At 65.6% G+C, this 922,746-nt stretch carries 832 protein-coding genes, 11 tRNA genes, 1 other RNA gene, 4 pseudogenes and 3 riboswitches (2 of these 851 running past the window's edge); of the genes and pseudogenes, 384 read left to right on the top strand and 464 right to left on the bottom strand.

Annotation, left to right across the window (positions count from 1 at the left end):
- The 6 genes from CA833_RS12685 to CA833_RS12660 all read left to right on the top strand — a co-directional run.
- Positions 1-1,277 carry the 3' portion of a type II and III secretion system protein family protein gene (locus CA833_RS12685; protein WP_207080082.1) on the top strand. Its footprint begins 262 nt before the window's first position, so only the last 1,277 of its 1,539 coding nucleotides appear in the window; the start codon falls outside the window, past its left edge; it ends in the stop codon at positions 1,275-1,277.
- Between the two features lie 14 nt (positions 1,278-1,291).
- Positions 1,292-1,933, top strand: coding sequence for a CpaD family pilus assembly protein (locus CA833_RS12680; RefSeq protein ID WP_142634801.1), 642 nt, complete (start codon positions 1,292-1,294; stop codon positions 1,931-1,933).
- A 4-nt stretch (positions 1,934-1,937) separates the two neighbouring features.
- Positions 1,938-3,227, top strand: a complete 1,290-nt coding sequence (locus tag CA833_RS12675) for a pilus assembly protein CpaE (protein ID WP_207078222.1) — start codon at positions 1,938-1,940, stop codon at positions 3,225-3,227.
- 76 nt (positions 3,228-3,303) lie between these two features.
- Positions 3,304-4,275: a type II secretion system F family protein gene (locus tag CA833_RS12670; protein WP_207078221.1), complete on the top strand. Its 972-nt coding sequence runs from the start codon at positions 3,304-3,306 to the stop codon at positions 4,273-4,275.
- Positions 4,276-4,294: 19 nt separating this feature from the next.
- Positions 4,295-5,311, top strand: coding sequence for a type II secretion system F family protein (locus CA833_RS12665; RefSeq protein WP_142634807.1), 1,017 nt, complete (start codon positions 4,295-4,297; stop codon positions 5,309-5,311).
- 299 nt (positions 5,312-5,610) lie between these two features.
- Positions 5,611-5,686 (top strand) — tRNA-Ala (locus tag CA833_RS12660).
- A gap of 43 nt (positions 5,687-5,729) precedes the next feature.
- On the opposite strand, the gene CA833_RS12655 is transcribed toward CA833_RS12660, so the two are convergent.
- The 4 genes from CA833_RS12655 to CA833_RS12640 are packed head-to-tail and all read right to left on the bottom strand — an operon-like array spanning position 5,730 to position 8,313.
- Complete coding sequence (locus CA833_RS12655; protein WP_207078220.1) at positions 5,730-5,993, bottom strand: hypothetical protein; 264 nt, start codon at positions 5,991-5,993, stop codon at positions 5,730-5,732.
- Between the two features lie 6 nt (positions 5,994-5,999).
- The gene (mtnP, locus tag CA833_RS12650) at positions 6,000-6,887 is read right to left on the bottom strand and encodes an S-methyl-5'-thioadenosine phosphorylase (RefSeq protein WP_207078219.1); all 888 of its coding nucleotides are present in this window, start codon (positions 6,885-6,887) and stop codon (positions 6,000-6,002) included.
- Positions 6,877-7,518: a TetR family transcriptional regulator gene (locus tag CA833_RS12645; protein WP_142634814.1), complete on the bottom strand. Its 642-nt coding sequence runs from the start codon at positions 7,516-7,518 to the stop codon at positions 6,877-6,879. Before CA833_RS12645 ends, mtnP begins: the two co-directional genes overlap by 11 nt.
- Before the next feature lie 9 nt (positions 7,519-7,527).
- The gene (locus CA833_RS12640; RefSeq protein ID WP_207078218.1) at positions 7,528-8,313 is read right to left on the bottom strand and encodes an SDR family oxidoreductase; all 786 of its coding nucleotides are present in this window, start codon (positions 8,311-8,313) and stop codon (positions 7,528-7,530) included.
- A 474-nt stretch (positions 8,314-8,787) separates the two neighbouring features.
- On the opposite strand from CA833_RS12640, the gene CA833_RS12635 reads away from it, so the two are divergent.
- Entirely contained in the window at positions 8,788-11,829 is a 3,042-nt protein-coding gene (locus CA833_RS12635; RefSeq protein ID WP_207078217.1) for a TonB-dependent receptor domain-containing protein, read from the top strand.
- Between the two features lie 105 nt (positions 11,830-11,934).
- On the opposite strand, the gene CA833_RS12630 is transcribed toward CA833_RS12635, so the two are convergent.
- Entirely contained in the window at positions 11,935-12,966 is a 1,032-nt protein-coding gene (locus CA833_RS12630; protein WP_207078216.1) for a hypothetical protein, read from the bottom strand.
- A 122-nt stretch (positions 12,967-13,088) separates the two neighbouring features.
- Between CA833_RS12630 and CA833_RS12625 the strand changes: the two genes are divergently transcribed.
- The 3 genes from CA833_RS12625 to CA833_RS12615 all read left to right on the top strand — a co-directional run bounded on the left by CA833_RS12625 (position 13,089) and on the right by CA833_RS12615 (position 15,578).
- The gene (locus tag CA833_RS12625; protein ID WP_207078215.1) at positions 13,089-14,378 is read left to right on the top strand and encodes an aspartyl/asparaginyl beta-hydroxylase domain-containing protein; all 1,290 of its coding nucleotides are present in this window, start codon (positions 13,089-13,091) and stop codon (positions 14,376-14,378) included.
- A 67-nt stretch (positions 14,379-14,445) separates the two neighbouring features.
- Complete coding sequence (locus CA833_RS12620; protein WP_142634821.1) at positions 14,446-14,703, top strand: hypothetical protein; 258 nt, start codon at positions 14,446-14,448, stop codon at positions 14,701-14,703.
- 203 nt (positions 14,704-14,906) lie between these two features.
- Positions 14,907-15,578, top strand: a complete 672-nt coding sequence (locus CA833_RS12615) for a hypothetical protein (RefSeq protein WP_207078214.1) — start codon at positions 14,907-14,909, stop codon at positions 15,576-15,578.
- Positions 15,579-15,673: 95 nt separating this feature from the next.
- Here the strand turns inward: CA833_RS12615 and clpB are convergent, their stop codons facing one another.
- Entirely contained in the window at positions 15,674-18,253 is a 2,580-nt protein-coding gene (gene clpB, locus CA833_RS12610; RefSeq protein WP_142634823.1) for an ATP-dependent chaperone ClpB, read from the bottom strand.
- A 329-nt stretch (positions 18,254-18,582) separates the two neighbouring features.
- On the opposite strand from clpB, the gene CA833_RS12605 reads away from it, so the two are divergent.
- From CA833_RS12605 to CA833_RS12595, 3 genes are all read left to right on the top strand, one after another.
- Positions 18,583-19,038 (top strand): nuclear transport factor 2 family protein, encoded by a 456-nt coding sequence (locus tag CA833_RS12605; protein ID WP_207078213.1) that lies wholly within the window; start codon positions 18,583-18,585, stop codon positions 19,036-19,038.
- A gap of 98 nt (positions 19,039-19,136) precedes the next feature.
- Positions 19,137-22,070, top strand: coding sequence for a pitrilysin family protein (locus CA833_RS12600; protein WP_207078212.1), 2,934 nt, complete (start codon positions 19,137-19,139; stop codon positions 22,068-22,070).
- Between the two features lie 28 nt (positions 22,071-22,098).
- Positions 22,099-22,398 (top strand): hypothetical protein, encoded by a 300-nt coding sequence (locus CA833_RS12595; RefSeq protein ID WP_207080081.1) that lies wholly within the window; start codon positions 22,099-22,101, stop codon positions 22,396-22,398.
- Positions 22,399-22,478: 80 nt separating this feature from the next.
- Here the strand turns inward: CA833_RS12595 and CA833_RS12590 are convergent, their stop codons facing one another.
- The 9 genes from CA833_RS12590 to CA833_RS12550 form a co-directional block, all read right to left on the bottom strand.
- A complete protein-coding gene (locus tag CA833_RS12590) occupies positions 22,479-23,417 on the bottom strand; it encodes a hypothetical protein (protein ID WP_142634827.1) in 939 nt (312 codons plus the stop codon).
- Entirely contained in the window at positions 23,417-23,923 is a 507-nt protein-coding gene (locus CA833_RS12585; protein WP_207078211.1) for a hypothetical protein, read from the bottom strand. Before CA833_RS12585 ends, CA833_RS12590 begins: the two co-directional genes overlap by 1 nt.
- Before the next feature lie 249 nt (positions 23,924-24,172).
- Entirely contained in the window at positions 24,173-25,675 is a 1,503-nt protein-coding gene (gatB, locus tag CA833_RS12580; RefSeq protein WP_142634829.1) for an Asp-tRNA(Asn)/Glu-tRNA(Gln) amidotransferase subunit GatB, read from the bottom strand.
- 177 nt (positions 25,676-25,852) lie between these two features.
- Entirely contained in the window at positions 25,853-27,340 is a 1,488-nt protein-coding gene (gene gatA / locus CA833_RS12575) for an Asp-tRNA(Asn)/Glu-tRNA(Gln) amidotransferase subunit GatA (protein WP_142634831.1), read from the bottom strand.
- A complete protein-coding gene (gatC, locus tag CA833_RS12570; protein WP_021234714.1) occupies positions 27,341-27,643 on the bottom strand; it encodes an Asp-tRNA(Asn)/Glu-tRNA(Gln) amidotransferase subunit GatC in 303 nt (100 codons plus the stop codon).
- A 122-nt stretch (positions 27,644-27,765) separates the two neighbouring features.
- A complete protein-coding gene (locus CA833_RS12565) occupies positions 27,766-28,284 on the bottom strand; it encodes an FKBP-type peptidyl-prolyl cis-trans isomerase (protein WP_242526077.1) in 519 nt (172 codons plus the stop codon).
- An 11-nt stretch (positions 28,285-28,295) separates the two neighbouring features.
- Positions 28,296-28,847, bottom strand: a complete 552-nt coding sequence (locus CA833_RS12560) for an FKBP-type peptidyl-prolyl cis-trans isomerase (protein ID WP_207078210.1) — start codon at positions 28,845-28,847, stop codon at positions 28,296-28,298.
- A gap of 326 nt (positions 28,848-29,173) precedes the next feature.
- A complete protein-coding gene (gene rpsU, locus CA833_RS12555; protein ID WP_132386556.1) occupies positions 29,174-29,380 on the bottom strand; it encodes a 30S ribosomal protein S21 in 207 nt (68 codons plus the stop codon).
- Between the two features lie 230 nt (positions 29,381-29,610).
- A complete protein-coding gene (locus CA833_RS12550; RefSeq protein WP_207078209.1) occupies positions 29,611-30,306 on the bottom strand; it encodes a hypothetical protein in 696 nt (231 codons plus the stop codon).
- A 153-nt stretch (positions 30,307-30,459) separates the two neighbouring features.
- Here CA833_RS12550 and crcB point away from each other — a divergent pair, with 153 nt between their 5' ends.
- From crcB to CA833_RS12520, 6 genes are read left to right on the top strand one after another with little or no spacing between them, the layout of a single operon-like run.
- A complete protein-coding gene (gene crcB / locus CA833_RS12545; protein WP_142634837.1) occupies positions 30,460-30,867 on the top strand; it encodes a fluoride efflux transporter CrcB in 408 nt (135 codons plus the stop codon).
- Positions 30,864-32,183, top strand: coding sequence for an RluA family pseudouridine synthase (locus CA833_RS12540; RefSeq protein WP_207078208.1), 1,320 nt, complete (start codon positions 30,864-30,866; stop codon positions 32,181-32,183). The genes crcB and CA833_RS12540 overlap by 4 nt, the downstream gene beginning before the upstream one ends.
- Positions 32,183-32,785: an FMN-binding negative transcriptional regulator gene (locus CA833_RS12535; protein WP_207078207.1), complete on the top strand. Its 603-nt coding sequence runs from the start codon at positions 32,183-32,185 to the stop codon at positions 32,783-32,785. The genes CA833_RS12540 and CA833_RS12535 overlap by 1 nt, the downstream gene beginning before the upstream one ends.
- Positions 32,782-33,432 (top strand): HAD-IA family hydrolase, encoded by a 651-nt coding sequence (locus tag CA833_RS12530; RefSeq protein ID WP_207078206.1) that lies wholly within the window; start codon positions 32,782-32,784, stop codon positions 33,430-33,432. Before CA833_RS12535 ends, CA833_RS12530 begins: the two co-directional genes overlap by 4 nt.
- Positions 33,429-33,644, top strand: a complete 216-nt coding sequence (locus tag CA833_RS12525; RefSeq protein WP_207078205.1) for a hypothetical protein — start codon at positions 33,429-33,431, stop codon at positions 33,642-33,644. Before CA833_RS12530 ends, CA833_RS12525 begins: the two co-directional genes overlap by 4 nt.
- Positions 33,645-33,657: 13 nt before the next feature.
- The gene (locus CA833_RS12520; protein ID WP_207078204.1) at positions 33,658-34,350 is read left to right on the top strand and encodes an ATP12 family chaperone protein; all 693 of its coding nucleotides are present in this window, start codon (positions 33,658-33,660) and stop codon (positions 34,348-34,350) included.
- 123 nt (positions 34,351-34,473) lie between these two features.
- Here the strand turns inward: CA833_RS12520 and CA833_RS12515 are convergent, their stop codons facing one another.
- From CA833_RS12515 to CA833_RS12495, 5 genes are all read right to left on the bottom strand, one after another.
- A complete protein-coding gene (locus CA833_RS12515) occupies positions 34,474-35,028 on the bottom strand; it encodes an outer membrane protein (RefSeq protein ID WP_207078203.1) in 555 nt (184 codons plus the stop codon).
- 323 nt (positions 35,029-35,351) lie between these two features.
- On the bottom strand, positions 35,352-35,996 hold the full coding sequence (locus CA833_RS12510; protein ID WP_370584509.1) for an ABC-type transport auxiliary lipoprotein family protein: 645 nt from the start codon (positions 35,994-35,996) through the stop codon (positions 35,352-35,354).
- An 11-nt stretch (positions 35,997-36,007) separates the two neighbouring features.
- Positions 36,008-36,946 (bottom strand): MlaD family protein, encoded by a 939-nt coding sequence (locus tag CA833_RS12505; RefSeq protein ID WP_142634853.1) that lies wholly within the window; start codon positions 36,944-36,946, stop codon positions 36,008-36,010.
- Between the two features lie 9 nt (positions 36,947-36,955).
- Positions 36,956-37,834 carry an ABC transporter ATP-binding protein gene (locus CA833_RS12500; RefSeq protein WP_142634855.1) on the bottom strand — a complete coding sequence of 293 codons (879 nt, stop codon included), beginning with the start codon at positions 37,832-37,834 and terminating at the stop codon, positions 36,956-36,958.
- Positions 37,831-38,946 carry an ABC transporter permease gene (locus CA833_RS12495; RefSeq protein WP_207078202.1) on the bottom strand — a complete coding sequence of 372 codons (1,116 nt, stop codon included), beginning with the start codon at positions 38,944-38,946 and terminating at the stop codon, positions 37,831-37,833. Before CA833_RS12495 ends, CA833_RS12500 begins: the two co-directional genes overlap by 4 nt.
- 175 nt (positions 38,947-39,121) lie before the next feature.
- Here CA833_RS12495 and CA833_RS12490 point away from each other — a divergent pair, with 175 nt between their 5' ends.
- The 3 genes from CA833_RS12490 to CA833_RS12480 all read left to right on the top strand — a co-directional run bounded on the left by CA833_RS12490 (position 39,122) and on the right by CA833_RS12480 (position 44,401).
- Entirely contained in the window at positions 39,122-41,791 is a 2,670-nt protein-coding gene (locus CA833_RS12490) for a valine--tRNA ligase (protein ID WP_207078201.1), read from the top strand.
- A 424-nt stretch (positions 41,792-42,215) separates the two neighbouring features.
- Positions 42,216-42,962 (top strand): 7-carboxy-7-deazaguanine synthase QueE, encoded by a 747-nt coding sequence (locus CA833_RS12485; RefSeq protein ID WP_142634861.1) that lies wholly within the window; start codon positions 42,216-42,218, stop codon positions 42,960-42,962.
- An 8-nt stretch (positions 42,963-42,970) separates the two neighbouring features.
- Complete coding sequence (locus CA833_RS12480; protein WP_142634863.1) at positions 42,971-44,401, top strand: MATE family efflux transporter; 1,431 nt, start codon at positions 42,971-42,973, stop codon at positions 44,399-44,401.
- A 15-nt stretch (positions 44,402-44,416) separates the two neighbouring features.
- Here CA833_RS12480 and CA833_RS12475 read toward each other — a convergent pair whose 3' ends face one another.
- From CA833_RS12475 to CA833_RS12455, 5 genes are all read right to left on the bottom strand, one after another.
- Positions 44,417-46,060, bottom strand: a complete 1,644-nt coding sequence (locus tag CA833_RS12475; RefSeq protein WP_142637786.1) for an ATP-binding protein — start codon at positions 46,058-46,060, stop codon at positions 44,417-44,419.
- Between the two features lie 219 nt (positions 46,061-46,279).
- Positions 46,280-47,044: a TIGR02186 family protein gene (locus CA833_RS12470; RefSeq protein ID WP_142634865.1), complete on the bottom strand. Its 765-nt coding sequence runs from the start codon at positions 47,042-47,044 to the stop codon at positions 46,280-46,282.
- A complete protein-coding gene (locus CA833_RS12465) occupies positions 47,041-47,955 on the bottom strand; it encodes a sulfite exporter TauE/SafE family protein (protein ID WP_142634867.1) in 915 nt (304 codons plus the stop codon). Before CA833_RS12465 ends, CA833_RS12470 begins: the two co-directional genes overlap by 4 nt.
- A gap of 47 nt (positions 47,956-48,002) precedes the next feature.
- Complete coding sequence (locus tag CA833_RS12460; protein ID WP_207078200.1) at positions 48,003-49,259, bottom strand: hypothetical protein; 1,257 nt, start codon at positions 49,257-49,259, stop codon at positions 48,003-48,005.
- Positions 49,259-50,722 carry a glycosyl transferase family protein gene (locus CA833_RS12455; RefSeq protein WP_207078199.1) on the bottom strand — a complete coding sequence of 488 codons (1,464 nt, stop codon included), beginning with the start codon at positions 50,720-50,722 and terminating at the stop codon, positions 49,259-49,261. The genes CA833_RS12460 and CA833_RS12455 overlap by 1 nt, the downstream gene beginning before the upstream one ends.
- 144 nt (positions 50,723-50,866) lie before the next feature.
- Between CA833_RS12455 and nhaA the strand changes: the two genes are divergently transcribed.
- Positions 50,867-52,078, top strand: coding sequence for a Na+/H+ antiporter NhaA (gene nhaA, locus CA833_RS12450; protein ID WP_207080078.1), 1,212 nt, complete (start codon positions 50,867-50,869; stop codon positions 52,076-52,078).
- Positions 52,079-52,103: 25 nt separating this feature from the next.
- On the opposite strand, the gene CA833_RS12445 is transcribed toward nhaA, so the two are convergent.
- Both CA833_RS12445 and CA833_RS12440 read right to left on the bottom strand, forming a co-directional pair.
- Complete coding sequence (locus CA833_RS12445) at positions 52,104-52,532, bottom strand: VOC family protein (protein WP_207078198.1); 429 nt, start codon at positions 52,530-52,532, stop codon at positions 52,104-52,106.
- Positions 52,533-52,731: 199 nt separating this feature from the next.
- Entirely contained in the window at positions 52,732-53,496 is a 765-nt protein-coding gene (locus tag CA833_RS12440; protein WP_142634873.1) for a TorF family putative porin, read from the bottom strand.
- Positions 53,497-53,731: 235 nt separating this feature from the next.
- Between CA833_RS12440 and CA833_RS12435 the strand changes: the two genes are divergently transcribed.
- Positions 53,732-54,532, top strand: coding sequence for a metallophosphoesterase (locus CA833_RS12435; protein WP_207078197.1), 801 nt, complete (start codon positions 53,732-53,734; stop codon positions 54,530-54,532).
- Positions 54,533-54,565: 33 nt separating this feature from the next.
- On the opposite strand, the gene rnpB is transcribed toward CA833_RS12435, so the two are convergent.
- From rnpB to CA833_RS12415, 4 genes are all read right to left on the bottom strand, one after another.
- An RNA gene (gene rnpB / locus CA833_RS12430) (RNase P RNA component class A) lies at positions 54,566-55,007 on the bottom strand.
- 9 nt (positions 55,008-55,016) lie between these two features.
- A complete protein-coding gene (locus tag CA833_RS12425; protein ID WP_142634877.1) occupies positions 55,017-55,721 on the bottom strand; it encodes an N-acetylmuramoyl-L-alanine amidase in 705 nt (234 codons plus the stop codon).
- A 15-nt stretch (positions 55,722-55,736) separates the two neighbouring features.
- Positions 55,737-56,393 carry a histidine phosphotransferase family protein gene (locus CA833_RS12420; RefSeq protein WP_142634880.1) on the bottom strand — a complete coding sequence of 219 codons (657 nt, stop codon included), beginning with the start codon at positions 56,391-56,393 and terminating at the stop codon, positions 55,737-55,739.
- 49 nt (positions 56,394-56,442) lie between these two features.
- Entirely contained in the window at positions 56,443-56,904 is a 462-nt protein-coding gene (locus tag CA833_RS12415; RefSeq protein ID WP_207078196.1) for a M67 family metallopeptidase, read from the bottom strand.
- Between the two features lie 18 nt (positions 56,905-56,922).
- On the opposite strand from CA833_RS12415, the gene CA833_RS12410 reads away from it, so the two are divergent.
- Positions 56,923-57,867: an RluA family pseudouridine synthase gene (locus CA833_RS12410; protein WP_142634884.1), complete on the top strand. Its 945-nt coding sequence runs from the start codon at positions 56,923-56,925 to the stop codon at positions 57,865-57,867.
- 89 nt (positions 57,868-57,956) lie between these two features.
- A complete protein-coding gene (gene rpoH, locus CA833_RS12405; protein WP_142634886.1) occupies positions 57,957-58,868 on the top strand; it encodes an RNA polymerase sigma factor RpoH in 912 nt (303 codons plus the stop codon).
- A gap of 65 nt (positions 58,869-58,933) precedes the next feature.
- Here rpoH and CA833_RS12400 read toward each other — a convergent pair whose 3' ends face one another.
- Together CA833_RS12400 and CA833_RS12395 are read right to left on the bottom strand one after the other, a co-directional pair.
- Positions 58,934-59,968: a patatin-like phospholipase family protein gene (locus CA833_RS12400; protein WP_207078195.1), complete on the bottom strand. Its 1,035-nt coding sequence runs from the start codon at positions 59,966-59,968 to the stop codon at positions 58,934-58,936.
- A gap of 97 nt (positions 59,969-60,065) precedes the next feature.
- On the bottom strand, positions 60,066-60,815 hold the full coding sequence (locus CA833_RS12395; RefSeq protein WP_207078194.1) for an SDR family oxidoreductase: 750 nt from the start codon (positions 60,813-60,815) through the stop codon (positions 60,066-60,068).
- 100 nt (positions 60,816-60,915) lie between these two features.
- Between CA833_RS12395 and CA833_RS12390 the strand changes: the two genes are divergently transcribed.
- Together CA833_RS12390 and mtgA are read left to right on the top strand one after the other, a co-directional pair.
- Positions 60,916-61,296 carry a helix-turn-helix domain-containing protein gene (locus CA833_RS12390; RefSeq protein ID WP_207078193.1) on the top strand — a complete coding sequence of 127 codons (381 nt, stop codon included), beginning with the start codon at positions 60,916-60,918 and terminating at the stop codon, positions 61,294-61,296.
- Positions 61,297-61,376: 80 nt separating this feature from the next.
- The gene (mtgA, locus tag CA833_RS12385) at positions 61,377-62,042 is read left to right on the top strand and encodes a monofunctional biosynthetic peptidoglycan transglycosylase (RefSeq protein WP_142637792.1); all 666 of its coding nucleotides are present in this window, start codon (positions 61,377-61,379) and stop codon (positions 62,040-62,042) included.
- A 7-nt stretch (positions 62,043-62,049) separates the two neighbouring features.
- Here the strand turns inward: mtgA and CA833_RS12380 are convergent, their stop codons facing one another.
- On the bottom strand, positions 62,050-62,697 hold the full coding sequence (locus CA833_RS12380) for a YitT family protein (RefSeq protein WP_142634894.1): 648 nt from the start codon (positions 62,695-62,697) through the stop codon (positions 62,050-62,052).
- Positions 62,698-62,799: 102 nt separating this feature from the next.
- A complete protein-coding gene (locus tag CA833_RS12375) occupies positions 62,800-65,373 on the bottom strand; it encodes a TonB-dependent receptor (RefSeq protein WP_207078192.1) in 2,574 nt (857 codons plus the stop codon).
- Positions 65,374-65,747: 374 nt separating this feature from the next.
- Between CA833_RS12375 and CA833_RS12370 the strand changes: the two genes are divergently transcribed.
- Both CA833_RS12370 and CA833_RS12365 read left to right on the top strand, forming a co-directional pair.
- Positions 65,748-66,764 (top strand): cation diffusion facilitator family transporter, encoded by a 1,017-nt coding sequence (locus CA833_RS12370; RefSeq protein ID WP_207078191.1) that lies wholly within the window; start codon positions 65,748-65,750, stop codon positions 66,762-66,764.
- Between the two features lie 99 nt (positions 66,765-66,863).
- Entirely contained in the window at positions 66,864-67,448 is a 585-nt protein-coding gene (locus tag CA833_RS12365; protein ID WP_207078190.1) for a nuclear transport factor 2 family protein, read from the top strand.
- A gap of 137 nt (positions 67,449-67,585) precedes the next feature.
- On the opposite strand, the gene clpX is transcribed toward CA833_RS12365, so the two are convergent.
- Positions 67,586-68,848, bottom strand: coding sequence for an ATP-dependent Clp protease ATP-binding subunit ClpX (gene clpX / locus CA833_RS12360; RefSeq protein WP_142634902.1), 1,263 nt, complete (start codon positions 68,846-68,848; stop codon positions 67,586-67,588).
- A 160-nt stretch (positions 68,849-69,008) separates the two neighbouring features.
- Complete coding sequence (clpP, locus tag CA833_RS12355; protein WP_142634904.1) at positions 69,009-69,677, bottom strand: ATP-dependent Clp endopeptidase proteolytic subunit ClpP; 669 nt, start codon at positions 69,675-69,677, stop codon at positions 69,009-69,011.
- A 267-nt stretch (positions 69,678-69,944) separates the two neighbouring features.
- Between clpP and CA833_RS12350 the strand changes: the two genes are divergently transcribed.
- On the top strand, positions 69,945-71,444 hold the full coding sequence (locus tag CA833_RS12350; protein WP_207078189.1) for a hypothetical protein: 1,500 nt from the start codon (positions 69,945-69,947) through the stop codon (positions 71,442-71,444).
- Between the two features lie 63 nt (positions 71,445-71,507).
- Here CA833_RS12350 and tig read toward each other — a convergent pair whose 3' ends face one another.
- Together tig and CA833_RS12340 are read right to left on the bottom strand one after the other, a co-directional pair.
- A complete protein-coding gene (tig, locus tag CA833_RS12345) occupies positions 71,508-73,061 on the bottom strand; it encodes a trigger factor (RefSeq protein WP_142634908.1) in 1,554 nt (517 codons plus the stop codon).
- Between the two features lie 78 nt (positions 73,062-73,139).
- Positions 73,140-73,224, bottom strand: a tRNA-Leu gene (locus CA833_RS12340).
- Between the two features lie 210 nt (positions 73,225-73,434).
- Here CA833_RS12340 and CA833_RS12335 point away from each other — a divergent pair.
- Positions 73,435-73,596 carry a hypothetical protein gene (locus tag CA833_RS12335; RefSeq protein WP_185928593.1) on the top strand — a complete coding sequence of 54 codons (162 nt, stop codon included), beginning with the start codon at positions 73,435-73,437 and terminating at the stop codon, positions 73,594-73,596.
- Positions 73,597-73,742: 146 nt separating this feature from the next.
- Here the strand turns inward: CA833_RS12335 and sppA are convergent, their stop codons facing one another.
- Positions 73,743-75,638: a signal peptide peptidase SppA gene (gene sppA, locus CA833_RS12330; RefSeq protein WP_207078188.1), complete on the bottom strand. Its 1,896-nt coding sequence runs from the start codon at positions 75,636-75,638 to the stop codon at positions 73,743-73,745.
- A gap of 154 nt (positions 75,639-75,792) precedes the next feature.
- Between sppA and CA833_RS12325 the strand changes: the two genes are divergently transcribed.
- Complete coding sequence (locus tag CA833_RS12325; RefSeq protein WP_142634911.1) at positions 75,793-76,773, top strand: aspartate carbamoyltransferase catalytic subunit; 981 nt, start codon at positions 75,793-75,795, stop codon at positions 76,771-76,773.
- Positions 76,770-78,011, top strand: coding sequence for a dihydroorotase family protein (locus tag CA833_RS12320; protein WP_142634913.1), 1,242 nt, complete (start codon positions 76,770-76,772; stop codon positions 78,009-78,011). Before CA833_RS12325 ends, CA833_RS12320 begins: the two co-directional genes overlap by 4 nt.
- A gap of 169 nt (positions 78,012-78,180) precedes the next feature.
- Here the strand turns inward: CA833_RS12320 and CA833_RS12315 are convergent, their stop codons facing one another.
- Genes CA833_RS12315 through CA833_RS12305 form a run of 3 tightly spaced genes read right to left on the bottom strand, consistent with a single transcriptional unit; the run spans position 78,181 to position 80,973 of the window.
- Positions 78,181-79,440, bottom strand: coding sequence for an SPOR domain-containing protein (locus CA833_RS12315; RefSeq protein WP_207078187.1), 1,260 nt, complete (start codon positions 79,438-79,440; stop codon positions 78,181-78,183).
- Positions 79,441-79,465: 25 nt separating this feature from the next.
- A complete protein-coding gene (locus CA833_RS26940) occupies positions 79,466-80,251 on the bottom strand; it encodes a hypothetical protein (RefSeq protein ID WP_242526074.1) in 786 nt (261 codons plus the stop codon).
- Positions 80,248-80,973, bottom strand: a complete 726-nt coding sequence (locus CA833_RS12305; protein WP_142634918.1) for a ParA family protein — start codon at positions 80,971-80,973, stop codon at positions 80,248-80,250. The genes CA833_RS26940 and CA833_RS12305 overlap by 4 nt, the downstream gene beginning before the upstream one ends.
- 339 nt (positions 80,974-81,312) lie before the next feature.
- On the opposite strand from CA833_RS12305, the gene CA833_RS12300 reads away from it, so the two are divergent.
- The 5 genes from CA833_RS12300 (at position 81,313) to CA833_RS12280 (ending at position 85,784) form a co-directional block, all read left to right on the top strand.
- Entirely contained in the window at positions 81,313-82,392 is a 1,080-nt protein-coding gene (locus CA833_RS12300; RefSeq protein WP_242526073.1) for an SPOR domain-containing protein, read from the top strand.
- A gap of 122 nt (positions 82,393-82,514) precedes the next feature.
- Positions 82,515-83,843 (top strand): DUF418 domain-containing protein, encoded by a 1,329-nt coding sequence (locus tag CA833_RS12295; RefSeq protein WP_242526072.1) that lies wholly within the window; start codon positions 82,515-82,517, stop codon positions 83,841-83,843.
- Positions 83,844-83,928: 85 nt separating this feature from the next.
- Complete coding sequence (locus CA833_RS12290; protein WP_142634923.1) at positions 83,929-84,123, top strand: bacterioferritin-associated ferredoxin; 195 nt, start codon at positions 83,929-83,931, stop codon at positions 84,121-84,123.
- 103 nt (positions 84,124-84,226) lie between these two features.
- The gene (gene bfr / locus CA833_RS12285; protein ID WP_142634925.1) at positions 84,227-84,706 is read left to right on the top strand and encodes a bacterioferritin; all 480 of its coding nucleotides are present in this window, start codon (positions 84,227-84,229) and stop codon (positions 84,704-84,706) included.
- Between the two features lie 25 nt (positions 84,707-84,731).
- Complete coding sequence (locus tag CA833_RS12280; RefSeq protein WP_207078185.1) at positions 84,732-85,784, top strand: nitronate monooxygenase family protein; 1,053 nt, start codon at positions 84,732-84,734, stop codon at positions 85,782-85,784.
- Here the strand turns inward: CA833_RS12280 and CA833_RS12275 are convergent.
- Positions 85,777-87,879 carry a S9 family peptidase gene (locus CA833_RS12275; protein WP_242526071.1) on the bottom strand — a complete coding sequence of 701 codons (2,103 nt, stop codon included), beginning with the start codon at positions 87,877-87,879 and terminating at the stop codon, positions 85,777-85,779. The genes CA833_RS12280 and CA833_RS12275 overlap by 8 nt on opposite strands.
- A gap of 148 nt (positions 87,880-88,027) precedes the next feature.
- Here CA833_RS12275 and CA833_RS12270 point away from each other — a divergent pair, with 148 nt between their 5' ends.
- Positions 88,028-89,185 (top strand): AI-2E family transporter, encoded by a 1,158-nt coding sequence (locus tag CA833_RS12270; RefSeq protein ID WP_207078184.1) that lies wholly within the window; start codon positions 88,028-88,030, stop codon positions 89,183-89,185.
- A 99-nt stretch (positions 89,186-89,284) separates the two neighbouring features.
- On the opposite strand, the gene der is transcribed toward CA833_RS12270, so the two are convergent.
- Positions 89,285-90,664, bottom strand: coding sequence for a ribosome biogenesis GTPase Der (der, locus tag CA833_RS12265; RefSeq protein ID WP_142634931.1), 1,380 nt, complete (start codon positions 90,662-90,664; stop codon positions 89,285-89,287).
- 189 nt (positions 90,665-90,853) lie between these two features.
- Between der and CA833_RS12260 the strand changes: the two genes are divergently transcribed.
- Positions 90,854-91,510 carry a CHAP domain-containing protein gene (locus CA833_RS12260; protein ID WP_242526070.1) on the top strand — a complete coding sequence of 219 codons (657 nt, stop codon included), beginning with the start codon at positions 90,854-90,856 and terminating at the stop codon, positions 91,508-91,510.
- A 46-nt stretch (positions 91,511-91,556) separates the two neighbouring features.
- On the opposite strand, the gene CA833_RS12255 is transcribed toward CA833_RS12260, so the two are convergent.
- Positions 91,557-91,844 (bottom strand): DUF3297 family protein, encoded by a 288-nt coding sequence (locus CA833_RS12255; RefSeq protein ID WP_207078182.1) that lies wholly within the window; start codon positions 91,842-91,844, stop codon positions 91,557-91,559.
- Between the two features lie 89 nt (positions 91,845-91,933).
- On the opposite strand from CA833_RS12255, the gene CA833_RS12250 reads away from it, so the two are divergent.
- The 5 genes from CA833_RS12250 to CA833_RS12230 all read left to right on the top strand — a co-directional run bounded on the left by CA833_RS12250 (position 91,934) and on the right by CA833_RS12230 (position 96,468).
- Positions 91,934-92,008: transfer RNA gene (locus CA833_RS12250), tRNA-Val, on the top strand.
- Positions 92,009-92,127: 119 nt separating this feature from the next.
- Positions 92,128-93,408 (top strand): serine--tRNA ligase, encoded by a 1,281-nt coding sequence (gene serS, locus CA833_RS12245; protein WP_142634936.1) that lies wholly within the window; start codon positions 92,128-92,130, stop codon positions 93,406-93,408.
- Positions 93,409-93,505: 97 nt separating this feature from the next.
- Entirely contained in the window at positions 93,506-94,270 is a 765-nt protein-coding gene (surE, locus tag CA833_RS12240; RefSeq protein ID WP_142634938.1) for a 5'/3'-nucleotidase SurE, read from the top strand.
- Positions 94,267-95,358 (top strand): LysM peptidoglycan-binding domain-containing M23 family metallopeptidase, encoded by a 1,092-nt coding sequence (locus CA833_RS12235; protein WP_242526069.1) that lies wholly within the window; start codon positions 94,267-94,269, stop codon positions 95,356-95,358. Before surE ends, CA833_RS12235 begins: the two co-directional genes overlap by 4 nt.
- Positions 95,359-95,370: 12 nt before the next feature.
- Positions 95,371-96,468, top strand: a complete 1,098-nt coding sequence (locus CA833_RS12230; RefSeq protein ID WP_142634940.1) for a TrkA family potassium uptake protein — start codon at positions 95,371-95,373, stop codon at positions 96,466-96,468.
- Here CA833_RS12230 and CA833_RS12225 read toward each other — a convergent pair.
- Together CA833_RS12225 and CA833_RS12220 are read right to left on the bottom strand one after the other, a co-directional pair.
- Positions 96,429-96,821 (bottom strand): DUF1761 domain-containing protein, encoded by a 393-nt coding sequence (locus tag CA833_RS12225; protein ID WP_142634942.1) that lies wholly within the window; start codon positions 96,819-96,821, stop codon positions 96,429-96,431. The genes CA833_RS12230 and CA833_RS12225 overlap by 40 nt on opposite strands.
- Positions 96,822-96,840: 19 nt before the next feature.
- Positions 96,841-97,365 (bottom strand): hypothetical protein, encoded by a 525-nt coding sequence (locus tag CA833_RS12220; protein ID WP_207078181.1) that lies wholly within the window; start codon positions 97,363-97,365, stop codon positions 96,841-96,843.
- A gap of 126 nt (positions 97,366-97,491) precedes the next feature.
- On the opposite strand from CA833_RS12220, the gene rimO reads away from it, so the two are divergent.
- The 4 genes from rimO (at position 97,492) to CA833_RS12200 (ending at position 102,658) form a co-directional block, all read left to right on the top strand.
- On the top strand, positions 97,492-98,871 hold the full coding sequence (rimO, locus tag CA833_RS12215; protein ID WP_207078180.1) for a 30S ribosomal protein S12 methylthiotransferase RimO: 1,380 nt from the start codon (positions 97,492-97,494) through the stop codon (positions 98,869-98,871).
- Between the two features lie 992 nt (positions 98,872-99,863).
- A complete protein-coding gene (locus CA833_RS12210; protein ID WP_207078179.1) occupies positions 99,864-101,318 on the top strand; it encodes a serine hydrolase in 1,455 nt (484 codons plus the stop codon).
- A gap of 49 nt (positions 101,319-101,367) precedes the next feature.
- Positions 101,368-102,129 (top strand): molybdopterin-binding protein, encoded by a 762-nt coding sequence (locus tag CA833_RS12205; RefSeq protein ID WP_207078178.1) that lies wholly within the window; start codon positions 101,368-101,370, stop codon positions 102,127-102,129.
- Positions 102,119-102,658, top strand: a complete 540-nt coding sequence (locus CA833_RS12200) for a hypothetical protein (protein WP_142634952.1) — start codon at positions 102,119-102,121, stop codon at positions 102,656-102,658. Before CA833_RS12205 ends, CA833_RS12200 begins: the two co-directional genes overlap by 11 nt.
- Position 102,659: 1 nt before the next feature.
- Here the strand turns inward: CA833_RS12200 and CA833_RS12195 are convergent, their stop codons facing one another.
- Positions 102,660-103,508, bottom strand: coding sequence for a TauD/TfdA family dioxygenase (locus CA833_RS12195; RefSeq protein WP_207078177.1), 849 nt, complete (start codon positions 103,506-103,508; stop codon positions 102,660-102,662).
- A 191-nt stretch (positions 103,509-103,699) separates the two neighbouring features.
- Here CA833_RS12195 and CA833_RS12190 point away from each other — a divergent pair, with 191 nt between their 5' ends.
- Positions 103,700-105,511, top strand: a complete 1,812-nt coding sequence (locus CA833_RS12190; protein WP_207078176.1) for a DUF885 domain-containing protein — start codon at positions 103,700-103,702, stop codon at positions 105,509-105,511.
- Positions 105,512-105,623: 112 nt separating this feature from the next.
- On the opposite strand, the gene CA833_RS12185 is transcribed toward CA833_RS12190, so the two are convergent.
- The 4 genes from CA833_RS12185 to CA833_RS12170 all read right to left on the bottom strand — a co-directional run bounded on the left by CA833_RS12185 (position 105,624) and on the right by CA833_RS12170 (position 108,951).
- Entirely contained in the window at positions 105,624-106,331 is a 708-nt protein-coding gene (locus CA833_RS12185) for a CDP-alcohol phosphatidyltransferase family protein (RefSeq protein WP_242526068.1), read from the bottom strand.
- A 196-nt stretch (positions 106,332-106,527) separates the two neighbouring features.
- Positions 106,528-107,229, bottom strand: a complete 702-nt coding sequence (rplA, locus tag CA833_RS12180; RefSeq protein WP_142634954.1) for a 50S ribosomal protein L1 — start codon at positions 107,227-107,229, stop codon at positions 106,528-106,530.
- 4 nt (positions 107,230-107,233) lie between these two features.
- The gene (gene rplK / locus CA833_RS12175) at positions 107,234-107,665 is read right to left on the bottom strand and encodes a 50S ribosomal protein L11 (protein ID WP_132386687.1); all 432 of its coding nucleotides are present in this window, start codon (positions 107,663-107,665) and stop codon (positions 107,234-107,236) included.
- Positions 107,666-107,859: 194 nt separating this feature from the next.
- Positions 107,860-108,951 (bottom strand): acyltransferase, encoded by a 1,092-nt coding sequence (locus CA833_RS12170; protein ID WP_142634956.1) that lies wholly within the window; start codon positions 108,949-108,951, stop codon positions 107,860-107,862.
- Positions 108,952-109,054: 103 nt separating this feature from the next.
- Between CA833_RS12170 and CA833_RS12165 the strand changes: the two genes are divergently transcribed.
- On the top strand, positions 109,055-109,771 hold the full coding sequence (locus CA833_RS12165; protein ID WP_207078175.1) for a GNAT family N-acetyltransferase: 717 nt from the start codon (positions 109,055-109,057) through the stop codon (positions 109,769-109,771).
- Positions 109,772-109,859: 88 nt separating this feature from the next.
- Here CA833_RS12165 and nusG read toward each other — a convergent pair whose 3' ends face one another.
- The 4 genes from nusG to CA833_RS12145 form a co-directional block, all read right to left on the bottom strand.
- Entirely contained in the window at positions 109,860-110,396 is a 537-nt protein-coding gene (gene nusG / locus CA833_RS12160; RefSeq protein WP_142634961.1) for a transcription termination/antitermination protein NusG, read from the bottom strand.
- A gap of 23 nt (positions 110,397-110,419) precedes the next feature.
- Positions 110,420-110,617 carry a preprotein translocase subunit SecE gene (gene secE, locus CA833_RS12155; protein ID WP_142634963.1) on the bottom strand — a complete coding sequence of 66 codons (198 nt, stop codon included), beginning with the start codon at positions 110,615-110,617 and terminating at the stop codon, positions 110,420-110,422.
- Between the two features lie 159 nt (positions 110,618-110,776).
- Positions 110,777-112,237, bottom strand: coding sequence for a hypothetical protein (locus CA833_RS12150; RefSeq protein WP_242526067.1), 1,461 nt, complete (start codon positions 112,235-112,237; stop codon positions 110,777-110,779).
- A 321-nt stretch (positions 112,238-112,558) separates the two neighbouring features.
- Positions 112,559-112,634 (bottom strand) — tRNA-Trp (locus tag CA833_RS12145).
- 223 nt (positions 112,635-112,857) lie between these two features.
- Here CA833_RS12145 and aat point away from each other — a divergent pair.
- Positions 112,858-113,700, top strand: a complete 843-nt coding sequence (gene aat / locus CA833_RS12140) for a leucyl/phenylalanyl-tRNA--protein transferase (protein ID WP_207078174.1) — start codon at positions 112,858-112,860, stop codon at positions 113,698-113,700.
- A 35-nt stretch (positions 113,701-113,735) separates the two neighbouring features.
- Here the strand turns inward: aat and CA833_RS26935 are convergent.
- Positions 113,736-113,918, bottom strand: a pseudogene (locus CA833_RS26935) (DUF2155 domain-containing protein); the annotation flags it as partial.
- A gap of 248 nt (positions 113,919-114,166) precedes the next feature.
- Positions 114,167-114,601, bottom strand: coding sequence for an NADH:ubiquinone oxidoreductase subunit NDUFA12 (locus CA833_RS12130; protein ID WP_142634965.1), 435 nt, complete (start codon positions 114,599-114,601; stop codon positions 114,167-114,169).
- Positions 114,602-115,016: 415 nt separating this feature from the next.
- Here CA833_RS12130 and CA833_RS12125 point away from each other — a divergent pair, with 415 nt between their 5' ends.
- Complete coding sequence (locus CA833_RS12125) at positions 115,017-115,904, top strand: hypothetical protein (RefSeq protein ID WP_242526066.1); 888 nt, start codon at positions 115,017-115,019, stop codon at positions 115,902-115,904.
- A 66-nt stretch (positions 115,905-115,970) separates the two neighbouring features.
- On the opposite strand, the gene CA833_RS12120 is transcribed toward CA833_RS12125, so the two are convergent.
- Positions 115,971-116,525 (bottom strand): regulatory protein RecX, encoded by a 555-nt coding sequence (locus tag CA833_RS12120; protein ID WP_207078172.1) that lies wholly within the window; start codon positions 116,523-116,525, stop codon positions 115,971-115,973.
- 151 nt (positions 116,526-116,676) lie between these two features.
- Between CA833_RS12120 and CA833_RS12115 the strand changes: the two genes are divergently transcribed.
- Positions 116,677-118,437: a fatty acyl-AMP ligase gene (locus CA833_RS12115; protein WP_207078171.1), complete on the top strand. Its 1,761-nt coding sequence runs from the start codon at positions 116,677-116,679 to the stop codon at positions 118,435-118,437.
- 131 nt (positions 118,438-118,568) lie between these two features.
- On the opposite strand, the gene CA833_RS12110 is transcribed toward CA833_RS12115, so the two are convergent.
- The 5 genes from CA833_RS12110 to CA833_RS12090 form a co-directional block, all read right to left on the bottom strand.
- Complete coding sequence (locus CA833_RS12110) at positions 118,569-119,864, bottom strand: MFS transporter (RefSeq protein ID WP_207078170.1); 1,296 nt, start codon at positions 119,862-119,864, stop codon at positions 118,569-118,571.
- A 68-nt stretch (positions 119,865-119,932) separates the two neighbouring features.
- A complete protein-coding gene (locus CA833_RS12105) occupies positions 119,933-120,394 on the bottom strand; it encodes a DUF2721 domain-containing protein (protein ID WP_242526065.1) in 462 nt (153 codons plus the stop codon).
- A gap of 3 nt (positions 120,395-120,397) precedes the next feature.
- Positions 120,398-121,213, bottom strand: a complete 816-nt coding sequence (locus CA833_RS12100) for a class I mannose-6-phosphate isomerase (RefSeq protein WP_142634974.1) — start codon at positions 121,211-121,213, stop codon at positions 120,398-120,400.
- A gap of 23 nt (positions 121,214-121,236) precedes the next feature.
- Positions 121,237-122,283 (bottom strand): mannose-1-phosphate guanylyltransferase, encoded by a 1,047-nt coding sequence (locus CA833_RS12095; protein ID WP_207078169.1) that lies wholly within the window; start codon positions 122,281-122,283, stop codon positions 121,237-121,239.
- 76 nt (positions 122,284-122,359) lie between these two features.
- Positions 122,360-123,124, bottom strand: a complete 765-nt coding sequence (locus tag CA833_RS12090) for a TonB family protein (RefSeq protein WP_207078168.1) — start codon at positions 123,122-123,124, stop codon at positions 122,360-122,362.
- Positions 123,125-123,233: 109 nt separating this feature from the next.
- On the opposite strand from CA833_RS12090, the gene CA833_RS12085 reads away from it, so the two are divergent.
- Positions 123,234-123,392 (top strand): hypothetical protein, encoded by a 159-nt coding sequence (locus CA833_RS12085; RefSeq protein ID WP_207078167.1) that lies wholly within the window; start codon positions 123,234-123,236, stop codon positions 123,390-123,392.
- Positions 123,393-123,786: 394 nt separating this feature from the next.
- On the top strand, positions 123,787-126,480 hold the full coding sequence (locus tag CA833_RS12080) for a TonB-dependent siderophore receptor (RefSeq protein WP_207078166.1): 2,694 nt from the start codon (positions 123,787-123,789) through the stop codon (positions 126,478-126,480).
- Between the two features lie 239 nt (positions 126,481-126,719).
- On the opposite strand, the gene CA833_RS12075 is transcribed toward CA833_RS12080, so the two are convergent.
- Both CA833_RS12075 and CA833_RS12070 read right to left on the bottom strand, forming a co-directional pair.
- Entirely contained in the window at positions 126,720-128,309 is a 1,590-nt protein-coding gene (locus CA833_RS12075) for a class I adenylate-forming enzyme family protein (protein ID WP_207078165.1), read from the bottom strand.
- 129 nt (positions 128,310-128,438) lie between these two features.
- Positions 128,439-129,827: a short-chain fatty acyl-CoA regulator family protein gene (locus tag CA833_RS12070; protein WP_207078164.1), complete on the bottom strand. Its 1,389-nt coding sequence runs from the start codon at positions 129,825-129,827 to the stop codon at positions 128,439-128,441.
- 150 nt (positions 129,828-129,977) lie between these two features.
- On the opposite strand from CA833_RS12070, the gene CA833_RS12065 reads away from it, so the two are divergent.
- The 5 genes from CA833_RS12065 (at position 129,978) to CA833_RS12045 (ending at position 138,175) form a co-directional block, all read left to right on the top strand.
- Entirely contained in the window at positions 129,978-131,570 is a 1,593-nt protein-coding gene (locus CA833_RS12065) for an isocitrate lyase (RefSeq protein ID WP_207078163.1), read from the top strand.
- Between the two features lie 120 nt (positions 131,571-131,690).
- Positions 131,691-131,861 (top strand): hypothetical protein, encoded by a 171-nt coding sequence (locus tag CA833_RS12060; protein WP_185928596.1) that lies wholly within the window; start codon positions 131,691-131,693, stop codon positions 131,859-131,861.
- A 224-nt stretch (positions 131,862-132,085) separates the two neighbouring features.
- Positions 132,086-134,917, top strand: coding sequence for an EAL domain-containing protein (locus CA833_RS12055; RefSeq protein WP_242526064.1), 2,832 nt, complete (start codon positions 132,086-132,088; stop codon positions 134,915-134,917).
- A gap of 101 nt (positions 134,918-135,018) precedes the next feature.
- On the top strand, positions 135,019-137,139 hold the full coding sequence (locus CA833_RS12050; protein WP_242526063.1) for a bifunctional diguanylate cyclase/phosphodiesterase: 2,121 nt from the start codon (positions 135,019-135,021) through the stop codon (positions 137,137-137,139).
- A 106-nt stretch (positions 137,140-137,245) separates the two neighbouring features.
- The gene (locus CA833_RS12045; RefSeq protein WP_207078162.1) at positions 137,246-138,175 is read left to right on the top strand and encodes a 1-phosphofructokinase family hexose kinase; all 930 of its coding nucleotides are present in this window, start codon (positions 137,246-137,248) and stop codon (positions 138,173-138,175) included.
- A gap of 7 nt (positions 138,176-138,182) precedes the next feature.
- Here CA833_RS12045 and CA833_RS12040 read toward each other — a convergent pair whose 3' ends face one another.
- The gene (locus tag CA833_RS12040) at positions 138,183-138,878 is read right to left on the bottom strand and encodes a TetR/AcrR family transcriptional regulator (RefSeq protein WP_207078161.1); all 696 of its coding nucleotides are present in this window, start codon (positions 138,876-138,878) and stop codon (positions 138,183-138,185) included.
- Positions 138,879-139,041: 163 nt separating this feature from the next.
- Between CA833_RS12040 and CA833_RS12035 the strand changes: the two genes are divergently transcribed.
- From CA833_RS12035 to CA833_RS12020, 4 genes are all read left to right on the top strand, one after another.
- On the top strand, positions 139,042-139,368 hold the full coding sequence (locus tag CA833_RS12035; RefSeq protein WP_207078160.1) for a 2Fe-2S iron-sulfur cluster-binding protein: 327 nt from the start codon (positions 139,042-139,044) through the stop codon (positions 139,366-139,368).
- A 14-nt stretch (positions 139,369-139,382) separates the two neighbouring features.
- Entirely contained in the window at positions 139,383-140,642 is a 1,260-nt protein-coding gene (locus tag CA833_RS12030) for a cytochrome P450 (protein WP_207078159.1), read from the top strand.
- A gap of 730 nt (positions 140,643-141,372) precedes the next feature.
- Positions 141,373-142,968, top strand: a complete 1,596-nt coding sequence (locus CA833_RS12025; protein WP_207078158.1) for an FAD-dependent oxidoreductase — start codon at positions 141,373-141,375, stop codon at positions 142,966-142,968.
- A gap of 108 nt (positions 142,969-143,076) precedes the next feature.
- The gene (locus tag CA833_RS12020; protein WP_207078157.1) at positions 143,077-144,348 is read left to right on the top strand and encodes an MATE family efflux transporter; all 1,272 of its coding nucleotides are present in this window, start codon (positions 143,077-143,079) and stop codon (positions 144,346-144,348) included.
- Here the strand turns inward: CA833_RS12020 and CA833_RS12015 are convergent.
- The 9 genes from CA833_RS12015 to CA833_RS11975 form a co-directional block, all read right to left on the bottom strand.
- A complete protein-coding gene (locus tag CA833_RS12015) occupies positions 144,335-144,904 on the bottom strand; it encodes a DUF938 domain-containing protein (protein WP_242526062.1) in 570 nt (189 codons plus the stop codon). The genes CA833_RS12020 and CA833_RS12015 overlap by 14 nt on opposite strands.
- 69 nt (positions 144,905-144,973) lie before the next feature.
- Positions 144,974-145,345, bottom strand: coding sequence for a hypothetical protein (locus CA833_RS12010; protein WP_242526061.1), 372 nt, complete (start codon positions 145,343-145,345; stop codon positions 144,974-144,976).
- A gap of 3 nt (positions 145,346-145,348) precedes the next feature.
- Complete coding sequence (locus CA833_RS12005) at positions 145,349-145,789, bottom strand: chemotaxis protein CheW (RefSeq protein WP_142635001.1); 441 nt, start codon at positions 145,787-145,789, stop codon at positions 145,349-145,351.
- A gap of 14 nt (positions 145,790-145,803) precedes the next feature.
- Positions 145,804-146,175: a response regulator gene (locus CA833_RS12000; protein WP_142635003.1), complete on the bottom strand. Its 372-nt coding sequence runs from the start codon at positions 146,173-146,175 to the stop codon at positions 145,804-145,806.
- A gap of 34 nt (positions 146,176-146,209) precedes the next feature.
- Positions 146,210-146,752, bottom strand: a complete 543-nt coding sequence (locus tag CA833_RS11995) for a chemotaxis protein CheD (RefSeq protein WP_142635005.1) — start codon at positions 146,750-146,752, stop codon at positions 146,210-146,212.
- A 4-nt stretch (positions 146,753-146,756) separates the two neighbouring features.
- Complete coding sequence (gene cheB / locus CA833_RS11990) at positions 146,757-147,830, bottom strand: chemotaxis-specific protein-glutamate methyltransferase CheB (RefSeq protein ID WP_142635007.1); 1,074 nt, start codon at positions 147,828-147,830, stop codon at positions 146,757-146,759.
- The gene (locus tag CA833_RS11985) at positions 147,827-148,696 is read right to left on the bottom strand and encodes a protein-glutamate O-methyltransferase CheR (protein WP_142635009.1); all 870 of its coding nucleotides are present in this window, start codon (positions 148,694-148,696) and stop codon (positions 147,827-147,829) included. Before CA833_RS11985 ends, cheB begins: the two co-directional genes overlap by 4 nt.
- Positions 148,693-150,990 (bottom strand): chemotaxis protein CheA, encoded by a 2,298-nt coding sequence (locus tag CA833_RS11980; protein ID WP_207078155.1) that lies wholly within the window; start codon positions 150,988-150,990, stop codon positions 148,693-148,695. The genes CA833_RS11985 and CA833_RS11980 overlap by 4 nt, the downstream gene beginning before the upstream one ends.
- Positions 150,987-151,271 carry an STAS domain-containing protein gene (locus tag CA833_RS11975; RefSeq protein WP_142635013.1) on the bottom strand — a complete coding sequence of 95 codons (285 nt, stop codon included), beginning with the start codon at positions 151,269-151,271 and terminating at the stop codon, positions 150,987-150,989. The genes CA833_RS11980 and CA833_RS11975 overlap by 4 nt, the downstream gene beginning before the upstream one ends.
- 199 nt (positions 151,272-151,470) lie before the next feature.
- Here CA833_RS11975 and CA833_RS11970 point away from each other — a divergent pair, with 199 nt between their 5' ends.
- Positions 151,471-152,508: a chemotaxis protein CheB gene (locus CA833_RS11970; RefSeq protein ID WP_142635015.1), complete on the top strand. Its 1,038-nt coding sequence runs from the start codon at positions 151,471-151,473 to the stop codon at positions 152,506-152,508.
- Between the two features lie 177 nt (positions 152,509-152,685).
- Here CA833_RS11970 and CA833_RS11965 read toward each other — a convergent pair whose 3' ends face one another.
- The 3 genes from CA833_RS11965 to CA833_RS11955 are packed head-to-tail and all read right to left on the bottom strand — an operon-like array spanning position 152,686 to position 156,852.
- A complete protein-coding gene (locus CA833_RS11965) occupies positions 152,686-154,239 on the bottom strand; it encodes a DHA2 family efflux MFS transporter permease subunit (protein WP_207078154.1) in 1,554 nt (517 codons plus the stop codon).
- Entirely contained in the window at positions 154,239-155,390 is a 1,152-nt protein-coding gene (locus tag CA833_RS11960; RefSeq protein ID WP_207078153.1) for an HlyD family efflux transporter periplasmic adaptor subunit, read from the bottom strand. Before CA833_RS11960 ends, CA833_RS11965 begins: the two co-directional genes overlap by 1 nt.
- Positions 155,383-156,852, bottom strand: coding sequence for an efflux transporter outer membrane subunit (locus CA833_RS11955; RefSeq protein WP_207078152.1), 1,470 nt, complete (start codon positions 156,850-156,852; stop codon positions 155,383-155,385). Before CA833_RS11955 ends, CA833_RS11960 begins: the two co-directional genes overlap by 8 nt.
- Positions 156,853-156,915: 63 nt before the next feature.
- On the opposite strand from CA833_RS11955, the gene CA833_RS11950 reads away from it, so the two are divergent.
- Positions 156,916-157,539: a TetR/AcrR family transcriptional regulator gene (locus tag CA833_RS11950; RefSeq protein ID WP_207078151.1), complete on the top strand. Its 624-nt coding sequence runs from the start codon at positions 156,916-156,918 to the stop codon at positions 157,537-157,539.
- Here CA833_RS11950 and CA833_RS11945 read toward each other — a convergent pair.
- Entirely contained in the window at positions 157,528-158,133 is a 606-nt protein-coding gene (locus tag CA833_RS11945; RefSeq protein WP_207078150.1) for a TetR/AcrR family transcriptional regulator, read from the bottom strand. The genes CA833_RS11950 and CA833_RS11945 overlap by 12 nt on opposite strands.
- 213 nt (positions 158,134-158,346) lie before the next feature.
- On the opposite strand from CA833_RS11945, the gene CA833_RS11940 reads away from it, so the two are divergent.
- The 5 genes from CA833_RS11940 to CA833_RS11920 all read left to right on the top strand — a co-directional run bounded on the left by CA833_RS11940 (position 158,347) and on the right by CA833_RS11920 (position 166,401).
- Complete coding sequence (locus CA833_RS11940) at positions 158,347-161,742, top strand: acyl-[ACP]--phospholipid O-acyltransferase (RefSeq protein ID WP_242526058.1); 3,396 nt, start codon at positions 158,347-158,349, stop codon at positions 161,740-161,742.
- A 188-nt stretch (positions 161,743-161,930) separates the two neighbouring features.
- The gene (locus CA833_RS11935) at positions 161,931-162,422 is read left to right on the top strand and encodes an asparaginase domain-containing protein (RefSeq protein WP_207078149.1); all 492 of its coding nucleotides are present in this window, start codon (positions 161,931-161,933) and stop codon (positions 162,420-162,422) included.
- A 220-nt stretch (positions 162,423-162,642) separates the two neighbouring features.
- Positions 162,643-164,100 (top strand): PAS domain S-box protein, encoded by a 1,458-nt coding sequence (locus tag CA833_RS11930; RefSeq protein ID WP_242526057.1) that lies wholly within the window; start codon positions 162,643-162,645, stop codon positions 164,098-164,100.
- Positions 164,093-164,551 (top strand): response regulator, encoded by a 459-nt coding sequence (locus CA833_RS11925; RefSeq protein WP_142635034.1) that lies wholly within the window; start codon positions 164,093-164,095, stop codon positions 164,549-164,551. The genes CA833_RS11930 and CA833_RS11925 overlap by 8 nt, the downstream gene beginning before the upstream one ends.
- Before the next feature lie 2 nt (positions 164,552-164,553).
- Positions 164,554-166,401, top strand: a complete 1,848-nt coding sequence (locus CA833_RS11920) for a bifunctional diguanylate cyclase/phosphodiesterase (protein ID WP_242526056.1) — start codon at positions 164,554-164,556, stop codon at positions 166,399-166,401.
- Positions 166,402-166,472: 71 nt separating this feature from the next.
- Here the strand turns inward: CA833_RS11920 and CA833_RS11915 are convergent, their stop codons facing one another.
- Entirely contained in the window at positions 166,473-167,075 is a 603-nt protein-coding gene (locus tag CA833_RS11915) for a 2'-5' RNA ligase family protein (protein ID WP_242526055.1), read from the bottom strand.
- Positions 167,076-167,319: 244 nt separating this feature from the next.
- Here CA833_RS11915 and CA833_RS11910 point away from each other — a divergent pair, with 244 nt between their 5' ends.
- Positions 167,320-167,835, top strand: a complete 516-nt coding sequence (locus CA833_RS11910; RefSeq protein WP_207078146.1) for a nitroreductase/quinone reductase family protein — start codon at positions 167,320-167,322, stop codon at positions 167,833-167,835.
- Between the two features lie 58 nt (positions 167,836-167,893).
- Positions 167,894-169,069, top strand: a complete 1,176-nt coding sequence (locus CA833_RS11905) for a MaoC family dehydratase N-terminal domain-containing protein (RefSeq protein ID WP_207078145.1) — start codon at positions 167,894-167,896, stop codon at positions 169,067-169,069.
- Here the strand turns inward: CA833_RS11905 and CA833_RS11900 are convergent.
- A complete protein-coding gene (locus CA833_RS11900; protein WP_207078144.1) occupies positions 169,066-169,905 on the bottom strand; it encodes a PhzF family phenazine biosynthesis protein in 840 nt (279 codons plus the stop codon). The two genes, CA833_RS11905 and CA833_RS11900, sit on opposite strands and share 4 nt — an antisense overlap.
- A 179-nt stretch (positions 169,906-170,084) precedes the next feature.
- Between CA833_RS11900 and CA833_RS11895 the strand changes: the two genes are divergently transcribed.
- Positions 170,085-170,456 carry a glycine zipper 2TM domain-containing protein gene (locus CA833_RS11895; protein ID WP_142635048.1) on the top strand — a complete coding sequence of 124 codons (372 nt, stop codon included), beginning with the start codon at positions 170,085-170,087 and terminating at the stop codon, positions 170,454-170,456.
- 271 nt (positions 170,457-170,727) lie between these two features.
- Positions 170,728-172,206 (top strand): globin-coupled sensor protein, encoded by a 1,479-nt coding sequence (locus CA833_RS11890; RefSeq protein WP_142635050.1) that lies wholly within the window; start codon positions 170,728-170,730, stop codon positions 172,204-172,206.
- Positions 172,207-172,246: 40 nt separating this feature from the next.
- On the opposite strand, the gene CA833_RS11885 is transcribed toward CA833_RS11890, so the two are convergent.
- From CA833_RS11885 to CA833_RS11870, 4 genes are read right to left on the bottom strand one after another with little or no spacing between them, the layout of a single operon-like run.
- Complete coding sequence (locus tag CA833_RS11885; RefSeq protein ID WP_142635052.1) at positions 172,247-173,029, bottom strand: ABC transporter ATP-binding protein; 783 nt, start codon at positions 173,027-173,029, stop codon at positions 172,247-172,249.
- Positions 173,026-173,991, bottom strand: a complete 966-nt coding sequence (locus tag CA833_RS11880) for an iron ABC transporter permease (protein WP_207078143.1) — start codon at positions 173,989-173,991, stop codon at positions 173,026-173,028. The genes CA833_RS11885 and CA833_RS11880 overlap by 4 nt, the downstream gene beginning before the upstream one ends.
- A gap of 13 nt (positions 173,992-174,004) precedes the next feature.
- Entirely contained in the window at positions 174,005-174,895 is an 891-nt protein-coding gene (locus tag CA833_RS11875; RefSeq protein WP_142635056.1) for an ABC transporter substrate-binding protein, read from the bottom strand.
- Positions 174,896-174,954: 59 nt separating this feature from the next.
- Positions 174,955-176,778 (bottom strand): TonB-dependent receptor domain-containing protein, encoded by a 1,824-nt coding sequence (locus CA833_RS11870; RefSeq protein WP_242526054.1) that lies wholly within the window; start codon positions 176,776-176,778, stop codon positions 174,955-174,957.
- Between the two features lie 102 nt (positions 176,779-176,880).
- Positions 176,881-177,079, bottom strand: a riboswitch (cobalamin riboswitch).
- 194 nt (positions 177,080-177,273) lie between these two features.
- Between CA833_RS11870 and CA833_RS11865 the strand changes: the two genes are divergently transcribed.
- The 11 genes and pseudogenes from CA833_RS11865 (at position 177,274) to CA833_RS11815 (ending at position 189,411) form a co-directional block, all read left to right on the top strand.
- Positions 177,274-178,413, top strand: coding sequence for a cell wall hydrolase (locus CA833_RS11865; RefSeq protein ID WP_242526053.1), 1,140 nt, complete (start codon positions 177,274-177,276; stop codon positions 178,411-178,413).
- A 123-nt stretch (positions 178,414-178,536) separates the two neighbouring features.
- Complete coding sequence (locus CA833_RS11860; RefSeq protein WP_142635060.1) at positions 178,537-178,932, top strand: hypothetical protein; 396 nt, start codon at positions 178,537-178,539, stop codon at positions 178,930-178,932.
- 464 nt (positions 178,933-179,396) lie between these two features.
- A complete protein-coding gene (gene mdh, locus CA833_RS11855) occupies positions 179,397-180,359 on the top strand; it encodes a malate dehydrogenase (RefSeq protein WP_142635062.1) in 963 nt (320 codons plus the stop codon).
- A gap of 176 nt (positions 180,360-180,535) precedes the next feature.
- The gene (gene sucD, locus CA833_RS11850) at positions 180,536-181,426 is read left to right on the top strand and encodes a succinate--CoA ligase subunit alpha (RefSeq protein WP_142635064.1); all 891 of its coding nucleotides are present in this window, start codon (positions 180,536-180,538) and stop codon (positions 181,424-181,426) included.
- A gap of 178 nt (positions 181,427-181,604) precedes the next feature.
- Complete coding sequence (locus tag CA833_RS11845) at positions 181,605-184,457, top strand: 2-oxoglutarate dehydrogenase E1 component (protein ID WP_142637821.1); 2,853 nt, start codon at positions 181,605-181,607, stop codon at positions 184,455-184,457.
- An 8-nt stretch (positions 184,458-184,465) separates the two neighbouring features.
- Positions 184,466-185,695 (top strand): 2-oxoglutarate dehydrogenase complex dihydrolipoyllysine-residue succinyltransferase, encoded by a 1,230-nt coding sequence (odhB, locus tag CA833_RS11840; RefSeq protein ID WP_142635066.1) that lies wholly within the window; start codon positions 184,466-184,468, stop codon positions 185,693-185,695.
- Between the two features lie 115 nt (positions 185,696-185,810).
- A complete protein-coding gene (lpdA, locus tag CA833_RS11835; RefSeq protein ID WP_142635068.1) occupies positions 185,811-187,208 on the top strand; it encodes a dihydrolipoyl dehydrogenase in 1,398 nt (465 codons plus the stop codon).
- Positions 187,209-187,317: 109 nt separating this feature from the next.
- A pseudogene (locus tag CA833_RS11830) lies at positions 187,318-187,578 on the top strand (transposase); the annotation flags it as partial.
- Positions 187,579-187,831: 253 nt separating this feature from the next.
- Complete coding sequence (locus CA833_RS11825) at positions 187,832-188,023, top strand: hypothetical protein (RefSeq protein ID WP_207078141.1); 192 nt, start codon at positions 187,832-187,834, stop codon at positions 188,021-188,023.
- Between the two features lie 63 nt (positions 188,024-188,086).
- A pseudogene (locus CA833_RS11820) lies at positions 188,087-188,205 on the top strand (IS481 family transposase); the annotation flags it as partial.
- 567 nt (positions 188,206-188,772) lie between these two features.
- On the top strand, positions 188,773-189,411 hold the full coding sequence (locus tag CA833_RS11815; RefSeq protein ID WP_207078140.1) for a trimeric intracellular cation channel family protein: 639 nt from the start codon (positions 188,773-188,775) through the stop codon (positions 189,409-189,411).
- Between the two features lie 379 nt (positions 189,412-189,790).
- On the opposite strand, the gene rplQ is transcribed toward CA833_RS11815, so the two are convergent.
- The 31 genes from rplQ to rpsJ all read right to left on the bottom strand — a co-directional run bounded on the left by rplQ (position 189,791) and on the right by rpsJ (position 209,646).
- Positions 189,791-190,213 (bottom strand): 50S ribosomal protein L17, encoded by a 423-nt coding sequence (gene rplQ / locus CA833_RS11810; protein WP_142637825.1) that lies wholly within the window; start codon positions 190,211-190,213, stop codon positions 189,791-189,793.
- A gap of 141 nt (positions 190,214-190,354) precedes the next feature.
- Positions 190,355-190,750, bottom strand: a complete 396-nt coding sequence (locus tag CA833_RS11805) for a diacylglycerol kinase family protein (protein WP_207078139.1) — start codon at positions 190,748-190,750, stop codon at positions 190,355-190,357.
- Between the two features lie 144 nt (positions 190,751-190,894).
- Positions 190,895-191,962 carry a DNA-directed RNA polymerase subunit alpha gene (locus tag CA833_RS11800; RefSeq protein ID WP_142635074.1) on the bottom strand — a complete coding sequence of 356 codons (1,068 nt, stop codon included), beginning with the start codon at positions 191,960-191,962 and terminating at the stop codon, positions 190,895-190,897.
- 105 nt (positions 191,963-192,067) lie between these two features.
- On the bottom strand, positions 192,068-192,457 hold the full coding sequence (gene rpsK / locus CA833_RS11795; protein ID WP_007011846.1) for a 30S ribosomal protein S11: 390 nt from the start codon (positions 192,455-192,457) through the stop codon (positions 192,068-192,070).
- 51 nt (positions 192,458-192,508) lie between these two features.
- On the bottom strand, positions 192,509-192,877 hold the full coding sequence (gene rpsM, locus CA833_RS11790; protein WP_142635077.1) for a 30S ribosomal protein S13: 369 nt from the start codon (positions 192,875-192,877) through the stop codon (positions 192,509-192,511).
- Between the two features lie 398 nt (positions 192,878-193,275).
- Positions 193,276-193,959, bottom strand: a complete 684-nt coding sequence (locus CA833_RS11785) for an SRPBCC family protein (RefSeq protein ID WP_242526052.1) — start codon at positions 193,957-193,959, stop codon at positions 193,276-193,278.
- Between the two features lie 117 nt (positions 193,960-194,076).
- Positions 194,077-194,724, bottom strand: a complete 648-nt coding sequence (locus CA833_RS11780) for an adenylate kinase (protein ID WP_207078138.1) — start codon at positions 194,722-194,724, stop codon at positions 194,077-194,079.
- A gap of 37 nt (positions 194,725-194,761) precedes the next feature.
- Positions 194,762-196,129: a preprotein translocase subunit SecY gene (gene secY, locus CA833_RS11775; RefSeq protein ID WP_142635081.1), complete on the bottom strand. Its 1,368-nt coding sequence runs from the start codon at positions 196,127-196,129 to the stop codon at positions 194,762-194,764.
- Between the two features lie 234 nt (positions 196,130-196,363).
- On the bottom strand, positions 196,364-196,843 hold the full coding sequence (gene rplO / locus CA833_RS11770; RefSeq protein WP_207078137.1) for a 50S ribosomal protein L15: 480 nt from the start codon (positions 196,841-196,843) through the stop codon (positions 196,364-196,366).
- A gap of 130 nt (positions 196,844-196,973) precedes the next feature.
- Positions 196,974-198,410: a hypothetical protein gene (locus CA833_RS11765; RefSeq protein ID WP_207078136.1), complete on the bottom strand. Its 1,437-nt coding sequence runs from the start codon at positions 198,408-198,410 to the stop codon at positions 196,974-196,976.
- A 38-nt stretch (positions 198,411-198,448) separates the two neighbouring features.
- A complete protein-coding gene (locus tag CA833_RS11760) occupies positions 198,449-199,876 on the bottom strand; it encodes a hypothetical protein (RefSeq protein WP_207078135.1) in 1,428 nt (475 codons plus the stop codon).
- Between the two features lie 262 nt (positions 199,877-200,138).
- The gene (rpmD, locus tag CA833_RS11755; protein ID WP_142635089.1) at positions 200,139-200,315 is read right to left on the bottom strand and encodes a 50S ribosomal protein L30; all 177 of its coding nucleotides are present in this window, start codon (positions 200,313-200,315) and stop codon (positions 200,139-200,141) included.
- Between the two features lie 6 nt (positions 200,316-200,321).
- Positions 200,322-201,026 carry a 30S ribosomal protein S5 gene (gene rpsE / locus CA833_RS11750; protein WP_142635091.1) on the bottom strand — a complete coding sequence of 235 codons (705 nt, stop codon included), beginning with the start codon at positions 201,024-201,026 and terminating at the stop codon, positions 200,322-200,324.
- A gap of 2 nt (positions 201,027-201,028) precedes the next feature.
- The gene (rplR, locus tag CA833_RS11745) at positions 201,029-201,367 is read right to left on the bottom strand and encodes a 50S ribosomal protein L18 (RefSeq protein ID WP_207078134.1); all 339 of its coding nucleotides are present in this window, start codon (positions 201,365-201,367) and stop codon (positions 201,029-201,031) included.
- Positions 201,367-201,900 (bottom strand): 50S ribosomal protein L6, encoded by a 534-nt coding sequence (gene rplF, locus CA833_RS11740; protein ID WP_142635093.1) that lies wholly within the window; start codon positions 201,898-201,900, stop codon positions 201,367-201,369. Before rplF ends, rplR begins: the two co-directional genes overlap by 1 nt.
- Positions 201,900-202,295: a 30S ribosomal protein S8 gene (gene rpsH / locus CA833_RS11735; protein WP_142635095.1), complete on the bottom strand. Its 396-nt coding sequence runs from the start codon at positions 202,293-202,295 to the stop codon at positions 201,900-201,902. The genes rplF and rpsH overlap by 1 nt, the downstream gene beginning before the upstream one ends.
- 12 nt (positions 202,296-202,307) lie before the next feature.
- Complete coding sequence (gene rpsN, locus CA833_RS11730; RefSeq protein WP_086490047.1) at positions 202,308-202,613, bottom strand: 30S ribosomal protein S14; 306 nt, start codon at positions 202,611-202,613, stop codon at positions 202,308-202,310.
- A 26-nt stretch (positions 202,614-202,639) separates the two neighbouring features.
- Positions 202,640-203,221 (bottom strand): 50S ribosomal protein L5, encoded by a 582-nt coding sequence (gene rplE, locus CA833_RS11725; RefSeq protein WP_142635097.1) that lies wholly within the window; start codon positions 203,219-203,221, stop codon positions 202,640-202,642.
- On the bottom strand, positions 203,214-203,531 hold the full coding sequence (gene rplX, locus CA833_RS11720; protein WP_142635101.1) for a 50S ribosomal protein L24: 318 nt from the start codon (positions 203,529-203,531) through the stop codon (positions 203,214-203,216). Before rplX ends, rplE begins: the two co-directional genes overlap by 8 nt.
- The gene (gene rplN, locus CA833_RS11715) at positions 203,531-203,899 is read right to left on the bottom strand and encodes a 50S ribosomal protein L14 (protein ID WP_142635103.1); all 369 of its coding nucleotides are present in this window, start codon (positions 203,897-203,899) and stop codon (positions 203,531-203,533) included. Before rplN ends, rplX begins: the two co-directional genes overlap by 1 nt.
- A 246-nt stretch (positions 203,900-204,145) precedes the next feature.
- Entirely contained in the window at positions 204,146-204,415 is a 270-nt protein-coding gene (gene rpsQ, locus CA833_RS11710; RefSeq protein ID WP_054440320.1) for a 30S ribosomal protein S17, read from the bottom strand.
- An 11-nt stretch (positions 204,416-204,426) separates the two neighbouring features.
- Positions 204,427-204,627: a 50S ribosomal protein L29 gene (rpmC, locus tag CA833_RS11705; RefSeq protein ID WP_142635105.1), complete on the bottom strand. Its 201-nt coding sequence runs from the start codon at positions 204,625-204,627 to the stop codon at positions 204,427-204,429.
- Between the two features lie 12 nt (positions 204,628-204,639).
- Positions 204,640-205,074, bottom strand: a complete 435-nt coding sequence (gene rplP / locus CA833_RS11700) for a 50S ribosomal protein L16 (RefSeq protein ID WP_021233439.1) — start codon at positions 205,072-205,074, stop codon at positions 204,640-204,642.
- A 22-nt stretch (positions 205,075-205,096) separates the two neighbouring features.
- Positions 205,097-205,792 (bottom strand): 30S ribosomal protein S3, encoded by a 696-nt coding sequence (rpsC, locus tag CA833_RS11695; RefSeq protein WP_142635107.1) that lies wholly within the window; start codon positions 205,790-205,792, stop codon positions 205,097-205,099.
- Positions 205,793-205,795: 3 nt separating this feature from the next.
- Positions 205,796-206,173 carry a 50S ribosomal protein L22 gene (gene rplV / locus CA833_RS11690; protein WP_132386855.1) on the bottom strand — a complete coding sequence of 126 codons (378 nt, stop codon included), beginning with the start codon at positions 206,171-206,173 and terminating at the stop codon, positions 205,796-205,798.
- Positions 206,170-206,451: a 30S ribosomal protein S19 gene (gene rpsS / locus CA833_RS11685; RefSeq protein WP_142635109.1), complete on the bottom strand. Its 282-nt coding sequence runs from the start codon at positions 206,449-206,451 to the stop codon at positions 206,170-206,172. The genes rplV and rpsS overlap by 4 nt, the downstream gene beginning before the upstream one ends.
- A 6-nt stretch (positions 206,452-206,457) precedes the next feature.
- Positions 206,458-207,294, bottom strand: a complete 837-nt coding sequence (gene rplB / locus CA833_RS11680; RefSeq protein ID WP_142635111.1) for a 50S ribosomal protein L2 — start codon at positions 207,292-207,294, stop codon at positions 206,458-206,460.
- Between the two features lie 5 nt (positions 207,295-207,299).
- Positions 207,300-207,608: a 50S ribosomal protein L23 gene (locus tag CA833_RS11675; protein ID WP_142635113.1), complete on the bottom strand. Its 309-nt coding sequence runs from the start codon at positions 207,606-207,608 to the stop codon at positions 207,300-207,302.
- Positions 207,601-208,227, bottom strand: a complete 627-nt coding sequence (gene rplD / locus CA833_RS11670; RefSeq protein WP_142635115.1) for a 50S ribosomal protein L4 — start codon at positions 208,225-208,227, stop codon at positions 207,601-207,603. Before rplD ends, CA833_RS11675 begins: the two co-directional genes overlap by 8 nt.
- A 2-nt stretch (positions 208,228-208,229) precedes the next feature.
- Positions 208,230-208,985, bottom strand: a complete 756-nt coding sequence (gene rplC, locus CA833_RS11665) for a 50S ribosomal protein L3 (RefSeq protein ID WP_207078133.1) — start codon at positions 208,983-208,985, stop codon at positions 208,230-208,232.
- Positions 208,986-209,334: 349 nt separating this feature from the next.
- On the bottom strand, positions 209,335-209,646 hold the full coding sequence (rpsJ, locus tag CA833_RS11660) for a 30S ribosomal protein S10 (protein ID WP_007011873.1): 312 nt from the start codon (positions 209,644-209,646) through the stop codon (positions 209,335-209,337).
- Between the two features lie 213 nt (positions 209,647-209,859).
- Between rpsJ and CA833_RS11655 the strand changes: the two genes are divergently transcribed.
- Positions 209,860-210,360, top strand: coding sequence for a hypothetical protein (locus tag CA833_RS11655; RefSeq protein ID WP_207078132.1), 501 nt, complete (start codon positions 209,860-209,862; stop codon positions 210,358-210,360).
- Positions 210,361-210,460: 100 nt separating this feature from the next.
- On the opposite strand, the gene tuf is transcribed toward CA833_RS11655, so the two are convergent.
- The 4 genes from tuf to rpsL form a co-directional block, all read right to left on the bottom strand.
- The gene (gene tuf / locus CA833_RS11650) at positions 210,461-211,651 is read right to left on the bottom strand and encodes an elongation factor Tu (protein WP_142635121.1); all 1,191 of its coding nucleotides are present in this window, start codon (positions 211,649-211,651) and stop codon (positions 210,461-210,463) included.
- Between the two features lie 90 nt (positions 211,652-211,741).
- Entirely contained in the window at positions 211,742-213,826 is a 2,085-nt protein-coding gene (gene fusA / locus CA833_RS11645) for an elongation factor G (RefSeq protein ID WP_142635123.1), read from the bottom strand.
- Between the two features lie 129 nt (positions 213,827-213,955).
- Positions 213,956-214,426: a 30S ribosomal protein S7 gene (gene rpsG, locus CA833_RS11640; RefSeq protein WP_142635125.1), complete on the bottom strand. Its 471-nt coding sequence runs from the start codon at positions 214,424-214,426 to the stop codon at positions 213,956-213,958.
- A gap of 92 nt (positions 214,427-214,518) precedes the next feature.
- Complete coding sequence (gene rpsL / locus CA833_RS11635; RefSeq protein ID WP_007011879.1) at positions 214,519-214,890, bottom strand: 30S ribosomal protein S12; 372 nt, start codon at positions 214,888-214,890, stop codon at positions 214,519-214,521.
- Between the two features lie 921 nt (positions 214,891-215,811).
- On the opposite strand from rpsL, the gene CA833_RS11630 reads away from it, so the two are divergent.
- The gene (locus CA833_RS11630) at positions 215,812-216,912 is read left to right on the top strand and encodes an OmpA family protein (protein WP_207078131.1); all 1,101 of its coding nucleotides are present in this window, start codon (positions 215,812-215,814) and stop codon (positions 216,910-216,912) included.
- A 185-nt stretch (positions 216,913-217,097) separates the two neighbouring features.
- Complete coding sequence (locus CA833_RS11625) at positions 217,098-217,772, top strand: hypothetical protein (protein WP_242526051.1); 675 nt, start codon at positions 217,098-217,100, stop codon at positions 217,770-217,772.
- A 107-nt stretch (positions 217,773-217,879) separates the two neighbouring features.
- Here CA833_RS11625 and CA833_RS11620 read toward each other — a convergent pair whose 3' ends face one another.
- Entirely contained in the window at positions 217,880-219,250 is a 1,371-nt protein-coding gene (locus CA833_RS11620; protein WP_370584579.1) for an SRPBCC family protein, read from the bottom strand.
- A 192-nt stretch (positions 219,251-219,442) separates the two neighbouring features.
- Positions 219,443-221,911, bottom strand: coding sequence for a PhoX family phosphatase (locus CA833_RS11615; protein ID WP_207078129.1), 2,469 nt, complete (start codon positions 221,909-221,911; stop codon positions 219,443-219,445).
- Between the two features lie 703 nt (positions 221,912-222,614).
- Here CA833_RS11615 and CA833_RS11610 point away from each other — a divergent pair.
- The 5 genes from CA833_RS11610 to fumC all read left to right on the top strand — a co-directional run bounded on the left by CA833_RS11610 (position 222,615) and on the right by fumC (position 227,236).
- Positions 222,615-223,700, top strand: a complete 1,086-nt coding sequence (locus tag CA833_RS11610; RefSeq protein WP_185928598.1) for a 4-oxalomesaconate tautomerase — start codon at positions 222,615-222,617, stop codon at positions 223,698-223,700.
- 260 nt (positions 223,701-223,960) lie between these two features.
- Entirely contained in the window at positions 223,961-224,509 is a 549-nt protein-coding gene (locus CA833_RS11605) for a cytochrome c (RefSeq protein WP_207078128.1), read from the top strand.
- Positions 224,506-225,174, top strand: a complete 669-nt coding sequence (locus CA833_RS11600; RefSeq protein ID WP_207078127.1) for a cytochrome b/b6 domain-containing protein — start codon at positions 224,506-224,508, stop codon at positions 225,172-225,174. The genes CA833_RS11605 and CA833_RS11600 overlap by 4 nt, the downstream gene beginning before the upstream one ends.
- 11 nt (positions 225,175-225,185) lie before the next feature.
- Positions 225,186-225,725, top strand: coding sequence for a CPBP family glutamic-type intramembrane protease (locus CA833_RS11595; protein ID WP_142635137.1), 540 nt, complete (start codon positions 225,186-225,188; stop codon positions 225,723-225,725).
- Between the two features lie 131 nt (positions 225,726-225,856).
- The gene (fumC, locus tag CA833_RS11590) at positions 225,857-227,236 is read left to right on the top strand and encodes a class II fumarate hydratase (RefSeq protein ID WP_207078126.1); all 1,380 of its coding nucleotides are present in this window, start codon (positions 225,857-225,859) and stop codon (positions 227,234-227,236) included.
- Positions 227,237-227,445: 209 nt separating this feature from the next.
- Here the strand turns inward: fumC and CA833_RS11585 are convergent, their stop codons facing one another.
- The 3 genes from CA833_RS11585 to CA833_RS11575 are packed head-to-tail and all read right to left on the bottom strand — an operon-like array spanning position 227,446 to position 233,276.
- On the bottom strand, positions 227,446-228,861 hold the full coding sequence (locus CA833_RS11585) for an efflux transporter outer membrane subunit (RefSeq protein WP_207078125.1): 1,416 nt from the start codon (positions 228,859-228,861) through the stop codon (positions 227,446-227,448).
- On the bottom strand, positions 228,854-230,038 hold the full coding sequence (locus CA833_RS11580) for an efflux RND transporter periplasmic adaptor subunit (RefSeq protein ID WP_242526049.1): 1,185 nt from the start codon (positions 230,036-230,038) through the stop codon (positions 228,854-228,856). Before CA833_RS11580 ends, CA833_RS11585 begins: the two co-directional genes overlap by 8 nt.
- Before the next feature lie 31 nt (positions 230,039-230,069).
- Entirely contained in the window at positions 230,070-233,276 is a 3,207-nt protein-coding gene (locus CA833_RS11575; protein WP_207078123.1) for an efflux RND transporter permease subunit, read from the bottom strand.
- A gap of 347 nt (positions 233,277-233,623) precedes the next feature.
- Between CA833_RS11575 and CA833_RS11570 the strand changes: the two genes are divergently transcribed.
- Both CA833_RS11570 and CA833_RS11565 read left to right on the top strand, forming a co-directional pair.
- A complete protein-coding gene (locus CA833_RS11570) occupies positions 233,624-234,865 on the top strand; it encodes an NAD(P)/FAD-dependent oxidoreductase (protein ID WP_142635147.1) in 1,242 nt (413 codons plus the stop codon).
- Between the two features lie 385 nt (positions 234,866-235,250).
- On the top strand, positions 235,251-235,919 hold the full coding sequence (locus CA833_RS11565; protein WP_242526048.1) for a Crp/Fnr family transcriptional regulator: 669 nt from the start codon (positions 235,251-235,253) through the stop codon (positions 235,917-235,919).
- A 33-nt stretch (positions 235,920-235,952) separates the two neighbouring features.
- Here the strand turns inward: CA833_RS11565 and CA833_RS11560 are convergent, their stop codons facing one another.
- The 4 genes from CA833_RS11560 to CA833_RS11545 form a co-directional block, all read right to left on the bottom strand.
- Positions 235,953-237,428, bottom strand: coding sequence for a tetratricopeptide repeat-containing protein (locus tag CA833_RS11560; protein ID WP_207078122.1), 1,476 nt, complete (start codon positions 237,426-237,428; stop codon positions 235,953-235,955).
- 71 nt (positions 237,429-237,499) lie between these two features.
- The gene (locus tag CA833_RS11555) at positions 237,500-237,991 is read right to left on the bottom strand and encodes a nucleotide synthetase (protein ID WP_142635151.1); all 492 of its coding nucleotides are present in this window, start codon (positions 237,989-237,991) and stop codon (positions 237,500-237,502) included.
- Positions 237,992-238,011: 20 nt separating this feature from the next.
- On the bottom strand, positions 238,012-239,622 hold the full coding sequence (locus tag CA833_RS11550; RefSeq protein ID WP_207078121.1) for a toll/interleukin-1 receptor domain-containing protein: 1,611 nt from the start codon (positions 239,620-239,622) through the stop codon (positions 238,012-238,014).
- Between the two features lie 175 nt (positions 239,623-239,797).
- Entirely contained in the window at positions 239,798-242,062 is a 2,265-nt protein-coding gene (locus tag CA833_RS11545) for a S9 family peptidase (RefSeq protein ID WP_242526047.1), read from the bottom strand.
- A gap of 479 nt (positions 242,063-242,541) precedes the next feature.
- On the opposite strand from CA833_RS11545, the gene CA833_RS11540 reads away from it, so the two are divergent.
- On the top strand, positions 242,542-245,922 hold the full coding sequence (locus CA833_RS11540; RefSeq protein ID WP_207078120.1) for a glycosyltransferase: 3,381 nt from the start codon (positions 242,542-242,544) through the stop codon (positions 245,920-245,922).
- A 108-nt stretch (positions 245,923-246,030) separates the two neighbouring features.
- Here the strand turns inward: CA833_RS11540 and CA833_RS11535 are convergent, their stop codons facing one another.
- On the bottom strand, positions 246,031-246,333 hold the full coding sequence (locus CA833_RS11535; protein ID WP_207078119.1) for a hypothetical protein: 303 nt from the start codon (positions 246,331-246,333) through the stop codon (positions 246,031-246,033).
- Between the two features lie 197 nt (positions 246,334-246,530).
- Between CA833_RS11535 and CA833_RS11530 the strand changes: the two genes are divergently transcribed.
- From CA833_RS11530 to CA833_RS11520, 3 genes are all read left to right on the top strand, one after another.
- A complete protein-coding gene (locus tag CA833_RS11530; protein ID WP_207078118.1) occupies positions 246,531-247,496 on the top strand; it encodes a magnesium and cobalt transport protein CorA in 966 nt (321 codons plus the stop codon).
- 421 nt (positions 247,497-247,917) lie between these two features.
- On the top strand, positions 247,918-248,055 hold the full coding sequence (locus CA833_RS11525; protein WP_207078117.1) for a hypothetical protein: 138 nt from the start codon (positions 247,918-247,920) through the stop codon (positions 248,053-248,055).
- 72 nt (positions 248,056-248,127) lie between these two features.
- Positions 248,128-248,946, top strand: coding sequence for a ferredoxin--NADP reductase (locus tag CA833_RS11520; protein WP_142635159.1), 819 nt, complete (start codon positions 248,128-248,130; stop codon positions 248,944-248,946).
- A gap of 224 nt (positions 248,947-249,170) precedes the next feature.
- On the opposite strand, the gene CA833_RS11515 is transcribed toward CA833_RS11520, so the two are convergent.
- From CA833_RS11515 to CA833_RS11500, 4 genes are read right to left on the bottom strand one after another with little or no spacing between them, the layout of a single operon-like run.
- On the bottom strand, positions 249,171-251,879 hold the full coding sequence (locus CA833_RS11515) for a xanthine dehydrogenase family protein molybdopterin-binding subunit (protein ID WP_207078116.1): 2,709 nt from the start codon (positions 251,877-251,879) through the stop codon (positions 249,171-249,173).
- Positions 251,876-252,382: a (2Fe-2S)-binding protein gene (locus tag CA833_RS11510; RefSeq protein ID WP_207078115.1), complete on the bottom strand. Its 507-nt coding sequence runs from the start codon at positions 252,380-252,382 to the stop codon at positions 251,876-251,878. The genes CA833_RS11515 and CA833_RS11510 overlap by 4 nt, the downstream gene beginning before the upstream one ends.
- Positions 252,379-253,248: a xanthine dehydrogenase family protein subunit M gene (locus tag CA833_RS11505; RefSeq protein WP_207078114.1), complete on the bottom strand. Its 870-nt coding sequence runs from the start codon at positions 253,246-253,248 to the stop codon at positions 252,379-252,381. Before CA833_RS11505 ends, CA833_RS11510 begins: the two co-directional genes overlap by 4 nt.
- Positions 253,245-253,952, bottom strand: coding sequence for a CoxG family protein (locus CA833_RS11500; RefSeq protein WP_207078113.1), 708 nt, complete (start codon positions 253,950-253,952; stop codon positions 253,245-253,247). The genes CA833_RS11505 and CA833_RS11500 overlap by 4 nt, the downstream gene beginning before the upstream one ends.
- Before the next feature lie 225 nt (positions 253,953-254,177).
- Here CA833_RS11500 and CA833_RS11495 point away from each other — a divergent pair, with 225 nt between their 5' ends.
- A complete protein-coding gene (locus tag CA833_RS11495) occupies positions 254,178-254,969 on the top strand; it encodes an SDR family NAD(P)-dependent oxidoreductase (protein ID WP_185928601.1) in 792 nt (263 codons plus the stop codon).
- 397 nt (positions 254,970-255,366) lie between these two features.
- Here CA833_RS11495 and CA833_RS11490 read toward each other — a convergent pair whose 3' ends face one another.
- The 13 genes from CA833_RS11490 to CA833_RS11430 form a co-directional block, all read right to left on the bottom strand.
- Positions 255,367-257,040, bottom strand: a complete 1,674-nt coding sequence (locus CA833_RS11490) for a flotillin family protein (protein ID WP_207078112.1) — start codon at positions 257,038-257,040, stop codon at positions 255,367-255,369.
- A gap of 482 nt (positions 257,041-257,522) precedes the next feature.
- Positions 257,523-258,197, bottom strand: coding sequence for an OB-fold-containig protein (locus tag CA833_RS11485; protein ID WP_207078111.1), 675 nt, complete (start codon positions 258,195-258,197; stop codon positions 257,523-257,525).
- The gene (locus CA833_RS11480) at positions 258,190-258,918 is read right to left on the bottom strand and encodes a hypothetical protein (RefSeq protein ID WP_207078110.1); all 729 of its coding nucleotides are present in this window, start codon (positions 258,916-258,918) and stop codon (positions 258,190-258,192) included. Before CA833_RS11480 ends, CA833_RS11485 begins: the two co-directional genes overlap by 8 nt.
- Positions 258,919-258,936: 18 nt before the next feature.
- A complete protein-coding gene (locus tag CA833_RS11475) occupies positions 258,937-260,154 on the bottom strand; it encodes a toxic anion resistance protein (protein ID WP_207078109.1) in 1,218 nt (405 codons plus the stop codon).
- Between the two features lie 94 nt (positions 260,155-260,248).
- Positions 260,249-261,097, bottom strand: coding sequence for a formate dehydrogenase accessory sulfurtransferase FdhD (gene fdhD / locus CA833_RS11470; protein ID WP_207078108.1), 849 nt, complete (start codon positions 261,095-261,097; stop codon positions 260,249-260,251).
- A gap of 35 nt (positions 261,098-261,132) precedes the next feature.
- Positions 261,133-262,029: a formate/nitrite transporter family protein gene (locus tag CA833_RS11465; protein WP_207078107.1), complete on the bottom strand. Its 897-nt coding sequence runs from the start codon at positions 262,027-262,029 to the stop codon at positions 261,133-261,135.
- Between the two features lie 42 nt (positions 262,030-262,071).
- Complete coding sequence (locus CA833_RS11460) at positions 262,072-263,061, bottom strand: aldo/keto reductase (RefSeq protein ID WP_207078106.1); 990 nt, start codon at positions 263,059-263,061, stop codon at positions 262,072-262,074.
- Positions 263,061-264,017, bottom strand: a complete 957-nt coding sequence (locus tag CA833_RS11455; RefSeq protein ID WP_207078105.1) for a Gfo/Idh/MocA family oxidoreductase — start codon at positions 264,015-264,017, stop codon at positions 263,061-263,063. The genes CA833_RS11460 and CA833_RS11455 overlap by 1 nt, the downstream gene beginning before the upstream one ends.
- A 70-nt stretch (positions 264,018-264,087) precedes the next feature.
- Positions 264,088-264,987, bottom strand: coding sequence for a class III extradiol dioxygenase subunit beta (locus tag CA833_RS11450; RefSeq protein ID WP_142635186.1), 900 nt, complete (start codon positions 264,985-264,987; stop codon positions 264,088-264,090).
- Between the two features lies 1 nt (position 264,988).
- On the bottom strand, positions 264,989-265,426 hold the full coding sequence (ligA, locus tag CA833_RS11445) for a protocatechuate 4,5-dioxygenase subunit alpha (protein WP_242526046.1): 438 nt from the start codon (positions 265,424-265,426) through the stop codon (positions 264,989-264,991).
- Positions 265,423-266,448 carry an amidohydrolase family protein gene (locus tag CA833_RS11440; protein ID WP_207078104.1) on the bottom strand — a complete coding sequence of 342 codons (1,026 nt, stop codon included), beginning with the start codon at positions 266,446-266,448 and terminating at the stop codon, positions 265,423-265,425. Before CA833_RS11440 ends, ligA begins: the two co-directional genes overlap by 4 nt.
- Positions 266,449-266,450: 2 nt before the next feature.
- The gene (locus CA833_RS11435) at positions 266,451-267,326 is read right to left on the bottom strand and encodes an NAD(P)-dependent oxidoreductase (RefSeq protein WP_207078103.1); all 876 of its coding nucleotides are present in this window, start codon (positions 267,324-267,326) and stop codon (positions 266,451-266,453) included.
- An 87-nt stretch (positions 267,327-267,413) separates the two neighbouring features.
- Positions 267,414-268,568, bottom strand: a complete 1,155-nt coding sequence (locus CA833_RS11430) for a LysR family transcriptional regulator (RefSeq protein ID WP_207078102.1) — start codon at positions 268,566-268,568, stop codon at positions 267,414-267,416.
- A gap of 148 nt (positions 268,569-268,716) precedes the next feature.
- On the opposite strand from CA833_RS11430, the gene ligK reads away from it, so the two are divergent.
- From ligK to CA833_RS11415, 3 genes are all read left to right on the top strand, one after another.
- Positions 268,717-269,391, top strand: coding sequence for a 4-carboxy-4-hydroxy-2-oxoadipate aldolase/oxaloacetate decarboxylase (gene ligK / locus CA833_RS11425; protein ID WP_142635193.1), 675 nt, complete (start codon positions 268,717-268,719; stop codon positions 269,389-269,391).
- Complete coding sequence (locus CA833_RS11420) at positions 269,384-270,259, top strand: amidohydrolase family protein (RefSeq protein WP_207078101.1); 876 nt, start codon at positions 269,384-269,386, stop codon at positions 270,257-270,259. Before ligK ends, CA833_RS11420 begins: the two co-directional genes overlap by 8 nt.
- Positions 270,260-270,355: 96 nt before the next feature.
- Positions 270,356-270,844 (top strand): GNAT family N-acetyltransferase, encoded by a 489-nt coding sequence (locus tag CA833_RS11415; RefSeq protein WP_207078100.1) that lies wholly within the window; start codon positions 270,356-270,358, stop codon positions 270,842-270,844.
- A gap of 46 nt (positions 270,845-270,890) precedes the next feature.
- On the opposite strand, the gene CA833_RS11410 is transcribed toward CA833_RS11415, so the two are convergent.
- The 3 genes from CA833_RS11410 to CA833_RS11400 are packed head-to-tail and all read right to left on the bottom strand — an operon-like array spanning position 270,891 to position 273,246.
- Complete coding sequence (locus tag CA833_RS11410) at positions 270,891-271,304, bottom strand: ketosteroid isomerase-related protein (RefSeq protein ID WP_207078099.1); 414 nt, start codon at positions 271,302-271,304, stop codon at positions 270,891-270,893.
- A complete protein-coding gene (fghA, locus tag CA833_RS11405) occupies positions 271,301-272,134 on the bottom strand; it encodes an S-formylglutathione hydrolase (protein WP_207078098.1) in 834 nt (277 codons plus the stop codon). The genes CA833_RS11410 and fghA overlap by 4 nt, the downstream gene beginning before the upstream one ends.
- Entirely contained in the window at positions 272,134-273,246 is a 1,113-nt protein-coding gene (locus CA833_RS11400) for an S-(hydroxymethyl)glutathione dehydrogenase/class III alcohol dehydrogenase (protein WP_207078097.1), read from the bottom strand. The genes fghA and CA833_RS11400 overlap by 1 nt, the downstream gene beginning before the upstream one ends.
- A 96-nt stretch (positions 273,247-273,342) precedes the next feature.
- On the opposite strand from CA833_RS11400, the gene CA833_RS11395 reads away from it, so the two are divergent.
- Positions 273,343-274,230 (top strand): LysR substrate-binding domain-containing protein, encoded by an 888-nt coding sequence (locus tag CA833_RS11395; RefSeq protein ID WP_142637841.1) that lies wholly within the window; start codon positions 273,343-273,345, stop codon positions 274,228-274,230.
- Between the two features lie 149 nt (positions 274,231-274,379).
- Here CA833_RS11395 and mdoH read toward each other — a convergent pair whose 3' ends face one another.
- From mdoH to CA833_RS11375, 4 genes are all read right to left on the bottom strand, one after another.
- Positions 274,380-276,224: a glucans biosynthesis glucosyltransferase MdoH gene (mdoH, locus tag CA833_RS11390; RefSeq protein WP_207078096.1), complete on the bottom strand. Its 1,845-nt coding sequence runs from the start codon at positions 276,222-276,224 to the stop codon at positions 274,380-274,382.
- The gene (locus tag CA833_RS11385; protein WP_207078095.1) at positions 276,221-277,798 is read right to left on the bottom strand and encodes a glucan biosynthesis protein; all 1,578 of its coding nucleotides are present in this window, start codon (positions 277,796-277,798) and stop codon (positions 276,221-276,223) included. The genes mdoH and CA833_RS11385 overlap by 4 nt, the downstream gene beginning before the upstream one ends.
- A 122-nt stretch (positions 277,799-277,920) precedes the next feature.
- The gene (locus CA833_RS11380) at positions 277,921-279,111 is read right to left on the bottom strand and encodes an efflux RND transporter periplasmic adaptor subunit (protein ID WP_207078094.1); all 1,191 of its coding nucleotides are present in this window, start codon (positions 279,109-279,111) and stop codon (positions 277,921-277,923) included.
- Positions 279,104-280,375 carry a TolC family protein gene (locus CA833_RS11375; RefSeq protein WP_207078093.1) on the bottom strand — a complete coding sequence of 424 codons (1,272 nt, stop codon included), beginning with the start codon at positions 280,373-280,375 and terminating at the stop codon, positions 279,104-279,106. The genes CA833_RS11380 and CA833_RS11375 overlap by 8 nt, the downstream gene beginning before the upstream one ends.
- Before the next feature lie 212 nt (positions 280,376-280,587).
- Between CA833_RS11375 and CA833_RS11370 the strand changes: the two genes are divergently transcribed.
- Both CA833_RS11370 and CA833_RS11365 read left to right on the top strand, forming a co-directional pair.
- Positions 280,588-281,757 carry a cytochrome P450 gene (locus CA833_RS11370; RefSeq protein ID WP_242526045.1) on the top strand — a complete coding sequence of 390 codons (1,170 nt, stop codon included), beginning with the start codon at positions 280,588-280,590 and terminating at the stop codon, positions 281,755-281,757.
- 5 nt (positions 281,758-281,762) lie between these two features.
- Positions 281,763-282,083, top strand: coding sequence for a 2Fe-2S iron-sulfur cluster-binding protein (locus CA833_RS11365; RefSeq protein ID WP_207078092.1), 321 nt, complete (start codon positions 281,763-281,765; stop codon positions 282,081-282,083).
- Between the two features lie 195 nt (positions 282,084-282,278).
- Here CA833_RS11365 and pobA read toward each other — a convergent pair whose 3' ends face one another.
- Complete coding sequence (gene pobA / locus CA833_RS11360) at positions 282,279-283,448, bottom strand: 4-hydroxybenzoate 3-monooxygenase (RefSeq protein WP_207078091.1); 1,170 nt, start codon at positions 283,446-283,448, stop codon at positions 282,279-282,281.
- Between the two features lie 136 nt (positions 283,449-283,584).
- On the opposite strand from pobA, the gene CA833_RS11355 reads away from it, so the two are divergent.
- Together CA833_RS11355 and CA833_RS11350 are read left to right on the top strand one after the other, a co-directional pair.
- Positions 283,585-284,454, top strand: coding sequence for a helix-turn-helix domain-containing protein (locus CA833_RS11355; protein WP_142635216.1), 870 nt, complete (start codon positions 283,585-283,587; stop codon positions 284,452-284,454).
- A gap of 29 nt (positions 284,455-284,483) precedes the next feature.
- Positions 284,484-286,100, top strand: a complete 1,617-nt coding sequence (locus CA833_RS11350; protein ID WP_207078090.1) for a SulP family inorganic anion transporter — start codon at positions 284,484-284,486, stop codon at positions 286,098-286,100.
- A 109-nt stretch (positions 286,101-286,209) separates the two neighbouring features.
- On the opposite strand, the gene CA833_RS11345 is transcribed toward CA833_RS11350, so the two are convergent.
- The 3 genes from CA833_RS11345 to CA833_RS11335 all read right to left on the bottom strand — a co-directional run bounded on the left by CA833_RS11345 (position 286,210) and on the right by CA833_RS11335 (position 293,193).
- The gene (locus tag CA833_RS11345; protein ID WP_207078089.1) at positions 286,210-289,614 is read right to left on the bottom strand and encodes a glycosyl hydrolase; all 3,405 of its coding nucleotides are present in this window, start codon (positions 289,612-289,614) and stop codon (positions 286,210-286,212) included.
- Positions 289,615-289,712: 98 nt separating this feature from the next.
- Complete coding sequence (locus CA833_RS11340) at positions 289,713-291,005, bottom strand: TIM barrel protein (protein ID WP_207078088.1); 1,293 nt, start codon at positions 291,003-291,005, stop codon at positions 289,713-289,715.
- A gap of 64 nt (positions 291,006-291,069) precedes the next feature.
- Entirely contained in the window at positions 291,070-293,193 is a 2,124-nt protein-coding gene (locus tag CA833_RS11335; RefSeq protein WP_207078087.1) for a bifunctional rhamnulose-1-phosphate aldolase/short-chain dehydrogenase, read from the bottom strand.
- Between the two features lie 110 nt (positions 293,194-293,303).
- Here CA833_RS11335 and CA833_RS11330 point away from each other — a divergent pair, with 110 nt between their 5' ends.
- The 3 genes from CA833_RS11330 (at position 293,304) to CA833_RS11320 (ending at position 296,888) form a co-directional block, all read left to right on the top strand.
- A complete protein-coding gene (locus CA833_RS11330) occupies positions 293,304-294,719 on the top strand; it encodes an FGGY-family carbohydrate kinase (protein WP_207078086.1) in 1,416 nt (471 codons plus the stop codon).
- Between the two features lie 60 nt (positions 294,720-294,779).
- Positions 294,780-295,856, top strand: a complete 1,077-nt coding sequence (gene rhaT / locus CA833_RS11325; protein WP_207078085.1) for an L-rhamnose/proton symporter RhaT — start codon at positions 294,780-294,782, stop codon at positions 295,854-295,856.
- A gap of 258 nt (positions 295,857-296,114) precedes the next feature.
- The gene (locus CA833_RS11320) at positions 296,115-296,888 is read left to right on the top strand and encodes a DeoR/GlpR family DNA-binding transcription regulator (protein ID WP_142637845.1); all 774 of its coding nucleotides are present in this window, start codon (positions 296,115-296,117) and stop codon (positions 296,886-296,888) included.
- 225 nt (positions 296,889-297,113) lie between these two features.
- Here the strand turns inward: CA833_RS11320 and CA833_RS11315 are convergent, their stop codons facing one another.
- The 17 genes from CA833_RS11315 to cyoA form a co-directional block, all read right to left on the bottom strand.
- The gene (locus CA833_RS11315) at positions 297,114-298,439 is read right to left on the bottom strand and encodes a glycoside hydrolase family 1 protein (protein ID WP_242526044.1); all 1,326 of its coding nucleotides are present in this window, start codon (positions 298,437-298,439) and stop codon (positions 297,114-297,116) included.
- 10 nt (positions 298,440-298,449) lie between these two features.
- The gene (locus CA833_RS11310) at positions 298,450-299,307 is read right to left on the bottom strand and encodes an alpha/beta hydrolase (RefSeq protein ID WP_242526043.1); all 858 of its coding nucleotides are present in this window, start codon (positions 299,305-299,307) and stop codon (positions 298,450-298,452) included.
- Positions 299,304-299,783 carry a hypothetical protein gene (locus CA833_RS11305; protein WP_142635233.1) on the bottom strand — a complete coding sequence of 160 codons (480 nt, stop codon included), beginning with the start codon at positions 299,781-299,783 and terminating at the stop codon, positions 299,304-299,306. Before CA833_RS11305 ends, CA833_RS11310 begins: the two co-directional genes overlap by 4 nt.
- On the bottom strand, positions 299,783-302,068 hold the full coding sequence (locus CA833_RS11300; protein ID WP_207078084.1) for a TonB-dependent receptor: 2,286 nt from the start codon (positions 302,066-302,068) through the stop codon (positions 299,783-299,785). Before CA833_RS11300 ends, CA833_RS11305 begins: the two co-directional genes overlap by 1 nt.
- A 37-nt stretch (positions 302,069-302,105) precedes the next feature.
- Positions 302,106-302,939, bottom strand: a complete 834-nt coding sequence (locus CA833_RS11295) for a fumarylacetoacetate hydrolase family protein (RefSeq protein ID WP_207078083.1) — start codon at positions 302,937-302,939, stop codon at positions 302,106-302,108.
- Positions 302,940-302,986: 47 nt separating this feature from the next.
- Complete coding sequence (locus CA833_RS11290; RefSeq protein WP_207078082.1) at positions 302,987-303,871, bottom strand: VOC family protein; 885 nt, start codon at positions 303,869-303,871, stop codon at positions 302,987-302,989.
- The gene (locus CA833_RS11285) at positions 303,868-304,299 is read right to left on the bottom strand and encodes a heme-binding protein (RefSeq protein ID WP_207078081.1); all 432 of its coding nucleotides are present in this window, start codon (positions 304,297-304,299) and stop codon (positions 303,868-303,870) included. Before CA833_RS11285 ends, CA833_RS11290 begins: the two co-directional genes overlap by 4 nt.
- Complete coding sequence (locus CA833_RS11280) at positions 304,296-305,819, bottom strand: bifunctional 3-(3-hydroxy-phenyl)propionate/3-hydroxycinnamic acid hydroxylase (protein ID WP_207078080.1); 1,524 nt, start codon at positions 305,817-305,819, stop codon at positions 304,296-304,298. The genes CA833_RS11285 and CA833_RS11280 overlap by 4 nt, the downstream gene beginning before the upstream one ends.
- Before the next feature lie 15 nt (positions 305,820-305,834).
- Complete coding sequence (locus CA833_RS11275) at positions 305,835-307,070, bottom strand: amidohydrolase family protein (protein ID WP_207078079.1); 1,236 nt, start codon at positions 307,068-307,070, stop codon at positions 305,835-305,837.
- 110 nt (positions 307,071-307,180) lie between these two features.
- Complete coding sequence (locus CA833_RS11270) at positions 307,181-308,110, bottom strand: LysR family transcriptional regulator (RefSeq protein WP_207078078.1); 930 nt, start codon at positions 308,108-308,110, stop codon at positions 307,181-307,183.
- A gap of 24 nt (positions 308,111-308,134) precedes the next feature.
- Positions 308,135-308,704, bottom strand: coding sequence for a response regulator transcription factor (locus CA833_RS11265; protein ID WP_370584504.1), 570 nt, complete (start codon positions 308,702-308,704; stop codon positions 308,135-308,137).
- A 20-nt stretch (positions 308,705-308,724) separates the two neighbouring features.
- Positions 308,725-310,035 carry an ATP-binding protein gene (locus tag CA833_RS11260; RefSeq protein ID WP_142635248.1) on the bottom strand — a complete coding sequence of 437 codons (1,311 nt, stop codon included), beginning with the start codon at positions 310,033-310,035 and terminating at the stop codon, positions 308,725-308,727.
- Positions 310,023-310,763 carry an SURF1 family protein gene (locus tag CA833_RS11255; RefSeq protein WP_207078077.1) on the bottom strand — a complete coding sequence of 247 codons (741 nt, stop codon included), beginning with the start codon at positions 310,761-310,763 and terminating at the stop codon, positions 310,023-310,025. The genes CA833_RS11260 and CA833_RS11255 overlap by 13 nt, the downstream gene beginning before the upstream one ends.
- A gap of 22 nt (positions 310,764-310,785) precedes the next feature.
- Positions 310,786-311,103: a cytochrome o ubiquinol oxidase subunit IV gene (gene cyoD / locus CA833_RS11250; RefSeq protein ID WP_142637849.1), complete on the bottom strand. Its 318-nt coding sequence runs from the start codon at positions 311,101-311,103 to the stop codon at positions 310,786-310,788.
- A 62-nt stretch (positions 311,104-311,165) separates the two neighbouring features.
- The gene (gene cyoC / locus CA833_RS11245) at positions 311,166-311,810 is read right to left on the bottom strand and encodes a cytochrome o ubiquinol oxidase subunit III (protein ID WP_370584503.1); all 645 of its coding nucleotides are present in this window, start codon (positions 311,808-311,810) and stop codon (positions 311,166-311,168) included.
- Positions 311,811-311,813: 3 nt separating this feature from the next.
- Positions 311,814-313,820: a cytochrome o ubiquinol oxidase subunit I gene (gene cyoB / locus CA833_RS11240; RefSeq protein WP_142635254.1), complete on the bottom strand. Its 2,007-nt coding sequence runs from the start codon at positions 313,818-313,820 to the stop codon at positions 311,814-311,816.
- A 6-nt stretch (positions 313,821-313,826) separates the two neighbouring features.
- Positions 313,827-315,080 (bottom strand): ubiquinol oxidase subunit II, encoded by a 1,254-nt coding sequence (gene cyoA, locus CA833_RS11235; RefSeq protein ID WP_142635256.1) that lies wholly within the window; start codon positions 315,078-315,080, stop codon positions 313,827-313,829.
- Positions 315,081-315,277: 197 nt separating this feature from the next.
- On the opposite strand from cyoA, the gene CA833_RS11230 reads away from it, so the two are divergent.
- The gene (locus CA833_RS11230; RefSeq protein WP_142635258.1) at positions 315,278-316,591 is read left to right on the top strand and encodes an MFS transporter; all 1,314 of its coding nucleotides are present in this window, start codon (positions 315,278-315,280) and stop codon (positions 316,589-316,591) included.
- Positions 316,592-316,836: 245 nt separating this feature from the next.
- Entirely contained in the window at positions 316,837-319,290 is a 2,454-nt protein-coding gene (locus CA833_RS11225; RefSeq protein ID WP_207078076.1) for a TonB-dependent receptor, read from the top strand.
- Between the two features lie 78 nt (positions 319,291-319,368).
- On the opposite strand, the gene CA833_RS11220 is transcribed toward CA833_RS11225, so the two are convergent.
- The 6 genes from CA833_RS11220 to CA833_RS11195 form a co-directional block, all read right to left on the bottom strand.
- Positions 319,369-320,778: an efflux transporter outer membrane subunit gene (locus CA833_RS11220; RefSeq protein WP_207078075.1), complete on the bottom strand. Its 1,410-nt coding sequence runs from the start codon at positions 320,776-320,778 to the stop codon at positions 319,369-319,371.
- 17 nt (positions 320,779-320,795) lie between these two features.
- A complete protein-coding gene (locus CA833_RS11215) occupies positions 320,796-323,981 on the bottom strand; it encodes an efflux RND transporter permease subunit (protein ID WP_207078074.1) in 3,186 nt (1,061 codons plus the stop codon).
- Positions 323,982-324,041: 60 nt separating this feature from the next.
- Positions 324,042-325,352 (bottom strand): efflux RND transporter periplasmic adaptor subunit, encoded by a 1,311-nt coding sequence (locus CA833_RS11210; protein ID WP_370584502.1) that lies wholly within the window; start codon positions 325,350-325,352, stop codon positions 324,042-324,044.
- Complete coding sequence (locus tag CA833_RS11205; RefSeq protein ID WP_142635266.1) at positions 325,349-325,747, bottom strand: hypothetical protein; 399 nt, start codon at positions 325,745-325,747, stop codon at positions 325,349-325,351. The genes CA833_RS11210 and CA833_RS11205 overlap by 4 nt, the downstream gene beginning before the upstream one ends.
- A 473-nt stretch (positions 325,748-326,220) precedes the next feature.
- Positions 326,221-326,841 carry a TetR/AcrR family transcriptional regulator gene (locus tag CA833_RS11200; protein WP_142635268.1) on the bottom strand — a complete coding sequence of 207 codons (621 nt, stop codon included), beginning with the start codon at positions 326,839-326,841 and terminating at the stop codon, positions 326,221-326,223.
- A 188-nt stretch (positions 326,842-327,029) separates the two neighbouring features.
- Positions 327,030-327,503, bottom strand: a complete 474-nt coding sequence (locus CA833_RS11195) for an Lrp/AsnC family transcriptional regulator (protein WP_142635270.1) — start codon at positions 327,501-327,503, stop codon at positions 327,030-327,032.
- Between the two features lie 133 nt (positions 327,504-327,636).
- Here CA833_RS11195 and CA833_RS11190 point away from each other — a divergent pair, with 133 nt between their 5' ends.
- Positions 327,637-328,686, top strand: a complete 1,050-nt coding sequence (locus CA833_RS11190) for a Glu/Leu/Phe/Val dehydrogenase (protein ID WP_142635272.1) — start codon at positions 327,637-327,639, stop codon at positions 328,684-328,686.
- Between the two features lie 189 nt (positions 328,687-328,875).
- Here the strand turns inward: CA833_RS11190 and CA833_RS11185 are convergent, their stop codons facing one another.
- The 4 genes from CA833_RS11185 to CA833_RS11170 all read right to left on the bottom strand — a co-directional run bounded on the left by CA833_RS11185 (position 328,876) and on the right by CA833_RS11170 (position 335,372).
- Positions 328,876-329,772 carry a siderophore-interacting protein gene (locus CA833_RS11185; protein WP_242526042.1) on the bottom strand — a complete coding sequence of 299 codons (897 nt, stop codon included), beginning with the start codon at positions 329,770-329,772 and terminating at the stop codon, positions 328,876-328,878.
- 176 nt (positions 329,773-329,948) lie between these two features.
- Positions 329,949-331,739 carry an acyl-CoA dehydrogenase C-terminal domain-containing protein gene (locus CA833_RS11180; RefSeq protein WP_207078073.1) on the bottom strand — a complete coding sequence of 597 codons (1,791 nt, stop codon included), beginning with the start codon at positions 331,737-331,739 and terminating at the stop codon, positions 329,949-329,951.
- A gap of 169 nt (positions 331,740-331,908) precedes the next feature.
- The gene (locus tag CA833_RS11175) at positions 331,909-334,239 is read right to left on the bottom strand and encodes a 3-hydroxyacyl-CoA dehydrogenase/enoyl-CoA hydratase family protein (RefSeq protein ID WP_207078072.1); all 2,331 of its coding nucleotides are present in this window, start codon (positions 334,237-334,239) and stop codon (positions 331,909-331,911) included.
- Positions 334,236-335,372, bottom strand: a complete 1,137-nt coding sequence (locus tag CA833_RS11170; RefSeq protein ID WP_207078071.1) for a thiolase family protein — start codon at positions 335,370-335,372, stop codon at positions 334,236-334,238. Before CA833_RS11170 ends, CA833_RS11175 begins: the two co-directional genes overlap by 4 nt.
- A 188-nt stretch (positions 335,373-335,560) precedes the next feature.
- Here CA833_RS11170 and CA833_RS11165 point away from each other — a divergent pair, with 188 nt between their 5' ends.
- The 5 genes from CA833_RS11165 (at position 335,561) to CA833_RS11145 (ending at position 340,456) form a co-directional block, all read left to right on the top strand.
- On the top strand, positions 335,561-335,995 hold the full coding sequence (locus CA833_RS11165; RefSeq protein WP_142635280.1) for a DUF2147 domain-containing protein: 435 nt from the start codon (positions 335,561-335,563) through the stop codon (positions 335,993-335,995).
- A gap of 115 nt (positions 335,996-336,110) precedes the next feature.
- Positions 336,111-337,409, top strand: a complete 1,299-nt coding sequence (locus CA833_RS11160) for an OmpP1/FadL family transporter (RefSeq protein WP_207078070.1) — start codon at positions 336,111-336,113, stop codon at positions 337,407-337,409.
- Between the two features lie 86 nt (positions 337,410-337,495).
- Positions 337,496-339,136 carry a long-chain fatty acid--CoA ligase gene (locus CA833_RS11155; protein ID WP_142637855.1) on the top strand — a complete coding sequence of 547 codons (1,641 nt, stop codon included), beginning with the start codon at positions 337,496-337,498 and terminating at the stop codon, positions 339,134-339,136.
- A gap of 71 nt (positions 339,137-339,207) precedes the next feature.
- Positions 339,208-339,606 (top strand): MerR family DNA-binding transcriptional regulator, encoded by a 399-nt coding sequence (locus CA833_RS11150; protein WP_207080061.1) that lies wholly within the window; start codon positions 339,208-339,210, stop codon positions 339,604-339,606.
- The gene (locus CA833_RS11145; protein WP_242526041.1) at positions 339,599-340,456 is read left to right on the top strand and encodes an acyl-CoA thioesterase II; all 858 of its coding nucleotides are present in this window, start codon (positions 339,599-339,601) and stop codon (positions 340,454-340,456) included. Before CA833_RS11150 ends, CA833_RS11145 begins: the two co-directional genes overlap by 8 nt.
- A 195-nt stretch (positions 340,457-340,651) precedes the next feature.
- Here the strand turns inward: CA833_RS11145 and CA833_RS11140 are convergent, their stop codons facing one another.
- Positions 340,652-341,812, bottom strand: coding sequence for an isovaleryl-CoA dehydrogenase (locus CA833_RS11140; protein ID WP_207078069.1), 1,161 nt, complete (start codon positions 341,810-341,812; stop codon positions 340,652-340,654).
- 113 nt (positions 341,813-341,925) lie between these two features.
- Between CA833_RS11140 and CA833_RS11135 the strand changes: the two genes are divergently transcribed.
- Positions 341,926-342,822, top strand: a complete 897-nt coding sequence (locus CA833_RS11135) for a LysR family transcriptional regulator (protein WP_207078068.1) — start codon at positions 341,926-341,928, stop codon at positions 342,820-342,822.
- On the opposite strand, the gene CA833_RS11130 is transcribed toward CA833_RS11135, so the two are convergent.
- The 4 genes from CA833_RS11130 to CA833_RS11115 all read right to left on the bottom strand — a co-directional run bounded on the left by CA833_RS11130 (position 342,823) and on the right by CA833_RS11115 (position 349,309).
- Complete coding sequence (locus CA833_RS11130) at positions 342,823-343,932, bottom strand: purine nucleoside permease (protein WP_207078067.1); 1,110 nt, start codon at positions 343,930-343,932, stop codon at positions 342,823-342,825.
- Between the two features lie 65 nt (positions 343,933-343,997).
- Positions 343,998-346,487, bottom strand: coding sequence for a TonB-dependent siderophore receptor (locus CA833_RS11125; RefSeq protein ID WP_207078066.1), 2,490 nt, complete (start codon positions 346,485-346,487; stop codon positions 343,998-344,000).
- A gap of 141 nt (positions 346,488-346,628) precedes the next feature.
- Complete coding sequence (locus tag CA833_RS11120) at positions 346,629-348,191, bottom strand: adenosine deaminase (RefSeq protein ID WP_242526040.1); 1,563 nt, start codon at positions 348,189-348,191, stop codon at positions 346,629-346,631.
- A complete protein-coding gene (locus tag CA833_RS11115; RefSeq protein ID WP_207078065.1) occupies positions 348,188-349,309 on the bottom strand; it encodes a purine nucleoside permease in 1,122 nt (373 codons plus the stop codon). The genes CA833_RS11120 and CA833_RS11115 overlap by 4 nt, the downstream gene beginning before the upstream one ends.
- A gap of 277 nt (positions 349,310-349,586) precedes the next feature.
- Here CA833_RS11115 and CA833_RS11110 point away from each other — a divergent pair, with 277 nt between their 5' ends.
- A complete protein-coding gene (locus CA833_RS11110) occupies positions 349,587-350,582 on the top strand; it encodes a LysR family transcriptional regulator (protein ID WP_207078064.1) in 996 nt (331 codons plus the stop codon).
- 58 nt (positions 350,583-350,640) lie between these two features.
- Positions 350,641-351,174: a phosphoribosyltransferase gene (locus tag CA833_RS11105; protein WP_142635303.1), complete on the top strand. Its 534-nt coding sequence runs from the start codon at positions 350,641-350,643 to the stop codon at positions 351,172-351,174.
- An 88-nt stretch (positions 351,175-351,262) separates the two neighbouring features.
- Here the strand turns inward: CA833_RS11105 and CA833_RS11100 are convergent, their stop codons facing one another.
- From CA833_RS11100 to CA833_RS10970, 27 genes are all read right to left on the bottom strand, one after another.
- Positions 351,263-352,369 (bottom strand): nucleoside hydrolase, encoded by a 1,107-nt coding sequence (locus tag CA833_RS11100; RefSeq protein WP_207078063.1) that lies wholly within the window; start codon positions 352,367-352,369, stop codon positions 351,263-351,265.
- Positions 352,369-353,385 carry an adenosine deaminase gene (locus tag CA833_RS11095; protein ID WP_207078062.1) on the bottom strand — a complete coding sequence of 339 codons (1,017 nt, stop codon included), beginning with the start codon at positions 353,383-353,385 and terminating at the stop codon, positions 352,369-352,371. Before CA833_RS11095 ends, CA833_RS11100 begins: the two co-directional genes overlap by 1 nt.
- Positions 353,382-354,668, bottom strand: coding sequence for a guanine deaminase (guaD, locus tag CA833_RS11090; RefSeq protein ID WP_207078061.1), 1,287 nt, complete (start codon positions 354,666-354,668; stop codon positions 353,382-353,384). Before guaD ends, CA833_RS11095 begins: the two co-directional genes overlap by 4 nt.
- On the bottom strand, positions 354,665-355,585 hold the full coding sequence (xdhC, locus tag CA833_RS11085; RefSeq protein ID WP_207078060.1) for a xanthine dehydrogenase accessory protein XdhC: 921 nt from the start codon (positions 355,583-355,585) through the stop codon (positions 354,665-354,667). Before xdhC ends, guaD begins: the two co-directional genes overlap by 4 nt.
- Entirely contained in the window at positions 355,582-357,891 is a 2,310-nt protein-coding gene (xdhB, locus tag CA833_RS11080) for a xanthine dehydrogenase molybdopterin binding subunit (protein WP_207078059.1), read from the bottom strand. The genes xdhC and xdhB overlap by 4 nt, the downstream gene beginning before the upstream one ends.
- On the bottom strand, positions 357,884-359,317 hold the full coding sequence (gene xdhA, locus CA833_RS11075; protein ID WP_207078058.1) for a xanthine dehydrogenase small subunit: 1,434 nt from the start codon (positions 359,315-359,317) through the stop codon (positions 357,884-357,886). Before xdhA ends, xdhB begins: the two co-directional genes overlap by 8 nt.
- A 1-nt stretch (position 359,318) precedes the next feature.
- Positions 359,319-359,660, bottom strand: a complete 342-nt coding sequence (uraH, locus tag CA833_RS11070; RefSeq protein WP_207078057.1) for a hydroxyisourate hydrolase — start codon at positions 359,658-359,660, stop codon at positions 359,319-359,321.
- Entirely contained in the window at positions 359,657-361,087 is a 1,431-nt protein-coding gene (locus tag CA833_RS11065; protein WP_207078056.1) for an FAD-dependent oxidoreductase, read from the bottom strand. Before CA833_RS11065 ends, uraH begins: the two co-directional genes overlap by 4 nt.
- Positions 361,084-361,524, bottom strand: coding sequence for a 2-oxo-4-hydroxy-4-carboxy-5-ureidoimidazoline decarboxylase (gene uraD, locus CA833_RS11060; protein WP_207078055.1), 441 nt, complete (start codon positions 361,522-361,524; stop codon positions 361,084-361,086). The genes CA833_RS11065 and uraD overlap by 4 nt, the downstream gene beginning before the upstream one ends.
- Positions 361,524-361,904 (bottom strand): oxalurate catabolism protein HpxZ, encoded by a 381-nt coding sequence (gene hpxZ / locus CA833_RS11055; RefSeq protein ID WP_142635321.1) that lies wholly within the window; start codon positions 361,902-361,904, stop codon positions 361,524-361,526. Before hpxZ ends, uraD begins: the two co-directional genes overlap by 1 nt.
- Positions 361,901-362,782 (bottom strand): allantoinase PuuE, encoded by an 882-nt coding sequence (gene puuE / locus CA833_RS11050; RefSeq protein ID WP_207078054.1) that lies wholly within the window; start codon positions 362,780-362,782, stop codon positions 361,901-361,903. Before puuE ends, hpxZ begins: the two co-directional genes overlap by 4 nt.
- On the bottom strand, positions 362,779-363,960 hold the full coding sequence (locus CA833_RS11045) for an alanine--glyoxylate aminotransferase family protein (protein ID WP_185928774.1): 1,182 nt from the start codon (positions 363,958-363,960) through the stop codon (positions 362,779-362,781). The genes puuE and CA833_RS11045 overlap by 4 nt, the downstream gene beginning before the upstream one ends.
- A 43-nt stretch (positions 363,961-364,003) precedes the next feature.
- Positions 364,004-365,299: an allantoate amidohydrolase gene (locus tag CA833_RS11040; protein ID WP_207078053.1), complete on the bottom strand. Its 1,296-nt coding sequence runs from the start codon at positions 365,297-365,299 to the stop codon at positions 364,004-364,006.
- On the bottom strand, positions 365,293-366,888 hold the full coding sequence (locus CA833_RS11035; protein WP_207078052.1) for a gamma-glutamyltransferase family protein: 1,596 nt from the start codon (positions 366,886-366,888) through the stop codon (positions 365,293-365,295). Before CA833_RS11035 ends, CA833_RS11040 begins: the two co-directional genes overlap by 7 nt.
- Before the next feature lie 4 nt (positions 366,889-366,892).
- Positions 366,893-367,834 carry a 5'-methylthioadenosine/S-adenosylhomocysteine nucleosidase gene (locus tag CA833_RS11030; protein WP_207078051.1) on the bottom strand — a complete coding sequence of 314 codons (942 nt, stop codon included), beginning with the start codon at positions 367,832-367,834 and terminating at the stop codon, positions 366,893-366,895.
- Positions 367,834-369,192 (bottom strand): NCS2 family permease, encoded by a 1,359-nt coding sequence (locus tag CA833_RS11025; RefSeq protein ID WP_207080058.1) that lies wholly within the window; start codon positions 369,190-369,192, stop codon positions 367,834-367,836. The genes CA833_RS11030 and CA833_RS11025 overlap by 1 nt, the downstream gene beginning before the upstream one ends.
- Positions 369,193-369,215: 23 nt before the next feature.
- On the bottom strand, positions 369,216-370,568 hold the full coding sequence (locus tag CA833_RS11020) for an AtzE family amidohydrolase (protein ID WP_207078050.1): 1,353 nt from the start codon (positions 370,566-370,568) through the stop codon (positions 369,216-369,218).
- On the bottom strand, positions 370,565-370,732 hold the full coding sequence (locus CA833_RS11015) for an AtzG-like protein (protein ID WP_142637865.1): 168 nt from the start codon (positions 370,730-370,732) through the stop codon (positions 370,565-370,567). Before CA833_RS11015 ends, CA833_RS11020 begins: the two co-directional genes overlap by 4 nt.
- 207 nt (positions 370,733-370,939) lie before the next feature.
- Positions 370,940-373,639 (bottom strand): hypothetical protein, encoded by a 2,700-nt coding sequence (locus CA833_RS11010; RefSeq protein ID WP_207078049.1) that lies wholly within the window; start codon positions 373,637-373,639, stop codon positions 370,940-370,942.
- A gap of 568 nt (positions 373,640-374,207) precedes the next feature.
- Positions 374,208-375,143: a hypothetical protein gene (locus CA833_RS11005; RefSeq protein ID WP_242526039.1), complete on the bottom strand. Its 936-nt coding sequence runs from the start codon at positions 375,141-375,143 to the stop codon at positions 374,208-374,210.
- A 149-nt stretch (positions 375,144-375,292) separates the two neighbouring features.
- Entirely contained in the window at positions 375,293-375,832 is a 540-nt protein-coding gene (locus tag CA833_RS11000) for a DUF4402 domain-containing protein (protein WP_207078048.1), read from the bottom strand.
- Between the two features lie 131 nt (positions 375,833-375,963).
- Positions 375,964-376,461: a DUF4402 domain-containing protein gene (locus CA833_RS10995; RefSeq protein ID WP_142635341.1), complete on the bottom strand. Its 498-nt coding sequence runs from the start codon at positions 376,459-376,461 to the stop codon at positions 375,964-375,966.
- Positions 376,462-376,687: 226 nt separating this feature from the next.
- Positions 376,688-377,299, bottom strand: coding sequence for a DUF4402 domain-containing protein (locus CA833_RS10990; protein ID WP_207078047.1), 612 nt, complete (start codon positions 377,297-377,299; stop codon positions 376,688-376,690).
- 295 nt (positions 377,300-377,594) lie between these two features.
- A complete protein-coding gene (locus CA833_RS10985) occupies positions 377,595-378,203 on the bottom strand; it encodes a DUF4402 domain-containing protein (RefSeq protein WP_207078046.1) in 609 nt (202 codons plus the stop codon).
- 66 nt (positions 378,204-378,269) lie between these two features.
- Entirely contained in the window at positions 378,270-379,532 is a 1,263-nt protein-coding gene (locus CA833_RS10980; protein ID WP_207078045.1) for an MFS transporter, read from the bottom strand.
- A gap of 1 nt (position 379,533) precedes the next feature.
- Positions 379,534-380,403 carry an alpha/beta fold hydrolase gene (locus tag CA833_RS10975; RefSeq protein WP_207078044.1) on the bottom strand — a complete coding sequence of 290 codons (870 nt, stop codon included), beginning with the start codon at positions 380,401-380,403 and terminating at the stop codon, positions 379,534-379,536.
- A 164-nt stretch (positions 380,404-380,567) separates the two neighbouring features.
- Positions 380,568-382,970 (bottom strand): TonB-dependent receptor, encoded by a 2,403-nt coding sequence (locus CA833_RS10970; protein WP_207078043.1) that lies wholly within the window; start codon positions 382,968-382,970, stop codon positions 380,568-380,570.
- Positions 382,971-383,169: 199 nt separating this feature from the next.
- Between CA833_RS10970 and CA833_RS10965 the strand changes: the two genes are divergently transcribed.
- Both CA833_RS10965 and CA833_RS10960 read left to right on the top strand, forming a co-directional pair.
- A complete protein-coding gene (locus CA833_RS10965; RefSeq protein ID WP_142637868.1) occupies positions 383,170-383,757 on the top strand; it encodes a TetR/AcrR family transcriptional regulator in 588 nt (195 codons plus the stop codon).
- A 318-nt stretch (positions 383,758-384,075) separates the two neighbouring features.
- On the top strand, positions 384,076-384,747 hold the full coding sequence (locus CA833_RS10960; protein WP_207080057.1) for a L,D-transpeptidase family protein: 672 nt from the start codon (positions 384,076-384,078) through the stop codon (positions 384,745-384,747).
- 63 nt (positions 384,748-384,810) lie between these two features.
- Here CA833_RS10960 and tilS read toward each other — a convergent pair whose 3' ends face one another.
- From tilS to CA833_RS10935, 5 genes are all read right to left on the bottom strand, one after another.
- Positions 384,811-385,806, bottom strand: coding sequence for a tRNA lysidine(34) synthetase TilS (gene tilS / locus CA833_RS10955; protein ID WP_207078042.1), 996 nt, complete (start codon positions 385,804-385,806; stop codon positions 384,811-384,813).
- Positions 385,787-386,800, bottom strand: coding sequence for a tol-pal system YbgF family protein (locus CA833_RS10950; protein WP_370584500.1), 1,014 nt, complete (start codon positions 386,798-386,800; stop codon positions 385,787-385,789). Before CA833_RS10950 ends, tilS begins: the two co-directional genes overlap by 20 nt.
- Positions 386,801-387,009: 209 nt before the next feature.
- A complete protein-coding gene (locus CA833_RS10945) occupies positions 387,010-388,017 on the bottom strand; it encodes a helix-turn-helix domain-containing protein (protein ID WP_207078041.1) in 1,008 nt (335 codons plus the stop codon).
- Between the two features lie 193 nt (positions 388,018-388,210).
- Complete coding sequence (gene ptsP, locus CA833_RS10940; RefSeq protein WP_142635359.1) at positions 388,211-390,487, bottom strand: phosphoenolpyruvate--protein phosphotransferase; 2,277 nt, start codon at positions 390,485-390,487, stop codon at positions 388,211-388,213.
- A 213-nt stretch (positions 390,488-390,700) separates the two neighbouring features.
- The gene (locus tag CA833_RS10935) at positions 390,701-390,856 is read right to left on the bottom strand and encodes a DUF465 domain-containing protein (protein WP_142635361.1); all 156 of its coding nucleotides are present in this window, start codon (positions 390,854-390,856) and stop codon (positions 390,701-390,703) included.
- A 311-nt stretch (positions 390,857-391,167) separates the two neighbouring features.
- Here CA833_RS10935 and CA833_RS10930 point away from each other — a divergent pair, with 311 nt between their 5' ends.
- Positions 391,168-391,365: a YdcH family protein gene (locus CA833_RS10930; protein WP_142635363.1), complete on the top strand. Its 198-nt coding sequence runs from the start codon at positions 391,168-391,170 to the stop codon at positions 391,363-391,365.
- Positions 391,366-391,540: 175 nt separating this feature from the next.
- Positions 391,541-392,026, top strand: a complete 486-nt coding sequence (locus CA833_RS10925) for a DUF1465 family protein (protein ID WP_207078040.1) — start codon at positions 391,541-391,543, stop codon at positions 392,024-392,026.
- A 20-nt stretch (positions 392,027-392,046) separates the two neighbouring features.
- Here the strand turns inward: CA833_RS10925 and glpK are convergent, their stop codons facing one another.
- Positions 392,047-393,531, bottom strand: coding sequence for a glycerol kinase GlpK (gene glpK, locus CA833_RS10920; RefSeq protein WP_207078039.1), 1,485 nt, complete (start codon positions 393,529-393,531; stop codon positions 392,047-392,049).
- Between the two features lie 61 nt (positions 393,532-393,592).
- Between glpK and CA833_RS10915 the strand changes: the two genes are divergently transcribed.
- The 4 genes from CA833_RS10915 to CA833_RS10900 all read left to right on the top strand — a co-directional run bounded on the left by CA833_RS10915 (position 393,593) and on the right by CA833_RS10900 (position 396,847).
- A complete protein-coding gene (locus CA833_RS10915) occupies positions 393,593-394,480 on the top strand; it encodes an MBL fold metallo-hydrolase (RefSeq protein WP_207078038.1) in 888 nt (295 codons plus the stop codon).
- A 95-nt stretch (positions 394,481-394,575) separates the two neighbouring features.
- Positions 394,576-395,295 (top strand): hypothetical protein, encoded by a 720-nt coding sequence (locus tag CA833_RS10910; RefSeq protein WP_142635373.1) that lies wholly within the window; start codon positions 394,576-394,578, stop codon positions 395,293-395,295.
- A gap of 125 nt (positions 395,296-395,420) precedes the next feature.
- Complete coding sequence (nadA, locus tag CA833_RS10905) at positions 395,421-396,407, top strand: quinolinate synthase NadA (RefSeq protein ID WP_207078037.1); 987 nt, start codon at positions 395,421-395,423, stop codon at positions 396,405-396,407.
- A 353-nt stretch (positions 396,408-396,760) separates the two neighbouring features.
- Positions 396,761-396,847 (top strand) — tRNA-Leu (locus CA833_RS10900).
- Positions 396,848-397,086: 239 nt separating this feature from the next.
- Here the strand turns inward: CA833_RS10900 and CA833_RS10895 are convergent.
- Positions 397,087-398,001 (bottom strand): NTP transferase domain-containing protein, encoded by a 915-nt coding sequence (locus CA833_RS10895; RefSeq protein WP_207078036.1) that lies wholly within the window; start codon positions 397,999-398,001, stop codon positions 397,087-397,089.
- Positions 398,002-398,178: 177 nt separating this feature from the next.
- Between CA833_RS10895 and CA833_RS10890 the strand changes: the two genes are divergently transcribed.
- A complete protein-coding gene (locus CA833_RS10890) occupies positions 398,179-398,895 on the top strand; it encodes a response regulator transcription factor (protein WP_207078035.1) in 717 nt (238 codons plus the stop codon).
- On the opposite strand, the gene CA833_RS10885 is transcribed toward CA833_RS10890, so the two are convergent.
- Entirely contained in the window at positions 398,885-399,451 is a 567-nt protein-coding gene (locus tag CA833_RS10885) for a GNAT family N-acetyltransferase (RefSeq protein ID WP_207078034.1), read from the bottom strand. The genes CA833_RS10890 and CA833_RS10885 overlap by 11 nt on opposite strands.
- Positions 399,452-399,775: 324 nt before the next feature.
- Between CA833_RS10885 and CA833_RS10880 the strand changes: the two genes are divergently transcribed.
- From CA833_RS10880 to CA833_RS10850, 7 genes are all read left to right on the top strand, one after another.
- Positions 399,776-401,116 (top strand): family 1 glycosylhydrolase, encoded by a 1,341-nt coding sequence (locus CA833_RS10880; protein WP_207078033.1) that lies wholly within the window; start codon positions 399,776-399,778, stop codon positions 401,114-401,116.
- A gap of 70 nt (positions 401,117-401,186) precedes the next feature.
- On the top strand, positions 401,187-402,413 hold the full coding sequence (gene crtY, locus CA833_RS10875) for a lycopene beta-cyclase CrtY (RefSeq protein ID WP_207078032.1): 1,227 nt from the start codon (positions 401,187-401,189) through the stop codon (positions 402,411-402,413).
- Positions 402,410-403,888 (top strand): phytoene desaturase, encoded by a 1,479-nt coding sequence (locus tag CA833_RS10870; RefSeq protein ID WP_142635387.1) that lies wholly within the window; start codon positions 402,410-402,412, stop codon positions 403,886-403,888. The genes crtY and CA833_RS10870 overlap by 4 nt, the downstream gene beginning before the upstream one ends.
- Positions 403,885-404,322 (top strand): T6SS immunity protein Tdi1 domain-containing protein, encoded by a 438-nt coding sequence (locus tag CA833_RS10865; protein WP_207078031.1) that lies wholly within the window; start codon positions 403,885-403,887, stop codon positions 404,320-404,322. Before CA833_RS10870 ends, CA833_RS10865 begins: the two co-directional genes overlap by 4 nt.
- Before the next feature lies 1 nt (position 404,323).
- Complete coding sequence (locus CA833_RS10860; RefSeq protein WP_142635391.1) at positions 404,324-404,920, top strand: TIGR00730 family Rossman fold protein; 597 nt, start codon at positions 404,324-404,326, stop codon at positions 404,918-404,920.
- Between the two features lie 22 nt (positions 404,921-404,942).
- Positions 404,943-405,932, top strand: coding sequence for a phytoene/squalene synthase family protein (locus CA833_RS10855; RefSeq protein ID WP_207078030.1), 990 nt, complete (start codon positions 404,943-404,945; stop codon positions 405,930-405,932).
- A gap of 362 nt (positions 405,933-406,294) precedes the next feature.
- Entirely contained in the window at positions 406,295-406,441 is a 147-nt protein-coding gene (locus tag CA833_RS10850; protein WP_142635395.1) for a lmo0937 family membrane protein, read from the top strand.
- A 49-nt stretch (positions 406,442-406,490) separates the two neighbouring features.
- On the opposite strand, the gene CA833_RS10845 is transcribed toward CA833_RS10850, so the two are convergent.
- A complete protein-coding gene (locus CA833_RS10845; RefSeq protein WP_207078029.1) occupies positions 406,491-407,762 on the bottom strand; it encodes a multidrug effflux MFS transporter in 1,272 nt (423 codons plus the stop codon).
- A 41-nt stretch (positions 407,763-407,803) separates the two neighbouring features.
- Positions 407,804-407,992 carry a hypothetical protein gene (locus CA833_RS10840; protein WP_207078028.1) on the bottom strand — a complete coding sequence of 63 codons (189 nt, stop codon included), beginning with the start codon at positions 407,990-407,992 and terminating at the stop codon, positions 407,804-407,806.
- Positions 407,993-408,138: 146 nt separating this feature from the next.
- Here CA833_RS10840 and CA833_RS10835 point away from each other — a divergent pair, with 146 nt between their 5' ends.
- Positions 408,139-408,447 carry an alkylphosphonate utilization protein gene (locus CA833_RS10835; protein ID WP_142635403.1) on the top strand — a complete coding sequence of 103 codons (309 nt, stop codon included), beginning with the start codon at positions 408,139-408,141 and terminating at the stop codon, positions 408,445-408,447.
- Positions 408,448-408,450: 3 nt separating this feature from the next.
- On the opposite strand, the gene CA833_RS10830 is transcribed toward CA833_RS10835, so the two are convergent.
- Both CA833_RS10830 and thiC read right to left on the bottom strand, forming a co-directional pair.
- Positions 408,451-408,735, bottom strand: coding sequence for a hypothetical protein (locus tag CA833_RS10830; protein WP_142635405.1), 285 nt, complete (start codon positions 408,733-408,735; stop codon positions 408,451-408,453).
- A 142-nt stretch (positions 408,736-408,877) separates the two neighbouring features.
- Positions 408,878-410,764 (bottom strand): phosphomethylpyrimidine synthase ThiC, encoded by a 1,887-nt coding sequence (gene thiC / locus CA833_RS10825; protein ID WP_207078027.1) that lies wholly within the window; start codon positions 410,762-410,764, stop codon positions 408,878-408,880.
- Positions 410,765-410,812: 48 nt separating this feature from the next.
- Positions 410,813-410,959, bottom strand: a riboswitch (TPP riboswitch).
- 46 nt (positions 410,960-411,005) lie between these two features.
- Between thiC and CA833_RS10820 the strand changes: the two genes are divergently transcribed.
- Positions 411,006-411,638, top strand: coding sequence for an SOS response-associated peptidase family protein (locus CA833_RS10820; protein ID WP_207078026.1), 633 nt, complete (start codon positions 411,006-411,008; stop codon positions 411,636-411,638).
- A 10-nt stretch (positions 411,639-411,648) separates the two neighbouring features.
- Here CA833_RS10820 and CA833_RS10815 read toward each other — a convergent pair whose 3' ends face one another.
- The gene (locus CA833_RS10815) at positions 411,649-413,793 is read right to left on the bottom strand and encodes a PAS domain-containing sensor histidine kinase (RefSeq protein WP_207078025.1); all 2,145 of its coding nucleotides are present in this window, start codon (positions 413,791-413,793) and stop codon (positions 411,649-411,651) included.
- Between the two features lie 109 nt (positions 413,794-413,902).
- On the opposite strand from CA833_RS10815, the gene CA833_RS10810 reads away from it, so the two are divergent.
- The 3 genes from CA833_RS10810 to CA833_RS10800 are packed head-to-tail and all read left to right on the top strand — an operon-like array spanning position 413,903 to position 415,797.
- Complete coding sequence (locus tag CA833_RS10810; protein WP_207078024.1) at positions 413,903-415,375, top strand: ATP-binding protein; 1,473 nt, start codon at positions 413,903-413,905, stop codon at positions 415,373-415,375.
- A gap of 9 nt (positions 415,376-415,384) precedes the next feature.
- Positions 415,385-415,594, top strand: a complete 210-nt coding sequence (locus CA833_RS10805; RefSeq protein ID WP_207078023.1) for a DUF4169 family protein — start codon at positions 415,385-415,387, stop codon at positions 415,592-415,594.
- Positions 415,594-415,797, top strand: coding sequence for a hypothetical protein (locus CA833_RS10800; protein ID WP_142635417.1), 204 nt, complete (start codon positions 415,594-415,596; stop codon positions 415,795-415,797). The genes CA833_RS10805 and CA833_RS10800 overlap by 1 nt, the downstream gene beginning before the upstream one ends.
- A 90-nt stretch (positions 415,798-415,887) precedes the next feature.
- Here the strand turns inward: CA833_RS10800 and CA833_RS10795 are convergent, their stop codons facing one another.
- From CA833_RS10795 to CA833_RS10785, 3 genes are all read right to left on the bottom strand, one after another.
- Positions 415,888-416,373, bottom strand: coding sequence for a hypothetical protein (locus tag CA833_RS10795; protein WP_207078022.1), 486 nt, complete (start codon positions 416,371-416,373; stop codon positions 415,888-415,890).
- Between the two features lie 860 nt (positions 416,374-417,233).
- Entirely contained in the window at positions 417,234-418,301 is a 1,068-nt protein-coding gene (locus CA833_RS10790; protein ID WP_207080055.1) for a L,D-transpeptidase, read from the bottom strand.
- 385 nt (positions 418,302-418,686) lie between these two features.
- Positions 418,687-419,577: a helix-turn-helix domain-containing protein gene (locus tag CA833_RS10785; RefSeq protein ID WP_242526038.1), complete on the bottom strand. Its 891-nt coding sequence runs from the start codon at positions 419,575-419,577 to the stop codon at positions 418,687-418,689.
- Between the two features lie 256 nt (positions 419,578-419,833).
- On the opposite strand from CA833_RS10785, the gene CA833_RS10780 reads away from it, so the two are divergent.
- Genes CA833_RS10780 through CA833_RS10760 form a run of 5 tightly spaced genes read left to right on the top strand, consistent with a single transcriptional unit; the run spans position 419,834 to position 424,328 of the window.
- Positions 419,834-420,997 carry an 8-amino-7-oxononanoate synthase gene (locus CA833_RS10780; RefSeq protein ID WP_207078020.1) on the top strand — a complete coding sequence of 388 codons (1,164 nt, stop codon included), beginning with the start codon at positions 419,834-419,836 and terminating at the stop codon, positions 420,995-420,997.
- Positions 420,994-421,641 carry an alpha/beta fold hydrolase gene (locus CA833_RS10775; protein WP_207078019.1) on the top strand — a complete coding sequence of 216 codons (648 nt, stop codon included), beginning with the start codon at positions 420,994-420,996 and terminating at the stop codon, positions 421,639-421,641. The genes CA833_RS10780 and CA833_RS10775 overlap by 4 nt, the downstream gene beginning before the upstream one ends.
- Positions 421,638-422,396: a methyltransferase domain-containing protein gene (locus CA833_RS10770; protein WP_207078018.1), complete on the top strand. Its 759-nt coding sequence runs from the start codon at positions 421,638-421,640 to the stop codon at positions 422,394-422,396. The genes CA833_RS10775 and CA833_RS10770 overlap by 4 nt, the downstream gene beginning before the upstream one ends.
- 7 nt (positions 422,397-422,403) lie before the next feature.
- Positions 422,404-423,063: a dethiobiotin synthase gene (gene bioD, locus CA833_RS10765; protein ID WP_207078017.1), complete on the top strand. Its 660-nt coding sequence runs from the start codon at positions 422,404-422,406 to the stop codon at positions 423,061-423,063.
- On the top strand, positions 423,060-424,328 hold the full coding sequence (locus CA833_RS10760) for an adenosylmethionine--8-amino-7-oxononanoate transaminase (protein WP_207078016.1): 1,269 nt from the start codon (positions 423,060-423,062) through the stop codon (positions 424,326-424,328). The genes bioD and CA833_RS10760 overlap by 4 nt, the downstream gene beginning before the upstream one ends.
- 67 nt (positions 424,329-424,395) lie before the next feature.
- On the opposite strand, the gene CA833_RS10755 is transcribed toward CA833_RS10760, so the two are convergent.
- Positions 424,396-425,172 (bottom strand): class I SAM-dependent methyltransferase, encoded by a 777-nt coding sequence (locus CA833_RS10755; RefSeq protein ID WP_242526037.1) that lies wholly within the window; start codon positions 425,170-425,172, stop codon positions 424,396-424,398.
- An 81-nt stretch (positions 425,173-425,253) separates the two neighbouring features.
- On the opposite strand from CA833_RS10755, the gene CA833_RS10750 reads away from it, so the two are divergent.
- The gene (locus tag CA833_RS10750) at positions 425,254-426,051 is read left to right on the top strand and encodes a helix-turn-helix domain-containing protein (protein WP_142635435.1); all 798 of its coding nucleotides are present in this window, start codon (positions 425,254-425,256) and stop codon (positions 426,049-426,051) included.
- A gap of 150 nt (positions 426,052-426,201) precedes the next feature.
- On the opposite strand, the gene CA833_RS10745 is transcribed toward CA833_RS10750, so the two are convergent.
- From CA833_RS10745 to CA833_RS10730, 4 genes are all read right to left on the bottom strand, one after another.
- Positions 426,202-427,251 carry a hypothetical protein gene (locus CA833_RS10745; RefSeq protein ID WP_207078015.1) on the bottom strand — a complete coding sequence of 350 codons (1,050 nt, stop codon included), beginning with the start codon at positions 427,249-427,251 and terminating at the stop codon, positions 426,202-426,204.
- A gap of 106 nt (positions 427,252-427,357) precedes the next feature.
- Complete coding sequence (locus tag CA833_RS10740; protein WP_242526036.1) at positions 427,358-428,725, bottom strand: IS110 family transposase; 1,368 nt, start codon at positions 428,723-428,725, stop codon at positions 427,358-427,360.
- Positions 428,726-429,114: 389 nt separating this feature from the next.
- Positions 429,115-429,945 carry a type I methionyl aminopeptidase gene (gene map / locus CA833_RS10735; RefSeq protein ID WP_142637874.1) on the bottom strand — a complete coding sequence of 277 codons (831 nt, stop codon included), beginning with the start codon at positions 429,943-429,945 and terminating at the stop codon, positions 429,115-429,117.
- A 75-nt stretch (positions 429,946-430,020) separates the two neighbouring features.
- Positions 430,021-430,830, bottom strand: coding sequence for a DUF4163 domain-containing protein (locus tag CA833_RS10730; RefSeq protein ID WP_207078014.1), 810 nt, complete (start codon positions 430,828-430,830; stop codon positions 430,021-430,023).
- 83 nt (positions 430,831-430,913) lie between these two features.
- On the opposite strand from CA833_RS10730, the gene CA833_RS10725 reads away from it, so the two are divergent.
- The 7 genes from CA833_RS10725 (at position 430,914) to CA833_RS10695 (ending at position 437,513) form a co-directional block, all read left to right on the top strand.
- Complete coding sequence (locus tag CA833_RS10725; RefSeq protein WP_207078013.1) at positions 430,914-432,308, top strand: M17 family metallopeptidase; 1,395 nt, start codon at positions 430,914-430,916, stop codon at positions 432,306-432,308.
- A gap of 129 nt (positions 432,309-432,437) precedes the next feature.
- A complete protein-coding gene (locus CA833_RS10720; RefSeq protein WP_207080052.1) occupies positions 432,438-432,737 on the top strand; it encodes an SH3 domain-containing protein in 300 nt (99 codons plus the stop codon).
- 11 nt (positions 432,738-432,748) lie between these two features.
- The gene (argC, locus tag CA833_RS10715; RefSeq protein WP_207078012.1) at positions 432,749-433,672 is read left to right on the top strand and encodes an N-acetyl-gamma-glutamyl-phosphate reductase; all 924 of its coding nucleotides are present in this window, start codon (positions 432,749-432,751) and stop codon (positions 433,670-433,672) included.
- A 394-nt stretch (positions 433,673-434,066) separates the two neighbouring features.
- The gene (locus CA833_RS10710) at positions 434,067-434,405 is read left to right on the top strand and encodes a P-II family nitrogen regulator (protein WP_142635445.1); all 339 of its coding nucleotides are present in this window, start codon (positions 434,067-434,069) and stop codon (positions 434,403-434,405) included.
- Between the two features lie 210 nt (positions 434,406-434,615).
- Positions 434,616-436,025, top strand: coding sequence for a type I glutamate--ammonia ligase (gene glnA, locus CA833_RS10705; protein WP_142635447.1), 1,410 nt, complete (start codon positions 434,616-434,618; stop codon positions 436,023-436,025).
- Positions 436,026-436,253: 228 nt separating this feature from the next.
- On the top strand, positions 436,254-436,829 hold the full coding sequence (locus CA833_RS10700; protein WP_142635449.1) for a fasciclin domain-containing protein: 576 nt from the start codon (positions 436,254-436,256) through the stop codon (positions 436,827-436,829).
- A gap of 78 nt (positions 436,830-436,907) precedes the next feature.
- Entirely contained in the window at positions 436,908-437,513 is a 606-nt protein-coding gene (locus tag CA833_RS10695) for a lysozyme (protein WP_207078011.1), read from the top strand.
- Here CA833_RS10695 and CA833_RS10690 read toward each other — a convergent pair whose 3' ends face one another.
- Both CA833_RS10690 and CA833_RS10685 read right to left on the bottom strand, forming a co-directional pair.
- On the bottom strand, positions 437,514-438,611 hold the full coding sequence (locus CA833_RS10690; protein WP_207078010.1) for an acyltransferase: 1,098 nt from the start codon (positions 438,609-438,611) through the stop codon (positions 437,514-437,516).
- 91 nt (positions 438,612-438,702) lie between these two features.
- Positions 438,703-439,200: an Lrp/AsnC family transcriptional regulator gene (locus CA833_RS10685; RefSeq protein ID WP_207078009.1), complete on the bottom strand. Its 498-nt coding sequence runs from the start codon at positions 439,198-439,200 to the stop codon at positions 438,703-438,705.
- A 99-nt stretch (positions 439,201-439,299) separates the two neighbouring features.
- Here CA833_RS10685 and CA833_RS10680 point away from each other — a divergent pair, with 99 nt between their 5' ends.
- On the top strand, positions 439,300-440,301 hold the full coding sequence (locus CA833_RS10680; RefSeq protein WP_207078008.1) for a DMT family transporter: 1,002 nt from the start codon (positions 439,300-439,302) through the stop codon (positions 440,299-440,301).
- 39 nt (positions 440,302-440,340) lie between these two features.
- Here the strand turns inward: CA833_RS10680 and CA833_RS10675 are convergent, their stop codons facing one another.
- The 3 genes from CA833_RS10675 to CA833_RS10665 form a co-directional block, all read right to left on the bottom strand.
- Positions 440,341-440,697: a VOC family protein gene (locus CA833_RS10675; protein ID WP_142635459.1), complete on the bottom strand. Its 357-nt coding sequence runs from the start codon at positions 440,695-440,697 to the stop codon at positions 440,341-440,343.
- Positions 440,698-440,739: 42 nt separating this feature from the next.
- Positions 440,740-441,576, bottom strand: coding sequence for an arginyltransferase (locus tag CA833_RS10670; RefSeq protein WP_142635461.1), 837 nt, complete (start codon positions 441,574-441,576; stop codon positions 440,740-440,742).
- A gap of 278 nt (positions 441,577-441,854) precedes the next feature.
- A complete protein-coding gene (locus tag CA833_RS10665; RefSeq protein WP_142635463.1) occupies positions 441,855-443,108 on the bottom strand; it encodes a threonine ammonia-lyase in 1,254 nt (417 codons plus the stop codon).
- Between the two features lie 212 nt (positions 443,109-443,320).
- Between CA833_RS10665 and CA833_RS10660 the strand changes: the two genes are divergently transcribed.
- The 3 genes from CA833_RS10660 to CA833_RS10650 all read left to right on the top strand — a co-directional run bounded on the left by CA833_RS10660 (position 443,321) and on the right by CA833_RS10650 (position 447,062).
- Complete coding sequence (locus tag CA833_RS10660) at positions 443,321-444,217, top strand: NAD(P)-dependent oxidoreductase (protein ID WP_142635465.1); 897 nt, start codon at positions 443,321-443,323, stop codon at positions 444,215-444,217.
- Complete coding sequence (locus tag CA833_RS10655) at positions 444,214-445,929, top strand: amidohydrolase (RefSeq protein WP_370584498.1); 1,716 nt, start codon at positions 444,214-444,216, stop codon at positions 445,927-445,929. The genes CA833_RS10660 and CA833_RS10655 overlap by 4 nt, the downstream gene beginning before the upstream one ends.
- 185 nt (positions 445,930-446,114) lie before the next feature.
- Entirely contained in the window at positions 446,115-447,062 is a 948-nt protein-coding gene (locus tag CA833_RS10650) for an IS481 family transposase (protein WP_207078007.1), read from the top strand.
- Positions 447,063-447,121: 59 nt separating this feature from the next.
- Here the strand turns inward: CA833_RS10650 and tatC are convergent, their stop codons facing one another.
- From tatC to CA833_RS10600, 10 genes are all read right to left on the bottom strand, one after another.
- Positions 447,122-447,934, bottom strand: coding sequence for a twin-arginine translocase subunit TatC (tatC, locus tag CA833_RS10645; RefSeq protein WP_142635467.1), 813 nt, complete (start codon positions 447,932-447,934; stop codon positions 447,122-447,124).
- A 19-nt stretch (positions 447,935-447,953) separates the two neighbouring features.
- Entirely contained in the window at positions 447,954-448,373 is a 420-nt protein-coding gene (tatB, locus tag CA833_RS10640) for a Sec-independent protein translocase protein TatB (protein WP_207078006.1), read from the bottom strand.
- 23 nt (positions 448,374-448,396) lie between these two features.
- A complete protein-coding gene (locus tag CA833_RS10635; protein WP_142635471.1) occupies positions 448,397-448,642 on the bottom strand; it encodes a twin-arginine translocase TatA/TatE family subunit in 246 nt (81 codons plus the stop codon).
- 148 nt (positions 448,643-448,790) lie between these two features.
- Positions 448,791-449,402 (bottom strand): SMC-Scp complex subunit ScpB, encoded by a 612-nt coding sequence (scpB, locus tag CA833_RS10630; RefSeq protein ID WP_207080050.1) that lies wholly within the window; start codon positions 449,400-449,402, stop codon positions 448,791-448,793.
- An 8-nt stretch (positions 449,403-449,410) separates the two neighbouring features.
- Positions 449,411-450,271: a ScpA family protein gene (locus CA833_RS10625; RefSeq protein ID WP_207078005.1), complete on the bottom strand. Its 861-nt coding sequence runs from the start codon at positions 450,269-450,271 to the stop codon at positions 449,411-449,413.
- A gap of 6 nt (positions 450,272-450,277) precedes the next feature.
- Positions 450,278-451,288 carry a beta-N-acetylhexosaminidase gene (gene nagZ, locus CA833_RS10620; RefSeq protein WP_142635477.1) on the bottom strand — a complete coding sequence of 337 codons (1,011 nt, stop codon included), beginning with the start codon at positions 451,286-451,288 and terminating at the stop codon, positions 450,278-450,280.
- Positions 451,289-451,382: 94 nt separating this feature from the next.
- On the bottom strand, positions 451,383-452,216 hold the full coding sequence (locus CA833_RS10615; RefSeq protein WP_142635479.1) for an SPOR domain-containing protein: 834 nt from the start codon (positions 452,214-452,216) through the stop codon (positions 451,383-451,385).
- Between the two features lie 3 nt (positions 452,217-452,219).
- Positions 452,220-453,980, bottom strand: coding sequence for an arginine--tRNA ligase (argS, locus tag CA833_RS10610; protein WP_207078004.1), 1,761 nt, complete (start codon positions 453,978-453,980; stop codon positions 452,220-452,222).
- A 105-nt stretch (positions 453,981-454,085) separates the two neighbouring features.
- Entirely contained in the window at positions 454,086-454,349 is a 264-nt protein-coding gene (locus tag CA833_RS10605; protein ID WP_207078003.1) for a helix-turn-helix domain-containing protein, read from the bottom strand.
- 283 nt (positions 454,350-454,632) lie between these two features.
- Entirely contained in the window at positions 454,633-455,487 is an 855-nt protein-coding gene (locus tag CA833_RS10600) for a hypothetical protein (RefSeq protein WP_207078002.1), read from the bottom strand.
- A 486-nt stretch (positions 455,488-455,973) separates the two neighbouring features.
- Between CA833_RS10600 and miaB the strand changes: the two genes are divergently transcribed.
- Complete coding sequence (gene miaB, locus CA833_RS10595; protein ID WP_207078001.1) at positions 455,974-457,308, top strand: tRNA (N6-isopentenyl adenosine(37)-C2)-methylthiotransferase MiaB; 1,335 nt, start codon at positions 455,974-455,976, stop codon at positions 457,306-457,308.
- Positions 457,305-457,994: an alpha/beta fold hydrolase gene (locus tag CA833_RS10590; RefSeq protein WP_207078000.1), complete on the top strand. Its 690-nt coding sequence runs from the start codon at positions 457,305-457,307 to the stop codon at positions 457,992-457,994. Before miaB ends, CA833_RS10590 begins: the two co-directional genes overlap by 4 nt.
- A 284-nt stretch (positions 457,995-458,278) precedes the next feature.
- Here the strand turns inward: CA833_RS10590 and CA833_RS10585 are convergent, their stop codons facing one another.
- Together CA833_RS10585 and CA833_RS10580 are read right to left on the bottom strand one after the other, a co-directional pair.
- Entirely contained in the window at positions 458,279-458,854 is a 576-nt protein-coding gene (locus CA833_RS10585) for a hypothetical protein (RefSeq protein ID WP_207077999.1), read from the bottom strand.
- A 295-nt stretch (positions 458,855-459,149) separates the two neighbouring features.
- Positions 459,150-459,641 carry an RcnB family protein gene (locus CA833_RS10580; RefSeq protein ID WP_142635499.1) on the bottom strand — a complete coding sequence of 164 codons (492 nt, stop codon included), beginning with the start codon at positions 459,639-459,641 and terminating at the stop codon, positions 459,150-459,152.
- Positions 459,642-459,930: 289 nt separating this feature from the next.
- Between CA833_RS10580 and CA833_RS10575 the strand changes: the two genes are divergently transcribed.
- Positions 459,931-460,965 (top strand): PhoH family protein, encoded by a 1,035-nt coding sequence (locus CA833_RS10575; protein ID WP_207077998.1) that lies wholly within the window; start codon positions 459,931-459,933, stop codon positions 460,963-460,965.
- A gap of 151 nt (positions 460,966-461,116) precedes the next feature.
- On the opposite strand, the gene CA833_RS10570 is transcribed toward CA833_RS10575, so the two are convergent.
- Positions 461,117-461,416, bottom strand: coding sequence for a GIY-YIG nuclease family protein (locus CA833_RS10570; protein WP_207080049.1), 300 nt, complete (start codon positions 461,414-461,416; stop codon positions 461,117-461,119).
- 231 nt (positions 461,417-461,647) lie between these two features.
- On the opposite strand from CA833_RS10570, the gene ybeY reads away from it, so the two are divergent.
- The 4 genes from ybeY to CA833_RS10550 are packed head-to-tail and all read left to right on the top strand — an operon-like array spanning position 461,648 to position 464,559.
- Positions 461,648-462,139, top strand: a complete 492-nt coding sequence (ybeY, locus tag CA833_RS10565; RefSeq protein ID WP_142635503.1) for an rRNA maturation RNase YbeY — start codon at positions 461,648-461,650, stop codon at positions 462,137-462,139.
- Positions 462,140-462,161: 22 nt separating this feature from the next.
- The gene (locus CA833_RS10560; protein WP_207077997.1) at positions 462,162-463,085 is read left to right on the top strand and encodes a hemolysin family protein; all 924 of its coding nucleotides are present in this window, start codon (positions 462,162-462,164) and stop codon (positions 463,083-463,085) included.
- Between the two features lie 56 nt (positions 463,086-463,141).
- Positions 463,142-464,026, top strand: coding sequence for a LysR substrate-binding domain-containing protein (locus CA833_RS10555; protein WP_142635507.1), 885 nt, complete (start codon positions 463,142-463,144; stop codon positions 464,024-464,026).
- A gap of 17 nt (positions 464,027-464,043) precedes the next feature.
- A complete protein-coding gene (locus CA833_RS10550) occupies positions 464,044-464,559 on the top strand; it encodes a hypothetical protein (RefSeq protein WP_207077996.1) in 516 nt (171 codons plus the stop codon).
- Positions 464,560-464,628: 69 nt separating this feature from the next.
- Here the strand turns inward: CA833_RS10550 and CA833_RS10545 are convergent, their stop codons facing one another.
- Positions 464,629-465,084 carry a peptidylprolyl isomerase gene (locus CA833_RS10545; RefSeq protein WP_142635512.1) on the bottom strand — a complete coding sequence of 152 codons (456 nt, stop codon included), beginning with the start codon at positions 465,082-465,084 and terminating at the stop codon, positions 464,629-464,631.
- A gap of 190 nt (positions 465,085-465,274) precedes the next feature.
- Here CA833_RS10545 and mgtE point away from each other — a divergent pair, with 190 nt between their 5' ends.
- The 3 genes from mgtE (at position 465,275) to CA833_RS10530 (ending at position 468,213) form a co-directional block, all read left to right on the top strand.
- Positions 465,275-466,741: a magnesium transporter gene (gene mgtE / locus CA833_RS10540; RefSeq protein ID WP_207077995.1), complete on the top strand. Its 1,467-nt coding sequence runs from the start codon at positions 465,275-465,277 to the stop codon at positions 466,739-466,741.
- Positions 466,742-467,026: 285 nt separating this feature from the next.
- Complete coding sequence (locus tag CA833_RS10535; RefSeq protein ID WP_207077994.1) at positions 467,027-467,647, top strand: DUF3885 domain-containing protein; 621 nt, start codon at positions 467,027-467,029, stop codon at positions 467,645-467,647.
- Positions 467,648-467,811: 164 nt separating this feature from the next.
- The gene (locus CA833_RS10530) at positions 467,812-468,213 is read left to right on the top strand and encodes a DUF1489 family protein (RefSeq protein ID WP_142635516.1); all 402 of its coding nucleotides are present in this window, start codon (positions 467,812-467,814) and stop codon (positions 468,211-468,213) included.
- Positions 468,214-468,282: 69 nt separating this feature from the next.
- On the opposite strand, the gene CA833_RS10525 is transcribed toward CA833_RS10530, so the two are convergent.
- Entirely contained in the window at positions 468,283-469,551 is a 1,269-nt protein-coding gene (locus tag CA833_RS10525) for an amidohydrolase family protein (RefSeq protein WP_207077993.1), read from the bottom strand.
- Between the two features lie 181 nt (positions 469,552-469,732).
- Here CA833_RS10525 and CA833_RS10520 point away from each other — a divergent pair, with 181 nt between their 5' ends.
- Positions 469,733-471,010, top strand: coding sequence for a cytochrome P450 (locus CA833_RS10520; RefSeq protein WP_207077992.1), 1,278 nt, complete (start codon positions 469,733-469,735; stop codon positions 471,008-471,010).
- Between the two features lie 465 nt (positions 471,011-471,475).
- Here CA833_RS10520 and CA833_RS10515 read toward each other — a convergent pair whose 3' ends face one another.
- The 3 genes from CA833_RS10515 to CA833_RS10505 all read right to left on the bottom strand — a co-directional run bounded on the left by CA833_RS10515 (position 471,476) and on the right by CA833_RS10505 (position 475,238).
- On the bottom strand, positions 471,476-472,792 hold the full coding sequence (locus CA833_RS10515) for an MFS transporter (RefSeq protein WP_207077991.1): 1,317 nt from the start codon (positions 472,790-472,792) through the stop codon (positions 471,476-471,478).
- A 55-nt stretch (positions 472,793-472,847) separates the two neighbouring features.
- Positions 472,848-473,651 (bottom strand): 2-keto-4-pentenoate hydratase, encoded by an 804-nt coding sequence (locus CA833_RS10510; RefSeq protein WP_370584497.1) that lies wholly within the window; start codon positions 473,649-473,651, stop codon positions 472,848-472,850.
- A gap of 84 nt (positions 473,652-473,735) precedes the next feature.
- Entirely contained in the window at positions 473,736-475,238 is a 1,503-nt protein-coding gene (locus CA833_RS10505) for a UxaA family hydrolase (protein WP_207077990.1), read from the bottom strand.
- A gap of 130 nt (positions 475,239-475,368) precedes the next feature.
- On the opposite strand from CA833_RS10505, the gene CA833_RS10500 reads away from it, so the two are divergent.
- From CA833_RS10500 to CA833_RS10475, 6 genes are all read left to right on the top strand, one after another.
- Complete coding sequence (locus CA833_RS10500; protein WP_207077989.1) at positions 475,369-476,424, top strand: LacI family DNA-binding transcriptional regulator; 1,056 nt, start codon at positions 475,369-475,371, stop codon at positions 476,422-476,424.
- 133 nt (positions 476,425-476,557) lie between these two features.
- Positions 476,558-477,394 (top strand): 5-dehydro-4-deoxy-D-glucuronate isomerase, encoded by an 837-nt coding sequence (gene kduI / locus CA833_RS10495; RefSeq protein WP_142635528.1) that lies wholly within the window; start codon positions 476,558-476,560, stop codon positions 477,392-477,394.
- Positions 477,395-477,408: 14 nt separating this feature from the next.
- Positions 477,409-478,164 carry a 2-dehydro-3-deoxy-D-gluconate 5-dehydrogenase KduD gene (kduD, locus tag CA833_RS10490; RefSeq protein WP_207077988.1) on the top strand — a complete coding sequence of 252 codons (756 nt, stop codon included), beginning with the start codon at positions 477,409-477,411 and terminating at the stop codon, positions 478,162-478,164.
- An 11-nt stretch (positions 478,165-478,175) separates the two neighbouring features.
- Complete coding sequence (locus tag CA833_RS10485) at positions 478,176-479,186, top strand: sugar kinase (RefSeq protein WP_207077987.1); 1,011 nt, start codon at positions 478,176-478,178, stop codon at positions 479,184-479,186.
- Positions 479,149-480,729 carry a carboxylesterase/lipase family protein gene (locus CA833_RS10480; RefSeq protein ID WP_207077986.1) on the top strand — a complete coding sequence of 527 codons (1,581 nt, stop codon included), beginning with the start codon at positions 479,149-479,151 and terminating at the stop codon, positions 480,727-480,729. The genes CA833_RS10485 and CA833_RS10480 overlap by 38 nt, the downstream gene beginning before the upstream one ends.
- A gap of 308 nt (positions 480,730-481,037) precedes the next feature.
- Complete coding sequence (locus CA833_RS10475; protein WP_142632503.1) at positions 481,038-481,985, top strand: IS481 family transposase; 948 nt, start codon at positions 481,038-481,040, stop codon at positions 481,983-481,985.
- Positions 481,986-482,295: 310 nt separating this feature from the next.
- Here the strand turns inward: CA833_RS10475 and CA833_RS10470 are convergent, their stop codons facing one another.
- Both CA833_RS10470 and CA833_RS10465 read right to left on the bottom strand, forming a co-directional pair.
- Entirely contained in the window at positions 482,296-482,700 is a 405-nt protein-coding gene (locus tag CA833_RS10470; RefSeq protein ID WP_207077985.1) for a cupin domain-containing protein, read from the bottom strand.
- Positions 482,697-484,004: a polysaccharide lyase family 1 protein gene (locus tag CA833_RS10465; RefSeq protein ID WP_207080048.1), complete on the bottom strand. Its 1,308-nt coding sequence runs from the start codon at positions 484,002-484,004 to the stop codon at positions 482,697-482,699. The genes CA833_RS10470 and CA833_RS10465 overlap by 4 nt, the downstream gene beginning before the upstream one ends.
- Positions 484,005-484,325: 321 nt before the next feature.
- Between CA833_RS10465 and CA833_RS10460 the strand changes: the two genes are divergently transcribed.
- The 6 genes from CA833_RS10460 to CA833_RS10435 are packed head-to-tail and all read left to right on the top strand — an operon-like array spanning position 484,326 to position 493,177.
- Positions 484,326-487,226: a TonB-dependent receptor gene (locus CA833_RS10460; protein ID WP_207077984.1), complete on the top strand. Its 2,901-nt coding sequence runs from the start codon at positions 484,326-484,328 to the stop codon at positions 487,224-487,226.
- Between the two features lie 57 nt (positions 487,227-487,283).
- Positions 487,284-488,285: an alpha/beta hydrolase gene (locus CA833_RS10455; protein ID WP_207077983.1), complete on the top strand. Its 1,002-nt coding sequence runs from the start codon at positions 487,284-487,286 to the stop codon at positions 488,283-488,285.
- Positions 488,286-488,297: 12 nt separating this feature from the next.
- On the top strand, positions 488,298-489,950 hold the full coding sequence (locus CA833_RS10450) for a family 43 glycosylhydrolase (RefSeq protein ID WP_207077982.1): 1,653 nt from the start codon (positions 488,298-488,300) through the stop codon (positions 489,948-489,950).
- Positions 489,950-491,368 (top strand): glucuronate isomerase, encoded by a 1,419-nt coding sequence (gene uxaC / locus CA833_RS10445; RefSeq protein ID WP_207077981.1) that lies wholly within the window; start codon positions 489,950-489,952, stop codon positions 491,366-491,368. Before CA833_RS10450 ends, uxaC begins: the two co-directional genes overlap by 1 nt.
- Complete coding sequence (locus tag CA833_RS10440) at positions 491,365-492,759, top strand: mannitol dehydrogenase family protein (protein ID WP_207077980.1); 1,395 nt, start codon at positions 491,365-491,367, stop codon at positions 492,757-492,759. Before uxaC ends, CA833_RS10440 begins: the two co-directional genes overlap by 4 nt.
- 13 nt (positions 492,760-492,772) lie before the next feature.
- A complete protein-coding gene (locus CA833_RS10435) occupies positions 492,773-493,177 on the top strand; it encodes a reverse transcriptase-like protein (protein WP_185928608.1) in 405 nt (134 codons plus the stop codon).
- Positions 493,178-493,301: 124 nt separating this feature from the next.
- Here CA833_RS10435 and CA833_RS10430 read toward each other — a convergent pair whose 3' ends face one another.
- From CA833_RS10430 to ykgO, 6 genes are all read right to left on the bottom strand, one after another.
- Positions 493,302-494,075, bottom strand: coding sequence for a proteasome-type protease (locus CA833_RS10430; protein WP_207077979.1), 774 nt, complete (start codon positions 494,073-494,075; stop codon positions 493,302-493,304).
- A gap of 58 nt (positions 494,076-494,133) precedes the next feature.
- On the bottom strand, positions 494,134-494,997 hold the full coding sequence (locus CA833_RS10425; protein WP_142635549.1) for a transglutaminase family protein: 864 nt from the start codon (positions 494,995-494,997) through the stop codon (positions 494,134-494,136).
- Positions 494,998-495,011: 14 nt separating this feature from the next.
- Positions 495,012-495,959 carry an alpha-E domain-containing protein gene (locus CA833_RS10420; protein ID WP_142635551.1) on the bottom strand — a complete coding sequence of 316 codons (948 nt, stop codon included), beginning with the start codon at positions 495,957-495,959 and terminating at the stop codon, positions 495,012-495,014.
- A complete protein-coding gene (locus CA833_RS10415; protein WP_142635553.1) occupies positions 495,959-497,395 on the bottom strand; it encodes a circularly permuted type 2 ATP-grasp protein in 1,437 nt (478 codons plus the stop codon). Before CA833_RS10415 ends, CA833_RS10420 begins: the two co-directional genes overlap by 1 nt.
- A 140-nt stretch (positions 497,396-497,535) precedes the next feature.
- Complete coding sequence (locus tag CA833_RS10410; RefSeq protein WP_207077978.1) at positions 497,536-498,156, bottom strand: HAD family phosphatase; 621 nt, start codon at positions 498,154-498,156, stop codon at positions 497,536-497,538.
- A gap of 109 nt (positions 498,157-498,265) precedes the next feature.
- Positions 498,266-498,391 (bottom strand): type B 50S ribosomal protein L36, encoded by a 126-nt coding sequence (gene ykgO, locus CA833_RS10405; protein ID WP_029724010.1) that lies wholly within the window; start codon positions 498,389-498,391, stop codon positions 498,266-498,268.
- Positions 498,392-498,653: 262 nt separating this feature from the next.
- On the opposite strand from ykgO, the gene CA833_RS10400 reads away from it, so the two are divergent.
- From CA833_RS10400 to CA833_RS10390, 3 genes are all read left to right on the top strand, one after another.
- Entirely contained in the window at positions 498,654-499,394 is a 741-nt protein-coding gene (locus tag CA833_RS10400) for a DUF4136 domain-containing protein (protein WP_207077977.1), read from the top strand.
- A gap of 92 nt (positions 499,395-499,486) precedes the next feature.
- On the top strand, positions 499,487-500,134 hold the full coding sequence (locus tag CA833_RS10395; protein WP_207077976.1) for a DUF4136 domain-containing protein: 648 nt from the start codon (positions 499,487-499,489) through the stop codon (positions 500,132-500,134).
- Entirely contained in the window at positions 500,131-501,279 is a 1,149-nt protein-coding gene (locus CA833_RS10390) for a M14-type cytosolic carboxypeptidase (RefSeq protein ID WP_207077975.1), read from the top strand. Before CA833_RS10395 ends, CA833_RS10390 begins: the two co-directional genes overlap by 4 nt.
- Before the next feature lie 58 nt (positions 501,280-501,337).
- On the opposite strand, the gene CA833_RS10385 is transcribed toward CA833_RS10390, so the two are convergent.
- From CA833_RS10385 to CA833_RS10360, 6 genes are all read right to left on the bottom strand, one after another.
- On the bottom strand, positions 501,338-501,970 hold the full coding sequence (locus tag CA833_RS10385) for an alpha/beta hydrolase (protein WP_207077974.1): 633 nt from the start codon (positions 501,968-501,970) through the stop codon (positions 501,338-501,340).
- A 154-nt stretch (positions 501,971-502,124) separates the two neighbouring features.
- Positions 502,125-503,264, bottom strand: coding sequence for a carbohydrate porin (locus CA833_RS10380; protein WP_207077973.1), 1,140 nt, complete (start codon positions 503,262-503,264; stop codon positions 502,125-502,127).
- A gap of 53 nt (positions 503,265-503,317) precedes the next feature.
- Positions 503,318-505,126 (bottom strand): methyl-accepting chemotaxis protein, encoded by a 1,809-nt coding sequence (locus CA833_RS10375; RefSeq protein WP_142635567.1) that lies wholly within the window; start codon positions 505,124-505,126, stop codon positions 503,318-503,320.
- Between the two features lie 155 nt (positions 505,127-505,281).
- Positions 505,282-505,737, bottom strand: a complete 456-nt coding sequence (locus tag CA833_RS10370) for a cytidine deaminase (protein WP_242526033.1) — start codon at positions 505,735-505,737, stop codon at positions 505,282-505,284.
- Complete coding sequence (locus tag CA833_RS10365; RefSeq protein ID WP_142635569.1) at positions 505,734-506,447, bottom strand: glycoside hydrolase family 25 protein; 714 nt, start codon at positions 506,445-506,447, stop codon at positions 505,734-505,736. The genes CA833_RS10370 and CA833_RS10365 overlap by 4 nt, the downstream gene beginning before the upstream one ends.
- A 13-nt stretch (positions 506,448-506,460) precedes the next feature.
- Complete coding sequence (locus CA833_RS10360) at positions 506,461-506,943, bottom strand: UPF0262 family protein (RefSeq protein WP_142635571.1); 483 nt, start codon at positions 506,941-506,943, stop codon at positions 506,461-506,463.
- Positions 506,944-507,197: 254 nt separating this feature from the next.
- Between CA833_RS10360 and CA833_RS10355 the strand changes: the two genes are divergently transcribed.
- Complete coding sequence (locus CA833_RS10355; RefSeq protein WP_142635573.1) at positions 507,198-508,709, top strand: replicative DNA helicase; 1,512 nt, start codon at positions 507,198-507,200, stop codon at positions 508,707-508,709.
- A gap of 209 nt (positions 508,710-508,918) precedes the next feature.
- On the opposite strand, the gene CA833_RS10350 is transcribed toward CA833_RS10355, so the two are convergent.
- Complete coding sequence (locus CA833_RS10350) at positions 508,919-510,388, bottom strand: NCS1 family nucleobase:cation symporter-1 (RefSeq protein ID WP_207077972.1); 1,470 nt, start codon at positions 510,386-510,388, stop codon at positions 508,919-508,921.
- Between the two features lie 79 nt (positions 510,389-510,467).
- Positions 510,468-511,646: an aminotransferase gene (locus tag CA833_RS10345; protein WP_207077971.1), complete on the bottom strand. Its 1,179-nt coding sequence runs from the start codon at positions 511,644-511,646 to the stop codon at positions 510,468-510,470.
- A 139-nt stretch (positions 511,647-511,785) separates the two neighbouring features.
- On the opposite strand from CA833_RS10345, the gene CA833_RS10340 reads away from it, so the two are divergent.
- The 3 genes from CA833_RS10340 to ftsH all read left to right on the top strand — a co-directional run bounded on the left by CA833_RS10340 (position 511,786) and on the right by ftsH (position 517,799).
- Entirely contained in the window at positions 511,786-513,606 is a 1,821-nt protein-coding gene (locus CA833_RS10340) for a hydantoinase B/oxoprolinase family protein (RefSeq protein ID WP_207077970.1), read from the top strand.
- Between the two features lie 58 nt (positions 513,607-513,664).
- Complete coding sequence (locus CA833_RS10335) at positions 513,665-515,743, top strand: hydantoinase/oxoprolinase family protein (protein WP_207077969.1); 2,079 nt, start codon at positions 513,665-513,667, stop codon at positions 515,741-515,743.
- Positions 515,744-515,867: 124 nt separating this feature from the next.
- Positions 515,868-517,799 (top strand): ATP-dependent zinc metalloprotease FtsH, encoded by a 1,932-nt coding sequence (gene ftsH, locus CA833_RS10330; RefSeq protein ID WP_142635583.1) that lies wholly within the window; start codon positions 515,868-515,870, stop codon positions 517,797-517,799.
- 72 nt (positions 517,800-517,871) lie between these two features.
- Here the strand turns inward: ftsH and CA833_RS10325 are convergent, their stop codons facing one another.
- Both CA833_RS10325 and CA833_RS10320 read right to left on the bottom strand, forming a co-directional pair.
- Positions 517,872-518,126: a hypothetical protein gene (locus tag CA833_RS10325; RefSeq protein ID WP_207077968.1), complete on the bottom strand. Its 255-nt coding sequence runs from the start codon at positions 518,124-518,126 to the stop codon at positions 517,872-517,874.
- A gap of 241 nt (positions 518,127-518,367) precedes the next feature.
- Positions 518,368-518,454 (bottom strand) — tRNA-Leu (locus CA833_RS10320).
- A 258-nt stretch (positions 518,455-518,712) separates the two neighbouring features.
- On the opposite strand from CA833_RS10320, the gene CA833_RS10315 reads away from it, so the two are divergent.
- Positions 518,713-519,720, top strand: coding sequence for a complex I NDUFA9 subunit family protein (locus tag CA833_RS10315; RefSeq protein WP_207077967.1), 1,008 nt, complete (start codon positions 518,713-518,715; stop codon positions 519,718-519,720).
- Positions 519,721-519,796: 76 nt separating this feature from the next.
- On the opposite strand, the gene CA833_RS10310 is transcribed toward CA833_RS10315, so the two are convergent.
- Together CA833_RS10310 and CA833_RS10305 are read right to left on the bottom strand one after the other, a co-directional pair.
- Complete coding sequence (locus tag CA833_RS10310) at positions 519,797-520,468, bottom strand: glutathione S-transferase family protein (protein ID WP_142635589.1); 672 nt, start codon at positions 520,466-520,468, stop codon at positions 519,797-519,799.
- Between the two features lie 141 nt (positions 520,469-520,609).
- On the bottom strand, positions 520,610-521,395 hold the full coding sequence (locus CA833_RS10305) for a ParA family protein (RefSeq protein ID WP_142635591.1): 786 nt from the start codon (positions 521,393-521,395) through the stop codon (positions 520,610-520,612).
- Positions 521,396-521,687: 292 nt separating this feature from the next.
- On the opposite strand from CA833_RS10305, the gene CA833_RS10300 reads away from it, so the two are divergent.
- Positions 521,688-522,071, top strand: a complete 384-nt coding sequence (locus CA833_RS10300) for a VOC family protein (RefSeq protein WP_142635592.1) — start codon at positions 521,688-521,690, stop codon at positions 522,069-522,071.
- A gap of 55 nt (positions 522,072-522,126) precedes the next feature.
- Positions 522,127-522,516, top strand: a complete 390-nt coding sequence (locus CA833_RS10295) for a VOC family protein (RefSeq protein ID WP_242526032.1) — start codon at positions 522,127-522,129, stop codon at positions 522,514-522,516.
- A gap of 264 nt (positions 522,517-522,780) precedes the next feature.
- On the opposite strand, the gene CA833_RS10290 is transcribed toward CA833_RS10295, so the two are convergent.
- The 5 genes from CA833_RS10290 to CA833_RS10270 form a co-directional block, all read right to left on the bottom strand.
- Positions 522,781-523,407, bottom strand: coding sequence for a hypothetical protein (locus CA833_RS10290; RefSeq protein WP_207077966.1), 627 nt, complete (start codon positions 523,405-523,407; stop codon positions 522,781-522,783).
- Between the two features lie 120 nt (positions 523,408-523,527).
- A complete protein-coding gene (locus CA833_RS10285; protein ID WP_142635596.1) occupies positions 523,528-524,514 on the bottom strand; it encodes a sterol desaturase family protein in 987 nt (328 codons plus the stop codon).
- Positions 524,515-524,931: 417 nt separating this feature from the next.
- Positions 524,932-525,522: a methionine biosynthesis protein MetW gene (metW, locus tag CA833_RS10280; RefSeq protein WP_142635598.1), complete on the bottom strand. Its 591-nt coding sequence runs from the start codon at positions 525,520-525,522 to the stop codon at positions 524,932-524,934.
- Positions 525,519-525,974, bottom strand: a complete 456-nt coding sequence (locus tag CA833_RS10275) for a GNAT family N-acetyltransferase (RefSeq protein ID WP_242526031.1) — start codon at positions 525,972-525,974, stop codon at positions 525,519-525,521. Before CA833_RS10275 ends, metW begins: the two co-directional genes overlap by 4 nt.
- Positions 525,967-527,091 carry a homoserine O-acetyltransferase gene (locus CA833_RS10270; RefSeq protein WP_142637894.1) on the bottom strand — a complete coding sequence of 375 codons (1,125 nt, stop codon included), beginning with the start codon at positions 527,089-527,091 and terminating at the stop codon, positions 525,967-525,969. Before CA833_RS10270 ends, CA833_RS10275 begins: the two co-directional genes overlap by 8 nt.
- Positions 527,092-527,498: 407 nt before the next feature.
- On the opposite strand from CA833_RS10270, the gene CA833_RS10265 reads away from it, so the two are divergent.
- Together CA833_RS10265 and CA833_RS10260 are read left to right on the top strand one after the other, a co-directional pair.
- The gene (locus tag CA833_RS10265) at positions 527,499-528,626 is read left to right on the top strand and encodes a histidinol-phosphate transaminase (protein WP_207077965.1); all 1,128 of its coding nucleotides are present in this window, start codon (positions 527,499-527,501) and stop codon (positions 528,624-528,626) included.
- Positions 528,623-529,540 carry a prephenate/arogenate dehydrogenase family protein gene (locus tag CA833_RS10260; protein ID WP_207077964.1) on the top strand — a complete coding sequence of 306 codons (918 nt, stop codon included), beginning with the start codon at positions 528,623-528,625 and terminating at the stop codon, positions 529,538-529,540. The genes CA833_RS10265 and CA833_RS10260 overlap by 4 nt, the downstream gene beginning before the upstream one ends.
- 79 nt (positions 529,541-529,619) lie before the next feature.
- Here CA833_RS10260 and CA833_RS10255 read toward each other — a convergent pair whose 3' ends face one another.
- The 4 genes from CA833_RS10255 to ftsE form a co-directional block, all read right to left on the bottom strand.
- Positions 529,620-530,282 carry a 1-acyl-sn-glycerol-3-phosphate acyltransferase gene (locus CA833_RS10255; protein ID WP_207080045.1) on the bottom strand — a complete coding sequence of 221 codons (663 nt, stop codon included), beginning with the start codon at positions 530,280-530,282 and terminating at the stop codon, positions 529,620-529,622.
- 95 nt (positions 530,283-530,377) lie between these two features.
- The gene (locus CA833_RS10250) at positions 530,378-530,929 is read right to left on the bottom strand and encodes a YdcF family protein (protein WP_207077963.1); all 552 of its coding nucleotides are present in this window, start codon (positions 530,927-530,929) and stop codon (positions 530,378-530,380) included.
- Between the two features lie 29 nt (positions 530,930-530,958).
- The gene (locus CA833_RS10245; RefSeq protein WP_370584496.1) at positions 530,959-531,906 is read right to left on the bottom strand and encodes a cell division protein; all 948 of its coding nucleotides are present in this window, start codon (positions 531,904-531,906) and stop codon (positions 530,959-530,961) included.
- Positions 531,903-532,616, bottom strand: a complete 714-nt coding sequence (gene ftsE, locus CA833_RS10240) for a cell division ATP-binding protein FtsE (RefSeq protein WP_142635606.1) — start codon at positions 532,614-532,616, stop codon at positions 531,903-531,905. The genes CA833_RS10245 and ftsE overlap by 4 nt, the downstream gene beginning before the upstream one ends.
- Before the next feature lie 161 nt (positions 532,617-532,777).
- Here ftsE and CA833_RS10235 point away from each other — a divergent pair, with 161 nt between their 5' ends.
- The 3 genes from CA833_RS10235 to CA833_RS10225 all read left to right on the top strand — a co-directional run bounded on the left by CA833_RS10235 (position 532,778) and on the right by CA833_RS10225 (position 537,007).
- A complete protein-coding gene (locus tag CA833_RS10235; protein WP_207077962.1) occupies positions 532,778-533,728 on the top strand; it encodes an MJ0042-type zinc finger domain-containing protein in 951 nt (316 codons plus the stop codon).
- Between the two features lie 365 nt (positions 533,729-534,093).
- Positions 534,094-534,930, top strand: coding sequence for a flagellin (locus CA833_RS10230; protein ID WP_142635609.1), 837 nt, complete (start codon positions 534,094-534,096; stop codon positions 534,928-534,930).
- 193 nt (positions 534,931-535,123) lie between these two features.
- Positions 535,124-537,007, top strand: coding sequence for a methyl-accepting chemotaxis protein (locus CA833_RS10225; RefSeq protein ID WP_207077961.1), 1,884 nt, complete (start codon positions 535,124-535,126; stop codon positions 537,005-537,007).
- Between the two features lie 133 nt (positions 537,008-537,140).
- On the opposite strand, the gene cobU is transcribed toward CA833_RS10225, so the two are convergent.
- The 8 genes from cobU to CA833_RS10185 are packed head-to-tail and all read right to left on the bottom strand — an operon-like array spanning position 537,141 to position 543,840.
- Entirely contained in the window at positions 537,141-537,647 is a 507-nt protein-coding gene (cobU, locus tag CA833_RS10220) for a bifunctional adenosylcobinamide kinase/adenosylcobinamide-phosphate guanylyltransferase (protein WP_142635613.1), read from the bottom strand.
- Positions 537,644-539,098 carry a cobyric acid synthase gene (locus CA833_RS10215; RefSeq protein WP_207077960.1) on the bottom strand — a complete coding sequence of 485 codons (1,455 nt, stop codon included), beginning with the start codon at positions 539,096-539,098 and terminating at the stop codon, positions 537,644-537,646. Before CA833_RS10215 ends, cobU begins: the two co-directional genes overlap by 4 nt.
- A complete protein-coding gene (cbiB, locus tag CA833_RS10210; RefSeq protein WP_207077959.1) occupies positions 539,086-540,039 on the bottom strand; it encodes an adenosylcobinamide-phosphate synthase CbiB in 954 nt (317 codons plus the stop codon). Before cbiB ends, CA833_RS10215 begins: the two co-directional genes overlap by 13 nt.
- On the bottom strand, positions 540,032-541,012 hold the full coding sequence (locus CA833_RS10205) for a threonine-phosphate decarboxylase (RefSeq protein ID WP_370584578.1): 981 nt from the start codon (positions 541,010-541,012) through the stop codon (positions 540,032-540,034). The genes cbiB and CA833_RS10205 overlap by 8 nt, the downstream gene beginning before the upstream one ends.
- Before the next feature lie 14 nt (positions 541,013-541,026).
- Positions 541,027-541,752: an adenosylcobinamide-GDP ribazoletransferase gene (locus CA833_RS10200; protein WP_207080043.1), complete on the bottom strand. Its 726-nt coding sequence runs from the start codon at positions 541,750-541,752 to the stop codon at positions 541,027-541,029.
- A gap of 13 nt (positions 541,753-541,765) precedes the next feature.
- A complete protein-coding gene (locus CA833_RS10195; protein ID WP_142635619.1) occupies positions 541,766-542,350 on the bottom strand; it encodes a histidine phosphatase family protein in 585 nt (194 codons plus the stop codon).
- A 36-nt stretch (positions 542,351-542,386) separates the two neighbouring features.
- Complete coding sequence (gene cobT, locus CA833_RS10190; RefSeq protein WP_370584495.1) at positions 542,387-543,436, bottom strand: nicotinate-nucleotide--dimethylbenzimidazole phosphoribosyltransferase; 1,050 nt, start codon at positions 543,434-543,436, stop codon at positions 542,387-542,389.
- Entirely contained in the window at positions 543,433-543,840 is a 408-nt protein-coding gene (locus CA833_RS10185; protein ID WP_207077957.1) for a DUF1636 domain-containing protein, read from the bottom strand. Before CA833_RS10185 ends, cobT begins: the two co-directional genes overlap by 4 nt.
- Positions 543,841-544,113: 273 nt before the next feature.
- A riboswitch (cobalamin riboswitch) is annotated at positions 544,114-544,324 on the bottom strand.
- 72 nt (positions 544,325-544,396) lie between these two features.
- On the opposite strand from CA833_RS10185, the gene CA833_RS10180 reads away from it, so the two are divergent.
- Together CA833_RS10180 and CA833_RS10175 are read left to right on the top strand one after the other, a co-directional pair.
- Positions 544,397-545,707 carry a cobyrinate a,c-diamide synthase gene (locus CA833_RS10180; RefSeq protein WP_207077956.1) on the top strand — a complete coding sequence of 437 codons (1,311 nt, stop codon included), beginning with the start codon at positions 544,397-544,399 and terminating at the stop codon, positions 545,705-545,707.
- Positions 545,708-545,751: 44 nt separating this feature from the next.
- Positions 545,752-547,497 carry a sulfotransferase gene (locus CA833_RS10175; protein WP_207077955.1) on the top strand — a complete coding sequence of 582 codons (1,746 nt, stop codon included), beginning with the start codon at positions 545,752-545,754 and terminating at the stop codon, positions 547,495-547,497.
- On the opposite strand, the gene nagE is transcribed toward CA833_RS10175, so the two are convergent.
- The 4 genes from nagE to CA833_RS10155 form a co-directional block, all read right to left on the bottom strand.
- Positions 547,437-549,176, bottom strand: coding sequence for an N-acetylglucosamine-specific PTS transporter subunit IIBC (gene nagE / locus CA833_RS10170; RefSeq protein WP_207077954.1), 1,740 nt, complete (start codon positions 549,174-549,176; stop codon positions 547,437-547,439). The genes CA833_RS10175 and nagE overlap by 61 nt on opposite strands.
- Entirely contained in the window at positions 549,173-551,686 is a 2,514-nt protein-coding gene (locus CA833_RS10165; protein ID WP_207077953.1) for a glucose PTS transporter subunit IIA, read from the bottom strand. Before CA833_RS10165 ends, nagE begins: the two co-directional genes overlap by 4 nt.
- Entirely contained in the window at positions 551,683-553,947 is a 2,265-nt protein-coding gene (locus tag CA833_RS10160) for a family 20 glycosylhydrolase (RefSeq protein WP_207077952.1), read from the bottom strand. Before CA833_RS10160 ends, CA833_RS10165 begins: the two co-directional genes overlap by 4 nt.
- Before the next feature lie 127 nt (positions 553,948-554,074).
- Entirely contained in the window at positions 554,075-555,649 is a 1,575-nt protein-coding gene (locus CA833_RS10155; protein ID WP_207077951.1) for a S10 family peptidase, read from the bottom strand.
- Between the two features lie 315 nt (positions 555,650-555,964).
- Here CA833_RS10155 and CA833_RS10150 point away from each other — a divergent pair, with 315 nt between their 5' ends.
- Entirely contained in the window at positions 555,965-557,725 is a 1,761-nt protein-coding gene (locus tag CA833_RS10150; protein ID WP_207077950.1) for a DUF885 family protein, read from the top strand.
- Between the two features lie 392 nt (positions 557,726-558,117).
- Here CA833_RS10150 and CA833_RS10145 read toward each other — a convergent pair whose 3' ends face one another.
- Positions 558,118-559,341, bottom strand: coding sequence for a M24 family metallopeptidase (locus CA833_RS10145; protein ID WP_370584494.1), 1,224 nt, complete (start codon positions 559,339-559,341; stop codon positions 558,118-558,120).
- A gap of 117 nt (positions 559,342-559,458) precedes the next feature.
- On the opposite strand from CA833_RS10145, the gene CA833_RS10140 reads away from it, so the two are divergent.
- On the top strand, positions 559,459-560,367 hold the full coding sequence (locus CA833_RS10140) for a dihydrodipicolinate synthase family protein (RefSeq protein ID WP_142635635.1): 909 nt from the start codon (positions 559,459-559,461) through the stop codon (positions 560,365-560,367).
- 247 nt (positions 560,368-560,614) lie between these two features.
- On the opposite strand, the gene CA833_RS10135 is transcribed toward CA833_RS10140, so the two are convergent.
- Positions 560,615-561,556, bottom strand: coding sequence for an IS110 family transposase (locus CA833_RS10135; RefSeq protein WP_207077948.1), 942 nt, complete (start codon positions 561,554-561,556; stop codon positions 560,615-560,617).
- 257 nt (positions 561,557-561,813) lie between these two features.
- Positions 561,814-564,204, bottom strand: a complete 2,391-nt coding sequence (locus CA833_RS10130) for an HAD family hydrolase (protein ID WP_207077947.1) — start codon at positions 564,202-564,204, stop codon at positions 561,814-561,816.
- A 254-nt stretch (positions 564,205-564,458) separates the two neighbouring features.
- Here CA833_RS10130 and CA833_RS10125 point away from each other — a divergent pair, with 254 nt between their 5' ends.
- From CA833_RS10125 to CA833_RS10095, 7 genes are all read left to right on the top strand, one after another.
- The gene (locus CA833_RS10125; RefSeq protein ID WP_207077946.1) at positions 564,459-566,228 is read left to right on the top strand and encodes a hypothetical protein; all 1,770 of its coding nucleotides are present in this window, start codon (positions 564,459-564,461) and stop codon (positions 566,226-566,228) included.
- Positions 566,222-567,235, top strand: a complete 1,014-nt coding sequence (locus CA833_RS10120) for an SIS domain-containing protein (RefSeq protein WP_207077945.1) — start codon at positions 566,222-566,224, stop codon at positions 567,233-567,235. Before CA833_RS10125 ends, CA833_RS10120 begins: the two co-directional genes overlap by 7 nt.
- A gap of 39 nt (positions 567,236-567,274) precedes the next feature.
- Positions 567,275-567,856, top strand: a complete 582-nt coding sequence (locus CA833_RS10115; protein WP_207077944.1) for a class I SAM-dependent methyltransferase — start codon at positions 567,275-567,277, stop codon at positions 567,854-567,856.
- A gap of 19 nt (positions 567,857-567,875) precedes the next feature.
- Positions 567,876-568,679, top strand: coding sequence for a 3-deoxy-manno-octulosonate cytidylyltransferase (locus CA833_RS10110; RefSeq protein WP_207077943.1), 804 nt, complete (start codon positions 567,876-567,878; stop codon positions 568,677-568,679).
- A 1-nt stretch (position 568,680) separates the two neighbouring features.
- On the top strand, positions 568,681-569,304 hold the full coding sequence (locus tag CA833_RS10105; RefSeq protein WP_207077942.1) for a histidine phosphatase family protein: 624 nt from the start codon (positions 568,681-568,683) through the stop codon (positions 569,302-569,304).
- A gap of 18 nt (positions 569,305-569,322) precedes the next feature.
- Complete coding sequence (gene kdsA, locus CA833_RS10100; RefSeq protein ID WP_207080041.1) at positions 569,323-570,165, top strand: 3-deoxy-8-phosphooctulonate synthase; 843 nt, start codon at positions 569,323-569,325, stop codon at positions 570,163-570,165.
- A gap of 130 nt (positions 570,166-570,295) precedes the next feature.
- The gene (locus CA833_RS10095; protein WP_207077941.1) at positions 570,296-572,194 is read left to right on the top strand and encodes a bifunctional sugar phosphate isomerase/epimerase/4-hydroxyphenylpyruvate dioxygenase family protein; all 1,899 of its coding nucleotides are present in this window, start codon (positions 570,296-570,298) and stop codon (positions 572,192-572,194) included.
- 46 nt (positions 572,195-572,240) lie between these two features.
- Here the strand turns inward: CA833_RS10095 and CA833_RS10090 are convergent, their stop codons facing one another.
- From CA833_RS10090 to CA833_RS10060, 7 genes are all read right to left on the bottom strand, one after another.
- Positions 572,241-573,116, bottom strand: a complete 876-nt coding sequence (locus tag CA833_RS10090; RefSeq protein WP_207077940.1) for a shikimate dehydrogenase — start codon at positions 573,114-573,116, stop codon at positions 572,241-572,243.
- Positions 573,117-573,187: 71 nt separating this feature from the next.
- Complete coding sequence (locus CA833_RS10085; RefSeq protein ID WP_207077939.1) at positions 573,188-574,540, bottom strand: MFS transporter; 1,353 nt, start codon at positions 574,538-574,540, stop codon at positions 573,188-573,190.
- 172 nt (positions 574,541-574,712) lie between these two features.
- Positions 574,713-575,627: a LysR family transcriptional regulator gene (locus tag CA833_RS10080; protein ID WP_207077938.1), complete on the bottom strand. Its 915-nt coding sequence runs from the start codon at positions 575,625-575,627 to the stop codon at positions 574,713-574,715.
- Positions 575,628-575,863: 236 nt separating this feature from the next.
- A complete protein-coding gene (locus tag CA833_RS10075) occupies positions 575,864-576,712 on the bottom strand; it encodes a DUF3037 domain-containing protein (protein WP_207077937.1) in 849 nt (282 codons plus the stop codon).
- Positions 576,709-577,449 (bottom strand): HipA family kinase, encoded by a 741-nt coding sequence (locus CA833_RS10070; protein ID WP_207077936.1) that lies wholly within the window; start codon positions 577,447-577,449, stop codon positions 576,709-576,711. The genes CA833_RS10075 and CA833_RS10070 overlap by 4 nt, the downstream gene beginning before the upstream one ends.
- Before the next feature lie 806 nt (positions 577,450-578,255).
- Positions 578,256-579,311 carry a phage portal protein gene (locus CA833_RS10065; protein WP_207077935.1) on the bottom strand — a complete coding sequence of 352 codons (1,056 nt, stop codon included), beginning with the start codon at positions 579,309-579,311 and terminating at the stop codon, positions 578,256-578,258.
- A complete protein-coding gene (locus CA833_RS10060) occupies positions 579,308-581,161 on the bottom strand; it encodes a terminase large subunit domain-containing protein (RefSeq protein WP_207080040.1) in 1,854 nt (617 codons plus the stop codon). Before CA833_RS10060 ends, CA833_RS10065 begins: the two co-directional genes overlap by 4 nt.
- 162 nt (positions 581,162-581,323) lie before the next feature.
- Here CA833_RS10060 and CA833_RS10055 point away from each other — a divergent pair, with 162 nt between their 5' ends.
- From CA833_RS10055 to CA833_RS10005, 11 genes are all read left to right on the top strand, one after another.
- On the top strand, positions 581,324-582,145 hold the full coding sequence (locus CA833_RS10055) for a GPO family capsid scaffolding protein (protein WP_207077934.1): 822 nt from the start codon (positions 581,324-581,326) through the stop codon (positions 582,143-582,145).
- Positions 582,146-582,189: 44 nt separating this feature from the next.
- Positions 582,190-583,308, top strand: coding sequence for a phage major capsid protein, P2 family (locus CA833_RS10050; protein ID WP_207077933.1), 1,119 nt, complete (start codon positions 582,190-582,192; stop codon positions 583,306-583,308).
- A 42-nt stretch (positions 583,309-583,350) separates the two neighbouring features.
- Positions 583,351-584,157 (top strand): phage terminase small subunit, encoded by an 807-nt coding sequence (gene gpM / locus CA833_RS10045; protein WP_207077932.1) that lies wholly within the window; start codon positions 583,351-583,353, stop codon positions 584,155-584,157.
- 118 nt (positions 584,158-584,275) lie between these two features.
- Positions 584,276-584,758 carry a head completion/stabilization protein gene (locus tag CA833_RS10040; RefSeq protein WP_207077931.1) on the top strand — a complete coding sequence of 161 codons (483 nt, stop codon included), beginning with the start codon at positions 584,276-584,278 and terminating at the stop codon, positions 584,756-584,758.
- Positions 584,758-584,985, top strand: a complete 228-nt coding sequence (locus CA833_RS10035) for a tail protein X (protein ID WP_142633710.1) — start codon at positions 584,758-584,760, stop codon at positions 584,983-584,985. Before CA833_RS10040 ends, CA833_RS10035 begins: the two co-directional genes overlap by 1 nt.
- Positions 584,986-585,321 carry a hypothetical protein gene (locus CA833_RS10030; RefSeq protein ID WP_207077930.1) on the top strand — a complete coding sequence of 112 codons (336 nt, stop codon included), beginning with the start codon at positions 584,986-584,988 and terminating at the stop codon, positions 585,319-585,321. It begins immediately after the preceding gene.
- A 5-nt stretch (positions 585,322-585,326) separates the two neighbouring features.
- On the top strand, positions 585,327-585,926 hold the full coding sequence (locus CA833_RS10025; RefSeq protein ID WP_207077929.1) for a hypothetical protein: 600 nt from the start codon (positions 585,327-585,329) through the stop codon (positions 585,924-585,926).
- Positions 585,923-586,321 (top strand): hypothetical protein, encoded by a 399-nt coding sequence (locus CA833_RS10020; protein WP_207077928.1) that lies wholly within the window; start codon positions 585,923-585,925, stop codon positions 586,319-586,321. Before CA833_RS10025 ends, CA833_RS10020 begins: the two co-directional genes overlap by 4 nt.
- Positions 586,308-586,463, top strand: coding sequence for a hypothetical protein (locus tag CA833_RS10015; protein WP_242526028.1), 156 nt, complete (start codon positions 586,308-586,310; stop codon positions 586,461-586,463). Before CA833_RS10020 ends, CA833_RS10015 begins: the two co-directional genes overlap by 14 nt.
- Entirely contained in the window at positions 586,447-586,929 is a 483-nt protein-coding gene (locus CA833_RS10010; protein WP_207077926.1) for a phage tail protein, read from the top strand. The genes CA833_RS10015 and CA833_RS10010 overlap by 17 nt, the downstream gene beginning before the upstream one ends.
- Entirely contained in the window at positions 586,929-587,597 is a 669-nt protein-coding gene (locus tag CA833_RS10005; protein WP_207077925.1) for a phage virion morphogenesis protein, read from the top strand. The genes CA833_RS10010 and CA833_RS10005 overlap by 1 nt, the downstream gene beginning before the upstream one ends.
- Positions 587,598-587,782: 185 nt before the next feature.
- On the opposite strand, the gene CA833_RS10000 is transcribed toward CA833_RS10005, so the two are convergent.
- On the bottom strand, positions 587,783-588,244 hold the full coding sequence (locus CA833_RS10000; RefSeq protein ID WP_207077924.1) for a hypothetical protein: 462 nt from the start codon (positions 588,242-588,244) through the stop codon (positions 587,783-587,785).
- A gap of 401 nt (positions 588,245-588,645) precedes the next feature.
- A complete protein-coding gene (locus CA833_RS09995) occupies positions 588,646-589,470 on the bottom strand; it encodes an IS5 family transposase (RefSeq protein ID WP_207077923.1) in 825 nt (274 codons plus the stop codon).
- Between the two features lie 372 nt (positions 589,471-589,842).
- Here CA833_RS09995 and CA833_RS09990 point away from each other — a divergent pair, with 372 nt between their 5' ends.
- Positions 589,843-590,163, top strand: a complete 321-nt coding sequence (locus tag CA833_RS09990; RefSeq protein ID WP_207077922.1) for a hypothetical protein — start codon at positions 589,843-589,845, stop codon at positions 590,161-590,163.
- A 120-nt stretch (positions 590,164-590,283) separates the two neighbouring features.
- On the opposite strand, the gene CA833_RS09985 is transcribed toward CA833_RS09990, so the two are convergent.
- Positions 590,284-590,673, bottom strand: a complete 390-nt coding sequence (locus CA833_RS09985) for a hypothetical protein (protein ID WP_207077921.1) — start codon at positions 590,671-590,673, stop codon at positions 590,284-590,286.
- 240 nt (positions 590,674-590,913) lie between these two features.
- Here CA833_RS09985 and CA833_RS09980 point away from each other — a divergent pair, with 240 nt between their 5' ends.
- From CA833_RS09980 to CA833_RS09955, 6 genes are all read left to right on the top strand, one after another.
- Positions 590,914-591,819, top strand: coding sequence for a baseplate J/gp47 family protein (locus CA833_RS09980; RefSeq protein WP_207077920.1), 906 nt, complete (start codon positions 590,914-590,916; stop codon positions 591,817-591,819).
- A complete protein-coding gene (locus tag CA833_RS09975; RefSeq protein WP_207077919.1) occupies positions 591,816-592,454 on the top strand; it encodes a phage tail protein I in 639 nt (212 codons plus the stop codon). The genes CA833_RS09980 and CA833_RS09975 overlap by 4 nt, the downstream gene beginning before the upstream one ends.
- A complete protein-coding gene (locus CA833_RS09970; protein ID WP_207077918.1) occupies positions 592,454-593,530 on the top strand; it encodes a hypothetical protein in 1,077 nt (358 codons plus the stop codon). The genes CA833_RS09975 and CA833_RS09970 overlap by 1 nt, the downstream gene beginning before the upstream one ends.
- Before the next feature lie 3 nt (positions 593,531-593,533).
- A complete protein-coding gene (locus CA833_RS09965; RefSeq protein ID WP_207077917.1) occupies positions 593,534-595,573 on the top strand; it encodes a hypothetical protein in 2,040 nt (679 codons plus the stop codon).
- Between the two features lie 12 nt (positions 595,574-595,585).
- Entirely contained in the window at positions 595,586-596,626 is a 1,041-nt protein-coding gene (locus CA833_RS09960; protein WP_207077916.1) for a hypothetical protein, read from the top strand.
- 174 nt (positions 596,627-596,800) lie between these two features.
- Entirely contained in the window at positions 596,801-597,619 is an 819-nt protein-coding gene (locus tag CA833_RS09955) for a DNA adenine methylase (protein ID WP_207077915.1), read from the top strand.
- Positions 597,620-597,810: 191 nt separating this feature from the next.
- Here CA833_RS09955 and CA833_RS09950 read toward each other — a convergent pair whose 3' ends face one another.
- Entirely contained in the window at positions 597,811-598,584 is a 774-nt protein-coding gene (locus tag CA833_RS09950; protein WP_207077914.1) for a toll/interleukin-1 receptor domain-containing protein, read from the bottom strand.
- Positions 598,585-598,749: 165 nt separating this feature from the next.
- On the opposite strand from CA833_RS09950, the gene CA833_RS09945 reads away from it, so the two are divergent.
- The 9 genes from CA833_RS09945 to CA833_RS09905 all read left to right on the top strand — a co-directional run bounded on the left by CA833_RS09945 (position 598,750) and on the right by CA833_RS09905 (position 605,805).
- A complete protein-coding gene (locus CA833_RS09945) occupies positions 598,750-599,307 on the top strand; it encodes a phage baseplate assembly protein V (protein WP_207077913.1) in 558 nt (185 codons plus the stop codon).
- On the top strand, positions 599,304-599,642 hold the full coding sequence (locus tag CA833_RS09940) for a GPW/gp25 family protein (protein WP_207077912.1): 339 nt from the start codon (positions 599,304-599,306) through the stop codon (positions 599,640-599,642). Before CA833_RS09945 ends, CA833_RS09940 begins: the two co-directional genes overlap by 4 nt.
- A gap of 23 nt (positions 599,643-599,665) precedes the next feature.
- On the top strand, positions 599,666-600,838 hold the full coding sequence (locus CA833_RS09935) for a phage tail sheath subtilisin-like domain-containing protein (protein ID WP_207077911.1): 1,173 nt from the start codon (positions 599,666-599,668) through the stop codon (positions 600,836-600,838).
- Between the two features lie 49 nt (positions 600,839-600,887).
- Positions 600,888-601,394, top strand: coding sequence for a phage major tail tube protein (locus CA833_RS09930; RefSeq protein WP_207077910.1), 507 nt, complete (start codon positions 600,888-600,890; stop codon positions 601,392-601,394).
- Positions 601,395-601,456: 62 nt separating this feature from the next.
- Positions 601,457-601,783 (top strand): phage tail assembly protein, encoded by a 327-nt coding sequence (locus CA833_RS09925; protein WP_207077909.1) that lies wholly within the window; start codon positions 601,457-601,459, stop codon positions 601,781-601,783.
- Positions 601,784-601,791: 8 nt separating this feature from the next.
- Entirely contained in the window at positions 601,792-601,923 is a 132-nt protein-coding gene (locus CA833_RS09920) for a GpE family phage tail protein (RefSeq protein WP_207077908.1), read from the top strand.
- On the top strand, positions 601,923-604,373 hold the full coding sequence (locus CA833_RS09915) for a phage tail tape measure protein (RefSeq protein WP_207077907.1): 2,451 nt from the start codon (positions 601,923-601,925) through the stop codon (positions 604,371-604,373). The genes CA833_RS09920 and CA833_RS09915 overlap by 1 nt, the downstream gene beginning before the upstream one ends.
- 11 nt (positions 604,374-604,384) lie before the next feature.
- Positions 604,385-604,798, top strand: a complete 414-nt coding sequence (locus tag CA833_RS09910) for a phage tail protein (protein WP_207077906.1) — start codon at positions 604,385-604,387, stop codon at positions 604,796-604,798.
- Positions 604,795-605,805, top strand: a complete 1,011-nt coding sequence (locus CA833_RS09905) for a contractile injection system protein, VgrG/Pvc8 family (protein ID WP_207077905.1) — start codon at positions 604,795-604,797, stop codon at positions 605,803-605,805. Before CA833_RS09910 ends, CA833_RS09905 begins: the two co-directional genes overlap by 4 nt.
- Here the strand turns inward: CA833_RS09905 and CA833_RS09900 are convergent.
- Positions 605,802-606,260 (bottom strand): DUF4429 domain-containing protein, encoded by a 459-nt coding sequence (locus CA833_RS09900; protein WP_207077904.1) that lies wholly within the window; start codon positions 606,258-606,260, stop codon positions 605,802-605,804. The two genes, CA833_RS09905 and CA833_RS09900, sit on opposite strands and share 4 nt — an antisense overlap.
- 237 nt (positions 606,261-606,497) lie before the next feature.
- Positions 606,498-607,073, bottom strand: coding sequence for a helix-turn-helix domain-containing protein (locus CA833_RS09895; protein WP_207077903.1), 576 nt, complete (start codon positions 607,071-607,073; stop codon positions 606,498-606,500).
- A 55-nt stretch (positions 607,074-607,128) separates the two neighbouring features.
- Between CA833_RS09895 and CA833_RS09890 the strand changes: the two genes are divergently transcribed.
- The 10 genes from CA833_RS09890 to CA833_RS09850 all read left to right on the top strand — a co-directional run bounded on the left by CA833_RS09890 (position 607,129) and on the right by CA833_RS09850 (position 612,651).
- Positions 607,129-607,410 carry a carph-isopro domain-containing protein gene (locus CA833_RS09890; RefSeq protein WP_207077902.1) on the top strand — a complete coding sequence of 94 codons (282 nt, stop codon included), beginning with the start codon at positions 607,129-607,131 and terminating at the stop codon, positions 607,408-607,410.
- The gene (locus CA833_RS09885; RefSeq protein WP_207077901.1) at positions 607,407-607,892 is read left to right on the top strand and encodes a hypothetical protein; all 486 of its coding nucleotides are present in this window, start codon (positions 607,407-607,409) and stop codon (positions 607,890-607,892) included. The genes CA833_RS09890 and CA833_RS09885 overlap by 4 nt, the downstream gene beginning before the upstream one ends.
- Positions 607,892-608,197, top strand: coding sequence for an ogr/Delta-like zinc finger family protein (locus CA833_RS09880; RefSeq protein WP_207077900.1), 306 nt, complete (start codon positions 607,892-607,894; stop codon positions 608,195-608,197). The genes CA833_RS09885 and CA833_RS09880 overlap by 1 nt, the downstream gene beginning before the upstream one ends.
- A gap of 106 nt (positions 608,198-608,303) precedes the next feature.
- Positions 608,304-608,510: a hypothetical protein gene (locus CA833_RS09875; RefSeq protein WP_207077899.1), complete on the top strand. Its 207-nt coding sequence runs from the start codon at positions 608,304-608,306 to the stop codon at positions 608,508-608,510.
- Positions 608,507-608,725: a hypothetical protein gene (locus CA833_RS09870; protein ID WP_207077898.1), complete on the top strand. Its 219-nt coding sequence runs from the start codon at positions 608,507-608,509 to the stop codon at positions 608,723-608,725. Before CA833_RS09875 ends, CA833_RS09870 begins: the two co-directional genes overlap by 4 nt.
- A gap of 31 nt (positions 608,726-608,756) precedes the next feature.
- A complete protein-coding gene (locus CA833_RS09865; RefSeq protein ID WP_207077897.1) occupies positions 608,757-611,480 on the top strand; it encodes a toprim domain-containing protein in 2,724 nt (907 codons plus the stop codon).
- A 16-nt stretch (positions 611,481-611,496) separates the two neighbouring features.
- Positions 611,497-612,006, top strand: a complete 510-nt coding sequence (locus CA833_RS26930; RefSeq protein ID WP_242526027.1) for a hypothetical protein — start codon at positions 611,497-611,499, stop codon at positions 612,004-612,006.
- Between the two features lie 14 nt (positions 612,007-612,020).
- On the top strand, positions 612,021-612,266 hold the full coding sequence (locus CA833_RS26925; protein WP_242526026.1) for a DUF2312 domain-containing protein: 246 nt from the start codon (positions 612,021-612,023) through the stop codon (positions 612,264-612,266).
- Positions 612,267-612,268: 2 nt separating this feature from the next.
- Positions 612,269-612,466 carry a hypothetical protein gene (locus CA833_RS09855; protein WP_207077895.1) on the top strand — a complete coding sequence of 66 codons (198 nt, stop codon included), beginning with the start codon at positions 612,269-612,271 and terminating at the stop codon, positions 612,464-612,466.
- On the top strand, positions 612,463-612,651 hold the full coding sequence (locus tag CA833_RS09850; protein ID WP_207077894.1) for an AlpA family transcriptional regulator: 189 nt from the start codon (positions 612,463-612,465) through the stop codon (positions 612,649-612,651). The genes CA833_RS09855 and CA833_RS09850 overlap by 4 nt, the downstream gene beginning before the upstream one ends.
- 4 nt (positions 612,652-612,655) lie before the next feature.
- Here the strand turns inward: CA833_RS09850 and CA833_RS09845 are convergent, their stop codons facing one another.
- The 10 genes from CA833_RS09845 to CA833_RS09800 all read right to left on the bottom strand — a co-directional run bounded on the left by CA833_RS09845 (position 612,656) and on the right by CA833_RS09800 (position 628,513).
- Positions 612,656-613,996, bottom strand: coding sequence for an integrase arm-type DNA-binding domain-containing protein (locus tag CA833_RS09845; RefSeq protein WP_207077893.1), 1,341 nt, complete (start codon positions 613,994-613,996; stop codon positions 612,656-612,658).
- A gap of 443 nt (positions 613,997-614,439) precedes the next feature.
- Positions 614,440-614,913: a hypothetical protein gene (locus CA833_RS09840; RefSeq protein WP_207077892.1), complete on the bottom strand. Its 474-nt coding sequence runs from the start codon at positions 614,911-614,913 to the stop codon at positions 614,440-614,442.
- A 12-nt stretch (positions 614,914-614,925) separates the two neighbouring features.
- Positions 614,926-616,956 (bottom strand): hypothetical protein, encoded by a 2,031-nt coding sequence (locus tag CA833_RS09835; RefSeq protein ID WP_207077891.1) that lies wholly within the window; start codon positions 616,954-616,956, stop codon positions 614,926-614,928.
- On the bottom strand, positions 616,949-619,177 hold the full coding sequence (locus tag CA833_RS09830; RefSeq protein ID WP_207077890.1) for a hypothetical protein: 2,229 nt from the start codon (positions 619,175-619,177) through the stop codon (positions 616,949-616,951). Before CA833_RS09830 ends, CA833_RS09835 begins: the two co-directional genes overlap by 8 nt.
- 113 nt (positions 619,178-619,290) lie before the next feature.
- The gene (locus CA833_RS09825) at positions 619,291-619,680 is read right to left on the bottom strand and encodes a hypothetical protein (RefSeq protein ID WP_207077889.1); all 390 of its coding nucleotides are present in this window, start codon (positions 619,678-619,680) and stop codon (positions 619,291-619,293) included.
- Positions 619,681-619,733: 53 nt separating this feature from the next.
- On the bottom strand, positions 619,734-620,804 hold the full coding sequence (locus CA833_RS09820) for a phospholipase D family protein (protein WP_207077888.1): 1,071 nt from the start codon (positions 620,802-620,804) through the stop codon (positions 619,734-619,736).
- Positions 620,805-620,858: 54 nt separating this feature from the next.
- Positions 620,859-624,056, bottom strand: coding sequence for an exodeoxyribonuclease V subunit beta (locus CA833_RS09815; RefSeq protein ID WP_207077887.1), 3,198 nt, complete (start codon positions 624,054-624,056; stop codon positions 620,859-620,861).
- Positions 624,053-626,758 carry a PD-(D/E)XK nuclease family protein gene (locus CA833_RS09810; protein WP_207077886.1) on the bottom strand — a complete coding sequence of 902 codons (2,706 nt, stop codon included), beginning with the start codon at positions 626,756-626,758 and terminating at the stop codon, positions 624,053-624,055. Before CA833_RS09810 ends, CA833_RS09815 begins: the two co-directional genes overlap by 4 nt.
- 64 nt (positions 626,759-626,822) lie before the next feature.
- Positions 626,823-627,812, bottom strand: a complete 990-nt coding sequence (locus tag CA833_RS09805) for a YafY family protein (protein ID WP_207077885.1) — start codon at positions 627,810-627,812, stop codon at positions 626,823-626,825.
- Positions 627,813-627,895: 83 nt separating this feature from the next.
- Positions 627,896-628,513, bottom strand: coding sequence for a hypothetical protein (locus CA833_RS09800; RefSeq protein ID WP_207077884.1), 618 nt, complete (start codon positions 628,511-628,513; stop codon positions 627,896-627,898).
- Here CA833_RS09800 and CA833_RS09795 point away from each other — a divergent pair.
- From CA833_RS09795 to CA833_RS09770, 6 genes are all read left to right on the top strand, one after another.
- Complete coding sequence (locus tag CA833_RS09795) at positions 628,487-629,965, top strand: ATP-binding protein (RefSeq protein WP_207077883.1); 1,479 nt, start codon at positions 628,487-628,489, stop codon at positions 629,963-629,965. The two genes, CA833_RS09800 and CA833_RS09795, sit on opposite strands and share 27 nt — an antisense overlap.
- Positions 629,966-630,130: 165 nt before the next feature.
- The gene (locus tag CA833_RS09790) at positions 630,131-630,805 is read left to right on the top strand and encodes a HEPN domain-containing protein (RefSeq protein WP_207077882.1); all 675 of its coding nucleotides are present in this window, start codon (positions 630,131-630,133) and stop codon (positions 630,803-630,805) included.
- Positions 630,806-630,964: 159 nt separating this feature from the next.
- On the top strand, positions 630,965-631,753 hold the full coding sequence (locus tag CA833_RS09785; protein WP_207077881.1) for a hypothetical protein: 789 nt from the start codon (positions 630,965-630,967) through the stop codon (positions 631,751-631,753).
- A gap of 98 nt (positions 631,754-631,851) precedes the next feature.
- A complete protein-coding gene (locus tag CA833_RS09780) occupies positions 631,852-632,304 on the top strand; it encodes a hypothetical protein (protein ID WP_207077880.1) in 453 nt (150 codons plus the stop codon).
- Positions 632,305-632,333: 29 nt separating this feature from the next.
- Positions 632,334-634,919 (top strand): AAA family ATPase, encoded by a 2,586-nt coding sequence (locus CA833_RS09775; RefSeq protein ID WP_207077879.1) that lies wholly within the window; start codon positions 632,334-632,336, stop codon positions 634,917-634,919.
- Positions 634,919-636,232 carry an McrC family protein gene (locus CA833_RS09770; protein WP_207077878.1) on the top strand — a complete coding sequence of 438 codons (1,314 nt, stop codon included), beginning with the start codon at positions 634,919-634,921 and terminating at the stop codon, positions 636,230-636,232. Before CA833_RS09775 ends, CA833_RS09770 begins: the two co-directional genes overlap by 1 nt.
- A gap of 158 nt (positions 636,233-636,390) precedes the next feature.
- On the opposite strand, the gene CA833_RS09765 is transcribed toward CA833_RS09770, so the two are convergent.
- The 6 genes from CA833_RS09765 to CA833_RS09740 all read right to left on the bottom strand — a co-directional run bounded on the left by CA833_RS09765 (position 636,391) and on the right by CA833_RS09740 (position 641,394).
- Positions 636,391-637,167, bottom strand: coding sequence for a ribonuclease H-like domain-containing protein (locus CA833_RS09765; protein ID WP_207077877.1), 777 nt, complete (start codon positions 637,165-637,167; stop codon positions 636,391-636,393).
- Between the two features lie 75 nt (positions 637,168-637,242).
- Positions 637,243-637,740 (bottom strand): hypothetical protein, encoded by a 498-nt coding sequence (locus tag CA833_RS09760; protein WP_207077876.1) that lies wholly within the window; start codon positions 637,738-637,740, stop codon positions 637,243-637,245.
- Positions 637,737-638,288: a hypothetical protein gene (locus tag CA833_RS09755; RefSeq protein ID WP_207077875.1), complete on the bottom strand. Its 552-nt coding sequence runs from the start codon at positions 638,286-638,288 to the stop codon at positions 637,737-637,739. Before CA833_RS09755 ends, CA833_RS09760 begins: the two co-directional genes overlap by 4 nt.
- Before the next feature lie 3 nt (positions 638,289-638,291).
- Complete coding sequence (locus CA833_RS09750) at positions 638,292-638,795, bottom strand: hypothetical protein (RefSeq protein WP_207077874.1); 504 nt, start codon at positions 638,793-638,795, stop codon at positions 638,292-638,294.
- A gap of 131 nt (positions 638,796-638,926) precedes the next feature.
- Positions 638,927-641,098 carry an LPD7 domain-containing protein gene (locus tag CA833_RS09745; RefSeq protein WP_207077873.1) on the bottom strand — a complete coding sequence of 724 codons (2,172 nt, stop codon included), beginning with the start codon at positions 641,096-641,098 and terminating at the stop codon, positions 638,927-638,929.
- Positions 641,095-641,394 carry a hypothetical protein gene (locus tag CA833_RS09740; RefSeq protein WP_207077872.1) on the bottom strand — a complete coding sequence of 100 codons (300 nt, stop codon included), beginning with the start codon at positions 641,392-641,394 and terminating at the stop codon, positions 641,095-641,097. The genes CA833_RS09745 and CA833_RS09740 overlap by 4 nt, the downstream gene beginning before the upstream one ends.
- A 1,197-nt stretch (positions 641,395-642,591) precedes the next feature.
- Between CA833_RS09740 and CA833_RS09735 the strand changes: the two genes are divergently transcribed.
- From CA833_RS09735 to CA833_RS09700, 8 genes are all read left to right on the top strand, one after another.
- Entirely contained in the window at positions 642,592-642,978 is a 387-nt protein-coding gene (locus CA833_RS09735) for a hypothetical protein (RefSeq protein WP_207077871.1), read from the top strand.
- On the top strand, positions 642,971-643,915 hold the full coding sequence (locus CA833_RS09730) for a hypothetical protein (RefSeq protein WP_207077870.1): 945 nt from the start codon (positions 642,971-642,973) through the stop codon (positions 643,913-643,915). Before CA833_RS09735 ends, CA833_RS09730 begins: the two co-directional genes overlap by 8 nt.
- A gap of 49 nt (positions 643,916-643,964) precedes the next feature.
- Positions 643,965-644,837, top strand: coding sequence for a hypothetical protein (locus CA833_RS09725; RefSeq protein ID WP_207077869.1), 873 nt, complete (start codon positions 643,965-643,967; stop codon positions 644,835-644,837).
- Between the two features lie 81 nt (positions 644,838-644,918).
- The gene (locus tag CA833_RS09720) at positions 644,919-645,104 is read left to right on the top strand and encodes an AlpA family transcriptional regulator (protein WP_207077868.1); all 186 of its coding nucleotides are present in this window, start codon (positions 644,919-644,921) and stop codon (positions 645,102-645,104) included.
- Between the two features lie 218 nt (positions 645,105-645,322).
- Positions 645,323-646,891, top strand: coding sequence for an ATP-binding protein (locus CA833_RS09715; protein WP_242526025.1), 1,569 nt, complete (start codon positions 645,323-645,325; stop codon positions 646,889-646,891).
- Positions 646,884-649,643 carry a Z1 domain-containing protein gene (locus tag CA833_RS09710; RefSeq protein ID WP_207077867.1) on the top strand — a complete coding sequence of 920 codons (2,760 nt, stop codon included), beginning with the start codon at positions 646,884-646,886 and terminating at the stop codon, positions 649,641-649,643. Before CA833_RS09715 ends, CA833_RS09710 begins: the two co-directional genes overlap by 8 nt.
- On the top strand, positions 649,594-650,613 hold the full coding sequence (locus tag CA833_RS09705) for a PD-(D/E)XK motif protein (RefSeq protein WP_242526024.1): 1,020 nt from the start codon (positions 649,594-649,596) through the stop codon (positions 650,611-650,613). The genes CA833_RS09710 and CA833_RS09705 overlap by 50 nt, the downstream gene beginning before the upstream one ends.
- Positions 650,610-652,667, top strand: a complete 2,058-nt coding sequence (locus CA833_RS09700) for an AIPR family protein (RefSeq protein ID WP_242526378.1) — start codon at positions 650,610-650,612, stop codon at positions 652,665-652,667. Before CA833_RS09705 ends, CA833_RS09700 begins: the two co-directional genes overlap by 4 nt.
- A 17-nt stretch (positions 652,668-652,684) precedes the next feature.
- Here CA833_RS09700 and CA833_RS09695 read toward each other — a convergent pair whose 3' ends face one another.
- Positions 652,685-654,214: a DNA cytosine methyltransferase gene (locus CA833_RS09695; protein WP_207077865.1), complete on the bottom strand. Its 1,530-nt coding sequence runs from the start codon at positions 654,212-654,214 to the stop codon at positions 652,685-652,687.
- Positions 654,215-654,279: 65 nt separating this feature from the next.
- Between CA833_RS09695 and CA833_RS09690 the strand changes: the two genes are divergently transcribed.
- Positions 654,280-654,723 (top strand): very short patch repair endonuclease, encoded by a 444-nt coding sequence (locus CA833_RS09690; RefSeq protein ID WP_207077864.1) that lies wholly within the window; start codon positions 654,280-654,282, stop codon positions 654,721-654,723.
- A gap of 41 nt (positions 654,724-654,764) precedes the next feature.
- Here CA833_RS09690 and CA833_RS09685 read toward each other — a convergent pair whose 3' ends face one another.
- On the bottom strand, positions 654,765-656,057 hold the full coding sequence (locus CA833_RS09685) for an integrase arm-type DNA-binding domain-containing protein (protein ID WP_207077863.1): 1,293 nt from the start codon (positions 656,055-656,057) through the stop codon (positions 654,765-654,767).
- Between the two features lie 448 nt (positions 656,058-656,505).
- Positions 656,506-656,596 (bottom strand) — tRNA-Ser (locus tag CA833_RS09680).
- Between the two features lie 75 nt (positions 656,597-656,671).
- Here CA833_RS09680 and CA833_RS09675 point away from each other — a divergent pair.
- Positions 656,672-657,601: a peptidylprolyl isomerase gene (locus tag CA833_RS09675; RefSeq protein ID WP_142635657.1), complete on the top strand. Its 930-nt coding sequence runs from the start codon at positions 656,672-656,674 to the stop codon at positions 657,599-657,601.
- Positions 657,598-657,930 carry a DUF1905 domain-containing protein gene (locus tag CA833_RS09670; protein ID WP_242526023.1) on the top strand — a complete coding sequence of 111 codons (333 nt, stop codon included), beginning with the start codon at positions 657,598-657,600 and terminating at the stop codon, positions 657,928-657,930. Before CA833_RS09675 ends, CA833_RS09670 begins: the two co-directional genes overlap by 4 nt.
- 10 nt (positions 657,931-657,940) lie before the next feature.
- On the opposite strand, the gene CA833_RS09665 is transcribed toward CA833_RS09670, so the two are convergent.
- The gene (locus CA833_RS09665; protein ID WP_142635659.1) at positions 657,941-660,034 is read right to left on the bottom strand and encodes a bifunctional (p)ppGpp synthetase/guanosine-3',5'-bis(diphosphate) 3'-pyrophosphohydrolase; all 2,094 of its coding nucleotides are present in this window, start codon (positions 660,032-660,034) and stop codon (positions 657,941-657,943) included.
- A 255-nt stretch (positions 660,035-660,289) separates the two neighbouring features.
- Between CA833_RS09665 and CA833_RS09660 the strand changes: the two genes are divergently transcribed.
- Positions 660,290-660,880, top strand: coding sequence for a hypothetical protein (locus CA833_RS09660; RefSeq protein WP_207077862.1), 591 nt, complete (start codon positions 660,290-660,292; stop codon positions 660,878-660,880).
- A gap of 31 nt (positions 660,881-660,911) precedes the next feature.
- Here the strand turns inward: CA833_RS09660 and ubiA are convergent, their stop codons facing one another.
- A complete protein-coding gene (gene ubiA / locus CA833_RS09655) occupies positions 660,912-661,862 on the bottom strand; it encodes a 4-hydroxybenzoate octaprenyltransferase (protein ID WP_370584491.1) in 951 nt (316 codons plus the stop codon).
- A 95-nt stretch (positions 661,863-661,957) separates the two neighbouring features.
- On the opposite strand from ubiA, the gene CA833_RS09650 reads away from it, so the two are divergent.
- The 3 genes from CA833_RS09650 to CA833_RS09640 all read left to right on the top strand — a co-directional run bounded on the left by CA833_RS09650 (position 661,958) and on the right by CA833_RS09640 (position 665,624).
- Positions 661,958-663,364 carry a M20/M25/M40 family metallo-hydrolase gene (locus CA833_RS09650; RefSeq protein ID WP_207077860.1) on the top strand — a complete coding sequence of 469 codons (1,407 nt, stop codon included), beginning with the start codon at positions 661,958-661,960 and terminating at the stop codon, positions 663,362-663,364.
- Positions 663,365-663,398: 34 nt separating this feature from the next.
- Positions 663,399-664,142 carry a 16S rRNA (uracil(1498)-N(3))-methyltransferase gene (locus CA833_RS09645; protein WP_207077859.1) on the top strand — a complete coding sequence of 248 codons (744 nt, stop codon included), beginning with the start codon at positions 663,399-663,401 and terminating at the stop codon, positions 664,140-664,142.
- A gap of 108 nt (positions 664,143-664,250) precedes the next feature.
- Positions 664,251-665,624 (top strand): glutamate--cysteine ligase, encoded by a 1,374-nt coding sequence (locus CA833_RS09640; protein ID WP_207077858.1) that lies wholly within the window; start codon positions 664,251-664,253, stop codon positions 665,622-665,624.
- A gap of 149 nt (positions 665,625-665,773) precedes the next feature.
- Here the strand turns inward: CA833_RS09640 and CA833_RS09635 are convergent, their stop codons facing one another.
- The 5 genes from CA833_RS09635 to CA833_RS09615 form a co-directional block, all read right to left on the bottom strand.
- Positions 665,774-667,114 (bottom strand): isoprenylcysteine carboxylmethyltransferase family protein, encoded by a 1,341-nt coding sequence (locus CA833_RS09635; RefSeq protein WP_207077857.1) that lies wholly within the window; start codon positions 667,112-667,114, stop codon positions 665,774-665,776.
- 112 nt (positions 667,115-667,226) lie between these two features.
- The gene (locus CA833_RS09630) at positions 667,227-668,564 is read right to left on the bottom strand and encodes a PQQ-binding-like beta-propeller repeat protein (RefSeq protein WP_242526022.1); all 1,338 of its coding nucleotides are present in this window, start codon (positions 668,562-668,564) and stop codon (positions 667,227-667,229) included.
- A gap of 23 nt (positions 668,565-668,587) precedes the next feature.
- Positions 668,588-669,397, bottom strand: coding sequence for a tetratricopeptide repeat protein (locus CA833_RS09625; protein WP_207077855.1), 810 nt, complete (start codon positions 669,395-669,397; stop codon positions 668,588-668,590).
- A gap of 139 nt (positions 669,398-669,536) precedes the next feature.
- Positions 669,537-670,664 carry a glycosyltransferase family 4 protein gene (locus CA833_RS09620; RefSeq protein WP_242526021.1) on the bottom strand — a complete coding sequence of 376 codons (1,128 nt, stop codon included), beginning with the start codon at positions 670,662-670,664 and terminating at the stop codon, positions 669,537-669,539.
- 28 nt (positions 670,665-670,692) lie between these two features.
- Positions 670,693-671,562 (bottom strand): alpha/beta fold hydrolase, encoded by an 870-nt coding sequence (locus CA833_RS09615; RefSeq protein ID WP_207077854.1) that lies wholly within the window; start codon positions 671,560-671,562, stop codon positions 670,693-670,695.
- 65 nt (positions 671,563-671,627) lie between these two features.
- Here CA833_RS09615 and CA833_RS09610 point away from each other — a divergent pair, with 65 nt between their 5' ends.
- On the top strand, positions 671,628-673,046 hold the full coding sequence (locus CA833_RS09610; RefSeq protein ID WP_207077853.1) for a protein adenylyltransferase SelO family protein: 1,419 nt from the start codon (positions 671,628-671,630) through the stop codon (positions 673,044-673,046).
- Positions 673,047-673,108: 62 nt separating this feature from the next.
- Positions 673,109-674,602 carry a succinylglutamate-semialdehyde dehydrogenase gene (locus tag CA833_RS09605; RefSeq protein WP_142635682.1) on the top strand — a complete coding sequence of 498 codons (1,494 nt, stop codon included), beginning with the start codon at positions 673,109-673,111 and terminating at the stop codon, positions 674,600-674,602.
- Between the two features lie 56 nt (positions 674,603-674,658).
- On the opposite strand, the gene CA833_RS09600 is transcribed toward CA833_RS09605, so the two are convergent.
- Positions 674,659-675,342 (bottom strand): hypothetical protein, encoded by a 684-nt coding sequence (locus CA833_RS09600; protein ID WP_207077852.1) that lies wholly within the window; start codon positions 675,340-675,342, stop codon positions 674,659-674,661.
- 325 nt (positions 675,343-675,667) lie between these two features.
- Positions 675,668-676,105: a glycine zipper 2TM domain-containing protein gene (locus tag CA833_RS09595; protein ID WP_207077851.1), complete on the bottom strand. Its 438-nt coding sequence runs from the start codon at positions 676,103-676,105 to the stop codon at positions 675,668-675,670.
- 212 nt (positions 676,106-676,317) lie between these two features.
- Between CA833_RS09595 and rarD the strand changes: the two genes are divergently transcribed.
- Positions 676,318-677,217, top strand: coding sequence for an EamA family transporter RarD (rarD, locus tag CA833_RS09590; RefSeq protein WP_142635688.1), 900 nt, complete (start codon positions 676,318-676,320; stop codon positions 677,215-677,217).
- Positions 677,218-677,221: 4 nt separating this feature from the next.
- On the opposite strand, the gene CA833_RS09585 is transcribed toward rarD, so the two are convergent.
- Positions 677,222-677,890 carry an HPP family protein gene (locus CA833_RS09585; RefSeq protein WP_142635690.1) on the bottom strand — a complete coding sequence of 223 codons (669 nt, stop codon included), beginning with the start codon at positions 677,888-677,890 and terminating at the stop codon, positions 677,222-677,224.
- Positions 677,891-678,083: 193 nt separating this feature from the next.
- Between CA833_RS09585 and CA833_RS09580 the strand changes: the two genes are divergently transcribed.
- The gene (locus tag CA833_RS09580) at positions 678,084-678,428 is read left to right on the top strand and encodes a hypothetical protein (RefSeq protein ID WP_142635691.1); all 345 of its coding nucleotides are present in this window, start codon (positions 678,084-678,086) and stop codon (positions 678,426-678,428) included.
- Between the two features lie 133 nt (positions 678,429-678,561).
- Here the strand turns inward: CA833_RS09580 and CA833_RS09575 are convergent, their stop codons facing one another.
- Positions 678,562-679,140, bottom strand: a complete 579-nt coding sequence (locus CA833_RS09575; protein ID WP_142635693.1) for a nitroreductase family protein — start codon at positions 679,138-679,140, stop codon at positions 678,562-678,564.
- Positions 679,141-679,386: 246 nt separating this feature from the next.
- Between CA833_RS09575 and CA833_RS09570 the strand changes: the two genes are divergently transcribed.
- Positions 679,387-680,145, top strand: coding sequence for a folate-binding protein YgfZ (locus CA833_RS09570; protein ID WP_207077850.1), 759 nt, complete (start codon positions 679,387-679,389; stop codon positions 680,143-680,145).
- A 9-nt stretch (positions 680,146-680,154) separates the two neighbouring features.
- Here CA833_RS09570 and CA833_RS09565 read toward each other — a convergent pair whose 3' ends face one another.
- The 4 genes from CA833_RS09565 to rplU all read right to left on the bottom strand — a co-directional run bounded on the left by CA833_RS09565 (position 680,155) and on the right by rplU (position 682,495).
- Positions 680,155-680,784, bottom strand: a complete 630-nt coding sequence (locus tag CA833_RS09565; protein ID WP_207077849.1) for a GNAT family N-acetyltransferase — start codon at positions 680,782-680,784, stop codon at positions 680,155-680,157.
- A 247-nt stretch (positions 680,785-681,031) separates the two neighbouring features.
- A complete protein-coding gene (locus CA833_RS09560; RefSeq protein ID WP_207077848.1) occupies positions 681,032-681,649 on the bottom strand; it encodes a GNAT family N-acetyltransferase in 618 nt (205 codons plus the stop codon).
- A gap of 255 nt (positions 681,650-681,904) precedes the next feature.
- The gene (gene rpmA / locus CA833_RS09555) at positions 681,905-682,174 is read right to left on the bottom strand and encodes a 50S ribosomal protein L27 (protein WP_086493003.1); all 270 of its coding nucleotides are present in this window, start codon (positions 682,172-682,174) and stop codon (positions 681,905-681,907) included.
- Positions 682,175-682,198: 24 nt separating this feature from the next.
- Positions 682,199-682,495 (bottom strand): 50S ribosomal protein L21, encoded by a 297-nt coding sequence (gene rplU, locus CA833_RS09550; protein WP_142635701.1) that lies wholly within the window; start codon positions 682,493-682,495, stop codon positions 682,199-682,201.
- Between the two features lie 318 nt (positions 682,496-682,813).
- Here rplU and CA833_RS09545 point away from each other — a divergent pair, with 318 nt between their 5' ends.
- The gene (locus tag CA833_RS09545; protein WP_207077847.1) at positions 682,814-683,332 is read left to right on the top strand and encodes a hypothetical protein; all 519 of its coding nucleotides are present in this window, start codon (positions 682,814-682,816) and stop codon (positions 683,330-683,332) included.
- A gap of 213 nt (positions 683,333-683,545) precedes the next feature.
- On the opposite strand, the gene CA833_RS09540 is transcribed toward CA833_RS09545, so the two are convergent.
- The 15 genes from CA833_RS09540 to coxB all read right to left on the bottom strand — a co-directional run bounded on the left by CA833_RS09540 (position 683,546) and on the right by coxB (position 695,111).
- Entirely contained in the window at positions 683,546-683,851 is a 306-nt protein-coding gene (locus CA833_RS09540) for a hypothetical protein (protein WP_207077846.1), read from the bottom strand.
- An 89-nt stretch (positions 683,852-683,940) separates the two neighbouring features.
- The gene (locus CA833_RS09535; RefSeq protein WP_207077845.1) at positions 683,941-684,432 is read right to left on the bottom strand and encodes a molybdenum cofactor biosynthesis protein MoaE; all 492 of its coding nucleotides are present in this window, start codon (positions 684,430-684,432) and stop codon (positions 683,941-683,943) included.
- Positions 684,389-684,649 carry a MoaD/ThiS family protein gene (locus CA833_RS09530; protein WP_142635709.1) on the bottom strand — a complete coding sequence of 87 codons (261 nt, stop codon included), beginning with the start codon at positions 684,647-684,649 and terminating at the stop codon, positions 684,389-684,391. Before CA833_RS09530 ends, CA833_RS09535 begins: the two co-directional genes overlap by 44 nt.
- A gap of 2 nt (positions 684,650-684,651) precedes the next feature.
- Positions 684,652-685,656, bottom strand: coding sequence for a GTP 3',8-cyclase MoaA (moaA, locus tag CA833_RS09525; protein WP_142635711.1), 1,005 nt, complete (start codon positions 685,654-685,656; stop codon positions 684,652-684,654).
- Positions 685,657-685,664: 8 nt separating this feature from the next.
- Entirely contained in the window at positions 685,665-685,991 is a 327-nt protein-coding gene (locus tag CA833_RS09520) for a Rossmann fold domain-containing protein (RefSeq protein ID WP_142635713.1), read from the bottom strand.
- A 3-nt stretch (positions 685,992-685,994) separates the two neighbouring features.
- Complete coding sequence (locus CA833_RS09515) at positions 685,995-686,366, bottom strand: dihydroneopterin aldolase (protein WP_142637914.1); 372 nt, start codon at positions 686,364-686,366, stop codon at positions 685,995-685,997.
- A gap of 20 nt (positions 686,367-686,386) precedes the next feature.
- Complete coding sequence (locus CA833_RS09510) at positions 686,387-687,286, bottom strand: class I SAM-dependent methyltransferase (protein WP_207077844.1); 900 nt, start codon at positions 687,284-687,286, stop codon at positions 686,387-686,389.
- Entirely contained in the window at positions 687,286-688,686 is a 1,401-nt protein-coding gene (thrC, locus tag CA833_RS09505) for a threonine synthase (protein WP_207077843.1), read from the bottom strand. Before thrC ends, CA833_RS09510 begins: the two co-directional genes overlap by 1 nt.
- A gap of 236 nt (positions 688,687-688,922) precedes the next feature.
- Positions 688,923-689,510 (bottom strand): SURF1 family cytochrome oxidase biogenesis protein, encoded by a 588-nt coding sequence (locus tag CA833_RS09500; RefSeq protein WP_207077842.1) that lies wholly within the window; start codon positions 689,508-689,510, stop codon positions 688,923-688,925.
- 97 nt (positions 689,511-689,607) lie between these two features.
- The gene (locus CA833_RS09495) at positions 689,608-690,429 is read right to left on the bottom strand and encodes a cytochrome c oxidase subunit 3 (RefSeq protein WP_142635721.1); all 822 of its coding nucleotides are present in this window, start codon (positions 690,427-690,429) and stop codon (positions 689,608-689,610) included.
- Between the two features lie 91 nt (positions 690,430-690,520).
- A complete protein-coding gene (locus tag CA833_RS09490; RefSeq protein ID WP_142635723.1) occupies positions 690,521-691,135 on the bottom strand; it encodes a cytochrome c oxidase assembly protein in 615 nt (204 codons plus the stop codon).
- The gene (locus CA833_RS09485) at positions 691,135-691,296 is read right to left on the bottom strand and encodes a hypothetical protein (protein WP_207077841.1); all 162 of its coding nucleotides are present in this window, start codon (positions 691,294-691,296) and stop codon (positions 691,135-691,137) included. Before CA833_RS09485 ends, CA833_RS09490 begins: the two co-directional genes overlap by 1 nt.
- 9 nt (positions 691,297-691,305) lie before the next feature.
- The gene (locus CA833_RS09480; RefSeq protein WP_207077840.1) at positions 691,306-692,226 is read right to left on the bottom strand and encodes a heme o synthase; all 921 of its coding nucleotides are present in this window, start codon (positions 692,224-692,226) and stop codon (positions 691,306-691,308) included.
- Positions 692,227-692,344: 118 nt separating this feature from the next.
- Positions 692,345-694,042, bottom strand: coding sequence for a cytochrome c oxidase subunit I (ctaD, locus tag CA833_RS09475; RefSeq protein WP_207077839.1), 1,698 nt, complete (start codon positions 694,040-694,042; stop codon positions 692,345-692,347).
- 28 nt (positions 694,043-694,070) lie between these two features.
- On the bottom strand, positions 694,071-695,111 hold the full coding sequence (gene coxB / locus CA833_RS09470; protein ID WP_207077838.1) for a cytochrome c oxidase subunit II: 1,041 nt from the start codon (positions 695,109-695,111) through the stop codon (positions 694,071-694,073).
- Between the two features lie 218 nt (positions 695,112-695,329).
- Here coxB and pyrE point away from each other — a divergent pair, with 218 nt between their 5' ends.
- From pyrE to ruvX, 5 genes are read left to right on the top strand one after another with little or no spacing between them, the layout of a single operon-like run.
- Positions 695,330-695,914 carry an orotate phosphoribosyltransferase gene (gene pyrE, locus CA833_RS09465; protein WP_142635732.1) on the top strand — a complete coding sequence of 195 codons (585 nt, stop codon included), beginning with the start codon at positions 695,330-695,332 and terminating at the stop codon, positions 695,912-695,914.
- Between the two features lie 54 nt (positions 695,915-695,968).
- Positions 695,969-696,709: a pyridoxine 5'-phosphate synthase gene (locus CA833_RS09460; protein ID WP_207077837.1), complete on the top strand. Its 741-nt coding sequence runs from the start codon at positions 695,969-695,971 to the stop codon at positions 696,707-696,709.
- Positions 696,706-697,116: a holo-ACP synthase gene (gene acpS / locus CA833_RS09455; protein ID WP_142635736.1), complete on the top strand. Its 411-nt coding sequence runs from the start codon at positions 696,706-696,708 to the stop codon at positions 697,114-697,116. Before CA833_RS09460 ends, acpS begins: the two co-directional genes overlap by 4 nt.
- Positions 697,117-697,137: 21 nt before the next feature.
- The gene (lepB, locus tag CA833_RS09450) at positions 697,138-698,076 is read left to right on the top strand and encodes a signal peptidase I (protein ID WP_142635738.1); all 939 of its coding nucleotides are present in this window, start codon (positions 697,138-697,140) and stop codon (positions 698,074-698,076) included.
- A 19-nt stretch (positions 698,077-698,095) separates the two neighbouring features.
- Positions 698,096-698,581, top strand: a complete 486-nt coding sequence (gene ruvX, locus CA833_RS09445; RefSeq protein ID WP_207077836.1) for a Holliday junction resolvase RuvX — start codon at positions 698,096-698,098, stop codon at positions 698,579-698,581.
- 109 nt (positions 698,582-698,690) lie between these two features.
- On the opposite strand, the gene CA833_RS09440 is transcribed toward ruvX, so the two are convergent.
- The 7 genes from CA833_RS09440 to argH form a co-directional block, all read right to left on the bottom strand.
- A complete protein-coding gene (locus CA833_RS09440; RefSeq protein ID WP_242526019.1) occupies positions 698,691-699,620 on the bottom strand; it encodes a transposase in 930 nt (309 codons plus the stop codon).
- Complete coding sequence (locus CA833_RS09435) at positions 699,620-700,666, bottom strand: hypothetical protein (protein WP_207077835.1); 1,047 nt, start codon at positions 700,664-700,666, stop codon at positions 699,620-699,622. The genes CA833_RS09440 and CA833_RS09435 overlap by 1 nt, the downstream gene beginning before the upstream one ends.
- Before the next feature lie 3 nt (positions 700,667-700,669).
- Positions 700,670-700,891: a hypothetical protein gene (locus CA833_RS09430; RefSeq protein ID WP_207077834.1), complete on the bottom strand. Its 222-nt coding sequence runs from the start codon at positions 700,889-700,891 to the stop codon at positions 700,670-700,672.
- Positions 700,892-701,025: 134 nt separating this feature from the next.
- Positions 701,026-701,838, bottom strand: coding sequence for a bifunctional precorrin-2 dehydrogenase/sirohydrochlorin ferrochelatase (locus CA833_RS09425; protein ID WP_207077833.1), 813 nt, complete (start codon positions 701,836-701,838; stop codon positions 701,026-701,028).
- Positions 701,839-701,882: 44 nt separating this feature from the next.
- Positions 701,883-703,142: a diaminopimelate decarboxylase gene (gene lysA, locus CA833_RS09420; RefSeq protein WP_207077832.1), complete on the bottom strand. Its 1,260-nt coding sequence runs from the start codon at positions 703,140-703,142 to the stop codon at positions 701,883-701,885.
- A 21-nt stretch (positions 703,143-703,163) separates the two neighbouring features.
- Complete coding sequence (locus CA833_RS09415) at positions 703,164-703,415, bottom strand: hypothetical protein (protein WP_207077831.1); 252 nt, start codon at positions 703,413-703,415, stop codon at positions 703,164-703,166.
- A gap of 5 nt (positions 703,416-703,420) precedes the next feature.
- Complete coding sequence (gene argH / locus CA833_RS09410; protein ID WP_207080036.1) at positions 703,421-704,794, bottom strand: argininosuccinate lyase; 1,374 nt, start codon at positions 704,792-704,794, stop codon at positions 703,421-703,423.
- Positions 704,795-704,813: 19 nt separating this feature from the next.
- Here argH and CA833_RS09405 point away from each other — a divergent pair, with 19 nt between their 5' ends.
- Entirely contained in the window at positions 704,814-705,413 is a 600-nt protein-coding gene (locus CA833_RS09405) for a TlpA disulfide reductase family protein (RefSeq protein ID WP_142635753.1), read from the top strand.
- 57 nt (positions 705,414-705,470) lie between these two features.
- Here CA833_RS09405 and CA833_RS09400 read toward each other — a convergent pair whose 3' ends face one another.
- The 5 genes from CA833_RS09400 to CA833_RS09380 all read right to left on the bottom strand — a co-directional run bounded on the left by CA833_RS09400 (position 705,471) and on the right by CA833_RS09380 (position 710,732).
- Entirely contained in the window at positions 705,471-705,797 is a 327-nt protein-coding gene (locus CA833_RS09400; protein WP_207077830.1) for a YnfA family protein, read from the bottom strand.
- Between the two features lie 118 nt (positions 705,798-705,915).
- Positions 705,916-707,274, bottom strand: a complete 1,359-nt coding sequence (locus CA833_RS09395; RefSeq protein WP_207077829.1) for an SRPBCC family protein — start codon at positions 707,272-707,274, stop codon at positions 705,916-705,918.
- A 48-nt stretch (positions 707,275-707,322) separates the two neighbouring features.
- Entirely contained in the window at positions 707,323-708,585 is a 1,263-nt protein-coding gene (locus CA833_RS09390) for an MFS transporter (RefSeq protein WP_142635757.1), read from the bottom strand.
- Positions 708,575-708,988, bottom strand: a complete 414-nt coding sequence (locus CA833_RS09385; RefSeq protein ID WP_207077828.1) for an EthD domain-containing protein — start codon at positions 708,986-708,988, stop codon at positions 708,575-708,577. Before CA833_RS09385 ends, CA833_RS09390 begins: the two co-directional genes overlap by 11 nt.
- 127 nt (positions 708,989-709,115) lie before the next feature.
- Complete coding sequence (locus tag CA833_RS09380; RefSeq protein WP_207077827.1) at positions 709,116-710,732, bottom strand: SMP-30/gluconolactonase/LRE family protein; 1,617 nt, start codon at positions 710,730-710,732, stop codon at positions 709,116-709,118.
- Positions 710,733-710,970: 238 nt separating this feature from the next.
- Between CA833_RS09380 and CA833_RS09375 the strand changes: the two genes are divergently transcribed.
- Positions 710,971-711,912 (top strand): SDR family NAD(P)-dependent oxidoreductase, encoded by a 942-nt coding sequence (locus tag CA833_RS09375; RefSeq protein WP_242526018.1) that lies wholly within the window; start codon positions 710,971-710,973, stop codon positions 711,910-711,912.
- A gap of 116 nt (positions 711,913-712,028) precedes the next feature.
- A complete protein-coding gene (locus tag CA833_RS09370) occupies positions 712,029-713,864 on the top strand; it encodes an NAD(P)/FAD-dependent oxidoreductase (protein ID WP_242526017.1) in 1,836 nt (611 codons plus the stop codon).
- Between the two features lie 125 nt (positions 713,865-713,989).
- On the opposite strand, the gene CA833_RS09365 is transcribed toward CA833_RS09370, so the two are convergent.
- Together CA833_RS09365 and CA833_RS09360 are read right to left on the bottom strand one after the other, a co-directional pair.
- The gene (locus tag CA833_RS09365; RefSeq protein ID WP_207077826.1) at positions 713,990-715,936 is read right to left on the bottom strand and encodes a methyl-accepting chemotaxis protein; all 1,947 of its coding nucleotides are present in this window, start codon (positions 715,934-715,936) and stop codon (positions 713,990-713,992) included.
- A gap of 312 nt (positions 715,937-716,248) precedes the next feature.
- A complete protein-coding gene (locus tag CA833_RS09360) occupies positions 716,249-718,357 on the bottom strand; it encodes a transglycosylase domain-containing protein (RefSeq protein ID WP_207077825.1) in 2,109 nt (702 codons plus the stop codon).
- Between the two features lie 259 nt (positions 718,358-718,616).
- Here CA833_RS09360 and CA833_RS09355 point away from each other — a divergent pair.
- Positions 718,617-718,692 (top strand) — tRNA-Val (locus tag CA833_RS09355).
- 19 nt (positions 718,693-718,711) lie between these two features.
- On the opposite strand, the gene CA833_RS09350 is transcribed toward CA833_RS09355, so the two are convergent.
- Positions 718,712-719,932, bottom strand: coding sequence for an integrase (locus CA833_RS09350; protein ID WP_207077824.1), 1,221 nt, complete (start codon positions 719,930-719,932; stop codon positions 718,712-718,714).
- Between the two features lie 234 nt (positions 719,933-720,166).
- On the opposite strand from CA833_RS09350, the gene istA reads away from it, so the two are divergent.
- Positions 720,167-721,708 (top strand): IS21 family transposase, encoded by a 1,542-nt coding sequence (gene istA, locus CA833_RS09345; RefSeq protein ID WP_370584490.1) that lies wholly within the window; start codon positions 720,167-720,169, stop codon positions 721,706-721,708.
- Positions 721,705-722,562, top strand: a complete 858-nt coding sequence (gene istB / locus CA833_RS09340; RefSeq protein ID WP_207077822.1) for an IS21-like element helper ATPase IstB — start codon at positions 721,705-721,707, stop codon at positions 722,560-722,562. Before istA ends, istB begins: the two co-directional genes overlap by 4 nt.
- Positions 722,563-722,728: 166 nt before the next feature.
- Here istB and CA833_RS09335 read toward each other — a convergent pair whose 3' ends face one another.
- Positions 722,729-722,920: an excisionase family DNA-binding protein gene (locus CA833_RS09335; RefSeq protein WP_242526015.1), complete on the bottom strand. Its 192-nt coding sequence runs from the start codon at positions 722,918-722,920 to the stop codon at positions 722,729-722,731.
- A 123-nt stretch (positions 722,921-723,043) separates the two neighbouring features.
- On the opposite strand from CA833_RS09335, the gene CA833_RS09330 reads away from it, so the two are divergent.
- Positions 723,044-723,421 carry a helix-turn-helix domain-containing protein gene (locus CA833_RS09330; protein ID WP_207077821.1) on the top strand — a complete coding sequence of 126 codons (378 nt, stop codon included), beginning with the start codon at positions 723,044-723,046 and terminating at the stop codon, positions 723,419-723,421.
- A gap of 417 nt (positions 723,422-723,838) precedes the next feature.
- Here the strand turns inward: CA833_RS09330 and CA833_RS09325 are convergent.
- The 6 genes and pseudogenes from CA833_RS09325 to CA833_RS09300 form a co-directional block, all read right to left on the bottom strand.
- Positions 723,839-723,985, bottom strand: a pseudogene (locus CA833_RS09325) (IS630 family transposase); the annotation flags it as partial.
- A gap of 17 nt (positions 723,986-724,002) precedes the next feature.
- On the bottom strand, positions 724,003-727,140 hold the full coding sequence (locus CA833_RS09320; protein ID WP_242526014.1) for a type I restriction endonuclease subunit R: 3,138 nt from the start codon (positions 727,138-727,140) through the stop codon (positions 724,003-724,005).
- Positions 727,137-728,753, bottom strand: a complete 1,617-nt coding sequence (locus tag CA833_RS09315; RefSeq protein WP_207077820.1) for a restriction endonuclease subunit S — start codon at positions 728,751-728,753, stop codon at positions 727,137-727,139. Before CA833_RS09315 ends, CA833_RS09320 begins: the two co-directional genes overlap by 4 nt.
- Positions 728,750-729,160 carry a nucleotidyltransferase substrate binding protein gene (locus CA833_RS09310; RefSeq protein WP_207077819.1) on the bottom strand — a complete coding sequence of 137 codons (411 nt, stop codon included), beginning with the start codon at positions 729,158-729,160 and terminating at the stop codon, positions 728,750-728,752. The genes CA833_RS09315 and CA833_RS09310 overlap by 4 nt, the downstream gene beginning before the upstream one ends.
- Complete coding sequence (locus CA833_RS09305) at positions 729,150-730,748, bottom strand: class I SAM-dependent DNA methyltransferase (RefSeq protein ID WP_207077818.1); 1,599 nt, start codon at positions 730,746-730,748, stop codon at positions 729,150-729,152. The genes CA833_RS09310 and CA833_RS09305 overlap by 11 nt, the downstream gene beginning before the upstream one ends.
- 202 nt (positions 730,749-730,950) lie before the next feature.
- Positions 730,951-731,547 (bottom strand): recombinase family protein, encoded by a 597-nt coding sequence (locus tag CA833_RS09300; protein ID WP_207077817.1) that lies wholly within the window; start codon positions 731,545-731,547, stop codon positions 730,951-730,953.
- A gap of 195 nt (positions 731,548-731,742) precedes the next feature.
- On the opposite strand from CA833_RS09300, the gene CA833_RS09295 reads away from it, so the two are divergent.
- The gene (locus CA833_RS09295) at positions 731,743-734,367 is read left to right on the top strand and encodes an AAA family ATPase (protein ID WP_207077816.1); all 2,625 of its coding nucleotides are present in this window, start codon (positions 731,743-731,745) and stop codon (positions 734,365-734,367) included.
- A gap of 143 nt (positions 734,368-734,510) precedes the next feature.
- The gene (locus CA833_RS09290) at positions 734,511-734,720 is read left to right on the top strand and encodes an addiction module antidote protein (RefSeq protein WP_242526013.1); all 210 of its coding nucleotides are present in this window, start codon (positions 734,511-734,513) and stop codon (positions 734,718-734,720) included.
- A gap of 111 nt (positions 734,721-734,831) precedes the next feature.
- Here CA833_RS09290 and CA833_RS09285 read toward each other — a convergent pair whose 3' ends face one another.
- Complete coding sequence (locus CA833_RS09285; RefSeq protein ID WP_207077815.1) at positions 734,832-735,611, bottom strand: hypothetical protein; 780 nt, start codon at positions 735,609-735,611, stop codon at positions 734,832-734,834.
- A 242-nt stretch (positions 735,612-735,853) separates the two neighbouring features.
- Positions 735,854-736,936 (bottom strand): IS5 family transposase, encoded by a 1,083-nt coding sequence (locus tag CA833_RS09280; RefSeq protein WP_207080031.1) that lies wholly within the window; start codon positions 736,934-736,936, stop codon positions 735,854-735,856.
- 276 nt (positions 736,937-737,212) lie between these two features.
- Between CA833_RS09280 and CA833_RS09275 the strand changes: the two genes are divergently transcribed.
- On the top strand, positions 737,213-737,443 hold the full coding sequence (locus CA833_RS09275; protein ID WP_207077814.1) for a hypothetical protein: 231 nt from the start codon (positions 737,213-737,215) through the stop codon (positions 737,441-737,443).
- A gap of 720 nt (positions 737,444-738,163) precedes the next feature.
- Here CA833_RS09275 and CA833_RS09270 read toward each other — a convergent pair.
- The 10 genes from CA833_RS09270 to CA833_RS09225 all read right to left on the bottom strand — a co-directional run bounded on the left by CA833_RS09270 (position 738,164) and on the right by CA833_RS09225 (position 750,042).
- Positions 738,164-738,460 carry a hypothetical protein gene (locus tag CA833_RS09270; RefSeq protein ID WP_207077813.1) on the bottom strand — a complete coding sequence of 99 codons (297 nt, stop codon included), beginning with the start codon at positions 738,458-738,460 and terminating at the stop codon, positions 738,164-738,166.
- Positions 738,457-738,687 carry a hypothetical protein gene (locus CA833_RS09265; RefSeq protein ID WP_207077812.1) on the bottom strand — a complete coding sequence of 77 codons (231 nt, stop codon included), beginning with the start codon at positions 738,685-738,687 and terminating at the stop codon, positions 738,457-738,459. The genes CA833_RS09270 and CA833_RS09265 overlap by 4 nt, the downstream gene beginning before the upstream one ends.
- 20 nt (positions 738,688-738,707) lie before the next feature.
- Positions 738,708-738,980: a ribbon-helix-helix domain-containing protein gene (locus CA833_RS09260; RefSeq protein WP_207077811.1), complete on the bottom strand. Its 273-nt coding sequence runs from the start codon at positions 738,978-738,980 to the stop codon at positions 738,708-738,710.
- Positions 738,977-739,633 carry a ParA family partition ATPase gene (gene parA / locus CA833_RS09255; protein ID WP_207077810.1) on the bottom strand — a complete coding sequence of 219 codons (657 nt, stop codon included), beginning with the start codon at positions 739,631-739,633 and terminating at the stop codon, positions 738,977-738,979. Before parA (CA833_RS09255) ends, CA833_RS09260 begins: the two co-directional genes overlap by 4 nt.
- 40 nt (positions 739,634-739,673) lie before the next feature.
- Positions 739,674-742,514, bottom strand: a complete 2,841-nt coding sequence (gene mobF, locus CA833_RS09250) for a MobF family relaxase (RefSeq protein WP_207077809.1) — start codon at positions 742,512-742,514, stop codon at positions 739,674-739,676.
- The gene (locus CA833_RS09245; RefSeq protein ID WP_207077808.1) at positions 742,511-743,296 is read right to left on the bottom strand and encodes a ribbon-helix-helix domain-containing protein; all 786 of its coding nucleotides are present in this window, start codon (positions 743,294-743,296) and stop codon (positions 742,511-742,513) included. Before CA833_RS09245 ends, mobF begins: the two co-directional genes overlap by 4 nt.
- 322 nt (positions 743,297-743,618) lie before the next feature.
- Positions 743,619-744,830: a helix-turn-helix domain-containing protein gene (locus tag CA833_RS09240; protein ID WP_207077806.1), complete on the bottom strand. Its 1,212-nt coding sequence runs from the start codon at positions 744,828-744,830 to the stop codon at positions 743,619-743,621.
- A gap of 535 nt (positions 744,831-745,365) precedes the next feature.
- Complete coding sequence (locus CA833_RS09235) at positions 745,366-746,787, bottom strand: aldehyde dehydrogenase family protein (protein WP_207077805.1); 1,422 nt, start codon at positions 746,785-746,787, stop codon at positions 745,366-745,368.
- Positions 746,788-746,881: 94 nt separating this feature from the next.
- Complete coding sequence (locus tag CA833_RS09230) at positions 746,882-748,666, bottom strand: thiamine pyrophosphate-binding protein (protein WP_207077803.1); 1,785 nt, start codon at positions 748,664-748,666, stop codon at positions 746,882-746,884.
- A gap of 137 nt (positions 748,667-748,803) precedes the next feature.
- Positions 748,804-750,042 carry a CaiB/BaiF CoA-transferase family protein gene (locus CA833_RS09225; protein WP_242526012.1) on the bottom strand — a complete coding sequence of 413 codons (1,239 nt, stop codon included), beginning with the start codon at positions 750,040-750,042 and terminating at the stop codon, positions 748,804-748,806.
- 151 nt (positions 750,043-750,193) lie between these two features.
- Here CA833_RS09225 and CA833_RS09220 point away from each other — a divergent pair, with 151 nt between their 5' ends.
- The 4 genes from CA833_RS09220 (at position 750,194) to CA833_RS09205 (ending at position 754,386) form a co-directional block, all read left to right on the top strand.
- Complete coding sequence (locus CA833_RS09220; RefSeq protein ID WP_142635771.1) at positions 750,194-751,360, top strand: acyl-CoA dehydrogenase family protein; 1,167 nt, start codon at positions 750,194-750,196, stop codon at positions 751,358-751,360.
- Positions 751,361-751,453: 93 nt separating this feature from the next.
- Positions 751,454-752,344, top strand: coding sequence for a CoA ester lyase (locus CA833_RS09215; RefSeq protein ID WP_207077797.1), 891 nt, complete (start codon positions 751,454-751,456; stop codon positions 752,342-752,344).
- A gap of 1 nt (position 752,345) precedes the next feature.
- On the top strand, positions 752,346-753,617 hold the full coding sequence (locus CA833_RS09210) for an acetyl-CoA hydrolase/transferase family protein (RefSeq protein ID WP_207077795.1): 1,272 nt from the start codon (positions 752,346-752,348) through the stop codon (positions 753,615-753,617).
- A 1-nt stretch (position 753,618) separates the two neighbouring features.
- Entirely contained in the window at positions 753,619-754,386 is a 768-nt protein-coding gene (locus CA833_RS09205) for an enoyl-CoA hydratase/isomerase family protein (RefSeq protein ID WP_207077794.1), read from the top strand.
- Positions 754,387-754,567: 181 nt separating this feature from the next.
- Here CA833_RS09205 and dcd read toward each other — a convergent pair whose 3' ends face one another.
- Positions 754,568-755,122 carry a dCTP deaminase gene (gene dcd / locus CA833_RS09200; protein WP_142635779.1) on the bottom strand — a complete coding sequence of 185 codons (555 nt, stop codon included), beginning with the start codon at positions 755,120-755,122 and terminating at the stop codon, positions 754,568-754,570.
- A gap of 119 nt (positions 755,123-755,241) precedes the next feature.
- Between dcd and wecB the strand changes: the two genes are divergently transcribed.
- Both wecB and wecC read left to right on the top strand, forming a co-directional pair.
- Positions 755,242-756,387, top strand: coding sequence for a non-hydrolyzing UDP-N-acetylglucosamine 2-epimerase (wecB, locus tag CA833_RS09195; RefSeq protein ID WP_207077793.1), 1,146 nt, complete (start codon positions 755,242-755,244; stop codon positions 756,385-756,387).
- A complete protein-coding gene (wecC, locus tag CA833_RS09190) occupies positions 756,365-757,666 on the top strand; it encodes a UDP-N-acetyl-D-mannosamine dehydrogenase (protein ID WP_207077792.1) in 1,302 nt (433 codons plus the stop codon). Before wecB ends, wecC begins: the two co-directional genes overlap by 23 nt.
- A gap of 209 nt (positions 757,667-757,875) precedes the next feature.
- Here wecC and CA833_RS09185 read toward each other — a convergent pair whose 3' ends face one another.
- From CA833_RS09185 to CA833_RS09155, 7 genes are all read right to left on the bottom strand, one after another.
- Positions 757,876-758,508: a MarC family protein gene (locus tag CA833_RS09185; RefSeq protein ID WP_142635787.1), complete on the bottom strand. Its 633-nt coding sequence runs from the start codon at positions 758,506-758,508 to the stop codon at positions 757,876-757,878.
- Positions 758,509-758,512: 4 nt separating this feature from the next.
- On the bottom strand, positions 758,513-759,214 hold the full coding sequence (locus CA833_RS09180) for a hypothetical protein (protein WP_242526011.1): 702 nt from the start codon (positions 759,212-759,214) through the stop codon (positions 758,513-758,515).
- Positions 759,211-760,107 (bottom strand): bifunctional methylenetetrahydrofolate dehydrogenase/methenyltetrahydrofolate cyclohydrolase FolD, encoded by an 897-nt coding sequence (gene folD / locus CA833_RS09175; RefSeq protein WP_142635789.1) that lies wholly within the window; start codon positions 760,105-760,107, stop codon positions 759,211-759,213. The genes CA833_RS09180 and folD overlap by 4 nt, the downstream gene beginning before the upstream one ends.
- Complete coding sequence (locus CA833_RS09170; RefSeq protein ID WP_142637926.1) at positions 760,107-760,400, bottom strand: YggT family protein; 294 nt, start codon at positions 760,398-760,400, stop codon at positions 760,107-760,109. Before CA833_RS09170 ends, folD begins: the two co-directional genes overlap by 1 nt.
- Positions 760,401-760,591: 191 nt before the next feature.
- Positions 760,592-761,158 (bottom strand): hypothetical protein, encoded by a 567-nt coding sequence (locus CA833_RS09165; RefSeq protein ID WP_207077791.1) that lies wholly within the window; start codon positions 761,156-761,158, stop codon positions 760,592-760,594.
- Between the two features lie 204 nt (positions 761,159-761,362).
- A complete protein-coding gene (gene argB / locus CA833_RS09160) occupies positions 761,363-762,262 on the bottom strand; it encodes an acetylglutamate kinase (RefSeq protein WP_142635793.1) in 900 nt (299 codons plus the stop codon).
- 77 nt (positions 762,263-762,339) lie between these two features.
- Positions 762,340-763,017 (bottom strand): queuosine precursor transporter, encoded by a 678-nt coding sequence (locus tag CA833_RS09155; RefSeq protein WP_142635795.1) that lies wholly within the window; start codon positions 763,015-763,017, stop codon positions 762,340-762,342.
- Positions 763,018-763,119: 102 nt separating this feature from the next.
- Here CA833_RS09155 and CA833_RS09150 point away from each other — a divergent pair, with 102 nt between their 5' ends.
- Complete coding sequence (locus CA833_RS09150; protein ID WP_207080029.1) at positions 763,120-764,457, top strand: NupC/NupG family nucleoside CNT transporter; 1,338 nt, start codon at positions 763,120-763,122, stop codon at positions 764,455-764,457.
- A 200-nt stretch (positions 764,458-764,657) separates the two neighbouring features.
- On the opposite strand, the gene CA833_RS09145 is transcribed toward CA833_RS09150, so the two are convergent.
- Positions 764,658-766,136, bottom strand: a complete 1,479-nt coding sequence (locus CA833_RS09145; protein WP_207077790.1) for a carboxylesterase/lipase family protein — start codon at positions 766,134-766,136, stop codon at positions 764,658-764,660.
- 218 nt (positions 766,137-766,354) lie between these two features.
- Between CA833_RS09145 and CA833_RS09140 the strand changes: the two genes are divergently transcribed.
- The 3 genes from CA833_RS09140 (at position 766,355) to CA833_RS09130 (ending at position 767,767) form a co-directional block, all read left to right on the top strand.
- Positions 766,355-766,711, top strand: coding sequence for a hypothetical protein (locus CA833_RS09140; RefSeq protein ID WP_142635801.1), 357 nt, complete (start codon positions 766,355-766,357; stop codon positions 766,709-766,711).
- A 103-nt stretch (positions 766,712-766,814) separates the two neighbouring features.
- The gene (locus tag CA833_RS09135) at positions 766,815-767,171 is read left to right on the top strand and encodes a hypothetical protein (RefSeq protein WP_207077789.1); all 357 of its coding nucleotides are present in this window, start codon (positions 766,815-766,817) and stop codon (positions 767,169-767,171) included.
- On the top strand, positions 767,171-767,767 hold the full coding sequence (locus tag CA833_RS09130) for a thermonuclease family protein (RefSeq protein WP_242526010.1): 597 nt from the start codon (positions 767,171-767,173) through the stop codon (positions 767,765-767,767). The genes CA833_RS09135 and CA833_RS09130 overlap by 1 nt, the downstream gene beginning before the upstream one ends.
- A gap of 116 nt (positions 767,768-767,883) precedes the next feature.
- On the opposite strand, the gene CA833_RS09125 is transcribed toward CA833_RS09130, so the two are convergent.
- Complete coding sequence (locus tag CA833_RS09125) at positions 767,884-768,936, bottom strand: ribonucleotide-diphosphate reductase subunit beta (protein ID WP_142635805.1); 1,053 nt, start codon at positions 768,934-768,936, stop codon at positions 767,884-767,886.
- 313 nt (positions 768,937-769,249) lie between these two features.
- Here CA833_RS09125 and CA833_RS09120 point away from each other — a divergent pair, with 313 nt between their 5' ends.
- Complete coding sequence (locus CA833_RS09120; RefSeq protein ID WP_207077788.1) at positions 769,250-769,492, top strand: DUF2171 domain-containing protein; 243 nt, start codon at positions 769,250-769,252, stop codon at positions 769,490-769,492.
- A 76-nt stretch (positions 769,493-769,568) separates the two neighbouring features.
- Here the strand turns inward: CA833_RS09120 and CA833_RS09115 are convergent, their stop codons facing one another.
- The gene (locus CA833_RS09115) at positions 769,569-769,952 is read right to left on the bottom strand and encodes a PepSY domain-containing protein (protein WP_207077787.1); all 384 of its coding nucleotides are present in this window, start codon (positions 769,950-769,952) and stop codon (positions 769,569-769,571) included.
- A gap of 252 nt (positions 769,953-770,204) precedes the next feature.
- On the opposite strand from CA833_RS09115, the gene CA833_RS09110 reads away from it, so the two are divergent.
- On the top strand, positions 770,205-770,432 hold the full coding sequence (locus CA833_RS09110) for a DUF2171 domain-containing protein (protein WP_142635811.1): 228 nt from the start codon (positions 770,205-770,207) through the stop codon (positions 770,430-770,432).
- A 242-nt stretch (positions 770,433-770,674) separates the two neighbouring features.
- Entirely contained in the window at positions 770,675-773,116 is a 2,442-nt protein-coding gene (locus CA833_RS09105; protein WP_242526009.1) for a PQQ-dependent dehydrogenase, methanol/ethanol family, read from the top strand.
- A gap of 120 nt (positions 773,117-773,236) precedes the next feature.
- Here CA833_RS09105 and CA833_RS09100 read toward each other — a convergent pair whose 3' ends face one another.
- Positions 773,237-774,178 (bottom strand): helix-turn-helix domain-containing protein, encoded by a 942-nt coding sequence (locus tag CA833_RS09100; protein WP_207077786.1) that lies wholly within the window; start codon positions 774,176-774,178, stop codon positions 773,237-773,239.
- A 139-nt stretch (positions 774,179-774,317) separates the two neighbouring features.
- Between CA833_RS09100 and CA833_RS09095 the strand changes: the two genes are divergently transcribed.
- The 3 genes from CA833_RS09095 to CA833_RS09085 all read left to right on the top strand — a co-directional run bounded on the left by CA833_RS09095 (position 774,318) and on the right by CA833_RS09085 (position 778,726).
- On the top strand, positions 774,318-775,580 hold the full coding sequence (locus tag CA833_RS09095; protein ID WP_207077785.1) for a gallate dioxygenase: 1,263 nt from the start codon (positions 774,318-774,320) through the stop codon (positions 775,578-775,580).
- Positions 775,581-775,814: 234 nt separating this feature from the next.
- Positions 775,815-777,122 carry an MFS transporter gene (locus CA833_RS09090; RefSeq protein WP_142635816.1) on the top strand — a complete coding sequence of 436 codons (1,308 nt, stop codon included), beginning with the start codon at positions 775,815-775,817 and terminating at the stop codon, positions 777,120-777,122.
- 89 nt (positions 777,123-777,211) lie between these two features.
- On the top strand, positions 777,212-778,726 hold the full coding sequence (locus CA833_RS09085; RefSeq protein WP_242526352.1) for an alginate export family protein: 1,515 nt from the start codon (positions 777,212-777,214) through the stop codon (positions 778,724-778,726).
- Between the two features lie 141 nt (positions 778,727-778,867).
- Here CA833_RS09085 and CA833_RS09080 read toward each other — a convergent pair whose 3' ends face one another.
- The 3 genes from CA833_RS09080 to CA833_RS09070 all read right to left on the bottom strand — a co-directional run bounded on the left by CA833_RS09080 (position 778,868) and on the right by CA833_RS09070 (position 782,624).
- Positions 778,868-779,071, bottom strand: a complete 204-nt coding sequence (locus CA833_RS09080; protein ID WP_207079879.1) for a hypothetical protein — start codon at positions 779,069-779,071, stop codon at positions 778,868-778,870.
- Between the two features lie 129 nt (positions 779,072-779,200).
- Positions 779,201-780,328: a glycerophosphodiester phosphodiesterase family protein gene (locus CA833_RS09075; protein ID WP_207079878.1), complete on the bottom strand. Its 1,128-nt coding sequence runs from the start codon at positions 780,326-780,328 to the stop codon at positions 779,201-779,203.
- 373 nt (positions 780,329-780,701) lie between these two features.
- Positions 780,702-782,624: a ribonucleoside-diphosphate reductase subunit alpha gene (locus tag CA833_RS09070; RefSeq protein WP_242526376.1), complete on the bottom strand. Its 1,923-nt coding sequence runs from the start codon at positions 782,622-782,624 to the stop codon at positions 780,702-780,704.
- Positions 782,625-783,545: 921 nt separating this feature from the next.
- Here CA833_RS09070 and CA833_RS09065 point away from each other — a divergent pair.
- A complete protein-coding gene (locus tag CA833_RS09065) occupies positions 783,546-783,791 on the top strand; it encodes a GlsB/YeaQ/YmgE family stress response membrane protein (RefSeq protein WP_142635822.1) in 246 nt (81 codons plus the stop codon).
- A gap of 52 nt (positions 783,792-783,843) precedes the next feature.
- Here CA833_RS09065 and nadB read toward each other — a convergent pair whose 3' ends face one another.
- Positions 783,844-785,442, bottom strand: a complete 1,599-nt coding sequence (nadB, locus tag CA833_RS09060; RefSeq protein ID WP_142635824.1) for an L-aspartate oxidase — start codon at positions 785,440-785,442, stop codon at positions 783,844-783,846.
- Between the two features lie 206 nt (positions 785,443-785,648).
- Between nadB and CA833_RS09055 the strand changes: the two genes are divergently transcribed.
- Positions 785,649-785,843, top strand: coding sequence for a hypothetical protein (locus CA833_RS09055; protein WP_142635825.1), 195 nt, complete (start codon positions 785,649-785,651; stop codon positions 785,841-785,843).
- Between the two features lie 79 nt (positions 785,844-785,922).
- Here CA833_RS09055 and CA833_RS09050 read toward each other — a convergent pair whose 3' ends face one another.
- Positions 785,923-786,873, bottom strand: coding sequence for an ABC transporter ATP-binding protein (locus CA833_RS09050; protein ID WP_142635827.1), 951 nt, complete (start codon positions 786,871-786,873; stop codon positions 785,923-785,925).
- A gap of 169 nt (positions 786,874-787,042) precedes the next feature.
- Here CA833_RS09050 and CA833_RS09045 point away from each other — a divergent pair, with 169 nt between their 5' ends.
- Positions 787,043-788,308 carry a cytochrome P450 gene (locus tag CA833_RS09045; RefSeq protein ID WP_142635829.1) on the top strand — a complete coding sequence of 422 codons (1,266 nt, stop codon included), beginning with the start codon at positions 787,043-787,045 and terminating at the stop codon, positions 788,306-788,308.
- A gap of 138 nt (positions 788,309-788,446) precedes the next feature.
- Here CA833_RS09045 and CA833_RS09040 read toward each other — a convergent pair whose 3' ends face one another.
- A complete protein-coding gene (locus CA833_RS09040) occupies positions 788,447-788,860 on the bottom strand; it encodes a helix-turn-helix domain-containing protein (protein ID WP_142637934.1) in 414 nt (137 codons plus the stop codon).
- A 128-nt stretch (positions 788,861-788,988) separates the two neighbouring features.
- On the opposite strand from CA833_RS09040, the gene CA833_RS09035 reads away from it, so the two are divergent.
- The 4 genes from CA833_RS09035 (at position 788,989) to CA833_RS09020 (ending at position 791,919) form a co-directional block, all read left to right on the top strand.
- Positions 788,989-789,558, top strand: a complete 570-nt coding sequence (locus CA833_RS09035; protein WP_207079877.1) for an FMN-dependent NADH-azoreductase — start codon at positions 788,989-788,991, stop codon at positions 789,556-789,558.
- Positions 789,559-789,655: 97 nt separating this feature from the next.
- On the top strand, positions 789,656-789,868 hold the full coding sequence (locus tag CA833_RS09030) for a zinc-finger domain-containing protein (protein ID WP_142635833.1): 213 nt from the start codon (positions 789,656-789,658) through the stop codon (positions 789,866-789,868).
- An 82-nt stretch (positions 789,869-789,950) separates the two neighbouring features.
- Positions 789,951-791,369: a metalloprotease TldD gene (gene tldD / locus CA833_RS09025; RefSeq protein WP_207079876.1), complete on the top strand. Its 1,419-nt coding sequence runs from the start codon at positions 789,951-789,953 to the stop codon at positions 791,367-791,369.
- Positions 791,370-791,499: 130 nt separating this feature from the next.
- Positions 791,500-791,919: a hypothetical protein gene (locus CA833_RS09020; RefSeq protein ID WP_207079875.1), complete on the top strand. Its 420-nt coding sequence runs from the start codon at positions 791,500-791,502 to the stop codon at positions 791,917-791,919.
- A 305-nt stretch (positions 791,920-792,224) separates the two neighbouring features.
- On the opposite strand, the gene CA833_RS09015 is transcribed toward CA833_RS09020, so the two are convergent.
- Positions 792,225-792,659 (bottom strand): GNAT family acetyltransferase, encoded by a 435-nt coding sequence (locus tag CA833_RS09015; RefSeq protein WP_207079874.1) that lies wholly within the window; start codon positions 792,657-792,659, stop codon positions 792,225-792,227.
- 125 nt (positions 792,660-792,784) lie between these two features.
- Between CA833_RS09015 and CA833_RS09010 the strand changes: the two genes are divergently transcribed.
- Positions 792,785-793,324 (top strand): methylated-DNA--[protein]-cysteine S-methyltransferase, encoded by a 540-nt coding sequence (locus tag CA833_RS09010; RefSeq protein WP_207079873.1) that lies wholly within the window; start codon positions 792,785-792,787, stop codon positions 793,322-793,324.
- On the opposite strand, the gene CA833_RS09005 is transcribed toward CA833_RS09010, so the two are convergent.
- Entirely contained in the window at positions 793,293-794,243 is a 951-nt protein-coding gene (locus CA833_RS09005) for a LysR family transcriptional regulator (protein WP_207079872.1), read from the bottom strand. The genes CA833_RS09010 and CA833_RS09005 overlap by 32 nt on opposite strands.
- Before the next feature lie 96 nt (positions 794,244-794,339).
- Here CA833_RS09005 and CA833_RS09000 point away from each other — a divergent pair, with 96 nt between their 5' ends.
- Positions 794,340-796,730 carry an arylsulfatase gene (locus CA833_RS09000; protein WP_242526351.1) on the top strand — a complete coding sequence of 797 codons (2,391 nt, stop codon included), beginning with the start codon at positions 794,340-794,342 and terminating at the stop codon, positions 796,728-796,730.
- Positions 796,731-797,214: 484 nt separating this feature from the next.
- Here the strand turns inward: CA833_RS09000 and CA833_RS08995 are convergent, their stop codons facing one another.
- From CA833_RS08995 to CA833_RS08970, 6 genes are all read right to left on the bottom strand, one after another.
- The gene (locus CA833_RS08995; protein ID WP_207079871.1) at positions 797,215-797,988 is read right to left on the bottom strand and encodes an HNH endonuclease; all 774 of its coding nucleotides are present in this window, start codon (positions 797,986-797,988) and stop codon (positions 797,215-797,217) included.
- Between the two features lie 7 nt (positions 797,989-797,995).
- Positions 797,996-799,978: a chromosome segregation protein SMC gene (locus CA833_RS08990; protein ID WP_242526350.1), complete on the bottom strand. Its 1,983-nt coding sequence runs from the start codon at positions 799,976-799,978 to the stop codon at positions 797,996-797,998.
- On the bottom strand, positions 799,962-804,314 hold the full coding sequence (locus CA833_RS08985; protein WP_207079870.1) for an N-6 DNA methylase: 4,353 nt from the start codon (positions 804,312-804,314) through the stop codon (positions 799,962-799,964). Before CA833_RS08985 ends, CA833_RS08990 begins: the two co-directional genes overlap by 17 nt.
- Positions 804,315-804,316: 2 nt before the next feature.
- Positions 804,317-807,082: a DEAD/DEAH box helicase gene (locus CA833_RS08980; protein WP_207079869.1), complete on the bottom strand. Its 2,766-nt coding sequence runs from the start codon at positions 807,080-807,082 to the stop codon at positions 804,317-804,319.
- Between the two features lie 4 nt (positions 807,083-807,086).
- Positions 807,087-812,252, bottom strand: coding sequence for a DEAD/DEAH box helicase (locus CA833_RS08975; protein WP_207079868.1), 5,166 nt, complete (start codon positions 812,250-812,252; stop codon positions 807,087-807,089).
- Between the two features lie 121 nt (positions 812,253-812,373).
- On the bottom strand, positions 812,374-813,603 hold the full coding sequence (locus CA833_RS08970) for an ATP-binding protein (RefSeq protein WP_207079867.1): 1,230 nt from the start codon (positions 813,601-813,603) through the stop codon (positions 812,374-812,376).
- 482 nt (positions 813,604-814,085) lie between these two features.
- Here CA833_RS08970 and CA833_RS08965 point away from each other — a divergent pair, with 482 nt between their 5' ends.
- From CA833_RS08965 to CA833_RS08895, 16 genes are all read left to right on the top strand, one after another.
- On the top strand, positions 814,086-816,128 hold the full coding sequence (locus tag CA833_RS08965) for a ParB/RepB/Spo0J family partition protein (RefSeq protein ID WP_207079866.1): 2,043 nt from the start codon (positions 814,086-814,088) through the stop codon (positions 816,126-816,128).
- 135 nt (positions 816,129-816,263) lie between these two features.
- Positions 816,264-816,683 (top strand): hypothetical protein, encoded by a 420-nt coding sequence (locus tag CA833_RS08960; protein ID WP_207079865.1) that lies wholly within the window; start codon positions 816,264-816,266, stop codon positions 816,681-816,683.
- A gap of 62 nt (positions 816,684-816,745) precedes the next feature.
- Positions 816,746-817,243, top strand: a complete 498-nt coding sequence (locus tag CA833_RS08955) for a hypothetical protein (protein WP_207079864.1) — start codon at positions 816,746-816,748, stop codon at positions 817,241-817,243.
- Positions 817,244-817,976: 733 nt separating this feature from the next.
- Positions 817,977-818,291: a DUF736 domain-containing protein gene (locus CA833_RS08950; RefSeq protein WP_207079863.1), complete on the top strand. Its 315-nt coding sequence runs from the start codon at positions 817,977-817,979 to the stop codon at positions 818,289-818,291.
- A gap of 389 nt (positions 818,292-818,680) precedes the next feature.
- Positions 818,681-819,523, top strand: coding sequence for a DUF932 domain-containing protein (locus tag CA833_RS08945; RefSeq protein WP_207079862.1), 843 nt, complete (start codon positions 818,681-818,683; stop codon positions 819,521-819,523).
- A 296-nt stretch (positions 819,524-819,819) separates the two neighbouring features.
- A complete protein-coding gene (locus tag CA833_RS27290; protein WP_370584567.1) occupies positions 819,820-820,074 on the top strand; it encodes a transcriptional regulator domain-containing protein in 255 nt (84 codons plus the stop codon).
- On the top strand, positions 819,968-820,612 hold the full coding sequence (locus CA833_RS08940) for a DUF2285 domain-containing protein (RefSeq protein WP_207080023.1): 645 nt from the start codon (positions 819,968-819,970) through the stop codon (positions 820,610-820,612). The genes CA833_RS27290 and CA833_RS08940 overlap by 107 nt, the downstream gene beginning before the upstream one ends.
- A 150-nt stretch (positions 820,613-820,762) precedes the next feature.
- A complete protein-coding gene (locus CA833_RS08935; protein WP_207079861.1) occupies positions 820,763-821,032 on the top strand; it encodes an AlpA family transcriptional regulator in 270 nt (89 codons plus the stop codon).
- Positions 821,033-822,112 carry a replication initiator protein A gene (locus CA833_RS08930; RefSeq protein WP_207079860.1) on the top strand — a complete coding sequence of 360 codons (1,080 nt, stop codon included), beginning with the start codon at positions 821,033-821,035 and terminating at the stop codon, positions 822,110-822,112.
- Complete coding sequence (gene parA / locus CA833_RS08925; RefSeq protein WP_207079859.1) at positions 822,109-822,762, top strand: ParA family partition ATPase; 654 nt, start codon at positions 822,109-822,111, stop codon at positions 822,760-822,762. The genes CA833_RS08930 and parA (CA833_RS08925) overlap by 4 nt, the downstream gene beginning before the upstream one ends.
- On the top strand, positions 822,759-823,013 hold the full coding sequence (locus CA833_RS08920) for a hypothetical protein (protein ID WP_207079858.1): 255 nt from the start codon (positions 822,759-822,761) through the stop codon (positions 823,011-823,013). The genes parA (CA833_RS08925) and CA833_RS08920 overlap by 4 nt, the downstream gene beginning before the upstream one ends.
- On the top strand, positions 823,010-823,531 hold the full coding sequence (locus CA833_RS08915) for a DUF2840 domain-containing protein (protein ID WP_207079857.1): 522 nt from the start codon (positions 823,010-823,012) through the stop codon (positions 823,529-823,531). The genes CA833_RS08920 and CA833_RS08915 overlap by 4 nt, the downstream gene beginning before the upstream one ends.
- Positions 823,528-824,073: a S26 family signal peptidase gene (locus CA833_RS08910; RefSeq protein ID WP_207079856.1), complete on the top strand. Its 546-nt coding sequence runs from the start codon at positions 823,528-823,530 to the stop codon at positions 824,071-824,073. The genes CA833_RS08915 and CA833_RS08910 overlap by 4 nt, the downstream gene beginning before the upstream one ends.
- Before the next feature lie 45 nt (positions 824,074-824,118).
- Entirely contained in the window at positions 824,119-824,454 is a 336-nt protein-coding gene (locus CA833_RS08905; RefSeq protein ID WP_207079855.1) for a DUF736 domain-containing protein, read from the top strand.
- A 166-nt stretch (positions 824,455-824,620) separates the two neighbouring features.
- Positions 824,621-825,388, top strand: coding sequence for a lytic transglycosylase domain-containing protein (locus tag CA833_RS08900; protein WP_242526348.1), 768 nt, complete (start codon positions 824,621-824,623; stop codon positions 825,386-825,388).
- 289 nt (positions 825,389-825,677) lie between these two features.
- Positions 825,678-827,729 carry a relaxase/mobilization nuclease domain-containing protein gene (locus tag CA833_RS08895; RefSeq protein ID WP_207079853.1) on the top strand — a complete coding sequence of 684 codons (2,052 nt, stop codon included), beginning with the start codon at positions 825,678-825,680 and terminating at the stop codon, positions 827,727-827,729.
- Positions 827,730-827,773: 44 nt separating this feature from the next.
- Here CA833_RS08895 and CA833_RS08890 read toward each other — a convergent pair whose 3' ends face one another.
- The 3 genes from CA833_RS08890 to CA833_RS08880 form a co-directional block, all read right to left on the bottom strand.
- Positions 827,774-828,976: an MFS transporter gene (locus tag CA833_RS08890; RefSeq protein ID WP_207079852.1), complete on the bottom strand. Its 1,203-nt coding sequence runs from the start codon at positions 828,974-828,976 to the stop codon at positions 827,774-827,776.
- 71 nt (positions 828,977-829,047) lie between these two features.
- Positions 829,048-829,647 carry an NADPH-dependent F420 reductase gene (locus tag CA833_RS08885; RefSeq protein WP_207079851.1) on the bottom strand — a complete coding sequence of 200 codons (600 nt, stop codon included), beginning with the start codon at positions 829,645-829,647 and terminating at the stop codon, positions 829,048-829,050.
- Positions 829,648-829,710: 63 nt separating this feature from the next.
- A complete protein-coding gene (locus tag CA833_RS08880) occupies positions 829,711-830,463 on the bottom strand; it encodes a 3-oxoacyl-ACP reductase family protein (protein ID WP_207079850.1) in 753 nt (250 codons plus the stop codon).
- A gap of 317 nt (positions 830,464-830,780) precedes the next feature.
- Here CA833_RS08880 and CA833_RS08875 point away from each other — a divergent pair, with 317 nt between their 5' ends.
- Both CA833_RS08875 and CA833_RS08870 read left to right on the top strand, forming a co-directional pair.
- Complete coding sequence (locus CA833_RS08875) at positions 830,781-832,022, top strand: epoxide hydrolase family protein (protein WP_207079849.1); 1,242 nt, start codon at positions 830,781-830,783, stop codon at positions 832,020-832,022.
- A 95-nt stretch (positions 832,023-832,117) separates the two neighbouring features.
- Entirely contained in the window at positions 832,118-833,080 is a 963-nt protein-coding gene (locus CA833_RS08870) for an alpha/beta fold hydrolase (protein WP_207079848.1), read from the top strand.
- 6 nt (positions 833,081-833,086) lie between these two features.
- Here the strand turns inward: CA833_RS08870 and CA833_RS08865 are convergent, their stop codons facing one another.
- On the bottom strand, positions 833,087-834,016 hold the full coding sequence (locus tag CA833_RS08865; protein WP_207079847.1) for a LysR family transcriptional regulator: 930 nt from the start codon (positions 834,014-834,016) through the stop codon (positions 833,087-833,089).
- A 107-nt stretch (positions 834,017-834,123) separates the two neighbouring features.
- Between CA833_RS08865 and CA833_RS08860 the strand changes: the two genes are divergently transcribed.
- The 5 genes from CA833_RS08860 to CA833_RS08840 all read left to right on the top strand — a co-directional run bounded on the left by CA833_RS08860 (position 834,124) and on the right by CA833_RS08840 (position 837,985).
- On the top strand, positions 834,124-834,636 hold the full coding sequence (locus CA833_RS08860) for an ester cyclase (protein ID WP_242526375.1): 513 nt from the start codon (positions 834,124-834,126) through the stop codon (positions 834,634-834,636).
- A 41-nt stretch (positions 834,637-834,677) separates the two neighbouring features.
- Positions 834,678-835,430, top strand: coding sequence for a 3-oxoacyl-ACP reductase family protein (locus CA833_RS08855; RefSeq protein ID WP_207079845.1), 753 nt, complete (start codon positions 834,678-834,680; stop codon positions 835,428-835,430).
- A gap of 42 nt (positions 835,431-835,472) precedes the next feature.
- Entirely contained in the window at positions 835,473-836,075 is a 603-nt protein-coding gene (locus tag CA833_RS08850; RefSeq protein ID WP_207079844.1) for an NADPH-dependent F420 reductase, read from the top strand.
- A gap of 92 nt (positions 836,076-836,167) precedes the next feature.
- Positions 836,168-836,941: an alpha/beta hydrolase gene (locus tag CA833_RS08845; protein ID WP_207079843.1), complete on the top strand. Its 774-nt coding sequence runs from the start codon at positions 836,168-836,170 to the stop codon at positions 836,939-836,941.
- A 75-nt stretch (positions 836,942-837,016) separates the two neighbouring features.
- On the top strand, positions 837,017-837,985 hold the full coding sequence (locus tag CA833_RS08840) for a LysR family transcriptional regulator (protein ID WP_207079842.1): 969 nt from the start codon (positions 837,017-837,019) through the stop codon (positions 837,983-837,985).
- Here CA833_RS08840 and CA833_RS08835 read toward each other — a convergent pair.
- Both CA833_RS08835 and CA833_RS08830 read right to left on the bottom strand, forming a co-directional pair.
- Complete coding sequence (locus CA833_RS08835; RefSeq protein ID WP_207079841.1) at positions 837,965-838,186, bottom strand: helix-turn-helix domain-containing protein; 222 nt, start codon at positions 838,184-838,186, stop codon at positions 837,965-837,967. The genes CA833_RS08840 and CA833_RS08835 overlap by 21 nt on opposite strands.
- A gap of 72 nt (positions 838,187-838,258) precedes the next feature.
- On the bottom strand, positions 838,259-838,522 hold the full coding sequence (locus CA833_RS08830) for a helix-turn-helix domain-containing protein (protein WP_207079840.1): 264 nt from the start codon (positions 838,520-838,522) through the stop codon (positions 838,259-838,261).
- Between the two features lie 107 nt (positions 838,523-838,629).
- On the opposite strand from CA833_RS08830, the gene CA833_RS08825 reads away from it, so the two are divergent.
- The 16 genes from CA833_RS08825 to CA833_RS08750 all read left to right on the top strand — a co-directional run bounded on the left by CA833_RS08825 (position 838,630) and on the right by CA833_RS08750 (position 852,319).
- On the top strand, positions 838,630-838,938 hold the full coding sequence (locus tag CA833_RS08825) for a DUF2285 domain-containing protein (protein WP_207079839.1): 309 nt from the start codon (positions 838,630-838,632) through the stop codon (positions 838,936-838,938).
- A gap of 164 nt (positions 838,939-839,102) precedes the next feature.
- A complete protein-coding gene (locus tag CA833_RS08820; RefSeq protein WP_207079838.1) occupies positions 839,103-839,387 on the top strand; it encodes a hypothetical protein in 285 nt (94 codons plus the stop codon).
- A gap of 152 nt (positions 839,388-839,539) precedes the next feature.
- Positions 839,540-841,531, top strand: a complete 1,992-nt coding sequence (locus tag CA833_RS08815; RefSeq protein WP_207079837.1) for a conjugal transfer protein TraG — start codon at positions 839,540-839,542, stop codon at positions 841,529-841,531.
- Between the two features lie 11 nt (positions 841,532-841,542).
- Entirely contained in the window at positions 841,543-841,980 is a 438-nt protein-coding gene (locus CA833_RS08810) for a CopG family transcriptional regulator (RefSeq protein WP_207079836.1), read from the top strand.
- Positions 841,981-842,149: 169 nt separating this feature from the next.
- Entirely contained in the window at positions 842,150-843,172 is a 1,023-nt protein-coding gene (trbB, locus tag CA833_RS08805) for a P-type conjugative transfer ATPase TrbB (protein WP_242526347.1), read from the top strand.
- Positions 843,169-843,531 carry a TrbC/VirB2 family protein gene (locus CA833_RS08800; RefSeq protein ID WP_370584565.1) on the top strand — a complete coding sequence of 121 codons (363 nt, stop codon included), beginning with the start codon at positions 843,169-843,171 and terminating at the stop codon, positions 843,529-843,531. The genes trbB and CA833_RS08800 overlap by 4 nt, the downstream gene beginning before the upstream one ends.
- Positions 843,531-843,812: a VirB3 family type IV secretion system protein gene (locus tag CA833_RS08795; protein WP_207079835.1), complete on the top strand. Its 282-nt coding sequence runs from the start codon at positions 843,531-843,533 to the stop codon at positions 843,810-843,812. Before CA833_RS08800 ends, CA833_RS08795 begins: the two co-directional genes overlap by 1 nt.
- Before the next feature lie 13 nt (positions 843,813-843,825).
- Complete coding sequence (trbE, locus tag CA833_RS08790) at positions 843,826-846,300, top strand: conjugal transfer protein TrbE (protein WP_207079834.1); 2,475 nt, start codon at positions 843,826-843,828, stop codon at positions 846,298-846,300.
- Entirely contained in the window at positions 846,297-847,064 is a 768-nt protein-coding gene (gene trbJ, locus CA833_RS08785; protein WP_207079833.1) for a P-type conjugative transfer protein TrbJ, read from the top strand. Before trbE ends, trbJ begins: the two co-directional genes overlap by 4 nt.
- Positions 847,065-847,078: 14 nt before the next feature.
- Positions 847,079-847,453, top strand: coding sequence for a putative entry exclusion protein TrbK-alt (trbK-alt, locus tag CA833_RS08780; protein WP_207079832.1), 375 nt, complete (start codon positions 847,079-847,081; stop codon positions 847,451-847,453).
- Position 847,454: 1 nt separating this feature from the next.
- Positions 847,455-848,822: a P-type conjugative transfer protein TrbL gene (trbL, locus tag CA833_RS08775; protein WP_207079831.1), complete on the top strand. Its 1,368-nt coding sequence runs from the start codon at positions 847,455-847,457 to the stop codon at positions 848,820-848,822.
- A complete protein-coding gene (gene trbF / locus CA833_RS08770) occupies positions 848,822-849,505 on the top strand; it encodes a conjugal transfer protein TrbF (RefSeq protein ID WP_207079830.1) in 684 nt (227 codons plus the stop codon). Before trbL ends, trbF begins: the two co-directional genes overlap by 1 nt.
- The gene (gene trbG / locus CA833_RS08765) at positions 849,502-850,554 is read left to right on the top strand and encodes a P-type conjugative transfer protein TrbG (RefSeq protein ID WP_207079829.1); all 1,053 of its coding nucleotides are present in this window, start codon (positions 849,502-849,504) and stop codon (positions 850,552-850,554) included. The genes trbF and trbG overlap by 4 nt, the downstream gene beginning before the upstream one ends.
- A complete protein-coding gene (locus CA833_RS08760) occupies positions 850,551-851,807 on the top strand; it encodes a TrbI/VirB10 family protein (protein WP_370584564.1) in 1,257 nt (418 codons plus the stop codon). The genes trbG and CA833_RS08760 overlap by 4 nt, the downstream gene beginning before the upstream one ends.
- Entirely contained in the window at positions 851,804-852,034 is a 231-nt protein-coding gene (locus CA833_RS08755) for a DUF2274 domain-containing protein (RefSeq protein ID WP_207079828.1), read from the top strand. The genes CA833_RS08760 and CA833_RS08755 overlap by 4 nt, the downstream gene beginning before the upstream one ends.
- A 15-nt stretch (positions 852,035-852,049) precedes the next feature.
- Positions 852,050-852,319 (top strand): AlpA family transcriptional regulator, encoded by a 270-nt coding sequence (locus CA833_RS08750; protein ID WP_207079827.1) that lies wholly within the window; start codon positions 852,050-852,052, stop codon positions 852,317-852,319.
- Here CA833_RS08750 and CA833_RS08745 read toward each other — a convergent pair.
- The 3 genes from CA833_RS08745 to CA833_RS08735 all read right to left on the bottom strand — a co-directional run bounded on the left by CA833_RS08745 (position 852,309) and on the right by CA833_RS08735 (position 855,767).
- A complete protein-coding gene (locus CA833_RS08745; protein WP_207079826.1) occupies positions 852,309-853,565 on the bottom strand; it encodes a tyrosine-type recombinase/integrase in 1,257 nt (418 codons plus the stop codon). The genes CA833_RS08750 and CA833_RS08745 overlap by 11 nt on opposite strands.
- A gap of 319 nt (positions 853,566-853,884) precedes the next feature.
- A complete protein-coding gene (gene guaA / locus CA833_RS08740; RefSeq protein WP_142635853.1) occupies positions 853,885-855,468 on the bottom strand; it encodes a glutamine-hydrolyzing GMP synthase in 1,584 nt (527 codons plus the stop codon).
- 161 nt (positions 855,469-855,629) lie between these two features.
- Complete coding sequence (locus CA833_RS08735; RefSeq protein ID WP_185928616.1) at positions 855,630-855,767, bottom strand: hypothetical protein; 138 nt, start codon at positions 855,765-855,767, stop codon at positions 855,630-855,632.
- Positions 855,768-855,963: 196 nt separating this feature from the next.
- On the opposite strand from CA833_RS08735, the gene gyrB reads away from it, so the two are divergent.
- From gyrB to CA833_RS08715, 4 genes are all read left to right on the top strand, one after another.
- Entirely contained in the window at positions 855,964-858,519 is a 2,556-nt protein-coding gene (gene gyrB / locus CA833_RS08730) for a DNA topoisomerase (ATP-hydrolyzing) subunit B (protein ID WP_142635855.1), read from the top strand.
- Positions 858,520-858,812: 293 nt separating this feature from the next.
- Complete coding sequence (locus tag CA833_RS08725; RefSeq protein WP_207079825.1) at positions 858,813-860,324, top strand: tetratricopeptide repeat protein; 1,512 nt, start codon at positions 858,813-858,815, stop codon at positions 860,322-860,324.
- A gap of 237 nt (positions 860,325-860,561) precedes the next feature.
- Positions 860,562-862,451 carry a M1 family metallopeptidase gene (locus CA833_RS08720; protein ID WP_207079824.1) on the top strand — a complete coding sequence of 630 codons (1,890 nt, stop codon included), beginning with the start codon at positions 860,562-860,564 and terminating at the stop codon, positions 862,449-862,451.
- Between the two features lie 4 nt (positions 862,452-862,455).
- On the top strand, positions 862,456-862,857 hold the full coding sequence (locus tag CA833_RS08715) for a metallopeptidase family protein (RefSeq protein WP_142635861.1): 402 nt from the start codon (positions 862,456-862,458) through the stop codon (positions 862,855-862,857).
- A gap of 47 nt (positions 862,858-862,904) precedes the next feature.
- On the opposite strand, the gene CA833_RS08710 is transcribed toward CA833_RS08715, so the two are convergent.
- From CA833_RS08710 to CA833_RS08685, 6 genes are all read right to left on the bottom strand, one after another.
- Positions 862,905-865,247 carry an acetamidase/formamidase family protein gene (locus CA833_RS08710; protein WP_142635863.1) on the bottom strand — a complete coding sequence of 781 codons (2,343 nt, stop codon included), beginning with the start codon at positions 865,245-865,247 and terminating at the stop codon, positions 862,905-862,907.
- Positions 865,248-865,636: 389 nt separating this feature from the next.
- Positions 865,637-867,022 (bottom strand): peptidase M20, encoded by a 1,386-nt coding sequence (locus CA833_RS08705; RefSeq protein WP_207080021.1) that lies wholly within the window; start codon positions 867,020-867,022, stop codon positions 865,637-865,639.
- A gap of 31 nt (positions 867,023-867,053) precedes the next feature.
- On the bottom strand, positions 867,054-868,304 hold the full coding sequence (locus CA833_RS08700; protein ID WP_207079823.1) for an MFS transporter: 1,251 nt from the start codon (positions 868,302-868,304) through the stop codon (positions 867,054-867,056).
- A 33-nt stretch (positions 868,305-868,337) separates the two neighbouring features.
- Entirely contained in the window at positions 868,338-869,006 is a 669-nt protein-coding gene (locus CA833_RS08695) for a cysteine hydrolase family protein (RefSeq protein WP_207079822.1), read from the bottom strand.
- 4 nt (positions 869,007-869,010) lie between these two features.
- The gene (locus CA833_RS08690) at positions 869,011-870,135 is read right to left on the bottom strand and encodes an LLM class flavin-dependent oxidoreductase (protein WP_207079821.1); all 1,125 of its coding nucleotides are present in this window, start codon (positions 870,133-870,135) and stop codon (positions 869,011-869,013) included.
- Positions 870,136-870,175: 40 nt separating this feature from the next.
- Positions 870,176-871,114, bottom strand: a complete 939-nt coding sequence (locus CA833_RS08685) for a ribokinase (RefSeq protein ID WP_185928617.1) — start codon at positions 871,112-871,114, stop codon at positions 870,176-870,178.
- Between the two features lie 251 nt (positions 871,115-871,365).
- On the opposite strand from CA833_RS08685, the gene CA833_RS08680 reads away from it, so the two are divergent.
- Both CA833_RS08680 and CA833_RS08675 read left to right on the top strand, forming a co-directional pair.
- A complete protein-coding gene (locus CA833_RS08680; RefSeq protein ID WP_207079819.1) occupies positions 871,366-872,196 on the top strand; it encodes an oxidoreductase in 831 nt (276 codons plus the stop codon).
- Positions 872,196-872,879 (top strand): cysteine hydrolase family protein, encoded by a 684-nt coding sequence (locus CA833_RS08675; RefSeq protein WP_207079818.1) that lies wholly within the window; start codon positions 872,196-872,198, stop codon positions 872,877-872,879. The genes CA833_RS08680 and CA833_RS08675 overlap by 1 nt, the downstream gene beginning before the upstream one ends.
- Before the next feature lie 33 nt (positions 872,880-872,912).
- On the opposite strand, the gene CA833_RS08670 is transcribed toward CA833_RS08675, so the two are convergent.
- The gene (locus CA833_RS08670; protein WP_207079817.1) at positions 872,913-874,019 is read right to left on the bottom strand and encodes a TauD/TfdA family dioxygenase; all 1,107 of its coding nucleotides are present in this window, start codon (positions 874,017-874,019) and stop codon (positions 872,913-872,915) included.
- Positions 874,020-874,240: 221 nt separating this feature from the next.
- On the opposite strand from CA833_RS08670, the gene CA833_RS08665 reads away from it, so the two are divergent.
- Both CA833_RS08665 and CA833_RS08660 read left to right on the top strand, forming a co-directional pair.
- A complete protein-coding gene (locus CA833_RS08665; protein WP_207079816.1) occupies positions 874,241-874,717 on the top strand; it encodes an META domain-containing protein in 477 nt (158 codons plus the stop codon).
- A gap of 132 nt (positions 874,718-874,849) precedes the next feature.
- Entirely contained in the window at positions 874,850-877,387 is a 2,538-nt protein-coding gene (locus CA833_RS08660; protein WP_207079815.1) for a mechanosensitive ion channel family protein, read from the top strand.
- Positions 877,388-877,417: 30 nt separating this feature from the next.
- Here the strand turns inward: CA833_RS08660 and CA833_RS08655 are convergent, their stop codons facing one another.
- Positions 877,418-878,764 carry a TldD/PmbA family protein gene (locus tag CA833_RS08655; RefSeq protein WP_207079814.1) on the bottom strand — a complete coding sequence of 449 codons (1,347 nt, stop codon included), beginning with the start codon at positions 878,762-878,764 and terminating at the stop codon, positions 877,418-877,420.
- A gap of 157 nt (positions 878,765-878,921) precedes the next feature.
- Positions 878,922-879,401 (bottom strand): hypothetical protein, encoded by a 480-nt coding sequence (locus CA833_RS26920; RefSeq protein ID WP_242526346.1) that lies wholly within the window; start codon positions 879,399-879,401, stop codon positions 878,922-878,924.
- 291 nt (positions 879,402-879,692) lie between these two features.
- Between CA833_RS26920 and lptB the strand changes: the two genes are divergently transcribed.
- The 6 genes from lptB to CA833_RS08620 all read left to right on the top strand — a co-directional run bounded on the left by lptB (position 879,693) and on the right by CA833_RS08620 (position 885,601).
- A complete protein-coding gene (lptB, locus tag CA833_RS08645) occupies positions 879,693-880,466 on the top strand; it encodes an LPS export ABC transporter ATP-binding protein (RefSeq protein WP_242526374.1) in 774 nt (257 codons plus the stop codon).
- Between the two features lie 98 nt (positions 880,467-880,564).
- Positions 880,565-882,160 carry an RNA polymerase factor sigma-54 gene (rpoN, locus tag CA833_RS08640; RefSeq protein ID WP_207079813.1) on the top strand — a complete coding sequence of 532 codons (1,596 nt, stop codon included), beginning with the start codon at positions 880,565-880,567 and terminating at the stop codon, positions 882,158-882,160.
- A gap of 370 nt (positions 882,161-882,530) precedes the next feature.
- The gene (locus CA833_RS08635) at positions 882,531-883,235 is read left to right on the top strand and encodes an energy transducer TonB (RefSeq protein ID WP_242526345.1); all 705 of its coding nucleotides are present in this window, start codon (positions 882,531-882,533) and stop codon (positions 883,233-883,235) included.
- Between the two features lie 247 nt (positions 883,236-883,482).
- Positions 883,483-884,820 (top strand): methyltransferase domain-containing protein, encoded by a 1,338-nt coding sequence (locus CA833_RS08630; protein ID WP_207079812.1) that lies wholly within the window; start codon positions 883,483-883,485, stop codon positions 884,818-884,820.
- Between the two features lie 251 nt (positions 884,821-885,071).
- Positions 885,072-885,317, top strand: a complete 246-nt coding sequence (locus tag CA833_RS08625) for a BrnT family toxin (RefSeq protein WP_142635895.1) — start codon at positions 885,072-885,074, stop codon at positions 885,315-885,317.
- On the top strand, positions 885,314-885,601 hold the full coding sequence (locus tag CA833_RS08620) for a BrnA antitoxin family protein (RefSeq protein WP_142635897.1): 288 nt from the start codon (positions 885,314-885,316) through the stop codon (positions 885,599-885,601). The genes CA833_RS08625 and CA833_RS08620 overlap by 4 nt, the downstream gene beginning before the upstream one ends.
- A 167-nt stretch (positions 885,602-885,768) precedes the next feature.
- Here CA833_RS08620 and CA833_RS08615 read toward each other — a convergent pair whose 3' ends face one another.
- Positions 885,769-886,038: a hypothetical protein gene (locus tag CA833_RS08615; RefSeq protein WP_207079811.1), complete on the bottom strand. Its 270-nt coding sequence runs from the start codon at positions 886,036-886,038 to the stop codon at positions 885,769-885,771.
- A 68-nt stretch (positions 886,039-886,106) separates the two neighbouring features.
- Here CA833_RS08615 and CA833_RS08610 point away from each other — a divergent pair.
- A protein-coding gene (locus tag CA833_RS08610; RefSeq protein WP_207079810.1) for an IS5 family transposase occupies positions 886,107-886,864 on the top strand; the annotation gives its coding sequence in 2 pieces (ribosomal slippage) (positions 886,107-886,440 and positions 886,440-886,864; 759 coding nt in all).
- 473 nt (positions 886,865-887,337) lie between these two features.
- Here CA833_RS08610 and CA833_RS08605 read toward each other — a convergent pair.
- Entirely contained in the window at positions 887,338-887,733 is a 396-nt protein-coding gene (locus CA833_RS08605; RefSeq protein ID WP_142635908.1) for a hypothetical protein, read from the bottom strand.
- Positions 887,734-887,774: 41 nt separating this feature from the next.
- Positions 887,775-890,000: a tetratricopeptide repeat protein gene (locus CA833_RS08600; protein ID WP_207079809.1), complete on the bottom strand. Its 2,226-nt coding sequence runs from the start codon at positions 889,998-890,000 to the stop codon at positions 887,775-887,777.
- Between the two features lie 168 nt (positions 890,001-890,168).
- Here CA833_RS08600 and CA833_RS08595 point away from each other — a divergent pair, with 168 nt between their 5' ends.
- The 5 genes from CA833_RS08595 to CA833_RS08575 all read left to right on the top strand — a co-directional run bounded on the left by CA833_RS08595 (position 890,169) and on the right by CA833_RS08575 (position 893,998).
- Complete coding sequence (locus tag CA833_RS08595; protein WP_142635912.1) at positions 890,169-890,708, top strand: sigma-70 family RNA polymerase sigma factor; 540 nt, start codon at positions 890,169-890,171, stop codon at positions 890,706-890,708.
- Positions 890,705-891,373, top strand: coding sequence for a DUF1109 domain-containing protein (locus CA833_RS08590; protein ID WP_142635914.1), 669 nt, complete (start codon positions 890,705-890,707; stop codon positions 891,371-891,373). The genes CA833_RS08595 and CA833_RS08590 overlap by 4 nt, the downstream gene beginning before the upstream one ends.
- Positions 891,374-891,618: 245 nt before the next feature.
- Positions 891,619-892,812, top strand: a complete 1,194-nt coding sequence (locus CA833_RS08585; RefSeq protein ID WP_242526344.1) for an aromatic ring-hydroxylating dioxygenase subunit alpha — start codon at positions 891,619-891,621, stop codon at positions 892,810-892,812.
- Positions 892,809-893,174 (top strand): hypothetical protein, encoded by a 366-nt coding sequence (locus CA833_RS08580; protein ID WP_207079807.1) that lies wholly within the window; start codon positions 892,809-892,811, stop codon positions 893,172-893,174. Before CA833_RS08585 ends, CA833_RS08580 begins: the two co-directional genes overlap by 4 nt.
- Positions 893,162-893,998: an SDR family oxidoreductase gene (locus CA833_RS08575; RefSeq protein WP_207079806.1), complete on the top strand. Its 837-nt coding sequence runs from the start codon at positions 893,162-893,164 to the stop codon at positions 893,996-893,998. The genes CA833_RS08580 and CA833_RS08575 overlap by 13 nt, the downstream gene beginning before the upstream one ends.
- 1,161 nt (positions 893,999-895,159) lie before the next feature.
- Here CA833_RS08575 and CA833_RS08570 read toward each other — a convergent pair.
- From CA833_RS08570 to CA833_RS08555, 4 genes are all read right to left on the bottom strand, one after another.
- Entirely contained in the window at positions 895,160-896,386 is a 1,227-nt protein-coding gene (locus CA833_RS08570) for a glycoside hydrolase family 27 protein (protein WP_207079805.1), read from the bottom strand.
- A gap of 23 nt (positions 896,387-896,409) precedes the next feature.
- Positions 896,410-898,848, bottom strand: a complete 2,439-nt coding sequence (locus CA833_RS08565) for a glycoside hydrolase family 3 protein (RefSeq protein ID WP_207079804.1) — start codon at positions 898,846-898,848, stop codon at positions 896,410-896,412.
- Positions 898,849-898,856: 8 nt separating this feature from the next.
- Positions 898,857-900,404: a tryptophan halogenase family protein gene (locus CA833_RS08560; protein ID WP_207079803.1), complete on the bottom strand. Its 1,548-nt coding sequence runs from the start codon at positions 900,402-900,404 to the stop codon at positions 898,857-898,859.
- 97 nt (positions 900,405-900,501) lie between these two features.
- Positions 900,502-903,552 carry a TonB-dependent receptor gene (locus tag CA833_RS08555; RefSeq protein ID WP_207079802.1) on the bottom strand — a complete coding sequence of 1,017 codons (3,051 nt, stop codon included), beginning with the start codon at positions 903,550-903,552 and terminating at the stop codon, positions 900,502-900,504.
- A gap of 215 nt (positions 903,553-903,767) precedes the next feature.
- Between CA833_RS08555 and CA833_RS08550 the strand changes: the two genes are divergently transcribed.
- Positions 903,768-905,108, top strand: coding sequence for an ROK family protein (locus CA833_RS08550; protein ID WP_370584562.1), 1,341 nt, complete (start codon positions 903,768-903,770; stop codon positions 905,106-905,108).
- Between the two features lie 162 nt (positions 905,109-905,270).
- On the top strand, positions 905,271-906,179 hold the full coding sequence (locus CA833_RS08545; RefSeq protein ID WP_207079801.1) for an ROK family protein: 909 nt from the start codon (positions 905,271-905,273) through the stop codon (positions 906,177-906,179).
- Between the two features lie 32 nt (positions 906,180-906,211).
- On the opposite strand, the gene CA833_RS08540 is transcribed toward CA833_RS08545, so the two are convergent.
- The 7 genes from CA833_RS08540 to accD form a co-directional block, all read right to left on the bottom strand.
- Positions 906,212-907,666 (bottom strand): carboxylesterase/lipase family protein, encoded by a 1,455-nt coding sequence (locus CA833_RS08540; protein ID WP_207079800.1) that lies wholly within the window; start codon positions 907,664-907,666, stop codon positions 906,212-906,214.
- Positions 907,663-908,457: a GDSL-type esterase/lipase family protein gene (locus CA833_RS08535; RefSeq protein WP_242526343.1), complete on the bottom strand. Its 795-nt coding sequence runs from the start codon at positions 908,455-908,457 to the stop codon at positions 907,663-907,665. The genes CA833_RS08540 and CA833_RS08535 overlap by 4 nt, the downstream gene beginning before the upstream one ends.
- 2 nt (positions 908,458-908,459) lie before the next feature.
- Positions 908,460-911,846, bottom strand: coding sequence for a sugar-binding domain-containing protein (locus tag CA833_RS08530; protein ID WP_242526342.1), 3,387 nt, complete (start codon positions 911,844-911,846; stop codon positions 908,460-908,462).
- A 196-nt stretch (positions 911,847-912,042) separates the two neighbouring features.
- A complete protein-coding gene (locus tag CA833_RS08525) occupies positions 912,043-912,990 on the bottom strand; it encodes an acetyl-CoA carboxylase carboxyltransferase subunit alpha (protein ID WP_207079799.1) in 948 nt (315 codons plus the stop codon).
- Positions 912,991-913,022: 32 nt separating this feature from the next.
- A complete protein-coding gene (gene accC, locus CA833_RS08520; RefSeq protein ID WP_207079798.1) occupies positions 913,023-914,372 on the bottom strand; it encodes an acetyl-CoA carboxylase biotin carboxylase subunit in 1,350 nt (449 codons plus the stop codon).
- 13 nt (positions 914,373-914,385) lie between these two features.
- Positions 914,386-914,841: an acetyl-CoA carboxylase biotin carboxyl carrier protein gene (gene accB, locus CA833_RS08515; protein ID WP_142635936.1), complete on the bottom strand. Its 456-nt coding sequence runs from the start codon at positions 914,839-914,841 to the stop codon at positions 914,386-914,388.
- Positions 914,838-915,686, bottom strand: coding sequence for an acetyl-CoA carboxylase, carboxyltransferase subunit beta (accD, locus tag CA833_RS08510; protein WP_142635938.1), 849 nt, complete (start codon positions 915,684-915,686; stop codon positions 914,838-914,840). The genes accB and accD overlap by 4 nt, the downstream gene beginning before the upstream one ends.
- Positions 915,687-916,164: 478 nt before the next feature.
- On the opposite strand from accD, the gene CA833_RS08505 reads away from it, so the two are divergent.
- The 4 genes from CA833_RS08505 to CA833_RS08490 all read left to right on the top strand — a co-directional run bounded on the left by CA833_RS08505 (position 916,165) and on the right by CA833_RS08490 (position 919,748).
- A complete protein-coding gene (locus CA833_RS08505) occupies positions 916,165-916,581 on the top strand; it encodes a secondary thiamine-phosphate synthase enzyme YjbQ (protein ID WP_207079797.1) in 417 nt (138 codons plus the stop codon).
- Positions 916,582-916,624: 43 nt separating this feature from the next.
- On the top strand, positions 916,625-917,497 hold the full coding sequence (locus tag CA833_RS08500) for a cytochrome b/b6 domain-containing protein (protein WP_207079796.1): 873 nt from the start codon (positions 916,625-916,627) through the stop codon (positions 917,495-917,497).
- Positions 917,494-918,258 (top strand): molybdopterin-dependent oxidoreductase, encoded by a 765-nt coding sequence (locus tag CA833_RS08495; RefSeq protein WP_370584561.1) that lies wholly within the window; start codon positions 917,494-917,496, stop codon positions 918,256-918,258. Before CA833_RS08500 ends, CA833_RS08495 begins: the two co-directional genes overlap by 4 nt.
- Positions 918,259-918,368: 110 nt before the next feature.
- Positions 918,369-919,748: an L-serine ammonia-lyase gene (locus CA833_RS08490; RefSeq protein ID WP_207079795.1), complete on the top strand. Its 1,380-nt coding sequence runs from the start codon at positions 918,369-918,371 to the stop codon at positions 919,746-919,748.
- A gap of 210 nt (positions 919,749-919,958) precedes the next feature.
- Here CA833_RS08490 and CA833_RS08485 read toward each other — a convergent pair whose 3' ends face one another.
- Entirely contained in the window at positions 919,959-920,570 is a 612-nt protein-coding gene (locus CA833_RS08485) for an LON peptidase substrate-binding domain-containing protein (protein ID WP_242526341.1), read from the bottom strand.
- Positions 920,571-920,584: 14 nt separating this feature from the next.
- Entirely contained in the window at positions 920,585-921,484 is a 900-nt protein-coding gene (locus CA833_RS08480) for a tetratricopeptide repeat protein (RefSeq protein ID WP_207080015.1), read from the bottom strand.
- A 212-nt stretch (positions 921,485-921,696) separates the two neighbouring features.
- Between CA833_RS08480 and CA833_RS08475 the strand changes: the two genes are divergently transcribed.
- The 3 genes from CA833_RS08475 to CA833_RS08465 all read left to right on the top strand — a co-directional run bounded on the left by CA833_RS08475 (position 921,697) and on the right by CA833_RS08465 (position 922,016).
- A tRNA-Gly gene (locus CA833_RS08475) sits at positions 921,697-921,771 on the top strand.
- Positions 921,772-921,818: 47 nt separating this feature from the next.
- A tRNA-Gly gene (locus CA833_RS08470) sits at positions 921,819-921,893 on the top strand.
- A gap of 48 nt (positions 921,894-921,941) precedes the next feature.
- Positions 921,942-922,016, top strand: a tRNA-Gly gene (locus CA833_RS08465).
- 67 nt (positions 922,017-922,083) lie between these two features.
- Here CA833_RS08465 and CA833_RS08460 read toward each other — a convergent pair.
- On the bottom strand, positions 922,084-922,746 hold the 3' portion of the coding sequence (locus tag CA833_RS08460; RefSeq protein WP_242526340.1) for an aminotransferase class I/II-fold pyridoxal phosphate-dependent enzyme. The gene runs 492 nt beyond the window's last position; the window shows 663 of its 1,155 coding nt (coding positions 493-1,155); its start codon lies beyond the right edge, outside the window; the stop codon is at positions 922,084-922,086.

The following is a 922,746-nucleotide window of genomic DNA, read 5'->3' as shown; positions in this document are numbered from 1 at the left end:
TCTATGCCAGCAACGCCTCGGGCGCGGTGGTCTGGTCCGCCACGATCCGGGTCGGCTCGAACATCGACAGCGTCGGATCGATGCTGCACCTGGCGATGCCGGATGCCAGGATCGCCGTCTCGACGGTGGGGTCCAGCACCTTCCTGCTGACCGGCACCGTCAAGACCCCGGAAGATGCCGCCGAGGCCGAGCGCCTGGTCCAGGCCTATGTCGGCAAGGACGGCAACGTCATCAGCCGCCTGCGCATGGCAACCCCGCTTCAGGTGAACCTGCAGGTCCGCATTGCCGAAGTCAGCCGCACGCTGGTCAAGTCGATGCAGTCGAACATCACCACCGTCGACAGCACCGGCGGCTTCAAGTTCGGTCTCGGGCAAGGGCGCTCGGGCTGGTACACCCAGTATACGCCCGGCGGCTCCTCGCTCGGCATGGGCACGACCACCTCGACCACGGCCAGCGCCGTTTCGCCGATCACCAGCGGCAGCACCCTTGCGGCCACCGGCAAGCTGTTCGGCCTCAACATCCTCGGCGCGCTCGATGCCGGCGAGACGGTGGGCCTGGTGACCACCCTCGCCCAGCCCAACCTCACCACGCTCTCCGGCGAAAGCGCCGAGTTCCTGGCCGGCGGCGAATACCCGATCCCGATCGTGCAGGGCACCAACAGCTCGAACGTGACGATCGAGTACAAGAAGTACGGTGTCTCGCTCAGCTACGCGCCGACGGTCCTGGCCAACGGCCATATCTCGATGCGGGTGCGCCCCGAAGTCTCGGAACTCTCGAGCGAAGGCGCCGTCACTCTCAACGGCTTCCAGGTGCCCTCCCTCACCGTGCGCCGCACCGAGACCACCGTGGAACTGGGTTCCGGCCAGAGCTTCATGATCGCCGGCCTGCTCAGCAACAACTCGCAGAACACCATCCAGAAGCTGCCCGGTGCCGGCGACCTGCCGATCCTCGGCTCGCTGTTCCGCTCGACCAGCTACAAGCGCGGCGAAACCGAACTGGTCATCGTCGTGACGCCCTACCTCGTCAATCCGGTCGACGCCGCCGACATCAAGCTGCCGACCGACGGGTTCAATGCGCCCAACGACCTGCAGCGCCTGCTCGGCAACATGGCCAGCGACGGCAGCTCGGGCGACAAGCGCCCCGCGGCGACCTCGGCGCCCTCCTCGGGCGGCACACCGGCCGCACCCGCGGTCGGCAACGATGCCCGCACCAGCGACAGCCGCAGCTCGAAGGCCTCCGCGACGGGCGATGCCAAGCCCGGCTTCAGCCTGAAGTGAGAAAGGTGATACCGATGAACACGTCCAAGATCGCCTTGTGCACCGCCGCGCTTTCCCTGGGCCTCGCGCTCGCCGGTTGCGGCGGCGTTCCCACCAACCGTTCGATGAATTCGGTCAACCAGCCGGTGGTCGAGAAGGTCAACTACGCACTCGACGTCGGCACCGACGGCGGCGGCCTCGCCTATGGCGAACAGTCGCGCCTCGCCGGCTGGTTCGAGGCGATGACCGTGAAGTACGGCGATCGCATCTATGTCGAGGATCCCGGCGGCAATCCCGCGACCCGCAGTGCGGTCGAATCCGTTGCCGCGCGCTTCGGCATCCTGCTGAGCGAAGGTGCCCCGGCGACCGACGGCTATGTCGCCCAGGGCAAGGCCCGCATCGTCCTGGTCCGCAGCAAGGCCTATGTGCCGGGCTGCCCCAACTGGGCCTCGAACAGCGACTTCAACCCCGCCAACGGCCTCTCCACCAACTATGGCTGCGCGACCAATTCGAACCTTGCCGCCATGGTCGCCAACCCGGAAGACCTGCTGCACGGCGCCACCAACGACACCGGCGTAAGCGTTCGCAGCGCCAAGGCCATCGAGGCCTACCGCGCGGCCGACCCGTCCGGCAAGGGCGGCGGCCAGCTTCCCGCCACTTCGAGCAAGGGAGACTGATCTCGTGAACGCACCCTGGAAATCCGGCGGCCCGAACGGGCGTGACCAGTTCGCCGCCTACCTGTGCGACGAAGCCTCGCTCGACGTGCTGCGCCCGATCGCCATCGAAATGGGCTGGCAGCCCGAGAAGTGCAACAAGGGCGGCCTGCGCAATGCGGTGCAGTCGCTGGCCATCACCGCATCGCCCAACATCCTGCTGGTCGACCTGTCGGAAAGCGGCGATCCGCTCAACGACATCAATGCCCTCGCCGAAGTCTGCGAGCCGGGCACGGTCGTGGTGGCGGTGGGCCAGGTCAACGACGTGCGCCTCTACCGCGACCTCATCGCCAGCGGCATCCACGACTACCTGCTCAAGCCCCTCCAGCCCGCACAAGTGCGCGACACGCTGGCACAGGCCCAGGCCGTGTTCACCGCGCCGCGCCACCATGACGGCGGCATCGCCAAGTCGCACATTTCGACCGCGGTGATCGGCACGCGCGGCGGCGTGGGTGCCTCGACGCTGGCGACCTCGCTGGCCTGGCTGTTCAGCGCCGACAACAAGCTGCCGACCGCCCTGCTCGATCTCGACATCCATTTCGGCACCGGCGCGCTGACGCTCGATCTCGAACCCGGCCGGGGCCTCACCGACGCGATCGAGAACCCCAGCCGCATCGACGGGCTGTTCATCGAACGCGCGATGATCCGCGCCAACGACAATCTCGCGATCCTCTCCGCCGAAGCGCCGATCAGCACCCCGCTGATGACCGACGGCTCCGCCTTCCTCCAGCTGGAAGAGGAGTTTCGCCAGGCCTTCGAGATGACCGTGGTCGACCTGCCGCGCAACATGCTGATCAACTTCCCGCAACTGGTCGCGGAAGTGAACGTGGTGGTTCTGGTCACCGAACTGACGCTGGCCTCGGCCCGCGACACGATCCGCATGCTCTCCTGGTTCAAGGCCAATGCACCGCACACGCGCGTCATCATCGTCGCCAACAAGATGCAGTCGGGCGTGGCCGAGATCAGCAAGACCGATTTCGAGGCCTCGATCGAGACCCGCATCCACGTCAGCATTCCCTATGACATCAAGGCGGCATCGCTGGCGGCCAAGCTCGGCCAGACGTTTGTCGACGCCAATCGCTCGACCCGCGCCGGCAGCGCCATCCGCGAACTCTCGCGCATGATCATCGAGGAAGGCGGCGAAGGCGCAGGCCCGTCCGGTTCCGCCAAGGACCAGGGCGGCAAGACCTCGCTGCTCGGCAAGTTCGATCTCAAGGGCATCATGGGCAAGGCCTCCAAGAAGGAAACCGCGGCCTGATCGCAGTGCCTGCCGGGCCCGTCGCAGGACCGGCCCGGCAGGCACCGCAAGGCCCCGATGAAGGCGAGCGACGGGCATGAATCTGATCCCAATCCTGATGTTGGCAGTCGGCCTCACGGCCGTGATCGGGCTGCTCTGGGCGGCTTTTGCCGGTCCCTCGCCCGACAAGGAAAAGACGCGCCGGCTCAAGGGCGTGCGTTTCCGCCATTCGCAGAGCGCGACCGACCGCGTCGAGGCGCAGATGCGCAAGGCCGTCGCCGCCCGCAAGCCGCGCGCCCACAAGGTCGCCGGCTCGGGCTCGCGCATCGATGCGCTGGCGCTGCGGCTCTATCGCTCGGGCCAGAGCTGGACGATCCCGCAATATCTCTACACCTCGCTGGGTATCGGCCTTGGCGTGACCGCACTGGTCTTCATGAAATCCGGTGTACTGCCCTTCGCGCTTGCCTTCGGCCTGTTCACCGGCGCGGCGCTGCCGCACTTCGTGCTGAACAAGCTGATCAGCCGCCGCACCAACGCCTTCAACGTCAAGTTCGCCGACGCCATCGACCTGCTCGTGCGCGGGTTGCGCTCGGGCCTTCCGGTCACCGAGACGCTGGGCATCGTCGCCCAGGAGATCCCCGGACCGGTCGGCGAGGAATTCAAGCTGGTGACCGAGCGCATGAAGATCGGCAAGACCATGGAGGAAGCCCTCCAGAACACCGCCGATCGTCTTGAAATTCCCGAATTCAACTTCTTTTGCATCACCCTCGCGATCCAGCGCGAGACCGGTGGCAACCTGGCCGAAACGCTCGCCAACCTGGGCGACGTGCTGCGCAAGCGTTCGCAGATGAAACTCAAGATCCGCGCCATGAGCTCGGAATCGAAGGCCTCTGCCTACATCGTCGGCTCGCTGCCCTTCATCGTCTTCGGCATGATCTACTGGATCAATCCCGGCTACATCGGAAAGTTCTTCATCGACGAACGCCTGATGGTCGCGGGCATCGGCGGCGGCATCTGGATGGGCATCGGCGCCTTCATCATGGCCAAGATGGTCAGCTTCGAGATCTGAGCGGAAGGAACCAGGCACCATGCTCAACCAACCCGCCGGTCCGACGCTGCTGGGCTTCGACGTCTATTTTGTCGGTACCCTGCTCTCGCTGGTCGCCGCCGCCTCCGTGATCCTCGCGATCTACGCGGCTGTCACCGTGCGCGATCCGATGGCCAAGCGCGTGAAGGCGCTGAACCAGCGCCGCGAGGCCCTGAAGACCGGCATCATCACCACCAATGCCAAGAAGCGCGCCTCGGTCGTGCGCCGCAACGAGACCACCGACAAGCTCGGCAGCGTGCTTGGCGCGATGCGCGTGCTGCAGGACAGCCAGCTCAAGGTCATCCAGCAGAAGCTGGCGCAGGCCGGCATTCGTGACAAGGAATGGGCCGTTGCGGTGGTCTTTGCCCGCATGGTCGCCCCGATCGTGCTGGGCGGCACGGCCGCGCTGGTGATCTACGGGATCGACTACTTCCCCGAATGGAGCGCGTTCAAGAAGTTCATGGGCTTCGCGGCGATGCTGCTGGCGGGCTACAAGGGCCCGGACATCTTCCTGCAGAACCTCATCACCAAGCGCACCGACCTGATCCGCAAGGGCCTGCCCGACGCGCTCGACCTGCTGGTGATCTGCGCCGAAGCCGGCCTCACCGTCGACGCCGCCTTCGACCGCGTCGCCCGCGAACTGGGGCGTGCCTATCCGGAACTGGGCGACGAGTTCTCGCTGACCTCGATCGAGCTTTCGTTCCTCACCGAACGCCGCCAGGCGTTCGAGAACCTCGCCTACCGCGTCAATCTCGATGCCATGAAGGGCGTAGTCACGACGATGATCCAGACCGAGCGCTACGGCACCCCGCTGGCCTCGGCGCTGCGCGTGCTCTCGGCCGAATTCCGCAACGAGCGCATGATGCGCGCCGAGGAAAAGGCCGCACGCCTGCCCGCGATCATGACCGTGCCGCTGATCCTGTTCATCCTGCCCACGCTCTTCGTGGTCATTCTGGGGCCGGCAGCCTGTTCGATCGCCGACGCCTTCTCCGGCGGCGATCCGCACCCTCCGAAATAACCGAAACAGACAACCCGAATCGAAATCCCCTCCGCGCCACCCGTCGCGGAGGGGATTTTCGCATCAGCGCGCCGACAATGCCGCCGCCCTTAAGCCGAAAGCCATGACCGCCACGGGCCCGATCCCTTGCGCAAGCACGCATCCGGTTCCGCCCGGCTGCCGCAGGGGTTTCGCCAGTCTCCTGTTGATAACTCAATTTTCCACTTGCCAGCGAGCCGAACTCCCGCCAAAGGGCGCTCCTCCCCGGCGCAGGCAGGGGACGCGGTCAAGCCACCCAGGGTTGAACCGGAGAAATGATTGGGGCCTTAGCTCAGCTGGGAGAGCGCCTGCATGGCATGCAGGAGGTCAGCGGTTCGATCCCGCTAGGCTCCACCATTTCCTTACCGCCAACGCGGATTTCTCAAAAATATCAATCGATTCAGACTGGAACTTCAACCAGCTCCACGATCTCGAACTGGTAGCTTTTCCAACCGCGCATGCGCTTGGCATCTTCGGTTGCGGCACGCTTGCGCTTCGCCTCGGCCAGCGAGCGCTCGTGCCCCCAGAACACCTCGGTCTTGCCGTTTTCCAGCTCGGCGACGATACGCCAGTAGTGGGTGAAGGAATCGGACGTCGGCCCGATGGTCTTCACATAACCATCGGGCATCGTGGCCGTCAGATAGCGCTTCTTTCGCCTTGCCATGGCCGCTCAGCCGCGATCCAGCACCCTGCCCGCCACCGCATCGAGCCTTGCCACCAGACCGCCGTCCCGAGCCTCGGCCGCGGTGATCAGGGCATGGTCCAGCGCATGGTCGATCGGGCTATGGGTCCGCTCCGCCGGCAGCGTGGCCGCCAGCAGGCGCAGCGTCTGGCGCGCGATCCGGGCATTGGCGTGCATCACTTCGAGGACATGGCTCACCTCCACGCCCGCCTCGTCCTCGCGCCAGGCATCATAGTCGGTGACCATGCCGAGCATCGCGTAAGGCAGTTCCGCCTCGCGGGCGAGCCGCGCCTCGGGCATGCCGGTCATGCCGATCACGTCCGCCCCCCAGGCCCGGTACATCCGGCTTTCCGCCCGCGTGGAGAACTGCGGGCCTTCCATGGCCAGATAACAGCCGGCCGGATGGACCGCGGCCCCGGCCAGTCTCGCCGCCTCGCCCGTCAGGCGGGACAGGCGTGGGCAGACCGGATCGGCCATCGAGACATGGGCCACCATGCCGGTGCCGAAAAAGCTGTCGCTACGGCCGTGGGTGCGGTCGATGAACTGGTCGACCATGACCATGTGCCCCGGCGCCATCTCCTCGCGCAGCGAACCGATGGCCGACAGCGCCAGCACGTCGGTGACCCCGCAGCGAGCCAGCACGTCGATGTTGGCGCGGTAGTTGACCGCCGAAGGCGGGATCCTGTGCCCTGCCCCGTGCCGGGCGATGAAAGTGAAGCGGGTGCCTTCCAGGCGCCCGGTCACCACCGGCCCCGACGGCTCTCCGAAAGGCGAGGAGACCGCGATCTCCTGCGCCTCTTCCAGTTCGATTCCGGCCGTCAGCCCCGATCCGCCAATGACCCCGATGTGCCAGAAGCTGCCCTTTTCAGCGCGCAAGAATACCTGCCATGATGATGTCGATGGTATGCTCGCGATAGCGGTCGCGCAGTTCCTCGGTCAACGTGTCCTGACCGAAACAGTGCTTGAGAACCAGCCGCGCCGAGAAGAACCGGTCGACCGCCCCGGTCACCGTGAAATAGAACAACTGCGGGTCGATCTCGCGAAACACCCCCGCGTCGACGCCGTTCCCGATCAGTTCCTCGTACGCCCGGTAGATCGGCGACAGATAACAATCGGCGATCCGGCGCGCCTCGGCATCGTCGCTCTCGCGCACCATGCGCATGGTCAGGCGGTTGAGGTAGGGCACCTCGTAGAAGGTATCGACAACCTTCCACAAGTGCCGCCGGAGCTTGGCCTCGGGCGACCAGCCGTCCTTCGCCAGCAGCGCATCGACACTGGTGACGATGGACTGCCAGTCGCGATCGAGCAGCGCCTTGAGCAATCCCGCCTTGTTGCCGAAGTAATACTTCACCAGCGCCGAATTGAGCCCGGAACGCAGCGACAGTTCGGACAGCGATATGTCGACCACATCGCCCTCGCGCATGATCGCACTCGCCGTGTCGAGGAGCTGCGCCCGCGCGCCCGGCGGAGGCGCGCCCTCCTCATGATTGCCGCTAGCCTGCACCATCCCGGTCGCTTACTTCGGCCCCATGCGGATCGCGCCGTCGAGACGGACACTCTCGCCATTGAGATAATCGTGTTCCAGCATGAACAGCGCCAGCTTCGCGTACTCCTCCGCCTTGCCGAGACGCTTGGGGAACGGCACCATCGCCGCCAGCGCATCCTGCACCTGCTGCGGCATCGCCGCCATCATCGGCGTCTCGAAGATGCCCGGCAGGATGGTGTTGACGCGAATGCCCTCGCTCATGAGATCGCGCGCCACCGGCAGGGTCATCGCCAGTACGCCGCCCTTCGAGGCACCATAGGCCGCCTGCCCGATCTGGCCGTCCTGCGCCGCCACCGAAGCGGTGTTGACGATCGCCCCGCGCGCGCCGAACGCATCCACCGGATCAAGGCCGGCCATGCCGGCGGCCGACTTGCTGATGCAGCGGAAAGTGCCGACGAGATTGATCGCGATGACCTTCTCGAACACCGCCATGTCGTGGGCACGCGGCTCCCCGGTCTCGCGGTTCTTGCTCACGGTCTTGGCAGCCGGCGCGATGCCGGCGCAATTGACGAGCACACGCTCCTGGCCGTGCGCCGCCCTGGCCTTGGCAAAACCGGCGTCGACGCTGGCATCGCTGGTCACGTCGACAGCACAGAACACCCCGCCGATCTCGGCGGCGATCGCCTCGCCGGCCGCCTCGTTCAGGTCGAAGATGGCGACCTTCACGCCCCGGTCGGCCAGCGCCCGGGCGGTGGCGGCCCCCAGTCCCGATGCCCCGCCGGTCACGACCGCGGCCATGCTGCTGTCCAGAATCATTGCCTTTTTCCCTTTCCTGCCCCGGCGATGAAGCGTCGTTTTTCAACGCCCGCTTTTTCAGCGTGCCCTAAATTTAAGCACCCGGTTAAAAGCAGCCGCAGGCAGGGTCAATGCGCAACCTGCGAACGCCGCGACTGCGATACAGGATTTCCCCATTACCGCCGTTGCTGCAATTTTATTGCACTTCACGACAGCCAAACAACAGCTGCGTTACCATCTCCATGCCGCAGAAACAGGCACGATTCCCGCCCCCCTGTCCGTTTTGGCATCACCCCGTGTTGCAGGAATAGCACAACATTGCAGCCAAATTGCGCCGCATGGCAAATTGCATTGAAACATACCCCTCCCGGCGCAACAAAACCTTCATGGCAGTAATACGCTTTCCGGCGTCAGGCTGCCTGCATCCGGGTCGCCCACCAGAGATTGGTCACGCTTCATTGGTGGGCGGACGAAAGCAACAAGGGACACACCAACGTGAACACCACTCTGAAAAAGGCTGCTCTTCGCAGCGCGACCTGCGTCGCCGCGTTCGCCATCGGCACGACCGGCGCCTACGCGCAGGACGCCGAGGCTGATGCAGCCGCCGCCAACCCCGCACAGGAAATCGTCGTTACCGGCTCGCTGATCCGTAACCCGAACCTCCAGTCGAACCCGGTTCTGACCACCACGGCAGACCAGATCGAACTGAAGCAGAGCAACACTGCAGAAGACATTCTGCGTGAAATCCCCGGCATCGTTCCCAGCGTCGGCTCGGCCGTCAACAACGGCAACGGCGGCGCTTCGTTCGTCAACCTGCGCGGCCTGGGTTCCAACCGCAACCTCGTGCTGCTCAACGGCGACCGTCTGGTCCCGGCAGAACTGAACGGCCGTTTCGACCTTAACAACATCCCCGTCGCCCTGGTGGAACGCGTTGACGTTCTGACCGGCGGCGCGTCCACCACTTACGGTGCGGACGCCATCTCGGGTGTCGTCAACTTCATCGTCAAGTCCGACTTCACGGGCCTGGAAGCCAACGTCTCGAACCAGATCACCGAACGCGGTGACGGTGCCTACGTGCGCGCCGACCTGACCATGGGTGCGGACTTCGACGACGGCAAGGGCAACGTGGTCTTCGCGGTCGGCTACCAGCAGTCGGACCCGGTCTACCAGGGTGACCGCGGCTTCGCCGCTTCGAGCATCGACTCGTACTCGGGCGACATCAGCGGCTCGGGCACCTCGAGCCCGTCGCGCTTCAGCAACGTCAACGTAACCGGCACCGACAACGGCAACGGTACCCGCCAGGTCACCGCTGACGGCACCGGGTTCCGTTCCACCAGCGCCTTCGACGCGTTCAACTTCAACCCGTACAACATCTTCCAGACGCCGTTCGAACGTTTCAACATGTTCGGCCAGGCCAAGTACGAAGTGAGCGACGCGGTCGAAGTCTACACGCGCGGCATCTTCTCGAAGAACACCGTCAAGACCATCATCGCGCCCTCGGGCTCGTTCAGCGGCCTCTCGGTCGTGATCCCGCTCAGCAACCCGTACATGACCGCTGCGCAGCGCAATGCCTTCTGCGCCCGCGACATGGACATGGATCCGGACAACGGCATCTACACGCCGCTCTATACGCAGGCACAGTGCGACGCCGCTGCCGTGGCGACCGACCCGAACGATCCGAACTACCGCACGGTGACGACCGGTCTCTACCGTCGTGCCACCGAATTCGGTCCGCGCGTCTCGGAATTCACCACCACCTTCTTCGACTACAAGGCCGGTGCTCGCGGCGGCATCACCGACTCGATCAACTGGGACGTTTCGGGCGCCTACGGCGAATCCGAAAACATCCAGACCCAGAAGGGCTACTGGCTGAACAGCCGCGTCCGCAACGCGCTGCTCGCCACCAACACCGACACCTGCCTCGACGGTTCGGATGACTGCGTCCCGCTCAACGTGTTCGGCCCCGACGGCTCGATCACCGACGCGATGAACCAGTACCTCACCGCCAACAGCCAGGTCGTCACCAAGACCTCGCTCGCGCAGGTCCGCGGCCTGATCAACGGTGACATCGGCTGGAACGTTCCCTGGGCCAGCGACAGCGTCGCTTTCGCTATCGGTGCCGAATACCGCAAGTACACCGCTTCGCAGGAATCCGATCTCCTGTCGCAGTCGGGTGACCTTGGCGGCTCCGGCGGCGCGTCGCCGAACATCTCGGGCGGCTACGACGTCTACGAAGCGTACGGCGAACTCGTCGTGCCGATCGTCCAGGACAAGCCCTTCTTCGAAGAACTGACGGCTCAGGGCGGCGCTCGTTACTCGAGCTACACCGTCGATGCCCCGGGCAAGCCGGGTTACAAGACCTGGACCTGGAACGTTGGCGGCACCTGGGCACCTGTCCGCGCCTTCAAGATCCGTGGTAACTATGCGCACGCCGTGCGCGCACCCAACATCGCGGAACTGTTCGCGCCGAACAACACCGGCCTGACCAACCTTGCCGTCGATCCTTGCGCCGGCAGCGCTCCGCTGACCAACGCCAACCTGGCCGCAGTCTGCACCGCACAGGGCGGCGGCGCCTACCTCGGCCTGATCGAGAACGATCCGGCCGGCCAGGTCAACTACACTTCGGGCGGCAACCTTGCGCTGAAGCCCGAAAAGTCGAACAGCTGGAAGCTCGGCGCCGTGTTCCAGCCGGACTTCCTGCCCGGCTTCTCGGCAACGGTTGACTACTACAACATCAAGGTCACCGACGCGATCACCCAGCCCACCCCGGGCGACGCGATCAGCGCCTGCTTCGACAACCTGACCGCCGCCAGCGCCACCAGCGCCGCCTGCACCATGATCCAGCGTGACCCCTCGTCGGGTAACCTGTTCGGTGAAGCCGCGACCACGCCGGGCCTGTTCCTGGGTCTTACCAACCAGGGTACGCTCAAGACCGACGGCATCGACTTCACGGTCAACTACGGTCATGACCTCGGCTTCGCCCAGCTCTCGCTCGCTCTGAACGGCAACTGGACCGGCAGCTCGAAGTTCAAGGCTTCGCCTACCTCGATCAACCGTGACTGCGTCGGCTACTACTCGGTCAACTGCGCTTCCATTCAGCCCGAATGGCAGTTCTCCGAACGTACCACGCTGTCGTTCAAGGACTTCGACGTGTCGCTCCTGTGGCGCTACATCGACAAGGTCACCTATGAACCGGCCGCCTATGCCGACGATCTGGCCGCTGCCAACGCCGCGAACGAAGGCCTGGCTCTCGCGTTGCAGCCTTGCCCCGATCCGGAAGGCGCCGATGCCGGTGGCTGCATGGTCAATTCGGAATACCGCAAGATTCCGGCCAAGAGCTACTTCGACCTGTCGGGCCGTGTTCACCTGAACGAAAACCTGACGCTGACGCTGACGGTGCAGAACCTGCTCGACACCAAGCCCAAGGTTGTCGGTTCGACGATCGGCGCCACCGCCTACAACAGCGGTAACGTCTACCCGTCGACCTACGACACCCTGGGTCGTCGTTACGCCGCGGCTCTGAAGTTCAACTTCTGATCTGTGCGCTAAGCCAAAAGGAAAGGGCCGGTGGAAACACCGGCCCTTTTTTTGTCCTCACGTCGTGGCACCGCGCGCTCCCCGAGGCGGGCGGGCGCGCACTGCCTAAGCCAGAAGCGGCCGCGACAGGGTCATCGGCACACCGGCATTCGCCGCGAGCACGGAAGCCCAATGGGCGACCTTCTCGATTTCCTCGCCGTGCACCCGCAGCCCTTCCCTCGCCTGCCGTTCCCGCTGCCCCGCCTCGAAGGACGCACCGTTCTTGGCATCGCGCGTGAAGATCGGGCCGCCGACAATCTCCGAGATCGTCTCGCGCGACATCGGCACCGAAAACAGTCCGGCCAGCGCGACAAGCGCATCGATCGGCCGGGCCACCAGGACTTCGCTATCGAGCGTCGCCACCCGGTCGCCGTATTGCGCGGTCAGTGCTTCGAACTGGCGCTGCTGCGCCAGCCAGCCCACCGCCGCCACCTGAATATCGGTCAACCCGAGGTACTGCTCGCGCGCCAGGCCGAGCGGCGCCAGCATGCCTTCAAGCTCCAGCTTCTGGAACAGGTCGCGCACCCACAGGCGCCCCCACATGCCCTTGCGCGCGATCGAGGCGAGATAGGTCTCCAGCGGCGCGTGAAGCAGCAAGGCCCGCGCCTGCGGCCGTAGCGCCAGGATCCCCGGGATCAGCGCATTGACCACGTTGGACGGCTTGACGACAACCGCCTCTGCGGGGCCGAACGGCCGCGCCAGCATGTGCAGGCTCTGGTCCAGCACCCGCGCCACATCCGGCCCCTTGGCACCGCGATGGCGCCAGCCGACAATGTCGTTGAGCAGCGTCGGCTCCTTGAGGCCGATCGACAGCCCGGGACTATCAAAAGCCGCAGCCAGCAGGGTCGAGCAACAATAGGCCGAATGGAACACGAAATGGAGCGGCGCGGCTGCCGGTGCATGGGCCATGACGTCGGCACGGCGCAGCACCAGGCGCCCCTGATCGCCCAGATGTTCATCGGTCAGGAACGGAATCTGGCCGTGGCCCGCGCGCGGCAGCCGGTGAAAATGAAAGGCGTCGTGTCCTGGATCGTAGCGGTGCGCCAACCATTGGGCATCCTTCACGACATCGCGGATCTGCAGCTGGGTATCGGTCATCCCGATCAGCCTTCGCACGCGTCTTCCCGCCTTACAAGAGCGCTCCGATTCTGCCCGTTGCCCGCGCGGAAACTTGTGCTAGCGATCATGTCATCAGCCCCTGACGGGGCGGGGGGACTTACATGAACACGATCGTCACACGTCTGTTTCAACAAGCCGTGCAGGCACGCCAGACCGGGCAGGTGCAAGAAGCCCGCAGCAAGCTGGAAGAAGCGCTGCAACATCAACCCGGCATGCCGCAGGCGCTCAACCTGCTCGGCCTGATCGCGCTCGACGGCAAGGACTTTGCCGCAGCCCGCGAGCATTTCCGGGGTGCGGCGCAGAGCGATCCCGGCGAAGCCGCGCTCTGGATGAACCTTGCCTCGGCCGAGCGCGGACGGGACGATAGCGAAGGCGAACGCGCGGCGCTGCGCCAGGCGATCGCCATCGACCAGCGCAACCTCATGGCGCAGATCCGCATGGGCCAGTTGCAGCAAAGGCTGGATGAACGGCAGGATGCGGCCGACACCTGGGGCAAGGTGCTCGCACTCACGGCCGGGCTCGCCGACATTCCGCCCGGGCTTGCCGAAATGCTCGAACAGGGCAAGCGCTTCCTCCAGGCGCACAAGGCCGATTTCGCCGCCTATGTCGAAGCGGGTCTGGCCGACCAACTGAGCGGGGCCGACGAAACGACCCGCCGCCGTTTCCAGGCCTGCCTCGACCGCGAATTCAACCGCCGCACCTTGTTCCAGAACCACTGCTCGGGACTGCGCTATCCGTTCCTGCCGGCCGACGAATTCTTCGACCGCAAGCACTTTGCCTGGATGAGCGACCTGGAGGCAAAAACCGAGGCCATCCGCAGCGAATTCCTGGCACTGATGGCCGGGAGCGGCAAGGATGTGCGCCCTTACGTGCAGCAGGAGGCGGGAACACCGCAGAACAAGTGGACCGCGCTCGACCAGTCGCTCGACTGGGGCGCGGTGTTCCTCTGGGAATATGGCAAGCGCAACGACGCGGTATGCGATGCCTGCCCGCAGACGGCCGCCGCGCTGGAAGCGATCCCCCGCCCGGACATCCCCGGCCGCACGCCCTCGGCGTTTTTCTCGCTGCTGAAACCCGGCAGCCGGATCCCGCCCCATACCGGGGTGACCAACACCCGCGCCATCATCCACCTGCCCCTGATCGTTCCGCCCGGTTGCGGTTTCCGGGTCGGCGGAGAGACCCGGAGCTGGCGCGAAGGCGCGGCCTTCGCCTTCGACGACACGATAGAACACGAAGCCTGGAACGACAGCGATCATTTGCGGGTCGTTTTGATATTTGACGTCTGGAATCCGCATTTGTCCCTTGCGGAGCAGATGTTATTACAGCAATTCTACGCTACGGCTGACGACAGCAAGACAAAGTCCGACAGACAGGCGCTGCCCGCGATCTGATCCGGGAAGACAGCACGCGAATTGGCGGAAGCCTCGAACGGTCTCTTGATCTCCAAGGAGTTGTTTCATGAAAGTACTCAAAGCCATCCTCTTGACCGGCCTGGCTGTCGTGGCCATGCCGGCACTTGCGGACAATCCGCCCAAGCCCGACCGCAATGCCCCCAACGCCGTCCGCTGCAAGCAGCTGACGGAAACCGGCTCGCTCGTGGTCAAGAAGCGCATCTGCAAGACCAATGCGGAATGGCGTGCCATCCGCGAACAGCAGAGCCAGGACGCGGACGACCTGATCACCCGCAACCGCGCCGGGATGAATCCGAACGGCTAAGGCGTTTTCTCATCAGGGGGAATCACCTGATGACCCGGAAAACGCGTGAAACCGAAATCTTGGGGCAGCTCATCCGATGCAATCGGATCAACAGCCCCAAGACCTTGGTCAGGACGACCGGAAGCAAAAGGCCCTCCGCTTCATGCGGCGGGCCTTTTTCCTTGAAACTCAAAGTCCGTGCCCGGTCCGGCCCTGTCACCGCAATGCACACCGCAGCGCAAACAAGGCGCCAGGATTCCCCAAGCGCGGTTTTGCAAATGCGGCGCCCTGCTGTAGGCACATCGCCAGTCTCAACGATACAGGGAGCACACCAGGTCATGCGCATCGGGGGCAACAGCCTTTTGTCCGTTCTTTCGCTCGGAGCCCTGTGCCTGGGCCTCCTGCTCCCGGAGGCGGGAGCGGCGAAGGATGCTCCCACGGCCGCGCCGCCCGATCTTCAGAGGCTGGAAACCTGCCGGTCGATCGCGTCGGACGCCGAGCGGCTCGCCTGTTTCGACCGCGAAAGCGCGGTGTTTGCCCAGTCCGTCGATTCCGGAAAGCTGCGCGTCATCGACAATGAAGGCGTAAAGGAAATCCGTCGTTCGCTCTTCGGGTTCTCGCTTCCCCGCATCGGGCTGTTCGGCGGCAATGAAGAGGAAGCCGCCGGCGAACAGGTCAACAAGATCCAGAGCACGCTGGTGGCGGTCAAACAGATCGCCAACGGCAAGATCTGGTTCCGTCTTTCCGACGGCGCCGAATGGCAGACCAACGATCCCCTCGGCACCGCGCGCATGCCCGCTTCCGGCCAGACGATCGAACTCGAGAAAGCCGCGCTCGGCTCCTACTGGGCACGCTTCGAGACGATCCGCGCCATGAAGGCACACCGCGTGAACTGATCGCCTGAACGGAGAGAGGGGCCAAACAAAACGGGGCCGGACGCTGATGCGCCCGGCCCCCGCCTGTTCGTTTCTTGGCTATCCTTGCCGGTCGATCAGTCGACGCTGATCGCCAGCGCCCCGTCGCCATCGTCGATCCGGACGTGGGAACCGTCGGGGATCTCGCCGCCCAGCAGCTTCTCGGCCAGCGGGTCCTGCAAGTAGCGCTGCACCGCCCGCTTCAGCGGACGCGCGCCGTAGACCGGATCGTAACCCACCCGGCCCAGCCAGCGCTTGGCCGCATCGGTGAGGTCGAGCACGATCTTGCGGTCCTTGAGCAGCTTCTGCACGCGCGCCACCTGGATGTCGACGATCGGGCCCATGTGCTCCTGCCCCAGCCGGTGGAACAGCACGATCTCGTCGAGACGGTTGAGGAACTCGGGCCGGAAATGCCCGCGCACCACTTCCATCACCTGCGGCTCGACCGTCTCCACGTCCTGCCCTTCGTCCAGCCCGGCAAGGTACTGGCTGCCGAGGTTGCTGGTCAGGATGATCAGCGTGTTGGTGAAGTCCACCAGCCTGCCCTGCCCGTCGGTCAGGCGGCCATCGTCGAGCACTTGCAGCAGCACGTTGAACACGTCCGGATGCGCCTTCTCGACTTCGTCGAACAGCACGACCTGATAGGGCCGGCGCCGCACGGCTTCGGTCAGCACGCCGCCCTCGTCGTAACCGACATAGCCCGGAGGCGCGCCGATCAGGCGGGACACCGCGTGCTTCTCCATGAACTCCGACATGTCGATGCGGACCATCGCGCTGTCGTCGTCGAACAGGAAGCCGGCCAGCGCCTTGGTCAGCTCGGTCTTGCCGACACCCGTCGGGCCGAGGAACAGGAACGAGCCGAGCGGCCGGTTCGGGTCCTGCAGCCCCGCACGGGCGCGGCGCACCGCCTTGGACACGGCCGAGACCGCATCCTTCTGGCCGATCACGCGCGCACCGATCACTTCCTCCATCTTGAGGAGCTTCTCGCGCTCGCCTTCCAGCATCTTGTCGACCGGCACGCCGGTCCAGCGGCTGACGACGCCGGCAATGTCGTCCTCGGTCACTTCCTCGCGCAGCAGCGCGTTTCCGGCCTGGGCCTGCGCCTCGGCCAGCTGCTTTTCAAGCGCGGGGATCGTGCCGTAGGACAGTTCGCCCGCCTTGGCGAGATCACCCGAACGCTGGGCCTGCTCCAGCTCCACGCGGGCCGCTTCGAGCTGCTCCTTGATCTTGCCCTCGGCTGCGATCTTATCACGCTCGTTCTGCCAGCGGGTGGTCAGCTCGCTCGACTGCTGTTCGAGATTGGCCAGTTCCTCGCGCAGAGTGGCGAGGCGGTCCTTCGATGCCTCGTCGGTCTCCTTGCCGAGCGCCATTTCCTCGATCTTCAGCTGGATGATCCGGCGGTCGAGCTTCTCGATCTCCTCAGGCTTGCTTTCCACTTCCATGCGGATGCGGCTGGCCGCCTCGTCCATGAGGTCGATCGCCTTGTCGGGCAGGAAGCGGTTGGTGATGTAGCGGTTGGAGAGCGTCGCCGCCGCCACGATGGCACCGTCGGTGATCCGCACGCCGTGGTGCAGCTCATACTTCTCCTTGAGGCCGCGCAGGATCGAGATGGTGTCCTCGACCGTCGGCTCACCCACGAAGACCGGCTGGAAACGGCGCTGCAGGGCAGCGTCCTTCTCGACGTACTTCTGGTACTCGTCGAGCGTGGTGGCGCCGATGCAGTGCAGTTCGCCGCGCGCGAGCGCGGGCTTGAGCAGGTTGCCCGCGTCCATCGAGCCTTCGGAGGCGCCCGCGCCGATCAGCGTGTGCATCTCGTCGATGAACAGGATGATCTGCCCTTCCGCGCCCTTCACTTCGTCGAGCACGGCCTTGAGGCGTTCCTCGAACTCGCCGCGATACTTGGCGCCCGCGATCAGCGCGCCCATGTCGAGCGCCATCAGGCTGCGGCCCTTGAGGCTGTCGGGCACGTCGCCATTGGCGATGCGCAAGGCAAGGCCCTCGGCGATGGCGGTCTTGCCGACGCCGGGATCGCCGATGAGGACGGGGTTGTTCTTGGTGCGACGGGCAAGGATCTGCACGGTGCGGCGGATTTCCTCGTCACGGCCGATGACCGGATCGAGCTTGCCGTCGCGTGCCGCCTGCGTGAGATCGCGCGCGTACTTCTTCATCGCGTCATAGGCGTTTTCCGCGCCGGCGCTGTCCGCCGTGCGGCCGCCGCGCAGTTCGGTGATCGCTGCTTCCAGCGCCTGCGGGGTGAGATTGGCCGCCTTGAGCGCCTGCCCGGCCGAAGTCGTGGTGGCGAGCGCCAGCGCCAGCAGCATGCGCTCCACGGTGACAAAGCTGTCGCCCGACTTGGTGGCCAGTTGCTCGGCCTGGTCCAGCACGCGCACGGCGTCGTTGTCCAGCCCGGGCGTGCTTTGCGCACCGCTGCCGGACACCGCCGGAACCTTGGCCAGCGCCTTGTCGACTTCCTGCTGCGCGAACGCGGCATTGCCGCCCGCACGCTGGATCAGGCCCGAGGCCATGCCCTCGCCGTCTTCCAGCAGGGCCTTGAGGATGTGATCGGGGCCGATGCGCTGATGGTTCATGCGGATCGCAACGGTCTGCGCCGCCTGAAGGAACCCCTTGGCCCGGTCGGTAAACTTTTCGAGATTCATGGTCGTGAATGCCTCCTGACCTCGATTATATAGTGTTGCATATATGCAACACAAGTGCCTCTCTGAAGATTTTCAGAATGTCGGGAAACCGCGGGTTTCGCATTGATTTCGCACAATTGCCTCGATCGAATCGCCCCGGGACGGCCCTTAGATGGGAGCGCCCCACGCGATTGCCAGTGCCAATCGACCGCAGGCGTTCGCACCCGGTCGAACACCGCCGCGTCGCCGGGGCGTTGAACGCGCCGCTCGTGCAAGGAAGGCTTGGCGCGGGAGCAACCCTTGCATAGCCTCTGCGCCCACAACCAGACCAACCGGAAGAGGCATCGACAGTGGCGAAATTCACCCCCCAACAGGCTGCGGACGTGCTGGCGATCAAGCAGGTCGTCTATGAATGGGGCGACGAACTCGACATCCACAACGGCCTCGAAATGCGACAGGCGGACGTCCTGGCCGAAGACGTCGCCTACAATGTCGGCGGCGAATGGCGCGAAGGACTGCAGGCGGTCGAAGCCTTCTACCAGGGCCGCGCGGAAGCCCTGCGTGCCGGCGCCGGACTGATGACGATGCGCCACATCATCACCTCGCTGCGGGTCTCGTTCGACGATGCGGACAAGGCCAGCGTCGGCTACCTGCTGGTGTTCTTCGCCGCCGCCGGCGAGGGACCGTTCGACACCTATTGCGACCCGCTGGCCGTGGCCGACGTGAAGATGGAATGCCGCCGCGATGCCGATGGCGAATGGCGCATCACCCGCTTCGATTCGGGGCAGATCTTCCGGCGCGGCTGATCCGATTTTGCGCAAGGCGACGACGCCGGTCGAGCGCCGTTGCCTTCCAAGCGATTGAAACTCTGGTCAGCCGCGATCAACGTGATAGACCTTGGGTCATGCGACTTGCCTCTCGTTCCAGCGCCACTGCGCTTGCCACCGCCCTTCTTGTCTCCGCCTGCGCGACCACGAATGCTTCCAGCCCGCCGGCGTCGGCCGCGGATACCCGCGCGGCGGCACGCGATGTCGTATCCGCTGCCGACGCGGCGATGGCCGAGGAGGCCGCCTCCCCGGCCGCCCTCGTCTCCAGGGTGGACATCCCCTACGAGAAGTTCGTGCTGGCCAACGGCCTCACCACGATCGTCCACACCGACCGCAAGGCGCCGATCGTAGGCGTCACGCTCTACTTCCACGTCGGCTCCAAGAACGAACCGCGCGGCAAGACCGGCTTTGCCCACCTTTACGAACACCTGTTCTTCGGCGGCTCCGCCAATGTGCCCGACTTCGACGTACCGCTCGACGCCGCCGGCTCCACCTCGAGCAACGGATCGACCTCCTACGATCGCACCAACTACGTCGAGACCGTGCCCACCGGCGCGCTGCCGCTGGCGATGTTCCTCGAGAGCGACCGCATGGGCCACCTGCTGCCCGCCGTCACCCAGGACAAGCTCGACAAGCAGCGGGGCGTTGTCCAGAACGAGAAACGCCAGGGCGACAACCAGCCCTACGGGCTGTTCGAGTACGCGCTGAACGACGGCCTGCTGCCGGTCGGCCACCCCTATCGCCACACCACCATCGGCTCGATGGCCGACCTCGATGCCGCCAGCCTCGGCGACGTGCGCGCCTGGTTCACCGACCATTACGGCCCCAACAACGCCGTGCTCGTGCTGACCGGCGACATCGACGCGGCGACCGCCAGGCCGCTGGTCGAGAAGTGGTTCGGCCAGATCCCGCGCGGCCCTGACGTCGCGCCGGTCACCGCAGGGCCGGTCACCCTGCCCGCCCCGCTCCACCGCGAGATCGCCGATCAGGTTCCGCTCACCTACCTCACCCGCAACTGGACCGGCCCCGGCCTCAACGATGCCGATGCCCCGGCCCTCGAAGTGGGCATGGACATCCTCGGCGGCCTCGCCAGCTCGCGCCTCGCCAACGAACTGGTGCGCGGCCAGCAGCTCGCAGTAGGCGCTTCCGCTTCCGCCCAGGTCGAGGAGGACATGAGCTTCCTCAGCATGGGCATGCAAGTGAAGCCCGGCGTCGACCGCGCCCGCGCCAATGCCGCCTTCGACAAGGTGCTGGCCGACTTCCTGCGCGACGGACCGACCGAGGACGAAGTGCGCCGCTCGGTGATGAGCACGCTGTCCGAGGAGATCGGCGGCCTCGAACGCGTCGGCAGCTTCGACGGCAAGGGCGCCACGCTGGCGGAAGGTCAGGCCTATTCCAACGATCCCGCCAAGTACAAGCATGACCTGGCGGCGATGGCCGCCCTCACGCCTGCCAAGATCAAGGCGGCGATGAACACGTGGCTCTCGCGTCCCGTCTATGCGCTCGACATCGTGCCGGGCGAACGCACGATGGACGGCGCCAAGCTCGGCGGCTGGGGCGACGAGGACAAGACCCCGGCGCCCAGGCCCGATGCCAAGCGGCCCGCCCCCGCGCTGCCGCCCGCGCCGAAGATCTCGGCCCCGCCGGTCGCCCCGGTCGGCGCGCTGGCCTTCCCCGCGATCGAGCGCGCAACCCTGTCCAACGGCATTCCCATCGTGCTCGCCCGCCGCACCGCCGTGCCCAAGCTGGTGCTGACCGTCGACTTCGACGCCGGTTACGCAGCCGACGCGCTCGACACGCCCGGCACGCAAGGGCTCATGCTCGCGATGCTCGACCAGGGCACCGAGCACCTCGATGCGACCCAGATCGCCGAGGCGCAGGAACGGCTCGGCGCCAGCATCTCCATCGACGGATCGCTCGACACCTCCAGCGCGACGCTGTCCGCGCTGACCGCCAATCTCAGCCCCTCGGTCGACCTGCTCGCCGATGTCGTGCGCCATCCCGCCTTTGCCCCCGCCGAAGTGGAGCGGGTGAAAGTGCAGGCCGAAGCCGCGCTGGCGCAGGCCCAGTCCACGCCCGCCGGGCTCGCGCGGCGCGCTCTCGGCAGCGCGCTCTACGGCAGCCACCCTTACGCCCAGCCGAGCGACGGCCTGGGCCAGACCGCCAGCCTGGCCGCGCTGACCCCCGCCGCGCTCAAGGCCGCGCACGACAAGTGGCTGCGCCCTGACCTCGCCCGCATCACCGTGGTGGGCGACGTCACCATGGACGAGCTCAAACCGCTGCTCGAGCGTGCTTTCGGCACCTGGCAGGCTCCGGCCACCCCGGCGCCGGCCAAGCCGATCACCGCCCCGATCGCCGCCCAGCAGCCGCGCATCGTGCTGATCGACCGCCCGCATTCGCCCCAGTCGGTGATCGTCGCCGGCCGGGTGCTGCCGCTGACCGGCCGCACGCCCGACACCGAAGCGCTGCAACTCGCCAACGAAGTGCTCGGCGGCGGCTTCCTCTCGCGCCTCAACAAGGACCTGCGCGAAGAAAAGGGCTGGTCCTACGGCGTCTACAGCCGCGTCAGCCAGCCGGTCGGCCCCAGCGCCTTCACCCTCTCGGCCCCGGTCCAGTCCGACAAGACCGGTGCCGCGATCAAGGCGATCATTGCCGACATGGGCGCCTATCCGGCCACCAGCGCCATCACCGCCGAGGAATTCCAGCGCGTGACCGACGGCGCCATCCGCCAGCTTCCCAACCTGTTCGAAACCAACGCACAGATGGCCGGCGCGATCCGCCAGAACGATCGCCTCGGCCGCCCGGAGGACTACTACGTCTCGCTCGCCGCCAAGTATCGCGGCATCGGCGAACCGGCGGTGGCGGCGGCCGCCAGCCAGTACTTGCGCCCCAAGGGGCTGGTCTTTGTGGTGGTGGGCGACCGCAAGGTCGTGGAACCCCAGCTCAAGGGGCTTGGCCTGCCGATCGAAATCCAGCAGGCACCGGCAGCAACGGGCGACGAATCGGAATGAACCGCCCGGCAACGAACAGGAGAACATGATGTCGCTCGGCGGAACCTACCAATGCTCGACCAAGACGCCGATGGGCCACCAGAAGGGCACGCTCACCATCGTGCCCGAGGGTGACACCTTCACCGGCCAGATCACCGGCGATCTCGGCACGATGGAACTGCGCGACGGCAGGATCAGCGGCAACCAGCTGAGCTGGAAGATGAAGATGACCTCGCCGATGCCGATCGACCTCGACTGCAAGGCCAGCGTCGAGGGCACCGAGCTCACCGGCACGATCAAGGCCGGCTTCTTCGGCACGATGAAGCTGGAAGGCACCAAGGTCGGCTGAGCGACCCTGCACGCGGCAAGCAAACAGGCCCGGAAGCAGATCTTTGCTTCCGGGCCTGTTTTTTGTCGGTTACGGCAGGATCAGGGCTGCCCACCGCCGCTGTTCGGCGCTGCAGCCGCTCCGGGCATTGGCCGCGGGAAGCCGAGCACGACACGTTCGCCGCTGACCACATCGATCGCAACGTCACGCTGATAGGCGAGCACGCCGGGCACCGGCTGCATGCGCGACACCGTCAACCCGTAGAAGTTGTTGAGCTTGCCGCTCGCATGGAACTCGGCCTTGGCCGACGGGTAGGCCGCCAGCGAGGCAGGCAATCCGTAACGCGGCGTTCCCGGTCCATGGAGCCGGGAAACAAGCTTGGGATCCATGTCCGAGGGCACCTGCGCCGTCTGGTCGGGGGCGACTGTGAGGAAGTCGCCAAGATCCGTGATCTGCCCGGCCTTCACCTCGAAACGCACCGATCCCATGCAGAAGCAGACGCCGCTGCCCACCCCATTGGCCGCGACAAAGACAGGGCCGTAATAGATGTAGGTGCCCGGCTTCACCAGCTGCAGATAGCTATATTCATCCGTGGCCGCATTCTTCGAGAACGCGTACATTGGACCCACGTTCACCAGGGTGCGCTGCCCGATGTCCCCCACCGAGAACGTCTCACGCTCGGGTTTGACCGGCTTGAGCGGCACGATCAGGTTGCGCTGCTGGGCAAAGGTGACCGCCTTCTCGTAACCCGCCGCCTGGCTCTCGTATGTCTTGACGGCTTTCGCAAAGGACCTTTCGAATACAGCCGTATAATCGGCAAGGTCCTGCTCGTCGGGAATGCGCACGAAGGCGCCGTTGCTCCGCCCGTCCGTACGCAGGAAGATGTACCCCTGGGCGGGATCGATCTTGTACTTGCCGGAAACGAGATTCTTCTCCTCGATGGCCAGGGTCGGCGCGGGAGGCGGATCCTTGTCGGCGAGTGCGGGCGAAGCCAGACCGGCCAGCGACAGCGCGGCCGCGAATGCAAGACGCGCGCGCATCACAGGCCCAGCGCCTTCTGCTGCGGTGCCGGTCCCGACGCCACGCGCGCCTGCTTGAGCAGTGCCTCGGCCCGGTTCTTGGCGTTCTCGCGGTCCAGTCCTTCCTCGAAATTGAAGTCCTGCCACAAGTCCTTCTCCAATCCGTAGCGGTCGTAACCCTTGAAGCCCATGCAATTGCGCAAGTTGGTGCGGCGCATCTGGCGGCGCACCGCCGAGCCAAACACGGCATCGGCAATCACCGAACCGATGGCGCCGCCGATCGCGCTCGGCAACACGCCGTACTGCGCGAAGGCCGCCGTCGAGCCAAAATCGCCGCCGCCATAGTAGCTGGCGCCGCTGCTCAGCGCGTCACACTCGATGATGTCGGCATAGGCCTCGTCGAAGCTGGTATCGGGGCGCTGGAAATAGAAATACTTGTCATAGTCCGCCTCGATGAGCGGCGTTTCGACAAAGGCGGTTTTTGGCATCGCCACGGCCGCGACTTCCGCCTCGCTGAAGCGGCGCATGGGCAATCCGGTCACGCTATCGATCGTGACGGAAGTATTTGCGGCTACCGATGCGGCCGCCGCCGCTTCGGTTGAAGTAGATTGGGCCAAAGCGCCCTCAAGCGGCTGGACGCATGCAAGCATGGCCAGCGCCAGTAAAGTCCTGTGTCGCATAAATTCCCCCTGACGTTCGAATGAACGCCAGGGGGAGATCAATCACGGAATTCTACCGACTTCAAGCAGTCTTGGGCCTGACTCTGGTGATATATTTCAGCCCAGCTTGGCCTTCAGGATCTCGTTCACCACCTGCGGATTGCCCTTGCCGGCCATGGCCTTCATCGTCTGGCCGACAAAGAAGCCAAACAGCGCGACCTTGCCGTCCTTGTACTGGGCAACCTTGTCGGCATTGGCGGCGAGGATCTCGTCGACCTTGGCCTCGATGGCGCCGGTATCCGATTCCTGCTTGAGGCCCTCGCGCTCGACGATCACGCCCGCGTTGTCGCCGGTCTCGAACATGGTCTCGAGCACCTGCTTGGCGATCGAGCCGGAGATCGTGCCCTTGCCCACCAGCGCCAGCAGTTCCGCCGCTTGGCTCTGGCTGATCGGCGAATCCTCAAGGCTCTTGCCCAGCTTGTTGAGCGCGCCGAAGAATTCCGAGATCAGCCAGTTGGCGGCCTGCTTGGCGACGTCGGCCGGGGCCTTGTCCTGTGCCGACGCGGTCTCGGCCAGCAGCGCCTCGAACCACGCGAACGTCTCGACATCGGCGGTCAGCACGGCGGCGTTGTAGGCAGACAGGCCCAGTTCGCCGACATAGCGGGCGCGCTTGGCATCCGGCAATTCGGGCAGGCTCGCGCGGCATTCCTCGAGGAAGGCATCGTCGAGTTCGAGCGGCAGCAGGTCGGGATCGGGGAAGTAGCGATAGTCGTGCGCGTCTTCCTTCGACCGCATCGAGCGCGTCGAGCCGGTGGTCGGATCGAACAGGCGGGTTTCCTGCACGATCTTACCGCCGCTCTCCAGCACGTCGACCTGACGGCTCGCCTCGTGCTCGATCGTCTGCATGACAAAGCGCACGGAGTTGACGTTCTTGGTCTCGGTACGGGTGCCGAACGGCTCGCCGGGCTTCCGAACCGAGACGTTGACGTCGCAGCGCATCGAGCCCTGGTCCATGTTGCCGTCGCACGAGCCGACATAACGCAGGATCTGGCGCAGCTTCGCCACGTAGGCACCGGCCTCGGCGGGCGAGGTCATGTCCGGGCGGCTGACGATTTCCATCAGCGCCACGCCGGAGCGGTTGAGATCGACATAGGACATCGTCGGATGCTGATCGTGCATCAGCTTGCCCGCGTCCTGCTCGACGTGGATGCGCTCGATGCCGATCACCTTGTCGGCCGGAATGCCCGCCTTCTCGTCCGCCTCGATGGTCAGCGATCCCTCGCCGACCAGCGGGTGGTAGAGCTGGCTGATCTGGTAGCCCTGCGGAAGATCGGCATAGAAGTAGTTCTTGCGGTCGAAGCGCGACCACTTGTTGATCTGCGCCTCGATCGCCATGCCGGTGCGCACGGCCTGACGGATGCATTCGCGGTTCGGAACCGGCAGCATGCCCGGCATCGCCGCGTCGATCAGCGACACCTGCGAGTTCGGCTCGGCACCGAACGCGGTGGCCGAGCTGGAGAACAGCTTGGAGTTCGAGGTGACCTGCGCGTGGACTTCGAGGCCGATCACGACCTCCCAGTCACCGGTGGCGCCCTGGATGCGATAGGTTGATTCAGTCATCGTGTTTCGGTCCACTTCTGGGGCGACGCAGCAGCCGATGCCGCTGCCTCGCCCCGTCATTTGTTTCCCGCTCCGGCACTTTGCGCCGAGCTGCGGGTCGGTCGTCTTCCCTTTTCGGCTCCCGGATCGGCCACACCTCTGCGATGCCACTGACCAGTTCGAAAAGGAACGACCAGCTTACCACCACTTCTCCGGCTTGGCCGCGAACAGCGCGCGCTGTTCCAGCGCGAGACCGGCGTTCAGCACGCCCTGTTCGTCAAAAGCCTTGCCGATGACCTGAAGACCCAGCGGCAGACCTTCGCGGTTGAGGCCTGCGGGCACCGACATCGCCGGGAGACCCGCGAGCGAGGCGGGCACCGCGAAGACGTCGTTGAGGTACATCTTCAGCGGATCGTCGACGTTCTCGCCAAGGCCGAAGGCGGCGCTGGGCGCGGTCGGCGCGAGGATCACGTCGCACTCTTCGAAGGCATGCGCGAAGTCCTGCGCGATCAGCGCGCGGACCTTCTGGGCCTGCGTGTAGTAGGCGTCGTAGAAACCGGCCGAGAGCACATAGGTGCCGATCAGGATGCGGCGCTTGACCTCGGGGCCGAAACCGGCGGCGCGGGTCGCGGCGTACATGTCCTGGAGGTTCGCACCGTCCGGCAGGTCGCGCAGGCCGTAGCGCACGCCGTCATAGCGGGCGAGGTTCGACGAGGCTTCGGCAGGGGCGATGATGTAGTAGGTCGGCAGCGCGTACTTGGTGTGCGGCAGCGAGATCTCGACGATCTCGGCGCCCGCATCCTTCAGCCAGGCAATGCCGTCATCCCACGACTTGGCGACATCCGCGTCCAGGCCATCGACGCGGTATTCCTTCGGAATGCCGACCTTCTTGCCCTTCATGTCGCCCGAGAGAGCGGCTTCCCAGTTCGGCACCGGGAGGTCGAGGCTGGTCGAATCCTTGGCGTCGAAACCGGCCATGGCTTCGAGCATGATCGCGCAGTCCTGCACCGAGCGGGCCATCGGGCCTGCCTGGTCGAGCGAGCTGGCGAAAGCAACCACACCCCAGCGCGAGCAGCGGCCGTAGGTCGGCTTGATGCCGGTCGTGCCGGTGAACGCGGCAGGCTGGCGGATCGAACCGCCGGTGTCGGTGCCGGTCGCCGCCGGGCAGAGGCGCGCGGCCAGCGCGGCCGAGGAACCGCCCGAGGAACCGCCGGGCGCGAGCGCGGCATTGCCACCGTCGTTGCGCTTCCACGGCGAGATCACGTTGCCGAAATAGCTGGTCTCGTTCGACGAGCCCATGGCGAACTGGTCGAGGTTGAGCTTGCCCAGCATGCCTGCCCCTGCATCCCACAGCTTCTGCGAAACGGTCGATTCGTACTGAGGCTTGAAGCCTTCCAGCATGTGGCTGGCGGCGGTGGTCTGCACGTCGAAGGTGGCGAACAGGTCCTTCATGCCGATCGGCACGCCGCCCATCTTGCCCAGCGCTTCACCGCGCGCACGCTTGGCGTCGGTGGCGGCAGCGGCTTCGACGGCCTTTTCCGGCGTGGCGATGATGAAGGCGTTCAGCGCTTCCTGCGCAGCAGCGACGTTGGCGTTGAACGCCTCGGCCACTTCGACGGCGGTGAAGTCGCCGCCGGCAACACCGTCGCGGATCTGCGCGACGCCAAGTTCCGTAAGATCAGTCATTTATTCGATCACCTTGGGCACGCCGAAGAAACCGTGTTCAGCGGCGGGAGCATTGGCCAGGACGGCATCGCGCTTGTCGCCGCCGGTCAGCGGATCGGCATCGATCACGTCGTCGCGCAGGCGCAGCGTATTGGGGATGACGGCGGTCATCGGCTCGACTTGCGAAGTATCGACCTCGCCAAGCTGCTCGACCCAGGCGAGAATGCCGTTGAGTTCGGGGACCATCGCCTCGATTTCAGCCTCGCTCACCTTGATGCGGGCAAGGCTGGCGATCTTCGCAACGGTTGCGGTATCGACCGACATGGCTTTCCTTCACGATTAATCCGGCACGCGGCAGGCGCGCACCGGAAAGTTCAGGCCGGGGCGCTAGCACCCGGCCGGAATTGCTTCAAGCATCGAGCGACCCGCAAAGGGCCGCCGATGTCTTATTGCTTGGGTTGCTGGGCCTGCGGATCGGCGGGAGCGGCCGCTTCCTGCTGGGCCTGAACCGCCGCCATCATCTGCTCGAATTCGGCGCGGGTCTTCCAGTCGATCAGCTGGACTTCGAACACGAGGTCCGAATTGGCCGGGATCGGGCCGGACGCTTCCGCACCGTAGCCAAGCGCCGAAGGGATCGTCAGCCGGTAAGACCCGCCGCGCTGCATCTGCACGAGGCCATCGGCAAAGCCGGGCACGACTTCGCCCACCGGCATCGGCGTCGCGTCCGACTGGTCGAACACGGTGCCGTCCTTGAGCATGCCCTTGTAGGCGATCAGCACGAAGTCATCGCGGCCGGGGCTGGCGCCCTCACCCTTGGTCAGCGTTTCCAGCGTGACCTTGGGTGCGGCAGGCGCCGCTGCCGGAGCCGAAGCCGGAGCCGGAGCGGCGGGCTTCGCGGCGGCCTGAGCCGCCACCGGCAGCGCAAGCGCCACCAGAGAAGCGAGCGCGAGAGAAGCGATCTTCACCGGGCGCGCGATCAGGGCTGGACCGGAGCGGCTTCGGGGGCCGCGCCACCCGGCATGCCGCCGGCCGCCGCGCCGCCCTGCTGCATCTGCATCTGCTGAAGCTGCTGGAGGATACGCTGCTGCTGCTCGATCTCGGCGCGGCTCTTGAAATCGATCAGTTCGATCTCGAACTTCAGGTCGGTGTTCGGCGGAATCGGGCCGGCACCCTTGGCGCCGTAACCGAGCGCGGCGGGAATCTCGACGTCGTATTTGCCGCCGCGCTGCATCTTCACCAGCGCCTTGCCGAAGCCGGGAACGACTTCCGCCAGCGCCATCGGCACGCCCTTCTGCTGGTCGAAGACCTTACCGCCGGGCAGCGTGCCCTTGTAGTTGATCAGCACCACGTCATCGAGCGTCGGCGAATCGCCCGAACCGGCCTTGATCGTCGAAACATGGACCGAAGGCGGCAGCGCGGCATAAGCGATGCCGGCGCCAGCCAGCGCGAGCGCGGCAACACCGATCCAGATCTTGGCTACGGCGCCCTTGGCAACCGGCTGCAGCGGGACGCGGGTGATCTCTGTCATGGAGCCTTCCTGGTTATCTTGTGGCGCCCAGCGGCTGCGATACGCGCGCAAGGCACGGATGCGCAAAAGGGCGCGGGATTCGTCCGCGCCCTCATGGATCAGGAAAACGCAACCAGCAAGCGATTAAGCCGCGTTACCACTTGCACGAATCGTTTCCTGAACGCGCAGCAAAAACACCAGCGCCGGACACGACATCGGCCCGCTCCCTCACCCGACCTTTCGAGGCTTGCCCGTTATCGACAAGCACGAACGAGGTCGCGTGGGGGAGCGGGCCGGCACCGCACAAGGCGTGGGGGACAAACCCCACGCCCTATCCGACGGGTATCTTACTTGACGCCGTCGCGCTCGAGACGCTTGCGCTCCAGCTTGCGAGCGCGGCGAACGGCAGCAGCCTTTTCGCGCGCACGCTTTTCGGAGGGCTTCTCGAAGTGGCGACGCAGCTTCATTTCGCGGTAAACGCCTTCACGCTGCAGCTTCTTCTTGAGAGCCCGGAGAGCCTGATCGACGTTGTTGTCGCGAACGAGAATCTGCATAAACCGACACACCTCACAAATCGAAAGCACGACTTCCGCATTCCGACGCGGAACGTACCTTGAGAAAACACGAATTTCGCCGAATCCCTTGCGAGGTCGGCTCGAAGTTGGGGGCCGCTAGCACCAACCGGCCCGCAAGGCAAGCAATCTTGGCCGCATTTAGGCCAGATGCAGCTCCCTCCGCCGGGAGCGAGGGCCCGCCGGAGGGAGTTTTACACGATTTGAGCCAATCAGGCCAGTTGATCGACGATCAGGCCCGACAGCGTGGATTCGGCAAGGCCCGCAGCCGAATAGGTACCGGAAGCGGCCTGCGCGTCCTTCAGGTTCTGGAGGAAGGCCAGAATCGCATCACGCGCCTCGCTCGAGGAATCGGCCTCGTCGGTGTCGTCCGTCGAATCGGTATCATCCGTCTCGTCGGTCTCATCGGTTTCGTCGGTTTCCTCGGTTTCCTCGGTTTCGTCCGTTTCCTCGGCACCGCCGACCGCACCCGAAGGCGGCGGACCGGGAGGCGGGCCACCGGCGCCCTGCGGGCCGCCCATACCGCCGCTGCCGCCCTGCACGCCGCCGAGCGCCGCATCGTCGCCGGCCGCCGCCGAGCCATCGGCCGTCACGGCGCCCGAAGGCCCCTGCGCAAAGAGGGACTGCAACTCGCTCGCCTGGTCCTGCGTCAGCGTGCCCGAAGACACCTGATCCGCGATCAGCGAATTGATTCGATCCTTCATCTGCGAGGGATCGAGCCGGCTGCCCGAATCCGCCGAGCTGCCCGAAGACAGCGAACTGCCGATCGAATCGAGTGCCGATTCCAGCGCGCTGGCATCGGTGTCGGAGATCGTCCCGCTGCTGAGCGCGGTGGAGATCTTGTCGTCCATATCCTGCCGGGGATTGAACATGGCGCCCATCGCGCCGGTCGTGGATGAAACTTGCATCGTTTTTTCTCCTTGCGGAGTGGGGTCGCACCCAAGGACAATTATAGAGAGGCCGTTCCGCGAACCGTTCAAAAGACACGCAACTATCGCTGCCGCACAGGCCAGGTGCGCACCACGATTGGAAAACCGCGCATTCGCGGCTAAGGCGGCGTGATGCCCCAACCTTCCTTCCTCCTCGCCTCCGGCCTGGTGGCGCTGGGCGGCGCGGTCGGATCATGGCTGCGCTTCAGCGTCGGCTATGCCTGGACCGTCCTGCTCGGCCCCGCCCGCGCCCTGGCGTTCCCTTACGGAACCCTGACGGTGAACATCGTCGGCAGCCTTGTCATGGGCCTGCTCGCCGGCTGGCTCGGCCGCATGGCGCCCGGCGGGGAAAACCTGCGCCTGCTTGTCGGCGTGGGCGTGCTAGGGGGCTTCACCACGTTTTCGTCCTTCAGCCTCGATACGGTCGCGCTTGCCCAGCGCGGACAACCGGGGCTTGCCGTGTTTTACGTCGCGATTTCGCTGGCCGCCGGCCTTAGCGCGCTGTTCCTCGGCCTTACCATCATGAGGAGCGCCGCATGAGTCGCCCAGAGAATACCGATATCGTCCGCCAGTTCACCGTCGGCCACGACGACGAAGGCGTCCGCCTTGACCGCTGGTTCAAGCGCCACCTGCCGCAAGTCGGCTTCGCGATGGTCTCGCGCTGGGCGCGCACCGGCCAGATCCGCGTCGACGGCAAGCGCGCCGATGTCGACACCCGCCTCACCGCCGGGCAGACGCTGCGCGTGCCTCCCGGCGGCGAACAGCAGCCCGGCGTGCGCGCCGCCCGCCCGCGCCGCGAACTGACCGAGGAAGAGATCGAGCGCGCCGACGCCATGGTGCTCACGCAGGACCGCGCCGCCATCGTGCTCAACAAGCCCCCCGGCCTCGCCACCCAGGGCGGCTCGGGCATGAAGGAGCATGTCGACGGCCTGCTCGACGCTTACGCGGACAAGGGCCCGCGCCCGCGGCTTGTCCACCGCCTCGACAAGGACACCTCGGGCGTCCTGCTCGTCGCCCGCACGCCGGGCAGCGCCGCGTTCTTCTCCAAGCGCTTTTCCGGGCGCAGCGCCAAGAAGATCTACTGGGCGCTGGTGGTCGGCGTGCCCAGCATCAACGACGGCATGATCGAACTGCCGATCGGCAAGCAGCCGGGCACCGGCGGCGAGAAGATGTACGTGGACGAGGAAGGCGGCCAGTCGGCCCGCACCCGCTACCGCGTGCTCGACCGTGCGGGCAACCGCGCCGCATGGGTGGAACTGCACCCGCTGACCGGCCGCACCCACCAGCTGCGTGTCCACATGGCGGCGATCGGCCACCCGATCGTCGGTGACGGCAAGTACGGCGGCCAGGAAGCGTTCCTTTCCGGCACGATCAGCCGCAAGATGCACCTCCACGCCCGCCGCCTGATCATCGAGCATCCCGACGGCGCCCCGCTGGACGTGACCGCGCCGCTGCCCGAGCACTTCGCCAACTCGATGGAATCGCTCGGCTTCGACGAAGCCGACGGCGCCGAACTGCCCGAAAGCGCGCCGGAGTTCACCAAGGACGACGAAAAGCGCGCCGCCAAGGCCCACGCCAAGCAGTACCGCAAGGAACGCCGCGGCGAGCGTCGCTCGCGCCGCGACGGCGCCTCGGAACGCCCCGGCTCGCGCGGGAAGCCCAGCGGCAAGTCGGCGGCCAAGCCGGGCGGCAAACCCGCTGGTCCGCGCAAGGCGACCGGCAAGCCCGGCCTTGGTAAAACTGGCCCCGGTAAAGCTGGCCCCGGCAAGCCTGCCGGTGCCCGCAAGCCGTCCGGCCCGCGCAAGCCGTCCGGTCCAGGCGGTTCACGCCCCTCGGCGCCGCGAGGCAAGCGCTGATGCACCCCAACGCGCAGTTCCGTCCGGCCGATCGTGCAATGGCCGAAGCGCTGGTGGAGGAGGTCGGCTTCGGCATGATCTTCGCCGCCACGCCGGACGGGCCGCGCGTTGCCCATACCCCGCTGCTGTGGACCGGTGACGGCGCCGTGCAGTTCCATCTCGCGCGCGGCAATGCGCTCACCCGCCATATCGCCGGCGCCACCGTGCTGGCGGTGGTGAACGGGCCGGATGCCTATGTCTCGCCGCGCTGGTATGAAAGCAGCGAGCAGGTGCCGACATGGAACTATGTCAGCGTCGAAATGGAAGGCCGCGTGCGCACGATGGACGACGAGGGGCTGACCGGCCTGCTCGAAGGCCTTTCCGCCCGCAACGAGGCGCGCATGACGCAGGGCCAGCCCTGGACCATGGACAAGGTCTCACCCGGCCATCTTGCCGGACTCAAGGCCGCGATCGTCGGTTTCGAACTGGAAGTTCAGGCCTGGCGCCCGACCTTCAAGCTTTCCCAGAACAAACCCGCCGACGAACGCGAACGCGTCGCGCTGGGGCTCGAATCCGAAGGTTCGCGCGCGATGGCGCAACTCATGAGGGATCTGGTCGGATGAAATTCGCCGTCTTCGATTGCGACGGCACGCTCGTCGATGGACAGGCCCCGATCTGCGAGGCGATGGAGGCGGTGTTTGCCGCATTCAGCCTTCCCGCCCCCTCGCGCGGGCTGATCCGCCGCGCCGTCGGGCTGTCGCTGCCGCAGGCCATGCGCCAGCTGCTGCCGGACAGCGACGAGGCGCAGCAGCATGCCATGGCCGACGCCTACAAGCTTGCTTTCCGGCAGGCCCGCAGCGAGGGCCGCGTCTCGCAGCCGCTGTTCCCGGGCATCGCCGATGTGCTGCGCGGCCTGCAAGCCGCCGGATGGACGCTGGGCGTCGCCACCGGCATGTCCGACCGCGGCCTGTCGTTCTGCCTCGAGGCGAACGGCATCAAGGACCTGTTCGTCACCCTCCAGACCGCCGACCGCCACCCCTCCAAGCCGCACCCGGCGATGCTGGAGGAAGCGATGGACGATGCCGGCGCACGGCCGGGCGAGACGGTGATGATCGGCGACACCGTCTACGACATCAGGATGGCCGCCAATGCCGGCTCCCGCGCGATCGGCGTCGACTGGGGCTACCACCATCCCGAGGAACTGATCGCCGCCGGGGCCGAAAAGGTCTTCGAAACCCCGCAGCAACTGCTGGAGCACCTCCTCGCATGACCTCGGCCGCCAAGGATCCCGCCCGGTCCCGCTGGATCATCATGCAACTGGTGCGCCTGTTCGGTGTCGCCTGCGTCGTCGGCGGGCTCGCCATCGGCGCGAACACGCTGCACGCGCCGCTCTGGCTCGGCTACGTGCTCATCCTCAATGGCATGATCGACGTCTTTGTCATCCCCCGCCTCTTGGCGCGCAAGTGGCGCAGCCCCAGGTAACCGGAACTCCCCCGTGAAGCGTTTCTACAAGGAAGTCACCCAGGCCCCGCAGGACGGCGGCTGGCGCGTTCTGCTCGACGGACGCGGCATCAAGACCGCCGGCGGCCGCCCACAAGTCCTGCCCACCATGGCCATGGCGGAGGCGCTCGGCGCCGAATGGGCGGCCCAGGGCGAGGAGATCGACACCGCGACCTTCCCGCTGCGCGACCTTGCCGACTTCGCGCTCGACGCGATGGCCGGCGACCCCGCGCTCGCCCTGCGCGAGATCCTGCCTTACGCCGAAACCGACACGCTGTGCTACCGCGCCGGTCCCGAGGATGCGCTCTACCAGCGCCAGCTGGCCGTCTGGGAACCGCTGCTGGCCGGGATCGAGGCACGCCATGGCCTCGCGTTTCCGCGCGTCTCGGGCATTCTCCACAAGCCGGTCCCGCCCGAGACCCTCGCCCGTCTCGAAGCCATTCTTGCCAGGCAGGATGCCTTCGCGCTGGCGGCGCTGCGCATGCTTTCGAGCCTGGCCGCCTCGCTGACGATCGCCCTCGCCGCGGTCGAGCCCGGCGCCGATGCCGAGGCGCTGTGGAAGGCCGCGAACCTGGAGGAAGACTGGCAGGTCGAGCTCTGGGGCGAGGACTGGGAGGCCGCCGAACGCCGCGCGGCGCGGTTCGAGGCCTTCAAGCTGGCCATCCGCTTCGCCAACCTGGCGCGCTGACGGAAACGCGGGAGCAGGGGAAAAGTCCCTGCCGCAACGGAAAAAGCCCGCCCCGGCAAATGCCGGGACGGGCCTCCCTGCAACGCACGCGGCCGGGTCGCGAGGCCGCCTGCGCGCGAAAGATCAGAACTTCACGCCGAACCCGGCCAGAGCGTAGTGGCGGCTGAAGCCATGCTCGTAGTTCGAGTAGTTGTACTCGACCTTGCCGAACAGGTTGCCGCCGAAGTCGTGCTCGAAGCCGGCGCCGATGCGGTAACCGTCGAGGTTGGTGCCGGCGCTGTCCTTGTTGGTGCCGTCGTTGTAGGTCACGCGGATCCGCGCATTGGTGTAGCCGCCCAGCAGATAGAGCTTGGTGGTCTCGCCAACGTTGGTGCCGATGCGGGCAACCGCTGCAAGGTCACGGCCCGAACGCACGCAGAGCTTGTCGTCCGTGACGGCGACATCGCGCAGGCAGTCCTTGGTGGTGCTGTCCGAAACGCTGGCCTGGATACCGAAGAACAGGGCGTCACGGGCCTGGATGTCGTAGCCTGCGGCCACGCCATAAGTGAGGCCTTCCGACGAACCGCCATCGACCGACACGCTGTCGAGGCCGGTCTGGGCCTGCACGTATGCCTGTGCGTTGGCGGCAGCCGGAACGGCGAACAGCACGGCGGTGGCCGCGATGGCGATCTTCTTCATGGAAACTCCTGCAATCTTGTTCTTGCCCCCGCACCCCTGTGCGAAGAGGTGCGGCGGATACAGGCGCAGAAATTTCAGGCAATGTCAGATAGTTGACTTATGAGGCCGCAAGGCGCCGGCGTTGCAGAACCGCCACAGGCGCCATTGGCGGGGCCTGAAAAAAAGCCTGCAAACGTGGGCAATCCCGCTCGCCGTCACAAACCGGGCAATTGCCTGTCAAGAATATTCGAATTGAATAAATAGAATATCGAAGAGGCTTTCGGAAAATCAAAGCATCATAACAAACACTGTCATTAATTACTTAATTTCCCGCAGGCGCACATTCATTGCGCCTTGACCCAGTCGGCAACCTGCCTCGCCACGTCGTTGGCCGCCTGATTCAGCGCCGGCCCGACCTTGGACGCCTGGGGCTTCACATCCGCCACCCGCGCCTCGAAACGGCGCGTGGTGATCGGTCCGCCGCGCTCCGTGCGGATCGCATCGAACCGCACGACGACCGAACGGGTCGGCGCATCATACCCCATGTCGAGCAGGCGGCCGCCGACCAGCGTCTTGCCGGAGACCTCGTAGCCGATGCCTTCCACCACCAGCTTGCCGGTGCGCGCCCGCAGCGTCTCGGCCAGCAGGGTCCGCATCTGCCGCGTCGGCTTTTCGGTCCAGACCGCGTCCTTGAGATAGGCCAGGCCCGAGGCATCGACCTTGACCGGCACCCGCAGGACATCGAGGCTGCGATCGGCCTCGGGATCGGCGACGACGATGGCATCGGCCAGCTGGCCGCTCACCTGCGCCCCTGCCGGTGCGGTTTCCTCGCTCGTGAGGCGGATCAGCTGCTCGGGCGGCTTGGCCGCCAGGCTGATGCAGCCGGGCAGCGCCAGGCAGGCCGTCAGCAGCAGCGCCCCCGTGGCCGCTTTCATCCCCGGCACCGTGTTTCCGATCATCTTGGCGGTTCGCATCTCGAGCCTCTTCATGGCTTGCCCGTTCAAGGCTTGTAGGTGGGCAGCTTCTGCCCCTTGAGCAGCGCGCCGGCGCCCTGTTCGTCGATCTTCTCGGTGACGGCCCGCAGCGCCCGGCTGGTGGCCTGGAGATCGCGGATCGCCGCTTCGGCAGCCGGCAGCGTCTCACCCGAGACCTTGTCGAAGGCGGGCTGCGCGTGCTGCAGGGTCTGGTCGAGCGTGTCCATCGACTTCTGCGCCGAGGCGAGCGTCTTGCGCAGCTGGTCGGCCAGGGAATTGCCCTGATCGCCCAGCAGGTTGTCCGCCTTGCCGGCAACGCCCTCGAATGCGGCCAGCGTCTTGGTCGCCTGGTCGAGCGTTCCCTGAAGCTGGACCAGGGTCTTGCGCACTTCCGGCGAAGCGGCGGAGAGATCCCGGGTCATCTTGTCGGTGTTCTTGAGGATCCCGGTGAGAGACTTGCGGTTCTCGTCCGAGAGCAGCAGGTTGAGGTTCTCGGTCAGCGTGGCCAGACGCTCCAGCAGCAGCGGCGCGTTGGAGAGGATTTCGCCCAGACCGCCCCGCTTGGTCGGAATCACCGGCACGCCTTCCGGCCCCGGCTCGGTCAGCAGCGGCGCGCCCTTGACCGCGCCCTCGAGCTGGATGTCGGACACGCCCGTGAAGCTGCCCTGGATCGTCGCGGTGGTGCCCACCGTCACCGGCACTTTCTGGTCGACCCGGATGCGCACGCGCACGAAGCTCGGGTCCTGCGGCCAGAGTTCGATTTCCTTGATCTGACCCACGGGAACACCCGCGTAATCGACACCCGACCCCCTCGCCAGACCGTCGACGGACTGCTTGAAGAAGATGTCGTATTCGTTGCGCGCGGTCTCGTTGATGCGGGCAATCCAGATGATGAACGCCGCCAGCGCCGCCAGCAGTATCAGCGTGACCGCCCCGACCCAGACGTGATTGGCCCGTGTTTCCATGCTGCTGCCCTATGCCTCCGGCTCACCCGACGAGGCGCCGGAATTATCGTGTAGCGCGGGGACTCTCGCCTCCGCGGTGCTGTCGTTCGAAATCTGGTCCTTGGCGCCCAGCGCCGCACGGCCGCGCGGGCCGTTGAAATATTCCTGGATCCACGGATGGTCGAGCGCGAGAAGCTCGGGGATGGTGCCCACCGCGATCACCTGCTTGTCCGCCAGCACCGCCACCCGGTCGCAGATGGCGTGCAGGGTATCGAGGTCGTGGGTGATGAGGAACACCGTGAGGCCCAGCGTATCCGCGAGCCCGCGCGTCAGCCGGTCGAAAGCATCGGCACCGATCGGGTCCAGCCCGGCGGTTGGCTCGTCGAGGAACAGCAGTTCGGGATCGAGCGCCAGCGCCCGGGCGAGCCCGGCGCGTTTTTTCATGCCGCCCGAAAGCTCGCTGGGATACTTCGCCGCCGCCTCTTCGGGCAGGCCGGCGAGGCGCACCTTGAAGCGCGCGATGTCCGCGCGCAGCGCATCGGCGATCTCGGGGAAGAACTGCTTGAGCGGCACTTCCACGTTCTCGCCCACGGTCAGCGTCGAGAACAGGGCGCCGCCCTGGAACAGCACCCCCCAGCGCGAGCGCAGGTCGATGCCTTCCTCGTCGGTGGATTCGCCCATGCGGTGGCCCAGCACGGTGATCTCGCCCGCTTCCGGCTGCTGCAGCCCGATGATCGAGCGCATGAGCACCGACTTGCCCGTGCCCGAGCCGCCGACGACGCCGAGAATCTCGCCCTTGCGGACCTTCAGCGACAAGTCCTGATGCACCACGAAGCCGTCGAAGGCATTGACCAGCCCTTCGACGACGATCGGATATTCGCCTTCATAATCGCTTGAAAGGTCGGTCATTTCCAGCCGATCTTGGTGAAGAAGATAGCGAAGAAGGCATCGAGCACGATGACGGTGAAGATCGCCGTCACCACCGCCTGGGTGGTGCGCCCGCCCACTTCCTCGGCGTTGGAGGTCACCTGCATGCCCTGATAGCACCCCGCCAGCGCCACGATCAGCGCAAAGACCGGCGCCTTGAGCAGACCGACCCAGATGTCGGTCGTCGGCACCACTTCCTGCGTGCGCTGAAGGAAGGTGAGGAAGGGAATGTCGAGCGCGAAATTGGCGATGAAGGCGCCGCCGATGATCGCCAGGACCGTGGCGTAGAAGCCGAGCAGCGGCATCATCAGCATCGCCGCCAGCACCCGCGGCACCACCAGCGCCTGCATCGGCGAGACGCCGATCGTGCGCATGGCATCCACTTCCTCGGTCAGCTTCATCGTGCCGATCTGCGCCGCGAAGGCCGATCCCGACCGGCCCGCGACCATGATCGCGGTCATCAGGATGCCCAGTTCGCGCATGGCGAGGCGGCCGGTGAGGTTGATCGTGTAGATCTCCGCCCCGAACTGCGCGAGCTGCACCGCGCCCTGCTGGGCGATGACGATGCCGATCAGGAAGCTCATCAGGCCGATGATCCACAGCGAGTTGATGCCCACGTGCTGCATGTGGAACACCAGCGCGGTGCCGCGCAGCCGCGAGGGGTGGCGGATTACGCCGCCGATGGCGAGGATCAGTTCACCGAGGAATCCGATCGACTTGGTGAAGCCCTTGCCCCAATTGACCACAACGTCGCCGAATTCGGCCACCGTGCGCAGCAGCAGCCCCGGCCCCTTGGGCACCTCGGCCGCTTCCTCCGGCACGCGGCCGACGGCGGCGAACAGCCGGTCCGCCGCCTCGCTCTGGCCGACGATTTCAAGGTGATGCTCGTCCGCGAAGCGCTTGACCAGCCAGGCGCCGGTCGTGTCGATGTCGGTGACGCCGGACATGTCGATCCGCTCGACCGGACCGCCGCAGGCCGCCAGCTTGCCGTCGAGGTTGCCCAGCGAATGGACGCACAGCGGCCCCTTCAGCGCCACCGTGTGGACACCGCCTTGGTCGCTTCCCGACAGAGTGAATTCAGCCCATTCCCGCATGTGCGCTCGTATTGGGGGAAAATGCCTGTACCGGCAAGGGGTTCCCCGGGCGCGGCGGATTGTTGATTTTGCAAGGGACTGCCTGGCAATACTCCGTGGCAATTTGATGGCGGCGGCGCCGGCAATCCCTACGCGCACTTGCGCGCGAGACGCCGCGCTGGCAAAGCCCCGCGCCATGACCGAAACGCCAGCAGCCGGGCCAGAAGCCGCCCTCGACAAGACCTTCGACCCCGCCCAGATCGAGGCGAAGTGGTACCAGCATTGGGAAAGCGAAGGGCTGTTCCGCCCCGAGCGTGCCGACGCGCAGCCGTTCACCATCGTCAACCCGCCGCCGAACGTCACCGGATCGCTGCACATCGGCCACGCGCTGGACAACACGCTGCAGGACATCGTGATCCGTCACGAGCGCCTGAAGGGCAAGGACGCGCTCTGGGTGGTCGGCACCGACCATGCCGGCATCGCCACCCAGATGGTGGTCGAACGCCAGATGGAAGCCAAGGGCGACAAGCGCGCCAACTACACGCGCGAGGCGTTCATCGACAAGGTCTGGGAATGGAAGGCCGAATCCGGCGGCACCATCACCGGCCAGCTGCGCCGCCTCGGCTGCTCGATGGACTGGAGCCGCGAGCAGTTCACGATGGATCCGCACTTCACCAAGGCCGTGGTCAAGGTCTTCGTGGACCTGCACAAGCAAGGCCTGATCTACCGTGACAAGCGCCTGGTGAACTGGGACCCCAAGTTCCGCACCGCCATTTCCGACCTCGAGGTCGAGACGCGCGAGACCAACGGCCACTTCTGGCACATCAAGTATCCGCTTTCGGACGGTTCCGGCCACATCCACGTCGCCACCACCCGCCCGGAAACGATGCTGGCCGACATGGCCGTCGCGGTTAATCCCGAGGACGAGCGCTACAAGGGCCTGCTGGCCCGCGGCGCCACCGTCACCCTGCCGCTGACCGGCCGCGAGATTCCCATCGTCGCGGACGAGCACGCCGATCCCGAACTGGGCTCCGGCGCGGTGAAGATCACCCCGGGCCATGACTTCAACGACTTCGAGGTCGGCAAGCGTGCGGGCTTCAAGCCCGCCGACATGCTCAACATGCTCGATGCCGATGCCCATGTCTGCCAGACCCAGGATGGCCTCGTGCCCGCTCAGTTCATCGGCATGGACCGGTTCGAGGCGCGCAAGGCGATCGTCCAGTTCCTCGAAGAGGACGGGCTCCTCGAAAAGGTCGAGGACCGCGTGATCCAGACCCCGTTCGGCGACCGCAGCGGCGTGGTGATCGAACCCTGGCTGACCGACCAGTGGTACGTCGATGCGCAGACGCTGGCCGGCCCGCCGCTGGAAGCCGTCCGTTCGGGCGCGATCGAGATCGTCCCGAAGAGCTGGGAAAAGACCTTTTTCAACTGGATGGAAAACATCCAGCCCTGGTGCGTCTCGCGCCAGCTCTGGTGGGGCCACCGCATCCCGGCGTGGTTCAGCGAGGACGGCGAGATCTTCGTCTCCGAGACCGAGGAAGAAGCACAGGCGCAGGCCGGCAACAAGCAGCTGACCCGCGACGAGGACGTGCTGGACACCTGGTTCTCCTCCGCGCTCTGGCCTTTCGCCACGCTCGGCTGGCCCGATGAAGATGCCCCGCTGCTGAAGAAGCACTATCCGAACGACCTGCTGGTTTCCGGCTTCGACATCCTGTTCTTCTGGGATGCGCGCATGGCGATGCAGGGCATTCACTTCATGAAAGAAGTGCCGTGGAAGCGGCTCTACCTCCATGGTCTGGTGCGTGCTGCCGACGGCCAGAAGATGTCGAAGTCCAAGGGCAACGTGGTCGATCCGCTGGGCCTGATCGACAAGTACGGCGCCGACGCGCTGCGCTTCTTCATGGCCGCCATGGAAAGCCAGGGCCGCGACGTGAAGATGGATGAAAAGCGCGTCGAGGGTTACCGCAACTTCGCCACGAAGCTGTGGAACGCCGCGCGTTTCTGCCAGTCCAACGGCATCGTCGCCAGCACCTCCGTCGCCGCCCCCAAGGCGACCACGGCGGTCAACAAGTGGATCATCGGCGAAGTCGTCGAAACCGTCGCCGCGCTGGACAAGGCCATGGCCGACCTGCGCTTCGACGCGGCTGCCAACGCGATCTACCACTTCGTGTGGAACCAGTTCTGCGACTGGTACATCGAACTCATCAAGCCTGTCCCTGGGGGCAACTTCGACGAGGAATCCAAGGTCGTCGCCGGCTGGGTGCTCGACCAGATCCTCGTCATGCTCCACCCCTTCATGCCCTTCGTCACCGAAGAGCTGTGGAGCAAGATGGGCACGCGCGATCAGGACCTGATCGTTGCCGCATGGCCCGCGCCGGAAGCCTCGGTGGACGCCGAAGCCAAGGCCGAAGTCGAATGGCTGATCGCGCTCATCGGCAACCTGCGCGGCGCCAAGTCCGAACTCGGCATCGCGCCGGGCGCGCGCCTCACCGCCTATGTCGCCGATCCCTCGGACGCGACCCGCGCGGTGATCGGCCGTAGCGCCACCGTGATCGACCGTCTGGCGCGCCTTGACGCAATCCGCTTCGAGGCCGCTCCGGCCGGTGCCGCCATGCAGGTGGGCGCGGGCGACGCGACGCTGGCGATCCCGCTGGAAGGCGTGATCGACATCGCCGCCGAAAAGGCCCGTCTGGAAAAGGCCATGGCCGCCTCGGTCAAGGAACGGGACTCGCTCGACAAGCGTCTGGGCAACCCGGCCTTTGTCGAGAAGGCCAAGCCCGAGGCCATCGACAAGGCCCGCGCCGACCACGCCCACCACTCGGCCGAAGCCGAGCGTCTGGCGGCGGCGCTGGCGCGGCTGGGTTAAGATAGAGCCGAGGGGAGTGGGGCCGAGCCGGAACTTAGCCGAACCGACACCCCCCCACTCCCCTCGTCACCCCCGCGAAGGCGGGGGCCCCGCTTTTTGGAGTTCACGCAGAGACGCAGAGGAACTGCGCAGCAATCCACCAGCTCTCCGCGCCCCTGCATGCCAAAGAAGAAAGCGGGATCCCCGCCTTCGCGGGGATGACGGTTTTTGGGTGATACGGATTTGGTCCGCCCCCTGCTCGTCGTTTTCGTTTTCCTACTCACCGCGCATCTGACACGTTCGCGCGCGTGACCGCCCTGCTCTCTCCTCACGAAACCAGCCACAAGGTGACACCTCCGACGCAAGGTGACACTTTTTCCTCTGGACCGTGTAAACTGTGTCAACCTCGCCCTTCAAAACCGTAACCTTGCATTCGAGACCATCCGTGACGCTTGCCCTTGCCACCACCACTCCCGGCGAACCCGAAGTCTTCGCCTCGCTTCAGGGCGAAGGTGCCAGCATGGGGCGGCCCAGCACTTTCGTGCGCCTGTCGCGCTGCAACCTCGCCTGCCAGTGGTGCGACACGGCCTATACCTGGCGCTTCACCGGCGATAACCGCTTCCACCGCGACGATCTGGCCTTCGAGCGCAAGGCCAATCAGGTCATGGCCGAGGAAGCCGACGTGGCGCGCATGGTGGCGGACCTCCCGCCCGACCGCCTGGTCGTGACCGGCGGCGAGCCGCTGCTGCAAGGCCCGCAACTGGCCCGGATGCTGGCGGCGCTCGACGAGGCAAGGCCGGGGATGCACGTGGAGATCGAGACCAACGGCTCGGTGGCGCCGCACGCCAGCCTCGATGCACGGGTGCAGCAATACAATGTCAGCCCCAAGCTGTCGCACAGCGGCAATCCGGCGGAACTGGCACTGGTGCCCGAGCGGCTCGAGGCATGGTCCGCCGATCCGCGGGCCTTCTTCAAGTTCGTGATTGCGGAACCCGCCGACGTCGACGAAGTCCGCGCCCTCAAGGCGCGCTACAATATCCCCGCCGAGCGGATATTCCTGATGCCGGAAGGCCGCTCCAGCGATGTCATCCGGCAGAGGTCACCTTGGCTCTCGGACATCTGCACGCAGGAAGGCTATCGCTTCACCGACCGCCTGCACATCCACATCTGGGGCGATACGCGGGGCACGTAAGGGGACATATGAACGAAGCATCGCCGATTCCCGCCGGAGAGACCGAACCCGGCGAACCCGCAGCACCGGCGCGCAAGCAGCACATGACGGGGGACCTCACCCAGGGGCCGATCCTCAAGACGCTGCTGGTGTTCTCGATCCCGATGCTGATCTCGAACGTGCTGCAGACGCTGAACGGCTCGGTGAACGCGATCTGGGTCGGGCGGCTGCTCGGCGAAAGCGCACTGGCGGCAACCGCCAATGCCAATATCATCATGTTCCTGCTGATCTCGCTCGTCTTCGGCTTCGGCATGGCGACCACCGTGCGCGTCGGCCAGCACTTCGGCGCCCGCGACATCGATGCAGCCAGGCTGACCTTCGGCTCGGGCGTGGGCTTCTGCCTGATACTGTCGGTGGTCTGCGGCCTTGCCGGCTGGCTGGGCGCCGACGCCCTGCTGCGGCTGCTCAGTACGCCCGAGCAGAGCCGGATCGAAGCGCTGGCCTATCTGCGCGTGATCTTCGTGACGCTGCCGCTCGGCTCGCTCTCGCTGATGGTCTCGATGGGCATGCGCGGCGCGGGCGATTCCAAGACCCCGCTCCACGCGATGATCCTGACGGTGGCGCTCGACGTGATCCTGAACCCGCTGCTGATCATCGGCCCCGGGCCGGTGCCGTCGCTGGGCATTGCCGGGTCCGCCGCGGCAACCGCCTTCGCGAACTTCGCCGGCCTCGTGTTCCAGCTCTGGACGATCTACCGCAAGGATCTGCCGATGCGGCTGCGCGGCGCCGAACTCGGCTACCTGATCCCGCGCGGCAGCGAATTGAAGTACGTGACCCTGAAGGGCCTGCCGATGGGCGCGCAGATGCTGCTGGTCTCGTCGGCGGGCCTGGCCATGGTCCACCTCGTCAACCTCGAAGGGCTGGATGCCGCCGCCGCCTACGGCGCTTCGCTGCAATTGTGGAACTACCTGCAGATGCCGGCGATGGCGATCGGCTCGGCGGTCAGCGCCATGGTTGCCCAGTCGCTGGGCGCGCACGATCACGGCCGCGTGGGCAAGGTGACCGAGATCGGGCTTGTCACCAACCTCGCCATCTCGCTGCTGATGGCGGCGCTGATCGTGGTGTTCGACCATCCGCTGCTGGCCCTGTTCCTGGGCGGCGACAGCCCGGCAATGCCGATCGCGCGGCACATCCAGTTTGTCTGCACCGCCAGTTTCGTGATCATGTCGGTGACCATGATCCTCACCGGCACCCTGCGCGCCTACGGCGCGGTCGTGGTTCCGCTGGTCATCATGGCCATCGGCCTCATTCCGGGCCGCCTCGGCTTCTACGCCCTCACCTACCCCGCGATCGGCAGCGAAGCGCTGTGGTGGGCCTATCCGGTCGGCTCGACGCTGACGGTGGTCCTGACGCTGGCCTATTATCGCTGGGGCAAGTGGCGCGCGGCCTTCGATCTGTAAGGCCGCGCGGCCCCATCACCTGCCCTGCGCGCGCCACCGCTGGACGATGCGCAGGACCGACTCTTCCTCGCCGCCGGAGCTGTTCCACAGTTCGGTGAACGAAGGGTCGGCCGACGCGGGGCGCTTGTACTCTTCGAGGTCGTCAAACGAGACCCGGATCGGGATCGCCACGCCTTCGCCGCAGATGATGCACTCACGGTTGCGCAGGGCCGGGATCGAATCGAGGAACCCGCGTGCACCTTCCGGCATGGCCGCGCGCACGAAGGCCTGGTCACGATCGTTGTTGAGGCGCATCGAGATGATCGTGCCGCACTGCGAAAGGACACCTTCGGCAAGATCGGACGGTCTCTGGGTGATAAGGCCCAACGAGATCCCGTACTTGCGGCCCTCCTTGGCGATACGCGACAGGATACGGCCCACCGAAGAGCCATCGGCGTTCTTCTCGCTCGGAACATAGCGGTGTGCCTCCTCGCAGACGAGCAGGATGGGCCGGGTCTTTTCCTCCCGCCCCCAGATCGCGTAGTCGAACACCATGCGGCTCAGCACGGCGACGACGGTGCTGGTGATGTCCGATGGCACGCCCGAGACGTCGATGATCGAGATCGGCCGCCCGTTCGAGGGCAGACGGAAGATCTTGGAGATGAACTCCGCCATCGTGTCGCCTACCAGCATGCCGGAGAACATGAACTGGTAGCGCGGATCGCCCTTCATCTCGTCGAGCTTGTTCTTGATCCGCATGTAGGGCGCACTGGAATGGCCCTTGTCGAGCTTGCCCATGTGGTTGTTGAGAATATTGGACAAGTCGGAGAGCAGATAAGGGATCGGCGAATCCACCGTGATCTTGCCAAGCTGCTCGGCCAGCCGGTTCTTGGAGCGCGCCTCCAACAAACACTTGCCCAGGATCTCGCTGTCGAGCTGGCGGTCGTCCCCGCGCGAGGTCAGGAGGATCTCGCAGTGCTCCTCGAAATTCATCAGCCAGTAGGGCATCTGCAGGTTCGAGACGTCGAGGATCACGCCGGTGTTGCGGAACGCGGCTGAATACTCGCCGTGCGGATCGATCATGATGATGTGGCCCTGCGGCGCATGCTCGCAGATGCGGTGCAGGATCAGCGCAGCGCTGGTCGACTTGCCGGTTCCGGTCGATCCCAGCAGCGCGAAGTGCTTGCCAAGCAGGGCATCGACATAAAGACCCGCACGGATGTCCTTGGTGGGATAGACGTTGCCGATCTGGATCGCGCTGCGCCCGTCGCTGGCATAGATCTGGCGCAGGTCTTCGGTGGTCGCCGGATAGACCAGCGCCCCCGGCGAGGGATAGAAGGTCACACCGCGGCGGAAGCCATGGATACGGCCAGTCAGGCGTTCCTCACTGCCCTCGCCAAGGAAGTCCGCCTCGGCAACAATGCCGCCGGGAATCTTGCTGTCGCTTTTCTGATTGCGGATGCTGGCGAGCAGCCAACCATTGCCGACACGGATCTTGACCTGACTGCCGACCTGCCCTGACTGCGCAACCGAAGGGTCGCCATCCTTCATCACTTCGCCCAGCCGGTTAATGTCGAGCGCGATGCGTGTTCCGGCACCGGAGATCTCGAGGATTACCCCGATCGGCTCGCGTCCGGTATCCAGTCGCGGTGCAGGCTGGCGTGGCTGGCCCTGCGTCATATGGGCCTGCGTCGTATGGGCGTGAGCCGGATGCGCCGCGGGCTGCTCGGCCTGCGGCGCACGCGAGGGCGCGAAGCCCTCTGGATGCATCTGGTTCATTATGCCCCCGAAGTAAAACTGACCCCGGCAGAGCTATGACCACGCGGTTAATTTCCGCCTAAAGACAGGCTCATACCAAAGGCCCAGCATTCGATTGAAGCAACTTCGGCAATCGTATCTTCAGCGCATTGCGAAAAGCCGGCCCGCCAGCCACCCCATGCCGACCGATACAAAAACCGCCAGCAAGCCATAGGCAAAGCCATAATCTTCGGCGAAAGTGGCGACGGCGCGTTCCAGGCCGAGCTTGCGCACTTCGACCTGACTGCTGGCCGAGGCGACCACGCGCCCTTTCGATATGGCGAAAGTTTCCGCCGTGTAAGTACCGATGGGAACCCGGGACGGCAGGCCAATCCGGGCCTGGTAGAGCACTTGCTCGCTGACTTTCACCCCGCCCTCTTCCTCGCGGTAAAGGCCGATCCGGCGATTGAGATCGACGAGCCCGTTGGCGAAGCGTGTCTGTTCCTTGGGATCGATCGCGCCGATCGGCGAGAGTTGCAGCCACTTCAGGCCCAATTCGTAGATCGCCGCCGTCTTGTCGTCGACAATGTCCTTGATCGGCCGGGTCGACGCGATGGCATAATAGGAAGGTGCCGAGCGCAGCTCCGTACTGTCGGCGTTGATCCAGATTCCCGCCACTTTCTGCTTTTCACGCAACACGATCGACTGGGTCGGCCCCTTAAGCACCACGACGATGTCGTAGTCCTGCGCCGCGCGGGAGCCCTCCGGTGTCAGGATTGCGCCAAAAAGCAGCAGTTCGGTTCCGGTAAAGCCCTGTTGCAGCGCCACCTCGTGCTGAGAGACTTCGGGGACGAGGATGGGATCGCGGGCAGCACAGAGCACAACCCAGACAAGAACCGCCAGAACCGAGGTGACGGACGCCCTCACAGCGGCGCCACCGTGTAGATTTCGTCCGGTCGATAACCGAGCCCCAGTGCCATCCGCGCCGCCACCAGCAGGACGATCAGCGCGAGGATCAGGCGCAGCTTCACAGGGCTAGCCTTCTGCGCAAACTGCGCGCCCAGTTGCGCGCCCGTAACTGACCCGAGCAGGAGCAGCGAAGCCAGCACGATGTCGACCGCATGGGTCGTCATCGAATGCATCATTGTCGTTGCGATCGTGGTGAACAGGATCTGCCAGAGTGACGTGCCCACCACGACATTGGCACTCATGCCGAGAATGTAAAGCATCGCCGGGACGAGGATGAAGCCACCGCCGATGCCCATCAGCATCGTCAAGATGCCGGTAAAGATGCCAAGAAGCAGCGGTGCCAGCGGCGAAATGTAGAGGCCTGAGCGATAGAAGCGCCAACGCATCGGCAAGCTCGCCACCATGGGATGGTGTCGGCGCTTTTTCGCGGCGATGGGAACGCCGCTACGTTCGGCACGGATCGCCTGGATACTCTCCTTGGCCATCAGTCCGCCAATCGATCCCAGCATCACGACGTACAGAATGTTGATGACCGTGTCGATCTGACCGAGCCGGGCCAGCAGGTTGAACAGCAAGGCCCCGAGCCCGGTGCCGACGATGCCGCCGAACACCATGACCGACCCCATAAGATAGTCCACATTGCCGCGCTTGGCATGTGCGAACACGCCGGAAACGCTGGCTCCGGTCACCTGGCTGGCAGCCGATGCAGCGGCCACCGTCGGCGGAATCCCGTAGAATATCATCAACGGGGTCGTCAAAAAACCGCCACCCACACCAAACATGCCCGACAGGATCCCGGTCAGGGCACCAAGGCCAACGATGATGATGCCGTTGACCGAAAGATTGGCGATGGGAAGATAGACGTCCATGCGAGCACTCTCGCTACCGCAGCGTGAAGGGCGAGAAAAGCGCCGATTCAGAAACCTGCGGAAAGTGTGAGTGCAGGCCCTGACCCAGGCTCTGCATCGCCCGCCAGGCGAAAGCGCCAATCGACACCGACACGGGCGTTGACGCCGCGCCGCAAGGGCAGCGTCACCGTTGCCGACGGGCCTGCATCCAACCGGCTTGCACCCTTCTGGACACCGCCCCAGACTCCGCCGCCGATCCGGCTTTCGACCTGGCCCACCCGCAATATCCCGTGATCAACACGCAGTTGCCCTTCGGCAAAGGGCGTCGCGTACCTGCCGGCGACATAACCGGCCTGGACATATGTCTCGCCCCGCAGCCGCGCAGGCAAGGCGAACGGCGGGATCGTGGTGATCGCCATCGCCGCGGGCTGCACCCTTCGTTGCCCTGCCTGCTCCGTCAATCGTGCCTCCAGCGCCGCAACGACAGGGATGGCAGCCAGCGGCCTTGCCGAAAAGCCGATCGCAGCAGCGGTCTCGCGCTGCACCTGCTCCAGCGTCGCCGTCGTGCGCATGTAGATCTCCGGGCGATGCTGCGCGAGAAGTCCCAGCCGGTAGCGAAGGACGGCACCGGCCTGGCTTGCTCCATATGTCGCCGGCAAGGTCCCGTTCGTCAGTGGCCCCGCCCCCCTGCCGCGCATCAGTGCCCAGGTATCCACCGACCAGCGGCGCGGCTTGCTGACGATTGGAAGTACGCTGCCGCCGGAGCCGATCGACTGCCCTTCCGACGCTGCGAAAGCGGACGCCTCGGACGATGGCATCCCGAATGCCGGAAATCCGGATGGGAAACGCTCATTGTGGAACGCGCCCATCGGGTACTGCGGAAAATCGCGGCCAGGATCTGCGTTGGAATTGCCGTCACGACCGGTCCATGCGGCGACCGGCATTGCCGCGTATTGCGAACCCTGCGCCATTGCCGCCAATCGGCGCCATAATGCCGCATCCGACGGACTGCCCGGCGTGCTGACATAAACGATACGCACCGTGTCCTGTCCGTAGCCCGAGCGCGCCGGCCAACCCTGTGGATAGGCACCCGCCCACTCGCCGCCACGCCACAGACCTTCCTCGCCCAAGCCGCCGACCAGCGTCTGCGGCCCTGCCATCACCACATCGCCAAAACGGTCCGTGCCCGTGACCGCTGCGCGCTCCTGCGCAGGCGCAGCAAGCAAAGGCGCGTCCCATGCAGAAAGCCGACCTCCGATCCATCCGCACAGAATCGCCAGCAAGGCCACCAGAGGTTGGCCGCGAAGCCGTTGCCCGCCCGTCATCACGCAGCCGCCGGAACGCGTGTGCCACGATCTGACAATGCCGTGCCTCCTTGGCCGGAATAGCCATGCACGGGATAGCCTGCCGCCTTTGTTGCCGGATGCAAGTGATGCGCGGTCTTCTCCCAATGAACTGCCGCACCGCGCAGGGTGCGCAGGTAGTTTGCCAAGGCGCGGTAGCCTGCGACAATGGCCACGAGATTGGCCACCGGAATGCGCATGATCGCTCGCGCCCCCTCGACGACCCCATATTCGCGCGCAGTGAAGAGGAACCGCATGACGCAGCGCCAGACCAGGCTGACGAGGCAAACTCCCAGTATCGCTTGCAATACCGGCGATGCCGTCGGAGGCGTGCCCAGACCTCCCACTCTCATCGTCGCCAACAGCAGTTCAACCAGGACGAGCAGGTAGCTTGATGCAAGAACCATCGCCGCCAACGGTCCACGCCGGTCGCGCAGCGCCATCCAGGTATCCGCGACCCCGGCGCTTCGAGTGATGCGGCTCCAGCCGAGCCGGTCCCAGGACTGCAAGGCGATCCCGTGAATCCATCGCGTCTTCTGGCGCACGGAATCCTCCAGACGGCCCGGGAAGTAGGCACGTGTCGCCACCAGTTGCCCTGTAGCATCGCGCGCGCGCACGAAGCGGCCTTTCCCTCCCTCGCGCCAGATCAGCACGCCCAGTTCATAGTCCTCGGTAAGACATTCGGCCGCGAAGGGCCCGCCCTCTCCTTCAGCTCGACGCAAGCGCGCGATTCGGGCCAGCATTTCACGCGAAAAGCCGCATCCCACACCGGCAGAGGGTACCGCAGCGCCCAGCGCATCACGAACCGGCAAGGCCTTGCCATGCGCTTCGGCAAATTCGTCGATGTAATGCCCGCCCACCCAGCGAGAGCTCGCCTGCGGTTCCGGCCGCACGGGCAGCTGGATGAAATCGGCTTCGTCCAGCGCACGGTCGATGACCGCCAGTTCCGCGCTGTGCACCATGTCTTCCGAATCGTGAAGGACAACACTGCGAAAACGAATGCCCGAACGCCGTTCATCCTCGCAAACAGCCTTGTAGAGGCGGTTGAGGCAGTCCGCCTTGGTCGTTGGCCCAAACTCGGAATGGATGATCACCCGCACGCGGGTGTCCTGACCCGCGCCTGCCATCGCGGCAGCCAAAGTGGCCACATCGTTGGCATAGCACCCTACGTACAGGCAGAGTTCCTTGTGCTTCCACGCGGACAGCGCATGGCTCAGTGTGTGTCCGATCACCTGCTCTTCCTGCCAGGCCGCGACGAGCACCGCCGACCGACCGCTCAGCGATACGTTCGAAAGATCGGCAGGCAACCGGGTGCTCCGCGCCTTTCCCCTCAACAGCAAAGTCAGCCAGCACATGTCCATGACCGCTTCGTCGGCCGCGCTGACCAGGAGCCAGAAAGCCGTAAACAGCAGTAATTCGCGCTCGACATGCTGCAGACAGATCATCGCTTGCTGAAACACTCCCACCGCTTCCACCCAAGTCCCCCGATACTTCGTCTGGCTTCGTTCCGAATTCCCATTACCGATTTTCAGCGCCCCGGGATGGCGGCCCCTCTTGCATCCCGGCCGCACCTCCCTGAAAGAAGGCTTATGAGTACGCATCGAAATTTGGCCAATGAATTGGCGCGCCGTTTCACAAAGTTAATGGGCGGCGAAGCGACTTCGGGGATCCTGCTGATAGTGGTCGCCGTCCTGGCGATGGCGGCTGCGAACTCTCCGTTGGCCGATCTTTACCACGACGTCTTTCATCATCGCCTCGCCGGATCTCCCATAGCCCGGCTCGATTCGCTGCACGCGTGGATCAACGATGCGCTGATGGCGATCTTCTTTTTTGTCGTCGGCCTGGAAATCAAGCGGGAGGTTCTCGACGGCGAGCTTTCCAATCCGGCAAGGCGCCGTCTGCCCGTGCTTGCCGCGGCGGCCGGCATGGCAACGCCGGCCATCGTCTATCTGGCGACGGCGGGACTAGCGGAGCCTGCCCAGCGAGGCTGGGCCATACCCGCCGCCACGGACATCGCTTTTGCCGTCGGCGTTCTCGGCCTGCTCGGGCGCCGCGTACCGGCGTCGCTGCGACTGTTCCTGCTGACCGTTGCCATCGTCGACGACCTCGGCGCAGTGGTCGTGATCGCCCTGTTCTATACGGCCCATATCGAACTGGGCTGGGCCATGGCCGCCGTCGCCATCCTGGGCGCGCTTGTCACCTGTGGGCGCATGAGGGTGTCCCGCACGTCCGTGTACATCCTGCTGGGATTGGCACTGTGGTTCTGCGTGCTCAATTCCGGCATTCACGCCACCATTGCCGGAGTCCTTCTGGCCTTCACCATCCCCTTGCGCCCGTTGCGGGGGGATTCGATGCTGCTGAGGCTCGAGCATGCGCTGGTGCCGTGGAACAGTTATGTGATCGTCCCCATCTTCGGCTTCGCCAATGCAGGCGTGGCGCTGGCAGGCATCGGTCTTTCCGGACTGTTCCAGCCCGTCCCGCTCGGCATCGCGCTGGGTTTGTTCCTGGGCAAGCAGGCAGGCATCTTTGCCGCCATCGTGGCATCGGACAAGCTTGGTTTCGCACCGCGTCCGGCGGGAGCGAGCTGGATCCAGCTCTGGGGCATGGCAGTGCTATGCGGGATCGGCTTCACGATGAGCTTGTTCATCGGCGCGCTCGCATTCCCGCAGTATCCGCAGTTGGTAGAGGAGGCAAAGCTGGGCGTGCTCGCCGGTTCGCTGCTCTCCTCCCTGCTGGGCTACGCCATCCTGCGCCTGGCCCCCAGCCCCCGCACTGCAGGAAGACCAGCCGCCGCCGTCTGACGGCGGCCAGCCTTCCCAGCCCTGATTACCAGGTGCCGACGTTCGGCATCGAGACCCAGGGTTCTGCGGGTTCGAGATGCCCGTTCTGGAGAAGTTCGATCGAGATACCGTCCGGGGTGCGCACAAACGCCATATGGCCATCGCGCGGCGGACGGTTGATCGTCACGCCTGCATCGGCGAGCGTCTGGCAGGTCGCATAGATATCTTCCACCTGGAACGCGATGTGGCCGAAATTGCGTCCGCCGGTGTATTCCTCGAACGAACCGTCTTCGGCCGGCCAGTTGTACGTCAGCTCGACCTCGACCTCTTCCCCCGGTGCCGCCAGATAGATCAGCGTGAAACGGCCCTGTTCGCTCGAGAAACGACGGGTCTCCTTGACGCCGAGCAGTTCGAAGAAGGCGATCGTTGCGTCAGGGTCGGTGACGCGGATCATGGTATGGAGAAACTTGGTCACGGGAAGTCCTTTGAAGGGAGATTGGCGCGCCGTTACGGCGTCTGCCCGAAGGTACGATAGACCAGACCCGGCATGACACTCCACCGCGATCTTGCCCGAGGCGCAAGATCCATCACCCGCAAAGGAAAACCCGCCCGGAATAGTCCGAGCGGGTCCTCCTGCGATTGTCTCGCTCGTGTCCCGATTATCGGGATCGCGATCAGAACGATGCGGTCAGCGTGGCGACCACGGTATCATCGGTGTAGCCATCCTGGCTCGGGCCGCTGACGCCGACATAGCTGACCGATGCCGAGAGCGGTCCGAACAGCGTCATCGACGCACCGATCGAATAATCGATGCCGGTCTTGTCGGCATTGCAGTAGTAGCAAGGCGCCAGCGAACCGTCGGCGTAGCCGAGATGGCCGGAAACGGTCAGCGGGGTGTTAGGAATTGCCACATCGACGTTGCCGTAGAGGTAGAGGTTATCGTCCTTCTTGCCCGTGTAGAAGTTGGGCAACGCCTTCTGATCCCAGGCGTAGGTAACGCCGAGCTTAAGCTTGGCCGGGCCGACCTGGCCGCTGACCGAAGCATAGGGCTCGAAGAATTCGGCATGGCCGACATGGCCGTTCGGATAGGCGTAGTAGAGCAGGCCGGCATCAAGCGTGATGCCCGAGCTGACTTCGCCGGTCCAGCCGCCGAAAAGGTCGACCTCGGTGCTGCCATAAGTCGAGCCAAGGTCGATCGAGGAGCCCCAGGTGCTGACATAGAAGCCGCTGGAATGCGAAATGGTAATGCCGCCCTGAATTGCCGGGTCACCGCCCGACTGCGAAACACCGCGGAAACGGTAGTCGGTGGTCAGGGCTGCGCTACCGGTGACGGTGAATTCCTTGGGGGCGTCGGCTTCGTCGGCAAAGGCAGGGGCGGCAGCGAGCGCGGAGCCCGCAAGCAGGGTCGCGGCGATGACGCCGCGGACAGACATGTGCATGTTCATTCCCTCACAAATTCTTTTTGGTGCTTGTTCCCACCTGCGCTTTTGCCGCGTCCTCGTTTCGGGCCAGCGTGCGTCAGCACAATAATGCTGCACCGCACCCAGTATTCAAACAAGGAAAATTTCATAAAGGCAACAATCGAGAAACGAAGTGTGGGTTTTTTGTCACTCGCGATGCACTATGGACCTGCTTGCCGGACGGTAGCCGGCCGGGTATAGGTTCCGCCGGATAATGCTTGCGAAGATCAGAAACCTCGTCGCCCGTCCCGCCAAAAAGCAGAGGACGCCGAAGCTTCCCCCGGGTCAGCGTGTTTACGCGGTCGGCGACATTCATGGTCGCCTCGACTTGTTCGAAAGCCTCATCGAAGCCATCGAACGTGACGATGCCGGCCGAGGGCGTGCGAACAGCGACGTCGTCCTGCTCGGTGACCTCGTCGATCGCGGCCCGGACAGTGCCGGCGTGCTGGGTCGTGCCCGTTCCTGGGCGCAGGAACGCCGCGTCGAGTTCATCAAGGGCAATCACGAGGAAATGATGGTGGCGGGCGCCAGCAAGCTCGACACCTTCCGCAGCTTCCTGAAATTCGGAGGCCGCGAAACGCTGATTTCCTACGGCATCGACCCACAATTCGTGCTGGAAGCGGATGCCGAACAACTGCAGCAGGCTATGCTGGAAGCGGTGCCGCAAGGTGATTTCGATTTTCTGGACGGTTTCGAGAAAATGATTCGCATGGGCGACTATCTGTTTGTCCATGCCGGCATACGCCCGGATACGCCGCTCGACCATCAGTCTGGCCAGGATTGCCGCTGGATCCGCGACCCGTTCCTTTCCCACCCCGGAGATTTCGGCGCGGTGGTGGTGCATGGCCACACGATCACCGAAGAACCGGAAGTGCGCCTCAACCGCATCGGCATCGATACCGGCGCCTATGTCCATGGCACCCTGACTGCGATCGGCCTGGAAGGCGAGGAACGCTGGTTCATCCAGGCGCGCGATGAAGGCCAGGGCGCGATCAACATCCAGATCGCGGCCTGAACGCGGGCTTCCTTTAAGCCTATCTGATCGAATTGCACCGGGGAGCCTGTAAGCCGGGTTCTGTACCTGGCGTGGTCTCCCAATCCGAGGGACCTTACGCCGCGGTGGCAGCCATTCCTCTAGGCAGCGCATTGCTGCGCCGCTCAAGCGACCAACCCGGGCTGCCTGGGTCCGAAACGAACCCGCCGTTCGAGACGGCGCGCAGCCCCTATTCGGTCTTGCTCCGGGTGGGGTTTGCCTTGCCGCTTGCCGTTACCGGAAGCGCGGTGCGCTCTTACCGCACCCTTTCACCCTTACCTGCCTTTCAGGGCGAACCCTGCACGGCGAGGCGGTTTGCTCTCTGTGGCACTTTCCCTAAGCTTCGCCGGGCCTGAAAACCCGACTCGCCCGGCGGGCGTTACCCGCCACCCTTGTTTCGTGGAGCCCGGACTTTCCTCGCGCATCCGAAGATGCCCGCGGCTGCCCGGCTCCCCGGTGCGGGCGGTCACCTAGCACGACCGGTGTCGCGCTCCAACAGCAGTTCGAAGAGAATTCCGCCGATTTCGCCGTCAATCTCGCCGTCGATGAATTCAGGGCGCCAACGCCGCTGAAATGCACGCACCGCCGCTCGGCCATCGGAGATGTCGTAGCCGAAACGCTCAAGCGCAAGATAAAAGGCACCGGGATTGTCGTAGAACAGGTTCATCTTCGCCGCCGGGATTTCGAGCGCCAGCCCCAGTTCGCCCAGGCGCACCCAGTCGAAATACTCGCCAGGATCCTGCTTTCTGGCCGGCGCGACATCCGAATGACCAACGACATTGGCACGCGGAATGTCGTGCCGGTCCATGATATCGGCCAGCAGCGGCAAGAGCGCATCCATCTGCGGCTCGGGAAACGGCCGGTAACCCCATTCATGCCCGGGATTGACCAGTTCGATACCGATCGATGCCGAGTTCACGTCGGTCACGCCGCGCCAGTAGGAACGCCCCGCGTGCCAGGCGCGCTTGTCCTCGGGCACCAGTGAGGTGACGATGCCTTCCTCGTCGATCATGTAATGCGCGGAAACCTCGGCCGCCGGATCGCACATGCGCTCCAGTGCCTCATCGGCGGACTTCATGCCGGTGTAGTGGAGCACCACCATCGACACCGGCAGCTTGCGCTCGTTGCAGTTGGGCGATTCGACGATCCGGTTGACCAGCCAGCGGTTCATCGCCCGAACCCTCCCTCAAACGCCCGGTAGAACCGCGCCGAGCACCAGCGCATCGTCCCCCAGCGCATACTGTAGCCGTCCGCCAAGACTATGCGCCAGTTGCTGGATCATCGCGGCAGGGGCGGTGCGGCTCGACAGGTCCCCTTCGGGCAGCGCCCCCTCAAGCGCGCGGCCGATGTCGCGATCAAAGGCGATACGCGGACCGGCGGCGCGCACGACGATCTCGCTGGTACCGCTGGTAAGCTGATCCGCGCGCAGTTCCGCCGCGATGTCGAGCGTGCCGCCGCGGGGCAGCGCCTCTATCCCGATCAGGGCGAAGTTGAGCAGAGTCTTGATCGCCGGCTTGGGCAGCATGTCGCTGCCGAGCGACCAGTTGACGACAATCCGGGCATTGTTGGCCAGCAGCGCATCGACCAGCGCCCGCGCCTCGCTCACCGGAACCATGTCGCCGAAACCGCCGGCAGCGCCAAAGGCGAGACGGAAGAACTTGAGCTTGTCGGCCGAGATCCGCGCACTCTGGTCGAGAAGTTCGAAGCAGCGCTGGCGCATCTCCGGATCCTTCTCGTCGGACAGCAATTCGAGGCCGTTCGACAGCGCGCCTACCGGGCTCAGCATGTCATGGCACAGGCGCGAACAGAGAAGACTGGCAAGTTCGATCGCACTGGTGCTCATATTCGCGGAAACTTCCATGGTTCAAAGGTGGCCATCAGATAGGTGGCGATCAGATTTCGGCAACCCGCCTGGTCCCGGTGGAAGCCCTGCGCGAGTCAGATACCGACTCCGCGCACTCCTCTCCGACGATTTTGCAGGTCATTGGGGAAAAACCATTCCCGCTATCACGCCAGAAAGCAACACGCCCCTCGCCGATGATCGCCCAAATCCGCAAATCGCCGGTGGAATGTTCGCAGTCCGCGGCGGAAGGCACCGGCTGGCTCGCAGGATGCGAATGAAAATAGCCCAGAACCTGCGGACCACCGACCCGCGCCGAGCGGTGCGCAGCCAGCAGCGCGGCCGGGTCGATCTCGAAATGGCGCGTACGCTGCGCAGCGACGTTGGCTGCCGGAACCGCACGGTCGACGCGCCCCCCCTCCCCCAGCAGCAACCCGCAGCACTCTTCCGGATGGCAGCGCGCGGCTTCCTCCATCAAAGCGGTCACAACTGCCCTTGTCACTTCGACATTCATCCCCAAATCGTACAGACAATGGGGGTCATGGAAAACATCATTGAAGGTACGATCGGGGAGGCCGGAGGCCGCCTCGACAAGGCGCTTGCAGAGGCCAGCGGCCTCTCGCGCGAACGAATCAAGGCATTGATGGGCGAAGGCCGCGTCACGCTGGCGGGCAAACCCGCCGCGCAGGCCTCGCTGAAGGTCGAGCCCGGCACGCCTTTCGCCATCGCCGTGCCGGAGGCCATTCCTGCCGAAGCGGCGCCCCAGGACATTCCCCTGAACGTGGTGTTCGAGGACGCATACCTGATCGTCGTCGACAAGCCGGCCGGTCTTGTTGTCCACCCGGCCGCGGGCAATCTGGACGGTACGCTGGTCAACGCCCTGCTTCACCACTGCCGCGGGCAACTGTCGGGAATCGGCGGCGTTGCGCGCCCTGGCATCGTCCACCGCATCGACAAGGACACCTCGGGCCTGCTGGTCGTCGCCAAGACCGACCGCGCCCACGAAGGCCTCGCCGTCCAGTTCGCCGACCACTCGATCGAGCGGGCCTATCGGGCCGTGGTGGCCGGAAAACCGATTCCTGTTGCCGGGACTGTAACCGGATCGATCGGTCGCTCGAATAGCAACCGCAAGAAGATGGCACTGGTCGAAGAAGGCAGGGGCAAACACGCGGTGACTCATTATCGTACGGTCGAGACGCTCAAGGGCGCCACGCTCGTGGAGTGTCGCCTCGAAACGGGAAGAACGCACCAGGTACGCGTTCACATGTCGTCAATCGGGCACTCGCTATTGGGGGATCCAGTATATGGACGTACACCATCAGCGATTCGCCCGGTCGTTCAACGACTCGGATTTCATCGCCAAGCTCTCCACGCAGCGGAACTTGGCTTCGTCCACCCCGTTACTGGGGAGACAGTCCGATTTTCCAGCCCCTTACCCGACGATATGCGGGCCCTGATCGACGAACTGCGTCAGTGAAATCGGATTAACATGCTATCTTACGTAGGTGGCCCCAAGCTAAGATGCCTGCATAGGGTCTTCGACCGCGGGCCGACCGGAAAGGACGGATGACAGTGAGCACCAAGCAACGCAATCTCCCGGCGGTTCCCACGCTGGGCAGCGAGCAGAGCCTCAACCGCTATCTCTCCGAGATTCGCAAGTTCCCTCTGCTTAAGCCCGAGCAGGAATACATGCTCGCCAAGCGTTTCAAGGAACACGAGGATCCCGAAGCAGCCGCACAGCTGGTAACCAGCCATCTTCGCCTCGTCGCGAAGATCGCGATGGGCTACCGTGGCTATGGCCTGCCCGTTTCCGAACTGATCTCCGAAGGCAACATCGGCCTCATGCAGGGGGTCAAGAAGTTCGAGCCCGATCGGGGCTTCCGCCTCGCCACTTATGCTATGTGGTGGATCAAGGCGTCGATTCAAGAGTTCATCCTGCGCTCGTGGTCGCTCGTGAAGATGGGTACCACCGCGGGCCAGAAGAAGCTGTTCTTCAACTTGCGCCGCATGAAGAAGAACCTCGACGCCTACGAGGACACCGACCTGCATCCGGACGATGTCGCCACCATCGCGACCACGCTTGGCGTGTCGCAGCAGGAAGTGGTGAACATGAACCGGCGCATGATGATGGGCGGCGATGCCTCGCTGAACGTCTCGCTGCGTGACGAAGGCGAAGGCCAGTGGATGGACATCCTTGCGGATGACCGCCCGCTGCAGGACGAAACCGTTGCCGACGCGGAAGAAGCCACCGTTCGCCACGACATGCTGGTGGAAGCGATGGACTCGCTGAATGACCGCGAACGCGACATTCTGACCGAACGCCGCCTGACCGACGACCCGAAGACGCTCGAGGAACTGAGCCAGGTCTATAACGTCAGCCGCGAGCGCGTGCGCCAGATCGAGGTTCGTGCTTTCGAAAAGCTCCAGAAGGCGATGGGGCGCATCGCCCTGGACAAGAAGATGGTTCCGGCACTGTAACTTTCGCCGGAGCGCTGAAAGATCAGCCGGGTCGCTCGCAAGGGCGGCCCGGTTTTCTTTTGTGTTCAGGCCGGCCCGAAGCGCTTCGCGAAATCGACCGTGCTGCGCTTGCCGAGATGCTCGACATTGGCCGCACACCATTGCCTTGCCGCAGCCTCGCCCGCCTCATGCAGCTTGAGCAGCAGATGGCGCACCGGCAGGAGCTTGCTCTGTGCCGGCATGGCCGCCAGCGTGGCTTCATCGTGGATCTCATGGAAACGCAGGCGCTCGACTTGCGCGATCAATCCGTCTTTCGCGCCCGGCTTTGCACGGGCATCCCCGATCGCGGACTGAAGCAGTACAAGCCCCTGCAATTCCTTGCGCATCGACTGGTTGAAGCCGATCTCGGTCAACCGGTCGATGATCGCAGCGGCACTACGCGGGGTACCCGTACGGACCTGCGTATTGACCGTGATCAGCAGCAGGTCGTCGTTCGAACTCTCCTGCACCAGCGGAACCAGCGGCGGATTGGCACTATATCCGCCGTCCCAGTAGTCCTTTGCGTCGATCGTGACGGGCGGAAAATAGAGCGGCAGGCAGGCTGAGGCCAACAGGGCATCGCTCGTCAGATCGCCATTGCGGAACAGGCGCAGAGCGCCGGACCGCGCATTGGTGGCGGAAATGAACAGAGGCGGCGCATTTTCGCTGCGGATCGCGCCGAAATCGACATGGTCATCGATCACCCCGCGCAGGATCTCCTGCATCTCCCGCCCGAGTTCCGGCGAGGCATGGGCCATGCTGACATCGCCGAAGACCGCCGACCACCACGAAGAAATCGCCCGCGAGGTTTGCGGAAAAGCCTCGATCATCGGGATCAAGGGGCCCGCCTCGCGGCCCGAGCGGTTGAGTTCCTTCCAGAAGCTGCGCAGTCGCTCCCGCGCACCCTCCCGCCCTTCGGAAACGAACCCGGAAACCAGCACCGCCGCGTTCATGGCCCCCGCGCTGGCACCGCTGAGGGCACCCGGCATCAACCGTTCATCCTGCAGCAGGCCATCGAGCACGCCCCAGGTGAAAGCCCCATGAGCACCGCCGCCCTGCAAGGCAAGATCGAGACGATGCACGTGCTTATCCCTGGAAAACATCACCATACCGCCAGCGCTATCCGATATTGCAGTGCAGCATGCAGGAATAGCACTGGCGGCCTGCCGGTTCCAGCGATCAGGTGTGGGGCGTGTTGAGCATCGCGAATGTTTCCGCGTAGCGCCCCTCCGCCTCGGCATTGCGCAGGAAACCGAGGCGCTGGACGCCGATCAGCTCCGGTGTCGGCTGCTGCGCGAACAGGTCCATGACTTCGTTGATGAATTCATCGAGCGGCATGTAGCCTTCCCGCGTCGACTGCCCCGGCGTTAGCTCGGTCTGGACGGCGGGCGGCGCCAGTTCGATCACCTCGACCTTGCCGGCCAGCGCAAGCCGCAACGAATCGGACCACGAATGGATCGCCGCCTTGGTCGCCGAATAGACCGCCGCGCTCGCCAGCGGCACGAAGGCAAGCCCCGAACTAACGTTGACGATCGCCGCATCGGCCTGTGCCGACAAGTGCGCCACCAACGCGTCCGTCAGCCGGATCGGACCGAGGAAATTGGTCGTCACGCAGGCCTCCGCCCGCGACAGGTCGCGCGGATTCGCGATATCCTCAAGCGGCATGATCCCGGCATTGTTGACCAGCACGTTAAGCGCCGGGAATCTCGCCAGCACCTCTCCCGCAAAAGCCTGGATTGCCGCGGGATCGCCGACATCAAGCGCCATCGGGTGGATGTTCGCTCGCCCTTTCGCCGTTTCCTCGAGGCTGGCCAGCGTGCGACCAGTGACGATCACGACATTGCCGGCATCATGCCAGCGCTGCGCCAGTTCGCGGCCGATGCCCGAACCGCCGCCGGAAAGAAGGATGGTGTTGCCGCTGGTCTTCATGGGGAACTCCTCTGGGGAAGATTGCGAAGACGCTGTGATCCTTATACTCTCTCCTGGAAAGTAGGCACCTGAAAGTGCTGTACTCACCAGCAGGTAAGAAATGAAAAATACGGCCTCTACAAGCCACTCCGACATTCCCGGCGTGGACGCTCTGGTCAACGAGCTGATCGGCCGGGTGGCCGACAAGTGGACCCTGCTGGTACTCGAAGCGCTGGAGGAGCATGGCGAATCGCGCTTCAGCAAGCTGGCCCGCGCCGTGCCCGGAATCAGCCAGAAGATGCTCACCCAGACCCTGCGCCAGATGGAGCGCGACGGTTTTGTCCACCGCACCGTCCATCCCGTCATCCCGCCACATGTAGACTATCGGCTCACCCCGCTCGGCCATAGCCTGGGCGAGGCATTTTGCGGCGTCTGGCACTGGGCAGAACAGCACCTAGACGACGTAGAGACGGCCAGAACCGCCTTTGACACTCGCGATTGATCGCGTCCCGCCTTTCGCAGTCCGCCCAACCTCGCTAGTCAGGCGCTATCCACTCGGGAACTCGGGGCTCTCTTCCTTTGCTGCGCATTCTTGCCAAGGCCATCATCTGGTTCGTCGCCATCAGCGTGGGGCTGACGGTGCTCTATCGTTTTGTCCCCCCGCCGGTGACGGTGACGATGCTGGTGGACGGCAACGGCATCACCAAGGACTGGCAGCCGCTCAGCCGGATCGACCGCAATATGGTCGCCGCCGCGATCGCCGCCGAGGATGGCAAGTTCTGCACCCATAACGGCTTCGACACCAACGCCATCGAAAAGGCATTCGAACGCAATGCCGCCGGTGGGCGCATTCGCGGCGGGTCGACGATCAGCCAGCAGACCGCCAAGAACGTGTTCCTCTGGCAGGGGGACGGCTGGACGCGTTACGTGCGCAAGGGCTTCGAGGTCTGGTTCACCTTCCTGATCGAGAACCTGTGGGACAAGCGCCGGATCATGGAAGTCTACCTCAACGTCGCGGAGACCGGCATCGGCACGTACGGCGTGGAGGCGGGGGCGCAGCGCTATTACGGCAAGTCGGCCACCAGGCTGACACCGATCGAGGCGGCCCGCATCGCCGCCGCCCTGCCCAGCCCCAAGACCCGCAGCGTCAAGAACCCCACGGGCTTCACGCGCCGCTACGGCAACACCGTCGCCGCGCGGATCGGCACGGTGAAGACGCAGGGTTTCGACGCCTGCGTCTACGACTGACACTCAATCAGTACCCGTTGTAGCGACCCGGCCGATGCCAGACAAAAAGGATGCCGCCGGTCGCCATGACGCCCAGCAGCGACCACAGCACCTGCACCGCGTCCAGCGCGAGCAGCGAAAACAGCAGCACACCGGAATCCAGGATCATCTGCGTGCGCCCGGCATTCCATCCGCGCGTGCGGTAGAGCGACAGCACGATCGCCCCTGACCCGCCGGAGCCCGCCGCGTGGCGGGCCAGCGCCAGTGCGCCCATGCCGATGAAGGTCCCGCCGACGACCGCCGCCACCGGGCGCGCGACATAGCCCAGCACCAGCACCTGCGGCGCCAGCGCGGTCAGCGCAAAGAGGCCCAGCGTCACGATCACTGTCTTGACGAGGAAGGCGCGCCCCATCGGACGCACGGTCATCGCCAGCATCGGCAGCGACAGAACCGCATAGTAGAGCCCGACCGGCACCCCGGTCAGGTAATTGAGCGTCAGCGCGAGACCGGCGACGCCGCCGGTGGCAAGCTGCGCCTTCTGCAGCAGAACGACCCCCATCGACAGCAGGATGGTGCCGACGACCAGCGCATAGCCATCCTCGAACAGGCTATGCGGCGTGCCCTGAGGGACCGCGCCCTCCTCGGGAAATTCAACGGTATCTTCGTGAATGCTCATGGTCCTCGCGGGAAACTAGCTAAAAGTCGGATGCTTACGAAAAAGGGGAGAGAACCGAAGTTCTCTCCCCTTCCCCTGTTCGCGTGACGCGAATTTCTTCGATCAGAAGCCCATCACGAGGGTGCCGCTGAAGGTGCGCGGCGCACCGACATAGGCATAAGGGATCGAGGTCGACGACGTGTTGGAGGTGAAACCGGCAACGTAGAGCTTGTCGAACACGTTGGTCAGGTTCAGCTGCAGGTAGGTGCGGTCGTTCAGACCGAGGAACCCGAGCTTCACCTTCGCATCGAGGTCGACAACGGTGTAGGCCGGGGTCTTGGCACCGTAGACCTGATAAGAGGTCGAAACGCCGTTCAGCGTGTAGCTGGCGGTGATCGGAACGTTCTGGTCATTCACATAACGCGGTCCCGTGCGCTTAGCCTGTGCGCCCAGCTGGACCGGGCCGAGATCGCCTTCGACGCGGCCACCGAACATGAAGGTCGGCGCACCGCCTTCACGCTTGCCGGCGGTCAGGGCGTAGACGGGGTTGCCGCCCGAAGTGCCGGTCTGAACGTTGTCGAGGATCTTCGACTTGAGCAGCGAACCGAATGCGTAGAGCTTCAGTTCGGGGATCGGCGAGTAGCCGACGCTGCCGTCGAGGCCGTACTTGTGAACCTTGCCAAGGTTACGATAGAGCGTGATGTCCAGTTCCGGATCATACGACGATGCAAGGCGGTTGTTGAACCAGGTGTACCAGCCCGAGAGCTGTGCCTGGAACGTACCCGACAGATAACGCACGCCGACGTCGACGTTGTCGGTCGTTTCCGGCTTCGGCAGGGCCTGGTCCGCGCTGTAGCCAAGCGACTGGTAGAGGTTGTCGGTACCCGGTGCCTGCATGCCCTTCGAATAGTTGGCATAGAGGCTGACCTTGTCCACCACCTGGAAGTTCACGCCCGCGGTCGGCAGGATCTTGTGGAACTTGTAGGTACGCTTGATCGGCGCGGTGTAGTTCGGGTTCAGCTCCAGGAACTTCTCCTGCTCGGCCGGATCGGTGAAGCAGTCGATGTAGGAACCGCCCGTTTCGGTAACGCACAGGTTGTTGAGCTTGCGCGTCATCCAGGGCGAACGCAGGCCCATGTTCACCGTCAGGCGGTTATCGAAGAACTCACCGCGATATTCGGCGGAAAGCTGGTTCAGGATCGCGATCGAGCGACGGTTGCGCTTCTGGATCGTGCCACCGTTCGCATCGAGAATTGCGTTGTTCTCGGGGAAGTAGGTGTTGGTGTAACCATCGGTGCCGAGGTAGGTCACTTCGCCGGTCTGGCGGTGGCGACCATAGTCGAGCGAGTAGTTCAGGCGGAACGTGTGGTCCTCGGTCGCATTCCAGATCAGGTTTGCGATGAGCCCGTAGCGCTTGGTGTTGGTTTCGCTCGGCGCATAGAGTTCGACGGTGTCCATCGTGTCACCGTCGCCATTGAGGTCGACGCCGCCGAAGTAGGGGCTGCCACCGATGTAGCCGTACATCGACTGGCCGCTCTTGGTGTAGAAGCCTTCATAGCCCTTGATGGCGCCATTGCCGCCGTTCGCACGCGTCCACTGGTAGCTCGGGTCAAGCGTCAGCACGAGATCATCGGTCAGCGTGAAGCGCGAGTTGACGCGGATCGAGCCCGTGTTCGACGGATTGAAGCTGTAGTCGTAAGCCGTGCCGCACGAATTCGGCGTATCGGCGACATTGGCCACCGGCGTGTCGGTCTGGCAGGGTGCGAATTCATATTCGCGCTCGCCGCGGGTGGTCGGGAAACGGTTGCTCGAGGTCGAACCGACCACGCGGTCGGGCGAGTTCAGCGTCTGGTTCGGCGAAGTGCCGCTGACCGAATAGATGTAAGGGTCGGTACGCAGCGGGACCGAGGAGAAGTTTCCGTTGCGGTTCCAGTTGGCATTGGCTGCAACCGACACGAAGTCACCATTGTCGCCGATGGGCTGGTAGACCTTGGCGTTGATCTGGGTCTTGTCGGTTTCGCTCGAGCGGTGATACGGATTTTCCGCAACGGCCTTGCTCGCCGCGAACATGGCGCGGGTGCCGAACGAGGTGAAGGTGCCGGTGTCCACGACGCCGAACATGCGGAAGAAGCCGTAGTCACCCGCCGAGCCCGAAGCGCTCACGTGGAAATCTTCGGTGGGGTTGCGCATCTTGTAATTGACGGTCGAACCCGAAGCAGCGGCGGTCGGGCTGTCGACGTCGGTGGTGCCGAGGTTGACGTTAACCTGCTCGATCAACTCGGAGTCGATCTGCTGGTTCGAGTACTGAGCGTAGTTGCCGGTGTCGTTAAGCGGAATACCGTCGACCGTCAGCGAGATACGGCTCGAGTCGAAGCCGCGGATGTTCAGCGTACCGCCCGACGAGCCGTAGCCGTCGTTGTTCTGGAAGCTGACACCCGGGACGAGGTTGATGATGTCGGCGATGGCCTGGCCGCCACGCTGGGTGCCGATGATGTCCTGGGTCAGGACCTGCTTCGACTTGGTCGAATCAGGCAGCTGGACACCGGCGACATCGCGCTGGACCTTGCCGGACACGATGATGCTGCCTCCGTCGAATTCCGACGAACCGGTCGACTGCGCGAATGCCGGCATGGCGAGGAACGCTGCACCGACGGCCAGCGTGCTGGTTGCGGTGGAGAGAACGGTTTGAAATTTCATCTTAGCCCCCTGGAGCCTTCAGAGTGAGTTTTACGCAATGATTGCGGAAGGATTTGCCCCGCCACAGGTTTGCTGCGGCTGCTAAGAGCAGTGCAATATGACAAGTCTCTGACAGGCGGGATTCATTTTTGCCGCAGCCGATGCAATTTTTCCGCTTTACGACACCCGAATGGCGCCGCATTTCCAATTTTCCTTGAAAATCAGCCGATTTTTGCAATGTTTTCAAGACAGCGGTGCGGCATAAATGTCACGGGCAGGCACTCGCCCGATGCACCCTGACCTATGTGCGGCGCAGCACACAGCGCCATCGCGGCGCGTGACATGTTACGACATAGCTTGCCGCTCGCGGCCCGCTCATGCCAGACACGCCGACCATGAGCGCCGCACATGCACACCATGGCCACGACCACGGCCATCACCACGATCACCACGGCCATGACCATGGCCACGATCACCACGGCCATGACCATGGCCATGGCCATGGCCACCATCATGGACACCACCACCACTCCCTCCCGGCCAACGTGGGCAGGGCCTTTGCCGTCGCCGTGGCCCTCAACCTCGCATTTGTCATTGCCGAGGCGGCCGCCGGGTATCTGAGCGATTCGATGGCCCTGCTGGCGGACGCCGGGCACAATCTGTCGGACGTGCTCTCGCTGCTGCTGGCCTGGGCCGCCAGCGTCCTGGCCTCGCGCCCGCCAACCGAGCGCTTCACCTACGGCCTCAAGAGCTCCTCGATTCTCGCCGCCATCGCCAATGCCGCCCTGCTGTGGGTGGCGATCGGCGCCATTCTCGTCGAGACGATCCGCCGTTTCGCCGAACCGGCCCCGGTCACCGGCATGACGATGATCGTTGTTGCCGCCATCGGCATCGCGGTGAACGCCCTCTCCGCCCTGCTCTTCGCGAAAGGCAGCAAGGACGACCTCAACTTGCGCGCCGCCTTTGTGCACCTGATGGCGGACGCCGCGGTTTCGGCGGGCGTGGTGATCGCGGGCGTGGTGATCCTGTTCACCGGCTGGACGGTCGTCGATCCAATCGCCTCGCTGGTCATCACCGCGGTGATCGCCTGGTCGAGCTGGAGCCTGCTGCGCGAATCGCTGCGCATGGGCATGATGGCCGTGCCGGAGAGCATCGATATCGCCGCCGTGCGCGCTTTTCTGGAAAGCCGCGCCGGGGTGACGCAAGTGCACGATCTCCACGTCTGGCCGATGAGCACGACGGAGACCGCCCTCACCGCGCATCTCGTCATGCCCGGCGGACAGCCCGGGGACGGCTTCCTGCACACACTCGCCCACGACCTCGAACACCGGTTCAAGATCGGCCACCCCACCATCCAGATCGAGACCGAAAGCAACGCGGCATGCGCACTGGAAAGCGCGGCCGTCGTTTGACGCCACTTCCGCGACAATAAGGTACAATAATCCCGATTGCAGCGCGCCGGGCGGAGGTTAGGAATCGCGTCCATCACTGACTGGATGGACATATCCGCGATGACCCGTCGATACCCCGCCCGCCTGCTGCTTTGCGCCGCGCTCGGCAGCGCCCTGCTGCCCGGCCTCGCCCATGCCGATACCAAGAGCGACCTCGAGGCGCGTTACGCCGCACTCAAGAGCGCCATGGACACGCGCGAGCCGGACGACATCAAGCCGTTCCTCACCCCCGACTTCAAGCGCACCGACCTCGGCGGCAATTCGATGAGCGCCGACCAGATGATCGACCGGCTGGCCAACATCCCGGTCGATCCCAACCGCAAGTCGACCAACACCATCATCTCCGTCACGCTCGAGGGCCAGACCGCCCAGGTCGAGCAGCGCCAGGACGCTTCCGACAGCCGCGAAGGCCGGGACGGCGAGACGCATCTGTTCGCCATGAGCGAGCTGTCGCACGACACCTGGGTCCAGACGGGCACAGGCTGGCTGCTCAAGTCCACCGAGGCCGAGCAGATGACGATCTCGCGCGACGGCCAGGTCGTGCGCACGATGAAGAAGGGCGATCCGATGCCGCCGCGCGGCGCAGGTGGCCCCGGGGGCGGGCCGGGTGGCCGCATGGGTCCGCGCCCCGACGGCAATAATTGAGCCCCGACTTACCGCTCGGGGCGGCGCCGAACGCGCCTGCGCTCAAACGAAAAGGGCCCGCCCGGATGCACCGGACGGGCCCTTTTGATGTCGGCCTTGGCGGCAGCGCTCAGGCTGCGGCTTCAGCCACGCAGCGTTTACGCGGCAGCTTCAGCCTTGTCGCCCTTCAGCACGCGGACCGGTTCCTTGCGGCCGTCCACCACGTCCTTGTCGACGACCACTTCGGCGATGTCGCTTTCGGTCGGCAGGTCGAACATGGTGTCGAGCAGCAGCCCTTCCACGATCGAGCGCAACCCGCGCGCGCCGGTCTTGCGGTCGATGGCCTTCTGGGCGATCGCTTCGAGCGCCTCTTCGGTGAAGGTCAGTTCGACGTCTTCCAGCTCGAACAGCCTGGCGTACTGCTTGACCAGCGCGTTCTTCGGCTCGCGCAGGATCTTGACCAGGGCCTCGATGTCGAGGTCGTTGAGGGTCGCGATCACCGGCAGACGGCCGACGAATTCGGGGATCAGGCCGAACTTGAGCAGATCTTCCGGCTCCGCCTTCTGGAGCAGTTCGCCCACGCGGCGCTTGTCCGGATCGGCAACATGCGCGCCGAAGCCGATCGAACGCTTCTGGAGGCGGTCGGCGATGATCTTCTCAAGACCCGCGAAGGCGCCGCCGCAGATGAACAGGATGTTGGTCGTGTCCACCTGCAGGAATTCCTGCTGCGGGTGCTTGCGGCCGCCCTGCGGCGGAACCGAGGCGGTCGTGCCCTCCATCAGCTTCAGCAGCGCCTGCTGCACGCCCTCGCCCGAAACGTCGCGCGTGATCGACGGGTTCTCGGCCTTGCGGCTGATCTTGTCGATCTCGTCGATGTAGACGATGCCGTGCTGCGCCTTCTCGACGTTGTAGTCGGAAGCCTGGAGCAGCTTGAGGATGATGTTCTCCACGTCCTCGCCCACGTAACCGGCTTCGGTCAGCGTGGTGGCGTCGGCCATGGTGAAGGGCACGTCGAACGTCTTGGCGAGCGTCTGCGCGAGCAGCGTCTTGCCCGAACCGGTGGGACCCACCAGCAGGATGTTCGACTTCGACAGCTCCACATCGCCCTGCTTGCCGCTGTGCTTGAGGCGCTTGTAGTGGTTGTGCACCGCCACCGACAGCACGCGCTTGGCGCGTTCCTGCCCGATCACGTAGTCGTTCAGCGTCTCGCAAATGTCGCGGGGCGACGGCACGCCGCCGTCCTTCTTGCCCGCAATGCCGGCCTTCGTCTCTTCGCGAATGATGTCGTTGCAAAGCTCGACACACTCGTCGCAGATGAAGACCGTGGGGCCCGCGATCAGCTTGCGCACTTCGTGCTGCGACTTGCCGCAGAAGCTGCAGTAGAGGGTGCTTTTCGCGTCAGATCCGCTCAATTTCGTCATTTTCCGTCTTTAGGCCATTTCCAGGCGACTCGTCGAGTCTACCTTGGAGGAGGCCGGTTTTGCAATCCTCGGCCGATATGGGTACCCCGATAACCGTTGCAAAGAACTGAAGGCCGATCCCTGCAGGCACCGGCCTTCGTTCATGCTCAGGCCGCCGTACTCAGGCTTCTGCCGGCTTGTCGGCGTCGGGCCGCGTCTCGAAGACCTTGTCGACGAGGCCGAACGCCAGCGCTTCCTCGGCTTCGAGGAAGGTGTCGCGGTCCATCGCCTTCTCGATCTCGTCGAGCGACTTGCCGGTGTACTTCACGTAGAGCGCATTGAGACGCGTGCGCATGCGCAGGATCTCGCGCGCCTGGATCTCGATGTCCGATGCCATGCCGCGGGCGCCGCCCGAGGGCTGGTGCACCATGATGCGGGCGTTCGGCAGGGCGATGCGCATGCCCGGCTCGCCGGCGGCGAGCAGGAAGCTGCCCATCGAGGCGGCCTGACCGATGCAGACCGTCGACACGCGCGGCTTGATGTACTGCATGGTGTCGTGGATGGCCATGCCGGCCGTCACCACGCCACCCGGCGAGTTGATGTACATCGAGATGTCCTTCGAGGGATTTTCCGACTCGAGGAACAGGAGCTGCGCGACGATCAGCGAGGCCATGTGGTCCTCGACTTCGCCGGTCACGAAAACGATGCGCTCGCGCAGCAGGCGCGAGTAGATGTCGAAGCTGCGCTCACCGCGGCTGGTCTGCTCGACGACCATCGGCACGAGTGCGCCGGTCACGGGGTCGGTTGTGAACTTTCCTTGGGCGCCCGAGGCGCCAAACAGGTCGAGCATGGGAGTCCTCTTCTGGTTTGGACCGCCTATGTCGCGTGCCCCTGCCCGATGTTCAAGGGCTTTAACCCTTCATTCGGTGCAGGACACACAACTATCGGGGGGCAATTGACCGGAACAGCGCAACTTGTGCCGGCTGCGGGCAATGCGGTGCGTGATTCGTTGCCCTTTGACCACAATTCAGTCATCCACCGGCAGGATAAGGAAATTAGCGTAGAATTCGGGCCGTTCATCATTTTGGCCATCACCGGCTTCGGGGGGAGCCTGGACATGTCAAGGAAGCTCCATTTCGGCACAATCCTGCTCGCCGCAGCCGCACTGGCCGTGGCCATCGCCTGGGCCTGCCTCCATCGCGGGCCCTGGTACGACGAGTTCTACACCCAGTACGTGACCCGCCCCGGCCCGGGCTGGACCGAGGCGCTGCGCACAAGCTGGCTCGCGGACAATCACCCGCCGCTCTATTACGCCCTGGCGCGGGCGAGCGACGGACTCGGCCGGATCGAGACGCACCGGCTGCTCAACCTTGCCATCGGCGCATGCGGCCTGCTGGCGGGCGCCGCGATCGTGCGCGACGTGCCCCGCCTGCTGCCTGCCGGCGCCGCGCTGCTGCTGCTGCTGGCCGGCAACGAATGGACGGTGCTGAGCGGCAGCGAACTGCGCTCCTACTTCCTGTCCCTGTGCGCCGGCGCCCTGCTGGCGTTTTCACTGGCCGCCCTGGCGCTGACCCGCGAGGGCGGCTCGATCCCCCGCCGGCTGGCCTACGGCGCGGCCGTGCTGATCGGGTTCAACACCCATATCGTCACCACGCTCATCGCGGGCTCACTGATCCTGCTGTTCCTGCTGATCGCCGCCCTGCAGCGGGACTGGAGCTATTTTCGGGCCCTGCTGCTGCCGCCACTGGCCTCCGGCCTGCTGTTTGTCGCCGTCAGCCTGGTGCAATTGCCGCATTGGCAGGCCAACACGCAGAATTTCTGGATCGAGGGCGGGCTCGCCTCGGCGCGCTGGTCGATCGAATATGCGCTGCTGCGATGCCTGGAGGCCAATCCGCTGGTGCTGGCCGGTGCAATCGCCGGCGTGGCGATCATGGGGCGCGACCTCATGCGCGACCGTGCCGCCTGCGAAGGCATCGCGATCCTGGCGCAGCTGGCCGCGGGCGTCGTTCTTGGCCTGGCGCTGCTGACCGCCATCCACCTCGTCCACCCGCTGCTGATCGAGAAGTATCTGACCGCGATGGTCGGCGCCGTCAGCCTGGGCATGGCGCTGGCCTGCGGGCGGCTGCTGCGGGCACTGGGCCCGGCGGCCGGCGCGATGTTCCTCGGTGCGGCACTGCTGCTGTCGCTATGGAGCCTGTGCGACCACGTCGCGCGGACCACCGCGCGCAACTCCTGGTACGGCACCGGTCGCTACGTGGCGGACATCCGGGCCACCTGCCCCGACACCCTTGTCCATGTCGACCGGTTCTGGAATGCCGACGTCATGGCGATGTCGCCGGCGGACAATCTGGCGGTCGCGCCTGCGGCCTACCGCACCGTCGCGGCCCATTTCGGCTTCGCGCTGGAACCGGAAACCTCGCGGCGCATGGCAAAGGCGTGCCCCACGCTGTTCTGGGCCGAGCATGACACCCGCCACCGCTTCACCGACGCCGCCATCCTTGCCCATTTGCGCGCCAGCGGCTTTGCGGTGAACGCCATCACCGTGCGGCGCATCGGCGACGGCTGGGTCGCCATGGCCGCAGCCAGGCCGGAGCAGGGGCTCCTGACATCCCCATAACAAAAAGAGCCCGGCGCATCGCTGCACCGGGCTCTTTTGTAGCATCAAGCCAGCTGGAAGAGATCAGTCTTCCTTGGCAGCAGCCTTCTTCTTGGCCGGAGCCTTCTTGGCGGGCTTTTCAGCCTCGCCTTCGGCCTCGTCCTTCTTGGCAGCGGCCTTCTTGGCGGGAGCCTTCTTCGGCTTTTCCGCAGCAGCAGCTTCTTCAGCCGGAGCTTCCGCTTCGTCCTTCTTGGCGGCGGCCTTCTTCGCCGGAGCCTTCTTGGCCGGCTTCTTGGCTTCCACCTTGTCGCCGTCGGTGTCGGCTTCGATGGCGGCCTGCAGTTCGTCGCGGGTCACTTCACGCTCGGTGACTTCGGCCTTCTCGATGAGGAAGTCGACGACCTTGTCCTCATAGAGAGGCGCGCGCAGCTGAGCGGCCATCATCGGGTCCTGGCGGACGTATTCCATGAAGCGCTGGCGGTCTTCTGGACGATACTGCTGCGCGGCCTGCGCAACCAGCATCTGCATTTCCTGCGCGGTCACTTCGACGCCGTTCGACTGGCCGATTTCCGACAGGAGCAGGCCAAGACGCACGCGGCGCTCGGCGATCTTGCGGTAGTCGTCCTTCTCGGCCTCGATCTCGGCGAGAGCGGCGGCCGGGTCTTCCTCGTGGCTGGCTTCGTGGGTCAGCTGCTGCCAGATCTGCGAGAATTCGGCTTCCACCATGGTCGGCGGAACGTCGAAGTCGTGCCCTGCGGCAAGCTGGTCGAGCAGCTGGCGCTTCATGGCGGTGCGGGTCAGGCCGGCAGTTTCCTGCTCCAGCTGGCCCTTCAGGAGGCCCTGAAGCTGCTCGAGGCTCTCGAGGCCGAGTTCCTTGGCGAAATCGTCGTCAAGCTTGGCTTCGGCGGGAGCCTTCACTTCGTGGACGACGATGTCGAAGGTGGTTTCCTTGCCGGCGAGGTTCGCGGCAGGATAGTCTTCGGGGAAGGTCACGGTGATGGTGCGCTCGTCGCCGGCCTTGGCGCCTTCCAGCTGCTCTTCGAAGCCGGGGATGAAGCGGCCCGCGCCGATCACGAGCGGAGCCTTCTCGGCCTTGCCGCCGTCGAATTCGACGCCGTCGAGCTTGCCGGTGAAGTCGATGATCAGCTGGTCGCCGTCAGCGGCCGCGCCGTCCTTGGTTTCGAAACGCTGCTGCTGCGAGGCGATACGCTCGACCGCTTCGGTCACGGCGTCTTCCGCAACCGGAACCACCAGCTTTTCGAGCTTCAGACCATCGATGGCGGGGGCCGCGATCACCGGGAGAACTTCGAGGCTGACGGTCAGCTCGGCGTCCTTGCCCTGCTCGTAGCCTTCACCAAGGGCAACGTCGGGGTTCATCGCGGGGCGCAGGGCGTGGTCGGCGACCAGCTTGTCCATGGCTTCGCGAATCGTCGCGTTCAGCGCGTCCTGGTGGATGGCTTCGCCGTGCATCTTCTTGACGAGATTGGCGGGCACCTTGCCGGCGCGGAAGCCGGGCATCTTCACCTGCGGAGCGATCTTCTTGATTTCGCCTTCGACGCGCGCGGTGATGGTCGTGGCGGGAATGGTCACCGTGTAGGCGCGCTTGAGGCCCTCGTTGGTGGTTTCGACGATCTGCATTTCAAATGCCTTCCTGTGCAATGCAACGGGCCTTACGGCCGATTCCAAGCGGCTCACCCTCCCCCGGGGCGACGAGACTGGTGCGGGCGAAGGGACTCGAACCCCCACATCTTGCGATGGCAGGACCTAAACCTGCTGCGTCTACCAGTTCCGCCACGCCCGCATGGATGAAGCCTGAAACTCAAGGGACGTGCCCTTATAAGGACACGCGGAAAAGGGCAAGTGCGGCGATTCGCCTTGCCCGCAGGACAATCGCGGCGTTCCCGTGCCGACACGTGCCGCCACCGCCGGCCGCACAGCCCCCTCGGGAAGCGACTTGCACTGCGCCCCTGGACCACCCACTTAGAGAGAAGTCAACGAAAAGAGAGGCATCATGGCCACCCAACCCGGAGACGAACCCGGCAATACCCCGCCCGAAACCCCGGTTCCGCCGATGGAACCGGGCGTGCCCGACGGCCCCGAGGAACTGCCCCCCGAAGGGCCGGATTTCGATGAGCCCGACACCGGGCCGCTGGAAATTCCCCCAGCGGATTAAAGTTTCGCCGCAGGAATGCCCGAGCGAGCATTCCTGCGGCGGCACCGGCCCACGCCCCCACCCGACCACCCACTAGGGTACAGTCGTCGGGTGGGGGCGTGGGCCGGTGCCGCCAAAATCCGCCCGCGGCGGGTTTTCGAACAAACTCAATCGAAACCGACCAGTTTGGCCAGCATGCGCAGGGCAGAGGTATTCTCAACCTTGCGCTCCGCCCCCGGCACCACCGGGCATTCGAGGCAATAGGCCTGCGCGCCGCGGCTCGACAGCATGGCGGTGAGCTGCCCTGCCACGCGGGCCGCCTGCTCCTCGCGCCGCCGCGACACCAGGCTGGCAAAATCGTAGGCACCGCCGTCGATGCGCGCGCCCTCTTCCGGTGCGGAGGAACTGAAGCTGCCGAGGAACTTCGTGAGCGCGTCCTCCTCGCTTTCCAGATAGACCGCGTGCCACGTGCCATTGCCGACACCGCCAAGCCGCGCGGCCTCGGTCAGAGCAGCGTTCAGATCACCCATCTTGTCGACCAGCCCGATCTTCTGCGCTTCCGCGCCCGGCCAGACGCGGCCCTGGGCGATGGTATCCATCTTCTCGGGCGCGGACTTGCGCGCCTTGGCGGCGAGCCCCACGAACTTGCGATACGTGCTCTCGACCGAGGCCTGCAGCATGCCCTCCACTTCGGGGGTGAAGCCGCCGAGAATGTCGGGCTGGCCCGACAGCGGCGTGGTCTTCACCCCGTCGCTGGTGACGCCGTATTCACCCAGCGTCTTCTCGAAGCTGGTGACGACGGCAAAGACGCCGATCGATCCGGTGATCGTCGCAGGCTCGGCATAGACCGTCTGCCCCGGGGTCGAGACCCAGTAACCGCCGCTCGCGGCCAGATTGCCCATCGAGACCACGACCGGGATCTTCCTCGCCTTGTAGCGTTCGATCGCGCGGCGCATGCGCTCCGCCGCCATGGCGGAGCCGCCCGGCGAATCGACCCGCACGACCAGCGCCTTGAAGCCCTCGTCGATATTGTCGTCGAGCAATTGGGCGATACGGTCGCCGCCCGCCTTGCCGGGACCGGCATCGCCGTCGACGATCTCGCCCGCGATGGTGACGACGCCGATCCTGGCGCCTTCCTTCTTCTCCGGATGGGCCGCCAGCCAGGCCGCGAGGCCAGTGTGCCGGTAGGGAAGATCGTCCGCGCCCGAATCGTCCTTGCCGGCGAGTTCGGCGATACGGGCATCGAACTCGCTCTTGTCGCCGATCCGGTCGACGATCCCGGCAGCTTTCGCGCCTTCGGCAAAATCGCCGCCGCTCGCCTGTGCCCAGGCCAGCGGATCGCCGGTCATCCGGTCAAGCTGCGCCCGGGGCCGCGCCTTGGCGACGTCGGCGCGGTAGCTGCCCCAAAGCGCGCCATAGATGTCCTGATAGGCCTCGCGTGCGGCGGGCGACATGTCATTGCGGATATAGGGCTCGACATAGCTCTTGTAGGTGCCCGCGCGGTAGACGTGGGCATTGACCTTGAAGCGGTCCAGCAGCGCCTTGAAATAGACCTGGTTGCCGCCCGGCCCCGCCACGAAGGCGCCGCCCATCGGGTCCACCCAGACTTCGCTGGCATGGGCGGCAAGTTGCACCCCGTCATCGGCATAGGCATTGGCGAATGCCAGCACCGGCTTGCCGGCCTTGCGCACGCCGTCCAGTTCCTTGCCGATCTCCTCGATATGCACCATGCCGCCCCCCAGGAAGCGCGACATGTCGAGCACGACGACCTTGATCCGCGCGTCGGTCGCGGCCAGCCGGAGCGCACGCTCGATGTCGCGGGCCTGGTACTGGCCTGCGGGCGCCTCGCTGCTCATCAGCATAGCGAGCGGGTCCACCCTGCTCTTTTCCTCGACGATCGAACCGTCGAGCTTGAGCAGCAGCGCCCCGTCCTCGATCTTGCCCGCCGCCGGGCGCGCCATCAGCACGGCATAGAGGGCACCGAAAAACAGCAGGAGAAACACCAGCGCCAGCGCGTCCTTCACGCCGACCAGCAATTTCCAGACCCTCTGCGCGAACTTCATGGATTCACCCGCCTTTCCAGTCTGCTGCATAGCCCCGCCCCGCCCCTGCGGCCAGAGCCGGAAAGAACCTTTCCCAGCTCCGCATAACTCTTGGCTCTAATTACCCGCAAAACGCTTGAGCCGGGGCATCACCATGCCTATGGCCTTTTCTTCGATGACAGCTCCAGAATATACCTATCCGGAAGGCGCACTCGCCTTCCCGCATCGCAGCCTCGTGGGCATCGCGGGCCTTGCCCCGCACGAGATCTGGTTCCTGCTCGATGAGGCGGAACAGTGGGTCGAGCTCAACCGCGGCACCCAGAAGCGCCGGGACCTGCTCTCGGGCCTCACCATCATCAACGCCTTCTTCGAGAACTCGACACGCACGCTGCTGAGCTTCGAGATCGCCGGCAAGCGCCTCGGCGCCGACGTGGTGAACATGGCGGTGGCGACCTCGAGCGTGAAGAAGGGCGAGACGCTGATCGACACGGCGATGACGCTCAACGCCATGCGCGCCGACGCCATCGTCATCCGCCACGCCAGTTCCGGCGCGGTGCACCTCATCTCCGATCTCGTCGACTGTCCCGTGCTCAATGCCGGTGACGGCCAGCACGAGCACCCGACCCAGGCCCTGCTCGACGCGCTCACCATTCGCCAGGCCAAGCGCGCCTTCAACGGCCTGCGCGTGGTCATCTGCGGCGACATCCTGCACAGCCGCGTGGCCCGCTCCAACATCCTCTCGCTCGCCTCGCTGGGCGCCGAAGTGCGCGTCTGCGCGCCGCCCGCGCTGCTGCCCGCCGATATCGAGCGCATGAACGTCAAGGTCTTCCACGACTTCGACGCCGCGCTGAAGGGCGCCGACGTGGTCATGATGCTGCGCCTCCAGCTGGAACGCATGGAAGGCCAGTTCATCCCCTCGCCGCGCGAGTATCGCCACCTCTACGGCCTCACGCTCGACCGCCTCGCCAAGGCCGAGCCTGACGCCCTTGTCATGCATCCGGGACCCATGAACCGCGGTATCGAGATCGATTCCAACGTCGCCGACCTCGTCGGCCGCTCGCAGATCACCACCCAGGTGGAAATGGGCGTCGCCATGCGCATGGCCTGCCTCGAAGTGCTGACCCGAAAAGGCCGCGGCGTGGAGGGCTGGGCATGAGCGTGCACGCCCCCCTCACCGTCACCAACGGCCAGCTGCTGCTGGCAGACGGCACCATCACGAACGGCGCGCTGCGCTGCGAAGGCGGCTTCATCACCGCCATCGGCACCGATGTTAGCCCGGCCGAGGGCGATCATGTCCATGACGCCCGGGGCCAGCTGATCGCCCCCGGCCTCGTCGACCTCGGCGTCTTTGCCATCGACAAGCCCGCCTTCCACTTCGGCGGCATCACCCGCGCCGGGCTGATGCCCGACCAGAACCCGCCGCTCGACGTGCCCGCCCGCGTCCGCTTCGCGGCGCAATCGGGCAAGCCGGACCTCTGGGTCCACCCGCTGGCCGCCGCCACGCAGGGGCTCGAAGGCACCGCGCTGGCCGAAATCGCGCTGATGCGCGATGCCGGAGCCCGCGCGGTCGCCACCGGCCGCCGCTGGATCGGCGATTCGGGCACGATGCTGCGCTTGCTGCAATATACCGGCATGCTCGGTATGGTGGTCATCACCCACCCCGAGGACGCAGGGATCGTCGGCAAGGCCGTGGCCACCGCCGGCGAGATGGCCACCCGCCTCGGCCTGCCCTCCGCCCCGGCCGGCGCCGAAGCCCTCGCCATTGCCCGCGACATCGCGCTGGCGGAAATGACCGGCGCGGCCATCCACTTCCGCAAGGTCACCACCGCCAAGGGGCTGGACCTCGTGCGCGGCGCCAAGGATCGCGGCCTGAAAGTGACAGCGGGCGTGACCCCGGCCTACTTCATGCTCTCCGACCTCGCGCTGGCGGGCTTCCGTACCTTTGCGCACCTCTCGCCGCCGCTGCGCAGCGAGGATGACCGCAAGGCGGTGATCGCGGCCATCGGCGACGGCACCATCGACGTGATCGGCTCGGGCCACGACCCGCGCGGCCCCGAGGACAAGCGCCTGCCCTTCGCCGATTCGGCCCCCGGCATGGCCGGTGCCGAGACGCTGCTGCCGCACACCATGAACCTCGTGCGCGACGGTGTGATCTCGCTCGCCCGGGCCTTCGAACTGCTCGCGGCCAACCCCGCGAGGCTGCTCGGCGTCAATGCCGGACGCCTCGAAGTGGGCGCCGAGGCGGACATCGCGGTGATTGCCCCGGATCGTCCGTGGATCGTCGATTCGGGCAAGATGGCAGCGCTCGCGGGCAACACCCCGTTCGACCGCCAGCCCGTCCAGGGCCGCGTGGCAGCGCTGTTCAAGGGCGGCGTGACCCTGCTCGACAAGTAATACCGACCTGCGTTGAGCTTGACCCATCGCAGGTTGGTCAAGCCCGCGCGGCGCCGAACCTTACACCGGCGCCTCGCCCCCGGCAGCTGGCCATGCTCCAAAAAAGACGGCTCCTGTCCGAGGACAGGAGCCGTTCAGGTTCACATGGAACTGGTAAAAGGCGAGCGCGTCAGCGGCTCGCGAGCATGGCGCCCGGCAGCGGGCGATGCTCGGCATAGGCAAGGCAGGCCGAACCGCCCTTGCGCACGGTCGAGCACAGCGACTGCGCACTCCCGCGATCGAACCCTTCGGCGGCAACGCGGTAATAGCGCTGGCCGTTCACTTGCGCCTCGGTGATGCGCAGGCTGTGATCCTTGAGCCTGGGATTGCGCGCCTGGAAGATGGACCAGGCACGCTTGGCGCCTTCCATCGTGCGGAACGAACCGAGCTGGACAAGATGCGTGGTCGGCTGCGTCAGCGCGGTCCGGGCGCGCGGCGCGGCCATTTTGGGTGCCGGGGCGAACTGCCGGGCAGGCGCCACGACGGCGGCTGCGGCGACCATGCGCGGCGCCGGCGCGGCGGCCGCAGCAGCCTCGGGTTCATCGGCCTGGTTGGCACCCCAGAAGGTTTCGCCGGTCTGCACCGCCGGGAGTTCGGCGCCCCCGGAAGCCGGCTGGACCGGCGCGGGCGCAGGAACAGGAGCGGGCACATCGGCCACCGCCAGTCTTGCGCCTTCGGCCGGCTGGTTCAGCGCCAGCATGGCCGGCTGGCCCTGATCGGCGCGCAGCGGCGCACCGATGAGACCGGCAATGCGTTCACGGCCCTTGCCCGGATTGGCACTGGCGGCCCATTCGGCAAGACGCGCATCGAGCGCATCGCCCGAAAGGTCCTGCGAGGCGATCAGCCGCGCCTCGCCCCAACGCCCATCGAGCGCATAGGCATATGCAAGGTTCTGGCGCGCCTTGGGCGTCGCTTCGCCGCCGCGCACCGCCTCGGTCAGCACCGAGACACCCACCGAGGGTTCACCAGCAAGCGCAACCGCAAGGCCGAAGTCACTGGCGGGCAGCTGCCCCTGGACACGGTCAAGCACGGCCAGCGCCTCGGCATTGCGACCGGCGCCGATATAGGCAAGTGCGGCGCCGAGCGCGGTGTGCGCATCCTCGTCACCCAGCGAGATGGCGTCCTCGAACGTGGTCGCAGCGGAATCGAAGCGCCCGATCGCGAGGTAGGCCTGCGCCAGCGCCGTGCGCGCCGCGGCATCGCGCGGAGACTTGGCCACGCGCTGTTCGGCGCGGGCAAGATCCTTGTCCACCTGCGCACCGGCGGAAACCGGGGCCCCGGTGCTGGCAAGCGGCGTCTGCGCCGCGCAGCTGACGAGCAGCGCGGCCGCCATGGCGGCGCCCAGCGCGAGACCGGCCGTGCGGGCATGGGATGACTTGAGGCGTTCCATCAGAATATTCCCCCCTGGGACGACTTCAGCTTCGCGTTCCGACGGTGAACGCCGGGGACGAGAGGTCAGCGAATTCGGCAAGGTACTTGTCGAGTGCCTCGGTCACGATCACTTGCGCGCTGCGGTTGAGCAGCAGGCCGGCCATCTTGAGGCGGAAATGCCGTTCGGCATCGAGGCGAAGGGTGAAGGCGGCGCGGCGGCCTTCGGTCACGAGATTGCGGGCCGGGGCCACCGGACGGTTGATGCGCTCGGCCAGATCGTCGATCTGGCGCAGCACGTCGGGCTTGCGCGCCGCAAATGCGGGTACCTCGGGGGCGAGCGAAGCCATCGGCGCGCTGGTCGAGCCATCCTCGCCGGTATCCTCGTCAAAATGATCGTCCGGCGCGACGTCCACATGAGCGGGCTGGGACCAGACCGAAAGCTCTGCCTCGGGCGCGGGCTCGGCATGGAGCGCAGCCGTACTCACGGCATCCCGCCCCGCGACGTCCGCGTGAACGGCCTCATCCTGAACGCCCTCACCTTGAACGAACGCTTCCGGGACCACGGCCACATGCGGAACCTCGAACGGAGCGTGGTGCGCGACCTGGGTTTCGGTCTGGAGCTCCGTACGGACTTGCGGCGTCTCGCTCAGGCCCCAGTCGTTCCAGCCGAGATCTTCCATCTTGGCGGCATCCATGCGCATGCCGGAAAGACCGAAGGAGGCCGTATCCTGACGGCGCATCGCCGGCCGCGCCGCACCCTTGCGGGCAAGCAGGCTCGGCGAAAGCGAAGCAAACGGCCGGGGTTCGCCAAGCGCGCCCGACACGGTCACGACCCCACGACGCGGCGGCCGAAGCCACCGACGGGACGCGGCGCGCCCTGCATGACCGGCTGGCCGGAAATCGGCGGCGCCGAGAACACGGTGCGGCGGAAGTTCTTTTCGAGACGGTCCGAAATGTAGTTCCACAGCGCGGCGACTTCCTGCGCGGAGCGGCCGTTGGGATCCACTTCCATGACCGTGCGGCCATCGATCATCGAGGCGGCAAAGTCGGTACGCTGGTGCAGCGTCACCGGTGCCACGGTGCCGTGCTGCGACAGCGCGACAGCGGCCTCGGCGGTGATTCGCGCCTTGGGCGTGGCGGCGTTGACGACAAACAGCAGAGGCTTGCCCGAACGCTCGCACAAGTCGACGGTCGCGCCCACCGCCCGCAGGTCATGCGGGCTCGGGCGGGTCGGCACGACGATCAGCTCGGAAACCGAGATCACGCTCTGGATCGCCAGGGTGATGGCCGGCGGCGTGTCGATCACGGCCAGCTTGAAGCCCTGCTGGCGCAGGATCTGCAGGTCTGCCGCGAGGCGGGCGACGGTGGTCTGCGCAAAGGCGGGCAGTTCCGCTTCGCGCTCGTTCCACCAGTCGGCCAGCGAACCCTGCGGATCGATGTCGATCAGCACGACCGGGCCTGCGCCCGCGCGCTGGGCCTGGACGGCAAGATGTCCCGAGAGCGTCGTCTTGCCCGAGCCGCCCTTCTGCGATGCCAATGCCAGTACTCGCAAAGCCCTGTCCCCTGAGAATTCCGCTAGGAAAGTGAACCTGTCACGGCGATGGGATCGCAGATCGTTCCTAATTTAGAGTTAATTAGACCCCACCTCGGCGAAACGGGCGGGCAGCGTGGCCCGATGCTGTCCTGCCATGCGGCAGTGAGGGAATTGTTTACCATGGCGGTTAACGTCACTTTTCGGCACAGCAGCGCATATTCCCGCTTCCGACTGGTGCTATCCGTCAATCATCGCCTACTATCGCGCGGGATCAGCGACGGGAATCGGGGCGAGTTCTGCATGAATGGATTACTGCGATTCCTCCTTCTGGGTGGCGGCTGCTGCGCCGTCGCGGCGATGGCGACGCCTTCGCTCGGCGCCGCCGCCGATGCATCCGGCGGCGCGAATACCGTAAAGGCGGGGGTCGAGGCCTGGTCTGCCGGGCAGTATGAAACGGCCGTGCAACTGTGGAAGCCGCTTGCCGACAAGGGCGACGCCGATGCCCAGTTCAATCTCGCACAGGCCTACAAGATGGGACGCGGGGTGCCGCTCGATCTTGCAAGGGCCGAATCACTCTACGGCAAGGCCGCCGCGCATGGCCACGTCCAGGCGGCCGACAACTACGGACTGCTGATGTTCCAGCGCGGCGAGCGCGACGCCGCAATGCCCTATATCGCCGCCGCCTCGGCGCGGGGGGATGCGCGGGCGCAGTACATCCTGGGCGTCGCGCACTTCAACGGCGACCTGGCCGAAAAGGACTGGGTGCGCGCCTATGCCCTCGTCAGTCTGGCCCAGCAGGCCGGGTTGCCGCAGGCGACTCGCGCGCTGACGCAAATGGACGAACACATTCCGATCGAGCAGCGCCAGCAAGGCGTCGCGCTCGCGGTAAAGCTCGCCGCCGACGCCGAGGCCGCCCGCGCAAGGCTCGACACCAGCGCCTCGCTCGGCGCCCCCGCGACTGCGCGCGCAGCGCCCCCGCCCCCGCCTTCGCCTACAGCCTCGCCGACCGGCCCGGCCGCGGCCGGCGCCGACTATGCCCGGCCGCAAGCGACCGCCGCTCCGCAACCGGTTCGCCCCATCTCCAACCCTGCCGTCACCAGACCTTCCGTCACCAGACCTGCGGTCCCGTCGGCCGTCACGAAGCCGGCAGCGACAACAGCACCCAAACCGTTCCCGGCAAAACCCGCCACGCCCTCCCCAGCGCAGGGCCAGTGGCGCCTCCAACTCGGCGCTTTCGGGGTTCCGGGCAATGCGGAGCGGCTCTGGTCCTCGCTCGCCAAGCGCCCGGAACTGGCGGGCAAGCGCCGCGAACTGGTCCCCGGCGGCAGCCTGACCCGCCTCTACGCCGCCGGTTTCGCCACCCGATCCGAAGCCGAAAAGGCCTGCGCCGCCCTCAAGGGCCCAAGCCAGCCCTGCCTGGTCGTTCCCGCTCACTGACACCGCGTTAGCGCCCGGGCGTTCCGGCGCTTTCGTAATTCCCGTGGACGAGCGCGAATCGGCGATATACCTTCCATCCCCGGGAGGCTTCCGCAGCGAGGCCCCCGAAGGGGATAGGGGCCATGCCGAAGGCGATGACGGGCGAACACGCCCGCGCAGTCCATCATGCCGTCGTGGGGGATCCGACGGCGGCGACAGCAAACAGCGGCGTCCCGCCCGGCGCGGAAGACCGGCTGGTAACGATCGACCTCATTCGCGGGCTGGCGGTACTCGGCATCCTGGCCATCAACATCTCCGGTTTTGCCGGACCGGCCGTCGGCGCCGCCTCCCCGCGGTTCGCCGGCTTCGCGACCCCTGCCGACGAGGCCGCCTACGCGGTCTCCTTCCTGTTCTTCGAAGGCAAGATGCGCGCGCTGTTCGCCATGCTGTTCGGTGCGGGGATCGCGCTTTACTGCGAACGCATGGATGCCGCCGGACGGGACGGCGACAGCCTGCAACTGCGCCGACTGGGCTGGCTCATGCTGCTCGGGCAATTGCATTACCTGCTGCTGTGGTGGGGCGACATCCTGTTCGTCTACGCCGCCTGCGGCATCGCCGTGCTGTTCGTGCGGCGCCTGCCCTGCCCGCTGCTGCTGGGCCTCGCCGCCGGCATCGCGCTCACCGCCCTGCTTGTCGACCTCTCCTGGTCGCTGCCGCTCGCCCGCGCCGAGGAAGCGGTGCGCCTCGGTACGGCAACCGTGGCGCAGCGCCAGGAGATCGCCGCCCATTACGCGCTCTATGCCGAGGGTGCGCAGGCACAGAGGGCGCTCTATGGATCGGGCTTCTGGGCCATCGCGCTTGCGAAACTGCAACACGACCCGTTCTGGCTCGTCACCATGACCCTGCATGCCTGGAGCGAAGTGCTGCCGCTGATGCTGGTCGGCGTGGTGATCCTGCGCCGCGGCATGGCCGGCGGCACCATGCCGCCACGGCGGATCGCGCGTTTCGGCGCGCTCTCCGTCGCCCTCGGCCTTGCTCTCACCGCCCTGGCACTCGGCTGGGTCTGGCCGCGCCACTTCCCGCCAATCGCCATGTACATGCTGCTCGGCAAGGGCCTGCTCATCCCGCACCTGCTGACCGCGCTCGGCTACGGAGCGCTGCTCATCGCCGCCGCCCCGGCCCTGCTCCCGACCGGCCCGGGGCAGCGACTGGTCGCCTGCGGCCGGGTTGCCTTCAGCAACTACATCGCCACCAGCCTGCTGATGGGCGCGCTGTTCTTCGGCTGGGGCTGCGGTCTTTACGGCAAGGTCGGCGCCGCGGAGCAGTGGCTGTTCGTGGGAATCGGCTGGGCGGCGATGCTCGGCTGGAGCCTGCCGTTCCTGCGCCATTTTCGCCGCGGACCGCTGGAACTCGTGTGGCGATCGCTGGTCGAAAAGCGCCTCCTGCCCAATCGGCGCCTTCTATCTAGCTGACATTTCTCGCGGATTTTCGGCGATTCAGAATGCTATTGCGATCCATTTGCAGTTGCATATGATGGGGCTCCAAGAGGATTCGCACATGTACGTTTGCATTTGTAACGCCATCAAGGAAACCGACCTGCGCACCGCCGCCCGTTGCTGCCGCGGCGATGCACATGCCCTCTACGCCGCCCTCGGTCGCAAGCCGCAGTGCGGGCAGTGCATCGAGGAAGCGGAAGACATCATCGCCGACGAAGTCTCCGCGCTCGACGCGCCGCTCAGCGCCGCCGCCTGACGGCACCGGCGCACCAAGTGGTTCCACTCGCGGGATTTCCGCGGGTTGCCTCGGCACTTGCGCGGGCCCATAATGCCGCCTGAAATTTTCAGGAGCATCCCCCATGAAGGGCGACCCGCAGGTCATCGACTTCCTCAACAAGGCTCTTTTCAATGAGCTGACCGCCATCAACCAGTACTGGCTGCATTACCGCATGCTCGACAACTGGGGCATCAAGAAGCTCGCCGAATACGAACGGCACGAATCGATCGACGAGATGAAGCACGCCGACGTGCTGGCCGACCGTATCCTCTATCTCGACGGTCTTCCCAACTTCCAGGCGCTGGGCAAGCTGCGCATCGGCGAAAGCGTCGAGGAAATCCTGAAGGCCGATCTCGCGCTCGAACATGACGCGATCCCGCTGCTGCGCGAAGCCATCGCCCACTGCGAAGCCGTGCGCGACTACGTCAGCCGCGAGATCTTTGCCCGCATCCTCGAAAGCGAGGAAGAGCACGTGGACTACCTCGAGAAGCAGTTCGACATGATCGAGCGCATGGGCATCCAGAACTACTGCCAGCTCCAGAGCAAGCCGGCGGAAGCCTGAACCTGACAAAGGCGCGCGGGCAGGCATGAACTTTCTCGCGCGCCTTGGCCTTGCCGTTCCGCTGATCCAGGCGCCGATGGCGGGCACTTCGACGCCGGCCCTTGCCGCGCAAGTCTGCAACGCCGGTGCGCTCGGTTCACTCGCGCTCGGCGCCATCGGCCCGGATGAGGCCCGCCGCCAGATCGCGGACCTCAAAAGCCGCACCGACCGGCCTTTCAACCTCAACCTTTTCGTGCACGAGACGCCGCAGGCCGATCCAGCAGGCGAACGGGCCTGGCTCGATGCCCTCGCCCCGCTGTTCCGCGAACACGGCGCCGAGCCGCCCGCCGCACTCGAGACGATCTACGACAGCTTTGCGGGCAATGCCGCCATGCTGGACGTCGTGCTACAGGCAAACCCCGCCGTCGTCAGCTTCCACTTCGGCCTGCCCGGACCCGAGGCCATCACCGCACTCAAGGCAGCGGGCTGCCTGCTGCTGGGCAGCGTCACCAGTCTGGCCGAGGCGGAAGTGTCGCTGGCGGCAGGGATCGACGTGCTGGTCGCGCAAGGGTGGGAAGCCGGCGGCCATCGCGGCATGTTCGATCCGGACGCGCGGGATGACCGGCTCGGCACCCTCGCGCTGACCCGGCTGCTGGCCGATTGGGGCAAGGTGCCGGTGATCGCGGCGGGCGGGATCATGGACGGCGCCGGTATCCGCGCCGCGCTGGACCTTGGCGCCGTGGCCGCGCAGCTTGGCACCGCCTTCATCGCCTGCAGCGAATCCAGCGCCGACGCCGCTTATCGCGCCCTGCTCGCCAGTGACGCGGCACGGCATACGACAATGACACGCGCCATATCGGGCCGCCCTGCCCGCTGCCTTGCCAACCGCTTTACCGCGTTCGGCGAAAGCCCCGGCATCCCGCCGGTCCCCGCCTATCCGCGCACTTATCTGGCCGGCAAGGCGCTCAATACCGCGGCCAAGGCCAGGGGGGAGCCGCTTTACGGCGCGCAATGGGCGGGACAGGGGGCGCCGCTGTCCCGGCCGATGCCGGCGGCGGAACTGGTCGCCCAGCTCGCCGCCGAACTTTCACTTACTTAGGGTCCGCAGCCGGAGCCACCTTGTCGGTCCGGTACTTGTCGAACCACGCCAGGATCGCCGAAGCCTTGGCAGCCGACTGCGAAGGCCGTGCGGCAATGCCGCCATGGCTTGCCCCCGGAACCTTCACCAGCGCCGTCGGCACACCGCGGATCTGCAGCGCGGCGTAATACTGCTCCGCCTCGCTGACCGGGGTGCGGTAGTCTTCCGATCCCACCACGACCATGGTCGGCGTCTTGACGTTGCCGACCAGGCTCAGCGGCGAGCGGCGCCAGTATTCCATCGGATCTTCCCAGGGCTTCTTGTCGAACCAGTAGCGCGAGGTGAAGACGGTCGCGTCCATCGTCAGTGCCTCGCTGATCCAGTTGATCACCGGCTTCTGGGTGACCGCCGCCTTGAAACGATCGGTCTTGCCGACGATCCACGCGGTCAGCACCCCGCCGCCCGAACCGCCAGTGACGAAGAGGTTGTCGGGATCGGCCACGCCATCGGCAATCGCCGCGTCGACGGCGGCCATGAGGTCATCATAGTCGGTGCCGGGATAGGCGCGGTCGATCAGGTTGGCGAACTCCTCGCCATAGGACGTGCTGCCGCGCGGATTGGTATAGAGCACCGCATAACCGTGCGCCGCGTAGAGCTGGTAATCGGTGGCGAAGCCCGGCGCATAAGCCGTGTTCGGCCCGCCATGGATCTCGAGGATCAGCGGCGCGCGCTGGCCCGGCGCAAGGCCCGGCGGCGTCACCAGCCATGCATCGATCGCGCGGCCATCGGGCGCGGTGACGGCCAGCTTGCGCACCGGCGCCATCGCCTTGTCCTGCATCCAGGTGCCGTTGAGGTCGGTCAGCTTGCGGCCCGCGCCGCCGGTATTGACCCAGAGGTCCGCCGGACGGCTGGTGGTGCCCGAGGTATAGGCGATGCGCCCATTGGCGGAGACCGAGAACTCGCCGCCGGTGTAGGGGCGGTCATAGCCCCGGCCCGGGCTCAGGCCCTCCACCGCATTGCGGATCGCACCGTCGAGGCCGATGCGCGCGACGTAGGTCTTCGCGTGATCGTCATACTGGGCGAGAATGGTCGCATTGCCCGACCAGGCGATCGAATCGATCGAATGGTCGAAGCTGCCGGTCAGGGCCTGCACGCCCGAACCGTCGATGTTCATCACGTAAAGCTCGGTGTTCTCGTAGGAACGGTTCACGTCGTCGAAGCCGAGATAGGCCACGTGCTTGCCGTCGGGCGAGACTTGCGGCGCGCTGTCCGGCCCCTTGCGCGTGGTGAGCGCCTTGACCGCACCACTCGCGAGATCGAGCGCATAGACCTCGGAATTGTTGATGTCGCGCTGCCAGTCGGCATTGCGATTACCCGAGAACAGGATGCGCTTGCCGTCGGGCGTCCACGAGAGCGGGCCCTGATCGTCGAAACTGCCGAACGTCAGCTGGCGCGGGGCGCCGCCATCGGCGGAGACGAGGAAAATGTGGTCGTAGCCGGGCTGCGCGTAGCCGCCGCCATCGGCGCGGTAGGTCACCCGGTCGATCACTTCGAGCGGCTCGGCCCATTTGGCGCCTTCAGGGCGGTTGGCGGGCGGCGAACCCAGCTTCAGCCCCTCGCCCGGCACCCGCATGGTATAGGCGATCTGGCGCCCGTCGGGCGACCACGAGACACTGCCTGGGCTGTCCGGCAGGTCGGTCACCCGCACTTTGGCGCCGCTATCCAGCCACAGCACGTAGAGCTGCGGCGCCCCGGTGCCGTCGCTCGACACAAAGGCCAGCCGCTTGCCGTCGGGAGACCAGACCGGCGAGAAATGGGCGCCCGCCCCCGTCACCAATGGGCGCTGGACGCCGCTCGCCACCTCGACCAGCCAGATCGAGGGAACCGCCTTGTCGACCATCACGTCGGCGCTGGAGCGCACATAGGCGATGCGGCTGCCATCGGGCGAGATCTGCGGGTCGGTGACGCCGGAAAGCTTGAACAGGTCGTCAGGCGTGAAGGCGCGCTCGGGCCCCGGCGCCTCGGCCTCGACGGGTGCAAGCGGAATGACGCTGCAGCCAAGGGCCAGCGTTGCCAGGCGAAGAGCAAAAGGGATGCGGGCAAATGGGATGCGCACGGCGGACAGACTCCGGATTATCTTTTGGGAACAGGCGAAAGCCCATTTGCCCCGCCCGCTGACGGCCTGTGTCGCCCAGCAATCCGAAAAAATCCACCCTGCATCCGATGACCACTGGCGCAATCTGAAATCGTGCTAAGACAGCAGCATGGAAAGTCCTCGCCCGCAGCCCCCCTACCGCCTCGAAGACTACGGCTTCGCTTTTCTCGTCGTCATCGTCTCGGCCGCCTTCGCCTGGTTACTGACGCCTTACTTCGGCGCCGTGCTCTGGGGAGTTGTCGCCGCGATCCTGTTCGAGCCGCTGACCTTCAGGCTCTCCCGGAAGATGGGCGGCAAGCCCAGTACAGCCGCGGGACTGGTGCTGCTGGGACTGCTGGCGGTGTTCATCATCCCGGCCATCCTGCTTGGCGTCAGCCTCGTCCAGGAAGTGACGATGATCTACGACAAGGTGTCGACCGGACAGCTCGATATCGGCCACATGGTCGCCAAGCTGCGCGGCTCGATCCCCGATTCGGTCGAGGGCCTGGTCGAACGTTACGGCCTCGCCGATTTCGAATCGCTGCGCCGCCAGTTCGGCTCGGGCATCGCCAGCGGCCTGCAGGGCCTCGCCACCCGCCTCGTCTCTGCCGGACAGGGTGCGCTGAGTTTCCTCGCGGCGCTGGGCGTGATGCTGTACCTCACCTTCTTCCTGCTGCGCGACGGGCGCCATTACGGCGAGATGATCCGCGACGCCCTGCCGCTGCGTCCGCACTTGCGCGACCGGCTGATCCTGAACTTCCTCGTGGTCGTGCGCGCAACGATGAAGGGCACGGTGGTGGTCGCCGTGCTGCAGGGACTGGTCGGCGGGATCATCTTCTCGCTGCTCGGCATCCCCGGCTCGCTGCTCTGGGGCGTGATGATGGGCTTCTTCTCGCTGCTGCCGGCCGTGGGCACCGGGCTCGTGTGGGTTCCGATGGCGATCTATCTGCTGGCGACCGGGCAGGTCTGGCAGGGCTCGATCCTCGCGTTCTGCGGCATGTTCGTGATCGGCATGATCGACAACCTGCTGCGCCCGGTACTGGTCGGCCGCGACACCCGCCTGCCCGACTTCGTGGTCCTGATCGCCACCCTTGCCGGCCTGCAACTGTTCGGCCTCAACGGCTTCATCATCGGCCCGGTGATCGCGGCCCTGTTCATCTCGGTGTGGAACCTGATGCGCGAGATGCGCAGCAGCGACGGCCTGATCGAACCCGACGCCATCGATCTGGCCGACGAGGCGACCGAGCAGGACGACGCCCGGACAGAAGCCCTAGCACACCCCTCCTGATCACAAGCCACGACAAAAAAGGCCCGCTTCCGCGATCTTTGCGGAAGCGGGCCTTTTTTCATGCCGGAAGCCCGGTCAGGGACGTCGCGGCAGGACGCGCTACTTCTTGTCGAAGGGGTTCTTCGGCATGCGCAAGTTGAGGCGGATCGGCACGGCTTCGAAACCGAGTTCGCGGCGCATTCCGTTGATCAGATAGCGGCGATAGCTCTCGGGCAGCAAGTCGAGACGGGTGCCGAACAGCACGAAGCCCGGCGGACGGGTCTTGGCCTGGGTGATGTAGCGCAGCTTGATGCGCTTGCCGCCCGGCGCCGGCGGCGGATTGGCCGAAAGCGCATCGTCGAACCAGCGGTTGAGCGCGGCGGTCGGCACGCGCTTGCTCCAGGCTTCGCGGATCGAGAAGCCGGTGGCGATCAACTCGTCGATACCCTTGCCGGTACGGGCCGACACGGCGAGCAGCGGCACCCCGCGCACTTGCGCCAGACCATCGTCAAGCGCCCCGCGAATGCCGTTGAACAGGGCCGATGCCCCTTCGGCCACGTCCCACTTGTTGATCGCGATGATCAGCGCACGGCCTTCTTCCAGCACCTTGGAGGCGATCGTGAGATCCTGATGCTCCAGCCCGCGCGTGGCGTCGAGCAGCAGCACGACCACTTCGGCAAAGTCGATGGCATGACGCGCATCGGCCACGGCCAGGCGCTCCAGCTTCTCGGTCACGTTGGCGCGCTTGCGCATGCCGGCAGTGTCGATCAGGCTGACCTGCCGCACTTCCTGCGTCTTGGGATCGGTCCATTCCCAGTCGACCGTGATGGAATCGCGCGTAATGCCCGCTTCCGGCCCCGTCAGCAGGCGGTCTTCACCGAGGATGCGGTTGATGAGCGTAGACTTGCCCGCGTTCGGACGGCCGACGATGGCCAGCTTGAGCGGACGGCGCAGCAGGGCTTCGTCGTCCTCTTCCTCGGGGAACTCCGGCTCTTCGGGCTGGAGGGGCTCGAGATGCGGCAGCAGCGATTCGAACAGGTCGGCAATGCCCACGCCGTGCTCGGCCGAGAAGGTGATCGGCTCGCCAAGACCCAGCGAGTAGGCTTCCAGCACGCCGCTTTCGCCCGCACGGCCCTCGGCCTTGTTGGCAAGCACCACGACCGGCACCTGCGAGGCGCGCAGCCACTGGCCGATCTCTTCGTCGAGCGGGGTCAATCCCGCGCGCGCATCGACCACGAAGAGCGCGACGTCGGCTGTTTCCAGCGCCGCTTCGGTCTGCTTGCGCATGCGGCCGGGCAGCGTTTCGTCTTCGTCATCCTCCCAGCCGGCAGTGTCGACGATCTGGAACTTGAGCCCCAGCAGTTCGGCATCGCCGAAGCGACGGTCGCGCGTGACGCCCGGCTGATCGTCGACAAGCGCAAGCTTTTTGCCGACGAGCCGGTTGAACAACGTGGACTTGCCGACGTTGGGTCGGCCGATGATGATCACCTGGGGAAGCATAATAGAACTCGATAAAGGATTCGCGCCGATAGGGGAATTTGCCGCAAATGGAAATGACCCTGCAAAAAAGCACGGATTTCTGGGATTTCGGCCCGCAAATAGTTACCGCGCCGTTAACCACATAACTCAGGAAGCTCCTAACCCTGCTCCCCGAACATGGCAAACATGAAGGGTTACCGCAGATTCATCATGCTGGGCCTCGCTCTCGCAGCGGCCGCGCCAGCCATCGATCCGGCCGCGGCGAGCGGCGTCATCGACGATTCCATGGCCGGCGTCGATGGCGGCACCGATGCCGCCAAGGGCCCCGGCTATCTCGAATGCGTGCCTTATGCGCGCCAGACTTCGGGCATCCGCATCTTCGGCGATGCCCATACCTGGTGGCAGCAGGCGCGCGGACGCTACGCGACCGGCCACACGCCGCGCGTCGGTGCGGTCATGGCCATGCAGCCTTACGCCAATTCCGAACTCGGCCATGTCGCGACGGTCAGCCGGGTGGTCGATTCGCGCACCATCCTCGTCAGCCACGCCAACTGGTCACCGATCAACGGGCGGCGCGGACAAGTCGAACGCAACGTCACCGTGCTCGACGTCTCGCCGGAAAACGACTGGAGCGAAGTGCGCGTCTGGTATGCGCCGATCCACAACCTGGGCACGACCCACTGGCCGGTTTCGGGCTTCATCTACAATGCCAAGCCGGGCACCGTGAAGGATCTCGGCGCGGCCCGGCTCGCGGCGACCTCGGCCTCGGCCTCGGCCTACCCCGAATCGCAGACCCCGCCGCTGCCCGCAAAGAAAAAGGGCCGCCATGGCGACCCCATCGGCGCCATCATCGCCGGTACGTATTGATCGGAAAGACGGGCCGCCTCGCAGCGGCCCGTCTTGCATTAAAGCTTCAGAGCTTGGCGACCGGCGCGTCCTCGCCAAGGTCCTCATACCAGGCCTCGACCGGCCCCATGAGCTTCACCGTCAGCGGATTGCCCTTGCGGTCCAGCGTCTTGCCGGCCTGCACGCGGACCCAGCCTTCGGAAATGCAATATTCCTCGACATTGGTGCGCACGGTGCCCTTGAAGCGGATGCCAACGCCGCGCTTCAGCTTGTCCTCGTCGAAGAACGGGCTCTTCGGGTTGATGGCGAGGTGATCGGGGGGCACGTCAGCGCCGGTTTTGCTCTCTTCGGTCATGCCACGCGATTTAATTGCAGATGACCGCTTGTCAATTCGATCCGACTCATCTAGAGGCGCGCTTCCCCGACGGACACGGTCCTTTCGGCGGGCGCGTAGCTCAGTGGTAGAGCACACCCTTCACACGGGTGGGGTCGCAGGTTCAATCCCTGCCGCGCCCACCATTCCTCCTCAGGAATGGCCGAAGCAGGCGGACATTTTCCCCAAGAACACTGATCGACAACGGCTGAAACCGGCTGCCGCAATCTTGCGCGCCTTGGCCTGAGGCGGCATAGCCCGCGCCATGCATGACATCCGCCTGATCCGCGAGAATCCCGAAGGGTTCGACGCCGGCCTCGCCCGCCGTGGGGTTGCCCCCGTGGCCGCTGACATCCTCGCCCTCGACGAGCAGCGCCGCTCGGTCGCGACGCGCATGCAGGAAGGGCAAAATCGCCGCAACGAAGCCTCCAAGGCGATCGGCAAGGCCATGGGCCAGGGCGACACCGCCACGGCCGACGCGCTGAAGGCCGAAGTGGCACAACTCAAGGACGTCCTCCCCACCCTCGAAGCCGAGGAAAAGGACCTCACCGCCCAGCTTCAGAGCGTGCTGGCCAGCCTGCCCAACATCCCCGTCGCCGAAGTGCCGGAAGGCGCGGACGAGACCGAGAACCTCGAAGTCGCCAAGTGGGGCACGCCCGGCACGTTCGCGTTCCAGCCCAGGGAACATGCCGACCTCGGCCCCGCGCTCGGCCTCGATTTCGAGACCGGCGCCAAGCTTTCCGGCGCGCGCTTCACGTTCCTCAAGGGCCAGATGGCCCGCCTGCACCGCGCCCTCGCGCAGTTCATGCTGGACACCCAGACCGCCACCAACGGCTACATGGAATGCAACGTCCCGCTGCTGGTGAAGGACGAGGCGGTGTTCGGCACCGGCCAGCTTCCCAAGTTCGCGGAAGACCTTTTCAAAACCACGGACGGCCGCTGGCTGATCCCGACCGCCGAAGTCTCGCTGACCAACGCCGTGCAGGACGAGATCGTCGACGCTCAAACCCTGCCGCTGCGCATGACCGCCCTCACCCCCTGCTTCCGCTCCGAAGCGGGCTCGGCGGGTCGCGATACGCGCGGGTTCATCCGCCAGCACCAGTTCGAGAAGGTCGAACTCGTCACCGTCTGCCAGCCCGACCAGTCGCAGGCCGAGCACGAGAAGATGGTCGCTGCCGCCGAGGGCATCCTGCAGGCGCTCGAACTGCCCTACCGCAAGGTGCTGCTGTGCTCGGGCGACATGGGCTTCACCGCCAACAAGACCTTCGACCTCGAAGTCTGGCTGCCGGGTCAGGGCGCCTACCGCGAGATCAGTTCGGTTTCGAACTGCGGCGACTTCCAGGCCCGCCGCATGAACGCGCGCTTCAAGCCCGAAGGCTCGAAAAAGACCGAGTTCCTGCACACCCTCAACGGCTCGGGCCTCGCGGTCGGCCGCACCCTCGTCGCCGTGCTGGAGAACTACCAGCAGGAAGACGGCTCGGTGCTGGTGCCCGAGGCGCTGAAGCCCTGGATGGGCGGGATCGAGAAGCTGGAACCCCGGTTCTGATCGCCTGCCGATTGCGTTCCGAGGGGGCTTGGACAGGCTCAGCCTGAGCTTGTCGACGGATAAGCGGGTCAACGCCCGGCCAAGTTAGAGAGACATCATGCGCATCCTGCTTACCAACGACGACGGCATCAACGCCCCCGGCCTCTACGTCCTCGAAAAGATCGCCGCGCAGCTTTCGGACGATATCTGGATCTGCGCGCCGAGCGAGGAACAGTCGGGCGCGGGCCACTCGCTGACGCTGACCCGCCCGGTGCGGATGCGCGAACATGCGCCCAAGCGCTTCTCGGTGACCGGCACGCCCACCGATTCGGTGACCATGGGCCTCAGGAAGGCCCTGCCCGGACCGCCGGACCTGATCCTCTCGGGCGTCAATCGCGGCGCCAATCTTGGCGATGACGTGACCTATTCGGGCACCGTGTCCGCCGCGATGGAGGGCGCACTGGCGGGCATCCGCTCGATCGCGCTGAGCCAGGTCTATGCCGGGGAAGGCCTTGGCAACAACGTCAGCTTCTCGGCTGCCGAGGAATGGGGCGCCAAAGTGCTCAGGCCCCTGCTCGACGCGCCCTTCGCGCCGCGCACGCTGATCAACGTGAACTTCCCGCCGCTCGCGGCTGCCGACGTGAAGGGCATTCGCGTGGTCCGCCAAGGCTTTCACGACTATGCGCGCGGCTCGGTGGTCGAAGGCATGGACCCGCGCGGTTTCCCCTACTTCTGGTTCGGCCTTCACGGCATCGAGCATACCCTCGGCCACAACACCGACCTCGAAGCGATTGCCGAAGGTTACATCGCGGTGACCCCGCTCCAGCTCGACCTCACCCACGACGCCTCGCTGGCGCAGATCGCGAGCCGTTACCAGGCATGATGCGCCGCGCGCTCCCCTCCTCGTTCCTGGTCCTTGCGGCACTGGTCCTGCCCGGCGCGCCCGTGCTGGCGTCGACGAAGGACGAAAGCGTCCATGTCGTCGAACAGGGGGAGACGCTGAACGGTATCGCCAACCGCGCGGGCGTGGCCGCCTCGGCCATCGTCAAGGCCAACGGGCTCAAGGCCCCCTACGTGGTGAAAGTCGGCCAGAAGCTGACCATTCCCCGCGCAGCGGCCCCTGCCCCCGCACCCACGGCAAAGCCGCGCCCGGCGCCAACAGCAACGAGCCGGACTGCCGCCAGCGCGCAGGCGGTTGCCAGCAAGGCCGCCGCCGTCAGCGCCGAAACCGAGGAAGTCCACGCGGTCGCCCCCGGCGAAACCCTCGGCGGCATCGCCCAGCGCGCCGGTGTCGCCCGCGTGCTCATCATCGAGGCGAACGGCCTGCAACCACCCTACGCCGTACGCGCCGGCCAGAAGCTCAAGATCCCGCGCACGCGCCGCCACACCGTGAAGGCCGGTGACACCGGCTTTTCGATCTCGCTGAAATATGCCGTGCCGTGGGAACAGATCGCGCTTGCCAACGGGCTCGACGCCGCAGCGCCGGTCAAGACGGGACAGTCGCTGCTGATCCCGACGCTGGTCGATGCCAGGGCTGGCCCCGCTAGCACGCCTGCGGCAGCGGCCCAGCCCGTGAAAACGGCCCAACCCGCCGCCGTGCGTTTCCTCTGGCCGGTGACCGGCGAAGTGCGCCGCAAGTTCGCCGCGAGCGGCAATCCCCATGACGGCATCGACATCAAGGCCCCACAGGGCACCATGGTGCGCGCAGCCGCCGCCGGCACCGTGAAGTTTGCGGGCGCCGAGAAGGAGCAGTTCGGCAACCTCGTCGTATTGGATCACGGCAACGGCTGGTTCACCGCCTATGGTTTCCTCAGCCGCGTCACCGTGAAGGAAGGCGCCAAGGTCGCCGCCGGCGAGCGAGTCGGCCTCGTCGGCAGCACCGGTCTTGCCAAGGGTGACGAACTGCACTTCGAAGTGCGCCAGGACGGCAAACCCGTCGATCCGCTGGACGCCTTGCCCAAGGCCCCGTAAGTTCCTCGCCGCATGTCGAAACGGCGCCCTGCCTCCCCTTCGTTCAAGCCGCTGCGCCGGGCGCTCGCGGTGCCGGTCTGGGCCGACCTCGCGCTGCGGCTGGGCGGCGCGTTTTTCCTGATCTTCATCGTCATCATGGTCCACTGGACCGACCGCGCGGGCCTCAAGGACACGCATGACGGGGTGATCAGCTTCCTCGACGTCGTCTATTTCACGATGATCTCGATCACCACGACCGGCTTTGGCGACATCGCCCCGGTGAGCGACCGCGCCCGCCTGATCGAGGCGGTGCTGGTCACGCCGATCCGCCTTGCGGTGATCACCATTTTCGTGGGCACCGCCTACAATTTCATCATCAAGCGAAGCTGGGAGACCTGGCGGATGAAGCGCATCCAGGAACGGCTCGAAGGCCATATTGTCGTCCTCGGCTTCGGGGTCAGCGGCTCGGAAGCGGTCAAGGAACTCATCGAGCGGGGCACCGAGGCATCGCGGATCGTTGTCGTCGACCCCGATCAGGCACGGCTTGCACGGGCCGAAGAACTCGGTTGCAATGTCCTGCAAGGCGACGCCTCGCGCGACGAGATCCAGAACGCGGTGCGTGTCGGCACGGCCCAGTCGGTGCTGGTTTCGGCCGGGCGCGACGATACGTCCGTGCTGATCGTGCTGACCGCGCGCCATCTGGCACCGCGCGTGCCGATCACCGTCGTCATCCGCGCCGACGACAACGAGCTGCTGGCCCGCCAGGCAGGCGCCAACAACGTCATCAACCCGGTGCGCTTCACCGGACTGCTGCTGGCAGGCTCGGCGGAAGGGCAGCACGTGGCCGAATACATGTCCGACCTCGCCTCGGTGGCCGGGCGCGTGCAACTGGTGGAGCGTGCGGTCGAACCGTCCGAAGTCGGCGGCACGCTGGACCAGCTCGTCACCGGCGGGCGCGGCCTGCGCATCTATCGCGGCGCGCGCACGATCGGCTTCTGGGAGGACGAGGCTAAGGTCCTACAGACCGGCGACGTGGTGGTGGAAATCGCCCCCACCCGGCCGTCGCAGGCAGACTCGTCCGGAACGGATCGTCAGGACAGCGCCCAGAACACCAGTCCCATGGCAAGGTAGGCCGTCAGCCAGAACAGGCAATCCATCACCCGCCGCAGCGGCTCCATGCGATTACGCACATGGGTCAGCCAGACCGCAGGGATGACAAAGGCGATGGCGACGCCGCCGGTCTGCATGAAATAGAGCCAGGGCTTCACCGCCAGCGTCTCCGCGCCGATCCGCGCGAAGTTGTGGCCGAGCATGATCGAGCTGATCAGGAACACGAAGCACACGAGCCCGTAATTGCCCGCCAGTGTCGACTTGCCGGGCGAGAGGCGGCGTCCATCCTGGAACGGCGGGCCGTTCCAGACAAATCCCACCACGACAGCCAGCGCCGCCGCGAGGACCACAGCCAGCCAATTTACCGGACCCATTGCAATTCCCTTTCGTCCATCAGGCCGCTTCCGGCCAATCGAGCCGCGCGACAAAACCTTCGCCGCCATCGATCCAGTCGCAGGCGAACGCGGCAATGGCATCGCGCACCCGGCCCAGCGCATCCCGTTGCGCCGTGGTCTGCAATGACGGCGGTAACGGCACGAAGGAACTCTCGCAAGCGGTCCGCGCCATGGCCATCAGCGCCTCGTCGTCGCAGCCGCCCGACCACAGGTCCGCCTCGAAACACTCGACCAGACGTTCGGCCTGAAGCAGCTCCACGATCTGCGCATCAGGCTCGCGCGCCCGCGCGGCGCTGGCGTGGCCGCCTGCCTTGGCGAGTTCGGCCAGTTCTTCGGGATGGCGCCCCTCGGCCACCAGTCCCCAGAAGCCGCGTGCGAATCCCAGTCCCTGCTCGACGAAGAAATGAACGGCATCATGCGGCACCGGCCCCTTCTTCGGGAACGTGGTTTCGATGACCTCGCCCGAGGCACGGCGGATCGCGATATGGTCGCCCGCAAGGCCCTTGGTGATCGTGATTTCCATGACTTGCGGGATAGGCGCATGGTCCGCGCGGAACAATCGCGGCGAGACCTGCAGGAACCGACTCGCCCGGATTCCATTCAATTCGTGACTCCGGCGCGCAATCGGAGTATCGGGCGCGCCATTCCTATGGCTATTGAAATCCCCTCCCCGCCCAAGGTCGGCATGGTCAGCCTCGGCTGCCCCAAGGCGCTTGTCGACTCCGAACGCATCCTCACCCGCCTGCGCGCCGATGGCTACACGATGAGCCCGGACTATGCCGGGGCCGACGTCGTGCTCGTCAACACCTGTGGTTTCCTCGATTCCGCAAAGGAAGAGAGCCTGGCCGCAATCGGTGAAGCCATTGCCGAAAACGGCCGCGTGATCGTCACCGGCTGCATGGGCAACGAGGCCGACGTGATCCGCGCCCGCTTCCCGGACGTGCTCGCCGTCACCGGCGCGCATCAGTACGAAGCGGTAGTCGAGGCCGTGCACGACGCCGCCCCGCCCGAGCTTTCGCCCTATGTCGACCTGATCCCGCAGGCCTATGACGAAGCCGGTGTAAAACTGACCCCGCGCCACTACAGCTATCTGAAGATCTCGGAAGGCTGCAACCACGCGTGCTCGTTCTGCATCATCCCGTCGCTGCGCGGGAAGCTGGTGAGCCGCCGTATCGACGCGGTGCTGCGCGAGGCGGAAAAGCTGGTCCAGGCCGGAACCCGCGAACTGCTGGTGATCAGCCAGGACACCTCGGCCTATGGCGTCGATGTCCGCCACGAGGCCCGCACGTGGAAGGACCGCGAAGTCCGCACCCACATGACCGATCTCGCCCGTGAGCTCGGCCAGCTGAAGGATGCGCAGGGCCGCGCGCCTTGGGTGCGCCTGCACTACGTCTACCCCTATCCGCATGTCGACGCGGTGATCCCGCTGATGGCCGAAGGGCTGATCACGCCCTACCTCGACATTCCGTTCCAGCACGCCGCGCCTTCGGTGCTCAAGTCGATGAAGCGCCCGGCCAACGAGGCCAAGGTGCTCGACCGCCTGCACAAGTGGCGCGAGATCTGCCCGGATATCGCCATCCGCTCCAGCTTCGTGGTCGGCTTCCCCGGCGAGACCGAGGAAGACTTCCAGTACCTGCTGGACTGGCTGGACGAAGCCCAGCTCGACCGCGTCGGCGCCTTCCGTTTCGAACCCGTCGAGGGTGCGTCCGCCAACACCCTGCCCAATCCGGTCCCGGAAGAGGTGAAGGAAGAGCGTTACGCGCGGATCATGGAAAAGACCGCCGCGATCAGCGCCGCGAAGCTTCAGGCCAAGGTCGGCCGCGTGATCCCGGTGATCATCGACGAAGTGGGCGAACCGGACGAAGACGGCGAAATCGGTGCAACCGCCCGCTCGCAGGCCGATGCACCCGAGATCGACGGCAACGTCTTCCTGCGCAACGTGGGTGATGTGCAAGTCGGTGATATCATTGACGTTCTTGTCGAGGATGCTGACGAACACGACCTTTATGGAGCATTGACCCAGGGCTGACCCCTGTCGGCTCCGCGCCTCATAATTGCGCATTTTGCAATTAATCGCGATTTTTTCGCGTTTGCGAAGAATCGCTCCGACACGCATATGGAGCGGGCCTTTCAGGCATCCTCTCCCAAAAACTTTCCAAAGGGGCTGGTCTTCGGACCGGCCCTTCTTTTTTTGCCTGTGGCGCGCGGCAACGAGCCTTTGCGCTACCCCTGTTGACGCGTCCGGTACTTTTCCGATCGGTTCGCCACCCCTGCCCTTAGCCTTGAGACAGCGTCGCGCCGGTGACTGGCCAAGCCACTCCGGCGCCCCGACGAGCAAAAACCGCGATGGCAAAACCACGGTTCGACAAGGCATTACTCCGTCAAAAGACTTCGGAAATGCATTTCGGTCAAACACGCTTCACGCATTTCCGCGACTTCCTTCCGATCTTAATTGCACGAAACGCAATAACGCTCCCATTTTTCGCGTTTGCGGAGAATCGGGTGCACGAGCATATGGAGCGGGCCTTTCAGGCATCCTCTCCCAAAAACTTTCCAAGGGGCTGGTCTTCGGACCGGCCCTTCTTTTTTGTCCGCTGCGCAACGCGCCGGTGACTGGACAGGATTTAGCTCTCCCGCCCCTTCTGAAAGACCTCGGCGCGAACCGCGCCTGCCTACCCGACAGCAAGACGCCCTGCCTCTGCATGGCAGCGAAGCGACAAGCCAGTTCCGCGCGCCCGAAACCGCAGAAATCCGCCGGGAATGCAATTCCATCAAACCACAAGCACGCAATTTGGCCATTTCGCCCACGCGATCAGTTGCGCCATGCGCAATCATACTCCATTTTTTCGCATTTGCAGCAAAGCCTGTCTGACCGCATAAGGATCAGGCCTTTCAGGCATCCTCTCCCAAACTTCTACGGGCTGGTCTTCGGATCGGCCCTTTCTTTTTACCCGGCGTCCGCGCGGTAATCGCCGTGGAAATCGCAATTGAGTTTGGCCGCGCGGGCTGTAGCGTCACGCCATGAACCGCACTGCCCTTGCCCGCCTGCTCACTGCCGGCGCACTCATCCTCGCCCCGACCACTCTTGCCGCCGCCCCTGCGCCGCAGCCCGTTGCCGCCGTGCCCTCGACCAGTGCCGCGCTCACGCCCGTGCAGGAAACGGCCATCGACGCAGCCGTGACCAAGGCTCTCGCCCACAGCGGCGTGCCCTCCGCGCAGGTCGCCATCGCGCGCGGCGGTCAGATCGTATTTGCCAGGGCCTGGGGCAAGGCAGGCGACAACATGCCCGCGCGGATCGACCAGCCCTACCAGATCGCCTCCAACTCCAAGCAGTTCCTCGGCGCGCTGATCCTCAAGCTGCGCGATCAGGGCAAGCTCTCGCTGGACGACACGGTTTCCAAGTACCTTACCGGCGTATCCGGCGGCGATGAGATCACGATCCGCCAGTTGCTCTCGCACACCTCGGGCCTGCGCGACTTCTGGCCGCAGGACTACGATTTTGTCGACATGCGCACCCCGGTGAAGCCGGAGGAGATCGTCAAGCGCTGGGGCACCGCGCCGCTGGACTACAAGCCCGGCACGCGCTGGCAATATTCGAACACCGGCTATGTCGTCGCCGGCCTGATCGCGGAGAAGGCAGGCGGCGCCCCGCTGTGGGAGCAGTTCGAGCGTGAGCTGTTCCAGCCCCTCGGCCTGCATCCGCTGAAGCTGGACGATACCAACAAGCCCGGTTTCCCGCAGGGCTATCACCGCTATGCGCTCGGCCCGGTGGTTGCGGCCACGCCGCCCGCCTCGGGCTGGCTCTGGGCTGCCGGCGAGATCTCGATGACCGCCTCCGATCTGGCGCGCTGGGACATCGCCCGCCTCCACCGCACCCTGCTTCCCGCCGCCGATTGGGAAGAGCAGGAGGACCCGGTGATCCTCGCCGACGGCACCAACAGTTCCTACGGCCTCGGCGTCTTCACCCGCACGGCCGATGGGCGCCGGATCATCAACCACGGCGGCGAATCGACCGGCTTCCTCTCGCAGGCGACGATGTATCCCGACAGCGATGTCGCCATCGTCGTGCTCACCAATGCCGATTTCGGCGCGGTGACGGGCACCGTCACGTCCGCGATCGCCGACATCGTGATGCCGCGCGACTTGCCGCTCGACAGCGGCGAAACCGCCCGCACCGCCGACGCCCGCGCCGAACTGGAAGCGCTGGTGGCGGGCAAGTTCGAAGCCGCGCACTTCACTGCCCACGCGCAGGACTACTTCTCCGCCGCCGTGCGCAAGGACTATCGCGAGAGCCTGACGCCGCTCGGCCCGCTCACCGCCTTCGAACCGGCAGGCAAGCCGAAACTGCGCGGCGGTTTCGTCAACCGCACGTTCGTCGCCACGTTCGGCAAGCGCAAGCTGGCCGTCTCGACGTATGCCGATCCCGGCGCGCATGGTGCCTGGGAGCAGTTTATCGTCATGCCGTCCGACGATTGACGACGCCGACGGGTGGCGGTGTTCGTTCGGGTCGGCTAGCCAATGCGGCATGGTCGATTCGCCGCGTATCTACACCGCCGCCCTCGTCGTCATCGGTGACGAGATTCTCTCGGGCCGAACCCACGACAAGAACATCGCCCAGGTCGCCGCCTGGTTGCAGGTGCAAGGCATCCGCCTCAAGGAAGTGCGCGTGGTGGCGGACGATACCCCCGCCATCGTCGAAGCGGTGAACCTGCTGCGCGCGCGCAACGACTATCTCTTCACCACCGGCGGCATCGGCCCGACACACGACGACATCACCGTGGACGCCATTGCCGAAGCACTGGGCGTCCCCGTGATCGTCCACCCCGAAGCGCGGGCGATCCTGGAAACCTATTACGAGACGCGCGGCGGGCTGACCGAAGCGCGTCTGCGCATGGCGCGCACGCCCGAAGGCGCCAGCCTGATCCCCAACCGCTACACCGGCGCGCCGGGCATCCGCTACGACAACGTGTTCATCATGGCCGGCGTGCCCAGCATTACCGCGGGTATGCTCGACGCGCTGACCGGCACGCTGGACGGCGGCGCCCCGCTGCTTTCCGAAACGGTCGGCTGCTGGGTGGGCGAAAGCGAAGTGGCGGACCTGCTGCGCGAGACGGAGAAAGCCTTCGAAGGCTGCCAGATCGGCTCCTACCCGTTCTGGGGCGAAGGCCGCACCGGCGCCAACTTCGTGATCCGCTCGGTCGATGCCGAAGAACTTGCCGCCTGCACCCGCACGCTGGTCGAAGGGCTGGCCGCGCTGGGCAAGGCGGCCGTGCCCGGTGGGATCTAGCCTCATCGCCCTCGCCCCGATCTTCCTTGCCGGTGCCGCGCCGCAAGAGGCCGAATTCGAACGTCTGCTCGCCCGCAATGACAGCGCTACGGCGGCGCTGGGCGAGTGGTGCATCGCGCATCGCAGCGCCGACGCACCGGTGGTCACCGCCATGCCGGTGAAAGGCGAGGACGCCGCCCTGCCCTCCGACGCCCGCGCACTGCTGGAAGTTCCCGGCGATCAGCCGCTGGGTTATCGCCATGTCCGGCTGACCTGCGACGGCGTGACATTGTCCGAAGCGCACAACTGGTTCGTGCCCGCCCGGCTGACCGATGCGATGAACAAGGCGCTGGCCGATACGGACACCCCGTTCGGCAAAGTCGTCGCCCCGCTGCACTTCACGCGAGAGCGGTTAGAATCGCGGCATGGCCGCCTTGAAGGCTGCCCGCCCGGTACGTTCCTCACGCACCGGGCGCTGCTGCGCCTGCCGGATGGCACGCCGATCAGCCTCGTCGTCGAATGCTACCAGCGCGAGGCGTTGGAGAAGTAGCTTACGCCGCCACAGCCTCGGTCCCGGCGATCGAGGTGCGGTGCATCATGCGTCCGGTCGACTTGTCGTAAGGGATCGCGCGGTGCATCGCGCCGGTGTTGTCCCAGATCACGAAGTCGCCCTTGGTCCACTTGTGCCGTAGCGAGAACGCCGGCTGGGCCGCCCATTCCTGCAAGCGGATCAGCATCGCGCGGCCCGCCGGCACATCCATCCCGACAATGTGATCGGCGGTCGTACCGATCACCAGCGACTTGCGCCCGGACTCGTGCGTCCAGACCAGCGGATGCTCCTTGACCAGACCGATCCCCAGCACCCGCTCCCGGTGCTTTTCGGGAATGGCGTCGGCAATCGGCGAGAGGCTGGCGCGTACCGAGTGAACGGCCTTCATCCCATCAAGCTCGCCCTTTTCCTCATCCGACAGCCCTTCATAGGCCGCGTAGGTGCTGGCGAACTCGGTCTCGCCGCCCTTGTCCGGGGCGATGCGACAGGACAGCAGCGTCGCGAAGGGCGGCGGCATGTCCACGGTGATGCCGTCCATGTGCCAGAAGAACGTGCCCAGCACATATTCAGGCTGCGGATTGATCTTCTCGTCCAGCGTGACCTGATAGACGTCCTCATCGTTCGACTGGACATTGTTGCGCGCGGTCAGGCGCACTTTCTCACCCATCAGGTTGGTGATTTCGAGTTGCTCGGCATCGGTCAGGTTCAGTTCGGGGAACACCACCACGGTGCGTTCCTCAACCTTGGCGCGGATCGCCCTGGCCGCCTCGGGGGTGAATACGTCGGCGCGGTCGTCCCAGACCACGCGTGAGCCGATGTGGTCCTTGATGTCTTCAAAGCGGATAGCCATCTGGCCGCCTCTCCCATTTCCTTATGCTGAACACATGTACAGCGCAAAAACGGCCTTGGCAATCGCCGCCCGGACAAACCGCCGCTGCGCCATGCCCTTCGTCGAAACCGGTATGTCGCTCGTCGGGTGAATGTGCCGCCGGGTCGCATGCTTCCTAAGAGTGGCGCCCATAACAGGGAGCCTCTCACATCATGCCCAGAACTGCGCTTATTCGCGTGGCGCCTGCCCTTGCGGCCATGGCTATCGCGCTGACCAGCCCCGTCCACGCATCGGCCCAGTCGGTAACCGCCGCCACGACCCGCGCGCCTTCCAAGCCCGCCTGGGTGGTGAAGAGCGACGCCGAGACGCAAAAGCTGCTGCAGCTCGAAGCCGCCTTCATGCCCGAGAACGCATCCTCGATGGGCCTGACCGAGTTCGACGGCAAAATCGCCGATCTCTCGCTCGATGCCGACAGCCGCCTGCTTGCCGCCTATCAGGGCCGCCTGACCGACATCAGGGGCCGCATCTCTGCCGAGCAGCAGGCCGAGGTGCGACAGGACCTCGAAATCCTCGCTGCCTATCTCCAGCGTCAGATCGATTCGATCCAGACCCGCAAGCGCCTGCTGATGGACTGGATCGACCTGCCGCAGATGATCGCTTCCGGCTTCAACGACCTGCTGTCCGAGCAGACCCCACCCGAACGCCGCGCCAAGGCAGTAGAACGCCTGCGCCGCTATGTCGGCAGCGAGCCCGGAACAAAGCCAGCGGCCGAACTGGCCAAGGCCCAGTTCCTCGCCAGTCGCGAAGGCCACCTCGGCCCTTATCGCCGGGACGTCGAGCAAGCGATCGGCAATACCGCCACTTACATCCAGGGCGTCCGCGCGCTCTTCACCAAGTTCGGCATCAAGGGCGCCGATGGCGACCTAGCCAAGCTTGACAAGCAGCTGACCGAGTACGCCAGGTGGGAACAGAGCACCGTCCTGCCGGCCGCCCGCGCCGACTACCGCCTGCCCGAGCAGGTCTACGCGCTCAATCTCCAGCAGGTCGGGATCGATATCGACCCGCGCCAGCTGATCGACCGCGCCGCGCGTGGTTACTACGTCACCCGCGCACAGATGCAGGCGCTGGCCCCGGTGGTCGCGGCCAAGTTCGGCTTCAAGGCCACCGACTATCCCTCGGTGATCCGCGAGCTGAAGAAGAACGTTATTCCCGCCGATCAGGTCGAGGCGCGCTACCGCAAGGTCAACAGCCAGCTGGAGGACATCGTCCGCCACGAAGGCATCCTCACGCTGCCGGCGACGCAGCTGCGCATGCGGATTGCCACCCCGGCCGAAGCCGCCGCCGTCCCTGCCCCGCACATGAGCCCGCCGCGCCTCATCGGCAATACCGGCGAACAGGGCGAATTCATCCTCACCACCGGCAATTCGCAGAAGGCCGAGGATGCTTATGACGACTTCGGCTACGACGCCGCCACCTGGACGCTGAGCGCGCACGAGGCGCGACCCGGTCACGAACTCCAGTTTGCCGCCATGGTCGATCGCGGCGTCTCGCTGGCCCGCGCGCTCTATGCCTTCAACAGCGTGAATGCCGAAGGCTGGGCACTCTATGCCGAAGGCGAGATGCTGCCCTACGAGCCGGTCGAAGGCCAACTCATCGCCTTGCAGGGCCGCCTCCAGCGACAGGCGCGCGCGATGCTCGACCCGATGCTGAACCTGGGCCTGATCGACGTCGACAGCGCCCGCCGCGTGCTGCGCGATGAGGTGGTGCTGTCCAAGGGCATGGCCGATCAGGAAATCGACCGTTACACCTTCCGCATGCCGGGTCAGGCCGGTTCCTATTACTACGGCTTTGAACAGCTCGCGCAGCTGCGCGTGAAGACCGAGAAGGCACTGGGCCCGGCGTTCGACCGCAAGGCCTATCACGACTTCCTGCTGTCGCAGGGCCTGCTGCCGCTCTCGATCCTGGCCACTACGGTCGAGCGCGATTTTATCCCTGCTCAGAAAGCCGCCGCGGCCACCAGATAAGGCTGCGCGGCTTCCCTCGTCCTTGCGCGGGCCTGACGGCCTGCGGCCTCTCCGGGGCAAATGCGAACCGCCCCGGAAAAGCCGCCCCTTCGGGGGCGCAAGGACGCTGGTTTCAACGTCCTTCGCGGGCGCGCCAGTCCACCGCAGGCTCCTCGATCGCCAGCCTGCGCGCGGTCCGCGCGGTCTGAAGCACAAAGAAGACGATCAGCAGCAAGCCGATCGTGCCGACGAACAGATCGAAATAGGTCAGCACACCGAAGAGCACCGGCTGCGCCCCCGCCCAGATCATCGCCAGCGTCAGGCCGATCAGCAGGAACCGCAGTTCCGTCGGCCCTGCATAGACATAAGACAGCTTCAGCTCCCCCAGCACGCGCACCGAAAGGAAGGCGTGGATGGACAGCAGCAGATAGCCCGCCAGCGCGATCAGCGCGACTTCCAGCAGGACATAGCCGCTCAGTCCGATGCCGACGACCACCAGCGTGGTTGCCAGACCGTCGCAGCTGTGATCGAGGAAATAGCCGTAGCGCGGGCGTTCGATCTTGCGGAAACGGGCAAGGCTGCCGTCGAGCGAGTCCCCGAACCACTGAACGACATATCCGGTGATGGAGACCCACAGCCAGCCATCCCCCAGATTGCTGGCGACGTAGCCGCCGAAAACCATGAGCGCGCCCAGCATGCCGATGGTCGTCAGGATATCGGGAGTGACCCATGCCGGCATCCGCGCACAAAGCCAGTTGAGGACTTTCCTCTCCGAACTGGCCAGCAGGTTCTGCTGAATCCGGTCAATGCGCTTCGGCTGCGCGCCGTCGCTTGTTGTCACGTCTATCCTTCCTTGATGTCCGCATCGCTGCTGCAGGCCGATGCCCGTCCGCGACCGGAGCGGCGCTTATCCGGGCTCTATGCGCGAATGTCCACGCCGCTGCGTGACGCCCTGCGCCTGCGCCGCCGACATTGCAAAGAAAAAGGGCCGGAGGTCTCCCCCCGGCCCTTCTATCCGTTTCGCGCGGTCTGAAAGATCAGACGCCGGCGATCTCGGTGGTGTCGATCTTGAGGCCCGGCCCCATCGACGACGACAGCGAGATCTTGCGAACGTACTTGCCCTTCGAGCCCGAGGGCTTGGCCTTGACAATCGCATCGACGAACGCGCTGAAGTTGGTCAGCAGGTCGGCGTCCGAGAACGACATCTTGCCGATGCCGGCGTGGATGATGCCCTGCTTTTCGACGCGGAACTCGATCTGGCCGCCCTTGGCGTCCTTCACGGCCTGCGTGACGTTCGGGGTCACGGTGCCGAGCTTCGGGTTCGGCATCAGGCCCTTGGGACCCAGCAGCTTACCGAGACGGCCAACGACGCCCATCATGTCCGGGGTGGCGATGACGCGGTCGTAGTTGAGGTTGCCGGCCTGCATGTCTTCCATGAGGTCTTCCGCACCAACCTTGTCGGCGCCAGCGGCGAGAGCTTCGGCAGCCTTGTCGCCCTTGGCGAACACGGCGACGCGAACGGTCTTGCCGGTGCCGGCCGGAAGCGAAACCATGCCGCGAACCATCTGGTCGGCGTGACGCGGGTCAACGCCCAGGTTCATCGCGACTTCGACGGTTTCGTCGAACTTGGTGGTCTTCAGGTCGCGCAGGGTCTGCAGCGCGTCAGCGACGGGGTAGAGCTTCATGTTATCGCCGAGCTTTTCGGTCAGCGACTTCTGCTTCTTGGTCACCTTGGCCATGAAATCAGCCCTCCACCACTTCGAGGCCCATCGCGCGGGCCGAACCTTCGATGATCTTGGTGGCGGCTTCAATGTCGTTGGCATTGAGGTCGGCCATCTTGACCTGGGCGATCTCGGCAAGCTGCGAACGCTTGACGGTACCGGCGCTGATCTTGCCCGGCTCCTTCGAGCCCGACTTCAGGTTCACGGCCTTCTTGATGAGGAAGGTCGCCGGGGGAGTCTTGGTGACGAACGTGAAGCTGCGATCCGCGTAGACCGTGATGATGGTCGGGATCGGCATGCCCTTTTCGAGCTCCTGCGTGGCGGCATTGAACGCCTTGCAGAATTCCATGATGTTCACGCCGCGCTGACCCAGCGCAGGGCCGATCGGCGGGGACGGCGTGGCGCTGCCGGCCTTGACCTGCAGCTTGATGTAACCTTCGATCTTCTTGGCCATGTGGCCACTCCTTTCACACTTTCGCACCTGCCGGGCAGATGCTCATGTTTAGCGGTCTTACGGACGCCGGGGCATCCTCCCGCAGGGAATCGGGGGGCACGAGGCCGCTCCGAAGGGCGCGCCCCTAAACGATATCGGGATAAAAGGAAAGAGCCCAAACGCGGACGATCGCCGGCCCTGCCATGATAACGCAATCAGACGGCGATTCGCGCGCCCTGCCCTGCTTTCGCCCGCCGCTGCCAGGCCGCGCGAATGGCCTTGCGCGCAGGGGTTTCGAGCCAGCGATAGGACAAGTCGGCGATGACCAGCACCGCCAGCGCATAGACCGCCGTGACCACCAGCCAGGTCGTGAAGTCGCCTGATACATGCCCGAGCCGCTGCTCGCCCAGCTTCAGCACCGGCCAGTGGACAAGGTAGATCGCATAAGAACGATCGCCCAGCCAGCGCATCGGTGCCGAGCCCATGAACTTCAGCCGCAGCGCCAGCAGCAGCGCCGAAGGCCAGGCCAGCAGGCTCATCGGCGGCACCGAACTCGCGTGCCCCATGTCAAGCGAAAGGCCGATCGCCATCAGGCAGACCAGCAACATGCTGGGCGCATGACGCAGCCTTGCGCGTGCCTGCCACAGCATCTGGCCGAGGAAGAAGCCAAGGAGCCCGCGCGGCAGACCGTCGCCCACCCATGGCCCGCCCGCCCTGCCCTGCAGCGCGAAATGCAGCAGCGCGCCCAGGATCGCCAGCACGCTCACCCGCTGGAGCGTACGCCGCCCGCCCACCGCGCCGAGCGCAAAGAGAATGTAGCAGGCGCATTCCACCGAGATCGACCAGCTCGGCCCGTCGAAGCTCAGCCCCACCATGCCGACAAAACCCTGCAACATGAGCAGGTGCGCGATGAACGCGATCGGGGTATTGCCCTGCGCCCCCAGGAACAGCACCGCGCAGACCAGCAGCATGACCAGGTGCAGCGGATAGAGCCGCGCCACCCGTGCCACAGCGAAACCGCCCAGCGTCTCGCGCCGCAAGGCGAAGCCCTGCCCCGGCGTGCGCTCGACCAGGTAGACGTGCGCAAAGATGTAGCCGGAAATCAGGAAAAACAGGTCCACGAGCGTCCAGCCGCTGTGCTGGAACCAGTGCAGCACACCGGGCAGCGTCGCATTGGTCTGCGGCGCGAACAGCGACTGCGGATGATAGAGCAGCGCCACGCCGCAGGCCGCCAGACCGCGCAGGCCGTCAAGCCGCGTCAGCCGCCCGCCGGGCCCGGTTGCCTCCCCCTGGAGGCCGCGCTTCATGCTTGCGAATATCCCCATGGCCAAGGGCGTTACCATGAACAGGGTTAAGAGGCGGATAATTACGCCTTCACGCCGCGACGAGGGCTCGCCATAGAACCGGGCCATGGACAATGCAGAACTCGACCGCCTTCTCTGGACCGCGCTGACCGGCGAGCAAGCCCGCTTCGCGCTCGGCGCCGACATCGGCACCGGCAGTGCCCGCCGCTTCCATCCCGGGATCGGCCCGCTCGCCGCCGTTCGCGACCTTTCGCCTGCAAGCCTCGCCGATTTCGCCGCCCTCACCCGCGCCCACGGCCCACTGGCCCTGATGCAACCGGGTGAGCCGGTCGAGATCCCGGGGATCGAATGCGTGAAGTCTGCGCTGGGCGTGCAAATGATCTTTTCGGGCGACGCCCCCGCGCTGGACGCCATGGCCCAGGCCGCACAAGACCCACGCGTCATCCCGCTGGGCCCACAGGACCACCCCGAGATGCTCGGCCTGGCAACGCTGACGCAGCCGGGGCCGTTCGGCACGCGAACCGGCGAACTCGGCGATTTCTGGGGCGTGAAGGAGGATGGACGCCTCCTTGCGATGGCCGGCCAGCGCACCCGCACCGGCAATTTCATCGAGATCAGTGCCGTCTGCGCACATCCCGACGCGAGGGGACGCGGACTTGCAGCACTGCTTTCACGCCGCGTCGCAGCCGCCGTTCTGGGCCAAGGCCGCACGCCGATCCTGCATTCCTACGCCGACAATGCAGCGGCACTCTCGCTCTACCACAAGCTGGGTTTTGTCGAGCGGGCCAAGGTCAGCCTGACCATCTACGCACCCCGCTCCTGACCCACGAGCGCACCCGGCATGCAAAAAGGGCGCCTTCCGCACGGGAAGACGCCCTTTTTCATAGCCACCGGCCGAAACGGCCGGGCGGTTACTTGCTGAGTTCGACGTGCTCGAAATCGAGTTCGACCGGCGTGGCGCGGCCGAAGATCGAGACCGCGACCTTGACGCGGTTCTTGTCGAAATCGAGTTCCTCGACGAGGCCGTTGAAGCTCGCGAACGGACCGTCGAGCACCTTGACCGAATCGCCGATCTCGTAATCGATGCTGACGTGCTTGCGCGGAGCGGCAGCGGCGGCTTCGGCAGCGCCGAAGTAACGTGCGGCCTCGCTCTCGCTGATCGCCTGCGGCTTGCCGTTGTTGCCCAGGAAGCCGGTGACCTTCGGGGTGTTCTTGACGAGGTGGTAGACGTCGTCGTTCAGGGTCAGCTTGGCCAGCACGTAACCGGGCATGGTCTTGCGCTCGACCTGGACCTTCTTGCCGCGCTTGACCTCGGTGATGGTCTCATGCGGGACCTGCACGTCCTCGACAAGCTGCGAGAGGCCGATACGCTCGGCTTCGGCGAGGATCGATTCCTTCACCTTGTTCTCGAAGCCGGAATAGGCGTGGATGATATACCAGCGGGCCATGGTTCTCTCTTCGTTGTCTGGTTTTAGCCGATCAGCGACAGGAGCGAGCTGACGATCCAGCCGAACAGTGCGTCGATGCCGAGGAAGAACACTGCGAGAAGCAGCGTCATCAGGCCGACGAAGATCGCGGTCGTCACCGTTTCCTGGCGCGAGGGCCAGTAAATCTTGGAGGCTTCGCTGCGCACCTGGCGGAAGAATTCGCCCGGAGTGGTCTTGGCCATGTCAGTCTTACTCGCGTCTCTGCCTGGTGCCCGAAAGGCGCTCCGGCGGGAAAAAGTCTCTTGTCTTCCGGCTAGGGCTCATCGCCGCCCCGGCCTAGGCCGGGAGGGGCAGATAAGATCCGTATGTCGGAAGGAAAGCGCGACTTAGCCCTCGTCGCTCTAATTTGCAAGGTCTGCCGGATCGGCAAGGCGCGCAAGGAACGAGTTCGAGCTGGAATAGAGAATGCGTGCACCGTCCGGCAGCGCGACCGGCTTTACCGTGCCGATGTACCACAGGTAATCGGCATGACGCGCGGGCGGGAACGTACGCAGGTCGATATGCTGCTGCGGTGAATAGAGAATGCGCTGGGTGGGATCGGCGAAACGATACGAAAGGTCACGCATCGACAGCATGTGCACGTCGGGCAGCGCGAAGTTGGAGTTTTCCATCGCGCTGCGGCGCACCACGGCATAGGAGCCGAAATGCTCGAACGGACCGAAGCGCCACTGGCTGCGCGGAATCGCCACGGCGGTGGCCACGCGCGCGCCCTCGGGCACCTGGTCGAGCGCGACGATCAGTTCGCGCGCCACTTGCGCATCCTGGTACCAGACCACCGTCGTCACCAGCGTGCGCAATGCGAAGAGACCCGCCGCCGCCATGGTTGCCCAACGCGGCAGGGTCCAGTCGATCGCGAGACAGGCGATCATCAGCGCCATCGTGCTGAGGCGATAGTCGGCATAATCGCCGCCGAAGATCTGCCGCGGCACGATCAGCGTGAGCACCAGCAGGATCAGCGCCGCCCAGCCGAGCCGCCCGTCGATTCGCCGCACCAGCATCGCGCCCGCCAGCACGCCGAGCACCAGCCAGAGGCTGGCGATGTCAAAGGTGTAGTCGAAGCTGCGCATCGACTTGTAAAGGATGCCCCACTTGTAATCGAGCACGTAGCGCCCGTAGGAGACCTTGGAATTGGCGCCCACCCCGATCAGCATCGGGAACAGCGGGAAGATCAGCGGCCAGGGCTTCAGGAACGGCCGCCAGTCAAGCCACGACCGGCGATGCGCCCATTCGTAGCCGAAAATCAGCACGCCCATCACGCCCCATCCGGAAACGTGGCAGAGCCAGACCACGAAACTGGCCGGGATCATCGCGATCCAGCGCCAGGGCTTGCCCTCCAGCCCTACCCAGGCGGCAAAGACAAACAGCGCCATCGCCACCGACAGCGACCAGTTGACAAAGCCCATCAGCAGCGAAGGCGACCAGATCATCGACAGCGACAGCAGCGGCCCCACGCCCATCGGGCGCTTCAGCGCGCGGCACAGCGCATAGACCGAAAGCACCGAGAGGAAGGGAATCATCGCAACGATGATCCGCCCGGCCTGCTCCAGACCGAAGACCGGCGCCATCGGCACCATCAGCAGCTCGACGCCGAGATTGCCCGTCCACTCCCAGTTGAAGCGGAAATAACGCGTGAGATAAGGATCCTGCCCGTGATCGAGCGCCACCTTGTAGCCCGCCAGATGCGAGGGGTAGTCGGTCATCTGCGGCGCCCAGGCCAGAAGTACGGGCAACGCCGCGAGCACCGCCAGCGCCAGCGCGAACAGCAGCCCGCGATCGAGTGCGGGCCAGCGAGCCCGGATCATGTCCTGAGTTTGCAGTTGCGCAGTGCCGTGCATGTACGAGCTATTCTTTCCCGACCTGAAACAGCCTGGGACCCTGCGGCGACGAAGCGGTTGACCCTTGGCCGAAAGCTTCGCGAATGCCCGAATCACCAGACGACGCCCCTCCGGAGCGCGCCTAACCGCAATTGCGGGATTGGCAAGCGCCTGACCCTATCGTGGCTTGCACCTCATCGCAAATGCGAAGCCGATGCCGCAAGCGCGAATCGCCTTGCCCCTTGCCGGAAACGCCACAGGCCCCGGAAATTTCCGGGGCCTGGCGTTCCAACGGTACGAAGGAAATGCTGGCAGGAGTGGAGGGACTCGAACCCACGGCCCTCGGTTTTGGAGACCGATGCTCTACCAACTGAGCTACACTCCTGCGGGCGAGGTGGCCTCTAGAGCGGGTTCGATCGGATGACAAGAGGATTACGGCAAATAGACGTCAACTTAATCCACAGGCACGTGATGCCGCCTGCAATCCCGCCTGCAAGCTGCTAGGCTGCCCCGGCCATGCACACCGCATTCGCATCACTCTTTCGCCGCCCATCCCCAGCCTCCCATGCGATCAGGCAATTCACGTGCACGCCCCTACCCCCTCTCGGATGATCGAGCCCGAACTCCTGATGCTCGCCTATCGCAGCGGGATCTTCCCGATGTCGGACGCGCGCGACGATCCCGAGATCTTCTGGATCGAACCGCGCCTGCGCGCGATTCTCCCGCTGGACGGCTTTCATCTGTCGCACTCCCTGGCACGCACGCTGCGCCGAGGGCGCTTCGCGGTGACCTGCAACACCGCGTTTTCGGAAGTCATGGATGCCTGCGCCGCCCCCCGCCAGGTCCGCCCGGAAAGTGATGACGAATCGGGCAGCTGGATCAGCCACCGTATCCAGGCCAGCTACGAGAACCTGCATTACCTGGGGCAGGCCCACTCGATCGAGGTCTGGCAAATGGACGACAGCGGCGAACGTACACTGGTCGGCGGACTCTACGGGGTGGGGTTCGACCGCGTGTTCTGCGGCGAGAGCATGTTCTCGCGCGTCGCCGATGCTTCGAAAGTGGCGCTGGCCTGGCTGATCGCAGCGATGCGCCTTGGCGGAGCGGCACTGCTCGATTGCCAGTTCATGACGCCGCACCTCGCCTCGATGGGCGCAGTGGAGATGCCGCAGAAGCGCTACCTGTCACTCCTGCGGCAGGCCCAGTCTTCAAGCCAACAATCTTCGAGCGAGCAGTCTTCCGGTCACTCGTCCGCGGCAGGCTGCGAGGGCGTGGAAACGGCCGCAGGCGCAGCGCTCGGCACCGAAACGGGTTCAGCGGGAGCCGCTTCGGCCGCCGCCGTGCTGGCGCTGCCCGAAGCCTTCGCCGGACTGCTGGAACGCGCGGTCGATTCGGGAATGGCTTCCTCGCCGGGGAAGTTCATCGCACAGTTCTTGACCCAGACGTCATAGACGGGGTGCTGAACGACGTTGAGCGCAGGCGAATTCTTGAACAGCCAGCCGGAGAAGACCTTGTGCCAGGCCAGCTTCTCGTTGGCGGTGGCGCGCTCCTCGACAAAGACCTGAACGAAAGCGCCTTCTTCCTGCGGCCGCTCCCAGGGGAGCGACTTTTCGCAAGTGGCGACCTTGACGACGAGGTTGCCGATGCGCTTCGCCTCGCCCGGCTTCATGACCAGGTCCTGCGAGAGGTTATTGCGCTTGTTGAGAACGCCCAGCGTGACCACGCGGTCCTTGTTGGGGGTTCCGATCTGCTGGCCCTTGGCCGCCTGCGCGGGCCCGGCCTGCATTCCCGCAATCGCATCGGGAATCGAGGTATCCTGCGCCTCGGGCGCAGGCTCGCCCTTGCCGCAGGCGGCGAGCGCCAGCGGCAAGGCGAAAATCGATGCGTGAGCGAAGACCCGCTTCACAGGCCCGAAACTCAGGCTTCCGGCGACAATTTCAGATTGTCGCCATCCGGCGACCAGGCTTCGTAATCGCCCGTTGCAGGTGCCCGCACCCCGCCACGCTCAAGCGCGCCCTGCGGGCGATAAGCCGAAGCGGTACCGGTGGCATTCGGGGTGAAGTCCGCTTCCCAGATTCGGGGCGCGGGAAGATGGCTTTCCGGGACGCCGTCATAGCTGTGATGCAGCCAGCCGTGCCATTCGGCGGGGACGTTGCTGGCGTCGTTGGCGCCTGCGTAGATCACCCAGCGGCGATCCCATCCCTCGGTCGTCCGCACTTTGGCGGACTTCGAGCGATAGTACTTGTTGCCCTGCGCGTCGGTGCCGACGTGCTCGCCATTGCGCGAGCTCCAGAGCGAGGTGCCGATGGTGGCGCCGTCCCACCAGGTGAAGATCTTGGACAGGATTCCCATGGGCTGCGCGTTAGCGCTGTTCGCGGCCGATGCCAAGCGTGTTCCAGACCGAAAGCGACAGGCCCCCGGCGTTTCCACAACGCTCCCCTCCGTTTCGGAGGCTTTCGCGAAGGCACCGTCCACACGGATAACGATTGCACAGTGGACAAGGCGGATCGCCTCGATCACGCTGCAATGCGGGAGAGACGCCCGAAGGCGCTTGGTTTGGCTTCGGCCCTGGGGAGGGTTTCGTATGCGTAAACTGGCTTTTGTGCGACTTGCATTTGCCGCCTTGATCCCGCTGGCTTTTTCAATCGCCTCTCCGCTTTATGGAGCCAAGGCGGCAGGCAAAAGTGCACCAAGACTCGCAAAGCTGCCCGCACTCGGCGTGGATGCGAATCACGTGACAGTCTCCGGACTGTCATCCGGCGGCTTCATGGCTGCCCAATTCGCGGTGATCCATTCCTCCACCGTCACCGGCGTCGGTGTCGTCGCCGGCGGCCCTTACGGGTGCGGGCTCGGCGGCGCGATGGTCACCCCCGCCTGCATGACCGGCGCCCCGTCGGGCCAAAGGGCAAGGCTGGTGGCCGAAATGAACGAGATGACCGGCCTCATCGACCCGCTCGCCCACGTCAAGGGCCAGCGGGTATACTTGTTTCGCGGTGCGGCCGACACCGTGGTCGGCCAAGGCGCGCTCGATGCCCTGCGCGATTTCTACCAAGGCGTCGGGGTGCCCGAGGCCAACCTCCAGGTGCTGGGGGCATTCTCCGCGCAGCACGCTTTCCTTTCGCTCACCGCCGCGTCAGACTGCGGCTATCTCGGCGCGCCCTTCGTCAATCACTGCGGCGCCGACGGCACGACCGGCGGCCTGCCCCGCTACGACCAGCCCGGCGCGATTCTCTCCAAGGTCCTGGGCACTCCGCTTTCCGCGCCGGTCGATAGCCTGTCGAGCGCCCCGCAGGGCTTCGCCCAGGCCCCCTATCTCTCACCGCTCAGTGGAATGGCGAGCACCGGCTATCTCTACGTGCCCGAACCCTGCCGCACCGCAGGGGCGAATTGCCGCATCCACGTGGTCTTCCATGGATGCGGCCAAGCCAGCGCCTATGTCCGCGACGCGGTTTACGGGAAACTGGGCTACAACGGCTGGGCAGACAGCAACCGGATCGTCGTGCTCTATCCGCAGGTCGAGAAGAACGCGCTTGCCGGCAACCCCTTGGGCTGCTGGGACTGGTGGGGCTATACCGGGCCATTCGCCACGCGTTACGGCCCGCAGACCCGTTCGGTGCAGGCGATGATCGACCGGCTGGCCCAGTCCGGCAGTTGAGACGCAACGGCACGCCCTGCCGGTATAAGCCCGCCTCTTCACGCGGCGACGGTTCAACCGCGTCGCTCAGTCATCTCCCGCTTCCTCCACCCAGGCCTCGGCGTCCTCCGCACTTGCCGCATCGATGATCGCACGCGCCACATCGAGCCGGTGCCCGGCCCGCAGCATCGCGGCGATATGCTTTTCCCGCAGCACCCTGTCCGTTTCGCGAACACTGAACGGCCCGAGTCGCCGCCGCCGCGCCAGCACCAGCGCCGCCTGCCGTTCCGCCGCTTCGCCCGGCCGCACATCGGCGCGCAGGTCCTCGTCGAGCCCGGCGTGGCCCAGCGCCTCGCCCACTCGTCTCGCGCCATAACCGCGCCGCAGCAGGCTGCCTGCCTTCATCCGCGCCCAACTCGCGTCGTTGACGTAGCCAAGCTCGCAATACCTGGCGATGAGTGCGTCCAGATCCGGCACGTCCCCGTCGCCGCCCCCATCATCCCATCCCCTCTCGCGCAGCTTGCGCTGCAAATAATCGCGCAGCTTCCCTTGCGTCGTCGCGAAACGCGCGACATAGGCGAGCGCCAATTCCTCCAGGCGGGTCTGGTTGAGCGGTTGCGGATTGTGACGCTTGACGGACATCTTGCCCTATTCGTGCCACAGTCGGCTCAGAATGGGGAGTGCGCACGGAACCATGCAGGTGGGACAGCTATCTCCGGTTCAGCTTGAGCCGGCTATCGCAGTCGGGTTCCGACGAGAATTAAACGGTATAACAACAACGGGTTATAACGAAATGACCGACACCATCAGCATGGTGCCGCAAGCGAGTGAAGCACTTGTCGCAACCCCCAACGGGGATGCGCTTGCCCGCCGTTTTGCCGACTTTGACACTTTCTGCGATGCCCTCGACTATGCAGCGACGGGCCAGCGCGGCTTCAATTTCCACGATCCGCGCGGCGTTCTGAAACGCGTCTATCCGTTCTCGGAACTGCGCGGGGACTCGATCAAGGTCGCCCATGCGCTGATCGCGCGCGGCGTGAAGCCGAATGACCGCATCGCCCTCATCGCCGAAACCGGCACCGATTTCGCAGCACTGTTCTGCGGCGTCGTCTATGCCGGCGCCTGGCCGGTCCCGCTGCCCCTGCCCACCAGCTTCGGCGGCAAGGACAACTACATCGAACAACTCGCGGTCCAGCTTTCCAGTTCGGACCCGGTACTGCTGGTCGGGCCGGATGAAATCGCCGAGATGACCGCGCAGGCCGCCGAGCGTCAGGGCTGCGACCACGCGACCTGGGCCGATTTCGCGGCCAAGGATGCGCCCGAAGTCGCCCTGCCCAAGGCGAGCCCGGACGACATCTGCTATCTGCAGTATTCCAGCGGCTCCACCCGCTTCCCCCACGGCGTCGCCGTCACCCACCGTTCGCTGATGTCGAACCTGGCTGCGCACAGCCACGGCATGGAACTGATCGACAGTGACCGCTGCATCTCGTGGCTGCCCTGGTACCACGACATGGGCCTGGTCGGCTGCTTCCTCTCGCTGATCGCCAACCAGGTCTCGGGTGATTACCTCAAGACCGAGGACTTCGCCCGCCGCCCGCTGGCGTGGCTGGACCTGATCACGCGTAACGAGGGCACCTCGATCTCGTATTCGCCGACCTTCGGCTATGACATCTGCGCGCGCCGCATCTCCAGCCAGAGCCATGTCGACGATCGCTTCGACCTGTCGCGCTGGCGCCTTGCCGGCAACGGCGCCGACATGATCCGCCCCGACGTGATGCAGAGCTTCGTCAACGCCTTCGCGCAGGCCGGCTTCAAGGCGACCGCTTTCCTGCCCAGCTACGGCCTGGCCGAAGCGACGCTGGCCGTCACCATCATGCCGCCCGGCGAAGGCATCCGCGTCGAACTGGTCGAGGAAGAACGCCTCTCCGGTACCCCGCGCGACCTCAGCCGTCCGGCCCGCTACCGCGCCATCGTCAACTGCGGCAAGCCCGTGCTCGACATGGAAGTGGTGATCCGCGGTGAAAACGGCGACAGCCTTTCCGACCACAAGATCGGCAAGGTCTGGTGCCGCGGCACCAGTGTCATGCACTCCTACTTCCGCGACCCCGAGGCGACCGAGGCCTGCATGGTCGATGGCTGGCTCGACACCGGCGACATGGGCTACATGGCCGATGGCTACCTGTTCATCGTCGGCCGCGCGAAGGACATGATCATCATCAACGGCAAGAACCACTGGCCCCAGGACATCGAATGGGCCGTGGAACAGCTGCCCGGCTTCAACCACGGCGACATCGCCGCCTTCTCGGTGGAAACCGACAATGGCGAGGAAGCCCCCGCCGTTCTGGTGCACTGCCGCGTCTCCGATCCGGCCAAGCGCATCGAACTGCGCGACCTGATCCGCGACAAGGTGCGCTCGATCACCGGCATGAACTGCGTGGTCGAACTGGTGCCGCCCAAGAGCCTGCCGCGCACCAGCTCGGGCAAGCTCAGCCGCGCCAAGGCGAAGAAGCTGTACCTTTCGGGCGAAATCGAGCCGTTCAAGCTCGCCGCCTGATTCTGTCAGGTTCCGACATTGCAAACGAGCCGGAAAGCTTTGCGCTTTCCGGCTCGTTTTCTTTTGACGAACAGAAGACCGGCAATGCAGCCCCTGCGGGCGAGCGCACACATTGGAGCGGGAGAACACACTTATGCGGGGTAGAGCGACGCCCCTCCGCTTTCTGCCCATTTCGGATAGGCAGGCAACCTCACCAGCAACACTCCGCTGATGATACAACCGGCAACCCCCGCCCACAGGAATGGCCCATATCCGCCGAACTTGTCGTAGACCACGCCGGCCAGCCACGGCCCCAACCCCGAGGCGAAGGCAACTATCGCCGCCATCACCCCATAGATGGCACCGAAATGCCGCATCCCGGCGTAACCGGCCGTGAGGAAGGCGCAGATCTGCATCTTGGTACCGGCCGCATAGCCGTTCACCAGCAGGCCGAAGATCACCGCCGCCGTCGAATCGATCCACCAGATCAGCACGATGAACGTCACCGCCGTAACGCCCATGGTCACGCCGCCAATCCAGTTCGGCTTGTAGCGATCCATCAGTGCGCCGGTGACCAGCTTGCCGACGATACCCGCAACGCCGGTCAAGGCTGTCAGCCATGCTGCGTTGGCGCGGGTGACGCCCGCTTCGGTGAGGATCGGGAAGAGGTGGATGCCAAGGCCGACAGTCAGCGCCATGACGAGGAAAGTCGACGCCGCCAGTTGCCAGATCGCCCGGCTGCGCAGCGCCGCGCGCGGGGTCAGACCTGGAAGGTGCAGAGCAACGTGCGCGGGCGCCGCTTCACCAGCCGCTTGTGCCGCGCTGCGGGCCCGGTCGCGAACGTCATAAAGGAACAATGCGCAGAGCAGCAGCGTCAGCCCGCCCCAGCCCAGGCCGAACCAGACAAAAGCCCCCCGCCATCCCGCATGCTCGATCAGGAAGTTGCCGAGCGGCGGCACAATGGCCTGCGCCACCGCCGTTCCGGCCACGGTCACACCAAGGGCGAGCCCCCTGCCCTCGTCGAACATCCCGGCGACGGCGGTGGTCCAGACGGTGGACTTGATCGTCGTGAGCAAGACCCCGAAGATCACCCAGAGCGCGATCCATTGCACCGGCGAACCGTTCGCCAGGGCGAATGAACTCATCGAGGCCATGACCAGCACGATCCCCGGCAGCGCCAGACGGCGCGATCCCACGCGGTCGATCAGCGCACCGTAGAACGGCGAAAGCAGCGCGGTGACGAGCGTCGCGATACCCGGCCCTGCGGAGAGCAGCGAGCGGTTCCAGCCAAATTCCTTGCCCAGTGGCTCGAAAAACAGCCCGGTGCCTGCCAGCAAGACCGAGAAGAACGAGAAGCCGACGGCCGAGGCCAGCACCAGTTTCCAGCCCCGTCGCCATTCCTCTCGCTGGCCGGTACGATCCGGCACGGCTCTACCCGGTGCATGCATCTGTTCTCTCCCTTGGGAGAGAGCCTAGGCGATGTGCGAAAAACGCCAATCGCCCTCACGATACCGGGCTAAATAGTCCGATGCAGTTCCAGATAATCGCGCGGTATGCTGAGGGCCTCCTTGGCCACTTGCGTCTCGCGCAGGAACAGCACCAGCGCCGCCAGCAGCAACACGATCGAGGCCAGGAAGATCAGCGCGGCAATGCCGTGCATGTCGAACCCGGCCAGCCCCTGCAGGAACAGCACCGCCACCGTCGTGCCGATGCACAGCGCCGAGAGCACCATGAGGCGGATGGCGTTGGTGATGATCTGGATGCGCTTGTCGACCAGCCGGATTTCCAGAACCACCATGTCGTGGGCGGGGCCTTCGGTCTCGTTATGACGTTCCTGGAGAGTACGGGCGCGGTCCACCACCCGGCCCAGGCGGGTCGAAAGGATGTTCAGGATATTGCCGATGGCGACCAGTACGAAGACCGGCGTCAAGGCCAATTGGATGGTCTGGACGATCGTCGAATCGCTGATGGTGAACACGGATCAGCCTTCGCAGGCCCGTGCCAGCAGGCAGACTCCGTTTTCGGCGAAAGTGACCTCGGCCAGCGATTGCGCAAGGGCGCAGCCACCCGGCGCGATGAGGTCGCCGCCGACCTTCACCGCTTGCTCGCGCGGGATAACCAGCAGTGCGCCGGGATAACGCGCGGCAATTTCCGCCGTGGGCGCACCCGCCACCTGATCGAGCAGGAACAGCGGACCATCGACCAGCACCTGCGTCGCGCCCGAAGGGATGCGCTTGTGCCAGCGCGCCAGATCGTAGACCTCGCCCTTCGACACCGCCATGCCCTCGTCCAGATGCAACTCGCGCGGGCGGCCGTAGTCGTAGAGACGATAGGTGATGTCGCTGTTCTGCTGCACTTCGATCAGACTGACACCCGCACCGATGGCGTGGACGGTATTGGCCGGGATGTAGAAGAAATCGCCCGGCTGGACTTCGTGCCATGTCATCAGCGCTTCGATACTGCCGTCCAGCGAGGCGGCGCGCATGGCCTCCTGCGCGATCGGCGCGTCGAAACCGATGCCGAGCGTGGCACCCGGCTCGGCGGCAACGATCAGCCAGCACTCCTCCTTGCCCTGCCTGCCGATGCCCTTGGCCAGTGTCTGCGCATCGCTGGGATGGACCTGCACGGACAGCTTTTCGCTGGTGAAGATGTATTTCACCAGCAGGTCGGGCAACGCAGCCGGCGGCTCGAACCACACCTCGCCAATACGCTCACCGGCGGGTGCGACGAAAGGCGCGGGCAGGACATCCTTGCCCCAGGGCTTCTCGACTTCGCGGATCGCGAGTGCGGCAGTCATTGCAAGATCCTCTATTGATGCCCTTATTGGTTAAGGGCCCCGTTCAGCTTTCCGACCTTCTGCACGCCTTCGGCCGTGGTGACCAGCACCTCGTTGCCGTCCACCACGACAATGACGTTGTCGAGCCCGATCACCGAGACGCGCGGCCCGTCGCTGTCGACCAGCACGTTACGGCAATCGACCAGTTCCGCCTCGCCGCTGCCGCGCACCGAATTGCCGCTCTCGTCGCGTTCGAGCGCATCGTGCAGCGCCTGCCAGTTGCCGATGTCGGACCAGTCCATGTCGGCCGGCACCATCGCCGCGCGGCTGGTGTTTTCCATCACCGCATAGTCCACCGAATCGCTCGGCACTGCGGCAAAAGTCGCCGCATCGGGGTGGAAGCGATGGCCATCGGCCACCCCCTTCTCGACCGCCTCGCGCACCTTGGCAGCAATTTCGGGGCGATGGGCAGAAAGCTCGGCCATGAAGTCGCCCACACGGAAGGCAAAGATGCCGCCGTTCCAGGCATAACCGCCATCGGCGAGAAAGGCCTTCGCCCGCTCAAGGTCCGGCTTCTCGACGAACTGGGCGGTGCGATAGCCGGGCGTGCCGGCGATGGCCTCGCCGCGCTTGAGATAGCCGAAGCCGGTCTCGGGCGCAGTCGCCTCAATGCCGAAGGACACCAGCCAGCCCTCGCTCGCCAGCGCCGCGGCAGCGCCGGCGGCCTCGGCAAAAACGTCGGGGCGGCCGATGTGGTGGTCGCTCGGGCAGACCAGCATCACCGCATCGTCCGGCAGGCGGCAGGCAGCCAGCGCAATGGCGGCGGCCGTGTTGCGCGCGGCCGGCTCGACGATCACCGTGGCGCCGGGGGCACCCGAAAGCTGCGCCTCGACGTGATCGAGATGCCTGGTCCCCGTCACCACCACCGGCGCCGAAAAACCAAGGTCCGCCGGGCAGCGTGCAAGGCTCGCCTCGAACAGCGTGGTATCACCAACCAGCGGCAGGAACGGCTTGGGCATGGCCGCACGGCTGCGCGGCCAGAGCCGCGTGCCACTGCCGCCACAGAGAATGACCGGGACTATCTGAGGCATGGAAGGCGAACGATCGCTGGAATGGGATTGCATGCGAATCGCCATAACCGCCCTTCAAGGCAATGCAACGGCGAGGTCATTCCTGTCCTGTGAGGAACCATCGCTGACGCCAGCCATAGTCGCCCTCGACGGGGTTGCCCGCCCCATCCCGCGCCGGGCGGAAACGGAAGCGTTCGACCGCGAGACGGCACGTGATGCGATCCGCCTCCGCATCGGGGCTCGGCTTCGCAACCCGGCAGGACTTCACCCTGCCATCGATGCCGACCCGGACGATAACAACCACCTCGTGCCCGAGCCGCAAGTCACGACTGGCGCGCGGATAATCTCGGGCGGAATTGATGTCCCCGGCAGTCTTGACCGGCTTGCTCGCACCGCCGCCTCCTCCGGTTCCCGCTCCGCTCGCTCCTGCCCCCAAACCCATGCCTTGGCCGGACGCTCCAGTTCCCGGGCCCATGTCGGCCGCTCCGGCGGCATTTTCCAGTCCGGTTCCGGCAACCGGCGGTGCCTCGGTGGGCTTCACCGCGAACGGCGCCTTGGGCACGGCGACGTCGCGCGGGGCGGCCTTGCGCCCGGGCGCACCGGCTGCGCCTTTCTCGCGCGGCATGGCAGGCTTGCGCCGCTGTTCAGGCGCTGGTTGTTCAGGCGTGGGCGGTACGGGCCTCGGCGGATCGAGCGGAACGTCGAAGGCAGTCGTGATCGAACCGACGATGGTCGCGGCGATCCTGGGCGTGAAAGCCTGCACCAGCGCCATAATCGCCAAGAGATGCAGCACGGCGACCAGCGCGACGACGCCCCACCTGGACCGGCGGGGAAGGCCAGGTTCAGCTCTCCCGATCACCATGCCCTGGTCAATCCGTCACCTGTGCCATTCGTTCCCGATGCCATGATCGGTGCGGCACTGACAAGTGCATCGGCCAGGGCCGGCAACCGGCTCTCTGCCTGCCGAGCTGATGTTCCGGCGCGACATGGCAAAGCGCTGCGCCGCGAACTCGACGAACCCGATCCCGACCACTCAGGCAACGCCCCCGGGAATTACCTATGACCGGACGGCACATCGTATTGCCTGGAAAGGAACAATGATGCCGCTCGAACAGACAATCGGCAAGTGACACCGCCAGACATGCGTCCCGGCCGCCACAGTCACCAAAAAGACGATCAAGGGCTTTCCTTCGAATAATTGCACAGCTTCGAGGCCGGATATATCCTGCAAGCCACGCGCAGGACTCATGGAACACAACAAGCAGCTTAGAAAAAGACACAAGATTGCGCGGATAAGGGAGTGGGCCAGAAGATGCCGGTCATCGGCACGCGGCTCTATTTGGGAGATCGGTAGCAAGGGAACGCGTGAACCGCAGCCCGGCCCGGTAAACGGCCGCCATGCGGCCGCCGTTCCCGGAATTTGTCGACAGTCGGACCGTCCTTGCCCGCGATCCCGGCATCAACCGGCCCGCGCGCCTTCTCGGATCCGACGTGAGAACAAGGTTTCCGGAGGAGAGGACAGACATGTTTGCAAGGATTTTCAAGACTTCGCTCATGCTCGGCGTCGGGTGCGCAGCCGTTTACGCGGCGCCCGCAATGGCCCAGGATGCCGCACCGTCGGCCCCGGAAAAGCCGCAGACCGGCAGGCGCGAAAGCCCGGTGGCCAATCCCGGCGACATCATCGTCACCGCCCGGCGCACTGAGGAACGCCTTCAGGATGTGCCGATCTCCATCACCGTGTTCAATCAAGAACAGCTGACCAACCGCAACGTGGTGAGCGCGGCAGACCTTGCCACCAGCACGCCGTCGCTTTCGGCCAACACCAATTTCGGCTCGCAGAACTCGTCCTTCGCGATCCGCGGCTTCGTGCAGGATCTGGGAACGGCGCCTTCGGTCGGCGTCTACTTCGCCGACGTGGTGGCCCCGCGCGGCGCCTCCAACGGCCTGCCTTCGGGTGACGGTGCCGGCCCCGGCGCCTATTTCGACCTTCAGAACGTGCAGGTGCTGAAAGGCCCGCAAGGCACGCTGTTCGGCCGCAACACCACCGGCGGCGCCGTGCTGCTGGTGCCGCAAAGGCCCACCGACCTGTTCGAGGGTTATGTGCTGGGATCGATCGGCAACTACGACATGCGCCGCGTTCAGGCCGTGCTCAACGTACCGCTGGCCGATACCTTCAAGGTCCGCCTCGGCGTCGATCGCATGAAGCGCGACGGCTACCTCCACAACACCAGCGGCGTCGGCCCCAAGGACTTCAACGACGTCGACTATCTCTCGGCGCGCCTCAGCGTGGTTGCCGAACTGACGCCCGATCTTGAGAACTACACGATCGCCACGTACTCGCGCTCGGACACGCACGGCGATGCGCAGAAGATGATTGCTGCCGACCCGGTCTACAACCTCGGCCGCTTCGCGGCTGAACAGCTCGATCCCGACAGTGCCAATTACCAGGGCTCGGGCTTCTACGACTTTGCGCAGGACCTGCCCAATGCGCGCTCGCTGCTCAATGTCTGGCAGATCATCAACACCACGACCTGGCGCGCCAGCGACACGCTGACGTTCAAGAATATCGTCAGCTACGGCGAGCTGAAAAACACCTTCAACAACCCGATCTTCGGCACCGCCTTCATGAGCCCGGCGATCGCCGCGATCGGCCTGCCCAGCTACCGCTTCGGCTTTGCCAGCAGCCAGCCATTGCCCGGCCACCGCACGGCCGACGAATCCACCTTCACCGAAGAGTTCCAGGTCCAGGGCCGGACCAGCGACGACAGGCTGAACTGGCAGATCGGCGGCTATCTGGAATCGGTCCGCCCGCTCGACGTGGTCGGATCGAAATCGCCGGTGATCCAGTCCTGCGCTGGCCCCGAAGCGGTGGCGGCCAGCCAGTGCTACGACATTCTGGGCTATCTGGCGGCGGTCACGCCGGTCTTCTTCGGCGGCGCCTTCGACCCGACCGAACATGCCGGCGCCATCAACACCACGGCCGGGCGCACCTCGTTCCATGACGTCGGCCTCTATGCGCAGGCGACCTACAAGATCTCCGACCAGTTCAAGGTCACGGGGGGCTTCCGCTACACCTGGGACCGCGAGCGCAACACCAGCGTCCAGACGACGACGATCACCGGCTATCCGCTGAGCTATCCGACCTTCCAGCCGATCCCGGCCGGGCCGCTCTTCACGTTCTGCACCTATCCCGACGCTGCCGTGCAGAACCCGAACGCAGTCAACGGCTGCCGCCGCGACCTGAAGCAGAAGTCCTCCGCCCCCACCTGGCTGATCGATTTCGATTATACGCCGACGGACGATATCCTCGTCTACGCCAAATACGCGCGCGGCTACCGTGCCGGCGGCATCGCCCCGAACGTGACTTCGGCTTTCGCAATCTTCGATCCGGAAAAAGTCGATGCCTTCGAGCTCGGCGCCAAGACAAGCTGGCACGGATCGATGCCGGGCAACTTCAACATTGCCAGCTTCTACAACAAGTTCAGCAACCAGCAGTTGCAACTGGGCTTCAACGCCAACCCTTGCCAGTCCACCGATCAGGACGGCAACTGCGTCGCCGCGACGGTCTCCCCCACGGCGGCGCCGGTCAACGCGGGCAAGTCGCGGATCTGGGGCATCGAGGTGGAAGGCTCGATCAGTCCGTTCGAGGGGCTGATGCTCCAGGTGGGCTACACCTACCTCAACACCAGGCTGACTTCGGTGAAGACTTTCGCACTCGAACCCGGCTCGCCCTACGTGCTTTCAGGCACCTACCTGGTCGGCGATCCACTGGCGCTGACGCCGAAGAACAAGGTGACGGTCTCGGGCAACTACACGCTGCCGCTCTCCGACAGTATCGGCAAGATCACCTTCGGGGCCACGTTCACGCATACCGACAGGATGCTCGCGAACACCGGCAACCGCTTTTACTACGGCTGCAACGGTACGGCAGGAGCCAACCTGCCCAGTTGCCAGGCAGGAGCGATCACCGATCCTGACACGGCGGCCTATATCCAGAGCCTGTCCTACCTGCAGCCGACGGACCTGCTGAATCTCAACGTCAGCTGGGAGAATATCGCCGGATTGCCCATCGACGCCGCGTTCTTTGCCACCAACGTGACCAAGGAAAAGTACTATTCCTACATCTCCGGCCTCGCCACCGGCACCGGCTTCCAGACCGCTGCCGTAGGCGCGCCGCGCATGTATGGGCTCAGCCTGAAGTACCGCTTCGGAAGCTGATCCGCCCAGCGGTTCCGCAGGGAGGACCGTCCGCCTTGCGGGCGGTCCTTTTTACGTTCAGGCGGCCGGCAAAAGCCTCGATGCTCGGCGGATCGACACGGCGAGTGATCGCCCAGCCGCCACGCTGGAACCGTCGCCGGCCGAATTGCGAATTTATTCTCGACTATTCGGTAAATCGACCAGCAAGGGCGATTGAGCGAACGTCGCCGCGGGTGATGACAGAGTTTGATGTTCGAAATTCAGTTTCGGCTGCCCGAGCCGCTAATGGACAAGGACTGTCCCCCCGCCAGGCGCTCCGCGACGATCCGCGCGATTTCGCGGCGGGCGACCTTGTTGGAATGCAGGAGCGGCACTTCGTCGCGGGTAAGCTCGACCCACGCGCGCGGCACTTTGTAAGACGAAAGACTGGCCTTCATCCGCGCCTCGATGGCAGGCAGGTCGAGCATCGCCCCGTCGCGCGGAACAAGTGCCGCCACCAGCAGCGCCCCCCGCTCACGATCCGGCAGGCCGACGACATAGGCGCTGTGCACGCCATCCAACGCTTGCAGTTCCATCTCCACCTCGGCGGGCGAGACGTTCGATCCGGACACCTTGATCATATCCCCGCTCCGGCCGACAAAATGGACGCGGCGCCCATCGGCACCGTCCTCGTCGCGCTCTTCGACAAGGCAAAGGTCGCCGGTGCGCAAATAGCCATCCGGCGTGTAATGCTCGGCCGGATCGATCTTGTGGAGAGCCGGGGCAACGGCAGCGCCACGCACCTGCATTTCCCCCACTTCGCCGTTGGCCACCGGCCGGCCGCGCTCATCCACGATGCGGATCTCGTACCCCGGAGCAAAGTGGTCCATCGGCGCGCAGACCGGACGGCCCGGCGCGCGGAAAACGTCCCCCCAACCGTAAGGCCCCAGGGTCTCGCTCATGCCGAGCCCCCACCAGGGCTGCGCGCCCCGGATCCTTTCGAGGTCTTCCTCGGCCAGTACCGATCCCATCGCGAAGCGGCTGTTGCTGAGTGTCCGCTCGCTGCAAACCGTGGTCGCGCCGCGCACCCAGCCGGGCAGCAGCGCCAGCATCAACCCGCCCACCCAGAACATCGGCAATGGCGCCGGGCGCTGCTGCCCCGCTTGCACACCCAGCATCCCTGCAAGCCAGTGACTGCGCGCCATCACCGCACCGTGAACATGACGCACGCCCTTGGGCAACGCCGTCGAGCCGGATGTGTAGATCTCGATCATCTGGTCCGTCGGATGCACTTCGGCTTCGACCTCGCGCAGGACTTGCGCGCCCGCATCGACTTGGGTGAGCCAGGCAATCGGCGCCACGGCAAGGGGCAAGTCTGCGCCGCTGGAGACGATCCAGCGCAAGTACGGCACACGCGGCAGACGCAATGCGCCCCAAAATTGACCATCCAGTTCCGGCAGCGCATCGACAAGCCGCGCCACAAGATCGTTGCCGAGAACAGCCCGTTGGACAATCAGTCCCTGCACATCGCTCTGGCGAAGTACGCGCACCAGCTCGCCGGCACGCAGCATCGTGCTGATCGGCACCGCAACCGCGCCGATGCGAGCGATGGCGGCCATCACCACGGCAAAACCGGGACCATTGCCGAAGATGAACCCGACACGCGTGCCCTTCCCGGCGCCCCGCGCCAGCAAACCGCGCGCGAGTTCTGCAGACCGGCGATCCAGTTCCCCGAACGTGGCGCTTTCGCTGCCCGTTTCCGTCTCCAGCGTGATCGCCAGCGCATCGCCATACACGGCAGCGGCGGAGCGGATCAGTTCGGGGAATGTCCGGGCTGAACCCGGCGCGCCGTCGCTGCCCAATGCCTTCACCCTTTTGCCCGAGCACGATCCTGAAGCCCCGATGCTGCGCCGAGCGCAGCATCCTCGCAAGCATGCGCAGCGTGCCATCGCCCGGACGAACTTGCCGCATGCGCGTTTGGAAATTCGAAACTGAGAATTTCAGCTTTCAGCAAACGTGTAAGGCTGAGCGGCGCGGCGATAGTCGTCAGCGAGCACGTCGCGCCCGATCGGCGGCACCGAACGGGCGGCGCAGTCGGCGCGCTGGCACAGGCGGCAGGTAACGCCGATCGGCGTGACGCTCGCTTCACCGCCCGCCGCATAGACAAGCTTGCCCGCCTCCTCCGCCGCGCAGGCCAGCGCCACGGCCCGCGTGACCTTCATCCGCCCATGCCGCCCCTCCCCCGAAACGACGGTGCGGGCGACCGAGAAAAAGCGCTGACCGTCCGGCAGTTCCAGCCACTGCGTATGCACCTCGCCCGGCCAGCGGAACACCTGATGCACCGACCACAAGGGGCAACCACCACCATGCGCGGCGAAAGGAAAACCCGCGCCGTCCAGCCGCTTCGAGACGTTGCCGGCCTCGTCCACGCGCAGGAAAAAGAACGGCACCCGCTCCTCCCCCGGACGGTGCAGGGTGGTGAGGCGATGGGCGACCTGCTCGAAGCTGGTGCCGAACAGTCCGCAGAGAGCCTCGACATCGTAGCGCCGTGCCTCCGCTGCGCGGGCGAACCTTGCATAAGGCATGAGGATCGCCGCTGCCGCATAGCCCGCCAGTGCCCGACGCACCAAGGTCGCCGTGGTGGTTTGTGCGAAGGCGGCCGCGCGCACCACCGCCACGATATCGCTGCGCATCGCCGTATGCGCGATGTGCGTGGCGATCTGGAATGCCCTGCTCGAAGCGCCAAGCGTATCGTCGATCAGAAGTTGCTGGTTATGCCGGTCGAACCGCCTCAGCGAATCGACCATGACGTCGGGCGGCAGGAAACGCACGCGCACGCCCTTGGCGGCAAGCCATGCCGTGGCGCCGCCGACCTGCTCGATTTCACCGGCCAGTTCTTCCGCCCGCACGTCGATGCCGTGGAAATAGTTGCGCGAAGCCCCAAGGAACCGCTGTGCCTCGCGCACCGGCTCGTTTTCCTCTGCGACCGGGCCAGACGCGCGCTGTTCGGCCAGGGCCTGGCTTTCGCGGGTATAGGCCCCATGAAGCCGCAGGAGCGCCTCGGAGATGCCCGGGAAGCTCATCGCCAGATCGGCCACTTCCAGCGAAGGCAAGTCGATGTCCGCAAACAAGGGATCACGCAGGATATCTGCAACGCGGCGGGCATAGTCTTCACCATCGTCCCCGGCGATGTCGGCGATATCCAGCCGATAGGTCCGCGCCAGCCGCAGCAGCATGTCCGCCGTGACCGGTCGCTGGTTGCGTTCCAGCAAGGCAACGTAGCTGGGCGAGATCTCCAGATCGTCCGCCATCGCCTGCTGTGTGAGCCCCAGTTCGCGGCGCAGGCGCCGCAAGCGTGGGCCCAGATAAAGAGGTCGTGTTTCCGCCATCGTCGGCACACTTTGTCACGACCACACATCTTTACAAGGAATATCTGTAAAGTTTTACAACCGGACTTCGGAGCACATTCCGGCACGAAAAACTTTCGACTACCTGCAGGTCATAGCCCAGCAACATTCTTCCAACGGGGAATTGGCAAAGTGACCTATCAGAGCAAGATCATCGAAGCCGGAAAGACCATCGGAACCGAGCCGAACTGGAACGGGATCGAGGCCGAATCGGTCGCCCGCATGCGCCACCAGAACCGCTTCAGGACCGGCCTCGACATCGCCCGCTACACCGCGCGCATCATGCGCCAGGACATGGCTGCCTACGATCTCGACCCGGCCAACTACACGCAGTCGCTGGGCTGCTGGCACGGCTTCATCGGCCAGCAGAAGATGATTTCCATCAAGAAGCACTTCGGCACCACCAAGGGCCGCTACCTCTACCTCTCGGGCTGGATGGTCGCGGCGCTGCGCAGCGAGTTCGGGCCGCTTCCCGACCAGTCGATGCACGAGAAAACCTCGGTGCCCGCGCTGATCGAGGAGCTCTACACCTTCCTGCGCCAGGCCGACGCGCGCGAGCTGGGCATGATGTTCCGCGATCTCGACAAGGCCCGCGAGGCCGGCGACGAGGTCGAGGCCAAGCGCCTCGAACATGCCATCGACAACCACGAAACGCACGTCGTGCCGATCGTCGCCGACATCGACGCAGGCTTCGGGAACGCGGAGGCAACGTACCTCCTCGCCAAGAAGTTCATCGAGGCAGGTGCCTGCTGCATCCAGATCGAGAACCAGGTCTCGGACGAGAAGCAGTGCGGCCACCAGGACGGCAAGGTCACCGTCCCGCACGAGGACTTCATCGCGAAGATCCGCGCGGTCCGCTACGCCTTCATGGAACTGGGGGTCGACGAAGGGCTGATCGTGGCGCGCACCGATTCGCTCGGCGCCGGGCTCACCAAGCAGATCGCCTATACCCGCGAGGCCGGCGACATCGGCGACCAGTACAATGCCTTCCTCGACTGCGACGAAGTCGAAGCGGGGAACCTCGGCCATGGCGACGTGCTGATCAGCCGCGACGGCAAGCTGATGCGCCCCAAGCGCCTGCCCAGCAACCTCTTCCAGTTCCGTTCGGGAACCGGCGAGGACCGCTGCGTGCTCGACTGCATCCATGCGCTCCAGAACGGGGCGGACCTGCTCTGGATCGAGACCGAGAAGCCGCACATCGGCCAGATCGGCGGCATGGTCAGCCGCATCCGCGAGGTGATCCCGAACGCCAAGCTGGTCTACAACAACTCGCCCAGCTTCAACTGGACGCTCAATTTCCGCCAGCAGGTCTTCGACAAGTGGGCCGAGGAAGGACGCGACATGAGCCAGTACGACCGGGCAAGGCTGATGAGCGTGGACTACGACGCCACCGAACTGGCGGCAGAGGCCGACGAGCGCATCCGCACCTTCCAGAAGGACGCGGCGCGCGAGGCGGGCATCTTCCACCACCTTATCACGCTGCCGACGTACCACACCGCCGCGCTCTCGACCGACAATCTGGCGAGGGAATACTTCGGCGAAGCGGGTATGCTCGGCTACGTCAAGGGCGTCCAGCGCCAGGAGATCCGCCAGGGCATCGCCTGCGTGAAGCACCAGAACATGGCCGGCTCCGACATCGGCGACGACCACAAGGAATACTTCGCCAAGGAAGCCGCACTCAAGGCGGGCGGCGCCCACAACACGATGAACCAGTTTGCTGCCTGAGGCAGCGAAGGCAGCCGATTTGCCGCCGGACAGGGCGGGGGAACGAACTTCGAAGAACGCCCGGGGACAGTCCCCGGGCGGCGGGGGAAAGCCCCAGTGAAGCAAGGAAAGGAAGGTACAATGACCACCATGACCACCGAACCGGCCCGCGCCCGCGCGGTGCTTTCGAACCAGGATTTCAAGCTGCTGCAGGAAGCCGTGCTTTTCTACATGCGCGCCCACGAGGATGACCCGATCTCCTCGCAATACTCGAACCTCTACCACAGGCTCGGCAGCGCCACACGGCGCTGATCACAAGAAGCCTGATCAAGAAGACTGCCGGCAAGCGGGAGTGACGCCCGATTGCCGAAACCCCGCTCGCCCCCAAGGCTGGACGGGGCCACTCAAGACCTTTCCTGGGGAGGAAAGTCCGCCCGCCGCACCCTGTGTGCGGCGGGCTTTTTCATGGCGCCCCGGAGAAGCCCTCATGGCCGGTTTAGCCGCCCTGCAAGTAGCCATCGCTCAGGACTTCCAGGATGGAACCCCTGCCTTTTGCCGGGATCGGCGACATCTTCCTGTGCCTGCGCGATCAGCACCGTCCCGGCGCACTGCTGCTGGCCGCGCTGGTCTGCACGATGGCGGCGGCGACCGGCGTCATGCTCATGCGCCAGGCCCGCTGCGAGAGCGGCGCAACGCGGCACAACTGGGCAACATTGGCCGGCGTCGCTTTCGGCTTTGGCACCTGGGCGACCCATTTCGTGGCCCTGCTCGCCTATACCGGCATGCAAGCACTCGCGTTCCGGCTCGACCTGACCCTGCTGTCCCTGGTCGTCGCACTCGCAACCACATCGCTGGCCATGCGGCTGACTCTAGCCAGCCACCGGACGTTGCACGGGTTCGCCGCCGCCTTGGTGCTGGGCGGCGGCATCGCGGCCATGCATTACATCGGTACGGCCGCGCTCGAAATCCCCGCCCGAACCGTCTGGCGCCCCGACATGGTGGCACTATCCATCCTCCTGCCCACATTGCTGTGGTTTCCCGGCCTGCGACTTGCCGTTCACGGGAAAGGGATCTGGGCTCCGGTTGGCGCCGCCCTCTGCCTCGTCGCTGGCGTGCTGCTGCTTCATTTAACGGCTATGGCCGCCATCACCCTGATCCCGGCGCGTCCACGCGCCTCAGGCATCGCCATCAGCCCCACCGTTCTGACCGCATGGATCAGCATGGTGACCCTGGGCATCTTCGCGCTCGGCATGACCGCCCAAATCGTCAATCGTATCGCCCGTAACGCCTTGGATGAAAGCGAGCGTCGCTTCTCGCAGTTGGTGAAGACGATTTCCGACTATGCGATCTGCATGCTCGACCACGACGGTCGCATCTCGCAATGGAATCTCGGGGCCAAGCGACTGACCGGCTACAACGCGCAGGAAATGATCGGCCTGCCGATCGCGCGCCTGTTCACCGAAGAGGATCGGACTGCGGGCCTGCCCAATTTCCTGCTTGCCCAGGCCCGCGAAAACGGCCTTCATTCTGGCACGGGTGAATGCCTGAGACAGGACGGCTCGCGCTTCTGGGCCCATGGCACGGTGGAAAAGCTGCTTGCACCATCGGGCGAGGAACTGGGCTTCTCCTTCGTGATGCACAACATCACCCCGTTCCGCGAAGCCCAGGCACTGATCGCGGAAACCTCGCGCCATCTCGACACTGCGCTCGAAAACATGCTCCAGGGACTGTGCCTGTTCGACGCCGACCAGCGCGTCGTCCTGTGCAACCGTCGTTTCCGGGAGATCTGGTCACTCGAAGAAGACGATTGCCGCAACGGCACCGATTTAGCCGCGCTGATCGCCAGCGGCTTCATGAACCTGGGAGGCGAGCAAGCCGGCTCACAGGTCCTCCAGAACATGAAGGACATCCTCGAGGAAACCCTGGCCGATACCGGAAGCCACCCCATCATCGCGGACTTCGGAGAGAACCATGTGATCTCGGTGGCCAACCGCGCCTTGCCCGAAGGCGGCTGGGTCACGACCTGCGACGACATCACCGAACAGCGCAAATCGGAGGCCAAGATCGCGCACATGGCCTTGCACGATCCGCTGACCGGCCTGCCGAACCGTACGCGCTTTGCCATGCTGTTGGATGAACTTCTGGCGGTAGCGGCACCGCAGAAAAAGCAGCTCGCCGTCATTGGCGTGGACCTGGACCGCTTCAAGGAAATCAACGATTCGCAAGGCCACGCGGCGGGCGATCTCGTGCTCCAGTCGATAGCCCAGCGGCTTGGCGAAATGCTTGGCGAAGGAGAAGCGGTCGCTCGCCTCGGTGGTGACGAGTTCGCTGCTTGCAAGATGTTCGCCAACCGCAGCGAACTGAACGACTTCCTCGCGCGTCTGCGCAATGCCATCATCGCGCCGATAGGTGACAGCGAGCACCATTTTGTGGTGGACGGCAGCATCGGCATCGCGCTCTACCCGAACGACGGGACCGATCGCGAGACCCTTCTCAACAACGCCGATCTTGCCATGTACCGGGCCAAGGCAACACTCGGCGAAAGCGTCTGTTTCTTCCAGCACGGCATGGACGAAACCGCCCGCCAGCGTCGGCAATTGGCCGCCGACTTGCGCCATGCGGTGGACCGCGGCGAGCTCTCGCTACTGTACCAACCGCAACGCTCGCTCCACACCGGCCAATTGAGCGCCTATGAAGCGCTACTGCGTTGGCATCACCCCGCCCATGGCCTGGTGCCCCCCGATGATTTCATTCCGATCGCCGAGGAGAACGGCGAGATCATCCGCATCGGCGAATGGGTGCTTCGCGAGGCCTGCCGCGAAGCCCGCAAATGGCCGAGTGCAATCAAGATCGCGGTCAACCTGTCCCCGGTGCAATTCCTCCAGCCCGGGCTGGTCGAGACACTGCGCGAGATTCTGGTCGAAACGGGTCTTTCCCCCAGCCGGCTGGAACTGGAGATCACCGAAACCGCGATCATCTCCGACAAGCTGCGCGCCCTGCACTGCCTGCGCCAGATCAAGAGCATGGGCGTCAGCGTCGCCATTGACGACTTCGGCACCGGCTATTCCTCGCTCGACACCCTGCACTCCTTCCCCTTCGACAAAATCAAGATCGACAAATCCTTCATGTCGCGCGCCGAACACAGCAATCAGGCCCGCGCCATCATCCGCGCCGTACTGGCGCTCGGCCGCAGCCTGCAGATCCCGGTTCTGGCCGAAGGGGTCGAAACCGAAAAGCAACTGGCCGTGCTGCGCGATGAAGGCTGCGACGAGGCTCAGGGCTACCTGTTCGGACGGCCGGCCGCTCCGCCGCGCGAATGCGAAGACGCCTCGGAACCAGCACGAACGGCAAGCGCAACCAGCAACTGAGTGCCCGCGGCACGAGGGCCTCAGCCTGTCGCATGTAACATTGACAAGAAAATTAACGCCTTGCCTAGTATCCCCCGGTTGCCAGCTTTGGGGGCACCATCTTGATTCTTGGGGACGATTTCGAACGGGAAGCAAGGAAACCGGCGGATGATCCGTCGGTAGCGCTCACGCACGAATCGCTCGCAGCGGCTCTTTCCGCCGCTTCACGCGCCGAAAGACTGCTGCGCGACGCGATCGAAGCCATGCCCCAGGGTATCGTCATCCTCGATGAGGAAGACCGCTACATTCTCTGGAATCGCCGCTATGCGGAAATCTACTGCCGCTCGGCCGATCTGCTGCAACCCGGCGCAAAGCTGGGCGACACCCTGCGGATCGGCGTGGCCCGCGGCGATTATCCCGAAGCGATCGGGCAGGAAGAGGAATGGCTGGCCCGCCGCATCGAGATGTTGCGCCAGTCCGACTGCCGCCACGAACAGCGCCTTTCCAATGGCCGTTGCATCCTGATCGAAGAGCGCAAGACCGAAAGCGGCGGCACGATCGGCATCCGCGTCGACATCACCGACATCCGCCGGCGCGAGGAAGCCTTCCGCCTGCTGTTCGAGCAGAACCCGTTGGCGATGCTGGTCTACGACGCCGCGACCGGGCTTATCCGTTCCGCCAATGAGGCGGCGTGCCGCTTGTTCCGCTACGGCGCCGACGAGATGGCCGGCCTGGACGCCGAATGCCTGTTCTCCCGCGCCGACCGCGACAGCGCCATGGCCCTCTTGGCCAGCGATTGCCCCGAAGGGGATTCATGCTGGCCACTGAGACGCCGTGACGGCACGAACGTCGAAGCCATGGTATCGACGCGCCTTTCGCACATGGAAGACGAACCGGTCACCATCGTCTCGATCGTCGACGTCACCGAACGCCGCCGCATCGAACAGCGCATGGCGCACATGGCGCGTCACGACGAACTGACCGGCCTCGCCAACCGCCCGCACTGCCGCGAATACCTGAGCGCCGTGCTCGAAGAAGCGTCACCGGCCAACACGGTCACCCTTGCGCTGGTAGACCTCGATCACTTCAAGGCGGTGAACGACACATACGGCCATCACTTCGGCGACATGCTGCTGACCGACGCGGCCCGCCGCATGCGCGAACTGATCCCGCCAGGCGCCCTGCTGTGCCGCATCGGCGGTGATGAATTCGCGATCATCTTCCGCCGCGCCAGCCAGACCCAGGCCGAACTCGTCGCCAAGTCCATTATCACCGCCCTCAGCGAACCGTTCTTCATCCACGGCAACATGCTGCACATCGGCGCGACCATCGGCTTCTCGGTAGCGCCTTACGACAGTTCCGATTCACAAACCCTGATGCGCTACGCAGACCTTGCGCTCTATGCGGCCAAGGCCGAACGACGCGGCACCTGCCGCAGTTTCGAACTGCGCATGGACGAGGCGGCTCAGGCCAAGAGCCGGCTCGAGAAGGACTTGCGCAAGGCCGTGCAGGACGGCGACCTGGAAGTCCACTACCAGCCACTCGTGAATCTCGAGACCGGGCAGATCGAATGCTGCGAGGCCCTGCTGCGCTGGCACCACGCCGAACGCGGGCATGTATCGCCCGAAGTTTTCATCCCGCTTGCGGAAGAACTGGGGCTGATCGATCAGGTCGGCCGCTTCGTACTCAATTCCGCCTGCCGCGAGGCGATGTCCTGGCCGCAGCATGTCCGGCTTTCGGTCAATGTCTCGCCCCTGCAGTTCCGCAACGGCAATCTGCTCAGCACCGTGATCAATGCGCTCTCCTCCTCGGGCCTTGTCGCCGAGCGGCTCGAACTGGAAATCACCGAGGCCGTGCTGATGGAGCGCGGCCCCCGCCCGGCTGCGATCATCCGCAACTTGCGGGCCTTCGGCATCGGCATCTCGCTCGACGATTTCGGTACCGGCTATTCGTCGCTCAGCTATCTGCTCAACTACCCCTTCACCAAGATCAAGATCGACAAGTCGTTCATCCTGAACCTCCAGCGCGAGGCCAATTCGCGCGCGGTGATCCGCGCGGTCATCGGACTTGGCCGCAGTCTGGGCGTGACCGTGGTGGCCGAAGGTATCGAGCGCGAGATGGAGCGCGAATACTTGCGCAGCGAAGGCTGCACCCAGGGCCAGGGCTTCCTGTTCGGCAAGCCGGGCCCGGCAGCGATGGTTGATTTCCAGAGCCTGCTTCCCCGCGCCTGCAACGCCGCTTGACCCGACAAGCCTCCGACCGCACAGCTTGACGGCTGTCGCCAATGACGGGCATGTTTTCCGTCACTTAGGTCGTAAACTCATAAACGCCCCCTCTTGGAGCCGCCCGATGAAAAGCATCGCCACGCTAACCATGAACCCGACGATCGACGTCTCCTACAACGTCGGCAAAGTCCGCCACACGCACAAGATGCGCACCGACAACGAACACTACGCACCTGGGGGCGGCGGCATCAATGTCGCGCGGGTCTTCGTACGACTCGGTGGCAACGCGCGATGCTATTACCTGTCCGGTGGTGCCACCGGCCCCGCGCTCGACGGCCTGATCGACCTGCATCAACTGGTCCGCACACGCATCCCGATCGAGGGCCCGACGCGTATCGCCGCCGACATTCTCGAACACGACACCGGCAAGGAATTCCGCTTCACTCCCGCCGGCCCCCATGTCAGCGAGGCCGAGTGGGGCCGCTGCCTGGACCTGCTCGCCGAAGCAGATTGCGACGTCATGGTCATGAGCGGTTCCCTCCCCCCCGGCGTACCGACAGACTTCTACGCCCGGGTCACCCGCCTGCTCGCGCCGCGGGGCATCGAGATGGTGCTCGACACCTCGGGCGAGGCGCTGGCAGCAGGCATCGCGCAAGGTGACTTGGCGCTGGTCAAGCCCAGCATCGGTGAACTGGCGCAGTACACAGGTCGTACGCTCGACAACCTCGAAGAAATCGGAACCGCGGCGATGGATATCGTGTCCACCGGCAAGGTCCGGCTCGTTGCCGTCACCATGGGCCATGAAGGCGCACTGCTCGCCAATGCCGGGGGCACCACCTATCTTCCCGCGCTCAAGATCGACGCTGCCAGTGCCGTCGGCGCCGGTGACAGCTTTGTTGCCGCGATGGTCCACGCCCTGTGCCGGGGCGACGATGACCTCACTGCCTTTCGGATCGGCCTTGCCGCCGGGTCGGCGGCGGTCCTGCGCGCAGGCACGGACCTGGCCCGTCCCGCGGACATCGAGCGCCTGCTCCGGATGGTCGAGCCGGCCTGAAGTCGTCTTACGCCGCAATCGCCCGCAAACAGAACGACCAGATCGCTTGCGCAAGCGCCTCGCGCTCGGCTCGATCGGGCGCCCGTCCTTCCTCTTCGAGCAAGAGCGTGTGCACCGTCGTCGAAACGAGGTTGTAGATAAGCCGCGCCTGCAACTGCGGATCGGCCTGCCGGAAGACCCCAGCGGCCATCCCCTTGCCGATATGCCCCGCCATTAAATCCAGCAAGGGCTGAAGCGCGGCCTTCAATTCAGCGGGACGCTGCTGCGCCAACCGCAAATGCTCCCGGCTGAGCGCCGCACTGCGCAAGTGAGCTCCGCCAACCGGCATGCCTTGCGCCGCAACTGAAGACCGGTCCTGAGACTTGCCCTGAAACTGCGCCTGGCCGACGACAATGCCACGGACGATCCCCTCAAGCGCCTGCGCCGACCCCACTTCCGGCTTCGTCATCGCTTCGAATGCCCGCGCGGCCGAACGCAACGTGGTATCGAAGACCGCGAGAACAAGATCGTCCTTGCTTTGGAAACGCTCATAGAAGGCTCTGCGCGCAAGCCCCGTGCGTGCCAGCACCGCGCGGATCGTCAGGCCTTCCAGTCCTGCTTCGTCAAGCAATTCGTGTGCCGCCGCGATGAGCTTCTGGGAGCGATCTTCATCGCCTTCATCAGATGCAGCGGACAAGGCGAGATGGGATTTCGTCGTAGCCATCGATCAATCGCGTATCGCGTCTCCCATCACGGGTCCAGCCCGTCCTGCGATGCCTTGGCTCGTCCGCTCCCGTATCAATTGACTCGATCACCGCCCTCACGCTAAAAATGTCGAGAACAGCGTTCTCATAAAGGCGCGAAGACAGGAAATCAGGAGAGTTCCGATGCCCAAGGTCACTTATGTCGACCATACCGGCCACGCGACGACCGTAGAGGTCGATGCCGGCGAAAACGTCATGCGCGGCGCAATTTACAACGGGGTCGAAGGGATCACCGGCGAATGCGGCGGCGGCCTGTCTTGCGCCACCTGCCACTGCTATGTCGACGCGGACTGGACCGCGGCGGTTGGCGGCCCCTCCTCGCAGGCCGAGGAGGAACTGCTCGAATCCGCAGCCAGCGAAGTAAAACCCTCCAGCCGCCTGTCCTGCCAGATGGTCGTCACCGAGGCGCTCGACGGGCTTGTCGTCCACCTTCCCGAACACCAGTTCTAAGCGGGAGAGAGCCGATGCCTATCGACGCCGCCAATCCGGTTCCGCCCAGCTTTCCGCGCCACGTCGGCATGGATCAGGTGCCCGATCATGTCCCCGCCGACCTGGTTCGCCAGGTAGGCCTTACCTTCGGGCCGGAATTTCTCGCCGCTCCGCACGATTTCATGGCCGCGCTGCATGATAAGCAGCCGCCGATCTATTACGACGTCAGCCCGATGGGCAACATGTGGCATTTCACCCGCCACGAGGATGCCCTGTTCGGCCTGCGCCATCCGGAGATATTCTCGAACGAGGGGGCCACGCCGTTTCCGCGTGATCCAAACGACTATTTCTACTTCATCCCGATCGAGATCGATCCGCCGCACCACCGCAAGTATCGCAACATCGTCGACCCGGTGTTCAGTCCCCAGGGCGTGCTCAAGCTGGAGGCGCAAATCCGCCAGCGCGCCAACGACCTGATCGACGAGATCGAGGCCAAGGTCGCAGCCGGAGGAACATGCGAGTTCACCGAAGATTTCGGCCGACCGCTACCGGTTTCGGTATTCCTCGACATCATGGGGCTGCCGCAGGACATGCGCGACACGTTCGTGTCCTGGGCGATGGATCTGCTCCACTCGAACGACCGCGCGATCATGGGCCAGGCAATGCAGAACATCACTGCCTATCTCAAGGACGCCATCGCCGAGAAGAAGGCGCACCCCGATCAAGGCGTGGTAAGCCTGATTGCCCATGCAGAACCGGGCGGCGTGCCGCTATCCGAAAAGGAGATCTTCGGCTTCGTCTGCTTCCTGTTCATCGGCGGGCTGGACACCGTGTTCGCAACGCTCAACAACGTCTGGGCATGGCTCGCGCAGAACCCGGAAAAGCGCCAGGAAATCATCGATCGTCCGCAGGACATCGACAAGGTGGTAGAAGAACTGCTGCGGCGATGGTCCGTCACATTCTCGGGCCGCGTCCTTGATCAGGACTATGAAATGCGCGGCGTGCAGCTCAAGAAGGGCGACCGCGTGACCTTCATCCTACCCGCTTGCAACTTCGACCCCGATGTCTTCCCCGATCCTCTGACGGTAGACTTCGACCGCCCGCGCAAGACAACCCTCGCCTTCACGGTTGGCGTGCACAGCTGCATGGGCGGACACCTGGCCCGCCTGGAAGTGAAGATCGCGCTTCAGGAATGGCTGAGGCGCATTCCCGACTTCGGCCTCAAGCCCGGCACCCACATAGAGTACCGACCAGGCGGCGTAATCGGGCCGGAAGAAGTGCCGTTGGTCTGGTAATTCGACACGACGCTCGGGGATTGGATCGCATAAGGTCCAGTCCCTGCCCCGTAGAGCGCTCAGAGGGATAGAGATCGATCCATCTCCGACCAACGGAAACTGAATAGCCCTGAGCAGCCTCTAGGAATAGGGTCGTTGGCCAGCTGACAGGCGAGTCGGCTGATCCCGCGAAATTGGTTTTTACAAGTTTCCAGCAGTCCCTTGACGCGACCCGTCATGGCCACTTTCCACGGGAATGAAGATAATTACGCGATTTCCGGGGCACCAGCCACGCAACGATGCCTAAGGGACACACCACAGACAAACATCACAAGAAGTTGCACCTCCAGAACAAATTCGCGCTTTTCGAATGGCAAAAGATGTTGCAAGGTAGTCAGCGAAAGGCCTTTTCGGCCTTGCCGGTGTTGGGAGAGAGCGCGCCGGGGGGATTAAAATCCTTTCCGGCGCGCCGAATCTTCGCAAGTGCAACATCTGCTCCGATAGACGCAATGTAAAGTTCGATTTGCGCCTCCAGTCCGTTAAGTTCGTGGTTTACGCGAATTTTCCGACTGGAGGCGCAAGTGTTTTTTGCGTCTAAGGCCTAAGTAACCCTACGCAGCCGCAGCATAGAACGTATAAATCTTGTGCATTAGCGAACCCCGCCGGTGATTCGCGGCCACATGGCCACGATTGACCATCCGTGATTCGCCCCGCGGCCTTGTGCCGTGGCGGCCCGACTGGACCGAAGCACATGCCCGACATCGAGTGCGACGTTCTAATCGTGGGAAGCGGGATCGGTGGCCTAACCTCCGCCATTGCGGCCCGCATGGCTGGCCTGGAAGCTCTCGTGGTCGAACAGGACTTGCTGATCGGCGGGCCTTCCTCCGCCTCCAACGGCATGCTCTGGCTGCCAAACAGCCCGCTTATGTTGCGCGAAAAAGTGCCCGATTCGCGCCGGGCCGCACTCGATTATCTTGCCAACTTCGTGGATGATGGCGATCCCTCGTCCTGCCCCGAACGGCGCGCGGCCTTTGTCGACGGCGTCGCACCGCTCGTAGCGCTCTATGAATCCCGCAACATTCCGCTGCACCTGTGCGAAGGCTACCCCGACCATTACGATACGCTCCCAGGCGGCCATGCCACCGGACGAGCCGTTGAAACCGAAGTGATCGACGCCGAAAAGCTCGGAACCTGGAAACGTCGCATTCGACCGCAAAGTTACCCGATCCCCGCCCGTGCATCGGAATGGGCGCGGCTCGGTCGCACCGAATCCACATGGGACGGACGCATCGGGGCTGCCAGACTGCGTTGGCGCAGTCTGGCAGCCCGAGTTCGAGCGCAGAAACTGCTGTCTGCCGGAGCCGCCTTGCAGGCACGGCTTTTGCTTGCGGCACTCCAACTTGGCGCCAGAATCAGTACGCGCACCGCGCTGCTGTCACTGGAATATAGCAACGGCCGTGTCTGCGGCGCGATGATCGATTGCGACAGTTGGCATCGCCGGGTCCATGTACGTCATGGTGTAGTGATCGCCACTGGACGCATTCCCCAGCCCTCGCCGTTACCGACCGCCGACGGCGATGCCGTTACAGGGATGCTCGGCCTCGGCGCGGGCACGGGCTGGATGAACGAGGACTGGCGCTTCCTCAGGCTTGCTTCCGAACAGGCGCGCCCCGCAACCACCGTGCTGACTGCTCTGGGCAAGCCTCATTTGATCGTTGTCGGACGTGACGGACGTCGTTTCGTCGACGAGGCCGCCCCTCCGATGGAAGTAGGCAGCGCGAGCCTCGCTCTGGAAAAAGCCTCGGGTGCCGCTCCCGCGGCATGGGCGATCTTCGATGCTCGCCACCGCTCTCGCTATCGCTTCGGACCGATCGCACCGGGGCGCATTCCCCGGCAACGCCTGCAAGACGGCAGCCTCGTCCGCGCAGCAACGCTCGATGCGCTCGCCCGCGAATGCGGGATCGATCCTACCGGACTGGAGGCCACGATCAACCGCTGGAACGTCATGGCGGGCCGCGGCATTGACGACGATTTCAGGAAAGGCGCATCATCCTACGACCGCTATCACGGTGACCCCGCTCACGCCCCCAACCCCTGCATGGGACCGATTTCACGGGGACCGTTCTATGCTGTGCCGCTCAGGGCGGAAAGTCTAGGGACGTGCGGTGGCGTCACCGTTGATCCTTTCGCACGTGTGACGAGGATCGATGGAACACCGATTTCAGGTCTATATGCCATCGGTGGCTGCACCGCGCCGCTCTCTGGTCCCCACGACGTCGCCCCTGGCTTCGCGGCTGGCGTAGCCGCCGTGTTCGGGATGATTGCGATACGCAACATGGTCAGTTAGGCGGACTGACGAAAGCCAATCACCAGACACCGGGTTCCCCGCTTGCGTAGTCCTTCCTTCAATTCGGCATCGCAGACCCGCCTCTTATGGTCGATAGCCTTGCCCGCGATGCTCACCAACGTGGCAACGGCGCTGTTCGGGCTAGCAGACATGTGGGCGATCGGACGCCTTGGCGACGCTCCCGCGCAAGGTGCTGTAGAACTGGGCGCCAAGTTCATGATGGCACTGCTCAACGTGTTCAACTTCCTGCGCACGAGCACCGTTGCGCTAACCGCGCAAGGTGCTGGCCGGGGTAGCACGCATGCACAAGCAGAAACCCTTGCCCGCGCTCTTGCAGTCGCACTCGGCATCGGCACCGTCCTGCTGCTCGCGATGCCGCTCGCGATCCCTTTTGGCCTTGACCTGCTAGGCGCCAAAGAGTCCCTTCGCGAAAGCGCGCGGCACTACATCGCCATCCGCTACTGGGCCGCCCCCTTATGGCTGGGCAATTGCGCGTTGGTTGGATGGCTGATCGGCCAACGCCTGGTGCGTCACGTGCTGGTCGTCGAAGTGGCCGCCAACCTGGTGCATATCGCACTCGACATGCTGCTGGTTCTGCTTGCCCACTGGGGAGTAGCCGGGGTTGCTATTGCCACGCTCACTTCCGAATGCTTCAAGTTTATAGTGCTCGGCATTCTGGTGCTGCGCCGTTCGGACGGGCGAGGCGTACTCACATCGTTCGCGGCGCGAACGACATGGCGCCGCCGCGAACTGGCAGCCCTGTTTGCCCTCAATCGCGACCTGTTCCTGCGGACGCTGCTCCTGACCGCCGCAATGCTGCTGTTTGCACGGAGTGGCGCTCAGGATGGGCCAGTGACATTGGCGGCCAACGGCATCCTGTTCCAACTCTTCATGCTGGCCGCACTGATCCTTGATGGCTTCGAGAGCGCAGCACAAGTCCTCTGCGGCGAAGCACTCGGAGCCCGCGAGCGCACACGCTTCGACAAAGCCGTCCGCTCATCGATGCTGTGGGCCGGCGCTGCCGCATTGGCCATGACTCTTGCTTACGCGGCAGGAGGTGAAGTTCTTGCCGCGCGCTTCACCACCGACCCTGCAGTCGCGGCTCGAAGTGCGACTTACGTACCGTGGCTCGCCGTCTTGCCGCTGGCCAGCTTTACGTCGTTTGTCCTCGACGGCGTATTTGTCGGAACCGGCTGGACACGGGCTATGCTGGGCACGATGGCCTTGGCGCTGGCGGGCTATACCTTGCTGCTCTGGTTGCTCCACCCGCTTGGCAATGCCGGGCTGTGGAGTGCCTTCACGGTCTTTTTCCTGCTGCGCGGGGCAGGACAGCTCGTCCTGACACCCCGTAAGACGCGTAGCAGCTTCAGCACCTCCTGAAGACCACCGTCAGGTTATTGGCGGGCATCTCGACCACCCGCTCAAGAGCAAGCCCATGCCCAACCGCCACTTTGGCGACATCTTCCAGACAGCGCAGCCCCCATCCCGGATTGCGGCGCTTCAGGTCCTCATCAAACGCGGCATTTCCCGGTTCGATTGCATGACCTTCCCGGCGATAGGGGCCGTAGAGTACCAGCGGAGCGCCCTGAGACAAGAGGCGCCCCGCGCCTGCCATCAATCCAAGCGTTGCCGACCATGGGCTGATGTGGATCATGTTGATGCAGACCAACGCATCAGCGCTCTCCAGCGGCCACTGCGCAGCCGCTGCATCAAGAGCAATCGGGACCATCAGGTTATGCAGCCCCTCCGCCTCGCGCCATGCGGCGATAGAAGCACGGGCATTGGCGTCAGGATCGCTCGGTTTCCAGAAGATTCCCGGCAAAAATCGAGAAAAATAGACCGCATGTTCGCCAGTCCCTGCAGCGATCTCGAGTACAGTGCCCGACGTGGGTAGCACCTCGCGCAGCACGGCCAGAATGGGATCGCGATTACGCATCGCAGCCGGAGCATAGCGACGGTCGGAATGTGACGAGCCGGACATGCCAGACGAGTTATCGCCGCCCGGTCAATCCCACAAGTCGAGCGGTCCACCATCGCCGTTTCCGTTGGCCGGCGGAGAATCAAGCGGTACCTCGCAGAGTGTTTCGCTGTCGTCGAGAAAATGACGGAAGCGCAGGTTGATCGCCTCCAGGTTGATGCGGCGCATCTCTGTCGCACTGAACCCTGCACTGAGAATGGCCGACAACGCACGCTGCTTCTGGGAAATCAGATCGATCGCCTGAAGCTCGCGAATGTGCCCTGCAGCGAAACCCTCGTCCCGACACAATACTTCGCCCAGGGCCTCGATCTCGCCGGCAAGCTCGGTCAAGACTTCGGCCATAGCCAGAAATCGGGGTTCAAGCAGCCTCGGGGCCAGAAAGCGCGATTCGTGGATCATGGCTCAGGCCGCCGCCAACGCATCCCCGGATGTCCCCAGCGTCTGGAGATCAAGCACCATGACCATGTGCTCGTCTATCGCCACCAGCCCCTCGAGAAATGGGATCACCCCGTCCTGTCCGGCACTGGGCGGCGCCTGCAAGGTTTCGGAATGAAGCGCGACGATGTCCGACACCGAATCCACGATCAGACCCTGCGACTGCCCATTGACCTGACAGACAATGATGGCGTGGCGCGGCGTGGCCTCGGTCGGCGTCCAGCCCAGCCGGGCAGCAAGATCGATCACCGGCAATACCGTACCGCGCAAGTTGACCACGCCTGCCACGTAATGCGGGACACGCGGCATCGGCGTTACCGGGGTCCAGGCGCGGATCTCGCGGATCGCCATGATGTCGAGCGCGAAGATCTGGCCGGCGACTTCGAAGGTGATGAGTTCGCGGTGCATAACCGAGGCCTCCTTCAGTGGGCGACGCGGCGGACCGCCGCGACGAGCTTGTCGGTGTCGAAAGGCTTGACGATCCAACCGGTCGCGCCGGCTGCTCGCGCACGCGCCTTCTTCTCGTCCGAACTCTCGGTTGTCAGTACCAGGATGGGGCGATCGCGATGTCGGGTGCCTCCACGGACCTGCTCGATCAGGCCAAAGCCATCGAGGCGCGGCATATTGATGTCAGTTATGACGACATCGACTTCGTTCAGCGCCAGCCATTCCAGCGCAGAAACGCCATCGTCGGCCTGCGACACGTCGAAGCCGTTGTTCGACAACGCATGATTGAGCAGCGCCCGCATGGATGCGCTATCGTCAACGGTCAGGACTCGGGTGGTCTTGGACATCGGATCCTCATTTTTCCTTGAAACAGATCGACCCTTAAAACAGTTCGACTTCGCCGCGCGGTTCCCGCCGGACCACCGGCTGGACAGCCACTTCCGGAGCCTCGGCAACGGTACGGCAGCGCACGAGACCGGATGCCGGTCGAAAATCGACACGGCGCGCACAAGTACCGCCGAGATCCTCACGCATTAGCTCGATGCGCTCTCGGACCAGGAAACCCCGCGCGAATTCAGCATTGGCCGTGCCAATCCGTTGCATACCCGCTCGGATGTTCGCGCCGCCGTACAGATGGGCTCTGAGCCGCTCCTTGCGGGCACCATAGGCGAGCATCTCGTTGATCAGCATCTCCATGAGGTAAACCCCATAGTGGACATCGACCTCCCCCCGCGCGTGCGTAGCGGGCGGCTCGGAAAGCAGAAAATGGTTCATGCCGCCCAGTTCGATCACCGGATCATAGAGGCACGTCGCAACGCACGAGCCCAAGACCGTACTGAGTTCCACCTTGGGGCCCGCACTGACCCTGAACTGCCCCTGCAGCACCGTAAGGTGCGTACTCGCGGGTGAATTTGCAGATGCCATCTTGTCATGCCGCCTTGTTGAGGGCGTGGCCGGCAATCCGGTCGACCGGGGCCACTACATTTGCCGCACCGAGCGAAATTGCCACGCGCGGCATCCCGAACACCGTGCAAGTGCGTTCATCCTGCGCAATCGTATGCGCGCCGGCCTGACGCATGGCCAGCAACCCCCGCGCACCGTCCTGTCCCATACCGGTAAGAAGAATGCCGACCGCCTCAGCCCCTACGACCTGTGCCACCGAGGCGAACAGGGCATCGACGCTCGGGACATGACCGCTGATCGGTTCGCCGCGCCGCATTTTCCCCAGCAGCGTGCTTCCGTCCCGATCGAGCTTCACAGTCAAATGGCAACTGGCGGCGGCTGCAAGATAGACATTTCCAGGCAACAAGGGCGTATCCATGTCGGCAGCCTGGACGTGCGCCGGACAGGCCAGATCGAGCGTCCGGGCAATAGCCGGAGCAAAGCGCGGGTTGACGTGCTGGACGATCACGGTCGGCGGACAATCGATCGGGAAGCCTCCCAGCACGACCTGCAACGCCTCCACACCGCCTGTCGAGGAGCCGATCGCGATCAACCGGGTTTCGCGCCGGATCGAGAGCCGACTTTCAGCGGCTACCATGGTAGCAGCGCCAACTCGGACATCCCGCGGCCGCTGCTCCGGCCTCGATTCGATTCGAGCATCGAAACGCACTTGCGCCGCATCGCGGATTAGATCCGCCAGTTCCCCGCCGTCCTGCAACGCCAGCTTGCCGCCGGGATCATACTTCGCATAACAATTGACTGCCCCGAGCGCGAGTGCACGGGCAGTCACCTCGTTACCGTCCTGGGTGGCGCCCGACACCACGATCACCGGGGTCGGACGCAAGGCCATGATCTTTTCGAGAAAGTCGAGCCCGTTCATGCCTGGCATCTCGATGTCGAGCGTCACCACGTCGGGATCGAGCTGCTTGATAAGAGCCCTCCCCTCGGCCGCATCAGAAGCGGTGCCGACAACCTCGATGTCGCCCTGCTCGCGCAGCCTCGACATCAGGATCGCCCGCATGGTCGGCGAATCGTCGACGATGAGAACCCTGATGCTCACGCCGCGCTCCTCTGGTAGATGGTTGGACCGACCAGCCTAAGCACCTGCGTTGCCGGACCGGTGACGCGCTCGGAATGGCCAATATAGAGAAAGCCTCCCGGCTGCAGGGCCTGGGCATAGCGGGCAACAAGCCGCTCCTTGGTTTCATTGTCGAAGTAGATCATCACGTTGCGGCAGAAGATCGCATCAAAGCGCCCCTTCATCGGCCACTCGCCTTGCAGGTTGAGTGTCCGGAACCGCACCAATGCACGCGCGGCATCGGCGATGCGGACCTGCCCTCCGCTCGATGCACTCCATGCCGACCGCAGCGCGGCCGGCACCGGGTCGAGATCCCCCGCCGCATACGTCGCCGCCTCGGCCTTTGCCAGCGCGTGAGGAGCGATGTCGCTCGCCAGCAGCACGAAATCACGCCGGGCCATGTCAAGGCCAGCACTCCGGTCGCTGCCCAGCATGGTCATCACGATTGACCACACTTCCTCGCCGCTCGAACATCCCGCCGACCATAGACGCACCGGCTGCCCTGCGCGCAAGCATTCGATCGCATGGGGCCGGACATGCTCGGCAAGATGCTCGAAGTGGTGCGCTTCACGATAGAAGAAGGTGTGATTGGTGGTCAGCGCGGCCACCGCACGCCCCATCTCGGTGCTGTCTGCGCGCATCATTTCGACATAACGCGCAAAGCTGATCGCGCCCGTCTCGCGCACCAGGGGAGCAAGACGCGAATAGACCAACATCGACTTGCGCTGCGAGAGCACGATGCCCACCGCATCATAGACAATCTTGGCGATCGCCGCGAAATCGGCGTCCCCATAGATGTCCGGGCTGACCCCGGGGACCTGTTCGGTCGCCGTTGCCATAGCGTTCATGCGACCTGCCTCTCATGACCGGCGCGATCCTGGGCCGGCAGAGCGCAGGCGACCAGACCGTCGACATCGACAATCAGCGCCACCCGGCCATCGCCGAGGATGGTCGCCCCCGCCACGCCTTCCACGGGACGAAAATTAGTGGCGAGACTTTTGATAACGAACTGGCGCTGGTCCTGGATATCATCGACCAGCAAGGCTGCCTGGCCCGCGCTTTCGGTATCGACAACGATGAGCACCCCCTGCTCTGGATGCCCGGCAAGCCTATCCTCCGAACCCATCTGGGCACCAAGTGCCTCACGCAGGGAAATGACCGGAATGAAACGGCCACGCACGTTGAGCATCGCCTGGCTCGATCCCAAGCCCTGCACATCATCCGGCGAGGGCCGCAAGCTCTCCACCACATGTGCAAGCGGGACCACCAGCGTCTGGTCGCAGACATTGACTATCATGCCATCGGAAATTGCCAGCGTAAGCGGCAGCGTCAGGATAAAAGCCGTCCCCTTGCCGGGATTGCTTTCGATAGTGATACGCCCGCCCAGATCCTTCACGTTCTGACGCACGACATCCATGCCGACCCCGCGCCCGGAGATATTCGAGACAACCTGCGCAGTGGAGAACCCTGGCGCGAAGATCAGGTTGTCAATCTCTTCGGCGGAAAGCTGTGCATCGGCACTGACGATGCCCTTCTCGATCGCCTTGGCCAGAACCCGCTCGCGGTTGATCCCGGCGCCATCGTCGGCAATCGAAATGAGGATGCGGCCGGCACGGTGTTCGGCCGAAAGGGTCAGCGTACCCTCCGGTGACTTGCCCGCGGCGATGCGCGCTTCGGCAGTCTCGATGCCGTGATCGACCGCGTTGCGGATGAGGTGGGTCAACGGCTCACCGAGCCGCTCGATCACCGTCTTGTCGAGTTCCGTGGTTTCGCCGAAAACATCCAGCTTTACATGCTTGCCCGTCGAAGCCGCGAGATCCCGTAAAATGCGAGGCACACGGCTGAATACGCTCCCAATCGGCTGGGCTCGGATCGACATCGCGCTTTCCTGGATGTCGCGCGTCAAGCTCTCGAGCAGTGAAAGTTCCTCGCTGGCATTGATCGTCACCCCTTCAAGGCGCTGAACCAGCATGGCTTGGGCGATTACCAGTTCGCCAACCAGATCGATCAGCCGATCAAGTTTGAACAGGTCGATGCGGATCGATTGACCTGCCCCGGATACCGGAGCAGTTCCCCCAGCAGGAGCCGCGGAAGCGGTCGCTGCAGCAGTTGCCGCCGGTTCAGCGGCTGGCGGCGAAACTGCCGCCGCGACCGGCGTTGGCATAGGCGGCGGAACAGGAACAGGTCGGCTGGAAACCGGCTCAGCTTCTGATGCCCTTCCTGTCCCGTCCGGCAAGCCATCCGCAGCCTCGGTCACGGCCGGGCCGACTTGCGCTGAAATGGTGGTCGGATCCAGTTCGGTCGAAGCTACAGCGTCTTCGGCCGAGTCATCGCCGAACACCACCGCGCAGTCATCACCGATGAAGTCGAAGATGTCGCGCACTGCATCTTCGCTCACTTCGGTGGGCATCGCAAAAGTCCAGGCCAGATATCCCTCGGCAATGTCGAGACTATCGAGCGGCGGCACTTGCGAAACGTCGCAGGCAGCCACACGCCCGCCGAGTGATGCGACTTCACGCAGCATGAGCAGCGGTTCGCTTCCGTTGCGCATGGCTCCGGCTCGCGGGCGCACCTGGACATGCCAACTGGCAGGTTCGACCGCGCCGTCTGCAGTTGTCGCACTGGCGGGAGCATCGAATCCACCGGTCAGATCGTCGAGCAGCGAATCGAGATCTATACCGAAATCATCATCACCGCCGGAAGAACTCGTCACAGCGGGGTCAGGCTCGCGATCGGATTCAGCAGCATGCGCCGCGCCCGCAACATTGGCCGCCATCGCCCCTTCCATCTCGGCGATCAGCGCCGCATCGGCAGGTGCATCCCCGCCCTCGCGTGCGGCCTCGACGTGATCAGCCAGGGTGTCGAGCGCACGCAGCAGGAGATCGACGAGTTTCGGGTCGATCGGCACCAGGCCCTCACGCACGTCGGACAGCAGCGTCTCGAATGTATGAGTATAAGCCTGAAGCGCGCCAAAACCGAAAGCGCCGGCACCACCCTTGATCGAATGAACCCCGCGAAACACCGCGTTCACGGTATCCGAATCGTGAGTACCCGCCTTGCACGCCGCGAGCCCCGCTTCGGCGGCAGCCAGCGACTCTTCGCACTCAGCGAAGAATATCTGCTGGATTTCTTCGGGACTCACAGCGCGGCCTCCTCAAAGAGTTCGGACTCCAGGCCCGTCAGTTGCACGGCATCGAGCAGAGCCGGGGACGCAGTGATCACCGCTCCGCCGCCGCTTCGCCGCGCCGAGACGAGCAATTGCAGCACGGCCTGACCGACATGTTCGACCCCGCTGCCGTCGATGCTGATGGGCTGAAGACCCACAGCTGCCACGAACTCCGGCAACAGCACTTCGGCCGCGGCCCGGTCGCAACGGGCGGGAAGGACTATCCCAGCCCCACTTGCCTCGCTGATCGCTGTCATCGAAATTTCCTCGTCGCATTGCCCCACATCGTCTTCTTCCGAGCAGGAAGAGAACGGGCTCGACGCCGTTCTATGCCCAGCCATGCCAACGGTGCGTTGTGCGCATTCTCAGTCGAAGCCCTTATCTCCGTTAAGGAAATTGGTCGGCTAATCGGCGGTATCGGCATGGTGAGAAATCTTAGGAAGAAGGCGAAACCCGATGCATGACGCCCGCGTACTCGTGGTCGACGATTCAGCAGCGATGCGCGCGTTGTTCTGCGACGTCCTTGAGCAATCCAAGAACGTCGTCGTCGTTGGAACCGCCGCAAGCGCCGCCGAGGCCCGCAGCCAGATCGCCCAACTGCAGCCCAATGTCGTGACGCTTGACGTCGAGATGCCGGGGATGAGCGGAATCGAATTCCTCGAGGAGATCATGAGCACCAACCCGATGCCGGTGGTCATGCTTTCCGCCCTTACTCAAAGCGGCACGGAAACCTCACTCAAGGCCTTCGAACTGGGGGCGGTGGAGTGCTTTCCAAAGCCGCTCAAGGCCACACCCGAACAATTCGCCAAGACGGTCGGCAAACTGGGCAAGGTGGTCGTCGCCGCAGCCAACTCGAACGTGCGCGACCGTCCCCGCCATCGCGGCCCCAAGGCCGAGAGCACCGAGGGCTATACGCCCAATGGCAAGATCGCCGCTTTCAGTACCTCCATGGGCGGCGTCGACGCCTTGACCGAAGTGCTGGGCCACTATCCAAAGAATTGTCCACCCACAGTCATCATTCTTCAGACCGAACCAGCCCTCGCCGAAATGTTCATCACCCGTGCCAACAAGGACTGTGCATGCACTATCAAGGCGGTCGCCGATGGAGCGGAACTGGTGGCGGGAACGGTCCATATCGCGTTCGATCCCGGGAAACACGTGATCGTGGAGCCGGGTAGCCCGCCGAAACTGCGGACGGTCGAACGCGAACCGGTCGAAGGCTTCCGCCCTTCCGCAACGCTGCTGTTCGGCACTATCGCGCGCGGCGGACTTCCCGCCATCGGCGCGGTGTTGACCGGTATGGGCGAGGATGGCGCAAAAGGTCTAAAACTCCTGCAGGCGGCGGGCTGTCGTACCCTCGCTCAGGACCGCGGAACGGCAACGGTACCGCAGGCGCCCGCGGCTGCGGTCGAGGCGGGCGCAGTCGATGCCGAATTGAAGCTGGAAGAACTTGCTGCCGATGTGCTGACCCAGTGCGGTGCGGCGGAGGGTTAAAGCACCCACCTTTCCTACGGCACCGGCCCGCTCCCCCTCCCTGCCTCCCCTACGGGATAGAATCTGGGAGGTCGCCGCAAGCTCGTCACAAGTGTGACGAACGCTCCCAACAAAAAAGCCGCCGACGCCGAGGGATAGGGGAGGCGTCGGCGGCTCGCCGGTCGGTGGGTGGACGGGTTAATGTCCGCCCGAGGCCGGCTTCGCACCGCGAGGCGGACGCGGGGCAATCCAGATCGTGAAGGCTGCGATGAACAGCAGCACGGCACAGAGCGCGAAAACATGGACAGTGCCCAGCGCCGTGCCCTGCCCGTCGACGAGGTTGGCCAAAGTCTGCCGTGCCTGCGCCAGCGAGAACCCGGCGGCCTGAAGCTGGTCCATCGTCTGCTGCGCGCCGTTCATCGAGGCGGCCATGTCGGCGCTGTTGGCACGCGACATGTCTTCCCAGGTGGTCGTCACCAGAGCCGTGGCGATGGCGCTGGCAAGGGTGCGGCCGAAGTTGGCGATGCCCGCCGCGCCCGCCGTCTCGTCCGGATCGACCGAGGCGAGGCTGATCGTGGTCAGCGGCACCATGAACAGCGACACACCCACGCCCTGCACCAGCTGCGGCCAGGCAATGGTCCAGAACGCCACGTCGGTGGACCAGCTGGTGCGGAAGATTGCGACGATACCGATCCACGAAATGCCGAGGAACACCAGCAGACGCGGATCGAAGCGCTGCATCAGCTTGGGCACGAAGGGCGATGCGAAGACCGCCAGCACGCCGGAAAAGGCCATCGCCTCACCCGCCTGCGTCGCGGTGTAGCCCATCGAGGCCTGCAACCACTGCGGGATCACCACCACCGACGCGAAGTAAGTGCCGAAAGCGATGGTGAGCGAGAACGTCGCCGCCGAGAAACCGCGATGGCGGAAGACTTTCAGGTCCACCACCGGGTGATCCTCGGTCAGTTCCCAGACCACGAAGGCGATGAAGAAGATCACCGCGATCACCGCCAGCGCGACGATGAAGGGCGAGCCGAACCAGTCATGCTCGCGCCCGAGGTCGAGCATCATCTGGAACGCGGCCACCCATGCGATCAGCAGGCCAAGACCGACAACGTCGATCGGCAGCTTGCGCGTGGGCGTCACGATCCCGCGCAAGATCGTGAACAGGCCGAAGAAGACCAGCGCCACGATCGGCACGTTGATGAAGAAGATCCACTCCCACGACCAGTTGTCGGAGATGTAGCCACCCACGATCGGACCGGCGATAGGCGCCGTCACCACCGTCATCGCCCACATCGCCATGGCGCGGGGATGCATGTGCCTGGGGAAGATCCGCAGCAGCAGCGTCTGCGTCAGCGGCATCAGCGGGCCGCCGCAGAAGCCCTGTCCAAGGCGGAACAGCACCAGCAGCGGGAACGTATGGGCGATACCGCAGAGCGCGGAAAACAGGCCAAAGCCGATCAGCGAGAGCAGGAAGACCCGCAGGCTGCCGAAGCGCCCTGCGAGCCAGCCCGTAAGCGGCACGCAGATTGCCTCGGCCACGGCGTAGGACGTGATCGCCCAGGTGCCGTTCGACACCGACACCCCGAGCCCGCCCGAAATGTGCGGGATCGAGACGTTGGCGATCGTCATGTCGAGCACGACGACGAAGTTGGCCATCGCCAGCAGGAAGCCGGCCACCAGCAACTTCGCGCCGGTGAACGTTGGCCCGTCAACCGCCCCGGCAGCAGCGGGGGGAGCGCCGGCCATCAGTCAGCGTCCGTCAGTTCGACTTCCGCGTCCATCGACAGGCCGATGCGCAGCGGATGCTCCTGCAGTTCCTTGGGATCGAGTTCGATGCGCACCGGCAGGCGCTGCACCACCTTGATCCAGTTGCCGGTTGCGTTCTGCGCCGGGATCAGCGCGAAAGCGGCGCCGGTGCCGCCGGCAAAGCCGATCACCTTGCCGTGGTACCGGACCTTGGAACCGTAGAAGTCCGAGGTCAGCGTGGCCTTCTGGCCGGGGCGCACGTTGCCGAGCTGCGTTTCCTTGAAGTTCGCATCGACATAGAGCTGGCCGACCGGAACCACGGTCATCGCCACATTGCCGGCCTGAACCTTCTGTCCCACCTGAATGGCGCGCTTGGCGATCACACCGTCGATCGGCGCGCGCACGATGGTGCGTTCGAGATCGAGCTTGGCCTGATCGACCTTGGCCTGGGCCTGGCGGATCTGCGGCGCGGTGCTGAGCGTGGTGCCCTGGGTGATGGCGACCGAGGCGTCTTCCTGACGGCGGGCGCTGACGGCAGCGGCTTCCATCTGCGCCAGCATCGCGCGGGCTTCGCCTTCCGACGCCTTAGCCGAGGCCAGAGCCTCACGCGCGGTGGTCAGGTCTTCGGCCGAAACCGCGCCCGAACCGACCAGAGCGGCGCGGCGTCCGTAATCGGCCTGCGCCTTGGTCAGCGTGGCCTGCGCGGAAGCGAGCTTCGCCTTGGCCGAGTTGATCTGCGCATCGCTGGCGTCTGCCGAAGCGCCCAGCGCCCGGTTGTTGGCAAGCGACTGGCCGTAAGTGCGCTGCGCCGAAGCCAGTTCGGCCTCGGCCTGTTCAAGCGCGATCCGCTGGTCGGCATCTTCGATGCGGAACAGCAGCTGGCCCTTGCGCACCGGCTGCGTGTCGGTGACCAGCACTTCGACCACGCGGCCCGACGTGAGCGGCGTCACCTGCGCATTGTCACCGCCGACATAGGCATTGTCGGTCGAAACCGAGCGGCTGCCGATGAAGAGATCGTAGGCGCCATAGAGCACCGCGACGCCGACAACCGCGGCGCCAAGGCCCAGCAGCAAAGGCTTGCGGCGGCTCTTGCCCAGCACGCTGGTGTCTCCAGCGTTTCCTGCGGGCGAACCCTGCGCTTCGTCAGTCATTGTCAGCGGCCTTCTTGCTGGAATTGTCTTCGTAACCGCCACCGAGCGCGCGCTTGAGCGCGACGTCTTCGGAAAGCGTCCGGAAATGAGCGTCGACCGCCTGCTGGCGTGCGTCGAGAGCGGTGGTCTGGGCGGTCAGGGCATCGAGATAGTTGCCGATGCCGCCGTGGTAGCGCTGGAAAGCAAGGTCCTGCGCGCGGGCGGACTTGGCCGCCGCATCGGCGGCAGCGCTTTCCTGATCCTGCGCGGCATTGCGGCTTGCCAGCGCGTCGGCGACGTCCTGAAACGCGCCGATCACGGTGGAGTTGTAGTTCGCCACCGCCTCGTCGTAGCTGCCGCGCGCCTGGGTGTAGTCACCCTTGAGGCGGCCGCCCTCGAAGATCGGCAGGCTGATCGCGCCGGTGGCATTGCCATAAGTCGAGCCGGTCTTGATCAGGTTCGACAGGCCAAGCGACTGGAGACCGATCAGACCCGAGAGCGAGATGTCCGGCATGAACGCCGCCTTGGCGACGCCGATGCGCTTGTCCGCCGCTTCCGCGCGCAGGCGGGCCGCGACGATATCGGGGCGGCGGCCGACAAGGCCGATCCCGGCATCGGCGGGCAGCGCCGCGACCGGGATCGCGGAGATGGCGGTGGGATTGATCGACAGGCCGCGATCGGGGCCGGCGCCCAGCAGCGCGGCCAGGGCATGGCGGCGCAGCAGGATCTGCTCATCGTTCTGCGACAGCGCGACCCGGGCCGAGGCGGCAAGCGCTTCGGACTGGCGCAGCGGCGCTTCCTGATCGAGGCCCTGACGCACGCGCTGGCCGGTAAGATCGACCAGTGCCTCGCGCGCCTTGAGCGCATCCTTCAGCGCCTCGCCCCGCGCGATCAGGCGGGCAAGGTCGAAGTAGGAGGAGACCACGTTGGACGAGATCATCAGCTCGGCCTGACGGGCATCGGCTTCGGCAGCCATGCGTTCCGACGTGGCGGCGGCAAGCTGCTTGCGGTTCTTGCCCCAGAGATCGAGGTCGAAGTCGCCCGAAAGCGCTAGATCGCCGGTACTGTTCCAGCCCTTGGGAACATAGGCCTTGGGGAAGCCGTTGTTGTAGCTCTGTTTGGTGAAGCCACCTGAGCCTTGCCCATTGAGGCTCGGCAGGGTCGCGGCGCCCGCCACCTGGGCTGCGCCGCGCGCCTGCAGGATGCGCGCCTGCGCGGAGGCGACATCCGGCGAGCCTGCGAGGGCTTCGGCCACCAGCGCATCAAGCTGCGGGTCGCCATAGGCACTCCACCACTGCTGCTGCGGCCACTGGGCAGCCTCAGCCGCCGAAAGTGCCCCAGATAGTGACTTCGTGCTTTCCAGCGTTGAAGAAGCCCGCAACTGCGGCTTCGGCCCAAGGTCGGGCACCGCGCAGGCGGACAGCGAAAGGCCGACGGCCAGCATCGAGGCTGCCGCGACTCGGGGGAGTGTGATCGTACTCATCAGTACAGTTTTCATCGACCTCGGCCTTGCCCCTGTCAATCGAAAAGTGTACTATGCAGTACTATGACAGGATGTACGGGTAAGAGAGAGCTCAACAAGGCAAAGAAGCGCGCCGAGATCGTCGAGGTTGCAACGCGATCGTTTTTCGGCCGCGGGTATGCCGCCACCAGCATGTCGGCCATCGCCGACGAACTGGGCGGATCGAAGGCCACGCTTTGGGCGCACTTCTCCTCGAAGGAAGAACTGTTCGCGGCAGTGGTCGATAACAAGGTCGAGACTTTTTCCCAGGACGTGGACGAAGTGCTTACCGGGCAGGTATTCTCCTTCCCGGCGCTGCGCCGCGCGTGCCTGCGCTTCCTCGACTGCCTGCTGCGCGAGAATTCGGTGCAACTGTTCCGTCTCGTCGTCAGCGAGGGCGAGCGCTTCCCCGAAATCAACGAGATGTTCTACGAGCGCGGCCCCTTCAAGTTCCGCGCCTGCGTGACCAGATTCTTCGAAACCCGCTTCTCGCACGAGGAGGCGGAGCGACTGACGCTGATGACCGTCTCGGCCATGATCGGCTATCGCTCGGACGTGCTTATGCGTCCGGAGCGGCCCACCTTGCGCGACCGTGAAGCTTTCATCGACATGATGATCGGCCTGATCGACTGGCCTCGCACCCTGCCGGCAGAGCCCTTACCGGCCTGAGATCGCGCAGGCGACGCTATCCGCCACGCGCGCTTTGGCGGCTGCAAGCGGATCGTCCTCGCCCAGCATCGCGAAAGTGCCGTTGAGCGCGAAGAAGCAGTGCCCATGGACACTCGCCAGCAGCGAGCGCGCCAGCGGGACGGCCTCCTCACGCACGCCTTCTGGCAGGACTGCAGCAATCTCGCGCACGATCACGCCAGTGATGGTCGCCACTTTCTGGCGGTAGAACGCAGGCGATTCGCTGCCTTCCGGCAGGCGGAAGTCGTAAAGCGCAGTCCAGGCGTGGCGATGGCTGAGCGCAAAATCGAAATAAGCGCCGATCGCTGCGTCAAGACGCACGGCACCGTCCTCGCAAGCCGCCAGCCGCCCCTCCAGAAAGGCGATCCACATATCGAGCGTGCGGCCGTTGATCTCAACCATCAGCGCGTCCAGCGAGCCGAACACGTTGTAGATCGTACCCACCGAATAGCCGACCTGCTTGGCCACTTCGCGCGCGGAAAACCGGGCGAAACCGACTTCGGACAGCAGGGCATGGCCCTGCGCCACGAAGAGTTCGCGCAGTTCCTCGCGGCTGTGATCCGATCGCCGTCCCATTCATGCCCTCATTCGATTGCAGCACCAGATAACCGAATAAATTGAACGATGTCTAATTTTTTAATTGAACAACGATCAATTAAATGCCACCCCTACCATCGCGACGATGATGTGACATGATTCGTTGCGGAGGATGGGCGAGTGGCTGGCACCGTTACCCGCCCGCAAAGTCCTTGAAGTCCAAGCAGTCCCATCAAAAGGGGGAATACAGGCGTGGCGGCACCAGACTTTTCATTGCTGACCAAGCGGCGGTTCGCGCCGATGTTCTGCGTCCAGTTCCTGGGCGCCTTCAACGACAACCTGCTGAAGTACGCGATGCTGCTGCTGGCCAACTACGGCCTGCTGCGCGATGCGCCGGACAAGGCGGGGATGCTGTCGGTGGTCGCAACGGGGCTGTTCACCCTGCCCTATTTCCTGTTCTCTGCCCTTGCCGGCCAGATCGCGGACCGGATCGACAAGGCGAAACTCGTCCGCTGGATCAAGCTGGCCGAAGTCGGCATCATGGGCCTTGCCCTCATTGGTTTCGCGTGGGAATCGATCACGGTCCTGCTCGCCAGCCTGTTCCTGATGGGCCTGCATTCCACCGTGTTCGGCCCGGTGAAGTACTCGATCCTGCCGCAGCACCTTGGCGAGCGCGAAGTCATGGGCGGCACCGGCCTGATCGAAGCGGGCACGTTCCTTGCCATTCTGGGCGGCCAGTTGCTAGCCGGGCAGGTCGTGCCATGGGAAGCGGGTCTGGTCGCCATGGGTCTTGCCGTGGTGGGCTGGCTGGCCGCGCAGGCGATCCCGCCCGCACCGCCCAGCCGGGGCGGCCATCCGATCGACTGGAACATCGCACGCGGCACATGGCATATCATCGCCGCCGCCCATCGCGGCCGCGGCGTGTGGCTGGCGGTGCTGGGCATCAGCTGGTTCTTCACGGCGGGCGCGATCCTGCTGACCGAATTCGTCCCCCTCGTTTCCGACACGCTGCAGGCGCAAAAGGACGTGGCGACGCTGTTCCTTGTCGTGTTCTCGGTCGTCATCGCGCTGGGTTCGATGACGGTGAACCGCATGCTGAAGGGCGAAGTCTCGGCCCGCTATGTGCCGGTCAGCGCGCTGATGCTGGCCATCGGCCTGATCGACCTGTGGCTCTCCACCCGCGCCTTCGTGCCAACGGTGATCGACGCCGATGTGCGCCAGTTCGTGGCCAACCCGCAGTCGTGGAAGATCTTCGCGGACCTCGTCATCATCGCCTTCTCCGGCGGGATGTTCATCGTGCCGCTCTACGCGATCCTCCAGATCCATTCAGCGCCCGAGGAACGCTCTCAGGTGATCGCCGCCAACAACATCCTCAACGCCGGCATGACCGTGGCAGCCGTGGGCATTGTCGCGGTGCTGCTGGGCAACGGGATGAGCGTGCCGGGCGTGATCGGCGTACTGGGCTTCGCGACGCTGCTGGTTGCCGTCACCTCGATCTGGCTGCTGCCCGAAACGCTGTTCAAGGCGGTGATCCGCACGGTGCTGCGCATGCTCTACCGCGTGGAAGTGACCGGCATCGAGAACATGCCCAAGCCCGGCGAACCGGCCGTGGTCGTCGTCAACCACCTCTCCTACCTCGACGGCGTGCTGCTGGGCGCCTTCCTGCCCGGCAAGCCGACATTCGCGGTCCACACCGCCATTGCCAAGAGCTGGTGGATCCAGCCCTTCCTCAAGCTGTTCCGCGCCTTCCCGGTCGATCCCACCAATCCGATGGCGGCCAAGGCCATGGTCCGCGCCGTGAAGGAAGGCCGCACCTTGGTGATCTTCCCCGAAGGCCGCATCACCGTGACCGGCGCGCTGATGAAGGTGTTCGACGGCCCCGGCATGGTGGCCGACAAGGCCGACGCGCCGATCATCCCCGTCCGCCTTGACGGGCCGCAGTACACGCCCTTCTCCCACCTCAAGGGCAAAGTCCGCCAGCGCTGGTTCCCCAAAGTCTCGATCGAAGTGCTGCCCGCACGCCGCTTCAGCATTGAAGGCGAGATGCCTGCCCGCCAGCGCCGCGCCATCGCCGGTCGCCGTCTCTATGACGAGATGAGCCGGATGATCTTCGACACCAGCCACACCGACCGCACGCTGTTCGCCGCGCTCTGCGAAGCGCGCGCGGTCCACGGCGGCAAGACCAAGGTGGTGGAAGACATCAAGCGCACGCCGCTGGCCTACAACCGCCTGATCCTGGGCGCCGAACTGCTGGGCGAGCGGCTTGCCTATCGCACCCGCCCCGGCGAAGCCGTCGGTCTGCTGCTGCCCAATGTCAGCGGCGTCGCCCTCGCCTTTTTCGCGCTTCAGGCCGAAGGGCGCGTGCCTGCCATGCTGAACTTCACGGTGGGCCAGGCCAGCCTCGTGTCCGCCTGCGCCACCGCGAAGATCGAAACCGTCGTCACCGCGCGCGCCTTCGTCGAACAGGGCAAGCTGGACGCCGTGATCGCCGCGCTGGAAGCGGACGGTCGCAACGTACTCTACCTCGAAGACCTGGCCGCAGAGATCGGCACCACCGCCAAGCTTTGGCACATGGTGACCGGCCGCCTTGCCGCCAGCCGCCATGCCCGCCGCAAGGTCTCGCCCGATGCACCGGCGGTGATCCTGTTCACCTCAGGCTCCGAAGGCGCGCCCAAGGGCGTGGTGCTCAGCCACCGCAACCTGCTGTCCAACTGCGCACAACTGGCCGCGCGGATCGACTTCAACCCTGCCGACGTGGTGCTGAACGCGCTGCCGGTGTTCCACTCGTTCGGGCTGACCGGCGGCACTCTGCTACCGCTGCTGAACGGCATTCGCACGGTGTTCTACCCCAGCCCGCTGCACTACCGTATCGTGCCCGCGCTCGCCTACGACGCCAATGCCACGATCCTGTTCGGCACCGACACCTTCCTCTCCGGCTATGCCCGCATGGCGCACAGCTACGACTTCTACTCGCTGCGCTACATCTTCGCGGGCGCGGAGAAAGTGCGTGAGGAAACCCGCCGCACCTATGCCGACAAGTTCGGCCTGCGCATCCTCGAAGGCTATGGTGCTACCGAGTGCGCGCCGGTGATCGCGGTGAACACGCCGATGCACTTCAAGGCGGGCACGGTCGGCCGGATGCTGCCCGCGATGGAAGCGCGGCTTGAGGAGGTGCCCGGCATCGCCGAGGGCGGCCGTCTCTATGTCCGCGGGCCCAACGTCATGGCCGGATACCTGTTGGCGAGTGAACCCGGCGTCCTCCAGCCGCCTGTCGAGGGCTGGCACGACACCGGCGATATCGTCACCATCGACGAGATCGGCTTCGTCACCATCCGTGGCCGCGCCAAGCGCTTTGCCAAGATCGCCGGCGAAATGGTCTCTCTCCCCGCCGTCGAGGGTTATGCCGCCAAAGTCTGGCCCGATGCGGAAAGCGCCGTGGTCACCCGGCCCGACGCGAAGAAGGGCGAGCAACTGGTGCTCTACACCACCGCCAAGGGTGCCGACCACAAGGCGCTGCAGGAATGGGGCCGCGCCAACGGCGTGGCCGAACTCTCGATCCCGCGCGAGATCCGCGTGCTGGACGCCCTGCCCGTGCTGGGCACCGGCAAGCTTGACTATGTGACGCTGAACGAGATGGCGAAAGCGTAGTTGGGCGAGCAAGAGCCAACCGTTCAACCCCAACCTCGTCGCCCCTGCGAAGGCGGGGGCCCCGCTTGGCGAGGTTGCAGAAGGAAGCGGGATACCCGCATTAGCGGGGACGACAGCGTTTGTGCGGAAGTGTCAGGCACTATCGCCAACGGTTGCCCCGCCCCCGCCGCCGGTTTAAAGGCGCCGGCATGACTCTCGCCCCCATCCTCGTCGTCACCACCGGCGGCACGTTCGACAAGCAGTACTTCGACGCGCTCAGCGAATACCAGATCGCCGAAAGCGTCATCGAAAAGCTGCTCAAGACCTCGCGCGTGGCCCATCCGTTTCGCGTGGTGGAACTGCTCCGCAAGGACAGCCTCGAACTCACCGACGAGGATCGCGCCCTCATCCGCGCTACCATCGCCGCGGCGCCCGAAAGCCACGTGGTCGTCACTCATGGCACCGACACCATGACCGACACCGCCAAGGCGCTGGAAGGTCTGGAAGGCAAGACCGTGGTGCTGACCGGTGCCCTCGCCCCCGCGCGCTTTGCCGAAAGCGATGCAACCTTCAACCTTGGCATGGCCTTTGCTTGCTGTCAGTCTGCACAGCCCGGCGTGTGGATCACCATGAGCGGGTCGGTGTTCGACGGGCTCATGGTGCGCAAGGACCGCGACGCAGGCAAGTTCGTCGCGATCTGAGCGCTCACCCTGTAAAATCCGCCCAGCAATCGTTGCGAGTCCCTCGCATTACGGGAATAGACGGAAGTGCTCCTTCGTGAGCCGCAAACGGCCTAGGTCCAAAGTATGACGCTGGAGGTTCATTCCTCGCGTCGCTGAAGAACGCGAAACGACCTCCCGGTCGCACCGCCTGATCCTTCCCGCTCCCGGGAAAGGACTGGCGATCTGCATGGGAGGTCGTGTGACGATTACTGTCGATAGCCTGGCCGAAACCCACGCCGCGCTCCAACATGCGCCGATCGGCGCCGCCATCCTCGATAGGGCCGGAGTCATTTCGTGGGCCAATCCTGCCCTGGGCTCAATCGTTGGCGAAACGGATGCCACCGCCCTGCGCCTTTCATTGATCACCGTCTGGTTCGAGACGGAAGAAGGCGACGCGCTGTTGCAGATGATCGAGTCCCATTTCGACGCCTTGCCGGAAACGCGCGTCCCCTGGTCCCGAGCAATCAACTTCAACCGCCGAGATGGTGCCGAACAGCCCTGCGAAATCACCCTTGTGCCCTGCACCGCAGCATTCGACCAATGGGCGATCCTTTACGTGAAGAGCCTTGCCCAACTGACCTTGGCGGAAAAGCGCTTCACCCAGATCTTCGAGAACCTACCCCTCGGTCTTCTCGTAATAGATGGTCGCCAGCGGATCGTTCAGGTCAACTCCGCGCTGGCCGACGAGTTCGGCTACGCCCGTGAAGAGCTTGTCGGCAGATCACTCGAAATGTTGCTGCCCGAGCGCTATCGCGCAAGTCACGCAGGCCATGTCGAAGGCTATACTCGAGCGCCCGAATCCCGGGCGATGGGCTCTGGCCGCGACCTTACCGGACGCCATCGTTCCGGTCGCGAGATCCCTGTAGAGATCGCCCTCACCCGTCTCGAGACGGTCGCCCAACCGCTTTTCATGGCGATCATCACCGACATCTCGAAACGCAAGCGCGCACAGATGGCGCTCGAGCAGACCAATACACAACTCGAAGAATTCACCTATGTCGCCAGCCATGACTTGCGGTCACCACTGCGTGGGATCGGCGACCTTGTCTCGTGGATACGCGAAGACATCGGCGACGAACACCTTTCCGACGGAGTAAAACACAACTTCGACCGCATCTCGCTGCGCATAACTCGCGCAGAGCAAATGATCGATGATCTCCTGACGTATGCCCGGGTTGGCGTGCGCGATCCGCACATGGAATCCATCGACCCTGCCAAGCTCATCGAAGAGGCCGTAACTCTTGCCAACGTGCCGGACGGTTTCACCGTCACCATCGAAGTCAACGGCTCGCGCTTCAGCGCCCCGCTGGCGCCTCTTGCGACCAGCCTCCGCAATCTGATCGGCAATGCGGTCAAACACCATGGCAGCGAAACCGGTGTAATTCGCATTACCATGCATGACGAAGGCCGCTTCGCGGTCTTCACCGTCGATGACGATGGGCGAGGGGTCACCCCCGGTACCGAAGAGCGCATCTTCAAGCTGTTCCACCGCGCCTCTCCCGGCACCAGCGGCGACGGCCTCGGCCTCGCCTTCACGCGGCGGATGATCAACGCCCACGGAGGCATGATCACGGTACAATCGCCAGGGGCGCTTGGCGGCGCCAGCTTCGAGATCCACTGGCCGCGCATCCTGCTCAAGGAGTTCGAAGATGACTGATACTCTTGAAAAGGTGACAAACGACACTCGCCAATCCGTATGCACGGTTCTGGTGGTGGACGACGACGACGTTGCGCTCGAAGGCGTGTTGCGCAGCTTCGTCCGACACGATGTCCCCTGCAATCTGGTCACCGCGACCGACGGCGCCGAAGCACTTGCGATCCTGCAGAATCGTCACCCAAAAAGTCACGCCGCTACCCCGGTCATCGTTCTGCTCGACCTCAACATGCCGATCATGGACGGCTTCCAGTTTCTTCGCGCCCTGCGAGCCGACCCTGAACTGTGCCGCACGGTCGTCTTCGTACTGACCACAAGCTGCCGCGATCAGGACCGCTCCCGTGCCTACGACGAACATGTCGCAGGCTACATGGTAAAGTCCTCGGTTGGCCCGCAATTCGCACAACTGGCTCAATTCATCGGCAAATATGCCCGGACCCAGGAGCTACCCTGATCATGACCTTTCAAGCCCGGCCCGAAGCCTATCACCCCGAACCCTACCTCATCGCCTCCAGCCCATCCGGCGAAGGGATACCTCGCATGGAATCCCTTCAAAACGGCACTTCCGACATCCAGGCCCTGGTAATCGATGACGACGATGTCGACCGCGAACGCCTGATCCGCATGCTGGAGCGCTGCCCGCGCCGGATCAACGTGATGGAAGCAGCATCGCAGGCGGAGGCGCTGCAACTGATCCGCCTTGCGGAACCGCAATTTGACATCGTCTTCCTCGACTTCGGCCTGGGCGACGGCGACGGCCGCGACCTGGTGCCGACTATCCGCGCCGAAGTTGATCCAGACTGCCCAATTGTTGCAGTCACCGGCAACGCCGACGAGCAGATCGCCGCAGATTCGATCAAGTCCGGCATGACAGAGTTCCTCACCAAGCGTGGCCTTTCGCCCGAACGCGTCGCCGCTTCAGTCGAGGAAGGCATCGCCTGGCGCAAGTACCGACAGGACTTGCGCCGCGCCGAGGAGGAACTGACCCACCGCAGCCTTCACGATCCCCTGACTGACCTACCGAACCGCACCTTGCTGTTTGACCGGCTTGGCCAGTCTTGCGCCCGTGCGCGTCGCACCGGCGACGGTTTTGCAGTCATGATGATCGACCTCGATCGCTTCAAGGAAATCAATGACAGCTTCGGCCACGCGGTGGGTGATATCGTCCTTACCACGGTCGCCCGGCGCCTGCGCGGCCATTTGCGCGAAGTTGACACCGTAGCCCGCCTCGGCGGCGACGAGTTCGCCCTGCTGCTGCAGGACATCGACAGCGACGAAACAGCCGCAGCCATGGGCGCCAAGCTGGTCCGCCTGATCGAACAACCAATCGTCCATGAAAGCCGCGTCCTTCACGTCGGCGCCTCGCTCGGCATTGCGCTCTGCCCGCAACGCGGTTTCTCGCCGGCGGGACTGCTCTCAGCCGCTGATGACGCCATGTACGAGGCCAAGCGCGGACTTGCCAAACTGGCGACCTGGCAAGAGGACATGCCCTCGCAACCTCCGCTCGATCCCAGGCTCATGCTGGAGGAACTGGAAACCGCAATCGCACACGATGCCCTGCAATGGCATTGGCAACCCAAGGTGGACATGCGCGACGGCCGAGTACTCGGCTTTGAGGCGCTCGTCCGCTGGGAGCACCCACGCATCGGCAACATCCCCGCCGACCAGCTGGTTCGCGCGGTAGAACACAGCCCCATGCTGGAGACTTTTACCCACCAGTGCATCGACAAGGTGCTAGAACAATTCGCACGGATTCAGGACAAGGTCGACGGCGCCTCGATCTCGATAAACCTCTCGGCGCGTATGCTGGAACGCACCAGTTTCGTGGATGACCTTGTCGATATGGTGAACTGCCATCGTATCGACGCCAGGCGAGTGACGCTCGAACTGACGGAGACCGCGCTCATCACCAACCCCTCGCAAGCACGCCAAGTTGTCGAACGGCTGCGCGAGAACGGCATTGCCCTATCCATCGACGACTTCGGCGCCGGCTTCACTTCATTCGGCTATTTGCGCGACTTCGCGATCAGCGAGATCAAGATCGACCGCTCATTCATCCAGCGCTTCACCGAAAACCGTTTCGATCAGTCGCTGGTCAACAGCCTCGTGGTGCTGTGCGAAAGCCTTGGCATTCCTCTCGTCGCCGAGGGCGTGGAAAATGAGGAAATCCGCGACTTGCTCGTATCGCTCGGCTGCTTCAACGGCCAAGGCTACGGCATCTGCCGCCCGATGCCCTATGAGGACGTCCTGGGCTGGATGGCCGACTGGCAAGAAAGCGCCCCGACGCGGCAGCTCAATGCCTGAGCGTCCAAGAGGCAGATTTGGCCCGGCCCATTGAAGACGTCGATGGACCGGGCTTGTGGGGCCATGCGCCCTCAGGGCGCGCAGCGATATTCGGCCAAGGTCTTCACCACCTGACCATTGGCATCGACGATCCCGATACCTACGCCTTCCACAGTTCCATTGGCCCTGGGCGGGTTCTTTTCCAGCTCGGCCACGAACGCCGCGAAGCCGTTGTGCGTCTCGTTTGCCAGCAAAGTCAGATGCGGGTCAAACTGCATGAAGACGTTGGGCGATCCATAGCGTTCGAATGCGGGCAGCTTTGCGGGGTATTCGCCCATCCACGCAGGAGGGGTAACGTCACGCGACCGAAACGGCTCGGCCGTGAGGGTAATTTCGTCCGCCAATCGCTGCAGGGCTACGCTCCGTCCGACGCGCAGAAACAGCCAGTTGGATGCCGTCCGTTCCGATCCTTCGACGACGAGGGGAAAGGACCGGCAATCCTTCACTGCCCTGGCCACAGCAGCCTTTAGCTGGGGCTCCGCGCTCATAGGGTATCGGGTCATGTAGAGCGTGACGTGAACCGCATGGCCCTGCGCGAAGAATGTCCTCATGCCATGCCGGGCAAGGTCGCTGCTGGTTTTCGCGACGAGATCAACGATGGATCGGGACGGAATGGCGTAGACATCGATACTCACCGTGTCCTCCGCTCGTGCTGGCTGAGCGAACATCATGAAGGCAAGGCAAAGCGGAATTAAACGACCACGCGACAAACCAGACATCCAACTATCGAATCGAGACATCCTCATACCGGAAAGGAGGAGTTCGCCCGCCCAAAAAAACCCGCCCCGATGATACTTCTCCGCGTTCAGCCATAGCCTCTGGACCCACCGGCCAACCTTCGCGATCCTTCGCCGCAACAAGCGTGGAGAGGAGCACGGCATGAGCGACGAAACCGCAGCGGCCATCAGTGCCGTCCGGCGCGACTGGGTGACCGAGCATCGTGAGATGTACTTGGGCTCCGGCGGCGTGCAGGGCCATATCGTGGACATCACCCCCGTCGGCGGTCGCAAGTTCGCGACGCACTGTCTGGTCAAATACACCGGCCGCAAGAGCGGCAAGGTGTTCATCACCCCGCTCTGCTATGCCGATATCGGTGGCGAAGTGGTGATCTGCGGCTCCAAGGGCGGGGCCGACCATCATCCGCAATGGTATCTGAACCTCGTCGCCACTTCCGAGGTCGAGTTCCAGATCGCCACGCAGGCCTTTCGCGGCACCTGGCGCGAGCCGGAAGGGGCAGAGCGCCAGAAGGTGTGGGACTTCTTCATCGATTGCCACCCCTTCTATGCCGACTACCAGAAGTCGACCGACCGCGTGCTGCCGCTGGTTCTGCTCAAAGCAGACGAAGAAATCTCGGTTTTCAAGCCCGAGGACGCCACCGGCCTGCGCAACGCCTGACCTTAACTTCCGAAAACGACACCGGCGGCTGCCTTGCCGCCCAAGGACACCTTTTCCGATGAACGCTACTGCAACCGCCACACTCGACTGCTCCGACATCGACCAGTACCTCGGCAAAGTCATGGACTTCTCGCCCCTGCGCGAGCCGATTGCGGCCAACGATATCCGGCGCTGGGTCCATGCGATGCACTACCCCAACCTCGTGCATTTCGATCCGGACTTCGCGGCCGCCAGCCGCTGGGGCGGCCTTGTCGCGCCGCAGAGCTTCCCGATTGCCACCGACGACGGTCACGGCGCCGCCCCGGCCTGCGTAGGCTGCATTCCCAATTCGCACCTGCTCTTCGCAGGCGACGAATGGTGGTTCCATGACACCCGCATCAAGGCGGGCGACGTCATCACCAACACCCGTATTCCCTTCGACTACGCGGTCAAGGAAACCGGCTTCGGCCCCACCTGTTTCCAGCGCGGTGACAACAACTACACCAACCAGCATGGCGAGAAGATCGCCACGCAGCGCTCCACCGCCTTGCGCTACAACGCCCACGCCGGCGGCGCCACCGTCAACCCGGCCGATTTCGACGATCCCGAGTGGACCGACGAAGCCCTGACGGACATCGAGGCGCGCGTCTTCACCTGGGTGAAGATGCTGCACGATCTTGGCCACAAGGAACGCTGGTGGGACGACGTGGCCGTGGGCGACCAGCTTCCCGAGCGCGTGTTCGGCCCGCACTCACTGGCCAGCTTCGCCACCGAATGGCGCGCCTATATCGTCAACACCTGGGGGACGATGAGCTTGCGCAAGAACGATCTGGAAGCGCTCGGCTTCACGCGCGAAATGGCCGGGTACGAGAACGATCCGGACATGATGAAGGAGAACCCCTTCCTCACCGACGGCGCCTATTACGGTCCCTCACGCGGACACCTGTTCCCCAAGTACGCCCGCCGCATCGGCATGCCGCGCGGCTATGGCTACGGCGCCTCGATGGGATCCTGGGTAACCGACTACCTCTCCGGATGGGCTGGCGAGCATGGCATGCTCGCCCACTCGATATCAAACTACCGCGGCCCAGCACTAACCGGTGACGTGACGATCCAGACGGCCGAAGTGACCGAAAAATCAATCGATTCCGAAGGGCGTCACCTTGTCCATGTTACTCACCTGATGACGAACCAGCGCGGCGTGAAGATGTGCGTAGGCACCGCCGAGATCGCGCTGCCGAAGAAGCCGGTTTAGAACGCCAACGTGCCGCCGGACGACACAGTATCCACCCGTCCGGCGATCCACACCGAGCCGTCGGCCTCCTGGACACAATGCACCAGGCCGTCGGCCCCGGTCTTCCGTCCCTGCGCCGCAACGTAGCTTCCTTCGGCCAGTCCGGCACCGAACAGGTATTGCGCCACCGCCGCGTTGAGGCTGCCCGTCACCGGATCCTCGCAAAGTCGCCCGGTCGCATCGGCGAAGAAGGCGCGCAGTTCGAACTGGGCGGGACCGCCCGGCGCATGCGCTCCGAGCAACGCCACATCGGTTCCCGGCGCAGCGCGGGCAGCGGGCTCAGCAGCTAGCACTGCCTCTACGCTAGACAAGTGGAGCAACTTCCAGCCCGGTCCATTGGCGGCATGAACAGCCGCGAGGATCCGCGCCGGATCCGCTCCCGTCAGATTGATCGTATCCGCCAAGTCCGCTCCATCCAGTGGTCCATCACGCATCAACGGCGGCGCACGAAATGCCAGGCGCCCATCATGCTGCCGCACCTCTACAAGCCCTATGCCGCATTCCTGAACGATCCGCCCTGCCACCTTTGGCACCCCGCCCGCCATCAACCAGGCATGGGCGCTGCCGAGCGTCGGATGCCCAGCAAAAGGCAGTTCTCCCGCCGGGTAGAAGATCCGGACCCGATAGTCCGCATCGGCATCATTCGGCGGCAACAGAAAGGTGGTTTCAGAAAAACCTAGCCAGCGCGTTATTGCCAGCATCTGTGCAGAATCGAGATCGTGCCCCCCGCGCACAACCCCAAGCGGATTCCCGCTAAGAGGACCTGAAGCAAAGACATCGACCAGATCGATCTGCATCTGCGTCACCTTATTCGTCCCTTTCATTCCGCCGAGCCCGAAATTCCATCGCAATCAGAACGCTCTTCCTCGGCCATTTGCGTCAGTAATCCAAGTGGCGCATCGAACATGATGGAGCCTATAGCCAGATCACGCGTTAAACCGGCAAACTGACCACCTTCAAAAAGGGAAGCCGTAAAATGAAGAAAACGCTTCTAGCGCTCACCATGGCCGCCGTCGCGATTCCGCTCGCAACGCCAGTGGCTGCCGATCCGCCCCGCCATGCTCCCGCCCACGGCTATCGCGACAAGCACAAGTACGATTCGCGCGGTCGCTATGCCGAACCGCGCCGAATGTCCCGCAACGACCATGTCTGGCGCGGACATGACGGGCGCTATTATTGCAAGCGCGACAATGGCACCACAGGCCTTATCATCGGTGCCGGTGCCGGCGCTTTGGCCGGCCACGAGATCGCCGGCAATGGCGACCAGACCCTCGGCGCGATCATCGGCGGCGTTGCTGGCGGCCTGCTCGGCCGCGAGATCGATCGCGGCGAAGTGAAGTGTCGTTGATCGTGGCCTGACGACCTGCCGGGGGGGGGGGGGGCAATGCCGCGCGCCGCCAAGGCGAGCGGCATTGCCCTTCAAAGTATCGTGCAAGCATGAATGCGGACCTAGGAACGCTCCCTAGCCCTTCCAACTCATGATCTTAGTCTCTGTCCTCTAGACCAGTTAGCGCGCAAGCGTGCGGTCAGTCCGGGAGCTTCCCAGGTCGCTCGCTTGACATCCTGTCAGGGGGCTTCCGGCAGGCAGAACGTGATTGCGAAGGGGATGGGCTGATCACATGAACGCGATTTCGACCGACATCGGCGCTGCCGCAAAAGCCAATATCGCACCGCTTACAGAGAGCAACTATCGGCTCTTTCCCAAGCTGCGGGCGATGATGGTCAAACATGCCCCAAAGGCGCTCGCGCGGCTTTACGAACGTATCGAGGCCACTCCTGACCTTGCCCGCATGCTTCCCAGTGCAGAGATCCGAGAACGCGCATCCAACGCGCAGTATGAGCACTGGCTCAAGATGTTCTCCGGTCGCTTCGATAGTGCTGCTCGCGCCCGAAGCCAAAAGATCGGCGAGATCCATGCCCGTGTTGGACTAACGCCGGACTATTACGTCACAGCCTATGCCACCGTGCTAGAGGACGTGATCGTCGCGATGCTGTCAGGCAAATTCATCACGCCGCTCAACAGCCGCACCACCGGTCAAGTCATCGGGACACTGGTTCGGGCTTCCCTTGAAGACATGCAGATCGCACTGGGCACCTACTTCCTGCACGAGGCCCAAACCCGCGACCGCGCACTGACCGCCATGAGCGACGCCATGGCGGAAGTCGCCAACGGCAACCTCCAGGCCCAACTCGCGGATTTGCCATCCTCGTTCGAAAAACTTGCCGTCGATTTCCATGAAATGCGACGCCGGATGAGCGCAATGGTGATGGACATCACCGAATCCGCGGAAAGCGTGAAAGTCAGCGCTCAGGAAATCAATGCAGCGGCCAGCGACCTTGCCTATCGAACCGAAAGTCAGGCGGCCACGATCGCTCGTGTCGCCGAAGGCATCCGTGACGTGACTGGGGCAATCACTACCACAGCCAGCAGCGCCACTCAGGTCAACGCCAGCGTCGCCGAAGTGGCCCGACACGCCCACCACGGCGGAACAGTGATGGAATCGGCCGTCGAGGCCATGGACAAGATCAAGAACAGCTCCGCCCAGATTGCCAGCATCATCGACGTCATTGAGGCCATTGCCTTCCAGACCAACTTGCTTGCGCTCAACGCCGGTGTCGAGGCTGCCCGTGCTGGCGAGGCAGGCAAAGGCTTTGCCGTTGTCGCCACCGAGGTGCGCGCGCTAGCCCATCGCACCACGGAATCGGCAAACAACATCAAGGACCTCATTACGACCTCGACGCAAGATGTGCACGAAGGCGTAGACCTTGTCGCGCAAACGCGCGCCGCATTGGAGGAGATCATCGGCAAGCTCGCCGACACGACCGAGCGCGCCGACGAGATCTCCCGCCTCTCCGGCTCGCAAGCAGAAACGATGCGAGGTCTTTCGGGCGAAATCCAGCAACTCGACTCAAACACACAGCAGAACGCCGCCATGGTCGAGGAATCGAACGCCGCCGCACGCGCGCTTACCGAGCAGGCGGACGGGATGACCCAGACAGTAGGCAAGTTCAAGTTCGAGCGCCGCACTCGCCTGCGTGGCGACGACGAAGGTGCTCGTTCTGTACACAGCGTGATCAAGAAAGCGGTCGGATTCTAATCCGACTGCGATCCATCGCTCGACGTCCGCAAGATCACAATCAGCTCAACCGCCCACGCAGACCTGATGCCGCAGGGGACGGCGCGCCCAGCGACAATGCGCGTTCACCAGGGTCCCCAAGCCAGCGCGCCGGGCAATTCCATACACGCGTGACGACTTCGCGTGACAAGGCGATCTCGGGCGGTCCTTCGGCAACTACCCTGCCCTTTTCCAGCACCACCACCTGGTCTGCATGGTTCATCGCCGTTGCCAGATCGTGCAACACAAGCACCACCCCACGACCGACATTCGCCTGCTGACGGAAATGGCGCATGAGCGAAGCCGCATGGGCAAGATCAAGAGCGGCGAAAGGCTCGTCAGCCAGCAGCCAGCCGGGCTGGGTCGCCAAAACCCGTGCCATCAGTGCCCGTGCCCGCTCACCGCCCGACAGGCGGGAAACCGGACGATGTCGCAGTTCCTGCAAATCCATCGCCGCTATGGCGTCCTCGATCGCCTCTCGTGATTCGATCGCGGGTGCGTCCTTCCACGGCAGCCGGCCAAGAGAGATCAACACTTCGACCGATACGTCCCAGGCCACCTCCGGTGACTGCGGAAGATAGCCGATCCATCGCGCGCGGCGCGAAAGAGTCTGGCGGTGCAATGGCAATCCGCCAAGCAGCGTCTCGCCGCTATCAGGGAGCATCAACCCGGCGAGGCACGACAATGCGGTCGACTTCCCAGCACCGTTAGGCCCGCAGATCGCGGTGACCATTCCGCGCCGGCATTGCAGCGACACTCTGTCAAGCCGTCCTGCGACGCCAGCCAGATTAAGAGCGAGCGTCATGCCAGTTCCTTGCGCATGCGCAGCAAGAGCCGCAGGAAGAACGGCGTACCGAGCAGGCTGAGCGCAATGCCCAGCCGCAACTCGCCCCCCGCCAGCGGCAAAATGCGGCATAGGCAGTCCGCCAGCAGCATCAGCAATGCACCAGCCAATGCAGAAGGCAACAACAACGACGAGGGGCGACGGTCGGTAAGTGGGCGCACCAGATGGGGCACCATCAGCCCGACGAATCCGATAATCCCGGCCACTGCCACACCAGCTCCAACGGTGAGCCCAACCCCTGCAATCATCAAAGCTCGCAAACGCAACAGGTCGACGCCAAGTGAATGGGCAGCGACTTCACCCAGCGTCATCGCGTCGAGGTCACGTCCGGCAATCCCCAGCACCATGGCTCCCAGCACTGTAAGCGGCGCCGCGATCCACACCTCGTGCCAACTTCTATCGGCTAGTGAACCCATCATCCAGGTCACTATCTCACTCATCGCAAAGGGGGACGGGCTAAGACTGATAGCAAGGCTCATCAGCGCGCCGGCCAGACTGGATACCATCAATCCCGCAAGCGTGAACAAAGCCACTCCGCCGCCACGTCCGGCGATCAGCGCCAGCAGAGCCATCGCCCCGCCCGCCCCCGCCAGCGCGAAGAGCGGCAACATATAGGGAGCGGCGGCATAGCCGGTCCAGAAACTCAGCACTGCGCCCAGTGCGGCCCCGGGGGCGATCCCGAACAGGCCGGGGTCGGCAAGCGGATTGCGCAAATAACCCTGCATCGCGGCTCCGGCAGTGCCGAGCCCTCCGCCCAGAACCAACGCCAGCACTGCACGCGGCAGTCGTAGTTCGACGAGGATCACCGACGCAGTCTGCAATTGCGGCGCAAGCGGGTCGATCCACACCCGCCCCGCCAGCAACGACAGCGGCACGGCAAGCAGCAGTGCAGCAAGCAGCGCGAGAATCAGACGGATGTTCATGAGTGGGGGGAATTCATGGCCGGCGCAGTTCATGCCTTGCTGCCGCGAGTTCGCCAAGCACTCTCGGAACAGTTGGGCCCCCACACCAAAGTGCGGCATGGTCAAGTTTGAAATAGGTCGTGCGCGCCAGCTTTTTGAGCGATGGGTGACGCAACATCCGATACTCGTCGTCCTGACCGTGCGGCTTTGGATTTCCGATTGAGAAGATGATCCGCGGTGGGTCTGCCAGTACTGATTCCAACGGTAGATAATCAGCCTGGCCAAGACCACGCGTGGAAACAGCATTCTCGAATCCAGCCCGACGCATCATGTCGGCAATCAACGTCGCATTACCGGCAACCAACCCGCCGGACTGCCAGACCAGCGCCGGTACAGGCTTCCAGCCCGAGGGCGGCGCAGCACGCGCCAGCGCTTCGTCGATTCGCGCGACCAGTGCCTCTCCCCGCTCGGGATGGCCAGCAAGGCTCGCCAATTCACGCACCTGTTTTCGTGTAGACGCGATATCCGAAGCGATAGGAACACGTACCACCCGGTATCCCAGGCCATTCAATGCACCGAAGGAGGCAGGATCGAGGAACGTACTCGCCACCACCACTTGCGGACCGATTGCGGCGACTTCCTCGACCGAGCCGGACACCGCACGAAATCGGCGGGCGACAGCAATGTCCATCGAACTCGCAACCGGGTCATGGCTATAGCTCGAAATCGCCAGCAATTGCCCCGGATCGGCCACTTCCGCAAGAATTGCGTCAGTACAGGGATTGAGCGAGACGATAGTGGGTGTCTTAGGCATCGTTGCGGGATCCGACGGCGGGTTGGATGAGGCAATATCGGTGTCATCCAACCCGGCCATCACCACCCACGCGCCGCTGACAGCCAGCGCGCACGCGAGCAGGAATACCATGCGCTTTCCCTCCTGGTCCGGGGGAGCAGGGCTCGGTAAACCAGGGGAAAGCGCGTCGGTCACATCTTCACCCGGACCCCCGCATAGGCAGCGCGCCCTGCGGTACCGTACGTCCGCACCACTTCGTAGTGCTCGTCAAACAGGTTCTCGACGCGGCCGTAGACCTCAAGGTGATCGTTCACCGCGACCGTCCCCCGCAGGCCCACCAGCACGTGGCCAGCCAGCCAGTATTGGTTCGCGACATCATCATAGCGCCCGCCGCCCACACGCAGGTCCGCGCCTAAACGGAACCGCTCGGCAATCAAGCGGTCGAGGCTGGCGTAGAAGTTGTTCTTCGGGCGGCGCGCCAGTTGCGCCCCGGTGTCTCGGTTCTCGGCATCGAGGTATGTGTAGGACAGGTTGACGTCGAAGCCCTGCCAATCGCTCACCTGCATACCGAGCTCAACGCCCTGCGCCCGCGCGCGGCCGACGTTATAGTAGTTCCACTCGGCATAATCGTAGTCGATCAGGTTCTTCGTCTTGCGGTCGAAGTACGTAACCGTGAAGCGCCCCTGCCCTTCGGCGAACGGCAGTTCAACGCCAGCATCCCAAGCCTTCGAGGTTTCAGGCGAAAGCTCGCGATATCCGCCATTGGTGTAGAGCTGATAGAGCGATGGCGCCTTGAAGCCCTCCCCGTAGCTGGCGCGCAGGATCGGGGCATCGTTGCCCGAACCGATCGCCCAGGCGCCATTGGCCGAGAACGTGGTCTTGTGGCCGAAGTCCGAATTGTCGTCGTAACGCAAGCCGCCGTTCAGCGTCAGCCCGGTCAACGGGTGAACCGTCAGCATGCCGTAGACACTGTCGATCGAGGTCGAATCCTTCGAACCGTAGTTGTCAGAGAACTTCTGCTTCTCGGTCTCGGCGCCGATCTGGATGCTGGCGAGATCGATCGGAGCGAAAGCGACCTGACCTTCGAAGCGATCGGCGCGGCCATTGGTGGTGTAGGGACCGTAGACTGCATCGTCCGAGATACGCCGCGTGTCGGTGAGACCGTAACCAAGCCGGGCAGTCAGGCGCCCGTCGAGGCCCTTGTAGCGCAGGTTTGCGTAGCCGACCGTATCGCGCTTCATGCCCAGGTTCAGCGCATCGGCCCCGGTGTTGTCGTAGTCGTAATTGGCCTTGGTCCAGTACGTCCCGGCATCGGCGGTGAGGCCGCCCACCAGTTCCACTTCGGCGCGGGCATTTGCGCTCTTGCTTTCGAAGCCGTCCTTTTCCTTGCCGCCAAGACGCTCGTCGAAGGCCGAATAGCCATCACCCTTGAGCCAGTTGCCGCCCAGCGTCAGGCCGACCGGACCGAGCTTGCCCGCTGCCGATGCGCCGAGCTGCTTCTGGTCGCGCCAGCCGTACTCGGCGTTCCCGCGCACTTGCCACTGGTCGCTCGGACGCGCGGTGATGAGGTTGATAACGCCGCCGATGGCGCGGCTGCCCCACAGCACGCCCGACGAGCCGCGCACCACTTCGATGCGGTCGAACTGGCCAACGGTCAGCGAGCCGAAGTCGAAACCGCCGCCGACATCGCCCGGATCGTTGATGCGCACGCCATCGATCAGCACAAGGCTCTGCGCGTTTTCGGCGCCGCGGATAAACAGGCTCGCGGGCTGGCCGAAACCGCCAGACTGCGAGACCGAAACGCCCGGAAGGCGTGCCAGCACATCGGTGGCGGCCACGGCCTGGGTGCGCTCGATATCCTCGCGGGTAATGACCGAGACCGACTGGCCAATCTCGCTGACCGGGGTTTCGGTGCGGGTGGCGGTGACGACTATGGTATCGTTTGCAATGTCGTCGGCATAAGCGGGGGCGGCAGCGACGAACGGCGCCGCGCCGAGCAGAAACAGGTACTTCACTTGTGGTTCCTCCAACCTGAACGCGATGCCGCTCATGGCGGAGGCCCGCGCGGCACCTCATGCCCGCGCGCGTCTCGCTGCAAGGGGGACACCCCGCCCCGTTGCGGAACGACCGTCATGGGCAGGTCTCCTGGCTCCCGGATCGTCACGCGCCGCCCGCCTTCCCGGCTTTCCGGTTTCCCGGATCTCCAGTGGCACTCTGGGCAGAACACTCCCCGGTCACAGTTGCGGGGACAGCATCGGCTCGGCCGAATTTCCCTCTGGGCCCGCGCTCGCGGACGCCCGTGACGTCTCCTGCGCCGATAAAGGGCTGCCCGCAGCTTGGCAAGCGAACGGGCGAGTCCACCTGCATGTCATCGCTCCCGAGTGACTTGTTCGCCACTCCTTCATCATTTGCGAGGATAGCGTACCGCTTCGGGACAGCCTTGAGCGCGTGGATGCGCGGCCTGCTCCTTTGCGCTAGGCGCTGTGCGCCTCACTGCCCGGGATCTTTTGTTGACCGATTTCGCCGCCTTTACCGCACCTGCCGAACCGGAACTGCGCCCGCGCGATTTCGGCGGACGGTTCGTGCGCGGCGGCCAGCGCCATGTGCGGCGACGGATGCGGCGACGCTGGGCCCTTGGCGCCAGCGCACTCGCCGCCGTGGCCCTGCCCGCCTTTGCCGAGCCCGGCAGTTGGGAGCGCTTCACCATCGGCAATGCCCAGACGGCAGAGCAGGCCGTCCTCCCGATGCCGTTCGAACAGCGCGGCGAGAGTTTTCCCGGCTCAGCCTTCTATTATCTCCAGCCCGATCCGGCCCTACTGACAACCAACGGTAACGGCGTTGACCAGAACCTGCTCGATCCCGCCGCCCCCGTCGCCCGCCCGTTCCGCATGGCTGGCTCAACCCTCGACCGGGCACGGGCGCAGCAGTGCCTGACCATGGCGATCTATTACGAGGCCGCCACCGAGCCCGATGCCGGCCAGCGTGCGGTGGCGCAAGTCGTGCTCAATCGCCTTGCGCACCCGGCCTATCCCAAGACCGTCTGCGGCGTCGTTTTCGAAGGTTCGGAACGGCCGACCGGCTGCCAGTTCACTTTCGCCTGCGATGGCGCGCTGGCCCGTGCGCCGCAGCGCTTCTTCTGGGACCGCGCCGCTGCGGTCGCCCGCGCAGCGCTCGCAGGCGAAGTCTACGCCCCCGTCGGTCTCGCGACACATTACCACACGATCCAGGTCAACCCTTACTGGGCGCCAAGCCTGCACTTCGTGACGACCATCGGCGCGCACCGGTTCTACCGGTTCGAAGGCGGCGCCGGTACGCCCACATCCTTCCGCCTCGCCTATCTCGGCGGTGAACCGATCGCCGCCCCGCACCCACGCGACCTTTCGGCGGCGTCTGCAATGGCCGACGCTGCGCTCGATCCAGTCGCCCTGCAACGCGCCTTCGCCGCGCCCGAGGTCGCCGCTCCGGCAGTTCGCACCGCCACCAGCGACAGTGTTCAGGCCCATGCCACCACTCCCTCCCCGCGTTATGCAGATGCCGTGCGCACACGTGGCGGCGATACACTCTATCAAGCGCAGGGGCTGCCCGAGGCCCAAGGCATTCGCCCGGAGTATGCCAATTCGGGCAAATGGATAGCGACACCGGGCACCTGAACCCCGCAGCGGAGCGCGTTTTCGAGCGTCATGAACGCTTTGGAAACCATAGCCTCTCACGAAGACTTAGCCCCCGTCGTGGCAGGAAGAACTCCCCCGGCAACGACAAAAGGGCCTGCAACGATGACCATCCGCTTTTCCGCTGCACGAGGCGGAACGACGCCGGTGATCATGCGCGCGCTCTGCCCCTCCGCCCCGCTCGATGCGGTGAACGACAATCGGGAACCGCCGCAGCCACGCAGTCGCCGGGACTCCACGCGCAGGTCTAGCAGCTTCATCTCAGGTCCGGTCCTGCCCTCAGCCGCCAACCAGAACGGCCATGACGAGCGCATGTTGACCGAGGCCCTGCGCCACTTCGCGGCTTACGGCCTCGCTGCCGCGAGCCACGCCCGCGCCAATGCCGAAGCCGCCAGGCTCTCCGGCGACATGCAGGGCTGCGACTGGTGGATCGCGATCTGCCGTCAACTCGATCGCCGCATGGCCGACGCGCTGGTGCGCCGTATCGCCCGCAACGGCTGATCCTCCCCATCACCTCCGCGCGTAATAGCTTTCCGCAAGGCGCGACCTTCAGGGATCGCCCCTTGTGCCGTTTCTGATCCCGTTCGCGACCACGCGCCTTGCCTGCGCGGCGACTCGCCGGAAGGCTTCTTGCCCCTGTCATGCGACTGCGGGAAACTTTCTCCGCGCAAGACCAGCCCAAGGCCCTCACGAGCTTGCGAAAAGCGCGGTCGCGATTGCGCCGGATAGCGCCCCGGAGGCGATTCCGGACGCGGAATCGCACAGTTCTAAGCTTATTATTGCTATTGCGAACTATTATCGATAATTTCCACTCCCCCACGGCTTTCCGCGGTTGTTTCACGGTTGCAATGTCGGATCGAGGGGCGTAACGCGCCCTTCGTCAACACCGGCGCCTGCCTTTAGCGGGACACAGCAGCCGCCTTTTAGTCCGAAGCGCCCGCCTTGTGGGAAGGACAAGCAGCATCATGGCTCGTAAGAAGATTGCCCTTATCGGCGCCGGCAACATCGGCGGCACTCTCGCGCACCTCGCCGCGCAGAAGGAACTGGGCGACATCGTCCTGTTCGACGTCGCTGAAGGCCTGCCCCAGGGCAAGGCTCTCGACCTGTCGCAGTGCGGCCCGGTCGAAGGTTTTGACGCCAAGATCACTGGCACCAACGACTATGCCGACATTGCCGGCGCCGACGTCATCATCGTCACCGCCGGCGTCGCCCGCAAGCCCGGCATGAGCCGCGACGACCTGCTCGGCATCAACCTCAAGGTGATGAAGTCGGTCGGCGAAGGCATCGCCGCCAACGCTCCCGACGCTTTTGTGATCTGCATCACCAACCCCCTCGACGCGATGGTCTGGGCGCTGCGCGAATTCTCGGGCCTGCCCCACAACAAGGTCGTCGGCATGGCCGGCGTGCTGGACTCGGCGCGCTTCTCGACCTTCCTCGCCTGGGAGTTCGGCGTTTCGGTCCGCGACGTGACCTCGTTCGTGCTCGGCGGCCACGGCGACACCATGGTGCCGGTGGTCGAATACTCGACCGTCAAGGGCATTCCGGTTCCCGACCTCATCAAGATGGGCAAGTCCACGCAGGAGCGTATCGACGCCATCGTCAAGCGCACCGCCAATGGCGGCGGCGAAGTGGTCTCGCTGCTCAAGACCGGTTCAGCCTTCTACGCACCGGCCGCTTCGGCGATCGCCATGGCTGAATCGTACCTGGGCGACCAGAAGCGCGTCCTGCCTTGCGCCGCGTACCTCGAAGGCCAGTATGGCGTCGACAACCTTTACGTCGGCGTGCCGGTCGTGATCGGCGCCGGCGGCGTCGAGCAGGTGATCGAGATCGAACTGAACGAGCAGGCCAAGGCCGGCCTTCAGGTTTCGATCGATGCGGTCAAGGAACTGCTGGTCGCCTGCAAGGGCATCGACAGCTCGCTGGCCTGATCCGAAAATCCAGCCCCGCCAGCCCCCGACGACACGTTTCGAGGGGGCTGGCGGGGCTCTGGCCTATCTGGGCCGTTGATTTTACCACTTGGGCGGTTGCACTTCGCGGAATTTACGCCATGGCGCATACCAAGCCGGAATCGGCCCACCCCAGGAACAGGAATTAGGATCACCCTATGTCCATTCTCGTCGACAAGAATACCAAGGTCATTACCCAGGGTATGACCGGCAAGACCGGCAGCTTCCACACCGAAGCGGCGCTGGCCTATGGCACCCAGATGGTTGCCGGCGTCACCCCCGGCAAGGGCGGCACCAGCCACCTCAACCTGCCCCAGTACGACACCGTTGCCGAAGCCAAGGCGGCTACCGGTGCGACGGCTTCGTGCATCTACGTTCCGCCCGCAGGCTGCGCCGACGCCATCCTCGAAGCGATCGACGCCGAGATGGAACTGATCGTCGCGATCACCGAAGGCGTTCCGGTTCTCGACATGGTCCGCGTGAAGCGCGCCCTTTCGGGCTCGAAGTCGCGCCTGATCGGTCCGAACTGCCCCGGCGTCCTGACCCCTGGCGAATGCAAGATCGGCATCATGCCCGGCAGCATCTTCTCCAAGGGTTCGGTCGGCGTTGTCTCGCGCTCGGGTACGCTTACCTATGAAGCCGTGTTCCAGACCACCAACGCGGGCCTGGGCCAGACCACGGCCGTCGGCATCGGCGGTGACCCGGTCAACGGCACCAACTTCATCGACGTCCTGGAACTGTTCCTGGCCGACGAAGCGACCAAGTCGATCATCATGATCGGCGAAATCGGCGGCAGCGCCGAAGAAGAAGCGGCTCAGTTCCTCAAGGACGAAGCCAAGCGCGGCCGCAAGAAGCCGATGGTCGGCTTCATCGCCGGTCGTACGGCTCCTCCGGGCCGTCGCATGGGCCACGCCGGCGCGATCGTGTCGGGCGGCCAGGGCGGCGCCGAGGACAAGATCGCGGCGATGGAAGAAGCGGGCATCCGCGTCTCCCCCTCGCCCTCGCTGCTTGGCGAGACGCTGGTCGAGGTTCTCAAGGAACTGGCGTAAGTCAGTTTTGCCCGTGGCGGCGGTTTTCCGTCGCCACGGGTCTATAAAGTACCGGCGTGATCAAGACGCCGGATGATTTGCGAAGACACGGGACTTTCCTCCCCGAAAGCCGGCTTCGCGCAGATTATGCTCGGTAGCGCCGGGAATCCCCTCCCGACGCCACATGAAGGTGATTCCCATGGGCGACGAGAGTTTCGACTTCACCCCGGACCAGTCCCTCGACGGACCGCAGGCCGGACCTAGCTGGCAGCGCAAGAACTGGCCCCTCGTTGGCGCCGAGTTCGAGGACGACCTCACGCAGGGGCTCGACCCCAGCGCGCTGAAGGTCAAGATCGAGAAGGCTGCCGCCAAGGGCGGACAGAAGATCGACCAGTCCCGCATAGACGAAGCGGCGGCTGACGCCATCCGCGCCATGATGCTGATCCGCACATATCGCGTGCGCGGTCACCTCGCCGCCAACCTCGACCCGCTCGGCCTGAACCAGCGCCAGCTCCCGGCCGACCTCACCCCCGAGTACCACGGCTTCGTGGGCGCTGCGCAGGACCGTCCGGTCTACGTCGGCGGCGCACTGGGCCTTGAGTGGACGACCGTTCGCGAGATCGTCCAGATCCTGCGCGCAAATTACTGCGGCAAGGTCGGCCTCGAATACATGCACATCGCCGATGTCGAGGAACGCCGCTTCCTCCAGGAGCGCATGGAAGGCGCCGACAAGGAAATCGAGTTCACCGTCGAAGGCAAGAAGGCGATCCTTCAGGCCGTCGTGCGCGGTGAGCAGTACGAGAAGTTCCTCGGCAAGAAGTACGTCGGCACGAAGCGCTTCGGCCTTGATGGCGGCGAAGCCATGATCCCGGCGCTCGAAGCCGTGATCAAGTACGGCGGCACGCTGGGCGTGAAGGAAATCGTGTACGGCATGGCCCACCGCGGCCGCCTGAACGTCCTCGCCAACGTCCTTGCCAAGCCCTACAAGGTCATCTTCCACGAATTCTCGGGCGGCACCGCCAACCCGGAAGACGTCGGCGGCTCGGGCGACGTGAAGTACCACCTCGGCACCTCTGCCGACCGTGAGTTCGACGGCATCAAGGTCCACATGAGCCTGATGCCCAACCCGTCGCACCTCGAAACCGTCGATCCGGTCGTGCTCGGCAAGGTCCGCGCCTACCAGACCATCGCCGACGATATCGGCGACGACGTCGGCCCCGGCTCCAAGCACAAGCAGGTCCTGCCGGTCCTCATCCACGGTGACGCGGCCTTCGCCGGCCAGGGCATCATCTGGGAGTGCTTCGGCCTCTCGGGCGTGAAGGGCTACAACACCGGCGGTTGCATCCACTTCATCATCAACAACCAGATCGGCTTCACGACGAGCCCGCAGTTCGCGCGCAACTCGCCGTATCCGTCTGACGTGGCGAAGGGCGTTCAGGCCCCGATCCTGCACGTCAACGGCGACGATCCGGCTGCCGTTACCTTCGCGTGCAAGCTGGCGATCGACTATCGCCAGACCTTCGGCCGCGACATCGTGATCGACATGTGGTGCTACCGCCGCTTCGGCCACAACGAAGGCGACGAACCCGGCTTCACGCAGCCGCTGATGTACGCGCAGATCCGCCAGCACCCGCCGGTCAGCCAGATCTATGCCGAGCGCCTGAAGAAGGAAGGCGTCATCGACGACGCGTTCCTGCCGCAGACCGAAGCCGCGTTCACGCAGCATCTGGAAGAGCAGTTCGAGGCCGCCAAGACCTACAAGTCCAACCAGGCCGACTGGTTCTCGGGCCAGTGGAGCGGCTTCCACAAGCCGGCTGACCCCGAAACCGCGCGCCGCAATGTCGAAACCGGCATCGAGAGCAAGCTGTTCGACAGCCTCGGCCGCGTGCTGACCACCGTTCCCGAGGACCTCACCGTCCACAAGACGCTGGCCCGCGTGATCGCCGCCAAGGAAGAGATGTTCAAGTCGGGCGACGGTTTCGACTGGGCGACCGCCGAAGCACTCGCATTCGGCAGCCTCGTCACCGAAGGCTACGGCGTGCGCCTGTCCGGTCAGGACTGCGAACGCGGCACCTTCTCGCAGCGTCACGCCGTCTGGGTCGACCAGAAGGACGAGCACAAGTACACCCCGATCAAGACTCTGCCCCACGGCAGCTTCGAGGTGCTGAATTCGACGCTTTCGGAATATGGCGTACTCGGCTTCGAGTACGGCTATGCCAGCGCCGATCCGAAGACCCTGGTGCTCTGGGAAGCGCAGTTCGGCGACTTCGCCAACGGCGCGCAGATCATCATCGACCAGTACGTCGCCTCGGCCGAGTCCAAGTGGCTGCGCGCCAACGGCCTCGTCATGCTGCTGCCCCATGGCTACGAAGGCCAGGGTCCGGAGCACTCGTCGGCCCGTCTGGAGCGTTACCTGCAGCTTTGCGCACAGGACAACATCCAAGTCTGCAACATCACGACGCCCGCAAACTACTTCCACGTTCTGCGCCGTCAGATGCACCGTCCGTTCCGCAAGCCGCTGGTTATCATGACGCCGAAGTCGCTTCTGCGTCATCCGCTGGCCAAGTCGCCCGCTTCGGAATTCCTCGGTGACGGCCACTTCCGCCGCCTGCTCTCGGACCCGAACGGTTCGAGCGACGAGGCGACGAAGAAGGTCATCCTGTGCTCGGGCAAGGTCTTCTATGACATCCTCGAAGCACGCGACGCTGCCGAGATCGACGACACCCAGATCATCCGCCTCGAACAGCTCTACCCCTTCCCGGGCGAGCCGCTGGCCAAGCGCCTTTCGCGCATGCCCAACCTCGAAGAGATCGTCTGGTGCCAGGAAGAACCGCAGAACAACGGTTCCTGGTTCTTCGTCGAATCGCAGATCGAAGCTGCCGCCATCGAAGCCGGTGTCGCCCAGCCGCGTCCGCGCTATGCCGGCCGCAACGCCTCGGCCTCGCCGGCCACCGGTCTCGCCAAGCGCCACGTCGCCGAACAGGCCGCGCTGGTTGCCGATGCGCTGCACCTCTCCGTCCGTTCCGAACTCCGCCGCAAGCAGAAGGCTTGAGATAAATCATGACCACCGAAGTCAAGGTCCCCGTCCTCGGGGAATCCGTCGCCGAGGCCACCATCGGCCAGTGGCTGAAGCAGCCCGGCGAGCCGGTTGCCGCTGACGAGCCCATCGCCAGCCTCGAGACCGACAAGGTCGCCATCGACGTCATGGCGCCGCACGCCGGCGTCATGGGACAGCAGCTTGCCAAGGAAGGCGACACCGTCGTCGTCGGCGCGCTGATCGCCACGATCGAAGCAGGCTCGGGCGCCGCTGCTGCCCCCGCAGCCGCTCCGGCTGCTGCCGCCCCTGCTCCGGCCCCGGCTGCCGCTGCCGTCGCGCCCGCCCCGGCTCCTGCCGCGGACGACGCTTCGGCCGGTTCCTCGGTTCTGTCGCCGGCGGTGCGCCGCGCGATCCTTGAGCATGGCATCGACCCCGCCACCATCAAGGGCACCGGCAAGGACGGCCGCATCACCAAGGACGACGTCCTTGAAGCGGCCAAGAACAAGCCGGCTTCGGCCCCTGTCGCTGCTTCGGCTGCCGCTGCTCCGGCTGCGCGCAACGAAGAGCGCGTCAAGATGACGCGTCTGCGCCAGACCATCGCCAAGCGCCTGAAGTCCGCACAGGACAACGCCGCGCTTCTCACCACCTTCAACGACGTCGACATGTCGGCCGTCATCGAAGCGCGCGAGAAGTACAAGGACGTGTTCCAGAAGAAGCACGGCATCAAGCTCGGCTTCATGTCGTTCTTCGCCAAGGCTTCGGTCCTCGCCCTCAAGGACATCCCGGCCGTCAACGCACAGATCGACGGTGACGAGATCGTCTACCACGACTACGTCGACATCTCGATCGCCGTCTCGGCCCCCAACGGCCTCGTCGTTCCGGTCGTGAAGGACTGCGACAAGCTGGGCTTCGCCGGCATCGAGAAGGCCATTGCCGAATTCGGCAAGAAGGCCAAGGAAGGCACCATGACCATGGCCGACATGGCCGGTGGTACCTTCACCATCTCGAACGGCGGCGTGTTCGGCGGCCTGATGTCGACCCCCATCATCAACCCCCCGCAGTCGGCCGTGCTCGGTCTGCACCGCATCGAGGACCGCCCGGTCGTGCGTAACGGCGAGATCGTGATCCGCCCGATGATGTACATCGCGCTGTCCTACGACCACCGCATCATCGACGGTCGCGAAGCCGTTACCGCGCTGAAGACCATCAAGGAAGCGATCGAGGATCCCACCCGTCTCCTCATCGACCTCTGATCCGAATGCCCCGTCCGCACCGATCTTGGTCGGGCGGGGTTTTCACGTGAGATCCAATGACTATTTTCCGCTCGTTGCGATTAGTGCGAAGCACGAGCGTACGGAGGCCTGAACAATGGCTGATTACGATTACGACGTCCTTGTCATCGGTGCCGGCCCTGGCGGCTATGTCGCAGCGATCCGCGCCGCGCAGCTTGGTCTGAAGACCGCTTGCGCCGAAGGCCGCGAGACGCTGGGCGGAACCTGCCTCAACGTCGGCTGCATCCCCTCGAAGGCGCTGCTCCACGCTTCGGAATACTTCGACGCGGCCAAGGGCGGCGCGATGGCGGCGATGGGCATCAAGGTGACCCCCGAGCTTGACCTCGACACCATGCAGGGCCAGCGCAAGGACGCCGTGAAGGGCCTGACCGGCGGCATCGAGTTCCTGTTCAAGAAGAACAAGATCGACTGGCTAAAGGGCTTCGCCCAGTTCAAGGACGCGCATAGCGTTGAGGTTGCCGGCAAGACCGTCACCGCCAAGAACATCGTGATCGCCACCGGTTCCTCGGTCACCCCGCTTCCGGGCGTCGAGATCGACAACGCCGGCGGCGTGGTCGTGGACTCGACCGGCGCGCTGGAACTGGCCTCCGTCCCGAAGAAGATGGTCGTCATCGGCGGCGGCGTGATCGGCCTCGAACTCGGTTCGGTCTGGCGCCGTCTCGGCGCGGAAGTCACCGTTGTCGAATTCCTCGACCAGTTGCTCCCCGGCATGGACCTCGACGTCCGCAAGGAAGCCGCCAAGATCTTCAAGAAGCAGGGTATGACGCTCAAGCTTTCGACCAAGGTCACCGGCGTTGCGGTTGAAGGCAAGGCTGCCAAGGTCACTGTCGAGCCCGCCGCCGGCGGCGCTGCCGAAGTGATCGACGCGGACGTCGTGCTCGTCGCCATCGGCCGCAAGCCGAACACCGACGGCCTCGGCCTCGCGAACATCGGCCTCGAACTCAACCAGCGCGGCCAGATCGAGACCGACCACGACTTCGGCACCAAGGTGTCCGGCGTATGGGCTATCGGCGACGTGATCCCCGGCCCGATGCTCGCGCACAAGGCCGAAGACGAAGGCATCGCCGTGGCCGAGAACATCGCGGGCCTGACCGGCATCGTAAACCACGACGTGATCCCGGGCGTGGTCTACACGCAGCCCGAAATCGCCGGCGTGGGCCTGACCGAAGAAGCCGCCAAGGCTCGCGGCGGCGTGAAGGTCGGCAAGTTCCCGATGCTCGCCAACTCGCGCGCCAAGACCAACCACGAGCCCGATGGCTTCGTGAAGGTGATCGCCGACGCTGAAACCGACCGCGTGCTCGGCGTGTGGTGTATCGCCTCGGTGGCGGGCACGATGATCGCCCAGGCTGCGCAGGCCATGGAATTCGGCGCGACCTCGGAAGACATCGCCTACACCTGCCACGCGCACCCGACCCACTCGGAAGCGATCAAGGAAGCGGCCATGGCCGTCACCGGCAAGCCGATCCACATCTGATCGGCGGCCCTTCCCAGAAGGCAAGCAAAGGCCGGTGGCGCAGAAGCGCCACCGGCCTTTTTCGGTTCAAAATGAGTAGCCCCTAGATTTCTGGACGCCTTCTATCCTAATTTTAAGGGCTGGAGACGACGAAGGGGAGCCTAATTTCAGCGATGAGTTCAAGCGTGATGCGGTGGCCCAGATCACCGAACGTCGGTATCCGGTAGCGGAGGTATCCGCGCGGCGCGGCGTCAGTCAGCATTCACTGTGCGCTTGGAAGCGGCAACTGGCGAAGGTGGTGTCTGGCGATGCCTGCAAGGATGCCGAGATCCATCAGTTGAAGCGCGAGCTTGCCCGGACGACCGAGGAGCGCGACATTCTAAAAAACGGTCGCGGGTTTAGCCCGCCTGCGCGCGCGAGAAACGGGCCGTGCTATGCGGCTCACCAGGAGGGCTGCGGCCGTTCGCATATTGGTGGCATGATACCCCGTTAAAAAACGTAGTCTGTGAGCAGTTACGCACTTGAGAGTGGTGGCGCCGCACAGCGGTGATCCCGATTAGGAAAATGACGGTTTGCATCGCCCATGCCCCCCATTCTGGAGGAGATGAGGAATGAGTAGATAAAAAGCGGCGAAAGTCGGCGATATGCCGATGATTGTGCCGGGCGCGGCGACGATCGATATCGGATCCCCCCTGGACATGGCAGCGGTCAATCCCGGCGCCGATGATCGGCCCGTACGCGCATTCAACACATTCACCGGTGACCTGCATGATATGGCGCGCTGGTTCAAAGCGTGCTGCGTCACAAGCCTGGCGATGGAATCTACCGCCGCCTAATGGATCCCAGCGTTCGAAGTGTTGGAGGAGCATGGTTTCCACGTCATCCGCGTGAATGCGCGGTATGCCAAGAATGTCGCTCTGAAGTTCAGGACGCCTTACGAGGCCATCGAACAACTCTGGAAATCAAAGCCCGAGGGCTTTATCGTTCAGCCGATCACATGCTGGGACCAAACACCTAGCCAGAAGATGCAGTTGCGGTGGCGGAACCCGGAACGAAACCCCTACATCTTCAGGGACGAACTCCGAAACACCGTCACTTCTCGCTATCATGATGTCGCCATGGCCTTGGGCCAAGGTTGAATGGAGAGCCGTATGCGCTGAAAGGTGCACGTACGGTTCGGGGAGGGGAAGCGCTTATGCACTTCCTACTCCACTCCCCAGCGTGGTAGGCCGGTCGTTTCAGAGCAGACAGACCACCGATGCGGAGCTGCAGGCATGCACATGGCAGTATGGTCTACGGCACAGCAAAACGGCACTTAAATGGCACTGCAACGCGCGGCGCCTGCAACGAACAATTACGAGATATAACAATCGTACTGTTCCGGAACGTTCAGCCGTCAGGCAATGGGAATTCGCATTCTGTTCGTCGCCCCCCAGAACACCCAAGACTTCGGGCATCAGCTTACGCTGGATCATCAGATAGCGGATATCCTCTTGATTGCCGCTGGAGTGCGATCCACACTGTCGCGCAGCGGGCCCTCTTTCCGAAGCCTGCCCAACGGACCTATGCTACAGACATGTTGACCATGGATCCGCCCCTTAACCCTGTACTCCCACCGGTAATCGACTTATTCGGCATTGCTGTCTTCGCACTGTCCGGCGCACTTTCAGCCGTACAAATGCGTCAAACATTTATCACCGCCGCCTTTTTCGCGCTGATGACTGGAGTCGGCGGAGGCACCTTGCGCGACCTGCTCATTGGCGCGCCGGTGTTCTGGATCCGCGACCAATACGTTGCACCGGTGTGCCTCGCCGTTGCGCTGCTCGCGTGGTTGACGCCAGTCAGGTGGTGGCAGGGCCGCCTACTGGAATGGGCCGACGCATTGGGCCTCTCCGTGTACGCGGTATTCGGCACGATCAAGGCCCTCGCTTGGGGCGTCCCGGTTGCCCCCGCTATTCTCATGGGTGTTGTGACCGGCTGTGTAGGTGGGATTATTCGCGACGTTTTGGCCGGTCGTCCCTCCATCCTAATGCGGCCAGAACTTTATGTGACTGCTGCCGCACTGGCCGCTGCGCTAGCTGCGGCGGGCATCACTGTGGGGCTATCGGCGAGCCTTAGCTGGGCGCTGGCTGCCGCAGCAGGCTTTACTCTGCGCGGCGCCGCTATCCACTGGTCACTAGGTCTGCCTGTCCACAATGGCCCGGAGGGGGCCGATAGAGCATGATCCGTCTAGACTGAATCGATTCTTGTTTTCGCGCCCCTATTTTCGTCCATTTCGAGCCATCGGATGATCCCACCTGATCAAGCCGGGCCACCTTCCCAGCCCCTTAAATCATCACCACACAGACGTTCGAACCGACGCACATGAATCCGTTTCATTGCCATTGGAGGGGACGCTATCATGCCCTGCCTTGAATGTCGTAACGAATCGAGCGTAGCTTCTAGCCTCAGCGTTCAGAGCGACCTCCATCTCGTCATGCTCCGATTAACCGCCTCGTCGCCAAACAGAAAAAGGCGGTTACGAGTTCGTCACCCGTAACCGCCCTTTACAATTTTTGCCCCGACCCTGCCCCTAAAAAGGTCACGGAGGGCACCCCACCCGATCAGGCCTCAGCGTATTCGTTTTCGTCGGTCAGGACCGGACCAGAGTCCTTGCCCTTTTCCGAAATATCACGGTCGACGAGCTCGATGATCGCAATCGGAGCGGCATCCGATGCGCGAATGCCAGCCTTGATGATACGGGTATAGCCGCCAGCACGGCCGGCATAACGCTCTGCCAGCACTTCGAAGAGCTTCTTTTCCTGTACCTCGTCCATCAGGCGAGCATGCGCCAAACGACGGTTCGAAAGGCCACCATGCTTCGCGAGCGTAATCAGCTTTTCGAGATAGGGGCGAAGTTCCTTCGCCTTGGGCGTAGTGGTCTGGATCTGCTCATGCTTGATGAGCGCGGCAGCCATGTTGCGCAGCAGCGCGGCGCGGTGACCCGAGGTACGCTGCAGCTTACGCTGACCATACTTATGACGCATGTCTTTTTCTCCGTTCGTCAGACAGCCGTTCAAGGTACTGCCTGCCTGGCGATGTGGTACGGCCATCGCCCAAAGCCGGTATGTGTGAAGGCGCGCTCAATACGAAAACCGCGTGAGAGTCAAGTGTTGCAATTCATTCCCTCATGTCAGTAAGACAAGAAGCGGTGGCCCGAGCGTCAAAAATCCGACAGCCGCCGCCGCGACCGCAGCGATCAAAACTCCTCCTGCCGCGATGTCCTTGATGTTCCTGATCGCCTCATCAAACCCTGGCTCGTCCCGATCGCACAGGGTCTCGATCGCGGTGTTGAATGCCTCTGCGAGCCACACCAGCGCCATGGCGAGCAGCAGCGCGCACCAATCTCGTGCCGAAACATTCAAGCCCAGTCCGCCGCCCACGACACCTATCGACGCGGCTAAATGCACCCACGCATTATGCTCCCGTACGCCCATCAGGCAAAGCCCACGCCACGCGAAACCTAAACTCGTTAGCCGGGCGCGCAGGCTAAACGTGGCGTTGCATTTGGAATGATCGTGCATCACCACTTGGTAGACGCGGCACCTCCCACCCCAAAATGATCTTTTAATGCAGATGAAGCGCACATCTCATGCAGCCAATGGCCAAAGAAAAAGGCCCCACAGTTTCCCGCGAGGCCCTCTTCAATTCGGTATCGACAATGCCAATCAGCCGAGCAGTTCCTGCTCCAGCTTCTTAGCCATCTCTTCGATGTTTTCGGGCGGCCAGCCCGGGATATCCATGCCGAGGCGCAAGCCCATCGACGAAAGGACTTCCTTGATCTCATTGAGCGACTTGCGGCCGAAGTTCGGCGTGCGCAGCATCTCGGCTTCGGTCTTCTGGACCAGATCACCGATGTAGATGATGTTGTCGTTCTTGAGACAGTTGGCCGAACGGACCGACAGTTCCAACTCGTCCACCTTCTTGAGGAGGTAGCGGTTGAGTTGGTTGGTGTCGCTCTCCTCCGAAGCAGTAGCGCCGCCAGCAGCCATACCGATCATCGGCGAAGCGCCAACCGGGGCAATGTCCTCGAAGTGGACGAACAGCGCGAGCTGGTCCTGAAGAATGCGCGCTGCATAGGCAACGGCGTCTTCCGGGGTGACAGTGCCGTCGGTTTCGACCGTGAGGCTCAGCTTGTCGTAGTCGAGTTCCTGACCGATACGGGCATTGTCGACCTTGTAGCTGACCTGACGGACCGGCGAGTAGAGCGAGTCGACCGGGATAAGACCAATCGGCGCATCAACGGGACGGTTCGACACGGCGGGGACGTAGCCCTTGCCGGTGTCGGCGGTGAGTTCCATGTTCAGGACCGCACCATCGTCGAGGTGGCAGATCACGAGGTCCTTGTTCATGACCTCAATATCGCCCGACACGGCGATGTCGCCGGCCTTCACTTCGCCTGGGCCAGTGGCCGAGAGCTGGAGACGCTTCGGGCCTTCGCCCTGCATCTTGAGCGCGATCTGCTTGACGTTGAGGACGATGTCCGTGACGTCTTCGCGAACGCCGGCCAGCGACGAGAACTCGTGAAGGACGTTCTCGATCTTGATCGAGGTGATCGCGGCTCCCTGAAGCGAGGAGAGCAGCACGCGGCGCAGCGCGTTGCCGAGCGTCAGGCCGAAGCCACGCTCCAGCGGTTCGGCGATGAAGGTCGCCTTCAGCTTGGGGTCGGGTCCCGGCTTGATCTCAAGGCTGTTCGGCTTCTTGAGTTCCTGCCAGTTCTTGATGTTGACAGTCATGGACTTCCCCTGGGAGTGATGGCGGTTACGCCCCGAAGCCTGGTGGAAAGGCCCGGGACGTTCCGAAGTCGGACGGCGACCGGTTCGCCGTCCGTATTAGCTCGATCAGACGCGACGGCGCTTCGACGGACGAACACCGTTGTGCGGGATCGGCGTCACGTCGCGGATCGAGGTAATGGTGAAGCCGACAGCCTGGAGGGCGCGCAGCGCGCTCTCACGGCCCGAACCTGGGCCCTTGACTTCGACTTCAAGGGTGCGCACGCCGTGTTCGGCGGCCTTCTTGCCGGCGTCGTCAGCGGCGACCTGCGCGGCGTAGGGAGTCGACTTGCGGCTGCCCTTGAAGCCCATCATGCCGGCCGAGGACCACGAGATCGCGTTGCCCTGGGCGTCGGTGATGGTCACCATGGTGTTGTTGAAGCTAGCATTCACGTGGGCGATGCCGCTGGTGATGTTCTTGCGTTCGCGGCGCTTAATGCGCTGGGGTTCGCGTGCCATGTCCGTATATCCTGTAGATTAGTCGCTGCGGGAAAGAAGCCGAAAGGCGACTTACTTCTTCTTGCCGGCGATCGGCTTGGCCTTGCCCTTGCGGGTGCGCGCATTGGTATGCGTGCGCTGGCCACGAACCGGCAAACCCTTGCGGTGACGCAGGCCACGGTAGCAGGCGAGGTCCATCAGACGCTTGATGTTCATCGCGGTTTCGCGACGAAGGTCGCCTTCGACGGTGTGCTCAGCGTCGATGGTTTCGCGAATCTGCAGGACTTCCGCGTCCGACAGGTCCTGAATGCGCCGGCTGTGATCAATGCCCAGCTTATCAGCGATTTCCAGGGCCTTGGTACGACCGATGCCATGGATATAGGTCAGCGCGATGATAACGCGCTTGTTGGTGGGGAGATTTACCCCTGCAATACGAGCCACTTAATTCTCCATGCTCCACAGGAATGCCCTTTCGGGCTTTCCCATCTCAACGCTCAAACACCTGAAACTGCCGAAATGGCAAAAGGTCCGGAGCACAGCAACATGGTTGCCTGCGCCATCCGGACTTGCCGCAAGTGTCAAGTGAACGGCGCGCTTAGACCGATTCGCAAGGCATGTCAACGCCTGCAAACCTCGACTCCAGCGCTCGGGCTGCATGGCCCGATGTGCGACCTCATCGGCGCGACGAAGCGCGCGCACTGGCCGACGGATGCACTGCCGCTCTTCGGCGGGTCGCGCGGCACCCATGATAGATGGATTATACCGCATTCCGCCGGCGCAGTCAAAGAAAGCGCCGCGCGCGCAATCACCTGCGTACAATGGCGCGGCATTTCTCCCCGTCAACGACCGATGATCCGCGCCTTGCCGTCCGCCTTGGGCACTGGCGGCCCGGCCAGCTCGGCAGGCACGGCGGCCGCTTCAGGAATACCCTCGTCCATCGTTTCCGGCCGGAACGCCGCCGCGAATGAGCCCCCCAGTTTCTCCACCAGACGGCCCACCTGCTCGCCCAGCACGCCGTCGAACATCGGCGCCAGCTTTGCCGGGTCACCGCGGAAATAACCGCCGACCACGTATTCGACGAGAACCTGCGTCCCGGTCTCATCCGGCTTGAACTGGAAGGTCAGCGTTGCCACCGCCGCGTCGGCCTGCAGCGGCCCGAGCGCGCCCGAGAGCCGAAGCGCCCTGCCCTTGTCAACGTAGATGGCCCGCATGTGCTCCACGCCGCCACGCGCACCTCCCTCGGCCCCAGCGGCGGCCGGCAGCACTTCGCAGAAACAGCCGCCAGGCCGGGCATCAAGCGTGAGATTGGCCGCATCACCCGAATAGGTATGCTCCGAATCCCACCACTGCGACGGCTTCACCAACACCGCCCAGCTCTCTTCCGGCCCGACCGACACATGGGCAACGTAGCGCAGGACGATCCCGCGCTCGCTTACTTCCTGCACTTTGGCCTCAGCCGCGCCGGTAAAAGCCACACCCCATGCAGCCAGCGCCAACGCCGCGTACCTTGCAGAATTCATCATCGTTTGCCCCGTCGAAACATCCGGGACATGACACGACAAGCCCGGCGACACCGCAAGCCTAGCGCCCCATTCCGGATGCGAAAAGGGCCCGCGGTATTCCGCGAGCCCCTTGATGCATCAGGATTTGAGCGCCGCCTCGATGGCGGCTGCCACATCATCCATCTCAGCCATTCCGTCGACCTTGGAGACGATCCCACGCTCCTCGTAGATCGGCAGGATCGGCGCGGTCTTGGCTCGGTACTCGGCCATGCGCGTGCGCACGGTCTCGGCATTGTCGTCCGGACGACGCTTGAACTCGGTACCGCCGCACTTGTCACACACACCCGGGAACTTGGGCTGCTCGAACTTGTCGTGGTAGCCCTTGCCGCACGTGGAGCAAGTGAAGCGACCGGTAATGCGCTCAACCAACGCGTCTTCGTTCACTTCGAGTTCCACCACATGGTCGAGCTTGCGACCGCGTGCCGACAAGATCTCGTCGAGCGATTCGGCCTGCGCCGCCGTGCGCGGATAGCCGTCGAAGATCGCGCCAACGCCGACGCCCATCGCATCGAGTTCCTCACCGATCAACGCCGAAACGATCGCGTCCGAAACCAGTTCGCCGCGATCCATGACCGCCTTCGCTTCCAGGCCGGTGGGCGTCCCCGCCTTGACGGCGGCGCGCAGCATGTCGCCAGTCGAAAGCTGGCGCATGCCGTGCTTTTCAACCAGACGCTGCGCCTGGGTGCCCTTGCCCGCCCCCGGCGGGCCCAACAGGATGATATTCACGCCTTAACCCCTCAATTATCCCTGGTCTGCACCGCATTCAGCGCAGACGTCCCTTCAGCTTGGCCTTCTTGATCAGGTCGCCATACTGGTGCGCCAGCAAATGCGACTGGATCTGGGTGATGGTGTCGACCGTTACGTTGACGACGATCAGCAGGCTGGTGCCGCCCATGAACAGCAGCGGCAGACCGGTCATCGAGAGGAAGTACTCGGGAACGGTGCAAACCACGGTCAGGTACAGCGCGCCAATCACGGTCACGCGCGTCAACACGTAGTCCAGATAGTTGGCAGTGTTCTTGCCCGGACGGATGCCGGGGATGAAGCCGCCATTCTTCTTCAAGTTCTCGGCAGTCTCTTCGGGATTGAAGACGACGGCGGTGTAGAAGAACGAAAAGAAGATGATGCCGCCTGCATAAAGCGCCATGTAGAGCGGCTTGCCGTGACCAAGGTACTGGTTGAGCGTGATGACAAGCTTGCCACCGAACGAATCGGGATTGAGCGACTTGCCGGCGAACTGCGTGATCGTCAGCGGCAACAACAGCAACGAGCTGGCGAAGATGGGTGGAATGACGCCAGCTGTGTTCAGCTTGAGCGGCAGGTGGCTGCGGTCGGCCTGCATCATGCCGCGCTGGGTTGCGCGCTTGGGATACTGGATCAGCAGGCGGCGCTGGGCGCGCTCGAAGAAGCAGATACCCAGGATCATGCCGACCAGCAGCACGATGAGCGCGATAATCAGGATCGAACCCGTATCGCCGGCGCTGTATGCCTGGCCAAGGTTGCTGGCGAACGTCGGCATCTGCGCGACGATACCAGCCATGATGATCAGCGAAACGCCGTTGCCGATGCCGCGCGCGGTGATCTGCTCACCCAGCCACAGCAGGAACATGGTTCCGCCAACCAGCGAGATAACCGCCCCGACGCGGAACACGAGGCCCGGATCGACGACGGCAGGCAGACCACTCGACGCGCCGTAGGCTTCAAGGCTCACGGCCAGGAACCAGCCCTGGATCGCGCAAAGCAGCACCGCACCGTAGCGCGTGTACTGGTTGAGCTTCTTGCGGCCGGCTTCGCCCTCCTTCTTCAGCGCCATCAGCGCCGGGTGCAGGGCCGCGGCCAGCTGAACCACGATCGAGGCGGTGATGTAAGGCATCACGCCGAGCGCAATCAGGCTCATGCGCGAAAGCGAACCACCCGAGAAAGTGTTGAACAGGTCGAGAATGCCGCCCTGGGTCTTGTCGTAGAGCTTGGCGAGAATCACCGGGTTGACGCCCGGGAGCGGCACGAAGCTCAGGAAGCGGAAGACGATAAGCGCACCGATCGTGAACCAGATACGGTTCTTGAGTTCGGTGGCCTTCGAGAAATTGGCCAGGTTCAGCGAGCTGGCAACGTTGTCGGCGCGAGAAGCCATGACGATTGGTAATGCCTCGAATAGTCGGTTCGCACTTGCCTTAGCGACTGCGCGCAGGCTTGTCGAACCCCGGTTCTGGTCCGCTCATATAGACATTCGTCCAAGGTCTGAAAGACCCCTACCTGTCATTGCCCCTTGGAATCGGATATCCGATTGCCCGGAACGAAGAGAGGGCGAAGCGCCCGGCGCCCGCCCTCTCCCTATGAGCTATCGCGGATGCGATACCGCTCGGCCTCAGGCCTCGGCGGTTTCCTTGACAGGAACGATCACCGAACCACCAGCCTTCTCGACGGCGGCAACAGCGCCCTTCGAGGCACCGGCGACGTTGAAGGTGACCTTGGCGGTCAGTTCACCCTTGGCGAGGAGGCGCACGCCATCCTTGCCGCCGCGAGCGAGACCTGCACCCTTAAGGGCGGCGTGGTCAACGGTGTTCGCGATATCGAGCTTGCCAGCATCGATCGCCTTCTGGATCATGCCCAGGTTCACTTCGGCGTAGTCGCTGGCGAACTTCTTGTTGCTGAAGCCGCGCTTCGGAAGACGCATGTGGAGCGGCATCTGGCCGCCCTCGAAGCCGTTGATCGAAACGCCCGAGCGCGCCTTCGCACCCTTCTGACCGCGGCCGGCAGTCTTGCCCTTGCCCGAACCGATGCCACGGCCCACGCGGATGCGGCGGTGACGGGCGCCGGCGTTGTCACGGATGTCATTCAGTTTCATAATCTGCACTCGCTTTCGCTTTAAATCGCGCTTTAAGGAGGGCGCCGCTTAGGGGAAAGATTAAGGCTTGTCACCCCTTAATGGGCGCGACAAGGCCCGAAAATCGGCTTTGCGCAGGCCAAAAGGCACTTCACGCCCCCCGCAAGCGGATCATCACCTTGCCTTCTCCACCTTCCGGACGCCCTTCCGAATCGCGTCCAGGCAACCATTCGAGCACCGCGCGGCCCAGCTTGCAGATCTCGGCATCGAATTCCGGCGACACGCTCTTCGGCGTGAACTCGCAGGACGCCATCTTGCCCATCGCATCCACCTTGAAGGTGAGCGAGTGGCGCGTCATTTCGTCCTTGTTAAAAATGGTGCCATAGCGATCACCGAGCTTCGCCAGTTCGCTGTTGAAGGTGCCCTTGCTTCCATCGGCAAGCTTCGGTCCTTCGGCCAATGCAGCATAGTCCTCAGACGAAACCATCGGCTTCATCCGCCGCACCATGCCCAGCCATCCCATCGAACGCGCGATTTGCATCGGAGAATCGCGATCAACGAGAGCCTGGCACTGGGCGCCCGACGGGCTGGCATGACGAGCCAGCAGGAAACGCACAGCATCCCCCCGACGGTAAGCCATTGCCCATGCAAGCGGCGTCATTCCGAACAGGTCCGGCGCATCAAGAATAATAGAACTTTGGGCCACCTCGGCACCCGGCTTCGTAGACGCGATCCCCTTCTTCTGGCTGCGGGCTTCACCGTCGAGCATGCGTCGCATCGCGGCAACGTTACCGCGCCGGGCAGCGTCGGCGAGTGTCGCTCCGATTGAGAGCGGGCCAAGATCAGGAAAGCCGTAATCACGTTTAGGCGCCTCACTGACGGCACGGACCATCGCGCCATGCGCCGAACCGACGTCCTTGCCCGCGGCATCGGCGTCCTGCGGTTCAAGCACGCGGCATACGTCTCGATAGGGATAGGCCGGATCACTAATCAGGGCTTCATTGAACGCGCGCGCGAAGGCTACGAGCCCGTCGCCATGGGCACTATCCGGCGTGCCGCTGGCGATATCCGAAGGCTGGTCGCCAGGTTCAAGGCTGGGAACCGGCGAGGGCTCGCCGTCCTCACCATAATATGTCACCACCCGCGCCATACGCGGATTGAGACCGCCACGCAGGGCGCAGAGCGCACCGAACTCGCGCGTGTCGATCCCCTCGACCGTGACCGCCGCAACCAGTCGGAAATCTCCGGCGGCGATTGCCTTCTGCGCTTCTTCTATAGGATCAGCGCGACCGGCAGCAAGCGTCGCCTTCAAGGTGCGATCGGCACTGCGATAGCGCTCCAGCGTAACCGGATCCGCCAACGGATCGGCGCAAGGCGGCTCCGCTGCGGGGCTTTCCTCGACATAAGTCTCGTCCTCGCTCGATCCGCCTCCGCTACAAGCCGATACGGCGAGTGTGGCAATAATCAGCAAAGAGGCCGCTATGGTCCTGCGAAGCAAGGTGTCCCCCAGGGAATGCATTGGTGTCGACGGGTTTCCGTTGCCGGAGACCGGCGCGCTTAGCACAACTCTCCAACGATAGTGGAGCATGACTTACGCCAAACCACAGCTTTTCGCCCGGTCTACACTCAATTCCGCCGATTGCAGTCGCCCCAGACGTCGATCGTTTCTTCATGAAGCCAGGAGGGGGTCATCACCCGCGCGACCAGACGGCAATTGCGCAAGGCATAAGCGCGCACCGGAACCAACGTCTCCCAGTTCACCGGGCCTTGCCAAGGCTTACTGGCCAGCACCACCGTCCCCGGCCGCTCCGCCAAAACCCGGCGCACTTCTCCCAGCGTCGACAGATGACTGACGTCTCGCTCGATCGCCTGGGCAAGATGCGGCGTGAACACGAGCGGCGTCACAAAACGATGGCCCGTAAGTGCGTAAAGCTGCACAGGCCCGTCATAGACGAACAACGGCGATCCATCGTCGTGCCTCTTGACGGCAGTCGCCAGCGCATCAATAGCCGCACGGGAACGCTGGGCATGCTCGAAATCCAACGCCTGCGTGTCGCGCATTGCCAGGAACACCAGCACCCCCAATGCCAGCGCCCCCGTCCATCGCCCGGCGAGGAACCCTCCTGCAGCTACCGACAACGGCACGAGAATCGGGAGCGCGTAATGGAGATAGAAGTTCGGAACCGAAACTAGCCCCATGAGCGCCGCCAGCAACCAACCTGCCAGAAACCTGCGCTCCTCCCGAGCCATCGTCGGCAAGCTCAGCACAAACAACATAATGAATGGCGCCAGCATCACGAACATGATCAACGCTCGGATCATCGAGGACGCTGTGTCGATAGGCTTGTGCAAGTTCGCACCGATCATCGCTTGTAGCCAAATCGTTCCATAGCCCGCCAAGCCGTACCCAGCAGCAATGGCGAGTGTAGGCAACGCACCAACCAACAACCACCCCGCAATGATGGCCGTCTTGCACAGGCTCCCGTGCGGCCCACGCCACAGCACGTGCGTTGCATAAAGACCAAGCCAGACACATTCGAACAGGCTGGTCTGCTTAATCGTGATCGCACAACCGCCCATCACCATCGCCGCGAAGCTCCGCCAGTCAACCCTGCCTTCGCTCAGGCTAGCCGCGCACTCCAAAATCAGCAGAGCAGCGCTGGCCACGAACAAGTTATACCAGATCGGCGCCTGGCCAAAGAAACCCTGTGCCTGTTCCAGCCAGAGTAGATAGCCAAGACCGCAAAAGATCCCGGCCTTCTCCCCATGCCAGCGGGCCGCGATGCGCGAAATAATAAGAGCCGTCCCTGCCGCGAAAACCGTTGCCACCGCCTGGTAGGCAAGAGGCGCATCTGACAGGCCCGTTATCAGATAATAGACAAAGAACAGCCCCCATGGCTTCCGATCCCACACGTCCACATACGGAATGGCACCATGGTGCATGGCAATGCCTACCGTCTGGTAGAAGACCTCGTCGATGTGGACATTCGGATCACCGAAAGTGCTTGCCCGAAGCAACCCGGCGACAACCAAGAACAGGCTTGCCGGTGCCAACTTAGCCCAGCCCCAACACTTTCGACCAAAAGAAGACGCACGATCGCGATCCTGCGAGGCATCACAAGTCGCGGCTGAACTCACCGCCCTAACGCAGTTCGATAACAAAGCCCCGTCCAAAGCAGCCTCTTTCAGGCCCACGAATATCCGATCTTGGTTAACGGACCCAACCCTTTTCCCTAAGTAACGCCTCAACCTGGCAAATAAAAAGGCCCCGGCGTTTCCACCGGAGCCCTTTCATAACAGCCATAAGGCCGGTCGATCAGTCGACCACCGCAACCATGTGCGGAAGCTTGGCGATCGCACCGCGGACTTCCGCAGTGTCTTCCAGTTCGACGATCTTGTGCATCTTACCGAGGCCCAGACCGATCAGGATCTTCTTCTGGTTCTCGGGACGACGGATCGGCGAACCGATCTGCTTGATCTTGATCTTCGCCATGACTGATTACTCCGCGATGGCTTCGGCAGCGGCTTCCGCCTCTGCCTCGCTGGCGCCGCCACGACCCAGAAGGTCAGCGACCTTCTTGCCACGACGCTGGGCAACCGACTTCGGCGAAGTCTGGTTGGTCAGCGCGTCGAAGGTGGCGCGGATCATGTTGTACGGATTCGAGGTGCCGACCGACTTGGTCACGACGTCATGGACACCCAAGCTCTCGAACACGGCGCGCATCGGGCCACCGGCGATGATGCCGGTACCAGCGGGAGCCGTACGCACGTTCACCTTGCCGGCGCCGAAGTGGCCCTTGCCGTCATGGTGCAGGGTGCGACCGTCCTTGAGCGGCACGCGAACCATCTTCTTCTTTGCAGAAGCAGTGGCCTTCGTGATCGCTTCAGGCACTTCGCGAGCCTTGGCGTGGCCGAAGCCGACGCGGCCCTTGCCGTCGCCAACGACGACGAGAGCTGCGAAACCGAAGCGCTTACCGCCCTTCACGGTCTTCGAAACGCGGTTGATGTGGACGAGCTTCTCGATGAGCTCCTCGCCCTGTTCTTCCTCGTTGTTGCCACGGCCGCCACGGCGGTCGTCGCGACGGCCACGGCCGCCACGCTCGCCGCGTTCGCCACGGCCGCGACCGCGACCGCGACCTTCACGGACTTCCTGGCCGCCTTCGGCCGGGACGTCGGTCTGGATTTCGGTGTTTGCGTCAGCCATGATCAGAACTCCAGCCCGCCTTCACGGGCGGCTTCGGCCAGCGCCTTGACGCGGCCATGGAAGAGGAAACCGCCACGGTCGAACACTACCGAGGTAACACCCGCCTTCTTGGCGGCCTCGGCGAGTTCCTTGCCAACGCGGGTAGCGGCATCCTTGTCGGTGCCCTTGCCGCCAAGGGTATTGGCGGCGGCCAGCGTACGGCCCTGCGCATCGTCGATGATCTGCGCATAGATGTGACGGCCGGTGCGGTGCACCGACAGGCGAGGACGGCCACCCGAACGGGCCTTCAGGGCCGTGCGGACGCGACGAGCGCGGCGCGCAAAAAGGGAAAGCTTGGCCATTACTTCTTCTTCCCTTCCTTGCGGAAGATGAACTCGCCACGGTACTTGATACCCTTGCCCTTGTAGGGTTCGGGCTTGCGCCAGCGGCGAATTTCGGCCGCAAGCTGGCCGACCTTCTGCTTGTCAATACCAGAGATCTCGACCGTGGTGTTATCCGGGGTCTTGACCTCGATGCCTTCCGGCACAGCGATGTCGACGTCGTGCGAGTAGCCGAGCTGCAGCTTCAGGTTCTTGCCCTGAGCCGCGGCACGGTAGCCGACGCCCTTGATCTCGAGGACCTTGGAGAAGCCGTTGGTAACGCCTTCAACCAGATTCGAGACGAGGGTGCGCTGCATGCCCCAGTGGCTGCGGGCAGCCTTGGACTGGTTGGCAGGCTGAACGGCAATCGAACCTTCTTCGACCGCGTAGGTCACGAGGTCCGACAGACCCAGGGTCAGGGTGCCCTTGGGGCCCTTGACGCTGAGGACGCCATTGTCGATGGCGGCAGTAACCCCGCCAGGGATCACAACCGGCTTTTTGCCGATGCGGCTCATCAGAACACCTCCGCCAGCACTTCGCCGCCGACGTTCTGCGAACGTGCTTCGGCATCCGAGAGCACGCCGCGCGGCGTCGAAACGATGGTGATGCCGAGACCGTTGCGCACAACCGGGAGTTCCTTCGAACCCGAGTAGACGCGGCGGCCAGGCTTGGAGACGCGGGCGATGTGCTTGATAGCGGCTTCGCCCTCGAAATACTTCAGCTCGATGCGCAGCTGCGGGTGGGCACCAGTGGCGTCATCGCTGAAACCACGGATGTAACCTTCACGCTGCAGAACTTCGAGCACGCGCGCACGCAGCTTGCTGGCGGGAGAAAGAACCGAGTCCTTCTTCGCCTGCTGGCCGTTGCGGATGCGGGTGAGCATATCACCCAGGGGATCGGTCAATGCCATTGCTTCTAACCCTTACCAGCTCGACTTGGTCACGCCGGGGATCATGCCCTTGTTGGCAAGATCACGCAGCTCGACGCGGCAGAGGCCGAACTTGCGGTAATAACCGCGCGGACGGCCGGTCGTAGCGCAGCGATTGCGGACCCGGGTCGGGTTGCCGTTGCGCGGGATCTCGGCCAGCTTCAGGCGAGCAATGAGACGCTCGGTTTCATCGAGCGATTCATCAGCAGCGACCGCCTTGAGGCGCTCGTACTTGCCTGCATACTTCTTGACGAGCTTCTTGCGACGCTCGTTCTTGTTCACGGAACTCAGTTTCGCCATGGACTTAAGCTCTCTCTATCAGCGGCTCACGCCGCTTCCTTCTGTTCCGAAGCCGCTTCGGCCGGGAACGGGAAACCGAAAAGACGCAGCAGTTCGCGTGCTTCTTCGTCGGTCTTAGCGGTGGTGGTGACGATGATGTCCATACCACGCACCTTCTCGATCTTGTCGTAGCTGATCTCCGGGAAGATGATCTGCTCCTTGAGACCCATCGCGTAGTTGCCGCGGCCGTCGAACGACTTGGGGTTCAGGCCACGGAAGTCGCGGATGCGGGGCATCGCGATCGTGATGAGACGGTCGAGAAATTCGTACATACGCTCGCGACGCAGGGTCACCTTGCAGCCAATCGGCATGCCTTCGCGCAGCTTGAACTGTGCGATCGACTTGCGGGCCTTGGTGATCACCGGCTTCTGACCAGCGATGGCTTCCATTTCGACAGCGGCGGTCTGGACCTTCTTCTTGTCCTGGCTCGCCTCGCCCACACCCATGTTGAGCGTGATCTTTTCGATCTTGGGCACTTCCATCGCGTTCTTGTAACCGAACTTCTCGGTCATCGCCTTGACGATCGCGTCGTCATAGCGAGTGCGCATGCGCGGAGTGTAATCAGCCATCGATGGTCTCCCCGGACTTCACGGCCACGCGGACCTTCTTGCCGTCCTTGACTTCGAAGCGAACGCGGGTCGGCTTGCCGTCCTTGTCCGCGACTGCAACCTTGCTGATCGCCATCGGAGCCGGAGTGCGCTCGATACCGCCCTGCGGGTTCTGCTGGGTCGGCTTGCGGTGCTTGGTAGCGACGTTCACGCCCTCGACGACGACCTTGGCGTCCTTCGGGAGAACCTGAAGCACGGTGCCGGTGCGGCCCTTGTCCTTGCCGGACAGGACGACGACGGAGTCACCCTTCTTGATCTTCGCGGCAGCCATTACAGCACCTCCGGAGCAAGCGAGATGATCTTCATGAAGCCACGGCCGCGAAGCTCGCGCACGACTGGGCCAAAGATACGGGTGCCGATCGGCTCCTCGTTCTTGTTGATCAGCACGGCGGCGTTGCCGTCGAAGCGGATCACGCTGCCGTCAGCGCGACGCACGTCCTTCTTGGTACGAACGATCACCGCACGGTGAACGTCGCCCTTCTTGACGCGAGCGCGGGGCTGCGCCTCCTTAATCGACACCACGATGATGTCGCCGACGCCTGCGAAACGACGCTTCGAGCCACCCAGCACCTTGATGCACTGGACGCGCTTTGCGCCGCTGTTGTCCGCGACGTCGAGATTGGATTGCATCTGGATCATCGATCCGAGTCCTTCTCAACTGGCTTGCCGGAACAAGTCCGGCAGTTCCTAAAAAGACAGGCCCACACGGGGCCCGAGTCGCCCTTACCGGCGAAGTGCGGCCCTTTGCCGCATTCCTCCGTCGAGGTCAACACTTGTGTACGACCCTGAGGCCGAGGCTTTCGAGGCCCTCCGGAATACGCCGCGTGTCCCGCAGCTTGCTCCGGAAAGCGAGACGGGGGCGCCGCGAAGGCACCCCCGAAACTCTTAGACCTCGGCTTCCAGCGCCGTGCCCTTGCTCGCCTGAAGACGGTCAAGAACCTTCCAGGTCTTGGTCTTCGAGTAGGGCTTCGTCTCCTCGATCCGGACGCGTTCGCCGGTCTTGAAGGCGTTGTCTTCGTCGTGAGCGTGGTACTTCTTCGAGCGACGGATGATCTTCCCGTAGAGGGGGTGCTTCACCTTGCGCTCGACCAGCACGGTCACGGTCTTGTCGGTCTTGTCGGAAACGACGGTCCCGATCAGAATACGCTTGGGCATCGTGTTTCTCCTCAGGCCTTCGCTGCGCGCTCAGCCTGGAGCGTCTTGATGCGGGCGATGTCGCGACGCACCTGCTTGATGCGCGCAGGCGCCTCAAGCTGGCTGGTCGCGGCCTGGAACCGCAGGTTGAACTGTTCGCGCTTCAGGTCGACGAGATCAGCGGTGAGCTGGTCGTCGGTCTTGGCGCGAAGGTCTTCGATCTTGTTAGCCATGATTCGACTTCCTTACTCGCCGCCAAGGTGCGAGGTGTCGCCGAGGCGAGCAACGACCTTGGTCTTGATCGGCAGCTTCATCGCAGCACGGCTGAACGCCTCGGCTGCGAGCGGGCCAGCGACGCCATCCAGTTCGAACAGGATGCGGCCCGGCTTGACACGGGCAGCCCAGTATTCGACCGAACCCTTGCCCTTACCCTGACGGACTTCAGCAGGCTTCTTCGAAACCGGCACGTCGGGGAAAACGCGGATCCAGAGACGGCCCTGGCGCTTGATGTGACGCGTGATCGCGCGGCGGGCCGCTTCGATCTGGCGAGCGGTGATCCGCTCCGGCTCGAGGGCCTTGAGGCCGTACGAGCCGAAGTTCAGGTCGGTGCCACCCTTGGCATCACCCTTGATCCGGCCTTTGAAGGCTTTGCGGAACTTGGTCTTCTTCGGTTGCAGCATGGTGCTTACTCTATCCTAAGCCTCAACGCGCGGGACGAACGCCGGAGGTCTGAGCCTCCAGCATCAGGCGGTCCTGCGCCGTCGGGTCGTGGCCCAGGATCTCACCCTTGAAGATCCAGACCTTGATGCCGATGATACCGTACGCGGTAAGCGCTTCGGCTTCAGCATAGTCGATGTTCGCACGCAGCGTGTGAAGCGGCACGCGACCTTCGCGGTACTGCTCGACGCGGGCGATTTCAGCGCCGCCGAGACGGCCACCGCACATGATCTTGACGCCTTCGGCGCCCAGACGCATCGCGGACTGCATCGCACGCTTCATCGCACGGCGGAAGGCCACACGACGGATCAGCTGATCGGCAATGCCCTGAGCGACGAGCTTGGCGTCGATTTCCGGCTTGCGGATTTCGACGATGTTCAGCTTCACTTCGCTGCCGGTCATCGTGGCCAGCTCCTTGCGGAGCTTCTCGATGTCAGCACCCTTCTTGCCGATGATCACACCGGGACGGGCTGCGTAGATCGAGATGCGGCACAGCTTGGCCGGACGCTCGATGACCACCTTCGAGATAGCGGCCTGGGGCAGCTTCGCGACGATGAACTTGCGGATCTTGAGGTCTTCCTCAAGCAGCTTGCCGTAGTCCCGGCCTTCCGCGAACCAGCGGCTGTCCCAGGTACGGTTGATCTGCAGACGCAGACCGATCGGATTGCTCTTATGACCCATGGATCAGGCCTCCTCGACTTCGCGAACGACGATCCGCAGGCGCGAAAACGGCTTGAGGATACGGGTGGACTTGCCGCGACCACGAGCGTGGAAACGCTTCATGGTGATCGACTTGCCGACCGACGCCTCGGCGACGACGAGAGCGTCGACGTCGAGGTTGTGGTTGTTTTCCGCATTCGCGATCGCCGAAGCGAGGATCTTACGAGCGTCCTGGGCCATCGCCTTCTTGGAGAAGGCCAGGATGTTCATCGCGTCCTCGACCTTGCGGCCACGGATAAGCGCGGCGACCAGGTTGAGCTTCTGGGCCGAACCACGGATGGTGGTGCCGACAGCCAGAGCTTCCTTTTCGCCTACGCGGCGGGGTGCTGCCTGCTTGCTCACTTGCGCTTACCCTTCTTGTCGGCAGCGTGACCCGGGAACGTGCGCGTGGGCGCGAATTCGCCGAGCTTGTGGCCGACCATGTCCTCGTTGACGGCAACGGGGATGAACTTGTGCCCGTTATAGACCTGGAAGGTCAGACCAACGAACTGCGGAAGGATGGTGGAGCGACGCGACCAGGTCTTGATCGGACCAGCGCGGGTGCCGGCATCCTGCGCGACCTCGGCCTTCTTGAGAAGGTACAGGTCGACGAAGGGGCCTTTCCAGACGGAACGTGCCATCGTGTCTTACCTCTTCTTCTTGGCGTGGCGCGAACGGATGATCATCTTGTCCGTCTGCTTGTTGTTGCGAGTGCGAGCGCCCTTGGTCGGCTTGCCCCACGGAGTGACCGGGTGACGGCCGCCCGAGGTACGGCCTTCACCACCACCGTGCGGGTGGTCGACCGGGTTCTTGGCAACACCGCGGGTAAGCGGACGGCGACCCAACCAACGGCCGCGACCGGCCTTGGCGAGGGTCTGGTTGGCGTTGTCGGGGTTCGACACGGCGCCAACGGTGCCCATGCAGTCGCCACGCAGGTAGCGCTGCTCACCCGAGTTAAGGCGAACGATGACCATGCCGCGGTCACGGCCGACGACCTGCACATACGTACCGGCCGAACGGGCAATCTGGCCGCCCTTGCCGGGCTTCATCTCGACGTTGTGGCAGATCGTGCCAACCGGCATCTGCGACAGAAGCATGGCGTTACCCGGCTTCACGTCGGTCTTTTCACCGGCGATCACGACGTCGCCGACGGCGAGACGCTGCGGCGCAATGATGTAAGCCAGTTCACCGTCGGTGTACTTCACGAGCGCGATGAACGCGGTGCGGTTGGGATCGTATTCGATACGCTCCACGGTCGCTTCCATGTCCCACTTACGACGCTTGAAATCGATGAAGCGGTACTTTTGCTTGTGACCACCGGCGATGCCACGCGAAGTGACATGACCCTTGTTGTTGCGGCCACCGGTCTTGTTCTTACCTTCGGTAAGCGCCTTGACCGGCTTGCCCTTCCACAGCGACGACTTGTCGACAAGGACCAGACCGCGGCGAGCGGGGCTGGTCGGGTTGTAGCTCTTAAGTGCCATCGGAATTAACCCCGCACGCCTTCGGTGATATCAATCGACTGACCTTCGGCCAGCGTGACGATCGCCTTCTTCACGTCGCTGCGGCGGTAAGCCTTACCGCGCCAGCGCTTGGTCTTACCCTTGACGTTCAGCGTGTTCACGCCGGTGACCTTGACGTCGAACAGAGCTTCGACGGCGGCCTTGATCTCGGGCTTGGTCGCCTTGTCAGCAACCTTGAAGACGACGGCGTTCTGTTCGGAAAGCAGAGTCGACTTCTCGGTGATGTGCGGCGAGAGGATCACGTCGTAGTGACGGATGTCCACGGTCTTAGCCATTGAAACGCGCCTCCAGCTTTTCGACAGCGGCGCGCGTCAGCACCAGCGTGTCGTGCTTCAGGATGTCGTAGACGTTCGCGCCGACAGCCGGGAGCACGTTCACGCCGACGATGTTGCGGGCAGCCAGGGCGAAGCCCTCGTTGACCTGCTCACCGTCCATGACGAGAACCTTCTTGCCGAAGTTCGCCTTGGCGAGCTGACCGGCGAGCGCCTTGGTCTTGGCGTCGGAAACGTCGAGCGAATCGACGATCACGAGACCGTTCTGAGCCTTGGCCGAAAGGGCCATCTTCAGACCGAGTGCACGGATCTTCTTGTTCAGCGAAATGTTGAACTCGCGGCGACGGGCACCGTGAGCCTTACCACCGCCGATAAACACCGGCGCTGCGCGGTCGCCGTGACGAGCGGAACCGCCGCCCTTCTGGTTACCGAACTTCTTACCGGTGCGGGCAACGTCCGAGCGCTCGCGGGTCGCGCGGGCAATGCCGCGACGGTTCTCGAGCTGCCAGGTGACGACGCGATGCAGGATGTCGGCGCGGGGCTCGAGACCGAACACGTCGTCCGACAGTTCGATGTCACCCTTGCCGGCGGTGCCGTCGAGGTTGAGGACCTGAACCTTCATGATTAGCCCTCCTGGCCTTCGGTCGCTTCGGGAGCCACGGCTTCAGCCGGGGTCACGGCAGCGGCCGTATCATTGGTGTTGGCAACCGATTTGATGCCGGCGGGGTACGGAGCCTCTGCGTGACGGTCGACCTTGACGGCGTCCGAAACGGTGAGCCAGGCGTTCTTCGAACCCGGGACCGAGCCCTTGACGAAGATCAGGCCACGCTCGTCGTCCACGCGGACGACTTCGAGGTTCTGCTGGGTGCGCTGACGGTCGCCCATGTGGCCGGCCATCTTCTTGTTCTTGAACACCTTGCCCGGATCCTGACGGTTACCCGTCGAACCGTGCGCACGGTGCGAGATCGAAACACCGTGGGTGGCGCGCATACCGCCGAAGCCCCAGCGCTTCATGGCGCCCTGGAAGCCCTTACCCTGAGTGTGGCCACCCACGTCGACCAGCTGGCCGGGCACGAAGTGCGAGGCAGCGATCGTGGCGCCAACTTCGAGGAGGGCGTCGTCGGCGACGCGGAATTCCGCAACGCGCATCTTGAGGGGAACCTGAGCCTTTGCGAAGTGCTCACGCTGCGGCTTGGCAACGTTCTTCTGCTTTGCTTCGCCCGCACCGAGCTGAACCGCGACGTAGCCGTCACGATCAGCAGTACGAACCGAAACCACCTGACAGTCTTCAAGTGCCAGGACAGTGACGGGCACGTGGCGACCGTCCTCCTGGAACAGGCGGGTCATCCCGACTTTCTTGGCGATCACGCCTGTACGCATGACCTTTCTCCTTACAGAGGCGTACGCAGGACCATCCCTCGTACGCGTGTCCAACCCTGTTATGATACGAACCCCGTCCGGGTCAGGTGTTCCCTGCAAGCCCAACACGGGCCGCGGAAACGAGACGGGGGACGCATTCCCGCCACTTCCCGAAGGAGACGGCGGAGGTATCCCTTGTGTCCCCCTTGCGGCATTCCGCCTGGGGCGCTGTCTCTGCAAACTTTCGTTCGCAAAGCCGGCCACATGGCCGACAAGGTAATCAGGATCCGAGGATCCGAATTTCACCGATCGTTTTAAGTCCGATCAAAAGACTGCAGGGGCGACCTCAAAGGCCACCCCATAAACCGGCTTAGGCCAGCTTGATCTCGACGTTCACGCCGGCAGCCAGGTCAAGCTTCATCAGAGCGTCGACGGTTGCTGCGTTCGGCTGCACGATGTCAAGCAGACGCTTGTAGGTGCGGACTTCGAACTGCTCACGCGACTTCTTGTCGATGTGCGGACCACGGTTAACCGTGAACTTCTCGATCTTGGTCGGGAGCGGAATGGGCCCACGAATCAGAGCGCCGGTGCGGCGGGCCGTGTCGGCGATCTCGCCAGTGGCCTGGTCGAGCACGCGATGGTCAAACGCCTTGAGGCGGATACGGATGTTCTGAGCTTCCATTACCTACTACCGATGAGAAAGAGCCAAAGGACCAAAGTCCAGTCAAATTCGAACCGCGCCCCTACACGGCGAAAGCGAGTCGGGCAACCCCTGATTTCACGCAGTCCCGCAGGTTTTTTGGAGGCCACGGACGCCATTCGTCGCACCGGCCCTTCCCTGCCACTTACCCGTATCCTACGTTGATGGAGCGACGCCAAACAGAAGCCGCTTTCAATGCCCTCCATCATCACGACAATTCCCAGCGTGTTTGTCGCGCTGACTCTTGGATGCCTGTCACCGGGCGCCGTTGCAGCCGACGGCTCCACCTACGCCCCCGGCGAAACCAATGCTCCCGCCAACCTCGAAGACACCGACGTACTCACCACCCACGCCGCCATGCCCGATACCACGGCAGGCGCCGTGGACGACGCCTGCCGTGCAGCCGCCCGCGCCAGTAATGACGGCAATGACGGCACGATCGTCGTCTGCTCCCACGGCGGCGACGGCACCAGCCAGCGCGTCCCAACATCGAAATCCCTGGACGAAAGCACGCGCACGGGCGCGGCTTACCCACCTGATGTCGGACACCTGCCCGGCTGCCTAGGCCCCTGCATAACCATACCGTTCGGCCGCGTGCCGGAACCCGTCTACTACATCGACCTCAAGTCCATACCCGAAGCCCCCAAGGGCTCGGATGCATGGAAGATCGGACAGGGTGAGCTGCGAGCGCGGTAACGACGCCCGCAAAGACTCCGAACCCCATCAACGCGAAAAGCCCGGGCCTCCTTTCGGAAGCCCGGGCCAATCACTTTAGCCGTAGCTGCAGATCGACGAATTACTTCGTGATCGTGGCAACAACGCCCGAACCGACGGTGCGGCCGCCTTCGCGGATTGCGAAGCGGAGACCTTCGTCCATGGCGATCGGAGCGATCAGCTTCACCGACAGCGATACGTTGTCGCCAGGCATGACCATCTCGGTGCCCTCGGGGAGGATCACTTCGCCGGTCACGTCGGTGGTACGGAAGTAGAACTGCGGACGATAGTTCGCGAAGAACGGGGTGTGACGGCCGCCTTCGTCCTTCGACAGGACGTAGACTTCAGCCGAGAACTCGGTGTGCGGGGTCACGGTGCCCGGCTTGGCGAGAACCTGGCCACGCTCAACGTCGTCGCGCTTCAGGCCACGAACCAGCGCGCCGATGTTGTCGCCGGCTTCACCCTGGTCGAGCAGCTTGCGGAACATTTCGACGCCAGTGACGGTGGTCTTCTGCGTGTCGCGGATACCGACGACTTCGACTTCTTCACCAACCTTGATGATGCCGGTTTCGACGCGGCCGGTCACAACCGTACCACGGCCCGAGATCGAGAACACGTCTTCGACGGGCATCAGGAACGACTTGTCGGTCGGGCGCGGCGGCTGCGGGATGAAGTCGTCAACGGCCTTCATGAGCTCGAGGATCGAGTTCTTGCCGATTTCGTCGTCACGGCCTTCAAGAGCGGCGAGAGCCGAACCCTTGATGACGGGGATGTTGTCGCCGTCGAAGTCGTACGACGAGAGCAGTTCGCGAACTTCGAGTTCGACGAGCTCGAGCAGTTCCGGATCGTCGACCTGGTCGACCTTGTTCATGTACACGACGAGCTGCGGCACGCCGACCTGGCGAGCAAGCAGGATGTGCTCGCGGGTCTGCGGCATCGGGCCGTCAGCAGCGTTCACGACCAGGATAGCGCCGTCCATCTGGGCAGCACCGGTGATCATGTTCTTCACGTAGTCAGCGTGACCCGGGCAGTCGACGTGCGCGTAGTGACGGGCTTCGGTCTCGTACTCGACGTGAGCGGTCGAGATGGTGATGCCACGCTCGCGCTCTTCCGGAGCCTTGTCGATGTTCGCGAAGTCAACAGCTTCACCGCCGAACGTTTCCGACATCACCTTGGTGATGGCGGCCGTCAGCGTGGTCTTGCCGTGGTCAACGTGACCGATGGTGCCGATGTTGCAGTGCGGCTTGTTCCGCTCGAATTTTGCCTTCGCCATTTTCAAACCTTCTTTGCTTGAATTGTAATCTGCGGGAATGTGAGGCAGCGCCCGCCGAAACAGGCGCCGCCCCTAGAATGATCTTGCCGATTAGGCAAGCTTCTCCTTGACCTCGGCCGCGACGTTCGCCGGAACCTCGTCGTAGTGGGAGAAGATCATCGAGTAGTTTGCACGACCCTGGGTGAACGAGCGGAGCTGGTTCACGTAGCCGAACATGTTCGCGAGCGGAACCATCGACTCGACAACCTGTGCGTTACCACGGCTGTCGGTACCCTGGATCTGGCCACGACGGCTGTTCATGTCGCCGATGACGTCGCCGAGGTATTCCTCGGGGGTGACGACTTCGACCTTCATGATCGGTTCGAGCAGCTTGATGCCGGCCTTCTGGGCGACTTCACGCATGGCACCGCGACCGGCGATTTCGAAGGCAAGAGCCGACGAGTCGACGTCGTGGTAGGCACCGTCATAGAGGACGATGTCGAAGTCGATGATCGGGAAGCCGACCAGCGAGCCCGAGGCAGCGGTTTCGCGCATGCCCTTTTCGATCGCGGGGATATATTCCTTCGGAATGTTACCGCCCTTGATCTCGTCCTTGAAGGTGATGCCTGCACCGCGCTCGCCCGGCGTGACCTTGATCTTCACGCGACCGAACTGACCGGTACCACCCGACTGCTTCTTGTGGGTGTAGTCCACGTCGACAGCCTTGGCGAGGTATTCGCGGTAGGCGACCTGCGGAGCGCCGACGTTGGCTTCGACCTTGAACTCGCGACGCATACGGTCGACGATGATGTCCAGGTGAAGTTCGCCCATGCCCTTGATGATCGTCTGGCCCGACTCGTGGTCGGTCGTGACGCGGAACGAGGGATCCTCAGCCGAGAGACGGTTGAGCGCAACGCCCATCTTCTCCTGGTCGGCCTTGGTCTTCGGTTCGACCGACAGTTCGATAACCGGCTCGGGGAACTCCATGCGCTCGAGAACGATCGGCGCCTTTTCCGCGCAGAGCGTGTCGCCCGTGGTGGTTTCCTTCATGCCGGCCAGCGCAACGATGTCGCCCGCGTAGGCCTCGTCGATGTCCTTACGGTCATTGGCGTGCATCTCGAGGATACGGCCAACCTTTTCCTTCTTGCCCTTCACCGAATTCAGGTACGAACCCTTCGAGAGCGTGCCCGAGTAGATGCGGCAGAAGGTGAGCGAACCGACGAACGGGTCGTTCATGACCTTGAAGGCGAGCGCCGAGAACGGAGCGTCGTCCTTGGGCGGACGGCTGTCAGCTTCGTCGCTGTCGACCTTGACGCCCTGGACATCTTCGATGTCGAGCGGCGAAGGAAGGTAGTCGACGACGGCGTCGAGCAGGGGCTGAACGCCCTTGTTCTTGAACGCCGAACCGCAGACGACCGGTACGAACGCATGGCCCAGCGTACCCTTGCGGATCAGCTTCTTGAGCGTTGCAACGTCGGGCTCGTTGCCTTCGAGATAGGCTTCCATCGCCTCGTCGTCCTGTTCGACGGCGAGTTCGATCAGCTTGGTGCGGTACTCGGCAGCTTCGTCAGCCAGGTCAGCCGGGATTTCTTCGTAGAAGAATTCGGCGCCGAGCGATTCGTCCTTCCAGACGATCGCACGGTTGTGAACCAGATCGACCAGGCCCTTCAGATCCGATTCGAGACCGATCGGAATGTAGAGCACGGCCGGCGTCGCACCGAGGCGGTCGATGATCGACTGCACGCAGTACTTGAAGTTCGCGCCGGTGCGGTCGAGCTTGTTGATGAAGCACATGCGCGGAACGCCGTACTTGTCGGCCTGGCGCCACACGGTTTCCGACTGCGGCTCAACGCCGGCGACGCCGTCGAAGCAGGCGACCGCACCGTCGAGCACGCGCAGCGAACGTTCGACTTCGATGGTGAAGTCGACGTGCCCGGGGGTGTCGATGATGTTGATGCGGTATTCCTGGCCCTCGGACGTCCAGAAGCAGGTGGTCGCAGCCGAGGTGATGGTGATGCCGCGTTCCTGCTCCTGCTCCATCCAGTCCATGGTAGCAGCGCCGTCGTGGACTTCGCCGATCTTGTAGGACTTGCCGGTGTAGTAGAGGATACGCTCGGTCGTGGTGGTCTTACCGGCGTCGATATGCGCCATAATACCGATGTTACGGTACATATTGAGCGGATGGCTGCGTGCCATGGTGAGTGTCCTTAGCAGGAGTGTTTCGGGAGCGAGGCGGCCTTCAGATAAGACCTCGCCCCCTGAAATAAAAGTGTGACGCCCGGATGACCGCCCAAGGGCAATCGAATCCGGGGCCACACGCTCACATTACCAGCGGTAGTGCGAGAAGGCGCGGTTCGCGTCCGCCATGCGGTGCGTGTCTTCGCGCTTCTTCACGGCGTTGCCGCGGTTGTTGGCGGCGTCGAGCAGTTCGCCCGAGAGACGCGCAGCCATGGTGGTTTCGGGGCGGTTGCGGGCCGCGGTGATCAGCCAGCGGATGGCCAGGGCCTGGGCGCGCTCGGGGCGCACTTCGACCGGGACCTGGTAGGTCGCACCACCGACGCGGCGGCTGCGGACTTCGATCTGCGGCTTCACGTTGTTCAGGGCATCGTGGAACAGCTGGACCGGATCGGCCTTGGCGCGCGTTTCCATGGTGTCGAGAGCACCGTAGACGATCGATTCAGCGACCGACTTCTTGCCGTCGAGCATGAGGTTGTTCATGAACTTCGACAGGGTCTGATCACCGAACTTCGGATCAGGCAGGATTTCCCGCTTCTCGGGACGACGACGACGTGACATCGTTGGTATTCCTTGTTCTTTCGGGCGGGAGCGTGAGCATCACCGGCCGGTAAATCGTGTACCGTGCGAGGCGCGAGGCCCCGCGCACCGGCTTACTTCGGACGCTTGGCGCCGTACTTCGAGCGCGACTGCTTGCGATCCTTGACGCCCTGCGTGTCGAGCACGCCGCGCAGGATGTGGTAGCGCACGCCGGGAAGGTCGCGAACGCGGCCGCCGCGGATGAGCACGACCGAGTGCTCCTGAAGGTTGTGGCCTTCACCGGGGATGTACGAGATGACTTCGCGGCTGTTGGTCAGACGGACCTTGGCGACCTTGCGGAGAGCCGAGTTCGGCTTCTTCGGGGTCGTGGTGTAGACGCGGGTGCAGACGCCGCGCTTCTGAGGGTTCTGCTCCATGGCAGGAACCTTCGACTTGGCCTTCTGCGGCTCGCGGCCCTTGCGGACCAGCTGGTTGATAGTGGGCATCTATACTCTTCTTTCGAATTTTGGAGTGCGATGGATCCGGACCGAAATGCCCGGACAGACCGGATCGGCACGGACCCGTCGCACCCCGGGGTCTCCGGGCCGACGCCATTCGAAAGGGAAGAGTGAGATCATGTACGGCGGACACTTCGAAAACCGCATCGCCATCCCCGCAAGCGCCGGGACTGCTGCCGATTTACGCCCGCCTTTTGGCGGGAACCGCTGCACATGAGCCGAAAAACACTCCACCCGGCCGATCAGGCGCCGGATTACTTTGCCACCGCTTCCGCAAGACCCCACCCCGATTCGGGCATGCAGCTCCCGCAGGGGCCGACTGCCAGCAAACGGCAGGAAAACCCCGGAAAAGCAGACGTGACAACGTTCAGCTCTATGTCGTTCCCCGGGGACATGCCCACAGGAGATGGGCGCCCTTAGGAGATTTGGGCACGGCGGTCAAGGATTTCAGGGCCCGCCCCGGCAGCGCCCGCAGGGGCATTTTCCCGGCGCCGCCAGCCCGCCACCCCCGGTCAGGCGCCTCCCGGCCAGACACCACCCGGTCAGCCACCGCCGCGCCCTGTTGCACTTCAGCAACAACAAGCCCGCCGAACACCCCGATTCCCGCCCGCGACGCCCGCGCGGCAGCCCAACGGACCATACAAAAGTAGCAATCCCCCACCGAACCGCAAAATCCGCCCCTCCCGGCACAAATTATCGCGCCACTTCATGACCTTGCCCTTCCGCCTCAGGGAAACCACCCGGACCGCCCGCGGGATTTCCCGGCGCCGCCCCCCGAACATAAATCACTTGAAGCAAGGGTTATCTAAACAGGCAGTCATGACTGTTCTGATTTTGAGAATCTTATTGTTGATTATCGGTTTTTTGCATGGGATTTATATGCAACCGACGAATAGACAGGGATGCGATGTGAAGAAAATCACGCTTTTGCTCGCCATGTCGTCCTCTTTCCTGGCAACCTCTGCCTGGGCACGGGATGACAGCTTCTACATCGAGCTGGACGGGGGCGTCGTCTTTGCCGACACATTCAAGTTGCGCGAAGTCGATACCACCGATCCGCTGCGTTTCCGGCTGAAGCCCGATACCGGATATGATTTCGGCGGTATCGTCGGCTACGACTTCGGCGGATTCCGCATCGAGACCGAAGCCAGCTACCGCAGCGTCGGCAACAAGGACTTCCGGATCAGCGATTCCGAAGTCGGCGTGTTCGACGGGGATTCGCTGCACGGCCACAGTTCCGCGCTCAGCTTCATGGGCAACGCGCTGATCGACTTCGGCAAGGACGACGGCCTCCAGTTCTATGCCGGCGGCGGCGCCGGTATCGCCAAGATCGACCAGAAGATCAGCGTCGAGGATATTTCCGGCTCGGCCGTGCTGGTCAACGGCGACGACTGGGACTTCGCCTGGCAGGCGCTGGCGGGCTTCCGCGTGCCGATCGGCCAGACCGTGGATATCGGCGTGAAGTACCGCTACTTCAACATGCCGAGCTACCGGATCTACACCGACGACTTCGGCTACAAGGGTGAGTGGGCCTCGCATTCGGTGCTGGCGACGCTGACCTTCAACCTCGGCGCCAAGTCCGAGCCGGTCCCGCCGCCGCCGCCTCCCCCGCCGCCTCCGCCGCCGCCGCCCCCGCCGCCCCCGCCGCCCGAGGTGGTCTGCAACAAGGGGCCGTACATCGTGTTCTTCGACTGGGACAAGTCGGACATCACGCCCGAGGCGTCGAGCATCCTCGACAGCGCGATCACCGCATACGGCAACTGCGCCAATGTGCCGATCATGCTGGCGGGCCACACCGACCGTTCGGGTTCGGCCAGCTACAACGAAGGCCTCTCGGGGCGCCGCAACGACTCGGTCCGGGCCTACCTGACCAGCCACGGGGTGCCCGACGGCGCGATCTCCAGCCAGGCCTTCGGCGAAAGCCAGAACCGCGTTCCGACCGCCGACGGCGTGCGCGAACTGCAGAACCGCCGCGTGGAAATCACCTACGGTCCCGGTTCCGGCATGTAGTGTTCCTCCCACCGAGGAAGTCACGGAAAGGGGTCGGATCCGTCCGGCCCCTTTCTTTTTGCGCCCCCGGTGCCGGGCCGTGCGGCCCGCGGCGGCTGGTCAAACCGTTTTCCTACAGGGGGCAGCGCGCGATATACCGTCCCGCCAAGGGGAATTCGGGTTCACCACCAGAGCGAGGTTGCCGCATGTCCTCCACCAAGGCTTCGGATGTCGATACCAGCGTGCCTGCCAGTATGGGGGCCGGTAAGGGGGCGGGCTGCGCGTCCCGGCGGCCGGGACGGCGCACTGCCCGCACCGCCTTTTTCGAGGACGAGCCCGCGCCGGACGATCCCCTGCTGGGCTTTGCCCCCTATCTCCACAAGCAGCCGCGCCGCAACGCGATCACCCCCGAGCGCCAGCGCGCCTTCATCGCCGCGCTGGCGGCCAGCGGCATCGTCACCCAGGCGGCGCGCTCGATCGGTGCCTCGCTGGAAGCGCTCTACAAGCTGCGCGCGCTGCCCGGCGCGGAGGGGTTTGCCGCCGCCTGGGAAATGGCGATCGACCGGGGCATGGCGCGGCTGGAGGACTGCGCGCTGGAACGCGCGATCCGGGGCGAGGAGCGCCCGGTGGTGAGCCGGGGCTCGGTGGTGGCCACCTATACCCGGCACGATACCGCCCTGATGCTGTTCCTGCTGCGCCAGCGCCGCGCCCACCGCTACGGCGCGGATGCCGACCTGCGGCCCGGCTCGCCCGCCTACGAGCGCATCCGGGCGGAGATCGAGGCCGAGGTTCCCCCGCTCGAAGAAGTCCGCGCCTCGCTCAGGGCCAAAGTGGAACGCCTGCGCGAACAGGTCGAGGCGCGCCGGCGGCGGGACGGCTGATCCCCGGCACGGGCGCGCAGCGGATCGCGCCCACACCAGGCGGGCGGTAACGGGAGGCAGGGACGATCGCCCCTGCCCTTCCCCTTCTGCCCTATTTCACGTCTATCCTAGTCCACGTCCAGCAGCGTCGGCGCGCCCATGCCGTCCATGAAATTGGCCAGGTTGCGGTGGAGGTTGATGACCTTCTGCTCCTGGTGCGGATTGGGCAGCGGGCCGCGGAAGCCGCGCGACTTCATGCCCTTCTGCACGAATTCCATGTTGGCGAAGTCCTGCGCCAGCACCGCGCCCCAGTTCTCGCCGATGGGGTCGGCGTAGACCCATTCGGTCTTCGGCGCCTCGCCTTCGGGGAAGCGTTCGAGGGCGTAGCTTTCGAAGATGCACTTGTCCGGGTCGTCGCCATAGGGGCGCACCCGGTAGCACAGCGCAAAAGTCTCGCCGTGGAGGATGTTCTGGTTGGGGAACAAGCCCCAGGCAAGGCCGCCCTCCTTCTTGATCTCGGGCGGCACCTCGGGCCAGATCACCCCGCGCGCGGCATCGTCGGCCTTGGCGCTTTTCAGCCAGTGGGCAATGATCTCGCCGGGCGTCGCGGTCTCGGGCAGCTCGTCCACCAGGCGGCTGGCGGCGTTGACCAGCGTTTCGGTGGAGGCGGAGTAGTTCACCGTCTCGTAGTTCTCGCGAATCAGCTCGTACGTGGAGACGCGGGCGTCGTCTCCCTTGCCGGCGCGGGTGGTGCCGGCGCTCTCGCTCATCTGGAACTTCTCCTCGCGGGTGTCGTAGCTCGACACCGAATGGAGGCCGTACTGCTTCGAGAGCGCGTAGTAGTCACCATAGGCAAGCAGCTGCGTGTGGGTGCCGGCGACGTGGTAGGGTTCGAGGAAGGCCTCGATCGCGGTCTTCCAGTTGCAGTCGTAGATCGCCCACTGGCGCCACTTGTAGTCCATCCCGGCCAGGTCGAAATGATCGAGGATCTCGCCCGCGCGGCCCATCCACTCCTTCAGCGGCACCGCATCGGGGTCCATGGAGATGTAGATATAGCCGCCCCAGGTATCGACCTGCAGGTCCGACAGGCAGGTCATCTCGCGCGTCAGCTTGTTGTGCCAGTCCTGCGGGTCGAGGATGTAGGTGTTCTGGCCGTCCTGGTCGAATGTCCAGCCGTGGAAGCCGCAGACGAAGCTCCGGCGGTTGCTGCCACGCACATCGTGCACTTTGCCGGGCAGCATGCCGGGCACCGAAACGAGCTGGCGGCCGCGATGCGGGCAGACGTTGTGGAAGGCTTTCAGCGAGCCGTCGTCCTTGCGCAGGATGATGATCGATTCGTCGGCGACGTCGTAAGTCATCCAGTCGCCCGGGTTCGGCAGGTCGCTCTCGCGCTCCACCATCTGCCAGACCCTGGGCCATAGCAGCGTCTTTTCCGCCGCAAGGTAGTCCTTCGAGAGGAACGCAGTGGTGGGATAAGTGGCGAGGCGTTCCTCGTCCATGTCCTTGGCGGTCAGCGCGGCCGGCTTGTCGGTGCCCGTCTGTTTCACGTGGCCTCTCCTGTTATCAACAGGACTGTTCATTAAGCCATCACAAGAGCCGTTTCCAGACGGCGCCGCGTGCAACGCCCCGGCGATACAAACGGCAAAGGGCGCGCCGCAAGGCACGCCCTTCCCTTCATTCCGACCAACCGATCAGAGCGCGATAATGCCCCCGTCATCCTTGGTGATCGCCACGATCGCCGAGCGCGGGCGGACCGTTGCGGCGGCGGTGCCGGTCTGGCTGTCGGGCCAGTGGCTCGACGGCGCGGCGGCGGTGCCGTCCTCGCCCGGATGCTGGATGCCGACGAACAGCGTGCGCCCGTCCGGGGTCATGTCGATGCCGGTGATCTCGCACTGGACCGGGCCGACGAGGAAGCGCCGCAGCGTCGCCGCCGTTGCCGCTGCGCCCTGGTAGGTCGCCTGGGTGGCGGTGGCGCCGCCCGAGCCGGTGTTGGTGATGGTCTTCGCGCCGCCGTCGCCGACATGGCCGGGAAGCGCAGCCAGCAGCATGCAGTTGGTGCGGTCGGTCATCGCGCCGTCGTCGGTCTCGATCCACAGCACCGGGTTGATCTGCCCCGCCGGGTTGGTGGCGCGCGAGAAGTAGCAACCGTCCGGGCTGGAGAAGTCGTTGTCGGCGGTCAGGCCCGAGAGGTTCACTTGCGCCCCGGCATCGGCGGCATCGGCGCCGAACAGGTAGATGTCCCAGCGGAACGTGGTGGCCGCCGTGGTGTCTCCGGTTTCGCGCAGGCGGATGATGTGACCGTTGGGGTTGCCGTACTGCGCGCTGGCCGAGGCGCCCTTGGGGTCGTTGTAGTGGCGCGGGTTGGCCGCATCGGTGCCGGTGAGCGGACGCCCGGCGGCATTGTTGTTGGTGAGCGTGAGGTAGATCTCGCCGGTCACCGGGTTGCCGGCGGTCCATTCCGGACGGTCCATCGGCGTCGCCCCCACCGCGTCGGCGGCCAGGCGGGTGTTGACGAGGATGTCGGCCTGATCGGCAAACACGTATTCGGGATAAGCGCCGGTCGCCGGGCGGCTGGGCACCGAACCGAAGACCAGCGGCAGCCACTGCCCGGTCCCGTCGGCATTGAACTTCGCGACATAGAGCGTGCCCGCGTCGAGGTACTTGTCGCCCATCGCAAGGCGGCTGGTGCTGGCGGCATCGGCGGCGGCATAAGCGGCCGAGGACACGAACTTGTAGAGGTACTCACGGCGCGAATCGTCGCCCATGTAGACACCGAGCGGCTGCCCGGCCACGGCGCGCACGAAAGCCCCCTCATGCCCCATGCGGCCAAGCGCGGTGCGCTTGCGCGGGGTCGAGGCCGGGTCGTAGGGATCGATCTCGACCACCCAGCCATACTGGTTGAACTCGTTGCGATAGTCGTCGGTGGCCGCCGCGCCGGTGATCGTCGCGTTCCACTTGGTGTAGATCGAATCGGTCGCGCTGGCGGTGGACCAGGCGAAGTTGCCGGTGCGGCTGGTGACACCGTAGCGGCTGATCGCGGTCATCTCGCGCACGCTGCGCCTGGCATCGTCCGCCGCATCGCGGCGGAAGTAACCGGCCCAGTTCTCCTCGCAGGTCAGGTTGGAGGCCCAGGGCGTGATGCCGTTGGCGCAGTTGTTGATGGTGCCGCGCCCGGCGACGCCGGTGGCCGAATAGGCGGTGAACAGCAGCGAGGAACCGGCGGCGGGGCCGTGGAAGCTCATCGGCGTGTTCGGGGTGATGCGGCGGTTGAAGCTGCTGCCCTTGACGTAGGACCACTTGCGGCTGCCCGCGTCCTGGTATTCCGACACCGAAACGCCGTGCGCCTCGATCTCCTTGAGCGCCTCTGCCGCCGGACGCGGGCCGCTCGACACATTGGTCGGGCCATTGGGGTGCAGGTACTGGACGTTGAGGTTCTCGTGGTTCTGCACCATCAGGCCGCGCGCCGAGCTGCTGTCGTCACGCCCGCCCGCCGAGGACAGGCCGAAGAAGTGCAGCGCATCGCCGTGATCGCCGATGCGGTGGGCAAAATCGCTGTCGCTGCCGTCGTTGGCATAAGCCGCCGTGCCGGCCGACAGCGGATCGCCCAGACGGGTCATGACCGTCACCGAATAGCCCGAGGGCACCTTCACCACGTCCTCGAGGCTGTGCGGCACCGCCGCGAAGCCCAGCGCCGAAGGCGAGACGCGCACGGTGGTCTGGGCGGTGCGCGCCTGGCCGACCGGGGTCTTGGCGGTGAACGTGAAGACCAGATCGGTCGCCGCGCTGACGGCGGGCGCGATGAAGCTGACAACCGAACCCGTGCCGGTCAGCGTGACCGCGGTGCCCGAAGTCTGCGCCCACGAGGTGGCATAGGCCGCCTCGCCATCGGCCGGGCTGCCGGTAAGCGTCACCACCCGGCCCGAACTTGTCGCCGCATTGCTTCCCGCCGAGATTTCCAGCTTCTTGTCATCGTCGCCGTCGCCGCAGGCCGCCAGCACGGCGGTGCCCATGAACGCCATGGTCGTGGCGCCCGCACCGCGGAACAGCGCCTGTCGGCGCGAGTACCGCTGCGCGGCGAGGTCTTCGAGCGAGGTGACGCAAGTGGAATTGGTATCGACGTCGCCATCGCTATAGCCGCTGGCGGGAAGTTCCTGTGTCATGGATGTGCCCCTATTTTTGCAGGTCAAACAGTCGCGGGGCGATTGCTAGGGGCCTAACATGGCAATCCGACGCCATTTCGGTGTCAGAGAGAAGACCGATTCATGACGGTATTGCCGGTTTATTGCCTGTGGTCTTGCGGTGAGCCCGGGCGCCCGACCGCGCCCCGCCCGCTCCGCTCATCCTGAGCGGGCGGAGAGGTCTGATTTGGGTGGAAGCGGGCATTCATCTCCCACCACCACTTCGTCATTCCCGCGAAGGCGGGAATCCAGTCAACGCAGCGCTTCGAAGCCAAAGTCGGTGGCGAGATCGCGCCACTGCGGATTGCCTTCGAGTGTCCCTCATTGCGAGGTCGCCACTGGATTCCCGCCTTCGCGGGAATGACGAATGGAGTGAACAATCGGCAAGCCATCCGGGTTCAACGAACGTCTGCAACGGGGCGTACCCTGCCGTTCCGCGTTTAACCCACCCCCGCTCATCCTGAGCCTGTCGAAGCCCGCACGCAGCGCGTGACCATGCGCTGGTCAGGCGTCGACAGGCCCAGCCCAAGCAGGGATCCAAGGTCCGCTTCGGCCTTCCCGCCAGCCCCTGCCCGCGCGCCATGTTTAGCCAGAACCAATCGCGAATTGCCGCATCCGCCTTCCCTCGCCCGGCCCCGGAAAGGCAAGTACGCTCACGTCGATTCGATATTGCCGGGAGAGCGCCATGAGTGAAGCACGCGAAACCGAGGGCCTCCCCTGCATGTGGATGCGCGGCGGCACTTCGAAGGGCGGCTACTTCCTCAAGTCCGACCTCCCCGCCGATCCCGCGCAGCGCGATGCCTTCCTGCTTGCCGTGATGGGCTCGCCCGATCCGCGCCAGATCGACGGCATGGGCGGCGCCGATCCGCTGACCAGCAAGGTCGCGGTCGTTTCCAAATCCTCGCGCGAAGGCATCGACGTCGATTACCTGTTCCTGCAGGTCTTTGTTGACCAGGCGCTCGTCAGCGACCAGCAGAACTGCGGCAATATCCTCGCCGGCGTCGGCCCCTTTGCCATCGAGCGCGGGCTGATCGAAGCCAGGGGCGAGGAAACCGATGTCGCCATCTTCATGGAGAATACCGGGCAGGTCGCCGTCGCCACGGTGCAGACGCCGGGCGGCCCGGACGGTCATAGGGTGACCTACAAGGGCGATGCCAAGATCGACGGCGTGCCCGGCAGCCATGCGCCGGTGCCGCTGGAATTCCGCGACACCGCCGGCTCGTCGTGCGGCGCGCTGCTGCCCACCGGCAATGCGGCGGACGAAGTGAACGGCGTGCGCGTGACGCTCATCGACAACGGCATGCCCTGCGTCGTGATGAAGGCCGAGGACCTGGGCATCACCGGCTACGAGGACCGCGAGAGCCTCGATGCCAATACCGAGCTGAAGGCCAGGATCGAGGCCATCCGCCTTGCCGTGGGCGAGCGGATGAACCTCGGCGACGTCAAGGACAAGTCGGTCCCCAAGATGATGCTGGTCGCCCCGCCCCGGCATGGCGGCGCGGTGACCGTGCGCAGTTTCATTCCCCACCGCGCCCACGCCACCATCGGCGTGCTGGGTGCGGTCTCGGTGGCGACGGCCTGCCTGATCGAAGGCTCGCCCGCCGCCGAACTCGCCATATGCCCCGAGGGTCGCCGCAAGACGCTGTCGGTCGAACATCCGACCGGCGAGATGTCCTGTGTCCTCGAAGTGGACGAGGGCGGCGCCGTCACCAGCGCCGCCCTCCTTCGCACCGCACGCAAGCTGATGGATGGGACTGTCTTCGCGGGGTAAAGCCCGTTTGAAAAATGCCCGAAAGGGCATTTTTGAGGCGGCACCGGCCCACTCCCCCACCCGACCGCCCAACGATTGTACCCTAGTGGGTGGTCGGGTGGGGAGTGGGCCGGTGCCGCGAAATTCGCTCTTTCGCGAATTTCCAAACGAACCCGAATTTCGCCGGGGATTCCCAAATCCCCTCTTCGCAGCGCAACAATCCACGTTATCAAGGCTTCAAGGGATGCATAAGTGTCCCGCCTGACAGGAGTTGCCGCGCCATGACCCGAATCCCTGGGCCCCGTACCCTTACGGCCTCTGAACTCGCCCCCTCGAAACTCGTGCTTGCCGCCGCGATCGGCGCGCTCCTTGCCGTTTCCGCCTGCAAGGGCCCGCAGACCGCGCCCGACGGGTCCGCCGGGGCCTCCGATGCCGCCGTGGACGCCTCGGCCATCGTCAAGCAGCGCAAGGCGAACTTCAAGGACATCGGCAAGTCGAACAAGGTCGCCAAGGCCGCGCTCGAAAGCACCCCGCCGGACTTCGCCACCGCCTCGGCCGCCGCCGCCTCGATGAAGGACGACGCCGGCAAGATCCTCGGCCTGTTCCCCGAAGGCACCGGCCCCGACGCGGCCCCCAAGACCGAGGCCCTGCCCGCCGTCTGGCAGAAGCCCGGCGAATTCAAGGCCGCCGCCGACAAGCTCGCCAGCGCCGCCGACGCCCTGAAGACCGCCGCCGACGCCAAGGACCTGGTCGCCACCACCAAGGCGATGGGCGACATCGGCGGTGCCTGCAAGGGCTGCCACGAGCAGTTCCGAAAGAAGGACAAGTGAGCAACCCGGGCGGGGTCTCCACCCCGCTCTGGGATCTTCCCGTCCGCTTCATCCACTGGGCTTTCGTGGTGCTGATCCCGGCCCTGTGGTGGACCGCCGAGAACGGCCACATGACGTGGCACATGCAGATCGGCACGGTCATGCTGCAGCTGCTGGTAATCCGCGTGCTCTGGGGCTTCGTGGGCGGATCGACCGCGCGCTTCGCCGCCTTCGTGCGCGGCCCGCGCGCGGTGCTGGACCATTTGCGCGGCCGGACCGGCGCGGCCCCCACGGCCGGCCACAATGCCGCCGGCGGGTGGAGCGTGATCGCCCTGCTCGGCCTGCTGGGCCTGCAGGTCACCTTCGGCCTCCTTGCGGGCGACGAGGATGACGGGGTGACCGGCCCGCTCAACCATCTCGTCTCGTTCACCACCGCCGACCGCGCGACACAGCTGCATGAGCTGGGCTTCAACCTCATTCTCGCGCTTATCGTGCTCCATGTCGGCGCGGTGCTGTTCTACCGCTTCGTCAAGCGCGACAACCTGATCGCCCCGATGGTGACCGGCAAGCGCGACCTTCCCGCCGGAACCCGGGGCCTCGTCCGCGCGCCCGCCTGGCGGTTCTTCGCCTGCGTGGTGGCGGCCTGGCTGGTCGGCTGGGCGATCTGGAGCGGGGCCAAACCCTGAGCCCCTTTCCCTTGCGATCCGCGCTCCGCCTGATCCTCGCGCGCACCGGGCTGCACCTCCTTGCGCGCGAGCGCAAGGCCGCGCTCGCGGCAACGCTCGGCGCGGTGCTGGGGGTAAGCGCCTTCGTGCTCCTGCTCGACGGCGTGCTGTTCCGCCGCGCGCTGCCCGAGGGTTATGCCGCGCTGTTCACCGCGCCGCTGCTGCCGCGCATGCTGTTTTCCGCCGCCGGATCGATGCTGGAGGAAGTGCAGTACCGCCTGCTCCTGACCACCGCGCTGGCCGTGCTCGCCGCCGCCGCCAGCGCGCCGTTCACCCGCAGGCCGCTGCCGCCCTGGGCGCTGCTGCTGATCATCGCGGCGGTGCAACTGCTCAATGCCTGGACGGCGGTGTCCCATTACCCGCTCTACGGCGCCTTGCGCTTCTGGCTGGTCGGCTGCGTCTGGGGCCTGCTCTACTGGCGCCACGGCTTCCTTTCGGCCCTCGCCGGGCACGGACTGGTCCACCTGCTGCTCGACCCCGCCCTGCGCGCGCTGCTGCTCCTGACCGCGTGAGCGCCCCGGAGCGCCCCCCCGCAACCCATCTTGCCAATAGGGACATTGCACCCGCCTGATCCGATACTTAGGTTAGCCTCGCGCCCTTTCCCGCAAGCCAGCGCGGGCGCGGTGACAGAGGAGCCCGTGCCATGGAATTCCGCCGCGAAACCGACTCGATCGGCGAGATCGACGTCCCCGCCGCCGCCTACTGGGGCGCCCAGACCGAGCGCAGCCTGCACAACTTCCCCTTCGGCCCCACCGAGCGCATGCCCGTGGCCATCGTCCATGCCCTTGCCCGCGTGAAGCTGGCCGCCGCGCGGGTCAACGCACGGCACGGGCTCGACGAAAGCCTTGCCCGCGCGATCGAGGCCGCCGCCGCCGAAGTGGTCTCGGGCACGCTCGACGACCAGTTCCCGCTGGTGATCTGGCAGACCGGCTCCGGCACCCAGAGCAACATGAACGTCAACGAGGTGATCGCCGGACGCGCCAACGAACTGCTCTCCGGCCAGCGCGGCGGCAAGAGCCCGGTCCACCCCAACGACCACGTCAATCGCGGCCAGTCCTCCAACGACAGCTTCCCGACCGCGCTCCACGTCGCCGCCGCCGTGGAACTGCACAAGGCCCTGCTCCCCGCGCTCGACCACCTTGCCCGCGCGCTCGAAGCCAAATCCGAGGCCTGGAGCCAGATCGTCAAGATCGGCCGCACCCACCTGCAGGACGCCACCCCGCTGACGCTGGGGCAGGAATTTTCCGGCTACGTCCAGCAGCTTCGCGATGCCCGCGAGCGGCTGCTCCATGCCGAACAGGGCGTCCTGCGGCTGGCGCAGGGCGGCACCGCCGTCGGCACCGGCCTCAACGCCCCCGAAGGCTTCGCGGCGGACGTCGCGGCGGACCTCGCCGTCCAGACCGGCCTCGCCTTCGTGCCCGCGCCCAACACCTTCGAGGCGCTCGCCAGCAACGACGCGCTGGTGCAGCTTTCCGGCACCCTCTCCACCCTCGCCGTCGCCCTCACCAAGATCGCCAACGACATCCGCCTGCTCGGCTCCGGCCCGCGCTCCGGGCTTGGCGAACTGGACCTGCCCGCCAACGAACCGGGCAGCTCGATCATGCCCGGCAAGGTCAACCCCACCCAGTGCGAGATGCTGACGATGGTAGCCGCACAAGTGATCGGCAACCATCAGGCGGTGACCGTCGGCGGCATGCAGGGCGCCTTCGAACTCAACGTGTTCAAGCCGATGATCGGCGCCGCGGTGATCCGCTCGATCGCCCTGCTCGCCACCGGCATGACCAGCTTTGCCGACCGCTGCGTGGCAGGCATCGAACCCAACCGCCGCCGGATCACCGAATTGCTGGAACGCTCGCTGATGCTGGTGACGGCCCTTGCACCCGAGATCGGCTACGACAACGCCGCAAAAATCGCCAAGCACGCGCACACGGACGGGCTGACTTTGAAGGAAGCCGCGCTCGATCTGGGGCTGGTGGACGAGGCGACGTTCGACCGCGTGGTGCGGCCGGAGACGATGGTTTAGGGTTTTGAAGAACAAGAGATAAAGCAGGGGGTTAATACCCCCTGCACCCCCAATACCGTCTAGGTCACGCGGACCGACAGCCTTGCGCGCCCATGGCGGCGTCGGGAGACTTATTGGCTGCGCCGCAAGGGGCGCACACCGAATCTGCGCGCGCGACGCAGACGGTAATGGGGGTGCAGGGGGGCTATGCTCCCCTGCTCTATCCCTTCTTACCCCTTGGCCTCCGAAGGCCCGCCAATCGCCTTCACATAGTCCACCGCCGCGCGCATGCGTTCGGTCTCCACGGCGATGGCGGAGCGCTGGGCGTCGAGGGCGTCGGTCTGGGCGGTCACCACGTCGAGGTAGTCCGAGGCGCCGTCGCGGTAGCGGGACATGGCGATCTCGCTGGTGCGCTGGGCGGCGGCGGCGGCTTCCTGCTGCGCTTTGCCCTGCGTTTCGAGCTGGCGCATGGCCGCGATCGAATCTTCCACTTCGCGGAAGGCGCCGAGCACGGTGGTGCGGTAGTCGGCGGCGGCCTCGTCGTATTCGCCGCGCGAGATCTTCACTTGCGAGCGGCGGGCGCCGCCGTCGAACACGGTGAGCAGCGCCGAGAGGGGGCCGAGCGACCACATCGAATTGGGAGCGCTCAGGAGGTTGCCGTGGGTGGTCTGCCATCCGCCCGATCCGCCGAGGCCGATGGTCGGGAACCAGGCCGCGCGGGCCACGCCGATGCGGGCGTTGGCGGCATAGACGCGGCGTTCGGCGGCGGCGATGTCGGGCCGGCGCTGGAGCAGCGTCGAGGGGGTATCCACTGCAAGGCTGGGCACGTCGAAGGCGGGCGCCGCCGCGGCGACGTGGAAGTCCGAGGCGACGGCGCCGGTCAGCGCGGCCAGTTCGTGCTCGGTCTGCGCGCGCTGGTTGGCGATGGAGGCCACTTGGGCGCGGGCATTGGCAAGGACGGTGCGGGCGCGGTTGACGTCGATGCCGGAGGAGATTCCGCCTTCGTGGCGCGTCTCGGTCAGCTGGTAGGCACGCTGGAAGGCGTCCACCGAGCGGTCGAGCAGCTGGGCCTGGGCGTCGAGCCCGCGCAGGCGCAAGTAGGCGTCGGCAACGGCGGCCTGCAGGCTGAGGCGCGCCGAGGCGAGATCGCCGGCGGAGGCATCGGCCTCGGCCCTGCCCGCCTTCACGCTGTTGCGCACCCGGCCCCAGAGGTCGAGTTCGTAGGACAGGCTGCCGCCGACGATGTAGTTGTCGTAGGTCGCCGAGGAGCCCGAGGAGAGCGGGCGCCCGGCCGACACGCGCGAGCGGGCGGCGGAACCGTTGACGCCGATCTCGGGGAAGAGTTCGGAGGTCGCCACCCCGGCGGCGCCGCGCGCCTGATCGTAGCGGGCGAGCGCGGCGGCCAGGGTCGGGCTGGCGGCCTCGGCCCTGGTTTCGAGGTCGTCCAGCACGGGATCGCCGAACATCGTCCACCACGCGCCGCGCAGGGCAGCGTCCTGCGGGGCGGCGGGGGCCCAGCCCTGCATTTCGGCGAACTGCTCGGGCGCGGCGGGGAGGCTGGCCGCCGGCGGCGTGTACCTGGGGGCCATCGAACAGCCGCCCAGCAGCGCTGCCGCAAGCGCAGTGAGGGCGACCCGCTTAACCATGCGTGGCGCCCTTTGCCGGGGCGGCATCGGCGGCGCTCTGCACCTGCACGCGGTCGCCGGTGCGGATCGAGTCCGGCGGCGAATCCACCACGCGGTCGCCAAGGTTGACGCCCACCGAGACGATCACCGACTTGCCCTGATCGCGCGCGATGGTGATCGGGCGGACGGTGACCGTGTTGCCTGCGCCCAGCACGGCCACGCTCGGGCCCTTGTCGGTGTAGAGCACGGCGCTGCCCGGCAGGGTCACGCCCTTGAGCGTGGCGTCGACGTCGAAGTGGGCCTGCACGAAGGCGCCCGGCTTCAGCGCGCCGTCGTTGTTGTCCGCCTGCACTTCGACCAGCACCGCGCCCGACTGCGCATCGACCGCGCCGGCGCTGCGGGTCACCGTTCCCGGGAACGAGCGGCCCGGATATTCCGGCAGGCTGAGCGCAACGGTGACGCCGGGGTTGACCAGCGCCGAATAGATCTGCGGCACGCGGACATAGACGCGCATCTTGTGCACGTCGGACACGGTGAACAGCGGCTGCGCGGCGGCATTGCCGGCCGTGACCAGCGCGCCGATCTGCGCCGAGCGGCTGGTGACGACGCCCGCGAAGGGCGCGGAAAGCTGGGTGAAGCCGTGCTGGGCCTGAAGCTCGCGCACCTGGGCCAGCGCCGCATTGGCGAGCGCGGTCTTGGCGGCAAGGTCGCCCGCCTTCTCGTCCACTTCCTGCTGCGAGACGGCATCCTTGGCCAGCATCGCGCTCCAGCGCCTGGCGGTGGTGGCGGCAAGGCGCTGGTTGGCGAGCGCGGTCTGGTAGTCGGCCTTGGCCTGCGCCAGCTGCTGCTCGATTTCCGGCGCGTCGAGAATGGCGAGCGGCTGGCCGGCCCGCACATGGTCGCCGATGTCGGCCAGCCACTTGCTGACATAGCCGTTGGTACGCGCGTTGATCGCCGCGCTGTTCCACGCCTGCGCGGTGCCGGGCAGGGTCAGACCGCCCTCGCCCGCCGCCGTCTTGGGCACGGCCAGCGCCACGGTGGGCAGCGCCGAATCCTCGGCCGCGCTCTTCAGTTCGCTCGTCGCGTGCATGCGGCTGGCGGTGCCCACGGCGACCACGGCCAGGGCGACGATGGCCGCGCCGATGCCCACCCGCTTCAGGGTGCGGCTGCTGGGACCGGTGGGAGTGTCGTTGTCCATGGGGGCCTCGGGAGTCTGGTGCATCTGGGGATCAAGCATGGGCGGCCTCTGCTTCGGGAAGAGCTTCGGAGGGCGCTTCATGGTGCTTGCGACGGCTATGGAAGAAAGCGAAGACGGTGGGAACGAAGAACAGCGTGGCGATGGTGGCGCAGACAAGGCCGCCGATCACGGCGCGGCCGAGCGGCGCGTTCTGCTCGCCGCCTTCGCCGAGGCCGAGCGCCATCGGGCCCATGCCGATGATCATGGCCAGCGCGGTCATCAGCACCGGGCGGAAGCGGACGAGACCGGCTTCCATCGCCGCCTTCACCGGATCGCCCAGCTCGGCCAGCTTTTCGCGGGCGAAGCTGACGACCAGGATCGAGTTGGCGGTGGCCACGCCCATGCACATGATCGCGCCGGTCAGGGCCGGGACCGAAAGCGTGGTCCCCGTCGCGAACAGCATCCAGACGATGCCGGCAAGCGCGGCGGGCAGCGCGGTGATGATGATGAACGGGTCCAGCCACGACTGGAAGTTCACCACGATCAGCAGGTAGATCAGCACGACCGCGCCCAGCAGGCCCCAGCCAAGGCCGGAGAAGGCGGTGTTCATCGTCTGGTACTGGCCGCGAATGGTGACGCTGGCGCCCTTGGGCACTTCGGCCTTGAGCGAGTCGATCGCCTTCTGCACGTCCCCCGCCACGGCGCCGAGATCGCGGCCCTGCGGGGTGCCGTAGATGTCGAGCACCGGGGCGATGTTGTAGTGCGAGACGATCGGCGCGGTGCTCGACCGGGTGAGCGTGGCCAGTGCGCCGAGCGGCTGCGGACGCCCTGCTGCTGCGCCGGAAACCGGCAGGTTGGCCAGCTTGCTCATCGAATCGATGGCATAGTCGGGCGCCTGCGCGACCACCGGGTACTGCACGCCGTTGTCGGGGTTCACGAAGAACACCGGCGCGGTCTGCGAAGTGCCCGCCAGCGAGTTGCCGAGGCTGGTGGTCACGTCGCGCTCGGTGAGGCCGTACTGGCCCACGCGCGAACGGTCCACGTCGACGTCGATCTGCGGCGAGTTCTGCGGCTGCTGGATGCGCAGGTCCGCAAGGCCGGGCACCTTGGCCAGCTTGACCATCAGCTTGTGCGCGAATTCGCGCGAGGCGGCGGCGTTCTTGCCGGAGATCTGCACGTCGATCGGCGACGGCGAACCGAAGTTCAGGATCTGGCTGGTGATGTCGGCGGGGAGGAACGCGAACTGGGTGCCGGGGAAGCGGCGCGGCAGTTCGCGGCGCAGCTGGTTCACGTAGCCTTCGGTCGGCTCGTGGCCTTCCTCCAGCGTGATCAGCATGTCGCCGTCCTGCGGGCCGATGGTGCCCGAGTTGTTGTAGACGGTGTTGATCGAGCTGACCGGCAGGCCGATGTTGTCGGTGATCGACTTCACTTCGGCGGCCGGGATGATCTTGCGGACCTCGGCGGTGATCTGCTCGAAATTGCGGGCGGATTCGTCGATGCGGGTACCCACCGGCACGCGGACGTGCATGGCGATCTGGCCCGAGTCCACCGCCGGGAAGAAGTTGCTGCCAAGCAGCGGCAGCAGGCCGAACGAGAGCACGACGACTGCCAGGAAGCCCAGCATGAACGGCTTACGCGACCGCAGCGCGCGGGCCAGCATGCCGAGGTAGCCGCTGCGGATCTTCTCGAACTGCGTCTCGAACCCGCGCTGGAAGCGCACGAAGGGATTGCGCGATTCCGGGGTGCCGGCGTTGTGGTGGTTCTCGCCGTGCGGGGTGTGGGGCTTCAGCAGGTACATCGCCATGGTCGGCACCAGGGTGCGCGACAGGATGAACGAGGCGATCATCGCGAAGACCACCGAAAGCGCCATCGGCACGAACAGATAGCCCGCGACGCCCGGCAGGAAAAACATCGGCACAAAGACGATGCAGATGCACAGCAGCGAGACGAAGGCCGGGGTGACGATCTGGGCGGCGCCGTCGAGGATCGCCTCCATCACGCCCTTGCCCTGCTCCAGATGCCAGTTGATGTTCTCGATCGTCACCGTCGCGTCGTCGACCAGGATGCCGACCGCGAGGGCGAGGCCGCCCAGCGTCATCACGTTCATCGTCTGCCCGAACACGGCGAGCGCGGCCACGGCGGCCAGCACGGCGAGCGGGATCGAGACGGCGATGATGACGGTGGAGCGCCAGGAGCCGAGGAACAGCAGGATCATCATCGAGGTCAGCGCGGCGGCCATCGCGCCTTCGTGGATCACGCCCGAAACGGCGGCCTTCACGAACAGCGACTGGTCGCCCACCGGCAGCACCTTGAGGCTGTCCGGCAGGGTCGAGGTGATCCGGGGCAGCGCGTTTTTCACGCCGTCCACCACCGCAAGGGTAGAGGTGGCGCCGTTCTTGAGCACGGTCAGCAGCACCGAGCGGCTGCCCTGCACGTGCACCACGTTCTGCTGCTGGGCGCTGCCGTCGCGCACGAAGGCAACGTCGCGCATGTAGATCGTCGCGCCGTTGACCACCTTCACCGGCAGGTCGTTCAGCGCCTCGATCGAGCCGGGGGTGTTGTTCAGGCGCACGGTGTACTGCGCCGGGCCGATCTTGACGAAACCGGCCGGGTTGATCTGGTTTTGCGCGGCGATGGCGGTGCCGACGTCCTGCGCGGAAAGGCCGCGGGCCTGCAGGGCGTCGGGGTTGAGGTCGACCTGCACCTGGCGCTGCTTGCCGCCCGAGGGATAGGGCATGGCAAGGCCGGGAATGGTGACGAGGCCGGTGCGGACCTGGTTCTGGCCGATGTCGAACAGCTGCTGTTCCGACAGACCCTTGCCGGACAGGGCCAGCTGGAGGATCGGCACGGTGGAGGCGGAATAGTTCAGGATCAGCGGCGGGTTCACGCCCGGCGGCATCTGCCTGAGCACCGTCTGCGACACCGAGGTGACCTGCGCGGTGGCGGTGCGGATGTCGACGCCGGGCTGGAAGTAGATCTTCACCACGCCCATGCCCTGGAAGGACTGGCTTTCGATATGTTCGATGTCGTTGACCGTGGTGGTCAGGATACGCTCGTAAGGCGTCACCATGCGGTCGGACATGTCCTGCGGGGACAGGCCGGAATAGGTCCAGGCGACGGCGATGACCGGGATCTTGATATCCGGGAAGATGTCGACCGGAGTGCGGAAGGCGGCGATCAGGCCGCCCAGCGCGATCAGGATGGCCATGACGATGAACGTCAGCGGGCGATGCAGCGCGGTCTTGACAATTCCCAGCATCGAATACTCCAAACGCCGGGCGGCCCTGCGCTTTCGCACAAGGCTCGCCGGCCAGATCGCCTGTCCCCGGTGATGTTTTCGTTGAGAGCCCGCAGCCAGGAATGCGCGATGCGCGGAAAGTGGACCGGCCGACCCTATGTGGTTTCGAGAATCAGGGGACTAACAGCTTGATCCCGGCACGGATAGATACCTGCGGGTGATTGCTGTCATGAAACTGCATCATCAATGGGCGGAAGCCGCATTCGCTCTTGCCCTTTTCGCCGAATGCCATGAGACACGCTCTCCAAGCAAGATTGTTCCATTCCAGAAATTCACGGAGAGATGAAGTTGCCCGAACGGAACCCCTCATGAGCCAGTCGGACGTCGTTATCGTGGGAGCCGGCCACGGCGGTGCGCAGTGCGCCATTGCCCTGCGCCAGAACGGTTTTACCGGAACCGTCACGGTGATCGGCCGCGAGCCGGAATATCCTTATGAGCGCCCGCCGCTCTCCAAGGAATATTTCGCGCGGGAGAAGACCTTCGACCGCCTCTACATCCGCCCGCCGACGTTCTGGGCCGAGAAGGAGATCGCCTTCAAGCTGGGCACCGAAGTCACCGCGGTCGATCCCGCGGCGCACGCGCTCACGCTCTCGAACGGCGAGACCTTCGGCTACGGCACGCTGGTCTGGGCGACCGGCGGCGATCCGCGCCGGCTCTCCTGCGCGGGCGCCGACCTCGCGGGCATCCACGCGGTGCGTACCCGCGAGGATTGTGACACGCTCATGGCGGAAGTCGACGCGGGCACGAAAAACGTGGTCGTCATCGGCGGCGGCTACATCGGCCTGGAAGCGGCGGCGGTGCTCTCGAAGCTCGGGCTCAAGGTGACGCTGCTCGAAGCGCTGCCGCGCGTGCTGGCCCGCGTGGCGGGCGAGGAACTTTCCGCCTTCTACCAGGCCGAACACCGCGCCCACGGTGTCGATCTGCGCACCGGGGTGGCCGTGGAAGCGCTCGAGGGCGACCATCACCGCGTCACCGGCGTGCGCCTCGCGGGCGGCGAAGTCGTGCCCGCCGAGGCGGTGATCGTGGGCATCGGCATCGTTCCGGCGGTGGCGCCGCTGATCCTGGCGGGCGCTGCGGGCGCGAACGGCGTCGATGTGGACGAATACTGCCGCACCTCGCTGCCGGACATCTACGCGATCGGCGACTGCGCGGCCTTTGCCTGCGACTTTGCCGGCGGCACCGTGATGCGGGTCGAATCGGTGCAGAACGCCAACGACATGGCGACCTGCGTCGCCAAGGCGATCTGCGGCGCCGGGACCGGCGAGGACGCAAAGCCCTACAAGGCCTTCCCGTGGTTCTGGTCGAACCAGTACGACTTGCGGCTACAGACGGCGGGCATCAACCTGGGCTTCGACCAGACGGTGGTGCGCGGCGACGTGGCCGCCCGCGCGTTCTCGGTGGTCTACCTCAAGCAAGGCAAGGTCGTCGCGCTCGACTGCGTGAACATGGTCAAGGACTACGTGCAGGGCCGCAAGCTGGTGGAAGCCGGCGCGTCGCCCGCCGCCGAGGTGCTGGCCGATGCGGGAACACCGCTCAAGGACCTGCTCTGAGGCAGGCGCGGGGCGGGTAGCCGTCCGGCGCGGCGCGAAAAGAAGCCCGGAAACACGAGGTTTCCGGGCTTAGTGATGTGGCTGCTCCTTTCAGAGCCGCCTTCGGGTCGCGAGGCCTTGCTACTCCTCCCGAAAGCGTTCCCGCGTGACCAAGATCACGCAGGCAAGAGAATCGGGGAGCCGCCAGCGGCGCCATTTCCGGCGCCAGTCCGGCGCCGCTGGCAGCGCCCGCCCCGCCCCCGCCCCGCCATCGCAGGACCGATCCGGCCGGGCTGAACATTGCGAAACAGCCGCTTAGATCGCCTTGGCTCTTCCGCAGCACGGTAAAAATCGGTTAAGCGCCTCCTTGCGTTTCGAGGCATCGACAGTGCATCGGCGCGCGGTCATGGGGCGTCAGTTTTTGGATTCCGACGAGAAGATCGAAATCATCGCGACCATCTTCCGGTGCGACCGCGCTCCCGCGGAAGCGCTGGGCAAGGTCCTGGCGGTGCAGCGGCTGGCGGCGCGGGAAGTCCTCGCGCGCCAGGGCGAGGAATCGCACGACTGCTGGCTGGTGATCGAGGGCGGCGTGCGCATCGAGGCTTACGGCGTCGAGGGCCAGCGCCAGCAGCTGGCCCAATATGGCCCCGGCGAATTCTTCGGCGCCTACCCCAGCCCGACGGTCCACCGTGCCGAGATCGCCACGCTGCTGGAGACCGTGCTGCTGCGCGCCGAAGCCCGCCGGATCGCCGCGCTGGTCGCCGTCGACGCGCAGATTGGCGCGGGCATGGCCCGCCTGCTCGCACGCCAGCTCGACCGCGCGCTCGACCGGATGATGGCCCGCACCACTTATACCGCCGCGGGGCGGGTCTATGCCGAACTGCTGGCGCTGGCCGGCGAGGCCGACCGCATCGCCCCGCCCCCCAAGGTCACGATGCTGGCGCTCTGCGCCAATACCACGCGCGAAACCGCCTCGCGCGCGATCGCCGCGCTGATCCGCCGCGGCGTCATCAGCCGCGACGAGCGCGAACTGGTGATCCTGGCTCCCCGCATGCTGCGCGAGATGATCAGCTGAGCGGCGGAGAGAGCCTCTCCGGCAAAATTCGCCTCAGCCCTGCGAATCGAGGCAGAACAGCCCGATCGGGAAATCGCCGCGCACGGTCACGATCTCGCCCGCCGTCTCGAAGCGGTAGCGCGGCGCCAGCAGTTCCAGCACCGCGATCTGCGGCCAGTGCGCGCAGATGCTGCCCTCGGTGGTGGCACGGGCCAGCATGATGGCGGCGCTGCCGATCTCGACCAGGTCCTGACCGGGCGCGAAGGGCGCATAGTCCAGCCCCAGCCGGCTGTCCGGCGCCAGCCGCAGGATGGCCGCGCCCTGGTCCATCGCCGCGACCGGATCGTCGAACTGCAACAGCGAAAAGCCCTCGTGCACCGCCGTGCGGGTCACGAAAGTCAGGTCGCAATAGTCCGGCACCGGCCCCAGCACGGCCAGCACCGCGCGGTTGACGCCGGGATCGAGTTCCTCGCCCCGGGTCGGCGGGATCTGGTCGAGCACCAGTTCGTGGAACTGCCGCCCCTGCCGCCGCCATTCGACTTCGGCCGCCGACTGCTCGTTGAACGCCCGGCCGACGTGATAGGCCACCGCGCTGGTCGCCAGCACGCGGGCGCGGCGGATCGCCAGCCCCATCGCCACTTGCGCCCCGAGATGGATCGCCGCGGCCGAGAGCCGCCCCGGCCCGGACAACACTTCCACCGATTCGGCCGCCTCGATCAGCCGGTCGAACCGCTCCGGCCAGTCGCCGCCGAACTGTTCGACCGAGACCGCGCGAAACGCCTCGACCGAGGTCGGCAGCACCGCATGGAGCTGCGCCCCTGCCGCCAGTGCCAGTTCGGCAATGACGATGTCGGACCCCGCCGCCAGCGCGCCGAACACCGCGCCCGGACGCACCCGGTCGAGCAGGGTGGAGATCTCCTTGCGCAACCGGGCGATGTCCGTCGGCAGGCCGATGATGCCGCTGAAATAGAGGCTGGCGGGCGGGCGCAGATGGTCGAACAGGCCGAACGGGGCGCCGGTCCATTCGAGGACCTGCTGGAACTGCCGCAAGGTGGCGGCCTGGTCCTCCCAGGCGTCGGGCGCGGCCTTGACCGCCTGTTCGAGCGCGATCCGGGCGCCGCGGGCATCGCCCAGCAGCAGCCGCGCTTCCGCCGCCGTCGCACCCAGCCAGTAACGGGTTTCCGGCTCATGCTCGCCGCTGTCCAGCACTTCGAGCACCTGCCTGGCGAGGCCCTGGGCTTGTGCCGGCTTGCCGTTGAGCAGGGCGATGGTGGCCGCATTGATCAGCGGATAGGTCGCGCGGCGGCCGCCCGCCGCCTGCAGGTAGGCCTCCTGGGCCTGCTCCAGCAATTCGCCGCGCTCGGGCCCCGCGGCCCCGAGGCCGCGATCCTTGAGCAATCGTCCCTTGAGACTGAGCGCACCGGCATCGCGCGATTCGAGCAGCCCGGCCCCTTCGAACAGCCGCCACGCCCGCAGCACGTCGCCGGAGCGCGCAATCTGCCGGATGCGGGCAAGAAGAGGAAGGGTCACGGGTTCTACTCGTTCTATCTGCGTACCAGAGGGGTCGGCGGGATCCGGGACAGCGGCCCCGGATCGCCGTTTCAGTCCTGCGGGGGCGGGTTCTTGATGTCGGGATCGATGGCAAGGCCGATCCAGGTCGGCTCGCCCGCCGAGGTATATTGCAGCAGGTCGACGTTGACGTTGAAGCGGTGGCAGGTGCCCAGCTTGCCGCCCTTGTTGAAGCGCGCCTTGAACAGCACCGTCTTGTAGCGGCCGAACTCCTTGTCGTAGTTGCAGTACTCGACACCGCCGTAGAACGAGGAGAGCGGCTCCTTGGTGGTGATGCCCTCGAATTCCTTCGAGAAGAACAGCTGGTCGCTGACCAGGTTGATCTGGATGGTCGAGTTGCAGGTCACCGAGATATAGTCCTGATCCGGATAGTCCGGCAGCTGGTATTCCAGCACCACCGACTGGCCGTTGGTGCCCAGCACCACGTTGAAGACGATCGGCGCGGTCGCGTTCCAGTCCTCGGTCTTGTCCTCGGTGACGAGCCAGGGTGCGAGGCCGTATTGGGTGTAATCCAGAGTCGACATGAGGTTCCCCTTCGTGGAATTCAGTTCGGCCGACCGCCGAACTTGCGCCGCCAGACGCGCCAGTCATTGTTTTCCGGGTCGGACGCGATCAGCCGATCGACGTCGGAAAGAGCCTCCCGCCGCATCGCCTCGGCGCGCGTGCCCTCGCCCAGCGCGCGCAGCAGTTCCGAGGTCGAGTACCGCACCAGCATCCAGTCCACCAGGTAGCTGACGTTCTTCGGATCCTCGCGCAGCAGTTCCTGCACGATTGCCGCCTGCGCGCCGCGCTGCTCCAGCGCCTCGCGGTCGCGGCCCTCGGCGCGCAGGGCATCGGCCAGCCAGCCGTGGCGGTTGGCGATGTCCTCGCGCACGCCGGCATCGCCGGGCTTCATGCTGTCAACCTTCTGCATCGTCTCGAGCGCGCGGCGGCATTCGCCGAGCCCGGCCTGCGGGCCCTGATGCGCAACGTTGTGCGCAACGTCGGCGCCATGGGCGACGGCCAGCGAACAGATGTTGCCCTGGGCATAGCCCAGCTCGCGCCAGTATTCGCGGTTGCCGGGGCGCAGCTGCACGAGGCGCCGGGCCAGATCGCGATAGGCCTCGAAACGCGGCAGCGCCGCCGCGTAGCGATAGCGGATGAAGTCGACGTAGCCGAGCCAGTACTCGCTCTGGGCATGGGCAAAGACCCGCTCCGGATCCTCGGGGTCGGCATCGAGCAGCGCCCCGGTGACACGGTGGGCCTCGTTGAACTTGGCCAGCGCCCCCGCCACGTCGCCGCGCTTGTGATCGTCCTCGCCCATGGCGTGGAGAATGCGCGCGCGCCGGTCGAGCGAGGCCGCCGGCAGGTCCTTGAGATCGGGCTGGTCGGCATAATAGCCCAGCGCGCGCTGGTTGACCGTCTGCAGCACGTCGAGGCGGCCCACGCCTTCCAGTTTCTGCCGCAGGTCCGTCAGCATGAATTCGATCAGTCCTTCTGCCTGCTGGCGCTGGCGCTGGGCTTCCATCTGCGCGCGCAGCGCAAAGACCAGCATCAGCGCCATCGATAGCGTAAGCAGCACGGTCAGGAGCGTGATGGCGATCACGCGGCGCAATTGCCTTTGCGCATCGCGTTGAATTATCTGGTCTAGTGCGACACCCGACAAGCCCGCGACGATTTTCAGCCGCGCGAGCCTGGGCCCGTCGGCATCGCCGCGGAAGTCGGCGGCGATGGGTTCGTGCACCACGCCCTCGGCATCGGCTTCGAGCAGGGCATCGGGAAAACTGTGCTCGGGCTCGCCTTCCACCAGCGCGGCGATGATCGGGCGGTTCGGGTGGAGGCTGCGGAACAGCGCGATCTCGGCGCCGACCCAGCGCGAGGCCCGGGCGGCAGGCGAACACAGCACCAGCAGCGCCTCGGACTGCGAGAGCGCCAGGCGCACCTCGCGGTCGAGGCTGGTGGCGGCGGGCAGCTCGGCGCGGTCACGGAAGATCGGGGTGAGGCGCGGCGGCACCGTGCCCAGCGCGGTCTCCGTGCCGACCAGTCTTGCCGGAATGCGGTAGGATTCGAGCCAGCGGTGCAGCTTGCGGGCAAAATGCTCGTCGGCATGGCTATAGCTCAGGAAGGCGCGATAGGTGCGCGCCTCCGCCGCCAGACCGATGTCTTCTTCCACCATTGCCCCGTGCCTGCGTCCTTGCAGCCTTTGCCCCGGTCCCGTCCGGGGTCGCGAATCCCCTATCAGAAGCGTGGTTCCGCGCAATAACCCTTAGGTGTCCGCAATGTAGCGCTGCGATCGGACACGAGCATGAAGTCCGCACGCACCGCCCAGGAGGCGTGCGGACTTCATGGGTTTACTCCGGCTTCACACCGTGGCGGCCGAGGAAGGCAAAGATCGTCTCCCAGACGTGCCGCGCGGTGCTGCCGCGCACCGCCGAATGGGTCTGGCCCGGATAGAGCATCATCTCGAACTGGGTGGACGAGGCCTGCATCTTCGCGATCAGGGCAGTGCTGTTCTCGAACACCACGTTGTCATCGGCCATGCCGTGCATCAGCAGCAGCGGATCGGCGATCTTCGGGGCGTTCTCGATGGCATCCGCCGCGCGGTAGACCTCCGGCTGCTGGCGCGGATCGCCGAGGTAACGCTCGGTATAGCTGGTGTCGTAGAGTTCCCACTTGGTCACCGGCGCGCCCGAGATGCCCGCCGCATAGAGGCCGGGATCGCTCTCCAGCATCTTCAGCGTCATGTAGCCGCCATAGGACCAGCCGTAAGTCGCGATCTTGGCCGGATCGACGAAAGGCAGCGACTTCAGGTACTTCGCGCCCGCGCGCTGGTCGGCCACTTCCACCGTGCCCATGGCGTTGCGGATCTGGCTTTCGAAGGCGACGCCGCGATTGGCGCTGCCGCGGTTGTCGAGGCGGAAGTAGATGTAGCCCTTCGCCACGATCGCCTGCGGCAGCGCGCCCAGCCAGCCTTTCGAGACCGTCTGCGCGTGGGGGCCGCCGTAGTGTTCGAAGAACACCGGGTAGTGCTTGCCCGGCTCCATCTTCGGCGTGATCATCAGCCAGTGCAGGTCGGAGCCGTCATCGGCCTTGATCGTGCCGAACGTGGTTTCGCGGTGCGCGGCCAGATAGGGCGCGTAAGGGTGTGCGCCCTCGACGCGGTTCTCTTCCACCCAGGCGAGGCGCTTGCCGCTGCCGTCAGCGACATAGCTCTGCGCGGGCTGCGTGGAGGAAGAGCGGGTGACGTAGAACAGGGTCGCATCCGCGCTGGCGACGGCGGCATTGACGAAGCCGGGGTCGGTCAGGCGCTCCGGCGTGCCCGGCCTGGCGAGATCGAGCGCGTAGAGCTGCGGGGCCAGCACGCTGTCCCTGGTGCCGGTGAAGTAGATGCGCCCTTTCGCCTCATCCACGCCGACCAGGCCGGTGACGACCCAGCGACCCGAAGTCAGCTGGCTGAACTTGCCGTCCCTGAACCGGTAAAGGTGGCCGAAACCGTCCCGCTCGGACCACCAGACGAGGCTGCCGTCCTTGAGGAAACGGTAATTGCTGGAGAGGTTTACCCAGCTTCCCTTGGGGGCGTTCTCGGTGAACAGCACCCGGCTCCTGCCGGTGGCGGGATCGACCGCGAGCATGTCGATCCGGCTCTGCGCGCGGTCCTCGCGCTGGACGTAGAGCGTGCGGCCGTCGGGCGCCCAGTCCACGCGGGCAAGGTAGATGTCGGGATCGCTGCCGAGGTCGACCTTCACCAGCCCCGAACCATCGGGGTTCATCAGGTGCAGCGAGACCAGCGCGTTGGGGGTGCCGGCGGCGGGATAGCGCTGCTCGAAGACCTTGGTGCCTTCCGCGCCGATCGCGGCGCGGGTGACGACGCCGACCGGCGCCTCGTCGAAGCGCTCCACCGCGATGCGGCTTTCCTCCGGGCTCCACCAGTAGCCCGCGAAGCGGTCCATTTCTTCCTGGGCGACGAATTCCGCCTCGCCCCAATGGACGGTTTTCGCGGATTCCTCAGGCGTCACCGGCTTGGGCGCCTCGCCCGACAGCGGGCCGACATAGAGCCGCTGGTCGCGCACGAACGAGACGTAGCGGCCCTTGGGGCTGAGCGCGGCGTTGAGCTCGTCCTCGGGCGAATCGGTCAGGCGGCGCACCGAACCGTCGAGGGTGGCGAGCCAGAGATCGCCGTCGAGGGGCACCAGGATCGCCTTGCCGTCCTTGCTCCAGCTGTAGCTGACAATCCCTTTAAGGCTGCCGACGCGCTTGCGCTCGCGCTGCATCTTCTCCGCCTCGGACAGCTCGCGGCCCGAGCCGAGCTTGAGCGAATCGACCAGCATCCGCCATTCGCCGGTCTCGCGCTCGTAGCCCCACAGGTCGTAGCGCTCGCGGTCGTCGCTGCGGTTGCGCAGCAAGGTCAGCCAGCGGCCGTCGGGCGAGATCTTCACCTCGCGCGGGGCCGGGCCGTCGAGCGAGGGGCTGGCGAAAACGCGTTCGAATGTCAGGCTGTTCTGCATGGCGGGCGCACTCTTCTGGGGCTCGGCCGCATAAACGGCGGAAGGGGCAAAAGCGGTCGTCGCCAGCAGCAGGCCGGCCAGCCCCGCCCGGAACGTCAAACGCGTGGTCACTGGGTATCTCTCCGTGGTTTCGTCCAGACCGACCGGGAACCGTTTCTGGAGTCCGGCGGCGGGGCGCAAGACCCCCCGGGCGCTGAAGGCCCGAGGGGGTAATGCGGCAGCGATAGCGGGGCAGAGGGGGAATTGCACCCTTGGATACGCACAGCGGGGTCCCTTTGCGGCACCGGCCCGCTCCCCCACCCGACCTCCCCTACGGGGTAGAATCTGGGAGGTCGGGTGGGGGAGCGGGCCGGTGCCGCAAAATCCGCCCTCGGCGGATTTTTCAGAACACATGAATCTTTTGTAACCTCGCCTCCACCGCCGCTCCATCCCCGCTCGGGCAAAAGGACCCTGCGATCCGGGAACCTCAGTCTGACAGTCGCACCCTCGTCATTGCCCCTGGTTCCCGGATCGCACCTCCATAAAACCTGAAACCGGGCGGCTTCCCCCAGCCGCCCGGCCCCTTTCGAGGGAAACTTGCGAGACTGGCCGTGTCTGCACCGATCTTCTTCGACCCCACCGGAAACCGCCGCGTCCGTGTCCGCAGGTTCGGGTTTTTCATGCTGGTGCTGGCGCTGGCCGCATCCGCCGTCTTCGCGACCACCGTGGCCACCGTGCCCGCGCCGCCGCCGCTGCCGATCGCCTACGAGCATGCCCAGCCGCTGCCCTTCCGCGCGCAGATCGGCCACCTGACCCGCAGCGCCCGCAAGTTCCTGTTCGGCCGCGCCGCCGCGCCTGCCCCTACCCCGAACGCCAAGCCGATCACCGTGGGCTTCTACACCCCGTGGAACGACGATAGCGCCACCTCGCTCCAGCGCCATATCGACCGGCTGGACTGGGTCGCCCCGGCCAATCTTTCCGTCGATGCCAGCGGCGCGCTGAAGGTGGAAACCGATGCGCGCTTCGAGCGCATCGTCGCCACCGCCCTGCACCGCCCGCTGGTGATGCCGGTGCTGCAGAACACTCTCGACGGCGACTGGCAGGGCCCGCAGACCGCCGCCCTGCTCGCCAATCCCGCGCGCCGCCATGCGCTGGAAGCGCAGACCCTCGCCTATCTCGACAAGACCAAGGCCGCCGGCGTCATGGTCGACTTCGAGACGATGCCCGCCGCCAGCCTGCCGAGCCTGCGCCTGTTCCTTTCCGAACTGCGCGCGCAGCTCACGCCCACCCACCGCCTCGTCTCGGTCACCATGCCGATGGACAACCCCGACTGGTCGACCCGCGCCTTCGCGCAGGCCGCCGACCGGCTGGTGCTGATGGCCTATGACGAGCACTGGCAGGGCGGCACCCCCGGCCCGATCGCCTCGAACCCGTGGTTCGTGCAGAAGCTCCAGCACGCGCTGGCGGGCCTGCCGCGCGGCAAGGCGATCGTGGCGCTGGGCGAATACGCCTACGACTGGCACGACGGCAAGGCCGATGCCCTCACCGTCGAGGAGGCCTGGCTCTCCGCGCATGACAGCGGCACGACCCCGCAATACGATCCGATGAGCGGCAACACCGGCTTCTCCTATGTCGACGGCAGCCGCCACGACGTGTGGATACTGGACGCGGCCGCCACCTGGAACCAGATGAAGATCCTCTCGCGCCTCGGCGTCGGCGATATCGCCCTGTGGCGCCTCGGTTCGGAAGACCCCGGCTTCTGGAGCGCGGTCAAGGCCTGGCATAACGGCGGCCAGCTGCCCAACCTCAAGCCGCTGGTGCAGGCCGCCAACGTCGACGTCGAGGGCCAGGGCGAGATCCTGCGCGTCACTGCCACCCCGCAAGACGGCAGCCGCGCCGTCGCCTTCGACAAGGCCAGCGGCATGGTGACTTCGGAAACCTATCAGGTCCTGCCCACGCCTTACGTGGTCAAGCGCACCGGCGCGCTTCCCAAGCAGGTCTCGCTGACCTTCGACGACGGCCCGGACCCGACCTGGACGCCCAGGATCCTCGCGATCCTCGAACAGTACCACGTCCCCGGCACCTTCTTCATGGTCGGCGAGAACGCGCTGACCAACCGCGACCTCGTCAAGCGCATCGCCGACGACGGCGACGAGATCGGCAACCACAGCTACACCCACCCCAACATGGCCGAGGAAGCCGCCACCGGGATCGGGCTGGAACTGAACGCCACCCAGCGCCTGATCGAGGCCACCACCGGCCATTCGATCCGCCTGTTCCGCGCGCCCTACTTCGGCGACGCCGAGCCGACCACCGCCGACGAACTGGTCCCCGCCGTTGTCGCGCAGGAGCACGGCTACACCGTGGTCGGCCTTCACGTCGATCCCGACGACTGGCAGCGCCCCGGCGTCCAGCACATCATCGACAGCACCATCGCGCAGGTGGAATCGGCCAGCCCCGACCGCAGCGAGAACGTGATCCTGCTGCACGACGGCGGCGGCGACCGTTCGCAGACGGTGGAGGCGCTGCCGGTCATCATCCAGCGCCTGCGCGCCGACGGCTATACTTTCGTGCCGACCTCGAAGCTGGCGGGGCTGACCCACGACCAGGTCATGCCCAAGGTGGACGGCGTCAACCTCGCCGCCGTGCGCGCCGACATCGCCCTTTTCGCGGTGCTGGCGGCGATCCTCGCCGGGCTCAACTGGACCTTCTTCTTTGCCATCTCGCTCGGCGTGCTGCGCTCGGTGGGCCTCGCCTCGCTCGCCGCCATGCTGCGCCGCCCGCGGCCGGTCGAGGCACCCGAGGACACCTGCCAGCCGCTCGTCACCGTCATCATCCCCGCCTACAACGAGGAGCGCGTGATCGAGGCCTCGGTGCGCCGGGTGCTGGAGAGCGACTATCGCCACTTGCAGGTGATCGTGGCCGACGACGGTTCGAAGGACCGCACCAGCGCCATCGTGTCCGGCGCCTTTGCCAGCAATCCGCGCGTCGAGCTGCTGACGCTGGTCAACGGGGGCAAGGCCGCCGCGCTCAACCGCGCGCTCCTGCAGGCACGGGGCGAGATCGTCGTCGCGCTCGACGCCGATACCCAGTTCGAGGTGGAGACGATCTCCCGCCTCGTGCGCTGGTTCGCCGATCCCGCCATCGGCGCGGTGGCGGGCAATGCCAAGGTCGGCAACCGCGTCAACCTCGTCACCCGCTGGCAGGGCGTGGAATATGTGACCGCGCAGAACCTCGAACGCCGCGCGCTGACCAAGCTCGACGCGATCATGGTGGTGCCCGGCGCGGTCGGGGCCTGGCGCCGCGAAGCGCTGGACGATGTCGGCGGCTATCCCGAAGACACCCTGGCCGAGGATCAGGACCTCACCATCGCCATCCAGCGCAAGGGCTGGAAGGTCGCCTACGACGAGGACGCGGTGGCCTGGACCGAGGCGCCGGAGAGCTTCCACGCGCTGTCGAAGCAGCGCTTCCGCTGGTCGTTCGGCACCCTCCAGTGCCTGTGGAAGCACCGCGGCACGCTGAGGAAGGGCCGCCCCTCGGGCCTCGCCTTCATCGGCATGCCGCAGGCCTGGCTGTTCCAGATCGTCTTTGCGGTGATCTCGCCCGCCATCGACCTTGCCCTGCTGATCTCGATCGGCGGCACGGCGCTGCGCATCTCGCAGCACGGCTGGGCCCAGACCCAGACCGACGTGCTGCGCATGGGCGCCTACTGGCTGGGCTTCACGCTGGTGGACCTTGCCTGCGGCTGGGTCGCCTACCGCCTCGACCCGCGCAAGGAGCGGTTCCGTCCCTTCCTGCTGCTGGCCCAGCGCTTCATCTACCGCCAGCTGATGTACAGCGTGGTGATCCGCGCGGTGGGCGCCGCCTTTGCCGGCAAGGGCATCGGCTGGGGCAAACTGGAACGCACCGGCCGCGTCAATGCGGGACCGGCGGGCACAGCGGCTGCGCCTGCGGCGGCGGACAGGCAGGCGGAACTGGAAACGGCGCCGTAAACGGCGGCGACAGGAGAACAAGGATGGCGGGCAAGGCCATGCCCCCACCCCGCTCATGCTGAGCGGGCGGAAAGGTCTGCTTTGGGTGGGAAGGGGGCATGCGCAGTTCTATTCGAACACTCCGGTTCCATGCATCTGATCAGGTTCGTGCTTACTGATCAGCCATGACACAGGCAGCGCAATCGCCAAGCTAATCACAAGCTGGAAGGCGAATGGAAACAGGAACTCATCTGGCGACATCGACAAGATCAAAGATAGAGGATCTCCGGACGAAAGAAGGACTACAGCCGTCACCACCGGGGTTGGCAGCAAGGCCGAAGCCGTTGCGATCACAGTACGCAGCGAGCGGCTTCGCCCCGCCGCGTGCCTGTTGAGTATGATTGCGACGATCGCTCCACCCAGCGTGCTCACGACAGTCCACACTATAGTCGAGATCCAGTTTTCATCCATGCGCCGCTGAACGTGTCAGCCCGTGCAAAAGTCCGCAAGGGGCCGTCAGCAGCCCTTCCCGGCCGGGCACTTCTCCACTCCGCCCACCGCACCGCAGTTGTCCCCCGCCCCGACGTGCCGCTAATGTCGCCCGCCAAGCCCCTCTGCCGGGACCAGAAATGACCGTCATCGCCGCCCAGCTCTACCACAATGGCCGCTCGGCCGAGCCCGTCTCGCTCGAAAGCTGCCCGCCCATGCCCCAGGACAACGACTTCGTGTGGATCGGCCTGCACGAACCCAGCGAGGCCGAACTGCGCGCCGTGCAGAAGACGTACGGCCTGCACCCGCTGGCGGTGGAAGACGCGCTGAAGGCGCATCAGCTGCCCAAGGTGGACGTCTACGGCGACCAGCTGTTTGTTGTCGCGCGCACCGCGCATCTCGAAAACGACACCATCGTCTACGGCGAGACCGCGATGTTCGTGGGCCAGCATCACGTGATCTCGGTGCGCCACGGCTCGGCCCGCGCGCACACCGAACTGCGCGCCCAGCTGGAGGCGGCGCCGACGCTGCTGCAGCACGGGGTGGACTATGTGCTCCACGCGATCCTCGACTTCATCGTCGACGGCTACCTGCCGATCGTCGAGACCATCGAGGAGGACGTGCTGGAGATCGAACGGCGCGCGCTCGACGCTTTTCTGGGCCGCGAGCAGGTCATGCACCTGTTCGCGCTGCGCCGCGAACTGATCCGTTTCCAGCGCGTGCTGGGGCCGATGGGCGAAGTGTGCAGCAAGCTGGTCCACCTCGAGATGCCGTTCCTCGATGCGGCGGTGCGCCCCTACTTCGGCGACGTGCTGGACCATGTGAAGCGCGTGGAATCGATGGTGGCGAACCTGCGCGAAGTGCTCACATCGGTCTTCGAAGTCAGCCACCTGCTGGAATCGCAGCGCCAGGGCACGATCACCCGCCAGCTCGCCTCCTGGGCGGCGATCCTCGCGGTGCCGACCGCCATCGCCGGGATCTACGGCATGAATTTCGAGAACATGCCCGAACTGCACACGCGCTACGGCTACTTCGTGGTGCTGGGGGTGATCGCGGTGCTGTGCAGCGGCCTCTACGGCTGGTTCCGCCATACCCGCTGGCTGTGAACCGCTGGGCCTCAACGAAACAGCCCCGGGCAGTTCGCGCTACCCGGGGCCTTCAGGGGACACGGCGATAAACCCGCCGGGGCCCGACTGGTTCCATGGCCGGGCGGCGGTCTCGGCAGGACGGCCCCGACAGGCGACCGGCCGCGGCCAAACCCCACCTTGCTGGACTGTTAGAAATCCTCGCCCGGTTATTGCAACTCGTTATCATTAGCTATAACGAGGCCTGCGAAGGAGCGAGCAATGCCAGAACGGACCGGATCGGAAGCCGGGAAACCGCGCAATTCCGGTCACTTGGCCCACCCCGCGCGGTGCACGGTGGGCGCCTGCGGGCAGCCCGGTGCGGGGCTTTACGGCCTGTTCCGCAGCCAAAGGCGGGCCGCACGCTCCGGCAAGCGGCCATTTTCGCCTTGCCTTGGCGACTGTGACAGGTCATTCGCGCGAACGGTTTCGACTCACGCCGGTGGATGGGCGCATCATCGGCGAGGACGAGGCGATCCTGTTCGGCCTGCGGACCCCATGGTCCGCGCGGCGACTTCATGCCCTGCACCTCGCAGGGTAAACCGCCCCAAGAAGACACCGCCGCCGACAGTATTTCCCGGACACAGCATTTTTTCCGAAGGATTCGATAGTAATGAGCGATAGCGCCGCCGATACGGCGACCCTGACCCCCACCGGCGCCCTGTCGGTCGAGGAAGTGCTGTCGGTCCATCACTGGAACGACCACCTCTTCAGCTTCAAGATCACCCGCCCCTCGACCTTCCGGTTCCGCTCGGGCGAGTTCATCATGATCGGCCTGCCCGGCGACAACGGCAAGCCGCTGCTGCGCGCCTATTCGATCGCCAGCCCCGCCTATGCCGAGGAACTGGAATTCCTCTCGATCAAGGTGCCGGACGGCCCGCTGACCTCGCGCCTGCAGCAGATCAAGCCGGGCGACCAGATCTACCTCGGCCGCAAGCCGGTGGGCACGCTGGTCGCCGACGCGCTGCGCCCGGGCAAGCGCCTGTTCCTGTTCTCGACCGGCACCGGCCTCGCGCCGTTCCTCAGCCTCGCCCGCGACCCGGACATCTACGAGCGGTTCGAGCAGATCCTGCTGGTCCACTCGGTCCGCCGCGTCAGCGACCTCGCCTTCCGCACCGAGCTGGAAAGCCAGCTGGCCGACGATCCGCTGATCGCCGACGAGGCGCTGGTGCAGTTCCACTACCTGCCCACCGTCACCCGTGAGGAGTTCCCGACGCAGGGCCGCATCGGCACGCTGATCGAGGACGGCAGCCTGTTCATCCCGCAGCTGCGCGGCCCCGCCAAGCTCGACCCCGAGCACGACCGCATCATGCTCTGCGGCTCGATGGCGATGATCCGCGAGTTCGAGCACAGCCTGGAAGCCCAGGGCTTCGAGGAAGGCTCGAACAACAAGCCGGGCGATTTCGTGATCGAACGCGCGTTCGTCGACTAATTGGTTCGACCGACCGAACAGGAAAAAGGGGTGCAGCGATGCGCCCCTTTTTTTGTCGATGCTGCGGCGCGCTTTGGCCCCGACAAAACTCCCGTCGTCCCCGCGAAGGCGGGGGCGACGCTTTTCTTAGCAACGTGAGCGTAAGGAAACAGGAAGCGGGATCCCCGCCTTCGCGGGGATGACGGGGTGGTTTGGGTTAGCGCCGTCGGTGGAATGCCCGAGCGCTAAGCCCGCTCGCCGGTCACCTTGGCCGAGCCGAACATGCCCATCTTGCACTTGCCGGTGATGGCATCGCCGCTGACTTCGAGATCGTACTTCAGCGTGATCTTCATCGGCTTCTCGACCTTGAGATCAAAGCGCAGCCGGTTGCCCTCGGCCGTGCCCCCGGCAAAGTCCTGACGCCCCTCCGGCGCCGAGAGATAGCCGCTGAGCGCGGTGCCCTCGACATCGAAGTGCGCCAGCATCGCCTGCGGCCCCATCGGGGTCCTGAGCACCATGTTCCAGTCGCCCTCCGGCCCGGCCGAAGACGCGACCGGCACTGCCACCACCGGCTCCGGTGCCGCAACCACGGCCTCAACCGTCACCGGCTCCGGCGCATGGACACCCGAGATGTCCCGCTGTTCGATCACGTCGAGAATACGCGCGGGCGTCAGCGGCAGCACCACGTCACCCAGTTCGCCGAACGGCGTGAGCGCATCGGCAATGGCGTTCACCAGGGTCGGCGGGCCGATGATCGCCCCGCCCTCGCCCACGCCGCGCATGCCGCCGATGGTCTGGGACGGCGTGTCGGCATGGACAAATTCGAAGGTCGGCACGTCGCTGATCGACGGCAACATGTAGTCCTTGAACGTCGCCGCCTGCGGATTGCCGCGCGCGTCGTAGGGCATCTCTTCCAGCAGCACCATGCCGATCGCCTGCGCCAGACCGCCGGAAATCTGCCCTTCCACCACCGCCGGGTTGATCACCGTCCCGCAATCCTCCGAGGAGATCCAGCGCAGAATCGTCACGAAGCCGGTCTCCGCATCCACCTCGACCACGGCCAGATGCGTGGCGCTGGTGAAAGTCATCGGCGGCGGCTGGTAGCGGAACTGCATTTCCAGCCCGCTCTCGAACCCGGGCGGCAGACGGTCCGGCTCGCCATAGGCAATCGCGGCGATTTCCGCGAGCGGGCGGGCCATTTCCGGCGCGCCGTCCACGCGCACCATGCCATGGTCGATCACCACGCTCTCTACGCTGGCGTTGAGCAAGTGCGCGGCCAGCGTGCGCACCTTGTCGGCCAGCATCTCCGAGCAGCGGATCGCCGCCCCGCCCGCGATCACCCCCTGCCGGCTGCCCGCCGCGCCCGGACTGAAGCCGCCGCGCGTGGAATCGCCCTCGAACACGGTGACGTCCTCGTAACGCACGCCCAGCCGGTCGGCGATGCACTGGGCCATCGTTGTCGCGGTGCCGTGGCCCTGCGAATGGGTGGAGAGCGTGGCGGTGACCTTGCCGGTCGGCTCGATCCGCACTTGCGCCAGTTCGCCCGTCATCGGCGCCATCGACCCGGCCGAGCCGGTCGGCTCGACGTAGGACGCGATGCCGACGCCCAGATAACGCCCCTCCGCCCGTGCGGCCGCCTGTTCGCGCCGGAAGGCGGCCATGTCGAAATGGTCCAGCAGCTTTTCGAGGCATTCGCCGGGGGTGATGTCCTCCAGCGGAATGCCCATCGAGGTCATGGCGGGCTGATCCGTCCGATAGACCAGATTGCGCCGCCGGATCTCCACCGGATCGATGCCGAGCCGCCGCGCCGCCCGGTCCAGCAGGGTCTCGCGCGCCAGCGATTCCATCGCCCAGGGCCCGCGATAGGCGGCCAGCCCGTTGGTATTGGTGTACCATCCGCGCGAAACGAAGGCGTAGGCGGGCTGCTTGTAGGCCGCCCAGACAAACATGTGCACGGCGATATTGCTGTCCGCCCCTTGCGGGAAGGCGCCGTTGTTGCAGTCGTAGATGCCGTGCGATCCGGTCAGCCGCCCGTCGCCGTCGAACCCGGCCTGCAAGGTCATTTCCGCCTCGCGCGCCTGATTGGAGGCGGTCAGCGCCTCGTAGCGGTCCTCGATCCACTTGAGCGGCTTGCCCAGGAGCAGCGCGGCGACGATCACCGCGCACTCTTCCTTCCACGGGTGGTTCTTGAGCCCGAACGCCCCGCCCACGTCCTTGGCGATCACCCGGATCGCGCTGTCCGGCAGGCCCAGCGCCAGACTGACCCAGCGCGCCACCAGATGCGGGCTCTGGCAGGTGATCCAGAGCGTCAGTTCCTCCGGCCCGTCGCGCGAGGCGAGCACGCCGCGCGTTTCCATCGGCGATTGCGAGATGCGCTGGTGGACGATCCGGTGGCTGAGGCGCAGCGCCGATCCGGCCAGCCTGTCCTCCAGTTCGTCCTCGATCTCCTCGTCCCCGATTTCGGCGGCGACGTTGCTGTCCATGCCGGGATGGATCGGGCCCGCCGCCCTGGCCTGCGCAATGGTGACGACCGGGTCGAGTTCCTCGTACGCGATCTCGATCAACGAGGCCGCGTCCTCGGCCTGCGCGCGGGTTTCGGCGATCACCATGACCACCGGCTCGCCCACATAGGACACATGGCCATCGGCGAGCGGCGTGATCGGGATCTCCGCCTCGGTAAAGAAGAACGAGAGCATCGTGATCGGCCGCGCGGCGAGGTCCGCCATCGTCAGCACGGCGTGGACGCCGGGCATCTCGCGCGCGGCGGCGGTGTCTATCGAGACGATCCGCCCACGCGCGATCGGGCTGCGCGCGAAGGCGACATGCAGCGTGCCCGGCAGCGTCACATCGTCGACGAACTGGCCGCGCCCGGTCAAGAGGCGCGGGTCTTCCTTGCGCGGGACACGCTTGCCGATCCAGCGGGTGGCGCCGAGGCTGGAACCCGGCGCGTTCATTCGGCGGCTCCCGGTCCGGCCGCCAGGGCGCCGACCGTGCCTTCGGCCAGCGCCCTGGCGGCGCGGCGAGTGCCCTGATAGCCGGTGCAGCGGCAGATGTGCCCGCTCATCGCGGACACCAGCTCTTCCTCGCTCGCCTTGGCCTCCCCGCCGGTGAGCGCGGCGAACGTCATCAGCACGCCGGGGGTGCAGAACCCGCATTGCAGTCCGTGCGCCTCGCGCATGGCCTGCTGCACCGGGTGGAACGTGCCGTCCGGCGCGGCGAGGCCTTCCACCGTGGTCACCGCGCAGCCGTCGGCCTGAACCGCCAGCATCAGGCAGGACCGGACCGCGCGCCCGTCCACCATCACCGTGCAGGCCCCGCAGACGCCGTGTTCGCAGCCGAGATGGACGCCGGTGCACCCCGCACCGAGCCGCAGGTAATCGGCCAGGCTGGTGCGCGCCTCCACCCCGGCGCTGCGGCGCTGGCCGTTGAGCGTCAGTTCGATCGCATGCTCGCTCATGCTGTTTCCTTCAGGGCAAAAGCCTCGCGCAAGGCCCGCGCGAGGATGCGGCGGCCGACGGTGCGGCGATATTCGGCGCTGGCGTGGTGGTCGTCGAACGGGGCGCTGTCGGCGACGCCAAGCGCCGCCAGCGCATGCGCATCGAGACCGGAAAGCGCGGCGCCGACCAGCGCCGCTTCCAGCTGCCGCATGCGGATCGGCGTCGGCCCCATGCCGAACCAGGCGAGGCCCGCGCGCGTGACGATGCCGTTCTCGACCACTGCCGCGCCGACCATGCCGACCAGCGCAAAGTCGCCCGGACGCCGCGCCACCTCGCGGAACAGGACAAGGTGCCCCTCCGGCCAGTCCGGGTAGGTCACGGCGGTCAGCAGTTCGTCCGGCTCCAGCGCGGTCATGTAGGGGCCGATGTAGAACGCGTCGGCGGGCACCTTGCGTGTGCCCCGGACCGAGGTCAGGTCCAGAACCGCCCCAAGCGCCACCGCCGTTGCGGGCATTTCCGCCGCCGGCTCGCCGAGCGCCACCGAGCCGCCCACGGTGCCCCGGTTGCGCGTCTGGTGATGGCCGACATGGCCGAGCGCGGTGACCAGCGCCGGCAGGTGCGCGGCCAGCAGCGGATCGTCCAGCGCATCGGCCTGCCGCGTCATCGGGCCGACGCGCGTGCCGTCCCCGACGCGGGAAACCCCCTGCAAGGCGGCGATCCGGCCGATGTCGACCAGGATGAAAGGCTGGCTCATGCGCAAGTTCAGCAGCGGCATCAGCGTCTGCCCGCCCGCGATCACGGTGGCGCCGCCGTCCGCCTCGGACAGGATGCGGCAGGCCTGCGCCACGCTGGCGGGGCGCTCGTAGTCGAACGGCGCGGGCTTCATCGCCGCGCGCCCCGGCGTCCTGCCGAAAAGGCGGCGGCGGCGGTCACCACCAGCAGCACCAGCGTCAGCACCAGTTCGGCGCGCATCTGCCCGGCGCCGAGCAGGAACCCCGCCAGCAGCGCCGTGACCAGCGCCGCCACCCAGCCCCACAGGATGCCCGCCGAAGTCGCCGGGGCCTCCGAAGCCGTTGGAACGGCACCAGCCGCAGGTCCCCCGACCGCCGCGACCGGTGCCGCCACCCCTTGCCCGGGCGAGGCAGCGCCCCCCGCAACCACCGCGCCGAACGTCGCGAAGAACTTGCCCGCCAGGTTCTTCGCGGTGGCATCGATGATCGCTCCGCCCAGCTGCGCCATGCGCCCGCCGACTTCGGCATCGACCGCATAGGCGACCAGCGTCCCCCCGTCCGCCGTATCGCTGAGCCGTACTTTGGCGCCGCCTTTCGCCGTGCCCGCAACGCCGCCGCTGCCCGATCCGGTGATCGTGTAGCCGTTCGGCGCGTCGAGATCGGACAGTTCCACCCTGCCCTTGAAGCGCGCGCCGATCGGGCCGATCTTCACCTGCGCACTCGCCACGAAGCGGTTGTCACCGTCCGGTTCGAGCGCCTCGCAGCCGGGAATGCACTGCGCCAGCACGGCCGGATCGTTGAGCGCCTGCCACACCTGCCGGCGCGGCGCCGCGATCCTCTGCTCGCCCGTCATCTGCATTGCGCGCTCTCCCCGCCTCGCCCGGTTTGTCGTTCCCTGCAGGGTGAACGCGATCTCGCGGCCCGGCGCAACCGCTATGAGCGATGCTGTATCTTATTCCCCCGGGCGATGACTTGGCCAGGGCCTTGCACGGCGGCTGGTGGAGCGGCCCCGCCCCCCTTATCCCACCCGCACAAGCCCCGAACCGCCGGAAGGCAGGCCAAGAGGCAAACGAGGAGCAGAGGCGTGAGCGCAACCGTCATCATCACCGGCGCCGCCGGCGGCATGGGCATCCCCACCGCGCGGCGCTTTGCCGCCCAGCGCCGCCCGCTGCTGCTCTGCGACGTCAGTGCCGGGAAGCTGGAGCACGTCGCGGCCGAACTGCGCGGCGAAGGCGCGGCGGTGACAACGCTGGCGGGCGACATCTCCGCCCCCGACTTCCCGCAGGCGCTCCTCGCCGCACTGGGCGACGCGCCGCTGCATGCGCTTGTCCACACCGCCGGTCTCTCGCCGACGATGGCCGATCCGCTGCGCATCCTCGAGGTCAACTACGTCGCCACCGAAAGGCTGGTCGCCGCGCTGCTGCCCCGTTTCGAGACGGGCGGCTGCGCGGTGCTGATCTCGTCGATGTCGGGCTACCTGCTGCGCGATCCGGCGATGGTTGCCGCGGTGGAGGACATGGTGGCCGGCAAGGGCAGCGCGGCGGTGGAAGGCTTCGCGGTCAATCCCGGCATGGGCTACACCCTGTCCAAGCGCGCGGTCATCGCCCTCGTCGGGCGCGAGGCGGCGGCCTTCGGCGCGCGCGGCCTGCGCATCTGCTCGATCGCGCCGGGTTTCATCGACACGCCGATGAGCCGCGCCGAACAGCAGGAAAGCGAACAGATGCGCCAGATGATCACGATGGTCCCGCTGGCACGGCTGGGCCACGGCGACGAGATCGCCTCGGTGGCGCAATTCCTCTGCTCGCCCGCCGCCTCCTACGTCAGCGGCTGCGACATTCCGGTCGACGGCGGGATTCTGGGCCGCCTCGGGTTCTGAGCGCCCGTTTGGAAATTCGCGAAAAGCGAATTTCGCGGCACCAGCCCACTCCCCCACCCGACCGCCCATCGGCAGTATCCTGAGGGCGGTCGGGTGGGGGAGTGGGCTGGTGCCGCCCTCAAAATGCCCTTTCGGGCATTTTTCAAACAGACTCTGACCCAGTTCACGGCACGAGGTCGCTCTCGCATTCCGTCACGGCGGCGATGCGCAGCGAGGTCCGGTCGAACAGATTGGCCTCGTAGGTCTTGGGCTCCATCACGCGCTCTCCTTGCGGCAGGCGCCAGGGTAGCACCGGCGGCGCGGCAGACCACGGCGGCACTCAGCGCCGGTGCGATGATGCAGCAGGGGGCGGCGAACCGAAGTCCGCCGCCCCCTGCCTTTGCCCCGGCAAATGGCCTTATTCGGGCTCGCCCGCCTCGACCTCCGGTTCCCGGGCCGCCGGGATGGCGCCCTGCACGAGGCTGGCGAGCGAGGACCCGTCGAGCCCCAGCTCCTTCATCAGCCCGTCGATCACCGGCGCCTGCGCGCGGTAGGCCAGCGCCGCCGAGACCGCGTCGTTGGCAAGGTTGCCCGAGCCGCCGGACACGCCGCCGGCCGAAGCGCCCCCGGCAGCATGGCCGCCCTTCTGGGTGAGCCCGTCGAGCTGCACGATCTTGATCGAATCGATCGCTTCCATCGGCTTCACGCTCTCGCGCACCACTTCGGGCAGGACCTTCAGGAGCGCCATCTTCATCTGCAGCGAGATCTGGTCCGAGGACAGCAGGTTCGCCGCCTCGTTGATCGCGCGCTGGCCGGCCGCCTCGACCTCGAAGCGCACGCGCGCCGCTTCGGCACGCAGCTTCTCGGCCTCGGCCTCGCCTTCCGCCTCGAGGCGCAGCGCCTCGGCGCGGTTGGACGCCGCTTCCTTTTCCGCCTCGGCCTGGACCCGCACGCCGATCGCCTGGCGTTCGGCCTCCTTGGCGGCCTCGATCAGCTCGATGCGCTTCTGGCGCTCGGCGACCTCGGTGTCGCGGCTGGTCGTCACCTGTTCCTCGGCGGCCACCGCCTTGGCCCGGGCCTCGTCGGCCTGGGCCTTGGCCTGGCTTTCCTCGCGGCTCTTGTTCTGCACCGCGATCTGCTGTTCCTGACGGGCCAGTTCGACCGCCTGCGCCTGGGCGATGCGGGCTTCCTGGATCGTCCGGTCGGCCTCGATCTGCCTGGCGTCGACCTGCTGCTTGGCGAGAATGCGCGCCTCGTCGGCCTCGCGGCCGCGCAGGGCCTGCTCACGGGCGACTTCGGCGGCCTGCTCGGCGCGGCGCATCTCCACCTCGCGTTCCTGCTCCAGCCTTGCGAACTCGTTCTCGCGCTGGATCTGGAAGGTCTGCCGCGCGGCTTCGAGGTTCTTGGTCTCGATCTGGACGCGGGTTTCCTGCTCGATGTCGTTCCTTGCCTTCTTGCGCAGTTCGATCTGCTCGGTCAGCTTGGTGAGGCCCTCGGCGTCGAAGGCGTTGTTGGCGTTGAAGTGCTCGATCGAGGTCTGGTCGAGCCCGGTCAGCGAGACCGATTCCAGCTCGAGGCCGTTCATCGCGAGGTCCGAGGACGAGACCTGCTGCACCTTCTGCACGAAGTCGGCGCGCTGTTCGTGGAGCTGGTTCATCGTCATGCCCGCCGCGACCGAGCGCAGCGCGTCGACGAACTTGCCCTCGACCAGTTCCTTCAGGGCCTCGGGATGCATGGTGCGCGCGCCCAGGGTCTGCGCGGCCATGGCAATGGCCTGCGCATCGGGGCGCACACGCACGTAGAACTCTGCCTTGACGTCGATGCGCAGGCGATCGAGCGTGATCAGCGCGTCCTGGTTCTTGCGCTCCACCGCGAGGCGCACGGTGTTCATGTTCACCGGCATCGTCTCGTGGAAGATGGGCAGCACCAGCGCGCCGCCGTTCATCACGACCTTCTCGCCGCCGATGCCGGTTCGCACGAAGCCGATTTCCTTGCTCGCACGCCGATAGAGCCGGGCCAGCATGACGCCGAATGCAATCAGCAGGACGACAACACCGCCGGCAATCAGGCCGATCTGGTAGAGGCCGTTCATTTCCGTTCTCCTTCAAGGGGATGCCGCGGATGGCCCAATGCCCCCGCGAAACCTCATCCCGACACAACTTCATCTCAACACAACCGCGCACGCGAAGACGCGGTTGAGTTGCCGATGACATCATGCCCCGCCCGATCCTGCCCGAAACCGCAGCCACGATTCCACGTCCGCACAGTTCAACCATGCGCCGCTTGCAGGATTTTAACGGGCCCTTCTTGAGACCGCGCCGGTCAGGACGACCGGCGATGAAACCGATACTGCAGGATCAGTATCGGCCGCGAGGATCAACGCGGACGCCGCAAGGACGGACACGCGCGCATCTTCGACTTCTCCCGATCAAGACGCTGCGGACGGCACCGCGCCCCGCTCTCTACTTCGCCTTGTCTGTGAAAGACTTATAATCGAATCGCGATCCGCCTCCTAGCGAAACCGGATTTTTGCGAGTCGATTGCAACAAGCCCCGCACCGGCGGAGGCCGGTGCTCAGTCCAGCCGCGGCAGGTAATGGTCACCGCGGGCGATGGCCTTGAACAACTCCCCCTCGCGGCGCACGATCAGCACTTTCTCGCCCTCGGCAAAGCGCTGGCCCTCGTTGTCGGGCTCCAGCATGACGTGGTGCTGCTGGCCGAACCGGTCCGAAACCCGGGCCCGCGCCGGCGAGCCCCGGCTGGCGGTGCCGATGACGATCTCGGCCTCGCGGCCGACCAGCTCGATGCGGTCGATCGCGGTGGTCTCGTCCCGGGGCAGCAGGCGGCCGATCGGGCGCGCGACAAGGCCCGTCACCGGCAGCGCCGCCAGCCCCGCCACCGGGCCGACCAGCCAGGCGCTCCACGGCGCCCCGGTCAGCGCGGCGAGGAACTGCTGCCCGGCCAGGCCGATCACCGCGAACAGGCTGAGCAGCAGCATCAGCCACATCATGAACGGCATCCGCCCGAGCCCGACGATCGAGATCAGCCCGCCGTCAAGCGCGACGTTGCCCCCTCCATGCCCACCCGCATGGCCCCCGAGATGGCCGCCTGCAGGCCCATCGACATCGAGGTCCAGGTCCGCTCCCATGAGGTCCGCCAGTCCGACGAACTGGAGCACCGCCAGCAGCGCGACGACCGCCAGCGCCACCGAGAACGGCAGGTTTCCGGGCGCTGTCAGCAGTTCAAGCATCGCCGCGCGAATCGACGTACTTGGCTTCGAGGAAACGCCCGCGGGTGGCCAGCGCATCGAGGTCCCCGCGCGAGAGGTCGAGGCTCATCGCCTCGATCTGCCCGGCGATCACGTCGAGCCCGTCGACCAGCTGTTCGGATGGGGTGGTGCCGCCGGCATGGGGCTTGTTGCGCAGTTCGGCGGGAATACGCGTGTAGCTGTCGACCAGCGAGGGCAGATGCTCGGACAGCAGCTTGCGCACCTCGTGCGCGGCAGGGCCGTTTTCCTGCAGCGCGGCAAGCTGCGGGGCGATCTGCTCCAGCCGCACGCCGATCATGTCCACCGCGTCGACGGCCGCGCTCGGCAAGGCGCGGCGGCGGCTTTCCAGCCAGATCTCGGTCGATCCCGCCAGTTCCGGCAGGGTCGCGCTGCCAAGATCGGCGGTATTGAGCCGCGGGCTCGACGGGTAGATCGACAGGAAAAAGAACACCGCAAAAGCCAGCAGCGTGGTCAGCACCGTGGTCGCGAAGGACAGGCCGCCAAGGATCAGCCCGGCGGTCAGCGCGGCGATGAAGATGCCCGCCACCGCCAGGAACGCCCGGCGGATGCGCCGCCAGCGGAACGCCCAGCGTTCACGGCGCGCGGTATAGAGCCGCGCGGCCCGCTGGCGGCGGGCGGCACGGATGATGTCCTGGTTCACGGCACTGCGCGTGGAGACCGCGCGCGAAGAGGGTTCCGACATGGTGCTAGTCTATCAGGCTCAGTCCAGCGCCTCCAGCAGCGCCTTGGCCGCCTTGGTGTCCGCCGGTGAGGTGGCGCCTTCGGCCTGCCCCTGGGCGCGGGCGATATAGGCCCTGGACCGGGTGACTTCGCCTTCCAGCGACTGCACCGTCTGCTTCATCGAATCGAGCGCCTGCATCTTGAAGCTGTCGATCGAATCCATCGTGTCGTAGATGTTCTGGAACGCGCGGCTGAGCGTTTCCAGCGGGATCGTGGCGTTCGCCGCCTGCTCGTGGATACGCGCGGTGTTGTCCTTGAGCATCTGGCCGGTGCCGTCGATGATCCGCGCGGTGGTGGTGTTGAGCGCGGTGATCTGGTCCAGCACCAGCTTCTGGTTGGCCATCGCCTGCGCCACCGTCACCGCCGTGCGCAGCGCGCCGACCGTGGTGGTGGAGGCCCGGTCGACGCCCTTGATCAGTTCGACGTTGTTCTTCTTGACCAGATCGAGCGCGAGGTAGCCCTGCACCGAAACCGCCATCTGCGTCAGCAGGTCCTGCGTGCGCTGGCGCACGTAGAACAACGCCGATTCGCGCACCGCCTTGGCCTTGGCGGGATCGGTGTGGTCGAGGTCGTTCGCCTTCTGCTCCAGCGTCTCGTCCAGCGCCTTCGACATGAAGATCATCTGTTCGAGCTTGCCCATCGCCGCCCAGAGGTTCTGGCGCTCGACGTCGATGGCGGCATTGTCCATCAGGAGTTCGTCCTTGCCGCCCTGCAGGCGGGCGAGGATCGCGCTGATGTGGCCCTGTGCGCTGGAATAGCTGTCGAAGTAGTTGCGCAGCTTGTTGCCCATCGGGATGATCCCGAAGATCTTGCGGCGCGAGAGCAGGTCGCCCTTGGTCGAAGGGTCGAGGTCCTCCACCGTGCGGCGCAGCTCGGCAAGGTCGGCGCCGACCCCGGCGTCCTTGTCCATCGCCCGCACCGGACGGTCGAGGAAGCGGTTGGACTGGCCCGAAGCCTCGGCGATTTCCTTGCGGCCCATGTTGGTGATCTGGTCGACGCGGCGGCCGAATTCGGGCGAGCTCGAATCCTGCGAGACGAGGTCGTTGACGAATTCGTCGACGCGGACCTGCAGCTTCGACTTCTGCTCCTCGCCCACCGGCACGAGCCCGGCGGCCTTTTCGGGCTGCACCACCGGCACCGGATCGGGAGGCGTCAGCTTCAGTTCGCCGGCCGTCACCTGATCAGTTGTCGTCGCCATCTCGGAAAAATCCCCGTCCTGCAAGAAATGTAGTCGTCCGCAACGAATCTAGGTCGGCCCCACAAAACTACAAGCAAAACAGGAGCCGCCCGCTTTACGGTTCGACGAGCGGCGTGGCCCCTTCGTCGGAACTCCGGGTATCGGTGACGACCAGCATGGCATCGTCGCGCGCCACGACGCAGAGCGAGAGGCCCGCCGCCTGCGCGCGGCGCACCGCGAGATCGGTGGGGGCGGAAATCGTCACCAGCAGCGGGATGCCCGCGCGCACGGTCTTCTCGACCAGTTCGTAGGAGCAGCGCGACGTCATGACAACAAAGCCCTGCGCGGGGTTGGTATCGCCCCGAGCCCCACTACGAGCAAGCGCGCCGATCAGCTTGTCGAGCGCGTTGTGGCGGCCGACGTCCTCGCGGATCGCCAGCAAGGTGCCGTCTTCATTGCAGAACGCGGCGGCGTGGGTGGCACGGGTTTCGCGGCCCAGCGCCTGCGCCCCGCCCATGGCATCGAGGCCGCGCCGGATCGCCTCGGGGCTGGCCGCGCTCCGGCGCGAGAGCGATGGCAGGGGGCGCAAGGCCGCCTCCACCCCCTCGATCCCGCAGATGCCGCAGGAACTGTCGCCGGTGCGGCGGCGGGCGCGTTCGATTATGAGCGAGAGACGTTCGGGCGGAAGGTTGACGCGGGCGACATAACCCCTGCCCCAGGCGCCGTTCTCGACCGGATGGACCGCCACCTCGCCGATCTCGTCCGCCGCCGCCAGCCCTTCGGCCATGAGGAAGCCGGTGACGAAGTCCTCGATCCCGGTGGGGGTGGCCATCATCACCGCATAGGCGATGCCGTTGGTCTCGATGGCGATGGGGGCCTCGACCGGGACGGCCAGCCTCTCGCCCGCGTCCTGCCCTGCGCCGTAGCGGCTGCGAATTACGGTGATGGGTGCGGCGCCGTCCATGCCACCGATCTAACCCAGCCGGTCGCTGCGGTCATTCAGATTTCGCCCTTGATCTGTGCATAGGCGAGCAGCGCGAAGAGGCCGGTCCCGCCCAGCACATTGCCCAGCAGCGTGGGCAGCAGGTGCAGCGCGAAGACGTCGGCCACCGGCATCTCGCCATGGGCCATCAGCAGGAACATCTCGGTGGACCCGGCAACCACATGGGTAAAGCCACCCGCCCCGATCAGCCAGGCGAACAGCGCCACGACAAAGATCTCGAACCCCTTGGAACTCGGCAACATCCAGACGAACGCGGCGATGAAGAAACCGGCGGGAATCCCGTCGAGCAAGGCCGCCGTGCCGCTCGCCTCCGCCGCCTTGCGGGCCACGGCCAGCATGCCCGCCAGCGTCGGATGCGACGGGTCGACCACCATGTCGAGGATCAGCGCGGTCAGAAAAGTGCCGCAGAGGTTCGCGGCCAGCACCACGCCCCAGAGCCGGGCCGTTCGCCACAGCCGCTGCGTGTTGGGCCCGGCCAGCAGCGGCAGGACCGCGGTCAGGGTGTTCTCGGTGAAGAGTTGCAGCCGGGCGAGGACGACCAGCACGAACCCCATGGCATACCCCAGCGCAGCGATCAGTTCGCGCTGGGGATGGCCCTCGAAGGACTGATGCAGCAGCCCTTGCGCAAAGACCGAGGTGGAAATGCCGATGCCCGCGGCAAGGCCGGACCACCACAGCGACATCGCCGGGCGGTAGAGTTCCTCCTCGCCCTCGCGCCGGATCACCGAGAACACGGTGCGCGCCGAAAGCCTCAGGTTGTCCTTGATCTGGCCGCGCTCGTGGCCGGTCAGCCCGGCCTCGTCGCGGGCGATCTCGCGGTCGCTCGCCCGGCGCTCGGGATCGTCGTGGGCAAGCGCGCCGGCAGGCTCGGAAGGGGTGGAGGCATGATCCATGCCCTTTCAACCACCCCCGCGGCCGCTGGTTCCGTCAGCCGGTCAGACGTAGTCCTCGGTATCGATGGTCGGCCTGATCGTGTCCGGGTAGCGATGGCCGGCGATGGTCTGCTGGTTCATCAGTTCGCCCGCCTGCTCCAGCACGCCCGCGTCGATTGCCAGCGCGGCGGCCGCATGGTTGTCGTCGAAGTGGGGGATCGAACGGGTGCCGGGGATCGCATGGAGATGCTCGCCGCGCGACAGCACCCAGGCCAGCGCCAGCTGTGCCGGGGTGACACGGATCGAGGCGGCAAGCGTGTTGAACGCCTCGATCAGCGCGAGGTTGTGCGCCCAGTTCGCGCCGATGAAGCGCGGGAAATTGCGGCGCAGGTCCTTTTCGGTGAGCGTGCTCACATCGGTGAGTTCCCCGCCCAGCGCCCCGCGCGCGACCGGCGAGAAGGCGACCAGCGCGATCCCGAGGTCCCGCGTCGCGTCCAGTACGCCCAGCTCCACGTTGCGGGTCCAGAGCGAATATTCGGTCTGCACCGCCGCCACCGGATGCACGCCGTGGGCCTCGCGGATATGCGCGGTGGACCATTCGGAGACGCCATAGGCACCGATCTTGCCCGCCTCGATCGCGCGCACCATGGCGCCCACCGAATCGGCTATCGGCACCTTCGGATCGAAGCGGTGCATGTAGAACAGGTCGATGTGATCGGTGCCGAGCCGCTTGAGGCTGGCGTCGAGCGAGGCGGTGATGCTGTCCGGCGCGCAGTCGATGCCGCGGCGGGCGCCGTCGATCAGGATGCCGGTCTTGGAAGCCAGCAGGAACTCATCCCGCCGGTCCATGATCGCTTCGCCGAGGATCTCTTCGCTCACGCCCATGCCGTAGATATTGGCAGTGTCGAAGTGATCGCAGCCTGCATCCAGCGCATGGCGGAACAGGCGGACCGCCTCCTCGCGGGACGGCGGATTGCCGTAGGCCCAGGCCACGTTCATGCAGCCGAGCCCGACGGAGTGGACCTCACGGCCCGCGAGGAGGCGTTTTGTCATCAGGACCAGCCGTCCTGCGCTTCGAGGCTCTCAGCCAGTTCACCGATCACGCGGTAGCAATCGAGCACCTTGCCGACCGACGAGTTGGGCTCACGCCCTTCGCGGATGGCGGCGACGAATTCGCGGTCCTGCAGCTCGATGCCGTTGTTCGACACGGTGACGCCGGTGAGGTCGATGGCCTCTTCACGGCCGTTCACCAGATCGTCGTAACGCGCGATGTAGGTCTCGCTGTCGCCGATGTAGCGGAAGAAGGTGCCGAGCGGGCCGTTGTTGTTGAACGAAAGCGAGAGCGTGCAGATCGCGCCGGTCTCGGCCTTCAATTGGATCGACATGTCCATGGCGATGCCGAGTTCGGGGTGCTTGGGCCCCTGCAGCACGTTCGCGGCGACGATCTTGCCCGACTGGTAGGCGAACAGGTCGATCGTGTGCGCGGCGTGGTGCCACAAGAGGTGGTCCGTCCACGAGCGCGGCTGGCCCTTGGCGTTCATGTTCTTGCGGCGGAAGAAGTAGGTCTGCACGTCCATCTGCTGGACGTTGAACTCACCCGCGGTGATCTTGTTATGCACGTACTGGTGCGAAGGATTGAAGCGGCGGGTGTGGCCGACCATGCAGACCAGGCCGGTTTCCTGCTGCTTGGCTACCACGGCTTCGGCATCGGCCCAGCTGTCCGACAGCGGAATCTCGACCTGAACGTGCTTGCCCGCGTTCATGCAGGCGATCGCCTGTTCGGCATGCATCTGGGTGGGGGTGCAGAGGATCACGGCATCGACATCGGGCATGGCCAGCACTTCGGCGAGGTCGGTGCCGGAGTGCGGCGCGCCGTACTTGGCGGCGACTTCGGCGGCCTGATCGGCGCTGCGCGAAATGACCGAGGCAATCTCTACGCCGTCGATGTTCTTGAGGCCGTCGAGGTGCTTTTCACCGAAAGCGCCGGCGCCTACGAGGGCAATACGCATGGAAATCTCCTTGGGGTGTCTGTCAAAGACAAAGGGCGTGCCGGCGTCAACCACCGGCACGCGGAATCGATCAGTCGACGAGGTGTTGCGAAGCCGCGCCTTCGACGGTGGCCGAGGGCGGCACCTCGCCGTTCACCGGCTCCAGCACGATGTGGCCGACCGCGGTATTGCTGGCAGGCACGTGGTAGAAGCGCCGCAGCTCGCGGGTTTCCTTGCCCAGCGCGCCGCGCATGATCAGCCACATGACCATCTCGATGCCTTCGCTGCCGGTTTCGCGCAGGTATTCGATATGCGGAATGCACCGCAGTTCCTGCGTATCGCCCGACAGCTTGTCGAGGAACATCTGGTCCCACTCGGCATTGATGAGGCCGGCGCGCGGGCCCTGCAGCTGGTGGCTCATGCCGCCGGTGCCCCAGACCTGCACGTTCAGGTCTTCCGGGAAGCTTTCCACGGCGCGCGCGATCGCCTCGCCCAGCGCCCAGCAGCGGTTGCCGGACGGCGGCGGATAAGTGACGACGTTGACCGCCAGCGGGATCACCTTCACCGGCCACCGGGCCGGCTTGCCGAACACCATCGAGAGCGGAACGGTAAGGCCGTGATCGACATCCATCTCGTTGATGATCGTCATGTCGAACTCGTCGAGGATCAGGCTCTGGGCGATGTGCCAGGCAAGGTCCGGGTGGCCTTCCACGTCGGGCACCGGGCGCGGGCCCCAGCCCTCGTCCGCCGGCTTGTAGCTTTCGCCGCAGCCGATCGCGAAAGTCGGGATGATCTTCATGTCGAAGGCCGAGGCGTGGTCGTTGTAGACCAGGATGACGACGTCCGGCAGGTTCTCCGCTTCCCACTTCCGGGTGGGCGCGAAGCCTTCCTGGATCGGCTTCCAGTAGGGATCTTCCCACTTGTCGAAGTCGGAGGCAACGCCCAGCGCCGGGATGTGGCTGCAGGCGATGCCGTGCGTAATGCGGGCCATCTTAGCGAGACTCCTTGATCGACCGCACGCCCTCTGGCGAGCGGCCGCCGGCGATCATCATCGCCTGATAATCCTCGACCGACATGCCGGTCATCGTCGAGACGGCCTGAAGGAAGCTCAGGCCATCGGTCGAGAAGACCTTGGCGAGGAAGTAGATGTTGCCGCCGAGGTCCAGCAGGCGGTTGTAGTCGCGGGCGAGAACGGCCAGCTTCTGGTCCTCGGTCATCGGCCATGCGTCGAGATAGGCACGCTCGTCCGCCTTCCAGCGCTCGCGGTTTTCGGCCTTCATCAGGCTCATCGCGAACTGGTTCAGGTGATAGCCCTGCCGCGCGCGCTTGGCGGTGTAGACGCGCGTGCCCGGAATATCGTCGAACTCACCGAGATAGGCGTGGATGTCGATCGGACCACCCGCATTGTCGCAAGGGTTTTTATCGGTCACAGGCCGCGTTCCTTGAGCCTGGCGTCAAGGCGCGGGAAGACCTTGCGCACGTTGCCTTCGAAGATCGCGTGGCGCTCCTCGTCGGAGATCTGGAGCGCGTCGACATAACGCTTGGTGTCGTCGAAGTAGAAGCCGGTCGTGGGGTCGATCCCGCGCACCGCGCCGACCATTTCGGAGCCGAACAGGATGTTCTTGTTGTCGATCACGTCGGCCAGCAGGTTGATGCCCGGCTGATGGTAGACGCAGGTGTCGAAGAACACGTTGTTCATGATGTAGTCGTCAAGCGCAGGCTTCTTCAGCATGTCCGCGAGGCCCCGGTAGCGGCCCCAGTGGTACGGCACCGCGCCGCCGCCGTGCGGGATGATGAAGCGCAGCTTTGGGAACTTCGCGAAGAGGTCGCCCTGCATCAGCTGCATGAAGGCCACGGTGTCCGCCGCGATGTAGAAGCCGCCGGTGGCATGCATCGCCGGGTTGCACGAACCCGAAACGTGGATCATCGCCGGAACGTCCAGCTCGCACATCGCCTCGTAGATCGGGAACCAGTATTCGTCGGTCAGCGGCGGATGCTCGAAGTGGCCGCCGCCCGGATCGGGGTTGAGGTTGCAGCCGATGAAGCCCAGTTCCTCGACGCAGCGGCGCAGTTCCTTCACCGAGGCGGAAAGGTCCGCCTTGGGGCTCTGCGGCAGCATGCACACGCCCACGAACGTCTCGGGGAACATGTTCACCACGCGGGCGATAAGATTGTTGCAGTGCACCGCCCAGGCCTCGGACATGGCCTGATCACCGACATGGTGCGCCATCGCGCTGGCGCGCGGGCTGAACACGGTAAGGTCGGCGCCGCGCTCCTTGATGAGGCGAAGCTGGTTGTCCTCGATGGTCTGGCGGATCTCGGCGTCCGAGATCTCCGGGTAGGGCGGCGCCTCTTCACCGGCCTTGAACGCGGCGATCTGGGCCTCGCGCCAGGCGTCGTGCGCCTTGGGCAGGACGGTATAATGTCCGTGACAGTCGATGATGAGCGACATGCTCAATTCTCTCCCTTGAGTACGCCGGCCGCGACGCCCGCCTTGATGGCCGCCGCTAGCTTGGCTTCGAATCCTTCGGGCGGCGGCGCGATGCCCAGCGCGCCCAGCGCCTGCTGCCAGACGGCGGTGTTGTCGGTCATGCGCGGCGCAATGCCCAGCGAACGCAGCATCTGCGCAGCCTCGTCCATCTCGGCGGCGCGGCGGCGGCCGTGGACCAGCATGCGGTCGAGATTGTAGTCGGCGCGCTGCGCCCACGGAATGGTCTTCTCGCTGGCATCGAGCGAGGCCAGCACCTCGCCTGCCACGCCTTCGGCATGGGCGGCCATCATCATCTCGGCGGTCAGCGCCTCAAGCCCCTTGACCATGACCGAGCGCACCAGCTTGATCGCCGAGGCGCGGCCGACATCGGTGCCGACGACACGCACATTGGTGAAGCCCACCGCCGTCAGCGCGCTTTCCGCCGCTGCGGCATCGGGGCCGGAAACCAGCAGCGGCACCTTCATCCGCGCGGGGTTCACCGGCGCCAGCACGGCGACATCGACGTAACGCCCCTTTCCGGCAGCGATGGCCTTGGCGGCGGCCCGCTTGGTGCCCGGCGCGACCGAGTTCATGTCGCAGAACAACGCGCCTTCGCCGAGCAGCGGGGCGACCTCTTCGGCCACCCGCGGCGCGGCGTCCGCGGTGACCAGCGAAAGCACCAGCGAGGCACCCGCAAGCGCCTCGGCCGCGCTGTCGCAGGCGGTGATGCCAAGCTCGGCCATGACCTCGCGGCGCGCGGGAAGAATGTCGAAGGCGCGCCCCTGCGCCGACCAGTCTCCAGCTCCCGCAAACGTCGATCCGGCTTCTCCGAACCCGATAAGGGCGATCGATCTATCCATTGCGCCACCCTGCCCTCACCGCAGGCAATGGGCCAATCGGAAGCGGCTTTCGGCTATAAGCTGGGCGTAATTTATGCTCCCGAACGCCTAATCCCCCACCCGTTTCGCCGCCCACTCAAGGTCGGCGATAAACTCCGCCTGCACTTCGGTCGGGCGCAGCGAGGAACGGGTGGTCATGCCGATCAGGCGAGTGAAGTTCTCCGGCAGGCGCGCCAGTTCGCAGAGCCAGCCGGCTTCCAGTTCCACCGTCACCTGATCGGGCGAGAGCACGGTGAGGAAATCGCCGCCCATCATCACTTGCCGGATCATCATCACCGAGCCCGACTCCACCGGCACCTCGGGATGCTGCAGGCCGTTGGCCTCGAAGTAGCGCTCGAACGTGTCGCGCAGGGGCGTGCCTTTCGGCGGCAGGGTAAAAGGATAGCGCGCCAGGTCCGCAGGCGAGGGACCAGCGCCTTCCAGCGGGTGCCCCTTGCGGGCGTAGACGGCGGGACGATCCTCGAAGAGCGGGCACTGCACGAGGTCCGGCTCCACCAGCGGATCGCGCAGGGCGCCGACCATCAGGTCGAGCACGCCGCCGCGCAGCGGCTCCACCAGTTCGGCGCGCGAGCCTTCCACGATGGTCAGCTTCACGTTCGGTCGGCGGGCAAGGAACCGCGCCACGGCGGCCGGCAGGATGCGCGCGCGGGAGAGCGGCATCGCGCCCACCGCGATATGCCGCGTCTCCACCCCGCGCAGCGCGGCGACTTCGGAGAGGCCTGCCTCCAGCTCCACTTTGGCGAGCCGGAACTCGCGGGCGAGCTGGGTGCCCGCCTCGGTGGTGATCACGAACTTGCCCCGGCGCACCACCAGCGGGCGGCGCAGCGCCAGCGACAGGTCGTTGACCGCGCGGTGGATCGAGGGGAGCGACAGCCCGGTCTCCTGCCCCGCCCCGGCGTAAGAGCCCGTTTCCACCAGCGCCAGCAGCGCCCGCAGGCGCGACATGGTGACGTGGGGGCTGTTCACATGGCCCAGCGCGGCATCGATGCGGGGGGCGAGAATTTCCCCGGCCCTGGTCGGCGCCATGCCGTCATGGCGGCGTTCGAACAGCGGCAGACCGATCTGCGACTCGAGCCGGGCCAACGCCTGTGTTATCGCCGGCTGGCTGAGGTTGACGGCCAGGGCAGCGGCGTTGACCGTGCCCAATTCCGCGATTTTCGCGACAGCCCGCAAGTGCCGAAGGTTGAGACTCCAGATATCCATGGCGGGGTTATTAGCCAAATCCTATCACCTGTCCAAAGTTTCTCTTTCCCCTTGAACACGGGGAAGCCCAAGACAGCGCTGCACCATTATAGCCCCGCGCGGCCCTTCCGGGCGGCGCCGGAACCCGAAGATCGAAGGAGAGCAGATCATGAGTGGCATCGTCGTCCAGAACATCGAACGCGCCGATCCAGCCGTGATCGACGGCCTCGCCAAGTGCGGCGTCGCCACCGTCCACGAAGCCCAGGGCCGCACCGGCCTGCTCGCCAGCTACATGCGCCCGATCTACGCCGGTGCCCGCATCGCCGGCTCCGCCGTCACCATCAGCGCTGCTCCCGGCGACAACTGGATGGTCCACGTCGCCATCGAACAGCTGAAGGACGGCGACGTGCTGCTGCTCGCCCCCACCAGCCCGTGCGAGGACGGCTACTTCGGCGATCTTCTGGCCACCAGCGCCATCGCCCGCGGCTGCCGCGGGCTCATCATCGACGCCGGCGTGCGCGATGTGCGCGACCTCACCGAGATGGAATTCCCGGTCTGGTCCAAGGCCGTCTGCGCGCAGGGCACCGTCAAGAACACGCTCGGCTCGGTCAACGTGCCGGTGGTCTGCGCCAATGCCGCCGTGCGCCCGGGCGACGTGATCGTCGCCGACGATGACGGCGTGGTCGTGGTGCCGCGCGAAAAGGCCGCCGAAGTGCTCGCCGCAGCACAGGCCCGCGAGGCCAACGAAGGCGAAAAGCGCGAGAAGCTGGCCGCCGGCGTGCTCGGCCTCGACATGTACAAGATGCGCGAGCGGCTGGAGAAGGAAGGCCTCAAGTATGTCTGAGCGCATCACCTCCTGGCACGCGGCGCCGAGCAAGCCGCGCTACACCCCGCCCGCCGGCGCCGTGGACGCGCATTGCCACGTCTTCGGCCCGATGGCGCAGTTCCCGTTCAGCGCCAAGGCGAAGTACCTGCCCGAGGATGCCGGGCCGGACATGCTGTTCGCGCTGCGCGATCACCTCGGTTTCGCCCGCAATGTGATCGTGCAGGCGAGCTGCCACGGCACCGACAATGCGGCGACACTGGACGCCATCGCCAAGTCCGGCGGAAAAGCACGCGGCGTGGCGGTGGTCGATCCGGCGATCTCGGACGCCGAGCTTGCCCGCTTGCATGAAGGCGGCATTCGCGGCATCCGCTTCAACTTCCTCAAGCGCCTTGTCGACGATGCGCCGAAGGACAAGTTCCTCGAAGTCGCCAGCCGCCTGCCCGAAGGCTGGCACGTGGTGATCTACTTCGAGGCGGACATCCTCGAGGAAATGCGGGCCTTCATCGCCGCGATCCCGGTGCCGGTCGTGATCGACCACATGGGCCGCCCGGACGTGACGCAGGGGCCCGACGGCGCGGACATGCAGGCGTTCCGCAGCCTGCTCGACAGCCGGGACGACATCTGGTTCAAGGCCACCTGCCCCGACCGCCTCGACCCCACGAATGACCCGTGGGACAAGTTCGCCGAAGCGGTGGCGCCGCTGGTGGCGGACTATCAGGACCGCGTGATCTGGGGCACCGACTGGCCGCACCCGAACATGCAGGACAACGTGCCCGACGACGGCCACCTCGTCGACATGATCCCCCGCATCGCGCCCACGGCAGAGCTTCAGCACAAGCTGCTGGTGACCAACCCGATGCGGCTTTACTGGCCCGAAGAACTCTGACTTGATTCCCGCGCGGGAGCCTCGGTAAACGAAGCGCCCGCGCGGAAGGCCTGCCAGCCCGCCGCGACCATCAGCCAGCGAAGGAGCGGGACCGGCATGCACTGGCGCCCCATGCGCGAAGAGGACGTGGCCGCCGTCGCCCACGTCGCGCAGATCGTCCACCTCGACTATCCCGAAAACCCCGCGGTCTTTGCCGCCTGCCAGCGCCTCTATCCCGCCGGTTGCCACGTGCTGGAAGGCGGCGGCGGAGACCTGTCCGGCTACCTCATCTCGCACCCCGGCAGGCAGAACCGCCCCCCGGTACTGGACATGCCGATGACCGCGCTGGCCCAGCCTTTCGACTGCTATTTCCTGCACGACCTGGCGCTGGACGCGGCAACGCGCGGACGCGGCCACGCGGGCGAGGCGGTGGGGATCGTGATGGACGAGGCCAGGGCGCGCGGGCTGGAGCGCGTGGTGCTGATCGCGGTGGGCAATGCCCACGGGTTCTGGGAAAAGCAGGGCTTTGCGCTGCTGGGCGGCGGCCTGCTCGATCCGGCCAAGGGCTACGGCCCCGAGGCGCGGATGATGGTCCGGGCCGTCTGAATAGAGACAGCAGGGGGAGCATAGCCCCCCCTGCCCATCCCCTTATTCAGCCCCGCTCGACCTGCGCGATCCAGTCGGCAAGGTTGTAGTGGTTCGATACCCGCGCGATCAGCCCCTGATCGACATCAAAGAACGCCCCCACCCGCAAGGCATAGGCCTGCCCCGAAGCCGCCGGCAGTCCATCGTCGCTTTCGATGTATTCGCCGGTCAGCCGGAACTCGGCCGAGGCATGCGAACCATCGGGCGTGGCCAGCACGACCGGCTCGTGCACATGCTCGCGGTAGCAGCGGTTCATGTGCGCAAGGAATTCGGCAAAGGCCGCCTTGCCGCGGCGCGGCTGGCCCTGGCTGGGCTCATGCACCACCTCTTGCGCCAGCAGCGCCAGCATGGCGTCCACGTCGCGGCGGTTGAACGCGTCGTAGTAGTTCGCGATCAGGGCGATGGTCTCGTGTGCGCTCACGCTTTCAGCCTCTCCGCATGCCAGCCCACATGGTCGGCCATGAAGCTGGAGATGAAGTAGTAGGAGTGGTCGTACCCCTCCTGCATGCGGATCGTCGCCGGCTGCCCGGCCCTGGCGCAAGCCTCTTCCAGCAGATGCGTCTTGAGCTGGCCTTCAAGGAAGCCATCGGCGGTGCCCTGATCCACCAAGAGGTCCGGCAGGCGGGCACCGTCCTCGATCAGCGCGCAGGCGTCGTATTGACGCCATGCCGCCTTGTCCGCGCCGATGTAGCCGGTCAGCGCCTTCTCGCCCCAGGGGCAATTGAGCGGCGAGACGATCGGCGCAAAGGCACTGACCGAGCGGAAGCGGCTGGGATCACGCAGCGCGATCGTCAGCGCGCCGTGGCCGCCCATCGAGTGGCCGGTAATGCCCTGCCGCGCCATGTCGGCGGGGAAGTGCTCGGCGATCACGGCGGGCAGCTCGGTCTCGATGTAGGCGCGCATGCGGAAGTTCGCGCTCCACGGGGCCTCGGTGGCATCGACGTAGAAACCCGCGCCCTTGCCGAAGTCGTAGCCTTCGTCGTCCGGCACATCATCGCCGCGCGGGCTCGTGTCCGGCGCCACGAAGATCACCCCGTGCTCGGCGCAGGCGCGGCGGAACTCGCCCTTTTCGGTGACGTTGGCGTGGGTGCAGGTCAGGCCCGAGAGATACCATAGCACCGGCAGCTTCGTGCCCGGGGAATGCTCGGGCACAAAGACCGAAAAGGTCATCGGAGTGCCGGTCTCGGCGGAGGCGTGGGTGTAGACACCCTGCACCCCGCCGAAAGCCTTGTTGACCGAGACCGTCTCCATCAGAACACGACGACCGAACGGATCGACTTACCCGCGTGCATCAGGTCGAAGGCGGTGTTGATCTCTTCCAGGCCCATGACGTGGGTGATCATCGGGTCGATCTCGATCTTGCCGGTCATGTACATGTCGACGATCTTGGGCACGTCGGTACGGCCCTTGGCGCCGCCGAACGCGGTGCCGCGCCAGTTGCGCCCCGTGACGAGCTGGAACGGGCGCGTCTCGATGGTCTTGCCCGCCTCGGCCACGCCGATGATGATCGAGGTGCCCCAGCCGCGGTGGCAGGCTTCCAGCGCGGTGCGCATCACGTCGGTATTGCCGGTGGCATCGAAGGTGTAGTCGGCGCCGCCGTCGGTCATCGCCACGATCTTCGCGACGATGTCCTCGCGGCTCATGCCCTTGGTGTTGAGGAAGTCGGTCATGCCGAAGCGGCGGCCCCATTCCTCGCGGGTCTCGTTGATGTCGACGCCGATGATCTTGTTCGCCCCGGCCAGACGCGCGCCCTGGATCACGTTGAGGCCGATGCCGCCGAGGCCGAAGATGACGACGTTGTCGCCCACCTGCACCTTGGCGGTGTTGATGACCGCGCCGACGCCGGTGGTCACGCCGCAACCGATGTAGCACGAGGACTGGAACGGCGCGTCTTCACGGATCTTGGCGACGGCGATCTCGGGCAGCACGGTGAAGTTCGAGAAGGTCGAGCAGCCCATGTAGTGGTAGATCGGCTGGCCCTTGTAGGAGAAGCGCGTGGTGCCGTCCGGCATCAGGCCCTTGCCCTGCGTGGCGCGGATCGCGGTGCACAGGTTGGTCTTGCCCGAGAGGCACGACTTACACTGGCGGCATTCCGGGGTGTAGAGCGGGATCACATGGTCGCCCGGCACCACCGAGGTGACGCCCGCGCCCACTTCGCGCACCACGCCGGCGCCTTCGTGGCCGAGCACGCTGGGGAAGATCCCCTCGCTGTCGAGCCCGTCGAGCGTATAGGCATCGGTATGGCAGATGCCGGTGGCCATGATCTCGACCAGGACTTCGCCGGCCTTGGGGCCTTCAAGATCGAGTTCGACGATTTCGAGCGGCTTCTTCGCCTCGAAGGCAACGGCGGCGCGGGTCTTCATGGGGTATGCTCCTTGAACTGCTTGCGCGCTTTGTAGGACCGGCCCTTGCTGTGATAAAGCGACGTTTCTGAAAAGTATTATCACCATATGGGGAAAATGATGCTCGGCCAGTGGGACGGGATCGAGGAATTCGTGATGATCGCCCGCCACGGCAGCTTCACCCTGGCGGCAGAGGCCTATGGCGCCAGCGTCACGCATATGAGCCGGGCGCTGGCGCGGCTGGAAACGCGGCTTCAGGCCCAGCTGATGCTGCGCACGACGCGCACCCTCAGGCTCACCGAAACCGGGCAGATCTTCCTCGAGACCTGCCGCCGCCTGATCGAGGAGCGGGACGAGGCAATTGCCGCCATCACCTCTCAGGGCGAGCCGCGCGGGCATCTGCGCGTCACCTGCTCCTATGCGCTGGGCGAGAAGTTCGTGGCGCCGCTGGTGCGCGAACTGTCGCAGGCCTATCCGGCGATCTCGGTGACGCTGGACCTCGACAATGCGCTCGTGGACCTCATCGCCGAGGGCTACGACCTCGCCATCCGCACCGGGCATCTCGAGGATTCGCGCCTCGTCGCCAGCCGCATCGCCAGCCGCGCGCTGGTGACGCTGGGTTCGCGCGGTTATCTCCACGACCGCGGCCGCCCGGCGACGATCGCCGACCTCAAGCACCACGATTGCCTTGTCGGCTCGGCCAGCCAGTGGCACTTCCGCGATGGCCAGACCTTCCGCCCGCAAGGCCGCTGGCGCTGCAACAGCGGCGCCGCGCTGGTCGAGGCGGCGCTGGCGGATATGGGATTGTGCCAGGTACCCGCCTTCTACCTTGGCGACCATGTCGCGGCGGGGCGGCTGGAGCCGGTGCTGACCGACCTTGCACCCGAGGAAGAGCCGATCTGGGCGGTCTATCCCCAGCGCCGCCATCTCTCGCCCAAAGTCGGCGCGCTGGTGGCGCACTTGCGCGCCAATCTGCCTGCCCGGCTGGCGGAGGCGAGTGCCTGACCAAGGCCCGCCAACTGGCTGCTAATCCAAACCACCCCGTCATCCCCGCGAAGGCGGGGATCCCGCTTGTTCTTCGCGGCGAGGCAAAAGGAAGCGGGGCCCCCGCCTTCGCGGGGGCGACGGGATTTTGTTGACGGAAGTGAGTGAACTCACCCGATCGCCAGCGGCGCGTCGTGCGGCTCGTCGTCGTTGACCAGCGGCGCTTCGTCCGCCGCGATGATCGTCGGCGCGGGCACAGCAAAGAAGCCCTCCTGCTCCGCCTGCGCGCCGGTGGTCGCCCGCGAGGTCAGGCTGATCAGCCAGGGCGAGGCGAGCAGGCCCAGCGTCAGCGGCGAGAGCCACAGCGCCGTCACCGGATCGATGAACACGGTCGCCGCGAAGAGGAGGCCGAGCGCGATGTGTTCCTTGAGGTCCGGCAGCACCTCGCGCACGCCGATGCGGCGGGCGTCGCGGTCCTGCGTACTCCAGTGCACCGGAATGCCGAGCGCGAGGCCGAACAGCGCCTTGACCTGCATGACCATGGTGACGGGCGCCAGCAGGATCGCCAGCGGCACTTCCAGCGCGACCGAGCGCAGCACGCCGCCCCAGCCGCCGAAGGCACGGCGGCGGGTCCTGTCGGCCATGACCCAGATCGTGCCCATCGCCTTGGGGCCGAACAGCAGCAGCACGGTCAGCCACAGCACGCTCGGCGGCGCCGCGCCCGCAAAGCCCTGGCCGCCCTGCGCCATGGCCGCCTGGACGATGGCGGTGACCAGCAGCAGGAGCCAGCCGGGCGAGGTCAGATAGGCCGAGGCGCCGATCAGCAGGTGCAGGCGGCTGGTCCAGTGCAGGCCCGATGCGTCGATCAGGCGCAAGTGCTGGAGATTGCCCTGCATCCAGCGCCGGTCGCGGATCGCGTGATCGACGATGGTGGGCGGGAATTCCTCGTAGCTGCCGTCGATCATCACCATGTGGACGGCCCAGCCCCGGCGCCGCAGCAGGGCGGATTCGAACATGTCGTGGCTGAGGATATGCCCGCCGAACGGCGGCTTGCCGGGAAGCTCGGGAAGACCGCAGGACTCGGCGAAGGCGCGCGTGCGCACGATCGCGTTGTGGCCCCAGAAGTTCGCCTCCGCGCCCGACCACCAGAGCAGCCCGGCCGACGCGATCGGCCCGTAAGCCTCGCTGGCGAAGCGCATCCAGCGCTGGAACAGCGTCTGCGCATTGATGATCATCGGCACCGTCTGGAGCAGGCCGATGGAGGGACGCTCCTCCATGATCGCCGCCATGCCGATGATGGCATCGCCGCTCATCAGCGAGTCCGCGTCGAGGATCAGCATGTTCTCGTAGGCCGCGCCGAAGCGCTGCACCCATTCGGCAATGTTGCCTGGCTTGCGCGCGATGTTCTGCTCGCGGCGGCGGTAATAGACGTTGATCGGCGCTTCGGCGGCCACTTCGCGCCAGGCGGCTTCCTCGCGCTTGCCGTGGAAGGCGCTGGAATCGCTGAGCACGAAGAAGTCGATCCACCCCGCGCCGCCCGAAGCGGCAATGGAGGCGGCCATGGCGCGCACGCGCCCGAAGGTGGCCTCCACGCTCTCGTTGTAGACCGGCATCAGCACCGCGGTGCGATGGCGCAGCGACGAGGCGGGGCTCGGCACCGCGGTAAAGCCGGGGTGCTTGCCGGTGATGAGCTGGAGGAAGCCGATCGAGGAGGTGACAAAACCGAAGGCGATCCACGCGAACAGCGGCACGAAGAACAGCAGCAGCACGATGTCGAGCACGCTCAGCCCGTCGCGCGACAAGGCGAAACGCACCTCGCTCGAGGCCGCCAGCGCGATCACCGCGGTGACGGCCAGCAGCAGCAGGCGCTTGACCTGCATGCCGTGCGGGCTGGTGCGCACCGCGATCGAGCCGGGGGCGATGCCGTGGAGGTCCTGGACCGGCATCGCCAGCGGCGCCTCGGGCGGCAGCGGGCTCATCGCCGCATTGGCGGGCGCATGGGGCGGGGCGTTCATGGCTCGAGGCTCTGTATCACGGTTTCACTGAGTGCGGCGCCGCCGCGCGCGAGGAACAGGCGAATGTCCGGCGACGGCATGGCGGCGGGACGCAGGTCCAGCACCACCCGCCAGCGGTTCGGCGTGCCGACTACGGGATAGACCGCAAGGTCCACCACCGCCTGCGCGGGAAGGCCCGTCTCGGCGGTGACGCCGCTCTGGCGGGTAAGGCCCTGCAGCGCCTCGCCCTCGAAATCGAACACGAACTTGCGCGCATCCTTTTCGGCCGCCTTGACCCCCGGCCGCCCCGACTGGCCCTGCCAGCTGTCCACGCAGCGCGCCGCCGCCGTCCCTCCGGGCTCCTTGCTGGTCCAGCTCAGCCGGTAGGCAAGATCGCGGCGCTGCCCGGCGCGGGCCGGCTCGTCCGAGAGCCAGAAGGCGGCGATGTTGTCGATCGTCTCGGTATCGGTGCTCATCTGGTAGAGCATGACCGCGCCCTTGCCCCAGTCGCCCTGCGGCTCGACCCAGAGCGAGGGGCGCTTGTCGTAGAAGGCGCCGTCATCCTGATAGTGGTCGAAACTCTGGTCGCGCTGGAGCAGGCCGAACCCCTTCACCCCGTCGGCGCGCAGGGCATTGGTGCGGGTGCGCTGCGGATTGGCGAGCGGCACCCAGATCCGCTCGCCCGAGCCCGCATGGATCGCCAGACCGTCGGAATCGTGGATTTCCGGGCGCCAGTCGTTCCGCTTGGCGGGATCGGACTGGTCGTACCAGAACATGCTGGTGATCGGCGCGAGCCCCAGCCGCGCGACATCGCGGCGCAGGAACAGGCTGGCGCGCACGTCCTGGGTGATCGCCGCCTCTCCGCGCAGGCAGTCGAAGGCATAGGCCCCGGTCACGCTCGGTCCGTCGAGCAGGGCATGGATGCGCACATGGTCGGTGCCGACATGCTCGATCCAGAATTCGGTGAAGGCGGGAAATTCCTCCGGGTGCGGCATCGCGGTGTCGACGGCGATGCCGCGCGCCGAAAGGCCGTACTGGTCGCGCGCGCCCGACGTGCGGAAATAGGAGGCGCCCTGGAAGGCCAGCCAGTCCGAGCGATGGTCGGCGGTCATGACCCGGAAACCCGCCGGATCGGCGCGGCTGCCGCCCACGAAGAAGCCGCGCGTGTCGGTCAGTTCGCGCGCGCTGCCGTTCTCCACGAGGTGGATCTTCACGGCCTGCGGCGAGGTGCCCCGGGTCGCCGGGAACAGCCGCACGTCACCCGCCACGCTTTTGGCATCGCCGTAGGTCAGCTTGACCGCCGCCTCGAAATCGGCCGCCGCATGGGCGGAGACCGGCGGCTGGACATAAGGCCGCGCCGCCAGCGCCTGGGCCGCGCGCACCAGCGTGTCCCACGAAAACGGCGCAGCGGGGCCGAACCCGGCCCCGACCCCAGTGGCGCCGCTCCCCCGCGCTGCCGCCTGCGCAAGCTGCGGAAACGCCGCTAGTCCGGCAAACGAGGCCAGCAGGGCTGAAAATTGGCGTCGGCCAAGCGACGCCGGGGCGACCGGGCGGCTCGTCTTCGAGCCTGCCTGCCTCACTGTACTTCGGGTCATGAGCGTCAAACGCACCGGCGAGCGCAAAGTTTCGCTGCAGTGCGTCAAAAGGATCCTTCTGCAAGGGCCTGCCGGGCGGACATCACGCCTGCAGGCTTATGGCGCCGACTTAGGGCCCCGACTTAAGGTTGGGCCGGCTGGTTGCGCCAGCCGACAATGACCTCAACCCCCGGCTTGAGGTCGCTGGCGAAGACTTCGGTGCGTTTGCCGTCACCCGCGCCGACAGTCACATAGACCCGGCGCGGCTCGCCGTCGCCCGAGACGAGATAGATGCGCGGCTGGCTGCGCCCGGTGGAGGGCGAGGCCCTGTTGCCGGGCTCGAAAGTCAGCGCGGCGTCGGGCACGAGGAGCACGTTGCTGCGCTGCGGCAAGGGCAGTTCGACCGTGGCGGCCATGCCGGGGCGGATCGCCTCGGCCGGCTTCTCCAGCGTGAACACGGCGCGGCGCGAGCCCGGGGCATCGGCGCGGTCGGTGAGGATGCGGGCGAGCGTCGCCGGCTGCACCGCGTCGGGCAAGGCATCGAGCCGCACTTGCGCCGCCGTGCCCGCTTCCAGCACCGCATTGCCCGTGCGGGCCAGCGGGATCTCGATTTCCAGCGTCTCGTCGCTGGCGGCCAGCGTGAACAGCTTCATGCCCATGCGCACGCGCTGGCCGGTGCGGATACTGCGTTCCACCACGTAGCCCGCAAAAGGCGCGCGCACGACGGCGGCGGCCAGCTTCTCGCTATCGGCCTGAAGGCTGCTGCGGGCGGCGGCGAGCCGGGCCTCGGCGGCGGACACCGCGCGCCCGGCGCGGTCGGCTTCGGCGCGCGCGCCTTCCAGTTCGTTGATCGCCGGAACCCGGTGGCCGGAGCGGCGCCAGACGTCCTCGAACCGCGCCAGCTTGCCGGTGGCCTCGTCGCGCGCCGTGCGGGCGGCGGCAAGGTCGGCCTCGGCGGCGGTGACCAGCGCGCGGTCGGCCGCAAGGGTGCTGCGCAGCGGCTCGGCATCGATGGCGGCAAGGACCTGACCCTTCGCGACCTTGCCGCCCGCAGCCACGCCCTCGGCCGTGACGGTGCCGTCGAGCGCGGCGGCCAGAGCCACTTCGCCGCTGCCGTGCACGGTGCCGCGCTCGGAGACCAGCGGCGTGATCGTGCCCTGTTCGACCAGCGCGGTGTAATACGGCAGGTCGCTGCCGCCGAGGAACCGGACCAGCAGCATCAGCAGCGCCACCACCGCCGCCGCCAGCAGCGCCAGCCGCAGCAGGTGCGTGCGCCCGCGGCGGGCACCGAACCCCAGGAAACTGTCGAGATTGGCGTGGTCGGCCTCAGTCACAGGCAGCGACTCCCACTTGCGGCGAGAGGTCCGCCGCCGACCAGCCGTCGCCGCGCTGGAGGTGCAGGCGGATCATGCCCGCCGCCCGCTCGGCCCGCAGGCCCAGCCGCGCTTCCTCGACCGACAGCGCCGAGGCTTCGGCGACGTAAAGCGTCGCGAAATCGCCCATGCCCGCGCGGTAGGCGGCGCGGGCATCCTGCACCGCACGGCGCGACCGCTCGCCGCTCTGGCCAAGCGCCTGTTCGCGCGCATCGAGCAGGACCAGCGCCTGCCGCGTGGCGGCGATCTCGGCGCGGGCCTCGGCCTCGGCCTTGCCGAGTTCGTCCAGCCCGTCGCGCAGCAGCGGCGGGGTCGCGGGATCGCCCTCTCCCAGCCGGCTCTCGGCCTCGGCCTTGTCGATGTCGGCCTGGGTCATCTTCTCATGCTCGATCCGGGAGAGCAGCCGGTAACGCAGCGCCAGCAGGTCGGCGCGGTGCAGCGGTCCCTCGTCCGCAGGCCCCGGCGGATCGCGGCCGAGATCGGACACATCGCCGCTCTCGCCCAGCGCCGTCAGCAGCGCGGCATCATCCATGTCCGCCATCCGCGCCAGTTCCATGCGTGCACGCTCGAAGCGCGCGCGGGTCGCGGCCAGGTCGGCATCGGCGACGCCGGCCATGCTGCTGCCGATGCCGCCGTCGATCGCGGTGACCAGCCCGGCCTGGCGGCGGAATTCGGCGATGGCGGCATTGTCGCGGAACTGGTCGAGCCGCTCGGTGCGCAGGACCAGCACGTTCTGCAGCCGCCGCACCTCGACATAAGCCAGCGCCACCGCCGCCGCGCGCGCCGCGCGGGCCTGGGCATAGGCATATTGATCGGCGCGCAGGGCAGCGGCGCGCGACAGGCCCTGGTCGGTGCCGACCAGCTTGCGCATCCGGCCCGACAGGCGCCGCTCGGCCGAAGCGTCCGCCTCGGCCTGCACGGCAAGCCGGGCCGCCCGGCAGGCAAGTTCGTGGTCGGCGGCAATGCCGCGCGCCACCAGGTCCGCCAGCAGCGGATCGCCGGCCTGCTTCCACCAGTCGCCATCCACCGGCGCCTCCACCGTGGGCGCAGGCGGCTGCGGCAACGGCGCAGCGGGGCGCTCCTGCCCGGTGCAGGCCGCCAGCGAAAAGGCCGCGGAGCAGGCCAGTACCGCCGCCAGCGGCAGTCGCTTCCAATTAAAGGCATCGTCGTATCGCACGCGGGCAGCGATAGCAGCAAAGTCCGCAGAGGCAATCATGGTGCGCATGCGAAGAGCCCAAGTTGTTGAACGAAGTCCTTGCCGCCGGGGACAAAAACGTAGCGCCGGTGGGGTCAAGCCCGAAGCCCCCACCGCCCCGCCGCGCCGCCAGATGCCGCTGGCCAAGATACGATCCATTGAATATCATAACCTCGATGACGTTCGGTCCTCAGGAACCGGAACGCACGGGAAGAGGCTGGGTTGTCGAAAGGAGCATGGCCATGACCGCCGCACGCATGCAGGAACCGGACGACCGCAAGAGCGCGCGCATCGCCGAGGCCCATCTTGCCCCGCAGGCCGGTTCGCGCGTGATCGGCCGCTTCGCCATGGGCCGCGAGGTGCTGCGCTCGCCCAAGGTCCGCCAGGCCGGCGCCCATGCCGAGGCCACCGATCTCTCCAACCCGGACGAGGTCTCGTTCTTTTTCCTCGACGGCGAGGCCCACCGCAGGCGCCGCGCCGCGGTGGCCGGGCTGTTCGCGCCCCGCACCATCGTCACCCGCCATCACGCGGTTATGCAGCGCACGATGGACGAACTGGTCGCGCGCCTGCGCGAAGGCAAGCCGCTGCCGCTCGACGAACTGAGCTTCCAGATGGCGGTGGACGTCACCGCCGAGATCGTCGGCCTGACGAACAGCGACAGCAACCGCGCCCTCGCCCGCCGGGTGAAGGCGGTGCTGGACAGTTCGCTGGTCCGCAGGCCGGGCTGGCTGGGCAACCTGATCTTCAACGCCCGGATGCTGCTGCGCGTCGGCCGGTTCTACCGCAAGGACCTCGCCCCGGCGATCGCCGCGCGCCGCAGACAGCCGCGCGAGGACGTGATCTCGTTCATGGTCGGCGAGAATTACTCGCGCAAGGGCATGATCATGGAGTGTCTGAGCTACGGCGGCGCGGGCATGATGACGACGCGCGAATTCATCGTCATGGCCGCCTGGCACCTGTTCACCAGCGCCCCCTTGCGCGCACGTTTCCTCGCCGGCGACAAAGCGGGCCAGTCCGCCATCCTCGAGGAAATCCTGCGGCTGGAGCCGGTCGCCTCGATGCTCCACCGCCGCGCCGTGGAGGACCAGCCGGGGCTGATGGCGCAAGGCGAAGTGGTCTGCGTCTCGATCCGCGAGGCCAATGTCGACGAGGCGATCACCGGCCCCTGCCCCTTCCGGCTCGATCCCGACCGGGCAAAGCGCATGAAAGTCGCCGGGCCCTACATGAGCTTCGGCGACGGCCCGCACCGCTGCCCCGGCGCCCAGGTGGCGCTGCACGAGACCCGCATCTTCCTCGACCGCATGCTGCGCCTGCCCGGCATCCGCCTGGTGGCGGAGCCGACGATCCTCTGGAACGGCTTCATCCAGGGCTACGAACTGCGCGGCGCGCTGGTCGCCTGCGATCCGGCCTGACGCCGATGGTGCGCATCACCTTCATCGACGCCGGCGGAACCCGGCGCGACATCACCGCGCGCGAGGGCATGTCCTTGATGGAAAACGCCGTCGCGCAGGGGATCGAGGCGATAGAGGCGGTCTGCGGCGGCAACTGCTATTGCGGTACCTGCCGCGTCCATCTGACGCCCGCATGGTTCGAACGGCTTGGGCCGCCGGGGGACTACGAAGGGCCGGTGATCGAGGCATCCGGCGACGAGCATCCGCGCGTCCGGCTTTCCTGCCAGCTTCCGGTGACGGAGGCGCTGGAGGGGCTGGTCGTGGAGACGCCAGCCTCGCAGAGTTGATGCGTCGCGGGTGTGGACCCGGCTTCCTGGCCGGCCAAAGTCTCCCCCATCTCCTTTCCGTCATCCCCGCGAAGGCGGGGATCGCGCTTTCTTCGCACAACCTCGCAGAAGAAAAGCGGGGCCCCCGCGTTCGCGGGGGCGACGACGGTTATGGGGAAGGCTCAGAGCTTGGCGGCTACGAGGCCAATCCCCGCCTTAAACCGGCAGCCCCACGTAGTTCTCGGCGATCACCCGCCGCGCGTGTTCGCTCGAGGCGATGTAGTCGAGTTCGGCCAGTTGCATCCGGCGCTCGAACGGGCCGTCGTCGGGGAAACGGTGCATCAGCTTGGTCAGCGACCAGCTGAACCGCTCCGAGGCCCAGACCCGGCGCAGCGCCTTGGCCGAATAGGCCGCAATCGCGTCGTTATCGGCCTTCCCGAAGAAGGCGGTCAGCGCTTCGTGGGCGTAGTGCACGTCGCTCGCCGCCAGGTTCAGGCCCTTGGCGCCGGTCGGCGGCACGATATGCGCGGCATCGCCGCAGAGCAGCAGGCTGCCGTGGCGCATCGGCTCGAACACGAAGGAGCGCAGCGGGGCGATCGACTTCTCGATCGAGGGCCCGCGCGTGATATGGGCGGCGGCATCGGGGCCGAGGCGGATCGCCAGTTCGTCCCAGATGCGCGCGTCGCTCCAGTCCTCCAGCTTCTCGGTCAGCGGCACGTCGATGTAGTAGCGGCTGCGCGTGTGGCTGCGCTGCGAGGCGAGCGCGAAACCGCGTTCGTGGTGCGCGTAGATCAGTTCGTGGTTGCACGGCGGCACATCGGCCAGAATGCCCAGCCAGCCGAAGGGATAGACGCGCTCGAAGGTCTGGCCGACACTGGCCGGAATCGCCGCGCGCGAGGGGCCGTGGAAACCGTCGCAGCCGGCGATGAAGCGGGCGTCGATGCGGTGCTCGGCGCCGTCCTTGGTGTAGGTGACATAGGGCGCGTCGCTCTCGATGTCGTGCAGGGCGACATCCGCCGCCTGATAGATCACTTCGAGGCCGCGTTCCGCGCTCGCTTCCATCAGGTCGCGGGTCAGTTCGGTCTGGCCATAGACCATCACCTGCTTGCCGGTCAGCGCCTTGATGTCGATGCGGATCAGACGCTCGCCATCGGCAAGGTTGAAGCCATCGTGCGGCAGGCCCTCGGCCTTCATGCGGGCATCGAGGCCGAGCCGCTCCATCAGCGCGACGGTGCCCTGCTCCAGCACCCCGGCGCGGATGCGCGAGAGCACGTAGTCCCCGGTCTGGCGTTCGAGCACGACGCAGTCGATGCCCTCCTGACGCAGCAGGTGGCCGAGCAGCAGGCCGGCGGGGCCTGCGCCGATGATGGCGACTTGGGTACGCATAATCCTTCTCCCGGTCGGGCGCGCCGCATGAGGGGACGCCGCAATTCTTGCCTCTGGATTGACACTGCGGCGGTTCTGGCGGAATGCACCGGACGGCCATTGTTCAGGTACTTTCAGGACACCCCGCGAGTCTGCCATGCCCCCGTCCCGCCCGATTCCCAGCTACGTCCTCTACGGCGAGGACATGCCCGAAAACCTCGCGGAACTGGGGCATATCGAGACGATTGCGGCGCGAAGTTCCTTGCATGACTGGGAAATCGCCCCGCACCGCCATGTCCGCGGGGTTCAGGTCATGCTGGTATCGAAGGGACAGGTCACGCTCACCATCGACGACAGGACCGAGACGCTGGAGGCGCCCTGCCACATCGTCGTGCCCGCGGGCAGCATCCACGGCTTCCGCTTCCGCCCGGAAACCGTGGGTTACGTGCTGATGCTCAGCAGCGGTTTTGCGGAGCGGCGCAGCGATGCGGGCGATCCCTTGCTCCACGCCGCAACCCATGGCCGCTTCGCCGCCACGCCGGTGGAAATCCTCGCACGGGTCGAATTCCTCTGCGCCGAAATGCTGGCCATGGCGCAGGACTGGCGGCGGCCCAATGCCCTGTTCCTGTCGATGGCGGAAGCGCTGATGCGCTCGCTGCTGCCCGAGGAAGAAGCAGCCGACAATGCCAGCGGCGACCAGCGCATCTCGCACTTGCGCCATCTGGTCGAACTGCACTTTCGCGACCAGTTGCCGCTGGGCTGGTATGCCGAGCGGCTGGGCATGACCACGCGTACCCTCACCCGCCTCACCCGCGCGCGGCTGGACTGCACGCCGCAGGACATGCTCCACGCCCGGCTGGCGCTGGAGGCGCAGCGGCTGCTGTGCTTTGCCAATGCCAGCGTCGTGCAGGTGTCCAACGAACTGGGTTTCTCGGACCCCTCGTACTTCTCCCGCTTCTACCTCCGGATGACCGGGCACCGCCCGCATCTGGACAAATCCACCCACGGCCATACGGCAGAGGCATGATCGCTCGCGACGAAAGGCCCGACATCAGGATGAGCAAACCCGTCTGGCGCGATGGCCCGCGCGATGGGCTGACCGGGCTGGCCATGGCCGGGCTGATCCTGCCGGAAAGCGTCGCCTATGCCGAGATCGCGGGCCTTGCCCCCGGCCGCGCGCTGGCGGCGGCGATTGCCGGGGGGCTGGCTTATGGGCTGGTGGGGCGCAGCCGCTTCGCGGTGGTCTCGCCCACCTCGTCCGCCGCTGCCATCCTGGCCGCGACGCTCGCCAGCCTGTCCGCCACCGGCCCCGCGCGCGAGGGGCTGGCGACGGTGCTGGTGGGGATGACCGGGCTGATCTTCCTGCTACTGTCGCTGCTGCGGCTGGGCAGCCTCGCCAGCTTTGTCTCGCGCCCGGTGCTGCGCGGGTTCGCGTTTGGTCTGGCGATCACCATTATCGTGCGGCAATTGCCCGCCGTGGCGGGGATTTCGGTGCCCTCGGGCACGATCTTCACGGTTCTCGCGGGGCTCGCCGAGCGGGTCATGCAGTGGCACCTGCCCAGTTGCCTGCTCGGCCTCACGACCCTGGCGGTGCTGCTGGCGCTGCGCCGGATGCCGCAGATTCCCGGCGCGCTGATCGTGCTCGCAGTTGCCGTGGCACTGGGGGCGGCGGTGGACCTGCCCGCGCATGGCATCGCCATTGCAGGGCCGGTCGATCTCGGCTGGCCGGACAGCGCCTGGCCGTTCTCGACCACGCGGCTCTCGCGCCTTGCCCAACTGGCGGCGCCGATCGCGTTGATCCTGTTTGCCGAAAGCTGGGGCACCATGCGCACGCTCGCCCTGCGCCACGGCGACACGCTATCGGCCAACCGCGAACTCGCCGCCATCGGCACCGCCAACCTCGCCTCCGCGCTGGTGCAGGGCATGCCGGTGGGGGCGGGTTTCTCGGCCGGCTCCGCCAACGAGGCGGCGGGCGCATCGAGCCGCTGGGCGGCGACGACGGCCAGCCTTGCGCTGCTGGCGATGGCCCTGTTCGCTTCCGGCTGGATCGCGCGCATTCCCCAGCCGATGCTGGCGGCCATCGTCATCGCCGCACTGACCCACGCACTGTCGCCGGGGCCGCTGCTGCATCTCGTTCGCATCCGCCGCGATCACGGGATCGCGCTGGCGGCTGTCCTCGGCGTGCTGACCCTGGGCGTGCTCAACGGCATGTTGCTGGCGGTGGCGCTGTCGGTGCTGCACATGCTCTACGAACTGGCGAACCCGTCGATCAGCGAACTGGGGCAACTGGGGGACGGGCATGAATTCGTCGACCTGAAACGCCATCCGCAGGCGCACCGGCTGCCGGGCGTCGCGATTTTCCGCCCCAACGGCCAGCTGGTCTTCGCCAATGCCGAGACGGCGCTGGGCGCGATCGCCCGCCGCGCGCGGGCCAGCGATGCGCGGGTGGTTGTGCTCAGCCTCGAGGAGAGCAACGACCTCGACAGCACCGCCATCGAGGTCGTCGCCGAGTTCACCCAAGGGCTGGAGAAGGCGGGCAAACAGGTGATCCTCGCCCGCGCGCATGACCGGGTGCGCGATGTGCTGGCGGCGGCGGGATGTACCGTGCTGGCGGAGGGCTCCACCTTCAGCGTGGCGCAGGCGGCGCAGCGCGCGGCGCAGGTTTCGGGTTGAGGCTCAGGTTGAGTGATACCTCAAAGATCAACCAATAGCTTAAAACAAAAACACGTCGTCCCCGCCTGCGCGGGGGCGACGTGGTGTTTTCAGGAGCCGTCTGCCGGGTCTACTTCCCGCCTTCCAGCACCACCGGCCCGATCAGCCCGGCGGGCCTTAGCGGCGCGTCGGCGCGGTAGGTCGGCATCGCGGTCCAGGTGATCGGCTTGGCGCCCGGCTGGGCGTCACCGACGAGGCGGTTCACCCAGAGATCCGCCACCTTCACCTCGATGGTGTTGGCCCCCTTCTTCACCGCCTTGCCGATATCGAGGCGGTAGGGCGCATGCCAGACCGCGCCGACCAGCTGGCCGTTCACCCGCACTTCGGCGAGATCACCCACCTGCCCGAGATCGAGCCACAGCGGCTGCCCCGCCCTGGCGCCCCTGGGCAGCGTGAAGCTGCGCGCATAGGTCGCCTCGCCGGAGAAATACTTCACGCCCGCATCGCCGCTTTCGTTCAGCGGCGCCAGCTTCGCCATCTGCACCGATTCCGGCGCGCCGCGATTCGCCTGGAAGCGTACCGACCAGCCGTCGTCGAGCGAGGCGAGCACCTGCACCGGCTTTGCGGGCAGCGTCAGGGCCTGCGACCTGGCGGCCTTGCGGAACACCACAAAGACGGCATCGTCCGCCACCAGCGAGAGCGGCACCACCGTCTCGCCGTTCTCGATGCGGTAGCTGACCGGCTCGCTGGTTCCGGTTTCCGGGTGCCAGAGTTCGGGCACCTTGCCGGTCACGCGGAAGTGCGCCGCGATGGTCTGCGGGCCTTGCGGGTTGGAGAGATAGTAGATCTCGCCCTGCCCGTCGCGGCGGTGGACGAAGGGGATCTTCGCCCCCGCCTGCGCGCCCGTGAAACGGAAGTCCGGGGCGACGCCGATGCTCGCCAGCGCGCTTTCGACGTCCTTGCCCGCGACCACCCGGCCCTTGCCGACAGCGGCGTCCCCACTGCCCGGCCAGAGCTTGGCCACCAGCGCCGACCACTCGGCGTCCTGCGCGCCCATCATGCTGGGTGTGGAAACCGGCGCATTACCGATCACCGTCGCGCCGCCTTCGACCAGCGCCGCCAGCTTCCTGAGCGCCCCCAGCGTCATGCGCTGCGAGGAACCGCCTAAGTAGATCGCCCGGTAACGCGCGCCGCTCGGCGCCACGACTTCGCTGCCGTCGTTCGACAGCAAGCCGGTCAGCGCGTCGTAGCTCAGGAAATCATAGGCGTGCGACACCGGCGCATCGGCCACCGGCTTGTCCCCGTAGAGCCCGGTCAGCGGCGCTTCCTCGCCGTAGAAATAGGCCACATCGGCCAGGTTCCGCCCCGCCTGCAGCAGCAGCGAGGAGCGCGCAATATAGTCCACCCAGGGCCTGGCCATCTCGCCCCAGCTTTCCATCCGGTTGAAATACTGGCCGAAGATGAACAGCGAGAGGCCCGGCTTCTTGTCGTCCACCGGCACATGGACCGAGGTGTGGACCACCGGGCGGTTGACGCCGTTGACGAACTCCATGTCGATGAAGCGCTTGAGGTCCTTGGGCGCGAAGGCCCAGGGCGACATCGAGGCGGTCATCGATTCCGCCGCGACGAGGTTCTGGCCGTAGAGGTGCGCCACCGAGGCCGCGCCCTTCATGTCGGCGATCAGGGTCTGGCGCGGGCCTTCCTCGCGGAAGGTCCACATGGCGGCCATCGGAATGTCCGTATGGCTGCGCATGGTCATGTCGTCGCCCAGCATCGGCCGCTTGTCTTCCAGCGCCTCGCCGTAAAGCTTCAGCCCGTTTTCGTGCGCGACCTTGGCGACGGTGCCATAGTGCTCGCTCGCCAGCAGGTCGGCCAGCGTGCGGCGGTAGTCGTAGAGGAACTTGTCCGATTGCGCACGGGTGCCGACCAGCACGCCGGTCAGCGTCGGCAACCACGGCCGCGCGTCATAGCCGCGCAGGCGCTGGAACTGCTCCAGCATCTTCGGCGTCCAGTTCGCCTCGCCCACCTCGATCGAGTCGGTCAGCAGCGCGCGCACGCCGCGCTTGCCGATCATGTCCGGCCCGGCGGCGTCCTTGTACATGCCGATATAGTGATCGAGATAGCGGCGCACGGCGTCGCCGTCGAACTTGTCCACCTCAAGCCCGGTCGCCTCGGGCGGCGCCGGGTGGTTGGTGGTGCCGAGCAGCGAATAGCCCATGCGCAGCACCCGCCAGCACTGGCCCTTGGGCAGCGCCGGGGCCTGCCAGTCGAGCGTGCCGTCCGCCTTCAGCTTGCCGGTGAGATCGACGACGCTGGCAGGCGCAACACCCTCGGCGCCGTCCCTGGGTTCTTCCAGCGCGTAGTAGTCGCGGCTCATCACGAAGCCGGCCTTGGTCTCGAAACGGTCGACTTTTGCCTCGCTACCCAGCGCGAACGTGCCGACGATCAGCGGCTTCTTCGCCAGCATCGCGCCGACGCCGTCGAACAGCCCGCCCATGGCAATGCCCGGCGCGGGCGAGCCGAGGCCGCCGTCGGGCTTGCGGGCCTCCAGCACCAGCCGAAAATGCGCGGCGGTGACGGCGGGGAAGCTGACGGTAGTCGGCACCGCGCCCAGCGTGAGCGTGGTGATCCGCGTCCATGCCTTGCCGTCCGCGCTCGATTCCAGCGCGCCGGTGAAAGCGGCTCCGGCGAAGGGGATCACCACGTCGGGAACAAAGACGGTGGCGGAGCCGACCTTGGCGGGCCTTGCATAGTCGAGCCGCAGGCTGGGTGCCTCGCCCTCCTTGCGGGCCAGCGTGACGCCCTTGGCCAGATCCGCGTCGAACAGCGCCGCTGCCGAAAGCGCATTGCCAAGACCGTCCACCGCGCGCGGCAGGGCGGCGGCGGGCGCGATCGCCTCGGGGAACGCGAACACGCCGACCTCGCCATAATACGAAGGGCCGGGAGGCGCGGGGTGGCCGGAGATCATCTCCTCGATAGAGAGCGCGGGCGCGAGGGTCTGGTACGGCCCGGTCTGCACCGGCGGCGCGGTCAGCTTGCCCAAGAAGCGCTGCCCGGCAGGCACCGCGGTCTCGGACCAGACCAGCTTCTTGAGGCCGTCCTGCGGCTGCACCCAGGGACCGCCGGTTTCCGACCAGCCGGGCGAGGAGGCGATGGCGAGTTCCAGCCCCTGCCGGTCCGCCTCATGCGCGGCAAAGCGGAAGGCGTCCTTCCACTCGGGCGTCATGTAGACGAGGCGGTGATCGACCACTTGCGGGGTCTGGAGATTGGCGTCGAAGTTCTGGAGGCCGCCGATGCCGACGCGCTTCATCCACGCCATGTCCTTGGCGATGCCGTCCTTGGACACGTTGCCGTTCATCCAGTGCCACCAGACGCGCGGACGGGCGGAATTGGGCGGATCGCGGAACTGCTCTTCCAGCGGGGCGGCAGACGTGTCCGAGGCAGCGGGAGCGGCCGCCTGCTCCTGCGCGACGGCGGGAACGGCAACGAGTGCGGTGGCGACGCAAAGCAACGTGCGCAGCGAATGGATCGGCATAATCCCTCCCGGATCCAATGGGTTGTAGCTTTTTCGCGCAGCGGCGATGCCGGGAGGGCTGTTGCCCTTCCCGGCGGCAGTTCAGGTATCGCGGCGGATCAGACGATCCCGGCGCCGAGGCCCACAGCCTTGCGCTCCTGCGCCTTGCGGTCGCGCCAGCGGCTTTCGCGGTAGACGCCCAGCACGTCCGCCGCGCCGCCCGCTTCCACGCGCGCCATGGCAAGGATCGGGCTGACATCGACGTTGTAGGCGCGGCGCAGCGCCTGAAAGGCCATCATCGTGTCGTTGGCTTCCTGCGCCAGATGCAGCGCCTCGCGGTCGACCAGCAGCGCCTTGGCATAGCACGAGCCGATGGCCTCGGCGGAGGAGAGCATGGACTCGATCGGGTCGGTGACGTTGTGCGACTGGTCGATCATGTAGCTCGGCTTGAAACCGTCACGCGGGGCGAGTTCCGCCTCGACCAGTTCGTTGAACACGAGGAACAGCTGGTGCGGGTTGATCGAGCCCGAATCGAGGTCGTCGTCGCCGTACTTGCTGTCGTTGAAGTGGAAGCCGCCCAGCTTGCCGAAGCGGTGGAGGCGGGCCACGATCTGCTCGATGTTCACGTTCGGCGCATGGTGGCCAAGATCGACCAGGCACTTGGCCTTGTGGCCCAGTTCCTGCGCGGCGAGGATCGAGGAACCCCAGTCGCTGATGACGGTGGAGTAGAACGCCGGTTCGAACATCTTGTGTTCCAGCAGCATCCGCCAGTCGTCCGGCAGCTCGGCGTAGACTTGCGCGGCGGCATCCAGATAACGGTCGAGGCTGCGGCCAAGGTCCTGCTGGCCGGGGAAGTTGGTGCCGTCACCCACCCACACCGTCAGGTCGGTCGAACCGAGCTGCTTGCCGATCTCGATGCATTCGATGTTGTGCTCCACCGCCTGTTGGCGGGTGGCTTCGATGGTCGAGGACAGCGAACCGGTGGAATAGCTGTGCGCCTGGTCCTTCTGGTCCTGGAAGGTGTTGGAATTCACCGCATCGAAGCCGAGGCCAAGGCTGGCGGCTTCCTCGCGCAGCGCCTTGTAGTCGCTCACCTTGTCCCACGGGAAGTGCGGCGAGACGCGCGGGGTCAGGCGCGAAAGCTGGTTGATGACGGCGCAGTCTTCCAGCTTTTCGTGAATGGTGGTCGGCTCACCCGCGATCGGGAACTTGGCGAAACGGGTGCCGCCCCGGCCCGCGCCCCACGAAGGCACCGCGACCGAGAAACCGGCGACCTTGTCCTTGATCGCATCGATGGCGATGCCCGAACGCTCCAGCTTGCGGCCGAGCGAGGCATATTCGTCCTCCAGCGCATCCGCCGCGCGGGCGTTGGCTTCGGCGATCAGCTCTTCGGAAATCGGCAGTCTGCTCATTTTCGTATCCTCTTGCCCGTTCGGGGACCGCGCCGGTTCGCGCGTTCCCCGAAATCATCTCTTATCAGCGCGTGAAGGCCTGTGCGTTACCCGCATCGACATTGATCATGTTGCCGGTGGATTTCGCCGACTGGTCGCCCGCGAGGAAATACACGGCCTCGGCAATGTCGGACGGCAGCACGTCGCGCTTCAACATGGAGCGGTTGCGGTAGTGCTCTTCCAGTTCCTTGCCGGTATCGATCCCGTGGGCGCCCGCGCGTTCCTTGCGCCAGTCGCCGTCCCAGATCTTGCTGCCCTTGATGACCGCATCGGGATTGACGACGTTGACGCGGATGCCGTGGGGCGCGCCTTCCAGCGCCAGGCAGCGCGCAAGGTGGTTCGCCGCCGCCTTGGCGGAAGCATAGGCCGAGGCGTTGGTGGCCGCCGCCACGCCGTTCTTCGAACCGATGAACACCACCGAAGTGCCGCCCTGCTCCTTCATCCCCTTCAGCAGCGGCCATGCGGCGCGGCTGGTGAGGAAGTAGCCCTGCGCCAGCACGTCGTAATTGCGGTTCCACAGTTCGATCGTGGTTTCCTCGATCGGGGCCGAGGAAGCAATACCGGCATTGGCGACAAGGATGTCGAGCCCGCCGAATTCCCGCGCCGCGACGGCAAAGGCTTCGGAGACTTGCGCCTCGTCGGTCACGTCGCAAACGGCGGCGCGGACCACGTCCTTGCCGAACTGTTTCGCGAACCCGGCGCGGACTTCCTCGACGGCATTCGCATCGCGATCGGCCAGCAGCACGCAGGCGCCGTCCGCCATCAGGCGCGCGGCGGTGGCGGCGCCGATGCCGCCTGCACCGCCGGTGACAAGCGCCACGCGGCCAACCAGAGGCTTGGGCGCGGGCATGCGCTGGAGCTTGGCTTCCTCAAGCAGCCAGTATTCGATGTCGAACGCTTCCTGCTCGTCGAGCGCGATATAGTCGCCGATCGCCTCGGCGCCGCGCATCACATTGATGGCGTTGCCGTAGAATTCCCCGGCAAGACGCGCGGTGGTCTTGTCGGTGGCGAACGTGATGCGGCCGACGCCGGGGACCAGCACGACCACCGGGTTGGCATCGCGCATCGCGGGCGAGTTGGGACGCTTGCAGCGCTCGTAATAGGCTGCGTACATGGCGCGATAATCGGCGATTTTCTGCGCGAGGTAGGCATCGTCCCGAAGGCGCGCGGGATCGAGCGTCAGGGGAGCGATCTTGGTGCGCAGGAAGTGATCGGGGCACGAGGTGCCCAGCGCGGCAAGGCGCTCGAACTCGGCCGAGTTCACGAATTCCAGCGCTTCGGCATCGTCCGAAAAATGGCCGACCTTACGCCGCGCCCCGGTCATCTGACCACGCAGGCGGGGCATAAGGTCGGCAGCAAGGGCTGCGCGGTCCGAGGAGGAGGAATGGACCGCACCACCGAAAGCAGGTTTTTCGGAAAGCTTCGCGTTGAGGTAGTTCGCCGCATCGGCGATCAGCTCTACGGTATGTTCGTAACAGGACTTGGCGCTGTCCGCCCAGCAGATGATGCCATGGCCGGCGAGCATGACGCCCTCCACGCCGGGGTTGGCCGCCACATAGTCGCGCAGCATCACGCCCAGCGTGTAGCCGGGGCGCTTCCAGCCGAGCCAGCCGATCTTGCCGCCCCAGATTTCCTTCGTCGCCGCCTCGCCGCCCGAGCTGGCAGCCAGCGCGATGATCGCATCGGGGTGGACGTGATCGACATGCGCGAAGGGCAGCAGCGAGTGCAGCGGCGTGTCGATCGAGGCGGCACGGCCGTTCAGGTTGAACGTGCAGTGCGGCAGGAAGCCGACCATCTTGTCGTCGTCTTCAGGGCCGTTGTAGTGGTTCTCAAGGCCGAGCAGCTTGTGCTGGTAGAGCGTGGCGAAACCGTCCAGCTTCATCGAACCGATGTCGCCGCCCGAACCCTTCACCCACAGCACTTCCACCGCCTCGCCGGTCAGCGGGTCGATCTCTTCCAGCTTGGCGGACGTATTGCCGCCGCCGAAATTGGTGACGGTGAGGTCCGAACCCAGCAGGTTCGAACGGTACAGCAGCAATTCGGGGGGAGAAAGCGTGGCGGCAACCGAGTCGTCCCAGCGGCTGGCGGGGACCGAGAAGGGAAGCGCGGCGCTCTGGGCCGCCGGTTTGGCAGGGGCAATCGTGTCCATGGGCATCCTCTAACGAAACCTCTTTTCAGGTTCAATCTGATTCGATACTAAACGATCAAATCCAATCAAACAACACCATGTTCACGCATGGTGAAAAATGGGCAGAGCGAATGGCAGGAAGCGGCACCTATATTGTCGTCGATATCGGCAAGACCCTCAGCAAACTGACGCTGTGGACCAAGGGCGGGCGCATGATCGACCGCCAGGTCCGCCCCAACGTGCCGTGCGAAGTGGACGGCGTGCGCTGCCTCGATGCCGCGGGAATCGGCCAATGGCTGCGCGCGACGCTGCGCGGCTGGGCGGGTCATCCGGTGGAAGCGCTGATCCCGGTCGCCCACGGCGCGGGCTTTGCCGCGCTTGGCGAAGAGGGCCTGCTGTTCCCCCCGCTCGACTACGAACAGCCGCTGCCCGCAGAGGTCATGGCCGCCTACCGCAAGGAGCGCGACCGATTCGTGCTGACCGGATCGCCCGCCCTGCCCGACGGCCTCAACCTCGGCGCGCAGGTCTACTGGATGGCCCGGCGCCATCCCGAGGCGATGGAACGCGCGGCGCTGGTCCCCTGGGCGCAATACTGGGCCTGGTTCCTCTCCGGCGCGCTTGCCAGCGAAGTGACCAGCCTGGGCTGCCACACCGACCTGTGGTGCCCGGCGGATGCCCGCTTCTCGCCGATGGCCGAGCGGCTCGGCTGGGCGGAGCGCTTTGCCCCGCTCGCCAAGGCCAGCGACGTGGTCGGCACCCTGCGCCCCGAGCTCGCCGCCGAGACCGGGCTTCCCGCCAATGCCAAAGTGCTGGCGGGCCTGCACGATTCGAACGCGGCCCTGCTCGCCGCGCGCGGTTTTGCCGAGATCGCCCGGCAGGAAGCGACGATCCTTTCCACCGGCACCTGGTTCATCGCCATGCGGCTGGCCGCCGAGACGGTGTCGCTGTCCGCCTTGCCCGAGGCGCGCGACACCCTCGTCAATGTCGACGCCTATGGCTGGCCGGTGCCCTCCGCGCGCTTCATGGGCGGGCGCGAGATCGAGAGCGTGATCCAGATCGACACCCGCCGGGTCGACATCCGCCCCGACCAGCCCAAACTGCTCGAAGCGGTGCCTGCGCTGCTGGAACGCGGCACGATGATGCTGCCCACGCTCGCCCCCGGTTTCGGGCCCTTCCCGCACGGCAAGGCCGAATGGGTGAACCGCCCCGAGGAATGGGCCGGCACCTGGTATGCGCGGCGCGCGGGCGTCTGTCTTTATGCGGCGATGGTCGCCGATACCGCGCTCGACCTCATCGGCTCGAAGCAGCGCCTGCTGATCGAGGGGCGTTTTGCCGATGCCGAAGTCTTCGTGCGCGCGCTCGCCGCGCTGCGCCCGGAGACCGAAGTCTTTGTCGCCAATGCCCATAACGACGTCTCGTTCGGGGCGCTGCGGCTGATCAACCCGATGCTGCAGGCCCAGGGCGGCCTGCGCCGCGTCGAGCCGCTGGAAGGTGACCTTGCGGGCTACCGTGCGACATGGCGCGAACAGGTGCGGCAACCGGCCTGACCCTCCCGCCATCCACATAATGACACGATAACAACAAGATAACGAGAGGATCAGACTGAAATGGGAGGCAATCCGGCGCTGGGCGTCATCTTCCACTGGCTGGGCGGCTTTGCCTCGGCCAGCTTCTACGTGCCCTACAAACGCATCAGGCTGTGGTCCTGGGAAGTGTTCTGGCTGGCGGGCGGGATCTTTTCCTGGCTGATCGCGCCCTGGGTCTTCGCCTCGCTGCGGACCGAGAACCTCATCGGCGTGCTCACCGCCGCGCCCGCCTCCACCTTGCTGTGGTGCTGGTTCTGGGGCGCGATGTGGGGCTTCGGCGGGCTGACATTCGGCCTCACCATGCGCTATCTCGGGCTCTCGCTCGGCATGGCGGTGGCGCTGGGGCTGACCACGGTGATCGGCACGATGGGACCGCCGATCTTCCATGGCACCATCGGCGCAATCGCCGGTCGCACCAGCGGGCAGCTGACCCTGCTGGGCATTGTCATCACGCTCGTCGGCATCGTTGTCGTCGCACGGGCGGGCCACGGCAAGGACAAGGATCTGGGCGGGCAAGCGTCGGAAGGCGTGGCCGAGTTCAATCTCAGGAAGGGCCTGCTGATCGCGGTGTTTTCCGGCGTGATGTCGGGCTGCTTCGCCTGGGGGCTCGACGCCGGCCAGCCGATCCGCGACCTGACGCTGGCGGCGGGCACCGATCCCCTCAGCCAGGGCCTGCCGGTGCTCTGCGTTGTCCTTTCGGGCGGGCTGACCACCAACCTCATCTGGTGCGCGCTGCTGATCCGCCGCAACCGCAGCTTCGGCCAATTCCTCGGCGCCAGCAACGGCGATGAGGGCAGCACCCGCGCGCCGCTGCTCGCCAACTACCTGCTGGCGGCGCTCGGCGGCACCTTGTGGTATTTCCAGTTCTTCTTCTACACCATGGGCGAGAGCCAGATGGGGCGCTACGGCTTCTCCTCGTGGACGCTGCACATGGCCTCGATCATCCTGTTCTCCACGCTCTGGGGCTTCGCGCTCAAGGAATGGCGCGGGGCGAGCCGCCGCACGCGGGCGCTGGTGCTGACCGGCATCGGCCTGCTGGTGGGCGCCACCGTGGTGATCGGCGCGGGCAACATGCTGGACGCCGGCGGGGCTATTTGAAAATCCGGCGGTGCCGGATTTTGGCGGCACCGGCCCGCTCCCGTCCCGAAGAACACGAAAGGGTCCGGGGGACCTTTTCGCTGAGGGGGCCGACCACGCATCAGGATACACTCGTGGGTGGCCGGGTGGGGGCGTGGGCCGGTGCCGCCTCGAAAATACCCCGCAGGGCATTTTCAGAAGCGAGAATGATGGATTTTGAGCGAAATTGGCGGCATGGGGGTGGCCAGCGGCCTCCCCCGCATGGGCGACAGGAAGACGATGCATTCGACCGAGCGTGAAAGACTGATCCTCGAAGCCCTGCGGCCCAGCGGCTTTGTCACCTATCGCGACCTGGAAGCGCAGCTGGACGCCTCGCCCGCAACGATCCGGCGCGACCTCTCGCGGCTGGAGGAGGAGGGCCAGCTCCTGCGCGTCCACGGCGGTGCCAAGCTGCCCGAGGAGCGCGCCGACCGCCAGCCGGGCCTTGCCGGCACCCCGTTCGAGCAGTCGATCACCCAGCACCTGCCCGCCAAGCAGGCGATCGGCAAGGCCGCCGCCGCGCTCTGCCAGCCGGGCGAGGCGATCATGCTCGACGGCGGCACCACCACCTTGCAGATGTGCGCCCACCTCGACGGGCTGGACTGCCAGGTGCTGACCAATTCACTGCACATCGTTCAGGCCCTGCTGCCGCAATCCGGCACGCGGGTGCTGCTGCCCTCGGGCACGGTGTTCCGGGAACAGAACATCGTGCTGGCCCCGGCGGGCGAGGATTCGATGCCGCGCTTCCACGCGCCGAAGCTGTTCATGGGCGCCGCCGCCGTCGGCCCGCAGGGGGTGATGCAGCAGGACGTGATCCTCGTCGCCGCCGAACGCCGCTTCATGGACCGGGCCGAGGAAGTGATCCTGCTGGTGGACAGCTCCAAGTTCCGTTCCTCCTCCGGCGCGATCGTCTGCGGGCTGGACGAGGTGGACGTGGTGGTCACCGATGCCGGTATCCCCGCCGAGATGGCCGAACGGTTGCGTGAGGCGGGGGTTCGGGTGGTGGTGGCCTGAAGCAAACAACAAGAGGAAGTCCTGGGGCCCTTCGACAAGCTCAGGAGATCCCCCAGACCCTCAAAATGTCTTCGTTGCACCTCGCCTATCCGTAATACACTCCCTGCGGCGCAGCCCTTATGTCTCCCGACGCAGCCATGGGCGCGCATCGGCTAGATAGCACCTGACCTAGACGGTAATGGGGGTGCAGGGGGGCTATGCTCCCCTGCTTTAATCCCTTCCCCCTTAAAGCGAATTCCGCCTGGCAATCCCGCCCAAGACCGAAGCGCTCGGCTTGGGCGTGCGGGCGAAGGTCGTGCGGTCCACGCTGCACAGGCCGAAGCGCGGCTTGTAGCCGAAGATCCATTCGAAGTTGTCGAGCAGCGACCAGTGCACGTAGCCGAGCACCGGCACGCCCTCGTCGATCGCCTGCTTGAGGCCTTCCAATGCCGCCGGGATGAAGCGCGCGCGCAGCGTGTCGTCGTCGGTGCCGACGCCGTGTTCGGAGACCAGCACGGGAACCTTGGTCGCCGCGTGGACATAGCGCACCGCGCCCGCCAGCGAGGGCGCCCAGACTTCGGTGCCGGACCAGTTGCGGTCGCCGCCATCGGGCGGCGGCAGGTGGCCCTTGTCGTTCCAGACCGCGCGTTCGTAGTTCTGGACGCCGATGAAGTCGTCCTGCCTGGCCAGTTCCAGCCAGGCGCCGTAGTTCTCGGCGCGGACCTTGTCGCGCAGCGAGTTCTTGCCGGCCGCCTGATCGTCGATCACCGAAAGCGTGAAGCCCACCGGCAGGTCGCCGCGCACCGCCTTGATCGCGGCGCGGGCCGCCTTGTGCCCGGCCATGAGCCCGTGCTGGAGCGCCTCGATGTCCTCGCGCCCGGCCACGTTGGCGCAGACGAACCTGGCGACGCCCAGCTTCTTGGCCGCGGCCTCCATCGAGGCGCGCTGCATGTCCCAGACCGGCGGCGGCAGGATGTTGCGCAGGATGAGCAGGATGTTGGGTTCGTTGAGGGTCATGGCCATGGCGATGCCGTCGCCGAAGGCGCGCATGACACGCTCGCAATAGCGGGCGAAGAGCTGTGCGGCATCGGGGTTGGTCCAGCCCCCTTGCGCGCTGAACCAGCGCGGCGCGGTGAAGTGGTTGAACGACACCAGCGGCTGGAGGCCGCGCGCGTGGCACCCGTCGACGATGCGCTTGTAGTGATCGAGCATGGCCTGCGAGAACAGGCCCTTTTCCGGCTCGATCCGTGCCCATTCGACGCTGAAGCGGTAGGAGGTGAGGCCAAGCCCCTTCACGATGTCGAGGTCGCTGGCCCAGAGTTCGAGGCTGTTGCAGGCATCGCCCGAAGGCTCGGAAAAGATCGTCGGCGTCAGGTGTTCGACAAACCAGGTATCGGAGGCGGTGTTGTTGCCTTCCACCTGGTGCCCTGCGGTGGCGGCGCCCCACAGGAAACCCTTGGGAAACGCCGGGTTCGGGCGCCTGGCGGCGGCACGCGCCATCATCGGCGCGGCGGCGGCCATGGCGCCGGCCGCAAGCAGGCCGCGGCGGTCGAGATCGGGAATACGGGTCATCGGGGGCCTCTCAGTTATGGTCTGCGAAGAAGGCGAGCAATTCGTCCGACAGGCGGCGGTCCGCCGTGCCGAGGTGCATCGCCATCGAGTAGTGGTTGTGCCCGGAGGCATAATGCGCGCGCGGCAGCCGTCCGTGGCGGCCGAGGCGGCCCTGCAGCATGCTGGCCCATTCGGCCTGGAAGCGCGGCGGATCGAACTCGGCGCAGGCCAGCAGCAGCGGCAGGCGGGTTTCCATCACCGCGGTCAGCGGCATGCGCAAGGCATAGCAGTCCTGCGGGCCGTAATAGCGCATGTCGCGCTCGTCGAGCGGGGTGACGCCGTAGAGCCCGGAAAGCAGCGCGGCGCCGCGCACGAGCCGCTCATGATCCTCGCGCGCCTTGAGGAAGGCCGAGACATGGACCGCCCCCGCCGAAGTGCCGAGCAGGAAGATACGCTCCGGATCGCCGCCATGACCGGCGGCATGGCCGCGCAGCCAGTCGACCGCGAGGCCGACGTCCTCTGCCCCCGAAGGCCACAGGTGCTGCGGCGCGAGGCGGTAGTTCATCACCGCGCCGAGCATTCCGTTTGCCGCCGCCCAGCGGCCGACATGGGCATTGGCCCAGCTGTCAGCCCCGCCCTTGTCGCCGACCAGGAAGCCGCCGCCGTGGACAAAGAGGACGACCGGACGCAGGTCCTCCCCCTCGCCCTGCCGGTAAAGGTCGAGCCGGTTGCGCGCATCCGGACCATAGGCACAGTCGAGGGCGAGGGGCGGCAGCGCGGCGGCGAGCGGGGCCTGTTCGGCTTCGTAGAGATCGCGCATCGCCGCGACCACGTCCGGGCCGAGGCGGGTGCCGATCCCGCGAATCACGGCATTCATGCCCCCGTTCATACACCGCTCCCTGCGATCCTGCGGGCGTAGAGCCGGGTGAGCGCAAAGCGCGTGCAGACCAGCCCCAGCCCTGCCCCGTAGACGATCTTGAACACCAGCGCCGGAAGGCTCGGCACCGCGTCCAGCGGACCGAACAGCGCCAGCGCGGCCAGTGCCGCCGCGCTGGCGAGCCCCGCCAGCACGCCGAGACACACGGTGCGCGCGATCTCGCCCGTTTCCGGCCCCTCACCCGCGCCGATCAGCCCCGCCTTGCGCAGCTTCGCCCGCATCACAAGCGCGGGAACCAGCGATGCCATCAGCGAGACCATCAGCCCTTGTGGCAGGAAATCGAGCGCCAGGCGATCCGGCGCGCCGGTCGCCAGCGCCCGCTCCCCCAGTCCGAAGACCAGGACGAAGAACGCGGCGCTCAAGACCGCGTTGATCGCCGCGCTCACCGCCTGCTCCCCTCGCAGCAGGCGGTCCAGCGTCTGGGGCATCAGAACTTGGCGTCCAGGCTGATGCCGACGTTGCGGTACGACATCGGCCCGTAGATCGCGCCGATGTTCGGCTCGTAGGCGCCCGAGTAGCTCTGGCTGGTGTAGGGGAAGTCGCTCTGCATCAGCGCCGGCTCGTGGACGTTGAAGGCGTTGCGCACAAAGACGGCCACCGTGTAGCGGTCATCCGCGGTTTTCACGCCGATGCGTCCGCCCACCATCCAGTGCGCCTTGAAGGTGGTGTCGGAGACCGAGTTGGCCTCATAGCGCACGCGCGACTTCCACTGGGTGTCGAGCGCGATGAAACCGCCGAAGTTCTCGCCCAGGTCCACGTCGTACTGGCCCGAGAGCGTGAACTTGTAGCGCGGCGAATAGGCCAGCTGGCTGCCGCCGATGTTGGTGCCGTCGGTACCGATGAAGTTCTTGGGATAGGTCGCCTTAGCGTAGATGAAACCGGTGTTGAGCGAGAGGTTCCGGGTCACGTTGCCGAAGAAGTTGATCTCCGCGCCGCGCGTCTTGACGCCGTTGATGTTGGTCTGGTCGCACGAGATGACGCCGGTGCTGTCCACCGTGCAGTTCTGCGCCTGGAAGTTGTCGATCTTCATGTAGAACACGCTGGCATCGGCCACCCAGCCGCCGAACAGCGTGGCCTTGACACCCGCTTCGTAGGATGTGGGGACCTCGGGCAGCACGACATAGGGATCTTCATTGGTCGGCACCGCGATCTGGCCGCCCTTGAACCCGCGCGAGACGGTGGCGTAGGCCATCGCGTCCGACGCCAGGTCGTACTGGGTGCCCAGGCGCCAGGACCACTTCTTGGCATTGAGGTGGGTGCCCCCGTCGCGCGCGCCGAGCGTGTCGTACGTGTCGAGCGAGAGGCGATCGGTGGTGTAGCGCACGCCGCCGATCAGGCGCCAGGCGTCGGTCACGTGGCCGGTGAGCTGGCCGAAGACGGCGAGCGATTCGTCGCGGATCGTCAGCTGCGGCGTGGTGTTGGTGACGATCGGGATCGTCAGGCCCGGGAACGGCACCAGCGTCACGTCGACGACTTCGGCGGCGCGGGTCTGCTTCTGGTTCGAATAGAACATGCCCGCGGTATATTCGATGGGATTGCCCGCCGCCGAGCTGATGCGGAATTCCTGGGTGAACTGGCTGAGGTCACGGTTGACCGGCGAGTTGTGGACCTGGAGTTCGAGCACATCGGCGCGGAACACGTTGGATGCCGCGCCGTAGCCCGATTCGCCCGACTTGCGCACCGAGGTGATCGAGGTCAGCGTGAAGGGATCGGCCTCGTAGTCGACCTGGAGCGAGCCGCCGTACGTCTCGGTGTGGCCGACGTACGTTTCGTCCGAGCAGTAGTTGCGATTGCCGGCCTTGGCCGTGACACCGCAGGACTCGAGACGGTCGGTGATGCCGGTCGTATCCTCGCCGGCGCCGCCGAAGAAGTAGCCCGGGCCGCTGGTCTTCACGAACGTGAAGAAGTCGCCGCCGTTCTCGTAGCGGCTCTTGGAATAGTCGCCGATCAGGTTGACCGTCAGGCGGTCGGTCGGTTCCCACAAGAGGCGGCCGCGCAGGCCGTAGCGGTCGGTATCGTTGAGCTCGCCGGTGGTGGCATTGCGGTTGACGCCCTGGCGCAAGTTGGCGACGCCCGAGACGCGCAGCGCCGCGTTGGCTGCCAGCGGCACGTTGACGAGGCCCTGCACCACCTGGTTGCCGTACTTCGAACCCGCGGTGCCGGCATCCGAAAGCTCGGTGCGCAGGCGGGCGGAGAAGCGCGTGAAATCGGGCTTGTTGGTGGTGATGTTGATGACGCCCGCCGAGGTGGTCAGGCCGAACAGGGTGCCCTGCGGGCCCTTCAGCACTTCGATGCGGGCAACGTCGAAGAGGTCGGAGATATTGGCATTGCCCTGGCTGACCTGGTCAACAACAACACCCACCGAGGCCACGGCACCGGGCGAGAAGGTCTGCGTGCCGATGCCGCGGATCGAACCGCCGCCGCCGGTGTTCTGGCCGGGCGCCTGCTGGATCTCGAGGCTCGGCGCGATGCGGGCGAGGTCGTTGACGGTATTGACCTGCTGGCGCTCGAGCTGGGCGGCGCTGGCGACGGTGATCGAGATCGGCACCTCGGTCACCTTCTCGGCGCGGCGCTGGGCGGTGACGATGATGTCGCTGGTGGAAGTCGTCTCCGGGGCCTGCGGAGCGGCCGCCGCGTCCTGCGCCATGGCAGGCGCGGACAGCGCGCCGAAGGCAATGCCGGTGAGCAGTGCGACCTTGCGAATGGTGTTCATGATGTCTCTCCCTCGTATTATACTTGTCGTTGGTCTGTCAGGCTTCGTCGATGACGGGGTTGGTGAGCGTGCCGATCACGCCGATGGAAACTTCCACGCTGTCGCCCGCCTTGAGGTAGAGCGGGGGCCTACGCTTGTCGCCGACGCCGCCGGGGGTGCCGCTGGCGATCACGTCGCCGGGCTTGAGGTCGGTGAAGGTCGAGCAATAGGCGATGACCGTGGGGATATCCCAGATCATGTCCGAGATCGGCTGGTCCTGCACCAGCTCGCCGTTCACGCGGGTCTGCACGCGCTGCGAGGCGAGGTCCTCGACGTCCGAGGCCGCGACCATCGCGGGGCCGAAGCCGCCGGTGCCGGGCCAGGTCTTGCCGGGGGTGAACTGGATGTTGTGGCGCTGCCAGTCGCGGATCGAACCGTCGTTGAACGGCGCGAAACCGGCGACGTGTTCCCAGGCGTTCTCGGGCGCGATGCGGCGGCCGCCCTTGCCGATGATGACCGCCAGTTCGCCCTCGTAGTCGAAGCGCTCGCTTTCGGGCGGGCGGACCATCGCCTCGCCGTCGGCGATCAGGCTGTCGGCCCAGCGGGTGAAGATCGCCGGGTGTTCCTTCTGCTCGCGGCCGGTCTCGGCCACGTGGGTGGCGTAGTTGAGGCCGACGCAGAGAATCTTTTCCGGGTTCGGAACGACCGGCAGCAACTTCACCGCGGCAAAGGCGAACTCACCGGTCGCGGCCAGCGCGGCGAGATCGCCGGCCAGTACGTCCTTCAGCCAGGCATCCGCGCCGGGTGCGCCGAGATCGATCACCTTGTCCCCTTCGAGGCGGCCGAAGCTCCCGGTGCCATCGGGACGTTCAAAGCTGATGTAACGGTTCATGCGTAGTCTCCCCTGCCCCCGCGTCTCCGGCGGCGGCGGTCAAATGGTCAGAGCGGCGCGGCTTGCCAGTCGCGGCGGAAGCGGAAGCGTTCCTCGGCCCGGCGCAGGCCTTCGAAGTCCTTGTCGGACACGCCCCACTGGTCGATGCGGTTCGGCGGCCAGGTCCAGTCTTCCGGGGCCCCGGCCCGATAGTCTTCCGGCACCTTCTCCACGGCGGTCGAGAACTCGATCACCGGGCCGAACGGGGCGATGAAGTAGGCGTAGACATTGGCGCCGGGGCCGTGACGGCCGGGGCCCCAAGCCGGAACCATCGCATGATCGCGCAGACGGCCGATGCCGCGCATCACCGCGTCGATGTCCTCCATCTCGAAGGCGACATGGTTGAGCGAGGCGAACCCGGCGCGGGCAAAGGCGGTGGAATGGTGGCTGTCGTTGCAGCGCACGAAGACCATGCCTTTGGTGCGGTCGGACACGAGGAAGCCGAGAATGTCCTCCACCGCATGGCCGCAGGCTTCGGCATCGGCGGCGTTGAACACCACGTGGGTGAGCTTCACCGGCAGGTCGCGCCCGGTGATCGGCTCGACTTCGGTAGCGTCCACCAGAAAGCGCAGGATCGTGCCTTCGGGCAGTTCGACCAGCAGGCCGTGGCCGCCGCCGAGATCGTGGCTGGTGGTCGCTCTGGCGGTCCAGCCCGCGGCGGCGATGCGCGCCTTCAGCGCGTCCAGTTCTTCGCCCGTGCAGACAAACGTGGTCGAGCGGACGAACTCGTCCTCGCTCTTCTCGAACGCGACGAGGTAGGGGAACGGGCCGGAGCCGCGCAGGTAATGGGTGTCACCCTTCGTCTCCGCCGCGGCCATGCCCCAGACCTGGGTCATGAAGGTGGCGGCGGCCGCCGGATCGGGCAGCGCCAGTTCGATGCTGCGCAGTTTCATGGCTTTTGCTCCTGAAGAAGACCCGCCGCCCGGATGCCGGCGCGGGCGCAGTCGGCATCGCATTCGCCGGTGTCACCGCTGACGCCGACGGCGCCGATCAGCGTGCCGGCGCCGTCGCGGATCACCCCCCCCCCGGGCGAGAACGCGATGCGGCCGCCGACGGCAGCGGTGACGCTTTGAAAGAAGGTCGGGTTGCCCTTGGCCCGCTCGGCAAGGACGGCGGTATCCGCGTCCATGCCCACGGCGCCCTCGGCCTTGGCCCTGGCAATGTCGAAGCGGTAGAGGCTCGCCCCGTCCTCGCGGGCGAAGGCGACCGGGTGGGCGCCCGCGTCGAGCACGATCACCGCGAGCGGCTTTGCCCCCCTCGCCCGCGCTTCGGCAAGGGTGCCGGTGACGATGGCCTGTGCAGCGGCAAGCGTGAGGGTCATGCGGCAAGCTCCTGATGGCTGGAAAGCTGCGCCGCGCGGGCGGCGAGAAGGTCTTCGGCGCTGTGGCCGGCAGTGCCGAAAACGTAGTGGTCGGGGCGGACCAGCACGGCATCGACGCCGTGATCGTCCAGCCATGCGGTGACCGCACCATTGTCCGGCAGGGTCGAGGCCGAAACCCGCGTGACGCCCTCGGCCTGACCCGGCACGGCATCGTCGCGCACGAAGAGGCGCCAGTCGCCGCCGGTCAGCTCGTCGAGCTTGCGGCCGTCGGTGAGCACCGGCTGCACGAAGCGCACGCCCGCACCTGGCGTCTGCGCCAGCACCACGCCCTCGGCAATCGCCGGGATCAGGTCATGCGCGGTCTCGCCCGACTTCTGCGCCGCTTCCGCGCGGATGCGGGCATCGCGCTGCGCGGCCTTGGCGGGATCGAGTTCGCAGATGTAGCGACCGGCCGCGACCGCCGCGCCGATCACCGCACGGACATGCGGATCGCGCTCGCGCTGGTAGGTCGCCAGCACCGCAGGCGCGGCGCCGTGGTTGGCCACCGCGTCCATCTTCCACGCCAGATTGGCAACATCGCGCAGGCCGTGGCACATGCCCTGCCCGAAGAACGGCGGGGTCTGGTGCGCGGCGTCCCCGGCGAGGAAGACATTGCCGACCTGCCACCGGTGCGCGACGAGGCCGTGAAAACGATAGGTCGCGGCGCGCACGATCCGGTGCGGCACATCGGCCATCCACGCGCCGACCAGTTCGGCGACCTTCCCGGGCGCCATCATCGCGGTGTCGTCCTCGCCGGGGAGCAGCATGAACTCCCAGCGGCGATGGTCGCGGCGGCCGGGCACCACCGTGGCGGGGCGCGCGGGATCGCACATCATCACCGAAAGACGCTGGAGATCGGCCCCCTCGGGCACGCCGGAAAGCGGCGGAAACGCGACCGGGCCTTCCACTTCGGCATCGACGACAAGCCAGGGTTCCTCGAACTGGAGATCGTCCAGCACGACGCCCAGCGCCTTGCGCACCGCGCTGCGGGCGCCGTCGGCGGCAATCACCCAGCGGGCACGGGCGCTGCGGGCGTCGGCACCGTCGCGATAATCGACCGTCACCCCGTCCGCGTCCTGCGTCAGCCCGGTGAAGCTGGCGCCGAGCTTCAGCTCGACGTTCGGCATCGCCGCAAAACCCTCGCGCAAGTGCGCCTCGAGTTCGGGCTGGTAGAAGAAGTAGTCGTTGGCCCAGCCGAACGGGCGCGGCTTGCCCACGGTGCCCATGTAGCGGATCACGCCATGGTCGGCGCCGACGTGGAGGTGGCCGTCGGTGGCGATCATGTCGCCCTCGACCCGGCCGATCACCCCGGCGGACTGGAACAGGCGCATCATCTCGTGATCGAGATGGACCGCGCGCGGCAGCGGGTAGTGTTCCAGTTCCCGTTCGAGAACCAGCACCTTGAGCCCTTTCAGGCCGAGAAGGTTCGCGGCCAGCGCGCCCACCGGGCCGCAGCCTACGACAACCGCGTCGTAAGTCATCGATTTAGCCCCTGGTTACTCTGTTGCCGCGATCTCGGCGGGCGCCTTGTGGAGCGCGCCGCCCTTCATGATCATCGTCAGCCGGTCCTTGTCCTGCAGGATGGCGACGTCCGCGGTGGGATCGCCGTCGACCAGCAGGAGGTCGGCCAGCCAGCCTTCCTTCACCAGCCCGACCTCGAGCCCCATCAGCTCGCCGCCGTATTGGGTGGCGGAGCGCAGGGCCTCGGCGGGGGTGAAGCCGAAGTACTGGACAAAATGTTCCAGATCGCGGGCATTGCGGCCATGCGGATTGAACGGGAAGCCATAGTCGCCGCCGGTCAGGATACGTACGCCGCGCGCCTTGAGTTCGGGCACCAGCTTGCCTTCGAGGCCCATGCGCTCGTTCGCGCTGGCCTTCATGTGCGTCATGTCGACATGCGGCGGTGGGCTGGCCTCGATCGCGGCGACCGAAACGCCGGGACCGGGCGCGTAGAAGAACTTGTCCTTCTCCGCCGCCATGCGCTCGACCGTCGCCGCGTCGGCGAAGGAGCAGTGGTAGAGGATGCGCACGCCGGCATCGAGGGCGAGGCCGATGGCCTCGGGCGAATAGGCGTGGGCGGCGATCCACATGCCGGCCTCGCGCGTCGCTTCTCCGGCCGCCAGCATTTCCTCGGCCGTATAGAGCACCTGCATCGCCGAACCGGGCTTGAGCGCATCTTCGCCCGAGACTACCAGCTTGATCGACTGGACACCCTCGTCCTTGCAGTAGGAGACGAACCCGCGCATCGCCTCGGGCCCGCGGCCGTTAAACACGTCGCCGGTCTCGACGCCTTCGTCGCCTTCGGGGCTGCGTTCGAGGGTGGAGGGCACCATGCGCGGCCCCGGCGTCTCGCCCGCCGCGATGGCGCGGGCCAGTTCCGGCTCGATCATGTCGCCCAGCGCGCCGGCCGAGTAGATCGAGGTGAAGCCATGGTCGAGCAGTACCCGCGCATTGCGCCAGGCCGCGACCTTCAGCTCGTCAGGCGGGAGGATGAACTGGTGGTAGATCTTCTCGACCGAAGACCCCCAGGTGAGGTGGGTATGCGCGTCGACCAGACCCGGCATCAGCGTCTTGCCGCGCCCGTCGATCGCCACCTCGGCGGTTTCTCCCGCCAGCGCGTCCGCGCCATAGGCCACACGGGCGATCCGCTCGCCGTCCACCAGCACCGAGCCGGTCTGGAGAGCGCTGCCGCTGCCGTCGAAGATGGATACATCGCGGATCAGGGTCCGCATCGCTCTCTCCCGTTTTTATCTTTCGGCCCATGTTCCCGGCCTGAGAGCGGTTTAGCGGGTCAGCGCATCCAAAGTAAAATAATGATATTTCAGATCACCATAGTCAAAAACTATGGAACGGGCGGAAGCGCCGCCAGCATCGCCTCGGCTAGCGGGGAAAGTGCGCCGCCTTCCATGCGCAGCACGCCGACGCTGCGTTCGAACACCGCCTCGGTTATGGCGATGGCGCGGATCGAACCGTCGGACATGCCGTCGAGCGCCACCGTGCGCGGCAGCACGGTCACCCGGTCGGTATCGCGCACGATGGCGCGGGTGGTCAGCAGCGAGTCGCAGCGGATCGTGGTGCGCGGCACCGAGACGCCCGCGGCAATGAACAGGGCATCGACCTGGCGGCGGAACGCGCCGCGCGCCTCGGGCAGCACCCAGGGCAGCGCCTCCACCTCGCGCAGCGAAACCCGCTCGCCCAGCGCCGCGTGGTGGGGCCCGACGATCAGCGCGAAGGGATCGCGCGCCGCGGTCACCTCGGTCATGCCCTCGGGGATGGTTTCGATGCGGGTGGTGACCATGGCCAGTTCGATCTCGCCCTGGCGCAGCATCTCGTGGAGTTCGGCGTCCGGCCGCTCGACGACGCTCAGCGCAAAATCGCCGACCGCCGCTTCCATGCGCATGATCGCGCCGGGCAGCAGCGTCAGCAGCGCGCCGGGGGTGCCGCCGATGCGCAAGGGGCCGGAGATGCGGTGGCGGGCATGCTCGACGTCGCTCACCGCATCGGCCAGCAGCGTGGCCAGCGCCTCGGAGCGGCGCTGCAGCACCAGCCCCTCGCGGGTCAGCGCGATGCCGCCGCGTCCGCGCTCGAACAACACGGTGCCGAGGCGGCTTTCGAGCAAGGCGATGGTGTTGGATACCGAAGGCTGCGAGAGGTTGAGCGCGCGCGCCGCCGCGCTGATCGAGCCGGTTTCGCAGACCGCACGGAAGGTCAGCAGCGCCCGCGGATCGACGGCGGGCAGGCGCGCCTTGCGCGGCGCGGTATGATCGGCCATCTGTCTACCCCTCCCCGCTGCGGCCTAGACCTGGCGCTTTTCGAGCTTGCGCGCGAGCGTCCGGCGATGGAGGCCGAGGCGGCGCGCCGCTTCGGAAATGTTGAAGTCGCACTCGACCAGGGTGCCGTGGATATATTCCCACTCCAGCGTCTTGATCGAACTCTTGCGCCCGTCGACCGGGACGCTGGCATCGCCCTCGCCGTCGCTGGCGAAGGCCGCCTCGATATCGTCGGTGTTGGAGGGCTTGGCCAGATAGTGCGAGGCGCCGAGCTTGATCGCCTCCACGGCGGTGGCGATCGAGGCGTAGCCGGTCAGCACGACGATGCGGGTCTGCGGCGCGCGGCCATGCAGCATCTGCACCACCGAGAGCCCGGACGAGGCGCCGAGCTTGAGGTCGACCACCGCGTAGTCGAAATCGGCGGCGGCGCAGAGCCGTTCGGCCTCTTCCGGGCTGGCGGCCGAGCTCACGAGATACCCCCGGCGCTCGAACGAACGGCGCAAGGTCCGCGCGAAAGTCGGGTCATCCTCGACGATCAGCAGGGTCGCACTGTCCCCGCACGGGGCGGCGCTATCGGTGATGGCAGGCTCGGTCAAAAGGTGGCCCCGATCTTATGTTATTCGTCACCCTTCCTGGGCTCGTAGGCCAGTGTAGCAAGGGGAATCGCAAGTTGCACCCTTGCCCCGCGACCGGGCAGGTTGTCGACCGCTACTTTGCCGCCGAGCTTGCGGATCACGTTGACCACCAGGAACAGCCCCAGCCCGCCGCCGTCGCGCCCCTTGGTCGAGGCATAGGGCTGGCCGACGCGCGGCAGGATTTCCGCCGCAAAGCCCGGCCCGCGGTCGCTGACGGTCAGCACGAGGCGGCCCGATTCGACCCAGGCCTCGATCACCACGAGGTCGGGCGAGACTTCCACGGCATTGTCGATGACGTTGCCGATGACCTGCCGGAGCCCGGGATCGGAGACGATCGAGCGGTCGACGTCGATCGAATCGAGGAAACGCAGTTCGCCCGGCATGCGCGGGCGCCATTCCTCGAGGATCTCGCCGATGAAACCGCGCAAGGTGGTGACCGCCGGCGCCACCCCGCGCATCTCGCCCGCCGACATCAGGATGCCGCTGACGATGGTCTTGCAGCGCTCCAGCTCGCGGCGCACGTCGATGAGGTCGGCGGCAAGGTCGGGGTCTTCGGCGATCGCGGGTTCGTGGGTCCAGTCGCCCAGGATCACCGAGATCGAGGAAAGCGGCGTGCCCAGTTCGTGCGCCGCGCCGGAGGCCAGCAGGCCCATGCGGATGATGTGGTCTTCCTCCGCCGCCTGCTGGCGCAGCGCGGCGAGCTTGGCATCGCTCTCGCGCCGGGTGAGGTCGAGGCGGGCGACAAAAACGATCAGCAGCACCGCGGCCAGCACGAAGCACAGCAGGCTGCCGTAGAGATAGAGCTGGAACGGATCGCGCCCCTGCACCGGCAGCTGGAGCGGTTCGTGATAGAACGTCAGCAGCAGCACGCAGAGGCAGGCGTTGATCGCCACCAGCGAACTCCACCTGAGGTCGAGGATGACCGCGGCGATGACGATCTGCAGCAGGAACAGGAAGGTGAAGGGATTGGTCGCCCCGCCCGAATGGTAGAGCTGCCAGCACAGCGCGATAACGTCGATCATCAGCGCCGAGAACAGCTCGCCCTGCGAGAACGACTGGCGGCGCAGGACGACGCTGGCCGAGACGAGGTTGACGACGATCAGCAGCAGCGGCGCCATCAGCAGCGGCGCCAGCGAGAGCTTCACGCCGAGGCCCTGCTGGACAACAACGATCGTGGCCAGCTGGCCGACCACCGCCGTCCAGCGCAGCTGCGTGAGCAGCACGATGTTCGCGCGGCTGGCCGAGCTTCCGGGAAGCCCGCGCGGCGCGAACAGGTCGATCAGCCGTTCCATCGGCGGCGGCGCCAGACAAACACCAGCGCCATCGCCGACATCGCCGCCAGCGCGAACCAGGTCAGCGCATAGCTGAGGTGGTTGTCGGGGAAGTGGATCTGGGTGAGGCCGGGCACCGGAGCCAGCCCCTTGGGGCGGTTTGCCTGCTCCACTTGCGCATCGACGAAGGCGGGCACCACGCGGCCGATCCCGCGCGCCTTGGCCATCACGGCGGTGTCGCGCGAGTACCAGCGGTCGGCCTGCGGCTGGTTGGACTGCAGCAGGCTGCCCCCCGGCTCGTCCGAGCGCAGCAGGCCGACAACCCGGACCGCGCCTGGCGGCGTGCTCGCGGCGGCGGTCCTGGCGCTGGTGCCCGCCGGCACGAAGCCGCGGTTCACCCAGACCTGCCGTCCATCCTCGAGCTTCAGCGGCGTCATCGTCCAGTACCCGGTGCCAAGGTCGGTGGCGGCGCGCACCAGGACGGTCGCGCTGCCCGCGTAGCTACCCTGGAGCGAAACGCGCAGATAGTCGAGGTCGGAACCCTTCACCCGCGCGAGGCGGTCGTCGGCGGGAAGCGGGATCGGCTCGGCATGGACCCGCGCGTCGACACGGGCGATCAGCGCGTGTTTCCACTGCAGGCGCTCCACCTGCCAGATGCCGAGGGCCACGAAGGCGGCGAGGGCCAACACGAGAAACGCGGCGAGCCCCCAGGGCCGCCGCGCTTCGTTGGTTTCGATCACTGTGTGCATGATGCGTCTGAAACCGTGGCGATCAGGGCAGCTGCCCCATCTCGTGCGCGCTCATCGGCATCATGTTGTGGTTGAGGTGGTACATGACCCAGAGCGAACCCGACAGCGTGATCACCAGCAGGATGATCGTGAAGATCAGCGCCATGACCGTCCAGCCGTTCTCGGCCTTCGTGTTCATGTGCAGGAAGTAGATCATGTGCACGACGATCTGCACCATCGCGAAGGCCATGATGACCAGCGCGGTGGTCGACTTGTCGGTGATCGCACCGGTCATCACCAGCCAGAACGGAATGGCGGTGAGCACGACCGAGAGCAGGAAGCCGATCACATAATCGCGCATCGTGCCATGGCCGCTGGCGTGCACGTCGTCGACGTGCTCGTTGGGGTGGACGTGGTCGCTCATCACAGCATTCCCATGAGATAGACGAAGGTGAAGACGCCGATCCAGATGACGTCGAGGAAGTGCCAGAACAGCGAAAGGCACATGAGACGGCGCTTGTTGGCCGGGACCAGGCCCTTCTTGCCGACCTGCACGACCAGCGTGAACAGCCAGATCAGGCCGAAGGTGACGTGAAGCCCGTGGGTGCCCACCAGCGAGAAGAACGCGGTGAGGAAGCCCGAGCGCCAGGGGCCGCCGCCCTCGCCGATCATGTGATGGAACTCGTAGAGTTCGATCGACAGGAACGCCGCGCCGAACACGGCGGTGACGAGCAGCCAGGCCTGGGTCGCGCCCTTCTGGTTCTTCTCCATGGCGAGCATGGCGAAGCCGTAGGTGATCGACGAGAACAGCAGCATCGCCGTGTTCACGCCGACAAGCTTGAGGTCGAAGAGATCCTTCGGCCCCGGGCCCGCGGCCAGGTTGCCGCCCAGCACGCCGTAGGCGGCAAACAGCATGGCGAAGATGAGGCAGTCGCTCATCAGGTACATCCAGAAGCCCAGCATGGTGCTGCCGCCTTCGGGATGGTCATGCTCGTCCAGGTCGTAGAAGGCGGCCTGGAGCTGGGGCTGGGACAGCGGGGTCTTCATTTCGGTTACAGTCGCAGTCATCGATCAGGCTCCCGCGGCTGCAAGCTGGCGCGAACGCTCGGCCTCGGCCTGTTCGACCGTCTCGACCGGGATGTGGTAGTCGCGCTTGTAGTTGAAGGTGTGGAAGATCGAGTAGCCGATCACGCCGAGGAACGACACGGCCGCGAGCCACCAGATGTACCAGATCATCGCGAAGCCGAGCGCGGTCGACAGGCCGGCCAGGATGATGCCGGTGCCGGTGCCCTTGGGCATGTGGATCGGACGGAAGCCGGCGGTCGGACGTTCCACGCCGCAGCGCTTCATGTCGTCCCAGGCGTCGATGTCGTGCACGATCGGCGTGAAGGCGAAGTTGTACTCGGGCGGCGGCGACGAGGTCGACCACTCGAGCGTACGGCCCTGCCACGGATCGCCGCTGACGTCCTTGAGTTCCTCGCGCTTCCAGATCGACACCGCGAACTGGACCAGCATGGCACCGATGCCGCCGGCGATCATCGCGGCGCCCAGCGCGGCAATGACGAACCAGATCTGCAGCGAGGGATCGTCGAACACGCGCATGCGGCGGGTGACGCCCATCAGGCCGAGGATGTAGAGCGGGGTGAAGGCGAGCCAGAAGCCCGGGACCCACAGCCAGAAGCTGACCTTGCCCCAGAACTGGTTGAGCTTGAAGCCGAAGGCCTTGGGCCACCAGAAGTTGATCGCCGCGAACAGGCCGAACAGGACGCCGCCGATGATCACGTTATGGAAGTGCGCGATCAGGAACAGCGAGTTGTGCAGCACGAAGTCCGCCGGCGGCACCGCGAGCAGGACGCCGGTCATGCCGCCGATGGTGAAGGTCATCATGAAGGCGACCGTCCACATCATCGGCAGTTCGAACCGGATGCGGCCACGGTACATCGTGAACAGCCAGTTGAACAGCTTGGCGCCGGTCGGGATCGAGATCACCATCGTGGTGATGCCGAAGAACGAGTTGACGCTCGCGCCCGAACCCATGGTGAAGAAGTGGTGGAGCCAGACGAGGTACGACAGGATGGTGATGCAAAGCGTTGCATAGACCATCGACGAGTAGCCGAACAGGCGCTTGCCGCAGAACGTCGAGGTGACTTCCGAGAACACGCCGAACATCGGCAGGATGAGGATGTAGACCTCGGGGTGGCCCCAGATCCAGATCAGGTTGACGTACATCATCGGCGAGCCGCCGAAGTCGTTCGAGAAGAAGTTGAAGCCGAGGTAACGGTCGAGCGAGAGCATCGCCATGACCGCGGTCAGCACCGGGAAGGCGGCGACGATCAGGATGTTGGTGCAAAGCGCGGTCCAGGTGAAGACCGGCATGCGCATCATCGTCATGCCCGGCGCGCGCATCTTGACGATGGTCGCGATCAGGTTGACGCCCGAGAGCAGCGTGCCGACACCGGCGATCTGCAGGGCCCAGATGTAGTAGTCGACGCCGACCCAGGGGCTGTACGCGAGGTTCGACAGCGGCGGATAGGCCAGCCAGCCGGTCTGCGCGAACTCACCGATGAACAGCGAGGCCATGACCAGCACCGCGCCCGCCGTCGTCATCCAGAAGCTGAAGTTGTTCAGGAACGGGAACGAGACGTCGCGCGCGCCGATCTGCAGCGGCACCACGTAGTTCATGAGGCCGGTGACGAAGGGCATCGCCACGAAGAAGATCATGATCACGCCGTGGGCGGTGAAGACCTGGTCGTAGTGGTGGGCGGTGAGGTAACCCTCGCTGCCGTTGAAGGCGATCGACTGCTGGATACGCATCATGACCGCGTCGGCAAAGCCGCGCAGGAACATGACCAGGCCCAGCACGCAGTACATGATGCCGATCTTCTTGTGGTCCACGCTGGTGAACCATTCCTTCCAGAGATAACCCCAGAGCTTGAAGTAGGTGAGGCCGGCCACCATCGCCACGCCGCCAAGGGCGACGACGACGAAAGTGGCGAGCACGATCGGTTCCTGTGGCAGGGCGTCCCACCACAGGCGGCCCAGTAACGGGCTCCAGTGCGAATGGTCTACGGCTTCCATGTTCTGTCAGTTCCGGGAAATCTGGGAGGAATGCGCGGGGGTCGACACGGGAGCGGCCAGCGCTTCCTTGTCACGCGCGAAGAACGACACCGCGGCCTGCGGCTCCGAGATGCCGGCGCCCGAAAGCGTCTTCATCGAGGCCGGGGCCTTCACGCTCTTGTCGGCGACCGAACCGGGGTTCTGGGCGCAGAGCGCACGGACCCAGGCCAGCTCGCGCTGGACGGCGGCGGTCGGGTTGGCGGCGGCGACGGCATCGCGGCCGCCACGGTCGTAGGACAGCATCTCGACGTTGCGGATGCCCGCCTTGCCGAGACCACCGCGCGCGTCGATGGCCATCATCTCGCTGGCGCACATCTTGCCGGGCTGCACGCACATGTTGACGATGGCGTTGTAGAGGTCCGGCGAAACGGCGGAGTAGCGGGTTACCGGCACCTTCTCGCTCGGCTTTTCGAGCTGGAGGTAGACGCTGCGGTCAAGCGTGCCGGCATTGGCGCCGGTCTGCACCGACTTCACCCAGCCGGCGAACTGGTCGTCCGCAACCGCGTGGGTGGCAAAGCGCATGTGCGAGAAGCCCGCGCCCGAATAGTTGGCCGAGAAGCCGACCGAATCACCGGCCTTGTTCATGACCGCGTGGAGGCGGGTTTCCATGCCCGGCATCGCGTAGATCTGGCCGGCCATGGCGGGAACGTAGAACGAGTTCATCACGTTCGCCGAGGTGATCTTGAACTGCAGCGGACGGTTGGTCGGCACGACCAGTTCGTTCACCGTGGCGATACCCTGTTCGGGGTAGATGAAGAGCCACTTCCAGTCGAGCGCGACGACTTCGACTTCCAGCGGCTTGGCGTTCGCCGCGACCGGGGTCTTGGCGTCGAGGCGGCCGATGGTGCGGTAGGGATCGAGAAGGTGGGTGCTCACCCAGGTCAGGGCACCGAGGCAGATGATGATGAGCAGCGGGGCCGCCCAGATCAGCAGTTCGAGCTGAGTCGAGTGATCCCAGTGAGGATCGTACTTCGCGCTCTTGTTCGTGGCACGGTAGTGCCAGGCGAACCACGCGGTAGCCGCCATCACGGGAACGATGATCAGCAGCATCAGCAGGGTCGAGGCGACAACGAGGTCCCCCTGCTGCTGCGCGACATCCCCGGACGGGTGCAGCACAATGGCGTTACAGGCAGTCAGCGCACCCGTCAGCGACAGGGCGGTGGCGATCTTGGCGAGCGCGGACAGGTGCCGCAGCTTCGGTCTGGACTCGGGTGGGCGCATGGTTGGTGCGCCTAAGCGCATGCCGCGAGTGCGAACATAGGACATTTTGTCCAATCCCCTTGACGCCAATCAATGACGATAGGGCCTCACCATGAACTCGGGCGTTTTCGCGCGCCCGCTTTGATTCGTCCGCGACCGGCTTCGCGCGTTCCGCGTGGAATCGGGAACGGACCCGAGACGAAGGCCGCAGAACCGAAATGACCAGCACACCCCAGTCCAGAGACGCTCTGGGCCTGCCGACGTTCAAGGAGCATCACCAGCCCTCCCCCGGTGAGATCGCCATCGGCGTGATCATCGGCCGAACCTCGGAGTTCTTCGACTTCTTCGTCTATGCCATCGCCTCGGTGCTGGTCTTCCCGAAGCTGTTCTTCCCCTTCGTCGACGCGCTGACCGGCACGATCTACTCCTTCGCGATCTTCGCGCTGGCCTTTGTCGCCCGTCCGATCGGCAGCCTCGTGTTCATGGCGCTCGACCGTGCCTATGGCCGCGGCACCAAGCTGACGATCGCGCTGTTCATGCTCGGCGGCTCGACCGCGGCGATCGCCTTCCTGCCCTCCTACGCCTCGGCCGGTTCGACCGCGATCTGGCTGCTGGCGCTGCTGCGCCTGGGCCAGGGCTTCGCGCTCGGCGGCACCTGGGACGGCCTGGCCTCGCTGCTCGCGCTCAACGCGCCCGAGAACAAGCGCGGCTGGTATGCGATGATCCCGCAGCTCGGCGCCCCGTTCGGCCTGATCGTGGCGAGCAGCCTGTTCGCCTACATGATCACCGAGCTTCCGGCGGCCGACTTCCTCGACTGGGGCTGGCGCTATCCCTTCTTCGTGGCTTTCGCGATCAACGTCGTCGCGCTCTTCGCGCGCCTTCGCATCGTCGTCACCGAGGAATTCCAGCACCTCTTCGCCAGCCGCGACCTTCAGGCCGTGAGCGTGGGCGCCACCCTGCGCAGCGAATGGAAGACCATCGTGCTGGGCGCCTTTGCCCCGCTCGCCAGCTTCGCGCTGTTCCACATGGTCACCGTGTTCCCGCTCTCGTGGGTGTTCCTGTTCACCCAGAACTCGCCCACCGGCTTCCTGCTGATCGAGGCCATGGCCGCCTGCTTCGGCGTCGTCGCGGTGATCGCCTCGGGCCGTCTCGCCGACAAGTTCGGGCGTCGTAACCTGCTGGGCACCTGCGCGGTCGCCATCGCCGTGTTCTCGGGCTTTGCCCCGCAGCTGCTGGACGCCGGTGCCGCCGGCGAGGTGATCTACATGATCGCCGGCTTCATCCTGCTCGGCCTTGCCTTTGGCCAGTCCTCGGGCGTGGTCGCCTCGGGCTTCGCCAGCGAGCACCGCTACACCGGCTCGGCGCTCACCAGCGACTTGTCCTGGCTGGTCGGCGCCGCCTTCGCGCCGCTCGCCGCGCTGCTGCTCTCGACCAACTGGGGCCTGATCGCCTCGGGCGGCTACCTGCTCTCGGGCGCCATCGCGACGCTCGCGGCGCTGTGGCTGAACAAGGGCCTCGCCTCGCGCAACTGAGCAGCGGGCGACAACCACGAATCGAGGGGCGCTTCGGCGCCCCTCTTTTTTTGCGCCTTCGATACAGCATGGATCACATATCGCCGGAATCGCGGCGGCCGGCCACGCCATGAAAGTTTGACCACCTGTTCAAATAACGCCGTGCCGTTGCCTGCGGGAAATGAAACCATTTCATTTGACAATTCCCGGCCCTCCCTCGCACCCATACGCGCAAGAAAAAGGTACAAAAACCGGAGGGAGAGTTCATGCGCGCGTTCAAGCAGCTTCTGTTGTGTTCGGTCGGCATCCTGGGGGTGAGTGCCCCGGCCATGGTCCAGGCCCAGACCCAGCCCCAGAGCCAGCCCCAGCAGGCCGCCGAAGCCAACGAGGCCACCAACGTCATCATCGTCACCGCGCGCCGCCGCGACGAGGACGTGCAGGACGTGCCCGCGGTGATCGACACCGTCACCGCCGACGACATCTCGAAGCTCAACTTGCGTGACTTCAAGGAAGTCTCGACGCTCGCGCCGGGCCTCCAACTCGAAACCAACGCCAACGGCATCGGCGGCAACGCCAAGATGCGCGGCGTCAACTTCGACGTCAACGCCAGCGGCAACAACCCGACCGTCGAGTTCTACATGAACGACGCGCCGATCACCGCGGGCGTCGTGCTCCAGCAGATGTACGACGTCGGCCAGATCGAAGTGCAGCGCGGCCCCCAGGGCACGCTGCGCGGCCGCGCCTCGCCCTCGGGCTCGATCACCGTCACCGCCAGGAAGCCCGACCTCTATTCCTACGGCGGCTTCGTCGACATGACCGCCAACGACATCGGCACGATCAACTTCAAGGGCGCCGCCAACGTGCCCGTGATCGAGGGCATCGCCGCGATCCGCGCCGCCGGCGTCTGGGATGAGAACGAGGGCGACCGCGTCCGCCCGGTCAACGGCAACAAGGACCCGTTCGCGCGCACCAAGAGCGGCCGCCTGTCCGCGCTGCTCACGCCCACCGACTGGCTGCGCCTCGAGGGCATGTACCAGCGCATCGACGTCACCGCCCATACGTACGATCAGGTCGCCTCGTTCTCCGAGGCCAATCCCGACGCCGCGGCCAGCCCGCTCTACATCTCGAGCAAGGATCGTCTCTCGATCCAGGAAGACCCGCGCGACATCCGCCAGATCTTCGACGTCTATAACTGGCGCGCCGAAGTGAGCCAGTGGGGCCAGCGCCTGATCTACCAGGGCCAGCACTATACCCAGAAGATCCACTCGACCGACAACATCGACGACGGCAACTTCTTCGCGGGCGACATCAACCAGGTCACCGACACCCGCTCGGCCTCGGAATCGCACGAAATCCGGCTGCAGAACGACGAGCGCCTGTTCGGCACGCTGGACTACGTCGTCGGCTTCTTCGACAGCCGCAACCATCCCGACACCAGCCTCACCAACCCGACGCCGGTGGTGCTGCCCGCAGTCTTCGGCGGCGGCATCGCGACGATCGTCCAGACCCCCATCCGCAGCGAAGGCAAGTCGCACGAGCAGTCGTTCTTCGGCAATCTCACCGCCCACTTCGGCGGTTTCGAAATCGCCGGGGGCCTGCGCCATATCGACTACCGCAACCGCGGCGTGCTGACGGTCAACGGCACTGTCCTGTCGGACCGCCTGCAGCAGGAAAAGAAGTGGATCTACAGCGGCTCGGTGAAGTACAACTTCTCGCCGGACCTCATGGTCTATGCCTCGACCGGCAGTTCCTGGCGCCCGGGCATCGACGCGGTGGGCGACTTCAACATCGCCCCCTCGGCGCTGGAAAACTCGTTCCTGCACCTGCCGGCGGAAACCTCGAAGTCGTATGAAGTCGGCCTGAAGTCGAAGATGCTCGACGGCCAGCTGCGCTTCAACCTCACCGGCTACCACCAGAAGTTCAACAACTACCCGTACCGCGCGCCGGGTTCGGGCGTCTACTACGTCAACACCGTGGCGGTGCGCGATTCGACGGGCGCGGTGACCGGCACCTCGCAGCAGGTCGCCAACTTCAACTTCGTCGGCGCGGTTCCGGTCGAAGTGAACGGCATCGAGGGCGATGTCTCGTACACCGTGCTCACTGGCTGGGATCTCAGCGCCTCGGCCAGCTACTCGATCGGCAAGATCAAGAACGGCACGGTGCCCTGCAACGACCTCAACGGCGACGGCACCCCCGACGCCGTCACCAGCGCGCCGACGCTGGCCCAGCTCCAGGCCGCCGTCGGCTCCGACAACATCGCCTCGTGCCAGGTCAACCAGCGCTCGGGCTTCATGGCGCCGTTCAGCGCCACCCTGCAGAGCGAATACAGCTTCCCGGTCTTCACCGGCGGCAACGCCTATGTCCGGGGGCTGATGACCTACTACGGCAAGTCGAAGGTCGATCCGACCAATGCCTACGACGACGTCGGCGACTATGCGCTGGTCAACCTCTTCGCCGGCCTGCGCGCCGAAGACGGGGCCTGGGAAATCGGCCTCTATGCGAAGAACCTCTTCGACACCACCAAGACGCTGACCCGCACCACCCCGCTGTCCACCAGCTACCAGCAGCTCGGTTTTGCCGGGCAGTTCGATCCGGTGACCCTCCGCCCGGTCTTCACCGGCCCGACCGGTGCCAACTACACCAGCACTTATACCGGGGTGACCACCACTGCCCCGCGCGAGTTCGGCATCAACATCCGCTACGCCTTCGGCTCGCGCTGATCGCGGCGGGAAACACGAAAAAGGGCGGCAAGGCACCAGCCTTGCCGCCCTTTCTTTGTGGGCAGATGACGCGAACCGTCAGGTTGTCTGCCAGCTTCCGCCCAGCGCGCGGAACAGGTCCACTTGCGCAAAGGCCACCGCGCGCCGCGCCGCCGCATAGTCGGCATCGGCGCTGGCCAGCGTGCGCTGCGCGTCAAGCACATCGAGCGAATCGATCTGCCCCCTGCTCTGCCGCGCCATGCTGACATCCGCCGCGCGCCTGGCCGCATCGCGGGCCGAGGCAAGGCGGTCCTTGCGCAGCAGCGCGTTGCGATAGGCGGAGAGCGCCGTCTCGGTTTCCTGCAAGGCGGTCAGCACGGTGCCGTCGAACCTCGCGAGGTCGGCCTTGGCGTCCGCCCGCGCCCCGCCGATCCGTGCGCGGATGGCTTCCTGGTTGGGGAAGGCCCAGGAGATCATCGGCCCCAGCAGCCAGCGCAGCGGACCGCCGCCGAACACATCGGTCGCCCCCACCGCCGTGGTGCCGACCGAGCCGCCCAGCGTGATCTTGGGATAGAGATCCGCCGTCGCCACGCCGATCCGCGCGGTATCGGCAGCGAGACGGCGCTCCGCCGCCTTCACGTCGGGTCGGCGCGCCAGCAGGGTAGCGCCGTCGCCCACCGGGATCGGCTGGCCGACATCGGGCGTCGTCGTCCGCGCGCGTACCGAGGCTGGAAGATCCTGCGGGGTGCGGCCGGTCAGCGTGGCGAGGCGGAACAGCGCCGCATCGCGCGCCGCCTGCAGGCTGGGGATCGCCGCCGCCTGCTGCTCGCGCAGCTGGGTCACGCGGATCACGTCGAGCTTCTGGCTGAGACCACGCTCGAAACGGGCATTGGTGATCCGCTCCGACGTGCCGAGCAACGCCACGGTGTCCTGCGCCACAGCGATCTGCTCGGCCGAGCTGGCGGCATCGACATAGGCGCGCACGGTATCGGCCACCACCGTCACCCGCACCGCATCGGCGTCTTCCATCGAGGCGGCAAGATCGGCGCGCGAGGCCTCGACCCCGCGCTTGACGCGGCCGAACAGGTCCAGCTCGTAATTGACCGAAAGCTCGCCGTCGACGCGGCGCCCTTCGCGGTCGTAGCCGGGCAGCACCTGGCTTTCCGAGACGCGGCCATAAGTACCGCTGGCATCGATGCCGGTCTGCGGCAGCGCGTCGGACTTGGAACCGCGCAGGTTCGCCCGCGCCTTCTCGATCCGGGCGACCGCCACGCGCACATCGGTGTTGGCGGCCAGGGCATCGCTGACCAGACCGTCCAGCACCAGATCCTTGTAAAGCCGCCACCAATTGTCGTCCGGCCATGCCGTGGTCACTTCGGCGGACTGGACGCCCGTGAAGGGCGCCCCCGCCGTAGCTGGCGGCGTCGGCGCGACATAGTCGGGTCCGACGGCGCAGGCCGAGAGGCTGGTCGCGGCAAGAAGTACCGCGACCATGGTCTTGATATTCATGGACATCATCCGTCCTTTCATTCCGCCGGGATCACCGCGTGGCTCTCGTGGTGCGGTTCCCTGGGCTTGCGCCGCAGGGCCGCCGCGAGCCTGCGGCAGACGACGTAGAAGGTGGGCGTGAACAGCAGGCCGAAGGCGGTCACGCCGGCCATGCCGAAGAACACCGCCGTACCCAGCGCCTGGCGAAGCTCGGCGCCGGCCCCGCTCGCGATCACCAGCGGCACCGCGCCGAGGATGAAGGCGAACGAGGTCATCAGGATCGGGCGCAGGCGGGTGCGGGCCGCATAGACGGCTGCCTCCACCGGCGAGTAGCCCCGCTCGTCCTCGGCCTGCTTGGCGAACTCGACCACGAGGATCGCGTTCTTGGCCGCCAGCGCGATCAGCACGACGAGACCGATTTGCGTCAGGATATTGTTGTCCATCCCGCGCAGGTTCACGCCCAGCATCGCCGCGAACAGGCACATCGGCACGATCAGGATGATCGATAGCGGCAGGGTCAGGCTCTCGTACTGGGCGGCCAGGACCAGGAAGACGAACAGCACCGCCATGCCGAAGACGATCCCGGCGGTGTTGCCGGCCGTCGCCTGCTGGTAGGCGATACCCGTCCACTCACGGCCGTAGCCCGAGGGGAGCGTTTCGTCTGCCACCTTTTCCATCGTCGCCAGCGACTGGCCCGAGGAGTAGCCCTTGCCGTAGCTGCCGTCGATTTCCACCGCCGGGTGCAGGTTGTAGCGCACCACGCGGTAGGGTCCGGTCTCGTCCTTGAAGGTCGCTACCGAGCCGACCGGCACCATCGCCCCCGAGTCCGAACGGGCCTTGAGGTTGGCGATATCCGCCGTCGATCCGCGATAGGGCGCATCGGCCTGGGCGGTGACGCGGTAGGTACGGCCGAGCAGGTTGAAGTCGTTGATGTAGGACGAACCGAGGTAGACCTGCATCGCTTCGAAGATCCTGGACGGCGAGACGCCCAGCATGTCGGCCTTGCGGCGGTCCACGTCGGCATAGACACGCGGGGTGTTCATGCTGAACAGGGTGTAGACCTGCTGGAGCTGCGGCTGCTGGTTGGCCTGCGCGATCAGCGCGCCGGCGGCCTTCTGGAGTTCACCCAGACCGCGGCCTTCGTTGTCCTCCACGATCATGCGGTAACCGCCCGGGGGGACGATGCCGTTGATGGTCGGCGGCGGAATGACGAGGACCTGTGCCTTGTCGTAGCCTTTGATGGCTTCCTGCGCCTGCGCCATGATGCCTTCGTAAGTGACGCCGAGCTGCTTGCGCTCCTCGAAGCTCTTGAAGGGGAAGTAGATGGCGGCGGCATCGGGTGCTGCGGTCTGCGAGGGCCCATGGAAGCCCGCGAACATCACCGCGCCGCGCAGGCCCTTGATCGGCAGGATGCGCTTGGCGACTTCCTGCGTCACTTCGTCCGTGCGGCTGAGCGAGGAGCCCGGCGGCAGGAAGATCGCGGCGAGGAAGTAACCCTGGTCCTGCTGCGGGATGAAGCCGGTCGGCGTCGCCCAGAACATGCCCACGGTGGCGGCGATGAGGGCGGCATAAGTCGCCATCATCTTCACCGGCGCCTTCACCAGCCTGAGCGTCAGCGCGGCATAGCGATCGCTCATCCGGTCGAAGCCGTGGTTGAACTTGTCCGCGGCGCCTTGCAGCACCCGCTTCCAGCGCGGGGCATTGGCCGCAAGGCCGTGCTTGTCCTTCAGCAGCAGCGCGGCCAGCGCGGGCGAAAGCGTGAGCGAGAGCAGCAGCGAGATCGCGGTCGCCGTGGTGATGGTGACGGCGAACTGCTTGTAGAACTGCCCCGACATGCCGGTGATGAACAGCGTCGGCACAAACACCGCGCAGAGCACCAGGACGATGGCGATCAGCGCGCCGGTCACTTCGTCCATCGAGCGCCGGGCGGCCTCGATCGGCTTCATGCCTTCCTCGATATAGCGCTCGACGTTCTCGACCACGACGATGGCGTCGTCGACGACGATACCGATCGCGAGGACAAGGCCGAACAGCGAGAGGTTGTTGAGCGAATAGCCGACCGCCGCGAGCATGATCGCGGTGCCGACCAGCGACACCGGGATCGCGATGATCGGAATCACCGCCGCGCGCCAGTTCTGGAGGAAGACAAGGATGACGAGCACGACGAGGATCACCGCCTCGAACAGCGTGTGATAGACCGCATCGATCGACTGGCCGATGAATTCGGTGGGGTTGTAGATCACCGAGTATTCCAGGCCCTTGGGGAAGGACTTGGCGACATTGTCCATCTCGGCGCGCACCGCCTTGGCGGCGTCGAGCGCGTTCGAGCCCGGGCGCTGCAGCACCGCGATCACGACGGTGGGCTTGCCCGAAAGGTAGGTGTTGGTGGTGTAGTCCTGCGCGCCCAGTTCGACCCGCGCGACGTCGCGCACGCGGACCTGACGGCCATCGGCATCGGTCCGCACGACGATGTCGCCGAACTGTTCGGGGGTGTTGAGGCGGCCCTGCATCTCGACGCCGACCTGGTAGGCATTGCCGCGATCGAACGGCGGCGCGCCGATCGAGCCGGACGAGACCTGCACGTTCTGCGCCTTCAGCGCGTCGACGATCTCGCCCGCCGTCAGGTTCATGGCGGCGGCCTTGTTCGGGTCGATCCAGATGCGCATGCCATAATCGCGCGAGCCGAACAGCTGCACGTCGCCCACGCCGTCAAGCCGCGCAAGGCGGTCCTTCACCTGCGTCAGCGCATAGTTCGACAGGTAGTCGCGGTTGAACGTGCCGTCCGGGGACTGCAGGTTCACCACCATCAGGAAGTCGGGCGAGGTCTTGCGGGTGACGACACCCATCGCGCGCACCGCTTCGGGCAGGCGCGGCTCGGCCACGGCAACGCGGTTCTGCACGAGAACCTGCGCGGCATCGAGGTCGGTGCCGATCTTGAAGGTGACGGTGATCGTCACCTTGCCGTCGCCGGTGGACTGCGAGGACATGTAGAGCATGTTGTCGACGCCGTTGATCTCCTGCTCGATGGGAGCAGCCACGGTGTCGGCAACGGTTTCGGCGGAAGCGCCGGGATATTGGGCGGTCACCGTCACCGTCGGGGGGACGATGTCGGGATACTGGCTGACCGGCAGGCCGAAGAACGCAAGCGCCCCCACCACGGTGACAAGCACCGCGATGACGCCTGCGAAGATCGGCCGGTCGATGAAGAACCGGGAAAATCGCATGGGAATATGCCCCTCTCACGGGGGACGGTCACGGAATGGACCGCCCCCCTGATGGGTGGATCAATGGGCGATAGTGGCCTGCGCCCGGACGGGCGCGATGGTGGCCTGCGCCGCGGCGGGCGAGCTGGGGCCGGAAGCGGCAGCGGCGGCCGCTGCCTTCATGTCGGGCGCGATCTGGCCGCGACGGGTATTGACCTTGGCGCCGGCGACGGCGGCCTGATAGTTGGAGATGACCACGCGGTCGCTGGGGACCAGCCCCGCACGGATCACCCGCAGACCGTCGACCAGCGGGCCGAGTTCGACCGGCTTGGCGGCAACGGTGCCGTCCTTGCCAACCGTCAGCACCACCTTGCGGGCCTGGTCGGACTGGATCGCATCGTCGGGCACCAGCATGGCCGTGACGGTGCCGCCTTCGGCCAGACGCATGTTGCCGAACATGCCCGGCGTCAGGAAGCCGTCCTTGTTGTCGAGCACGGCACGCACGCGGATCGTGCCCGAACGCGGGTCGAGCCCGTTGTCGGTGAAGTCCAGCTTGCCGTTCCAGCGGTAGGCCGTCTCGTCCTGCAGGCGGACCTGCACGTTCGCGGCGTCCTTGTGCTCGGCCTTTTCGCGCTGGGTCTTGAGGAACAGCGCTTCGGAGGCGTCGAAGGTGAAGTAGATCGGGCTGACCGCATTGATCGTGGTCAGCAGGCTGGCGCCGGTGCCGTTCTCGCCCGAGACGAGGTTGCCCACGTCCACCCGGCGGTCCGAGATGCGGCCCGAAATCGGGGCACGCACGGTCGAGAACTCGACATCGAGCGCGCGCTGGCGCACCCGCGCCTGCGCGGCGGCCAGCTGGGCATCGGCCGCCCTCACCCGCGAGCGCAACTGGTCGACCTCGCTGGCGGCCATCGCCTCGTCACCCTTGAGCCCGGCAACGCGCGCATAGTCCGAACGGGCGAGCGTCAGCGCCGCCTGCGCCGAGGCGACTTCGGCCTGGGCTTCGGCAAGCGCGGCACGGTAGGGACGCGGATCGACCACGAACAGCGCCTGTCCGGCCTGCACGAAGTCGCCGTCGCGGAACAGGATCCGGGTGACCGCGCCCGAAACGCGCGGGCGCACTTCGACGGTCTTGCTGGGGGCGAAGCGGCCGACATAGTCGTCCCACTCGGTCACCTGCCGGACCAGCGGATTGGCGGCCTGCACCACGGCAGGCGGCATGGGAGCGGCATCGGCGGGGGCTTCGTGGAACAGCTTCCACCCCAGCCCCGCCACCGCGACCAGAGCGATGGCGCCGATCGCCATGTGGCGACCGCTCCCTCGCTTGCGGCCGGTGTCGCCGGGGGGCGTCGACACCGTGGCCGTTTCTTCCAGTTTTACAGGAGCATTCACGCAGCAAGTCTCCGGACCGGGGCGCGGCTGCGCCCGATGAAATCGATGACGGCGCCGACCTTGGCTTCGCTGTGACCCGCAGCTTCAGCCTCACGGATCGCCGAGACCGGCAGGGTGTAACCATGGTGCCAGGCCCGGACGGCCAGTTGCCGCAGCGCTTCCAGCTGCTCGTTGGCGAGCATCCGGGAGGGCGGCGTCGGGCCCAGGATCAGGCGGGCGAGCCAGCGGCGCGGGCGCTGCGGGATCAGGCTGTTCAGCCCGTCCTCGCGCGCCAGTTCAACGACGCGGCGTTCGAGCCGGCTCAGCAGGCTTTCGGCGGGCATGCTGGGGGCCGGATTGGAATTTGCGACGGGCAGCGCGGTGTGCGCTGCATCGGAAAAATCGATGAAGGCCATGTTTGTGCTCCCTGAAAAGGAACCGACGCGCGCCCTCGGGACAGGAGGGGGAGGTTAAGGGCGCGCGCCGGCGTGCTCCGATGCAAGGGGCATCGGAAAGTCTTTGGACGCAGACCGGCACCGCGCGGAGACAGGGCTCCGCAGCGCCGGCTGCTTTCGGTTATTCTATGGAGCCGCCCGCGGGGGGGCGGGCGGCGCCGGGGAGGAACTCCGGCCCCGATCTCCCGTCTGTGCGGCGAGTCGGCTGTGCCCTCGTTCTGTACCGATTGGTATATATAGCGGTACAGAAATCGTCAAGCGGTTTTCTGTACCGCTCGGTAAAATTAGGTGCAACGCAGCAATTTCAAGGGCGTGAACGGTGGGTGAATGAAATTTTTTCGCGGCCCTGGTTTGGAAATGCGCTTTCAGCGCATTTCGTGGGGGAGTGGGCCGGCGCCGCCGAAATCCGCCTTCGGCGGATTTTCAGACGAATCTTACTTGCCCGGCCACATGGCGAGGAAGGTATCGACCACGCCCTTCGCTTCCTGCGTGCAGGCACCGCCCTGCGCCTTCACCGACATGCCCTGCAGCACGGTCATCAGGCAATGGGCCAGCGAACGGGGATCGACGGCATCGGGCAGGTCACCCTCATCCTTGGCACGCTCGAAACGCGCGATCAGCGAGTCTTCGGTCGCCAGCCGGCGCGCCACCACGAAGTCGCGGATGGAGGCATCCTCCATCGTGCAGGCCACGGTGGAGATCACGCTGAGGCATCCGTTCGGATCGTTGCCGCCGCCGCCGCAGTGAGTCGTGATCGCGCCGTTGAGCAGGCGCTCGGCCACGCCGCGCGCGGTCGGCGCTTCCAGCGCCTTGCCGACATAGGCCAGCTTGTCGCGCTCGTAGAGGTCCAGCGCCTTCTTGAAAAGCGCCTCCTTGTTCCCGAAACAGGCATAGAGGCTGGGCTTGGTGATGCCCATCGCCTCGGTCAGCTCGGCCATCGACGCGCCTTCGTAACCACGCTGCCAGAACACGCGCAGAGCCGAGGTAAGCGCCTGTTCGGGATCGAATTCACGCGGGCGACCACGCGGGGCGGCAATGGAGTCGGAGCATTTCATACCGGTCGGTATATAGTTATCCACACCCGCCCCGTCCAGTGGCGTGCGAGATATGATAGGTCATAACCGGGTGCAAAGGGCGCAAACACCCTCCCCCGCAACGCTTCGTCAGTCTGATCCGAAACGGCGTTTCGGATGGTTCGGCACCGAACCGAAATTCGCTCTTCCGCGAATTTCCAAAGAGCCTCCTACAGATGGTCCAGCGGCAATGCGGTAGTGAACTTGATCTCCGAGAGCGCGACCATCGAATTGATTTCCTGCACCCCGGGCACTTGCGAGAGTTTCTCGAAAAAGAACCGCTCGTAAGCCTCGATGTCCTCGGTGACGATGCGCAGCATGAAGTCCACCGACCCCATCAGCACGTAGCAATCGAGCACTTCGGGAAAGGCGTTCATGGCATCGGCGAACTGCGACAGGTTGGCGCGGCCATGCGCGGTCAGCTTCACTTGCGCAAAGACTTGCGCGCGCAGGCCGATCTTGCGCCGGTCGAGCACGCAGACCTCGCTGCGGATATAGCCTTCGTCCTTGAGCCGCTGGATGCGCCGCCAGCACGGCGCCTGCGACAGGCCGATCTCCTGCGCGATGTCGGCCGAGGAGCGCGAGGCATCGACCTGGAGAATCGCCAGGATCTTCTTTTCGTACTCATCGAGCCCGCTTGACATATTCAATTCCAAAATTTCACATTCACCGAATAGATGACGCCATACGTAGCGCATTTACCGGCAAATTCGCAATTTTTATCAGGCCAAACACTGCTATTTCCAACGCTCCCCCAAAGTGAGGACGACAACGGAAATGGTGAACACGCTGGATTGCGAACTGGGTGAACAGTTCGTGGTGATCGACGACCCCGAAAGCGGCGCGAAGGGCGTGATTGCCATTCATTCGACCTCGCTTGGCCCGGCGGCGGGCGGCTGCCGCTTCTGGAACTATGCCGATCAGGACGCACTGGCGACCGACGCCCTGCGCCTTGCCCGCGGCATGACCTACAAGAACGCGATTGCCGGACTGCCCTTCGGCGGCGGCAAGGCCGTGCTCCAGCGCCCCGAAGGCAGCTTCGACCGCGCCGCCATGTTCCGCGCCTTCGGCCGTGCGGTCGAGAAGCTGGGCGGCCAGTACGTGACCGCGGAAGACGTCGGCACCACCATCGCCGACATGCGCGCGATTGCCGAGGAAACCCGCCACGTGGCCGGTCTCGACAAGAAGCCGGGTTTTGCCGGCGGCGACCCCTCGCCCTGGACCGCGCTCGGCATCTTCAAGTCGATGCAGGCCGCCGCGCGCGTGAGCCTGGGCTCGGACGTGCGCGGGTTGACCGTGGCGCTGCAGGGCACCGGCAATGTCGGTTCGCACCTGGCCGAGCTGCTGCATGAAGCCGGCGCCAGGCTGGTCCTCGCCGACGCCGATCCGGCCCGCGCCGAGGCGCTTGCCGCCAGGTTCGGTGGCCGCGTGGTCGCGCCCGACGAGATCCTCGCCGCCGAAGCGGAGATCTTCGCCCCCTGTGCGCTGGGCGCGGTGCTGAACGAACAGACCATCCCGGTGCTGCGCGCCCGCCTCGTCTGCGGCGGCGCCAACAACCAGCTCGCCACCGAACTGGACGGCGCGCGTCTGGCCGAACGCGGCATCGCCTATGCGCCGGACTACGTGGTCAACGCGGGCGGCATCATCAACGTGGTGGCCGAATACCTCGGTGAGACCGAGGACCAGGTCGGCGGCCGTATCGACCTGATCGCCGAGCGCCTGGGCGAAATCCTCGCCACGGCCGAGAGCGAAGGCCGTCCGAGCCATGTCGTCGCCGACGAGATGGCCCAGCAACTGGTCGCGCGCGGCCGTCTGGTCGCAGCGTAAGATTGAGTCTGGGGCGGGGCCAAGCGCCCTGCCCCAACATCTTTCGGCCTTTTAGGCCAACCTCCCCGAATACGCTTCGTCGCCCCCGCGAAGGCGGGGGCCCCGCTTTCTTTCGCCCCGCCGCAAGAACAAGCGGGAACCCCGCCTTCGCGGGGATGACGGAATAGAGAGCGGGATGTTGGGCTCCGTTTAGCCCTGCGCTTCGCCGACGGTCCAGTAACCGGACGAACGCAGCCAGCCCAGCGGATGGCCCATGTCGTCGGTCAGCCTGGCGCGAATGGCCTGCGCCACCGCCGCTTCCGCCGCGATCCATGCATAGCCCTCGCCTTCCGGCAGTCCGGCATCGCCCAGCGCGGCCAGCAGCGGCGCGGGGTCTTCGCCGTGGCCTGCGTGTTCCACCCAGATCCACGTCAGCCCTTCCCGCGCCGGGACCGGCGCCCGCTGGATCCCCGGCGCGACCGAAACCAGCGCGGTGACGGGAACGCCCGGTCGCAGCTCCTCGATCCGGCGCGAGAACTGCGGGATCGCGGTCTCGTCGCCGACCAGCAGATACCAGTCGAAATCGTCGGTCACCACCGCCGAGCCGCGCGGACCGCCGATATTGAGCACGTCGCCGGGCCTGGCCGCCCTCGCCCATGCCGTGGCAGGGCCTGCGGGATCATGCAGAGCAAAATCGATCGCCAGCGTGCGGGCGGCACGATCGAACAGGCGCGGCGTATAGTCGCGCATCGCCGGTTTCTCGTCCGGCCCGGCGCCCGCGACGGGGAAAAACAGCTTGATGTGATCGTCGGGCGATCCGCTCTCGAAATCGGCGAGATCCTCGCCCTCCAGCCAGACCCGCAGCATCGCCGAGCCCAGCGGCTCGACCCGGCTGACGACAAGGCTGCGGCGCCTGATCTCGCGGCGGATGCGCTGGACCGAATGGCGCGGGAGGGAATCCTGGGGGACAGCCGGATCCCGGCCATGATCGAGGGGGGCGGAAACGGGTTCCTGATTCGGTTCGCTCAGCGTCAGGCTCCATATCTGGCAATCGCACCGGCCGGTGAGGCCGGTGCTGGGGGGGCCTTTGTTCTGCGCGCACCGCACGGCGATGGCAAGCTGGCGGCCGAGGCTGGCGGCGCCCCCAACCGGACGGCAAGAGGGCCACACGGCACGGGACGGCCAGGGAATCCGGGCCCCGAACAAGGAAAGGGGCGGGACACCGAAGCGTCCCGCCCCTCCGCTGGGAGCACATAGATCGAATAAGCGCTGCGCGCTTTCGATCAGAACATGTCGGCGTCCAGCGCCATCATCGAGGCCTTGCCCGACTTGATGGCGAGGAACGCGGCGGTCGCCTGCGGCAGCAGACGGTCGAAGAAGAACCGCGCGGTGGCGATCTTGGCGGTGTAGAACGCCGCTTCCCCGGTGCCTTCGTCCAGCCTGGCCTTGGCGATCAGGGCCGCCTTGGCAAAAGTGTAGCCCATCGCGACAAGGCCCAGCAGGCGCAGGTAGTCGGTGGCGGCAGCGCCGGCTTCCTCGGGGTCCTTCATGCCCTTCTGGGCAATCGTGCCGGTCGAGAGCTGCAGCGCGCCGAAGGCCTTTTCCAGCCCCTCGATCATCTTGCCGAACGTCTCGTCCGCCTTGTTGACCTCGATGAAGTCCGACACCGGGTGGAAGAACGAGCGGAGATAACGACCGGCATGCGCGGGCATCTTGCGGCCGACGAGGTCGAGCGCCTGAATGCCGTTGGTGCCTTCGTAGATCATGGCGATACGGGCATCGCGCACGAACTGTTCCACACCGCTTTCGGCGATGTAGCCGTGGCCGCCGTAGACCTGCACGGCAAGGTTCGCGCTTTCATAACCGCAGTCGGTGAAGAGCGCCTTCACCACCGGCGTCATCAGCGCGATGAAGTCTTCCGCGCGGGCCTTCACCGCCGGGTCGGTCGCATGCTTTTCGGCATCGAGCGCGCGGCTGACCCAGGCGCCGACGGCGCGGCTGCCTTCGTTGTAGGCGCGCGCGGTCATCAGCATGCGGCGCACGTCAGGGTGGACGATGATCGGATCGGCCGGGCCCTTGGGGTTCTTCACGCCCGAGAGCGAGCGGCCCTGCACGCGCTCCCTGGCGTACCACACGGCCGACTGATAGGCGGCTTCACCCACGCCAAGCCCCTGGATGCCCACCGAAACGCGTTCGGTGTTCATCATCCTGAACATGGCTTCCATGCCCTTGCCGGGCTTGCCGACCAGCCAGCCGATCGACTCGTCGAAGTTGAGCTGGCAGGTGGCCGAGGCCTTGAGGCCCATCTTGTGCTCGATCGCGGCGACCGAAACACCGTTGGACGGGCCGGGCGTGCCGTCTTCCCTGGGCAGGAACTTGGGCACCAGGAACAGGCTGATCCCCTTCACGCCTTCCGGCGCATCGGGAAGCCGTGCGAGCACGAGGTGGATGATGTTCTCGGTCAGGTCGTGCTCGCCCGCCGAGATGAAGATCTTCGCGCCGGAGATCTTGTAGCTGTCATCACCCTGAGGAACCGCCTTGGTGCGCAGCATGCCGAGATCGGTGCCGCAGTGCGGTTCGGTAAGGCACATCGTGCCCGACCAGATGCCTTCGACCATCTTGGGCAGGTAGGCCTGCTTCAGTGCGTCGCTGGCGTAACCCTCGATCGCGGTGGTCGCGCCGTGGGTGAGGCCGGGATAGAGGCTGAACGACAGGTTAGCCGAGCAGATCATCTCCTCGGTCAGCTTGTTCAGCGCTTCGGGCAGGCCCTGACCGCCCCACTCGGGGTCGGACGCCAGCGCGCACCAGCCGCCTTCGCGGAACATGTCGTAAGCTTCCTTGAAACCCTTGGGGGTGCGCACGACGCCGTTTTCGAGGGTGCAGCCCTCGATGTCGCCGCTGCGGTTGAGCGGCAGCAGGACTTCCTGCGCCACCTTGGCCGCCTCTTCCAGCACCGCGTCCACCAGATCAGGCGTGAATTCGGCGAGGGCTTCGAGATTGCCGAAGCCGTCGTCATTATGCAGTTCGTGGAGCACGAACTTCATGTCGCGCAAGGGCGCTTCGTAGACTTGCATGTCACTCTCCTCGCGGGTCGCAACGTCGATCCATTTCACCCGTCATCCCCGCGAAGGCGGGGATCCCGCTTCTTGCGGCAGGCACGCCGCCGGAAGAAAGAGCGGGGTCCCCGCCTGCGCGGGGACGACGAATAGGCTTAGGCGACGTTGCGATCCTTTCTCAGTTCAATCAGTTCCGCAGCGGCTTGCCGGTTTCGAGCATGTGCTCGACGCGGGCGACCGAGCGGGCGTCACGCAGGCGGCCCATGAAGGCATCGCGTTCCAGCTTGAGCAGTTCGCCCTCGCTCACCGTGTCGACGAGGTCGAACTCGCCGCCGCCGGTCAGCACATCGGCCAGCACGCCGGAAACGACCACGTCATAGTCGGTCGCCATGCCGCGCTTGTGGAAGCCTTCCACCGCAAGGCCAAGCGCCGTGCGGCCACCGGCGCCGGGCAGCTTGAACTCGGGCGCTTCGGGCGGGGTATAGCCTTCCACCAGCGACAGCGCCTTCTGCTTGGCGTCGTAGAGCAGGCGATCGCGGTTCATCGAGATGCCGTCCCCGCTGCGCAGGATCATCATCTCGCGCGCCTGCTGGGCAGACTTGGAGACCTGTGCGGTCGAGACCATCTCGAACACCTTGGCCACGGCGGGCATCGGGCCCTTGGGCATGCCCGGAGCCCCCCGCCAGCGCTCGATCATCTCGCCATTGCCGCCCCAGCCCGGAACGAGGCCGACGCCGCATTCCACAAGGCCGCAGTAGAGTTCGGCATGGGCCTGGATCGCGTCGCAGTGGAGCAGGATCTCGCAGCCGCCGCCCAGCGCCATGCCGGCAGGCGCGCCGACGACGGGGAACGGGGCGTACTTGAGGCCCTTGTAGGCGAGCTGGCCACCTGCAACGAGCTTCTCGATCTCGCTCCACGCCGCGATGTTCACCGCGAAGAGCGCGAGGCCGAGGTTGGCACCGGCCGAGAAGGTATCGGCATCGTTGTAGACGACCAGCGCCTTGTACTGCGCCGCCACCAGCGGGATGGCCTGCCCGATCAGCTTCATGACTTCGCCGTCGAGCGCGTTCATCTTGCCGGTGAATTCAAGGCAGACAACGCCGTCGCCAATGTCCCAGAGCGCCGCCGAGGCGTTCCTGAGGATGGGCTTCGACGACAGCTTCACGTCGGCAAGGCGCATCACGCCTTCGGGGCGGACCACGTCGCGGTATTCGCCGTCGAGGCCGAGGAACTGGCGCTTGCCGTTCTCGATCCGGTAGAACGTGCGGTCGCCCGCCACGGTCAGGATCTCCGGCACGGCCTTGCCTTCGGCGGCGAGGCGTTCGGCAAGGTACCTGGCGCCGAGCGTGTCGATCATCTCGAACGGGCCGGCCTTCCAGTTGTAGCCGAGCTTCATCGCGTCATCGACGGCCACCACGTCATCGGCGGCCGAGGGCACAAGGCTGGCGGCATAGGCCAGCGTGTCGCCGAGCACGGCCCATGCATAGGCGCCGATGTCGCCCTTGCTTTCGACCAGCGCCTTGAGGTCGCCCTTGGCAGCAGCGCCGCGCGGGCCCTGTGCAGTGATCGTCGGACGGTATTCGCCGGTCTGGAGGTCGATGGTTTCCTTACGGCGACCGGCCTCCTTGTTGAGACGGTAGAAACCGCCCTTGCCCTTGCGGCCGGTATAGCCTTCGCCGATCATCTTGTTGATCAGCGGGATGTCGCGGGCGATACCGTGATAGAGGTCACCAGCAGGCAGCGTCGAGGTGAGGCTGGCCTGCAGATGCGGCATCAGGTCGATGCCGACGAGGTCGACAAGACCGAAGATACCGGTCTTGGGCACGCCCATCGGCCTTCCGGCAACGGCGTCGGCCAGTTCGACGGTGATCCCCATGTCGAACGCGGCATTGAGGCCAAGCTGGATCCAGTAAGTGCCGATACGGTTGGCGATGAAGCCCGGGGTATCCTTGGCCTTGACCACGGTCTTGCCCAGCGAGACGTCGGCGAACCGTTCGACCTTGGCGGCAACGGCCGCGTCGGTATCGGCGCCGGTGACGATCTCCATCAGGCGCATGTAGCGCGGCGGATTGAAGAAGTGGGTAATCAGGAAGTCGCGCTTGAACGCGTCCGAACGCCCTTCGACCAGATTGGCGAGCGGGATCGTCGAGGTGTTCGACGAAACCGCGGTGCCCTCGCGCTTCACCGCTTCGAGCCTGGCGTAGAGGCCCTGCTTGATGTCGAGACGCTCGATCACCGCCTCGATCACCCAGTCGCACTCGGCGATCTTGTCCAGGTGGTCTTCGATGTTGCCGGTCTCGACCAGCCTGGCGGCCGACTTGCTCATGAACGGCGCCGGCTCGGTCTTGAGCATCTTCGCCACCGCGCCTTCGGCCACCACGTTACGATTGGTGGCATCCTTGGGAACGATGTCGAGCAGCAGCACCGGCACGCCGGCATTGGCGACCTGAGCGGCAATCCCGGCACCCATGGTGCCGGCGCCGATCACGCAAACTTTCTTGATCGTATTGTCGCTCATTCCACCGACTCCAGGATCGTGGCAATGCCCTGACCGCCGCCGATGCACTGGCTGGCGAGCGCATACTTGCCGCCTTCGCGCTTCAGCAGCGAGGCCGCCTTGCCGACGATGCGCGCGCCGGTGGCGCCGAGCGGATGGCCGATGGCGATGGCGCCGCCGTCGATGTTCACCTTGGCCACGTCGAGGCCGAGGTCCTTGATGCAGGCCAGCGCTTGGCTGGCGAAGGCTTCGTTCAGTTCCACCACGTCGAGATCGCCGGCAGCGATGCCCGCACGCTCGAGCGCCTTCTGGCTGGAAAGGATCGGGCCAAGGCCCATAGTTTCCGGCGCGCAGCCCGAGATCGCCACCGACTTGATGCGGGCGAGGATCGGCAGACCGTGGGCGCGGGCATAGTCCTCGGTGGTGACCAGCACGGCGCTGGCGCCATCGGTCAGCGGCGAGGAGGTACCGGCGGTCACCGACCCTGCGGCATCGAACGCGGGCTTGAGGCCGGCAAGGCCCTCGGCGGTGGTTTCGCCGCGGATGGTGCCGTCTTCGCTGACGATCCCGCCCCTGGTCTCGATCGGCACGATCTCGTCGGCCAGCTTGCCCGCATCACGTGCGGCGGCGGCCTTCTGCTGGCTGGAGACGGCCAGCGCTTCCTGGTCGGCGCGCGAGATCTGGTACTTGGCGGCGACGTTCTCGGCGGTCTCGCCCATCGACATGTAGGCGGCGCTCTTCGCGGCCAGCGCCGGGTTGGGCAGCGGGTTGAAGCCCATCATCGGCACCCGGCTCATCGATTCGACACCCGCGCAGACGAAGACTTCACCCGCCCCGATGGCGATCTGGCCCATGGCATAGTGGATCGAGCTCATCGAGGAGCCGCAGAAACGGTTCACGGTCATGCCGCCGACCGAGATCGGCAGGTCCGCCAGCAGGCCGACGAGGCGGGCGATGTTGAAGCCCTGCTCGCCTTCGGGGAAGGCGCAGCCGACGACGACGTCCTCGATGTCCGACGGTTCCACGCCGGTCCTGGTGATGAGTCCGCGAATCACTTGCGCGGCCAGATCGTCGGGACGGACGCGGGCCAGGGCGCCCTTGTTCGCCAGATGGAAGGGCGAGCGGGCATAACCCGCGATCACGACACTCTTCATGCATTCTCTCCGTCGGAGCCTTACGCCCCACCACCCATCGGGGGGCGTCACCGTTCTTCCCTAAGGGTGCAATTCTTTCCCTATACGTCAAGCAAATTTTCGGTTACGACTTCGGGACACCTCACCCTAAGGGCGCTGCCCTCGGGGTACAGAAGGTACGAATTGGAGAGATGATGGAAAGGTCGCTCATGAGACTTTGGAAACCCGTGGGGACGGCGCTGGTTGCCGCTGTCGTGCTCATGAATCCGGCGTTTGCCGCCAATCCCGACCAGGTCGTCGGCAAGTGGCGCACGCCTTCGAAGCACGGCGTCATCGAGCTTGCGCGCTGCGGCGAATCGGTCTGTGGCCGCATCGTCGAATCGGACGGCATCAAGGCCAATCCGGACCTGCGCGACGTGAACAACAAGGACGCCAGCCAGCGCACCCGCAAGGTCAAGGGCCTGCAGATGGTCGGCGGCTTCAAGCGCCAGGGCAACGAGTGGGTCAACGGCCAGATCTACAATCCCGAGGACGGCGGCACCTACAAGGCGACGATCACGCCGGTGGACGCCAACACCCTCAAGCTGAAGGGCTGCATCGTCTGGCCTCTGTGCAAGACCCAGACCTGGACACGCATTCCCTGATCGCGGCGATCGCCGGGACCGCGGAACCACGATGAAAAACTGTACCGTCACGCGCCCCTGACGCGTGACAGGAATTCTAAAAAGCTTCAGGGAACAAAGATTTAGGGAGACGATAATGCACAAGTTCACGGGCCGCATCGTGCTCGCAGGCACGGCATCGGTACTGGCGCTCGGCATGGCCGGCGCCGCGCATGCCCAGGCCTTCTACCTTCAGGAACAGTCGGTGCGTGCCCAGGGCCGCGCCTTCTCGGGCGAAGCGGCCGATACCGGCGTGGATTCGCTGTGGTGGAACCCCGCCGCGATCGGCGGCCTCGACGGCGGCCAGGCCGCGATCCACGCCAGCGCCATCCTGCCGCGCGGCAAGGTCGTCGATGACGGCACCCTGATCGTGCGCCCGGGCCAGACCCCGGCCTCGGTCGGCGGCAATGCCGTGTCCAAGAACCCGATCGACAACGGCGTGCTGCCCTCGGGCGCGGTGGCCTACGGCTTCGGCAAGGTCGCCTTCGGCCTCACCGTCACCTCGCCCTACTCGTTCACCACCAACTACGATTCCGACAGCTGGGCCCGCTATTCGGCCGACAAGACCAAGCTGCGCACCATCGACATCCAGCCGAGCGTCGCCTTCCAGCCGGTCGAGGGCCTCTACCTCGGCGCCGCGCTCAACGTCGAGCATGTCAGCGCCACCCTCGGCAACTACCTGCCCAACCTCTCGCCGCTGCTGGCCGACGGCCATCAGCAGCTCAAGGGCAGCGGCTGGGATCTCGGCTGGTCGGTCGGCGCCCAGTACCACAACGGCCCGGCCTCGATCGGCGTCGCCTACAAGTCGGCGGTCAAGCACAAGCTGAAAGGTTCGCTGACCATCGACGGCCTGCTCGGCCCGCTGGCCGGCAACAACATGTCGCTCGACACCACGGCCGAGTTCAGCACGCCCTGGCAGGCGATCATGTCGGCCCGCGTCAAGGCCACCAAGCAGCTGACCCTCAACGCCCAGGTCGTGGCCTATGGCTGGAGCAAGTTCGACACCATCGACCTCGGTTCGCCGCTCAACAGCTCGATCCCCGAGAACTACAAGGACGGCTTCTCCTACGCCTTCGGCCTCGACTATGACCTGAGCCCGAAGTGGACCCTGCGCGGCGGCATCCAGTACGGCGAGACCCCGACCCAGGATGGAAACCGTGACGCCCGCGTGCCCGACAGCAACCGCTGGAACTTCTCGGCCGGCACCACCTATAACCTCAGCAGCAAGATCGCGATCGACGCGGCCGCCTCGTACATCACCTTCAAGGATGCCCCGATCGACCGCGTGACCGCCGCCTATGTCGGCACCGCCGCGCAGACACCGGTCCTCACCAACGGCTCGCTGCAGGACGCCTATGCCATGGTCTTCTCGCTTGGTGCCCGGGTGAGCTTCTGATGACATCCGTGGCGACGATCGACAGCAACACTCCCGCGACAGGAGGCACCTTGGAAACGCAACTCCCCTCTTACACGCCGGACGAAATGCCGCCGATCGCGCCGCGCTTGCTTACCGATCTGCTGGACCATGCCGTGGACGTCCACGGCGCCTGGCCGGCGATCGACTTCATGGGCCGCAAGTGGTCCTATGCCGAAGTCGGAGACCTCGCGCGGCGCGCCGCGCGGGGCCTTCAGGACCTCGGCGTGGTCAAGGGCACGCGCGTCGGCCTGTGCCTGCCGAACACGCCCTATTACGTGATCTGCTACTTCGCGATCCTGCGCATCGGCGGCATCGTGGTGAACTTCAACCCGCTCTACACCGAGCGCGAGATGGCGCATCTGGTGAAGGATTCGGGCGCCGAGATCATCATCGCCTCCGACCTGGCGCTCTCGCTGCCCAAGATCGAGCCGCTGGTCGGCGCCGCCTGCGGCAGCCTCAAGCGCGTGGTGGTCTGCCCGATCGCCGATGCCCTGCCCAAGCTCAAGGGCCGCGCCTATCGCCTGCTCAAGCGCAAGGACATCGCGCATGAGCCGCACGACCTGCGCTTCGTGCGTTATGCCGACCTCATCGCCCGCAATGCCGATCCCGACCCGGTCGCGCGCGATCCGCAGGACCTTGCGGTGCTGCAGTACACCGGCGGCACCACCGGCGTGCCCAAGGGGGCGATGCTCACCCACGCCAACCTTGCCGCCAATTCCGCGCAGATGTGCGCCCATGTCGGCCACATGCCCGACCACCAGGAGCGCACGCTCGGCGTCCTGCCGCTGTTCCACGTCTTTGCGCTGACCACGGTGCTCAACTACTCGGTGGATACCGCCGCCGAGATGATCCTGCTGCCGCGCTTCGAGATGAAGTCGTTCCTCGCCACCGCGCGGCGCACCAGGCCCACGCAGTTCTTCGGCGTGCCCACGCTCTACACCGCGCTCAACAACCAGGACCTCCACGGCGAGTTCGACAATGTGCGCGTGTGCATCTCGGGCGGCGCGCCGCTGCCGCTGGAAGTGCGCCAGAAATTCGAGCAGCGCACCGGCGTGCGCGTGGTGGAAGGCTACGGCCTGTCCGAAGCCTCGCCGATCATCGCCTGCAACCCGCTCGAGGGTCTGGTCAAGAACAACTCCTGCGGCCCCGCCTTCCCCGGCACCGTGCTGGAGATCCGCGATCCCGACAATACCCACCGGATTCTCGGCCCGGGCGAGCGCGGCGAAGTCTGCGCGCGCGGACCGCAGGTCATGGCGGGCTACTGGAACCGCCCCGAGGAATCGGACAAGACCTTCATCTTCGGCGCCCTGCGCACGGGCGACATTGGCTATCTCGACGAAGACGGCTATCTGTTCCTGGTCGACCGGATCAAGGACATGATCCTGTGCGGGGGGTACAACGTCTATCCACGGATCATCGAGGATGCGCTCTACGAGCATCCGATGGTCCACGAGGCGATCGTGATCGGCGTTCCCGACGCCTATCGCGGGCAGAGCCCCAAGGCCTTCGTGGCGCTGCACCCGGGCGATGTTCTGGATCAGGACACGCTCATGGCGTTCCTGCGCGAAAGGCTGAACAAGATCGAAATGCCCAGCTCCATCGAATTCCGCGACAGCCTGCCCAAGACGCTGGTCGGCAAGCTTTCCAAGAAGGAACTGGTCGAGGAAGAGGCCGCCCGGCGCGCCGCTTCGGGTGAGGCTGCATGAACGGCGCGGGGGCAGCGCTGGACGGCAGTGCCGAAGGGGCACCGGTGCCCGAAACCGGTCCCGGCACCGACATGCTCGGCATCCAGGAAGCCGCCACGCAGCTCGGCGTGACCATGCGCACCTTGCGTTTCTACGAGGACAAGGGCCTGATCGCGCCGCACCGCGCGGGCACCACCCGCATCTATTCGAAGCGCGAGATGGGCCGCATGCAGCTGATCCTGCGCGGCAAGCGGCTGGGTTTCTCGATCCGCGAGATCAAGGAATTCCTCGACCTCTACGACGTCGACCCGGAGCATCAGGAGCAGGTCCGCGCCCTGCTCTCCCGCATCCGCGACCGGATCGAGGAACTGCGCCAGCAGCGCACCGCGATCGACCAGACGCTGGAGGAAATGCTCTCGATCGAACGCCAGTCGCTCGCCTGGCTGGAAGGCTCGCCGGTGAAGCCGGTGAAAGGCCCTGCCGGTGCGTGAAGCGGCCGTCGCCGACCTGATCGGCCTGCTCACGGTCGAGGAAATCGATACCGGCATCTTCCGCGGCGGCGCCGTCTCGCCGCAGCCGGGCCGCGTCTATGGCGGTCAGGTGGTGGCGCAGGCGCTGGCCGCCGCCGCGCGGGACATCGCCCCCGACCGGCAAGCCCACTCGCTCCACGCCTACTTCCTGCGCGCGGGCGATGCCGGACGGCCGATCGTCTACCGCGTATTGCCCGATTTCGACGGCAACAGCTTCTCCAATCGCCGTGTCGTCGCCATGCAGGGCGGCAAACCGATCCTGAACCTCGCCGCCTCGTTCCACCGGCCCGAAGAGGGGCTCGCCCACGCGGTGCCGATGCCGCTAGTACCCGCGCCCGAACAGTGCCCGGACTTCAAGACCGCGCTCGCCGCCGCCGGGCAGAAGCTGCCCGGCTTCCTGCTCGAACGCCTCGCTGCCTTCGAGATCCGGCCCTGCCCGCCCGCGCCCCCCGGAACCGGCGAGCGCGATCTGCCGCAGCGCAACCAGTGGTTCCGCATGGCCGCGCCGATGGGCGAGGATGCGGTGATGCAGCGCGTCGTCCTTGCCTACGCCAGCGACTTCGCGCTGATCTCCACCGCGCTGATGCCGCACGGCATGGGCTTCTTCTCGCCCGGCGTCTCCGGCGCCAGCCTCGATCACACGATCTGGTTCCACCAGACCCCGCCCATCGACGACTGGCTGCTCTATGCGATGGACAGCCCCTGGTCCGGCCACGCCCGCGGCTTCGCACGCGGGGCGATCTATTCGCGCGACGGGACTCTGGTGGCGAGTGTGGCGCAAGAGGGGTTGCTTCGGGTGAAGCAAGGATAAGAGAAAGCAGGGGAGCAGAGCCCCCCTGCACCCCCGATACCGTCTGGGTCAGGCCGACCAACTGCGCAGCGCACCCATGGCGGCGTCGGGAGACTTATTGGCTGCGCCGCAAGGAGCGCACGACAGTTTGGCGAGGCGCAACGAAGACATTATGCGGGTCTGGGGGATCATCCCCCAGGACTTCTCTCTTTTACCTTAAGCCCCGATCAGTTCCCGCCCGATCAGCATCCGCCGGATCTCGTTGGTGCCCGCGCCGATATCCAGCAACTTGGCATCGCGCAGATAACGTTCGACCGGCCAGTCCCTGGTATAGCCCGCCCCGCCCAGCGCCTGCACCGCCTCGCCCGCGACGCGGAAGGCGTTCTCGCTGGCGAGCAGGATCGCCCCGGCCGCATCGAAGCGGGTGGTCTGCCCGGCGTCGCAGGCGCGCGCCACCGCATAGACATAGGCCCGCGCCGATTGCAGCGCGACGTACATGTCCGCCACTTTCGCCTGCATCAGCTGGAACGTGCCGATGGCGCTGCCGAACTGGCGGCGTTCCCGCACATAGGGGATCACAGTGTCGAGGCAGGCCTGCATGATGCCGATCTGGAGGCCGGCCAGCACCACGCGCTCGTAGTCGAGGCCGCTCATCAGCACTTTCACGCCGCCGTTGAGCGGGCCCATCACGTTCCCGGCAGGCACGAAGCAATCGTCGAACACCAGTTCGCAGGTGGGCGAGCCGCGCATGCCCAGCTTGTCGATCTTCTGGCCGATCGAGAAACCGGGCATGTCCTTCTCGATCAGGAAGGCGGTGATGCCCTTCGATCCGGCCTCGGCATCGGTCTTGGCATAGACCACCAGCACATCGGCACAGGTGCCGTTGGTGATCCAGAACTTGGTGCCGTTGAGGCGGAACCCACCCTCTACGGCGTCGGCGCGCAACTTCATGCTGACGACGTCCGACCCGGCGCCGACTTCGGACATGGCGAGGCTGCCCACATGCTCGCCCGAGATCAGCTTCGGCAGGTACGCCGCCTTCTGCGCGTCATTGCCCCAGCGGCGGATCTGGTTGACGCAGAGGTTCGAATGGGCGCCGTAGGACAGGCCCACCGAGGCCGAGGCACGGCTGACTTCCTCCACCGCGATCACATGCTCCAGATAGCCGAGCCCGGTGCCGCCCCACTCTTCCTCCACCGTCAGCCCGTGCAGGCCGAGTTCGCCCATCGCGGGCCAGAGTTCGCGCGGGAACCGGTCCTCGGCATCGATCTTCGCAGCCAGCGGCGCGATCTGCTCGTCGGCGAAGCGGGCGACGCTTTCGCGGATCATCCCGGCGCTTTCGCCCAGTGCGAAGTCGAAGTCGGGGGTGGCTTTCATGTCGTCTTCCCAAAATTCCACGGCGCGTCCTTGCGGCCTTTGCGGACGAAACTATCGAAAGCCTCAGGTTCAAACAAATTGAAACTTACAGGATCCTTGAATAGATTTTACCAATGATAAAGCGCGCCCACATCCGGCATTTCCTGGCCGTGGCCGATTCCGGCAGCTTCAAGCAGGCAGCGGCGCGGCTGCATGTGACCCAGCCCACCGTCTCCACCGCCATCGCCGAACTGGAGCGTCTGGTGGGCTCTGCGCTGTTCGTGCGCGACCGGCGCCATGTCCGCCTGACCGAGCCGGGCGGCGCCTTCCTGCCCATCGCCCGCGACCTGGAAGCCGGCTTCCGCCGCGCCGACCAGTTCGCCAAGGCCTCGGCCTATCCCGAGCAGCCCTGGCCGGACCTCAAGCTGGGGGTGATCCCGACGATCTGCGGCTCGATGCTGCAAGCCATCGCCGCGCAGTTGGCCGAGCACTACGGCGTGGAACTGGTGGAGGGCAACGACCACGACCTGCGCGGCCAGTTGGCCAGCGGCAAGATCCAGCTTGCCCTCACCCTGCTGGGCAAATCCGAAAACGGGGCCGAAAACCGGCCGGAAGTCACGCCGCTGCTGGAGGAACCCTATGTCGTGGTCATGGCGGCGCGCCACCCGCTGGCCGGAACCGCCGAACTGGCAGCCGGGGACCTCGCCAGCGAGATCATGATCGCCCGCCGCTCCTGCGAGGCGCTGCAACGCACCAGCCGCTTCTTCACCGATGCCGGGGTGCGCCCGCGCTTTGCCCTGCGCAGCGAGAACGAGGACCGCTGCCTGCGCATGGTCGCGGCGGGCCTTGGCATAACGGTGGCGCCGCGCTCGCTGGCCCCGGAAGGGACGGCGACGGCCGAAGTGAGGGATTTCGGCCTGACGCGGCGCCTGGGTTTCATCCGCGCGCCGGTCCATCCCGGCAGCGCGGACGAAGCGGAAAAGCTGGCGGCGATACTGGAGACGATCGCCGCCAGCCTTCCCCCTAACTGATCATTCCGGCGGGGTATCCTTGTAGGTATCCCAGTTCTTCAGCCAGGCATCGACGACCTTGGAGCCGACCACGTAGAGGCTCTCCACCGAGGCTTCGAGCCCGGCATACCCCTCGTTCTCGCGCAGCAGGTAGGAGGCGGCATCCACGCCCGGCGGCGGCATCGTGTAGTTGGAACCGGCCCGCAGGACGAGCACGCGGTCCTTCTGCGCGCGGCCGATCCGGTCGAGGTAGGTCATCGCCTGAAGCACGCCGGTGTCTTCCATGGCCGAGGTCACGAATTCGCCCTTGCCTTGCGTCCAGTAATGCACCCAGTCGTTGGCCCAGTCGGTCAGCAGCTTGCCGTGCCAGAAGGTCATCGCCGAAAGCGTCTCGCCCTCCAGCACGAACGGCGGCTTCTGCGCGTTGGGATAGCCGGTGAAGCGCATGCGTTCGGTGCGGATCGCGTCGCTGTCGGGCAGCTTGACGTCCCTGGTCAGCTTGAACGCCCAGCCGACCAGTTTGGGGTTGATCTGGTAGACTTCGCCGCCCGAAGTATCGATCGGCGTGGTGGTGTCGTTCGGGCCCTTGAGGTGGCGCGGGAAATAGCCGCTTTTCCAGTCCTTGGGGATCTCGCGCGCGTCGATCTCGTGGGCCAGGTCGCCATCGACCACATAGCGCGCCCAGGCCGCCGAGCCGATCGAGGCATCCTGTGGGTCGATCCCGGCGATGCCCGCCACCAGCCAGTAGGCCTTCGACAGATCGAAGCGCGGATCGAGGCCGAGCGCCATCGTCGCCGCCGTCGAGCGCGCGGTGCCGACGCCGGTCACCATGCCCAGAACCTGCGTTTCCGGGTTGTAATAGAGGTCATGGAACGACTGCGGGAAAGGAATGCGCTGGGTGAGGTGCGCGCGTTCCTTCCAGAGCTGGAATTCGCCCGCCGTATCGCCTTCGTCCTTGCCGATCTCGAACAGCGAGACGACCACCACTTTGACCGGCAGCGGCGCCGCGCAGGGCTTGCCCGGCTGGCAGGCGGAAATGTCGGGAACGGCAGGAGCCGCAAGCGTCGGGGCGGCGCCCAGCGCCAACGCGGCGGCCGCCAGGAACACCGGAAATGTCTTCGAAAGGATCATCAAGAGCACGCGCCTAAAAGGGAACCGGGGGCGCCAGTAGGGAAGCGCCCCCGGAAGAGGAAAAATCAGAACTTGTAGACGATCGAGCCCTGCCAGCTGCGCGGGGTTTCCGGCAGCACGATGGTCGAGCCGAACAGTTCGGTGAAGTTGGCGCGGAAGTAGCGCTCGTTGGTGGCGTTCTTCACCACCACGCGGAAGAGCCACGGCCCGGTCTCGTACGAGGCCGAGAGATCGACCTTGGTATAGGCCGGCAGCTTCACCGCCTGCGACTGGCCGGAATAGACCGAATCCACCTTCACCGCGCTGGCGCTGAGCGCAAGGCCCATGTCGAAAGCATAAGTCGCCGTCAGCGAGTAGAGGTTGGTCGGGATACCGGCGCGGCGCGACTTCGCCTTGCTGTCGACCAGCACGAGGCCGATCGGCTGGCCGCCGAGGTAGAGCGTGGGATCGGAGACGTTGACCAGATCCTCGATGCCGAAGAAGCTGAACAGCGAACCGTCCTCGATCGCGGTCAGGTTGTAGACCTTGGTGCGGGTGTAGCCGCCGGTCACCAGCAGGTGCTTGTTGACCGACCAGCGCGCCTCGGCCTCGAGCCCCTTGGTCTCCACCGACTGGTTCACGGTGATCGACTGGATGTTGTAGTCGGTACGCTTCTGCTTGTAGACCGACAGCGCCGCATAGAGCCGGTCGTCGAGGAAGCTGCCCTTGATGCCGCCTTCGTAGAGCTTGGATGCCGAAACGAAGGTGCCGGCAGCGACGTCGCCCGCGTAGAGTTCGGCGCCCTGCCCGGCGATCACCGTCGACTGGCGGGCGATGGTGGCATAGGGGATCACGCCGAAGGGCAGCTTGTAGTTGGCGGAGGCCGACCACGACCAGGCGCCCTTGCTGTTGCTGGCCGAGACCAGCGTGGGGGCGACCAGCATCTTGGTGGGGTCGTAGGTCGACTTGGCCTTGATGTAGTCGTAGCGGCCGCCCAGCGTGATGCCGAGGCCGAAGTTGAAGTCGAGATCGGCAAGGCCCGCCAGCGCGTAGTCGGTATAGTGGCCGGTCACGTAGTTCGAATAGCCGCAGTCCGCCGCCGTGTAGCCGGCCTCGGTGCTGAACGGGCATTCGGTGGCGAGCAGGCGGTCCGACAGGGCGTTGTAGCCCACCGTCAGGTCGACGCGGTGGAAGTATTCGTAATCGAAATCGTCACCGTGCTTGAACTTGGTGTAGCGGATCGAGGGCGAGACCTGGAACGCGAACTTGCCGATATCGCTGGTGAACTTCTTCGAGAGCACAATCTTGTCCTCGAACACCCAGGAATCGTGGAATTGCGCGAAGCCGTAGGCGTTCTCGTTGATGTTCTCGTAGCTGTCGTAGAAGGCCTGGTTCTTGATCTGGAGGTCGTCCTCACCATCCCAGATGAGGTCCGCGTAGAGGGTGGTGCCACGGTTATCGAGCCGGTCGTCCTTGCCCGCCAGCACGTCCTTGCGGCTGAGCTTGGTGGTGCCGGTGTTGGTCAGCGCCATCCAGGGATAGGTGTCCGTGAAGGTCGCGTCGGTGAACGAGGCGGCCGGCACCCCGAACGGGCCGAAGCTGCCGATCGCCTGGAACTCGCTGGCGGAAATCTGGCCATCGCCATTGGCATCGACCGATTGCGCGGCGCCGGTGATGTAGGTGCCGTGATCGACCAGATCCTGCGTCAGGCGGTTCCAGCCGCCGTTCTGCACGCCCTTGAAGTTCTGGTACATGCCGCCGAATTCCAGCCGCAGGTTGGGCGTGAAGTCGGTATCGAAAGCGGCCTGCAGCACCGTGTTCTTGGTGGAAATGTTGCGGTAGTAGCTGCCGGAATCTTCCACTTCGGCGAACAGGCTGTAGCCGAATTCCTGGCTGCCGATCTTGCCGGGACCGCGGATTTCGGCCTTGAGATCGGCCTTCTCCCACGAGCCGCCGGTAAAGGTCACTTCGCCTTCGGGATCGGAGAGGTAGGAACCGCCCGCCACGCGCGCGGTCTTGGGCACGAAGTTCATGTAGCCGCCGGTCTTCGACGGGCCGTAGATCGGCGAGGCAGGACCGCGCACGATGTCGATGCGGTCCGAAGCGCCGATCGGGGTCGGGTAGTTGCCCGGATTGTCGAGGCGGCGCATGCCGCGGAAGTAGACTTCACCCGGCGTGCCGCGAATGTCGAGCGCGCCGCCAACCCCGAAGAACGAGTTGGTGAACGTGCCCGGCGCCTGCGCGACGAGATCGTAGATATCCGTGATGCCGAAGCGTTCGATCTGCTCGTTGCTGATCGTCGAGGCCGAGCGCGGCGTTTCGGTGATGGTCTTGTCGAACCCGAACACCGAGCCGACATCGGCGACCGGAAGCGCGCCGAGCGAGCCGGTGACGACGATGTCCTTGGCCGGTTCCTCGGTCGGTGCCGGATCTGCCGGAGCGTCTTCGGCAAAGGCGGGCGAAGCGATCGCCGATCCGCACAGCAGCGCGGCCGTGAGACCCATCAGGGCCCCTCGTCGCTTGCCGTACTTCATGGCCGAGCGGAAAATCACCTCATTGTTGTTCGTTGCGGTCATCGTGCCAAACCCCCTGAATTCCGCGCCGCTCACCCCTGATGCGGACCGGATTCGCTTTGTGTGTGTCCCACCTCTCCCATGGGGCTTATTCTTGTTGCGGCACGTCCTGTGGCGGCGCGCCGGGCACCCATTCCTTGTTTTTTATTCGTTCGTACCGGGCGCAGCCTCCGATGGGGGGCTGGGCGCCGGATTCCAGTCGTCCATGCCTGCCTCGAAGCGGTCGAAACGCGCTTCGAGTTCGGCTTCGAGGCCGGCCTTCTCGCTGCCTGCCTGCAACGCGCGGCAGGCAGGCGCGGCAAAACCGGCCGCGCAGGCCGCCACCGGCTCGCCCGCGCGGCGATCGCGCCAGAGGCCGGTGCCGGGCATGAAACCGAACTCCAGGCTGTCGCGTGCGACTTTCTTGAGATCGGCGTACGTCAGCCCCTGCTCGCGCACGGCCCGCTCGTATTCGTTGGTGAGGTCGGTGCGCAGGATGCCCTGATCGTCGGTCGAGAGCGTCACCGGCACCCCGAAGCGGCGGTAGAGATTGATCGGATGCGCTCCGCCCTTCAGGCCCAGGATCACGTCGTTGCTGGTGAGGTTGACCTCCACCGCGATGTGATCGGCAGCCATCTTGCGCAGGGTGGCGGGCGCGTTGTCCTCATAGGCGATGCCGCTGCCGTGGCCGATACGCTCGGCCCCGGCCTCGATGGCCTTTCGCATATGGTTCTTCATCGCCGCGGGCGGCACTTGCCCGAAGGCCAGTTCGCCGGCGTGGAGGGTGCGATGGACGCGCGGATATTTGACGGCAAGGAAACGCACCATCGCCATGTGCAAGTCGTAATCGCGAAGGGCGACCGGCCAGTCCTCGGGCTGGACCAGGTTGATGCCGACATAACGCGGATCGGCATCGGCCAGCGCGAAGGAGAGGATCAGCGAGCGGAACACTTGCGCGGGCGGCAGCGCGCGGAACCCGCTGGCGAGATAGTGCAGCGCCACCCCGCAGGCCGGGTCGGCCGCGGCGGTTCCGCAGGCGAGCCCCTTGCGCACGGTCGCCTCGTCGCGGTCCAGTTCGGCGCGGGCCTGGGCGATGACGGGCGCCAGCGCCTTCACTTCCTGCGCATAGCGCGCGGCCAGCCCCGCCTCGCCGAGCGGCACGTCAGGCGCGGCGAGGATCGCGGCCATCATGACCTCGGGATTGTGCATGAGTTCGAGATAGAGGCCGTGATCGCCCGCGGTCGTGCGCAGCGCCACCATCATCGCCTGCGCCATCTGCCCGCGCGCGGCAGGGCCGAACCGGTCGAAGCTGATGAAGAACTGGGTATGACCGGACACATCGTCCGCGCCGATCCCGTGCTGCCAGCCGCGCGTGCCGAGGTGATCGACCAGCTTCGCGTAGTCGAACGGCCGGTCGCTGGCCAAGCGGGTGATCTTGTCGGCCTCGGCGCAGGGCGGCGGCACCAGCGCGAGATCGGCACCGGCGCAGAACCCCGCCTTGCCCGCCCAGCCCAGCCAGTCCTCCGCCGAAGGCGTGCCGCCGAGGTGGTTGTGCAGATCGCCGCCCTTGGGCATCGCCTGAAGGAACGTGCGCAGCATCGCGGCATTGCCCGACAGCGCATCCATCACGCGGGCCGCGCGGGCCTCTCCGGCGGCGTCGGCCCGCGCCGCCGGGGCAGACGCCAGTACCGAACCGGCCAGAAGTATCGAGGCGAGCAGCCGCTTCACTTCGCAGCGCCTCCGGGAATCTCGTTCCTGTACTGCTCCCAGTGCGCCAGCAGCTCATGCACCACCGGCGCGCCGACGCGGTAGTTCGCCTCGTAGGCCGCCACTTGCCCCGGCCCCTCGTCGCCGACGCTGGCGAGGGCATCGACGCCGGGCGGCGGCATCGAGGGATTGCTGGCCGTGCGCAGCACCAGCACCCGGTTGAGGTCCACCAGCCCCTGCGCCGCGGCATTGAGCATGGCGCCCTGCATCGACTGGCTTTCCATGTTGGTCATCACGAACCGGCCCTTGCCGCCGGTCCACAGCTTCACCCAGTCCCGCGCCCACTGCGTGCGCTCCGGCCCGTGCCAGTAACGCACCGAGCCCAGCGTCTCGCCCTCCAGCACGAACGGCGGCTTCTGGGCGTTGGGATAGCCCTTCCAGGCCGCCCGCGCCTTGGCGAGTTCGGGATTGTCCGGGATGACCACGTTCCTGGTCATCCCGAAAGCCCAGCCCTCCAGCCCCCGGTTGAGCGGCGCGGCCATCGACAAGGCGCCCGCATCGGTCATGCCGGCAAAGCTGTCGGGATTGTCGGGAAGCTGGTTGGGGGCCTTGGCGCCGATCGCGAAGAGGCCGTAAGGCCAGCCCTTGGGCGCCGCGCGGTCGTCGAACTCGCGCAGGGTATCGCCCGAGACCACCCAGCGCGACCATGCCGCGCTGCCGACCGAGGCCACTTCGGGATCGACCCCGGAAATTCCGGTGAACAGCCAGTAGGTCTTCGAGAAATCGAAACGCGGGTCGAGCGTCAGCGCGGTCAGCTGCTCGCCGACGCCGCTCATCAGCGATCCGGCGCTGCCCCAGACGATGCCGTAGAGCCCGTCCTTGTTGCGTAGCAGCGGATGCAGGACGCCGCGCACCGCGATCTTCTCGTCGAGATGCTCCCGCTCGGCCCAGAGCTGGAATTCGCCGGGCGCATCGCCGCTATCGGCGCCGGGTTCGAAATTGGCGACCACCACGACCTTGACGGGAATCGGGGCCACCACGGGGAGGGCAGGCACCGCCGGCTCCGACGCCTGCGCCATGGACGCTCCCGCGGACAGCACCGCCAGCACCGCGAGCGCGCAGGCCAGCCTCCACCTCATGCGGGACGCAATCGATTGAATCGTGCTCATGAACCCCTGAACCCCGTGAGGGGGCGCGAACTCTTTGAGAGTGTTGGGAAACCCCTTGGAATTTGCGCCCCCGAGCCGATCGTGCGCTCGCAGGCCGCCGCCCGAAACGCGGAGATTCCGCAGGTTCCGGATGGCTGCCCCAGTCGCACCTTTCGACGTTTCCCTTTGCGTAAGGGCTTGACTCGGTGCGAGCAAACGCAATGATTTCGACGCAGCGTTGCAAAAATTAGAGCAGGTTCACGGTCGCATGCCGGCGTTTTCGCGTTTTCTCCGTTATTTCATGGCCGTGGGCAGGCTCGGCTCGATCCGCAAGGCGGCCGACGAGCTCAACGTCTCCGCCTCGGCGATCGACCGGCAGATCCTCAACGTCGAGGCCGAACTCGGCCTGCCGCTGTTCGAGCGCCTGCCCACCGGCCTGCGGCTGACCGCGGCGGGCGAGATGATGATGGCCTCCGGCAGCCAGTGGCAGCACGGCATGGCCAGCCTGCGCGCCCGGATCGAGGACTTGCGCGGGCTGAAACGCGGCCATGTCGACATCGCCGTGATCGACGCGCTCGCCAAGGGTTACGTGCCCGACATGATCCACGCGATCCAGCAGGCCTATCCCGGCATTTCGGTGGGCGTGAAAGTCCAGGGCAACGAACAGGTGCGCCGCGCCATCGCCGAGGGCGAGGTCGACTTCGGCATCCTGTTCGAGCCGCATTCCTACCGCGACCTGACCGTGCGCGCCTTTGTCGAGGTGGTGCTCGGCTTCCTCACCCCGCCCGGCCATCCGCTGGGCGCGCGGCGCGAGGCGCGGTTTTCCGCCTGCGCGGGCGAACCGATGATCGCCCCGGCCGAACCCCTGGCGGTGTGCCAGCAGATCGCCGTGCTCGAAGGCGCCACCGGGGTCGTGCCCGAACGCAAGGTGATGAGCGACAACATCCAGATGATCACCTCGCTGGTCATGCGCGGGGTCGGCGTCGGCGTATTGACCTCGCTCGACGTCGCCACCGAGGTGCAGCGCGGACTGCTCAACTTCACCCGCATTTCCGATCCGCTGCTGCGGCCGATGACCCTGGCGCTGTGCACCGCGTCTGCCCGCACCCCGTCCTACGCGGCGGCGCTGGTGCTGGGCGAGATCGAGAACGGCTTCGGCCAGCTCAGCTATGCCGCCTCGACACGTCCCCAGGCAGGCCACGCGCCCGCCGACCGGCCGGCCGGCAACCGGCCAGCCGCCGAGATGCCCGCGCACGTCGATTGATCGGCGCCCGCGAACCCGATATTTTCCTTTCCAACCTCTCCCTTCAGGAACTCCGACAATGTCCGAATCCGCCGAGCCCCAGCTCCATTTCCTCGAATACTACGAAGACTTCCTCGCCAAGGTCCGCCAGCTTTCGCGCAAGGTCTCCGAGAGCGCGTGGCAGCCCGATTTCGTGATCGGCATCGGCCGCGGCGGGCTGGTTCCCGCCGTCTACATGTCGCAGCAGCTCGACCTGCCGATGCTCTCGATCGACCATTCGTCGAAAGTCCCCGGCTTTGCCGACGAACTGCTGGCCAAGATCGCGGGCATGAGCGCGAACGGCACCCGGGTGCTGTTCATCGACGACATCAACGATTCGGGCGGCACCATCGAGTATATCCGCGGCCTGCTGGCCAGCAACGGTGGCGTGCAGGAGAACCTGCACTTCGGCGTGCTGATCAACAACAAGAGCTCGAAAGTCGAAGTGGACCTGTGGGTCGACATGATCGACCGCGCCGAGGACAAGCGCTGGTTCGTGTTCCCGTGGGAATCGGTGGGCACCCGCGATGCCATCATCGAGGAAGCGATGTCGGTTCCCGAACGGCTGTCCTGAAATTACAGGCCTGACCGGCGGGCTTTGCCGCGCCCCCGGTCAGGACCTTGTCCGGCCCGCCTATTTTCGGATGCCTATTTCCGGCTGCCTATTTCCGGCTATTCGCCATCAGCCGCACCATCAGCGCATCGAGCCGGGCGGCATCGATCTTGCGCACGACCCGCGCCTTGCGCTCGCCCAGACCCGGCTGATAGCCCTCGCGCCAGCTCAGCATGTCGCCGTAGCCCGCGCCGAACTGCGAGTTGAAGTCGACGTAGAGGTCTTCCGCCTCGCTCACCATGCCGGGATCGAGCAGCACGCCCGCGGCGATCTCGTCCCACATCGGGAAGCCCGGCTCCATGCGGGCAATGAACGTGCCGAGTTCGGGCGCGGCGGCGGCGCTCATCGCCTTGACCAGTTCGGGGGTCAGCTGCGTCCCCGTCGAGGGGTCGGCGGGGATCACGGTGATCTTGCGCCAGGGACTGCGCGAGACGATGCTGGCCGCCTCGGGATCGAAGCGGGCGTTGAATTCGCGGCGCGGCGAATTGGCATATTCGCGCGCGAACTGCGCGGCCGAGACGTTGTCGAGCTGCTGCTGCGGATTGAGGCTGCCGCCCATGTAGACCAGTTCCCCCGCCAGCGAGGCAAACGCGGGGTCCAGCCGCTGTGCCAGCGCAAGGTTGGTGAGCGGCCCGCAGGCGACGATGGTGATCTGCCCGGGATACTTGTGGACCATGCGGATCAGGAAGTTCGCCGCGATCTCGCTCGAGGCCTTCAGCTTCGCATTGCCCCAGGGCAGGTCCACCGGGTCGTCGGGGCCATGATAGGCAGGCGTCGACTGCCTGGTCGGCTCGACCCACTGCTTCATCCACGCGCCCTTCCACGTCAGCTTGCCGTAGAGCGCCTCCCAGCGCTCGGTCAGCACTTCGGAATTGAGCAAGGGATAGGTCGCGCCCTCGGCCACCGGCACGTCGGGGCGGCGGGCGATCTCCAGCCCGCGCAGGGCCATGGCGGTGGCGCGCTTGGCCCAGGTATTGCCGGAGACGGTGGTGATGCCCACGACATCGACCTTGTCGCTCTCCAGCAGCATCAGGTGCATCAGCGCGAAGCCCTCGTCATCGATGATGACTTTCTTCTTCGGCTCCTGCGCATGGGCCGCGATGGGCACCGCCAGCGCCAGCAGTGCCGTCAGGACCGCGCGAAACAGCGTCGCCATCAGCCGTGCTCCGCCATGAAGGCGTCGATGCGGGCAAGCTGCGCCGCCACCGCCGCCTGCGGCAGGAACGAGCCGGTGAAACTGTTGCGCGCCAGCCTCGCCAGCGCCGCGCGGTCCAGCCCGCGCGCCTTGGCAACGGCGCGGTAATTGTCCGCCACGTAGCCGCCGAAATAGGCCGGATCGTCGGAATTGATCGTGGCCTTGAGGCCGTGGGCCAGCATCGCGTCGATCGGGTGATCGGCCAGATCGTCGACCACGCAGAGCTTGTGATTGGACAGCGGGCAGACCGTCAGCGTCATGCCCTCGCGCGCCAGCCGTTCGACCAGCGCGGGGTCTTCGAGCGCGCGGTTGCCGTGATCGATGCGGTCGACCCCCAGCACGTCGAGCGCCTGGTGGACATAGTCGGGCGGGCCTTCCTCGCCGGCATGGGCGGTGATTTTCAGCCCCTTTTCGCGCGCGGCGGCAAAGACGCGGGCGAACTTCTCGGGCGGATGACCAAGCTCGGAGGAATCGAGCCCGACCGCCGCGATCCGGTCCAGCCAGGGCTCCGCCTCGGCCAGCGTGGCGAAAGCCGCCTCCTCGGAAAGATGGCGCAGGAACGAGAGGATCAGGCTGCTGGTGATCCCGTATTCCGCCTCGGCCGCCGCCATCGCCGCAAGCAGGCCCTCGATCACTTCGGCAAAGGCGACGCCGCGGTCGGTATGGGTCTGCGGATCGAACATGATCTCGGCATGGACCACCCCGTCCGCCGCCGCGCGCGCGAAGTAGGCCGCCGCAAGGTCCTGGAAATCCTGCCGCGTGAGCAGCACTTGCGCGCCCGCATAGTAGATGTCGAGGAAGTCCTGCAGGTTCGAGAAATCGTAGGCCGCGCGCACCTCTTCGACGCTGGTGAAGGGGATCGACACGCCGTTGCGCGCCGCCAGCGCAAACATCAGCTCGGGCTCGAGGCTGCCTTCGATGTGGAGGTGAAGCTCGGCCTTGGGCAGGCCGGCGATAAAGGTGTCGAGGTCGGTCATGTCTTGTCCCTGTTCCAGGCGCAGTCGCCCAGCAGATAAGTGCGCTGCACGGCGCGGTCGTCGCCCAGCACCTGCAACGCGAAGAGCCGCTGCGCAAGGTCCGCGCCCTGCGTGCGGCGCGCCAGCAGCGGCGTAGCCTGTGGATCGAGCACCACAAAATCGGCCTCCTGCCCCACCGCGAGGCTGCCGACGCGGTCTCCTATGTGCAGCAGCGCGGCGCTGCCCGCCGTCGCCAGCCAGAGCGCGCGGAAGGGATCGAGCCGCTCGCCCTTCATCAGCGCCGCCTGATAGGCGATGCCCTGGGTGTGCAGCAGCGAGAACGTCGTCCCCGCGCCGACGTCGGTGCCGAGGCCGAGGCGCAGGCCGTGCCGGTCGGCCTGCCCGAAATCGAAGAAACCCGAGCCGAGGAACAAGTTGGAACTGGGGCATACGGCGATCCCCGCCCCGCTCTCGTGCAGGCGGTGGCAGGCGCGGTCCGAGAGGTGAATGCCATGCGCAAAGACCGAGCGCGCGGTGACGAGGCCGAACCGGTCGTAAGCGTCCAGATAGTCCGCCGCCGCGGTGAAGCGCGCCTCCACTTCGGCGCATTCACGCCGGTTTTCGGCCAGGTGGGTGTGCATCAGCACATCCGGATGCTCGGCCAGCAGGGCCCCGGCGTCGGCCAGCTGGGCATCGGACGAGGTGAGCGCGAAACGCGGCGTCACCGCATAACCCAGCCGCCCGCGCCCCCGCCAGCGGCGGATCAGCGCCTCGCTCTCCGCCCGGCCCGAGGCGGCGGTGTCGCGCAGCCCCTCCGGCCCGATGTCCATCAGGACCTTGCCGGAAATGATACGCATCCGCCGCTCCAGCGCGGCTTCGAACAGGGCATCGACGGACTGTTCGTGCACGGTCGGGAACACCAGCGCGCTGGTGGTGCCGTTCCGCAGCAGTTCGTCGAGGAAAAAGGCCGCCACGCCCTCGGCATGGGCCCTGCCCGCAAAGGCCTGTTCGGCCGGGAAGATGTGCCGCTCCAGCCAGTCGAGCAGCTGCTCGCCGTGCGCGGCGATGCGGTCGGTCTGCGGGTAGTGGATGTGCGCATCGATGAAGCCCGGCACGATCAGGCCTGGCAATGCCTCGACCGGGACATCGCCGTAACGCGGCGCCAGATCGGCATGGGGCCCGCGCGCGATGACGATGCCGTCCTCGACCACGAGCAGGGCATCGGTATCGTGGCGCACGGCTTGCGGGTCGGTGCGCGGATCGCCGGACACGGACAGCACTTCGCCGCGAAAGGCGCGGATCATCGGGTACTCCTCAATTGCAGCAGCTGCGCGATCACGGCGATGGCGATCACGTCGGGTTCCTTGCCCGTCACCCCCGGCAAGCCGATCGGCGCGGTAAGGCGGGCGATCGCCGCCTCGTCCAGGCCATCGGCCCTCAGCCGCGACTCGAAGCGGGCGATCTTGGTGGACGAACCGATCAGCCCGACAAACGCCAGCGGCGGACGCGAGAGCGCGGCCAGCGTCAGGTGATAGTCGAGCGGATGGTCGTGGGTGAGAATGGCGACGGCGGCATCCTCGGGCGCTTCGGCGATGCAGTGGGCGATCGTGTCCTCGGCCATGACGGTAACGCCGTCGATCCGCGCCTGCTCGGGCCGGGTGTCGAACCAGGCGAGCTGCAGCGGCAGGCCCGTCAGGTGCCGCGCGATCGCCTGCCCGACATGGCCCGCGCCGAACAGGTAGAACGGGCGCGGCCGCTCGCCCACCGGCTCGGCGATGCGGGCGCCGATGCCCGGACGCTCGCCGCGCGCGGACTGATGGGTCGCGGTCTCGCGCACGAACACCGCGCGCTGCACCGCGCCTTGCGCCAGCGTCGTCACCAGCATGCGCCCCGGCTCGGCATCGTGCAGCCAGTCCAGCGCGGCGGGATCGAGATGCTCGATCAGCAGCCGCACCCGGCCGCCGCAGCACTGGCCGAGCAAGGGGCCGAGCGGATAGTCCTGCACCCGCCAGCTCCCCGGCGGCAGCGCCAGGATCGCGCGCGCCTGCTCGGCGGCGCGGAATTCGAGCTGCCCGCCGCCGATCGTGCCCTGCTGCCCGCCCTGCGTCACCAGCATGCGCGTGCCGCCGCCGCGCGGCGCCGACCCCTCGGTGGCAAGCACCGAGATGAGGGCGCAAGGCTCCTGCGGCAGCCTGCGCAGCCAACCGGTCCACTGCGTCATCGCGCGGCCAGCTCCCGGATCGCGGCCAGCACCCGCTCGGGCGTTGCCGGGGCGCCAAGCTCGGGCATCGTCCGCTTGCCCGGCGCGGTGGCGGCAACCGCGCGGTTGAGGGCCGAGAACACCGAGATCGCCAGCATGAACGGCGGCTCGCCCACCGCCTTGGAGCGGTTGATCGTCGGCTCCACGTTCTCGCCGTCCCACAGGCTGACGGTGAAATGGCGCGCGCGGTCGGACGCGGTCGGGATCTTGTAGGTCGCCGGGCTATGGGTGAGCAGGCGGCCCTTGCCGTCGAACACCAGGTCCTCGGTGGTCAGCCAGCCCTGCCCCTGCAGGAAACCGCCCTCGATCTGCCCCTTGTCGACCGCCGCGTTGAGCGAGCGGCCGACGTCGTGCAGGATGTCCACCGCCAGCACCTTGTGCTCGCCGGTCAGGCTGTCGATGGCGACTTCGGACACCGCCGCGCCGTAGGCGAAGTAGTAGAACGGCCGCCCCCGGTGCGCGGCGCGGTCGTATGCGATGCCGGGCGTGGCGTAGAAGCCGGTGGAGGAAAGCGAGACGCGGCCCATGTGCGCCTTGCGGGCGACTTCGGCGAACGTCAGCCGTTCCTCGCCCACCAGCACGCCTTCGCTGGAAAACACCACCTCGTGCGCGGCGCAGCCGTGGATGCGGGCAAGGAATGCGGTCAGCCGGTCGCGGATGGTCCTGGCCGCGTTGTAGGCCGCCATGCCGTTGAGATCGGAGCCGGAACTGGCCGCCGTGGCCGACGTATTGGGCACCTTGTCGGTCCGCGTCGAGGTGATGCGCACCTGCGCAAGCGGCACCGCGAACACGTCCGCCACCACTTGCGCGACCTTGACGTAGAGCCCCTGCCCCATCTCGGTGCCGCCGTGGTTCACCTGGATCGAGCCGTCGGCATAGACGTGCACCAGCGCGCCGGCCTGGTTGAGATGGGTGGTGGTGAAGCTGATGCCGAACTTCACCGGGGTCAGGGCAATGCCCTTCTTGATGACCGGGCTGGCGGCGTTGAAGGCGTCGACGGCGCGCGCGCGGGCGTCGTAATCCGCATCGCGGCGCAACTGCGCGATCAGCTCCGGCGCGATGTTGTCGGCCACGGTCATGCCGTAAGGCGTCACCGCGCGCCCCGGGCCGTAGAGGTTGGCGCAGCGCACATCGAGCGGGTCCAGCCCCAGCGCCAGCGCGACGTGATCGATGATCCGCTCGATCGCCAGCATGCCCTGCGGCCCGCCGAAGCCGCGAAACGCGGTGGCCGAGACGGTGTTGGTCTTCAGCCGCTCCGAGACGATCTCGACATCGGGCAGGAAATAGCAATTGTCGGCATGGAACATCGCGCGGTCGTTGATCGCGGGCGAGAGGTCCTCGCTCGCCCCGCAGCGCGAGGCGAGGTGGAGCGAGAGCGCGAGGATCTGCCCGGCATCGTCGAAACCGGCCTCATAGGCGACCTCGAACTCGTGGCGCTTGCCGGTCAGCACCATGTCGTCGTCACGGTCGGCGCGGAACTTGGCGGCGCGGCCGGTCTTCACCGCCACCAGCGCGGCGGCGGCGGCAAAGCTGGTGGCCTGGGTTTCCTTGCCGCCGAAGCCGCCGCCCATGCGCCGCACCTCCACCGTGACATCGGCGGACGAGACCCCCAGCAGATGCGCGACAAGGTGCTGCACCTCGCTCGGATGCTGGGTGGAGCACAGCACATGGACCTGCCCGTCCTCGCCCGGCGTCGCCACCGAGACATGGCCTTCGAGATAGAAATGGTCCTGCCCGCCCATCGCGAACCGGCCCGCGATGCGGTGCGGCGCGGCCTCGAGCGCGGCGCCGGCATCGCCGCGCGCCATGCGCTGGGTCGCCTCGATCCGGCTACCCGCCGCGCGCGCCTCGGCGATGGTGACGACGGCGGGCTGGGTCTCGTAGACCACCTTGCCGAGCCGCGCGGCCTTGCGGGCCGCGCGCTGGCTGGTCGCCGCGACGAGGAACAGCGGCTGGCCCGGGAACAGGACTTCGCCGTCCGCCAGCAGGCCCTCGTCATGGCGGACCGGGCCGACGTTGTTGTCGCCGGGAATGTCGGCGGCGGTATAGACGGCAACAACGCCCTCCGCCGCGCGCACGGCGGAAAGGTCCATCGCGGCGATCCGCGCGCGCGTCTCGCCCGCCTGCCCGAAGGCAAGGTGGAGCATGTCCGCAGGCTCGGGCGCATCGTCGGCATAGCGGGCCTGGCCGGTGACGTGGAGGTGCGCGGAATCGTGGGGGTTTTCGGGCCGTGCCCGGGCCTGCCAGGCAGGATCGCGCTCAGCCATGGCCGGCCTCCAGATCGAGCACCGACACGCAAGCGCCCTGCTCGCGCAGCCACAGCCGCCGGAACAGGTTGGCAGCGGCATCCAGCCGGTAGGCGGCGGAACCGCGCACGTCGCTGAGCGGGGTGAAATCGCCGCGCAGCGCCTCGGCGGCGGCGTCCAGCGTGGCCTCGCTGAACGGCTGCCCGACCAGCGCCGCCTCGCAGGCCCCGGCGCGGCGAGGTGTTGCCGCCATGCCGCCGAAGGCCACGCGCGCCGCGGTTATCCGGTCGCCGGTCACCGTCAAATGGATCGCCCCGCAGACCGCCGAAATGTCGCTGTCGAACCGGCGCGACAGCTTGGCGATATGGATCACCGCGTCCGGGCCGGGGCGCGCAATACGCACGGATTCGACAAACTCGCCCGCGCGGCGGTCCTGCTTGCCGTACTCCAGGAAATAGGCCTCGAGCGGGATCGTCCGCCGCCCCGCCAGCGAGCGCAGGGTCAGCTCGGCGCCCAGCGCGATCAGCGCCGGCGGACCGTCGCCGATGGGCGAGCCGTTGGCGATATTGCCGCCCACGGTCCCGGCGCTGCGCACCTGAAGCCCGCCGATCCGGCGCACCAGTTCGCCCAGATCGGGATGCAGCCGGGCCATCGCCGCATGCGCCTCGGCATAACGCACGGTAGCGCCGAGCGTCAGCGCCTCGGCGCTCTCCGCGATCGTGCCGAGGTCCGCCACGTCGGCGAGGAAAATCACCTCGCCAAGATCGCGCAGCCCCTTGGTGACCCAGAGGCCGACATCGGTTGCCCCGGCCACCAGCCGCGCTTCTGGATGATCGGCCAGCAAGCGCGCGAGTTCGTCGCTGCTGCGCGGCGCGAACCATTTGCGCCCGCGCCATTCGCCGCTGGCGCCCTCCCCCGCGATATCATGCAGACGCGCAGCCAATTCGCGTTCGTCCGCAGCCGCTGTTTCAATCGTCTCGATCATCTCACCTGCCGCGAGGATCGGGCCATAGCCGGTGCAGCGGCACAGATTGCCCGCCAGCACGTCGGCCACGGGCAGCTCGCAGCCCAGCGCGCCGCGCGCCTTGCCGTGCAGCGACATGACAAAACCCGGCGTGCAGAACCCGCATTGCGACGACCCGTTGGCCGCCATGCAGGCCTGTACCGGGTCCAGCGTGCCGCAGCGCGACAGGCTCTCCACGGTCTTCAATGCCTTGCCGTGGAGCATCGGCAGGAACTGGATGCAGGCGTTGACCGCGCGCCAGAGCACGGTGTCCGCCCGCGCCTCGCCCACCAGCACGGTGCAGGCCCCGCAGTCGCCCTCGGCGCAGCCTTCCTTGGTGCCGGTGCGGCGCAGGCGGTAGCGCAAGTGGTCGAGCAGGGTGGCGGCGGGGTCGACCTCGCCGAGTTCCACCACCTCCCCGTCGAGAAGGAAGCGCACGGCCATGTCAGCTGCCCCGGTAGGTCGAATAGCCGAAGGGCGAGACCAGCAGCGGCACGTGGTAATGGCCGTCCGCATCAGCAATGCCGAAATGGATCGGCACCCGGTCGATGAACGGCGGCTGCGGCAGTTCGGTGCCCTTTGCCCGGAAGTAGTCGGCCACGGCAAAGGTCAGGGCATAAGTCCCCGGCGCGAGCGCGGGAAGGCCGGGGCAGCGACCATCGGCATTGGTGGTGCCGGTGAACAGCACCGTGCCGGCAGCGTCGGCCAGTTCGAGCGCCACGCCCGCGGCCGGGCAGCCGTGGGCGGTGTCGAGGACGTGGGTGGACAGGGTGGAAAGGCTGCTCATGCGGCACCCGCCCTGGGCCAGGCGCCGAGGAACTCATGCTCGTCGTAAGCCATGAAATCGCGCACCAGTTCGTCACGGTCGTCGAGGAAAAGCTGGTCGGCCACGCCCCGCAGCAGGCGCGGCAGGGCATTGTGCAGCCCCGACAGCGCCGAGGCCGAAAGCCCCAGGCTCACCAAGGCCGAATAGTTGAACGCAAACAGCCCGTGCAGCGGTGCGCCGTCGGCGCCGGGCCGCGGCAGGAACTCGAACGCCTCGCCGAGATAGGGATGCGCATCGATCAGCATGTTGCGCGGACCGGCGGGCGTCACCCGCTCGCCCCAGCGCAGGATCGAGTCCGCGACCGCGCCCAGTTCGGGACGCAGGCCGGGATCGCTGACGAGGCCGGTGGAGATCACCACGAAGTCGAACTCGTGGAACCCCTGCGGCGAGGTCACCCTGACCCGCCCTTCGTGCTCGGCCACGTCGAGCCAGGGCGCGCCGAGGTGCAGATGGAAACCCGGCCATGCCGCCGCACGCTCGAACGTGTCGTTGGTCGGCGGCTGGTTGTGGCCGAGGAAACAGTCCATCGCCGCATATTTGGTGACGTCGTCGAGCGCGGGGTAACGCGCGGTAAAGCCCACCCGCTCCATGAAACGGATCGGGTTGACGCGCGGCAGCTGCTTGCGGCGGATGAAGACTTCGGCCGCCGCGACGCCCTGCGACAGCGCGTGCTGGGCATTGTCGAAGGCCGAGGCACCGCCGCCGAGGATGCCGATGCGCCTGCCGTGGAGCGCACCGAAGTCGATCGGCTCGCTGGTATGGGCCCAGAGCGCCTTGGGCAGGTTGTCGCGCACCATCGCGGGCGTGTGCCACTCGCCGCCGCCCTGGATGCCGGTGGCGAGCACCACCTTGCGGGCATGTTCCACCAAGCCGCCGGCGAAGTGCAGACGGTGCAGGCCCTGCTGCGGCAGCGGTTCGATCCGCGTGAGCTTCGCGCCGTTCTCGACCGGCAGGTCCAGCACCGCGCGATACCAGCGCAGATAGTCCATCCAGTCGCCGCGCGCGATCTTGTCCACCGCCTCCCAACCGGCAGCGCCGTGCTGCGCCTCCCACCAGGCGCGGTAGGTGAGCGAGGGAATGCCGAAATCGATGGGATTGAGATGCTTGGGCGTGCGCAGCGTCACCATGCGCGCATAAGTCTCCCAGGGGCCTTCGAACCCGGCCGCGTTCTCGTCGAAGACCATGACGTTCGCCACGCCCTCGCGGCGCAGGCCGAAGGCGGTGGAAAGCCCGCACTGGCCGCCGCCGATCACGGCCACGTCGAGCACGCGCTCGCCTTCATACTCACGCGGGCGCACCCATTCCGGGCGGACAAAACCGATCAGATCGAGCTCGCGCGCAAGCTGCGCCTCGAGCGCGGGCAGGCCAATGGCGCCGGTGGAAGTCATGCCATGTCCTCAAGCCGCAGGCGAACGATCTCGCCGATCTGCTCCAGCGCCGTGGCCACTTCCGCATCGCGCCCGTTTTCGAGCCGACGTTCCATGGCCGCCAGAATACCCGCCTTGTCGGTCAGGCGCACGCAGATGATGAAGGGGAAGCCAAAACGGTCGCGATAGGCGGCGTTCAGCGCGTGGAAGCGTTCGTATTCGTGAGGCGTCAGCCGGTCGAGCCCGGCGCTGGCCTGCTCGGCGGCGCTGGCCTCGGTCAGCGTCCGGTCGATCGCCGCCTTGCCGGCGAGTTCCGGGTGCGCGCGGATCAGCGCCAGCTGCTCCTCGCCGCTTGCCTCGTGCAGCACCGCCAGCAGGTCGGCGAGCCGGTCCCCCGAGGAGGGCCGCGCATCGGCGCGTTCCTCAACCCAGGGGCTATGCTCGAAGAGCGCCGTCATTAATGGGTGTTCCCTTCAAGGCTGACGTGGGCGGAGACCACTTTCCAGCCATCGGCGAACTTGACCCAGCTCTGCGTCTGGCGGCCGCGCCGCTCGCTGTTCTCGCGGAAGAACTCGGCATCGGCGGTGGCGAAGCGGTCGCCATAGACCGTGATCGCGACGCGGCCGAGCTTGCGCTGCGGGGAACCGCCGCGGCCCTTGCGGAATTCGCGGATCTCCTCGATGCCGTAAAGCACTTCGCCCACGCCGTAGCGGTTGGTGGTCGGCGCATCGTGGAACAGCGCGTCCATCGCCGGAATATCGTCCTCCATCAACGCGCGCTCGTATTCCTGGAAAGCTGCGGTCACTTCGGCGAGAAGGTCGGGATCGTCGATAGTCATGCGGGGTGGACCTCCATCCAGTGGCGGGCGATGTCGATGCGGCGGGCGATCCAGGCGTCACCACGGGCGGTGACGTGGTCGAGGAAACGGGCAAGCGCGCGGGCGCGGCCGGGCTTGCCGGCGATGCGGCCATGGAGGCCCACACTCATCATCCGTCCGCCTTCCTCGCAGAGCTGGTCGAACGTATCGCGCATGTGGCGAAAGAACTGCTCGCCCTCGGTAAAACCGTTGAGCGCGACGATCTTCATGTCGTTGACGTCGAGCGTATAGGGCACGATCAGCTGCGGTCTTCCGTGGCGGCGGTCCCAGTAGGGCAGGTCGTCGGCATAGCTGTCGGCATCGTAGAGGAAGCCCCCCTCCTCGGCGACCAGCCGCGCCGTATTGGGCGAGGTGCGCCCCTGATACCAGCCGAGCGGGCGGCTGCCGGTGAGGCTTTCGTGGAGCGCGATGGCCTCGGCGATATGGGCGCGTTCGACCTCCTCGGAAACGTACTGGTAGTCGATCCAGCGCAGCCCGTGGCTGGCGATCTCCCAGTCGGCCTCCCGCATGGCGGCGACCGCTTCGGGGTTCATTGCCATGGCCTTGGCCACGCCGAACACCGTCACCGGCAGGCCCCGCTCGGTAAAGATCCGGTGGAGCCGCCAGAACCCGGCGCGGCTGCCGTATTCGTAGAGGCTTTCCATCGCCATCGCCCGGCCCGCATGGCTGGCGGCGCCGACCATCTCGCTGAGGAAGGCCTCGGAGCGCTCGTCGCCGTTGAGGACGGAGTTTTCGGCGCCTTCCTCATAGTTGATGACAAACTGCACTGCCACGCGCGCCCCGTTCGGCCACTGCGGATCGGGCGGGGTGCGGCCATAACCGACAAGATCGCGGGTCATTCGCCCCAGGCCTCCAGCGCCGCCGGGACCGCATCGCCGAGCGGCAGCGCGAAGCCCTCCATCCGCAGGCACGCTTCCAGCGCCGCCAGCGTCAGCAGCACCTTGTGCTTCATGGCGTTGTAGCCCATCGCGCCGATCCGCCAGATCCGCCCCTGGAGCGGGCCGAAGGCGGTGCCGATCTCGATCTCGAACTGCTCGCGCATGGCCTTGCGCACCGCCTCGCCGTCGACGCCCCCCGGGATGAAGACGCCGGTGACATTGGTCATGCGGTGGGCATCGTCGCCAAAGACCGTGAGGCCCATGGCGCGCAGGCCCGCCGCCATCGCCCGGCCCGCGGCGGCATGGCGGGCGTAACGCGCCTCCAGCCCTTCGCCCAGCGCGATCCGCGCGCATTCGCGCGCGGCATAGAGCATCGAGGTCGCCTCGGTATGGTGGTTGAGGCGCTTGTCCGACCAGTAGTCCATGACCATCGCGAGGTCGAAATAGTTGGAGCGGATGCGCGGCCCCTGCCCGTCGACGATGTCGTCGCGGCGGATGCCCTGCTCGACATGGCGGCGGCGGCCGATGTGCTCGGCCGCCTGGTCCGAGATGGTGATCGGCGCCGAGCCGGACGGCCCGCCGAGGCACTTCTGCAAGCCGCCGGTGACGACGTCGACGCCCCAGCGGTCCGCCGCCAGTTCCATGCCGCCGATCGTCGCGGTGGCATCGACATAGCTGAGCGCGCCGGCCTCACGGCAAAGCTCTCCGAAGCCGTCGAGCGGCTGCGCCATGGTGGTGGAGGTATCGCCATGGATGGTGGCGACGATCTTGGGGTGGCAGCGGGCAATCGCCTCGGCCACGCGTTCCAGCGGCACGACCTCGCCCCAGGGCGCGTCGACCGTCTCGATCACCGCGCCGATGCGGGTGAGGATCTCGGTCAGCAGCAGGCCGAAGCGGCCGAAGTTGACCACCAGCACGACGTCGCCCGGCGCCACCATCGAGACCAGCGCCGCCTCGATGCCCGCGCGCGCGGTGCCGTCGACCAGCATGGTCCACTGGTTCCGCGTGCCGAAGATCGGGCGGTAGAGCGCCATGACCTGGTTCATGTAGCCGGTCATTTCCGGGTCGAACTGGCCCAGCAGGTCCGCGCTCATCGCCCGCAGCACGCGGGGGTGCGCATTGATCGGGCCGGGGCCCATGAGCAGGCGCTGGGGCGGGTCGATCTCGCCGAACAGCAGCGGATCAAGGTCGGTCGGCACGGCGGTCTCCCAGTTTGTCGATAAAGCCCAGCATGACCCGCAGCGCCGCCTCGGCATCGGCGGGTTCGACATGCTCGGCGGGGTTGTGACTGACGCCGTCCCGGCAGCGGATGAACAGCATCGCGGTGGGGCAGAGCGCGGCCATCACCATGGCATCGTGCCCGGCGCCCGAGACGAGACGGCGCAGCGGCTGACCGGCCCCGGCCATGGCAGCGTCCATCAGGTCCATCAGCGCGGCGTCGCAAGGGCTGGCGGGCAAGTCGTGGACCAGCGCCAGATCGAGCACGAGGCCGCGCCTCGAGGCGACCTGCTCCAGCCGCGCGAGGATGGCCTGCGCCGCACGGTCGCGCCGCCCCGCATCGCCCGAGCGCACGTCGATGGTGAAGCGCACCTCGCCGGGGATCACGTTGGCGGCGCCCGGCAGGACCTCCAGCTTGCCGACGGTGGCGACGAGGTCCGATGCGGCCTCACGCGCGATCTCCTCGATGGCGAGCACCATTTCCGCGCTCCCCGCCAGCGCATCGCGGCGCAGCGGCATCGAGCTTGTGCCCGCGTGCCCGGCCATGCCGCGCACCGTGGCGGCATAGCGCAATTGCGCGGCGATGCCGGTGACGGTGCCGAGCGCGAGGCCTTCCGCCTCCAGCACCGGGCCCTGCTCGATATGGGCCTCGAGATAGGCGACGATGTCTTCCGGCGCGCGGCGGGCGCTGCGGTAGGCCTGCACCGAGAGGCGGTCGGTCGGCGTATTGGCCGTCACCACGTCGTAGTCGGTCCTGAACGAGGCGAGCGCCACGTCCAGCGAGACCCCTTGCGCATCGGCGATCCGGTCAAGATCGGCATCGAGCGTTCCGGCCACCGCGCGGCTGGTCAGCATGGCGGCGGGAAACCGCGAGCCTTCCTCGTCCCCGAACCCGTAGACCTCGATGGCAAACGGCAGGCGGCGGCCCTGCTCGTGCAGCGCGGCAACGCATTCGATGCCAAGCATGACGCCGAGCGGGCCATCGTAGCAGCCGCCGTCGCGCACCGAATCGAGGTGGCTGCCGATCACCAGCGCCGGTGCGCCGGGCACGGTGCCTTCGTAGCGGCCCCGCAGATTGGCGGCAGGATCAAGGTCGACCCGCATGCCCGCCTCGACCATCCAGGCCCCGACCAGATCGACGGCGGCGTGGTAGGCGGGGCTGAGATAACCGCGATAGAGCCCCTGTTCGGTCTCACTGTAAGGCCCGGCGCCCAGCACCTGGCAGCGGGTGACGGCGCGCAGGCCGCTGGCCTCTACCATGCCGCGACGCCGCCATCGCTGCGCGGGTCGGTGGCACCCTCGAACGAACCGTCGGGCAGACGCACCAAGGCGCCGGCATGGCCCATCATCGCCGTCAGCGCTCCCACCCGCTCGACATCGTGCCCGGCGTCTGCCAGCGCCGCGTAGAGGGCCTCGTCGAACCCGTCCTCCAGCTTGAGCGAGGTGGTAACCTCGCCCCAGGTCCGCCCGAGCAGCCAGCGCGGCGCCGAGATCGCCGCCTGCAGGTCCACGCCGAAGCGCGCATAGCGGCTGAACAGCGCCGCCTGCGTCTGCGGCTGCCCCTCGCCGCCCATGGTGCCATAGGCCATGACCCGGCCGTCCTGGAACACCGCCAGCGCCGGATTGAGCGTGTGGAACGGCTTTCGCCCCGGTTTCAGCGCGTTCCAGCCCGTCTCGGCGAGGCGGAACGAGCTGCCCCGGTTCTGCCAGACGATCCCGGTCTGCGGCAGCACGAGGCCCGAGCCGAACTCGAAATAGGTCGACTGGATCGAGGAGACCACGCGCCCCTCCCCGTCCGCCGCGCCGAACCAGCAGGTATCGCCCCACTGCGGCGGCTGCGGCCAGGCCAGCGCCTTGGCCGGATCGATCCGCGCCGCCAGTTCATCGAGCGCTGCCGCATCGTCGAGCAGGCCCTGAAAATCGTAGTCCGTATAAGCCGGATCGCCGACATGCCCATCGCGCAGCAGGAAGGCCTGCTTGGTCGCCTCCACCAGCGCGTGGACATGCGCAAAGCTGTCCGGCGTATCGGCAGAGAGCCGGTCGAACAGCGCCAGGATCACCAGCGAGGCAAAGCCCTGCGTCGGCGGCGCGCTGTTGTAGAGCCTTGCGCCCCGGATCGGCACCGAAAGCGGCTCTGGCCGCGTGGCCCGGTGCGCGGCAAGGTCCGCCGCGGAAACCGGGCTGCCGAGCGCGGCAAGGTCGTCGGCGATCAGGGCCGCAAGCTCGCCGCGATAGAAACTGTCCAGCCCGTCGCTTGCCAGCTTGCGCAAGGTCCCGGCGAGCGCCGGATTGCGCAGCACATCGCCCTCGGCGAGCGGGCGCCCTTCCGGTTCGAACACCGCAGCATAAGCCCCCGGTGCCGCGCGCAGTTCGTCGCCCTTGGCCAAAGCGATGGCCGCGCCGCCTGCGGTAACGGGAACGCCGTCCTCCGCAAACCGGATCGCATCGCGCAGCAGCCGTGCGAGCGGCAACGTGCCGCCTGCGCTCTCCAGCGCCGCCGCCCAGCCCGAGATCGTGCCCGCCACGGTATTGGCCGCCAGCGGCCCGCGCGTCGGCACCGCGTCCAGCCCGGCGTAGAGCGACAGGTCCGCGCTGGCCGCCGCGCCGCCGCAGCCGTGGACCGAATGGACCCGTTCGCCACCCTCTTTGGCCGGCTCCCGGATCACCCAGAACCCGTCGCCGCCGATCGCGGTCATGTGCGGATAGACCACCGCCAGCGTCGCGGCGACGGCAACGGTCGCCTCCACGGCATTGCCGCCGTCCATCAGCACCGAGCGCCCGGCCTCGGCGGCAAGGTGGTGCGGGGCGGTGACGATGCCGTTACGGCCGGTGACGGTGGTGAGGGTCATCGTCTCAGTCCGGCAGCGCGGTCAGGAACGCACGCACGACATGCGCGGAATTGACCGAGGCGAGGTGTTCGAAGGTATCCTCCATGTTCTTTTCGCGGTCACCGCCGGCAAGGTCCGACAGGCTGCGGAAAACGATGGTCGGCACCTGGTTGGCATAGGCGACTTGCGCCACCGCCGCGCTTTCCATGTCGAGCACGCGGGCCTTCCAGGCGGCATGGAGGTATTCGCGGAACTTCGCATTGTCGGCAAAGACCCCGGCGCTGACCCCGGTGCCGCCGACAACGACCTTGGGATCGTGCGGCAGGCACAGCTCGGACCCGGCCCGCTGGGTGGCCGCGGCGGCCACGCAGCGCTCCATCTTCACGGTCGGCGCCACCTTGCGGGCGAGGTCCAGCAGCTGCGGGTCCATCGCGAAGGTGAACATGTGCTGCGTCCCTTGCGCGGCATTGCTGACGCGGACCGGGCGCGGATACATGAATTCCCAGTTGCCCGGCGCGCCCGTGGTCACTTTCTCGGGCGGCAGCCAGCCGCCGTCGGTCTGGCGCGCAAAGGAGACTTCGAGGTACTGGCCCCAGTTCTCCGCCACGATCACGTCGCCGATCGACAGCCCCGGATCAACGCCCCCGGCGATGCCCGAAAAGACGATGCGCTTCACCGCGAACCGGTCGATCACCAGCTGCGTGTTCATCGCCGCGTTGACCATCGACACGCCGCTCTGCATCAGCAGCACGGGTTTGCCCTCCAGCACGCCGGTCATGTAGGTCATGCCGTTGAGCTGGTAGGCGGTGGGCTGCTGCACCGCGTGGACAAGCGCGTTCCATTCGGGCTCGTACGCCGTCATCACCAGCGTGCGCGGGACGGTATCGAGCTTGTCGGCGGCGCGCGCCGAGGCGGACAGGGTGGCCGAAAGCGCAAGGGCCCCGGCAAGTACAGTCATGGCGCGCATCAGGCGGCTCCCATCCAGACGAAGCGGGCGACAAACAGCAGGGCCAGCACCAGCAGGAACCAGTCCTTCTTGACGACCGTGCCGCGCACGATCTTGAGAATGGCGTGGGCGGTGATGCCGAAGGCGAGGCCATTGGCGATCGAGAAGGTCAGCGGGATCATCGCCACCGTCAGGAACGCGGGGATCGCCGCCAGCGGGTCTTCCCACTTCACTTCGGTCAGCGGCAGCAGCATCAAGCCGCCGACGATGATGAGTGCAGGCGCGGTCGCCGCCAGCGGGATCAGCTGGGCATAGGGCGCCACGAACATGGTGGCGAGGAACAGCACGCCGGTGACCACGGCGGTAAGCCCGGTACGCCCGCCCGCCTGCACGCCCGCCGCGCTCTCGACATAGCTGGTGACGGTGCTGGTGCCCGCCATCGAGCCGACGATGGTGGCGGTGGCATCGGTGATGAGGATGCGGTTGAGGCGCGGAATGCGGCCTTCGCCGTCCATCAGCCCGGCGCGCTTGGTGACGGCGACGAGCGTGCCGATATTGTCGAACAGGTCGACAAACAGGAACACGAAGAGGATTTCCAGCAGGCCGAGGCCATGGCTGCCCGACAGGCCGAACACGCCGGCAAGGTCGAGCTTGAAGGCGGTGCCGGTCAGCGCGTCGAGCGAATAGGGCTCGGGGCTCATCGACACCATGCCGCAGAGCCAGCCGACCACGGTGGTCGCCAGAATGCCGATCAGCATCGCCCCGCGCACGTTCCACACGCTGAGCGCGCCGATCAGGACGAGGCCGAACAGCGCCAGCGCGGCGCCGGGGGCCTTGAGGTCACCCAGCGCCACGAAAGTCGCCGGATTGGCGACAACGATGCCCGCGTCCTTGAAACCGATAAAACCGATGAACAGGCCGATGCCGCCCGCCACTGCCGCAAACAGGTACTGCGGGATCGAGGCGACGATCAGCTGGCGCACACCGGTGAGCGTCAGGAACAGGAACGCCACGCCCGAGACGAACACGCAACCCAGCGCCACCGGCCAGGGCACGCCCATCTGCTGCACCACGGTGAAGCTGAAATAGGCGTTGAGCCCCATGCCCGGCGCCAGCGCCAGCGGGGTATTGGCAACAAGGCCCATCAGGATCGAGGCAAAGGCGGCGGCAAAGCAGGTGGCGGCGGCGACCGAGGCCACCGGCATTCCGGCGGTGCCCAGGATCGCCGGATTGACCAGCACGATATAGGCCATGGTCAGGAAGGTGGTGACCCCCGCCAGCACTTCGGTGCGGGCATTGGTGCCGCGTTCGCTGAGAGTGAACCAGCGCTCGAGGCGCCCGGTCGGCGTGCCCGGCGGTCCTGCCGGCGGTGCCTCCATGGTGGTTGTCGTATCCGTCACGCTTATGCCCCTGATTGCGACCCGGTTGTCGTTCCGGGTGGTAGTGTCACGCCCGCCACGCCCGCGGCTTCCAGCCGCGCCGCCAGTTTCAGCAGCGCCGGCTCCCCCTTGGGCGCACCGATGAGCTGGAGTCCCAGCGGCAGGCGCCCGGGACGGTACAACGGAACCGCCAGCGAGGGCAGTCCGGTGAAGCTGATTGGCTGGGTATGAATGCCAAGGTCGGCCCGCGCCGGGCTCAGCGCGCCATCGACCTCGATACGCGGATCGGCGATGAGCGGCGCCGCGCAGGGCGTCGCCGGAGCCAGCAGCACGTCGAACTGGGCCATCAATGCGTAGACCTCGGCCCGGAAGGAATCCCGGAAACGCACCGCCTCCTCATAGAGTGCCCGGGGCAGCAGAGCACCTGCGAGGAGACGGTCCCGCGTTGCGGGATCGAAAGCCATAGCCGAAACGGACAGGGCCTTGCGATGGAGGTTGCCGCCCTCGAAGGCGGTGATCACGAAAGCGGCCGAACGGGCGCGGGCAATATCGGGCAGTTCGACCAGCGGCGCATCGGCGGCAAGCGCATCGATGGCGGCCAGCTGGTCGGGATCGGCATTCTCGCGGAACCGCCCGCCAAGGCGGCCGATCCGCAGCGGAGCCTCGCCCGCCGTAGCATCGCGGCCGGAGAGCACCTGCCACACCAGCGCCATGTCGGCGGCGGTGCGGGTGAACGGCCCGGTATCGTCGAAACTCTCGGCAAACGGGAACACGCCGTCCAGCGGCAGGTCGCCGTGGCTGGGCTTGAGGCCGTAGATGCCGGTCAGGCTCGCCGGCACGCGAACCGAGCCGTTGGTGTCCGATCCCAGCGAGAAAGGGAGCAGCCCGGCAGCGACAACCGCCGCCGAGCCGCCCGAGGAGCCGCCTGCAAGACGGGAGGGATCGTGAGGATTCCGGGTCGTGCCATGGCGCGCGTTGATGGTCGCGAAACCGTAGGCGAATTCGTCCATGTTGAGGGTGGCGACCAGCACCGCGCCTGCCGCCTTGAGGCGGGCGATGGCTCCGGCATCGGCGGCGGCGGGCGGCGCGTCGGCGTAGAGGGTGGAACCGGCGGTGGTCGGCAATCCGGCGACGTCGAACAGGTCCTTGACGCCGTAGGGCACGCCGGCCAGCGGCCCCGGGTCCTTGCCCGCCGCCACCAAGGCATCGACCGCCGCCGCTTCGGCGCGCGCGCGTTCGGGCAGCAGGCGCGTGATCGCCACCAGCGGATCGTCCAAGGGCTGCGGCAGCGCGGCCAGCGTTTGTTCGACCACCTCACCCGCAGTGATCCGCCCGCTGCGCACGGCAGCGGCGATTTCGAGAGCGGTTACCGTCACTTGACGCTGCCGGACTCAGGGCCGCTCAGGGTTTCGGCATGGCGCGCCAGCAGCGCGAGATTGGCGGCCACCCCCTCCAGGCATTCGGGCGGGATCGTCAGCCCGCGCGCCGCGGCGGCGGCCACGATTTCGGCGGTGGAACGGGGAATCCGGTCAGATGGCATGGCAGTCACGTCGCGCGAACCTCCTCAGCAGCCGCAATCGGCAGGGCGGGTGCAACGCCGATCCTGCCGACGGGCAGGATGGCAGGCAAGCCGGGCGCGGATCGGTGCGGGGATGGAAACGTCGCGGAACATGCGCCCTGCTGTGCCCGCGCCCGCGTGATCGATCAAACGCAATGATCCGGACGGATCGTTGCAAAAATCAGCGCACTACTGCGTACCCACGTAGAGATCACGCGACAGGGTGCTGCCTTGCGGGCCGACTTCGATCAGGGCGTCATCGCCTTGGGCCGAAGCGACAAGCGCAATCTTCAGGCGCGCGGCCTGATCGGGATCGATGGCCAGGCGGTAGCGACCGGGGCGGACCTGTTCGAAAAGATAGAACCCGTCCGCCTCGGTCCGCGCGCTGCCCGCCGCCTTGCCCGCCCCGTCGAGCAGGATCAGGCGCAGCCCCGAGACCCCGCGCGCGCGCGCCTTGCCATCGCCGCCAGGAGCGCTGCGGAAATAGGCGGTGCCGGCGATCTCGCTCATCGCCACGACCGCGAAGTCGGTGCGGTGGACCCGGCCCGGACGCGGCACCAGTTCGATGCCCCGCGTCACCGGGACCAGCGCAATATCGGGCAGCGAGGTCGGATCGACCTGCACGCTGGCCCGCGTGCCGGCCGGCAGACCGGTCAGCAGCACGGTGCCGTCCCGGTCGGTCGCGCCCGTGCCGGTGCCCGAGCCGAAGGCGACTTGCGGCAGCACCTTGTCGCCCGGACCGTAGGCGCCGTTGCCGTCGAGGTCCTCGTAGGCGCGCAGGGCCACCGCGCCCGCCAGCGCCTGCCCCGGCGGGGCGAGGTAGATCCGCTCCGTCAGCGGGTTGCGCCCGAACCCGAAGCCAAGCCGCAGGGCCAGCGAGTGGACCTTGCCGCGCAGGCCGTACGTCCCGTCGAACGCCAGCGTGAAGCGCCGGAAGCGCCGCTCCGCCGACAGGCCGAGCTGGGTATCGCGCTGGTGGAAGGCATGGCTCGCCAGCGCGCGCACCAGCGTGCGGTCATCGAGCGAACGGTCCAGTTCCAGCGACACCGCCTCCAGCCGGGCCACGGGCATCAGGCTGTAGCTGGCCGAGGCCCGCACCTGGGTGCGCGATCCGCTGAGCGTGGCGAGGTCGAACGTGCCGATCAGCTGGTCAAGCCGCCCGCCCCCTGCCCTCGTGGCGGGCTGGTAGCGCGAAAATTCCAGCGCGTTCGACGCCAGCACCCCGGCCACCCGCGCCGATCCGCGCAGCGAGGCGCTGCTCTGCACTTCGCCCGAGCCATATTCGATCCGCCGCGCCCGCGCATGGAGCGGGATCGCCAGCCCGCCCTCGCCCCACGGCCGCAGCGTGGCATTGGCATCGAGTTCGCTCACCCGGCGCAGCGGCTGCCCGTCGAACACCCGCACTTCGTCGAGGAAGTCGCCGCGATATTCGGCGTGGGTGAGGGTGAACGAGGCGCCCGCCACCCGCCCCCCCAGTCCAGCCTCGATGGCACGCCCCGCCTTGCCGCTGCCGCCCGGTACCATGGCCCCGTCCTGCATCGCCAGATCGAGCTTGGCAGCGAGCCCGCCGAGCCCGGTGCGCAGCCCCGCGCTGGCCAGCCAGCGATCGCCCGAATCGCGGTCGAACCAGCCGCCGCCGACCACGCCCGTCACCTGCGAGGTCAGGCCGTAGGCCAGCTGCGCGCTCGCCCGCCAGCGGCCATGGTCTAGCCCCGGAATGAAGCGCGGCGCGGTGATGCCCAGCAGGTTCTCGTCCTTCTGCACCGCGCCGAGGGTATAGACCAGCTGCCCTTTCGACAGCCGCCCGTCGCCCACCGAGATGCGCCGCACTTCCTCGCTGCGCTGGCCCTGCGGGCCGTAGAACACGAGCCGGAACAGGTTCAGCCCGTAATCGACCGGCACTTGCAGGAACTGGTACTGCCCGTTGATCGCCTGGCGTGTCGAACCGGCCAGCACGCCGTTGCGGTAGAGCTCCACCTCGTAGCCATCCGGAAGCGCACCGCGCAGGTCGATCCGGTCAAACACCGATGCCGCCTCGACCGGGGCATTGGTCAGCGTGGCCCCGCGCCCGGCGACCCCGCGCAGCCCGACCGGCAGCGAACTCGTCGCCACATCGCCGAGCGCAAACGCACTGGCATGAAGCGGCCCCAGCAGTTCGCGGTCGGGATCGGTACGGCCCAGCTCGACATGGGCCGCCGTCAGCCCGTCGCGCGTCGAATGGGTGAGGAAGACCTCGGCGCTCATCCAGGCCAGGTCGCCCGCCAGCCTGAGGTCGCTCTCCACCCGCTCGCCCAGCGCGGTATCGGACACCGCCCGCGTCTCGATATCCGCCATCGGCAGCGAGATCGGCAACCACGGCGTCTCCTCGCGCGGGAAACGGTGCTCGGCGGCGATGGCCGAGGCCTGCTCGTTGTCCAGCCGCTCGCGCTCGGCCTCGCGGGTGAGGCGCTGTTCGAAGGGAAACGGCTCCTTGGTGCGGATCGTCACCGACTGGTCGCGCAGGTTCGGCGTCACCGACAGCGGCAGCAGGTCGCCGATGCGCTCGGCGCGCAGGTAGAGTTCACCGTCGAAGGCCTGGGCATCGCCTTTGGCCAGCGCCACGCTCCGGCCGTCCGCCTGCGCCGTGCCTTCGCGCAAGTTGATCGTCAGCTGGCGATCTTCGGAAAGGAACCAGCCATTGGCATAGTGCCCCTCGTCCCCGACCGCGATCGGCAGGTCGAGCGTACGCGCCAGTGCGCCGAGCGGCAGGTAGAGCCCCTCGCGCGTGCCATAGGCGATCACCGTATCCTCGCCGCCGCTGGTGCCCGTGGCGGTGGCGATCCTGACCGCGAGGATCACCTCGTCATCGTACGTGATGACCGGCGCCGCGCCTGCGGGGAACGTCTGCACGGCGCTGGCGGGGGTAAGCTGGGCGGGGGCAAGCTGGGCCGAAACTGCGGGGCCGGACTCTGCGCCGGCGTGGCCAGGCCAAAGCCGGGCACCGGCAGGCGGCGCGCGGCATCCGGCGGGGCGGGCAGTTCCAACCCGGCCAGCGATGCCGGGAGAACCGCAGGCCCCGGCGCCGGCATTTCCTCCGGCACGGGCAGCGCCAGCCGATGCGGCGCCTCTCCTGCCGCTTGCGGATCGCCCGGCGAGGGCCGCAAGCGCGCCGCAAGCGCGACCGGCGCCGCTGAAGCGCGCAAGGCCGCGCGCAGCGGTTGTGGGGGCAGTGGGGGCAGTGGCGGCCTCAGGGCCAGTGGCGCGGCCGTCCGCTCCACCGGTAATCCCGGTAGGGCCAGCATCGCAAAGCCGGGGCGCGGCAAGGCCTGCCGCGCCCGCGCATGGTGCAGGGCAGGATGCCCCTCTTCGCCCGCGGCGGCCGCGGGCAGCAGGGCGTGGTCCCCCCGCGCCAGCAGCGAGGCACCGGCAAGGAACGGTACGAGCCTGGCCGCCCCTGGCAACCCGCTCCGCTCCTGTGTCACGGCACGATGAGATCCCGGCTGGCCAGCACTTTGCCGGGCTCGGCGTCGTCATCGGTGTAGGTAACGGTGAGCTTCGCGCCGCTTGCGAGGAAACGCGGATCGGCGCCGGCATCGAAGGGCACGGTCACCTGCCGCGCGTCGATCTCGGTATAGACGCCCAGCCCCTTGAGCAGGGCCAGCGGCGCCTTGGCCCCCGGCGCGGTCACCGCGATGTCGCCAAAGGCCGAGCGCGTGCCCGCCCGGGTGATCGTCAGTTGCAGCGCCTTGCGCCCGCCCGGCAGCGCCACGATCCGGGGGCTTTCGATCCCCGCCGTCAGCGTGGTCTGGCCGATGCGGACGATCACCGGGATCGAGATGCCGAAACGCGGGACGATGCGCACGCCGATCGCCCCCTGCCTGGCGGCGCCCGCCGCCTGCTCGATCGAGTAGGAGGCATCGGCGGGCGGCACCGCCACGGCGGAAAAGTGCGCGCGGTATTCGCCCGGCGGCGTATCGGGGGCGACCCGCGCCATGATGCGGATGGTCTGCGCCTCGCTGCCGCCCAGCACCACCCGGCGCGGCGACCAGCGCAGCATCGCGGCAGCGCCATGAAGCCGGGCCCGCTCGGCAGGAGCCACCGCCTCGGCATCGAGCAGCCGGCCGTCGCCGGTCATCACCTTGTCGGCAATGGCGATATCGTACTCGCCGCGCTCGATGCTGCGGTTGTAGAGCCCGACCGAGGCGATGCGCGTACGCTCGTCGATCACCACGCGCTTGGGGTAGAGGTTGATGTCTCCCATGCCGCCCACGGCGCCCTCGGGCACCGAAGCGGCGGCCTGGGGCGGCGGCGCCTGCAACGGCTCGTCCTGCGCCACGGCGGCCCCGGCCAGACACAGGCTCGCCAAACCACCGGCGCGCAGCAGCCGCGCACCGCCCCCCACTACCGATACCACGCGCAAGACTGCGACCCCCGAATGTCCTTGATCGGGATTAACCATGCAACTGTCTGGAATCCCAAGCAATGATACTTAGGTATTTAGAGCCCGTCCGGACATTCCCGAAAAGCGAATTTCGCGGGCCGGGGCCGCCCTCAAATAGCCCCTTACAGGTAGTAGACGGTCAGCGGGAAAGTACCGGAATAGTCCCCGGCGGCCTGATTGGCCGACACGTTGAGGGTGCCGCCGACGCTGAGTATGTCGCGGCCCGAAGCGTCGAGCTGGCCGATGCCGATGCCCACCGTGTCGGACGTGAAATTGCTGACCGTCATCGTCGCGCTGCCGGAAGCGATCGTCGCCTGGGCAGGCAGGTCGACGATATAGATGCGGCGAGGCTGGCCGTTGAGCTGGAAGCTGGCCGCCCCGCGCCCGCCGGTTCCCTGCGGCATCGACAGGTTCGCCGCCATGCCGCCGGTGCCGCTGACGGCGCTGGCGGCGCTCACCGTTTCCGTACCCGCACTCGTGGGCCGCGCGAAGCTGCCGAAGCGCAGATAGGCAAGCGGCACGATCTGGGTCGGCGCCACGACTTCCGCCGTGGCCGCGCCTTTTGCCCCGGCCGCCAGTACCTGCCCCAGTCCCTGCCCCGGCAGCGCCGCAAGCAGCATGGCCGCAAGCCCGGCCCCCGCCAGACGCGCGCGGTCAGCCAAGATCGGCCGGTATCGTCTCCTCCCGGTCATCCCTGGTCCTCGTTGCGGGTGCTGGTCATGCGGTGCCTGCCGCCCCCACGGCAGGCACCGGCCGAAGCGGCCCTCGCTGCGAAGGCCCGCTTGCTTCGCGATCAGTTATAGGTGACGGTCGCGTCGTAGCTGCCGGTGTAGCTGCCGGCCGCCGCCGTCGATGCGACGGTCAGCGTGCCGCCCACGGTGAAGCTCGCCGCGCCCGAGGCGCTCAGCGTGCCGCTGGTCGACGAAGGCGTGGTGGTGAAGGCCATCGTGTTGGCACCGCTGGAAACATTGCCGCCGGTGGTCGAGATGGTGAAGGCCCGGCTGGCATCGCCGCCGACGGTGAAGGCGTCCGCGGTATTGGCCGAACCCGCCACGAAGACGACGCCGCCGGTCTTCGAACCGGCGCCAGCCGAGGTCACCACGACCGTACCGCCGGTGCCCGCGGTGAACGAACCGAAGGCCAGGGCCGCACCCGAAGTGTGGGTCAGGGTGATCGGTGCCACCACGGTGGCGGTGGCAGTGCCCTGCGTGGTCGCGGCGAACGCGGAAACCGCAAAGAGCGACGAAGCGGCGGCGACCGCCACGGCGGAAACAAGAGCAAGCTTCTTCATGATTAGTACCCCTCAGAGATGCCCGGCGTCTGCGACCCTCCGGGCGGCACGAAGCTCCCCGTTTCCGCATGTAGTCTCGTCATGCGGCCCCGAATTGGGCACCCCGTGTTAACTAAGGAGTTAGCCTCAGGAATATTACTGAAAACTCACCAAGACTCCGGGTTCATACCAAAGCACGACGGGTCTCATCCTCTTGTCTGATCGAAACCGTCAACTAACCCGCAAGTCACCCATAGACCACGATGACGGGAACTTGCGCCCGGTAGTGGGAAGCCCTGGTGCCGGGCGGGATGTCCAGTTCGCCGCCGATCTCGAATCCGTCGCCGCCGTCCTCGCCCAGCACGCCCTGCCCATCCGATTGCGGCCTGCTGTCGGTGCGTACGGTGAGACTGGATACCGGCAGGCGGGACAACGGCGCGCCGTCCGCCGCGACCGATTGCGCCTCGACGGCATCGGGCAGCAGCACCCGGTAGGCCCGTCCGGGCTCCCCCTCCACCCGCAGCCGCGCCGCATGGGGCATGGCACAAGTCTCCTCCCCGACCGGGCAGGCGAGGCGTGCCGCACCGCCATACCGCGCCTGGGTGCTGCCCGGCACGATCACGAGACTCCCGCCCTCACGGCCGACATCGCCCACCGCGCCAAAATCGAGATCGCTGAGCGAACGAACCGCAAGCGGCGCGACCACGGTCGCGCTGGCGATCCCGCTGGAATAAGCGCCCGCAGGCGCCTCGGCAGCGAGCGCGCAAGCGGGCGCCATCAGCGCCATCCCCACCGCCAACCCCACCGCCTCTGCAGCAAGCAGGCCTCCGGTAACGGGCAAGGCAGGGGAACGGGGCATTGGACACACTCGCGTTCACGATCCGAAGACCGCGGTTTTCCGGAACTCCCCCTTGCCAGCGCATCGTCGCCGGACACCGGGTCAGACGCAGGGCCAGACACCGGGCCAGACGCCGGCCAGACACCGGGATGCACTTCGCTGCGTGCAAACGAGCGAACCGCGCAACGGTTCCGCGCCCGAGCCGTTTCGGAGGCGTCCGGCTTCATTTTAGGAAAAGAATCGCAAGACCGGCCGTCGCCCCAGCTAAGGAAATGTACTGGGTGAATGCACGGGGCGATTGCCCTAGTCGAATATCCTAGTCGACATTCACGAGCGTGGCATCGATCGGCAGCGGCAGGTTCAAGGTGCCGCCGCCATAGCTGCGCGTCAGGTCGATGCGTGCGCCGACCCGGAAGCTGCGCGAACAGACGCGCTGGGTGCAATTCGGGAGAGTGATCTGCAGGACCTGCCCCGGCGCGATCGCGGCATAGCCGGGCAAGTCGGTCTCGAAGGCGGAAAGCCGTCCGGACACCCCGCCGGCGTCGACCGCACCCGGCGCCGAAAGCACCACTTCCAGCGTGACGTCGAGCGGACGGCGGCTTTCGTTGCCGCGGTCGTAGGAGACGGTGAACTGGGCGGGACGGGTAGTGCCGCCGGGCGCGGGCATGACGCCGCTGTCGACCACCGCGCCCGCCGCGGTCACCCTGCGGCTGCCGCTGCCGACCACCACCATGCGCCCGAAATCGAGCCGGGCATCAGCCGTGACGACCGCCCGCGCGGGATCGGCACGGGCGGGCAGCGGGGCCAGCACCAGCACTAGCACCAGCACCAGCACCAGCACCAGCACCAGCACCAGCACCAGCACCAGCACGGGGGCAAGGCCCGCCGCGACGCCTAGCGGCCGCTTTCCGGTAAACTCGGTCAATTGCCAGAACATCCCGGCCCCGACCCTATACCGCCGATCCCGCCTTATCCAGCCCCGGCTTGCCGGTCAGCCCTCCCGCACCCATTCGCGCCGCAGTGCCGGGCCTGCCAGCGCCATCAGCAGCGCCGCCAGAAGATAGAGCGCAAGGCCGATCAGCATCGAATAGCGCAGCGCCTCGCCGCCCCAGACCGGCGCCAGCGCCTTCGACAGCGCGCCCAGCGCATAGATGCCGCCGCCAAGGCCGATGAGGTTGTTGATCAGCAGGAACAGCGCCGAGGCAGTGGCGCGCGCGGCCGGCTCGACCAGGTGCTGGACCGCGCTCGTCACCGGCCCAAGCCAGACATAGGCGAGCGCCTGCGGCAACAGGAACAGCAGGAAGGCGGTCGGCACGCTGTGGGTCCAGATACCGCCTGCGTAGAGCGGCACCGCGATCACGTAGGCGACCGCGGGAACCCAGCCGTAGAAAGCGCGGTCGGCCGAGCCCAGCCGGTCGGCGAGGCGCCCGCCCGCCAGCACGCCCACGGTGCCGCCCATCAGCAGGATCGCGCCGAGGAACCACGAGGTCTCGACTAGATCGAGCCCGAAGCTGCGCTGCAGCAGGCTCGGCATCCAGAACATGATGCCATAGCCGAGCATCGAACTGGAGGCGGCGCCAAACGAAAGCAGCCAGAACGCCTTCTTGCGCGCCAGCGTGGCGGCCACTTCACCGAACCGGACCGTGGGCGCGGCCGTTGCGGGACGGGGCTTGTCGCGCACCACCATGCGGAACGGCACCGCCGCCAGCAGCCCGGCCAGCCCGACGACCACAAAGGCCGCGCGCCAGTCCACCCGCGCGGCGACGTAGCCGCCCGCCAGCACCCCGGTCGCCGCGCCGATGGGAATGCCCAGCGAATAGATCGAGAGCGCAAAGGCGCGCTTCTCGCTGGGGAAATGATCGCCGATCACCGCATAGGAGGGCGCGACCCCGCCCGCCTCGCCCACGCCGACGCCGAGCCGGGCGACAAACAGGTGCCAGAACCCCTGCGCCGCGCCGCATAGCGCGGTGAACAGGCTCCAGACCAGCAGCGAACCGGTGATCACCCAGGAGCGGCTGGTGCGGTCCGCCAGCCAGGCCAGCGGCACCCCGAGCGTCGAATAGAGGATCGCGAAGGCCAGCCCGCCGAGCATGCCCATCTGGGCGTCGTCGAGCCCGAGGTCCTGCTGGATCGGGGCGGCCAGGATCGCCAGGATCTGCCGGTCGACGAAGTTGAAGATATAGACCAGGAGCAGCATCGCCAGAACGAGACCGGGCGATGAGGGCTTGTGCGAATTGACAGCGTTCTGGCTCATGTCAGCCGATATGGTCCTTGAGGAAGGCGAGGATCGCCGCCAGCGCGGGCGTCTCGTCGAGGATCGGGGCGTGGCCGACGCGCGGCACGTCGGCATGGCTGTAGGGCCCGGCGTGGCGCTGCGCCATCTCCCGTTCGGTTTCCCGGCTCAAAAGATCGGAAAGTTCGCCGCGCACCACCAGCACCGGGCGGCCGGCGAGCCCCTCCCACAAGGGCCAGAGATCGGGCGGCACCGTCTGCGGCTCGTCGCCCGCCATGCTCTGGGCGATCGCCGGGTCGTAATCGAGCACCACCCGGCCATCGGCCTGCTCGCGGCAGGTACGCCGGGCAAAGGCCTGCCACTCGCGGCTGCCGTAATCGGGAAAGGCCGGGGCATTCGACGCCCGGCAGCGCGCCGCCGCCTCGGTCCACGAAGCCATCGGCCCGGCCGGTCCGACATAGCCCTGGATCCGCGCGATCCCGGCAGGATCGAGCACCGGGCCGATGTCGTTGAACACGAAACCGCTGGCAAGATCCGGCCGCAGCGCGTTCATCACCATGGCCATGAGCCCGCCCATCGACGTGCCGATCAGGCAGGCCCGGGCGATGCCCAGCCCGTCCAGCAGCGCCAGCATGTCCTGCGCGTAGACATCGGGGCGGTAGCGCGCCGGCTCCGGGTCCCACTGCGACAGGCCGCGCCCGCGCTGGTCGGGCACGACCAGCCGGTAGTCGCCCGCAAGGTGCGCGGCGAGCGGCTCGAAATCGGCGCTGTTGCGGGTGAGGCCATGCATCATCAGCAGCACCGGCGCAGCCGCATCGCGCGCCGGATAGTCCCGCGCGGCCAGATCCAGCCGCCCGCAGGCGCTGCGATAGCGGTGGAGGCGATAGTCCATCTACGAAAGTCCTTCAGGATAGGCCCGACTGCAGTCCCGGCGTGGCGGAATGGCAAGGGTCACCAAGGGGCAAGGGTCACCATGGGCCCCGCTGTCGCCAGCGGGGCCCATGCCCCCTGCCTTGCCCGGGCGCGGGACCGAAGCCGCGGCACCCGGGCGCGCAATCAGAACTTCACCGTGCCCGTCACGAAGACCTGGCGCGGGTTGCCATAGAAGCCGGTCAGCGTGCCCTGCGTGCCCAGCGTCGGGATCGGCTGGCCGGAGGCATTGGTGACGATCGCCCCGGTCGTCGCATCCTGACGGATGTAGCTGTAGCCCGAGGTGATGTACTCCTTGTCGAGGATGTTCTTGCCGTGGACACCCAGGCTCCAGCGGCCATCGGGCGCGGTGTAGACGATGCTGGCGTCCCACAGCGCATAGCCCTTCTGGTCGAGGTAGGGGTTCGGGAACTCGAACTGGTGGACCTTCGAACGGTAGGACACCGTGGTCGAAAGCAGCAGGTCGCCGCCGCCCACCGGGGTATCGTAACCCAGCGTGCCGCTGGCGGTCCACTTCGGGGTGTTCTGGATGTTGCGGTACTTGGCCACGTCCACCGTCTTGCCGGCGATCAGCGTCTCGTACTTGCGGAACTTGGCATCGATGTAGCCGAGCGAACCCGAGAGGGTCAGCTTGTCGCCCGCAGCGGCGATGTCGCGGCCCAGCGTCGCATTGGTTTCCAGTTCAAGACCCTGCAGGCGCGCCTTGCCCGCGTTGGAGACAACGCCGCAGAAGGTCGGCACGCCGCTCACCGTGCAGGCCACCGAGCCGGGGATCTGGATGTCCTTGTAGTCCATCCGGAACGCCGCCGCCGCGACATAGAGCGCGCCGTCCAGCAGGTTGCCCTTGTAGCCCAGTTCGTAGCTGTCCACCGTTTCCGGCTTGAAGCTCAGGTACTGGGCGATCTCGGCATCGCTGGGCACGCCGCTCGCATTGCTGGTCGGCGCATTCTTGCCGGCGCCGCGCGGGTCGAAGCCGCCGCCCTTGAAGCCCTGGCTGTAGCTTGCGTAGATGTTGTGGTCACGGCTGGGCTTGAACGAGATCGAGGCACGGGGCGTGAACTTCTTGTAGACCGCGCTGCCCGAGAAGTTGGTGTCGGTGGCAATCAGCGTGCCGGGGTTCTGGAAACCGGCCGAACCGCCGAAGATGTAGCTCTGCTTGAGGATGTCCGCCTCACGCTTGTCCCAGGTGTAGCGCCCGCCGAGCGAGAGGCTGAACTGGTCGGTGAGGTTGTAGGTGAAGTCGCCAAAGATCGCCCAGGTCTTGGTGTTGACATCGGCCTCGGTATGGCCGGTCAGCATGGGAAGGGCGGTGGCCAGCGTCGTGTAGGTGCGCGAATCGAAGTAGGTGTCGGCGCTGGCGTCGAGCCAGTAGAAACCGACCAGCGCCTGCAGCGGCCCCTTGTCGTAGGCCAGCTGGAATTCCTGGCTGAGCTGCTCGTTGTCGTAGAACGCGGGCACGTCGAGATCGACCGTCGGGCTGGCGTCGAAGTCGATCGGGGTGGCCGAATGGTCCTTGCGCCAGGCGCTGATCGACTTGAAGCTCAGCGCATCGGACAGGTCGACCTTGACGTTCATGGCCAGGCCCCAGGCCTCGACGTCCTGCTTGGGATCGTCGATGCCGCCAGCACTGTCGAACACGTCGGGCAGGATCTCGCTGCCCGCCGCCGAGCCGGCGATCAGGCGGTGGCCGCCGCGCGGGTTGCTGCGATCGCGGGTATAGTCGCCCGAGATGCGGATCGAGACCGGGGCGCCCCGGCCGCCCATCTCCAGGGTGCCGCGCGCGCCCCAGACGTCCTTGTCGTAGTTGTCCTTGCCGGTGGTGATGTTGGTGCCGAAGCCATCGCGCGTGAGCCGCGCCACCGCGGCGCCGAGGCGCACGATGTCCCCGACCGGCGCCGAGGCGGAGACCACGCCGTCAAGCTGGTTGTAGGTGCCATACGTGCCGCGCGCCTTGAGCGCGAAGGTGTCCGGAAGGTCGGCGGTCACGTACTTCACCGCGCCGCCGATGGTGTTGCGGCCATAAAGCGTGCCCTGCGGGCCGCGCAGCACTTCGACGCGCTGGACCTCGTAGATGTCGAGCACCGCCGCCTGCGGGCGGTTGAGGTAGACGTCGTCGAGATAGATGCCGACGCCCTGCTCGAAGCCCGAGACCGGATCCTGCTGGCCGACGCCGCGAATGAAGGCGGAGAGCGTGGAATTGGTCCCGCGCGAAGGCTCCAGCGTGACGTTGGGCGCCATCTGGGCGATGTCGGTGATGTCGAGGGCGCCGCTGCGCGCGAGCTGGTCGCCGCTGAAGCTCGACACCGCGATCGGCACGTCGACCAGGCGTTCCTCGCGGCGGCGGGCGGTGACGATGATCTCGCCCTCGCCCATGGTCGTTACCGGCGCCGCCGCAGGGGCTGCAGGTGCCGCCGCATCATCCTGCGCCAACGCCGGGGCGGTAACCCCGCCCCCCGCCAGAACCGTCGCCAAAGCCAGAATACTCGCACACTTACGGCCGCGCACGCCACCAAATCGCGCCTTTCGCATCGTCCATCACTCCCAAGGATCTTTATCGTTGGAGGCGACATTATCGATACATGAATCAACTTTCAACATTGAACATTTGCCAAGGCGCGACAGGAGGGTTAGCTGTGGCTTCGTGACCACAGATGCCCCCCCTCCCCCGGTCGCCCTTCGCGACGAACAGGCCGCCGATCCGGCCGCGGAACGGATCTCGACAGCCAAGATGCCGCGCACCGAGCGCGGCCGCCGCACCTTGCGCAAGCTGCTGGATGCCGCCGCCATCGAATTCGGCGAGCGCGGCTTTCACGAGGCCTCGATCACCGGGATCACCCAGCGCGCGGGCACGGCGCTCGGCAGTTTCTACACCTACTTCGATTCGAAGGACGAGATCTTCCGGGCGCTGGTCGACGATCTCAGCGGCAAGGTGCGCGGTGCCGCGCGCGAGGCCCTGCGCGAACCGCTGCCGGCGCTGGAGACCGAACGCGCGGCGCTGACCGGGTTCCTCGAATTCGCGCGGGCGCACAAGGAAATCTACCGCATCATCGACGAGTGCGAATTCGTCGACCCCGCCAGCTTCCGGGTCCATTACGAATCGACCGCCCGCCGCATCACCGAGCGCCTCGGCGAAGGCATGCGCAAGGGCGAACTGCGCGAGGGGCTGGGCGAGGCCCATGCCTGGGCGATCATGGGCATGAACGTCTTCCTCGGCCTGCGCTACGCCGTCTGGGCCGAGGACATGACCCCCGAGGCCATTGCCGAACTGGCCAACTCGATCCTGCGCGTCGGCATCGCGGCGCCGGACAAGAGTTGAGCGGGACTGAGCGGGGCTGGGAGACCGTTTGAAAAATGCCCGAGGGGCATTTTTGGGGCGGCACCGGCCCGCTTCCCCATCCTACCACCCGCAGGATACTACCGTTGGGTGGGTAGGGTGGGGGAGCGGGCCGGTGCCGCAAAATTCGCGTTTCGCGAATTTTCAAACGGTCTCTGGGCGATCGCCCACGCCGTTAACGTTTGACCGGAAGAACCGTCCCCGAACGGGACGCCATTCGTTAACGCGCTGGCAAGTATTTCGCGTTCGCGCGATAAGCGGCGGGTGGAAAACATCGTCTCCCCCCGCAAGCGCTCCCCGATGGGGGCCCGGCTCCTGCTCGCATCGGCAGCCCCGGCCCTGGCCGTGATCGCGGGTGTGCTGATGATCGCCGGCCAGCCGGAACTTTCCGCCAATGCCGCCTCGGCCGCCGCCCGGCCCGCCGTGCCGGCCGGGATGGCATCAAAGCCCCGGATTGCGCCTGCCGCGCCCATCGCGCAGGCGCAACCGGCCAAGCCCGCCGACACGGCCTTCACGGTCAAGCGCATCCTGCCGATCGACGGCCCGATCCGGTACGGCGAATGGCACTGGGACGAGACCGGCGTACCCGCAGGTCCGATCGTCATCACCGTCGACCTCGATGCCCGCGTGCTCTCGGTGTTCCGCGGCGGCTACGAGATCGGCGCCACCGCCGTCCTGCTCGGCACCGAGGACACGCCCACCCCGCTCGGCGTCTTCCCGATCACCGAGAAGGACAAGGACCACGTCTCCAACATCTATACCGGGGCACCGATGCCCTACATGCAGCGGCTGACCAACGACGGCATCACCCTGCACGGATCGGAAGTGGCCAAGGGCTACGCCAGCCACGGCTGCGTCGGCATGCCGGACGATTTTGCCGCAAAGCTCTTCGCGGCCACCCGACTGGGCGACAAGGTCTACATCACCCGCGGCAAGCAGGCCGGAATCGGCAGCAACCTCGTCGAGAGCTGAGCCTGGAGGCCGTGAAGGGCCCAACGGCCTGAAATTCCGGTTTCCGAAATTCGGCCCCTCAAATCAGCGCCGGGCCGCGCGCACCGGGGCCCTGGCGAAACTCCACCCCCCGGCATTGGGACGCACCACCAGTTCGCCGATCGAGGCGGGACGCCCTTCCTGGAGCGAATCCAGCAGCCTTGCCACGGCGCTGCCGCGCGGTTCCACGCCGCCGAGTTCGGTGACGCAGCGCGCCAGGACCCGCAGCACCACCGCACGCGGTGCCTGCGGGCGGTAGCGCAGCCCCATCGGTTCCTTCTTCACGCAGGAACGCCATTCGAGCGCAGCCATCCACTCGAGCGCGGCATCCGCATCGGCGAGATGTTCGGCACTGCGCGCCACGGCGACAACGTCCAGCCACTCGGCCCCGGCCAGCGCCTTGCGGATCCGCACGCGGTCGTAACGATCGTCGCGGTTGCTGGGGTCCTGCGCGGCTTCGACACCGGCAGCCTCGACCACTTCGGCCAGTTCCGCGCGGCGCCAGTCCAGCAGCGGGCGCAGCAAGGGAAACGCGGTTTCCGGCACCCTGCCACGGCTCCGCGTGCCCGCCAGCCCGGCGACCCCGCTGCCCCGGTTGAGCCGCATGAGCAGCGTCTCGGCCTGGTCGTCGGCATGGTGCGCGCTCGCCAGCGCGGCGATGCCGCGCTCCGCCATCCATGCCGCCATCGCCGCATACCGCGCCGCCCGCGCCTCGGCCTGGACGTTGCCCGGCGCCACGGTGACGGCGAGCACCGCATGGGGCACGCCGAGGCGCGCGCACAGGCCCGCGACGTCGGCCGCCTCGCGCGCGCTTTCCGCACGCAGGCGGTGGTCGACGGTCGCCGCCTCGACCCGTCCGGGCAAGGCGGCGCTCGCCAGCAGCAGCAGCGCCAGACTGTCCGGCCCGCCCGACACCGCGACGCCAAGCCGCAGCGCGGGATCATGCGTGCCTTCCGGCCAGATCGCCGCCAGCCCCGCGCGGAAGCGGCCGAGCGCTTCCGCCTGCGGGATCAATGCGGGCTCAGGAGCAGGTGAGTCCATTGCGCGTGGAATCGTAGAGGCCCTTGAGGCGGCCCGCCGCCTCGCTCGCGTAAGTCTCGCTGAACTCGGCCAGCACGATGCAGGCACGCTTGGTGTCCTTGATCTGCTTCATCGACACCGCGAGGTAGAGCAGGCTGTCGGGCGCACGATCGCCGCGCTTGTCGGCCTGGTAGTTCTGGACGAACCACTTGGCGGCTTCCAGCGGCTTGCCGTCGTCGAGATAGGCGCGGCCGAGCAGGTTGCGGCCCCAGCTGACGCGGGCGTGCCGGGGATACTTCTCGAGGTAGAGCTTCAGCTGCTGCTGCGCCTCGGGATAGAACTTGGCTTCCCACAGGCGAAACCCATAGGAATATTCGTCATCCGCCGCATCCGCGGTCTGCGGCTTGACCACCGCCTTGACCGCATCGATCCGCGAATCGGAGGGCGCGGCCGGACGCACTTGCGCCGCGGGCTTCAGCGTGGGCTGGCCAGATGCGGGCCCGGAGGCCGGAGTGGCGGCCGGAGTGGTGGCGGGCGCATTCATCGCCGAGAGGTTCGACGAGGAAGCGCTCGGCGCGGCCATGGCGCTGTCCATCGGCGGCGGCACGCTGGCCGCCAGCTTGGCTTCGAGCTGGTTGATGCGGTTGGTGTTCTGCTCCACTTGCGCGGTCAGGCTGCGCATCTGCGTCTCGAGCGCATCCATGCGCACCAGCACGTCGCTCACCGGCGAGGTCGCGGGCTGGCCGAGCGCAGGCGTCGGCACGGCGGCGGGGCCGGTGATTTCCGGCGCAAAATACTTGCCGTCACCGCCCGGGAAAACCTTGCGCTGGAGCGCGCGCACTTCGGATTCGACTTTCTTGAGGCGCGCGTCGGTGCCGGCATCCTGCGCCTGTGCGGGCAGGCTCAGGCCGACCAGCGCCAGCGCGACAGTGCCGGTGGCGGCAAGGCGCATCCGGCGAACGGTAATCAGGGAAAGCGCCTTTGCGGCGCGCTGCGACCCCAGTGAAGAAAACATTGCCTAATCATCTCCGTCTCGGGCCGCGCCCGCTGACACGTCATCAAGCCCGGCCCTTGAAGCCCCGCCTCTCAAGCGCATTCCCGCCTGCGAGTGCGCCATCGGGCGGCGCCGGCCGCAGCCGTCCTGGACCTTCGGGGCCGAACCGCACATTAACCAAGCCTCTCCGGCTAGGGGTGCCGGAAGATCCCCGCCCTGTCGAGGCGGGCTCAGTCGGAAGTCGTGGAAAGCGGCGAAGGCGCCGCCACCGGGGCGCTCACGCCCCCGGCCGCAGGCGCGGCAACCTCGCCCGCGGTCAGCGGCACCGAGGCGCCGCTGGCCGGACGCCGCGCGGGCACGCGGGGGGCCGCGGCCTGCGGAGCAGGGGAAGCCGCGCCGGAAGCCGCATTCGGGGCGCCGCTGGCGGCAGCCTGCGGATGAGAACGCGCGTCGAGGTCCGCCGGGGTCAGCGACACGCCCGACATCGTCATCGGCTTGTCGGCCAGTGCCGGGATCGCCCGGCCGCCCACCGTCAGCGCCAGCGCATCGGGTCGGCCGGTGCGCAGCTGCGGCGCCTGGGCGTCCTGCGGCACGGTCCAGCTTTCACCCTTCTTGAGTTCGGTCTCGACCAGGCGCTTGCCGCTGCCGTCGGTGACACGCAGCCAGACGCCGTCCTGGGTCGCGGTCAGCACCACTGGCCCCGTCGCAGGCGCGGGCGCCTGGGGTGCGGCGGGCACCGGCACGGCCACCCTGGTCGGCGCCGGGGCGGGCTTGGGCGAAAGCAGGTCGGGCAGCTTGCCCTCGGGCGAGAGATAGCTGCCCCAGAACACCACCAGCAGCACGATCACCACCAGCGCGCCGGCACCGGCAAGCCAGGCCAGCCGCGCCGAAGGCACGCGCGCCGGGTCGCCCGGTTCGAAATGCGGCACCACCACCTGCTCGCGGCCGCCTTCGGCTTCGAGCTGGCGGCGCACGATCTCGGCGATTTCCTTCTCGTCGAGGCCCAGCGTGCGGGCATAGGCACGCGAGAAGCCGACCGCATAAGTACGCGCGGCAAGGTCACCGAGCCGGTCTTCCTCGATCGCGGCGAGATGACGCTCGGCGATCTTGGTCTGGGCGGCGATATCGGCGCGCGTCAGCCCGGCGGCCTCGCGCGCACGGACGAGCACCGTACCTATCGTCGTCGTCGCCTGCTTGCCAGCCTGCTCGATCGCTTCTTGATTCTCGACGTGTTCCATTCCGCTCCCGAGGGGAATTCGCTAAAAATGACAATTCCGGGTCCGGATCGTTTCCAAACCGGGCACGCCCCCAAAGTCAATCGGGGACGAGACCGTTGTCCCGGAATTCTGCGGCGGATGCGACCCCGTTCACGCCGAGTAACATTCCTTCAAGACGAAGCGGTGTCAATCGGCACCGCGGCCTAGCCCCCGATCAATCGACAGCGATGTCGCGCGCGGCGGCCCAGGCCGTGAGTTCCGCGCGCAGATCGACCGGCGGCTGGGCCAGCCACTGCGCCACCGCCGCCTCGATCTCGGCAAGGTCGACCTTGCCGATCAGGTCCTTGATCGGGCCGACCGAGGCCGGGGTGATCGACAGGCGGTGGATGCCGATGCCGAGCAAGGCCAGCGCCTCCAGACGGCGCCCGCCCATCTCGCCGCAGACGGCGATGTCGACATTGTGACCCTCGCAGCTTTTCACCACGCGGCGCAGGAAGCGCAGGATCGCCGGGCTCATCCAGTCGTAACGCTCGGCCAGCTTCGGGTTCGAACGATCCGCCGCGAAGAGGAACTGGGTAAGGTCGTTGGTGCCGATCGAGAGGAACGAGATCTTCGGCGCCAGCACGTCGAGCTGCTCGGCAAGGGCCGGCACTTCCAGCATGACGCCGTAATGGATCGCCTCGGGCAGCACTTTCTTCTGCTTGCGCAGATAGGCCAGCTGGCCCTCGAACACCGCCTTGGCGGCATCGAACTCCCAGGGCTCGGCCACCAGCGGGAACATCACGTGCAGCACGCGCCCCGCCGCCGCTTCCAGCAGCGCCCGCGCCTGGACCTTGAGCAGCCCCTCGCGCTCGAGCGCGACCCGCAGCGCGCGCCAGCCCATCGCCGGGTTTTCCTCCCCCTCGCCGTCGTCGTGGCGCAAGTAGGGCAAGGTCTTGTCGCCGCCGATGTCGACCGTGCGGAACTTCACCGGCCGGTCGCCCGCCGCATCCATGACATCGCGGTAGAGCCGGGTCTGGCGCTCGCGCGAAGGCAAGGTGGCGGAGACGAGGAACTGGAACTCGGTGCGGAACAGGCCGATGCCGTCGGCGCCGGTCATCGTCAGGTTGGCCAGATCGTCGCGCAGGCCGGCATTGATCATGACCTGCACGCGGGTGCCGTCACGCGTGGTGGGATGCACGTCGCGCAGCGCCGCATAGGCGGCCTGACGCTCGCGGCTCTTGGCAAAACGCGCCTCGAAGGCCTCGGTCACCCCGGCGGGCGGGCGCACCATCGCGCTGGCCTGATCGGCATCGAGCAGCAGCTGGTCCCCCTCGCGCACCACCCCGCGCAGCCCGCGCACGCGGCCGAGCACCGGAATGCCCATGGCCCGCGCAACGATGACGACGTGGCTGGTCAGCGAGCCTTCCTCGAGGATCACGCCCTTGAGGCGGCGCTTGTCGTATTCGAGCAGTTCGGCCGGGCCAAGGTTGCGCGCGATCAGGATCGCGTCGTTCCTGAGGCCCATCGAGGCGGCGGTACCGAGCTGGCCGGAAACGATGCGCAGCAGCCGGTTCGCCAGATCCTCCAGATCGTGCATGCGGTCCGCCAGCAACGGATCGTCGATCTGGCGCATGCGCATGCGGGTGCGCTGCTGCACCCGCTCGATCGCGGCTTCGGCGGTCAGGCCGGAATCGATCGCCTCGTTGATCCGCCGCGTCCAGCCCTCGTCGTAGGCGAACATGCGGTAGGTCTCGAGCACTTCCTCATGCTCGCCGCCGACACCGAACTCGGCCTGGCTGGCCATGCGGTCGATCTGCTCGCGCATCTTGTCGAAGGCAAGGATCACCCGCTGGCGCTCGGCCTCGGTATCCTCGGCGACGATATGCTCGATGTTGACGCGCGGCTGGTGGTAGACCGCCACGCCCGAGGCGAGCCCCTTGACCAGCGCCAGCCCGCGCAGCTGCTGCGACCCCGACGTCAGCGAGCCGGGCGCGTTGACGTCCTCCTCGTCGACCAGATCGGCATTGGTGATCATCTCGGCCAGCACCATCGCGACCGTCTGCAGGGCCTCGATCTCGACTTCCTCGTAGCGGCGCGGCTCGACGTGCTGGACGCAGAGCACGCCCACCGCCCGCTCGCGCCGCACGATCGGCACGCCGGCGAACGAGTGGAACTTGTCCTCCCCGGTTTCGGGCCGATAGGAAAAGTCAGGATGCGCCGCCGCTTCGGCGAGGTTCAGCGTCTCGATCCGGTCGGCGATCGAGCCCACCAGGCCTTCACCCACCGCCATGCGGGTGACGTGCACGGCTTCCTGCGCGAGACCGCGCGTGGCGAAGAGTTCGAGCATGCCCTCGCGCAGCAGGTAGACCGAGCAGACCTCGCTATGGAGGCTCTCGCCGATCACTTCCACCACGTTGTTGAGCTTGGATTGCGCGTGATTACGCGACGCCATGACCTCGTGGAGGCTGGTGAGGATGTTCCGGGCTGCTTCGACGGCTCCGCTGGTCATGGGACCCGCGTAACCCAAAGCGCGCGCTTTGCAAACGCGCCGAACCGATGAAATGGGCTGTTATCGGAGAATTTCCGCCTGCTGGGCCGATTAAAGGATGGCAAGCGGCGGCAGCGCGCCTCGCTGGCGCGGAGAGGCGGCCCCGGCGGCCCCGTCACAAGCGTACGGCGGCACCTCAGGGAAGGTGCCGCCGCCGACACTTGGGGACTGCGCTCAGTGGCGCGACATTTCCTCCTTGAGCTTAAGCTTTCGCTTCTTGAGGGCCTGGATCATCACGGCGTCAGGCATCGGGCGGCTCAATTCGTCATGAAGCTGTCTTTCAAGACCGGCATGTTTGAGCTGCAGCGCGCTGACGTGTGGAGTATCCATGGACATTTCTCCTCTTCTCCGGGGGGTGGGCCGCACCCAATCCAGCCATCAAATGGGCTGAAGGCCGGAAATACCCGACGACCGAATGTTCTTTTTGCTGCCTTTGGGGCCGGCCTTGGAGCACGCCCCCGCGGACAACGTCTGGCGACTCGGCATCGTGTCGATGCGGCGCAAAACGGATCGAACCACATTCGCGGCATCTTGCGAAGATGGCGAATGCTTCATATCGGTGAACTGCGAGCTGCCTGCGCCGAGCGGGACGTTCCCAGACACCCATTCAGAACGGCCATTCGAGACTAGGGAATTCCGGCGTGACCGAAGAGGAAATGCGCAAGCGCCTGGAAATACTCAGGATCGAGCACCGCGATCTCGATGCCGCGATCGATGCCCTGAATACCGCCGGGGCCGGCGACCAGTTGCAGATCGCCCGCCTGAAAAAACGCAAGCTGCGCCTGAAGGACCAGATTTCGGTGATCGAGGACTACCTGATCCCCGACATCATCGCGTGATCGGGCGTGATCGGGGCCGCTGCGGCGCGGCCATAGACGCAAGGTCCGCCCGGCGGTTGCGGACCGCGCGCAAAAAAACCGATCGTTCCGTTCCTGAACATCGGGGGAAATAGCCTAGAATAGGCCCAGCCGGCCCGTTGCAGTGGCGCCGGCATTCGGAAATATCGGGCAGAGTATGTCGACCCCTTCCCCCATCAATCCGCGCATCGTCGAGGCCCTGTACCGCGAGGCCCTGCTGCTTTCCGACGACGTTCGCCAGACCTTTGCCCTGCCCTACCAGGCCCCGCAGCAGGCCCCGCAACAGGCCCCGCACCCGATCGAGGGCGACCTTGCCCGCGTCGCCCTGTCGAGCGAGGGCCTGCGCACGACCACCCGGATGATGCACGCGATTGCCTGGCTGCTGCACCACCGGTCCTATTTCATGGGCGAAATCAGCGAATTGCAGCTCAGGCGCAATGGCCGCCTGTCGGCCGTCATGCGCCAGTCGGACGCCCGCCACCTGGCCCTGCTGGAGCCTTCCGTCGTCGCCCTGGTGGAGACCACCCGCCGCTTCTACGACCGCCTGCTAAGGCTTGAAGGCAGCTGGAAACTCACCGGCGACAGCCCCGCAAGCGCCATCCAGCAGCTGCGCGAGCGGATCGAGCGCCGCCTCGCCGGCTGACCGCGAGAAACGCCCCGAACCTACCCTGAAGCGGCACAGAGCGCCTTTTCCCATGCCGCGATCCGCCGATCGCGCGCGTCTGGCGCCATGGCGGGCATGAAACCGCGCCGCTGCCCCGCCATCGCCGCTGCCGCCGCCTCCAGATTCGCGAAAAGGCCCGCCCCGCTCGCCGCCAGCATCGCCGCCCCCAGCGCAGTGGTCTCGACAAGGCTGGGGCGCTCCACCGGGATGCCGAGCACGTCGGCGATGTCCTGTGCCATCCAGTCATTGGCGCTCATGCCGCCGTCGATCCTGAGGTGGGTCCAGCGCGCGCCGTCCGCCGCGAAGGCTTCGGCAAGATCGCGCGTCTGCATCGCCATCGCCTCCAGCGCCGCGCGGGCCAGGTGGGCGCGGCTGGTCGCGAACGTCAGCCCGGTGATCGCACCGCGCGCCCCCGCCCGCCAGTGCGGCGCCCCCAGCCCCGACAGCGCCGGAACGATGACCACCCCGCCATTGTCCGGCACCGAGCGGGCCAGCACTTCGGTCTCGCCCGCCGCATCGATCAGGCCGAGGCTGTCGCGCAGCCACTGCACCAGGCTGCCGGCCACAAAGACCGAGCCCTCCAGCGCATAAGTCCGCCTGCCGCCAACCTGGCACAGCACCGTCGCCAGCAGCCGGTGCCGCGAGGCGGGCACCGCCTCTCCCATGTTGGCGAGCACAAAGGCCCCGGTGCCATAGGTCGCCTTGGTCGCGCCGGGGACAAGGCAGCCCTGCCCGATCGTCGCGGCCTGCTGGTCGCCGGCGACGCCGGTGATCGGGATCGCCGCGCCCAGCAGTTCGGGCAGCACCGTGCCGAACCGGCCCGCGCTGTCGCACACTTGCGGCAAGGCCTGCTGCGGCACCGCAAACAGATCGCAGAGCCCCGCATCCCAGCTTGCCCCGTCGAGGGCCATGAGCGCGGTCCGGCTGGCATTGCCCGCATCGGTCCGGTGCGCGCCGCCGGTGAGTTTGAACAGCAACCACGAATCGACCGTGCCCAGCGCCAGCGTCCCCGCCTCTGCCGCCGCGCCCACTTCGGGCACATGATCCATCAGCCAGCGCATCTTGCTGGCCGAGAAGTAGGGATCGAGCACCAGCCCGGTTTTTGCCTGCACGCCCGCCTCGTGCCCGGCATCGCGCAAGGCCGCGCAGATCGTCTCGGTCCGCCGGTCCTGCCAGACCAGCGCGCGGGCAAGCGGTTCGCCGCTCACCTTGTCCCAGGCCACCACCGTCTCGCGCTGGTTGGCGATGCCCAGCGCCGCGATCCGCGCCGCCCCGCCCACTTGCGAGACCGCATGGCGCGCGCAGGCAAGCACGCCCTGCCAGATCTCCGAGGCATCGTGCTCCACCCAGCCGGGCTGCGGATAGTGCTGCGTCAGCGCCCGCTGCGCGGTGGCGCGCAAGGCGCCGTCCGCCGCAAAGACCATCGCCCGGTTGGAGGTTGTCCCGGCATCGATCACCAGGATCAGGTCCGCTTCGGCCGCCATCCGTTTACCTCTTCCATCGCCCGACCTCGACAGGACCAGCGCAAATCACCATATCGGCGCCATGAACGCCCCGGACCTCGCCGACAAGCCTTATGCCGTGACCGAGCGGATCGCCCCGCTGGTCCGCCGCGTGCTCGCGCGCAATCCCTCGCCGTTCACCTATACCGGCACGCAGACGTATGTGGTGGGCGACGGCCACGAAGTCGCCGTGATCGATCCCGGCCCGGCGGACGAGGAACATATCGAGGCGATCCTGGCCGCCGTGGGCGAGGCGCGCGTCGTCGCCATTGCCTGCACCCATACCCACCGCGACCATTCGCCCGCCGCCGCGCCGCTGAAGGCGCGCACCGGCGCCGCGATCATCGGCTGCGCACCGCTGACGCTGAGCGATGACGGCCCGCGCGCCGATGCCGCGTTCGACCCCGACTACACGCCCGACCGCGTGCTTGCCGACGGCGAGACGATCTCCGGCCACGGCTGGACGCTGGAAGCGGTCGCCACCCCCGGCCACACCTCCAACCACTTGTGCTTCGCGCTTGTCGAAACCGGCGCGCTGTTCACCGGCGATCATGTCATGGGCTGGTCCACCAGCGTCGTCTCCCCGCCCGACGGCGACATGACCGCCTATCTGGAGAGCCTGGCCAAACTCTACGAGCGGACGCAGGACACGGTCTATTTCCCCGCCCACGGCCCGGCGGTGGAGAAGCCGCGCCAGCTGGTGCGCGGCATGATCGGCCACCGCCGCCAGCGCGAGCGCCAGATCCTCAGGCAGATCGAGGCCGGAAATCACACGATCGGCGAAATGGTGCCGCTGATGTACAAGGGCGTCGACGAAAGACTATGGCCCGCCGCCGGACGCTCTGTACTGGCCCATCTTCTTGATCTGGAAAGAAGATGCCTTGTAAAGCGCGAGAACGACGGCTGGACCGCGATCGTATCGCATGGGTAATTCGTCGAATTGACGTATGACCTGAACCGGATTTCAAGTATTTCCCGCCCATCGTGAGAGATGGGACCCGCAGCGGCGGGATGAGGGGAGATACCATGGCAACGTTGCCTCGGGCGCGTTCCGGCGCCTTTTCGTTCTGGCAGAAGCTGGCGATTGGCCTTTCGCTCTTTATCGTCTTCTGCTTCGGCCAGTTCGCCTTGCGCGGCTTTGTCGATTACGCCCGCGCGCCGCTGGTCATGCACTTGCATGGGCTGGCGATGCTGACCTGGCTCGGCCTGCTGGTCACGCAGGCGCTGCTGGCCGGGAAAGGCGGCCCCGGCGGCCTCGCCATCCATCGGCGGCTCGGCTGGGCCAGCGCGGTCATGGTGCCGACGATCGTGGTGCTGGCCAGCGCGCTGTGCCTGACGGCGCTGCGGCTCGGCCTGTTCCCGCCCTTCTTCACGCCGGCCTATTTCCTCGCGCTGGTCCATGTCGACGCGCTGCTCTTCGCGCTGCTGGTGGGCATGGCGGTATCCCGGCGGCGGCAGGGCGACTGGCACCGGCGGCTGATGGCCGGTTCCACCATCCTGCTGATGGAGCCGGCGCTGGGCCGCCTGCTGCCGATGCCGCTGATCATGCCCTGGGGCGAATGGGTTTCGATGGTGATCCAGCTCGGCGTGGTCTGGCTGATCGTGCGCCACGACCGCCGGACCCTGGGCCACACCCATCCGGCGACGACCGCGGCGGCGATCACGGTCATTCTCGCCCACGTCATCGTCGAGCTGCTGGCGATCACGCCCCCGTGGATCGCCCTGGCGGCGCGCTTCACGGCGTAAGCGGCGCTTTTCGAGGCGCCTTGCACGTTTTGGCTTGGGCATTGCGGCAAGCATCCCTAGATAGCGCGGCGAATTCCGGCACCTGACCGGACTGGCCAGACCCCAGACGCAGAACGAGGGACACCATGACCGCAATTCCCGCCAACCTCTCCGGGCTCGACTTGCGCGCCGAGATCGAACGGCTGCGCAAGGAGCGCAACGCGGTGATCCTCGCGCACTATTACCAGCGCCCCGAATTGCAGGATCTGGCCGATTTCGTGGGCGACAGCCTCGAACTCAGCCGCAAGGCGGCCGAGACCGATGCCGACGTGATCGCCTTCTGCGGCGTGAAGTTCATGGCCGAAACCGCCAAGATCCTCAGCCCCGAAAAGATCGTGGTGCTGCCCGACATGGAAGCGGGCTGCAGCCTTGAGGATTCGTGCCCGCCGGAAAAGTTCGCCGCGTTCCGCGCCGCGCACCCCGATCACATCGCACTCACCTACATCAACTGCTCGACCGAGGTGAAGGCACTGTCCGACATCATCGTCACCAGCTCCAGCGCCGAGACGATCCTCCAGCAGATCCCCGCCGACCAGAAGATCATCTTCGGCCCGGACCGGCACCTTGGCGGTTATCTCAGCCGCAAGTTCGGCCGCGAGATGCTGCTCTGGCCGGGCGTGTGCATCGTGCATGAGGCTTTCAGCGAGACCGAGCTGCTCAAGCTCAAGGCCCAGCATCCCGATGCGCCGATCGCCGCGCACCCGGAATGCCCGCCGCACATCGTCGACCATGCGGACTATGTCGGCTCGACCAGCGGCATCCTCAACTATGCCAAGGCGATGGAAGGCCAGACGCTGATCGTCGCCACCGAGCCGCACATCATCCACCAGATGCAGCTGGCCCTGCCGGACAAGACCTTCATCGGCGCGCCCGGCGCGGACGGCAACTGCAACTGCAACATCTGCCCCTACATGGCGCTCAACACCATGGAGAAGCTCTACGTGGCGCTGCGCGACCTCGAACCGCGCATCGAGATCGACGAGCAGCTGCGCCTCGATGCCAAGAAGAGCCTCAACAAGATGCTCGACATGGCCAGCGGCACCGTGGGCAAGGGCGATCTCGGCAACCGCTGAGGCCTGAGCCTGGCTCCTGCCGACCATCCAGAGAACGGAACGCGTCATCCCGAAGCCGGGGTGACGCGTTTTTTCTGTCCGGCGCTGCGCATTCGGCAAAAATCTGCGTCGCCGGATGCGGGTTTTTCGCGGCGTGCGGAGACGATTCTCCCTCCCGCCACCACTTCGCTACAGCGACCGGCAATTTTCTTTCGCGGACAAAACCGCGGAATTCCGCCATTTCTCGCCGAAAAATCGAAAAAAGTGTGCCTGTTGATAAATAATCAGACCCGAATCGCTTGCAGGGTCCGGGGCTCCTTGATAGAGGCGCCCTCCTACCACGGAGCGGTTGCAAAACGGCTCCGGTTGATTGAGCGGTCGTGGCGGAATTGGTAGACGCGCAACGTTGAGGTCGTTGTGGGCGAAAGCCCGTGGAAGTTCGAGTCTTCTCGACCGCACCATCAGCTTTTTCAAAGCTGATCAGGAAGTGCAGGAACGGCTGAGTTCAGCCGTTCCTAGCTTCACAAACCCCCATCAGACATACTCCAGCCTTACCCCGAACGGGGTACTGCACGGCTAACCGGAAAACGGCTCTTCCGTCAGTCCGCAAGGATCGGCGACGCTGACTGCCCTTCGGAGCAGCCCTTAGGTTTCTGCCCGAGGAATCTGGACGCCTTGCGCCTGCAAAATCCGCTGCCGGTCAGGCGACGGCAGTCCGGGGGGCGCTCGCTTCCAGCCGGGCGGCCTCCTCGCGCCGTTCCAGCAGGTCGCGGACGATGGCGTAAGTCCGGTCGTCATCGACGTCGATGGCCTGGGTGCCGTCCTCGAGGATCACCGCGCGCACCCGCATGCCGAGGCGGCGCGAGGCGCGGGCCAGCGCACCGGCCAGCGTCTCCATGCCCAGCCGCACCAGCACCATGCCCATCATCCCCACCGCGCGGCGGATCCGGGCGCCTTCCTGTCCGGCCGCGCGGGTGCCGCCGAAGATGCGAACGGCGCCGACAAAGCGCGGCGAGGCCATGCCGTAGAGGTCGCAGGCCGCATAGTCACCGTCGTGGAGCGCGATGAAGCCGCGCCCGGCGCGCGGGTGCGCGGCCTCCACCGCCGCGCGCGGGGCGAGCGAGAAGGCGACGTCGGCGCTTTCCAGCGCGGCGATCATGGCGTCGATGGCCCCGGGCGAGAGCAGGGCATGGTCGGCGGTGGTGACCAGCACCGCGCCGTCCCATCCTTGCGTCGCGGCGCGCACGCTGGCGGCGATATCGGCCTGCGCCTCGACCAGCGCCACGCTGCCGCGCCCCGGCAGGCGGGTCAGCACGTCCCATATCGGATCGAATGCCTCACGCTCGACGCAGATCGCCAGGCTGGTCACGCGCGGGTGCTGCGCGGCGGTCTGGAGGACATGGGCGATCAGCGGCCGCCCGGCCAGCGGGATCAGGCAGCGGTGGCTTTCGGCAAAGCGGGCGGCCAGCGGGTCCCCGCCTGCGAAGCCCGAAGCGCCTGCGAAGGCCGAAGCGCCTGCGGAGCCCGAAGCGCCTCCCGAACCGGCACCCCGCCCGGCCAGCACGACCAGCCGCAGCGGCGGCAGGCCCTCGTCAGGATCGCGTGTCGTGTTCATCAGGGGAAACCGCAGGATACATCACCCGCCCAGCCTATGCCGACCGCATGTGACACCATGGTGACCGCGCGATTCGCGCCGGTAGCCAGGGAGATTGCTCCAGACCCGATCCAGCCGCGATGGCCGCGCCGCCACGATCGGCATAGACCCGGCACTTCCTGCATCCGGGAGAGGACCATGGAAAACCCGGCGACCCCCGATCCAGCTCGCGATCCCGTCCCCGACACTGCCCCACTCCCTGCCCTCTACGCGCCGGAGCGAGTCATCATCGTCGACGACCACGCGCTCGTGCGCGACGGTTTGCGCACCGTGCTGGAACAGGCCTTTCCCGCCTGCGAGATCCTCGATGCCGACGGTCTGGAACCCGCGCTCCACCTGCTCGCCACCGCGGGCGAGGCCGATCTGGTGCTGCTGGACCTGCTGATCCCGGGGATCGAGGGGCTCTCGGGGCTGGAGACCCTGCGCGAACGCTATCCGGCCACCCCGGTGGTGATCGTTTCCGGGGTGACCGACCGGCAGGTGGTCCTCGCCGCGCTGGCGGCCGGTGCGGCGGGATTCCTGCCCAAGTCGCTGCCGCGCGGCGCCCTCCTCGATGCCTTTGCCCATGTCCTGGCGGGCGGCATCTACGAACCGGAAATGGCCGCCGCCGACACCCCGTTTGCCGCCGGGGACGAGGAACGCGCGATCCACGCCCGCATCGCCGCACTGACGCCGCAGCAGCGGGTGGTGCTGGGCAAGCTGGTGGGCGGGCGGCTCAACAAGCAGATCGCCTATGAACTGGATGTCTCGATGACGACGGTGAAGGCCCATGTCTCGGCGATCCTGCACAAGCTGCAGGTGTTCAGCCGCACCCAGGCGGTGATCCTCGCCAACCGGGTGGGGTTCAGGGAATGACCGCCTCGGGCAGGCTCTGGTTCCCCTCGCCCAGCGCGCGCTGCATGACAAAGACGTCGAGCCACTTGCCGTGCTTCCAGCCCGCCGCCGTCAGCGTGCCGACCGGCAGGAAACCGGCGCGGGCGTGGAGCACCACCGAGGCCGGTTCGCTTTCGGCAATCACCGCAAAGGCCTGCCGGAAACCGCGCGCCTCGCACTGGTCGAGCAGCGCCCCCAGCAGCCGCCCGCCGATGCCGCGCCCCAAACTGTCCGGGGCGACATAGATCGTCGTCTCCACGCTGAAGCGATAGCCCGCGCGCGGGCCGTACCTATGGGCATAGCCGAAGCCGAGCACGCGCCCGCCTCCTGCCCCGGCCCGGCCCTCGTCCCCCTCGCGCACGACCAGGAAGGGATAGCCCGCCTCCAGCGTCGCGGTGATGCGGCGGCGGCTTTCCTCGAGGCAGGGCGGCTCGGTTTCGAATGTGGCCGTGCTTTCGAGCACGTAGTGCGCGAAGATGCTGGCAATGGCCGCCGCATCCTGCTCCACGGCGTCGCAAACTGTGAGTTCCCCGTTCATCCTCACAAACATGCCGTAAAGTACCTAGGCTCGCAAACTCTTAAACGGCGCCCGGACAATTTAGGACGATAGCGCCCGCTACCCCTTGCCAGCACTTCCCGAAACCGGACGATATTTCAAATCATTGCCCGATGACTTCGCCGACACGTCGGCACGCACGACCGACCGCGCCATCCGGCCCGCGCCCCCGCCGCCGCGACGACCGCCGTCCATTTGCGGGAGGGAACGCCCTGCACGGCTTGAACCGTGAATATAATTAGATTATCAATTCTAATAAATCGTGATCGGCCGAACACGGGCCGGCCAACCAAGCGGAGAGAATGCGTGATCGACCGTCGTACCATGCTGGCCGCAGCGGCCGTCGCCGCTGCCGGTTCACCGGCGTTTGCAATTGCCGGTGAACCGGCCCGGCCCCCGCGCCCGGCCGATCCCCGTTTCCCGCAAGGGTTCCTGTGGGGCGCGGCCACCGCCGCCCACCAGGTCGAGGGCAACAACGTGAACAGCGACGTCTGGGCGATGGAGCAGACCCGGCCCACGGTCTACGCGCAGCCCTCCGGCGATGCCGCCAACAGTTTCGCGCTGTGGCCGGTCGACCTCGACCTCGTGAAGGGAATGGGGCTCAACACCTACCGTTTCAGCCTGGAATGGGCGCGGATCGAACCGGCCAGCGGGCAGTTTTCGGTGGCCATGCTCGATCACTACAAGGCCATGATCGAAGGCTGCCGTGAACGCGGCCTCCATGCGATGGTGACGTTCAACCACTTCACCACGCCGGCCTGGTTCGCCGCGCTCGGCGGCTGGTCGAACCCGGACGCCCCTGCCCTTTTTGCACGCTACTGCGACCGCGCCGCGCGCCATCTGGCCTCCGGGATCTCCCATGCCACCACTCTCAACGAACCCAATCTCAGCGGCCTGCTCGACGTCGTCCTGCCCGGTGACATCGGTCCGCGCCTGCTGCAGGCCGACAAGGCCATGCAGGAAGCCGCCGCGCGCGACCATGCGGTTGCCCGCTTCCTGCCGGGCAATCCGCTCTATGTCGCCGACCCCGAGGTGGTGCAGGCCCATCTCCTCGCCGGGCACGGGCTCGGCCGCGCGGCGATCAAGGCCGCGCGCACGGACCTGCCGGTCGGCGTCAGCCTTGCCGTGATCGACGACCAGTCGGCAGGGCCCGGGAGCCTGCGCGACGAGATGCGCGCGCGGCTTTACCAGCCCTGGCTGGAGGCAGCGCGCGGCAACGACTTCGTCGGCGTGCAGAATTACGAGCGCACCGTCTGGAACAGCAAGGGCCGCCTGCCCGCACCGGCCGGCGCGGTGACCAACGACGCCGGATCGGAAGTCTACCCCGGCTCTCTTGCCGGTGCGGTGCGCTACGCCCATGCGGTGAGCGGGGTGCCGGTGATGGTGACCGAACATGGCATCAATTCCGCCGACGACACCAAGCGCGCCTGGCTGATCCCGGCGGCTCTTGCCGAGCTCAAGCGCGCGATCGAGGACGGCGTGCCGGTCCTTGGCTACATGCACTGGTCGCTGGTCGACAATTTCGAATGGGTGTTCGGCTACAAGCCGCAATTCGGCCTGCACACGCTGGATCGCACGACCTTCAGGCGCAGCCCCAAGCCCAGCGCGGCGGTGCTGGCCGGGATCGCGCGGAGAAACGCGATCTGACGATGGCGAACGCGCCGGCTGGCGACTTGCGACGTTGCGATGCAGCGCGCAGCCCCCTAGACCTCGCGCGATGGATGATCCCAGTTGCCATATCGCGATCCTCGGCGGCGGCCTTGCCGGTTCGCTGATCGCGCTTGCCATGGCCCGGCACCGCCCCGAACTGCGCGTGCGGCTGATCGAGCGCGGGGCGAGGCTGGGCGGCAACCACGTCTGGTCGTTTTTTGCCAGTGACCTTGCCGATCACCCTGCGGGCGATCTTGCGGAGAGAAGCCGCGCGCTGGTGGAGCCGCTGATCGCCGCCCGCTGGGATGGCTACGACGTCCATTTCCCCGGCTTTTCCCGCCGCCTCGCCGCGCCCTATGCCAGCGTCACCAGCGCCCGGCTCGACACCGCCCTGCGCGCCGCGCTGCCGCAGGCGGCCATCCTGACCGGCGCCGAGGTGCGCGGGATCGACGGATCGCAGGTCCTGCTCGCCGATGGCCGCACGATCCGCGCCGGGGCGATCATCGACGCACGGGGCGCCGGCGCCCTGCCGCACATGGCCGGTGGCTGGCAGAAATTCGCGGGCCAGCTGCTGCGCACCAGGGCGCCCCACGGCCTCGAACGCCCGGTGGTGATGGACGCGCGGGTCGAACAGGTCGGCGGCTACCGCTTTGTCTATGCCCTGCCCTTCTCGCCCGACACCGTCTTTGTCGAGGACACCTATTATGCCGACGACCCCGCGCTCGACCTGCCGGTGCTGCGCGAGCGGATCGCCGCCTATGCGCAAGGCGCGGGCTGGCAGGTGGAAGCGGTGGAATACGAGGAAACCGGGGTGCTGCCGGTGATCGCAGCCGGGGATTTCGAGGCGTTCTGGGCCGCCGGAGACTGCGGCGCAGACCTTCGCGCCGGAGCACGCGCGGCACTGATCCATCCGCTCACCTCCTATTCGTTTCCCGATGCCGTGCGATTCGCCATGTACCTCACCACTCTCGACAAGTTCTCCGGCATCGGCCTAGGAAGGGCGGGTCATGCATGGGCCGCAAACCACTGGCGCGGGGGGCGCTACTACCGGATGTTGACTCGCATGCTGTTCGCCGCCGCGCCGCCCGAGGCGCGCTGGCGCGTGCTCGAACGTTTCTACCGCCTGCCGGAACCGCTGGTGGAGCGTTTCTATGCCGGCCGGTCGACCCTGGCCGACCGCGCGCGCCTGCTTGCCGGCAAGCCGCCGGTGCCGCTGGGCGCCGCACTCGCCAGCCTGCTGGGCGGGGGCCGCCCGCTGGCGGACCTCGGCCCCAAAATGAGAACATCGCTGTGAAAAAAGCCTGCATCATCGGCGCCGGGTTCGGCGGCCTTGCCCTTGCCATCCGGCTCCAGGCGGCGGGGATCGAGACCACGCTGGTCGAGGCGCGCGAGATGGTGGGCGGGCGCGCCGGGGTCTGGCAGCGCGAGGGCTTCACCTTCGATGCCGGTCCCACCGTCATCACCGACCCCAATTCGCTGCGCGACTTGTGGACCCTGACCGGGCACGACATCGCCGACGACATCGAGCTGATGCCGGTCATGCCGTTCTACCGGCTCAACTGGACCGACGGCGTAACCTTCGACTATTCGAACGACGATGCCGCGCTGCGCCGGGAGATCACCCGCGTCGCCCCGCAGGACATCGGCGGCTACGAGGAATTCCTGCGCTACGCCGAGGGTGTCTACCAGGAAGGCTACGTGCGGCTCGGCGACGAGGCCTTCCTCGATTTTTCCAGCATGGTGAAGGCCGCCCCGGCGCTGGCCCGCTACCAGGCCTGGCGCTCGGTCTATTCGATGGTCTCGCACTTCGTGAAGGACGAGCACTTGCGCCAGGCGCTCTCGTTCCACACCCTGCTGGTGGGCGGCAACCCGATGACCACCAGCGCGATCTACGCGCTGATCCACAAGCTGGAGAAGGACGGCGGCGTCTGGTGGGCGCGCGGCGGCACCAACAAGCTGGCGCAGGCCATGGCCCGCCAGTTCGAGCGTATCGGCGGCACCGTGCGGCTCGGCGACAAGGTGGCCGCGATCCACACCATCGGCGACCATGTCAGCGAAGTGGAATGCGAAAGCGGCTGGCGCGGCCGGTTCGACGCGGTCGCCAGCAACGGCGACATCATGCACAGCTACCGCGACCTGCTGGCGGGAACCGCGCGCGGGCAGGACATGGCCAGGAAGCTCGCCCGCAAGCGCTTCACCCCCAGCGTCTTTGTTGTCCACTTCGGGCTCGAGGGCACCTGGCCGGGCATCCCGCACCACTCGGTGCTGTTCGGGCCGCGCTACAAGGGCCTGCTCGAGGACATCTTCGAGCACGGCGTGCTGCCGCGCGACTTCTCGATCTACCTGCACCATCCCAGCGTCACCGACCCCGCCATGGCGCCCCCCGGCAAGAGCACGTTCTACGCGCTGGTCCCGGTCGCCAACCTCGGCAAGCTGCCGGTGGACTGGAAGGACGTCGGCCCGCTGCTGGAACGCCGGGTGCTGGCCGAAGTCAGCCGCCGCCTGATCCCCGACCTGCAGGACCGGCTGGTCACCAGCTTCCACTATGCGCCGAGCGATTTCGAGACCGATTTCAGCGCCTGGAAGGGCAATGCCTTCAGCCTCGAGCCGCTGCTCACGCAGAGCGCCTGGCTGCGCGGCCACAACCGCGACGACAAGCTGAAGAACTTCTACCTGGTCGGCGCCGGCACCCATCCCGGCGCGGGCATTCCCGGCGTCGTCGCCAGCGCGCGGGCAACCGCGCGGCTGATGGTGGCAGACCTCAAGTGAGCCGCGAGGTCCACGCACTCAATGCCGCCTGGGGCTGGACCGGGGTGACCTTTGCCGAAGTCGTCGCCCACAGCCTGATGGGCCATGCGCTGGTGACCGATGCGGACGGCGCCTACCACTATCTCGACCCCGACCTCGGCGCGCTTACCCGGCTGGGCGACGAGGCGGCGGCGCAGGCGCACATGGCGCTGGAGGAAACCGGGGCGATCTGGCGCGCCGATGCGCTGGTCGATGCGGCGGCGGCGCGGCTCGGCCCGCCCGCGCCTGGGGAAGTCTACAGTCTCACGCTTCCGGCGATGCTCGCCGGGGACTATGCGCACGAAAACCTGATCCGAATCGATTTCGTGAAACTGATCTATCTTACCGGCGACCTTGCCCGGCAGACCCAGGATCTGCCGGAGGGTGCGCAGGTGCAACTGAAGGTTATCGACTGACATGAAGCGTCTTGCCGTCTACTGCGGTTCGGCCACCCCCGCCGATCCCCGCTACATCGAACTCGCCCGCGAAGTCGGCGCGACGCTGGCCAAGAAGGGCATCGGCGTCGTCTACGGCGGCGGCCGCCTTGGCCTGATGGGCGCGGTGGCGGCCGGCGCGCTGGCCGAAGGCGGCGAAGTGATCGGCATCATTCCCGAGGCGCTGGTCGGCGGTAACGGACGCGGCGGCGAAGTGGCCAACCACGACTGCACCGAACTCCACGTCGTTGCGACCATGCACGAGCGCAAGGCCGAGTTCACCCGCCTGTCGGACGGCTTCGTGGTCATCCCCGGGGGCGTGGGCACCATGGACGAGCTGTGGGAAGCGGTCAGCTGGTCGCAGCTGGGCTATCACGACAAGCCGGTCGGCGTGCTCAATGCCTTCGGGTTCTACGACATGCTGCTGGCCTTCAACCGCCACATGGGCGAAGTCGGCTTCGTGCGCCCCGCCCACCAGGGCATCATCATCGACGACACCGACCTCGAATCGCTGCTCGGCCGCATGGCCGCGCACGAGCCGATCGTGCCGATCGTGAAGATGGACCCCAAGACGCTCTGAGGCGTCCCGGGCGACAGACGACATGCCAGCCACCCGCTCCGCACTGGTCCGCTCCGCGCACCGCTCGATCCGCAAGGGCTCGAAGAGCTTTGCCGCGGCCAGCCGGCTGTTCGACCGTGCCACGCGCGAGCGGGTCTGGCTGCTCTATGCCTGGTGCCGCGCCTGCGACGACATCGCCGACGAGCAGGACCATGGCCGCGCCGCCGCCCCGGTCCGCCTCGGCAACCGGCTCGCCCCGCAGGACCGGCTGGCGACGATCCGCACCCTCACCGAACTCGCCATGGCGGGCGAAAGCACCGGCACCCCGGCCTTCGACGCGCTCGCCCAGTTGCGCCGCGAAGTGCCGATCACCGATGCCCTGGTCGAGGACGTGCTGGCCGGCTTCGCGCTCGACGCCGACGACTGGCGCCCGCGCAGCGAGGCGGACATGCTGCGCTACTGCTACCATGTCGCCGGCGCCGTGGGGGTGATGATGGCGCTGGTCATGGGGGTCTCGCCCGAGGACCAGGACACGCTCGACCGCGCCTGCGACCTCGGCATTGCCTTCCAGCTCGCCAATATCGTGCGTGACGTCTGGGAAGACGATGCCAACGGGCGCTGCTACCTGCCGGTCGAATGGCTGGCCGAGGCCGACATTCCGCCCGGCGAAGTGACCAAGCCGCACTACCGCGGCGCGCTGGTGCCGATGGTCGCGCAGGCCTGCGCGCTGGCCCGCGAATACGAGGATTCCGCCCGCGTCGGCGCCGCGCGCCTGCAGTTCCGCCAGCGCTGGGCAGTGCTCTCCGCCGCCGGCATCTACGGCGAGATCGCCCGCGAGGTGGAGAGGCTGGGCGCCCATGCCTGGGACCACCGCGTGCAGATTTCCGGCTGGCACAAGCTTGGCCATGTCTGGACGGCGCTGGCCGAGGCGCGCTCGCCCCGCGTGCCCGATCCGGAAACCTCACGCCCGGTGCTCTCCCGCCGCGAACTGGCGGCGCTGGCGCAGGCCCATCCGGCCAGGTTGCACGACTGAAATCCGCGCAAGGCAGCGCTTCGCCGGCATGGCAGGCACGAGACTGGCCCGCCTCGGCCGGATTGGCCAGACGGGATGGGCCCGATTGAACTGGCCCGGTTACGGTTCATTCTGGAATTTATCGAAACCGGTGGACCCGAAGAGCAGCAGCGAGACACGCCCAAGGGCGATTCGCGGTCGCAGGCGGGACCATGCCGTGCCTCCCGCGCGGCGGCAACCGGCCCCGCCGCGGCAATCTGCCGTCCGCCCTCGGCCTGAGACGAGTCGTGTGCGCAGGGCACATAGCGCGCGCCGCAAAGTCTTCATGCAGCCATAACGACGCCTGCGCGTTTCTCCCGTGATCGCTCAAAGGAGAAGATGCCATGCTTTTCACCATCGCTGCCATTCTCATCGTGCTGTGGCTGCTCGGCTTTGTCGTGTTCCATGTGTCGAGCGCGCTGATCCACGTCCTGCTCGTGGTCGCCATCGTGGTCGGCCTGGTCCAGCTGTTCCGCGGACGAAGGGTCTGACCAGCGCCGAAAGGAAAATCGGGGGCCACGCGCCCCCGAAAATCCCCTGTCAGAACTCATGCCCCGCCGACGGCGGATGCGCCTTGTAGAAGCCCGGCGGATTGACCCGGCGGAACAGGCGACCACGCTCGGAATAGAGCACCAGCACCAGTCCGGTCAGCCCGCAGACCACCATCGCCCCCAGGATCGGCCGCGCGGTGCCGTCGTAGGCCTGCCCGATCAGCGACCCCAGCGCCGCGCCCAGCACCGTGCGCACGAACGACATGACCGAGGCCGCCGCCCCCGCGATCCGCGCGAAGGGCTGGAGCGAGATCGCCTGGAAGTTCGCGCCGATGAAACTCATCATGCACATCGTCACCGTCATCAGCGGGATGAAGGCCCAGATGCTCTCGCCGCGCATCGCGAAGACAAGGTGCACGGCGGCAAACAGGATGTAGCACAGCAGCGCCGTGTGCGAGACGCGGCGGGCGCCGAACTTCTCGACGATGCGCGAATTGAGGAAGTTCGAGCAGGCCATGACCAGCGCCATGCCGCCGAAGATCACCGGGAAGAAAGTGCCGGCGCCGAAGTGCTCGCCCACCAGCTGCTGCGCCGAATTGATGTAGCCGAACAGCGCCCCCTGCACGAAGGCGGCGCCGAGGAAGTAGCCGAAGGCGGAGCGCTCCCTGAGCGCCAGCAGCATGTTGCCGCCGATCACCCGCGGCTGGATCGGCTGGCGGTAGTCGGGGTGGAGCGTCTCGGGCAGGCGCATGAAGCTCCAGGCGAAGACCAGCACCCCCATCGTGCACATGATCCCGAAGATCCAGCGCCAGCCGACAAACAGCAGCACGGTCTGGCCGATCATCGGCGCCACCATCGGCACGACCATGAACGTCATCGCCACCAGCGACTGGGTGCGGGCCATGCGGTCGCCGTCGAAACGGTCGCGCAGGATGGTCATCGGCATGACCATCATCGCCGAACAGAACGCCCCCATGAACCCGCGCGCGATCAGCAACAGCAGGAAGCTGCCCGAGATCGCGCAGAGGAAGGCGGTCGCGATGTAGGCGCCGATCGCGGTCAGCACCACCGGGCGGCGCCCGAAGCGGTCGGCCAGGGCGCCGGGAAACAGCGAGCCGAGCCCCGAGCAGATCAGGAAGACGCCGACGATCAGCTGGCGGCTGTTCGGATCGGCCAGATGCAGGTCGCGCGAAATCGCGCCGAGCGCGGGCAACATGACATCGATCGAGAGCGCCATCAGCGCCTGGAGCGAGGCCATCAGGGCAACGAACTCCACTTCCCCCATCGGGAAGCGGTCGGACTGGGCATCGGGGGAACGCATGCCACCGCCCATGCCGCATGTGCGAAGCCAGCGCCAGCCTTTTAGGCGTTCGTCCCGCCTGCGATCAGGGCGCGCAGCAAGGCGCCGACCTGCACGAACCAGCCGCCCGCGAACCAGACGATGGGAATGGGCCGGTAATAACCCACCGGCATGAAACTGCCGATGTCCGAATGCTGCACCACCTGCTCGGCCGGGCCGAAATACTCGTTACTCTCGCTGGACTGCTTCATGTGTCCCCCGGTTTGCCTGCAAGCAGCATAGCAAATCCTTGCCCTGCAGGAACATAAATCCGGATGCGGACCTGTCCCCGCGCTGTCATGACACTCGCCAAACCGGGCTGGTCCTGCCATGGGCCTTGCCAACAGGAGAATACGACATGTCGGCTGACGACGAAGACTACATCTACGACGAAGAGAGCGGCGAATGGCTGCCCGCCTCGGAACTGGCCGCCAAGCGCGCGGCGGCGGACACCGTCGAAGTGCGCGACGCGGTGGGCAACCTGCTGGCGGACGGCGATGCGGTGACGCTGATCAAGGATCTCGACGTCAAGGGCGCGGGCCAGACGCTCAAGCGCGGCACCCTGATCCCCTCGATCCGCCTGACCGGCGACGCCCAGGAGATCGACTGCAAGTATCCCGGCATCAAGGGCCTGGTCCTGCGCGCGGAATTCGTGCGCAAGCGCTGATACTTACCCCCTGGAAAGCCGCCTGCGATTGGCCCTGACGCGCTTGCGATAGTGGCCCACGGCCTTGCGGGCGGCCTTCTCCGGCGTGGTCGGGCCGCCCCAGAACAGCTTGGCGGCCAGTTCGGCATTGGCCTCGACTTTCTCGGTCACCATGCGCAGGTTCTCGTGGCTGCTGCCGCGGCCGGTCATCATGTCGGCGGTGCGCATGCCGATCACCATCATCGAATCGGCCCAGAGGCTGTAACTCTCGCTTGCCAGTTTCAGCCATTCGGCTGCGGGATCACGCATGGAATCGGGGCTCCGTTGGGGGGCCCTTCATTTTAGCACCGCATTTCGCACTCGCGAAGACGGACGACCCCGTATTTGTTGCATTGCAGCGTAAAAATACGGGGCAACGTAAAATACGGGGTCGGGGATCGGCACAGCGCCGTCAGTCGTGCTCGCGTCCGCCTGCGCCCATGTAGAGTTCGCTGCCGGTCTCGCGGAACACCTTGCTCATTTCGGCCATGCCCGCCTCGGCCTCCTCGGCCGCGACAAAGGCCTGCACCGGCTGGTTCTGCTTCGCCGCGAAGTCCCGCACTTCCTGGCTGATCTTCATCGAACAGAACTTCGGCCCGCACATCGAGCAGAAATGCGCGGACTTCGCGCCTTCGGCGGGAAGCGTCTGGTCGTGGTACTGCTCGGCGGTGTCGGGATCGAGGCTGAGGTTGAACTGGTCGCGCCAGCGGAACTCGAAACGGGCGCGGGACAGCGCATCGTCGCGGACCTTGGCGGCCGGGTGCCCCTTGGCGAGATCGGCGGCATGGGCGGCCAGCTTGTAGGTGACGACGCCGACCTTCACGTCGTCGCGGTCCGGCAGGCCAAGGTGCTCCTTGGGCGTGACGTAGCAGAGCATCGCCGTGCCGTACCAGCCGATCATGGCCGCGCCGATGCCGCTGGTGATATGGTCGTAGCCCGGCGCAATGTCGGTCACCAGCGGCCCGAGGGTGTAGAACGGCGCTTCGCCGCAAGCCTCGAGCTGCTTGTCCATGTTCTCCTTCACCTTGTGCATCGGCACATGGCCCGGCCCCTCGATCATCACCTGCACGTCCTGCGCCCAGGCCCGCTTCGTCAGCTCGCCGAGGGTATAGAGTTCGGCGAACTGCGCCTCGTCATTGGCGTCGGCGATCGAGCCGGGGCGCAGGCCGTCGCCCAGCGAATAGGCGACGTCGTAGGCCTTCATGATCTCGGTGATCTCGTCGAAGCGTTCATAGAGGAACGATTCCTTGTGGTGGGCAAGGCACCACTTGGCCATGATCGAGCCGCCGCGGCTGACGATGCCGGTCACGCGCCTGGCCGCAAGCGGCACGAAGGGCAGGCGCACGCCGGCGTGGATGGTGAAGTAGTCCACGCCCTGCTCGGCCTGTTCGATCAGGGTGTCGCGGAACACCTCCCAGGTCAGGTCCTCGGCAATGCCGCCGACCTTTTCCAGCGCCTGATAGATCGGCACGGTGCCGATCGGCACGGGCGAGTTGCGGATGATCCATTCGCGGGTGTCGTGGATGTTGCGCCCGGTGGAGAGGTCCATCACCGTGTCCGCGCCCCAGCGGATCGACCAGACCATCTTGTCCACCTCGCTCGCCACGTCCGAGGCGACGGCGGAATTGCCGATGTTGGCGTTGATCTTGACGAGGAAATTACGGCCGATCGCCATCGGCTCGCTTTCGGGGTGGTTGATGTTGGCGGGGATGATCGCCCGGCCGCGCGCCACTTCCTCACGCACGAATTCGGGGGTGACGTAGTCGGGAATGGCCGCGCCCCAACTTTCACCATCTCTGGCCTGACCGTCGCGCGCGTATGCCTTCAGCATCGCGCGGCCGAGGTTCTCACGCTCGGCGACGTATTCCATCTCCGGCGTGATGATGCCCCGGCGGGCGTAGTGCATCTGGCTGACGTTCATGCCCGCTTTGGCGCGCAGCGGGCGCTTCACCACGTTGGGAAACGCTGGGACGCCGCCCGAACGGTCAGGTCCCAATGCGCCAAGATGCTGGCCGTTGTCCTCCGGCTTTACGGCGCGGGCCTCGTAATCCTCCACGTCTCCGCGTGCGAGAATCCATGTCCGGCGTTTGGCGGCAAGACCGGCGGCGATGTCGATGGTGACATTCGGATCGGTGTAGGGGCCGGACGTATCGTAGACACGCACCGGAGCCTCGCCCGAACCGGGCTCAAGGTGAATCTCCCGCATGGCCACGCCAAGCCGCCCGACGTGAATCTTCTTCGACCCGCGAATGGGTCCGGTGGTGACGCCGATTTCCAATTTGGAATTGATGTCGGCCATAAGCGATTTTCCTTCGGCTTATGGACGAAAGAAAGGTCGCGACAGATAGTCCTGTGGCCCGCCCTTCCCTCCGCCCGTGTTAACGGGTTCAGGTTCAACGGGTCGGGCAGCGTGACCTGCCCCTCTCAGCCATTTGTTTCCTGCAGGCTCTCGCAAAAGCGAAAACCCTAGGCACAAGCTCCCCGGGGATGGCGCCGACGATAGACGCGGCTTTTGCCTCCGTCTAGGGCCCGAAGCAGACATGCCGATGATCTATCGCCTCGACGCCCCTGCCCGCGAAGTGGCTCGCACCTTCGGCCTCGACGCCGGCAACGACCCCTGGCCCGGCGGCGCGGTTTCGGCGGGCGGCTTTGCGCCCGTCATCACCATGGGCCGCGAGTTCGTGGCGGGGCCGCGCCCGGAAAAGCGCCTGCCGCGCCGGATGATCCCGCGCCTCTGGGGCGTCCCCCCGCCGCCGCGGGGCTGGGATGAACGGCGTCATGGCATCCTCACCGTGCGCAATCTCGAAAGCCCGTTCTGGATCGGCAACTTGCGCAACAGCGAGTTCCGCTGCCTGGTCCCGGCCACGGCCTTCATGGAATGGGGCAAGGCGGACCCGCGTGACGGCAAGCGCCGGGCATGCTGGTTCGGCGCCGCCGACCAGCCGGTCTTCGCCATGGCCGGGGTCTGGAAGGACAGCGAGGTGCCCAGCTTCGCGCTGCTCACCGCCCCCGCCAATGCCGCGCTGCGCTCCGAGGGACGCGAGACGATGCCGGTGATCCTGCCCGCCGATCCCGCCGCGCACGACCTCTGGCTGCGCGGCGACTGGAAACGCGCGGCAGAGCTGCTCGCGCCTTATTCCTCCTCGCTGATGTCGCTGCACGTGGCGGGATGAATAGAACGACCTAAAGCACCTCCAATTGCCGCAGCAGCGCCCGCAGGCGCGCCGGTTTCACCGGCTTGGTGAACAAGGGCAGGCCCAGCGCGGCGGCCCGGGCCTTGAGCGGCTCGCCGCGATCGGCGGTGACGAGGCAGGCGGGCAGGTCCCGGCCCAGCCGTGCGCGCAGGGCCAGGACCGCATCGTCGCCGGTCAGCCCGTTGTCGAGATGATAGTCGGCGATCAGCATGGCCGGGCCGCGCGCCAGCGCGGCGGCGACTTGCGGATCGTCCGGGTCGCCGGCGGCAACGACCTCCAGCCCCCAGCTCCCCAGCAAGGCCGCCATGCCCGCCAGGATCGCCGGTTCGTTGTCGATCACCAGCACCAGCGCGCCGCCGCCGCACCGCGTGCCGGGGCCGGCCGGATCGCCCAGCTCCTCCGGCGCCGTGCAGGCCGGCCGGGGCACGGCGCGCGGCAGGCGCACCGAGAAGGCCGAGCCCTTCCCCGGCGTGCTCTCCAGCCCCAGTTCGTGGCCGAGCATCGTTGTCACCCGCCGCACGATGGCAAGGCCCAGCCCCTTGCCGGGGATCTTGCGGGTGGCATCGAGGCGGCGGAATTCCTCGTAGATCGCGGCGCGCTCGGCCTCGGCGATGCCCGGGCCGGTGTCGCGCACGGTGACCACCAGTTCGTCTCCCGCCCCCTCCCCGGCCCCCTCCGCGGCCCCGGCCCCGGCCGCCGCCAGCTCCACCCGCACCTCCCCCTGCGCGGTGTAGCGGATCGCGTTGGAGACGAAGTTCTGCAGGACCCGCCGCAGGAGCCGGGCATCGGATCGCACCCAGTCCGCGCTGTCCGGCACCACCAGCGCGAGCCCCGCCGCTTCCGCCAGCGGCGCGAACTCGCGGCGCAGCGCGGCCAGCAGCGGCGCCAGGGGCAGGTCGCCGAGTTCGGGCTGGATCGCGCCGGCATCGAGGCGCGAGATCTCGAACAGGGCTTCGAGCAGGTCCTCCACCGAATCGAGCGCGGAGGCGGCCTGCCGCACCAGCGCCTGCGGCTTTTCCGGCAAGGCCTCGCTACCCAGTGCCGACACGAACAGCCGCGCGGCGTTGAGCGGCTGCAGCAGGTCATGGCTGGCGGCGGCGAGGAAGCTGGTCTTGGAGCGATTAGCCTCCAGCGCCGCCTCGGTGGCGGCGACCAGCCGCAGGTTCACTTCCACCAGTTCGGCGGTACGCTCGGCCACCCGGCGCTCCAGCGTTTCGGCGGTCTCGGTCAGCGAGCGACGGAAGCGGACCTGGTCGGTCACGTCGTCGAAAGTGAAGACCATGCCGCCGCTGGTCAGCGGCACCGACCGGATCGTGAAATGGCGCGCGCCCTCGCCATCGGCGAACATGCGGCAGTCGCTCACCACCCGGGCGCCGCCGCCTTCGCGCCATTCCAGCGCCTCGGCGCGTTCCAGCCCGCCCTGCTCGGCGCACCAGCGCACCAGCGCCTCGTGGCTTGCCAGCAGTGCCCCCTCGCTGCCGACATCGAGGCCCAGCAGCGCCGCCACGCCTTCGTTCCACGCCTGCAAGCGGCGCTGGACGTCGAACAGGCAGACCCCTTCGGACAGCGTGTCGAGCGTGGTCTGCAGCGCCAGGTTGCGCTCGCCCAGTTCGCGGGCGCGCTGGCGGGCATCCTCGGCCTTGACCATGGTGACGTCGGTATAGATGCCGACGATGCCGCCGCCGCTGGTGCGCAGTTCGTTGATCTGGATCCACCGCCCGTCGGCCAGCGCCTGGACATGGGCGCCGCGCGCCTCGCGGTGCTGGGCCATGCGGTCGCGCAGCCAGCGGTCGGGAGCGATGCGCGAACCGATGGTGGCCCCGGCCTCGGCCATCCGGCGGGCCATTTCGGCAAAGGCCGGCGCCGAATCGCGCATCGCCTCGAACCACGGGAACATCTTCAGGAACGCCCGGTTGCAGAGCACCATGCGGTCCTCGGCATCGAACAGGGCAAAACCGTCCGCCAGCGAATCGATGGCATCGCGCAGCAGGGCGCGCGCGGCATCGGCGGTGGCATGGGCATCGGCCAGCGCACGGTGGGCGTCGGCGAGCCGGTCCAGCGCCTGGGCAAGCGCATCGGCGCGGGACCTTGCCCCGCCCTTCAAGCCACCGGAATCGGGCGACAAACCATCCACCCGGCGATCATACCCCGGCCCGGCGGCGGCGCGCCATCCGGGCGGCTACCTATGGAAAACGCGCCCTGCCCCCTTGCGCGGCGGCGCCCGCCTTTGCCAATAGGCACCCGTGAGCGCCAACATCGTGATCGGCCAGACCCCGCAGGGCGAGGCGATCGAAATCGACATCAAGGAACTTCTCGCGACCCGCCTGCTGGTGCAGGGCAATTCCGGGTCCGGCAAGTCGCACCTGCTGCGCCGCCTGCTTGAAGAGAGCGCGCCGATCGTCCAGCAGGTGGTGATCGATCCCGAGGGCGACTTCGTCAGCCTGGCCGAGGAATTCGGCCACGTCGTGATCGACGGCGCCGCTTATGCCGAGGCCGAGATCGTCCGCCTCGGCGCGCGTATCCGCGAACACCGCGCCTCGGTGGTCCTCGCGCTCGACGAGCTGGAAATCGACCAGCAGATGAAGTGCGCCGCGCAGTTCCTCAACGCCATGTTCGATGCCCCGCGCGAGCAGTGGTATCCGGTGCTGGTCGTTGTCGACGAGGCGCAGATGTTTGCCCCCGCCGCCGCCGGCGAAGTCACCGAGGAAGCCCGCCGCGTCAGCCTGGCGGCGATGACCAACCTCATGTGCCGCGGCCGCAAGCGCGGTCTGGCGGGCGTCATCGCCACCCAGCGCCTCGCCAAGCTCGCCAAGAACGTGGCGGCGGAAGCCAGCAACTTCCTGATGGGCCGCACCTTCCTCGACATCGACATGATCCGCGCGGCGGACCTGCTGGGCATGGAGCGCCGTCAGGCCGAATCGATCCGCGACCTTGCGCGCGGCCAGTTCCTCGGCCTCGGCCCGGCGATCAGCCGCCGCCCGGTGGCGGTCAACATCGGCAGCGTGCGCACCGGCGCCAAGTCGATCACCCCCGGCCTGATGCCGCTGCCCACCGCCTCCACCGACGAGCTGCGCGAACTGCTGCACGACAACCTGCACGTCGAGCCCGAGCGGCAGGAATTCCACCGCCCGCCGCCGCGCCCGGCGATCGACGTCGACGACCTCTCCGCCTCGATCGCGCAGTCGCCCACCCTCGCCGCCGCCCCGCCGCCGCGCCCCGAGCGCCCGGAACCGGAGCCCGAGGAAAACCGCGCGGCGATGATCGAGATCCTCAATGCCATGGCCAAGGACGAGGACTGCTCGTTCCAGCCCTCGACCACGCTGTTCCAGGACTTCACGATCCGCTGCCGGATGAAGGGCATCTCCGTGCGCGGGCTGGATGCCACGACCTTCCGCCGGGGCTTTGCCGCCGCGCTGGCCGGGATCGAGGACCCGGACGACGAGAAGTGGTTCGACCTCTTCAATCTCGCCAAGCACGTGCCCGACGATGCGCTGGCGCCGTTCTACCTGATCGCGCTGGCGGCGATGAACGACCAGCCCTGCCCCGACGACATGGTGCTGGCCCGGACCTACGGCACCAGCAGCCCGCGCCGCGTGCAGCGCCTGCTGGACTTCCTGGAGAAGGACGGGCTCATCGTCGTGCGCACCGACTTTTCGGGCAAGCGTTCGGTCGGACTGCCCGATCTGGGGGTTACCACCGCGCCCGTCGAGGCGTAGAAGGGCCTCATGGCCGAGATCATCAACCTGCGCATGGCCCGCAAGGCCAGGGCGCGTTCCGACAATCAGGCACAGGCAGAGGCCAGCCGCGCCCGCTATGGCCGCAGCAAGCACGAGCGCCAGGCCGCCGAGGCCGAGATCGCCCGGATCGCGCGCACGGTCGAGGGCGCAAGGCGCGAACGTGAGCCTGAGCCTGAGCAAGGAGAGGACGAGGGCTGATGCGCACGACCTACAGCGACGCCAATGTGCGGCTCTACCACCTCGACGGCGGCCCCGAGGGCGGCGGCGTCACCACCCTGTTCTACGGCCCGCTGGCCGAGGCCATGGAAATCGCCTCCCAGCAGATCGAGGACGTGCAGGACGGCCTGTTCATCGCCACCGACAATGACGTCGTGGCCTATCTGGACCTGCTGGAGGGCTGACGGCCGCCGCCGCGCAGCCGGCCTGCCGCATGCGGCAGCCCCTTTGCCCCCCGGCAGAATTCGGGGAGGCAAAGAGGCTGCACCGCGCAATCAGAAGCGCGCCTGAAGGCCTGCCGCGACGTAGTGGTCGCCGAGGTTGCCCTTGACGTCGATGCGCGGCAGCAGCGGCATCGACACCGTGCCATAAGGCCGCACGTTGTCGCCGATCAGGCGCGCGCCGACCCCCACGGCCAGCGCCATCGGCAGCCGGTAGGTCGCCTCGACCTTGGCGAAGAGCTTGGTGCCCGAATCGTCGCACTTGCCGCCGGAAACCTCGTTGCCGCTCGACCTGGCAAAGCACGAGCCGTCGTCGTGGTAATAGGCGGGATGGTCGCGGTCATGGAAGAACAGGCCGACCGCAGGGGTGATCGAGAATCCCCCGTCCTGCACCACCGGCACGCCGACCGCGAGTTCCCCGCCCCAGTCACCCTCGGCGCGGGCGATATTGGCCTCGGCGGTCACGGTATTGGCCATGGCCGGCGCGGCGGCGGCCAGCGTGGCAGCAAGAGCCGCGATGGCGGCGAGCGTGAATTTCATGTTATGTCCTTGGTATAAACGAGATGACCCGGACGCCGAGGGTTAGGATTTGCGCGCCCCTCAAGGCAAGGCGCGGGGATTCGATCCACCCCGGCCAGGGCTCGCCCCACCCCGAAGCGTTCGGCAGGTTCAGGCCGGGCGGGGATTGGGGGGCTGAGTGGGGCTGCGAAGCGAACTGTCTGGTTCGGATTTTAAAACACCCGTTGCCAATGCCAAATCTGCACCCGGATCTTCGCCATTCCCGCCCCCTCTTCGTCATTCCCGCGGAGGCGGGAATCCAGTCAACGCAGCGCTTCGAAGCCAACGTCGGTGGCGAGATCGCGCCACTGTGGATTGCCTTCGAGTGTCCTTCATTGCCAGGTTGCTACTGGATTCCCGCCTTCGCGGGAATGACGAATGGAGTGAACAATCGGCAAGCCATCCGGGTTCAACGAACGCCTGCAAAGGGCCGCCACCCTAGGCGGCGTGGACAAATTCCTCGAGGTCACGACCGGAGGCAAAACCCGTCAATTCAAGGAGGTGAGGCGCAGGACTATGTCGATAGTTCAAGCCGAACCGACGCCGAAGTGGCGGGTTTTGGTCCGGCCCCTTCGGGGTAGCCCCCATGTGCCCCCCGGCAGCGTTGCACGGCCTTGAAAGAGAACCACTCTTCCCGCGTCCGCGCGCCTCGCCGGGGGGCACATGGGGGCTATCGTGACCTCGAGGAATTTGTCCACGCCGCCTAGCATTCCGCGTTTTGACCCAGCCCCGCTCAGGCTGAGCTTGTCGAAGCCCGCTCCCGGCGCATGACCATTCGCTCGCTGGCCTTCGTGCAGCGCTCTGCTGCCGGGGCTTCGACAGGCCCGCCGAGGGCCCGCCGCTCAGGCCTGGAACACCACGGTGATCCCGGGCGAGACCATCTGCGCCAGCCGTGCCGCATCCCAGTTGGTCAGGCGCACGCAGCCGTGGCTTTCGGTCTTGCCGATGTTCTGCGGCTCGGGCGTGCCGTGGATGCCGTAGTGCTCCTTGGACAAGTCCAGCCAGACCACGCCGACCGGCCCGTTGGGCCCCGGCGGCAGCAGCTTGTCCTTCGCGTTCTTCTTTGCATCCCAGAACAAGTCGGGATTGAAGTGATAGTCGGGATTGCGCGCCGCACCGACGATCTTCCAGGTGCCCAGCGGCAAGGGATCGTGGCCGCTGCCGGTCGTCACCGGGAACTGCGCGATCAGGCGGTCCTGCTTGTCGTAGGCCCGCAGGGCGCCGTCGGACTTGTCGACCACGAGATGATCGGCGCGCGGCTGGTCGGCGGCGACGCCCAATCGCACCAGCGTGTCGGACCAGCCGGTCGTGTCGCCATCCTCGGGCTTCGGGGCCGCATCGGCGATGTCCGGCACCCGCACCACCCGCCCCGCGCCGAGCACCGTGCCCGGCCCGTTGAGCGCCAGCAGGGTTTCGGGTGTCGTGTGGAAACGCTCCGCCAGGGCCTCGCTCATGTTGCGGTAGCCGAGCCGGTCGAACCTGGCCTGCCCGGCCATGTCGCGGGGAAGATCGGGATGAAACGGCCCGCGCGCAAAAGCCAGCGGGATCGTCACGCGGCGGGTGCCATCGCCGCGCACGCCCGCCAGCAGCGCCCGCTGCGTCGGCGTATCGAGCCTGCCGCTCGCGGCGAGCCCATGCGCCTGCTGGAACCCCCGCAGCGCCAGCGCATAAGCGGCGCTGTCCTTGCCGTCGATCACGCCCGGCGAAAAGCCCTGGCGGTCCAGCGCGACTTGTGCGCGCAGCAGGGGATTGCCCGATGCTGGAGATGCCTGCCCCTGAGGGGCGGCGGCGGGCGCCGGCATAAAGGCGAGCGGATCGGCCGACGGCCTCGCGGCGACCTCCGCCTTGGGCGCGTCGGCCTCGGAATGGCAGGCGGAAAGCGGGATCACGGCCAGCGGACCAAACGCCATGCCGATCAGCGCGGCGGGCGCCAGCGATACGGAATGCAAGAACTTCAAAGGACACCGTGAGCAATTGGGACAGGTGTCTCTACAACGCCCCGCACCGGCAGAGGCTGCACGCCCCGCCGCAAATCCGCGCAACCGGTGAAACGGAGGGAAAGCGCCCGGCGAAGCCCCTCGGGGGGGATGGGAGAGAGGACAAGGCCTCGCCAGGCGCGAAAGCTTTCCGAGGCGGAGGGAGGGGGGTGCCTTTACCGGAAAGCTGCGGTTATCAAAATACGCCGCAGCCCCGCCCTCGCCAAGACCACCACCCAAGTATTACTACCTAACTGTCTCGGCAGCGATACATTTTAAAAACAATTTGAAGTATTGCCCACAACAGTACTGTTGGAATTCACCCACCCAACCCGGCCCGCTCCATCCGGCGATAGAATGTCGCCCGGCCGATTCCCAGCAGGCGGGCCGCGGCCGAGACGTTTCCACCCGCCCGCGCCAGGGCCTGGCGCAGCACCGCGCGCTCGCCATCCTCGAACCCCTGGACTTGCGGTTCCCCCAGCAGGTCGCCGATCGGCCGCGGCGGCAGCGGCGTGCCCGCCTCGAACCCCAGCTGCCGCCGCGCCGCGCGCGTCGCGCCGATCACCAGGTCATCGCGGTCGACCGCCAGCAAGGCCGGGCCGCCGCCCTGCCGCTCCGCCGGGGCGAGCATGATCCGCGCCGCGCCGAAGCGCTGGCAGAACATGTCACGCTCGATCGCGCGGGCCGCATCCTGCACCAGCGCGGCCACCAGCAGCGCGGTATCGCCAAGGTCGGCGCGGGCGCTGGAGACGTTGAGCGCGGCGATCACATGGCCGTCGGGATCGAAGATCGGCGCCGCCATGCAGGAGACCCCGGTGTTGCGGCAGGCAAAGTGCTCGTCGCGCAGGATCGTGACCGGCCGCTGCTCGATCAGGCTGGTACCGATGCCATTGGTACCCTCGCGCATTTCCGACCAGTTCGCCCCCGGCGCCAACCCGTGCACGGCAAACGTCTCGCGCTCGGCCTCGGTGGTCCGCATGTCGAGCACGATCCCGTCGCCATTGGCGAGCAGCAGGCAGGCGCCGCTGCGCCCGACACTGGCGAACAGGGCATCGAGCGTCGCTTGCGCGAGCTCCGGCAGGCCGCCCGCCGCCTCGCGCACCGCGCGCAAGGCGCTCTCGTCCAGCCGTTCCACGAACGGACGGTCATCGGGCAGCAGTCCGTAGCGCAGCGCCGAGCGGCACCACGAAGCCGCGACCGGCGACTGCACGGCCGCAGCCCCCGACTCCACGGTCCTCAGGACCAACGCGCAATGACGGGAATTGTCTTCCGCCATCGAATCCCCTCATGGTTTTACAGTAATTTACCTTAACTCATCAGGCAGGTCGATCTTTCTGAGCAGGCGGCCTGGAGAAATTCGCAAGAAGCGGATTTCGCCGCAAGCGGAGGCCAACCGCCCCGGGGCGGCGTGGACAGGCCCGAACAGGCATTGTCTCGGCGGGCCGCATGCCATACCGGCGAGCGCGATGAAGAGGCTCGATTCCTTCCTCGAGGCCGCGCTGGCGCGGATCGACAGTGCCGGACAGCGCCGCAGCCTGCGCCCCGCCGCCATGCTCCCCGCCGGGCGCATCCGGCGCGAAGGCCGCGACCTCGTCGATTTTTCCAGCAACGACTATCTCGGCCTCGCCCGCCATCCGCTGCTCGCCGAGCGCGCCGCCGCCTGGACGCGCGAGCATGGCACCGGCTCGGGCGCGTCGCGGCTGGTGACCGGCACCAGCGCGGCACATCTCGCGCTCGAGGCCCGGATCGCCAGATTCAAGCATGCCGAAGCCTCGCTGGTCTTTGCCAGCGGCTGGCAGGCCAATGCCGCGGTGATCCCGGCGCTGATCGCGGCGATGCCGGGCGTCGCCGTGTTTGCCGACCGGTTGATCCATGCCTCGATGCATGCCGGGATCGCGATGTCCGGCGCGCGCCAGCACCGGTTCCGCCACAATGACCTGGACCATCTCGAACAGCTTCTCGCCAGCAAGGGCGCCGAGGCCCCCGCGCGGCTGATCCTGACCGAAAGCGTGTTCTCGATGGACGGCGACCGCGCCGACGTGCTGCGCCTGGCCGAGATCGCCGAGCGCCACGACGCCGTGCTCTACATCGACGAGGCCCATGCCACCGGCGTGCTCGGCCCCGGCGGCGCCGGGCTCTCGGCGCTGGCTCCGGGGCGGGTGGACGTGATCATGGGCACTTTCAGCAAGGCGCTGGGCGGGTTCGGCGCCTATATCGCCGGCTCGCAAGTGCTGGTCGACTATCTCGTCAACGCGGCGAGCGGGATGATCTTCACCACCGCGCCGCCGCCCGCCGTGCTCGGCGCGGTCGATGCCGCGCTGGACCTGGTGCCGGCGATGGCGGCCGAGCGCGCGCACCTTGCGGCCCTGGGCGAGCAGCTGCGCGCGGGACTGGCGCGGCTGGGACTGGACCACGCCCGCTCCTCCACCCAGATCGTGCCCGCGGTGATCGGCGCCGAGGCCGATGCCATCGCGCTTTCACGCAAGCTGGAGGCGGCGGGCTTCCTCGCCGCCGCGATCCGCCCGCCGACCGTGCCCCCCGGCACCAGCCGACTGCGCCTGGCCCTGCGCGCGACCCATGCGCCGGACGACGTCGCCGCCCTGCTCGCCGCCATCGAGGCCCTCCGGTGAAACTGCTGTTTGCCCATGGCTGGGGTTTCGACCGGCATTTCTGGACACCGCTCGCCGCGCGGCTTGCCGATTTTGACCATGCGATCGATGACGCCGGCTACTTCGGCGCGCGCCATGTGCCCCTGGTGGAAGGCCCCTGCATCGCGGTGACGCACAGCTTCGGCACCGTCCGCGTGCTGGCCGATCCGCCGCCGGGGCTGCTCGGCGTGGTCGCGATCAACGGCTTTGCCCGCTTCACCGCACCGCTTGACCAGCCGGGCGTGCCGGTGCGGGTGGTCGAGCACATGATCCGCCGCTTCGGGCAGAGCCCGGCCGGCGTGCTGGCCAGTTTCCACCAGCAGATCGGCGGCACCGTGCCCGAAGGCAAGCCCGACGCCGACCTTCTGCGCCGCGACCTGCTGCGCCTGCGCGATGCCCGGGCGCCGCTGCCCGAGGCCCCGGTGATCTCGCTGCAAGGCGGGCAGGACCCGCTGATGCCAGGCGCCATGCGCGCAGGCACCTTCGAGGGCGGCGACGTGCGCCGGATCGAGAGCGAGGCGGGCGGCCACCTGCTGCCGGTCGAGGACCCCGAACTCTGCGCCGAAGCCGTGCGCGGACTGGCAGCGATGCTGGCTGCGGCGCCGGGCACGGCGCGGCCGGCATGAACGTCCCGCGCGAGACCGTGCGCCGCGCCTTCGCCGCCGCCCCCGACTATGACGGCCATGCCCGCGTCCAGCGCGAGGTGGCCGCGGCGCTGGCGGCGCGGATTGCCGCGCTCGACCTGTCCGGCGCCCCCCATCCAGGCCCACGCGTGCTGGAGATCGGCTGCGGTACCGGGTTCCTTACCGAGGCACTCGGCAGCACCGGCATCGGCGGCGACTGGCTGATCACCGATCTCGCGCCCGAAATGCTGGCGCGCTGCCGCGCCCGGCTTGGCGCGCGCGCGCATCACCGCTTCGCCGTGCTCGACGGCGAATATGGCGCGCCCGAAGGCGGCCCGTTCGACCTCATCTGCTCCAGCCTCGCGGTGCAGTGGTTCGACGATGCCCCCGCCGCGCTCGCCCGCATGGCAGGCTGGCTGGCGCCGGGGGGCCACCTGATGGTCACCACGCTGGGCCCCGGCAGCTTTGCCGAATGGCGCGCCGCCCATGCCGCCGAGGGCCTCAGCGCCGGAACCCCCGCTTTCGCGCCGGTCGAGGCCTTCCGAGATTGCACCGTCACGGTCTGCAACCACGTGGAACGCCACGAGCACCCGCTGGCCTTCCTGCGCGGCCTGAAAGCCATCGGCGCACAGGCGGCTCAGGCCGGACACCGCCCGCTCACCCCGCCACAGTTGCGCCGCACGCTGGGCCGATTTGCCCAAAGCGGATGCGAAGTGACTTACGAAGTCGTGACCTGTCACCTACACCGCGCTAGGTGAGCCGCCCATGAGCACATTCATCGCAACGCCCCTGATCGTCACCGGCACCGATACCGAAATCGGCAAGACCGTGTTCGCCGCGGCCCTCGCGGGCGCGCTTGGCGCGCATTACTGGAAGCCGGTGCAGGCCGGGCTGGAAGCGGACGGCGGCGATGCCGACCGTGTCGCCCGCCTCTCGGGCCTCCCGCGCGACAAGGTGCTGGCCGAAGCCTACCGGCTCACCACCCCCTGCTCCCCCCACCGCGCCGCCGAGATCGACGGGGTCGAGATCGATCCCGCCCGGCTCGCCCTGCCCCGCATCGATGGTCCGCTGGTGGTCGAAGGCGCCGGCGGCGCGCTGGTGCCGCTCTCGCGCAGCATGACCTATGCCGACCAGTTCGCGCGCTGGCAGGCGCCGGTGATCGTTGTCGCCCGCACCGTGCTGGGCACGATCAACCACACGCTGCTGACCATCGAGGCGCTGCGCGCGCGCGGTGTTGCAGTGCTGGGCGTTGCCTTTGTCGGCGAAGCGCAGGAAGACAGCGAGGCCACGATCTGCGCAATGGGCAAGGTCCGCCGCCTCGGCCGCCTGCCGCATGTCACGCCGCTGACGCCCGAGGCGCTGCGCGAGGCCTTTGCCGCACACTTCACCCTTGCCGATTTCACGGCAGAGACGGGGGCAGCATGACGTCTTCGATCTGGCATCCCTTCACCCAGCACGGCCTGCAGGAGCCGGTGCCGCTGGTGACGCGCGCCGAAGGGGCAAGGCTGCACACGGCGGACGGCCGCGCGGTGATCGACGCGATCTCGTCCTGGTGGGTGACGACGCACGGCCACTGCCACCCGCGCATCATGGCCGCCATCGCCGAGCAGGCGGGCAAGCTCGACCAGCTGATCTTCGCCGGCTGGACGCACGAGCCGGCCGAGCAGGTCGCCGAAGCCTTGCGCGCGCTGATGCCGCAAAGCCTGACGCGGGTATTCTTCTCGGATTCGGGCTCCACCAGTGTCGAGGTGGCGCTGAAGATGGCGCTCGGCTACTGGCACTGGCGCGCCGAGGACGGCAAAGGCGCAAGGCGCCACCGCATCGTGGTGATGGACCATTCCTACCACGGCGACACCATCGGCGCGATGTCGGTGGGCGCGCGCGGGGTGTTCAACCGGCCCTACGACCCGCTGCTGTTTGACGTGGGCCGGATTCCCTTCCCCGCCGCCGGGGCCGAGCAGGCAACGCTCGATGCCCTCGAGGCGCTCTGCCGCCTGCCGGATACCGCCGCGCTGATCGTCGAGCCGCTGGTGCTCGGTTCAGGCGGCATGCTGTTCTACGGGGCGGGCACACTGAAGGCGATGCACGCGATCTGCGCCAGGCACGGCGTCCTGTTCATCGCCGACGAAGTGATGACCGCCTGGGGGCGCACCGGCACGCTGACCGCCTGCGAGCAGGCCGGCGTGGTGCCCGACATCCTCTGCCTGTCGAAGGGGCTCACCGGCGGCGCCGTGCCGCTTGCCGTGACCATGGCCAGCGAGGCGATCTTCGAGGCCCATTACGCGGCCGACCGGGCGCGGATGTTCTTCCACTCCTCCAGCTACACCGCCAACCCGATCGCCTGCGCGGCGGCGGCGGCCAACCTCGCCATCTGGCGCGAGGAACCGGTGCTGGAACGGGTGGGCGCGCTGGCCGAAAAGCAGGCGGCCTGGCTCGATAAACTCGGCCGGTTCTGCCACTTCGACAATCCGCGCAGCCTGGGTACGATCGCCGCGCTGGACTTCAAGACCAGCGGCGAGACCGGCTACATGAGCGACCTCGCCCCGCGCCTGATGGCTTTTTTCCGCGAACGCGACGTGCTGCTGCGTCCGCTCGGCAATACCGTCTACGTCATGCCGCCCTACTGCATCGGCGACGACGAACTGGCGCAAGTCTGGGATGCCATCGGCGAGGCGGTGATCTCGTTCTGAGAGGCCCGCCGCGAAATTCGCGAAACGCGCATTTCGCGGCGCCGCCCCGGTCGTCGCCGCTTCCGTTTCAGACCGCCTCGATCAGCACGGTATCGATGGTGAACGAGCCGTCCGCCTCGATCCCGAACCACGCCGCCACTTCCGCCGGGGCCACGGCCTGAAGCGCGCGGATCGCCGCCACCCGTTCGGGCGGCGTGCGCATCCGGGCCGTCCAGGTGGCAAAGTCCATGCGCAGCCGCGCGGTGCGGACCTCGCGCACGGTGAACCCGGCCCGGCCGAGCATCGCGGTCCACTGCGCCGCCGTGTAATCGCGCACATGGCTGACATCGCGCAGCAGTTCCACGGCCTGCAGATGGGTGTCCGCCGCCGCATCGGCAGGGGCCACCACGTCGACAAAGATCGCCGGCGAGCCCGCCTTGAGCACGCGCCGCGCCTCGCGCAGACCGGCCTCGGCATCGCGCCAGTGGTGGGTGGTAAAACGGCAGGCGAGGAAATCGAACGCACCCTCCGCGAACGGCAGCGCTTCGGCAGGGGCGGCCTGCACGGCGATATTGGCAAGGCCGCGCCGCGCCGCCTCGGCCGCCACCGCCTCCAGCATCTCGGGCGACACATCGCAGGCCATGACCTGCGCGGCATGGGGCGCCATCGCATAGCCGACATGCCCGCCGCCGGCGCCGAGATCGAGCGCATGGCGCGGCGCCGCGACAAGCGCGCGGGCGGCAATGGTCTGAAGGTCGGCGCCCGCGGCATGGACGGTGCTTTCCACATAAGCGGCGGACATTTCGCCGAACTGGCTTTGCGCCAGCCCATGCTGCGTAGGGGCATGTTGGCTTTGATCGGTCATGGTCGATCTCCTTTCGGCGCTCCTCATGAACCCGATTTAGCCTGTTACAATGGATATAATTATCCTGTTATAAGTGCTGCCATGTCCACCGAAGCACAACGCCGTCTGCTGGGTGCCTTTGTCCGCGCCCGCCGGGAGGGGCTGGCCCCCGAAGGCCATGGCCGCCGCCGCCGCACACCCGGCCTGCGGCGCGAGGAACTGGCGGCGCGCGCCGCCATCGGCACCACCTGGGTCGCCTGGATCGAACAGGGGCGCGAGGTTCGCCCTTCGGCCGAAACGCTCGGCCGCCTTGCCGGCGCGCTCAGCCTGTCGCCGGCCGAGCGCGACTACCTGTTTTCCCTCGCCGAGCGCCGCGACCCCGCCGATCCCTTCGCCGCCCCGCGCGAAGCGGCGCCGCCCGCGATCACCGCGGCCGTGGCCGCCCTGCCCTTCCCGGCCTATGCGCTCGATCCCGCATGGTCGGTCTGCGCCGCCAACGCCGCCGCGCGCCGCCTGTTTGCCGGGCTGTTCGACAGCGAGAGCGCGCCGAACCTGCTGCGATATGTGTTCACCCACCCCGCCGCGCGCACGCTGCTGCCCGACTGGCAAACCCGCGCCATGCGCCTGCTCGCCGAGTTCCGCCGCGACTATGGCCGGGTGATGGCCGATCCGCGCGTCGCTGCCGTGGTGGAATGGCTGCAGAACCACTGCCCGGAGTTCCGCGCAGGATGGGAGAGCCAGTCGGTGCTCGCGCGCGAAGGCGGGGCGCGCGATTTCCTGCACCCGGAGGATGGGCTGCTGCACTTCACCCAGCACACGCTGGCGGATGTGGAGCGGGAGGATTTTCGCCTGGTGTTTCTGGAACCGGCCGAGGGCGGCAGCAGCACCGGCGAGCCGTAAGGCCACCGACACCACCCGTCGCCCCCGCGAAGGCGGGGGCCCCGCTGCCTTCGCGCTACGTCTCAAGAAAAGCGGGGTCCCCGCCTTCGCGGGGACGACGGAGTGTATTAGGGTTTGGTTGGAGCGGGCATCCAAACCTGGTGCCGCGCCCTAAAGCTCCATCACACTCGGCTTGCTCGATCGCTCGATCATGCCGGTCGTCCGCTCGCCGTCCCAGGTGTAGAAAGCGTGGCTCTGCTGCACGAGCGGGAAGTCCCTCGGCCAGTCCGGCGGCAGCACGTGCCCGCCGCGTGAGCGGGTATTGGCGAAGGTCTCGCCCGCGATCTCCACCCGGCGGCCGTCCACGGTCTCCAACACAAAGGACACGTCCTCTCCCCCGGTCAGGAAGCGCCGCAGCCACGGCACCGCTACCGGACGCGCGGCAGTGCGGGTGCCGTCGGCATCGATGATCCAGCCTTCGGCGTAGTTAAGCCCCCCATCCTCACGCGGCGGGTAGATGTTGAACCCGAAGGCGCGGCCGCCGGGGAAGACAGCGCTTTGCCAGCAATGCCCCCAGAACCCGGCAAAGGCCCGGAAACCGGTGCGACGGATGCGCAGGCCGTTGGCCTTGAACGGGCGGCTCTCGCCATTGACGGTGAGCGTCCCGGTGCAGCGGAAGAGCTGTTCGTAGCGCGGGCTCATGAAACTGCCCTGCTCGCCGCCCAGCGCTTCGGCCGCTTCGGGCAGGAGCGAGCCCGGCACCCAGGGCGGTGCGGCCATTTCCATGTCTACCGAGATTTCGAGGTCGGCCCATGCCACCTCCTCGAAATCGGGGTTGTCGATGATTTCCTGCGCCGTGGTTTCGGCGACTTGCCCCTTGTAGGTCGCGGTCCAGCGGCGGAACGGCTCCACGCATTCGAAGCGGACCGGACCGGTGCCGCGCACGGTGGGGCGGCCATCCGCGCCGTAGGGCGAATGCGTCTCGCCATCACCGCGCCTGGAAAGCAGGCGGCCGTCCGCAAAGGCGACGTCCAGCCAGAATTCGTGGCGATCCCAGTGCGAGCCCACCGCCTCGACGCCGATACGCATGGCGAAGAGGCCACCTTCCTCCTCGATCCAGACGTTCACGGCATCGCGCAGGCCATCGTCGGGCTTTTCAGCCACGACGAATTCACGGTCCTCGGGAACCCCGCCGGTCAGGTCCGTCGCCACGGGGGCCATGTCACTCTCTCCCTCGTTTTGCCGGGGAGGCTGTCATGGCCCGCGCGTCAGGTCACGCCCCGGCCCGTGCGCCGGGGCGATATCGCGCCTGTCTCAAGCGGCATTCCTAAGAAACAGCTGTCTCAGGCTCTGACGGCAGTTCCTGGAGCGAGAAGCCGAAGGCTTTCGCGCGGCGCTGGAGATTGCCGATTACCCGGCTGCGATACCGTTCTTCATATTGGGCTGCACCGGGGTCACTATACGCCATCCCGTGACGCAACGCGTTGTAGAACAACACGGCGAGCTTGCGCGCGGTGGCGGTCACAGCCTTGGCCTTTCCTGCCCTTGCAGACAGACGGCGGTAAAATGCACCGAGCGCGGTATCAGTCCGGCCTATCGTAGTTGCCGCAAGGCGCAGCAGCGCCGCCGCCCGGCTCGATGATCGGCGCGTTTTCGATGATAGCAGCTTGCCGCCCGATATCTTGTTGCCCGGCGCCAGGCACAGCCATGATGTAAAGTGCTTTGAGCTTGGCCACGCCGCAAGGTCAGTGCCGCACTCTCCGACCAGCTTGAGGGCCAGCGATGGTCCAATGCCGTGGATCTGGGTCAAGTCTACTCCCAGCACGCGATAGAGCGCAGAACGAACTTCAAAGTCCGGCGCGTTCACTTGTTTGGTCCTGGTCCGAACCTTCGGCAAACGGGCAATGTCGTACCCGTCGCCGCCTTCTAGGTCCCGGAGCGCAATCTCCAGCTTTCGGTCGCACTCCACGATCTTGAGCTGGTAAAAGTCGAATAGCGCAAGCGATTGGCACAGCGCGAAGACGTGTTCATCGCGCCAGTTGCCGGTCAAGGCGGAACAGATTGTCTCGGTGCTGGCATGACATCGAACGTCACGCATCTGGGCAAGGGTGGCGGGGTTGCGCTCGCCGTCGGCGATGGCCCGGATAACACGCATGCCCGTGGCGCCGGTGATGTCGGAGACGACGTGGTGCAATTGCACATTCATCTCCATCAGCGCCTTCTGCATGTGCTGGATATGCGATGCCGCGTACTCGATCAGTCGCTCACGCTGCCGCATGTAGGCCCGCAACGTGGCGACCCCGGCTTTGGGGCGAAAACTGCCACGCAAGAGGCCGTAGCTGTGCAGCCGCTGAAGCCATGACGCATCATTCACATCGGTTTTGCGGCCGGGGACATTCTTTGCATACCGCGCATTGACGAGGATGACGTGGAACCCGTGCTCCTCCAGCACCTCGAAAGCCGGGATCCAGTAGACGCCGGTAGACTCCATCGCCACGCTTGTGACGCCGCACGCTTTGAACCAGCGCGCCATGTCATGCAGGTCCCCGGTGAATGTGTTGAACGCGCGTACGGGCCGATCATCGGCGTCGGGATTGACCGCTGCCATGTGCATGGTCGATCCGATATCGATCGCCGCCGCGCCCGGCACAATCATCGGCATATCACCGACCTTCGCCGCTTTTGATCTACTCATTCCACAACTCCTCCAGAACGGGAGGGCATGGGCGATGCAAACCGTCATTTTCCTAACCGGGGTCACCGCTGTGCGATGCCACCACTCTCAAGTGCGCAACTGCCCACGGGCCACGTTTTTTAACGGGGTATCATGCCACCAATAAGCGAACGGCCGCGACCCTCCTGGCGAGCAGCATAGCACGACCCGTTTCTACCGCGCACAGGCGGGCTAAACCCGCGACCGTTTTTTAAAATGTGCAGAAAGCGCATTTTGCGCGGCACCAGCCCACGCCCCCACCCGACCTTCCATCAGGATACACTCGTGGGAGGTCGGGTGGGGGCGTGGGGTGGGGGCCTAGGGTGGGGCCTGGGCTGGTGCCGCAAATCCGGCCTGCGGCCGGATTTCAATCAAGCGTAAGGCGGCTTGTGCAGGCCCTTGGGGCTGGTCGTGAAGATCTCGCAGCCGGTCTCGGTGATGCCGATCGAATGCTCGAACTGGGCCGAGAGCGACTTGTCGCGCGTCACCGCCGTCCAGCCGTCCGACAGCAGCTTCACCGGCGGCTTGCCGAGGTTGATCATCGGCTCGATGGTCATGAACATGCCCGGCTTGAGCAGCGGGCCGGTGCCGGGGCGACCGGCGTGGACCACTTCGGGCGCATCGTGGAACAAGCGGCCGAGGCCGTGGCCGCAGAATTCGCGCACGACGCCGTAGCGGAACGATTCGGCATAGGCCTGGATCGCCGCGCCGATGTCACCCACGCGGTTGCCGGGCTTGGCCTGCTCGATGCCGATCATCAGGCATTCGTAAGTCACGTCGACGAGGCGGCGGGCCTTCAGCGAAACGTCGCCGGCCAGATACATGCGGCTGGTGTCGCCGTGCCAGCCATCCAGCAGCGGAGTCACGTCGATATTGACGATATCGCCGTCCTTGATGGTCTTTTCCGACGGAATGCCGTGGCAGACCACGTGGTTGATCGAGATGCAGCACGAATGCGCATAACCGCGATAGCCAAGCGTGGCGGGCACCGCGCCGCCGTCCAGCGTCAGTTCGCGGACCTTGTCGTCGATGGCGGCGGTGGTGACGCCGGGCTGCACCATCGGCGCGATCTCGTCGAGAATCATGGCGGCAAGGCGGCCCGCCTTGCGCATGCCCTCGAACCCTTCGGGTCCGTGCAACTTGATGGTGCCGTCGCGCAGGACGGTTTCGCTTCCGGGCTCTACGATCTGGTATTCGGTCATGCCCGCCAAGATAGCGGGCATGAACCGAAATTGCGAATCAGGACTGCGCAGGCCCGGTTGCGTTTGGGGGAGAGTTCACTTTCCCAGCGAGAAACTGGTCCGGTACTGCGGTTTCAGCGCCGCCATCACCGCGCCCGTTACCGGCAGGGTGATCTCGTAGCTGCCCTCGGCATAAGGCCCCGCGTTGTAAGGCGGCACCCGCACGCCGATGCGATCGAAAGTCTGCCCGTTGCTGGAGCCCAGGATCACCACCTGGTCGAGCGGATCGATGCAGTCGCTGAACATCTCGTCATCGCCGCGCACCACCGGCGCGCCGCGGCGCCTGGCGCGCTCCTTGTCGAGCGCATCGCAGAACGGCCCCTGCAGCGCCTTGGTCAACGCCGCCTTGCTGGTGAAAAGATCGACGGGCGCACGCGCCGTCTCGGCATGGCGATCCCACAAGAGCGTATCCGAACCGCTCATCCCGTGCGCACCGCCGGAGAAGGTATAGAACTCGGAGGAGATCGACAGCCAGCCGGGCAGGCTCGTCACCACCTTCCAGTCCTCGCCATAACTGTGCGCGTGATAGGGGAACCCGTCCTTCCTGGCCTCGGCGCGGTCTTCCCTGGCCGAGGCGATCAGTTCGGCGCGCTGCGCCTCGAGCTGCTTGTCGAGCGCGGCCTTGAGGCCGGGGATCGCGCCCACCGCATCGGGATAGGAGTAGGTGAACTCGTAAAGATCGTTCTCGTCCTTTTCGGAGCGGGCGCCGCCCGCGGGCACGGTGCTGGCATCATCGGTGGGGGTACCGGCATCCTCGCTTGCCGCCTCGACCGGCGCCTCGGAGGCCGTCGCGGTGGTGGCCGGCACCGGATCACCCTTGCAACCCGCCAGCAAAATCAGGCCCATTGCAGCAGACGCTGCCAACCAACTACGAATTCGCATCATTTTCCTCTCGGCTACCGCCCCCGGGAAGGCTAGAGAATCTCGCCATGAGCGACAAGAACGCATTGATTCAGCCCGATCGCGGCCAGAAGGCCGTGACCATCCACCTCCTGAACAAGGATGGCCTGGAGCCGTTCCTCAAGGGCCTCTCGGCGCCCCAGCGTGCCGCGCTCGACGCGCAGAAATTCACTGGCGAGGCGGGCAGCCACGCGATCTTCGCGGACGGCGACGGCTGGGCGGTCGCCGCCGGCGTCGCCGACCCCGCCGCGCTCACTTCGTGGTGCCTTGGCAAGCTGGCCGACGTGCTGCCCGAAGGCACCTATCGCTGCTCCGGGGGTGAGGCCGGCAAGGCGCTGCTCGGCTGGATCACCGGGCAGTACCGGTTCGACCGCTACCGTTCCGACGCCTCGGACGAAGGCCCGCGCATTCTCCTCACCACCGAGGTCAAGGCGATCGACGCGGTGATCGCCGCAGCGGACGCGACCGAACTGGTCCGCGATCTCGTCAATACCCCCGCCGAGGACATGGGCCCCGGCCAGCTCGAAGCCGAAGCCGAAGGGCTGGCCAAGGCGTTCCGCGCGGAAATCCATGTCACGCGCGGTGAAATGCTCGAACGCGAATATCCGATGGTCCATGCCGTCGGCCGTGCGGCGGGCCGCTCCCACGCGCCGCGCCTGATCGAGCTGGAATGGGGCGATCCCGGGCATCCGAAGATCGCCGTCGTCGGCAAGGGCGTCTGCTTCGATTCGGGCGGGCTCGACATCAAGCCGGGCGCGGGCATGCTGCTGATGAAAAAGGACATGGGCGGCGCCGCCCACGCCCTCGCCCTTGCCCGCCTGATCATGGGTGCCAAGCTGCCGGTGCGCCTGCACCTGCTGATCCCGGCGGTGGAGAACGCCATCGCCGGCAATGCCTTCCGCCCCGGCGACGTGCTGAAAAGCCGCGCCGGGATCTCGGTCGAGATCGGCAACACCGATGCCGAAGGCCGCCTGATCCTGGGCGATGCGCTGGCCCGCGCGGGCGAGAAGGAGCCCGAACTGGTGATCGACTTCGCCACCCTGACCGGCGCCGCCCGCGTGGCCGTGGGGCCCGACCTTCCCGCGCTGTTCACCCGCGAGGACCGCACCGCACAGGAAATCCTCGACGCCGGACTTGCCGTCGACGATCCCTGCTGGCGCCTGCCGCTCTACGAGGGTTACCGCGAATACCTGAAGTCCGACATCGCCGACATCAACAATGCCGGATCGAGCGGGTTTGCCGGTTCCAGCACCGCCGCGCTGTTCCTCGACCGCTTCGTGCCCGCCGGAACCGACTGGATTCACTTCGATACCTTCGCGTGGCGCCCCGTCGCCAAGCCGGGCCGCCCCAAGGGCGGCGAGGCGCTGGGCCTGCGCGCGGCATGGCACCTGTTGCAGCAGCGCTACACCCCGACCGGCAGCTGATGTTGCGAAATCGGCGAAGCATCGCTAAGCGCGCGCATCTTTGCTTTTGGAGATTCCCCCGCGTTGGCCACTGAGGATTCCTATACCCGCCCCCTGATCGACGGCTCGCTTGCCGAAAAGCAGCTTGCCATGACGGGGCCGAGCGTGACCGCGGATCCCGGCTGCCTGCCCGTGCGCGGCGACCTTGCGCATATCAAGCTCGCAGGCCGCTACTTCGTGCCGCACTATGCAGTGCCGATGCCGCACACGATCCTGGACGGCGCCGTGCTGCGCAGCTTCGGGCGTGACGAGGCCGAGGCGATTCGCGATCTTCCCGCGGGCGAGACCTTCAACGTGCTCGACATCGCCGGCCAGTGGGCCTGGGGGCAGCTGGGCGAGGACGGCCAGGTCGGCTATGTTTCGCTCGCGCAGATCGAGGCCGTGAAGTAATGGCCCAGATCATGGCAAAGAGCGTCTTCATCGACGGGGCCGCAGGCACCACCGGGCTCGAAATCGCCGAACGGCTTGCCGGTCGCAGCGAATTCGAACTGATCGTGCTGGACGAGGCGCGCCGCAAGGACGACGGCGCCCGCGCCGAAGCGCTCAATGCCGCCGATTTCGTGATCCTCTGCCTGCCCGACGATGCCGCCAGGGCCGCCGTCGGCATGATCCGCAACGACACCACCCGCGTGATCGACGCCTCCTCGGCGCACCGGGTTTCGCCGGAGTGGACTTACGGCTTCCCCGAAGTGGTCGGCCGCGAGACCGTCGCCGCCGCGCGTTTCGTCAGCAATCCGGGCTGCTATCCCACCGGCTTCATCGCGCTGGTCGCGCCGCTGGTGCGCGCCGGGCTGCTGCCCGCCGACTGGCCTTACGTGTGCCACGCCGTCTCGGGCTATTCGGGCGGCGGCAAGGCCCTGATCGCGCACTTCGAGGAAGACCGCGACATCGCCTTCCGGGCCTATGGCCTGGCGCTTGGCCACAAGCATGTGCCGGAAATGACCACCCATGCCGGCCTGACCCACGCGCCGATCTTCGCCCCCGCCGTCGTGCCCGCGCATCGCGGCATGCTGGTCGAGGTACCGCTGCATCTCTCGATGATGCCCAAGGCGGGAAGCCCGGCCGAACTGCGTGCCGCCCTCGCCGCGTTCTATGCGGGCAGCGAGATCGTCACCGTGGTCGACGACCAGCCGGGCGAACTGCTGCTGCGCGCCTCGATGGATCCGGTCGACACGCTGACGCTGCGTGTACTGGGTTCGCAGGACGGGTCGCAGGCGCGCATGGTCGCCATGCTCGACAATCTGGGCAAGGGCGCGAGCGGTGCTGCGGTGCAGAACCTCAACCTGATGGCCGGTCTTCCCGAGACGGCGGGCCTCCGCCTCTAGACAAACGCCTTCTCGTATACGAACATGAGCGCCGCAGGTCCGATCCGGTCCTGCGGCGTTTTTCGTTAACGCGCCAGGGCGGCGTTAACCACGCGACCGGTCGGCGCGCCTCGACGCCTTGCCAGCAGGCAGCGGGTGCACAATTTTCAGGCAAGCCCTGCCCATTTCTTGAACAGATATTGTGCCTGAATGGGGATTCACCCACACAAGACTGCTTAACGGCTATCGAAAAGGTGCAAATCCGGGCTTTTCGCGCCTGCACAGTTCGCCTAGGACTTTCCCATCCGCATTGGCACGATTCTTGAGTTGGGAATCGCGCGCGAGGCAGCTGGTTCCCGGGACCGGACTCCTCATCGGAAGAAGCCGGGAAACAACCGCAGGGGTCTAGGCAGGCGTGAAGAAAATCGAAGCGATCATCAAGCCGTTCAAACTCGATGAAGTGAAGGAAGCGCTGCACGAAGTCGGCGTCTCGGGCATCACCGTCACCGAGGCGAAGGGTTTCGGCCGCCAGAAGGGCCATACCGAACTCTATCGCGGCGCCGAATACGTCGTCGACTTCCTGCCCAAGGTGAAGCTTGAAGTGGTCGTTCCCGACGCTCTGGCCGACCGCGTGGTCGAGGCGATTGCCGACGCCGCGCAGACCGGCCGCATCGGCGACGGCAAGATTTTCGTGGTGCCGATCGAAACCGCCGTGCGCATTCGCACCGGCGAGCGGGACGACGACGCGCTCTAAGCGCGCGCCGCCTCGAATGCCCGGGAAGGGGATCGTCCGCGGCCTGGTGGACGCGGCTTCCCGCCAAGAGCTTTTTCCGGCCCCTGACTGAACAAGGACGGGCCGGACCGGGAATGGGTGGTCGGGGGGCCGCCCATTCCCGCCATACCGAATGCCAAAACCCAAAAGTCTCTTTCGGGATCGGAAGAGCATCACTGGAGAACCACGATAATGGCTAGTGCAAAGGACGTCCTCAAGAAGATCAAGGACGAGGAAATCGAGTGGGTTGACCTGCGTTTCACCGACCCCAAGGGCAAGTGGCAGCACCTCACCATGGTTTCGTCGGTCCTGGGCGAGGACGAGCTGGAAGACGGCCTGATGTTCGACGGTTCGTCGATCGAAGGCTGGAAGGCCATCAACGAGTCGGACATGATCCTCAAGCCCGACCTCGACGCCGCCTACGTCGATCCGTTCTCGGCCACCCCGATGCTGATCCTGTTCTGCGACATCGTCGAACCCTCGACCGGCGAACTCTATGCCCGCGACCCGCGTTCGACCGCGAAGCGCGCGGAATCGTTCGTCAAGTCGGCCGGTTTCGGCGACACCGTCTACGTCGGCCCCGAAGCCGAATTCTTCATGTTCGACGACGTGAAGTTCTACGACGGCTATGAAGGCAACGGCTTCAAGATCGACGACATCGAACTGCCCGGCAACTCGGACAAGTCGTACGAGCAGGGCAACCTTGCCCACCGTCCGCGCGCCAAGGGCGGCTACTTCCCGGTCGCCCCGGTCGACTCAGCTGTCGACATTCGCGCCGAAATGGTTTCGACCATGCTCGAAATGGGCCTGCCCTGCGACAAGCACCACCACGAAGTGGCCGCTGCCCAGCACGAACTCGGCCTGACCTTCGGCACGCTGGTCCAGACCGCCGACCGCATGCAGATCTACAAGTACGTCGTGCACATGGTTGCGCAGGCTTACGGCAAGACCGCCACGTTCATGCCGAAGCCGATCATGAAGGACAACGGCTCGGGTATGCACACGCATATCTCGATCTGGGACAAGGGCAGCCCGCTGTTCGCCGGTAACGGCTATGCCGGTCTGTCGGACATGTGCCTGTACTTCATCGGCGGCGTCATCAAGCACGCCAAGGCCCTCAACGCCTTCACCAACCCGACCACCAACAGCTACAAGCGCCTGGTGCCGGGCTACGAAGCCCCCGTCCTGCTCGCCTACTCGGCGCGCAACCGTTCGGCCTCGTGCCGCATCCCCTACGGTGCGGGCGACAAGGCAAAGCGCGTGGAATTCCGCTTCCCCGACGCGATGGCCAACCCGTACCTGTGCTACGCCTCGCTGCTGATGGCCGGCCTCGACGGCATCAAGAACAAGATCCACCCTGGCGACGCCATGGACAAGAACCTCTACGATCTGCCGCCGGCCGAACTCGCCGAAGTGCCGACCGTCTGCGGTTCGCTCCGTGAAGCGCTCGACTCGCTGGCCGCCGACCACGACTTCCTTCTCGAAGGCGGCGTGTTCACCAAGGACCAGATCGAAGCCTACCTCGAACTCAAGTGGCCCGAAGTGCTGCGCTGGGAAACCACGCCGTCGGCGGTCGAGTTCGACATGTACTACAGCGCCTGATCCGCGCTGCCTCTCCGCTCTCCCAAGGGCGGCGAGGGGGAAATCGGTTCACCGAGCGGGGCGTCCGGACTTTGTCCGGGCGCCCTATTCCTTTGCGCATAGCGCCGCTGCGCCGCCGCGTTCGGCCGCTATTCAGGCAGGACAACCTACCGAACGGGCTCGCCACAAGCCCGGTTCCGGGCGCCATGGCGCCGCTCGCCCGACCTGTTCCTCTCGAGGTTTCGCCCCATGCGCAAAGCCCTCCTTGCCGCTCCGTTCCTCGCCGCTGCCCTGATGCTTGCCGCCTGTTCGGGGGAAACGCCTGCGACCAGCTCTTCCAGCGATACCACCGAAGCGACCACCGCAAACGAGACCCTGCCGGAAATGCTCGACGATGCCGACGGCCTGCAGACAATGGCCGAAGCGCTCAAGACCACCGGGCTGGAACGCCTGTTTGCCGGCAAAGGCAGTTATACCCTGCTTGCCCCCGAGGACGACGCCTTCGACGCGCTGGGCGACAAGGCCAAGGCCGTGACGCAAGCGCAGGACCATGCCGCCCTCACCGCCCTGGTGCGCAGCCACATGCTTGCCGGATACCGGACGCCCGAGGACATCGCCGCAGCCATTGCCGCTGCCGGGACCGGCACGGTCTCGCTGCCGACGCTGGGCGGCGGCACGCTCACCTTCCGCAAAACCGGCACGCCATCGGCCGATACCATCACCGTGACCGCCGACGACGGCGCGCAGGCCACCCTGCTCGACCAGCCCGTGGCGGCGGGCAGCAGTATCGCGATTCCGGTCAGCGGCGTGCTGCGCAAGTTGTGACCCTTCGAAAAACCATTTTCCTACAGCCCCGGTTCCGGCTTACTTGATCGGCCTTTCTCACAGTGACGGAGAGGCGCCATGCTCGATCGCAAGCCCATTTTCGATGAAGTGCGCCAGTTGCTCGGACGCGGCTTCAGCCGGGAGGAAGTGACCCGTCTCGATGCCGCGATCGACAGGGCCTCGATCGCCAAAGCGGCGGACCACGACACCGCGCCTCCCGCATACAGGCTGGGACAGGCCGGCAGCGCGCTCATCCGCAAATGGGAGGGCTGCGCCCGCAAGCGCGCCGATGGCCGTATCGAGGCCTATCCCGACCCCGGCAGCACGGACGGCACCCCCTGGACGATCGGCTGGGGCTCGACCGGCGCGGACATCGGCCCCGGCACCGTCTGGACACAGGAGCAGTGCGACGCGCGTTTTACGGCCGACGTGCAGCGGTTCGTCGATGCGGTCGCGCAGTTCCTGGGGTCCGCGCCGACCACGCCGAACCAGTTCGATGCCCTGGTCTCGTTCCACTACAACACCGGCGCGCTGACCTCCTCCACCCTCGGCAAGCTGCACAAGCAGGGCCGCTTTGCCGCAGCGCAGGCCGAGTTCGCGAGGTGGATCTACAACGACCGCAAACCGATGAACGGCCTCAGGTCGCGCCGTGCGGACGAGGCCGCGCTTTACGCCGCCCCCTGATCAGCGGCCCAGCAACACCGGAACCTCCGGGGCCGGAACGGCTCCGCCGGGCGCCGCGGCCCGCGCTTTGCGCCAGCGCCGCAGGGCGCGGCGGACCGGCTCGTCCCAGCACACGGCCGCAAGCCAGCCCCCGACAAGCGCGGCCAGAAGATAGCCTGCAAACCACAGGCCGCGCTCCACCGCGCTCATGTCGGGCCGCACAAACGGCTCGATCGCAAACAGGATCGGGAAGTGCACAAGATAGAGCGGGTAGGAGATCCGCCCCGCCCAGTTCCACACCCCCGAGGCCGCCCCGCACAGCACGCCCGCAAGCAGCAGCCCGGGCAGGATCACGAGGATCAGCAGCATGTCGACATAACCCGAGCGCCCCGGGATCAGGAACACCGCCATGAGCAGGGCCGCGACCAGCCAGAGAGCCGGCGCGGGCCGATTGCGGAGCCGGTCCAGCAGTCCGGCCTTGCACCCGCGCCAGATCAGCATGCCCAGCGTGAAGGACACCGCCGTGCGCGGCAGGCCCTCGAGCGCATTGGCCGCGACATATCCGACCTCCACCGTCGACCAGCGCAGCGCGGCGGCCCCCAGCCACAAAGCAAAGCCCAGAAAGATGCCCGCCAGCACCCGGTTGCCCAGACGGAACAGACCCAGGCCAAACGCCAGGCTCGCCAGCACTTCCCAGAACAGCGACCATGCCGGCGGGTTGAGCGGCCAGATGAAATCGTCATAGGCGTGAAGGAATGGCGCGGGCAGCAACAGCACCTGCAGGACCGCGGCAGGCAGCACGGCGCTCCATTCGAACCCGAGACCAAGCACCAGGGCCAGCGCTCCGGCGCCGACGCCGAGAATCACCATCGGATAGAGCCGGTCCACTCTCGCCTGCACGAAACGGCCCAGCGTCATGCCCCCGCGAAGCCGCTCCTGATAGGCATGGGAGATCACGAAACCGCTGAGGATAAAAAAGAAATCCACGGCCATGTAGCCATGGACCAGCAGCTGGAAGCCCAGCACGCGATAGGCATGATTGGCCGCGACCGCCATGGCCGCCACGCCGCGCAGGCCGTCCAGTCCGCCAAAATGCCCCGTGCTGTCCCGCTCTGCCATGCCGCATCCGTCCATGGGCGCCCGCCCCGATCCGCCGGCAATGTGGCAGAACCTGGTTAACACGAGGTTCTGCCTGCGCTTCCGGCGCTGCTCAGACCGCTGCGGGAATGACGATACCGGTGTCCACTTTCACCCGGTCCAGCGCGATCAGCGAGGCATAGGCGGCCACGCAGTCGTTCTCGGCAAAGAGTTCGCGCGTCAGCGCCTCGTAGGCGCGCATGTCGCTGGCCACGATCACCAGCACGAAGCTGATCCCGCCGGTCACGTAATAGCATTGCTGCACTTCGCCGCGCGCCTGGAACAGGGCCTTGGCCGCATCGACGGTGGCGGCGCGCTCGTCGCGCAAGGTCACCTGGACGATCGAGGTGATGTCCTGCCCCAGCGCCTGCGGATCGACCAGCGCGACATTGCGGGCGATGACGCCGGCCTCCTCCATCGCCGCGATCCGGCGCTGCACGGCGGCGGCGGACAGGTTCACCGCCTCGGCAATCCGGCGCTGCGGCGTGCGGTTGTCCTGCTGGAGAATGCGCAGGATCGCCCGGTCGAACGAATCGAGGCGCGGGCGAAGCGATGTTGCGTTTTTGGCCACAGGGTGAGCTTTTGTTGCGTTTGAAGCCTAAATCAAGAGCGCATTCCTCACGCCTGTGATGATATGTCTCGCCGCATCAATTCAGGCGGAGGCTGGTAGATGGCATTGGCGGGAAGCATTGCGGCTGGCACGGGCGGTTCGCGCTCGACATGGCTGGGCGTGCTCTGCGGTGCCGGCGCGGGCGCATTCTGGGGGCTGGTGTTCCTGGCTCCGGAACTCGTGCGCGCGTTCAGCCCGCTCGAACTGACCATCGGCCGCTATGCCTGCTATGGCGCGATGTCCGCCTTGCTGCTGGCACCGCGGTGGAAAGCGGTGACCGCGCACATGTCGCGCGCGGCGTGGATCGCGCTCGTCTGGCTCGCGCTGGCCGGCAATACCGCCTATTTCATCCTGCTGGCCAACGCCGTGCATATCGGCGGCATCGCCATGACCTCGATCATCGTCGGCTTCCTGCCGGTGACGGTAACCGTTGTCGGCAGCCGCGACCACGGCGCGGTTCCGCTCGCGAAGCTGGCCCCGTCGCTGCTGCTCTGCGCGGCAGGCGTGCTGTGCATCGGCTGGCAGGCCATCGCCGCGCCCGGCGAGACGTCGCTCGCCAACCGCGTGATCGGCCTTGCCTGCGCGTTCGGCGCGCTCGCCTCGTGGAGCGCCTTCGCGATCGGCAACAGCCGCTGGCTCGCGCGGCTGGAGGCGGTGTCGGCGCATGACTGGAACCTGCTGCTTGGCGTCGTCACCGGATTGCAGAGCGTGCTGCTGATCCCGATTGCGCTGTGGCAGGCCGATGCCGCGCGCACGAGCAGCCAGTGGAGCAGTTTTCTCATCGTCTCGCTGGGAGTTGCCGTGCTCGCCTCGATCGCCGGCAATGCTTTGTGGAACCGAATGAGCCGGCTGCTGCCACTTACGCTGGTGGGCCAGATGATCCTGTTCGAAACGCTGTTCGCGCTGATCTACGCGCTGATCTGGGAACACCGCCTGCCCACGCTGTTCGAAGTGGCCGCCTTCGTGCTGCTGATCACCGCGGTGCTGAGCTGCCTGGCCGCCCACCGCAAGCCGGCGGCAATCGACGAGTTGGCTCCGCTTGGCGAAGGCGGCGCGCACTGAGGACGCGGGGAAGCAGGATCCCGCAAATCAGGCCGGCCATCAGCCCAAGGGCGGCTCCCACAACTCCACCGGATTGCCCTCGGGGTCATGGATGCGGGCAAAACGCCCGGTCTCCGGCCCGTCCCACGCGGGATCGGTCAGGACCTCGATGCCGGCCTCCCGCAGGGCCGCAAGCAGCGCGTCCAGCCCGGTCACGCGGAAATTGATCATCCACTGGCGATCGGCGGGGAAATAGGCCGTGTCGCGCCCGAACGGCATGAACACCGTCGGGCCCGCCTGCTGCATCCACCGATAGGGATCCTCAGAGGCGATGCCGAGATGGGTGCGATACCACGCCATCAGCGCCTGTGGATCGCTGGAGCGGAAGAACAATCCGCCAATACCCGTAACCGGCATGCACCTCTCCCGACTGGCAAAGCCGCAGATCGCCCCCGAAGCTCAGCCGGCGATCGAGGGAACCCCGTCCTTGCGCGCATTCTCGCCAAGGTCGGCCCGGCTGCGCGGATTGGCAACGGCGGCCGCGATCAGGCGATCCTGCTCCTCGGCGCCAAAACGCTCCCAGCCGGAACGGCCGAGCTTTTCCATCGGCCGGAAGCGCACCTTGTACTGCATGCGCGGCGAACCTTCGACCCAGTAGCCGAGATAGACGTAGGGCAGTTCCATCTCGGTGGCGCGCTGGATGTGATCGAGGATGATGTAAGTGCCCAGCCCCTGCCGGTCATGGTGCGGATCGTAGAAGCTGTAGATCATCGACAGCCCGTCGCACTGCCGGTCGGTCAGGCAGGCGCCGACGAGGCGGCCCGGCGTAACCCCGTCCGGCGACGGCTCACGATATTCGACCACGTAGCTGGTGACCGGCGTATGCTCCACCATGTCGGCAAAATCGACTTCGTCCATCGTGGTCATCCCGCCTTCGGGATGGCGCACCGAGAGATAGCGCTGGAGCAGTTCGAACTGCTCGCTGGTCGACCACGGGCGGCAGACGGTGGCGACAAGATCGCCGTTGCGCTTCATCAGGCGCTTCTGCGTGCCCGAGGGTTCGAACGCACCGGCGACGACGCGCACCGAAATGCAGGCGCTGCAATCGAGACAGGAGGGGCGATAGGCCACCGTCTGGCTGCGGCGGAACCCGATCCGGCCCAGCGCATCGTTGAGCGAATCCGCGTGGGCGCCCTTCAGCTCGGTAAAGACCTTGCGTTCGCTGCGCCCCGGCAGATAGGGGCACGGCGCCGGGCTGGTCACGAAAAACCGGGGAAAGCGAACGGGAGCCGTCACGGGCGAAATCTATCCTCTGGCTGGCGGAAGCCGGGCTGTTGCTTAACCCTTCTATCCGTGTCTGCCCTGAATATGCATAGCCGTTCGCCGCGTTGAAAGTCTTTTAACCACAAAAGTGGAGGTGTCGGCGACGAAATCGGATCGAACCACTCCATCCGCCTGCTGCCTGTCCCGGAACGGGGCGTTTCGCGGGCACATGACAAAGGCCCCGGAATTGCTCCGAGGCCTCTGAAAGAACCGGATTAATTGATCCGCTGCGACTGCCGGGACCAAAACCTTCAGTCGGTCTCGACCTGGCGCACTTCGTAGCCTTCGCGGCGCAGGGCCGAGACCAGCGCATCGAGCTGCGCCCTGTCGCGCGCCTCGCACTCGATCTCGGTGACAAGGCCCTTGGCCGGCAGGTGGGTGAAGATACGCTGGTGGAACACCTCGATGATGTTCACATTGTGCTCCTGGAACACCTTGGCGACCTTGAACAAGGCTCCCGCCCGGTCCTGCAGGCCGATCTTGAGACGGGCGAGGCGGCCCGAACGGGCGAGGTCGCGCAGCAGCACGTTCGCCAGCAGGCGCGTATCGATATTGCCGCCCGACAACACGATGCCGACCTTGCGGCCCGCGAACAGTTCGCGGTTGGCCATGACCGCGGCAAGGCCGGTCGCCCCGGCGCCTTCCACCAGTGTCTTCTCGATCTGGAGCAGCAGTGCCAGCGCGCTCTCGATACCCGATTCGCTGACCAGCAGGAACTCGTCGAGCAGGCCGCGCAGTACGGTCGAGGTCATCGCTCCCGGCGAGAACACGGCGATGCCCTCCGCCAGCGTGTCCCCGCCGATCGGCAGGCTGGAGCCCTTCAGCAGGTTGTACATCGAGGGATAGAGCTGCGCCTCGACGCCGACGAGCCGGATTTCGGGATTGATCGCGCGCGCGGCCGTACCCATGCCGGTCGCCAGGCCGCCGCCGCCGATCGGCAACACCAGCGTGTCGAGATCCGGCACGTCTTCCAGCATTTCGAGCGCGACAGTGCCCTGCCCCGCTGCGACGTGCGGATCGTCGAACGGGTGGATGAAGGTCAGGCCGAGTTCGGCTTCCAGCTTGCGCGCATGGGCATAGGCCTCGTCGAAGCTTTCGCCTTCGAGCACGACCTTGCCGCCCACGCTCTCGGTCTGCATGACCTTCACGGTCGGCGTCGTGCGCGGCATGACGATGGTCACGGGCACGCCAAGACGGGTGCCGTGGTAGGACAGGCCCTGGGCATGGTTGCCCGCCGAGGCGGCGATGACGCCGCGCGACTTGCGTTCCTCATCCAGCAGCAGAAGGGCATTGAGGGCGCCGCGTTCCTTGTAGGCGGCGGTGAATTGAAGGTTTTCGAACTTGAGCCAGATGTCGGCCCCGGTGATCGCGCTCAAGGTGGTCGAGTGGAGCGTGGGGGTGCGGACGACCTTGCCGATAATTCGCCCAGCCGCCGCGCGCACGTCTTCGGCGGTGAGGGGGGCCACGACGGGCTCCTCGGCGATCTTGAGCATTGGCTGTTCCATAGAGGGCCGCGCCTAACGGAAAGCACCGGAGATGGAAAGGCTCGCGTCATGAAAAAGCGCAATTCATGCCGTCATGGCAATTTTATTGCACAAACGCGCTTGCGCACCGTGCATTCCCATGTGCACGAGGAGGCACGATTTCCGGTCGCAAGGTACGGGATAAGCGCCAGGCCGTAGTTTGCTTTCGTGCAAAACGCGCTAGAAAGAATGTCATGAGCGAGCGACGCAAGGTTTCCTTCATCGGCCTCGGGGTTATGGGCGGCGCCATCGCGCGGCACATCGCCCTGGCGGGCCACGAACTCACCATCTACAACCGCTCGCCCGAGCGGGCGCGGAAGTGGTCGGACGACAATCCCGGCCTTGTCCACCGCATTGCCGCCAATCCGGCGCATGCGGCGCAGGACGCCGAAGTGGTGATCACCTGCGTGGGCAACGACGATGACCTGTCCGAAGTCGTGCTCGGCCCCAACGGCGTGTTCCGCATGCTCAAGAAGGGCGCGACCTTCATCGACCACACCACCGTCTCCGCGCGCATCGCGCGGCAGATCTCGGTCGAGGCGCGGGACCTGCGCATCCACTGCGTCGACGCGCCGATGACCGGCTCGCAGATCGGCGCCGAACAGGGCACCCTCACCCTGATGTGCGGCGGCCGCGACGAGGCGATCGAGGCCGCGCGCCCGGTGATGGAGGCCTATTCGGCCCGCATCGTCCATGTCGGCAAGGCCGGCTCCGGCCAGATCGCCAAGATGGCCAACCAGATCTGCATCGCCGGCAATGTCGCCGCCCTTGCCGAGGCGGTCCGTTTCGCGCAGGCCTCGCACCTCGACATGGACAAGGTCTACGAGGCGATCTCGGGCGGTGCGGCGCAATCGTGGCAGATGGACAACCGCTGGCAGACGATGAACGCCGACCAGTTCGACTTCGGCTTCGCGATCGACTGGATGCGCAAGGATCTCGGCCTCAGCCTCGACGAAGGGCGCGGGCTCGGCGTCTCGCTTCCCGTCGCGGCGCTGATCGACCAGTTCTTTGCCGACATCCAGGCCCAGGGCGGAGGCCGCCTCGATACGAGCGCGATCATCAAGCGCCTGCCGAAGAAGGGTATTTCGTGAATTTCAGGAAAGGCGCAGGGCTTGCCCTGCTGCTCGCATCGACGGCCGTGACCGGCTCCGCTTTCGGCACGGCGCATGCAGACGTGCTGGTCGATAACGTCAACGGCGTCACCGGCGACGGCAAGGGCGGCGTCGAACGCTTCGAAGGCTTCCTGATCGACGATCAGGGCCGCGTCGCGCAAGTGTTCCACAAGGGTGACAAGCGGCCGAAAAAGGTCGCCTATCAGGTCGATGGCAAGGGCCGCAATGTCGTGCCGGGCATGATCGATGCCCATGGCCACGTCATGGCGACGGGTTTTGCGAAGATGACGCTCGACCTGTCGATGGCCAGGACGCTGGACGAGGCGCTCTCGCGCGTGACCGCATGGTCCGCCGCGCATCCCGACCTGCCATGGATCCTGGGCACCGGCTGGAACCAGGTGCAGTGGGGGCTGGACCGCATGCCCACCGCCGCCGAGCTGGACCGCGCCACCGGCGGCAAGCCCGCGTGGCTCGGCCGTGTCGACGGCCATGCCGGCTGGGCCAACTCCGCCGCCATCGCCGCCGCCGGCGTGACCGCCGCCACCGCCGATCCCCGGGGCGGCGAAATCCTGCGCACGGCCGGCTCCAAGGCCCCGGCGGGCGTCTTTGTCGACGGCGCCATGGCGCTCATCGAGGCGAAAGTGCCCAGGCCCCGGCCCGAAGACCGCGACACCGCCTTCGGCGAGGCGCAACTTGCCCTGCTGGCCGAGGGCGTCACCGCGATTGCCGACATGGGCACCTCGATCGAGGACTGGCAGGCCTTCCGCCGCGCCGCCGACCTCGGCAACTTGCGCATCCGCGTGGTGTCCTACGCCGACAGCATCGACAACATGGTGCTGATCGGCGGCCCGCACCCCACCCCGTGGCTCTATGGCGACAAGCTCAAGATGAACGGTGTGAAGCTGTTCCTCGACGGCGCGCTTGGCTCGCGCGGGGCCTGGCTCAAGGCACCTTATGCCGATGCACCCGGCACCACCGGCCTGCCGCGCATGAACCAGACCCAGCTCGGCAACCTGATGAGCCGCGCGGCGATCGACAACTTCCAGATCGCCGTCCATGCCATCGGCGATGAGGCCAACGCCACCGTGCTCGATTCCATCGCCGAGCTGTCCGCCACCTACAAGGGTGACCGGCGCTGGCGCATCGAGCACGCCCAGATCGTCGATCCCACGGACATCCCGCGTTTCGGCCAGTTCGGCGTGATCGCCTCTATGCAGCCGCAGCACGAAGCCTCGGACCGCACGATGGCCGAAGCCCGCCTCGGAGCGCAGCGCCTGACCGGGGCCTATGCGTGGAAATCCATCGCCGCGACCGGCGCGAAGCTGGCCTTCGGGTCCGATACTCCGGTGGAACCTTCCGAACCCTTCGTGGGCATGGCCGTCGCCATCTCGCGCGAAGGCGCCGATGGACAGCCGACCGGCGGATGGCAGCCGCAGGAAATCCTCTCGCGCGAAGCCGCGCTCAATGCCTATACCACGGGCGCGGCCTACGCGATGTTCGCCGAGGACCGCCTCGGCCGTATCGCCAAGGGCTACCGCGCGGACTTCCTGTTTGTGGATGTCGATCCGATGACCGCCACACCCGTGCAGCTGCGCGCGACCAAGGTGATGGAAACGTGGATCGGCGGGCAGATGGCGTGGTCTTCGGCCAAGGATCGGGTGATCCCGGAGAAGAAGGTCGAAGAGAAGTAAAGTTCTGGGGGATGATCCCCCAGACCCTCATAATGTCCTCGTACCACCCAGCCTATCGGCGGTGCGCCCCTTGCGGCGCAGCCTATTAGGCTCCCGACGCAGCCGTGCGCGCGCGACGGATAGGCTAGGTGTTTGGTCCCAACATGTGATGGTGTAAAAGTATCCCCATCACAGCGGAGGGATTTATGGGCCAGGTTCTCCATGGCAGCGCCAAGACCACGCACGCCATTCGAGCAGAGCTACAGCGATCGCAAGCTTCGGTCGCGCACCTCGCCAAGAAGTACGGGATCAACGAGAAAACGGTCCTGAAGTGGCGCAAGCGGCAATCGGTGGAAGACTTGCCGATGGGACCGAGGGAGCGGCGCAGCACTGTGCTCTCCCCAATGGAGGAAGCCGCGATCGTGGCGCTGCGGGTGCAGGCCCGGCTGCCACTCGACGATGTTTACATCGCGCTCAAGGACGTGATCCCGCATCTGAGCCGCTCGTCGTTGCATCGCTGCCTGCAACGGCATGGGATCAGCCAGTTGCCCAAAGCCGATCGCGAGAAGCCGCAGAAGTTCAAGAACTACGAGATCGGCTACTTCCACATCGATATCGCCGAACTGCGTTATGAGGATGGCAAGGCCTACCTCTATGTCGCCGTGGACCGCACATCCAAGCTGGTCTTCGCACGCATCTATCGCAGAGCGACGAAGCTGGTCGCAGCCGGCTTCCTGAAAGCATTGATCAGGACGGTGCCCTACAAGATTCACACCATCCTCACCGACAACGGCGTGCAGTTCGCCCAGTTCGAGCGTGGCACCGGCCTGTCCTTCCCGCACATCTTCGGCCGCGTCTGTCAGGAAAACGGTATCGAGCACCGGCTAACCAAGCCCTATCATCCCTGGACCAACGGGCAGGCCGAACGCATGGTGCGAACCATCAAGGAGGCGACCGTCAAATCCTTCCATTACGCCTCGATCAACGAACTGCGACGGCACGTCCGTGACTGGCTGACCGCCTACAACTTCGCCAAGCAGCTCAAGGCGCTCAAGTTCCGAACGCCTTACGAAGCTGTCGAGGAACTCTGGAAATCAAAGCCTCACATCTTTATCGTCAAACCTAACCATCACATGTTGGGACTAAACAGCTAGGCACCACGGAGACGGTAATGGGGGTGCAGGGGGGCTATGCTCCCCTGCTTTTCACCTTCTCACTCTACGACGGCTTCAACCGGTGCTTCCGCCTCGGCCTTTGCCTTCTCGCGCGCCGAGGAACGCTCGGTGAACCACATCACGATCAGCGTGCCTTCGTAGAGCAGCAAAAGCGGCACCGCGAGCAGCAGCTGCGAGACCACGTCCGGCGGCGTCGCCACCGCGGCGATGATGAACACCCCGACGATCGCATAGCGTCGGGCCCCCACGCACTGGGCGCGGGTGATGATCCCCGCGCGGTTGAGCAGCATCAGCAGCACCGGCAGCAGGAACGAGATGCCGAAGGCGAGGATGAACTGCATGACCAGCGCAAGATAGTCGCCGGTGCCGGGCAGGGCTTCCAGCTTGAGGCCGCCCTTCTGCCCCTCGAAGCCGAGGAAGAAGTGGAACGCCGTCGGCATCACCACATAGTAGGCCAGCGCCGCGCCCATCGTGAAGAGGATCGGCGTCGCCACCAGGAACGGCAGGAACGCCTTCTTTTCCTTGGCGTAGAGGCCGGGGGCGACAAAGGCCCAGATCTGGTTGGCGATCACCGGGAACGAGACGAAGAACGCCGCGAACAGCGCGATCTTCACTTCCACGAAAAAGGCTTCGTAGAGCTTGGTGTAGATCAGCTTGCCCTGCCCCGGCGGGAACGCTTCGGTGAGCGGGCGCACGAGGAAGGAGAAGATGTCGCCGGAGAAATAGAAGCACACGGCAAAGGCCGCCGCGAAAGCCAGGAAGGCGCGCAGCAGACGGGCGCGCAGCTCGATCAGGTGATCGAGCAGCGGCGCCTGGGTGTCGTCGATGTCGGAGATGCGGAAAGGCTGCATGCGGGCGCTTTACAGAAGGTCAGGGAGGTGGAGGCGGCAGATGGAACTCCGCCTGTTCCGCCTTGGTCGTAGCGACCGGCGCGGGTGCCGCTTCCGGCGCTGGCGCAGAAGCGGCTGCATCGGCCAGCGGCTTGTCCCCGGCAGGGATCTCGGCCGGTGTCATGGGGGACGGCGGAGGCAGCATTTCCTCGGCGGTGGGCAGAACGGGGTTGGCCTTCATGATGGCCTCGTTCTGCTCACGCCACTTGCGCTCCATCTCCTCCAGTTCGGCCTCGCGCACCATGGCGTCTATGCCGGCGCGGAAGTGTCCGGAAATCTTGCGCATCTTGCCGATCCAGCGACCCGCCGTGCGCATCGCCAGAGGCATGTCCTTGGGACCGATGACAACGACCGCCACGATGACGATCAACAGGAGTTCGGATGCACCGACGTCGAACATGGCGGCGCCCTACCTTCGCGCGCTCAGGCCTGTTCGGACTTGTTCTCGGTGGTCGTCGTGGCCGCCGGAGCGTCCTGACCAGCGGTGATCTGCGGGGCGGGAGCAGGCGGAGTCGCAGCCTTCTTGGCCTCGTCCTCGTTCATGCCTTCCTTGAAGCTCTTGATGCCCTTGCCGAAGTCACCCATGATTTCGGACACGCGACCGCGACCGAACAGCACGAGCACGATGACCAGCACGATCATCCAGTGCCAGATCGAGAAGCTACCCATAACCTCAACTCCAAAAACTGTTGGCCGTTTTCGGCGCAGGTCCCGAGAGGGGACTCTTACCGCTGGCCGATTCCGACCCTACAGGTCTCATCTAGGGACTTTCACCCGTGTTTGAAAGCCTGTCATCGTCCTGACCCGCGGCGGTCGTCTATTCGTCGTACTCGGCGTCCGGCGGCTCGTCGGACGTTTCGACGGGCTGCGGCCGCAGGGCTTCGCCGATCATCTCGTCATCGACGGGATCGAGCAAGCCAGCCGCACGCAGTTCATCCACCCCGGGCAGCTCCTTCAAGGAGGCAAGGCCGAAGTGCGCGAGGAATTCGCTCGTCGTCGCATAGATCACCGGGCGCCCCGGCACCTCGCGGCGGCCGACCACACGTACCCAGCCTGCTTCCATCAGCACGTCGAGCGTGCCCTTGGCGGTCTGCACGCCGCGGATCGCCTCAATCTCGGCACGGCTGACGGGTTCGTGATAGGCAACGATCGCCAGGACCTCGGTCGCCGCACGCGACAAGCGGCGGGCTTCCTCCTTTTCCCGCCGCAGCAGGTGGGCAAGGTCGGGCGCGGTCTCGAAATGCCAGCGCTTGCCGCGCTCGACGAGGCGGATGCCGCGTCCCTCGTAGTGGCCCTGGAGTTCCTCCAGCGCGGCGCGCACATCGGCCTTGCCGAGGTGGGTGGAGATCTGCTCCGCCGTGAGCGGCTGCTCGGCCGCGAACAGCGTGGCCTCCACCGCACGGACCAGATCGTCGATTGCCGGCCTCATGTCCTGGCTCATGCTCTCAGCGCCTTGAGCCGCAAGGGGCCGAAGGTGTACTCCTGCACCAGTTCCACCTTGCCCGTGCGCGCCAGTTCCAGCGCGGCGACAAAGCTGGAGGCAAGCGCCGAGCGCCGCAATTGCTCGTTGGTCCAGGCGTCATGCGCAGGCGGCAGGAAATCGCGCAGTTCCATCCATTCGAGCGTGATGCCCAGCATCGAGGATACGCGGGCGATCGCACTGTCGAGCGTCATCACCATGCGTTCGCGGACCATGTGCACGACCGGCTGGCCCCGCACCTTCACGTCGCCATAGGAACGCACCAGATCGTACCACGAGCATTGCCACAAGGCCTTGCGCTCAACCCTGAGGCCTTCGGGCGCACCGCGCAGGAACACGTCGCGGCCCAGCCGGTCGCGCGCCATCAGCCGCGCCGCCGCCTCGCGCATCGCCCCCAGGCGCTGGAGGCGCAGCTGCAGGCGCATCGCCAGTTCCTCGGGGCTCGGATCGGGCTGCTCTTCCCTGGGCAGCAGCAGCGCCGACTTGAGGTAGGCGAGCCAGGCCGCCATCACCAGATAGTCCGCCGCCAGTTCCAGCCGCAGCGCCTCGGCTTCCTCGACATAGGTCAGGTAGGCATCGACCAGTTCCAGGATCGAGATGCGGCGCAAGTCCACCTTCTGCCGCCGCGCCAGGTCGAGCAGCAGGTCGAGCGGGCCTTCCCAGCCGTCGATTTCGAGATGGAGCGTGTCCCTGCCCGCCTCGGTGCGCGCCTCGGTGCTAGCCTCGGTGCGCGCCTCGGTGCGCGCCTCGGTGCGTTCCCCGCCGTCCCAGCCGGCATCGCCGCCGGGCGGTGCGGGAAGATCGGGTGGACCTTCCACCGCGAATCAGGCCGCCAGCGCCAGCAACGCGTCGCGCCGGGCGATCAGGTCGCCGTGGCTGCCGGTACCCTCGACGCCCTCTACCGAGGCCAGCGCCCGCGCAAGCCGTGCCGCGCCCTCTTCGCTGAGCGCCGGGGCAAGCCTGGCGATGCCGATCATGTCGTCCATCTTCGCCCAGCAGTTGAGCACGATGTCGCAGCCCGCCGCGATGGCGCGGGCGGCAAGCTCGGGCACCGAGCCGGACAGCGCCTGCATGTCGAGATCGTCACTCATCAGGAGGCCCGTGAAGCCGATCTTCCGGCGGATCACTTCACCGATCACGAAAGGCGAAAGCGTGCCGGGATTTTCGGCATCCCAAGCGGTGTAGCGGACATGCGCGGTCATGCCGACGGGCGTCTGGTTCAGCGTGCGGAACGGCTCGATGTCGAGCTCCAGCTCCTCGGCGCTGGCCGTCACGGTGGGCAGTTCCTTGTGGCTGTCGGCCATCGCGCGGCCATGGCCGGGAATGTGCTTGATGCAGCCGACCACCCCGGCGCGGGCGAGCCCCTGCAGGGTCGCGCGGCCGAGAGCGGCGACACGCATCGGCTCGAACCCGAAGGAGCGGTCCCCCACCACATCGTGGGCGCCCTTCTGGCGCACGTCGAGCGAGGGGTGGCAATCGACGCTGATGCCGACTTCGGCAAGGTCCAGCCCGAGCGCCTCGGCATTGTCGCGCGCGGCCTCGATGGCGCTGGCGGGGGCGAGGTCGTAAAGCCGGTCGAACGCTTCGCCGGGCGGATAGGCCGGCCATACCGGCGGCTTCATGCGGGCGACACGGCCGCCTTCCTGGTCGATGCTGATCAGCAGCCGGTCACGCCCGTGGATCGTGCGCAAGTCATCGGTGAGCGCACGGACCTGGTCGCGGCTCTCGATATTGCGGCCGAACAGGATGTAGCCGGCAGGGTCCGCATCGCGGAAGAAGGCGCGCTCGTCGTCGCTGAGGGTCAGTCCGGAGAGGCCGAAGATCGCAGGTGTCATGCCGGATTGCTTGCAAAGTTCCGGCCCGACCGCAAGGAAAGGCCGATCGCAGATGTGGAAAGGGCGACCTTGCGGCCGCCCTTTCGCACTTCCCTCACTGCTTGACCTGGCACCCGAGCCCGGCCGATTTCATGCCCGAGCACAGCGCCCTTGCCGCCGCCAGATCGCCCGGCACGGCCTGCAGGCGGAAGACCTTGCCGATGTCGGCCTGCCCTTCGACCACCCGGTGATTGACGCCCGAAAGCCCGGGATACTGGACCTTGAGCGTCGCCCATCCGGCTTCCGCCGCCGCCTTGTTGGCATAGGCGCCGACCTGCACGCCGACGCCGGTGACCACCGGTTCCGGCTTGGCGGCCGGAGCGGCACCGGCCGCCGCGCCCGGCCTGACCGCAGGCTTGTCCGACGGCTTGTCCGCAGGTGCAGGCGCCTTGGCGGCCGAATCGAAGCCCGGCGCCGGGGCGACCGGCCTGTCCTGACCCACAGGGCCCTGGCCGATCTGCGGCGTGCGGCTCTGCCCTTCGGCCACCGCGAAGCTGGTATCGCCGGTGCCGGAGACCACTTCGCCGCCGGGATTGTCCGGACGGGTCTTGTAGGGCTCCTTCGGCGCCTGGATCAGGCCGCCGTCGGCAACCAGCGGCTGGTCCTCCTTGTGACGGGTAAACCAGAACACGCCGCCGACCAGCACGCCGATCGCCACCAGCGCCAGCAGCACCAGCAGCGCGGTCTGCCCGCTGGCACCGCCGCGCTGCGGTTCGAAGTCCTCGTCCTCGCCTTCGAGCCAGGGCAGGCGCACGTCATCGTCGCCCAGCGCAAGCTGCGCGGACTTGTCGAAACCCGACGAGGCTTCGCCCGCATCCTCGCCGCCAAACGCGTTCATGTGCGACGATTCGCCCCGCTCGTCGCCGTCAATCGGCCCCCAGCTCGCCATCGATTACATTTCCTCCACCGCTTCGACCCCGAGCAGTGCCAGCCCGTTGCGGATAATCTGCCCGATCTGCGTGGCCAGGAAAAGCCGCGCGGAAGTGAGGTTACCATCTTCGGCGTTAATAAACCGCTTTTCCACGCGGTCGTTGCCGAGGTTCCAGTAACCATGGAAGGCAGCCGCCATGTCGCCGAGGAAGAAGGCGATGCGGTGCGGTTCGCGCGCGGCCGCAGCCGCCTCGACGATGCGGGGGAACTGCGCGGCGAGCTTGACCAGTTCCAGCTCTTCCTCGCCCAGCGTTTCCAGGTGATCGCCGCCCGGCGCGAAACCTTCGCCGGCGGCCTTGCGCAGCGTCGAGTGGACGCGGGCATTGGCGTACTGCACGTAGAACACCGGGTTGTCCTTCGAGGCTTCGACCACCTTGGCGAAGTCGAAGTCCATCTGCGCTTCCGGCTTGCGGGTCAGCATGGTGAAGCGCACCACGTCCTTGCCCACTTCGGTGACGACTTCGGCGAGCGTCACGAAGTTGCCCGAACGCTTGGACATCTTCACCGGCTCGCCGTCGCGCAGCAGCTGGACCATCTGGACCAGCTTGATCTCGAACGGCGTCGGCTCACCATCGGCACCGGCCCCATCTTTACCGGTCATGGCGGCCACGGCGGCCTTGATGCGCTTGACGGTGCCCGCGTGGTCCGCGCCCCAGATGTCCACCAGCGCGTCGGCGCTCTGGGCCTTCTGGAAGTGGTAGGCGAGGTCGGCGCCGAAATAGGTCCAGGTGCCGTCCGACTTCTTGATCGGGCGGTCCTGATCGTCGCCGAACGCGGTCGACTTGAACAGCGGCAGCTCCACCGGCTCCCAGTCCTCGGGCGTCTTGCCCTTGGGCGCCTCGAGCACGCCGTCATAGACGAGGCCCTTCGCGCGCAGCCAGGCTTCGGCCTCGTCGGGCTTGCCCGAAGCCTGAAGCTCGGCTTCCGAGGAGAACAGGTCGTGATGGATGCCGAGCAGGCCGAGGTCCTGCTTGATCATCACCAGCATCGCGGCGACGGCCTTTTCGCGGAACAGCGTCAGCCATTCCGATTCGGGAGCCTTGGCGTACTTGTCGCCGAATTCGGCAGCGAGCTGCTGGCCCACCGGCACCAGATAATCGCCCGGGTACAGACCCTCGGGGATCGCGCCGACGTCTTCGCCGAGCGCCTCGCGGTACCGCACGTGGGCCGAGCGGGCGAGCACCTGCACCTGCGCACCGGCGTCGTTGACGTAGTATTCCTTGATGACCTTGTGGCCCGCATATTCGAGCAGCGTCGCCAGCGCATCGCCGACGACCGCGCCGCGGCAGTGGCCCATGTGCATCGGGCCGGTCGGGTTGGCCGAGACATATTCGATGTTCACGGTCGTGCCGCCGCCCACGGCCGAGCGGCCATAGTCCGCGCCCAGCGCCGCGATGGCGCGCAGTTCGGCCAGCCAGGCGGCGGGCGAGAGGCGCAAGTTGATGAAGCCCGGCCCGGCGATCTCCGCCGAGGTCACCGCGTCGAGCTTGGACAATTCCGCCACCAGCGCCTCGGCGAGGTCGCGCGGCTTCATGCCGGCGGGCTTGGAGAGCACCATCGCCGCATTGGTCGAGAGGTCGCCGTGCGAGGCATCGCGCGGCGGCTCGACCGTGATCGCGCTTCGCTTCAAGCCGCCGGGCAGCGTGCCGGCTGCTTCGAGCGCATCGAGCGCGGCGTTGAGGTGGCCTGCGAAGGCGGCGTAAAGGGTCTGGTTATTGCTCATGACGCGCGCGGATAGCCGATGTGCAGCAAAAGGGAAACAGCCTGCAAGGTGACACTTGCCGCAAGGGCCGGTTGACACGGTTGACACGGTCCAGGGAAAAAACCGTCACCTTGTACCCCTGCCGTCACCTTGCGGGCCGCCGGGTGTCACCTTGCAGCGCCGGGCAAGCTGCAGCGCCTCGTCCCAGACCTCGGCAAAACCCTCACCCAGCCGCGCGCGCAGGCGATAGGCCGACTGCCGGCTCATCCCCACCTCCCGCGCCGCCGCCGCGACCGAGCGGCCTCGTGCGAGCGCATGCAGGAAGGCGAGCGCCTTGGCCCGGGTCCAGCGATAGTCGGAATTGGCGCGGCGGGTGCGAGGCTGGGTCATGCCGCGCAAGGTAACGCGGCCGGCCCGGTGTAGGAAAACGGTTTGGCCACCGGGCGCAGCGGCCCCTCGCCCCGGTCACGGCTGGCAGCCGGGCGTGGGCTAAGTGCCCGCTTTGCGCCCACCTTTGCCGTTCGGCTCCGGCTTTCCAGCGCCAGGCAGCGGACCTATAGCTATGGCGTGGCCTGGAACTTTTCTGCACTTCTATAAAGTCGTGCCGGACGTCAGCACTTGCGAAAAGTCGGCATTCAGTGGACGCGAACGCTAATACTAACGTTGCGTAGCTTCAAAATCGCGACGTTGCCCAGTCGGGTATTTTGAACCTGTGAAAATATGGTTGTGTTCGGGACTGGTTCATAACCTCCCAATACATCGCGACCGCCAAAGGCTCTGTGATGGCTTCGGGAACGTGATAGCCATATATAGGAAATGTCGGCGTTGCCCGTTCGTCAATATAATACGAGCGAGCGAACTCCGGTTGCAGATATTCGTAAATGGCCCAACGAATATTATTCAGAAACTCAGCAATGCGACCGGAGTGCTGGATAAAAATGTCATCGAAGAACCATTCAAAAAACGCGCCCAAAGCGAGATAGCTTTCCGCCTCACTGACCTCATGCCTCGCCTTTGCCAGTAGCCTGCGCAGTTTTTTCGCATTCGCCTCTAACCGGCCCAGGCTATGCTTCGCGATGTCACCGCACATTTTCAGATATTGTATACGTTCAATGCGAATGTCGGCGATAATATCGATGGTGTTGAGATTGACGCCTTCCGTTATGAACTCCCCTTCGAGCCAATCCGCAAATGCCTCGACAGCTTCGGCGAGCGGCTTCGTATCGCTGCCGAGCATTGGCTTGTGACACACCTTACGGAGATGAAATAGGAAGGTCTTATCCGATGGGACAACACCGCTAGGAACTGGCGATAAGCCCAATGGGATAGGCTCGCGATTATATGAGCCGACTTGGGAAAGGAAATCCCCAAGCAAAATGACAAAGAGACGGGCATGGTAGCTCGTTTCGAACATGAGGTTGGCTGGTTTGGTGTTCTCGGTTTTGCAGAACATCGCCCAATTAACCATGTCATCGATCATGGTCCATGCCGATGCGAGAACAATTGCTTCGCGCTCAATATCATTCATTGGGGAAACTATGGACACTCATGGGTTACGTGCCAAGGCCTGGTTGAAACGAAGCGTATGCCTGAGATACGGACTTATAGTTATCATGCTGCCGAACTTGCAGAGATGGCAGCATTTGGACCACAGCGCGAGTATCGCAAATCGCCGACGTTGGGCGCATTTCTGCATGACGACTTCGCGCCAAGCGAATGGTGGGTTTCGGCAAAAGCAGTCGCTTTGGCGCAACTCGAGCAACGACTAGAGTTGGTCGGCTATCCCCGCACCCCGGCTCCGATCCGGACGGTCTCCTCCCGGCCCTTACCCTCTCCACCCGCTCAGGCAGAGCCTGTCGAAGCCCTTGAGGCCGGGCACCTCGCCTCTCCATGCTTTGACAGCCTCCGCCTGAACGCGGTCACGGCGTGTCACCGGCCGAACCGCTCCCCGCCCCGCGCACCCAGGGTGGGCGCCCCCTTCAAAACCGCCCGGAACGCGTGTATCGGGCCGCTCATGCGCCCTACCCAGATTCCCCAGACCTACCGGGTCAAGAGCTTCGGCTGCCAGATGAACGTCTACGACGGCGAGCGCATGGCCGAACTGCTGGCCGAGCAGGGCATCACCGCCGCGCCGGACGGCGAAGAGGCCGATCTGGTCGTGCTCAACACCTGCCACATCCGCGAAAAGGCCGCCGAAAAGGTCTATTCGGACATCGGCCGCCTGCGCCGCGTGGATGGCTCATCGCCGCTGATCGCGGTGGCCGGCTGCGTGGCGCAGGCCGAAGGCGACGAGATCATGAAGCGCGCGCCCGCCGTGCAGATGGTGGTCGGCCCGCAGGCCTATCACCGCCTGCCCGAGATGATCCGCGAGGCGACCGGCGGCAAGCGCGTCACCGATACCGACATGCCCGCGCAAACCAAGTTCGGCGCCCTGCCGAAACGCAAGCGCTCAGGCCCGGCCGCCTTCCTCACCGTGCAGGAAGGCTGCGACAAGTTCTGCACCTATTGCGTGGTGCCCTATACGCGCGGCGCCGAGGTTTCGCGCCCCCATGCCGACCTCGTCGACGAGGCGAAGCGGCTGGTCGATGCCGGCGCGCGCGAGATCTCGCTGCTGGGCCAGAACGTCAACGCCTGGACCGGCGAGGATGCCAAGGGCCGCACGATCGGCCTCGACGGGCTGATCCGCGAACTCGCCGAGATCCCCGACCTTGCCCGCATCCGCTATACCACCAGCCACCCCAACGACTTCACCGAAGGGCTGATCGCGGCCCACGGCGAAGTGGACAAGCTGATGCCCTTCCTCCACCTGCCGGTGCAGGCGGGCAATGACCGCGTGCTGAAGGCGATGAACCGCAGCCACACCGCGGAAAGCTATCTGAAGGTGCTGGAAAAGGTGCGCGCGGCGCGCCCCGACATCGCGCTTTCGGGCGACTTTATCGTCGGCTTCCCCGGCGAGAGCGATGCCGAGTTCGAGGATACCCTCGCGCTTGTCGACACGGTTCGCTACGCGCAGTGCTTCAGCTTCAAGTACAGCCCGCGCCCCGGCACCCCCGCCGCGACGATGGACGGCCAGGTTCCCGCCGAAGTGATGACCGAGCGCATCATGCGCCTCCAGGCCGCGCTGGGCCGCGACCAGACCGCCTTCAACAAGGCCTCGGTCGGCAAGACCTGCCAGGTTCTGGTGGAGCGCCGGGGCAAGCTGCCGGGGCAATGGCTCGGCAAGTCGCCGTGGTTGCAGTCGGTCTATTTCGACGGCGATGTCGCGATCGGCGACATGGTCACGGTGGAACTGACCGAAGGCGGGTACAACGCCGTCTCCGCAAGGCTGCTGGGCCCCGTGCCCGCATGAAACAGGCGCTGGTGCTCGTCCCCGGCCTGTCGTGCGACCGCCATGTCTGGCAGGCGCAGATCGCCGCCCTGGCGGACATCGCGGATGTCTCCATCGGCGATACGCTGAAGGACGATTCGATCGCGCTGATGGCCAGCCGCGTGCTCGATGCGGCGCCGGACCGCTTCGGAATCGCCGGGTTCTCGATGGGCGGCTATGTCGCGATGGAGATCTGGCGCCGCGCGCCGGAGCGGGTCACCCGCCTCGCGCTGGTCGACACCAATGCCCGTGCCGACAGCGAGGATCAGGCCGCGCTGCGCCGTGCCGCCATCGCCACCGCCCGCGCGCGCGGGTTCGAGGCGGTCCTGCGCGGATCGCTGCGCCAGCTGGTCGCGCCCGACTGCCCCGAGCCGCTGTTCGAGGAGGTCGTCGAGATGGCCCTGCGGGTCGGCTTCGGCACCTACATGGACCAGCAGGCGGCGATCATCGAGCGCGCGGATTCGCTGGAGACGCTGGCCACGGTCACGGTGCCGGCCATGGTCATGGTGGGCGACATGGACGCCCTCACCCCGCCCTACCTGGCCGAGGAAATGGCGCAGGCGCTGCCCGCCGCGACTTACGAGATCATCCCGCAGGCCGGCCACATGGCGCCGATGGAACAGCCCGACGCGGTCAATGCCGCCTTCCGGCGCTGGCTGGCGCTTTAGGCCGTAAACGCATAAACGGCACCATCAAGGCGCCCAAATGGCGAACAGCTCGGGCCGAAGTTGCCGCCGGGCGGGCTGGTTGCCCGTCCAAGGCCGCTTCGGTTCGAGATGGAAGCCATTTGGGCGCCCCCTTCGGGGTTTACCTTACGGTGAGTTTCGCTTGCCAAAAATGGCCCAGCGCTGCGTCGGGAAGTCTTGAAATATCGACATATTCCAGCGCCTTCCCTCCTGCCGCTGAGCCATTTTGCCGCAAACCTCGATGGTGTCGTTTATGCGTTTACGGCCTAATCAAGCGGCTTCAGGGCTTCGTCCGTAATCAGTGTCTTGCCGACCGAGGCCGTCTCGGCGCTGACTTCGTCGCTGGCGTTTTGCGGGTAGGCCTTGCCGTTGAAGCGAAGGCGCGCGATGCCTTCGGCCATGCCGCCGCCGGAAACCGCCACGCCGATGTCGCGCCAGCCGCGGGTCCGGGTCGCCAGCACGCCCACCGGCAATTGCACCACGCTGGTCTCGCCCATCTTGCGGAAACCGTCGCCGTCTCGCTTCAGGACCACGAGGTTGCAGCCGCCGGTGCCGCAAAACATCGGGCCGCCAAGATAGGCGAGCACTTCGGGCGTGCCATCGCCGTCGAGATCGGCCTCGGCGGTCGCATATTGCAGCTTGCCGAGGTCGCTGGTGACGGCGTCCTGGTAATTGGCCTTGATCCACTCCTCCGCCGTCTGCGGCGCGGGTGCCTCGGTGGCCGCTTCGGTCTCGGCCGAGGTGGCGACCGCGTCCGGCGGCGGAGCGGCGTCCTTCTTGCAGGCGGCAAGCGAAAGCGTGAGGGCGAGCGTCGCCGTAGCGGCTAGAGCGATCCGGTTCATGGGCAGCAGGCTAGCCGCATGCCCGCCCCTCCCGCAAGCTCGGCCCGCCGCATGTTCTGCACGTCCGTTTGAAAAATTCGCGGCACGCGAATTTTGCGGCACCAGCCCTCTCCCCCCACCCGACCTCCCACGAGTGTATCCTGTTGGGAGGTCGGGTGGGGGAGAGGGCTGGTGCCGTACCGAAAATGCCCCACGGGCATTTTCGCAAACAAGCTCCTCAACGGAAAAGGGCCCCGGTGCATGAAGCACCGGAGCCCCTGCGACCCGCCGGGCGTCGATCGCGTCCCCGGTCGGCTTACCAGAAAAATCCATTATAGACGGTGACGGCACGGCCGCTGCGCATGTTCACCATGACCACGTCGTTGCCGTAGCGGACCCAGCGGTGGCCGGCGCGCGGCGCGGGCAGGCGGTAGCGGGCATAGTCGTTCACCCAGTAGCGGTTGCCGTAGTAGGCGGGCTGGAAACGATAGCCCACGGCGACCGGGCGATAGTGATAACCGCGCGGGCCCTGATAGGCCGGGCGGCGATAGTCGTTGCGGTGCGCACGGCGATAGTCACGCCAGTCCTCGTGCAGTTCACGGCGCGAATCGTTGAGGTCGCGGCGCGCCTGGCGAACGTCGCGGCGGTCGCCATAGCGCTGCGCATCGCGCAAGTTGCGCTCGTCGTGGCGAACGTCGCGGGCGCTTTCGCGCACTTCGCGGGCGCTCTGGGCCGATGCCATCGTCGGCACGACCAGAGTCGGAACGGCAACGCTTGCAGCCAGTGCGGCCATGATGATCTTGCGCATTATGTTTCTCCTTATTCAGGCTCACCGCTTGGGCGACCCCCGGCAATCTTGTCCGGTGTGTTCCGGTGAGTTCATGTTTGAACCCGCCTGGCTGAACGCGGTTGCAATAAACCCTTCAGGAACTTGAAATGTCTGTCGCGCCCCTGCGACAAAGTGCTGAATCCGCGCCGAAACACCGGATTATCCACCGCGTTCACGGCAATTTTCGCATAGCCCCGCCTTGCGCGACGCGGTGCGGCGAGCCATCTTCGAGACAGAACGAAAAAGCATCCTCACCCGAAAGGAGCGCATGGCCCGCAAAGCAGCCCGCGCCGGTGATCCGGCGCAGTTCCGCCCCGAAACCCATCGCAGGGCGCGTACCGAAGTCGAGTTCGACGAACAGACGCTGCTGGGAGCCGTGTTCGGCCAGTTCGATGCCAATCTCGTACAGGTCGAAAACCGGCTCGGCGTCTACATTTCCGCGCGCGGCAACAGGATCCAGATCGAGGGTCCGGAAGACGCCGTCGCCCGCGCGCGCGACACTCTCAAAGGCATGTATCACCGGTTGGAAATGGGACAGGACCTCGACTCGGGCGCTATCGAATCGCTGATCGCGATGTCTTCGGAACCCACGCTGGAAGGCATCATCAGCGGCGATGCCGGCGCCCCGCCGATCATGATCCGCACCCGCCGCAAGACAATCGTGCCGCGTTCGGCCACGCAGATCGAATATATGCGTGCGCTCGCCCGCTCGGACGTGATCTTCGCGCTCGGCCCGGCGGGTACCGGCAAGACCTACCTCGCGGTGGCCCAGGCGGTCTCGCAGCTGATGACCGGCTCGGTCCAGCGCCTGATCCTCTCGCGCCCCGCCGTGGAAGCGGGCGAGAAACTGGGCTTCCTGCCCGGCGACATGAAGGACAAGGTCGATCCCTACCTGCGTCCGCTCTACGACGCGCTTTATGACTGCATGCCGCCCGAACAGGTGGAACGCCGCCTGGCCTCGGGCGAGATCGAGATCGCGCCGATCGCCTTCATGCGCGGCCGCACGCTGGCCGACGCGTTCGTCATCCTCGACGAGGCGCAGAACACCACGCGCGAGCAGATGAAGATGTTCCTCACCCGCTTCGGCCAGAACAGCCGCATGGTCGTCTGCGGCGACCCCCGGCAGGTCGACATCCCGGGCGGCGACCGCCATTCGGGCCTCGCCGACGCGGTGAACCGGCTCGAGGGCGTGGAAGGCATCGACGTGACGCGCTTCACCGTGGCCGACGTGGTCCGCCACCCGATCGTCGGACGGATCGTCGAGGCTTACGAGGGGCCGCTCAGCCAGTACGAGGCTGGGTAAAGAAAGAAGCGGGGCCCCCGCCTGCGCGGGGGCGACGGGGGATTGTGAGGCGGATCTTATCCTGAACGCCCCTCACTCCTGTTTCCAAGCGGGAGAATTCACAAAAAGACGTCGTCGCCCTCGCGAAAGCGGGGGCCCCGCTTTTCTTGCGTCACAGCACCCCGCCCAGCCGGTCGAACATGCCCTCCCAGTCCGGGTTCAGCGTTTCGACAAGCCGTATTTTCCATTCCCGCCGCCATTTCTTGACCGCCTTTTCACGGCGGATGGCATTCTCGATCACATCGTGGCGTTCAGCGTAGACCAGCCGCGTGAAGCCGTATTCGCGCACGAAGGCGGAGCCGGTGCCTGCACGGTGTTGCCAGATGCGGCGCTGGAGATGCGCGGTCACGCCGGTGTAGATGCCGCCGCGATAGCGGTCGCTGGTCACGTAGAGCCAGCCGCCTTTCTCCATGTCGATGGCTCCGAAGAACAAGTCGCCCCCGCCCTTCGTCCTGTCGGCCGGACGCAAGGCGGGGGCGACGGGGTTTTGTGTTGCTGGGTTGCGGCTGAAGACGTTCGATTGCCAATTAAATCCCGGCCATCCCCTCCCCGTCATCCCCGCGCAGGCGGGGATCCCGCCTCCTTTCTCAATTCCGCCCAAACCCCGCTCGACCCCGCGCGCAACCGGGCGTAAAGCGCCCCCATGGACCTCGAAATCGACATCGAAGCACCCTGGCCCGCCGAAACCGACTGGGCCGACCTTGCCGAACGCGCGCTGGAAGCGCTGACCCGGGTGGCGCCCGAGCTTGGCAACCCCCGGCTCATCACCAGCCTGCTGTTCACCTCGGACGCGGAAGTCCACGTGCTCAACCGCGAATGGCGGGCCAAGGACAAGCCCACCAACGTGCTTTCCTTCCCGATGATCGAGCGCGCCGAGCTGCTGGCGCTGGCCGAGGACGGACCGCCGGAAATGCTCGGCGATCTGGCGCTCGCGGCCGAGACCTGCGCGCGCGAGGCGGCGGAAAAGGGCATTGCGGTGGAGGACCACGCCAGCCACCTGATCGTCCACGGCCTGCTCCACCTCGCCGGGCTCGATCACGAGATTTCCGACGCCGATGCCGAGGCAATGGAAGCGCTGGAAACAAAGGCTCTTGCTCTCATCGGCATTCCCGACCCATATGGGGATCGCACGTAAACCTCAGGGATAACCAAGCACGATGGCCGACAATGGCCGCCACACCGAGACCGGCTCGGGAGATGGGGATAGTACCGGCACGCTCTGGCGTGTCATCCGGCGACTTTTCCAGAACGACGTCGATCAGTCGCTGCGCGCGCAGATCGAAGGCGTCATCAACGAACACGAAGGCGATACCGAGCAGGCCAGCGCCGCCAGTGGCGATCTCTCGCCGCTGGAACGGCAGATGCTGCGCAACCTGCTCCATTTCAGCGAGCACGATGCCGACGACGTGGCCGTGCCGCGCAGCGAGATCGTGGCGATTCCCGCCGCCGCCAGCTGGGCCGACGTGGTCGAGGCCTTTGCCGAGCATGGCCACAGCCGCATGCCGGTCTATGGCGACTCGCTCGATGCCATCAAGGGCATGATCCACATCAAGGACGTGTTCCCCATCCTCGCCCGCGGCCAGGAGCCGCCCGAGGACTGGAGCACCCTGCTGCGCCAGCCGCTCTACGTGCCGCAATCGCGCGGCGCGCTGGACGTCCTGGTCGACATGCGGGCCCAGCGCACCCACCTCGCGGTGGTCATCGACGAGTATTCCGGCACCGACGGGATCATCACCATCGAGGACCTCGTCGAGGAAATCGTCGGCAACATCGAGGACGAGCATGACGACGCCCCCGAGGAGTTGCTAATTTCGCAAGAGGGGGGTATCTGGGACGCCGACGCCCGTGTCGAACTCGAGGATGTGGCGGAACGGATCGACCCTCGCCTCGCCGAAGTCGAGGAAGCGGTGGATACGCTGGGCGGCCTGGCCTTTGTGCTGGCCGGCGGCGTACCCGAAGTCGGCACCGTTCTCGAGCATGACAGCGGCTGGCGGATCGAAGTCACCGACGGCGACGAACGCCGCGTGACGAGGCTTCGGCTCCTCCCGCCGTCACAGCAGGCGGAAGACCAACCCGAGTAGCATCCGGCGTAGCCCCCCGGCCACGTCTTACTCCATAAAAAGAAAAGGCCAGGACATTGGCAGTTCGCCGTCTCCCCCCGCTGCGCGCACTCGAAGCCTTCGTCCGCGTCGTCCGTCTTGGCTCTGCCAAGGCGGCGGCCAACGAACTTGCGCTTTCCCCTTCCGCCCTCTCGCGCCGCGTCGCCGCGCTGGAGGACTTCACCGGCAAGCGCCTGTTCACGCGCCAGCACCAGTCGATGAAGCTGACCGACGAGGGCATGGCCTTCTACAACGTCGTCGGCCCCAAGCTCGAGGAACTCGCCGAAGCGGTGGAATCGCAGGTCGACCGCGGCCAGGTGCTGCGTCTGCACCTCGGCGTGCCCTCGCTGTTCGGCGGCCAGCGCCTGTTCCCGCGCCTGCCGGAACTGCGCAAGCTGCACCCGCGCCTGCACATCGACATCGACACCGGCACCCATCTGGAAGCGCGCGTGGGCGATACCCTGGACGCGGCGATCATCCTCGCCAAGGAGCCGGACCCGGCCTACTACCGCATCCAGCTTGACCACAACAAGGTCTACGCCATCACCTCCAAGGAAATGGCCGCCGACATCGGCACCGTGCCGGACGAGGCGATCCTCTCCAAGCAGACCTTCCTGATCCACCAGGACCTGCCCGACAGCCTCGACGCCTGGAAGCAGGCGATGGGCATGAGCAAGCTGGAACCGGCCTCGGTCGACCGGTTCGACTCCGGCCAGCTGGTGCTCGAAGCCGCCGCGCAGGGTCTCGGCATCGCCATCATGCACGACGATCACTTCCGCCGCAGCCACGACAACCGCCTGGCCCGACTGTTCGACGTCGACGTCGAAAGCCCCTACCGCTACTGGTTCGTCTGCAAGCCCAAGGCGCTGGAAAGCCGCCCGGTGCGCATCTTCCACGAGTGGCTGCTGCAGGCCGGTCTCTAAGGCTTTCCTTGCAAGCCATGCGCCTGCCCCTGCTTCTCGCCGCCTGCGCCGGAGTCTTCATGGCTTCGGCCGCTCCGGCGGCGGAACCGGGCGCAGCGCCCGTTCCCGCCGGTCTCGGCGCTCTTGCAGGGTGCTGGACCGGCAAGGGCGAGGTCATGGGCAAGGCCGTGTCGATCACCCTCGCGGCCAGACCGGTAGCGCTGGGCGCGCTGTTCACGGTGGATGCCGACAGCACCGCCCTCGCCGATCCTGCCGACCGTTATGCCGCGCACCTGACCTTCGGCGGGGCCAAAGCCGATACCATCACCGGCTACTGGGCCGACAGCTTCGGCGGCGACTATACCGCGACCGGCCACGGCACGCCCCGCCCCGATGGTTTCGACATGACCTACGACTACGGCGCCGATGCCTTCGTCAACCGCTGGCGGATCGAGGGCGCTGAGCTCAGCTGGCAGATCGTCGCGCAATCGAAAGACGGCGCGGAAAAGCCCTTCGCCCGCTACACATTGCAGCGAACGGTCTGCACGCGATAGACTGGCGCCAAACAGAAAGGGCGGCCCCTCGCGGAACCGCCCTTTGCTGTTTCAAGCGTCCGGAAAGGCTCAGCCTTCCGAAACGGTCGCCTTCACGATCTTGCCCGGCTCACGCGGCGGCTCGCCCTTGGGCAGCGCGTCGACGTTTTCCATGCCTTCGACCACCTGGCCCCAGACGGTGTACTGCTTGTCGAGGAAGCGGGCATCGTCGAAGCAGATGAAGAACTGGCTGTTGGCCGAGTGCGGGTAGCTGGTGCGGGCCATCGAGCAGACGCCGCGCACGTGCGGTTCGGCGTTGAATTCGGCCTGCAGGTCCGGCTTGTCCGAACCGCCCATGCCGGTGCCGTTGGGGCAGCCGCCCTGCGCCATGAAGCCCGGGATCACGCGGTGGAACTTGATGCCGTCGTAGAAGCCTTCGCCGACCAGTTCCTTGATGCGCGCGACGTGGCCGGGGGCGAGGTCGGGGCGCAGCTTGATCTTCACGTCACCGGTGTCGAGGGAAAGGGTCAGGTATTCGTCGGCCATCGATAATCTCCATCTTGCCCGCTTTCGGCGGGACTGGCTTGCCCCCGATATAAGGCCGATCCCCGCAAAGTCACGCCCGGCTCGTCGGGGCGGCGTCGGGGCAGCGTCGCGCCGAGCGTTTTGAACGTCATTTTTCGCCGTATCGCTTGCCCCTGTTGCAATTGCGAAATTGGCGCGTAGACCGGCGAGGATGACGCAAACGGACCTCGACGAAGAGCTGCACGATCGCGCCCCCGATGCGCAGGACACGCCGCCCGAGCCCGAACCGGAAGCCCATAAGGATTCGGCCAAGGATTCCGAAAGCCTCGACGAGGACAACCACCTGAAGTCCGACTTCGTGCGCAGCGTCAAGGACGCGCTGCACGAGGACGATTTCGAGCGCGTCTACGACCTTGTCGAGCCGCTCCACCCCGCCGACATCGCCGACCTTTTCGAGCTGTTCGACGAACGCGAACGCCTTGGCCTCGCCCGCGCCATCCGCGACCTGATGAGCGTCGAGGTGATCGCCGAACTCAACGACTGGGTGCGCGAGGCGCTGGTCGAGGCGCTGCCCGCCGACGTCGTTGCCGAGATCGCCGAGCAGCTCGACACCGACGACGCCGTCGCGATGCTGGAAGACCTCGACGAGGAGGACCAGCAGGCCGTCCTCGCCGAGATGGAGCCGGAAGACCGCGCCGCCATCGAATCGGCGCTGTCCTACCCCGAGGAATCCGCCGGCCGTCTGATGAGCCGCGATTTCGTCGCGGTGCCCGAGACGATGACGGTGGGCGATCTCATCGATTTCCTGCGCGAACACCGCGAATTGCCGACCGAGTTCTGGGAAGTGTTCATCGTCGATCCGATGCACCGCCCGATCGGCACCTGTGCGCTCTCGTGGATCCTGCGCACCCCGCGCAACATCCCGCTCTATGACGTGATGGCGCGCGACCAGACGCTGATCCCGGCTGACATGGACCAGGAAGAAGTCGCGCTGCGCTTCCAGAAATACGCGCTGATCTCCGCCGCGGTGGTGGACGAGGCGGGGAGGCTGATCGGGCAGATCACCGTCGACGACATCGTCCACATCATCCAGGAAGAGGCGAGCGAGGACATCCTGCGCCTGTCGGGTGCCGGCGACGGCGACATCAACGAGCCGATCCTCGTCACCGTGCGCACGCGCCTTGCCTGGCTGGTGGTGAACCTCGGCACGGCGATGATCGCCTCCTCGGTGGTCGGGCTGTTCCAGGGGGCGATCGCCCGGTTCGCGATCCTGGCCGTGCTGATGCCGATCGTCTCGGGCATGGGCGGCAATGCGGGGACGCAGACGCTGGCCGTGGTGGTGCGCGCCATCGCCACCAACCAGCTGACCGATTCCAACACCGTGCGCATGATCCTGCGCGAGATCCGCATCGCGCTGACCAACGGCTTCGCGCTCGGCGCGCTGATCGGCACCGGCACCTGGCTGCTGTTCCAGAACCCGCTGCTGGGCGCGGTGATCGCCACCGCCATGGTGGTGAACAACCTGACCGCGGGCCTTGCCGGCATCCTCGTGCCCGTCACGCTCGACCGCTTCCGCATCGACCCGGCGGTCTCCTCCGCCGTGTTCGTGACGACCGCGACCGACACGATGGGCTTCTTCTCGTTCCTTGGCCTGGCGGTGCTGACTGGCCTCGCGTGAGGCGGAAAGGAATTCCGCGCAGCCTCGCGCGGTATTCCTTTCCATCTGCGCACAAACGGCTGTGTCGCGCCACGCCCCGTTGCAGACCTCCCAACCCCGCTCAGGCCGAGCTTGTTGACGCCCCGCCAGCAGAGCGCTGCACGAAGGCCGACCTGTGGATGGTCACGCGCCGCGGGCGGGCTTCGACAAGCTCAGCATGAGCGGGGTTGGGTTAAAATACGGAACGGCAGGAAACGCCCCATTGCTGACGTTGCAATCTGTCGCTCCATCTGCCTACCTAACTCTATGAATATCGCCTCAATTGAGCATCTATGGTCGAGCCTGTGGGCGACGCGCTTTGTCGCCGGGGAGGCTCGCCTGCGGTTCGAGTTGGGCGGCGAAGAGCTCGATAATACCGTCCAGCAAGTTCCTCGTTTTCTTCAAGCCCATCGTCGAGCATCTATTATAACTGACGCGCTGTTCACCGAGACTTGCGTGGCAGTGGTTGCTTGGAATGGGCAAGCGCCATTTCCAGCAGGACTCCCTGACGAAGTGACGGACGGATTTGCTGCCTTGCACACTACGGGGTTTGACAGACCGCTGGTAAGTGAATGGCAAGCAACGCTTTATCCTGATCCAGATGACGAAGCGTATGTATGGACACTGCGCAGCTATGATATCAGTCGGGACAAGTTGGCTCGCGACACTATTCTTTGGCACGCCATTGCCTGCGAGATGGCCATCTATCCGAGTGCTCCGGTCGTAACCTTCCTGCTTGATCCTTTTGAATCTGTGATGCTGCATGTCTACGACGACCGAGGAATGGACGTGATTGCATTTGAGCCAGCCAAGCTTCATGGAATTCACACCGACTTCGCCGATTGGCTTCTCGACCATGACCGTGAACGGATGGAGAAGCTGTTCTAGAACTTATGGCAGCAATCCACCCAAATCAGACCTCCCAGTCCCGCTCAGGCTGAGCCTGTCGAAGCCTCCTGGACTGCGCACTGCCGCTCCATGCTGCGACAAGCTCCGGCAATCCCGCCAGAACCCCACTGGCCAGCGGGCCCCGGCGCTCCTATCTAGCGTCCATGCCGCTGCACATGACCAAGATCGCCTTCTCCGCCGAAAGCCCGGCGGACCTGCGGGCATGGCTGGAAAGCCACGCCGATCTCGGCGAGGCGCGGCTGACCACGCGCTATCTGCCCAAGCGGCAGGAGGAGATGGCCGGGGGATCGCTTTTCTGGATCTACGAGCATGCGCTGATCGGCCGCTCGCCCATTCTCGGCTTCGAGCAGCGCGAGGACGGGCGCTGGTGGATCCGCCTGGCGCCCGTGCTGATCCCGGTCGTCACCCAGCCCAAGCGCGCCCATCAGGGCTGGCGTTATCTGGCCGACAAGGACGCCCCGCGCGATCTGGGCGAAGGCGAAAGCGCCGGGGAGGCGATGCCCCCTGCCCTCGCCCGCGAACTGGCGAAACTGGGGCTGGTATAGCGCACAAGGAAAAGGCCGGAAGCGGTTGCCCGCCCCCGGCCCGGTTCCTCGAAAAGCCCTGCCCGAAGGTCAGAACGGCAGCTTGTAGAAACGCGCTGCGTTGTCCTGCAGGACCTTCTTCTTGATGGCGTAGTCGTAGCCGCCCAGCACGTCCTTGATGTGCGCCTGCACGCCCGGATAGAGCGAGGTGGGGTGCGGGAAGTCGGTCTCGAACATCACATTGTCGACGCCGATGGTTTCCAGCAACTGCTTGGGCGCGATCTTCTCGAACCAGAAGGTGCACATGAAGTGATCGCGGAAGTAGTCCCAGGGCTGCTTCTTGAGCACGTTGCGCTTGCTGGGCAGCATTTCCTGGAACTGGTGCTCCAGCGCCTCGACGGCGAAGGGAATCCAGCCCATGCCGCTCTCGATCAGGCCGATCTTGAGGTTCGGGTGGCGGTCCAGACGGCCCGAGACCATCCAGTTGCCCAGCGTCGCCGCGTTGCCGATCGAGAACATCGTCGCCACCACCGAGAGCGTCTGCTCGAACTGGAAACCTTCCCAGGTCAGCGTGTTCGGATCGATCGCGGCATTGAGGTGGAAGTTGAGCGAGATGCCCTCGGCATCGATCATCTCGAGGAACGGCGTCCAGTAGTCATGGTTGAAGCTGGGCACGCCGACACGCTCGGGCGTATCGGGCAGCACGAAACCGCGCAGGCCCATGTCGATGCAGCGGCGGGCTTCCTTTTCCATCTCCGCCTTGTCCCAGAACGGCAGGTGCGCCATCGGGAACAGCCGCTCGCCCGATTCACGCTGCCAGTCGGCATTGAAATCGTTGTAGATCTTCATGATCTGCACGGCGAGATCGTTGTTGCCCAGCGTCATCAGCATGCCCGCCTGGGTGATGCCCGAGTTCTGGAAGCAGATCTGCGCATAGACGCCCATGTCGTCCATCGCCTGAAGGCGCGGGGCGATCTCGTGGCCGCCGGCGTGGGCTTCTTCCAGCGTCGGGAAGGCAAGGCGGCCGAGCAGCTTGTTGTTGTCCTTGCGGATGACGTTGCCGCCCAGCGTGCCGCAGTTGCGATCGCCGATATACCAGCGATCCACCCCGTCGGCATCGCGCTTCACGTAAGGCATCTTGTCCTTCATGCCGGCCGGCGCGCGGTCGGTGAAGAGCGTCGGCGGTTCGACGATGTGGGTGTCGGTATCGACGATCTTGATGCCTTCCAGCGACGGATCAAGCCCGCCGGACTGGGTGGCGTAGTCCACCTCGCGGATCACGCCGCCCTTGGTGTAGCCCTCGGCCGACCAGTACTTGCGCGCCGATTCCTTCATTTCCTTGGTGTCGCCATCTGCCATGGCCCTGTCTCCCAAAATGCAATTGGGACTCGTGTCGCAACCTTGGGGGCTGCAATCAATCGATGAGCCCAACGCCGAAGCGATGAATGGGCCCGCGCGCCCTGCGCCGCGATAGGGCGGCCTCGCCGCGCCTTGCCGCGACGGTGCGCTCCGGGCATCCATGGCCCCGGGAGACAACATCATGCCACAAACGCACACGCTCGACGACATCCGCGTGGAATTCGACGCGCCCGGCAATGTACCCAAGGACCGGATCGTCGATCTGTCCTTCGCCATGGGCACCGCACCCAACGATCTGGTGGACCCTTACGAACCGGTGGGCTGGCTGGCGGGCGAGGACATTCCGCGCCTGCTGTTCAACCCGCCCTCGATGCACGGGCTCGGCGCCATCAGCGGCAACCGGCGCGGTTCCTGGGTGGTGACGCACTACGAGGACATCGAGCGCGTCTATTCGGACAACGAGCACTTCTCGAACGCCGGGACCGCCGAATTCCAGCGCCTGATCGGGGAGACGTTCAAGTCCATCCCGCTCGCCATCGATCCGCCGGACCACCAGAAGTACCGGCTCTACCTGATGCCCTACTTCAGCCCGGCGCGCATCACCCGCGACCTCGAACCGCGCATCCGCAAGGTGGTGGACGAGATGATCGGCGCCATCGAGGACAAGGGCGAGGTCGACATGGCCTGGGACTTCGCACGGGTCTATCCGGTGCGGATCTTCATGGGCCTGATGGGCTTCCCGGACGACAAGTTCGACCAGTTCCTCGATTGGGAGTGGGACATCCTCCACTCCGGCAGCCTCGACAAGATGCAGGCGGCGCTGCGCGGCGTGCTCGATTTCCTGCGCGCCTTCATCGCCGAGAAGGAGCAAAACCCCGACGAGCATCTCGTCTCCTCCATCGTCCACGGCCAGATCGAGGGCCGTGCCCTTACCGAGGACGAGAAGATCGGCATGGTCTGGTTCCTGTGGCTGGGCGGGCTCGATACCGTGGCGGCCACCATCGCCCAGATGTTCCGCCGCCTCGCGCTCCAGCCGGACCTGCAGAAACGGCTGCGCGACCATCCCGAACTCATCAACTCGGCGGTCGAGGAGTTCCTGCGCACCCAGCCGATCCTCTCCTCCTCGCGCACGGCGAAGAAGGACTTCGAGTGGCACGGGATCGCGGTGAAGCAGGGCGATTCGTTCTCCTGCCTCAACCCTGCCGGCAACTTCGACCCCGCCCGCTTCGAAAACCCGCGCGAGTTCGATCCGGAGCGCAAGGCGAACCGCCACTTCACCTTCGTCGGCGGCGTGCACATCTGCCTCGGCGCGCATCTGGCGCGGCGCGAACTGCGGGTGCTGCTGGAGCAGTGGTTCGAACGGATCCCACCGTTCCGGGTCAAGCCGGAAGCGGATACCACCGTATTTCCGGGGCTGCTTTCGATCCGCAATCTGCCGATCGTCTGGGATGTGAAGTAAGTAAGAGGAAAGCAGGGGAGCATAGCCCCCCTGCCCCCCCATTACCGTCTAGGTCGTAAACTCATAAACGGCACCATCGAGGTTTGAGGCAAAATGGCTCAGCGGCAGGAGGGAAGGCGCTGGAATATGTCGATATTTCAAGACTTCCCGACGCAGCGCTGGGCCATTTTGGTCAAATCCCGCAGGGACACCCAAATGGCTTCCATCTCGAACCGAAGCTGCCTTGGACGGGCAACCAGCCCGCCCGGCGGCAACTTCGGCCCGAGCTGTTCGCCATTTGGGCGCCTCGATGGTGCCGTTTATGAGTTTACGACCTAGGTCACGCGGGCCAACGCCGTTGCGCGCCCATGGCTGCGTCGGGAAACTTATTGGCTGCGCCGCAAGGGGCGCGCTACGGATAGGCAGGGCGCGACGAAGACGTTCCGAGGGTCTGGGGGATCATCCCCCCAGAACTTCCTCTTTCCCTCAAATCCTGGCCTGAGCCAGCTTCGGGCTCAGCAGGTGCACCACCGCCAGCGCCAGCAGATAGGCACTCGCGCAAATCGCGAAGAGCAGTTGATAGCTGTGCGTCGCATCGAGGATGTAGCCCGCGAACAGCGCCATCCCCATGCCACCGAACGCGCCCACGGTGCCGCCGATGCCCACTACCGAGCCCACCGCCCCGCGCGGGAACGTGTCCGAAGGCAGCGTGTAGAGATTGGCCGAGAACGCCTGATGCGCCGCCGTCGCCAGGCCGATGATCAGCACTGCCCCCCAGACGCTGTCGATCGACTGCGCGAACCAGATCGGCAGCACGCAGAGCGCGCTGATCAGCATCGTCACCTTGCGGGCGAAGTTGGGCGTGCGGCCCGCCTTGAGCAGCCTGGAGGAGAGCCAGCCGCCGCCGACGCTGCCAAGGTCGGAGATCAGGTAGATCGCGGCGAGCGGCAGGCCGAAAGTCTTGAGGTCGAGATCGTAGCGCTCGAACAGATAGCCGGGCAGCCAGAACAGGAAGAACCACCAGATCGGGTCGATCAGGAACTTGCCCAGCGCATAGGCCCAGGTTTCCCTGACCGTCAGCAGCCGCATCCAGCCGATCTTCTCGACCGGATCGGCCGGGTCCTGCTGGATCCAGGCCAGTTCCGCCGCCGAGACGCGCCCGTGCTTGATCGGGTGGCGGTACATCACCCACCAGGCGGCCAGCCAGGCGATGCCGAACAGGCCGGTGACAAAGAAGGCGGCCCGCCAGTCGAACCACAGCACCAGCAGCGGCACCAGCAGCGGGGTGATGATCGCGCCGACGTTGGCCCCGGCGTTGAACAGGCCGATGGCGAAAGCGCGTTCCTTCTGGGGGAACCAGTCGGTGACGGCACGGATGCCGGCCGGGAAGTTGCCCGATTCGCCGATGCCGAGGCCGAAGCGCGCCGCCGCGAAGCTGGCGACACCGGTGGCAAAGCCGTGCGCCATGTGGCTGACGGTCCAGATGACGATGGCGACGGTATAGCCCAGCCTTGCCCCCAGCACGTCGACGATCTTGCCGAACGAGAGATAGCCGATCGCGTAGGCGAGCTGGAACCAGAAGACGATGCCGGCAAAATCGCTTTCGGTCCAGCCGAACTCACCCGCCAGCGTGGGCTTCAGCACGCCGATCATCTGGCGGTCGATGTAGTTGACCGCGGTTGCCGCGAAAAGCAGCGAGACCACGACCCAGCGGTAACGCCCGACCTTTACCGGCGCGGCGGGCACGCTGGACCCGGCCTCGTTCCCGATCCCGTCCGCCACGCTTGTGGTGCCTGCATCCATTTCCCTGCTCCCTTGTCCGGCGGCCCTTTTAGGCCTGCCGGATCGTCATGTCTGTTCAGGCGGGCACCGCCGCCGCGATGGTGCAGCACACCGTGCCGTGCTGCGCGAAGGAGGCCGCCACCGACTGTCCCGGAGAGACCGGATGCACACCCGTCACCGCCCCGGTGGACACCCATGTGCCCGCACTGCAATCGATGCCGCGCGCCGAGAGGTTGGCGAGCAGGAACCGCACCGCGCCCAGCGGACCGTCGAGCATCGTCGCGGTCGTCGCCTCGCCCGCGGTCTCGCCGTCGATCTCGAGGCGCACGGTGATCGTGTTGAAATCGGCGCTCTGCCAGCCCTCGAGGACCGGGCCGATCACCATGCCGGCGTTGTTGCCGAAGTCGGACACGGTAACGGGCGGACCGTCGGCGTTGATGCCGGGATAAGGCGAGCTGGCGATTTCGAGGCCGATATGGACGGCATCCAGCACCGCCAGCGTGCCCGCGTCATCGCCCGGCACTTCACCGTTCCAGCCCGCCGCGACATGGAGCAGGAACTCCGCCTCGGCCGCGGCAAAACCCTCGGCAAAGACCGGCATCGCCGGCACTTCGCCCGAAGGCGCATCGACCACGCTGTCCGCGAAGATCGGCCCGGACAGGCGATTGGCGCCAAGCCGCGCATCGTCGGGACCGTTGATCCGGCCGACCTTCCAGCCAGCCACTTCGCGCCCGTCCAGTTCCAGCGCCAGGTTCTGGATCGCATAAGCGGCGTCGAGATCGGAAGGCGCCTCGCCGGGATAGCTGGCCAGAGCGCGCTTTTCGCGCCGCGCCGCCACGAATGCCCCTGCGATCGATTTCGCCTGTTCGGTCAAACTCATCCCCTTGTACCCCGTGTCTTGTTGTTCGTATCGCTATAGGAAACCGGTGTCATAAGCAAATCCAATTAGACGCCGTCAGCCCGATCAAAGGGTTACGCCCCTTTTCCAGACGGCAATGGCGCGCTGGCCGCCGCGCTCGGAAGCAGTGCGTTCACCGCTGGCAAAGGCCAGGATTCGGGCCAGAAATGCCGCGTCGGCAGCCTCCTGCCCCTCATCCAGCGCGATCGAGGCGTCAAAGTCGATCCAGTGCGGCTTCGATTCGGCGAGCGTGCGGTTGGAGGCCACCTTGATCGTCGGCACCGGGAAACCCAGCGGCGTGCCTCGCCCGGTGGTGAACAGCACCAGAGTGGCGCCCGAGGCCGCCAGCGCGGTGGAGGACACCGCATCGTTGCCCGGCGCTTCCATCAGGGTGAGGCCGGGCACGCTCGCCTGCCCGCCATAATCGATCACGTCCGAGAGCGGCGCATGGCCCGCCTTCTGCACCGCGCCGAGCGACTTTTCCTCCAGCGTGGTGATGCCGCCCGCAAGGTTACCCGGCGAGGGATTTTCCGAAACCGGCAGCCCCTGATCGAGGTAATAGCGCTTGAACCGGTTCACCAGCCCCGCCGCCGCCTCGAACACCTCGCGCGAGCTGGAGCGGTCCAGCAGGGCCTGTTCGGCCCCGAAAATCTCCGGGATTTCCGTAAGGATCGCCTTGCCGCCAGCGCGCGCCATCGTCTCCGACAGGCGCCCCAGCAAAGGGTTGGCGGTAAGGCCGGAGAACCCGTCCGACCCGCCGCACTTGAGGCCGATGGTCAGCGCCGACAGCGGCTGCTGCGTCCGCTCGGCCCTGGCCGCTTCGGCCACCAGTTCGTCAACCAGCTTGCCCGCTTCCACGATCTCGTTGCCCGCGCTCTGGCTGGAAAGCAGGCGCAGTTTCGCACGCGCCCAGACCGGCACCGCCTCCACCAGGGCATCGAGCTGGTTCGATTCGCAGCCGAGCCCCAGCAGCAGCACACCCGCCGCATTGGGGCTGGCCGCCAGTCCCGCCAGCACCGCGCGGGTGCCGTCGAGGTCGTCCCCCAGTTGCGAGCAGCCGTGCGGGTGCGCAAAGGCGTGGATACCGTCGATCCGGCCCGCCGCGATCAGATCGGCATGGCGCGCCTGCGCCTCGCGTGCGACCTGTTCGGCGGTCATGCCGACGCAGCCTACGGTGGGCAGGATCCAGATCTCGTTACGCGTCGCCGCGCGCCCGTCGGCGCGCCGATAACCCCGCCATGTGGGCATCTCCGCCCCCTCTTCCGCCTGCACTTGCGCCGCGCCGAGGTGCGGCGAATAGGCCAGTTCGCCAGCGAGAGCGGTCGCGAGATTGTGCGTGTGGACATGGTCGCCCGCGGCGATGGCACGGGTCGCCCGGCCGATCGGCTGGCCGTACTTCACCACCGGCGCGCCCTCGGCAATATCGTGCAGCGCGAACTTGTGCCCGCGCGCCACGTCGCCGGTCAGGACCACGCCTTCCGCCTGCTCTCCGGCGGCGAGCGGACGCAGCGCCACGGCCACATCGTCGGCGGCGTGAATACGAATGGAGGGAGGAATTGCCTGTGTCATCGCTGGCCCGTTTATCCGGGCTTCCCTGTTTTGGAAACCGGTGTCATCTTGCCTTTGCAACGATCAGAAGGCAAGTCGGTCCCGACAGCGCCTCTTGAGAACAGACGGGCGAGAGGCCAGAGGGGCGAGAATGCCGAAAGAATCCAAGTCAGACGCCCCTGCCGCCGGGATTCCCACGGCCAAGCCCACGATCAACGATGTCGCGCGCATTTCCGGCGTCTCGAAAAAGACCGTCAGCCGCGTCATCAACAAGTCGCCGCTGCTGGGCCAGGCCACGCGCGAGAAGGTGGAGGCGGTGATCGCGGAACTGGGCTTCGTGCCCAATCTCCAGGCCCGCGCGCTCGCACTGCGGCGCAATTTCCTGATCGGCCTGATCCACGACAACCCGAACGCGCAGATGGTGCTGGGGGTGCAGGAAGGCATCCTGCAGACGATCCGCGACACCGAATTCGCGCTGGTGGTGCGCCCGGTGGACCGCCATTCGCCCAGGCTGCTGGACGATATCCGCCACTTCATCGAACAGCAGCGGCTCTACGGCGTACTGCTGCTGCCACCGATTTCCGAGAACGACGAACTGGCCGCGCTCTGCCGCGAACTGGGCTGCACGCTGGTGCGCATGGGCTCGGCCGAACTCGACAACGAGGCGCATCTGGTGGCCTCGAACGACCGGCAAGCGGTACGTGACGCCGTGGCCTGGCTCGCCAGTCTCGGCCACAAGCGTATCGGCTTCATCGCCGGCCCCGCCGGCTTCCGCTCCGCCTACGAGCGCGAACAGGGCTTTGCCGAAGGCCTCGCCGAAGCCGGGCTCGCCCCCGACCCGGCACTGGCGACACGGGGGGACTACAAGTTCGAATCGGGCTACGAGGCCGGACAGCGCCTGCTCGACGCCTCGCCGCGCCCTACCGCGGTGTTCTCCAGCAACGACGAGATGGCCGCCGGCCTGCTCCACGCCGCGCGCGAACGCGGGATCGACGTGCCCGCCCAGCTTTCGATCATCGGCTTCGACGATACCGCCATCGCCGCGCATATCTGGCCGCCGCTGACCACCGTGCGCTGGCCGATCGTGCCGATGGCCGCCGCCGCCGCGCATAAATTGATCGAACCCGGCGATGCCCTGTCGCGGCAGGCGCTGTTCCTGTCCGATCTGGTGCGCCGCGCCTCGGTGGCCCCTCCCGAAGCGAACTGAGGGAAACAGCGCCGACCGTCGGTCCTTGCACTTTACCCACCATTGACACCGGTTACCAAAGCCGGATATGACTTGACCATAAATGTAATAATGTCCCACTATACGGGACCGAATTCCAATGGGAGAGAGCCCCGTGTTCTGCAAGACCTACCACGCCACCCATCCCGACATGATGGAGTGCGTCTCCAACGAGGAACTGCGCGATCGCTACCTCGTCACCGGCATGTTCGAGGACGGCAAGGTCCAGCTCAACTATTCGCACAACGAGCGCTTCGTGATCGGCGGCGCGGTGCCCTCGCAAGGCCCGCTCAAGCTGCCCGCGCAGACCGTTCCCAAGAGCGCGGAAGGCAAGCCCTTCCTCGAACGCCGCGAAGCCGGCATCACCAACATCGGCGGCCCCGGCGCGATCACGGTCGACGGCCAGCGATTTGAAGTCGGCAACAAGGAATGCCTCTACGTGCCGATGGGTTCGGACGAGGTGATCTTCGAGGGCGAAACCGCGCGGTTCTACATCGCCTCTGTGCCCGCGCATAAGGCCTGCCCGATCAAGCTGATCACGCTGGCCGAAGCCAACCCGCTGGCGCGCGGCGATCTGGCCAATTCGAACCAGCGCACGATCTACCAGCTGGTCATCCCCGGCGTCTGCGAAAGCGCGCAGCTGCTGCTGGGCCTGACCGTGCTGGAAGAAGGTTCGGTGTGGAACACCATGCCCCCGCACCTCCACGACCGCCGCAGCGAGATCTACCTCTACTTCGAACTGCCCGAAGAGAACGACCGCATCTTCCACTACATGGGCGAGCCCGACCAGATGCGCCACATCGTGATCGCCAACGAAGAGGCGGTGATCAGCCCGCCGTGGTCGATCCACATGGGTTCGGGCACCAAGAAGTACGCGTTCATCTGGGCCATGGGCGGGGAAAACCTCGACTATACCGACATGAACGTCCTCGACATCTGCCAGCTCCAGTAAGGGAGCGACAGCAGATGGCGATTTCCTTCAGCCTCGAAGGCAAGGCCGCGCTCGTGACCGGTGCGAACACCGGGATCGGGCAGGCCATTGCCGTGGCGCTTGCTCAGGCGGGCGCCGACGTGGCCCTCGCGGGCCGCAGCGAACCGACCGAAACCCTCGCCCTGATCGCGGCGACCGGGCGCAGGTGCGTGAACATCAAGGCCGACCTCTCCTCGATCGAGCCCGTGCAGCGGGTAATCGACGAGGCGGTGGCCGGGCTCGGCAAAGTCGATATTCTCGTCAACAATGCCGGGATCATCCGCCGCGACGACCTGCTCCAGTTCTCCGAAGAGGACTGGGACGCGGTGATGGACACCAACCTCAAGACCCTGTTCTTCCTCAGCCAGGCGGCAGCGAAGGGCATGGTGGAGCGCGGAACCGGAAAGATCGTCAACATCGCCTCGCTGCTCACCTTCCAGGGCGGCATCCGCGTACCCAGCTATGCGGCGGCGAAGTCGGGCGTGGGCGGCGTGACCAAGGCCATGGCCAACGAGCTTGCCGCCAAGGGCGTGCAGGTAAACGCCATCGCCCCGGGCTACATTGCCACCAACAACACCGCGGCCCTGCAAGGCGACGAGACGCGCAACCGCCAGATCCTGGAGCGCATCCCGACCGGCCGCTGGGGCGACCCCAAGGACATCGCCGGGGCCGCCGTGTTCCTCGCCTCGCCCGCTTCCGACTACGTCACCGGCCATGTGCTGGCGGTTGACGGCGGCTGGCTGGCACGCTGAAAACGAGCCCCATGACCGGACATGTAACCTGCTTCGGCGAAGTGCTGCTGCGCTTCGCCACCCCTTCCCACCGCCTGATGGTTCAGTGCGATGCGCTGGACATGGTGGTGGGCGGGGCCGAGGCCAATGTCGCCTCCGGCCTTGCCTCGCTGGGCCATGGCGTGCGCATGGTCACGCGGCTGCCCGCCAGTCCGCTGGGCGACAAGGCCCGCTCGGCCCTGGCGGCGGCAGGCGTGGACACGCGCCATGTCGCCACCGGCACGGGCCGCATGGGGCTCTATTTCCTCGAAAGCGGCGCGGGCCTGCGCCCTTCCGCAATCACCTACGACCGCGCCGGCAGCACCTTTGCGACCAGCGCGCCGCAGGACTTCGACTTTGGCGCCGCGCTTGACGGCGCCCGGCTGCTGCACTTGTCCGGCATTACCCCGGCGCTTGGCCCCGGCGGCGTCACGCTGGCCAAGGCGGCGGTGCGCGCGGCGCAGGAGGCCGGCGTGCCGATCTGCTTCGACGGCAATTACCGCGCGCTGCTCTGGGAAAGCTGGGACAGCAATCCGCGCGAAGTGCTGACCGAACTGGTCTCCGCCGCGACGGTAATGATCGGCAACCACCGCGACATCTCGCTGCTGCTCGGCCAGACGTTCTCCGGCGATGGCGAGGACCGTCGGCGCGAGGCGGCCGAGGCGGCCTTTGCCGCTTTCCCCAATCTCCAGATCATCGGCTCGACCGCACGGCAGGTCGTCAACGCCGCCCACCACCGCATCGCCGCGCGGATCGACGGACGCGAGGGCGGATTCCAGACCGACGAGGTCGAAGTGACGCAGATCGTCGACCGCATCGGCACCGGAGACGCCTTTGCGGCGGGCGTGCTGCACGGCTGGCTGAACGGCGCGGATATTCAAAGAATGGCGCAGGCCGGGCTGGCCTATACGGTGCTGAAGCACTCGCTGCCCGGAGACATGTGCCTGATCGGACAGGGAGAACTCGATGCCTTTTCCGCTTCAGGAGGCGACGTCCGGCGCTGAAACCACCCGGCGCGCGGTACTGGCGGGCGGGGCTGTCGCGCTCGCCGCCGGGGCCGCGCCGGTGCTTGCCACGCCGCCGCAAATGGCCGTCGCGGGCCGGTGCCGCGGCGTGGTCGAAAACGGCATCTGCCAGTTCCTCGGTATCCGCTATGGCCGCGCGGCACGCTTCGCACGCGCCGTGGCCGAACCATTCGGCGGAGCGCCGCTGGAAGCCCTGCGCTTCGGCCCGATCTGCCCGCAGCGCGGGCTGGACGACCAGCCGCAGTCCGAAGACTGCCTGTTCCTCAACGTCTGGACACCCGAGGCAAACCCCGCCGCCCGGCGCGCGGTCATGGTCTATTTCCACGGCGGCGCCTACACCACCGGCTCGGTCACCGATCCGCTCACCCACGGCGCGAAGCTGGCGGCGGGCGGCGACGTGGTGGTCGTCACCGTCAATCACCGGCTCAATGCGCTGGGGTACGCGTGGCTCAAACCCTTCGGCGCCAAGTACGCGGACAGCGGCAATCTCGGCCAGCTCGACCTGATCCTCGCGCTGCAATGGGTGCGTGCGCATATCGCCGCGTTCGGCGGCGATCCGGCGCGGGTCATGGTGTTCGGCCAGTCCGGCGGCGGCGCCAAGATCGCCACGCTCATGGCCATGCCCGCCGCCAGGGGCCTGTTCCACGCCGCCGCGACAATGAGCGGGCAGCAGGTGCAGGCCAGCGGACCGATGCACGCCTGGGCGCGCACGCAGGCGCTGATGGCGGCGCTCGGGCTCTCCCCCGGCGATGTAGAGGCCTTGCGCACGATGCCCGTGGAGCGCCTGACCGCCGCGCTCGACACCACCGATCCGGTGATGGGCAGCGGCCCGGTCTACTTCGGCCCGGTGCTGGACATGACCAACCTGCCGCGCCACCCGTTCTGGCCCGACGCCGCGCCGCAGTCGCTCTCGGTGCCGATGATTCTCGGCAATGTGCACGATGAGACCCGCGCCTTCCTCGATCCGCGTGGGCCCAAGCTGAAAGGCCTCGACTGGAGCAATGTCGCCGCGCGCATGGGCCGCGAGGTGAAGATCGATCTCGACCCGCAATGGGTGATCGACCAGTACCGTGCCCGCGAACCGGGCTGGAGCGTTGAGCAGGTCTATTATGCGGCGACCACGGCGGGCCGCTCCTGGCCCGGACAGGTGATCGAGGCGGACGAACGCGCCAAGGCGGGCGCGGCGGCGACCTGGGTCTATCAGCTTGATCGCCCCTCACCCCTCGATCCGCTGCGCGGTGCGGCGCATACGGACGACATTCCCTACGTGTTCGGCACGCTCGATGCGAAAGGCAGCTTTTCCGGCACCGATGCGGCGGCGCAGGCGCTGAGCACGGCGATGATGGGGGCGTTCACCGGCCTTGCGAAAACCGGGCGACCGGGGATCGCGGACTGGGCCGCCTATACGCTGCCCCAGCGCGCGACGATGGTGTTCGGGGACACGGTGCGCGTGGAGGCCGATCCGCGCGGGTGGCAGCGGGAGCTTTGGGCCACGGCGCCTTACGTCCAGCCGGGAACTTGAAGGCAACGGTTGTTACATTACCCTCCGTCGCCCCCGCGAAGGCGGGGGTCCCGCTTTTCTTTGCGACGTGGCGGCCGCGCGCACCGTTCAAGAAGCGGGATCCCCGCCTTCGCGGGGATGACGGGGTTTTGAGATTAAACTGATGAGCCAAACCGGCGCGGGCCGCAGCCGCATCCACGACCAAGCGGCGCAGCCATCACAAATTCCGACGCCACCATGCGCGCACTACGCAGTTGGCCCGAGTGACCTAGGTGTTTGGTCCCAACATGTGATGGTGTAAAAGTATCCCCATCACAGCGGAGGGATTTATGGGCCAGGTTCTCCATGGCAGCGCCAAGACCACGCACGCCATTCGAGCAGAGCTACAGCGATCGCAAGCTTCGGTCGCGCACCTCGCCAAGAAGTACGGGATCAACGAGAAAACGGTCCTGAAGTGGCGCAAGCGGCAATCGGTGGAAGACTTGCCGATGGGACCGAGGGAGCGGCGCAGCACTGTGCTCTCCCCAATGGAGGAAGCCGCGATCGTGGCGCTGCGGGTGCAGGCCCGGCTGCCACTCGACGATGTTTACATCGCGCTCAAGGACGTGATCCCGCATCTGAGCCGCTCGTCGTTGCATCGCTGCCTGCAACGGCATGGGATCAGCCAGTTGCCCAAAGCCGATCGCGAGAAGCCGCAGAAGTTCAAGAACTACGAGATCGGCTACTTCCACATCGATATCGCCGAACTGCGTTATGAGGATGGCAAGGCCTACCTCTATGTCGCCGTGGACCGCACATCCAAGCTGGTCTTCGCACGCATCTATCGCAGAGCGACGAAGCTGGTCGCAGCCGGCTTCCTGAAAGCATTGATCAGGACGGTGCCCTACAAGATTCACACCATCCTCACCGACAACGGCGTGCAGTTCGCCCAGTTCGAGCGTGGCACCGGCCTGTCCTTCCCGCACATCTTCGGCCGCGTCTGTCAGGAAAACGGTATCGAGCACCGGCTAACCAAGCCCTATCATCCCTGGACCAACGGGCAGGCCGAACGCATGGTGCGAACCATCAAGGAGGCGACCGTCAAATCCTTCCATTACGCCTCGATCAACGAACTGCGACGGCACGTCCGTGACTGGCTGACCGCCTACAACTTCGCCAAGCAGCTCAAGGCGCTCAAGTTCCGAACGCCTTACGAAGCTGTCGAGGAACTCTGGAAATCAAAGCCTCACATCTTTATCGTCAAACCTAACCATCACATGTTGGGACTAAACACCTAGGTCGTAAACTCATAAACGGCACCATCGAGGTTTGAGGCAAAATGGCTCAGCGGCAGGAGGGAAGGCGCTGGAATATGTCGATATTTCAAGACTTCCCGACGCAGCGCTGGGCCATTTTGGTCAAACCCCGAAGGGGCGCCCAAATGGCTTCCATCTCGAACCGAAGCTGCCTTGGACGGGCAACCAGCCCGCCCGGCGGCAACTTCGGCCCGATCTGTTCGCCATTTGGGCGCCTCGATGGTGCTGTTTATGAGTTTACGACCTAGACGGTAATGGGGGTGCAGGGGGGCTATGCTCCCCTGCCTTACCCTTACTTCTTCTCTTCAGACTTAGGCGGATTGGGATAAGCCACGATCAGCGACAGCGGCGCATCCCCCTTCTGCCAGATACCGACGACCGCGCCGTTGTAGAGGTAGGCCGTCATCCCCGGCTTCAGCATGGCCCGCTTGCCGTCCGACACCACCTCCCCCTCGCCCGAGAGCACGTAGTAGACCTCGTCGTGCGCGATGGGATGCTCACCGATCGCCGCGCCCTTGTGGAGGACGCGGCGGCGGAATTCCATCGCGCGCGGGGCCGGCGCAGAGTCGGAGATGCGGTAGGCCGTGCTCATGCCGATCTCGCCGTGCGGAGGAGCCTCCTCGCGCACGGTATCCTTCTCGTCGATCACGGCCATGGGCGGCGCGGACGCGGCCATGAGCAGCAGCGCCGCGATCACTGCGTACCGCCCTGGCGCATCGCCTTGTCGCGTTCGGAGAGCTTCTCCTGCGCCCCGGCATGCTGGCCCGGATAGACCCCCGACTTCGGCGTCATCGTCACGAGGTTCCAGTCCTTGTCGACAAAGGCCGCGCGGGTTTCCGCCGGGTGGGGGTAGCCGCCGACCAGCTTCTCGTCGTCGATGATCTCGCCGCGTCCTTCGGCCACGAAGAACAGCACGCGGATATCGTCGGGCGCACGGTCCCACGGACGGGCGCCGACGGTGGAGAGCAGGTCGGTTTCCAGCGTGGCAGCAGGCGTGATCCGGTAGCCCTCAAGGCTGGCGAGCGGCTGCGGCGCCTCGATCACCTTGGCCCTGGTCACCCCGTAGCGGCCCAGCATCGGCACCGGATTGCCCCAGCGGTCGACGTTGATGTTGTCCTTCGAGAACCAGGCCAGGTCGCCGTCGCCGCCCAGCGTCAGGAACGGCAGGCCCGGCGCGGTGGAATTGCCCGCGCGCATGACATTGCCGACGGCGGTGATCTCGCCGGTGACGTAAGGGTGCCCCGCCCATTCGAGGTTCATCAGGTTGTAGTGCACCGCGCGGTGGCCGGGATCGTAGATCATGTTGTTGATCATCAGCACCTGGGCCCCGCCCTTCACCAGCGGCGAGCGCTCCATGTTGTGCGCCCAGACATTGCGGTAGAAGACGATGCCGGTGGTGTTGTCGTGGACCAGCGAGCCCTTGGAATGCTCGCCCTTGGGGTGGCTGGCATTGGCCAGCCCTTCGGCGGCGAGGTTCTCGCGGAACAGCACGTCATGGCTGGTATTGGCGCGCCATTCCTTGACGTCCTTGCCGGCAAAGCGCGGGCCGGAGGCCGACATGTTCTCGTCGATCGCCCAGAGGAACGAGCAATGCTCGATCACCACGTTGTGCGCGGCGACGGTGGAGAAGGCATCGGCCTCCCAGTTGGAGAGATGCGGCTGGCCGTCGGCGCCGGTCATCACCCGCAAGTGGCTGATCTTGACGTCGTGCCCCTTGAGATCGATGCCGCCGCGCACGATGGTGATGCCCGGCGAGGGCGCGGTCTGCCCGGCGATGGTGAGGTAGGGCTCGTCGATCTCGAGGACCGAACGGCCAAGGTCGATCACCCCGCCCACCTCGAACACGACCGTCCGCTTGCCCTTGGCATCGATCGCCGCCTTGAGCGATCCGGGGCCGTCCTTGGCAAGCGTGGTGACGCGGATGATTCGCCCGCCGTCGCCGCCGGTGGTCGGATCCTTGGCCTGCGCGAAAGCCGAGTGGGGGGCGGCCAAAGCCAGCATGGAGGCGAGGAACAAGCGGCTGAACGCCGTCGATTTCTTCACTGTGCATCTCCCGTTTGCACTGGTTCTTGACAGGGTGGGGTCCCTGCGCTCATAACTCATGACACCGGTTACCAAGACCGGCAAGAAAGAACTGGGTGAAGCCCGCAGATTGTCCATAAGGACAAATGCCGGCTCGCCGAAAGGCACCGAACGGTGCATGAGAGTGCGCCGCAAGGCGCAGGGAGCAGAATGCCGGACGAAAGGGTGCGCGGTCTTGCCGCACTTCCCTATGACACCGGTATCATAGACAGGCCACAAAGGCCGCGAGGGGGAGTGACCATGCCGTCGCATGTTTCGAGGATTTCGCTGTTCAAGATCGCACTGGTGGCCGGCAGCGCACTGGCCCTGCCGCAGGCCGCATTCGCGCAGGATGGCGCGCAGGCTGGCACGCAAGCTGGCGCTGAGCCGCAGGCAGCCATAGGCGCCGAATCGGGCACCACCACCGAGGACATCATCGTCACCGGCTTCCGCAAGTCGCTGGAAGCCGCACTCAGCGTGAAGCGCGATTCGGTTTCCGCCGTCGATGCCGTCGTGGCCGAGGACATGGCCAAGTTCCCCGACCAGAACCTGGCCGAATCGCTCCAGCGCATCCCCGGCATCTCGATCCAGCGTGACGGCGGCGAAGGCCGCGCGATCACCGTGCGCGGCCTCGGCGCCCAGTTCACCCGCGTGCGTGTGAACGGCCTCGAAACCATCGCCACCAGCTCGGACGGCGCCTCGGCCAACCGCGACCGCGCCTTCGACTTCAACGTCTTCGCCTCCGAACTGTTCTCCAGCCTGGTCGTCCACAAGACCGCCGAAGCCAGCCTCGACGAAGGCTCGCTGGGCGCGGTGGTCGATCTCAACACCGGCAACCCGCTTTCGGGCAAGACGGGCATTTCCGCCGTGCTCAACGTGCAGGGTTCGTACAACGACCTGTCGAAGAACGTCGGCCCGCGCATTGCCGGCCTGCTGGCGTGGAAGAACGATGCGGGCACGCTCGGCATCGCGCTGTCGGGCGCCTATTCGCACACCGATACGCTGGAGACCGGCAACAACACGGTGCGCTGGTCGCAGGCCTACTTCAACTCGGTGGACGGCACGCCCTGCTTCTACTCCAACGTCGGCGCGACCGGCGGCAGCCCGGTCAATTCCGGCGGCGGCTACCGTCCCTCCGCGGCCTGCGATGCAGCCTCGCTCTCGTTCCACCCGCGCATCCCGCGCTATGGCAAGGTCGAGCATGACCGCGAGCGCCTCGGCCTGACCGGCTCGATCCAGTTCGAACCGACCGACCGCACCAAGATCTCGGTCGACGGCCTCTTTTCCTCGTTCAAGGAAAAGCGCGCGGAACAATGGCTGGAAGTGCTGGCCCGCTCCAACGAGCGCCGCTTCAACGTGGTGGACCCGGTCTACGACGACAACGGCAACATGGTCAGCGCCACGTTCAACAACGCCTACGTCCGCACCGAAAGCTACCTGCGCAAGTCGAAGACCGAGTTCTACCAGATCGGCGCGACCTGGGACCAGGACGTTTCGGACAGCTTCCGCTTCACCGTGCTGGGCGGCATGTCGCAGTCCAACGCGGACATCCCGGTCGAGACCACGATCGCCTACGACAACAAGACCGCCAACGGCTTCAGCTACGACTATTCGGACATGAAGTCGCCGGTGCTGAGCTACGGCCTCGACGTGACCGATCCGGCCAACTTCCAGCTGGCCGAAATCCGCGACCGTCCCTCCTACGTGAAGAACCGCTTCAAGACCGCGCAGCTGCGTACCGAGTGGGACATCGCCGAGGGCGCCACCTTCAAGGTCGGCGCGGTCTGGCGGCGCTACAACTTCCGCACCCAGCTGTTCCAGCGTGACACCGCCGCCTGCGGCGCCAACGGCACCCTGGACCTGATCCTCGGCCAGGTCACCTGCTCGACCTCGGTCTACGGGTTGCCGGTCAGTTCCGGGATCTCGCAGATCGTCAACCTCGGCGACGCCGGTCAATCGAGCGGCACCACCGACCAGTGGCTGGTGGCCGACATCGCCAAGGCGGCCGCCTATACCAACCTCTACGACCGCACCGCGAAGGAGGACCTTGGCAACAACCGCCGCGTTCAGGAAACCACCTCGGGCGGCTACTTCCAGTTCGACTTCAAGGGCGACCTGTTCGGCCTCGAATATGCAGGCAACGCGGGCGTTCGTTATGCCCATACCGCGCAGAAGTCGACCGGCTACACCGCCGGGCTCGCCGGCACCGTCTCGCGCACGTATGACGACTGGCTGCCGGCGATGAACCTCGCGTTCTACCCCGCCCACGACGTGATCGTGCGCGGCGCGATCGCCAAGGTCATCACCCGTCCCTCGCTCGGCAACCTCAATCCGGGCGGTTCGGTCGACGGCTTCAACTACCGCGTGACCTTCGGCAACCCGTTCCTCGATCCCTACCGCGCGACCAACTTCGACGCCTCGGTCGAATGGTACTTCGCCCCCGGCGCGCTGTTCTCGGTCGCCGGCTTCATCAAGAAGATCGAGAGCTTCCCGGTTGCCGGCACCTATGTCGCCACCCTGCCGCAGCTCGGCCTCGGCCGCGATGTGCTGGGCCAGAGCACGCCGGCCTACATCAACTACGACCCCAATCAGGAATACATCGTCTCCTCGCAGGTCAACGGCACCGGGGCGACACTGAAGGGCGTGGAAGTGGCGCTGCAACTGCCCTTCACCTTCCTGCCGGGCATTCTCAGCCACACCGGCTTCCAGGGCAACGCCACCTTCATCAAGAGCAACGCCGACTACACGATCACCGGGCCCGCCACTTCGGCCTGTACCCGCAATGCGACGACCGGCGCCTGCGCCCTCACCGGCGTCTCGGCGGTCTATACCCAGACCCTGCTCGGCGTGTCGAAGAAAGCCGCCAACGCCACGCTCTACTATGACGACGGCACGTTCAGCATCCGTGGCTCGGTCAGCTATCGCGGTCCCTTCGTGGACGGCACCAGCGCCACCGGCAACGTCTTTGAAGGGTACGGCTCCTACACCAGCGTCGACGCGGCGATCCGCTACAAGGCGACCGAGTGGCTGGAACTGTCGATCGACGGCAACAACCTGACCGACACCTACCGCTACCGCTTCACCGACGTGACGGCCGAGCGCAACTACGAGAACAACCACTTCGGGCGCACCATCCTGTTCGGCGCGCGGGTCAAGTACTGATCCCTGCCACCGGCCCGATGGCTCTGAATACCTGACTTAAAATTGGAGAGTGCCGTCATGACCTTCGACCGTCGATCGTTCATGGCGGCCTCTCTCGTTTCCGGCCTGGTCGCCGGAGACGCTATGGCGCAGACCGCGCCGCCGGTGGCCACGGGCAAGCCCCGCGCCCCCGGCCTGCCCCAACCTGCCGAGACCATCGACCTCTGGCCCAGGGGCGCGCCGGGCCTGCCCACAAAAGCGCTCACCGAAACGGTCGACGAACGCTCTTCCGACGAACTCGTCACCGACCGCGCCGTCTACGGCATCACCCGCCCGCGCATGGCGGTGTTCCGGCCCGACCGGCCCAATGGCGCGGCGGTGCTGCTGACGCCCGGCGGCGGCTACAAGTGGGTGGTGGTCGACAAGGAAGGCTACGAAATGGCGCGCTGGCTGACCGCGCGCGGCTTCACCGCCTTCGTGCTGTTCTACCGCCTGCCCGGCGAAGGCTGGGCCAGCGGACCCGACACCCCGCTGATCGATGCCCAGCGCGCCATGCGGCTGATCCGCCACCGCGCGCGCGACTTCGCGATCGATCCCGAGCGTGTTGCCGCCATGGGCTTTTCCGCCGGCGGCCATGTCTGCGCCAGCCTCGCCGCCCGCTTCGCCGCTGCGGTCTATGCGCCGGTGGACGCGGCGGACCGGCTTTCCGCCAAGCCCTTCTGCGCCGCGCCGATCTATCCGGTGGTCTCGATGGATCCCGCCATCGCCCATGCCGGATCGCGCGACCTGCTGCTTGGCCCCGCCCCCACGCCTGCGCTGGAAGCGACTTATTCGCCCGACCGCACCGTGCCCGCCGACGCCCCGCCGCACTGGCTGCTCCATGCCGAGGATGACGACGCCGTGCCGGCGGAAAACACCGTGCGCCTGCGCGCCGCATTGAAGGCGCGCGGCATTCCGGTGGAGGCGCATTTCTTCGAACACGGCGGCCACGGTTTTGGCCTGCGCAAGGCCATCGGCAAGCCGGTGGAGGCATGGCCCGAACTCTGGCGCGCCTGGGCGCGGACCAAGGGCCTGGGATAGAGAACCGACAGAATGAGCATGGACAGACGTGAAGCACTAAGGGCCGCCCTGATCGGCGGCGCCGGTCTTGCAGCAGGCGGGCTTCGGGGGGAAGCCGCTGCCGCAAGGGAGCCCGGGGCGGGCAACTCTCCTCCTCCGCCCGCCCCGGCTCCCGTCCATTGGCGGCGCGGGTTCGACAACCAGCGCATTGCCGATCTCGGCGCTACGGCCACTGGGGGCATCATGCTCAACCCGGTGCTTTCCGGGGACCGGCCCGACCCGGCGATCCTCAAGGACGGCGAGGACTATTACCTCACCTTTTCCAGCTTCGATTCCTATCCCGGCCTCACCATCTGGCACAGCCGCGACCTAGTGAACTGGCAGCCGCGGAAGCCCGCGCTCACCCGCAATATCGGCTCGGTCTGGGCGGTGAGCCTCGAAAAACACAAGGGCCGCTATTTCCTCTACATCCCGGTCAAGGCGGAGCCCAACGAGATCTACGTGATCTGGGCCGATCACATCGACGGCCCGTGGAGCGACCCGAAACCGCTGGGCCTGCACGAGCATATCGACCCCTGCCACGCGGTGGGCGAGGACGGTTCGCGCTGGCTGTTCCTTTCCGGCGGAGACCGCGTAAGGCTCACCGAGGACGGGCTCTCGCTGGCGGGCAAGGTCGAGCATGTCTACGATCCCTGGCACTATCCCGAGGATTGGGATGTCGAGGGTTTCTCGCCCGAGGGCCCCAAGATCCACCGCCACGGCAACTGGTTCTACATGCTTACCGCCGTGGGCGGCACCGCCGGCCCGCCGACCGGCCACATGGTGATCGCCGCCCGCGCGCGGTCGATCCACGGGCCGTGGGAACAGCATCCCGGCAATCCGCTGGTCCGCACCGAAAACCAGTCCGAAGCCTGGTGGTCGCGCGGCCATGCCTCGCTGGTCGAAGGGCCGGACAAGCGCTGGTACACGCTCTACCACGGGTTCGAGAACGGCTTCTGGACACTTGGCCGCCAGTGCCTGCTCGATACCATCGAATGGACCGGTGACGGCTGGTTCCGCATGACCGGCGGCGATCTTTCGCAGCCGCTGCCGGTGCCGAAAGTGGCCAGGCCCCTGCCGCATGGCATGGCGCTGTCGGACGATTTTTCGAAACCGCTGGCGATGGGCGCCAAGTGGTCGTTCTTCCGCCCCGCGCCCGACGAGGCCAGCCGCGTGCGGGTTGAGAACGGCGCGCTGCATCTCAAGGGCAAGGGCCTCGCCCCGTCGAGCGGATCGCCGCTGCTGCTGGTCGCGGGCGACACCAGCTACCGGTTCGAATGCGACATCGAGATTCCGCCCGGCGGCACCGCCGGCCTCGTGCTGTTCTATGACGACAAGCTCTACGCCGGGCTGGGCTTCGACCAGACCCGCTTCGTCACCCACCAGTACGGCATGGAACGCGGCCGCCCCGCCAACCCGCTCGGCCGCCGCATGAAGATGCGCGTGACCAACCGCCGCCACATCGTTTCCTACCATACCTCCGGCGATGGCGGGAAAACGTGGAAGCGATTTGATCGCGGCATGGAGGTCTCCGGCTACCACCACAATGTCCGTGGGGGGTTCCTCATGCTGCGTCCCGGCCTATATGCTGCCGGTGAAGGCGAAGCCATTTTCCGCGATTTCCGTTTCACCGCTCTGGAAGACTGATGCCCATTCGCCCCCTTGAACTTCACCCCGACCGCCTGCTCCCGGCCGATCCCGCCACCCGCAAGCTGGCGCGCGAGCTCTACCGCCACATGGCAGGCCTGCCGATCGTCAGCCCGCACGGCCACACCGATCCGCGCTGGTTCGCCGGCAACGAGACCTTCGGCAACGCCACCGAGCTGCTGCTGGTGCCGGACCACTACGTGTTCCGCATGCTCTATTCGCAAGGGATCGCGATGGAGGACCTCGGCGTGCGCAACCGCGACGCCGATCCCCGCGCGGCGTGGCGACTGCTTGCGGAAAACTACTTCCTGTTCCGCGGCACCCCGTCGCGTATGTGGCTGGACTGGGTCTTTGCCGAGGCCTTCGGCATCAGCGTGCAATTGAACGCCGAAACCAGCGACCTCTATTTCGACACCATCACCGAAAAGCTGGCGACGGACGATTTCCGCCCGCGCGCGCTGTTCGACCGCTATGGCATCGAGGCGATCGCGACGACCGAAAGCCCGCTCGACACGCTGGAACACCACGCCGCGATCCGCGCCGAAAACGCCCGCCCCGGCGGCTGGCAGGGCAAGGTCATCACCGCCTATCGCCCCGATCCGGTCATCGACCCGGAATTCGAGGGCTTCCGCGACAACCTTGCGAAGTTCTCCGGGATCACCGGAGAGGATTGCCTCACCTGGCAAGGCTACCTTGCCGCGCACCGCCAGCGCCGCCGCTTCTTCGCGCAAATGGGCGCAACCTCCACCGACCACGGTCACCCGACGCCGAGGACGGCCGACCTCTCGCCCGCCGAGGCGGAAGCGCTGTTCGACAAGGTCAGCAAGGGCAGCTTCACACCCGAGGACGCCGAACTGTTCCGCGCGCAGATGCTCACCGAAATGGCCGGCATGAGCCTGGAGGACGGGCTGGTCATGCAGATCCACCCCGGCGCCTTCCGCAACCACAATGCCCGCGTGTTCGAGCGCTTCGGCCGCGACAAGGGCGCGGACATTCCCTCGCGCACCGAATATGTCGCCAATCTCAAGCCCTTGCTGGACAAGTACGGCAACGAGCCCGGCCTCTCGGTGATCCTCTTCACCCTGGATGAGAGCACGTATGCCCGCGAACTGGCGCCGCTGGCCGGGCACTACCCCTGCCTGAAGCTGGGCCCGGCATGGTGGTTCCATGACAGCCCCGAAGGCATGCGCCGTTTCCGCCGTGCGGCCACGGAAACCGCCGGTTTCTACAATACCGTGGGCTTCAACGACGATACCCGCGCGTTCCTGTCGATCCCCGCCCGCCACGATGTCGCGCGCAGGATCGATTGCGGGTTCCTTGCCGAACTCGTAATGGAGCATCGTATCGAGGATTGGGAAGCCGCCGAACTGGCGCGTGACCTGACCTACAATCTCGTCAAGAAGGCCTATCGTCTGTGAGACTCTCCAGCGAAACGCTGTCCCGTCTGCCCGAATCCGTCGCCCGCCCGGGCTATGACCGCAGCGCGCAGGCGGCGGGCATCGTCCACTTCGGCATCGGCGCGTTCCACCGCGCGCATCAGGCCTGGTATACCGACCGGGCGATGGCCAGGGGCGACCGGGACTGGGGCATCATCGGCGTTTCGCTGCGTTCGGCCAATGTCGCGCGCCAGCTCAATCCGCAGGACGGGCTCTACACGCTCACCGAATGCTCGGCCGAGCGCAACCGCATGCGCGTGATCGGATCGGTCCAGCGGGTGATCGTCGCCAGCGAGGATCCGGAAGCGGTGATCGCGGCCATCGCCGCGCCGGAAACCCGGATCGTGACCTTCACCGTCACCGAAAAGGGCTATTGCCGCGCGGCCGACGGATCGCTCGACCCGTTCCTGGCGCATCACGGCAGCATCTACGCCTTCCTCGAACAGGGTCTGCGCCGCCGCCGCGAACAGGGCCTGCCCGGCCTGACGCTGCTTTCCTGCGACAATCTTGCCCTCAACGGCCGCCAGCTTGAGCGGCTGATGGGCGAATACCTCGCGCTCAAGGATGCCGATCTCGGCGCCTGGGTGGCGGCGGAATGCACGTTCCCCTGCGCGATGATCGACCGCATCGTGCCCGCCACCACCGCCGCCGACCGCAAGATGGTGGCGACGCTCGCCCGGCTGGACGACGACGGCGCGGTGATGACCGAACCGTTCAGCCAGTGGGTGATCGAGGACAAGTTCGCCGGCCCTCGCCCGCAGTGGGAGAATGTCGGCGCCGAACTGGTCGGCGATGTCGCGCCTTACGAGGCGGCGAAGCTGCGCATGCTCAACGGCGCGCATTCGGCGCTGGCCTATCTCGGCCTCGAACACGGGCATGCCTTTGTCCATCAGGCAGTCGGCGATCCGGCGATCCGCCCGCTGATCGAGCGGCTGATGCACGAGGAAGCCCAGCCGACCATCCAGGCCGCGCCGGGGCAGGACCTTCAGGCCTATGCCGACGCGCTGCTGGCCCGCTTCGCCAATCCCGCGCTGCAGCACCGGCTGATCCAGATCGCAATGGACGGCAGCCAGAAGATCCCCCAACGCTGGCTGGAAACGCTCGCCGCCAATCAGGAAAAGGGCCTGCAGTGCCCGGCAATCCTCACCGCGCTGGCGGCATGGCTGCGCCACGTGCGCGGCGACAATGCCGCCAAGTGGGGGCCGGTCGACGATCCGATGGCCGCGCGCCTTGCCGACATCTGGCGCGATGAGGGCGTGGACGGCACCCCGCGGGCGCTGTTCGGCGCGCAAGGGCTGTTCGCCAAGACCTGGCAGGCGAGCGAGGCCGACTTTGCCGCGCTGGCCCAGCGACTGGCCCGCGCGACCGCCTGACCCGAGGCTCCGGATGGTCGTGCGCCGCCGCGTCAAACTGTTCTTCGACGGCGGTTGCCGCCCCAATCCCGGCCGCATCGAGGTGGCCGTGGTGGTGCGCGGCACCGTCCATTTCGAGGACGATCTTGGCCATGGCACCAACCGCGATGCCGAATGGCTGGCGCTGATCCGCGCCCTGGAACTGGCACAGGCGCAGGGCCTGACCGGGGCCGAATTCATCGGCGATGCCCGGGAGATCACCGGGCAGGCCAGTCAGGCCCTTGCCCGTCCGGATGAAGCCGCGGATCGTCTCGAGGACGGCGGCCATCTCTCCCGCGTCATCGCGCTTGCCCGCGACGTGCGCCCCGCGCGGATCCGCTGGATCAAGCGCGAACAGAACCTCGCCGGAATCGCGCTGGCAGCGCGACATCCCCGCTAAACCTGCTGGCGGCGCGACATCCGCGCTAAACCTGCTGGCGGCGCGACATCCGCGCTAAACCCGCTGGCAGAGCGGTATCGCCGTTAAACCGCGCTGGCGGCGCGGTTTCCCAAACCCGCTTGCTTCACGCCGTGCCCGTGAGCCTGCCGCCCGCGGCTTCGTCCAGCGTATAGTCCGGCAACCCTTCCAGCGCCTGGCGCAGCGCCTCGCCCCAACTGGTCGAGATCGACTGGAAATAAGGATCGCTGGCCTCGATCCGGCGTTCGTGCAGCGGGGTGAAGCCATCGGTTTCCAGCACCAGCAGGTCGAGCGGCATGCCGACCGAGAGATTGGCCTTGAGTGTCGAATCGAACGAGACGCACATCAGCTTCACCGCCGCCTCGAAACTCATGTCGCGCTCATAGCCGCGAATCAGGATCGGGCGCCCGTACTTGGTCTCGCCGATCTGGAAGAACGGCGTATCGAAGCTGGCCTCGATAAAGTTGCCTTCGGGGTAGATCAGGAACAGGCGCGGCTCCATGCCCTTGATCTGGCCCGCCACGATCATCGTCGCACTGAAGGTGCCCGCCGCCGCGGTCTGGCCATTGTCGGCCGCGCGTTCCTCGATCACGTCCTGGAGCAGGTTGCCGACGATCGTGGCGACCTGGAACATGGTCGGCGCTTCAAGCAGCGAATTGTGCCGCTCCGCCGGGGCCTTGTTGCGTTCCTCAAGCTGGCTGATCACCGCCTGGGTGGTGGCGAGATTGCCCGCCGTCATCACCGCGATCACCCGCTCTCCGGGAACCTGCCAATGGTACATCTTCCGGAAGGTCGAGATATTGTCGACCCCGGAATTGGTGCGGGTGTCGCTCATCAGCACGAGCCCGCGGTCCAGCATCATGCCCACGCAATAGGTCATGGAATTCTAAGCCCCGATCATTTCGCTTCCCCGCCTGTCCTGCGCGGGGATCCCGGCTTCAGCCGCTTTGCTGCTGCTGTCCGCCATGGGAGGACTGCTGCTGTTGCTGCTGGCCTAGCATCTTCTCGCCCACCGACAAACGCACTTCGAGACGGCTATCCCCGCCTCCCGTCGCAATCCCGGTTACCGGAGCCGCCTCACTATAATCGCAACCGGTGGCCACGCGAATATACCGTTCATCGGGGCACATGGCATTGGACACGTCGAATCCGACCCAGCCCAGCCCCGCAATATGCGCCTCGGCCCAGCCGTGCCCGGCGTCCTGCTCCACCCGGTCGTTCATCTTGAGATAGCCGCCGACGTACCGCATCGGAATCTCGAGCAGCCGCCCCGCCGCGATGAGGACATGGGCATGGTCCTGGCATACCCCCCGGCCTGCCGCCAGCGCCTCTTCCGCCGTGGTCTTGGTATCGGTGGAACCGCGCACGTATTCGACCCGCTCGGCCACCTTGGCGGAGAGCGCGTGGAGGAATTCCAGCGGATCGCGCGGGTCCGCGTCCACCGCCTCGACCAGCGCCCGCACCCGCGCCCCGGCCCGGGTCAGCGGGGTCGGCCGCAGGAACATCCAGAGCGGCATCAGCCCGCTGTGCTGGCCGGTAATGCCGTTGTTGTCGACCGTGCGCACGGTGCCCCGGCAGGTCACGACAACCTCCTGCGCCCCCGGTTCGATCGCGATCAGCGTGGTGTGACTGTCATGATGGTCGTCGTAGTCGCTCTCGGCCGTGGCGCCGGTCAGCTCCATCGCCCAGTCGACCACTTCCTGCCCATGCGTGGTCTTGGGCCGCAGTTTCAGCCGCTGAAGACCGTGCATGACCGGACTGTCGAAGGTGTAGCGGGTGGTGTGGGTCACGGTCAGCAGCATGGGATCTGTCCCTTCTACTCGATGAAGCGGTAATCGGCGGCGATGGCGTTGCCGAGCTGGCTGGTGCGGCCGATGAAGTCCTGGAGGAATTCATGGAGGCCGGTCTCGAAGATGCCCTCGATCGTGGTGCGCTGGAGCATCTCGCCGGTGTCGCGCATGATCGCGTGCGCGGACGTCTCCTCGCCGTACTCCTTGGCCAGCCCGCCGAGATTGCTGCGCAGCTTCTCGTAGCAGAACACAAGGCTGCGCGGGAACTGGCCGTCGAGGATGAGGAAACGGGCGATCCCGCGCGGGTCCATCGCCCCGGCGTTGAGCCAGGAATAGGCACGGTTGCCCGCCACCGAGCGCAGCAGCGTATCCCACTGCACGTTGTCGAGGCTGGACCCCACCCAGGCCACCGAGGGGAGCAGCACGTAATACTTCACGTCGAGGATACGCGCGGTACTGTCGGCCCGCTCGATGAAGGTGCCGATGCGCGCGAAGTTGAACACCTCGTTGCGCAGCATCGTGCCTTCGAGCGCGCCGCGCACCAGCGTGCCCTGCCGGCGGATCGCGGTGAGCACTTCGCCAAGGTTGGCCTCGCGCACCGGCCGCGCGAGCAGCTCGGAAAGGTTCATCCAGCCTTCGTTGGTGGCCTCCCACACCGAATTGGTGAGGCTGGTGCGGACCATGCGGGCATTGGTGCGCGCATTCTCCATCATGCGCAGCACCGAGGCCGGGTTGTCCTTCTCGCGCAGCAGGTAATTGAACACCTGCGGCCCGCCGAAGTCCGAATGGCGCGCGGCATAGTCGTCCACCTGCCCGGTGGTGGTGAGGACCGATTTCCACTCCTCGTCCTGCGCATGCTTGTCGCTGCGGGTCAGCGCGAGGTGGAACCCCACGTCGATCAGCCGCGCGGTATTCTCCGCCCGTTCAAGGTAGCGGCTCATCCAGTAAACGCCGTTGGCAGCACGTCCGAGCATTATTCGTCCAGTACCCAGGTATCCTTGGTGCCGCCGCCCTGCGACGAATTGACCACCAGCGAGCCCTTCTTGAGCGCCACGCGGGTGAGCCCGCCCGGCGTGATGTCGATCCCGTCGGGCGAGACCAGGACATAGGGCCGCAGGTCCACATGGCGCGGCGAGAGCCCCGCCTTGGTGAAGATCGGCACGGTGGAAAGCGACAGCGTGGGCTGCGCGATGTAGTTGTGCGGCTTGGCCCGCAGCTTGGCCTCGAAGGCGGCCAGTTCCTTCTTCGAGGAGGTCGGCCCGATCAGCATGCCGTAGCCGCCCGAACCGTGGACTTCCTTGACGACAAGGTCCGACAGGTTGTCGAGCACATAGGCCAGGGCATCGGGTTCCGAACAGCGCCAGGTCGGCACATTGGGCAGGATCGGCTTCTCGCCGGTATAGAACTCGACGATCTCGGGCATGTAGCTGTAGATCGCCTTGTCGTCAGCGATGCCGGTGCCCGGGGCATTGGCGATGGTGATGCCGCCCGACCGGTAGACATCCATGATCCCGGCAACGCCCAGCACCGAATCGGGCTGGAAGCTCAGCGGATCGAGATAATCGTCGTCCACCCGGCGGTAGATCACGTCGATCGCCTTGTAGCCGGTGGTCGTGCGCATGGCGACGCGCCCGTCCACCACCCGCAGGTCGCTGCCCTCCACCAGTTCGGCGCCCATCTGGTCGGCCAGGAAGGCGTGTTCGAAATAGGCCGAATTGTAGATGCCCGGCGTCAGCACCGCCACCGTCGGCCGCCCCGATCCCTTGAAGGCCGGCGGCGCGCAGGCGCGCAAGCTGCGGGCAAGGCGGCGCGGATAGTCGGAAACGGGGCGTACCGGAACCTTGGTGAACAGTTCCGGGAACATCGCCATCATCGTCTCGCGGTTCTCCAGCATGTAGGAGACCCCCGAAGGCGTGCGGGCATTGTCCTCCAGCACCATGAATTCATCGGGACCGGTGCGCACGAGGTCGATGCCGACGATGTGGGTATAGACGCCGCCGGGCGGGGTCATGCCGATCATCTGCGGCAGGTAGGCGACATTGTCGCGCAGGGCGCTGATCGGCAACCGGCCCGAACGGACGATTTCCTGGCGGTGATAGAGATCCTGCAGGAAGGCATTGAGCGCCCGCACCCGCTGCTCGATCCCGCGCGTCAGCTTGCGCCATTCGCGGGCGGTGATGATGCGGGGGATGAGGTCGAAGGGGATCAGCCGTTCTTCGGCCGCTTCGTCGCCATAGACATTGAAGGTGATACCGATGCGGCGAAAGAACCGCTCCGCCTCGGCCTGCTGGCGATTGAACCAGGTCTTGTCCTGCGATTCATACCACTGGCTGAGATCGGCATAGGCGGGTCTGACAGACCCGTCCGTTTCAAGCATTTCGTCGAAGTTGGTTTTGCCCGCAGCCGACATTGTGACTCCCTGTTGACCATGTGATGCAACAAGGATTCGCACTTGCCAAGCGGTTACGCTGCAACTGCGAAAGAAAAATATTTACCCTGCCGGGCACTACGGAGAACTATTCAAACGATATCATTCCACCGCAAGCAACTTCACCCAAGCAAGCCGCGCCCGGTCAGGTCGGCCCGCAGGGCTTCGGCGTCGCGGAAATGGTGGACCTGCCAGCCGAGCGTCGCGGCACCGGCGATATTGTCGGGATTGTCGTCGATGAACAGCATCGATTCGGGCGCATGGCCAAAACGGCGGGCGGCGAGCTCGTAGATCTCGCGGTGCGGCTTCACGAGCTTCTCGTCGCCCGAGACGACAACATCGCCGAACAGGTCGAACAGCGGCTCGCTGGCCCGGAATTCGCGCCAGAAAGTGCTGGCGAAATTGGTGATGGCATAGAGCGGCACGGCGCGCGCGGCGAGTTCGCGCACGATCTCGTGGCTGCCGGGAACATGGCCCGGGATCGTCTCGAGGAAACGCGTGGCATAAGCGTCGATCAGGTCGTCGTGACCGGGAAACTCGGCCTTGCGCGCGGCGACCATCTCTTCGAGATCGCGCCCGGCATCATGCTCGAAATGCCACTCCTCGGTGACCACGTGCGTGCAGAACCAGTCGAGCTTCCCGGGATCGTCGATCAGCCGCGCGAACAGGCCGCGCATGTCCCACTGGACCAGCACGCGCCCGACATCAAAAACGACGGCCTGGACGGGATCGGCATTCTGCATTTCACGCGTGCTCCGGACATGACAAGACCCCCGCCTGGGGCGGGGGTCCAATGTCGTCGCGATGACGGCTTGCCCGACGCCCCGCCAAGGCGGGGACGGGCAAGACGAATCAGCCCTGGCGAGCCTTGAAGCGACGGTTGGTCTTGTTGATCACGTAAGTGCGGCCGCGACGACGGATCACGCGGTTGTCCCGGTGGCGACCCTTGAGCGACTTCAGGCTGTTCACAATCTTCATGGTTCGTCTCGTCTTGGTGGTTCGGCGGTTGTTCCAACAGCAACTGGGCCGCCGCCAGAAATTTGAAGTGGCGCCGTTAGTGGCAGTGGCTTGCAAAGTCAAGCGCGAGAGCCCATGCCTTGTGCTCGAACGCGCCCTGATCTTGCCCGGTTTTTCGTACTCTGTCTGTAGAATCGCCCCGTTCATCATGGGGCAATCGCCAGGCTCCGATAAACCATCGCAGGGTGCGACCCAACCGATTCTTTCGGACACAAGAACACCGATGAACACGCTCAAAGCCGCGATTCTCGCCACTGGCCTCGCCTCCGGCCTTGCCCTCACGCTTGTCGCTTCCGCCGTTCAGGCCCAGCCCGGCTGGGGCTCGCGCTGGGGCGGTGGCTACGGTTCGGGCTGGGGCGGCGGCTGGAACGACCCGCTGATGGGCGGCCCGGCCTCCTCGCCCTATCGCAGCAGCAAGGACCCGCGCGAGGGCCGAGTCGAAGTGAGCCGATTCGCGGCCCAGGGGCCCGAAGTCGCCGAACTGGGCCACGGCACCGTGACCGTCACGTCCGAATCGGGCGACGGCGCGTGGATCTCCGGCCCTGAACGCGCCCGCTACGAGGCCGCGATCATCGACGCGCTCGTCGGCGCCGGCTACGACACCCAGAGCAAGCCCGACAAGGGCGGGCAGGACGTCGAGCTCAAAGTCTCCCGCCAGGTCCTCTCCCCGGCCGAGGAAAAGCGCAGCCCCGTCAGCGGCTCCGCCGCCATGGGCGTGAGCAACCACGGCTCGGCCTATGGCCTGGCCGTGAACGTCGACCTCACCAAGCCGCGCAGCGCCCTCGTCAGCACCCGGCTCGACACCCGCATCGTCGACAAGGCGAGCGGCAAGGTGCTGTGGGAAGGCTATGCCACCATCGCCACCCGCGAAGGCGACAACGACTGGCCGGACGACCGCATCGCCGGCAAGCTGGCCACCGCGCTCTTCGACGGCTTCCCCAAGGCCGACCCGATCGGCGCATGATCGGCGCATGATCGGCGCATGATTCGGTGGACCATGGCTCCGCAGTATAAATAGGGTTATCGTCCAGGCACTTGCCCAGCGGAGAGCGTTTCATGACCACGGCCACCCATCCTTCGGCCTCCCTTTCCCGTCGGCGCCGTCTCGCCGCCCCGTTGCTGACGCCGCTGCTGGCGCTTGCCATGCTGGGCGGCTGCGTCGCGCCGGTGGGGCCGGTGGAAGTCACCCGCTTCAGCCTGCCCGACGGCCCCGCGCTCGGCCAGGGCGTGATCCGCATCGAAGCCGGGCCCGGTCAGGACGAGAGCAGTCTCGAATTCCGCGCCTATGCGGCGGCGGTGGGGCAGGAACTGGCGAGGATCGGCTACCGCCAGCCCCTGCCCGGCGAACAGGTTGCCAACGCGCAAGTCGCCGTGGTCACGATCGAGCGGCGCACCCTCAAGCCGGCATCGCAGCGCGGGCCGGTCTCGGTCGGGGTCGGCGGCAATGCCGGCAACTACGGCTCGGGCGTCGGGCTGGGGATCGGCATCGACCTTTCCGGCAAGCCCGCCGACCAGGTCGACACCCGCATGCAGGTGATGATTCGCGACCGAACCGGCGGGCGCACCTTGTGGGAAGGCCGCGCCAGCTTCACCGTCAGCGCCAAGTCGCCGATGGCGCAGACCTCGCTTGGTTCGGCAAAAATGGCCGAAGCGCTGTTCAAGGGCTTTCCGGGCAAGTCGGGCGAAACTATCCTGGTCAAATGACCACCCTCCACATCTCCTCCGCTTTCGATTCCGGCAACATCGAAGTCCTCTCCACCGACGGCGCCACCGCCCGCCTCGCGATCCGGCACGACAAGGATTCCGAGTTCTTCCAGTGGTTCCACTTCCGCGTCAGCGGCACGGACATCGCCGGAGAGGAACTTGTCCTCAAGATCACCGGGCTCAACGGCTCGGCCTATCCGGGCGGCTGGCCGAACTACAACGCCCGCGTCTCGGAAGACCGCCAGTACTGGGCGCTCGCCGCCAGCACCTTCGACGCGGGTGAGGACAACGGCACCCTGACCATCCGCTACGTGCCGGAAACGGACCTTGCCTGGTTCGCCTATTTCGCGCCCTACTCGATGGAGCGCCACCATGACCTGATCGCCGACCTCGCCACCACCGAGGGCGTGACCTACCGCTGCCTCGGCCACACGCTCGACGGCCAGCCGCTTGACTGCGTCGAGATGGGCGAGGGCGAGAAGCAGGTCTGGCTCTACGCCCGCCAGCATCCGGGTGAATCGATGGCCGAATGGTGGATGGAAGGCGCGCTGGACGTACTGGCCGATCCCGCCGATTCGGTAGGCCGCGAACTGCGCAAGCGCTGCCGCTTCCACGTCGTGCCCAACATGAACCCGGACGGTTCGGCGCGCGGCCACTTGCGCACCAATGCGGTGGGCGTGAACCTCAACCGCGAATGGGACACGCCGACGGCGGACAAGTCACCCGAAGTGCTGGCCGTGCGCAATGCCATGGACGGCACCGGCGTCGACTTCGCCATGGACGTCCACGGCGACGAGGCGATCCCGGCCGTGTTCATGGCCGGCTTCCAGGGCATCCCCTCGATCAAGGCCGAGCAGCAGGCGGGTTACGACCGTTTCAGCGAGATCCTCGACCGCCGCACCCCCGATTTCCAGCGCAAGCTCGGCTATGCCGTCTCCGCGCCGGGCCGCGCCAACCTGACGATGTCGACCAACCATGTCGCCGAACGCTTCGGCGCGGTGTCGATGACGCTGGAAATGCCGTTCAAGGACCACGACGATGCCGCCGATCCGGCGCAGGCATGGAGCCCGGAACGCTCCGCCCAGCTCGGCCGTGACTGCATGGGCGCCCTGCTCGAATGGCTGGTCGAGCGCGAAGCCAGGTAAGTTCAAGCGTTCTGGCGGGGATGCACGGTCATCCCCGCCTTCAACCCGGCGGCAACCTTCAAATCCCCGCCCACTGGCGCAGGGCCTCGCGCACCGCGACATTCTCGTCGTGCGACCACTGCGGCGTCACCGCACCGGCGGGTTCCAGTTCCAGCACCGTCTGCAGCAGCATCCAGCCGGAAGCCCAGTCGCCGCGGATCTGGTCGCAGACCGGCGAGGCACCCCAGTCCCGCGCCAGGCGGATCACCGCGCGCTGCTGCGCCGCCGAGGCATCGAGATCGCTGACCACAAACGTCGGGAACGGCAGCGTCTGGCGCGGACAGGCACCGAAGCGCGAAAGCCGCGGATCGGCGCCCGGCAGGTCCATGTTCGGCGGATTGACGGCGATCGCGCCCAGCACCGGGTTCTCCGGCCCGACACTTTCGAACTGCACCCACCAGGCCAGTGCCAGCGCGGCAATATCGTCGGTGACGACCACCACCGGCCGGTCCGCGCGGCGGATCGCGAGGTTGAGCTTGTTCACCCAGGTATTGCGATGAGGCTCGTCCCACATGCCCAGTTCGAGCACGCGGCAATGTTCGCTCCACTGCACCCAGCGCTGCATCCAGTGCCCCTCCCGCAAGGGCGCGGCGGGGACGAGCAGGATCAGCGGAACATGGTCTCGGGCATGGGGATAACGATAGTGGGTCATGGGGCTGCTCCAACGAGGGTTGGGAAAAGCGCCGGTCGACTCTGTCTACGTCCCGACAGCCCCACCATAACTCAACCATATTGATTGACAATAACGCCGCGACCAGATGCGCCGCACGCCTGCCGAACCGAGATGCCGGTTCCCGCTCTCCCGCTCAGGGCAAGGTCAGGGTCAGGCGAACGGTTCCGATCAGCGCTGCGGGCGCACCGCGCAGTCCGCCAGGGTGGCACACCAGCTGCAGATCCGGCTGGACCGTGAGCCAATCGGCCAGACGATCGGAGTACGTCGCCTCCAGGGTATATTCGGACGATGCGGGAAATTGTCCCAGCGCACGCGCCTCCTGCCGGAAGGACCGGCCGGTACCCGCGTAATGCACGCCGAGCGAGGCCGAACTGCCCGGGCGCGCGGCGAGCACCGGCGCCCGGAACAGGCCCGCACTGGCGCTCCAGGCAAACGGCGTTGTCCCCCCTCGCGAAAATCCGGCCCGCACGAAGGCCTGGAACGCGCTTTCCCCGGCGCCCGGCAACTGGAATTCGCCCTGCACATAAGCGCCGCGGGCATGACGGCGCTGCGGGTCCGGGTCGGCGGGATCGCTGTAATAGGCCTCGCGCGCCCTGGTATAGGCCCAAAGGCCGAGGGAAAGGCGCGCATGCTGCCGCCCCAGCCCGCCCTCGCCGATCAGCAGCAGTCCGTCGTGGAAGCCGAAATCGACGCCGCCCGGATCGCCGAGGGTCGCGGCATGGGCGTTGAAGGCCGCCACCCGGACGTAGCTCTCCCCCTCCCCCAGCCGCAGGTTCGCCCGCACGGCCAGCGCGCTGGAGGGAAAGATCGACGGCCCGTTGCGACCGGTTGCCGCCAGTTCGGTGCCGATGCCGAACGGCGGCCCCAGCAGCAGCCCTGCCGATTCGAGCGCGTAGAACTCGCTGTTGAGATCATAGAGCCCCACCAGCAGAGCCCCTCGCGAACCGATGTCCTGCTCGGCCCAGGCTTCGAACAAGCGCACGCCCGCCTTGCCGACCTCGATGTTGTTCACCCCTTCCAGCGACCCGGCCGCCGTGTTGGGATGGGCACCATTGTTGACCAGCACGTAGCCATGCGCGCGGGCGCCATGCCAGCCGACCAGTGCATCGAGGTCGGCTTCGGCGACAAGGTCGAGATTGTCGAGATAGCGCAGCTTGCGGTCCGCCCCGCCGCGTATCGGCTGGGCAAGATCGGCGGTGTAGACCACCTCCGCCTGGACCGGCGCCTCGGCGCTCGCCGCCGGCGGCAGCACCAGTTCCAATGCCGATGCCAATGCCCATACCGATGCCATCCCGCAGGCTGACCTGCGCCGCCCCCGCGGCATGATCACGCCGCGCGCCAGGCGACGACTTCCTGGCCCGCTTGCCCGCCCCTCCCCTGCCCGATCGCCCGGACGCCGCCTTCCCGTGCCTGACCGCCGCCCCGCGCAAAAGTCAGCGCGGCCAGCTTGCGCGCGACATCCTCGGTGGCGACCACCACCTGCCGGGTGGCCGCGGTCACCTGCTCGGCCAGCGCGGCGTTGGAATGGGTGATCTGCTCGAGCGAGGTCGTCGACCCGTCGATCTGCTGGAGCATCGCGGACTGCTCGCCCGCACCGGCGCTCAGCTTGTCCATGAGTTCGGAGATCCCCCCCATACGGCCGATGATCGCCTCCAGCACCTGCCCTGCCTCGCGCACCAGCAATACCCCGTTTTCGACTTCGCCGGTGGATGCCGAAATCAGGTTCTTGATGTCGTTGGCGGCATCGGCCGAACGCTGCGCCAGCGCGCGCACTTCGGTGGCGACCACCGCAAAGCCCTTGCCCGCTTCCCCGGCCCTGGCGGCCTCGACGCCCGCATTGAGCGCCAGCAGGTTGGTCTGGAAGGAAATGCCGTCGATGACGGCGATGATCTGGCCGATCTCGCGCGAGGAGGATTCGATGCGGTCCATCGCCTCGATGGCGTCGCGGATCACCTGCCCCCCGCGCGAGACCTCGCCGCCGATCTCGTTCACCTCGCTTTGCGCCGAGGCGGCGGTGTGCGCGGCCTCGATGACCCGCCCGGTGACGCTGGAAATGGCCCCCGAGATCGACTGCACCGACATCGATTGCTGCTCGTTGCGGTTCGACAGATCGCCGACCGAAGCGGCGATCTCGCGGCTGGTGTTGAGCGTTTCGCCGTTGGCTTCGGTGACCTGGCTGAACACGCGGGAGAGGTCCTCCGCCGCCCGGTTGAAGTCGCTGCGCAGGCTGCCGAAGGCGCCGCCGAGATCCTGTTCGAGACGCTTGGTGAGATCGCCTTCCGCCAGCCGTGCCAGCGCATCGCCCAGGGTGGAGACGATCGCCTGTTCCTGCTCGGCGCGCTCGGCTTCGGCGCGCAGCAGACGGTCGCGCAAGTCTTCGGCCGAACGGGCAAGGATACCGATCTCGCTGCGGGCTTCGGTATAAGGCACCAGGACCGCGTAGTCGCCGCGGCTGAGCTGGGCGACGGCCTCGCCCACCGCGATCACCGGGACGATCGCGTCACCGCGGATCCGGCGCCAGACCGCATAGAGCACCGCCATGATGGAAACGAGGCAGACCAGCCCGACGATCTGGTTGAACAGGATCGCCGCCGCCGCCTGCTCGCGCGTGGCCTCGACATGGGCCTCGACCTGGTCGGACACTTTGGCAAGGCTGCCCTCGAGCGTCTCGAAAGTGCGGTGGAAGCGCTCGACATCGCCGTCGTTGACGGGTTCTCCGGCCTGGAGGCGCCGGGTTATCTCGGTGGCGGTCTCAAGGTAGACACGCACATCCTCGGTCACCGCCATGGCCGCCTCGTGCACGTCCGGCGCCCCTTCGAAGGCCTGGTCCCTGGCGATCAGCTTGCGGAACTCGGCCACGGTATCCAGCGTGTCCTGTCCGGCCCCCCGCCCATCCACGGCGCCGACACTGCGCGCGGCGAGCTGGGCCATGACGCCGCTGTTGATGGCATCATGGTCCATGTCCGCTTCCATGTGGTTGCGCAGCAGCCCGGTGGCTTTCTGGACTTCGTCCAGCGAAGCGTCGACGCGCGAGGCGCTGAACCAGCCGACCCCCGCCCAGATCACCGCCGCCGCGACCAATACGCCGAAACCGATGGCGCACCTGTGGAGAATGCTTGCGCTGCGATCGTCCACGGATTGGATACTCCCCTTGGCCCGCCGCGCCACGGCGCGCGGCAACGACCCCGTGCTCGCGGTAATGCACTTACGGGAGTAACCATCTCGATGAGAGCGAACTCGGGGAAATCAGCTAGGTCGTAAACTCATGAATGCCGCCGCCGACACCGGAATTACAGCAGGTTGGCAGGGCCGAATGCGTGCGGCAGCAACTGCGACAGCCGCATTTCCACCGGACCGTCCCGGCCATCGCACCAGACCAGCGGGTCGCTGCCGCCGATCTGCGCGATCTCGTTGAGCACCTGGCGGCACCGGCCGCAGGGGCTGACCACGTCGCCCTCGCCCGGCGCGCCGGGAGCGCCGCCGGTCACCGCAACGGCTTCCAGCCTGCCCTTGTCCCCCGCCCGGTCGCCCGAGGAGAGGATCCCCGCCACCGCCACCGTTTCCGCGCAGAGAGAGAGGCCGTAGCTGGCATTCTCGACATTGGCGCCGGTCACCACCGAGCCGTCGGCCATCAGCAGCGCGGCGCCGACGTGGAACTTCGAATAAGGCGCATAGGCGCGGGCAGCGGCCTCGCGCGCGGCGGCAAGCAGCGCATCGCGCTGGTCGGTCGTGAACGTCATGGTCATGGCTGCACCACTACCCAGCGCAGGCCCCCTTGCGCAATCTCGTTGGCGGCCGACTGGTTGGCCGTCCACATCGTCCAGGGCCGCCCGGCATAATCGGGCTCCATCCGGTCCCCCACCAGCCACAGCTTGCGGTCGAACTTGGCCGCCACCCGGTAGCGCGACTGGAAGGCCGGGCTGATCTTGAGGATCACCGCCTTGCCGGTATGGGTCTCGATCTGGTTGATGAAGGTCATCAGCTCGCTCTCGACCCTGGCCTCGGACACCGGCGAGGCACAGTTGTCGGCCAGCATGTCGAGATCGATGGCCGGCGGCAGCAGGCGCGAATCGCGCGGCACCGTGGTGACGAAATTGGCCGACTGCGCCTGCGCCGGCTGGCAGGGATCATAGCGATGGACCGCGCCCACCTGCACGCCCGCGCTGCGCGCTTCGGCAAAATTGCTGACGAAGCGGGGATCGCGCGCAAAGGCGCTGGCGCTGGCATCGACATAGGCAAAATCGACGCCGATGGCCTTGAGCGACTTCCAGTCGAACTGGCCGTCCGCCGCCCCCACTTCCACGCCCTGCACCGGAAACGCCTGGCGCGAGGGCTGCCAGTGGCGCACCGTCCACCAGCCCCAGCAGCCGGCAACGATGCCGATCAGCAGCAAGGCCGCCAGCCCTTGCCACAGCAAACGTTTGCGCAAAATCGCGCCCGGTCCAGTCCTTGCCATCGTGAAGCCCCCTTCAGCCCCGGATATGCAGGACGCAGATCAGCGTGAAAAGCCTGCGCGCGGTCGGGAAGTCGGTTTCGACCTTGCCGTCGAGGCGTTCGAGCAGCAGTTCGGCCGCATTGTTGTGGATAGCGCGGCGGGCCATGTCGATCGTCTCGATCTCCTGCGCGGAGGCCTTGCGAATCGCCTGGTAGTAGCTTTCGCAAATCGCGAAGTACTCGCGCACCGGACGGCGGAAGCGGGCAAGCCCCAGCACCATCGTCTCGATCGGATCGCCGCCTTCACTACCGATGTCGAGCGACAGCCGCCCGTCGCGCACCGACAGGCGCAGGCGATAAGGCCCCTCGTGCCCGGCCTCGAAGGCGCGCACGGGCCTGAAGACATTGTCCTCGATGAGGTCGAATATCGCGATGCGCCGTTCCTGCTCGATGTCGGCGTTGCGCCACAGGATGGTCGCCTCGTCGAGTTCGATATGCGAGATTCGCGGATCGGCCATGGTCTGAGCGCCTTTACGCGGTTGCGGCATGAGCGAGCAAGTGCAGCCGGCACGTAGTCCCGCATAAAGACACGGTTGCGATACAGTGTTGCCGGCAGGCCTCATGTCGCCGCCGATGCCCAGGCGCGGCAGGGAGCTGTGACAGCGGGAGCAAGCCGCAGGATTATCCACCGGCCATCAACAGGCTGTGCATACAAATGCTCCACAGGCGCGCTTGCCGCTCACCCCGCTCTTGGGGCATTGTCCGGTCCCTCATGTCAGACGAAGCCCTCATCACCCGCGAGCCTGCGGCCGAAGCCCGCAGCCTGCCCTCGAACGTCGAGGCGGAAGCCGCGTTCCTGGGCGCCGTGCTCATCGACAACCGCGTGATCGAGGAGCTTCCGACGCAGCTCTCGCCCACGCACTTCTTCGAACCTGTCCACGCCCGCATCTACGAGCGCATCCTCCAGCTGCTCGACCGCAAGGCCGTGGTTACCCCGGTTACCCTGCGCCCCTATTTCGAGGCGGACGAACAGCTCAAGGCGCTGGGCGGCGTCTCCTACCTCGCCCGCCTGACCGCCGACGGCCAGGGCCTGCTCGCCCCGCGCGAACTCGCCGCCCAGATCTACGACCTCGCCCTGCTGCGCGAACTGATCTCGGTGGGCCGCAATCTCGTGGCCGAAGCCATGGACACCTCCGAATCGGTGGAGCCGATGGAGCAGGTGGAACGCGCCGAAGCCGCGCTTTACAAGGTGGCCGAAGGCGCCTCCACCGCGAACGAGGCCAAGAGCTTCGCCGCCGCCACCCGCACCGCCATCGGCGCCATCGAGAAGGCGTTCAATTCGGGCGGCCACATCTCGGGCAAGACCACCGGCCTCAATTCGGTGAACAACAAGATCGGCGGCCTTCACGATTCCGACTTGATCATCCTTGCCGGCCGTCCGGGCATGGGCAAGACCTCGCTCGTCACCAACATCGCCTTCAACGCCTCCGACCGGCTGCAGCGCGATCTGGCGGACGGCATCCCGGTCGAAAAGTCGGTCGGCGCGGCGACTGCCTTCTTCAGCCTCGAAATGAGCGCCGACCAGCTGGCCACGCGTATCCTGGCCGAACAGTCGGGCATCAGTTCCGAAGCGCTGCGCATGGGCAAGATCAGCCGCGAGGACTTCCAGCAGCTGTCCTTCGCCAGCCAGCGCCTCGCCGAACTGCCGCTGTTCATCGACGATACCCCCGGCCTCACCATCGCCGGCCTGCGCACCCGCGCCCGCCGCCTGAAGCGCCGACACAACATCGGCCTCGTCATCATCGACTACCTGCAGCTGCTGCAGGGCTCGGGCCGCGCCACCGACAACCGCGTGAACGAAATCTCCGAGATTTCGCGTGGTCTGAAGACGCTCGCCAAGGAACTGCACGTTCCGGTGATCGCGCTCTCGCAGCTCTCCCGTGCGGTGGAATCGCGCGAGGACAAGCGCCCGATGCTCTCCGACCTTCGCGAATCGGGCTCGATCGAGCAGGACGCGGACATGGTCTGGTTCGTGTTCCGCGAAGACTACTACGTGAAGGCCACAGAGCCGAAGTTCCCCAGCGACACCGACACCCCCGACGTGCGCGACAAGTGGGAAACATGGCGCGCGAAGATGGAAGAAGTGACCGGCCTTTCGGAACTCATCATCGCCAAGCAGCGCCACGGCGCCACCGGCAAGGTCCGCATGCGCTTCGAAGCGCGGATCACGAAGTTCTCGGATCTGGCGGACGACGATATGCGTGGGGCTTTCGAGAGCGATTGAGCGGATTAGGAAAGAGGAAGTCCTGGGGGATGATCCCCCAGACCCTTGGAATGTCTGCGTCGTGCCCTGCCTATCCGCAGTGCGCTCCTTGCGGCGCAGCCTATAAGTCTCCCGGCGCAGCCATGGGCGCGCAACGCGGTTGGTCCGCGTGACCTAGACGGTATTGGGGGTGCAGGGGGGCTATGCTCCCCTGCTTTTACTTTCCTACTTCAAGCCACGGCAACAACCGCCACCGCCGCCCTGCCCCGCATCATCAGTGTATAGCTGCCCAGCGCCGCCGCCACGCCGACGAACCACGCATACGTATAGATCCCCGAGAACAGCGCCCCCGCCTCCCCGAACACGCCCGGCGCGGCGACCGAGAGGAAGCCCGGCACATTGGGCGCGATACCCAGCACCAGCGCGATCAGCGCGCGCGGGTTCCAGCCCTTGCGGTAGGTGTAGGGGCCCTGTTCAAGGTAGAGCCCGTCCACGTCCAGCCGCGCATCGCGCAGCAGCCAGTAGTCGGCGATCAGGATGCCGGTGATCGGGCCCAGCAGCGCGCCGTAGCCGGTCAGCCAGGTGAAGATGTAGCCCTGCGTGCTCGCCATGATCTTCCACGGCATCATGACAAGGCCGATGGTCGCGGTGATCAGCGCCCCGGTGCGGTAGCTGATCTTCGAGGGTTTCAGCGAAGCGAAGTCGAAGGCCGAGCAGACCAGATTGGCGGCGATGTTGCACGATACCGTGTCCACCGCGATCACGATCAGCCCCAGCAGCACGAAGGGCCCCGACAGCGTTCCGGCCAGTTCCACCGGGTCCCAGATCGCGCGGCCGTGGATGACCACCGTGGCCGAAGTGGTGATCACGCTCAGCAGTGCGATCAGCCCCATCGTCGGCGGCAGGCCCAGCGCCTGGCCGAGCATCTGGTCGCGCTGGCTATGCGCGAAGCGGGTGAAGTCCGCGATATTGAGCGCCAGCGTACCCCAGAAACCGACCATGGCGGTAATCGCAGGCAGCCAGACCGCCCAGAACTGCCCTTCCCTTGCCCCGCCGGGACCAAAGGCCGAAGGCGCCGAGAAGATCGGCCCGACACCGCCCGCCGCGTCCACCGCCCACCAGACAAGGCCGAGGCAGGCGATGAGCTTGGCGGGCGCGGTCCAGGTCTCCAGCTTGCGGATCGTGGTCAGGCCCTTGCGCACGAAAAACAGCTGCACGCCCCAGAATACCAGGAAAGCCAGCAACTGGCCGATGCCGATCCCGAAGAACGGCAGCGCCGCGCCGCGCAGGTCCGCGCCGAGGAAGATGCCGAGCAGTGTCAGCAGCGCCTCGCCGCCGATCCAGGTCTGGATGCCGTACCAGCCGCAGGCGACCAGCGCGCGGGCCATGGCGGGCAGGCGCGCACCCACCGTGCCGAACGAGGCGCGTGCGAGCACCGCGAAAGGCACGCCGTAGCGCGCGCCCGAATGGCCGATCAGCAGCATCGGCACGAGAATGATCAGGTTGCCCAGCAGCACCGTGCCGATCGCCTGCAAGGCCGACATGCCCTGGTCGATCAGCCCGGCGCAGAGCATCCAGCTCGGCACGGCAACGACCATGCCCACCCACAGCGCCGCGAAGTGCCACCAGCGCCAGTTGCGCTGCGCCTCGCTCGTCGGCGCGAGATCCGCATTCCAGAGCGCGCCTTCACCATCCACCATCTGCCGCGTCCCCCGATGCCTGAGCGGCCCACGATGCCGCAGTGCAGCAAAGTGTCAAGCGGCGGTTGCGTGATGGTCGTCAGCCGATCAGCGCCTCGCGGAAACGGGCGAGACGCGAAACCGCCTCGTCCAGCACATCCAGGGGCTTGGTGAAGCAGAAGCGCACCAGATGCCCGGGCGCGGCATCCCCTTGGTAGAGCGCCGAGACAGGCACGCTCGCCACCCCGGCTTCGGTCACCGCGCGCGCGCTGAATTCGCGGTCGCACAGGGAAATGCCCGAGGCGGTGAGATCGACATTGAGGAACCACGTCGCCGCATTGGGCAGCACGACAAAGCCCGCCTCGGTCAGCCCCGCCTTCAACCGCTCACGCGCGGCGGCCCATGCGGCGCGCTGGCCGTCCAGCACCGCATCGGGCAGCGCCAGCCCCTCCGCCACTGCCCATTGCAGCGGCACCGCGGTGGCATAAGTCAGGAACTGGTGCGCGCGCGCAATCGCCGTCGCCAGATCGCCCGCCGCGATCATCCAGCCGATCTTCCAGCCGGTGAGACCAAAGATCTTGCCCGCCGAACCGATCTTCACCGTTCGCTCGGCCATGCCGGGGAAGGCCATCAGCGAGCGGTGGGCTAGGCCGTCGAAACGCACATCCTCCCATACCTCGTCGCAGATCGCGATCAGGTCATGCGCCGTGCTGGCCTGCGCAATGGCCGCCAGTTCCGCGTGACTGGCGACCGTGCCCGCCGGATTGAGCGGGTCGTTGAGCATCACCACGCGCGTACGCGGCGTTATCGCTGCCTCCAGCGCCTCGGCCGGATAACGGAAATGCGGCGGCGAAAGCGGGATCGAGACCGGAACGCCGCCCGCCCGGACCACCAGCGGCGCATAGGCGTCGTAAGCGGGCTGGAACAGGATCACTTCGTCGCCCGGCTTTACGAAAGCGAAGACGGCGGCGGCCAGTGCCTCGGTCGCCCCGGAAGTCACCGTCACCTGCCCGGGTGCCAGCGCGACCCCCTGTCGCCGCGCGTAATAACCGCAGATCGCCTCGCGCAGTTCGATCAGGCCCGCGCCGGGCGGATACTGGTTCGATCTTTCGTGCAAGGCCCGGCTCGCAGCCTCGATCAGCGCGGGCACCGGCGGCCCGTCGGGAAAGCCCTGCCCCAGATTGATCGCGCCATGCTCGCGCGCCAGTGCCGACATGCGGTCGAACACGGTGCGCTCCATTTGCGCATAGACCGGGTGGATACGGCCAGCTGTCTTCATGCCCGGTACGGCTCCTTGTGCGCCCGTGGTCAAGCCCGGCGCGGCTGTTTCGTGATCTGCATGGGCCGATGCGCTCGCTGTCGAGAAGCGGGCCCGCTCGCCGCCTACCTCGGACAAACCACAAGGGAGAGCAAGAGACGTGTCCTACGAGCTGAACCGCAAGCTCGCCGCGCCGCGCGGCCCCCTGCCGACAAGCGCCAGTATCGATGCGGTCACCGCCGACATCATTCGCGGCGCCTTCGAGACGGTCTGTTTCGAGGCTGCGACTTATCTGGGCCGCGCCGCCTCCAGCCCGATCATCAACCAGTCGAACGAGCGCAATGCCGCCATCGTCGATGCCCACGGCCGCCTGGCCATGGGCGCGGTGGGCACGCCGCACCTGACATTCGTGAACCAGATGGAGACGCGCTGGGGGCTGATGAACCAGGAGCGCTACGACTGGGGACCGGGCGACGTCTTCCTTGGCAACGATCCCGATCACGGCGGCGGCCATCTGCCCGATTACTGCATCTACGGCCCGGTCTATGACGACAAGGGCGAGCTGATCTGCATCCAGACGCTGCAGGCGCATCAGGGCGATACCGGCGGCAAGGACCCGGGCGGCTTCTCGCTCGATGCCACCGACGTCTTTACCGAGGGGGTGATCTACCCCTGCCTCAAGCTGGTCCACCGGGGAACCTTGCGCCGCGACGTCTTCGACATGGTGGTGCGCAACAACCGCTTCGCCACGTTCGCGGGCGACATCGCCGCGATGATCGGCGGCGTCCAGCACGCGGTGCGCATGCTGGAGCAGCTGCTCGGCAAGCGGGGCGGGGAGACGATCAAGGCGGCGATCAACCACTCGATCGCGCACACCACCCGGCGCGTGCGCGAGGAAGTGGCGAAGTGGCCCGATGGGTGCCACGAGGCGACCGTGTGGATCGACCACGACACGGCAGGGACCAAGGACATCAAGGTCCACGTCGCCTGCACCATCGCCGGCGACCAGCTGACCGTCGATCTTGCCGGCACCGACGAGCGGCAGGACCTCGTCGGCGTGTGGAACACCTTCGCCAATTCGCGCAGCTACGTGATGTGCCAGGTGGTTGCGGCGATGGACCCGACGATCGTCAAGAACGAGGGCTTCTTCGACGCAGTCGAGATCCGGATCCCCGAAGGCTGCATCGCCCAGCCGCCGCCCAACAAGCCCGCGGCGCTGGGCTCGTTCCACCCGGCCTGCGAGATCACCGAGGCGGTCTGCATCGCCCTCTCCAACGTGGCGCCCGAACGATCGCAGCCGCAGCTCTACAAGATCGGCATGCCCAACATGGTCATGGGCTTCGACGAGAACGGCATGATGTGGATGGACCAGGGTGTCGACTGCCGCTCGATGGACGTCTCGGCGGTGCAGGGCCTCGATGGCTGGGGCTCCTGCCCGTCGGCGCTCGGCAGCCTGATCCTCTCCGAGGCGGAAGATGCGGAAAGCCGCTTCCCGATCCTCAACCTGAGCCGCGAGATGACCACCGATGGCGGCGGCGCCGGCCAGTGGCGCGGCTCTCCGGGCTCGCTCAACGTCAAGCAGGTGCTGCGGCCGACGTCGGCGATGGCCTGGATGGTCTCGGCCGAGCACCCCTTGCGCGGCCTGTGCGGCGGGGACGATGCGATCCCCTATGCCAACCGCTTCGAGGTCGGCTCGCCCGGTGAGCGCGCCATCCTCCACACCACGCAGGACCTGCTGCCGCAAGGCGCGGTGATCGCCTACCAGCACGGCGGCGGCGCCGGCTTCGGCCCGCCGCTGCGGCGCGATCCCGAAGCGGTGAAGGAGGACGTGCTCGACGAATATGTCAGCCTTGCCGCGGCGCGCGCCAAGTACGGCGTGGTGCTGACCGGCAGCCTTGAAGACTATTCGCTGGCGGTGGACCACGCCGCCACCGAGGCGCTGAGGGCCGAGATGGCCAGCATGGCCGAGGCCGCGGAATAACCAGAACATCGAGGCCGCCCCCTTCCCCGGAAGGGGAGCGGCCCGGAGAGGACGTTTCATGCAATACAGGGTCGGCATCGACATCGGCGGCACTTTCACCGACTTCGCGCTCCTCAAGGGCACGCAAGTGGTGCTGCACAAGAACCTCTCCACCCCGCAGGACCGCTCGCTGGGGGTGATGGAGGGCCTTGGCCTGCTGGCCGCGAAGGAGGGCCTGCCGCTCGGTGAGTTCCTCGGCCGCTGCGAGGCGATCGTCCACGGCACCACCGTTGCCGACAACACCCTGATCGAGATGAACGGCGCCCTCACCGGCCTGATCACCACCGAGGGGTTCCGCGACGAGATCGAATACCGCCGCGGCTACAAGGAGGACATCTGGGACGTCCGCCTGGAAGCGCCGCAGCAGATCACCCCGCGCCGCCGCCGCCTGACCGTGCCCGAACGGGTGCTCCACGACGGCGCGGTCCACAAGCCGCTGGACGAGGCGGCGCTGCGCGAGGCCTGCCGCAAGCTCAGGCTGCAGAACGTGGAATCGGTGGCGATCTCGTTCCTGTTCTCCTTCGCCAATCCCGAGCACGAACGCCGCGCCAAGGAGATCGTCCAGCAGGAAATCCGGAACGCCCACGTCTCGGCCAGCCACGAAGTCCTGCCCCGCGCGCCGGAGTACGACCGCACCTCGACCACGGTGGTCAACGCCTATGTCGCCCCGCGCGTCAACGGCTACCTCGAAAAGCTGGTGCAGCGCCTCGGCGAGGGCGGTTATCCGGGCCAGCTCATGGTCATGCAGGCCTCCGGCGGCGTCATGACCCGGGACTACATCGAAGGCGCCCCGATCCGCGTGCTGGCCTCCGGCCCGGCCGGCGGGGTCGTCGGTTCCGCCCATGCGGGCCGCGCCAAGGGCTGCCCGGACCTGCTCTGCGTCGACATGGGCGGCACCAGCTACGACATGGCGCTGGTGCTGAACGGAGAGGCCCCGGCCGAGGCGGGCTGGAACATGCACCACCGCTACCTCGTCGGCGTGCCGATGGTGAAAGTGGAGACACTGGGCGCGGGCGGCGGCTCGATCTGCCACGTCAACCAGGGCGCGCTGGAAGTCGGCCCGCGCTCGGCGGGGTCCGAGCCCGGCCCGATCTGCTACGGACGCGGCGGCACCCAGCCCACGGTGACCGATGCGCTGGTCATGCTGGGCATTCTCTCCACCGAGGAGGGGTTTGCCGGCGGCAGCTTCCGCCTGACGCGCGACGGCGTGGAGGAAGCCTTCGGCCGGATCGCGCAGGACCTTGGCCACGAGGATGCGGAACGCGCCGCCTTCGACTGCTGGCGCGTGGTCAATGCCCACATGAGCCAGGGCGTGCGCCGCACCACGGCGGGCAAGGGTATCGACCCCAAGGACCTCGTCATGCTGGCCTATGGCGGCAATGGCCCCGCCTTCGCCGCGATCCAGGCCGAGGACCTCGGCATCACCCGCGTGCTGGTGCCCAAGGCCTCGCCGACCTTTTCGGCGCTCGGCACTCTGGTGGCGAACCCGACCATCGACGAGGAACGCTCCTACATCGCTTCGGCCGCCGCGCTCGACCTGGCGCGCATCCGCAAGCTGTGGACCGAACTGTCGGCTCGTGCCGCCCGCTTCTTCACCGCCGCCCGCTTCCGCGCTGAGGACATCCGCGCCGATTACCGGCTCAACATGCGCTATCCGGGGCAGAACTTCTCGCTCTCGTTCGATTTTGCAGCGGGTGCCCCGCTGGGCGACCTCGGCTTCATCGACGAGACCTTTGCGGCGCGCGCCTGCGAACTGTTTAACGCCCGCCACATGGCCGAATATGGCCATGTCCGCGAGCATGAAGTGCCGGAAATCTCGGGCCTGCGCCTCGCCGCCCATGTCGAGACCCCCTCACCGGCTGCCGGCGGCACCTTCGTGCCCGGCGGCCCGGCTCCCCGGCCCATCCGCCACCGCCGCGCCAATCTCGGCGAGGGCTTTGCGCCGGTGCCGGTCTATCGCGGCACCGACCTCGCCCCAGGCATGGAAATACCCTCCCCCGCGATCGTCGAGGAGAGCTTCACCACGATCGTCGTCTACCCCGGCTGGACCGCGCAAGTGGACAGCGCGGGCGATTACCAGCTGGTTCGATCCGCCTGAAAGGGGCGGCGGCGCATGCGCTGTCGCTTCTTGGCCGCTTTGCGACTACAGTGAATGCCTCTGCTAACTTGCGATTCAGCCGCCCGCACCTACATTGGCGGGCGAAAGGACGGTTTCACCAACGATGAACGACGACCAGCCTAGCGGCAATCCCTGGGTCAAGAGCCTGCTCGTGTGGGGCGGTATTTTCCTCGCACTCCTTGTGGTTGTGCAGATGTTCAATACCCGCACCGAAAGCGGGCCGAGCATCGCCTATTCCGATTTTCGCGCCAAAGTGGCCGAAAACAGCGTCGCCTCGGTGGAAATCGGCGAGCAGCGCATCGACGGCAAGCTGAAGAACGGCGATTCGTTCACCACCGTCCCGGTGCCGAACGACACCACGCTGCCCCAGCTCCTGCAGGACCATGACGTGCGCTACGCCGGCAAGAACGCCGAGGAAGGCTCGATGCTGGTCTACATCCTCGCCCAGACCCTGCCGTTCCTGCTGATCGTCGGCATCGCCTTCTTTGCGCTGCGCCAGGTCCAGAAGGGCGGCGGCTCGGGCGCGATGGGCTTCGGCAAGTCCAAGGCCAAGCTGCTGACCGAACGCGCGGGCCGCGTCACGTTCGACGACGTTGCCGGCATCGACGAAGCGCGCGAGGAACTGGAGGAAATCGTCGAGTTCCTGCGTGATCCCACCCGCTTCTCCAAGCTCGGCGGCCAGATCCCCAAGGGCGCGCTGCTGGTCGGCTCGCCGGGTACCGGCAAGACCCTGCTCGCCCGCGCCATCGCCGGTGAGGCGGGCGTGCCGTTCTTCACGATCTCGGGCTCGGACTTCGTCGAGATGTTTGTCGGCGTCGGCGCCAGCCGCGTGCGCGACATGTTCGAACAGGCCAAGAAGAACGCCCCCTGCATCGTCTTCATCGACGAAATCGACGCGGTCGGCCGCCATCGCGGCCACGGCCTCGGCAATTCGAACGACGAGCGCGAGCAGACGCTGAACCAGTTGCTGGTCGAGATGGACGGTTTCGAGGCCAACGAGGGCATCATCATCATCGCGGCGACCAACCGCCCCGACGTGCTGGACCCCGCACTGCTGCGCCCCGGCCGCTTCGACCGTCAGGTCGTGGTGCCGGTGCCGGACATCGAGGGCCGCGAGAAGATCCTCAGCGTGCACATGAAGAAGGTGCCGCTGGCGCCCGACGTGAACCCGCGCGTCATCGCCCGCGGCACCCCGGGCTTCTCCGGCGCCGATCTTGCCAACCTCGTCAACGAGGCCGCCCTGCTGGCCGCGCGCCGCAACAAGCGCCTCGTCGCCATGCAGGAGTTCGAGGACGCCAAGGACAAGGTCATGATGGGCGCCGAACGCCGCTCGATGGTCATGACCGACGACGAGAAAAAGATGACCGCCTATCATGAGGCCGGTCATGCCATCGTCTCGTTGCACGAAACCGCATCGGACCCCATCCACAAGGCCACCATCATCCCGCGCGGGCGGGCGCTCGGCATGGTGATGCGCCTGCCGGAACGGGACAGCTATTCCTACCACCGCGACAAGATGCTCGCGAACCTCTCGGTCGCGATGGGTGGCCGCGTCGCCGAGGAACTGATCTTCGGCTACGACAAGGTTTCCTCGGGCGCCTCGTCGGACATCCAGTACGCCACCAGCCTGGCCCGCAACATGGTCACCAAATGGGGTATGTCGGACAAGCTTGGTCCGCTCCAGTACGAGGAAAGCCAGGAAGGCTACCTCGGCATGGGCGGTTCGCACCGCACCATGGCCTCGGACGAGACCAACAAGGTGATCGACAGCGAAATCCGCGGCCTGGTCGACACCGCCCATGCCCGCGCGACCACACTGCTCAAGGACAATGCGGAGCAGCTTGAAGCCCTCGCGCAGGCGCTGCTCGAGTACGAGACGCTCTCTGGCGACGAGATCAACCAGCTCCTCAAGGACGGCAAGATCGACCGGCCGAGCGAACCGCGCGGCACGGGTACGCCCCGCCCGCTCACCGGCTCGTCGATCCCCAAGGCCGGGCGCCGCTTCTCGGGCAACGTGACGCCGCAGGGCGTCTGACGGGGCCATCGGACTTCCCCTCGCGGGAAGAATGCAGGAAGGGGCGAGGACGGCGGAGTCCTCGCCCTTTTTTCATGCCCGCGCGCCGACGTGCTCACCGGCAGGCCTTTCAGAATCCGTTCGGAAATTCGGGAAGTACGAATAGTGCGGGAGCAGGCCGGCGCCGCCTCGAGAATACCCCTCATGAGCATTTTCAAAACGGGCTTTCAGCTGCCCGACTGCGCCATCAATGACACGAAGAACAGCCCGCCGATCGGCTGAAAGAAGCGCCGCATCCACCGAGAGACTGTCGGTCCGCAACGAGCGCCAGACTTCGAGCCGGTTCAACAGCCGCTGGGCATCGACCGAACCATGTGCCGATAGCAGAAATTGTGCCCTCGACGACGGACGCCTTTGGGCAAATCTCGTAGCAATGTCCCGTAGCAATCACGGGCATCAGGATTGATGATTTTCCGGGGTGCTACGGGCGACGCTGGGTCATTATCCCGTAGCGCCTTCTCGTCGCAGAACGAGTTTGGGGGACCATCTTGCGATGATCCCCCAACATTCTCAATCACTTGAGAAGTGATGGTGCCCAGAAGAGGACTCGAACCTCCACGCCCTTACGAGCGCCGCCACCTGAAGACGGTGCGTCTACCAATTCCGCCATCTGGGCACGGAAGCGAGGGGGCCGTTGTTGCCGTCCTCGCCGGGTAGGAGGGCGCCTCTAAGGGGCTTCCCGATTCCTGTCAACGCCCCAGCACCAAGTTTTTTCAAATCTTTTCAAAAACGCCGGAATTCCGCGTCTTGACGAGCGTTCGGTTGCCCCCACCCCTGCCTTGTGCCAATCCTTTTCAACGTGCGCATAGTCGGCTCAGGCGGATTTTTTCGCTCTTCGCCCCGCATGCGCCTCGCTGAAGGAGCCGTTCAGACCATGAGCCAAGGCAACCCCGAATCCGTTTCCGGCGCAAAACCCCTTTCCGGCCGAGAACGCCTTTCCGGCCGAGAACGCCTTTCCGGTAAAGTCGTCACCGTGCTGGGCGGCACTGGATTTCTTGGCAGGCATCTGGCGCAGGAACTGTTCGAACGCGAAGCCCGCGTCCGCATCGCCAGCCGTAACCCGGACAAGGCCTGGGCCATCAAGCCGCTCGGCAACCTTGGCCAGATCCAGTTCGCCCGCGTGGACGTGACCAAGCTGGATTCGCTCGCGCGGGTGCTGGCCGGGTCGGATGCCGTCGTGAACCTCGTGGGTGCCTTCACGGGCGATCTCGATGCGGTCCAGGGCAGCGGTGCCGGCCGGATCGCGGCAGCCGCCAAGGCAGCCGGAGCGCAGGCCTTCGTGCATGTCTCGGCAATTGGCGCCGATGCCGGGTCGGACGTGGCCTATGCCCGCACCAAGGCCGAAGGCGAACAGGCCGTCCTTTCCGAATTTCCCGGCGCCACGGTAATCCGCCCGTCGATCCTGTTCGGGCCGGACGACAATTTCGTTATGATGTTCGGCAGCCTCATCGCCCGCGCCCGGGTGCTGCCGGTATTCGCCCCCGAGGCGAAACTTCAGCCGGTCTTTGTCGACGATGTCGCTGCTGCGATTGCCGTTGCCCTGACCGCTCCCGAGGTGCATGGCGGCAAGACTTTCGAACTGGCCGGGCCCGAAGTGATCTCGATGCTCGATCTCAACACGCGAATCATGGTGGCCGAGAACCGCGAACGCACGCTGATGCCCATGCCGGACGCCCTGGCAAGCCTGATCGCCGCCCTGCCCGGCACGCCGATCAGCACCGACCAGTTGAAACTGCTCAAGGCTGGCAGCGTCGCCAGCGGCTTGCTGCCGGGACTTGCCGAGCTGGGCGTGGCCGCGCGGCCCCTGGGCCTGTTCCTCGATCGCTGGATGACGCAGTTCCGCCAACACGGCCGTTTCGGGGCCAAGCCCGCCCGCACCTGATCCCCTCCTCGGGTCACAAACAAGAAAGGGCCGCCCGAACGGACGGCCCTTTTCTCACGAACCGGAAGCGAGCCCCTCAGGCGTCGACTTCGGCGTAGTGGCTCGGCGGCTGGATCACTTCCATGCGTTCGCTGAGCAGCGGACGGAACGAGGGGCGCGACTTCATCACCAGGTACCAGCCGCGCGCCTGCTCGTGGCTCGACCAGTCGAGGCCGCCGAGATAATCCGCCACGGAAATCTGCGCCGCGGCGGTGAGATCCGCCAGGGTCATCGTCGACCCCGCCAGCCAGGGGCGATTATCGATCAGATAGTCGATGTAATCGAGATAATCGTGCGCGAGCTTCATGGATTCGCGCAGGATCTTGGCATCGGGCGACTGGCGCAGGACCAGCCGCTTCTTCATGCGCTCGTGCAGCAGCGGGCCCGAGACGTCGTTGAAGAAGTTCTCGTCGAACATGGCAACCAGACGGCGGATTTCCGCGCGCTGCTGGGCGGTTCCGCTGATCTGCGGGTTCCGGTCCACCGTCTCCTCGAAATATTCGCAGATCGCCCGGCTGTCCGACAGGACGATATTGCGCTCCGCCTCGCGCACGACCGGCGTGCGGCCCGCCGGGTTCATCGCGAAGAGCCTGTCCTCACCCTCCCACGGACGCGCGGTCTGAAGTTCATAGGCGATGCCCTTCTCGGCCATCAGCAGCCGGACCTTGCGGCTAAAGGGGCAGAGCGGGAACTGGAAGATGTGCCACATGGCGATTTTGAATGCCAAACCCGCCCGCCAGCGTCCACCCCGCCGCCCGAACGAAGCCTCCGGCAGAGTGCCTGCGAGCGCGGAATCGCGTGGATAACTGCCCGCCTTGCCGCTGCGGCGGGATGAGGGCCGGCAGCGCGATCATCCCGCGCGCGACAGTGGCTGCCCGCCAAGCAAGGGCGCCATCGCCGCCAGCTTGGCCTCGATCCCGCGCCAGAGCCGCCCCAGGGCAAGATCGGCCGGGGTGCCCCCGGCAAACTCGGCAATCGGGCGGCGGTGAACGGAGCATCGCTCGATCGCGCTCGCCATCGGCACTTGCGGCCAGCCCAGCGCCTCTCCGCAGGCAAGGTCGCGGTGCAGGCGGCGGCGCATGTCGGTCATCGAGAGGACCGGCAGGATCGGCGCATGGCGTGTGTGGTGCCGCAGCAATTCGCGCCGCACCATGTCGAGCGCGCGGCGGGCCAGCGGCGATGGCGGCAGCGGCACGATGACAAGATCGGCGGCGGCGATCACCTGTTCGGTCACCTCGTTCATGCCGGCGGGGCAATCGAGCACGATGCGTTCGTATTCGCAACGCAGCCGCGTGGTCATGGCGGCGAGGCGCCGCCGCTGGCCGAGCCGGGCCAGTTGCAGCGGCAGGCTGCGCAAGCTGTCATCCGCGCAGATCAGCGAAAGGCGGTCGACATGGGTGGGGCGCACAAGGTGCTGCGGCTTGCCATCCCGCTGGAACACCGCGGCCGCGCCCGCCGGCAGGTGCGCAACCTTGGCCGGTTCATGGCCGAGCACCCAGCCCGCGCCCCCCTGCATGTCGAGATCCCAGAGCAGCGTCTCGCGCGCGCCATGCACGGCAAAGCGCCAGGCAAGATCGACCGCGAGCGTGGTTTTGCCGACGCCGCCCTTGATGCTGTAGACCGCAATGACCGCCATGCGCGTCTCCGTGGTAACGATGCCGTGAGGGACACCCCCGGGAATCCACGCGGGCCCGCCGCATGGACTGGGAAAGGATCATGCGCCGTTCCCGCCGGGATGCAATTGCCCTTGGCGGGGTGCAATCCATTCCGGATCAATCTCTTGCCCGGCGCCCGCGCCGAGGCCCAGCACCGGTGCGATATTCACCGCTGAATGTCATACCCGCGATTGACCCTGCCGCGCGCCGCGCCGACATCTCTGCGCGCGAATCCAGCCCCCCGTTCACCGGACAACCGCAAGGGAAGCTTACATGTTCAGCCACATCTGCGTCGGCAGCAACGACCTCGCCGCCGCCAAGACCTTCTACGACGCCGTGTTCGCCACCATGGGCGCGACGCCGCTGATGACCGACCCGGCCGCGGGGCGGCTTGCTTACGGCCATAACGGGTCCAATTTCATGGTCGTCAGCCCGCTCGACGGCAAGGCCGCGACGTTCGCCAATGGCGGCACCGTGGGCTTTTCGATGGACAGCGCCGAAGCGGTCGACGCCTGGCACGCTGCGGGCTGCGCGGCGGGCGGACTGAGCTGCGAGGATGCGCCGGGACCACGCGAATTCCCGTTCGGCACGCTCTACCTCGCCTACTTGCGCGATCCCGACAACAACAAGCTCTGCGCGATGTACCGCATGGGCTGACCGCCTTGTGCACCGGCCCGCGCAAACGACGCGGGCCGGGCCTCATGGGAGAGACATGATGATCCTGAAGAGCCTGCGCCTCGGCACCAATGACCTTGATAAGGCACGTGAATTCTACGACGCGACGTTCGCCGCGCTCGGCGTGGGGCCATGCCAGTCGACGCCCGAATGGCCGATCGTGCTGTGGGATGTCGAAGGCTTCAAGTTCATGCTCGGCCCGGCCCGCGACGGCAATCCGGCGACCCATGCCAACGGCGGCACCGTGCTGTTCGAAGCCCCTGACGAAGCCACCGTGCGCGCCTGGCATGCGGCGGGCCTTGCCCATGGCGGCACCTGCGAGGGCGCGCCCGAAGCCAAACCGCAGGCTCGCGGCGCTTTCGGGGCCTACATGCGCGATCCCGACGGCAACAAGCTGGGAATCTATTGCGGGCTCAAGGTCGGCTGACAGGGGGCGCTAGAAGGCGCTTGGCCGCCGATCCCGCCCTCTTCATAGGCGAACATGGGCTGCACCAAGGCGGATCACCTGCTGCTGCCCATTCAGTGCATGGACAGCGGCACGCTTGGGTGAATGGAGCTGCCGTTCCCCGCTACCGCAATCCAACGGCGAAGTTGTTGCGGCGAGCGACGCGCTTGCATGGCCGCGGTCAAGCAAGGCAAGTATCTACAACGTCTTGTTCGCGAGTAGATTGGTGACGCGGCACCGCCCGCGCTAAACCCCCAGCAACTTCCTGCGGAACAGCTTCCTGACCAGCCGGTCCTCGAGAATGCGGCCAATGACGTAAAGCGCCGCGAAGAATGCCGCAAAGACGTAGGCCGAGGTCGGCGAATGCTTCTTGTCGGCGCCCTTTTCCTTGTCCTTCTTGGCGTCGGGCTTTTCGGGCTCCGGAGCGCCGAGGAACTTGTCGATCGGGTTCATCGCCGCTGCCGGCTTCTTGTCATCCTTCTTGTCGTCCTTCTTGTCGCCCGCTTCCTTGCCCGCTTCTGCCGCGGGGCTTTCCAGCTTGCCCAGCGCCACCGTCAACTGCCCGAAGGCGAGGAACAGCAGCGGGGCGAGGAAGCAGAACAGCAGCGCCCGGCTCGTGAGATTGTAGCGCAGTACCGATCCCGTCCCGCCCTGCTCGATCTGGAGCACGCCGCCGTCAAAGACCGACATCTTGTCCTGTGCGGCCTGGTCCTTCTTGCTGAAGGTCAGGGTATCGCCGCTGCGCTGGTGGCTGGTGCCGCTTTCGCCGAACAGGGGCTCCAGCCGGTCAAAGGCCTCCTCGCCCGATTGCTGCGGGGCAAGGGCAAGAGTGCCCCGGACATGCCAGATCCAGTCGATGAAACGCGCGCGCATGCGATCTCCGTTGGCGCCCTTGCGGCGCGCCGGTTCGAGGTCCGCCGGCCCGGTGGGGGCCGGCGGATGCAGGGGATGGACAAAAGGGAAGCGGGCGCGGCGGGAGCGCGCCCGCGCAGATCATTCGGCAGGAACGGCGGCTGGTTCCTGGTGGCGGAACTTTTCCTTCAGCGTCTTCCAGCCTTCCGTGAATGTGTAGGTCATCTGCTCGCGGATCGACATACGACGACCGCCTTCCATGCCGAGCAGCTCGGCCTCACCATCGACGCAGGTCCCGAAGATGCGGTCGATGAAGACGAAAGTATTGGAATAGTTGCTGCGGCTCGCCTCGTAATCACGCGAGTGGTGGACGCTGTGATGCTCGGTCGTGTTGAACAGGAAGCGCCACCAGCGCGGCGTGTTGAAACGCACGTTGATATGCTGGTAGGTGCTGATCGCCATGCCGAAGGTCCCGGCCAGCATCGCGGCGCGCGGCAGGAAATCGAAGAAGCCGCCGATGCCCAGGCCAATCAGGAACAGCTCGGTGGGGTTGCCCACCGCGCCCTTGTTGATGTTGAGCTGGGTGATGTAGTGGTGCACCGAATGGGTCAGCCAGAGCGGGTACCAGTTGTGCATGCCCCGGTGCATCCAGTACTGGCCGAAATCGAAGATGAAGGCGATCAGGAACGCCTGGAGCAGCAGCGGCAGGCCGGTGAACCAGCTGAACTTCTCCCAGTTGAAGGCATGCTGGATCGCCTCGATCATCACGCCGTCGCCGATGTAGTTGTCGACCAGCCGCAGCGCGGTATAGCCAAGTCCGACATAGAACAGGTCGGTGGTGAATTCCTTCCAGGTCAGCCGCCAGCTTTCGTAGCGGGGAAAGAAGTACTCCATCGTCAGCAGCAGCACCTTGAAGCCGATGCCGATGCCGATCGCGGTCGATGCCTTGGCGATGGAATTGGGCGCGTAGTACCAGAAGGCAAGCAGTCCGAAGAGCACGGTGGGCTGGAACCAGGTGAAAAACACCTGCTTGAAGGGCCCGCCTTCGACGCGCGGGATGTTCTCCCATCCCACCGTCACCGGTGATTGCGTGCCGATCAGCCTCTTGCCAACGAGAACTCCGTCCATACGCCTGCCCTTCGCATCAATTTCGTATTAATCGGCTACCCACTTCAGTAATACTAATTGAGAGTATGGTAATACGGACTCGCCGCAAGGTCTACAGGATTATGACGATGTTGCCGCGCAACATCCAGATGCGACATGTCACCGCTCGGGACTGGCGGATTTCCGCAAGATTCTGAGCGCCCTTCGGCAAGTCGGACCATATGCCTCGGGCGTTTTGCAAGGTCATGGCGCTGGCGCGGGGGCGTTGCCGGCTCGCGAAATCGCTCATGTGCGAATGCGAAACGAATCGCTCCGCATGGGCCGAATGCGGCCCGCGGCACCCCCGGCTTTCACCGGGACAACCCACCACAACGAGCTTGGGAATGCAGGGGAATTTCGCGGCATTTGGCCGCGAAGGGGCGCTCAGCCCCTACGCGTCTAACGCGAGAGCAGGAACACCGCGTGTTCGGCGCGGAAGTTGGCCGCCGCCGCGCTGCATTGCTTGTCGCCCGAGAGGAACCAGGCGCCTTCCACCTTGATCCCGCGCTCCCTCACCAGTTCGCGGAAGTCTTCCACGGTCAGGTGGTGGATGTTCGGCGTCGCATACCAGGGGATCGGCAACAGGCGCGTCACCGGCATGCGGCCACCCCACAGCAGCGAGAGCCGCACGCGCCAGTGCGCGAAGTTGGGGAAGCTGACGAAGGCGCGGCGGCCGATGCGCAGCAGTTCTTCCAGCACCACGTCGGGACGCATGGTCGTCTGCAAGGTCTGCGAGAGGATCGCGTAATCGACCGACTGGTCGGGATAGAAGGCCAGGTCCTTGTCGGCATCGCCCTGGATCACCGAGAGGCCCTTGCCGACACAGAGGCCGACGTCGGCGGAATCAAGTTCCATGCCGCGCGCATCGCAGCGCGTGTCGTCACGCAAAGCCTGCATCAGCGTGCCGTCGCCGCAGCCGACGTCGAGCACACGCGATCCCGGCGCGACATTGGCGGCGATCACCGCAAGATCGGGGCGGAGCAGGCTCATCCATCCTGCTCCAGAATCGCCGCGAAGGGACCGGAAAGCTTTTCCATCAGCCGGTCGGGCCGTGCCAGCGGAGTGAAGCCCAGCTTGGCATAGACGCCGTGGGCATCCTTGGTGGCAAGGCCGAAACGGCGCACACCGGCATATTCGGGATGCTCGACGAACCAGCGGGCGAGTTTGGTGCCGAGGCCCTGCCCGCGCACGCTCTCATCCACCCAGACGTCCGCCAGCCAGGCGAAGCTGGCGCGGTCGGAAATGACGCGGGCGAAAGCGACAATCGTGGCATCGGGGAGGTAGGCGCCGAGGCAGTGCGAACCGGCGATCTGGCGCTCGACCTGTTCGCGCGCGATGCCCGGCGTCCAGTAGCTCGACGCCAGCCAGGCGTGGATGCGCGCGATATCCAGCCGCGAGGTGTCGTCGCTGAGTTCGATATCGGGCATGTCGGTATCAGGCATTTGGCCGGCTTTCTCCAAGGAAACCTTCGACCACGCGGTCGAGCGCCGGCACGTCCAGCAGGAACGAGTCGTGCCCGTAAGGGGCGGACAGTTCGACAAAGCTCACCGGCAACCCGGCGGCATTGAGCGCGTGCACCACGTTACGCGAATCCGCCGTGGGGTAGAGCCAGTCGGTATCGAAGCTGACGAGGCAGAAGCGCGCCTTCGACTGGGCGAACGCATTGGCGAGCAGGCCCCCATGCTCCTCGGCAAGGTCGAAGTAGTCCATCGCGCGGGTGATATAGAGGTACGAGTTCGCATCGAAGCGGTCGGTAAAGGCCAGACCCTGATAGCGCAGGTAGGACTCGATCTGGAAATCGGCGTCGAAGCCGAAAGTCTTTTCCTCGCGGTCCTGCAACCGGCGGCCGAACTTCTCGGTCAGGCCCGCTTCCGACAGATAGGTGATGTGCGCGGCCATGCGTGCGACGGAGAGGCCCTTCTCCGGACCTTTACCGTGATCGTAATAGGCGCCCTCGCGCCATTCGGGATCGGCCATGATCGACTGGCGGCCCACTTCGTGGAAAGCGATGTTCTGCGCCGAGTGCCGCGCGGTGGAGGCAATCACCAGCGCCGCGCGGGTGCGGTCGGCGAAGTTGGAGGCCAGGCTCAGTGCCTGCATGCCGCCCATCGATCCACCGACAACGGCATAGAGGCTCTCGATCCCGAGCGCGTCCAGCAGGGCGACGTGGCCGCGCACCATGTCGCGCACGGTGATGACCGGGAAACGCATGCCCCAAGGCTTGCCGTCTTCGGCAAGGCTGGCCGGGCCGGTGGAGCCCATGCACGAACCGATGACATTGGCGCAGATCACGAAGAAGCGGTTCGTGTCGATCGGTTTGCCCGGGCCGACCATGCGCACCCACCAGCCGGGCTTGCCGGTCTTGGGGTGGTTGGAGACGACGTGATGGTCGCCCGTCAGCGCGTGGCAGATCAGGATCGCGTTGTCCTTCGCGGCACTCAGCGTGCCGTGCGTCTCGTACGCGATGCGCGCGCCGGGAAGGCTCTGCCCGCCATCGAGCGGGAGCGGCTGGGTCAGTTCGAGAACCTGACTGGAGTCGGTGATCTGCGTGCTTGCCATGATGAACTGAGCCAAGTGGGGGACGCCCTGCCCGCTGTCAATTGTTCTGGCCGGTTTGAAAAGTGCGTGGACGCGCATTTTCGTTTCGCATGGCAGGCCGCTACCTCCCAGCCCCGCTCAGGCTGAGCGGCGTTGATCCAAAGGAATTCTTACAAAGCACGCGACCAACCAAAGCTCGTCATCCCCGCGAAGGCGGGGATCCCGCTTCCTTTTTGCCACGCCGCAAACAAGAACAAGAATTAGCGGGGCCCCGCCTTCGCGGGGGCGACGGGGTAATATGTCGGAAGCTTGGCTCAGGAACGGCGCAGCATTGTGATGAGCCCGCCGCCGCGCCCGATCGATCCGTTCCCGCCGGCCAAATCGCCCTCTGTCCTTCGCACGCCTGCTGGGCTAATAGGCCGCCCATCATGACCGACAGCCAGACCATCGCCCCCCACCAATCGCGCCAAGCCCCGCAGCCCAAGCCGTGGATCGACGCGATCCATGCCTATGTGCCCGGCAAGTCGAAGGGGAAAGACGGCAAGCCGCTGATCAAGCTGTCCGCCAACGAGAACCCGCTCGGCACCAGCGCCCGCGCGCTTGAGGCACGGGCACAGGCCCCGGCGCTCTATCCCGACCCGGACAGCACCGCGCTGCGCGCTGCGATCGCGGCGAAGCACGGACTCGATGCCGCCCGCGTGGTGATGGGCACCGGCTCGGACGAACTGCTCAACCTTGCCGCGCAGGGTTACGCGGGGCTCGGCGACGAAGTGATCTACGTGCGCTACGGCTTCTCGGTCTACGACATCGCCGCGCGGCGCTGCGGGGCGACCCCGGTGGTCGCGCCCGATGCCGACTACGGCACCGATGTCGACGCGCTGCTGGCTCTGGTCACCGAAAAGACCCGCGTGGTCTTTGTCGCCAACCCCAACAACCCGACCGGCTCCTTCCTGCCGGGGGGCGAGATCGCGCGCCTCCACGCCGGGCTTCCGGCCGACGTGCTGCTGGTGCTCGACCAGGCTTACGGCGAATATGTCGCACCCGAGGATGATGACGGTTCGCTGGCGCTGGCCGCCGCGCACGACAATGTGCTGGTGACGCGCACTTTCTCGAAGATCTTCGGCCTTGCGGGGGAACGCATCGGCTGGGCCACCGGCGCGCCGGGACTGGTCGCCACGCTCAACCGCATTCGCGGGCCGTTCAACGTCTCGGCCACCGGGCAGGCGATGGCGCTGGCGGCGCTTGCCGACGATGCTTTCGTCGAAGCCAGCCGCGTGCACAACCGCGACGAGCGCGCCCGCTTCGTCAGCAAGCTGATCGCGCTCGGCAACCACGGGCTGCGTCCGCTGCCGACACAGGCGAACTTCGTGCTGGTGCTGTTCGAAGGCGCGCTGAGCGCCGAGGCCGCGTTCGATGGCCTCGCCGATCGCGGCTACATCGTGCGCTGGCTGCCGGGTCAGGGCCTGCCGCAGGCGCTGCGCATCACCATCGGCAAGCCGGAAGACATGGACGCCATCGCCGAGGGTCTTCGCGAGATGGCGGAAGCGACCAAGTGACCTTCCGCAATATCGCGATCATCGGGCTCGGCCTGCAGGGCGGCTCCATCGGCCTTGCGGTCAAGGCCTACCTGCCCCGCGCCCGCACCACCGGCTACGATCTCAGCCCCGCCCACCGCGCCCGCGCCGCCGAGCGCGGACTGGTGGACGAAGTCTGCGAAACGCCTGCGGACACCGTGCGCAATGCCGATCTGGTGATCTTCTGCGTGCCGCCGGGCGCCATGGGCATGGCCGCCGAGCAAGTGCGCGAGGCGCTGCCCGCGCATTGCCTGGTCAGCGATGTCGGCTCCAGCAAGCAGGCCATCGCCCGCGACCTTGGCGCGGCGCTGCCCGATCACATGGTGATCCCCGCGCACCCGGTGGCCGGCACCGAGAACTCCGGCCCCGACGCCGGCTTCGCGCACCTGTTCCGCAACCGCTGGTGCATCGTCACCCCGCCTGCCACCACCGACATGCTCAAGCTGAGCGATCTCGTCGGCTTCTGGGAGGCCCTCGGCGCCAATGTCGAGATCATGACGCCCGAGCACCACGACCTCGTGCTTGCCGTGACCAGCCACCTGCCGCACCTCATCGCCTATACCATCGTCGGCACCGCCTCTGATCTCGAGGACGTGACGCAGAGCGAGGTCATCAAGTATTCGGCGGGCGGCTTCCGCGACTTCACGCGCATCGCCGCCTCCGATCCGACGATGTGGCGCGACGTGTTCCTGTCCAACAAGGACGCGGTGCTGACGATGCTCCAGCGCTTCACCGAGGACCTGACCGCGCTGCAACGCGCGATCCGCGTGGGCGACGGCGACATGCTGTTCGACCAGTTCAAGCGCACCCGCGCGATCCGCCGCTCGATCATCGAGGAAGGGCAGGACGATTCCCGCCCCGACTTCGGCCGCAACGATCACGAAAACGAGAAGTAACCGGCAAATGGCAGGCCTGCGCGGCACACGTCCGGGTGCCGCTGCCTGAATAGGCCCCCGGTTCTCGGCCGGAGGCCCCTCAGCCTTCCGCCGCCCCCTTTGCCGCCGAATAGTGCGCGTTCAAGGCATTGATCGCCGCTTGCACGCGCGTCTCGATCTCCTCGCGCGGGAGGCCGGTCTCGATGCGCGTGCCGAAGCGCATCACCACGGTGCCGGGTTTTTTCCAGCGCCGATGGTAGAACCGCCCGGAATCCACCGCCACCGGCACCACCGGCAGGTTCACCAGCTTGTAGATCCCGGCAAAGCCCGATTGCAGCGGCACCGCGACACCGCTGGCCACGCGGGTGCCTTCGGGGAAGATTGCGAGCGGGCGGCCCTGCGCCGCAAAACCGCGTGCCGAGGAAACCATCGCCCTGAGCGCCTTGGCCCCTTCCTCGCGCGAGACGGTGACGGCGCCGTAGTGGCTTGCCGCCCAGCCCCAGCCGGGAATGTCCATCAGTTCCGCCTTGGGGAACGGCACCGGCAGGCGCAGCAGCATGGGCAGGTCGATCGCCTCGAAGAAGCTTTCGTGGCGCAGCGCCACCAGCACGCCGCCTTCCGGGACCTCGCCCTCGATCCGCAGCCCGATGCCCAGTATCCAGCGGCAGCACAGGCGGTGGAAATGTGCCCAGCCGCGCACCCGCGCGCGCATCGGCCCGTCGCCGATCAGCGAGGCCAGCCAGACCAGCATCACGCAGACCATCGTGCCGGGATAGAACACCAGGTAGAACACCAGGCTGCGGATCACGTCGAGCGGGGTGGCAGGCGTGTCCGGCGTGATTTCAGGCGAATTGCGGGTCAAGATTTCTTCCAGGGAGGGCTGTTCCAGGTATCGAGCGCCATGCGCCCGATATACTTGTGGAATTCGAGAAAGAGGATGCCGAGGCTGGGGTGCGAGGGCACCGCGTCCGCGCGGATGACCACGCCCTTGGGCAGTTCGCGCGCCAGTTCGTAGGCGGCGCGCCGCATGTGCCAGTCGGCAGTGACCAGCCGGACCGAGCGGACCTTGTGGCGGATGATCCAGTCTTCCGCTTCCAGCGCGTTGGAGCGGGTGTCGTAGGCCTCGTACCCCAGCGTGATGCAGCACTTCATCAGCGCATCGGGAATGCGGTACTCGGCCGCCAGTTCGCCGGGGCGCACCTCGCGGTCGACACCCGAGATCAGCAGGCGCGGCGCGCCCTTGTGGGCCAGCACCGCCAGCGAGCGCTCGATCCGCCCGCGGCTGCCGGTGAGCACGATCACGGCATCGGTGCGTTCGGACAGCGGCAGGGGATCCGGCAGCGCAACGGCAAACCAGATGAAGCCGAACAGCCAGAACAGCAGCAGGAAGGCAGCGGTACGACGGAACATGAGCGAGCTACGTTACAAATCCGTGGGCACTATAGCATCTTGCGCAAGGCATGCAGCACTGTGAAACGCGCCGTCAGCATCGCCAGCAGAGTGGAGAGCAGCGGCACCAGCGCCAGCAGCAGCCAGTCGGTCCACACCAGCGCGCCGCTGTCCACCATGCCGGCGCCGAGGCCGCCGAAGCGCCGCCCGATCGAGAGGATCACCACCATCGCCAGCGCCAGCCCGACCGCGCCGCCGCCCGCCGCGTCGAGCCCGATCGAGCGCTGGAACACCCGCGCGACCTGGGCATCGGTGCCGCCGAGCAAGTGGACGATCTCGATCACCTCGCGGTTGGCCCCGAGCGCCGAGCGCGCCGCCAGCAGGACCGCCGCCGCCAGTGCAAAGGCCAGGAGCGCCACCAGCGCGATCGCCAGGACCTGCAGCGAGACCATCGCGTCGAACACCGGCTTCAGCCAGCTGGCCTGGGCATCGATGCGGGCCGAGGGGGCAACCGGGGCCAGCGCCGTTTCCAGCGCCTTCAGCCGCGCGGGCGTTGCGGCTGCGTTCAGCCGCACGTCGATCAGCGCGGGCACCGGGATGGCCGAGCTGGTGCTGCCGGGCGCCGCGATCTCGGTACCCAGCCAGGGTTCGATCAGCGCATCGAGCTCGGCCTGGGGAACCTGCCTGAGCCCGGCGATGCGCGGCTGGCGCTTCAGGGCATCGATCGCCGCGCGGGTCTCGCGCGCCCGCACGTCCGCGCGCGGTTCGAGCAGCTGGACGGTCACCCCGCCCTCGATCTCGGCGCGGGCGGACGTTACCGCATTGCCGATGGCAAGACCGGCGGCAAGCGCGATGGCGGTCAGCGCTACCATGATCGCGATCACCCAGGGCATCGGCCCTGCCATGCGCGCCTGCGGCACCAGTTCGGCACTGCGCACGCCCAGCCGCCGCCAGCCGAGGCGGGGGGCGCCGTCCGTCGGGGTCTTGGCGAAGATCATGCCGGTTTCCTCGGCGGATAGCGCAGCGCTCCGGTGGGATCGGACAGCCGCCCGCGATCGAGCCGCATGATCAGGCTGTCCGACACCTTGCGCAGCAGGTCGAGATCGTGGGTGGCGACCACCACCGTCGTCCCCTGCCGGTTGAGCATCTCGAACAGACGCATGAGTTTTTGCGCCATCTCGGGATCGACGTTGCCGGTCGGCTCGTCGGCCACCAGCATCGCGGGCCGGGCGATCACCGCGCGGGCGATGGCGACGCGCTGCTGTTCGCCGCCCGAAAGCGTGGCGGGCCGCGCATCCAGCCGGTCGGCCAACCCCACCCATTCGAGGATGTCGCGCACCGGCCCGAAGATGTCGCGCTCCTGATGCCCGGCGACGCGCAAGGGCAGCGCCACGTTGTCGAAGGCGGACAAGTGCGGGATCAGGCGGAAGTCCTGGAACACCACGCCGATCCGCCGCCGCAACACCGGCAGGCGCGCACGCGGCAAGGTAATGGCATCGGTGCCGAACATGCGGATCGCCCCGCGCGAGGGGCGCTGGGCGAGATAGAGCAGCCGCAGCAACGAGGTCTTGCCGGCCCCGCTCGCCCCGGTGAGGAAATAGAAACGTCCGGCGAACAGCGTGAAGGTCAGGTCGCTCAGCACCTCGCGATCGGTGCCATAGCGCAGGCCGACATTGTCAAAATGGATGATTTCGCCGTCCGCGGTCATGCTCGTCTGGTCTAAAAGCCTAATCAGGGGACAAGTCGATCCGAACGGGCGACTATCCACACCTAACCCGCATTCAGTGTGGAAAAAAGAGCGCTCCGGCCTGTGCCCACAGGTCTGGCGCTTGTCGGGGGCGAGTCAGTCGTGCTTATAGTTTCGAGACCATGATTATCGCCTGCCCCGCTTGCTCTACGCGTTATGCCGTGCCGGACAGCGCGGTCGGTATCGATGGCCGCACCGTGCGCTGCGCCAAGTGTCGCCACAGCTGGTTCCAGGAAGGCCCCGCCATCGACGGCGCGATGGAGACGGCCGGCGCCGCGGCAGCAGTCCCGGCAACACCGCAGCAACCGGCCGCCGCGCGACCCGAACCCGTGGCCGCGCAGGCCGCTCCTGCCGCAGTTCAGGCCGCCCCCCCACAGCCTGCCCCCGCGCAGCCTGCCTATAGCCATGCCGCCGAGCCCGCGCCGGGCTTCTCGATCCCGCCGCGCATGCCGGCCGTGCGGGTGCCCGCCCCGGCAGCGCCCGCACCGCAAGCCGCGCCGGAACCGGAAAGCGATCCGGTCGCCGCGCCGGTCGGCACCGCATCCGCCGCGCGCAAGGCTGCCGGTTACTACGACGACACCACCGCGCCGCACTATGCCGACGAGGGGCCGTCGAGCTTCGATTTCGCGCCGCCGTTCCGCCCGCGCCGCAACTGGGCCAAGCTGGCGACGATCGCCTCGGTGGTATTTGCCGGGGCGACGCTGGCACTGACCGGCGCGGTCGCTTTCGGCGGCCTGCCCGACTGGCTGCCGATCCCGACGCAGACCTTCTCGAAGGCCCCCGCCGACCTCCAGCTGGACTTCCCGCGCAAGCGCCAGGACCGCAAGCCCCTGCCCGATGGCAGCGAGTTCTTCTCGGTTTCCGGCACGATCAGCAATACCGGCAGCGAGACCCGCTACGTGCCCTCGCTGCTCGTGGCGCTGCGCGACAAGCGCGACCGCATCGTCTACGAAAAGGAACTCGTCCCCTCCAAGCGCAAGCTGAAGCCGGGCGAGGCGATCACCGTCAACGAAGCGCTGACCGACATTCCCAAGTCCGCCGCCGCCGCCGAGATCGGCTGGAAGCCCGACTGACCCCGAACCGGCCGGAGGCGACCTCGAGGTAGCCCCGCGGACAAAACCTCCCCCCGAGCGCCCCCGCCGACCTGCCGTCCACGGCACTCTGCCGCCTGATAGCGGCAGGTTTTTCCCCGCGTGCTGCGAACCTTGCCGCGCGCCCGCGCAATGCTGCCCATTTCGGCACAGCCCGTCCCCAGACCGGCAAATCTTGCCGCGTGTTGCACGCGCCCCTGTCAAATAATTCGCGCCCGCGGCACCGACCACTGCGCCCCCTTCCTAGAAGAGTCATGCGAACCTGAAGAAACGGGATCGCACGCGGACCGGCGTACTCCGGTCCAGGCCGCAGAACTCGGCCTCACCATTCAAGAAGGAATGAACCAATGGCGTTTTCCGTCAACACCAATGCCGGCGCAATGGCTGCTCTGCAGTCGCTGAATGCTACCAACCGCTCCATGGAAACCACCCAGAGCCGCATCAACACTGGTCTGAACGTTGCTTCGACCAAGGACGATTCGGCCAAGTACACCGTCGCCCAGACCCTGCGTGGCGACCAGGGTGGTCTCACCGCGGTGACCTCGTCGCTCAACAACGCCAAGTCGGTTGTTGACGTCGCGGTTTCGGGCGCTGAGCAGATCTCGGACCTCATCAACGACATGAAGTCCAAGGCCTACGAAGCAGCTTCGGCCACCGACTCGGGTACGCTCGAAGCCCTCCAGAAGGACTACGACGGCCTCAAGTCGCAGATCGACTCGATCATCTCGTCGTCGGACTTCAACGGCGTGAACCTGCTCGACAGCAGCGGCGGCTCGGTGAGCTCGCTGCAGACGCTCGACACCGGCAACCTGCTGACTGTCTCCAGCGTCAACATCGGCGGTCTGAGCGGCGGTTCGGCCACCCTCAGCGGCCTGTCGGGCAGCTCGGACCTCGCTTCGGCCACCGCCGCTGCGAGCACCGTCGACAACCTCGACGCGCTGTCGGACGCCCTCAACACGCAGCTCTCGACGCTGGGCGCCAAGTCGCGCCAGATCGACGGTCAGCTGGAATTCACCAGCAACCTGAGCGACGTGATCGAAACCGGCATCGGTAACCTCGTCGACGCGGATCTCGCCAAGGAATCGGCGAAGCTTCAGGCCCTGCAGGTCCAGCAGCAGCTGGGCGTCCAGGCTCTGTCGATCGCCAACCAGGCACCGCAGACGATCCTGTCGCTCTTCCGTTAAGGAAGGCCGACGGCCTTTTCAGCCCCCAGGCGAAAGGCCGGAACGTCATGGAGGCCGGGGTGGTTCGCCACCTCGGCCTCTTTTTTTGGGCGTTTCCCGGCCCCCGCGCCGAGGCTGCCCTGCCGCGCCCTTCTATAATAATCATGGCCCACCAATGGGGGAGCGGCCGTTTTCAAGCCGGAAATGGACCAAGATGCTTGATTTCCTAGACAACTGGAGCTTGCCCAAGAAGTTGTGGGCTGCCTTCTCCATCATCAATCTCATGATCGCCGCTGTCGGCATCAACGGCTACCTGGCCACCCGGGAGCTCAACGACATCGCGCAGACCCACGTCGAGAAGGGCATCGGCGGGATGTCCGCGCTGGTCGACGTCATCAGCGACGTCAAGGAGCTGCGGATCGTCGTCTACAGCTACTACAACGCCGCCAGCACCGAGGACGCCGCCAAGCTGCGCGACCGCCTTGCCAAGGGTGAAGACGCGCTGGCCAAGTCGATCGACGCTTTCGACGCCGTCGCCGATCCGGCCTTCGAATCCGACATCGCCCTGCTGCGCCGCAACGCACAGACGCTGAAGGACGTCAACAAGCGCACGTTCGACTTGCGCACCAGCGGCGATTTCCCCGGCGCGATGGCGATGATCAAGAAGGAGGGCAAGGCCGCCTCGCACGACACCATCGAACAGACCGAAAAGCTGATAGACACCCTGCGTGAGCGCACTGCCGCCAAGGCCGCGGACGGCGATGCCACCGCCGCACAGGCGACCTTCCTCGCCATCGCGCTGGCCGGCATCAGCATGGCCGGCATCGTCCTGATCTGGCTGCTGATCAACCGCTCGGTCGCCGCGCCGATGACGCGCATCGCCCATGTCACCACCTCGCTGGCCGAAGGCGGCCATGTCGAGGTGCCCTACCGCGAACGCGGCGACGAGATCGGCGAGATCGCCGAGGCGGTAGAGCAGTTCCGGGTCGCCGCCGAAGGGCGCGCCGAGATCGACGCCCGCAATGCGCAGGAGCAGGAAGTCGTCACCACCACGCTGCGCGCCAGCCTCCAGGCGATCAGCGAGGGGGACCTCACCCAGTCGATCAAGGCCGAGTTCCCGCCTGCCTATGCCGAACTGAAGACCAACTTCAACTCGGCCGTCGGCGCATTGCGCGACCTCATCGGCGCGGTGACCGAAAGCACCCACGCCATCCGCACCGGCTCCAGCGAGATCGCCCAGGCCTCCGAAGACCTGGCCCGCCGCACCGAAAGCAATGCGGCGAGCCTCGAGGAAACCTCGGCGGCGATCACCCAGATGGACGGCCGCCTGCGCGCCACCGCCTCGGCGGCGGGGCGCACCGTGGAGCGGGCCGACGGCGCCATGGGCGTGGTCGAATCCGGCCGCTCGATCGCCGACGAGGCGGTCCAGGCGATGGGCCGCGTCAGCGAGAGCGCCAAGGGCATCGACTCGGTGATCGAGGGCCTCGACAAGATCGCCTTCCAGACCCGCGTGCTCGCCATGAACGCCGCCGTCGAGGCGGGCCGGGCCGGTGATGCGGGCCGCGGTTTCGCGGTCGTGGCCGACCTCGTCTCGGCGCTGGCGATGCGCTCGGAAGAGGAAGCCAAGCGCGCCCGCGAACAGCTCACCGCAACCCAGACCGACATCGGCACCGCCGTGGAAGCGGTGCAGCGGGTCGACGGCGCGCTGCAGAACATCTCGGGCGACGTTTCCGAGGTGCATTCGCTGCTCAGCAACATCGCCACCGACAACCAGGCGCAGTCCTCGACGATCACCCAGATCAGCGCCGCGATCGGCACGATGGACCAGGCGACCCAGCAGAACGCGGCGATGGTCGAGGAGACCTCGGCCGCGGCGCGCAACCTGAACAGCGAGGTGACCGCGCTGGCCGACCGTGCGGCGATGTTCCGGGTGAGCGGCGAAGTGGCCGGCTACAAGCCGCGCGCCGTGGCGCCCGCTCCGGCTCCCGCGCCGCGCGCGGTGCCGGCCGCGATCACCACCAGCCAGGTCGCCCCGGTCCGCAAGGCGGCCCCCGTCGCGCTCGCCACCGGCCAGGACGACGACTGGATGGACTTCTAGAGCGCTTTCCGATCCGGCCGCATCGGATCGACCGCTCCACGATTGTGATGCCACGCACGTCATGGCCGGTCTTGGTGCAAGACCGGCCATGATCTTCCAAGGGCCGCCCCGATCCCCGGGGCGGCCCTTTTTGCTACTTCAACTTCAGCGGCAGTCCGGCGGCGACAAACACCACATTGTCGGCAACCGCGGCGACCTGCTGGTTGAGGCGCCCCGCCTCGTCGCGAAAAGCGCGGCCCAACGGGGTTTCCGGCACCAGCCCGAGCCCCACCTCGTTCGCCACCAGCGCAAGCGGCACCGGGCAATCGGCAATCGCCCGGCACAACGCATCGAACTGCGGGGCCAACGTCATTTCGGCCATCATCAGGTTCGACAGCCACAGCGTCAGGCAATCGACAAGGATCGCGTCCGCCTCCCGCGAGGCGCGGGCGATGGCGCCGGTGAGGTCGAGCGGCGCCTCGATGGTGGTCCAGCGCTCGCCCCGGTCTGCCTGGTGGAGCGCGATGCGCGCCGCCATCTCGTCGTCGAAGGCCTGCCCGGTCGCCACATAGGCGAGACGGCCCGCCACCACCTCGATCCAGCCTTGCGCATGGCGGCTCTTGCCCGAACGCGCGCCGCCCAGAACAAACGTGCTGATCATCGGGCCATCTCCGTCAGCGCAAGGAGGCCGTCGATGTCGAGATGCGCCTCCATGGCCCCTGCCAGTTCGTCGAGCGCGGCATCGACTTCGGCATGATGATCGCGCCGGTCGCTTGCCGCGCCGAGCCGGGCCAGCAATTGCGCGCGCAGATCGGTCGAGGCGAGCAGGCCGTGGCAATAGGTTCCCAGCACGCGGCCAGCGGCATCGCGCGCACCGTCCGCACGCTCATCCGCCAGCATCGCCAGCGGCGCACCGGAATGCCGGGTGGTCACGCCCATGTGCATCTCGTAACCCTCGAAGCGGGCGCCCAGCGCCTCGCCCGATACGGTCCGCAGCGCCTTGGCCGGACCCAGCACCGTGGTCACGTCGAGCAGGCCGAGCCCGGCCATCTCGCCGGGCTGGCCCTCGATCCCCAGCGGGTCGGCGATAGTCCTGCCGAGCATCTGGAATCCGCCGCAGATACCCAGGATCATGCCGCCGCGCCGATAGTGCGCCAGGATGTCGATGTCCCAGCCCTCGGCCCTCAGGAACGCGAGATCGGCCATTGTCGCCTTGGAACCCGGCAGCACGATCAGCGCCGCTTCGGCCGGGATCGGCGTGCCCGGCGGGATCATCGCCACCTCCACGCCGCTTTCCTGCCGGAGCGGATCAAGATCGTCGAAATTGGCGATGCGCGGCAGGATCGGGCAGGCCACGAGACACTTTCCCGAGGCCCCGCCCAGCCCGCGTTCGAGCACCACGGCATCCTCGCTCGGCAAGCGGCCGACCGCGCTTTGCCATGGCAGCACGCCGTAGCCGCGCCAGCCCGAACGCTGCGCGATGGCGGCATAGCCGTCCGCGAAAAGGGCCGGATCGCCGCGAAACTTGTTGATGAGGAAACCGCGGATCTGGGCGGCATCGTCAGGCGCGATCACCGCCCGGGTGCCGACCAGCGAGGCGATCACCCCGCCGCGGTCGATATCGCCGATCAGCACGACCGGCACGTCGGCCTCGCGCGCAAAACCCATGTTGGCAATGTCGCCCGCGCGCAAGTTGATCTCGGCAGGTGAGCCCGCGCCTTCGACCACCACGAGGTCGCAGCGCGCCTCCAGCCGCCGGTAGCTGGCCATGACTTCGGGCAGCAGAGTGCGCCGCGCCTCGCGGAAATTGGTGCTTCCCAGCGTGCCGCGCACCTGCCCGTGAACAACCAGCTGCGAGGTGCGGTCGGCCTGGGGCTTGAGCAGCACCGGGTTCATGTCGACATGCAGCGGCGCCCGCGCCGCCAGCGCCTGGAGCGCCTGGGCGCGGCCGATCTCGCCGCCCTCGGGGGTGACGGCGGCGTTGTTGGACATGTTCTGCGGCTTGAACGGCAGCACTTTGAACCCGCGATTGGACAAGGCCCGGCACAGCCCCGCCACGAGCACCGACTTGCCGACGTCCGAGCCGGTCCCCTGCAACATCAAACCTGCCATGCGCTCCCCGCGATTCCCAAGATCAATGCCCCTGATGCCAGCACCGCGCAGGCGCGCCGATAGACGCCCAGCGCCCGCCGCAAGTCAGCGGCCCCCGCCTCGCCGCCCTCCCGGCCGATCCACGGCTTTTCGGCCGTTACACCGTCGTACCGCACCGGCCCCGCCAGCCTCACGCCGAGCACGCCTGCCATCGCCGCCTCGGGCCATCCGGCATTGGGCGAGGCATGCAGCGCATGGTCGCGCAGCATGGTGCCCCAGCCGCCCCCGCCAACCAGGCAGAGCAGCAGCCCCGCCAGCCGCGCCGGGATCAGGTTGACCAGATCGTCAATCCGCGCCGCCGCCCAGCCATAAGCGCGCAGCGGCTCCTCGGGATGGCCGATCAGGCTGTCCGCCGTGTTGATCGCCTTGTAGGCCCAGACGCCGGGCAGGCCGCCCAGCACAAGCCAGAACAGCGGCGCTGCGACACCGTCGCAAAAACTCTCGGCAAGGCTCTCGATCGCGGCGCGGGCCACCCCGGCCTCGTCGAGTTCCCGCGTCTCGCGCCCGACGATCATGCCGACGCGGCGGCGCGCGGCGACCAGGTCGCCCGCCTCCAGCGCCGCCAGCACCGGGGACACGTGATCGTCGAGGCTGCGTGCGGCCAGCGCCGGCCAGGCCAGCAGCGCCAGCACCGCCCAGGCCCAATGGCCCGCCAGCGCGCGGACACCGAGGACCGCCAGCGCGCTCATGCAGGCCGCCATACCGATCAGCGCCAGCATCGCCGCAAGGCCCGCCAGCCGCCGCTGCCAATCCGGCCGGGCAGGGCGGTTGAGCGCCCGCTCGCAGCCGGTGATGATCCTCGCAAAAAGCCCGACCGGATGGCCGATACGGGCATGGAGGCTGGACGGCCAGCCCAGCGCGCCCTCGAGCGCCATGGCGGCGAGGATCGTCGGCTCAGCCATTGTGCAGGGCCCGATCCAACCGCGCCAGGGCGGCAGGGTCGGCAGGCACGCCGAAGCGCAGCCAACCGGGGAACTCGGCGAAAGGCCGCACCAGGATGCGGGCGCGGGCAAGGCGTTCGAACAGCTCGGCCGCGCGGCAGCCGGTGACGAGCCGGAACAGCGGACAGGCGCCCTCTGCCACCAGCCCATGGCGCGCCAGCACGGCATCGAGCGCGGCGGCGCGCCCCGGCAACTCGGCGCGCGTTGCCGCGATCCAGGCCGCATCGCCATAAGCCGCCGTGCCGATCGCCAGCGCGCCTGCGTGGAGCGGCCAGCTGCCCATTGCCGCGCGCAGCTTCGCCAGGATCGGCGGCGGTGCCAGCACAAAACCCAGCCGCACCCCGGCCAGGCCGAAAAACTTGCCGAAGGAACGCAGCACGATCAACCTGCCCTCGGGCCGCACTGCCGCAACAAGGCTGGCTTGCGGCGCGCAGTCGCCAAAGGCCTCGTCGACGATCAGCCAGCCGCCACGCCCGGCGATCCGGTCCGCCCAGCCGCACAGCGCCTCGGGCGAGTGCAATACGCCATCGGGATTGCCCGGATTGGCGATGACACAGGTTTCCGCCGCCGCCGCGACCTCGCCAAACCGGACGGGACAAGACACTGCGAAGGCCTCGACATGGCTGCGGTAGCTCGGCACCGGCGCCCGCCCCGGCAGATCGAGGATTCGCGCCAGCAGCCGCAGCGCCGCCTCGCTGCCCGGCACCGCACAGCACAGCGCCGGATCGGCCCCGAAATGCCGCGCCGCCACCGCTTCGAGCGCGGCGAGCGCAGCAGGATCGGGCAAGGCGTGCCAGTCCGGAGCGAACGCCTGCGGCACCGGCCACGGCGCGGGATTGAGCCCGGTCGAGAGGTCCAGCCAGTCCTCGGCAGCGCCGCCGAACAGCCGCGCGGCCTCGGCCAGGCGGCCGCCGTGGTGGAGGAAATGGTCGATCACCGGCTCGCCGCTCACCGGATCAGCACCAGCGCGGCGAGCAGCGCGGTCTCGGTCACTTCGATACCGGCGCCGTGGCCGTCGCCCGAAATGCCGCCGATCCGGCTGCGCAGCCACCATGCCCAGAGCGGCACCGCGGCAAACAGCGCCAGGAGCGGCGGCGCTACGGCCAGCGCCAGCACCAGCGCCGCCCCGCCCCAGAGGATGACGTGCCGCCATTGCACGGCCTTGCGGAACAGGCTGCCGAGCCCCTCGTGCAGCGGCACCAGCAGCAGCGTCCAGGCAAGCGGCGCCATGCGCGCCAGCACCGGCACCAGCAACAGGGCCCAGACCTGCCCCGGCCGCAGCGCATGAAGCAGCACCAGCTTCGCGGCGAGCTGCAGGACGATGGCCACCACCGCAAAGCTGCCCACATGCGGATCCGCCATGACCGCCGAGATCCGCTCCCGGTCTGCCCCGGCGCTCTTGTGGGCGGCCCCGGCGCCGTCGGCGACATCGCCGAGCCCGTCGAGATGGAGCGCGCCGGTCACCGCCGTCCACGCCGCCAGTCCGGCCAGCGCGGCAATCCAGCCATCGCCCGAGAGCAGGCCCAGCCACCAGCCGAGCGCCACCGCCCCGCCGACCGCCGCGCCTGCCAGCGGAAACCACAGGATGGCTCCGGCAAAGTCCGCCTCGCCCGCGCGAACCGCGGGCAGCGGCAGCCGGGTGAGGAACTGCAGCGCCAGGACGATACGGCGGATCATGAGCGCCGGATCATGAGCGGCCGCCATCCAGCGCAACGATCTGCGCAGCGGAGATCCGCCCTTCGCCATCGGGCCAGAGGCGCAGGCTCAGCACCGCGCAATAGGCAAATTCGAACGCCCATATCTGGCGGTGATCAAAACCGAACAGCACCGCCAGCGCCGCCCGCATGGCCCCGCCGTGGGTGACCACGAGGGTGTCGCGGGAGATCCCGCACAGGGCCTCGTTGACCCGCAGGCACAGCTGCGACCAGCGTTCCCCGCGCGGCGGCGCGCAGAGATCGGGATCGTCCCAGAAGGCGGCCTGCAACGAAGGGTCGAGGTCGTGCGGCGAAAGCCCGTCCCAGTCGCCGAAATCGAGTTCGCGCCAGCGCCGGTCGGCCCGGTGCGTCGCCCCGCGGGCATGCGCGATCTGCCGCGCGGGGACTTTCGCCCGCGCCAGATCGGACGAGAGGACTTGCGCGAATGCCAGGTGTTCGGCGCGCAGCATGCAGCGCGCCACGCCCGCCGGGGTCGGCGGATCGTCGCGGTGCCCCAGCATGAGCCCCGGTTCGCGCGGGGCGCCGTGGCGCATCAGGTGGACAAGGATGCCGTTCATGCAGCCCCGCTCATGCCGCCACCTCACGCTGTCGCCTCATGCTGTCGCCTTTCCGGCGACCAGAGCTTCGGCAAAGGTCGCCATGCCGGCATGGGCGGCCAGCGCCGAACGCACGATCTGCGCCGCCACCGCCGCGCCCGATCCCTCGCCCAGCCGCATGCCGAGATGCAGCAGCGGATCCAGCCCGAGCCTGTCCAGCAGCCGCACGTGCCCCGCCTCGGCCGAGCAATGGGCGGCCAGGCAGTGGTCGAGCGCCGCGCCATTGTCGGCCATGAGCGGCGCCACGGCGGCGCAGCAGATGAACCCGTCGAGCAGCACCGGCACGCGGTAATGGCGCGCGGCCAGCACGGCCCCTGCCATCGCCGCGATCTCGCGTCCGCCGAGGCGGCGCAGCGTCTCGAAGGCATCGCGCGGCGCACCGTCATGGCACGCCAGCGCCGCCGCCACCGCCGCCGCCTTGCGGGCAAGGCCGTCATCGTCGAGTCCGGTGCCCCGCCCGGTCCAGTCCTGCGCCGCACCGCCGAAGACCTTGGCGCAAAGCGCGGCGGCCGGCGTGGTATTGCCGATGCCCATCTCGCCCACGAACAACAGGTCGCTGCCGGGACGCACGGCCGCCGCGCCGATGTTGAGCGCGGCCAGGCACTCGCCCTCGCTCAAGGCCGGCTCCACGGTGATGTCGCCGGTCGGCCGGTCGAGATCGATGGGAACAACCGCAAGCTCGGCACCGCAGGCGGCGGTCAGCGCATTGATCGCGGCGCCGCCGTTCTCGAAATTGGCGACCATCTGGCGGGTGACTTCGGGCGGATAGGCGCTCACCCCGCGCGCGGCAACGCCGTGGTTGCCGGCAAAGATCACCGCCTGGATACGCTCGGCTTGCGGAAGTTCCCGGCCCTGCCAGCCGGCCATGAACACCGCGATCTCCTCCAGCCGCCCGAGCGAACCGGCGGGCTTGGTGAGGCTGGCCTGGCGCCCGCGCGCCGCCTCCAGCGCGGCATCATCGGGGACGGGAAGACCGGCCAGCGCGGCGGCAAAGGCGGCGCGGCCGGCAAACATCGGGGGGGCAGCCGAGGCAGTGGGCATGCTCATGCGGGCAGGAACCCTTCAGGGGGAGTGCGGGTGATGAAATGGCCTTTCACGCCTTCCGGCCACTGGCGATAGGGTACCTGCCCTTCGGCGCTTTCACCATGACGCAAGGCATAGTCGAGAATCGCGCGGGCAGCCTCCTCGCCGGGCTCGAAATCGCCCAGCACGTAGCCCAGCTTGCCCGGCGCGCGGATGTGCACGGTGCAATGGCGCTGGCAGGCGAACAGGCAGGCCATCTCCTGCACCGCGACCGCCTGCAGGGCGGGATCATCGGCCTGGAGCGCCCGCATCACCTCGGCCAGCAGCGCGCCGCCGCGCCGCCCTTGCCCGTCCTCGCGCGCATCGGCCGAAAGGCGGCAGGTGTTGCAGACGACCACCGAAGGGCCGGGCTCGACCGGGGTCAGCATCGGCAGACACTCCCCGCGCCAAAACAGCAATCGATTTCGGCACATGCACCGATGGGGCTGACCAGAACACGACAGTTCACGGAGTTTCCTTCCCGCTCGCGACATCGAATGCCCCTTCGGGTCGGCGATCGGGCAAAGGACGGATCGGCAGGGTCCCGGTGCATGGGCACCGCACGACAGGCCGCGTCCCCCGCCCGGGCGCTTGGCCGGCGGAGCAATGGCTGTCGCTCCGCGAGGGAAACTCCCCCGTCCGTCCGGCACACCCTGTCCCGACGAAGAACGACCGCGACGGGCAGGTCTCCTGGCTCACGGGTCAGGGCCGGTCCGGCCGCCTTCTCAGGAAACCTTGCCAATTGCGCGGCTTGCTTCCCAATGGCGTGTCTGGCCGAACGGCTCGCCGCTTACAGTTGCAGGGGCAGCCCGGGCATCTGACCCGCGTTCCCTTTTCATCCCCTTGCGGGGAACCTTTCGCGAGGCCGGCAACTATCGTGCGGACGGACGGCTGGCAAGTGGGCGAAGCTTGCGCCCTGCGGTGAAGTCCCATAGTCGCCCAACGATGCCGGCCAACACCGCCTCCTGCCCCGCCCTGCTGATCGCCGCCCCTGCCTCGGGACAGGGCAAGACGCTGGTCACCGCCGCGCTCGCCCGCCGCCATGCCCGCGCGGGCAGGCGGGTGCGGGTGTTCAAGTGCGGGCCCGATTTCCTCGACCCGATGATCCACGAAGTCGCCAGCGGCGCGCCGGTGCACCAGCTCGACCTGTTCATGGTCGGCGAGGAGGAATGCCGCCGCCTGCTGCACGCCGCCGCGCAGGAAGCCGACCTCATCCTCGTCGAAGGAGTCATGGGCCTCTACGACGGCGATCCCTCGGCCGCCGACCTCGCCCGGCGCTTCGGCCTGCCGGTCATGGCGGTGATCGACGGCTCGTCGATGGCGCAGACCTTCGGCGCACTGGTCCACGGCCTGGCGACCTACCAGCCCGGCCTCGACCTGACGGCCGTGCTCGCCAATCGGGTCGGCAGCGCCCGCCACGCGCAGCTGCTGGAGCAGGGCATGCCGCGGGGCGTGCGCTGGCTCGGCAGCCTGGGCCGCGACCCTGCGATCGGCCTGCCCTCGCGCCACCTCGGACTGGTGCAGGCGGGCGAAATCGCCGATCTTGCCGAACGGCTGGACCGCGCGGCGGATCTCCTGCCCGAAACCGCGCTCTGGCTGCCGGAGCCGGTCGCCTTTGCCGCGCCCGCCCCGGCGCAGCCGCTGCCCTCGCTGGCGGGGACCACCGTGGCCATCGCCCGGGACGCGGCCTTTGCCTTCCTCTACCCCGCCAACCTCGCCTTCCTCGAACGCGCGGGGGCGCGGCTGGCGTTTTTCTCGCCGCTGGCCGACCGCGCTCTGCCCGAATGCGACGCCGTCTGGCTGCCGGGCGGCTATCCCGAACTCCACCTCGCCCGCCTTGCCGCAAACACCCCGATGCTGGCGGCGATCCGCGCCCATCACGCGGCAGGCAAGCCGATCCTGGCCGAGTGCGGAGGCATGCTCTACGCTTGCGAGACGCTGGAAGACGCCGAGCAAAACCGCGCCGAACTGCTCGGCCTGCTGCCCGGCCGCGCACGCATGCAGTCGCGCCTTGCCGCGCTCGGCATGCAGGAGGCGATTCTGGACGGACACCGCCTGCGCGGGCACACCTTCCACTATTCCACGCTCGAAACCGCGCTCGCGCCGCTGGCCCAGGCCCGCACCCCTGACGGCCGAGCCGGCGAGCGGCTGTTCCGCTGCGGTTCACTTACCGCCAGCTACATGCATCTCTACTTTGTCTCGGCTCCGGTACTGATTGCTGCATTGTTCGGCAGGAGTGCGCGGACCGGAGGGTAAAGTCCGGTTGACATTTTCGCACACAAGCCTCTCTAAGCACTTGCATGGCCGCCGATTTGCAGACCATTTCCGCCGCGCGTGAGGCGCTTTCCTCGGGCGATGTCGCGCGCGCCGAAGCCCTGGCGCTCGCCGCGCGCGCCGAACCCGCGCTCGCGCTGGATGCGATCGAGGTGCTGGCTCTCGCCGCCAAGGCCCGCGGCGCGGGCGAGCGCTATGAAAACCTGCTGCGCGAGGCGGCGGTTCTCGCGCCCGAGCGCACGTGGCCGCGCAACGACCTCGCCGAATGGCTGCACGATACCGGCCGCCTTCACGACGCGGAAGCGGTCTTGCGCCGGACCATCGCCGACCAGCCCGGCAATCCCGACGCCCAGATGCGCCTCGGCACCATGCTGAGCGAGCGCGAGGAACTGGTCGAAGGTGCCGAGCATCTGCAGGCCGCGATCCGTATCGTCGGCCCCCATCCGCAACTGCTTGCCAATCTCGGCCGCAATCTCCAGCGGCAGGGACGCCTGGAGGAAGCCGCCCCGCTGCTGGCCGAAGCGGTTCGTGCCATGCCCGACGCCCTGCCCCCGCTGGCCTGGCTGGCCGAGCTGGAGGAACAGGCCGGCCGGTTCGAGCGGGCCTGTGCCGTGCTGTCCCGCGCCGAGGCGCTCGCGCTGCGCCAGGGCAGCGATGTCACCCTGCAGCGCGTCACCCTGCTGTCGCGGACCGAGGAATGGCCCATGGGGCTCGCCATGCTGGAGGCGGAAACCCCGCCTTCGGGCGCCGCCCTGCTGCTGCGCGGCCGCCTGCGCGACCGGGCCGGCCGCAAGACTGAGGCCTGGGATGACTTCACCGCCGGCAAGGCCGCGCTCGCACGGGCCGCCAGCCGCAGCTATCCGGCCCGCGCGGTGGGCGAACTGGTGCGGCAGTGGCAGGACGTCTTCACCGCCGACCGCTTTGCCCAATTCCTGCCTGCCGAGCGCCGCAAGGGCGTGCCGCAACCGGTGTTTATCCTCGGCTTCCCGCGCTCGGGCACGAGCCTCATCGAACAGGTACTGGCGAGCCATTCGCGCGTGCGCGCGGGCGGCGAGCTGCCGTTCGGGCGCGAACTGGCGGAACAGGCCCATGCACGCACCCAGGGCGCCTTCCCGCGCGATCCCGATGGCGTGAGCGAGGCCCTGCGCGACACGCTGGGCACGCTCCTGCGCGATCATTACCTCGCCCGCGCCGAACGCTACGGCCTTCTCGAAGAGGGCGCGGACTTCTTCACCGACAAGCTGCCGCTCAACGCGCTCTACCTGCCGCTGCTGCAACTGGCCTTCCCGCAGTCACCGGTGATCGCCGTGCGCCGCGATCCGCGCGACGTGATGGTCTCGGCGATGAGCCACGATTTCACCCACGGCTTCGCCTGCGGCTACCGGCTCGAGGACCTCGCGCTCCACTATGCCCGCATGGACGCACTGACCGAGCACTGGCTGGAGGAACTGCCGGTGCCCGCGCACGAACTGCGTTACGAGCGGTTTGTCGCCGACCAGGAAGAGGAAACCGCGGACCTGATGGCCTGGCTCGGGCTGGATGCCGAACCACGGCAACTGGCCTTCCACACCCTGCCCCGCCATGCGCCGACGCCCAGCCATGCGCCCGTGCGCGAGCCGCTCAACCGCCGCTCGATCGGACGCTGGAAAGGGTATGCCAAGGAACTCGCCCCGGTGCTCGCCGTGCTTACCGAGGCTATCGAACGCGGCGGTTATGCCGCCTCCGACAGCCCCGTAGCCAGTTCCGGCGCCAAGGGACCGACGATCAACTGAACACCGCTGGCCCCGTGCAGCACCATGCGCGCGCCAAGCCTCTTCAACGCGGCCTCGTCGATCGCTGCCGCGTCGGCGAGGTCGATCCAGACCCGGCTTGAAGCCGCGCCTGCCGCCGTGACATTGCCCTTGCCGCCCAGCGCCGCCAGCCAGGGCGCGGCATCGATTGCGGCCGTCGGCGCCGCTGCCGCTGCCGCCGCCGCTGCCCCCGCCGACTTGCCCTCCGCCGCAGCCGCCTCGGTAGCTCCCCGCAGCGGCCCTGCCGCCTCGCGCATCTCGCTTGCCACGTCGTCGGCGATCGGGCCGACCACGACCTGCAGCGCGCCCGGCGCCGGGCGGATCAGCCCGCGCGCGCCAAGTGCCCTGAGGCGCGGCTCGTCCACGGCATCGCTGTCATGCAGGCGCAGGCGCAGGCGGGTGGTGCAGGCGCCGATCTCGGCGAGGTTGCCCTTGCCGCCCAGCGCCGCCACGAAGGCCGCCCCGCGCGCGCCCTCGGCAGGGGCGATCGCCCCCGGATCCTCGCCCACCGGCTCGTCCTCGCGCCCCGGTGTCCTGATGTCGAAGCGCACGATCGCCCAGCGGAACGAAGCGTAATAGAGCAGCGCATAGGCCGCCCCCACCGGCAGCAGCAACAGCGGATGGGTGGCCTTGGAGTAGTTCAGCACATAGTCGAGCAGCCCCGCCGAGAAGCCGAAGCCGAGCTTGACGCCGAGCAGGTCCATCAGCGCCATGGCCACGCCGGTCATCACCGTGTGCATCGCATAGAGCAGCGGGGCGAGGAACATGAAGGTGAACTCGATCGGCTCGGTCACGCCGGTCAGGAAGGCGGTCAGCGCCATCGACAGGAACATGCCGCCCACCGCCTTGCGCCGCTCGGGCCGCGCCGCGTGGTACATCGCAAGGCAGGCGGCGGGCAGGCCGAACATCATCACCGGGAAAAAGCCCGACATGAAGCTGCCGGCCGCGGGATCGCCCGCGAAAAAGCGGTTGAGATCACCGGTGGTGCCGTGGAAATCGCCGATGATGAACCAGGCCACGTTGTTGATCACGTGGTGCAGGCCGGTGACGATCAGCATGCGGTTGAGCACGCCATAGGCAAACAGCCCCAGCACGCCTGCATGGACAACGCCGCCACTGACCATGTCCATGCCGCCGGTGATCGGCGCAAAACCGTATCCGACCACGGCCGCCAGCAACAGCCCGGCCAGCCCCGAGAGGATCGGCACGAAGCGGCGGCCGCCGAAAAAGGCGAGGTATTCGGGCAGGCGGATCGCGGCATAGCGGTTGTAGAAGGCGCCTGCGGTAAGCCCGGAGACGATGCCGATCGGGACCGCCAGCTTGGCGATGGCCTTGGCCCGCCAGGCATCCGCGGCGAGCCCGGCGGCCACGTCATGCGGCACCACCAGCAAGGTTTCGGCGCCCTTGCTGGCGACCAGGAAGCAGACCAGCCCCGCCAGCCCCGCCGCGCCATTGGCATCGCGGGCGATGCCGACCGCAATGCCGAGCGCGAAGAGCAGTCCAAGATTGTCGAAGATCGCCGCCCCTGCCGCGGCCACGAACGGCAGGTCGAGCAGGTCCGGCTGGCCGAGCCGCAGCAGCAGACCGGCGATCGGCAGCACCGCGATCGGCAGCATCAGCGCACGGCCCAGCGGCTGGAGCGATTGCAGCGAGAGCGTCATGCCACTTCCTCCACGATCTTGCCGAGTTCCGCGCGTACCAGGGCGCGCACGGCGGCGGCGTCAGGCAAAGCCAGCGCGGCCTCCGCCATGAGGCCGCATTGCTCCAGTGTGAGGCTCCGAACGCACGCCTTGGTCTCCGCAACCGAGCCCGCCGAAACCGAAAGTTCACGCACGCCGAGGCCGATCAGCAGCGGAATCGCCTCCGGATCCGCACCAAGCCCGCCGCACAGGCCGACAAGGCGACCATGGCGGCTGGCGCCGATCTGCGCGATCTCGATCAGTTGCAGGATCGCCGGGTGCAGCGCGTCGAGCCCCGCCGCGACATGCGGATTGGTGCGGTCGCGTGCCAGCGTGTACTGGGCCAGATCGTTGCTGCCGACCGAGAAGAAGTCGGCCTCCGCCGCCAGCACCCCGGCGTGCAGGGCGGCGGCGGGGGTTTCGACCATGATCCCGAGCGGCGGGCACGGACGCTCCTCTTCCGCAGCGATCCGCTCCAGCGCGGCCCGCGCCGCGCGCAATTCGGCGATCTCGCTCACCATCGGCAGCATGATCTGCACCGAGCCTTGCGCCTCCATGGTGACAAGCGCGCGCAGTTGCACGTCGAGCAGGTCGGGCGCTGCCAGTTGCAGGCGGATACCGCGCAGGCCCAGCGCCGGGTTTTCCTCGCCGCCCATCGGCAGGTAGGGCGCGGGCTTGTCGGCGCCGATGTCGAGCGTGCGCACGATCAGCGGGCGCCCTTCCAGCGCGGCGGAGATCGCGGAATAGACCTCACGCTGCTCGGCAAGCGAAGGGGCCTCGGCGCGATCGAGGAACAGGAATTCGCTGCGCAGCAGCCCGCAGCCCTCGGCACCGGCAGCGACCGCCGCACCGGCATCGGCGGCGGAAGCGAGATTGGCGAAGACCTCGATCCGGACACCGTCGCGGGTCATCGCAGGCTCGTGCGCATGGGCCGCGGCGGCGCGGCGGCGGGACTGCGCGCCTTCGATGCGGGCCCGTGCCGCGGCCAGGACACCCGCTGCGGGCGCATGGGTCAGCGCGCCCTTTTCGAGCAGCAGCGCCGCGCCTTGCGGGATCGACTTCAGCCGCTCGCCCGCCGCCACCAGCATCGGCAGGCCCAATCCCGCAGCGATGATCGCGACATGCGAGGTGGCGCCGCCCTCGACGGTGACCACGCCGCCAAGGCCGCCATCGGCCAAGGCCATCAGCTGCGAGGGATAGAGATCGTCCGCCAGCAGGATCGCGCCGGGCGGCAACGGCGGCGGGGTCTCGTCGATCCCGCCGCTTGCCAGGGCGACGCGGCGGGCGAGGTCGGCCAGATCGTCCACCCGCTCGCGCAGGCGCGGATCGGGGGAGAGGCGCAACTGGGCGATGAAACCCTCTACCCCGGCGATCCACGCCCTGCCCGCCGGCTGGCCCGCGGCGATGCCGCCGCGCGCGGCTGCCAGAAGTTCGGGATCATCGAGCAGGACCAGATGCGCAGCGGCAATCTGCGCGGCCTGCCCGTCACCCTCGGCCGCGCTTTCAAGGCTGGCACGGATTTGGGCGATAGCACCGTCCAGCGCAGCCGTTTCCGCCTCGCGCGTGCCCGCCGTTTCCGGAAGCGATGCAAGCGGATCGAGCAGCCAGACCGCCGGGCCGATCGCCGCTCCGGGGACAGCCGTGACCGCCGCCAGCGCCTCGCCTTCGCCCAGCGGGAGCGGCGGGGCCAGCGCGGACGGTCCCCCGCGCACTGCCGGTTCGCCAACCACGACCGGGCGATGTTCGCCCATGCCGCTCTCGATCAGTTCGGCGAGGGCATCGATGGCCGTGATGTCGCTTCCCCGCAAGGTCAATGTCTCGCCGTGGCCGAGCCCCAGCGCCAGCATGGCAACCGCGCTGCGCGCCGAAGCCACGCGGCCATCGGCGGCGACGATTTCGAGGATGCCGGGGAACGTGCCCGCCAGGCTGGCCAGCCGCGCGGCCGGCCGGGCATGGAGGCCGTGCGCCAGCGGCAGCAGCAGCGAACGGCTGGTCAGCGGCGCCGCCTCCTTCGCGCCTGCCGCCGCGGCCATCCCGCAGGGTTCCAGCGTCATCAGCGCCGCGCCCGCCGCGATCTCCCGGTCCGTCTGCCCGCCGACAACGGCAAAGGCCTCGCCATTGGTGACGATCACCGGCGTCAAGAGGCTGCGTGCGGTGCGGGCAAGCCGGTCAAGATCGAATAGGATCAGCACCTGCCCTGCCTCGACCCGCTCGCCTTCCATGACTTCCGGTGCGAAACCCGCGCCGCCAAGGCCGACGGTATCGAGCCCGACGTGCATCAGCAGCACCGGCCCGGCGTCAAGTTCCAGCGTCACGGCGTGCCCCGCGGGATGGACCGAAACCACCCGTCCCGCCCCCGGCGAGACAAGCCGCCCATCGGCAGGATCGACGGCGATGCCCGGGCCCATCATGCCTTGCGCAAAAACGGGATCGGGCACTTCGCAAAGCGGGGTGGCCCAGCCGCTCAGCGGGCTGGCAATCGTCAAGGTCATCGTGCGGGGTCCAGCGTCAGGCGGTCCAGCATCCACAGCGGATCAGGGCCGGGCTGCGCAAAGCTGAAATAGAGATCGTGCGGGCCCGCCTGCACCGGAAGGGCAGCCGTGAGCGTGCGGACACCCGGATTGCCGGCCGCCTCGCCCAGCGGCACGCGGGCCACGATCGGGCCATCGGCCTTGTCCAGCCGGACCAGCAGTTCGCCAGCCCGGGTCCCGGGCTTGTCGAACACCAGTTTCGCCAGGTCCGCGCCGATCTGGTAGTTGAACGGCACTTGCCCGACTTCCGCGGTCAACCCCGCGATCCCGGCGAGCGGAGCGCCGCGCCAGATCCAGCAAGGATGGAAAATATCGCCCCAGAACACCGCCCGCTTGCCCTGCGCCGGCGCATCGTCTTCCGGGCGCAGCGGCACCGCGCGCGAACAGAGTTCCAGCTGCGAGGCTCGGCGCGTGCGGGTCATGGCGGCGGAAAGCGTCCAGCCTTTCTCCTCGCCGAACGGCTCGGTGCCGAGGAAGCTGCGGGTGCGCAGCACGGTCCCGGGTGCGAGCGTCAGCGGCGCCGCATAAGCGGGTGAACTGGCCAGCGGCGCGCTGCCGTCGGTGGTGTAGTGCAGCGTGCCCGCCTTCACCGGCTGTTCCAGGCTGGCCGCGATCCTGTCGCCGGCCGCCGTGAACGTGCCCAGCGCCTCAAGCGGCGTACGGTCATAGCCGATGCCCATGGCCTTCTCGCGCGCCAGTTCGGCCGGCAGGCGCGCGGCGAACTCATCCCACTGCCGGCGCTCCGGCGCGGTCCAGGCGATTTCGGCGAGCATGGCGGCGCGCGGCCACATCTGCCGCTCCATGATCTCGCCCGTGCGCATGTGTTCGGTCCAGAGGTTCGCCTGGACGCCGAGGATATGCGCGCGCTCGCCGTCGCTCAGCCCCTGCGGCAGAACCGGCGTCTCGTAGAAGCGCTTCCAGTCGATCACCTCGCCCCGGCCTGACGGCTCGTCGGCGGACATCGACTGCATGTGATCGAGATAGAAGTCCGGCGAGGGCGAAAGCACCGCGTCGTGCCCGGCCTTGGCAGCGACGATGCCGCCCTCGATGCCGTGCCACGACATGACCGTGGCCGAAGGCGGCACGTGGCCTTCGAGGATCTCGTCCCAGCCGACGATCTTGCGGCCCCTGGCGGCAAGGTAATCGCCGATGCGGGCGATGAACCAGCCTTGCAGCTCGCCCTCGTTCCTGAGGCCAAGCGCCTTGATCCGGGCCTGCGCGCGCGGATCGGCGATCCACTGCGCCTTCACCGCCTCGTCGCCGCCGACATGGATATAGGTGGAAGGGAACAGGTCGATCACCTCGTCCAGCACGTCTTCCAGGAAAGCGAAGGTCGCCTCCTCGGTGTTGAACAGGTTCTCGTAGACGCCCCAGTCGGCGCCCGGCACTTTCGCCGGATCGGCTGCGGCGGCGAGCATGGGATAGGCCGCAATGGCCGCCGTTGCGTGGCCCGGCATCTCGATCTCGGGCACGATGGTCACGTGGCGCTCGGCCGCATAGGCCACGATCTCGCGGATCTCGGCCTTGGTGTAGAAACCTCCGTAACGCACGGGATGACCCTGCGCGTCGGTTCCGGCAGCCCCGGCCGGACGGCGCCAGGCACCGACCGCGATCAGGCGCGGATACCTGTCGATCGGGATGCGCCAACCCTGATCATCGGTCAGGTGCCAATGCAGCACGTTGAGCTTGTCCGCCGCCATGCGGTCGATCAAGGCCTTCACGAAGGCTGCCGACTGGAAGTGGCGCGCGGAATCGAGCATCAGCCCGCGCCAGGCAAAGGCCGGGGCATCGTTGATGACCATGGCCGCGATCGTGCCGTCCTTGGAGGCGGCAATCAGCTGCCAGAGCGTTTCCGCACCGTAGAACAGGCCGGCATCGGTGCCGGCCTCGATGGTGACGGCACCGGGCGTCACCGTCAGCCGATAGGCTTCCGCGCCCGCGACCGCAGCATCGCGGCGAAAGCGGATGCGCCCCCCGGACGAGGCGGCCAGCTGCGGCGCGCCGGTCTGGCGGAGGAGGTCTGCCAGCCGGCTCGCGGCCGCCCGTTCGCCGCTGTCTGTCGCCGCAATGCGGGCATGGCGGAAATCGAACCGCCCCTGCTGCGGCTCGACTTTCGCCGGAAGCGGAAGCAAGGGCGGAGAGGCCGCCTCGGCCTCCCCGGAAACGGGCCCGCAAGCGAGCCCGAAAACGACAGCGGCGGCGAGGACGAATGAGCGCATCATGTCAGTCTATCCGCTGAATGCTGGATACGAAACTTTCGTTTCGGATTGTGCGCCCCCGACACGACCGCTGTGAGCAGGGGCCGGTAGTCCGCACTTCCGGCCCCTTCGCGCTCACCCGATCCGTCGATCAGTCGCCGCTCTGTGCTGCGGCGTAGAAGGCATCGAGATCGTCCTTCATCTTTTTCATCGACGGCGGGTCGATGTAGATCATGTGGCCAGACTCGTAATAGGTGTAGGTGATGTTGCGCTTCAGTCCCTCGGGGATCGACATGTGGGCGAGGTCCCACTCGGCCCCGAAGAACGGCGTCGCCAGGTCGTAGTAACCGTTCATCGCCAGCACCTTGAGATGCGGATTCTGCCGCATCGCCGCCGCCAGATCGAGGCTGGTCGCCGCCAGTGCCTGCTTGCGCCCGTCATCGGCCACGTGGCTCTGGTCCCAGCCGCGCAGCATGCCCGAATAGTAGTTCGGGCGGTAATAGAGCTGGGTCTTGTAGCCCAGCGTGCCGAACAGGTAGCTGTTGAGCGCGGCAACGTAAGGCCCGGTCATCGAGGTATCGGTGGCGTCGTACTCGGGCCGGTCGCCCAGCACTTCCGATTCAGGCCCCATGAAGCGGGAGTCGAGACGGCCGATGGTCTCGGCGGAATCGCGCAGCAGTTCCTTGCGGTAACGGTTGAGATCGATACGCAAGTTGCCCGCCAGCAGCACCTGCGGCGCAATGCCGGTATAGGCGGAAAGCTGCCCGGCAATCGCCTGACGCTGGTCGGCCGGCAGGTTGAAGCCCTGCACCAGCGCATTGAGATAAGGCCCGGTGGCAAAGCGGCGCACTTCGGTGAGGAAGGGTTCGAGCGCGGCGGGCCTGTTTGCAAGGCGATGGTGATACCACGCGGTCGCCGCGTAGCTCGGCAGCATGCGCACTTCGTCGATGTCGAAGCCGACCTGGCGGGCGCCGTAATTGAGGATCGAGGACTGGAGGATGATGCCGTTGGGCTGCACCCCCGCCTTCTGCAACGACAGCGCCAGCCCCGCCGCACGCAGCGTGCCATAGCTTTCGCCGTAGACGAACTTGGGCGAGTTCCAGCGGTCGTTGATCGACAGGTAGCGCACGATGCCCTGGGTGAAGGTCTTGAGGTCGTTGTCGACGCCCCAGAACTCGCTCGCCTGGTGCTTGCCGAGCGGACGCGACAAGCCGGTGCCCAGCGCATCGATGAAGACAAGGTCCGAGATGTCGAGCATCGTCAGCGGGTTCTTGCCGATGGCGAAAGGTGCAGGCGCATAGGCGGTCGGCGCCGGCGTATCGACACGCACCGGCCCCCAGCTGCCCATGTGCAGCCACATCGTCGACGAGCCGGGCCCTCCGTTGAACAGGAAGGTCACCGGACGCCTGGCCTTCGACCCGAGGTTGTCGGCGGTATAGGCGACGTAGAACAGGCTGGCGATCGCCTCGCCGTCGTCGTCGCGCAGGGTCAGGTGGCCGGGGGTGGCGGTATAGGCGATCTTCTGGCCGCGCGCGGTGGTCACGCTGTCCTTGCGCGGCTGGGCATCCTCGACCGCGCTGGCCTCGACCTTGTCGACCTTGTCGGGCTTGCCGGCATCGGCCTTGGCAGCATCCTGCGCATCAGCCTTGCCGGCGTGATCCTGCGCCATGGCCGGCGTGAAGACGAGTGCCGACGATACGGCTAGAACGGTCAGAAAGCGGCGCATGCGGCAGTGTCCCCTGTAGTGCCGCACGCCCTTCGAACGCCCGCAAGCCGCCGGGAACGCTTTTCCCTGCTCCGGCGGCGATGACGATCTGGCTGCGGCCCGTTGTCGTGATCAAAGTGGTGCAGATCGTATATCTAATACTCATCAGGCATAGCACTGCCGCCCATCCGGTCAACAGGGCTGCTGCAAGAACGACAAGCCTGACACTTCCGTTACAAATTAGCCCCTCCCACGCCGGACCGCTTTCTGCTACAGGGCCGCCGCAAGAAATACCGTATATCCGCATACGATAGACGAAGTTCGAAGGGACCGCTCTTGTCCACTGTCGTTTTCCGCTGTTTCTCGGCCCTCCTGCTTGCCGGCGCGGCAACGCCCGCGTTCGCTCAGGCACAGGCGGGCAGCGCGGACGCCCAGTTCAAGGCGATCACCGACAAGGAATGGGCCTGGCGCAAGCAGCAGCAGGGCGACGACGACGGCCCGGGCAAGCTGCGCGCCCACCTGCCCGACGTCACCCCCAAGGCCCAGGCCGCGCGCCGCGCCACCTGGCAGGATGTACGGCGGCAGGTCGCCGCGATCCCGGCCGACACGCTTTCGCCAGCCGTGCGCGTGGACCAGCAGGTCTATCTGAACCAGATCGACGTGCTGATCGCCCAGCAGCAGTTCCACGAGTGGGAAAAGCCGGTCAATTCGGACACCAGCTTCTGGAGCGGTCTTGCCGGCATGGGCCGCCGGACGTTCTCCACCGAGGAGGAATACCGCCGCTACATCGCGCTGATGACCGAGTTCCCGCGCTACTTCCGCGATCAGACCGCCAACATGAAGGCGGGTCTCGCACGCGGGTTCACGGCGCCGCAAGTGACGCTGAAGGGCCGTGACGAATCCATCGCCTCGGTCGCGAACAAGGCGGCTGAGGACACGGTATTCTTCGAACCTTTCAAGGCGATGCCCGCCGCGATCCCCGCCGCCACGCAGGCCGAACTGCGCGCGGCAGGCCTCAAGGCAATCAACGAGGCGGTGCTGCCTGCCTACAGGGACCTGCTGCGCTTCGTTCGCACCACCTACATCCCCGGCGCGCGCAAGGAACTGGCCGCCGAGACCCTGCCCGACGGCAAGGCCTACTACCGCTCGGTCATCAAGGAATACGCGACGACCGACATGACGCCGGAGCAGATCCACGCGATCGGCCTCTCGGAAATCGCCAAGATCCGCGCGGAAATGCAGGAAACCATGAAGGAGGCGAAGTTCGACGGCGACCTGCCCGCCTTCCTCCAGTTCCTGCGCACCGACCCGCAGTTCTATGTGAAGACCCCGCAGGCCCTGCTCGACCGCGCCGCCTGGACCGCCAAGGAAGTGGACCGCAAGATCGGCCGCTTCATCGGCCACCTGCCGCGCCAGCGCTTCGGCATCGTGCCCGTGCCCGACGACATCGCCCCGTTCTACACCGCCGGTCGCGGCGGGCCGGGCGTCTACCTCGTCAACACCTATGACCTGCCGAGCCGCCCGCTCTATTCGCTGCCCGCGCTGACACTGCACGAAAGCGCCCCCGGCCACGCCTTCCAGATGCCGATCGCGGCCGAGAACAAGGACCAGCCGGACTTCCGCCGCGAGACCTACATCTCGGCCTTTGGCGAAGGCTGGGCGCTCTATACCGAACGCCTCGGCACCGACATGGGCATCTACCAGACGCCTTACGAGAAGTTCGGCATGCTCAGCTACCAGGCCTGGCGTGCGGCGCGCCTTGTCGTCGATACCGGTGTCCACCACTATGGCTGGAGCCGCGCGCAGGCGCAGCAGTACCTGCACGACAACACCGCGCTGTCCAACCACGAGATCGAGACCGAGGTAGACCGCTACATCGCCTGGCCGGGGCAGGCGCTGGCCTACTACCTCGGCGAAATGACGATCATGCAGGGCCGCCGCAAGGCCGAGGCCGCGCTTGGCCCCAAGTTCAACATCCGCGCCTTCCACGATACCGTGCTGGCCCTGGGATCGGTGCCGCTGCCGATCCTCTCTGCCCGCATCGACCAGTTCATCGCCGAAGGCGGCAAGGGTCCCTATCCCGACGAGGAGTCCTGACGATCGCGAGACGGGCGGCAAAGATCGCCCGCCGGATCCGACGAGCCCACGGGTCGCGAGGAGGGGGTGGCAACAGCCGCCCCCTCCGTTTATTCTTGATATTTTAAGAGATTAAAGCAGGGGAGCATAGCCCCCCTGCACCCCCAAGACCGTCTAGGTCACGCGGGCCAGCAGCGTTGTGCGCCCACTTGCCGCAGCGAGAAGAGAATGGCCTTCGGCCGAAACCCGATTGCTAAATCCAACGCCGGGCCGCCCCATACCAACTCACTCCGTCGCCCCCGCGCAGGCGGGGGCCCCGCTTTCTTGCCCTGAGGCAGAAAGGCCGGAAGAACAGCGGGATCCCCGCCTGCGCGGAGATGACAAGATTGCCTGGTTGATTGGCCGCGTTCCGTTCAGCCGAACGGCTTATCGATCGACGGCTGCGGCTCGGTAAACCACTTCGCGCCGCTGTCGGTCACATAGAAGTGATCCTCCAGACGCACCCCGAAACGATCGGGAATGACGATCATCGGCTCGTTCGAGAAGCACATGCCCGGTGCCAGCGGCGTCTTGTCGCCCCGCACCAGATAGGCCGGTTCGTGGATCGACAGCCCGATGCCGTGGCCGGTGCGATGCGGCAGGCCGGGCAGCTTGTAGTCCGGCCCCAGCCCGGCCTTCTCCAGCACCGCACGCGCGGCGTAGTCGACCAGTTCGCAGGGCTTGCCCGGCTCGACGGCGTCGAAGGCGGCCTGCTGCGCGGTGCGTTCGAGTTCCCAGATCGCCCGCTGCTCGTCGTTGGCCTCACCAAAGACGTAAGTACGGGTGATGTCCGAGTGATAACCGGCAACACGGCAGCCGGTATCGATCAGCACGATCTCGCCTTCCTGCAGTTCGCGGTCGCCGGGCAGGCCATGCGGATAGGCGCTGGCGAGGCCGAACTGGACGATCACGAAGGCATTGCCGCCGGGGGCACCGATCGCGCGGTGGGCTTCGTCGATGAACCGGGCGACTTCGCTGGCGCGGATGCCGGGCCGCAGGATGCTGGCGGCGCGGCGGTGCACTTCCAGCGTCATCGACTTGGCCTGCTGCATCAGCGCCAGTTCGGCGGCCGACTTGACCATGCGGCACCCATCGATCACCGGCGCGCCGGAGACGAGCGTGGCCGACGGCGCGTCCCGGGCGATGCGGTCGACAAACAGGTAGCTTATCGCCGGATCGATCGCGAGGCGCGAGACGCCCTTTTCGCGCAGCGCCGCGGCGAGCAGCGCGGTGGGGCTTTCATCCTCCTCCCAGAGGCGGAAGTCGGCCTCGATCAGCAACCCTGCTTCCAGCGTGCCCAGTTCGAAGCGCGGCGCGATCAGGATCGGCGCGCCGTCCACCGGCAGCAGCAACGCCACCAGACGCTCGGATTCGCTCCAGGCGAGCCCGGCAAAATAGTTGAGGCTGGCGCCCGCCGTCACGAGCAGCGCCTCGGCGCCGATGTCGCGCGTGAGGCGACGAGCCTTGTCGATGCGGGCCATGCGCTCGTCCAGCGTGATCGCCGGCGCGGGATCGGCCCAGGGGCGGATCTGCGCCAGTTGCTCGGCCGCATTCGACCCGCCGATACCTCCGGCTGCATTACCCTGTGTCACCGTCAACTCCTGTCCAGATAGATGGGGAGCGCTAGCATTTCCGGGGGCTCCCAGAAAGCCATTGCTTAGGCCTATCATATATCGTATACGAATGTTCCAGTCAATTTTCAGGAACACCCGACGATGCCTTCGACCAAGACGCTCTGGACCGGGGTCTACCCCGCAGCAACCACCCAGTTTGCGCCGGACTACTCGGTCGATGCCGATGCCACCCAGGCCGTGCAGACCGCGCTGGTCGACGACGGCGTCGACGGCCTGATCCTGCTCGGCACCTGCGGCGAGAACAACTCGCTGGAAGCCGACGAGAAGCGCAAGATCCTCGCCGGTGCGGTGGAAGCCGTCGGCGCCCGCGTGCCGCTGGTGGCAGGCGTTTCCGAGTTCACCACCGAACGCGCAGTCGCCTATGCCAAGGATGCCGAGAAGATCGGTGTCGACGCGCTGATGCTGCTGCCGGCGATGGTCTACGTGCCCACCACCGAGGAACTGGTCACCCACTTCCGCACCGTCGCCGAGGCGACCTCGCTGCCGATCATGCTCTACAACAACCCGCCGGCCTATCGCGTCAACGTCAGCGCCGAGGCACTGGAAGCGCTGGCCGACGTGCCGAACATCGTCGCGGTCAAGGAAAGCGCGCCCGATACCCGCCGCTTCACCGACCTCATCAACCGCTTCGGTGATCGCTACTCGGTCATGGCCGGTCTCGACGACGTCGCCCTCGAAGGCATGATGCTGGGCGCCAGCGGCTGGGTTTCGGGCCTCACCAGCGCCTTCCCGCGTGAATCGGTGCGCCTGATCGCCGCCTTCAACGAAGGCAACATCGAGGAAGCCCGCGCGATCTACCGCTGGTTCATGCCGCTGCTCCACCTCGATGCCGAGCATGACCTCGTGCAGTCGATCAAGCTGGCCGAAACGATCATGGGCCGCGGCACCGAGCGCGTGCGCATGCCGCGCATGCCGCTCTCGGGCAAGCGCCGCGAAGACGTGATCCAGTGGGTCGAGACCTGCAAGGCGACCCGCCCCTGCGGCGAGTGATGCCACGAGGCGGCAGTACCCCGGAATAACGAAAGGCCCGCGATGCTCTGCGCATCGCGGGCCTTTTTCCTGGTTTGTCTGAAAATCCGCCGAGGGCGGATTTAGGCGGCACCAGCCCACTCCCCCACCCGACCACCCACTAGGGTACATTCGTTGGGTGGTCGGGTGGGGGAGTGGGCTGGTGCCGCGCTAAAAATGCCCATTCGGGCATTTTTCAAACAAACTCTCCTTAGAGTATCCGTGATGATCAAGCCTGAGATTGCGCCCAGCATCTATCGGCTTTGAGCAAAGCGTTTGCGGTCACGACGAGTTTTCGCATGACGGCGGTGATGGCGATTTTGGCGGGCTTTCCTGCGGTGACGAGTTGTTGGTATTTTGCCTTGAGATCAGGGTTGTATCGGGCGGCGACGAGGGCCGGCATATAGAGGGCCTGCCTCACGTTGGCACGTCCGCCGCGGATGAAGCTTTTGCCTTTCCATTGTCCGGATTGCCGCGCGATCGGTGCAAGGCCGGCAAGGGACGCGGCCTGCTTGTTCTCAAGGCTGCCGAGTTCGGGCATGGTGGCGATGAGCTGGTTGGCGGTCAGCGTTCCCACACCCGCGATGCTGGTCAGTATCTGGTGTCGACGAGCGAGTACGGCATCGGCGGCGATCAGGTTGGAGATCTCGGCGTCGAGGGCCGCGATATGTCGATCGATCTGTTCGAGCCGCTGGCGACACTGGCGCTTGAGAAACGCGATGGTGAGATTTTTCTCACGATTTTTGAGCGCGGTGCGATCACGAACCAAGCCGTCTCGGGCATTGATGAGTTCCGCCATTTGGGTCTGCTGTGCGCTTCGAGCGGGTCTGACCGCTGGCTGCAAGGTTGCGGCCATACGAGCCAGCAGGATGGCGTCAATGCGATCAGTCTTGGCCAATGTGCCAGTCGCCTGGGCGAAGCGCCGGGCCCGTTCAGGGTTGAGCTTCACACAAGGCCAGTTGGTCAGCGCCGCCTCCAGTGCGCGATGATAGGTTCCGGTTGCCTCGTAGGCGATCCGTTCGATCGGCCATTGTCGCAGCCAGGCGATCAGCGCCTTGTGCCCCTTGGCGGTATTGGCAAACTGGCGCTCGGCGCCGACGGGGTAGGCATGGCAATCGAGGCTCGCTTTGGAGATGTCGATGCCGATTGTCTGTGGTAGATTGTCGCTCATCTTTTCCGCTGTCCCATGCTTGTCATCCGGGTCCAAAACCCCGGTATCCGTTCGGGCCTGATGGAAAAGAAAGGGGCGATCCTACTCTAACCCGGTCCCTTAACGACCGGCGGTTTCGCGATCCGTCCCCTTCCGCCCGGACCGGGGTGGCCACCCCGGTCCGGGCAATCCAGCATGGCCCAAACGGACGGTAATGTCATAAGACAAGCAGTTTCCGATTCATCAAGTGATTCCAACTGATTGGAAAACGCACCAGGTCACGCGACCTGGCGGGTCTCCACCGCCTGCGCCTCGGCGCGGGTGACGATCGGGCGGAACACGAGGTTGAGCAGCATCTGCTCCTGGCTCGGCACGGCAGGCACGATCATGAAACCTTCCGGCGCCGCGATCCGGTAGAGCCCCGGGGCCACTTCCTCCATGCCGTCGGTAACCGTGGCCACCGGCGTGGCCTCTTCCGCCGTAAGGCTGTTGGCAGGCTGCAAGCTGATCTCCTCGAACTGCACGAACTGGAACAGGCGGCCCAGGAACAGGCCGATCGAGAACTGGCCCATGCCCACCGGCACGATGGCGCGGAAGAACCCGTCGGCGGTGCGGTGGGCGCCGACCGTCTTGGCCGCGCTTTCACCGCCGCCGTAGACCTGGATCGGCAGTTGCAGCGCATCGATGTCGACATCGCCCTTGGCGAGTTCGAGGTTGAAACGGCGGATGCCGAAGACCGAGAGATTGAGCGGCAGGCCGAACTGCTGGAGTTCGCCCGGCAGGTACATGCGCTGGGCATTGCGCATGTAGAAGAAGCCGCGGCGCCGGATGCTCTTCTGCGCCGCCTCGAGGTTCGACATCTCCAGCATGTCGTCGACGCCGAAGTTCGCGTCGTGACTGAAGGTCTTGAGCATCTCGACTTCCGCCTCGACCGGCATCAGCAACAGGCGGCTCATCACCCCCATGGCGGCACGGCGGCGGCTGTCGCTATCGTCGGAGCGCGGCGGCCGGACAAAGCCGGTGCCGACACCGCGAATGAAGTCGACGCAGGCCGCCTGCCCGCGCTCGCGGCAGTCGCTCTGGGCGGCGGGGACCGAAGCGGCCTCGCGCACCGGGGTGCCGTCCGCCGCGTAGTCGAGCGCCGAACCGACCGACATGGTGCTGAACTGCTCGATCACCGAGATCGAGTTGAACACCGTCGAAAGCACGTTGTAGTCGTAGTTGCGGGTGTCGAAGTAGCCCTTCTTGTCGAGCCCCGACGGCGTCGTCTCGCGCAGCAGCATGTAGCGGCCGGCGACATCGAGCTTCATGCCCTTGCGCAGCCGCGCCTCGGCCGCGTTCTGCACCGAACCGTTGTAGCCAAGGTCGATCAGCATCACCGTGTCGCCCTGCTCGACGCCGATGCTGCGCAAGTGGCGGAACATGCGCTCGCCGAACTCGGCCGATCGCTTGAGCACTTTCTTGAGGTTGTGCGCCTGCATCACCCGCTTGCCGAAGCCCGCAAGGTCGCCCTCCAGCAACGCTTCGGTTTCCGCCTCGTCGAACAGCAACTGGCGCGCGCAGATGCGCGCCTTGTCGAGCGTCTTCTGGATATGCGGCACCAGCCAGGGCGTCATGTGCCGGCGCACCGCGGCCTCGTCGACAAAGCTTGCGGCAACCGCGATGACGCGGCTGATGGTGGCCTCGGTCGCGCGGTCCGCCCAGTCGGGATAGAGCGCGGCAAAGGCCTTGGCGGGAAGATGGCCATCGCGCTGGAGGAACAGCAGCTTCACCGGCCGCCCGCTCGCCGCTTCCATCGCCTCGGCCTCCTCGCGGATCCACGAGGCAAAACCATGCATGATCGGGCCAAGCACGTCGTGGCCGAAGGCATAGACCGGGTCGGCATCCCCCCGCAGCGCGATCTGCGCCCGGTGGGGCTGATAGACCGGCACGGTCACGCGGGTGGCGGGATCGATCATGCTCGACGCCGCCGCTTCCATGCGCAGACGCTGCTGGGCCTGGGTGTCGAACTGCACGAGATGGACGCTGGGAATGCCGAGCTTGCGCGGCGAGGTGAGGTCGGCGACGAAATTGTCGCCGACATGCAGCATCTGCTCGGGCTTGATCCCCAGTTCCTTCAGCACGAAGCGGAACAGGCCGCCATGCTTGCCCACGCCATATTCGCACGAGCAGAAGATGCGGTCGATCATCGCCGCAAGGTCCGCCCCGCCGACTTGTGCGATCAGGGCGCGCAGGCGCTTTTCCGAAAGGTAGGTGTCCGAGACGATGATGACCTTGAGCCCGCGCCGCTTGGCCTCGACGATCAGCTGGCGGGTGGGCTCGAAGGCGAAGCAGTGGCGTGCCTCGGCATCGAGTTCGGCCTGCACCATCGCGGCCTGCGCGGCCTTGCCCGCACGCGGCGAGAGCTCGGCATGGATCTCGTCGAGCGTGACCTCGAAGCGGCGATGGCGATCGGGCGCGGCGACCCGCGCGGCGCTTTCGGCCTGGCGGCGCGGGCCCATCGCCCCGCCCGCCACCGGCAGGTCGGCAAACAGGTCCTGCGGGGACTGGGTATTGCGCCAGATCAGCGTGTCGAAGCAGTCGAGCGAGAGATAGCGAAGGTTCAGGTCACCGGGCACGACGTCAAAAAGCTTGGGCAGGGTCGCGGCGCGGATGGAAGTCTTGGACATGGCATCCCTCGGATAAGGACTGGCGGAGCGGGAACGGGTCCCGGTTCACGGGCTTGGCTCAATATAGAGGGATTGCCGGGGCTCCGGCCCCGCCGGAACGACACAGGCAAAATTTGCCGCACCGGACCACCGTCCGCCCGATCGTTATCCTATAATTGAGCCAGTCGAGTAACGCGCGCCTTTCCCCGGAGCGGCGCTTCACGCGGATCGCCGCCTGCTGCGCGGCGATCCGCAACGGGAGAATTCGAGCCGCCATGAGCATCCATGACGCCAGCGCCATCGTATCGCGCCTCGGCCCCTGCCGCATCGCGCTGGACCTGGCCGCCCATGGCCGGCTGGCGCAGGAACTGGCGCTGCTGGGCTGCGAGATCCACGCCCTGGGTGCCGACACTCCCGCCGCCGGCAGCGCCTACCTCGAATGGCCGCCGGCCGGCGGCGAGGCGGCCTTTGCCGAGCGCCTGCGCAGCCTCGGCAGCGCCGAGCGGCTGGTCCTGCGCGCCGCCGCCGGGAACCGTTCGCGTATCGAAGGCATCGTGCTGGGCGAGGGCTGGAGCCGCCATCCCGGCGACATGACCCTGCCCGACTATGCCCAGCGCACGGGCCACGCCCTGCCGGCCCTGAGCTTCTACGAGCGCCGTGCAAGCGGCGATGGCGGCGGCCTGCTCTCCCGTCCCGGCATCGACGCCGACGACATGATCGCCCGCTTCGTGCTGGCCGCCGATCAGGTACGCGGCGGCGACACCGTGCTGGTCGACGGCGCCGATGCCGCCGATGGCGCCCGCATCGTCGCCGCGCTGAGCCAGGCCGCACGCGTGCTGACCGGCAGCGAATACGCGGCGATCACGCCGCATTCGCTCGACAGCGTGGTCGCCGTCCAGCCGGACACCGCGGCGGGCTGGGAAGCCCTGCTCGATCGCTACCTGAACCTGCTCAAGTTCGATGGCCGGCTGATCCTCGCGATCCGCCGCGCCGCCGCGCCGCATGAACCGCTGCCCGAGGGTTGGCCGGAATTGAGCGCGGCGCTCTCCAGCCGCTTCCTCATCGAGATGCGCCACGAACAAGGCCTGCTCACGCAGGACCCGATCGGCCCGCGCGCCTTCATGCCGGTCCCGCTCGGCGGCAACAGCACCGGCCCCTGGCTGCTGGTGCTGGCCTCGGCCAACCCCCTGGCGGGCGCCGGGCACCGCGATGCCTACCGCCCTGCCGCGCTTGACGGAGGTGCCAGCGACGCCGCGATCCCGGTCCTGGCCGATTTCGGCAATGCCTATGACAATCCCTGGCTCTACCGCCCGATGGTGCAGATGGGCGAACGGCTGCGCAACGACGAGACCCTCGCCCGCCTCGCCGAACATGTCGTGAGCAACACCCGCCCCGGTTCGGCGGATCAGGGCGCGGCGCTCACCGTCTATGGCTACCGCGTGCTGGAAACCCGCGCCGGCAGCCAGGCAGGACCGCTGATCGACGCCATCACCAGCTATGTCGAGGCGCCGGAGACCAACGGGCCGGAGGTACCGCCCCATGTCGCGCGCTGGAAGATCTCGCTGGCGTTCCTGGCCGGACGCCTCTGCGAACTCGTCGGCGACCGGGCCTCGGCCCGGCGCTGGTACCGCGCCGCGGCGGACGCCGACTGGGCCCGCTTCTCGCCGATCCTCGCCACCAAGGCGGTCGGCGCGGCTTTCTACGAGGCCCGCCTGGACATTGCCGAGGGCGAGGTCGAGGCGGCCCGCGAAGCGCTGCAACGCGGCCTCGCGGTAGCCCTCGCGGCAGCTGCCAGCCCCCACGCCGAGCACATGGGCGATCCCGCCCGGCCGTTGCCGTTCTACCTTACCGAACTGGCCGAAGTGATCGACATGGGCTCGCAGTGTGCCAATGCGCTCGCCAAGCTCCCGCTGCTGGAGCGCGACCCCGGCCTGTTCTGGCGCCAGGTCGACGTGCGCCGTTTCGGGCTCGCTACCTGGAACACCGACCTGCAGCGCGAAAACCTGCAGCTTCAGGCCGCGCTGGCTGGAGCGCAGCCATGCTGAACGCCGCCATCTCCGCCTTCGACCGCGCGGACACCGCCGCTGTCCACGAGGATCCCCGCACCCAGTGGTTCCGCGAGGTGCTGGCCGCCGAGCGCGATGCACTAAGCCACTTCCTGCGTGCCGATCATGCCGCCATGGCTGCCGTCGTCGCCCTGCTCGCCGCGCAGCAGCGGCCGGTGGTCTGCCTCGGCATCGGCAAGTCGGGCCTGGTCGCGGCAAAAGTGGCGGCAACCTTCTCCAGCCTCGGCACCGCCGCGTTCTTTCTCAATGCCGCCGAGGCCGCGCATGGCGATCTTGGCGCGGTGCAGACCGAAAACGTCGTGCTGCTGTTCTCCAACAGCGGTTCGACCGAGGAGATCATGCGCATCCTGCCGATCCTCAAGGCGCGCCAGTGCCCGCTGATCGGCGTGATCGGCCGCGCCCGCTCGCCGCTGGCGCAAGTGGTCGACCATCTCGTGCTGATGGACCTTGAGGGCGAGGCCGACCACATCGGCATGGCCCCCACCTCCAGCACGACCCTGCAGATGGCGATCGGCGATGCCCTTGCCGTCGCCGCCAGCCGTGCGCGGGGCTTCACCCGCGAGGATTTCCTGCGCCACCACCCCGCCGGGCTGCTCGGCCGCCACATGATCCCGGTGCGCCACCTGATGCGCAAGGGCGCTGACCTGCCGACCGTATCCCCCGATGCCAGCGTGGCCGAGATGATCGCGGTGATCTCCGCCGGGTGCATGGGCGCGGTCTGCGTGGTCGACCAGGACAACCGCCTGCTCGGCCTTGTCGTCGACGGCGACGTGCGCCGCCTGATCGAGGCCCGCCGCGACCTCTACGCCGCCCGCACCGCCGACGTCATGAAGACCGGCCCCGTGGTGATCGGCGAGGACGGCGTCGTCGCCGATGTCCTGCTGCTGCTGCAGGAGGCCGGTCGCCCGCTTTCGGTAGTGCCCGTCGTGGACGGCGAAGGGCGCCTTTCCGGCATGATCCAGAGCTACGAATTGCTGCGTCCCTGACCGGCGCGAACCGACACCACTTCAACCGGGGGAATTGAAATGATCGCTACCATCCTAGACACCGGCTTCCGCATCGACGAAACCCTGCGGGCGAGGATCGCCGGCTTCAACCGCCGCGACGACGTCGCCACGCTGATCCGCCCCGGCGGCATCGGCATCGAACTGGGCGTCGCCGCGGGCGATTTCTCGCAGCGCATCTTCGAGCGTTCGCAGATCGGCTACCTGTTCAGCGTCGATGCCTGGGCGGGCGACCGCGGCCACGGCACCGCGCAGTACATGGAGGCGATCGTGCGCCTCAACGCCTACCGCGACCGCAACTCGATCCTGCGCATGCGCTTCGACGAGGCCTCGCACCTGTTCGGCGAGGACTCGCTCGATTTCATCTATGTCGACGGCTACGCCCACAACGGCGAGGAAGGCGGCAAGACCTTCTGGGAATGGTACCCCAAGCTCAAGCAGGGCGGCATCATCGCCGGCGACGACTACCATGCCGACTGGCCGCTGGTGGTCTCCGCGGTCGACGACTTCGTCGCCCGCAACGGCCTCGAACTTTTCGTGATCGAATGCAGCGAGGACAGCTGGAACTCGCGCTACCCGACCTGGTTCGCGTTCAAGCCCTGAGCCCCCGGAGTCGCCGTCGATGAGCGCCGCCATCGTCATCCCCGCCCGCTTCGGCTCCTCCCGCCTGCCGGGAAAGCCCATGCTGGCGATTGCCGGCATGACCATGCTGGAGCGGGTCTGGCGCATCGCCAGCGCCGTTCCCGGCGTCTCGCGCGTGGTGATCTGCACCGAGGACCGCCGCATCGCCGAGCACGCCGCCGTGTTCGGCGGCGAGGCGGTGCTGACGTCGCCGACCTGCCGCAACGGTACCGAGCGCATGGCCGAGGCGGCGGCAAGCGCGGGCATCACCGAGACCGCGCTCATCAACCTCCAGGGCGATGCGGTGCTGACGCCGCCGTGGGTCCTGGCGGCAATGGTCGCGGAATTCGCAGGCGCCAGCGATACCGCGGCCGACAGCGAGCCGGACTTCGACATCGTCACCCCGGCGGTCGCGCTCGGCAAGGACGAACTGGCCGCGTTCAAGGCCCACAAGGCAGTCGCCCCCGCCAGCGGCACTACCGTGACGTTCGACCGGCACCGCAATGCGCTCTACTTTTCCAAGCAGATCATCCCCTTCGTGCGCACGGCGGGAATGGCGCCGGTCTATCGCCACATCGGCCTCTACGGCTTCACCGCCGGGAGCCTTGCCCGCTATGTCGCGCTGCCGCCCTCGCCGCTCGAACTGACCGAGGGGCTGGAGCAATTGCGCGCGCTCGAAAACGGCATGACCATCCGTGTCGTCCCGGTCGACTACCGGGGCCGCACCCATGCCTCGGTCGATGCGCCCGAAGATGTGCCGCTGGTCGAGGCGATCATCGCCCGCGAAGGCGAACTGGCGCGCTGACATGCGGCTGATCCTCGCCCGCCACGGCAATACCTTCGGCCCCGAAGACCGCGTCATCTGGGTCGGCGCCCGCAGCGACCTGCCGCTGGTCGGCAAGGGCCGCGCACAGGCCGCCGCCATCGGCAAGGCCCTCCTGTCGCGCGGCATGGTGCCCACACGCATCCATGCCGGGCCGCTGCAACGCACGGTGCAGACCGCCGCCATCGCCGCCGAGGCCATGGGGCTCTGCGCCGCTGCGCTGACCATCGCCCCCGAACTGCGCGAGATCGACTATGGCTGCTGGGAAGGCCGCTCCAACGCCGAGATCCGCGCAGCGCACGGCGACAGGGCCATCGACGGCTGGCAGCAGGACAGCCGGTTTCCGCAAGGCTTCGGCTGGAGCCCGCCAGAGGGCGAGATCCGCGCCCAGTGGCAGGCCTTCCTCGCCCGCCTGCAGCTGGACCGCGAGGAGACCGTGCTGGTGGTTTCCAGCAACGGCATCTACCGGGTCATCGCGCAAGGCTTCGGCATACCCGCAGCCGCTGCCAAGATGGATACCGGAGCGCTTTCCGTCCTGCATTTCTCCCAAGACCGGATCGCGGTCGCGTGCTGGAACACGGCGCCCGGCGATCTCCCCCATTCCTGACAGCAAAGCAGCATGACCATGGCCCCTGTCCCGCCCCGCAGCTTCACCATCCGCGACGACATCGAGATCGGCGGCGACGCGCCCTTCGTGCTGATCGCCGGCCCTTGCCAGATCGAGGGCCGCGACCACGCGCTGTTCATGGCCGAACGGATCGCCGAGGCCTGCGCCCCGACCGGCACCCGCTTCGTCTACAAGTCGAGCTTCGACAAGGCCAACCGCTCCTCGCTGTCCACCGCGCGCGGCGTCGGACTGGAGGAAGGGCTCGCGGTGCTCGACGCGGTCAGGCAGGGTTTCGGCTGCCCGGTGCTCACCGACGTCCACGAAGCCGCGCAGTGCGAGGCGGTGAAGGACGTGGTGGACGTGATCCAGATCCCCGCCTTCCTCTGCCGCCAGACCGACCTGCTGCTTGCCGCCGGCGCCACCGGGCGCGTCGTTAACGTCAAGAAAGGCCAGTTCCTCGCCCCCTGGGACATGCAGAACGTCGCCGACAAGATCGCCAGCACCGGCAACGAGCGGATCATCCTGTGCGACCGGGGTACCAGCTTCGGCTACAACACCCTGGTATCGGACTTTCGCGGCCTGCCGATCATGGCGCGCACCGGCTACCCGGTGATGTTCGACGCCACCCACAGCGTCCAGCAACCCGGCGGCCTTGGCGCGACTTCGGGCGGACAGCGCGAATTCGCGCCAGTGCTGGCCCGCGCCGCCTGTGCGGTGGGGGTTTCGGCAGTGTTCATCGAGACTCACGAAGACCCGGACAATGCCCCCTCGGACGGGCCCAACATGATCCCGATCGGCGAGATGAAGAACCTCATCGGCACCTTGCGGGCGCTCGATGCCATCGCCAAGGGCCTCGGCTGAATTTCATGCCTCGCCCTGCAGCCTGAACGCCAAACCATAACAAAGAGGCATGGACAATGTCGACGGCGGGGCTTCAAGGGCGTAGCCTGGGGCTCGATACCGGGGGCTGGAACTGCACCGGAGGCCCAGCATGCCCAACGCCCACAACGCCATCGCCACGGTATCCCTGCGCGGGACGCTGGAGGAAAAGCTCAAGGCCGCCGCCGATGCCGGGCTCGCATCCGTCGAGATCTTCGAAAACGACCTGATCGGCTCGGCCCTGCGCCCCGCGCAAGTGCGCGCGATGATGGCGGACCTCGGCATCCGCTGCTCGCTCTACCAGCCGTTCCGCGATTTCGAAGGCATGCCCGGCGCGCTGCGCCAGCGCGCCATGGACCGCGCCGAGCGCAAGTTCGACCTCATGGCCGAACTCGATACCGACCGCATCCTCGTCTGCTCCAACTGCTCGCCCCACGCGCTGGGCGAGCGCGAGCGTATCGTCGACGACTTCCGGGACCTTGGCGAACGGGCCGCCGCGCGCGACATCCTGGTCGGTTACGAAGCGCTTGCCTGGGGCCGCCACGTCAACGACCACCGCGAGGCCTGGTCGATCGTCAAGGAGGTCGATCACCCCGCCATCGGCATCATCCTCGACAGCTTCCATTCGCTCTCGCGCCGCATCCCGAGCGAAAGCATCCGCGAGATCCCCGGCGACAAGATCGTCTACGTCCAGCTCGCCGACGCCCCGCTGCTCGACATGGACCTGCTCTACTGGAGCCGCCACTTCCGCAACCTGCCGGGGCAAGGCGGACTGGACCTGCCCGGCTACGTCGCCGAGATCCTGCGCACCGGCTATCGGGGTCCGCTCTCGCTGGAAATCTTCAACGACCGCTTCCGCTCGACCTCCTCGCGCCTGGTGGCGCAGGACGGCCACCGCTCGCTCGAATACGTACGCGATGCCGCCCGGCGCCTGCTTGCCCAGCCGGCCGACATCCCCCCGCCACAGCCGCCGCTGGGCGCCGAGTTCGTGGAATTCACCGCCGCCGGAGAAGACGCCGCCCGCCTTGGCGCGACTTTCGCATCGCTAGGGTTCAGCGAGATCGGCCGCCACCGCACCAAGAAAGTCACCCGCTGGCGGCAGGGCAACGTCAACCTTGTCATCAATGCCGAGGCCAAGGGCTTCGCCAAGTCCTATCGCATCGTCCACGGCCCCTCGATCTGCGCGATCGGCGTGCGGGTGAAGGACGCCGAGGCGGTGATGCGTCGCGCCGCCGCGCTGGGCATCCGCGCCTATAGCCCGGAAGGCCGCCCCGGCCGCATGGCAATGCCGGCGCTGCGCGGCGTGGGCGGCAGCCTTGTCTACCTTGTCGAGGATGACGGCGCCGAAGCGCTCTGGGCCCGCGAGTTCGAAGCCCGCCCGCAGCCGGAATCCGGCAGCGAGGCCGAAACCGCAGCGCGCGTGCGCGACATCGACCACCTCGCCGCCGTCGTCCACAACGACGAGTTCCTCTCGTGGCAGCTCTACTGGCGCGCGCTGTTCGGCCTTGAAGGCCGCGATGCCAACGACGTGATCGATCCCTCCGGCCTTGTCCATAGCCAGGCGCTGCAATCACCCGACGGCACTTTCCGCCTCACCCTCAACGCTTCCGACGCGCGCGAGACGCTGTCCTCGCGCTTCCTGGCACAAGGCATGGGCGGCGGCTTCCAGCACGTGGCGATCACCTGCGACGACATCATGGCCACCGCCGCCGAGACCCGCGCCCGCGGCGCCGCGATGCTCGAGATCCCCGCCAACTACTACGACGACCTCGTCGCCCGTTTCGGCTTCGACGACGCGGCCGCGAGGCACATGCAGCAGGGCGGCGTGCTCTATGACGAGGACGGCTCCGGCAATACCTACCGGCAGCTCTACAGCCGCGCCTTCGACAAGCTGTTCTTCTTCGAGTTCGTAGAACGCGGGGGAACTTACGCCGGTTACGGAGCGCCCAATGCCGGGATCAGGCTGGCCGCGCAAAACCGGTTCCGGACACCGGAAGCCGTGGCGGAATAGGCGGGCGGCCGTTTCAGACCGAGGCAGGGGGCCATGCTCCCTGCCCTTACGCCGCCGCGAAGTCCGCCAGCATGCGCCGACTGTCCGGCTCGCGCGCCGTGAACAGCGCAAAGGCGTGCGCCGCCTGCATCACCGCCATGCCGCCGCCGTTGAGCGTCGCGCAGCCGATCGCCTTTGCCGCCAGCAGCAATTGGGTTTCGAGCGGGAAATAGATCACGTCCGAGACCCACATGCGCGGCTCCAGCAAGGCCGGATCGAATGGCAGGCCGGGATGGCTGAGCATGCCGACGGGCGATGCCTGTACGGCGCCATCGACCCCGGCCAGCGCCGCGGCGGGCGACGCCGCCGCCACGACCTCGGCCTCGGGGAACAACGCGCCCAGCCGGGCGGCCAGCGCTTGCGCGCGGTCGCTCGCCGGATCGAAGATGGCCAGCCGCCGCGCGCCGAGGTCGAGATGGGCATAGCCCACCGCCGCCGCGGCGCCGCCCGCACCGATCATCGCCACCTTGCCGCGCGGCAGCACGCCCAGTCCGGCCAGGAAATGCGCGCGGTAGCCCGACCAGTCGGTATTGTCGCCATAAGTCCGGCCGTCCCGGAACAGCACGGTATTGACCGCGCCGAGCCGCACGGCGGCATCGGACAGTTCATCGAGCAGGGGCACCACCGCCTGCTTGAAGGGATGGGTGACGTTGAGCCCGTCGAACCCGAGCGAGGCCAGCATGGCGAGGAACTGGCCGAGATCCCCGGCTCCGAAACCCACGGCCTCGCTATCGAGAATGCGATAGACCATCGGCAGACCCAGTGCGCGGGCTTCGCGCTCATGCATCTCGGGGCTGCGCGATCCGCCGATACCCGAGCCGACAAGGCCGCAGAGGATGGACGCGCGGGCGGGCGCCGAAACGGCGACAGGGGGCTGCAACATGATTTCGGTCCTTGGGACGTGTTCTGAAACGGCGGCGCGGCAAATGCCTGGGATATGTCCCAGGCATTGCGTCAGCCCTTGGCGGGCAACCTGATGAAGGTGACGCAGATCCCCGCCACGACCGCGGGAACCGCGAAGATCGCGAAGATCACCGGCAACGGCACCTTCTCGGCGAGCAGCACACCGCCCAGCATCGGGCCGATCACGGCACCGATGCGCCCCACGCCCATCGCCCAGCCGAGCCCGGTGCTGCGCACGGAAGGCGGGTAGAAGCTGGTGGCGAGCGGATAGCAGCCATTGAAGCCGCCCTGGATGAAGGCGCCGATCAGGAAGGCGACCAGCAGCGTCGCCGCGATCGGCATGGCGATGGCGCCAAAGACGACCAGCGCCGCCGCCGCGCAGACCATAAAGACGAGGATCAGGCGGCGCAGGTCGACATGGGTGGCGATCAGGCCCAGCGCGGTGATGCCGACAAAGGCACCGATGTTGTAGACCGCGCCCGCATAGATCGCCTGCGTGGCGGGCAGGCCGGCCTCCACCGCCAGCTTGGGGATCCAGCTGATCACGAAATAGAGCGTCATGAAACCGAAGATGGTCGCCATCCACAGCAGGATCGTACCGGCACGGCGCCCTTCGCCCAGCACCCCGCGCAGGCCGACGTCCCCGCGCTCGGCCACGCGGCGCTCGGGCAGCGCCTCCAGCGGATCGCGACCGAGCGAGACCAGCAGCCGGTTGACCTGCGGCAGGGCGCCGCGCGGCTGGCGGGAGAGGAGGAAGTCGATGGATTCGGGCAGCAGCACCCAGACCAGCGGCAGCGAGACCGTGCACAGGATCGCCGCGCCCAGCAGCATGGCCTGCCAGCCGTGAACGTCGATCTGGCGCGCAACGATGAAGCCGGTCAGCGTCGCACCCACGGGATAGCCCGCCTGCAGGAATCCGACCGCGAACGTGCGGTACCTGGCCGGCGCATATTCGGCGGTCAACGCCGCCATCGTCGCCAGCACGGTGCCGATCCCGATGCCCACGAGGAAACGCGAGGCGACGAGCTCGGCAATGCTGGTGGCCAGTGCCGAGCCGAACATCGCGGTCGCCATCATCACCAACGAGGCGATGATCAGCTTGCGGCGGCCAAAGCGGTCGGCCATCGGCGCGACCAGCAAGCCGCCCGCAGCCATGCCGGCAAGGCTGGAGCTGAACACCACGCCCAGGCTCTCCGGGCTGATCTTCCAGTCGGCCGACAGCGCCGGCGCGATGTAGGAGAGGATCAGCACGTCCATGCCGTCGAGCATGTTGAGCACGAAGCAGACCGCCACGACAAGGATCTGCCGCGCAGTCCAGCCATCGGCATCCGACGCCACGGGCTTGCCACTGACAGTCACGTAAGGGCGCACGGACACCGATCCGGCTGCGGAATATGTCGCCATGGTCTTGCCTCTTCCCATGCTCGGCCGTGCTTGACCGCACGACGTGTTTTCTCCGGCGAACCGATGCCGGACTCGCGCCCCGCGATCATTCTTCCCGTCGCGGACACAAGCAGGGTGTTGTAAGGGCCGCGGCTTTGCCAGTGCGCATGGCGTGGTCGATCATACCGTTATGTTATGTACCAGAGGGACGCCGCGCCCTGGGCAGATTGAGCAGGATATTGCGCGCGATTTCCTCGAAAGTCTCGCCGATGATGGGCCGCGCCGCCTCGATGTTGCGGCTGATGTAGACCGGCAGCACACCCGGCGCGTCGAACTCCAGAAAGCGCACGCCATCGGCATGGGCCTGCATCGCGGTGAAGCTGTCGACCAGCGCCAGCCCCATCCCATTGGCGACAAATGCCACCGCCGTTTCGGCAAAACGCACGTAAGTGGCGACTTCCAACTCCTCCCCCGCCGCGGCGTACATCTCCGCAATGATGCGCCCATGCGGGGTATCATGACGGAACGACTGGATGCCCTCGCCGCGAATATCGGCCACCGAGATGCGCGCGCGCCCGACCAGCGGGTGATCGGCTGGCACCGCGCAGACCATCCGCCCGCTGCCGATGCGACTCGAGAGTACGTTGGGGTGGTCGATGGGGAATACCGTCAGGGCATAGTCCCCGCGCTGAAGCGCCAGATAGTCGTCCGCCTGCTCGACCGAGAGAATGTCGAACTGGATGGTGAGACCGGGATAGTTCGCGGTCAGCCGCGAGAGCATCTGCGGCACCACCGAATGCCCGAGCGAGGGCGAGGCGCCAACCCGGAAGGTCCGGTCGCTGCCCTTGGCGAGGCGCTGCACGACATGTTCGAGATCGGCGAAGCCCTTGTAGACATGCTCGATTTCCTCGAACAGCGCGCGCGCCTCCTGCGTGGGCACCAACCGGCCGCGCGTGCGGTCGAACAGGCGGAAGCGCAGCCGGTCCTCGATATGCGCGAGCATGCGGCTGAGCCCGGGCTGGGACGTCCCCAACATGCGCGCCGCCCCGCTCACCGTCTTGGTGATCATGACGGCGCGAAAAATCTCGATCTGCCTGATCGTCAGCATGGCTCCGGCTAGCACGCGGCGGGAGCCGGGCCAATCCGGCTGATGATGTGTCTGAAAATCCGGACGGACCGGAAAGACTGGCGGAGCGGGAGGCCCCTACATTTTTCCCATAAACATTTGTAAATTAAGAATTTTACGAACAAACAAGCGGGCCTGAACCATAGACCATACCATATACCGGGTCCGCAGGGGTCGGCGATCCATCTACGATCATCGACACCTACGGCCGTAACTACCTATTGGAAGATCGGATCATTCGAGACAGACTGTTTGGCGAATTTGATCACTTCATCGTTCAAAAACTGTCCTGAACAAGCACTTACAACCTCAAACGGCAGAAGCTCCAACTCACTCCGCGCAAACTCGAATGCGTCCATCATGGAGTGATCAGAGTTAGGCGGCGGAGGCTCAACTGCGATTAGCACGTTCCCCGGCATGATACGCTGACGGTCGATCAGGATGCCAAGCCTCTTCCTCCAATGAGCGCCATGGTCGAGGACGGCCAAAGGCGATTTTTGAGAGAATGCGAGCGGCTTGATAGCGCGCAGCTCCTTCCCTTTGTCAAAGGCCAAGGGAAAGTTCACGGGAACAACATCATCATTCAACCTTATCGAATGAAAATAATTTATTCCAGCACGCCTAAGCTCACGACGGATATCCTTTACAAGAAGTTCCTCACGCGAGGACACAACAACGTCTCGCTTTACAAATCGTCCGTATAGCTTTTCGACGACGTCATCTAATTCGAGGTGATACTCAACGATTCTAGGTTGGCTGAATACTACACTGGACTCACGCCGCCTCACTAGATCGTCGAAAATCGCTCCACCCGCCATTTTCGTGAAAGTCGGCAGAAATTCAGTTGCGCGCGACAACTCGACGTCGAGGTACGCTATTACCTCATCGTAAGCCTCATATGCGATTTGATCAAAGAAGTGCTTCACCCTCGGAAATCTACGCGGCGCCAGCTTATAGGCCAACAAACCATCGTTGAGTCGTGTCACCACGACTCCGATGTTGGCGAACTCTTCCGTTTCGGCAAACGGCCGAAAACGAATTACAGAATATTTGAAAACTGCATTCACGAGAGCTCATCCCAAAATTCTGAGCCATCCACGCGCTCTAATGCCTCTAACGCATGATCGACGAAATCAGGTTCCTCCTCAAGCCATTCATCCGGCAGGCTATCGGATATGTTTTGCACCTTGTCTCGCGCACGAAGCATCGACGCTTTCAGATTTTCCGAGAATTGTAGCCTTCCATCCAAATTGCGCCACGACGGATAGCCGACGTGGGTCGACAAATCGTCGACCGAGTATGACGGTGAAAATGCTAAATTGTGGTCAATCACCACAAGCTCTTTTTCCTTCGCACCGAGGTTCACGAGGAGGTTCACATTCCCACCGTGCTCGGTGAGAGTTCTGTCACCGTTCCGCACCCAATGGTCGAACACATACACGCTAGCGAGCAACCTCGCAGGGAAATCCGTACGCATTACGATCAAGAAATTGTCTACCGGCTCTTTCCAGAGAGAAGCAAAGGCAGGCTGCGCACCGATCCTCCTGATGTTTGGTTCATCTCCCGACTGGAAAATCATCGCGGCGGACAGGTTAGCTATTGAAAAATCAGGAATTGGCAGCCCAATTTCTCTTCCTACCACGCCGGAAATGACTTCAGCGATTTTTCCCTTCGCGAGGGCGCCCCTACCTTTGACGCAATAGGTGAGGTCGTCGTCCAGGACACAAAGGACTGGCTCCGTCATTCCGCTATCGATTGGTCGAATAATCTCAACAATGCGGTGATGATCGAGATCGATGGTCATTTTGGGGTGCTAGCACTGATTGATACGCACAGGGAGTCGCAAGTTTCCAATCGCTTGACGATCCCACACCAGCGATTTGATACATCGAGCCAAGAGCGGGACCGGCTATTGCGTGGCTTCGTTTGACGATGTGGGCGGTATCGGAAAAAATGCAACATGTGCAACATTGGCGGAAATCCGCCACTTTTGACGCAACCTTTTGTGCAACCTCTACGCAACCAGATTGCACTTTAGAAATGCAACCTTTTGATAGAAAAAAACCTAGGGTTTCTGCGGGTGTTGCACTTTTCGTTCAAACAGGTGGCGCGAGATTGCACCTTAGATGCAACCATTTTTATTACGTATTTTCAGCATCTTAATCCGACAAGACGCGCCCAGATTGCACATGTTGCGTTTTCCCGCCCCCCTCCCTCAGTGGCGGACCGGCTGCGCGCGAATTTTTTCGTCCCTCGGATCTTTGGGGAAAGCCCCCCTCCAGCTGCATCAGAATGCATCAACGCATCGACCCTCGTTTACCCACTGGGGCCTTAGAGCTGGGCCGGGTTGGCCCGGTCAGCGCAACTGCATCAAAACCGACACGAAAAGTGCGCGGGCGAGGTGGGGGGAAAAGCGCGTTGCGAGGGGGTGCCGCCCCGCCCCTGCCGTCGGGGGTGGCCGCCCCACGCGGTTCCGCCATTTTTCGGCCCCGGCGAGGGGGTCAGGCACACCGAATCGCCGCGGTGCCCCGCGCAACAATCTTTCGCCGTCGCCGGATACAAAAAAGGCGGCCCTCCCGAGCCGCCCTTTCCGATTTCGCCTGTGGCCGTTTAGGCCGCCGCCTTCACCCGTTCCCGGAACCGGACAACTTCGGCGCCCACTGCATCGTTCAGTTCGAGGAAGACGGACTGGAGCGGCTCGATCTCCAATTCGAAGAACGCGTCGGTCGCCTTGGTCACGTCACCAAAGCCGCCGGCGTTGGCAGGCACGATCCCCAGCAGCTGGGGCGGCACGCGGTGGGCGGCAAGCACGTCGTCGCGCGTCGTGTTCTTGATCCCAAGGAATTCGTCCTTGGCCCCGGCCTCCGCGATCGGCAGGATCTTGATGCCCCCGTCCTTGCCGTTGGGCGAGTGGATGAACAGGTTGCGGAAGTTGCCCGGCCCCTTCGCTCGCTTCAACGCCTCGCGCATCTTGTCGACGTCACCATCGGCAAACTCGCCGTTCACATGCATGATGTAGCCGGCGTGGCTCCCGTTCTCGAAGTAGCGCCGGCGGAATAGCGTGGCGTTCTCGTTAAGCAGGGCGGACTGCAGAGCCGACAGGTACTCGGGCACGCCATAGATTTCCTGATTGACGTCCGGCGCGATCAGCTGGTGGACAGTGCCAGGCGCAAATTCTGCCTCGGGCTGATGCCCCGGAACCCACCAGAAGCGACCCGGCTCCACACCGCGCCGCACGTACTTCGCAAGCGCATGGTCGAGGCGCAGCAGCCCACCCAGACGATTGCGAACCTCCTGCCCATAGGCGTTGCCCATCACCAGATAGTCCTGCGCCATGCCCTTGAACGCGGCGCGGCTCAGCCACTTGGTGGGCTCCAGACTTGCCGCCAGCATGTTGCGCTTGAGGATGATCGCGCTGGAATGATGGGGCGAGGCCCGGAATGCACGGGCAAGACCATGCAGCGCGATCGGCGGCTCATACCAGCGCTGATTGTGGTAGCACTCCAGCATATCGAGCATGGTCGCCCGGCTCAGCACCGGCTCGGGATCCCCGAACGTGAAGGCATGCACCTCACTGCGATTATCGTTGCTGGCGACGATCGCACCCTGCGATGCCTCCGCCGTTTCCTGACGGCTCATGCGGCGGGCACGGTTACGCTTGCTCATTCGATAATCTCCATCGTGCTCTTGGGTTTTGCCTTGCCGTCCAGCGGCTCGTTCATGAGGATGTGCATGGTCGCCCACGCGATGTCGGCGTGGCCGTCGTCACCGCCGCGCCCTGCCTTGAAGGTCACGTTGCGCCCGCTGGTGGTCAGCGTTTTCTTGATCGATACGAAGGCCGATACGATGTCGAGGTAGCTGCTCTCGAAAGCCAGGCGCCCGCGCCGGATTACGTTCTGCGCCTTCATGATCATGCCCGCCTTCACTTCCAGCGAGTATTCGATCTTGGCGACGGAACAGCCCGGCATGACGCCGGGCTTCGCCAGCAGCTGATACACGCCAGCACCCACGCCTGTCGCGTCAATGCCCAGATAGGTGCAGTTGTACCGGCCCAGCATCGCTTGGATGAAAGCCGCCTGTTCTTCGAAGTCTTGTCCGCGAAGCGGATAGCGCTCGAGGATGCGAAACGTCCCGCCCTCCGACAGCGGCGGCGCCGCGATCACCAGCGCCGCATTGTCGCCGGTCTCGCTCGACTGCGGATCATACCCCGCCCAGACCGGCCGCTCGCCGTAAGGGCGCGCGGCTTCTGGGTTGAAGTCTTCCCATTCGACCAAGCTGTCACAACCGCAGGCGATCAGGTCGTTGAACTTGAAGGCCGACAGGCTGTCGTCAACGAATTCGCACATGTAGAGATTCGCGAACTCGTCGGCCGCATATTCGTCTTCAAGTTCTTCGATATCGAACAGGTCGCAGCCTGCGAGGTCGGCATCGCGGATGTTGACGATATGGCGCCAGACACGATCCGGCCCGACACTGCCGGCGGCAAGCGCTTCATGGCTTACATCGATCTCGATCCTGTCGGCCTTTTTTCTGCGCTTGTTGCGACGCTCGCCGGTCCAGTACGGATAGGCAGGGTGCGCGATGGTCGATGGCGTCGAGAAGTAGGTTTTTCGCCACTTCTTGTGCGTCGCCATGCCGGAGGCGACCTTGTTCAATTCCTCGAACGAATGGACCCAGAAGAACTCGTCGAAGTAGAAATTGCCGCTGCGGCCCTGCGCGGTGCGGAAATTCGTGCCAAGGAAGTGCAGTTCGGCCCCGGCCTCCTCCGGCGGGCGCAGATCGGACGTGATGACCATCGGGTCACCTGCCAGCGATACGCCCACCAGCTTGGCAAAGCTGACGATGTAGGACCGGAACTGGTGCGCCTGCGCTTTCGAGGCTGACAGGAAGATCTGGTTACGTCCGGTCTCGATCGCATCCATGAGCGCTTCGAAGGCGAAGAAGTAGGTCGCGCCGATCTGGCGCGATTTCAGGATCATGCGGGTGCGCTGATCCTTCTCCTCCCACCAGCGCACCTGATAATCGAAGCACCCGTCAAGGAAGATGCGCTTGAGTTCCTCGGCCTGCTCTTCGGTGAAATGGTTCTTCTTCGGCGCCTTGCGCGGCCCGGCGTTGCGATTGGCGACCTTTTCGTTGAGGTCGCCGCTATGGCCGCCTGGAGCCTCGTAGCGCCGCACCCGCGCGGCGCTCTCCACGCCCTTGCGTAGAGAGTCGATCTCCACGAGGTCGCCGCTGGTCTTCTTCTCCTTTGCGATCAGCGTCAGCAGGCGAATTTCAAGGCCGTCCTCGATCTTCTTGATCGACGGCGCATCGTCCCACTTGTCGCGCTGGCGCCACGATTCAATCGTGGGACGCGGGATGGGTTTGCCCTGGTCGTTCGTCACGCCATGCAGCGCGAATTCGTCGGCAATCTGCGTCACGCCCCACCCGCGCCAGTACAGGCTACGGGCATGGCGACGCGGGTCGAACTTCCATGTGGAAGCCAGCGGGTCTGGAAGGGGCGCGTTCGTGGTCATGCAGGCGACCATGCCGCGCGTTTTTGCGTCCAAGCACCGCCATCCATTTGGACGGGCACCCGGCCAAATGCTGCCCCTTGAGAGAACGCGCCAGACCCGCCCTTTTGGCTCCTGACACCGCTGCGCCCCGGCGCCGAGCATCACAGGAAACCGGAACCGATCATGGCCAAGAGCAAGTTTTTCCGCGTCGCCGTCGAAGGCGCCACCGTCGATGGCCGCACCATCGAGCGCGAATGGATAGAGCAGATGGCGGCCGGCTATGATCCGGCCACTTACACCGCGACCATCAACTGCGAACATATCGCCGGCTACAGCCCCGACCGGCCGTTCAACTCCTACGGCAAGGTTCTCTCGCTCAAGGCGCAGGAAGTCGAACTCACCATCAACGGTGAAAAGAAGACGCTCCTCGCGCTCTATGCCGAGATCGAAGCCAATGATCAGCTGCTGGAAATCAACAAGGCCGGCCAGAAGCTGTTCACCAGCTGCGAAATCCACCCGAACTTCGCCGGTGAAGGCAAGGCCTACCTCGTTGGTCTTGCCATCACCGACACCCCGGCATCGCTGGGCACCGAGCCGCTGAAGTTCGCGGCCATGTCACGCCCGAACGTCTTCACCAGCGCCTGCGAAACCGTGATCGAACTCCACGCTGAACCGCTCGACAGCGCCGCGATCGGCGAAAGCATCGGCCGTTCGCTGCTGTCGTTCTTCCGCAAGGAAAAGAAGGACGAGCCGGTCACGCCGCCCGCACAGCCCGCCAATGACAACACCTTTGATGTCCAGGCATTCACCAAGGCGATGGGCGAAAGCATCGGCACGCAGATCGCCGCCGCAACCAAGGTGGCCAACGATGCCGTCACCGAACTGACGGCCCGCTTCGACACCCTCGAAACCAAACTCGCCAGCACCGAACAGCCGAAAGGCTTCACCCGCACGCTGGCTACCGGCGGCGACGGTAGCACCGGCGCAATCGTCACCGACTGCTGACCTCCCGATCCGCCTGCCCCTGCCCTCACTGGAGCCCCTCGCTCATGCGTAAAGAGACCCGCGCCAAGTTCAAAGCCTACGTCAGCCAGATTGCGCTGCTGAACGGCATCGACGCCGAAGACATCGTCGCCAAGTTCAGTGTTGCCCCGGCGGTCGAACAGACGCTCGAAGAAAAAATTCAGGAGTCGAGCGACTTCCTGCAGCAGATCTCCATCAACATGGTTCTGGCGCAGGCCGGCGATAGGGTCGGCGTGGGCGTCACCCGTCCGCTCGCAGGCCGAACCAACACCAAGGCCGGCGAACGCCGCACGCCTACCGATCCCACCGACACCTCGGACGACGGCGGTTACTTCTGCCGCCAGACCAACTTCGACCACGCGATCCCCTACGCCAAGCTGGATCAGTGGCGGCACAAGCCCAATTTCCAGACCCTCCTGCGCGACGTCATCCTGAAGCAGCAGGGCCGCGACCGGATCATGATCGGCTTCAACGGCACTTCGGCAGCTGCAACCACCGATCGCACCGCCAATCCGCTGCTGCAGGACGTAAACGAAGGCTGGCTGCACAAGATCCGTACCTCCGCGCCTGACCGCGTGATCGATGACGGCGAACTGAGCACCTATGCGCCCGCCGAAGGCGAAAACCCGGCTACCGGCACCAAGGCGATTTATGTCGCTGCCGGCGTCGAAGTCGTCGATCCGGACGCGACCAACGTCGCCACTGCCAAGGCGGACTTCGCCAACCTCGACGCTCTGGCCTTCGACATGCTCGATCTGCTCGACCCGTGGAACCGTGGCGATACCGACCTTGTCGTGATCGTTGGCTGGAAGCTGGTGAAGGACAAGTATCTGAACCTGCTGCAGGCGGCCGGCGATACCGCGACCGAGCGTGAAGCCGCGCACCGCATCCTGACGCTACCGATGCAGCTGGGCGGCAAGCGCGCCGTCATCGTGCCGTTCTTCCCCGAGACGTCGATGCTGGTCACCAGCCTCGATAACCTCGCAATCTACGTGCAGGAAGAAACTCGCCGCCGTCAGATCAAGGACGAGCCCGCGCTCGACCAGATCGAGAACTACGAGTCGGTGAATGAGGATTACGTGGTCGAAGACTACGGCCGCTGCGCGCTCGCTGAGAACGTGGTGATGGGCAAGAAGCCCGGCTGATCCTCCCCTCCCTGAAACCCACCCCACGAACAGGAAACGACCATGAGCCTCGCTCGTCGTAAGCGTGATCGCATCCTCGCTGCCCAGACTGTCACCGCAGCGGCTGCGCCTGTTCGCGGGGTGGCCGTCGCCCTCGCTGCTGCTCCTCCCTCGGCAGCGGGGGCGAATTCGGCATCGCCTGCCGAACGCGCCGCCAAAGAAATGGCGCTACGCCTCACACATGACATCCGCCGCCTGAAGGCTATTTCTTCGATTGACCGCAAGATAGCGGCCAAGCGCGAAATGCTGCCGGAATATGCCGCGTGGATTGAAGGGCTGGTCGCAGCCGATGCCGGCGTCGGCACCGGGGTTGCTGCCACCGTCCTGCCAACCTGCATGGTCTGGCTGATCGACATTGGCCAATTCAGCCAGGCGCTCGATCTGGTCCCCTTCATCCTGCGCCACAAGGTCGCGATGCCCGCGCGCTATCACCGCGATGCAGCCGCCGTCGTTACCGAAAATATCGCCAACGCTGCGGACAAGGCGCACAAACTCGACACGCCGTTCCCCCTCGAAATTCTTGAGCGCGTCGCCGAACTGACGGCCGATTGCGACATGCACGACGAGATCCGCGCCAAGCTGCTCAAGGCTCTGGGGATCGAGGAACTGCGCGAGGCCGAAGGCATGGAGGCAGGTCCGAACGCCCGCCTGCACCTCACGATTGCCCGCAATACGCTGCGGGAGGCTCTGCGGTTGAATGACCGCGCCGGCGTAAAGGACCGCATCAAGCGAGCCGATAAGCTGATCGCTGCGAACCTCGCCGCCTTCCCGCCCACAACGAACAATGAACCCGGCGGTCCTGCCGCCTGACAAGCTCGCCCCCGGCGCTCAGGGGCGGATCGCGCGATGCGGGAGGCCTTCGGGCCGCAGGGCCGCCATCTGCCCCGATCCCCACCCCTGTTAGCCGGCGGGGTGCGCGGAGACCCTCATGTCTTTCGTATCGCTACCGCCCTCTACCGAGATCGAACAGTCGCCGTCGACGGAACAGGCCGTCATCAACGACGGCTTTTTCCCCGACGTCGATCCCGCTGCCGTGCGCGAAGACGCCCGGATCCCGACCAGCATCACGCCGGCGCGGCTGCGCGCGGCGATCCTCGGCGCGATCATGACCGTGGGCAACGACCTTGCCGCCTATGCCGCCGCCTGCAAGGCAGGCGGCTATGCCACGCTGGCCAGTGTCCCGGCCGAACAGCTGGATGGCCAGAGCGTGCAGTTGATCCGCTATCAGCGCGCGGTCGCCCTCTACGCCAAGGCCGAGCTGGTCGAACGCCACCGCGACTTTGACACGACGGCCGCCGGCAATGCGCAGGGCGAGGATCTCACCGCCTCGATCGGCGATCTGCGCCGCGATGCCATCCACGCCGTGCGTGACATCCTCGGCAAGCCCCGCACCACGGTCGACCTGATCTGATGGCCGCGCAGCAGCGCCTTACCGCGAAGGCCGGCGACAAGCTGGACCTCTTGCTCTGGCGCGATGCCGGGCTTGGCATTGCCGATCTGGCGCGCGTTCTCGACGCGAACCCCGGCCTGGCTGATCTCGGCCCCATCCTCCCCCTCGGCACCGTCGTGATCGTCCCGGCCTCGGCCGATGCCGGCACCGCGCAAGTGCTGCCCCTCGTCCAACTCTGGAGCCTTTGAATGTCGGACTTTCGCAGCATCCTTGAAACCACGGCTGAATTCGTCGGCTCGCTCAGCCCCTCGCTGATCGGCTCGGCCGTCGCGCAGGCCTGGAAGCCCGGTCTGCCCTGGCGCCAGCGCTTCCTGCAGTGGGCAGTGGGCTCCACGGTCAGCTATTACGCCACGCTCGCGATCGTCGCCGTGACGGACTGGAACGGCTTTGTCGCCCAGTCGATCGCCTTTGCCATCGCCCTGCTCGCCTTCGACGCCACCCCGCGCGTCTCCAGGGCGGTGATCGATGCGCTCACCAGTCTCCCCGGTCGCCTCGCAGACCGCTTCCTCCCGAAAAAGGACTGATCGCCATGGCCACCAAAGCCAGCCCCCGGACCGTAAGCGCGCCGCGCCGCCGCGCGCTTGTCTCGCCCGATGCCTTCTTCGCCGCGCTGCGCAGCGTCACCGGCTCGTTGACGCAGGCCCAGGTCAACATCGTCAACGCCATCCTTGTCGCCGGTGCCCTCTGGCCGGCCAGCTGGATGGCCTATGCCCTTGCCACCGCCTGGCACGAAGCCCGCTTCAAGCCGCAGCGCGAATGGGGGCTCGGCAGAGGCAAACCCTATGCCGTCCCCGGCAAGTACGGCCAGTCGCAGTACGGGCGCGGGCTCGTCCAGCTGACGTGGGATCGCAACTACGAATGGGCGGACAAGGCCCTTGGCCTCGGCGGCACCCTGCTCAGGAACTTCGATCGCGCGCTCGAACCCGATATCTCGGTGCGGATCCTGATCATGGGCATGGAGGCCGGGGCGTTCACCGGGCGCAAGCTGGCAGACTACGTCAGCCCCACCGGCACCCATTCCGAATTCATCATGGCCCGCCGCATCATCAACGGCACCGACCGGGCCGATGATATCGCCACTTATGCCGATCGCATCCAGTCGGCGCTGATCAAGGCAGGCTGGGCGTGACGCTCGGTCTTGGCCACCTCGCTCTTGCCGGCGCGCTCGCTTCGTGCGCCGCCGGCATCGGCGGTTTCTTCTACGGCACGCACGTCGGCGCCGCACAGGAACAGGCCGCCCGGAAGCGCGCGGACGATGCCGCCGAAGCGGTGCGCGCCAGACTGCAGGGCCAGATCGACGCCTCCACCGAACGCAGCCAGGCCGCCGAATACACCCGGCAGGCCAGTGTCAGGGAAATCTACCATGAAAGCCAGAAGGTCGTTGAACGCCCGGTCTATCGCAATGTCTGCATTGATGCTGATGGCGTCGGCCTGCTCGACCGCGCAGCCGACGTCGCGAACGGCACGGGTGTCGCCAGCCCTGCTGGCGCCGCCGGCGCCGCTGCCCAGGGTGCAGCGCAATAGCGCCGGAACCATGGACGGCGCCGACGCCCATAATAGCCTAACCGCGCTCTATGACGTCGCCGGCCAGATCCGCGCGGCGCTGATCGAACTCCAGGCACAAGTCCGCACCGCGATGGGAGGCCCCGATGCAGAAGGCCGATAGGCTGCGCCGCTGGCTCACCGCCTATATCCCCTACCTGAAGGTCCACCCGGACAAGCTGCAGATCTACATCGAGAGCGGCACCGTGAACGCGCGCCGCTCTGCCACGCTGTCGTTCGCCTATGGCTATACCGTGAAGGCGCTCTTCATGGACTACGCGGGCGATGCCAACGACATCATCGTGCCCCTGCTGGCGTGGATCCAGCGCGAACAGCCGGCCCTGCTGCGCAAGCCGGACAGCCAGCCATTCGGATTCGAAGCGCAGCTGCTCGATGCGGACACGGCCGACGTGGAATTCTCGATCGACCTCACCGAAAGCGTGCTGGTGAACCTGCGCGCGGACGGCAGCGGCTACGATATCACCACGCTGCCCGAACCCGATTTTACCGATGCCTTTGCCGGCGTCACCGCGACCTTCAGCGATGCATTTGCCGGCGATGAACCCCTGATGCTGGGCGGCGCCGACTGATGGACGATCTGGGGGAACTGGAGCGCATCGCCGGCGCCATCCTGCGCAGCCTTGAACCCGGCCCGCGCCGCGCACTGATGCACCGCATGGCGCGCGAGCTGGCCGCCAGTCAGCGTAAGCGCATTGCCGCCCAGCGCGATCCCGCCGGAGCCGCGTTCGAAGCGCGCAAGCAGAAGGCACCGCCGGTCTCAAGCCGGGGCGCCGCGTGCTTCCTCTACCCCGCCCACGGCAGCGGCGAACCGCGCCGGGTGATCATGAAAAGCTTCACATGGGGCACCGGCCGCATGCTCACCGGCTTCGATATCGAGGCCGGCGATATCCGCACGTTCGAATTCGACAAGATCGTGAAGTGGCTCCCGGTCCCCGAGGAACACCGCAACACCACCGGCAGCAGCCTGCGCCGGCAGGGAAGCCTGCGCCGCAAGGCCATGTTCCGCCGCCTCGCCAGCGCGCGATTCCTGCGCTCTGGCGTTGATGATCAGGGCATCTGGGTTGGCTTCACCGGCAAAGTCTCGCAGATCGCGGAGGTTCACCAGTTCGGCTTGCGGGACAAGCCATCGCTGCGCGCAAAGGCAGTTGCTTATCCGCAGCGCCAATTGCTTGGGGCGACGGCCGCAGATCGTGAGCGACTGCTAGACACCCTCCTCGCTCAGATTTCACTGGTCTGAGGGTAGGCTCGTACGGCCACTTAGCGCCCTTGCCGGTCGTTCGACAGGCCAATCATCAATCTCGATTCCGGAACGGCAGCTTTTCAGTGGAGTTCAACAAAAAGCGGCATCAGGTGAACGATGAGCGGCATGCGGCGTTGTCGATCAATACGACCAGCATCGGCTTTTTCGAGGTGAGCGAACGTCTACTTGAAGATGCGAAGCACTTCTCCATCAACTAGAATTTCATCTGGTGGGCCGTTCCGCCTAAACGCGATTGTCACAGGCGCTTCTCCGGTGGCTTTCATCACCAAGTTACCATGCTCGATTGAAGGTGTTACGAAATCCGCTTTGTATTGCCCGATGTATCGACCGCCATCCATGATGATGATTCGTTGGCCGCCGTGGATCGCGCAATCTGCGCAAGCAGGCGCCAGCCTATAACGGTAGGAATAGACGGTGAAAGTGCTCCGTTGCGCAGGCACTTTACCGACTTCCTGAATGGAGAGTTGGTCATGACGGCAATCGACCGAACCGGTAAAGCCACCTGAGGTCAAAGCATCGCCAAGGTCACTTAGACATTCATCCGCAGGGCCAGCACTCGCAATACTGCCAAATGCCAAAAATCCGAAAGCTAATGCCTTAAGGGGCAGCCGATTTGTGCTCATATCCGAAGCATATCACACCAATGATCGCACTTCGCAAAACAAACCGGCGGCTTCTTTATCGGCGTATGCTGCTGGGCCGGTCTCGGGCCAATTTCTTCGACGGTTTTTTTTGGGGGGGCGGCTTCGCGTCCGGGCCCCAAGGGTTGCAGGTCGGGCAGGCGCCCAAGTTGGTCGCTCAAGGGCCGATTTGACGCTCCAGAAACCTGCCGGTCCGGTCTCCCGCGCCGACCTGAGCGGTCGGCGGTGAAGATGGGTGGGAAGCGGTCGCGTCGGATTCTCTTGCGATGGTCAGCTACCGTCCATGCGATCAGCCCAACCGGCGTGATGGCAATTGCAATGGCCAACGTCAGTGACGCGACATTTAGTCCTCCGAACCCGAGGCTAAGAGTCTGTTTGGAAAATCAGGGGTGAGCGTTTCGGCGTAGGAGATTCCCGCCCATGGCGACGAGGATCATGGCCTGCGAGACGTCGATGCGCTTCTCGTAATCACGGACCAATCGGCGCCATCGGATCATCCAGCCAAAGGTCCGCTCGACGACCCATCGCCGGGGCAGGACCTTGAAGCCCTGCTGCTGATCGCTGCGCCGGATTACCTCGACGACGAAATCCAGATAGCTGGCCTTGTCCATGAGTTTCAGGCGGTCATAGGCGCCATCGGCGAAGAGATGTTTGATCCAGGGCCAGCGTTTGCGGATTCCATCCAGGATAGTCTGGGCGCCCGCGCTGTCCGAGATGTCTGCAGTGGTCAGGTTGACCATTAGCAACCGTCCATCGGTATCGACGGCTATGTGTCGTTTGCGTCCGACAACCTTCTTGCCTGCGTCGAACCCACGCTTTTCTGCCGATGGTGCTTTGACCGACTGGCTGTCGATCACTGCTGCGCTCGGACTGGCCTCCCGCCCCTGGCGCTCGCGATCGAGCATCAGTTCGATGTCGTGGATTGTCTGGAACAGGAACCTGCGAGCCAATTCCCGGAACCAGCCATAGACAGTCTGCCATGCCCCGAAGTGGATCGGCAGCATTCGCCAGCCACAGCCCGAACGAACAAGGTAGCGCACGGCGTTGATCACCTCGCGAAAATCCACTTCGCGTGGACGTCCCCGGCGGCCCGGCCTGGGCATCAGGGGTGCTAGGCGATCCCATTCCTCATCGGTCAGATCACTGGGATAACGCTTCGTCTTCTTGGCAATCTGGGCCATTCGCCCTCGGCTATGCTGGGTCCACATGCACAGCCTGAATCAGACACAGATCCACTCGGCAACCCCTGTCACCGATTTTCCAAACAGTCTCTAAGAACTGCGAGGAGCAGGCAAATGGCCGCTGTCGGAATGAGAACTAGCAGCCGTATCGCGGTATTCATAAGATCCTCCCGACACTTTTACCACGCCAGAGATGGCAAAGTGCGCCTGTCGGAGAATGTCCGCAACGGGGCGTCTGCCGAAATTCTGCTACGCGCCCATCGTCGTCGTCCAGCGGCTCGTACCAGACGCTCGTAAGCGGTCATGCGTTCGGGTTGGACCTGCTGATCCGACGAGAAAAGAGTTGCCTGTCGGCATGCGCCCCCTTGCGGACATACCCGCGTGCAGTAGGTTCCCGGGATGATCTTCATCGCGGATAATAGCTGGCTCACCGGCATCGTCTGTTTCGGAGTGATGATCGTTGTCGGGGTGATAGCGTTCGCGGCGACAAGGCGTTGGGGGTGGAAAGCGTGGCCCTTGCTGCTGTGTAGCGCATTGCTTGTCCCGGTGCTGGCATACGCCGCTGCGGTCGCTGTTCTATATTGTGCTGACCGGATGTTCGGACTGGCTGGCGGTTTCGTAGTCCACACAAACTGGCTTGTGCTGATCATCTTGGTGCCAACCGCCATCGGCGGGGGTGTCGGATCAACGTTGCATCGGCGACCGGCGGACGACCGCTAACCACCCATCGAAGCTACTCGTTTAGCGAAAGCTCGAATGAGGCGCCCGATTGCGGTCTGTCTGGTTCGGGCCTGCGCCAAATCTGATGCTGTTTGGGCATTCAGGGTGGTTAGCGGACGCTCAAAATTCCAGCGATGGGACGTTCCACTCAGCGGGCAGATCGGGGAAATGGCCCCAATGCTTCCATAGGAGGTCATGTCTGTCTGAAGGACGTGACGCCAATCCCCATCGCGGTGGGTCTGGCCAGCCAAACCACGTGTTATCAATGAGAAGTAACTCTTCTCCGTCCAGAACAGCAAAGTAAGCTGCATCGATTTCTGTTAACGGATCTTTGGAAAGGCCGAATATTCCTTCGATCGGAAAGTTCTTGAAGGGAATGGCCGTCCACGCGATCGGCTTCATCGCCCGCTCATGAAATCCTTGCTCCAGTTCATCGGCGGCGTTGCCACTCGTTCCCCAAGGCACCGGCTCCCATTCCCCGTCAACTTCATCGCGTCGATAAATGCTCATCGAAGCAAACTACTCCTAGAACGAACGTCCGCAATGGGGCGTGTGCTGAACGGCAGAGAATTCCCTCTCAGGCGCTCCCCATCGCGAAAAGCGACAGGCAGCTATCTCGGTCGCTCAGCCGGTAAGCTGAAATTCCGCAAACGGCCCCTTGAAGCCACTGCATATCGAAGCATTTGGCCTGCCGCCCATCCCAATGCCGGGGGATAGCGCAAGCCCCTAGCCTGCCGCGACATGCGCGGCATGGCCGATACTTCCTTCACCGCTGTCGATCTCTCGCGCATGTCCGTGCCGGATATCGTCGAGGATCTCGATTTCGCGACGATCCTTGCTGACTGCATCGCGCAGATGAAAGCCGCCATGGCGGAAAGCGGCCTGACCTTCACCGGCCGCAACAGCGATCCGGCCACCAAGCTCCTTCAGGTCTTCACCTATTTCGCCCAGTTGCTGCGCCAGCGGATCAACGATGCCGTGCGCGCGGTGATGCCCGCCTATGCGGTGGGCGCGGATCTGGACAACATCGCCGCCCTGTTCGGCATCGCCCGCAAGACGATCACGCCCGCCGATACGGCAACCGGCACCGCAGCGGTCATGGAAAGCGATACGGAATTCCGCCGCCGCATGGTCCTGGCGCCCGAGGGCTACTCGGTTGCCGGTCCTGAAGGCGCCTATGTCTTCCATGCGCTGTCGGCCGATTCCAACGTGCTGGACGCCACGGCGATCAGCTTCGATCCCGGCCACGTGATCGTCACGATCATGGCGCGCACGGCCGATGGCGCGGCCTCGCAGGCGCTGGTCGACGCGGTGAGCGCCTATGTCTCGGCCGATACCCGCCGCCCGCTGACGGACCTCGTCACCGTCCAGTCAGCAGACATCGTTCGCTATGGCGTGGATTACGATCTCGCCACCTACAGCGGCCCGGATGCCGCCGTAGTCCTTGCTGCCTCGCTTGCCTCGGTCGAAGCCTACGTCGCAGAAAGCCATCGCCTTGGCCGCGACGTTACCCGATCGGCCCTGTTCCGCGCCGCGCATGTCGAAGGCGTGCAGAATGTCGTCCTGCGCACGCCCGCCGCCGATATTCCGATTACGCGCCTGCAGGCGCCCTACTGCACCGGCATCAGCGCCCAGCTGGCGGGCACGGGCGAATGACTTACGCCTCCGTCCTCCCGCCTGCGTCCACTCCGCTGGAGAAAGGGCTCGAACAGGTCGCCGCGCGCCTGACCGACCTTCCCACGCCCATCCGCTCGGTCTGGTCTGCCGCCGATTGCCCCACCACGCATCTGCCATGGCTCGCATGGGCGCTGGCGATCAGCCACTGGAAAACGGAATGGACGATCGCGCAAAAGCGTGCCGAAATTGCCGATGCCATCCCCTACCATCGCCGCAAGGGCAGCCGCCGCGCGGTGGAAGAGGTGCTTGCGCGCTATCACGCATCGCTTCGTATCGTTGAATGGCATGAGGCGAGCCCGCGCCAAGCACCTTACACCTTCGAGGTGCGCGCACCTGCGGCCGAGATCCCGGCCAGCTTCCTGACCGCCGACACGGCCAACGCGATCATACGCGATGTCGCAGTGGCCAAGCCGGCCCGTGCCCACTTCAATTTTGTGCAGACGCTGGAATCGCAGGCGACCCTTTTCATGGCCGCCGGCGGAATGATCGGAGCCATGCACCGGGCCGATTACGCTGCCGTGCACGACACTAGCCGGGACTGGTCGATGGTCCTGCAGACCGATGATGGCGAGCCGATCCGCGATGAAGACGGCAACTTTCTGGAGGACGAGTAATGGCCGCGCTTTCCCTCAAGCTGACGGACGCGGGGCTTGCTGCCGTGCAAGGTGCATCGGGTTCTGACCCGGTCTCCATCACGCACCTCGGGCTGACCGCGACCGCGTTCGACTACGCGCCCACGCTCGTGGCCCTGCCCGGTGAATTCAAGCGCCTGGAGGTGGCATCGGGCACGGCATCCGCCCCCAACATCACCCACCTGACCGCCTACGACACGTCTGGCGACAACTGGTCCATCACCGGGTTCGGCCTGTTCATGGGCGACGGTCAGCTGTTTGCGGTGCACACCAGCGCCGCTGTCATCATGACCAAGGCCGAACTGGCATTCGGCCTCATGGCTTTCGACATTGCCTTCGATTCCGATCTCGCTGCCAACATCGATTACGGGAATGCCGTCTTCGCATACCCGCCTGCCACACAGCAGGCCCGGGGCGTTGCCCGTCTTGCAACGCAGGAACGCGTCGACGCGGAGGAAGATGGCGAGGACGACGCAGAAACGATCGTCACGCCCAAAACCCTACGTCAGCGCCTGCAGGCGCTCAGCACGGCGGTGAGCGCAAGTATCGATGCGCTCAACACTGCTTTGAACAATGGGCTCAACAGCCTCAGCACGGCACTTGATGCCGGACTGGAAACGCTAAGGCAGCGCCGCATCGTTGGAGGTGGCCTCGTTACGGGCGGCGGCGATCTCTACGCGGATCGCACGCTGACTGTCACGGAGGCCGACGCCGAGGACATAACGGCGGGCACTTCTGGCACCAAGGTTGTAACCCCGCGCCGCCTCGGCCCGATCTCGATGTCACTGGCCCAGAACGGTTTCATCCGGTTCTTCGGTTTCCAGATCGTCTGGGGCCGCTTCACCGCCGCAGCCAACAGCACCACCCCAGTCTGGTTCATCGAGCCGTTCCCGTCCGCTTGCTTTGCCGCCGTTGTCAGCGGCGTGACCAATCTCGGCGCGGATTCGAAAGACAATACCCCGGCCGTCATTGCCTCTTCCATCACCAAGGATGGCTTCAACGTTTTCAGCGCTGATGACGAAGGCGATGTCACCTGTTTCATCGCAGTAGGATTTTGACACGTGGCGAAACTCAGCTCCATTTTGCGCGCGGCGCGGCTGATCGACTACGACGGCCGGACGGTATCGGCGATGCTCGACCTCCTGAAGTTTCGTCCGAACCTCTTGGGCAAACAGTCGCTGAACACGCTCGATGACGTCAGGTCGGGCATCGACATCGGCAACACCCTGCCGGACGGTTCCCGCATCAAGTTCTCGTTCAGCGGGTCCACCAATCGCCTTACGGCGGGCCTTGACGATGCCCTGCGCTGGTTTGCGGCCAAGGGCTTCTATGCGCCCAAGGGCAGCAAGCTGACGCTCGGCTCCACCAATCTGCACAACCGCGAAACAACCTATGCATGGGGTGTCGCGGGCGGTCAGGGCAAGCCCGTGATCGCGCTGGATTATGCCGGCAAGTTCATCACGCATAAGATGCAGGTGCGCGGCACCGGCGAATTCCTGTCCAGCGTTACGGTGGCGGGCGATTTCAGCGTTGCCGGCAGCTTCAACATCGGCAGCATCAGCCCAACTCTCCGCGGCTTCGCGGGCGGGGGCATTGAACGCAGCGTGGAAGCCGACTGGGCGTGGGCAATCCATGGCGCCACCAAGCGCCCCGTGATCGGCGTGCGCGATGGCGACGTGCACCTTTCCCGCGCAGGCAGTTCTGCCAAGATTTCGATGCTCTATGCCGATGCCGCCAACATGGCGCGCGGCCGCTCGGCCACCGGCACCCCGCACAACATCCAGATCCTGCGGCTGAGCACCGCGCTTTACAATCTGATCATCGGCTACGGTCAGTCGCTTATGTCGGCGCAGGAAGGCTGGCCGGCGCTTCCCCGCACGGCAGAGCCCAATACCTTCATGATGGGGCAATCGATCCGACCAGCGACAGCCACAGCCGCAGGATACGATACGCAGGGAACCGCAGCGTTCAACCCGCTCATTTCGACGGTGGAGGCGCAGGTCAACTCGGGCCGCGCGCCTCTGGATGATGCCACCGTCGCGGCACTTCCGGCCGGAAGCAGCGCCGAGGGTGAGGCTATCATCACCGGCGCCGTCCGGCACCTTGCCCGCGCCTGGAGCGATCAGGCAGGCGCGCCGACGCGGAATTTCGTGGCGGTCAACACCGCCGTAAACGGCCGAACGATCGAGGCGCTCAGCAAGGGCGCTTCGCCCGATCTCTATTCGCGCAGCACGGGCGCGGTAACGAAGTTCAAGGCGCTGGCCGATCCGCTTGGCAGCAGTGCCGTTGCTGCCGTGCTTTGGGCCCAGGGCGAGTGGAACTACGTCACCACCTATGGCGGCACCACGGACGGTCCTGGCTATCTCGCGCTACTCAACCAATTGCGCGCTGACCTCAACGCCGACATTGCCGCCATAACCGGCCAGACCAAGCCGCCCGCGTGGCTCACTTACATTACGTCGGGTTCCTACGTGCGCGACAACGTCGATCTCTCGATCAGCAACGCGCAGGTTGACTGGGCACTGTCCACGCCGGGCGTGTGGTGCTTCGGCCCCGCCTACCCCGTCACGGACAAGGGCGGACACCTGAACCCCAACGGCTATCGCTGGATGGCCGCGCAGGCAGGCAAGGTGCTGCGCAAGGTCATGGTCGAACGGACCGGCTTCGAACCGCTGGCTCCCATCAAGATCGAGGCTATCGGCAAGACGATCTACGTCCACTTCGCGCCGTCATCCCCGCTCCAGTTCCGATCTGCCTACGTCCAGAACGTGGCCACGGACTATGCCGCCAAGGGCTTCCGGGTTTCGGACGATGCAGGCACGCCCAATGTGGCCTCGGTCGAGATCATCGGCGGCAGCATCGTGGCAATCACGCTGGACCGGAAGCCCGGCGCCAACGCGTTCGTCTGGTACGCAAGCCAAGCGACCGCCGGCAGCGGCAACCTGTGTGACAGCGATCCCACGCGTTCCGACGATGTGTTCGAATACCTCGCCGGAACCGGGATGTACGCGGCCGAGAACATCGCTGCGCTGGTCGGCAAACCCTACCCCCTCTGGAACTGGTGCGTGCCCTTCAAGCGCGCCGTTGGTTACTCTCGCTAGGAGCAAGGACGCATGTCCCTCATCATCAATATCCCTGACCTTGACGACAGCGCGAGCCAGCTGGGCGTTCTTATCGAAACCGTGGCCGGCTTCCCTTCCGATGGCCTGCAGGGCCTGTACCTGTTCGAGGACGGCGCCGTGGTCACGGGTTCGATCGCGGGCAACACGCTGACGGTCACCGCTGTCGCCGCCGGCAAGCTGGCTGTCGGCCAAGTGATCACCGGCACCGGCATTACCGCAGGCACCACGATCACGGCGCTGGGCACCGGCACCGGCGGCACCGGTTCCTATCAGGTCAGCGCGGCGCAGACTGTTGCCGCGACCACGATCAACACGGCGCCGACGCAGGCCATCGACAGTTCGGGCAACGGGCGCACTGCATCGCTGGTCACCGGCTCCACCGTCACGCGCATTGCAGAGGGCGTGAAGACCGGGGATGCGCTGGGCAACGGCTTCTTCTTCGACGCGCCGATTGATTACACGGGTAGCTGCTCGGTCGTCGGCGTCATCCGCAACCGCGTACCGCTGTCCACCGCTTCGTCGTACCCGGTGATCCATTCAAAGACCAATTACTATGGGTCTGCCGGTGTGGGCGCTGGTTTCGTGCAGGCCGTCGTCACGGCGAACGGCGCGCTCTTCGTGAACAACGATTCGACCGGCGCCACTGACCTTTCCAACATCTCGCTGCTGAACACCAAGGCCGCAGGCGGCGCGTGGACTGGCGCCAGCTCGAGCCGCCCCGGCGGCGCCAACGTGGCGCCGCGTGCAACGTGGGAAGCGTTCGCGCTTTCGGTGAATGCCGATACGGGCGAACTGATCCTGCGGGCCAATGGCGCGACCATGACGTTCACCTCGCCCGCCGATCTTACTGCCTTCCTCGGCCCGGCGGGTCATCATCTCTTCGGGTACGGACGCTATTCCGTGCCCAACACCACGCTCGGCGATATGGGGCTCTTCGGAATCTACGCCGGCGCGAAGGACGTGGCAGCCCTCGATACCCTGATCGCCTCTGCGAAGGCACGAATGCTGCTGCGCGGTGTGGTGGCAGCGTAACCGCGCCGAGGCACTTCACGGCGCTCAATTTGCCCTCTACGGAAGGGGGCTTCGGATGTTCCCGCATCTCGAAACCAGCGAGCCTGCACTCGCACTCTCAGGGCAGCACGCCTGTCCCTTCGAATACCCTTCCGCGTCTCAGGCGCGGAAGGGACATCGTGCAGGAAAACCATCATGTCTACCCCTTTTGTTCTCACCCGCCCCGTTTCTCCCCCGGCCGGTTACATCGGCGGAAAACGCAACCTTTCCAAGCGCATCTGCGCCATCATCGATCGCACGCCGCACAGCAGCTATGCGGAACCTTTCGTGGGCATGGGCGGCATCTTCCTGCGCCGCACGCGGCGGCCCAAGGCAGAGGCGATCAACGATATCTCGGGCGATGTGGTGGGCCTGTTCCGCTGCCTTGCCGAGCACTACCCCTACCTTGTCGACATGCTCCGCTTCCGCGTCTCAAGCCGGGCTGAGTTCGAGCGGCTGCTGGGGCAGGATCCCGATCGCCTGACCGACCTGCAACGCGCCGTGCGCTTCCTCTACGTCCAGCGCCTGGCATTCGGGGGCAAGGTCTCCGGCCGCGCCTTTGGCGTGGACGCATCCAACCCGGCGCGCTTCGACGTCGGCAAGATCGAACCCATGCTGGCCGATATCCATGACCGCCTGCAGTCGGTCACGATCGAGCGCCTGCCTTATGCGGACTTCATCCGCCGCTATGACCGGGACGGCGCCCTGTTCTACCTCGATCCGCCCTATTGGGCCTGCGAGAAGGACTACGGCCCCGACGTCTTCACCCGCGCCGACTTCGCCGCGCTCGCCGACCAGCTGGCCAGCATCAAAGGCAAGTTCCTCATGTCCCTCAACGACAACGAGGGCGTGCGCGAGACGTTCGGCCGGTTCATGATCATGCCGATCGATACGACCTATCAGATCGGGGCGAAGTCCCGGCCGGCGCGGGAGGTGCTGATCAGCAACTTCCCGCTGGCGACGAACGACGGTTAAGGCAACGTCATCACGTTTGGAGCGGCAACCATCGGCAATTGCTTCACGATGTTTACCGCTCCGAACCACCATGTATCCGGCATGGATAATGCTCGAACGCGTCGAGCACTGCATTTTCTATTTTCACCCATCATGGGGGTAGATCAGGCAATTTAAGAGATGAATAAATTACCCGGATAATTGATAATCATTCAGTTAAATTCTGAACTCTGAAGCAAAGGCACCAACGCCGGAGACAAAGTCAGCAGAAAATTACCAAAATGGCCGCCACCGCCACTACCGCCAAGATGCAATGCAGTAATATTGTAGTTCCACTGCAGCACCCCACGATCTCTAAGCTGGTTTAGAGCCGGCTCTATCCTTCGAATGGTACTCTCGCGAATATCACGCAATTGAACCGGACTACCAACAGATAACCCTCGCATCTTAGGAATAATTTCGCGATCTGCAGAATGAATTTGCCGAAGCGCGGACAAAATATCTCTCTCTTCGGTATATGACCTTTCAAAATTCTGTATTTCCGCACGAAAATTTGTCAGGTCGGGCTCAGGTGTCGCACTGCCAAGCACTTTTGCGATCACCTCATACATCGAACCTAATCGTGACAAATCCGTCGCTAAGAATGCTTGAAGTTGTCCCAAAGGGAGAGGCAACCCTCCCGGAGCCATACCGCTATGGCAAAGAATCATTGTTGGAACGCGCTTTGCCCACCCAGCACCGGCCTCGAAAGTAATCCAAGGCCTTGCAACGGAAGTCGGGCTAGCGAGGACAATGAGTGCCGTCGCCCGATCTAGATTGTCGTCGACCGCCTTAAGCCAAGCGTCACCCGGCGGAATACTACGAGCGTCTGACGACACAAAAACGTCGATGAGTGAAAGGAAGTCCTTCTCAAGCCGATTCTTGAAGATCGTGCCCAGTTCGCCCTCTTCACTGATGTGGGAGAGAAAAATCGTCTTTTTTTCCAAGTGCCTTCCTCGTGATTGCGTTCAGTCGAATTGGAGTCAGAGGCGTTGATGAACCACCACAGAATAAAGGACAATACCCGTACCGCTGGGCTCTCTCCATTTGGACAGCGCCCCCACCAAATGCAGCCCCGCGAAACCCGCTGAACCTCTTGCCATGGTCGCGCCATGGCGAATTCCGCAGACCTTGAACGCAGATCGGGCGAACTCCTTCAGGACGGTGTCGTGGCCTCCGTGGACTACGCGGCCGCGACCTGCACCGTTGAACTGGGCGACCTTGTCACCTGCGATCTGCCGTGGTTCGCCGCGCGCGCCGGCGGCGTTACCGTCTGGTCGCCGCCTGTCCCCGGCGAGCAATGCACGGTCCTGTGCCCCGAAGGCGATATCGACAATGGCCGCGTGCTGCTCGGCCTCTGGTCAGATGCGAACCCGCCGCCCTCTTCCGATCCTGACCTTGTCCTGATCGCGTTCCCTGATGGCGCGAGCGTGGGCTATCATCACGGCGCCCATGTGCTCGCCGCCAGCCTGCCCGCCGGCGGCTCTGCCACCGTGGATGCGCCTGCGGGGCTCACCATCAACGCCGATGTCACGATCAACGGCAACGTCTCGATCGCGGGCAAGGCCGAAGCGTCTGAGGACGTGGTGGGCGGCGGCATCAGCCTCAAGAGCCACAAGCATTCCGCCGTTGCCGCCGGCACCGCGCAGAGCGGAGCGCCGGTGCCATGACCGGCATGTCCCGCACCAGTGGCGAAGCGCTGGACGATGATCTGCCGCAGTCGGTTGGCGACATTCTCGGAACGCCGATCGGCTCCCGCGTGGGTCTGCGCGACTATGGCTCGCTGATCCCCGATCTCATCGACCTGCCCATGACGCGGTCCAACATCCTGCGGATCTACGCGGCCTCGGCCGTTGCCCTGTCCCGCTGGGAAGATCGCCTGCAGCTGCGGAAGGTCAGCCTTGCTGCCGGCGCCGAGGCCGGTTCGGCCACCCTGACGCTCGACGGCGTGCGTACCGACACCGGCGCCGCCAACTCCCGCACCCGCCTCGTCCTGCCCCTCTAGCCTCAACCTCTCAGGAGCCCGCAATGGCCTTCAAGCACGGCATCACCATTACCGAAATCAGCGACGGCGCCCGCACGCTGACCGCCGTTTCCACTTCCATCATCGGCCTTGTCGCCACCGCAGAAGATGCGGACGCGGCCACGTTCCCCCTCGATCGCCCGGCGCTGATCACCGATATCGAAACCGCGATCGGCAAGGCCGGCACGGACGGCACTCTGGCCAGGGCCCTGCGCGCCATTGCCGACCAGACCCGTCCAGTGCTGGTCGTTGTCCGCGTGGCCGAGGGTGACGACGCGGCAGAGACCGCCAGCAACGTGATCGGCACCACCACCGCCGATGGCCAGAAGACCGGCATGCAGGCCCTGCTGGCCGCGCAGGCGCAGCTGGGCGTGAAGCCGAAGATTCTCGGCACCCCTGGCCTCGAAACGCAGGCTGTCACCACCGCGCTTGCCGTGGTGGCCAAGAAGCTCCGCGGCTTCGGCTATGCCCGCGCGCTGGGCGAAACCGTGGTGGAGGCCACCGCCTACCGCGCAAACTTCAGCGCCCGCGAACTCATGCTGCTGATGCCGGACTTCCTCGCCTGGGACACGGACACCAGCGCCAACGTTACCAGCTACGCCGCCGCCCGCGCCATGGGCCTGCGCGCCCTGATCGACACCCAGACCGGCCCGCACAAGACGCTGTCCAACGTCGCCGTTGAAGGCGTGGTCGGGCTCACCAAGGACATCCACTGGGATATCGAAGACCAGTCGAGCGAGGCGGGCATGCTGAACGCCTCGCAAGTCACCGCCCTGATCCGCACCGACAGCGGCTATCGCTTCTGGGGCAACCGCACCGCCGCCGAGGCGGAAAGCCAGTTCGTGTTCGAAAGCACCACGCGCGTGGCGCAGCTGATCGCCGAAACGATCGTCGCCGGCATGCTCTGGGCCATCGACAAGCCGCTGACGCCGGCGCTGGCCAAGGACATCATCGAGACGGTGAACGGCTTCGGCCGCCAGCTGAAAACGCAGGGCATCCTGTTGGGCTTCAACGCCTGGTACGACGAGGCGAACAACAGCACCGACAGCCTCAAGGCCGGCAAGCTGCGGATCGACTACGATTACACCGTGCCGCCGCCGCTCGAAGACCTCGGCTTCAACCAGCGCATCACGGACAGCTACTTCGCCGATTTCTCGGCCCAGCTGACCGAGGCCTGATCCCCGGCCGCAACCTCCCTTCCCCGCCTCTCGATCACAGGAGCCCGCCATGGGTATGCCCCGCGTCCTCAAGGACAAGATGCTGTTTAACGAAGGCCTCGCCTACCTTGGCGAGTGCAAGTCGCTCACCCTGCCCGTTCTCACCCGCAAGATGGAGGACTGGAAGGTCGGCGGCGGCACGCTGAAAATGGACATGGGCCAGGAAGCCATGTCGATGACCCACACTTACGGCGGCCCGATGCGCGATATCCTGCGCCAGTACGGCGTCACCACGGTGGACGGCACCTATCTGCGCTTCGCCGGCAACTACCAGCAGGAAGACACCGCCAGCCTGGACACGATCGAGGTGATCGTGCGCGGCCGCCATTCGGAAATCGACATGGGCGATGCCGAAGATGGCGAGGCCGGTGAATTCAAGGTCGTGACCGAGGTCGCTTACTACAAGCTGGTCTGGAACGGCCGCACCGAAATCGAGATCGACCCGCTCAACATGATCTTCGTGGTCGACGGCGTGGACCTCATGGCCGCGCGCCGCGCCGCCATCGGGCTGTTCTGATCCCTCTGGCCCGGCTGCGTGCCGGGCCGCCCTTTCCCTTACCCTGACCACCGGAGATTCCAATGACCAAGACCAATCCCGCTCCCGCGCCTGCCACGCCCGTGTTCCGCACCGTCACCCTCGACACGCCGATTGTGCGCCCCACGGGTGACATCGCCACCATCCAGCTGCGCAAGCCCCGCTCGGGCGAACTGCGCAGCCTCTCGCTGGTCGATCTCGGGCAGCTGAAGGTGGACGCGCTGATCAAGCTGATCCCGCGCATTTCCGTGCCCACCCTGTCCGAGCCCGAAGTGGCGAACATGGAAACGGCGGACCTGCTCGCCTGCGGCGCGGAGATCGGCGGTTTTTTGCTGCAGAAGTCGCAGCGCACGGATGCCCTCGATCGGTAGACGACGCGATGGCGGACATAGCGGTCATCTTCCACTGGCCGCCCGCCTCCATGGACGAAATGGACCTGTCCGAACTCATGGGCTGGCGCGCCAGGGCCGCCCGCCGATCCCAACCTGCTGAGAAACCCGGAAAGCGATAATGGCGGACAAGAACCTTCGGCTGCAGGTCATCCTTGAGGGGCTGGACCGGATCACCACGCCCCTCAAGTCCATCACCGGCGCGTCGTCCGCCGCGCGCCGGGATCTTGCCAGGACGGGCGAGGAACTGCAGCGTCTCGACGCCCTGCAAAAGCAGGTCGGCAGCTACAAGGCCAAGGAATCGCGCTTCGGCGACGATACCCGCGCCTATCAGCAGGCCACGCAGCGCATGGCCGAACTGCGCACCCAGCTGCAGGCGACCGAAAGCCCTACGAAGAAGCTGAGCAAGGAATTTGCGCAGGCCGAACGGCAGGCCGCAGCGCTGGCCGCCAAGCTGGATGCCGGCGGCGCCGAACTGCAGCAGCTGGCCTCGAAACTGTCGGCGGCCGGAATCGACGTGGCCCAACTGGCCAGCCATGAAAGCCGCCTGGCCGACAAGACGGCCGAGGCGAACCGCACCCTGCGCCAGCAGACCGCGCAGCTGGACAAGGTCAATCAGGCCAAGCGCAATTCGGACAAGCTGAACGAGGTCAGTTCGAAGGCCTCGGGCGCGGGCCTCGGCATGGTCGCCGCCGGCGCCGCGATGGGCGCGCCCGTGGTCAACGCCGCCAAGCAGGCGATGAACCTCGAAAGCGCCATGGCGGACGTCTCCAAGGTCACCAACATGACCGGGCCGCAGATCGACCAGATGTCTGACGACTTCCTCGACATGAGCGAGAAGATCCCGATGGCCGCCAGCGAACTGGCGACCATTGCCGCTGCCGCCGGCGCTGCCGGTGTCGGCATGGACAAGTTCGGCAACGCCCTGCCGGACCAGCGCAAGCAGCTGGAAGAGTTCACCAACGACGCGGCCGAAATGGGCGTGGCCTTCGACATGACGGCCGACGTCGCCGGCGAGACAATGGCGAAGTGGCGCACCGCCTTCGAACTGCCGCAGGAAGGCGTCCGCTCGCTGGGCGACAAGGTCAACGCGCTCACCAACACCTTTGGCGGCAAGGCGGCCAACGTCACCGATATCATCACCCGCATCGGCCCGCTGGGCAAAGTGGCCGGCCTTGCCGCGCCGCAGATCGCCGCGCTGGGCTCGACGCTCGATTCCATCGGCGTGCCCAGCGAGGTTGCCGCCACCGGCATCAAGAACACGATGCTGGCGCTGACCAAGGGGGAAGCGGCAACCAAGAGCCAGCAGAAGGCCTTCGAAGCACTGGGGCTTCAGGCGACCGACGTTGGCAAGCGCATGCAGAAGGATGCCGCCGGTGCGATCGTCGATGTGATGGAACGGATCGGCAAGCTGAGCCCCGATCAGCAGTCCGGGATCCTCACCCAGCTGTTCGGCTCGGAAAGTGTCGCGGCCATCGCCCCGATGCTCACCAACCTCGACGGCCTACGCCAGCGCCTCGCGCTGGTCGGCGATGCCGGCAAGACTGCCGGATCGATGCACGGCGAGTTTCTCAACCGCATTGCCACCACCGAGGGTGCGACCGGGCTCGCCATGAACGCGGTGAACAACCTCAATATCAAGTGGGGGCAGGGACTGCTCCCAACCATCAAGGTCGTGGCCGAGAAGGTCGGCGTCGCCGCGAAAGCAGTGCGTGGCTGGGCGCAGACGCACCCTGGTCTCGCGAAGGGCATCATGATGTTTCTGGGCGTCGGTTCGGCGCTGCTGATCCTGCTCGGCGGCGTCGCCCTCGCATTCGCCGCGCTGACCGCTGCCGCCGCGCCGCTCGGCATCGCGCTCACGCCGCTGCTGCTGATCGTCGCGGCCATCGCGGCAGTCGCCGCTGCCGTCTATCTGGTCTACGATAATTGGGGGGCGATTGTCGGTTGGCTCACCGGCGTGTGGAACTCGATTGTCAGCGCGGTCGGCGATGCAATCTCGTCCTTGGTGCAAGCCTTCCTGAACTTCACGCCGCTGGGCCTGTTGATGCAAGCATTCGCCCCGGCCCTCGGTTATCTGCGTTCGCTGAACTTCACCGAGATCGGCCGGAACCTGATTCAAGGTTTGATCAATGGCGTCACCGGGATGCTTGGGGCGCTCAAGAACACGATCGTCAGCACAGCCGGCGCAGTGTCGGATTGGTTCAAGTCGAAGCTGGGCATTCACTCGCCCTCGCGTGTGTTCGCGGATCTGGGCGGCTTCGTCATGGCCGGGCTCGATCAGGGCCTTGCGAATAACACCGGCGGGCCGCTGCGGCGCATCACCGACCTGTCGGGCCAGATGACGCAGGCGCTTGCTGTCGGCGCCGGCGGTGTCGCGCTGGCAGCAGCCAGCCCCGTCGCTGCCCAAGGCGCCAGCGCCGGGGCGGTCGCGCCCGTGCAGGTCAACCACTACACCATCAAGATCGAAGTCACCGGCGGCACGCCTGCGCAGGATATTACCGATCAAATCCGCAGGGTGATCGAGGATATCGAGCGCGAGAAGCGCGGGCGCAGCCTCGACGACGACGAATAAGGATCCCAGCCATGCACCTGATCGCCCTCGGCATGTTCCTGTTCGAGATCGGCACGCTCGCCCACGACGAACTCCAGCGCAAGACGGACTGGCGCCACGCCCGCGCCGGCCGCATCGGCGCGCGTGATGCCACGCAGTTCATCGGCCCCGGAGACGAAACCGTCAGTATGTCCGGATCGGTCTACGCCGAGATCGCGGACGGCCGGGTTTCTCTCGATGACCTGCGCACCATGGGCAACGCCGGCGACGCGCTGCCACTGGTCAGCGGCAACGGCACCGTCTTCGGCAACTACGTGATCACCGCGCTGGACGAGCGCCACGCGGCCTTCCTGCCCGATGGCACGCCGCTGCGCATCGACTTCGCGATCGACCTCCTGCGCGTGGACGATCCGGCCGATGCCAGGGACACGGATGCCCCGGCATGAGCGCGGCGGCCAACAACATCGCCGACTGGCGCGTGACGCTGGACGGCGTGGACTTGTCCGACCGGATGCGCCCGCGCCTCGTCTCGCTCTCCCTCTCCGAAAAGCGCGGCGACGAGGCCGACCAGCTGGACATCGTTCTGACCGACACGGACGGCCTGCTCGCCATCCCGCCCGAGGGCGCCGTGCTGAAACTCCAGCTGGGCTGGAAACAGGGCAAGGACGTCACCGTTGGCCTGATCGACAAGGGCAGCTTCAAGGTGGACGATGTCGGCCACAGCGGCCCGCCGGACCAGATCACGATCAAGGCCCGCGCGGCCGACTTCACCAGCGAGATCCGCAACCGCCGCGCGCATAGCTGGAAGGATACCACGCTCGGCGCCGTGCTGCGTGATGTTGCCGGGCGCAACGGCCTCACCGCGCGGATTGCGCCGGCGCTCGCCGCGATCGCGCTGCCCTCGATCAGCCAGAGCCGGGAAAGCGACGTCGCCTTCCTGCGCCGCCTCGGCCGTGAGAATGACGCGGTGGCCACGATCAAGGACAAGCACCTGATCTTCGCCCCCAAGGGCGCCGGCCAGACCAGCGGCGGGCAGGCCCTGCCCACGCTCACCATCACCCGCCGCAGCGGCGACGGCCACCGTTGGCAGCGCCAGAAGCGAGACGGTCAGCAAGGCGTCACCGCCCAGTGGCACGATCGCAAGGGGGCGAAGCGCAAGACGGTCACCGCCGGCACCGCAGACGGCGCGAAGAAGCTGCGCAAGGTCTACCCCGACGAAGCCTCAGCCCGCCGTGCCGCCACGGCCGAGAACGCCCGCCTGAAACGCGCCCCGGCCACCTTTGATATACGCCTGGCGCTCGGCCGCCCCGACGCCTCCCCCGAAGCCCGCGTCACCGTCACCGGATACAAGCGGGAGATCGACGGGACAGCATGGCTGATTTCTGAGGTGACGCACCGGGTGGACACCTCGGGCGGCTTCACGACGGATTTGCGGATGGAGATGGCGCCTTAACTCAGTAACGCGGCCTTCTGACTGTCAAACTCCTCGCGCGTTAACAAGCCGCGATCCAGCAGCCCCGCTAGTTTTTCGAGTTCCTCTGCCTTCGTGATCGTGGCCGCAGCAGTCGCAGGTTTGCGTGCGAGGCGGAGGCCTGCTTCGACATTGTCACGGAGTTGCTCGAAAATCCTGTTCTGCCGGCCTCCCTTGAACAGAACGCTATTCTCGTCCTTGGTCGCCGCCAGCAAACCACCCTTGCTCTCTACCCCGCCAGCAATCGAAAACTGGATGTAGCCCGATGTCAGCAGATTCGCCGGCTTAAACTGGACGGCCGAAATACTCGCGAACGGGATACGCTTTTCGCCCTTCAATCCGTGCAGGGTGAACGAGGCCAACCCCTTCCGACGAATGATGATCCCATCGTCTACGATCTCAACGCTCGCCCCGTAACCTTCGTAAATGTGGCCCATTGGTTCCCCTTTCATGGGCAGGGCCTAACACATTTATCTTGCAGCCTAAATCGTATCCGAGTGCACAGAACCGTTCATTCCCACACACAATTTTCTGAGTGTGACGAAAGTCACTTCCCTACAGGTTTCGAATCGGCCAATGAGAACGAACAAAGAACAAACAGGGCCGAACGAGAGTGCGCAGTGAGACCATCCGATTGACTCCAGGCTGCGAATTCGCGTGCCCGGAGTGCCGCGTCAGATGTGCGGCGATGGTCTGGACGCGGGACGATCTGTGGCGGGATCTTGAGGAATTGTACCGCCTGCAGGCAACGCGGCCGACATTGCATCAAGCAAGACAGGTCCGATCGCTGCGAGCCCAGTTGGAAGCCGCCGAGCAAGAATTTCAGCGGCTTCGTCCAGCGACGCCCCCTCAGGAATCAGAACGAGCAGGCTGCGGAACATATCGCGCAGCGCAGCTTCACTAGGCAGTGCCAATTGCAGCGAAACATACTGCACCTGCGGGCGCGCCGCTTCGATTGCGGCAACTTCCGGCTCGGCCTCATCCTCAGTAAGACCAGCCAGCTTCATGACCTCGCCGGGATCAACCCCATAGGCAGAAAGCACGCCAGCCACTTTGCGAGCGAATTCGATCGGTAGGTGAGGTTTTTTGTAATCGTATGCGCTTTCATACCGGGCGTAAGACCCATGCGGCATACCTAGCGCGTCAGCGAGAGCGCGAACTGTCAGACGAGGAACGGCGGATTTCCGCAGTTCCTTGAGCCTTGTTGCAACCTTTTCCATGTCGCACGAGATCACCGGAAAGCTGTACAAAGTCTCAACCTAAAAGCAGTTGACATTTTGTTCGGGAAAGCCGAACACAATCACCATGAAACAGGGTGAAACATTGTTCAGCTTATGGGGTGTTCGCCAAATGGCGCGCGACATCGAGCGCCCCGCCGGGACCGTCCACGGTTGGAAGAAAAAAGGGCGCATCCCGTCTGAGGAGCAACCCCATGTTCTCGCAGTGGCAGCCCGGCTCGGCCTGCCGATTACTGCTGAACATGTAGTCTTTCCCCTTGGTCGCCATGCCGCCGATGTAGCAGCGCCCGCAGATGCCGTCGTTTGCGATCCAACTGCCAAAGCGCAACGCACGGACGGTGCGGAATGACCAAGGTCCGCGCCCCTCTTTCCTTTTCTCTCGCCGTCATGACCGTGGTCGATCTGATCGGTTGGCAGGACGCCGCCGCAATTGCGCGTCGCGCCGTCCGCACCATTCGCCATTGGAGTGAAAGCGACAAGAAAGGCTCCCCCACGCTCGATCAGGCCATTGCGCTGGATCGCGCCTTCATTCTTGCCGGTGGCGGCTATGCCCCGATCCTCGAAAGCTATGCTCGCCAGATCGAGGTCATCACCGGCGAACCCTGCCGCGATTCTCTGGCCCAAGATCTTGCCTTGGCCACGCGCGAAGCGGGCGACGCATTCAGCCACTGTGTTCAGGCGCTGCTGCCGGGCGCCACGCCCGCGCAAATCCACCGCGCCATTGCCGAGACCGAGGAAGCAGACGCGATTTTCCCGCGCCTTATCGGCCGTTTGAAAGCACTTCTGCCCGGCAATGGGGCCGGGCGCGAAGCCACGGGGGTTAATCAGTAATGTCGGGTCGTCCTGCCCAATTGCCACACGTCACCTGTCCGGCATGCGGAGGCCGCGCCTTCGCCCGCTCCACAGGCAAGAGCAGCCCGCTCTACCGCGAGGTCTACTACCACTGCCGCAACCCGGATGCCTGCGGGCACCAGTTCGTGGTCAGCATGGAAGCGATCCGGTCCACCAAGCCAAGCCGGTTCCCGGCTCCGCTCCACGTCCTGCCCCAAACCAAGTGGCACGCTGCCGCCAACGACCGCGCGGACAACGACAACAGCCCGCCGCCCGAACCGGGGGCCAGCGCCGCTGGCTCCTGATCTGACCGCCTGACGGCCTGATCCAACCCACCACTGCCCGATTGCCCGGCTCGATTCCGGGAACGCCCCCGCTTTGCCTTTTTCCGCCCTCTTCGGAGCCCACCCCATGCCTTTCGCCCATTCGATCAGCGTCGGCGCGACAGCGCGCCGCACGCCTCGCCAGACCTACACTTTGCCGGCGTCAATCATCGCCTACCGTGATCTGTGGCGCGCGGCCCCGGCAGACGTCCGGGAAGAGTTCATGGCCGCCTTCATCGCGATTCCCACGATCGTCGCCACCTTCGCGGCCCTCTGGTCGATGGGGCCAGCATGAGCGCGCCGGCATCCGCATTCTACATCGGCCAACCCGTAGTCATCTCGGTCGAACGCTGGACGCCCAATGGCTGGCGCGCCGGCACCGAAACGGGCGTCGTCCTCACCCCCAGCGTCATGCGCGCCCACTGCCGTGGCTTCGTCGAAGTCTGGCGGGACAGCGGCGCGCTCCCTGAAATCGAAGCCTTCCCCCGCGCGTCCGTCACGCCGGCCTGATCCTCACGAAAGTCACGATTCCACCATGCAAATGCGCGACGACATTCGCAAAGCCCTGCTGCCCAAGCTGCGGGACGACTTCGGCTTCAAACCAAAGGCCGGCGCCACCTATCTGCAGAAGGGCAAGTGTCCCGACTGCGGCAACAAGGAAGTCTACACCCACGCCGAAAGCCCTTGGGTTCTGAAATGCAGCCGCGCCAACAACTGCCGCTGGGAAGCGTCGGTGCGCGACCTCTATCCCGAGATTTTCGATACGTGGTCGAACCGCTTCAAGGCCACGCCGCAGAACCCGAACGCAGCGGCCGATGCCTATCTGAGCGATGCCCGCGGCCTCAACCTCATGGGCATGCGCGGTGCCTATTCGCAGGAGTATTTCCGCGACGAAGGCCGCAAGATCGGCTCTGCCACCGTGCGCTTCCCGCTGCCGGGCGGCAGCTGGTGGGAACGCATTATCGACCAGCCCGGCCGCTTCGATCGCAAGGCCCGCTTCGCCTACGGCAAGTCCTACAAGGGGCAGGCATGGCACCGGCCCGATGTGTCGATGGAAGACTTCGCGAACGCCCGCAGCATCTGGTTTGCCGAAGGCATCTTCAATGCCTGGGCTCTTGAACAGGCGGGCCAGCGCGCGGCTTCGACCATGTCGAGCAACAACTATCCGTCCGAGTTCCTCAAGCAGCTGCGCACCCATATCGCCGCCTCGGACTCCCCGTTCCGGCGCCCGCAGATTGTCTTCGCCTTCGACGTCGGCCCCGCCGGCACCAAGGCCTCCCGCGACTATGTCGAGAAGGCCAAGGACGAAGGCTGGGACGCTACCGCCGCGCAGCCGATGGGCGAGGAAGAATCCGGCAAAGAACTGGACTGGAACGACCTGCTCGGTTTCGACCGTCTCGGTGAATCGCTCCGCGCCGAATACCTGTGGAACGGCCAAGTCCTGCTCGCCAAGACGGCGCAGGAAAAAGCCTATCTCATTTGGGAAAAGCACCGCTGGAACAGTTTCCACTTCACCTTCGGAAGCCGGACCTACTGGTGTTCGATCGACATTTCCGTCGTTCAGGAAAAGATCGACGAATATCGCCGGGGCCGCACCCGCGAACTCAAGGAAATCGACCAAGAGGAAGAGGCCAAGATCCGGCAGGAAGCCTCGCGCGAGGCGCTGGCCGTCGAGGAAATCGCCAACTGCGCGTTCCGCGTCCTGTATCGCCAGCGCGACGAGGCGACAGACGAAACCAAGTTCTATCTCAACATCAGCTACCCCAGCAGCAAGCGTCCTTCCGTCAAGGGGGACTTCACCGCCGCCCAGCTGCGCAAGGCATCGAATTTCGAGGATCGCCTGTTCGCCTTCGGCGGTGTGTGGACCGGCAACGCGCACCAGCTGACCCGCATCCTGCAGCAACAGACGCCCGATCTGCCCGACGTCCGCCCGCTCGGCTTCACCGGCTATTGCCGCGATGCGCAGGCCTATGTCTTCGGCCCGATCGCGGTGTCGAACGGTCGCGTCTACAAGCCGAACGAGAACGAGTTTTTCCAGATCGGCAAGCAGGCGCTCAAGCTGGGCACCTCGGAAAAGCTGCTGGATATCGACTATGACGCCGACCAGCTGGACGTCAGCTGGCTCCCCGACCTGTGGACCGCCTATGGCGCCAAGGGCATCGTCTGCCTGACCTTCTACTTCGCCTCCCTATTCGCCGAACAGGTGCGTGCGGAGATGAAGAGCTTTCCGTTCCTCGAAATGCACGGTCTGCCCGGCACCGGCAAAACCACGCTGGTCGAATTCCTCTGGAAGCTGCTGGGCCGCGAAAACTACGAAGGCTTTGACCCTGCCAAGGCCACCCCGGCCGCCATGGCACGCAACCTCGGCAAGGTGGGCAACCTGCCCGTCGTTCTGATCGAGGGCGACCGCCGCGAAGAAGCCAGCCACTCCAAGAAGTTCGAGTGGGAGGAACTCAAGACCGCCTACAACGGCCGGACCGTGCGCGCGCGCGGCGTCAAGAACGGCGGCATGGAGACGTTCGAGCCTCCGTTTCGCGGTGCGATCATCATCGAGCAGAACGAGCCCGTCAACGCGAGCCGCGCGGTGCTGGAACGTATCATGTCGCTCGGCTTCGATATGTCAGGCTGGTCGCCGGCGACAAAGGTCGCGGCCGAGAAGCTGGAGCAATGGCCGATCGAGGACATCTCAGGCTTCATCGTTCACGCGGCCCGGCGCGAAGCGGAAGTCATGAACCGCTACCGGCAGGCATTCGCTCAGTACGAAGATGAACTGCTGGCGCTGCCGGCGATCCGCACCAACCGTCTTGCAAAGACGCACGGCCAGTTGCTCGCTTTCCTTGACGCAATCCGTGCGATCGTCCCCCTGTCGGACGAGCAGCAGGCCGAAACCGCCCGCTTCATCGTGCAGATGGCCACCGATCGCCAGCTTGCCGTCAACAGCGAAGACCCTGTCGTCAGCCTGTTCTGGGAGCGGTTCGACTACCTCGAAGAGAACGAGGATCCCGCCACCACATCCGGCCACATCAACCATCACCGCAAGCACGAAGAAGGCATGATCGCCATCCGCTTGAACGAGATGGAGAGCCGGTGCGCGGACAAGCGCCTGGAACTGCCCACCCACGCGGAACTGATCCGCGCGCTCAAGACCTCCAAGGCCCGCCGTTTCATCGAACAGGGCATGGTCAACTCCCGAAACGAGGGCGTCTCCGGCGTCCGCTGCTGGATCTTCCACGATCCGTCCCGCGCCCTCTCCCGCAAAGCCTGAAATCGAAAGGAAGAACATGCGTAGCGTGCCCTCTCTCACGTCGATGCTGGACGATCCCATGGCCCAGCGCTCGATCCTCACCGCCTCCGTTCTGCCGTGGGACTATGTCCGCATGCGCCGGAAAGCCGCCGGCCTTTCGATTGCGGACGCGGCCCGGCCCTACTGGCACCATGCGGAACACCGCGCAGACGTCGAACGGAATTTCCGCACCTTGGAAACCGTGGGCTTCCGCGTGAAGCAGCACTTCTTCGTGCTCGACATGTCGCGGTCCTACCGCCTGAACATCACGGTCTATCGCCAGCTTTGCGATGATCGCCCGGACCAGCACCCCCGGCTCTGCCTTGCCTGCGGTTGGGACGAATGGACCGACCAGCTGGACTGGCACGACAACGCCGTGACGTGGTCCGCCCACGATCCGGAAATCTGCACCCTCTGCGAACACGGCCGCCGGACGAAATTCACGCCCCGGCCCGCAGCCCATCACCCCGACACCATGCCCCACGGCGCCCACCAGATCGCCGCTTGAGAAAGGAAACCACTGTGCCCGAAGCGAACACCACCACCGAAGACCGCCTGCGCCAATTGATCGAGCGCGTTGAACGCCTTGAGGAAGAAAAGAAGGGCATCAGCGACGATATCCGCGACGTCTACAGCGAGGCGAAAGCGGTTGGTTTCGACGTCCCGGCCATGAAGCTCATCGTCAAGATGCGCAAAATGCAGCCCGATCACCGCCGCGAAATGGAGATGATCACCGACACCTACAAAACCGCGCTGGGGCTGGACTGACCATGGCCCGCCGCACCGCCAACGCCGTCCATCCCATCGGCTGCACTTGCCGGGCCTGCACGCCTCGCCAATGCCGCACCGGCCGGACCGACCTCGCCATCCGGGGCGCCACCCGCGCCCTGCTCCTGATCGCAGCCGTTATTGCGATCCCGTTCATCATCGCGCATGCTCTCGCAGCCGCCAAAGGAGACAACAGATGACTATTCATGCGCCCGAGCGCCTGCTGAAAATCAGCGAGGTCATGGCGCGTACGTCCCTGTCTCGCTCGCACATTTACGCCCTTATCAAGACCGGCGATTTCCCGGCCCAGCGCAAGCTGGGCCACAAATGCTCTCGCTGGGTAGAGACTGAAATCGACGCTTGGACGCGCGGCATCGCCGCATAAACCATCAGCGACCGGGTCGCCCCGGCCCGGTCGCAGCAAACCGCATTGGCTGGCCGATATGGATTGCCGGCGGCCACATGTCCGCGAGCAAAATGTTCGCCCAATCCTCCGCGATTTCCCGCCGGCGCGGCATGTAAGCGGCGCGGTTATAAGCGCCCTCAACGTCATTTTCCGGCACATGGGCAAGCATCAGGTCGATGATGGCCCGATCGGGCGACGCCGTCTTGTGCCCGGCCGAGCGCCAGACGCGTTCACAGCGCTCATTCATGATCGTCGAAAACGCGGATCGGAAGCCGTGTGGCACGTGCCGCTGATAGTACCCGGCGCGAATCAGCAAGGCTCGAAGCGTGTTCTCGCTCATTTGCCGATGGGCATGTCTGTCGGACGGGAACACAAGTTCCAGATCGCCAGTCAGCGGCTTCATCGCCCGCAGCACATCGACCGCCTGTGGAGCGAGAGGCACCAGGTGGTCACCCTCTTCGTCTTCCTTCCGTTCCAGATCCCCTTTCATCCGGTGCGCCGGAATCCGCCACAGCGGCTCCGTACCATCGAGATCTTCGAACTCGTACCAGCGCGCGCCATTAATCTCATTTGATCGCACGGCCGTCAGCGCAAGGAAGCGCATCGCCAGTTTCGTCTGCGCGCGGCACCGTTCCGCGTCACAGTCGACAAGCATTTGCCGCAGCGCATGTAGATCTGTGATCGCTGGCTGACGCTTCGCCTTCTTTTTCTTGGGCAGAGCCACCGCAAGGCTCGCGGCCGGATCCTTCGTCGCGAGGTTCTTCGCGATACCATAGACGAAGATGCCACTGATCCGCTGGCGCACGCGGTGCGCCGTTTCCACGGCGCCGCGATCGACGATCTTTTCCAGCAGCGCGAGGACGGCCGGTGCCTCAATATCCGCGATCGGCGTCTTCCCCAAAGCCGGGAACACGTCATTCTCCAGGCTTTCGAGAACGTCCTTGGTATGGACCTTTGACCACTGCTTGGCCTGCAGCGCATGCCATGCCTTGCCAACGTCCTCGAACGTCGGCCGTGTATCGACCGGCGCGGTGCCGCGTTCGAACAGGTCTGTAGGCCTCGGCTCGATCCCTTTCGCCAGCATCGTCTTGGCAACGTCGCGGGCCGCGCGGGCATCCTTGAGCGATATCGCCGGATAGATGCCGATCGTCAGGGTCTTTTGCGCCGGCTTGCCTTGAGCGTTGCGGCCGAACTGATAGTTCATTCGCCAGACCCGGCCGCCGACAGCGGAAACATGCATGTACAGCTGCTCGCCATCGGACAGCTTGTAAGCCTTCCCGGTCGCTTTCGCTCCGCGAACCTTGGTCTCGCTCAGCGTGCCCATACCATATTCCCCGAATCGCATACCATAGATCGAACCATATGGCAGAGCCGATGCATGAGAACAAACAGGGACAATTGCGGACGCATGAGCCACGCAGACGCGACGAAAGTCCCGGAAATCAGGCACTTACGAAGTAATGAGGAAAGGTAAATGGCGGAGCGGGAGGAGTTCAAAAATAAAAATTAATGTACTGATAATTAATGTAATTTATCAGAAATTTCAAGGCAGATACCCCCACTAATACCCCGAACCGCATTGGCTATTTGGGCCACACCTAGTGCCGCCCCTAAACCGTAACAGCAGCCTACATTATGACCAATGGCGAGACCGGGGCCTTTTGCTGCACGTTAGCGAAGGATTTTCCAGAGATCTGCAGGCGATGGTCTACCCACATTGCGTGTTGAGCGCCTGCCTTATGAATCGGATGACCTCCACCTTCCACCTCAATTCATGTGCACCAGAAATCTGGCGATCAAATCCGCACTGGAAACAACGAGCGTCGCGATAAGGGTCGCAAACACCCAACGCCAGCACCGCGCCGCATTAAGCCTAGCTTGGCGCGCCTCATCCCGGACCTCGCCCAAGGTATCAAGGAGGCATTGGTCCCGGCGGCTGGAAGCCTCTGCCAGACTGGCTAGGCCCGCTTCAAGATCGTCCAGCCGTTCTACAAAGCCTTGGATTACTTTGACCCGCTTTTTGATGGTCTCCAGATCATCGCCGTTGGCATGCAGGAAATTCATGGTTTCACGGAGTTTTTCTTGTACGGTATCTGCCTTCCGCCCGACATCGGACAGGCCTTGGCTCAAAGGAGCCAGCGGGGCCTGCAAGACGTGATCGAGCATCTCGGAAAGTTCCTGCTCCCTTTGCAAGATAGGTCGCGGACGATTCAGGAGATCAAATGAAGCTTCGGTGTTCACGAAAAATCACTCCTATGCATGAAGGTGCTTCCCAACGATTCGGGCGCCGACACGTTCACGAGCCGCACGCAAGGTCGAGCCAAGGGCCAGTTGTTCAAAAGCCGTAACCGCATCTGGCGCCTCCAGAACATCGCGATGCACCTCCTCGATCTCGCGATTGTAAGCCTCCGACAGCAGTTGCCCGAATTTCTGACTGCGCTCCTTTTCCTGATGAATCGACAGCTTCATATCCGCGAGCTGGACGCTGAGGCTCTTTCGCTCCTGCGCGATATGCTCGCATATCGATTGCTGTTCAGCCATCAGATCGGCGGTACCTTCCAACAAGGCGCCGAAGCGATCCTCCTCCTCTTGAACCTTCCTCCTCGTGGCCAGCGCATGCCGCATGACAGCGGCTCGAAGCACCTCGGCGGCTTTAAGGGCAAGGCGATCGTGGGCATGTTCGAACGCTTTACGGTCGAGGGCCAACTGGCTGCCCCCTCCCTTTCTCCAGTAAGCGTTGAGCCAATACCCTTGAAGCCTTTCCCGCAACACCGCGAAAGGAGCGTGATCCAGGCCTTCAAGGCCCTCGATCACAGAATCTGCAAGAAGCTTGCTGACCGATTTCCAGAACGCTTTGGTCCCGCGCTTTTCCTCGTCGGATTTATCCGTGTCGCCGTTGCTCTTGCCACTCTCATCGTATTCTGCGTGACCGGAGATGGATAAAAGTGATGCCTTGAGATCACGGGGCGCAGCATCGATAAGCTCCAAGATCATATCACGGGTCACTTCAGGACCGTCGAGATGATCAAGCGCGCGGGCTTGCAATTCTGCCGCCGCACCGCGCAAGCCCTTAGCCAGATGCCTCGCTTTCTGTGACATATCCTTGTCCGATGGAATCGATTGGCTCAGACGCGCCATCCGGGTTTGGTAATCTTTTTTCTTGCCTTCCAATTGCCGAATCGCATCGTGAGAGCGCGCCAGAGCCTCCTCAAGGCCCTGCATTTTCGCTTTTACCGCCTCCAGCTTTGCCTCATGGATACGCATAACGCTGCCGTGAATCGCGATCGCACCTTCTAGGCGGCTCAAGGGGGAGTTTGCCGCCGCGATATCGTGATGCAGGCGCTGCATCAGGCGATCAATCATCGATGTCAGTCTGTCGTCATGCAAGTCTCTAGCTTCATCCCAGGTTTCGCCAAACTCCAGTGGGAAATAGAGTTGTGGATCGCGCGTCTCGGGATTGAGCGCAACCAGCCCCTCGATCTCCCCGATGAGCCGCTGACGATAGGCCTCCTCATCTCCCCAGCATCCTGTCCTCCGAGAAAAATCGCGAATACTCGGCGGCGTGAAGGAAAAAGTCGTCACCACGCGAAAACGGTGAGGTGTGATTTGCCAGTCAGATAAGCCCGGTAAGGCTAAATGCTCCGCGTTCAGAAAGGTGAGATCGTCAGCCCGACCGACCAGCAGAATCAGATCCGCATTGGGCACCAAGCTTTCAGCCACACGCGAGACAAAGCGGCGCTCCACTAGGTCTTGCGCATCCGCACCGGGCAGATCGAGAATGCGGGTCCCGGGTAGAAGCCCGCGCGCGCCCCTGAAGCGGCAGTCGGGTATCTCGACCACGCACAGATGCAAATCGGATGATGCTTTACCCTTCTCCATGTCGATGCGCATCTTGCTCAGGGCGATACAGGCCTCATCGTCATCGGGGTATTCCCCATCCTGCCCGCCCCCTATGATGCGCCAACAATCATCACGGCTGCGCCGGTATTCGGTAGGGATTGCCGTCGATGAATTGCCGGCCTTTCTACCGCCGCGCAGCACCCATGAAACCGACCGCACCGCCTGCGGCATCAATCCTAGCAAGTTTAGGATCAGCGTGGTCTTGCCGACCTGCGTGCGGCCGAAAACCACCGTATAGCTGTCCTCACGGTGTTCCCCCAGATGCTGGCACACCTCGGGTGAAAGGGTTTCGACAAAACTTTCATATGCCTGGAAGGCCCAAGCATAGGACAGTTTCGGTAGCCCCCCCATCGTTGTCGTCTGGTCGGCCGAGCGGTCAGGCATGGGTCAGGCGCAAGCCTCGCGGCGAAGAATCTGAGCCCTCACTGTCGAGCGCATCCGAAAACTCCTCACGCAGGTTCTGAACGATAGCGAGTGCATGTACGGCCCGATCCTTTTTTACCCAAGCCTCAGCCAAGCCATAGCGACGGCTCAGAACGCGATCGAGTTCGTCGCGCATTGCCCCCATGGCATCATCGAAGGCTTCCATGTAGCATTGGTGCCGGGCATCACTTAAAGCCCGCAAGCGGTTCAGGGCCGCGACACGGTTGGCGCGATCATGCATCCGCGCATCGTTGATCGTCTCAACCGCGAGGAATCCGGCTGCAACAACGGCAACGGCTCCTGCAATGACTGGATCGGGCATCATGGCAGCAGCCTTTGCGGCTGTGGCCGCCGTGGATGGCGATGCGCCGCCCCCGCCATCGGGTTCGCCACCGCCTTCCACCACCGCTTCGCCCACCTCGGCCACGCCAACCGAGAAGATGGCCGCCGCCACCGTCCGGACCAGCCCACGGGCATTGTCAGCAGCCGGCGCGGCATTGTTGAGCACGCTGCGCAAGACGTCCGGATTGGAGACGGCATCATGGTTCGTTGAACCGGCTCCGTCCTTCAATTCACGCATCAGATCCAAGGAAAAATCCAGCGTCAAGGCTGGAAGCATCCTAATGGCATCGTCAAGGAGCTTCAGCCTGCCTTCTGCTCCTGCCTCTCGTTCCAAGGAAAACAGCGTCGCCAAGGCATGGCTGAGCGTGCCCGATTGTGTGGGGTCGCCCGCCTCCGACCAAGTCGTCACTGCTGGCAGTTGCTCACCTGCCGGCGCATCCGTGAACGATGGCTCTGACGCTTGCTTCTGCCCCAAACGGGATGAAGGCAACCTCAGCGCCTTGCGGATCGGCTCCTCAAGCGCTGCCACCACCAACGGCCCTACTTTGTCCTTTTCCTCGTCGGCAGCTTTTTCGGCGTCGGCAATCGCTTTCTCCAGCTTGTCCAAGCGCTCTGTGTCCGTATCAAAGAAGCTCTTGGCATGATTGGCAAGGCCCTCAAAGTCAGTTTTCAATCGCTCTTTAAGGGTTTCTTCCGCCGATCCCCGATGCGCGTCGACCGCACCACGGACACTTTTTCCATAGGCCCTGCGCAATTTGTCACGGGCCTCATCGAATATCTCCAATCCGCTTTTCACCATATCCGTTGCCGCACCGGCATCGTCACGGACCACAAACATGAGGCGCAAATGCCTGTTCAAATCCGACAGGACAAGTTTCAGATCATGGCGCAGCAAGCTGCTCATGTCGGCATGCCATCGACCTTGCCAGTCTTCGGCATTTCCGGCGACGAATTGATTGATTTTGTCTTTCAGGGCTTCGCGCCAGCCATCAAGATAAGCTTGATCGTCAGCTATCCCGATGCACTGCACCCGCTGCGCAGACACATTGAAGGCCTCAGCTCCGCGCGCTTGCAGATCGGCAAGATCCTCGGGCCTGTCGCGCAACGCCTCCGTTTTTGAAATCACGACAAGGGGTTCGACATGCTCCAGCCCATGCCCAAAGGCATCACGGGCCAAGTCGCCCTGATCGCGGGCAAGCCGGGTCGCGTCTGTGACGACGATCGCCCCTGTTGCCCCGCTCAGCGCGGCCCGCATGGTCGACTGCCAAACCAAATTCCCTGCGGTCTGCGTCTCATACCCCGGTAGAAGCAGCCAGCCCTTGTGCTTGCCCAAGCCAAGCCGGGCAGGGAAGCTCAATTCGACCAGCAGTGCAGATGTAGCGCTGTTGCAGGCAGCATCCTGAAAGGCTGCCTGGGCCCTTTCGAGCGATCCCTCTTCTTCGAGAAGCGAGACGCGCTCGACGATACGCCGGCCATTATCCTCTTTAAGTCTCCAGACGAAACCTCTCACTGGCCCATCGTCATCGCTCTCCGTGATGAGGATGGGATGAGTTTCACCGCGCCCCTCATTTGGGTTAAGCCATGCCGCATCCTCGCCCTTCAGGTCATAGAGCGTCTTGATAAGCGTGGTCTTGCCCGCCCCTTGCGTGCCGGCGATCGCCAGCAGAGAATAGCCCCCCAAGGTTTCGCTCAACAACAGCCGGCGCATGACCGTGCGCAAGGCCTGTTCCGCCGTTTGGCCGGCTTCATTGATCGGCCCATCGCTCACCGCATCGCATGCCGCGACAAGGTTGGCGAGAGCGCGTCTCAGGCGGGGCAGCAGAATTTCCGGAGCAGACAAGCGTTATCTCCTGGTGACGTTTTTTTACGCCTGAGGGAAAATATTGTTTGGTTAAGAAGAATTTATCGAAGAAATTTCTCCGGTAAATCCCCATTCTTTCACCCATCACTTCTTTATGGATAGGAAAATCCTGACGCCCTCATCGACCCGCTTGAACAGCACATCTCCAACCGAGGATGCCGCCTCAACCCGAATGCCAACAGGAGAGGCGTCAGCAGGGGCGCGAGAAAGGCCCCCACAATCGGAACCGACCCAATCAGAAAGGAGACTGTCAACGCCAAGCAAAGTGCAAAAGCCGTTCCGGGAAAACGCCGGGCCAGATCAAGCACAAAGGTCAGAAGATGCCGGCCGATCTCGAAAATCTTGCTGCCAGCATCCATGGTTACCCCCATAACCTTGTCGAGCATGATCTTGGCATCCGCCGACATCTCGATGCGGCCAAGGCTCTCAATCAGAGCACGGCGCGCCAAGGGAGGCGGCAAGATCACTGAAGGCTTTTCCATGGTCTGTTCTCCTCTTTTCTCGCGGTTGCAAAGCCATCAGCTGGGGATACTGCTCAGGCATCGCCATCGATCGCCGCCAACAGCATGGCGAGATGGGCGGGGCTTTCGCAGAGCATATGACCACTGCCGACAACCGGGCCCGCGCTATCGTCGAGATGATCGAAAATCTTGTTCAGCAGATCCTGCTCTGCTTTGCCGGCTTTTGTGGGATTTTCTCCCATTCCCAGCTTTTCGCGGAATTCTTCAGACTGTTCCCCGAACACCGCGCTATCATTGTCCAGGCGCACACGCTCGAAACGCTCATAGCACCAATAGGAAAACGCGCCGGGTTTGTCACGATGAACGCCGAGGAACACTCCGGGCCAAGCATCGATCTCTTTCTGCGCCCAGCCGAAATAAAGATCCTCCGAGGACCATGATTTCAATCTCTTACGGTTCTCGTCAGACAGCTTTCTTTCTACCCGTTGGTCATCCGCCGCAATCGCTGCCTCATAAGCCGCGTCACGGTCCTCCTCTTTCGCCGCATCGGAGGTAAAAACCACGCCAACCCCCCGGTAAATATCGTCAGGATTAGCGGCGATCCGCCGCAACAAAGTATTAGGCGCCTGACCATCTGCTTGCTCAACCATCCCATGCCGAGGGCGCCGGGCCCAAGCACGCTGGGCCTTATTCAGAGCCTCCTGATCGACAGCCATGGCCCTTTTCGGATCATTCCATAACTGCCCGAACCAATCGTCGGCATCATTAAATGCCTGCGTCCCCGGTTCGTGAAATGTGCCACATTCGGTAAGAGCGGCGACCTCCACAAAGCCGATCCCCCGGTTTGAGGCATTGGCCGACGCCACCACCAACCCGACATCGGACAGATAGACTTTGGCATGCAGGCCCTTCACATGCTTCAACCGGGCGTTTTCCGGCGCGCCCAGGCGCGTCAGTTCGTGCGGGTTGGTGCCTCCCATGGTCAGGTCGCATAGAATGCTCGCCGATCGGGCCGCCTCGGCCGAGGGAAAGAGAGAATCAAGGGCGCCATCGCCCCAGAACGCAACGGCGCATCTCACGTCCTTGCCTGCCATGACCTTGCGGATAACGCGACCAACCTCTTTGTCATTGAGAAACTTTGTCATGAGCACTCCTCATCTTTGCGCGATGCCCAAACGGGCCAGAGCGATGTTCAGGCTTCAGGCGCCATGCAACACGCGCTGGCTCGCCAGCTTCGATAGGCCAGACACGGTCAGTTCCCCCATATCTGTCCAGAAAATGGCCATTCCGCTCACGGGCTTACCCCCCGTTGCATCCACAGCATCGGCATAAGCCGCCAATTGCGGCCAATAGGTCGCGAAACGTGCAGCGTAATCGGCCACCACGCCGCTCTTGTGATCGACGATTAGAAAGCCATCGGGGCCTTCCGCGATCAGGTCGATGATGGCGGTCTGCATACCGCCGTCGGCCAGAGCGATCTCCAGCGGCTGCTCCACATGCAACTCGGCATAGCCCAGTTCCGCCAATGCCAGGCGCAGGCCTTCCGCCTGCAGGGCAAGGGCATCAACATCCCCGGCTTCCATCCGGCAATGCGCCGCGACCCGGTCCTTCAGATCAGGACGTTGCAGCAAGATGCGGAAGGCATCGTGGATCGCCGTGCCCCGGTCGGCGGCCAAGGCAAGGTTTTCTCCGGTGACACGTACACCCGGCGCGACAGCGCGTGTTTCCAGATGTTCGGGCATGGGCCGCCCCGTCACAACCGCCTGCGATGGGCTCAGCACCGCGATGCTTTCCATCGGCGCCTGCGACACCAAGGCAAAACGCAAATCGCGATCAGACACCACCGCGCCATCAGAAGAATCGGCTTCAAAACTGGCCGGGATGTCCTTGCCACACACAATCTGCCGGGCCGGGAAGCGATCCTTGCCGACCAGCAGATCCCCTCCTTCGATCACAACACCACACAGATCGCTCATCAGGCGGCGGGCGGTGATCGGCAGGGGCGGCTCATCCGCGCCATCGTCCTGCGGCCATTCCAGAATTAGCCGGTTGCGCGCACGCGTCAGCGCCACATACAGCAGACGCCGCGCATTCTGGTCCGCCTCGGGGCGCAGGCCTGCAAGGAAGCGCTCGCTCGCCTCCGGCGCGGCAAAGGCCGGGGCATAGGCAAGCTGCGCTCCCTCGACCACATGGTCGAGATCCTCAAAGCCGGGGAAGATCGTGCTGAACACCCCGCTGCGCGGATCCAGCTTCTGGTCCAGCCCACAGACCACCACCACCGGCCATTCACGCCCCTTCGAGGCATGCCAAGTGATGATCTCCACCCCATCGGCCTCCAGCCCGGCGGGATTGGGGCGCTTGTCCTCCCCCTTCAGATTCATCCGGCTTTCCAGCCAGCCCAGGAAGACATTGGCACCCTGACCATAGAAGCCCGAAGCCTCGCGCATATCGCGATGGGCCTCAAGGAAGGCGCTGGCCTCGGCCTCGAAGCGCAGCAGATCGGCGCGCATCTGCGCCGGGTCCTCCTGCCGGTCGCACCAAGCCCGCAAGCCGCCCGCCGCGATGACCCGTGCCACCAGATGATCGACGGGCATCGCCGTCGCCTCCGGCCACAGGGCATCGAGCGCGGCCAGTTCCGGCGTGACAATCCGCCCCTCGCGCGCCAGCATGCCCAGCGCCTCTTCCAGAGGCGTGCCACCCGGCCCCAGCGTCGCCACGCAGAGGGCCGCATGGCGGTCCTGCGGGTTGACGGCATAGCGCAGGGCAAAGCAGGCCGCCTGCACGATCCGGCTCTGCCACCAACCGTCCTCGGCCACGCGGACCGGCAGGCCCAGCGCGCGCAGGGCGGCGGCATAATCGGAACAGCGGCTATGCGTCGGGCAAAGGATGGCAATGTCCCTGGCCTCCAGCGGGCGCGGTTGCTTGCTGTGACGGTCGATGATCGTCACCGCCTCATCCTCCAGCAGCGAGAGCAGACGGTCGGCCACAAAATGCTGCGGTTTTCCCGGGGTTCTCGCATTGCGCTTGGCGCCCAGAGCGATCACCTCCAGCGCGGTCTCGCTGCCCGCCTCGTTCTGGGGTGTCAGCGCGGTATAGCCCTCACCGAACAGCTTGGGCCCCAGCGCATTGACCAGCGCCATGATGCGCGGGTCCGAGCGCCAGTTGCGGTCCAGCGGGCTGGTTTCGAACTGGCCGATCAGCGCTTCGGTCAGGCGCGGATCGGCACCCTGAAAGCCCATGATCGCCTGCTTGGTGTCGCCCACGATCAGCGCGTGTTTCGCCTGTCGCGCCAGCGTCCAGAGGAAGGTGAACTGGATCGGGTTGGTGTCCTGAAACTCATCGACGATCACACAATCAACCTCGGCCAGCACCGAGGAGAGGATCGCCGGGTTCTCGCGCAGCAGCCGTGCGGCATTGGTCACCATATCGCCAAAATCGATGACGGCGAGCGCCTTCTTGCGCGCCTCGTAATCGGCCATGGCGGATTGCGCCCCCTCGACCAGCGCGCGGGCGTGAAGCACCGCATCCTCCAGCGGGCCGGGATGGGTCGGCAAAGCGTCGGCGGCATCCATCACCGCCTGCGCCAGATCGTCATACCCTTCGGGCGTTGCACTGCCGCGCTTGCTCAGGCGCAGATCACGCAGCTTTTGCCACAGCCCCCAGTCATGCTCGCCCAGTGCCAGCATGTTGCGGGCCCGCTGCAAGGCACCGAAATTGTCGCGGAAAGCGGTGCGGGCGGTCTCATTGCCCATGCTGTCGGCCAGCGAGCGGGGGAAAGCCGCCAGCAACGCCTCGACTGCCGCCAGCAAGTGGCTATCCAGCACAGCGCCCTTGCCCTGCGGCTTGCCATAGCCTTCCCGGATCGAGGCCTCGACGAAACCGGCCATCGCCGGATCGGCCCCGCGCGGCCCCAGCGCGCGCAGCAGGGCAATCACATCCAGCAGCTTCTTGCGAAACCCGTCCTCCACGCTCTCGTCCGAGGTGAAGCTGGCGCGATAGCCATGCGCCGCCAGATTGCGCGCCAGCGCATTGAGCGCCTCATTCTCCTCGATGGCGCGGCGGATCAGCAGATCCTGCTCATCCTCGGCGATCAGGCGCTGCTGCGGCGAGGAGCCGCTGGCCAACGCATGCTCGACCAGCAGGCGGCGGCCCAGCCCGTGAATGGTCGAGACATAGGCCCGCTCCACCGCCAGAGCCGCGCGCAGATTGCCATCGGCGATCAGCGCCGCGCGGATGCGCTGACGCAACTCGCCCGCCGCCGCCTCGGTGAAGGTTACTGCCAGAATGCGCTCGGGCCGCACCAGACCATCGCGCACCCAGCGCACCAGCGTTTCCTGAATGTGGTGGGTCTTGCCCGCGCCGGCACCGGCGGGGACGATCGAAAGGTCTGTCATCATGCCTCTTCCGCCAGGATTACCGAAGGCGCATCATCCTCGCGAAGGAAGGCCGCGATCAGCGGGCTGTCCTGCAAGGCATAGGTGCCCAGCGACGCCTTTTTGGTGAAGAAATCCGCGTCCGCCGTGGTGTTGATCGTCAGGCGCCCGGCACGCAGTGCGGCAAAGCGTGCCTCGATCTGGGCCACCGCCTGCTCGGCAATATCGCCCTCGATCACTTCGAGATGGTCGCTCTCGATCTCGGCGAGGCCATTGACCAGTACCCCGCCGTCGTTGAGCATATGATAAGCCACACCGGGCAGACGGTTGGTGGCCAGCGCGGCGGCGATCCGGCGGACCGGCTCGCCGCTGTCCTCGTCCAGCCGCACATTCATGCGGCGATAGAGATCGACCTGCAAATCCCACCCGGCCCTGAGCCGCTTGCGCCGCCCGCCCGAACTGCTCTTCTTATAGTCGATCACCACGGCCTGCCCATCGGCGAGGCGCAGCAGGCAATCGGCCTTGCCATGCACGGGGTGACCGAAAATCTCGCCCGAGAGCCAGAACTCATTGCCGACAATCTCGGCCCCGAGCGCGGTGAGCACCTGCGACCAATGGCGGGCCGCCTTGACGATCTCGCTTTCCAGCGTGCGACGCTCGACCAGCCAGGCCGGGCTTTGCAGGAAGGGGGCGATGGCGCGGATACGGTCCATCAGCAGATCGGGGACCAGCGCCGCAATGGCATCATGGTCGGGATGGTCACTGCCGGGCGGGAACAGCAGTTCGAACACCTCATGCGCCAGCGAACCGCGCAGCATCACATCCAGCGTCTCGGGCGCCCAGGACACCTGCCTGGCCCCCAACTCGCCCAGCAGCCAGGCGAGCGGACTGACCAGCAGCGTTTCAAGCCGGCTCGGGCTTTGGGGCCGCAGGCTGCCATCCTCCTTTCGGCGCAGGCCGAGCAGGTCGATCCCGAACTCCAGATGCGGCGGCAGATTGGGCGCCTCGATGGCCTTGAACTCGGGCCGCGCGCGCCAGGCGACAAGCCGGTCCCAGATCGTGCCTGCCCCGCGCACCATCGGCACGACCAGATCATCGGGCGCGGCGATACCCTCAACCAGCCGCGCCATCAGCGGCAGGCTGGAGGACGGCGCCAGCGCGCCGCCACTGCGATCCCGCTCGGAGAGCAGCAGCACGATCTGCTCGCTGGCACAGCGCAACTGGCGAATGAACAGCGCCAGCGCGCGATCCAGCTGACTGGCCATCGAGGGCAGCGCGAGGCCCGTCTGCTCACGGATCAGCGCCACTTCGCTGTCGAGGAAGAAGGGATTGCCCGAGGGCGCGCAAGGATAGGCGCCATCGTTGAAGCCCAGCACCAGCAGCTTTCGATAGGAACGATCCGGTGCCTCATGCGCCAGCATCACCCGCACCCCGCCCAGCAGATAGGGGCCGCGTCGGGCCGCGATCGGTTGATAGGCGGCGGCGAAACGGATCGCCTTGTCGAAATCGGGCTCGGCGGCGTCGGCAGCACCTCCCAACGCGGCGGCCAGCCGGGCGAGTTGCGCCTTGGCCTCCAGCACATCGTCTTTCAGCGCCTCATCCTCGCTGAGCACATGGCGGAAGCGGCGAAGCTGGTCCTTCAGTTCGGCGGTTGTAGCAGGCGACGGCGAACGGATCAGATGGAAGAGCGACTTGCCCTTGTCGCTCAGTCCCTCGATCAGGCGCGGGGCATAATCGCCGCCCATCACGGCGGCGGCCAGCGCCGCCCCCATCTCGGGCGGCCAGCAGAGCACCGGCGAACTGTAAAGCGAGGCCAGCGCCATCGCCGGGGCGGGCCGCCTGCGGCATTCCACGAAATGCAAGACTGCCTCCGCGCCCACGTTGCGCCGGGTGGCGGTGCCGGGCAGCGTGGAGGCGGCAAGGCCCACCACCGCAAAAGCATCGGCAAGGCTGGCGGCATAGGCGCCATCTGCGGGCAGGATCACGCCGATGTCGGCGGGCTTGAGCGTCGGGTCTTGGGCCAGCCAGTTCTGGATAATCGCGGCGGCGGCTTCGCCTTCGCTCAGACTGTCCCGCACCGAGAGGACGGCAAAGCTGTCGTCGGCAGGACGCCGGGGCGCCTGCGGATCGAGCATAAAGCGCTGAACATGCCCGGCCACCGTGGCCTCCGAAGCCGCCGGGGCCTGGCGCTTGCCGATCAGGCGCGCAGCGTCGGCGTCCCGGCCCTCGATTGCGCCGTGATGCGCCTCCAGCCGCTCCAAAACGGCGCGTTCAAGGGGCGTGAGGTCCGGCCTGTTGCGATCCCAGATCAGCTTGAGAGGCTGCACGGCATCCTTCGCCTCGCTGGCCAGAAAGTGCTTCAGCCGGGCAAGATCGGCGGGAAGAATGGAATCATGCGTTGCCCACAGATCGCGCAGCGCCTCCAGATGATAACGGGCGCGGCTGCCTGCCTCCAGAACTTCGGCTCGAATGGAGGCCGGGTTCAGATCCACGGTCGCCAGCATCACCTGCCGCAGCATCGCGCTGACCGCCTGCAAGGTCTGCTCGGGGGCGACAGCAAGGCTGGCGCTCCACGGCCTGTCTTCGCCGCCCTTATCCAGCGCGCCGCGCAGATCTGGTTCGTCCCGCGCCGGCAGGGCATAGAGTCCGCCCAGCAATTGTACCGTCAGCGGCGTGCAACTTGCGAAGGGGCCGCGCCCGAGCCGCAGATAGCAATCGTCAAACATCTCTGATCTTTCGCAGCAGAATCACAACATCTGTTGGATTAGACATCCAACACGACAAAAACGGTCATGGCAGACTGGCGAGCGCCGATTGCGCCAGTGCCAGCCTCTCGCGCATCACCTCGCGCAGGGCGGGCGGCCCCTCGATCACGATGTTCCCGCCCCAGGTGAAGAGATGATCGGCGATTTCCCGCAGCCCCCCGGCACGGAAGCGGACCAGCAGGGTCTCTCCATCCTCTTCAACCTGTTGCGCGGGGTGGAACCGCCAGGATCGCGCCTTGGGCACAGAGGGCGCCAGCACCCGCAGCACAATGTCATGGTCATTCTCGCGCCAGATGCCGAAGCTATCGGCCAGCCAGGCATCGAGATCCCAATCATCCGGCGGGCAGCCCAGCACCTCGCTGGCGCGGACATTGGTCATCCGGTCGAGGCGGAAGGTATAGGGCGGGTCATCGCGATCCGGCATCTTGCCCAGCAGATAAGTCACGGGCCCATGCACCAACCCATAAGGCACCACGCGGCGCCACGAGGGTGTTTCAGCGCCATCGGGCCGATAATCGAATTCCACGCAATGCCCGGATAGGATCGCGGCCTGAATTTCGGTCAGATCCTCGGGCGACACATCCACAATCGGCCCCGCTGGCACGCGGGAACGCTGCAGGCGGGTTAGAAGGTCCAGATCATTGTCGAGACGGCGGCGGCCATCACTGTCGAAGGCGATCTTGATCTTGGAGAGCAGCGTGGCCAGCACCCGCGCATTGGCGGTGCCGTCACGCCGCCCGGCATCGACAACCGCCTCCAGCGCAGCGACCTCATGGGTGCTGGGCCGTGAGTAGGCCCGCCCGGGGCTGTCCTTGATGCGGAAACGCTTCTGGCGGCCGTCGAGCACCTCATCCAGATCGAAATGCACCAGAATAAGGTTGCGCATCCGCTCGACCGTGCGGCGGGTGACGCCCAACAGATCAGCCATCTCGTCGAGCGTCAGCCCCTCGATGCTTCCAGTCAGGGCGTGAACCAGGGTCAGGGTGTGATCGAGCTTGGTCAGGCGCTGGGTCATGGCAGACAGGGCTAAGCGCTAAATGGTTAAGAGCAAGGTTAATTTCATGACCCTGTACTTTGGCACGACCATTTTTGTCGTAATCATGTGGTCATCACCCGGTCATGGATCCCGCCATCAGGAAGATTGTCGTCACCATGTCCTCTCGCTCCCGTCTGGGCAAAACCCGCTATACCGCCGACCCCCGCGAAGCCGGGCATTTCGCGCATGCCGCAGCTCATGTGTTGCGCGCGCTGACGGTCCGGCAGGCAGCCGATTTTGGTGCCGATCTGCTTGATCTCATCACCCATGAAACATCGTTGGAAACGCCGCACGGCGAATCGCGCCGGAAGCCAACGCAGGCGCAATTGCGCGCGGTCGCCACGCAGTTGAAACGCAAGCGGATGGCGCCAACCGAGATTGATCGCACCTTTGGATGGATCTCCGAACTTCTGGGCTTTGACGCCGAGGAACAGCGCATTCTCGTCACCTTTGCCCGGTTGACCCAGTTCGATCCATGGCGCCAACTGTTGCGTAAGTCGCCGTATGGCTACAGCAATCCGAATGTCGACGTCATTGCCCAACTCACAGGCCTGCCGCTTCATGTGGTCGATGAGCGCATCGCTCCCGGGCGCAGCCTTTTTACCGGACGTATGCTGGAAGACGATGGTGATGGGGCATGTTCGGTCACCGGCATGTTCAAGCGCATCCTGCGCATCCACGCCGAAACGCGTGAGGGCTTGATCGAACGGCTGATGCCGCCGGTGGAAGAAGCCACGCTGGACTGGGCTGATTTCGAGCATCTCGGCCATCTGCGCGAGGTGGCGCAGCAGATCATAGCCTCGCGCGAGCCGGTCAGTATCCTGCTCTGCGGCGAGCCGGGCACCGGCAAGACCGAATTCGCCCGGGCGCTGGCGCGGGAGGCCGGATGCGGCGCCATCTTCGCGGGCCTGGCCGACGATGACGGCAATGAGCCCGACCGCGCCGAGCGCCTCGACCATCTGATGGTGCTGCGCGCCCTGTGCCGCCACCAGAAGCAGCGGGTGATCGTGGTCGACGAGGCCGACGATGTGCTGGCGATGGTCGACCGCAAGCGCTGCTCGAAGCAGTGGCTCAACCGGCTGGTCGAGGCGCCGCAGGTGCCCACCATCTGGATCGCCAACCGGCGCGATGATCTGGATGACGCGATCCTGCGCCGCATGACGCTGGTGATCGGCTTCGACCGCCCGGTCCGGGCCGTGCGCGAAAGGATCGTGCGACGCGCGGCGCAAAGCCAAGCCATCGCGCTGGAGGCACAAGATGTGCGCGACATAGCCGATCTCAAGACCTGCCCCGCCGTGGTGGCATCCGGGCTGCGCGCGGCGAAGCTGACCGGTGGCGGGAGCGAGGTCGCCACCACGGCGATTCACAGTGTGATGTGGGCGCTGGGGCAATCCACCGCGCCCGAAAGGTCCGGGCATGCCGCTTATGATCCGGCCCTGTCGCGGGCGGATACCGATCTGGTTCGTCTGGGCCAGCGGCTGGCGGCAGCGCCCGACAAGGGCTGGAGCCTGCTGCTCTCCGGCCCCTCGGGCACCGGCAAATCGGCTTTCGCGCGGCATCTGGCGGAGGGCATGGAGCTGGAGATCGAGGAGCGCCGCTGCTCGGACCTGATCAGCCCCTATGTCGGCCAGACCGAGCAGAACATCGCGGCTGCCTTCGCCAAGGCGGCGGAACGCAAGGCCCTGCTGCTGATCGATGAGGCCGACAGCTTTCTCTACAAGCGCGAGGCGGGGCAGCGCACATGGGAGGTCAGCCAGGTCAACGAAATGCTGGTGCAGATGGAGCATCTGCGCGCGCCATTCGTCGCCACCACCAATCTGGCCGGGACGCTCGATCCGGCGGCCCAGCGCCGCTTTACCCTGCGCGTGGGCTTTCAGGCGATGACACCGGATCAGGCCCGGAGTCTGTTCGAGGCCCATTTCGGGAAGGTCTGGCCGGTCGGTTGGCCAGCACATGAGGGGCAGACGCCGGGCGATTTCGCGGTGGTCGCGCAGCGGGCCCGGCTGCTGGAAGAACGTGACCCCGACGTGCTGCTGCGCTGGCTGCGCGAGGAGATCACGACACGCGGCGAGCACCCGCGCGGGCCGATGGGCTTTGGCGTTCCACCGCGTGATCCTGTGCTGCCCTCATGATGAGGAAAGCGGCAGAACCCCTTCGACGCGAAAATTTAACATATTGAAGCAATTGAACAATGCTTCGATCCATGGAAGACATGCGGCACATCGACGCGGTTTCTTCCTGTTTTCCACCTTTTCCTTGTGGCTTGTTGATGCGGGCTGCTGCGGGAGCTTGCAATCATGGCCACATCACCCGGCATACTTGGGGCCGCTGTCCTCAAGGAAAAGCAGCGGGCACTGCGCGAGGGCTTCCCCGAAGCGCTCACGCTGCGGGTCCATCGCGGCATCAGCTGGCTGATGCGGGCCGAGCGGGAGGAGTATCCCGATGTTCGCTTCATCCTACTGTGGATTGGCTTCAACGCGGCCTATGCCGGCAACATTGGCCATGCGGTCGACGGTGTGGGCAGCGAGCGTGATGCCTTTATGGGCTTCTTCACCACGCTGAACGGGTTTGACGGGCAGCAACGCATCTACAAGGCGGTGTGGCAGCGCTTCAGCCAGGAAATCCGGGTTCTTCTGGCCAATCAGTACATCTTCGGCGCCTTCTGGAAGCATCACAATGGCGAGCCGGGCTATGCCGACTGGGGCGCCAGGCTGGACCGGGCGAATGTGGCCGTCTCGGCCGCCTTGCGGCGGCAGGACACCACGACGATCCTCTCGATCCTGTTCGACCGGCTCTATGTGCTGCGCAACCAGCTGGTGCATGGCGGGGCGACCTTCGACGGTTCGGTCAACCGCGATCAGGTACGCGATGGCGGCGCCGTGCTGGGCTTTCTGCTGCCGATCTTCATCGACCTGATGATGGACCAGCCCGATCACCCCTGGCGCATGCCGCATTATCCGGTGGTCCCGTGATCGAACGACCAGTTTTGTCGCATCAATATGGTGTTGATGGTCCATGAGGTTTTCAGGGCTGGAATGATCGATGATCAGGTTGAGAGTGCATGAGGCGGCAGAACGCCAAGGCGCAAGGCATGATGCCAAAGGCCGGGATTACGACCGGAGGCCGCGTTCATGAAATATGTTCTGGAGGCCGTGTTCTCGCTCGGTTTTCTGGTGCTGGGCGGCATGGCCATATTCCTGCTTATGCGCTTTATCATCATGGTATGGGTGGTTCGGGTCGCGGAGCGCGTCATTCTGGGCACGCTGAACCTGATCAAAAGCATCCTTTTCGCCCTGATCTTTGTTTTTGCACCGGCCATTCTGGGCGCCTTCATCATCGCCCTTGGCCTGCAGATCGCGCTCAATGCCAGCAGCCCAACCGGTTCTGGCGATCCGACCATGCCCGTCCTGATCGGCCTGCTTTCCTTCTTTGCCATTCTGGCGATGAGGATCTGGCAATGGCAGGCCCGACGTCAGCGAGAAACTACCCTTGCGCAAGCCATGCCGGACATGGTGGCAACGTCCCACGAAGGCGAGGCTTCGAACGCGCAGGATCCCATGGCACTGGCCTGGTATCGCGCAATGAAGATCGCGCCCAAGCGGCAGGATGAGTTGATGAGCGCCCGTGCAGCCTGCGTAGCCTTACTCACTGCGGTCGATCAGTCCGACGGCCTCCCGGATACCGACATGATCGAAACGGCAACACTCATCCGCAACCATCTTATCCCATTTGTCGACAGCATGGAGCGGCGACTTCAGGGTGCCACCCGCGCCGAAAGGAAGGGCATTGTCGATGAGATGGCGAGGTATCTGCTGGGCTTTGGCGATCGCGCCCGACGTGCCCTTGCTGCAGCCGGACCTGATCAGAAAGAACAGGATGCCGCATTGCATGCCCATCTGTCAGCACAATTGTTCCGATAGCTCAACGCCCCGGCGACAATCCCGACCATCGAACATATTTTTTCAATGTCTTCAATGTTGTAACGAGGCCAGTCATGAAGCGAATGACAATGCTTGCCATGGCGATTTGCGCAGCCATTCCAATGGCGCATACCCAAGCTCAGCACAATTGGCAGACCTACGGCAATGCGCGCTTTGGCTATTCGGTTTGCTACCCCGCCGATCTTTTGCGGCCCCAGCGCGAAGCCGACAACGGGGATGGCCGAGTGTTTGTTGGTCCCCATGGCGCAACCTTGCGCGTCTGGGGCGGCTACAACGCGGTTGGCGACACTGTCGCCCAAGCCAAGTCAGACGCGGCCAAGCGCTTCGTTTCCCAGGGGTATACCGTCACTTATCAGGTGAGCCGTCCCGAATGGTTCGTGCTGTCCGGAGCCGGCAAAGGCAAGACCTTCTACCAGCGCACGATGCTGAACAAGGACCGCGAGGTCTCCTTTGTGCTCGAATATCCTGCTTCGGATGCCGCGATATGGAACCCGGTCAGCGCCAAGCTTTCCCACTGCCTGGCAGGCTGAGCCCCGCATAAAACCAACGGAATCAAATCATGAGAGATGAAGAGTTCAAAGCCTGGCTGGCGTCCGGGGGCGTGACTGAAAAAGCGCAGAACACGCGCGCCTATGCTGTCCGCAAGATCGAGCAGCAACTGAACGCCCTGCGCTTTTCTTGGCCCGACCTTGAGGCGGCCTTTGCTGAAGACGGATTTGCGGCCATTCGCGCCAAGCTCGGCGCGATGCGACAAGATGCCAAAGAGGGTGGCGAGGATTTTCGCATTCTCCTGCCGGATTCGCAGAAGCCTCTGAACCGGCTTTCTAGTTGGGCCCTGTGGCTGAGACAATATGGTCGCTTTCTTGCCGGCGAGCCAAACAAGGGCAGCGATGCCGATGTCATCAGGGCGGCTGTCCTCGAAATGTACATCGAGCCAGCCCGGAAAGAAGGCCTTACCCATATCGAGCTTCGGGTTCGTGAGCTGAACGATACATTGGAGCTCAATGAGGCTTGGGCAAACATCTGCCAGGCCTTGCAAGGGGAAAAGTTCCGGGAGATGGCAAATGTGCCCTGTCCCGACCGCTTCGGTGCCAACATGAGTTCTACAACAATATTCAGATTCTGGCTCGATGAAGATGCCCGGGCGAAAGCGGCTCTCGAACATTTCACCCATGGCCATCAGAAATTTGAAGCGATCTTTTCCGCTTGGAGCACAGAACAACAATCACTGTTCCTGCGGCTCATCCTTTTGATTCATGACGCTGGTTTTGACTGGTATCATGCCAAGATCCCTCCCTATGAGCTGCGCTTCGGGCGCAAGGAAAAGGAGAAGGTACTCGCCTATCCTTCATTGGGCTGTCTCCGTAAGACACCCCCGGTACTGACCGTGTACGACAAGAAAGCCGACGGCAAAGGGCTGGGCGAGCAAGCCGACTACCCGCTCGACGAGATCGGTTTTGCGGCCTTTGCGCAGCGGTTTGCCAAGGAAGCCCCGGAGGAAATGCGTCGGTCGCCACTGCCCGATAAGCGCCTCCCTTATTGGCCAGACGACCTTCAGGATAGCCCGGCCACGTCTGATGAAGCCATACAGGATGAAACGAGCATGATCGCACCGACCAATGAGATCCTTTATGGCCCGCCCGGCACCGGGAAAACCTATGCCACGGCACGCCGGGCTGTTGAGCTCTGCGGTGAAGAAGCCCCTGAGGACAGGGGCGAACTGATGGAGGTTTACAATCGCCTTCGCGCGGACAAACGCATCGAATTCGTGACCTTCCACCAGAGCTTTTCCTATGAGGACTTTGTCGAAGGGCTCCGCCCCCCCATGGACGATGAAGGCGAGGACGAGGAGGCACTTGTTCAGAAGGAGGCGTCCGGCCTCCGTCTCAAAGTCCACAAGGGCATTTTTCGGGACATGGCGGAGCGGGCCTCGCTCGATGCAGGCGCCTCCTCACCATTAACGCTCGACGCCACACGCCCCATCTTCAAAGTTGCGTTGGGCGAACGCGGCACGGAAGAAGCCCAGATCCTTGCAGCGCTGGATCAAGATGAAATCACACTCGGTTGGGGCGGCCACACCGACTGGAGCGACCCGCGTTTCGACAAATTGTCCGAGATCCTCAGCCAATGGCGCGCCGACGGCCATCCCGACGCGACCGGCAAGGATGCCAATGTCGAGCAAATCTTCGGCTTTCGGTCCTGGATGCAGGCAGGAGACTATGTCGTCGTTTCCGATGGTCGCGATCGCTTTCGCGCTCTCGGGCAGGTCACCGGCCCCTACGTCTTCGATCCGCATCTAGATCGCCATCCGCATCGACGTCGCGTGCAATGGTTGTGGCGGGACGATCAGGGACAGGATCGAGACCGGTTCTACCCCCGATGGTTTCGCCGGCACTCCTTCTACCGCCTAGCGCCCGATGCCATCGATTGGGCAGGCCTCTCGGCCATTGTCCTTGGCAAGGACACCAAACCCCTCAACCAGCGCCCCTATGTCCTGGTCATCGACGAGATCAACCGCGCCAATGTTTCGCGCGTGTTTGGCGAGCTCATCACCCTGATCGAGCCCGACAAGCGCCTCGGCCAGACCAATGCGCTGGAAGTACGCCTGCCCTATTCCCAGAAGCTGTTCGGTGTTCCCGGCAACCTGCATATCCTGGGCACGATGAACACGGCCGATCGGTCGGTTGCCCTGCTTGATACAGCCCTGCGCCGCCGTTTCGAGTTCACCGAACTGGAACCCGACGCCACAAAGCTCAAGGATAGGGTGCCGGGGCTTGAGCTGGACCTTGTGCTCCACACCATCAACCAGCGGCTGGAATATCTGATCGACCGCGATCACCGCGTCGGCCATGCCTTCTTCATGCATTGCACCACGCAGGGCGATGTGGACCAGGTCATGCGCCGGAAGGTCCTGCCACTCCTTCAGGAGTATTTCTTCGAGGACTGGAGCATGATCGCCGCTGTTATGGGCAACGGCTTTATCCGGCGCGATGATCTCCCGGTGCCTCCCGGCCTCGAAGGCCGCGCGGTGCGCCGCGAGGCGATCAGCTGGAGCGTCAGGGAAACGTTCGATGAGGACGCCTATGGCATTCTCATCGGCAGGATCGCGTCGCCTTCCACGCAGGATACGGACGAAGAAGGCTGATGAAGGCAAGGCATCTCAGCTGCCGGGAATGGGGCAGCATTCCGATTGGCACCGAGGGCTTTTCGCGCGAGCAGGCCGATGCCCTGCTCGCGGCGGCGGCTGACCACCCTTCCGGCGGCACGGATGGCGGCAAGATTCTCGTCGAGATCAACCGGCGACTGCATGTGCGGCAGGTGGTGGGTGTGCTGGCCGTTCCGGGAGCCAGTCTCGAGATCCTGCCAAAGGTCGATGAGGAACAAGCCGAACAGGGCGACGACAAGGGGCAGGTCAGGCACCGGCTTGTCCACATGCTCGATGTCGCGCTGGGCCTCGACCTCGCCGGGGGCGCGGAGGCCGCCATGGCGCGGCAGGACGAAACCCTGCTCGACGTGCTTATCCGCCTGTTCGCGCAGAAATTGTTGGCGCAGGTGCGCCGGGGATTGCCGCGCCATTATGTCGAGCGGGAGGACGATCTGCGCGCCTTGCGCGGGCGGCTCGACATCACGCGGCAGTTCACTGTGCATGCGGCGCGCCCCGACCGGCTCGCCTGCCGGTTTGACAGTCTGGAAAATGATACGCCGCTGATGCGGGTGATGAAGGCCTGTGTCATCATGCTGTCCCGCCATGCGCGCGGACTGGAAACGCAGCGCCTGCTGGCCGAGTTGCGCCATGCCCTCGACGGCATTCCCGATACACCGGCCAGCGCCCTGCCATGGAAACGCATCCGTATCGACCGTAGCAACCAGCGCTGGCGCAGCCTGCTCGATCTGGCGAAGCTGTTCCTGCTGCGCGAATGGCAGGCCACCCATCACGAGGCCGCCGCCGCGCAAGGGCTGACCCTGCTGTTTCCCATGAACGACCTGTTCGAGGCCTATATCGCGGCCCGGTTGCGCCAGAGCCTGACCGGCAGCGGTATCGATGTCGTCGAACAGGGCGGCCTGCGGCATTGCCTTGGCCCCTGGTCGGCAGGGGAAGATACGCAAGGCATCCATTTCCTGACCCGCCCGGATCTGATCCTGCGGCAACGCGAGGATCGCAAGATCCTGGCGATCATCGACACGAAATGGAAAAGGCTGGACCTTCCCCGCGACGAGCGCCCGGGGGTGGCCCAGGCCGATATTTACCAGATGATGGCCTACGCCCGGCTCTATCGCTGTGACAGGCTTATGCTGCTCTATCCTTCATGCCGCGATCAAGGCAGCCAGACGCATCGCGACTATGGGTTCGCCGCCGGCCGCGAGCGGCTGTTCCTGGCAACAATCGATCTCAACGTCGTGGATGGCGTGGCGTCTGCGCTAAAGCGAGCCATCGTGCCGCAGCTAGTAGCCTCATAAGTCACTCTCGCTGCAATGGCAGCCATGTACCCGCGTTTGGTACACGCGGGTACAGAGAGATATTCATACAAGCACACGCCAAGCCCTTGAGCGGCGAAGGTGCCGACCTTGCCTTGCCCCAATCGGATCCAGTGATGTCCAACCTCATGCTTTGATCATTAAAGCCTGATATCCATATCATCCCACGGGCCAAGCCGGCGAGCTGACGGAAGCGAGACATAAGGCAGCAAATGGGCAAGGCGAGGCTGTTCTTCCAGCACCCAGTCCGCCAGCATTGACCACCGCGTGCGCCCGAACTCGGCATCCTTGGCGGACAGCCACATCTGCGACGCGATCCAGGTCGAGACAACGTCGGTTTGACAATAGTGCCGGATACCTTGCCAATCGTTGACCGCCGCCAGATCGGCAACGCCATCGCCGCCGGCCTGAAGCTTCACCGGAATGCGGAATGGTGCGCAAAGCTCAGCCAGCTTGATCCTGGGAGCCGATCCACTCGATGTAACCACGTCGAGCAGATCAAGATGGAAGTTGAGGCGGGACCGAAGCCCCATCTGCAGGATCGTGGGCGCCTCGATCTCGTTCACGGCTGCCCGGGCGCGGAGCACCGGGGCGTCGAAGCCGTGCCCGTTGAAGGTAATGATCTGATCCGCATCGCTCAGATATTGCTCGACCTCATCGATCATGCCGCGTTCGGAGGCATCGCCCCGCGTCACGGAATGGATCGAGAATGCCACGCGATCCCAATCGGTGCGTTCAACGGTCAGCATAGACACGCAGACCGGCTTATGGAGTATCCATGGCGCGAACTCGTCGGGATTTTTGCGGTAATGGCAACGCTCTGCCGCTTCCTCGTCGAGCACGGTTTCGACATCGAGGGTAATCGTCTTCACATTATGTCCTTTCTTGGCGGGCGGGCCGACCGCCGATTTTTTCATGCCTGCGGTTAGCCTGCTGCCTTCCCCCTCATTGCCTTGCCGCCTTCCACCCGGCAGCCGGCCGTCATCGCGAGATCAACTGGCATTGAAGTGGAGGTGGGCGTCGTAACGCAGCACAGTCGGGCGCCGATCGGGATCGGCACCACATTCCAGGAACTCGCGCAGGGCCAGCGACATGAACAGGTCCGCATGCCGGATGTCAGCATCATGGCCGCAACCGATGATCGCCGCATTGGCAAGGTGCGGCCCCACGGCGGTGGCGAAGTGACGGCGACATTCTTCCACGCTGCGGGCGAAGCTGGCATGATAATAGAGGTCATGTCCTTGGCCGGTGGCATGATCCTCTGCGACGGCCTGATAGACATTGACCTCGCGCTCGATGGGAAAGAGCTGCGGCTTTTCCCAAGCATAGGGGGCCGGGCGTCTCAGCGCCGTGATCTGCGCTGCAGACAGGTCTCCCGCATCCAGAAGATGCTGGGCCCGCTCCAGGATCGCACGAATGCGGCGGATCTCGACCTCACCCTGTGCCGCCAGATAGCGTGCGGCGACCTCGATTCGATCTCCGCCGCTCATGGATGCACCTTCAACCAGGCCGCCCATTCCTTGCCGACCAGCGCTTTCGCACCAGGCTTCACGAGTGGCGAGAAGGACCCAAAGGTCGATCCGCGCAGAATTCTGGCGAAAGCCAGAAAATGGATATGCGGCTTGCTGTCTCTTGAAGCGAGGCCTGGAACATGCTGGATCGCGATCCCTGCCACATGAAAGTGATCGACACACTTCTCGCCGATAAAGGCCAGCGTGCGGCGCCACGCCAGATGGTGGGGCACCTCGTGCGGGTGCCGAAAGGTGGTGACGGACATCAGGTCGACTTGGGCCGGGATCATCTGGGCTTCGAATCGAGCGCAAAGCGCATGATGGTCGTCGAGGGCATCCGGCGCGTTCGGCGGCAGAAGAACCTTGTACGCATAGCACGTCGGTTCCCCGCGCGCGTGCGGATCAATCCGCCGGTTGATTGCGGCCGCAACGTTATTCGCCCGGTTGAGATATTCGGCCTGGATCACGCCATGCCCGATATCGATGGTGGAGGGGAGCTTCGTGCGGTCCGGTGCATAGTCCAGCATTGATCAGTTCCCCATCAGGCCGGCCAGCACAGCATCTGCGCGGCTAAAGCCGGCGGCGCGCTCTGCGGGCGTGGTATAAGCTGACCAGTCAGCGATCATCAGATGGCCGTCCTCGATCGTGACATGCCGCCTGACCTGGGGATCGAGCGGGATTAGGATGAGCGCACCGTCGTGCCGGGCCCAAAACCGATAAGAGCATTCCCACGTGGTCATCCATGCCAGGCTGAAACCGCAATCGAGGACAAGTTGGGGCAAAGCCTCGAAGTCGATCCAGACGTGGATCTTGTCATGCCCGGTCTGGCCAGTCAGCCGATCGAATAGCCAGCGGCTGTCGATTTCGAAGCGGGTTCCAGATTCGACCAGGATGTTGTCAGCTGTTGGACCACCAGCCATGCGGTCGAGAAGCGGGCGGATGACATGATTGATGATGTGACCGGGCGAGCAAGCGCTGGCGGCAACACCATCGACGCAGGGCGCGGCATATGGCGCAGGAACTGTGGTATGCATGACTTCGTTTCCTAGGGAGGGTGACCGACCCCACTCCCCCGAATTTTTCATCCGTGAGGCAGAGCCAAACTCCCTTCCTGAAACCTGATATTTTGTCCTTTGCGGTTGAATGGCGACGTTCAGTTCGTGGTTCAGTCGGCAATCCCACCCCTACCAGGCATATGGATAGGCATTTCCGCTTCAATCTCGGCCTCTCTACGCTTGGGTTCCGGTTGGATGATGCGCTCGTGACCTTGCTTGACGTCCAAAGCAATCCGGCGCTCCCGCTCCAGTCGGGACAGTTCGATTCTCTCCAGCATCGCTGCAAAATCCGGATCGTCGAAGGCCAGGAAGGCGGCCCGGGCCAGGCGATCCTTGCGCCCGGCCAGAGATTTCAGCACGGCATCTTTGTCGGGTGCAACCTCCCAGCTGGCAAGATGGCGCTCGACAGCACCGATCATGGATTCGCGCTGGTGGCGGAGGAATGCCTGGATCTGAGGATCCTCGTCGAACAGCGAGGCCATGCGCAACTCCGGCCGAGGAGCAAAGCGATCGTCTTCATATTCCACCTGTAGATGCCCATCGGCGGCACGGCGGACCGGGATCGCTCCCATTTCGGCTAGATCGGAAAGCAGACGGTCGATCGTCGCCTGCCGAACGGGATCGATCTGCTGAGCGGGCAGCGGCAAAGTTTCAGCATTCTTGGGCTCCGTCACAACGTCCGGCATCGGGGTGGTGGTCGAAACAGCTATCAAAGGCAAACCTTCCGGACCGACCAGCGACAGGCCCAAGACCGCGCCGCGCTCGGCGCATCTCCGCAGGAACGCCTCCGACCCTCGCACCCTTACGCGGCCCCATCGCTGCGATGCCATCAGCAGCGCGGCGTCGATCGCATCCGGCATGCCGGGCTGATTGACGACGATGATGTTGCCATGATCGGTGAGAACCAGCCGGTCATCGGCATCAAAATACCGTGTCCGCCATTCGTCCGGCTCGGCGCGAAGATGGGCGGGAGCCTGCCATTCTGCCTCATAGCCCGTGGCAACCGGCAGCAGCAGACTGGGGGATACTATCTCGGGAAGATTGGGGGAACCAGCCCCCTTCCAAGCGTCCGCCTGGGTGAAGCGAGCGTCGGTGCACCGCTTGATGGCGGCCTTGAAGACTTCTTCGAGCTGGCGGATGGCCGCGTCTCGTTCCGCCAGAACGGCGGCATTGACCAGGGTCGATCCTCCGCGCGGCAGAGCCTTGATCGTGGTAGTGGCCCATGCACGGATCGAAGCGACCGCTGCGGTGCGATCGGCCCGGAGGCGAGCCAGTTGAGCCTTATGAGCTGCGCGGTACTTTTCGAACGCATCATCCCGGACAGTTTCATTTGGCTCGAAGCCCCCCCATTTCGCCTGGAGCGTTGAGAGCGACAAGGTACGCGCCACCTGAGACGCCTTTTCCGACTGCTCGCCGATATGGATGCGGGCTCCGCTCCCCTTGCCTTCATAAGAAACGCCGATCTTATGAAGGCGTGCGTGGAACTCAGCCCAGTTGGTGCTGGCCGCCAATGCTTCGAGAATCCCTTCCCGCTTGTTCAGCATGGCGGGCGTGATGGCGTTTCTGTCGCGGACCCGGACACGCTGGCCAGCGGCGTCGCGAATCATTACCTCAGTTCCGGGCACCCGTCGCTTGCTCCCGTCCAAACTGTCTTCGACGCGTTGCGCCTTGGCATCGAACACAGCGCCGCCGCGAGCATAATAAAGAGCATTGGGCTCTGCCGACCAACCCTGACGCTCCTCGATGATAGAGAGCGCCTGATGCAAATCGTCGATGAGCCATTCGCTGCCTGCGGCCGCGCCCGTGGCCCTGTCGATTCGCAGGGCGGCGATATGGACATGGCGGGAAGCGGTGTTGACATGCTCAGCATAAAGCGCTGCGCTGCGATCCAGACCGGCGGTGGTGAGCATGATGTCGACGGCTTCATCGACTTGTGCCGGCGTGGGCACCTCACCAGTCCGCCAGCTCACGATGATATGGACCATAGGATATTCGACGCGCGGCGCGGCCGAAGCCGTGGCCAGCATCTCAATCTGCTGCTCTCGCAGCGTTTCACCGACCAGATTGCGCTTGCCCACATGCCCGGCCTTCTCACCGGGCTCGACCCCGAATTCCTGCGCATGATGGAGATATTCGGTCAGTGATCGCACCCGGCCCTCGTCGACCATGGCGAGGGCCCAGGGATCGGCATCGACCACATATCTGGTGAGCGCAAACACATCATCGCGCAGCTTGGTTGGCACCCCCGCCTGCCTGGCAACCTTGATAAGCTTGACGATCATTTCGACACCTCGGCGCGTGCTGCTTCGGTCAGCACCCGAAACAGTGCGATAAGCTCGCCGCGCAACCCGGCATCGAGTTGATGATCGTCATCGAGACGATGATGGAGGCGCAGCAGTTGCGCGAGGCAGGCCATTACGGGAGCCTCATCCTCGGGTTGGCCCAAGGCGCGTGAGCGCACCCAGCCGCTGCGCGTCTGACCCGCCCTTGCCGCCGCAGTTTCAAGGCGACATGCTTCAGAGGGCGTGACATGGATGGTGATCGACACCCGCGTGTCGGCTGTCTGTTTACTGCTCATATTTCCCCCTTGAGCGCGAGAAGGTCCACCGCCGAGCGCTTGGGTTGGTTACAGCCCCCATCCTGCTCACCTTTTTCCTCCAATTTTGTCGGCAGACCGTCCGCCACGCGGTCGGCGCAGCGACCGCCTCTGTGCCCGCCATGCTGGTGTCGATGATGTCGGCGTATTGTCCGGCAGCTCGCCACCAATCCGCCTTTGGCGGCGTGGTCCGCCCGAACCGGCGGAGCCCCGCCACGTCGGCCTGCGATGTGCCGGGAGCGAGGGGTACTTCTGCGCGGCAAGATGCCGGGCACTCATTATGCAGGAGGTGATGCATCAACCCGCCACTATCGGCGGCACTGGGCCCATACGGGTCAGCGTTCCAATCCGTTTCCGCTTCTGCCAGCAATGCCGCCAAAGGGGCGCCAGCGGAACTGGCGCCGGCTCGGGCATCTGGCGCTTCAGCTGCCAGCCACGAAACGCGCCATGCATCCGCCGGACAGCACGCCAAACGTCCGGCCATGCTGATGCAGACAGAACTTCCCGCTACGGTCCATGAAACCAGCCGTCGCGCTTCGCCGCCATGCCGGTTAGCCGCCAAGTTCGCGGCTACGGCAAGGCCTCTTTTGGCGTGCAGGCGGGCGGCATGAGGACTTTGCTCAGCCGTCCATCGATCGGCTGGCTGATGGTGCATATCGCCGCCGCCACAGATTGCACAAGCGCATTCAGCCGGGATGTGGCTGGGCACCGAAAGTACTGGCAGCTGCGCGGCAGACAGAGGTGCTGGCGAACCTGCGTCCGGCGAGCGAAGGGGCGGCAACGCAGCCGCCATATCGACTTCACCGCCACGCCCGCGAACGCTGCCCTCGCATTGCCAAGCGAGCAGCGGAGATCCGATGACGACTGATGCGGATACGGTGCATGCACTCGCTTTCAGGACAATCTGGCACCGAGCAGCGATCGAGGCACGGGAGTCTACATTTTCCCGACGGACTTCCCATTGCCACGACCGTCGGCCTGGCATTCGGGAGAGATGGTGGCAAGCTGACAAAAGACCGGACATGAGAAGGAGGTGATCTGCATCACCGCCGTCGGTCAACGAGCCAGATCACCAAATTCATCCAAATGAACCAAATCCACTCAAACCCAACCAATTGGATTAGGGGGTCTTTTCATCCCCTTGGAGTGGTGGCTACCCCAAAGCGAAGGGGAAAGCATATGAACGAAATCGACAAATGGCGGCGGGAGGCGGATCGTCGTTTGGCCGCACCAATTCAGCAGGAGCGTCCGATCACCACGGTGATTGGCAAGGTCGATGACCGCTTTGAGCAGATCATGTCCGCGCGACAGCGCGGTATGACGTGGTCCACCATCGCGCTTGCCCTCGGGGGCGATGGCGAGATCAAGGAAGAATCGGTCGAAAGCGCGTTCCGCCGGATTTGCGCGGAGAAGGGCTTGGCGATGCCGCGCCGAAAGCCGGTCACGAAAGCCCCCATCAAGTCGAAGACCCCGCAGGCGTACAAAACGCCTGCCGTGGCGCCGAAAGCCTCCGAAGCCGATGGTACCTTGTTCGGGGAACGCTGGGTGGACAATGGTGATGACTGATCAGTTGCTCACCGGTGATGGCGCGCCTTCGCGCATCGTTCATATCACTTCGACGCCAAAGGGCGGGGCCGGCAAAACGGAGACAGCCGATGTGCTGGAGGCCGCGCTGTCGCTCACCGGCACTCGGCCGATCCTCATCGATGTCGATGACGGCAATCGCGGGCTGACCCGCCGTATCGGAAAGGAGCATGTGGTCGGGCTCAATTGGACGAGCGGCCCCGAGGATGCTCCCGGCTGGGTTCGTCGGCATGCAGCGGGTAACGGCCCGCTGATTTTCGATTTGGGCGCCGGGTTGATGAGCACGGATCTGCCCATCCTCAATTTCCTTGGCTCGGTTTGGCGCATGCTCCACGATGAGGGGGCGAAAATCGTCATTTACTGCATCGTGTCGACCAATGCCCCCACCTCGCGGTTCATCCAGCAGATGATCTCGACCTATGGCCGCATCGCCGAGATCATGATCCTGCGCAACGATCAGGACTCGTCCGGTGCGTTCCCGGCCGACATCGCCGATCGGTCGGAACGCCAGCTGAAGCTCGATCATCTGGCTGGTGGCATTCAGGCTGTCCGGCTGCTGACAAAGGCCCCGCTCAGCACTGTGATCGCTGAACCGCTGCCGGGTTACGGGCTGGCGACCAAAATGATGGCGGCGCGGATCTATCGCTTCGCACGCCAGCTTGCGGCCGCTTCGCTGCTCGACCCGTCTGGTCTTTCCGTCCTTCAAGCTGCCGCAGCCGGCGGGCGCCCGGTCCTGCGCAAGATCAGCCGCCTTGCCGATGCGTCTGACGACCGCCTCGCCCGCAATGCCCGGTTGGCGGAAGCGCATCAGGCACTGGTCGCGGGCGATATGGATCCCTCAGTGTTGCTGGCTGCGGCCGAAGAGTATCGCCATGCCCACGCCGCTTGGATGAAAAAGGATTCGCCGCTCAACTGCTGATTCATATCTTCGTCGGTACAGTCAAGCGGCCCAACCAAGATGAGTATGTATGCCTTCCAAGCACTTGACCCTCGCTCCGACTGCCTTTGAACTGCGCAAGAAGATCGTCGATCCGGTAGCAGCCAGGGAGATCTTCAAGCGCGACTTCGCCATGGCCGCGTTCAATGCTGGCGCACCCGGGCGAAAGGGTTCGGATGTTGAGGCTGAGATGACAGTAGCCGCTGCCTATCTTGTCGACGCTCAAGGTCATGGCGAACTGGCTTCAGCTTGCATGGCCTTCATGCTCTCGATCGAAAGCGCCCACCAACGTCCAGAAGACACCGCATATCTGAACCTCGTCCGGCAGATTCGTGATGCCGCGAAGAGCATCACCCTCGCCGCCGACGAACTCACAGATCAAGCCGCGAGACATGGGCGAGAAACTGGGTACTATGAGCAGATGCGGGGCCGCGCACTACACCACATGGCGCAAGCGCTCCATGAGCGCTGGATACCCTTCGTAAGCGAACCGGACTTCATTCTTCAGACGATCCCTGGACCGATCGACAATGCATTTGCTGGAGGTCAGTGGTCGCATGGGCTTTCATGCTCTGCGTTGTATGATGAAGCTGATGCAATCCTGAAGAATCACGAGCAGATCACTACCGAAATCCGCCAATCCGGGCTCAGCGCGATGGCCAAAGGTAAGCGGGCAGATCATGAGCGGGATGCCTTCATCCGCGAACTCGCCATGATTTACCAGCATATCCTTGGCTCCAAGCCTGCGGCGAGGGAGGATGGTGATGGCCACCCCTCACCATTCATGAGGTTCGTGGCCCGGGTTTACGGTGAATTCGGGTCTGTTTACGATATCGATCGCAATCGATACGTTCAGCCATCGAGCGGCACGGTTCGATCCATCCTTGAACAGATGAAAGCCTGAGCCCCGCTCCAGAATTTATATTGCCGGTTATAGGACAGGCCGACGCCGACCAGAATGGCCTCCTCAAAGAGGGGGAAATCTATGTCGAATATACCGAAGTTCATCTCACTTAAGCAGCTCACATTCATTCTCGGCTGTAGCGGCTCGAGCGCTGCTCGCTACACCAAACTGCCCGGCTTTCCCGCGCCTTATGTCATCGGCGGGCGCAAGCTGTGGATCGAGGAGGAGGTGATCGGCTGGGTGATGAGCTGTCGCCGCGCCCGCTGATCAGATCGAACAGACCTTCCACCGAAGCCGCTCCCGAATGATATTCGGGGGCGGCCTTAACATCTTTGGCGAAGCCACTGCTTTACCATCGCACCGGCTGGGCACAACGCTTTTCCAACCGGAAACAATTTTAGGAATGGCTTTCGCCGTTGCCACTGCGGCGGGCAACGAAATAATTGTGAATAATAACTTTTAACCAGTTGCAAGCATAGCAGGGAATGTTGAGAAATTCCGCCCGCCAGCTGATTCCGCTAGGTTACAGTGATCATTCCAATGAAAAATATCCGATGATATCCCAACAGGGCGAAAGTACCGCCGACGCAACGCCACACGCATCCTCGCTCATCCAGAGTTTGCGGGATATTGGCTACTCCTGCGAAACCGCTCTGGCCGACATTATGGACAACTCGATTACGGCCGGCGCGCATACAATCGAGATACTTTCAGAGTTGGATGGGGATGATCCCGCATTAGCCGTTCTCGATGACGGGGCGGGGATGACCTTGACCGAGCTTGTTGAGGCCATGCGCCCGGGCAGCAAGAACCCACTTGCCGAAAGGCTTGGCCACGACTTGGGTCGCTTTGGGCTGGGCTTGAAAAGCGCCAGCTTCTCACAATGCAAGAGACTCACCGTTGCGTCCCGCAAAGATGGGGTTTTCGCTGCAGCGACATGGGATCTGGATGAGGTCGCAATCACCAACAGGTGGGAGGTGGGTATTCATTCCGACCCCGGCTCGATCCCCTGGGCCGACCGCCTCCCCGAAAACGGCACCCTTGTTATCTGGCGTTCGCTGGACCGCCTATCCGGCGGCCTCGATAATCAGCCGCGCAAACGCGCCGAGTATCTGAACCGGGCAATTGCGAGCGCGGAGCGCCACATCCGTCTCGTGTTCCACCGCTTCATGACAGAGGGCCAGCCGGGGCTAGCCATCTTGCTGAATGGGCGCGAACTGGAGCCCATTGATCCATTCGGCACCCGCTTCCCATCCCACCAGAGTGATCGGCCTGACCGGCTGGAACTGGGTAACGGTGCCGTGGAATTCCAGTGCTTCACGCTTCCCCATCACAAATCCATTTCCAAGATCGACTGGGAAGACCTTGGGGGGCCAGAAGGGCATCTTAGAACTCAGGGCTTTTACGTGTATCGCGGTCGTCGCCTGATCATCGCGGGGAGCTGGCTGGGCCTTGCCCGCCAGACCGAGTTGACCAAGTTGTGCCGCATCAGGGTCGATATCCCCAATACCATGGATGCCGACTGGAAAATTGACGTCAAGAAGGCGTCCGCACAGCTCCCATTCGCCGTGCGCGAAAGGATGCGCCTGCTCGTCGAACGCCTGACCCAGACTTCGAAGCGGACCTACCGGGGGCGTGGCCAGAAGCTGGTCAACACGGAGTACATGCCCGTTTGGCAGCGGGTTCAGAAGGATGGCGCCATTATCTACAGCCCGGACCCTGCCCATCCGGTGTTCGCCGATTTCTCGGCGCGGCTTCCTGTGGAATTGCAGGCCGACTTCGCCAGCCTGATCGGCTTGATCGGATCCACTATTCCGATCCCGGCGCTGCATGCCGACTTTGCGGGGTGCCCCGAGGAAATCACTATCGACGAGGCGGACGTGGAGGCTGTTCGGCAAATGTCGGAGGCCATGGTGCCAAGGCTGCTGGCCCAAGGCACCGACCGCGACCGCATTCCGGATATTCTGCGGCAGGTCGAGCCCTTCCATTCGGCATGGGCCATCGCGAAGCCTCTAATTGACACGATCATTGAACGGGAGACGGGAATTGTCTGACGCCCTCGACAAACTTGATGGGGTAGTTTCCCAGCTTGTGGCGAGCCAAGAGCGCCCGACCGAAGAGAGCATCCGCGAGACCATTGCGATGATGCGTGTGTCACCGATGTTCGCCGACGTGACCGATGAACAGGCAGAACTGCTCGCGCGCCAGATCGAGGAGCGGATTGGCATCAGCATGGGGGTCGGCGCGGTAGTCTCCGATGCCGAATGGGTGCCATGGCTGAACGACGCAAAGGCGGAAGGGAGAATCACGCCCTATTACTGGAAGCGCTACCGTGACCTGCTCCAGAAAAAGCGCCTCCCCCGGGATGTGATCATATCCACCGACGAGGTGACCGACCGCATTCTGGACCGCATGGGCAATCCCCACGACACCAATCCCTGGGACCGCAAGGGCATGGTCGTTGGCCACGTTCAAAGCGGGAAGACCGCAAACTACACGGGTCTCGTCTGCAAGGCCGCCGATGCAGGTTACAGGCTGATTGTTGTGATCGCGGGTATTCACAACAATCTACGGAATCAGACCCAGGCACGCATCGACGAAGGCTTTGTCGGGCGCGACACCGGTCGCCTCGAACAGCGCGACACCCGAGACAAGCCAAAGATCATCGGCGTCGGGACGTTCGACGACCGGCGCGTTCCGGTCAGCCTGACCACAACCCTCAGGGATTTCAACAAGGCCACAGCGACCACCAACACCAGTCAAATCGCTTCCTACAAGGAGCCGGTGGTGCTGGTGATCAAAAAGAATTCCAGCACACTCACGAACCTGGTTGACTGGCTGCGGGAACATAGTGCGGGGCGCTATTCCGAGATGGTTGACCAGCCGATGCTTCTGATTGACGACGAGGCTGACAACGCTTCCATCAACATCAAGTACGGCAAGGAAGAAATTTCGAGAATTAACGGACAAATCCGTGATCTTCTCGGGTTGTTCCGACGGAGTTGCTACGTTGGGTACACCGCGACCCCGTTTGCCAACATCTTTATCGACCCGGATTCTGATGATGATGTTTACAAGCAGGACCTGTTTCCACGCCATTTCATCATCGGCCTTGATTCTCCCAGCAACTATTTCGGGGCAAGGAAGGTCTTTCTCGACGGCGTGCCGGACGGGGAAGACGGGGATCCCGTGCATCTGCGTTACATCACCGACAATGGCGATCTGCTGCCCGTGAAGCACAAGATCAGTCATCCCGTGACTGAACTTCCCGAAAGCATGGTTGAGGCGCTCCGGGCCTTCATAGTTGCCCGGACCATACGCAATCTAAGGGGGCAAAAGGCGCAGCACGCCTCAATGCTGGTAAACGCCTCCCGGTTCACGGGCGTCCAGAACCTTCTGAGGAACCGCCTGATCGAGCAGTTGAGGATTATCGAGGACGCGGTGCGGGTCAACGGCGCCCGCCCGGACGCCGATCACAACCCGGTGATCGCGGCCCTGCGCGACTGTTGGGCCAGGGAATACAGCAACGCTTGGCCAGACTGGTCGGCAATACGTGAAGCCCTTTTGCCGGCAGTGGCCTCCGCGACAGTGATCTCGGTCAACAGGGATTCGCCTGGTAGCCTTGATTACGATTCGGCGGGTGAGAACGGGATCACCGTCATTGCCGTTGGCGGCTTTTCGCTATCACGCGGCCTCACGCTGGAGGGGCTGACGGTATCCTACTTTCTGCGCAACTCGATGATGTACGACACACTGATGCAGATGGGCCGGTGGTTCGGATACCGCGCGGATTATGAGGATCTGTGCCGGGTCTGGATGCCGGAGGAAGCCGCGTCCTGGTATGCCCATATCGCCGAAGCGACTGAAGAGCTTCAGCTTGAACTGAAGCGCATGGAACAGGCCAATGCCACCCCGATGCAGTTTGGCCTGGCGGTCAGAAGCCACCCAAGCGCCCTGATGGTCACAGCCCGGAACAAGATGGGCTCCGGCGAGAAACATGTTCAGGTAGGGCTTTCAAACAGTTTTGTGGAAACCACGAGGCTGGGGCTCGCCAACATCGCCCACAACCGGCAGGCACGCCGTCGCTTCTTTGCGGCCCTGGAAGAAGCAGGTTTTGGCGAGGAGTACGCGGCACCCGTTTCGGGTGGCAAGCTGCTGCTGAAAGTTCCGGTCGGCGTTATCGATAATTTCCTGCGCGATTTCCAGAATCATCCCGACTCGCCGCAAAGCACTATCGACCCCATTCGGCGTTATATCGGTGATCGGCGCTCCGATGAGTTAAAAGAATGGGATGTTCTTATTACCTCTCTCAACCCCACCGCCGAAAAGCCGCCGGAGGAAATTGGCGGATGGAGGCTGGTTCCTGTCCATCGTACGATTGGCGGTGATGACCTTCCGAAGGGCATCCTTTCCGTCAGCGGAGCCAGCGCGCGCGTTGCTTCGCGCGGCATGGAAATGGCAGGTCTCACCAAAGATCAGATTGATCTGGCGAGAAAGGATTTCCTGAACGGCGAGTCACCGCCTGCGGGTAAAGAGCCTAACTATCCGGACCACGTTTACCGTGCTCGGCGTCAGCGCCCGCTTCTGTTATTTTACAATATCCGAATTAAGGACGACGAGAAATATGACGACGCCAAGAGGGCAATGCTGCCCATTGATCCTGTCGTTGGCTGGGGCATCAGTTTTCCTAAATCCGCGCGACCAGACCAGAAGGTCGAATACATTTTGAACACCACCAAGCTTCGTGAGCTGTTTGGTGACGCTGACGATGACGATGACCAAGGCGGGTATGATGAGGGTGAGTGACGATCCTTGGCAGGGCCTTGGCCCCGGTGGGATAGATGCTCGGCGTGTCGATCCGGCAGGGAAGCAAGATTTCTTCTGGGTGGCATCGGCGAATTCCGAGCCCGGCCTGCTGCTGCGGCTGGCCGATGGCACCGATGAGGTGCGACCGCTGCCCCGAATGCGCAATCTTGATCTCGGCTACCGCGAGGTCTCGGGGAAGCGGTCACTGGTGCTCCTGCTCCGGGATGCCGAGCAAAAGGAACTCTTCGCCAGTCTGTGTGCCGACATTGTCTTGGCCGGCGAGGCGGCAATTGACAATGTGGATGCCCTGCAGCGGGCGATCCGGAGAACCATGCGCTGGCATCATCTCCTGCGTGGCGGGAGGTTGGGGCTACTCTCGCTTGAGGAACAGCGCGGGCTCATTGGCGAGTTGCATTTTCTCGGTCACCTGATCGACCTCATTGGCCCCCGGGCCGCAATCGAGGCATGGAAGGGGCCATCCGGCTCATCCAAGGACTTCGAACTCGGAGGCTGTCTGGTCGAGGTCAAGGCGCGGCGCGGCGCATCAAAACCCCATGTGCAGATCTCTTCCGAGGATCAGCTGGCCGACGTGCCCGGATGCCGGCTGTTCTTGGTTGTCAGCCCGGTCGATGCTGTTGTGAAACCCCATGGGCAAACCCTGACGGACCATGTCATGGAGCTGGAGCGCCTGTTCTCTGTATCGGAGCCGGGGGCATATGACCTCTGGGAAGAGGCTATCGCCGAGACCGGCTTCGATTTCGCTGACGATTACTCCGAGCGTCGTTGGGTGATCGGTGAAAGCCTTTTCCACGAGGTAAGGGATAACTTTCCACGCGTGACGCCGCCGGTGCCGACGGGCGTGAGCGGCGTCAGATACAGTATCGGGCTCGATGCTTGTGCCCCTTACGCTGTTGACGCGGTCGTGGTGGATCAACTGATTGGGCAGGAGGCCGGTTCGTGGACGAAATGAAGGAATTCCACCGCGAGTTCATCGCCGAAATCCAGGGTGGGGCGGATGCGGAAGGCCTGATCACCACCGACGCCTTCATGGAAAGGGTGATCGACATCCTTGACGAGGCCGGCGAGGCAAGTTCGCTTGCCCAAGGCTATTTCAGCGGAGAATTTTCCGGAAAAAAAATTCAGGTGGACGCTTATGGGTGGGATCCCGGGGATGACGAAGGGGTCCTCAGTCTGGTCATCTGCGACTTTGTGCTATCCGACGAACCGCAATCCATCGATGCGGCAGGCATCAAACGCCAGCTGCGGCGCCTCGCGGATTTCGTGATAGCGGCGAACAAGCGGGATTTCAGGGAGCGTCTCGAACAGACAAGCAACGGATTTGTCGTGGCCGACCTTGTTGCCAGGGCATGGAAACAGGTCAGCAAGATCAAGCTAATCCTGGTAACCAACCGGATCAACAAGGCGCGCACCGATGCGCAGCCTATTGGCTCCTTTGGGGAAATCCCGGTCACCTCGAACGTCTGGGATTTATCGCGCCTCCAGCGCTTCGTATCCTCCGGGCAGACGCGCGAAGATCTGGTAATCGACTTCGCCGAGGACTTCGGGGAACCCATCCCCGTGCTGAAAGCCTCGTTCGAGGGCGCACCGCTCGACAGCTATCTAGCCGTGGTGCCGGGAAACCAGCTTGCGGCAATCTACGACAAGTGGGGCGCGCGCCTGCTCGAGGCCAATGTCCGAACTTTCCTTCAGGCGAGAGGCAAGGTTAATCAGGGCATGCGGGACACCATCCGCAAAGAGCCAGAGATGTTCTTTTCCTACAACAATGGCCTTTCGGCGACGGCGGACAGCGTCGAGATCGCCGACCTCGGAGAGGGGCTTCTGCTCATGTCCGCCGCCAACTTCCAGATCGTGAATGGTGGCCAGACAACCGCCTCGATCCATGCCGCGAGGAAGAACGCCCCGGAGCAACTCAAGGACGTGTTTGTCCAGATGAAGCTCACCATTGTCCCACCCGGAAGCCCGGAGGAAGTCGTTCCAAGCATCTCGAGATTCGCGAATAGCCAGAACAAGGTGAATGCAACCGATTTCTTTGCGAACCATCCTTTTCATATCCGCATGCAGGAGTTCTCTCGCCGGGTTTTGTCGCCGGCGGGCGACAGCAGATACCGGGAAACCAAATGGTTCTACGAGAGGGCCCGGGGGCAGTACGCCGACGAGAAGTCTCGGCGCACAACGGCTGAACAGAAAAAATTCGAGGCACAATTCCCGAAGGAACAGTTCTTTACGAAGGTTGACCTAGCCAAGTTCGAGAACTCCTACCGGTGCAAGCCGAATATCGTGAGCCTTGGCGCGGAGAAAAACTTTGGCGATTTCGCCAAGGTGATTGGAACGGAATGGGGCAAGGATGGTGAAAGTTTCGACGAAATCTGGTTCCGCAGGCTGGTCGCCAAGGGCATAATTTTCAGGAATCTGGAACGGCTGGTCCCGGCACAGCCTTGGTATGTGAAAGGCTACCGCGCCAACATCGTGACCTATGCCTTTGCCAAGGTTGTGCATGACGCTGAACAGTTGAAGCGGGCGGTGGATCTCGATCAGGTCTGGCGATTGCAGCGGGTCCCAGTAGTGCTGGAGCGTGCTTTTATCGCGGCAGCGGAAATGGCCAACGAGGTTATCGCTACCCCCCTTGCAGGTATGCGCAACATCAGCGAGTGGGCAAAGAAACAGGCCTGCTGGGCGGAACTGGCGAAGCGTAAGGTCGAATATGAAGCGGATTTCGTCGACACCCTTATCGACCCCGCTGAAGCCATGGCCATCAAGCGTGATGTACGGAAGGAACGCCAGGCCCGCAGCGCGGTGGAGGCTCAACGCGAGGCGATGCTGCAGGGCGGCGAATATTGGAGCCAGCTTCTCGACTTCGGGCTGTCAATCAAGAAGCTGAGTCCCAAGGAGGTGGCGACCCTGCAGGCATGCGCGGCCATTCCGGCGAAGATTCCGCAAGAATGGCAATGTGTGGAGGCAATGAAGATCGCGGACAAGCTGGAGCAATTCTACCCCCAAACCTGACCCGGGCAGCCAAGGGTTCAGGAACGGAGGGGGGACAACAATTTGGCCAGCAATTCCGCAATTTGCCTGGCAAGCAATGGAGGGACGGCGTTGCCAACCTGCACATACTGCTGGGTGCGGTTGCCCTCGAAAAAGTAGTTGTCAGGAAAAGTCTGCAACCGGGCGGCCTCGCGCACTGTCAGGCTCCGGCACTGCAACGGGTCGGGATGGATGAAGTAATGGCCATCCTTTGAAATGTGGCTGGTCACGGTCGTGGAGGGGGAGGCCCAGGTTTGAACCCTGAACCGGTCGGCAAATTTACCGCTCTCCCAGTTGCGATGATCGGGAGCAAGGCCCCGGGGGAACTCGTCGGCCTTGGGTGAACGGTTGAAAACCTCGGCAAAGGTCGCGGCGAAAGCATATCGTGCGAGGTCACCTTCCATGTGGCCCCGGCTTTCGTGATTGGGAAGTGCTCCGACACGGGGATCAACCAGCCATGCGGCGAGCCGATTGTCCTGGATCGGTGCCGGATCGGTGCTTACCCGGGGAGGCATCTCGTCCATCTGCAACATTTTTCCGGCGTGATGCCTCAGTTTCCGGGTCACCTCCCCTAGATCTGTGGTGTGCGCTTCGCACGCGGTGGCGGCATCACGAAACGCGCCCAAAACAGCCGTGCGCCAGCCATCTGTCGTATCAACAGTACGACTGAGGCCACTGCGTAACCTGGGCATGCCCTCCAATACATTCCTGACCGTTGCCCTCACGGCGCGGGCCGCCAACGCGGGAACTTCTCCATCCCGCAAGCCACACTGGTTAAAAACATCAGTCCGAATGCCCAGTAGGATAACCCGGTGCCGAGCCTGCGGAATGCCGAAATCCTCGGCGCGCACAATGTGACCGGACATTTTCCCACGGGTATCGGCGACCAGTGGAAGAATATGATAATTGTCAGGCTTTCCGCCAGCGGATCTAAGATCGTCCATGATACGCGCGATCATGCCAACGCCTTCGACCTTGGCCGAAAGCATGCCCTTCACGTTTTCCATGACGAAAGCGACGGGTTGAAGCTCCTCAAGGATATGAATGTATTCGCGATACAGGAAATGCCGGTGATCCGCAGCAGCGTCGTAATCGGCGATTCCCCGGTTCCTTGCCCGCCCGACCAGCGAGTACGCTTGGCAAGGAGGTCCGCCGATCAGGATGGTTCTGTCTTGCGCGGTTTCGCGTATGTTCCCAAGGACAGGTGTCAACCACTCCCGCGCGTTTTCACTGCCCAGTTCCAACATGGCGGTTTCGCGAACAGCAGCTTCCCACTCATCAGAGTGCTTCTCGATCAACTGCTCCCGCGAAATCCGCTTGGCGATATAATCAAAATAGCTGTCCGGCAGCTCGGTGAACTGGCGGGTGAAGGCCCGTAACCGGAGCGTGGCGAATGCCGATTCTTCCTTCTCCACCGATAGCGAAATGTCAAAAATGCGCCGGCCACTCGCATCCCGCAGCGATGAAAAGCCCTCCGCAAGGCCGCCGGGCCCAGCAAAAATATCAACTGTCTTGAAACTCGGGATCATTGGTCGACTTTTTCCTTCTCAGGCGCCTATTACCAGGTCCGCGCCAGGTGGCTAGGGAAATTGAAGTGGCCGATATTGTGGACGCTGAAACCCGCTCCCGGATGATGTCCGGGATCAGGGGCAAGAACACAAAACCGGAGATGACTGTTCGGCGCGCTCTTCACGCGATGGGTTATCGCTATCGGCTGCATGCCCGCGAACTACCGGGAAAACCCGATATAGTGTTTCGCCGTCGCCGGTTGGCCATCTTCGTTCATGGCTGTTTTTGGCACCGCCATACAGATCCATCCTGCAATTTGGCGCGGATGCCGAAGAGTCGCATTGAATTCTGGGAACCTAAACTCGAGGGCAATCGCGCTAGGGACGAGGCCAACGTGGCGGCGCTCAAGGCGATGGGATGGAAGGTGCTGATTGTTTGGGAGTGCCAGATTAAAAATCTGGAACCATTGAAGAATCTTCTACAGCATTTCATTCACACCGCAGATGATAGCGGAAAACATTCACCCTAAGCTGTCCATCAGAGCTTCCTGGCTAGGCGAAGCTTGCCGCATCAGACCTTACGCCGGCGCCGACCTTGAACGATGTCACCGACCGGGTTCGCACCTTCCAGCAGCATTTCCGACCAGATCGTCGCGAGCCAACGGCGGCGGTTGACATAGCCGGCCCGGTTATAGCGCGTCTCCGAAGCCGAAATGCCCGTGGGGATATGGGCCAGCATGAGATCGATGATCAGGGGATCACGCGGCCCGCCATGCTCGATTACCCATTCATTCATAACGGTCGAGAAAGACGAACGCCACCCATGGGGCACGTGGCGGCCGCGCAGACCTTCGCGCAGATGCAGATAGCTCAGCGCATTTTCGGACATGGGCTTCTGGATCGAGTGCTGGCCCGGGAACACATATGCGCTGCCCGAGCTGAACTTCCAGGCCTCGCGCAGCACATCAACAGCCGCCGCCGCAAGCGGGACCGGATGATCGAAGGCATCGTCGTGACGCTGCGAGATCTCCTGCTTCATTTTCGCCGCTGGCACGATCCAGAGTGCGTCAGGAGACTCTTCCGCTTCCGGATCGAAATTATGAATCTCGTCCCAGCGAGCCCAGCGAATCATGCCCGGTCGCTGCGCGGTGAGCGCCAGAAAGCGCGATGCCAGCTTGACGACCGGCGTCACCTCGGCATCCTCGACAATCTTCAGCACCTCGCGCACCTTCTTGATCTGCGTCTCGGCGGGCCAGCGCCGCGTCGGCGGCTTGGCCTTGAGGATCTTCGCGACGGTGGCTGCCGGATCGGTCACGACACGCTTTTCGCCGATGCCATAGGTGAAGATGGCCGAGATGCGCTGGCACAGGCGATGCGCGGTCTCGATGGCCCCGCGATCCTCAACCTTCTTCAGCGTCGCCTGAACCTGGGCGGTATCGATCGAGGTGACGGGCAGAGCACCCAGATCAGCGAACACGTCGCGCTCCAGGCTCTCAATGACGTCCTCGGCATGGACCGCCTTCCAACGGGACTTCTGCTTTGCATGCCATTCCCGGGCAAGCAGTTCGAAGGTGTCGGTCGCTGCCAGTCGATTAGCGAGCACCGCCCGCTTCGCTTCCGTAATGGGATCCTTGCCCTGCCTGAGCAGGCGCTTGTCAGCATCGCGCTGCTCACGTGCCTCACGCAGGCTCAGATCGGGATACGAGCCGAGCGTGCGCAACTGCTCCTTGCCGCCATAACGATATTTGTGGCGCCAAGAGCGATGGCCAGCGGGGGACACATGGAGGTGCAGTCCTCCCGCGTCCGACAACTTGTAGGCCTTCTCCTTACCCTTGGCATTCTTGCACTGCGTGTCCGTCAACATTGAACTGATCTTTCCTCAAAAGCTTGCGATTGCGCAGACTTCAGACCAGCTAGGCTCGGCTCTTCGCCGAGTTCAATTACCCCCTATCTCATTAGTATCATTTGACTTTAATTGGTGAAATTTGGTTGCCTGCCTTAAGGCGGCGACCGACGCCTGCCGATCGGAAACGACGCATCCAGCGCCTCGCGCCGCTATGGATGCGGGGCTGGACAACCAAGGGGAGAGCTCTTGCCACCTCTACCGGCCAGCATCTGGAATCGGGTACAACGGGGATGTTGCCGCTGGCACGGTCGATACCCCCAAATCAGAGTAGCCGTACCCCCACCTTTACCCCCAATAGTGTGGTATCGGTTGGATATCGATGGTTGTGATTGGGCGGGAATGAGCTGCTAAAACCCCGGAATATCGGCATTTCTGGTAAGATTTGGCATCGCTTGGCGATGGCAAATGGCGGAGCGGGAGGGATTCGAACCCTCGATACGCTTTTGACGTATACTCACTTTCCAGGCGAGCGCCTTCGACCACTCGGCCACCGCTCCGCATGCACTGGAGACGCGCGCCCTAGCGTGCGCGAAAGGCTTTCGCAAGCGTTCGTGGCATGCCATCACACAAGAATGCGCAAAATCCTTTTGGCCTCCGTGCTTTCCGCCTGTTTGACCGCCTTCATTCCCGCAGCGCAGGGCGCCCCGCCTCCTGCTGCGCCGCAGACGCCCGCCGATATCGTCGCCAAGGCCCCTGCCGCCGAGTGGAAGAGAATCGCGCCGTCCGACCTGCTGGTCATGGACCTTGCCGCCGATGCCGCCGGACACCCGCGCCGCGTGGTGATCCAACTGATGCCGGCACCCTTCTCGCAAGGCTGGGTGGGCAATATCCGCAAGCTGGTCGCCGCACGCTGGTACGACGGCATCGCGGTCGTGCGCGTGCAGGACAACTACGTCGTCCAGTGGGGCGATCCCGACGGCGAGACGCCGGGGAAGGCCAAGCCGCTCCCCAAGGGCCTGGCGCCAGTTCCGCAGAGTGAATACGTCGCCCCCGCCAGGGGACTGCCGAAAGACGCGAACGGCGGTGACGATGCATATGCCCCTCGCAATGGCTTCTCGGCAGGATGGCCGATCGCCGGCAACGAACAGGCATCGTGGCCGATCCATTGCTACGGCATGGTCGGCGTCGGCCGCAACATGGCACCCGATACCGGCACCGGCGCCGAGCTTTACGTCGTCAACGGGCAGGCTCCGCGCCAGCTCGACCGCAATGTCGCACTCGTGGGCCGGGTGATCTCGGGCATGGAGAACCTCTCCGCCCTGCCGCGCGGCACCGGTGACATGGGCTTCTACAAGACCGCGCAGGAACGTGTGCCGATCCTTTCGGTGCGCATGGGCAATGAAGTGCCCGGCCTGCCCGGCTACGAATACCTCTCGACCGAGAGCCAGAGCTTCGCCGCCTATGCCGGCAAGCGCGCCAACCGGAAGGACGATTTCTATATCCAGCCGGCCGGCGGCGTGGACGTCTGCAACGTTCCCGTGCCGATCCGGGAAGTCATGTGAACGGCGAGATCGGCGGCGAGCAGCTGACCTACACCGGCACGCTCTGGCGCTGGACCGGCGGGGCGAACGGGGGCACCTGGCACTTCCTCACCATTGGCGGCGAGGCGGGCGAGGCATTGTCCGGCACCGCGCTGATGCGCAAGCTGGAGGGCGTCTCGCGCGGGTTCGGCTCGCTCAAGGTCAAGGCGCGGATCGGCGACAGCACCTTTGCCACCTCGGTCTTTCCCAGCAAGTCCGACGGCGGCTGGCTGCTGCCGGTCAAGGCCAGCGTGCGCAAGGCCGAGGGAGTGGGCGAAGGCGACGAAGTGACCGTCGCCCTCACCTACTGAGCCTCGCTCCTCAGAGTCTTTGGGCCTCGGCCACGGCCTCGCTGGCGCGCAGGGCGCCGACGATACGGGTAAGGTGCGCAAGGTCGCCCACTTCGAGATCCACCTCGTACGTGCCGAAAGGCTCGTCGCGCTGGACCATCTGCAGGTTGGTGACGTTGGCCCGGTTCGAGGCGAGGATCTGCGTCACTTCCGCCAGCGTGCCGGGGCGGTTGTAGAGCACCAGTTGCAGGCGGCCGACCGCGCCGGTGGTCCGTTCGCCCCACGAAAGGTCGAGCCAGTCGGCATCGACACCGTTGGCCAGCGTCAGACAGTCGATCGTGTGGACTTCCACCTTGTGGTCGGGACGGCGCAGGCCGACGATGCGGTCGCCCGGAACCGGGTGGCAGCAATCGGCCAGTTCAAAGCCCATGCCCGGGGTCAGCCCGCGGATCGAAATGGCGCGTTCGGTGTGGGTCCATTCCGGCTCGTCGCCCAGATCGGCGGTGCTGCCCGGGACCAGCGCTTCCATCACCTGCCGGTCGGTCAGCCGCGCTGAACCGATCGCGAACATGAAGTCTTCCTCGTCGCGCATGTCGAGGCGCTGGATCGCCGCGTCGATCGCCTTCTTGCCGATGCGGCCGGGCAGGCGCCCGGCGATCTCGTCGAGCAGCTTGGCGCCGATCTCGGCGACTTCGGCGCGCTCCTTGGCGCGCACCGCGCGGCGGATCGAGGCCCGCGCCTTGCCGGTGACGACAAAGCCCAGCCAGGACAGCTGCGGTTCGGAATTGGGGGTCTTGATGATCTCCACCACGTCGCCGTTGGCCAGCCGCGTGCGCAGCGGCATGTGGCGCCCGTTGATCTTCACGCCCACCGTCGCGTTGCCGAGATTGGTGTGCACGGCATAGGCGAAGTCCACCGCCGTCGAGCCCTTGGGCAGCTGGAACAGCGCGCCCTTGGGGGTAAAGGCGAAGATGCGATCCTGGTAGATCGCCATCTTGGTGTTTTCGAGCAGTTCCTCGGCGTCGTGGCTGGCATCGACGATCTCGATCAGGTCGCGCAGCCAGCCGACCTGCCCGTCGGGCCGGGCACCGCCCTGCTTGTAGGCCCAGTGCGCGGCGAGGCCGAATTCGTTGGTGCTGTGCATCTCGCGCGTTCGGATCTGCACTTCCATGCGCATCGAACGCTCGAAGATCAGCGCGGTATGGAGCGACTGGTAACCGTTCGACTTGGGCGTCGAGATATAGTCCTTGAAACGCCCCGGGATCATCTGCCAGGCGGTGTGCAGCACGCCGAGCGCCTTGTAGCATTCCTCGACGTTGTCGGTGAGCACGCGGAAGGCCATGATGTCGGTGATCTGCTCGAAGGTCACATGGCGTTCGGCCATCTTGCGCCAGATCGAGTAAGGGTGCTTCTCGCGGCCCGAGACCTCCACGTTGAGCCCGGCCTCGGCCAGCACCTGCTTGATCGACAGCGCGATCGCATCGACCTGCCCGCCTTCCTGGCTGCGGATCTGGGCGAGGCGGCCGGTGATCGTGGCATAACCTTCAGGCTCCAGTTGCTCGAAGGCGAGCATCTGCATCTCGCGCATGTATTCGTACATGCCCACGCGCTCGGCCAGCGGCGCGTAGATATCCATGGTCTCGCGGGCGATGCGGCGGCGCTTGTCCTCCTTCTTGATGTAGTGGAGGGTGCGCATGTTGTGCAGGCGGTCGGCCAGCTTGACCAGCAGCACGCGCAAGTCCTCGCTCATCGCGAGCAGGAACTTGCGCAGGTTTTCGGCCGCACGCTCGTTTTCGGTCATCACCTCGATCTTGGAGAGCTTGGTGACGCCGTCGACCAGCCGGGCGACATCGGGCCCGAACAGCTTCTCGATCTCCTCGATCGTCGCCAGCGTGTCTTCCACGGTATCGTGGAGCAGCGCGGTGATGATCGTCTGCTGGTCGAGCTTCAGTTCGGTCATCAGCCCCGCGACTTCGACCGGGTGGCTGAAATAGGGGTCCCCCGAGGCGCGTTTCTGGGTTCCGTGTTTCTGTACGGTGTAGACGTAAGCACGGTTGAGCAAGGCTTCATCAGCCTGGGGCGCGTATTCCTTGACGCGTTCGACGAGTTCGTATTGGCGCAGCATTTCCCGGCCAGCATGTCAGGATTTTTCGCAGCGCGACAAGAGGGCATGGCGGCATGTGCAATATTTGCACGCGCACTCCTCCCGCCGGACGAGACGGCGCGCGGCCGATACGCCGCAATCGTTTACACAGGGGGTTTCTCCATAACCCGTTTAAATGCGCGGGAAGACGGTGCGGGCAGGATCGCCCTGGCCTTGCAAAGCGCCCCGTTCTTCGGCGGGTGCGGTCGGTACCCGCAAGGCGGGAGGCACACGGACATGGGAAGCAATCTCGACATGGCGATCTACGCATCGATACTGGGCATGAGCGACCGGGAGATCGCCGAGGCCGCGCTGCTGCCGCAAGCCCCCCCAGCCCCGACCCCGGCCCCAACCCCCGCCCCGACCCCGCGCCGGGCCCGCGAACCGCGCCTGAGGACACTGATCCGCGCCACCGTCGTCGTCACCCCCGATCCGGCGGCGGACCTCCATGCCCGCCATCCGGCAGTGCCGCGCGGCAAGGGCGGCGGGTCGCTCCACGGGGCCATGCCCGGGCAATTTCACGAGGGCATGCTGACCCTCGTGCGCAATGTCTCGGAGCACGGCATGTGCCTGGTCATGCGCGACACGGCGCCGATGCGCGGGAAAAGCCTCTGCGTCTATCTGCCCGACGGCCAGGCGCTGCGCGGCGAGGTCCGCTGGAACGAGCGGCGGGCCTGCGGGGTGGAACTGGCCGACATGCTCGATGTCCCCACCCTGGTGGCGACGACCCAGCGGCGCCACGATCCCGTCTGCGCAGCGCTCGACGAACGCTTCGACATGAGCTTGCGGCCGCCGCCGTTCGAACCGGCACCGATGCGTTTCTGCTGACGCAGGGGCATCTTACCCCGAAGCGCCGCTTTCAGATGATCCCGGCGTTCCCCACCACCCAGCAGGCCAGCGCCATCACCAGGCCAAGGTCGCGGTTGGAGCGGAAACGGGCCAGCGCATTGTCGCCGTCCGCAGTGTCGAGCGTAACGACCTGGAACGCCAGATGCAGCGCCACCGGCACGAGCCCGACCATCGCCACCCAGTCATGGCGCAGCATCCAGAACGCCAGCGCCCAGAACGCCACGGCAATCGTGTAGAATCCCGCCACGCCGCCGCGCACATGCGTCCCCATGCGCAAGGCGGAAGAGCGGATGCCGACAAGCGCGTCGTCCTCGCGGTCCTGAATGGCGTAAATCGTGTCATAACCGATGCACCAGGCGATCGCCCCGGCATAGAGCGCCGCCAGCACTTCGAAATGATCGCTGCGGATCTCCACCCAGCCGACCAGCGCCCCCCAGGTGAATACCATGCCAAGCCAGGCCTGCGGCCACCAGGTGATCCGCTTCATGAAGGGATAGGCCGCCACCAGCGCCACGCTGCCGAGCGAGACCAGTTGCGCCATCGGGCGCAGTTGCACCAGCACCACCAGCCCCACCGCGCAGAGCGCCAGCAGCCAGACCCATGCCGCGCGGGGGCTGACCATGCCGCTGGCGATCGGCCGCTGGGCGGTGCGCGCAACCTTGCGGTCGAGATCGGCGTCGACGATGTCGTTATAGACGCAGCCCGCACCGCGCATCGCGATGGAGCCGGCCAGCAGCCACAGGATCAGGCCCCAGCGGGCTTCCCCGCCCGCCAGCAGCACGCCCCAGGCACAAGGCCAGAACAGCAGCCACCAGCCGATCGGCCGGTCGAACCGCGCCAGCATCGCGAAGGCGCGCGGCAGCGGCGGCAAGGCCGAAACGAGGCCGCGATGTTCGGTATCCGGGACGAGAAGAGAGTCGCTCACGCGATGCGGGCTACTCCATAAGCACCGCGCTGTCATGCAAGAACGTGACAATTACACATGGAGCGGCGTTGCACCCGGCAGGCGAACGCGCAACAAGGGCGCCTCGTCGTTTCCAGGGGAACCAAACGAAGATGCGCAAAACCAAGGTCGCCGTTTCCACCGCACTGGCCGCCAGTGCCCTGCTGCTTGCCGCTGCGCCGGCATGCGCCGCCGATGACGCGCCGGTCACCCCGGCCGGCAAGGAAGCGCTCGCCATCCTCAAGGAAGCGATCGAGACGCCCACCGTCGCCGGGCGCGGGCAAGTGCCAAAGCTGGCTGCCAGCCTCAAGGCGCGCCTTGTCGCAGCCGGCTTTGCCGAAGGCGACGTGACCTTCACGCCGCTGGGCGAGACCGGCTACTTGACCGCCCGCTATCCCGGCCGCGACCGCAAGGCGAAGCCACTGGTGGTGATCGCCCATATGGACGTGGTGGAGGCCAAGCCCTCCGACTGGGAGCGCGACCCCTTCAAGGCCGTGATCGAGAACGGCTACGTCTTCGGCCGCGGCGCGCGTGACAACAAGGGCGACCTGTCGATGATCGTCGCCGCCGTAATGGAACTGAAGCGCGCTGGTTGGGTGCCCGCGCGCGACATCGTCATCGGCTTCTCGGGCGACGAGGAAACCCAGATGGCCACCACCAGGGCCATGGCCGACGCGCTGTCCAATGCCGCGCTCGTGCTCAACGGCGATTCCGGCGGCGGCGAACTCGATACCGGCGGCAAGCCCTTCGTCTACTCGATCCAGGCGGGCGAGAAGACCTATGCCGACTACACGCTCTCGCTCACCGATCCCGGCGGCCACTCCAGCCGCCCCGGCGCCACCAACCCGATCGCGGCGATGGGCGCGGCGGCGGACAAGGTCTGGACCTACAAGTTCCCGGTACAATTGAGCCCGCTGACCAAGGCCTACCTCGAAGGATCGGCCAAGGTCGCCCCCGCCGACGTGGCGCCTGCCATGCGTGCCTTCGCCGCCAATCCGAACGATGCCGCGGCCGCCGCGACGCTCTCGGCCAGGCGCGAGTATGTCGGCGTCATCCGCACGACCTGCGTGCCGACGATGATCAAGGGCGGCCATGCCCCGAACGCGCTGCCGCAATCGGTGGAGGCCAACATCAATTGCCGCATCTTCCCCGGTACGACCCGCGCCTCGGTGCAGGCGACGCTGGCCGGAGTGATCGGCGACCCGGCGATCAAAATCGCCTTCAAGGACAACGGCACGCTCGAATCCATCGAATCGCCGCTGCGTCCCGATGTGCTGGCCGCGGTCGAAAAGGCCGTTCACGAACGTGCACCGGGCCTCGCCATCGTGCCGGGCATGAGCGCGGGCGCCACCGATTCGATGCATTTCCGCGCCAAGGGCATCCCCGCCTTCGGCGTTTCCGCCAGCTTCATGCGGGCCGAGGACAGCTTTTCCCACGGTTTGAACGAGCGCCTGCCGCTCGCGACGCTTGATCCCGGCGTCAAGCAGTGGGAATCGCTGCTCAAGTCGCTCGCGAAGTAACACGACGCCGGGCAAGGAAGGAACGGAGTTCAAGATGGGTGCCCCCCCCGCCTGGCCGCCGCGTTCGGCGCCGCGCCTCTTTGTGAGCGGTCCGCTCGCCCAGGGCCAGACCGTCACCATCGAAGGCGGCCAGGCGCACTATCTGGCCAAGGTCATGCGCGTCGCCCCCGGCGACGCGGTGATCCTGTGCGACGACAAGACCGGCGAATGGGCCGGCGAAGTGACCTCGGCAGGCAAGCGCGACGTCGTGCTGACATTGCGCGACCGCCTGCGCGAGCGTGAGGCGGTGCCCGACTTCTGGCTCTGCGCCGCGCTGCTGAAAAAGCCGAACTTCGACCTGGTGCTGGAAAAGGCCACCGAACTGGGCGTGGCGACGATCCAGCCGATGGTCACCCGCCGCTGCGTGGCCGACAAGCTCAATGCCGAGCGCGCGCTCACCATCGTCACCGAAGCCGCCGAACAGTGCGCCCGCACCGCCCTGCCGCACGTGGCCGAGCCGAAAAAACTCGAAGCCCTGCTGCGCGACTGGCCCGAAGACCGCGCACTGTTCTTCGCCGACGAGACCGGCGGCGAACCCGCCGCCGCGCAGTTCACCGCGCACAAGGGCCCGGCGGCGCTGCTGGTGGGGCCGGAAGGCGGCTTCGACGAGGAGGAACGCGCCATGGTCCGCGCCCATCCGATGGCCCGCGCGATCACGCTAGGCCCGCGGATCCTGCGCGGCGAGACCGCCAGCATCGGGGCCACTGCGTTGTGGATGGCGATCGCCGGCGACTGGTGAGCCGCAATCCCGCTAAAAACGCCCGAAAACCTTGCCTCCCGCGCAAAAGAAACCGAGCGGTACAAAAAGTTCTAGCGTCCGGCCCGAAGGCACTCTACCTCCGCGCCCATGAGCACCCGTGAGGTTTCGGATCGCGACGATCCGATCGTCGAAAGCCTGGACCAACTTGCCGCGCCGATGGCCGCGGGCGAAAAGCCGCGCGAGGCGTGGCGGATCGGGACCGAGCACGAGAAATTCGTCTACGACACCGCAGATCACCACGCCCCCTCGTACGGCGAGCAGGGCGGCATCCGCGATCTGCTGAACGCGCTGACCCAGTTCGGCTGGGAGCCGATCATCGAGGGTGACAACGTCATTGCCATGAAGGGCAGCGACGGCACCGTCAGCCTGGAACCGGCAGGCCAGCTCGAACTGTCCGGCGCGCCGCTGGAAAACCTGCACCAGACTTGCGCCGAAACCGGCCGCCACCTCGCCCAGGTCAAGACCATCGGCGATCACATCGGCAAGGCCTACCTCGGCCTCGGCATGTGGCCCGACAAGACCCGCGCCGCGCTGCCGATCATGCCCAAGGGCCGCTACGACATCATGCTGCGCCACATGCCGCGCGTGGGCACGATGGGCCTCGACATGATGCTGCGCACCTGCACCATCCAGGTCAACCTCGACTATTCGAGCGAGGCGGACATGGTGAAGAAGTTCCGCACCAGCCTTGCCCTGCAACCGCTGGCGACCGCGCTGTTCGCGAACTCCCCCTTCACCGAGGGCAAGCCCAACGGCTTCCTTTCGTACCGCAGCCACATCTGGTCGGACACCGATCCCGCGCGCACCGGCATGCTGCCCTTCGTGTTCGAGGACGGCTTCGGTTACGAGCGTTATGTCGACTACATGCTCGACGTGCCGATGTATTTCGTGTTCCGCGAGGGCAAGTACATCGACGCCGCCGGCCTTTCGTTCCGTGACTTCCTGAAGGGTGAGCTTTCGGTGCTCCCCGGCGAGAAGCCACGCCTCTCGGACTGGCAGGACCACCTTTCCACCGCCTTCCCCGAAGTGCGGCTCAAGTCCTTCCTCGAAATGCGCGGCGCCGATGGCGGTCCGTGGGGCCGCATCTGCGCCCTGCCGGCGTTCTGGGTCGGCCTGCTCTACGACCAGACCGCGCTCGACGCGGCGTGGGACCTGGTCAAGGACTGGGACATGGAAGGCCGCGAAGTGCTGCGCAATTCCGTGCCCAAGCTGGCGCTGGACGCGCCCTTGCCGGGCGGCGGCACGCTACGCGATATTGCCGGCGAAGTGCTGAACATCTCCCGTTCGGGCCTCGCCGCGCGCGCACGCCTCAATGCGGGCGGCGACAACGAGACCGGCTATCTGGAACCGCTGGCCGAGATCGTCGCCTCCGGCAAGGTCCCGGCGCAGCGCCTGCTCGACCTCTACAATGGCGAATGGGGCGGCGATCTGTCGAAGATCTACGCGCTGAAGAGCTTCTGAGAGTTACGGGATGGCCTCGCCGGCTCCGGCGAGGCCATCCCCCTTCCCGCTCAGGCTGAGCTTGTCGAAGCCCCCTGAGGCGGGGCACTATGGCTCACATCCTTCGACACGCCCAGGATGAACGGTGGGTCAGGTGGGCAGGGCAGTCCTCACTCTGCCGCCTCTGGCTCCCGCATTCGCGGCCGCAGCTTTTCGCCCAGCCGCGTCAGCGTCCGGGTGATCAGCGCGTTCTGCTCCATCCAGGCGTGATAGGCGCGGTACTTGGCGTCTTCGGCCAGCAGGTGCGCCTCCTCGGTCCGCGCCCGCCAGTAGTAGATCGCGCTCACCAGTCCGAGCAGCACGGTGTTGCGCACCATGTCCGTCATCGCATGGCTGGTAACCAGGAACGGCAGCGTCGAGAGCCACCAAAACAGGTTTTTCGACAAGTAGGCCGGATGCCGGGTGAAGCGGTAGGGGCCGTTCGTCACCACGCCGCGATAGGTGAGGTTGGAGAAACGCAGGCCGAACGCAAACGTCGCCCAGGCGTAAAGCGCGGTCAGCGTGACCAGCAGCCCCGCCCATGCCCAGAGCAGCGCCGGATGCCCCTGCATCCAGTAGGCCCAGCCCGGCGTGTTCACCTCGTAGCCCAGCACGTCCGAGCGCCCCATCATGCCCCATACGAAGGGCGGATAGCACAGCAGCGCCGCCAGCCAGCCGGCCAGCAGCGGATTGCCGCTGCGGATATGCGCATCGAGCGGCCGGAAGGTGAAGATGTAGCCGACGGTGCCGATCTGCACGTCGACCAGGAACAGTCCCGCGATCACCGTGGAGCCGAGCAGTACCGGATTGCCGGTCATGCTGGAAAAGTCGGCGCTGACCACTTGCGCAAAGCCGCCGGGCAGGATCGAGATCATGAAGGCGCCGAAAAACGCCTTGATCGCCCAGGCCCGCCCATGGCGCCTGACCTGCTCCCCGTCCCAGGCCTCGCGCCCGATCAGCATCGCCCCGAAGTGCCAGGCGCCGTCGCGCGGCTGGATCAGGTAGCGGTCCAGCCAGAACACATAAGGGATCGAGAGCAGCAGCAACGGCACCGCCGCCGCGCCGATCACTTCCATCGCGAAAAGATAGGCCCCGTCCCAGTACCAGCGGCCGATGCAGTAATAGCCAGCGATCAGCGCCCAGGTCGCCCAGAGCCCGGCCAGCTTGGTGATCGAGACATCCGCCGTTTCCGCGACCGGCCGCTTGCGGCTCCAGTCGATCCCGGTCGAGGGGCGAAGGTGCACCTTGTCGACCAGCAGCGACCACAGGCTCATCGCCGTGCCGGTGAACAGCAGCGTGGCCACGGCGGCATAAGGTCCGCTCATCGGCGCGTGGGGACCGGGCAGCGACAGCGCATCGGCGATGTCCGCCCACTGGCGGCAGACGAGGAGCCAGACGGCCAGCGCCGCGAGGCCGACAAGGCCGACGCCCGCGGATACGTCGCTGGGCGGTCTGGAAGCTGCTGTGTTCATCGCCCAAGGCCTAGCGCGGATTGGTTAAAACGCCAGAAAACTCGCACCGGACGCAAAAGGCCGCCGGCACCGGGGGTGCCGACGGCCTTTTGACCCATGTCCGAACCGGCTCTCAGCGGTAGGCGCTGATCAGGCCCGAATCGTCGAGCACGTAGAGCGTCTGGTTGGCGACGACCGGTGCCAGCGAGATCGGATCCTTGAGATCGAGATACTTCGAGAACACCCCGGTACCCGGATCGACCGTGCCCAGCTCGCCGCGCGAATTGCCGATCCACAGCTTGTTGCCGGCCAGCACCGGGCCGACCCAGAAGATCGGGCCCTTGCGCTTCTTGACGTTGTGGTAGCGCGACAGCTGCGTCAGCCAGCGGACCTTGCCGCTGGTCCGGGCGATCGCGAGGATCTCGGCGTGGTCGTCCAGCGTGAACAGCCAGTCACCCACGATCGCGGGCGTCGAGATGCCGGCAAGGTTCAGTTCCCAGATACGCTGGCCGGTGACCAGTTCGTAGGCGGCCATGCGGCCGCCCTGGCCCAGCGCGTAGACCCGGCCGCGATCGATGATCGGATCCGCGTCGACGTCGGTGAGGCTGCCCACTTCGGTGGCGATCGAGGTGCGCGCAAGCGCGTCCGACCACAGCTGGCGGCCGTTTTCGTACCGGTAGGCAACCAGTTCGCCCGAAGCGTAACCCGCGATCACGGTGCCCTGGCCTGCCGCCGGGGCGGCAACGCCGAACACGCCCGACTGCGTGAGCGAGCCGGATTCGTTCCACAGCACCGCGCCATCGGCATCGTTGAGCGCGAAGATCTGGTTGTCCTGGCTCATGACGTAGACGGCGTTGAAACCGATCGTCGGCGAGCCGCGCAGCGGGCCGCCCGGCTTCTTCGACCAGATCTGGCTGCCGTCCGCGGCATTGAGCGCGGCCACTTCGCCGACACCGGTGGTGACGTAAAGCTTGTTGCCGTCGACACTGACGCCGCCGCCGAACACCGACTTGGCGCCATTGCCCGAAACCGCGAAGCTCTTGGTCCACAGCTGCGCGCCGCTCTGCGCGTCGAAGGCGTGTACCACACCCTCGGTATCCATCACGAAGAGCTTGCCGCCGCTGACGACCGGCGCCGCGGCCAGGCGCTGGCGGGTGGTCGAACCGGCGATCTGCGCGGTCCAGACGCGCGAGGGGCTGTCGGCCAGCGCGAGGTGGCCGTAGGACTTGCCGGCATTGCCGCCGCCCTGGGCCCATTCGCTGTTGGCCGAGGCCGGCGGCAGGATCACCGCCACCGAATCGAGCGAGGGATCGACCTTGGCACCGCTCTCGATGCGCGAGAGGATCGGCGTGCGTTCACCCACCGTCGGCGTCTTGGCGCGGCCCTTGCCATCGCTCTTGCAGCCCGAAAGGCCGGCGACCAGCGCCAGCGCGACCAGCGAGGCGACACCGAGCTGACGGCGCGTTTTCATGCGATTGTTCTCACCCGACATTGTCATTCTCCGGCAGGCGCGGGGGCGGCTTCGCCCGCCCGCTGCACGATCTTGGCCTTGGCGAGCGGCTCGCCGTTCTCGTCGACGACATCGTCGACGGCATCGACGCCCAGCACCGCGGCCAGCTGGCGCGCACGGCTGCGCAGCCCGTCCTCGACCTGTTCGTCCTTGGCGATCGCGGCGAACAGCGGTCCCGCCTGATCGGTCTTGTTCATCTTGATATAGGCCATGCCGACCAGTTCGCCGGCAGCACCGAACCAGGGATTGCCCGGGGCGGCATAAGGCTTGAGCTTGGCCACCACGTCTGCGGGCTTCATCGCGTCGAAATTGGCCGCGACACCGCGAATCGCGGCAAGGTCACGCAGCGGCTGCGGCGCCTTGGCGTCGTTCTCGACCTGGGCATAGAGCTTGAGCGCCTCGCCCTGCTTCTTCTGCTGGAGCGCGATGCCCGCCAGCAGCAGCCTGGCCGAAGTGGCGCTGCCGTCCGAGCCGCTGTCGGCGATCGGCTGGAGCTTCTTTTTCGCGTCGTCGAGATTCTGCGACTTCAGCGCGTCGATCGCCTGGACCATGGCTTCGGAATTGGCCGCGACGGCCTGCTCCTGCTGGTGCTTCCAGAACAGCCAGCCGGCAAAGGCGGCCAGGCCGACCAGTACCGCCGCCAGCAGCGGCAGGCCGAAACGCTTGAAAAAGCCCTCCATCTGGTCGCTGCGCAGGGCGTCGTCGACCTCGCGCAGGAAGACGTTCTGCTCGGCGGCGTGGCGCTGAGCGGAAGCGGAATTGGAAGTCGTGCTATCGGAAGGAGGCAGGGCCAATTTGCGGGCGCTTTCTGCGGATGTCTGAATGGTTGCCGGGCTGTTTAGCGAATGGTGGCGGGTTTTCAACGACGATCTGGGAATGATGGGGGGTGAACGTCCGGGCGTGAAGGCTGCCTGAACGGAGTTCCTGCCCGCGTCATGACGGGATTTCCCGCCCCATCGCCTGCCCGTAGACGTGCCGGTAGGCCGCGATCATGGCGGCTTCCTCGTATTCGGCCTGGGCCCGCGCGCGGTTGGCCGCGCCGATCCGGGCGCGCAGGGCCGGATCCTGCGCCAGCGTGACGAGGGCATCGGCAAGGCCCGCTTCATCTCCGCCCGCCGCGATGTAGGGGCGGTTCTCGGCCGCGACCATGTCCGGCACATCGCCCACCGCAGGCGCGGCCACCGGCAAGCCCGCCGCCATCGCCTCGACGACCGAGATCGGAAACTGCTCGCTTTTCGAGGACAGCGCAAAAAGATCGAACAACCCCACCGCATGCGAGGGATCGGCCACGAAGCCCGGCAGGTGGACGCGCCCGGCCAGCCCCAGTCGCTCGGCTTCGGCCAGAATCGCCCCGCGTTCGGGCCCCTCGCCGAGAATCACCAGCTTCCACGGTTGCGGCAGGGGCGCAAAGGCCCGCACCAGCCGCGGCAGGTCCTTGACCGGACGCAGCCCTGCCAGCGTGCCCAGCCAGCGCTCGCCCTCGCCTTTGACGATGCCGGGCAGCACGTCCGGACGGGGGCGCTCGATGAAGGCGCCGCAGTCGATGCCGTTGGGAATGAAATGCAGCCGCCGCGCCGGCTGATGCCAGGCCGCCCGCGCGATTCCCTCCAGCCGCCGCGAGGGCACGACCAGCGCCGAGGCGCGCGCCAGCGCGATCCGGCGATAGAGATTGCGCGCGGTCTTGAGCCCGTCCGCCTCGTCCTCGTTGAAGCCGTCCTCGTGATGGACCAGCGGGGGCAATTGCAGCAGACCGCCATAGAGCCGGTGCGCCAGAACCGCGTCCATCGCGCCCCAGTTGTAGGTCAGCACGAGGTCATGGCCCTGCATCGCCTGCGCCAGCTGCCACAGCCGCGCGGGCGTGGGACGCCCCTGCAGGCTGGGGAAGGCCTGCGGGAAGCCGACGTCGAGCGCCGGGTCGATCACCACCGCCGCGCCCATCGCGCCCGGCTGCGCCGAGACCACCTCGTGCGCGGCCACGCGCCCGAAGGCGTTCATCAGCCGCACCGCGCGCAGTTCCTTGCCGCCCGCCGCAAAGCTCGAATGGAGGTGCAGGATGCGCAAGATCGTCCGGGTCTCCCGTTCCGGCGCGTCAGGCAACACGGGCCAGCAGGGCCGTGATCGCCTCCACCGCCTCGGGTTCGTCGAGCGTCGGCGCATGGCCGACGGCAGGCACCGTCACCGCCTCGGCCCCGGGCTGGCGGCGCAGCATCTTGTCCAGCGTCGCCGCCGACAGCAGGTCGGACAGCTCGCCGCGCAGCACCAGCACCGGCCGATTGTCGCCCCCCAATGCCTCCCACGCGGGCCAGAGGTCCGGCTGGGTGTCGACATCGTAGGCATTGAACGGCTCGGCGATCTTCATGTCATAGTCGAAGACCATGCGGCCATTGCCCGAAAGCATCATCAGCCGCTTGGCAAGGCCGATCCAGAAATCGAGCGTACGGCCGGGGTAGGCGTGGCCCAATGCGCCCTCGATCCCGCGCGCGGCATGGACCCAGGTCGGGAAACTGCGCCCCTGCCCGACATAGTCCTTGATCCGCTCCATCCCTTCCGGCTCGAGATAGGGGCCGACATCGTTGATCACCGCAGCGGCCAGCCGTTCGGGGATCATCAGGGCAAGCCCCATGAGCATCAGCCCGCCCAGCGACGTGCCGATCGCGGCAAACCGCTCGATCCCTTCCTGTTCCAGCAGCGCCAGCAGGTCCTCGCCGTACTGCACCGGATTGTAGCTCTGCGAATCGCGGGCATATTCGCTGTCCCCGCGCCCGCGCATGTCGGGACAGATCACGCGGCGGTCCTGCGCCAGGCGCGGGGCCAGACGCTCGAAATCGCGGGCATTGCGGGTCAGCCCCGGCAGGCAGACCACCGGCACGCCCGCAGCCCCTTCCGGAGCGGCGTAATCGCGAAAATGCAGCTTCAAACCGTCGCGGCTCTGCCAGAACCGATCTTCATAACCCGTCATCAGCGAAGCCTGAGTCCTCCTGCACCCGGCTTGATCCACGGGCCATCCATCGCCACTATCGCTGCATGCGAAGCGAACCGCAAGCGAGTGCCTACCGCCCTGCCCCCCGAATCGAGACAATTGCCGGCTGGCTTGCCAGTCCGGTCGATGCCGCACAATTTCCCAATCATATCCTGCGCTTCCGCAACGACCGCTGGGCCCGGACAGTGGGCCTCGACGGGTTCGACGAGGCCCAGTGGCTGTCCCATTTCGGACGCTTCGAGCCGCTGCCCGGCAACCTGCCGCAGCCGCTGGCGCTGCGCTACCACGGCCACCAGTTCCGGGTGTACAACCCCAATATCGGCGACGGTCGCGGCTTCCTCTTTGCGCAGATGCTCGATGGCGAGGAGCGCGTGCTGGACCTCGGCACCAAGGGCTCGGGCCAGACGCCCTACAGCCGCGACGGCGACGGGCGGCTGACCCTGAAGGGCGCGGTGCGCGAGATCCTCGCCACCGAAATGCTGGAGGCCCTCGGCGTCTACACCAGCAAGACCTTCTCCGTGGTCGAGACCGGCGAGGCGCTTTGGCGGGGCGACGAACCTTCGCCGACGCGTTCGGCGGCTCTGGTGCGTCTCAGTCACGGCCACGTGCGGATAGGTAGCTTTCAGCGCCTGCTGGCACTGGACGATGCCGAGCATATGGCCGCGCTGGTCGACTATTGCCTGGCCACTTTCCCCGGCCCGCTCCCTCCCGAAAACGTTCCCGGCCGCGATGAGCCCGCGGTGGTCCTGCTCCACCAGGTGGTCGAACGCATGGCCGACACCGCAGCGGCCTGGATGGTCGCCGGCTTTGTCCACGGCGTGCTCAACAGCGACAACATCAACATCTCGGGCGAGAGTTTCGACTACGGCCCCTGGCGCTGGTTGCCGCGCTGGGATCCGGCCTTTACCGCGGCCTATTTCGACCATTCCGGCCTCTACGCCTTCGGCCGCCAGCCCGAGGCGGTGCTGTGGGATTGCGGCCAGCTCGCCGTGGCGCTGCGCCTGCTCGCCGATACCGCGCCGCTGGTCGCCGCGCTCGACCGTTTCGCCCCGCTCTACCAGCAGGCGATGGCACGCCGGTTCTGCTGGCGCCTCGGCGTCGAACAGGGAGATCACGCAGCGGATGTCGCGCTGATCCAGGCCGCCGAAAAAGCCATGGCGGCCAGCGGAGAGGCCCCGGAAATGTTCTATTTCCGCCATCGCGGCGCACGCCCCGGCGGCAACGAGGCCTTTGACGCGCTGCTTGCCGGGCGCTGCCCCGCCGCCGCTGCCGACGACCCGTTCTGGCAGCAGGACGGCCCGCCCAGCACCCTCATCGACGAAGTCGAACGCGTCTGGTCGGCCATCGACGACAGCGACGACTGGACAGCGCTGCATACAAAAGTGGCCGCAATCCGCGAACTCGGCCGCCTGCTCGGCCCGGCGCCGAAGCCTGCCGGGCATGTTTCGTTAGGCTCCTCTTAGGGATAGCCGTGCCATAGCCTGTGCCGACTCTCCCATCAGCCGATAACGGACCTACTGCCGCAATGGACGGTGCAGTCGCAACCAAGGCCTCTCCGGCCCCTCTTCCGCCCCTCCGGGCCGCCAGCGATCGGATAGCCGCGCCTGCGGCAAACGAGGCGCTGATCGTGTCGTACGAACCTGCCACCGGGGCCGAACTCTGGCGCGGCAAGCCGTGTGACGTCAACGAGGTGGTTGATCGTGCCCGCCGCGCCTGGCCCGAATGGGCGGCGCAGCCGCTCTCGACCCGCATGGAACTGCTGCGCCGCTTCGCCAATGAAGTGCGCAAGGAAGCCGAAAACCTGGCCGTGCTGATCGCCCGCGAAGTGGGCAAGCCCTTGTGGGAGGCGCACAGCGAGGTCGAATCGGTGGTCGCCAAGGTCGAAGTCTCGATCCGCGCCTATGCCGAGCGCACCAGCCAGCGCAAACTCGACAGCGCCCTGCAAGGCGCGATGGCGGTCCGCCACAAGCCGCACGGCGTGCTGCTGGTGCTTGGCCCCTACAATTTCCCGGCGCACTTGCCCAATGCCCATATCGTGCCCGCGCTCATCGCCGGCAACGCGGTGGTGTTCAAGCCGAGCGAGAAAGCCCCGGCGACCGGCGAACTGCTGGCGCGCTGCTTTCACCGCGCCGGCATTCCCGCCGGCGTCGTGCAGCTTGCCATCGGCGGGCCGCTGGAAGGGCAGGCCCTCGTCGCGAGCGACGGTGTCGACGGCGTGCTGTTCACCGGCTCGGCCAATACCGGCATCTCGATCAACCGGCGCCTTGCCACCCGTCCGGACAAGATGGTCGCGCTGGAAATGGGCGGCAACAACCCGATCGTGCTCTGGGACACCCCCAAGCTCACCGACGCCGCCGCGCTGGTGGTGCAGTCAGCTTTCGCCAGCGCCGGCCAGCGCTGCACGGCAGCCCGGCGGCTGATCGTGAAGGCCTCGCTCCACGACGCGATGATGGCCGAGATCAAGGCCCTGGCCGACCGCATCATCGTCGGCGCCCCGTTCGACGAGCCCGCCCCGTTCATGGGCCCGGTGATCGACAATGCCGCCGCCGACGGCCTTGCCGAAAGTTTCCTCTACCTGCTCAGCAACGGCGGGAAGGCGATCAAGCATCTGGTCCGCCCGGACGAGAGCCTGCCCTTCCTGAGCCCCGCGATCATCGACACCACCGCGCTGAAGGACCGCCCGGACGTCGAACTGTTCGGGCCGATCCTGCAGGTTATCCGGGTCGACGATTTCGACGAGGCAATCGCGGAGGCCAACAACACCCGCTTCGGCCTCGCCGCCTCGCTGATCGGCGGCACCCCGCAGGACTACAACCGCTTCTGGGCCCATGCCCGCGCCGGAATCATCAACTGGAACCGCGCCACCACCGGCCCCAGCCATGCCGCGCCGATGGGCGGCATCGGCCTTTCCGGCAACCACCGGCCAAGCGGCTACTACGCCGCCGATTACTGCGCCTATCCGGTCGCCTCGGGCGAGATGGAACAGCCGCGCGCGGTGATCGGGGTTGGGTTGAAATAGTTCGGGCCAGAGCCGTTTCCAGGTCATCAGGTCATTCCACCTGATCACAAAGCGCTCTATTTCCCGGAAACCACGAGATCCACCTCGGTCACGCCGTTCGCCTGCTTGCGGGCATAGACCACATAGGCCTGCCCCTGCTTGCGCCCGCCCAGCACGCGGTCGCTGCCGTCGAGCCGATACTCGGCCGAATAGCCGCCCTTGCGCGCCATGGTGTTGTAGAAGGCGATCACATCCTCGGACGGGACTGCCGTGCCGAAGCTGACCACGCGCAGCGCACAGCCCTCGGCGTCGATTCCAGCCGCTTCCTGCACCGCGCCCTGCGGATAGAGCGGAAATTCTGCCGGCAGCTTTTTCGCCCAGTCGCGGGAATACTGCACCTTGGCGCTGCAATCGGTCCTTGCGGCACGCGCCGCCGGGCTTGCCTGCGCGGCCTGAGCGGCAGCCTGGGCCAGTTCAGCGGCGCTGCCCTTGATCGCATCGGGCAGCGGCGCGAGGCCGCCGGCCAGTTCGGCCGCACTCTTGCGCGCGGCGGCCACCGCCTGCGGCGCACGGCTGGCGGGGGAAAGCGTGACATTTCCCGCCTCCCCGGCGCCTCCCGTCACTTCGGGATCGACCACGATCTGATCGCCCAGCGCCGCCCCGGTCTCGCCCGCGCCCGGCTGCTCGGCCTTCTTGCAGCCGCCCAACACGAGCGTGGCCGCAAGCGTGATCGCCGCGATGCCTGAGGTTGCCTTGTTCATCGTGCCCCTTTCCTGCCCCGGCAGTGGGAAACATATCCCCCTGGCTCCTGGTGCCCGGCTCGGGAAAAGCCTTCCTCCGGTGGGCGCGAATGGCAAGGGCGCGCGCGGACGGATCGTTCCCGCGTCCCAAAACGGGAAACAGCCGTCCAAGAAGGTTGCGCCGCCCTTCACCACCGCCCGATCACGAAAAAGGGCGCCCGCGACCAGGTCGCGGACGCCCCCTCCACCCGCTTTCCGAGAGCTGGCCCTCGAAGCAGACAGGCGGACTTCCCCCGCGCTTCGCCGTCAGCACGGGGGAAATCGGTACTTGCAAGATGAAGTTAGCTTAGCGGCAGGACGAGCCGCCACGGTCGATCTCGCGGCCGACCAGAGCGCCGCCTACGGCGCCAAGCACGGTGCCGAGCGTCCGGTCACCCCGGTTGTCGACCTCGCGGCCCAGCAGGGCACCTGCCGCACCGCCGATCAGGAGGCCGGTGGTGCCGTTCTGGCGGCGGCAGTAATAGCGGCCATTGTCACCGCGCCACACGCGGGTGTTGCGATAGACCGGCTCGCCGCGATAACCGTCACGGTAGTCGCTGCGATAGCCATAACCGCGGCGGTAGTCTCCGCGCCCGTAACGGTCGCGGCTGTGGGCATTGACTTCCTGCCCAGGCGCCACGAATTCGCTGCTGGCATGAAACGTCGGAGCCGCCAGAGCCGGCATCGCACCCGCCAGCGAGACGGTCGCGACGGCAAGGGCAGTGGCCTTGGTCAGTACGCGCATTGTCATTCTCCTTCAGTCCGGCGGAGGGCAGTCGCTACCCGTGTTCCGCTGCATGCATTCATCTTTAAGCCAACCAACCTGAACGCACTGCAACGCGGCTGTCAGGATCGGAGATATCGACGAGGCGAGCCCCATGATGCGACGAACCGCTTGCCCGCCTCCGTGGGCGCCCCTATCGCACCCATGCACTCCTGCCTCGGGGCCCCGTTTTCATGCCGAATACCCTACCGCGTCGCTCCGGCGGTCTTGCGCAGGCGCTGGGCGCCTACTTCGTCTGGTGCCTGTTCCCGCTCTATTTCGCGGCGCTGCACGAGGTTTCGGCCTTCGAGGTGGTGGCCTGGCGCATCCTGTTCACGCTCCCGTTCTGCCTGCTGACGATCGCGGTGCTGAAACAGGGTACGGAACTGCGCGCGGCACTGACCACCCCGCGCATCCTCGGCGCGCTGGCACTGAGCGGCCTGCTGATCGGCATCAACTGGTCTATCTACGTGATCGCGGTTGCCAGCGGTCACATTCTGGCAGCCAGCCTCGGCTACTACATCAATCCGCTGGTCAACGTGCTGGCCGCCACCATCTTCCTGCGCGAGAAGCTGTCGCGCCTGCAGTGGCTGGCGATGGCGCTGGCGGCGATCGGCGTCGCGATGCTGGCGAAGGGGGCGGTCGACACCTTGTGGATCAGCCTGAGCCTGGCGCTCAGCTTCGCGGGCTACGGCCTCACCCGCAAGCTGGCCCCCGTCACGGCCCTGCCCGGCCTGACCGTGGAGACTCTGGTCCTGCTGATCCCGGCCATCGGCGTGCTCGCCTGGCAGGTGGCAAGCGGGGCGGGCCTTGCGATGGGCTCATCGCTGCGCATCGATCTGCTGCTGGCCTGCGCCGGCCCGATCACCGGCGTCCCGCTGCTGCTGTTCGCCTCGGCCGCGCGCAAGCTGGACTTCTCGCTGCTGGGCTTCATCCAGTTCATCACGCCCACCGGTGTGTTCCTGATGGGCCTGATCGCGTTCCACGAGCCATTCCAGTCCTCGCAGTTGCTGTGCTTCCTGTTCATCTGGACCGCCATCGCGATCTTCTGCTGGGACCTGCTGCGCCGCCGCCGGACTGCGGCGACGGCCTGACCGGTCACGCCGAGGCCCGGCCTCGCTTCAGCAATTCCTGCACAAATGCGTCGAGATCCTCGGCCTCGACATCGAGCGTTTCCTCCCACTCGGCGAGCAATATGTCGATATCCTCGCGCCTGTAGGGCTCGCCGGGCTGGTGCGTGACCGGCGGCGCGCGGTGCGGCCAGGGATGGTCGGTGGCGTTGTTGTAGATCCAGCCGATCACGCAAAGCGTCACCACGTTGACCGCGATCGGCAGCAGATGCGCCCAGCCCCAGGCCGGTGTCCCCGTCGCGCCGAGCGCGCAGAGCAGCGCGCAGGCACCGCCCGGCGGATGCAAACTGCGGGTCAGCGTCATCACCGCGATGGCGCCGGCAACGGCCAGGCTACCCGCCAGCCACGGATCGCCGAGGAGATGCCCCAAGACCAGTCCGACCAAGGCCGAGATCAGGTTTCCGCCCAATACCGGCCAGGGCTGCGCCAGCGGACTGGCCGGCACCGCAAAAACCAGCACCGCGGAGGCGCCCAGCGGCGCGACGAGGAACGGCAGCGCCGGATCGTAGCCACTTTGCAGCAGCCGCGTCAGCGCCCCGGCGGCGGCGATGCCGAAAAGGGCCCCCAAGGCGCCGCGGTAAGGGCCGAGCCTGCGTTTGCCGCCCGTGGGGCTGGTGATGATGCTGCCTTGCGCCATGGCCCGCGTGATCCTTGTCCTGCCCCATGCAAGAGGCCGCAAGCGGCGCCTATGGTCCAATCCCGCTCGCCTGACCATGGAAGAGATCGTTTCACGGTGACAACCGGGACTGTGCAACTGCCGCAAATCCGCCACGATCAGATGGTTGCATGCTGCATCCCGACCGGGACCCGCCTGCAGGAGTGCGTGCCCCATGCCCCCCGCCGATCAACCCGCCGTGCCGCCGCCCATGGCCGCCGAACAATCGCTTGATTCCTTCGACCTTGCCAGGCTGCGCGGAGAAGAGAGCACCTCGCTGATCGTCGTTCCGCGCCGATGCCCGGTAGGCAAGCCGGGGGAAATCGTTGTCTGCGCCCCGGATCCCGAGGCCGACCGGCTTCGGCCGCTGCCCGACACTTATGTCGTGACCGAGGGCCTTGGCCGCGCGGAACGGCAGATCGCGCCGGGAACCACCGCCGGTGTCGACATGAGTTCGGTCGCGATGCCCGGCGGGGTCGTCAGCAACCGGGTCATGTTCAACCTCAAGATGGGCTTCTGATCCTCCCAAACGAAGAAGCCCGGTCCGCCCTGATCGATGACGAGGAAGCGGACCGGGCTCACGAGGCGCCCCGCGCGAGGGAGGAGGATGAGGCGCCGTCAACCTGATCGGGGGGAAATCAGGCCGATCTCATTCAGGCAAAAGTGCCGGCCTTGGCGATCTCGGCCACCGGCTTGCGGCTGCTGGCCACTTCACGCTCCTGCAGGAATTCGGGCAGGCTCGACTTGTCGCCGATCTTGCCGATGGCAAAGGCGGCCTCGAGCCGGTGATCGGCCGGGATGCCCAGCGCCGCTTCGGCTTCACCGAACTTCAGGCCGGTCATGCCATGGGTGTGGTAGCCGAGTGCCTGCGCCTGCAGTGCCGCCAGCGCCCAGGCCGCACCGGCATCGAAACTGTGGCTGTGGTTGGTCGAGTTACCCTTGTCCGAACGCATCTGGCTGTCCGAGACGACAAACACGAGCGCCGAGGCATCCTTCGCCCAGCCCTGGTTGAACTCGATCAGTTGCGCGAGGAACAGGTCCCAGTTTGCATCGCCCTTCCTCGCATAGAGGAAGGTCCAGGGCTGCACGTTATAGGCCGAAGGCGCCCAGCCACCGGCTTCGAAGATCACGTCGAGGTCTTCCTGCGGGATCTCGCTGCCATCGAAGGCGCGCGGCGACCAGCGATCGACGATCAGCTTCTCGACCTTGGGATTGGCAATGCGTCCGGTCATATCGGGTATCCTTGGGAGAGAGGTGGAATTCTTGGATGGAGAGATAGCCGGTGATCGGCCATCGGGAAATCATGATAATTTCGACGGAACTATTCCATTATCTGGAACAGTCATCCTGCCTTGCTTGCCGTGCTTCCCCGCCCTGGTCTTGATCGACCGCGCCCTTTGCCCGCCAAATTTCGATTGCCTCCGATTTGCCGGAACCGGCGCCTTGCGGATCCGCAGCCGTTCCCCCACTTATCGCGCATGACCGCCAGCCGCCTGTTCGACCGCGCCGTGATCCGGCTTTCCCCCCGTGCCGATTCGCAAGAAGACGTTGCCGACTTCCTTCAGGGGCTGGTGACCGCCGACGTGAAGGCGCAGCTTCCCACCTGGGCGGCGCTGCTCACCCCGCAAGGCAAGGCACTGTTCGATTTCATCGTCTGGCCCTCGGGCAATGACCTGCTGATCGACTGCGAGGCCGAACATGCCGACGCGCTGGTCAAGCGCCTGTCGATGTACCGTCTGCGCCGCGCCATCGACATCGCCCGCGAGGAACGCCTCTCGGTCCACTGGCGCCCGCACCTGGGCGACGGCGCCGCTCCCGATCCGCGTCTTTCCGCGCTGGGCGAACGCTGGGTCGGCCGGATCGACGAGATGGACCCGGCCGAACACGAAGCCGGCGCGGATTCGGCCTGGCGGCTGCATAGGCTGCGCATCGGCGTGCCCGAAGGCCGCGCAGAACTGGGCGAGGGCGAGACGCTCTGGCTCGAATGCAATGCCGTCGAACTGAACGGGGTCAGCTTCACCAAGGGCTGCTACGTCGGCCAGGAAAACACCGCGCGGATGAACTGGCGCCAGAAGGTCAACCGCCGCCTGGTCGTGGTGCCGCTGGCCCGCTCGGACGAGAAGCGCCGCCGCGCCGCCTATCCCGAACTCGGCCTTGCAGTGGACCACCTGCGGGTAGAGGACATCGACGCAGCGCTTGCCCCCCATTGGCTGCCGCTCGCCACCGACGAGGAATGAGCCCCGCGTTCAGTTGAGCAAACGCGCGCCCGGCATGCCCGCGGCGAGCCCCGTCCGCCGCGAGGCGACCAGTCGCAGGCTGGCGTTGCCGCCCAGTTCGGCCACGAAGATCCGCGCCAGCATCGGCGAACCCTGCACCGGGCTGAACCGTTCCCGCACCTCGCCGCTGTCACAAAAGCCGGTAGCCTCCAGCACGCTGCGGGCAGCCGGAATGGCGCCGCTGCCTGCAGAGCCTGGCCCGTCGCCCTCGAAATAGCTGGCCATGACCCGCCGGTGCCCCAAGGCCCGTGCCTGATCGAGCAGTGCGCGCACCGCTTCGCGCGCGTAACCCTGGCCCCGGTAGGGCGGCGCGATCCAGTATCCCATCTCCACTTCGCCATCGAACCGGCCAAGGCCGATCCCGCCGACCAGCTTCGCCCCGTCCGGCGCGCGCAAGTAGACAAAGAAGTGCGGCAGCCGCGGATCCCGGGCACGCATCAGGTAATCGCGGATCGCCTTGGCCGTACGCGGCAGGGTCGCGTCGCCGATTCGGCTATCCGCCGTCTCCCGCGAGATCGCTTCCGAAATCGCAGTGACAAGTTCATCTAGATCCTCAGGCCAGCCCGGCCTCAGGAAAAGCCTCTCCGTGCGGACGAACATGACACGGTTCTCCGTATTTCTGGTCTCGCGGATGCCATCATGCATGAGCGGACGGGTCCATGCACGCACTTTGCGCCGTTCCGGCCAGGACGTGCCACGGAATCGACACCGGCGAAGTTGGGGAGCACGGATTAAGATTCGGCTCCGGAGGATCTCCGGGCTGTTCCCATTAGTGCCCCAAACGAAGGGGCCCTGCCCGGGATGTCCCGGGCAAGGCCCTGTCAGGAAAACGGAATGTCCTGAAGATTCAGGCTGCGCGCCGGCGCGCGCTCATGCCCGGCAGCGACATTCGCGAAGCCGAAATGCCGGCCTTGCCGTCACCGTCCCCATTGCCACCGTCGTCACAGTCGCAGGGCTCACCGAACTCCAGCGCATATTCGCGCGCGGGGAAGGCTATGCCGCGCCCCGCGCTGAACCGTTCGACGATTCGTCCGGTGCGCTCGAAACCGGCCTTTTCGAGCACGCGGCCCGAACCCGGGTTGTCGACGAAGTGGCTGGCGACGATGCGGCGATGACCGATCGAGCGGGCCAGCACAAGCACCGCGCCTACCGCCTCGCTGGCAAAACCCTGCCCCCACTGGTCGCGTGCGATCCAGTAACCGAGGCTGACCTCACCCTCGATTTCGGCGAGACCGACGCAGCCGAGCAGCCGCGCACCCTCGGCACCGGGCTGGGTGATCAGGAAACGCGGCAGCAGGCGATCCTGCGGTGCCTCGAGGAAACGGCGCGCATCGTCAGCGGTATAAGGCCAGGGTGCGCGGGCAAGGTTGCGCACGACGGACTTGTCGGCGATCAATGCCAGAAGCTCGGCGCTGTCCTCGGGCCAGCCAGGCCGCAGGAACAGGCGTTCGCTGCGAATGAACATAACGTATCTCCACTCATCAGCCCCGCATCCTTCATAGACAGGACGCGTGACATTGCGATTACGCGGACGGCCAATTGGCGGAAATCAGGCACATTTTGCGGAAAAATGGGCGAGATTCGAGCCGGCTCGAACGCGGACTGTGCGAGAGGGAGACACGAAAAGAGGGAGACGGGCTGGCCCCTCTCCCTCGTTCAGCCGATCCGAGCGGATCGGCGGGACCATCCCGTCGGGATGGCCCTTTTATCGACCATCCGATTATTCGGCGGCTTCAGCCATCACGTCTACCGAGACGTACTTGCGGCCGAGTTTGCCGTCGTGGAAGCGCACGCGACCTTCGGCGGTGGCGAACAGGGTGTGATCCTTGCCCATGCCGACGTTCACGCCCGGGTACACGCGGGTGCCGCGCTGACGAATGATGATGTTGCCGCCGATCACTTCCTGACCGCCGAACTTCTTCACGCCAAGACGGCGGCCTGCAGAGTCGCGACCGTTACGCGACGAACCGCCAGCTTTCTTATGTGCCATTGTTCAGTCCTTCCGATCTTTGGCTCAGGCGACCGACACGATGCGCAGCAGCGTGAGCTGCTGGCGGTGGCCGTTCTTGCGACGATAGTTGTGGCGGCGGCGCTTCTTGAACACCACGACCTTTTCGCTCTTGGCCTGGGCGATGATTTCGGCCGAAACCGAAACCTTCGCGGCGTCGAGGACTTCGCCGTCGTTGCCGGCGAGCAGAACGTCGCCCAGCGTGATGGTCTCACCGGCTTCACCAGCCAGCTTTTCAACCGCGATCTTGTCTCCGGCGGCAACCCGGTACTGCTTGCCGCCCGTGCGCACAACTGCGAACATGGTGCCCTTACCTAATCTCTATGTGTGCCCGTGATGGGCCGAAACAAACTTGCCCCGGCCGCTCAGGTCCGACGAGGAACCGTGGAGCCTTGCGGGCGACGCGCCGAGCCCCGTTCATGAACGAGGTCCCGGAAAGAGTGGTGCCGTTAGGGCAACCGCCGATTCGTGTCAACCGAGGACTTGGCCGGGAAAGCCCGGAAATACGACTCTAATACGACTCTCGCGCCGCCGGGGATCGCACGGTGCGCCGACCACCGCCGACAGCCATCCCGCGCAATTGCCACTCGCGATTGTCCCTGCGCGTGCTATGGCACATTCATGATCCGCGCAAAAGTCCGCTTGCTGCCGCTCTTCCTTGGCGCAGGCCTCGCCGCCTGCTCCTCCGCCGGCCACTATCCCTCGCTCGCCGTCCGGCCGGTCGAACGGGCCACGCCCGTCACTCCCGATGCCGATGCGCCTCCCGCCCCGCTGCCGCCCGCCAGCGCCGACCTCACGACGCGAATCGATGGCCTGCTGGCCGCCGCCCGCCAGGCCGACGGCCAGTTCGCCGCACGGCGCGCGGCCGCCGAGCGGGCGGTGTCCGCCGCCGGTTCGGCCCGCAGCGGCGATGCCTGGCTGACCGCGCAGGCTGCGGTCTCCGCCTTGCAGGCAAGCCGCGATCCGGCGATCGCCGCGCTCGGTGAACTCGACACGATGTATGCCGATGCCCGCGATGCCGCCCCGGTCGAGGAATCGCCCAGCGCCAGAAGCATTGGCGCCGCCCGCGAACAGGTGCAGTCGCTGGTTGCGGCGCAGGATGACGCGATCGCCCGGCTCGATGGCCGTCTCGGCAGCTAGGCCGTAAACTCATAAACACAAAAAAAGACCCCTCCCCCGTGATGGGGGAGGGGTCATCCAAGCGCGATCGGTTCGCAGCTCCTAGAAGCCCCCCGGCCGGGGCCACGAGCCGATCAGGCGACGATCAGGGCAGACGGCCTGCCCTCATCCCAGGATCAGCACAGGAAAGAAGAGGACCGCAGATGGTCGTCCCGCCTGTCGCCGCCCTTGCACTCAGAGTTCCATTCCCGTCACGCCCACTGCTGCCCAGGCGGCATTGCTGCGCCGACTTGCCGCCCGCCTTGTCCAGGCAGCGGCAAATCCGAGGCCCGCGACAAGCAGGCCGGCAAACGTCACCATCGGCAGGGCCAGTTCCGGACGCAGGAACAGGCCGGCCACGAGCCCGATGAAAGCAAGATAGACGGCCGCGGCGGCGACATGGACGGGGCCAGGCGCTGCACTTGCGCGCTCGCCGACGACACGTCTCGGCGCATCGACGATGAGGTCTCGAACCTGTTGCTGACTGAGCCGCTGTGTCATGGCGATGATCTCCTGCCACGGCAATGCAGCAGGAGAAGCCGGGCTTCATTGATGCGAATCAAACGCAGTCGCCATTTGCGCGCGCCGCTTCACCCCCAGCGGGCGATGTCCTCGAAATCCTGCTCGCGCGGCTCGATCCAGTGCCAGATCCCGCCGTGCTTCTCGCGCTTCCAGAACCACGATTCGCTCTTGAGGTGATCCATCGCGAAGTCCGCAGCGGCAAAAGCATCGCGGCGATGGCGCGCGGCGGCGGCGACCAGCACGATCGGCTCGGCCGGGCCCATCTCGCCGCTGCGATGGACGATCAGCAAACCGTCAATATCCCAGCGCCCGCGCACGCGCGCCGCAAGGTCACGCATGGCCGGAAGCGTCAGCGGTTCGTAATGCCGAAGTTCGAGCGCCTCCACCCCCTCGCCCGCCCGTACCTGGCCGAGGAAACTGACGACCCCGCCGGCATGGGGCAGGCCCGCCGTGAACGCGGCCAGCAGGGCGGCGGGATCGAACGGCGCGGTCAGCAGGCGGACCTGGCTGTCCACCTCAGCCTCCCGAGACCGGCGGAAGGAACGCGAGTTCGTCGCCATCGGCCAGCACCAGCGCGTGCTTGTCGCCCAGCAGCGCACCGTTCACCGCCACCCGGACTTTATCCCCAGCCACGGTATCGGCCAGTTCCGGCACGAAATGATCGCCCAGCCAGCCGAGCACGTCATACCAGTCCAGCGGCGCGCTGGCGGCCAGGTCATGGTCTGCCCCGCCTGCAAGGTCCTCGAGACGGCCGAGGAACACCAGTCTTGCCTGCATTCTCAGCCTCCCGTCATCGACATGTGGCGTGCCAGCGCCGGGGCGGCGCCGCGCCTGTCGATGGCGAAGTGGTGGCGTTCCGGCTTGATCCGCATTGCCGCGTCAAACGCGGCACCGAGCGCAGTGTCGGGATCCGCGCTGCGCAGCGCAGCGCGCAGGTCCACCCGCTCGCTGCCACCAAGGCAAGCATAGAGCTGCCCGGTCGCGGTGACGCGGATGCGGTTGCAGCTCTCGCAGAAGTTCCCGGTGAGCGGTGTGATGAAACCGATCCGGCCACCAGTTTCCACCACATCGAAATAGCGCGCCGGGCCGCCGGTGCGGTGGCCGCTCGGCGTCAGCGTCCAGCGTCGCTCGAGATCATCGCGTACCGCCGGCAGCGGCAGGTAATGGTCGATGCGGTCTTCCTCGACCTCGCCCAGCGGCATGACCTCGATCAGCGTGGCGTCAAAGCCCTGCCCGTGCGCCCAGCCGACGATTTCAGGGATATGCTGTTCGTTCAGCCCCTTGAGAGCGACGGTATTCAGCTTCACGGCGATCCCCGCCGCCTTGGCGGCCGCCAGCCCCTCAAGCACCTGGGGCAGCGAATCCCGGCGGGTGATGCGCGCGAACGTCGCGCGGTCCAGCGTGTCGAGCGATACGTTGATCCGCCGCACGCCAGCCGCGGCGAGATCGTCGGCAAATTCGGCCAGGCGGGTGCCGTTGGTGGTGAGGGTCAGTTCCTCCAGGCCATCACCGAGCTTGCGGCCCAGCGCGCGAACCAACTCGATCGCATCGCGCCGCACCAGCGGTTCGCCGCCGGTGAGCCTGAGCCTGGTCACGCCCCGAGCGATGAAGCCGAGCGAGAGCTTGTGCAGTTCCTCAAGGCTGAGCACGTCCTTCCTGGGCAGAAAGGCCATCCGCTCGGGCATGCAGTAGGAGCAGCGCAAGTCGCAGCGATCGGTCACCGAAAGCCGCAAGTAGGTGATGCGGCGTTGGAACTGGTCGACGAGGGGCGGTGCGAGGCTCATGGCTGGGGCTATACTAAGGCCCCCGCGCCCTTCGCATCAAGCGGAAGGTATTGCCCGGTGACGCCCGGTGCCCGGCCCAGCCAATCCGCCGCCGCGACGATGGCCTGCTCGTCCCCGCCGCACAGCGCATTGACCCTGAGAGGGGCATGATCGCGGGCCAGCTCCTGCACGACGGCAAGGCGCCAGCCCCGGTGGGTATGATCGGCAGGCGCAAACACCAGCGTCAGCTCCTCACCGCCCTGCAAGGCAGCGCGGGCGGCAGGCAGGACCTCGGCATGGAACTGCGCGGCGGCATCGAGCGGATTCACCGCCAGGGGCCCTACGCGCAGGATCATGGCTCAGCGGCGCTGCCGGGTGAGCGTGATGCCGATCTTCTCGCCCGCTTCGGCAATGGCGAGCTTGACGATCTTCACCGTCACCGCGGTGATCCGCGCGTCCTGCAGGAACAAAGTCTCGCAGACGTGATCGGCCACCGCCTCGATCAGCTTGAAATGGACCCCGGCGGGCAGCGCATCGCTGGCCGCGAACTTGAGATCCATGTAGTTCTTGCTCTCGGTCAGCGGCGTGTCGGGCGTGTAGCGGTCGATCGGCTTCATCGAGACCTGGATGGTGAAGCGCAGGGGCTGCGGCTTACCGGTCTCTTCCGAGTAGATCCCGGTGAGAACGTCGTGTTCGAAATCGGCGACTTCGAGGATAAGCGAATCGGTGATGGCGGTCATGGCTCAGGCCCTTAGCCGTTATTGCGCCAGCGTGCGAAGATTGCCGTCGGCAGCAAGCGGCCCCCATTTTCCGAGATGCGGTCCTCGCGCACCGAAAGGTCGCCGTGCTCGATGGTTCCGGGCAGGTCGCGGAACAGTTCCTCCATCAGCCCGGCCAGCGCCAGCGAAGACATGCGCACGGCATAGACGGTGAGGAACAGGAACTTGCTGTCGGCGTCGAGCAACTGGCGGCAATCGGCCAGCAGGCCGGGCAGGTTCTCTTCCAGACGCCATGTCTCGCCGGTGGGACCACGGCCGAACTTGGGCGGATCGAGGATGATGCCGTCATAACGCTTGCCCCGGCGCACTTCGCGCGCGGCAAACTTGGCGGCATCGTCGATCAGCCAGCGGACCGGGCGATCCTCCAGGCCCGCCAGCGCCGCGTTCTCGCGCGCCTGACCGACCGACTTCTTCGAGGCATCGACGTGCGTCACCGGCCCATGCGCCGAAAGCGCCATGGTGCCGACCCCGGTATAGCCGAACAGGTTCAGCGTGTTGGCATCGCTCCTGCCCGCAAGCATTTCGCGCATCCAGTCCCACACCGGCGCCATGTCCGGGAAGAAGCCGAGATGGCGGAACGGCGTGCACTGCGCGGTGAATCTGACTTCGTTCCACGAGAGCGGCCAGCCTTCGCGCGGCACCGGCTTGTCGAACTGCCACCTGCCACCGCCGTCCTCGTCCGATCCGGGTACGAATTCACCGTGCGCGTCCCAGTTTTCAAGGCGCGGGGTCCACATCGCCTGCGGTTCGGGGCGCACGAAGCGGTAGTCGCCATAGCGCTCCAGCTTGCGACCGTGCCCCGAATCGACAAGGCCATAATCGTCCCAGCCCTCTCCGGCGAGGATGACGGGTTGGGTTTCCAGGCGTGCCATCAGATCTTCGGGCTCGCGTGCTGGGCCACGAAATCGGCGATCGATTCGTAGTCGCCGGTCAGGTCGACGCACTTCTCCTCACGTTCGAACAGGTCGCCGACGCGTGCAGGCAGGCCCGAGCGCTGCCCGGTTGCGCGCTCGACCGCATCGGGGAACTTGGCCGGATGCGCGGTCGCCAGCGTGACGATCGGAACCTTGGCATCGATACCGGCGGTGCGGGCGGCAAACAGACCGCAGGCGGTGTGCGGATCGATCAGCTCGCCGCAGTTCTCCCAGGCCCAGCGGATAGCCTGGGCCATTTCGTCGGCGTCGGTGCGGGCCGACGAGAACAGCGCGGCGGCGCCTTCCCGCTGCGCATTGGTCAGTTGCATGGCCTTGGTCGCCTCGAACCCGGCCATCTGCTCGGCCAGCGCCTTGCCGTCACGGCCGCCGAGGTCGAACAGCAGGCGTTCGAAGTTCGACGAAACCTGGATGTCCATCGAGGGCGCCGCGGTCGGCGTTACCGTGCCCTGCGAGTAGTCGCCGTCTGCCAGCGCGCGGTGAAGGATGTCGTTGACGTTGGTGGCAACGATCAGCTTCTCGACCGGCAGGCCCATCTGCGCGGCGACATATCCGGCGAAGACATCGCCGAAGTTTCCGGTCGGCACCGAGAAGGCAACCTTGCGGTGCGGCGCGCCCAACTGGAGTCCAGCGGCGAAGTAATAGACCACCTGCGCCATCAGGCGCGCCCAGTTGATCGAGTTCACCGCGCCGATGGCGAAGCGATCGGTCATCGCCTTGTCGTTGAACATGCGCTTCACGGTCGCCTGCGCGTCGTCGAACGAGCCGTCGATGGCGATGTTGTGGACGTTGGGCGCCAGCACCGTGGTCATCTGGCGGCGCTGCACGTCGGACACGCGGCCCTTGGGGTGCAGCATGAAGATATCGACCTTGGCACGGCCCGCCACCGCGTCGATCGCCGCCGAACCGGTATCGCCTGAGGTCGCGCCGACGATGGTCAGGTTACGCTCCGAACGGCCGAGGAATTCCTCGAAGAGCAGGCCCAGCAGTTGCAGCGCGACGTCCTTGAACGCGAGCGTCGGGCCGTGGAACAGTTCCAGCACCCACTGCTGCTCGTCCAATTGCTTGAGCGGCGTCACCGCCTTGTGGGCGAAGCGGCCGTAGGCCTGTGTGGTCAGTTCCAGTAGGCGGTCGTAGGTCAGGCTGCCCTCGACAAAGGGGAACATGACCTTGGCGGCCAGTTCGGCATAGGGCAGCCCCGCCATCGCAGCGATCTCGTCGGCCGAGAAGCGCGGCCACTCCCGCGGCACATAGAGGCCGCCGTCGGATGCGAGACCGGCGAGCGTGGCGCCTTCGAAGTCGAGCGCCGGTGCGCTGCCGCGGGTGCTGATATAGTCCATGCCCGCGCGGTTAGCCGCAGGGACGCGAAATGAAAAGCCTGTCGTTGGGCTGGCGCGCGAACAATTCCTAAAGGGGGAAGAAGCTGGGCCGCCGGGAAAAAGGATCGCTGCGGGCTTACCCTGCGGCCCGGAACAGGATCGAAGCCAGCCCCTTGCTCCCGCTCCCCGCTCCCGTCATCCGTTCCCTGCGGTTACGCCGGCATGACGGGACCAGGCGAATTCCCGATATTCCTTCATTACTTGCGCCCCCGCTTCAGCAAAGCCAGCCCGTAAATCACCAGCGCCGTGGCGGCAAAAAGGAACCACTGGACGGCGTAAGCGAGGTGGTTGTTGGGAATTTCGGAAGGGTCGGGCTTGGCATTGGCAGCCAGTCCGCCGAGCGGCGGATCGGCGATCACGCGCTCGCCATGGTCCCTGTCCGGGGAAAGCGTGCCTACGACGCGGCCGCCGTGCCATTCGACCACGGCAGGCGAATTGCTCCAGCCGATGACGACGTTGCGGTGGGCCTCCCCTTTGAGACGCATCGGAAAGGCGCAATCGAACTGGTGCGCCCAACCGGGTTCGCCATGAGCATTTCGTCCGGCAAGAGGTTGGTCGGGGCCTACCTTCGTGCAGTCGAGCGCTACCTTTCCGTACAAGCCCGGGCCGTCCACAAGCAGGTCGTGCTCGAAATCGACAACCTGCGGGCTGGCCCTGGCGAAGGCATATTCGCGAAGCAGAGCTTCCTTCTGCTGCAACCGATCGAGCTGCCAGAAGCCCAGCTTCACCATGACCGCGACGGCGGCGAGGACGATCAGCGTAGGCAGGATGGGGATGCGGGGCATTTGCCGGGTGTCCTGATGCGAGAAGGGCAGCCGAAGCATCACTCCGGCTGCCCTTTCGAAATGGGTGCGATCCTTGCGAAGGATCAGTGAGTCAGCCTCAGTGCGTAGGATAACCCCAGCCGCCCCAGACGTAGACGGCGACAAACAGGAACAGCCACACGACGTCGACGAAGTGCCAGTACCACGCCGCCGCCTCGAACCCGAAGTGCTGGCGCGGCGTGAAATCGCCGTTGTAGGCGCGCTTCAGGCAGACGATCAGCATGATGGTGCCGACGATCACGTGGAAGCCGTGGAAACCCGTCGCCATGTAGAAGGCCGAACCATAAGTGTTCTGGCCGAAGGGGAACGGGGCGTGGAGATACTCGTAAGCCTGGATGGTGGAGAACAGCAGGCCAAGGAGGATCGTCGCCCAGAGGCCCTTCTTCAGGCCGTCACGATCGCCATGGATCAGCGAATGGTGCGCCCAGGTCACCGTGGTGCCCGAGCACAGCAGGATCAGCGTGTTGAGCAGCGGCAGCGCGAAAGGATCCATGACCGCCTCGATCGCCTTGGGCGGCCACTGACCGCCCACCACCTCGGCGATGGTCGAGGGGAACAGCGAGAAATCGAAGAAGGCCCAGAACCAGCCGACGAAAAACATCACTTCCGAGGCGATGAACAGGATCATGCCGTAGCGCTGGTGCAACTGCACCACCGGCGTATGATCGCCGGCATGGGCCTCGCCCACGATCTTCGAGAACCACATGAACATCGAGGCCAGCAGGATCGCCAGGCCGAGCCATGGCACGAAGGCCCCGCCCGGCATCTTGTGCATGAACAGCACCATGCCGGTGGTGAACGTCAATGCGCCGATCGTGGTCGCCAGCGGCGCGATGTCCGGCGGAAGGATGTGATAGTCGTGGTTCTTGGTACCGGCCATGGCGCCTTCGTCCCCGTTGCTCGAATCTGCCTGTTCGAATCTTTGCGGGGGAGCTTGGTTCCCCCCCGTGATTTATTTCTTGGGCAAAGCCTTAACCGCCCGTTTGCTTGCGGTCCAGTGCCTTCGCATCGCCCGCCGTCGCATCGGCGATGCCGGTAACGTGGAAGGTGTAGCTCAGCGTGATCTGCTGCACGTCCTTGTTGTCGGGATCGTTCAGGATGGCCGGATCGACGTAATAGATCACCGGCATCTTCACGGCCTCCCCCGGCTGCAGGGTCTGCGAAGTGAAGCAGAAGCACTGGATCTTGTTGAAGTAGCGCGCCGCCTGCTCGGGCTCCACGTTGAAGCTGGCAGTACCGGTGATGACCTTGCCGGAATCGTTCTTCGCCCAGAACAGCGCCATGTCGCGCTCGCCGATGGTCACCGTATCGGTACGCTGGAGCGGCTTGAACTGCCAGGGCATGCCGCGCTCGACATTGGCGTCGAAGCGGATCGACATCGTCTTGCCCACACCCTGGACAGCGGCGGCCTGCGCCTCGTCGACCCGGCGGGTGGTACCGCCATAACCAGTCACCTGGCAGAAGATCCGGTAAAGCGGCACCGAGGCGAACCCCAGCCCCAGCATTCCTACCGCCATCGACAGGGCGATGAACGCAACACGCCGATTGCTGCGCGTCCCCTTCCCCTCGCCTGCCACCCCGGACATCAGCCCATCTTCGCGATGGAAATCAGGAACACCAGTACCACAAAAGCCGCCAGACTGAGGCCGAGCACCTTGTTGCGGCTGCGGCGAATTTCTTCAGGCGTGCGCGGATCAGGCTGGACGACCTCGCCCTGCACGGGCTCCGTCTTGCTGGGCTGCGTCATGTCCTCTCCTCAAAGCATGATGAAGCGATCCACCACCAGTGCCGCGAACAGCACGAAGAGGTAGAGAATCGAATAAGCGAAAAGCTGCTTCTCCGGCTTCATCCTGTCCTCGGCCCCGTCGCGTTCGCGCAGACCCACGCGGATCGACAGGAGCAGGAACAGGCCGGACAGCACCAGCGCGGAAATGCCGTAGAAAGCGCCGGTCCCACCGATCCACCAGGGCGCCGCCGTCAGCGGCAGCAGCAGTACGGCATAGGCCAGGATCTGGCGGCGGGTCGACTTTTCGCCGGCCACGACCGGCATCATCGGAATGCCGACCTTGGCGTAGTCACTCTTCACGAACAGGGCCAGCGCCCAGAAGTGCGGCGGCGTCCAGAAGAAGATGATCGCGAACAGCAGTACCGGCATCATGGTAACATGGCCGGTCACCGCGACCCAGCCGATCAGCGGCGGGAAAGCGCCTGCACCACCGCCGATGACGATATTCTGGGGCGTGCGCGGCTTGAGCCAGATCGTGTAGACGACGGAATAATAGAAGATCGAGATGGCAAGGATCGCCGCCGGCAGCCAGCCGACTGCAAAACCCATCAGGAAGACCGAAACCGCGCAGAGCACGCCCGCGAAATCACGCGCGGTTGTGCGATCGAGCCGGCCTTGCGGCAGCGGACGATTCGCCGTGCGCTTCATGCCCGCGTCGAGGTCCGCCTCCCACCACTGGTTGAGCGCAGCGGCACCGCCTGCCCCCATGGCGATGCACAGGATCGCGGTGAAGCCTAATACCGGGTGGATGGCTCCGGGCGCGGCCAGCAGCCCGCACAGGCCGGTGAAGATCACAAGACTGATGACGCGCGGCTTGGTCAGCGCGATCAGGTCGCGCCAGTCGGCCGGAAGCGAGGTCGCGGCCGTCGAAGAAGGACTCGTGGTGGTCATGGTTCCGGGCCCATACACCCGCAGGCCTCCAAAAAGCGAGGCCTGCGTAAACCAGAGCATAAAACCGTGTCCGGGCGCCGCCCCGAAAATGGTCCCGAGGCGGCGGCGCGAATGCGGTTTAGTGGTGCGCCGTCTCGCCGATGACAGGCAGCGTCTCGAACTGGTGGAACGGCGGCGGGCTGGTCAGCGTCCACTCCAGCGTAGTGGCGCCTTCCCCCCAGTAGTTGTCCGAGGCCTTCTTGCCGGCGACGAAGGCATAGAGGATGTTCACCAGCCACACCCCGATGCTCACCGCCATGACCATGTAGCCGATCGTGGCGACATAGTTCCAGTGCGCATAGGCCTCGGCATAGTCGGGGTAACGACGTGGCATGCCCTGCAGCCCGAGGAAGTGCATCGGGAAGAAGATCATGTTCACGCCCACAAAGAAGACCCAGAAATGCACGTGGGCCAGGAACTCGGAGTGCATCCGCCCGCTCATCTTCGGGAACCAGTAATAGAAACCCGCAAAGAGCGCCGTTACCGCACCCAGCGAGAGCACGTAGTGGAAATGGGCGACCACGTAATAGGTGTCATGCACCACGTCGTCGACACCGCCGTTGGCAAGGTAGACGCCGGTGACGCCGCCCACGGTGAACAGGAAAATGAAGCCGATCGCCCAGACCATCGGGCTCTTGAACTCGACCGAACCGCCCCACATCGTCGCGATCCACGAGAAGATCTTGATACCGGTGGGCACCGCAATCACCATGGTGGCGGCGGTGAAGTACATCTTGGTGTTCACCGAAAGGCCGGTCGCATACATGTGGTGTGCCCAGACGATGAACCCGACCACGCCGATCGCCACCATCGCATAGGCCATGCCCAGGTAACCGAACACCGGCTTCTTCGAGAAGGTCGAGATGATCTGCGAGATGATGCCGAAGCCCGGCAGGATCATGATGTAGACTTCAGGGTGGCCGAAGAACCAGAACAGGTGCTGGTAGAGCACCGGATCACCACCGCCCGCCGGATCGAAGAAGGTCGTGCCGAAATTGCGGTCGGTCAGCAGCATGGTGATCGCGGCGGCCAGAACCGGCAGCGAGAGCAGCAGCAGGAAGGCGGTTACCAGCACTGACCAGACAAACAGCGGCATCTTGTGCATGGTCATGCCAGGCGCGCGCATGTTGAAGATGGTGGTGATGAAGTTGATCGCGCCCATGATCGAGCCGGCACCGGCAAGGTGGAGCGAGAAGATGCCGAAGTCGACCGCCGGGCCCACCGAGCCCGAAGTGGAAAGCGGCGCATAGACGGTCCAGCCGGTTCCCGCGCCCATGCCGGTTCCGCCCGGCACAAAGGCCGAGAACATCAGCGAACAGAAGCCCGCCACCGTCAGCCAGAACGAGATATTGTTCATGCGCGGGAAGGCCATGTCCGGCGCGCCGATCATGATCGGCACGAACCAGTTGCCAAAACCGCCAATGATCGCGGGCATGACCATGAAGAACACCATGATCAGGCCGTGAGCGGTGATCAGCACGTTCCACATGTGCAGGGTAGCATTGAAGTCGTCTGGATTGTCGCCCACCAGCCTGGCGAAGAAGCCGAGGTACTGGATACCCGGTTCGGCCAGCTCGGCGCGCATCACGCCCGATACGGCGCCGCCGACGATCCCCGCGAAAATCGCGAAGATCAGGTACATCGTGCCGATGTCCTTGTGGTTGGTCGACATGAACCAACGCGCGAAGAAGCTTGGCTTGTGATCGTGATCGTGATCGTGATCGGCGTGCCCATGCCCGTCGCCGTGCGCCTGGAAGTGGTCTGCTGTGGTTGCCATGGTCTAGGCCCTGTCCTTCAATTCGCGCTTATTCGGCAGCTGCGGCGGCATCGCCGGCGGGAGCCTGCGATGCTTCCGCCGTGGCGGCTGCGGCCGGTTCGGCCTTGGCAGCGGGAGCCGCCGGTGCGGCCTTGACCCGGCTGTCGATCACGCCGCCGGCGTGGGTCAGGACCCAGGCGTCGTACTGCGGGCGGGGCAGCGCCTCGACCGCGATCGGCATGTAGCCGTGCTTGGCGCCGCACAGTTCGGAACACTGGCCGTAATAGACGCCCGGCTTCTCGACCACGAGGACCTTCTCGTTGATGCGGCCGGGAACTGCGTCAAGCTTGAACCACAGCGAGGGCACGGCGAACGAGTGGATCACGTCGGCCGCGGTAATCTGCAGGCGGATCGGTTCGCCCACCGGCACGACCATGCGGTTGTCGACCTCGAGGTGCGAGGGGCCGTCCCAGGGCTTCGAGCCGACCTCGCGCACGCCGTTGTTGATCACCGGCTGGCCGGGAATGTTCAGCATGTTCGAGACGACTTCGAAATCACCGTTGTCCGGGTAGCCGTAAGTCCAGAACCACTGGTTGCCGGTGACCTTGATGGTCAGCGCGGTCTTGGGCGCGGGCTTGTACTGCTTGGCGATGAGGTCGATCGAGGGAATCGCGATGCCCACCAGGATCAGCACCGGAAGCAGCGTCCACACCACTTCGAGAACGGTGTTGTGGCTGGTCTTCGATGGCACCGGATTGGCACGGCGATTGAACCGTACGACGATGATCAGCAGCAGGATCAGCACGAACAGGCAGATCAGGCCCATCACCCAGAGCAATCCATGGTGGATCCAGGCGCCGTATTCGCCGGTGGGCGAAAACTGCTGCTGCAGCCCCAAGGCGCCCGGCACCGGCATGCCGATGCCGGGGGTCGGCTTCATCGGCGTATAGCCGGCCGCCACCGTGCCCGCTGCAGCATCTGCCGCACGCGCGGCCGCAGAGCCGCCGAAAACGGTCGCCAATGCGGAAACTGTCAATCCAAAGGCCCTTGCAGCCTCACCCCAATTACGAACGGTCTTGCCCACTGTCATGGATATAGCGCTTTCCCGTTTTCTTATTCGCGCAAGAGACACGTCTCAGTGAGTCGCCTCCCAAACGCGCACCCCTGTCGCGGAGGCTTTTGCCCCCCTTCTCATGGGGCTATACGCGGCCTTGCCGCTTGTCTCAAGCGCCTCTAGGGGATTTTCGCTCCATGCCGGCGCGATAACGTGCCCGAACATTGCAAATTGCACCAAAGGATTACACCCCAATGCAGGAAGAAGAAGTCCTCGCCGAGTTCCGCGCCAGCAAGGCCTTGCTTGAAGGGCATTTCCTGCTTTCCTCGGGCCGTCACAGCGCACACTACCTGCAGTGCGCGCGCGTGCTGATGAACCCCGACCGGGCCGGGCGACTCGCCGTGGCGATCGCTGCAAAACTCCCCCACGATATTCGCAAGAGCATCGACAAGGTCGTCTCGCCGGCCATGGGCGGCGTCATCATCGGCCAGGAAATGGGCCGCGCGCTGCAAGTCGACGCGATGTTTGTCGAGCGTCCGACCGGGACTTTCGAACTGCGCCGCGGCTTCAGCCTCGAGCCGGGCGACAAAGTGCTGATGGTCGAGGACGTGGTCACCACCGGCCTCTCCAGCCGCGAAGCCATCAAGGCGATCGAGGAAGCCGGCGGCGAAGTGATCGCGGCCGCCTCGCTGGTCGACCGTTCGGGCGGCTCGGTCGATCTCGGCGTGCCGTTCTTCCCGCTCGTCGCGCTGAACTTCCCGACTTACGCGCCCGACGAACTGCCGCCGGAACTGGCCGCCACCCCTGCCGTCAAGCCGGGCAGCCGCGCGAAGCCCTGACGCCTTGCCCCCTGGGGCCAGCCCCGGATTCGGACAAATAGCTCGGATAAGCGAATGAACGTCCTGACACCTTCCCGCCTGCGCCTCGGCGTCAATATCGACCACGTCGCCACCATCCGCAACGCGCGCGGCGGCGAGCATCCCGATCCGGCCCGCGCCGCACAGATCGTGGCGCAGGCGGGGGGTGACGGCATCACCGTGCACTTGCGCGAGGACCGCCGCCATATCCGCGACGAGGATCTCGAACGCGTAGCCTCGGCCACCGGGCTGCCGATCAACCTCGAGATGGCGGCGACCGACGAGATGCTGGCCATCGCGCTGCGGCACCGCCCGCACGCGGCCTGCATCGTGCCCGAGCGCCGTGAGGAACGCACGACCGAGGGCGGGCTCGACGCGGCGGGGCAGCACAACCGCCTCGCCCCGATCGTCGCCCGGCTCGCGGACGCGGGCATCCGCGTCAGTCTGTTCATCGCCCCCGAGCCCCGCCAGATCGAGGCGGCGATGAAGCTCGGCGCCCCGGTGGTGGAGTTCCACACCGGCGAATATGCCCATGCCCAAGGCGAACAGGTGGCGGCCGAACTGCGCCGCATCGTCGACATGGCCGCGCTTGCCGCCAAGAACGGCATCGAGCCGCATGCAGGCCATGGTCTCACTTACGAAAACGTCCAGCCGATCGCCGCGATCCCGCAACTCGCCGAACTCAACATCGGCCATTACCTGATCGGCGAAGCGATTTTCACCGGGCTCGACGCGAGCGTGAAGAAGATGCGCATGCTGATGGACGAAGTGCGATGATCATCGGCCTCGGCTCGGACTTGTGCAACATCGAGCGGATCCGCAGTTCGCTCGACCGCTATGGCGAGCGTTTCCTGCAACGCGTCTTCACCGCGGCCGAGCAGGCCAAGGCGGCACGCCGGCCGCACACCGTGGCGGGCACGCTGGCCAAGCGATTCGCAGCCAAGGAAGCGTTCTCCAAGGCGGTTGGCACCGGTTTCAAGGCGGGCGTGTTCATGAAGGACATCGGCGTCGTCAATGCCCCTTCCGGCGCCCCGACACTGGCGCTGACGGGCGGGGCGAAGGACCGGCTCGATGCCATGACTCCCGCCGGTCACGAGGCCTTCATTCACCTCACGCTCACCGACGACCACCCATGGGCCCAGGCCTTCGTGATCATCGAAGCACGCCCCCTCCCTACCTCTTGATACGAGTTTTGCGCCCTGGACATGGCCGACGACATCCCCAAGCCTCCGGCTCCCAAGCCCTCTGCCGATCCGGCCGCCGCCGGGCGCAAGCCGGACAAGGTCAACTGGTTCCAGGAGCTGCGCGGGCTCGCGCTGATGCTGCTGGGCGTGCTGGCGTTCCATTCGCTCTTGGCCAAACCGTTCTACATCCCCTCGATCTCGATGATGCCGAACCTGCTGGTCGGTGACCGGCTGGTCGTGTCGAAGTATCCCTATGGCTGGAACTGGTCCTCGATCAGCTTTCACCTGTTGCCGCGCGGCACCTGGCACCTGTTCGAGCATACCCCCGAATATGGCGACATCGTCATCGTCGTGCCGGGCAACCGCAAGGCCGACCTCATCAAGCGCGTGGTCGCCCGCCCCGGTGACCGTATCGCCGTGATCGACGGCCGCATCCGCCTCAACGGCACGTTCGTGCCGCGCGAAATGGAACCGCCGGTGCGCATTCCCGCCGACGATGCACTACGCTGCGAGGGCGATCCCGAACCCGGCCACTGCTACGACGGCTTCGAGCGTTATCGCACCCGCCTGCCCAGCGGCAAGGAAGTCTACGAGCTGCCGACCTACCGCGAGACCCTGCCCAACGGCGCCCAGTTCGACGTCATCGACTATATCGACCAGGAACTCGACAACTACCACGAGATCACCGTGCCTGCCGGCCACGTCTTCCTGATGGGCGACGACCGCGACCGTTCGGCCGACAGCCGCGCGCCGTTCGAGACCGACATGTTCGGCCAGCCCAGCGGCGGCCTCGGCGGGCCGGTACCGGTCACCGATATCGGCGGCCGCGCCGAGTTCATCACTTTCTCGCTGGACGGCACCCAGACCTGGAACCCGCTGACCTGGTGGAAGGCCCTGCGCAAGGGCCGCAGCTTTACCAGCCTGCGCCCGCCGGTCGATGAGACCAAGGCCTGGAAGTAACGGAAGAGGCAGCCAAGCGATGACCCAGGACACCGTGATCACCACCGGCGCGCTCGAATACCGCGATGCCCTGCCGGAAACCGGCGGCGCGCTGCTGGGGCTCGACCTCGGCACCCAGACCATCGGCACCGCGTTCTGCGATCCCGGCTGGCGCTTCGCCTCGCCCGGCAAGACGATCAAGCGCGGCAAGTTCGGCGCCGACAAGGCCCTGCTCGAGGAACTGATCCGCGAACGGTCGATCAAGGGCATCGTCATCGGCCTGCCGCTCAACATGGACGGCTCTTCGGGCCCCCGCGCGCAGTCGAGCCGGGCCTACGCCCGCAATCTTGCCGTGCTCGGCCTGCCGATCCTGCTGTGGGACGAGCGCTGGTCGACCAGCGGCGCCGAACGCGGGCTGATCGAACAGGACATGAGCCGCGCCAAGCGCGCAACCCGCATCGATTCCGCCGCCGCCGCCGTAATCCTCCAGGGCGCGATCGACGCGCTGGCCGGAGGCATGTTCTAGGCGGCCTGGACACATTGCGTATTACCACGGTTGCCCGGCAAGCTGCGCCAGCAAGGCGCGAAGCCGCAGGAAGAGCGGGCCTCTTTCAAGGCGGAGCAACGCCTGCCCCTTAGCTGGCCACATCCAGAGCGGCCCGCCTCCGGCCGGCAACCCCCGCAACCAACCGGCTGCCGCATTGCTCCGCCGCCCGCCAGACTGCGTCACGCGCGGCGTCATCACCTGCCTGCGCGGCAAGCGCCTGCCAGGCGACCAGCCGCATCCGCTCGCTGCCATGGTGCCTGCCGAAATGCGCCGCGAGCGCCTCTGCCCCCTCGGCCCCGAGGCCGAGGGCTATGCGCAACAGGCTTTCGCTCGGCCCATGGCCGTTCAGGCCTGTGACGTGCCCGCACACGCCGCCACCCTGTCGCTCCCTGACCAGCGCGAAATCGTGCCGGCTGCGCCAGCTCTGCTCGGGATGGGTGTGCTCAAGATCGATGGACAGCGACAGAGCCTCGGGCGGATGGCGTAGCTGCACGTCGCGCTGGCTGCGATAGTGCAGCAGCCGCCCCTGCTCCAGCAATCCGCGGCCGACAAAACGCAGCGCCACACGCTCGCCCGGATAGCCTGCCGGTACGGTCTCCTCGTATTCGTAGTCCTCGCCGAGATAACCAGGCCCGAAATAGCCCAGGGTAAGGACATCCCCGGCAAAGTCGTGCGCCTGCCCGTATCCGCAGGCCGCCGCGCCGCTGCGCTGGAACAGGCGGTCCTGCGCCGGGAGCCAGACCCGGGCGCGGATCAGGAAATGGCCGGGACCGGGAGGAACCAGCATGATCGTGCGCGACCCGCTGCCGGCCAGGGCATCCGCCCCTTCGGGAGCAGGAGTGAGGCCATCCAGCATGTCTATCAGCATATCGCCGAGGAACTGCCGGTCATTGCCCAGCCGCTGGAGCCAACTGGCCGCGTGGGCGAGGCTTTCCTCCTCGTGCGGATCGAAACCCCAGGTAGCCAGCGCCTCCGCGCATTCGGCCAGCGTTGCCGAGGCGGGATCTCGGCGCGTCATCACCCGCGCCACTGCGCCACCCTTTCGAGTTCGGGCCATTCGCCCAGCAACTGGCCATGGAGACGCCGCGCAGGCACCGAAAGCGCATCGTCATCGCTGGAGGCCAGCGCGCCCAGCAGCACCATCCCGGCCCGCGTATCAAGCCCGAGCGCAGCCTTCAGGGCGGCCCAGCGCAGCGCCTTCGGCCCGTTCCCCCCGGCGATGCGCGACAAGGCCGGTATCGCATCGCGCCGTTCCATCGCGGTGATGGCCGCCATCGCCAGTTCGAGGCGGCTCTGCTCGGCACATGCCGCAGTGCGCCGAACCGTGCCGCCGTCACCGACCGCCCGGACCTGCACCGGCTCATCGCGGACAAGCGCCCGCTGCAACCGCAGCGCAACAAGCGCACCCTGCACGTGAACCGCCTCGCGTAGGCCGCAGTGCGGCACGACCATGCCGGCCGTGAGCACCAGCGGCTCGGACAAGATGCCGCCGCCAGCACCTTGCGCCCGCCGGACGATCCGCTCCGCCCGCGCGCTGCCGCGCAGGACCCTCAGCCAGCTTTCGACCGGCGCGAACTCGGCCGCACGCAACATGCCAGCCCCAGATTCAGGGCCAGAGTCAGGTCCAAAGTCAGGCCCGGTATCGCCGTCCCACACCGCCAGCGCCAGACTGGCACGTCCGGAGGAAGCCAGAACAAGCGAGCCGGCAGCGGCTGCATGGCTGTGACGCAGCGGCACTTGCGCCAGCGGCCAGACCGCAAGCCCGGCGACCAACGCCTGTACCAGATCGCCAACCGCCGCGTCGAAATCGGTGCCTTTGCCCCCCGGCGTTTCCCGGAACGCCAAGGACAGCGCAGGCAGCGCTTCAAGCGCATGCCCGTCGCCGAAACGGCACAGATCCTCCAGCAACAGGGCTACGGCGGGCGCGCCGCGCCAGTGCGAAAGCAGCACGGACACGTGCTGCTGCCCCTCGTTCCAGAGATCGTCGCCCGCGCCCGCTCCGAACGCGGTCATTCCGGGCATTCGCGGGTCACTGCGCCCGTCGGTGCGGGCGGACCATGCCATGGATCAGCCCCTCGTATGAAGCTCGTACAGACAGGCGAGGAGATGCGCCCGGTCGTCGTCGATCAATTGCGGGCCCGACAAGTCATCCTGCGCACCGAACAGGGCCGTGGCAAGATCAAGCTCAGGGATCCGGGCCAAGTCGATCTGCGGAAGAGACGAAGATAGCACTTCATTATGCTGCAAGATGTCCCCCTTCAGCCGATTCTCCCGGCCGTTGTTGGTCAAAGGTGCCGCACACCCACTGAATTTGTGAGTTAATTCCTTGAAATTGTAAACCGCAAATGGAATGAAATATATTACGCTACTGCAGGCGAACAAATCGCCGACAAAATAATCACCAAATGGCCGCGTAAATCCAGTCAGATGCCGCGAAATTCAGCAGGTCCGCGAAGAACAACCGTAAGTCCCGCCGCAGTCTTGGCCGCGGCACTCCCGTCCTCCGGCGCCGGAGCGCGAGCCGCATCAGCCCTGGCCCGGTCCAGTATCGCCGCAGCGACTTCGGGATCATGCCAGACCACATCCGCCTCGCCCAGCCAGCGCGCCTCGCGCAGGGTGAGATCATCGGGATCCTGGCTGCGCAGACGAATGGTCACGCACGCCCCCTGCCGCACTGCCGCTTCCTCCGACAGCCAGCCCTCGACCGCATCTGCGCTGCCCGCCGCCAGCGGGTCGAGCACGCCCCCTGCTCGCAAGGCCTCATCCAGCACCCGGCGACGCTGCGCGGCATCGGGAAACCGGGCCCGCAAGCGCCCGCGCCCGGCATGAAGCGCGCGCGCCAGATGACCGAGCGAGGGCGGCAGAATGGCCTCGAGCCTCAAGCGGACATGCTTGGCAAGCCCCGCCGAGGCACCGCCGGTGCCAATCGCGACCAGCAAGGGCGATCGGTCGAGCACCGAGGGCACCGTAAAATCGCACAAGGCGGGCCGATCCGTGGCATTGACCAGCAGTCCCGCCGCACGGGCCCGCGACGCATCGGCCTCGGCGCGGGCATCCTCCTCGTGGGCGATGAAGGCAAGGCGGGCGCCGGCGGCGATCCCGCTCTCCAGTTCGGCAAAGACCACGGCCCCGGCCCGCTCGACCAGCCGGCGCTTGGCCTCGGCGCCCTCCCCCTCGCCCAAGACAACGACGGGGCGGGCGGAGAGGCGGTGAAACAGGGGCAGGCTGTCGATCATGACCGGACCCTATCGCACCGCCGTGCGCTTGTCGAAACAGTCCCTTACTTCAGCCACTCCGGCACGGTTTCGGCGGCAAGGATCGTCGCGGGCTCGATACGCTCGGCCACGACCGCCCACTTGTCGCCATCGACCATCACCTCGGGCACCAGCGCGCGGCTGTTGTAGGTGTTGGCCATCGTCGCACCATAGGCCCCGGCGGTACGGAACACCGCGAGGTCACCGGCAGCGACTTCGTCGATCTCGCGGCCCATCGCGAACGTGTCGGAGCTTTCGCAGATCGGGCCAACGATGTTCGCCGTGAAGGTCCGGCCATTGGGCTTCACCGCCAGGAAATCATGCCAGGCATCGTACATGGCGGGGCGGGCGAGGTCGTTCATGGCGGCATCGACCACCACAAAGGGGTTCGCCGTGCCCTGCTTGACGCGCACGACTTCCGTGACCAGCACACCGGAATTGCCGGTGATGACACGGCCCGGCTCGAACATCAGGGTGACGCCCCAGTCCCTGGCGACCGAGGCCACCACGGCGCCGTAGTCCTCCGGGGTGGGCAGCGCATCGCCCGCCTTGTAGGGCACGCCGAGACCGCCGCCGAGGTCCATGTGGGTGACCTTGTGGCCGCCCGCGCGGATCTCTTCCATCAGCACGCCCATCTTGAGGAAAGCCTGGCGCGAGGGTTCGAGGTCGGAAATCTGGCTGCCGATGTGGACGGCAAGGCCGCGCATGTCGAGGCCCGGCAGCGCCGAAAGGCGGGCGTAGATACCGGCGGCGCGGTCGTAGGAGACGCCGAACTTGTTCTCGGCCTTGCCGGTCGAGATCTTGGCGTGGGTGCGTGCGTCGACATCCGGGTTCACGCGGAGCGCACAGGAGGCGACAAGGCCCAGTTCGGCGGCGATCGCGGCCAGCTCGACGCCCTCTTCCTCGCTCTCGAGGTTGAACTGGCCGATCCCCGCCTTGACCGCCGCGGTCAGTTCGCGGCGGGTCTTGCCGACGCCCGAGAACACCACGTCCGCCGCCGGGATACCGGCGGCCAGCGCGCGGTTCATCTCACCTTCGGACACGACGTCGGCGCCGTAGCCCTCGCTTGCCAGCAGGCGCAGCACCGCAAGGTTGGGGTTGGACTTGACCGCAAAGGCGATGTGCACGCTGGGCAGCGCCGACAGCGCCTCGCGGAACACCCGGGCATGGCGGCTCAGCGTCGCGCGCGAATAGACGTAGACGGGCGTGCCGACTTCGCGGGCGATTTCGGCCAGCGGCACGTTCTCGGCGAAAAGCTCGCCGTTGTTCAGGTCAAAATGGTCCATGGGGTTCTCGGGCTCAGAGGGTCATTCAGGCGGGGGAAGATCGTAGGGATCGTCCTCGCGCGCTTCCGATCGGGTGCGCAATTCGACGCTGCGTTCCGGAATGGCCAGCGTCGGCGGGGAGAGCAGTTCCATCGGTTTGGGCTGCACGCCCCGGCCATAAGGGGCCGGAGGCAACTGCTCGCCCTGTTTGACCGCCAGCGACGCGCGCTGCCCGCAACCCGCGAGCGCAGCGGCGAGAACCGGTATCAGGATCAGGGCGGCAGTCTTGCGCATCAAGCTCACTCCAGACCGAGCGCAAGCCGGGCTTCGGCCACGCGCAGGCGTACCTGATCGGGCGCGGTGCCGCCGTGCGACTTGCGCGCGGCAACCGAAGCCTCGACCGAGAGCGCCTTGAATACGCGCTCGTCGATGCGGCTGTCGATGGCCTTGAGGTCTTCAAGCGGCAATTGATCGAGCGCGACGCCGCGCTGTTCGGCCAGCTTGACCGCTGAACCGGTGATGTGGTGCGCTTCGCGGAAGGGAATGTTGCCCTCGCGCACCAGCCAGTCGGCAAGGTCGGTGGCGGTGGCGAAGCCCAGTTCGGCGGCACCGCGCATCCGGTCGGTGCGGAAGCGGGTTTCGGCGACCATGCCGGTCATCGCCGCGATGGACAGCGCCAGCAGCCCGGCGGCCTCGAAGACCGGCGGCTTGTCGTCCTGCATGTCCTTCGAATAGGCGAGCGGCAGGCCCTTCATGGTGATCATCAGGCTGGTCAGGCAGCCGACGATGCGGCCCGAGTGGCCGCGCACCAGTTCGGCCGCGTCGGGGTTCTTCTTCTGCGGCATGATCGAGCTGCCGGTCGACAGCGAATCGGGCAGCGCCACGAAGCCGAAGGGCTGGCTGGCCCAGATGATGAATTCCTCGGCGAGGCGCGAGAGGTGCAGCGAGCACTGGCTGGCCGCCATCAGGTAATCGAGCGCGAAGTCGCGGTCCGACACCGAATCGAGGCTGTTGTCGGTCGGTCCGTCGAAGCCGAGCGCCTCGGCGGTCATGAAGCGGTCGATCGGGAAGCCGGTGCCAGCCAGCGCCGCGGCGCCCAGCGGCGACTTGTTCATGCGCCGCCGTGCATCGGCAAAGCGCGAACGGTCGCGGCCGATCATCTCGTAATAGGCCATCAGGTGATGGCCGAGCGTCACCGGCTGCGCGGTCTGCAGGTGGGTGAAGCCGGGCATGATCGAATCGGCATGTTCGCCGGCGCGGGTGACAAGCGCCTTCTGCAGCGCCTCCAGCCCGGCATCGGCCTGATCCATGGCATCACGCACCCAGAGGCGGAAATCGGTGGCCACCTGGTCGTTGCGCGAACGTGCCGTGTGCAGGCGGCCCGCCGCCGGACCGATCAGTTCGGCAAGGCGGCCCTCGGTGGTCATGTGGATGTCCTCGAGGTCCCAGTTCTCGGGCACGCCATTGGCTTCGTACTCGGCGGCGACCGTATCGAGGCCGTCGCGGATCGAGGCCGCATCGGCCTCGCTCACCACGCCGCAGGTCGCCAGCATCGCGACGTGCGCCTTGCTGGCCGCGATGTCCTGCCGCCACAGTGCCTTGTCGAAGGGGATCGAGGCATTTATCTCGCGCATGATTGCCGACGGTCCTTCCGCGAACCGTCCGCCCCACATCTGGTTGGAGCCTGCCCCCTTGCTGTCGTCCACTTCGCTCAAGTCGCTTGTCCTGTGTTCACTGGCGGGGGCATCGGCCCTCATGATCGCGGGCTGCGATAGGCAAAGCGGCGCCGACAGTAAAGGAGGGGACACGCAGCCCCAGGCGACCGGATCCGCAGCAGCGGCCCCCAAGCCCGCCGACAAGCTGGACCGTTCGCACAAGGGCGAGCCGATCCCCGACGTCACCCTGGTCGACAATACCGGCGAAAGCCTCAGCCTGCCCTCGCTCAAGGGCAAGCCGCTGCTGGTGAACCTCTGGGCGACCTGGTGCGCGCCCTGCATCGCCGAGATGCCGACGCTGAACGAACTCGCCGCCGATCCCGATTCGCCGGTGCAGGTGCTGCCGATCTCGGAAGACACCGCCGACATGGGCAAGGTCGTCGAGATCCTCCATCGCCGCAAGCTCGACCATATCGAGGCCTGGCAGGACGAGCACGGGGACCTCGGCTTCCAGTACGGCGGCAACCTGCCGGTGACGATCCTGTTCGACAGCCAGGGCAAGGAAGTCTGGCGCTTTTCGGGCGGCAACGACTGGACCAGCGCCGAGGCGAAGAAGCTGATCGCCGAGGCCAGGTAGTGCGTCTTATGCAGCGGTCCTCCGGAACCATCCGGATGGCCGCTGGCGCAGCAGGCTTCAGGCGCGGTGGGGGCCGAACAGGATCACCCCGGTCCCGACAAGGCATAGCGCCACGCCGCCAATATCCCACCGATCAGGCCGAACGCCTTCCGCCAGCCACAGCCACAGCAGCGCGAACGTGATATAGATGCCGCCGTATGCGGCGTAGGCACGTCCAGCCTGTGAACTGTCCACCAGAGTCAGTAGCCAGGCGAACAGCACCAGCGAACCGCATCCCGGAACCAGCCACCAGGGCGATTTCTCCATGCGGAGCCCTGCCCAGAACGAGAAGCACCCGGCAATTTCCGCGAGTGCTGCAGCGATGTATATGAGAATCGATTGCATCTTGATGTCGTAGCCCGCCGAGGAACCCGCGTCAGCCTTCGCGCCCGCCTCGACAAGGGCCCTGCGGCGGCACCGGATCGATCATCCGGCTCCGCACGCGTGCTTGGGACGCTCCGAATCAATAGGCTTCCGGGCCCCCCGTACCCATGAACCTTGCCAGGTTCATGTGCAGGCTCGCCACCGAGCGTTCCATGTAGGGATTGGGCTGCGCGCCCCGGAAACCGACGTTTTTCATGCCCTGCTGGACTGCCGCCATGTTGGCGAAGTCCTGCTGGAGCACCGGCGGCCAATCGGCAGGCGCGGTGTATTCCCATTCCGTCTCCGGCGCTTCGCCCTCGGGCCAGAGTTCGTAGACGGCGGCCTCGAAGATGCACTTGTCAGGGTCACTGCCATAGGGCCGCGCCTGGTAGCAGAGCATGTTGTTGACCGCGTGGCCGATCTGGAAGTTCGGGAAGATCTGCCAGGCGGTGCCCGCCTGCGCCGTATGCTGCGGGTCCACCGTCGGCCAGATCACGCCGCGCTCGGCGTCTTCCTTGCGCGCGGTGCCGATCCAGTAGGCAGAGACCTCTGCGGCCGGAGTGCCTTCAGGCAGTTCGTCCTTCAGGCGATTGGCCACTTCCACCAGCTTGCGGGTCGTGTTGGTATTGGCGTTGGCCCAGGTGAAGTTCTGCATTTCCGCAGTGGTCAGACGCGGATCCTCGCCGGCGCCGAGGCGCAGCTTGCCGGAGTCCTCTTCCTGTCCCTTGGGCGCGTCGTAGCCGATGTTGGAATGGAGCCCCTGGTTGCGCGCCCAGCCGCGAAACTGGCCGAATTCCATAAATTCCGGGTGCGTGGTGGAGACGTGATAAGTCTCGCAGAAGGCCTCCATCGCGACCTTCCAGTTGCATTCGAACACCACCCATTTGCGCCAGCGCGGGCGCATGTTCTGCAGGCCGTAGGGATCGAGCATGCCCGCCGCCGGGTGCAGATAGTCGGCCAGCGGCATCGCATCGGGGGCGAGATTGATCCAGATCCACCCGCCCCAGGTATCGACTTGAACGACACCTAAGTCGGCCCTGCCGGCACAGAGACGCCCCTGCCAGTCCTCCTGGTGCTCCAGATAAGTGTTCGCGCCGTCGAGCCCGAAGGTCCAGCCGTGATAGCCGCAGATGAAGCTTCGGCGATGCCCGCGCGCATTGCGTTTTCCGGGCGGGGTATCGACCAGCTTGCGGCCGCGATGCGGGCAGACGTTGTGGAAGGCGTGGATTTCGGTTTCGGAGGCGCGGACCACGATCACCGAATCGTCGACGATGTCGAACGTGAGAAAATCGCCGACCTCGGGAATATCCTCGAGCCGCCCGGCCTGAAGCCAGACCTTGCGCCACAGCTTGTCCCGCTCGGCCCTGGCGTAGTCCGGCGAGATATAGGCCTCGGCCGGGACACGCAGCGGCACGGTCAGGTCCTCGGCCGACTGCACGATCCTGCCTTCTTCACCCATCGCTCTTTTCCCAATTCCGTACCGATCCGATTTGCGGCCGTTATCCCATTATTCGCACGCCAGACCAATCGCCGGGGCGTATTTGCGGTCTCCGCGCGGCAGGGTGCCGATGGCGATGCTGCTGGCGCCCATCGCGGCGATGGCAAGGTAGAGGAACATCGCGTAGCTGCCGGTCCGGTCATGGATCAGCGCCGCCACCAGCGGGCCCAGCGCCGTGCCGATCGAGAGCGCCGCCAGCACGCCGCCGTAGAGCCCGCCGAAGTTCCTGAGGCCGAAGTGCCGGGTGATCAGGTAGACCACCACGTCGATCTCCGCCCCCAGCGTCAGCCCGACCAGCCCGGAGGCGAGCACGAGCGCCACAAACGACGTGCCCGATCCCAGCAGCAGCAGGCAGCCGATCACCGGCAGCAGGAACACCGCCGCGCCCACCAGCGAGGCGGGGAAACGGTCCAGCAGCACGCCCGTCCCCAATCGCCCGGCCAGCGAGAACCAGCCGACAAACGAGGCGATCGCCGCCGCCGTCATCGCATCCGCGCCCCGGTCGCCGAGGATCGAGACGAAGTGCACGACCAGGGCGATGATCGTGAAGGTGAACAGCAGGCTGGCCACGAACAGGCGGTGGTAGACGCTGGAGCGCAACCCTTCGCCCAGCGAGGCGCCGGGAAGATCACGCCGGGCAGGCCCCGGATCGCCATGCCTGCCGCGATCGTGTGCACCGCGGAAGAACAGGAAAATCACCGGCGCCGCGACCAGGAACCACAGCCCGCCGTGCACCGCAAAGGCCAGGCGCCAGCCGAAAGTCCTGATCGCCCATGTCCCCAGGATCGGGAACAGCCCCGCCGCGATCGAGGCGCCGCAGAGCGTCACCGCCAGCGCCAGCCCGCGCGAAAGCGCGAAGCGCGAGGCCACCGCGCTGGTCCAGACCGAGGCCTGCACCGGCAGCGAGACCAGCGCGACAAGGCCCCAGAGCAGATACCACTGCGACAGGCTGCCCCCCACCGTGCCGAGCAGCGCGAAGGCCAGGGTGAGCAGCGCCATGCCGACCACGCCGAAACGGCGCGGGCCGAAGCGGTCGACCGCAAGGCCGATGAAGATGCCGCCCACGGCCTGCACCAATGTGGCGATGGTCAGCCCGAAGGTCACTTCGGTGCGGCTCCACCCCATCGCTTCGGCCACCGGGCCGATGTAGGGCCCGATGCCGTAGATATGGATCACGCTGGTCGCGTAGCCGAGACCGGCCGCCACCGGCACCAGCCCGAACCGGCGCCACTCGTCTCGCGCTGTTGGCGAGGCCGTCACGTCAGTCACCATAGGAAAGCCCGACCCGCGTCGCCTCGCCATTCGGGCCCATCGGCGAATCGTGCTCGATGCAGGTGCAGACCGGATTGGCGTGGCTGGCGAACAGCTTTTCCTCGTCCGCCCTGGTCATCGGCAGGCGCGCGGGATCGCTGATGATCGCCTGCGAGCGTTCGAAATCCTCGCGGCTGTTCCACCAGATCTCCATCACGCAGTCGTAGCCGGGATCGTGGACTTCGCCGGTGACCGGGTTCTTCTCCGGCACCAGATAGCGCCGCACATAGCGCACCGCGCCGGGGATCGCCGGCGCCGCGCCCATCTTCCTGGCAAGCTGCGCGTGCTGGTTCTCGTAGTAGTCCATGAACGCGTCCATGGTCATGTCCGGCCGCTTGCGGAAAAAGCAGAGCTGCTTGAGCATGATTATCCTCCCTTGACGATCCGGCGCAGCCGGATCGAAGCGGCACCGGCCCGCTCCCCCACCCGACCTCCCACGAGTCCATCCTGATGGGAGGTCGGGTGGGGGAGCGGGCCGGTGCCGCAATTCTTCACGAAGACGTGCTCCTGAGTGCGAGCACGGAGCCTTCGAGATCGCCGCAGATCCACACGGTGCCGTCCGGCCCGACATCGAGCCCGGTCATGTTGCCCATCGGCCCGCACATATGGCCCACGCCGCCGAGCGGCCTGGGATCGGTGCCTTCCGGCGGCCCGACCGGCAGCCCCTGCGCGATCACTTCGCGCCCGCCGCCCGAAAGGTCCGACTGCACCACCTCACGGCGCTTCACATCGAGCACGGTGATCCGGCCATCCCGGATCGCCAGCCCCTCGGGCCGCACGAGATCCTCGATCACCGCTTCCGCGCGGCCGCCGACCAGCCTGACCACCCGGCCCGCGCCGCTTTCCGCGACATGGACGGTGCCGTCCCCGGCCACCGCCACGCCCTTGGGACGGTCGAGCCCGCAGGCCAGTTCCTCCACCTTGCCGCCCGCAACCGAATGGACCTTGCCGGTGCCATATTCGGCAAAGACCACCGCGCCCGAGGGGGCCATGGCCACGCCCATCAACTGGTCGAACCCGCTGGCCAGCACTTCCATCGAGGGGCCGGCGGGATGGAACTTCGCGACTTCGCCATTGGCGGTCGTCACGATCATCTCGCCCGCCCCCGCCGCGACCACGCCGCGCGAATATCCGGGGAAGTTCGGGCTGAACAGCATGCCTTCCAGCTTCACCGCCTCGCCCGGGCGCAGCGAGAAGACGAAGCCGCCGTCGGCGATCCACAGCACGCCGTCCGCGCCCATCGAGACATCGAGCGGCCATTGCAGGCCCTTCTCGATCAGCGGCTTCACCAGACCGCCCGCCGCCTTGGGCGTGGTGATCTCGTGGATGGAACCCAGAATGTGCGAGATGAACAGCCGCTCGCCCACGAAAGTGCAGTTGTCCAGCCCGGCGCCGATGTCGGCCAGCACCGTCCTGGCGCCGGTGCGCGGGTCGATGCGCAGCACCTGGCCGCTGGCGACCTGGGTGGAGACGATCATGCCCTCGGCATCGAACTTCACCGAATCGGGCACGCCGAGATCGCCGCAGACGACTTCGGGTTCGCCGCTGCCGTCCATATTGACGCGCCAGATCGCATTGGCCCCCATCACCGGCATGTAGAGCTTGCCGTCCGGGCCCACCTCGAAGGCGTTGGGCATCGGCACATTGTCCGCGATCACCCGCGGCGCGCCGCCGTTGCGATCGAGTTCGAGCACGCGCGCGCCCATTTCGCAGCCGCCCGCGATCAGGCGGCCCTGCGAATAGGTGATCGGGTTGGCGACGGGCAGGTCGCCGCAGACGACCGCGCTGGTGCCGTCCGGGCGCAGCACCGAAACGCGGCCTTCGGTGATCTCGGTGGCATAGAGGTTGCCCGCCTCGTCGAAGGCGAGATCGTCAGGCGCGGTGATGCCACCGCCCATCGGGCTGATCACTTCGACCGCGCCGGTGCCGGGATCGACCGCGCTGATCTGGCTGCCGCCGACTTGCGCGACATAGATGCGCCCATCGGCCCCGGTGCGCAGCCCGTTGGCGCCGTAAAGGCGCGTCGGCGGCGTCATGCGGTGCAGTGTCCAGCCTTCGGCGGGACGGGCGGAAACGGCGCCGTGGTTGCGTCCTGCGGGTGCGAGCATCGTCGGGAATGTCCTCTCGTCCGGCGCTCTTGCGGCCGTTCTTTTCGCCTGGAGCCTATCCAGCGTGTCCGGCCCAGGCAACGCGGCGCCCCGGCCGGGAGGCCTTCGGATGCGCACTATCGCCCCGGCGACGTTGGCACGGCTTTGTTCGATTGCCCCGCCCTCTCCCGTGCGCATATTCGATCGTCAGACGGAAAACAGACCGCCCGGCCAGGCGCGGGCAACCGGAGAGAGATCCATGGAAGAGATGCGCTTTGCCCCTTTGCGCTTTGACGGCCGCGTGGCGGTCATCACCGGGGCCGGACGCGGGCTTGGCCGGGCCTATGCGCTGCTGCTGGCCGCGCGCGGGGCCAGAGTGGTGGTCAACGATCTGGGCGGCGCGATCCGAGGCGATCTCGATGCGCCGGGCGCGGATGTCAGCGTGGCGCAGCAGGTGGCCGACGAGATCGTGTCGGCCGGCGGCGAGGCGATCGCCAACACCGATTCGGTCGCCACCCCCGAAGGCGGCAAGGCCATCGTCCAGGCCGCGCTCGACCAGTGGGGCCGGATCGACGTGCTGGTCCACAATGCCGGCAACGTGCGCTACGGATCGATCCGCGAGCTTTCCGGCGGCGACCTCCACGCCGTTCTCGACGTGCATCTGCTGGGCGCGTTCCATGTGGTGCAGGCCGCGTTCGGGCCGATGTGCGATGCCGGATACGGGCGCATCGTGCTGACCAGTTCGGTCGGCGGGCTCTACGGCAACGCGCGCTGCGTCAACTACGGCATGTCGAAGTCGGCCATGCTGGGCCTCAGCAATATCGCCGCGCTGGAGGGCGAGGCGCACGACGTGAAGTGCAACGTGATCGTGCCCGGCGCGGTGACGCGTATGGCCGAGGGGCTGGACATCTCGCAGTACCCGCCGATGGAGCCCGAACTGGTGGCCCCGGTGGTCGGCTGGCTGGCGCACGAAGATTGCCCGGTGACCGGCGAGATGATCGCCTCGATGGCGGGCCGGGTGGCGCGGATGTTCGTGGCGGAAACCGAGGGCGTCTACCGGCCGCACTGGACCATCGAGGATGTCGCGGCGGCTTCGGAAGAGTTCCACGACAAGGCGAAGCTGCACGATTTCGGCCTGCACGGGCATGTCGATCACATCGGTTATTCGTTCAAAATGGCGACCGCCGGTGTCGAGGCCTGATGCCGCGCCCAGCCATCACTAATGAACAACACTGTTGACAACTAACGGGCCGATACGCCAGATTCAGCGGTAACGGGCGACCGGAGCAGAGTCGCCGCCAGGAGGATGCCCAGTCGATGGAAATGACCTGCCTCAAGACCGATGTGCCTGCCCCCGAAGAACTCGATATCCCGGCGCTGAAGGCCCGGTATCGTCAGGAGCGCGACAAGCGCATGCGGCGTGAGGGCGGCGAGCAGTACGTGCGGCCGACCGACGACTTTTCGGACAACTACGCCCACGACCCCTTCACCCCGGTGGCCGAGCGCGAGCCGCTGGTCGAGGATATCGACGTCGCCATCCTTGGCGCCGGGTTCTCGGGCATCCTCGCGGGCTATCACCTGCGTGAGGCGGGCGTCACCAACGTGCGCAACATCGACCATGCCGGCGGCTTCGGCGGCGTCTGGTACTGGAACCGCTATCCCGGCGTGCAGTGCGACAACGATGCCTACTGCTACCTGCCGCTGCTCGAAGAAACCGGCTTCATGCCCAGCAAGAAGTTCTCGGACGGCTGGGAAATCCAGCAGTACTGCCAGGACATGGCCGAGCGGTTCGAGCTTGCCGACAAGGCGCTGTTCCACACGCTGGTCACCGGTATCCGCTGGGACGAGGGGCTGAAGCGCTGGCACGTGACCACCAATCGCGGCGACGACATCCGCGCCCGCTTCGTGGTGATGGCCGGCGGCGTGATGAACATGCCCAAGCTGCCCGGCATTCCCGGCATTCACGACTTCAAGGGCAAGATGTTCCACACCAGCCGCTGGGAGCATGACTATACCGGCGGATCGTGGGAACGGCCGGAGCTGGAAAAGCTGCGCGACAAGCGTGTCGCCATCGTCGGCACCGGGGCGACCGCGGTCCAGGCGGTGCCCTATCTCGCCAAATATGCCAAGCACCTCTACGTGCTGCAGCGCACCCCGTCGAACATCGACGAGCGGCCCAATCCGCCGACCGATGCCGCATGGGCGGCCTCGCTCCAGCCGGGCTGGCAGCAGGAGCGCATGGCGAACTTCCACCGCGCCGCGCAAGCCTTCTTCCTGCCCGGCGAACCGGACCTCATCTGCGACATCTGGACCGAGATCAGCCGCAACCTCGCCATCGAACTTTCCGAGGAAGGCTGGCCCGCGCTCGATCCGCTGGCATTCATGGACCGGCGCGAAGTGGTGGACTTCCAGGTGATGGAACGCCTGCGCCGCCGCGTGGACGCGATCGTCGAGGACAAGGACACGGCAGAGAAGCTGAAGCCTTGGTTCCGCTTCATGTGCAAGCGGCCGCTATCCAACAACGAATACTACCCCGCCTTCAACCAGCCCAATGTCACGCTGGTCGACGTTTCGGCGACGCAGGGCGTGGAACGGATGACCGAGAAGGGCTTCATCGCCGACGGCGTGGAGCACGAGGTCGACCTGATGATCTTCGCCTCGGGCTTCGAGGTGACCAGCGACCTCAAGCGCCGCTGGGGCATCGATACGGTGGAAGGGCGCGGCGGCACGTCGATCTACGACCACTGGCCGGACGGCGCGAGCACGTTCCACGGCGTCATCACCGACGAGTTCCCGGCGATGTTCTACATGGGCTACATCCAGGGCGCGACGAACTCCTCCACCACCGAGCAGTTCGGGCGGCAGGCGGAGCACATCGCCTTCATGGTGGGCGAGACGCTGCGCCGGGGCGCCAGCACGATCTCCGCCACGAAGCAGGGTGTCGAAAGCTACTGCGCGCACTGCCGCGAGAACGAGGTCGACATGTCCGGCTTCCAGAACGAGTGCACGCCCAGCTACTTCAACAACGAGGGCGAGAAGAACCCCAAGTGGGCCCTCTTCCGCGGCTATCTGGCCGGCTGGGACGCCTTCCGCCAGATGCTGGCCGACTGGCGCGCCAGCAAGGACCTGGCCGGGGTGACGTTCGAAGCCTGATCCCGGCGCAGGACCGGACGGGGCCTCATGCCCCGCACCGGCTGGTCCCTACGGCGGGCAGCAGGGGATCCGGTCCGGCCGGATCACCTGCCCCCAAAGCGAAACGAAGGGGGCTGCACGCGCCGTCAGAATTCGGACCAATCGTCCTGCGCCGCGGCCACCGCCGTATTGCCCACCGAGATCCGCGGCGCGGGAGTGGAAGGCGATGGGGCGGAGTACGAGGGCGCCGATACCGCCGGGCGCGGCATGGCCAGGACCGGGGCGGATGACGGCGCAGATGATGGCGCATAGGCCGACGCGGAGGGCGCCGAGGAGGCCCGCATCGATGCGGAGCGCGATGCGCCGCCCATCGTGAACCTGCCGACCAGTGTCCCCATGCGCACCGCCTCTTCGGCAAGGCTGCGCGAGGCGGCGGTGGACTGCTCCACCAGCGCCGCGTTCTGCTGCGTGCTGGTGTCCATTTGCGCCACCACCGTGTTGACCTGCTGGATGGCCGCGGCCTGATCGCCGGCGGAGACCGCGATGGCATCGATCATGCTGGCGAGCGTGCCGGTGCGGCTGACGATCTGCTCCAGCGCGCCCTTGGTCCGGGTCATCATCTCCACGCCGTTGGCGACATCGGCGCCGCTGCCCTTGATGATCCCGGCGATTTCCTTGGCCGCACCGGCCGAGCGTTCCGCCAGCGAGCGCACTTCGGTGGCGACCACCGCAAAGCCCTTGCCCGCATCACCCGCGCGCGCCGCCTCGACCCCGGCGTTGAGCGCCAGCAGGTTGGTCTGGAAGGCGATCCCGTCGATCAGCGAGACGATCTCCTCCATCTGGCGGCTGGACCGCTGGATTTCCTCGATCGCGGCAACCGCCCGCAGCATGACTTCGCCGCCTTCGATGGCTTCGCGCTCGGTCAGCTGGGCGTTCTGGCGGGCATCGCCGGCGATCTTGGCGGTCTCGGTGATGGCATCGCTGATCGAGCGCACCGACGCTGCCGATTCTTCCAGCGCGGCGGCCTGCGAGGAAGTCCGGTCGGCGAGGTCGCTGGCCGCGCTGGCAATTTCGGAAGACCCCACCCGCACGCTTTCCGACGCCCCGGAAACCTCGCCCATGACATCGCCCAGCGACCCGACGGCATCGTTGAAGTCGACCCGCAGCCGTTCGTATTCCGGCGGGAAGGCCTGCTGGATGGCACAGTCGAGCCGCCCCGCCTTCAACTGGTCCAGCCCCTTGCCCAGCGCGGCGACGACCTGGCGCTGCACGGCGGCCTGTTCCTCGGCGGCAGCGCTGGTGCGGGCCTCCACGCCGTGTTTGATCGCCTGCAGGGCATTGGCGATCTGACCGATCTCGTCGCTCTGGTCGCGCCCGGGCACAACGCGGTCGAGATCGCCGCCGGCCATGTCCTGCATCGCATCGGTGAGCGCCGAGAGCGGCCCGGTCAGGCGATTGCGCAGGACCAGCAGCACGAAGAGCAGCGCCGCGCCGATGGCCACAAGCAGCGCCACCACCCAGGAATTGGACATGGCGACGTCGGCCTTGCCTTCGCGTCCCAGGTTCTCGCTGATATCGAGATTGAACCGGACCTCTTGCGCCAGAGCGGCTTCCAGACGTTCCCCGCAAGGGCGCACCTTCTGGCTGTAGAGCACCGTTGCCTGCGCCGTCTCCATGTTGATCGACAGGCGCCGCACCGGCACGGCATTGGCCTTCCAGTCGCTCCACGCCTTGCGAAGGGTCTCGTACAAGGCACGCTCCTTCGCATCGGAAACCAGCTTGTCGTAACTGGCGATCGCCCCATCGGCATCGGTCAGCGCCTTGTCGAGCCTTGCGTCGATGCGTTCGGTGCCCTCGCGGGTCGGCTCGAGAATGTGCTGTGCCAGCGTGATCCGCGCCAGCGTTGTCCGCGCTCTGATCTCGTTGAGCGCCGCCAGACTGGGCACGGTATTGTCCGCCGCATACGTGATCCGATCCCCCAGCGAGGAGATGAACTTCAGCGCTGTGAACCCACAGGCCAGCGCCGCCAGCGCGATCAGCGTGGTGGCGGCCATGGTGACCGTACGAATACGCAGATTTCCGAGAATGAGCATCGCACACCCTTGCATATGGTTCCGGGGCCGTTGGTGCCGGAGCCGCTGGTTCCGGGGCCGAGCGACCAGAGGTGGCACACGGCCCTTCCGCGCAGGATTTAGCAGGCACAAGCAAACGCTTGCCGCCCGGCGACATAGGAAGAGTTCCCGATATTCGATTAGGAGATCGTGAAGCGCGCACAGTGAAGCGGGCACAGTGAAGCGGGCTTGGTGAGGCGTGCGACGGGGAGCCCGCGCGGCAATCCGCGCCAGGCAGGCCAAGCGGGGCGGCAGCGCGCGGACCTGCGCCCCCCTGCTGCCCCCGCCTGCGGCTCAGTTGCCCTTGGGCGGCGATCCTGCGGCCGGTGCCTGCTCGCCCAGCCGCTGGCCATTGATCTGCAGGCCCTTCTGGTCGAGCTTGAGTTCCAGCGGAACCCCGTTGATCTGGCCGTTGACCGTCGCCGCGTCGTTCTCGACCTTGACGTTGCCCACGCTGACATCGGGCGCTGCCCCGCTCGGCAAGGCCGTCGGCAGGACATCGGGGATATCGCCGATGTCGGGCACGTCGAGCGGTTCGATCGGCCCGCTCGGGTTCGGGCGCGGCCTTGCAGGCGGTGCCGCGGCCCCGCCCTCCCGCAGCGCCTGGCGCATGAAGTCGCGCCAGATCCTGGCGGGGATCGAGCCGCCGGACACGCCCTTCAGCGGCGTGTTGTCGTCATTGCCGACCCAGACGCCCACCACAAAGTCGCCCGCGTACCCCACGAACAGCGCGTCGCGGTTCTCCTGGCTGGTGCCGGTCTTGCCGAAGTTGGCCGCGCGCAGCCGGGCGCCGCGCCCGGTGCCCTTGTTGACGACGGCGCGCAGCAGCGTCTCGATATCCTCATGCTCGCCGTCGGACATCGAGTGGCGACCGTCCAGCAGCCAGTCGAACCAGCCGGCTTCCGGCACCGGGAAGGCACGCGGCTCGACCGGGAAGCGGTTGGCGGCAACCCCGGCATAAGCGGCGGTCAGTTCCATCAGCGACATCGTCGAGGTGCCCAGCGCGAGGCTGGGATCGCCCTGCGGCATCGGCGACGTCACGCCGAGCCGGTGCGCCATGTCGATCACCGCGGTATCGCCCACTTTCTGGAACAGGCGCACGGCGGCGACATTGCTGGACCGCGCGAAGGCGTCTTCCAGCGTGATCGTCTGCGAATAGGTCCCGCCGGCGTTCTGCGGGCGGTAGTACCCCGTCTCGATCGGCGTGTTCGCGATCGTGTCCTTGGGCTTCCAGCCCTTGTCGAGCGCGGCGAGGTAGACAAACAGCTTGAAGGTCGACCCCGGCTGGCGGCGAGCCTGGGTCACCCGGTTGAACGGCGAGGCGGCATAGTCCCGCCCGCCGACCATGGCGACGACTTCGCCGTTGCGCCGCATCGCCACCAGCGCGACCTGGGCCGCGCCGATCCCCGAATTCTCGATCGCCCGGCGCGCGGCGGCCTGAAGCCGCGAATCGAGCGTGGTGCGATAGGTCTGCGGCGCGTAGCTCGCCTCGTCGATCATGCGTGCCTGCGGCAGCGCCCAGTCGGCAAAATAGGTGCCGGTGGGCAGTTCGTTCTGCACCCGCACGTCGAGCCGGGGCGGGCGGATCGCCCGCGCCTGGGCAGGGGTCAGGAAGTTCGCCTCGACCATCGACTGGACGACCAGCTTCATGCGCTCGGCCGCGCCTTCGTAATTGGTCGTGGGCGCGAGGCGCGAGGGCGCCTTCATCAGCCCGGCCAGCATCGCCGCCTGCGCGGGCGTCAGGTTTTCCGGCTTGCGGTGGAAATAGTGCAGCGCCGCGGCGCGCAGGCCGTAGCAATTGTCGCCAAAATAGGCGTTGGACAGATAACGTTCGAGAATCTGGTCCTTGGTCAGCCAGGCCTCCAGCCAGAACGCGATCAGCACCTCGCGCGCCTTGCGCGTCAGGCTGCGTTCCGCGCTGAGGAAGGTGAACTTCGCCAGCTGCTGGGTGATCGTGCTGCCACCCTGGGTGCTGCCGCCGGAAACGTTGCTCCACATCGCCCGGGCAATACCGCGCGGATCGATGCCCCAGTGCGAATAGAAACGGCGGTCCTCGATGGCGATGAAGGCCTGCGGCACATGGATCGGCAGCGTCTTGATCTCGACCGGCGCATCGACGATCGCCCCGTTGCGCGCGATCGGCGTGCCGTCCGCGGCCAGCAGGGTGATCTGCGGCGGCGAGATCGGCTGGAGCGATTTCGACAGCGGTGCGGTCACCGCCAGCCAGGCGATCAGCAGGAAAAAGGCCAGCAGCAGCGCGGCGATCCCGCGCGTGATCCACCACAGGCGCGTGCGGCGCTTGGGCTGCGGCGCCCGCGAATCGGGAGCGGCGCCGGAAACAGGCTGATCGGGCAGGCCTTCCGGGGCCGTGGCGGCGGAAGGCAGGGTCTGAAGGTTATCCATCGTCTGGCCCCGCTATACTTCCTGGCGCCCGCCCCGAAAAGCACCGACCGCACCAACGACCGTCCTGCCCCGTCGAGCGCCTTGCAAGCGGGCACCTCTGTCCAGCGCCGCCGCCCTCTGCGGCGCCCAATCGGCGGCCATGACCCTCCCGGCGAAATGGCGGGTTTTCACGCTGTTTCGCCATCATCGGCCGACATCCGGCGGATCCCCGGTTGACGCCTGCCAAAAATCCCGTATTGGCGCTGCTTCCGGCACGCCGGGGCGGTTAGCTCAGTTGGTAGAGCATCTCGTTTACACCGAGAGGGTCGGGGGTTCGAGCCCCTCACCGCCCACCATTACTAAAACGCTGATTTTTCAGGGTTTTTGTGAATTAATAACTTCAAGAACTTTATTGTTGTCTCCTGTGATGGTCAGCAGATGGTCAGCACGCCAAGCGGCTGCCTCCTTTTCTATGGCATGCCACAGTGTGGTCAGCGCCTGAATCGTTTCCGGCATCTTTAGCGGATCGCCATGAGCGTACCAATCCGTGGTTCGCTCCAGCGTGTCGCTGAGATCCTTGTGCCCAAGCAGCAGGCTGATTTGCTCGCCCGGCACGGACGAATTTCTGAGATGAGACGCTACAGTGTGGCGAATAGTTTTAGGGACGTAGCTGGCTGGAATCTGAAGCTTGGCTCGCATGGTGCGCCACCACCGCTTGCGTGATGAGACAACATCCAGCGTCCAGCTCTTCATGACATAGGTAAATGGCGTGATCGCAGGGACAATGGGATTGCGCTTGTCTGTGATAGGGGCACCGACCGGATGCAGGTTGATAACGCTGTCAAACCATTGATTGGCCGGAACAAAAGCCAATGCTGCGTCGGGCCTGGCGGCGGTCGCAATCATGAGTTGAAGCCATTGCTGAACACCAGGTTCCTGATCCGCGTAGGCGACTATAGCCCCCAACTGTTTGATCGTGAAAATCTGTTTCCTCGCGGGCGAGCGCAGAATTCTATCCACGCTTGGTATCCTTGGATGCATGGGAATGCGACCGGCATCTTCTGCATGTTTCAGAGCTGCCCGTAAATCCTCGATATTCCGCTGAACAGCCTCACCCGTTACGCCGGTGCTGCTATGCTTGAAAACCTTGCCATCCCATTCCACTTCCCAAGTGTGGGGAGCCATGCGCCAACGCCGAAATCTGGCGACAGAAACCTTATTGATCTCGGCAACCCGAACACTGGTGGTCAGTTCATCCTGCATCAAAAAACCGATCCATGCCCGGAAAGACGATTTGATGGTATCTACGCGCCTCACATCGGGGCCGTGCTCACGCAGATAATTGAAAAGGTGGGGTAGGAGTTCTGCTTCTGTTATGTCCTGGCCCTGGTGCTTGGACCGCTGCGACGCTTCGTATGATCGTATGACCTCTTTTGCCCGCTCAAGGTCTATAGTCCGGCACTTAGTGCTGATATAGACAACGGAGCGCGTTCCCGAACGATAAGAGGCAATTTGCCAGATTTCTGGCGCGGCGCCGTCTCGTCGTTTGTCGAGCCAATAATCTCCGAGGATATATGGTGAATTTTCTCGGGACATAGTTCCTCGCACTCAATATTTGAGAGGTGATGAACGACATTGTATTTGTGCAGCTCAACAAGCTGCTCGTATGAGAATCGCGCTCCACTGTCGCGCGACATTCAGGGTGAGAAAGCGCGACAAACAAGATGAGAATCCTGCGTTCCGGGATTGGCGAAGGGCGTAGCCCGTAGCCGATGCCGGAACGCAGGAGGCGCGTTTTGAAGGGTGCCTGTGATGGTCGCGGCGGCCGCTATGCATTGGGTTTTCTTGGGAAGGAGGACCTGGCGTGTGGCGGGCCGACACATCAACGATCATCAGGTGAGACTTTTCATGACCCACAGACGTAACGATCCCGTCGCCCTGGCAGCGGCAAAGGCCGGTTTCAGCCCGGCGACCGGCTATCGGGTGCTGCAGGATGCGCGCCTGCCTTCCCAGCGACAGGCGCCGCGCGGCCGACGGCGCCCTGATCCGCTATCGGGCATTTTCGAGGAGGTTGTCGTGCCGATGCTGGAGGCCGCTCCCGGTCTTCGTCCTGTCGCGATCTTCGAGGAACTGCGCCGCCGGTACCCGGATACCGAGTTCGGCTCACGACGAACCCTGGAGAGGCGTATTCGCGACTGGCGCGCTCTGAACGGCCAGGATCGGGAAGTCATCTTCAGGCAGGTTCATGAGCCGGGGCGGCTCGGCATGTCCGATTTTACGTGCATGAACGATCTGGAGGTCGCCATCGCCGGGGCACCCTTGGACCACTTGCTCTATCACTTCCGCCTGCCTTGCGGCGGCTTTGAACATGGACACGTCATTCTGGGCGGCGAGAGTTTCGTCGCCCTAGCCGAAGGGCTGCAGAATGCGCTCTGGTCTGCCGGCGGAGCGCCCAGGCTCCACCGCACCGACAGCCTGTCGGCCGCCTTCCGCAATCTGGACGCCGATGCGAAGGCCGACCTGACCAGGCGCTATGACGCCCTATGCGCCCATTATGGAATGGAGCCGACGCGCAACAACACAGGCATTGCCCACGAGAACGGTGCGATCGAGAGCGCCCACGGTCATATCAAGGCTGCAGTGAAGGACGCGCTGTTACTGCGCGGAACCACGGACTTCATCGACCTTGCCGCTTATCGCCGCTTCATCGACGAAGTCGTGACCGCAAGGAACCGGCGCCACGGTCCCGGCATCGATGCTGAGCGCAAGGCGCTGCAATCCCTCCCGAACGCAAGGACTACCGATTACGAGGAAGTCCTTGTGACAGTGACGTCCTCGGGCGGCTTCACCCTGCGCAAGGTCTTCTACACGGTCCCCTCGCGCCTGATCGGTCATCGCCTGCGAGTGCGCCTTTACGACGACCGTCTCGATGTCTTCATCGGCGGCACAAGGCTCATGACCCTGCAGCGCGGCCGCGCCGGTGTGAACGGTAAGCACGGCCACGTTGTCGATTATCGCCATGTCATTCATTCCCTGCGCCGCAAGCCGATGGCGCTGCGTGGATTGGTCTATCGTGACAGCCTGTTCCCCCGCGCACCCTACCGCCTCATGTTCGAGCACTTGCTGGAAGCTGTGGGCGAGAAAGAAGCCTGCCGGATCATGGTTGAGCTTCTGGCCATGGCCCACGAGCGCGCCTGTGAGGCGGAGCTCGCCCATATCCTGGAGGAGGACCTGGCAATCCGCAGGACCCCATGCCTGTCGGCACTTCGGGGCCGCTTTAGCCCCGATCCCGCCACTTTGCCCGAAGTTGTGGTCGAGATGGTCTCGCTCTCGATCTACGACGGGCTGATCGAACAGGGAGAAGCGGCATGAGCACGGCTCCCATGATCGACGCACAGCGCCTGGGCCTGATGCTCAATGAACTGCGCTTGCCAACCATCAAGCATATCTGGGGAGATTTTGCGGCCCAGGCGGATAAGGAAGGATGGCCCGCGAGCCGGTTCCTTGCAGCTCTCGCCGAACACGAACTCGCCGAACGCGATCGCCGCCGGATCGGGCGTCATCTGGCTGAAGCCCACCTGCCGGCGGGCAAGACGTTGGACTGCTTTGCCTTCGAGGCCGTGCCGATGATCTCCAAGGCCCAGGTCATGGCCCTGTGCGCCGGCGATGGCTGGCTCGACCAAGGTTCCAATCTCATCCTGTTCGGCCCGCCAGGCGGCGGCAAAAGCCATCTGGCGGCGGCGATCGGCCTAGCATTGGTGGAAAATGGCTGGCGAGCACTGTTCACCCGCACCTCTGACCTCGTCCAACGTCTGCAGGTCGCTCGCCGCGAACTGACGCTGGAATCCGCAATCGCCAAGCTCGACAAGTATCATCTGCTCATTCTTGACGACTTCGCCTACGTCTCACGCGACCAGGCGGAGACCTCCGTCCTCTTCGAACTGATCAGTGCCCGATACGAGCGCAGATCCCTGCTTATCACCGCTAACCAGCCCTTCGGCGAATGGAACCGCGTCTTCCCGGACCCAGCAATGACGCTCGCTGCGGTCGACAGGCTCGTGCATCACGCCACGATCTTCGAGATGAACGTCGAAAGTTATCGCCGGCGCACGGCTCAGGCCCGCCGCACCGGGGCTGGACGTCCTGCCGCTTACACCACTCCAAAAGTCCTCGAGACCATCCGCGACAATCAGGATGAGAACGAGGTCCTTGCCAGCGACAATTAAAATCGGCACTGAATGACGCGCCGCGACAATCACATTCTCATCCTGATTGACGCGCAATCCTCATCCTGTTTGTCGCGCTACACTCCACCCTTATTGTTTAGGGCGCGCTTTATTTTCTCCACAAGTGATCGGGCGGACATACAGACAATCCTTCCAGATTAGGATCTTAATCCCGTGGGTCGACCATTTTTCTCGCGACGAATTCATCAACTGCATTCCGTGGCAGGAGGAATCTGCTGCCAATTTTTATGTGCCTGATTTCCTTCTCGCTAATCAGCGTTCGGATTGCACTGGTTGACCACCCGCTAAGTTCTGCCAACTCTTTCGGTGAAATAAGCTGATCTGCCCGCACGTTCATGCTGAAATCCTTCCAATTCCGGTATGTATGCGCTAAAGTGCTAAAACAAGTCCAGTACCGGACGTTCGTGCCTGATAGGTCGTGTTTGTGCAGAAGTCAACGCTCATTGGAATCGGATCGCGAATGGCGAGTGTTCGCAGAGAACTTAAGCTTTCGCAGGCGCGTGCCGCTGCAATTCTGGAAATTGCAGAACGTTCGTATAAAAATTACGAGACGGAGATCCGCGAACTACCGCTATCGGTGGCACTACGATTTTGCGAGCACTTCAACCAAGATTTAATCTGGCTAATTGAAGGTGAGCGTCGTGCTGCATCGGAAAAAGACATCGATCTTGTCGGAGATACAATCGAAGCAGTTTTCGCGGAATCTAAAAATCGAGAGATTGATCTTACGTCACCGAAAGCGGGTAAGATAGGCCGATTTGTCTACAACAACTGCTTTCAGAAAGGCACAGAACCAAAAGATGAAGTGGCTTTAATTTTTGATTTGCTAATCGAGTAGGGGTGGCGTCATGATCAATATGGGAAATTTACTCGAAAAAAGAATCGCTAGAGACGCAAATTTTCTGCGAATTTCTGGCTTGGGGTGCCTGTTGATCACGCTACCGATGCTAAGCGTGAATCGAACTGACCATGGCTGGCCCATCGACGCCCTCACCGTCATTTCCGGCGGAATTGCAATCGCCGGGTGCGTGGCTCTTTTGAGCGGGGCACTTGTCGCGCGCACTCTCCGAAAATTCGGCAGCTATCATAGCCCTGACTTGTCACTAAACCGACATGAAGGGAATAAGTGATTCATAAATTATGGATAAAATACTAATTTAAATCCTAGATTATTGTCACAATATTTCCTGAAGATCGTCAAGTATTGAGAATTATTGATGCCGTCGAGCTTCCGCCTTATATCAGCCTGCATTGATCAGAACTGATGGGCCCATTTGCGGCGGCCGATGGTCATGATGCGCCATGGCTGATCGACCAACCTGTTCCAGGCCTCGCAGCAGTGGTCGACGATGTTGTCGTGGGACGTGAATACGCGATTGGAGAGCCAATTAGTATGATCGAAAGCCCTATGCCTGCCACTCAAGCAGAAAACTCCCGGAGCAGAAGCTCGGCCTGAGCCAAGACTGTCTGAACAGCTTCATCCGCCAAATCTGGCGGATAACCGTACTTTTTGAGGATGCGTTTCACAAGAACACGCATGCGTGCACGGGCGCTCTCACGCTGCTGCCAATCCACGGTCGCGTTGTTGCGCAATTGCTCGAGCAGCTCATGGGCGATGACACGCAGCTTCTCGTCGCCCATCGCTTCCACTGCACTGTCGTTCTCCGCTAGCGCCATGTAGAAAGCGACTTCCTCCGGGCTCAGGCCCATGTCTTCGCCGCGTGTGCGAGCCGCCTTCATTTCCTTGGCGAGTTCGATCAGCTCCTGGATCATCTCGACAGCGGAAATGGCGCCGGCATGATACCGGGCGACGGCATCCTCCAGACGGTTTGAGAACGCCTTGCTTTCAACCAGATTGGTCTTCGAGCGGCTGACGATTTCGCCGTTGAGAAGCTTCTTCAGGGCCTCAAGGGCAAGGTTCTTCTTTTCCATCTTTCCGACTTCCATGAGGAACTCGTCGGAGAGGATGGAGATGTCGGGCGACTGAATCCCCGCCACCTTGAGGATGTCGATAATCTCGGTCGAAGAAACGGCGCGATCGACAAGCTGCTGGACCGCGAAAGTGCGGTCCTTTTCGCTAACCTTGCCGGCCGCGGTGGTCTTGGCCAGGGCGGCACGGATTGCCTGAAAGAAGCCCACCTCGTCGCGAATTTCGCGGGCTTCATCACTCGCCGAGGACAATGCATAAGCTTTGGACAGCTCCAAAACCATGTCCATGAAGCGGCGATGAGCGCGCTTCTTGTCTTCGTCGGTCTTCTGCCGCGCTGCCAGGGCTTCCTGCCATTTCAGCACCCAGTCGATTGCCCCGCCCAGGCAGATGAGGCGCTCACGGGGCTGCCCTGTGATGCCAGGGCGATAGTCGAAGCCATGGAAGACATCTCGCAGGGCCTCGTAGCGTTCCATCATCGCGGCAATGGCGGCGGATTCGTCGATACCGGTCTTGTCCCGATCCGAATCTGTATATTGGCTCAGCGCTTTGCGAAGGTTCTGGGCGATGCCGATATAGTCGACAACAAGCCCACCGGGCTTGTCCTTGAATACCCGGTTCACTCGGGCGATCGCCTGCATCAGTCCGTGCCCGCGCATCGGCTTGTCGATATACATCGTGTTCATGCACGGCGCATCGAAGCCCGTCAGCCACATATCGCAGACAAGAACCAGACGGAGCGGATCGTCAGGATTGCGCGCCCGCTTCGCGAGATCGTCACGGCGCTTCTTCGAGCCGATGTGCTGCTGCCATTCGAGCGGATCGGAGGCCGACCCGGTCATCACGATCTTGATGGCCCCTTCCGCGTCATTCGAGGAATGCCAGTCAGGCCGCAACGCAATGATGCGATCGTAGAGGGCCACACAGATCCGACGGCTCATGCAGACGGCCATTGCCTTGCCGTTCATGGCCTCGATGCGCGCTTCAAGGTGGGCGACCATATCCTCGGCGATTTGCGCCAGGCGCTTCTCAGACCCGACCAAGGCTTCCACCGCGGACCATTTGGCCTTCAGCTTCTCGGCCTCGGTCAAAGATTCCTCTTCGATCAGGGCCTCGATCTCGCTGTCGATGAGAGGCTTCTCGTCCTCGTTCAGCTCGATCCGGGCGAGGCGGCTCTCATAGAAGATCGGCACCGTAGCGCCGTCTTCCACGGCACGGCTGATGTCGTAAATGTCGATGTATTCGCCAAAGATCGCCGGCGTGTTGATGTCCGCGGCTTCGATCGGCGTGCCGGTGAAGCCGATGAACGAGGCATTGGGCATGGCCTGGCGGATATAGTGCGCATAGCCGTATCGCCGCAGCCCGGTTTCACGATTGAGGCGCGCTTCGAAGCCGTACTGGCTGCGATGGGCCTCATCAGCCATCACGATGATGTTGCGACGGTCCGAGAGCAGGGGAAAGGCCTCCTCGCCCTTTTCGGGCGAGAACTTCTGAACGGTGGTGAACACGACCCCGCCAGCGGCCTTGTCGAGCAAATCCTTGAGATCGGATCGGCTTTCCGCCTGATCGGGGTTCTGCCGGATGAGATCGCGGCACAGACCGAATGTGCCATAGAGCTGGTCGTCCAGGTCATTACGGTCGGTCAGGACAACGATCGTGGGGTTTTCCAGAGCCTGGGACTTCACCGCAAGCCCGGCGAAGAACGCCATCAAGAGGCTCTTTCCCGACCCTTGGGTGTGCCAGATGACACCGATCTTGCGGTCCCCATCCGGCCCCGAGGCCTCCACGGCCTGGCGCACCGCTTTGCGGGCTCCGTGGAACTGATGGTAGCCCGCAATGATCTTGAACGGCCCATCGCCCTTATCACCGAACACGATGAAATCGCGGAGCAACGCCAGCAGATTTTCGCGCGTAAACACGCCGCGCAGCAGGGTTTCCAGCTCGGGCGTGCCCCGGTGGGCAAAGTCCTCGCCGTCGACTGTGCGCCAGGGCATGAAGCGTTCGGCATCGGCGGTGATGGAGCCGATGCGTGCTTCCATGCCGTCCGATGTCACCAGAACAGCGTTCGAGGCGAACAGGCTCGGAATCTGGTGCAGATAGGTCTGGAGCTGGTTGTAGGCATCTGCAATCGTGGCATTCTGCGCCGCGGCGTTCTTCAGCTCCAAAACCGCCAGCGGCAAGCCGTTGACGAACAGGACCAGGTCCGGGCGGCGATTGGACCGGTTCTGGACCACAACGAACTGGTTGACGGCCAGCCAATCGTTGGAACCCGCGCGCTCCAGGTCGATCAGCCAGATTTTGGTGGCGGCGGTCTTGCCGCTGTCGGCGCGATATTCGACATCGACGCCTTCGGTAAGCAGTTTGTGGATGCGCCGGTTTTCCTCGACCAGCGAAGGCAATTCACCGGTCAGCACGCGGCGCAGGGCTTCCTCGCGCGCGGCGTCCGGCGCGTCCGGATTGATCCGGGCAATTGCCGCTTCCAGCCTGCCGGTCAGGATGACATCACCGAAAGAGCGGCGCTCTGGTGCGGAACCATCAGGTGCAATCACGGAGCCGTGCAGATAGCTCCAGCCCAGCTCCTCCAGCGTTTCGATGGCCGCCAGTTCGACGATGTCTTCCGTGATGCTCACGCAGCCTCGCTTTCACACGCCACGCGCACGGTGCCGGACATTAGGCGGGGAAGGAGATAGTCGCGGGTTTCGGTAAGAGTGCGGCTTTCAATGGCCGCTGCGATCAGACGAGCGAACAGCGGATCGGCAACCAAGCCAAACTCTGCAATCAAGCGTCGATCTGCTGGGAAAGCTGACGTGATCGGGCGAAAGTTCTTTTTGCTGATTTCTTGGAAGGTCGAACCGTTGGCATTGGCGACAATCTTGTCCATGTTGGCCTTGCACCAACAATAGAGGTAGCTGCTGCCTACTTCAGCAGTGGGCACAAGACCAATGAAGCCCTGATTGATGGCCACCGGCACCTGAGCGATTGCGAGATAACCAATCGGTGCACGCGACGACAGCAACACTGATCCGGGCGGCAACAAGCCTGACGTAATCTTACCCAACCCTGCATCGCTGATCTGGCGGGCAGTTTGGAACAGCGCAGGGTCGGTCATATTCGACAAGTCTTTGGGAGTCGCCCAATAGTGACGAGGCGGGGACCAAAGCGCTTCATCGCCTGTGCGGGGCGTCGATCCCCCCAGTGGCTTCACAAGATCGCCAATGGCAGTCTCCGTCCACCCCACCGGCAAGGCATCATCGCCAAAGGCATCCGGGAAGAGAGCAGCAAGATTAGCAGCGCGGGCGGGGTCCGGGGTCAGACCGCCCATGATGGCCACTGCGTCCGTTTCCCCCGCCGCCTTGCGCCGCACGGGGCCGAAATCGACAAACCAGTCCCGGAAGATCGCCTGCGCCATCCCCTCCAGCGTCTCGTTCATCCGCCGGTTGAGTTCGATCTTGTCGTCCATGGTTCCTAGGACAGAGAGGATGCGATCCTGTTCTTCAACCAACGGAAGAGAAATCGGCATCTGTCGAGCGGCTCCGACATTAAAATGCTGTTGAACAGCGCCGACCAGATTGCTTCCAATATGATGCGCGGCAAGAGAATTTGCCCAGTATGCCAGATATCTGGGCCGGAGTTCGCTTCCGCAACGCACGATCACAAGATCGGAGCAGTTCGCATCGCTCAGCCAATTCGGGATAACGCTGCAAACGCCTGGTTTGCCAGTCCGAACGATAACGACGTCGCCGGGTTTAAGAGCCGACTTTTTCAGGCGCTTATGGAAGTCAGGCGAAATGAATTTCAGGTCTTGGGACAAAATGCGATAGGGCGCGATGTTCAACGACCGCAGGAATGGAATTCCTTCAGGAACATATTCGTTCGCCATCGAGCCTACGTGACCGACAGTAATCTCAGAGGCAACTTCGCCAAGTGTAACGATAGGCCAACGGAGCGCCTGCGCATCTCGGTCAATCACCGCTTGGAATGTTGGCGTAACCGTATACCAATCGACCACATCGACGCGAAAGGGCAGGTCACTTTCAGAGAATGCCTCTGCCAGATCGCCCAGCACCGAACGGGGCAAGGGCTCCTTGCCCTTCAGAGCCAGATCAAGATCGGAATGCGGCTTGGCCGTCCATTTCGCGCGGCTGCCGAACACCCGCACGGAAACCCCGGCGGGCAAATGCCGTGCTATGATCTCATGCACGATTTTCGCATGATCGGGACGCAGATCAATCGGCTGCTTCATGCCAGCCCTTCACGCAGGCGATCTCGCAGAAAACGAGCTTCGGACAGGAAATCGGGCACGATGGCAAAAACCTCACGGGCCTTTTCCTCGTCATAGGTGTGACTGGTGGTGCCACGCGCGCGCCGATAGTCCTTCCACACCGACCAGTCGCTGCGCAGCAGCCCGCGTTCGTTGCCCGAACGAATAAGGTCCTGAAAGGTCATGTTGTCGAACTCGTCCGGATTGGCCGACGTCGCCTCGAGGAAGCGCTTGAGCATCTTGTGGGCCAGTTCATAGGTGAACTCGAAACGCTGGATGCAGGCATCGCGGATCAGATCGTCATCGCGGTCCTGCGCATGCCGGTCCAGCGCCACTTCCAGCGAAACGATGGCCTTTTCGAAAGGCTCGATAGAGAGGTCAATCGGCATCGGGCACCACCATTGCCAGCTTCTCGCGGATCAGCGCGGTCAGCCGGTCACTTTCGTTGAATTGATCTTCCAGGGTCGCGGTCAACGCGGCGAAGCGTTCGGCAAAGGGAACGCCATCGTCCTCGACATCCTCGGCCCCAACATAGCGTCCTGGCGTGAGGACATGACCGTGTTTGCGGACATCATCAAGCGTAGCCGATTTGCAGAAGCCGGGGATGTCCTGGTACTCGTCCTGTTCCGCCTCGGGCTTTCCCCGCCAGCGGTGATAGGCGCCAGTAATCGTCTCGATGTCCGTTTCCGAGAACTCGCGCCGGGTGCGGTCCACCATGTGACCAAGGTTGCGGGCATCGATGAACAGGATTTCACCGCGTCGGTCGCGGTGGCCGTTGGCGCTCTTGTCCCGAGCCAGGAACCACAGACAGGCCGGGATCTGCGTGGAATAGAAAAGCTGGCCGGGAAGTGCGACCATGCAATCCACCACGTCGTCCTCGATCATCGCCTTGCGGATTTCGCCTTCGCCAGATTGCTGGGACGACATCGATCCGTTGGCCAGCACTACACCTGCCGTGCCGCGCGGGGCCAGGTGATGGATGATGTGCTGAAGCCAGGCGAAGTTGGCGTTGCCCGCGGGCGGCGTCCCGTATTTCCAGCGGACATCGCTTTCAAGCTGGGGCTGCCACCAGTCCGAAATGTTGAAGGGCGGGTTCGCCATCGCATAGTCGAACTTGAGCGTGGGGAAGGCGTCGTTGAGGAAAGACCCTTCGTTGTTCCACTTGATGTCCGCATCGATGCCGCGCACCGCCAGGTTCATCTTGCACAGCTTCCACGTCGTGTGGTTGCGCTCCTGGCCATAGATGGCGATGTCGCTGCGCTTGCCTTCATGGCTTTCGATGAAGCGCTCGGACTGCACGAACATGCCGCCTGATCCGCAGGCCGGATCGTAAACCCGGCCATTGTGTGGCTCCAGCATCTCGACAATGGTCTGCACGACGGAACGCGGCGTGAAGAACTCGCCGCCGCGGCGCCCTTCGGCACCTGCAAACTGGCTGATGAAATATTCGTAGGCCCGGCCCAGCAAATCCTTCGATTTGCCGTCGGCACTGTGCATGCCGACTTTGGAAAAAAGGTCGATCAGCTCGCCGAGCATGGTCTTGTCGAGCTGCGGACGCCCATATTCCTTCGGCAGCACGTCCTTGAGCACGGTGGCATTGGCACGCTCGATGGAATCCATCGCGTTATCGATCAGGTTTCCGATGTCACCGACACGCTCCTTGCCGGTAGTCACGTCCGTGAAGGTGATCTGTGGGCGCTTGGCGTTAGCCTGCAAATGCTCCCACCGCGCCTCTTGGGGCACCCAGAATACGTTGGAGGCCAGGTATTCTTCCGGATCTTCCGGATCTGCGAACTCCTCCTGCATCAGCTTGGCACGATGATGCTCGAACGCTTCGGAAATATATTTGAGGAAGATCAGCCCCAGGGCGACGTGCTTGTATTCGGAAGGTTCAAGATTTCCACGCAGCTTGTCGGCGGCTTTGAAGAGCTCTGCCTCAAACCCAAGATCACTGCCATTCTTACTTTGCGATGCCATCGAAGCCTATTCCCGTTGCGCGGGGAGGGGTAGCGGAGGATAGCGCTTAACGGCAACCCTATCGGGTGGCCCCGCGGAGAAATGTGCGGAGATCGGCAGCCACACGGGCGACAATCTCGATGCGTCCGGGATAGCGTGGAGGCAATCACGACAATCGTCGGCGAAGATCGACCGCGCCCCTCCGGGCAGCCGCTTCGTCCGGTCATCCATTCGCCGGAACGGACTCCTTCGCCGACGCACCGCTGCCGCGTTTCCCGGCGTAGCGGTATAAGGTTGCAACGGACACCCCCATGCGCTTGGCGATGTCGCGCACCGGGAGGGTGCCCTCCTTCATCATGGCGCGCGCCGCGGCGACATCGCTCGGGCGCATCGCCGATGGACGGCCACCCTTTCGGCCCTGCCGACGCGCCTCCACCAGCCCGGCGGTGGTCCGTTCACGGATCAAGGAGCGTTCGAACTGCGCGATTGCGCCGAACACATGGAAGGTTAGCATGCCGCCCGGTGTGGTCGTGTCGATACTCTCTGTCAGCGACACCAGCCCGATCTGCTCGCGCTCCAGTTCCTCGGCCGTGGCTATCAGCTTCTTGAGGGAACGGGCGAGACGGTCGAGCTTCCAGACAACCAGCGTGTCGCCGGCGCGCAGCACGTCGTCGAGGATGCGCGCCAATTCCGGGCGGTCATCGCGTGCGCCCGACGCCTTCTCGGTGAAAACCCGCTCGCAGCCCGCGTGGCGCAACGCCTCGAGCTGAAGCTCGGGGTTCTGGTCGCTGGTGCTGACCCTCGCATAGCCGACCCGCATAGGTATCCGATCTTCTCTAAACCCGACGACGGCATATCGTTTTGCGAAGCTGGTTTCCAGAACAGTTTTGACAAATTCCCGCCCGCAGATTTACGTTGTTGGACAGGCAAGGCAACCGGGGCGTCAGAAACGGTAGTTTTATGAAATCGTTGGCTGGCATGACCTGTCGCTGCAGGTAAAGATCAGGGACGGAATATGGACGCACAAGCCGACGATCTCTCAAACGAAGCGGCGGCTTTCGCCGACATCCTTAAGTGGTCGGTGGACCTTCCGGCTTGGCAGCGCGATGCCCTGCGGCGCCTCTGCAGCCAATCCAAGCTAGAAGCGGTCGACCTGACTACCCTTTTCGCAATCTGCAAAGCGTCCGAGCAGGGTGTTCCGCTCGACGCAAGTCACCTTCGGGATCCGGCCGCCAGCCATGCTGTCGTTAGTCTCGGCGCTCTCCATGGCTTGTCAAATATCAATGCCCTCGCACCCGGCGAGCGTCTTTCATTCGGCAAAGCTGGTCTCACCGTCATTTACGGCGACAACGGTGCCGGAAAATCCGGCTATGCTCGTGTTCTCAAGCAACTTTGCCGTGCTCGTTCGCCAAAAGGCGATGCGATCCTGCCGAACATCTACGCTGCTACGTCCGGCACCCCGTCTGCAAATATTGAATTCTACATCGGCGGCCAGAAGAGAAATGCATCCTGGACGCAAGGAAATGCACCTGACGCTATGCTCTCCGCCGTGAGCGTCTTCGATTCACGGACCGCCAACGTCCATGTTGAGAATACCAATGACCTCGCATACACGCCGCTGCCGCTCCGTATCCTCGCCGGCCTGGCACAGGCGTGCCAAGATGTGAAAGCTAAGCTGAACGCCGAGATCAAGGTCCTGAAGGAGCAGACGCCGGCGGTTCTATCGGAATCCGATTGCAAGCCCTACACCCAAGTAGGGAAGCTCATCGCAGCTCTGTCCGGTAAGACCAAACCAGAAACCGTTGAGAATTTAGCGGGCTTATCGGCAGACGAAGAAGGTCGGCTTCAAACCCTTACCACCGATCTCGCTAGCGATCCGGCGCGGTCAGTCCGCCAACTCAAGGGCCTGGAAACCCGTATCATGGCGGTTATCGACCGGCTTGAGAAGCTGGTTGTCGTCACCGCAAAGGAAAATCGAGTCACGCTCCATGCAGCTCATTCGCGCCTCTCGGCGGCACGCGCTGCTGCGATTGCGGCGTCGGCAAATCTTTTTTCCAACGAGCCTCTGCCCGAAATCGGTACGGATGTCTGGAAGGCATTGTGGGAGGCCGCGCGCGGATATTCCCGCGCCGCAGCCTATCCCGACGAGCCATTTCCAGTAACCGGCAGCGAAGCCAACTGCGTACTTTGCCAGCAGCCACTCAGCGAAGAAGCCTCACGGCGACTGAGCAGCTTCGAAGCCTTCGTGCAGGACGAGAGCAAGCGCCGGGAACAGGAAGCTGAAGCTGACTATGCAAAGGCGCTAGAAGAAATTTCCTCACAAGCCGTCTCCATGAATAAGCTGCCGGCAGTCATAGCGCTGATTAAGGACGATGTTGGTCAGGACGATCTTGCGAAAACTATTCGCCGTGAAATCCTTTCTCTAGGCTGGCGCCTGCGCGCCATCCTGCGGACCCACACCCTGGAATCTCTCAGCGAGCTCCCGTCTGCCCCCGCCGTGTCATCCGGTGCTTTGCGCTCAATCCTCACCGACCTTGCAACGCGCGCGGAAGCGCTACAGTCGGAAGCAAACTCCCCACAACGTGCCGCTCTCATGGCCGAACGTGACGGCCTCGCTGACCGAAAGTGGCTCGGTCTGGTAAAGGCCGATGTGCTTGCGCAAATTGACCGTCACAAAGCTATCGAGGCACTTGAGAAGGCGGGCAAGGATACTTCCACGAACAAGATCACGACGCAGAGCGCACGGATCGCGCAGGCGCTGGTCACCAATCGCCTGCGCGGAAGATTTGCCAACGAGGTGGACAAACTCGGCGTCGCGGGACTCGCCATCGAGCTTCAGCAAGCCAAGACGAGCGCGGGCGTGCCTTTCTTCCAGGTTCGCCTCATCAACAAGCCGAATGAAGCGGTCGGCAAGGTTCTGAGCGAAGGCGAGCATCGCTGTGTCGCGCTCGCCGCCTTCCTGGCCGAACTATCGACTATCGATGCACAATCCGCCATCGTGTTCGACGACCCGGTTTCATCTCTCGATCATCAACATCGCGACAAGGTCGCACTGCGATTGGCCGAAGCCGGGCAGACCCGGCAGGTGATCGTGTTTACCCACGACATGGCGTTCCTGCTGCTGCTCGATGAAGCCTGCCGCGCGACAAAGGACCGAGATGCGACGCCGATCACCTACAGGTTGATCAGCCGTGGCAGAGAGAATGCTGGCTATTGCCATCAAGAACCGCCAGCCAGCGTCATGCCGCTCGACAAGGTGATCGAAGGAATGAGGTCCCATCTCGCCAATGTGAAGATCCACCACGAACGCGGCGATCAGGCGAAGTGGCTGCGCGAGGTAACATCGTTCCAAGACCAGCTTCGCACCATCTGGGAGCGCGCCGTCGAGGAGGTTGTCGGCCCGGTACTTCGCCGCCTGTCCCGGAAAGTGGACACGACAGGCCTCATCAGGCTAACCGTTCTGACCGACAGCGATTGTATCACTATGCGAGAAGCATTTGGGCGTTGCTCAGCTCTGCTCCACAGCCAGCCTGGTGAAATCAATCCACCGCTGCCCGCGCCATCGGTCATCCAAACGGAGATGGAGATGCTGTCAAAGTGGATCGCCGACATTCGAAGCCGTCAGGAGCAGGCCGCGTGATGCCTGCGGACCGAACCTCTACACTCTGCCGAACGACCTGCGCCGAATGAGGCAGCGCCGAGCTCTCTGTCGCAATCTGACCGTATTCCTGTTTGGCCGAGTGGCGGCAAATTCAATCGCGAGCGCATGGAAGGAATGAAATCATGGACGTGACTTTTAGCCGTTACGATCCCGCCGACTTCCTCAAGAGCGAAGCGGACATTGCGGCATATCTGGACGCCGCTGCTGAGGATGGTGATACCGCCGTAATCGCCGCCGCTCTGGGCGACGTGCTGCGCGCTCGCAATATCAGCAAGCTCTCACGCGATACTGGTCTTAGCCGTGAAGGCATTTACAAAGCCCCTGTGCGGTGAAGGGAATCCGAGCTTCGCGACGATCGGCAAAATTGGCGATGCCCTTGGATTGCGTATCAGCTTTCAGCCACCGCCGACAGCTTAGATACGGCTGCACAACCTATCATGCAGTCATCTCGCAGTCGGTCGCCGCACGCTAAATGCCACATCTGCTAGAAATGCTCCCACCGTTGGAAAGCCGCATGCGCACATGATTGCCAGAACAGTTGCCGCGGTCGCAAATGGCAGCGGATCGGATCCTAGGGCTCGCGCAGCTCGCTTTGCATAGCGAACTGCTTCAACACATAATCCTCCATGATACTCCTGGTTCAGTCGCCCCTCGTCGGCGGCGATCAAGAGGTTGCCGAGCGCCGTATGAAGGTCGCGCAAAGCCTCCAACGCGTTCTGGCAATCATCGAGTGGTGGCCCGCCATTATGTTGGCGCGCCTCTAAGGAAGCTATCAACTGTTCAATCGCGACCTGCGCGACTGGAAGAAGGACTTTTACGGATGCCATCCGATCTCTCGGAGTGGACGCTCCGGTCCATTCCGATGCCGCAGTACCAACCCCTGTATCCGGCGCCTTGGCTTCTACCGGATCCGCGCGTCGAACTAGGCGATCATCACCACGCTTGCGCGCGATAAGTATATCTTTTATCCTTCGCATCCCCTTAGTGAAATCTGTCGAGGTAAGCATGTTTTCTCGCCTCGATCGCGTATCTGCTGCCAGGCGTTCTAGTGAGGAACCTAAATGTAGGTTTGCTGCGAGCGTCGCGACTTCCTCGTCATTTTCGGTGATCAAACGCTGGAGCAGCTCAGAATACTCTTGCTTATCGTTCGCATCTACTTGTTCGCCAGCAAGTGTAGAATTCACAATCTCCTCAAGCCGCACCGCGTCTTCGTAAGTTGCCAAAATGCAAATCTCCATTCTCTTACGTCAGCGAGTTATCAGTTTCGGATATAACAACAAAGCCTATGACAATCCGGACGTTTCTGGTCTTTGGGGAGCTCACCAGAAGCTGGACGCCTCGAAGAACCGTCTGAATTCGGCATGATTTTGACGTGACCGCGCGGGAGGGGACGGTGGACCTCTGTTTCCTGCTCCTGATCTTCTGATTTTCGGGTGTTGGACGGCCTGAAGGCCGGTTTTCGGCGTCACGCGGGCGCAGTTCGCCCCTCAAGCCAGGCGAGGCGTTGGAAATTATAGGCAAGGTTCGCCATTCCAATTTTGATGCGGGCGCGGGCGATGCCGATGGTGCGCACGACAAGCCCCATGCGGTGTTTCTGGCCGGCGAACACGTGCTCGACTGCTGAGCGCACGGCGGAGCGCTTCGCATTGGCCCTGGCGATGCGCTCGGGCATCGGCCGGCGTGGCGGCTTCTTCTGATGGATGTGGCTGGTGAACATGCCCTTGGCGAGGAAGGCCTCGTTCTTCTTGGACCGGTAGGCGGTGTCGGCCCACACGCCTGAGCCGGTGTTGTCCTTGCTGACCACCTCGGGCAGCCGCGCGCCGTCGTGGGCATTGGCGGCGCTCGCGTCCCAGGTGCGGATGAGGCCATGAGCTCGGTCGATGCCGATGTGATTCTTGTAACCGAACATCGGGATAGCGAGGTCGACTGGCTTCGCCGCCTTGGGATCGGCGCCCTCCTTCACCTTGGCCTTGGTGTACTTGACGCTCCAGCGCGCATCGCGATCCTTCTGCCTGACCTTGGCCGGCTTCCAGTCTTCGGGCACTCGGCCTTCCTTGATCGCCATCTTCTCGGCCTCGGCGTTCCTCTGCTTGGGTGCCGGCACGACCGTGGCGTCGATGATCTGCCCACCCATGGCGAGATAGCCCCGCTCGGTGAGCGCGGCATCGAAGCGAGCGAACAGCCTGTCGATCGCCTTGGCCTTGACCAACCTCTCGCGGAACAGCCACACCGTCGTTGCGTCCGGCACCGTGCCGTCGAGCCCGAGCCCTAGGAAGCGCTGGAACGACAAGCGATCCTTGATCTGGAACTCGGTGGCCTCGTCAGACAGCGAGTAGAGCGCCTGCAGCACCAGGATCTTGAACATGAGGACCGGATCGAACGGCGGCCTGCCGCCCTTGCCGCGGACACTCCGCCGCAGTGCTGCTACCAACGGACCGCGGAAAACCTCGAAGTCGACGACAGCCGCAAGCCGTTCAAGCGGATCGCCTGCCGCGCTCAACGCCTCGTATCGGTCCGAAAGATCGAAGAAACTCGGCTGTCCCGCCACCATCGCCTCCACCGTCGTGCAAAGGCAGTGAATCACCTCAAGCCGCTAGGCGCCAGCGGTTTTTCGAGGCGTCCAGCTTCCGGCTGTTCGGGCCGATGGCCGCGACCAGAACGGGCCGGTAGCGGAATGGCGGCTCACGACCTAGGAAGGGCAGATAGCTGCCTTTCGCCTTCAGGTGTGGCGCATCACCGACAAACGAGATTTTCTGCCGTTCGGCACACGCCCCGTTGCGGACATTTGCTTGGCGCACGATTTGAGCGCTATGAGGGCAGCGCCATGACAGAACTTAACGATCAAGGGCGTGAAATTTGGTTTCAGCGCGTCATGTGGAGTTACCTTCCTGCGCACTGGAAAGGCGTGCTCTATCCATCTGCCATCATTGCAGCAGTTGTGCCGCTCTGCATTCTGGCGGACAGATACAATACGGATTTGGCGTTTGTTCCGCTGCTGTCTGGATGGGCGCTCGTGATGTGGCTGTGCTCACGCCATTCACCATCGCGCCGATAGGTCCGCTTCCCACCCATCCCAGTAACTGGCGTTGGTTCGCGCCGCCTGAAACCGGTTTGACGGCTTCACAATGCTAAATTTCGCGATGAGCCATGCGGAACGGCAATCAGGGGTGGTAAGCGGTCAGGCGGCTAGTAGTGCGCGAGGCTTGCGAGCAGCACCCATACTATTGCTACCAAGGCCACCACTGCGCCTGATAGCGCCAAGAGGCCCCATGTGACCTGAGCGCTGCGAGACTGCTTCCAGCCTGTAACGACATGTTGGCCGCAAAAGATCGCGTTGCATACAAGGAGAGCGAGCGACAGCAGGATGAGAGTTAGCATTGCAGGATCATCACTGAGGCAAGGAATGTCTGCAATGGGGCGGTGGCCGACCAGCAGCTTTTTTCTCGTCAGACAAGCCGGTCCGCCCCGAACGAATGACCGCTTCTGCGCAATGGGTACGAGCCGTCAGACGACAACAATGGGCGCGTACCAGACATTTCCGCATCTTGTCGGCGCGATGATCAACGGCGCATGGACGACTCTCGGGTGCAACGGCGAGTCATTTTTGTTTGCCGTGGGGAGTCAGTCTCGATGCCGCCACCACTGTACCGGCAACATTCCCTACGGCGGCCTGCAATGCCGGGAAGCCACGCCATCATTCGTCAGCCAGTCAATGGTGACCGGCGGGTCAACACCATCAAGTATGGGCGAACGCGATTGGCATCGCTGCCCGACGTTATGTTGACTGAGCCCTATGTGCTGCGGCCATTTCCTCGATGACCTGCGCGATTGGGATGTCCCGGTCATTGGCCACACCGTAAATGTAGTTGCTGGTTTCCAGAGTTAGCCTGGTTGTAAAAGGCTCGACCCGTCCTTTGCTTCTGCGAGCGCGCCTACGGATTATGCCATCATCTCGATCGGCAGCAGAGACCGTTACGGCTGCCGGAACGATCTCTGCGATCGGCGGCACCGCCTCGGACAAAATGGCGGCATTCTCCCGTTTTGCCTTCTTGCGTTTGTCCTCCTTGCTCATGCCTGCCTCCCCCGGCTGCGCCGCTGTGTTCGCCGCTCCTGCTCTGTCAGCATGGCGAGGTGAACCGGATGCACCATCACCACCTGCCGCTTTCCCGCACGCATGATGTAGATGCGATCCACCCTCGCCCGCTCGGCAAGGACGAGTGGCTTGCGCCACATGTGAGCAATATCGATGACAATGGTGCGCCTGGGATAGCGCCCCTGCCGGACACGACGATCGAGCATGCTGTTCTCCTTGGTTGAGGCTATTTGCCGATGGGGCTTTCGCCGTGCTTGCGCAGGACGTCGTTGAAGGCTTCGGCCATGAGATCCTGAAGGCTGATGCCGCGCCGCCGAGCGCACAAGTGCATGGCCAGCGACATCTCCTGCGAGAAATAGCCGGAGATGGCCTTGCGCCCGATCCGACTTGGCGGCGATGCTTGCGCTTGCGCTTGCGCTTGCGACTGCGATTGCACGATTTCAGCGCTGGCGACGGGCATCAGCGGCGCCTTGTCCGCAAGATTGGCAAAACGGCTCATCGTATGGCCTCCATCACATGTGCGGGTGTGAACATGTTCACCTGTGAACAGGCCCATATGTGAAGCTGTTCGATCTCCCGCGCTGCCTTGCCGCCGGGTTCGAGTTCGAAGGCTGTGGCGCCGGCGGCGCTGGCATGGCGGTAGATGGCCCGGTCAGGCAGGATGATCGGACAGCACTGTGCGCCGAACCCGGTCACAAGGCTGCGAGCATCCTCATAAATGCGGGGCGCATTGGGCGGTCCCGCCGTGAAGACCACATGCGCCGCCTTGCCAACGAGCCTTGCGAGCTGGATCGTGGTGCGGATCGCGGCAAGATCGAACGCGCTGGGCCGACAAGGCACCAGCACGAGATCGGCTACCTCGATCGCACGCGTCGCTGCACTGTCCGCATGCGGCGGGGTATCGATCACGATCATGGCCGCACCCTGCGCCTTCGCCGCCGTGACCTTGGCGGCAATGCGCGGCGGCGCGCTGTCGATGACCTCGGGCGGTGCGCCCTTGCGCCACTCAGCCCACTGACTGGCGGTGGCCTGAGGATCGGTGTCGATGATGAGCGCGGTCTGCCTGCTTCGCTCGGCGGCAGCGGCAAGATGAATGGCCAGCGTGGTCTTCCCCGCGCCGCCCTTCTGGCTGATGATGGCAATGGTGGACATGTTCACGTGTCCTCATGTTCACATGTGAAGGTGTAGGTGATCACAGATCGAGCGCCAGGTTCTTCTCCGGCAGCCCGGGCCAGAAATTGGCGATGTCCGCGGCGCTTTCCTTGTCGCCGGGGTTGCGAGTGATCGACCATTCGATCGCCTCGGCATTGTCGACGACCAGCGTCAGGTTATCGGTGACGCGGGTAGCCGCGACGAGGAACGAGCGGGTGGAATTCAGTTCGCGCTCTTCCTCGCGCATGACGAGGATGCCGTTCGTCGCCGTCATGCCCTGCGCGGCGTGGACGGTTAGGGTGTAGGCCAGATCGAGCCGCTCCAGCATCGGATCGCCGCGCTGCAACTCGTGATCAGTGCCATCGCCCGTTCGGACAGTCACCGTATCGCCGGAAACGGAGCGGACCTCGGCCTGCTGGTTGTTAAGGAACTCGCGGCCGGTGTCATTGGCGGTCCAGCGGATCCGGTCGCCTTCATGCAGCGCGATCTGCTTTTCCTGGAAGATCGACACGGCATCATGGGCAAGGTTCTTCGCAAGCCGGGAGGGATCGAGGTCTTTCAGCAGGCCATCGCCCACGTGCAGAGTGACGATCCCGTTCTCGTTGCCGATCACCACACCGCGCTCCCCGCGCGCGAAGTCCTGCGACGGCAGGTTGGTGTTGAACTCGATCACGCGACCTTCATGATAGGCGCGCGACTGACGCGCAGCCTCGCGCGTGACGGTGACGCGCTCCAGCACCGTCAGGTCCATCGCCTCGCTGCCGATCTCGCCCCTGTCCTTCAGTTCTTCCTGCACGGCGGCATTGGTGGCCGAGCGCATCGAGCGGCTTGCCGCGAGCAGCACCGTCGCATCCCGCTCATCCTTCGGCAGTGAGGCCCAGCGATCTGCCGCCACTTCGGCTGCCTCATGCTTGCCCACATGCAGGGTATGGCCTTCCAGCGCGCGGAATGCGCCGGAAGTGTCATGGTTCTCCAGCGCCGCGTTGACTTCCTTCATCAATGGCGAGGCAGCGCGAAGGTTCTGGGTGATGTGCGAGGTGGGCGCACCACGCTCCTGCGTCATCTCGAAGGGCTTGCCGGCTTCGATGGCCAGAAGCTGGCGCGTATCGCCGGCCATGATGACCCGCTCGGCGCCGAGAATCGCGCCGATCCGCAGCAGTTGCTCGAACTGGTGGTTGGGGACCATTGAGGCCTCGTCCACCATAATGAACGATCCAGCGATGCTTGCGCGGGTCTCCTCCAGCTTCTGAGAACCGGCACTGCCATCAAGCACGCTGCGATGCCGGGCGATGAACGAGGCAACGGAGACACCCGGCGCGCCGACCTTCTCGCCGAACTCGCGGGCGGTGCGCGTGGCAATAGCCAGCGCATGGACATTGCGGCCCTCCGCGCGGGCGACGCTGGCGACCGGCCCCAGCGCCGCCGACTTGCCTACACCCGCGCCGCCCTGGACATAGTGAACCCTATCGGAAGTCGAGAGGATCGCGACCGCTGCCGCCTGCTGGCCGGGATTGAGCCGCCGCAGCCCCAGTTCGCGCGCTGCCTCCTGAACCCGCGCCGCCGCTTCGGGACGGTCCATCATCGGCGCGGCCGCCCCCCGCGCATTGTGGAGATGGCCGAGAATCCGCTCTTCAAGCCGCAGTGCCGTTTCCGGGGTGAGCATGCGCTCGCCCCCAATCAGCAGGCCCTTGCCGATGAGCAGGTCGATCCGCTTCTCGACGTCATCGACGGTGATCGGGCCAAGCCGATCGAGCGCGCGGCCAACGAGGTCGAGCCGATCGAACCCGGCCTCCCGTTCGGAGAGATCACGCGAGGCCGATGCGACCGCTTCGGCGGCAGCATAATCGCGTGGGCTAAGCTTACCCAGATGCTCGGGCATCAGCGCATCACCATCACGCGGCGTCAGGCCCATGGCAGCAACGATCGCGGCCCCCTTGTCCGCATAGGTGCGAAGGCCAGCAACAACCTGCCCCCACATCGACTGGCCGCGCTCGATCCGATCCAGTGCCGACCGAACCAACCCTTTCGCGTCCAGCCCGACCTTGTCGGCAAGCTCGCTCCAGCCTTTTGCGCGAAGGGCCGGATCGATGGCATTGTCCTTCTTCGGCCGCGTCGCCAGTGTGGCGATCTCGCGTTCGCGCGGGGAAGAACGACCTTCGGCCTCCAGCGCCTTGTGGATTTCCATGGAGCGCGTGGAGAACGCCTCGATCACGCTCCGGCTCACCCCGGCGATCTCGAAGGCGCCATCGACCGGATTCTTCGCTGCAACGGTCTGGTAGCCGAGAGCTTCGAGCCGGTGCCGCAGTTCGGCATTGAATACCGCGCGCATGGCATGCTGGCGGTTCCAGAGTTCATCGTTCCTCACCGCATGCCACTTGCTGTCAGAGGCGCGGGTGGCATTGGCGATCACGGCATGGATATGAAGCTGCGGTTCCTGCTCGCGGCTAACGTCGTGCAGGAAGGTTGCGGCGAGCATATTGCCGGTACGCTCGGGCACCTGGCTCTCGCCGTTCCACACCCGCGCCTCGATCAGGTTCTTCTCGATCCAGCCCAGCGTCACGGCGACGGCCGACTTCAGCTCGGCAACGATCCGCTTGTCCCCGCCGACAAGCGCCAACAGCGAAACCGACTTCGACGGCGAGAACGTCAGGTCAAGGCCCGCCCGCAATTCGCCGCGCCGGGCATCGAGCTCCGTGCCATCGGGCAGCCCGCCTGACAGCAGGCGATCAAAAGTTTCCGGGCTGACGGTGCCGGACAAGCCAAGCTCATCCGCCGCGCGTCCGAACCAGGCGCTCTGGGCGGTGGCCTCGCCTGCGGTGTAGTAGTTGTCGGCCGCGTAGTAGCCCGAACCCTGACTGTTCACCTTGCCGATGGAGATCATTTGCCGTCTCCCTTCTTCGCGGAGGACAGCGCCTTGCAGCCATCGACTTCCCGTGCCGCCTTGTAGAGTTCACATGCTCCAGTCTCACTCGAGCCGTAGAGGCTTTGTGCTATCGGTGTGGCCCACCAGCTGTAGGGCAGGACATGCCCGATGCCGGACTGCACGGCGAGAAGCACCAGGATCATGACGGCAGCACCAACGGCAAGTTCCCAGCCCGCCACCTTCAGATCTCTGGCGATATGAAAGTGAAGCGCGTGAAGCGGTCGATCCGCCTTGCGGCGTCGCTGGAGGAGGAGGGATTTCACGGTGGCCACGTCCGCACGCATGGCCTTGACGCTTTCCGGTTCACGTATGGCGCTCAGGATCGCCTCATGCCGTTCGACGATATCCTTTCGGAAATCACCCAGCATGATGGAAAAGGGCGTGGCGCCCTCACGGAAGCGGTTGGCCAGATCCTTGCCGTGACGCTCACGCGCGCTGCGGTTTGCCTCCTCGGTGGCGTTGCAGGATTCCAGGAGCCGCTTCTCACGTTTCTCAGCCGCCCGCATCTGCCGGTCGAGGTCGATGTTCATCTGCCGGATTTCGTGGACCAGACCGGCCAGCACCTCGGGGCCCAGCGGCACTGCGCGCGGCTCGAACAGTGGGCGACCGTCCTCGTCAGCCCTGACCATTTCCTCTGCAGCACGGCGCAGAAGATCCGATCGCGAGTGGCCGAGCCGCTCCGCCAGGGCATCGAGCCGGCGTAGAATGGCATCGTCGTACGCGACGTTCACCTGTCCCATGACAGTTCCTCTCCGATTGCAGCTATAGGCAAGAAAAGGCGGTTTTCTGCGGGTCTACGCCGCGCATAGAGGCCGATTCTATGGTGAGTGCGTTTGGGTTCGCAGCTTTCTGGTGGTCCTATCGGCCTACCTAGGACATAGATCGGCGGATTTGCGTGGGTTTGCGCCGCCCACTCACCTGCTACCCGGTAGCGTGGTGTGTGAACCCTGCTTACTTTCCCGTCGGTTCTGGCCGTGATCGATATGCGCCCGATCGACCATGGGAACCCGGTTTCCCCGTTGGCATCGGTTCGGCCGTGAGGCCGGATGGAGAGGAGCCTGCTCATGACCATGCTCCCCCGCCAAGCCCTGACAAGGCTTGCGCTGCGAGCGCACCGATGGATCGGCTCCCGGTCCCCTGACGACGCTGGGCGAGATGGGGCGGCAGGTCACGATCGAGGTCCATGCCTTGCCCCGCCAGCAGCATCCCCCTGAGGTTGCCCCGGCCTGTCTCGACACGCGAAGCGATGCCGCGCGCACAGGCCACCGGCTTCCTCACATGGTAGCGGTCATCCTCCTCCAGTCTGGCATTGCGATCGACGATGAGGATCGTCAGCGCTGCCGCTTCCCTGCCTATTCGGCAGCAAAGCGATCCCCACTCGCGGGCGGAGATGCCAAGGTCGCTGCAAGCCTCGCAGGACGCTTCGACCAGATTGGCGAGGGTCGGGCCTCCGTATCGCTCGACCCGCATCCTGTACGGGGTCGAGGCAAGCAGGATGGCCTGCCGGGGCGAGATCGTCGCCGGCTCCCCCTCCGGCCTGCCGATACAGGGATTCTTGGAAGTTCTTGGTAGTATATATGGTGCGTCCGAAAATTCCGACGCGTCGGAAGAAAGTGCGTCCGCATCGGAAATTTTTGCAGCACCACACGCTTTGGCAATGACGGCGTGGACTGCGCGAAGGGCATCAAGGATCTCTTCGAGGCGCGCCCGGTCGGTCATGCGCGACGTCCGTCCTCGCGGCAGGATGGCATCGGAACGGGCCATGGCATCGTCATCGCCGCTGGCGCGGATCCGGCGGCGCGTGAGCTGAATCTCCGTTCTGAGGATCTCCAGTGCCAGCGCTTCCTGTTCGAGCCGTCCCTGGGACTCGAGAAGCCTGTCCAGCATGGCGGGCTGGAGCAGGGGGCCAAGGTCGATGCCTTCGACCCAGCAGATCTTCCCGGCTGCATCACGGACACCGCGTCGGCGTCCGCCGCTGCCGATCGTGCGGGCAATCAGGCCTTTGTGCTCAAGAGCGCATTCGATGTTATGGACCTGCCGCACCGTGCAGCTCAACTCGGTGGCCATGGCTGTCACGCCCATCCAGTGGGCGCAAATCGAACCTGAGTCGAAATCCGTCTCGCGGCAGGACCAGATCGCAAGCGTCAGATAGCGGACCTGACGATCATTAAGCCCAAGCCCCTGCCGCCCGACCCTGCAAACAAGGCGAACAAGCGACTGGCGGTCTTTGATTTTGTCCGGAAGCCCCGCGTGCGTCAGCGTGATGCTGCTCATGCGCCGCCTCCCGCAAGGTTCTGCCTTGCGCTTAAGGCCTGCCTACCGTAGATTATGCAGATAGCCGCACAGCTATGGTATTTGCCGTCGGGCGAGGTTGCAGCCTCGCCCGAGGCTTTTTGGCGTGTCGGTGGTGGCTCGTCTCGCAGAGTGCTGACGAAAGTGGTCAGCAGATGGTCCGCAGTTATGGCTTTGTTCGCCATAAAATCACGCTCCGTTCTTCCGCCATTCGACGGAATTTGAGCGTTTTAGCGTTTGGGTTCTCGTTTACACCGAGAGGGTCGGGGGTTCGAGCCCCTCACCGCCCACCACTTCCAGCATCACCATTTTTGGCATCACCATTTTTGGCATCACCATTTTTGGAAGTGGCATCCGGGAACATCCCGCAAGAATCGCATGCCTTGTGTCCGGCAGTAGGCCCACCGGGCTGTGCTCTTGGGGGAGCAGCGACCGCCGGCACCCAAAAGGCCCGAACCGATCGCCGGATTTCACCAGCAACGGCGCGAGCCTTTCAAGCGGGCGGCGATGGGATCGTTCAGGCTGCGTTCCAGCCGATCACCGCCTTCACTTCGAGATACTCGGCAAAGCCGTGCTCGCCCCACTCGCGGCCGTTGCCGGAGCGCTTGTAGCCGCCGAACGGCGCGTGGAAGTCGAAACCGCCGTTGACCCAGATCGCCCCGGTGCGCATCCGACGCGAGACGGCACGGGCGGCGTCGAGGTCTTCGCCCGAGACGTAGCCGCCCAGGCCGAAGTTGGAATCGTTGGCGATTTCAACGGCATGATCGACATCGTCATAGCCGATGATGACAAGCACCGGGCCGAAGATCTCCTCGCGCGCGATGACCATGTCATTGGTGCCGACAAAGACGGTGGGCCTGACGTAGTAGCCCTTGTCGAGCCCTTCGGGCTTGCCGGGACCGCCCGCGATCAATTTGGCGCCTTCCTCGATGCCCTTCTCGATGTAGCCCTGGATGATCTCGTACTGGCTCTTCGAGACGACCGGGCCCATCGCGAAGTTGCCCTTGGGGTCGCCGACAGTGACGCCGTTCGCGGCCTCGGTGGCGGCGGCGATGGCCTCGTCCATGCGTGCATTCGGCACCAGCAGGCGCGAGCCGGCCGAACAGGTCTGGCCGGAATTGCCCATCATGCCCCCGGTGGCAGCCGCGACATTGGCCGCGAGCGAGGCATCGTCGAGCACGATCCATGCCGACTTGCCGCCGAGTTCGAGGCCGACGCGCTTCACGGTATCGGCCGCGTCCTTCTGGATCTGCACGCCCACGGCTTCCGACCCGGTGAAGGAGATCATGTCGACGTCCTCATGGGTGGAGAGCGCGGTGCCGATCTCGCTGCCCTTGCCCTGCACCATGTTGAACACGCCCGCCGGAACGCCCGCGTCGTGCAGGATTTCGGCGAGGATCTGGGCCGAATAAGGCGCGAGTTGCGGCGGCTTCAGGATCATCGTGCAGCCGGCGGCGAGTGCCGGGAAGATCTTCACGCAAGTCTGGTTCATCGGCCAGTTCCACGGCGTGATCAGCCCGCAGACGCCGATCGGCTCCTTGCGGATCAGGGTGACCCCGCGCTGTTCCTCGAACCGGAATTCCTTCAAAACTTCGATCGCGGTGGAAAGGTGGCCCTTGCCCAGCAGCGTGTGGAACCCGCAGGCGAGCGACATCGGCGCGCCCATCTCCTCGCTGACGGCCTCGCCCAGTTCGGTCTCGCGCTTCTGGTATTCGGCGAGGATCGCCTCGAGCAGGTCGAGGCGCTCCCTGGCGCTGGTCTCACTGAAAGTGGCGAAGGCGCGGCGCGCGGCGGCGACGGCCTTGTCGACATCGGCGGCCGAGCCGAGCGAGATCGTGCCGGAGACGTCCTCGGTGGCCGGATTGACGACTGGTGCGGTGCGCGGCGCGATGGGATCGACCCACTGACCGTCGATGTAGAACTGGGTGTAATGGCGCATCGTTCTCTCCCGTTCCCAAGCCAAAACCGCCCCGCTCTCGGGTTGAGAGGGGGCGGTTTCGCTCAGGTCTGCATGTGTTTTCCGGCGTCCGGAATTACTGCGTTCCCTCAGCGTACCAGGTGCGGAATTCGGAGTAGTTCGGCATCTCTTCGGAATTCGCGGCCGGGTCGATCGGCACGTGGATCACGGTGCAGCCGCCACGCTCGTAAGCGCGCTTGATGGCCGGGCCGATGTCCGCCGCCTTCTCGACATAGTCGCCTGCCGCGCCGAAGCCTTCGGCGATCTTGTCGAAGCGGACCTTGTCGGACCAGTGCACGCCGGTTTCCTTGGTGCCCTTGCCGAAAGTGCGCTTGTAGACGCCCACTTCGAGGCCCCACTGGAAGTCGACGCCGACCACGATCACCAGCGGCAGGTTCTTGCGCACGGCGACTTCGAGTTCGCCGACGTGGAACAGGAACGAGGAGTCCGAGGTGAGCAGCATGCCCGGACGCTGCTTGCCGGTCTCGGCCTGGTCGGCGAGCATGGCGCCGGTGGCATAGGGCAGGCCGGTGCCGATATGGCCGTAGTTCTGGTTCCAGATCACGTCATGCGGCTTGGCCTGCGAATAGGTCCACTGGAAGATCACGGTGGCGCCGCCGTCACGGATCAGGATGCCGTCCTTCGGGAAGGCCTTGGTCGCTTCGGTGACGAACTGGCTGGTGTGCATCTTCGCGGTCGAACCGTCCGGCTTGGTCGCGGCTTCCTCGGCCAGATCGACCAGTTGCTGGGCGTCCTGCTCGATATAGGCAGCAAGCTTGGCCGAAGGGGCGCGGGGGCTGTCCTTCAGCGCGCGAACCAGCTGCGGCACCACCGCGCGGACGTCGCCCACCAGCGGCACGTCGATCGGGCGGTTGACGCCGATCGCGGTCGGGTCCTGCTGGACGTAGATCCACTTGCGGTTGGCCTCGTTGTCCACCCAGTGGCGCCAGCGGCCATAGTGGCTCGGCTCGCCCAGTTCGGTGGCGAGCGCCACGCAGCAGTCGCTTTCGACAACGGCGTCGATCGAGGCTTCCGAGAAGCCATAGGGGAACGTGCGGTCCTCGATGCCCTCGATGAACGAAGTGCCGCCCGAGGTCTGGATCACCGGGCACTGCATCAGTTCGGCCAGTTCGCGCACCGCCGCGCCGGACTTCGAGGTGTGGACGCCGTGGCCGACCAGCAGCACCGGGTTCTTGGCACCCCGAATGATCTCGGCCGCTTCGGCGATCCGGTCGCCATCGGCACCCTGGTTGGTCAGGCGGTAGCGATGTGGCGGCAGCACCGGCGGCAGGTCGAGTTCCTCGAGAATGACGTGCGCGGGATACTCGATATAGGCCGGTCCGGGCGTGCCCGACATGGCCACGCGGATCGCCTCGCGGACGATCTCGTCGGTCTGGTCGGCATATTCGATCGAGCTGGAGAACTTCACCGAATCCTCGATCATCGGCTCCTGCCGCACGAACTGGATACGGCCGCGGCGCACCCGGCGCTCGGTGATGCGGGCGCGCTGGCCGCCCATGAAGATCACCGGATCGTTCTCGACCTTGGCGCACTGGATCGCCGGCATCATGTTCGCCATGCCCGGCCCGAGCGTGCCGATGCAGAGTGCGGGCTTGCCGGTGATGCGGGCAGCGGCGGCCGCCATGTGGCCGGCCGAGGCCTCGTGGTGCGGCGAAACGACGGTCCAGCCGCGCGCTTCCGCTTCGAGGAAAAGGTGGACGAAGTTGGGATCGGGAATGCCGAACAGGGTCTTGATGCCCTCGGCCTCGAACAGGTCGAGAATGCGCTTGTAGACCGGGGTCCCCTTGCGCGCCTTGGCGGGAGCTTCGGGCGCTTCGGCCATGGGTTGATCGTCGTACATCGTCTTGCCTTCCTCTCGATCCGTGTTCTGCCCGCTGGACGGGTGAATCAGGTTGCCGCTTTTTGCCCCGAGGCACGGCCTGAACAGGGGATTAGCCCAAGCCTCGGGACACTGTCAGGTGAAATCAACAGTACTGTTCACTTGGAATCGACTGCTATCGCCGGGGCGACGCTCGAGCCCTCCGGGGTCAGTTCGCCCAGCACCGCTTCGTTGTCCTGCCCCAGCGTCGGCGCGGGTCCGCGAACCTTGCCGGGGGTGGCCGAAAACCACGTCGGCACGCCCGGAAAGCGCACCGGGCCCTGCGCGGTCTCGACTTCCTCGAAGAAGCCGATGGCGTTCAGATGCGCGTTGTCGAAAAGCGCGTCGGTGGAGCGCAGCGGGGCGCAGGGGATGTGCAGGCCGCGCAGGGTATCGAGCCATTCCTGCGTGGTGCGGGTCAGGAACGTCTCGCCCAGCAGGCCGTAAACCCGGCCGATCTGGCGCGCGCGCTTTTCCAGCGTCGAGAACTCTTCACCCAGTTCACCTCGTGCCCATTCCGGCTGCACCGATTCGACAAAGGCGTTCCAGTGCTTGTCGTTGTAGACCAGCGCGGCGACGTAGCCGTCCCTGGTCCTGTAGGGCCGCCGGTTGGGCTCAACCGCGCGGTGGTAATGTGCGGGCGTGGTCGGCGGCGTGAACATCGCGCCGTTGGCGTGTTCCACCAGCATGAACGAGGTCATCGCCTCGAACATGGTGACTTCGACTTCCTGCCCCTCACCGGCCCCTCTGCCCCCTGTGCGCTCCCGGTGATAGAGCGCCATCATCGTCGCGTAGAGCGCGTGAAGGCCCGCCACCTTGTCCGCCATGATCGTGGCGACATAACCCGGCTCACCATTCATCAGGCCCTGCACATGCGGGATGCCGCATTCGGCCTGGATGGTATCGTCATAGGCGGGCTTGTCGCCCTCCGGCCCGCGGCGCGAATAGCCGTAGCAATTGGTGTAGATAATGTCGGGCCGGATCGCCCGCACCGCTTCGTAATCGAAGCCCAGCTTGCGGATCGCGCTGCCGCGCATCGAATGGATGAAGACGTCCGCCGTGGCGATCAGCCGGCGCAGCACATCGCGGTCCTGCTCCTGCCGCAGATCGAGCGTGACCCCGCGCTTGCCGCGATTCACATTGACGTAGATGCCACCCATGCCGGGCACCGGACCTTCGGTGATCCAGCGGGTATTGTCGCCCTCCGGCGGCTCCACCTTGATCACTTCGGCGCCCATGTCCGCCATGATCTGCGTGGCATAGGGGCCGAAGACCACGCTGGTGAGGTCCACCACGCGCAGCCCCGCCAGCGGTCCACTGGCCGCCCCCTTACCCTCGTTTTCCTTGCTCGCGGTCAAGGCCCTCTCCTTCTTGTCATGCCATGGGTAACGCACCGCCGGAGCGAAAACCATTCGTATTTGCGTTTGATAGACGCATATCGGCACGATGATGGTTGTGAGCGATGGGCCGCGCTGCTAGTCCCGTGAGTGGGAAGACAAGAGGATTGCCATGGATTTCGCCTTTACCGACGACCAGCAGAACATCCGCGAGGCGGTTCTGAGGCACTGTTCGCAGTTCTCTGACGAGTACTGGCTGGAAAAGGATCGCAGCGGCGAATTCCCCGCCGAGTTCCACAAGTCGATGGCCGATGCCGGCTGGCTGGGTGTCGCCATGCCCGAAAGCGTGGGCGGTGCCGGGCTGGGCATTACCGAAGCGGCGGTGATGATGCAGGCGGTGGCCGAAAGCGGCGGCGGCATGAGCGCGGCCTCCTCCATCCACTTGCCCGTTTTCGGGCTGGAGCCGGTGATGCTCTACGGCACCGAGGAACAGCAGCAGCGCATGATCCCGCCGATCCTTTCGGGCGAGGAGAAGATGTGCTTCGCGGTGACCGAGCCGAACACCGGGCTGGACACCACCAGCCTCAAGACCCGCGCCGAAAAGGTGCCGGGCGGCTACCGCGTCAATGGCGAGAAAGTGTGGATCACGCAGGCCCATGTGGCCGACCGGATGCTCATCATCGCCCGCACCACCCCGCTGGAAGAGGTGAAGAAGAAGACCGAGGGCCTCAGCCTTTTCTACACCAGGCTCGATCGCAACCACATCGAGACGCGCATCATCCCGAAGATGGGCCGCCACGCGGTGGGATCGAACATGATGTTCATCACCGACCTGTTCATCCCGGACGAGGATCTGATCGGCGAAGAGGGTCAGGGCTTCCGCATCCTGCTCAAGGGCCTCAACCCCGAACGCGTGCTGCTGGGCGCCGAAGCGACGGGTCTGGGCCGCGTCGCCATCCAGCGCGCCTCCCGCTATGCCCGCGAACGCGTGGTGTTCGGCCGGCCGATCGGCCAGAATCAGGGCATCCAGCACCCGCTCGCCAAGGCGTGGATGCAGGTGGAGGCCGCCAGCCTGATGGTGTTCAAGGCCGCCACCCTGTTCGACAAGGGGCTGGACTGCGGCGTGGAGGCCAATGCCGCCAAGTATCTGGCCGCCGAAGCCGGGTTCGAGGCGTGCCAGACCGCCATGATGTCGATGGGCGGCATGGGTTATGCGCAGGAATACCATGTCGAGCGCTACCTGCGCGAAGTGATGATCCCGCGCATCGCCCCGGTCAGCCCGCACCAGATCATGAACTTCATCGCCGAGAGGGTTTTGGAACTGCCCAAGAGTTATTGAGGAAACGGGCTATTCAATCCTCCGTGAACCCTGCGTAATCACATCACGTCGTCCCCGCGCAGGCGGGGACGACGAGGGAAAAGGATCCGAAACTTGCCGTTCCAGCACGAACCCATCGCCGCCCGCTCCTGGCTTTTCGCGCCGGGCGACAGCGAGAAGAAGATGACCAAGGCGATGGAGGGCGAGGCCGACATTGTCCTGATCGACCTCGAAGACGCCGTCGCGACCGATGCCAAGGCCGCCGCGCGGGTGATGGTGCATGACTTCATCAAGGCCAACCCCGAGCAGCGCGGCCGCCTCTGGGTGCGCGTGAACCCGCTGGACGGGCCGCATACGCTGGCCGACCTCGTGGCGGTCATGCCCGCCCGTCCCGGCGGGATCATGCTGCCCAAGGTCTATGGCCGGCAGGATGTGGAGACGCTGGACCGCTATCTCGAAGCGCTGGAAGTGGCCAACGGCATCGAGCAGGGCTCGACCCCGGTGATCGTGCTGATCACCGAAACGGCCGAGGCGATGTTCCACACCGGCGACTACAAGGGCGCGCCGCGCGTGGTGGCGCTGACCTGGGGCGCGGAAGACCTGGCCGATTCCATCGGCGCCTCGTCCAACCGCAATGCGGACGGATCCTATTCCTTCACCTACGAACTGGCCCGCAGCCTGACCGTGCTGGGCGCGGCGACCGCCGGCGTCACCGCGATCGAGACGATCAGCGCCGACTTCAAGGATCTGGAAGCGCTCAAGGCCCGCGCCGAAAAGGTCCGCCGCGACGGCTATCGCGGGATGATGGCGATCCACCCGGCGCAGGTTCCGGTAATCAACGCGGCGTTCACGCCGACCGAGGCCGAGATCGCCGAAGCGCAGGAAATCGTCGACGTCTTCGCCGCCAATCCCGGCGTCGGTGCCATCGGCTGGAAGGGCGGCATGCTCGACCGCCCCTACCTCGCCCGCGCGCAGCGGCTGCTGCGGCAGGCCGGGAAGCTGTAGGATGACGCTTCGGCTTGCCGCATCCCAGCTCGACCTCTCGCGGTTCCTGAAACCGGGCGACCGCGTGGTGTTCGGCCAGGCCTGCGGCGAGCCAACCACGCTGGTTGAGGCGCTGATCGAGCAGGGGGAGGCCATCGGCGGCCTCCACGCCTTCATCGCCACCAGCTTTTCCGGCCTGTTCACGCCCGAAAGCGCGCGTGCCTTCCGCCTCTCCAGCATGGGCGCGATCGGCGCGCTGCGGAGCATGACCAAGGCCGATGCACTGGACGTGATCCCCGTCCACGTCAGCCAGATCGCCTGCCTGATCGAGGCCGGGATCATGCCTTGCGACGTTGCGATGATTCAGGTCAGCCCGGCCGATGCGCAAGGCAATCACAGCTGCGGCCTGATCTGCGACCACGTGCGCGCGGCGGCGGCCAAGGCGCGCCTCGTGATCGCCGAAGTCAACGAGCAGGTTCCCTACGTTCCCGGCGAGACGATCCCCGGCGGGCTGATCGACGTGGCCGTCCACGTCAGCCGCCCGCCGGTGGAAGTTGCGCCTGCGAAGATCGGCCCCACCGACGAAGCCATCGCCCGCCACTGCGCCGAATTCATCGGCGACGGCGCGGTGCTGCAGACCGGCGTGGGCGCGGTGCCGGACGCGATCCTGCGCCTGCTGCACGACCGCCGCGACCTTGGCGTCCATTCGGGCATGCTGGGCGATGGCCTTGTCGACCTTGCCGAAATGGGCGTGCTGACCAATGCCCGCAAGGAGATCGACCGGGGCGTCTCGATCAACGGCGCGCTGATCGGCACGCGGCGGCTCTACGACTGGGCCGCGCACAATCCGGCAATCCGCATGACCCCCACCAGCTATACCCACGATGCCGGCACGCTTTCCCGCCTCTCCCGCCTTGTCACCCTCAACTCCGCGCTGGAAGTGGACCTCACCGGGCAGGTCAATGCCGAGCAATCGGGCATGAGCTATCTTGGCGGTACCGGCGGGCAGGTCGATTTCGTGCGCGCCGGAGCGCGCTCGCCGGGCGGCGCCTCGCTGATCGTGCTGGCCTCCACCGCCAGGGGCGGCACGCTGAGCAAGATCGTCCCCGCCCTCTCCGGCCCCGTCACCACGGCGCGGACCGAGGTGGACGTGATCGTCACCGAATATGGCGCGGCGCAATTGAAGGGCCAGCCCCTGGCCGAACGCGCGAAGCGGCTGGTTGCGATCGCCCATCCCGACTTCCGCGAAGACCTGTCGCGCACCGCTCATGAAATCGGGAAAAGGGGCTTCTGACATGTCCGATGCGGTACTCTACGATGCGCGCGCCGACGGCATCGCGATCCTGACCATCAACCGCCCCGAACAGCGCAATTGCCTGAGCCGCGAAGTGCGCGAGGGGTTGCGAGAAGCCTGGGCGAGGTTCGAGGCCGACGCCTCCGCCCGCATCGCCGTGCTCACCGGCAGCGGCGACAAGGCCTTCTGCGCGGGCGGCGATCTCAAGGAAATGGTCGAAACCGGCATGGCCGTGCCGCCGCGCGACCTTTACGCGCTGCCTTACGACACCATCGAACTGACCAAGCCGACCATCGCCGCCGTCAATGGCCATGCTTTTGCGGGCGGCTGGATGATCGCGCAGGCCTGCGACCTCTGCGTCGCCGGCACCAATGCCAAGTTCGCGATTACCGAGGTGAAGGTCGGGCGCGGCAGCCCCTGGGCCTCGCCGCTGATCCACATGATCCCGCAGCGGATCATGATGGAGATCATGCTGACCGGAAAGCCGATCACGGCCCAGCGTGCATACGAGATCGGCCTCGTCAACCGCCTGGCCGAACCCGGCGCGGTGCTGGACGCGGCCATCGAACTGGCGCTGGAAGTGCTGGAAGGCGCGCCGCTCTCGGTCAAGGCCGCGCGCGAGACGGTGATGCTGTCGACCGAGATGGGCCGCTCCGCCGCGCTTGCAGCCGCGCGGGCAGCGCATGAGCACACCTATAACAGCGCCGATGCGCAGGAAGGCCCGCGTGCCTTTGCGGAAAAGCGCAAGCCGGTGTGGTCGGGTAAGTAAGCGGCCGAGGACGTAATCTCGCTCCGCCCAAACTCACTCCGTCGCCCCCGCGAAGGCGGGGGCCCCGCTTGCCTTCTCGCCACGCCCGCCAAGAAAAGCGGGATCCCCGCCTTCGCGGGGATGACGAGGATTGTTGTGCAGTGGAGGCCGTCGGGTCCGAATCAGCCCAACGGAACGCAGTTCAAAGCTTCGGCAAGGTCACCCCAAGCTGGCCCATGTACTTGCCCGCGCGGTCGGCATAGCTGGTCTCGCAGGGCTCGTTGCCCTTGAGGAACAGGAACTGGCACGCACCTTCGTTGGCGTAGATCTTGGCCGGCAGCGGCGTGGTGTTGGAGAATTCCAGCGTCACGTGCCCTTCCCAGCCCGGTTCGAGCGGGGTGACGTTCACGATGATCCCGCAGCGCGCATACGTGCTCTTGCCAAGGCAGATCACCAGCACGTCGCGCGGCACGCGGAAGTATTCGACCGTGCGGGCAAGCGCGAAGGAGTTGGGCGGGATCACGCAGACGTCGGTCTCGCGGTCCACGAAGGAATTGCTGGCGAAGTCCTTGGGATCGACCACCGCCGAATCGACATTGGTGAAGATCTTGAACTCCGGCGCGACGCGCGCGTCATAGCCGTAGGACGAGAGGCCGTAGGAAATGCACCCGTCGCGGCGCTGGGCCTCGACGAAGGGCTCGATCATTCCGTGTTCGAGCGCCTGCTCGCGGATCCACTTGTCGCTGAGGATAGACATGGCGAACTGATTGCCGATGGAACCGGGCGAGGCAAGGGCGGCCTGCGATATTGTCCACGAATGCCGCGCCGCTTCGGTTTTAACTTCGGCATTACCCCGGCTCTGGTATGGCCTTGGCGATGACCGAATCCGCTCCCGCCCGCATCCTCCTCGTCTTCGGCACCCGGCCCGAGGCGATCAAGCTGTTCCCGCTGGTCCATGCGCTGAAGGCCGATCCGCGCTTCGAATGCGTGGTCTGCGTCTCCGCGCAGCACCGCCAGATGCTCGATCAGGTGCTGGAGATCGCCGGGATCGTGCCCGATCACGATCTCGACGTGATGCAGCCGGACCAGACGCTGGACGCGCTGACCGCCAACCTGCTCACCGGCCTCGGCAAAGTGATGGACGCGGTGAAGCCCGACCGCGTGATCGTGCAGGGCGATACCGCAACCGCCATGGCGGGAGCGCTCGCCGCCTATTACCGCAAGCTGCCGGTCGATCATGTCGAGGCGGGGCTGCGCTCGGGCAATATCCACCACCCCTGGCCCGAGGAAGTGAACCGCAAGATCATCGGCGCCATGGCCAGCCTGCACTTCGCGCCGACCGAAACCTCCGAGGCCGCGCTGCTGCGCGAGAATGTCGATCCCGCGCGCGTCCACGTCACCGGCAATACGGTAATCGACGCGCTGCACTGGGTGGTCGCCGAAATCGAGCGCCAGCCCGAACTCGCCGCTGGGCTGGCCGATCTGGAAGCGCGCTTTGCCGGCAAGCGGATCATCGGCGTCACCAGCCACCGGCGCGAAAACTTCGGCGAGGGCATGGAGCAGATTGCCCAGGCCATCCGCGAGATCGCCGCGCGGCCCGACGTGGCGGTGATCTTCCCCGTCCACCTCAACCCCAACGTGCGCAAGGTAATGAACGAGCGCCTCTCGGGGCTGGACAACGTCGCCCTGATCGAGCCGCTCGACTATCCGCACTTCGCCCGCCTGATCTCCATCGCCGAGATCATGCTGACCGATTCGGGCGGCGTGCAGGAAGAGGCCCCCGCGCTGGGCAAGCCGGTGCTGGTCATGCGCGAGACCACCGAACGGCCCGAAGGCGTCGCCGCGGGAACCGCCAGACTCGTGGGAACCACGGCCAGCAAGATCGTTACCGAATTATCAACCCTGCTCGACGATAACATGGCATACGAGTCCATGGCGCGCGCCCACAATCCATTCGGGGACGGGCAGTCCTCGCGTCGAATCGTGGAGTTGCTTGCCAGTGAAATCGGACAACAAGCCTGACGTCTGCGTGGTGGGGCTGGGCTATATCGGCCTCCCCACCGCCGCCGTGATCGCCCGCGCCGGGTGCAAGGTGCTGGGCCTCGACGTCTCGCAGGCGGTGGTCGACACCATCAACCGCGGCGAAATCCATATCGAGGAAGTCGATCTCGACGGGCTTGTGCAGGGCGTCGTCTCGCGCGGGCTGCTTTCGGCCTCCACCGCGATCGCTCCCGCCGACGTGTTCGTGATCGCGGTGCCAACGCCGTTCGACAAGAACCACGCCCCCGACATTTCCTATGTCCTCGCCGCCGGCCGCTCGGTCGCGCCGGTGCTCAAGGCGGGCGACGTGGTGATCCTGGAATCGACCTCGCCGGTCGGCACTACCGAGCAACTGCGCGACCTGATCGCCGAGCTGCGCCCGGACCTGAAGATTCCCGGTCTGACGCGCGATACGCCCGACGTCTCGATCGCCTACTGCCCCGAACGCGTGCTGCCCGGCCGCATCCTTGAGGAACTGACCAACAACGACCGCTCGATCGGCGGAATCACCCCGCGCTGCGCGCGCAAGGCGCTGGCCTTCTACAAGCGCTTCGTGCGCGGCGAATGCGTGACCACCGATGCCCGCTCGGCCGAGATGACCAAGCTTGTCGAGAACGCCTACCGCGACGTCAACATCGCCTTCGCCAACGAACTGTCGATGGTGGCGGACCGCATGGGGCTGGACGTGTGGGAAGTCATCCGCCTCGCCAACCGCCACCCGCGCGTAAACATCCTGACCCCCGGCCCCGGCGTCGGCGGCCACTGCATCGCCGTCGATCCCTGGTTCATCGTCCACGGCGCCCCCGACGAGACCCCGCTGATCCGCACCGCGCGCGGCGTCAACGATCACAAGATGCACCACGTGATCGCCAAGGCCGAGGCGTTGCTGGAAGCCGATCCGCACGCAAAAGTCGCCTGCCTAGGCCTTGCCTTCAAGGCCAACATCGACGACTTCCGCGAGAGCCCGGCCCGCTTCGTCACCAGCCGCCTCGCCCGCAAGTTCGGCAGCCGCATCCACGTGGTGGAGCCTTACGCCGCGCAGCTTCCCATCGAATTCACCGATACCGGCGCCGTGCAGATCGACATCGACGATGCGCTGGAGACCTGCGAGATCCTGATCGTGCTGGTCGACCACGACGTGTTCCGCGTGGTCCCGCTGGCCGAGCGTGCGGACAAGCTGGTCTACGACACGCGCGGCATCTGGCCGGATCAGCCGCGCGTGGTGCGGGAAGAAGCGGCGAAGCTGGCTTTGGCTGGTTGAAGAAGGACAAGGGATAAAGCAGGGGAGCATAGCCCCCCTGCACCCCCGATACCGTCTTCGTGGTGCCCTGCACTACCCGTTTCGCGCTCATGGCTTACGTCGGGAGACATAGTGGCTGCGCCGCAAGGAGCGCACTACGCTTAGGTGGCGCGCAACAAAGACGTTTCGAGGGTCTGGGGGATCATCCCCCAGGACTTCCTCTTCAATTCTTAAAGCAAAACGGCCTTCACACCGTCGATCACATACTGCGCAGCCAGAGCCGCCAGCAACACGCCGAGCAGACGCGTAATCACCGCCTCCACCTTGTCCCCAAGCACCCGCATCAGCGGACCGGCAGCGGCGAGCGCGGCGAAGCTCAGCACCATCACTGCGACCATCGCGGCAAGGATCGCCAGGGTCTCTTCCATGCCGTGCGCGCGTGAGGTGAGCAGCATGATCGTGGCGATCGACCCCGGTCCCGCCAGCATCGGCATCGCCATCGGGAACACCGAGACGTCATCGACCTCGGGGGTTTCCATGTTATGGGCAATGATCTTCTCGGCCCGTTCCTCGCGGCGCTGGGTGCGCTTTTCGAAGACCATGTCGATGGCAATCATGAACAGCATGATGCCGCCCGCAATGCGGAAGGCATTGAGTTCGATGTGCAGCGCGCCCAGCAGGCGTGCGCCGAACAGGGCAAAGACCACGAGGATGGCCGCCGCGATCAGGCAGGCGCGGGCCGCCATCGAGATCGCCTGCGAGCGGTTCGCCTCGGCCGAAAGACCGGCGTAGATCGGCGCGCAGCCGGGCGGGTCGATCACCACGAAAAGCGTGACGAAGGCGCTGAGAAAGATTTCGTACATATGTTTACGGGGCCTTCGGCGCGGCGACGTCGCTGCGCATCACTTCGGTCATGGTGCCGTTCTTCATCAGCGAGACGACAAGCGAGCGGGACTGGTCGGCACCGACGCGGTACGACCATGTGAGCGTGCCGTCGTCGGAGCGCCCTTCTCCGGCCATGCCCGGGGCCCCCTTGGCGGGTTCGGGGCGCTCCATCTGCGGACGCGGGCCGCCCCGGGGGCAATCGGCCACCGAGGCGGAGAGCATGTCGCTGTCCGGCAGCGGCTGCGCCAGCGTGTCGCCCTGATCGAGCACCCAGCGGTAATCGCTCTTTTTCCAGCGCTTCTGCCAGATCGTGGTGAAATAGCCGACCGTCCCGTCCGGCCGCTGCCACGCCCCCTTGGTGACCCCCAGGGTGCCGTCGCAGCTCATCCAGACTTGCGCCGCCTGCCACTGCACGGCGGTGGGCGGGTCCTTGCGGCCACCCAGCCATTGCTGCGCGCGGACGGGCTCGGGCACAAACATCACCGCGTCTTCGGCGGCGGTTTCGCGAAAGGCGGTCCACTGCCCCTTCTCGCGCGCCAGACGGGCGAAGGCGATCTCCGCCGCGATCAGCGCGCTGGGGTTGGCCGTGCCGACGCCGGGCGCCCGCTCGGGGCGGCGCGCCAGCGCCGGTGTCGCCACCAGCGCCAGCACCGCTGCTCCCGCGAGAACCCGGCGCAGGATCAAAGCGCGCTCTCGTCGAAGTCGAGACCGGCGTTGCGATGGGCGGCAACAATGGTGTTGCGCAGCAGCACCGCGATCGTCATCGGGCCGACGCCGCCGGGAACCGGGGTGATCGCGCCGGCGACCTCGCAAGCCGAGGCAAAATCGACGTCGCCCACCAGCCTGGTCTTGCCTTCCTCGGCCGCGGGGACGCGGTTGATGCCCACGTCGATCACGGTGGCACCCGGCTTCAGCCAGTCACCCTTGACCATTTCCGGACGTCCGACCGCGGCCACCACGATGTCGGCGCGGCGGACGACCTCGGGCAGGTCCCTGGTGCGGCTGTGGGCGACGGTGACGGTGCAGCTCTCCGCGATCAGCAGCTGCGCCATCGGCTTGCCGACGATGTTCGAGCGGCCGATCACCACGGCGTCGAGACCCGAGAGCGAGCCGAGCTTGTCCTTCAGCAGCATCACGCAGCCCAGCGGCGTGCAGGGCACGAAGCCCGGCAGGCCGGTGGCGAGACGCCCGACATTGACGACATGGAAACCGTCCACGTCCTTGTCGGGGTTGATCGTGGCGATCACCTTCTGCTCGTTCATGTGCGCAGGCAGCGGCAGCTGGACAAGAATGCCGTCGACGCGCGGATCCTCGTTCAGTTCGCGCACCAGCGCCAGGAGGTCCGCCTCGGCGGTGTCGGCGGGCAGCTTGTGTTCGAAACTGGCCATGCCGGCGGCGAGGGTCTGCTTGCCCTTGTTGCGGACATAGACCTGGCTGGCCGGGTCTTCGCCCACCAGCACCACGGCGAGGCCGGGCTTGCGACCGGTGCGCGCCTCGAAGCCGACGGCGGCGGTGCCGACCCGCGCGCGCAGGCCTTCGGCAAAGGCCTTGCCGTCAATGATGCTTGCCTGCGTCATCAGTAATAGGCCCTTGCAAGGTTGCCGACGATGATCTGCACGATCGTCAGGCCAATGATCAGCGCCATCGGCGAGAAGTCGATCGGCGAGGTGTTCGGCATGATCCGGCGGATCGGCCGCAGCATCGGCTCGAGGATCGCGTTGAGCGCGGTCCACACCGCAGAAACGAACTGGTTGTGCATGTTGACCACGTTGAACGCGATCAGCAGGCCCAGCACGAACTGCACGATCACCACAAAGAGGATGATGCTGATCAGGTAGTCGATTATCTGGTAGAGGGTGAGGAACAGCAACGCCGGCTCCTTGAAATCCATAGGGATGCGTTCAGGCCCGCGAGCGGCGGACTTTCCAGCACTTTCTCAGGCGCTGATAGCCGAATGGCGGGCGCCGGGGCAAGGGCACGTCCACGATGGACGGATAGGCATCGACCAAGGGCCAAGGGCCAAAGGCCAAGGCCGGAATGCCCGGCGCGCCTCACGCCATGCTATTGCGGCAGCGTGGAACTGCGCTCGATCCGCCAGGTGAGCTGCTCGGCGCTCGCCCCCGGCACGTCGTTGACGCGGCGCAGGACAATAGTGCCCCGGCGCGAAGGGCGACCATCGGCGAAGTCAATCACCAGCGGCGCCTCGTAATAGAGCGATCCGGCGGCGCCTTCCATGTCGCCCTTGCCCACCGCGATCTTCGGACCGGCATCGCCGCCGAATTCCTTCGCCAGCTTCTCCGGGGTCATCTGCGCGTCGAGGCTCCAGGCGCGGGCGGCATCCGCCCAGTCACCCACGCGCAGGGCATTGGTGTAGAAGCGCAGCAGGCGTTCCGGATCGCGGCGTTCGTTCAGCGCTTCGAGGTCGAGCTTGGCGACGGCATCGGCATCGGCATTGGCCGCAGCGGTCGCGCTGTCGCTGGGCGTATCGTCGGTGACCGCAGCCGCCTCGCTCGCTTCCATGCTCGCCGCGCCGCTGGGCTGGGCGTCCGGCTCCTTGCTGCAGCCCGCGAGCAGAAGCGCGAAAGCCGAAACGGAGAGAACCGGGGCGAGAAGGAAACTGGTACGCATTGTAATCGAAAGGGCCTTTCTGCCGGAATGTCCCCCCGCTGCAGGTGGCTTAGGTCTGATCCGAAACTATCGTTTCGGATCGTTCGGCACCAGCCCTCTCCCCCACCCTGCCACCCGGCGATAGGACCCTGTGGGTGGCAGGGTGGGGGAGAGGGCTGGTGCCGAACCAAAATTCGCCTTTGGGGCGAATTTTCAATCAGACTCTTACCCGGCCCGGATCAACGTACCGGCGCCTTCCTGCGTGAATATTTCCAGCAACATGGCATGGGAAACCCGCCCGTCAAGCACGACCGCCGCCTCGCAGCCCGCTTCCACCGCATGGACGCAGGTTTCGAGCTTGGGGATCATGCCGCCGGAAATCGTGCCGTCCTGCTGGAGTACCTTGATATCGGCGGGCGTGAGATCGGTCAGCAGTTCGCCCTGCTTGTCGAGCACGCCGTGCACGTCGGTCAGCAGGAACAGCCGCGCGGCGCCCAGCGCGGCGGCAATGGCGCCGGCCATGGTGTCGGCGTTGATGTTGTAGGTCGCCCCGTCCTCGCCCGGCGCGATCGGGGCGATCACCGGGATCATGCCGGCGGCCGAGATCGTCTCGATCACGCTGGTGTCGATCTTCGCGGGCTCGCCCACGAAACCGAGGTCGACCACGCGCTCGATATTGCTGTCCGGGTCCTTGGCGGTGCGCTGGACCTTGGAGGCGGTGACGAGACCGCCGTCCTTGCCGGAAATGCCCATGGCCTTGCCACCGGCTTCGCTGATCCAGCCGACGATTTCCTTGTTGATCACGCCCGAAAGCACCATCTCGGCGACCTTGGCGGTCTCCTTGTCGGTGACGCGCAGACCATCCACGAAGCGCGATTCGACACCCATGGTCTTGAGCATGGCGCCGATCTGCGGACCGCCGCCGTGAACGACCACGGGGTTGATCCCCACCGCCTTGAGCAGCACCACGTCCTCGGCGAAATCGCGCGCGAGTTCGGGATCGCCCATGGCATGGCCGCCGTATTTCACGACAAACGTGCGACCGGCATAACGCTGCATGTAGGGCAGCGCATCGACGAGCGTCTCGGCCTTCGAGAGCATGGCGGGATCGTGAGGATTCGGCATGGGCGCGCTTTAGACCCCTTGCGCGGAATTAAAACCCGTTTCCGGCCTCGGAAGACCGATTATTTCGCGGGGTTTGCTCAAACACCGTCCAGCTTGCGACCCAGCTTCACGAACAGCCAGATGAACGGCGGCACCATGATCGTGGAGAGCAGGACCTTCGAGATGATCTGCCCCTCCATGATCTGCCAGAGCGGCAAGACGCCGGCAAAGGAGATGGTGATGAAGATCAGGGTGTCGACGATCTGGCTGAGCAGGCTGGCGATCCAGGCGCGGACGATCAGCAGGCCGCCCTCGCGTCCGGCGGCAAGCCGCGCGAACACGGTGACGTTGAGCGTCTGCGACACACCGTAGGACACCAGCCCTGCAAACTGCATGCGCGCGCCCTGGCCCAGCAGGCGGGCATAGGCCTCCTGGTCCTGCCAGAACGGCGCGGGCGGAACGACGTTGATCACCAGCGCCAAGAGGCTCATCGAGACGATCAGCGGGATGAAGCCAAAGCGCACCAGCCGGTTGGCGACAACCGTGCCGTGCAGCTCCGCCACCGCGCTGGAGATCACCACCAGCAGCAGAAACGCGAAGATTCCGGACTCCACCGCAAGGTCACCGACCAGCGGCCAGTGCCCCAGCGAGGCGATCTTGATGCCCAGCACACCGGCCAGGACCACGAGCCCGCCGTAGAGGGGCGTGAAGACCAACATCGAGCGGGGAATGAGAATCGCGCGGGACTGCGCGCTTGCCGGGGCTTGCGGTTCCATGGCGATGCTCTAACGGGCTTGGCACAATTGCACTAGCCGTCACGAATGCGCGCCTCTAGGTTTGCGCACAGATTCAGCATGTTTTTTGGAGACCCGGGGACGATGCACGTCGCCTACAGCCTGCTCGGCATCGTTCTCATCATGGCCGCCGCCTTTCTTCTGTCCACGAATCGCAAGGCCATCCGCCTGCGCGTGGTGGGCGCCGCCTTTGCGCTTCAGGCGGGTCTTGCCGCGCTTGTCCTCTATGTTCCTTTCGGCAAGGACCTGCTCGGCGGCGCCGCGGCGGGCGTGGAAAGCCTGCTCGGTTATGCCCATGCCGGTGTCGACTTCCTGTTCGGGCCGCTTGCCAGCCCGGAGATCGGCGGCCACTCCTTCGCGATCTCGGCGCTGCCGGTCATCATCTTCTTCGCCTCGCTGATCTCGATCCTCTACTACCTCAAGATCATGCCGCTGGTGGTGCGCTGGATCGGTGGCGGCCTCGAAAAGATCACCGGCATCAGCAAGGTCGAAAGCCTCTGCGCCGCCTCGAACATCTTCGTGGGCCAGAGCGAGGCGCCGCTGGTGATCCGCCCCTATCTCGCCGCCCTCAATCCCTCGCAGCTGTTCTGCGTGATGAGCGTGGGCCTGGCCGGCGTCGCCGGCACGATCCTGGCCGCCTATGCCTCGATGGGCATCCGCATCGACTACCTCGTCGCCGCCGCCTTCATGTCGGCGCCGGGCGGTATCTTCATGGCCAAGATGATCATGCCCGATCCGCGCCCCGTTGCCGAGAACGGTACCGAGGGTGAGGCCGACGTGCATGAAGGCACCCTGCCGCCCGCCGGTGCCGCCGCCGCCGCGCTCAACCGCGCGGACGTGACCCACCTTCCGGGCGTCCACGTCGACGAGCCCGAAGCGGTCGAGCACGAGGAAGAAAAGCCCGCCAACATCATCATGGCCGCCTCGCAGGGCGCCCAGACCGGCGTGAAGCTGGCCGTCGCCGTCGGCGCGATGGTGCTGGCCTTCGTGGCGCTGATCGCGCTTGCCAATGGCCTGGTCGGCTGGATCGGGGCGCTGTTCGGCTTCACCGGCGTGACCTTCCAGGGCCTGCTCGGCTATCTGTTCGCCCCGGTCTTCTACCTGCTCGCCGCGCCCGACTGGCACGAGGCGATGCAGGCCGGCAGCCTGTTCGGCAGCAAGATCGTGCTCAACGAATTTGTCGCCTTCATCGACCTTGGCCAGATGAAGGAACTTTCCGCGCGCACCGTTGCCGTCGTGACCTTTGCGCTCTGCGGCTTTGCCAACTTCTCGTCGATCGCGATCCAGATGGCGGTGACCGGCGGCCTCGCGCCCAACCAGCGCCCGATCATCGCGCGTCTCGGCGTGCGGGCGCTGTGCGCGGGCAGCCTTTCGAACCTGATGAGCGCAGCGCTGGCCGGGCTGTTTCTTGGATTGAACTGAGGAAAGGGGATGATCTCGGGGCCTCAGGCCCCAGACCCCATTAGCGTCTCCGCCCACGCCCTGCATATCCGTAGCGCACTCCTTGCTGCCGCAGGCCATAATGCCTCCCGACGCAGCCATGGGCGCACAACGCAGTTGGCCCGCGTGCCCTAGACGGTCATGGGGGTGCAGGGGGGCTATGCTCCCCTGCTTTATCTCTTCTACTTCCCCCTCCCCGGCTCCACGTCCCGCCCGGCCCACGCGCCATAACGCTCTGCCTCAGGATCCTCCTCGAACCGGTCAGCCAGATCGTAGACCCGCACCTTGCGCGAGGGTTCTTCGTAGCGCGGCCAGCTGTCGCCCGGATCGCCATGCCGGACGAAATGCGCGACATGCGCGCGCATCCGCCGCCCCAGTTCGGCGCGGCGCCCCCGATCCGGCCCACCGCGCACCAGCGCCATCTTGAGCCCTGTAAATGGCCAGAACACCGTCAGGTCCAGTCCGTGCGTGGCACCGGCCAGCGGATGGGCATAATCGAAACGATAGAACCAAGTCGGCTGCGTTTGCGCGTGGCGTTCGGCAAAGTGGCGGGTCGGCATGACGAACGTAAGGTCGGAGCCCAGCGCGATGCGTCCCTTCCGGTCGCGCGGATAACAAGCCAGGATCCGCGCGGCCTGCACCTCGCCAAGCTGCGCGCGCAGCAGCGCTTCGAGATCGGCCCATTTCGAGGGCAGGATATCGCCCGGCATGAGGTCGAACAGCCGGATCTCGTCGCGGGTGGCGCCCGCCAGCAACGGGACCGGCGCGGTCGGCGTCTGCAGGGCCTGCGCAAACGAGGCGGGCAGGATGTCGCCGTCGTACCACGGGGCGGCGGGGATCGCATGGGTCAACGTTTTGCCGACTTCGGCCTGCGCCTTGATGAGGTCGCCGAGAGGCATTGTCCTGAGGCGCTCTTCGCTCGCCTGGTCGAGGCCCAGCACCTCGGCATAACGCTGGCCGTCGCGGATCGCGCGCTCGCGGTCGTGGATCAGGCTGACGGCGCCGGACATCATGACCGCGCCGTGAAACAGCCCCTGCGCGCGCGGCGACAGCATCAGCAGCGAGACCGACATCGACCCCGCCGACTGCCCGCAGATGGTCACCCGCTGCGGATCGCCGCCAAAGTCGGCAATGGTATCGCGCACCCATTCGAGCGCGGCGATCTGGTCGCGCAGCCCGAGGTTCGACGGGATACCGGGAATGCCGAGCGCATCGCCGAAATTGACGAAGCCCAGCACGCCGACCCGGTAGTTGATGGTAACGACCACGATGTCGCCCTCGCGCGCCAGCCGGGAGGCATCATAGGAATTCGCGCTGCCCGCCATGAAGGCGCCGCCGTGGATCCAGACCATGACCGGCTTCGGGCCGGGCGTGCCGCCTTGCGGGCAGAAGACGTTGAGGTGAAGGCAATCCTCGCCATAGTCCTCTCCCTCCAGCATCTCCGGCCTTACCCTGGCGCCATATTGCTGGGGACACCGGCGCGCGAATCGGTCGGCGGCACGCGGGCCCTGCCATGGCTCGGCCGGTGCGGGCGCCGCGAAGCGTCCGGCGCGGGCGTAGGGAATGCCAAGGAAGCGCGAAACGCCCAGCCCGCCCTGCCCGTCCTGCACGCTTTGCCCGGCCAGCCGTCCCATGCGCGTTTCGATCTCGATCACCGACATCCGCAAATCCCCTGTATCCGCCGGCTTTCCGCCGATTCCCTTGCCCTCAGGGTAAGCCCCTATCGGCGCGAGACCAGCGCGATCGCGTCCGCCCCGGCAATGATCGCCCCGGTGGCAGCCAGGCCTCCGCGCCGACCGATTTTTCCCTTTTCGAAAGAGGACTTGCACAAAACGCACAATGGAGGCAGCATTCCGCCCGGCCATCGCGGAGGGCACCCATGGACGAGCGCAGCAGCACCAGTTCCGGTTTCGAATTCAACCATCCGACGATCATCAGCCTGCTCTATCTGGCCTCCTGCGTAACGGGGGTGACACTCATCGTCGGCGTCGTGCTCGCCTATGTCTGGCGGGGGGAGGCGAAGGCGGAGTGGGAAGCCTCGCACTATCAGTACCTGATCAATACCTTCTGGATCGGCCTTGTCGGCTCGATCGTCGGTTGCCTGCTGCTGATCGTGGTGATCGGCCTGCTGGTGCTGATGGCGGTCGGCGTGCTGGTCATCGTTCGCTGCGTGCTGAGCCTGCTCAACGCGCAAAAACATCAACCCATGCCCAATCCGGGCAGTTGGACCGTCTGAACACCCCGTCGGGTCGCTAATCCGGGCACAAGAAACCCGGTAACCGAATGATAACCCTAGGGCTTCAGGCTGACCGACCAGGAATGGCCGGGGGGCACCGCCTGTGAGAGCTTTGAGATTCAGCGCCCACCAGCGCTTTGCCGTACGCCGCAAGGCATCGATCCACCGTGACGGCCGCCGCATCGGCAGCGGCCTCTTGATCGAACTTTCGCAGGAAGGCTGCCGGCTCGGCTGCCTGTCCGAGGCCGCCCAAGACCGCATGGCCACGCTGCAACTCGACGATATCGTTGCCATCAAGGTCGACGGCGCCGCCGCGATCGAGGCACGCGTGCGCTGGACGCGCGACGGCACGCTGGGGCTCAAGCTGATCCACGCCTTCCACCGCGCCGAACTCGATCGCATGATCCGCACCTGCCGCGGAGAGTTCGACGAATCCGGTCAGCGCGAATATGGGACCTGATGCGTTTTAGACCGAACCCGTTTCGCCGCCCCTCCAACCCGATCCCCATCGCCAGTGGCCGACCCGCACGCGGCCCTGCGAGAACCCGCCGCTTCCCGATTGCGCCGTCCTGGATCCTCGGCGCGCTGGCGATGTTCCTGGCCGTGTTCTTCTGGAACGACCTGCCGTCGCTGACCCCCTCTTCACGAACGCTGCCGCTCGCCGCGCCGTCACCTGCCCCGGTCGCCAGCAGTATCGACCGGGAGAACGCCCGCTTCGCCCATTGCGCCGGCGCCAGGCGCACGACCTGTGTCGTCGATGGCGACACGTTCTGGTACGAAGGCCGGAAGATCCGCATAGCCGACATCAACGCGCCGGAAACCAGCACGCCATCCTGCCCGCACGAGGCGCAGCTCGGCGCCAGGGCAACCGCGCGCATGACCGAACTGCTCAACCAGGGCCCGTTCTCGCTCCAGGCCTGGACCGATGGGCGCGATACCGACCGCTACGGCCGCGCATTGCGCGTCGTTACCCGCGGCGGCCGCAGCCTTGGCGAAGTGCTGGTGAGCGAGGGCCTTGCCGAACGCTGGAAAGGCTATCGCGGCGACTGGTGCTGAGCGACCGTTTGGAAATTCGTGAAAAGCGAATTTCCCGGCACGCTCCGCCCCCAGACAACAAAAAACCCCGCATGCCAGTCGCATGCGGGGTTTTTGCTATCCGAAGTCGGCGGAACTCATTCGGCCGCCTGGGTGCCGCCGAACATGTCCGGCTCGGAATGCTCCTCGACCGGCTCGACGTCGTTGGCCTTGACCTTGCGGCGCGCGTCGAAGTTCGACCACACGGTGTTCCAGTCGCCGCGGGTGGCGCCCTTCGAATATTCCGTCGCACGGGTCTCGAAGAAGTTGGCATGCTCGACGCCGTTGAGCAGCGGCTGCAGCCAGGGCAGCGGGTGTTCCTCGATCATGTAGATCGGCTTGAGGCCCAGCTGCTCCATGCGCCAGTCGGCGATGAAGCGGATGTAGCGCTTGATGTCCTTGGCGGTCATGCCGGGGACCGGGCCCATCTCGAAGGCGAGGTCGATGAAGTTGTCTTCCAGGCGGATCGTGGTCTGGCACTGATCGGCAATGTCGTCCTTCACGGCCTTGGTCAGGCAGCCGCGTTCCTGGGTGAAGGCGTGGAACAGCTTGATGATGCCCTCGCAGTGCAGCGATTCGTCGCGAACCGACCACGAGACGATCTGGCCCATGCCCTTCATCTTGTTGAAGCGCGGGAAGTTCATCAGCATCGCAAAGCTGGCAAAAAGCTGCACACCCTCGGTGAAGCCGCCAAACATGGCGAGGGTGCGGGCAATGTCCTCGTCGTTGTCGACGCCGAACTTCTGCAGGTAGTCGTGCTTGTCCTTGAGCTCGGAGTACTCGAGGAACATGCCGTATTCGCTCTCGGGCATGCCGATGGTGTCAAGCAGGTGCGAGTAGGCGGCAATGTGCACCGTCTCCATGTTGGAGAAGGCGGTGAGCATCATCTTGACTTCGGTGGGCTTGAAGACGCGGGCGTACTTCTCGTGGTAGCAGTCCTGCACTTCCACGTCGGCCTGCGTGAAGAAGCGGAAGATCTGGGTGAGCAGGTTGCGCTCATGCTCCGAGATCTTCTGCGCCCAGTCGCGGCAATCCTCGCCCAGCGGCACTTCCTCGGGAAGCCAGTGCAGCTGCTGCTGCTTTTTCCAGTAGTCGTAGGCCCAGGGGTATTCGAAGGGCTTGTAGGTCTTGCGGGCTTCGAGAAGGGACATGGGCGAACTCCGATGGCGATTCGTACAGGCGCGCCGACGGCTGCTGGCGGCCGCAATGACGGCGTTCCGGGCATTCGTGGCGCTAGAATTTTCTGGCTCCGAAGCGCACCGCGGAACCGACGGGGGCCACGATACTCAAATTCCGTCATAAGTGGAGCCGTCGCCGCAAAGTTTGCACAGCTAAAAACGGCATATCTAGCGCCTCGCCCAATATGGGGACGCAAGCACTGGTAGACCAGAGGCGATTGCGCGACTCGCCGGATCGCGCCAGATTGCTGGCATTGCGCAGCCCCCAACAGCGCGGGAGAGCCCCATGAGCACCGATGCAGAGACTTCCTGGCACACCGGATCCGGCTTCGTGCGCAGGGGCATGACCGTGATCGATTCCGATGGCGTAGTGCTGGGCGTAGTCGACCGGATCGAGGGGCAGGAAGTGTTGCTGGCCGAGCCCGGCCACCCCTTCGTCACCGTCAGCGAGATCGACGGAATCGATGGCGATCGCATATTGCTCGCGCCGCGCGGGGACGCCACCTTCGGGCTGGGCGCCGAGCCCTGAGAGGCCGCCAGGACAATGCCCGAACCGGCATTGTCCTGGCGGTACCCGCCCGCCCCTCGATGCGATCAGCCCCGGATCACTTCCAGAACCAGCGCGGCGCCAGCGCGCGCTTGCTGCGAAAACGCCACATCTGGATGTAGAGCCAGATCCCCGAGAACGAAAAGAACACCAGCGCCAGCCCCGACAGCACCGAGATCACGGTGCCGACCGGCCCGAAGCTCTCGCCCGAGTGGAGATGGTGGAACAGCCCGACCAGCGAGCGCATGCCGCCCTGCGGACGCGGCGGCATGCAGCGCCAGCCCTCGGGGCAGACAAAGCCCGGGGGCGGGCTGGCGGCGACCTGCTCGGCGGCGGCGCCGCTCGGCCACAACACCGCGACCTGGCTCAACACGCCGGTGATCGCGATCCACAGGATAAAGATGCCGAAAAAGATCGACAGCCAACGATGCCATTTGCGCATGCTCGTGAAATTCCCCTGTAAGTTCCGATGAATCTGTTCGGATGAGTCAGTTCCGACCGGCCGCGACGTGCCGCCCGGCGATGACAAGCCGAGGGCAGCCCCCCCGCTCAAGCCGCAAATTGTCGCAGCCGCCCGATCCCCAGGCGGCGTGGAAGCGCGAAAGCCATGACCCGTGGCTGCGGTCCGACAAGTGCCGGAACGGACGCCTCGTCACGCCGTTTTCCTTCCATCACGACAACAAGGAGAGATGCAATGTTCGAGAAGCTGCGCGTTCGCGAGCACATGGAAGTTACCGATGCCGCCGGTCAGCATGTCGGGACCGTCGACGAAGTGAAGCATGACCAGATCAAGCTGACCCGTTCGGACAGCTCGGACGGTGCCCACCACTTCATCGCCTTCGACAATGTCGACCGCATCGAGGACAACCGGGTCTACCTGAAGCAGGGCACCCCGATCCCGGCAGGCGCCGGCACCCACTGATTCCATCCCCTGCCTGGAGGATGGAGCCACCGGGGCCCCGGTCATCCGCAAGGGTGGCCGGGGCCTTTGCCTGTTGCCGTTCGCGTGGGGCCTTTTCGCATGGCCCCGTTCGCGTGGCCCCCGTTCGCGTGGGCGATGACCCGGGCAGGATATGATACACATAGTATAGCAAATCTTCCCAAGCCTGTCGGCGGCTGATAGCCCTTGCCCCGAAAAGACAAGACAATCTTGGGGAAGACGCCGTGACCGCACGTCCCGCTACCGCAGCGCTCAGGCTGGCATTGGCCATGCTCGCGCCCCTGGCGCTGGCCGCCTGCGACAAGGGCGCACAGCCGATCGAACAGGGCATGGTCGCCGATCCCGACGAGTGGCCCGGCTGGGGCCGAACCCCGGGCGAGACCCACTATTCCCCGCTGGACGAGATCAACACCGATACCGTCGGCAATCTCAAGCTGGCCTGGCACTACGACCTGGAGCCCGGCTATACCGCCAGCACCCCGCTGATGGCGGAGGGCAAGGTGTTCCTCACCAGCGGCCATTCGCACATCCGTGCGCTCGACGCCGTTACCGGCAAGCCGCTCTGGGAATACGACGGCGGCACCCGCGAACGCGCGACCTCGGCCCTGCAGATGTCCTGGGGCAACAAGGGCATCGCCTATGATGCCGGCCCGGATCACCAGGGCCGCGTCTTCCTCGTCACCACCGACGGCTACGTGATCGCGCTCGACGCCAAAACCGGCAAGGAACTCTGGAAGACTTACGACTATCCCGACCAGGCCCCGCGCAATTCGAACGGCGCGCCGCGGGTGTTCGGCGGCAAGGTCATCGTCGGCTTCGGCGGCGCCGACATCAGCCCGGCCCGCGGTTTCGTCACCGCCTACGACGCCAGGACCGGCAAGCGGGTCTGGCGCTTCTTCACCACGCCGGGGGACGAGGTTTCGCCGGTCAACCAGAAGGCCGAAGCGGTCATGCGCAAGACATGGCCGAGCGGGTGGAAGAACCCGGACGGCAGCCGGCGCGGCGGCGGCGGCACGGCGTGGAACGCGTTCAGCTACGATCCCGAACTGAACATGATCTACCTCGGCGTCGGCAACGGATTCCCCTACAACCAGAACCTGCGCAGCCCCGGCGGCGGCGACAACCTGTTCCTCGCCTCGATCGTCGCGGTCGATGCCGATACCGGCGCCTACAAGTGGCACTACCAGGTCTGTCCCGGCGAACAGTGGGACTGCACCGCCACCACCGACATGTCGCTGGCGACGCTGAAGATCGACGGCAAGGACCGCAAGGTGCTGATGCAGGCACCGAAGAACGGCTTCTTCTACGTGATCGACCGGGCCACCGGCGCATTCATCTCGGCCGAGAAGATCGCCCGGGTCAGCTGGGCGGATCATATCGACAAGAAGACCGGCCGTCCGGTCGAGAACCCCGGCATCCGCTATGCCGGCAAGCCCGGCATGTTCGAACTCTGGCCCGGGCCGACCGGCGCGCATTCGTGGATGCCGCAGGCCTACAGTCCGCGGACCGGGCTGGTCTATGTCCCGGTTCTGGAGATGGGCGCGCTGATCGGCGAGGGCCAGGCGGGCGGCGGCGAGATCAGCAAGGGCATGGGCGTGACGCTGATTCCCGAAGTCGAACTGCCCGGCGGCCACAAGAGCTTCCTGCGCGCCTGGAACCCGGCCACGCAGACGCTGGCCTGGGAAGTGGAACTGCCCGGCACCTGGCCCGGCGGGGTCATGGCCAGCGGCGGCGGGCTGGTGTTCCAGGGCCAGGTCGACGGCAGGTTCGTCGCCCGCGATGCCGGGACCGGCAAGGAACTCTGGTCGTTCCGGACCGAGAGCCCGATCGTCGGCGCCCCGATCACCTACCGGATGAACGGCCGCCAGTACGTCACCGTGATCACCGGTGCGGGCGGACAGGGGGCGGGCATGCAGTCGCTCGGCAACGCCGCCTATCGCACCGACTACCGCCTGCCGCGCCGGGTGCTGACGTTTGCGCTCGGCGGCAAGGACACGATCCCGCCCTTTGCCTATGCAGAGCCGGCGCCGCCGCAGGACCCGGCCTTCCGGCCCGATCTTGCCAAGGCGCAGGCAGGGGCGATGCTGTTCGGCATGAAGGCCTGCATCGTCTGCCACGGCTGGAACGCGGTCGGCGGCGGCGCCGCGCCGGACCTGCGCTATTCGCCGATCATCACCGATGCCGCGACGTTCCGGCAGATCGTCAAGCAGGGCGGGCTGAAGATGAACGGCATGCCGCCCTTCCCCGATATCTCCGACAGCGACCTCGAAACCATCCGCTTCTATCTGCGCGCCCGCGCAAAGGCGGCTCCGGCCGAGAAGCAGGCGCTGCTGGACAAGGCCAGGGCGGCGGCGGCCAGCACGGCCAGGCCGCAGGACTTCACAGGCAAGTGGGCCATCGTCATCCAGACCCCGGTCGGCCCGCAGAAAGCGGTGATGGACCTGGCCGTGAACGGCAACGTGGTGACCGGCAAGGTCAGCGCCGAGCAAGGCACCGTCGCTGTCGCCGGCGCCGTGAAGGACGGCCGCGCGAAGTTCCAGGGCAAGGCCTCGATGCCGATGCCGATCACCGTCAGCTACGACGTGACCGTGAAGGAGGGACGCATGACCGGCGAGAACGCCAACGGCCCCTTCGGCACTTTCCCGCTCACCGGCGCACGCCCCTGACCAGGAGCGCTGCACCGCCTGAGAGACCGTTTGGAAATTCACGAAAAGCGAATTTCCCGGCATCGGTCCGCTCCCTCCCCCGCCCCTACAATGCCGTTTCGGGCATTTTTCAAACAGACTCTAAGCCCGGACCGCCACCGATCCGAACCGCTGCGCCCGGCGAAACCCGCTGGGCGTCTCGCCCACCTTGCGCGTGAAGAAGCGCGAAAAATAGGCGACATCGCTGAAGCCCAGCCAGTCCGACAGGTCCGAGATGGTCATGCCGGTATAGGCCAGACAGCGCTTGGCCTCGGCCACGGTGCGCTCATGGATCAGGGCGTTGGGCGAGAGGCCGGTCACCTGGTTGCAGGCCAGCCTTAACTGCGAGACGCTGATACCCAGCCTCGATGCCATATCCGGCAGCAGCGGCTGCTCCCGGTAGCGCGCCTCCACCAGCGCCTTGAACCGCTCGACGATTTCGTAGCGCGAACCGGCAGCGGGCGAGGCCGTGCTCGATTCCGGGCAGTGGCGCAGCAGTTGCAGCAGGATGGCCTGCAAGTGGATCTCGGCGGCAATGGCACGGCCGTGGCGCTGCCCTGCCATTTCCTCGCGCAATTGCACGAACTCCGCATCGATGCGGCCAAGCGCGGGCTCGGCCAGATCGAACAGGCGCGGCGCCTCCAGCAGGCCCTTGAGCACCGGTGCACGCACCAGCAGGTCTTCGAGGTAGCCCTTCTCCACCGTCAGCATCCAGCCATTGGCCTCCGGTTCGTAGCGGAAGCCATGAATGCGGTAGGGCGGCACCACCATGACGCTGCCGGGCCGGAAGCGATGGCCCTGCCCTTCCAGCGTGATCTCTCCCCCCGCCGCAGTGCAGACGCCGATCTGCAGGAAGTGCGGATGGGTGTGCGGCTTGATCTCCCAGCCGCGTTCGCGGCAGCGCTCGTCCAGCCGCTCGACATTGACGAACCAGTCTGCCCGCGCGCCGGTCTCTCCATAAAGCACATAGCGCGGAACCGAAGCGGCGCTGACACTGCCGACGGCAGTTTCGTCCGGCGCGGGTTCATTTGGCGAAAAGTCCAAACGATTTTCAATTTCCGACATGGACCCGAACTAGTTTAAAGTGGATGGGGGCACAAGCGGCAGGACCGGCGTGCTCTCGGGCATTCACCGGAACCGATCCGCAGTGGAATGGATGCTCGACAAAGAAGGACGGCCCCGCATGGCCCGGATCATTGGCGCTATCGCCAGCTCGCACACGCCCACCATCGGCTTCGCGCTCGACGCGAAGAAGCAGGACGATCCGGCATGGAAGCCGATCTTCGACGCCTACGCGCCGGTGCGCACCTGGCTGGACGCGAAGCAGCCGGATGTCTTGCTGATCGTCTACAACGACCACATCACCTCGTTCTTCTTCGATCACTACGCCCCTTTCACCATGGGCGTGGACGAACGCTATAACGTGGCGGACGAAGGCGGCGGCGCGCGTCACCTGCCGTCCATCGGCGGCCATGCCGGGCTCTCGCGCCACATCGTCCAGAGCCTGATGACCGACGAGTTCGACATCGGCACTTTCCGCGGACGCGGGCTGGACCACGGCTGCTTCTCGCCGCTCTCGGTGCTGCTGCCCCATGAGCAGGGCGAATGGCCGGTGCAGATCGTGCCGCTGCAGGTCGGCGTGCTGCAATTCCCGATCCCCACCGCCCGCCGCTGCTTCAAGCTGGGGCAGGCGCTGCGCACCGCCATCGAGAGTTACCCCGAAGACCTCAAGGTCGCGCTGGTCGCCACCGGCGGTCTGTCGCACCAGGTCCACGGCGAGCGCTGCGGCTTCAACAATCCCGAATGGGACGCCCGCTTCATGGACCTGCTGGAAAACGATCCCGAAGCGCTCTGCCGCATGACCCACGCCCAGTATGCGCAGCTTGGCGGCATGGAGGGCGCCGAGGTCATCATGTGGCTGATCATGCGCGGCGCGCTCTCCGCGCGGGTGCGCTGCCTGCATCGCAGCTATTACCTGCCGTCGATGACCGGCATCGCCACCGCCGTCTACGAGAACCAATCACCGGAACCCGACGCGGCCTTCCTCACCGCCCACCGCGCCCGCATGAACCAGCAACTGGCAGGCGCCGAACACCTTCAGGGCACATATCCCTACACGCTGGAGCGCAGTGCCAAGGCTTATCGCCTGAATCGTTTCCTTCACGCGCTGGTCGAGCCCGAGGCCCGCGCCGCCTTCCTCGCCGATGCGGACAAGGCGATGGGATCCGGCGGACTTAGCGAACAGGAACAGCAACTTGTCCGCAATCGCGACTGGCGCGGGCTGATCCATTACGGCGCCATCTTCTTCGTTCTGGAGAAACTGGCGGCCGTGACGGGGGTATCCAATTTGGACATTTATGCCTCAATGCGCGGAGAGACGCTTGAGGACTTCATGAATACCCGCAACCAGCAGGTCACTTACTCGGTGGCGGCACAGCCGGCCTGAGGTTCTGATTCGAAATTCGCCGCAGCGGTGAATTTCGGTTCGGTACTGGCCCTCTCCCCCCTCCCGACCTTCCACCAGTCCCCCTGTCGGGCGGCCGGGTGGAGGAGAGGGCCGGCACCGAACAATCCGGAACGAGAGTTTCGGATCGGACACTTGAGTCCAGCCATGCGCCGCCGCCAGCGTCGCCAATAATTCCCGCGCCCTCGGAAGGCAGCGGTACCACAGGAGAAGTGCATGGAAGACCCACGCGCCATCATCGCGCGCGAGCCGATGCATTACCGGCAGATCATTGCCATCGGCATCGCGACCGCGCTCAACGCCCTTGACGGGTTCGACGTCCTGTCGATCAGCTTTGCCGCGCCCGGCATCGCCAAGGACTGGGGCATCGACCGCGCCGCGCTCGGCCTCGTGCTGTCGATGGAACTGTTCGGCATGGGCATCGGCGCCTTCATTCTCGGCAGCCTGGCTGACAAAGTCGGCCGCCGCCCGACGCTGCTGGCCTGCCTCGTCATCATGGGCAGCGGCATGTTCCTGGCCTCCACCGCCACCAGCGTGCCGGTCCTTTCGGTCTACCGCCTGTTCACCGGCCTCGGCATCGGCGGCATGCTCGCCGCGACCAATGCCGTCGTTGCCGAATGTTCGAACGCCAGGCGCCGCAACCTCACCGTCGCGATCATGGCCGGCGGTTATCCGATGGGCGCCATCGTCGGCGGCTCGATCGCCTCGATGCTGCTTGGCGCTACCGGCCACTGGCAGTCGGTCTTCGAATTCGGCGCGGTGATCACGCTGTGCTTCATCCCGCTGGTGCTCTGGCTGGTGCCTGAAACCATGGCCTTCCTGCTGCTGCGGCGCCCTGCCGGTGCGCTGGAGAAGATCAACCGCACGTTGGTGAAGCAGAACCGCCAGCCGCTCGCCGCGCTGCCGCCGGTCGATCCGGCCAAGAAGCGCACCAGCGTCGCCGCGCTTTTCGCGCCCGGCCTTGCCAGCGTGACGGTGCTGCTGACCGCGGTGTGCTTCTTCCACATGATGACCTTCTACTTCCTGGTGAAGTGGATCCCCAAGATCGTCGTCGACCTCGGCTTTGCGCCGGCATCGGCCGGCGGCGTGCTGGTCTGGGCGAACGTCGGCGGCGCCATCGGCTCGGTCGTCGTCAGCCTGCTCAGCCAGAAAGTCGGCATCCGTCCGCTGGTGGTCGCCTCGATGGTGCTGGGTGCGGGCGCAGTCATGCTGTTCGGCCAGGGCTTCACGACGCTGAGCGGCCTCTCGCTGATCGCCTGCGTGGCCTGCTTCTTCCTCAATGCCGCCATCGCCGGTTTCTATGCCGTGATCGCCCAGAGCTACCCGGCCGCGCTGCGCGGCGGCGGCACCGGCCTGGTCATCGGCGTGGGCCGCGCCGGTGCGGCGCTCGGCCCGATCGTCGCCGGCCTGCTGTTCAGTTCCGGCTGGGCGCTCGCCCCGGTCGCCATGACGCTGGCCTGCGGCACCCTGATTGCGGCCGTCGCACTGTCGCTGGTGCGCTACCGCGAAACCGCGATCGCCTGATCCGGGCAAGAGAGAAATGCGGGACGGCCGGGGTGCGGCCGGTCGTCCCGAGTAAAAATACCAAGACGTTTCAGAGAGGAATTCCCCCCATGCGCATGTCCCGCGCCCTGACCCTTCTCGCCTGCGGCACGGCCGCTGCGGCCATGTTCGCCGTCCAGCCCGCGCTCGCGCAGTCGGTCCCGCCCGAAACCGCCAAGACCGGCGAGGCCGGCACGCTCTCCACCCAGGCCCCTCCAGGCATCCGCCCCGCCAAGTCGCAGGCGCGCCCCGCCGAAGCCATGCCCGGCGGCCGCCCCGGCCCTGAAGGCCTGCCGCAGAACATCCGCTGGACCGAGGACTGGTCGAAAAAGCCCGATGCCGATGCGCCGCTGCTCGAAAAGATCAAGCACCTCCCCATCGCGGGTGACGACATCTACCTCACGCTCGGCGGCGAGGCGCGCGTCTACTATACCGACTGGCACCACGCCAAGCTGGGCCTTTCGGCAAATGACAGCAACAATCCCATCCAGACCCGCCTGCGTCTGCTGGCGGACCTGCATGTCGGCCCGAACCTGCGCGCCTACCTCGAACTGGGCGACAACCGCGAATTTGGCGAGAGCTTCGCCACCGGCCCCAACCGCGACAAGCTGGACATCTACCAGGCCTTCGTCGACGTGACGGTACCGCTGGGCGATGCCGGCAAGATCACCTTCCGTCCCGGCCGCTTCGAGATGCCGCTGGGCAACGGCAAGCTGGCAGGCGTGCGCGAGGGCCTCAACATGCGCTTCACCTATCAGGGTGTGCGCGCCACCTACATCCTGCCGGGCAAGGTCTCGGTGGATGTCTTTGCGGTGAAGCCGATCCTGATCGATCCGGGCACGTTCAACGACGGCCCGAACCACGCGCAGGACTTCCACGGCGTCTACATCAGCGCACCCAACCGCATCGCCGGCTTCGGCACCGACATCTACTGGTACGAGATGGAGCGCGACCGCGCGACGCTGGCCGCCGGCGTCGGCAAGGACGACCGCAACAACTGGGGCGCCCGCCTGTGGAAGCGCGGTCCCCACTGGGACCTCGACCTGGAAGGTACCCACCAGAGCGGCCGGTTCATCGGCAAGGAAATCGACGCCTACGGCGTCATGTTCGAAGGCGGATACACTTTCGGCGACGCCCCGATGAAGCCCCGCCTCGGCCTGCGCGCCAACTACTTCAGCGGCGACAAGGACCTCGCCGACAACAAGGTGAGCACTTTCGTGCCCGCCGCCGCCCGCCTGCCGCTGATCAGCGAGGCCGCGTTCTTCAGCTTCTCGAACCTGATGGACCTCTACCCCTCGGTCACCGTGAAGCCGACTCCGGCGATCACCGTCATGGCCGGCCCGGACTTCCTGTGGCGCGCCAGCAAGGGCGACGGCGTCTACATCGGCCCCTCGGGATCAAGCTTCGCACCCTACGATTCCAGCCGCCGGATCGGCACCGACCTCAACCTCGAAGCCTCGTGGCAGGCTACCGACCGCCTCGCCTTCCGCCTCTGGGAAACCTACTTCGCCGCCAGCGATTCCTTCCAGGACAACGGCGGCAAGAGCGGCAACTACTTCGGCCTGATGGCGAACTACAAGTTCTGAGCCGAACGACCGATCTCGGGAAGGAAAGGCAGGGGAGCATTGGCTTCCCTGCCTTTTTTCTGGAATCCGGCAACCGCGGAGCAAGGCTCCACCCGGAAACTGCCGCTCCCGCCGCGCCATCACGGCAGATGAGAGTGAATTTCAGGTAGGGGAAGATTTCTTTATGGAATATCCGGCGGCTTTAAGCGCAAGGAACACTGCCAAGGCTTGGTAATGCGCCTCCTGCCCGGCTTCGAAGAGGTGGCTGCGCTGATCGCCCGCTTTCTGGATTGCGTCTCGCATCAAACGATAGACTTCGTCGGGAACGCTGCCGTCCATCGTCAACTGTTCAAGCATCCGATCCATAGTGCCTCCTTCTACAGCATTGGGCATTTAGGAAGCGAAACGTCACGTACAAGGCAGCCGCGGCACAACCGTCCTGCCCAAGCGGCGGCAACAAGCGAGACATTCCGCCATCGCCTCCCCCCCTTCGTATCAGCCGCGCCCGTCCACGGCCTGACGGCCGATCGCCGGATCGTCGGTGAAGAACGAGTCGATCCCCAGCGCCAGATAGCGGCGGATTTCGGCCACGGATCCCGCCGGATTGTGCTTGCCCTGCTCGGTGCCGTCGCGCAGATCGGCAGGCAGGAAGTAGTTCTCCGGACGGAAGGTCCAGGTCGAAACCAGCAGGCCCGCCGCATGGGCACGCTCGACCAGACCGGTGCCCTGCGGCAGCAGCTTGCCGTCCTTGTCCCGCCCGAGCAGCGCCAGATTGTTAGGCGAGATCCAGTCGGCATACCTTGCGATTTCCGCCAGACCGGCATCGCTGTGCATCTGGTCGAAGGTCGGGCCCGCGCCCCTCGCCACCACATCCGCCGGACGCATCGAACCGGGCACGGTCAATTGCAGCAACTGGACATTCGAGAGGGCATCCAGACGCGCGCGCAGCCACTTCAGGTTGGCGATCTCGAAGCTCTGCACGATCACCGGCGCGCTCTGGAGATAGGCGCTGGCGTGCAGCCTATCGAGAAAACGCTGCTCCAGCGGCAGGCCGATCGAGCCGAAATAAGTGGAGTGCTTCAGTTCCGGAATCACCCCGATCACCCGCCCGCGCGCGGCTGCCTCGGCGGCGACAAAATCGGCGATTTCCTCGAAGGTCACGACCTGGAACCGCCCGTCGTGGGCATGGCTTTCCGGACGCAATGCCCCCAGCCGCTCCTTCGCGCGCAGGCTCTTGATCTCGGCCAGCGTGAAGTCCTCGGTGAACCAGCCGGTCACCTGCTCGCCATCGATGGTCTTGGTCGCCTTGCGCCCGGCGAATTCGGGCCGGGCGGAAACGTCGGTGGTCTCGGCGATGTTGTTCTCGTGCCGCGCGATCAGCACGCCGTCCCGGGTGCTGACCAGATCGGGCTCGATGAAGTCCGCGCCATCGGCAATCGCCTTGGCATAGGAACCAAGCGTATGCTCGGGCCGCAGCGCCGAACAGCCGCGATGACCGATCACCAGCGGCCTGGCCGGACGCGCGGGCCGCGCTCTCGCAGCCGCTGCCAGCACGCCGGGCCCGAACCCCGCCGCCAGCCCCACGCCCAGTCCGGCACCTACAAGCGAACGGCGGTCAATCATCGGGGGGATCCTTGGGAAGCGTTTTACGAGGGGCAGCTAGGCTTCGGGAATGACAGATTTAGGTCAGAAGGGGTTGGAAGAAGAAGAAAAAAGGAAGCCCTGGGGCCCTTCGACAAGCTCAAGAGATCCCCCAGACCCTCGAAACATATTTGTTGCGCCCTGCCTTGCCATAGTGCGCTCCCTGCGGCGCAGCCATTAAGCCTCCCGACGCCGCCGTGGGCGCGCCACGCAGTTGGTCCGCGTGACCTAGACGGTATTGGGGGTGCAGGGGGGCTATGCTCCCCTGCTTTCTCCCTTGTTCTTCCCCAAAACGAAAACGGCCCTCCAGCACGAAGCCGGAGAGCCGTCTCTCGGTGATCCTGTCAGCCGACCTTTACTGGCAGGCAAGGCACTCGTCGTAGTCGGTCGTCTCGCCGATCTCGAACTTGGGCGCTTCGGGCGTATTGTCCGCCTCGACGCCGCCCGAGCCTGCGAAGCCCGCGCGCTGCACCGACTTCGAGCGCAGGTAGTAGAGCGACTTGATGCCCTTCTCCCAGGCCTGGAAGTGCAGCATCATCAGGTCCCACTTGTCCACGTCCGCCGGGATGAACAGGTTCAGCGACTGGGCCTGGTCGATATAGGGCGTACGGTCCGCCGCGAATTCGAGCAGCCAGCGCTGGTCGATCTCGAAGCTGGTCTTGAAGATCGCCTTTTCCTCGGGGCTGAGGAAGTCGAGCTGCTGGACCGAGCCGCCGTGTTCGAGGATCGAGTTCCACACGTTGGTGGAATCCTTCGACTTCGAGGCCAGCAGCTTTTCGAGGTAGGGGTTCTTCACCACGAAGCTGCCCGAGAGCGTCTTGTGGGTGTAGATATTGGCCGGGATCGGCTCGATGCAGGCGGAGGTGCCACCGCAGATGATCGAGATCGACGCGGTCGGCGCGATCGCCATCTTGCAGCTGAAGCGCTGCATCACGCCCATGTCGGCCGCGTCCGGGCAGGCGCCGCGTTCCTGGGCCAGCAGCAGCGAGGCTTCGTCCGCCTTGGCGGCGATGTGCTGGAACATCTGCATGTTCAGCGCCTTGGCCATCGCGCTCTCGAAGGCGATGCCGCGCTTCTGGAGGTACGAGTGGAAGCCCATGACGCCCATGCCGACCGAGCGTTCACGCTCGGCGGAGTAGCGGGCGCGGGCCATCTCGTCGGGCGCGCGGTCGATGTAGTCCTGCAGGACGTTGTCGAGGAAACGCAGCACGTCCTCGATGAAGCGCTTTTCGCCCTTCCACTCTTCCCAGGTCTCGATGTTGAGCGAGGACAGGCAGCAGACGGCGGTACGGTCGTTACCAAGGTGGTCGCGGCCGGTCGGCAGGGTGATTTCCGAGCACAGGTTCGAGGTCGAGACCTTGAGGCCGAGATCGCGGTGATGCTTGGGCATCGTGCGGTTCACGGTGTCGGAGAACACGAAGTAGGGCTCGCCCGTGCGCAGGCGGGTTTCGACCAGCTTCTGGAACAGCGAGCGGGCGTGCACGGTGCCGCGCACCGAACCGTCCTTGGGGCTCCGGAGGTCGAAGTCGGTACCGTCGCGCACGGCTTCCATGAACTCGTCGGTCAGCAGCACGCCGTGGTGCAGGTTGAGCGCCTTGCGGTTGAAGTCGCCCGTGGTGTTGCGGATCTCGAGGAATTCCTCGATCTCGGGGTGCGAGACGTCGAGGTAGCAGGCCGCCGAACCACGGCGCAGCGAGCCCTGCGAGATCGCCAGGGTGAGCGAATCCATCACGCGCACGAAGGGAATGATGCCGCTGGTCTTGCCGTTGAGACCGACCGGCTCACCGATGCCGCGCACGTTGCCCCAGTAGGTGCCGATGCCGCCGCCGCGCGAGGCGAGCCAGACGTTCTCGGTCCAGGTGGCGAGAATGCCGTCGAGGCTGTCGTCCACCGAGTTCAGGTAGCACGAGATCGGCAACCCGCGGCCGGTGCCGCCGTTCGAGAGAACGGGGGTGGCGGGCATGAACCACAGCTTGGAGATGTAGTCGTAGATGCGCTGGGCGTGCTCCTGGTCGTCCGCATAGGCGTCGGCGACGCGGGCGAACAGGTCCTGGTACTTCTCGCCGGGCAGCAGGTAACGATCGTCGAGCGTTTCCTTGCCGAAATCGGTCAGCAGGTCGTTGCGCGAATCGTCGGTGACGATGGTGAAGCGGCGATCGTGGATCGTCTTGGAATCGCTGACGCGCGGCTTTGCGGCGGCGCCGGCCGAGGCGGCGGCGGCAACAGCCGCCAGGGCATCAACGACCAGTGCGTCCGAAGCGGTATCGGTCTTGTCCATCGCGATTGCCGGGCCCACGCCCGCCTCCTTTTCCTGCTTCGCCCCGGTTGCCTTGGCGGGTGCCTTGGGAGCCTTCGCAGGCGCCTTCGAAGGCTCGGGTCGGTTCAATTCGAAGCCAGGCATCTCGACCTGACCATCCATAACATCGGAGCTGTTCACTTCAGCGTCGCTTCCGTTCCTGAAATCCACATTAGCCCCCGTTGCTGTCTGCGGCGTCATCGAAGCGCCACAGGGCGCCTTCACAACTTGGCGTCGAGGCCGACCGGAACCATCCGCGCGAGTCGCCGGGATCGAGGGATCGACCCGGCGGGCACGGACGGCGCAAGAAGAGAACAAAATTCCCTGACCGACCCAGGCACCTTGCTCGAGAAGCCTGACATCCCGCCCGGAATCGTTCCCGCCGTGCCCCCACGAGCCGAAAACGACAATACCTAGGTTTAGATGCCCCGCGACCGACGCGCCACAACCCATAGTGCCTTTTCTGCTTTCCAACGCAAGTGGGGGTCGTGCCCGCGAACGGCAAGCGCAGGGGAGGGGTTTACAGGCAGATAGCGGGCGCGACGCGCGGGAACTGCGTCATCGGGCATTTGCGCAAGGGGCAATTTCACCCCCGATCACAAAAATTTTTCCACATAAAACGGCGACGAAGCGAATCGCGTTTGCGGCGAAACGAGTCCCCCCGAACGGCAGCTTTTGCCGCCTGTCTAGAGACTTGATCGCAGTTTTCCCCGTGCCCGCCATCACCGGCCGCTCGGTTCGTCGCAAAGCCGTGACACGGCGAATCCCGCACTCCGCGCGCTGCATTCGCCGAGTCCGGTCCGCGCTTGGCCGAAGACTCCTTGCAACTTCCATTCAGGCGGACACTTCTACCCTCACCATCCCGCCCGCCATTCCGGCCAAGCTTCAAGGACATTCGATTTCATGATCAACCTGATCGGCGCCATCATCAGCGGTCTCGTCATCGGCGTGCTGGCGCGCTGGCTCTATCCCGGCTTCGTCGACATGAGCTGGGTCGCGACGATCCTGCTCGGCATCGGCGGTTCGTTTGCCGCCGGGCTCATCACCACGCGCGGCGAGGCCGGTTTCCAGCGCGCGGGCTGCCTCGCCTCGGTACTGGGCGCAATGGCGCTGATCTTCATCGGCCGCGCCCTGCATATCGGCATGTGACGCAAACCCAAGCAGGGCGCACGAGCGCCCTGCGCCTACGCCCCGGGCGTCATCAGGGCACCAGCACGGTGTCCTGCGGCGCCGCTTCGGTTGCCGGATAGTCGAGCGTGAAATGCAGGCCCCGGCTCTCATGCCGGTGCAGCGCCGATCGCACGATGAGTTCGGCGGTCTGGAGCAGGTTGCGCAGTTCGATCAGATCGGTCGAGACGCGGAAGTGGCGGTAATATTCCTCCACTTCGCCGTTCAGCATCTGGATGCGGTGCATCGCGCGTTCCAGCCGCTTGGTGGTGCGCACGATGCCCACGTAGTTCCACATGAAGCGGCGGATCTCGGTCCAGTTCTGCTTGATGACGACTTCCTCGTCGGAATCGGTCACCCGGCTTTCGTCCCACTGGCGCACCGGCGGCGGCGCGTCGAAGGCGTCCCAGTGGTCGAGGATATGCGCCGCGCAGGCCTCGCCGAACACGAAGCACTCGAGCAGCGAGTTCGAGGCCAGGCGATTGGCGCCGTGCAGCCCGCTCTCGGTGCACTCGCCCGCCGCATAGAGACCGGGCAGGTCGGTCTTGCCGTCAAGGTCGATGAGGATGCCGCCGCAGGTATAGTGCTGCGCGGGCACCACCGGGATCGGCTCCCTGGTCATGTCGATGCCAAGCCCCAGCAGCTTCTCGTGGATGTTCGGGAAGTGCTCCTTCACGAAGGCCTCGGGCTGGTGGCTGATGTCGAGATGGACATAGTCGAGGCCGTAACGCTTGATCTGGTCGTCGATGGCCCGCGCCACAACGTCGCGCGGGGCCAGTTCGGCCCGCTCGTCATAGTCGGGCATGAAGCGGTGTCCGGTTACCGGGTGCCTCAGTTGTCCGCCCTCGCCGCGCACCGCCTCGGTGATGAGGAAATTCTTGACCTCGAGATTGTAGAGGCAGGTCGGGTGGAACTGCATCATCTCCATGTTGGAGACACGCGCGCCCGCCCGCCAGGCCATGGCGATGCCGTCGCCGGTCGCCCCGCGCGGCGCGGTCGAGAACTGGTAGACGCGGCCGGCGCCGCCCGTCGCCAGGATCGTCGCGCGGGCGGTATGGGCCGTGACCCGGCCGGTCTGCTCGTCGAGCGCGTAGACCCCCCAGACCCGGCCCGAGCCCGAATAACGCTCCTCATGCCGCCCGGTGATGAGGTCGATGCACGACTGGCCCGGCAGCAGGGTGATGTTGGGATTGTCCTCGGCCGCCTTGAGCAGCGCGCTCTGCACCGCCCAGCCGGTGGCATCGGCGACATGGACGATGCGGCGATGCGAATGGCCACCCTCGCGGGTGAGGTGAAGCTCGTCGCCCTCGGTGTTGAACGGCACCCCCAGTTCGACCAGGCGCTCGATCGCCAGCGGCGCCCGCTCGATCACGAACTCCACGGTCTCGAGCCGGTTGAGCCCGGCCCCGGCAATCATCGTGTCGCTGACATGCTCCTCGAACGTGTCCCCGGCATCGAGCACCGCGGCAATGCCGCCCTGCGCCCAGGCGGTGGACCCCCCGGTCAGCCCGCCCTTGGCAAGGACCAGCACCTTGAGGTTCTCGGCCAGCGCAAGCGCTGCGGTCAGGCCGGCAGCGCCGGAACCGACCACGATGACGTCAAAAGCGGAAGCGGGGGCAGGATTCGTCGACATCCGGGCTCCATGCCGAGACTATCGCCAAGGCGCAATATTTAGCTTTGCACCTTTGCTTGCCTCGCAATCATGTTGCAGCGCAGCGATCATTGCGATAAACAACCACCCAATCACAAAGACATAACGCTCCCCATTCCGCCTGACGGTCGCGCCGTACGAAGCACTTCGAAACTGCTTCGGGAATCATTTGAACGGAGCATGTCGTGATGTCCTCGTTTTCCAGGCAATCCTTTCGGTCGATATTCTGCGCCTTCAACCGGCATGAACCCCGGCGCGGCGCAGTGCGCTGGGACGGCGTGAACTATGTCGCGGCCTGCAACGGCTGCGGCAAGGACATCCGCCGTCACGGCCCGAAGCAGTGGCGGGAAGACCCGGCGGAAACCGCCCAGCTGGCGGACTGAAACCTGAAATGCCTGCGTTCGGCCGGTGCGACGGCCGAATCGCCCCTATTCTCGGAATGCCTCCACCCGGCCAGCCCGATCAGGCAGGACGGGCATCGCTCGTCAGGCTGACAAAGACATCCTCCAGATCCGCCTCGCGCGTCGTCACGTCGACGATGGCAAACCCCTGCGCCTGCACCGCCGAGAGAATCTCGCCCGCGTTGGCCCGGTCCTTGTCGTAGGTGATCTGCAGTTCGCGCTCGCCGGACTTTTCGCACTTCACGAAGCCGGGGTGGCTCGGCAGCTCGGTCATCTCGCGGTCGAGGGTGAGGACCAGGATCTTCTCGCGCGCCATGCCGACGAGTTCGCGGGTCGGCTTGTTGGCGATCAGTTCACCGTGGTTGATGATGGCGATGCGGTCGCACAGCTCCTCGGCTTCCTCGAGGTAGTGCGTGGTCAGCACGATCGTCGCGCCTTCGCGGTTGAGTTCGGTGACGAGTTCCCAGAGCTGGCGGCGCAGTTCGACGTCGACGCCGGCGGTCGGCTCGTCCAGCACCAGCACCGGCGGCTGGTGGACCAGCGCCTTGGCGATCAGCAGGCGGCGTTTCATGCCGCCGGACAGCGTACGGGCATAGGCGTCGCGCTTGTCGGAGAGGTGGACGGCGCGCAGCAGATCCTCGCTGCGGCGCAGGGTCTTGGCGATGCCGTAGAGGCCGGCCTGGTTCTCCAGCACCTCGAAAGGCGTGAAGAACGGGTCGAAGACGATTTCCTGCGGCACGATGCCGATCGAGCGCTTGGCATTGCGCTGGTCGCGGTCGATGTCGAAGCCCCAGATGTCGATCGAGCCGGAGGTCTTGCGGACCAGGCCCGCCATGATGTTGATCAGCGTCGACTTGCCCGCGCCGTTGGGGCCGAGCAGGCCGAAGATGCCGCCTTCGGGCACATCGAACGACACGCCCTTCAGCGCCAGCTTGCCTTCTCCACTGCCCGCGGGGGCATAGCGCTTCTTGAGATCGCGGATGGAAATGGCGGCGCTTGCAGAGCTGGTCATGCGCCGCATGTGGGACAGGATCGCCTGCCAGTAAAGGGCCTGCGGCAGGATAGACGGCGCGGCCCGGCAACAATTGCGCGATTGACGGCTTGCCTTCGAACAAATACGATCCACTGTATATCACAAAAGGCAGGCGAGTCCCGACCTGCCACCGGTGGGAGAGCGAACGATGGCCACGGCAACGCTGAACACGCAGCCCGACTATTTCACCGACCACGCGGTGTTGCTCGATCCCTACGACTATTTCGAGCGCCTGCGCGCCGAAGGGCCGGTCTGCCCGATGCCGGGCCGCGACATCCTGCTCGTCACCGGCTTTCAGGAAGCGCTGGACGTGCTGCTGAACGCGCGCGATTTCTCCTCCTGGCTCAATCCCGATCCGCTGGCACCGCTGCCCTTCGCGGTGGAAGGCGACGATATTTCCGAGCAACTCGCCAGCCATCCCGGTAGCGAGATCGAACTGCTGGTCTCCTATGACGGCGCGCGCCACGCGGCGGCGCGCGCCCTGCTCAATCCGCTGTTCGTGCCGTCGCGCCTGAAGGACAACGCAGCCTTCATGCGCCGCTACGCCGAAGACATGGTGCAGGGCATCGTTGCGCGCGGCGGGTGCGAACTGGTGGGCGAAGTGGCGACGCCCTTCGTCACCATGGTCATCGCCGACCTGCTGGGCGTGCCGCCCGAGGACCGCGAGGCCTTCCGCGCGCTGATCGACGCGGCGCCGCCGCCGGGCAACATGGATGCGGGAGACGAGGGCCAGTCGATCCACCCGCTGCTGGCGATGGGCGGCTACTTCGTCCGTTACATCGCCGAGCGCCGCGCCCAGCCGCTGGACGACGTGATGACCGAGATGGCGATGGCCACATATCCCGACGGCTCGACGCCGGACGCGATGGAAGTGGTCAAGTCCGCCATGTTCCTCTTCGCCGCCGGACAGGACACCAGCGCCAAGCTGATCGGCAACGCCCTGCGCCGTCTCGCCGAGGACCAGCCGCTGCAACAGCAACTGCGCGATAACCCGGCGCAGATCGGCCCGTTCCTGGAGGAAGTGCTGCGCATCGAAGGCTCGACCAAGGCCACCTTCCGCATCGCTGCCCGCAAGACCCGGATCGGCGGTGTCGAGGTGCCCGCCGGACAGCGGCTGGTAATCTCGCTATCCGCCGCCAACCGCGATCCGCGCCGCTGGGAGAACCCCGCCGACTTCGTGATCGGCCGACCCCGCATCAAGGAACACCTCGCCTTCGGACGCGGCGCCCATACTTGTGCCGGGGCGCAACTGGCGCGGGCGGAAGTGGCGGTGCTGCTCGAATGCCTGCTGGCGGCGACCCGCGCGATCACGCTCGACGAAGCGCACCATGGCCCGGCGGGCGCGCGGCGCATCGCCTACGAGCCAAGCTACATCATTCGCGGGCTGGCGGAATTGCACCTGAAGCTGGAATGATACTTCGAAATCCTGTCGAAAACACTCCGTCGCCCCCGCGAAGGCGGGGGCCCGCTTCCTTCGCGCCACGCCCGCAAGAACAAGCGGGATCCCCGCCTTCGCGGGGATGACGGTTATCCGGGCCGAAAGGCTTCCCCCTCAAACCCCGTCGCTGCGGCTGTCGTAGACCGCCCGGCTCGCCTCGATCGACACGCGGTGGGTAAAGGCCCAGGCGCCCAGCGCCTTGACCGGTTCCGCCAGCGAGCGACCAAGTCCGCTCAGCGCATATTCGACCCGTACCGGCACGCTGGCGTGGACCGTGCGCAGCACCAGCCCGTCGCGCTCCAGCGCGCGCAAGGTGCGGGACAGCATCTGCTGCGAAATGCCGTCGATCCCGCGCTTCAACTCGTTGAAATGGCGGTTATCCTCCAGCAGCGTCATGACCACCAGCATCGACCACTTGTCACCCACGCGCGCAAGGATGTCGCCGAACATGCGGCAGCTGCGGACGGAGTGGACAACTTCGGCGGGAGACGCCTGCTCCGGCAGATCGACAAGCTCGAGGGTAGTCATCTTCACGTTACCTGGTCCTGAAAAAATGCGCTCTTGGCGCGCGCCGCGGTGCAACATAGCTATGCCCAGTCATTTTTCCAGACTGGCATGTTTCCAGGCCACCTGTTCCCAACTGAAGGCACTCCCCCATGAAGCTTCTCCACCTCGATTCCAGCATCCTCGGCGAAAACTCGGTCAGCCGTGCGGTTTCGGCCGCCATCGTCGCCAACCTGACCGCGGCCGATCCCTCGCTCGAAGTCAGCTACCACGACCTCGCCGCCGAAGCCCTGCCGCACCTGACGCTCGACGTTCTCGGCAACCCGGACGGTACGCCGGAACTCGCCGAATTCCTCGCCGCCGACGTGATCGTGATCGGCGCCGGCATGTACAACTTCACCATCCCCAGCCAGCTCAAGGCCTGGTTCGACCGCGTGCTGGTGGCCGGCAAGACCTTCCAGTACACCGCCGAAGGCCCCAAGGGCCTGGCCGGCGGCAAGAAGGTCTACGTCGCCCTGTCGCGCGGCGGCTACTACGGTGAAGGCCAGCCCGGCGCCACCGTCGAGCATGCCGAAAGCTACCTGCGCGCCGTGCTCGGCTTCATCGGCATCACCGATCCGATCTTTGTCCTGGCCGAAGGCATCGCCATCGGGCCGGAAGTCCGCGAGAAGGCCCTGGCCGACGCGCTTGCCGAAGCCGGCGCCCTGACTGTTCCCGCCTGATATTGCGCGGGACGATACCGGGCGCGCGCATTTCGCCGCGCGCCCGGATCATTTGCCCGCTGGAAATTCTTCCGGAGGCTTGGTAATCGGCCCAACCATGAGCACGCAGCCCGAAACCGTCTACACCGATTCCCACCGCGTTTCCTGCGACGGGGCCACCGACATCCGCTCGAACGGCACCTACAAGGCTGCCGCCCTCGGCCACCCGCGCGTGTGGCTGGAGATCGACGAGAAGGGTTATGTCGACTGCGGTTATTGCGACCGCCACTTCGTCCTCAAGGGCGGCCCGGCCGACCAGCAGGCGGCCTGATCGACTTTCCTTTCGCGCCGGGTCCGATGACCCGGCCCTCAATTCATTTGATACCGCGGATCGCCGCCCTATATCCGTGGGCATGACCAGCCCCGATCCGCGCTCGCTCCTCTATCGCCAGCTTTCGCCCGACGAGGCCCAGGCCCTTGCCCGCGAGACCTTGCAGCGCTGCGAGGACGGCGAACTCTACATGCAGTTCATTGCCACCGAGGCCTTCGGCTTCGACGACGGCCGTCTGAAAACCGCCGACTATTCGCGCGATGCCGGTTTCGGCCTGCGCGGCGTGACCGGCGAGATGACCGGCTTTGCCCACGCCAACGAGATCTCCGCCGCCGCCATCCGCCGCGCGGGCGAGACGCTGCAACTGCTCGATCCTGCCACCGGCACCCGCCCGCTCCCGCCGCCGCGCAGCAATCGCCATCTCTACACCGATGCCTCGCCGCTCGACCTCGTGCCCTTCGAGGACAAGGTGCGCCTGCTGGAACAGATCGACGCGGCCGCCCGCGCCCGCGATCCGCGCGTCTCGCAAGTCAGCGCCAGCCTGACCGGGCAGTGGTCGGTGGTCGAGATCGTCCGCCCCGACGGCTTCATCGCCACCGACGTGCGCCCGCTGGTGCGGCTCTCGGTCTCGATTGTCGCCGAAAGCAACGGACGGCGCGAAACCGGCTCGTTCGGCATGGGTGGGCGCTATCTCTACGACACGCTGTTTGATCCCGCGAACTGGAACCGCGCCATCGATACCGCGCTGGATCAGGCGCTGGTGAACCTCGAAAGCGTGGACGCGCCCGCTGGCGAAATGGCCGTGCTGCTGTCCCCCGGCTGGCCCGGCGTGATCCTGCACGAGGCGGTCGGCCACGGCCTCGAAGGCGATTTCAACCGCAAGGGCACTTCCGCCTTTTCCGGCCGCATCGGCGAGCGTGTGGCCGCCCCCGGCGTGACCGTGATCGACGACGGTTCGATCAGTGACCGGCGCGGTTCGCTCTCGATCGACGACGAGGGCACCCCCACGCAGGAAACCGTGCTGATCGAGGACGGCGTGCTGAGGGGCTACATGCAGGACCGCATGAACGCGCGGCTCATGGGCGTGCAGTCGACCGGCAACGGCCGGCGCGAGAACTACGCCTATGCCCCGCAGGTGCGCATGACCAACACCTTCATGAAGGCGGGCAAGGACGATCCCGCCGAACTGCTCGCGCGCATGAAGAAGGGCATCTTCGTGAAGTCGATGGGCGGCGGCCAGGTCGATATCGTCTCGGGCAAGTTCGTGTTCTCCTGCAACGAGGCCTACAAGGTCGAGAACGGCAAGCTGGGCGCGCCGATCAAGGGCGCGACGCTGATCGGCGACGGTCCCACCGTGCTGACCCGCGTGACCGGCATCGGCAACGATCTCGAACTCGATCGCGGCGTCGGCGTCTGCGGCAAGGGCGGGCAGAGCGTTCCGGCGGGCGTCGGCCAGCCCACCCTGCTGATCGACGGCATCACCGTGGGCGGTACGGCCTGAATCCGGACCAGGCTTGGAGGAGGCTGACGACAGGGCGCCCCCTGCCTGCGCCCATGCGTTATGGTCATTGCCGGTTCAGGCGCTGCGTGCCAATGTCAGTGCAGGGCGGATTTTTGTGGAAGGTAAGACAATGACGTACAAACATGTCTTCGCTGCCGCGCTCGTCACGGCCAGCCTCATTGCCGCCCCGGCAGCGTTTGCCGCCAAGAAGAAGCTGACCGGCGAGGAACAGCTCGCCAAGCTGCTGGAAGGCCGCGAAGCCGGCAAGCCGGTGACCTGCATCCAGCTCAGCCAGTCCGACAGCACCGTGATCGTCGACAAGACCGCGCTCGTCTACCGCGTCGGCCGCACGCTCTACGTCAACCGGCCGACCAATGCCGACCGGCTCGACAACGACGACATCCTTGTCACCAAGACATTCTCGAGCCAGCTCTGCCGCCTCGACACGGTGCAGCTCCATGACCGCACCAGCCGGATGTGGAGCGGTTTTGTCGGCCTGCAGGACTTCGTGCCCTATACCCGCGTGAAAAAGACCGCTGCGGCCAACTGATCGCTGCCGAGCGGACTAGGTCGTAAACGCATAAACGCCGCCATCGAGGCGCCCAAATGGCGAACAGCTCGGGCCGAAGTTGCCGCCGGACGGGCTGGTTGCCCGTCCAAGGCCGCTTCGGTTCGAGATGGAAGCCATTTGGGCGTCCCTGCGGGATTTGGCCAAAATGGCCCAGCGCTGCGTCGGGAAGTCTTGAAATATCGACATATTCCAGCGCCTTCCCTCCTGCCGCCGAGCCATTTTGCCTCAAACCTCGATGGTGCCGTTTATGCGTTTACGACCTAAAAGCGGAAACGGCCGGACGCCTAGCCATCCAGCCGTTTCCCCAGCGTCACCACGTCCTGCCGGGCATACCCCAGGGCCGCGTAGAACCCCAGCGCGGCCTGGTTGTCGCCCCGCACCATGAGCTGGATCTTGGGGCTGCCCCGCGCGACCAGCCAGTCTTCGCAGGCCCCCATCAGCATGCGGGCGATCCCCTTGCCCCGCCGTTCTTCCCTGACGCCGAGGTAGTAGACCCAGCCGCGATGGCCGTCGAAACCGACCATCGCGGTTCCGACCAGACCGCCTTGCTCGCGCGCAAGCAGGATCACGCTTGTCCCTCCCCGGCAGGCCCCTCCCCGGCAAGCAAGGTCGAAATCCGCGCGTGGATCGTTCCACGGCCGGGTGAGCCCCGCCGCCTGCCAGAGCGCAACGACCTCCTCGCGGTCGGCAGCCCCGGCAACGACGATTTGAACAGCCATGCATCCACCTCCGGCAAAACGACAGGCCCGGCAGGTTTGCCGCAAGGTCCGGCAAAATCAATCGAATAGAGCCCTTTCCCAGGACCAGCCGGGGCTCTATCCCGTCCCGCTACTGGAGTTCACCGATGTCCTTGCACATGTCCCGAATGCCCTCGCCCGTCGGCGAACTGACGCTGGTCGCCAGCGATGCCGGGCTGGTGGCAGTGCTATGGGAAAACGACGACCCCCGCCGCGTGCCCCTGCACGCTCCCCGCCGCGTGCACCTGCACGCCACCCACCACGTGCCCCTGCACGAACTCCCCCCGGGTGATGCCCATCCCGTGCTGGAACAGGCCCGGGCCCAACTCGCGGACTATTTTGCGGGGCGGCGCACGGTGTTCGACCTGCCGCTCGACTTTCGCGGCACCGCATTCCAGCAAAGCGTGTGGCAGGCGCTTCTGACGATCCCCTACGGCGAGACCCGCAGCTACCGCCAGATTGCCGAGGCGATCGGCCGCCCCGGCGCCAGCCGCGCGGTGGGCGCCGCCAACGGCCGCAACCCGATCTCGATCATCGCGCCCTGCCACCGCGTGGTCGGCGCCGGCGGCGCGCTGACCGGGTTTGCCGGCGGGCTGGAGGCCAAGGCCTTCCTGCTCAAGCTGGAGGGCCCGAACCTCCTGCTCTGACCGCGTCCCCGTCCCCGTCCCCATCCTCCACCAGCAGCGCCCGCACGTGTTCGGCGATGGCCAGGATCGCCGGTGAACGGCTGCGCCCACGCCGCATGATCATGACGATATCGGTCAGCATCGCCGCCGAGCCCGCCACCGCAAGCCGCACCATGCGCCCTTGCCGCAAGTCCGGCGCGAGGAAGGCCGGCGAGGACATCCACACGCAATCGCTGCCCAGCACCGTCTCGCGCAGGACGTGGAAGTTGTCGCACACGAAGCTGCCCGCCCCATCCGCCGCCGCCCTGTCTGCCGCGGTCCGGTCCGCCACCGCGCCGGACAAGGTATCGACCGCGCTGGCGATGGGATAACGTTCGAGATCCGCCGCCGTCACCCCGCTCCTGCCCGCCAGCGGATGGCCCCCGCGCACCATCCAGGCGATCTCCACCTGGCCAAGCCGGACCGTCTCGGTGCCCGCCACCCGCCCCAGGTTCCAGTTGCTGCCGAGGATCATCTCGATGCGGTCGTTCAACAGTTCGGCGACAAGCTGATCGGGCGAGCGGACCAGCGTGCGCACGCGAATCCCCGGCCAGCTATCCAGGAGGAGGCTGCCGATCCGCGGCAGGAACAGCCCGGCCATCAGCGGCCCGAGCCCGATCGCCACCTGCCCGGGCTCGCCCTGGGGATAGCGCTTGAGGCTGCGTTCGAGATCGCCCGCGGCATCGAGCAGCGGCCGCGCCTGCTCCACCACGTGACGGCCCACTGCCGTCAGATGAACACCGCCCCGCCCCCGGTCGAACAGCGTAACGCCGTGGCGCTGCTCGAAGGCGGCGATGCTGCGGCTGAGCGCGGGCTGGGTGATGCCCTCCTCCTCCGCCGCCCGCGAAAAGCTGCGATTTCGCGCCACCGCCATGACATGGCGCAAGCGGGTCAGATCCATTGCATTCCCATCATGCATCAAATGATGCCCATATATGCATTGGACAGCATGCAATGGGAAACGCAATCTCGCCTCCGGACAGGGGACGAGGAAGCGATGCAACACAAGTTCGGATGGTTGGCAGGCGCAGCGGCGCTGGCATTGGTCACGGCTCCGGGAACGACGCAGGCCCAGATGCAGACCCAGATGCAGGCCCAGACGCTGGCCCAGACGCTGGCCCAGACGCTGGCCCAATCGGCCCGCACGATCCTGCCGATCTCGCCGCCGCCCTTTGCCGGAACCCTTGCCGACAACGCGCTCGATGCCAGGGGCATGCCGCAGGCACCCGTCCGGGCGCCGCAAGGCGCGCCCAACGTGTTCCTGATGATGAGCGACGACGTCGGCTTCGCGATGTCCAGCGCGTTCGGCGGCCCCGTGCCGACGCCCCATTTCGAGCGGCTGGCCGCGCAAGGCCAGCGCTACAACCGCTTCAACACCACCGGCATCTGCTCACCCAGCCGCGCCGCGCTACTGACCGGACGCAACCACCATGCCGCCGGGGTCGGCTGGCTCAGCGACGTGCCCTCGCCGTTCCCCGGCTATGGCGGCAAGATCCTGCCCGAAACCGCAACGATCGCCCAGGTCCTGCGCCTCAACGGCTACAGCACCGCCATGTTCGGCAAGCACCATAACCTGCCTTCCAACGAACGCAGCGAAGCCGGCCCCTTCGACAGCTGGCCGACCGGCCTGGGCTTCGATTACTACTTCGGCTTCGTCAGCGGCGACAGCGACCAGTTTTCACCGATCCTCTATCGCGGCATCCAGCGGGTCGAAGGCAACGACGGCGAAGGCCGCCTGCTCGACAGCCGCCTGGCCGACGATGCGATCCGCTGGATCCACAACCAGAAGGCGGCCGCGTCCGACAAGCCCTTCCTCGTCTACATGGCGCCCGGCTCCACCCATGCGCCGCATCAGGCCCCGCCCGAATACATCGCCCGCTTCAAGGGCAAGTTCGACGGCGGCTGGGACGTGCAGCGCGAGCAGACCTGGCGGCGCCAACTCGCCATGGGCATCATCCCCAAGGGCACCCGGCTGACGCCGCGTCCTGCCGAAATCCCGGCCTGGGACAGCCTGACCCCGGGCCAGAAGGCCTTTGCCGCGCGCACGATGGAAGTCGCCGCCGCCCAGCTGGTCTATCAGGACGAGCAGATCGGGCGGGTGATCGCCGAATTGCAGCGCATGGGCGAACTCGATCGCACGCTCGTTGCACTCGTGCTGGGCGACAACGGCGCCAGCGCGGAGGCCGGGCCGCGAGGCACGATCAACGAACTGCGCGGCATGACAAATCATGACGAGAGCGAGGCCTGGATGCAGGCCAACATCGACCGGCTGGGCAGCGGCGAGACCTACGAAAGCTATCCGGCCGGATGGGCCTGGGCGATGAACACGCCGCTGCGCTGGACAAAACAATATGCCTCCTACCTCGGCGGCATTCGCAACGGCATGATCCTCTCGTGGAAAGGGCATGTCGCGCACCCCGGCGCGGTCTGCGGGACGTTTTCCCATCTTGTCGACATTGCGCCCACGGTGCTCGACGCGGCGCAACTGCCGGTGCCGCAGAGCGTCTACGGCGTCTCCCAGAAACCGATGGACGGGCAAAGCCTGCTTGCCAGCCTCGCCGCCTGCGATGCGGCAAGGCCGCGCACCCAGTATTTCGAGATCGGCGGCAAGGTCGGCCTCTATCACGATGGCTGGTTCCTGTCCGGCGACGATGGCCGCATGGCCTGGCAGAACCTGCCTCCCGGCGGCCCCCGCCCGCAGATCCAATGGTCGCTTTTCCATCTCGACCGGGACTTCTCGCAGGCCAACGACCTTGCCGCACAGGAACCCGCGCGGCTCCAGGCGATGCAGGCGCTGTGGAAGGAGGAAGCCGCCCGCAACCAAGTCTTCCCGCTCGACCACCGCTTCGGCATGGCCCGCGGCGCGGCGATGATGCGCCCCGGAGCCCGCAAGCAGTTCGAGTTCTGGGGCAAGGACGTCAGCCTGCCCGCCAACAGCGAGCCGGTGCCGATCGCCCGCAGCTTCACGCTGACCGCCCAGCTCACCCTGGACCGCCCGGACGCGTCGGGCGCGGTCGTCGCCTATGGCAGCCGCTTCGGGGGATGGAGCCTCTATCTCGACAAGGGCCGCCCCGCCTTCGTTGCCGCGCGCTCCACCGATCCGCAGGAAGTGACCCGCCTCGTCGCGGAGCGTCCCCTGCCGCCGGGCGCCGTCACGCTGACGATGCGCTTTGCCGTCGATGCCATGGCGGGACCGGCAACGGTCACCCTCGACGCCGGCGGGGTGCCGATGGGCAGCGCGCGCCTGCCGACCTCGATGTTGATGGCCGCGGGCAACGGCGAAACGCTCGACATCGGCCGCGATCTCGGCGTTCCGGTAACCGCCTATGCCACCCCGCATGGCGCCATCGAAGGCGACGTCGCCCATGTCTCGCTGGACTTCGACTGACAGCGCCGAAACCCGTTCGAGAACGCCAGCCCCAAAACAGAAAAAGCCCGCATGTCTGCGGGCTTAGTTCCGTTTTCGTGCTACTGGCTGCCAGTCGGTGCCAGACGCCAAATCATTCCCACTCAATTGTCGGACTCATAGTTTATCCAATTGAAAAACAAAGAGAAAAAATATTTTTGGCAAGCAAGATACCGTCGCACCTACCGTCAAAAACCTACCGCTTTTGAAAACATTGGTTTTTTTCGGCGAATGAGCCGGACGAAGAACTCGCCATCTATCGCCGGTGACGGCGATAGCGCCGCTTGAAGGCTCGGGTGGTGAAAGTGCTTGCAACGTCCATATCATACCGATGCACTGCCTGATTTGCCATCCTTATCGAACGCTTCCCTCTGCGATACCGTTATGCTCCCGTATCAGCTCGGCAGACCGGCACGCCGCGCCGTCGTGGGTGAAGGAGCGCGATCTGGCCACTTGGAGCGCGGCGTCAAGCTTGCGGGCCACGCTGCCATAGAGATCGTGCTCTCTCGCGATGGCGGGCAAGCCGTCCGCGATGCTTGTCCGTCAGCGGAACGGGGGCGCTCCAGCGTAATTCGGCGCGCGCGTGCTCGGTGAGTGATGGGGAGAATTCAGGCTTGCCTTCGCCGTCGAAGGTCACGAGCGCGCGATCGAAGGCGGCATCCCACAACGCTGACAGCAGCAAGCCATTATGCACGTCGAGCCGTTCGGCGTCGCTTTCGCAGTCCGCCCAAGGGATGATGTGCGACGCGCGTAGCAGGGCCGGATCGGAAATCTCAGTCAGAGGGCAACGCCCCTGCCAGTAGTCCATAAGGCGGTCCCGAAAGATGTCTTGCCCGATCCGCTGCACCACCAAGCGCTCGACCTCGGTGGTTCGAGACAGACCTGCTACGCGCCGCTCGAACTCCCGGAGGGGTGCGTCGGGAAGGCTGATCGACAAGGCATAGACGCGATTCAGCGCTGCGTAGAGTTCGCCCAGCGCATTGAAGGAGTACTGTCGCGTGCCGGGGCCAGGCATTACGGTGGCTGGCCAATCCAGCTCCGCGACGACACCTGCATGGTCGGTGGCGAGAAACCACGGCCCATGACTGGTTTCAGCAGCCAGATAGATGGTGCCATGCGCTGTCGTGGACGCGAATGCACGCCATCCTGCTTCTTCGCCCAGAACACGGCGAAAGCCGTTTTGTGAGGCGGCTTTCTCACATTCTTCCCGGACCATGAAGGATTGGGGGGCTTCAGGCATTGGCCGCCTACAAATCGCGCGCCATGAGGCGCTCCGAACCTGGCGCACCTTTCAAGGTCAGCCTCAGCCAAGGATCGCAGCGGAGATCATCGGGAGGACGTGTTGTGGTCGTCACGATATACTGGAAGGCCGTGACCTCGGTCAGTGTCTCCAGTTCACACATCAGGTGGAACAACTCGTCGTAGATGCTAAGGCCAAGATCAGCCTCGCGGGGACTATCATGAACGAGAAACGCCGGGACGCGTGTTGCGCCCTCAATGCTCAGGCAGAGACAGGCAAGATCGAACGCCAAAACTTTCAGGGACTCTATGGCGGCTGTGCGGCGATCTCCATCAACATCGACGACAATTTCGAGTCCGTTCCCGTTCAGAGTAACCGTTCCCTTCGCGTTGTCGTTGACCAGCCGACGAATGATGGCCGAGAATTTCTGCGTGATCCTGCCAAAAGTCAGCCCCTGCTTATCGCGGAAGGCGGCGAGCCTTTCGCGCTCTTTGACCAGATTGTCCTCAAAACCCCGCAACCGCTTTCGCAGATCATCCCGTTCGGCCGATAGTTCGCTAAATCGCTCGACGCCCTCCGTGAGACGGGTCGCGGCCTGCCATGCGGACGTGCGCGCATCACGGACGCCCTCAATGGCTTGGACGCGCTTCTCCGCCTGCTCAGCTTTTTGCTTGGCCAAGGCGATGACGGGTTGGAGTGCTTTTGACCGCGTTTCCAGATCGTCGATTTTCTTCCTCTGCTCGCCGATTTCCTGGCGCTTCGTTTCAAGCCGGGCTCGGCATTCCGCTTCGTCGTGCAGCCTGTGAGACAGGCCACACCCCTCCGACAAGACTTTATCGATCGGCACTTCACAGATCGGACATACCTGACTTGCCGCGTTTTCCGCTGCCGCTGAAAGACCGGGGATTTCGCTGGAAAGCAGAGAGAGGACCTGCTTCTCGGCGGGCAACTGCGCATCCAGGCGAACACGTTCTTCGTTTGCGCGGCTCAACTCGCCATTAGCCTCCTGCAATGCCTTCCGTGCTGCCGCCAACTCAGCGGTGTTGCCGCTGGGAAGCTGAGCTGCGGCGGCAAGCCGGTCATCGGTCGTCTTCCGAAACACTTCCAGGAGCAAAGGCATTTCCGGCAGTGTCTGTTCACCGAGGCCGAGTTGGTCGATCAGTCGGATATAGCGGCGACCGAGATCCCAAGTAATGTGGGATATTTCACGCTCCGCATTGGTGACATTTCCACGCAGCGTTTCCTCGTTGCGCCGAGCCTGCTGCTCCTCTTCCGTGATCGCCATGAGGAACGCGCGAAGCGCCTCCCGCCGCGGCCCGGTTTCGCGACCGCTCGCCGGTATCGGTGCATCGGAACCGGAGGCGGGAGAGCGCCAATCGAGAACATCGTCGAAACGGCATTCCTGATCGCGCGTCAGCCAGGCGAGCGCGATCGGCCATGCTTTCTGGCCGGGCTGAAGCCGGGCCAAACTCGCGATAGAGGACGTGACGATGGCCTGCTCGATGGCTTCGATCAGCGGGTCGATGCTTGTCGTCGCGCCGTCGCCTGCGGCGATCTCATCGAGGTTGCCATCAGCGATGGCAACATGGCGACGCCGGTTGCCCAATGGCCGGACAACTGCCCAACATACACCATCGAGCATCACCTCGGCGCCGACGATGCCGTCAGGGAAGGCGATCGCAATCCGCTCCCGCTGGGTCTCGTCTGCGAAGCGCTGTTCGCCGAGGCAGTAGCGCAGCAGACGGCAGAATAGCGATTTGCCGGCTCCGTGACCGATGGCGCGCGCGCCGCTAGCGTTGTCATCATCGAAGCCATCGGGCGACCAGACGATGTTGAGACCCGGCCGAAGTAAGATGTCCTCGCGAATTTTCGGACCGCCGGGCGCTTCCCAGAGAGCCAAGCGGCGCACCCAAAGCCGTGGCTCCTTCAGACCTGCAGGAGCGGTCAGGTCGAGTTTCGGAGGAGCGAACATCTCATGCTGCTGCGGCATGGGCGATCCAGTCCCGGACCTCATCCGGCATAGAGGAAACGGTCGAAGCGAGATCGAGTGATCGTAACGCCTCCAGTACGAAGTGCGCTCGGCCGTCCGGCCAGCCGGTGGTGTCGAACACGTCGAGGCCCGGCCCTGGCGCCCATGTTCCGGTCGACAGGTCTTCGATCAGGCGGCCGTTGCCACGATGGTTGGACACGGAAGTGCCCCAGCCCTGATTGGTGCGCGCCGCGAACCCGAAAACATTGCCGGTTCGTGGTTCAGCCTCTTGCCCGTTCAGCCGCCGCCACTGTTGTGCTTGCGCCGCCGGGAGCAGCGCCGTCAGAAGGTGTGGCTCCAGGACCAGCGCCGCAGCGAAACGAATGGCTTCCCTTGGCGTTGGCCCGTCGATGGCCTTCAGGATCGCGGTTAGGGCGGCGCCGGCGTCATGTGGCTGCTGTGTAGCCCGCGCCCATGCGCCATCTGGCAGGTCGGCCGGAGCTGGCCTCGCCTCGGCAATTGTCAGACGATCCCACGCCTCTTCTATCAATCGCTGAGTGCGGAACTCGTTGAACTCACGGTATTCGCGATTGCGAAGCGCCTTGAAAGTCTCGATGCCGCAATCCTCTCCGAGGATGTTCACGGGATCGAGGATATAGAGCATCTCGTTTTTGCCCAGGCCATAGACTTCTCGCGCCACCAAAACGTCGATCTCCGCCGATAGTACTGCACGCCGATCTGGATCTTCAACGACATCGTCAAGAGATGGCAAAATTCCAGCTTCTACAGCTGTCTGACGAAGCCCTTGCATTTCAGGGCCGACAGCACAAAGCGCACAAACGCGGCGCACGATTTCGATTGCAGCCGGAGTTTCCGCAACAGTCCTTGGGAAAGGCAGGCTATCCATAATCGTGTAGGTCATATGCAGAGACACTTTCGGTCGGACGAGAAAGTCCATCGCAAATGAATTCGCGACCCCGAGCCAAAGAAGCAAAGCATCGAGTCCGGCATTGTTAAACTCAATCGTCGGCACACTATGGCCGCTCACGCTCGGTCCTGGCAAAAGCGCAGCAATCAAACCACGCTGGTTCGTCGGGCTTGCAATATCTCCGAATCCGATCCGGTAGCGATCAATGCGCCCCGAGAGCTTGTCGGGAATGCTCTCGGGCAGGATACGCCACTGCGGCTGAATGCGTTTATTTGGCGAGCCGAAGGGTAGATCATCCCATACGGCCGCACGCCCCCGCCCCGACACATAGCCCTTGGCTCGGTAATCGTAGGCGTCGATCATGCGCCCTTCAAAGACAGGTAGGCCGTCGTCACCTTCGGAGAACAGCCCGCGATCCGTTCCCATATCGACTTCGCGCATGTAGTGTCGATATGGGACATCCTTAATTTCAGCGCCAAATTTTGGATAAAGCCCGTACATCTTCGCGCAAACATCGATTTCAGATTGCGCGGCAAACTCCATCACTGCCACCGCGTCGGGAGAAAACTCTTCGACGATTGCCACGGGGATTGAGAGAATGCGCCCTGCCATGAGACTTTGGAGTTTCTCGGTCGAATTGACACGGAATGCGGCCGGTACGAGCGCGGTCTCTCCGCCTTTCCGGGCGACATAGAGGCAGAATTTCATCCGTGTATCGACAGCGGGGAACCAGATCCCCTTGGTATTCTCAAAGCCCGCCAGTCTTTCGAGGCGGAACTTGGTGAAAAGCTCTTTGCGTATAGCTGTCGCGTTGGCGCCGTTATACAAGCCTTCCGGCACGAACTGCGCCGCCACGCGCCCGCTGCGGGTAGCAGCAAGCGCGGTTTCGACAAACATGCGATAGACGTTGAAGTCGCCCTTTCCGAGATTACCCTCGGCAAATAGCTTGTAGCGCCCGCTTGATTTGATGAAATGAACGGCAGCATAAAGCGCTTCGCAGTGCCGCCCCCATCGTTCCGCTATCTTGGGATCGAGCAAAAGTTCTTCATATGCCACCTTCTGTTCTGCCGGAGATAGATGGCGAACATTCGGATCGTAGGTGGAGAAAAACTCCTTATAGTCGGGGCTCATGGTATCCCATGGGGGATTGCCCAATACGACGTCGAATCCACCGCGCGCCATCACGTCCGGAAATTCGAGAGGCCAGTGCAAAGCTCGTGCTGCCCCAGCCACGTCGGTCGCGGCGCCGACCAAGGGCGCGAATGGACTTACACCTCGCAAAAGCTCCCAGATCGTGCCTGAAGTCGGCACGGTTTCCGCGCCCCTACGAGGTAAACCATCGGGTCCGGCATATTGCCCGCCCTCACGCTTGGAACTCAGGAAGGCAGCGACATAGAAATCACACGCCCGCGTTAACGTCCATCGAGCAGCACCCTCAGCAGTCAACGTGCGCAGGCGCTCCGCCTTGGCCTCGATCTGCTCGACGGTATTCTCGGGCATTGCACGCAGCGCCTCGAAGTCACGCATGAAGTCTCGTGACCGATTGAAGCCAAAGCCCTGCGCAATCTTGCCCTTTTCAGCTACTTCACGTCTGTTTTTCTGCGCGTAATATCGCGCCACGTCTTTGTTATCGCCGGCAAGGGGTTTGTAGGCGGCATCGGGAATACCGTCCTCCAGCACTTTGAGGTCGAAAACGCCGAGCAGCGCATCGCCGCAACGGATTTGCGCGTCGAAGAAGCCGAGCGGAAGGCCGGGATCGACGGTCTCGATCCAGAGGGCGACCTTGGTCAACTCGACCGCCATTGGATTACGGTCCACACCGTAGATGCAGCAGCGAGCCACATCGCGCAGAGCATGACGGAAATCGGCCAGAGCGGGTGTGCCTTCAGCCCGTATACGGGCCAGTCGAGTTGCGATGCGGCGGGCAGCAGCCAAAAGAAAGTGGCCCGATCCGCAGGCCGGATCGATGATCGCAAGGTTCAGTAGTGCTTGGGCGGGATCGCTTGCTTCGGCTTCGGTCTCGTCGAGCACCGGGTCGAGCGCGATGTCGAGAAGCGCCTGCACCAAGCTGTCCGGCGTATAATATGAACTGCTGGTCTTGCGCTGATTACCCTTCTGCTCCGCCGCCTCTGAGGCGAAGTGCAGGCTCTTGCCGTCATCGCCAAGCTGCGGCTGGAGTTCGAGGAGGGATTCATAGACCGAGCCTAGCTCCTCGGTCTCCATCACGCGCCAGTTCACCGGCGTCATACCGGCTTTGTCTGAAAGCCAGGAGAGGCGGTAGAGCGCCTCCATGAAAGCGCGATTGCGCAGGCGGGCCGTTTCGAGGTGGGGCAGCTTATCATCGCTGAAAAGTCCGCCGAGTGCCGGTAGGCCGAGCGCATCCTGTCCATGCGCCAGCGCGCGGAAGACGATCTTGATGCCCTCATAGCGATCGTGATGCTTGTCCCAGGTAGCCGCGCGAACACAGGAAGCCCGCAGCGCGGCGAGGCTGTAGCCTTCGCGGTAGAGCTTACGGGCGTCCTGTGCTGCCGTTTCGGGATGGAGCAGGTTCCGGTCCTCGGCCACCATTAGGAAGATCAGGCGATAAACGAGGCGCAGCAGTTCGTTAAACCACTCGGTCAGGTCGATCTCGCCTGACTTCAAGCGCGCAGCGAGATCGGGATTGGCTTCGAGGAAACCCGAGCCGAGCACCCGGAGCGCGGTTTCCACTTGCGCCGCCAGCCGATCGCGCGCGGCTTCGCCTTCGCGGGAGCCGGCATCACGCCAACGTTCCAGCGCGCAATCCGTGGCCGGGGCGCCCGCAGCACCGAACCGCGTGCGGTGGATCAATGACCAGAGAACCGCGAAGGAGGCGGCGTCCTCGTTGGTGAATATCTGCGCGAGATCGGCTTCGACGTAGGCTGGCCGCGTCAGCGAAGCATTGTCCCGCATGAGACGTAGAATGGTCCCGTTTGTGACCAGCCCCCAAAGCGCATCGTCATGATCGTTGAGATAATCCTGAAGCGCGAAGGCCGGAGACCGTGAACGGTCGGTCGAAAGGGTCGGGCTACGCCGATCGAGCTTCTCTTCAGATGGCGGCACGACGACAATCGGGACACGGCTGCCGGCGAGGAAGGAGAGCGTGCCGTCGACCGGGACGAGATCGTCGAAACCGAAAGTCTCCGTTAGGAAAGCACGGACAAAGCGACGGGTCGCCTCGACTGAGGGATTCGGCAGCTTCGTGAAGGCGTCAAAATGGGATTGGCCGACGCGGAAGGAGGTTGAAATCTCCTCGCGGATCGTCAGCCCCTTGCGGATGCGATAATCCTCTTCCGCCTGATCGGTGGCTTGCCGGCGGTCGATGCTGGCGACCATGGCCGGAGCGATGAGGTTGCCTTCCAGCGCGAGGGCCGGCCATGCCGACATGTCGGTGACGGGTTTGCGCGCCATGCTCAAGCCTCTCCCGGCATCAGCGTGAACAGGCCGATGACATCCGGCGGCAATACGGCCTCCACAGTGACCCGGGAAGCGGACCCGGACGCAATGCGAAGGCGGGCGTGATCCTCCATCAGCTCCTGCCCTCGCGATTGGACGAACTCGGCGATCGGCCCTTCGAGCAGGTCAGGCAGTTCCTCCTTGGCCTTGGCGATGAATCTGTCCCGCGCGATGGGCGCAAGATCGGCCGTCGCGGGCGCGTTCAGCAGTTCGCGCGCTTCTTCGCCGATAGCCACGATCCGCGCGCCCTGCACCGCGACGAGCGCCGCTTCCTCTGCCAGCAACAGCCGTTCCTTGCGGGCATGGACAGTCAGCTTGAAGCGGATGCGCAGGAGCGCGAGGCGGGTGACTTGCTGGACGGTGGCGGTCGGCCACGCGCCGACACGACCGATGCCCAGCCCGGACAAAGATTCCCGGTCAAGTGAGGCTTCGACCAGCGCCTCGGCGAGTGTCGCCGTCAGCGGGTGCGTTCGGGTGAGCAGCGCCGTGCCCGAGGGTGCAGGCTCCATCGTCGCCAGGCGCACCGTTCCTTTCAGATCATGTTCGGCCAAACGCCCACGCAGGTCGGCATCGAGAGCGTCGACATGGGCCAGAAGCACGGCTTTGCGGGTTTCCAACTGCGCGCCGAAGCGCGACATGGCGCGCTCGACAAATAGGCGCGCATTTGCTGGTGAGCCAAGCAACGCGCGAACCTTTTCCCATTCGGGTGCGACTTCTTGCGGCTTCATGACGTTCTGCGCGAAACGCGCCCGCGATTTCCGCTCGTTCTCGGAAGCGTCCCGCCAGCGCGCTTCCACCGCTTTCACGCTATCCTCGAAGCGAAGATCGAGCGTGAGCTGGGGACTCCCTCGGCGGCGCAGCATCATCGCCGCCATCAATGCGTCCGTCACCGGCCCGCGTTCCTCTGGGAGTGGCACGGTCACGCCAGTTGCCTTGCGGATTTCCTCGGCCTTCCGAAGGATGACCTCAAGCACGGCGCCATCGATGGCACTGTCCGGCGAAAACATCATGATCGACCGGACAAGGTCCACCGGCTGCCCGAACCGATCGACTCGCCCTTCGCGCTGCTGGTGCCGGGTCGGATTCCACGACAGGTCGTAGTGGACGACAGTGTCGAAGAGCTGTTGGAGGTTGATCCCTTCGGAGAGGCAATCGGTGGCGACAAGGATGCGCTGGACCGGCTTTTCCTCGCCCGTCGCCGCCATGTCGGCGACACGATCACGACGCTCGTCCGGTGTGAGAATACCCGTTACGGACTCGATGGTGAGCTTCGGAAAGGCTTTACGCAGACCATCGCGTACATGCTCGGCCGTCGCCAGATAACGGCAGAAGACGACGGGATTTGCGCCCTTCTTGATGAGAGGCGTCAGCGTCTCGATCAAAGCCGCCAGCTTCGGATCGGCTTTTCCTACCAATTCCTCGGCGTGCCTTACCAGCGCGAGAAGCGCAGGATCGACCTCGAATGCCGTGCCTGGTTCGAGATCGACCGCGTCCTCATCATCTCCGTCCTCGTCATAGATTTGAGGTTCGAGGCGATCGCTTTCGCTCGACATGCGGTTCCGCAACGCGCTCAAGGCAGCGGCTGGAGAAGAGCCGACGCAGCGCATCAGGGCCAGTGTGCCCCAGAAGGCGAGGCGCTGCTCACGCTGCCCCGATCCCGCCTTGGAGACGACACCGAAGCAGTAATCAAGGACGGCCTCTTGAAAGTCGCGATGAGCACCGGACAGGTGATAGGCAAACTCGGTGGTTTCATGTTTCGGGAATGCGCGATCCTCATCCCAATCGCCGGTAACGAGATCGATCCTGCGCCTTTGCACGAAATGGCGCGCCAGACGCTCGCGATATCGCGTGTCCTCGAAGTCCATTGAGGCAAATGACGGATCGATCAGGGAAAGGAGACGAGCGAACGCCTCCTCGTCCCCGGAATGCGGCGTCGCGGTCAGAAGGATCATCCTGCGATCCGGATTCCGCGCCAGACCCTGCAAGAGATCGAAGCGCTGCTGCCGGCCCTTGTGCGTTCCGACGCAGGCGTGAGCCTCATCGACGATGACGAAATCCGGGCAGGCGCGCGCGAAGCCTTCGCGGCGTTTCTCCGCCTTGATGTAGTCGAGGCTGACGACCGTGAAAGGATAAGCCTCAAATAGAGTCTGGGCGAGCGGTAGACCACGTTCAAGACGGCTTGCGGTGCTGGACGTGACCGCAACGGCGTCAATGCCGAAACGGGCCTTCAGCTCTCCGATCCATTGTTCGACGAGGTGCGGTGGGCAAAGCACCGAGAACGCATCCACCTCGCCTCGGTCCATCAGCTCGCGCAGAATCAGGCCCGCTTCGATCGTCTTGCCGATGCCCACATCATCGGCGATCAGCAAGCGCGGCGCCACCATGCGAAGTGCCATCAGCAGGGGGACAAGCTGATAGGTTCGCGGCTCAAAGGCGAGCTGGGCTGCCGACCTGAAAGGGCCTGCGCCACGGCGAAGCGTCAGGCGCATCGCATCCGCCAGTAATGCCGCTTTGGCCTGAACGGTCGTGGCCGCATCTGCGGGGAGATCGAAACGGGCCGGCTCGACCGGTAGAAGTTCGAGCGTCGGGTCGAGAACAACGGTATCGCTGCTGCTACCGGAAAGGGGGCGGAGCGTGAGGACGCCGTTCTGCGGTGACGGAAGTGTAACCCACTCACGGCCGCGTGCTCGAACCAAATCTCCCGGGGCAAAATTCACTGTCATCACTCTATTCCCCGAACATCGAACGCATTGCGTCGGGCACGCCCACAGTGACGACTTGCGGTAACTCAAACAGCGTCCAGCCCTTGGCCTCCGCAGTTTGGCGTGTTGCTTCCGTCAAGGGAACAATGCAAGCGGCGACGAAATGGCTGCGCCATGCAAAACTCATTTCCTGATCGGAAAATTTCATGGTGGAGCTATCCGGGGCAGGAAGTCCCGCCGCTTTGAAGGTGTCCACCCATTCCCCACTTTCTGCTGGCTGATCCGCCGCCAGTACAACCTGGCCCCGCGCGAGATCGACCAGCATCTGCTTGGCTTCCTCATGGGTGCGGTTGATCAACTCGTGATCGGGTTGATTGAAATAGGACAGCAGACATCGGTAGCAGCCCCGGACACATGATTCCTCATCGTGATTGACGAGCAGCTTGGCATTGCCTGCTGCGATGGCCTCATCGACCCTATCAAAATGCATCAAGATCAGTGCTGCCCGAGCGACTTTCCCGAGCGCCTGGGAATCCTCGATCAGACGGCTCAGTACGCCTGCCCCGCCTTCCGTGGCTTCATAGGCCAGGACAGCGCGGCGATTGTCGCGAGCGGGGAGCGGCTCACCGAGTATCTCGCCTTCCTCCAACTGGAAGACAATCTCGACGCCTCTCATGAGTGCATGTTGGACCGTCGCAATGGTCTCGGGCGCGTAGTCGGCAGGATTGTTGAAACGGAACAGCAGCGCGTTCTTACGGTCACGCACGATCGGGACGATCCGAACCGGCCTCACCACATCCGGCGGCACATCGACATCGGGATCTTCGTCGTCCGACTTTGCCCAATAGCCGCTACGCGGATCGATGTGAAAGCCGAAGACGGTTTGATTGGCGCGTCGTTTCAGACCCTTGTTGATACGGCTGATCTCGGCGCTGTTCGCATATTGGAGATTGAGGATCGAGACGTCCTCACAGCGGAAGTCGGCCTCGATAACTTGCGTGCGACCGTCCCGTTTCGGCCAGGAAAAGACGGTCTGTATGTCGAAGCCCTGCCGGACACGCTCTTCGTCGTTCGCCGTGATCCGCTCGGCCGGGGCCGCTTCCACATTGTCGATGCGGAGCGTTCTCTGTACCGGCACTTCGCCCGCCATCGGCGCATTGCAGGCGTGGCACCGTTCAACCTCTCCGTCATGGCAGGCGCCGCAGTTCGAACATATAAAGATGTCTTTCGTGGCCAGTTCAGCCCCATCCCCCGTCCGGACTTCCGGCGGCAGCTTCGCCTTCATGACTCGATAGGCACGCCCCTCATGATAGATCAGGCTGCGTGGCCCAAATTCCGAAATGGCCAGGAAACGAGCGCGCTGGAGGAATGAACCCGCTTTGCCCTCGCCAGGGATAAAGGCATAGAGAGGTAGGCGCGGGAAATTGTAGCCCGGTAAGAAGCCCTCGGTCGCAAGATAGCGGTAGGAATAGAAGTCCGATCCGTTCGAGGCCTTGCCTTGTTCCAGAATGGTGATCTGGTCGCTCGCCTGCATCTGCGCCGCTTTGATACGACGACGATCTGCGCCGGAAAGCCCCGTGATCTCGGAGCGCGCATTGGCTTCCATCAATTGCGTTCGAGCAGAATTGTAGAGTTCGCGCCAACGGTCGAAGGCACGATCAAAGTCCTCGGGCGCACGTTGAGCGACAGCAGACACGAAATCGTCGGGATCATTCATCCAAGCTGGCTTTCGGCCATCCACGGATGCAAGAATTTGATCAAGTACTCGCTTCATCGGCGCATGGGCCGCCGCAGCGAGTGCGGGCGGATCGATGATGTCGTGGACTTCCTGCTTCAACGGATAGCCGGTCCCTGTCAGATCAAGGATTTCTGGGATATCCGGTGAGAGGGCGAGTTTCGCCTCAGCGAGCCAAATGGCGTGCAGGTGTGAACGCACAAGCTCTTCGTTTGTGATGTCGAGCGCAGGGGGGCGAACGACACCGGCCACCATCTCATTGCGCCGTTCGAAGAAATACTGGTCATGCGGCGATTGAGCAGCGCAATAGGTCACGATGACGGCGGCCTGTCCGGAACGGCCGGCGCGACCAGCGCGCTGCGCATAGTTCGCCGGCGTCGGCGGCACATTGCGCAAATAGACGGCATTGAGCGCCGAAATATCGACGCCAAGCTCCATGGTCGGAGAGCAGAAGAGAGCTGGAAGGAACTGGTCTGACTCCCCCACCGCCTTGAGTTCGGCGGCGTACTGGGCGAGGTTTTCCCGGTCTTCCTTTTCGTATCTGAAACGCCATTCGCGCCATTCGCGCTGTCTTTGAGAAACCTGCGCCGTATGTTCACGACCCTCAAGCCCCCAAAAGCCGCTTCCACCAGCTTTCAGATCAGCGGCAATCTGATGATACAGATCGTGGAAATAGCGATTTCCTTTGGCCGTGCCAGACCGGACGGCCTCACCAGGGACAATCCGAACGGTCGATGGTGACAGGCGCCATCCTTGCAAGTCCGCCTCTATGTCAACCCGCGACACCAGCCCCTCGCGGGCCAAAAGCTCCATCAGGCCAGTCAAGACCGTCAGATAGTCGTCTCTGCCAAGCTTTTCTCCGAAAAAGTCCCTGCGATTAATCAGGCGTCCGATACGGGAATTATGCCCGGCACGAACGATCGTTTGCTCTTCCCGGAGCCCCACCCGATCCTTGCCCGGAGCCTGAAGAAACAGGGTCGTACGGCTCCTTGGGTTTTCCTTCGCGTCGATGGACCAGGGTGTGCGCAGGAGATTTCTGGATTTCTGTGCGACGGTGTCGAGGACTGTTAGATCGAGCGCCTCGGTTCCCACTGCCAAGCCGTCGAGCATGGCGCCCAGAAGCGTTTTCAGCATTTCTTTCCGCTGCGAAACGCTCTGAGTGGTCAAAGCTGGCAGGATTGCCCCGAGGCATTCTGAATCCTCCGCGACCTCATCAAGGCCGATGAACGAAACATCGATTAGCTTGAGGACGGAGAGACTCGGGTTCGTGTAGCGCCATCCGCGCCGCAAATCTGTCCAGAGTCTGTGAGCCAGGACCTTTGCGAGGGATCGCTGCGCGTCTTCGCGAACCACGGCTCCAGCTTCTGCATCCAACATCCAATGGATGCGGGCCTCCCTGTTACTCGCGGTAAAGCCGAGCGCCTTGACCACTTTCAGACCAAATTCGTCTTCCGTTATCCCATCATTACCAGCATCCAAGACCGCGCGTAGGATCGCGCCACGTAGTAGGCTGACGAACAGGAAGTCGTTGAAATGGCCTGCCTGAAGCGCGGCATCCTGCCGGTTGTCGGTGAAGCCAAGGAGCTTTCGCTTTTCTTTGGGAACGCCGCTATTGTGGCTGTTCATCCATTCCAGAGCCGTCGAAACAAGCAGAGTCGTGGCAGAGCTGCGTCCTTCGCCCGACAGGCCCGCAAGCTTGCTGCGTTCTCTCATGCTCGGGTGAGGCTGATCGAGGCAGCAGGGACAAAAGCCGAATTTGCCGGGGATGAACCAGAAGGCTTTGCCCGTTAACGCGGGGCGGCCATCGGGGGCGACCGAGAACTGTTGCGGCACTCGTCCCTTTCTGTTCGCCCGCAGGCGCTCAATCCCGTGACGCTCTTCGCGCCAATCTTCGGGATAGGTTTCGATCTCGCCCGTGAAGATGTAGTCGGGATCGCCGTCGCCGTCAGGGATAAGATAGCCGGCCGTCTCAGTTTCCTGATCGTCGAGGGGGGCGTCGTCGATGTTTCTGGGAACGAATAGAACGCCTGAGGCATCATCCGTTCTGGTGACAACGTGAACCTCATGCCCACACCCCCGGCAGAAGCGCGTAGGATAAAGACGATGTCCCGGCGCGTCAGGGTCTTCGAGTTGCCCCTCAAAGAGCACGTTTCTGGGCTTCTCGGTCAATGTGACGAAGATTTCGCCTGCGCCCGATATGAACTGATGAAGCTTGAATGCCAGAAACGCGCTGGCTCCCTGACCGCCTCGATCAGTTTCCGGCAGGCTAATACGGGTCAGAAATGCCTCAAAATAATGCCGGCAGGTTTCCGCCTCCGTGCCGCTATCTTGTGATAGAAGTTCCACCGCTTCCCCGAATGGAATTGGCTTCTTGCGCTTCAGTTCCAGACCATCATCCAAACCGATCGCCAATTCCGTCCAAACCGCCAAGGGGTGCTGCTTCAACACCTCGTCGGTCAACTCATCGGGCATTGGTGATGTAAGCACGGAAGTCAGTTTCGAACGCACGTCATCCAGCTTCAGCCGGTCATCCGTTGCGCGTTCCAGAGATTCATCGATTACAGAGTCCGGTCCGATGGTGACTCCGAAAAGGCGGGACGCAACATCTGCTACGGCCTGGGCTCTATTTGCGTCCGACCCTTCGCTCGCCATGGTAGCCGATGTGCCGATGCAGATTGGCGCCTTATCCGGTGTGCAGCGATTGCGGAGGCGTCGGACGAGAACGGCCACGTCGGCGCCCTGACGGCCCCGATAGGTGTGGAGTTCGTCGAGGACGATGAAGTCTAGGCCGCTTGCGTTCTCAATGACCTTCGTGTCGAGACTGTCCTGTCGCGTCAGGAGAAGTTCGGCCATCATAAAGTTGGTGAGCAGAATATCCGGCGGATTGTCGGCGATCTGCTGCCGCTCTTCCTGGCTTTCCTGCCCTGTATAGCGCCGCACAACCGGTTTGGATTCCTTCGGAAGCCCGGATTGCGAGATGAACTTCTCGATCTCGTTCATCTGACTATTGGCAAGTGCGTTCATCGGATAAACGATGATCGCACTGGTCTTGCGAGGCTTCCCGGCTTTCCGCGCACGGACAATCGAGTCGACAACCGGCACGAAAAAGCAGAGCGATTTACCCGACCCTGTTCCTGTCGTGACTACGTAGCTTTTCCCCGCGCGAGCTTTGGCGATCGCTTGGGCTTGGTGGCGGTGAAATCGTAGCGGTGTTGACCCGAATCGGAATATTTTGCCCGTCGCTTCATCGAGGTCGCCGGAAGCGACTAGTTCGTCCGCCGTCGCTCCCTTAAGAAAGCGAGGATTAATAGACAGCAAAGTATCGGGCCAGAAATGGCCGTTGTCATATTTCCTATCAATTTCAGCTTTCAGATCATCGGATCGGACAGTGCTAAATGACCGCGAGAAGCGAGCGTATGAATCGATAAGCCTATGATTGAACTGAAAAGCTTTCATGGGCCGAGATGCTCCACCAAAACGCTTAATATATATTGATTCTTGACAGACTTTCCGAACGCTGACTGTCGCAAGAGCATTGGTTGCCGGATTTTTTGCGCTTCCTGCTTTTCGCGAATTTTCATGCCGCGGCGCTCCACAAACATGACAGAGGCGCTGCCACCAGCTTGTCGCCGAACGGCACAACGTCCGCGCTGTCGTAGAGGACCACACCAAAGGCGAAGCGATCTCCGCAGGCCTCGGCCAAGGCACGCAACCCTCCGAAATCACCGGCTTTGACAGTGGCGCTGGCCTTCACCTCGATTCCGACGATCATGCCGTCGTCGCGTTCCAGCACGATGTCGACCTCACGCATGTCGCGATCCCGGAAATGATGCGGCGTTACCCGCAAATCCGAGGCACTCATCAGCTTCAGCACCTCCGAGAACACGAAGCTCTCCAGAAGCGCGCCAAATGTCGCGCGATCGGCCTTCACCCTGTCGAATGTCAGACCACGAACAGTCGCTAACAGGCCGGAATCGAGGAAGTGCAGCTTGGGTGTCTTGGCGATACGCTTCAGGGCATTGGTGAACCAAGGTTGCACCGTTGCGACCAGAAAGACTTGTTCGAGTAGCCCAACATAGCGCTGTCCGGTCTTATGGGTGACGCCGATCCCGGCTGCGAACTGAGAATAATTGACCAACTGGCCTGAGTGCTCCGCCAGAAGCCGCACGAATTTCGGCAGCTCGGTCAGTTTCTCCACATCGGCAATATCGCGCAGGTCGCGCGTGAGAATCGACGTGAGATAGGAGCGCAGCCAGTCTTGGCGCCGCCGCTCGGTTTCACGGCTGATCGCTTCGGGAAAGCCCCCTAGAAGGACAAGTTGGACCAGATCGTCACCGACGATGGCGTTCCGCTGACTCTGGAGCTTGCCCTCAAAGAGCCGTTCGAGAAATGTGGGTGTCCGGCCTTCGACTTCGGACTTGGCCAGCGGCAACATCTGGATAGTTTCCATCCGTCCGGCCAGACTGTCCGCGATCCGTGGCAGGGTCAGGACGTTCGCTGATCCCGTCAGCAGGAATCGTCCTGGCCGATAATCCTCATCGACCGTCTTCTTTATGGCCAGTAGTAGGTCAGGGGCGCGCTGGATTTCGTCGATGATGGCTTGATCCAGCCCACGGATGAAACCGGCCGGATCGGATTGCGCGGCTGCGAGAGCCGTCTGATCATCCAGGGTAATATATGTTCGACCAGTCTCGCCCATCTTGCGGACGAGCGTGGTCTTGCCGGCACGGCGCGGCCCCACGATCAGGACCACGGGCGTATCCGCGAGGGCCTCTTCCGCCCGCCGTTCTACAAACCGTTCGTACATGCCAGCTCCAAGACTCAGCAGATTGAGACTATCTACCTCGGCAAATTGGGAGTCAATGGCCCGCAAATTGGTAACGCAAAGGTCGCGATCAGGGAAAGAGGCTTTCCGGCGCCCGTCATGGAGATTTCCCATGAATGGGCAAGCACTCAAAACCCGCCGCGAAGCCCGCGGAGATCAGAATTTGCCGTTTTCAGGTTTTGCAGCTTTGCACATCCTGATCCAGCTTTATGCCCGGCGCCCGCTGGCGCTCATGCCGAGCGGGTTGCTTGGGGGCGCCGCCCCCTGGCGCGGCGCAAGGGATCGCTAACGCTCGACCGGGACGGTATCCCCAGCCTTCCTCCACGTCGTTCCTCCGTTCTGTGCAGGCTGGGTGATCCCCCTCCGTCCCGCCCGCCCTTGCTCCTTGCACCCCCCGGTCTCGGCGACGGCCAGGGTTGCAGCGCAGCGCTGCGCTCCAACCCAAGCCAATGAGGATCAAGAATATGACCAACACCATCGAAACGACCGCCACGGCTTCCGAAGTCCCCGCCGCCGAAAACGGCGCGGTGCTGTTCGTGCCGCTGAACAAGTTGAAGAAGTCGCCCCGCAACGCCCGCAAGACCCCGCACAGCGAAGCCCATATCGAAGCGCTGTCGGCCAGCATTGCGGCGAAGGGTATGCTGCAAAATCTGGTGGTGGAGCCGGAGACGAACGCGGAGGGCGAACCGACCGGCAGCTATTTCGTGACCATCGGAGAAGGCCGCAGGCTCGCGCAGTTGCTGCGCGTGAAGCGCAAGCAGATCAAGAAGACGGAAGGCATCCGCTGCGTACTGGACACCGAGAATGACGCTGCGGAAATCAGCCTTGACGAGAACGTCACCCGCGAGGCGATGCACCCTGCCGATCAGTTCGAGCGGTTCCGGGAGTTGGCGGATAATCGCGGATGGGGCGCGGAAGAGATCGCCGCCCGGTTCGGGGTTTCTGCCTATGTCGTGAAGCAGCGGCTTCGCCTTGGCGCTGTCAGCCCGAAGCTGATGCAGGTCTATCGGGATGACGGCTTGTCGCTGGATCAGTTGATGGCCTTCGCCATCACCGAGGATCATGACCGGCAGGAACTGGTTTTCAATAACCTGTCGTGGAACCGCGAACCCGCGACGATCCGGCGTGATCTGACCAAGGCGAACGTGGAGGCGACCGAACGGCGGGCGCGTTTCGTCGGGGCGGACGCCTATGCGGAGGCAGGCGGCACGATCATCCGCGACCTCTTCACCGAGGATCGGGGCGGCTATTTCGAGGATGCCGCGTTGCTCGACCGGCTTGTCATCGGAAAGCTGGAAGACATCGCCGCCGAGGTGCAGGCCGCAGAAGGATGGAAGTGGACCGCCGCTCACATCGACTATCCCCATGCCCACGGCTTGCGCCGCAGCTATCCGCATCCGGTGGATTTGTCGGAGGAAGATGCCGCCGCCTATGACGCCGCGCAGGAGGAATTGGAGCGCCTGTCGGCAGAATGGCAGAACGCGGACGTGGACCTTCCCGACGAGGTGGATCAGCGGCTGGCGGAGCTTGAAGCCGAGATCGAGCGGATTGACGCCAAGCGCCACGCCTATGACGCCGATGAGATCGCGCGCGGCGGCGTGTTCGTCATCCTCAACCATGACGGCACGGCCCGGATCGAGCGTGGTTTCATCCGCGCCGAGGACGAAGCACCGGAACCGGAGGAAGCGGAAAGCGCCACCTATGAAGTGGATGGCGTGATGGTCAACGAGGATGGGGTGATCGTCGGGGACGAGGGGAACGAGGACGAGCGGTCAGATTCCGCGCTCGAGACCGAGGAAGAGGAAGCCGGGGATGCGGGAAAGCCGCTGTCGGACCTTCTCATCCGCGATCTGACCGCCCATCGCACCCTTGGCCTGCGCCTCGCCCTTGGCGAGCAGCCGGATACGGCGCTTGTCGCCGTGGTTCACGCGCTGGCGGCGCAGACCTTCTATCGCGGCGGGGAAGCGTCCTGCCTCGAAATCCGGTTGAGCAGCGCCTATCTCGCCTCCCATGCGGACGGCATCGAGGACACGCCCGCCGCGAAGGCGTTGGCGGATCGTCATGCCGAATGGGCATCGGATATGCCCCGCGACGTAGCGGACCTGTGGGCCTTCGTCGCCGGTCTGGACCATGTGAGCCTCATGGCCTTGCTCGCGCATTGCGCATCGCTGACCATCAATGCGGTCAGGGTTCAGTGGGAGCAGAAGCCGAACGCGCGCGCGACGGCGGAAAAGCTGGCGACGGCGACGATGCTGGACATGACGGCGCACTGGACCCCGACCGGCCAGACCTATTTTGGTCGCGTCACCAAGGCGCATATCCTCGCCGCCGTGCGGGAAGCCGTCAGCGATGAGGCCGCCGAGCGGATCGCGGGATTGAAGAAGCCGGAGATGGTGCAGGCCGCCGAACAGCTTCTGGCCGGAACCGGCTGGCTGCCGACCGTGCTGCGCACCGCGCGGCCTGCCGCCGAGCCGGAGGCCGACGCCTACCTACAAGCCGCTGAGTGAGGACCGGGCCGGGATCGTGCAAGTGGTCCCGGCCATCCTGTTTTCCACCCTCAGAAAAATCGCGGTCGCGCGAGGATCGACCCCGCGCGACCGATCCGATGACCGTGGCCGTCATCGGTTCAGGAGGACCGTGCGATGATTGTGCTCATGTTGATGACCGTCGCGCTGGTCGCCGGTCTATGTGTCCTGGCCTATACACTCGCCGTCTATGCGCTGCCCTTCATGCTCGGCGTGGAGGTGGCGCGTTGCGCCTATGCCTCCGGCTCCGGCCTGATCGGCGCGGGCTCGGTCGGGCTGGTGGCGGGGGCTGCCGCCTATGGTCTGCTGATCGTCCTGTTCATGGTCGTGCGCCCGCCGATCCTGCGTCTTGCCATCGCGTTTGTTTTCGCAGCGCCTGCCGCAGTTGCGGGCTATGCACTGGTTCACGGCATCACGCGCGAGGCCGTGCCTTCCGAGGTCTGGCGCACGATCTTCTGCCTGATCGGCGGCGGCGGGACCGGGGCGTCGGCGCTGATGCGGCTGGTAGCCAAAGCAGAACCGATTCATCGTAGATGACGAAGTGCGCTATGATTTGTGCCATCATTGCTTGAGCTTACGTCGAATGAAAGAATCATCCTGTGCTGAAGAGTGTGTCCGACCTTGCCAAGCCAGACCCTTATTTTTCAGGGGACGCCGGATTTATCGGCTGCACGCTTCAAGACCTTCATAGGGATATGCGCGCGTTCGAGCTTCCCGTTTCGCTTCCTGATTCCGTCCGACGATCTCATGACGCCATTCGGCACGCCTATATCTATGCCTATTTCTCGTATGATCTTTTGACCTTGGCGGCGAGCCAGACGTTTCCCTGCCTTGAATTGGCTCTACGCGAACGGATCGGCCATCAATTTGCTGGCCGAGTAAACAGCAAGGGACGACCTCGCCCGGCCATGCTCGACGAGTTGCTGAAATCGGCTAAAGAGCAAAATCTAATTTCAGCGGAGATCGAATATCTCAGCAAAATGCGAAATATGTTCGCGCATGGAAGTGATACCATACTGAACCCGCCCTTGTTTCTGACGACATTCGAGATCGTCACAGACATCATCCGGGAACTGTATCCCAGTCAGCAGGTGTGATTGCTCTGCATTGGTGCATCAGTTTGGGCGTTGCCCTTCGGGCCGCGCTCTCGGCTGCGCCGGAACCACGCCCAGGGTCGCGTTTCCGCCATTCGGCATCGATCGCTAACGCAAGAAGCGGCTACGGATCGCGTGAAGCCCCGCAACAACGGGAACGATGTCTTGCCGCGGTCTCCGGGGCGGCGGACTCAGTTTTTGCGAACCCCGCCCTTTCCATCGCCCGCAATAGCGAATCACGCTTGGAGCGACGGTCCATCCCGCATTGCCGTGTGATAGTGAGACCGGACGGGGGTGCCCAATTCAGCAGTTCCAAACTCGTTGGCGTCCGCAATCCTTGACGCATGGCCGCAACCGTCGCCAGCGCCGATAGGAGAAGCCAGCCTTGTTCAGGAACAGCGTAGACCATGACGGAGATGCCATCCGCAGGTTCATCGCGTAACAGGGGCCGAGATCGCATCATCGTTTCTCTGCCGTTCTGCAGGGGCGCACCTACGGCGTCCTCGAAAGGCATGGGTCTGACCGAAGACCGGCTTCGCCTCGATCATCCTCCCGCAACGTCCATCACCGGCTTTTTTCCGCCACGCGCGAGCGCGCTTTGCATCGCGAAGCAAAAAGGCCGGCGTCAGCCGTCCTCCACTTCGTTCCGGCCCTGTGGGTGCGGGCTGATCGCCTCCGGTCTCACGACCGCCATCGAGGTCGCGATAGGCGCGGTCCGAGGAACGGAGACACGACAATGGCAACCATCGGCACCTTCACCAAGACTGCGAACGGCGACATCACCGGCACGGTCAAGACCCTGACCCTCAACGTCAAGGCTAAGTTCGTCCCGGCCGAAGGCGAAAGCGAGCGCGGCCCCGACTATCGGATCTTCGCCGGCGCCACCGAGTTCGGCGCGGCCTGGAAGAAGACCGCCCGCGAAACCGGCCGCGAATATCTCTCGGTCAAGCTGGACGATCCGAGCTTCCCGGCCCCGATCTACGCCAGCCTGGTCGAAGACGAAGGCGGCGAGGCCCACAACCTCATCTGGTCCCGCCGCTCCGGAGACTGAGCCCGGACACCTCCGAAGCCCCGCTCACCTGAGCGGGGCTTCGTCATGCTTGTCCGCGCCTTCAAGAGAATACAGCAATCAGGATACACGGTTTTCAGGTTTTGCAGCTTTGCACGTCCTGATCCAGCTTTATGCCCGTCTCCCGCTACCGCTCACGCCGGGCGGGTTGCTTGGGGGTCTCCCCCTGGCGCGGCGCAAGGGATCGCTGACGCTCGGCAGGGACGGTATCCCCAGCCTTCCTCCACGTCGTTCCTCCGTTCCGTGCAGGCCGGGCGATCCCCCTCCGTCCCTGCCGCCCTTGCTCCTTGCACCCCCCGGTCTCGGCGACGGCCAGGGTTGCAGCGCAGCGCTGCGCTCCAACCCAAGCCAAGCCAATGAGGATCAAGACCATGACCTATCGTCTCGCTACCCAGTTCGGCCGCAACTCTCACCAGATCAGCGGGCGTGAAGCCCTCGACAACGAAACCCTTTACCGTCACGTCCCGTCCATCTTCGCCCGCGAAGCCCATGACAGCCGCTCGGAGCGTTATGTTTACGTTCCCACCATCGAGATCGTGGAGGGGCTGCGCCGGGAAGGATGGTTCCCGTTCTTCGCCGTGCAGGCGGTGCCGCGTGACGGCGAGCGCATGGGCCATGCCAAGCACATGCTGCGCCTGCGCCGGGATGGCGGTATCGGCAAGCAGGAGGCGGCAGAAGTCATCATCGTCAATTCGCATGACGGGACGAGCGCTTATCAGATGTTTGCGGGCGTACTGCGTTTCGTCTGCACCAACAGCATGATTGCGGGCGAGCGGTTCGAGGAAGTCCGCGTCCCCCACAAGGGCGGGATACAGGATCAGATCATCGAGGGCGTCTATACCGTGGCGGAGGATTTCCCGCGCCTGATCGACGCTACGGAAGACATGAAGGACACGCGGCTTTCGTCCGACGAGCAGCGCGTGTTGGCCGAGGCGAGCCTTGTCGCCCGCTATGGTGAGGACGAAAGCCCGGTTCGCCCGGACCAGATCATTGCCCCGCGCCGTCGCGAGGATGTCGGGCAAAGCCTGTGGCAGACCTTCAACGTCATTCAGGAAAACCTTATCCGCGGCGGGGTCGAGGGACGCCGCCAGACTTCGGACGGGCGTATCCGCCGCAGCCGGACCCGCGCCATCAACGGCATCGACCAGAATGTCGGCCTCAATCGCGCCCTTTGGACGCTGGCCGAGGGAATGCAGCGCCTCAAAACCGCCTGATCGCAGAGACGTAGAGCCGCCAATCCGGCTCTACGTCTTCCTGCCATTCCGCAACATCGGTTTTCCGATTTTGCGCCGATCCGCTTTGGCGGATCAGCGGGCTTGCTGCGCAAAATGCGGCTCGCCGGGCTGGCCCGGCTCGCCAAGCTATATCCGTTATGGCAGTAAAGCATTTACCATTTTTGATGTGTTTTCAAGATCATGGTATCTTGAAACAGTATCTGCAAAATCCATCCAGAGTTGTTCAGTCTTCACCTCTCTTGCGCTTGAGATGAGCGTAGATATGAGGTGACGCCATGCCGAGTTCTGACTGGCGCGCACCGGCAGCCTATGCACATGCAGATCATATTTCTGCTGCCGGTTTTGCCTGGGAATATCTTCGACGCGACGAAGATTATCGTCGTGATTTTCGCCGGACAAAGGCGATCAGGTCAGAAAATCCAAATGCTCGGATCGCATTTTCCGAGCGCTGGGGGTTGCGATTTCGCGACCGACCCGGATCAACCCGCCGATCGCGCACGGCCGTTCTGGCTGCCGTCACTGCTGCCTGACGCTTTCGAGCTGCGTTCTTCGCCCGGCGACGAAGCCGATCCTGCCGCGATGCCGGTCGATCTGGCTGCGTTGCCCGGTCTCGATCTCCGCAGCGCCGTGGACGGTGCATCGCATGGTCTTTGGCATTCGGGCGATCTGACACATCAGTTCTGGCTCGCAGACCCGTTGCCGCGTGGACATGGCGCGTTCTGCGTGGCGCTTCCGCTCGACATGCTGCTGGAGCTACGCATTGCAGCGCTGTTACGCTTTTGGCGTGCGCTCCGCCACCGACCGCCCGGCGACTGGCGCCATGACCTTCCGCCGCAAACCCGTAGCCGGCATGTCCTCACATTGCGGGCGCTGGACGGAAAGCTCGATGGCGCCAGTTATCGGCAGATTGCCGAAGCGCTTCTCGGCTTCCACGGACGCAAGGCCGATTGGGAAAGCGACCCGCGCAAGAACCAGATTCGGCGTCTGGTCGCGGATGGTCTGCATTACATGCGCGGCGGCTATCGCGACCTGCTGCACTATCCGGTTCGCCTGCCTCCACAACGTTGATCCTCGCTCCGCCCGGATCGGATCGACCGGGGTGCCGGAATCACGACCCCCTGATTCCGGCACGCTGCAAGCCGCCGGTTCTCCGCCACGGTTCGCCATAGCCCGCTGCCGTCCTCGGTAGCCCGCTCGAACCCGACCGGAGACATAATCATGATAGACCCGAAGACGGGGCTGCCGCCCCGATACCTGCGCGCGCCCGATGCGTCCCGCTTCCTCGGCATTTCCATCCGCACGCTGGAAAAGCACCGCACCTACGGCACCGGCCCCACCTACCGCAAAATAGGCGGGCGGATCGTCTATTCCGTCGATGATCTTCAGGCATGGACCGAGGACGGCATCCGCAAATCCGCGTCCGAGAAGACCGCCACCCGCGTTTTCCCGGCCCGTCCGCTAACGCCTGCCGAAAAGGCGTCACGCTGAATGCCGGGCGCCGACCATCACGCCCACCGGCGCCTGGGAGAGCGCAGCGAACGCGAACGGCTCGATCCCTTCGTGGTCGCCACTGGCGATGCCAGCCCCCGCGATCAGCGCGATCTCATGGAGCGGCCGTTCTTCTCGCTCTCCAAGGCCAAGCGCATCGCCCCGATCCTCTATGAATCCGGCGGGCAGCGCGTCGAAGTCTTCGGGATGCCGGAACACGGCATGGCGACCATCTGGGACGCCGACGTACTCATCTGGGCAGCCAGCCAGATCGTCCAGGCCGAGAACCACGGCCTGCGCACGTCGCGCTTCCTGCGCTTCACGCCCTACCAGCTCTTGCAGGCGATCGGTCGCGCCACTGGCGCGCGCGAATATCGCCTGCTGAAGGGCGCGCTCGCCCGGCTTCAATCGACCGTGATCCGCACCACCATCCGCCCCGTCGAGCATTGGCGACGGCATCAGTTCTCGTGGATCAACGAATGGGAGGAACTGACCACCCGCGACGGCCGCGTCGAGGGCATGGAGTTTGTCCTGCCCGACTGGTTCTATCGCGGCGTCATCGACCGTTCGCTGGTCCTGACCATCGACCCGCTCTATTTCCGGCTGACTGGCGGCATCGAACGCTGGCTCTATCGTGTCGCCCGCAAGCACGCCGGCCACCAGCAACATGGCTGGCTGTTCGAGGTCGCCCATCTTCACGAGAAGTCGGGCAGCCTCGCACGCATCTCCGATTTCGCGCTCGACCTGCGTCGCATTGCCGCCCGCCAGCCGCTGCCCGGCTATCGCCTCGACATCTGGCGCGAAGGGCGACGGGAAATGATGCAAATCCGACCCTCCGGTTTGTCCACAGTGCCTGTGGATAACGGTGTGGAAGCGCTCGTGACTTCGGGCGCAAACGGTATCGGGACTTCGGGCGCAGGACTATCGGGATTTCGGGCGCACGAACCGCAGTTAAGTATCTGGCCTGAAACGCGGAATCCGACCGCTAACTTAGAGTCTAACAAAGAATCTAACTCTTCTTCTTTGACGCGCACGCACACGAGGCATGGTGCCGGTGCCACCCGGAGGGGTGCGCCATGATCGTCGCGCTCCTCAATCAGAAGGGCGGCGTCGGCAAGACCACGCTGGCGCTGAACTTGGCCGGAGAATGGGCGCGGCAGGGCAAGCGCGTCACGCTGATCGACGCGGACCCACAAGGCTCTGCGCTGGACTGGTCGCAGCAACGCGCCCGAGAGGGGCTGGCCCGCACGTTCGGCGTCGTCGGCCTGGCCCGCGACACATTGCACCGGGAAGCACCGGCGCTGGCGGGCAACGCCGATCATGTCGTCATCGACGGGCCGCCGCGCGTCGCCGCCCTGATGCGCTCGGCGCTGCTCGCTGCCGACCTGGTGCTGATCCCGGTGCAGCCATCGCCGCTCGACGGTTGGGCTTCGGCGGAAATGCTGGCGCTTATTACCGAGGCGCGCATCTACCGGCCCGAACTGATCGCGCGCTTCGTGCTCAACCGATGCGGTGCGCGCACCGTGCTCGCCCGCGAGACGGCCGAGACGCTGGCCGATCACGACCCGCCAGTGCTTGCCGCCACCATCGGACAGCGCATCGCCTTCGCCGCCGCCGCACAGTCAGGACGGCTGGTGTCCGAACTGGACGACGACACGCCCGCCGCACGCGAGATCGCGGTGCTGGCAGCGTCGATCGACGCCCTCGGTATCAAGAGGGTAGCGCCGTGAGCCAGCGTTCGCCCCGTCGCGGCTTCGCCGCCCGTCCTGCCGATCCCGAACACTGGATCAAGGCGGCGGACGCTCCGCCCCGCGATGCCGATCCAGCCAGTTTCACGGCGCGGCTCACCATCGACGTGACGCCCGAGCTGCGCGGTCGGATCAAGATCGCCGCGTTCCGGCGCGGCATCACCGTTGCCGACATGCTGCGCGATCTGCTCGCGAACGAATTTCCCCTAAACCCCGAAGGAGACCCATCATGACCAGCGCCGCGGTGCCCCGCGCGCGCGGCGGCCCCATGCCGTCCGCGTTGCCATCCGACAGCCTTACCCATGTCGAGCTGACGCATATCGAGAAGCGGATCGAGAACTGGATCAGGTTCGGCCGAGAGGTCCACGAACAGGTGCTGGACCGCCGCCGCCGTGTCTTCTCTTATCGCGCCGACAGCATCTTCGCCTTCGTCCGGTGGGCAGCCAACGACTTCGGCACCATCATCTCGCGCATCGACATCGTGCGAGCGGTGGAGGTCGGCGAACCCTATCAGACTCTGCCTTTCGTGCGCCCTGGCGGCGACATTCTGCTCAAGATCGAAGGCTGGCCCAAGGTCGAACGGGTGATCCGCCATATCGACGCGGTGGAGGCTGCCGGCATCGATGCCTGTGAGGTCGCACCCGATCATTGGCGGCATGTCGGCAATCGGATCGGCGCCGGCCATTCGCCGCGCCCCTACACAATGGAACGCCATCAGGCATGGCTCAAGCGGCGGGAGATCGAGCAATGACCCGCTTCGGCTACGTCATGGTGACGTATTTCGCGACGATGGGCGTCGCCATCGCCGCATTCATTCCGACGCCGCTGCGCCTCGTCTGGAACGCCTCGGCTAGCGTGCCGATCGGTCTCTACGACCTCGATCCGCCACGCGACCTGGCTGTCGGCGATCTGGTCGCCGTGATGCCGGAAAAGCCGCTGGCCGATTTCATGGTGGAGCGCGGCTATATCGGTCGCGACGTGCCGCTGATGAAGCGCGTCATGGGGCTTCCCGGTCAACGGGTCTGCCGCGCCGGCAACGCCGTGACCGTCGATGCGGTGCCGCTCGGCGATGCACTTGACCGCGACCGGCACGGCCGCGAACTGCCCGTCTGGCAGGGCTGCCGACGCATCGAGTGCGGCGACATCTTCCTGATGAACCCGGACGTGCGCGACAGTCTGGACGGTCGCTATTTCGGCCCGATCCCGGCGCGCACCGTCATCGGCAAAGCGACGCCGCTCTACACCGACGAAAACGGCGACGGCCGCTTCGTCTGGCGTGCGGCGACCCGCTGACAGCCGCTCCCATTCCCTCACCAACGCAATCGCAAGGAGGTTTCCATGCCGCAGATCGGCACATTCACGCGCGAGCAATCCGGCTTCACTGGCCACATCCACACCTTCACCATCTACCGTGAAGTCACCGTCGTTCCGGCCGAGCCGTCCGACGCCGAGAATGCGCCCGACTACCGCATCCACCACGGCAATGACGAAGGCCCGGAAATCGGCGCGGGCTGGAAACGCACCGGCGAGCGTGCGGGCGAATATATTGCGTTGCTGATCGACGATCCCGCTTTGCCGCAGCCGATACGCGCCAACCTGTTCCGCGACGACGACGCCGGCAGCGCCTGGTCGCTGCACTGGAGCCGCCCGCAAAAGCGCGAGGGGAAGGACTGACGCCATGCGAACCGTCAGCCCGCGTGCCTGCGCGATCCTCTTCAGATCGGTCATCCCTTTGTTCGCGGGAAAGCCGTCTCATCCCTCCGTCCCGCTCGAACGCAGGTCGGTCGGCGCGCACAGCGCAGGTCAAGGGCGGCCATTGGCCGGCGCTTTGCGCGGACCCTTGACCGCAGCGAGCACGCTGGCAGGCTGGCGTCGTAGCGGAGAAGGTGCGCCTGTCCGATGCGCGCTCCTGCTGCTGGCGGGATTGTTCACTTCCGCCATACCCGTCGCCGCCGTGGCTCAGCCCCAATCGGCGGAGCGTGCAGCAACCTCCGATCCCCATGCCGCTCATATCGCGGAAGCCTCGCAGCGCTTCGGCGTCCCGGTGGCATGGATCAGGGCGGTGCTGCGCGCCGAAAGCGCGGGCGATCCACGCGCCATCTCTTCGGCCGGCGCGATGGGGCTGATGCAGATCATGCCCGCCACATGGGCGGAACTGCGCGTCCGGCATCGTCTCGGCGGCGACGTTTACGATCCGCGCGACAACATTCTTGCTGGCACGGCCTATCTGCGCCAGCTGCACGATCGCTACGGTAGTGTCACCGCCATGCTCGCCGCATACAATGCCGGTCCCGGTCGCTATGAGGCGTCGCTTTCCGGTCGGCCATTGCCCGCTGAGACCCGCGCCTATGTCGCCGCTATCGCGCCGATCATCGACGGCGGCGCGATCGTTACGCCTGTCGCGGTCGCGTCGGCCGATCCGCTCGCATGGACGCGCGCACCCTTGTTCATCGCGCCGCCGGATCGCCATTCCGCTGCCAATCCCGTGCAGACCGAGCGCACCTCGAACGACATGCGCCCGACCGTCACCGTGCGCGATGTTTCCGCCATCGTGCCGCAGTCCGGTGGCCTCTTCGTCGCGCGGGCCAGCACCGGACCGCAGCCATGAGCATCGGAGTCAGGGGCATCGCGCGGCAGGTTTCAGTGTGCAGGGGATGGGGCTGGCGACAGTTTCATCCCTGGGCAGGAGGGGCAGAACGGAAAGGCAGGCGGGAGGGCAAGATTAAAGCGGACGGCACCCTATGGGTCCGATCCGGGGGCCAAGCCCTTGTCTGCACACGGTTTGAGGCGGCACCGTCGCCGGGCCTTCATGGTGCCGCGAGGTGCGGCAAAGCCAGCATTTCCCGCATTTCTTGCGGCACTCTTCCTCGAAATTGGCGGTTTCGGGTGGATCAGCCATGAGCACCGACGACGACAACCGCTTCCGGCCGAAGCCCGGCCGCGTGCGCTCCGACACGCCGAAGGCGGGCCAGGCCAAGAGCTTCCTCAGCAAGGTTCGGAAGATCACGCGCCAGCAGCAAGCCGCTTCCGGCCGAAGCCGGTCGGCGAAGGGCGGCGGCGCCAGTCGTGCCTCCAAGGGCAAGAACACTATCGCCTCCGGCCGGGGCGTCCAGCGCGGGCGAGGCGCGGCCTTCGTCCGCGCTCGCAACCTGTCGAACGGTTGGAGCCATCGCCAGCCCGGCAGTCGCCGCGTCATCGTCAAATCGCGATCGGTGCGCGCCGCCGGTCGCAGCGGCAAGGCCGCCGCGCATCTGCGCTATATCCAGCGCGACGGCACGTCCCGCGACGGCGAACGTGGGCAACTCTATTCAGCGGGTGAGGATCGCGCCGATGGCGATGCGTTTCTCGATCGCGGCAAGGACGATCGCCACCAGTTCCGCTTCATCGTCTCGCCCGAAGACGCTGCCGATCTCGGCGACCTCAAGGACTATACCCGCGAGCTGATGGCGCAGGTCGAAGCCGATCTTGGTACCAAGCTCGATTGGGTCGCCGTCAACCATCACAATACCGGCCATCCGCATGTCCATGTCATCGTCAACGGCCGCGACGCCTTGGGCGAGGATCTCGTCATCAACGGCGACTATCTCGCGGGCGGCATACGCGAGCGGGCGAGCGAACTGGCGACGCTGGAACTTGGTCCCGTCACCGAGATCGAGCAGCGCCGCAAGCTCATGGCAGAGATCGATCAGGACCGGTTCACCCGCATCGACCGGGCGATGATCGCGGAAAGCCAGGATCGTTTGATCGACCTGCGCCATGAACCGGACGATCTGCGCGGCCAGTCAGACCGGACCATGCGGCTGCGGCGTCTCGGCAAGCTCGGCGACATGGGCCTCGCGACCGAACCCGCTCCGGGCGTCTGGGCGTTGAGCGAACGGCTAGAGCCGACCCTGCGCGAGATGGGCGAGCGTGGCGACATCGTCCGCACCATGCAGAAGGCGCTTAGGGCCGAGGGTGCAGAACGCGATCCGATGAGCTTCGAGATTCACGATGCCGCGCCAGCGGCGCCGATCGTTGGGCGCGTCATCGACAAGCATCTTTCCGACGAGCTGGGCGAGAACCTGACGCTGGTAGTCGATGGGATCGACGGACGCACGCATCATGTCTCCGGCATCGATCCGGGCCGCGTCGAGGACGTCCGCATCGGCAGCGTCATCGAGATCGGGCCGCCCGACAGTGCAGGCCGTCCGTCCGATCGCGCCATCGCCGGGATGGCCGAGGACGGCATCTATCGGCCGAGCCGGCATCTGGAACAGGCACGGTTCGATGGCCGTGTGCCGGGTGGCGACTTTGAGGGTTTCGTCGATGCCCATGTCCGTCGCCTGGAGGCGTTGCGGCGGGCCGGGATCGCGGAGCGGATCGACGCCGATCAATGGCGCATCCCGGAAGATTTCGAGGGGCGCGCTGCTGCGCACGATGTCTGCAGGAATGCTCGTGCCAATATCCGCGTCCTTTCGACCTTCGACCTCGAACGTCAGATCGGATCGGATGGCGCGACCTGGCTCGACCGGCGGCTGGTCGGCGCGAGCGCATCCGACCTGTCGCCGGCAGGTTTCGGCGAACAGGTGCGCGAAGCGATGGAGCGTCGGCGGGAGACTCTGATCGACCGAGGCGATGCCATCCGCCAGACGGACGGCCGCATAGCTTATCGCCGCAACCTGATCGCCACGCTTCAGGAACGGGAGGTGGCCCGCACCGGTGCAGCAATGGCGGAAAAGAAGGCGATGCCGTTCCGTGCCGCCGCCGATGGCGAAACCGTCACCGGCACCTTTACCGGGACCGTGCAGCTATCGAGCGGCAAGTTCGCCATCGTCGAGAAGTCCCACGAGTTCACTCTTGTCCCGTGGCGGCCGGTCATTGACCGTCAGCTTGGACGTGAGGTGTCGGGTGTTGTCCAGAGTGGTTCGGTAACTTGGCAGTTGGGGCGACAGCGGGGATTGGGAATATAGTTTCCAATGAGGTAGCGCGATGTGGGCGGTTTGCTTATGGCATGCTACCTCTTGTCACCTTGTCTACTGGTCGAGGCAATAAGACCCGCGGTCAGCATTGCGCTCGCAGCACCCAGCCACAACGCGCTCGGCACGCCGAAACCATCTACTGCGAAGCCGCCGACCAATGCACCAAGTCCGATTGCCAGTTGCGCTATCGAAACAAAGAGCGCGGCAATACTTTCCAGCCGATCTGACGCGGAACTAAATAGAAAAGTTTGCATGGCGATCGGCAGCATTCCGAAACCGAAGCCCCAGACGGCAACCCATGCGATGGCGACAAGCGTGCTGCTACCGGCTAACAATAGTCCCACAATCGACAACGCGATCAGAAAAGCCGTGCCGGCAAGTGCGAGAACAAAATTCCGACCGGCGGCCCATCCCCCGAACAGGTTTCCAGCAAATCCCGCCGCGCCATAGCCGAGCAGCACCGCGCTGAGTGTTCCTGTGTTTATCCCGGTTGCCCCGATGAGGAATGGGGTAATGTAGGTATAGGCCGCGAACTGCCCCACGAAGATGAGCACGGCTGCTGTCAGGCCAACCCGGACGCGCCGCAATCGCAACACCTCCGGAATCTGCTTCAGTCCCGAGCCCCTTTGAGCGCGGATCGAAGGTAGCAAAAACTGGAGCGCCGCCACGACAAGCAGTGCCACACCCGACACAAGCAGGAAGGCAGTGCGCCAGCCGAACAGGTCGCCGATAAGAGCGCCTGCTGGTACGCCGGCGACGGTGCCCAGCGACACGCCGGAGAAGATCAAAGCCGTCGCACGCGGGCCTTCCGCACCTGGGCGCAGGCGCGGGCCGAGCGAGCCGCCGATCGTCCAGAAGCCGCCGACCGCAACTCCGAGCAGCACCCGTCCGAACATCAGTGCGGGAAAACCCTGGGCTACCGCAACGATGGCGTTTGAAATGACGAGCAGCATCAGCAGAGCGACAAGCACACGCTTGCGATCGAAGCGCGCGGCAAAGCCGAGGGTCATTGGCGCGGCAAGCGCTGCAAGAAAGCCGGGTATGGTCACCATCAGTCCGGCCGTACCCTCGCTGATGCCGAGGTCAGCCGCGATCAGCGGCAGAAGCCCAACGGGCAGGAATTCGGTGGTGACAAGGGCGAAAGCTCCGATGCCGACGCTGGCGACTGCGGCCCAGGAGGCGAGCGGCTTGTTCTCTGCGAGGCTTGCGGAAATACTGTGGGAGACAGGCATGTCCATGGGAGGGGTCCTTTAATGTGAAAGCAGGGTGAACCCGAGGTAGCGCGGCGCTTCGGTTTGCCTGCGATGGCTCATCCGAACTTGACGAGGTTGAGGGCTGGCAGTGCGCCGCCGGGAAACTGCACGAGCTTGCCGCCGACCGAGACGGGGCCGAGATCGATGCCGGTGAAGCCGAGCCTGGAGATCAGCGCGCCGACTTCCGCTTTTGCCCGTGCGTCGTCACCGGAATAGAACAGGATGCGCGATCCCCCCTCGGCTTTGGGATCGCCAGAGATCAGATGCGGCTGCAAATGGTTGAATGCCTTGACGACGCGGGCGCCGGGAACAAGATCCGCGAAAACCTCTGTAGAAAGACGGCCGTTCAGTTCGGCGGGTTTGAACAGCGGCGCTTCGATCGGATTGTTGGCGTCGATGACGATGCGACCGCCAAAGTCCGGCAGGCCGGCGAGTGCTTTCGGCAGCTTCGACCAGTTGACCGCGACAAGGACGATGTCTTTCGATGCTGCTTCCTCGCGCGTGCCCGCCTTGATGAAGGGAGCCAGTTCCACTTCGAGCATGGCAAGCGATGCAGGGTCGCGGCTATTCGCTATAGTGGCGGAAATGCGCGCTGTGGCGAGCGCCCGAGCAAAGGCAGCCCCAATATTGCCGGCGCCGATGATGCCGATGGACATGGTGTTTCTCCTGATTTGAAACGAGGGCCAAAGCGGCGCTCCGAAATGGAGCGCCGCAGAGGATCAGGCGGTCAGGCCGCCATCGGCGACGATGTCCGCGCCGGTGACGAAGGCCGCATCGGGGCTGGCGAGGAAGGCGACGACGCTGGCGATCTCGCTCGGCTGGCCGTAGCGGCCGATCGCCATGCCGGGACCGACAATGGCGGCCACCGGGCCGTCCGCCGGGTTCATGTCGGTATCGGTCGGGCCGGGATGGACTGTGTTGACGGTGATGCCCTTGGGACCGAGATCACGCACGAGGCTGCGGTTGAAGCCAGTGATCGCGCCTTTGGTCAGCGTATAGACGGAGGCGGTCGGGAACGCAGCATAGCGCGTCATGGACGAGCCGATATGGATGATGCGTCCACCCGGCGTCATGTGCCGCACGGCTTCCTGGGTCGCGACGAAAACGCCGGTGACATTGACGGCGACCATCCGCTCATAGTCCTCGAATTTGTAATCATCGAGAGGCGCATTGATCGCCACGCCGGCATTGTTGACGAGGATGTCGATGCCGCCGAAGGTCGAGACGGTCTGAGCTACAGCGGCGCGCACTGCCTCCGGGTTGCCAGCGTCAGCTTCGATGGCGACAGCCTTTCCGCCGGCTGCCTCGATGTCGGCGACGACCTGGGCCGCCCGGTCAGGCGACGCGCTGTAAGTGATGGCAACGGCAGCGCCGTCGGCGGCGAGCTTCCTGGCGATGGCGGCGCCGATCGAGCGCGAACCGCCGGTAACGAGAGCGACCTTGCCGGTCAGCGGATGGGTGAGGTTGGTCATTGTCTTTACTCCGTTTGTGTTTCGATGGAGCAAAGATGACCCATTTATTTATCCGAAATTAGCCCCTAATGACTTTACTCAGCTTCAATGATTGATTGAAAGTTTCTGATACGGTCGCCCCGTGACGCGCGCGACGAATGGACTTAAGCGCACGCTCCAGCGGTGCTTGTGTCGGCAGCGATGAAAGGTGCTCGAAGACAGGTAGGTTCGTCAGATTGGCCCATCTTCAACAATGTGTTGAAATGAATTCGATCCGTTTGAGGCTAATCGTGCGACCCAGCAAAGTTCAAACTCCTCTTAACCCAGAGGAGTTTCACATGCTTGATATTCATAATCCCACACGCAGAATATTCTTGTCCTCAGCGGGATTTGCTATGGCGGCAGCCGCGATGCCAAACCTCGCATTCGCCGCGGACACTTCGATCCGCCCGTTCCGTATCGATATTCCGCAAAGTGCGCTTGATGATCTTTCAAGCCGTCTTGCACACACAAGATGGCCCGATCCCGAAATCGTCGGGGATGACAGCCAAGGCGTTAGACTGGAACATATCAAGAAATTGGTAGAACACTGGCGAACGAACTACGACTGGCGGCGCGTAGAAGAGCGGTTGAACGGCTATCCGCAGTTTTTGACGACAATCGACGGCGTGGACATTCATTTCCTCCATATCCGTTCAAAACATCCCTCCGCCCGCCCTCTGTTGTTGACCCATGGTTGGCCCGGTTCCATCATCGAGATGCTAAAGGTAATCGAGCCATTGACCGATCCAACGGCGCATGGTGGCAGCGAGGATGATGCCTTCCACCTAGTCCTGCCTTCGCTGCCTGGCTACGGCTTCTCCGGCAAACCACGCCAAACAGGCTGGGACCGCCATCGGGTCGCACGCGCCTGGGACACGCTGATGCATCGCCTCGGCTATGACCGTTATCTGGCGCAGGGCGGAGACTGGGGCGCTGTCGTCACGCAGGCGATGGGTGAGCTTGCTCCACAAGGGCTCGAAGGAATCCATATCAACATGCCAGCAGTGATTCCGCGAGAACTACCGAAAACCCTGTCCGCAGACGAACAGGCTGCGATTGATGCTCTCAAGACTTTCTTCACAGCAGGCTCCGGCTATGCCCACATCCAAGGGACCCGACCACAGACAATCGGCTATGCGCTGGCAGATTCACCCGTGGGTCAAGCAGCCTGGATCTACGAAAAATTCGCCCAGTGGTCTGACAGCGGCGGCAAGCCCGAAACCGTGCTGAGCTATGACGAAATGCTCGATGACATAATGTTCTACTGGCTGACCAACAGCGCGACCTCGTCGGCACGGTTTTATTGGGAGAACGCTGATCTTGCTTTCTATGCGGTCGATATCTCGATCCCGGTCGGGGTCAGCGTCTTCCCGAAGGAGATATATAAAGCGCCGAAGAGTTGGGCCGAAAAGACTTACCACGATTTGCGCTACTTCAACGAAACAGAACGTGGTGGCCACTTCGCGGCTTTTGAACAGCCCGAGATCTTCACTCGTGAAGTCCGGGCAGCCTTCCGTGCCATGCCATTTTCAAATTAACGCATGGAAGACTGGCGGCGGCCCCAAACTTCCGCGCCCCTTGCATCGAATGAACCGTCGTCACTAACCGCATTCGCTTCTTCAGGATTATCGACATGGAATATTCAAGACGCTCAATACTCCGAACTGGCTTTGCGGGTGCGATCGGCGCGGCTGGCATGTCAGTTGCCCTCAATGCGCTTGCAGAGCCATCTATTGCTGTATTGTCATCCGCTGACATTGTACTGGATGCGCCGGGCTTCCGCTTGCGACAGGCGCGGGTGAACGGGGTCGAAGTGAATTACGCCGTCGCTGGACAAGGACCGGCGATCCTGCTGCTGCACGGATGGCCTTTCACATGGTTTACATGGCATCGGCTGATCCCGGAACTTGCACGAAATTTCACTGTTATCGCTCCCGACATGCGCGGTATCGGTGGCAGTTCGAAGCCGGACGCGGGCTATGATGTACAGACGCTTGCCGACGATGTCGCTGCCCTGCTTGCCTATGAAGGTGTCCAGAAAACGGCCGTGCTCGGCCACGATCTCGGCGTCGGCGTAGCCTTCATGCTGGCCCAGCGCCACTCGGAACTCGTCAGCAAGCTCATCCTGACCGAGAGCATCGTCCTTGGCGCCCCGCATACGGATTTGTTTATGCGCAACCCGCCCTGGTGGGTTGCATTCCATAACGTGCCGGAGCTGCCTGAAGCGCTGGTTGCAGGGAAAGAGGGACCTTATCTTGACTGGTTCTTCACCAACCTTACCCATGAAAAAGTCGGTATCAGCCCCGTAGCCCGCAACCAGCATATTACCGCATACTCTCAACCTGGTGGCATGAAGGGCGGGTTCGATCACTACCGCGCATTTCCAATGACCATCGAACAGGGGCGCGAAGCAGCACAGCAGAGGCTCAGAATACCTGTTCTTGCACTTGGCGGCGAACTAGTCGGCGATGTGCTTTATCGGCAGATGGCGGCGATAGGCGACAACGTCACCGGCGGCAAGATCGACAGAACTGGGCATGTAATTCAGGAAGAAAATCCAGATGAGCTGCTTCGTAGGTTGCGGGTTTTCCTCTAAAGGCCACTATCCCAAACTTCCGGCAAAGCGTTCCGGCCACTTTTCACGCTGAAACGTGTCCACGACGAAATCGACGAAAACGCGAGTCTTGAGCGGTAGGAGCGTCCGATTGGCATAGTAGATCGAGATCGGTCCCGCATCGGCATACCAGTTGGGTAGAACCCGGACCAGCTCCCCGCTTTCGAGATGGCGCAGCGCATCGGGTTTGGCGATCATTGTCACGCCCATACCGACTAGCGCCGCCATGCGCATCGCGGCTGGATCATTGACCACCACAGTTTCTCGGAGCCGCGCCGGCTCTTCCGCTCCTGCCACATCACGCATCGACCACTGCCGAATACGGCCGGTTCGCAACGAACGCATGACAATGCCATCAAGGTCTAGCAGTGCCGATGGTTCATGCGGCGGCACCTTGTCTGCCATATAAGAGGGCGCGGCGACCGCAATGATATGGGCGGGAGCGAGCGTGCGTGAGATCACGCCAGCCGTCAGCTCAAAGCCTCCGCCGATCGCAACGTCATATCCCTCAGCGATCAGGTCTATTTGGCGATTTTCGAACATCCATTCGGGGCGCACCTTCGGATACCGCGAGGAAAACTCCGGCAAGAGGGGCAGGATATAGTCAATTCCGAAAGTCGGACTCATGCTGACCTTGAGTGTGCCGGCCGGCTCTTCCTGGTCAGCCGAAGCCTCAGCAATCGCGCCTTGCAGATTCTCCAAGTTTTCACGGATCGACATGAGAAACCGCTCGCCCGGCTCCGTCATAGTTAAGGAGCGCGTCGAACGTTGGAACAGACGGACCCCGAGATTTCCCTCCAGCGCCGCAACGTTACGGCTCACTGCGGCAGGTGTGAGTCCCAGCCTTCGCGCGGCTGCGGAGAAGCTGCCAAGCTCTGCGCTGCGGACGAAGGACTCAAGATTGGCCAGCGTTTCCATATAGACCTTCAAAGATTCATTGAAATGGATGACACCAGATTACGGCTAATCTGAGAGGGAATTGCAAGCGATATTCACTCCATCGAAACCGAACCGGAGTGACCGCCATGATGGTCTCTGAAGACGCCACCACCGATCTCGATCACCGCATGTCGCCTACGGCCCTGACCGGCACCGCTCCTACCGTGTCGGCAGACGCTGTTAGCGGGAGGGATGCTCACTCCGCCAACAAAGCCGTAATCCAACAACTCCTTCAAGGCGTGCAGCGGGATGGCGATTTCGATCTCTTCGAAAGGCTTTTTGCTGCGGATTATGTGGACCACACACCATTTGGCGGTTTCCTGCCTGACCGCAACGGTACGCGGGAAATCTACCGGAGCTTCCGGGCAGCCTTTCCGGACTGGAATGCCGAAGTCCATTTGCAGATCGCTGAAGGCGATCTGGTCAGTACCTACAAGACATATCACGGCACGCATCACGGTCCGTTTCTCGGCATTGCACCGACGGGCAAAGCTACGCGCTTCAACGTCATGGACATCATGCGCGTTCGTGACGGCCGCATCACGGACCATTGGACCGTTGCCGACGGCGCCGGCCTTCTCGCCCAACTTCGCGACTGATCTCGATCTCATCTCTCACAACCGATGAAAGGACTAAGACAATGACCAACCTCACCCATCCGCTGACCGGCAAGGTCGCTCTCGTTACCGGCGGTTCGCGCTCGATCGGTGCCGCCATCGCCAAGAAGCTCGCCGCCGACGGCGCTGCCGTTACCATCACTTACAGCGCGTCGCCCGACCGGGCGGCCCAGGTCGTCGCCGACATCGAGGCAGCCGGCGGAAAGGCCGTCGCCATCGAAGCTGACGCCGGCAACCCGGAGGCAGTGCGCGCCGCTGTAGCTCAGACCGTCTCGACCTTCGGCGGCATCGACATCCTCGTCAACAATGCCGGCGTGGCGATCAATGCGCCTCTCGATGATTACAAATTCGAGGACTACGAGCGGATGGTCGCCGTCAATGTCACCGGCGTTTTCGTCGCGACCCAGGAAGCCGTGCGGCACATGACGCCGGGTGGACGCATCATCCATATCGGCTCGTCCATGACGCGCTATGCGGCGTTCCCGACCGCCTCCGTCTATACGCTGACCAAAGGCGCGATCACTGGCTTCAACCGCAGCCTCGTGCGTGATCTCGGCCCCAAGGGCATCACCGTCAACACGGTCCATCCCGGCCCGACCGATACCGACATGAACCCGGCGGACGGCCCGGTGGCCGCCATTGTCGGTCCCGGCATGGCGATCGGCCGCTACGGCCAGCCGAGCGAGATCGCCAGCGTCGTCGCCTTCCTCGCCAGCCCCGATGCGGCCTTCGTCACCGGCGCGGACATCGTCGCCGATGGCGGCCTGACCGCCTGATCTCCCGACAACCGAACCCGAATACGTGAAAGGATTTTCGACATGAACAGCATCGGCATCATCGGCGCCGGCAATATCGGCCGCGCCTTCGCCACGGCTCTGGCCAACAACAATATCCGCGCCACGCTATCGAACAGCCGTGGGCCGGACAGCCTGAAGGATGTGGTCGCAGCCATCGGCCCGACGATCGAGGCGGGCACCCGTGAGGATGCAGCGTCGAAAGACATCGTCCTTGTCGCGGTCAACTGGTCGAAGCTGCCGAAAGCACTCGCCGGCCTGCCGGATTTCGGCGGACGCATCGTCATCGACGCCAACAATCCGATCGAAGCGCCGTTGTTCAAACCCGCCGAACTGAATGGCCGGCTCTCCAGCGAAGTCTTCGCAGGTCTCGTGCCTGGCGCGCGGTTGGTTAAAGCCTTCAATCACCTGCAACCGCACCTGCTCTCGGGCGATCCGCGCGCCGAAGGTGGCCGCCGCGTGCTGTTCTATTCCGGCGATGATGCCGGATCGAAGGCTGAGGTTAGCGCGCTGATCGATCGGCTCGGATTCTTCGGCATTGACCTTGGGACGATCTCGGTCGGCGGAAAGCTGGTGCAGTTCCCAGGTGGTCCGCTCCCGGCGCTCAACCTCGTGAAGTTCGACTGATCGGACCTCGCCCACCGCATGAACGCATCCGCTCCCATCCGGTGGCCATGACCTCGCGGGGCATGGTCACCTCTCAAAAAGGAACAAAAACCATGTCCAAGAGCATTGTCCTTATCCACGGTGCCTGGTTGACGCCCGAAATCTGGCTTCCCTGGATCGCCCGTTTCGAAGCACAGGGCTACAAGGTTCTCGCTCCGGCCTGGCCGTTCATGGACGGCACGGTAGAGGAACTTCGTCGTGCGCCGAATGTCGGCCTCGGAAGGCTGACACTCAGCAAGATCGTGGATCACTACGCGGGGGTCATTTCCACCCTGCCGGAACAGCCTATCCTGATCGGGCATTCCTATGGCGGATTGATTGTGCAGATGTTGCTCGATCGTGGTCTGGGCGCAGCCGGCGTCTCAATAGATCCCGGTCCTGCCGCAGGAATTAAACCCGGCGCGAAGGCATTTCTATCAGCGCTTCCCGTTTTTCTCGCATGGCGTGGCTGGAGCAAGGCCTTGACGATGTCGTTCAAGGCATTCGCGAATAATTTTGCGAACGGGCTTCCCGAAGCCGACCAGCGAGCCGCCTTCGACAAGCACATCGTTCCTGCGCCAGGGCGTATCTATTACCAATCCGTGCTTGGCATCGGTGCGTCCGTCGATTGGAAAAAGCAACAACGTGCCCCATTGTTGCTGGTAAGCGGTGAAGATGATCGCACCGTAGAGCCGAGCATGGTTCGGCAAAACCTCCGGCACTATGCTGCCTCGCCCGCCGTCACCGAGATCAGAGAGTTCCCCGGTCGCAGCCATTTCCTGATCGCGATGCCGGGCTGGGAAGAGATCGCTGATGCCGCGTTGGATTGGGCGACCAACAAATCATAGGTATGAAGACCATCTCTATAAAGTCGCGTTGGCTGATATCGTAATTTCTCTGGCTTCCTGGGATCGGAGAGAAAAATGCGCCGTGTTCTCTTGGATGCCTCGGATAGGAATTCTTTGAATATTTCGACCTTGCTTGGATCGCGCATACCACTTGTTTCCCTGATCCAAGCCTTGGCGGTCTCTGAGCATTTAAGCTTTCGACATGCGGCAAATGTGCTCGGTGTCAGTCAATCCAGTGTCAGTACCAGAGTTAAGTTACTGGAAGATGATCTGGGAGTGATGCTTTTCGAACGACACGCGCGTGGAGTGCGGCTGACCCAAGCGGGAAAGCAATTTGTTGATCGAGTGAGGACCGGCATCTGCCAGCTCGATCATGCTATAAAATCCGTAGGAATGCAGGCGGATGGTTCCGAAGGGGAAGTTCGAATTGGAGTTCATGCCCTTCTTCCGGGAGGTTTCCTAGACAATCTATTGTCTCTGTATCGCAAGAAATACCCAGGCGTTCAGATGGAAATATCCGAAGGCGTCACCCAACATGCGTTGACCCAACTTCGCAGTGGCAACGTGGACATTGTATTTACCCCCGGCCATCCCAACGTTCCAGATTTACATAGCCAGAACCTGTGGACTGAACGCCTTATGGTTGCTGCGCCGCTGGGTAGTATTCTCGCGGATAAGACTGCTGTTTCATGGTCTGACTTGGCTGACCAAACCTTCTTGGTGCGAGTTGGAGGAACCGGGCCGCAAATCTACCACCATATCATTTCGCGACTATCGGATTATTGGCCTCGCCCTTCGGTTGTTCAACAGGATGTCGAGCGGGGAACATTGATGTCGATGGTTGGGCAAGGATTCGGTATCACTATAGTTGGCGAAGCAGCGTCGCTTGTGGAAACGCCCAGCGTCGTGTTTTTGCCAATCATCGATGAGCCAGAACCGGCCTCGTTTTCTGCAATTTGGTCGCCTCATGATCGAAGTTCGACGCTGAAAAATCTGCTTGGCCTTGCTAGAAAGATGAGCCGATCAGCGCGGCGTGACCAATGATTTCAGAAGCTCGCTCGGTTCGATTTTCAACGCATCGGCAATTTGTCCCAGCACTGTGACGCTCGCTGACACATCCGCACGCTCGATCGCGCCGACATAGCGCGCACTCAGGCTGGCGCGATCGGCCAGTTCCTCTTGCGTCATGTCCCGATCATGGCGAATCCGATGCAGGTTGACCGCCATGACCTCTTTGAGGTCCATGCCGGCAGCGGAACCAGCGCAGGAATGATCGTTCCAGGAACGATCATTCCGATTCGCGCAGGGCCGTGGTATTCACTCGCCGGATCGTCGCGGATTGACCGTGACAGGTTCGATCCTCGCGAGGAGATCGGTAGTGGAGATGCCAAGAACCGCGGCGATGTCCACGAACTCGACGACATCAATTCGTCGCTCTCCATTCTCATATTTGGCAACGAAGGATTGCGGCTTGTTCAGCGCAGCCGCCAACTCAGCCTGCGTCAGTCCCTTGGCCTTGCGCGCCTCGACGAGAAGAGATTGCAGTAAAATCTGTCGGGGCGTGCGCAAAGACTTCTGCATTCGGGACGGCTCTCCGTTGAAAAGGGGGAGCCGTTCCGCTAATCCTGATTCAGGATTATCCCATTTCGGGATGATGCTTGACGCTAGGTCCCAAGGAGGGCCGTGCGATGCGAGTACGCCCTGAGCTTGACCCCGATGTCGACGATCTGGCTCCAACCGAGATGGAGATTTCGATCTATGACGAGGTGCATTTCGTCACCTACATGCGCCTGCTCGACGCCGAGGCGGATGGGGCCGACTGGACTGAGGTGGCGCGGATCGTGCTGCATCGCGACCCGGTGCTGGACGCCGATCGCACCCGGATATGCTGGGAAAGCCATCTCGCCCGTGCGCGCTGGATGACCAAGATCGGTTATCGCAAGATACTGGAACAGGCCGCGGACGAAGCGGATAGCCAACGGAATTATCCGCAATGACGGTCTCTCGCCATCAGCGCGCGAAGCCCGGTCGAGACCTTCAATATCTGACCCTCGCCAGATCTTATGCGGAGGCGGCTATGAGCCTGGGGCGAACCGGAGAGGTCGCAGATACCATCCGTCTCCCATTTTTCCAACTCGTCGCCCACACAATGGAGTTGTCGTTGAAGGCGGCGCTCAGCTTTCAGGGCCGCGATGAGGAAGACCTGATCGGTATTGGGCATGAACTGGAATGGTGCCGCCGTCGAGCGACCAGAGGCGGCATGAGCGCACTTGAGGATAGCAAAGTGGCGTCACTCATCGATTGCCTTGGCCCGCCACATGCCCGTCAGGCATTCCGCTATCCGCAGCATTTCCACTGGCCGCTTCCCGATATGGAAGCGGCGCTGCACACCCTTGCTGGCCTGCTTGATGCCGTGGACTCGTATATCCTGACCAGCGAACGGTGATCGCTTGCGCTCGCCGCGCATTCGAGCCGCCACCGACCATCCCTTTTCTTCGCTATAGTATCCGATCGCCCGATCGCCGGGATTTTCTGTTGCTTCTGGCTGGAACGGCTATTCTCTGGTCGGCTCCGTCTCTTTTGCCGATCGGAGCTTGTATGCGCGGAGGTCAGATTCTTTGGGGGCAGATCGCCCTTGTTTCCATCATCATTCTGTTCACGACCTGGGCGGCGACGCAGTGGACAGCGTGGCAACTTGGCTTTCAGGCGCAGCTCGGCGAGCCATGGTTCATGGTGGCGAGCTGGCCGATCTACTATCCGCCGGCCTTCTTTTGGTGGTGGTATTTCTACGACGCCTATGCGCCGAAGATATTCGTCGAGGGGGCGATCATCGCGGCTTCAGGCGGCTTCATCGCCATCGCCGTTGCGATCGGCATGTCCGTCCTTCGGGCGCGGCAGGCGAAGAATGTCGCCACCTATGGATCGGCGCGTTGGGCGGAGCCTAACGAGATCAAGGCGGCCGGTCTGCTCGACCCCGATGGCGTCCTGCTCGGTCGGCTCGAGCGCGACTATCTCCGTCACGACGGCCCCGAGCATGTGCTGTGCTTCGCTCCGACCCGATCGGGCAAGGGCGTCGGCCTCGTCGTGCCGACGCTACTGACCTGGCCGGGCAGCACCATCATTCACGACATCAAGGGCGAGAATTGGGGCCTGACCGCCGGCTTTAGGTCGAAGCACGGTCGCGTGCTGCTGTTCGATCCGACCGATCCCACTTCATCGGCCTATAATCCGCTGCTGGAGGTGCGGCGCGGCGATAAGGAAGTCCGCGACGTGCAGAACATCGCCGACATCCTCGTTGACCCTGAAGGCGCGCTCGACAAGCGCAACCATTGGGAAAAGACCAGTCATTCGCTGCTGGTCGGCGCAATCCTCCACGTTCTCTATGCGGAAACCGACAAGACGCTCGCCGGCGTTGCCAATTTCCTCTCCGATCCAAAGCGCCCCGTCGAGGCGACGCTGCGCGCCATGATGAACACGCCGCATCTAGGCGAAGCCGGCGTTCATCCGGTCATCGCGTCATCGGCGCGCGAACTGCTGAACAAGAGCGACAACGAACGGTCGGGCGTGCTCTCGACCGCCATGTCGTTCCTCGGTCTCTATCGCGATCCCGTGGTGGCGAAGGTGACGGCCCAGTGCGACTGGCGCATTGCCGATCTGGTGGCGGCGGAACGGCCGGTCAGTCTTTACCTCGTGGTTCCTCCTTCAGACATCAACCGCACCAAGCCACTGATCCGCCTGCTGCTCAATCAGGTCGGGCGGCGTCTGACCGAAGACCTGAAGACATCCGCCAACCGCCATCGGCTGCTGTTGATGCTGGATGAGTTCCCGGCGCTGGGGCGGCTCGACTTCTTCGAGAGCGCGCTTGCCTTCATGGCGGGCTACGGCATCAAGAGTTTCCTGATCGCGCAGAGTCTCAACCAGATCGAGAAGGCGTATGGCGCGAACAACAGCGTGCTCGACAATTGCCATGTGCGTGTCGCCTTCGCCACCAATGACGAGCGAACCGCCAAGCGCGTGTCGGACGCCCTCGGAACCGCGACTGAGATGCGCGATTCCACCAACTATGCCGGCCACCGGCTGTCGCCCTGGCTTGGCCACCTCATGGTTTCGCGGCAGGAGACGGCGCGGCCGTTGCTCACCCCTGGCGAGGTGATGCAGCTCCCGCCCGCCGACGAATTGCTGCTGGTCGCGGGCGTGCCGCCCATCCGAGCCAAGAAGGCTCGCTATTACGAAGATGCACGCTTCCGCGAGCGCCTGTTGCCGCCGCCCAAACCGGAAGCAGCAAAAGGCACGGCAAAACCGCCAGCCGATGATTGGTCGGCGCTGGCGATCCCGGCTGCATCGGCCGACGTTGCACCGGGAAATACTGGCAGCACGAACACCGATCCGGCCAATGCAGGCATCCGCCGCGAGCCGGAATTGCCGGAGCATGAGGAGATCACGCCGCCGGATCACGCGCCAGTCGGCGAGTTTGACATACTCGACGATGAGCCGGACGTGGATGCCGCCAAGGCGCGCAGCCTCCGCCAACAGGTCACATCGGTTGCCCGGCAGGCGTCGATGGACCCTGCCGATGGTATAGAATTGTGAAAGGGACGGCCATGCAGACCAAGACCCGCATGAACGTCTATTTCGACCCCGACCTCCTGAAAAAGGTCGAGGCTTTGGCGCTCCGCCGCAATATCTCCAAGTCCGCTGTCATCGAAGCCGCTGTCGCGTCGTTCCTGTCTGCCGACGCCTCGGAACGGCTGGAAGCCGTGTTTGCCCGTCGCATGGACCGGATCGGTCGGCAGATCGAGGGAATGGATGAAGACCTCGCCATCCTCGGAGAAACGCTTTCGCTGTTCATCCGCTTTTGGCTGACCGTCACGCCGCCGCTTCCTGACAGTGCCCAGGCATCAGCGCGCGCCAAAGGCACGGAGCGGTTCGAGGGCTTCCTTCAAACGCTGGGGCGGAAGTTGGCGACCGGCGATCGGTTCCTGAAAGACCTGTCGCGCGACATCGACTCGCGACGAAATGGAGCAGGCGATACAGAATAGCGGACGCCTCTGGTGTGCTGTGTCCAATAATCAATCCCGCCGATTGCCGCCGTTTCTTCGCTATGGCCGCCGGGTGTTAGATACTTGTTGAAACAGCCTAATTTCCGGCTCTTTTAATCATCCCCGTCCGGGGACCGTCTGATGTCTCCCCGGCGGACACGGGGATCAGATGGCCGCTTCACATCACCATTCGGAAGGCTTGGCACGCGGGGCGCGGATGCTGCGCACCGCGCTTGGTGCTGCCATCACCCGGTTCCTGGAAGACGCTTCCGTCGTCGAGGTGATGCTGAACCCGGATGGCCGCATCTGGATCGACCGGCTCTCCGAGGGACTGTCCGATACCGGCGAGCGACTGTCGCCCGCCGATGGCGAACGTATCGTGCGCCTGGTCGCCCATCATGTCGGCGCCGAGGTCCATGCGGGCAGCCCCCGCGTCTCGGCCGAGTTGCCGGAAACAGGCGAGCGGTTCGAGGGCTTGCTGCCACCCGTCGTCGCCGCGCCCGCCTTCGCCATCCGCAAACCCGCCGTCGCCGTGTTCACCCTCGACGATTACGTCCAGGCCGGGATCATGACAGCAGGACAGGCCGAGGCGTTGCGCGAGGGTGTCGCGTCCCGTGCCAACATTCTCGTCGCGGGCGGCACATCTACCGGCAAGACGACGCTGACCAACGCGCTCCTCGCTGAGGTGGCGAAAACCACTGATCGCGTCGTCATCATCGAGGACACGCGCGAACTGCAATGCGCCGCGCCCAACCTCGTCGCCATGCGGACGAAGGATGGCGTGGCGTCCCTGTCGGATCTCGTTCGTTCATCCTTACGCCTGCGCCCCGACCGCATCCCGGTCGGCGAGGTGCGCGGCGCGGAAGCGCTCGATCTCCTAAAGGCATGGGGCACCGGCCATCCCGGCGGCGTCGGCACCATCCACGCCGGCAGCGCCATCGGCGCGCTTCGCCGGATGGAACAGCTCATCCAGGAAGCTGTCGTCACCGTTCCGCGCGCGCTGATCGCCGAGACCATCGACCTCGTTGCCGTCCTCTCTGGACGCGGCTCCGCGCGCCGGCTCACTGAATTCGCCCGTGTCGAGGGCCTTGGCCCAGACGGCGATTACCGCGTCGCGCCCGCCGTCATCGAGGGCGACGGCGTTGCGGCTTCCTCAGCCCAAGCCCTCAAACCCGAAGGAGACCATCGATGATCCCGCGTTCGCGTCCCATATTGCTCGCCCATAGGCGCCTGTCCCAACTGCCGCATCACCTCACCATGACGGCTTCGGTCGCCGTCGTGAGCCTGATGATGGCCGCGCCCGCCCATGCCTCCGGCTCATCCATGCCGTGGGAAGCGCCGCTGCAATCCATCCTCCAGTCGATCGAAGGCCCGGTCGCCAAGATCATCGCCGTGATCGTCATCATCACCACGGGCCTCGCACTGGCCTTCGGCGATACGTCGGGCGGCTTCCGTCGCCTGATCCAGATCGTCTTCGGCCTCTCGATCGCGTTCGCCGCGTCGAGCTTCTTCCTGTCGTTCTTCTCGTTCGGCGGCGGAGCGCTGGTCTGATGGCGGGCGTCGTCGAACAGGGGGGCGAGGTTCCTGGCTTCACCGTGCCGGTCCACCGGGCACTGACCGAGCCGATCCTGCTCGGCGGCGCTCCGCGCGCCATCGCCATTATGAACGGCACACTGGCAGGCGCGGTCGGCCTCGGCCTGCGCCTCTGGCTGGTCGGCCTCGCCATCTGGGCGATCGGTCATTTCGCGGCGGTGTGGGCGGCGAAGCGCGATCCGCTCTTCGTCGATGTCGGCCGCCGCCATCTGCGCATCCCCGCGCATCTCACGGTTTGAGGGGAGCGCACCGATGATGAACCTCGCCGAATATCGCAATCGCAATAGCCGGCTTGCCGACTTCCTGCCCTGGGCAGCCCTTGTCGGTCCCGGCATCGTGCTCAACAAGGACGGCAGCTTCCAGCGCACGGCACGGTTTCGCGGTCCCGATCTGGATTCGGCCGTGCCCGCCGAACTGGTCGCCGTCGCCGGTCGCCTCAACAACGCCTTCCGCCGCCTTGGCTCCGGTTGGGCGATCTTCGTGGAGGCGCAGCGCCATCCAGCGGCGATCTACCCCGCCAGCACATTTCCCGATGCGGCATCCGCATTGGTCGATGCCGAGCGCAAGGCGGATTTCGAGGAAGCGGGCGCGCATTTCGAGTCCAGCTACTTCCTGACCTTCACCTATCTGCCGCCTGCCGAAGACGCCGCCCGTGCGGAAACCTGGCTCTACGAGGGACGCGAGAAGGCCGGCATCGATCCGAACGAGGTGTGCAACGCCTTCGCCGACCGAACCGACCGGCTGCTCCGCCTGATCGAAGCCTTCATGCCGGAATGCCGCTGGCTCGATGACGGCGAAACGCTGACTTACCTGCACGGCTGCGTCTCGACACACCGGCACCGCGTCCGCGTGCCCGAAACCCCGATCTATCTCGATGCGCTGCTTGCCGATCAGCCGCTGACCGGCGGGCTGGAGCCGCGCCTGGGCGATCAGCATCTGCGCGTCCTGACCATCACCGGATTTCCGACCGCGACGACGCCGGGCCTGCTCGACGAACTGAACCGGCTGGCCTTTCCGTACCGTTGGGCCACCCGCGCAATACTGCTCGACAAGACCGACGCGACCAAGCTGCTGACGAAGATCCGGCGGCAATGGTTCGCCAAGCGCAAGTCCATTGCCGCGATCCTCAAGGAGGTGATGACCAACGAGCAATCCGCGCTGGTGGACACGGATGCGTCGAACAAGGCGGCGGATGCCGATCTCGCTCTTCAGGAACTCGGAGCGGACTATGCGGGCATCGCCTATGTCACCGCCACCGTGACGGTGTGGGACGCCGATCCGCGCATCGCCGACGAAAAACTACGCCTCGTGGAGAAGGTCATTCAGGGCCGCGACTTCACGGCGATGGCAGAGACCATCAACGCCGTGGATGCCTGGCTCGGATCGTTGCCGGGGCATGTCTATGCCAACGTCCGGCAGCCGCCGATCTCCACGCTCAATCTCGCCCACATGATCCCGCTTTCGGCGGTGTGGGCGGGGCCGGAACGGGACGAGCATTTTGCAGCGCCCCCACTGCTCTTCGGCAAGACCGAAGGCTCGACCCCGTTCCGGTTTTCCCTGCATGTCGGCGATGTCGGCCACACCCTGATCGTCGGCCCGACCGGCGCCGGCAAGTCGGTGCTGCTGGCGCTCATGGCGCTTCAGTTCCGTCGCTACAGAGGCGCCCAGGTCTTCGCCTTCGACTTCGGCGGCTCGATCCGTGCCGCCGCACTCGCCATGCGGGGCGACTGGCACGATCTCGGCGGCGGGCTGACGGACGGCTCGGACACGTCCGTTTCGCTGCAACCGCTCGCCCGCATTGAGGAGACGAGCGAGCGCGCCTGGGCGGGCGACTGGATCGTCGCCATCCTCCTGCGCGAAGGCGTCACCATCACGCCGGAGGTGAAGGAGCATATCTGGACGGCGCTGACTTCGCTGGCCTCCGCGCCGGTGGGCGAGCGCACCATCACTGGCCTGTGCGTCCTGCTCCAGTCCAACGATCTGAAGCAGGCACTCCGGCCCTATTGCGTCGGCGGACCCTACGGTCGGTTGCTCGATGCCGAAAGCGAGCATCTGGGCACGGCCACCGTTCAGGTGTTTGAAACCGAAGGGCTGATTGGCACGGACGCTGCGCCTGCCGTTCTGGCCTATCTGTTCCACCGCATTGAAGATCGGCTCGACGGTTCACCGACGCTCATCATCGTCGATGAAGGCTGGCTCGCCCTCGACGACGAGGGATTCGCCGGCCAGCTTCGCGAGTGGCTGAAAACGCTGCGCAAGAAGAACGCGTCGGTCATCTTCGCCACCCAAAGCCTGTCGGACATCGACGGCAGCGCTATCGCGCCCGCCATCATCGAAAGCTGCCAGACCCGACTATTGCTGCCGAACGAACGCGCGATCGAACCACAGATAACCGCCATCTATCGCCGCTTCGGCCTCAACGATCGTCAGATCGAGATCCTCGCACGGGCGATGCCCAAGCGCGACTACTACTGCCAGTCGCGGCGCGGCAATCGCCTGTTTGACCTGGGCCTCAGCGAAGTGGCGCTGACGCTCTGCGCGGCGTCCTCGCGTCAGCATCAACAGCTCATCGCCGAGGTTCATGCGCGTTCGGGGACAAACGGCTTCCTCTACGAATGGCTGTGCGAGAACCGCCTCGCCTGGGCCGCCGACATGCTCGGCGATCTCACCAATGTCGTCCCCCCGACCACTGTCCCGTCCCCTGAAATCAAGGAGAACCTGTCATGATCCGTATCCCCGCCCGTTCGCGCGCCCGCCGCGTCGCGGCAGCGCTACTCGCCGCATCCGTCGCCGTCGCTCCCATGCTGGCGACGCCCGCGCACGCCATCATCGTCTATGATCCGACCAATTATGCGCAGAACGTGCTTCAGGCCGCCCGCGCACTCCAGCAGATCACCAACCAGATCACCTCGCTTCAGAACGAAGCGCAGATGCTCATCAATCAGGCCCGCAATCTGGCGAGCCTGCCGCATTCGTCGCTGCAACAGATTCAGCAGTCGGTCCAGCGCACCCAGCAGCTTCTGGCACAGGCGCAGAACATCGCCTTCGACGTTCAGCAGATCGATCAGATGTTCAGCCAAAAATACGGCAATGTCTCGCTGTCGGCCACCGATCAGCAGCTTGTCGCCGACGCCCGTTCGCGCTGGCAGAACACGGTGGGCGGGTTGCAGGACGCCATGCGTGTGCAGGCGGGCGTCGTCAGCAACATCGACACCAACCGCGCCCAGATGTCGGCGCTGGTCGGCCAGAGCCAGGGCGCGACCGGCGCGCTTCAGGCGACACAGGCGGGCAACCAGCTTCTCGCGCTTCAGGCCCAACAACTTGCCGATCTCACCGCCGTCGTCGCCGCCAATGGCAGGGCGCAGGCTCTGACCGACGCTGAACGGGCAGCCGCCGCGGAACAGGGGCGCGAGCAGCGCCGCCGCTTCCTGACGCCGGGTGCCGGCTATCAGCCGGGCAATGCCCGGATGTTCCCGAGCAGCGGCAATTGAGGGAGGCGACGCCCATGGACGGCAAGATGCTTGCCCGGCTCGGCGCCGTCGTCTTCGTCGGCGTCGCCATCACTGCCGCTGTGATCGAGTTTACGCGCCAGCCTGAACCGGCCGAGGTCGGCACGCAGGCACGCCAACGCGTCGACACTGGCGACCTGCGCCAACGCCTTCGCCGTTGCCGGGACATGGGCGAGGCCGCCACCCGCGATCCTGCTTGCCTCGGCATATGGGCCGAGAACCGCGACCGCTTCCTGAAGCAGGGTGCGCAGACGCCGGATGCACCGGACGCTCCGACGACATTGTGGCCATCGGCTCCGACCGAAGACCCGATCGTCAAGAAAGCCGAGCCGGTGATCCAGCCCGAGCCGGTGAAGCCGGAGGCGCGCTGACATGGGCGGCACCGGCGTCATCGACCATTTCCTCGAAGTCTTCACCAAATATATCGACGGGGGCTTCGGCCTGCTGTCCGGCGAGGTCGCGTTCATCGCGACGACGCTGATCGTCATCGACGTGGTGCTGGCCGCGCTGTTCTGGTCGTGGGGCGCCCATGACGACATCATCGCTCGCCTGGTCAAGAAGACGCTGTTCGTCGGCGTCTTCGCCTACATCATCGGCAACTGGAACAATCTCGCCCGCATCGTCTTCGAGAGCTTCGCCGGTCTCGGCCTGAAGGCGTCCGGGACCAGCTTTTCCGTTGCCGACCTGCTGCGCCCCGGCAAGGTGGCGCAGACCGGCCTCGACGCCGGCCGCCCGCTACTGGAATCTATTTCCGACCTGATGGGCTGGGTCTCGTTTTTCGAGAACTTCATCCAGATCGCCTGCCTGCTGTTCGCTTGGGCGCTGATCCTGCTCGCCTTCTTCATCCTTGCCGTCCAGCTCTTCGTCACCCTGATCGAGTTCAAGCTGACGACGCTCGCGGGCTTCGTGCTGATCCCCTTCGGCCTGTTCGGCAAATCCGCCTTCATGGCCGAACGGGTGCTCGGCAACGTCATCTCGTCGGGCATCAAGGTTCTGGTGCTCGCCGTCATCATCGGCATCGGTTCGACGCTGTTTTCCGAGTTCACCGCTGGCTTCGGCGGCGCCACGCCGTCGATCGACGACGCCATGGCGATCGTGCTCGCGGCGCTCTCGCTGCTCGGCCTCGGCATCTTCGGCCCCGGCATCGCCAACGGCCTCATCTCCGGCGGCCCACAGCTTGGCGCGGGCGCAGCGGTCGGAACGGGCCTCGCCGCAGGCGGTATGGTCATGGCCGGAGGTGCTGCCCTTGGCGCTGCCGCTGGAGGGACCGGTGCGCTTGCCGGAGGCGCGGCCGCCGCTGCCCGTGGCGGCGCGGCTCTCGCTGGTGGCGCTTCGACTGCCTACAGTCTTGGCGCCGCCGGACAGTCGGGCACATCCGCCGTTGCCTCCGGTCTCGGCAATGTCGCCTCGACCGGCGCGCAGGCGGCCGCGTCTCCCCTGAAGCGCGCGGCATCGAGAGCCGCCGACAGCATGAAGCAAAGCTATCAGGCTGGCGCTCGCGGTGCGTTCGAGGTCACGGGCGGCTCTTCGACTGCCGGAACCATCGGGGGAGAGGCCGGCGATACCGGGTCCACCTCCGCCTCGTCATCATCCGCCGCCGATGGCTCGCCCGCATGGGCCAAGCGCATGAAGCGCTCGCAGCAATTCATGCACGGCATTCAGGCCGCCGCCCATTCCGTGCGCAGCGGCGACAGCCACGGCGGCGGCTCCTCCATCAATCTCTCTGAAAGTGACCGCTGATGTTCAAAAGACCCGCCACCCATTACGGAAAATCCCCTCAGCCCGAGACGCCCTATCAACGAGCGGCGCAGGTCTGGGACGACCGCATCGGTTCCGCCCGCGTGCAGGCCCGGAACTGGCGCTTCATGGCCTTCGGCTCGCTCGCCCTGTCGGCGGGGCTGTCCGCCGCGCTGGTCTGGCAGTCCACCAGCGGATCGATCGTGCCGTGGGTGGTGCAGGTCGACAAGCTCGGCCAGGCACAGGCCGTCGCCCCCGCCGTCGCTGACTACCGGCCGACCGATCCACAGATCGCTTTCCATCTGGCCCGGTTCATCGAACAGGTCCGCGCGATCCCGGCGGACGCCATCATCGTGCGGCAGAACTGGCTTCGCGCCTATGAGTTCACGACGCAGGCCGGCGCTCTGGCGCTTAACGACTATGCCCGCGCCAACGACCCATTCACCAAGGTTGGCAAGCAGCAGATCGCGGTGGAAGTGTCGTCGGTCATCCGCGCATCTCCCGACAGCTTCCGAGTGGCCTGGACGGAGCGCCGCTATCAGGACGGCTCGCTCGCCTCGACCGAGCGTTGGTCCGCCATCCTCACCGTCGTCGTGCAGACCCCGCGCGACCCCGAAAAACTCCGAGCCAATCCGCTCGGCATCTACGTCAACGCCATCAACTGGTCGAAGGAGCTTGGACAATGATCCGGCCGTCTTATCCGACCGCCGGACATCCGGCGGCACGCAATCCCGTCTTTCCGGCTTTCCGTAAATCCACTTTGCCGGTTCTCCTCATTTGCACGACGGCGCTCGCCGGCTGCGCCACGACGACCCCGCCGCCCGAGATAGCCTATGACGATGCCGCGCCCGCCGTGCAGACGGTCGATCCGCCTGCGCCGGTCACGGTGGTCGAGCTGCCGCGCCCGTTGCCGTTGCCCGGCCAGATGAAACCTGTCGAGACCACGCGCCGCACGCCGGAGCCGGTCGACCCCACGGCCAGGGTCAATCAGGCAAACGCGCAGGCCCGCGTGCAACCCGTCCGCGACGGCTTCATCAATTCGATGCAGGTCTATCCCTTCACGCAAGGCGCGCTCTATCAGGTCTACACCGCTGTGGGGCAGATCACCGACATCGCGCTCCAGCCGGGCGAAACGCTGGTCGGTTCCGGCCCGGTCGCCGCTGGCGACACGGTGCGCTGGATCATCGGGGATACCGAAAGCGGCACGGGCGCTACCCGTCAGGTCCATATCCTCGTCAAGCCGACACGCACCGATTTGATGACCAATCTCGTCATCAACACCAACCTGCGCACCTACCACATGGAACTGCGCTCGACCGAACGCACCTATATGGCGTCGGTGTCCTGGCAGTATCCGCAGGACCAACTCATTGCGCTCCGCCGCCAGAACGCTGACGCGCAAGCCGCGCAGCCCGTCGCCTCCGGCGTCGATCTCGCCAACGTCAATTTCCGCTACGAGATTTCCGGCGACCGGGCGCCGTGGCGACCGCTGCGCGCCTTCGATGACGGAAGGCAGGTCTTCATCGAGTTCCCGCGTGGCATCGGCCAGGGCGAGATGCCGCCGCTCTTCGTCGTCGGGCCGGAGGGCAATACCTCGGAACTGGTCAACTATCGCGTGCGCGGCAAATACATGATCGTGGACCGGCTGTTCGCTGCCGCCGAACTGCGCTTCGGAGCCGACCGCAACCAGAAGCGGGTCCGCATCTCGCGCACCGACGGGAGGCCCGCATCGTGAGCGAGGTCGATCCCGAAAAGGAAGAAGGGCGCAAGCCCGAGGCGCCGGAACCTTTCGATGATGCCCGCCCGCTGACCGGCGAGCCGGTCGCACCCATGCGCCTGCGCCCCGAGCCGCTGCGCGTCACCCGCCTGTCGCGCAAGGTGCTCGCCGGTCTTGGTCTTGTCGCCAGCCTCAGTGTCGGCGGTGCGTTGATCTACGCGCTCCAGACCTCCCAGGGTAGCCGCCAGAACGAGGAACTGCTTTCGACCGACAACCGGGCGACGCCGGACGGCCTCAACAGCCTGCCGCGCGACTACACCGGGCCGGTGCTCGGCCCGCCGCTTCCCGGCGATCTCGGCCGACCTATCCTTGACGCGCAAAACCGGGGACAGCCCGTTACGCAGGCGCTCGCCGGCACGGGTGCCAATCCGGCCGTGCAACCCGGCCTCAGTGCGGAGGAGCAGCGCCGTTTGCAGGAACTGGAGGCGGCGCGGACCGCGCGCCTCTTCGCCTCGACGGAGACGCGCACCGCTGCGCCAGCGGCGACGGCGACGGCCGACACCACGGCAGCCGCGCCTAACCTTGCCAGCCTCGGCCTTGCGCCACAGCCTGCCACCCCTTCGGCGCAGGACCGCCAGCTCGCCTTCCTCAACCAGACACCCGATCGACGCACCGTCGCGTCCGATCGCGTTGCCGCGCCCGTTTCGCCGAATGTGCTTCAGGCCGGCGCGGTGATTTCCGCCGCGCTCATCACCGGCATCCGCTCCGATCTTCCCGGCCAGATTACGGCGCAGGTAACGGAAAACATCTACGACAGCCCGACCGGGCGCATCCTGCTGATCCCGCAAGGCACGCGCGTCATCGGCGAGTATGACAATGGCGTCGGCTTCGGCCAGCGCCGCATCCTGCTCGTCTGGAACCGCCTGATCTTCCCGAACGGTCGCTCGATCGTGCTGGAGCGCCAGCCGGGTGCCGATACCCAAGGCTATGCCGGGTTGGAGGATGGCGTCGATTATCACTGGTGGGATCTCGCCAAGGCCGCGGCCCTTTCGACGCTACTCGGCATCGGCACCGAACTTGCCACCGACGACAATGACCGTCTTGTGCGGGCGATCCGCGACGGGGCGCACGACACCATCAATCAGGCCGGCCAGCAAATCGTCCAGCGCCAGTTGCAGATCGCTCCGACGCTGACCATTCGGCCGGGTTTCCCGGTCCGCGTCATCGTCACCCGCGACCTTGTGCTCGAACCCTATGGGGGAACGCCATGACCAAGCTGAAGCTCGGCCCGATCGCCGACGAAAAACCCGTCAAGGTCACGCTGGAACTGCCCGCCAGCTTGCACCGCGACCTGACCGCCTATGCCGAAATCCTCGGCCGCGAGGCGGGGCAACAGCCGACCGATCCCGTCCGCCTGATCGTCCCCATGCTGGAACGCTTCATCGCCACCGATCGGGGTTTCGCAAAAGTCCAGCGTGCCCGGCAAGCTCAATCATAAGAAGTGAGGTCAAAGATGAGCCATTCGCCTTCACCGACCAAACGCACCATTCGCCGGCATCAGCTCCGCGAGATCGTCCCACTTGCCGACACGACCATCTATGACATGGAGCAGCGCGGCGAGTTTCCCCAGCGCTTCTATCTGACCGCCCGAACAGTGGTGTGGGATCTCGGCGAAGTGGAGGCTTGGCTTGAGCAGCGCCGCCAAGCCTCCAGAGCAAAAGGCATCAAGCGAGCGCCGTCGCCTGACGTCAATCTGAGGAAAGCCCGGCCCGTCAAAGGCTAGGCTCGGGAACCAGAAGGTCCATGGACGCTGGATAGAGCGTCGGAGCGTATTTCTGGCCTGCGACCCAGGCGTCGATGAGATTGGCCCATTCCTGCATCATGTGGCGGCGCTGGTGCTCATATTCCGCCTTGTTGTAGATGCCGCGCGATGACCGGCCGTCCTCATGCGCGAGGCATTTTTCGATCCAGTCGCTGTTGAAACCCAGCTCATTGAGCAGCGTCGAGCCCGTCCGGCGGAGATCGTGGACGGTGAACGGGTCCAGCGGCAGTCCCGCCTTTTTGGCCTGCTCGACGACTGCATAGGTCACGCGGTTGAACGTCGCCCGCGACATCGGCGCGTCCGCGTCATAGCGCGACGGCAACAGGTATCTGGAGTTGCCGGCGCAGGTCTTGAGCGCAACGAGGATGTCGATCGCCTGCTCCGGCAGATAGACATTGTGGGCCTTGGAGCGCTTCATCCGCTCCTTCGGGATCGACCACACCGCATTCTCGAAATCCACTTCATCCCAAGTCGCGTCCTGCAGCTCGCTCTTGCGAACCATGGTGATGAGGAACAGCTTCAGTCCGAGCCGGATGGTCGGCAGGGTCGCCACATGCTCAAGTTGGCTGAGCATGACGCGGATTTCAGCGGGCGATAGTGAGCGGTCCTTGGGAACGAAGGTGGCGATCGAGGCCGGCCCGACTTCCTCGGCGGGATTCGGCACCTTCTCCCCGTGCAGGATCGCGAAGGCGTAAACCAGCTTCACGATGTCCCGGACATGGACCGCCGTTGCGGGCGCGCCTCGGGCTTTCACCTTCGCACACATCGCCCGCAAATCCTCGGAGCTGATTTCCGTCAGCAGCCGATTCCGAAAAGTCGGAAGGATGTCCCGCTCATAGATAGAGCGGCGCATAGCACGGGTGCTTTCCGCCATCCGGTGCTCTTGCAGCCAGCGCTCGCCAAACTCGCCGAAGCTCTTGGCCTCCTTGATCCGGCGCTTCTCCCGCTGCTTTTCCTGCGCAGGCGACCGCCCTTCGAGAATGGCGCGCTGCGCGTCGATCAGCTTCTCCCGCGCACGCGCCAGAGACAGGTCGGCCGAGCCGTATCGACCAAGCGTCAATGTCTCCCGGCGACCGTTCATGCGGTAGTCGTAACGGAACACGATCGCCCCGGAGGGCTGCACCGCGACGTACATACCGTCACGGTCGGCGACCTTGTATAATTTGTCCTTTGGTTTCAGTGCTTTGATGGCGGCGTCAGTCAGCATTTGATCCTCCGAAATCGTTCAAAAAACGCTAGAGAGCCACCAATTATACCGTCAGGCCAAAACCAGTCTCCCTGAACGGAAAATTTCCTTTTAATTTCAATGGCGTAATGCCGAAAAAAATACCGTCACAAGCTCTCTTAGCCGTGACGGTATATGCAATCTGACGATGAAACAAGAGCCGACATACCGTCAGCTATACCGTCAATCCCGAGGCTTGCTCCGCGATAGACGGCGATAGATGTCGGACAATTTATTTAGATATTTCAACGTTTTATGGAGGGCTATAGCGTGAAATCGACGGCGTTCGGATTGGTCTGAATTATTCCCACTCGATCGTGCCCGGCGGCTTCGAGGTGTAGTCGTAGACCACGCGGTTGATACCCTTCACCTCATTGATGATGCGGGTCGCCACGCGCGACAGGAAGGCGGCGTCGAAGGGGTAGATGTCCGCCGTCATGCCGTCGGTCGACGTCACCGCGCGCAGGCCGCAGACGCTGTCGTAGGTGCGCCCGTCGCCCATCACGCCCACGGTCTTCACCGGCAGCAGCACCGCGAAGGCCTGCCAGATCGCATCGTAGAGGCCAGCGCTCCGGATTTCCTCGAGATAGATCGCGTCCGCCTTGCGCAGGATATCGCAGCGCTCCCGCGTCACTTCGCCGGGGATGCGGATCGCGAGGCCCGGTCCGGGGAACGGGTGGCGGCCCACGAAGATCTCGGGCAGGCCGAGCTCCCGGCCCAGCACGCGCACTTCGTCCTTGAACAGTTCGCGCAGCGGCTCGACGAGCTTCATGTTCATGCGCTCGGGCAGGCCGCCGACGTTGTGGTGGCTCTTGATCGTGACCGAGGGACCGCCGGTGAACGAGACCGATTCGATCACGTCCGGGTAGAGCGTGCCCTGCGCCAGGAATTCGGCGCCGCCGATCTTCTTCGCTTCGTCCTCGAAGACGTCGATGAAGGTCTTGCCGATGAACTTGCGCTTGGCTTCGGGGTCGGTGACGCCGGCCAGGCCGTTGAGGAACAGCGTCGAGGCATCGACGTGGACCAGCGGGATGTTGTAGTGGCCGCGGAACAGGCTGACGACCTGCTCGGCCTCACCCATGCGCAGGATGCCGCCATCGACGAAGACGCAGGTCAACTGGTCGCCGATCGCCTCGTGGATGAGCAGCGCCGCAACGGCCGAATCGACGCCGCCCGACAGGCCGCAGATTACCCGCTTGTCGCCGACCTGGGCGCGGATTTCCTCGATCTTGGTCTTGCGGAACTCGGCCATCGTCCAGTCACCGGCAAGACCGCAGACGTGGCGAACGAAGTTCTTGAGCAGCTTGCCGCCGTCGGGCGTATGCACGACCTCGGGGTGGAACTGCATCGCGTAGATGCGCTTCTCGTCGTTGGCGATGACCGCGAAAGGCGCGCCTTCGCTGGAAGCGACGGGGCGGAAGCCGGGGGCAAGGCGCGTCACCTTGTCGCCGTGGCTCATCCAAACCTGATGGCGCTCACCCTTGGTCCAGAGGCCGTCGAACAGCGCGCAATCGTCGCCGATCTCGATGAAGGCGCGGCCGAATTCGCCCGAATCGCCGAGCAGGACCTCGCCGCCGAGCTGGTGCATCAGCGACTGCTGGCCATAGCAGATACCCAGGATCGGCAGGCCGCTTTCGAGGATTTCCGCCGGAATGCGCGGGCCATTGTCGTCAAGCACCGAAGCGGGCGAGCCGGACAGGATCACGCCGGCCGGCTTCATGCGGGCGAAGGCATCCTTCGCGGCATTGAAGGGGGCGATTTCCGAGTAGACACCCGCCTCGCGCACGCGCCGGGCGATGAGCTGGGTGACCTGGCTGCCGAAATCGACGATCAGGATGGAGTCGGAGCCCTGCCCCGGATTCGTTGAGGAAGTCTGGTCAGTCATGGCCGGCCACTATAGGCACATTTTGCAGGTGTCCAGTGGAGCGCGCGGTTTTGAGGGTCGCAAGCGCGAGAACGGGCGACCGGCAGGCTGCAATTGCAAAAATCGCACGTAATTTTGTTACTTTGACGTTTGCAAAAATTCCCCGATGGTGTAATTCCGATTCATGGCAAGGCGACGTGACCGCCAGGCCAGCGATAAGCCAAAAATACCAAGTTTGCAGGAAAAGCCATCTCCCGAACGCCCTCGGCATTCGGTGTCGCCGCGTCGCGCAGGGTGTGTGTGCTGCGGCGAAAGTCCATGTTCCCCCTCCCGGCATGGGCAATCCCCAATGGCGAAGGGCGGCTCCGCGAGGAGCCGCCCTTTCTTGCATCCCGGCAAGCCGCTGGCGTCGCCCTCGCCGGGCGGAACGCGCAGCCTGCCCCAGTCTTGTGGAAAAGACCGTGCACAAAGCCGGTTCTGCTTGGGTTTCCAGCCCCGAAACCCTATATCCTCGCCATGGCTAGCACCGACGACAGCACGAACGGCACTGTGCCCGGCAACGGGACCGACAACGGCAAGAACCAGAACAGCTACGGCGCGGATTCGATCAAGGTCCTCAAGGGCCTCGACGCGGTTCGCAAGCGTCCGGGCATGTACATCGGCGATACCGACGACGGTTCGGGCCTGCACCACATGGTGTTCGAAGTGTCGGACAACGCGATCGACGAAGCGCTGGCAGGCCACTGCGACCTGGTGCTGATCGAACTCAACCCGGACGGCTCGGTCTCGGTGGAGGACAACGGCCGCGGCATTCCCACCGGCCTCCACCCGGAGGAAGGCGTCTCGGCGGCCGAGGTCATCATGACCCAGCTCCACGCCGGCGGCAAGTTCGAGAATACGTCGGACGACAATGCCTACAAGGTTTCCGGCGGCCTACACGGCGTCGGCGTCTCGGTGGTGAACGCCCTGTCCGAGTGGCTGGAACTGACCATCTGGCGCGACGGCAAGGAGCATTGGATGAAGTTCGCCAACGGCGATGCCGTGGCGCCGCTCAAGATCGTCGGCGATGCGCCGAAGGTGGAACAGAACCCGGACGACAACGGCTTCAAGAAGGGCACCCGCGTGACCTTCCTCGCCTCGACCGAGACGTTCAAGAACGTCACCGAGTTCGATTTCGACAAGCTGGAGCACCGCTACCGCGAACTCGCGTTCCTGAACTCGGGCGTGCGCATCCTCTTGCGCGACAAGCGCCATGAGGAGACCAAGGAACACGATCTCTATTACGAAGGCGGCATCGGCGCCTTCGTGCAGTTCCTCGACCGCAACAAGCAGCCGCTGATGCCCGAACCGATCGCCATTGCCGCGGACAAGGACGGCATCGGCATGGAAGTCGCGCTCGAGTGGAACGATTCCTACTACGAGAACGTGCTGTGCTTCACCAACAACATCCCGCAGCGTGACGGCGGCACCCACCTCGCCGCGTTCCGCGCCGCGCTGACCCGTACGCTGAACGGCTATGCCGAGCGTTCGGGCCTGCTGAAGAAGGAAAAGGTCTCGCTTTCGGGCGACGACATGCGCGAAGGCCTGACGGCGATCGTCTCGGTCAAGCTGCCCGATCCCAAGTTCTCCTCGCAGACCAAGGACAAGCTGGTCAGCTCCGAAGTGCGCCAGCCGCTGGAAGCGCTGATGAGCGAGAAGATGACCGACTGGCTGGAGGAAAATCCCGCCACCGCCAAGACCATCGTCATGAAGGTGATCGACGCTGCCGCCGCCCGCGAAGCCGCGCGCCGCGCCCGTGAACTCACCCGCCGCAAGGGCGCGATGGACATCGCCTCGCTGCCCGGCAAGCTGGCCGACTGCCAGGAACGCGATCCCGCCAAGTCCGAACTGTTCCTGGTCGAGGGCGATTCCGCAGGCGGCTCGGCCAAGTCCGGGCGTGACCGCAAGACCCAGGCGATCCTGCCGCTGAAGGGCAAGATCCTCAACGTCGAGCGCGCGCGGTTCGACCGCATCATCTCGTCCAAGGAAGTCGGCACGCTGATCCAGGCCATGGGCACCGGCATCCGCGACGATTTCAACCTGGAAAAGCTGCGTTACCACAAGGTCGTCATCATGACCGACGCAGACGTCGACGGCGCGCACATCCGCACCCTGCTGCTGACGTTCTTCCATCGCCAGATGCCGGAAATCATCCGCGCCGGGCACCTCTTCATCGCCCAGCCGCCGCTCTACAAGGTCGCCAAGGGCCGCAGCGAGGTCTACCTCAAGGACAATGCCGCGCTCGACCGCTATCTGGTCGAGGCCGGGCTGTCCGGCCGCGTGCTGGAAACCTCGGGCGGCGCCCGCATGGGCAGCGACCTCGAGGCGCTGGTCGATCACGCGATCCGTTTCCGCAACCTGATGGGCTTTGTTCCCCGCCGCTTCGATCCCACCATCATCGAGGCGCTGGCGCTCTCCGGCGCCTTCGCGCCCGAGCTCTCGGCGGCCGACCGCAATGCCGCGCTGGAGCGCACGGCACAGTGGCTCGATCGCGGCGATCCGGAAGCCCGCTGGTCCGCCCGCCTGACCGACGAAGGCAACCTTGAAATCGAACGCGTGTGGCGCGGCGTGACCGACCATCACAAGATCGAGGGCACGTTCCTCGCCAGCGCCGAGGCGCGCAAGCTCGCCCGCCTCGCGGCCGAGAATACCGACGTCTATGCCGGGGCGGCCCGTCTCACCCGCGCCAGCGCCGCCGCCGAAGTGGAAGCGGCCGAAGGCGAGGACGAGGCAGCGACCCGTCCGATTGTCGGCGCCGACGTCATCACCCGCCCTGCCCAGTTGCTCGACGCGGTGCTGGCGGCGGGCCGCAAGGGCCTGTCGATCCAGCGCTACAAGGGTCTAGGCGAAATGAACGCGGAACAGCTCTGGGAAACCACGCTGGATCCGGAAAACCGCGCCCTGCTGCAGGTCAAGGTCGAGGACGCCGACGTCACCGACGAGATCTTCACCCGCCTGATGGGCGACGTCGTCGAACCGCGCCGCGAGTTCATCCAGGACAACGCGCTCAACGTCGCCAACCTGGACATCTAAGCACAGCCTCCCCCTCTTGCCGGACCGGTGCAGGAGGGGGAACGGCCTGGCGCCCGACGCCGATCGCCCGGCACCGATCGCCCGGCACACAGGCCAGCATGCCCCGCCCCCGTTACCGCTGGAACCGTGCGCCGCGCCGGTGGCCGGTGGCTTGCGCTCTGGCCGCTGCGGACCGAACCGCAAAGATCCATCTATAGTGGCGTAACGGCGGGAATAACCGCGCTTTTCATGACGGGGTGGGCTGACAGGCCGCCGATCCCTCCCTAGCATGTCGGCCCGACAAGGGGATTACGATGATCAATGCCAAGCCCGGCCGGGCACTCGCTGCTGCGCTCGCCCTCGCATCCGCGGGCCTCCCGGCCCAGGCCGAGGCCCGCCAGGACATTTCCCGCGCCGCCGCCAAGGCGATGCCGCGCCTGCAATCCTCGATGAACGGCAATGACTGCAACGGCGTCCTCAAGATCATCTCGCCGCTGGTCGCACGCAAGGATTTCGGCACGCTGGAACCCTTGCTGCAAGGCCCGATCCTGCTCTCGGCGACGATCTGCGAAGGCCAGGCGAACAAGCTCGACGCCGCGCTCGGCCATGCCCGCATGCTCACCGCGCTGCCCGGCGCCGCCGACATCGCCTGGCGGCTGCGCTATGCGGTCGAACTCGACAGCAAGCGGGACAGCGATGCCGTCGCCACGCTGGAAATGATCCAGAAGCAGGCCCCCAGCGCCTTCGGCTCGATTCCCGACGACTGGATCTTTGCGCTGGTCAACCGGCTGGACGCCCGACAGGACGATCCGGCCTATCGCCGCCTGCTGGTGCTTGCCACCGACCCCGCATTCCCGCCCGCGATCAACGATGCCGGCTTCTCCAGGCTGCGCCTGCCGCTGGCCCGGCTGCTCGCCAAGGAAGGCGACAAGGAAAACGCAGCGGCCCAAGTCGCCGCGATCCGCGAGGCGGACCTGCTGCGGCAAGCCAGTCTCGATCCGCACTTGCGCAGCTACCTGCCCGCCGACTTCGACTTGCGCGCCGCCTACGAGCGGCAGGCCGCCGACCTCGAACAGCGCAGCATCGCCCGCCCCGGCCGCCTTGCCCTGCCGATCGACCTCGCCGCCACGCAGCGCGTGCTCGGCCAGGCCGACAAGGCGCTCGCCACATTGCAGGCGGCGCGGCCCGACGGCGTGCTTGCCAAGCAGTTTTCCGACCGGGACGAACGCCTCAACTGGTGGTGGGACGGGCTTGCGCGGACCTACGAGCAGCTCGGTCGCTATGGCGAGGCGGTGGAGGCCTACCGCACCGCCATCGCCGGCGGCGAGAAAGGCCGTCCCAATGTCAGCCAGACGATCAACCTGGCCTACCTCCACGTCCGCTTCGGCCATCCCCGGGAGGCGCTGGCGCTGCTTGCCCCCTTCGCGCAGCAGGCAGGGGCAGGCGCCAGTCCTTACGGGGTGATGGAAATGCGCCTCGCCCATGCCTGCGCCGCGCAGGCGCTGGCGCTCGACGATCTGGCAGCCACCGACCTCGCCTATGCCCAGGCCCACCCCGAGGATCACCCCGAGGCGCTTACCGACATGCAGATGTGCATGGGCCGGTTCGACGATGCCGCCGCCTCGATGATCGCCCGGCTCGGCGATCCCGACCGGCAGGTCGATGCCCTCGGCCAGCTGAGCGAGTATCGCCCGCTTCCCACGGGCGTTCCCCCCGGCCTGTTCGACCCCGGCCTCACCGCCCTGCGCGCCCGCGCGGACGTGCAGGCGGCGATCGCGCGCGCCGGCGGCACGCGCAAGTTCGACGTGCTCCCCGCCACGCTTTAGGTCGTAAACGCATAAACGGCACCATCGAGGTTTGAGGCAAAATGGCTCGGCGGCAGGAGGGAAGGCGCTGGAATATGTCGATATTTCAAGACTTCCCGACGCAGCGCTGGGCCATTTGAGCGCCTCGATGGTGCCGTTTATGCGTTTACGACCTAGTCCGCCCCCCTCATGCCAGCCGATATGCCAGCCCGCATGCCAACTTGCATGGCGGCACGGGCGCGGCCATAAACCGCGCCCATGCGCATTATCCTTGCCGCCGCGCTGCTTGCCGGCTCCGCTTCGCTCACCCTCTCGCTTGCCACGGCGCAGACCATTCCCGCACCGATCCTGACCACGCCCGATGCCCGGGACGTCTGGACCCACGCCGAGCCGCAAGTCGCCCGCGTCACCCACGTGGCGCTCGACCTCGACGTCGATTTCGCCAGCAAGACGCTGTCCGGCTCTGCGGTGCTGGACATTCTCGCAGCCCCGGGGGCCACGCAGGTGGTGCTCGACGTCAACGACATGGACATCTCGGCCGTCACCGATGCTTCGGGCAAGGCGCTGAAGTGGACGGTCGGCGCCAAGGATAGCGCCAACGCCGACATCGGCTCGGCGCTCACCGTCACGCTTGCGGGCGCGACCCGGATCACGATCACCTACCGCTCGAAGCCCGGCGCCACCGCGCTGCAGTGGCTGCCGCCGGAAATGACCTTCGGCAAGAAGAAGCCCTTCCTGTTCAGCCAGGGGCAGGCGATCCTCAACCGTTCGTGGGTGCCCACGCAGGACAGCCCCGGCATCCGCCAGACCTGGGAAGCCACCCTGCGCGTGCCGGGCGACATGGTCGCGGTGATGAGCGCCGAGAAGCTTTCGGGCGACAAGGGTGAGACCCTGCCCGACGGCCGCCGGAGCTTCCGCTTCCGCATGGACAAGCCGGTCCCGCCCTACCTGATCGCGTTTGCGGTGGGCGACCTCAAGTTCAAGCCGCTCGGCCCGCGCTCGGGCGTCTGGACCGAGGCACCGATGCTGGACAAGGCGGCGAGGGAATTCGTCGATGTCGAAAAGATGATCGACGCCGCCAGCAAGCTCTACGGCCCCTATCGCTGGGGCCGCTACGACATGCTCGTGCTGCCGCCCGCCTTCCCTTACGGCGGCATGGAAAACCCGATGCTGACCTTCCTGACGCCGACCATCGTCACGGGCGACCGCTCGAACACCGATGTCGTCGCGCATGAACTGGCGCATTCGTGGTCGGGCAACCTCGTCACCAATGCCACCTGGTCGGATTCGTGGCTGAACGAGGGTTTCACCACCTACTTCGAGAACCGCATCATGGAATCGCTCTACGGCAAGGAGCAGGCCGCGACCTATGCCGATCTCGACTGGGATGTGATGCGCCGCGAGATCGCCGCGGCCGGCGGCCAGACCGGCGCCGCGACGCGCCTCAACGGCGAGCCGGGCGCGGGTGAGGTGGACTACACCAAGGGGTCCAACTTCCTGCGCATGATCGAATATACCGTCGGCCGCGACAAGTGGGATGCCTATCTCACCTCCTACTTCGACCGTCACGCCTTCCAGCCGCAGACCACCGCCGGTTTCCTGGCCGACTTGCGCGAACGGCTGCTCAAGGGCCAGCCGGAACTCGAACTCAAGCTCCAGCTCGACCGCTGGGCCTACGGCGCGGGGCTGCCGGACAACGCCGTGCGCGTCCACAGCGCGACGCTGGCCAAGGTCGATACCAGGCTCGCCGCCTTCAACGCCGGCGGCCCCGCCAGCGCCGTGCAGCCGACCGGCTGGACCACGCAGGAATGGCTGCGTTTCCTCAACGGCATCGACCGCCGGCAGACGCCCGCCCGCCTGAAGGAACTGGACGAGACGCTGGGGCTCTCGGCTTCGGGCAATGCCTATATCCAGTCGGCCTGGTTCGAGCTGGCCATCGCCAACCACTACGATCCGGCAGTGCCGTACCTGCGCGGCTATCTCTCGCGCATCGGCCGCGGGCTGCTGGTCTATCCGCTCTATCGCGGGCTGATGAAGCAAGGCGACTGGGGCCAGCCCAAGGCGCGGGACTTCTTCGCCGAGGCAAAGCCCACCTACCACCCCTCGACCGCCGCCGGGATCGAGCGGATCGTTGCCGGGCAGGAGTGACCGCGTGATCCAGCGCTTCGGCAATGCCCCCGGCCCGGCCGTGTTCGAGGCCCTCGCCCATGCCGCCTTCGCGCGGATTCCCGAACCCTTTGCGCAGCACCTCGACGGGATCACCGTCCACGTCGAGGAGTTCGCCGACGAGGAGACCCTGCAGGCCCTGGGCATCGACGATGCCTGGGGCCTGACCGGGCTCTACCACGGGCGTCCGATGGACGAGGAATCGGTCTGGTCCTCGGGCGAATTCCGCCCGCGCATCACCCTCTACCGCCAGCCCCTGCTGGCCGAATGGTGCGAGACCGACGTGACGCTGGAAGACCTCGTGACCCATGTGGTGGTGCACGAGGTCGGCCACCACTTCGGCCTCTCGGACGAGGCCATGCACGCGCTGGAAGACGACGCCGACTGATCGCGCCGCCCGGTGACGCGATCGTCCTTTGCCTCGCCGGGCGCCGTTCAGCTGGTGAACAGCGCCTTGCGGATCACCGCGTGGACACCGTAGTTGCCGTTGACGATCTGCGATACGCCGAAGTCCACCCCGACCGAAAGCAGCGAGATCGCCTCGTCCTCGGTCAGTTGCTTGGCGGTCATCAGGAACCGCCGCGCCTTGCGGAAGGCATCGCGCATGGCGCCGTCGATCGAGCTTTGCTTGTAGACCTCGCTCTGCGCGTCCGGCCCGAGTTCCTTGAGGTAATCGGGGTGCGAGAAGCCCATGATCACCCACTCGGTCTCGGTCTCGATCAGCGGGTAATCGACGTCCTTCAACTGCTCCATCACGCCCGCCCCCTTGTGGTGAACGATCTGGATCAGCCCGGTCATCGAACATTCGATGGCGGTGCCGCATAGCTCGCTGTCGCCCTGCGAGGCATGGGGGTCACCCAGCGAGAGCAGCGCGCCGGGCACCTGCACCGGCAGGAACACCCGCGCGCCGGGGCCGGTGCGCCAGTTGTCGAGATTGCCCCCGAAACTGGCAGGCGGCACCGAATCGACCAGCCCGTTATGGCTGGGCGCCACCGCGATCACCCCGAAGTGCGGGCGGATCGGGATCTCGACGTTCTGCAGGATGTCGTAATTGCGCTCGATGCTTTCCGGGTTCACCGGCACGCCCGGATAGTCGTAACGCGCGTGGGTCACGCCCGAGGGATCGACCTGCGGCGTCCAGCGGTAGGAATAGACCGCGTGGGCCTTGGGCAACCGCCCGCCCGCCGCTTCGACCTCGTAGATCGTCACGACCTCGCGGTTCTTCGGCTCGGTCAGCAGGTCGTTGTAGTGGAAGCCCCAGTAGGTCGCCGCGTTGGAACCGAAGCTCTTGCCGGCAAAACGGGGGTTGCCGCTGGGGCGGGGCTTGAGGTCGAGGATACGCACTTCGACGAGGTCGCCCGGCATGGCGCCTTCGATGTGGATCGGCCCGGTGCAGATGTGCACGCCGAACCCCTCGCCCGGCCCGCGCCCGAAGGCGCTGGCGTCCATCGGCCCGGCGCCGCGCCGCTCGACCGTCTTGCCGCCGTGGTCCCAGTGGTAGACGCTCTCCACCCCGGCATCGCCTTCGACCATGCGCTCGGGATCGTCGTTGGCGTGGTGGGTCAGCGCCTCGATCGTCACGAAATCGCCCGAACGCACGCGCAGCGCCGGTTTCAGGTCCTTGCTGAGATAGCCCCAGTGGATCGTCTCGGGCGTGGCGGGCAGGTGGTGATGGCGCGAGGTGCCGGTATCGCCCATGTAGGCGGGCACTTGCGGCGCATCGTCGGCCGCCTGCTCGTCCAGCTGCTCGTCGAGCACTTCCTCGACCTCGGCCGCCTCTTCGGCCCTGGCGCGCTCCTTGCGGGCGGGGCGCCCCCGGCGCAGCAGTTCGACCGCCGCCTGCTCCTGCGGCGGCGCCTTGCGGTATTCGCGCGGAGAAATGCCGTACTGCTCGCGGAAGGCGCGGCTGAACGAGGCGCTGTCGTTGAAGCCCCATTCGAACAGGATGTCGGAAATCGACTTCTGCACGTGGAGCGGGCTGCGCAGGTCGAGCCGGCAGCGTTCGAGGCGGCGCACTTTCACATAGTGGCCGAAGCTGTCGTCGATCGATTCGAACAGCTTCTGGAGATAGCGGGGCGAGATGCCGTGCTCGGCGGCGACCTGCTGGTAATTGAGGTCGGGGTCGGACAGGCGGATCTCGATGGTCTGGAAGATGCGCTCCAGCAGCGCCGCGCGCATGCCCGCCGCCCCGCCGAGGGCCTTGGCGGGGGCATTGTCGAGCAGGCTGGTGACGAGGAATTCGGGGAAGGCCAGTTCGACCGGGCGGGCCTGGTCGGTGGTGATGTCGGTGATCGTGTCGGCCAGCGAGCGCAACATGCCCGCGAAAATACGCGCGGTGCCGGTATCGGTGGCGATCTTGCGCGGGGCGCCGCTGATCGGGGTCTTCAACCGCTGGCTCAGTTCGCTGTGCGGCACCTGCACGATCAGGCTGCGGTTGTCGCCCGCGAAGGCGAGGTGGACCGGGGAATCGCCGCGCCCGCAGATCATGTCGCCGTCCGCAAGGCGCAGTTCCTGCTCGGAATCACGCATCGTGGCGCTGCCGTCGAGGATCATCGCCACCCAGTAGGTGGTCGGCTGGTCGCGGAAGTCGATGGTCCACGACTGGGCAGTGCCGGTGACGCGGATGAAGTCGATATGGGTGCTGGAGCGGAAATGGATCAGCTCGCCATAGAGCGTCGCCTCATCCGCCTCGTCGAGCGTGAGCGACAGGCGCTTGAGCGCGAAGCGCCAGGCGTCGCGGCGTTGCTCCTTGGGGTAGACATTCGTCGTTATGCGCAAGCGAGAACCACCCTGACAGATCGGTGGCACCCTTCCCTGATGGGCGTCCAGTTCGATAGTTGGCGACCTTATGGGCGGGAGGTCTATCGAGCCTCCGGCCACTCGGCAAGGGTGTCGTATATCTTAGGCTCAGGACCCATAAATCATGCCTGCGAGGCACCGGAATGGCGAACATATCGGGCCAAAGCGGCTGCCGGGCGGGCTGGTTGCCCGTCCAAAGCGGCTTTGGTTCGAAATGGAAGCCATTCCGGTGTCCCGTAGGGATTTGATCAAAATGCCCCAGCGCAGCGTCAGGAAGCCTTGAAATATGGACATATTCCTACGCCTTCCTTCCTCGCCCTGAGGCATTTTGATTCAAACCTCGCAGGCAGGATTTATGGGTCCTGAGCCTAGTCAAAAGGCGTCTCGTTGCCGTAGACACTGGTTCCCACCTGTTCGGCAGATGCCTCGCCCCGGCCGCAGACGGCAAGCATCGTCAGGGCGTAGACCAGCGCGCTGGAGGCCATGTCGGCCCCCGTCGGCCGCCAGCGCGGCATGCCGGTGGTGATGGCAGGCACGCGGTGCATGTTGAACACGTTGTGATCGCGCCACATGCTGGAATAGACCGGGTGCGCCGGCTCCACCGCCGCGCCGCGCGCCAGCCGGGTGGCGGCATCGACCGCGCCGACCAGCGGGGCGACTTCGGAAGGCCGCGCCTCGAAACCGTGGCGCACGACCACCGGCTCCACGTCGAAGCCTTCCACATCCACCCCGCGCATGGCTTCCATGATGCCGTGGTACGCGTCCGCCGCCTTCTGGCGCGGGTTCAGCGAGACGTCGATGTAGAGCGCGCAGACTTCGGTCCCCGCGCCGAAATCGATCGGCATGCCGCCGCGCACCGAGGCGATCTGGACCTTGGGATGGATCGCGCCGCTGGCGGTCTCCATGACCGAATCGCGCTCGAACTTCTGCCCCCAGGCGTGGAGCGCGTCGATCACCGCGCCGAGCCGGTAGATCGGATTGGGGTGACGCAGCGGATCGGCGGGAGCATCGAGAATGGGCGAGAACACCCCCTGCCCGAAGATCCGCACCCGGTAGAGCGCATAACCGCAGCCCTGCCAGGTCAGGCCGAAGTCGGTGCCCTCGGCCGCGATCGCGTAATCGGGCGCGACGCCGCCGTGGTGGAACAGGTAATGCGCGCCGATGTCCTTGCCGTTCCAGCCGATGCCGGAAAATTCCTCGATCGGTTCGGGGCCGATCTCGCCGGGGCAGGCGGTGAGCCAGCACTTGCCGGAAAGCCCGATGCCCGCCTTGCGCAGCGCCTTGGCGGCGATCAGGAAGCACGACATCGGCCCGCGATCGTTGCTGATCGGATAGCCGCGCAGGCGGCCTTCCTCGTCCAGCCAGCACTGGGTCCATTCGGGATCGGCCAGCGTGGACTCGCGATAACGGAACCTGTCATGCTCGCGCATGCCACTGGGGCTTTCGGTGTCGAGATGCGCGGTGAACAGCAGGTTCGCACCGCGTCCGGTCCCGCCATATTCGCCGATCACGTTGGGCCGCTCGGGCGTGGCGCCGACCTTGCGCGGCTTGAAGCCTTCCTTGTCCATCCAGTCGTGGACGAACTCCGCCGCCGCCAGTTCCTCGCGCGAGCGGCTGGGGATGTTGCCCAGCGTCAGCGCCAGTTCGACCAGTTCGTCGCTGTCGATGGCCGCGGCGATGGCGGCGCGTTCTTCCTCGCTGACGGCGTAGGGAGCTTTCGCGGGATCGGCGAAAGTCGGGACGGGATCGGGCATATCGGCCAAAGTCGGGCTCCGTGGGAAATCGTCAGTGACCGGCGGCGAAGCGCGGCCGGTTGTCATCGGCGCCCTCCGCCTCGCGGCCATAGCGTGGCAGCAGCATGAGCAGCAGCGCACCGGCAAGAAGCGCGGCACCAACGCCGACCAGCGCCGGGCGATAGGAGTGGCGCGCGTCGAACACCAGGTCCAGCAGGATCGGCGTCGTTCCCTGCGCGGCAATCACCGCCGAATACATGGCGCCGATCACCGATCCGAAATGCCGCGTGCCGAAGTAGCGGGCGATGAAATAGGGCAGCGCGCCGAACTGGCCGCCAAGCCCGATGCCGAGCAGCGCCCCGCCGACAAGCAGCAGCGGCGTGCCCTGCGCGGTTTCCAGCAGCACGAGGCCGGCCACTGCCATCAGGTACATCGGCACCGCCACGCGCGGGGTCTGGATCGTGTCCATGATACGGCCCGTGGCGATCTGCCATCCGGAAGTGACAAGTGCAAAGACACTGACCACCGCGGTGCCGGTCGTCACCGAAAAGCCCCGGTCGGAGAGGATCGGCACGACATGGCTGAACACCGCCGTCGTCCCGCCCGCGCCTGCCGCCAGCGCGATCAGGACCAGCCAGAACATCGGCGTCTGCGCCGCTTCGCCCAAAGTCATACCCTCGCGCTCGGCCGCCGCTTCCCCGCCCGCAACGGAGGCACGGTCGCGCAGCAAAAGGACCAGCAGCGGCAGCGCGATCACCAGCATGAAGCCGCTGATGCCCAGATAGCCCGCACGCCAGCCCCAGGTCTGCACCAGCACGGCGGCCAGCACCGGCAGCACCACCGAGCCGATGCCGCAGCCGCCCCCGGCACTGATGCCCAGCGCCGTGCCGCGATTCTCGTCGAACCAGTCGGCGATCACTTTCTGGAAGATCGGCGTGCCCGCCATCGCCCCGAACACCGCCAGCACGGTGAAGGTCGCATAGAACTGCACCAGACTGCCGCTGTTGAGCGCCAGCGCCGCGATCGAGAGCGCAAGGCCGAAGATGCCGGCCAGCAGCGTCTTTCGCGCCCCGGCCTTGTCGACATAGCGGCCGATCAGCGGATAAGTCACCGCGCCGACCAGCGCGAGAATGCCCAGCACCCCCGAAACGCTGGCGCGGCTCCAGCCGAATGCCTCGGTCAGCGGCACCAGGAACAGCCCGAAGACGGCATGGACGGCGGGCGTCACGCTCACCGAATTGCCCAGCGTGCAGGCGAACAGCACGCCGCCTTTCGATCCGCGCGGGGGAGTGGTCACGGTCATGGGCGGCAACTCCTGTTGGGGGGAACTATCGGATCAGGCGTCTGCGCCCTTGGGCCAGGCCTGCACGACCGCATCGGTCGTGGTCAGCAGCACGCAGTTCTTCTCCATCGCCGAAAGCGCGCTTTCGTGCAGCCCCGGCTCGTAGGCAGCGCTGGCATCGGAGACGAGGAACACGTCGTAATCGTGATGGAAGGCAGAGCGCGCCGTCTGGTCCACGCAGCAATCGGTGGAGAGGCCGCAGATCACCAGCGTCCGGATCCCGCGCGCGCGCAATTGGGCGTCGAGATCGGTACCATGGAAGCTGTCGTAGAGCAGCTTGGCAATCTCGATATCGCCGTCCTCGGGGAAGATGCGGTAATAGTCGGCGCCGCCGTCCGCGATACGGCAGATGGCCTCGCCCCCCGGCTGCCCGCGCCGGACCATCAGGGTCTTGAGCGCGCGCGAGTCGGTTTCGGGGCTGGTGACGACACGCATCAGCGCCACCGTGGCCCCGGCGCCGCGCGCCGCCGCCACCAGCTTCTCGCACTTGTCGATCGCCGCTGCGGCGGGCGAGAGATCGACCCCGTAACGCCCCAGCAGCCCCTGCGGCGCGGCAAAATCGACCTGGATGTCGACCACCACCAGCGCGGTCGTCGCGGGATCGATCATGCCTGCCAGCGCGGCGGCATCGACGTGCGGCAGATCCTCGGCGCGCAGCGGCATCGGCTCAGCCCTCCACCGCGGCGGCAACCTTGTCCGGGAAGCGTTCGCGCAGGGCCGGCAGGATCTCCGCGCCGAAGATCGGCAGGCTCTTGATGTAATCGTCGAAGATCAGCATCAGCCCGTCGGTGCCCGAGGCTTCCAGCAGGTCGCCGACCTGATCGGCCACGCTCCTGGCGCTGCCGACGATCTGGGCCGACATGAACGAGGAGCGCGCCTTGCGGGTGAAGTCGTTCTCCTTGCCGATCTCGGCATCGAGGAACCCGTAAGCGCGCATCATGCCCGCCAGCGCGCCTTCGTCGAGGCCCGCGGCATAGTGCTGCGCGGTGGCCTTCGCGGCATCGTCGCTCTCGCCGATCACCAGCGTCATCATCGAATAGGTGCGGATATTGCGGCCATATTCGGCGGCGATGGTCTTGGCGCGGTCGCTGTTCTTCGCAAGTTCGGCCCCGGTGCCGCCGGAAAGGAAGATCGCGTCCATTTCCTCGGAGGTCAGGCGCATGCCGATCTCCGAGGATCCGGCGCAGACGAGGAACGGGCGGCTCTCCGGCTTGGGCCAGGATTCGCAGTCATCCAGCGTCACGTAATCGCCGTGCATGGTCACGGATTCGTCACTCCACAGCGCCTTCACCGCGCGCACCCATTCGTAGGCGAGGTCGTAGCGCTGGTCGTGATTCACGTTCTCGGGCCAGGCGCCCATCTGCGCGAACTCGCCCTTGTAGGAACCGGTCACGACGTTCAGGCCCGCGCGGCCGCCGCTCACCTGCTGCAGCGTCGCCAGCATCTTGGCCGCCACCGCCGGGTTCTGCAGCAGCGTGTGCAGGGTGGTGACGATGCGGGTCTTTTTCGTCACTTCGGAAAGCGCCGCCATCAGCACGATCGGATCGAGCGAGGAATCCCAGTGCCTGGTCTCGCCGCCATAGCCGCGGAACTTCGACATCGACATGATGAAGTCCATGCCCGCCTGCTCGGCCAGCAGCGCGCACTGGCGGTTGTAGGCGTAGGAACCGTCCAGCTCCGGCTTGTTCTTCGACAGGATCCAGCCGCCGTTGGCGACCGGCAGGAACAGACCAAGGTCCTTGCCGCCGTTGTCGGAGGGAAGGCCAAAGGGTGTCAGCGGATGCGGGTTCATCTCAGTCCTCTGCAAATTCTTGTTCGGTGCTGTCCTGGGATCAGCCTAGGGCAACGCCCGCCCGGTTCTTGATCGGCGGCGCATGTTCTGTTGCCGCCCCCGATAGCAGGTCGGCGACCGCCGCGCGCATCGGCATCGACGGCGCCGCGCCCTGCCCCAGCGTGCAGAGCGCCGCCGCCGCGCTCGCCCAGGGCAGCGCTTCGGCAAGGCTGCGCCCCTCGTCAAGCAGCGCGGCCAGCGCACCGCAGAAACTGTCTCCCGCGCCGACGGTATCGACCGGGATTACCGGCACGGCGGGGACGTGGATATCCCAGTCCTTCTTCACCGCCACCGAGCCCCGCGCGCCGAGCGTGACGACCACCGCCTGATCCTCGTGCCGGATCAGGCTGCGCGCCTCGCGCACCACGGCGGGCAAAGCATCGACCGGGCCGCAGCAGGCAAAGGCGGCCAGTTCGGTCTGGTTCACCACCAGCACATCGACATGATCGAGCAGCACATCCGCTGCCAGCACCGCCGGAGCCGCATTGAGGATGCGGATGCACTTCGAATTGCGAAACACCGGCAAGAGCGCGCCCACCGGCACTTCCAGCTGGGCCAGCAGCACCCCCTCCATCACCGGCCCCGGCGGGGTCAGCCGCGCATTGGCGCCGGAGACGACGACGATCTGGTTCTCCCCCTCGGCATCGACGGCGATATAGGCGGTGCCGGTCTCCACCCCTTCCAGCGCGGCGACGCCGGACACCGCGATGCCGTCGCGCGCCAGCCTCTCGCGCATCCAGCGCCCGGCATCGTCGTTGCCCACGGCGCCGACCATACGTGTCTGCGCGCCCATCCGCGCGGCGGCAACCGCCTGGTTGGCGCCCTTTCCGCCCGGCAGCCGCGCCGTGGCCTTGGCCATGACCGTCTCGCCCGGCAGCGGCAGATGATCGAGCGAGGTGATGATATCGAGATTGATCGAACCGACGATGTGAACTGCCAAGTGTGCCGCTCCGCTATTCTGGAACCACCCCTTTGCGGGGCCGGGTTCTGCAACTGCAACAATCTGCACGTGCAACCGGGGGTGCAGCATGGCGCGCCTTGCGGGGTCAAGCCCGGGCTGGCGCCGTGCGTCCCCGCACAATAATTGCGGGGGCCAGCGCCAAGAGGCCTCGCGCGCGTGCGCACTAACTTTGCCGCACACTTTACGGCCGCACACTTTACGCCTTTCGCCTCAGGGGAGACACGCGAATTATGACCACCTGGCTCATCACCGGCATCGGCGGAGGCCTTGGCCGCGCCCTGGCCGAAGCCGCGCTCGGGCGCGGGGACATCGTCGTCGGCACCACCCGCAAGGCGAGCGACCCTGAGTTCGAGGCGCTCGCCCCCGGCCGCGCCCATGCGCTCTGCGTCGACCTCACCGACGAAGCCTCGGTCAAGGCCGCCGTCGCCCGGGCGGAAGAGATCACCGGCGGCATCGACCGGCTGGTCAACAATGCCGGCTACGGTCTCATCGGCGCGATCGAGGAAGTCTCCATCGAAGAGGCCAGGGCGCTGTTCGATGTCAACCTCTTCGCCCCGCTGCGCATGCTGCGCGCGCTCCTGCCCTACATGCGCGCGCGCCGGGCCGGTCATGTCGTCAACATCACCTCGGTCAGCGGTCATGCGCCCTGGGCGGGCACCGCGCTCTACGGCGCCAGCAAGTACGCGATGGAGTGCATCGGCCAGACGCTGGCGCAGGAAGTGGCGCCGATGAACATCCGTGTCACCAATGTCGCCCCCGGCGGCTTTCGCACCGGATTTGCCGCCGCAGGCCTGAAGATCGCCGAAGCCGACATCGCCGATTACGAGGACGTCGCCCACTTCGCCCGCCGCAGCCTCACCGAAGGCGCGGGCAAGGAAAAGGGCGATCCCGCACGCGGCGCCGCCGCGATCCTCACCGCGCTCGATGCCGCCGAGCCGCCGCTGCACTTGTTCCTCGGCGAGGACGCGCTGCATTACGCGGGCGATCAACTGGCATTCGTGGGCGCACAGATGCGCGCGTGGGAGGCGCTGTCGCTCTCCACCGCGTTCGAACCGGCCTGATGCACAAGACCGTGCTGCCGGACTGGGTGACCGAGCGGGGGCGGGGCTACAACACCTTCCCCGCGTTTGATCCGCGCAGCGCGGCGCTGGTGGTGATCGACATGCAGGCCGCCTTCGTGGGCGTGGGCGAAGTCTTCGGCAATGCCCATGCCCGCGACGCCATCACGCCGTGCAACGCCCTTGCCACGGCGATGCGGCAGGCGGGGGCCGCGGTGATCTGGATGCGCCAGACCACCAGCGAGCAGCCGCCGCTCGCCATGCCGCACTGGCAGTACGACAGGTCCGATCCCTTCGTGGCAGGCGCGATCGCGGCGCTGCGCGCGGGCACGCCTTCGCACGACCTCGACCCGGCGATGGCGCGCGCGGCAGGCGACCTGGTGCTCGACAAGTACCGCTACAGCGCCTTTTCCTGCCCGCAGCAGGCGCTGGAACGGACGCTGCGCGAACGGGGCACTGAGGTGCTGGTCATGGTCGGCACGCTCACCAATGTCTGCGTGGAATCGACCGCGCGCGAGGCGAACATGCGCGGCTGGAAGGTCATTGTCGTCAGCGATGCCTGCGCGGCAGTGACCGACGAGGAACACAACGCCGCCCTGATGAACCTGCGGCTGAACTTCGCGGACGTGCAAAGTTCCGCCGCGGTCTTGGCGATGCTGGGGGCGGGGGCGGGGGCGGGGGCCTGATCCCGTCGCCCCGGCCGGTCCGCCGCCCTGCGGTCAGCTCATCAGGCGCGGCACCGAGACCGAGAACACGTCGAAATGCGCATCGGGATGCTCCGCCTGCCCGTCGCGCGGGGCCTGACGGACCTGCACGACGCCGTTCTTGCCGAAGCCGTCGACCACCGGACGGCCGGCATCGCGGCTCAGCCAGAGGCGCAGCAGGTGGCGCTTGCGCTGCGGTTCCGGCCAGTCCCAGAAGGTGGTGCGGGCGTGCAGCGCGGCGTAGTTGGACAGCCACTGGATGTCGCCGGGGCGGAAATCCATCTCGATCGCCATGCCCTCCTCGTAGGTGATCGTGTCGAAGAGTTCGAGCACCTCGATCTGCTCGGAGCTCAGTTTGGGCACGCCCTCGTATTCCTGCGCGGTGAGGATGTAGAGCGAGCCCGCGTACATCGAGAACACCCCGTCCACGAGGCTGACGATCGGCGAGGTATAGGTATCGGCCGGGGCATTGTGGTCCTGCCGGCGCCAGTCCCAGTGGAACGGCTCCAGCAGCAACGGCGCCAGATCGGGACGGCGGCGCAGGATCTCGTTGTAGATCTCCGCGCCCGAGACGAGGCACGAGAGCCCGCCTTCCTTGGCCGGGCGCAGGCACATCAGCGCGACGATGTCCGAGCTGTCCGAGTGGTAAACCAGCTTGTCGCGCACCTTGGAGGACAGCGCGGTGGGATCGTCCATGGTCTTGTCGCTGGTGGCGTAGACGTGGTCGATCAGGTCGCCCATCTCGTTCTGGCGGATCGGATCGCCCATGTGCAGGCCGAGGATGTAGTAGATCGCGTTCGACAGCGCGTCCGAATAGAGCTGGGTGCGAAGGCCCCGCACCAGCACGAAACCGCGCCCGTAATCGACGTCGGCGCCCCATTCCTTCACGGCATCGGCGCAGGCGACCAGCGGATATTCCTCCGCCGCGACGGTGCGCAGGTCCGGGTTCTCGGCCAGGAAGCGGGTGCCCAGCGTCTCCAGTTCGGCAACCTGTTCGTCCGAGAGCATGTAGATCCACTCGTCGCTCCCCGCGAGCCGGTCCCCGCGCCAGGCGGCGGCAGTGGTGACGGGCGGGAATGCCTCGGCAGTCGTGGGGGCCGAGGGGGAGGCGGAACTGGCCATGCTATCGGGTCCTTTTGCGCGGCATTGCGTGATGCCCCTGTCTAGGCCGCGATCGCGCGGGCGACTTGTCGCACCATGTCCGAAAGCTTTTCGCGGCACGAACCGCGGTTCCTACAAGCCAAATCGCGATTCCGGGGCTTATGGTGGATGTCCCCAGGGGGGCATGGACCGGATGGACTGCGCCTGCCCGCCGACCGGAACGATCGATCAGGAGAATGTCCATGAAGCCGATAGCCTCTCTGGTAGTGCCGCTCGCAGCCGCCCTCGCATCGGCCGGATGCACCGCCACCGCGTCCGAACCCGCCCCAGCCCCGCCCCAAGCAGCGGCATCAGCAGGACTGGCGGGCAGCAGCTGGCGGCTTGTCGCCTTCCAGTCGATGGACGATGCCCAGGGCGCCACGAAACCGGGCGAGGGCCGCGCCTACACGCTCGATTTCGGCAGCGACGGCACGATCGCGATGCAGCTGGACTGCAATCGCGGCCGTGCGACCTGGAGCGCGGTGCCCGGCACCGACGGCCGCTCGGGCCAGCTTGCGATCGGCCCCGGCATGACCACGCGCGCGCTCTGCCCGCAGCCCGATATCGGGCCGATGATGGCAAGGCGCCTTTCCGACGTCGCCAGCTATACCCTGAAGGACGGCCACCTTTTCCTGGCCCTGAAGATGGACGGCGGCATCTTCGAACTGGCGCCGCGCTGATCCGGCCCTGCCTCGCGGCGGAGCATCGGCGTGGGCCGACAGGAGCGTGGTGGGCGCGTGAAGGGTACAGGGAAGGCGCAGCGGATTGATTTTGCGGTTGAGCCACAAGCCCGGCGGCGGCAAGACAGGGCGATGATCGCCTTCTGCCGCCGCCATGGCGCCCTGCTCCACGTCTTCCTGGCCTGCTGGTTGCTTGCCGGCGGCAGCGCGGTGCGGGCCGCCGCGCCGCTGCTGCCCGGCGTCGGCCTGCTGGCGCCGGAAAAACCCGCCGGGCAGGCTTCCGGCTCGGCCGCTCCGGCAGAACCCCCAGGCACCCCTACCACGGCCGCCCCCCTTTCGCCCCCCGCCCCTTCGCCCCCCACCTCGCAAGTCGATCCCGCCACGCTCGCCCGCTTCAATGCCGACGCGGCCGAAGCCCAGAAGATCCTGCGCCGGCCCGCGGGCGGCTATGACTACGAGCACATCCGCAGTCTCAACAGGCTGCGCGACCGGCTTGCCGCCGACCGTGACCTTGCCCGCACGCTTGCCGACCGCAGCAACCTGGAAGCCCGCATCATCCAGGCGCAGATGGCCGCGCTTGGCGAGGTTCCCGCCGAAGGCAAGGGCGAACCCTCAGCGATCACCGCCCGCCGCAAGGCGCTCGACGCCCGGCTTTCGGTGGTGCTGGCCCCCGTGCTCGACGCGCGCGAAGCCCAGGCGCGAGCCTCCACGCTGGTCTCCGAACTGGACGAGCGGATCGCCGGCATCGAACGCGGCCGCCGCTCCGAACGGAGCCGCTCGGCGCTGGATCCCCGCGCCTGGATCGCGGTCGCCGGCGATGTCCGCCGCGGCATCGACATCGCCGCGCGCAGCGGCACGGCGGGCATCGCGCAGGACGGGGCCGGCGGTTTCGCGCTGCGGTTGCTGGCCGTGGCCGGGCTGGTCCTGCTGGGCCCCTACGCCTCGATCCGGCTGCTGCAAACGCTCCACCGGGTCTTCGTGAAGCGGCGGGTCGCCGCCCGCCAGGCGGCGCGGCGGCTGGTGCTCATCGTCGTCGAGGATCTTGTCGCGGCGCTGCTGCTGTTCTTCGCGATCGGCTGCTCGGTGGCCGCCTTTGCCGTGCTGATGCGCCCGTTCCTCGGCACCGAAGTGCTGCTCACGCTCAGCACGCTGCTGCTGGTCGCCGCGCTGATGGTGGCGATGGCGCAGCTGCTCGCCAAGAGCACCCTGCAATCGCCGTTCCCCGAACTGCGGCTGGTGCGCCTGCGTCCCGAGGTGGTGGGCAAGGCGGTTTCCACGGTGCGCGTGATCGGCGTCTTCCTTGCACTTGTCGCCGTGCTCGAAGGCATCGAGGACGACGGCTACATGACCATCGGCGCGATCGACCTTGCCTCGGCCGTGCTGCTGGTCGGCGGCAGCCTGTTCGTCTGGCGCCTCGCCACGCTGATCGACAAGGGGCGCGAGGACGATGGCGCCAAGACCGCGCCGTCTCTTCCCCAGCACGGCCGCGCCAAGCCCGACCAGCTCGAATTCGCGGCCCCCTTCAGCCGCATCCTCAAGCTGCTCGCCATCGGCAGCACCGGCGCCGCACTGATCGGCTACATCGCGCTGGCGCGCGAGATCTTTTCCGATCTGGTCGTCTCGGTGGCGGTGATCGCCGTCGCCATCTTCCTCCACCGCCTGGTGGCGCTGATCGTCGGCCTGCTGGCGCAAGGCGGTCTCAAGCACTACCGCACCAGCATCCACTTCGTGCCGATGCTGGCCGGGATCGTGCTGACGCTGGGCGCGGTGCCGCTGCTGGCGGTGACCTGGGGCTACAACAGCCGCGAGATCGGCGATGCCATCGTCATGCTGCGCACCGGCGTCAGCTTCGGCAACGTCAACATCTCGGCGGGCGACCTGCTGACGTTCGCCTTCGTGTTCCTGGCCGGCTACATCGCCACCAAGTGGATCCAGCGGATCATCAACCTGACGATCCTGCCCCAGTTCGAGATCGACCGCGGCTCGCAGGCCTCGATCGTGACGATGATCGGTTATGTCGGCATCGTCGCTTCGGCGGCCTTCGCCGTCTCCAGCACCGGGCTCGACCTCACCAGCCTCGCCTTCATTGCCACCGCGCTGTCGGTCGGGCTTGGCTTCGGCCTGCAATCGACGGTCGAGAACTTCACCAGCGGCATGATCCTGCTGGTCGAACGCCCGATCCGCGAGGGGGACTGGATCGAGGTGGGCACGTTCTCGGGCATCGTGCGCAAGGTCTCGGTCCGCTCGACCCACCTCGAGAGCTTCGACCGCCACCAGATCATCATCCCGAACTCGCAGCTGATCACCGGCAGCGTGAAGAACCTCAGCCTCGGCGAGCGGCTTGCCCGCGTGGTGGTGCCGGTCGGGGTTGCCTACGGCAGCGACCTCGAACACGTGCGCGAGGTGCTGATCGCGATCGGCAAGGCGCAGGACGGCGTGCTGGCCTGGCCCGAGCCCAACGTCACGCTCGACGCCTTTGCCGACAGTTCCGTGAACATGCGCCTGCTCGTCTTCATCCACGACGCGACCGACGGCGTGGGCGTTGCCTCGAAGATCCGCTTCGAGATCGCCCGCCGTTTTGCCGAGGAAGGCATCGAGATCCCCTTCCCGCAAATGGAAGTGCGCCTGCATGCCGACACGGGCGGCAATGGCGGCAACGGGGGGGACTGAACGGCCGCCCCGATCCCCGCCACCTCGCGTTTAATCCCCCGCGACAGTCATCCCGTCGACCCGCAGCGTCGGCACGTTGATCGCGCGGTCGCGCTCGAGATCGCTGGCAGGCGTCAGCGCCGCAAACATCGCCAGCAGGTTGCCGGCAACCGTGAAGCCCGCCACCGGCCCGGCAATCCTGCCGCCGACGATGCGCAGGCCCGAGGCGCCCCGGCTGTAGTCGCCGGTGACGCCATTGACGCCCTGCCCGATCAGTTCGGTGACGTAGACGCCGTCGGCGATGTCGGCGATCAGCTCGTCGACCGAAAGCGTGCCCGGCAGCAGGTCGAGATTGCCGACCGAGATCCCCGGCGCGCCGTTGCCGCCACGCGCGGCATGGCCGCTCGGCTCCAGCCCGAGCTGGCGGGCCGAGGCGCTTTCGAGCAGCCAGCCGGTGACCCGCCCCTGCTCGACAAGATTGCGCGGGCGCGTCGCCAGCCCCTCGCCGTCGAACGGGCGCGAGCGCAGGCCGCGCAGGCGCAGCGGGTCTTCGGCGATGGTAATGCCGGAATCGAACAGCTGCTCGCCCAGCCGGTCGAGCAGGAAACTGGAACGCCGCGCAATCGCCCCGCCCGACATCGCGCCCATCAGATGGCCGACCAGCGAGCCGCCGACGCGCGGATCGAACACCACCGGCATCGGTCCGCTGCGCATGGTGCCGGGTTCGAGCCGGGCCACCGCCCGCTCGCCGCCGAGGGTGCCGATGGACGCGGCCGACGGCAGATCGCCAAGGTGGTGCGCGCTGCGCCACTCGCCGTCGCGCTGCTTGCCCGAACCCTCGCCCGCGACCACCGAGACGCTGACCGAGCGACTGGTCGAGCCGTAAGCCCCGGCAAACCCGTGGCTGGTCACCAGCGCCGCCACGCCGCCCCCCGCACTGCCGGTGGCGCCGTCCGAATTGGTCACCCCGGCCACGGCCCGCGCGGCATCCTCGGCCTCTTCGGCAAGCGCGCGCAGGGCCTCAGGATCGGGCTCATGGCTGTCGATCAGGTCGAGGTCGCGCCAGGGCCCACGCGACAGGCGCTCTTGCGGCGCCAGTCCGGCATAGGCATCCTCGGGCGCGCTGCGGGCCATGGCGAAGGCCCGCTGGGCCAGTTCGTCGAGCGCCTGCTCCGAGAGGTCGCTGGAGCCGATGCTGGCCGAGCGGCGCCCCACGAACAGGCGCAGCGAGATATGCTCGCTTTCCGAACGCTCGACATCCTCCAGCTTGCCGAGCCGCACCTGGATCGCTTCGGAGGAACTCGCCCCATAGACCGCGTCGGCGGCGTCGGCACCGGCGCGGCGCGCCCGCTCGACAAGCTGCTGGGCGCGGTCGAGCGCTTCTGCGGGGCTGAGCATAGGGCGTCACTTCTCCATTCGCACCGCATGCCGGCAGGGCACGCGAGATCGCCGCAGACCTAGGGATTGTTCAGGCGAAGGGCAACGCCGCTCGCCCGGCGCACGGTCGCGTCCTGCCGTCCCTTCCCGCCGTCCCCTTCCGGTGAGGCCCGGCGGGTCAGCGGACGATCAGCGCGAGGCCCTTGAACACGCCGGTAAGCGCAAAGGGCAGGCCGATCGCCAGTGCCCAGAGCAAGGTCCTGTCGCGGCGGTAGAGCGGCGCGAATGCGGGATCGTGGGCCTCTGCGTCGCTCAGCCGGTTCCAGCGGCGCTCGAACCGGCGGCAGGCGGGAATGATCGCACCGACGAGGATCACCAGCGCCAGATAGGGCAGCAGCGATTCGCCGCCGGCCTTGAGCGCGCCCACGGTGACAAAGATCTGCAGGGCGGTGTAGGCCAGCAGCGCATAGGCGATGTGATCGCTCATCCGGCGGCGCCAGTCGGGGCTCGGCTTTTCGCGCGGCGCTTCCCGGCGCCCTCCCCCGCGCCCTTCCCCGCGCCCTCCCCCGCGCTTTGCCGCCGATGTCAGCTGCACCTGCGTGTCGGCGACAGTGCCGATCCTGTCCGAAATTCCTGGCTGTCCGTCGGTTCTGGCCATGGCGCCGACCTTCCTGTCCTCGAGTGCGACCCTTGCTCGATCTCCTGCGGTCACTAGATCACGCAGCGCATGAATGATCAAGCCGATGCGGCAAATGGCGCAACTTTATTGCAACGCAGCAAGAACCGCCACTTCGCCGTCCTTACCGGGAAACGCGGCCCCGGCCAGTCGGTTGCGCGGGTTTGCCGGTGTCCGGCCCGGCGATCAGGCGGGCCTGGAGGGAAATGGCCGCTTGCGGTGGCAACAAGGGCTGCGTAAACGACGGGGAAGATGACCGAAACGAGCGAACGCATGCAGGATACCTCGGCCGCCCCCTCGGCAGTTGCCGCCAATCTGGCGCAAAATGGCGGGCTGGAGGTCATCTCGATCGCCAAAAGCTACGACAAGCGCGCCGTGCTGACCGACATTTCCCTGTCGGTCGCCAAGGGCGAAGTGCTGGGCCTGCTCGGCCCCAACGGCGCCGGCAAGACCACCTGCTTCTATTCGATCATGGGTCTCGTCCGCCCCGATTCGGGCCGTATCCTGATGGACGGCGTCGACGTCACCCGCCTGCCGATGTACCGCCGCGCGATCCTCGGCCTCGGCTACCTGCCGCAGGAGACCTCGATCTTCCGCGGCATGACGGTGGAGCAGAACATCGGCGCGGTGCTCGAACTCAACGAGCCCAACCGCGACATCCGCGCCACCGAACTGGAACGCCTGCTCGACGAGTTCGGCCTCACCCGCCTGCGCTCCAGCCCGGCGATGGCACTTTCGGGCGGTGAACGCCGCCGCTGCGAGATCGCCCGCGCGCTGGCCGCCAAGCCCTCGATCATGCTGCTCGACGAGCCCTTCGCCGGCATCGACCCGCTGTCCATCGCCGACATCCGCGATCTTGTGCGCGACCTCAAGACCCGCGGCATCGGCGTGCTGATCACCGACCACAACGTCCGCGAGACGCTCGACATCGTCGACCGCGCCTGCATCATCTACGGCGGTCAGGTGCTGTTCGCCGGCAGCCCCGAGGCGCTGGTCGCGGACGAGAACGTCCGCCGCCTCTACCTCGGCGAAGGCTTCACCCTGTGACGGGAATGCCCCCTGTCACGCCATATCTCGCCGTGAGGGGGCTCGACGGCGCGCATGGGGCGAAGCACACGAGGCAGCCCCCTTCGGGACGCTGAGCCATGGTGCTGGGGCCCAGGCTGGACCTGCGGCAAAGCCAGTCGCTGGTCATGACCCCGCAGCTCCAGCAGGCGATCAAGCTGCTGGCGCTCTCCAATCTCGAGATCGAGACCTTCATCGGCGAGGCGCTGGAAGGCAATCCCCTGCTCGACCTGGGCGGCCCCGACCTCGCTGGCGCCCCAGCTACCGGCCCCGCTGTCGCCCCCGCTGCCGCGATCGACGAACGCGGTGAAGGCCCGGCCGAGCCGCCGCGCCTGACATCGCCGGAAACCTCGGCGGTCGACCGGCTGATCGGCGAAGGCCGCGGCGGCGAGGATCGCCCGCTCGATCATGAAGTCCATGCCGGCGAGCGCGAACGCGACACCGGCGATGGCAGCGAAACCGCCCCGCGCGATGGTCCCCTGGGCGACTGGAGCGGCGAGATCCGCCTCTCGGGCGGCGGCGAGGACGGCCCCGACATCGAGCGGCACGGCGGCGGCGAGGTCTCGCTGGTCGAACATCTCGAAGCCCAGCTCGGCGCCGCCACCGGGGATGCCCTGCTGGCCGGCATCGCCCGCTACCTGATCGGCCTGCTCGACGAGGCGGGTTACCTGCCGGTCCCGCTGGGCGAAGTCGCGCTCGATCTCGGCATCGAGATGCCCGAAGCCGAAGCGGCGCTGGCGGTCGTGCAGTCGCTCGATCCCACCGGGGTCGGCGCCCGCACGCTCGGCGAATGCATCGCGCTGCAGGCGCGGGAGGCGGACCGCCTCGACCCGTGCATGGCGCGGCTGATCGACAACCTCGACCTTGTCGCGCGCGGCGACCTGCCGCGCCTCAAGCGCCTCTGCGCCGTCGACGACGAGGACATGGCCGACATGCTGGCCGAACTGCGCGGCTACGATCCCAAGCCGGGGCTGCGCTTCGGCGCAGAACCCGGCGGCGCGGTGGTGCCGGACATCCTGATCACGCCCGCCCGGACCAGGCCCGAGGACGGCGCCGACCTGCCGCCGGGCTGGGACATCGCGCTCAACGAGGCCACGTTGCCGCGCCTGATCGTCAATCGCGGCTACTTCCTGGAACTGCGCGGCAATTGCACCGACAAGGCCTCGCGCGCCTGGCTTTCGGACAAGCTGACCGACGCCAACTGGCTGATCAAGGCGCTCGACCAGCGGCAGAAGACCATCCTCAAGGTGGCCGCCGAACTGGTGCGCCAGCAGGACGGCTTTTTCCGCCACGGCGTCTCGCAACTGAAGCCGCTGACCCTGCGCACCGTGGCCGAGGCCATCGGCATGCACGAATCGACCGTCAGCCGCGTCACCTCGAACAAGTATCTCAACTGCCCGCGCGGCACCTACGAGCTGAAGTACTTCTTCACCTCGGGCGTGGCCGCGGCAGGCGGCGAAGGCGGTGCTTCGGCCGAAGCGGTGAAGGCGGCGATCCGCCGGCTCATCGATGCCGAGGATCCCAAGGCGATTCTCTCCGACGATACCCTGGTCGACCTGCTCAAGGACAAGGGTTTCGAACTGGCCCGCCGCACGGTGGCCAAGTACCGCGAAGCCATCGGCCTTGGCAGTTCGGTGCAGCGCCGCAGACAGAAAGCCATTGCCGCGGCACGGTAGAGACCGTTTGCGCCCATGCCCGAGGGGCATTGTCATGGCGGCGCCGGCTCACTCCCGTCCCGAAGAACACCAAAAGGTCCGGGGAGCTTTTTGCTGAGGGGGCCCGCGCGGCAGGGTGCACGTCGCGGGCGGTCGGTCGGGGGAGCGGGCCGGTGCCGCCAAAATCCGCCTGCGGCGGATTTCCAAACCAGCACAAGCAGCTAAGCGCGATTATGGTCAGCCTCGCTAGTTAAATGCTTGTGTTGGTCAGCATTATTTCATTTGCACAATGCGAAATCGTGATAGCTTCATCCATGAAGTGCTCCCTGTCCGCGACCAACCGTGGATTTCGCACCACGGACCGGACTCCCTCGCGGCCAGGAGCACGCAGATGGAGAGAATGCCGATGTCCTATGTCGATCGGAGTTCCAGTTCCAACCACAAGTTCCTGACCGGCGGCGTCGTTGCGCTGATCCAGGCCGGCGCCGTGCTGGCGCTGATCAACGGGCTTGCCGTCACGATGCTGAAGCCCAATCCCGGGCCGCGGCTGTCGGGCGAGCAGATCAGCCTCACCCCGCCGCCGCCCCCGCCCGAGGTGATGCCAAGCCCCCAGCCCGAGACGCGCCAGGTCCAGGACACCGTGCTCACCGCGCCCACCCCGGACCTGAAGCTTCCGACGACCAGCGATTTCAACGTATCCAGCCAGCCCGAAGGCCCGGTTTCGACCGCGACCGGATCGGCGCCGGGCGACAGCGTCGTCACGCCCAGCCCCACGCCCTCGCCGTTGCAGCGTTTCCAGCCGGTCGGCGCGCTGCCGCGGGGCAACCCCGGCAACTGGGTCTCGACCCAGGACTATCCCTCCGCTGACTTGCGCGCCGAACACCAGGGCCTGGTGCGCTTCCGGCTCGACATCGATGCACGTGGCCGGGTCGGCCAGTGCACGATCGTCACCTCCAGCGGTTATTCGGGTCTCGACGAGGCCACCTGCAAGAACGTGAGCAGGCGCGCCCGGTTCGAGCCCGCCACCGATGCCGACGGCCTGACGGTCGGCGGCACGTACATGGGGACGATCCGTTGGGTCATCCCGCGGGACTGATCTTCTTCCCCCGAGGATCATCCCGCCCGGAGCGGCGCTAATCCGCACCACCGGTGTCGCTCCGGCACATCCAGGACCGCCCCGGCCCATGTCCTTGACAGACGGCCGGGCCCCGGTCCGTGGCCCCGCCCCTGGCGTTCGCCAACGCAGGGGCGGGGATACACGCAAAACCCCGGATACCCCGCTTCGCGCTTCGCAAACCCTGTTCGCCTAGTTCTCGGTGGCAATCGACACGAGGCAGGCAGGCATGATCCCCAGGACCTTCCACTTCATCTGGGTGGGCGACGAGAGCCGCCGCCCCGACAACTGCATCGACACCTGGCGCGCCGCGCACCCGCACTGGCAATTCCGCCTCTGGGGCAATGCCGAACTGGAAACGCGCGGCTGGATCAACGCCCGCCACATGGCCGAGATGCGCCAGCGCGAATGGAACGGCGTGGCCGACATGATGCGCTGGGAAATCCTCCAGGAACACGGCGGCATCGTGTTCGACGCGGACAGCATCTGCACCCGCCCTTTGCCGGACGACATGCTCGACTGCGAGGCCTTCGCCTGCTGGGAAAGCGAGATCGCCCGCCCCGGCCTGATCGCCGCCGGCTACTTCGGCTGCGCGGCGGGCAATGGTTTCGTCAGGCAGATCATCGACGATATCGCCGCCAGCCCCTCGGTGGTGGGCGAGATGGCGTGGAAGACGGTCGGCCCGCAGCGCCTGACCGACTGCTACCGCAAGTTCGCCTATACCCCCTTGCGCATCTACCCCAGCCACTACTTCATCCCGCGCCACTTCACCGGCGTGACGTACGAGGGCAGCGATCCGGTCTACGCGCACCAGCTCTGGGGCTCGACCAGCCAGTCCTACGACCGGATTCACAAGGTGGACGTCAGCACGGTGACCACGCCTCCCGCAGCCCCGCCGCCTGAGCCTGCGGCCGAACCGGTGGCCGATCCAGCCGCCGAAACCACCTCCCCGCTCGAACAGATCCACGCGCCCTATTTTCTCCAGCGCGTGCCGGTCAGCAGCGAACTGGCGGGCCTGCCGCGCATGGACGTGTTCGCCAGCCTGCTCGCCGGGCAGCGGGTGCTGCATGTCGGCTGCGCGGACTGGCCGATCACCGATCCGCGCACCTCGCTCCATGTCCGGCTGGAGGAACACTGCGCCCATCTCGACGGCGTCGATCCCCACGGCGAGGCGCTGGAGCAACTGCGCCCTTACGTGACAGGCGAACTCTACACCGATCTGGCACAGGCGAGCGGTCGCTACGACGTGGTGCTGGTGCCCGAAGTGATGGAGCATGTGCCCGACGTCGCCGGGTTCCTCGCCCAGATCGAGGCGGTGGATGCGGGCCTGTTCCTCATCACCGTGCCCGACGCCTTCCAATGCCGCGCCCGCCACTTCGACTACCGCGCCGAGACGGAGACGTTCCTCGAAGGCGTCCACCCCGATCACAACGTCTGGTACACGCCCTACACGTTCGCCAATACCTTGCGGAAGTACAGCAGTCTGGAACTACAACGGATGTGGTTCTTCAACCGGATTTCGCTGCTGGCGCTGCTGAGCAAGCCGGCATTGGCGCAGGCGGCTTAGGGGCTTCGGAAGACGCCGCCAGGCTGTTGGAGCGGCGTCATTGCGCCCTAGTCGGTCGTTCGTGGGCGGATTTGACGTGCCGAGCAGCGGTCCGTCCGGTTTCTTGCCGATTATGTTTGCCGATGGGACCGCTGACAAGATCTTCAAGGGCTGCATCGCCTGAGGAACTGAAAGATCGATCCTGACGTCATAGACAAATTGTAGTTACAAAAAGCGATTGACTGGAAATCAAATCGTAACTACAAAAAACCATGACAATCGTGTGGGATGAACCAAAACGGCAAGCGAACCTCGTCAAGCACGGGATCGACTTCGCCGATGTAGGCGAAGGGTTCTTCCTCTCCGCCCTGGTCATCCCCGCGAAGGACGGACGCTTTGCCGCCATCGGTGAGATGAACGGCACGATCACGGTGATTTTCGCTGTGCTGGGCACCGAAGGCGTCTCTATCATCTCTGCTCGCCCGGCCAGCATTACGGAACGGAGGCTCCTGCCATGACCGACCCGAAACACGCCGCCCCCGGATACACCAAAGCCGATATGGATGTGGTCAGCGATAACCCCGAATGGACGGTTGAGGACTTCGCCAGGGCAAAGCCTTTCGCTGAGGCCTTCCCGGACCTAGCAAAGACGATGCGCGCACGCGGCCCGCAGAAAGCTCCGAAAAAGGTCAGCACCACGCTGCGCCTTTCGCCTGAGGTGATCGAGCATTTCAAATCCGGCGGCCCTGGCTGGCAGTCACGGATCGATGCCGCTCTCAGGGATTGGGTGGCAGCACACTGAGGCCGATTGGCGCCCTTTTGCGCCCTTCAGCGGTCGCTCTGTCGATGCCGAACGCCGAAGTTCAACTTTGGAATCAGGCAAGCACCGAAGGCGAAATCTATGTGCGATTAGTTGCAATCAGATAGTGGCGACGCACCTTGTCCTTCAGGGACTTCGTGTACATGCCATCAGCTTGATAAGCGCGCTACTACGGCATCGGCGAAAGGCCGCGCAGTTGCGGGATCATCACCATTAAATCCCATTACGATCTGGTCGGCAGGGAGCCCGAGATTTCCAGCCCCAAAACTGAAATCGCTCCCCCGATTTGCACCAATATTCACAGCGCGCTCGTTCACCGGCACAGTCTTGATGTCAGATGCCATCGACCGCAACGCATTACCAGTTTGACCGCTGCGGTTTGTGAATTCCATCCGATATTCCTGTGCAATTTCATCCATGAAGCTAGGCTCAGGACCCATTGATTGGCAGAGGGCGATGTGATTCAGGCTCCGCGAGGAGACTGAGCATGAGCGACCTGTATTGGCTGACGGAGGAGCAGATGGCGCGTCTGTCGCCTTATTTCCCCAAGAGCCATGGCAAACCCCGGGTTGATGACCGGCGGGTGCTGAGCGGGATCATCTTCGTCAACCGCAACGGCCTGCGCTGGCGAGATGCGCCCAGGGAATATGGTCCGCACAAGACATTGTATAACCGCTGGAAACGGTGGGGCGCGATGGGAGTGTTCACCCGAATGATGGAGGGCCTGTCTGCCAAGAAGGCTGAGCCTCAGACCGTCATGATCGATGCAACCTATCTGAAGGCTCACCGCACGGCTTCCAGCCTTGGGGTAAAAAAGGGGATCTCGGCCGTCTGATCGGACGGACCAAGGGCGGGATGAATACCAAGCTTCACGCCGTCACGGATGCCAACGGCCGCCCCTTGAGCTTCTTCATCACGGCCGGCCAGGTGAGCGATTACACCGGCGCGGCAGCCCTGCTCGATGATCTGCCCAAGGCGCAGTGGATGCTGGCTGACCGGGGCTATGACGCCGAGTGGTTCAGGGACGCGCTCGAGCGAAAGGGCATCAAGCCTTGCATTCCTGGCCGAAAATCTCGTTATTTTCCCGTCAAATACGACAAGCGCCGGTACAAACGGCGCAACCGCATCGAGATCATGTTTGGTCGCCTGAAAGACTGGCGTCGCGTGGCAACCCGCTACGACCGCTGCCCAACCGTCTTCTTCTCCGCCCTTGCTCTCGCGGCCACCGTACTCTTCTGGCTGTGATCAACGAGTCCTGAGCCTAGTGAATGCAGGAATTTCGCTAGGGCTTGAGAGGCAAAACTGCACCATACGAAATGGGTGCTTTCCTTTGGCGCACCCTCCGACGCTTATCGTCATCAGAGCCAGAGCCGCTGCGCGATAACAAATCCCCAAACTCACTTCGGACAGCTCCTAATACCAACTTTGGGTAGCAATCCACCGGATGATGCGTGCCTGCAAGGGGCGCGATGGCGGTCCTCTGACTAAATTCTCCGCAACCGGCCCACCCTGTCGGTCGAATGCCATTACCTACCGCCACCGCCACCGCCACCGCCACCGCCATGGGCGTGGAACGGTTAGGCAGCGCGCAAGGTCGACGCTCCGAGGGTCCGGGGGATCATCCCCCGGGAATTGTCTCTTTTCTTCTGAAACCTTTTTCTTCTGAACCCTTCCGCCGGACTCACAGCGCTCCCGGCGTGCGCCGGGATGGTGCTACTTCATGCGGCCACTTCGCGGTTAGCATCGTAGCCGAGGTCGATGTCCTTCACATCGTAGGCGAACCAGGCGCCCTGGCCGTGGTCGTAGACCTGCACCACGCGGCCCGCCACTTGTGCGGTGAAGGCGGTGGAGGAGCCGCGGTCGTAGCCTTGCGCCTTGCCTCCCTCGATTTCGAACGAGAGGTAGGTCTTGTCGCCGCCGTCGAAGAGTTCGGGCAGGGTGCCGCCGAACATCGTCTCGCGCTCGCCGTCGAAGCCCTGAAGCTGGTTGTCCCGGCTTTCGGCGGCGATCCTGAGGTCGCGTCCCGCCGAGTGGTCGAACACGCCGGCGACCTTGCGGCGGGCGACGAAAGCGTAAGTGGCGGCGGCGATCAGGGCGCGGGTGTGAGCTAGCATGGACTGCTTGTGGCATCCCGGGCAGCGGGAAGGCAAGCGGGCTATGCCACCTCGAAGTGATCGGAGAGCTGGCCGTCCAGACGGCGGCGATGCATCTCGGCGAAAGCGGCTTCGAGGCGGCGGGTGTAGTCGATGGTGCGGAACAGCGGCGCAGCGGTGCGGCTCTGCGCCAGCCGCGTGCGCAAGTCCGCAAGGCGCTGCGGATCGCGGGCCAGCGCAAGGGCGGTCTGCTCGTAGGCTGCGGCATCGCTTACCGCCATTTCGGGCAGGCCGACCGCGTGGACAAGGCTGGTCGCCACCCGCGCGGCGAACTGGCGGCCGGTCAGCGTCAGGACCGGCAGGCCCGCCCAGAGCGCGTCGGACGCGGTGGTATGGGCGTTGACGTTGAAGGTATCGAGGAAGAGGTCGGCATGGGCGAGGCGACCGAGGTGTTCGCCATGGGCAATACCCTTGGTGAAGACCAGCCGCGCCGGGTCGATGCCGTGGGCCTCGGCGTGGCGGCGCAAGTTCGCCTCGGCCCATGCGTTGGAGCGCAGCAGCCAGAGCACGCTGCCGGGGACCTGCTCCAGCAGCCGCATCCAGATGGCGAACTCGGCCGGGCTGATCTTGTAGGTGTGGTTGAAGCAGCAGAAGACGAAGCCGTCCTCCGGCAGCCCCCAGTCCGTGCGGGAGCGGGTGTCCGGGATGATGGCGCGGCGCTCGTCGTTGGCCTGGTAGCAACCCGCGAGGCGCACGATCTTCTCGCTGAACCCGGCCTCGCCGCCGGGAGGCAGCGCCACCGCGTCGGCCACGAAGTAGTCGATGCAGGGGTGGCCGATGGTGCCGGGGTAGCCCATGTGGCTGACCTGCACGGGGGCAAGGCGCAGGCCGAACATCGCGCTGCGGGTGCCGCGGGTGTAGCCCTTGAGGTCGACAGCAATGTCCAGCCCGTCGCCGCGGGCGAGCTCACGCACTTGCAGGTCGGTGAGATGGCCGATCTCGGTGAAGGCGCCGGCATGGCGGCGCAGTTCGATGCGCGAGGCATCGCTCTCGGCGCGGGGGCCGTAGCTGTAGAGGCGGATGTCGAAGCGGCTGCGGTCATGTTCGCGGAACAGGCCGCTCATCAGATACATCGTCGCGTGGTCGTGGAAGTCGGCGGAAAAGTAGCCGAGGCGGATGCGGCCATCTGCTGACGGGGCGGGATCGGGCAGGGTTTCGGGGGCGGCGCCGAACTTCACCGCGGCACAGGCGCGCGAGCGGCGGTACTGGTGCTGCGGATCGTCAACGAAGGGCAGCGCCGCGAATGGCTGGACGGCGGCGGCGGCGGGGCCGTCAGTGAGGGCGAACTGGTCGCGGTGGCTCCAGTCGCAGACATGGGCTTCCTCGAACAGCGCCTGAAGCAGGGCGGAACGGTCCGCCGGATCCATCTCATAGGCATGCCGGAAGGCGGCGATCGCCTCGGGCAGCGAACCTTTCAGCACCAGTGCCTTGCCCCGGTTGACGAGGGCCTGGCTATTGGCGGGATCGGCGGCGATCGCACGGTCATAAGCCTCGAGCGCCTCGTCGATCCGGTCGAGCAGCAGCAGTTCGCCGCCCATGTTGTTGTAGGCGTTCGAATGATCGGGCTTGAGGGTCACCGCCTTGCGGTAGGAATCGACCGCCGCCGCCCGCGCCCCCCGCTTCGCCCGCAAGTTGCCGAGGTTGTAATGCGCCTCGACATAGCCGGGATCGATGCGGACGGTTTCGGCAAACTCCACTTCGGCTTCGCGGGAGCGTCCGGCAAGGTCCAGAAGGTTGCCGAGGTTGTAGCGCGCATCGGCATAGCGGGGGTGGCGCGCGATCACCTCTCTGTAGGTGTTCTCGGCCTCCAGGGTGCGGTTCTGTCGCCTCAGGGTGATCGCCAGATTGTTGTAGCAGGCCGCCGCATCCGGGTCCGCGGCGATGGCCCGGCGGAAGGCCGCTTCCGCCGCAGGCAAGACCCCCAGCGACAGCAGCGCCGCGCCCTGCAGGTTGTGGACAGTGAAACTGCGCGGAAATTCCTCGGAAAGCCGGGCGCCGTGGCGCGCCGCATCGTCCATCGCCCCGGTCCGGTAGGCGGCGATCATCGCATCGAGGCGCTGGCGCGGCGGATCGGCGTCGACCGCCTCCAGTGCCGCCAGCGCCACGCGCGCGCGCGAATTGCGCGGGAAGCGGTAAAGCGCCTCGCGGTAAAGCGCCCGCGCCGCCTCCGTCTCGCCGCGCCGGGCCGCGCCCTTGGCCTTGATCATCAGTGCTTCCAGCCCGCTCACGCCCGCCTCCCTGCCACTCGGTTCGCAGGGGTAGAGCTAGGCAGACAGGGTTCACGGGCCGTGAGAACGCTTCTCCGCAAAACCCCCAGTGATCAGAAAAAACCTCGCGCATCGCCCGCCCCCGTGTAACGTCGCGGGGTTCTGCCGCGAACTCCCGTGGACATGTTGATGCGCACCGGCGAAACCGAACTCAGGGACTGGATGATCCGCGCCCTCGATGGCGACGGCAAGGCCTATGCCCGCCTGCTCGATGCGCTGGTGCCGCGTCTGCGCGCCTTCTTCCGCCGCCGCATGGCCGGGCGCGACGACGATATCGAGGATCTCTTGCAGGAAACGCTGATCGCCTTGCACACCCGCCGCATGACCTACGACCGAACGCGCAGTTTCACCGGCTGGCTCTACGCGATCGCCCGCTACAAGATGATCGACCATTTCCGCCGCCAGGGCCGCACCGTGCCGATCGAGGGGCTGGAGGAGAGCCTGTCGATCGCCAGCTTCGAGGACGAAGTGGGCGCCGGCCTCGACACCGAGGCACTGCTGGCGACGATCCCCGACAAGCAGGCCCGCGCCATCCGCGCGACACGGATCGACGGCCTCTCCACCGCCGAGGCGGCCGAGCGCGAGGGCATGGGCGAATCCGACGTCAAAGTCTCCACCCATCGCGGCCTCAAGGCGCTGGCCGCGCGGGTGCGGGAGGCGATCCGATGAACGGCCCCGCCAGCACCGAAAAGACCACCTGCGAATGCCTTGTCGCCTCGCTGAGCGCGGACTTGTGCGCGGTGCCGCGCCATGCCGCCGCGCGGCGCATCCTGACCGGGCTCGGCCTCGGCCTGCTGGCGACCGGGGCGGCGCTCGGGCTCGGGCTCGGCATCCGGCACGACCTGATGGCGGCGATGCACGGCGGCGGTTTCTGGATGAAGGCAGCCTATGCCGCCACGCTCGGCGCGCTCGGGCTGGTCGCCACCCTGCGCCTGGCACGGCCCGATTGCGGGCCGCAGCGCAAGCTCTGGCTGCTGCTCCTGCCCCTTGCGCTGCTCTCGGTCATGGCCACGGTGGAACTGCTGCACACGCCCCGCGCGCAGTGGCTCGACATGTGGCTCGGCCATAGCTGGAAAGCCTGCGCAGGCGTGGTGCTGTTGCTATCGCTGCCGATCCTGACCGGGCTGCTCTGGGCCCTGAAGCGCCTCGCCCCCACCCGCCTCGCGCTGGCAGGGGCAACCGCCGGTCTTGCCGCCGGGGCCTGGGCCGCCTGCCTCTATTGCCTGCATTGCCCGGAAACCTCGGCGGTCTTCGTGCTGACCTGGTATTCGCTGGGTATCGCGCTCGCCACCGGCCTTGGCGCGCTGCTCGGCGCCCGCCTGTTGCGCTGGTAGGCGGCGAGCAGGAAGGTCTACTGCACCTTCCTGCTCGCCGGGGCGATCATTGGCCTGCGCGGGTTATGCTCCAGCCTGTGCCCGAAGTTCGGCGCAGACGAGGTAATCGCCCGGTTCCGCGCCGAACGGCAGCACATACTGCACCGCGACGGGCTGTTTCGCAGCGATCAAACTTACAACACACCTGTTTGAATTTTACAGGGCCAGGCATAGACCCGGGCGATCACCGAGAGAGGATTCGTGCCGTGACCGAAACTGCCTCCCGCTTCCAGCGCATTGCCGACGCGGATCTCGCCTGGCTGGGCAGCGCCCCCGTGCCGGCCAGGGCCTACTACGATCCCGCCTATTTCGAATGTGAACGCGAGGCCGTGTTCCTGCGCAGTTGGATCCACGTCGGCCACGTCTGCGAACTGCCCGAACCCGGCAGCTTCCTGCGCTGCGATCTCGAATTCGCCCGCGCCTCGCTGCTGATCGTGCGGGGCCGTGACGGCAGGATCCGGGCCTTCCACAATGTCTGCACCCACCGGGGGACACGGCTGGTCGAAGAGGCTTCGGGATGCCGCAGCCGGTTCAGTTGCCCCTATCACCGGTGGACGTTCGGCACCGACGGCGCGCTGATCTCCGCGCCCGATTTCGAGGCGTTCCATCTCGACAAGCAGGACTGCGCGCTGCCGCAAGTGCGCTTGCAGGAATGCGGCGGGCTGCTGTTCGTCAACTTCGATCCCGATGCGGCGCCCTTGCGCGAATGGCTGGGCAGCTATGCCGAGCGGCTTGAACAAATGCCGGTAGCGCGGGCAACGACCTTCAGCCAGTACTCCTACGAGATCGCCGCCAACTGGAAGCTGACGTACGACAACTTCCAGGAAAACTACCACTTGCGCTTCATCCACCCGCGTTCGGGAGGAGCGGGGATCGGCGGCGACAATCCGTTCGGCTACCCCGCGCAGATGGACTTCGAGGGGCCGCACCGCACCCAGCGCATCTGGTCGAACCCCGAGCCTGCCTTGCTGCCCTTCCAGCGCGCCGCCGCCCTGCGCGGCATTCCCGCACTCGCCGAGCAGGGCCTGCTGGGCCGGCCCCATGACCGCGACTATCTGGCCTTCTTCCCCAACCTCTTCCTGATCGGCACCCCCACCCAGCCCTTCTCGCATACCGTCTACCCGATCTCGGCAGACCGGTCGCGCGGGGTAGTACGGGTCTACTGGGTGGGCGAGGACCGCAACGCCAGCCACCGGTTCGCACGCGAGTATTCGCTCGCCCAGATCCGCGACATCCACTGCGAGGACATCGCCATGATCGAGCGCGGCCAGAGCGGCCTTTCCAGCGGCGCCATCCGCCACATCCACTTCCAGGGCATGGAAGCGCTGTGCCGCCACCTGTTCAACGAAGTCGACGCGCGGGTGCAGGCCCACGCGCAGCAAACAGGCGCCGTCCTGTGACCGCCGCGAGATCGCTCCCCGCAGGCTTCGCGTCGCTCGAACCTTTCGCGGACCACTGGGCCATTGCCGGAACCGCCGCCCGCGCCGCCCGGCGCAGCGCCTCGAGCGCCGAGGAGCGCGAGGCCTTCTTCGCGGCGGCCGCGCCCCTGCTGGACGCCGCGCTGGATTACCTCGACACGCGTTCGCTGGGCACCTTCACTCCGGCCGAGCAACGGTTGATGGACCTCATGCTCATGCTCGCCCACGTTGCGCTTGCCGTCGAGATCCAAGGGCCGGACGAAGCCGCCAGTGCCCCTTGGCGCGAGCGCATGCGGATCGACCGCTCGGCCGCCGACCAGGAAGCACCGCAATGTTCGAACTGATCGGAAAGACCGTCCTCATCACCGGTGGCGGCGGCGGCATCGGCGGCGGCATCGGCGGCGGCATGGCATCGGCCTTTGCCGAGCGCGGCGCCCGCATCGTGCTGGCCGACATCAACCTCGCCTTCGCGCAGGAGGAAGCCGCCAGGCTGCCGTACGAGACCGAAACGCTGCTGCTCGAACTCGACGTGCGCTCGCCGGAAAGCTGGGAGAATGCGCGCCGCGCCGCCGAGACGCGCTTCGGCGCCATCGACGTGCTGTGCAACAACGCCGGCATCTCCACCGGCTTCAAGCCCCTGCTGGAGATCACCCCCGATGCCTTCGAGCGCGTCATGGCGATCAACGTCACCGGCGTCTACAACGGCATCCGCACCTTCGCGCCGCAAATGATCGCACGGCAATCGGGCCACATCGTCAACACCTCATCGATGAACGGACTGAGCCCGTTCGCCAGCTTTGCCGCCTATTCGGCCAGCAAGTTCGCGGTTCTTGGCCTGTCCGACGCCCTGCGCGAGGAACTCGCCCCGGCGGGCGTGGGTGTCTCCACGCTGTTCCCCGGCCTTACCCGCAGCCGCATGTCGCAAGGCGATGCCGCCCTGCAGGACCCGGAGCGATATGCCGCGATCCAGGCCAACATGATGGATCCGCTCTGGCTTGGCCGCGCTGTCGTGCGAGCGGTGGAGGACAATAGCGCCTACATCGTCACCCACCCGGAATACCGCGACAGCCTGGCCAGCCGCCATGCGCGGATCCTCGCCGCGTTTGGCGAGTCGGCGCAGCCCGGATATCGCACCGGAGCTTCGGCCACCGGGACCAGTTCCAGATGATCCGGTAAACGACCGTTTGGAAATTCGCGAAAAGCGAATTTCGCGCCGCCAGCCACTCCTCCATCCGGCCGTCCATCGGCGGCGGCCCGGCCATGCGTGACAGGGATCACGCACGGAAACATGTGCGATCGGATAGACCGGCGATTATTTCGAAACCCCATCCAAAGATCATAATAGTGTCATATTTTGCGATATTTCGCGATAAGCGGAAAGTAATGTCGAAAGGATTTACCCAATCCAATCCCGCCGCCATTTGGCGGGACCTTCCCTGCGAATACGCAGGCCACAGCATTCGCATGTCCCCTGGAAATGCGAACCATCCCAGACCGCCTTGCGACGATCGGGCACATGACGATTGAATTTGCACCTAAGTGTTTGAGGTAAAAGGTCCATAGTATTCACCTATCAGGTGGTTACCTGTTCCGGCCGCTTATTGCTGCATTGCACCCTAAACGCTTATAAAATCCCGTCTAATCCAGGAATAGCAGGCGAAATCGATTCGCCGCAATGCAAAAATTCTGGACAAAGACGAATGCGAGAGTTATTTTCAAATTAAATTAAGAATAACAGTCAATCGATTACTCGCGGTCGCGCAAAAGCAGGTTAACTAACAAGTGAACCTGCCATCTCGAAATAACGACGAGCGCGCAAGCATTCGCCGTTTCGATAGGCCGGCGGATGAGCCCCCCTAACGCAAATGCGCCGGCCTATCGTTCCGAATCATGGAGATTGGATATGCCGCAAACCATTCAGGATCTTACGGAAAGCCGGCAAAGGGCCATGCACCGCCTTCATTTGCTGGAAAGCGGGGAAATGAGCGTCCGCTGCCTCAGGACCGCCCTGCTCGACAACAGCACCGCTATTGCCGCCGCCCGAAACCAGATCGCCAGCCTGGACGCAGCGCTGGCCCAGCGCGCACGCTAGGCGGCGTGGACACATTCCACATTGCCACGACCGTAGATAAAACCCGTCAATTCAAGGAGGCGAGGCACAGGAGTATGTCGAGACTTCCAGCCGAGCCGACGCCGAAGGGACCGCTTTTACCTCCGCCCCCTTCGGCGTAGCCCTCATTCGCACCCCGGCTGCACGCGCGAGAGGCTTGAAAGAGGTTCCCTCTTCCTGCCCCCTCGCGCCGCATCGGGGCGCAAATGAAGGCGCTGATCAAGGCGTCAGCGTCACCATGACAACGCCGTGCGGCTCAACCGTCGCCGCGTAGCTGCCTTTCATCGCGCCGAGATCGCGGTGCGCCCACAGGTCGCGCAGCTTGAGCGACTGGCTCGCCGGATAGTCCAACTGCGCCCAGTTCACCGTCAGCCTCACCGGCGTCTCGCCCCGGTTGAACAACAGAGCGGCACGCTTGCCGTCCGCAAGGGTGCGGACCCAGACTTCACCGCTTCCGTCCTTGGCCACGCGGCGCCCCTGACGGCCCAGCTTGTCCTGGTCTACCGCGATCACGTCCTTGTTGAGCAGGATCGCCCTGGTATCGGCGCTCATGTTCGCCACGTCGTTACCGGCGATCAGCGGCGAGGCCATCATCGCCCAGAGCGAGAAGTGGCTGCGGTATTCGGTGGTGGTCATGCCGCCGTTGCCGACTTCCAGCATGTCCGGGTCGTTCCAGTGGCCCGGCGCGGAATAAGGCCAGAGCGGCTCGTTGAGATCGACGATATCGAGCATGCCCAGCGCATAACCGTGCTTGCCCGACCACTTGTCGGTGATGTCCGCGGTGGTGCGCCAGATGTTGCCGATCTTCGAGGCCCAGAGCCAGGGCTTGTTGGTGCCCCATTCACAAAGCGAGAGCAGCACGTCGCGCCCCGTGGAGCGCAGCGCGTCGGACATCAGCGCATAGGCTTCTTCCGCATTGCGGCTGCCGGTGCTGCACCAGTCGTACTTGAGGTAATCGACGCCCCACGAGGCATACGTGATCGCATCCTGGTACTCGTGCCCCTGGCTACCGGGACGGCCGCCGCACGTCTTGGCGCCGGCGTCCGAATAGATGCCGAACTTGAGGCCCTTCGAGTGGACGTAATCCGCCAGTGCCTTGATGCCCGAAGGGAAAGCCTTGGCATTGGCGGTGATGAAGCCCTTGGCATCACGCTCGCCGTGCCAGCAGTCGTCGATCACGAGGTAGGTGTAGCCCGCATCCTTCATGCCGGTGGCGACCAGCGCGTCGGCGGTGTCCCGGATGGTCTTTTCCGAGATGTTGCAGGCGAACTTGTTCCAGCTGTTCCAGCCCATCGGCGGCGTCTGGGCAAGACCGTTTGCCACGCGGGCCGGGTCCTGCGAGGGCGGCAGGCGGTTCTGGTCCACTTCCTCGGCGAGCGCCGGATTGGTGAGGGCCAGAGGGGCAAGGCTCAGGGCGAGCGCGGCGAATTTCGCAAGTCGCGACATGGTGGGCATTCTCTCTTCAGAACTTAGTCAGGACAGATCGCGCCGGTGGGATCGGCGTCGAGCTTGACAGTGGAGATGGCGATCGTCTGGCCTGCATCACCTTGAAGCACGAACGGACGCGAAATCTTCGTCATGTCCGCACCATGCTTGGCGAAGCAGGAGAGCGAGACCTTGACGCTGGCCCACTGGCCCGGCGCGGCGGTGAAGACCTGTGCGCCGTCGAGGACCGTTTCGCCCATGCCCAGCTTGGGCGCCGTCGCCGCCTTGGAATCAATACGGTAGTCGATGCGCAAGGACAGCATCGCATTGCTCTGGCGGCTGAGATCGACCGTCGGCCCTTCGATGCGCACTTCGCCAGGGCCGGTGAAGGTGAGCTGGCGTGCGCCTTCCTGTGTGCCGCCACCATCGACGTTCCTGACCGCAACCGTGCCGCCGGTCGCAAGCTTCCACGGCACCAGCACCTTGCCCGGCAGGTAGTAGACCGAGACGTTGGAAAGCGAGGCATCGAGCCCGGCCACTTCGCTCAGCGGCGGAACCGAAGTCTTGTCCTTGTAGCTCAGGCCGTAGCCATAGGCGAACTGCGGATCGTAGCCCGGCTGGCCGACATTGTTGAGGAACTGGCCCGCGTTCTTCGGCCAGGAATAGCTGAGCTTGCCGCGGAAGTCCTGGTTCGGCGTGCCGTCCTTCCTGGCGACCAGCACGTCGGCAAGGCCCTCGCCCTCGGAGCCCGGCAGGAAGGCGGCGACGAAAGCATCGGACTGGTTGATCTCCGGGTTCACCCAGAGCGCGCGGCCCGAAATGAACACCGAGACGACCGGGATGCCCTGCGCCTTCAGCGCCTTCAACTGTGCCAGCGCCTGCTTGTCGCCCGGCTGGAATTCCAGCGTGGAAATGTCGCCGACCATTTCGGCATAAGGCGTCTCCCCGAAGACGACGACGGCAACGTCGGGCTTCGGCCCCGCCACCTTGCCGTCGGCACTCAGCGTGGCGGTACCGCCCGCCGCCTCGATCGCGGTCTTGAGGCCGCCCCAGATCGAGGTGGCGCCGGGGAAATCGGCATTGGTGTTGCCGGTGCCCTGCCACGACATCGTCCAGCCGCCGGTCTGCATGCCGATATCGTCGGCATGGGTGCCGGTGACGAGCACCTTCTGGCCCGGCCTGATCGGCAGCAGGCCGCCGTTGTTCTTGAGCAGCACCAGCGATTCCGCTGCCGCCTGACGCGCCACCGCGCGGTGTTCCGGCGTGCCGAGTTCGCTGCGGTGCTCATAGGGACGGGCCGGATCGAACAGGCCCAGCTTGAACTTCACGCGCAGGATGCGGCGCACCGCATCGTCCACCCGCGCCATCGGGATCGTGCCGTCCTGCACCTGCTTCAGCGTGTTGTTGAACAGGTCCTTCCAGTCGTTCGGCACCATCGCCATGTCGAGCCCGGCATTGAAGGTCTGCGGGCAGTTGCCGTTGGTGCAGCCGGGGATCTGGCCATGCGCGTTCCAGTCGCCCACGGTGAAGCCCTCGAAACCGAGACGGCCCTTGAGCACATCGGTGAGCAACGTCTTGTTGCCGTGGTTCTTGACCCCGTTCCACGAGGAGAAGCTGGCCATGACCGTCATCGCCCCGGCATCGATACCGCTGACGTAACCGGGCACGTGCAGTTCGATCAGGTCCTTTTCGGGCACTTGCGCGTCGCCCTGGTCGATACCGCCATGGGTGCCGCCATCGGCGAGGAAGTGCTTGATCGAGGCGGCGACATTGCCGTTCTGGATGCGGCTCTTGCCGGGGACCCCCTGAAGCCCGCGCACCATCGCGGCGGAGTATTCGCGGGTGATCTCGGGGCGCTCCGAATAGCCTTCATAGGCGCGGCCCCAGCGGTCGTCCTGCGGCACGGTGACGGTGGGACCGAAGGCCCAGTCGAAGCCGGAGGCGGCGCTTTCGGCGGCCGTCACCTCACCGATCTTCTCCATCAGCGCCGGATCGCGCATCGCGCCAAGACCGATGTTGTGCGGGAAGATCGTGGCGCCGAAGACGTTCGAGTTGCCGTGAACCGAGTCCATGCCGAAGATCACCGGGATCGGCACATGGCCGGGGCGCTTCTCGATCGAGACCTGACGGAAGGCTTCGGCGGTAGCGATCCAGTCGCTGGCCGGCCCCCGGTCGTTGCCTGAAAGCGGCGGATCGTTGCCGCCGCCAAGGATCGAGCCGACCGGATATTCGCGCAGTTCCTCAGGCTTCATCGCGGCGATCGAGGGCTGGATCATCTGCCCGACTTTCTCGCGCACCGACATCTGCGCCATCAGCTTCGTGATCTTCGCCTCGGTCTCGGGATCAACGAGGCCGACGCTATGCGCCCTGGGCCAGAGGTCGGGGTGCGCGGTGGCGGCTTCCGGCAGCGGGGCATCGGCCAGAGCCGAGGCCAGCGGCACGGCGGCGCAAGAAAGGGCGAGAAGGGAAAGCGTCCGTCGCATCGGTGTTCCTAGGCGGGCTGGTGCGCCGAATGCTGCGCAGCGGGCGCTGCACAGGTCTCGGCAATGAATTGTTCGTGGCTGCCCGCAAGCGAGACCGCGCGGGCAATGGCGGCGCGCATCTGCGCAAATGTGCCGCCCAGTTCCTCGGCGGTGAACTGGTCGGCCAGCGGGTCGTAGCGCGCGGGCGTGATCCCGAAGCCGGCAAACATCGACAGCCAGCTCGGCGGCTGGAACGAATCCCACTCGAAGCGCGGCAGCTTGCCCGCCCCCTTGTAGGCGCGGATACGCTGGGCCAGCGTTTCCGGCAGATCGAGCGAACGGCACTCACGCCACATCGTCTCGTCCCGCTGTCCGCCCCAGTAGTGCAGCAAAAGAAAGTCGCGGATGCGCGCATATTCGAGCGCGGTGATGCGGTTGAATTCGTCCGCCAGCGAAGGATCGAAATCGCGGTCCGGGAAATGCGCGAGCAGGCGCTCGATGCCGCTCTGGATGAGGACTATCGATGTCGATTCCAGCGGTTCGAGGAAGCCCGCCGCCAGCCCGAGGGCGACGCAGTTCTTCTCCCACACTTTCGTCCGGTGGCCGGTGCGGAAACGCAGCATATTGGGCTCGGCCAGCGCCTCGCCCTCAAGGCTGGCGATCAGCGTCGCGGTCGCCTCGTCGTCGGAGATGTGGCGGCTCGAATAGACGTAGCCGTTGCCGACCCGGTGCTGCAGCGGAATGCGCCACTGCCAACCCGCCTCGCGCGCGGTGCTGCGGGTATAGGGGGTGAGTTCGTCGCCGTGGGCGCAGGGCATCGCCACCGCCCGGTCGCACGGCAGGAGGTGCGTCCAGTCCTCGTAAGGGACCTCCAGCGTCTGGCCCAGCAAGAGACTGCGGAAGCCCGAACAATCGACAAACAGGTCGGCCTCGAGGCTGCGCCCGTCACTCAGCGCAACCGAGGCGATGCGCCCGCTCTCGCCGTCGCGGCTGGCGGCAGAGATCGTGCCCTGCACGTGGCGCACGCCCAGCGTGTCACGCGCGCGCTCGGCGAGGAAACGGGCAAACAGGCCCGCGTCGAAATGGATCGCCCAGTCGAACACGCCAAGGTCGTTAACCGGCTGCTCGGGCGGCAGCAGCATGAGATTACGCATCGCCGCCTGCGTCGGCAGGCAATATTCGGCCAGCGGCGTCTCGTCGCCCGCCATGCGGCGTTTCAGCCAGTACTGGTGGAACGGCACCGAGAAGGCGTCGACACCGTAGCGGCCGAAGGGATGGAAAAAGCTGGTGCCCGGCGCCCGCCAGTCGCGGAATTCGATGCCCAGCTTCACGGTGCCCTGCGATGCCTGCATGACTTCGGCCTCGGTCACGCCGATGGCCTTGAAGTAGTCACGGATCGCGGGAACGGTCGCCTCGCCCACACCGACGGTGCCGATGTCGGGGCTTTCGACCAGGGTGATTTCGATTGGAAGGCGGCGCAGGCGCGTGGCCAGGAGGTTGGCCGCCATCCAGCCCGCCGTGCCGCCGCCGACGATCAGGATGGAACGGATCGGCTGACTGACTGTATCTGGCGCCATTCTTGCTCTCCCCGAAGACCTGTTAGCGCAAACCTTCGAAAAAAGGGATCCCCCCGCCCGGAGGAGGAGTGGGCGGGGGGAAAGGGGGAGGGTCCGGTTAGAACTTGACGCGCGCACCCACGGTGAAGCGGCGTTCGAACACGTTGTTGTAGGCCTTCTGGTCCTTCCAGGTGAGGTAGTACTTCTCGTACTCGCCGGTAAGGTTCGAACCCTGGCCGTAGATCGTCACGTTCGGCGTGATGTCGTAGCTGACCGAAGCGTCGATGTAGTTGGTCGGCGCCTGGTAGAGTTCGAGGCCGGAAATGCCGCCGAAGTCGGACTGCACGGCACGCTCCGAACGGTAGTTCCACGCGACGCGGGCCTGGAAGTGCGAGTCCTGGTAGAACAGCGCCAGGTTGGTCTGGATCTTCGAGTTGTCCTGGAACGGAATCGTGCTGCCCGACAGGTCCTTCTTGCCGGTATCGGACGGCGAGTAGGTGAAGTTGCTGTCGATACCGAAGTTGCGCAGGAAGTCCGGCATGAACCTGAGATCGAGGAACGAGAGCTTGGCCCCCGCTTCCACGCCCTGCAGCGTGCCGCCCGTACCCTGAACCGGCGTGCTGATCGACACCGTGCGGCCGCGCACGACACCGTCGTTGTCCGGCAGGTCGGTGCGGATGACGTTACCGCTCTGGATGAAGCTGTCGACGCTGATGTGGAAGGCGCCGACGCTCAGCAGGCTGCCGCGGCCGAGGTAATATTCCAGCGAACCCTCGACATTGGTGGCGCGCCAGGGATCGAGCTGCGGGTTGCCGCTCTGGCTGCCGCCGGTCACGCGGAACACCGGGGTGCCCGGAATGCTGGTGTCGATCGCATAGTTCGGGGTCAGGCCGCCGCCCCACTGGTTGAGATCGAGCAGCGTCATCGTGCGCGACATCGCCACGCGCAGCTTGAGGTTCTGCGCAAGGTCGAAGGCGACGTTGAAGGCAGGCAGGATGTCGGTGAAGCTGCGCTTGGTATTGACCGATCCGGCCAGCGTGTTGGCCATGCCGTAAGGCTGCGGATCGCCGGTCACGTACTGGGTGATGTCGAGCTTGGTGTTGATCACCTTGACGCCCGCATTACCCGAGAACGGCAGGCCGAAGAGGTCGCCGTGGAAGTCGGTCTGGACATAGCCCGAGATCTGCTTGACGCCCACCTTGTAGGACGAGCCGGGGTTCATGACCTCGACGTTGCCCGGGTAGAAGCTGTTCTGGAATGCCAGCGCGTTGTCCATCGCCTTGGGGTCGAGCACGTACATGTTCGGCACACCGGCAACGCCGGGGTTGAACAGCTTGACCATGCTGGCCAGCGTCGGATCGGTGGCAAGGCGGGTGAGCCCTGCCGTGTAGTAGCCAGAGGCATCGCCCGCGCTGCACGAGCTGTTGCTCATCGGCACGTCGAAGGCCTTCCACTTCACGAGGCAGCCGTTCGGGTCGCTGGCCTGCCCGGCATAGAGCGGAGCCGCGCGGTCGAACTCGTAATCGCTGACCGAGCGTTCCGAATAGCGGCCACCGAAGCTGATCGTGAGGTCGGGGCTGGCTTCATAGGAGCCATCCGCGCGCAGGACCTTCATGTCGCCGTTCTTGCGGTAGTTGCCTTCCGACGACATCGTCTTGAGCGCATAGTTGCTCATGTCGCCCAGGCTGTCCAGCAACTGCGAGGGCAGCGTGAAGACCGGCTTGTTGCCAGTGAAGTCCACGACGGCGGGCAGCGAGTTCAGGCCCGCGATCGTGTTGACCGTGTAGCCGTTCGCGTTGAACACGCGGTCGCCGGTCGGGTAGTGGCCGACGCCGCCGGGCTGCCACTGCTGGCCGTCCGAGAGGCTGAACTGCAGGTAGCTCTGGTCGTAGTACTGGTGGGCCTTGCCGTAGACGCCGCGCAAGGTCGCCTTGAACGGGCCGCCGTTGTCGAACTTCAGCTCAAGGTTGTAGTTCTGCGACTGCGAGCGATAGCGGTCGGTCTGGGCGTAGGAATCGAAGTTGCCCAGATCGTAGTTGTACACCTGCGTGGTGTTGATGTTGTAGGTGCGTCCATCGCCGCCGACATAGGTCGCGCCGGTATCGCGCGAGGCGCCGGGCACGAATTCCGCCGCCTGCCAGTTGACGTCCTGCATCTGGAAACCGGCGGTGCGGTCATGCTCGGTCTGCTTGGTGAAGAAGGCGTCGCCGGTCAGGGTCAGCGCGTCGTTGATCAGCCACTGCGCCGAGCCGTTGATGCCCAGACGCTGGCGCTGGTTGATCTTGTTCCAGCCGGTGAAGCCCTGGGGCACGATGAAGGCATCGTTTGAATCGCCGTCACCGTTGACGTCGACGCCGCCGGCAACGGCGGTGCCGCGCGGACGGAACGAGGGCGAGAAGCCCCCGTTCGAAGTGGCGTCGGCGGTGCCTTCGTTATGCAGCGCGGCGCCGTAGCCTTCCTGGATGCCGTTGTGCGAGTTCGACAGGCGCACGTCCGAATAGGCGGCCGAGACCATGAAGCCGAACCGGTCGTTATGCCACGAGATCAAGCCGTTGAAGTTCGGGTCGAACTTGTGCTTGGTCTTGTCGCCATAGGCGCCTTCGGCGGCCGCCGCGAGGGTCAGGCCTTCCTTGAGGTCGAACGGGCGGCGGGTGCGCAGATTGACGGTGCCGGTGATGCCCGAATTGAGCAGGCTGCCGGTGGTCGACTTGATGACGTCCGCGCCGGCGAAGAGCTGCGAGGGAATGTCGTTGAAATTGGGCTGGACCGACGTGATCGACTGGGCGCCGAGGTAGGTTTCGCCGTTCATCAGCGTGACCACCTGCGGCAGGCCGCGAATGTTGATGGTCGAACCTTCGCCCGCGCTGCGCAGGATCTGCACGCCCGGGATGCGCTGGAGCGAGTCGGAAATGGTGACGTCGGGCAGCTTGCCGATGTCTTCGGCCGAGATCGAATCGACCACCGAGGTCGCCTCGCGCTTGATCGCGACGGCGCGTTCCTGCGAACCGCGGATACCGGTGATGACGATCTCGTCGCCGCCGGCGGGGGCAACGCTATCGGCAGGGGTTGCCGTAGCGTCCTGCGCCGATGCGCCGCTGGCCATGCCGAACGTGGCGAGCGACGTCGCCGCCAGCAGGACGGCACGATTCATCAAGCTCTTCTGCTTCATTCCCTCAACTCCTCTCCTCGCCCGCGTGTCGCGTGGCGCCTCATTTGTGCATGCGGAGAGGGGTACCGGCTTCTTGCCGTGCGACTGCTCTCTCCCGCCACGAGGGTTCTGCTGCCTCGTGTTGCCCTAGACATCCGCCCAAAGCCCCATGTCCGTCAACTTAAATTTTTTCTTTTTTGTTAGTTTGCGCAGCGGAGTGGATGTAGTCAGGAGCCATGAAAAGAGAGGATCGCACCCGCAAGATGCCCGAGCCCGGCGGAAAACCGCGCGGCGAGGGCTCCCTCCCGGATGAGATGGCCGACGCCGCGACCGTGACATCGTTGCCACAAAACGGAAATCCCGCCGCAGGCAAACTGCCGGCCGGCATGCGGCTGGCGGTCTCGCTGTCGGGAACGAATCTGGCGCGGGCGAGCGATTACAACCAGCGGATCGTGCTTCAGGCGATCCGCCTCTCCGGCGAGACCACCCGCATCGCGCTGGCCCAGCAGACCGGGCTGACCCCGCCGACCATCGCCAACATCACCACCCGGCTCGAGGACATGGGCCTCGTCGCGCAATTGGGCCGCAAGCACGGCGGCCGCGGCCAGCCCGCGCTGCGGCTGGCGATCCATCCCGAAGGCGCCTTCGCGATCGGCCTCAATGTCGACCGCGACCACATCACCCTCGTCACCCTCGATCTGGCCGGTGACGTGCGCAGCCGCGTCACCCGTGAGGTGCGCTTTGCGCTGCCCGAGGACGTGGTCGCCATCATTGCCGAGGAACTCGGCGGATTGCTGGCCGCCGGCGGGGTCGACCCCGGCCGCGTGCTCGGCGTCGGCGTTGCCCGGCCCGACGATCTCGGCGGCATCGCCCTGCCGCACAAGCCCGCCGGTTACGAGCGCTGGAGCGCGGTCGATTTCGCGCAGCTGCTCAAGGACGTGCTGCCCTGGCCGGTCCATGTCGACAACGACGCGGCAGCGGCCGCGCTCGGCGAGGCGCAAGGCGTTGGCGGGCAGGACCGCGCCAGCTTCTTCTACGTACTGATCACCGCCGGGCTTGGCGGCGGCCCGGTGATCGACGGCAGCTACTACCGCGGCGCAAGGCTGCGCAGCGGCGAAATCGGCCTCTTGCCCGACCCGGCAGGCCCCTTCCCGGGGGCCCTGGTACAGGACACGGTATCGCTGTCCGCCATCGAGGAGCGGCTGGAGCAGGCCGGACGCAGCCTGGAAAGGCTCGACGACCTGCTGGCGCTCGACCCGGTCATGGCGACCACTGTCGACCAGTGGATCGCCGATGCCACCCGCGCCCTGACCGCCCCGCTGGTGGCGGTCACCTGCCTGCTCGATCCCGATGCCATCCTCATCGGCGGGCGCCTGCCGGTGCCGCTGATCGAGCGGCTTTCCGCCCGGATCGAGGCCGCGCTGGCGCAAGTGCCGATGCCGGTGCGGGTTCCCGTCCAGCCCGCGCAAATGGCCAGCGATGCCCCCGCGATCGGCGCCGCAATCCTGCCCTTCCTCGATCAACTGCTACCTTCGGACGCGATCCTGATGCAGGCGGGCCGCGCTCCCGCTGTCTAAAAAAAAGAATTTGTCTTAATCAATCTTGCTGCCATGATAGGTCGATCGTGAAATTCGGGCGGAACGCGCCGGGCACAAGGCCGCGCGACCGCGACGGGAGAGACCTATGAAGCGCTTGGCGCAACCTCTGAAGCGCTCTGCGCTGAACCGCTGGGCGGCACTGTGACGCTGCGCATCGGCATCGATTTCGGCGGCACCAAGATCGAGGCGGCCGTGCTCGACGAAGGGGGCGATGTGCTGCACCGCCAGCGCACCGACACCCCGCGCGACTACGATACCGCGCTCGCGACCTTGCGCGAACTCGTCGGTGCGGTCGAAACCCGGCTGGGCCGCAGCGCCCGGATCGGCATCGGCACCCCCGGCTCGCTGGTGCGGGCCACCGGACTGATGCGCAACGCCAACTCGGTCTATCTCAATGGCCGCCCGTTCCTGCGCGATCTCGAGACGGCGCTGGCACGCGAAGTGCGGCTTGCCAACGATGCCAACTGCTTTGCGCTTTCCGAAGCGATCGACGGGGCGGCGGCGGGCCACCATTCGGTGTTTGGCCTGATCGTCGGCACCGGATGCGGCGGCGGCGTGGTGATCGGCCGTACGCTGGTGGACGGCGCCCACGGCCTCGGCGGCGAACTCGGCCACATGCCGCTACCCGATCCCGGCGCCGACGAACTGCCCGCGCCGAAGTGCTGGTGCGGGCTCAGCGGCTGTTTCGAATCGTGGGTCTCGGGCACCGGCTTCCGCCGCGCCTTTGCCGCCGCGACCGGGCGCGAGCTTGATCCCCCCGCCATCGTCGAGGCCGCCGTCAACGGCGATCCCGAGGCGATGGTGGCGCTGGAGCGCTACCGCGACCGGCTGGCGCGCGGGCTCTCGGTGGTCGCCAACCTGCTCGATCCCGATGCCATCGTGCTGGGCGGCGGCATGTCGAACGTCGCGCCGATCTACGAGGGACTTGCCGAAGCGATCCGCCTGCGCACGTTCTCGGGCGCCTGGACCGGCAGCGTTGTGCAGGCACGCTGGGGCGACAGTTCGGGCGTGCGCGGCGCCGCGCTGCTCTGGGATGTCGGCGAGGCCTGATCGATGTCCGGGCCACCGGCCCGGACATCCATTCAGGGAGCCGAGCGCAGCGCGCAAGTCTGCGCCGACAGCCCCTCGACCTCTCGCGGCCCCGTGGCGGTGAATTCAAGGCTTGCAGCCCCGGCGCCGAAACGCGGCCACTGCGGCAGGCCCTTCCCGTTCGGATTGCCGGTGCGGGCAAAGTTCACCCAGTAGGCGGCGAGCGGGGCCAGGGCATCGGCAGCCGCGCCGTCCCCGGCGAGCACGAAGCGGATTTCCGAGCCATGCGTCACCGGCTTACCGTCCGGCCCGTCGATGTCGAACTGGTAGTGCCAGGCCGTCCCGCCGCTGCGCGCATGCCGGGCGGCGACATGGAGCGAAGGGCAGCGGAACGTCAGGTCGTTCGCCAGCCGCAGCGGCAGATCGGCCGCGGGCGCGCTGCCGGGGGTGAGACCGTAAGCGTGCATGGCGGCGGCTGCGTTATCGCCAAAACCCTGCGCGATGGCCCGTTCGGGCGTGCCGTAGAGGCCGAGTTCGAGACGGTTGATGCCGAGAATCAGCGGAATGGCGCGGCCCACACCCTTCGCCAGCGAAGCCTCGGGGGTCTCGGTGAGCACCTTGCCGTCGACCACCGCCTGCAGCCAGATAAAGCTGTCATCGTCGAGGTTCGGCACATCGGCATGCTCGGCGGCCTCGATCAGTGCCTTGGCAGGCAGAGCGCGCAGCTGCGCCGCGGTGGCATGAGCAGGAGCGCCCGCGGCCTTGGCAATCATGTCGCCCAGCGCCTCGTTCTCTGCCAGCGAGCGCGGCGGCAGGCCGAACCCGGCCGTACCGCTCTCCTCGATCGCCTTATGGAACAGGCCCTTGGCGCCGGGCGAGAGCATCTGCAGGCCAACGTCCTGCGCTCCTGCGGATTCGCCGAAGATCGTCACATTGGCCGGATCGCCGCCGAAGCGGGCGATATTGGCCTGCACCCAGCGCAGGCCCGCCTGCTGGTCCATCAGCCCGTAATTGCCGGACTGCTCGCCCAGCGCCGGATGCGACATAAAGCCCAGCGCGGAAAGCCGGTACTGCACGCTGACCAGCACCACCCCGCGCGCCACGATCGGCGAGGCGGCCGGGCCGGGCCCGCCGCCTGCGCGGTTGCCGCCGCCGTGGATCCACACCATGACCGGCAAGGGCTTGGCGGGATGGAGCGTCGGCGTCGCGACGTCGAGGTAGAGGCAGTCTTCCGACTGGTTCGCCGCCGCCTCGCTGTTCCAGCCGTAATCGACCTGCAGGCAGGCGGGCGCGGACTTCACCGCCTGCCGTGTGCCCTGCCAATGCTTTACCTGTTGCGGCGCGCGGAAGCGCAAGTCCCCCAGCGGCGGCGCGGCGAAGGGAATGCCGCGAAACATTGCGCGCCCGTCCGCGCCGCTCTCGCCTTCGACGGCGCCCGCCTCGGTCTGGACGACGGGCGCGGCGGCCGAAGCGGAGGCCAGCGCCAGCGCGGCGAGCGCCAGGCTCATGGCACGCTGGCTGCCGCCAGAGGACGCGGCGCGGGCTTGGCGAGCGCGGCCTTGATCGCCGCTTCCGCCACCTTGTCCATCACCGCGTAGCCCGCCGCCGTGGGATGCACGTGGTCCGAGGTCAGCCCGTCCCGCGCGCCGAGGCCGGAGCCCTTCATCGCCGTCCAGTAATCGGCGTAGACCGAGCCGGTCCTGGCGGCATAGCTCTTCAGCCAGGTGTTGAGCTTGACGATGTGCATGCCCGTCTCCAGCCCGGGACGCCAGGGGAACTGGTCCGCGGGCGGGATAGAGGCCAGGATCACGCGGATGCCGTGCGCCTGCGCCAGTTCCACCATCGAGCGATAATTGCCCTCAATCGCCTCGTCGCTGATCGGGCCGGTATTGCTGGCAATGTCGTTGGTGCCGGCCATGATCTGGACGACATCGGGCTTGAGGTCGATCACGTCCTGCCGGAAGCGCAGCAGCATCTGCGAGGTGGTCTGCCCGCCGATGCCGCGCCCGATCCGCCCCGGCGTGAAGAAGGCACGGTCGAGATCGTACCAGCCCTGGGTGATCGAATCGCCCATCAACACCACGCGCGGGCGCGGCGCCTTGGCGGCGTCCACCGCATTGGCGTCGCGATAGCGCGCGGTCCAGGCCCAGTCGTTGTGGAGCCGGTCCTCCGCCGCCTGCGCCCCGGCATTGGGTGCGGCAGGAGCGGTCGGTGCGGCCTGCGCCATCGCCGAGGCGGGCAGAACGGTGGCAGTCAGGGCAGTGCTAGTCAGGGCAAGGCAGGCAAGAATAGGCTTCACGATCAGTTCCCCACGGCAATGGTCTGGGCCGCGACGTTCCAGCCGCGCAGCTTGACCGAGGGTGAACCACCCGCAAGCGCGCTCGGCGCCGTCACCGTCACCTCGCGGGTTTCCCCCGGCAGCAGAGAGACATAGTTGTCCGAGAAGTAGCTGGGAAGCACTTGCTTGCCCTTGGCATCGAACAGCGTGAGCTTGGTCTGGATCGCGGCGGTCTTGCCGGGGTTGGTGAGGGTGACGACGATCTTCGTATCGCTGCCATCGGTGCCAACCTTGGCCGCGCCCGTCAGCGGCACCTGAGCCATCGTGCTGAGCGCCTGCAGTGCCTCGTCGCTGGCGGCCTGCCAGTAGAAGTTGTCCGAAATCCGCGCGCCCGCGCTATCCAGCGCTTCCAGACGCACCAGCACCGGCCCCGAAGCCATCAGCGGCGCCAGGTCCAGCGTGAAGGCATCGGCAACCTTGCCGGCCACAGCGTCCACCTTCACGTCGCGCGTGGCGAGCGTGCGCCCGTCCAGCGCCTGCACCGTCGCCCGCACCGTCACGCCGGGCAGCGCGGCCATGCGGTTGTTGACGAGGATCACCTTGTGATCGGGCAGGTTCATCTGCACGTGCACCGGCTCCGACGCTTTCTTCATGCCGTAGAACGCGCCGTGGGTGTCGTAGTCGGACGAGAACACCTGCCAGGCCGAGCTCGGCCATGCCGGCTGCGTCATCCACAGCATGCGGCCGGAATTGGTGGTCCAGAGCCCCGCGTTCATGCCTTCGAAGATCGCGCGGTAGCTTTCGTATTCCAGCATCTGCGCCTTGCGTTCGAAATCGGGCAGGCTGGTGGGCTTGCCGAATTCGCGGTCCATGGCATCGGTGAAGCTCTTCACCGCGCCGTTCCCGGTCTGGTGCCAGTCGTGATAGGCCCAGGTGTCGCTGATCGGCCAGCGCTCGCTGGCCGGGATCGCGCGCTCCCACGATTCCAGCGTCGGGAACGAGGGGGTGCCGACCTCGACCGCGAAGCCCTTCGAATATTCGGTGAAGTACTTCTCCGGCTCACGCCAGTTGTAGGGCCCGGAATCGTGCAGGTTGATGCGGTTGGAAGAGGCCATGTAGAGCCGCGTGCCGTCCTCCTTGCGGAGCATGTCGTCGAGGCCTTCGTTGAGGATCGGCTGCGGCACGCCTTCGTTGCGGCCGAACCACAGGACGATGGAGGGATGGTTGCGGAAGCGCGCAACCACGTCCTTCGCGTTGTCCATGAACAGCACAGGATCCTGCGCCTCGATGTTGTAGTCCTGCGTCGATTCCCAGAAATCGCTCATGACCATCAGGCCATATTCGTCAGCCAGATCGAAGAAGGAGCCTTGCGTGTTCTGGCCTACCCAGTTGCGGATAATGTTGACGTGGGCGTCCTGGTGCAGCTTGAAGTAGGGCTCCAGATGCGCGCGATCGACGCGCTTCATGAAGTCGTCCATGCCCACCGAACCGCCGCGCGCAGCGATGCGCACACCGTTGACGCGCAGCACGAGGAAGGGCGAAAGCCCCTCATCCCCGGCGATCGGGGTGACGGCGGGCGACTTTTCCGCTCCGGCCGCGAAGGAGTAAGCCCAGCCGCCCGGCACCTGCCGGATCGCATCGTGGCGCTCGTCGACGATATGCTGGCCGAGCTTGCGGGCCTTCTCGAAATCGATGGCAACGCGGTCGAGCTTGCCCTCGCCGTCCACCAGCGACATTTCATAAGTCACCTGACGCATGCCGAAGCGCACGTCCTTGCTGTCGGACGGCTGGCCGTCGACAGCGGTGGTCAGGTGCAGCATGTGCAGCGCCGGGGCGCCGTAGCCGTTGGGCCACCACAGCTTCGGGTTGTTCACCGCAAGCGCGCCGTCGGTCTCCGGCGAGAAGCGCACGGCCACCGACTGGCGGGCGGGCACGGTCACCTGGCGCTCCACCGCGACATCGTCGAACGCGGCGCGCACGGTGGTGGTGACGGCGCGGTCGGACAAGTTGGTGACCGGCACCGTGATCTCGATATCGGCCACGCTGTTGTCCGCGCGTGGCAGCGTGGTGACGACTTGCGGATCGCCGATCTTCGCATCGCCGCTGGCGATGAGTTGCACGTCCTGCCAGAGCCCGGTCTGGCGGTCACGAATGGTCGGGATCCAGTCCCAGCCTTCCGAGGCGCCGAAGGTCGGCCCGTCGAGCATCATCATGCCGCCGTTCTCGCCCACGCCAGCGGTCAGCGATTCCTCATGGGCGACGCCGGGGCGCGGCGGCGGCGAGACGCGAACGGCAATCGCATTGCGGCCCGGCTTCAGCAGCGGCGAAACATCGAACTTGCCGCGCACGAAGGCGCCCTTGGTGGTGCCGACTTCGGTGCCGTTGACCCAGACTTGCGATGCGAAGTTGACGCCGTTCAGCAGCAGTTCGAGGTGGCGGCCAGAGGCGCCTGCGGGCAGGTCGAACTCGGTGCGGTACCAGTAGTCCTGATGCGCCAGCTTCTCGGGGATGACGAGGTTGTTGAGGCCATGCGCGGGGTCCGGATAGACGCCGCGATCGACCAGCGTGGTCAGCACGGTGCCGGGAACGGTGGCGGCATACCACCTGGTGTCGCCGAAGCCGGGGCGCGAGATCGCGGCGGCATTGCCGTTCACGTCCGGCGCGGCGGCGAGCATCCACTTCTGCAGCGTCCACTTGCCGGCACCCGCTTCAGCGAGCGGCGTGACTTGCGGCACCGGCTTGGCAACCGGCTTGTCCGGCGCGGCCCCGTGCGGCAGCGTCGATGCGGGCTGCGGGGTGACCTGACCCTGCATCTGGCGCACCTGCAAGGGCCAGCGCGGGCTGGTTTCGGCGAACTGGATCAGCGCGGCATCGGGCTGCGCGCCGGTGGCCTTGATAATGCCGGCATCGAGACGCAGGCCGGCGAGACGGGCAGCGGGGGCCGGCGCGGAACCGACCAGCAGGCGGGCAGGCTGCGCGGGTAGCGGCCGCGCGAGCGTGGCGGCAGCCTTGCCGTCGACCGAAAGCGTCAGGCCCTTGGCACTGCTGACCAGCGCGAAATGGTGCCACTGGCCGCCGCGCAGGGCGGTGCCGCTGGCAGTCTGGCCATTGGCGGCGAGCACCGGCTTGCCGCCGGTCACCGCGACCGAAACGAGTGCCGTATCGCTGTCCTTGCTAGCAAGCGCTGCCAGCGTGCCGCCGTCAGCGCCGTCGAGCGAGGCCCAGAAGGACAGTGTCCAGTCGCCCGCCGGAACGGTGACGTCGCGCGACCAGACGGGGCTGGCGGGGATCACGGCAAGGTCGAAAGGCCCGGCCACTTGCGCGGTTGCCGCCTGCGAAGCGGCGATGACCGCGAGAGCGCAAGCCCCCATCCATGCCGTGCGCGCGCGCACATTCGCCCCGTTGCTCATCCTCGTCCCTTTCCATGTCGCGGCCCGATTTCGGGCTTTCTCGGACACCAAACACGTACCGGGACAAAAAGCCAAATGTTTTTATATAATCGGACACGCAAAATTACGGTGCCCAAACGCAAACGGGGCGGGAAGAGCCCTGCCCTCCCCGCCCCGTGCGAACTCTTGGATGAAAGCCTGGACTCAGGCCCAGAACTCAGGCCCGCCCGATCTTCAGGAAGCGTTCCTCGCGGCGGGCCAGCAGGTCGCCGGTCGGCAATGCGGAGAGCACGTCGAGTTCCTGCTCGATCGCGCCCAGTAGCGCCTGCGCGGTCTTGCCGGCATCGCGGTGGGCGCCGCCGGTCGGCTCCGCCACCACGCGCTCGATCACGCCGAGCGAGAGCAGGTCCTGCGCCGTCACCTTCATCGCCTCGGCCGCGTCGGGGGCCTTGTCCGGCGTGCGCCAGAGAATCGACGAGGCGCCCTCGGGCGAGATCACCGAGTAGATCGAGTGTTCCAGCATCAGCACGCGGTCGGCCGCGGCCAGCGCCACCGCGCCGCCCGAGCCGCCCTCGCCGACGATAGCCGAAACCATCGGCACCGGCACGCCGAGGCAGGCCTCGATCGAACGGGCGATCGCTTCCGCCTGACCGCGTTCCTCGGCCTCGACGCCGGGGAAAGCGCCGGCGGTATCGACCAGCGTGACCACCGGCAGGCCGAACTTGCCGGCCATTTCCATCAGGCGGATCGCCTTGCGGTAGCCTTCGGGCTTGGCCATGCCGAAGTTGTGGCGGATGCGCGAGGTGGTGTCCGAACCCTTCTCGTGGCCGATCAGCATGACCTTGCGGCCATTGAGCTTGGCCAGACCGCCGATGATCGCCTGGTCTTCGCCATAGAGACGGTCACCGCCCAGCGGCACGAACTCGGTAAAGCCGAGCGCGAGGTAGTCCACGAAGTGGGGGCGCTGCGGATGGCGCGCCACTTGCGTCTTCTGCCAGGGTGAGAGCTTGGCGTAGGTGCCGCTCAGCAGCGCCGCGCTCTTCTTTTCCAGACGGCCGATCTCGGACGCGATGTCGAGATCGCTGCCGCTGGCGGTGGCGCGCAGTTCGGCAATGCGCGCTTCCAGTTCCGCGATCGGCTTTTCGAATTCAAGAAACGAGATCATGCTCTATCCGTTCAGGTCTGTTGCCGCGCGCCTCAGGAGGCGCGCTTCGCCAGCCACTCTTCCAGCCACTTGATGGTGTATTCGCCGCTCTGGAACTCGGGATCGTCCAGCAGCGCCTGATGCAGCGGGATCGAGGTCTTGACGCCGTCGATCACCATTTCATCGAGCGCACGCTTGAGGCGCATGATCGCGCCCTTGCGGGTACGGCCCGAGACGATGAGCTTGCCGATCATCGAATCGTAGTAGGGCGGGATGCGGTAACCTGCATAGAGCCCCGAATCGACGCGCACGTTCATGCCGCCCGCCGCGTGGTAGGCCGTGACCTGACCCGGCGAAGGCGTGAAGTTCCAAGGGTCTTCCGCGTTGATGCGGCATTCAATCGCGTGGCCCTTGAACTCGATCTCGTCCTGCTTGAACGAAAGCGGATTGCCTTCGGCCACGCGGATCTGTTCGCGCACGAGGTCGACGCCGGTGATGGCTTCGGTCACCGGATGCTCCACCTGCAGGCGGGTGTTCATCTCGATGAAGTAGAACTCACCGTTTTCCCAGAGGAACTCGATGGTGCCGGCGCCGCGATAGGCCATGTCGGCCATCGCCTTGGCGACGATGCCGCCCATGCGGTCGCGCTCTTCGGGGGTGATGACCGGCGAGGGCGCTTCTTCCAGCACCTTCTGGTGGCGGCGCTGCAGCGAACAGTCGCGCTCGCCCAGGTGCACCGCCTCGCCCTTGCCGTCACCGAAGATCTGGAACTCGATATGGCGCGGATTGCCGAGGTACTTTTCCATGTAGACGGTGGCATCGCCGAAGGCAGCCTTCGCCTCCGAACGGGCCTGACCCATCTGGCTTTCGAGTTCCTCGGCCGTGTTGACGACCTTCATGCCGCGGCCGCCGCCGCCCGAAGCGGCCTTGATGATGACCGGATAACCAATCGTCTCGGCCAGATCACGGGCAACCGCGAAGTCCTCGATCGCCCCGTCCGAGCCCGGCACCAGCGGCAGGCCGAGTGCGCCGGCAGTGCGCTTGGCTTCCACCTTGTCGCCCATCGTGCGGATGTGCTCGGGCTTGGGGCCGACCCAGATCAGGCCATGCGCCTCGACGATCTCGGCGAACTGGGCGTTCTCCGAAAGGAAGCCGTAGCCGGGGTGGATCGCGTCGGCATGGGTGATCTCGGCGGCGGCGATGATCGCCGCGACATTGAGATACGAATCCTTCGCGGCCGGCGGGCCGATGCAGACCGCGTGGTCGGCAAGGCGCACATGCATGGCGTCGGCGTCGGCGGTCGAGTGGACCGCGACGGTTTCGATGCCCATCTCGCGCGCGGCGCGGTGGATGCGCAGCGCGATCTCGCCGCGGTTGGCAATCAGGAGGCGCTTGATGGCCATCAGATTACGATCCTCAGGCGATCACGACGAGCGGCTGGTCGAATTCGACCGGCTGCTGGTTGTCGATGAGGATGGCCTGGATCGTGCCGCCCTTGGGGGCGGTGATCTGGTTCATGACCTTCATGGCTTCGACGATCAGCAGCACGTCGCCGGCCTTGACCTGCTGGCCGACGCTGATGAAGTTCGGCGCGGTAGGCTCGGGCGCGAGGTAGGCGGTGCCGACCATCGGCGACTTCACCGCATCGACCGGAGCGGCCGGGGCAGCCGCTTCGGCAACCGGAGCGGCGGCAGCGACCGGCGCAGCGGCGGGAGCGGCGAAGGGCATGGCCGGAGCGGCAGCAACGATCTGCTGCGCGACCTGGCGCGTCACCTTGATCTTGCGTTCGCCATCCTCGACCTCGATCTCGGTCAGACCGGTTTCAGCCAGGAGCTCGGCGAGCTCGCGTACCAGCGCGCTGTCGATGTTCACGCAACTTCCTTTCGTTCAAGATATTCGAGCAGCGAGGCCAGCGTGCCTTTGAGGTCCTTGCGGTGGACCACCATGTCCACCATGCCGTGGGCATGGAGGTACTCGGCGCGCTGGAAGCCGTCGGGGAGTTTCTCGCGGATCGTGTCCTGGATCACGCGCTGGCCGGCGAAGCCGATAAGGGCGCCGGGCTCTGCAATGTGGATATCGCCCAGCATCGCGTAGCTGGCGGTGACGCCGCCGGTGGTGGGATCGGTGAGGACGACGATGTAGGGCAGGCCCGCCCGCGCAAGGCGGCGGATCGCGACGGTCGCCTTGGGCATCTGCATGAGCGAGAGGATACCCTCCTGCATGCGTGCGCCGCCCGCGGCGGTGAAAATGACGTAGCCGCAGTTCTCGGCAATGGCGCGCTCGGCGGCTTCGACGAAGGCTTCGCCCACCGCCATGCCCATCGACCCGCCCATGAAGGCGAAGTCCTGCACGCCGAGGACGACCTTGCGACCCTCGATCGTGCCGAGCGCATTGGTCAGCGCATCGGGGTAGGGATTGGCGGCGCGAGCAGCCTTGAGGCGATCCGAGTACTTCTTGGAATCGCGGAAATTGAGCGGATTTTCCGGCACGCGCGGTGCCGAGAGGACGCCGTAACCGGCGTCGAGAAGCTGGTCGAAGCGCTGCTGCGCGCCGATGCGGCCATGATACTGGCAACGCGGGCAGACCGAGAGGTTGTCCTCGAACTCCTTGGTGAAGAGCATCTCGCCGCAACCGGGACACTTGGTCCACAGGTTGTCGGGCGTATCCCGCTTCTTCAGGTTCCCGAGGGAATTGCGTACTTTGCTAAGCCAACTCATGACCAACCCTTGCGTGAGACCCGAGCGGCCCGGTGATTGTCCGGGCTCATCTCGCGGCCGTCCGGAAGCCGTGTGAATGCGCCGATTTCCGGCATATCCAGCGACCGAACGATCCTTGCGGACGACAGACACCGTGCCGGTCTGCCGGCCCGTCGCCGAGCGCGGCAATACGCGGCAGATATGGCTAGATCAATCGCCTCTGCGCGGATGATGGGACAAAAAGTGCCTGCCCGGACCGGCCGGGGGCATCGCAAGAGAGGGCAAAAGCCGCAGGAATCCACGATTTCCAAGGGTTCGACGCCGCCTCTGTAAACATACATGGAAGCCTCTAAACCATGCTGTGTTTCACCCCTTTCCCATTAGGTCAAGCGAGAAATTATCGGTCTTTGTTGCCGTTCGCTGTTGCTGAAATGAGACATAATCACGCTCGAAGCCGCGACTTGATCGCCGCGCCGCCCGGGATCAGGATGCCGATGCGATGAAACAGGCGACCACCATCCTCACGTTCGACACCCCTGGCCGGGGCCTTACCGATATCACGCGGGCGATTGCCGGGTGGCAGCGCGAAAGCGGCATCGGCGAGGGGCTGCTGACGCTGCTGTGCCGCCACACGTCCGCCTCGCTGCTGATTCAGGAGAATGCCGCGCGCGAGGTGCGCGGCGATCTGGTCGCCTGGCTCGACCGCATCGCGCCGGAAGGCCCGCACTATGCCCATGACGACGAGGGGCCGGACGACATGCCCGCGCACCTCAAGGCGACTCTGACCGGCGTCAACCTGTCGATTCCGGTGATCGGCGGGCAGATGGCGCTGGGAACCTGGCAAGGCATCTATCTGGCCGAGCACCGCCGCATGGCGCACCGGCGGCAGGTGGCGCTGCATCTGCTCGGCGCGTAGAATCGGGCTGTAACCGATGGCAAGGGCGAGGCGAACTGGGATCATGAGCGACATCGCCCCGCCCGCCGAACCCTCTCCCGCGCAAGAGGCTCATCCGCAAGGCGGCGATCTGGTGAAGCGCCACCGGCTCTCGACGCGGCTCTGGCACTGGACCAATGCGGTCACGCTGCTGATCATGCTGATGAGCGGGCTGATGATCTTTAACGCCCATGCCCGGCTCTGCTGGGGTGAATATGGCGCGAATTTCGATGCGCCGTGGCTGAAGATCGGCTCCGCGCGGATCGGCACGTATGAATATGGCTATCTGCAAGTGGCCGGCCACCGCGTCGAGACGACCGGCCTGCTCGGCTACTGGAAAGACCCCGACGGCACCCCGCACCGCCGCGCCTTTCCTTATTGGGCGACGATCCCCTCGGCCTACAGCCTTGCCGATGCGCGGACATGGCACCTGGCCTTCGCCTGGGTGCTCTCGCTGGGTCTGGCGGCCTATCTGATCTGGTCGCTCGTGAACCGGCATATCCAGCGCGACATTCATATCACGCGCCGCGAATGGCGGCTGCGGCATGTCTGGCTGGAAGCGCGGGACCACGCGCGGCTGCGCCTGCCCACCGGGGCGGCGGCGCTGCGCTACAACACGCTTCAGAAGATCGCCTATGCCGCAGTGCTGTTCAGCCTGCTGCCGCTGATGATCCTGACCGGCCTCGCCCTTTCGCCCGGCACCGATGCGTGGGCGCCGCTGGTGACGGAAGTGTTCGGGGGGCGGCAAACGGCGCGCTCGATCCACTTCCTTTGCGCATTTGCTCTGGTGGGCTTCTTTATCGTCCACATCGCCATGGTCGTGCTGGCCGGGCCGTTCAACGAACTGCGCGCGATGGTGACGGGCTGGTATCGCCTGCCAAGGGAGAAGGAGCAGTGAGCAAGTTGATCCTCTCGCGGCGGCGACTGATTCAGGCGGGTGCGGTGGGCGCGGGCGGGCTGCTGCTTTCCGGCTGCGACCGGCTGACGCGCGATCCCAAGGTGCTCGATTTTCTGGGGCAGGCGGAAGACCTCCACCGCGTGACCCAGCGCGGCCTTGCCGGCGATGCGCTGGCCCGCGAGTTCGCCGAATCGCAAATGTCGCCCACCTTCCGCGCCAACGGCAGCCTTGCCGTCGCCGATCCGGTCTACCGCACCCATTTCGCGCAGGGTTTTTCGCGGTGGGCGCTGCGGGTGGACGGACTGGTCACGCATCCCCTCATGCTGCCGCTGACCGCGCTCAAGCAGTTCCCCCAGCGCACCCAGATCACCCGCCACGACTGCGTCGAGGGATGGAGCGCGATCGGCAAGTGGACCGGCCCGCGCCTTGCTGCCCTGCTCGATCTCGCGCGGCTACGGCCGGAGGCGCGCTATCTCGTGTTCCATTGCGCCGATCTCTACGGCGGGAGGCCCTATTACGAATCGATCGACCTGGTGGACGCCTTCCACCCGCAGACGATCCTGGCATGGGCGATGAACGGCCAGCCGCTGGAAGAACAGCACGGCGCCCCGCTACGCCTGCGGGTAGAGCGGCAACTGGGCTACAAGCACGCCAAGTTCGTCACCCGGATCGAGGCGGTCGCCGCGCTCGCCGGGATCTACGGCGGCAAAGGCGGATATTGGGAGGATAACGGCCGATACGCCTGGTATGCCGGGATTTAGTCCGCGGGCCCATTGCATCCCAGCCTATCTGGCTTCATCCACGCGGCTTCAAAATAATAACGCAAGAGCGTAGCCCCCGTGACCACCCTTCCCGCCTGTGAGTTCCAGCCGTGATTTCCGCGCTCGACCTGTTCCGTATCGGCCTTGGCCCGTCCAGTTCGCACACCGTCGGCCCGATGCGCATCGCCATGCGCTTCCTTCAAGGCATAGAGGCCAGTGGACAGCTTGACGCGATCACCCGCGTCCGCGTCGATCTGCAAGGCTCGCTGGCGCTGACCGGCGAAGGCCACGGCACCCCCGATGCCTGCCTGATGGGCCTGATCGGCTTCGAACCCGAAACCGCAGAGCCTGCGCAGGCGCACGCTGCCGCTGCCGAAGTGCGCGCCAGCGGCCGGATCACGCTGCTGGGCCGTCACGAGATCGCGTTCGACTGCAAAGGCGACCTGATCCTCGATTTCGACCATATCCCCGATCTCCACCCCAATGGCATGGTGCTGACGGCATGGGACGCCGCGGGCGAGGAACTGGCGCGCGGCGAGTATTTCTCGACCGGCGGCGGCTTCTATTCCAGCCGCCACCAGCTCGAACAGCCTGCGCCCGACGATCAGGTGGTCCACGGCCCGCCGGTCCGCTTCCCCTTCACCTCAGGCGCCGAACTGCTGGCGGTCTGCGCAGAAAGCGGCTTCGACATCGCCGAAGTCATGATGGCCAACGAAGCCGCGCGGCGCCCCGAGGCAGAGACACTCGCCGGGCTCGACGTGATTGCCGATGCCATGAACCTGTGCATCGATCAGGGGCTCACCAAGGAAGGCCACCTGCCCGGAGCGCTCAAGGTTCGCCGCCGTGCCCGCGCCATTCACCAGAAGCTGATCGCCCGCCCGCAGGACAATCAGGCGGAAACGCTGATGGACTGGCTGAACCTCTACGCCATGGCGGTGAACGAGGAAAACGCCAGCGGCGGCCGCGTCGTCACCGCGCCGACCAATGGCGCGGCGGGTATCGTGCCCTCGCTGCTGCGGCAGTATTGCAGCGACGGCAATACCGCGATCCCTTTCAAGGCGCGTCGCTACCTGCTCACCGCTGCCGGCATCGGCCTGCTCTACAAGCAGCGCGCCTCGATCTCCGGTGCGGAGATGGGCTGTCAGGGCGAAGTGGGCGTTGCCTGCTCGATGGCGGCAGCGGGCCTCGCGGCGGTCTGGGGCGGCACCCCGGTGCAAGTCTGCGCGGCAGCGGAAATCGGCATGGAGCACAACCTCGGCCTCACCTGCGATCCGGTCGGCGGGCTGGTGCAGATCCCCTGCATCGAACGCAATGCCATCGCCGCGGTGAAGGCCGTGAACGCGGCGAAGCTGGCGCTCCACGCCGGGGAGACGCCGCGCGTGTCGCTCGACCAGGTGATCGAGACGATGCGGCAGACCGGGCTCGATATGTCGAGCAAGTACAAGGAAACCAGCCAGGGCGGGCTGGCGATCAACGTCGTGGCGTGTTGAGGAAGAAGGACAAGGGATAAAGCAGGGGAGCATAGCCCCCCTGCACCCCCAGTACCGTCTAGGTCACGCGGACCAGCACCGTTGCGCGCCCATGGTGGCGTCGGGAGACTTATTGGCTGCGCAGCAAGGGGGGCGGAACGGATAGCGCAGGGCGAAACGGAGACATTATGCGGGTCTGGAGGATCATCCCCCAGGACTTCCCTTCTTCCCTTACTGCAACGTCACCCCATCCTCATCGTCATCATCCGTTCGGCGCCCGAAGAACTGCATCAGTTGCACCAAGAGCTCACACCGCTCGCGCAGACCGGAAACCTCCAGCAGCGCCTGCTTCGCCGCCGCATCGAACGGCGCGATCTGCGAGACTCCGTTGATCAGCGACTGGTCATCCAGCCGCGCCACCTGCTCCCAGTCCACCGCGTAGCCCTGCGCATCGGCGAATCGCCGCGCCTCGCGTTCGAAACTGGCGCGCTCGATGGCAGCCAGCACTTCATCGCCGTCGTCCGGCAGCAGTTCCGCCTCGATCTGGCGGAAGGGCGTGGTCACATCGAGTTCGCGCAGCACCCGAAAGCGCGATTCGCCTTCGAGGATAATGTTGAAGCGCCCGTCTTCCAGCGCCTCGACGTCGCCGATCCGGCCAAGGCACCCTACCGCGTAGAGCGGCGCGCCTTCCACCGGGCGCTGCGGCTGGATCATGCCGATGCGGCGATCGCGTGCGAGGGCGTCGCTCACCATCGAGCGGTAACGCGGCTCGAAGATGTGGAGCGGCAGTTGCAGCCCCGGGTAGAGGACGGCGCCCGGCAGGGGAAAGATGGTGATCCGCACGGGCGCCGCTCCGCTCAGCCGAACAGGACGGTGGAGAGCTTGCGGCGCGTGGCCGAAACCCAGGGGTCTTCCAGACCGACCGCCTCGAAGATCTGCAGCAGCTTGGCGCGGGCGGCGCCTTCGTTCCATTCGCGGTCGGCGGCGACCATGGCGAGCAGGGTGGCAGCGGCATCGTCGCGCTCACCGGCCGCAAAGGCAGCGTTGGCGAAGGCAAGCTGCGCCTCCATGTCCTCGGGGCGCGCGGCAGCGGCGGCGCGCAGGGCGGCGAGTTCGCTGTCCTCTGGCTTGTCCTTGGCCAGCGCCAGTGCCGAACGCGCGCGTTCGAGGTGCGAATCGGCAGCCAGTTCCGGCTCGAGGCTGGCGAGGATCTGTTCCGCTTCCTCGATTCGCCCGGCGGCGACGAGGCCGCGCACGAGACCGGCGATCACTTCGCCATTGTCCGGCGCGATCTCGAGGATCTGCATGAAGATCGAGGCCGCGCGTTCGCCGTCGCCCTCGGCCAGCGCTTCCTCGCCCATGGCGATCAGCGGCGCGATGTCCTGCGCCGGTTCGGCCCCGGTCTGGACCGGCAGCTTGGCGAGCAGCTGGTCGAGCATCTGCTTGAGCTGCGATTCGGTGCGCGCGTTGGTCAGGTCGGCCACCGGCTGGCCCTGGAAGATCGCGTAGACCGTGGGGATCGTGCGGACCTGGAACTGGCTGGCGATGAACTGTTCCTCGTCGACATTCAGCTTGGCAAGCACCACGCCCTTGTCGGCATATTCGGCGGCGACCTTTTCCAGCACCGGCGTCAGCGCCTTGCAGGGGCCGCACCATTCCGCCCAGAAATCGAGGATCACCAGCTTTGTCATCGACGGTTCGGCCACGGACTGGCGGAAGCGGTCCACCGCCTTCTGTTCGTCGAGGTTGAGACCCATGCTGGCCAAGATTCGTGCTCCCGTGAATGCGTATGTAAAGAAGTTCGAGGGCACTAGATCGGCCTTCGCGACCGATTTGTGAAGGGTTTATGGGCTTCTTGCCGGTCTTCGTGCGATTCTTTCAAATTAGCTCTTGCCGACCCCCAAAAGCGCTGCTAGTCGGCCGCCTCACCCCGGACCTGCCGGTCACTCCAGCAGGTCTTGAACGTCGAGCGGGCGTAGCTCAGGGGTAGAGCACAACCTTGCCAAGGTTGGGGTCGAGGGTTCGAATCCCTTCGCCCGCTCCAGTTCACATACGGGATTTTCGGCTTGTCCGGAATGTCTCGAACGCCGAGCGGGCGTAGCTCAGGGGTAGAGCACAACCTTGCCAAGGTTGGGGTCGAGGGTTCGAATCCCTTCGCCCGCTCCAGTTCGCATACGAGATTTCCGACGTGTCCCGAACGTCTTGAACGCCAGAGCGGGCGTAGCTCAGGGGTAGAGCACAACCTTGCCAAGGTTGGGGTCGAGGGTTCGAATCCCTTCGCCCGCTCCAGTTCGACAAATCTTCAAATCGCGAAGAATCAGCACAAGGCCGAAGCCTTGCGCCGACGTTTACCCCCTCAACGCTTCGCGAACCATTCCGCCATGCGTTCGATCGCCTGCTCGATCCGCGGCGTCGACACCGCGAAACTCATGCGGAAATGGCGATGACCATCGACGGGATCGAAATCGACGCCCGGCGCGGTGGCGACGCCGGTGTCGCGCAGAAGCTGGCGGCAGAACGCCAGGCTGTCATTGGTCAGGTGGCCGATGTCGGCATAGATGTAGAAGGCCCCGTCGGGCGGCGCGATCTCGCTGAGGCCAAGGCGCGGCAGCGCCGCCAGCAGCAGTTCGCGGTTGCGTGCATAAGTGTGCAGATGGCCTTCGAGTTCCGCCGTCTCGTCCATGGCGATCAGGCCCGCATGCTGCGCCAGCACCGAGGGCGTGAGAAACAGGTTGCTCATCCGCGCGCGCGCCGCCGTCACCACCTCGGGCGGCACCACCAGCCAGCCGAGCCGCCAGCCCGCCATCGAGTAGTATTTCGAGAAGCTGTTGACCACCACCGCCTCGGGCAGATGCTGCAAGGTGGATTGTGCAGCATCGCCGTAGGTCAGGCCGTGATAGATCTCGTCGGAGACCACGCGGATGCCCTTGCGGCGGCAGACTTCGGCGATGGCCGCCAGTTCCTCAGGCGCGATCACGGTGCCGGTGGGATTGGCGGGACTGGCGAGAATGAGGCCATC

Origin of the sequence: Novosphingobium sp. KA1 (assembly GCF_017309955.1) — a bacterium.
GTDB lineage: Bacteria > Pseudomonadota > Alphaproteobacteria > Sphingomonadales > Sphingomonadaceae > Novosphingobium.
This window is presented reverse-complemented; position numbering and strand designations above follow the sequence as displayed.

Coding starts and splice junctions, on each gene's coding strand:
- guaD (WP_207078061.1), bottom strand. CDS start 354,668: ATGATCCGCGCCTTTCGCGGCGAAGTGCTGTCCGTGTCCGGCGATCCG.
- bfr (WP_142634925.1), top strand. CDS start 84,227: ATGAAGGGCGACCCGCAGGTCATCGACTTCCTCAACAAGGCTCTTTTC.
- CA833_RS12120 (WP_207078172.1), bottom strand. CDS start 116,525: ATGTCCGTCAAGCGTCACAATCCGCAACCGCTCAACCAGACCCGCCTG.
- trbF (WP_207079830.1), top strand. CDS start 848,822: ATGTTCAAAAGACCCGCCACCCATTACGGAAAATCCCCTCAGCCCGAG.
- CA833_RS12130 (WP_142634965.1), bottom strand. CDS start 114,601: ATGGGAATCCTGTCCAAGATCTTCACCTGGTGGGACGGCGCCACCATC.
- CA833_RS08540 (WP_207079800.1), bottom strand. CDS start 907,666: ATGAGCCTGGCGCTCGCCGCGCTGGCGCTGGCCTCCGCTTCGGCCGCC.
- CA833_RS10675 (WP_142635459.1), bottom strand. CDS start 440,697: ATGCCGGTTACGGGTATTGGCGGATTGTTCTTCCGCTCCAGCGATCCA.
- CA833_RS11180 (WP_207078073.1), bottom strand. CDS start 331,739: ATGCAAGTCTACGAAGCGCCCTTGCGCGACATGAAGTTCGTGCTCCAC.
- CA833_RS08695 (WP_207079822.1), bottom strand. CDS start 869,006: ATGCCGCTGCGCGCCGAGGATCTGCCGCACGTCGATGCCGCCGCGCTG.
- CA833_RS09660 (WP_207077862.1), top strand. CDS start 660,290: ATGGGAAGCAATCTCGACATGGCGATCTACGCATCGATACTGGGCATG.
- CA833_RS08905 (WP_207079855.1), top strand. CDS start 824,119: ATGCCGCAGATCGGCACATTCACGCGCGAGCAATCCGGCTTCACTGGC.
- CA833_RS09290 (WP_242526013.1), top strand. CDS start 734,511: ATGGACGTGACTTTTAGCCGTTACGATCCCGCCGACTTCCTCAAGAGC.
- CA833_RS09385 (WP_207077828.1), bottom strand. CDS start 708,988: ATGCTCAAGCAGCTCTGCTTTTTCCGCAAGCGGCCGGACATGACCATG.
- CA833_RS11910 (WP_207078146.1), top strand. CDS start 167,320: ATGAGCGACGAAACCGCAGCGGCCATCAGTGCCGTCCGGCGCGACTGG.
- rplQ (WP_142637825.1), bottom strand. CDS start 190,213: ATGCGTCATAAGTATGGTCAGCGTAAGCTGCAGCGTACCTCGGGTCAC.
- CA833_RS10400 (WP_207077977.1), top strand. CDS start 498,654: ATGAACACGCTCAAAGCCGCGATTCTCGCCACTGGCCTCGCCTCCGGC.
- CA833_RS08560 (WP_207079803.1), bottom strand. CDS start 900,404: ATGGCGCCAGATACAGTCAGTCAGCCGATCCGTTCCATCCTGATCGTC.
- CA833_RS11270 (WP_207078078.1), bottom strand. CDS start 308,110: ATGGCCGATCATACCGCGCCGCGCAAGGCGCGCCTGCCCGCCGTCGAT.
- CA833_RS11100 (WP_207078063.1), bottom strand. CDS start 352,369: ATGGCGACGCTGTTTCGCGCGGTCCTGACGGCACTGCTGGCGCTGGCG.
- CA833_RS11225 (WP_207078076.1), top strand. CDS start 316,837: ATGCGCGCGTTCAAGCAGCTTCTGTTGTGTTCGGTCGGCATCCTGGGG.
- CA833_RS11035 (WP_207078052.1), bottom strand. CDS start 366,888: ATGACCCTCACCACCGTCACCGGCCGTAACGGCATCGTCACCGCCCCG.
- CA833_RS10665 (WP_142635463.1), bottom strand. CDS start 443,108: ATGGAACAGCCAATGCTCAAGATCGCCGAGGAGCCCGTCGTGGCCCCC.
- CA833_RS10475 (WP_142632503.1), top strand. CDS start 481,038: ATGGGCCAGGTTCTCCATGGCAGCGCCAAGACCACGCACGCCATTCGA.
- rpmA (WP_086493003.1), bottom strand. CDS start 682,174: ATGGCACATAAGAAAGCTGGCGGTTCGTCGCGTAACGGTCGCGACTCT.
- CA833_RS10090 (WP_207077940.1), bottom strand. CDS start 573,116: ATGTTGCAGCCCCCTGTCGCCGTTTCGGCGCCCGCCCGCGCGTCCATC.
- CA833_RS10270 (WP_142637894.1), bottom strand. CDS start 527,091: ATGGCAAGCACGCAGATCACCGACTCCAGTCAGGTTCTCGAACTGACC.
- CA833_RS11205 (WP_142635266.1), bottom strand. CDS start 325,747: ATGGCCTTCATCGATTTTTCCGATGCAGCGCACACCGCGCTGCCCGTC.
- rpsS (WP_142635109.1), bottom strand. CDS start 206,451: ATGGCACGTTCCGTCTGGAAAGGCCCCTTCGTCGACCTGTACCTTCTC.
- rplN (WP_142635103.1), bottom strand. CDS start 203,899: ATGATCCAGATGCAATCCAATCTCGACGTCGCGGACAACAGCGGCGCA.
- CA833_RS11420 (WP_207078101.1), top strand. CDS start 269,384: ATGTCTGAGCGCATCACCTCCTGGCACGCGGCGCCGAGCAAGCCGCGC.
- CA833_RS11435 (WP_207078103.1), bottom strand. CDS start 267,326: ATGGATAGATCGATCGCCCTTATCGGGTTCGGAGAAGCCGGATCGACG.
- CA833_RS11950 (WP_207078151.1), top strand. CDS start 156,916: ATGACAGGATGTACGGGTAAGAGAGAGCTCAACAAGGCAAAGAAGCGC.
- CA833_RS12630 (WP_207078216.1), bottom strand. CDS start 12,966: ATGACCGATACCCAGCTGCAGATCCGCGATGTCGTGAAGGATGCCCAA.
- CA833_RS09150 (WP_207080029.1), top strand. CDS start 763,120: ATGCACGTCGCCTACAGCCTGCTCGGCATCGTTCTCATCATGGCCGCC.
- CA833_RS10725 (WP_207078013.1), top strand. CDS start 430,914: ATGAGCGACAAGAACGCATTGATTCAGCCCGATCGCGGCCAGAAGGCC.
- CA833_RS10570 (WP_207080049.1), bottom strand. CDS start 461,416: ATGGAGAAAGGCGGCTGGCTCTACGTGACCAGCGACCGCTATCGCGGC.
- rplA (WP_142634954.1), bottom strand. CDS start 107,229: ATGGCCAAGGTGACCAAGAAGCAGAAGTCGCTGACCGAAAAGCTCGGC.
- CA833_RS09120 (WP_207077788.1), top strand. CDS start 769,250: ATGAGCACCGATGCAGAGACTTCCTGGCACACCGGATCCGGCTTCGTG.
- istA (WP_370584490.1), top strand. CDS start 720,167: ATGCATTGGGTTTTCTTGGGAAGGAGGACCTGGCGTGTGGCGGGCCGA.
- CA833_RS10040 (WP_207077931.1), top strand. CDS start 584,276: ATGTCTTTCGTATCGCTACCGCCCTCTACCGAGATCGAACAGTCGCCG.
- CA833_RS11985 (WP_142635009.1), bottom strand. CDS start 148,696: ATGAACGCTATGGCAACGGCGACCGAACAGGTCCCCGGGGTCAGCCCG.
- thrC (WP_207077843.1), bottom strand. CDS start 688,686: ATGGACTATATCAGCACCCGCGGCAGCGCACCGGCGCTCGACTTCGAA.
- CA833_RS12165 (WP_207078175.1), top strand. CDS start 109,055: ATGGACAATGCAGAACTCGACCGCCTTCTCTGGACCGCGCTGACCGGC.
- CA833_RS09720 (WP_207077868.1), top strand. CDS start 644,919: ATGTCGAATATACCGAAGTTCATCTCACTTAAGCAGCTCACATTCATT.
- CA833_RS09725 (WP_207077869.1), top strand. CDS start 643,965: ATGCCTTCCAAGCACTTGACCCTCGCTCCGACTGCCTTTGAACTGCGC.
- CA833_RS10450 (WP_207077982.1), top strand. CDS start 488,298: ATGAGCATGGACAGACGTGAAGCACTAAGGGCCGCCCTGATCGGCGGC.
- CA833_RS12525 (WP_207078205.1), top strand. CDS start 33,429: ATGACCTCGGCCGCCAAGGATCCCGCCCGGTCCCGCTGGATCATCATG.
- CA833_RS09780 (WP_207077880.1), top strand. CDS start 631,852: ATGGCGATTTGCGCAGCCATTCCAATGGCGCATACCCAAGCTCAGCAC.
- CA833_RS11370 (WP_242526045.1), top strand. CDS start 280,588: ATGACCGCCGCACGCATGCAGGAACCGGACGACCGCAAGAGCGCGCGC.
- CA833_RS08800 (WP_370584565.1), top strand. CDS start 843,169: ATGATCCCGCGTTCGCGTCCCATATTGCTCGCCCATAGGCGCCTGTCC.
- CA833_RS08680 (WP_207079819.1), top strand. CDS start 871,366: ATGACCACCTGGCTCATCACCGGCATCGGCGGAGGCCTTGGCCGCGCC.
- CA833_RS11365 (WP_207078092.1), top strand. CDS start 281,763: ATGGTGCGCATCACCTTCATCGACGCCGGCGGAACCCGGCGCGACATC.
- CA833_RS11220 (WP_207078075.1), bottom strand. CDS start 320,778: ATGAATATCAAGACCATGGTCGCGGTACTTCTTGCCGCGACCAGCCTC.
- CA833_RS11335 (WP_207078087.1), bottom strand. CDS start 293,193: ATGGACACGATTGCCCCTGCCAAACCGGCGGCCCAGAGCGCCGCGCTT.
- CA833_RS08910 (WP_207079856.1), top strand. CDS start 823,528: ATGACCCGCTTCGGCTACGTCATGGTGACGTATTTCGCGACGATGGGC.
- CA833_RS10545 (WP_142635512.1), bottom strand. CDS start 465,084: ATGGCCGACGAATACCTGACCCTTTCCCTCGACACCGGTGACGTGAAG.
- CA833_RS09760 (WP_207077876.1), bottom strand. CDS start 637,740: ATGAGCGGCGGAGATCGAATCGAGGTCGCCGCACGCTATCTGGCGGCA.
- CA833_RS08975 (WP_207079868.1), bottom strand. CDS start 812,252: ATGAAAGCTTTTCAGTTCAATCATAGGCTTATCGATTCATACGCTCGC.
- CA833_RS10355 (WP_142635573.1), top strand. CDS start 507,198: ATGTCAGACGAAGCCCTCATCACCCGCGAGCCTGCGGCCGAAGCCCGC.
- CA833_RS09540 (WP_207077846.1), bottom strand. CDS start 683,851: ATGACACAGCGGCTCAGTCAGCAACAGGTTCGAGACCTCATCGTCGAT.
- CA833_RS11440 (WP_207078104.1), bottom strand. CDS start 266,448: ATGTCGCTCATCATCGACTGTCACGGACATTATACCGTCCTGCCCAAG.
- CA833_RS09610 (WP_207077853.1), top strand. CDS start 671,628: ATGCGAAGCGAACCGCAAGCGAGTGCCTACCGCCCTGCCCCCCGAATC.
- ybeY (WP_142635503.1), top strand. CDS start 461,648: ATGGACCTCGAAATCGACATCGAAGCACCCTGGCCCGCCGAAACCGAC.
- CA833_RS10215 (WP_207077960.1), bottom strand. CDS start 539,098: ATGGCAGGTTTGATGTTGCAGGGGACCGGCTCGGACGTCGGCAAGTCG.
- CA833_RS12390 (WP_207078193.1), top strand. CDS start 60,916: ATGAAAAATACGGCCTCTACAAGCCACTCCGACATTCCCGGCGTGGAC.
- CA833_RS10560 (WP_207077997.1), top strand. CDS start 462,162: ATGGCCGACAATGGCCGCCACACCGAGACCGGCTCGGGAGATGGGGAT.
- CA833_RS10925 (WP_207078040.1), top strand. CDS start 391,541: ATGTCGACCCCTTCCCCCATCAATCCGCGCATCGTCGAGGCCCTGTAC.
- CA833_RS12045 (WP_207078162.1), top strand. CDS start 137,246: ATGAAAAGCATCGCCACGCTAACCATGAACCCGACGATCGACGTCTCC.
- CA833_RS11550 (WP_207078121.1), bottom strand. CDS start 239,622: ATGGTGGAAGAAGACATCGGTCTGGCGGCGGAGGCGCGCACCTATCGC.
- CA833_RS08665 (WP_207079816.1), top strand. CDS start 874,241: ATGAAGCCGATAGCCTCTCTGGTAGTGCCGCTCGCAGCCGCCCTCGCA.
- CA833_RS10185 (WP_207077957.1), bottom strand. CDS start 543,840: ATGCTGACCCCGGTCGAGCCCGGCCCTTCGGTGGTCGTCTGCAACACC.
- CA833_RS08530 (WP_242526342.1), bottom strand. CDS start 911,846: ATGAGCAACGGGGCGAATGTGCGCGCGCGCACGGCATGGATGGGGGCT.
- CA833_RS09995 (WP_207077923.1), bottom strand. CDS start 589,470: ATGTGGACCCAGCATAGCCGAGGGCGAATGGCCCAGATTGCCAAGAAG.
- CA833_RS09640 (WP_207077858.1), top strand. CDS start 664,251: ATGAGCACCCGTGAGGTTTCGGATCGCGACGATCCGATCGTCGAAAGC.
- rpsC (WP_142635107.1), bottom strand. CDS start 205,792: ATGGGTCATAAGAGCAATCCGATCGGTCTGCGTCTGCAGATCAACCGT.
- lysA (WP_207077832.1), bottom strand. CDS start 703,142: ATGGACCATTTTGACCTGAACAACGGCGAGCTTTTCGCCGAGAACGTG.
- CA833_RS12495 (WP_207078202.1), bottom strand. CDS start 38,946: ATGCGGGAATGGGCTGAATTCACTCTGTCGGGAAGCGACCAAGGCGGT.
- CA833_RS08670 (WP_207079817.1), bottom strand. CDS start 874,019: ATGGCCAGTTCCGCCTCCCCCTCGGCCCCCACGACTGCCGAGGCATTC.
- CA833_RS11095 (WP_207078062.1), bottom strand. CDS start 353,385: ATGACCGACCTCGACACCTTTATCGCCGGCCTGCCCAAGGCCGAGCTT.
- CA833_RS12510 (WP_370584509.1), bottom strand. CDS start 35,996: ATGAAGAGGCTCGAGATGCGAACCGCCAAGATGATCGGAAACACGGTG.
- CA833_RS11500 (WP_207078113.1), bottom strand. CDS start 253,952: ATGCAGATGACGGGCGAGCAGAGGATCGCGGCGCCGCGCCGGCAGGTG.
- CA833_RS12005 (WP_142635001.1), bottom strand. CDS start 145,789: ATGCACCGCGAACTCATCACCTTCGAAGTCGCCGGCCAGATCTTCGCG.
- rplE (WP_142635097.1), bottom strand. CDS start 203,221: ATGGCTGATTACACTCCGCGCATGCGCACTCGCTATGACGACGCGATC.
- CA833_RS12415 (WP_207078196.1), bottom strand. CDS start 56,904: ATGAATGTCGAAGTGACAAGGGCAGTTGTGACCGCTTTGATGGAGGAA.
- fghA (WP_207078098.1), bottom strand. CDS start 272,134: ATGGAGACGGTCTCGGTCAACAAGGCTTTCGGCGGGGTGCAGGGTGTC.
- CA833_RS12375 (WP_207078192.1), bottom strand. CDS start 65,373: ATGAAATTTCAAACCGTTCTCTCCACCGCAACCAGCACGCTGGCCGTC.
- CA833_RS12515 (WP_207078203.1), bottom strand. CDS start 35,028: ATGAAGAAGATCGCCATCGCGGCCACCGCCGTGCTGTTCGCCGTTCCG.
- CA833_RS12095 (WP_207078169.1), bottom strand. CDS start 122,283: ATGCCTCAGATAGTCCCGGTCATTCTCTGTGGCGGCAGTGGCACGCGG.
- CA833_RS10030 (WP_207077930.1), top strand. CDS start 584,986: ATGTCGGACTTTCGCAGCATCCTTGAAACCACGGCTGAATTCGTCGGC.
- CA833_RS10500 (WP_207077989.1), top strand. CDS start 475,369: ATGCCGAAAGAATCCAAGTCAGACGCCCCTGCCGCCGGGATTCCCACG.
- CA833_RS10680 (WP_207078008.1), top strand. CDS start 439,300: ATGGCATTGGCGGGAAGCATTGCGGCTGGCACGGGCGGTTCGCGCTCG.
- CA833_RS08980 (WP_207079869.1), bottom strand. CDS start 807,082: ATGACAGTGAATTTTGCCCCGGGAGATTTGGTTCGAGCACGCGGCCGT.
- CA833_RS10965 (WP_142637868.1), top strand. CDS start 383,170: ATGCCGCGCACCGAGCGCGGCCGCCGCACCTTGCGCAAGCTGCTGGAT.
- CA833_RS11505 (WP_207078114.1), bottom strand. CDS start 253,248: ATGAAGCCCGCGCCGTTCGACTACGAGCGCCCCGCCAGCGTGGCGCAG.
- nagE (WP_207077954.1), bottom strand. CDS start 549,176: ATGACGCTCTCGCTGCAATCGCTCCAGCCGCTGGGCCGTGCGCTGATG.
- CA833_RS09600 (WP_207077852.1), bottom strand. CDS start 675,342: ATGAACAAGGCAACCTCAGGCATCGCGGCGATCACGCTTGCGGCCACG.
- CA833_RS11140 (WP_207078069.1), bottom strand. CDS start 341,812: ATGAAAGCCACCCCCGACTTCGACTTCGCACTGGGCGAAAGCGCCGGG.
- cbiB (WP_207077959.1), bottom strand. CDS start 540,039: ATGGCTGAGCCGACGATCCTCGCCGCCATGGCGCTCGAGGGCGCGCTG.
- CA833_RS08950 (WP_207079863.1), top strand. CDS start 817,977: ATGGCAACCATCGGCACCTTCACCAAGACTGCGAACGGCGACATCACC.
- CA833_RS12260 (WP_242526070.1), top strand. CDS start 90,854: ATGCTGGGCCTCGCTCTCGCAGCGGCCGCGCCAGCCATCGATCCGGCC.
- CA833_RS08735 (WP_185928616.1), bottom strand. CDS start 855,767: ATGGACTTTCGCCGCAGCACACACACCCTGCGCGACGCGGCGACACCG.
- CA833_RS12060 (WP_185928596.1), top strand. CDS start 131,691: ATGACCACCATGACCACCGAACCGGCCCGCGCCCGCGCGGTGCTTTCG.
- CA833_RS11975 (WP_142635013.1), bottom strand. CDS start 151,271: ATGACAGCGATCAGCGAGGCAAGTGGGGCTGGGATAGTCCTTCCCGCC.
- CA833_RS11395 (WP_142637841.1), top strand. CDS start 273,343: ATGATGCTCGGCCAGTGGGACGGGATCGAGGAATTCGTGATGATCGCC.
- clpX (WP_142634902.1), bottom strand. CDS start 68,848: ATGACGAAATTGAGCGGATCTGACGCGAAAAGCACCCTCTACTGCAGC.
- rplP (WP_021233439.1), bottom strand. CDS start 205,074: ATGCTGCAACCGAAGAAGACCAAGTTCCGCAAAGCCTTCAAAGGCCGG.
- acpS (WP_142635736.1), top strand. CDS start 696,706: ATGATCATCGGCCTCGGCTCGGACTTGTGCAACATCGAGCGGATCCGC.
- CA833_RS11880 (WP_207078143.1), bottom strand. CDS start 173,991: ATGAACATCCGTCTGATTCTCGCGCTGCTTGCTGCACTGCTGCTTGCC.
- trbK-alt (WP_207079832.1), top strand. CDS start 847,079: ATGGACGGCAAGATGCTTGCCCGGCTCGGCGCCGTCGTCTTCGTCGGC.
- CA833_RS11115 (WP_207078065.1), bottom strand. CDS start 349,309: ATGAGGTGGAGGCTGGCCTGCGCGCTCGCGGTGCTGGCGGTGCTGTCC.
- CA833_RS12100 (WP_142634974.1), bottom strand. CDS start 121,213: ATGACTGCCGCACTCGCGATCCGCGAAGTCGAGAAGCCCTGGGGCAAG.
- CA833_RS10060 (WP_207080040.1), bottom strand. CDS start 581,161: ATGACCACGAACGCGCCCCTTCCAGACCCGCTGGCTTCCACATGGAAG.
- CA833_RS12425 (WP_142634877.1), bottom strand. CDS start 55,721: ATGAACCGCTGGCTGGTCAACCGGATCGTCGAATCGCCCAACTGCAAC.
- CA833_RS09310 (WP_207077819.1), bottom strand. CDS start 729,160: ATGCCGATTGACCTCTCTATCGAGCCTTTCGAAAAGGCCATCGTTTCG.
- CA833_RS09140 (WP_142635801.1), top strand. CDS start 766,355: ATGGACGAGCGCAGCAGCACCAGTTCCGGTTTCGAATTCAACCATCCG.
- gatB (WP_142634829.1), bottom strand. CDS start 25,675: ATGACTGAATCAACCTATCGCATCCAGGGCGCCACCGGTGACTGGGAG.
- xdhC (WP_207078060.1), bottom strand. CDS start 355,585: ATGACGCAGTGGACCGGTTGGCTGCGCAGGCTGCCGCAGGAGCCTTGC.
- CA833_RS09155 (WP_142635795.1), bottom strand. CDS start 763,017: ATGGAACCGCAAGCCCCGGCAAGCGCGCAGTCCCGCGCGATTCTCATT.
- CA833_RS10635 (WP_142635471.1), bottom strand. CDS start 448,642: ATGGGTAGCTTCTCGATCTGGCACTGGATGATCGTGCTGGTCATCGTG.
- CA833_RS11345 (WP_207078089.1), bottom strand. CDS start 289,614: ATGCCGATCCATTCGCTGCGCACGTTGCTTTGCGTCGCCACCGCACTC.
- CA833_RS12235 (WP_242526069.1), top strand. CDS start 94,267: ATGATGCGCCGCGCGCTCCCCTCCTCGTTCCTGGTCCTTGCGGCACTG.
- CA833_RS10430 (WP_207077979.1), bottom strand. CDS start 494,075: ATGACCTATTGCGTGGGCATGATGCTGGACCGCGGGCTCGTGCTGATG.
- CA833_RS09565 (WP_207077849.1), bottom strand. CDS start 680,784: ATGTTCGTCCGCACGGAGAGGCTTTTCCTGAGGCCGGGCTGGCCTGAG.
- ykgO (WP_029724010.1), bottom strand. CDS start 498,391: ATGAAGATTGTGAACAGCCTGAAGTCGCTCAAGGGTCGCCACCGGGAC.
- CA833_RS08995 (WP_207079871.1), bottom strand. CDS start 797,988: ATGCCTGAAGCCCCCCAATCCTTCATGGTCCGGGAAGAATGTGAGAAA.
- nadB (WP_142635824.1), bottom strand. CDS start 785,442: ATGTCGACGAATCCTGCCCCCGCTTCCGCTTTTGACGTCATCGTGGTC.
- CA833_RS10805 (WP_207078023.1), top strand. CDS start 415,385: ATGGCCGAGATCATCAACCTGCGCATGGCCCGCAAGGCCAGGGCGCGT.
- uraH (WP_207078057.1), bottom strand. CDS start 359,660: ATGAGCAGCCTTTCCACCCTGTCCACCCACGTCCTCGACACCGCCCAC.
- mobF (WP_207077809.1), bottom strand. CDS start 742,514: ATGATCTCCATCGGCAAGGTGAACAGTCAGGGTTCGGGCTACTACGCG.
- CA833_RS11230 (WP_142635258.1), top strand. CDS start 315,278: ATGACCAGCACACCCCAGTCCAGAGACGCTCTGGGCCTGCCGACGTTC.
- CA833_RS09880 (WP_207077900.1), top strand. CDS start 607,892: ATGTCGGGTCGTCCTGCCCAATTGCCACACGTCACCTGTCCGGCATGC.
- CA833_RS12460 (WP_207078200.1), bottom strand. CDS start 49,259: ATGACGGGCGGGCAACGGCTTCGCGGCCAACCTCTGGTGGCCTTGCTG.
- CA833_RS11815 (WP_207078140.1), top strand. CDS start 188,773: ATGGATCCGCCCCTTAACCCTGTACTCCCACCGGTAATCGACTTATTC.
- CA833_RS10990 (WP_207078047.1), bottom strand. CDS start 377,299: ATGCCCCGTTCCCCTGCCTTGCCCGTTACCGGAGGCCTGCTTGCTGCA.
- CA833_RS08830 (WP_207079840.1), bottom strand. CDS start 838,522: ATGCAGAAGTCTTTGCGCACGCCCCGACAGATTTTACTGCAATCTCTT.
- CA833_RS09040 (WP_142637934.1), bottom strand. CDS start 788,860: ATGACTACCCTCGAGCTTGTCGATCTGCCGGAGCAGGCGTCTCCCGCC.
- CA833_RS08945 (WP_207079862.1), top strand. CDS start 818,681: ATGACCTATCGTCTCGCTACCCAGTTCGGCCGCAACTCTCACCAGATC.
- CA833_RS11150 (WP_207080061.1), top strand. CDS start 339,208: ATGCTCGGCATCCAGGAAGCCGCCACGCAGCTCGGCGTGACCATGCGC.
- rplX (WP_142635101.1), bottom strand. CDS start 203,531: ATGGCTGCCGCGAAGATCAAGAAGGGTGACTCCGTCGTCGTCCTGTCC.
- CA833_RS08840 (WP_207079842.1), top strand. CDS start 837,017: ATGCGCCGTGTTCTCTTGGATGCCTCGGATAGGAATTCTTTGAATATT.
- CA833_RS12475 (WP_142637786.1), bottom strand. CDS start 46,060: ATGACGCAGGGCCAGCCACGCCAGCCTGCACCGCGACTGGATACCGGA.
- CA833_RS09530 (WP_142635709.1), bottom strand. CDS start 684,649: ATGCAGGCAAGACTGGTGTTCCTCGGCCGTCTCGAGGACCTTGCAGGC.
- CA833_RS08880 (WP_207079850.1), bottom strand. CDS start 830,463: ATGACCAACCTCACCCATCCGCTGACCGGCAAGGTCGCTCTCGTTACC.
- CA833_RS11200 (WP_142635268.1), bottom strand. CDS start 326,841: ATGAAATGCTCCGACTCCATTGCCGCCCCGCGTGGTCGCCCGCGTGAA.
- CA833_RS10800 (WP_142635417.1), top strand. CDS start 415,594: ATGCGCACGACCTACAGCGACGCCAATGTGCGGCTCTACCACCTCGAC.
- CA833_RS09845 (WP_207077893.1), bottom strand. CDS start 613,996: ATGGGCACGCTGAGCGAGACCAAGGTTCGCGGAGCGAAAGCGACCGGG.
- CA833_RS12530 (WP_207078206.1), top strand. CDS start 32,782: ATGAAATTCGCCGTCTTCGATTGCGACGGCACGCTCGTCGATGGACAG.
- CA833_RS08845 (WP_207079843.1), top strand. CDS start 836,168: ATGTCCAAGAGCATTGTCCTTATCCACGGTGCCTGGTTGACGCCCGAA.
- CA833_RS10890 (WP_207078035.1), top strand. CDS start 398,179: ATGGAAAACCCGGCGACCCCCGATCCAGCTCGCGATCCCGTCCCCGAC.
- ptsP (WP_142635359.1), bottom strand. CDS start 390,487: ATGACCAGCGGAGCCGTCGAAGCAGCCCGGAACATCCTCACCAGCCTC.
- pobA (WP_207078091.1), bottom strand. CDS start 283,448: ATGCGTACCCAAGTCGCCATCATCGGCGCAGGCCCCGCCGGCCTGCTG.
- CA833_RS12205 (WP_207078178.1), top strand. CDS start 101,368: ATGGTCGATTCGCCGCGTATCTACACCGCCGCCCTCGTCGTCATCGGT.
- CA833_RS12595 (WP_207080081.1), top strand. CDS start 22,099: ATGTCGCTCGGCGGAACCTACCAATGCTCGACCAAGACGCCGATGGGC.
- CA833_RS09270 (WP_207077813.1), bottom strand. CDS start 738,460: ATGAGCAAGGAGGACAAACGCAAGAAGGCAAAACGGGAGAATGCCGCC.
- CA833_RS09820 (WP_207077888.1), bottom strand. CDS start 620,804: ATGACAAAGTTTCTCAATGACAAAGAGGTTGGTCGCGTTATCCGCAAG.
- CA833_RS11025 (WP_207080058.1), bottom strand. CDS start 369,192: ATGGAGGCACCGCCGGCAGGACCGCCGGGCACGCCGACCGGGCGCCTC.
- CA833_RS09580 (WP_142635691.1), top strand. CDS start 678,084: ATGCCCCCCGCCGATCAACCCGCCGTGCCGCCGCCCATGGCCGCCGAA.
- CA833_RS11130 (WP_207078067.1), bottom strand. CDS start 343,932: ATGATCCTTTCGAAGACATTTCCGGTGTTCCTGGCGGCCGCCGCGTTG.
- CA833_RS11490 (WP_207078112.1), bottom strand. CDS start 257,040: ATGAACGGCCTCTACCAGATCGGCCTGATTGCCGGCGGTGTTGTCGTC.
- CA833_RS09745 (WP_207077873.1), bottom strand. CDS start 641,098: ATGATCGTCAAGCTTATCAAGGTTGCCAGGCAGGCGGGGGTGCCAACC.
- CA833_RS10480 (WP_207077986.1), top strand. CDS start 479,149: ATGCCTTTTCCGCTTCAGGAGGCGACGTCCGGCGCTGAAACCACCCGG.
- CA833_RS10745 (WP_207078015.1), bottom strand. CDS start 427,251: ATGGCCCCCGTGGCGACGGACCTGACCGGCGGGGTTCCCGAGGACCGT.
- sucD (WP_142635064.1), top strand. CDS start 180,536: ATGTCCATTCTCGTCGACAAGAATACCAAGGTCATTACCCAGGGTATG.
- CA833_RS10105 (WP_207077942.1), top strand. CDS start 568,681: ATGCGGCTGATCCTCGCCCGCCACGGCAATACCTTCGGCCCCGAAGAC.
- CA833_RS09630 (WP_242526022.1), bottom strand. CDS start 668,564: ATGAAAACGCGCCGTCAGCTCGGTGTCGCCTCGCTGGTCGCGCTGGCG.
- CA833_RS09055 (WP_142635825.1), top strand. CDS start 785,649: ATGTCCTCGTTTTCCAGGCAATCCTTTCGGTCGATATTCTGCGCCTTC.
- CA833_RS11955 (WP_207078152.1), bottom strand. CDS start 156,852: ATGAGTACGATCACACTCCCCCGAGTCGCGGCAGCCTCGATGCTGGCC.
- CA833_RS10835 (WP_142635403.1), top strand. CDS start 408,139: ATGTCGGCTGACGACGAAGACTACATCTACGACGAAGAGAGCGGCGAA.
- CA833_RS09020 (WP_207079875.1), top strand. CDS start 791,500: ATGACGTACAAACATGTCTTCGCTGCCGCGCTCGTCACGGCCAGCCTC.
- glnA (WP_142635447.1), top strand. CDS start 434,616: ATGGCTAGTGCAAAGGACGTCCTCAAGAAGATCAAGGACGAGGAAATC.
- CA833_RS10345 (WP_207077971.1), bottom strand. CDS start 511,646: ATGAAGACAGCTGGCCGTATCCACCCGGTCTATGCGCAAATGGAGCGC.
- CA833_RS09805 (WP_207077885.1), bottom strand. CDS start 627,812: ATGACCCAGCGCCTGACCAAGCTCGATCACACCCTGACCCTGGTTCAC.
- rpsH (WP_142635095.1), bottom strand. CDS start 202,295: ATGGCATTGACCGATCCCCTGGGTGATATGCTCACCCGCATCCGCAAC.
- CA833_RS09330 (WP_207077821.1), top strand. CDS start 723,044: ATGGCGAGTGTTCGCAGAGAACTTAAGCTTTCGCAGGCGCGTGCCGCT.
- CA833_RS08635 (WP_242526345.1), top strand. CDS start 882,531: ATGGAGAGAATGCCGATGTCCTATGTCGATCGGAGTTCCAGTTCCAAC.
- CA833_RS12220 (WP_207078181.1), bottom strand. CDS start 97,365: ATGGAAATCACGATCACCAAGGGCCTTGCGGGCGACCATATCGCGATC.
- CA833_RS09365 (WP_207077826.1), bottom strand. CDS start 715,936: ATGCTCATTCTCGGAAATCTGCGTATTCGTACGGTCACCATGGCCGCC.
- CA833_RS09940 (WP_207077912.1), top strand. CDS start 599,304: ATGACCGGCATGTCCCGCACCAGTGGCGAAGCGCTGGACGATGATCTG.
- CA833_RS10690 (WP_207078010.1), bottom strand. CDS start 438,611: ATGGCAGAGCGGGACAGCACGGGGCATTTTGGCGGACTGGACGGCCTG.
- CA833_RS10160 (WP_207077952.1), bottom strand. CDS start 553,947: ATGATGCGCTCATTCGTCCTCGCCGCCGCTGTCGTTTTCGGGCTCGCT.
- CA833_RS11040 (WP_207078053.1), bottom strand. CDS start 365,299: ATGGTAGAGGCCAGCGGCCTGCGCGCCGTCACCCGCTGCCAGGTGCTG.
- CA833_RS10575 (WP_207077998.1), top strand. CDS start 459,931: ATGGCCCGCAAAGCAGCCCGCGCCGGTGATCCGGCGCAGTTCCGCCCC.
- CA833_RS08655 (WP_207079814.1), bottom strand. CDS start 878,764: ATGCTCAGCCCCGCAGAAGCGCTCGACCGCGCCCAGCAGCTTGTCGAG.
- CA833_RS09265 (WP_207077812.1), bottom strand. CDS start 738,687: ATGCTCGATCGTCGTGTCCGGCAGGGGCGCTATCCCAGGCGCACCATT.
- glpK (WP_207078039.1), bottom strand. CDS start 393,531: ATGGCGGCCGAAGCGGACCTGATCCTGGTGATCGATGCCGGGACAACC.
- CA833_RS11965 (WP_207078154.1), bottom strand. CDS start 154,239: ATGGCCGGCGCTCCCCCCGCTGCTGCCGGGGCGGTTGACGGGCCAACG.
- CA833_RS11350 (WP_207078090.1), top strand. CDS start 284,484: ATGAGCAAACCCGTCTGGCGCGATGGCCCGCGCGATGGGCTGACCGGG.
- CA833_RS12015 (WP_242526062.1), bottom strand. CDS start 144,904: ATGCGTAATCGCGATCCCATTCTGGCCGTGCTGCGCGAGGTGCTACCC.
- CA833_RS12325 (WP_142634911.1), top strand. CDS start 75,793: ATGACAGCTCCAGAATATACCTATCCGGAAGGCGCACTCGCCTTCCCG.
- CA833_RS09440 (WP_242526019.1), bottom strand. CDS start 699,620: ATGACGCGCCGAGATCCCGCCTCGGCAACGCTGGCCGAATGCGCGGAG.
- CA833_RS08565 (WP_207079804.1), bottom strand. CDS start 898,848: ATGCGACGGACGCTTTCCCTTCTCGCCCTTTCTTGCGCCGCCGTGCCG.
- CA833_RS10315 (WP_207077967.1), top strand. CDS start 518,713: ATGAGCCAAGGCAACCCCGAATCCGTTTCCGGCGCAAAACCCCTTTCC.
- argC (WP_207078012.1), top strand. CDS start 432,749: ATGGCAAAGAGCGTCTTCATCGACGGGGCCGCAGGCACCACCGGGCTC.
- sppA (WP_207078188.1), bottom strand. CDS start 75,638: ATGAAGTTCGCGCAGAGGGTCTGGAAATTGCTGGTCGGCGTGAAGGAC.
- CA833_RS09675 (WP_142635657.1), top strand. CDS start 656,672: ATGCGCAAAATCCTTTTGGCCTCCGTGCTTTCCGCCTGTTTGACCGCC.
- CA833_RS09520 (WP_142635713.1), bottom strand. CDS start 685,991: ATGATCCTGCGCGTAGGGCCCCTGGCGGTGAATCCGCTCGATGCCGCC.
- trbG (WP_207079829.1), top strand. CDS start 849,502: ATGATCCGGCCGTCTTATCCGACCGCCGGACATCCGGCGGCACGCAAT.
- CA833_RS12055 (WP_242526064.1), top strand. CDS start 132,086: ATGGAACCCCTGCCTTTTGCCGGGATCGGCGACATCTTCCTGTGCCTG.
- CA833_RS11800 (WP_142635074.1), bottom strand. CDS start 191,962: ATGACTGTCAACATCAAGAACTGGCAGGAACTCAAGAAGCCGAACAGC.
- CA833_RS12480 (WP_142634863.1), top strand. CDS start 42,971: ATGAACGAAGCATCGCCGATTCCCGCCGGAGAGACCGAACCCGGCGAA.
- CA833_RS09980 (WP_207077920.1), top strand. CDS start 590,914: ATGGCCGATACTTCCTTCACCGCTGTCGATCTCTCGCGCATGTCCGTG.
- CA833_RS10615 (WP_142635479.1), bottom strand. CDS start 452,216: ATGGCGAGCTGGGGGCCGATTGACGGCGACGAGCGGGGCGAATCGTCG.
- CA833_RS12365 (WP_207078190.1), top strand. CDS start 66,864: ATGACCCGTCGATACCCCGCCCGCCTGCTGCTTTGCGCCGCGCTCGGC.
- CA833_RS12465 (WP_142634867.1), bottom strand. CDS start 47,955: ATGGACGTCTATCTTCCCATCGCCAATCTTTCGGTCAACGGCATCATC.
- CA833_RS09080 (WP_207079879.1), bottom strand. CDS start 779,071: ATGGATCGGATGCTTGAACAGTTGACGATGGACGGCAGCGTTCCCGAC.
- CA833_RS10365 (WP_142635569.1), bottom strand. CDS start 506,447: ATGGCAAGGACTGGACCGGGCGCGATTTTGCGCAAACGTTTGCTGTGG.
- CA833_RS12540 (WP_207078208.1), top strand. CDS start 30,864: ATGAGTCGCCCAGAGAATACCGATATCGTCCGCCAGTTCACCGTCGGC.
- CA833_RS11885 (WP_142635052.1), bottom strand. CDS start 173,029: ATGACGCTCGCTCTTAATCTGGCTGGCGTCGCAGGACGGCTTGACAGA.
- CA833_RS09890 (WP_207077902.1), top strand. CDS start 607,129: ATGAAACAGGGTGAAACATTGTTCAGCTTATGGGGTGTTCGCCAAATG.
- CA833_RS09945 (WP_207077913.1), top strand. CDS start 598,750: ATGGCGAATTCCGCAGACCTTGAACGCAGATCGGGCGAACTCCTTCAG.
- CA833_RS10915 (WP_207078038.1), top strand. CDS start 393,593: ATGAACGCCCCGGACCTCGCCGACAAGCCTTATGCCGTGACCGAGCGG.
- CA833_RS12195 (WP_207078177.1), bottom strand. CDS start 103,508: ATGGCTATCCGCTTTGAAGACATCAAGGACCACATCGGCTCACGCGTG.
- CA833_RS10245 (WP_370584496.1), bottom strand. CDS start 531,906: ATGATCTTCGCCAAGACCCCGACGGACGGCGCCCCCCGCCTCGGCTGG.
- CA833_RS11415 (WP_207078100.1), top strand. CDS start 270,356: ATGCACTGGCGCCCCATGCGCGAAGAGGACGTGGCCGCCGTCGCCCAC.
- CA833_RS09970 (WP_207077918.1), top strand. CDS start 592,454: ATGGCCGCGCTTTCCCTCAAGCTGACGGACGCGGGGCTTGCTGCCGTG.
- CA833_RS09605 (WP_142635682.1), top strand. CDS start 673,109: ATGGACGGTGCAGTCGCAACCAAGGCCTCTCCGGCCCCTCTTCCGCCC.
- CA833_RS11315 (WP_242526044.1), bottom strand. CDS start 298,439: ATGACCCGTATTCCCGATCTCGACCGCCGCGGCCTGCTTGCGGCCGGC.
- CA833_RS08970 (WP_207079867.1), bottom strand. CDS start 813,603: ATGTACGAACGGTTTGTAGAACGGCGGGCGGAAGAGGCCCTCGCGGAT.
- CA833_RS10140 (WP_142635635.1), top strand. CDS start 559,459: ATGCCTTCGACCAAGACGCTCTGGACCGGGGTCTACCCCGCAGCAACC.
- CA833_RS08725 (WP_207079825.1), top strand. CDS start 858,813: ATGATCAATGCCAAGCCCGGCCGGGCACTCGCTGCTGCGCTCGCCCTC.
- CA833_RS11330 (WP_207078086.1), top strand. CDS start 293,304: ATGGCAGGAAGCGGCACCTATATTGTCGTCGATATCGGCAAGACCCTC.
- CA833_RS10305 (WP_142635591.1), bottom strand. CDS start 521,395: ATGGCGGTCATTGCGGTCTACAGCATCAAGGGCGGCGTCGGCAAAACC.
- clpP (WP_142634904.1), bottom strand. CDS start 69,677: ATGCTCGACCTGTTTGGCGCCTCGGGCGCCCAAGGAAAGTTCACAACC.
- CA833_RS12020 (WP_207078157.1), top strand. CDS start 143,077: ATGCTCACCAACGTGGCAACGGCGCTGTTCGGGCTAGCAGACATGTGG.
- CA833_RS09380 (WP_207077827.1), bottom strand. CDS start 710,732: ATGCTCGCACCCGCAGGACGCAACCACGGCGCCGTTTCCGCCCGTCCC.
- CA833_RS10975 (WP_207078044.1), bottom strand. CDS start 380,403: ATGGACTATCGCCTCCACCGCTATCGCAGCGCCTGCGGGCGGCTGGAT.
- CA833_RS08860 (WP_242526375.1), top strand. CDS start 834,124: ATGATGGTCTCTGAAGACGCCACCACCGATCTCGATCACCGCATGTCG.
- CA833_RS10590 (WP_207078000.1), top strand. CDS start 457,305: ATGAAACAGGCGCTGGTGCTCGTCCCCGGCCTGTCGTGCGACCGCCAT.
- rpoH (WP_142634886.1), top strand. CDS start 57,957: ATGACAGTGAGCACCAAGCAACGCAATCTCCCGGCGGTTCCCACGCTG.
- CA833_RS11620 (WP_370584579.1), bottom strand. CDS start 219,250: ATGGACGAGGAACGCCTCGCCACTTATCCCACCACTGCGTTCCTCTCG.
- moaA (WP_142635711.1), bottom strand. CDS start 685,656: ATGAGCCTCGCACCGCCCCTCGTCGACCAGTTCCAACGCCGCATCACC.
- ftsE (WP_142635606.1), bottom strand. CDS start 532,616: ATGACCGCGGACGGCGAAATCATCCATTTTGACAATGTCGGCCTGCGC.
- CA833_RS08625 (WP_142635895.1), top strand. CDS start 885,072: ATGACAATCGTGTGGGATGAACCAAAACGGCAAGCGAACCTCGTCAAG.
- CA833_RS09070 (WP_242526376.1), bottom strand. CDS start 782,624: ATGGACAAGACCGATACCGCTTCGGACGCACTGGTCGTTGATGCCCTG.
- CA833_RS08850 (WP_207079844.1), top strand. CDS start 835,473: ATGAACAGCATCGGCATCATCGGCGCCGGCAATATCGGCCGCGCCTTC.
- CA833_RS10425 (WP_142635549.1), bottom strand. CDS start 494,997: ATGCTGCTGACCGTGACCCACACCACCCGCTACACCTTCGACAGTCCG.
- rplO (WP_207078137.1), bottom strand. CDS start 196,843: ATGAAACTGAATGACATCCGTGACAACGCCGGCGCCCGTCACCGCCGC.
- CA833_RS11460 (WP_207078106.1), bottom strand. CDS start 263,061: ATGACAAAACGCCTCCTCGCGGGCCGTGAGGTCCACTCCGTCGGGCTC.
- CA833_RS09955 (WP_207077915.1), top strand. CDS start 596,801: ATGTCTACCCCTTTTGTTCTCACCCGCCCCGTTTCTCCCCCGGCCGGT.
- CA833_RS12665 (WP_142634807.1), top strand. CDS start 4,295: ATGCTCAACCAACCCGCCGGTCCGACGCTGCTGGGCTTCGACGTCTAT.
- CA833_RS11625 (WP_242526051.1), top strand. CDS start 217,098: ATGTCCTCCACCAAGGCTTCGGATGTCGATACCAGCGTGCCTGCCAGT.
- CA833_RS10700 (WP_142635449.1), top strand. CDS start 436,254: ATGCGCAAAGCCCTCCTTGCCGCTCCGTTCCTCGCCGCTGCCCTGATG.
- CA833_RS12585 (WP_207078211.1), bottom strand. CDS start 23,923: ATGCGCCGCTTCAGCGAGGCGGAAGTCGCGGCCGTGGCGATGCCAAAA.
- CA833_RS11285 (WP_207078081.1), bottom strand. CDS start 304,299: ATGACCCTCACGCTTGCCGCTGCACAGGCCATCGTCACCGGCACCCTT.
- CA833_RS10230 (WP_142635609.1), top strand. CDS start 534,094: ATGGCGTTTTCCGTCAACACCAATGCCGGCGCAATGGCTGCTCTGCAG.
- CA833_RS10025 (WP_207077929.1), top strand. CDS start 585,327: ATGGCCACCAAAGCCAGCCCCCGGACCGTAAGCGCGCCGCGCCGCCGC.
- CA833_RS12440 (WP_142634873.1), bottom strand. CDS start 53,496: ATGCACATGTCTGTCCGCGGCGTCATCGCCGCGACCCTGCTTGCGGGC.
- CA833_RS10350 (WP_207077972.1), bottom strand. CDS start 510,388: ATGGTGGATGGTGAAGGCGCGCTCTGGAATGCGGATCTCGCGCCGACG.
- CA833_RS09990 (WP_207077922.1), top strand. CDS start 589,843: ATGATCTTCATCGCGGATAATAGCTGGCTCACCGGCATCGTCTGTTTC.
- CA833_RS12150 (WP_242526067.1), bottom strand. CDS start 112,237: ATGATCCGGGCTCGCTGGCCCGCACTCGATCGCGGGCTGCTGTTCGCG.
- CA833_RS12335 (WP_185928593.1), top strand. CDS start 73,435: ATGGCCACCCAACCCGGAGACGAACCCGGCAATACCCCGCCCGAAACC.
- cobT (WP_370584495.1), bottom strand. CDS start 543,436: ATGAGCATGCCCACTGCCTCGGCTGCCCCCCCGATGTTTGCCGGCCGC.
- cyoA (WP_142635256.1), bottom strand. CDS start 315,080: ATGCGCCCACCCGAGTCCAGACCGAAGCTGCGGCACCTGTCCGCGCTC.
- uraD (WP_207078055.1), bottom strand. CDS start 361,524: ATGACGGCGCTCTTCGAGCATAGCCCCTGGGTTGAGGAACGCGCCGAT.
- CA833_RS08605 (WP_142635908.1), bottom strand. CDS start 887,733: ATGCTAGCTCACACCCGCGCCCTGATCGCCGCCGCCACTTACGCTTTC.
- CA833_RS09700 (WP_242526378.1), top strand. CDS start 650,610: ATGAAGGAATTCCACCGCGAGTTCATCGCCGAAATCCAGGGTGGGGCG.
- CA833_RS09595 (WP_207077851.1), bottom strand. CDS start 676,105: ATGCGCGTACTGACCAAGGCCACTGCCCTTGCCGTCGCGACCGTCTCG.
- CA833_RS10395 (WP_207077976.1), top strand. CDS start 499,487: ATGACCACGGCCACCCATCCTTCGGCCTCCCTTTCCCGTCGGCGCCGT.
- CA833_RS09460 (WP_207077837.1), top strand. CDS start 695,969: ATGAACGTCCTGACACCTTCCCGCCTGCGCCTCGGCGTCAATATCGAC.
- crtY (WP_207078032.1), top strand. CDS start 401,187: ATGGATGATCCCAGTTGCCATATCGCGATCCTCGGCGGCGGCCTTGCC.
- CA833_RS09695 (WP_207077865.1), bottom strand. CDS start 654,214: ATGATCCCGAGTTTCAAGACAGTTGATATTTTTGCTGGGCCCGGCGGC.
- CA833_RS11825 (WP_207078141.1), top strand. CDS start 187,832: ATGCCGATGATTGTGCCGGGCGCGGCGACGATCGATATCGGATCCCCC.
- rpsJ (WP_007011873.1), bottom strand. CDS start 209,646: ATGGAAGCTCAGAACATCCGTATCCGCCTCAAGGCGTTTGACCATCGC.
- CA833_RS09730 (WP_207077870.1), top strand. CDS start 642,971: ATGACTGATCAGTTGCTCACCGGTGATGGCGCGCCTTCGCGCATCGTT.
- CA833_RS11765 (WP_207078136.1), bottom strand. CDS start 198,410: ATGCTCCACTATCGTTGGAGAGTTGTGCTAAGCGCGCCGGTCTCCGGC.
- CA833_RS08810 (WP_207079836.1), top strand. CDS start 841,543: ATGCAGACCAAGACCCGCATGAACGTCTATTTCGACCCCGACCTCCTG.
- CA833_RS26920 (WP_242526346.1), bottom strand. CDS start 879,401: ATGGCCAGAACCGACGGACAGCCAGGAATTTCGGACAGGATCGGCACT.
- CA833_RS09235 (WP_207077805.1), bottom strand. CDS start 746,787: ATGCGCCATTACACCCAGTTCTACATCGACGGTCAGTGGGTCGATCCC.
- coxB (WP_207077838.1), bottom strand. CDS start 695,111: ATGACAGTGGGCAAGACCGTTCGTAATTGGGGTGAGGCTGCAAGGGCC.
- CA833_RS08965 (WP_207079866.1), top strand. CDS start 814,086: ATGACCAACACCATCGAAACGACCGCCACGGCTTCCGAAGTCCCCGCC.
- CA833_RS08795 (WP_207079835.1), top strand. CDS start 843,531: ATGGCGGGCGTCGTCGAACAGGGGGGCGAGGTTCCTGGCTTCACCGTG.
- CA833_RS10265 (WP_207077965.1), top strand. CDS start 527,499: ATGACCGACAGCCAGACCATCGCCCCCCACCAATCGCGCCAAGCCCCG.
- CA833_RS11945 (WP_207078150.1), bottom strand. CDS start 158,133: ATGGGACGGCGATCGGATCACAGCCGCGAGGAACTGCGCGAACTCTTC.
- CA833_RS11485 (WP_207078111.1), bottom strand. CDS start 258,197: ATGCTTGAACTGCTGACAGCGCCCGGAAACCTGCCGTTCTCGGTGGCG.
- CA833_RS09790 (WP_207077882.1), top strand. CDS start 630,131: ATGGCCACATCACCCGGCATACTTGGGGCCGCTGTCCTCAAGGAAAAG.
- CA833_RS12395 (WP_207078194.1), bottom strand. CDS start 60,815: ATGAAGACCAGCGGCAACACCATCCTTCTTTCCGGCGGCGGTTCGGGC.
- CA833_RS08500 (WP_207079796.1), top strand. CDS start 916,625: ATGAGCGACATCGCCCCGCCCGCCGAACCCTCTCCCGCGCAAGAGGCT.
- bioD (WP_207078017.1), top strand. CDS start 422,404: ATGAGCACATTCATCGCAACGCCCCTGATCGTCACCGGCACCGATACC.
- CA833_RS09400 (WP_207077830.1), bottom strand. CDS start 705,797: ATGCAATCGATTCTCATATACATCGCTGCAGCACTCGCGGAAATTGCC.
- CA833_RS10055 (WP_207077934.1), top strand. CDS start 581,324: ATGGCCAAGAGCAAGTTTTTCCGCGTCGCCGTCGAAGGCGCCACCGTC.
- CA833_RS12645 (WP_142634814.1), bottom strand. CDS start 7,518: ATGGTGCAGGCTAGCGGCAATCATGAGGAGGGCGCGCCTCCGCCGGGC.
- trbB (WP_242526347.1), top strand. CDS start 842,150: ATGGCCGCTTCACATCACCATTCGGAAGGCTTGGCACGCGGGGCGCGG.
- CA833_RS11065 (WP_207078056.1), bottom strand. CDS start 361,087: ATGACTTCCACCGGCGCCATTGGCCTGCCCGCGCTCGAGGCGCAGCTT.
- CA833_RS08525 (WP_207079799.1), bottom strand. CDS start 912,990: ATGATCTCGTTTCTTGAATTCGAAAAGCCGATCGCGGAACTGGAAGCG.
- CA833_RS09050 (WP_142635827.1), bottom strand. CDS start 786,873: ATGACCAGCTCTGCAAGCGCCGCCATTTCCATCCGCGATCTCAAGAAG.
- argH (WP_207080036.1), bottom strand. CDS start 704,794: ATGTGGGGCGGACGGTTCGCGGAAGGACCGTCGGCAATCATGCGCGAG.
- CA833_RS11960 (WP_207078153.1), bottom strand. CDS start 155,390: ATGACTGACGAAGCGCAGGGTTCGCCCGCAGGAAACGCTGGAGACACC.
- CA833_RS12230 (WP_142634940.1), top strand. CDS start 95,371: ATGTCGAAACGGCGCCCTGCCTCCCCTTCGTTCAAGCCGCTGCGCCGG.
- cyoB (WP_142635254.1), bottom strand. CDS start 313,820: ATGGAAGCCGTAGACCATTCGCACTGGAGCCCGTTACTGGGCCGCCTG.
- CA833_RS10410 (WP_207077978.1), bottom strand. CDS start 498,156: ATGCAGAATGCCGATCCCGTCCAGGCCGTCGTTTTTGATGTCGGGCGC.
- CA833_RS10050 (WP_207077933.1), top strand. CDS start 582,190: ATGCGTAAAGAGACCCGCGCCAAGTTCAAAGCCTACGTCAGCCAGATT.
- CA833_RS08935 (WP_207079861.1), top strand. CDS start 820,763: ATGATAGACCCGAAGACGGGGCTGCCGCCCCGATACCTGCGCGCGCCC.
- CA833_RS09210 (WP_207077795.1), top strand. CDS start 752,346: ATGACGCTTCGGCTTGCCGCATCCCAGCTCGACCTCTCGCGGTTCCTG.
- rpmC (WP_142635105.1), bottom strand. CDS start 204,627: ATGGCTAACAAGATCGAAGACCTTCGCGCCAAGACCGACGACCAGCTC.
- CA833_RS10415 (WP_142635553.1), bottom strand. CDS start 497,395: ATGTCGGCTGCGGGCAAAACCAACTTCGACGAAATGCTTGAAACGGAC.
- CA833_RS10580 (WP_142635499.1), bottom strand. CDS start 459,641: ATGCGCAAGATCATCATGGCCGCACTGGCTGCAAGCGTTGCCGTTCCG.
- CA833_RS09960 (WP_207077916.1), top strand. CDS start 595,586: ATGTCCCTCATCATCAATATCCCTGACCTTGACGACAGCGCGAGCCAG.
- CA833_RS11195 (WP_142635270.1), bottom strand. CDS start 327,503: ATGTCAAGCGGGCTCGATGAGTACGAAAAGAAGATCCTGGCGATTCTC.
- gatA (WP_142634831.1), bottom strand. CDS start 27,340: ATGACTGATCTTACGGAACTTGGCGTCGCGCAGATCCGCGACGGTGTT.
- CA833_RS09240 (WP_207077806.1), bottom strand. CDS start 744,830: ATGAGCAGCATCACGCTGACGCACGCGGGGCTTCCGGACAAAATCAAA.
- CA833_RS10295 (WP_242526032.1), top strand. CDS start 522,127: ATGATGATCCTGAAGAGCCTGCGCCTCGGCACCAATGACCTTGATAAG.
- CA833_RS10125 (WP_207077946.1), top strand. CDS start 564,459: ATGAGCATCCATGACGCCAGCGCCATCGTATCGCGCCTCGGCCCCTGC.
- CA833_RS09770 (WP_207077878.1), top strand. CDS start 634,919: ATGAAGGCAAGGCATCTCAGCTGCCGGGAATGGGGCAGCATTCCGATT.
- CA833_RS09685 (WP_207077863.1), bottom strand. CDS start 656,057: ATGTTGACGGACACGCAGTGCAAGAATGCCAAGGGTAAGGAGAAGGCC.
- CA833_RS09395 (WP_207077829.1), bottom strand. CDS start 707,274: ATGGGTGAAGAAGGCAGGATCGTGCAGTCGGCCGAGGACCTGACCGTG.
- CA833_RS09390 (WP_142635757.1), bottom strand. CDS start 708,585: ATGGTGACTGACGTGACGGCCTCGCCAACAGCGCGAGACGAGTGGCGC.
- CA833_RS09665 (WP_142635659.1), bottom strand. CDS start 660,034: ATGCTGCGCCAATACGAACTCGTCGAACGCGTCAAGGAATACGCGCCC.
- mdh (WP_142635062.1), top strand. CDS start 179,397: ATGGCTCGTAAGAAGATTGCCCTTATCGGCGCCGGCAACATCGGCGGC.
- CA833_RS09910 (WP_207077906.1), top strand. CDS start 604,385: ATGCACCTGATCGCCCTCGGCATGTTCCTGTTCGAGATCGGCACGCTC.
- CA833_RS10720 (WP_207080052.1), top strand. CDS start 432,438: ATGACGGGGCCGAGCGTGACCGCGGATCCCGGCTGCCTGCCCGTGCGC.
- CA833_RS11615 (WP_207078129.1), bottom strand. CDS start 221,911: ATGACACAGGAACTTCCCGCCAGCGGCTATAGCGATGGCGACGTCGAT.
- CA833_RS08555 (WP_207079802.1), bottom strand. CDS start 903,552: ATGAAGCAGAAGAGCTTGATGAATCGTGCCGTCCTGCTGGCGGCGACG.
- CA833_RS10010 (WP_207077926.1), top strand. CDS start 586,447: ATGCAGAAGGCCGATAGGCTGCGCCGCTGGCTCACCGCCTATATCCCC.
- CA833_RS11655 (WP_207078132.1), top strand. CDS start 209,860: ATGCCCTCCATCATCACGACAATTCCCAGCGTGTTTGTCGCGCTGACT.
- CA833_RS12615 (WP_207078214.1), top strand. CDS start 14,907: ATGCACACCGCAGCGCAAACAAGGCGCCAGGATTCCCCAAGCGCGGTT.
- thiC (WP_207078027.1), bottom strand. CDS start 410,764: ATGGCCGACATCAATTCCAAATTGGAAATCGGCGTCACCACCGGACCC.
- CA833_RS10360 (WP_142635571.1), bottom strand. CDS start 506,943: ATGGCCGATCCGCGAATCTCGCATATCGAACTCGACGAGGCGACCATC.
- gpM (WP_207077932.1), top strand. CDS start 583,351: ATGAGCCTCGCTCGTCGTAAGCGTGATCGCATCCTCGCTGCCCAGACT.
- miaB (WP_207078001.1), top strand. CDS start 455,974: ATGCGCCCTACCCAGATTCCCCAGACCTACCGGGTCAAGAGCTTCGGC.
- CA833_RS09935 (WP_207077911.1), top strand. CDS start 599,666: ATGGCCTTCAAGCACGGCATCACCATTACCGAAATCAGCGACGGCGCC.
- CA833_RS09085 (WP_242526352.1), top strand. CDS start 777,212: ATGCGCATGTCCCGCGCCCTGACCCTTCTCGCCTGCGGCACGGCCGCT.
- CA833_RS10525 (WP_207077993.1), bottom strand. CDS start 469,551: ATGGCAGATGGCGACACCAAGGAAATGAAGGAATCGGCGCGCAAGTAC.
- clpB (WP_142634823.1), bottom strand. CDS start 18,253: ATGAATCTCGAAAAGTTTACCGACCGGGCCAAGGGGTTCCTTCAGGCG.
- CA833_RS10290 (WP_207077966.1), bottom strand. CDS start 523,407: ATGCGCGCGCGTTTCATCGACTGGATCTGGCATGTCCGGGGCACTCTT.
- CA833_RS09035 (WP_207079877.1), top strand. CDS start 788,989: ATGAAGCTTCTCCACCTCGATTCCAGCATCCTCGGCGAAAACTCGGTC.
- CA833_RS11105 (WP_142635303.1), top strand. CDS start 350,641: ATGTCCGAATCCGCCGAGCCCCAGCTCCATTTCCTCGAATACTACGAA.
- CA833_RS09870 (WP_207077898.1), top strand. CDS start 608,507: ATGAGCGCGCCGGCATCCGCATTCTACATCGGCCAACCCGTAGTCATC.
- CA833_RS12070 (WP_207078164.1), bottom strand. CDS start 129,827: ATGGCGGAAACACGACCTCTTTATCTGGGCCCACGCTTGCGGCGCCTG.
- CA833_RS10770 (WP_207078018.1), top strand. CDS start 421,638: ATGAACGTCCCGCGCGAGACCGTGCGCCGCGCCTTCGCCGCCGCCCCC.
- CA833_RS09245 (WP_207077808.1), bottom strand. CDS start 743,296: ATGGGACAGGTGAACGTCGCGTACGACGATGCCATTCTACGCCGGCTC.
- CA833_RS10435 (WP_185928608.1), top strand. CDS start 492,773: ATGGTCGTGCGCCGCCGCGTCAAACTGTTCTTCGACGGCGGTTGCCGC.
- CA833_RS10300 (WP_142635592.1), top strand. CDS start 521,688: ATGTTCAGCCACATCTGCGTCGGCAGCAACGACCTCGCCGCCGCCAAG.
- CA833_RS11895 (WP_142635048.1), top strand. CDS start 170,085: ATGAAGAAAACGCTTCTAGCGCTCACCATGGCCGCCGTCGCGATTCCG.
- CA833_RS12270 (WP_207078184.1), top strand. CDS start 88,028: ATGGAAAGTCCTCGCCCGCAGCCCCCCTACCGCCTCGAAGACTACGGC.
- CA833_RS12455 (WP_207078199.1), bottom strand. CDS start 50,722: ATGATCTGTCTGCAGCATGTCGAGCGCGAATTACTGCTGTTTACGGCT.
- CA833_RS09835 (WP_207077891.1), bottom strand. CDS start 616,956: ATGCCTGACCGCTCGGCCGACCAGACGACAACGATGGGGGGGCTACCG.
- CA833_RS12125 (WP_242526066.1), top strand. CDS start 115,017: ATGGCTGCCCAATTCGCGGTGATCCATTCCTCCACCGTCACCGGCGTC.
- CA833_RS27290 (WP_370584567.1), top strand. CDS start 819,820: ATGCCGAGTTCTGACTGGCGCGCACCGGCAGCCTATGCACATGCAGAT.
- istB (WP_207077822.1), top strand. CDS start 721,705: ATGAGCACGGCTCCCATGATCGACGCACAGCGCCTGGGCCTGATGCTC.
- CA833_RS12680 (WP_142634801.1), top strand. CDS start 1,292: ATGAACACGTCCAAGATCGCCTTGTGCACCGCCGCGCTTTCCCTGGGC.
- ftsH (WP_142635583.1), top strand. CDS start 515,868: ATGAACGACGACCAGCCTAGCGGCAATCCCTGGGTCAAGAGCCTGCTC.
- CA833_RS08815 (WP_207079837.1), top strand. CDS start 839,540: ATGCGCGGAGGTCAGATTCTTTGGGGGCAGATCGCCCTTGTTTCCATC.
- CA833_RS11320 (WP_142637845.1), top strand. CDS start 296,115: ATGCATTCGACCGAGCGTGAAAGACTGATCCTCGAAGCCCTGCGGCCC.
- CA833_RS12280 (WP_207078185.1), top strand. CDS start 84,732: ATGAACTTTCTCGCGCGCCTTGGCCTTGCCGTTCCGCTGATCCAGGCG.
- CA833_RS09635 (WP_207077857.1), bottom strand. CDS start 667,114: ATGAACACAGCAGCTTCCAGACCGCCCAGCGACGTATCCGCGGGCGTC.
- ruvX (WP_207077836.1), top strand. CDS start 698,096: ATGACCCAGGACACCGTGATCACCACCGGCGCGCTCGAATACCGCGAT.
- CA833_RS11575 (WP_207078123.1), bottom strand. CDS start 233,276: ATGCTGGGAATTGTCAAGACCGCGCTGCATCGCCCGCTGACGTTCATC.
- CA833_RS09715 (WP_242526025.1), top strand. CDS start 645,323: ATGTTGAGAAATTCCGCCCGCCAGCTGATTCCGCTAGGTTACAGTGAT.
- CA833_RS12040 (WP_207078161.1), bottom strand. CDS start 138,878: ATGGCTACGACGAAATCCCATCTCGCCTTGTCCGCTGCATCTGATGAA.
- CA833_RS11280 (WP_207078080.1), bottom strand. CDS start 305,819: ATGACTTACGACGCGGTTGTCGTAGGCTGCGGCCCGGTGGGCGCGCTG.
- CA833_RS12435 (WP_207078197.1), top strand. CDS start 53,732: ATGCTTGCGAAGATCAGAAACCTCGTCGCCCGTCCCGCCAAAAAGCAG.
- CA833_RS10130 (WP_207077947.1), bottom strand. CDS start 564,204: ATGTCCAAGACTTCCATCCGCGCCGCGACCCTGCCCAAGCTTTTTGAC.
- rpsL (WP_007011879.1), bottom strand. CDS start 214,890: ATGCCCACTATCAACCAGCTGGTCCGCAAGGGCCGCGAGCCGCAGAAG.
- CA833_RS12010 (WP_242526061.1), bottom strand. CDS start 145,345: ATGATCCACGAATCGCGCTTTCTGGCCCCGAGGCTGCTTGAACCCCGA.
- CA833_RS11465 (WP_207078107.1), bottom strand. CDS start 262,029: ATGGATCATGCCTCCACCCCTTCCGAGCCTGCCGGCGCGCTTGCCCAC.
- CA833_RS11610 (WP_185928598.1), top strand. CDS start 222,615: ATGAGTGAAGCACGCGAAACCGAGGGCCTCCCCTGCATGTGGATGCGC.
- CA833_RS12315 (WP_207078187.1), bottom strand. CDS start 79,440: ATGGAACGCCTCAAGTCATCCCATGCCCGCACGGCCGGTCTCGCGCTG.
- rplB (WP_142635111.1), bottom strand. CDS start 207,294: ATGGCACTTAAGAGCTACAACCCGACCAGCCCCGCTCGCCGCGGTCTG.
- CA833_RS09785 (WP_207077881.1), top strand. CDS start 630,965: ATGAAATATGTTCTGGAGGCCGTGTTCTCGCTCGGTTTTCTGGTGCTG.
- CA833_RS09425 (WP_207077833.1), bottom strand. CDS start 701,838: ATGATCGACAGCCTGCCCCTGTTTCACCGCCTCTCCGCCCGCCCCGTC.
- map (WP_142637874.1), bottom strand. CDS start 429,945: ATGACCGAATACCAGATCGTAGAGCCCGGAAGCGAAACCGTCCTGCGC.
- CA833_RS09900 (WP_207077904.1), bottom strand. CDS start 606,260: ATGGGCCACATTTACGAAGGTTACGGGGCGAGCGTTGAGATCGTAGAC.
- CA833_RS10005 (WP_207077925.1), top strand. CDS start 586,929: ATGGACGATCTGGGGGAACTGGAGCGCATCGCCGGCGCCATCCTGCGC.
- CA833_RS10195 (WP_142635619.1), bottom strand. CDS start 542,350: ATGAACGGCATCCTTGTCCACCTGATGCGCCACGGCGCCCCGCGCGAA.
- CA833_RS09125 (WP_142635805.1), bottom strand. CDS start 768,936: ATGTCCCTTCTCGAAGCCCGCAAGACCTACAAGCCCTTCGAATACCCC.
- CA833_RS09850 (WP_207077894.1), top strand. CDS start 612,463: ATGACTATTCATGCGCCCGAGCGCCTGCTGAAAATCAGCGAGGTCATG.
- CA833_RS08750 (WP_207079827.1), top strand. CDS start 852,050: ATGAGCCATTCGCCTTCACCGACCAAACGCACCATTCGCCGGCATCAG.
- CA833_RS12035 (WP_207078160.1), top strand. CDS start 139,042: ATGCCCAAGGTCACTTATGTCGACCATACCGGCCACGCGACGACCGTA.
- CA833_RS11585 (WP_207078125.1), bottom strand. CDS start 228,861: ATGGTTAAGCGGGTCGCCCTCACTGCGCTTGCGGCAGCGCTGCTGGGC.
- CA833_RS10285 (WP_142635596.1), bottom strand. CDS start 524,514: ATGGACGGAGTTCTCGTTGGCAAGAGGCTGATCGGCACGCAATCACCG.
- CA833_RS08915 (WP_207079857.1), top strand. CDS start 823,010: ATGACCAGCGCCGCGGTGCCCCGCGCGCGCGGCGGCCCCATGCCGTCC.
- nagZ (WP_142635477.1), bottom strand. CDS start 451,288: ATGACACCTGCGATCTTCGGCCTCTCCGGACTGACCCTCAGCGACGAC.
- CA833_RS08990 (WP_242526350.1), bottom strand. CDS start 799,978: ATGCCGCAGCAGCATGAGATGTTCGCTCCTCCGAAACTCGACCTGACC.
- surE (WP_142634938.1), top strand. CDS start 93,506: ATGCGCATCCTGCTTACCAACGACGACGGCATCAACGCCCCCGGCCTC.
- CA833_RS08870 (WP_207079848.1), top strand. CDS start 832,118: ATGGAATATTCAAGACGCTCAATACTCCGAACTGGCTTTGCGGGTGCG.
- xdhB (WP_207078059.1), bottom strand. CDS start 357,891: ATGGCTGAGCGCGATCCTGCCTGGCAGGCCCGGGCACGGCCCGAAAAC.
- tldD (WP_207079876.1), top strand. CDS start 789,951: ATGACCAGCCCCGATCCGCGCTCGCTCCTCTATCGCCAGCTTTCGCCC.
- CA833_RS10175 (WP_207077955.1), top strand. CDS start 545,752: ATGGCCGCCGATTTGCAGACCATTTCCGCCGCGCGTGAGGCGCTTTCC.
- nhaA (WP_207080078.1), top strand. CDS start 50,867: ATGAGTACGCATCGAAATTTGGCCAATGAATTGGCGCGCCGTTTCACA.
- tilS (WP_207078042.1), bottom strand. CDS start 385,806: ATGGACTCACCTGCTCCTGAGCCCGCATTGATCCCGCAGGCGGAAGCG.
- CA833_RS09560 (WP_207077848.1), bottom strand. CDS start 681,649: ATGTTCATTCGCAGCGAACGCCTGTTCCTGCGGCCTGGCTGGCCCGAG.
- rpsU (WP_132386556.1), bottom strand. CDS start 29,380: ATGCAGATTCTCGTTCGCGACAACAACGTCGATCAGGCTCTCCGGGCT.
- puuE (WP_207078054.1), bottom strand. CDS start 362,782: ATGACCCGCGATCTTGTCGGTTATGGCCGCACCCCGCCCGATCCGCAG.
- CA833_RS09810 (WP_207077886.1), bottom strand. CDS start 626,758: ATGTTTGACGATTGCTATCTGCGGCTCGGGCGCGGCCCCTTCGCAAGT.
- CA833_RS11030 (WP_207078051.1), bottom strand. CDS start 367,834: ATGCGCGCCATGACTGTACTTGCCGGGGCCCTTGCGCTTTCGGCCACC.
- trbL (WP_207079831.1), top strand. CDS start 847,455: ATGGGCGGCACCGGCGTCATCGACCATTTCCTCGAAGTCTTCACCAAA.
- CA833_RS11475 (WP_207078109.1), bottom strand. CDS start 260,154: ATGGCGACGACAACTGATCAGGTGACGGCCGGCGAACTGAAGCTGACG.
- CA833_RS12370 (WP_207078191.1), top strand. CDS start 65,748: ATGAGCGCCGCACATGCACACCATGGCCACGACCACGGCCATCACCAC.
- CA833_RS08755 (WP_207079828.1), top strand. CDS start 851,804: ATGACCAAGCTGAAGCTCGGCCCGATCGCCGACGAAAAACCCGTCAAG.
- CA833_RS09220 (WP_142635771.1), top strand. CDS start 750,194: ATGGATTTCGCCTTTACCGACGACCAGCAGAACATCCGCGAGGCGGTT.
- tuf (WP_142635121.1), bottom strand. CDS start 211,651: ATGGCGAAGGCAAAATTCGAGCGGAACAAGCCGCACTGCAACATCGGC.
- CA833_RS10135 (WP_207077948.1), bottom strand. CDS start 561,556: ATGAGCGACAATCTACCACAGACAATCGGCATCGACATCTCCAAAGCG.
- rpsG (WP_142635125.1), bottom strand. CDS start 214,426: ATGTCACGTCGTCGTCGTCCCGAGAAGCGGGAAATCCTGCCTGATCCG.
- rplU (WP_142635701.1), bottom strand. CDS start 682,495: ATGTTCGCAGTTGTGCGCACGGGCGGCAAGCAGTACCGGGTTGCCGCC.
- CA833_RS12625 (WP_207078215.1), top strand. CDS start 13,089: ATGAACACGATCGTCACACGTCTGTTTCAACAAGCCGTGCAGGCACGC.
- CA833_RS12300 (WP_242526073.1), top strand. CDS start 81,313: ATGGCGACGCCTTCGCTCGGCGCCGCCGCCGATGCATCCGGCGGCGCG.
- parA (WP_207077810.1), bottom strand. CDS start 739,633: ATGTCCACCATTGCCATCATCAGCCAGAAGGGCGGCGCGGGGAAGACC.
- CA833_RS08960 (WP_207079865.1), top strand. CDS start 816,264: ATGATTGTGCTCATGTTGATGACCGTCGCGCTGGTCGCCGGTCTATGT.
- CA833_RS11995 (WP_142635005.1), bottom strand. CDS start 146,752: ATGGCATCTGCAAATTCACCCGCGAGTACGCACCTTACGGTGCTGCAG.
- tatB (WP_207078006.1), bottom strand. CDS start 448,373: ATGTTCGACGTCGGTGCATCCGAACTCCTGTTGATCGTCATCGTGGCG.
- CA833_RS10820 (WP_207078026.1), top strand. CDS start 411,006: ATGCCGATGATCTATCGCCTCGACGCCCCTGCCCGCGAAGTGGCTCGC.
- CA833_RS09350 (WP_207077824.1), bottom strand. CDS start 719,932: ATGTCCCGAGAAAATTCACCATATATCCTCGGAGATTATTGGCTCGAC.
- CA833_RS11570 (WP_142635147.1), top strand. CDS start 233,624: ATGAGCCAGTCGGACGTCGTTATCGTGGGAGCCGGCCACGGCGGTGCG.
- nadA (WP_207078037.1), top strand. CDS start 395,421: ATGACCGCAATTCCCGCCAACCTCTCCGGGCTCGACTTGCGCGCCGAG.
- rimO (WP_207078180.1), top strand. CDS start 97,492: ATGGCTATTGAAATCCCCTCCCCGCCCAAGGTCGGCATGGTCAGCCTC.
- CA833_RS09335 (WP_242526015.1), bottom strand. CDS start 722,920: ATGAACGTGCGGGCAGATCAGCTTATTTCACCGAAAGAGTTGGCAGAA.
- CA833_RS09490 (WP_142635723.1), bottom strand. CDS start 691,135: ATGTCCGGGGTGGCAGGCGAGGGGAAGGGGACGCGCAGCAATCGGCGT.
- CA833_RS09075 (WP_207079878.1), bottom strand. CDS start 780,328: ATGATTGACCGCCGTTCGCTTGTAGGTGCCGGACTGGGCGTGGGGCTG.
- rarD (WP_142635688.1), top strand. CDS start 676,318: ATGCCGAATACCCTACCGCGTCGCTCCGGCGGTCTTGCGCAGGCGCTG.
- CA833_RS10970 (WP_207078043.1), bottom strand. CDS start 382,970: ATGCGAAAGGCGCGATTTGGTGGCGTGCGCGGCCGTAAGTGTGCGAGT.
- ubiA (WP_370584491.1), bottom strand. CDS start 661,862: ATGACAGCGCGGTGCTTATGGAGTAGCCCGCATCGCGTGAGCGACTCT.
- CA833_RS12500 (WP_142634855.1), bottom strand. CDS start 37,834: ATGACCGACCTTTCAAGCGATTATGAAGGCGAATATCCGATCGTCGTC.
- gyrB (WP_142635855.1), top strand. CDS start 855,964: ATGGCTAGCACCGACGACAGCACGAACGGCACTGTGCCCGGCAACGGG.
- rplD (WP_142635115.1), bottom strand. CDS start 208,227: ATGAAGGTTCAGGTCCTCAACCTCGACGGCACCGCCGGCAAGGGTGAC.
- lepB (WP_142635738.1), top strand. CDS start 697,138: ATGGCCGACGACATCCCCAAGCCTCCGGCTCCCAAGCCCTCTGCCGAT.
- CA833_RS11530 (WP_207078118.1), top strand. CDS start 246,531: ATGACCGTCATCGCCGCCCAGCTCTACCACAATGGCCGCTCGGCCGAG.
- CA833_RS11305 (WP_142635233.1), bottom strand. CDS start 299,783: ATGCCCCAGACGCTGGACCGCCTGCTGCGAGGGGAGCAGGCGGTGAGC.
- CA833_RS12090 (WP_207078168.1), bottom strand. CDS start 123,124: ATGGTGATCGGGAGAGCTGAACCTGGCCTTCCCCGCCGGTCCAGGTGG.
- CA833_RS09010 (WP_207079873.1), top strand. CDS start 792,785: ATGTCCTTGCACATGTCCCGAATGCCCTCGCCCGTCGGCGAACTGACG.
- CA833_RS11165 (WP_142635280.1), top strand. CDS start 335,561: ATGAGACTTTGGAAACCCGTGGGGACGGCGCTGGTTGCCGCTGTCGTG.
- CA833_RS10000 (WP_207077924.1), bottom strand. CDS start 588,244: ATGAGCACAAATCGGCTGCCCCTTAAGGCATTAGCTTTCGGATTTTTG.
- CA833_RS12320 (WP_142634913.1), top strand. CDS start 76,770: ATGAGCGTGCACGCCCCCCTCACCGTCACCAACGGCCAGCTGCTGCTG.
- CA833_RS08705 (WP_207080021.1), bottom strand. CDS start 867,022: ATGCCCGATCCCGTCCCGACTTTCGCCGATCCCGCGAAAGCTCCCTAC.
- CA833_RS10885 (WP_207078034.1), bottom strand. CDS start 399,451: ATGAACGGGGAACTCACAGTTTGCGACGCCGTGGAGCAGGATGCGGCG.
- CA833_RS09825 (WP_207077889.1), bottom strand. CDS start 619,680: ATGGAAAAGCCTTCAGTGATCTTGCCGCCTCCCTTGGCGCGCCGTGCT.
- CA833_RS10510 (WP_370584497.1), bottom strand. CDS start 473,651: ATGAGTTTGACCGAACAGGCGAAATCGATCGCAGGGGCATTCGTGGCG.
- CA833_RS09485 (WP_207077841.1), bottom strand. CDS start 691,296: ATGACGCAGCCCAGCAAGACGGAGCCCGTGCAGGGCGAGGTCGTCCAG.
- CA833_RS12000 (WP_142635003.1), bottom strand. CDS start 146,175: ATGTCCAAGACCACCCGAGTCCTGACCGTTGACGATAGCGCATCCATG.
- CA833_RS12640 (WP_207078218.1), bottom strand. CDS start 8,313: ATGATTCTGGACAGCAGCATGGCCGCGGTCGTGACCGGCGGGGCATCG.
- CA833_RS10755 (WP_242526037.1), bottom strand. CDS start 425,172: ATGACCGATCAAAGCCAACATGCCCCTACGCAGCATGGGCTGGCGCAA.
- CA833_RS08595 (WP_142635912.1), top strand. CDS start 890,169: ATGCGCACCGGCGAAACCGAACTCAGGGACTGGATGATCCGCGCCCTC.
- CA833_RS10535 (WP_207077994.1), top strand. CDS start 467,027: ATGAATATCGCCTCAATTGAGCATCTATGGTCGAGCCTGTGGGCGACG.
- CA833_RS09545 (WP_207077847.1), top strand. CDS start 682,814: ATGATCCGCGCAAAAGTCCGCTTGCTGCCGCTCTTCCTTGGCGCAGGC.
- CA833_RS10935 (WP_142635361.1), bottom strand. CDS start 390,856: ATGGATACTCCACACGTCAGCGCGCTGCAGCTCAAACATGCCGGTCTT.
- CA833_RS10910 (WP_142635373.1), top strand. CDS start 394,576: ATGGCAACGTTGCCTCGGGCGCGTTCCGGCGCCTTTTCGTTCTGGCAG.
- CA833_RS11385 (WP_207078095.1), bottom strand. CDS start 277,798: ATGACCCGAAGTACAGTGAGGCAGGCAGGCTCGAAGACGAGCCGCCCG.
- CA833_RS10485 (WP_207077987.1), top strand. CDS start 478,176: ATGACCGGACATGTAACCTGCTTCGGCGAAGTGCTGCTGCGCTTCGCC.
- CA833_RS11890 (WP_142635050.1), top strand. CDS start 170,728: ATGAACGCGATTTCGACCGACATCGGCGCTGCCGCAAAAGCCAATATC.
- CA833_RS09300 (WP_207077817.1), bottom strand. CDS start 731,547: ATGCGGGTCGGCTATGCGAGGGTCAGCACCAGCGACCAGAACCCCGAG.
- CA833_RS09260 (WP_207077811.1), bottom strand. CDS start 738,980: ATGAGCCGTTTTGCCAATCTTGCGGACAAGGCGCCGCTGATGCCCGTC.
- CA833_RS09905 (WP_207077905.1), top strand. CDS start 604,795: ATGAGCGCGGCGGCCAACAACATCGCCGACTGGCGCGTGACGCTGGAC.
- rpsK (WP_007011846.1), bottom strand. CDS start 192,457: ATGGCACGCGAACCCCAGCGCATTAAGCGCCGCGAACGCAAGAACATC.
- aat (WP_207078174.1), top strand. CDS start 112,858: ATGATCGAGCCCGAACTCCTGATGCTCGCCTATCGCAGCGGGATCTTC.
- CA833_RS09930 (WP_207077910.1), top strand. CDS start 600,888: ATGGGTATGCCCCGCGTCCTCAAGGACAAGATGCTGTTTAACGAAGGC.
- CA833_RS10695 (WP_207078011.1), top strand. CDS start 436,908: ATGCTCGATCGCAAGCCCATTTTCGATGAAGTGCGCCAGTTGCTCGGA.
- lpdA (WP_142635068.1), top strand. CDS start 185,811: ATGGCTGATTACGATTACGACGTCCTTGTCATCGGTGCCGGCCCTGGC.
- fumC (WP_207078126.1), top strand. CDS start 225,857: ATGGAATTCCGCCGCGAAACCGACTCGATCGGCGAGATCGACGTCCCC.
- CA833_RS09415 (WP_207077831.1), bottom strand. CDS start 703,415: ATGCGCAAGACTGCCGCCCTGATCCTGATACCGGTTCTCGCCGCTGCG.
- CA833_RS12255 (WP_207078182.1), bottom strand. CDS start 91,844: ATGACCGAAGAGAGCAAAACCGGCGCTGACGTGCCCCCCGATCACCTC.
- CA833_RS08675 (WP_207079818.1), top strand. CDS start 872,196: ATGCACAAGACCGTGCTGCCGGACTGGGTGACCGAGCGGGGGCGGGGC.
- CA833_RS09205 (WP_207077794.1), top strand. CDS start 753,619: ATGTCCGATGCGGTACTCTACGATGCGCGCGCCGACGGCATCGCGATC.
- CA833_RS09795 (WP_207077883.1), top strand. CDS start 628,487: ATGTTCAAGCGCATCCTGCGCATCCACGCCGAAACGCGTGAGGGCTTG.
- CA833_RS12535 (WP_207078207.1), top strand. CDS start 32,183: ATGCACCCCAACGCGCAGTTCCGTCCGGCCGATCGTGCAATGGCCGAA.
- CA833_RS12560 (WP_207078210.1), bottom strand. CDS start 28,847: ATGACAGAGATCACCCGCGTCCCGCTGCAGCCGGTTGCCAAGGGCGCC.
- CA833_RS09755 (WP_207077875.1), bottom strand. CDS start 638,288: ATGCTGGACTATGCACCGGACCGCACGAAGCTCCCCTCCACCATCGAT.
- CA833_RS10080 (WP_207077938.1), bottom strand. CDS start 575,627: ATGCTGACGATCAGGCAGATCGAGATTTTTCGCGCCGTCATGATCACC.
- CA833_RS11845 (WP_142637821.1), top strand. CDS start 181,605: ATGGGCGACGAGAGTTTCGACTTCACCCCGGACCAGTCCCTCGACGGA.
- wecB (WP_207077793.1), top strand. CDS start 755,242: ATGACCGAATCCGCTCCCGCCCGCATCCTCCTCGTCTTCGGCACCCGG.
- CA833_RS10095 (WP_207077941.1), top strand. CDS start 570,296: ATGCCCAACGCCCACAACGCCATCGCCACGGTATCCCTGCGCGGGACG.
- CA833_RS12550 (WP_207078209.1), bottom strand. CDS start 30,306: ATGCAAGTTTCATCCACGACCGGCGCGATGGGCGCCATGTTCAATCCC.
- CA833_RS10180 (WP_207077956.1), top strand. CDS start 544,397: ATGCCGGCCAACACCGCCTCCTGCCCCGCCCTGCTGATCGCCGCCCCT.
- der (WP_142634931.1), bottom strand. CDS start 90,664: ATGCTTCCCCAGGTGATCATCATCGGCCGACCCAACGTCGGCAAGTCC.
- folD (WP_142635789.1), bottom strand. CDS start 760,107: ATGACGCAGGCAAGCATCATTGACGGCAAGGCCTTTGCCGAAGGCCTG.
- ligK (WP_142635193.1), top strand. CDS start 268,717: ATGAGTGGCATCGTCGTCCAGAACATCGAACGCGCCGATCCAGCCGTG.
- CA833_RS09130 (WP_242526010.1), top strand. CDS start 767,171: ATGCGTTTTAGACCGAACCCGTTTCGCCGCCCCTCCAACCCGATCCCC.
- CA833_RS10385 (WP_207077974.1), bottom strand. CDS start 501,970: ATGACCCACTATCGTTATCCCCATGCCCGAGACCATGTTCCGCTGATC.
- CA833_RS11935 (WP_207078149.1), top strand. CDS start 161,931: ATGACTCTCGCCCCCATCCTCGTCGTCACCACCGGCGGCACGTTCGAC.
- CA833_RS09740 (WP_207077872.1), bottom strand. CDS start 641,394: ATGAGCAGTAAACAGACAGCCGACACGCGGGTGTCGATCACCATCCAT.
- mgtE (WP_207077995.1), top strand. CDS start 465,275: ATGACGCAAACGGACCTCGACGAAGAGCTGCACGATCGCGCCCCCGAT.
- CA833_RS12025 (WP_207078158.1), top strand. CDS start 141,373: ATGCCCGACATCGAGTGCGACGTTCTAATCGTGGGAAGCGGGATCGGT.
- CA833_RS08550 (WP_370584562.1), top strand. CDS start 903,768: ATGAAAAGAGAGGATCGCACCCGCAAGATGCCCGAGCCCGGCGGAAAA.
- xdhA (WP_207078058.1), bottom strand. CDS start 359,317: ATGGCCGTGCGCTTCCTTCTCGACGGGGAGGTGGTGGAACTCGGCGAG.
- CA833_RS11310 (WP_242526043.1), bottom strand. CDS start 299,307: ATGAACGGGGGCATGAATGCCGTGATTCGCGGGATCGGCACCCGCCTC.
- CA833_RS09145 (WP_207077790.1), bottom strand. CDS start 766,136: ATGTCGGTGATCGAGATCGAAACGCGCATGGGACGGCTGGCCGGGCAA.
- CA833_RS12290 (WP_142634923.1), top strand. CDS start 83,929: ATGTACGTTTGCATTTGTAACGCCATCAAGGAAACCGACCTGCGCACC.
- CA833_RS12225 (WP_142634942.1), bottom strand. CDS start 96,821: ATGGGTCCGGTAAATTGGCTGGCTGTGGTCCTCGCGGCGGCGCTGGCT.
- CA833_RS08895 (WP_207079853.1), top strand. CDS start 825,678: ATGAGCACCGACGACGACAACCGCTTCCGGCCGAAGCCCGGCCGCGTG.
- CA833_RS11565 (WP_242526048.1), top strand. CDS start 235,251: ATGGGGCGTCAGTTTTTGGATTCCGACGAGAAGATCGAAATCATCGCG.
- CA833_RS09370 (WP_242526017.1), top strand. CDS start 712,029: ATGGAAATGACCTGCCTCAAGACCGATGTGCCTGCCCCCGAAGAACTC.
- CA833_RS12295 (WP_242526072.1), top strand. CDS start 82,515: ATGCCGAAGGCGATGACGGGCGAACACGCCCGCGCAGTCCATCATGCC.
- secE (WP_142634963.1), bottom strand. CDS start 110,617: ATGGCCAAGACCACTCCGGGCGAATTCTTCCGCCAGGTGCGCAGCGAA.
- accC (WP_207079798.1), bottom strand. CDS start 914,372: ATGGCCATCAAGCGCCTCCTGATTGCCAACCGCGGCGAGATCGCGCTG.
- CA833_RS10155 (WP_207077951.1), bottom strand. CDS start 555,649: ATGCGCCGCTTTCTGACCGTTCTAGCCGTATCGTCGGCACTCGTCTTC.
- CA833_RS09775 (WP_207077879.1), top strand. CDS start 632,334: ATGAGAGATGAAGAGTTCAAAGCCTGGCTGGCGTCCGGGGGCGTGACT.
- CA833_RS12655 (WP_207078220.1), bottom strand. CDS start 5,993: ATGGCAAGGCGAAAGAAGCGCTATCTGACGGCCACGATGCCCGATGGT.
- cobU (WP_142635613.1), bottom strand. CDS start 537,647: ATGATCAGCACGTTTGTTCTGGGCGGCGCGCGTTCGGGCAAGAGCCGC.
- CA833_RS09000 (WP_242526351.1), top strand. CDS start 794,340: ATGCAACACAAGTTCGGATGGTTGGCAGGCGCAGCGGCGCTGGCATTG.
- CA833_RS10860 (WP_142635391.1), top strand. CDS start 404,324: ATGAAGCGTCTTGCCGTCTACTGCGGTTCGGCCACCCCCGCCGATCCC.
- CA833_RS11295 (WP_207078083.1), bottom strand. CDS start 302,939: ATGAACCGTTACATCAGCTTTGAACGTCCCGATGGCACCGGGAGCTTC.
- rplC (WP_207078133.1), bottom strand. CDS start 208,985: ATGCGTACAGGCGTGATCGCCAAGAAAGTCGGGATGACCCGCCTGTTC.
- CA833_RS10455 (WP_207077983.1), top strand. CDS start 487,284: ATGACCTTCGACCGTCGATCGTTCATGGCGGCCTCTCTCGTTTCCGGC.
- CA833_RS10420 (WP_142635551.1), bottom strand. CDS start 495,959: ATGCTCGGACGTGCTGCCAACGGCGTTTACTGGATGAGCCGCTACCTT.
- CA833_RS09585 (WP_142635690.1), bottom strand. CDS start 677,890: ATGGCGCAAGGCAGCATCATCACCAGCCCCACGGGCGGCAAACGCAGG.
- CA833_RS11400 (WP_207078097.1), bottom strand. CDS start 273,246: ATGAAGACCCGCGCCGCCGTTGCCTTCGAGGCGAAGAAGCCGCTCGAA.
- lptB (WP_242526374.1), top strand. CDS start 879,693: ATGCAGGATACCTCGGCCGCCCCCTCGGCAGTTGCCGCCAATCTGGCG.
- CA833_RS08480 (WP_207080015.1), bottom strand. CDS start 921,484: ATGGGTCTCAACCTCGACGAACAGAAGGCGGTGGACCGCTTCCGCCAG.
- CA833_RS09375 (WP_242526018.1), top strand. CDS start 710,971: ATGGAAGAGATGCGCTTTGCCCCTTTGCGCTTTGACGGCCGCGTGGCG.
- CA833_RS10855 (WP_207078030.1), top strand. CDS start 404,943: ATGCCAGCCACCCGCTCCGCACTGGTCCGCTCCGCGCACCGCTCGATC.
- CA833_RS10255 (WP_207080045.1), bottom strand. CDS start 530,282: ATGGTCTGCGTGATGCTGGTCTGGCTGGCCTCGCTGATCGGCGACGGG.
- rplK (WP_132386687.1), bottom strand. CDS start 107,665: ATGGCCAAGAAGATCGAAGGTTACATCAAGCTGCAGGTCAAGGCCGGC.
- CA833_RS09090 (WP_142635816.1), top strand. CDS start 775,815: ATGGAAGACCCACGCGCCATCATCGCGCGCGAGCCGATGCATTACCGG.
- CA833_RS09925 (WP_207077909.1), top strand. CDS start 601,457: ATGACCAAGACCAATCCCGCTCCCGCGCCTGCCACGCCCGTGTTCCGC.
- CA833_RS11860 (WP_142635060.1), top strand. CDS start 178,537: ATGACCATCCGCTTTTCCGCTGCACGAGGCGGAACGACGCCGGTGATC.
- CA833_RS09315 (WP_207077820.1), bottom strand. CDS start 728,753: ATGAAGCAGCCGATTGATCTGCGTCCCGATCATGCGAAAATCGTGCAT.
- CA833_RS12600 (WP_207078212.1), top strand. CDS start 19,137: ATGCGACTTGCCTCTCGTTCCAGCGCCACTGCGCTTGCCACCGCCCTT.
- CA833_RS10225 (WP_207077961.1), top strand. CDS start 535,124: ATGCTTGATTTCCTAGACAACTGGAGCTTGCCCAAGAAGTTGTGGGCT.
- CA833_RS09570 (WP_207077850.1), top strand. CDS start 679,387: ATGACCGCCAGCCGCCTGTTCGACCGCGCCGTGATCCGGCTTTCCCCC.
- ctaD (WP_207077839.1), bottom strand. CDS start 694,042: ATGGCAACCACAGCAGACCACTTCCAGGCGCACGGCGACGGGCATGGG.
- CA833_RS09815 (WP_207077887.1), bottom strand. CDS start 624,056: ATGATGACAGACCTTTCGATCGTCCCCGCCGGTGCCGGCGCGGGCAAG.
- kduD (WP_207077988.1), top strand. CDS start 477,409: ATGGCGATTTCCTTCAGCCTCGAAGGCAAGGCCGCGCTCGTGACCGGT.
- guaA (WP_142635853.1), bottom strand. CDS start 855,468: ATGACTGACCAGACTTCCTCAACGAATCCGGGGCAGGGCTCCGACTCC.
- rhaT (WP_207078085.1), top strand. CDS start 294,780: ATGGGAGGCAATCCGGCGCTGGGCGTCATCTTCCACTGGCTGGGCGGC.
- CA833_RS11275 (WP_207078079.1), bottom strand. CDS start 307,070: ATGCGGACCCTGATCCGCGATGTATCCATCTTCGACGGCAGCGGCAGC.
- CA833_RS09065 (WP_142635822.1), top strand. CDS start 783,546: ATGATCAACCTGATCGGCGCCATCATCAGCGGTCTCGTCATCGGCGTG.
- CA833_RS09575 (WP_142635693.1), bottom strand. CDS start 679,140: ATGACCGGACGCATTGCCAATCCCAAGGTCGAGAAGCTGATCGTCGAT.
- CA833_RS08575 (WP_207079806.1), top strand. CDS start 893,162: ATGTTCGAACTGATCGGAAAGACCGTCCTCATCACCGGTGGCGGCGGC.
- CA833_RS10085 (WP_207077939.1), bottom strand. CDS start 574,540: ATGGCGACATATTCCGCAGCCGGATCGGTGTCCGTGCGCCCTTACGTG.
- CA833_RS09165 (WP_207077791.1), bottom strand. CDS start 761,158: ATGCGTACCAGTTTCCTTCTCGCCCCGGTTCTCTCCGTTTCGGCTTTC.
- CA833_RS09095 (WP_207077785.1), top strand. CDS start 774,318: ATGGCCCGGATCATTGGCGCTATCGCCAGCTCGCACACGCCCACCATC.
- rpsE (WP_142635091.1), bottom strand. CDS start 201,026: ATGGCTGACGCAAACACCGAAATCCAGACCGACGTCCCGGCCGAAGGC.
- CA833_RS08570 (WP_207079805.1), bottom strand. CDS start 896,386: ATGTCGCGACTTGCGAAATTCGCCGCGCTCGCCCTGAGCCTTGCCCCT.
- CA833_RS09005 (WP_207079872.1), bottom strand. CDS start 794,243: ATGGATCTGACCCGCTTGCGCCATGTCATGGCGGTGGCGCGAAATCGC.
- CA833_RS10795 (WP_207078022.1), bottom strand. CDS start 416,373: ATGAAATTCACGCTCGCCGCCATCGCGGCTCTTGCTGCCACGCTGGCC.
- CA833_RS08855 (WP_207079845.1), top strand. CDS start 834,678: ATGACCAACCTCACCCATCCGCTGACCGGCAAGGTCGCTCTCGTTACC.
- serS (WP_142634936.1), top strand. CDS start 92,128: ATGCATGACATCCGCCTGATCCGCGAGAATCCCGAAGGGTTCGACGCC.
- CA833_RS08700 (WP_207079823.1), bottom strand. CDS start 868,304: ATGACCGTGACCACTCCCCCGCGCGGATCGAAAGGCGGCGTGCTGTTC.
- CA833_RS10250 (WP_207077963.1), bottom strand. CDS start 530,929: ATGTTCCGTCGTACCGCTGCCTTCCTGCTGCTGTTCTGGCTGTTCGGC.
- CA833_RS11580 (WP_242526049.1), bottom strand. CDS start 230,038: ATGGACAACGACACTCCCACCGGTCCCAGCAGCCGCACCCTGAAGCGG.
- CA833_RS12350 (WP_207078189.1), top strand. CDS start 69,945: ATGTCAAGGAAGCTCCATTTCGGCACAATCCTGCTCGCCGCAGCCGCA.
- CA833_RS08505 (WP_207079797.1), top strand. CDS start 916,165: ATGAAACAGGCGACCACCATCCTCACGTTCGACACCCCTGGCCGGGGC.
- CA833_RS11340 (WP_207078088.1), bottom strand. CDS start 291,005: ATGAGCAGACTGCCGATTTCCGAAGAGCTGATCGCCGAAGCCAACGCC.
- CA833_RS11155 (WP_142637855.1), top strand. CDS start 337,496: ATGCCGCCGATCGCGCCGCGCTTGCTTACCGATCTGCTGGACCATGCC.
- tig (WP_142634908.1), bottom strand. CDS start 73,061: ATGCAGATCGTCGAAACCACCAACGAGGGCCTCAAGCGCGCCTACACG.
- CA833_RS10605 (WP_207078003.1), bottom strand. CDS start 454,349: ATGACCCAGCCTCGCACCCGCCGCGCCAATTCCGACTATCGCTGGACC.
- CA833_RS08745 (WP_207079826.1), bottom strand. CDS start 853,565: ATGCTGACTGACGCCGCCATCAAAGCACTGAAACCAAAGGACAAATTA.
- CA833_RS11015 (WP_142637865.1), bottom strand. CDS start 370,732: ATGCCATCTGACCGGATTCCCCGTTCCACCGCCGAAATCGTGGCCGCC.
- CA833_RS08930 (WP_207079860.1), top strand. CDS start 821,033: ATGCCGGGCGCCGACCATCACGCCCACCGGCGCCTGGGAGAGCGCAGC.
- CA833_RS09920 (WP_207077908.1), top strand. CDS start 601,792: ATGGCGGACATAGCGGTCATCTTCCACTGGCCGCCCGCCTCCATGGAC.
- CA833_RS10235 (WP_207077962.1), top strand. CDS start 532,778: ATGATTATCGCCTGCCCCGCTTGCTCTACGCGTTATGCCGTGCCGGAC.
- CA833_RS09510 (WP_207077844.1), bottom strand. CDS start 687,286: ATGGCACGCCTGGAAACCCAACCCGTCATCCTCGCCGGAGAGGGCTGG.
- CA833_RS26930 (WP_242526027.1), top strand. CDS start 611,497: ATGCGTAGCGTGCCCTCTCTCACGTCGATGCTGGACGATCCCATGGCC.
- CA833_RS08660 (WP_207079815.1), top strand. CDS start 874,850: ATGATCGCCTTCTGCCGCCGCCATGGCGCCCTGCTCCACGTCTTCCTG.
- CA833_RS09875 (WP_207077899.1), top strand. CDS start 608,304: ATGCCTTTCGCCCATTCGATCAGCGTCGGCGCGACAGCGCGCCGCACG.
- fdhD (WP_207078108.1), bottom strand. CDS start 261,097: ATGGACGGCGCCGCACCCATCACCGTAATTCGCAGCCGCTACGGCGCA.
- CA833_RS11300 (WP_207078084.1), bottom strand. CDS start 302,068: ATGAACACCATTCGCAAGGTCGCACTGCTCACCGGCATTGCCTTCGGC.
- CA833_RS09110 (WP_142635811.1), top strand. CDS start 770,205: ATGTTCGAGAAGCTGCGCGTTCGCGAGCACATGGAAGTTACCGATGCC.
- secY (WP_142635081.1), bottom strand. CDS start 196,129: ATGGCTTCTCGCGCCGACAACGTTGCCAGCTCGCTGAACCTGGCCAAT.
- CA833_RS10115 (WP_207077944.1), top strand. CDS start 567,275: ATGATCGCTACCATCCTAGACACCGGCTTCCGCATCGACGAAACCCTG.
- CA833_RS09015 (WP_207079874.1), bottom strand. CDS start 792,659: ATGGCTGTTCAAATCGTCGTTGCCGGGGCTGCCGACCGCGAGGAGGTC.
- CA833_RS10460 (WP_207077984.1), top strand. CDS start 484,326: ATGCCGTCGCATGTTTCGAGGATTTCGCTGTTCAAGATCGCACTGGTG.
- CA833_RS10850 (WP_142635395.1), top strand. CDS start 406,295: ATGCTTTTCACCATCGCTGCCATTCTCATCGTGCTGTGGCTGCTCGGC.
- CA833_RS08720 (WP_207079824.1), top strand. CDS start 860,562: ATGCGCATTATCCTTGCCGCCGCGCTGCTTGCCGGCTCCGCTTCGCTC.
- rplR (WP_207078134.1), bottom strand. CDS start 201,367: ATGGCCAAGCTTTCCCTTTTTGCGCGCCGCGCTCGTCGCGTCCGCACG.
- nusG (WP_142634961.1), bottom strand. CDS start 110,396: ATGGCCCGCTGGTATATCATCCACGCCTATTCCGGCTTCGAGAACAAG.
- crcB (WP_142634837.1), top strand. CDS start 30,460: ATGCCCCAACCTTCCTTCCTCCTCGCCTCCGGCCTGGTGGCGCTGGGC.
- rpoN (WP_207079813.1), top strand. CDS start 880,565: ATGGTGCTGGGGCCCAGGCTGGACCTGCGGCAAAGCCAGTCGCTGGTC.
- CA833_RS10950 (WP_370584500.1), bottom strand. CDS start 386,800: ATGTTTTCTTCACTGGGGTCGCAGCGCGCCGCAAAGGCGCTTTCCCTG.
- CA833_RS12380 (WP_142634894.1), bottom strand. CDS start 62,697: ATGAGCATTCACGAAGATACCGTTGAATTTCCCGAGGAGGGCGCGGTC.
- CA833_RS11215 (WP_207078074.1), bottom strand. CDS start 323,981: ATGCGATTTTCCCGGTTCTTCATCGACCGGCCGATCTTCGCAGGCGTC.
- CA833_RS08825 (WP_207079839.1), top strand. CDS start 838,630: ATGCGAGTACGCCCTGAGCTTGACCCCGATGTCGACGATCTGGCTCCA.
- hpxZ (WP_142635321.1), bottom strand. CDS start 361,904: ATGACTATCGACGATCCCGACCTTCTCGCCGAAGTGACCGCAGCTTTC.
- CA833_RS11925 (WP_142635034.1), top strand. CDS start 164,093: ATGACTGATACTCTTGAAAAGGTGACAAACGACACTCGCCAATCCGTA.
- tatC (WP_142635467.1), bottom strand. CDS start 447,934: ATGCAGCCTTTCCGCATCTCCGACATCGACGACACCCAGGCGCCGCTG.
- argB (WP_142635793.1), bottom strand. CDS start 762,262: ATGCCGAATCCTCACGATCCCGCCATGCTCTCGAAGGCCGAGACGCTC.
- CA833_RS10585 (WP_207077999.1), bottom strand. CDS start 458,854: ATGAACCGGATCGCTCTAGCCGCTACGGCGACGCTCGCCCTCACGCTT.
- CA833_RS12670 (WP_207078221.1), top strand. CDS start 3,304: ATGAATCTGATCCCAATCCTGATGTTGGCAGTCGGCCTCACGGCCGTG.
- CA833_RS09865 (WP_207077897.1), top strand. CDS start 608,757: ATGCGCGACGACATTCGCAAAGCCCTGCTGCCCAAGCTGCGGGACGAC.
- CA833_RS11355 (WP_142635216.1), top strand. CDS start 283,585: ATGCCCCCGTCCCGCCCGATTCCCAGCTACGTCCTCTACGGCGAGGAC.
- CA833_RS10520 (WP_207077992.1), top strand. CDS start 469,733: ATGCCACAAACGCACACGCTCGACGACATCCGCGTGGAATTCGACGCG.
- CA833_RS11905 (WP_207078145.1), top strand. CDS start 167,894: ATGAACGCTACTGCAACCGCCACACTCGACTGCTCCGACATCGACCAG.
- CA833_RS09030 (WP_142635833.1), top strand. CDS start 789,656: ATGAGCACGCAGCCCGAAACCGTCTACACCGATTCCCACCGCGTTTCC.
- CA833_RS12080 (WP_207078166.1), top strand. CDS start 123,787: ATGTTTGCAAGGATTTTCAAGACTTCGCTCATGCTCGGCGTCGGGTGC.
- CA833_RS09230 (WP_207077803.1), bottom strand. CDS start 748,666: ATGTACGACGATCAACCCATGGCCGAAGCGCCCGAAGCTCCCGCCAAG.
- CA833_RS11135 (WP_207078068.1), top strand. CDS start 341,926: ATGATAAAGCGCGCCCACATCCGGCATTTCCTGGCCGTGGCCGATTCC.
- CA833_RS09360 (WP_207077825.1), bottom strand. CDS start 718,357: ATGGATAACCTTCAGACCCTGCCTTCCGCCGCCACGGCCCCGGAAGGC.
- CA833_RS08630 (WP_207079812.1), top strand. CDS start 883,483: ATGATCCCCAGGACCTTCCACTTCATCTGGGTGGGCGACGAGAGCCGC.
- rpsQ (WP_054440320.1), bottom strand. CDS start 204,415: ATGCCCAAGCGTATTCTGATCGGGACCGTCGTTTCCGACAAGACCGAC.
- CA833_RS11160 (WP_207078070.1), top strand. CDS start 336,111: ATGCACAAGTTCACGGGCCGCATCGTGCTCGCAGGCACGGCATCGGTA.
- CA833_RS09295 (WP_207077816.1), top strand. CDS start 731,743: ATGGACGCACAAGCCGACGATCTCTCAAACGAAGCGGCGGCTTTCGCC.
- CA833_RS11605 (WP_207078128.1), top strand. CDS start 223,961: ATGACCCGAATCCCTGGGCCCCGTACCCTTACGGCCTCTGAACTCGCC.
- CA833_RS10065 (WP_207077935.1), bottom strand. CDS start 579,311: ATGAGCAAGCGTAACCGTGCCCGCCGCATGAGCCGTCAGGAAACGGCG.
- cyoD (WP_142637849.1), bottom strand. CDS start 311,103: ATGCGCGATTATGTGATCGGCTTCCTGCTCTCGGTCGTGCTCACCGCC.
- metW (WP_142635598.1), bottom strand. CDS start 525,522: ATGAGCCTGCTCCGCCCCGATCTTGCGGTGATCGCCGCCAATGTCGCG.
- CA833_RS12420 (WP_142634880.1), bottom strand. CDS start 56,393: ATGAGCACCAGTGCGATCGAACTTGCCAGTCTTCTCTGTTCGCGCCTG.
- CA833_RS11805 (WP_207078139.1), bottom strand. CDS start 190,750: ATGCACGATCATTCCAAATGCAACGCCACGTTTAGCCTGCGCGCCCGG.
- CA833_RS11900 (WP_207078144.1), bottom strand. CDS start 169,905: ATGCAGATCGATCTGGTCGATGTCTTTGCTTCAGGTCCTCTTAGCGGG.
- CA833_RS08615 (WP_207079811.1), bottom strand. CDS start 886,038: ATGGATGAAATTGCACAGGAATATCGGATGGAATTCACAAACCGCAGC.
- CA833_RS10110 (WP_207077943.1), top strand. CDS start 567,876: ATGAGCGCCGCCATCGTCATCCCCGCCCGCTTCGGCTCCTCCCGCCTG.
- CA833_RS08835 (WP_207079841.1), bottom strand. CDS start 838,186: ATGGACCTCAAAGAGGTCATGGCGGTCAACCTGCATCGGATTCGCCAT.
- CA833_RS09975 (WP_207077919.1), top strand. CDS start 591,816: ATGACTTACGCCTCCGTCCTCCCGCCTGCGTCCACTCCGCTGGAGAAA.
- CA833_RS09435 (WP_207077835.1), bottom strand. CDS start 700,666: ATGGCATGGTCCGCCCGCACCGACGGGCGCAGTGACCCGCGAATGCCC.
- CA833_RS10650 (WP_207078007.1), top strand. CDS start 446,115: ATGGGCCAGGTTCTCCATGGCAGCGCCAAGACCACGCACGCCATTCGA.
- CA833_RS11920 (WP_242526056.1), top strand. CDS start 164,554: ATGACCTTTCAAGCCCGGCCCGAAGCCTATCACCCCGAACCCTACCTC.
- CA833_RS11255 (WP_207078077.1), bottom strand. CDS start 310,763: ATGCACACAGTGATCGAAACCAACGAAGCGCGGCGGCCCTGGGGGCTC.
- CA833_RS12590 (WP_142634827.1), bottom strand. CDS start 23,417: ATGCGCGCGCGTCTTGCATTCGCGGCCGCGCTGTCGCTGGCCGGTCTG.
- CA833_RS10730 (WP_207078014.1), bottom strand. CDS start 430,830: ATGGGCCTGATTTTGCTGGCGGGTTGCAAGGGTGATCCGGTGCCGGCC.
- CA833_RS10660 (WP_142635465.1), top strand. CDS start 443,321: ATGAGCGAGCGACGCAAGGTTTCCTTCATCGGCCTCGGGGTTATGGGC.
- CA833_RS10780 (WP_207078020.1), top strand. CDS start 419,834: ATGAAGAGGCTCGATTCCTTCCTCGAGGCCGCGCTGGCGCGGATCGAC.
- odhB (WP_142635066.1), top strand. CDS start 184,466: ATGACCACCGAAGTCAAGGTCCCCGTCCTCGGGGAATCCGTCGCCGAG.
- rpmD (WP_142635089.1), bottom strand. CDS start 200,315: ATGGCGAAGATCAAGATCAAGCAGATCGGTTCGCCGATCCGTCGTCCC.
- CA833_RS09275 (WP_207077814.1), top strand. CDS start 737,213: ATGACAGAACTTAACGATCAAGGGCGTGAAATTTGGTTTCAGCGCGTC.
- CA833_RS10505 (WP_207077990.1), bottom strand. CDS start 475,238: ATGACACAGGCAATTCCTCCCTCCATTCGTATTCACGCCGCCGACGAT.
- CA833_RS11455 (WP_207078105.1), bottom strand. CDS start 264,017: ATGCGTATTGCCCTCGTAGGCGCCGGCGCTTTCGGTGAAAAGCACCTC.
- CA833_RS09765 (WP_207077877.1), bottom strand. CDS start 637,167: ATGAAAAAATCGGCGGTCGGCCCGCCCGCCAAGAAAGGACATAATGTG.
- CA833_RS09645 (WP_207077859.1), top strand. CDS start 663,399: ATGGGTGCCCCCCCCGCCTGGCCGCCGCGTTCGGCGCCGCGCCTCTTT.
- CA833_RS09115 (WP_207077787.1), bottom strand. CDS start 769,952: ATGCGCAAATGGCATCGTTGGCTGTCGATCTTTTTCGGCATCTTTATC.
- CA833_RS11555 (WP_142635151.1), bottom strand. CDS start 237,991: ATGTCGACTCTGGATTACACCCAATACGGCCTCGCACCCTGGCTCGTC.
- CA833_RS09855 (WP_207077895.1), top strand. CDS start 612,269: ATGGCCCGCCGCACCGCCAACGCCGTCCATCCCATCGGCTGCACTTGC.
- CA833_RS11260 (WP_142635248.1), bottom strand. CDS start 310,035: ATGGAACGGCTGATCGACCTGTTCGCGCCGCGCGGGCTTCCCGGAAGC.
- uxaC (WP_207077981.1), top strand. CDS start 489,950: ATGCCCATTCGCCCCCTTGAACTTCACCCCGACCGCCTGCTCCCGGCC.
- CA833_RS09885 (WP_207077901.1), top strand. CDS start 607,407: ATGACCAAGGTCCGCGCCCCTCTTTCCTTTTCTCTCGCCGTCATGACC.
- CA833_RS09535 (WP_207077845.1), bottom strand. CDS start 684,432: ATGGCGACGAACTCGCGTTCCTTCCGCCGGTCTCGGGAGGCTGAGGTG.
- CA833_RS10515 (WP_207077991.1), bottom strand. CDS start 472,792: ATGGATGCAGGCACCACAAGCGTGGCGGACGGGATCGGGAACGAGGCC.
- CA833_RS09495 (WP_142635721.1), bottom strand. CDS start 690,429: ATGGCCGGTACCAAGAACCACGACTATCACATCCTTCCGCCGGACATC.
- CA833_RS11515 (WP_207078116.1), bottom strand. CDS start 251,879: ATGAACGCGCCGGGTTCCAGCCTCGGCGCCACCCGCTGGATCGGCAAG.
- CA833_RS11290 (WP_207078082.1), bottom strand. CDS start 303,871: ATGAAACTGCGCAGCATCGAACTGGCGCTGCCCGATCCGGCGGCCGCC.
- CA833_RS09480 (WP_207077840.1), bottom strand. CDS start 692,226: ATGACCACCACGAGTCCTTCTTCGACGGCCGCGACCTCGCTTCCGGCC.
- CA833_RS10335 (WP_207077969.1), top strand. CDS start 513,665: ATGCAATACAGGGTCGGCATCGACATCGGCGGCACTTTCACCGACTTC.
- CA833_RS10275 (WP_242526031.1), bottom strand. CDS start 525,974: ATGCCTGATACCGACATGCCCGATATCGAACTCAGCGACGACACCTCG.
- CA833_RS10120 (WP_207077945.1), top strand. CDS start 566,222: ATGCTGAACGCCGCCATCTCCGCCTTCGACCGCGCGGACACCGCCGCT.
- CA833_RS10165 (WP_207077953.1), bottom strand. CDS start 551,686: ATGACCTTGACGATTGCCAGCCCGCTGAGCGGCTGGGCCACCCCGCTT.
- CA833_RS10895 (WP_207078036.1), bottom strand. CDS start 398,001: ATGAACACGACACGCGATCCTGACGAGGGCCTGCCGCCGCTGCGGCTG.
- CA833_RS08620 (WP_142635897.1), top strand. CDS start 885,314: ATGACCGACCCGAAACACGCCGCCCCCGGATACACCAAAGCCGATATG.
- trbJ (WP_207079833.1), top strand. CDS start 846,297: ATGATCCGTATCCCCGCCCGTTCGCGCGCCCGCCGCGTCGCGGCAGCG.
- trbE (WP_207079834.1), top strand. CDS start 843,826: ATGATGAACCTCGCCGAATATCGCAATCGCAATAGCCGGCTTGCCGAC.
- argS (WP_207078004.1), bottom strand. CDS start 453,980: ATGAGCAATAACCAGACCCTTTACGCCGCCTTCGCAGGCCACCTCAAC.
- CA833_RS08690 (WP_207079821.1), bottom strand. CDS start 870,135: ATGAACCCGCATCCGCTGACACCCTTTGGCCTTCCCTCCGACAACGGC.
- CA833_RS11510 (WP_207078115.1), bottom strand. CDS start 252,382: ATGAGCGAGCATGCGATCGAACTGACGCTCAACGGCCAGCGCCGCAGC.
- fusA (WP_142635123.1), bottom strand. CDS start 213,826: ATGGCACGCAGCCATCCGCTCAATATGTACCGTAACATCGGTATTATG.
- CA833_RS08885 (WP_207079851.1), bottom strand. CDS start 829,647: ATGTCCATCGGCATCATCGGCGCCGGCAATATTGGGGCTGCCTTTGCT.
- CA833_RS11125 (WP_207078066.1), bottom strand. CDS start 346,487: ATGACCGCAACGAACAACAATGAGGTGATTTTCCGCTCGGCCATGAAG.
- CA833_RS10370 (WP_242526033.1), bottom strand. CDS start 505,737: ATGACCATGACGTTCACGACCGACCAGCGCGATGCGCTGCTTGCCGCC.
- CA833_RS11190 (WP_142635272.1), top strand. CDS start 327,637: ATGGTGAACACGCTGGATTGCGAACTGGGTGAACAGTTCGTGGTGATC.
- CA833_RS09650 (WP_207077860.1), top strand. CDS start 661,958: ATGCGCAAAACCAAGGTCGCCGTTTCCACCGCACTGGCCGCCAGTGCC.
- accD (WP_142635938.1), bottom strand. CDS start 915,686: ATGAGTTGGCTTAGCAAAGTACGCAATTCCCTCGGGAACCTGAAGAAG.
- CA833_RS11675 (WP_142635113.1), bottom strand. CDS start 207,608: ATGGCTAAGACCGTGGACATCCGTCACTACGACGTGATCCTCTCGCCG.
- CA833_RS11175 (WP_207078072.1), bottom strand. CDS start 334,239: ATGAGCGACAATACGATCAAGAAAGTTTGCGTGATCGGCGCCGGCACC.
- CA833_RS08875 (WP_207079849.1), top strand. CDS start 830,781: ATGCTTGATATTCATAATCCCACACGCAGAATATTCTTGTCCTCAGCG.
- CA833_RS09750 (WP_207077874.1), bottom strand. CDS start 638,795: ATGCATACCACAGTTCCTGCGCCATATGCCGCGCCCTGCGTCGATGGT.
- dcd (WP_142635779.1), bottom strand. CDS start 755,122: ATGTCTATCCTCAGCGACAAGTGGATCCGCGAGCAGGCGCTCGAACAC.
- CA833_RS08890 (WP_207079852.1), bottom strand. CDS start 828,976: ATGGACATGCCTGTCTCCCACAGTATTTCCGCAAGCCTCGCAGAGAAC.
- CA833_RS12490 (WP_207078201.1), top strand. CDS start 39,122: ATGACCGAAACGCCAGCAGCCGGGCCAGAAGCCGCCCTCGACAAGACC.
- CA833_RS10980 (WP_207078045.1), bottom strand. CDS start 379,532: ATGAGCCAGAACGCTGTCAATTCGCACAAGCCCTCATCGCCCGGTCTC.
- CA833_RS11970 (WP_142635015.1), top strand. CDS start 151,471: ATGCATGACGCCCGCGTACTCGTGGTCGACGATTCAGCAGCGATGCGC.
- scpB (WP_207080050.1), bottom strand. CDS start 449,402: ATGAGGCCGGCAATCGACGATCTGGTCCGTGCGGTGGAGGCCACGCTG.
- rplF (WP_142635093.1), bottom strand. CDS start 201,900: ATGAGCCGCATCGGCAAAAAGCCGGTTGTGATCCCTGGCGGGGTTACT.
- CA833_RS11480 (WP_207078110.1), bottom strand. CDS start 258,918: ATGTCGGAACCCTCTTCGCGCGCGGTCTCCACGCGCAGTGCCGTGAAC.
- CA833_RS10070 (WP_207077936.1), bottom strand. CDS start 577,449: ATGACCATCGATCTCGATCATCACCGCATTGTTGAGATTATTCGACCA.
- CA833_RS11110 (WP_207078064.1), top strand. CDS start 349,587: ATGCCGGCGTTTTCGCGTTTTCTCCGTTATTTCATGGCCGTGGGCAGG.
- CA833_RS12115 (WP_207078171.1), top strand. CDS start 116,677: ATGACCGACACCATCAGCATGGTGCCGCAAGCGAGTGAAGCACTTGTC.
- mdoH (WP_207078096.1), bottom strand. CDS start 276,224: ATGAACGCCCCGCCCCATGCGCCCGCCAATGCGGCGATGAGCCCGCTG.
- CA833_RS12110 (WP_207078170.1), bottom strand. CDS start 119,864: ATGCATGCACCGGGTAGAGCCGTGCCGGATCGTACCGGCCAGCGAGAG.
- gatC (WP_021234714.1), bottom strand. CDS start 27,643: ATGTCGGTCGATACCGCAACCGTTGCGAAGATCGCCAGCCTTGCCCGC.
- rpsN (WP_086490047.1), bottom strand. CDS start 202,613: ATGGCGAAACTGAGTTCCGTGAACAAGAACGAGCGTCGCAAGAAGCTC.
- CA833_RS09500 (WP_207077842.1), bottom strand. CDS start 689,510: ATGCCCCGCATCCCCATCCTGCCTACGCTGATCGTCCTCGCCGCCGTC.
- CA833_RS10740 (WP_242526036.1), bottom strand. CDS start 428,725: ATGAGTAGATCAAAAGCGGCGAAGGTCGGTGATATGCCGATGATTGTG.
- CA833_RS11520 (WP_142635159.1), top strand. CDS start 248,128: ATGAGCGATAGCGCCGCCGATACGGCGACCCTGACCCCCACCGGCGCC.
- CA833_RS10945 (WP_207078041.1), bottom strand. CDS start 388,017: ATGGAACACGTCGAGAATCAAGAAGCGATCGAGCAGGCTGGCAAGCAG.
- CA833_RS10310 (WP_142635589.1), bottom strand. CDS start 520,468: ATGTGGCACATCTTCCAGTTCCCGCTCTGCCCCTTTAGCCGCAAGGTC.
- CA833_RS12410 (WP_142634884.1), top strand. CDS start 56,923: ATGGGGGTCATGGAAAACATCATTGAAGGTACGATCGGGGAGGCCGGA.
- CA833_RS09305 (WP_207077818.1), bottom strand. CDS start 730,748: ATGGCATCGCAAAGTAAGAATGGCAGTGATCTTGGGTTTGAGGCAGAG.
- CA833_RS10995 (WP_142635341.1), bottom strand. CDS start 376,461: ATGAAGAAGCTTGCTCTTGTTTCCGCCGTGGCGGTCGCCGCCGCTTCG.
- CA833_RS09735 (WP_207077871.1), top strand. CDS start 642,592: ATGAACGAAATCGACAAATGGCGGCGGGAGGCGGATCGTCGTTTGGCC.
- CA833_RS11045 (WP_185928774.1), bottom strand. CDS start 363,960: ATGGGCCCCGGCCCGATCAATGCGCACCCCCGCGTGCTGCGGGCGATG.
- CA833_RS10530 (WP_142635516.1), top strand. CDS start 467,812: ATGCCGCTGCACATGACCAAGATCGCCTTCTCCGCCGAAAGCCCGGCG.
- CA833_RS12170 (WP_142634956.1), bottom strand. CDS start 108,951: ATGAAGCGCGGCCTCCAGGGGGAGGCAACCGGGCCCGGCGGGCGGCTG.
- CA833_RS11785 (WP_242526052.1), bottom strand. CDS start 193,959: ATGATGAATTCTGCAAGGTACGCGGCGTTGGCGCTGGCTGCATGGGGT.
- CA833_RS09185 (WP_142635787.1), bottom strand. CDS start 758,508: ATGTACGAAATCTTTCTCAGCGCCTTCGTCACGCTTTTCGTGGTGATC.
- CA833_RS10550 (WP_207077996.1), top strand. CDS start 464,044: ATGCGCCTGCCCCTGCTTCTCGCCGCCTGCGCCGGAGTCTTCATGGCT.
- cyoC (WP_370584503.1), bottom strand. CDS start 311,810: ATGACTGCGACTGTAACCGAAATGAAGACCCCGCTGTCCCAGCCCCAG.
- CA833_RS08940 (WP_207080023.1), top strand. CDS start 819,968: ATGCTCGGATCGCATTTTCCGAGCGCTGGGGGTTGCGATTTCGCGACC.
- pyrE (WP_142635732.1), top strand. CDS start 695,330: ATGCAGGAAGAAGAAGTCCTCGCCGAGTTCCGCGCCAGCAAGGCCTTG.
- CA833_RS08985 (WP_207079870.1), bottom strand. CDS start 804,314: ATGGCGCGCAAACCCGTCACCGACATGTCGGCATGGCCGGCCCTCGCG.
- CA833_RS10035 (WP_142633710.1), top strand. CDS start 584,758: ATGGCCGCGCAGCAGCGCCTTACCGCGAAGGCCGGCGACAAGCTGGAC.
- CA833_RS11875 (WP_142635056.1), bottom strand. CDS start 174,895: ATGGTATTCCTGCTCGCGTGCGCGCTGGCTGTCAGCGGCGCGTGGGTG.
- CA833_RS11170 (WP_207078071.1), bottom strand. CDS start 335,372: ATGAAGAGTGTCGTGATCGCGGGTTATGCCCGCTCGCCCTTCCATCTG.
- CA833_RS10830 (WP_142635405.1), bottom strand. CDS start 408,735: ATGCGTGATCCCGCAGCCGAATGGCTGAAACTGGCAAGCGAGAGTTAC.
- parA (WP_207079859.1), top strand. CDS start 822,109: ATGATCGTCGCGCTCCTCAATCAGAAGGGCGGCGTCGGCAAGACCACG.
- CA833_RS10790 (WP_207080055.1), bottom strand. CDS start 418,301: ATGGCGTTTGGTCCGCTGGCCGTGATCCCGCTTTCCGCCTGCCATTCC.
- CA833_RS12210 (WP_207078179.1), top strand. CDS start 99,864: ATGAACCGCACTGCCCTTGCCCGCCTGCTCACTGCCGGCGCACTCATC.
- CA833_RS10960 (WP_207080057.1), top strand. CDS start 384,076: ATGGGGGCCCGGCTCCTGCTCGCATCGGCAGCCCCGGCCCTGGCCGTG.
- CA833_RS08865 (WP_207079847.1), bottom strand. CDS start 834,016: ATGGAAACGCTGGCCAATCTTGAGTCCTTCGTCCGCAGCGCAGAGCTT.
- CA833_RS10390 (WP_207077975.1), top strand. CDS start 500,131: ATGACCACCCTCCACATCTCCTCCGCTTTCGATTCCGGCAACATCGAA.
- CA833_RS10840 (WP_207078028.1), bottom strand. CDS start 407,992: ATGAAGCAGTCCAGCGAGAGTAACGAGTATTTCGGCCCGGCCGAGCAG.
- CA833_RS11430 (WP_207078102.1), bottom strand. CDS start 268,568: ATGGATATCTGGAGTCTCAACCTTCGGCACTTGCGGGCTGTCGCGAAA.
- CA833_RS12085 (WP_207078167.1), top strand. CDS start 123,234: ATGTTCCGGCGCGACATGGCAAAGCGCTGCGCCGCGAACTCGACGAAC.
- CA833_RS11450 (WP_142635186.1), bottom strand. CDS start 264,987: ATGGCCCGCATTACGCACGGCATCGCCTGCAGCCACATCCCGGCGCTG.
- CA833_RS10600 (WP_207078002.1), bottom strand. CDS start 455,487: ATGAATGATATTGAGCGCGAAGCAATTGTTCTCGCATCGGCATGGACC.
- kdsA (WP_207080041.1), top strand. CDS start 569,323: ATGGCCCCTGTCCCGCCCCGCAGCTTCACCATCCGCGACGACATCGAG.
- CA833_RS10760 (WP_207078016.1), top strand. CDS start 423,060: ATGACGTCTTCGATCTGGCATCCCTTCACCCAGCACGGCCTGCAGGAG.
- CA833_RS11375 (WP_207078093.1), bottom strand. CDS start 280,375: ATGCGCACCATGATTGCCTCTGCGGACTTTGCTGCTATCGCTGCCCGC.
- CA833_RS12620 (WP_142634821.1), top strand. CDS start 14,446: ATGAAAGTACTCAAAGCCATCCTCTTGACCGGCCTGGCTGTCGTGGCC.
- CA833_RS10845 (WP_207078029.1), bottom strand. CDS start 407,762: ATGCGTTCCCCCGATGCCCAGTCCGACCGCTTCCCGATGGGGGAAGTG.
- CA833_RS09045 (WP_142635829.1), top strand. CDS start 787,043: ATGGCCACGGCAACGCTGAACACGCAGCCCGACTATTTCACCGACCAC.
- CA833_RS12190 (WP_207078176.1), top strand. CDS start 103,700: ATGCCCAGAACTGCGCTTATTCGCGTGGCGCCTGCCCTTGCGGCCATG.
- CA833_RS12505 (WP_142634853.1), bottom strand. CDS start 36,946: ATGGAAACACGGGCCAATCACGTCTGGGTCGGGGCGGTCACGCTGATA.
- CA833_RS08590 (WP_142635914.1), top strand. CDS start 890,705: ATGAACGGCCCCGCCAGCACCGAAAAGACCACCTGCGAATGCCTTGTC.
- CA833_RS10465 (WP_207080048.1), bottom strand. CDS start 484,004: ATGCTGGCTTTGGCCGCCCCCCACTCGGCTTTCGCGCAGGCCAAGGAT.
- CA833_RS09915 (WP_207077907.1), top strand. CDS start 601,923: ATGGCGGACAAGAACCTTCGGCTGCAGGTCATCCTTGAGGGGCTGGAC.
- CA833_RS09985 (WP_207077921.1), bottom strand. CDS start 590,673: ATGAGCATTTATCGACGCGATGAAGTTGACGGGGAATGGGAGCCGGTG.
- CA833_RS09615 (WP_207077854.1), bottom strand. CDS start 671,562: ATGACGGGTTATGAAGATCGGTTCTGGCAGAGCCGCGACGGTTTGAAG.
- CA833_RS10750 (WP_142635435.1), top strand. CDS start 425,254: ATGTCCACCGAAGCACAACGCCGTCTGCTGGGTGCCTTTGTCCGCGCC.
- CA833_RS12030 (WP_207078159.1), top strand. CDS start 139,383: ATGCCTATCGACGCCGCCAATCCGGTTCCGCCCAGCTTTCCGCGCCAC.